Origin of the sequence: Mycolicibacterium aubagnense (assembly GCF_010730955.1) — a bacterium.
Classification (GTDB): Bacteria; Actinomycetota; Actinomycetes; order Mycobacteriales; family Mycobacteriaceae; genus Mycobacterium; species Mycobacterium aubagnense.
Map to the genome: position 1 here is coordinate 1 of NZ_AP022577.1, position 916,830 is coordinate 916,830.

Sequence of the window (916,830 nt, forward strand, 5' to 3'; positions counted from 1 at the left end):
CGGCGCGGATTGATTCCACGGCGCGTGCGGTCGTGTCGAGTGGATTTCGTCGACGGCGTCGCGGAACGCCGAATCGAGCCGATCGCGGGGCTGCGGCAGGCTGAGGGGAAGTTCTAGGCTGATCCGTCCGGGAGGAGGCCAGCACCAGGATTCGGTCGCACATGAGTACCGCTTCTTCGATGTTGTGGGTGACCATCAGCACCGACTTGGTTGGCGGTTGACGGCTGGACCATAGATCGAGGAAGTCGGTGCGCAGGGTTTCGGCGGTCAGCACGTCCAGCGCGGAAAACGGTTCGTCCATCAGCAAAATGATGGGCTCGATGACGGTGGCCCGGGCGAAGCCGACTCGCTGACGCATCCCGCCAGACAGTTCGCGTGGGTAGGCGTGTTCGAAGCCTTGCAGCCCAATGTTATTGATGGCTTTGGTGGCCCGCCGGTTGGCATTCTCCGGGTCGACGCCGAGGGCGTCGAGACCGGCTTCGACATTTTGCTGCACGGTCAGCCACGGAAACAACGCGAATGTCTGAAACACCATGGCCATGCCGTCGGGTGGCCGTGTCACGGGTTGTCCGAGATAGGTCACCTGCCCGCGGGTGGGTTTCATCAGGCCATCGGCGATACGCAGCAGTGGATTTGCCGGAACCGGAGCGGCCGAGCAGTCCAAGGATCTCGCCGTCGTGCAGGGTGAGGTTGATGTCCTCGAGCACCGTCAGCGGATTGTCGGCGCCCGTCGCGAAGGTCATGCTGACGTTCTCAAGCTGCACTGGCTCTGTGTTGTGCTCGTCCACCGTGAATTCCTTCTAATCCAGCCTGGTGCGGCGTTCGGCGAGCGTAGAGCGGCCGCCAAAGGCCCGGTTCATGGCGATGACCATCACCGACATCACTGCCACGCCCAAGACGATGCGGGAAGTCGCCTCGGTAGGTGTTGTCGGCGATGTAGGCGCCCAGGCCGGAGCCGTTGAGCTTGGTCGAACCCAGCTGACGATTTCGGCGACGATGCTGGCATTCCAGGCCTCGCCGGAGGCGGTGATCGCGCCGGTGACGTAGAAGGGGAACACGCCGGGCAGCATGACGTCGCGCCACCAACGCCAGCCGTGGATGTGGAAACTGGATGCCGCCTCGGAAGTCGGTGGGAAATGCGGTCGCGCCGGCGATCACGTTGAACAAGATGTACCACTGCGCGCCGAGGATCATCAACGGGCTCAACCAGATTCGCGGATCGGCATGGAAGTTCACGATCAGGAACACCACGACCGGGAACAGCAGATTCGCGGGGAACGCGGCCAGGAACTGCGCCACTGGACTTTTCGGCGAGAGTGGGTCGCAGTCCGACGAACACCCCGATCGGTACCCAGATCAGCGACGCCAACGCGACCAGGACCAGCACGCGCAGCAATGTGAGGCCCCCGTTGGATACCGCAGTCTGCACGTCGCGCCAGTGCAGCGCGGATGCCTCGTGGCGGACTAATACCGCCGCAGCCCAGCCCACCACGGCGGCGATCAGGGCGAACCAGACCATGTCGACCAGTCGGCGCGTACGGGAGCCCAGCGCAGGGCGCGGCAGGTTCACCGGCGGATTCAGTCGCATCCGGCCGGCCCGATTTAGCCGCGCCCAGCGGCGCCACTGCCGCGCGCAGGTGCGATGCGCGAGTGAACAGGCTGTAGACGACACTACGGGGAAAGACTTGCGCCGCAGCCTGCTCGTAGCGAAACCTTCCGCCCACACCACCATCGGCCGAAACAGGATCTGGTCGATGAGCAGAATCGTCGCGGTCATCGCCATGATCGCCCACCCCACCGCACCCAAATTGCGGTTCTGTATCGCCAATGCGACATAGGAGCCGACGCCGGAAGCGACACCTGGACATTGCCCACCGAGATCGCTTCGGCGGCCACGACGAAGAACCAGCCGCCCGACATCGACATCATCATGTTCCACACCAGCCCGGGCACCGCGAACGGTGCTTCCAGCCGCCAAAACCGTTGCCATCCCGAGAATCGGAAGCCGCGGGCTGCCTCGTCAAGGTCGGTGGGCAGCGTACGCAGCGACTGGTAGAAACTGAACGCCATGTTCCAGGCCTGGCTGGTGAACACCGCGAAAATGGCGGCCAGCTCCGGCCCCAGGATCCGCCCCGGGAACAGCGATACGAAAACGCGACCGTGAAGGACAGATACCCGAGAATCGGCACCGACTGCAGCACATCCAGCAGCGGGATGAGGACCATCTCCGCGCGGCGGCTTTGGCCGCCGCCGTCGCATAGGTCAGTGTGAACAACAACGAGGCGATCATCGCCGTCAACATCCGCAACGTGGTTCGCAGCGCATAGCCCGGCAACGCCGCTGGCGACAGTGAGATTGCCGGTTGATGTGTCATCACGAAGGAACCCGACAACGCATGGGCGCCGACACCGACCAACGTCAGCGCAAGCAGTAACACCATTGCGGCCGCATCGCGCCAGTTCATGCCGCGGTCATGCCCAACCCGGCCAATCAGCACCTCGACGTGATGCTCCACTTCGCTCCCATTCCGAATCCTGGCCCGACCCCGCAATCCTTGGCCGGGAGGCAGGCCTGCTGGTTAAGCCTGTGCGATCCATTCGCGGGCTACGTCGGCGTCGGCCTCGAAAACGCCCGGTAGGTGCCCGGCCAGAGGAACCCAAACAGCTCGCTGAACTTCGCGATGGGCTTGCCCAGGCGACGTCGGTGACCACGGCGCAGCGTTCCCAGTCGAAGAAATGGGCGAAGCCGAGCTTCTGATCCTCCCAAATGGCGCCCGGGTCAAAGCCTTCCACGTCAGGGGCGATCTCAACGTAGATACGCAATTTCTCGACGGCGCAGCCGGTCGTCGAAGTCAGGTATCAGGACCTTCTCGTAATCAGCCCTCGTTACCTGACCGTGGTACGCAAACGCTGCGACATTGTCGGGAAAGCCCGTCAGCAGCTCGATCATCAATTCCTCCTCGCTGAGCGTCCCGGCGGCCTGCTGCTCGTGGTCCCATGTTGCGTCCTGCGGACAGGCGCCTGGGATTACGAAACACGAGGTATGGCTTCGGCGTTGAGCGATCTCGGCGTTCGGTGTGAGTTGGTTGTCCACTCGACACTGTCGAAGCTGCGGCCGGTCAGGCTAGGGAACAAAGGCCTCACCAACGTCCACGGCCGCGTTATTCCCGTCCCGTTCACTAGTTAGCCACATATTGTTTCGAATTACGTCACCCGTGTGAAACTGAGGATTGAACAGGGGGCGGATGCGGACGTGCGGGAGCGAATGTGGTTGCGCGGCCGGATTCTGGTCGCTGACTAGTGGCGCCCGATTGAGGGACTTCGGTCCCTACCGGCGTGTTGCCGCCGCGCAGTGAGATAGCCGTACTGGCACAGACGATCCTCACAGCCGTGTCACGACGTTTGTGTCACGTCATCGCCTGGCGATGCGCTCACTCAACGGAGGTAGCCATGAGCATCACACCGCAGATCGAGCCGAGGACGCGTCTGTTTGCCCGCGTGCTGGGTCCGTACTCGTGGTTGCGGCACTGACCATGATCAGTCGGACCGCTTCCATGCGTTCGATGATCGATGCGTTCACCGCAGACGCCGTGTGGCCGTGGGTTGCCGGCGCATTCGTTTTACCGATGGGGCTGGTGGTCATCGCGCTGCACCCGTACTGGCGGGGACCGGCCGCTGCGATCGTTTCGGTGCTGGGCTGGCTCACCGTCTTCAAGGGAATCGGGCTGATTCCCTCAGACCTACCTGCCCATGGGGCACACGGTCCTCAACGCCGCTCCGTGGTGGCAGATCGTGTCGGTCTTCGTCGCGCTGGTTGGGTTGTACCTCACTTACGTCGGCTGGGTGCCGGCCCGTAGCCAGACGGCTTCACATCAGTCCGCACGTACCGCACCTGATGCCGCACGCCGCATGAACCCTGAGCGGGCTCAGCCAGACGTCTCTTCGCCGGCCGCCGACCTCGCCATCGGTCCGACCGATGGTCCTCACGCCGAGAATCCACCGCCACTGATTGGCCCGGCGGTTGCCCCGCCTGGCGGCCCGCGTACGTCTCTGCGTGCTCGGGCCGTTTCGGCGTGGCGGGTGCTCGGCCCGGGCTTTGTAACCGGATCATCCGACGATGATCCGTCCGGCATCCAGACCTACAGCCAGACGGGCGCCCAATTCGGCTATTCCCAGTTATGGGTGGCGGCCTGGACATATCCGTTCATGGCGGCCATCCAGGAGATTTGCGGCCGGATCGGCATGGTCACCGGCCGCGGCCTGGCGGCGATCTTGCGCGAACACTATTCGCGCAAAGTGCTTTTCGTCGCGGTATCGCTGCTCATGGTCGCCAACGTCGTCAATGTGGGGGCCGACCTCGGCGCGATGGCGGCCACCGGGCAACTGCTGGTGCACGCCCCATTCCTGGCTTGGCTGGCCGTGATCGTGGTGATCTCGCTCGTGCTGCAGGTCTTCGTGCCCTATCCCGCGTACGCCCGATTTTGAAGTACGCGTGTCTGAGCCTGCTCGCTTATGCCTTGGCGGCCTTCGTCATTCATCATCCGTGGTGGCCCACGGTGGCGGTGAGCGCCTTCGTTCCGCATGTCGAGTGGTCGAGCGACTACGTGCTCAACATCGTCGCCGTCCTGGGCACCACGATCACGCCCTACTGCTTCTTCTGGCAGGCCGACCAGGAAGTGGAGGAGGACTACGCCCGCGGTCGAATGCAGTTCTATGGCAAGGGTGTTCCGGTGCTTCACGACCGGGACATCCGTAACATGCGGACTGACACCGCGGTCGGCATGGGCTTTTCCAACGTGGTGCAGTTCTTCATCATCCTGACGTGCGCCTCCACCCTTCACCAAGCGGGTGTATTCAATGTTGATACCCCGGATCAGGCCGCCGCCGCGCTGCGGCCGCTGGCGGGTGATTTCACCTTCTTGCTGTTCGCGATTGGGATCGTCGGGGTCGGGTTTCTCGCGGTACCAACTTTGACGGGTTCGGCGTCCTACGCGCTGTCTGAGGCGCTGGGCTGGAAAGCGGGGCTCGGATACACCTTCCGCCAGGCCCGTGCTTTCTATGTCGTGATTGCGGTGGCCACGATTGTCGGCGTCGGTCTGAATTTCATTGGGATTCCGCCGTTTCGGATGTTGTACTACGCCGCCGCGGTCAATGGTGTGCTGGCGCCACCTTTGATGGCGCTGATCACGTTGGTCGGCAACAACCGCTCGATCATGGGTCAGCACGTCAACAACCGGTTCGCCAACATCATGGGCTGGGCGATCGTGGTGATCATGGGTGCGTGTGCGCAGCGCTGCTGGGGTCACTGCTCACTGGTGCATGACAACGACAGGTGCGCAGTAAACCCAGGTGACCCTTTGGAGGACCATAGATGCGGGTGGTCCTGGATCAACCTACGTCAAGGTTCACATGCTGCGCACGTCGTCGTCATCGGCAGACCTATTGTTCCAGTGCAACGGAATCTGCATAACTGGCCAGCCACGGTCGAGGTGTCAAGGCAGGAGGAGGCGCAGTGACAGCGATCAGCACAGTCGCCGCGGTTCTCGCGTTGCCCGCCTACACCGATAGGCAGGCGGATATCGGTACCGCCGTGCTCGTCGGCCTGTGGGTAGTACTTGCGGTGGCGCTCGGCGTGCGATGGTGGCGGCGACGGTGATCGTGGGGTGGGTGCGGATCGAATGCGAGCACCCGGCCTGTCTTCGCGTCAGCTGTTCGACATCTGCGAATCCGCTGTGTTCCGTTTGACTTCCATCCGGGCCGGGTTCATCATTGACCGCGGTCAGCACCTTGCTAGGTGAGGCTCCTACGTGAACACAGGCCACTGATCTGACGACGTCGAGAGACGCCCAAGATCAGGACAGGTCTTCCCGGATTAAGGGATGACCCAAAGTGGCTCCCCGCGAGAGCGGGGTACGTCGCGTAGTGCCGAAGCCCTGACGAGAGGGGTGCTCCGCCGGCTTTTCGCGCTGGCGGTTTCTCCCTCCCGTTGTGCGTGGTGCTGTGGATACTGCAGGCGCCCCCGCGCGCCGCGGCCGTGAAGGAGGTGACGGACAACCCGATGAGTCCCAGTGATAGTCCCTATCCCCATCTGAACCTCATGTTGTTTCCGACCTCGCCGCGGCGTAACAGCCGCTGAATCACCGCCTGTTTCTAGCACCACTGCATGGCGCCGGGCCGCATCCGTTGCGGTACCGCCCAGTTGTAGTGCACAGCAATGTGATTCGGCGAATGCACGTCGCGGTCTGCGCCCCTGCAAGGAGCCCTGCAATGGCCATCGCCCCGACCTACAGCACCGGAGGCGTTCCTGCGGATCGTCACCGCCGTATTTTCGGGTTCACCGACCTATGGATAATCGGCTGCGCTGCCCTGCGCCGGTTCGTTAATCGGCGTCGCCTCACTGCCCAAGAACAGGCCAACCTGGCCCGCGTGTACGCCGGCAGCCGACCGGCGGTGTTCACCGCCTCGTTGGGTGGGCACTGCTTTTCGGCCGGGCGCTGGTGAACCGGTGCCGGCCACTGACCCGAATCCGGGCCACCACCGTGGCCCGGTTCGAGGCCGAGCCTGCGGATGCGCACCGCCCGGGCGATGCTCGCGGCCGGGAAACACCCCACCGCGGTCGCCGAGTCTTGTGCGGTGCCGTTGGCGCTGGTCGAGCTGATCCGCGATGAGCTGGCCGCCGTTCACCCTGAATTCGCTCTCTGTCCTTACGATCCGCCTGTTCCCGCCGCCGGCGCGGCACACCGAACCCAAGGAGTACCCGTGAACCACAACACCCCACGCGACGACCATGCCGGCACCGGCGGCGCGCCGGTCATCCACCTGTCCGAACTGCTGAAGGCGCCGGTGGTATCTCGCTCGGGTGAGCCGGTCGGCAAAGTGGAGGACGTCATCGTCCGCCTCGGCAGTAGCGAGGAATACCCGGCGGTGACCGGCTTGGTGGTCGGTGTCGGTGGCCGACAGGTGTTCGTGTCCGCCGACATCGTGCGGTCGCTTTCCGAGCACCAGGTGGATCTGACCAAGAACAAGGTCGACCTGCGCACGTTCGGTCGGCGCGACGGCGAATACCTGCTCAAAGCCGACGTGCTCGATCACCGGTTCATCGATGTGCCGAACGCAGAACTGCTGCGCGCCTACGACATTGAGCTCGAAGACACCGGCGCCGGCTGGGTGCTGGCGCGCTTGGATACTCGCCGCCCGGCCCGATTCTTCGGTCTGATCAAGTCTCACGGCGGGCACGCGGCGCGAGACTGGAAAGCGTTCGAGCCGATGATCGGCCACGACCAATCGATGCTCGTGCGCCGTGTTCAGGGCCGGGTGCACACCCTCAAGCCGGCGCAAATTGCCGATCTGCTCGAAGACGCGACCGCGGCTGAAGGCGGCGAGATTCTGGAGCGGGTGCGCTCCAATCCCGAGCTGGAAGCCGATGTGTTCGAAGAACTCGATCCCGAGAAAGCGAGCAAGCTGTTCGATGACATGCCCGACACCGAGGTCGCTGGGGTGCTCGGGCGGATGCGTGCCGATGACGCCGCCGACGCGGTGTCCGATCTGCGCCAGTCGCGGCGCCGCAGGGTGCTGGACCTACTGCCAGCGGCGCAGCGCACCAAGGTCGTCACGTTGATGGGTTTCAACCCCGATTCCGCGGGCGGTTTGATGAACATCGATATCGCCACATGCCCGTTGGAAAGCACTGCCGCACAGGCGCTGTCGGTGATCGCCGAGGCCCGCACCCTGCAGCCTGAAGCGCTGCTCAAGATGCATGTGCTGGGAGCCGACGGCCAGCTTGCGGGGGTGGTGTCGGTGATCGTGCTGCTACAGGCCGATCCCGGCGCCGACGTCACCGCGCTGATGGACACCGACCCAGTGCGGGTCGGTCCGGATGCCGACCTGACCGACATCGCGTTGCTGATGTCGGACTTCAACCTGGCCACCGTGCCGGTGGTCGACGAGGGCGACCACGTCCTGGGCGTGGTGACCTACGACGACGTTCTGGAAGCACTCATCCCCGAAGACTGGCGCCGCCGCGAACCCGCGCCCCGGCCCATCCGCGACATCGGCACCACCGGTAACGGAGCGCAGTCATGATGACCAACAACACCCCCACCGCAGCCGGACAGCCATCAGGTGCGGCCAGCCCGGCACCGGCCGGGCCACCGAAATCACCACCACCGAGCGCGGTGCTGGACTCGGCACATCTCGGTGACATCGAGGGCGCGTTCGGCAAGATCAGTATCAGCGACCCCGACACCGGCTCCACCCTGAAAACCCGGCTGCTGACCTTGGCGGCCATCCTGGGTCCCGGCATCATCGTCATGGTCGGCGACAACGACGCCGGCGGCGTGGCCACCTACGCCCAGGCGGGACAGACCTACGGCTACAGCCTGCTGTGGACCCTGTTGCTCTTGATCCCGGTCCTGATCGTCAACCAGGAGATGGTGGTCCGCCTCGGCGCGGTCACCGGTGTCGGCCACGCCCGACTCATCAACGAGCGTTTCGGCCGCGGCTGGGGATGGTTCTCCGTCGGTGACCTATTCCTGTTGAACTTCCTGACCTTGGTCACCGAGTTCATCGGTATCGCCTTGGCGGCGGACTACTTCAACGTGTCCAAATACATCGTGGTCCCCACCGCCGCGGTCGCGTTGATCGCGATTATGGCCAGCGGCAGCTTCCGCCGGTGGGAACGGGCCATGTTCGTGTTCATCGCCATCACCCTGCTGCAACTACCCATGCTGCTGATGGCCCACCCACAGTGGGGCCATGCCGCGAAATCGTTTGTAGTACCAAGCATTTCCGGTGGCATCACCTCCGATGCGGTGTTGTTGATCATCGCGATCGTGGGTACCACCGTGGCCCCCTGGCAGCTGTTCTTTCAGCAGTCCAACATCGTCGACAAGCGCATCACCCCGCGGTTCATCGGCTACGAACGCGCCGACACCGTGATCGGCGCCTTCGTCGTCATCATCGGCGCCGCGGCATTGGTGATGGTCGGCGACTTCGCCGCGCACGTATCCGGCAAGACCGACTTCGTCGACGCCGGCGATATCGCGCACCTGCTCGGCGCACACAGCCACGCGCTCGGCTCGATCTTCGCGATCGTTCTACTCGACGCATCCATCGTCGGCGCAGCGGCCGTCACATTGGCCAGCAGCTACGCGTTCGGCGACGTCTTCGGCATGAAGCACTCCCTGCACCGCGGGTTCAAAGATGCCAAAGCGTTCTACGTGTCCTACTGCACCATGATCGCCCTGGCCGCCGCGATCGTGCTCATCCCCGGCGCGCCGCTGGGGCTGATCACCACCGCGGTACAAGCCTTGGCGGTTGTTGCTACCCAGCGCCACCGTGTTCCTGCTGTTGCTGTGTAACGATCGGGAAGTGTTGGGGCCCTGGGTGAACCGGCCCTGGCTTAACGCCGTGGCCGGTGTCATGGGGTGTTGCTGTCGTCGATCCTGATGGCCACCACCATGTTCAAAGACCTCAACGTCATCGCCGTCACCGAATATCTCGCCGGCGGCCTCGTCGTCGGCGCCGGGATTGGCTTCGTCGCACTGCGATTGATGTCCCGCCGCCAACCTGCGGCCACCGTAAAGCCGGTGGACGAACTGGACCGCGACACCTGGCGGATGCCGCCGCTAGCGCTGCTGGAACCAGTCCAGTGGAACGCGGGCACCCGTCTTGGCATGATCGCCCTGCGCAGCTACCTCGTTGTCGGGGCAATCTTGTTGGTGGTCAAGGCAATCCAGATCAGCCACGGAGGCTAACGACGAGAGAACACTGGTCTGATGGCTAGGACTACGGTCCCGGGCGGTCGGCCGGGTACGTGCCTGGATCAGTGTCATCGCGGCGGTGGCACTGGTCCCGTGGATCCTCTACCTCGGAGGAACACTTCCGCAGGACTACGCCGCGGCCCACTGGCGCGCCACCTGGATCGGATTCGATGTGTTGTTGGTGCTGTTCCTGTTCGCCACGGCAGTCCTGGGCTTCCTGCGCAGCCCGCTGCTGACCGTCGTGGCGTTCACCACCGGGGTGCTGCTGCTGTGCGATGCATGGTTCGACGTGATGACCGCACAGCACGGCGATCAGCTCACCTCAGTCATCAGCGCCGTGTGCGGCGAACTGCCACTCGCAGTGCTGCTGATCGGCGGCACGCTGCGCATCGTCCGACTCAACGAACCGCCATTCTCCCGCCGAATGCTGCTGCGCGAATTGGTCACCGGCCAACCACACGACCACCGGTAGCGAACCCAACCGATCAGCCACGACTCGTCGACGATCCCATCACGACACGAAACCTCAGGAGAACATCATGATCAACACGCTGGACATCGTCCTGCGGATCGCCGCCGGACTCGGCTTGGGGGCCGCCATCGGACTGGAGCGCCAGTGGCGCTCCCGTAACGCCGGGTTGCGCACCGCCGCTCTGGTCAGCCTCGGGTCCACGCTGTTCGTCGTGATGGGCGGATACTCCTTCACCGGCATTCACGCCGACCCCACCCGTGTCGCGGCCCAGGTCGCCTCCGGGATCGGTTTCCTCGGTGCCGGCGTGATCATGCAGCAAGGCGCCACCATCTCTGGACTCAACACCGCCGCCACCCTCTGGGCTTCGGCCGCCGTCGGCGCCCTCGCGGGCGGAGGCATGATCATCCCCGCCGCCATCGGAAGCGGCGCCGTCATTGCCGCCAACATCTTCTTGCGCCCGGTCGGGCGGACCCTGGACCGCCACCATGGTCCCGGCGCTGAAAAGCCTTCTGCCGAATATCGATTCGAAGTCCGCTGCGCCACGACCGCCGAAGTGCACATCCGCAGCCTGGTATTCGACGCGATCTCGCACCCCAACCTGACTGTGCGGTCCATCACGGCGATCGACCTACCCGACGGTGAAGGAGTCCGCATCGCCGCCACCGTCATCGCCGACGAACGTGACGATCACCGCATCGAAGCCGCCCTCGCCGACGTCATCAAAGCACCCGAAGTCACCGGCGTCCGATGGAGCGCCGACGAGATGAGCCCAGTCGACTGATCTGCCCCGGAGCCAACGAAAGGCGAATCCGTATGTCATTCATGAAAATACGGCCAGCAGTGGTGGGGCTGATGCTTGGTGTGCTGGGGTCACCGCTCGCTCCTGATGTGGCTCGTGCGCAACCGCCCACGCCGCCGGTCCTGCCATGGATGCCGGGGCCGCCGGTGCCCGTCAACGGCACGATGGGTAGCTACTCGAATTGGTACAACATCATTGCGGTGGCCCCGCCGGCCGCGTTCGACGCTCGAGGAGTCCGAGCCACAGCTGGCGTTGACCCCGCGATGGAAGCTGACGGCATGCCCGGTAGCGCGCTGGGCTTGAGCCCTAACAAAGCCAACGCACTGACCTCAAGCAGCAGCCGCTACCGGATCGGCGCCGGCCTCAGCCCCAACCCGACCCTGCCGACGGTCACCCCCGGCACCAACATCGGCGCGGGCATGGAAGTTCCCACCCTGGAGGACCCGGGCGGCGCCGCACCCAAAACGCCCGCCGCCGCCGAATCAGCCCAGCCGACCACCGCCCCGCAGGTGCCTGGGCAACCCGCACCCGTCCTCGAAGCCGCGAACGGTCAGCCGACGGCGGCAACACCCACGCCCACGGCCGCACCGGCGCCCGCCAGCCCTCCACCGGTACAGGTGCCGGCCGCATCGCCCGACTCCTAAAGGAAAGCGTTGTGTTGGCGACGCCGCCTTCCAAGACGATGAGGTGTTGTCGTGATTGGCGAAGTCATCGCCTCGGGTTCCTCACCGATCACGAACGCTCATCCACACTCTACCTCGCGGATCAGCCCCGGAGAACCTGCGGATTTCCTGAATCTGACCTGTCCGTGCGTTCAGTGGATGGACGATGAATTCATGCGACTCGACATGAGCGAGGACCGCGCCATCGCCGAGGTGACCGCGCGTTTAGCGGCTCATTTCCCGTCGCGCGACTCGGTCGACGTCGTGATCGCCGTGCGACGGGCATTGTCACGCTTCGATTCGTGTTCGGTGCGCGATTTTGTTCCGCTGCTGGTAGAGCGCCGTGTACGAACGGAGTTCAGCGCCCAGACCTAGGGACAGCAACTCCGTCGTAGCAGCGGTCGAGTATGTCGGCACCGGATTTGATCCAGCTGCCCTTGGTCAATTCGCGATGGCCTACCGCGGCAACGACGATGTCGGCGTCGCTGAGGACGGCCGACAGGTTGGCGGTCTTGGAGTGGCAATACGTCACCGTTGCATTGCGTTCCAGCAGCATCCCGACCGGTTTGCCCAAGATGGAGCTGTGGCCTATGACGACGGCGTGTTGACCGGTGGGACTGAACGGTGAATTATCTGACCGCCGGGTTGCGTCCATCAAGGTGGTGTAGAGTCGGACCTGATCAGCGGTACCGGCGTGTCGTAGCCGAGGATTGAAGGTCATCGCGTGATTCTTCGAGAGACCGTCAAAAGTCACTCGAGCAAAGGAATCGACGCGATGACCACTGCCCACAATATCGATCTGCCCACTGTGCTGGCCGAACGACTCACCACTGCCCATCCCGACGTGCTGCGCGAGCTGCTGGCCACGTTCATCCACACCTGATGGGCGCCGAAGCCGACGCCCTATGCGGTGCCGGCTACGGCGAACGCTCGGCTGAGCGCACCAATTCCCGCAACGGCTACCGACACCGTCAATTCGACACCCGTGCAGGGACTTTGGATCTTGTCCCGAAGCTGCGGCAAGGATCCTACTTCCGGACTGGCTGCTGGAGCGCCGTAAACGCGCCGAGCGGGCCCTGACCACGGTGGTGGCGACGTGTTACCTGCTTGGTGTCTCGACGCGGCGGATGGACAAGCTGGTCGAGACCCTGGGCATCACGTCGTTGTCGAAGTCGCAGGTGTCGGTGATGGCCAAGGAACTCGACGCCGCCGTGGAGGCGTTCCGGACCCGGCCGCTCGATGCCGGCCCGTATACGTTCGTCGCTGCGGACGCTCTGGTGCTCAAGGTGCGTGAAGCCGGCCGGGTGGTCAACGTGCACGCCCTGATCGCCGTCGGGGTCAACGCCGAGGGCTACCGCGGATCCTGGGAATCGATGTCACGACCGCTGAGGACGGGGCGGGCTGGTTGACGTTCTGGCGGTCGTTGACCGCCCGCGGCCTGTCCGGGGTCAAACTGGTCACCAGCGACGCCCACGCCGGGCTGGTCGCCGCCATCGGGGCCACCCTGCCCGGAGCGGCGTGGCAGCGCTGCAGAACCCACTACACGACCAACCTGATGTCCGTCACTCCCAGAGTTCGTGGCCCTGGGTGCGCACCCTGCTGCACTCGGTGTTCGACCAACCTGACGCTGAATCCGTTGCTGCTCAATATGATCGGATCATCGACGCATTGTCCGACAAGCTGCCCAATGTCGCCGATCACCTCGAAGCGGCGCGGCCGGATCTGCTGGCGTTCACCGCGTTCCCAAGCAGATCTGGCGCCAGATCTGGAGCAACAATCCCCAGGAACGACTCAACAAGGAGATCCGCCGGCGCACCGACGTCGTGGGCATCTTCCCCGACCGCGCGGCCTGATCCGTCTCGTTCGCGGCGGACGACCCCGCGGCACTGCCCGCCTGACCCAACTACCTCGAAGAATCACACGACGACGTCATACACCACGTCCCTGGACTTGACCGACCGCCGTTGGGATTCCAAGCTGTCTGCCACCCGGGGAGAACGCCAGACGATTCATGGGTTGGTGGCTGGAGGTTGGTGCTAACAGATTCGAGTCCCGTTAGCTGCGGTGAGTTGACGCGCGGCTCAATTGGGGATGGGTAGGCTGCGGTGCGGTGTACCGGATCGAGCCGAGGGATGGCAGCGTGGCGGTCGTGATCACTGTGGCGGTGGAGCCCTCAGACATCAGTGTTATCCGGTGCTCAGATGCCTTATCCCTCTGTTCGCTGAACAGCCGGGTGGGTCGATGACCTCGAAGCCACCCTCCCCAGCTATATCCGCGTCGCTGAGCGCCGAGGCCGCGGCGACCGCTTCGGTCGAGCAGGTCCTTGGCTGGCTGGAAACTTGTGCGGACGGGTTGTCCGCTGCCGAGGCTGCTGAGCGGTTGCAACGGTTCGGGCCGAACGCGCTTCGCAGCCACCACGTCAGGGCCTGGTCGGTGCTCGTTCGCCAGTTCCGAAACGCAGTGATGATCATGCTCGCCATAACCGCGCTCGCGTCGTATTTCCTCGGCGACCACACCGACGCCCTGATCATAGGGATCATTCTGAGCGCCAGTGTGGGGCTGAGCTTCATCAACGAGTATCGGGCCGAGAAGACGGCGGCGGACTTGCATGACAGCGTCCACCACCGCGCACAGGTGCGCCGCGACGGGACGGTCATTGACGTGGATGTCGTCGACCTGGTGCCCGGTGATGTCATCCGGCTCTGCCTGGGAGAGGCCGTGCCGGCTGATGTGCGGTTGATCGAAACCACGGCGCTGGAGTGCGACGAGGGCATCCTGTCCGGAGAATCTACGAGCGCGGAGAAGTCAACGGCGCCGGTGGCACCGAGGGCTGCCCTGGTCGATATGACTGATCTGGCCTTTATGGGCACCATCGTCAGCGGCGGCGAGGGTCTGGCGGTGGTTTATGCGACCGGCCGGGATGCCGAATTCGGCCGGATCGCCGCGGATTTGGGGGAACGCCAACCCGAGACGACTTTTCAGGCCGGGCTGCGGCAGTTCTCCTACCTGCTGGTGAAAGTTGCGATTGCGCTGACTGTCTTCATTTTGATTGCCAACATCTTGTTGCACCGACCGGTGATCACATCGCTGCTGTTCGGCCTTTCCATTGCCGTGGGGATCACACCGCAGCTGTTGCCCGCGGTGGTCAGCACCAGCTTGGCGACCGGCTCCCGACAGCTTGCCAAGGTCAAGGTCCTCGTCAAGCGGCTGGTATGCATCGAAGACCTCGGCGATATCGATATTCTCGTCACCGACAAGACCGGAACCCTGACCGAGGGCCACATCAGCCTCATCGACACGGTCGACCCGGTGGGGGCCCACAGCGATTCCGTGCTGCGACTGGCGTTGTTGGCTTGCGATGTCGATCCCATCACTGGCGCCGCGGCGGCCAACCCGTTAGACGCCGCATTGTGGGAGCACCCCGGCGCGCGGCAGCTCATCGGCAATGACGTCGCGCAGATGGCGGTGCTGCCGTTCGACCACGTTAGGCGGGCGACGTCGGTGTTGGTCGACGACCACGGCAAACGGCTGCTGGTAGTCAAGGGTGCCCCTGAACAAGTGATGTCCCGTTGCCAAGGTGTACCACAAGATGCCCAGGCGACGACGTTGTCGGCCTTGTTCGCTGCCGGACGCCGCGTGGTGGCCGTGGCAGTCAAGCCCGCGCCGCAGCTGACCACCATCACCGCCGATGAGGAATCCGACCTCATGCTGGCCGGATTCTGCTACTTCGCCGACGAGCCCAAGACAGCCGCCCGCCAATCTCTCGCCCAGCTCAGGGCACTCAACATCGAAGTCAAGGTTGCCACAGGAGATAATGCGCAGGTCGCCGAAAAAGTCTGTGCCGACTTGGGTCTCGCGTCCAAGGGCACAATCACCGGCGCAGATATGGCCCATTACGGCGACGAAGAGTTCAGCCAAGCCGCTCAGAACCACACCATCTTTGCCCGCATTTCCCCGGAGCAAAAGCAGCGGCTGATGACGGCCATGCGGCGCACGGGACGCTCGGTGGCCTTCCTCGGCGACGGGGTCAACGACGCACTGGCGCTACATGCCGCCGACGTGGGTATTTCCGTCGACACAGCCACCGATGTGGCCAAAGACGCGGCCGACGTCATCCTGCTAGAAAAAGACCTCGGTGTGCTGGCCATCGGGGTGGCCGAGGGACGGCGGATCTTCGCCAACACCATCAAGTACGTTTTCATGGGGACGTCAAGCAATTTTGGCAATATGTTCAGCGCAGCGGCGGCCTCGGCGGTCTTGCCGTTTCTGCCGATGCTGCCCGGCCAGATCCTGCTGGGCAACTTGCTCTACGACACCTCCCAGCTGGCGATCCCCACCGACCGTGTCGATGACGAGCAGCTGCATGCGCCCGCACATTGGAACATCGGGTTCATCCGACGGTTCATGCTCACCTTCGGACCGATCAATTCGCTGTTCGACTTTTTGACCTTCGGATTGATGCTCGGCGTTCTGCACGCCGGGGAGGTGCAGTTCCACACCGGATGGTTCCTGGAAAACCTTGCCACCCAGACGTTCATCGTTTTCTCTATTCGTACCCGCAAAGTGCCGTTCTGGCATAGCAGGCCCAGCGGTCTGCTGACGACGACATTGCTGTCGGTCGACGTGGTCGGCGTTGTGCTTACCGTGACGCCGCTAGGTGCGACGCTGGGCTTCACCCCGCTGCCCCGGCAGTTCTTCGTGGCGCTGCTGCTGTTTATCCTCGCCTATCTGGGCTTGGTCGAGGCAACCAAGAAGGTGTTCTATCGCGAGCCGCTGCTCGTCTCCGGCGAGCCGCACCGCACCCGGGGCCCTGCACACCGAATCCAGCGGCGCGCCGCGCGCTTCAGCCATCGCGGCCGCATCCATTAAGTCACCAGCACGGGACGCCCAACGAGGTAATGGCATCCCGTCACATCACGTGACGCCGAAACGCACCGCTTGCCCGTATATGGGGACTGCACCGCATACCGAAAATCTCGGAAGCCACCTTTTGTAGTCCTGTGGCTGTCGGCGGGCGGGGATCACAACGCTGGCCCAGGCCTGCCCACGTTCATCGGTCGCGATGGGTTCGGCGAATCAGCCAGCGACGTAGTTCGTCGGCCCCCCAGACGATGAAGGGGTAGGGGATGGTCAATGCCAACATGGTGGGGCTTAATGCGGCGGTTCCTAGGACGGTTTGCACCGGTGGGACATAGATGATTACCGCGGCGAGGGCGAGTTCGAAGGCGATGCCCCACAACAACAGCGGGTTCGACAGGACACCAACGGTTTTCAGCGAGACGTGTTCGGTGCGGGCGGCGAATGCGGTGCCGATTTGGCCGGCCACCATGCCAAAGAAGGTCATGGTAGTGGCCTGCTGGTAGGCGTGGTGCAACGGTGTGCCGGGGCCGGTTGGGTCGCCGGGGTGCCATCCGGCCTTGAGCAGGACGTAGAAGAATCCGCCGATCGCGAGGGCTGCGGCGATGACACCGAGGAACAACCAGGCGCGCAGCAGCATGGGTAGGCGGATGACCGATTCTGTGCGTTTCCGAGGTGGACGTTGCATCAGCCCGGGTTCTGCAGGTTCCCGGCCGAGCGCGAGGGCGGGCAGAGTTTCGGTTCCGACGTCGAAGGCCAAGAGCTGCAGCACGGTGAGCGGGAGCGGCACCGCGCCCCCGGACAATGCGAACACGAGGAACGGGGCAACCTCGGGCGTGGCGTGGGCAAAAATATAGAGGATGAACTTTCGTATATTGTCGTAGACCCGTCGGCCGGCTTGCACCGCGACGGTGATGGTCGCGAAGTTGTCGTCGGTGAGCACCATGGTGGCAGCCTCTCGGGCCACGTCGGTGCCTGAACGGCCCATCGCCACACCGATGTCGGCCCGGCGCAGCGCGGGGGCATCGTTGACTCCATCGCCGGTCATTGCCACGACGTGCCCGGTGGCCCGCAGCGCATCAGCGATGCGCAGCTTGGCTTCAGGTGAGGACCGGGCGAAGATCAACTCGGTGGGCCCTGCCAGTAATTGGTCGAGTGTGGCTTCACTCATCTGGTCGAGTTCATCGCCGCTCACGATGGTGGGCTCGCCGAGAATGATCCCGACCTGGCCGGCGATTGCGGCGGCGGTCAGCCCGTGGTCGCCGGTGATGATGATGATGCGGATGCCTGCTGCATGGCAGTCGGCGACGGCGGCGGGGACCTCGGGGCGCGGTGGGTCGATCATGGCCACCAGGCCGAGCAGCGTCAGATCGCGCTCGACCTGATCACGGTCCGGCGGGTTGGCATCGGATTCGAGGCGACGGTCAGCGACCGCCAGCACCCGCAGTCCGTGCCGGGCCTGAGTGTCGACCAGGTTGGTCAGTGCGGCGCGCCTGGCCAGTGTCAGCGGCTGGGGATGTCCGTCAGCGTCAAGTTCGTTCTCGCACAATGGGAGGACAGTTTCCGGTGCACCCTTGGTGTGTGCCCAGACGCCAGCGTCGTTTTGGTCAACGGTGGACATGCGCTTGCGTGCTGGATCGAAATGGAACAGCCGGAGCCGCTCGCGCTGGCGCTGCCCTGGTTCAAGGCGAACACCTAGCGCGCCTGCGGCGGTGAGCATCGCGATTTCAGTCGGATCACCCGTTGCGACCTGCGCGTCGATATCGGCGTTGTTGCAGGCTGCCATCGCCGTCGCAACACGCGCCAGCGTCGCATCGTTTCGCGCCGACGGGTCGGCGCCATCGAAGGTGTGACTTCCCGTCGCGGTGGCGATTACGGTGACCCGCATCTGGTTTTCGGTCAGGGTGCCTGTCTTATCCGTGCAGATCACATCCGTGGAACCGAGGGTTTCCACTGCACTCAGTCGCTTTACGACCGCCCCTTGGCGAGCCAATCCGCGCACCCCGATCGCAAGTGCCAACGTGATAACCGGCAGCAGGCCTTCGGGGACGTTGCCCACAAGCAAGCCGACGGCGAAGATCACGGCGTTGACGAACGATAGGCCGGCGCCCAGGGTGGCCACGGGGATGAATGCCGCCCCCATCAACACCGAAATCAGGGCAATCAGCCAGGCCACGCGCCGGACCTGGTGCTCGAGCGGGCTCTCGTCGTGTTCGACTCGTTCTGAAAGTGCTGCGATTCGGCCCAGCTCGGTATGCATGCCGGTGGCGAACACCACTCCGCGGGCTTCCCCCTCGGTGCATGTCGTGCCGCTGAATACCAGTTCACGCGCGTGCAGCACCGGAACTGTTGTGTCGACCAGGTCGGCCGACCGGAACGTCGGCATCGACTCGCCGGTCAGTGCAGACATGTCGACCTCGATGCCACCGTCGAAAAGTCGGGCGTCGGCGGAGATTCGGTCGCCTTCTTCGATGACCAGAACGTCCCCGGGCACCAGATTGACGGCGTCGATTTCCGACTTCCGTCCGTCGCGAATCACCTTGGCCCGTAACGGCATATACGCTGCCAGTGCTTCCACTGCTTTTTCGGCGTGGCGTTCCTGCGCGAAGGCGAACGTGGCATTGATGACGATCACGATGACGATCGCGATGGCCACCGGCTCGATGCGCACTGTTAACGCCAGACCCGCTGCCGCCCACAACAACAGGGCCAGTGGATGGGTGAACTGCCGGACCAGTTCACGTGGCCAGGTGCGCCCACCCTGCCGTCGCAGCTGGTTGGACCCGACATGGACTAATCGCCGCTGTGCCTCGCGTGTTCTTAACCCGTCGCGGCGGCTGCGGAGATTGCGAAATAGCAGGTCAACCGCTTCCGTCGGGTCCAGCGCAGTGTCTGGCTCAACGTCGGTGATATCGGTCATCGTTCACCTGCAGCCTGAGAGCAGTGGCGTTGTCCATCTGGACGGACGCGTAGCGAATTCGACTCTGATACTCAAAGCCGTTGCACACCATCATGTTTGTCCGTATCTCCGCAGGAGCGACCACTTGGGGGCATCGTGGCGCCATCGCGTGCTGATCGGGAGCGACGCACACTGTTTACCCCGTTCGTCTGTGCCCTAACTTGGGACTGCGTGCTCATCGGCGGGCTCTGCTCCGTCGATAATCGATTAACGCTGCACCCACGACCAGGGCCCACCGAACTGGAACCCATGTGACCTTGTGCCCTTTCGGCTTGGGGCGAAGGCACGGGATCAGTCGTGGCAGTGTCTACGCAGGCACCATGGTGGCAGGGGACGCCGCCGCCACGACGCTGCTCCTGAAACGTCGTTGAGCCCGAATCGACCGGCCTCGCTCGACCAGAACAACGACCGAGGCCGGTCACCCACGTCTGGTCGCCCGCGCGGCTGCCGAGCGCCCGGACGTCCTAAACGCGAGGGGCGCAGCAGAAGCGCGCTGGTCGAGATCGTCCAACAGACCTAGACGATGGGAAAAGAAGTTATGAGATCGTCGGTCGGCGAGGAACGAGTCATGTTGCAGCACAGCGAGGACGGGCGCCTTCTGGTGGCGGCTCTCGCAGTCATGGCGCTCACCGGGTGCGTCCTGATCGCATCGGAGACATGCCCGCTGGACTGCTCCCGCAGATCAGCGTGGACATGGGTGTATCCGGTGCCACGGCGGGTCAATTCGTCAGCGCGTATGCCCTGGGAACAGTGCTTGCGGCGATCCCGATCACCACTGCCACGCGTGGGGTGTCCCGCTAACCACTCGTCGTCTGCGCCTTGATGGGCATCCTGATCGCCAACATGGTTACCGCCCTTTCGCCGAAACATCGGGTTATCGCTAAGCGCAAGGATTTTCGCCGGTGCCTGCTTCGGATTGCTCTGGGGCAGGTTTGGCCGTCGGCACTCCATCTGGGGTCTAGGATCGGATCTACAGTCGGCTGGCAGTACTCCTTCGCGGCTTTGTCGGCGCTCGTACTCGTCGCAGTCGTACTCGTCGCCGCACTGGCGCCGAACGCGCCCGGCCAGGCCGCCGAATCCCGGCTCGCCGTCTCCATATGCCGCCCGACGTGATCATTACCTATTTGCAGACCGTTGGCGCACACGACGTAATGGGACTCAGCACATCGCAACCGTAGCGGCGCCCGCCTCGGTGGGCCTCCTCGATTAGAAGAACTGTTGTATTGCCAAGTAAGCGCATATATGGCAAGAAGCCCGTCGTTCCCTGCAGTGATCGGACATCAATGCAACAGTACGGACTAGCGATAGAATGCTGGCTGATCATGTTCGCGAAGACCTTGATCTGGAGTACCTCGAAATACCTTGGGACGCAGCCGACGTTTCGTCGCAGTTTGAGCTGAGCGACATGGAGAACGGGTATCGGACGCTACGCCGGCTCGATGGACATCCAGTTGCCGCGGCTCGCGATGCCACATTGAGCCAGCTGAGGCTGGTTCCGCTGTCCCACTACCTGGCGTTTGACTTGGCAACGCTGAAACGGGCGTTTCTGGCGCAAGACGGAGCTCCGCTGTTATCCCGTGGCTGCTATCAGACTCCGGTTCGATAGTGGCACTGGCTGCGCTGCCGGTCGATGACTTCGGCCAGGCTCTCGGCGCTCATACCGCACCCCGCCATGTGCTCGTCGTCCCGTCAGCCGTGGCGATCACGGTCACGCTGCGAACACTGGGAGTCGGACCGCTCCGGTCGTAGTCGCTGATCACGTCCGCGACGCGGCCCGGGCGCCGGTAGAACTCGTGGTCCGGTGAATCGACCGTGACCACGATGTTGACCGGAGTCGTGGAACCAAAGACTACCCGGCGTTGCGCACGCTGCGAGGCCGCCCCTTCGTCGGGAACGGCCTGCTCAATCGGGTTGTCGCTCACGGTCGAATCCACCTCACGTTCGCGCTGACCATCTGGGCGTCGATGCGTTTCCGAAGATCATCAGCGGTGTCCGCCAGCGCGTTCAGGAACGCCGCGTTATCAGAACCCTCGGCATCGTCGCGCTGCCGCAGCGCATACTCCTCCAACGCGTCACGAATCACGAACGCCTCATGCGAATCGGTGTGGCTGGTCCGGATGTCCAGCTCGACATGGAAAACCTCGCTCACAGGAGCCACCAGATCACGAGGCCGATCAGCGCCCACAGGCAGACCAGCACGATGGCCGGCGGCCACAGCGTGTCCACGAACCGCCGGCGCGGCGTGGTCATCAGGACCGCCCATTGGCGCGGCTGTAGCCGGTCCAATAGCCGTAGCCGAGCCTGTACTTCACTTCGGCACCGGTGGCGACGCAGCGATCGGCGTCGGCAATGAGGGACTCGCCGCCGAAGTCGGCGAGCGCGAGCCCGGACGCTGCGGTTTCGCGGCTCTTGGCGCCGAGTGCGTGGAGCGCGTCGAATACGCGCGCCTTGGCGGCGTAGTAGGCCCCGTGCGGGCCCTGGTCGGCATCGGTGGCGGCGGTCATCAGGTCACCGCCTCGAGGGCTCGGGTCCAACGCGCCCACCCGTTGCCCTGGATGGTCCAGCGTGGCTCATTGATGGCCCCACGGTTCATCTCGTCGCGGACCCGGCCGACGATGAATCCGGTGATGTAGGTGTCCACCTTGGCGCGCTCCACCATGTCATCCCAGTTGACGATCAAGGCGCGGGTGGCCAGCGTGATGCCGGCCGCCGCGTTATCGACCGGGTGGCAGGTCTGTTGCGGCTCCTGGTCGATCTTGAGCACCATGCCGTCGCTCAGGATGACGTCGCCGAGGCGCAGATCGTGGGTGGTGATCATCTCGGTTTTCATCGGGTTATCTCCATCGTGTGACACACATCTACGTTCAGGCATTGGCGCGTTCCCATTTTCCAGCCCAACGGGTTTCGAGATGGTCGACAGTTCGCCGGTTGCAGTCGTCGTCGCACCACGACTTATCTGACTCGTTACCGCAATCGCACGTGCCGAAGACTTCGCGCCGTTCCTGTGTCAGGCCGAGCGCACCGGCCAAGTACATGGCGAGAGCGTCCGGGTTGACGTCGCCACCAGACCCCATGAAGACGTTCCCTGATACGGGACGCACGAAGCCTCCCAGCTGCGCCAGGCCCATGCGCAATGCTTCCGCGATGTCGATCAGGTTGTCAGCCACGAGACACCGTGTCCTTCATTGCCTGGCGGATGTCCCGGACTACGAGATTCCTTCGCTTCGTGTTGGTTTCGAGCATCAGGTAGCCGTACGCTGACGCGATGCTGACGAGGCGCAGGTAGTCTTGCCGCGTGAGGGAATCAGGGGTGTAGTTGGCCCGCCAGATTACGGACCCACGCTCGCCATCCGAGAGAACTGGCAACGGCCACACACTGCCGTCGCTGATCTTGACGTGAGACTTCGCGTTATCAGCCACGAGACACCCCCGTGAGCTCTTCGCGTCGGTACCAGCGGAACGCATCGGGCAACCGCTTGGCGGCGTCGGGGTGGTCCGCATCGGCTTCGAGGTAATACGTGGGTCCGTTGCGGTCAGTGGTGGATACCTCCACTCGGTAGACCTTGCGCCCAGTTGATCCGATGCGCACCAGGTCATTTCGGCGAATCCGTCTGTTGTCGCCCATCAGTCACTCTCTATCACTCTGAAATGCCCAGTGCTCGCATGGTTTACGGTCAGGCCGCCCCGCTTCCAGTGACGGGTAACGGGTCTCGCGCAGGACAGGTGTGTCGGTTGATGCGTAGCCCCACGTGATGTCCGCCTGTGGTTCGCCGCCGTGGAACTCGCCGGACATGTCGGTGCAGCTGGAGATCGGAGCCAACTTCTCGTCGCGCTCGGCGTGATAGATGGCGTCGCGCTCTTCACAGCTGATCTTGTGCCAGCTCACGGCTCGACCACCTCGCCATCGCGGAACATGATCGGCCGAGTGAACGTCGTGGGAATCCGCTCGGCCTCCCAAGCGCGTCGTGCGGCTTCAATTGCGGGATCGCTCACGCCAGCTCCTCGGTGGTGAAGATCGGCGGGGCCTTAGGACGATTTCCGCTTCCTCAGGAGGTAGATGGCGCCGACGATGAGGAACACGACGACCACGCCGCCCACGCCGAGTGAACGCGCGATCATGCTTCCCCCGGTCCAGCTGAAGCCGCGGATTGCGCCGTGGATGATCTGCTCGATGAAACCGCCGCCAGAGTGGCCGCCACCGGTGTGGGTGTCAGTCGTGGTGTGGGAGGGCGACAGGGCGAACCCGTGGGTCATCATGACTGTCATCTGCAGGTGGGCGATCACGGTGTTCATCGGTGCCTCTCGGGTCGGATTGGAATCTCTAAAATAGAGAATAGGGCAAATGGTGGTTGTAACGCAACCTGGTTCATATTCCGGCCACGCGACGAGCATCGGTGTAGATCGCAGCGCGCTCAGTCGGACCGGGAACGGCATCAGCACCAGGACAGGCCAACACCGACTGCAGAGTGACGCCGGCGACCAGGAAGTCAGCAACGGCGCGGCGCAGGTGATCCGGCGACGTGACCAGCACTGCGCCAGCTGTGATGCCTGAATTCCTCAGTAGCGCAGCGGTGTTAATGGCGTTGGTTGCAGTTGCTGTTGACGTGCCTTCAATCAGGATGCGCCGGGGCGGTAGTCCAGCTTCGATCAACCAGTCACGCATCGCGGATGCTTCAGTGTGCCCGCCTCGAGGATTGCCACCGGAAACCACGACAGGCAGGTCTGGGTACGCCTGCGCTACTGAGAGGCCCTGACGTAGACGATCAACCAATCCGCTCCGCAGCGACCCATCGGGCTCGAGCCCAAAACCGAGGATCACCACCGCGGCACCAGGGACGATGCCGCTCGGGACTTGATCGGTGAGCGGAAAATTCAGCGCAGCGTCGACATTGGCGATGATCGCTACGACCTGCGCAGCGCGGTCACGGGGGAGTGCGTCGATCGCCGCCTGGGCTCCCGTGCGGTCGCCGGCGGCTGCACGCGTGAACGCTGCATCGGTGAGTGATGTAGGAGATGCGGCGGTTTGTGATGGCTCCGCCGTGGCTGTTCCGGAAGCAATCATTGCAGCTGTCACTGCTACCGCAGAGGTTCGGCTGGCGACTCGGATCATGCCGGCGCTCCTGCAGGTTCGAATAGTCTCAGCTGGTCAGGATGCACGACCGGCAGAACAGTCACGTTTTTGATCGCGTCGGGCGACCCAACCAGTTTCTGCGCGGCGTCGGTCAGTTCGACCAACAGCCACTGACGTTCAACGCGTTCGGCGAGCGTCGTGGTCGGCATCGCCCGGGCAGCTGCGGCACGTTCTGCGATTTCGTCGGCGACCATGGCGATCAACGGATCCCGCCCGCCATGGAGCTGTTTGATCGCCGCTGCGAGTTCTTCGACGACGGAGTACTCAGCGGCGTATATGCCACCACTGGCCGGGTGGGTGTCGAAAAAGTCGGCATAGCCGAATGGTTCGGCGGCCAGGGTGTGGCGTTCACTGATCAAGTCACCCAGGATCAGCGGTGTGCGGTTGGGGAGCCCCGGCGGCAGCTGCTTCCAGACGTCCGACGGATTCTGTGACCACCGTTCAACGACTAAGTGCGCGGCCTGGTCGATGTCTTCGCACTGTTCGGCAGCCGCGCGAGTGGCGTACTTGGCTTCGTTTTGGCCGGCGAACACCCTGGCGACGTCGTCGGCCACGCCTCGGCGAGCGCGCTGCTCGTCGCCACGCTCCCGCTTCAAGTATGCCTGCCAGCTCCGCTCGCCAATTGCCTCCAACGGTGTGTCGCATCGGCCGAAGTGCACCCCGTGCGCAAGCACGGCGTCGGTGTTGGCAAGGGACACAAAGAATTCGACAGATCCGGCCTCGGATCGACCGGAAAGCCGCGCGTACGCCTTGGCGATGCGTGTTGCCTCCGCTCTGCTGATTGTTTCCACTTCGCCTTCAGCGTCGCGATAGGTGATCGCGGAGGCGCGGTGGAGGCGCTCACCCTGGGCCTGTTCGGATTCCGTTGTCGAGGTAGCCGCGACGATCGAGGCGATTTCCTCGTCTGCCCAGAGTCGCCACTGTTCGTCGGTAGCCACGTCTTCACGGCACAGCCTCGTCTCGGCCACGAACAGATCGATGAGGTCTTGTCGTCGTGCGGCCCGATCGGCCTCGATTTCGACGATGTCGGCGGGGGAGAGCGGGAGCCCGCCGTCGAGACCGTCGCCGGCGGTGTGAGGTCCGACTCCGGAGTAGGCATGGCGCAAGTCGTCGAGCTCGCGCGGAGGTGCGTTTACCGGGGAGGTCACAGGGTGCAAGGGCGTGTAGCCGCGGTAGCGCACGTATTGCGCCCTGGCGGCCGGATGCACACCGCGCTCCCGAACAGCTGCGGTGGCCGATGCCTCTTGTTTACCGTTGCGCCGCATGGTTTCCCCTTGTCCGTTGCTTGACCGCGTCATCTGACGGTCCCCTGGTCGGTGTCGACGCTATTGGTGGGCACTGACACCGCGGCGAACGCGGCGTTAGGAGTAGTCCGGACCTGCATATGGCTTCACCGGCTTTCATGTCGCCGGAGTGATTTCTGCAGCAGTGCCTTTCACGGATGCTTTCGCCCGATTCTCGGCGCGTACAGCGCGACCACCGCGCGAGAAACCTGCGGAAGATGCCGTTGCAGAGACCAGAGCGTCTTCGTCAGCGACGAACGGATGGAACCAAACACCGGCACCACCGCGGCCTTTGACCGGGATGTCGGCGGCATCGGTTACTTTCCAGCCCTTCTCGGAAATCGACAGGATCGCCTCGCCAGGTGTTCCAGTGAGCGGCAGTGCCGCCAACACCGAATCCCCCGAATCGCCAGCTGTGAGCTTCACGCCGGACACTCCGTTGCCGGCAACACCCTGGGGGTTTATCGTCGACGGATCGATGCGCAGTACCTTCCCGCGGCGGGTGACCAGCGCCAGATGCGCTCCAGGGGCGATGACGCCGGAGCTGACTAGACCCGTGATGTCCGGGGCGACGGGAATGTCGCGTGTCTTGAACGGCAGCCCTTTGCCGTCGGTGAACTTGACCCGGCCGTCGGTCCACACCGCCCAGCCCACCCCGGACGAGATCAACTCGCCGTGGCTGTCGGAGAAAACGCCCCGGTCGTCAAGTCGCCAGGAGGAGTTGACTTTTCGCTCACGACCGCCGTCGTCATCTGTGCCGGAGAACACCGGAGTTGCGTCAGAATCCAAAGCTGTTCGGCGATCAAATTCAGCTGCGTCGAAGAGTTTTGCGGTCGACACCAGTTCGGTGTCGATCACAGCTCGACGTGCATCAGCTGAAGACAGCAGCTCATTGAGCTGTGCGAACTCTTCGTCGAGCTTCTGCGCCTCGGACTGCAATTCGACTACGTCAAGTCGAGTCAGCTTGCGCAGCTGCAGCGCAAGCACGTGATCGGCCTGCTCCGCATCTATGCTGAACCGCGCTTGCAGGCCCTCGCGAGCATCGTCGACTGTGTCGGAGCCGCGAATAACCGTGACCGCAGCATCGATGTCGAGGTGGATCGCCAGCAGGCCGGCTACCAGATGCCGGCGCGCAACCACCTTGTTCAGGCGATATTCACTGCGGCGCACAACAACCGAATCACGAAGAGACAGGAATGCGGAGATCAGCTCGCGGACCGACCACCAGCGCGGAACCCGGTCCCCATCGAGAGCCACCAAGCTCGCGGCGAATGTTGACTCCAACGGGGTAAGCGCCAGCAGCTGGTCGCGGACCTGTGCAGGGTCATGTCCGCGTTTGATGGTGACGACGATCCTCAGCCCGTTGCGGCGGTCGGTCAGATCGGACATGTCGACCACCCCTGGCAATTCGCCGCCTTCGACCAATGCCCGGATTCGGTCCTGCACAGTGGAACTGGCCACGCCGGGAGGAAGTTCAGTGATCACCACGTTCTTGCCGTCGACCGACAGCGTGCCGCGCACGGTGAATGCACCCCTGCCGGTGGTGACGTACTCGCGCAGCCCGTCCGAGCCGACCACCGTGGCGCCACAACCCCAGTCGGGGCCGGGCAGAAGCTCCATCAGCGCGTCATCGGACAGGTTCGGGTCAGCCAGCAGTGCGCGGCACGCCGCCATCACTTCACGCGGATTGTGCGCGGGCACCTTGGTGGCCCAGCCTTCGGCGATGCCGACGGCACCATTGCACAGTAGGACTGGAAACCGCGCCGGCAGAACGACGGGTTCAGTCCATTCTCCGTCGAAAGTGTCCACCATCGGCACCGCGTGACTATCGAGTTCGGCGGTCAGGGCAGCTCCCGGCGCGGATAGCCGCATCTCGGTGTACCGGTCGGCAGCTGGGATGTCGCCTTGGATTCGGGGGAAGGCGCCCTGTCCGTCAATGACTTTCACGCGCTGGAACTCGGCGGCCATCAGCGCCGCGGCGCCATACATTGACGCGCCGCCGTGCGGGTGCAGATTGCCGGTGACAGCCGAGCAGACTTTGGAGGACTTCTGTGGCTTGTTGCCGGGCAGCAATCGAGACGAGTGCATCTGGTATAGCAATCGACGCTGGCCCGGCTTGAGTCCGTCGAACGCGGAGGGGATGGCGCGGTCGCTGACGCTGTAGAGCGCGAACGTCAACTGGTACCGATTCCAGTAGTCTTCGGCGCTCTGGTTGAGTACCAGGTCCGGGTTCTGTTCGATGACGGTCACGAAGGCTCCTAGTCGAGGTCGAGTGTGGCGGTGTCGATGCGCGCAGCGGCGTCTGCCATCCAGCTACGTCGGCCTTCAGGTGGGCCACCGAACAAGGTGTGGTGCAGCGTGTTGGCTCCGTCGTCGGGGTGTACGCGAATCACGGTGCGCCGCTGCGGATCCAGCACGGTGTTCCAGAAGTCGTCGGCGTCCATCTCGCCGAGACCTTTGTTGCGCTGCACTTCAACTTTGCGGTTGGAGGATGCACGAAGGCGCGCCACAGCTGTGTCGCGTTCGGCCTCGTCTTGGCAGTAGACGCGCTGGGCGCCGTCTTTCACCACGAACAGGGGTGGGAGCGTCACGTAGACCATGCCAGCGGCGACCAGCGGGCGGTAGAAGTCCAGGAACATCGAGATGAGGCTGGAGTTGATGTTGCCGCCGTCGGGGTCGGCGTCGGAGGCGAAGAGGATTCGGTCGTAGCGGCACTGTTCCGGGTCGCAGTTGTCGCGTATCCCGCAGCCCAGGATGCGTTCGATCGCGTCGAACTCGTCTTTTCCCCGAGCCTTGGTGACAGTGAATCCGTAGACGTTGGGCGGCTTGCCTTTCAGCGGAAACGCCGCCTGGAAAGTCGCATCGCGCGCGGCTTTGATGGTGCCCAGCGCCGAATCACCCTCGCAGAGAAACAGTTCGGCGCCCGAGCCCCGTCCAGTCTCTTTACTGGGAAGCAGTTTGGCGGGCATCGACAGATTCGTGCCGAGGCCTTTGGCTTTCGCCGCAGCGCGCGATCGGGCTTTGGCGCCCTCAGCGCTGCGTCTCGCTCGGGCAGCTTCCAGAGCGAGCTTCGCCCACAGAGTCACAGTCTCGGTGTTGGCGGGGTTGGCTGCCCAGACGGTGACGCTACGTGCGACGTCTGGGGCCATCGCCAGGTTCAGCGACCGTGACGAGACGGTCGTTTTGGCCTGCGAATCCCATGACACATCGGGTGCGCGGGTGTCGACGGCCAGCGCTGTCACAGCGGCGAAATCTTGTGCCTCCGGGCCATCTTCACCTTTGGACAGTCCTAGATCGCGGATCCGGGACACCCGTTCAGCTAGCGCCTCGGAGAGCCCTTTCACAGCTGCGGTCAAGTGCGATCCACCGCCGGGCGTACGCACCGTGTTACAGAACGCGGCCACCGTGGTTGGCTCCGCTGGCCCGGCCGACAGCGACCAGCGGAACGGAGTAGCGCCGCGTCCGGTGGTGTATTCGCCGCGGCCCTCGACCGATGCCCGCACACCCGGCGTCGGTGCGCCGTTCGCGGTGCACATCAGGTCCAGAAGTGCATCGGTGCTCCATGGCCCGATGAATGGTTCCATCAGCTGAGCCGGGAGGTCTCCGAGGGGCCAGCCTTCGTTGGCCACAACCAATCGAACGCCTGGGGACATCCGCGCAGCGGCGTGCGCCCGCAACAGCACTTCACCGATGTCGATACCGGAGTCGGGCACCACGGTCGGATCGAACAGGATGCGCACCGTCGTTCCGTGGGAGTCGGGATGGCCGTTACCGGTGCCTTTGAGCTTCTGCGCGTCTGCGCGGGTGAAGTTTGCACGGGGATCGAAGGCTGTGCCCTCGAACACACCGGGGTACCCGGCGCCGAAGCTCTGCACGTAGGTCTTGCCTGCGCGCCACACAACGACGTCCGTGCGAAGCGAAATGAACACCGCTGCGGCCGCGCCGATTCCGTTCAACCCAGCTCCGGTGCCGGCAGCGTCGGCGTGCGCGGAGAACTTGCCGCCTGCCCGAGCAGTGCCGAGGGTCTTAACGATGCCGTTCTTGCCCGTAACGGGGTCGGAGTCGACGGGAAGACCGCGGCCGTCATCAGAGACGCTGACGGAACCGTCGGCATGCAGCGTGATGCCGACGGTTGATCCGCCGTGACTGGGATCGGCGACCTCTTCAATCGCGTTGTCCACCAGCTCGCGTAGCGCCGTGTTGAGTACGTCCTGACCCAGATTCACCGCTGGCCGCAATCGCGTGTGTTGGACATCGTCTAATTCAGTGATGTCAGCGGCGGTGTAGCTCACTGCTGGATCCTTTCGTTGGGCCAGAATCGTCAGTCCGTGCGCTGTGGCACCGCCAAGAGCGTCGGGACGGCTTCTGTTCGCTGACACTGTGCCCGCAGGTGGGTGATCGTGGCGGTTCGCTCTCGCCGACACGCCGACGGCCCGCGCGTGGTTTCAGGCCTCCGCGAACGACAGTGCCCCGCAATCTGATTGATTGCGGGGCACTGAGGCTGCACCTAGTGCGAGCTGTTGCCCGAATGCGCCGACGCCGACGAACCGTGCTCGGACGGTTTGGGGCCGTCAGCAGCACGATGCTGGCCACCGGTCGACGACTGACTGTCGGTCGAATGCTGGTTGCCGTTCGATGCGGCCTTGCCCGTCGCTCTAGTGGTTGAAGCGCCGGATTCGGTTCCGGACTTGCCCACCGTGTTCGTGGTCGAGATGGTCCCGGTCTCAGCCTTGCCCGCCGAACGTGTGTTTGACGTGCTGGATCCGGTTTCGGTCTTGCTGGGGGACTTCGCCGTTACAGCGCTGGAGCCGGTTTCGGTTTTCGCCGTTTCGCCGGCGACCGAAGCGGTGTGCTCAGCCGTGCCGGTGCTTGGAGTGCTGGTCGCGGTCTCGGGTTTCGGAGTCGAGGCGGCATCGGTGCTGTTCGCGGGTTCAGCCACGTGGACCGAGGTCGCAGTTCCAGCGGGGGGTCCCTCAGTGCTGCTCTTATCAGCGGTCTTCGGCGTCGTCGAGGTTTTCGCCTCCCGAGTGGCGGAGGCGGTCCCAGCTTCGTTGGCCGTCTCAGTCGCAGCGGCCGACTGTACGTTCGGCCCTGGAAGCGTGGCCGCTGCTGCCGGCCGCACCGCAGCGGCACCGGTGACGGCATTGGCGAAGTCGATTGCGCTGGCAAGACTGTGCAGCACGGTTGCGGTCGTACCAGCGGCCACATTGACTGCGGTGATGATGGTTCCGGCGGCCGCGTAGGGGAGGTTGTAGACCAGCGACGGCAGACCCGCTGCGCGCATCATCCCGCTTCCGGCCCCCGCCAGCCCGTTCGCAAGGTCACCGAACACGGCCGCAGCTGTGGTGGTCAACGACGCAGCGGCTGTCACCGGCATGGACAACAGACTCCGAGCCGTGTTCGTGATGGTCGCGGTTGTGGTGAATCCGGCGCCGGCGAGAACAGCCAAGGCAGTGGCGTAGTTCTGCGGTGTAAGCGGACCTGATGCGATCGTGTTGAGCGCAGCTGCGATGGCACCGGTCGACGTACCGCTACCGAGCCAGGTCCCGATCACCGATGAGGCGCCATTGGCCGCGGCAGTCACGGTCGTGTCCAATGCCGTGACCGCTGTACTGGTCAGTCCGGAGATTCCGTCGAGGCTCGCGACGATCGGTGCGCTCACGATGGACTGGACCGCCGTGATTACGCCCGCGACCAGATCACTGCCGGTCGCAGAGGCCGCGGTACCGATCACCGTGTTGGCTGTGGTTACCGCGTTCTTGATGAGGTTGTCGACCCCGGTGACGAGGTTTCCGACGATCTGCACCGAGCCGACGGTTACGGCGCCGACGCCCTGGACCGCCTTCTGCAGTGCGAGCCCGGCGATTCCGATAGGCGCATCGATCAAACCGATGTATGCGGCCATGTTCAACGGATTGTTGACGACGTTGGCAATGGCGTTCAACGCGGTGCTGACTGAACCGGTGACAACCGATGTCAGGAGGTTGGTGAGATCGCCAGAGGTGACGATGGCCGTGCTTCTGATCTGGCCGATTGTCGTGTTGAGTTGAGCCATACCGCTGTTGGCTGATGTCGCCAGGGCCGACAACAAAGCGCCGAGCGGGGTGCGTGAGCCTCCAGCCGCGGCGACAAGGCCGGACCACACGGTTGCGTTCACCGCGGCGGTCGCAGCAAGGGCCCCACCGAGGGTGTTATCAGCTGTGGTGGCGATGCCGTTCACCGTTGACGATGCCAGCTGCATGGCGCCACCAAGGTTGTTGACCAAAGCGGCGATGTCCGACTGGCTGATTCCAGTGAGACGGACTGTCGGCGTCGCGATGTGCGGTGTTGGCAACAGGTGATGCTGTTCGGCGAGCGGTAATGGCGCCACGACGACAGCGGCAGCCGCTGCCGCCGCCACACTAGTGCGGAGCAAAGGGTTGAGTGTGCGATTCACGTGAGTCTCCGGGGTGTAGGGAATGGTTTGTCCGTGCGCGGAGTAGTGCTGGAAAACGCGCGGAACGCTAGACGGGCCCTTGCCCCTGAGACGACGACGGCGCGGCTGGTCAGGCGGCTCCGGATGGACTCAATTCTCGGGCTGCCTTCACGATTCGGAGTACGGAACTGGGGGAGACGCCCAAGGCTTCGGCGATCGTGCGACTCGACGCTCCCGACGCCGCGTGCTCGAGCACTGCTCGCACGGTTTCGGCCGGAGCTGTTGTGCGGCCGGCACCGATGAGTTGATCGGCCAACGCCGCGTGTTCGGAGTGCGCGACCTCAACTAGCCGCGGAGTCCGCAGCGACGGATCGGTGTCGGCATCGCTGGGCCAAACACCTCGCTCCCGGGCGGCGCGCTCTGAACTGGCGGCGGCAGCCTGACGCAGTGGTGCGTCGCGACGCTGCGGCCACTGCGTCACAGGCTGCGTCAGGTGCACCGCGGTGGCGGCATCGTGACGCGGTGGTGCACCTGGCGCATCAGCTGCGTCGGGTTGAGTCACGGATTGCGCTGCCCGTGCGTCGCCGTTGCGGGCATGGCTGTTGCTTGCGTCAGGGGCTGCGTCAGGGTGCGTCACTGCTGGTCCAGGCTGCGTCACCATCTGCCCAGGCCGCGTCACAGATGGACCATCGTGGCGCAGAAGTGCGTCGGCAGCGCTGATCTGCGTCGCTGCCTTCGTCATGACCGTCTCGCCGCGATTCCGTAACGTCGCGGCCGGTTCTGTGTCCGGCACCGTCTGCGTCAGGGTGGAATCGGCGCGGTGCAGCAGCGCGTCACCTCGATGCATCTCTGCGGCTGGGTGCGTCATCGGTTGCGTCACGGCTCCGACCTCGATGCGCGTCAGGGCGACCAAGCCGAGGGTGCACACGGCAACCAGCCCGTCGAGGATCAGCGGGAACAGTGCCGCGTCGAAGCGCGCGTAGCCGTAGCTGACCGCAAGCTCGCGCAGCGCGTCGAAGCTGAGGCGGAACGCAGCGGTGGCCAGGACGACGATCGCGACCAGGAACGCCCAATAGGTCATCCCGCGCGCGGCGATGTGCGACCACAGCCCCAGCAGGTGGGTCAGGCCCAGCAGCGCGACGGGCGCGAGCGCGGCGGCGACGATCGGTCCGATGGCGCTGACGCCGGCATGCATGGACACAGCGCGAGTGATGTTGCCTGACACGCTCGCCGTGGTGGCAAACGCCAACAACGACCACAGGAGCCGCCGTACCCGGCGGTGCGTCTGATCGGGGGTCACCACAAGCCTTTCCGGCCTCCCGCTGTGTGCGGTGGCCGGAAAGAGGAAAGCAGATTTTGCAGCAGACCGGTGGTGCGCGGCTCGGTATGTGCGCCGCTGCTCGCCGCGACGCAATACTCACATTCGCGGGCCGAATATCGGCGCTACAGAACAGCATCCAGCGCACGCCGGATGCCGTGTAGGTCCACGATGCGTGGTATGTGCCTAACGCGCGTGCGTACGGGCACATACTGCGAGGATCCCCTCGCGCTACGAATTGCGCCACAGAAACCGCTACGAGCTGCGCTACAGGACGCGCTACAACCCGCAATACTGATCGCGCTACAAGATCCAATACCGTGCCGGATTCGCGATTTCGGCAACTTTCACGTTGTGTCGTAAGTCGCGAGCGCTGACCAGATTTCGATCCCACGCTGCTTCGGCTAGCGGTGAAGGACGTGACAGACGTTGACACCGCGTCGGTTTGGCGACGAACGCGAAGTCCTCTACAAGTCACCCCGTACGGCGGACACGTCTGGTGGCGTGCTTGGGGCACGACGCGCAATCCGGTCCCGCACGGGGTTTCAAGCGGTCACGGGTCGACCGGGGCCAATCGCGAGCGGGACGCGGACAGGTGTGGATCGTGTGCGAGCTCGGTGATTGGCGGACATTGAGAATCGCCTTGCGGGGATCGATCAATCACTCACCGCGGTGATGCACGGATTCCCCTGGTGCCGGCACAGGGGAGAGTGGCCGCCTCAGCTGATCTGCGCGAACCAGGTGGACCACCGGTGAGCTGGTGAAGCACCGTGGCGCTGATCAGTCGGTGGTTCAGCGTGGAGTGGTTCCTTCGCACGAATCACTGAATCGGGTGCGTCAGGTGGGGTCAGCTGCGTCGTGATGCAGCGTGAATCAGGTGCGTCAGGGATCTCGGTGCGTCATGGTGCGTCACCGGATCAGGTGCGTCACGGTGCATCACGTGATTCGGTGACGCATCGCGGGTCTGCGTCAACTGCGTCATTGGACGCGTCGCAGTGGTGTGCCACCCGCGTCAACCGCTTACGCACCAAGTTGTCGGACCCCTTAGATATTCTCTATTTTAGAGAATACGACGAGGGGAGCTCACATGACCGCCACTGCCACCGCGCCGCACAATGCACTCGAAACTGTCACCCTGATTCAGGTCAACGCGGCGGGAAACAACAACAAGTTCTACGAGCTGTCGAAAATGCCTGACGGTTCTACGCTCGCCCGCTGGGGTCGCATCGGTGCCTCGAACGCGCAGACTCGGACCTACCCGGGACATAGCAGCTTCGACAACAAATTGGACGAGAAGTTGCGTAAGGGGTACTCGGTGTTCGACGGGGGCCGGTCGACGCAGACCGCTGTCAGCTCCGTGTCATCGTCGGGTCAGCTGCCGGATTTGGTGGGCGCCGGCCTGTTTGGAGCAAGGCGCTCCGCTGCTGCCCGCGGGCTGGTTGCGCACCTGGTGAAGGCCAACCGGCATGCCATCGGCGCTGCGACCGGCGGTCGCATCACCGTCTCCGATTCCGGTGCTGTTACTACGGCGTTGGGGCCCGTCTCCGCGGCACAGATCGGCCAGGCGCGCTCCGCGCTCACTACCCTGCGCACCGGCTACGACCGGTGGGCTGTTGAAAAGTACCTGACGCTGATCCCTCAGCAGATCACCAACGTTCGCGCCACTGACTGGGTTACGCGAACGTGGTGCCGCGAGCAGGACGACCTGCTCGACGCGCTTGAATCAGCGATTACGTTGGCCGCCGCCAGCAATGACCGCGCCGCCGCGGCGATCGCGTTCCGTCACACCATGACCGAGATTGATTCATCGGCGTCCGAGTTCACGCGCATCGCCGCGAAGTTCAACGACTCGCGCAACGCGATGCACGCCGCCAATCGGTTGGACCTGCGCCGGGTGTGGGCGCTTGTAGACGCTGACGAACCCGGTTGGAGTAAGCGCAAATCGGCGCTCAAGCACAGTCGCGAGCTGTGGCACGGAACGTCCACCGGCAACGTGCTGTCGATCCTGCGCACCGGCCTCATCTGCCCGTCAGTAGGTGCTGGGGCATTCAACATCACCGGTCGCATGTTTGGTGACGGCGTCTACTTTTCCGATCAGTCCACCAAGAGCCTCAACTATGCAATCGGCAGTGCGCCTGGGCAGTTGGGCCGCAGCGCGAGTACAGGCAACTCGATGATGTTCCTGGCCGATGTGGTGATGGGTCGGGAGTGCCGTTCGGAGGCGACGATGGGCTGCGCGGCTCTTGTGAGTCGCGCGCACACGGGTTCCGACACTAAGGGCAGGTCCTACGACTCGATTTTCGTTCGCGGCGGTCACTGCGGCGTCCGCAACAACGAAATGATTGTGTGGAAGGCAGATCAGATCAAGCTCACGTACCTGTGTGAATTCGCGTGATGAAGGGGGCAAGACCTCTACGAACTCCGGATGGTCGTGTCAGAGGCCGAGTTTGGCTCGGATCTCCGCGGTGAGCGCACATTCCGGAACCCGGCAACGACACCCTTCCTCCTAAGGCTCTGTGTTCAGATCGTCTGAGATGCGCAATGTTGTGCACGGCTGCAAGGTTTTACGTGCCGTCGATCCCGCAGCCGGTGCACAACAGCACCTGTCCGTCCAGAATCCATTCGGTGTCCGTATGGCCGGCGCTGCATTCTTCTGGGGTGTGCGGCCATTGCCGCCCCGGGATGCGGGCCACGCGGCGGCCGGGCACCACGTACGCGCCTTGGTGGTGTGCTGGTTGACGCGGATCCCAGTGCCCGCCAATCTCGGAAAGGTCGGGGATCTGGCTGTCGTCGTATCGCTCGCTCATAGGCGCACATGGTCACCGAACAGGTCGGCGTATCTCGACTGCGGCGCGTGGGAAGGACGTGACACCGAAGTGTCGGTGTGCGAACGGGTGCGTTTATGAGCGCCTAACTCTCGGTCCACACCTTGAAGTCCGGCCCCCATTTTGGAGACTCTTGGCGGATCAGGTGGATCACCGACCAGATCGGCTGGGCTTGGCTGCCCTGGTCGTCACCACCGCCGCTGTCGTAGTGGCCACTGGCCGAAATGCCGACCAAAGTCGGCCCGCTGCTGTACCAGGGGCAGCCCGAGTCGCCCGGCAGGGTGACGACATCGGCGAACAGGGTTTCGTTGGTCGGGTCGTTCCCATTGGTGTAGTGCGTCTTGGTGATGCGGCCGGTTGTTTTCCCTGACCGGGCGCCGAACTTGGTCACCGAGTCCCCGGTATGTGCGTCGGCGATGCCGGTGAAGAACGGCTCGATCGAGAACTCGCGGTAGATCAGGATGAGCGTGTATCCCCGGGGTCGTATGCCGTCGAGCGAGTCGCTGTCCGGTTTGTGCGACACCACGGTGCCGATTTCAGTGCCATTGCTGGAGTAGACCGTCTGGTCGACGTCGTCGGCGCAGTGGCCGGCGCTGACCGCCAAGCGGTCGTGGTTGGCGTTGAACCCGAAGAACCCGAGGGAGCAGCGGTGTTTTCCGATGTTGATTTCCATGCCTGCGCTGAGCGAGCCGGAAGCGTGCGCTGTCGGCGCTCCGGCGCCCAGAAGCGCAACCGTGGTTGTTGCCATGAGCGCGATCGTTCGTCGCATGATTGAGTTCCCCTCTGGACCCTCCCCGGCCCGGCTGCTGATCGTGTCAGATCTGCGGTGAGCTTGCCCTGCTCGGCTCGCCAATTCCGATCCAAGCTTCGTCTGCACCCTGTTGCTATACCAACTATAGTTGGCGTATTCTAACTTTAGTTGGAGTGAAAGGTGGGTGCGATGCAGCTACACAAGCCGTTCGCCACGGTGACACCCACCCTGGACGGTGACGTCCTATTGGTCCTGGCCGGGGCGGATACGACATTCACGATCAGCCAGATCAACCGCATGCTGCCCGACGTGTCCGGTGAAGGGATTCGCAAAGTTCTGGGCAGGCTTACCGCCCAAGGGATTGTTCTGCACGCCGAGGTCGGCCGCACCGGCACTTACCGGTTCAACCACGAGCACATGGCAGCCGAACCCATCCGGGCGCTGGCACGGACAGTCGATCGTTTCCTCGACCGCCTCGAAGCCCTCCTGAAGACGTGGCAGGAGCCCGCCGCCTACGCCGCTGTGTTCGGGTCGGCGATGACCGGACAAATGCGCCTCGATAGCGACATCGACCTGTTCCTGGTTCGTGCCTCGGCGGCCGAACGCACTGATGTTCAACAGGATGGGGACCTGTGGGAGCAGCAAGTCACCGAACTCGCCCGGGCGGTCACCGCCTGGACCGGTAACGACGCCCGCGTCGTGGAGTACACCGAAGAGGACCTTCGCGCCGCTGCCGCCGCTGGCGAGCCGTTGCTGAACGAAGTGGTTCGCCGGGGCAAGACAGTCGCGGGGATGAAATCGTGGCTGATGCGGCTGCTGCAGGAATCAAACCGCGCTAACCGACGCAGGGTGTGGTCCTGATGGCGCGCACGAATCCGCGCACAACCCCATCGACTCCGGCGGTGGTCAAAGGGCGGCTGGCCAACGCGATCGAGTTCCTCGAGGCAGCCGAGAAGGTACTGGAACACAACGAGGCCGCGACCAGCGCGTCTGGCGTCCTATTCGTCGATGCCGGGATCGCTGCTTCCGATGTGATCTGCTGTGTCCGGCTGGGCGAATATTCGACGGGCAGTGAGCATCAGCACGCGGTTGCACTGCTGACGAAGGTGGAACCGAGCTTCGGGAAAGATCTGAGCATGCTGCTGAAGGTGAAGAACAAGGTGAACTACACCCACGCGGCGTTGTCCGCCTCGGAGTGCAAGCAGATGCACCGCGCCGCCACCCATCTGGTGGAAGCGGCCAAGGCGGCTGGGGCCTCGGCAAGCTGACGGCTCGGTGTGTCCGGCCGGCGGCCACTTTGGGACTACTTTGCCTGCGGCGGCCCCAGATTCGGTGCGCGGCGGATCGTCGCCCACAGATGCTCGCCGGGGCGCTGCTGCTTGACTTCGAAGCCGTACCGGCCATACCAGCCCGCCAGCCGGGTAGCACTTTCCTCGGTGCGGTCGCCGGGCATGATCTTGCCGACGATCGCCAGGCCATAATGGTCGGCGCTGCGGCACAGATGCTCCAGCGCAGCGGTACCAGACCCTTGCGGCCGCGGCGGCCAGCCACCGCGACCTGTCATGCCGTTGACGACGATGTCGTGCAGCTCTAGCGTGTCGGATTTCGCGAACGAGACGGTGAAGGTGCGCACCGGGAAGCGTGGCACGCTGTAGTCCGGCAGCAGATCGTTGTAATGGAAGAATCTTCGGTCGAACGGTGCGGACCCACCCCGAGCAAGTTCGGCGGGTACGGCGCCGACATCGACCTCCGGAATGGGCCGAGCGCACGCCGGCAGGTGATGGATCAGCTTGCGGGCCCGCTCGTTGTCAGGTTCGAGGTCCAGGCAGGCCGCCAGCTGGCGGGTCAGCTCGGTCTCCAGGGACCGGTCGCCGGCGTGCGCTTGTATCCGCGCTTCGAACACGCTGTCGCGTATGGCTTTCAGATGTTCGCGCAGTTCGCCACTGATGTCGCCGGTGACGTACGCGTCCAGGGTCGATTCGACGCTATCGCTCAGCAGTCCCCATTGCCCGGGGATCGAGCCGACCGCAGCTTCGGCGATGCCATCGAAGGCGCGTTGGAACTGCTGATTGGCCGCGTTGAACCTCTGCGCCGCTCGGCGGTATGCGCGTTCACGCCACCATCGCCTCGCCGGCATCGCACGACCCGCAGCGCGCACCTCATCCCACGCGGCTTCCAGTTCGGCGACAGCTTCGTCGGCGGTAGGCACTCGCGCGTGAACAGCGTGCGCATCGACCGCGTCGCCCAATGAGGCGTCCAGATCATCCAGGTCATCGAAAAATTCCCCCACGCACTCCATGATCGGGCAGAAAACCGAAGCACGGTTGTGTCGCACGGCGTGGCGCACAGCCCGGTGCCGCAGATGATGCTGATCGTCGTGCTCGTGCTGCTGCTCGTGCTCGTGCTGCTGCTCGTGATCGCGATGCTCGTCGTGGTGATGCTGCTGTTCGTGCTCGTGATGTCGGCCGGTTTGTGCAATCGTTCTCGTGTAGACCCCGGCCGGTCGGCCAGCCGGGTTGGTCGGTAACGGCCGACGGTGGCCGATGACCGGCGGCGTTCGGGGAAGACGGCCGCCGCTAAGTGAAGTCAACTCGCGAGATTAACTTCATTTTGCAGCGCTGGATTCCGTTATCCATGGCGGAAGTAAGGTCGCGGTCAGGATGCTCCTGCGGAGTGGCCAGTGTCTTAGAGCGCGAGCGGGATTCGAGTCCCGTCGGGGCGCTTGACCATGACCTCCAGCTCGCCGCCGGTGGCCTCGACGTACTTGCGCAAGGTGGAGATCTGCGCGGCGGCGATCTGACCGTGCTCCATCTGTGAAACTCGGTTCTGGCCTACGCCGATGATCGCGGCGAGGGACTTCTGTGTGTAGCCGGCATCTTCACGGAGCTGGCGGAGGCGGTACTCGGCGGCTTCACGCTCCATGTCGGCGGCGCCGCGCTCGATGCGTTCGCGACGATCTGCGGGCAGACCGGCCAGCAGCTTATCGAGTGTGCTCATCGTTTCTTCCCTTTCTGTTGCTTCTTCTGCTTCTGTTCGGTTATCCGTTCCAGATGTTGGTCGAAGAGGTCATCGGCTGCCGGAACGTTGTCCTGATACCACTTGTTCCAGTCGCCGGTCTTGTCGCCGGCGACCAGAGTGATCGCGTGCGACTGGAGGTCGAACGCAAACAAGATGCGCAACTGTCGGCTTCCGCCGGGGCTGCGTGGCCGCAACTCCTTCATGTTCTGGTGCCGCGAATGGTGGATGCGATCCACGAACGGTCGACCCGCGGTGGGGCCATTGTTGGCCAGATACTCCAACGCCGTAAGGACGCTGTCTTGGGCGGCTTCGTCGAGGCCGCTGATCCAGTCATCGATAAGGGTCGTGTCCACCTCCCACCGTCGCATCGGCACATGACGAGAATATCACTCAGCACTGATACTAGCTAGGACTGATAAACGATCGCTCTCAAGGATCTGGCAGCGCCTGTGATGCGCAACTCTAGCTGCGGATATTGCGCAAATACGTCGCCCGAGCGGCTATTTGTGTATGAGCGGGATGACGACCGGCGCGGCACGTTAAGCGACTGGCCCCGGCGCGAAGCTGCAAGCTCGAGTCGCGGGTGCTGGCGGCTGAATCTGCCTCAGCTGGTAGGGCGAATTCGCCCCTACGAGCGTGAAGACACTCGGCCGGCCGGGCTGACTCGCCACTGCACACCCCACCAGGTCCCAGGATCGAACGCCGAAGCATCGGTCGACGCGGTGATTTCCTCCTGCCCGGTGAAGACCAGCCCGTACCCGGGAACGGCAGCAACAGACCACGCGGTGGGGTAGGACGCGACGTAGTCGGGGATATCTTCAATCTGTGGGTCCAGGCCGACCCAGAATCGGCTGACCTGTCCGATCAACGTCCGCCTCACAGTGGGGTACCCGTCGCGGGCGATCAAGGTGTTCAACGCATCGCGGGTGTGCAGGTCCCCGTCGTAATGCACACGCAGGAACTCGGTGGCGCCGCGGTCAGGATCATCGAGGTGGATCAGCGCAGGTGTACCCATGTCTGCACTGTGGCATCGGCGCCGGCGTTCTTCGACGCGAAGCGATGCGCCACGCCGAGAGACGCGGTTAGGCCGGCGCACCCGTAAATTACGAGGCATGGGGAAAATGGGAAAGGCCACAGTTCATTTCGCTGACAACACTGAGAGCATGACGTTCGACGAGGTCGAGATCCTCGATTCCGGGGCGCTGCGGGCCAGCAACTACATGGTGTTCAAGCACGACAACAGCCGGTGGGGGCTGGGCGAGACACTCGCCGTGTATTACCCAGCGCACGCCTGGAGCAGGATCGAATCGCTCGAACCGAAGGTGTACACGCTGTGGGTATCCGATCAGATCGAAGGCGACGGGCCGCTCTGGGAGACAGTTGAGACGTGCGTGTCAGCGAAAGAGGCAGAGGCGCTGGCGTTGTCGCACATACGGCGCATGCTCAACACCGACGACGACGCAGCTGCGGTGCAGCAGGCGTTCGACGAAGGACTGTCCTACAGGGCCGACGACGGCGATAAGACGTTGCGCTTTTTCTTGGCTCGGCTGCCGGAAGTGGCGCAACCCGCCGGGTGATCTCCGCGGGGGTTCTTCTCCGCGTTCGTTGTCTCGTCCCGTGTTGGCGCCTACATGGGCCGGGTGTGGCGGACTAGCTGTGCTATTCCACGACATTGGTTACGCGCGAACTGAATTCAGGAGGAGGTACCAAAGTTGATGACTAACAACCCCGAGAAAGATCGGCGCGGTGCACCAGCGCCCAATCCCCGAGCGCGAACCGGCAGTTTGCAGTTCTCCATGGTGAGGGAGGTTGCTCCGCAGACTCCACCAGTGGCAGACGATCTGACCGAGGATCGGCAACGCCGTGATCTTGCGGCGAAGCAGGCAGCGGACGAGCTGTCGGCACTCGCACAGGATGCGCCGGTCACGCGGTGAACCCCGCGGCCGTTGCACAGGGGAGAACTTTCACCTCGGAAGCGTTGTACAGGCACTCTTTCCGCCACTCGTCTGTACCCGCCGCGGCCACGTCGGTGGCGATGTCGCCGAATTCGACTTCGGCGAACGCGGCGAACGTGGTGACAGACTCGGGGACGGGCCACACCTCGTGCCCTCTGCCACGCTCACGTTCGACGTCAGCACAGCCAGCGGCGTGGATTCGCGCCTGGTAGGCCTGGCCGGACAGATTGGTCGAGACGAATTTCGGGGCCACGATGCATCTCCTCAGGTAGCGGCTTGCTGTGCGGAGTGTGCCCAGCCGAGGCCCGGTCTACCGCGCGCGGCTCGGTTGTCTGGGGCCCAGCCGCAGCGCGGGCCGCGGCGTAGGCGAGCGAGATCAGCCGTCCAGTTGTTTTTCGCGCAGTCGCGATCGCTGAGCCTCGGCGTGCCAGCCTGGCACTCAGCGGTGAGAATGCGCCGCCGAGTACCGTCGGACACGATATCTGATGTTTATCTGATATCGGGTGTAGGCTGTTGTACATGCACGCCACCGCTACCTTCACCGACTTCTTGCGGAAGCCGAAAGACGTTGTGGCCAAGGTGGTCGAAGGCGCCGTGCGCATCACCCGCCGCGACGCCGAGGATCTGATCCTGATGCGTGCCGGCGACTTGGATCGACAGCACGAGGGCATCGCCCTGGCCAGCCGCATCATGCGGGCCGCCGCGCGCCACCCCGGTGACATGGCGGCCGCCACCCATGACGTGTTCGGCTGGGTGGGAGCGCTGAGCGCCGACGAGCAGGGTGAATTCGCCCGCGAGATTGACGGTCTGGTGTGGAGTGCTGCCGAACTCGGCGAGTACACCCAGCTGCTTCGGAGCGTCCGCAGCTGGGCAGGCACCGCCGAGGCGTACGCGGCGGGCATCCCTCGCGGAGGCGAGAGCGACCTGACCTGGCTCGACGACGCCGCTCCCGTCGCCGTCGAGCGGCCCTGACAAGGCGCTGGCGTCTTGGCCCGCCACGACCCCGTCCCTCGACCGCTCAAGAAGGTCGAGTTCGAGATCCGCTTCGCCACACGCGAGGCAGAGAAAGGCTGGACGGACGCGAAGGCGACAGCGCGCAACACGCTCGTGGACGCGTGGGACTTCCTGACGCGCACCCCGCTGGAGCAAGGCGACCGGTGCTACCCACTGAGCGGCGACTTGCGGCGGCTGAACCGTGGCGGGGTCTCCTTCGATCGCTGGCAGTACAAAATCACCGACGGCGGGCGCATCTGGTACCACGTGCAGGTGGAGCGGGTCGGCGGGGTGGTCTACCTGGAGCGAGTGGAGACCGGACACCCGAACGAGACGGACAGCAAGAAGAACTTCCGCTAACCCATCGACTGTGCGCAACGATCCGCAGTGTGCAGCGGGCGTCCAAGGGTTTAGCCCCTGCGGCTAAAGCGTCCTAACTTTCCTAACCAGGCGTTGTCACGTCCCTTTGCGGCCGCCTACCAGCGGCGATAGGGTCGACCAGTCACCGCGAGGCCGGCCACGTCGACGGAATTCCAGCGGGTTTCGGACGGGAATCGTGGACCGGTCATAGTCACTCACTGAAAATCAGCGGTAACCGACGAGAATTCTGATTCCCGCAGCGGATCGGGTAAAAGCACTGCTCAGCGTGTTTTCGGCCCTTTCGCGACGGTGGGAGCGGGACTGACATGCAACTTCGAAGCCCGCCACCAGCGGTGATCAGGGCCGATCACGTGTGCGCAGCTGTTCGTCCCACTGCGCGAAAGAGCGCGCCCCGATCGCTGGGTTCTGGACCAGCGCCAAACACTGGCCTCCACACGAGAACTGCTAGCGGAACGCAGGTGGGGCGAGATGGCGCGGTACGAGGAGCAATGGAGCGACGTCCCGGTGGAGCAATACAACTCGTTTCCGCTGCAGGTGCAGAGCGAGATCCGAGCCAAGCTGGAGCTGATTCTCGACGACCCGCACGGCAACGGCAGCTACGACAAGGACACGGACCAATGGACCGCGGTCTTCGGTTCAAGAGGCACCGGATTGATCGTGTACGTCGTCTCCGACGTGTTCGTCAGGGTCACGTTTCTTCGGTTTGTTCTGCTGTAGGGCTGGACAGCGCTCGACGCCAGTCCTCACGAGCACTCCAGACACGGCGTATCGGCGAATATCGGGCTGCCAGCGGCGCCTGTGCCAAACTCGATCCGTGGCACGTCTGGAACGCACCGGCCCCGCGATCCGTGCGGTCCTGGCCGAGCTGGATCCCGCGGCTTGCTCCGAGTTTGAGTGGGAGTTTCGTATCGCTCTGGCCGAAACCGATCTCGCCGACGACTTCGACCTGGGCCGTCTAAACGCAGTGCTGGACAGGTGGCTCGGAATTGCGTACCTGAGACTTCATCCACCCACCGCTGCGGAACGCGCCGTCGTGGAGCAGGTTCGGCGCGGCGACTTCACCGGGCTGCGGACGAGAACAGCCGCCGGAGAATGGGTCAAGCACTAGATACTTGTCGAGCTGGCGGGAGCCGCAGCGTTCCAAAGGGCATCAGCCAGCAGAACATGGAACGCAGTTACCCGACGAGCTGAGCCGGTGCCCATTCAGTGCGTTCGGTCCGCGCTTCGATGACAGTGCCATCCGGGCCGAATCCTATGAACAGCAGTCCGGCCGCCCCTCGTTCATCGCGGGCCACGACGCTCCCGCGGCGACCATCACCTCGAACAGCGGAGTCATCCAACACGATGAAAACCTGTCCGGCGTACCCGACCCGGCTGCCCACGAGGCCAACCGGGGCGACGGGGTGGGCGGGCACCGGCAGGGGGACCTGCGAGGTGCTTTGCCTGCGCTCAGCGTTGACGGCCAGCGCCGCCACGGCGCCGCAGAGCAGTAGAACCGCGATCAGGGCCATCACGGGCTTGGGCCAGTGGAAGATCTTCCCGCAGATGAAGCCAGCCAACCCCACCGTGACGGGGACGGCAGCCCACGCCGAGTACTTGGACAGATCTGTCATGGCTCGACAGTCTCACGCGCGCACGACGGTGTACAGCGGTCGGGTGTGCTGCGCGGCAGCTGCGTATTCGGCGCCCGACATCTCGCCCACGTACTCGACCGACACTTCATCGGCCGGGTGCACGGCGCCCCACACACCGCGGGCGCGGGCCTCTGATTCAGACGCCGCCTCACGTGCGACGAGCTCGTCACTGGCGGCAAACCCGGCAGTTTCGGCCCGCACCGCGCGATAGACGCGAAAGGTGCGAAGAATCATGAAATGCACCTTTGCGGCACGTCTGACAAGGGCTCGCCACGGGGAGCTGACCCCGTGAATGACTGAATCGAAATGCGGTATTTTGCAGGTGCAATTTTCTGGTGATTGCGGGTACACTCCGCGGGTGTCAGTGCCAGCGGTAAACGGGGCGGGGCGCGTGCCCGAGCTGGGAGGCCCCGCGCAGGAGCGAATCCTGCGCGCAGCTGCAAACGCACAGTCTGCGGGTACCCGGCGGACCTACGGCAGTTCCTGGGCCCGTTTCGAGCAATGGTGTGGAGCCAACGGATATACGGCGCTGCCTGCGCACCCGGCGGTCATTGCTGCCTACCTGGTCGAGGCGGCCGACACATTGAACCCGGACGGACAACACGCGTACGCGGTGTCGACTCTGAACAAGTGGGTTGCCGCGATCACCGATCGCCATCGCAGTAGCGGACTCGATAGCATCCCGACGCATCACGAGTCGGTGAGGGCGACGTTGGCCGGCATCCGGCGCGAATATGCGGTGGCGGGCGACCGGCCGCGAAACCCCCGGGCCCCGCTGCTTACCGACGACGTGATGGTCATCGTCGCTGCGGCTCGAGCGCAGGTCGACAGCTGGTCCGACGAAGTGCACGAACGTCGTGACAGCGCACTGCTCTTCATGGGCTTCACTGGCGCCTTCCGCCGCAGCGAGCTCGTCGCTCTCACGGGATCGGACGTGGAATTGCACCCGCTCGACGGGGTTCACGTGCGACTGCGCCGATCAAAGACTGATCAGGAAGGCCACGGTGTCGTGCACGCACTTCCACACACGCAAGACGCCGAACGGTGCCCGCCATGCGCGTTCGCGCGGTGGGCGCGAGTGGTGGAGGCCTACGACAAGGGCGGCCGCGCAGCGGTGATCGCCGCCGTAACGCGCCACGCGGTCGACAGGTCAGTGCACGTGTGCAGAGCCAAGGCGCCCGTCATCGGGCGCCATCGTCCGATATTCCGCGCCATTGCCGGCAACGGGAACTTGTCGGATACCGCCATGTCGGGCGCCTCGGTGCATGCCGTGACGCGCCGCCGAGCCGAGCGAGCCGGTTACTCAGAGGCGATGGTCGCCAGGATCGGGGCGCACAGTCTGCGGGCCGGATTCGTGACACAGGCCTTCCGCAATGGCGCTGACGCGCACGCGATCATGCGGCAGACCGATCATCGGAGCGTGGAGATGGTCGAAAGGTATGCGCGCGAGGAAGCGCCGCTGATCGGCAACGCAGTCACGTCCCTGGGGCTATGACCGCGCCAGCCGGCACCCGTGACCGAGCGGTGTGGCAACTGTTCTCCGACTGGTGTGCAGCTTCAGGAGAAAGTGCCTTACCCGCCGCCCCAGAAACGCTGGCCCGGTTCGTTGCCGCAAACCCGGCGTCACTGAGCACGCATCGGCGCAGGGTCAGCGTAATCAACGCAGCGCACCGCAGAGCCGGGGTCGGCCAGCCTGGAAGGGCCGAAGTGGTTCGGGCGCTGCTTGACTCGCGCAGAGCAGAACGCCGACATCGACTAACTGAGGCCGCAGCGTGGGCTATCCGCAAATTGCCCGACGAGGGTTGGCCGACAAAGCTGTTTGCGCGCCGCGATGCAATGCTGCTTGTACTGGCGACTGCGGGAGTGTCGGGTAGCCGGATCGCGCAGTTGCGGCTCGGCGATGTGGTCGTCGACGCTCCGGCCGATCGACTGGCCATTCAATGTGTTGGCGGTGAAACTGCCAACACATGTGCTGGTTCGGCACTTCAGGGCGTATCGCCGGTGAGCATCTGGGAGCAGTGGTCGCGCATCCGTAGCATCCAGCACCACCTATCCAATCCGCGATTTCTGGCAGCCCATCTGCGCGGAGAGCCCATACCGAAGATCGGTCACGCGCCAGCGTCGTTGCCGGTTGTAACCTCCATCGACCGATGGGGCGCCACCCCGTTCATTGCTTCGGCACTTGGGGCCCAGTCGATTTCGCGCATCATCACCGCGCACCTGACGGGACAGCCCACGGTTCACCGCCGTGTCCAGCCAGTCGATCCGGCTATCAGGCCCATGCCTCTGCCGGAGGCGCAGCCACCTGGGTGCGCACCGCAGCTCGACTCGGCAACGTACTCGCGGGGTGTGGCCGCGCGCTGCCGAGCCGCAGCAGAGCTTGGTGGGGTCACAGAGATGCTCGACGATGTCGAAGACCGGGCCGATCGGCTACTCGCCGGGTTATTGCAACTGCTCGACCACCAGCACTGATCGGCGATGCTGGCTGTCCGTTAGACCGCTACGCGTAGCGCGAATCGGTGTAAGGCGCACCGCGCCGCGGTCGTTGACGTGCGATCTAGACCGCTAGTTTCCCCGCGTCTCTGATGACCGATAAGGGAACTCTCATGATCGCTCCGACCGCTCTGCTCTCCGCGAAACACGCTGCAGCTTCCCTCGCCGTGGCCGTCGCCATGGCGTCGGTACTGCACCCGGCCACTGCAATGTCTACCGCTGCGCCGCCGCCGACAGGGCACCGCATAGTTGTTGCGCCAGCCATCGAACTCGCGGCGTCTGTGACAACCGACGGCTCGTCCCAACAGGTCGGTGTCGCTGACGCCTATCTCTACACGCTGGACCAAACCCAACTTGTGAGCCAGCTCAACGAGATTCGCAGTCTCGGCGTGACCGATCTACGCATCGTGGTGCCCTGGATCTACATCCAGCCGACGAGCTCGACGTACAACTGGTCCCAGATGGACAACGTCATCAACACCGCCCACTCGATGGGCTTCAGCCTCACCGCATCAATTACCGGCAACCCCACCTGGGATGGCACCCCGTTGATCGGCGCGCCAAATCCCGCCAACTATGCGACTTTTGCCGCTGCGGTCGCCCAGCGCTACACAGGCCAAATCTCCGCGTACGAGATCCTCAATGAGCCCAATGCAGTGACGTTCATGGCCCCAGCCGACCCGGCGGTCTACACCGCCATCTTGAAAGCCGCGTACACCGCCATCAAAGCCGTTCAGCCCAGCGCCACCGTCATTGCGGGCGTACTCGGGGCGGTCACCACAGTCCCCGGCATATCGCTCTCGCCCGAACAGTTCCTGGCGGGCATGTATGCCGCCGGAGCCAAAAATTCCTTCAACGAGGTGTCTTTTCACCCGTACAACTACACGCTGCCGTTCTCCGCTGGCGCAGGAGTGGCGAACTCGCCGTTGGAGCAAGCGTTGGCCATGTACGCCCTGATGGTCGCCAATGGCGATGGGGCCAAACAGATTTGGGCGACGGAGTACGGAAACCCGAGCCAGCCAGGCGGGATCACCCAGACTCAGCAAGCCCAGATGCTGCAGGACTTCGTCACGGCCTGGAGCAAGCTGTCGTTCGCCGGGCCCGCGTTCGTCTACACCGCCGCCGACTTGAACACCGGCTTCCTGCTCGACGAGAACAACATGGGCCTGTTCACCTCCGATGGGACTCCGAAGCTGGCCGCCCAGACCCTGGCCACGCTCATCTCTCAGCTCGCCGCCGGGACGCTACCCAACTACACGGCACCGGTGATGCCCGTGGCGCAGACGGTGTGGATTCAGGTCGTGTCGTTGGTCATCTCCGTGACCAACGAAGTGTTGCTGCTGCCGAACATGGCGACACAAGCCATCTACAACACACTGCCGGCCCCGCTGCAGCAGGCATTTTCGACAGTCGCGAACGCGGTATCGATGGCAGCGGGCATGGCCCTGACCGCGGTGACGCCGCTAGCAGAGCGCGCCATCGACACCATTGTCACCGCGGGCCCCAACATTCAGAACGCCGCCGCCGCAATCAATTCCGCCATCCAGAACGCTGCCCTGGCTGTCGGCACCGCCGCGCACAACACCGAACTCACTGTCGCTGGAGCCGTGCAGGCCCTGGCGGCCGTACCGAGTCCGGCCGCGGCGACGCTTCCCGCTGCGGCCATGACCCCCGCTCGGGCGACAGCGAGCGCACCCTCTTCAACCGTGGGAGCGACTCTCCCTGAGCAGTACTCAATGCTGGCCACCGCTACGCCAACCACAGGGGCGATCGCCGGTTCATCAACGGCCACCGCAACGGCAACGGTCAACTCGACGACGACTGTCAGCACGCCCGCGGGAACCGCAGCGGCCAGCTCGCCGGCACCGGCTCCATCGGCACTACCGGTATCCAGCCCCGCGAGCTCTGTTCAGAACCCTGTCAGTGCCGCAACGAATGTCAAACCGTCGGTGCAAACTCCGACGAGCGCGACCACCGCCGCCCAGCCCACGATCACCACGGCATCCACGGGCACCGCGGAACGCGCCGCGGCATCCGATGCCGTCTCGTCCGCGCCGCCGGCCAAAAACTCCAATGCATCAACCGGCCCTAAAACGGGGGCGGTCGACCGAGGGCACTCGCCCTCCGCCGCGGAAACCACCCGTACTGCCAGCGACAAGCCGTCCGCCCGCTCGTCATCGACCGGCACGTCGGAGCGCACCTCAACATCGGCCAGTGGAACCGGCGCGTTGTCGAAAACCGCCACAACAGAGACCGGGCGTCACGGTGGCACGGACCAGACGTCGCACTCCAAAGAAGCCGCACGGTGAGGACGGACGTCATGTCCACAATGGCGGCGGAGCGCCGAAGTAGGTCAGTTCTCACGGGCTTTGGACGCGCGGCGATCGCCGTGGTCGTGGCCATCACGACATGGGTCGGCTCGCTGTCAGTGCCAGCCCAGGCGGAGACAGTCGCTTTCTACATGCCCGGAACCTCGCCAACTCCACCGATATCGCAGACGGTCGGGGTGTCGGCCCTCGGCGCCGCGGTGCAGGGCCTGATGACAACGGCCTACCAGATCGGGTACCCCGCATCGATCGGCCCGTTCACCGGCGCCGGGGCGCTGGCTCTGGATTATTCAGTGGCGCAGGGCGTTGCCAACCTCGGGGCGGCCATCGCTGCCGTGCCGGCGTCCGACAGCGTGAAGCTGTTCGGGGTGTCGCAAGGCGATATCGTTCTGACCTACGAAGAGTATGCGTTGATGGCGGCAGGGCACTCGAACAACGTGACTTTCGTCCGGCTAGCCGATCCCAGTGGTCCCACGGGGATTCTCGGGCGCAATGCCGGGCTGCTGTTGCCCGGCATCAGTTGTGTTGTTGCGCCGCAAGATTCGCCCTACAACACCATCAACGTCGTGTACCAGTACGACGTTTTCGCCGACTGGCCGGCCCACCAAGAGAATCTGCTCGCCGATCTGAACGCGGTTGCAGGTGGGGTGCTTTTCCATAACTACTGGTCTTACAACGTCGACCTCTCGACGATCCCATCGAGCGATGTCACCACCACGGTGAACAGTCACGGTGCAACCACCACAACCTACTTCATTCGGGACAATGGACTCCTGCCGATACTGCAGCTGGCGAAGAACGCCGGCGCCAGCGAGCAAGTCGTCAACGCGTTGCAGCCGATCCTGAAGCCGATCGTCGACGGCGCCTACCGCCCGGTATCGCCGAATGCATGGATCGCGCAGAAGATCTTCCAAACCGTTGTCAATACAGCCGTCGCCGGCGGCGTATGGACAGTAAACGCCCTGCGCAATACCAGCATCACCGCCGCGTCAGTGGTGAACACTCTCTCGGGCGTGCTCACCACCGCTGCCACGCGGCTTCAGGCATTGACCCCCGCTGCTGCACAGAAGTCCCCGATCGCCGGCAGCGTGGACCACACCACAACCGCCGTCGCGGCAATCCCCAACGCAGCGTCTGACGCGACCAAACCGAACGCCGCCGCGCCGCACGGGGCACTGAGCACTACGGCCGTCGTGAAACCCACCCCCGTAGCCAGCGCCACGTCGAACACCAAGACCCCTCGAACACCAGCCATCGTGAGCAGCTCTCCACACGCGGTCAGCGACACGGCTGGGGGCGCGCGTACTCCGAGAGCAGCAACAGCCACTGCGGGTGCTGTCGACCCGGCATCGAGCACATCGCTGACGGCCTTGACACCAACAGCGCGAAGGGGCAGCGCTTCAGTCGCCCGCTTGAGCTCGGCTCAGCACTCGGCGGCCAGCATCGCCATGGTGCCTTCCCATTCAGGCCTTCGGCAAGGTGGTCTTACCGTCACCGCCGCGCACGGTGCAACGGCGGCCGAAGAAATTCTTACCCGGTGCTTGCAACAGCACCCCTGAGGTTGGACACAGGTACGGCTTCGACTGGATCGAGCAGGAGTGCACCGGCACCAACGACTTCTACGCCGCGTTGGCGCTGCGGCCCTACATCGGGCAGTTCGATGGCTGGGACCAAGGCGCCTACGACGCCCTGAGGCGATCGTTCGAGCACTACCGCGGCGAGCTGCTGCACCCCGAGGATGCGCCCTTACCGGGTATCACCTACGAAAAGTCAATCAACGGAATCCAATCGAACAGTACGCGGCCAAGCGGTGTCGAGTGAGGATCGCAGTACCCAGCGAACAAACTGTCCATTGAACTACGAGAAGGAGAAGGGCTGTGGGGGCGATCGAGAGAGACGCAGTGGTACTACCGAAGGCGTCGGGGGGCGACGATGAATATCTGCACATCGTCAGCACCTGGGAGTGGCTGATCGGGGATGTGCTGCGTCTACGGGTACCCCGGTCGTTCTGCGGGATCGTACTGATTCAAGACCCGGATCGCCGTCCCACTCAATTTACAGAGCCCATTTGCCCTGTCTGCGAGCAGATGAGACAAGCTCGGTGAAAACAGTCCGGTAAGCGACGACGACCACCGGGGTAGTCAGGTAAATCCGCACAGGCGTTTCCGTAGACGCATGAGTGTGTGCAACGCCCTGCCGCCGACCGTCCCCCTGTGATCATCGGCGCTCGTGGTGCCTCGGTGCGAGACACGAGCCGCGCGCATTCCTTGGCGCTACCGCAACCTATCGTGGCGGCCGCTGGGACCCTCCGGCACAAACGAAAGCAGGGAATCATGCCCGCGAGCGACCGGAAAATCATCAAGCTGCTGGCGGCGGCAGCGGGCGCTGCAACGCTGCTGAGCGCTGCGGGAGGGGTTGCATCCGCGTGGCCAATCCCGATCACTCCAGAACAGCAGCGGTACATCAACCAGGCCCGCGGTGCGGGGATGCCGGGCGACGACGACGCCGTGCTTCAGGCCGGACTCCAGGCGTGCAACGCGCTCTATCGCGGGCAGGGGCGCCAGGGTGCCATCGATACCGTCACCAGCCAGGCTGGTGTTGCTCCGGATCAGGCGGCATCAGTGGTGCGCATCGCGCGCGGCATTCTGTGTACGCAGGCGCCCGGCTGACCAACCCTCTGGACTTGAAAACAGAACCGCCCCTGAACTTCTCACGAGTTTCGGGGCGGTTCTGTTACGTGAACGGTGCGGGGTCGCGCGGACGCTCCACAGTGTGTGATGCGCTAGCGGAGACGGCGGGACTCGAACCCGCGGCCGGCGCAGGCCGACTACGCCTTAGCAAGGCGCTGCATTCGCCACTCTGCCACGTCTCCAAACCAGTTGCACCGCAATGCAACCGGTTTCGGGATCGCAGGATCTCAGTCCGCGACCCCGATCCGGGCCCGTCACTTCTCGAAGACTCGGACCCCCGTACCCGTCGCCGCTCGTGTCAGCGTGTGTGCAGCCGGCAACTGAGACAGCATCTCGGACGCTGCCCGGGTCCTCACCGAGTCGGGTCAGTTCGGCAGTGGCGCATCGGATGGCGTTCACCGTTGAGAGCCCCCAACCGGATTCGAACCGGTGACCTGCTCATTACGAGTGAGCCGCTCTGGCCTGCTGAGCTACAGGGGCGCGCGCCTTGCGCGACGAAACCGGCGAACCGGTGATTGTCTGCGCACATGACGCAGGACAGGTTGTACTCCGTGGTGCAGACGCTCGCGCCCTCCGACACCGGTAGGTTGGTCGAACACCGCCTCGACTTCGGTTCCGCGAAAACTCAGGCCGATTCACTCAAGTCCGGGATCGTCAGCATCGTGCCGTCCAGTGACTTTCGGGACGATGCAAAAGTCGGTGACGTCGTCGAGTTGTGAATCGTGGTGGATGGCGCCCATGGCGGCGTGGTTACGAGTCCCCGACCGGATTCGAACCGGTGTTAGCGGCTTTGCAGGCCGTTGCCTCGCCACTCGGCCACGGAGACAGCACCCGATTGATCGGGCTTGTGCATCAGTCCCACCAACCTCCGCTGTATTGGGCGTAGCGGCCGGCAACGCGATTATCGATCACGCTGTCGTCGACCGCCCCGCCGTACATCGCGTCGCGAGTGAGAGATCGAAGCGCGCTGCGTCGAGCTGATCGCTCGGAGGCGTAACACTGACGTCGCGCGAGCCGGCGATAGCGACTCTCGGAGAACATCTTCCAATTCGGCACGGGTTCGTGGACTGGTTCCCATCGGCATCCGGTGTTCGCCTGCGACCAAGGATCGTTGGGTAGATCGCACGGGAACGCGGCGTGGAGATGGTGAAGGTCGCCGCACGTGTGCGCAGCGCGCATTGCTGGAGCGTCATTCATCTGTACCCGCCAGGGGCGAGTTTTGTCGGTCTTGGACATCGGGTTGGTCTGCCTTTCGGCAGGCTGCCCGCAGCCTCCGAACGGCTGCGAGGGAGGCAGCCGCATCTAGGTGAAACGACCCATGACATTCTCCTTCATTCGAGCAGTGGTTCTCCCGCTGCGCTGCTGGTGTTGGTGCGGCGAGTACTGCATCTGCGCCCCTGCATCTGCGCCCCCGGCCGGATTCGAACCGACAACCTTCGGAGTAGAAAGCCGCTGCGCTATCCGTTGCGCCACGGAGGCGAAACTTGTCGACGCCCGTTAGACGAGTCCGCCGGTCAGCGCGGCCGCCGCATATTCGTCGATGAATTCATGTGCACCGCCGGAGCTGTCGAACCAGTGGTACCCGGTCTCATCCACCGCGTCGACGTAAATGGTGAGCACCCAGCCGTCGGCGACGCGGTACAGGTGGGCATCAGCACAGTGATCACGACGGCCGGGCAGGAACTCCTCGAGGTAACTACGCAGCGGCGCGTTCGGGTGCAGCGCTGCGATGATCTCCTCGACGGAGCGGTCGTCGCCATGAACTACGGGGGAGGAGACGTTGGTCATGCACCGGATCATGCACGGCCGCAAGGGTAATTCTGGTGCGCAGCGCGAACGTGCTTCGGGCGACGGACGGGAATCGAACCCGCGACCTCCTGGACCACAACCAGGCGCTCTGCCGATTGAGCTACCGCCGCCATGTCGAGCCGCTGTCTTCGCACCGTGAGTAGCCGGCGCGTAGGCGGAGCCGCCCGCACCCGATTGAACAGTCGAGTTTCCAGCACGGTTTCGAGTTGTGCCGGTCTGCGCGGAGGGCGGGAGGGTCGAACTCCCAAGGGCTTTCGCCTCGGCTGTTTTCAAGACAGTTCCCGTCGCCATCTTTCGGGTTGGCCCTCCAAGGTGTGGCCCGGCTGGGCCAAAAACAATCCGTTGCTCCGGCGGGACTTGAACCCGCGACTTCCGCATTATGAGTGCGGAGCTCTACCAACTGAGCTACGGAGCGTTGACGAATCCCTCGTTCGAGGATCCGTCACTGGACCTGTCGCGGAATACGACCCTGCCAGCGTGAAAGATGGTTGCGGAGGCGGGATTCGAACCCGCGACCTCTGGGTTATGGGCCCAGCGAGCTTCCGAGCTGCTCTACTCCGCGTCAGGTGCTGTGCACCTCGACTACAGCAAGTTGTTGTTGCGCAACACGGTCTGCAATGCCTCAACGTTCCCGCGCGCATCGTCGAGTGGGTGGTGGGTGTGCGGGGTGCGGCGCAGACGCTTCCACGCCGACTGCTGCGACCACTTGCCGCGAGTGCCGGCGTAGAAGTCGCCGATGCGTCGCGAGGAATGTCCGAACAACACTCTGCGGATCTCACTGTCAGTGAAGCAGTTCAGCCACATGGCGTCGTAGCCGTTGTTGTCGCTGACCAAGATTCGCCGGGGCGGTCCCAGTCGCTCAACCCAGTCACTCAAGGCTTGAGCGAGATCGCGAAGTGTCTCGCCGGATGTGGCATTCTCAGAGTCTTTTCCGTTGACGATCCAGTAGGGATCGATGATCGGGATGCCGTCAGCGCCACGTTCGACTACTGGTCGGACCGGATTCTCCGGGTCAGGCTGTGCGCGGTACAGGTGGCCGTAGAACGATGCCCCCGTGATCACATGCACGAGGGCGAATTCGGTCATCACCCCGGACATCGGAGTATGGCTGGTGGCCTCGACGTCAAGCATGACCAAGGATCCGTATCCGGCGTCGACTACGGTGGGGCAATGCGGCGTTGTCATGCGCCCCCGGACGGATTCGAACCGCCGACCCCGGGTGTAGGACACCCACGCTCTGTCCGCTGAGCTACGAAGGCATGTGAGAGGTTCCTGCGCAGGTCGCCCCTCCGCGGGCTAAGGATCGGCATCATGGGGGCGCCTTCACCGGCAAAGCCATGTGCGCGGCGCTGACGCGGGAACCTCACTGCGTCAGCATGTGTGATCTGCTCGCCTGCCCGCCGCGAGGGTCCTTCGACACGCCGAAGGCCGCTGCACGTGCCGCTCGTGACGCTGGCGGGAATCGAACCCGCGTCGTGTCCGGAGTGAAAATCCGGCCGCCCCTGGCCAACAGAGCAACAGCGCCATGGACGAGATCGCGACCGTCTCCGCGACCTCTCAACCGGGCTGGTGATCACCGGCCCAGGACCGCAGGGGTGACGGGACTCGAACCCGCATCATCCGGTTTTGGAGGCCGGCGCTCCGCCAGTTGAGCTACACCCCATCGTTCCGGTTACCGGACCGGAAAGCCGTTGTGCCCCCAGCAGGGATCGAACCTGCGACATCCCGATTAAAAGTCGGGAGCTCTGCCAACTGAGCTATGGGGGCGTTGGTTTGTCGAGAGTCACCCGGTTGCAGCGTTGCGGAGCAACCGTCGGGCGCCGGACCAATCATCAGCTCCCAGCGAGGATTCCACGGTGGTCTGGAGTGCGTCGAAGTCCGTACGGTCAGACAACTCGATCGCGGTCGTGGTGCGGTACGTCGCCGCACGGCACCGGCACCGGTGCGCCTCTGCGGAGTCCGCCGTTTCGTGCACGTGCAGATAGAACTCGTCGCTTGCACCGCCCTGCTGTATGAACGCGAAACTGGCCATGGACGCGATCATGCACAGCTGGGCGCTGACCTGCCATCTCGCCGCCGTCGACACGCCGGCGTCGCTGTGCCCGCGCCGAGGATCGAACTCGGGACCTCCTGATCCGGAATCAGGTGCTCTGTCCGCTGAGCTACGCGGGCTGAAATTTTGTTGTCGGGGTGACACGATTTGAACGTGCGACCCTCTGCTCCCAAAGCAGATGCGCTACCAAGCTGCGCCACACCCCGTTTCGCGTCGTTGAGGCCGACGCGGGCCTGGTGCCGGCAGAGGGATTCGAACCCACCCACCCGAAGGAACGGATTTACAGTCCGTCGCGCCTCAACCATCTGCGCCGTGCCGGCATGGTGGTCTCGGACGGGTTCGAACCGCCGACATCTTGGGTGTAAACCAAGCGCTCTTCCAACTGAGCTACAAGACCTGAACTCGCTGCGCGACCGTGACGGGGCTCGAACCCGCGACCTCCGCCGTGACAGGGCGGCGCTCTAACCATCTGAGCTACACAGCCATGTGCAGGCTTTACGGACCTGCGCAGCGATCCGGTGGGCTGGATCGGGTTGCCCCGAAGCCGGATCTGCCGGCGCGCCTTTGCCGCCACCTGTCGTGCGGGATACAGGCGAGGGGATGCTGCGCGCTACCCTCCACGGCGGATGCCGTTGGTCGATCTGCGAGGACTTGAACCTCGGGCCTCCTCGTTATCAGCGAGGTGCTCTAACCGGCTGAGCTACAGATCGTTTCGCGGCCCGGTCCGGCCGCAGGCCATATCACGGCTCGCGCTGGAGTCAGGTTTCCAGACCGGAACGCCGCAGTTGTGCCTCCAAGTTCGCTACGCCTCGAGTGTCGCTAGTCGTTCCCGGTGCGATCACCAGCGGTTGGTTCTTGTCCGACGGAGCGAACCGCCAGTGGCCGTTGTTCGTCTTGGTGACTGCCCACCCTGAGCTTTCAGCCTGGGCAATGAGGGACTTCAAACGTTTCTTGTAGTCGGCGCTGCTCATTCCCGGCACACTGCAGCAGGGATACGTCGGCGCCGGTCTCAGGCGCGGTTCAATCTGGGTCCTCGGCGAACGCCACCTGTGCGTCGATTCCTACCGCCTGGAGCCGTCCTCTCAGCTGGGCTGCGATCTGCTCGCGCAGCTGCGGGTGGCGCGGCAGCTGCAGGCGCACGACGTTGCCGTACGCCGATCCGACGTCGCACTGAACCCAGGGGCCGGCCGCGGACCTGAACGACGACAGGCTCATTGCAGCGTCGAGGAGCTTGTCGGGCCCGGCGTTGACCGCCGTGATCGTGTAGGCGTCGCTGTGGTCGTAGACATCGTCGTCCGGGTAGCCGTAGCGGATCGGAATGTCGATGCCTGCGCGCATGGCGGCGATGGAGCGGTGCATCCCGTCCAGCACGCGCGGCCGGAGGCTCCACCAGTGATCACGGCCGATGAAGACCGGGCGATCGAAACCATCCTTCAGCTCGACTGCGAGTTCGTCGATCCGGCGACGTTCCAGCGGATCGGCCAGAAGTGCAGCTGCGCAGGCGTCCCAGGTTCCTCCGTGCGCAGGCAGCACATGAGCACGGAACCACGCGGGAATCACAGTGCGGGTACGACCGGAAAACCTCATGGTTCACTCCAGGATTCGAAAGCCCTCTCTAAAATAGAGAAGGCTAGCCGTTGCTACTACGCTGTGCAAGCGTGAGCGCCGCGTGAGGGACTCGAACCCCCGACCCCCTGTTCCGTAAACAGGCGCTCTCTCCACTGAGCTAACGCGGCTTGTGGTCTGATCCGGGATCGAACCGGAGGCCTCTCGCTTTTCAGGCGAGCGCTCGTTCCAACTGAGCTATCAGACCAAGAGCATGTACACATCGATCACGCGTGGGTGTGGATCCATTCGCGAATCTCGTTGACCTCGCGTGAAATCAGGCCTGTCGCCGGCCTCGGCCTGATCAACGTGGTGGGCGCGGTTCGTGACCGCCGCCAGCTTTCTGAAAGCAGATCCACTGTGAGCGAGTCCTCGGTCCACAACAGCGCGGCGCCGGCGGGCACGAAAGCCCTGGCCACCAAGACCTTCCACGGACCCGACTCCATCGCGAGCCTGGGATCGAGGTCGTCGCTGGCACGTGTGTCGAGAATGGTCTCGTCGAGCCAGGGTAGGTCCGGAAGGCCGGGGATAATCTCGGGTAGGCGCTTCGTGTGCTCCCGCCATGTCGACAACCAACGAACATCGATACCGGCACGTGCAGCTTCGGCGATGACCGCGATCACCGCTGGTGACCAGAGCAGCGGCAAATGCACCGGATCGCCAGCACTGGTCAGGTCCCCCTCGGGGTGGGCCACCGTGGCCGACGACCATTCCGGCCAGTAGGAGCGTCCGCCGCGTTTGGACAGGGCGTTGATGACGCCGTCGAAGTCGAGCAGCCAGACTGCAGTCATTACGGTCGCCTTTCCATGCGGGCGTGGGGGATTTCAGAGAAGTCCTGACGGGGTTCGAACCCGCAACGTCCGCCGTGAGAGGGCGGTGAGCTACCAGTTGCTCCACAGGACCAGGCGCCCGTCTATCCGGGCCGTCACGGGACCGTTCCCCGTCGTCTCAGATGTGCGCCGGCCGGAACGGCTCCCGGACCAGGCGCATGCCGGCCTCTTCTGGGGTGCGGTCGGCTTTGCGGTTGTTGCACGGTTCGCAGGCCGCGACCTGGTTAGTCCACGCAGTCACTGAGCCACCGCGTGAGCGCGGGAACACGTGGTCGATCGTGGTGGCGCGCGCACCGCAGCCGACGAACTGACACATGTGGTCGTCTCTGTTCAGGATCTCGCTCCGCGAGGCAGAGTCACGATCGCGCCGGTAGGGGACCGGTGCGTATCGCTTCAGCATCAGTGACTTGGGCACTTCGACTTCGGTGCTGGGCGAGCGCACAACCCGTGGAGGGTCATGCGGCTCCAGTGCGTACGCCACCTCACGCATCAGCATGGATACAGCGGCCGGTAGGTCGACACGGTTTAGAGGGCTGTAATCCGCGTTGAACACTTCGACGGCAGGTGCGGATAGGAACGTGGTCATGGCGCCGCGCCTCCTCTCGAATCGTATGGCGGGCCAGTCATTGTCGGGTGGTTGGACGTGGAGGCTAGGGGATTCGAACCCCTGACAACCTGCTTGCAAAGCAGGCGCTCTACCAACTGAGCTAAGCCCCCGGCGGGGTGATGCGCTGGCCCGGAAGGACTCGAACCTTCAACGGCGCGATTAACAATCGCGTGCTCTGCCATTTGAGCTACGGACCACTGTTTGTAGGTGGGGCTGAGACTTGACCCACCCGTGACGGTCTCTCGTCGGATTATCGTTTCCCGACTTGTCCACCAGCTCCCGCTGGTACCCGCCGCGCCGAGCTGCTAACGGCAGCCACTCGTCATGCCACGGTCTACTCCGCAGGTTTGGGTCTGCTGCACGAATAGGTGACATCTGAGTTGGCTTGCCCAGCATGGGCGGGCTGGAAGGATGTCCCCATGGCAAGGCCCTACCCCCGCGAGTTCCGCGACGACGTCGTCCGGGTCGCTCGCAACCGCGATGACGGTGTAACGATCGAGCAGATCGCCACCGATTTCGGAGTGCACCCGATGACGCTGCAGAAATGGCTCCGTCAGGCCGACATCGACGAAGGCACCAAGCCCGGCAAGAGCGCCAGCGAGTCCGGTGAGCTGCGCGAAGCCCGACGGCGGATCAAACTGCTAGAGCAAGAGAACGAGGTGCTGCGTCGGGCCGCAGCGTATTTATCGCAGGCCAATCTGCCGGGAAAGGGTCTACCCGCTCGTGAAAGAGCTCGCCGCCGACGGGATCCCCGTCGCGGTGACGTGCCGGGTACTCAAGCTCTCCCGCCAACCGTATTACCGCTGGCTGGCCGACCCCATCACCGAGGCCGAACTCATCGAGGCCTACCGCGCCAATGCGCTGTTCGACGCGCACGCAGACGATCCGGAGTTCGGCTACCGCTACCTCGTGGAGGAGGCGCGCGATGCCGGCGAGCCGATGGCCGAGCGCACCGCATGGCGGATCTGCTCGCAGAATCGACTGTGGAGCGTGTTTGGTAAGAAACGCGGCAAGAACGGCAAAGTCGGGCCGCCGGTGCACGACGATCTTGTCGAGCGTGACTTCACCGCTGAAGGGCCAAATCAGTTGTGGCTCAGTGACATCACTGAGCACCGCACCGGTGAGGGCAAGCTCTACCTCTGTGCGATTAAGGACGTGTTCTCCAACCGGATCGTCGGCTACAGCATCGACTCCCGAATGAAGTCACAACTGGCCATCCGGGCACTACACAGCGCGGTAGCCCGACGCGGAGATGTCGCGGGGTGCATTCTGCACTCGGATCGCGGATCTCAGTTCCGGTCAAGGAAATTCGTACACGCCTTGAATCAACACGAGATGGTCGGCTCTATGGGCCGTGTCGGAGCCGCCGGCGACAACGCCGCCATGGAGAGCTTCTTTAGCCTGCTGCAGAAGAACGTGCTCGACCGCCGCCGCTGGGACACCCGAGAACAACTCCGTATCGCGATCGTCACCTGGATCGAGCGCACCTACCACCGGCGCCGCCGCCAGTCCGGCCTCGGGCGGTTGACCCCGATCGAATTCGAAGCAATCATGACCACACCGGCCAGTCAGGCCGCGTGACCGAAACTGTCACCTGATCGTGCAGCAGACCCTTTCGCTTCGCGCAGGAGCAGCTAACCCCTACGCTGCACTACCGCCTCACGGACAGCCGATCGCCTTGCGAGTTCACGGCTGCCTCGATTCCCCTTGCGAGGTCGAGGATTACGGCGCTGTCGGACCATGGCAGGGAAAGGCTTTCGCTTGAGTGCACGCCGGATTTGAACCAGCGACCCTTCGTTTACAGACGATTGCTCTACCGATTGAGCTAGTGCTTGACTGAGGATGTGCTCTCCCGCGAAGTTCCGTGACCTTTTGAGTCACAGAATGCTTCACACCCTCACGCTTGGCTGCCAGGCCGCTGCGCTCTCCCGCTTCGACCGATCCGCCGACCGGCATCTGCGTTCATGGGTTCCGCCCTCGCTTGGCGCGCTCGGACTAGGTGGAACCCTTCCGCGTCGAGAGCGTCCCTCGCCGTGCGCGGTGCTCCGCAGTGCGTCACTGCGGTGAGGTCAGCATTCGCCATTCCTCACACCTGGCTCGGGCCGCTCACCGCCCCCAGTAGAGACGATCCAACGACGCGGATTGCATGGGGTACCGCACCTTTCGGTGTGGCGGCGAGCTGTCAGCCTCGCCTTTCGCCGGGATCGCTCCCGGGTATGAGCCATGCCTCTTTGTACCCGTCAGGGGACTCGAACCCCCACGCCCTCTCGGACACCGGTTCCTGAAACCGGGGCGTCTTCCATTTCCGCCAAACGGGCATTGTGTCAGGCGCACTCCAAGCCGCGGTGTTCGGCGGAGTTGAACCTAGTGCGGATGACGGGGATCGAACCCGCGGCCTTCTCGTTGGCAACGAGACGCGCTACCAGCTGCGCCACATCCACGTCAGCCCACGACTTTCGACCAGCTGCAGCTGACTTGCCCAGCGCGGCCGACACCGCCGTATTGCCCCTGCATGGACCGAGGGGATCCGGGTCTGACGGTTCCGCGTTCCGCTCGCGCAGCGGATGGTTACCGACAACCGTGGAGCCTTCACCGGGGATCGAACCCGGGGCCTCGCCCATACCAAGGGCGCGCTCGTGCCACTGAGCTATGAAGGCAGTGTGTTGCGAAAAGCGAGAGCCCCAAGCCGGATTCGAACCGGCGACACTCCGCTTACAGGGCGGACGCTCTGGCCAGACTGAGCTATCAGGGCAGGTGCGTTCAGCACGGACCCGCGGCGTTGTCCGCTGCGTTGTTGGGTCAAGTCCAGGGACGTGGTGTATGACGTCGTCGTGTGATTCTTCGAGGTAGTTGGGTCAGGCGGGCAGTGCCGCGGGGGTAGCCTCCTGTTCGGTTGGGGTGTCGTTGACGGTGCGTGATTTGCTCAGAACGTCGAGGCCGAGGTAGCGCCGCGACTCGGCCCATTCGTCGTGTTGTTCGGCCAGCACTGCTCCGACGAGACGGATCAGGGCCGCGCGGTCGGGGAAGATGCCCACGACGTCGGTGCGCCGGCGGATCTCCTTGTTGAGTCGTTCCTGGGGATTGTTGCTCCAGATCTGGCGCCAGATCTGCTTGGGGAACGCGGTGAACGCCAGCAGATCCGGCCGCGCCGCTTCGAGGTGATCGGCGACATTGGGCAGCTTGTCGGACAATGCGTCGATGATCCGATCATATTGAGCAGCAACGGATTCAGCGTCAGGTTGGTCGAACACCGAGTGCAGCAGGGTGCGCACCCAGGGCCACGAACTCTTGGGAGTGACGGACATCAGGTTGGTCGTGTAGTGGGTTCTGCAGCGCTGCCACGCCGCTCCGGGCAGGGTGGCCCCGATGGCGGCGACCAGCCCGGCGTGGGCGTCGCTGGTGACCAGTTTGACCCCGGACAGGCCGCGGGCGGTCAACGACCGCCAGAACGTCAACCAGCCCGCCCCGTCCTCAGCGGTCGTGACATCGATTCCCAGGATCTCGCGGTAGCCCTCGGCGTTGACCCCGACGGCGATCAGGGCGTGCACGTTGACCACCCGGCCGGCTTCACGCACCTTGAGCACCAGAGCGTCCGCAGCGACGAACGTATACGGGCCGGCATCGAGCGGCCGGGTCCGGAACGCCTCCACGGCGGCGTCGAGTTCCTTGGCCATCACCGACACCTGCGACTTCGACAACGACGTGATGCCCAGGGTCTCGACCAGCTTGTCCATCCGCCGCGTCGAGACACCAAGCAGGTAACACGTCGCCACCACCGTGGTCAGGGCCCGCTCGGCGCGTTTACGGCGCTCCAGCAGCCAGTCCGGGAAGTAGGATCCTTGCCGCAGCTTCGGGATCGCAAGATCCAAAGTCCCTGCACGGGTGTCGAATTGACGGTGTCGGTAGCCGTTGCGGGAATTGGTGCGCTCAGCCGAGCGTTCGCCGTAGCCGGCACCGCATAGGGCGTCGGCTTCGGCGCCCATCAGGGTGTGGATGAACGTGGCCAGCAGCTCGCGCAGCACGTCGGGATGGGCAGTGGTGAGTCGTTCGGCCAGCACAGTGGGCAGATCGATATTGTGGGCAGTGGTCATCGCGTCGATTCCTTTGCTCGAGTGACTTTGGACGGTCTCTCGAAGAATCACGCGATGACCTTCAATCACTCGGCTACGACACGCCGGTACCGCTGATCAGGTCCGACTCGTACACCACCTTGATGGACGCAACCCGTTGTTGGCACGGCTGCGATTGGCAGCCGTGCGACATTCATGGCTGCCCCGCCTGGATTTGAACCAAGACGAACTGATCCAGAATCAGTCATGCTGCCAGCTACATCACGGGGCAAGGTTCTTGGTGCGGTTATGGTCCGCCGACCTGCTGCCCCGGAAGGGATCGAACCTTCAACCTCCCGGTCCAAAGCCAGGCGCAACTACCGAATTGTGCTACGGGGCATCGAAACTGTGGCTCCCGCGGGAGTCGAACCCGCACGCCCATGAGGGCACCGGTGTTTGAGGCCGGCGCGGCTGCCAGTTACGCCAGAGAGCCAGTGTTGCAGCGTGTGCGAGCAATCTTGCATGGAGCGGACGACGGGCATCGAACCCGCGACATCCACCTTGGAAGGGTGGCGCTCTGCCAGCTGAGCTACATCCGCATATGGGCGGTCGGCGGTACGTTTTCACGCCTATCGATGCCGCCCAGGCAGGCTCTGACACCGGAGGATCTCGCGAGTTGGATAGATGGCCGGATGGCGGTGGCTGCGGCACTGCGGCCGTGTACCCGGCGTCACCGGTGATATGTGTGCGGGACTGACCATCCGCACGTCTCGCCTGGTGCGCCGCGAGGGGATCGAACCCCCGGCCCGCTGATTAAGAGTCAGCTGCTCTACCGACTGAGCTAGCGGCGCGTAACCGTCTCTGCTGCAGCAATATTCACTGATTCAGCAGAGACGGTTTCACATGCGCACGACGTCTTGGGGACGTCGGTGCGCGTGAATTTCCGGGCGCATGGCGGCGCCCGATCGCTGTCCCGCGCGGGGGAGTGCGGCGAAGTGGCACGTCTGGCTGACCGGGTTCGTGGCCCCTTGGGGCCTCGGTCGCCGAGGCGGTTTGTTCGCCAATCCCACTGCGGGACAGCGCATCACACACTGTGAAGTTCTCAAGTTGCGGTGCGGACCTGAACAGTTCAAGTGCCGCGGGCCGAAGCCGGTCCGCTTTGGGCGGGGTCCGTATCCGGCGGCGAGAAGAATGGTGCTACGGATTTGGCGGTTTGTAAAGCGGAATTATCCGAATTGCACTGTGGTGCAACATATTTGAAAACATGTTGAACTACAGGAACGTCAAGCGACGTCCCTGCCTGCGCAAACGAAGAGTTTGTGATTCTTATGAGAGTTGTTTTCTGGCCCTAGCTTCCGGTCGGGGCGCTCGTCCATTACTTGGACGGAAAGGTCAAACCGGGATGACCGGAAGCATCGGGAGCCACTGAAATACAGGTACTGGGCCTGGGTTGGCTGCAGTTTCTCGATGACCGATTCCAGCCACGACAAGGCCGCCGTGGGTGCAAAGCGCACCCCGGCGGTCATCTCATTGCGGCGTATCGAGGCCATGGGTCGACGGTAGCACCGGCCGCCGACGAATCCGAGCGAAATTCTCGACACGCCGACGTAGGTGATGCTGCGACCGAATCAAGCTGCCAACCAACCAGTTCGGGCTGTGGCTCGAGGTCAATCTCTACTGGGGCGAGGAGTATCAGCTACTCGGCGTGCCCATGTTGCGAGGACATGACATCACTCCTCAGCGACAAACCCCGGGACCGTAGCGGCGGATCATGCCCTCTAACCATTCTCTGCCGACCGGGTTGGCGGTGTGCACAAACACCTTTGCCGGCCAATCGCCGCGCTCGCACAGAGCCAGCACCACCGGCCGGGTTGTGTCCTCACCACCGAGGTCGTGGTCGAGGCTGATGGCCTCGACTATGACGTCCCCGAGCAGATGTGCCAACGCTTCAGCTGACGTCCGCGCCCACACCCATCCGGCCGGCGCCGGCCGCTCGTCATCGACCCAAAGGAGCATGCACCGATTCTGTAGCTTCGCTGCTCGACGAGCATCATTATTTATGCCCGCTCGGTTTTGTTTAGCGGACAATCACCCGTCGCGGTCGGTGACAATAGATGCCATGACCATGGCATCAGAAATTCTTACCGGCCTGCGTGATCTTTGCCGGGAACGCAAAACCCTCAACGGATCCCCGTATCTCACCGACAGTGAGTTCGGGTTGATCGACGCGGCGCTCGAAGAGCTCGGTCCGCCCGGAATGGGTGGTGCGCGGGAATGGCACGACTCGCTCAAACGATGCCTGTTCGATCCAGTATCGGCAGAGCATCTCTGAGGTCCGCGCCGCGGACGTGTCACGCATGCATTGTCAGTAACTCTGGCGGGCAACGGAAGTCCCCAGCCCAGCGAGAGGAAAAGCGGTGAAGACTCCAGCGCGCGCGCAGGACACGGCCATGCGGCGGTCAACGACGAGATTTGGGTTGTTCAGGTTGCTCCTGGTGGGGTGCGCGCTGGTCACCGCGGTGATCGCGACGGGTGCACCGTCCTCAGCCGACCCGGAGGGTGATCCGCCACCGCCGCCGCCGGCATCGGCGTGCCCCGCAGCCGGGCCAGCACCATCGGCGACCACTGTCACCGTGACCGCAACGTACACCCCGCCGCCGATTCCCACCTTCAAGCCGACGCTGATGCCATACCCGGGAAGCTCAAACTAGTCGATGACGCGACGCACGGCGCAGCTCGCGCCTGACTGCAGGATGTGCCGTTACAGAACCGATGATCACCGTCATGAGTGATGAAGTCTGGCCCATCCCAGATGAACTGAGCACAGAGGGGGCCGCGGCGGCACAGGTCATTCGAGAATTTCTGAAAGAACACGGACTCGAAAACCACGGTGGCGGTGGCCATTTCTACACACCGCAGCAGTGGCTCGATCGGGGCGAGCAGCACGGCATCTCCTCGCTGCTGATCATCACCCATGACGGCGGTGACCACGCCTGCGCCTTCAACCTGGACTACGGCCAGTACGAACTACATGATCAGCTCCAGGACCGGCTTCGGCGGGCGGGCGTGTTCGCCGAAGCATGCACCACGTGGTACAGCGCCATCCATCGCGTCTAGCGGCCTCGGGTGCCGCTGATCGGCCTCCCTCACGGTCGAACATCGATCGGCGCAGGGTCGATCGCGCCGGCAGGGATCCGGTTTGCAGCTGCGGTTTTCGCGCAATGTGCTGCGTGCAGAAACGATTCTTCGATCGTCGTCGCTGATTTCGGGCAGTATGCCCATCCGTAGACCGCGCCGTCCGATTCAGGTGCGAGTCCCCCACTTTCGCTGATCTTCGCTCAGGGATGGTGGTTGCGTAGCGCGGTCAGACGCGTTCCAGTTCTTCGGGAGCAAACTCGGTGTGGACGGTCCCGCTGGCCAGTACAGCGGTGACTGAAACGCTGACCTGCTGCAAGTCGTTGAGCCCGACGCTACGAACAGTGGCGACATCACCCGGGTTGACTGGCACGACTCCGCTGCGATGAACAAGGATTCGCACTTTGCTTCCAGTCGAGAAATCATCGGCGACGCTCATTGCGGGCTCCTTCGATGCACCTGTAGAACATGGTCTCCGTACGGGTGCGGTTGCTTGCTACCGGAACGTGGCCGGGGGGCCTACGCTCCGTCAGCGCGACCGCAGGGACGTGACAGCTACTTCGCTGGGTCGGTGTTGTGTAGATGTTCGACGGTTGCAGAGGAGATCCCGTATTTTTCGGCGAGTTTGGTGACCGTGTTTAGCTTGGTCCACTGCCGGCCGTGCTCAGCGGCGGCGGCGGCGGTTGCTTTGCGAATCGCGGATCGCTGGCTCGCGGTTAGGTGTCGAGCTTCTTCAGCCGGACCTTCCGCCGGTGGCGGAGTCAGCTCTTCCACATGCGCCAGCGCTTCTTCGTCGCCGAGGATGGCGAGGAGTAGGACATCCGCCGCCAGGTGATAGGCCTCGGCCAAAGCCACCAGCTCGGTCACTCGGCATGGCCGCTCACCGCGTTCAATGCGCGAAAGTACGCGCCAATCGAGACCGGCAGCGTCGGCGGCGTCACGTAGATCGAGGCAGCATTCGCCGCGGGCGACTTTCAGAGCGGCGCCCACCGCGGTGTCTGGAAGGTCGAATGTGCGCTGCGCATGAATTGGCATGGAGCGGCTTTCCTCTCTATCGCTGCGATTCTCCAAAGCAGAGAATACCGATCGGCCCCCATGCCCGTCTATGGGGCGCGACCGGGACGTGACATCTCCGCGAGCAGCGGTCACCACCTTTTGGCGTGCTCGTCGTGGTCAGAGGTTTTGGTCTGTCGTCGGTTACTTGCTTTTCGTGAGTGTTTCCGTCCGATCGCGGCTTGCGGTTGGCGCATACCTCCCCGAAACGAGGCCTGACTTTCCCGTCTGACCTGTGGAAACTGTCAACACTGCGGTCAGAATCCTTGCTGCGCTGAGGTTTAACGTAGCTGTCGTGGTAACCGGGGGTGCCTCTGTGTCCGGATACTTGCTAAAACAGAGAACATCCAGATCAGGATATGTAACTAGTAGAACTAATTAAAAATGTAACGCATCTAGATACCCCTACAGGTATCGGGAGAGGGTTCTGCAGAGGCACCCCCGGTTGCCACGACGCCTACCTGTTGATGCAGGTAGATGCCAGCGGCGACGGATTTATTGACCGTTTCACCAGGTCAGACGGGCAACTTACCTCTCATCTCGGGAAGGTATGCGCCAGCGCAGCGAAGGGTGAGTCGACGATCCGCAGCGAGACTCGATTGCGTGGTCTCTAAAATAGAGAATTTGATCGAATGCATGCCTCACTGCGTCGCGACGGAACGGAGACGGACCCATGGCTGACAGCGACACCGAAAGGGATGCCACCGATGCCCACCGGCTCGCCGCGGTTGCAGCGGTGCTCGAAATCTTGCGGATGCAGCGCCAGCACTGCTCGCGGTGCGTCACCGCCGAAGGCATCGACGCCGTGCGGCGGGAAGCGATTGAGGAGATTCGGGCCATCACAGCCGAGGGGTGGGCTCCTGAACAGGTCCCAGGCATCGGTGCTGTTTCGTGGTTCGGGCGTGATCGAGTGGGGGAGTTGTGAGCTTCAAGCGGGGTGACGGTGTGGTCTTCGTGCGGACCGAGCGTGTGGTCGTGCTCGGTGAGCCGACTCGCGAGCGCGAAAGCGTTGTGGTCGGTGTGGTCACCTCGGTGACGCGTGACGGGCGAATTAAGGCATACCGCAACGCAACCTGCGAACGCACCGTGGTGACGCTGCGGTCGACGTCGCTGGAACACCGCGCTATGGCCTACCGGCTCCCGGCCGGCAGCTGGGACATGTGCAAGGTGGCGGAATACTGCGCAGCCAGGCCGTGGGCCCACGCCCCTGAGCACGTTGGGGCTCCGTTCGACGGTCTCGAGCAGGCTAGGGCCGAGCTCGGGCAGTTTCGGCGCGTAGATGTCTGAGAACGCGCCGAGTCGATGTGGTTTGCCTGCCCTCCCTCACCGACGACAGTCGCGGAAACCGGGCGCGGCGTGGTTTACCGCCAGCCCACGTTCTGGCGTCCCTTTAGAACGGAGCTGGGCCGACGATGAGTGGTGGCGGGACCGCAATCCCGGCGCCAGTGTCGCCCGGGGCCTGATGTGGGCGCTAGTGATCTCCGCGGCCCTGTGGGTGCTTCTGGCCGTCGCGGTGTACCTGGTGCTCTCGACATGATCGCTTGGTATGCGCAGATGCCCCGTCCTTTGGAGCGGTGAGAATGTCAATGTCTCACGATGGCAGCTGTTCCGGCGGCGCATTTTCAGCCTGCGGTGTGCGCCGTGCGCTCAACATCTTGCGGGCGACCGCGCCGATCACTGCGCCGAACCCGCCAGCCGCAGCGAAACAGATTGCGGCATAGATAATGACCGTGTTCATGGGACCTCCGGGGCTGTGTGGTGGGTGAAGCTTGGGGGAGGACCTAGCCAGCGACTGAGGGCGGACGTTAGCGGGCGCCGGTGCTTTGGACGGCGATCGGCGCGGTGCCGGTGTTGCGGTGGCGCGTGTGTTGCAGACGCTTACCCGCTGCAGCTGAGTTCGCGAGCGACCAGCGGCAGCCCCAAATCCAGCAGGTAGTGGCCGGCGGCATCGGTGAGCATCGGGCGCTCGGCAATCATCTGGCGCCCGTTCGGGCCCGGTGCAAACTCCTGGACCCACGCCGCGCTGCCGCGAACAAACCTCAACTCCAGGCCGGGATTTGCACCCAGGCGGCGGCAGTGGTCGACCACCGCGACAAGCGTCGAGCGGTCCACGACCGGACACATCCAGCCGTTCGCATCGTTGGCGCCGCCGAAAGCGGTGAATACTTCGGTGTCTCCGGCGAAACTGAACTCGAATCTCATTCGTCGCTGCCGGCATTGTCGGCGGACCGTTGCTGCTGCACAGCGCGGCGCACCAGTTCATCGGCACTGATATTCAGGCCCGCTGCCAGCAGCACCAGCTCGGCGACGCGGCACGGGCGCTCACCGCGCTCGATGCGTGAGACCACGCTCGCGTCGATGCCGGTAACGCCCGCCAGATGGTCCTGGTGCATTTTCTGCTGTTGCCGCACATTGCGTATGGCGGCGCCGAGCCCGGCGTTGGTCATGCCGGCGTTGACTGCCGGGGCTCGATTGGCGCCTGGGTGCTGTGGTGCCACTGTCGCGGTCTTCATGTGTCACGGCTCCTCATGTCTCTAAAATAGAGAATATCAGAACTGGCTGTGGTCTTCGGCTTCCGGAGGGCTGCTGCCCTCGGCGATTCGCAGCCGGGACCGCCGGACTCGCGCCGCATGGTGTCCATACCGCTCTGATTGACCACCCTCACGCCTTGAAACGCACCGGCTGTCCGAGCCTGTGCCAGGCGAGGAGGACTGCAGGTGCCCTGGTATCTGACCACCCCCCGACAGATCAAGGGGTTCCGTCGCGAACTCAACCGCGTCGACGAGGCCTTGTCGCGTCAAGATGTGCGCGGCCTGGGATCCCCGCTGGCTCGTTTACGCGGTGCGATGGGGCTGGGTGCTGCGGCTGGCGGCTTGGTCCTGGTCGCCGCGTTGGTGACGTCCCTGATCAGCCCGAAGCCCGACGGAAGCGTCGCGGCGATCATGACCACCCGAAACGGGGGCATGTTCGTGCAGTTCAACGGGAGGCTGCACCCGGTCACCAATCTGGCCTCGGCACGGCTGATCGTGGGCAAGCCGGACCCCGCACAAGTGGTCACGGACCTGGCACTTCGATCGATGCCCACCGGGCAGCTCATGGGCATCCCCAGCGCACCCGATCTGCTCGATCCACGAACCGACCGCAAGGCCACGTGGACGGTGTGCGACTGGCGCGACACCGCGGTCCCGCTGTCGCTGTTGCGGGCAGGAGACATCACTACAGCTGTGATAGCCGGCGACGACATGCTCGACGGTGGCGAGGATCTCGGCCGCACCCGCGCCGAATTGGTGCGTCCCACCAGCGATCCTTCGCAGTTGTGGCTGGTGTACCGCGACACTCGCGCGCAGGTCGGGCGCGACGACTTCGCAGCGCAGGCGGCGCTCGGCCTCACCCCCGCGGCGATTGACGCAGCGGTGAATGTATCCCCGTCGCTTTTGGGAACGATCCAGCCCTCTCCTGCGCTGACCGCGCCGCGGCTCGCCGACCAAGGGCAACCCAGCCCAACGGTGAACGGCTCTGCTGTCGGCGATGTGCTCACCGTGGCCACGGCCTCTGGCTCGCGATCGTTCTACCTCGTCGGCAAGACCGGGGTGCAGCTGGTCGGGCCAGTGTTGGCGCAGATGATGATCAACACCGGGTCGGCCCAGAAATTGGTCGAGGATCCGGCGACAGTGCAGAACCTGCCGCGCGTGTCGATCGTGGATGACAGCCGGTTCCCGTCTGCAGTACCGACGTTGACCTCCGATCCCGCGCTGTGCTGGAGCTGGTCGAAGACCGTCGGTGAATTGAGCGCCCACACAAGGGTTTTCACCAGTTCGCGGATGCCGGTCAACGAAGCCGGACGCATCGCTGCGGTCACGCTGCTCCCCAATGACGGGTCCGTCGATCAGGCCACACAATCGGTGACGCGTCCGGGGGCGGGATGGTACGTGCGCACCACAGGCAATAACGCCGACTCGGTGGCATCCGAGCAGCTGCTGTGGATCGATCCAAATGGAACAAGGTATCCGATCGACGCTGTTTTGCCGGAAAGCGGCGGCAGCGCGGCGATCTCCTACGACCCGACTGTCAAAGCGCTCGGCCTGAACTCGATTGCGCCACTTCCGATCCCGTGGGCGGTGGCTCGTCTCTACGCGCCGGGGGCCACGTTGTCGATCAAGAACGCCCAGGTATTGCAGCCGGGAATGATCAAGCCGGCCTCCCAGGTGCCCAGTCCAGCCACCCGCGTCGGTAGTCCCCCTCCGCCGCCCGCGCCGGCGGCGACCCCTGCTGACGCAGCGCCCCCGTCGCAGTCACCTGCAGCTGACGGCGAACCCGCGAACGGCGCTGCCTCGACAACAACAACGGCGTCACCGACCACGTCGACCGACCCCGCCGCGGGCAACTGAACCTTCCGCATCTTCGAAATTTGAGAGGACTCTTCGATGTTCGAGATTGTCAACAACCCTCCGCGGCCGGCGGTGTCACTGAATTCGACGGGAGTCCCGGTCGAAGCGCCGTTGCAGGCGCCGGCTCCGGATCGTCGGCCCATCTGGATGCGGCTTCTGCCGCTGATCATGGTCGGACTCATGGTCGCCATGATGGCGCTGTTCGTCATCATGGGCACGCGGGCCATCACCTCGATGATGTTCAGCATTCCGATGATGCTGATGATGCTGGTCATGCACCTGTCGCAATCGCGCAGCGGTGCGGGCGGTGACGACATCGATCAAGAGATCGAAGAGTACGACCTAAAGCTGCGCGAACAGCGAGTGGAGATCCACGAGCAGGGTCAGTCCATGCACGACCTGCGCACGAGCTGCTTCCCGCATCCGGCCGACCTTTTGTCGCTGGTGGGAACCGAAGAGATGTGGCAAGCCGACCCAAGGCCGGAGATCGGGCGGGTGGTGCCAACGCAAGACGAGTCCGATCCGGACGTCAAGAACCTGACCTCCAACCCGTATCTGCGTGCGCGCGTGGGCATCGGTGTGGCGCCTTTGTACCCAAAGCTCGTCGAAGCCCCCGAAGTCGTACCCGAGATGCTGGAGCCTGCCACGATGGTGCGGTATCAGCGCCTGATGAACACGCTCAGCGTGGTGGCCAATCTGCCGATCGATGTGCGGCTGGATGAGTGGCCCGCGTACGCGATGCGCGGCGAGGAGGGTCCCCGACTGGACCTGGTCCGTTCGATGCTGCTGTCGCTGGCGTTCAACCACAAGCCCTCGGACCTCAACATCGGTGTGGTCACCGACGATCCGGATGCATGGGATTGGCTCAAGTGGATGCCGCACACCGAGGACGTGACACGGGTCGAGAAAGGCCTGGGTGCACGCCTGCTGACCTGGCGCAGCCTGGACGAGTTCGCGGCCCGCCACGCCGCTCAGATCGAAGCGATGCGCAACCCTTCAGACTCAGTGCGGCCGCCGCATCTGCTGCTCATCGTCGATACCCCCGATCAGGTGGTGTCCTGGCCGGCCAGCATGGCTGGCGGAGTCAAAAGCATGACGTGGCTGGTGGTCCGGTACGGAACAGACCTCGTGTCCGACACCAAGAGCCGCATCCTGCTGCGCGACGGCCGGGTGTCGACGATTCAGGACTTCGACGCGGCGGCCGCCGACGCCACGACGATCGCGGCCGCCGAGACGTTCGCCCGTGCGATGTACCGGTACCGGCCGCGTGGATACGGACTGGGTGTGGAGGTCAAAGATGATCGCCCCGAGCACATCCCGGACTTTTTCGAGGTGCTCAATATCGGCGACATCGAGACCCACGACGTCATCAAGGTCTGGAAATCCAATGCCTACACCGACGAGATCAAAGTTCCGTTCGGCTACTCCCGCAGCGGCGATGACCTGAAGCCGGAATTGAGCTACCTGAACTTCTACGAGGAGAACCGAGACGGCAACGGGCCGCACGGTGCGGTGGCCGGGCGTACGGGCTCGGGCAAGAGCTACTTCCTGCGCGCGATCGTTCTGGCTCTCATCGCGCTGTACGGCCCGGACAAGGTCGCTCTGATCCTGGCCGACTTCAAGGGCGGGGCGACCTTCCTCGGCATGGATGACGTCCCCCACGTCATCGCCAACATCAGCAACTTGGAAAACGCGATGGAGCTGGTCGACCGGCTCGGTGCGGTCATCAACGGTGAGGTGGATCGCCGCGAAGCGTTCATCACCACCGAAAAGGGCTGCAAAGACATCTTCGATTACCGCGAACAGCAGGCCAAACACCCAGATGACCCGGAGTGGCCCGCGCTGCCGGATCTGATCGTGATCATCGACGAGTTCGGCGAGTTCCTCAAGGATCGCCCTGGATATCTGGAACTGCTGATCCGAGTCGGCCGCGTCGGCCGGTCACTGGGCATGCACCTGCTGATGTGCAGCCAGTTCATCGACAAGAGCATCATTGGCGATCTGTTCGAGCACCTGAGCTTCCGGTACTCGCTGTCGGTGAACTCGCCGCAGCATTCGATCGCCATGCTCGGCACCGACGAAGCCGCGCGGATGGTAAAAGGCAAGCTCAAAGGCAAGATTCTGCGCAAGTTCACTAGCGATACCCTTCCGGTGGAAGTGGCCGCGTTCCATCACGAGGGCCCGTACATCCGCCGCACCGTTGTCGAGCGGTCCCGCGCCGGCCTCGAATCCTCGGAACCGGTGTCCGAAGTTGTCGTGCCATTCCCGCTGTTCACTGAGCGGGGGTTCACGCCGCACAAGGCCGATGCCGAAACGGTGACCACGGAAGAAGAAGTCGCGACCAAGATGTCGGATGTGTTGCTGGATAAAGTATCCCGACTCCGCGAGATGCGAACCCTGGACCTGTGGAAGCGCACACTGCGCGAGCCGCTGAGCCTGCCCACGCTTGGTCTGACTCGGGAACAATCGGGCCTGCGCATCCGGATTGGTGACCTCGATGCTCCCGAGAAGCACACACGGTTGCCGTGGTTCCTGGACTTCGGAACCAACATGCCCCACCAGGTCATCGCCGGTGGCGGTAAATCGGGGCGCACCACCTTGCTGCAGACGTTGGTGGTGTGCGGATGCCTGCAGTACGGGCCGGGGCGGTTGGCCTTCATGCTTGCCGACTACGGCACCGGCAAGCTCGGCGAGATCAAGAATGCGCCGAACGTCGCCAGTTACGCGCGCCCGGGCGACGCCGACAGCGTCTCCCGCATCCTGGGCGAAGCCAGCAGGCTGATCGAACTTCGCCGCACGGTGATGGTGGATCGCGAAACACCGAACTTCGATGCCTACCTGGACTCGAAAGCAACCGATCCGGTTGCCGGCGACCCGTACGGCTACATCATCGTGGCGATCGACGGCATCGGCGGCTTCCTCGGGGAGGAGCGAGCAGAGCGGGCCAAGTTGTTGCGGCCGATTCTGGACCAGGGCTCGGCCGCGGGGGTGCACCTGGTTTACACCGCAGACAGCGGCGCCGCTGCGCAAGCGGGAAACACGCCGCACTACACGATCGACTTGCCCGGCGGGGTGCAGCTGCCGTCTGCGGACTACACCGGAGCCAAGATGAAGGCCGAGATCCGGATGACGCTGGGCGACCGTATACCCACCGACCAGCCTGGCCGCTCATTTGACCCGTTCACCGGACTGCAGGCGCGCACCGTGGTTCCGATCAACCGCGCCATCGAACCCGACGGTATCGACAAGGGCATGGCGGTGTTCAACGTGACCGACTACGGCGAGGAGATCCGGGGCCTTGCCGATCTGCTCACCGAGGCCTTCGCCGACGAAGTGGTGGCCAAGGTGCTGCCGGCCGACCCGGTCATCGACTTCGAACGAGTGTGGGAGGTGTTCGCGCCGCTGAGCGATCCGCAGCGCATGCCGTCTAGGACCCTTCTGCCGCTGGGCATGCGCATGGACACGCTGGCCCTGGCGCCGATCCCGGACTTCTCGCAAAACCTGCTGGTGTACGGCGAGAAGGGCTGCGGCAAGACCAACGTCCTGCGATCGGTGATGGAGTCGGTGATGCGCCAGTACTCGCCGAAAACCGCGTCGATCATCAGCATCGACCCGTTGCGCCAGAGCCTTGGCGAACGCGACCGGCTCTACGTCAGGGGCTTCGTCAAGCCGGCCCGCTTCAGCGAGCCGGGCCCCGATGGCCAGAAGCGCCGCACCCGCCCGCCGGGATACATCACCACGGCCGAGGACATCCGTGATACCGCGCGGATGCTGACTCAGCTGATGGCTTCACGCATGCCGAGCGATGATGCATCCATCGACCAGTTGCGAAATCGGACCTACTTCAACGGTCCTGAGGTGTACGTGTTCGTCGACAACTTCGCCGCTATCGCTGAGGGGTACATGGCCAAGACGGTGTTCGATGAGGTTGAAGAGGGCGGATGGACCGTCACCAAGCTGCTGGCCACAGGCATCGATCTCGGCGTGCACTTCATCGTCGCGGACAACAGCGGCTTCGCCGAGCGGGTGAACGCCTCACCGTTCCTGGAGGCGCTGCGTAAGAACTTGATGGCACCGATGCTGCAGCTGGCAGGACAGCCGTCGTCGGGTCAGCCGATCCCACAGGCGTTCCATCTGCGTCCAGCTCGTTGGCGCGCCGGGCAGGGCCGCCTTATCGTCGACGCAGAGACACACACGATGGTGCAGACAGCTCACCTCGACGTCGACGCCGTGGCCGCTCGGGTCACTCCGGAGCCCCGCGGATAACTGAAAGCGCTCTACGACAACGCCCGGATCCATTGGAGGTCCGGGCGTTGTTGCACGTCGGGGGATCGAGTCGTCAGCTTCTTCCCGATGCCGCCGGTGTGATGACCAAAACAGCTGAACCGTCGCCGATTTCGGCGATTAGCTGTACCAGTGCGTGGCCAGCGGAGCGGTCGAGCCACAGCTGAACAGGAACCCGATCGCGGGAGCCGATGCTGGCCGCCGGTAGCAAGATCGTTGCCGCTTGATGCGGAAGCTGAGCGTGTAGCAGTTGGGTTGGTCGACCGGCGACGGTATAGGCGGCGTCGGGCTGGTGGGTGTCGAAGGTCGCATCGGTCACCAGCTGCAGGAGCGCGGCAAGACCCCGATTCGGGTCCAGCAGCGCGGTGGGATCCAAGGAACCTCGCGCCGGTCCGACGTCTTCACGGGAGCCGTCGACGTTCGTGATCCAGAGATGGCCGCTTTCGACGAGGAAGTCAGTCTGTCGGCGCTGGCCGTCGATCATCAGGTCAGCGCTGCCAGATGCGCCTGGTGGGTCGGTGGTGACATCCGCGGCGTACGAGCTTGCGGTCAGATTTTCGATGCCGTGCGTGGACATCTGGAGATGCGCGGTTGTGTACGCCCGGACGGAGGCCGCCGCGTCTGCGAGTGCGGCCGGCGCTGCGGGATCAGGGGCAGGAGCGGCAGAGCTGACCGCCGGCGTCGCCGGAGGCGTCGGTGATGCGGTCACCCCCGCGGTCGTGCTCGGCGTGCCCGCCGAAAGTGCCGGTGAGCACCCGACAAGCGCTGGCAGGAAGGCGAAAACGACTGCGGCAAAACGCATCGCTGAAGCATCGGACATGGTCGCGCACGATAGGCGCGGCGCCATTGCCGCCGTGCGTACGGCGCGCCAGGCCGGTGTATAGCTGATCAGCCCAACGATGCTGCACGCGAGGTCGGCAGCTCACAGGCCTAAACGCTGCAGAGCTGTGGTCCAGTCGGTGGCGATCGCCGATTGGGCGTCGGCGAGTTGGACCCGCCTACTGCACACTGCAGCTGCGAGTTTGACCTCCACGAGGTCCTTTGGGTTGTTGACCCCGTCTGTGTCTCGATGGCTCGGGCTCGGTGGCTCGACCCACAGATTTCGGGAATCGTTGGGGTCGCCGCCCAAGACCAGGCTCACGAGGTGGTCATATTCAGCGTACGCCAAATCGCCCGTGAAAGAATAGCTTTCGGCGTTGCGCTGTTTTTCTACCCGTGTTACCGACACTGGTGGCCGGATGGATTTGGTGTACCCGGACTTACATACCGTCGAATCCAGGTTGCTCTGAGTCACCTTCGGATTCGCTGCTCCGGGAGTGCACACCGGATCCGGTAGCGGTTCAGCTGACGCGGTGTAGCGGTACTGGCAGCTCCCGGCGGCTGGCTGTGGCTGAACCGAGTACGCGGTCGGCCCAGGGCCGTACGCCAGCCCAGAACCGTTACTCGAGGCGCCTTCGAGCCCCGTGGTGGCGGGCGGCACGGTCTGCACCGAACCTGTCCCGGTGAGCTCGTCGAATGTCCTGGTGACCCAGCTTGCCGCAGCCTTGACCTGATCGACTACAGCCGCAGGGCCCCCGCGCCACAGTGCCCCGACCAGGACCACCACAGCGGCGATCGCGAGCAGGGTGAAGAGTACGTCGCGCAGTTCGCCGGCGAGTTCGCCGCTCTTGCGGTCTTTTCCTTTGGGGGAGTTGGACATGCGCGCAGCATGCTCGGACTCAGCTGCGAGAAACGCCCGGGGCGCGAACGGCCTGTACGGCGCGCAGACCTGTCACGTCCTTCTGTAGGTGCCGCGATGCCACGCCGAGATGCACACGGATACGTCACGAGCGGCCGACGTAGTGCGAGTCGTAACGCATCGGACACGGTTCAAAGTTCTCGAGTAGTCGGGGATTTGGTGCAGTTCAGCGGAATGATCGCGCCATTTAGCGCCGACCGTGATGCGAGTTGTGCCGCTGCATGTAGCGCAAGTTGTAGGACGGTGCGCAAGGTCAGATACAGCTGTGCCACCAGCGGTGTTGGTGGCGGTTGCCGGGCTGTCTTCGGCCACGCGCGGGTCAGGTTTCAACCCGCACCAGCACCTCGTGTTCGGGCGGGCGGTGGTAGCGCAAGAAGGTCAGCCGGTGGCGGCCGTCGGCGATTGCGGAGCTGCCCACGGTTAGTCCGTTTGCAAGCCACGACCACACCGGGTAGTCATCGCGATGTCGCGAGGCCCAGTCCAGCCACGGTGACTCCGAAGCGAGCGAGGTGTCCAGCAGAGGCGCTAATCGAGCCAACGCGGTTGCACGGTCGACACCGTCGGCCAGATCGGCACTCCAATTGCGTTTTCCGAGTTCGGTGAGGACTATTCGGCGATAGTCGGGATCACCCTCTGCGAAAGCGCACCGATGCGCCTCGGGGCTCCAGAAGTTGTCTTCCCCGAGAAGTTCAAGCATTGCGCTCTCGAGGTCGCGGTAGCCGCCGCCATGCTTGCCCAGACCCTGTGGCCAGGGCAGCGTTTCCAGCGGACGGATCACAAACCTCAATGGCATGCGCATGAGCGTAGATGCCTGGATGGGTGCGTGCTCGTGCGATCGAGCACTGCTGCCGGCGTCTGGTGGTGCGCGCCCCAGGGACCTGTCTAGCTCTGAACGGACCAACAATGCCCGCCGCGGCGCACCTTTCGCGCGCATCGAACCTGGAAGGGAAAGGTGGACTCACGTGACCGTGGTCATCGACAATCATTCGTTCGTCAAGGGTTTGGCCGCTGCGAAGGTGATGGCGTATGCCGGCGCCGACGATCCGACGCACGCCGCGGTGGTTTTGGCCTCCACCCGAGTGGAGACTGACGGCCCCGGGACGCAGAACAGCCTCGCGTTCATCGCTTCGGACGGGGCTAGTCCGGGACAGGCGATCTTCGCGTGTGACGGCGAGCTCAAGCCGGTTAAGTTCTCCACCGACCAAGCGGCGCAGCTGCTCGCCGCGGCCAAAGGCGCAGTCTCGGCGGTGCGCAAAACCGACAAGGAAGCCGAGTGCGGCGTGGAGTTGTCGGTGGTCGACGGTGGCGCAACTTTGCGGATGCGTACCCTCACCGACGGCCACCCGGGAGACGCTGACTCACGCCACTTCATCCCGCTGCAGGACATCGAAGATTTCCCGATGGTGTCAACGATCTCTCGGCTGTCTGCACGCGGCGCCAAAGAGGTCTTGGGTTCCCGCGGACAGGGCGACGAACAGGTAAATGCACCACTGAACAGCGGCAATGTGCAGTCGTTCACCGCTGATGTGATCAAGAAAATGAGCGCGATCGCCGCGGTGTTTAAAGAGCCCGTCGAGCTGTACACACGGGAACACCCGGCCTCGCTCGTGACACTGACCTGCGCCGGCGTCTTCCGAGCTGTGCTAGCTGCGCACGCGTATTCGCCCGACCTGGACGTCACCGACCCGGAAGTCCCCGTCGCCGAATCTCTGATCGGTGACGACAGCGGTGCCGGAGCTGACGCGGCGTGAGTGTGCGGTCACTGTGTGTCGGCGTCATGCCGAACAACGCGACGACGGCCGCGCCGCAAGTCCAGATAGCTGAACCTGAGCGCGTAGGAGAGTTTCCGTGAGCCTTTCAGACCTGCAATACGCACTAGACCAGCTCGGTGTCGCATGCTGGTTCAACCGTTTGCCGCCGCACGTGCGGCCCTGGGAGGGCCGGCAGGGCCATGAGTCGGTCATGCTCCGGGCGCGGGAATACGCGCTGAAGTGCGGTGCCACCGCCGAACAGGTCACGGACTGCGATCGGTACGCGTTCGGGCTGGCGATCGACGACAAGGTCCCGCTCACGCTGGCAGGTCGCTCGTGGGCCCAATTCGCCGCGGGCCTGCGAACCAGCCTCTGAAGTCATCAGAACACCACCGAAAGGATCCCAATGGACGCGACTTTGCAGCCGATCACAGACCCGGAACAGATGCGCGATAGCGCCGGTAACTCTGTCGGAGAGTGGAACTGGGCAGTACGCGATGGCGGGGGGACCGTGCTGGCGCGAATTTCGGCGTCGGGCGAGCCCCCATTGGGCGTAGCGCTGGCGACTTTGCGTGCCGACCACGGCTTCCCGGCTGGACAGTGGGTGCCGGACGTAGATGGATACCGGTTCGTTCCGAAAGCGGTCGAGCGGCAATGAGTTTCACTAGCGATGCTCGCGCAACGATCACGATCACCGCTGACACCGACGAAGATCCCTACTCCGCTTTCTGGGGGAACGTCTCCAGCACCGACCTGACAGCTGTGGAGCAGAACTTCGCAAGCTCGTTGGATTGGACCCTGTCCGGTGACCCGACTGACGTCAGGGTCTCCAAGCTCTTTGCGAGCATCGAGGTCAGCGGCCAGCCGCCGCGCCTCTACATCGCCTCGGGATCATCGGCAGTCGACGAAGCTGCCGACGCGGTCGAGAAATTGCTCCGGCGCGGACCTGACTGCCTGAGCTGACCATGGTCGACGTACCCATCGAGGTAGCCCGAGCCGCCGGCCCGTGGCCGTTGTGCGCCGACGTGAAGCGCGGGTCCTGTGCGGCTACCGACGAAGGTTATTGCGATGGCGGCTACGAGGTCGACGGCGACGACTGGCTCCGATGCCACGGCGCGGAGCGACATCGCAGCTCTCACATCCCGTTCTGTCACGTCCCCCAGAACCACCAACCAGGAGAAAGACGACCACAGTGAGCTTCACAAAAGAGGCCGGCGATCTCTTCGCCCACCCCGCCGAGGCGCTTGCCCACGGCGTCAACTGCATCGGCGTGGCCGGGGCCGGCGTCGCAGCGATCATGGCGCGTCGCTACCCGAATGCGATCAACCAGTACCAGGTGATCGCCCGCCGCGGCGACCTGCCGGCCGGCGGCGCCATGATCTGCACTGGCGGACCGGGTGACCGGCCAATCATTCACTGTGCGAGCCAGCATTACCCCGGTCCAAATGCTTCCGAGGAGTGGCTCCGTTCGTCACTGCGGGTGGGTCTGAGTCTCGCCGTCGAGCACGGGATCAAGTCGGTGGCCCTTCCACTGATCGGTGGTGGGATTGGTGGGCTGGACCCCGCAGTGGCGGAGCGGATCATTCGCGAGGTCTGCGAATCTTCGCCTGTCGCGGTCACTCTCGTGGTGCTCGGATAAGCCCCCATTAGCCGCAGAACTATCAGCTAGGAGAAAGACTACGATCATGAGCTTCACCAAAGAAACTGGTGACCTCATCACCCACCCAGCTGAGGCACTCGCCCACGGCGTCAACTGCATCGGCGTCGTTGGGGGTCTTGCATCGGTGATGGCGGATCGCTACCCCGACGCCATCACCAAGTACGTGATTTTTGCGCGCAGCGGCGAGCTGCAACCCGGCTCGGCGATGTTCACTCGCAACGTCGGACGCGACCCTGGTCCGGGGCGCGCGATCATCCACTGCGCCAGCCAGAATCAGCCGGGCCCGGACGCTCGTGTCGAATGGCTGCGCTCGTCGTTGACCGCTGGGCTGGACCTCGCGCGGAAGGAGGGAATCGAGTCCGTGGCAGTGCCACTCATCGGCGGCGGTATCGGGGGACTGGACCCGCAGACCGCCGAGCAGATCATCCGGGAGGTCGCCGAGGCATCCCCAGTCGCGGTCACGCTGGTTGTACAGGGCTGACCTGGTCAACGGGCACGTCCTCCAAGAGTCCGCCGCCGCGTCCAGCAGCGGCGGACTCTTCGTTTCCCTCGGAAGCTACGACACGCCGACGCTGCGAAAATTGCGTACGCAGTTTCATGTCGGCGTGGGTGTGTAGAACAAACGACATCGAGTTCGGGCGGGGTCCACATCCGCAGCACGGGGAAGCCCGCTGGGTGTGCGTCTGAGCTGGATGAGAAACAGAAACTGAAACAGAAACGAAACGAGGTTCCACCATGACCGCTCCTGTCGCCCCCGTACCTGTCGCCCCGGCTGCAGCTCCCGTAGCAGCTCCGGCTGCTGTTCCGGGATACGCCCCGGTGGCTGCTGCCGCCCCCGTTCCGGGATACGCCCCGGTGGCTGCTGCCGCCCCCGTTCCGGGATACGCCCCGGTGGCTGCTCCTGTTGCCGCTCCGGTGTACGCACCGGCGCCGGCGGCTGCTCCCGCTCCGGTGCCTGCCCAGGCTCCCGCCCCCGCCGCTCCGGCGCAGGCGCCTGTTGCGCTCCCGCCGACGTTCGGTGGCTTCGGCGCCGCCCCTCAGATCGGATCCATCCCCACTGCCAGCGGTGGTGGCATCCCGGACGAGCACTTCGGCAAGCCGCTGCTGTTCCGGCTGTTGTCGGTCAGCTCCCGTAACAGCAAGTACGAGAAGGTCGAGGTTCAGGCCCCGACTGTGGACTACCTCGTGCTCGACCCGGCCACCGGCCAGATCTCTGAGGTCCGCAACGTCACGATCATGCAGAAGCACATCCGCAACGAGCTGGTCGGTTGCTTCCAGCGCGGTGAGCAGGCCGTGACCGGTGTGGCCATCAAGATTCCGACCGACAACCAGGAGCCGGCCAAGGTTCTGCGTGCGCTCGACGACCAGAACAGTGGGTACGGCGCCGAGCAGGCGACGATCTACCTGCGCAACGCCGCCATCGAAACCTTCGGGTGGTGGAAGGCGGCGGCCTGATCGTCGCGATCCGACAGCCCGCATCCTTTCGGGGGTGCGGGCTGTCGGCCAGTCTGGGGCGGATTTGCTGCCCGTGTTCCGTGCCGCGTATCGCACGTTGTGCGCCTAGCATCCGCCGCACACAACTTCCGATGAAAGGCCCAGAGCATGACCTCCATAAACGGCGCGACCTACTTCCGCCCGGTCAACGCCGAAACCGGGCAGCCGACGCTCACGACGTACTTCACCGCCGCGCTGTGCCCGCTGCACGAGGCGCACCGCTACGACCTCGAGGCGCGCACCGACGAGCTGGCGGCCGACGTGCGCGACCACCTCGATGCCCTCGATATCCCGATACGCCCGACGATCAAGCACGGCCGGGTGCGGATTCTTCAAGAGTCTGAGGCCGACGGCCACGGCACCAATCAGGCGCCGGAGGTTCAGGCCACGGTGATGGTGTTCCTGACTGACGCTGAACCTGATGACCCCCGGCTGTCGGGGCTACTGGCTGACGGATTCCACTCCGGGCGCATCGACGCGGACGTGACGTTCGAGATCCCCACCGAGGAGAGCGAAGCCGAGCTGGAGGCCACCATCGCCGCCGATAACGCACGCGGCGCCGAGTACATCGCTCGGGCGGACGCCGAGCGCGTGGCCGCTACCGAGCACAAGGAGAACCCTTTCGGCGGGGATCTCGAAGCGCTGTTCGACTGACCGTCAGCGGAGGCCGGGTGCGGGGGAGCGACTCCGTGCCCGGCCTCTGTCGTGCCCACAGCTGTTGTCCGCGAAAGGAAACTCTGACCGTGTTGTCCAGCGGTTTGACCGCGAAACAGAACCGTACACCCGATCGCATCGCGGCTGAACTCCTGCTGGATCGGGCGTATCTGCTCGAACGCGCAGGCCATGTAGAAGGTGCTGATCAGCTGCGCCAGCGTGCTGGGCGGCTCACTGACGGCGCGGATGCAGCGCAGGTTGCCGTTGTCGATTCGCGGCCGGAGTCCGATGTGCCAGCACATACAAGATGAGCTATTCTCTGTTTTAGAGAACATGTCGAAAGGGATTGCACTGTATGCTTAGTTCATACGCGCTGCGGCGGATGGCTCTGGCCGGCCTTGTGAGCACGGGCGTCGGCGGCACGGCCACAAGCACGATACCTGGACTGGAACACTGGCCACCGGGAACCGTCGCCGTTGTCGTCGCTGCGGTTGTCGCGCTCGGTGCGGTCATGCGCAAGGTGCTGCACGCTGCGGTGATCGCCTTGGCGGTGACCGTCGCCCTGATTGCCGTCGACGCCGTCACTGGTGGGCACATTCAGCAGGCACTGAACGTTGGTGCCCTGCTGCACCCTGGTGGGGCGTCATGAAGTTCACGTTCGGGGTGAACCGCGTCGCGAATGTGTTCCGACGAGCGCGGCGCTTGGAAAAGAAGCTATTGAGATAACCGAGTTCCGCCGGGGCGACAGATGGATTCGTGTCGCGGGTCGGCGATTGTTTCGATGGAGCGTACTTTCCACCGCAATCGCCGCGCCACGTGGCGGGAGCCGTGACGGCCGGGCCGCGACCTCGACCACTACGGCGGTCAGCCTCCTGAGGGGCCCGTGGCGACACCTATCCTGAGCCGCGCAGTGGCAACGGTGGTCGCGGTGCCGGCAAGCCCACTGTGCCTGCAACAGGAGGTACACCTTCCATGGTCGAATCGAATCGACTCAAAGCACTCGCCCGCGCATACATGGTCGAGAATCCAGGCACCAAATACCAGCAGGCTCTCGACGCCGTTCTGAACAAAGAATCCGCAGTCCCGGCGCCAACAGCGGTTCCTGCGGCTGTGCTGGCCGGCAATGACGCTGCCGGCGCCGCTGCCTGGATCCGGACGCTGGGCGGTGTTCCCGCCCCTGAAGAATTGGCGCACCGGTGGGCCGATTCGCTCACGGCTGCCCACCTGGAGGTGCCAATCGGGGTCAGCGCCGAAGCGGATTTCACCATCGGCGATGAACCCGAGACGGTTTGGCTCAACCTCGCCGCTGCGAACGGTGGCGCGCGGCCTCACTTCGCATATGCGGGTCGAACAGGCATGGGGAATAGCTACGCGCTCAACGGTCTGTTGACCGGGCTCGCTGCCCGTTACAGCCCCGACCGGGTTCAGTTCGTTCTCGCCGAGTATCGCGGGATGAGCCTGTGCGATACGTTCGCGAAGTTTCCCCACACCGCGATCACCGCTCCTGACTTGCGCAGTGACAGCGACGGCGTCACTGCGCTTTTCGACACGCTGCATGCGGAGATCGACAGACGTGTGAAGCTCCTTGGGGAGCGCGGGGCTTCGGACCTCGAGCATTACAACGCACAGCCATCAGCTGCAGACACACCACGCATGCCCGCGCTGCTCATCACGATCGACGAGATTGATCCGCTGTTAGCCGAGCATCCTGACGCTGTTACTTCGCTCCTGAGGGTGGTGCGAGTCGGCCGGTCGCTCGGCATGCACCTGTTATTGGCCGGACAACGAGCTCCGCAACGCCTTGCCGACGCATGGCCTCACATCACGGGGCGTGTTTGCCTGTCGGTGCACTCAAAATTCGACAGTATCGCGATGATCAGCACAACAGACGCAGCAGTGCAGCAGCTGCGGCCGGGTTGGGCGTACCTGCGGACCACGGGCTTGGATATGCCTGCACCGTTTCGTGTTTTCGATATCGGATCGCCGGCCGCACACGAGTTGCGGAACCTGATCGAGTCGATGCCGAAACCGCAGTGGCGCATTGCCGAAACGACCCCGCATCTGTTCGTCGGTGAACAGGTCACCGTCGACTTCGGTGGGACCGCGGTTGCAGGCACCTACGCCGGCAGGCGGGGACAGCTGTACGTGGTCCGCGACGGGCAGCCGAGCGGCGGCGAGATCGTCACTGCGCAGCTGCCGCACAGAGTTGCAGATGCGACGGCCTGAGATTCGTTACAGAGCAACATGTTGCGGCCGGTTTGGAGCGCACGCGGCAGACTCGTGGCGCGCTCCGAATCGGCTAGCAGGACCATCTGCCGTGCTCTCATGGCCGAACGCGACATCGCTCGCGCAGGGCACGACGCGAACCCGGGCGGACATATCGAGCTGGCCCGGCTCAACGATGACGACTGGAACCAGCACTGCTGCGAGTGCCGTTTCCCTTGGGCGCGGGAGACCTGGCCCAGGACCGCGGCGACCACTGGCTGTGCCCGAGCTGCGCGCGGCCGTAGCGCGTTCCGGATTCGGGTGAGTTCACGGCCGCTTCGAGGGGGCGTGACACGCTCTCCCGGGCAGCCTGGAGAAGGGGGCAGCCAAGGGGTCAGCGGAACCGCGTCGCGCGCGACGCCGCCAGCGGTGTACCGCTACGTTGTCGCGCAGTGGGGCTGGAACGGCTCCTGTGCCTTGGACTTTCGACCAGCTCTGCTCCCCGGCGGCAGCTGACGAAGATCCGCAACGGTCGAAGAATCTCGCGAAGATCACGTTCCGGCTTGCAGTCACCCTTTTCGCAGTGGTGGCGGGCCGGGGACGCATCGCTTGACGGAAAGGGAGGGCTTCCTCTCATGGCATCACCCACAAATCGCACCGAACGATTGGTCAAGGCGCTCAAAGACTCTCGGCCCGACTTCACACTGCATAACGCAAGGGTCTTCGCCCGCGCCGTGATCGAGGCCCCGGATGGCGCATTCGGCGAGAAACCGCTGTCGTACCTGCCTCGGGAGCCCCGTGGAACTGACGGCGATGGCTCAACCAAGAGTGAACTGCTCCGCGGCCTTTGGCCGCACGACGACGTCAGCGATGTGTGGGCGAACAGCGGAGACGGTCCACACGCGGCGTTGTGCGGCCTTGGGGGCAGCGGAAAGAGCTTCAGCGTGGTGACCTACGTCGCGCCCGGCGCCGAATTCTTCAGGCTGGACTCGGCGGCCAGCCGCAAGCCGGTGCCGGTCTCACCTGCTGCCGCTCAGACTGGTGACCTCGTCGTGCAACCGAGTGGAGTTTCCGGTCTCTATCTGGGAAGCGGGCGCGTGTTCGTGGCGGGATACGGCACGGAAAACGAGGGTGCAGGCTCGCGCAACTCAGCTGGTCAGGTGAATCCAACGTCAGGTGCAATGCATGCCGCTGGCGCGCTTGAGGCGTCGTCGCCCGGTGTCGGCACCGCCTCCCGGCCCCGCGCGTGGAATCGCCTTGCCCACGAAGTTGTTCGGCCTCTGCTGCCGGCGAACGGGACGCTCCGACAAGCCATGGACACGTGGTACGACACCGAGTTCGTTCTCGGTGTCGACGCGAACGGGAGTGATGCCACCTGGAACCCCGCTCGATCGGGTGGGCTCGCGGTAATTGGCCGGATCGGTTCTGGTAAGTCGGCTGTTGCCGACTCATTGTTGGACCAGGCCCGCGCGCGCGGATGGATGACGCTGCACGCCACGTCGAAATCCGACGGATCACCAGACCCCAAAGAAACACCCGGTCTGGTGATGTCCGGGACGCCCTACCCGCCGCTCAGCGACGCTAGCTCGAATGGGTTCAACTCGGTCATCGCAATGGCGAGCCTCATCGTCCGCAAACGGCTGAACGAACGCGCGATCGGACGCTTCAAGAGGATGTCCCGAGTTCCGTGGAACTTCGGTGGCGGTCCGGTGAGCATCAGGCTGCGCTCACCTGATCATTGTGCACGACGGGTACGACATGTTCGGCAACTTCGCGTTCGAGGGCTGCTCGCAGTGTCGGCAGGTGCAGGTGGCCGTTCACCCGGCGGAACTGCTTGCCGGCCTCGACCATCCCGGCGGCGCACCAGCGCAGCGCCATCTGCCCGTCCCGCCAGCGTTTGACGTTGCCGGCATGTTCGCGGCAGACCGAGATCATCGACTCGATGCAATTCGTCGAGCGCAGCGTTCGGGCCAGCGTGGGCGGCACACCCAAACGCAGCACCGTGAGCGTCTCATCGAGGCCCTCACGCAGACTCGCCGCCGCGCTGGGGTGGGTGCGGTCGAGCTCTTTGGCAAGGGCCAGCAGCGCGGCCTCGGCCTCCAGCGCCGATCCGGCATGGTAGGCATCAGTCATCCTGCGGCCTACAATGGTTCGAAGGCGTTGCGGCAGATGATCTTTCACGTTCCGAACCTTGTGTAGCTGACAGCGCTGGATGACCGGGTGATCAAGCACATCGACCACGGCCTTGCGCAGCGCCTTGGACCCGTCCAGGCCCACCAGCATCGGGCGGGTGACGTCCAGACCCCGCTCCCGCAGGTCCACCAGCAGCTCGGTGACCAAGGTGGCGTTCTCCGTGGAGCCCTCCACCAGCGCCAGCGGATGCTTGGTGCCCTCGATGTCAATGCCCAACGCGACCACACAGCAGGACTCGGCGAAGTGCACCCCGTCGATCATCAACGCCACCAGATCCAGCCCGGACAGATCCCGCAACAGCAGCTCGGCCAGCGCGGTCTCGGTCATCGCCACGAACCGGCGAGAAACCGCCGATTTGCTTGTGGCCGAAGCCTTTTCCGTGATGCGTTCGCCGACCGGCTCCAGCCCGACCGGATAGCGCCGCGTCGAGAGCCCGGCCAGCATCTTCTCCATCGCCAACTTGCCCAGGATCTCCGTCGAGCTGAACAACTCATACGACGCGACCGGCAACTCCCCGGACCCGTCCGCGGCGCGCACCCGAGGCCGGCTCACCGGCACCCGGCGCCCGCCCAGGGTCACCGAGCCGCGCTCGCGACCGTGCCGCACCGCGGTCCGCGCCTCGTCGTGCTTGCCCTTCGGTCCGGCCAGCGCGCTCACGTCGGCCTCCATCAACGCCGCCATCACCTGCAGACCGGCGCCCACGGCCAAAGCCAGCAGGCCCTCGCCCATGTTCTCGGCGATCTCGCCCATCGCCACACTGACCCGCTCTGGAACCGCGGATCCGCTCGCGTCCACGGACTGAATCTGGTTACTCTTCTTCACGGTGGTCCCCTTGCTGTTGGTGTGTCTTGGCAGACGCCCGACACCTACCACAGGCAGGTCTCGAGCGGGGGGACCGCCACCTCAAGTTCTACGAGACCCGGGACAACCTCCGCTTCAAAACTGGCAGGAATAACACTGCGCCGACGCTGGTGGTCCTCGACGAAATCGATTCCCACCTCTTCAGATATCGAGCTGCCGCCGCAGCTACCGACCTCGACGCGCTGACAGCTGCGCTGACCGAAATCCTCTCAGTGGGGAGGGAACTGCGGGTCCACGTCGTAATGACGTCGCAGACCTCGATGAGACTACCCACAGAGTGGGTCAGCCTGTTTTCGTCGGTAGTGCTGGCTGGGGAACCCAACCGTGCAACCACGTTGGAGCTAACCGGCTTTGAACGTATTCCAGAGGCACGGTGGGCGCCGCGGGGCCAGATGCTTCTGATCAAGGATTCGTTCAGTTACAAGCCATTTCAGGCCTACATCAGTCGTTCGTCCCTGGACGTGGTGCCGGGCCAGCATCCCCGCCTCGCCTTGGACACAACCGGTTTTGACTTGGAGAACGCCGCGATCGAATACACAGAACTGGCCGATATGGGCGTTGTGCTGCTGGACCGGCAGGTGAAGGGGCGCTGGGAGCCAGACCCTGAACGCGTCCACCTGGATCCGTGGGAGCCGTTCCGGAGCTGACCCGGGTGGCAAGACCCCGTTGCCGATCAGGTAACGAGGTATTGTCTCGCCGAAACGTTGGTACTCTCGTGCGCGCCGTCGGTCACGCGCCGTGCAACAAGCTGCCAGAGTTCGCACCGTGGCAGAACAGATTCCCGACTTCATTCGCGTCGATGCCGTGGTCGAGTGGGATACGGCGTGTGGCACGGCTATCGGCAAGGTGACGTTCGTTGACGAGTTCCATGTGGCGCTACGCAGCCCGCACGGGATCACCAGCTCGCTGGACGCATCGGTGTATTGCACGCTGGCCGAACGGGTTCGGCCTTTGCGCCCCAGCGCGCGTGAGTTCGTTGACGCGAATCCTGGCTACGTACCGTCCATGTGGGATTAGGTGGGCCGGAGCGGTGTGTCACGTCCTCCACGCTGGTGTTCTCGTGCCCACCGGTGAACGCGCCGCGCCCCGTGTCTGCGGCCTGCACCGGGCACGGTGGGCCTTCACAGAGCAATTGTCAATACCTGTGGATCGGGGTGTTTCAGGCGACCTCCGTTTCGGTGTGTTGATCGCCGTCTGACGGTGGTGTCGGTGGGGTGATGTCGGTGGGCCGTTCGAGCAGTTTGCCTTTGTGGAAGACCGCTCCGGCGCGGACGAGGGCGACCAGATGTGGGGCGTTGACGGCCCGCCAACGGGCTTGGGCGGCGTCGATCAGCTTGTAGGCCATGGCCAATCCAGCGGCCCGCGATCCCGGACCCTTGGTGACCTTCGTTCTCAAACGCACTGTGGCGAAGGTGGATTCGATCGGATTCGTGGTACGCAGATGGATCCAGTGCTCGGCGGGGTAGTGGTAGAACTCCAGCAGGACATCGAGGTCGTCGACGATCTTGGCGACCACTTTCGGGTACTTCGCGCCGAAGGCAACCGCGAAGGCCTTGACCGCGACCTGAGCTTTGTCGATGTCTTCGGCGTTGTAGATGTCCTTGATGGCCGCCAGCGCGGCCGGATGCGCTGACTTCGGCAGTGCGGAAAGGACGTTGGCCTGCTTGTGGAACCAGCAGCGCTGCTCTCGGGTCTTCGGGAATACCTCCCGCACCGCCTTCCAGAACCCGAGCGCGCCATCGCCGACGGCCAGCACTGGGGCGGTCATGCCGCGTCGTTTGCAGTCGCGCAGCAGATCCGCCCACGACTCGCATGACTCCCGATAGCCGTCGGTGATCGCCACGAGCTCTTTGCGGCCGTCAGCGCGCACGCCGAGCATCACCAGCAGGCACAGCTTCTCCTGGTCCAGGCGGACCTTGAGGTGAATGCCGTCGACCCACAGGTAGACGTAGTCGCTGCCGGACAGGTCCCGGGCAGCGAACGTACGGGCTTCGTCTTGCCACTGCGCGGTCAGACGGGTGATCGTGGTGGCCGACAACCCGGCACCCGAGCCGAGGAACTGCTCGAGTGCGGGCCCGAAGTCGCTGGTCGATAGGCCGTGCAGATACAGCAGCGGCAGCACCTCACTCATCTGCGGGGACTTGCGTGCCCAGGCCGGCAGGATCGCCGAGGAAAACCGCTGCCGCTCACCAGAATCGGGGTCGACACGGCGATCGTTGACCCGCGGCGCCTTCACCTGCACGGCACCGGCCGCGGTCAGCACCTCACGCGGCTGGTGATAGCCGTTGCGGACCACCAGTCGGTGACCGTTCTCGTCGAGCTGATCAGCGAATGCGGCCACGTACGCGGCGACCTCGGCCTGCAGGGCAGCGGCCAACATCTGCCGGGCTCCGTCGCGGACGATCTCGTCCAACAACGACCGGCCGGCCTCGCCGCCGTTGGCCTCCTCGGCATCGTGAACTACGGTGAGCATGGGCGTACCTTCCCAACCAGCGCGCCAACGCCGGTCTTGATCGAATACCTGATTCCGTGATGATCATCCTCGGGAAGGTGCGCCCACTTTCAGGCCGCCTCCTCGGGCCTCATCCACAGGTATTGATCATTGCTCCCTTCACAACGTCGAGAGGATGAGCATGGCTGTGTTTGGTGATGGTGTAGAGACAGAACTCACCCGCGACGAAGCTGCAGCTGAGCTGGCTGTACCAGGGTACGACGCCTATGGAAAGGTCCGCCTCTATGGCGTGATCGCTGACGGTGAGACGGCCGGCCAGATTGTCCCCATCAAGTCGCAACAGAACCTGGACCGGTTCAGCTACAGCCGCATCTATTCGGTTGAGAGGTAAGGCCTTCATGGTCGAGCTCGGCAACGTTGTTAAGACCGCGGACGGTGCCATCGGCGCCGTGGTGGACTGGGTCTATCACGGCATGCGCCCGGGGATCTTCACCATCGCATGGGACGAAACCACATGTGCAGGATCGGTGCCCCCACAACATTGGACTCGCGCGGAATGCGCGGCACTGACTGTGCTGAGCTGAGAAGCTACCGGGCGAGGGGCTGGTCTCGATTCACCCAGCCGAGGTGTTCCAGCCGACCAGCTCCATGTCGTCGCCGGTGACTGGGTCTATGGGAGTGCCAGCGGTGGTTAGGTCCTGCCACGGCTGGGAGTGAAGGTCGCCCTGATCATCTCGGTAGATCAGGAACAGCGGGCTCGTGTGAAATTGCGCCATGGGCCGATCGTCAATGGGTCCGGCGGGTACCGGCATCGAGCGGCGCGAGGATCGACCTCGATGCGCGGAATCAGCTGGCGCGCCCGCTGAGCTGACCGTGCAGAATCAAATCGACGAACTCTTCCATTGTGGTCACGCGCAGACCCCCGACGTGCCGGTTGTATGGGGCGTCGTAGATGACCGCGACGTGCCCGGCCTCCCGCAGCTCCATCACGTTGTGGGCCGCATCATCGATGTAGATATCGCATCCCACAACATGTTTGGCCGTCTCGAACCGCAGCTGTTCGTACTCGAATCCGTGGCGGTCAAGCCACTGTGCCGTGCAGCGGCGTGCTCTGGAATGGCGAGCGGTGACGATGTCGACGCGGTGCCCCGCCGCGCGGAGCCGCCGCACGGCTTCGGGTGCGCCGTGATCAAGCAAGTCCAATTTGCCCAGCTTGTTTCGCAGTTCCGCCATTGCCGCATGGGCAGACTTCTCGTCGGGGAACCACCCGGGCTCGACCAGTCCGTACTGGGTGGGTCCATGGCCGGCGCCGGTCATCGAGTGCCCGTGGGCACGACCAACGTCGGCGATCGCAGACATGTAATCGGCGAGTACGCCGTCGATATCGAGCCCGACATGTAACGAGCCGACCCGCGTCGCAGTCATACGGTGGCGGCCTCGGCCTTACCCCAGCGAGCGAGGGTGAACGGTTCGCCGGATCCGGTTTGGGTGCTGTACCAGTGCGCGTGCCACTCGCCTTCCTGTGGGCACGGGAATCCGTAATTGGCACAGTGCTTCACACGTGGCGCCAGCGCCATCCACACCTCCTCGACGATCAGTGCCTCATGATCGTGCCGGTCGATGCCACCGTTGCGGTCCAGGTCGGCGATCAGCTTGTCGCGGTCGAGGCCGTGGCCCTGGTGGATTCGGCGCCAGTAGTCATCATCGATGCAATCTGTGGGGTACTTCATCGGAATATCCGTTCTCGGAGTGGCGTATTGGTGCTCGGGGTAGAGGATCGCTCTTCTGTTAGAGGCGCAGTTCGCGCAGCCGTTCGGGTGCACGGGTGTACATCGCGCTGTGCGTCAGCAAGGTCGAGTGGAGGACCTGCGCCGGCGTCGTCCCGGGACGATAAACGTTGTGCGTGGGAAGGCCGTCAAGTCTTCCGACCGCGAAGGTGCGCCGTGCCCCAGGGCCCCACCGGGATGTGTATGAGTCCCACAGCTCCTGATAGTCAGGCAGCAGGCTGGTCAGCATGGCGATGTCCGGCGATACCACCCACGGGGTCGGCTGAGGATTCTTGGAGCCGGCCCTATTCGGTGAATCGGGGGTCTGATAGATGCACGGAAACTGGTCAGGGAGAGTGATCTTGCTTCGCCGGCGCAGGACTTCTGCGCGTACCCGGTCTTCCCACCGCGGCGACGCGGCGAGAACGGCAATGAGCGATACACCGTCCTCGTCGGACAGGTCGGCGCTGAATCCGTCGAAGTGGTCGAGGTCGTAGCGCCCGGTGTCGCTATCTGTCGGTCTGGGGCGGTACGTGATTGAGCGCGTGTCGCGTGTGGTCGGCTGGTCTGTGGCCATGGGCGTTGTCCTTGTTCTAATAGCGTCGGGTTGGGGGTCGCCAGGTCTCGACGAATGGACCCAGCGGTGGGAATCAGGGCAACCGACCGCTCCGACGCAGTGTCTCGGCGATGGCCTCGACGGTGTTCCACGCCGCGTGGTCGCCGTTGTTGCGGTCGGGATGGGTCGACCGTCGCGCTGATCTATAGACCTTCTCCAGGGGCGCTTCATATTCGCCTGCCAAGTCGCGGAGAAAGCGTTCGGCGTCAGCTGCGCTGGCAGTTGTCACTGTCGTCGTGCCAGCGGCCGGCAGCTGTTTCCAGCCGGTGTATTGCTCACTGCCGGGCGTGATTCCGTAGCGGTCGAGACGTCTGAGGCCGTTGAGTCCCAACGTGATGGCTCGCAGGTTGTCTTGCCAAGTCGTGAATCTAGCAGCGGGGTAAGACAACTGACCGAAGCGGGATTCTACGTGCAACACGACTCCGGGGTGGATTGGCTTCGCGGTTGCCCGCGGCATTCCGTCGATGCGAAAGTCGCCGTGCTGGAACGCGATTTCAAGAACCGATGGCGCGTTGGATGTGCCCGTTCCCAGATGCCGCAGCTCGCGGTCGAGTTCATCAAGCGTGGTGGACAGCGGCGCCGAGAACGGGGACCGGATATGTCCAGTGGGGAAAGCCCCGGGCCACTGCGTCAGTGGCCGAAGGGTCATTCCATCGGGATACCGGTTCACGAAGTCCTCCATTGAAATTATCTCCAAAATAGAGAATACGACCAGCTGTGTTGAAGTCAAGTCACAGGGCTGGAGCAGATCACGCTGAGAGCGAGGTGTTTTGCGTGCGCCGATCGGCCGCTTCCAGAAGCCTGCGTAACCTGCCCGCCACCGTGTTCTTGCTCAACGGAGGAACGCAGCGACCGCCGAGCTCAGCCATGGACTCAGCGGGGTGCGCCATTCGCAGCTTGGCAACAACAACCACCTCGTCTGCGATTGCGCCACCCATCGTGTTCAGGGCCGCAGCGACTCGTTCCGCGGTACTCGTGCCAGCGGTGGCTGCCCGGTTTCTGTTGGCCGTCACCAGGTCGCCGCGGTTGTGAACCACAGCGCGACGCGTTGGCGCCGGATCAATATGGGACTTCGCGAAGTTCGGTGCGCCGATAGCAGCCGCGACCTTATGCAGGCCGTTGTAGTCGTGGACCATCACCACGTGGTGGGGCTCTGGAGCGTGCCGACGTTCTCTTACTTGAGGAGTCCCGCCGAGCTTGCGGACGAAGGCCCCGACGGCGAGCGTTTCCGCGAGCCCCGGGCTCTGCACCATCAATGTCACAGGGCCACACTTTGTGACCTGGAGCCGTCCGCGCGCCAACACGGCACCGCGAAGTGCCGCTGCGGCCACAGATGGGTTCCTCCCGGCCAAGGCCACAAGATGTACCGGAATGCCGGTCACCGGGCGTCCCAGATGGTCAAGTAGCCCGGTACTGCGGGCCAGCGGTTCAGCGCATTCGCCCAGTCGTACAAGGACTTTGTCGCCCAGGATGTGATAGCCGCCGTCATGCGGGCTGATTCGGTACTCGCGAGCCACCAGCGCCGCAAGGCGATGCGCTGCACCTGCTGCATCCAGGACGACGTCCAGCACAAGCCGCCCGTCCTCGGCGATACGTACCCCGCCGCCGAGCCGCAGCATCGAAACGATTTCGGCCCTGGCGCAGCGAGAATCTGCTGGAGCGACTTTCAGCAGCTCCCGGGTCAGGATTTCGGTCGAGGCGACACTCACGCTCACACCCGGCCTTCTGACGCGCCGGCAGACACCAGGACCGGCGTCCCGAGTTCGTCGGTCTCAACAGTGTGTGCAGCTGCGTCTGCGACATGCTTGTCAGCCAGAGCAAGCAGGCGCCGAAGCCGTCCGGCCACTGCGTCTTTGGTCAGGGGAGGTTCTGAGAATCGCCCCAGTTCTTCCAGCGAGGCCTGGCTGTGCAAAACACGCAGAGCGCCCGTGCTTGCGAGGTGAGCAGGGGTGCTGTCGCCCAGTAATGCCAGCGCGTGCTCCACCCGCTCGCAGGTTGCCGCCGCTGCAACTGCCGTGCGCTGGGCATTGGCGTCGTCGAGGTTGGCCCAGCGCTGCAGGTGCTGGCGAGCTGTGCGGCGCTGCCATTCGGCGAGCGAGTTGACCGCACCCATCCGCGAGAGCAGGGTGACGATGTCTGCGCCATCCCGGACGATCACACGATCGATCCCATGCGATTCACGCACCAGAGGGGCAACCCCCAGGCGACGTGCGCAGCTGGCCAGGGCGTATGCGGTTTCGGTGCTGGGGCAGCGGATTTCCACCACCGCCGAGCGGCCCAGCCCAGTCAACGTGCCGCCGGCGAGGAAGGCTCCGCGCCAGGCGGCGGCAACCTCACCGGGCGAGCCGCCGACGACGGCCGTCGGCAACCCCGCTGCGGGGATCCCGCGGTGATCGATCAGGCCTGCCGACCGGGCGAGCTGGCCGCCCGATTCGACGCGCACGCAATACCGGCCTCCTGCACCCCCGCTGCGGCGCTGAAGGACATGCGCGCTGGCGGTGACACCGTGGAGCGCGGCGATCTCACGCCGCAGGTAACGGGCCATGGTGGCGGTATCCACCTCAGCGGTCAACACCAGCCCATTGCGCACGCGCAACTCCGCTGCAATGCGCAGCACGGTGGACAGCTGTGCTTGTCGGCATCCGGCGTGGGTGGTAGTCATCTTGCTCAGCTCGTCGCGGATCTCCGAGGTCATTGGGATTGCCATGTGCTGTCTCCGGATCGTGAAAGTGGTGGGGGAGTAGGTGGTTTGGGGGTTTAGGTCACGCGTGGCGCACGAGACTAAGGGTCGTGCTGTTCTCGGCTTCGTCAAGGACGCGCCACAGGTCGGTGTCGGCTTGCGAGGCGTCATCCGGGTGGATACGGCGCCGATGCTGGGCGATGGCCGCGACCAGCTCGTCGGTGCTGCGGTCCGGCCCGGTCGATGCGCTGATCCGTTCGAACTGCAGCGCCGAATCGCAGGCGACGATCACCGATCGTGCCGCCGCCCTGCGGTTCTGCAGCGATGACTGCTCGCGCAGGAGCAGGTCCCGCGAATCGTCAGTGGGCCGGTTGGCGATGGCCGCTGCGACCGCGTCGGTGCGGGCGTCGAGTTCAGCAGCGACGCCGCGCGCGGTGATGAGCACTTTCTTTGCCACGAGCGTGTCGGTGCTGAATCCGTCGATGGTGGCGCGCCGGGGTCGCCAGCACAGGGCGTGCATCGCGGCTCGCAGCTCGCCGGATCCGGATTCGCGGATCCAGTCCAAGTCGCGCAGTCGAGCACGGTAAAAGTCTCCGCCGCTTCGAGTTTCGCCGTTGGCGGGAGTAATGGTCTCGGTGGTCATGATTGTCCTTGGAGCGTGAGTGGGGTTGTTGCGGCTAGTCAGCGGTGCGTTCGACGTGGGCGCGGACCCGGTCCAGGTAGCCGATCAGGTCGTCGCGGACGCCAAGCAGCGCCAGCCCGTCACCGTTGGAGTTGACCAGGTTGAGCTGCCAGATCGGCGGGTAGGGCGGGGTGGCTTTCGTCGCATGCAGGATGGCTTCGCGGTCCTGCTTGTCGGCGGGTTGGAGGTTGGCGAGCGCGCCGCGGGCTTCTCCGAACTCGAGGTGGTTGCTCACTTTGGGTCCTTTCGTCAGGTGGGTGATCAGGCAGCGGTGAGGAGACTGCGGTGCGGGCGGAGGCTATGTGCCCGGAGCATCTGGGCGACGTTCTCGTCGATGCCGATGACTACACCGGTGGGCGAGAGTCGTTGGTAGGCTGTCTGATATCCGGCAAGTGCAGCGGCTATCGCGACGTCCGCGCTGGTTGCGACCGGCAGGTATTCGCGCAGGTTCAGGTGATGTGCCAGTGCGCAGCTGTGCGCGAAGGCGTCGCTGTTGTTGGACAGCACCGAAGCCGGGTAACGGTCAACAAGCTCGTCGGCAATGCGCTGAACCGTCAGCCGACGACGAGGCGAGTCGTGTACGCCGACAACGCTGGCGGGCAGCTTTTCTGCAGCAGCACGGATCGAATCGACCGTCACGATCACCGGCGCAAGCCATCGAGCTGCACGCCGGCCGACACTGAACGGGGCCCGCGACACCTGGTGCTGGTACCAGTCCAGTCCGAGTTTGGAGACCGTCGTTTTGGGATTGCGGCCCATATCCAGGCTCGCGAGGTCGTGTCCGGAATAGAGCAAGGCTGAGGCGAATTCAATGTCGGTCAGCGATCCGATCGCGTCGTGCAGGGCGGCGCGCACGTCGAACGCCGGCGCCCCGGAGACGGCACGGTCGCTGTCGATGCGCGGCAGCGTGTCCGCCAACCAGCGTCCGCCGTCGATGACGCGGCTGGTGCGAGCGTGGCGCGCGGCGTACTGCATCGCGGAGATTACGGGCGTGTGCCCGCCGATGCGGTGTTTGAAGCTCTGCGACCCCGGGTTGCCGGCAGCCCGCTCCGCCCAGCGGAACCACAAATCGTCAGGGTGCTGCGGCAGTGGCGGCGTCCCAAGCCAGGTCGCTTCACTTCCGTACGGCTGCTGGAAAACGGTGCTCATCGGGGTGCCTCCTGCGGTTGGGGTGGTGGGTTTGGCAGCGGTGCGATTTACGCTGCGGTGTAGGTGTTTTCGTCGCTTCGGGTGAACTGCGGTAGCCACAGGTCGGCGTGGGCGATCGCGATCATGTCGGACAGGTCGCGGCGATCGAGCTGGTCGGGGTCGGGCACGCCCAGTGCGCGGGCCAGCGAGATCTGAGCGCTCGTGGCCGGCGTCCGCGGAGCGTCGCGCATGCATTCGCCGAACAGCTCCTGGGCGAGTGTGTCGGCCTGGTCCAGGCTCATGCCCTGCAGGTAGCACTCTGGCCCCGGATCGGTCCATTGGCCGTCCAGCCCGACCCACGACATACGGTGCACTGTGGTGTCGTAGAACCCGAAGGCCCAGTCCCTACCGGGGACCGTTCCTGCGACACCCCGCATGTCCGCGAGCATGAGCACGCCTTTGGAGCCGGCTTGGCGGTAGATGGAGCGCACCAACCCGCGTGTGTGGCGGGTCCAGCGGATGGTGGAGGTGCGCTGCGACCAGTTGGCATCCCCGCGGCGCTTGGCGACGTCGGTCATCGAACCGGTGACCGGGTCGAAGGTCCGCAGCGGGTCGACGCGGTGCAGGTCGCATTCGCAACCGCACCGGCACAGGCCGAAAGCCAGGACGCAGCTACATGTGCAGGGCACCGAAGATTCAGCAGGGGCAGCCGAACCCGATTCGGGCTGCACCGCGCATGAGCACGGGCAATCGCAGCCGACGCCGGTGCAAGTGAAGTCGCAGTTGTCGCCAGCGCAGGGCTGGATGCAACCGCAACCCAACCCTTCGTCATCGGTGTCCGAAGGTCGGCGGCGCTCGGCGTCCAGTTTGGTTTCGACGATCAGGCCCAGTGAGCCGGCGCCGACCAAGTCCACCACCAGTGCGTGCTCTTTGACGCGGCCGTCCTCGAATGTGTGAGGCCGTAGTCCACGACCGACGCACTGCACCAGGCGAGACTGACTGCGGGTGGGGCGGGCAAGAACCACGACCTCGCAGCGAGGGAAGTCGGCACCCTCGGTGAGAACGTCCACGGTGACAAGCACCCGGGTCTGGCCGCGCCGGAACCGTTTGTAGATGCCGGCACGATCGCGCGTAGAGGTGTTCCCGACCACTACTTCAGCGGAGACGCCCAGTGCGACAAGCGCTTCGGCGAGCTGCTTGCAGTGCTCTTTGGATGCGCCGAACACGATTGTCGACAAGTTGCCGGTGTAGTCGAGCACGGCTCGAACGCTGGCGTTGAACGTCGTCTCCCGCAGCATCGCTTCGGCGGCTTCGTCGTCGGTGATGTCACCGGCGCCCTTGTGCAGGCTGGAGACGTCCAAGTCCGGGACCTCGGGCGTAACCCCGTGCGGCGGAAGCAAAAAGCCGTTCTGGATGGCCCAGGTGATATCGCGCTCGAACACTACTTCGCCCCACACCGCACGCAGCGGCGGTTCACCTTTGGCGGGGTCCATGCGGGTCATCGTCGCGGTGAATCCAGCGCGCCGGGCTCCGTAGGCGGCGAAGTGGTCGAGCACCTTGCGGTACGTCGTGGCCACCGCGTGGTGGGCCTCATCGACGATGATCAGATCGCGCATACCCAGCCGCAGGAGCGCAGCCTCGCGCTGGAGCGACTGCACCGTTGCTGAGACGATCGGCGCCGCTGGGTCGCCGCGGTGCGGACCGCCGATCATGGCGGGGACCGGGCCCCACGGATTGACGGCTCTGACCGCGCCCGCCATCTGTTCGATCAACTCGTTGCGGTGCGCCATCAGCAGAACCCGCCGACCCGCGGTGACTTCACGACGCGCCAGTTCAGCGATCACCGAGGTCTTGCCACTACCAGTGGGGAGCACGACCGCCGGACCTTCCACGCCGCGAGCGTGAGCCGAATCCACCGCATCAGCGGCTTGTACTTGGTACTCGCGCAGAACTCGGGGCTGCTTGCCCGGATAGACTGCGCCAGCCCAACGGCCTGGCGGATGACCAGCCGCTGTCGGGGATGCGACGGCTGTCACAGCGCCGGGACAGGCAGGTGGTCGAGCCACTGCGGCAGATCGCCCATCGCGACATTGGCGGCCACCACGCCCAGCCGCACTGCAACGGCGTTGCGCCTGACGGCCACGATCGGGCGTCCATCGCGGGAAATCCACGGGCAGGTGACCATGGCCAGGTGGTAGGCGGCCAACGACTCACGCGTGTGCACGTTCAGCACGCGCGACGGCTGATACTTTCGCGTCAGGTAGTCGAGCAACTCGAAGTCGGCCCGCTCAATGCGCAGGCACATCAACATCACTGCACCCCAGTAGGTTCCGTGAATTTCTTCCATGTGCGCCGAGCTGACCGCCAGGCGACGCAGCCGGGAGATCATCTTGATGGTCGTGCACTTTTCGAGGTCGTTGTTCCATTCCTCATCGGCGTTGGAGCGCGCCAGAATCTCCAACAATGTGATGGCCAGAGTCCGGTGCTCGCCGGCGCCCAGAACGGCGCAGCGCAGGCAGGCCACTGCCTGCGGGTGGTCGTGACGGTTGTCGATCTGCTCGACCGTGTTGTCTCGGATGGACACGGCGGTGCGGCGGGCCAGCGCGCCGGTGTAGTCGACGATGAGCTGCTGGTCGACGACGGCCTCGCTGAGTCCGTCTTCGTTGCCGTCAAGGCTGTCGGGATCACCCATCACGAGCGGGCTCATTCGCACCTTGATCAGGCCGTCGCTGCGGCGTGCGGCCGGCAGCGGCGGCACCACCCGCAACTGGGCGGGTGCCGGCCGCGCTTCGATGGCTGCGTCACTGGTGAATGGCATGGTGACGCTCACAGGGCCACCGCCGCGACAGGGGCGAACTCGGCGACGATGGCCGGGCCGGTGGCCGTGAATTCCAGTGCAGCCGAGACGATCATCAGCCCCGGAAGTGCACTGGCGGCAAGGCTCACCAGATCCTGGTCGGCATCGATCCGCAGCGTGCGTCCTTCGCTCATGTCGAACGGCACCCGCACGCTGAGCAGGTTCTGGGTTCCGGCCGCGACCGGCTGAGGTGCGGGCGCAACAGCAACTGGCGTGGGGTAAGGGGCCGGCAGCGGTGCGGGCACAGCGACCGGAGCGGGGGCGGCGACCGGAGCGGGGGCGGCGACCGGAACGGGGGCGGGTGCCATATCCGCAGCCGCTGCGGAAACAGCAGCGGCTGCGGCCTCAACGTCCTTGCGGGTGATACGCCCACCTCTGCCGGTGCCAGTCACCGTCGACAGATCCACGCCGCGGCGATCAGCCAGGGTGCGGATCGACGGGGCTACGTCGACAACGACCGAAGGTGCAGCGGAGGCCACCGGCGCATTGGCGGTGAACTGCGGCAGGGAGATGATCGGAGCGCCGCCTGCGACCTCGGAAGTGCTGTGAACCTCAGGAACCGCGGGTGCGACAGCCGCTGGGACGGCCGTTGCAGCGACCGGAGCCACCGGTGCAGGGACGACCAGCGGCGCAACCGGGGCCGCGACGGGAGCCACTGGAGCGGGAACCACGGGAGCAACCGGAGAGATTCCGACGATCGGAGAGTTCGTCGCGACGGGCACCGGAGGTGCCACCGTCAGCGGCGTGCGAGTCGGAGCAACCGGTGCAGGAAGCGGCGCGGGCTCTGATGCGGTGACGGGGCCGACCGCAGCCGGGTGCGAAACATCCTGCAGCGCAATCGGTGCGTCCGGAGCGACGGGCGCAACCGGTGCGGCCGGGACACCAGGCGCGGCGGGTGCCGGAGGAACGGCGACGCTCGGCGCGTGCGTCACATCATGCAGGGCCACCACTGGCGCGACGGGGACGACGGCGGGCGCCACTGCGGGCGCGACAGGGGCAACAGCGGGGGGAACTGCGGTAGTCACGGGTCAATCTCCTTGTTGGATGGTGGATTTCGGGGGCTCAGTGGGTGAATTTGACGTTCAACTTCGCGGCGCCGACCTTGACCAGCTCGTCGTAGACATCGGGGTACGCGGCCTCCAGACGGCCGTAGTCGAGGGACCGTGAACCTGCTGACGCGGTGACGGTGAACCCGTCGTATGCGCCGGGGGCATCGCTGACCGACGACAGCAGGGCCTCGCGGACAGCCTTGAGCATCGACTCGCAGCTGCCCTTCACCGCGGCCAAGAGCTGACCCTGGCGAGCGGCGGTAGAAGCGTTACCGGCGACAGCGAGAACCACGTGCGAGAGCACCGCTGCCGGGTCAGCCGTGGCGCAGATGGAGCTGACAATGTCAGCCGGGCTGATCACGACCGGGGTGACAGGGGCGGGGGCGGGAGCAACGGTCGGAAGCGGGGCGATGGTGTGCATCGGGGCGGCCGAGGGCGTGGCGATAGCAGCAGTCATGGGTGTCTCCAGTGGTTTGGGTGGCGTAGGTGGGGTGGTGTTGGTGGGGTGACCTTGGCCGGTCTTGTGACGCTCTCGGGAGAGATTCAATATGCGAATCACCCACGGTTTCGTCACCGGCTTCCGGTCACTGTGTGGAGCGTAGCGCCGGAAAAATGCGTACGCAATATTCAATTTGATTTGGCGTGTCTCTTCCTACCCGCCGCCACCGACAAGCAGCGCGTCACCGACCCGGGGCTGGCGACTGAATGCCACGCAGGCGAGGGTGTGTCCCCCGGTGGCGCGGCATTCAGGCGGGGCTATTCCAGCGCGTGTGCCGGGCGTGGCGTCGCTGGCAGCTCGTGATTGCAATCGCATTGAACGCGATATGCGCAGGTAGAGCCCCAACTGTCGTGAGTATGGGTAGCATCTCGATTTGCAGCGGGGCGGGTGCGATCGGCATCTCCACTGGGTTCGGCGACCAGATGCATTCGCCGGCCCGCGCTCGCACGTAGGGGTCTGGGTGCGACGATTCTGGCGTTGTCACGTCCCCGTTCGATTCAATCGGATGCCCGCGATCGAATCGATGTAGCCGATTATTTGCGCTTCCGCGTGTCGTAAAATGCGTATGCAAAAATGTCGTCCGGTGCTGCTTGACTGGCGTTCATGTCCACGCACCCAGCCGTGCCAATCGTCGACCTGCCTCGCGTCGCGGCGGCGCAATTCCAGTTCTACGACCACGCGGTCGGTGCATTCCTTGTCACCGAGGATGCGGCTCTGGCCCGTTGGATAGATCAGTTGTGCTCGCAGCCGCCGGCCGCGGTGGCGGCCGACATAGAGACCCGCGGCCTGGACGTCAACAAGTTCACGATCACCTGCGTCACCGTGGCGTTCCACCTCGGCGGCGACACCGTGGCGCTCCTGTTTGATCCGCTGCGGCGCGAAGAGCACCGACGACTACTTACGCGCGTGTTCGACCACGCAGCGCGAATCGTTTTTCACGGGGGAAGCTTCGATGTCGCACCGCTTTACGCGCATCGACTGTTGACTCGCGAACACATCCGCAAGATCGGAGACACGCTCGTCGCTGCGCGGATGATTCGCACTTACGCGAAGGCCGGGAGGACCCTGGAAGACCTCGCGATCGCGTACGGAGTAATGGACGATGACCGCATCACCATGGACGAGGTGTTCGCCGCTCGCGGATTGAAGAAAGACGAGGGTTGGTGGTCAACGGACATCGACACACCCACCTACGCGGTGGGGGCGATGTCCGACACCGTCGCCACACTGCGGTTGTGGGGAATCCCTGGTGTCACCGGTGAAGGGATCATTGCCACCGCCGCAAGGTATCTGACCACGTCGCAGCTGGGCATCGGCGGTATCGGTGTGCTCAACGGTCGCGACGCCGAGCAACTCGTCGAGGACGTTCAGCAGGTCAACCGGATCGTGCTGGAACGCACCGCGCGCGGCTATGCCGTCGACGCTGAGTTCCCGGACCGGTTCCTGGCTGAGACTGCCGAAGCAACAGCTGCCGCCGCTCGAGTGCTGGCGGCAGCCGGCATCCGACCCGGTAATCCGGCAGACCTCGTCAACGCTTTGGATGCCCGAGGTCTGCTTCACGAGCAGTGGCCGCGTACAAATACCGGCAGGCTCAAAGCGGATAAGAACGCACTGGAAGTGTTTACTGGCGAACACATCAGCGAGTCGTTGAAGAACCCGCTTGTGATGGCCCACCGTACTGTATTCGGCAACGAGAAGGTGCTGGGGTACGTCAACAAGGTCGTGGAGAATGCCGGCCCCACCGGCCGCCTGCATCCCGAGATCAAGATCCTCGGCGCTAACGCCACAGGGCGAATGTCGGCCTCACGGCCCGAGATTCAGCAGTTTCCGCCCGAGGCCCGCGGCGTCATCGTCGCCGATGATGGCGATTGGGTGAGTGCGGACTGGAAATCGATCGAGCCTGTGGTTCTGGCCACCGCCTCTGGAGACCGCCAGTTCCTTGCGGACATGAAGGCCGGCAAAGACCCCTACGAGCCGGTCGGAAAGATGGCCGGCGTCGACCGAAAGTTGGCCAAGCGCAAGATGCTGGCCGACATGTATGGCCAGGGCCACAAAGCCGCAGCGCTGCAATACGGTTGGACGATCGATCGCGCCAAGCAGGTTGCCTGGGCGATCCGCGACGGTCTTCCGATCCTCTACAAGCTGATCGATGCGCTCAAAGCGCAGTCCGAGGCAACTGGTCACGTGACAACGCTTTCCGGCCGCGTGGTCGACCAAGAGTTCCGCTTCCAGGAGAACGGCAGAATGGTGCGCGATGTGGCGCAGCGCATCGCACCAAACCACTTCTGCCAGGGCTCCGCTCTCGATGTCATGCACTACTCGATCCTCGAGCTGGACCGGCGCGGGTTGTCGGACCACGTGCATTTGTGGATGCACGACGAGATCGTCGCTGATTCGACCATCGCAGCTGAGCTGGCGGAGGTCATGGCAACGCCGCCGCCGTTCCTGCAAGCCGTTGCGCAGTACCACGGAATGGACGCGTTTCTGGCCGTCGACCTCAACGATATGGGTCAACGCTGGGAGTACGTGTGAACCCTGACAGCCCCATGCCAGTGTCAGACAACGGGATACCGCCGCACGCGCAGAGTCCCGTGACTGACGACAGCTTCATCGTCGCGTTTGATCTGACCGGCGCTCAACAGATTGGAGGGAAGAACGATGCTGGGATCTGATCCGATCGCCGCACTCTTGGGGGCGGGAATCGATTCCCGCGCACCGCAGGTGATCTGGAAGGGATATCTGCGCAGACTGGTGGCGAACGGCGCTGCGGTTGTCATGATGGCCCCGGATGTGACGGTTCCCGAGAACGCCGACGAAGGTGTGCTGGCGAAACTCGCTGCGCTCCTCGACCGGTATCCGCCCGGAACTCAGATGCCGGAGGAGGCTACGGGACGGCTGGCCGGCGCCAATCACATCGACGCCGACCCTGAGCGCGTCAACCTCAGAGTGGGCGCCTACTACCGCCACATGGACAAGGTTCTGGGCAAGGAACTCGGACCGGCCTTGCGGGACAACGGAATCGTCAGCGTCACAGCGGGGCTGCACGTGGGATGCTCGCGCATGGCAGCAGTGATTGTTCCGGATGGGGCGTCTCTGGTGCAGTGGCGCGACTGGGCGGCGGCCACAAGCGGTGACCCTCGCGAACGACACACGGCCCCAACACTGCTGCTTCCGGGTACGCCAGGCGGCGGGGTTTACTTGTTCCGGACGGCTGCGGGCCAGACTCTGGTCGATTTGACGATGTCCGTGGGTGGCTGCACGGTCAGCTCCGGTGACGTGATCGTGCCGATTCCGCCGTCACGCCAAGGAGGAATACCGGTGACGCGGCTGGGTCCGTGCCGAATGTTGCCGACATGGCTGGCCGGCGTCCTGTCCCAGCATGCCCGTCCTGTGCCGGTCGCGGTTGCAGGGTGACTCATCCTGGATAGGACGTGACACGCTCCACGTTGCAAAAACTATGCCCCGCAACCGATCTGGCTGCGGGGCATAGTTGCTGACCGTGCGGGTTAGCCGCCGTTGTACACACCTGCGAAGCCGCCGCGGTCGTAGCCGATGGTGTCGTCGCTGGCCTGGCCCACGGTGCGAGCGCATGCCTGGACGACCGCGTTGGAGCTTGCCACCGCCGCGTCGACCTGCGCGCTGAAATCGGTACCGGCATCGGCGCCGGTACCTACCAGAGTGCCGCCGAACAGCTTGGCCGAGTTCGACTTGAGCTGCTCCTTTACGGCGTCAATGCCAGCCTGTGCGCGCTGCATCGCGGCGACATCGGCGGCCGCCCCGGGGATGTTGAGCGAAAGCCCATCTGTTCCTGCCATGTGTATCAGTCCTTTTCGTGAAGTTGGACGGTTCCGGTGCTACACGGACCGGATGGACGAAGCGTTGGAGGCCTGGGTGGCCAACTGGTGATCTACGGCGCTGTTGGTGCCAGATTGTGCAGCTTCCGATCGGGCGACGATCTTCTCCAAAGCCGGCTTGGTCTCGGACTCCCACTTCATCGCCAGTGCGTTGGTGGTGTCGGAGACATAGGTGCTGTGGGCCAGGCTGTTGACGTGCGTGTCGATCGTGGCGATGTGGCCGCGGATCTCGTCAGTGTTGTGTCCCTGCTGGCCGACCAGGTGGCGGGCCTCGTCGGGGCTGATTCCGATTTTACTCATGTGACCCTCCGGTCGACGTAGCTGATGTGGTGGGTGTTCTCGGAAAAGCGTAGCGCAGATTTTCCTACTAGCCCTCGCGATATGCGTTGCCGAGAACCTCTATGGCGCTCTTGATGCCGCTCCTGTTTCCTGCGGCGTAGGTGACTCGTCTGAGGTGTCCGGAACCTGACGGGTACGACGCAAGGACGCCTCGGCCTCGGAGAAAGACGATGGCCAGTGCGCCTTGATCACCGCGGGCAACATCCGCGTGGTCGGTGCGCACCGTGACTTGGGCCAGCGCGTGGGTGGTTGACGCTGCAATGTCGGCGACCACCGCGGCGGCAGCAGCGGGTGTGCGAGCAGCCGCGAGGACTCTGCGGGCTCCATTGCGTACCTGGTCACGCCGAGCTGCGTCGGCGGCCCGTTCGGCGTCGGTGGATTCCTCGTCTGGCTCGGTGACGATCAAGCCGGTGGTGTCAGGGTCGGTGGCCAGGTCGTCAACAACGCTTCCAGGCAGCATGATCGGTGCCTTTAGCTGGTAGGCAGGCCACTGCTCGTCTGGATCGAGGAGATCGAGCACCGACTTTGCCGCATCGTCCTCAATGCAGTTGGTGCTGCGCAGCCGGCGAGTGAAGATCACGCTTGTGTTGTTGAGCAGCACGGTGACAACTTCGCGATCAGTGACGCCAATGGTGAATGTGACGCGAGGGACATCGCGTACCGCGGCGGCCAAGCCGAATTTCTTGAGCGTGGCCGGCAACTCGACAGGGGGCCGGCGCTGGGCATAGAGCAAGACCGTGCCGTACACGGTCAGGCTGGCATGTCCGGTGATGGCTCCGAACATCGCGGCTGCTTCGTCGGTGAGTTGTCCATGCTGGTTGAGGGCCGACCACGCCTTCAGGTCGTGAATGATCTGGGCTTCGGACACGAACAGGTGAGGGAACGTTGGTCCCAACTCGGCGGGCATGCGGCGCACGAGTTCCTTCGCGGCCATCCAGTGCCAGTGAGACACAGTGAAGTACGGGGATGTCTCGCTCACTGGAATGGAGTTGGTGGTGTCGGCCGACAACCAGTCGGCGACAAGCCGGTTCGGCGACGCCGGTGCTTTGTCACGTCCCGGAACCAGGGCGCGCATCGCGGCGCGCAGCGCAGGTGAGGCGGACAGCGTGCCGTCGGCAGACATCCGCAAGTCGCCGCCGGCGGCTTCTACGATCGGCGCCATCCGAGGATCCACTTCGGCGGCGAGATTCATCAGATCGGCTCGAATCTGCTTCGTCGATGAGCTCTCGGCGTGGGCCTCGCCCCCGCTCTCACCGGTGGCGGATTTCTGGGCTTGGCCAAGCACGTCTTGCAACCGAGGATCGATCATGGTGCAGATGGTCGCCGCTGCACGCAGATGTGCGCGGGCCGGGCGCGATCAGCCCAATGCGTGACCTTCGTATGGGACCTGCCGAGGGACGGGCCGACCGTCTGGTGCTTTGGCTTGAACCGCGGTAGGAGCCGACAGCGGAGGAGAATCCGACGGCGGCGCCTGCGGGTTGATGGGGGCGGCAGGCTGCAGCGGTGGGGGCTGCGGCGGGTCTGCCGGGGTGGGAGGCTGCTCCGTCGCTGCTGGGGGAGCGGTTGCCGGCGGCGGGTTATCAGGGAGCGTCGAAGCGGGGTGCGGCGCAGTCGGATCGGGCGAAACGGTCGAAGCAGTCACCGTGTGCGGTTCGGGGGCCGGCGGCCCCGGGTTACCCGGATCGTGCGCGGGAGCGTCGTCGGGAAGTTCCGGCAGAGGGATGTGCGAAACGAACCCGTCGTCGCCGAGTACGTCGGCCAGGCTTTCGATCCCGCCTGCTGTCGTCAGCACGAGGTCATCGCCGAGATACATGCCGGACTGAACGGCGCCGATCACCGCGTCACCGATCTCGGCCGAGCTCGGGTCGACTGGATCGCCGAGGGATGTGATGTTCATGCCGGAGGCTTTGGCAGCATCGAGCACCGACATCGGCTTGGCGTCGCTGGCCCCGGCCATGTTCAGCATCATCTCTCCCAACCGTGGATCGCCTACACCTCTGACCTGGACGTTGTGGCCGTGAGCATCGACAGCGAGGTCGAACGGCTTGACGGTGTGCTTGGACAGTGCAACGGCATCTTTGGAGACCTTGCCGGTGTGGTCTTTGTCGACGGGCTTGCCTGTTGCGTCAAGTTGATGCGGGCGGGCGTCGGTACCTGGAGCTCCGAGTGATGCCGCGGATGCGGGAGGAGGAGGCGTGTAGGCCACTGATGTTGCGGCGCTGCGGTCGGCCTCGGCTGCTTTGGCCGCCGGGGTGGCCGCCGCGGGGAGTTTGACGTTGTCCGCTTTGTCTCCGCGTAGGGATTTGAGGAGTTCATCGGGCACCTTGTTGGCAGCCTGCTGGGCCGCGCTGGTGAGCGGTTGTGCTGCGGCGGTCGCCTGTTGCGGAGCGCTCGCGGCCTGCTGGGCCAGCGGCGCGGCGGTCTGTCCGAGTGCAGCCAACAGCGACGAAAGGTCATCGCCGGCCCGACCGCCCTTGGGGCCGGCCTTTCCCACGCCATCTTTTGAGCCGGTCGAGGTACCTGGCAATGATCCACCGGGCCCAGCTGCTGCCACCGGAACGGTCCCAGGGCGCAGCTGCGGTGCGGCCTCCGAGCCTGATCCGGTCGCCGTGCTGGAACCTGAGGCCTCGCCCGTGCTGTCCACCTTTTTGCCGACCAGCACCTCTGGTGCGCTGATTTTGGTGGCCAGGTCCGAAATCTGCTTACCGATCTGCTGAACCTCAGCCACCTTGGTGGGGACGGTGACCGCGGGCAGGCTGCCGTAGGAGCCGTCCGGGGTCGTTCGCCCCAGCGCGTATGGGTCCTCGATGTTGTGGGCTGGCATCGAAGCGATGTCCGCCATGGCCTGCCTGATCGTGAGTTCCTGCCCGCGCAGATCGTGAAATGCATCATTGGCAGCAATCCCGCCGCGGGCGATCAAATCAGGTAGGGACTTGGAGACGGCGGCGTCGTCGGTCAAGGTCTTGAGCGGTTGCCGTAGTCGATCGAACTGCTCAGTGATCAGTTGCTCTCCTGACGAGGTGACGGCGTCGCGCAGCTTCTCAACCGCAAGGCCCCATTGCTGAATCAGGTCTTTGGTCATGCTGTACGTCGACCCCAGCGTGGAGATGTTGGTGCCGGTAACCGGCAGTGCAGCACCCTCGGGCCGCCAAGCTGAGGACGAATCCACTCGGAAATTCTTCTGGTTGATGTCCTCGATCGCGGCGTCGGCCGTATCTATGTGCTCGGAGTCGCCCGAGGTGATCGGGGGAAGCGTTGCATTGCCCGGCAGCCACTTGCGACCGTCGCCTGGCTCGGCTGCGCCAATCCGCTTCCCGAGGGTCATTGGCGTCGTATCGGCAATGGCCGGTGAGTTGGGAACCGCGACGGTGGCGTTGGTGTCGCTGTCAACGCGCGGGGCTGAGCCATCCAACTGGTCACGCAGCCGATCGCCGGCAACGGTGCCGGTGGTCGAGCGACCCAGCTGACGCGCCACATCCAGCGATGCAGCATCGCCGCTGCGCCGTCGAGCCAGCCCCAGGATCTGGTCAACCAGGCCCATCCCTTCTGGAGAGGTCCTGGCGCGCGGGTCCATGCCGCTCCACAGCGATACGAGGTGATCGAAATAGTCGTCGGTGCGCTTTTGTGCGTCAGTCAGCTGCGGTGCCATGTAGGTACTCCGATCATTGTGGCCAGTAAAGGGGGGCGACTTCTGCCAGTTCCGGCATCAATAGCCGACGCCGTGACCCACTCCTCGCGACATGAAGGCGCCAAGGCCCATTCCGGAATCCAGGTTGACGCCGTAACGGGCGCTGACGTAGCGCCACGCCGCGGCGATGTTGGCGACCGGGTCGTAGATCGCAGTTGAGGTGCCCGGTGCGTGGAATGCGGCGAAAGTGTCAGGCACTGTCTGCATCAGGCCACGGGAGCTGCCGACCGGAGCACCATCAATGCGTCGGCCGCCCCGGGCATTGCTGTCCCATCGGTTGACAGCGTTGGTCGATCCACCGGATTCGCCGCCGATGATGGTCTGTGTGGCCCGCGCGAACAGATCGGTCAATCGAGGGTTAACCCCGGCCTGGGCCAGTCCCGCGGTGATGTCGTCGTCGGTGACGTGGGACACGGGGTGCGGGGTGTAGATGATCGCGGATTTGTCGATCGAAGTGGCATAGACCGCGGGATGATCGGGCGTGCGCCCCTGCGTAAGCACCAAGGTCCGCGACGGCGCCGGGCCGGGGATCGGATCAGCGACGGTCACAACATCCGGCGCCGAAGCAAGCGCTGATTTCCATTCAGCCGGGTCGGGACTGTTCGGCAGCTGGGTTGAACCGATCGGAGCCGGCACCAGCACCACGGGCCGCAATGCTGGTGCAGCGGGGTCTGGCTCGGTATCGCTTGTCAGCAGCGCGGGCTGTGCGGGATCGGATTCTGCCGTTGGTGCACTCGGCGCATCGGTTTCAGTGTTGTTCTCTGGTGCGAACCGCGCGGGCGCCGCGTCCGGGCCCGACGCGGTGGCAGCGTCGGAGGAGGTGCCGGGCTGAGGAGCCTGGTCGTCGTCGGCGTGGGCGATGCCGGCGCTTAAGGCGGTGAAAGCCGCCGCTGCGACAGCGGGGAGCAGTATTCGGCGGGCTCCGTGGGAGAGCGTGAGCATTCTTCTCACTCCTGTTGGTTCGTCGCAGCGGGCGTGCGATGCGGGGCGAACGTAGAAGAGCGATAGGTCCATGACGGTGTGCGGCGCGGGTTCGGACTCCAGCGAAACGCCGACGCCAAGTTGCGGTTACATACGATGCGCAAATTCAGTGCGCAACTTCATATGCTTCTGGCCGTGAAGGACAACAGTCGATTCGCGAGGAATCGCTTGCTGGCTCTTGGGGCCGTGGCAGGGATTATCGGCGCCCTGCAGATGAGCGATTCGCCCAGCGCAAATGCGCAGCCATTGCCGACGGGCCCGTGGGTCTCGATCGCAGACGCGCGCACCGCGCGGGGGCTGGCGGAAGTCACGGCAGCAGAGTCACCGCGGCCTGGTGTGACCATCGTGACGCAGCTTGATGCGGATACCGCGCAGCTCTGCACGGCATCGTGGGCGGTGTACAGCGCGACCGGCGATATCGGATTCTTGACGGCCGGGCACTGCCAGACCCAACCCGGGGCGTCGCTGTGGATGTTCACTGACAAAACGCTGGACAAGCGACTGTGGCTGCTTCCGTTACAGAATCGCGAACGAGGTCTTGACACCGACGGTGTCCTGCACGATTCGGCGGTGTTCTTCTTGTCTGGCGATCAACGCCGCCGCGATTCGTACAGCACCAAAATCGCACCCGGAGTGAAACTGGCGGGCGTCCTCGACGCGGCCGAGGTGCGAGCACTTCCTGTGGGCACGCCGCTGTGCATGAATGGATCCCGATCTGGACTGACCTGTGGGCCCCTCAAGCGGGCGGGTACGGACGAAATCGAGTGGGGAGGATCGGCAGTCAAAGGGGACTCAGGCGCCCCTGTGTGGTTGCGTCCATCAAGGTGGTGTACGAGTCGGACCTGATCAGCGGTACCGGCGTGTCGTAGCCGAGTGATTGAAGGTCATCGCGTGATTCTTCGAGAGACCGTCCAAAGTCACTCGAGCAAAGGAATCGACGCGATGACCACTGCCCACAATATCGATCTGCCCACTGTGCTGGCCGAACGACTCACCACTGCCCATCCCGACGTGCTGCGCGAGCTGCTGGCCACGTTCATCCACACCCTGATGGGCGCCGAAGCCGACGCCCTATGCGGTGCCGGCTACGGCGAACGCTCGGCTGAGCGCACCAATTCCCGCAACGGCTACCGACACCGTCAATTCGACACCCGTGCAGGGACTTTGGATCTTGCGATCCCGAAGCTGCGGCAAGGATCCTACTTCCCGGACTGGCTGCTGGAGCGCCGTAAACGCGCCGAGCGGGCCCTGACCACGGTGGTGGCGACGTGTTACCTGCTTGGTGTCTCGACGCGGCGGATGGACAAGCTGGTCGAGACCCTGGGCATCACGTCGTTGTCGAAGTCGCAGGTGTCGGTGATGGCCAAGGAACTCGACGCCGCCGTGGAGGCGTTCCGGACCCGGCCGCTCGATGCCGGCCCGTATACGTTCGTCGCTGCGGACGCTCTGGTGCTCAAGGTGCGTGAAGCCGGCCGGGTGGTCAACGTGCACGCCCTGATCGCCGTCGGGGTCAACGCCGAGGGCTACCGCGAGATCCTGGGAATCGATGTCACGACCGCTGAGGACGGGGCGGGCTGGTTGACGTTCTGGCGGTCGTTGACCGCCCGCGGCCTGTCCGGGGTCAAACTGGTCACCAGCGACGCCCACGCCGGGCTGGTCGCCGCCATCGGGGCCACCCTGCCCGGAGCGGCGTGGCAGCGCTGCAGAACCCACTACACGACCAACCTGATGTCCGTCACTCCCAAGAGTTCGTGGCCCTGGGTGCGCACCCTGCTGCACTCGGTGTTCGACCAACCTGACGCTGAATCCGTTGCTGCTCAATATGATCGGATCATCGACGCATTGTCCGACAAGCTGCCCAATGTCGCCGATCACCTCGAAGCGGCGCGGCCGGATCTGCTGGCGTTCACCGCGTTCCCCAAGCAGATCTGGCGCCAGATCTGGAGCAACAATCCCCAGGAACGACTCAACAAGGAGATCCGCCGGCGCACCGACGTCGTGGGCATCTTCCCCGACCGCGCGGCCCTGATCCGTCTCGTCGGAGCAGTGCTGGCCGAACAACACGACGAATGGGCCGAGTCGCGGCGCTACCTCGGCCTCGACGTTCTGAGCAAATCACGCACCGTCAACGACACCCCAACCGAACAGGAGGCTACCCCCGCGGCACTGCCCGCCTGACCCAACTACCTCGAAGAATCACACGACGACGTCATACACCACGTCCCTGGACTTGACCCCCTGTGTTCGTCATTGATGGACAGAATCGGGCACTGGCAGTGGGGATGCTGTCACATGGCCCAACAGATACCGAGAATTTTGTGACCTACCTGGAGCCGGTGCTATCGCGACTCAAACTTCGTGCGATCGTCGACGGTGACACACCATGAACCACCGTCGCGAGATCCACGTGCGCCGCACCGCGCTGTTTGACACGGTCGAGCACGCCGCCCTGACCGCGTTGACAGCCGCAATCGACGCCTGCACCGATCGGGTGCGCCGGCAGAGTTCGCGCGCCATGTTCGCCTTGATCACCCTGTCTGGTTCCGGTGATGGAGCACCGGCACGCGGTCAGGCAGGTGCGGTGGTGGCGCTCATCGAAACAGCCATTGAAGCGAACCCGTCCATCGCTCCAATGATGCTGGCGTTCGAGCGCTGGCTGATGCACCCGGTATGGGACACCGCTGAGGAACTCACCACTGCTGCAGGGATTTTTGTATCGAGCGCCTCCGAAGAACTGTGCCGGCGGGCATGGTTGTCGGGCGCCGGCCTGAATGCCGCCGTCGATGCCGTATCCGCTCACGGTTTGCGCGATGCCCCGCCGGAGGCTCTGTCGCTGATCCGCGTCGCGTGCAGCCACGGGATTCCGGTGGTGTGGGTGGCCCAGCGCTGCTGGGTCGTGCGCGACGGTCTGTACCGCCGGATCCGTACAGCGGATCCAGATGCGTGGACGGCCATGGCAGCTGAGTAGGCGACATCCGTGAGGCCGGTTGCTTGATCGTCTCTAAAATAGAGAATATGATTCGATCATGACCGCGACACCACTCAGCGACGGGCGCAAGAGCTTTCTGCATGGGTTGTTCACAACCGCCATTGAGGGCGGGATCAACTACTGGGCACGGGTCGGTGACTACCACTGGGCCTTTCCCGACCAGTCAAGCGACTTCGACGGCTTTTCTGCTGTGCTCGAGTCCACTGAAAACGATTGGGGCGTCGACAGGGTTTTCCAGTCCATGATCCCCGACCCCCTGGCGGCCGGAGTCGTGGTGCTCAATGCCGGATACCTGGCGCCGCTGGCCGACGACCAGCGGCTACGCCTCGATCTCGCGGTAGTGGACCGCGGCGCGCAGCTCTTCGTGCGGTATTGCCGCGGCGAAATCGACTCGAATGGACACGACGTCGAAGAAAGCCAGCGCGTCGACCTACCTGACGGCCACTACTGGCGCCAGTTCGTGGTGGCCGAAGCCACCCATGGCGCCGAAGGCGACTATGACGCCGCGGTAGCGGACAACGTCGTGCAGTTCGGTCTGTTCGGGGAAGTCGTCTACAGCTGAGACCCGAAGCGGAACCTCCCCATGAACACCTACCGAATCCTGACACTTGGCCAGCTGATCGATGCGTTGGCCGCACTCGACGATGCCCCTGTGCGCGGACTCAGCGGATTCATCCACTCACACCGCAGTTGGTACGAGCGCAATGCGACAGATCCCACCAGCCGTGTAGAGAAAGCATCGGTACTGGCTGCGCTGTACCGCAGCGTGGTTGGGACGCAGATGCCTGGCTACAACAGCGGCGAGGTCACGGTTCTTGCCGAGAATCCCATCTACTACGCCGCGTTCGGCGAGAGCGGGCCGTACATCATCGGCATCGAACCCGGCGAAGATGGTGTGCACACGCCAGTGTTGCTCGCAGACGAGTTCGCGGTCTGAACGCCGGCTCACCCCGCCGAGCCGCAGACGTCCCAACCGCGCTGCGGTGTATAGCTTCTCGCGCTATGCCCGATTACTTGATCACGTTCCATGTCAGCGGAGCTGCCGACGAGGCGGATGCTTTGGCGACCTGCGCTGACCGCCTCTCCGACGGCCGCGACTTCTACGTCGAGAAGATGTCGGACTGACCAGCGCTCGTGCTCGAATTTCTTCTGCACCCGGCAGTTCCGCTGGCCTGCCTGGTCATGTGGGTGGTGCTGTTCTGGAGTCGACGCAACGCGCCACCGGTCCTGCCGGAGATGGACCGTGCGCGTGCTCGCCCGGGAGACTTATCGCGGGGCGGCTCCGCTGCCACCAGCAAGACGGAGATGCGCGTACGAAAGGTCATCGAGGACGCCGGCTACCAGACGTACCCACAAGGAACGTTGATGTGTATGGGGCGCGACAGCTCTGGCAAGAACCGGTTCTTCACCCCGGATATCTTGGTGCGACGCCCTTTTGCCGTTGTCGAGGTTGATCCGGAGCGCTGGCACGGAACACCAGAGCGCGTGGCCGAAGACATCATGCGAAACCGGTTCTACGCCGCTCGCGGACTGCGCGTGGTTCGGGTACGCATCGCGGGGACACAGGCGCTCAGTCCCAATGACGTTGTCATCGTGGACAACGACTTCATCGCGGACTTCCACGGCGCCTCGGTTGTTCGCGCACTCGGAAGTGCGCGGCTGCTGCCGCCCAATTTCTGGTCCTCAGTTGGCTAACGCGGATCGCCCAGTTTTCCGCGCCGGTCGAGTAACATTCCTAGCGTCTCATATGGTTGGTGGAACCTAGGTGGGGACAACGAGGCCTCGGCACACCGCCGGGGCCTCGTCCAGTTTCGGGGCCCGTGGCTTGGTTCTGCGAAATTCCGAAATCTGGCGACACGGCGAGTTATCCAGCAGCCTCAGATGGCGCAGCGGGTGCCGACGATCGCGGTGTGGTCCTGGGCTTGAGCGCTTCGTTGATGACTCGAGTGATCTCACGTTGGGGGACCAGCGTCCGCGCTCCGAGTCGCACGGTGCCGATCACGCCTTCGCGCTTCAACTTGAAGAAATGACTTCTTCCGATCCGCAGCGCAACGATCGCTTCCGGAATGGTCAATAGCCGGTCGCTGTCTGTCCACGGTGGTGCGTCGTGGTCCACGCGAGGCCCCCTTGCTGTCTATGAGTCCGTTACGGTCCCGATACTGCCCGTCGGTTCGTCCCTTCGCCCTCAACGGCGCGAGCCCGGGAGGTCTCCCCGCTGTGTCCTGGAAACCCCGAGAGGCGCGACATGGATCGATGCCTGAATACAGCTTGTCACGTCCGCGTCGTCACTCCGCGCACAGATTTCGAGTTGTGCATCACGGCGGTCAAGCCCCGATGTGAAACCAACGATGCGTTTGGCGATCCGCCGTTGCAGTTTCTGCGCGGGCAGCGCGGAAGACGAACCCGCCAAGATTCGGCAACTTTCGCATCGCCCTAGCTGGCGGCGATCATCGGCGAGAGATCGGGCTCCGTGCGCTGTACCGCGCCGGAACTCCTGCACCGCGCCGCTCCGTAGGGCGGCCCATCGAAGCAACGCGGTGCGCCCGCCGCACGGTGCCGCCGCGTCATGTTTCCCGCCGGCCGCCATGTGGTTCGGCGGTCCAACATCGCGCCGAATCTTGGGTGGTCGCCGCTGACGGTCGCGTGTGTCGGATGCTCTTGGAAGCCTCCCCGGGCCCACGCGAAGCCATCCACGCAGCTACGGAGAAGTGTTTGCTGCGTTGGAACTGTTTGTCGCTCGCAGATCGGGCGTAGACGGTGCGTCGCGGCTTCGCCAACTCCCGCCGATCGAACGACCACCTGAGCTCAACGGGCGTTGACTCGCCGGGTGCTGGCCGGCCGGCGAGTGTGACGACTTCGGCAGCGGCTCAGACCTCGCTGAAGGCTCAAATTGCAAACCTAGATCTAGATGAGACATCCTTCTGAAGGAATAAAGTGCGTACTCTCGGGCTCTTTCCATTGGCATTTGGTGGCGTCATTCAGACCGAATCGACTAATTGGAATCGACGCGCCAATCTGGTGTTGCATCAGATTGCACGCCGCATGGGTGTGCGACCCCGATGTGCTCGTGTGAAGGCAGGCGTCTCGACGGCGGGTGTAGGTCCGACCTTCCGCGAGTAGCGGAAGGCAGAGTGACCCACCGATGACCCATTCCGTGCGAACCAGCGTGGAGGCTACGTCGCAATGTCCCTGGTCAGCGAAGTGGGGCGAACTTCGCGAACTGGATGAAGATCAGATCTTCGTTCTCACACGCGGAAGGTCACTGGTTCGATCCCAGTCGGGACCACCACACAAACCCACCCGGTGAAATTCACTCATCGTCGGGCACGGCGATTTCCCATTGCCCGAACAGCTCCAAATCCAGACCGACTGCGAGCTTGACCGACGCGGAATTGTCCGGCTGGCAGCGGTACTGCGGCTCGAAGCCCTGGGTGAGCGCGTAGCGAAACATCGCACGCACCAACGTCTTTGCGTGCCCTCGGCCCCGTGCGGGACTGAGGGTCAGCACGCCGATATCGGCCAACGGGAACTCGTCGTCCCATGGGTACATGCTGCCGATGCTGACCAAGGCGCCGCGTTCGTCGAACGCGCCGAATGCCGCCCAGTGGTCGAGTTCGACATAGGCTCCGTTCCAGTCTTCCTCGGACACAACTGCTTTGAACGAAGCGAAAATGCCGGCGTCGGCGTCGGTGAGTTGACGAACGTTGGTTGATTCGATGTCGCCCAGGATGTCGTCTGCCGCGGTTTCCGTGAGATAAAACACATTGTCGGCACCGTTCAGTGTGACGCCGTAGTTGGCGAACGCTGCCCGGAGGTCAGCCTCTGTTGGATTGTCTAGTGGGGCAATGTCTTTGGCCAACGCCTCGGCGATAGCGGGGGTGACGGCTATCGAGACGCGGTCGTCTTCGGCGGTCCGCAAGACGGCGACGCGTGCGTCGGCGGCGGAGTCGGGATTGACCGTGACCGTCACATGGTCGGTGCGGTGCAGCGGTCTCTCGTCGAACGCTGCGGCCCAATAGTCGGTGACGACCGGAGAGAAATCGGGCACGGAAACTCCCTGAATGGCGTGCGACGCATGGTCTGGACACGTCGCATCTTTCATCGGCCCCACCTGGTCGGCAACGCATTTTCTCGCGCGGCGCTTCCCGGCTGCTACCTTAATGAACATAGTTTTCATTATCGTTAATCGGTTTGGGGGAATGCGTGATGGCAATGCCGGTATGGATGGCGTCTCCGCCGGAGGTGCATTCAGCATTGCTCAGCAGCGGTCCAGGCGCTGGAGCCCTGCTCGCGGCCGCAGCCCACTGGTCTGCGCTCGGCGCGACCTACACGGCGGTTGCCGAGGAGCTGCGCGCGGTCCTGGCCGGAACGCACACGGGGGCGTGGCAGGGGCACAGCGCCGAGACGTACGTGGCGGCACACCTCCCGTACCTGGCGTGGCTCACGCAGAGCGGGCTGGAAAGCAACGCGCGCGCGGTCCAGCACGAGACCATCGCCGGCGCCTACAGCGCAGCGTTGGCGATGATGCCGACCTTGGCCGAGTTGGCGGCCAATCACGCCACGCAAACCGCGCTACTGGCGACAAATTTCTTTGGTATCAACACGATTCCCATCGCGGTCACCGAGGCCGACTACGTCCGCATGTGGGTGCAAGCCGCCACCGCGATGGCGACATATGAAGTCGCATCCGACGTGGCGGTGGGGTCGGCGCCGCATTCCACTCGGGCGCCGTCGATCGTGGCGCACGACGACCATGACCATGATCACGACCATGACCATGACCATGACCACGATCACGACCACGGCCACGGCCACGGTGATCTGGACCCGACCGATCTGGAGTGGTGGTTCGAAGTGGGCGCCGAGATGGGCGAGCACCTCGAATTGCTGTGGAACAACCTGCTGACCGATCCGGCCGCGCTGCTGACCAACCTGCCGATGGTGTTGGCGGACGTCACCTTCCATGCCTCCCAACTGGCTTCGGTGCTCGGTCAGTTCGCACCGGCGCTGATTCAGCCGGCGTTGGGGCTGGCGATCGCCAACCTCGGCTGGGTGGCCGGGTTCGCGGGGCTGGCGGGCATCCACGTTTCTCCGGAAGCCATCGGCGCGGAGCCGTCCGCATCGCAGGAACCGACCGTGCCGGCTGTCGCGGCGGCCCCCACAACCAGCCCCGTGTCGTCGTCGGCAGCCACGGTGTCGGCGTCTGCTCCGGCAAGCGCTCCCGCGCCGACGGCAACCGGCACCGCCGCATCGCCCGCGTCGACACCGCCGCCCATCGGCGACCCGGGCTTCCCGTACGCGGTCGGCGATGGTCCGGGCATGGGCGCGAGTGCGTGGCTGCAGCGGCAGGCGCGCCTTGACACCGGTGCGTCGGTCCGGACTTCTGCGACCGCTCAGGCAGCCTCGGCCGCGACGGCGGCAGCACGGCAGCGGCGCCGTCGCCGCGACCGGAGCAAGCAAGAAGCCGGCGAATACATGGATCTCGACGTCACACCGGAGTGGGAGTCCGGGCCAGATCCGGACGACGCGTCATCCGTCCGGGCATCGAGCAGCGGTGCCGGGCCCATGGGTTTCACCGGAGCCGTATCCAGAGCAGGTGCCACGCCGGCGGGATTGACGGCGTTGGCCGGTGACGATTTCGGCGAGGGGCCGCGGGCGCCCATGATTCCGGGCACCTGGCACCCCGGCGAGAACCGTTAGGCGGACTCGTTCTTCTCGACCTTGTCGGCCGCAGCCAGCGCGTTCAGCTGATTCTGCAGCAGTTGCATCGAGGTGCGCGCATAGATCATCTGACTGGTGATAGCCATCTGGGCCCGACCGCGGCCGAGGAAGGTGACGAACCAGGTGAACAGCGTCGTCGCCCGGTTCTTGTAGCCGACCAGGTAGACCAGGTGCAGCACCAACCACGACAGCCAGGCCAATACGCCGGCGAATTCCAGCTTCCTCTTGGTCAGCGGCACCGGCACCTGCGCAACCGCATCGAACCGCGACACGGTCGCCATGCTGCCCTTATCCCAGTACTTGAAGGGCTCGCGGTTGGCGGGGTCATCCTGGCCCGCCAGGGACCGCTTGATGATGTCAGCGGCGTACGCGGCCCCCTGGATTGCGCCCTGCGCCATACCCGGCACGCCCGGGACCGCCATCAGGTCGCCGATGACGAACACGTTCGGGTGTCCCTTGACGGTGAGGTCGGGCTCCACAATGACGCGGCCGGCGCGGTCGGTCTCGGTACCGTCGGACTGCTCGGCGATGAGTTTGCCCAACGGGCTCGCCTGCACACCCGCCGACCAGACCTTGCACGCGCAGTCGATGCGGCGCTCGGTTCCGTCCTTGTCCTTGACGGTGATGCCCCTGTAGTCGACGTCGCTGACCATGGCGTTGAGCTGGATTTCGACGCCGAGCTTCTCCAGGCGTTTCTGTGCCTTGGCGCCGAGCTTGGGGCCCATGGGTGGCAGCACGGCGGGGGCGGCGTCCAGCAGGATCACGCGGCAGTCCTGCGGCTCGATGCTGCGGAACGCCCCTGCCAGGGTGCGCTCGGCGAGTTCGGCGATCTGCCCGGCCAGTTCGACGCCGGTCGGCCCGGCGCCGACGACGACGAACGTCAGCCGGCGTTCACGTTCGACGGGGTCGGTGACCACCTCGGCAGCCTCGAAAGCCCCCAGAATGCGGCCGCGCAGCTCGAGGGCGTCGTCGATGGTCTTCATGCCCGGCGCGAACGTCGCGAAGTGGTCGTTGCCGAAGTACGACTGCTGAGCGCCGGCGGCCACGATCAGGCTGTCGAACGGCGTGACGGTCTCCTGCGACATGAGTTTGGAGGTGACGGTTCCCGCCTTCAGGTCGATGTGTTCGACCTCGCCGAGGCGGACCGTGACGTTCTTCTGTTTGCGCAGGACCAGGCGGGTCGTCGGAGCGATCTCGCCCTCCGACAGGATGCCGGTCGCGACTTGGTAGAGCAGCGGCTGGAACAGGTGAGTTGTAGTGCGCGAGATCAGGGTGATGTCGACGTCAGCGCGCTTGAGGGCCTTGGCGGCCTGGAGGCCACCAAAACCTGATCCGATGACGACGACGCGGTGACGCTGGGACGCGATGGTCATGTTGCTCCTTCGGGCACACCGTGAGGACCGAACGACAGGGCAAACATACTGGGAGTTGTCCAACTATGGGCGGCAACCGAGTGCGGCATCCATGTGACGCGGGCGCTGCTGACCGATGCCGACACCATGGCCGAGGCCGCGTCCGGCAGTTGCGGGCGTCCGACCGGCGGCATCGCACCCTCCTGGTAGCGGTTGGCTGGTTATGGACAAACCACCTGTCGCGTCGGCGTCGTAGCACCGGTTAGGGGCCGGGCAGCTCGATTCCCATCTGCTGCAGGGCTTTTCGCATGGAGCTGTCGCCGCGGTCAAGATAGCCGCTCAACTGGTCGAGCGCAGCGTCCGCAGTACCCGGTGTCATCATCGTGCAGACGCGGGCGAACGAGCGGAAGTTGTCGATGCTGTCCTGCAACGACGAATTCACGTTGTCGTCAGGGGTCGGCAGATGCTTGCCGAGATCGTCCAGCGTGCCTTGCAGCTGTGTGCAATCTCGCGACATGGTGACGAAGTCGTGCGCGGTCATCGCCTCGCCGACGGTGCCGAGCGTGCCGCCCAGGCTGGACACCGAATCCGTGATGGGGCGTTGCCATTTGAGCTCCGCAGGCGCCCCGGCCTGTCCCGAAACCGTCTGCGTGCAGGCACTGAGCAGCACACCTGCCACTGCCAGTGCCGCCACTCGACGCATATGGCCAGCGTAGGCGACGTGGCGGTCGCATGAGAGCCTGGCCGCATGAGGCGCACAGTGATTCGCGGCGCGTCGGCGCTGGTCGTCGTACTGGCTGCGGCGTGCAGCTCGCCGCCGGCTGAGTCGCCGGGCCAGGCACTGAAGGTGTGCAGCACCGGCGATTACCGGCCGTTCACCTACCGAGACGCCGACGGTCACTGGAGTGGCATGGACATCGATCTGGTCCGAGATTTCGCTCGGGATACTGGTGCTGATCTACACCTGGTGCCGACCACCTGGCCGACGCTCATGGCCGACCTGGGGCAGAAATGCGACCTGGCGGTCGGCGGCATCACCGTGACCGCCGACCGCGCGGCCAAGGCGTTGTTCTCCGACCCGTATCTGCGCGACGGTAAGGCTGCCGCCGTGCGGTGTGCCGACGCCGCGAAGTACCGGTCGCTGGCCGACATCGACCGCGGGGGAGTCCGGGTTGTGGTCAACCCCGGTGGCACCAACGAACAGTTCGACCGAGCCAACCTGCACCACGCGACCATCGTCGGATATCCCGACAACAACACCATTTTCGATCAGGTCATCGCGGGCAAGGCCGACGTCATGATCACCGATGGCAGCGAAATCCGTTGGCAGGTCACGCAACATCCGCAATTGTGTGGGGTGTCGACCGACCGGCCCTTCACCGACGGCCAGAAGGCCTACCTGATGCCCAAGGGCGCGACGGCGCTGCAGGCGCGAATCAACCAGTGGCTCAGCACCATTCAAGGCAGTGGCGAATACGCAGCCGTCAGCCGTAAGTGGCTGGGCGCCGACCTCGGACCGAGGTGACGGCTACCGCAGCGCGCCGTTGATCACCGGCTTGTCGATGACGCCCATCTCCACGCCTCTTTTGGTGGCGATCACTCGTGCGCACCTGTGCCACATCGATTCGGCAGCGGCATGAGCGCTGAACTTGGCTGCCGTTCTGGCGATCTCGGTTGTCCAGTCAGGCCACGAGGGCGGCCACGGCCTGTAACTGTCGCAGGGCAAATGCACGGGCGCGGCCTCCCTCGGGTACGTGCACGCCGGCGACCACGCCGGAGATGCCGGGGGTGCTGATGGCCTCGACGGCGCAGCGCTGCCGACGCGAGCATCCACGACATAGCGCTTTGATTTCGGCGTCGTCGCCGGCGGTGGCCCACCGGTCCGGGTCGGACACGCAAGGCGTCGTCGACGGACCTGCGGGCCTCTGCAGTGCGACAGTCATGTTCGCCCCTCACAATGTGTAAGCATTTCGATAGCGGCACCAGTGATTTGCCAAGGATGGACTGCGGCAGCGCGATAATGATGTGGACTCATGTGGTTCCCCCGGAACCGCGCAGTGGCAAATAGCTTGACGGCCTTCAGGTGAGGTGGTCTTTGAAGAATGCGAAAATCCGACTCCAGGAATCCTCTGCCTCCAGCTCCGAAAACTCCATCCGCGCAATGGTTTCCACGGGTCTGAGCGCGATTGGTAGCCCAAAATCATTCATGAATGCATGGCCGACCTGCGGATATTCTTTGACGTCGTGTGGTACGCCGGCACGCGTCAACACGGCTTCCAGTTGCTGGGCCGCACCGGTTTTGACAATAAGGTCCTTGGCGCCGTAGCTGGCGACTATCGGGCAGGACTGTTCCAGCGCCTCGATGTCGTCTGGCGCCAGGCCATACATCGCCGCGACCGCCGAGTAGCCTCCGCGCGAGGCGACGACGAGTGCGAAGCCCCCTCCCATACAAAAGCCCGCGATGCCGACCTTGCCGCTGCAGCGCTGATCGGCAAGCAGATATGCGCGGGCGGCCTCGATGTCGTCGTAGGCCGGGCCTGTGCCGGTGAAGTGGGAGCGGATTGTCTTTGCGACGCATGTGACCTTGGGGCTGTGCCCGCCGTACAGGTCGGGTGCCAGCACCAGGTGTCCGTCGGCGGCGAACCTGTCGGCGCTACTCCGGATGTCGGCGGTCAGCCCGCGCACGTCCTGGATGACGACCACGGCGGGCCAGGGCCCGGAGCTCTCGGGGACCGCGAGGTATCCGGGGATCGGGCCGCTGGGCGTTGGGAAAGTGATCAAGGGCATGCGACGTCCGTTTGCTGTGTCGTGGGGCCTGTGGCCGCCGGGCCGGTATGCACATTGCGGGCCCTACTGGTTGATTGCAGCAGCGGTACCTCTCCGCTTGTCCTGTTCGCCGTTCCGACTTTTGGTTTGCCCATGTTTCGCAACTCCCCGTACCGATATGGCTATATCGCGAGACAAGTTTTTGATATCGGTTTCCGATATGCGCGAATCGTGGCACGAGTTTTGTGTATTGTCTACTCGCATGGAGACCGTGTTCACACGTCGACGCGAACCGGCCAAACCCACCAGCCGCGACATGATTGTCGAGGCCGCACTAACTGTGTTCGCCGAACGCGGCATCCGGGCTTCTACGCTGAAAGACGTCGCCCATGCCGCCGGTGTCAGCGTCGGCCGGGTTCAGCACCACTTCAAGACAAAAGACGAACTCGTCGCCGCCGTCGACGACCACGCGATCGACGTCCTGGCCGCCAAAATTCAGAATCCCGACGCGCCACCAGTCGAAGCGCTCATGGCCATGGGCCGCAAGTTCGCCGACGTTCTTATCGAAACGCCGCACGTGCTGGAGTACATCTGCCAGCAAATGATCGAGCCGTCCGAGGTCGGCAAGACCATCTTCGACGGCATTTATCAGATCAGTGAGGCCCAGCGCGTCCAGTTCACCGAACGGGGCCAGACGCGCGAAGACCTCGATCCCGTCTGGGGCTCCCTCCTGCCGCTCATCCTGCGTGCGGGCACTATCGCGCTGCGCCACCACATCGAGCGCTACATTCCCGGTCAGTTTCTTGATTCCGACCAGATTCGCCGTTGGGATGAGGCGGTAACCGCACTGATCCGGCATGGACAGCTCCGCCCCGACGCGTAAGGCTGCTTTCGTCGACGCGAGCCTTCCGCAACGGGTAGAGCCGGCCGGCATACGAGGGGTTGTCGGCCGGCTCACCTCAGTCCACGCGGTCGAGAGGGCTTACGCGCCGGGAAGGTAGAACGCGTCCACATCCCGGAAAACGTCCGCGCGGTGCGATCGCCGCACTGCTTGATCGCCGCCAAGACCACCCCCACGAAGCCCGCGAAAGCGCGGACGATCGCTCAGCGCAACTTTATTCTCGCTCGAATGGGCCCACCAGCAACGAGCGTGAACGGCGCAGCCATCGGAAATTCCGCGTCCACAGAATCGATTTCAGCGTGACGCACGATCGTCGCCAGCGCCAACGTAGCCTCGAGCATCGCGAAATGATCCCCAATGCAACCGCGCGGGCCACCCCCGAACGGGACGTACTGCCACCGGTTACGACCCTGGCTGTTCTCCTCGCTGAATCGATCCGGGTCAAACACCAGCGGCCTGTCCCACAGGCTCGGGTCGCGGTGCACCGACATGCGACCGATGACGATCATCGTTCCGGCCGGGATTCGATACCCCGCGACGGCCACGTCGCGGGTCGCCATCCGCGATCCGGTCGCCCCAGGCGGGCACAACCGCATCGACTCTTTGAGCACCTGAATCGTGTACCCCAGTCGCGGAACATCGTCGGGGGTGAGTTCGCGCTCGCCGAATTGCGTGACCTCTTGAAGTACTCGGTCTTGAATGTCGCGGTTACGCCCCAAAGCCCACAACGAGTACGCGATTGTGGTAGCAGTCGTGTCCTGGCCGGCGAACATGAAAATCAGCAACTCATTGGCAATGTCCAAGTCCGACAGCGGCTTACCGGTTTCGGGGTCCTTCGCCGCGATCAGCTGCTGGACCAGTGGCGCATCCAGCTCCGGGTTGTCGCGACAGGTCCCCACTACATTTAGCGCGAAACCGCGGATCGTCGCCGCGGCCTTCAATGCATGTCGCCGGGCTCGGGTGGGTACCCAGCGAGGCAGGCTGAAAGGGCTGATCGCCCGGGATACCGCGTAGGTCACCGCTATGCGCATCGGCGCGTCGACCAAATCAGCATGGTCGGCCAGGTCGAGTCCGAACACACTCCGACCCAGCGCGCGCATCGTGATGCGGCGCGCCGCAGTATCCAAGTCGATCTCAGCGCCGTCTTCCCAAGTGCCGCAGACCGATTGGGCGGCCTCGGACATGTGGCCGCCGAATTCGGCGACCGAATGCTTGGCGAACACCGGCTGGATCGTGCGTCGGCGCGGCTTCCACTGCTCATGGTTGACGACGAACAGGTTGGCGCCGAGGATGCGCTCCAGCTCCTGGCTCACGTCGCTGGTCTTGTCGATCGATCCGTCATGGCAGGTCACGGTGTCCCGGATCCCGTGTGGTGAGGTGACCACGACCAACGGGGGCATCAGCCACTTCGGCGCCAACGTGAAACGCGTGACTGGGCCGCCGGCATCGCGCAAGACGTCGGTGCCGGTATGGAAGCTGCGACACGCCGCAAGCCGTTCTCTACGTGGCAGTGGGTTGACCGGAGGTAACGGCAGCGACGAGACGTCCACGTGCGATTGGTCGCTCATTTCTAGCTAATCTTGACGCTAACGTCAATCGGGATTGGCATTGTCGCAACGCGCATATTCATTCTCCCTCGCTACGTCCATATTTCCATTTGCGGACGTTATCAGGCTCGACGGTGGATATCCACCTATGTAATAGTGAATGAATGCCGAGCCAGCATCAACTGCCCGCCGGCATTTACCGTGCCGACGAGGCACTGCGTAAACGTGCGATTGAAGCTGCAGCACAAGTGGATTCGTGCTTGAACGCCCACATCAACGGGTTTCTGCTATGGCTGGTCGGCGATGCCGACGAACTGCCGCCCCGGCCCACTCCGTACCGCATCGACGGCCCAAATAGCCCTGAAGGCATTTGCACAGAATTGAGAGCCGATAATGCATCCATCTGACGCTAACGAATATCGCCCGCAAATTCTCGATCCCACCGATTCGGCGGACACGATCACCCTCGATCGACTCCGATCCGACTCCCATATCCAGGTCCTCGACCACCACAGCACCGAACTGGAAAACCTCCGTCGGCTGCGCCCCGAACCCGCTGCGGCGCTCCTGGACGAGCCGGGTCGTTGGGCCTGGTACCCCTGGCGGCGGACCCTCGTCTCGATCCTTGGCCCGAACAGCTTCCGGGCCCTACGTCTGGACCGCAATCGCAACGGCATCACCATTGAAGAACAGACTCGCCTGGCGGAACTCACCGTCGGGGTTGCCGGCCTGAGCGTCGGCCACGTCATCGCGCATACCCTGGCAACCCAAGGTCTCTGCGGGCGCCTGCGGTTGGCTGATTTCGACCGGATTGAGCTGTCCAACCTCAATCGGATTCCGGCCACCGTGTTCGACCTGGGCCTGAACAAGGCCGTCGCAGCAGCTCGCCGGATCGCCGAACTCGACCCCTACCTACCGGTGGAGGTGTTCCACGCGGGCCTGACTGCCGATAGCGTCGACGACTTCCTCGATGGACTGAATGTCCTTGTCGAGGAGTGCGATTCGCTCGACATCAAAGCCATCGTGCGGGTCGCGGCCAAGCACCGGCGGATCCCGGTGCTCATGGCCACCAGCGACCGCGGCATCGTCGACGTCGAACGGTTCGATGACGAACCTGGCCGCCCAATCTTGCACGGCCTCCTGGGCCCGCTCGATATCGGCCTCCTGCCCGGGATGAGCAGCAAGGAGAAGATTCCGCACATCCTGCGCCACTTGGAAGCCGAGAAGCTCTCGCCGCGCACCGCGGCGTCGTTGATCGAACTGGACCGGACTCTGGCCACCTGGCCGCAGGTGGCCTCCGAGGTCATCATCGGAGCTTCCGCAGTTGCCGAGGCTGTCCGGCGCATCGGGCTCGGCGAGGAGCTGCGGTCCGGCCGAGGCCGCATAGACATCGGCTGGTCCCTCGACCACCTTGCCGAACCAGCCATGGCCGCGCCGAGACCCACGACACCGCCGCAACAGCCGTTGGTTCCCACCAGCGTCACCGGCCTGGTGACGGTCGCTGCGATGCGCGCCCCGTCGGGCGGCAATATCCAGCCGTGGCTGATCGAGGCCGGTGACGACGAGATCGTGATCAGCCTTGCGCCGCAATACAGCCCGACCATCGACGTCGCGTTCCGGGGGAGCGCCGTTGCCGTCGGTGCCGCCGTTTTCAACGCCCGCGTCGCTGCCGCCCACCATGGGGTGCTCGGCCCAGTCACCTTCGACGAGAACCCCAGCGGGTCATGGTCACCGCTGAAAGCGACGCTCTGGTACGGCAAGGGCAGCTCCGAGGAGCTCGCCGATCTGTACGAGCCAGTGCTCAGGCGTGAGACGAACCGTGACAAAGGCACCGCTACGCCGCTCACCGACAGCGTCGCCGCGGCGCTGACTGCGGCCGCTGAACGCGAAGGTGGGCACATACGCCTCATCGCCTCTTCCAGCGATATGGCCTCTGCAGCGGCAATTTTGGGCGCGTCGGACCGGATTCGGTTCCTGACCCCGCACCTGCACCAGGAGATGATCACCGAGCTGCGCTGGCCCGGCGATCCCGACCCGGACGCCGGGATCGACGTGCACAGCCTCGGCTTCGATGACGGCGGCCTGGTCATGCTCGACCTGCTGCGCCGCCCCGAAGTCATGGCCCAGCTGGCCGACTGGAATGCCGGCGAAGCCCTCGGCGACGATATGCGCAGCCGCATCACCGCCAGCTCAGCGCTCGCCATCGTCACCACCACTGGCAGCACTCTGCGAGACTATGCAACCGGAGGATCGGCCGCCGAGTCGGTGTGGGTGCATGCCCAGCAACTCGGCCTGGCCGTGCAACCTATTTCTCCTGTCTGGCTCTACGCCCACGACATTGCTGACCTCGAGAAGCTCTCCACCCGGTTCGCCGATCAACTCGGCCAATTGCAGCGCGAATTCATCGAGCTCACCCGCCTCGGTGCGGACGAAAGCATCGCGCTCATATTGCGGCTCGCCGCGGCCGCGCCAACTGCGATAGCCAGCCGGCGCAGCGCTGACAGGATCCGGCTACACCAGTAGCCGGTAAGTTACGACGCACTGCCCCCGAGCCTAAGTTCCGATACCGCGTTCGACTCCCGCAGAATGCTGCTAGTGAAATAGTTTGGGCCCCGTGGCACTTGGATTTCTACATAGTCGTCGCTCCGGCGCGAACAAGCCGTCACGGGTCGACCTGGCCCACTAGTGCAACCCCTCCGCGGACATCCAACTACCCTGGTCGCCATGAGCGAAGTGATGGACTGGGATGCCGCATATCGCCATGAAATTTTCATGGGTCCTCCGCCGTGGAACATCGGTGCTCCCCAGCCGGAAATTCTCGCTCTCATTGAGGCCGGGGAGGTCACCGGTCCCGTTCTCGACGCCGGGTGTGGTGTCGGCGATGTCGCTCTGGCTTTGGCTGACCGCGGTTATGACGTCATCGGCATCGACCTGTCGACGGTCGCGGTCAGTGAAGCTGCGGCTGCGGCATCCGAGCGAGGTCTGACCACCGCCCACTTCCGCCAAGGAGACCTGCGCCATCTTGGAGAGTTCGGGCTGACCGAGAAGTTCAACACCATCATCGACTGCACCCTGTTCCATTCGTTGCCGATCGATGCACGCGATGATTACTTACGTGGCATCCACGAGGCCGCCGCTGATGGCGCTGCGCTCTTCCTGCTCGTGTTCACCAAGGACGCCTTGCCAGCCGATTCCCCCTGCCCGATCCCAAACCAGGTAACCGAAGCCGAAGTCCGCGACGCCGTCGCTAAGCACTGGTCCGAGGTAACAACGCAGCCGTCGTTCGTGGCCGTCAAACTCCCCGACATCCCCGGGTTGCCGCCTCACAACTTCCCGATCGACGAGGCCGGCCGCGTTCATTTACCGGCCCTGCTGCTTACTGCTCGGAAGGTCTGATCGGCGCACGCAGTCTTTCACGCAGCGGGGGCACGCAGTTTCGGCGCCTTCAGGAGTGCTTCCATGCCGTTCGCGTCAACCGGACCTGACACCAGAAGTCCTTGTGCGCGGCGGTAACCCATTGTCACGAGCCGTTCTGCTGCGGACTCGGTCTCCAGCCCGTCAGCGGTCAGTTCGAGGCCAAAGGCGTCGGCCAGGGCAGCGATCGACTGCACGAACAACGCGTTCTCACCGTCGTGATCGAGCGTCTGGACAAAGGCGCGGCCGACTTTCAGCGAATCGATCGGCAGTTCTTTCAAACTGGGCAGGAAGCTGTATCCGGTGCCGAAGTTGTCCAACGCCAGCTGCACGCCGATGTCCTTGAGTGCCAGCAGAATTTGGCCACAGCGTTGGGCCTCAGCAACCAGCAGGTCTTCTGGCAGTTCCAAACACAGCGAGGCCGCCGGAACGTTGAAGTGGGCTAGCGTCGCTGTCAGGTGTTCGGTAAACCCGTCGGTCACAACCTGAGCAGGGGACAGCTTCACCCGGAGCATCACATCCTGCGCTAACCCTTCGATTCGCCAGCGCTGGTATTGCTCACAGGCCAGCCGCATGACTTCGCGGCCTACGGCGCCGCCGAAATTGGTGGCCTCGGCGACCGGCATGAACTCCTCGCGGCGCAGAAGTCCGCGGGTGGGGTGGTTCCACCGGACCACTGCCTCCATCGCCGCGAGTTGCCCACTGCGGAGGTCGACCTCGGGAACGTAATGCAGGTATAGCCCACCGTTCTCAATACAGTCCTGGAGGTGCACTTCAATGTCGGTCTGCAGCGAATATTGCGCTGCCAGCTCGTCGCTGAACGCGATGACGGTGTTGCCGCCGGCGGTCTTGGCGGCAGTCAGCGCGTGCTCGGCATACCTGAGCAGGTCCGACACGGAGTCGGTACCGGGAGTCCCTACAGCAACGCCGATACTCACCCGATGTCGGATATAGGAGGAGCCAAGCATTAGCCGCGCCGACAACGTCTCCCGCAGCTGTTCGGCGTATTCGTAGGCATCTGCGAGTGTGGTGGGTTCGTTGAGCACCGCGACGATCTCGTCGCCACCGAGGCGAGCCAGAAAGGCCGCGTCAGCGGCGTGTTCGTGCAACCGGTGCGTGAGTTCAACGAGAACCTGGTCGCCGGTCTCGTGACCGAGCAGGTCGTTGACCGCTTTGAGTTGATCGGGGTCGATGTAAAGCGCCGCGACGGGGGCCGGTTGACCTGTCGCAAGCCGGTATTCGAGGTGGTCGAGGAGACTTCGGCGATTGCGCAAGCCCGTCAGATCATCATGCTCGGCGAGGTGCCTAACGGATGCTTGTGCTTCCACTCGCGCTTTGAGGTGAGAGAACATGGTCGCGATGACTTTCAGCGCCGTGATCTCGTCATCCGTCCACGCAAGGTCGCCATACTTGATGAAACCCAGTGTGCCCGTTGTGATGAAGCCTGCGGATCCATCGGTCTTGTCGGTGACGTTCATCGGCACTGCGGCCATCGAGACAAGGGGGACAGTTGTGCCTTCTTCGATGCGCTGCTGGAATTCGTCCGGCTCGGCCGCCGGCCGCAGGATCACAGGTTCTTTGACGTGCTCGGCCATCGCGAAGACCGGATCGGCGTCCTTGAAGTAAACGGTTCCGATCGGGTCAGGGTCCGGGATGTAAGTCCTGACCGGCCATTGCGCGATCAGGATCGTCGCGCCAATCGCGTGATCGTTGTGCCGGAGAAATGCCACGTCCAGCTCGAAATGTGCTGCCACGTCGGCCAGGGCCTGCTCGCTGGCCGGGACGTAGTTGCCCTCGTCGGCGGCCATCAGGGTATGGGCGACCCTCTCGACAAGCTCGTTGAGGGCACTCAGCACTTCCTTACGGTAACCAACGATCGGGCAGCTGGTGCACTTGTCTTGATGTTGGGTCATGCTCGAGCCGCGGCAGCTGTCCCCGAATATCACCGCCGCCAACCTCGGCGAGCTGATTTCGGACCGAGATGACGGCTACCGCAGCGCGCCGTTGATCACCGGCTTGTCGATGACGCCCATCTCCACGCCCCATTTGGTGGCGATCTCCCGATATTCGCCGGTCTGTATCAGATGGGTCAGCGCCGCCTGTAACGCCGCGGCGAGCGACGAGCCCTTGGGCACCGGCCAGCCGTAGGGCTGCGCATCGACGATTCCGCCGGCTGCTTCGAGCTTGCCGCCGCTGAGTTTGATCGCGTAGCCGGTGACGGGCGAGTCGGCGGCCATCGCGTCGACGGTGCCTGCCAGCAGAGCCGCCGTGACGCCGTCCTGGCCGGCGATGGGAACGATCTCGATCGGCGCCACCCCCGCCGCGACGCACGCGGCGCTGCGGGCCGGCAGATGGTCGGTCTCCTCGACAGATCCCAGGTGCACGGCGACCCGGAGGCCGCACGCGGCATTGGGGTCCACGGTTGATCCCGTCCGGCGCGCCCACAGGACGCCGGCCTTGAAGTACGTCACGAAGTCGGCTGACTTCTCCCGCTGTTTGGTGTCGGTGGTCGACGACGCACCGACGGAGATCGTCCCGTCGTGGACCGACGGGACGATCTTCGAGATGCCGATCTGCTTGAACTCCGGCTCGAGCCCGAGCACGCGGCTCACCGCGGTCATGAGGTCGACGTCGAAACCGGTGAACTTTCCATCGGGTCCCTTGAATTCGTTTGGCGCATAAGGGATGTTGACCCCGACCACCAGTCGGCCGGAATCCCTGAGGTCGGCAGGTACCTTGGCGGCGATCGACGGGACCGATCCTGATGGTCCGACCTGGTGCTGCCGGGACCAGTAGAGCCAGGTGGTTCCGGCGCCGGCCGCCAGCACGATCACGGCGCCGACGGCGATCACGACGCGTCGGGTGCGGCGTTTCGGCTCGGCGGTCTGCACCGCATGACGTCCCGATCCGGTTCGCGGACCGGTCCGCCCCGCGACGCGGACCTGCGCGGTCAGCGCGGTGCGGGCGTCCGCGGCGAGTTCGCCGGCGTGCTGGTAGCGCTTGCCGGGCTTCTTCGCCATGCCTTTGGCGATCACGTCGTCGAATGCGGCGAGCCGCCGGTCGACATCGGACGGTTTCGGCGCGGGAGCGCTGACGTGCCCGGCGATCTGGTGTTCCAGGCTGTCGGCCGGATACGGCCGCCGGCCGGTGAGGCACTCGTACAGCACGCACGCCAGTGCGTAGATGTCCGAGCGAGGGTCGGCCTGGCCGCCTTCGAACCGCTCGGGCGCCATGTACGCGAGCGTGCCCAGAGTGCTTCCGGCCGTGGTCAATCCGTGCTCGCCGGCGGTGCGAGCGAGGCCGAAGTCGATCAGATAGGCGAAGTTGTGGTCGGTCACCAGGATGTTGGAGGGCTTGATGTCGCGGTGGATCAGCCCGGTTTCATGCGCGGCGTCCAGTGCCGCGGCGATCTGCTCGACCACGCCGACCGAGAATTCGGGGCTCGGGCGGTGCTCGGTGTCGGCCAGGATTTCCGCGAGCGTGCGGCCTTCGATGAGCCGCATGTCCAGGTAGAGCTGGTGGTCGATCTCGCCGAAACCGTGAATCGGGACGACGTGCGGTTCATTCAGACCCGCTGCGGCCTGCGATTCCCGCTTGAAGCGTTCCTGGAACACGGGGTCCTTGGCCAGGTGCGGGGGCAGCACCTTGAGCGCGACGGTGCGCTGGGTGTTGGTGTCGTAGGCGATGTACACCTCGCCCATGCCGCCACGGCCTATCAGTTCGCGCAGCTCGTAGTGCCCGAATCGTGTCGGCTCCACCCAGCACTCCTTGACCGTGTCAGTTTCGTGTGAAAGCTACAACACGTGGTCAGCGGTGTCGGCGCGAATGACGGTCACGTGGTCGGAGCGGCCTCGTCGGGCGGCCGGTCGGAGTCGGCGATTGTCCGAGCTCCTAGGTCGGGGGACACGTGGTGACCCCACGACGGCGCGTTGCTTCAGCACCGCTCGTATCACTGGCCAGCACAGCCGGCACCACGGCGTGATCGAGCCATATCCGCAACCTTCCAGCCATGGTCGCGGTGACCCGGCCAAGAAGTTTGAGTCAGTAGAAACCTTGCAGTTCGAACATTTGTTCGATAGAATGGGGTATGGGAATCACGCAGCGTCTCACCACCGGCCTCGACGCCATCCGAGGCGTGCACGTCCCCGACGACCTGGCTGGAGATGACGCGTTGGAGTCGATGCGCATGCTTGCCGTGCTGCAGAACGTGGTTGATCATCTGGCGGCAACAGTGGCGGGCGCCCTGGATCGGTGTGGGGTGGCCGCCTCGCAGGGGCGGACGCCGCGGGAGCTGCTGATCGCGTTGGGGTGCGCACCCGCGGTCGCCGAGCGGCTGGTGCGGGTCGCTGCTGCGTTGCCGGCACTGCCCACCTTGGCCGCACATGCCGGCGACGGCGCGGTCTCGGGGGAACATGTCGACGCGATCGTCAAGGGCGTCAACCACATCGCGGCACGCTCCCCCGACCCGCCGGACGAGGAGGCCCGGTTCGGTCAGGTCACGGATCTTCTCGGACAGTTCTTCTCCGGGGCCACCCCGGCGGAGATTGGTGCTCGGGCCCGCCGGCTCGGCAACCGGCACGCCGCCGCGACTGGGGGTCTGCCCGCGGCCGAGGACCGGTCAATCAACACTGCCGATCACCGAGTCACCGCTGATGGGCGCCTGCGGGTGCGGGCGGATCTGGATGCCGAAGTGGGCGCGAAATTCGTGGCGGCGGTGGAGGGGTTGTCGGCGCCGCGGCCTGAACCCGACGGCAGCCCCGACACCCGCTCCGCGGGGAGGCGACGCGCGGACGCTTTGGAGGCGGTGTTGGATATCGCGGCCCGCGGCGGGGACGTCGCCAGTGCGCCGCGGACCCAGCTGTTGGTAACGGTGCCTGCCGACACCCCGGACCTGGCGGAGTTAGCGTTCATGGGATCAATCAGCGCCATGACCCTGGACCGGCTCTGCTGCGACACCACCGTCACGACGGTGATCGTGGACGGCGAACAGGTGCCGTTGGAGATGGGACGCGACAAGCGGTTGTTTCCGGCGCCTCTGCGCAAAGCTCTCTATCTGCGCGACGGGGGCTGCATCAAATGCGGTGCGCCGCCCGGGCGCACGCATGCCCACCACATCGTGCACTGGACCCACGACGGTGAAACCAGCCTGGGCAACGGGTGCCTGCTGTGCCCGGCCTGCCACGCCAACATCCACCACGACGGCTGGGACGTCGTCATGGGCCGGGACAAGCATCCCTGGCTGATCCCGCCGGCGGTCGTCGACGCACACCGCAGGCCCATCCCGGCCTACAACCGCCGCACGATGAGACTGGACACCATCGCGGCATAGCCACCTAACACGTTGTGCACCTTGACAACTCAACAGTGTAGGGCTGGGCGGCGAGTCGTTCAGACCGCGCGCAAATAGCGCCGACCGATGACGCGCTGCGCCACCCGCGCGACGGGCGCACCCAGCCGACTCCACCACAGTGCCGGCCGTGAGAACGCGCTGATCTCGGCGTGCACAGCATCAGTGGCGGGGTCGTAGCGCACGCTGAACAGCTCCTCGCCGGACTCCGGATGGCCCGGCAGCGTGCCATAGGCGAACCCGCGCCGGTCGGGTTCGTCGACGACGTACACCACCCGGCACGGCACCGACACGAGACCGAGATGGCCCAGCATGTCGGTGCCCGCCGTGGCCGACACAGTGGTCGCCTCCACTTTCATCCCGACGCCGCGCTGCATGCCCCAGCGCAGCACCGCATCGGCAGCCTCGTCGAATCGTGCTCGGCCCGAGCCGATCTGGGCCGATGTATGGACGTGGTGATAGCCGCTCGGCAACTCTCCGGCGGTTGCTCCGACATCGGGATAGGTGAACGCCAGGCCGGCCAGGTCGCTCAGTCGCATAAGCCCACCTTGCCACCGTGATAAGAGAAACAGGTGGAGAACAACGAGGCCGTGCATGCAGGTGGGGGATTCAACCCGCCCAAACCCACCACTCAAGGTGGCCCGGACTACGGCAGGTTCGTCGAATCCGTCCGCACGATCGGCGACAACGCTCGCGGCGCCGACGCGCCCGACCGCGTCATCACCCAGGCGGCAAACCTCATCGAACAGGCCAACGCGTTGTTGGCGCCCTACCGCGCCGACGAGTGGCACTCGCCGTCGGGGCGTCGCCTGGACCTGCCCAACCGCGGCAACGTCCTGAACGTGCCGTCGGATCTCAAGGTCACCGACGACGGGCGGATCTCCGGCCCGGTCCGGTTCCGGCGCTTTCACTTGGGCCGCAATGGGGCCGCGCACGGCGGCGCCATCGGGCTGCTGTTCGACTCGGTGCTGGGGCATGCCGCCTACCGGCTCACCGACAGCCCGTTCCAGCGCACCGCCTACCTGCACGTCAACTACCGGCAGATCGTGCCCGTCGAGCGCGACCTGCACGCCACGGCGGCGCTGGAGCGCGTCGACGGCCGCAAGATCTTCATCACCGGCGCGCTGCTGGATGGCGACACCGTGCTCGCCGAGGCCGAAGCCCTCTTCGTGAAGCTCAAGCCGGGTCAGCCTTGAGGCGGCGCTGCGCCGCGAAGCGATGACCGGTGCCGATAGCATGGTCGCGATCGTCACTTAACCCGACCTAACCCGCAGGAGTGTCTCGATGACCGCCGCCGCCAGCCCCGCACCAGCAGCCCCGATCCGGGTCGCTGCCGGGACTACCGCCGGCGCCGCGGTCCGCGAGGCCGGGCTGCCGCAGCGCGGCGAGGTCGACGCCATCGTCGTGGTCAAGGATGCCGACGGCCGCCTGCGGGACCTGTCCTGGACCCCGGAGGCGGACGTCGAGGTCATCCCGGTCGCCGCGAACACCGAGGACGGCCGCAGCGTCATTCGCCACTCGTGCGCCCACGTGCTGGCGCAGGCCGTGCAGGATCTGTTCCCGGAGGCCAAGCTCGGCATCGGCCCGCCGATCACCGACGGCTTCTACTACGACTTCGACGTCGCGGAGCCGTTCACGCCGGAGGACCTGGCCAAGCTCGAGAAGCGCATGCAGAAGATCGTCAAGGACGGTCAGCTGTTCGACCGGCGCGTGTACGAGTCCAAGGACCAGGCCCGCGAAGAGCTGGCCAAGGAGCCCTACAAGCTCGAACTCGTCGACGACAAGTCCGGTGACGCCGACATCATGGAGGTCGGTGGCGACGAGCTGACGGCCTACGACAACCTCAATCCTCGTACCCGCGAACGGGTTTGGGGCGACCTGTGCCGTGGCCCGCACATCCCGACCACCAAGCACATCCCGGCGTTCAAGCTCACCCGCAGCAGCGCCGCGTACTGGCGCGGCGACCAGAAGAACGCCAGCCTGCAGCGTGTGTACGGCACCGCGTGGGAGTCGCAGGAGGCCCTCGACAAGCACCTCGAGCTGATCGAGGAAGCACTGCGCCGCGACCACCGCAAGCTGGGTGTGGAGCTGGACCTGTTCAGCTTCCCCGACGAGCTGGGCTCGGGCCTGCCGGTGTTCCATCCCAAGGGCGGCATCGTGCGCCGCGAGCTGGAGGACTACTCGCGGCGTAAGCACCAAGAGGCCGGCTACGAGTTCGTCAACACCCCGCACATCACCAAAGAGCAGCTGTACATCACCTCGGGGCACCTGGAGTGGTACGCCGACGGCATGTACCCGCCGATGCACATCGACGCGGAATTCAACGAGGACGGCACGCTGCGCAAGCCGGGGCAGAACTACTACCTCAAGCCCATGAACTGCCCCATGCATCACCTGATCTTCCGGTCGCGGGGGCGGTCCTACCGCGAGCTGCCGCTGCGGCTCTTCGAGTTCGGCAGCGTGTACCGCTACGAGAAGTCGGGCGTCGTCCACGGCCTGACCCGGGTGCGCGGTATGACGCAGGACGACGCGCACATCTACACCACCCGCGAGCAGATGCGCGACGAACTGACGCGGCTGCTGCAGTTCGTCCTGGACCTGCTGAGCGACTACGGCCTGGACGACTACTTCCTTGAGCTGTCCACCAAGGACCCGGACAAGTACGTCGGCTCCGACGAGCTGTGGGAAGAGGCCACCGAGACGCTGCGCGAGGTTGCCGAGGCCTCCGGCCTGGCCCTGGTGCCGGACCCGGGCGGCGCCGCGTTCTACGGCCCCAAGATCTCAGTGCAGGTCAAGGATGCGCTGGGCCGAAGCTGGCAGATGTCGACCATCCAGCTGGACTTCAACATGCCGGACCGGTTCGAGCTGGAGTACACCGCGGCCGACGGCAGCCGGCAGCGGCCGGTGCTGATCCACCGCGCTCTGTTCGGGTCCATCGAGCGGTTCTTCGGAGTGCTCACCGAGCACTACGCCGGCGCGTTCCCGGCCTGGCTGGCCCCGGTGCAGGTGGTCGGCATCCCGGTCGCCGACGCGCACCTGGACTACCTGTATGACGTTGCGGCGCAACTGAAGTCGCGTGGCGTGCGGGTCGAGGTCGACGGCAGCGACGACCGGATGGCGAAGAAGATCGTCAACCACACCAATCAGAAGGTGCCGTTCATGTTGCTGGCGGGGGACCGCGATGCTGAGGCATCGTCGATTTCCTTCCGGTTCGGCGACCGCACGCAGGTCAACGGCGTCCCGGTGGCCGAGGCTGTCGATCTCATCACCGGGTGGATCGCACGCCGCGAGAACGCTTTCCCGACAGCAGAATTGGTGAACGAGGCGCGGGGCGCACAGCCGTGACCGAGGATCGGAGCATCGTGGACCGCGGCGTCGGAGACGCCATAGTGGACCGCGGCGTCGGCGACGTCGACTATCTGCAGCGGCTGTGGACGCCGCACCGGATGAGCTACATCGTCGACGCTCCGATGAAAGGTGGCGAGGGCACGTCAGCCGGCTCCAAGCAGCCGTTCATCGACATTCCCACGATGTCCGACGAGGAGGGCCTGATCGTCGCGCGCGGCGAGCAGGTCTATGCGGTGCTGAACCTGTACCCGTACAACCCGGGGCATCTGATGGTGGTGCCGTATCGGAAGGTGTCCGAGCTCGAGGACCTCACCGAGGCCGAGAGCAGTGAGCTGATGGCGTTCACGCAGAAGGCGATTCGCGTGATGAAGGCCATCTCGAATCCGCACGCCTTCAACGTCGGCCTCAACCTGGGCACTTCCGCGGGTGGCTCGCTGGCCGACCATCTGCACATGCACGTGGTGCCGCGCTGGGGCGGCGACGCCAACTTCATCACCGTCATCGGCGGTACCAAGGTGATCCCGCAGTTGCTGCGCGACACCCGCAAGCTGCTGGCCGACGAGTGGGCGGCGCAGAACGCGAAGGCAGACCTTCCAGGCGAGCGCAGCGACGGGGAACGCAACCCGTGAGCGACTTCTACCTGTTGACCCGTGCGGCCTACACCAAGCTGAGCCGCCCGCTGGCCCGGGGCGCACTGCGCATCGGGCTCACGCCGGACAGCGTCACCGTCATCGGTACCACCGCATCGGTTGTCGGCGCGCTGACGCTGTTCCCGACGGGGCACCTCTGGTACGGCGCCCTGGTCGTCTGGTTCTTCGTGCTGGCCGACATGCTCGACGGTGCCATGGCCCGGGAACGCGGCTACGGCACCCGTCTCGGGGCGGTCCTCGACGCGACCTGCGACCGCATCGGCGACGGCGCGGTGTTCTGCGGCCTGCTGTGGTGGGTCGCGTTCGAGATGCACGACAAGCCGTTGGCCATCGCCACGTTGATCTGCCTGGTCACCTCCCAGGTGATCTCGTACATCAAGGCCCGCGCCGAAGCCAGTGGGTTGAACGCCGACGGTGGCTTCATCGAGCGCCCGGAGCGGTTGATCATCGTGCTGGTCGGCGCGGGGTTCTCGGACCTGCCGATCCATCCGCTGCCGCTGGCACTGCCCATCGCGATGTGGCTGCTGGCCGTCGCCAGCGTCATCACGTTGGGCCAGCGGGTCGCCTCGGTGCGCCGCTCGCCGGGCGCCGAGGAGCCCCTCCCGTCGAAGGAGCAGTCATGAGCGTGCCGACCGGAGGCATTCCGTCTTTCGGCGGTTTTGAGATCCCGATGGGTGAGCAGCTCAAAGATCTCGGCTATGCCGCGGGGTGGGGCCTGGTCAGGACGATGCCGGAGTTCGCCGCCCGCAACATGTTCGACGCCGGCGCGCTGTACGCGGCGCGCGGCGGCGGCCCGGATCAGCTACGCAAGAATCTGGCCCGGGTCTTGGGCGTGCGGCCGGCCACGGTGCCAGGCCGCATCATCCGCGCCTCGCTGGCGTCCTATAGCCGGTACTGGCGGGAGGCATTCCGCCTGCCGTCGATGAACCAGCGCACCCTCGGCGAGAAGCTCCGGCACTGCCTGGTCGGCACCGAGCACATCGCCGAAGGACTGCAACAGGGAAAAGGCGTCATCCTTGCGGTGCCGCACAGCGGCAACTGGGACATGGCGGGCGTGTCGGTGGTGCACCAGTACGGCAAGTTCACGACCGTGGCCGAGCGGCTCAAACCCGAGTCGCTGTACAAGCGTTTCGTCGAATACCGCGAGTCACTGGGCTTCGAGATTCTCCCCCTGACCGGCGGAGTGCGGCCACCGTTCGAGGTCCTGACCGAGCGGCTGCAGGCCAATCGCATCGTCTGCCTGATGGCGGATCGCGACCTGTCCCGAAACGGCGTGCAGGTCAACCTCTTCGGTGAGCCGACCCGGATGCCGGCGGGTCCGGCCAAGCTCGCCGTGACGACGGGCGCGACGCTCCTGACCGTGCAGTGCTGGAACAAACCGGACGACTGGGTCTTCGACGTCTCCGCCCCGCTCGATACCTCCAGCGGCGACGTCGCGACCATCACCCAGGCCCTGGCCACCCAGTTCGAGGCCGGCATCGCCGCGCATCCCACCGACTGGCACATGCTGCAGCCGCAGTGGCTGGCCGACCTGTCCGAGCAACGTCGGTCCCGGTTGGCCGGGAACGACTGATGCGCATCGGCATGGTGTGCCCGTACTCGTTCGACGTACCGGGTGGCGTTCAGGCACACGTGCTGCAGCTGGCCGAGGTGATGCGCGGCTACGGGCATGAGGTCAGCGTGCTGGCGCCGTCGTCGGCGGAGACACACGCCGACCTGCCGGACTACGTGGTCTCCGGCGGCAAGGCCGTGCCCATCCCGTACAACGGCTCCGTGGCGCGGCTGCGGTTCGGTCCCGCGACGCGCCGGATGGTCAAACGGTGGATCGTCGAGGGCGACTTCGATGTGCTGCATCTGCACGAGCCCAACGCGCCAAGTCTGTCCTTGCTGGCGCTGATGGTGGCCAGCGGACCCATCGTCGCGACGTTCCACACGTCCACCACGAAATCGTTGACGCTCAACGTCTTTCAGGGGATTCTGCGGCCGTGGAACGAGAAGATCATGGGCCGCATCGCGGTGTCCGATCTGGCCCGGCGCTGGCAGATGGAGGCGCTGGGCTCGGACGCCGTCGAGATTCCGAACGGCGTCGACGTGTCGGCGTTCGACGACGCTCCGCTGCTGCCCGGCTACCCACGGTCGGGCCGGACCGTGCTGTTCCTGGGCCGGTTCGACGAGCCACGTAAAGGGATGCATGTGCTCGTCGGTGCACTGCCGAAGCTGGTGGCGGCCTGCCCGGATGTCGAGGTGCTGATCGTCGGCCGCGGTGACGAGGAGGCGCTCAGAGAGACCGTCGGCGAGCACGCGGGGCATCTGCGATTCCTCGGCCTGGTCGACGACGCGGAGAAGGCGTCGGCCATGCGCAGCGCCGACGTCTACTGCGCCCCGAACACCGGCGGTGAGAGCTTCGGCATCGTGCTGGTCGAGGCCATGGCGGCGGGCACCCCCGTGGTGGCCAGTGACCTGGACGCCTTCCGGCGCGTGCTCGAGCAGGGTCAGGCGGGACGGCTGGTGCCGGTCGACGACGCCGAGGCCCTCGGCGATGCGCTGGTCGAGATGCTGTCGAACGAGGCGGCCCGCCGGCGCTACGCCGAGGCGGCGAGTCGGGCGGTACGCCGCTACGACTGGTCGGTGGTCGCGCAGCAGATCATGCTGGTCTATGAAACGGTCGCGGGATCGGGCACGAAGGTCCGGGTGGAAGCCTGATGAGCTGGCTGCTGGTCGTCGCGCTGGCCTGGCTGGCGGCGATGGTCCTGATCACCGTCGTTTGGGCGTATCAGACCGCGCACCGGCTGGACCGGCTGCACGTCCGCTATGACCTGTCGTGGCAGGCCCTGGACGGGGCGCTGGCCCGTCGCGCGGTGGTGGCCCGGGCCGTCGCGGCCGACGCGTACGGGTCCCGGCCGGCCGGTCGACGTCTCGCGGGGCTGGCGGACGCGGCCGAACGGGCACCCCGGGTGGCCCGCGAGGCTGCCGAGAACGAACTGTCCGCGGCGCTGGCGCAGGTTGACCCGGCGTCCATCCCGGTGACGCTGGTCGCTGAGCTCGCCGACGCCGAGGCCCGGGTGCTGCTGGCCCGCCGCTTCCACAATGACGCCGTCCGCGACACCCTGGCACTGCGCGAGCGCACCCTGGTGCGCTGGCTGCACCTGGGCGGCACCGCAGCCATGCCAACCTATTTCGAGATCGTCGAGCGGGCGTCCCGGCACGAGCCCGGCGCGGTGGGCCGACGCACGTCGGCTCGGGTGGTGCTGCTGGATCAGGACGGGCAGGTGCTGCTGTTCTGCGGCAGTGACCCGGCGGCCGATCCGCTGATGGCGCCGCGGTGGTGGTTCACCGTCGGGGGCGCGGTCGAACCGGACGAGTCGCTGCCCGACGCCGCCGCCCGCGAGATCGCCGAGGAGACCGGGCTGCAGGTCGACCCGGCCGACCTGACCGGCCCGGTGTGGCGTCGTGAGGCGGTGTTCGCGTTCAACGGGTCTGTGATCCGCAGCGAGGAGTTCTTCTTCGTGTACCGCACCTCACGCTTCGAGCCGGTGACCAGTGGACACACCGCGGTGGAACGGCAGTCGATTCACGCGCACCGGTGGTGCGACGCGGGGGTCATCGCCCGGCTGGCCGCCGATGGTGAGATTGTCTACCCATTGCAGCTCGGTGAATACCTGTCCCTCGCAGGCGAATTGGCGGACGGCAAACATCCGGCGGCGACCGCCGGCGTGGAACCGCAGCCGATCCGGTGAGCTCAGGTGACCTGCGCGGATAACCGATTTGGTCCGGCCACTAGACTTGGCCTGTACCAAATTCTTGAGGGAGAGTGCAGTGGATACCGCAGCGGATAACAGCGGTCAGACGGGCACCGCCCGGGTCAAGCGCGGCATGGCCGAGATGCTGAAGGGCGGCGTCATCATGGACGTCGTCACACCCGAGCAGGCACGTATCGCCGAAGGCTCAGGCGCCGTAGCCGTCATGGCGCTGGAGCGCGTACCCGCCGATATCCGCGCACAGGGCGGTGTCTCGCGGATGAGCGACCCGGACATGATCGAGGGCATCATCGACGCGGTCACCATCCCGGTGATGGCCAAGGCCCGCATCGGACACTTCGTCGAGGCGCAGATTCTGCAGAGCCTCGGTGTGGACTACATCGACGAGTCCGAGGTGCTGACCCCGGCGGACTACACCCACCACATCGACAAGTGGAAGTTCACTGTGCCGTTCGTCTGCGGCGCCACCAACCTCGGTGAGGCACTGCGGCGCATCAACGAGGGTGCGGCCATGATCCGCTCCAAGGGCGAGGCCGGCACCGGTGATGTCTCCAACGCCACCACGCACATGCGCAAGATCGGTGGCGAAATCCGTCGGTTGACGTCGCTGTCGGAAGACGAATTGTACGTTGCCGCAAAGGAATTGCAGGCGCCGTACGAGTTGGTGGTCGAGGTTGCACGGGCCGGCAAGCTGCCCGTGACGCTGTTCACCGCCGGTGGCATCGCCACCCCGGCCGACGCCGCGATGATGATGCAGCTGGGCGCCGAGGGCGTGTTCGTCGGCTCGGGCATCTTCAAGTCCGGTGACCCGGCGGCCCGCGCCGCGGCCATCGTCAAGGCGACGACGTTCTATGACGACCCCGACACGCTGGCCAAGGTGTCGCGCGGTCTGGGTGAGGCCATGGTCGGCATCAATGTGGAGGACGTGCCGGAGCCGCATCGGCTCGCCGAGCGGGGCTGGTAGGCCCAACAGGGTGATGAGCCGCTTGCGCGAAGAACAGAGCTAGATGGCAATCGAGCAGATACTCGACCTCGAGCAACTCGAGGTCAACATCTACCGCGGCAGTGTTTTCAGTCCGGAATCGGGTTTCCTGCAGCGCACTTTCGGTGGCCACGTAGCGGGTCAGTCGTTGGTGTCCGCGGTGCGCACCGTGGAGCCGAAGTACCAGGTGCATTCGCTGCACGGGTACTTCCTGCGTCCCGGTGACGCCCGCGCACCGACGGTGTACATGGTGGAGCGCATTCGCGACGGTGGGTCATTCTGCACCCGCCGCGTCAGTGCGATCCAGCATGGCGAGAACATCTTCTCGATGTCGGCATCCTTTCAGACCGACCAGTCCGGCATCGAGCATCAGGACGCCATGCCGGTGCCGCCACCGCCCGACCTGTCGACGGGGTTCCGCTCCGCCGGCGCGTTCGACGACGCCGGGTTTGCCCAGTTCGCCGAGTGGGACGTGCGCATCGTGCCGCGCGACCAGGTGGCCCGGGTGCCGGGCAAGGCGTCGCAGCAACAGGTCTGGTTCCGGCACCGAGATCCGTTGCCCGACGACCACGTGCTGCACATCTGCGCGCTCGCCTACATGAGCGACCTGACGCTGCTGGGTTCGGCGCAGGTGAATCATCTTGAGGTCCGCAAACACATGAATATCGCCTCGTTGGACCACGCCATGTGGTTCATGCGGCCGTTCCGGGCCGACGAATGGCTGCTGTACGACCAGTCATCGCCGTCGGCGTGCGGTGGCCGCGCGCTGACGCAGGGCAAGATTTTCAACCAGTACGGCGACATGGTGGCCGCCGTCATGCAGGAGGGGCTGACCCGCTACAACCGCGGCTTCGTCCCGCCGGCCGAGTGAGCGTGCACGTCGGTGTCCTGGCTTTGCAAGGGGACACCCGAGAACATCTGGCTGCGCTGAGTGACGCGGGCGCCGAGGTGTCCACCGTTCGGCGCCTCACCGAGCTGAATGCCGTTGACGCCCTGGTGATTCCGGGTGGGGAATCAACGGCGATGAGTCATCTGCTGCGTGAGTTGGAGCTCCTGGATCCGCTGCGTGACCGCTTGGCGGCGGGTATGCCGTGCTACGGGTCGTGCGCCGGAATGATCCTGCTGGCCACCGAGATCAACGACGCGGGAGTGCCAGGGCGCGAGGCCCTGCCGCTCCGCGGCATCGATATGACGGTGCGGCGGAATGCCTTCGGTCGCCAGGTGGATTCCTTCGAGGATGACCTCGACTTCGTCGGGCTGGATGATCCCGTGCATGCGGTCTTCATCCGGGCGCCGTGGGTGGAACGCGTCGGGCCTGACGTCGAGGTGCTGGCCCGCGCGGCCGGCCATCCCGTCGCGGTCCGCCAGGGCCGCATGCTGGCGACGTCGTTTCACCCCGAAGTCACCGGCGACCGGCGTATTCACAAGCTTTTCGTCGACTCCCTGTAGTGATTTGTGCACGATTTTCCGCGCCCACCGCGGAAAATCGTGCACCAATCACGCCAACCAGACGCGCAGGCGCTCGTAAATCCGCTCGTCGTTCAGCAGCGTGAAGTGATGCGCCTCCGGCAGGTGCAGGTGATTGTCGCGTTCAAACCCCATGTCGCGCTTTCTGCTTCGGCCTCGCGCGCTGCGCACCTGGACCAGTCCGTCGCCGAGCACCCAGCCGATCGGGTTGGCCGGCGTCCGGGCGAGGGTTGCGGTGACGCAGTAGTACGACACCCCGTCGAGCAGCGGTACCTCGATCGGTGCCGTGGCGCGCAGAGCATCCGGTTCCCGGTCACGCCAGTCGCGTTCGTCGAGCGAGCCGAACCGCAGGTCGCGGATTCCGTTGCTGCGGCGGCGCAGGAGGCTGCCGAACGGGCGGGTTTCCGGCAGCGCGCTGAGTGCGGCTGATCCGTAGTGCACGACCTTCTCCAGCGGTGCGCCGGTGTGCGGCGTGCCCAGCGTGACGACCGTGCGAACCCGGTCCACCCACGGCCGGTCGGGCACCGCGCAGGCGGAGCGGATGACCAGCCCGCCCATCGAATGGCCGACCAGCGAGATCGAGGTCACCGGCACCGGCCATGCCGCCACCAATTGGTCCAGCAGGTCGGCGAGTAGCAGACCGTTGTCCGAGATGCGCAGACCGGAGTTATAGCGGATCTCCACGCCGGTGATGCCGATGTCGGCCCCGAGGCGCTGGCTGTAGGTCGGCCGCTTGCCGAGCGCCCAGAATGCCTCGGTCTCGATCAAGCCGTGGAGAAATACGACGACGTCGCCTGAGGCGGCGGGGTAGGCGGCCCGCAGGCTGTCGGTGTCGAGCGCAACGGGCCGGCCCTCGGCGCGGACCGACATCGTGGTCGCCAGCACAGAGCCCTGCTCGTGGAGCTTGTCGCCGATCAAACCCTGCAGTGCCGCGAGCACCCGGGCGCTGCCGGGCCGGTCGGACAGCTTGCCGGTGACTTGTCCGTGGACTGCCTTGCCGGCGAGGGGCGCCGCCGTCGTCATCGTGTGACTGATGGTGGAGTAGACGCTGTCGGTGATGGTGTCGTAGACGACCTTCACCGGCGTGGCGGCCGGACCGACGCCGAAACCCACCAGCCGGAACACGCGCTCGGAGATGGCGCGCTGGACCTTGTGGATTCCGTCGACAGCGCCGCCCAGCTCGTTGAGGCCCAGCTCGGCGAGGGCGCCGGCTTCGCTGGTGAGGTGGTCGTCCATGAAATGAGTGTACGAGTGTTCACCGGAGTTGGCGGGGGCATAGCTGCTGATTGTGAGCAGATTCATGAACCGCGCACATCGTCCCAAGTCATAGCGGTGGCTCGCCCGCTTCACAGCTAGGCCATAGCTGGAGCTGCCTTAATGGTCGGGTGAGTACGACATCCGCTGCCGTTCTGGACGCCCCGTCGGCCGAGCCGGAGGCCACGGCGCCGCGTCGCTGGAGTCTCGCGACCAAGACCGGGGAGCGCGCCGCGCTGGCCCTGCTGCTGGTCGTCACCGCGGTCGGCTACCTGTGGAACATCACCGTCAACGGCATGGGCAACCAGTTCTACGCCGCCGCCGTATGGGCCGGCTCGCGGAACTGGGAGGCGTTGCTGTTCGGGTCCATCGACCCGCACAACGTCATCACCGTGGACAAGCCGCCGCTGTCGCAGTGGGTCATGGCGCTGTCCGGCCAGATCTTCGGCTTCAGCAGCGCAAGCATGCTGATCCCCGAGGCGCTGATGGCGGTCGGCTCGGTGTGGCTGCTCTACGCCGCGGTACGACGGATCAGTGGTCCGGCCGCCGGTCTGCTCGCCGGCGCGGTGCTCGCGCTGACTCCGGTGTCCGCCATGATGTTCCGCTTCAACAACCCCGATGCGGCGATGGTGCTGCTGATGACGTTGGCGGCTTACTTCACCGTTCGCGCCTTGAAAGACAAGGGCGCCAAGTGGATGGCGCTGGCCGGTGTCGCACTCGGTTTCGCGTTCCTGGCCAAGATGCTCGAAGGCGTGATGGTGGCGCCAGCACTCGGTCTGACGTACCTGATCGCGGCGCCGGTCGCGCTGCGTAGCCGGCTGTGGCACCTGCTGGGTGCGCTGGGTGCGCTGCTGGTATCCGCCGGCTGGTACGTGGTGCTGACGATCCTGTGGCCGGCGTCGTCGCGGCCCTACATGGCGGGTTCGACCGACAACAGCTTCATGAACCTGGTTTTGGGCTACAACGGCTTTGGCCGTGTCCTCGGCAAGAACCACATGGGCAAGACCGACCCCGACAAGCCGTCGATGGTGCACACCGTCACCGGTGAGCACGCCGGGCATGCCGCCGGCGAAGCGATCAAGACGGCGGGGCATCACGGCGGTGGCATGGGTGACCAGGTGCAGGGCCTGCCGCGGCTGTTCACCGGTGAATTCGGCTACGAGATCGGCTGGCTCGTGCCGGCGGCGCTGCTCGCTACCGTGCTCGTGCTGATCTCCCGTGGGCGCGCACCCCGCACCGATCGGGTCCGCGCCGGCGCCATCCTGTTCGGCGGCTGGCTGGTGAGCGTCGGCCTGGTGCTGAGCTTCATGAAAACCAACGTGCACCCGTACTACTGCCTCGCGCTGGCTCCGGCGATGGCCGCGATGTTCGCCATCTTCGTCGTCGAGTTCTGGCGCCGCCGGGATTCCCTGTTCCATCGGATCGGCTTGGTGACAGTACTTTTGGCCAGTGGCGTGTGGGGTTTTGTGATCCTGGACCGCAATGCCGACTGGCTGCCCGCGTTGCGCTGGGTGATCCTGGCCGCCGCTATTGTCGGGGCCGCCGGACTGATCTGGTCGGGCCACGACAACCGCAAGCGCATCGCGACGCTGGCCCTGGCACTGGCGATGTTCGGCGCGGTCGGGGGATCGGTGGCCTACTCGCTCGCGACCTTCGGCCAGCCACACCTCGGCGGCGGCCCGTCTGTCGGGCCGGCGGACAAGGACGACAAGGGGCAAGGTGGCTGGGGCCAGCGTGACGACAACCCCCAACTGAACGCGCTGCTCAAGGCCACGACCACCAAGTGGTCCGCCGCGATCGACCGGTCGTCGCCGGCCGCCGGCCTGGAGCTGGACACCCGCACGCCCGTCATCGCGATCGGTGGATTCGGCGGCAGCGACCCGGCGCCGACGTTGCAGCAGTTCCAGTCGTATGTGGCGGGCCACGAGGTGGCGTACTACATCGTCTCCGACAACAAGGGGCATTGGGGCGCCGATGCGCACAACGACATCGCCGACTGGGTAAGTGCCAACTTCGCGCCCATCAAGGTCGGATCCGACACCGTCTACAACTTGACGCAACCGGTCACGAAATAGCTTCCGATTCTGCGATCGGCCAGGCCGGTCAGGGCGCGTCACCCGTCCACGTAAACTGGTCAGCTGACGTTTGATCAGAAAGAGGGCGGACACGCATGAGCGGCCATTCCAAGTGGGCGACAACCAAGCACCAGAAGGCCGTCAAGGACGCGCGCCGAGGTAAAGAGTTCGCCAAGCTGATCAAGAACATCGAGGTCGCCGCGCGCACCGGCGGTGGTGACCCCGGTGGTAACCCGACGCTGTACGACGCCATCCAGAAGGCCAAGAAGACCTCGGTCCCGAACGACAACATCGAGCGGGCGCGCAAGCGCGGCGCGGGCGAGGAAGCCGGCGGCGCCGACTGGCAGACCATCATGTACGAGGGCTACGGCCCCAACGGCGTCGCGGTGCTGATCGAGTGCCTGAGCGACAACCGCAACCGTGCCGCCGGTGAGGTGCGCGTCGCCATGACCCGCAACGGCGGCAACATGGCCGACCCTGGTTCGGTGTCCTACCTGTTCTCCCGCAAGGGCATCATCACCCTGGAGAAGAACGGCCAGACCGAGGACGACGTGCTGATGGCCGTCCTGGACGCCGGTGCCGAAGAGGTCAACGACCTCGGTGAGGCGTTCGAAGTGATCTGCGAGCCGACCGATCTGGTCGCCGTGCGCACCGCGCTGCAGGATGCCGGCATCGACTACGACTCGGCCGAGTCCGGTTTCCAGCCGTCGGTGTCGGTCACGGTCGACATCGAGGGCGCCCGCAAGGTGTTCAAGCTGGTCGACGCGCTCGAGGACAGCGACGACGTGCAGAACGTGTACACCAACGTCGACATCCCCGACGACGTCGCCGCGCAGCTCGACGAGGAATAACCGCTTCGGCGGTAGCCTGCCGAGCATGTCCCAGCCGCCTCCGTTCAGCCCGACCGTCGCACTGCTGACCGTCAGCCGGGTCTGGGATGCCGCTTTCGCCGACGCGCTGAAGCCGCTCGGGCTGACGACGCGAAAGTACGGGCTGTTGGGGCACATTCGCGGAAATGCCGGCATCTCGTTCAGTGAGCTTGCGCGACGGTCCCGCATCACCGTGCAGAGCGTGCACGCCGCCGTCGCGGCATTTGTCGAGGCGGGTTTGGTCGATGACGGCACGGCACATGCCGGTTCGGCATCCACCTTGCGCGTGACGGCCGAGGGTGACTCGCTGTTGAACCGCGCCGCTGACGTCGTGACCGCTCTCGACGCCGAGTTCGCTGCGCAACATCCCGAATTGACCGAGGCGCTGCGCGCGTACATGAGCCGGATCACGTCTGATTCCCCATAACCTTCAGTTAGGCTGAAGGTTATGCAAGCACTGTTGTTGTCCGTGCACGTGGTGGCGGGCATCCTCTTCGTCGGGCCAATTGCGGTGGCCACCAGCCTGTTTCCCCGATACGCGCCAGTCGGGGGCGCATCCGCGGACACCGAACGCAGTGCGGGCATCGCCCGTCTGCTCCATCGGATCACCCGCGTCTACGGGGTGCTGGCACTTGCGGTTCCAATGGTCGGTCTCGCGCTCGCCGGAGTCCAAGGGCGCATGTCCGAAGTGTGGATCACCGCGGCCATGGTGCTCACGGCCATGGCAGGCATCCTGCTCGCGATTCAGATCGCGCCACGTCAGGCGCGGGCGCTCGCCGCGCCCGGCGGCGTCGCTGAACTTCGCACCCTGCGCATGGTGACCGGCGTGTTCAACCTGCTGTGGGTGGTCGTCGTCGTGTTGATGGTCGTGCACCCCGGGTCGAGGTATGTGTGAGCATCCCCGCCCACATCTGGGGCGTGTCCCTGGCGCAACCTATCGCCGCCGCCCGCTAAGCTATCGAACAGCTGTTCGGGACCTAGTGAGGAGTAGGCGTGCGGGTAATGGGCGTCGACCCTGGTCTGACGCGCTGTGGCCTCTCGATGATCGAGGGTGGCACAGGGCGCACGGTCACTGCGCTCGATGTGGACGTGGTGCGTACCCCGTCGGACGTCGAGCTGCAGCGGCGGCTGCTGACCATCAGCGACACCGTCGAGCACTGGATGGACACCCACCGTCCCGACGTCATCGCGATCGAGCGGGTGTTCGCCAACCAGAACGCCAACACCGCCATGGGCACGGCGCAGGCCGGCGGCGTCATCGCCTTGGCGGCTGCGCGCCGGGGGATCGACGTCCATTTCCACACGCCCAGTGAGGTGAAGGCCGCCGTCACCGGAAACGGTCGGGCGGACAAGGCTCAGGTCACCACCATGGTCACCAAAATCCTTGGGCTGCAACAGAAGCCGACTCCGGCCGACGCCGCCGATGCGTTGGCCCTGGCCATCTGCCACTGCTGGCGGGCGCCCATGATCGCCCGGATGGCCGCGGCGGAGGCGAAGGCGGCGGAGTTCAAGAAGCAGTACGCGGCAAAAGTGAAGGCGGCACGCGCATGATCGCATCGATCCGTGGCGAAGTGATCGACATCGCGCTCGATCATGCGGTGATCGAGGCCGCCGGCGTCGGCTACAAGATCATGGCCACCCCGGCGACGCTGTCCACGCTCCGCCGCGGCACCGAATCGCGGCTGATCACCGCGATGATCGTGCGGGAGGACTCCCAGACGCTGTACGGCTTCGCCGACTCCGACGCCCGGGATCTGTTCAACACGCTGCTCGGGGTGTCCGGCGTCGGTCCCAAGATCGCGCTGGCGACCCTCGCGGTCTACGACGCCCCGACGTTGCGACAGGCCCTGGGTGACGGTGACGTCACCGCCTTGACCCGGGTCCCGGGCATCGGCAAGCGCGGCGCCGAGCGCATGGTGCTGGAGCTGCGCGACAAGATCGGTGCCACAACGGGAGCGGGCGTCGGCGCCGCCGGAGGGCATTCGATTCGTGGACCGGTCGTGGAAGCTCTTATCGGACTTGGCTTTCCGGCCAAGCAGGCCGAAGAGGCCACCGACAAGGTGCTCGCCAACGATCCGGATGCCAACACCGCCACCGCGCTGCGGGCCGCCCTGTCGATGTTGGGTAAGAAGTGAGCCGGTTCGAAGACGAGGGCGCCGGGCCTGACGAACCGCCGGACCGGGAAGTCTCAGCCGCGCTGACCGTCGGCGAGGGCGACGTCGACGCCAGCCTGCGGCCCAAGTCGCTGCGCGAGTTCATCGGCCAGCCCCGGGTGCGTGAGCAGCTGCAACTGGTGCTCGAAGGAGCCAAGAACCGCGGCGGCACACCCGACCACATCCTGCTGTCCGGACCGCCCGGTCTGGGCAAGACGTCGCTGGCCATGATCATCGCCGCCGAGCTGAGCTCGTCGTTGCGCGTCACCTCCGGGCCTGCCCTGGAACGTGCCGGTGACCTGGCCGCCATGCTCAGCAACCTGGTCGAGGGCGACGTGCTGTTCATCGACGAGATTCACCGCATCGCCCGGCCTGCCGAGGAGATGCTGTACCTGGCTATGGAGGACTTCCGGGTCGACGTCGTCGTCGGCAAGGGGCCCGGCGCGACGTCGATTCCGCTGGAGGTCGCACCGTTCACCCTGGTCGGTGCGACGACCCGCTCGGGAGCGCTGACCGGCCCGCTGCGCGACCGGTTCGGTTTCACCGCCCACATGGATTTCTACGAGCCGCCCGAGTTGGAACGCGTGCTGGCCCGCTCGGCCGGCATCCTCGGTATCGAGCTGGGTGCCGAGGCGGGCGCGGAAGTGGCCCGACGGTCCCGCGGCACGCCACGTATCGCGAACCGGTTGCTGCGGCGCGTTCGCGACTACGCCGAGGTCCGCGCCGACGGCGTCATCACCCGGGACGTGGCCAAGGCTGCACTCGCGGTCTACGACGTCGACGAGCTCGGCCTGGATCGCCTGGACCGGGCGGTGTTGACCGCGCTGACAAAGAGTTTCGGGGGCGGTCCGGTCGGTGTCTCGACGCTGGCGGTCGCGGTCGGGGAGGAGGCCACCACCGTCGAGGAGGTGTGTGAGCCGTTCCTCGTGCGCGCCGGCATGATCGCCCGGACTCCGCGGGGCCGCGTGGCCACCCCGCAGGCGTGGACGCATCTTGGCCTGCAACCGCCGATAAACGGACTTGGACAGGCCGGGCTGTTTGAATAGTGCCCATGCTGACTGCAGGGTTGATCGTTGCCGGCCTCGCCGCGCTGTTGCACGTGTACATCTTCGTGATGGAGTCGCTCACCTGGACCTCACCGCGTACCCGGGCCACCTTCGGCCTCACTGAACAGCAGGCGGTGGACACCAAGGAGCTGGCCTTCAATCAGGGGTTCTACAACCTGTTCCTGGCCATCGTCACCGCCATCGGTATCGCAGCACTTGCCGTGGGGCACTGCGGAATCGGCCTGGCGCTGATCTTCGCCGGGGTCGGTTCGATGCTGGCCGCGGCGCTGGTGTTGCTCCTGTCGTCCCCGGACAAGGCGCGCGCGGCGATCTCACAGGGTCTCTTCCCCGCGATCGCGGTCGTGCTGCTGGTGATCGTGACAGTGAGGTGATCCGTCGGTGGGCGGCCGCTGCCATCGCCATCGTGCTGGCATTCACCGGCGCCGCGCAGTCCACCGCGGATCCGGGGCCCGACCCGGCGCAGATCGCCGACGTCCTGGTCGCCGACGAACAGGCGGTGCGCGACCCGGCGACGCCGGAACCCGCGTTGATCGCGGCGGCGCACCGGCAGCAGGCGGCGTATCGCGATATCGCTCGGCACCCCGAATGGGACGCGGTCATCGCACCGCACATCCCGCCTGCCCTGGCCGCGGCGTATGAACACAACGTCGACGCCGGTCGTCAACTGTTCGGGATGACACCGCCGCGCGACACCGTCCCGCCGTGGACCATCCAGCCGCCGGCGCCCGCCGACGAACTACTCGGCTACTACCGCGAGGCTCAGGCAATGTCCGGGGTCGACTGGACGTACCTCGCGGCGATCAACCTCGTCGAATCGCGATTCGGCCGGATCAACGGCGACAGTACGGCCGGCGCGCAGGGGCCCATGCAGTTCCTGCCGTCGACGTTCGCCGCGTACGGCACCGGTGACGTCCGCGCGCCGCGCGATGCCATCCTCGCGGCCGGTCGCTACCTGGCCGCCAACGGCTTCGCCGCGGATCGGGACGGCGCCCTGCACCACTACAACCATTCCGGCGCGTACGTCCGTGCGGTCGACGACTACGCGGCGGTGCTGGCCGCCGATCCTGCGGCGTTCGCGGGCTACTACCAATGGCAGGTCTACTACCGGACCACGGTCGGGGACCTCGTGCTGCCCGTCGGATACTCGGCGTCGACTCCGATGCCGGCGGCTGACTACCTGGCGTCACACGCGCAGTAGTCCCGGTCAGCGCTCGCGCCGATTGCGGCCGCCGGCGCCCGTGATGGCACACTGGTCAGTACCGTGGCACGGCGATCGGCTGGTCCTGCTCGCGTGCCTGCTCACAGAGTCAACAGAACGAAAGATTTTCGCTGTCATGGATTTGGTTGTTTTCCTGCCGCTGCTCCTGGTCATGGGTGCCTTCATGTTCTTCGCGTCGCGGCGGCAGCGGAAGCAGATGCAGGCCACCATCGACCTGCACAACTCGCTGAAGGTTGGCGACCGCGTGCACACCACGTCCGGTCTGCTCGCCACCATCACCCGGATCGACGACGACAATGTCGATCTGGAGATCGCTCCCGGCGTCGTCACCACCTGGATGAAGCTGGCTGTGCGCGACCGCATCGAACCCGAGGTCGAGACTGCTGACGAGCTGACCTCGCCTGCTGTCGAAGAAGGCGCGCCGAAGACTGAAGGCTGATTTTCCCGCACCAACACGTACCCTTTGCGGGGCTGACGTACCGATTCTCAAGGAGAACCTAGAACCGTGGCATCGTCTTCGGCGCCGGTGCACCCATACCGCTATCTGTCGTTGTTCCTGGCGCTGCTCGTCGGTGCCTACCTCCTGGTGTTTCTCACCGGCGACAAGCAGGCCAAGCCCAAGCTGGGCATCGACCTGCAGGGCGGTACCCGGGTCACCCTGACTGCACGTACCCCTGACGGCTCGGCCCCGTCCCGCGAGGCGCTGATCCAGGCGCAGGAGATCATCGGCTCCCGCGTGAACGGTCTCGGTGTCTCCGGCTCCGAGGTTGTGATCGACGGTTCGAATCTGATCATCACCGTGCCCGGTCAGGACGGCAGCGAAGCCCGCAACCTGGGGCAGACCGCGCGGCTGTATATCCGGCCGGTCGTCCACGTCATCCCGGCTCAGGGTGCGCAACCGGCCAAGCCCGCTGCGCCTGCCGCTCCGGTTCCCGGTGCTCCGGGTGGCATCCCAGGAGTACCTGGCATGCCCGGAATGCCCGGAATGCCGCCGCTGATCGCCCCGGCTGAGCCCGAGGCCCCGATCACCCCGCCGACGCCCGGCATGCCCGCGCACCCGGCGTCCACCGCGCCCGCTCCGGCGCCGCAGCCGCGTCCGTTCCCCGAGGAGCCGACCCCGGCGCCGTCGGACACCTCGACCGCTCCTGCACCCGCAGAGCCAGGTACCCCTGCAGCTCCGGCTGAACCAGGTGCGCCCGCCGCACCGGGTGAACCGGGTGCCCCCGCTGCACCTGCCCCTGGCGCTCCGGCTCCTGGCGCTCCGGCTCCTGGCGCCCCCGCCGAGCACGGTCCCAAGGCCGAACTGGCCCAGCGCATCGCCGACGAGAAGGCCCTGCGTCAAAGCACCCAGCCGCAGATCCAGCTGCTGGCGCTGCAGTTCCAGGCCACCCGCTGCGACCAGCAGGACGTGCTGGCCGGCAACGACGACCCGAACCTGCCGCTCGTGACGTGCTCCAAGGACCACAAAGAGGTCTACTTGCTGGACAAGTCGATCATCAGCGGTGACGAGATCAAGGACGCCTCGTCAGGTCTGAATCAGCAGCAGGGCGAGTACGTCGTCGACGTCACGTTCAAGGAGAAGGCCGCCGACGTGTGGGCCAACTTCACCGCCGCCAACATCGGCACGCAGACGGCCTTCGTGCTCGACTCCCAGGTGGTCAGTGCGCCGGCCATCCAGGAGGCGATCCCGGGCGGACGTACGCAGATCACCGGCCACTTCAACGCCACGTCGGCGAAAGACCTGGCCAACGTGCTGAAGTACGGCTCGCTGCCGCTGTCGTTTGAGTCGTCGGAGGCCCAAACCGTGTCGGCCACGCTCGGCTTGACGTCGCTGAAGGCGGGCTTGATCGCCGGTGCGATCGGTCTTGCGCTCGTGCTGCTGTATTCGCTGATCTACTACCGCTTGCTCGGACTTCTTGTCGCCTTGTCGTTGATCATCTCCGGCGCAATGGTTTTCGCGCTGCTGGTACTGCTGGGCAGATACATCAACTACACGTTGGACCTGGCGGGCGTCGCCGGCATCATCATCAGCATCGGCACAACTGCGGACTCGTTCGTGGTGCTATTCGAACGTGTCAAGGACGAGATCCGCGAAGGCCGATCGTTCCGTTCGGCGGTGCCACGAGGTTGGACGCGGGCCCGCAAGACAATCCTGTCGGGCAACGCAGTCACGTTGTTGGCAGCCGTGGTGCTCTACATCCTGGCCGTCGGACAGGTGAAGGGTTTCGCGTTCACCACCGGCCTGATGACCGTCATCAACGTCGTCGTGGTGTTCCTGGTGACGTGGCCGCTGGTGTATCTGGCGTCGAAGTCGCGCATGATCGCCAAGCCAGCGTTCAACGGGTTGGGCGCGGTGCAGCGGATCGCACAGGAACGACGAGCCGCCTCATATGCGGCCACGGAACAGGGATAGGCAGATGGCTGCGAACGATTCCAATGACCTCGACACGACGAGCGTCATCGAACCGCCCGACATCGAGTCGGTCAGCGCGCCGAAGCACGGCTTCCTCACGCAGCTTTACACCGGCACCGGGGCGTTCAACATCATCGGCCGACGGAAGGTGTGGTTCGCGGTCAGCGGTCTGATCCTCACGATCGGCATCGCGAGCATCATCATCCGTGGTTTCACGTTCGGCATCGACTTCATCGGCGGTACCCAGGTTTCGTTGCCGGCCGCCGGCGCACACGAAACAGCCACGGTGCAGCAGGTCGAGGATGTCTTTACCAAGACATTGGGCAAGGCTCCTCAGTCGGTCCAGACCGTTGGCACGGGTGACTCGGCGACGGTGCAGATTCGGTCGACGACGCTGTCGAACGACGAAGTAGACAAGCTCCGCAGCGCGCTGTTCGACAAATTCCAGCCGAAGGGCAAGGACGGACAGCCGAGCAAGTTGGCGATCAGCGATTCCGGAGTGTCCGAGACGTGGGGCCAGCAGATCACCCACAAGGGCGTCATTGCGCTGGTGGTGTTCGTCGTCCTGGCGGCGATCTATGTCGCAATACGATATGAGCCCTACATGGCGGCCGCGGCGTCGGCCGCGATGTTCTACACGGTCGTCACCACCGCTGGCATTTACTCGCTTGTCGGATGGGAAGTAACCCCAGCAACCGTGATCGGGCTGCTGACGATTCTGGGATATTCCATCTACGACACTGTCGTTGTGTTCGACAAGGTGGAGGAGAACACCCACGGTTTCGAGCACACCACTAGACGCACTTACGCCGAACAGGCCAACTTGGCGGTCAACCAGACATTTATGCGGTCTATCAACACGGGCCTGATCGCGATGCTGCCGATCGTCGCCTTGATGGTGATCGCAGTGTGGATGCTCGGTGTCGGGACACTGAAGGATCTGGCCCTGGTCCAGCTGATTGGTATCTTCACCGGCCACTACTCGTCGATCTTCTTTGCGACGCCGCTGCTGGTGTCGATGCGCGAGCGCACCGACCTGGTAAAGAACCACACTCGCCGCGTGCTCAACCGCCGCAAGTCGTCGACCGAGCGCGGCAGTGCCGGCGGCGAGGAAGTGAGTGTCGGTGCAGTGGCGGTCGATGCACCGGAGAAGCCGGCGCCGGGGGCCAAGCCGTTGCGCCCGACCGGTAAGCCGTCGGGTAAGCGAAACAGCCGGGGCTAGCCCTTGATGCCCGCCCGGTTCCGCCGAACCGCATTGGCTGGTGCGGTGCTGTTGGTGGCCGGTTTCGGCCTGTCCGGTTGTGGCAGTTCGACCGACGCCGTCGACTACATCGTCGACGGCGCGCTGCCCACCTACAACACCGCGTCGGTCATCGGCGCGGCTTCGGGTGCGCCGCAGGCATTTTCGCGGGTGCAGACGGGTTTCAACTTTCGAGGACCCGACGGCCAGGTGGTTGCCGACCGCGACTTCGGCACCGTTTCGGTGGTCGGACGTTCCCCGCTGACCCTCGACTACAAGATCAACGACAGTGCCGTGTACTCCGACGGCAAACCCGTCACGTGTGACGACATGGTGCTGGCCTGGGCCGCGCAGTCGGGCCAGTTCCCGGCGTTCGACGCGGCCAGTCGCGCCGGGTACGTCGACGTGGCCGCCGTCGACTGCACGCCGGGTCAGAAGCGCGCTCGCGTCACCTTTGTTCGAGACCGCGACATCACCGACTATGGGCAGTTGTTCGCCGCGACGTCGCTGCTGCCGGCGCACGTGCTGGACGACTCGCTCGGTCTCGGGGACGGCGGGGTGACGAAGGCGCTGCAGACCGGCGACGGACCGGCCATCGACAAGATCGCCGCAGCGTGGAACACCACCTGGGACCTGAAACCCGACGCGGACCTCAAACGGTTCCCGTCGGCCGGCCCGTACAAGCTGGCGTCGGTGGCGAAAGACGGCTCGATCACCTTGGCTGCCAATGACAAATGGTGGGGCGCCAAGCCGGTGATCGGCGAGATCACGGTGACCCCGCGGGGTGCGGACCTGGTGAGCCGGATCAAGTCGGGCAAGGTCGAGATCGTCGACATCGCCGCCGGTGTGCTCGGCAAGGACGATGTGCCGGCGAGCTACGTGCGCACCGACAGCTCGTCCGACGACATCCAGCAGTTGATCTTCGCGGCCCAGGGTGCGTTGGCTGATCCCGGTGCGCGCCGCGCCGTCGCGCTCTGCACGCCGCGGGACGCCATCGGCGCCGCGGTCGGGGTTCCGGTCAGCAACGCCCGGCTGAACACGGCGTCGGACGATTCTCTCACCGTGGCCGAAAACGTCGATGCAAGCGGACAATTCGCCGCCGCTGACGTCGACGGGGCACGGGCCGCGGCGGGCGGCCAGCCGCTGACCGTGCGCTTGGGTTATCGCGGCCCGGACGCGCGGCTGGCCTCGGTGGTCGCCGCGATCACGAAGTCGTGCGCCGCTGCGGGTATCACCGTGCAGGACGTGGCCTCGCCGACGGTGGGTGCACAAAGTCTGCGCGCCAACGACATTGACGTGCTCTTGTCCGGTGGCGGGGGAGCGGCGGGCAGCGGGTCCAGTGGCTCGTCGGTGGCGGATTCCTACGCCCTGCACGGCGGCAACGGCAACAATCTCTCCGGATATGCCAATGAACGCGTCGACGGCGTCATCGCGGCCCTCGCGGTGACCACCGACCCCAAGGAGCAGGCGCGCCTACTCGGTGAAGGTGCGACGGTGCTCTGGGGTGATGTGCCGACCCTGCCGCTGTATCGGCAGCAGCGGACGCTGCTGGTATCGAAAGACATGACGTTGGTGCGCGGCAATCCCACGCGGTGGGGTGCCGGCTGGAACATGGACCGTTGGGGAAGCAAGTGAACGATCTGAATGCCCTCTTCGCCGAACTCGTCCGTGAGGTGCCGGATTTCCCGGAGCCCGGCATCCAGTTCAAGGATCTGACGCCGCTACTGGCCGACGGCCGCGGGCTGGCGGCCGTGACGGCCGCCCTCGCCGAGATCGCCGAGGGCGTGGACCTGGTCGCGGGTATCGATGCTCGCGGCTTCCTGCTGGGGGCCGCGGTCGCGACGCGGCTGCGCACCGGTGTCCTCGCGGTCCGCAAGGGCGGGAAGTTGCCGCCGCCGGTGTACAGCCAGACCTACACACTGGAGTACGGCACCGCAACGCTGGAGATTCCCGCTGACGGGATCGATCTGACCGGCCGGCGCGTTGTCGTCATAGACGACGTGCTGGCTACCGGCGGAACGGTTGCTGCGACGGTGCGGCTGCTGCAGGCAGCAGGTGCGACGGTGACCGCGGCCGCGGTCGTGCTGGAGCTGAACGGCCTCGGTGGACGCGCTGTGCTGGAACCGCTCCCGGTCACCAGCCTGTACGTGGTCTGAGGGGCTATTCTCGACAAACCAGGTGTAGGAGGTGTGCGGCGTTGGCTGACGACAAGGTGACGCAGGTCCAGTCGGCGCCGACTGAGCCGTCGCCAGGGACGTCGCTGGAGACGACCAAGACCACCGTCAGCGCATCCCGCCGGGTACGTGCCCGGCTCGCGCGACGGATGACCGCTCAGCGCAGCATGGTTAACCCGGTCCTCGAACCGTTGGTCGCCGTGCACCGGGAGTACTACCCGAAGGCCGACCTGGCGATCCTGCAGCGCGCCTACGAGATTGCCGAGGAGCGGCACGCGCCGCAGCTGCGCAAGTCCGGTGACCCGTACATCACCCACCCGCTGGCCGTCGCCAACATCCTGGCCGAACTCGGCATGGACACCACGACGCTCGTCGCCGCGCTGCTGCACGACACCGTCGAGGACACCGGATACACCCTGGAGGCGCTCACCGCCGAATTCGGCACCGAGGTCGGCCACCTGGTCGACGGCGTCACCAAACTGGACAAGGTCGTGCTCGGCTCGGCCGCCGAGGCCGAGACCATCCGCAAGATGATCATCGCCATGGCCCGCGATCCCCGCGTGCTGGTGATCAAGGTCGCCGACCGGCTGCACAACATGCGCACCATGCGGTTCCTGCCGCCGGAGAAGCAGGCCCGCAAGGCCCGCGAGACGCTGGAAGTCATTGCGCCGCTTGCTCATCGGCTCGGTATGGCCACCGTGAAGTGGGAGCTCGAGGACCTGTCCTTCGCTATCCTGCACCCCAAACGGTACGAGGAGATCGTGCGGCTGGTCGCCGACCGGGCGCCGTCGCGTGACACCTATCTGGCCAAGGTGCGTGCCGAGATCGCCAGTTCGCTGCTCGCCATGAAGATCAACGCGACGGTCGAGGGCCGGCCCAAGCACTACTGGTCCATCTACCAGAAGATGATCGTCAAAGGCCGCGACTTCGACGACATCCACGACCTGGTGGGCGTGCGCATCCTGTGCGACGAGATCCGGGACTGCTACGCCGCAGTCGGCGTCGTGCACTCGTTGTGGCAGCCGATGGCCGGCCGATTCAAGGATTACATCGCGCAGCCGCGCTTTGGCGTCTACCAGTCGCTGCACACCACAGTCGTCGGCCCGGAGGGCAAGCCGCTGGAGGTGCAGATCCGCACCATCGACATGCACCGCACCGCGGAGTACGGCATCGCGGCGCACTGGCGCTACAAGGAAGCCAAGGGCCGCAACGGTTTGCCGGCAGGCGGTCATGCCACCGAGATCGACGACATGGCGTGGATGCGCCAACTTCTCGACTGGCAGCGGGAAGCCGCCGACCCCGGCGAGTTCCTGGAGTCGCTGCGCTACGACCTTGCCGTGCAGGAGATTTTCGTGTTCACGCCGAAGGGTGACGTGATCACGCTGCCCGCCGGTTCGACGCCCGTCGACTTCGCGTACGCGGTGCACACCGAGGTCGGCCACCGCTGTATCGGTGCCCGGGTCAATGGGCGACTGGTGGCACTCGAGCGCAAGCTCGAGAACGGCGAAGTGGTCGAGGTTTTCACCTCCAAGGCGCAGAACGCCGGTCCCTCCCGCGACTGGCAGACGTTCGTGGTGTCGCCGCGCGCGAAGGCCAAGATCCGGCAGTGGTTCGCCAAGGAGCGGCGTGAAGAGGCGCTGGAGACCGGCAAGGACGCCATCGCCCGTGAGGTGCGCCGTAGCGGAATGCCGTTGCAGCGCTTGATGAACGCAGAGCTCATGGCCGCGCTGGCCCGCGAGCTGCGCTACGCCGATGTCTCGGCGCTGTACACCGCGGTCGGCGAGGGCCATGTCTCGGCTCGGCACGTCGTGCAGCGGTTGGTGGCCACGCTCGGTGGTGACGACGAAGCCGCCGACGAGATCGCCGAACGGTCGACGCCGGCCACCATGCCGGTGCGACGACGCACGAACGACGATGTCGGCGTGGCTGTTCCGGGCGCGCCCGGGGTGCTGTGCAAGTTGGCCAAATGCTGTACGCCGGTGCCCGGCGACAACATCATGGGCTTCGTCACGCGTGGTGGTGGCGTCAGCGTGCACCGCACCGACTGCACCAATGCCGCGTCGCTGCAACAGCAGGCCGAGCGCATCATCGACGTGAAGTGGGCGCCGTCGCCGTCGTCGGTATTCTTGGTGGCCATTCAGGTCGAGGCACTGGACCGGCACCGGCTGCTCTCCGACGTCACCCGGGTGCTCGCCGATGAGAAGGTGAACATCCTGTCGGCGTCGGTGACCACGTCCAACGATCGAGTTGCGATCAGCCGCTTCACTTTTGAAATGGGTGACCCGAAGCACCTCGGCCACGTGCTGAACGTGGTGCGCAATGTCGAGGGTGTGTACGACGTCTACCGCGTGACTTCCGCCGCCTGACGCTGGTTTTCTGCTGCCGCTCGTGATTTGAGCAAACTCGTGGTCGGCGCTGTGCGAGATTGGTGCAGGACTGGGGTTGGTGGTGCGGGTAATCTCAGATGCGGGACTGTCCAGATGTGGGGGTGGACGCGTTGAGCGGTGAATTGAAGGTCGATCTGGAGACGATGTCGTGGTCGGCGGCGGAATCGGTCCAGCGAGCCCCGGCCCCGAACGTACCTGCCGCCGGTGATCCGGTCAGCCTGATGCTGTCTTCGTATCTTCCAGGGTTAGTCGACGGGACTAACGAAAAGGTGGCGGCGGCGCAGTCGGAAGATCAAGCCCTTGCCGGCAAGGTTTCCTCTGCCCGGGGCGCCTACCAGAACGCTGACGACGCGGGTGGACAAGCGATCCAGAAGGCCGGTGAGACCCTCAATCCGGCATCCAGTGCTGGCAAGCCCGGCGGTGGTGCTGACGGCGGAATGGGTCAGTTCGGCCAGATGATGGGCATGGCGATGCAGGCCTTCCAGGCGCCCGCCCAGGCCATGCAGGCGCTGGGTTCGGTTCCGCAGACGGCGATGCAGGCCGCTCAACAGGTCGGGCAGCAAGTCCAGCAGTTGGCGGGCCAGGCGGGCAAGGACGGCGGCAAGCCTGGCGATGCTGGCGCTGGCGCAGCAGGTGCAGGTGGGGTCGGTGGCACCCAGACCAAGCCGGAAGATCGCAAGCCGGGCGAGGAAAAGGCCGAGGACAAACGGGACGAGAAGCCCGAGGAAAAGAAGGACCCCGAGGCCGACAAGAAGCACGCGGCAGCCGGGCCGAGCAGTGGCACATCAGCGCCGGTGCCGCCGTTGACTCCTGCGCCGCGTTCCGGGCGGCATGCCGCGAATCCCGCGGTTGATGTGTAATTTTCGGTCTTGACTGTTTTGCGTTGTGTGTTTGTGAGGGAGGGGCGATCTGTGACGCAACCGCCGACGTGGGGTGCGCCCCCGCCGCAGCCGCCGGGTGGCTGGCAGAATCAGCCGGGTCCGGGCGGGCAGTGGGGTCAGCAGCAGCTGTGGCCGGCTCCGGTGCCGCCGAAAAAGGGCGGTGCTGCCAAGTGGGCCATCGGGGCGGTGGCGTTGGTTGGGGTGATCGCGGTGACGGCCGTAGTCGCGGTGTCGTGCACCAAGAACAGCGGTGGTAGCAACGGTGGCAGTACTTCTGCTGCGCCGTCGGACGTCGCGAGCGCCAACGACAAAGGGCCCGTAGGCATCATTACCGAGGACCCGTCGTGTGCGCCGTGGGTACCCATTACCAACACCCTCGGAGACCTGGAAGCAAAGGGCTGGAGAGATCGAGACCCGTCCATCCCAGCAGCGTCGTGGACTCCCGAGGTCAAGGCTCAGTATGACGCAATTAGCAAGGCGTGGCGGAAAGGCGCCGATCAGACTGTGCAACTGGCCAAGACTACGCCTCACCGGGTGATGCGTGAACTGTATTCGCAATCGATTGCGTATATGCGTGCATATGCGGACAGTATCCCCACGTATACTCAAGCGGACGACAGTCTCGCCCGTGCCGCAACTACGACCGGTCTCGTAATTACATATATCTGCAACGCGATTTCGTCTGGTTCGGCGGCCGCACGCGCGGCCTTAGTTCCCGCCCTCGCGGCACCGGCAGCGGTTGCTCCAGTCGGAGATCTATCGAATCCACAACGACTATTTGGCACTCCAGACGTGGTGTGTTCCGACTTGACACCTACGCTTGAGCAATTACTCGAGAGCCCAGTGTTCAAGAGTTGGCTGAACACGAATCCGCAGATTCCGGTAGCCAATTGGTCTCCGGAACAGCAGTCCCTTACCGACGCTGTAGTGCCGATTATGTCGTCAACAGCTGATGCTCTGGAGAAGCTTGCACACAGGACTTCGAATGCCGTCGTTCAGGATTTCATCTTGCTTGGCGTGCAGTATCGGCGGACTTATATCGAGTCACTGCCCACCTATCAGCCCTCTGACTCGAATATCTATTTGGCGGGTCAATACGCGCCCGGTGTAGTGGCGATGGCGTGCAAGTAAACTGCGGGCGCGAAGGGTATACGAACGTTGGTATTTGATAGCTGTGTAGGCCTTTTAGCGCCGCTGTTTGCTTTAGACGAACGCGCAGAGGTACCGGCGGAAGGGTGAAACCGTGCCAGAAATTGTGCCCTATGATGATGGCGATTGGGGGAAACAGACCGTAGTCGGACCCGCATTTCCCAACGTTCACGAGAATGCGCTGAACGAACTGGCTGAAAGCCTCATGGCTTTGGGCGATCGTCTCGACGGCGAGGTAATCCCGCACCATGCCCACCAGCGAATGCAGTTGTCTGATTGGGAAGGGGAAGCTGGTCGGTTGGCGGAGGCCGCGGCGGGGGGTGTGCTTGGCTCATATGGGGATGCGTGCAAAGCCGCATACGAGGCGGCGCGAAAGGTGTTCCGCGCGGAATCTGCGGTAGTACAGACTAAGAACGACGTCAATAACACGGCCCGCGCTGTCCAGAGTGGCTGTCAGGCGTTCTACGACGCTAGCAAAGCAATGTTTGCGGCTGGCGAGGCTAATCGAGCGAGTGACCCGGTAGCTGCCAGTGCATTTTTTCAATCTGCTGCGCTGTTTACTGCACAGATCCAGACCCTAATCAAGGTGGGGTTGGCTGAAAACATTGCTGCGGTGGCCGCGTGTGCGACTGGACTGGCAAAAGAACTGGGCGTTCCACCAGGTACTCCGGGGGCGGATGGAAAGATGCCGCCACCACCTCCACCGCCGGTTCAAAACGCCGGTGCGCCCGGCATGGCACCGGTTTCGGTGGTGCCGGGTAGCCCGTCGGGGTCTGGTGGTACACAGGGGGGTGGTTTGCTAGGCGGCAACAATTCTCACGGGGGAGGCCAGCCGCCTTCCCCGCAAGCGAATGACACACCGGAAACAAGCCAGAGTGGTGGTTCCACGGGCGGCCCGAGTTCCCATGGTGGTGGTGAGCCGCCCAAACAAGAACTGCCCAAACCAGAAATGGCCGCAAATCAAAAAGGCGGATCGCTGGACGGCCCGGGTCACGGCACGCCGACTCAGGCTACTGCGGCCGGCACTGCTGACGTAGCTCCCGGCGCGGGTCCTGCTGGCGGCGCGCCTCCGCCTGCTGGTGGCATCAACGCGGCGATGGGTCCATCAGGTTCGCGTCCGACTTCGTCAGCGACAACGTCGGCCAGTGCGCCGTCAACGTCGTCGGCAGCCACCTCGGCGTTGGGCAGCCCGTCCAGCTCCGCGACCGGCCAGCAAAGCACCGGCCAGCAAACTGGTCAGCAGGGTCAGGGTCAGCAGACGCCGAAGAATCCGTTCGGTCAACTCCCGACGCAGCCGTTGTCCGCAGCCGCGAACACCGCTCCACTAGCGGCTCCCGAGCAGGCCACCCCAACCGGCACAGGGTCAGGCACCCCGACGGCAGCAGGTAGTGGCGCAGCCACCGGTACCAGCGGAGCGGGTGCGGCGCCTGTCGCGCAGGCAGCGGCGAGCACCGCGGCACCGGCCACGGGCACACCGGCTGGCGCTGCTCCGGCCGCCCCGTTGGGTCCTGCGCCGACGCCGTCGCCGGCGGCGCCGGTCGCGCAGCCGACCACGGGTGCCGCCGGTACCGGTCCGGGTGTGGCGCCGATGTCGGCCAACCAACAGCAGAACGCTGCTGCGGCGGCCCCGATCCCGGTCACGGCGGCGCGGGCAGAGCGCGATGCGATGTCGGCCGCGGCACGGGCCGGTTTGGTTCGCAAGTCAGCGGGCGATGCGGATGTGCAGTTTGCCGAGCGCATCGCAGCGGCCTTGCACGCCCCGCCGTCGATCCCGCCGATGGCGTGGAACTTCGTGTGGGCGGTGGGCGTGACGTCCAATGGCGAGATCATCGCCGCGAATTCCTATGGGGTGTCATTCATTCCGGATGGCATGTGCCTGCCGTCGCAGGTCATCTTCGTGAGCGCCGACGAGAGGATTCCAGCCGGTCAGCGCGGCCGCTGGGTTCGCGAGCCGTTCGTCGCGCTCCAGGCGTGGTGCGCGTTCTACGAGAAGACGCTGAAGGTCGTCATCGGCACCGAGCAGGAAGTGCAACGGTTCGCCGGCAGTATGCAGACGAAAATTATTGCGCCCGAGGATATTCCGACCGACGGGCTGATGAAGGGCCGGACTCGCCTGGAGGTCATCGCTCCCGAGGCGGCGGCGAAGCTGGCCGAATGGCCGGACGCACAGCTGCATGAGGCGTTGCCACCGCAGCCGGTTCAGCTGATTCCACCGGACCCCGCCGCGATCGGCAAAGCGTGGATGGAATCGATCAGGCCGCTGATGCAGACGACCGGCGAGACCTACCGTACGGCGCATCTGGAGAAGCTGGCTGCCTACGGCAGGCTGCAGGAGGCGGCGGCGCTGTACCGGGCGTACACCGCGCCATACGTGGCCGACCTGCGGGCGGCGATCACCGATTGGGTGTGGTGGCAGCAGTTCTCGACCATCCAGGGCGACGCCCAGCTGGTGGAATTGGGCGCGTAGGCGACTACATGCCCTTGGGCAGCATTGCCAGCTGGCGGCTCTGGACCACCACCTGCCCCGTGGAATCGAGGATGACGTGGTCCTCCTCGAACCACGTCTCGCCGACCACGGTCGAGCTGGCCTGCACCCGCAGCCAGCCCGGCGCCGGCCGCCGCCGCACGTAGGTGGTGAGCTGCACGGTCGGCGTCCAGCCGAAGTGCCCCTGATTCATCGTGACCGGGGGAGTGATGTCGCCCGCCATCAACGCGAACAGCAGGGCGGTGTCCGGATTCGCCTCGTCATCGGCGAAGGGCCGCAACCACATTCGGTTCACGGGGTCGCCCTCTTCGCCGGAGAGGAACGGCGTCGCACCATCGAGCAGGAACTGGCAACCCTGCGCCACGTGCACAATCTCGCCAACCGCATGGCCACCGGTCACCGGCACGGCGTCCGCGGGCGGCTCGACCGGCAGGTACGACACCCCAAGCGATTCCTGGTAGCGCGGCGGCTTGGCGTCGAGCGGGCCGAGCGTCACCGCACAGCGGACTGCCGCGCGCCCGTTCTGCGACAGCTGCACGTCGACCAGCGCCACCTGGCGCCCGTGCTTGCGCACCGTCGTGGTCAGCTGCACCTCACCGGGATCGGGGGCGTTCAGGTAGTTGGCGGTCACCGCGACCGGCGCCAGCTCGGACTCCCGACCGATGGCCTGCTGCGCGGCCGCGGCACACACCGCCATCATGCAGCCCCCGTGCACCTTCGGGCCGATGGTCCATACCGGATCGATCGTGGCGGTGAAGGTGCCCTCACCCACCGCGGTGACGGTGGTGAGGTCGGTGAATGGGTGCGCAGTCATCTCTTCTCCAACGATGCCGTGGTGGTTGCTGATTCCGGAACGGGCAAAGTCCGCTACCTATTCAGCCGGATTTCGATGTCACCTGCGGAAACGGTGGCAGCATTCGGATCATCGGTGACGATCACGCCAACCCGATTGCCGGACCCGCGGTCTACGAAACACAACGGACCGTGCCCGCCCTTCTGCAGATGTTTGTCGCCCCACTGGCTCATCGCCAGGTACACCGGCAGCAGGTCTTCGCCGGCCTCGGTCAGTCGGTACTCGTCGCGGGCGCGCTTGCCGGGCTCCTGATAGGGCACCCGGACCATCAGTTCCGCGGCCTCCAACTGCTTGAGTGCCCGCGACACAGCTGGAGCCGACGTCCCGATCCGGTCGACGAAGTCTTCAAATCGGGTTGTGCCGAAAAGACTCTCGCGAACGGCGAGGAAAACGGTCTTGGTGCTGAGCAGGTCCAGAAGCTTGGCCACCGAACAGGCATTACCGATCGACCACTGCCGGTCGCGCAGTCTTTCTTCGAACTCCATCACATACCTTCTTTTGGATAACGCTTGCGTTACTCAGATATCCGTGCTTCCATCTTAGTAACGACATCGTTATTCAGCAAGGGAGAGTGGTCTACATGGTGGCAGTGGCGGGCAAAGTGGTCGTGGTGACCGGCGGTCGACGGGGTCTCGGGGCCGCTCTGGTCGACGAGCTGCTGGCGCGGGGAGTGCGCAAGGTGTACTCGACGGGCCGTTCGTCGTTCACCGATGAACGCGCGCAAGTGGTCCCGGTTGAGCTCGAAGTACGCTCGGAGGCTTCAGTTTCCGCGTTCGCCGATATCGCGTCGGACGCCGAGATCGTTTTCAACAACGCCGGCATCCTGTTGCCCGACGCGCTGCTGACAGGCAGCTTCGATGACATCGAGACAACGTTCGACATCAACGTCTTCGGGCCGCTGCGGGTGGCCCGCGCCTTCGCGCCGATCTTGGCGTCCAATGGAGGCGGCGCACTGGTCAACATGCATTCGGTGCTGTCGTGGGTGGCCGGAAGCGCAGCCTATGGCGCCTCCAAGGCAGCAATCTGGTCGGTGACCAACTCGCTGCGCGGCGAGCTCGCTGCACAAGGCACTCAGGTGGTCGGTGTCCACGCCGGACTGATCGAGACCGAGATGGCCGCGAACATTCCCGGTCCCAAGACCACGGCGGCAGACATCGCCACACGCATCATCGACGGCCTGGAATCCGGCGCGGTCGAGGTCCTGGCTGATGACGTGTCGGTGGGTGTGAAGTCCGCGTTGTCCGGTCCTGTGGAGAACCTGACCTTCGCGATGGCGGTCTGAACCATCATGCCGCTGTGGACCATTCATCACACACCGGATTTCTTCACCGCCGAGGACAAGCGCGAGCTGGCCTCGCGCATCACCGATCACTACGAGAAGGCCGGGCTGCCGCGCTTCTACGTCGTGGTGATCTTCACCGAAACGCGCTCGGACAACCTGTATGTCGGCGGTGAACAGACCGAGGTTGGGCTACGGGTCGTCATCGACCACATCGCCCGTCACGCCCCGGACAAGAAGAGCCGCAACGGGATTGCCCACTGGATCAAGTCGATCCTGAGCCCGTACCTGGAAGCACACGACAACCCGCACTGGGAGTTCCACGTCGACGAGACCAGCGAGGACCTCTGGATGATCAACGGCTTGATCCCGCCACCCATGGGCTCCGACGCTGAAAAGCGTTGGGTCGCAGACAACGCGGTATCGGCGTACTGACCGCGACGATGCTGCCGCCCGGGGTCAGGACCCCAGCGGCAGCATCGCCATCTGTCGGCTTTGCACGACCACCTGGCCATTGGCGTCGAGGATGAGGTGATCCTCCTCGAACCAGGTGTCGCCGATGACGGTGGAGCTGGCCATCACGCGCAGCCAGCCCGGTGCCGGCCGGCGGCGCAGATATGTGGTCAGCTGAACCGTCGGCGTCCAGCCGAAGTGTCCCCGATTCATCGTGACCGGGGGTGTGATGTCACCGGCCATCAACGCGAAGAGCATGGCCACGTCTGGGTCGGCTTCGTCGGAGGCGAAGGGACGCAACCACATCTGGGTCACCGGCTCACCTTCGGCTCCGGTCAGGAACGGCGTGGCGCCGTCCATCCGAAGGTCGCATCCGTGCGCCACATGGACGACCTGGCCCATGGGATGGTCCGGGGTGACACGAAGCGCGTCGTCCGGTGGCTCTACCGCCATCGCGCTCGCGGCCAGCGGCACCTGATGTCGCGGCGGCTTGGCATCGAGCGGCCCGAGGGTGACCGAACACGTGACGGCGATCCGGCCGCGCTGGGACAACTCCACCTCGATCAAGTTCACCTGCCGGCCCCGTTTGCGGATCGTGGTGCTGAGCTGGACCTCGCCCGGATCGGGCGCATTGAGGTAGTTGGCGCTCAACGCAACGGGGCCCAGATCGGCGGCGTCCGGAACGCTGCTTCGAGCGGCGGCGGCGCACAGTGCCATCATGCAACCCCCGTGCACCTTGGGGCCGATGGTCCACATGTCGTCGATGTGGGCGGTGAATACGCCGGCATCGACGGCCGTGACGGTGATCAGGTCAGTGAACGGCTGAGGGGTCATGCCATCTCCAATTCCGGTGTTGCGGTTACGGTTCGCGCGGCGCGGGCGGGACGGGTCCGGACCTTCAGCGGCCACCAGAACCATCGCCCGAGCAGTGCCGCGATCGACGGGGTGATCAGCGAACGCACCACGAAGGTGTCGAACAGCAGGCCGAGCCCGATGGTCGTGCCGATCTGGCCGACCGATCGCAGGTCGCTCGCGACCATCGAGATCATGGTGAACGCGAACACCAGCCCGGCTGCGGTGACCACGCCGCCCGTGGCGCCGATGGCGCGAATCAGCCCGGTCCGCAGGCCCGCACCGATCTCCTCCTTGAAGCGCGACACCACCAACAGGTTGTAGTCGGAGCCGACGGCCAGCAGCACGATCACCGACATGGCGATCACCAGCCACTGCAACTCGATACCCAGGAAGTATTGCCAGATCAGGACCGAGAGACCGAAGGACGCGGCGAGGGACAGCACCACGGTGCCGACGATCACGATCGAGGCGACGAGCGCCCTGGTGATCAGCAGCATGACCACGAAGATCAGGATGATGGCGGCCAGGGCCGCGATCAACAGGTCGTAGTGCGCGCCCTGCTGGATGTCCTTGTAGGTGGCGGCGGTGCCGCCCAGGTAGAACTTCGCGCCGGCCAACGGAGTGCCCTTGACCGCCTCCTTGGCGGCCTGCAGCTCGGCGTCGACGTGCGAAATGCCTTCCAGGGTGGCCGGATCCACGTCATGGGTGACGATGAATCGGGCTGCCTTGCCGTCGGGGGAGAGCATCAGCTGCATACCCCGCTGAAAATCGGGGCTGCTGAACGCTTCTGGCGGCAGGTAGAACATGTCGTCGTTCTTCGCGTCGTCGAATGTCTGGCCCATGGCCGCCGCGGTGTCGGTCATGCGCTCCATCTGCGTGACCATGCCGTCGAAGGTGCTGCGCATGGTCTGCATCAGATCGCGGACGTCGCTGGCCAGGCTGATCATCGGCGGCAGCTGCGCAGCGATCTGCGGCGTGACCACATCGAGCTTCGCTGACGCGTCCGACAGCGCCTTGGTGTTGTCGGCCAGCTGGTCGAAGCCGTCTGTGGCATCGAACACCGAGCGCATCGCATGACAGATCGGGATGTCGAAGCAGTGCGGCTCCCAATAGAAGTAGTTCCGCAAGGGGCGGAAGAAGTCGTCGAAATCGGCGACCTGGTCCCGCAATTCGGCGGTGGTGGCCGACATGTCCTGCGCCGCGAGCTGGGTGGCGTGCGTGGCATCGGCCAGCTGCACGCTGAGATCGTGCATGTGCCGCATGATGCCGATCATCGAGGTGAGGTGGTCGGTCATGGTCTGCACGTCGCCGAGCCGGGCTTTGAGGAACTGCAGATTCTCGTTCATCGACACGGCCTGGGCGCTGATCTGGAACGGCACCGAACCATGTTCCATCGGCGGCCCGAGCGGACGGGTGATGCTCTGCACCCGGGCGATCCCCGGCACCCGGAAGATGTTCTTGGCGATGCGATCCAGCACCAGCATGTCTCGCGAGTTCCGCAGATCGTGGTCGGCTTCGACCATCAGCATGTCGGGATTCATCCGTGCTGAGGTGAAATGCTCTTCGGCCGCCGCGTAGCCGATGTTGGATGGCACGTCTTTCGGCACGTAGAAGCGGTTGTCGTAGTTGGTGCGGTACCCGGGCAGGGCCAACACCCCGACCAGTGCGGTGGCGGTGGCCGCGACCAGGATGGGTCCGGGCCAGCGGACGACGGCGGTGCCGACGCGGCGCCAGCCGCGGGTCTTGTTGGCGCGCTTGGGGTCCAGCATGCCGAAGTGGGTGCTGACGACCATCACCGCGGGGGCGAACGTCAGCGCCATCACCAGGATGACGACCATGGCAGTGGCGCACGGCAGGGCCAGGGTGTTGAAGTAGTTCAACCGGGTGAACAGCAGGCACATCATGGCACCCGCGATCGTGAGGCCGGAGCCGAGGATCACGTGGTAGACACTGGAAAACGTTGAGTAGTACGCGGTTTCCCGGTCTTCTCCGGCACTGCGGGCCTCGTGGTACCGGCCGACCAGAAATATCCAATAGTCGGTGCCGGCGGCGATCGCCAGGGCCGTCAGCACGCTGACCGCAAATGTCGACAGGCTGATGGCATGGGCGTTGCCCAGCACGGCGACCAGCCCGCGGGCCATGCTCATCTCGGTCAGCACCACCAGCAGGGCGATGAATGTGGTTGCGAGGGAGCGGTATACGACCAGGAGCATCACCGCGATGACGACGAGCGTCACCACGGTCATCTTGACCATGCTCTTGTCGCCGGCCTCGTTGGTGTCCGCCACCAGGGCGGCCTGGCCGGTGACGAATGCCCGCACCCCGGCCGGTGGATGGCTGCGTTCGACGATGTGCCGCACGGCGTCGACCGATTCGACGCCTTGCGTGGAACCCTGGTCGCCGCGCAGGTTGACCTGCACATAGGCCGCCTTGTGGTCCTCGCTCTCGGAGCCCGCGGAGGTGATGCGGTCGCCCCAGAAGTCCTGCACGTGCTCGATGTGTGCGGTGTCCCGCTTGAGCTGTTGAACCAGATCGCCGTAGTACTGCCGCGCGGTATCACCGAGCGCCTGGTCCGATTCGATGATGATCATCAACACGCTGTCGGAGTCGAACTCGCCGAACTTGACTCCGATGTGCTTCGTCGCGATGACGGACGGCGCGTCCTGAGGTGAGAGTGACACGGCGTTGTGCGCGCCGACGACTTCGAGTTTGGGCACCAGCAGATTGGTGGCCGCGGTGGCCGCCAGCCAGATCAGGATGATCGGTACCGAGAGGACGCGGAGCAGCCGGGGATAGCCGCCCCGGGTGCTGTGCTGGCCGCTCATGCTGCCTTCACCAGGCAGAAGGTGGTAGCCGACGCGCCGTCGGCGGCCTGGTGGTCGCGCAGTTCGCCATTGACGGTGATCCGGCAGCTCAGCCGGCTGCTGTCGCCTTGGGCCACGAGGTTGGCGAACACGCTCGGCACCGTCGTGGTCAGGGTCTTGGACCAGGGCAGTGAGGTGAAACGCTCCTGCTGCGGCTGGGCCCGCTCATCGACGTAGCTGATCATCCCGGTGGTGTCCGACGGTCCGTCCACCTCGTACGTCACGTACTTCGGAATGGTGGAAACGATGTTGTCCGTGCGGGATTCGGTGGAGTGCTGGCTGCCGAACACGCCGTGAAAGCGGTCGATGATGAAACCACCGACCGTGACGACCCCCACAACGGTCAGTAGCACCCAGCCGCGCTGCACGGTCTTGAGCAACCAATTCATGAGAAGCCACCATACGACCGTATGTATACGCATGTATAGTTACGGTGCGGTGGCGACGATCACACCTCGTCACCGGCGGCGATTAGGGTGAAAGCATGGCGGGATCGGCACGGCAGCGGAATGTGCGTGGACAAGGGGCACTGCTGCGCGACGAAATCCTGGCTGCTGCGATCCGGGTGGTCGACTCGTCGGAGTCCACGAACGAGGTGTCGTTGCGCAGCATCGCGCGCGAGGCCGGTATCTCCAACATGTCGGTGTACGCCCATTTCGACAGTCGTGAGGACGTGCTGGCGGCCGTCGCGGAGTTGAGCTGGGACCAGGTGCGCCAGGACATTGCTGAGCAGGTACCGGCCGGCAAGACGCGACGAGAGCGGCTGCTGCTCGGTTGCCGCGCGTATGTCGCCTTCGCCCAACGCTTTCCGTTGCGGTACGTCCTGATGGTGAAGGTCGACGAGATCACCCCGTCGGCGCGTCAGGCTCTTGAGACGGTGACCCGGGGGCTGCTGGCCGCCGGCGGCATGGACCCTGACTCCGAGCCCGGTCCCGATGCGCAGCGGGTGGCCGCCGCGTTGTCGGTGGCGCTGCACGGCGTGGCGATGCTGCACCGCACCGATACCCCGCATCTGTGGATGAGCGATTTCAGCACCTGCGAGATCATCCAGACCATGGTCGACGCCGCCATCTTGCAGCTCGAGCAGGCGGCCGCAGCGCCGCGCTCGTAACCGCTACTGCTTCTTGGCCTCCCGCCAAGCCCGCTCGAACGGGAGTCGCCAGGCATTGGGTGCGATCAGTTGGTGAATGGCGTTGGGGCCCCAGGTGCCGGGCGGGTATGGTTTGGCCGGCGGCGGATCAGTAAGCAGCGCAGCCGAATTGGCCCACAGCGACTCGATGCCCTCGGCAGTGGTGAACAGCGTGTGGTCGCCGCGCATGGCATCCAGGATCAGCCGCTCGTAGGCTTCCAGCACCTGGTCGGCACCGTCGGCCTCGGTCGCCGAGAACTGCATCGACAGTTTCTCCAGCCTCATGCCCGGCCCAGGGCGCTTGCCGTAGAACGACAGCGAGACCTTCGAGTTGTCGGCGAGGTCGAAGGTCAGATGGTCAGGTCCCTGTGAGCCGACGCCCGAGCCGGCCGGGAACATCGTGCGCGGCGCCTCTTTGAACGCGATCGAGATGATCCGCATGCCTTCGGCCATCTTCTTGCCGGTGCGCAGGTAGATCGGGACGCCCGCCCAACGCCAGTTGTCGATGGCTACCTTCAAGGCGATGAACGTCTCGGTATCGGAATCCCTTGCCACGCCCTCGAGTTCGCGGTAGCCGGTGAACTGCCCGCGCACCACGTCGGACACCTTCACCGGCAGCATGGACCGGAAGACCTTGTTCTTCTCCTCGCTGATCGCCCGTGGTTCGAGCGCTGTCGGCGGCTCCATCACGACGAATGCCATCACCTGGAACAGGTGCGTCACCACCATGTCCTTGTAGGCGCCGGTGCTCTCGTAGAAGTTGGCGCGCGCATCCAACCCGAGCATTTCGGGAATGTCGATCTGGATGTGGTCGATGAAGTTGCGGTTCCAGATCGGCTCGAACAGGCCATTGGCGAACCGGAACGCCAGGATGTTCTGCGCGGCTTCTTTGCCCAGGAAGTGGTCGATTCGGAAAACCTGCTCCTCGTCGAAGGTTTCGTGGACGAAGTTGTTCAGTTCGACCGCGCTGGCCAGATCGGTCCCGAAGGGTTTCTCCATGACCACGCGGGAGCGCTCGACCAGGCCGGCCTCATCGAGTGTCGCGATCACGGCCCGCGCCGCCTTCGGCGGTACCGAAAGATAGTGCAGGCGGCGCACATTCGGGCCAAGTCTCTTTTCCGCGGCAGCCACTGCGGCAGCAAGTCCGGAGGGTCCGGCGCTCTGCGGGATGTAGGTGAGCGTCGCGGCGAACCGTTCCCACTGCTCGTCGGTCAGGCGATGACTGCCGAATTCGTCGATCGCCTCCTTGGCCAGCGCGCGAAACTCGTCGATGGTCAGGTCCTCCAACGAGGTCCCGACGATCTGGATGTCGGGTGCCAGCTCGGACTGGTCCAGGTATGCCAGTCCGGGCAGCAGTTTGCGTTTCGCGAGGTCGCCCGTCGCGCCGAACAGCACGATGACGTGCGGGTCGACGGCGACATCGTCGTGGCGGTTCGGCCGGGAGCCGGGCGCCGGGTACGAGATGGTCTGCGGTTTGGTGTTCGCCACGATGCGCATGATTCCACCGCTGCCGCGTCCGTGCAGGAGCTAGCACGAAGAAGGCCCGGTCACCGTGATCGGTGACCGGGCCTCGTTCGCGGTAGTTGTCAGTCCAGCTGGATGTACTTCACCGTGACCGGCTGCGCGGGCTTGCCGTCGCCGCCGCCGCCCTCGATGCCGTTCTGGGCGATCTTGTCCAGCGTGGCCAGGCCGGTGGCGTCGATGGTGCCGAACGCGGTGTAGCCCGGAGGCAGCTGCGAGTCCTGGTACACCAGGAAGAACTGGCTGCCGTTGGTGTTCGGGCCGGCGTTGGCCATCGCCAGCGTGCCGCGCGGGTAGACGACCGGCTGGCTCAGCGCGGGGCTGTCGGGCTGGTACTGGTTGGTCGGGTACTCGTTGGCGAACTGGTAGCCCGGGCCGCCCATGCCGGAGCCGGTCGGGTCACCGCACTGCAGGACATCAAGACCGCCCTTGGTGAGCCGGTGGCAGGGGGTGTCGTTGAAGTAACCCTGCTGCGCCAGGCTGGCGAAGCTGTTGACGGTGCACGGGGCCTTGGCGTTGTCCAGCGTCAGCCCGAGGTTGCCCTGGTTGGTGCTCATGCTGGCCGTCACCGTCGCCGGCGTGGTCGGGATCTTGCCGGTATGCGGCGGGTTGACCTTCTTGCTGGCCTGCTCCGACGACGCCGGGTACTGGCAATTCTCGCCGAGGCCGGCGGGCGCCACGAACGGCGGCAGCTTGCCGTCAGCGGGCGGGTTCTGCGCCGGGGCGGTGGAGCTCTCGGTGGACGCCGAAGCGGTCGCCGACGACGACTTGGAGTCCTTGTTCAGGTAGATGACGCCGCCGACGATGCCGCCGATGACGGCCAGCACCGCGACCACCGATGCGGCGATGGTCATGATGCGCTGCTTGCGGGCCTTCTCGGCCCGGCGCTCCAACTGCCGCTCCAGTTTGCGTTTGGCGGTCTCCCGCCGTTGTTCGTTCGTCGGCACCGCCGAAGCCCTCCTCGTCACGGTCGAGGCCACGTGCCCCGACGTATGGTCGGCACCGAGTGTGCCAGGTCACCCTGAATGTGAGGGCTGCGACCCGCGTGACCAGCCGTCAGTTGACGGTCTTGAGCTGGTCCAGCAGCGCCTGCGGGTCGGGATTCTGCAGCACGGTGTCGCCGATGTCGGAGCCGTTGAGCAGCACCGTCGGCGTCGAGTTGATGCCTGCGCTCTTGACGGCGTTGTTGACCATGTCGCGGTACTTGCCGCTCGTGATGCACTCGCCCACCGAATCGGGTGCGCCTGCCTTGTTTGCCTGCACGACCAGCTCGTCGTCGGACGGGAACGTCTCGGCCGACTCGTCGGGCTGGTGCGCGAATAGTGCGGCATGGAACCGCTGGAAGGCGGCGGTGTCGGCGTCGGCCACGCAGTACGCCGCCGCGCCCGCCCGGACCGAGTACGACTTCAGGTCACCACGGCCCAGGATCGACACCATGGTGTAGTCCACGGCGACCCGGCCGTCGGCGATCAGCTTGCTGATGGTCGGGCCGTACACCTGCTCGAACCGGCCGCAGAACGGGCACAGGAAGTCCTCGTAGACCGTCAGTGTGGCCTTCGGCTCGGAGCTGCCCGGTTTGGTCGCGACGTTCGGTGCCGCGAGACGGATCGAACGCAGCGTGGTCGGACCCGCGTCGGCGGCGGACGAGGATGTCTCGGCGGCCCCACCGATGGGGGTGTTCTGGTGGCGAAGCATGATGACCGCGGCGACACCTGCCGAGACCAGGGCGATGACGGCGATCAGGGAGAACAGCACCCAGCCGGTGCGGGATTTCTTCGGCGGCGGAAAGCCCGGAACGTATTGCGGCGCACCGTAGTACTGGGGCTGATCGGGCTGCGGGGGTCCCCACGGTCCTGGCTGAGTCATGGAGGCAGTTTCCCACGTGGGAAACTGGTTGCCGTGTTGGTGACGGGGTTTGCGGCCGGGATGTTGCAGTGCAACTGCTACATCCTCGCGGCGCGCGCCGGGTCGGACGCCATCATCGTCGACCCGGGCCAGCGGGCCATGGGCCGCATCGGCGAAATCCTGGACGAAAACCGGCTCACCCCGTCGGCGGTGCTGCTCACCCACGGCCACGTCGACCACATCTGGTCGGCGCAGAAGGTGGCGGACACCTACGGCTGCCCGGTGTACATCCACCCCGAGGACCGGTTCATGCTGACCGATCCACTCAAGGGGTTCGGTCCAGCCGTTGTGGGGAAGCTGGCCCAGCTGGCGTTCGGGGTGCTGTTCTCCGAGCCCAAGCAGGTCGTCGAACTGGACCGCGACGGAGACAAGCTCGACCTGGGCGGCATCACCGTGACGGTGGACCACACCCCGGGGCACACCAGGGGTTCGGTGGTGTTCCGGATCTCGGCTACTGATCCCGTCGCTTCGCTCGCCCAGGCCGGCCCCGCTGACCTGGCATTCACCGGCGACACCTTGTTCAAGCAGTCGGTGGGCCGCACCGATCTCCCGGGCGGCAGCGGCCGGGAGCTGCTGGACTCGATCGTGACAAAACTGTTGGTGCTCGACGACGACACCGTGGTACTACCCGGGCACGGCCCACGGACCACGATCGGCGCCGAACGCCGTACCAACCCATTCCTCGAAGGCTTATCACGTTGAGCGATTTTCAGGCGCCCAAGGGCGTCCCGGACTACCTGCCCCCGGATTCGGCGGAATTCGTCGCGGTACGCGACGGCCTGCTGAACGTCGCGCGGCTGGCCGGGTACGGCCACATCGAATTGCCGGTGTTCGAGGACACCGCCCTGTTCGCCCGCGGTGTGGGCGAGTCCACCGATGTGGTGTCCAAGGAGATGTACACCTTCGCCGACCGTGGTGACCGCTCCGTCACGCTGCGGCCGGAGGGCACCGCCGGCGTCATGCGGGCCGTCATCGAACACGGCCTGGACCGCGGCGCGCTGCCTGCCAAGCTGCGGTACGCCGGACCGTTCTTCCGCTACGAGCGGCCGCAGGCCGGCCGCTACCGCCAGCTGCAGCAGGTGGGCGTGGAGGCGATCGGCATCGATGACCCCGCGCTCGACGCCGAGGTGATCGCGGTGGCCGACGCCGGGTTCCGCTCGCTTGGCCTCGACGGTTTCCGGTTGGAGATCACCTCGCTGGGAGATGACACCTGCCGTCCCCAGTACCGGCAGTTGTTGCAGGACTTCCTGTTCAAGCTCGATCTCGACGAGGACACCCGTCGCCGCGCGGAGATCAACCCGCTGCGCGTGCTCGACGACAAGCGGCCGCATGTCAAGGAGATGACCGCGGACGCCCCGGTCATGCTCGATCACCTGTCGGAAGCTGCCAAGGAGCACTTCGACACCGTGCTCGCGCACCTGGACGCCCTCGGCGTGCCGTACGTCATCAACCCGCGCATGGTCCGCGGCCTCGACTACTACACCAAGACCACGTTCGAGTTCGTGCACGACGGCCTCGGCGCGCAGTCCGGCATCGGCGGCGGCGGCCGGTACGACGGCCTGATGAAGCAGTTGGGCGGCCAGGACCTGTCGGGCATCGGGTTCGGGCTCGGCGTCGACCGCACGGTGCTGGCGTTGAAGGCCGAAGGCAAGACGGTGGCCTCGCCCGCGGCGGTCGACGTGTACGCCGTGCCGCTCGGTGCGCCGGCCAAGCTGGAACTGGCACAAATCGTTGCGGCCCTGCGTGCTTCGGGTGTGCGCACCGATATGTGCTACGGCGACCGGGGTCTCAAGGGCGCGATGAAGGCGGCCGACCGCTCCGGCGCGAAGGTGGCACTGGTGGCCGGTGACCGCGACATCGAGGCCGGCACCGTCGGCGTCAAGGATCTGTCCACCGGTGAGCAGGTCGACGTGCCCCTCGCCGACGTCGTGACTCAGGTCGCCGCCCGGCTGCAATAACCACTCGCGAGCGTGCGTGTCTGCGCGCGACACGCCGCGTCAAGCGTGCAATAGCGTCACGTTCGCAGCTGGCGAGAGTGGCGATATTGCCCAGAGTCATCGGCGCGTCGCACGCAGACACGCACGCTCGCGAAGAGCTTCAGTGGGTCATCCGGCGGAGCATGCCGTCGCGAAGTGTCAGGGTGTGCAGCAGCACGGCGCTGACATGCGCGGCGATGGCGGCTACCAGCAGGTAGGCCACCACCGAATGGGCCTGGCGCAGAACGCCGTAAAGGTCGGCGTCGAACGGGACGATGTTCGGGAGCGTGAGACTGTCGAACACCCGGACCGGCGTGCCCGACGCCGACACCATGGCCCAGCCGACGAGCGGCTGCGTCAGCAGCATGGCGTACATCGCCAGCTCGGACCCGGCGATCAGTTTGCCTTCCAGCGGCCCCACCGTGTCGGGCCACTTCGGCGGCTTGTGTGTGAATCTATTTGCCGCCCTAGCGATCACGATGACCAGGATAGTTATGCCCAGCGTCATGTGGACGCCGACAAGCGCCGCGTGGGAGCCGATCGCATTGGTCATCGCGAAGCCGATCAGCAGTGCGGCGAAGACCGCCACCGCCGTCAGCCAGTGCAACACACGGGTGCGGATGGGGAAGCGATCCGTCATGGCTTGGCCTCCTGAACCTGAACGGCCGGAGCGGTTTTCGGCTCGGTGGTCCGTGCGCGGTAGGACCCGGCGTACACCGCCGACCGCGCGCTGAGCAACGGATCGTCGGACGGTTCGATGCCGTCGGGCAGGACCAGGGGATCGAAGTTGATGTCGCGGGCGTTGCCGGCGGCGTCGGTCTGGGCTTCGGTGAGAGTGAGGACCCCGGCATCGATGACCTGCCGGTCGGCCGGCCAGGGCAGTGTCGGGTCGGTCGGGTCGCCGTCCCGTCCGACGGTCAGCCGCAGATTCCACTGCAGCGGAGCCTTTTTCAACTGCAGGATCAGCGCGTCGAACAACGCGTTGGGATCGTCGGATTTCGGTGGCAGGGCCGTCTGTTGCGGGACGAACGTCCAGCGGACGGGGGTGCCGACGCCGGCATGGTTCACCAGATAGAACTTGTGCAGACCCGAGAACGTGCTGTCGGCGAAACCCGGTGTGGGCGGGCTCTTCTTGAGCAGCGCCATCGCTGCCGCGGTCTCGGGGTACCGACCGAGAAACTCGGCCATCGCCTGCGGGTCGGGCTTCCCCGTGCCGGCGGCCGGCTTGGACGCCAGTAGACGGTCGTAGAAGCCCTGCGGCGAGTTGTCGAGGAACACGGGGATGTTCAGCATCGCGGTGCGCCACTGCTCGGCGCCCGGGAAGCCGATGGCCAGGCCGAGGCCCCGCGCCGCGCCCGGAGTATCGGCGACGGTCGGGTTCCCGCCCGCGAGCGAGAACCGGCCGGCCACCGGCGTCTCACCGGACCCGAACACCGCGGCGCGCGACAACGTGGCCGCGTTGCCGTTGCTCATGAAATGGCCGACCACCGAGACGCCCTTGGCGTGGTTCTTCCGGAATCCGGGGTGGTCGCCGAACACGCGTTGGAAGCCGTCCAGGAACGTCTGGCGGGTCAGGGTGCCGGCACGGCTGGTGTACGCGACCAGGCCGAGATCCACGGCGAGGAACGCGCCGACAGCACCGAGCCCCACCAGGATCGAACGCCGGGTCAGGGGAGTGCCGCGCCAGGATGGGCCGTCCATGACCACCACAGGTACCACAAATTGCTGTGGCAACATCTGCGAACGTGCGAGTACTGGTGCAGCGGGTGACGTCGGCGCGGGTGACGGTCGACGGGCAGATTGTCGGTGAGATCGCCCCCAATCCGCAGGGCCTCGTGGCGCTCGTTGGTCTGACACACACCGACGACGTCGCAGTTGTCCGCAAGATGGCCGACAAGCTGTGGCGGCTGCGCATCCTCGACGGCGAGCTCAGCGCCGCCGACGCCGCCGCGCCGATCCTCGTGGTCAGTCAGTTCACCCTCTACGCCGACACGGCCAAGGGGCGTCGGCCGTCGTGGAATGCCGCGGCGCCCGGGTCGGTCGCCGAGCCGATGGTCGACGAGTTCGCCGCGGCGCTGCGGGAGCTCGGTGCAGAGGTCGCCACCGGGCAGTTCGGTGCCCATATGCAGGTCGAACTGGTCAACGACGGGCCGGTGACGGTGCTCCTGGAACTGCAGGCCGGCTGATGCCGATGTTGCGGGATGTAACAGTCCGGTACGGTCAGTCGATATGACCGGCATGCGTAAAGCGACAGTCAAGTTCGGAGTGGTTTGTGGCGCGGCAGCAGTGGCGGCCGCTGGACTGATGGCGCCCGTGGCATCTGCCGAGCCGGCCGGTCACGAAGTCCGGTACACACTGTCGGTCGGTGGTCCGGCCACCTTCGACCTGCTGTACCTGGTCAACCAGCCGGCGAACAAGGCCGCTTACAACGCCGACGCCTACGCTTACCTGAAGCGTGAGACGGTCACCGTCGGTCCGGACGCCCCCTGGGTGTTCACCACGAGGCTGGCCGACCCGCAGTGGGCCATCTTCACCGTCAGCAGCACCACGCACGGCGGCCAGGCGGCCCCCGACTCGACGTGCGACATCGCGGTCGACGGACAGTCGGCGGCGCACCAGACCGCGCCGTACAACGTGCAGTGCCAGCTCAGCCAGTGGTAAATGCCGCTCGGCTGATGAGGTGACTCGCTAACCCGCACTTCGGGCACGAGCGTGGCGGTACCGCTCAGGACGTGCGGCTCTCCTTGCGGTTGGCCTTCATGATCGCGTCCACCAGCTCGCCCTTGTTCATGGTCGAGCGGCCGCGGATATCGAGCCGACGAGCGATGTCCATGAGATGTTTCTTGGTGGCCTGGGTGTCGACGCCCTCGGCAGACCGGCCGCGGGCGTTGGGCCCGCCGCTGCGCGCCCGCTCGTCGGACGGACCCTTGTGGCCCTTGTCCTCCCAGTGGTCGCCGACCTTTTCGTAACTGTGCTTGAGCGCCGAGTAGGCGACCCGGTGTGCCCGCTCACCTTCGCCGTAGCTGGACGCCGCCGAGTCGTGCGCTTTCGCAAAAGTGCGTTGTGCCTTGGCGCTCGACTTCTGCAGTGTGCTGGGCAGCTCACTCTTCTTGGCCTGTCCCTTCTTCGGCATCTCATTCCTCCTCGTTGGTGAAAACATGCGGTGAGCATCAGGCCGGCACCGCTTCGGTCTGACGACTCCACGCCCGATGGCGCTGAATCGTGTCGACGAAGGCCTCGATGAACAGCTCGTCGAGCGCACCGCCATGCGACGTCGTTGTGACAACGCCTCTGTCCGTGCGGGTTTCGGACAGGTCGGCCGATGCGGGATTGATTCCCGCGGCGCGCAACAAGCCGATGCCCGCGCCGAATGCGGCGATCGGTTTGAGGTGCTTGTAGGCCTCGCCGACGAAGTGGATGGCAGCACCGTCCTGAGCGAGCTGCTCAACGGATTGCAGGTCCCCCGGGATGAGTACTGCGTCGTAGACGGCCGAGGACGTCGTGTTGAGCCCGAGATCGACCTCGAGATCCCGCCCGGTGTCGGTGGTGATGGTGCCGCCGCCGGTGAGGCTGACGATATCGGCAATCGCTCCCGCCTCGCGGAGTGCGGCGGCGGTCCGCTCGGTGCCGCGCAGGTCGACACCGTCGGTGGCCAGTATCGCGATACGACGGCTGACGATGGAGTCGGCCCGCGTATTCAGTTGGGACAGCGCCGGTGATGGGGTCACGCCATTGGGGACGGCGACCTCGTCCGGTGCCATCAGCCCGAGCCGGGCGGCGACTTTCTCGGCGAGTTCGTGATCGATCATGTTGAGCTGGGCGATGAGTCGCGGCCGGATTCCTGTCTCGGGGCCCACCTTGCCGAGTTCGAAGGCGAACGCGGCGACGATGTGATCCTGCTCGATCGCGGACATGCTGATCCAGAACATCCGGGGCTGGCTGTAGTAATCCTTGAAACTCTCTGCGCGGCTGCGGATTTTGTGACCATCGACGCGTTCGGTGTAGTGCCGGAAGGCGTCCTCGTCAGCCAGCGCGGGGCAGCCACCGCCGAGATTGTTCTTGAGGTAACTCGTGGTGCCCTGTGGGATGGTGTGCTGACCGTACCCGTCGCGCTGATTGTTGGTGACCGCTGCGACGGGCCGGTTGACGGGCAGCTGCGCGAAATTCGGCCCACCCAAACGGATCAGCTGGGTGTCGAGGTAGGAGAAGTTGCGGAACTGCAGCAGGGGATCGTTCGTGAAGTCGATGCCCGGGACCAGGTTTGCCGTGTGAAACGCGACCTGCTCGGTCTCGGCGAAAAAGTTGTCCGGGTTGCGGTTTAGTACCATCCGGCCGACCGGTATCACCGGAACACGTTCCTCTGGAACAAGTTTGGTAGCGTCGAGCAGATCGAACGGGAAAGCGAACTCGTCGGATTCGGGAATCAGCTGAACCCCCAGCTCCCATTCGGGGAACTGTCCGGCGGCGATCGCATCCCAGAGGTCGCGACGATTGAAGTCGGGATCCTTGCCGGCGACCTGCTGGCATTCCTCCCAGATCAGCGAGTGCACGCCGAGTTTCGGCTTCCAGTGGAACTTCACGAACACCCCCTCGCCGGCGGCGTTCACGAGGCGGAAGGTGTGTACCCCGAACCCTTCCATCATGCGGTAGCTGCGTGGCAGAGCCCGATCCGACATCAGCCACATGATCGCGTGCAGGGTTTCCGGCTGCAGCGATACGAAATCCCACAGGGTGTTGTGGGCCGAGGCCGCCTGCGGAATCTCGTTGTGCGGCTCCGGCTTCACCGCATGCACGAAGTCGGGAAACTTGATGCCGTCCTGGATGAAGAAGACCGGAAAGTTGTTGCCGACGAGGTCGTAATTGCCTTGCTCGGTGTAGAACTTGGTGGCGAAGCCGCGCACGTCGCGCACCGTATCGGCCGAACCCCTGGACCCTGCGACGGTGGAGAACCGGACGAACACCGGTGTGCGCAGACCGGGTGTGGTGAGGAATTTCGCCGCGGTGAACTCGGCCAGTGAATCGTCGTAGGGCTCGAAGTACCCGTAGGCGCCCGCGCCCCGGGCGTGGACCACGCGCTCGGGAATGCGCTCGTGGTCGAAGTGCGTGATCTTCTCCCGCGCATGGAAGTCCTCCAGCAGCGTCGGGCCGCGCTCGCCCGCGGTGAGGGCGTCGTCGGTATGAGGAACGCGCACGCCTTGCGCGGTGGTCAGGTACGTCGGGCCGTCGTCGCTTCGTGCATGGTCGACCCGCACTTTGTCGAGCTGCTCCTGCTTCTGATCCGATGTGTCGGTCACCGTGCTTCCTCTCCTGGGGGACTCGCGGTTGGGTACCCGCCGCGCTGGTTGACAAACGCGCGGCGGGTACCGATTGCCTTTTGACTGGGGGCTACGCCGGTGATGGTGATGCCGAGCGCTCTTTGAGTTGTACCCGCCGTATTCGCTGGTCAGGTTGACTATTTCCATTGCGATCAACTCCTGTTGCCTTCGGTGACCCCCACCAGGTTTTCTGAAACGTTGCGCGAGAAGAGGTTTCCGACGGCGCCACGGCAGGTATGTCGGTAGAGCCGGAATTTTGCAACTGCGCAGGATGCGGCACTACTGCGACGCCGCATCGCAATGACGGGCAAGTTCCGCGCATGTATCTGAGACAGATAAAGGAGAAATACAGTGGGCGAAAACAAGAGCGGTCCCGAAGAGGGCCTGAAGGGCACGGTTGAGGGCGTCAAGGGCAAGCTCAAGGAAGCTGCCGGCAGCGTCGTCGGCCGGGACGACATGGTTCGCGAGGGCCAGGCCCAGCAGGACAAGGCCCAGGCCGAGCGGGATGCGGCCAAGAAAGAGGCGCAAGCCGAATCGGCCCGAGCGGGCGCGAGCGCGGCCGAAGAGCGACAGCGGCGCAATCAGTAGCCGCAGTCGCGCCAAGAACGGCCCGACCTCCCCTGCCCGTGGGGGAGATCGGGCCGTTCGGCACGAAAGCTATTGTGGGGGAGAGAAATCGGTGTGGTCCGACTGCCGCATGACCAACGGTGCGATCACCCAGAAGGTGGTGAACCCGATGAGGGCGATGCCGCCGGCGAGCCAACCGGTTGTGCGGTCAGCCACACTGCTGAAGATCAACGTGGTCACGCCGGCCAATGCAGTGCCGAGCAGGAGCAGGCCCAAGTATGCGCACCGGTGCGCCGCGCTGACCAGGAGGGTAAGGCGTCGGCGTCGAAATAGTATGCGGTGCATGCCAACTGGTGCTATGAGTAGAACAGTGGACGCCACCGAAAGGGCGACCGTCCCCAAGTAGACCGTTCGGCTGTGCGCATCGAGTTCGGTGAACCGCTGCTGGAAGGGCAGGGTCAGCAGGAAGCCGGTGAGCAGCTGTACACCGGTCTGTACGACGCGAAGTTCCTGGAGCAGATTCGACCAATTGCGGTCCAGCCGTTCGACCCGGGTTTCGTGGCGCGCCGCCCAGTCCCATCGCTGATCGCGTTGGTCGATGCCACGCACATCGCCGTCCATGGGTCACATCCCTCTGCGCCTTGGCTTTTGGACACCGCCGAGGGTGATGTGGTCGGTCGTCGACATGGGGACCCCGCTGCTCCTCACGGAGTCTCGAAAGTAAAGGTGAGCACCGCGAAGGCGGTCAGCAGCAGCACCCAGGCAGCGAGCGGCACCACGATGCCGTAACGAGTGCGCGCCGTCACGAAGGACAGCCCGATGGCGAGCAGGGCAACCACTGGCGCGCCATATTCGATGAGCCCGAACACGAATGGACTCGGTCCCAGTTTGGCGCACGCATTCTCCGAGCAACCCGCAGTCGCAAGGACTTGGAGGTACTGGTACACCACGATCACGACTGCGCCGGGCACAGTGAGCGCGACCAGCACCCAGTTGACGAGGCGCCTCCGGTGTGACGTTCGTTGGTCGTGCGTATCGCGTGCCGCGACCTGTACCTCAGACATCGCCACCTCCCGGTAGTGGGCTGATTCGTTCGGCATGTATCTGGTTGTCGTACCCGGTGTGTGGCCAGCCAAACGCAAGCAGGTGCCGTCGACTGATCCCGAGTGCCTGCCGTCTTCTCGCGGCGAACCATCCTGCACACAAACACTATTGGGTCGGCGGTGGCGCTGTGCTCACCCTGCTGGGGCGGCGCGCGGCACCATCACGGTCCACCTATTCAGGTGGTGGCCACGTGGGTGCGCGTGTAGTCTTGGAGTAACGACGCTGTTTACAGCGTGGCCGCTTAGCCAAAAGCGGAGTAGGTCGAGGGATTTCTGCTCGGCGCGTGAATTCGGTCCAGACGCGGGCCTAAATTCTCGGGTTTCGCTGACCGAAATCAAGCTCGACATTGGCAAATCGCCATTCCGCCTGGGAGGCGGAGTTCAACACGTAACTGATAAACCTTTGTCCGCGGAATGCGTAGCGCTGCGGTGAGGTGATGCCATGCGCGTGTTGTGAGCCCCTGGAGGGTGCTGCATGTCAATCCGTTTGGTGGAAGAAGATTCCCGTGAAGTCGGCGAACCGGCAGATGCCGGCGCATCGGAGGAATCGGGGCCGACGACTGGACGGCGCGAAAGTGAAGACGAGTACGGAGACGTCATCACCATGATCGCGGTGCTGAGAAAGATGCCCACTGATTCGGACTCCTACGCCCGCCAGCATGAACGGATCGTCCTGAGATGTTGCCCGCTGGCGGACCGGGTGGCGAGGCATTTCGACCGCCGGGGCGAGAATCTCGAAGATCTGACGCAGGTCGCGCGCGTCGGACTGCTGCAGGCGATCAATCGGTTCGATCCTGATCGAGGGTCGAGATTTATCGCGTTCGCGCTGCCGACGATGATGGGTGAGTTGCGCCGGTACTTCCGAGACTATGGCTGGAAAGTTCACGTGCCCAGGAGGATTCGTGATCGACAGCATGACATCGCCTGCGCCACCGCATTTTTGACCAATGACCTCAGGAGAGCGCCAACCATCGAAGAACTGGCCGACGCGCTGGACATCGACCGTGGTCAGGTCGTGGAGAGCATCGTGGCAGCCAAGGCGTATCAGCCACAGTCGCTCGACGTGAATGTCAGCGATGACGACCCGCGATCGCTGATGCTCGGCGACTTCCTCGGCGAGCTGGATGCCGGGTTCGATCGTGTCACCGATCGGGAGTCGGTGAAGTCCCTGCTGGCCGCCCTGCCTGCGCGGGAGCAGAAGGTGCTGTACCTGCGTTACTTCGGTGCCATGACACAGCGGCAGATTGCCGACTCGATCGGCGTTTCTCAGATGCACGTGTCCCGGATATTGGACCGTACGTTGCGGGACTTGCGGGCTCAGGTCGGCTGTTGCTGATTTCGTGAGGCGCTGTCATCGGCGGTGGACCGGGTCTGCCGCCGATGACTTGCATCGCACCACGGATATGCCTTGCTGCGCTGGCAGCAGCAGATGGCGACCATGAATCGGTCCGAACACACCTGGGTGCCATCCTCGAGTTCAACCTGGACCGGTCCCTGGATGAGCATGGGGCCGCGAGGCACGATGCGAACGACTCGCCTGGTGTTGCTCATGGTCTGACAGCCTCGATGACGACCAGTCGCTCGGTCCGTTGTCCACGTGGCGACCGGCCGGTGTCCTCCAGCCAGCGGGCCCGCGCGTTCATCACGGGTCCGAAAGGGATTGTCCGGCGTGCGGCGACCCGGACTCGGAGGCCACCGGATCGCAAAGCGGAAATGCTGCTCGGCACGCCGGCGAACTCCGATTGGACGATGAGCATGGTGCCGCCCGGCTTGAGCAGGTCGGGTGCCGACTTGCACAGTGGGTCGAGGACGAGCCGGCCGTCGGGACCCGCGTTGAATGACATCGGCGGGCCGCCCGCGTCCGGGACGACGGCATCGGCGTCCGGGGGCGTAGGCACGTAGGGCGGATTGCACAGCACCAGGTCGAACGGCTCCAGTTGGAGGGCGGCCGACCAGCAGCCCAGGCGGATGTCGATCACGCTGCTCGCGAGCCGGGCATTGACGCGGGCCGCCGAAATGGCCGCTGGCGAGGCATCGAAGGCGGTCACGCTGCTAGCCCCGGCATCGGACGCGACAATGGCCGCGACACCGCTGCCGGTGCACAGATCGGCCACCCGCCTGCCCTCGGGCGGGCAGCAGCTTTGCATGGTTTCGATCAACAGTCTTGAATCAGATTGCGGCAGATAGACTTCCGCGCAAGGGCGCGAGATGTCGGAGCTCAGCATCGGGCTTCCTCTCTCATTCAACCCCTCCGATATAACCGCGATGTGCCGTCGGCAAACGTGCCGAACCGGAAGCGCATGCAGCGTGCGGGCCGGCCGACGCATCGGAGTCCCGGCGGCGAACATACTGGGGTGCAACGGGTTCGACATCGAGCGAACCCCTGAAGACTGGTTGTTCAAAGCTCACCAAGGCGTCGTCGTCGGCGTTCTGCGCAGGATCAACGGCGTACCTGTGGATTTTCGGCGCTGCCCGCCGGTGCAGTCGGGCTGCCTTTTTCTTACGCGTTAGTTTGCCGTCATGTGCTCAGGGGTACTCCGTCCCATGAGACCAGAGCGGTCTGTGTAGGAGGAGCCATGTTGCGAGGAAGCGTGGGGGTCATCGTGGTGGTCTGGCTGCTGGTCGGTGTATTGGCGGCGTGGCAACGCGACTATTTCCGCGGCGGCGACACCAGCTGCGGCTCGGCGGGGCGTATCGCGCTGACCGTGGTAGCCGGCCCGTTGAACTACGCCGGTGTCAATCCGAAGGTCGTCGATTGCCGACTGCCACAACCAAGTTCGATGCGGTGAACCGTGTGTGAGATAAGGAAACGAACATCATGATTGCTTTGGGAGCAGTCCTGCTCATCCTGGGCTTCGTCTTCAACGTGTATCTGCTGTGGGTCTTGGGCATCGTGCTCCTCGTGGTGGGCGCGGTCTTCTGGCTCTTCGGCGCGGCCGGCCATGCCGTTGCCGGGCGGCGCTATTGGTATTGACACATCGGCGGCCACGACCGGTACGAGGGGGCAGGAGCGACCGGTACGAGGGGGCAGGAGCCCGGGCCCAGCAGGCCCGGGCTCTCGCCTGCTAGGCCCGGGCTCTCGCCTTCTTTGCGTTACTGACTGCGGTACTGGCCAATTCGGTTGCCTGCTCTCGTGCGGTGTCGGCCAACTCTGAAGCACGTGCAGTGGCTTTCCGGTAGGCAGTCTCCGCATACGGGGCAGCTTTTTCGAGGCCCCCTTCCAGCTTGTCGAGCGCGACACCGGCGAGTTCGCGGCCGTGCTCGAAACCTGTCTGGACGCCGTGGCCGACCTTCTCGCCCAACTCCGGCATGCGGGCGAGCGCGACTTCAGTCCGCGAAGGCACTGTGGATGAGAGGGCTTCTGCCGCCCGCTGAGCGGCCCGCCGTCCCCGCCAGCCGAGCGACGGTTTGCCGGCGGTGTCGGCCGAGGCGAGGATCAGACCGCCCAGCATGCTGAGGTCGGCAAGGAAGCCACGGCGTTTCGCGGCTTTGGCCTCGGGATCGTTCTCGGCCCAGAACATGTGATTACCCAGGTTGGCGGGAATGACTGTCGCCGCGAGCACCGCCGAGGCGACGCGCGGAATGCGGCCGGTCGCAAGCAGCAGGCCACCGCCGACCTGTGCGGCCGCGGTGGCCCGCGCCACGGCGACGGCGTTCGACGGCAAGTTGCGCGCCACCGGATCGGGCATGTCCTTCAGGCCGTCGAGTGCGGGGCGTACGGCTTGCGCACCCGAGTCGATGTTCAACAGGGTTTCGACACCCTGTCCGATGAACGCAGTGGCCAGAAGCGGACGGGCGATCCTACGAATGATCATGGGGCAGGGATTTCCCGTGCGGCCCTGGCCCAAACATCATCTGGCCGGCCGCTCGAATGGCGGTGTGCCCGGGATAGGGGATGGGGCATCCATGTCAGGCATCTCGGCCGAGATCGTCTTCGTCAGGGTCGATGTCGACGACTTCCGTCTGTTCCTGCCAGTCGTGTGCCGTTGCATCCATCGGCGGGCCGGCCGGACCGCTCACCGCGGACTCGTCGTCGGGGGCCTGTTCGTGCACGTCTCGTGACTGCTCGACGGCATCGGCATCCGGAACGGCGTCCCGAAACTGTTCTGGTGTCATGACGGTGCGGATACCCGGGCACGGAGCCCGGAAAACACTCGCAAGTCTGAGGCGCCGGTCCCCAGTGCCAACGGCGGCCGACCACGGTATCTCGGCCGTGAGCCGGCTGGATCAACTGGTCGGCGGCGTTCGTGGCGCACCGGGATGCGTATCGAGAAACTCGAGGTCGCGGTTCCGAACGCGCCGGTGCCGCAAGGCGAGCCACGTGCCACCCGCTGCGGCCAGGACCGCAGCGATCACCAGGGCCACGCCACCCGTAACCGGCTGCCCGGAGGCGAAGAAGTAGAGGCTGAGCACGAGGACGACCACGGCAACGGCGACAGCCAGCAGGCCGGGGGCGTTGGAGCCGTCCTTGAGCGACTCGCCGGCGTGCGGTCGGGTGGTGCGGGCATGGTCGACGGGATCTTTCATCGGATACCTCCTGGGGACAGTCCTCCGGTGTGCGTTACCTGTGTATTGCCCAGCGGAGGGCGGATCTACACCCGTGGTGCGGTGACGCAGACCGAATTCGGCTCAGCGGCAGCGGGTATGCGGCTCAGATTGGTTCATGGTCCCCAGGTCCTGCTCGTGAAGGCACGGACAACGTTCTCGCCCAACATGATCGACAGCAGCTCTGCGCGGGACTGCCCGCCTCCGTGTCCGAACGACCGGTGTGCACACGGGCGCCGGTTGCGACATGCGCACCGGTACGACCCCGATCCGGCCGGTCCAAACCCGGGTTTAGCGGCCCGCGCCTGCGGGTATTGCGATTTTCCCATGTGCACAGATGAATTACTCCAGCCTTTGCTCCCGGATCCCCGTGGCCCCTTGTCGAGTGTGGTGATCGAGCTGCTCGGTGAGCGGTTGCCTTCGGCCTATCTGGCTCGCATCCAGCTACCGCTCGGCGACGTCGACCCCTTCGGTCTCGATCTGCAGTTGGCGCTCTATGTCTGCTACGAGCTGCACTATCGCGGTTTCGCCGGCACCGACGAGAAGTGGGAATGGAATCCCGCGCTGCTCGATGTCCGTCACCGCATCGAAGAGCGGTTTCTCGCCGGTGTCCGCCTGCTTGTCGGTGACATCCCGCTCGACGCGTCGGCGCAGGACGAACTCGATCGCTGCGAGTCGGCACCTGTCGACCGCACGAGTCTGTCTGTCTACCTGCGAGACCGGGCAACGTGGTCGCAGATGCAGGAGTACTTCGCCCATCGTTCGCTCTATCACCTCAAGGAAGCCGATCCGCAGTCGTGGATCATTCCGCGGTTGACCGGCCGTGCGAAAGCGGCATTCGTGGCGGTCGAATACGACGAGTACGGCGGCGGTGGCGGCTACCGGACCATGCATCAGCGGTTGTTCGCAGATCTGCTCGGTGCCGCGGGCATGTGCGACAAGTACCTGCACTACCTGGGCAACGCCACGGGTGCCACGTTAGCGGTGGTGAACCTGATGTCGATGTTCGGACTGCACCGGCACCTACGGGGCGCGGCCGTCGGTCATTTCGCCGCGACCGAACTGACGTCATCACCGGCCTCGCAACGAATCGTGAAGGGACTCAACAGGCTTGGCGCGCCACAGGCGTGCGTCGAATTCTACCGTGAGCACGTCGAAGCGGACGCCGTCCATGAACAGGTGGTGCGCAAGGACGTGGTAGCCGACCTGCTAACCCGTGAGCCCGACCTCGATCGGGACGTGGTGTTCGGTATTCGCGCCTTCGATGCCGTCGAGGGGATGCTCGCGACTCATCTGCTGTCCAGTTGGGCGGCGGGATGTTCGTCGCTGCGGAATTGGCCGTGACGCCGGATGACGACCGAACTCCAGCCTGAGTAGCGCCACCAGCGCGGCCGTCAGATGCACCGGCGGCGCGAGGGCATACCGATGCTGTGTTGTGGGTGCTTTGAGAAATGTTCGGGAAATTGCGCAGACGCCGGCGAAACACGTTGCACGCCAGACGTAAGGGGTTCTGGCCCTGTTCGTCGTTCCACGGGTGGAAGTGATCAGACACCCAGAGCCCGTGGAAGCCGGCCTGCTCGGCTCGCCCGGCCTGTTAGATCAGGTCGTGGGACTCGTAACCCGGCAAACTGGAGGCGGACAATCCCCGTACCGCGTTAGGATTGCTGCGACTACCTGTCACCCCACAATGACATGACTGAAACCAACGGCGAAATCGCCGAATCCGAGTCCTGGGACGTCGCTGCCGTCTTCAGCGGCGGCGATACTCAGCATGTCGGCAGTTTTCAGTTCAGTCTCGCTGAGCAGCGGTGGGTGTGGTCGGAAGAGGTCGCTCGCATGCACGGCTACACCCTGGGGGAAGTGGAGCCCACCACCGAGTTGCTGCTGAGCCACAAGCATCCCGACGACCGTGCCAAGGTTGCCGAGATCCTCGAACGGGTGAAGACCGGCGGGTTGTACAGCAGTCGGCACCGCATCGTCGACTGCGACGGGAAGATCCACTGGGTCGTGGTGGTCAGTGACCGGATGACCGACGAGGATGGCGAAATCACCGGCACCCGCGGCTACTACATCGACGTGACCTCCGGCATTCAGTCCGATCTCACCGTGGCCATCGCCTCGGTAGTGGAATCGCGCGCCGTGATCGATCAGGCCAAGGGCATCCTCATGGCGGCCTACGGTATCGACGCCGACCGCGCCTTCGAGATTCTGAAATGGCGTTCGCAGGCCACCCAGGTGAAGCTCCGAACCGTCGCGAGCCGGTTGGTGGAGGCCGTGATGCGCGAGGGTCTGGCGCCGGAGACGGTCATCGCGATCGACCATCTGTTGCTCGCCGACGGTCCTGCTGACGAGGACGATGACGAGGCTTGACATTTTGTCGAACAATTGTTCGAATGAAGTATGCGGTGGGACGGGCAGGCGGTAGCGCAGGCCGAAGTGGATGGTGCGTTGCCCGGCCTGGAACGCCTCGGGCTGGTGCGCAGCATCCGGGTGCCGAAGTTCGATGGCATCACGTTCCATGAGGTGCTCTGTAAGTCGGCGTTGAACAAGGTGCCGGAGGCGTCGAATCTGCCGTTCCGCTACACCGTCAACGCCTACCGCGGCTGCTCGCACGCCTGCCGGTACTGCTTCGCGCGGCCCACCCACGAGTATCTGGACTTCGACTCCGGCAACGACTTCGACCGCGAGCTGGTGGTGAAAACCAACGTCGCAGAAGTGTTGCGGCGCGAGCTTTTTCGGCGGTCGTGGACGCGCGATGCGGTCGCATTGGGTACTAACACCGATCCGTATCAGCGGGCCGAGGGCCGGTACGCGCTGATGCCCGGAATCATTGCGGCGCTGGCGGATTCGGGGACGCCCTTCTCGATCCTGACCAAGGGCACGCTGCTGCGTCGCGATCTTCCGCTGATCGTCGATGCCGGCGGGCGGGTCGGGGTCAGCGTCGCGGTGTCATTGGCGATGTTGGATCCAGACCTGCATCGTTCGGTCGAGCCTGGCACGCCGACGCCGGCGGCGCGGCTGGAGCTCATCTCGGCGATTGCGCAGGCGGGGCTCGGCTGCCATGTGATGGTGGCGCCGGTACTGCCGTATCTCACCGACTCCGTCGAGCAGCTGGATGCCTTGTTGTCGCGTGTTGCCGGCGCAGGCGCGACCGGCGTGACGGTGTTCGGATTGCACCTGCGCGGCGCGACCCGCGGCTGGTTCCTGGCCTGGCTGGGCTCCGCGTATCCGGAGCTCCTGCCCAGATATCGTGAATTGTATGGTCGCGGGGCATATCTCGGCCCGGAGTACCGCGAACGGTTGCGCACCCGGGTGGCCCCGCTGGTGGTTCGGTACGGCCTAGGTAACAGCGGACACAGACCTGACACCGTGCGTACCGCCCCGGCGGCAGTGCCCGCCGGGGCGGTGCAGCCTGCGTTGTTTTGATGCTACTTGTCCAACGCACGCAGGCAGAACGCGTAGATGCGGTCGCTGCCGATAGGGGTGAGACCGAGGCCGGGGCCGAGTGCGCGCAACCGGAGGGCGCCGAAGATGGTCTGCATGACCAGTGCCGCTGTGGTTTCGACGTCGAGGCCGGGGCGAAAGGTGCCATCGGCAATGCCGCGTTCGACGATGTCGATGATGAGTGCGTGCAACGGGGTCAGCACTCGGCCGTAGTCGTCAGGCATGGTTTCGGCCAGTCGGTCGTGGTAGAAGGTGAGTCCACGGTTGATGCTGTCCTGGGTGCTCGACGCGGGCGGCACGCAGATGCGGTCGACCAGCGTACGCAGTGCCGCAGCCGGTTCCAGCTCCGCTGCCTCGGCCTGCCAGGTCGTGGTGAACTCGTTCAGCATCGCGTTGATCAGTGCCAAGACCAGCTCGTCCTTGGTGGCGAAATGCTGATAGAAGGCTCGCAGCGACGTCTTCGAACGTTCCACCACCTGGAGGACGGTGAACTCTGTCCGGCCGGTCTCGCCAAGGATGTCGAGGGCCGAGCGCATGAACTGTTGGGCGCGCGTCTGCGCTTCGGGACTGTTGTTTGCCACCCCGGCGGTCACCTTCGCCATGGCGACTCACGTTACCCGGTCAAATCTTGAGATAGCCCTTGTCTGCCGGGATTTGCGCAGCCGTCACCAACGACGATGCGTCGCTGGCCAGCCACACCACGATGTCGGAGATCTGGTCCGGCTTGATCAGCGAATCGGTCGGCAACGCGCCAGGGGAGAAGCTGTGGATGTACTGCGGATGATCCTGCAGGACCTGGTACATCGACACGTCGTTGCCCATCGGGGTGTCGGTGCCGTACGGGTGAATGGAGTTCACCCGGATCCCGAACTCGCCGAGTTCGACAGCCAACGCGTTGATCATGCCGACAACGCCGAACTTGGTGGCACAGTAGTGGCCGCAGCCCGGCACCGCCTTGATGCCGGCAGCCGAGCTGGTGGCGATGATCGAGCCGCCGTTGCCTGCCGCGATCATCGCCGGCACCACGGCCCGGATGGTGTTCCACATCCCGGTCAGGTTGATGTCGAGGGTGTCCTGCCACTGCTGCTGGGAGATCTCCCAGAGTCGCCCCCAGTTCAGCACGCCCGCATTGGCGACGACGATGTCCAGCCGGCCGAATTGCTCGATGGTTTCGGCGACCACACGCTGCTGGCCTTCGGCGTCCCGGACGTCGACCGCTTTGGCATAGATCTTGCGGCCCTCGCCTTCAACGAGATGCACCGTCTCGGCCAGGTCCGCAGGCGTGGCAGGCTCGTACCCGTTGGCCTCGGTGACCGGTGCGCAGGCGTCGATTGCGACGATGTCGGCGCCGGCCCGGGCCAACCGGACGCAGTGCGAACGGCCTTGCCCGCGTGCGGCTCCGGTGACGAAGGCGACCTTGCCGGCCAGTGGTTGATCGGTCATGCGCTGAGTTCCTCACTGATCGTGGCGGCCTGGACGGCGGTGAACTCGTAGTCCGTGAGTGGTGAGCGCCGCGCGAAAATCCTTGAACCCGTGATGGTTTGCGGTCGGTAGTAGGGCGTTTCGTGCTGTGAGTTGACGAAATAGGTGTTCAGCTCGGCGGCGCGGGTGTAGTAGGTGTGGGCGGTGCGGCCACGTCGATCCATCAAGGCGTTCCACCGGTTGAACGCCTCGTTGCTCACCGCCACGACGGGCGCGCCAGCGCGGCGTCTGGCTTCGTCGATCAGCCGAACAGCATGGGCCGCAACGGTTTCGACATAGTCCATCCAGGCGAAGCCGACGAATCCGAGCGGGCCGACGATCTCCCAGCGGTTGGGCAGCCGGGGGTGGGCCGTGCCGGCGTAGGCGTGCAGGCCGTGGGCGTGATAGTACTGGGCAAGGTCGAAACCATTGGAGCCCATGATGGTCCCGGGCCGATACGTCTCCGGGTCGGTCCACAGCTCGTAGCCCGTGGCGGTGACCAGCAGATCGGCAGGACGGTCCACGCCGTCGATGGTGCGAACACCGTCGCGGGTGATCCGCTCGATGGGCGTGGTGATCAGGTGCGTGTCGGGATGATTGAGCGCAGGCAGGAAATCACTCGAGATGACCGGACGTTTGGCCATGATCCCGTAGCGGGGCAGCAGCGCTTTGCGAGTGGCTGGGTCCTGCACCGTGGAGCGCAACAACAGGCGGTAGAGGTTGCGGCTGTGGCCGTCATACAAGGGCATGAGCTTGGTCAGCACCGTGCGGGGCAGCCGCGAGAAGACGTGAATGATCGGCGCGACCATCGCCGCGTCCATCAGGAGCCGTCCGAACGCGTTGACCACGCCGACAAAGCCCGGAACCTTGAGCAGGCGCCGTAGCCACAGCGGGATGTCGAAGTCGACCTTGGGTAGCACCCAGGCCGGAGTGCGTTGGTAGACATCGAGATTCGCGGCGACCCCGGACAGCGCCCCGGTGATCTGCACCCCGCTGGACCCCGTACCGATCACCGCGACGCGCTTACCGCGGACGTCGTAGTCGTCGTCCCAGGCGTTGGGCCGCATGATGGTGCCCTCGAAGTCCCCGATGCCGTCGATGTCGATCACGTTCTTGGCGTTTACGTAACCGCCGACCGAGCTGATCAGGAACCGGGCCGTCATGTCGGGCTGGTCGCGGATGGACAGCCGCCAGATGCCCTCGTCGTCGTCCCATTGCTGGCGGACGACTTCGGAATTGCCGCGCAGGTGCGGACGCAGCCCCAGTTTGTCAGCCGTGTCGCGGAGGTACGCGTAGATCTCCGGTCCTGGCGCGAAGAACCGGCTCCAGTTCGGGTTCGGCGCGAACGACAGTTGGTACCACAGCGACGGGATGTCGACGGCGAGGCCGGGGTAGTGGTTGTCGCGCCAGGTGCCGCCGAAGTCGTCACCCCGGTCGACGATGACGAAGTCGTGAATACCCTTCTCTTGCAACAGATGAGCGGACGCGATACCGCCGGGACCCGCGCCGATGATGACCACTTCGTGGTCGGGTGTGGTCATGGTGCCTCTCCGGTGAGTCCGCTGATGATGTGATCGGTGACGAAGCGCCGGATGGCGCGGGGGTTGTCGAGGTTGACGCCGATGGGCGGGAGCAGTTCGAAGCTCAGCAGCACCCGGACGATCCATTCGCCGGCGCGGGCGGGGTCCACTCCGGCGCCGATTTCACCGTCGCGTTGCGCGGCTTTGACGCGCGGCTTCCAGAGTTCCACGGCGCGCTTCATCAGGTCCTCGCCGATGTTGCGCAACAGCAGGACGACGATGCCCTCGTTGATGCCCTTCTGCGGCGCCGAGGGAGAACTCTGCCGGTGGGTGCAGATCAGGACCGCGGCGGCGGCAACCTGGTCCGCCAGGGTGGATTGTTTGTCGATCTCGGCCGCCATGCCGTCGACGAAGGCCGAGGCCAGGTGGTCCAGTGCGACGCTGATCGCGTGATCGCGACCGCCGAGTGCGTTGTACACGGTGCCGCGCGAGACACCGGCGGCTTCAGCAACGGCAGTGAGGCTGAATTGTCTTGGTCCCAAACGATGCAACGTATCCGCGGTGGCTTCGACCAGTGCCGGCGAGATGGTCCGGGGTGTCGGCGGCTTGGCAGGCATTTGAACACATTAACGAAATCTGTTCAATGTGGTCAATGATTTGGAGAACTGATTCTTGGGGGTAGCGCCTTGTCGGTGGATGCGAGTAGTGTCGAACGTATGAGCGAAAGCTCGGTGGTTGACCCGGACGCCGATGAGGGGGCGTTGCTGGGTCGGATCGCTGAGTTTGAGCGGGTGAAGGCGGCTGCGGCGGCGGGGCAGGCCCGGGCGGCGGCGGCACTTGAGGCGCGGCGGGTGGCGGTCGCGGCTGCAGGTGGGCTGCGGGTGTCGCGGGCGGCGTTGGGGTCGGAGGTGGGGTTGGCCCGGGGGGAGTCCCCGCACCGCGGTGAGCGGCTGGTGGCGATGGCCCGCATTCTGGTGGCTGATATGCCGTGCACGCTGGCCGCTCTGGAATCCGGCGTGCTGTCGGAGCATCGGGCTGAGCTGATCACCAAAGAGGCGGCGTGCCTGTCGGCATTGGATCGTCAACTTCTCGACGGTGAGCTCTGTGCGGACCCGGCCCCGTTGGAGGGGTTGGGGAACGCCGAGGTTTCGGCGGAAGCCGCGCGGATCGCCTATGAGTTGGATCAGCAGACCGTGTTGGAGAAGATGACGCGGGCGCGGGCCTCTCGGCACGTGCGGTTCCGGGTGGCCCGTGACGGCATGATGTCGATGACGGTGCTGCTGCCCGCTGCACAAGGTCAGCTGGTTCGGCAGACCGTCTCGCGCGAGGCAGCCACGGCCGTGGCTGCGGGGTCCGGGCGCAGCCGCCAGCAGGTCATGGCGGACGTCGTGGTGGAGCGAGTCACCGGACGCAATCCGGTCGAGACGCCGGTGCCGGTGACGGTCAACCTCGTGCTCTCCGATGAGACTCTGCTGACCGGGGGTGATGAGCCCGCGCAGTTGGACGGCTATGGGCCTATTCCGGCGTCGCTGGCCCGCGACCTGGTGTTGGCCGCGGCGGCTGATGAGAAGGCGGGGGCCGCGTTACGGCGTTTGTATGCCCAGCCTGGGGCGAACAAGTTGGTGGCGATGGAGTCGAAGGCTCGGGCGTTTCCGAGGCGCTGGCTCGGTTCATCGCGCTGCGGGATCAGATGTGCCGGACCCCGTTCTGCAATGCCCGGATCCGGCACACCGACCACATCACCCCGCACCGCAGGACCGGGCCCACCAGTGCCCACAACGGCCAAGGGCTGTGTGAGCACTGCAATTACGTAAAAGAACAACCCGGCTGGCACGCGGCCACGACCTATGACCGGCACGGCCGGCACACCGTCCAACTGACCACACCCACCGGTGCGGTCTACACCAGCACCGCACCACCAGGGCCCGAAGCGCTACGCATCTTCACCCGCGATATCTACATCGCACGCGTCCACCCCGCGGCCTAACCCAGGTTCTGTGCGTTGTAGGTGTCGCACTGCTTGGGATCACCGGTCTGGTAGCCCGTTGTGAACCACTTCTGGCGCTCCGCTGACGATCCGTGTGTCCAGGACTCGGGGTTCACGCGGCCGGTGGCCTGCTTCTGAATATGGTCGTCACCGACGGAAGCGGCTGCGGACAGTGCATCGGCAATGTCCTTGTCGCTCAACGGCTGCAGGTACGGCACGCCCGTACTCTTCTGCTTGACCGTCGATGCGTAGTGGGCCCACACGCCGGCGTAGCAGTCGGCCTGCAGTTCGGTGCGCACGCCGTTGCCCTCGGCGCCGCCGCGGCCCGTCTGTGCCCGGCCGATGTCACCGAGCAAATCTTGCACATGGTGGCCGAACTCGTGCGCCACCACGTACTCCTGGGCCAAAGGTCCACCGCTGGAACCGAATCGGTCGACGAGGGTCTGGAAGAAGCTGGTGTCGAAATAGGCGGTCTTGTCGCCCGGGCAGTAGAACGGGCCGACCTCGGTGGTGGCCGGTCCGCACGCGGTGTTGACGCTCTGGCTGAACAACCGGATCTTCGGCGGGCGGTAACCCTTGAGCAGCTGGGACCATACGCCGTCCACCGAGTTGCCTGTCGCCACGATGCGGCACTCCAGGTACTTGTTGGCGTCGGCGCCGGTCTTGCACTTGCTCAGGTCGTACGCGCTGGAGCCCTGGCTCGATTGGGGTGCCTGGTTCTGGTGGCCGAGGATCGAACTCGGGTCCACCCCGAGGAACATGGCGACCACCACGATCACCAAACCGCCCATGCCGCCGCCGATCGCGATGCCACGGCCGCCGAAGCCGCCACCCCCACTGGTCGACGTGTTGCTCGTGTCGATCTCCATACCTTCGTTGAAGGTCATCACCGCTCCGTCCGGGCCTCGAATACGACAGGTTGCCAGCTTTCCACACTAGGATTTCCGGTGTGGCCGTCCAGCCCGAAACCATCGACCGTTCGACCATCGTTCACACCGTCGCGGGCGCCCTCCGGGGCACCACCGAAGGCAGCGTGCACGTATGGCGGGGCGTCGGCTACGCCGAGCAGCCCGTCGGCCCGTTGCGGTTCCGCGCTCCGCAGCCGCTGATCCCATGGATCGGCATTCGCGACGCCATCGACCACGGACCCATCCCGCCGCAGGGCAAGTCGTTCGTCGGTGGCGGGCGCGACGACCCCAAGATGCGGGATGAAGCCTGCCTGACCGTGACGGTGTGGTCACCCGATGTCACGGGTTCGCTGCCGGTGATGGTGTGGATTCCCGGCGGTGCGTTCGTGTTCGGGGCCGGCCAGCTACAGCTGTACAACGGCTCCCGGCTGGCGGCCAACGGCGATGTGGTGGTCGTCAACGTCACCTACCGGCTCGGCGTGTTCGGCGGCTTCGAACTCGGCGATCTTGGTCCGGGATTCGACGACAACCTGTGCTTGCGGGACCAGATCGCGGCGCTGCAATGGGTGCGCGACAACATTGCGGCATTCGGTGGGAATCCCGACCAGGTCACCGTGTTCGGCGAATCTGCGGGTGCCACGTCGGTGCTGGCGCTGCTGGCCAGTCCCGCCGCCGACGGGCTGTTCGGCCGGGCCATCGCGCAGAGCCCGGCGTTGCCGCTCATCGCCGACCGCGAAACCCGGGCGCGGCAGGCTCACGAATTCGTGCGCCGTCTGGACGTCGGCGTCGATGAAATCATCGCGCTGCCGCAGCGCCAACTACGCCGCGCCGCCGGCCAGCTGCAGGGAGAAAGTGCCGCCAACAGCCCGAAGTTGGCCTACGGGCTGACCTACGGTGTCGACCTGCTGCCGGCACATCCGGTGACGGCCGCCCGGGCCGGGGCGGTGGCGAAGGTGCCGTTGATCGTCGGCACCAACAGCCGCGAGGCGTCGATGTTCGCCTGGGGGAGGCCGCCGATGCTGCCCACCACGGTGCCGATGGTCGACGACTATTTCGCGCGTATCGTGCCGGAGTCCAAAGATGTTGTGCTGCAGGCCTATCCGAGCTATCCCCGCCGCCGGGCGCTGATCGCGATCGGCTCCGACGTCATGTTCGGCGCGCCGACGTGGGCCTTCGCGGACGCCTACAGCCGGCACGCGCCGACGCACGTCTACCGGTTCGACCACACCACCTGGACGCTCAAAGTGCTGGGCCTCGGCGCGACGCACGGCAGCGAGATCGTGCACATTCAGCACAGCTACGGTTCGTATCTGGGCCGGATGCTGCACCCGCTGGGGCGTCAGGTGCAGCCGTCGGTGGGCCGGCGCATGCAGCGCACGTGGCTGGATTTCGCGACCCGCTCGGACGGCATGGCGGACTGGCCGGCATACGACACCGACCGCCGGGCCACCCGGGTCATCGGTTCGATGCGTGACGAGACCATTGACGACCCCGACCAGGTGCGACGTGCGGTCTGGGAAGGGCTCTACGCGCCGTAGCGTTCGTCCCCGTAGCGTTCGCCACAGTAGCGGCGCAGGTTGTGCAGGAACCGCTGGAACAGCCACGCCATCACGGGCCGGCCGGCTCGCATGCCCAGCTCACCGGCGAGACCGTTCGGCTTCATGGCCATCACCCACGTCAGGTGGCAGCCATCCGCGGTCTCTTCGACGGTATAGCCCTCGGCGAAGGCCGAAAGCATGTTCGAGGTGCTGGTGTTGAATCGGAAAGCCATGTAGGAGAACGGTTCCCAGCCGATGAACTCCTCGTCGCCGACGATGTGGCCGCGCATGGTCACCGTGCGGGTGGTGCCCACGCCGTACGGCTTCGGGCTGGTCCATTCCACGTTGGTGATCAACGTCGCCCAGTGCGGCCAGGCTGTCTCATCCGCGAAGACCTCGAACAGCTGCTCCGGCTTGATCGCCAGATCGACTTTGCTGACGAAGCGGAACGGTGCGCTGTCGATGAAATCCACGCCGACGCGTTCGCACTGGTAGGTCCTCATGAGTAGACACCCTAGAGCAGGGTGTCTACTAACTCACGGGGTCCAGACCATCAGGTCCTCCATGCCGTTGTTCATCGTTACCGTCGTGGGTGCGGGGCCTGTGACGTCGAAGTGGATCTTTCCGGTCGATTGCCCGCCCTGCGGGATGGTCGCGCCGCTGATGTTGACCGGGCTGGCCACCATCCACAGCACGCGGTAGCTGGCCTGGTTGGGCGCGACAGCGTTGAACTGTGAAACACCGGGGGTCACCGGGCCGCTGAGCGCGCGGACGGTGGCCGTGGCCTCCCACAGCTTTCCGGCGACCGGATAGCCCGGCATGACATCGGAGCTCGGCTTGAGGTCCGAGACCCGCCAGCTCAGTTGAACCTGACCGACCGTATCGGTCATCGTCATGGTGCTGCCGAGCTTGCCGACGAGTGGATAGCCGGCCGACGCGATCGGCGCACCGGCGATGCCGATGACCGAGAGAACCGCAACAGCTGTTCCGGTGACTTTCACTTCTGCCTCCTCGAACGTTTTTGTATGCCCTGTCAATTACGGATTACCACTGAAGAGCGCTGATGGGAATAGGATCCGGAACTAGACCGACGTGAACGAGGCAGACCCAATGTCTACGCGAAACCAGGTATCGAGGCGCATCTTTCGTAACCGCACGCAGGCGGGGCGCGTGCTGGCCGGTCTGCTGACGGCGTACCGCGGCAGACGCGATGTCGTCGTGCTCGGTCTGGCCCGCGGTGGCGTCCCCGTCGCGCGGGAAATCGCCGAAGCGCTCGGCGCGCCGCTGGACGCACTGATCATTCGCAAGCTGGGCGTCCCCGGTCACGAGGAGTACGCCATGGGCGCGCTCGGCGGCGGTGGTCACATCGTCGTCAATCAGGATGTGGTTGGGCCACTGCATATTTCGCGGCAGACGCTCACCGAGGTCGCGGAGGCCGAGGGTCGCGAATTGCGGCGGCGTGAAGCGGACTACCGCCGCGGCCGGCCACCACCGGACGTGATCGGGCGGACCGTGATCCTGGTCGACGACGGCATGGCCACCGGAGCCAGCATGCGGGTGGCGGCCGAGGTGGTGCGCGCGAGCGGCCCGCGGATGCTGGTGGTCGCGGTCCCGGTGGCTGCCGAGTCGGCGTGCCGGCAGCTCACCGGAATCGTCGACGAGATCGTCTGTGCCGACATGCCGACGCCGTTCGCGGCCGTCGGGGAGTCTTACCACGATTTCGGCCAGGTCAGCGACGCCGAGGTGCGCCGGCTGCTGCGTTAACCCGGGCCGTCACTCGCCGCGGCCAGCAGTGGCACCAGGATGTCGCTGATCGGGGTGGCGATGCCGTGCACGGCGGCCTTGCGCTGAATGACGCCGTTGCGGATGTCCCATTCCAGCGGACGGCCTGCTTCGCGATCGATCAGCATCGAGGTCGCCATGTCGGTGGGCGCCTGCGCGAGCATGTCGGCGATCTCATCGACCACGCTGTCGGGAAGCGTCGCGCCCTCGGCTCGCGCGACGGAAAGGCATTCGTCCAGATAACGACGGGCCACCGCGGCGACGTCGTCGCGCCGGAACATCCCCGAACGGCGCCCGGACAGGACCATGAAACCCACCACCGCATTGACGAGCAGCTTGCGCCACGCGGCACTGAGGAAGTCCGCGTCCAATTCGATGTCGATCCCGCTGCCGTCCAGCGCCGCCGCCAGGCGGGTCGCGGCCGGAACATCGGGCAGGACCACCCGCGGTGCGGTGCGCACCTGCACCCAGCCGTCGGGTTGGGTTTCCGCGGCGATCCAGATCGCCGCAGGTACGACCGCGGATTCGGGACAGTAGGGCCGCAGGCGGTCGGCCTGCTCGACACCGTTCTGTAGTGCGCAGACGATGGTGTCTTTGCCGCACAAGCCGGCCAGCCACGGAGCGGCATCGGCGTACTGGGTGTCCTTGACCGCCAGCAGTACGACGTCGACCGGGCCGGTGACGGTTTGGGGATCGGTGTGTACCGGGCCCGGTACGACGATCGGCTCGGCGCCGTCGACCCGGACCTCGATCTGCTCCCGGGCGGTCCGCCCGCACAGCACCACCTCGCGACCCGCTGCGTACAGCAGTGCGGCGATGGTCGATCCGATGGCGCCTGGTCCTACGAGGGCAAAGCTCACTGTCGCCAAAATACCGGTCGAGGCGCCCCTTTAGACTTAGCGATCGAATCCAGACGTCTTGAGGAGATTTCGTGTTGCGCAGCCACGCCGCCGGTTCGTTGCGGTCCACCGACGCCGGCCAGACGGTGACCCTCGCCGGATGGGTGGCGCGCCGGCGCGACCACGGCGGCGTCATCTTCATCGACCTGCGCGACGCCTCCGGGGTCTCCCAGGTGGTGTTCCGTGACGCCGCGGTGCTGGAGCAGGCGCATCGGCTGCGCGCCGAGTTCTGCGTCCAGGTGACCGGCGTCGTCGAGGTGCGCCCGGAAGGCAATGCCAACAAGGACATCGCGACCGGTGACATCGAGGTGAATGCGGTGGCGCTCACTGTGTTGTCCGAGAGCGCCCCGCTGCCGTTCCAGCTCGACGAGACGCCGGGCGAGGAAGCCCGCCTGAAGTACCGCTACCTGGACCTGCGCCGGGAAGGCCCGGGTAACGCGATTCGCTTGCGCGCCAAGGTCAACGCAGCGGCCCGCGCGGTGCTCGACAAGCAGGACTTCATCGAGATCGAGACGCCGACCATGACCCGGTCGACGCCTGAGGGCGCCCGTGACTTCCTGGTGCCCGCCCGCCTGCAGCCGGGCTCGTTCTACGCGCTGCCGCAGAGCCCGCAGCTGTTCAAGCAGCTGCTCATGGTGGCCGGCATGGAGCGCTACTACCAGATTGCCCGCTGCTACCGCGACGAGGATTTCCGCGCCGACCGCCAGCCCGAGTTCACCCAGCTGGACCTCGAGATGAGCTTCGTGGGCGCCGACGACGTCATGGGCGTCGCCGAAGCGGTGCTGGCGGCACTGTGGAAGTTGATCGACGTCGACCTGCCGCTGCCGCTGCCGCGCATCAGCTACGACGAGGCCATGCGCCGCTTCGGTTCGGACAAGCCGGACCTGCGCTTCGCCGTCGAGCTGGTTGAGTGCACGGACTACTTCAAGGAGACCCCGTTCCGGGTGTTCCAGGCGCCCTACGTGGGCGCGGTCGTCATGCCGGGTGGTGCGTCACAGCCGCGCCGCACGCTCGACGGCTGGCAGGAGTTCGCCAAGCAGCGCGGCCACAAGGGCCTGGCCTACGTGCTCGTGGGCGAGGACGGCGAGCTGGGCGGCCCGGTGGCCAAGAACCTCACCGACGCCGAGCGAGCTGGTCTGGCCGAGCACGTCGGCGCGAAGGTGGGGGACTGCATCTTCTTCGCGGCCGGTCCGGCCAAGGGTGCCCGTGCCCTGCTCGGTGCCACCCGCATCGAGATCGCCAAGCGCCTCGACCTGATCGATCCCAACGCCTGGGCGTTCACCTGGGTGGTGGACTGGCCGATGTTCGAGTCCGCCGATGCGGCGACGGCCTCGGGCGACGTCGCCGTCGGTTCGGGTGCCTGGACTGCCATGCACCATGCCTTCACCGCGCCCACCCCCGAGTCGGAGGCGACCTTCGACACCGATCCCGGCGCTGCACTGTCCGACGCTTACGACATCGTCTGCAACGGCAACGAAATCGGCGGCGGCTCGATCCGCATCCACCGCCGCGACGTCCAGGAGCGGGTGTTCGCGATGATGGGTATCGACCATGACGAGGCCCAGGAGAAATTCGGATTCCTGCTGGACGCCTTCGCCTTTGGCGCGCCGCCGCACGGTGGTCTGGCCTTCGGCTGGGACCGGATTGTAGCGCTGCTGGCTGGGATGGACTCGATTCGCGAGGTCATCGCGTTCCCGAAGTCCGGCGGCGGCGTCGACCCGCTGACCGAAGCCCCGGCGCCGATCACCGCGCAGCAGCGCAAGGAGTCGGGCATCGACTTCAAGCCCGAAGCCAAGTCAGAAGCCAAGGCCGAGGCTAAGTAGTCAAGAACCTCCGCAGCGCCGCGGCCATCTGGTCGCGGATGGGTTCTCCCGACACGACCATGCCGACCATCGTCGTCGACAGGTGCGTGTGGCCGCGGGCTTGCACGTGCTCGGTCGGCACCCCCGCTCCGGCCAGCGCGGCGGCGTAGGCGTTGCCTTCGTCTCGGAGCGGGTCGAACTCACACGTCACCACCATCGACGGTGGCAGGCCGGCGAGGTCGCCGCGCAGCGGGGCCCGGCGCGGATCGTCGGCGGGGCCGCCGTAGTGCTCATCGAACCACTGCATGAGTGGTGTGGTGAGCCCGTAGCCGTCGGCGTTCTCCTCGTAGGACGGGTACGGCTGCGCGTCGGTCACCGGCGTCAGCAGAAGTTGCCCGCTGAGGTGCGGGCCGCCGTGATCGCGGGCCCACTGGCACACGCCGGCGGCGATGTTGCCGCCGGCGCTCCATCCGGCGACCGCCAACCGGTGGGGAAGTCCACCGAGGGCGCCGGCGTTGTCGGCGACCCACTGCAGGGCGGCGATACCGTCCTCGACGGCCGCGGGGAACGGATGCTCCGGGGCGTGCCGGTAGTTCATCGAGATGACCAGGGCATCGGCCCGCACGCACAGGTCGCGGCACAGCGGATCGTCGGACGTCGCGTCACCCAGTACCCAGCCGCCGCCGTGGAAGTAGACGAGGACCGGGTGTGGCCGGGGCGTCGCCGGACGGTACAGCCGGTAGTCGAGTTCGCCTGCGGCACCGGGGAATCGGCCGTCGATGAGCTCGCCGACGTCCGGACCCGGCGGCCGGGCGGCATTCGCCTCGACCATGGTGGCGCGCGCCACGTCGACCGGAAGTGATTCCAGTGGAGGCGGATTCATCGCCGCCACCATGTCCAGCACCATCTGGACGTCGGGTTGCAGCCGCCGGACCACACCGTCGTGGCATTGCGAACCGTGGGGGCCGGTCAGCTGAAAACCGAGGTAGTCCTGGCTGACGACGTCGGCGCAGGCGGCGGCATAGAAGTCGACGCCCGCGGCGTACGGCATGAAGACCCGAGCCTTGCCGGGGATGTTGGCGCCGACGTACCACGAATTCGCTTGCGGGAACATCGTGATGGCGCCCGCGTCGGCGACGTGCTGCATCCAGCCGGCTTCGGCGGTCGGCGTCGGTTCGATGGTGTCGAAACCATGCGCACGCAGATACGCCATCGCGCCGACGACGAGTTCGACGTGCTGCTCGATGGACACCGCCATGTTGGACAGCACCGACGGACTGCCCGGTCCGGTGATGAGGAACAGGTTCGGGAACCCGGTGGTGGTGAGGCCGAGGTAGGTCGACGGCCCTTGTGCCCATTTGTCTTTCAGTGCGAGTCCGTCGCGCCCGGCGATGTCGATGGCCGTCACCGCGCCGGTGATGGCGTCGAAGCCCGTGGCGAACACCAGCGCGTCGAGACCGAAGGACTCACCTACGGTCTTGACGCCGGTTTCGCTGACCCCGACCAACGGCTGGGTCCGCAGGTCGACGAGGCGCACATGGGGCTCGTTGAACGTCGCATAGTAGTCGGTGTCGAGGCACAGGCGTTTCGCTCCGACCGGATAGTCATTGGGGCACAACAGTTCTGCGGTCCGCGGATCGTGCACGGCCGCGCGGATCTTGTCGCGGACGAAGTCGGCGAACGACTCGTTGGCTGCCGGGTTGCTCATCAGGTCCGAGAACACGTTGAGCGTTTCCAGTAGTTCGCCGATCTGCCAGGCCCGTTCGTAGCGCTGCTGGCGGTAGGCCGCGGGCACCGCGAACGTCGGGATCAGCGTGCGCTCCTGCGGTACCCCGCCGAACGAGGCCCGCGCCGCGGCCCGGTAGGCCGGCTCGTCGGCCAGTGCATGCAGCTTTTCCGCCGACACCGGCCCGTTGTGGGCCGGGATGGAGAAGCACGGCGTGCGCTGGAAGACGGTCAGTTGTGCGGCCTGCGCGGCGATCAACGGAATCGATTGGATGCCAGACGATCCCGTGCCGATCACCCCGACCCGCTTGCCGGTGAAGTCGACCGGTTCGTGGGGCCAGCGGTGGGTGTGGAACGTTTCGCCTGTGAAGGTTTCGATGCCGGGGATATCGGGTTCTTTGGGTATCGACAGGCAGCCCGTGGCCATCACCAGGTGACGGCACGTGACGTCGTCGCCGTAGTCGGTGCGCACGCGCCAGGTTCCGTCGGTCCAGTGCGCGCCGGTGACGCGGGTGCCGAGCGCAATGTCGCGGCGCAGGTCGAACTTGTCGGCGACGTGGCCCAGGTAGCGCAGAATCTCCGGCTGGGTGGCGTACTTCTCCGACCACTGCCAGTCCCGGTGCCAGTCGGGGTCGAAGCTGAACATGTAGTCAAGGCTGGGGATGTCGACCCGCGCGCCCGGATACCGATTCCAGTACCAGGTGCCGCCGATGTCGTTGCCGGCCTCGAAGACGCGAGCTGAGAAGCCGTGCTTGCGCAGTTCGTATATCAGGTACAGGCCGGCGAACCCGGCTCCGACCACGACGGCGTCGACGCCTGTGGTGTGGCCTTGTGGCGTCATCTGCACCTCCGTCAATACCACGCAAGTATCGCGCCGGGACGGGAACATTTGGGCCGCTTTAGGCGGTTGGGTCAGTCATGACCGAATTCACGGACGCCGCGTCCTTCCACGCCTTCAACGCCGCCATCGTCGACGAGTTCCGCGCCAACGGCGGCAAGGTGGGTGGACAGTTCGAGGGCGGCAACCTGCTGCTGTTGCACACCACGGGTGCCAAGTCGGGGCAGCCGCGGATGTCGCCGCTGGCGTACCTGCCGGTCGACGGCAAGATCATCATCGTCGGCTCGAAGGCCGGCGCAGACACCCATCCCGACTGGGTCCACAACCTCCGCGCCAACCCGGCCGCGCACATCGAGATCGGCACCGATTCCTACGAGGTCGTCGCCCGCGAACTGCCCGATGACGAGCGCGAGGCCACGTATCCGCTCGTCACGGCCGTGGCCCCCGTCTTCGCCGACTACCAGGCGAAGACGGCGCGCGTCATTCCGCTGTTCGAGCTGGTTCGCGCCTGAGGCGCTACAGCCGCTCGATGATGGTGGCGTTCGCCATGCCGCCACCCTCGCACATCACCTGCAGCCCGTAGCGTCCGCCGCGCTGATCGAGGGCGTTGACCAGGGTGCTCATGATGCGCGCGCCGCTGGCGCCGAGTGGGTGGCCGATGGCGATGGCGCCGCCGTTGACGTTCGTCTTGGCGAGATCAGCACCGATATCGGCGGCCCACGCCAGCACGACGGGCGCGAACGCCTCGTTCACCTCGAACAGGTCGATGTCGGACAGCGACAGGCCGGAGCGGGAGAGCACCTTCGCGGTCGCCGGGATGACGCCGGTCAGCATGTACAACGGATCCGAGCCGACCGCGGTCATGGTGTGGATGCGGGCCAACGGCTCAAGGCCGTGGCTGCGGGCGAAGGCGCCGCTGGTGATCATGACCGCGGCGCTGCCGTCGGACAGCGGCGACGAGTTGCCGGGCGTGATCTCCCAACGGATTTGCGGGAAACGTGCGCCGTAGGCGTCGCTGTAAAACGCGGGCTTCAATCCGGACAGTGACTCCACGGAAGTGCCGGGCCGGATGGTCTCGTCGGTGGTCAGGCCGGCCACCGGCACCAGTTCGTTGTCGAACAGCCCGTCCTTGGCGGCCCGCGCCGCCTTCTCGTGGCTGGCGGCGGAGAACTCATCGAGTTGGGCGCGCGAGAAGTTCCACCGCGCGGCGATCAACTCGGCGCTGATGCCCTGGGGGACAAGACCTTCGGGATAGCGCTCGGCCATGCCGACGCCGAACGGGTTGCTGCCGGGCAGCACGGCCGCGCCCATCGGGACCCGGGACATCGACTCGACGCCGGCGGCGATCACCGCGTCGTACGACCCGGCGAGCACGCCCTGTGCGGCAAACGAGATGGCCTGCTGCGAGCTGCCGCACTGCCGGTCCACGGTGGTGCCGGGCACGCTCTCGGGGAAACCCGCGCCCAGCACGGCGTTACGGGCGATGTTGGCCGCCTGATCGCCGGCTTGCGTGACCGCACCGGCGATGACGTCGTCGACCAGTGCGGGATCGACGCCCGTGCGGTCCACGACCGACCGCAGGCTGTGGGCCAGCAGATCGGCGGGAAGAACGTCGTGCAACGCGCCGCTCGCTTTGCCCTTGCCGACGGGCGTGCGTACGGCAGCCACGATGACGGCGTCGCGGTCTGTGTATCCGGACATCAGAATCCTCCTGGAACTCCACGCTGAGTACTGCTTCCTATACCCAGATGTAACACCTGAGTATGGCAAGAGCAACCCAGCGGTAGAGTGATTCGCATGACAGCGCTCCAGGGTGTCCTCGCCGATCGCGACAAGTGGTCGGCCGTCGGCCAGTGCGCCATCGAGAAGACGATGTCGTTGGTCGGCACCACATCGGCGATGCTGCTCCTGCGCGAGGCCTACTACGGCACAACACGATTCGACGACTTCGCCCGACGGGTCGGCATCACCAAGGCGGCCACCTCGGCCCGGCTGGCGGAGCTGGTCGAGGCCGGGCTGCTCACCAAACAGCCGTACCAGGAGCCCGGCCAGCGCAGCCGCGACGAGTACGTGCTGACCCAGGCCGGCACGGACTTCATGCCGGTGGTGTGGGCGATGTTCGAGTGGGGCAGGCACCATCTGGGCGACACCGGCCTGCGGCTCACGCACCTGGGTTGCGGCGCCGACGCCACCGTGGAGATCCGCTGCGCGGAGGGACACGAGGTCCCACCGGAGGAGCTCGGAATGAAGCTGGCCCGCCGCCGCGGTCGGTAACCTTCGGCCGTGTTGCATCTACGCGTCATCACGCCACCGGAGCTGACCGAGTCGGTGCTCGACCTGTATCGGCATCACCGCGGGATCGCCAACGTGGTGGCGCATCGTGGTGCCGCGATCGATCCGCACGGTGACGTGGTCACCGCCGACATCGCCCGCGATGCCGCAGACGGCCTGATCAGCGGGCTGCGGGCACTGGGCATCGACCAGGACGGCGCGATCACGATGGAAGTGCTCGACACTGTGCTGTCCACCGCGGCCTACCGTGCCGAGGACGAGATCGACGGCGACGGCGAGGACGCCGTGATCTGGGACGAACTGGTGCTGCGCACGCGTGAGCAGAGCGGTCTCGGCCTCTCGTACCTGGCCTTCCTCTGCATCGCCTGTCTCCTGGCGGCGGTGGGCGTGGTCAGCGACTCGGCCATCACGGTGGTCGGAGCCATGGTGGTGGGGCCGGAATTCGGACCGCTGGCCGCGTTGGCGGTCGCGGTCGTGCGGCGCAAGGGTTACCTCGCGCGGCGGGCCGCGCTGGCGCTGGTCATCGGATTCCCGGTGGCGATGGCCATCACGGCAGTGGCCACCCTCGGCTTCGAGGCGCTGGGCTGGGTGACGGTCCGCACCATCCATCAACTGCAGAACGTCGACTTCATCTTCCAGGTCGGACCGTTCTCGTTCGTGGTGGCGCTGCTGGCCGGAGCAGCCGGCATGCTGTCCCTGGTGACCTCGAAATCGGCTGCGCTGGTTGGGGTTTTCATCTCGGTGACAACGGTCCCGGCGGCCGGGATGTCTGTTGTCGCGGCCACCACCCGGGACTGGGACGTGGCCCTGGCTTCGGCCGGGCAGCTGGCGGTGAACATGATCGGCATCACAGCGGCAGGCGTGCTGGTACTGGCCGGGTACAACCGGACGCGCCGCGCCTAGCGTTCTCCACTCTGCGACCTGCCGGTTCTTGTGGTGGGATCGAGCGCTATGGCAATCAAAGTGGCGCTGGAGCATCGCACCAGCTACACATTCGACCGGCTGGTCACGGTGCACCCGCACGTCGTGCGGTTGCGCCCTGCGCCGCACTCGCGCACGCCGATCGAGGCCTACTCGCTGCAGGTCGAACCAGCCGACCACTTCATCAACTGGCAGCAGGACGCGTTCGGTAACTTCGTGGGGCGGTTGGTGTTTCCGAACCGAGCGAACCGGCTGAGCATCACGGTCGGACTGATCGCCGACCTCAAGGTGATCAACCCCTTCGACTTCTTCATCGAGGAATGGGCCGAAACCGTCCCGTTCGCCTACCCCGACAACCTGCTCGACGATCTCAAGCCCTACCTGCGTCCGGTCGAGGACTCCGATGACCTGACGGCGGCGTGGGTCCGCAACTTCGACGTCGCGTCGGGGACGGGCACCATCGACTTCCTGGTCGCGCTCAACCGGGCGGTCAACGCCGACGTCGCCTACAGCGTCCGGCTCGAAGCCGGGGTCCAGACACCGGATTTCACGCTGCGCACCGGCATCGGCTCCTGTCGTGACTCCGCCTGGCTCCTGGTGGCGATCCTGCGACAGATGGGCTTGGCGGCGCGCTTCGTGTCCGGCTACCTGGTGCAGTTGAGTGCCGACATCGAGGCGCTGGACGGGCCGTCGGGCCCGCCAGCGGACTTCACCGACCTGCACGCCTGGACCGAGGTGTACATCCCGGGCGCCGGCTGGGTAGGTCTGGACGCCACCTCGGGGCTGTTGGCGGGGGAGGGCCACATCCCGCTGTCGGCCACGCCGCACCCGGAATCGGCCGCGCCGATCACCGGCGCCGTCGACCCCTGCGAAGCCACCTTGGAATTCGTCAATGTGGTCACGCGGGTGCACGAAGACCCGCGCGTCACCCTGCCGTACTCCGAACAGGCGTGGGCGTCGATCAGGTCTCTCGGTGCCACCATCGATGAACGGTTGACGAAGCGCGACGTACGGCTGACCGTCGGCGGCGAACCCACCTTCGTCTCGATCGACAACCAGACCGACGAGGAATGGACCACGGCCGCCGACGGACCGCACAAGCGCGTCCTGGCCTCGGCCCTCACCGCGCAGCTCAAGGACGCCTGGGCCCCGGGTGGGCTGGTGCAGCACAGCCAGGGCAAGTGGTATCCGGGAGAACCGTTGCCGCGCTGGCAAATCGGGCTGATGTGGCGCACCGACGGGACACCGCTGTGGGCCGATCCGGCGTTGTTGGCTGATCCGTGGGCCGGCGAGCAGGCGGCGCCCGCGCCGGCCGCTGCCGGACAGTTGCTGCTCACCGAGATCGCCGCCGGGCTCGGGTTGCCGGACAGTCAGGTGCGCCCGGCGTACGAGGATGCGCTCGCGCGACTGGCCGACGCCGTGCGGCTGCCGGACGGCGACCCGGTCACCGACGATTTGACGGACGACGGTGCGGCACCGCGAGCAGCCCTGGTGGACAGGCTCGATGCGGCGGTGACCGAACCTGCCGCATTCGTACTGCCGCTACACCGCAGCGACGATGACACCGGGTGGGAGTCCGCGGATTGGCAACTGCGCCGGGGCCGTCTGGTGCTCACCGCCGGGGATTCGCCTGCGGGACTGCGCTTACCGCTGAACTCGATCAGCTGGCATCCGCCGCGGCCGGTGCCCGATGCCGACCCGTTGGCGGGGGACGGTGCCGATGTTCCGACCCGGCCCGCCGGCGTCGTCAGCGCGGACGGCGCACCCACCACCGCCGTGGTGGCGGAAGTGCGCGACGGCCTGCTGTACGTGTTTCTGCCGCCGACAACGACATTCGGCGATTTTGCCGACCTCATCGGCCGGATCGAGCTGGCCACTGCCAACGTCGGTACGCCCATCGTGATCGAAGGCTACGGACCACCATCGGACCCGCGGCTGCAGCAGATGACCGTCACCCCCGACCCGGGCGTCATCGAGGTCAACGTGGCGCCCACGGCCTCGTTCGCCGAGCAGGCGGCGCAACTGGAGACGCTGTACGAGGCGGCCCGGCAGGCCCGGCTCGGCACCGAGGCCTTCGACTTCGACGGCACGCATGGCGGCACCGGCGGCGGCAACCACATCACCCTCGGCGGCATCACGCCCGCAGACTCGCCGCTGCTGCGCCGGCCCGACCTCCTGGTGTCGATGCTGACCTACTGGCAGCGGCACCCCGCCCTGTCGTATCTGTTCTCCGGGCGGTTCATCGGCACGACATCGCAAGCGCCACGCGTCGACGAGGGGCGCCTCGAAGCGCTGTACGAGCTGGAGATCGCCTTCGCGGAGATCGCCCGGGTGGCTGATGACGGCGAAAACCGCGCCTGGGTCACCGACCGCGCCCTCCGCCACCTGCTCACCGACATCACCGGCAACACGCACCGCGCCGAGTTCTGCATCGACAAGCTGTACAACCCGGACAGCGCCCGCGGCCGCCTGGGACTGCTGGAACTGCGCGGCTTCGAGATGCCGCCACATTTCCAGATGGCCATGGTGCAGTCCCTACTGGTGCGGTCGCTGGTCGCCTGGTTCTGGGACGAGCCGCTACGGGCGCCGCTCATCCGGCACGGCGAGAACCTGCACGGCCGATACCTGTTGCCGCACTTCATCGTTCAAGACATTGCCGAGGTGGCAGCCGACCTGCGGGCACACGGCATCGCGTTCGACACCAGCTGGCTGGATCCATTCACCGAGTTCCGCTTCCCCCGCATCGGCAGTGTGAATTACGACGGCGTCGAGCTGGAGCTGCGCGGCGCCATCGAACCGTGGAACACCCTGGGCGAGGAATCCACGGGCACGGGGACCGCGCGCTACGTCGACTCGTCGGTCGAACGGCTGCAGGTCCGGTTGATCGGCGCCGACCGGCACCGCCATCTCGTCACGGTCAACGGACATCCGGTACCGCTGCTGGCCACCGACAGCCCGGACATCCAGGTCGGTGGTGTCCGGTATCGGGCCTGGCAACCACCGAGTGCCCTGCACCCGACGATCACCGTCGACGGGCCGCTGCAGATCGAACTCATCGACGGGTTCACGGGTTTTTCTCGAGGCGGCTGCACTTACCACGTCTCGCATCCCGGCGGACGGGCGTACGACACTCCGCCCGTCAACGCCGTCGAGGCCGAGTCGCGGCGCAGCCGGCGCTTCGAGGCCATGGGATTCACCCCGGGTGCCGTCGATCTGGCTGATCTCCGCGAGAAACAGGCCCGCCAATCCACCGATGGTGGAGCGTCGGGCATCCTCGATCTGCGCCGGGTGCGTACCGTTCTGCGGTAATGGTTCTCCGCGCCCGCAATCTCGATGACCCCCTCGCCGGGTACCGCGCTGCGCGGGCCCAGGCGCCGCTGTTCGATGTCCGCGACGTGGCGACCGTCGGGTATGACGAACTGGTTTCCGAGTCCGGCGGGATCCGCCCGGCCTGGCAGGAACTGACCGACTGCGTTCGGGAACGGGGCGGCCCCGGTCTGGACCAGTTGCGCGGCGTCGTGCGCGAACTCGTCGACAACGACGGCATCACCACCACGGACAGCGAGGCCGAGGTCGACGCCTGGCAGCTCGACGCGCTGCCGCTGCTGCTGTCCGCCGACGACTGGGCCACCCTGGAATCCGGTGTCGTGCAACGCTCCCGGCTCCTGGATGCGGTGCTGACCGATCTCTACGGCGAGCGCCGGTCCATCACCTCCGGTGTGCTGCCCGCGCCGTTGCTGTACGCCCATCCCGGCTACCTGCGGGCGGCCCGTGGCATCGCGGTACCGGGCCGGCACCAGCTGTTCCTGCACGGCTGCGACGTCAGCCGGCACCCGGACGGCGGTTTCGCCGTGAACGCGGACTGGACGCAGGCACCCTCGGGAGCGGGCTACGCACTGGCCGACCGCAGGGTCATCGCCCACGCGGTGCCGGACCTGTACGAGCGGGTGGCCCCCCGGCCCGCGTCGCCGTGGGCGCAGGCCCTGCGCCTGGCGCTGATCGACGCGGCGCCGGAGGCCGCGCAGGAGCCGGTGGTGGTCGTGCTGAGCCCCGGTATCCACTCCGAGACGGCCTTCGACCAGGCGTACCTGGCCAGCGTGCTGGGCTTTCCGCTGGTCGAGAGCGCCGACCTGGTGGTGCGCGAAGGCAAGCTGTGGATGCGCTCGCTCGGCACCCTCAAACGCGTCGACGTCGTGCTGCGCCGCGTGGACGCCGACTATGCCGACCCGCTCGATCTGCGGCCGGATTCCCGGTTGGGCGTGGTGGGTCTGGTCGAAGCACTGCGCCGCGGCGCAGTGACGGTGGTCAACACGTTGGGCAGCGGCATCCTCGAGAGCCCCGGCATCATGCGATTCCTGCCCGAGCTGGCCCAACTGCTGACCGGCGAAACCCCGGAGCTGGCCGGCGCCCGATGTTTCTGGGGCGGCATCGATGCCGAACGCTCGCACCTGCTGAGCAGACTGTCCACACTCCTGATCCGCCCGGTGACCGGCGGCCCGGCGATCGTCGGCCCGGCGCTGTCCGCGGCGCAGCGCGCCGATCTCGCGGCCCGGATCGAGGCCACCGGCTGGCAGTGGGTGGGCCAGGAACTGCCGAAGTTCTCCTCGGCGCCCATGGACGTACTGCCCGGCGGGCTGTCGGCCGGCAGCATCGGCATGCGGCTTTTCACCGTCGCCCAACGCGGCGGATACGCGCCGATGATCGGCGGCCTGGGCTACGTGCTGGCCCGCGGGCCCGCCGCGTATAGCATGAAAACTGTTGCGGCCAAAGATGTCTGGGTGCGTACCCCGGACCGGTCGACCGCTGTGTCGACGGCGCCCGTCGATCTGCCCGCCATCACCCCCAGCCCGACCCGGGCCGTCAGCTCGCCGCGCGTACTGTCGGATCTGTTCTGGCTGGGCCGGTACGCCGAACGCGCCGAGTTCACCGCGCGACTGCTCACCGTGACCCGCGAGCGCTATCACGAGTTCCGGTACCGCCGTGATGTCCCCGGAAGCGACTGTGTGCCGGTGCTGCTCACGGCGCTGGGCGAGATCACCGGCAGTGATACGGGGGCCGACGGCGACGATGCCGAACAGGTGGCGATCGCGCCCACCACGCTGTGGGCGCTGACGGCGGACCGGCATCGCCCGGGATCGCTGGCCCAATCGGTCGAGCGGATCGGGCTGTCCGCGCGGGCGGTCCGTGACCAGATGTCGAACGACACGTGGATGGTGCTGGCGGCGGTGGAACGTGCGGTGTTGCATCCGGGTGACCGCGGCCGGCGGCGCGGCCCGCTGTCGCCGCCGGACTCGAAGACCGCGGGGGAGGCGTACCTGGCCACCGCACACAGCCAGACCCTGTCCGGGATGCTGGCGCTGTCCGGCGTCGCCGCGGAATCGATGGTGCGTGACGTCGGCTGGACCGTGATGGACATCGGCAAGCGCATCGAGCGGGGCCTGGGCCTGACCGCACTGTTGCGGGCCACCCTCGCCACGGCGCGCGGCGCCGAGACTGAGCGCACGGTCACCGAGTCTGCGCTCGTGGTGTGCGAGTCGGCGGTGATGTACCGCAGGCGCACCCTGGGAAAGGTCAGCGTGGTGGCGATCGCCGACCTCGTGCTGTTCGACGAGGAGAACCCGCGGTCGCTGGCCTTCCAGTTCGAGCGGTTGCGCGCCGACCTGCGCGCGCTGCCGTCGTCCACCGGATCCACCCGGCCGGAACGCATGATCGAGGAGATCGCGACCCGGTTGCGCCGTCAGGACCCCGCCGATCTCGAGCACCTCGATGAGGACGGTCGGCGTGATCAACTGACAGACCTGCTCGACACGCTGCACGCTGACCTGCGGGAGTTGTCCGAGCTGATCCGGGCCGCACACCTGGCCCTGCCGAGCGGCATGCAGCCGCTGTGGGGCCCCGACGAACGGCGGCAGATGCCATGACGCGCGAATACCAGATCACCCATCGCACGCAGTACCGCTACTCCGACGTTGTCACCAGCTCATACGGCCGCGGATTCCTCACCCCACGCAACAGTGGGCAGCAGCGCTGCCAGTCGTATCGGTTGAACATCGATCCCGAACCTGCCGACCGTTCCACGAGCCGGGATGCCTATGGCAACATCAGCTCGTATTTTCATGTGACACAACCACATCACGAACTCGTCGTGACCGGCCGCAGCATTGTGGAGGTCGACCCGCCACCGGCCGAATGGTATGCGGCAGGAGCTGCTGTGGCGCCGTGGGAGGACGCCCGGCCGGCCGGACCGGAAGGTGCGCTGGCCATCGAATTCGTGCTGGACCTGCAGCCCGCGGAGATCACAGACGCGGTAAGAGATTATGCCGCACCGAGTTTCGCTGCGGGTCGGCCGCTGATCGAGGTGCTGCGCGACCTCAACTCGCGCATCTTCACCGACTTCACCTACCGGTCCGGATCGACGACGGTATCGACCAAGGTCGCGGAGGTGCTGGCCGCCCGCGAGGGGGTGTGCCAGGACTTCGCGCGCCTGGCCATCGCGTGCCTGCGCGCGAACGGCCTTGCTGCGAGCTACGTTTCGGGCTATCTGGCCACCGACCCGCCGCCGGGGAAAGAACGGATGGTGGGCATCGACGCCACGCACGCCTGGGCATCGGTGTGGACGCCGCAGAACGACTGGCTCGGGCTGGACCCGACCAACGACCAGCTGGTCGACGAGCGCTACATCGTGGTCGGGTTCGGCCGGGACTACGCCGATGTGCCGCCACTGCGCGGCATCATCTACACCGACTCCGAGAGCAGCATCATCGACGTCTCCGTGGACGTCGCACCAATTGCGGGAGGGCCACTGCGTGCGTGACTTCAACTGCCCGAACTGCGGTCAGCGGCTGGCCTTCGAGAACTCGGTGTGCCTGAGCTGTGGCAGCGCGCTCGGCTTCTCCCTGGAGAACATGGCGCTGCTGGTGATCGCGCCGCCGGACGGCACCGGCGACAGCGACCATGCCGGCGCGGTGGCCTCGACCGACTACCAGTTGTGCGCGAATCTACATGTGGCGCAATGCAATTGGTTGGTCCGGATCGAGCCGGTGCGGCGACTGTGCCCATCGTGCGAGTTGACCCGGACCCGCCCCGATGACGACGACACCAAGGCCATGGCAGCCTTCGCCATCGCCGAGCAGGCCAAGCGCCGACTCATCGTCGAACTGGCGGAACTGGGCCTGCCGATCATCGGGCGCGACCGCGACCCGGCGCAGGGCCTGGCGTTCGACCTGCTGTCCAGCGAGCGGCACCCAGCGGTCACCGGCCATCAGGACGGGGTCATCACCCTGGACCTCGCCGAGGGTGACGACGTGCACCGCGAACAGCTGCGCATCGCCATGGCCGAGCCGTACCGAACCCTGTTGGGCCACTTCCGGCATGAGATCGGGCACTACTACTTCTACCGCCTGGTGCAGCCGTCGCAGGACGCCGTCGCGCGATTCACCGAATTGTTCGGGGACCCCGACACCGACTACCAGGCGGCGCTGGACCGGCACTACCGCGACGGGGCGCCCCCCGGGTGGGATGAGCGGTACGTGTCGTCCTACGCCACGATGCATCCGGCCGAGGACTGGGCGGAGACGTTCGCGCACTATCTGCACATCCGGGATGCCCTGGACACCGCCGCGGCATTCGGATTCGCGCCCGCGGGCGCCACCTTTGAGCGGCGCGTGCTGGGCCCCAGCGGATTTGACACGCTGATCGAACTCTGGCTGCCGCTGGCCTGGGCATTGAACATGGTCAACCGGTCGATGGGCAAGGAGGATCTGTACCCGTTCGTCCTGCCCGCCCCGGTGCTGGAGAAGCTGCGGTTCATCCATTCGGCGGTGGACGAGGCCGGCGGCTCCCGCGCGGCGCGTTGACGCGGCCCAGGCGATAGAGCACGATCGCGCCCATGATGCGCGTAAGGGTGGGGGCAGCGGTACTAATGGGTCTGGCGGCCCTCTCGCCGGCTGCGTGTAGCTCGAAAACCACGGTCAAAGCCGATGACGCCGCCAAACAGGTGGTCAAGCTGGTGTCCGATCAGAACAAGTTCACCCCCACCGATGTCAAGTGCCCGTCCGACGTCGAGGCCACCAAGGGCAGTCAGTTCGACTGCCACTTCACCGGCCCGCGCAACGTGCCGTACGTCGCGCACATGAAGATCGTGAAAGTCGACGGCGAGCGCATCACCTGTGACATCAACGTCGAGAAGGCCCCGTAATCCGTCATTCGTAATCGGGCCGTGACGAAAACGCGGGTGGCGCAACCAGATCTGGCCGGCGTCGCTTCCTAGGATCGGAGCCGTGAGTGACCGATACGGATCCGATGTGCTCGCCCGCAACCCGAACGCCAAGAAACGTTCGACCGAGCAGTCCGCCGAGAAGGGTCTCGTGGTCGAATGCGCCACGACCGGCTTCGTGGGCGCCGTGGTGCAGGTCGAGTACGGCCGCATGGTTCTCGAAGACTTCGACGGCTGCCGCAAGCCGTTCCCCATCGGTCCGGGCTACCTGATCGACGGCAATCCCGTCATCCTCACCGCACCCAAGCGGGCCGCACCTGCCGGCCCCACCCGCACCGCATCGGGTTCGGTTGCGGTGCAAGGACATCGGGCCCGCACCGCATTGGCCAGCCGCATCTACGTCGAAGGCCGCCACGACGCCGAACTCGTCGAACAGGTGTGGGGACACGATCTGCGGGTCGAGGGCGTGGTGGTCGAGTACCTCGGCGGTGTGGACGATCTGGCGGCCATCGTGCGGGAGTTCCAACCCGGTCCGGGCCGCCGGCTGGGCGTGCTCGTCGACCACCTGGTGTCGGGCTCGAAAGAAGCGCGCATCGCCGAGCAGGTGCGTCGCGGCCCGGGCGGAGAGCACACCCTGGTGGTGGGCCACCCGTTCATCGACATCTGGGAAGCCGTCAAACCCGCCCGCATCGGGCGCGAGGCCTGGCCGGTGATCCCGCGCGGTATCGAGTGGAAGCACGGCGTCTGCGACGCGCTGGGCTGGCCGCACGCCGACCAGGCCGACATCGCCCAGGCGTGGCAGCGCATCCGCGGCCGCGTGCGGGACTGGAACGACCTGGAACCGGCGCTGATCGGACGGGTCGAGGAACTGATCGACTTCGTCACCGCACCTGCCGACTGAACCTTCGGTCGGTGCGGCGTGGTAAGCCTGAACCGTGTCTGATGGGCTGTTCGACGTGGGAGGCGATGCCGAGCCGGCATCCAACTCTGTCGTGCGGGCGCCATTGGCCGTACGGATGCGGCCGGCCGGGCTCGATGAGGTCGTCGGTCAGGACCATCTGCTCAAACCGGGGTCACCGCTGCGCCGGCTGGTCGAGGGCTCAGGCGCGGCCAGCGTCATCTTGTACGGCCCGCCCGGCACCGGAAAGACCACGCTGGCGTCACTGATCTCGGGTGCCACCGGCCGCCGGTTCGAAGCGCTGTCGGCGCTGTCGGCCGGCGTCAAGGACGTGCGTGCGGTGATCGACGAAGCGCGGCGCGCCGCCGCCCACGGCCGCCAGACGGTGCTGTTCATCGACGAGGTGCACCGCTTCTCCAAGACCCAGCAGGACGCCCTGCTGGCCGCGGTGGAGAACCGCGTGGTGCTCCTGGTGGCGGCGACCACCGAGAACCCGTCGTTCTCCGTGGTCGCGCCGCTGCTGTCGCGGTCACTGATCCTGCAGCTGCAACCGCTGACCAGCGACGCCGTGCGGACCGTCGTGCAGCGGGCGATTGCCGACCCGCGTGGCCTGGGCGGCGCCGCCGAGGTCGACGACGACGCGGTTGGGTTGCTGGTGACGCTGTCGGCCGGGGATGCCCGGCGAGCGCTGACAGCGCTCGAGGTCGCGGCGGAGACGGCCGGCGAAGAGCGCGTGACGGTCGAGGTCGTCGAACAGTCGCTTGATCAGGCCGCGGTGCGCTACGACCGCGACGGCGACCAGCACTACGACGTGGTCAGCGCGTTCATCAAATCGGTCCGCGGCTCCGACGTCGACGCGGCGCTGCACTACCTGGCCAGGATGCTGACCGCGGGGGAGGACCCGCGGTTCATCGCGCGCCGGCTGATGATCCTGGCCAGCGAGGACATCGGGATCGCCGACCCGACGGCGCTGCCGACCGCGGTGGCCGCCGCGCAGACCGTCCAGCTCATCGGGCTCCCGGAAGCCCAGCTGACGCTGGCCCACGCGACGGTGCACCTGGCGACGGCGCCGAAATCCAATGCGGTGACCGCGGCCCTGGGCGCGGCGATGGCCGATATCAAGGCCGGTAAGGCGGGCATGGTGCCGGCGCACCTGCGTGACGGGCACTACGCCGGTGCGGCCGCCCTCGGCCACGCCCAGGGCTACAGGTACGCACACGACCACCCGGGTGGTGTTGCGGCCCAACAGTATCCACCAGATGAGCTGGTGGGGGTCGACTACTACCGGCCCACCCCGTACGGGGCGGAACGGGAGATCGGTGGCCGCTTGGAGAAGTTGCGCGCCATCATCCGGCGGCGTCGTTGATGGCCCTGCGCTAGACCAATTCGGGCACCCGCAGTTGGGCGATGGCCAGATCGAACGCGCAGTCGGCGATCTCCGACGCGCCGGCGGCCTGTACCGATTCGACCTTCAGCGCAGTGGCCTGCTCCCAGTAGGCCTCCATCAATTCGCGGGTGCGGAACGATACGGACGACACCGCGTGACCCGAGCCGCGATCGACGAGCAGGCTGGCGCTGCAGAAGCCGGGCAGGTGCTCGACCTGGCGCAGCACGCTGTCGCGGAAGTAGTCGATGCCCGCCTCCATCAGGTCCGGCGGCACCGTGAGCCAGGTGGCGCGCACACACGCGCCGTTGCCGCGTTCGCGGTGCAGGACGGCGATCTCCCACTCTTCGACCAACGGGGCTCCGTCGCCGAACCGTTCGGCAGCCAGGTTGCGCAGCCGCCGTGCCTCGCCGGCGCTGTAATGCAGGGCGTCCTCGGACTCCCACGAGCTGGTGGCGATGCACCGGCCCGACTCCCGGTCGACCATGAGAGACATGCCGATGGAGCCGGGAAGTTCTTGCAGCACAGGCATGACCTGGTCGCGGATGTAGGCAATGCCGGCGTCGATCTGATCAGACCGCGCCATCATCGTGGTAGAACGTGCGAACACGGTCCACCCCCTCTTTATTCAGGGCGGCGCTCCGGTGGCGCTACCGGATAGGGACAACTGTCCTCCACGGCGGTGCGACGCACAATGGTTCGTGGGCCGGGGCCAAAACCGCACCCGGTACTGTTATGCGGGCAACTACCCGGTCGATGAAGGACAGCAGCACGTGCAGACACACGAGATCAGGAAACGATTCCTCGATCATTTCGTGAAAGCGGGCCACACCGAGGTGCCCAGCGCATCGGTGATCCTGGACGATCCGAACCTGTTGTTCGTCAACGCCGGCATGGTGCAGTTCGTGCCCTACTTCCTGGGCGACCGCACCCCGCCGTACGACAAGGCGACCAGCGTCCAGAAGTGCATCCGGACGCCGGACATCGACGAGGTGGGCATCACCACCCGGCACAACACCTTCTTCCAGATGGCCGGCAACTTCTCGTTCGGCGACTACTTCAAGCGCGGCGCCATCGCGCTCGCCTGGGATCTGCTGACCAATTCGGTGTCCGAGGGCGGCTACGGATTCGACCCCGAAAAGCTCTGGGCCACCGTCTATCTCGATGATGACGAGGCCATCGGGCTCTGGGAGGAGATCGCCGGGCTGCCGCCGGAGCGCATCCAGCGCCGCGGCAAGGCCGACAACTACTGGTCCATGGGCATCCCCGGTCCCTGCGGCCCGTGTTCCGAGATCTACTACGACCGCGGCCCTGAATACGGCATCGACGGCGGCCCCGAAGCCAACGAGGACCGCTACATCGAAATCTGGAACCTCGTGTTCATGGAGAACGAGCGCGGCGAGGGCACCAGCAAGACCGACTTCGAAATCCTCGGCCCGCTGCCGCGCCAGAACATCGACACCGGCATGGGTGTCGAGCGCATCGCCTGCCTGCTGCAGGGTGTCGACAACGTCTACGAGACCGACCTGGTTCGTCCCGTCATCGACAAGGTGGCCGCGGTGGCGCCCCGCCACTACGGCGCGGGCAACCACACCGACGACGTGCGCTACCGCGTCATCGCCGACCACAGCCGCACCGCCGCGATCATCATCGGCGACGGCGTCACCCCGGGTAACGAGGGCCGCGGCTACGTGCTGCGCCGCCTGCTGCGCCGCATCATCCGCGCCGCCAAGCTGCTCGGTGTCGAGCAGCCGATCATGTCCGACCTGATGACCACCGTGCGCGACACGATGGGCCCGTCGTACCCGGAGCTGGTCACCGACTTCGAGCGCATCAACCGCATTGCGGTCGCCGAGGAGACCGCCTTCAACCGCACCCTCGCGTCGGGTTCGCGGCTGTTCGAGGACGCCGCGGCAGCCACCCGGGCCGCGGGCAAGACCGTCGTCTCCGGCAGTGATGCCTTCACATTGCACGACACCTACGGGTTCCCGGTCGAGCTGACGCTCGAGATGGCGGCCGAAGCCGGCCTGTCCGTCGACGAAGAGGGCTTCCGCAGCCTCATGGCCGAGCAGCGCGCCCGCGCCAAGGCCGACGCCGCCGCCCGCAAGCACGCGCACGCCGACCTGTCCGCCTACCGCGATCTGGTCGACGCCGGCCCGACCGAGTTCACCGGCTTCGACGAATTGACCTCGGAGGCAAGGATTCTCGGCATCTTCGTGGACGGCAAGCGGGTGCCGGTGGTGACGCACGGCGATGAAGCCGCGGTAGGGGCCGGCCGTATCGAGCTGGTCCTCGACCGCACCCCGCTGTACGCCGAGTCGGGCGGCCAGATCGCCGACACCGGGTCCATCACGGGCACCGGATCGTCGGCCACCGCGAAGGCCGCGGTCACCGACGTCCAGAAGATCGCCAAGTCGCTGTGGGTGCACACCGTCAACGTCGAGTCGGGCGAGTTCGTCGAGGGCGACACCGTGACGGCCGCTGTCGACCCGACCTGGCGCCGCGGCGCCACCCAGGGGCACTCGGGCACGCACATGGTGCACGCCGCGCTGCGACAGGTGTTGGGCCCCAATGCCGTTCAGGCCGGTTCGCTCAACCGGCCGGGCTACCTGCGGTTCGACTTCAACTACCAGGGCGCGCTCAGCGACGAGCAGCGCACCCAGGTCGAGGAAGTGACCAACGAGGCGGTGCAGGCCGACTTCGAGGTGCACACCTTCAACGAGAAGCTGGAGAAGGCCAAGGCCATGGGCGCCATGGCGATGTTCGGCGAGTCGTACCCCGACGAGGTCCGCGTCGTCGAGATCGGTGGACCGTTCTCCATGGAGCTGTGCGGTGGTACCCACGTCCAGCGCTCGGCCCAGATCGGTCCGGTGACCATTCTCGGCGAGTCGTCGGTGGGTTCGGGTGTGCGTCGCGTCGAGGCCTACGTCGGGCTGGACTCGTTCCGGCACCTGGCCAAGGAACGTGCGCTGATGGCCGGCCTGGCCTCGTCGCTGAAGGTGCCCTCGGAAGAGGTGCCGGCCCGCGTGGCCACCTTGGTCGAGAAGCTCAAGGCCGCCGAGAAGGAACTCGACAAGGTCCGGCTGGCCGGCGCCAAGGCCGCCGCCGCCAATGCCGCGGCAGGCGCCGAGGTGATCGGCAAGGTGCGCCTTGTCGCACAGCGGATGGCCGGTGGCTTCTCCGGTGGTGACCTTCGCACCCTGGTCGGCGACATCAAGGGCAAGCTGGGCTCGGACCCTGCGGTGATCGCACTCATCGCCGATTCGGGCGACTCGGTGCCGTACGTGGTGGCCGTCAACGCCGCCGCGCAGGACCTGGGATTGAAGGCCAACGAACTGGTGCAGCAGCTGGGCACCGCCGTCGATGGTCGTGGTGGTGGAAAGGCCGATCTGGCACAGGGTTCCGGTAAGGGGGCAGCGGGTATCGACGCGGGTCTGGCCGCGCTACGCGCTGAACTGGGCCGGAGCTAGCTTTGGCCCATACCGACCGCATGCCCGACCGCCCCGGGGCCGACGACCCCGGACGCGGTCGTCGGCTCGGCATCGACGTCGGCACGGTGCGGATCGGTGTCGCCGTGTGCGACCCGGATGGAATCCTGGCGACACCGCTGGAGACGGTTCGTCGCGACAAGACCGACAAGCACCTGAGCCGGCTGGTGAAACTGGCCGGTGAGCAGGACGCTGTCGAGATCGTCGTCGGATTGCCCCGCACCCTGAAGGACCGGGCCAGCAGCTCGGCCCGCGATGCGATCGAGGTCGCCGACGCCCTGGCAGCCCGGGTGGCCCCGACTCCGGTGCGGATGGCAGACGAACGCCTGACAACGGTGACCGCGCAGCGCTCGCTGCGGGAGGCCGGAGTGCGTGCGAAGGGGCAACGTCAGATGATCGATCAGGTGGCAGCCGTCGGCATCCTCCAGAACTGGCTGGACCTGCGCCGCACAGTGCTGGCCGCGGCGCCGAACACTGAGGCCGACGAGTGACCCCGGCCGAGGACATGATTCCCGACGCGCCCGACGACGACGAAGAGTGGGGCAGCACCCGCATCAAGCCCGAATCGGTGGGCCGGCCCCGCCGCGGGATGAGCCGGGCCGAACGGGTCCGCGCCGAGCGGAACCGCAAGCGCCGCCGCCGCCGCAGCATCGTGGCGCTGACCGTCTTCATCGTCGTTGTGGTCACTGCGGTGTTCCTCGGTTCACGCCTGTGGCACGGGATCTTCGGTTCGGGCAACGACTACTCCGGTGACGGCAACAACGACCTGGTCATCGAGGTGCATCAGGGCGACTCCACCACCGCCATCGGGCAGACCCTGCACGACCACGGCGTCGTGGCCAACGTGAAGACGTTCGTCCAGGCCGCCGAGGGCAACAAGGCGATGACCGAGATTCAGCCGGGCTTCTACAAGCTGCGCACCGAGATCTCGGCAGCCAACGCGGTATCCCGGCTCACGGAGAAGGACAATCGCGTCGGCCGCCTGGTGATCCCGGAGGGCCGTCAGCTCGACGACACCACCGACGTCAAGACCAACAAGATCAATCAGGGCATCTTCAGCCTGATCTCGGCCGCTTCGTGCGTCGACCTGGACGGCAACCGCAAATGCGTGTCTGCCGCAGATCTGAAGCAGGCCGCCGGCGCCGCCGACGTCTCGGCGTTGATGGTGCCGAGCTGGGCGGCAGGGCCGGTGAAGGCGCTGGGCGCCGACCACCGCAGGCTCGAGGGCCTCATCGCGCCGGGCACCTGGAACGTCGACCCGGCCGGCACGCCGGAGTCGATTCTGGCGAGCCTGATCAGCTCGAGCGGTCACCAGTACGAAAAGGGTGGCCTGCTCGACGCCGGCGCGGCCGCCAACCTGAACCCGTACCAGATCCTGATCGTGGCGTCGCTGGTCCAGCGTGAGTCCAACCCGCAGGACTTCGCCAAGGTCGCCCGCGTCATCTACAACCGGCTGGCGACCCCTGATCACCGCAGGTTGCAGTTCGACTCGACGGTGAACTACCCGCTGGATCGGCAGGAGGTGGCCACCACCGACGGCGACCGCGAGCAGCCGACGCCGTGGAACACCTATGCGCGTGAAGGCCTTCCGGTCACGCCCATCTGTTCGCCCGGGCAGCCCGCGGTCGTCGCGGCGCAGGATCCGGCGCCGGGGGACTGGCTGTACTTCGTGACCATCGACCTGCAGGGCACGACGGTGTTCACCCGGGACTACCAGCAGCACCTCGCCAGCATCGAGCTCGCCAAGCGCAACGGCGTGCTCGACAGCGCTCGATGACCGCGCGTCGGGCGGCGGTCCTGGGCTCGCCCATCGCGCATTCGCGGTCGCCGCAGTTGCACCTGGCGGCCTACCGGGAGCTCGGGCTCACCGACTGGACCTATGACCGTATCGAGTGCACCGAGGCCCAATTGCCCGGCCTGGTAGGCGGTTTCGGCCCGGAATGGGTCGGCGTCTCGGTGACCATGCCCGGCAAGTTCGCCGCGCTGCGGTTCGCGACGGAACGCACCGAACGGGCCGAGCTGGTGGGCTCGGCCAACACGCTGGTGCGGGTGGACGGCGGCTGGCGGGCCGACAACACCGACGTCGACGGGGTTGTCGGCGCGCTCGGGGCGGTGTCGGGCCCGGCAGCGGTGCTGGGTTCCGGCGGCACGGCGCCCGCGGCGGTGGTGGCCTTGGCGTCGCTGGGGATTTCGGACATCTCGGTCGTCGCCCGTAACGCCGACAAGGCGGCGTCACTGGTCGAGCTGGGGGACAAGCTCGGCGTGCGCGCCCGGTGGGTCGACTTGGGTGAACCACTCGATTCCCTTGGTGTGGTGGTCAATACGCTGCCCGCCGACGTGGCCTCGCAGTTCTCTGCCACCGTGGCCGACGCTGCTGTGCTGCTCGACGCCATCTATGACCCATGGCCGACGCCGCTGGCGCAGACCGTGTCCGCGGCCGGCGGCCGCGTGGTGAGCGGCCTGCAGATGCTGCTGCACCAGGCCTTCGCCCAGGTGGAGCAGTTCACGGGGATGCCGGCGCCGCGCGAGGCGATGGCGGCGGCGCTCGCGGCGTCCTGAGCGCCGGTGCTCTCTCCCAGGCACCTTCGATCCAGAGCTGTCACAAATCCGGACATTGTCAGCTGAGGCTGACAGCCTCAGATCGCACACGTCGCACAGAGAGCCGACACGTTTTCGTGACGGTCGCCCTGTCGCGCCGGCCTTAGCCTCGAAAGATGGGGGTGGGCAAGGTTTTTTGGTGCGGGGCCATCGGCGCTTGGATGATCGCGCTGTGCGTCTACGACCTGCGCGAACGACGGCTACCTAATCGGTTGACGTTGCCCGGCGCGGCGGCGCTCGTGGGCGCTGGTCTGATCACCGGCAAGGGGACCGCGGCGGCGCTGGGGGCGGCGGCCCTGTGCGGCGTGTATCTGGTTATCCATCTGCTGAGTCCGCGGGCGATGGGCGGCGGAGACGTCAAACTGGCCCTCGGCCTGGGCGCGCTGACGGGGATGTTCGGCGCCGACGTCTGGGCGCTGGCGGCCATCGGGGCGCCGCTGATCACGGCGGGCTATGCGGTGGTGCTCCTGCTGCGGCGCAGCGGACGGACCGTGCCACACGGGCCGTCGATGTGCCTGGCCAGCGCCGCGGCGGTCGCGCTCGGTACCTTTGCCTCACCATGAGCACCCGCGCCGCCACCGCCGCTGACCTGCCTGCCATCGCTGACATCTACGCGCACTACGTGCGCAGCAGCGTGGCGTCGTTCGAGCTGGAGCCGCCGGCCGCCGACGAATGGCAGACCCGGTTCTCCAACGTCGCGGCCGCCGGCCTGCCCTTCGTGGTGGTCGAACGCGACGGCAAGGTCGCGGGGTACGCGTACTGCCTGCCCTGGAAGGCCCGGCCGGCCTATCAGGGCACCGTGGAGGACTCGATCTACCTGGCGCCGTGGGCCACCGGCCAGGGCGCCGGCTCCGAACTGCTCGGCGTGCTGCTGGACGCTGCCCGCGCCGCAGGGGTGCGCGAGGTGATCGCGGTGATCGCCGACAGCGGCGACCCGTCGTCCATCGCATTGCACAAGAAGCTGGGTTTCGACGATGCCGGGCGGCTGCGGCAGGTCGGCCACAAGCACGGGCGGGACATCGACACCGTGCTACTGCAACGCAGCCTGCGCTGAGGAGATTTCAGCCGGTAAACCCCCTCATGGGACAATGGGACACGTGTTGCGATGGACCACAGCAGGTGAATCCCACGGCCGCGCCCTCGTGGCCTTGATCGAAGGCATGGTGGCCGGACTTTCGGTGACCTCGGACGACATCGCCACGCAGTTGCAGCGGCGTCGTCTCGGCTACGGCCGCGGTGCCCGGATGAAGTTCGAAAAGGACGAAGTCACGCTGCTCGGTGGCGTTCGGCACGGCCAGACGCTGGGCGGCCCGATCGCCATTCAGATCGGCAACACCGAATGGCCCAAGTGGGAGACCGTCATGGCCTCCGACCCGGTCGACCCGTCGGAGCTCGACGTGGCGCGCAACGCCCCGCTGACCCGGCCCCGTCCCGGCCACGCCGACTACGCCGGCATGCTCAAGTACGGCTTCGACGACGCCCGCCCGGTGCTCGAGCGCGCCAGCGCCCGCGAGACCGCGGCCCGAGTCGCGGCCGGCACCATTGCCCGCGCCTTCCTGAAGCAGGCACTGGGTGTCGAGGTCATTTCGCACGTGGTGGCCATCGGCGCGTCCAAGCCCTACGACGGCCCGTCGCCGCAGCCCGAGGATCTGGCGGCCATCGACGACAGCCCGGTGCGTGCCTTCGACAAGGCCGCAGAAGAATTGATGATCACCGAGATCGAGGCCGCCAAGAAGGACGGCGACACCCTCGGTGGTGTGGTCGAGGTCGTCGTCTCCGGCTTGCCGATCGGCCTCGGTTCGTTCACCAGCGGCGACAACCGGCTCGACAGCCAGTTGGCCGCGGCCGTGATGGGCATCCAGGCCATCAAGGGCGTCGAGATCGGTGACGGCTTCGAGACCGCACGACGCCGCGGCACCGTCGCGCACGACGAGATGTACCCCGGCCCCGACGGCGTGATGCGCTCCACCAACCGGGCCGGCGGCCTGGAAGGCGGCATGACCAACGGCCAGCCGCTGCGCGTCCGCGCGGCGATGAAGCCGATCTCGACCGTGCCGCGCGCGCTGGCGACCGTCGACATGACCACCGGCGAAGAGGCCGTCGCCATCCACCAGCGGTCCGATGTCTGCGCCGTGCCCGCGGCCGGTGTGGTCGTCGAGGCCATGGTGGCGCTGGTGCTGGCCCGCGCCGCACTGGACAAGTTCGGCGGCGACTCGCTGGCCGAGACCCGCGCCAACATCGAGAACTACCTGCGTGCGGTGCAAGAGCGCGAACCGCAGATGTCCGGATAAATCATGGTGCCCAAGGCTGTACTGGTCGGCATGCCCGGGTCGGGCAAGTCGACGATCGGTCGACGGTTGGCGAAGGCGCTGCAGGTGCCGATGCTCGACACCGACGCCAAGATCGTCGAGACCACCGGTCGCAGCATCGCCGACATCTTCGCCGAAGGTGAGCCGGTGTTCCGCAAGATCGAAGCCGACGTCATTCGCGACGCGCTGGCCGAACACGACGGGGTGGTCTCGCTCGGTGGTGGCGCGGTGACCACTCCGGAGGTGCGTGAGGCGCTTGCCGGACACACCGTCGTCTACCTGGAAATCAGTGCGGCAGAAGGTGTTCGGCGTACCGCGGGCGGTGGCCGTCCGCTGCTCGCCGGCGACGATCCGGGTGCCAAATACCGCGCATTGATGGCACAACGCGTGCCGCTGTTCCGACAGGTCGCCACGCTCCGCGTGAACACCAACCGACGCAATCCCGGGGCCGTGGTCCGCCACATCGTGCACCGGCTCGAGCAGCCGCGCTGCGACGAGCACTCCCGGCGCCGCCGCCGTTCGGCATGGCGCCGGCTGCCCACGGTCCTGAACCCCGGACCCACCACCGAGGCCCCGCCGAGTCCCGCGGCACTGGCGAAACGATTGAAAGGCTCGCAATGACCGAACGTGGCGCTGAACCTGTTGTTGTCGAGGTGAACGTCGACCGGCCGTATCCGGTGATCATCGGGACGGGGTTGCTCGGCGACCTCGGCCGGGTTCTGCAGGGCCGCCACCGCGTCGCCATCCTGCATCAGCCGGTGCTCACCCAGACCGCCGAAGCGATCCGGAGCTACCTGGCGGACCAGGGGATCGACGCGCACCGAATCGAGATTCCGGACGCCGAGGCGGGCAAGGAACTGCCGGTCGTCGGCTTCATCTGGGAAGTGTTGGGGCGCATCGGGATCGACCGCAAGGATGCCATCGTCAGCCTCGGCGGCGGGGCGGCCACCGACGTCGCCGGGTTCGCCGCGGCGACCTGGCTGCGGGGCGTGGACATCGTGCACGTGCCGACGACCCTGCTCGGCATGGTCGACGCCGCCGTCGGCGGCAAGACCGGCATCAACACCGACGCCGGCAAGAACCTCGTCGGCGCGTTCCACCAGCCGCTGGCGGTCCTCGTCGACCTCGCGACGCTGGAATCGTTGCCGCGCAACGAGATCATCGCCGGGATGGCCGAGATCGTGAAGGCCGGTTTCATCGCCGACCCGGTGATCCTGGATCTGATCGAAGCCGACCCGGAGGCCGCGCTGGACCCGACCGGGACGGTGCTGCCCGAGCTCATCCGCCGGGCCATCGCCGTCAAGGCCGAGGTGGTCGCGGCCGATGAGAAAGAATCGGCGCTGCGCGAAATCCTCAACTACGGCCACACTTTGGCGCACGCCATCGAGCGCCGCGAGCGGTACCAGTGGCGCCATGGTGCCGCCGTGTCGGTGGGCCTGGTGTTCGCCGCGGAGCTGGGCCGGCTGGCCGGCCGACTCGATGACGACACCGCGGACCGGCACCGCCGGGTCCTGACCGCGCTGGGGCTGCCGGTCAGCTACGACGCCGATGCATTTCCGCAGCTGTTGGAATCGATGGCGGGGGACAAGAAGACCCGTTCGGGCGTGCTGCGTTTCGTGGTGCTCGACGGTCTGGCCAAGCCGGGCCGGCTGGAGGGCCCGGACCCGTCCCTGTTGGCGGCCGCCTATTCGGTGGTGGCGAAAGACTGAGCCGAGGCAGACCCGAAGCAAAAAAATCGCGGCCAGTCATCAGACTGGCCGCGATTCTTGTGTGGGTGCTCAGGACTGTGTCTCGGTCTTGTCGGTGCTGACGGCAGCGAAGACGTCAGTATCAGCGCGCTCGCCGCTGTCGCCGGCGTGGTCGTGCTTCGGGGGCGGCGGGGCTTGGCGGTCGATCAGCCAGCGGCCGAGCGTCACGCCGCAGATGCCGCCCACGAAGACGATCAGTGCCGTGAACGCGGCGAACGTGGTGACCTCGGCGGCCAGTGCGTCGACGTAGATGTTGTCGTAAATCTGTCCGATGAGCCAGGAGACGAGGCCGCTGACGACGCCGGCGAACAGGCCGGCGACCAGCCACGCCATGGCCAGGTCCTCGCGTCGGTCGGGGTCGGGCTGCGCCTTCGCGTCACTCTGTCCGTCGAGGACGCCCCAGGCAAATGCGGCGAGGATGTACAGCACGACCAGCGTGACACTGATGATCAGGGACTGTTTTTCCCACGCCCCGATCATCGCGCCTTGCAGCAATCGGACGATCACCATCAACGCCGCAAAGACGATTCCGCGCAGCAACCACTTACTCATGAGCAGACAGCGTAGCGAGTAGCGTCACATATCGTGACAATTTCCCACCGGCGCCACACTCTGCGTCGCGATCTGGCGGCCGCCGAGCTGGATGCGATCCTGGTAACCGACCTGGTGAACGTGCGTTATCTGTCCGGATTCACCGGCTCCAACGCCGCATTGCTGATTCCCACTCACGGGGAGACCCCGGTGCTGGCCACCGACGGGCGGTACCGAACGCAGGCCGCACAGCAGGCCCCGGATGCGCAGATCCTCATCGAGCGGGCGTGTGCCCCGCAACTGGTGCGCGCCGCGGCAGCCGCCGGAGTCAAGCGACTCGGCTTCGAAAGCCACGTCATGACGGTCGACGCGCACGCGGCACTGCAGCGGGTCAGCGGGGACGTCGAACTGGTCCGGGCGCCCGGCATGGTCGAGACGTTGCGAGAGGTCAAGGACGCCGGCGAGATCGCGATCCTGCGGCTGGCGTGCGAGGCCGCCGACGCGGCGTTGGCGGACCTCATCGAATCCGGCGGGCTGCGGGCCGGCCGCACCGAGAAAGAGGTCGGCCGCGAACTCGAGTCGCGGATGCTGGACCACGGCGCCGACGGGCCGTCGTTCGAGACCATCGTCGCCACCGGCGCCAACTCCGCCATCCCGCACCACCGGCCCACCGACGCGGTGCTGGCCGCCGGCGACTTCGTCAAGATCGACTTCGGCGCGCTCGTCGCGGGCTACCACTCGGACATGACCCGCACGTTCGTGCTGTCGCCTGTGGCGCAGTGGCAGCGCGACATCTACGACCTGGTCGCCGCGTCGCAGCGGGCGGGCCGCGAGGCGCTGGCGCCGGGCACCACGCTGTCCGCCGTGGATCGGGCGTCGCGGCAGGTCATCGTCAATGCCGGCTACGGCGATCAGTTCTCCCACGGGCTCGGGCACGGGGTCGGGCTGCAGATACATGAAGCGCCGGGAATCAACTCCGCCGCCGCCGGTACACTGCTTGCTGGCTCCGTGGTGACCGTGGAGCCCGGTGTCTACCTGCCCGGCCGGGGCGGAGTCCGGATCGAGGACACGCTGGTCGTGGGTAGCGATACGACACACACACCTGAGTTGCTTACCCAGTTCCCCAAGGAACTGGCCATCCTCTGATGACAGAGAGCTAGGAGCAGTACCGACCGTGGCATCTACCGCCGACTTCAAGAATGGTCTTGTCCTCAACATCGAGGGCCAGCTGTGGCAGATCACCGAGTTCCAGCACGTCAAGCCTGGCAAGGGCCCGGCCTTCGTGCGCACCAAGCTCAAGAACGTGCTGACGGGCAAGGTCGTCGACAAGACCTTCAACGCCGGCGTGAAGGTGGAGACCGCGACCGTCGACCGTCGTGATGCCACCTACCTGTACCGCGATGGCAGCGACTTCGTCTTCATGGATGCCGAGGACTTCGAGCAGCACCCGCTGACCGAGGCCCTCGTCGGCGACGCCGCCGGCTTCCTGCTGGAGAACCTGCAGGTGCAGATCGCGTTCCACAACGGTGTGCCGCTGTACCTGGAACTTCCGGTCAGCATCGACATCGTCGTCGCGCACACCGAGCCCGGTCTGCAGGGCGACCGCTCCAACGCCGGCACCAAGCCGGCCACCCTGGAGACCGGCGCCGAGATTCAGGTGCCACTGTTCATCAACATCGGCGACAAGCTGAAGGTGGACACCCGCGACAGCAGCTACATCAGTCGGGTCAATGCCTGAGCTGCGCGAGCGGAGCGACGGCAATGCCTGACAGACGTTCCGACAAGGGTCGGCACCAGGCACGCAAGCGCGCTGTCGACCTGCTGTTCGAGGCCGAGGCGCGCGGGATCACCGCGGCCGAGGGCGCGAAGCTGCGCAACACCATCGCCGACCGCGACCCCGAGGTCTCGACACTGAACCCGTACACGGTGACCGTCGCCAACGGCGTCACCGAGCACGCCGCGCACATCGACGACCTGATCTCCGCGCACCTGCAGGGCTGGACGCTGGAGCGTCTGCCCGCGGTGGACCGGGCGATCCTGCGCGTCGCGGTATGGGAGCTGCTGCACGCGACGGACGTGCCGGAGCCGGTCGCCGTCGACGAGGCGGTCGAGCTGGCGAAGACGCTGTCCACCGACGAGTCGCCCGGTTTCGTCAACGGTGTGCTCGGTCAGGTGATGCTGGTGACTCCGCAGATCCGGGCCGCCGCCGCAGCCGTACAGGGCGCGGCGCAGGGCAGCGCCGAACAGTAGGGCCGCGCAGCCATGGACGAACCGCAGGACTGGGCGCCCTACTCGAGTGTCGAGGATGCGGCCAAGGTCTATCTGCGCGATCCGGAGCTGGCGCTCGAACAGCTGCGCTCGGTGGTCGACTTCCGGTCGATCAAGTCCTTCATCATGTCGCGCGGCGCGTCCGAGGAGTCCTGGGGCGACGCCGTGTGGCAGGAGGTCGTCCTCACCGACGGTGAGCGGCTGATCATGTGGCGGGCCGACGACGACGCGAGCGGCGAGGACGAACAGCTGCGCCGCACGTTGGACACCTCGGTGCGGACCATCCTGTTGTCGACCATCACCGACCACATCCTGACCACGCGGTTCGAGGTCCTGGCCGACGGCACCCGGCGCCTCGCCGAAGTCCGGCTGCGGATGTACACCCAGCTGATCACCCGCAGCCGCCAGAAGTCGGCGGTCGACAGCGACTTCTTCTGTGAGTCGTTCCGGTACACCAAGTCCGTCGACGACGGCGGCCTGGCCCAGATGCAGCGGCTGCTGCAATTCGGCCGGGAGTTGTCGCACGCCCTGTAGGTCTGGTCCATCCCGCCTCCCGGCCAACGGGACGAATCGTGACCTGCATCTCAGTAACGCCGTTACAGTCGCGGGATGGGAACCGAGCCACGAGTGATCGCCGACGTCGGTGAAGACGGCCTGCATCTGCACGCCTGCTGTCTCTGTGAAGCCATGTGCGGCTTGGAGATCCAGGTGGCCGACGGCAAGGTGGCGGGCATCCGGCCGAACAAGGCCGACGAGTGGAGCGCGGGCCACATCTGCCCGAAGGGCGCCTCGCTGGGTGCACTGCACGAGGACCCCGACCGGATCCGCCGGCCCATGATCAAGATCGACGGCGAGTGGCACGAGGTCGACTGGGACACCGCGTTCCGTCGCTGCACCGAACTGCTGGCACCCGTCATCGAGAAGCACGGCATCGGCGCGGTTACCGCGTACACCGGAAACCCACTGGCGCACTCGTTTTCGCTGTCGCGGTATGCGGCGATCCTGCTCGGCCTGTCCGGCATGCCGATCACGTATTCGCCGGGCACCATCGACCAGTGGCCCAAGAACCTGTCGTCGCACCTGATGTACGGCAGCTGGTGGGCATTCCCGACACCCGACGTGCAGCGCACCGACCTGCTGGTGGTGATGGGCGCCAACCCCGCGGCGTCGCAGGGCTCGCTCCTCGCCGCGCCCGACATCATGGGCATCATCGGCGGAATCCGTAAGCGCGGCAAAGTGATCGTCATCGACCCGGTGCGAACCCAGACCGCAGCCAAGGCCGACGAGTGGCTGCCCATCACGCCAGGTACCGACGCGGCGCTGCTGCTGGGCGTCATCCACGTTGTGTTCGACGAAGGGCTCGTCAACCTCGGCCGGCTGGCGCGGCATCTCGACGGAGTGCCCGAGCTGGAGCAGGCCGTCACCGACTGGTCGCCCGAAAGAGTCGCTGCCGCAACAGGTATCGGCGCCGAGCGGATTCGGCAACTGGCCCGCGAGCTGGCCGGCACGCCGCGCGCTGTCGTCTACGGCCGGATCGGCACCTGTAACCAGGAGTTCGGCAGCCTCGCCAGCTGGCTGATCGACGTCGTCAACATCGTCACCGGACACTTCGACGTGCCGGGCGGCGCGATGTTCGCGACCCCGACCGCCTGGACCGTCACCAGCCAGACCATCCCGGGCCTGGAGGACGGGGCGCCCAACTTCGGCCGCTATCAGACCCGAGTCCGCGGGGCGAAAGAAGTGCTGGGTCAGGTACCCGTCTCCTGCATGCTCGAAGAGATCACCACGCCCGGCGAGGGCCAGCTCAAAGCACTGATCACGGTGGCGGGCAATCCCGTCCTGTCCACCCCGGGTGGCGACAAGCTGGACGAGGCGCTGGCGGGCCTGGACGCGATGATCTCGGTGGACCTGTGGCTCAACGAGACCACTCGGCACGCCGACGTGATCCTGCCCGGCGCCTCGGCGCTCGAGCAGCCGCATTCGGCGGACCTGCTGCTGGGCACGGCCATCAACAGCTTCGCCCGCTACTCGCCGCCGGTGTTCCACCGCGAGGACCCGGACGCGCCGGAAGAGTGGGAGATCCTCATCCGGCTGACCGGGCTGTGCACCGGCACCCCGGCCGAGGACGTCGACGTGGCCGCGCTCGATGACGGCTGGTTCGACTACCTGTGCTTCACCCAGGGGCTCGACGGTGCTGAGATTCGGAAGAAGTACGACCACGGCGGCCCGGAGCGGATGCTCGACCTGACGCTGCGGACCGCCGCGTTCGGCGACCGGTATGGCGAGAATCCCGACGGCCTGACGCTCGAGAAGCTCAAGGCCCACCCCGACGGCATCAACTACGGCCCGATGGTGCCACGCGTGCCGGAGATTCTGGCTACCTCGGACCAGAAGATTCGTGTGGCCCCGCAGTATCTGCTCGACGACCTGCCGCGGTTGGCCTCGCGACTCGAGCGTCCCGATGACGAGCTGGTGCTGGTGAGCCGGCGGCATCTACGGTCCAACAACTCCTGGCTGCACAACGTCGGCGCGTTGATGAAGGGCCGCGACCGCTGCACGCTGCTGATGCACAGTCGCGACGCCGCCGCGCGGGGCATCGCGGACGGCGACACTGCCGAAGTCGCCTCGGGCGCAGGGAAGATCGTCGTCCCCGTCGAGGTGACCGACGCGATCAAGCCGGGCGTCGTGTCCATGCCGCACGGCTGGGGGCACGGGCAGTCCGGCACTCGGCTCGGGATCGCCAACGCGTCGCCCGGGGTGAATACCAACATCCTCTCGCTGCCGGACTTCATCGACGAGCCGTCCGGCAACGGGGCGCTCAACGGGATCCCGGTGACGGTGAGTGCGGTGGGGAGCTAGCCGCACCGCAGGGGCGAACACTATTCAGTTGTCAAGGTGCACAACGTGTTAGGCGGCTATGCCGCGATGGTGTCGAGTCGCAGGGTGCGTCGGTTGTAGGTCGGGATGGGCCTGCGGTGTGGGTCGACGGTGGTTGGTGGGATGAGCCAGGGGTGTTTGTCCAGTCCCATGACGACGTCCCAGCCGTCGTGGTGGATGTTGGCGTGGCAGGCCGGGCACAGCAGGCACCCGTTGTTCAGGCTGGTTTCGCCGTCGTGGGTCCAGTGCACGATGTGGTGGGCATGGGTGCGCCCGGGCGGTGCACCGCATTTGATGCAGCATTGATCCCGCAGATACAGCGCTTTGCGTAGAGGCGCCGGGAACAGGCGTTTGTCCCGACCGACATCGAGTGGTACCTGCTCGCCGTCCACGATGACTGTCGTGACGGTGGTGTCGCAGGTCAGCCGGTCCAGGGTCAGGGTGCTGATTGATCCCATGAACGCTAACTCCGCCAGGTCCGGGGTGTCGGCGGGCACCGTTACCAACAGTTGGGTGCGCGGCGCGGACGCGATATCGCCGCCGCGGGCCGCGATATCCAACACCGCCTCCAGGGCGTCCGCGCGTCGCCTCCCCGCGGAGCGGGTGTCGGGGCTGCCGTCGGGTTCAGGGCGGGGTGCGGACAGCTCATCCATCGCGGCCGCGAGTTTGGCGCCCACTTCGGCGTCCAGATCCGCGCGTACATGTAGCCGGCCGTCGCTGGTCACTCGGTGGTCGACTGTGTTGATGGACCGGTCCTCGGCCGCGGGCAGACCCCCAGTCGCGGCGGCGTGCCGGTTGCCGAGCCGGCGGGCCCGAGCACCGATCTCCGCCGGGGTGGCCCCGGAGAAGAACTGTCCGAGAAGATCCGTGACCTGACCGAACCGGGCCTCCTCGTCCGGCGGGTCGGGGGAGCGTGCCGCGATGTGGTTGACGCCCTTGACGATCGCGTCGACATGTTCCCCCGAGATCGCGCCGTCGCCGGCATGTGCGGCCAGGGTGGGCAGTGCCGGCAACGCAGCAGCGACCCGTACCAGCCGCTCGGCGACCGCGGGTGCGCACCCCAGCGCGATCAGCAGCTCCCGCGGCGTCCGCCCCTGCGAGGCGGCCACCCCACGCCGATCCAGGGCGCCCGCCACTGTTGCCGCTAGATGATCAACCACGTTCTGCAGCACGGCAAGCATGCGCATCGACTCCAACGCGTCATCTCCAGCCAGGTCGTCGGGGACGTGCACGCCTCGGATGGCGTCGAGGCTGGTGGTGAGACGCTGCGTGATTCCCATACCCCATTTTATCGAACAAATGTTCGAACTGCAAGAGGTGATGTCGAGGAGAAAGCAATCACCGAGATTTGAAATGTCGGGCGATTTCATGGTGGCGCAATAGCCCCTGAAGCCCCGGTTTGTGCAGGTCACGCGCGTACCTGGGCGGCGCAATGCAGGTACTGTCGATTCGCCCGATTCGGGGGTGCGGACCTGACCCGCGCGGGTCCCTACGGTCAACCGCATGTCCTCGACCGACCCGACCCCGCTGCGCCGGCGCGCCGACCGCGCCCGCCAGGTCGCCGACGTGTTGCGGCACCAGGTGCGCGACGGGGTCTACGCGGACGGCCTGCCTGGCGAGGCTACGTTGGTGGCGGAGTTCTCGGTGTCCCGCAATACCGTGCGCGAGGCCTTGACGATCCTCAAGGCCGAGGGGCTGATCGACCGCGGCCCGCGGGTCGGCACTCATGTGGCGCAGCGCAAGTACGACCACGGGTTGCACGCGCTGGTCGGGCTGAAGGAGACCTTCAAGGACTATGGCGAGGTCCGCAACGAGGTCCGCGCCGCGACGCCAATCCCCGCGCCCGCGGCCGTGGCGCGCCGACTGCAGCTGAATCCCGGCGAGCCTGTCGTGTTCATCGAGCGGCTCCGTTACCTGGGTGACCTGCCGCTGAGCCTCGACCTGACCTACCTCGCGCCTGACATCGGCACCGCGGTGCTCGAGCACTCGCTGGAGACCAACGACGTGTTCGCGTTGATCGAGCAGGTCACCGCACAGCGGTTGGGTTCGGCGGATATTGCACTGGAAGCGGTTTCGGCCGATCCGCACACCGCGGCCACCCTGGACATCCCGGCCGGTGGAGCGATTCTGATGCTCGAACGCCTCACCACACTCGACGACGGGCGTCCCGTCGACCTCGAATACATCCGCCTGCGTGGTGACCGAATCACCATGCGCGGCAACCTGTTACGGAGTGAATCATGACGCTGGTCAACAACCAACGCGCCGATGTGCCGGTCACGATCGACGAGTCGCTGTGTATCGAGGGCTGCACCCTGTGTGTCGACGTCTGCCCGCTGGACTCGCTGGCCATCAACCCCGACAACGGCAAGGCCTACATGCACGTCGACGAGTGTTGGTACTGCGGCCCGTGTGCCGTCCGCTGCCCAACCGGTGCCGTCTCCGTCAACATGCCGTACCTCATCCGCTAAGGACTCTCATGAAACTTGTCCGGTTCTCTACGCTGGCGGCCGCCGTCGTGCTGGCCGCCGCCGGCTGCTCGGTCGATTCGGCCGGCAAGGACGACAACGTCGTCAACGTGGTCGTCGGCTACCAGTCCAAGACCATCAACACCGTCACCGCCGGGACTTTGCTTCGTGCGCAGGGATATTTGGAACATCGGCTCAGCGACATAACTTCTAAGACCGGCAAGAAGTACCACGTCGAATGGCAGGACTACGACACCGGTGCGCCGATCACCGCTCAGATGGTCGCCGAGAAGATCGACATCGGTTCCATGGGTGACTACCCGATGCTGATCAACGGCTCCAAGACCCAGGGCAACGAACGTGCCAAGACCGAACTCGTGTCGGTCACCGGGTCGAGCCCCACGGGTTCGCTGAACATGGTTGTGGTGTCGCCGGATTCGCCGATCCAGTCGCTGAGTCAACTCGCCGGGCAGAAGGTGTCGGCCAGCGTGGGGTCGGCCGGTCACGGCACGCTGGTCCGGGCGCTGTCGAAGAACGGCATCGACCCGAAGACCGGCGTCGAGGTGCTCAACCAGCAACCGCAGATCGGTGCGTCGGCACTGGAATCCGGCCAGGTCAAGGCACTTTCGCAGTTCGTCGCCTGGCCGGGACTGCTGGTCTTCCAGAACAAGGCCCGACTGCTGTACGACGGAGCCGAGCTGAACTACCCGACATGGCACGGCGTCGTCGTACGACGGGCCTACGCCGGGGCACATCCCGAGGTGCTCGACGCCTTCCTGCAGGCACAGCTCGATGCCACCGATTTCCTCAACACCAAACCACTGGAAGCGACCCGGATCGTTGCGGAGGGCAGCGGCCTGCCGCAGGAGGTCGTCTACCTGTACAACGGCCCCGGTGGTACCCGGTTCGACACCACGCTGAAGCCGTCGCTGGTCGATGCGCTGAAAGGTGATGTGCCGTACCTGAAGTCGATCGGCGACTTCGCCGACCTGGATGTCAACGCGTTCGTCCAGGACGAACCGCTGCGCAATGCGTTGGCCGAGCGGGGTCGCGACTACAACGCCGAGGTCGCCCGCACCGTCAATCCGTCGGTGGTGCACGGCACCGATCCGGTGTGCAACATCGCGGTCGACAACCCGGCGCTCGCCGGTGAATTGTGGCTGGACGGCTCGGACACCACGCAGCCGGCGGCCAACCCGACCTGCCTGCTCAAGGCGATCAGGGCCGCAGAGGACAAGGGCACCAAGGTCCGTGCCGCCTACGTCCCGGACGCGGAGTTCGGAACCCGTTGGCTGGCAGACAAATCCGTGTGGGTCCAGTTGAACACAGGCGAGGGCACCAAGTTTTTCCCATTCGACACCGCGGCCGGCGCCCACCGGTACCAGGCGGCCCATCCCGGTTCGTCGGTGGTGACCTATCAGCAGGCTCTGGTGGGTGCGGCATGACGGCCATAGCCGCGGTTGTGGCCGCACCCACCCGCACTGCCGCGGCCGAGGTGTCGCGGCGGCGTGGGCCGGCGAAATGGCGCAGTTACGCAATCAAGGCGCTGTCGGTCATTGCGGCCGTGGGCATCTGGCAGCTGCTGACCGCCAATCACATCCGGTTCTGGCTGCGGTTCGACAATCTGCCGACCGTGACCCAGATCGCTGCGAAATTTGTCGAGCGGCTGGGCGCCACGCAGTACTGGCTGGACCTGACGCAGTCGGTGATCCGGATCGTCAGTGGTTTCGGAATTGCGGCGGTGATCGGTGCGGCCACCGGTATCGCGCTCGGCCGGTCACGGCTGTTCGCCGACATCGTCGGCCCGCTGACCGAGCTGGCTCGTCCGATCCCGGCCATCGCGCTGGTGCCGGTTGCCATCCTGCTGTTTCCGACCGACGAGGCCGGCATCGTGTTCATCACGTTCCTGGCGGCGTTCTTCCCGATCATGGTCAGCACCCGGCACGCCGTGCGGGCTCTGCCGACGCTGTGGGAGGACTCGGTGCGGACCCTCGGCGGCAGTCGCTGGGATGTGTTGCGGCAGGTCGTGTTCCCGGGGGTGCTGCCCGGGCTGTTCGGCGGCCTGTCGGTCGGCATGGGGGTGGCCTGGATCTGTGTGGTGTCCGCGGAGATGATCTCGGGCAGGCTCGGCGTCGGCTACCGGACCTGGCAGGCCTACACCGTGCTGGATTACCCGAGCGTCTTCGTCGGCATCATCACCATCGGCGCTTTGGGTTTCGGTACGTCGGCCGCGGTGGAGCTGATCGGCCGGCGGCTGACGCGCTGGCTGCCGCGTGGTGAGGAGCATGGGCGATGAGCGCTTGCGCGAAGAGCAGAGGGCACAGATGAGCGCTTGCGCGAAGAGCAGAGGGCACAGATGAGCGCAGTACAAGCAGAGCCCAAGATTGCCGGCCTGCGCCTGGAACTCGACCGAATCCGGTTGTCCTACACCGGTGAACCGGTCGTGGACGGACTGAGCCTGACGGTCCAGCCGGGAGAAATTCTGGTGCTGACGGGCCCTTCGGGCTGCGGCAAGTCGACGGTGCTACGGGCGCTGGCCGGGCTGCTCAAGCCCGACGCCGGCCGGGTCCTCGCCGACGGCACACTCGTGACCACCACGTCGCGTGACCGTGGCATGGTGTTCCAGGACAGTGCGTTGTTGCCCTGGCGCACAGTGCGATCCAACATCGAGCTGGCGCTGCAGTTGCGCGGTGTGCCGCGTGCCGGGCGCCGAGAACGCGCCGAACGGTGGATCGACGAGGTCGGGCTCACCGGGTTCGCCGACTTCCTGCCGAAGAGCCTGTCCGGCGGTATGCGCCAGCGGGTCCAGCTGGCGCGCGGCCTGGCCGGGGCGCCGCGGGCCGTCCTGATGGACGAGCCGTTCGGCGCGCTGGACGCCAAGATCCGAACCGCCATGCAGCACTTGCTGATCGGCACCTGGCAGGCCCATCCGACCACCGTCGTCTTTGTCACCCATGACGTCGACGAAGCCCTCGCCCTGGGTGACCGCGTGGCGGTCCTCGGCCGCGCCGGCCAGCCGCTGCGCGCCCTGCTGGATGTGCCGAGCCCCCGTGATGCTGATGTCTCCCGCACCGAGCTGCGGGCCGAAATCCTTGGAGCACTACACCAATGAGCACCCTCGAGATCCCTGATCTCGTCAACCCCGTCCGCCTGGACTGTGACGTCCTGGTGATCGGCGGTGGTACCGCCGGCACCATGGCCGCCCTGACCGCCGCCGAGAACGGCGCCCAGGTACTTCTGCTCGAGAAGGCCCACGTGCGGCACTCCGGCGCGCTGGCCATGGGCATGGACGGCGTCAACAACGCCGTCGTCCCGGGCAAGGCCACCCCGGAGGACTACGTCGCCGAGATCACCCGGGCCAACGACGGAATCGTCAACCAGCGCACCATCTATCAGACCGCGACGCGCGGCTTCGCCATGGTGCAGCGGCTGGAACGGTACGGCGTCAAGTTCGAGAAGGACGAGCACGGCGAGTACGCGGTGCGCCGCGTGCACCGCTCCGGCTCGTATGTGCTGCCGATGCCCGAGGGCAAGGACGTCAAGAAGGCGCTGTACCGCGTGATGCGGCAGAAGTCCATCCGGGAGAAGCTGCGCATAGAGAACCGGCTGATGCCGGTACGTGTGCTGACAGAGAACGGGCGCGCGGTGGGCGCGGCCGCCTTCAACACGCGCACAGGAGAATTCGTCACGGTGGGTGCCAAGGCCGTCATCCTCGCCACCGGGGCCAGCGGCCGGCTCGGCCTGCCCGCATCGGGCTACCTGTACGGCACGTACGAGAATCCCTGCAACGCCGGCGACGGATACTCCATGGCCTACCACGCGGGGGCGGAACTGTCGGGCATCGAGTGCTTCCAGGTGAACCCGCTGATCAAGGACTACAACGGACCCGCGTGCGCCTACGTCGCCAATCCTTTCGGCGGATACCAGGTGAACGCGCTGGGGGAGCGGTTCGTCGACTCCGACTACTGGTCGGGCCAGATGATGTCTGAAGTGAAGAGCGAGATCGAATCGGCCCGCGGGCCGATCTACCTCAAGGTCACCCATCTGCCGGACGAGACCATCACCGCGATGGAGAACATCCTGCACACCACCGAGCGGCCGACGCGCGGCACCTTCCACGCGAACCGCGGCCACGACTACCGGACCCACGACATCGAGATGCACATCTCCGAGATCGGCTTGTGCAGTGGGCATTCCGCGTCCGGGGTGTGGGTGGACGAGCATGCCCGCACCACCGTGCCAGGCCTCTACGCGGCCGGCGACATGGCGTGCGTGCCGCACAACTACATGATCGGAGCGTTCGTCTACGGTGACCTCGCCGGCGAGCACGCCGCTTCGACTCTCGCCGATGTCGAAGCGCCCGTGGATCTTCCGCAGGATCAGCTGGCCGAGGCGCACGAGTTGATCTACCGTCCGCTGCGGCATCCAGACGGACCGCCGCAGCCGCAGGTCGAGTACAAGTTGCGCCGCTTCGTCAATGACTATGTGGCGCCGCCGAAGACGGCGACCAAACTGTCGATCGCGGTCCGCACCTTCGAGCGCATGGCCGCGGAGATCGAGCAGATGGGCGCTCGTACGCCGCATGAGCTGATGCGGACGGTCGAGGTGTCGTTCATCCGGGACTGCGCGGAGATGGCGGCGCGGTCGTCGCTGACGCGGACCGAATCGCGGTGGGGGCTGTACCACGATCGCGCCGACATTCCCGAGCGAGATGACGAAGAGTGGCGCTATCACCTGAACCTGCGCAAGGACGCGAACGGGGAGATGGAGTTCCTGAAGCGGCCGGTGGCACCGTATTTCGTGCCGGTGCCCGATCTGGACCACCTGCCGTCGGACCACGCGGTGCAGCATGTACACCAGCCGGACCTCGTCGGTGGCAAGGCGCCGGCGACGGCGGGATCGCGCCTGCGTCCCACCGAGCCGACGACGCCGCCGTCGCCGCGGATCGCGGCCGTGGTGGCCCTGGAGGAGCCGACGCTCTCCGACCTGGCCGCGTACCTGCAGGACGCCGACGGCGGGGTCCGGCGAGCCGCTGTCGCGGTGCTGGTGGAGAACCTGCCGGACGGCTACCAGCCCGACCTGGTCGCTGCCCTCGGCGACGCGGACGGCGCGGTGCGGGGCGCGGCCGCCGACGCGCTTCGCGAGCTGGTCGAGGTGCTGCCCGATCCGGCGGCGGTCGCCCCGTACCTGACGTCCGCTGACCCGGTCGTGCGAGCGGTGACGGTGTACGTCCTCAGTTCGCGCCGCGCCGGTGCGGCCCCGGATTACCGTGCCGCGGTGACCGATTCCGACCACCGGGTGCGGATCGAGGCGGTGCGTGCGCTGGTATCCGTTGATGACGTCGACGGCGTGGCCGCAGCCGCGGCCGATGACAACCGTGAGGTGCGGATTGCTGCGGGCAACGGCCTGGCCACGCTGCAATCCGGTGCGGACACCGTGCGGCAGCTGTTGGCCGACCGGGACCCGCTGGTGCGGGCGGCCGCGTTGGCCGCGCTGGCTGCCGTCGGTTGCGCCGAGCAGGACGTGCCGGAAGTGCAACGCGCCCTTCGGGAATCAGCGTGGCAGATTCGGCAGGGCGCCGTGCGGGCACTGTCCGGCGCGGCTCCGGCGGTCGCCGTCGAACCGCTGTCGCAGGCGCTGCACGACCCGCACCTGGACGTGCGTAAGGCCGCCGTGCTCAGCCTGACCCGGTGGGCCGATTCCGAGGAGTCCGCCCGCGCGGCGCTCGGGATCGCGCTGGAAGACGGTGACGCCGACGTACGGGCCTATGCGCGTCACGCGCTCGGCGCCGCAGCCCGGCATGCGCTCGCGACCTCCTGAATCCTGGCGAACGGTCGCTCGGCCTCCAGCAGGAAGGCCAGTTCGAGCAGAGTGCGCTCGTCCCCGTAGGCGGCGGACAGTTGGACGCCCACGGGCAGGCCGTCCGGGGACCGGTGCAGCGGCAGTGAGATCGCCGGCGTGCCCGCGATGTTGTTGAGCGGGGTGTACGCGACATACCGGCGCAGGCGGTCGATGAGGACGGGGAAGTCGACCGTCGGCGAAAGGTGTCCGATGCGGGGCGTGGTGTGCGAAAGCACCGGGGAGAGCACGGCTTCGTGCCGTGCGAACATCCGCGCGTACTGCGCGGCGACGCCGCGCAGGCGCAGCAGCGCGCCCGGGGTTCGGTGCAGATTCCGGCGGTGATGCGCGCGCAGCCCCAGGCTGAGGCCGTCGGCCCTGCCGGCGTCGAACGACCGGTCCAGGATCAACCGGCCGGTGCCGACCGCGAGGTCGGCGAGCAGCGCCCAGTATTGGACGAAGTCGTCGGCGAACTGGGATGTGACGGGCAGCGTGATGGGTTCGACGACGTGACCGGCGGCCTCCAGCAGCGCCGCGGTGTCTTCGACGGCCGCCCGGGTGGCGTCGTCGACCGACTCACCGGTGACGCTGTCGAACAGCACGCCGATACGAAGGGTCCGCTGCGCCGGCCCGCACACCCGGCCGATGGGCACGAGTGTCGGATTGCGCCAATGGTTCTCGCACGCGGCGAGGTACGTCGCGGTGTCGCGGACGCTACGGGTCAGGACGCCCTCGGAGATCATGTTGATCGGCAGGTGGCTGACCTGCTCGCCGTCGCGGTGCCGGCCGCGGCTCGGTTTGAGCCCGACCAGGCCCGCGCAGGCGGCGGGGATCCGGATGGAGCCACCGCCGTCGTTGGCGTGCGCGATGGGCACGACGCCGGCCGCGACCAGCGCCGCCGATCCGCCGGACGAAGCACCGACGGAGTACTCGGTGTGCCAGGGGTTTCGGACCGGCTCCTCGGTCATGTACTCGGTGGTGGCGTTGAAACCGAATTCGGGCATCCGGGTCTTGCCGATCAGCGTCATGCCGGCACTGAGGAACTGCGTCGCGTAGACGCCGTCCTTCTTCGCGGGACCGGCTGTGAACGCCTCCGAACCGTGCGTGGTCGGCAAGCCTGCGACGTCGGTGTTGTCCTTGATGAACGTTGGGACGCCGAAGAATTCGGCGTCCGGATCGGTGCTGTGGCGCGGTGTCGTCTCGCAGGCCACCGCCCGCAGCGTGGGGTCGACGAGCTGTGCGCGGGCTGTCGCCGCAGCCGCCAGCTCGTCGGGGCTGACCTGCATGTCGCGAACCAACCGGGAGAGGCCGACGGCGTCGTGGTCGCCGAGCGCGTCATCGCCGAAGGCGTGGATGGTTGACATCTGGTTCCTCAATCTCCGAGCACTTGCTGTAGGTAGTCGTTGGCGAAAGTCCGCCTGGGATCGAGCTTTTCGCGGACCGCGAGGAAGTCGTCGAACCGGGGGTAGCTGTCCCGCAGGTCCGCGGCGGTGCGGCCATGCATCTTGCCCCAGTGCGGCCGCCCGTCGTAGCGTCGCATGATCTGCTCGACCGCGGCGAAGTACTCGGTCGGGTCGTCGCGCACGTAGCGGTGCACCGCTACGTAGGCGCTGCGGCGTCCGTACGCGGTGGACAACCAGTTCTCGTCCGCCGCGGCGGCCCGGACCTCGATGGGAAACCCGATGCGCCAACCACGTTCGGCGATCAGGCTGCGCACCTCGTCGAAGGCGGCGCCGACCGACTCGTAGGGGACGGCGTATTCCATCTCGCGGAACCGCACGCGCCGCGGCGAGGTGAAGACGCGATCGGAACGCTGGGTGTGCTCACGGTCGGACAGGAACCGGGTGACGATGCGGTTCAGCACCGGAACGGCGGTCGGCAGTGCGCTGCCCACCGCACAGATCGCGCCCAGCACACCGTTCTCCACCAGTTCCTCCTCGATCCATTGGGAGACGGGATTGGTGGACTCGAGCGGGGTGTAGGCGGGCAGCCGGATGTTGGCCTTGGTGAACGCGACGTCGGTGTGCGGGAACCAGAAGAACTCGAAATGGTCGGTGTGCGTGCAGCGTTCATCGAAGGTCGCGATGATCTCATCGACCGGCTCGACGCGTTCAATGGCGTGGATCGCAAAACTGGGGACACATTGCAACGTCACCTCGACGATGATGCCCAGCGCACCCAGGCCGACGCGCGCCGCCGGCAGGAGTTCGCTGTTCTGCTCCTCGTCGATCCGGACCAGCTCGCCGTTGCCCGCGACCAGCGTCAGCCCGACCACCTGAGTTGCCAGTCCGCCGAACGTCACCCCGGTGCCGTGGGTGCCGGTGGAAATGGCCCCGGAGATGGTCTGCCGGTCGATGTCGCCCATGTTCTCGAGCGCCAGTCCCTGCGTGGCCAGCAGCGACGTGAGCTGCCACAGTGGTGTGCCGCCGCCGACGGTGACCCGCTTGCGGTCCCGGTCGACACCGAGCACACCGGCCAGTGCGCCCAGAACCACCTGAATGTCCGGTGCCACGGCAATGCCCGTGAAACTGTGCCCGGAGCCGACGACCTTGACCCGGCGGCCCGCCGCGGAGGCGCGGGCGACGACGTCGCAGACGTCCGCGGCAGTGTGGGGCCGCAGCACCTCCGCCGGCTGCGCGGTCGCGCAACGTCCCCAATTCGTCCACTGGGTCATAGGAATGTTTGCCCTTCGCCTCGGTAGGTGGCGGCCGCACCGACGGTGTGTCCGTCCCGGACCAACAAGAATCGGTCGACGTGCTCGCTGAGCTCACCGGCCTTGCAGTGCCGGAACCACACGCGGTCACCGATGGCCAGTGCGGCAGCGGCCCTTCCGGTGACCGGGGTCTGTACCTCGCCGGCCATCTCCGCGGCCAGCAGACTCAGCCCCGGAGGCCAGACCGGTTGCGGCACCCGGTCTTTGGCCGGCGGTCCGGAGGCGATCCAGCCGCCGCCGAGTACCGTCGCGATCTGCGGTGCGGGCTTGCGCACGACCGACAGCGCGAACGCCGCGGCCGGTGCGGGTGAGAAGCCACGGTAGGTGTCGAACAGGTGGGGACCGAAAAGGCCACTGCCCGCGGCGACTTCGGTGACCGCGGGATCGGAGGCGGTGTACTCGATGGATCCGGTCCCGCCGCCGTTGACGAACTCGAGGTCCGCCACCTGCCGTACCGCGGCCACCGCGCGACCGCGGCGTTCGAGCAGTTCGTCCTTGGACCGTCGTTGCATCCATCGGATCAGTCGGGACCGTGCGGCCTGGCCCCGCACATCGTCACCGACACCGGCAATCTGAGCTTCGTAGGACATGAGGCCCACCAGCGAGAAGCCCGGGCGGCCGGCGATGGCCACAGCCAGGGCGCGGGCCTGTGCGGCGGTGTGGACGGGGGAGCGGCGTACGCCGAGATGGCCGAGTGCCGGTGCCTGCCACGACGCGTCGAGATCGAGACACACCCGGAGCGCGGGCCGCGTCGACGGCGCGGCGACGGCGTCCAGCAGATCCAGCTGCGCCACGTCGTCCACCATGAGGGTCACCCGGGCCGCCAACTCCGGCGACGACGCCAACCGGGCTATCGCGGTGCGGTCGGCTGTCGGGTAACCGACCACGATGTCGTCGTGCGGGGGATGCGCCGCATCGCCCTCGGCCAGCCACAGCGCTTCGGGCAACGTGAAGGCCAATACGCCGGCATAGCCGTCGACGGCGGTGACGGCGTCCAGAATCGCCCGCGACCGAACCGATTTGGACGCCACCCGGATCGGTGTTCCAGCAGCGCGGCGGCGCAGGTCGTGCACGTTGTGGCGCAGCGCGCCGAGGTCGATCGCGGCCAGTGGCGTTTCGAGATGCGAGGTCGCGTCGGTCAATGCCGGCCAATATGTGGCCGGACGCGCCCACGACCCCTCGACGGAAGGCGGATCCGACAGATCGACCGGCATTGACGACACCATGGATCGGGAGCTAACCGCATGTCGCTGGGTGCGCACGAGGGCATCGGTGACCACAATGGGGGGAAAACCGGACACATGTAGGAGGTGGGGTGGACAAGGAAAACGCGGCGTTCATCCCGACGTCGGTGCTCGTCAACGTCGTCGACGTGGCCGATCGCGCGGGTCTGCCGACCGAGCGGTGGCTGGCCGCCGCGGGCCTGTCGGCCGCGACGCTCAACTCGCCCGACGCGCGGGTCTCGTTCCGGCAGGCGGCGCTCGTCCTGCGGCGTGCGGTGCGCGCCATGCCGGACCGCGGACTGGGGATCGATGTCGGGGCCCGTGACATGTTCGTGTCGTTCGGCGTGCTCGGACTGGCCATTCGCTCCGCGGAAAACCTGGGCATGGCAATGCAGGTCGGCCTCGAACTGCATCAGAGCGCCGGCAGCCTGATGGACGTCGGCGCCGAGCTCATCGGCGACACCTTTGCGCTGCGGGCCTACGAGCGGCACCCGGAACCGGAGCTGCTGCCCTTCCTGTGTGAGGAGCTGTTCTGCAGCGTGCTGGTCACCGTCAGGACCGTGCTCGAGCTGCCCCAGCAGACGCCCGAGTACGTACAGGTCAGCTATCCCGCACCGGTCTACGCGCACCGGTATCGCGAGTTCTTCGGCTGCCCGGTCCTGTTCAACGCCGACGCCAACCGGCTGGCGTTCCCCGATCCGCTGTGGTCGCAGCGGCTACCGCGCGCCGATCCGGCCACGCACGCGGTCGCGGTCGCCGCCTGCCGCGACATGTTGACCCAGGGGGAGCCGCCGACCGACGTGGTGCAGACCGTCGAGACGATGTTGCGCGACAGCGTGCGAGACCCGCTGACCATGGCCCAGATCGCCAAACGGCTGGGTATGACGGAGCGCACGCTGCGTCGGCGTCTCGGTGCCGATGGTCAGCAATTCAGCGCGCTCCGCGACAAGGTCCGCAGCGAACGGGCACGGTATCTGGTCCGTGAGACGGCGATGCCGGTGCACGCCATCGCCACCGAGGTCGGGTTCACCGACCCGCGGGAATTCCGCCGGGCGTACGTCAAATGGACCGGTCATCCGCCTACGCACGATCGATAGTCACGACCGATAATCCGGCAGGTCGATGGACTCGGCCGTGGAGAACCACTTGCGCCCGGCATATAACCGAAGCGGCCAGCGCTGCACCCATTTCATGGCGGTCGCTCCGGTGGAGATCTCCCGGTCGGTCATCGGTGCGTAGCCGTCGAGGCCCCCGGGCAGATCCTGACACCGGTCGACGTACGGCCGCATGACCTTCTCGTAGCGCCGCAGCGCCGCCTCGATGCCGGCAGCGTCGAGCGCCGCGGCCGGTCCGAGTTCACCGGCCAATACGTAGGCACCGACGAGGGCCAGGCTGGTCCCCATCCCGGACAACGGCGATGCGCAGTAGCCGGCGTCGCCGCACAGCGTGACCCGGCCCGTCGACCAGGTGTCCATGTGCACCTGGACAAAGTCGTCGAAGTAGAAGTCGTCGGATCGTGCTGCGGCACTGAGTAGTTCGTCGCAGTACCACCCGGCGTCGCGGAACCGGTCGGCCAGTAGAGCTCGCTGCGCGTCGGCGTCGCGGCGGTCGTACTCGATGGGCTCGGACCGGAATGCCAGACCGGCCTTGGCGGTCGCGGCGTCGTGCGAAGGGCGCAGCGAGGCGTTGAGCCCACCGGCGGCCTGGAACATCAGGAACCAGCCATCCAGACCGATCATGTCCGGTGCGGTGAACCAGGCGTTGTAGCCGCCGAGCCGCCGGATGAACTGTTCTTCCGGGCCGAACGCCAGCTGCCGCACCGCCGAATGTGGGCCGTCGGCGCCGACGACCAGATCGGCCTCGAGCACGCTGCCATCGGTCAGCGCCGCACGCACGCCCGAGCCGTCCTGATCGAGCGCCGAAATCCGGGTGCCGAAGCGGTACTCGGCCGCCTCGCAGGTGGCCTGGTAGAGGACATCGGTGAGGTCGCCGCGCAGGATCTCGAACTCGGACACGATCCCGTTGCCGTCGAACGCCTCGACCGGCATCTCCGCCCGTCGGGTGCCATCAGAGCGCACCCAGGCGATGCCGCGTTGATACAGGCACCGCTCGGTCATCGCTGTCATGAGCCCCATGCGGCTCACCACTTCGCGGCCGGCGCCGCGCAGGTCGACCGTCTGCCCGCCCGGACGGATGCCCGGCGCCGCCTCGACGATCACCACCCGGTAGCCGGCACTCGAGAGCCAGTGGGCCAGTGCGGGTCCGGCGATCCCGGCGCCGCTGATCAACACCGTTGGTCGCGCCATGGGCGAAAGCCTATGGCATGTGGCCGATCCCGGGGTTTTCAGCGTGCCGACGGCATTCGCTCCTAGGCTGGCCCCATGGCGGATATCGACCGACGGACAGTACTCAAAGGCACGGCGGCAGCAGCGGGGGTTGCCGCGGCGGGGGTGGGCGGCTACCAATTGTTGTCCCGGGCGGGCCGTGACCATTCGGCAGGCAGGCCCAACATCCTGGTGATCATCGTCGACCAGATGCGCGCGCCCCAATGGTTCCCCGACGCGACGAAGCTCGGCGAACTGCTGCCCAACCTGGACCGCCTGCGGCAGCGCAGTGTGTCCTTCGAGTCGCACTACTCGGCGTCCAACATGTGCACGCCATCGCGCGGTGTGCTGACCACCGGGCTGTACTCGCATCAGACGGGCTGCCTGTACACCGGCGAGGGGGCCACCGAATCCACCCTGGCGCCTCGCTTTCCGACGTGGGGCACCATGCTGCGCGAGCAGGGTTACCGGACCTGGTGGTGGGGCAAGTGGCACCTGGGTGATGTTGCCGACACCACGCCGGACGGCCTTGACGTCCACGGCTTTTCGGGTGGCACGTACCCATCGCCGAACGGCGGACCGAACCAGGGGCTGAAGGTCGACCACACCATCGTCGACCAGTTCGACGGGTGGTTCGCCGACCACGCGGGCAGCGGACCGTGGTGCACCACAGTGTCCCTGGTGAACCCGCACGACATCTGCTGGTGGCCGAGAAACCCACTGCCCGATGATGTTCCGCACGTGTTCTCCGGGCTGCCCGTCAACTTCGAGACGCCCGAGGACATGCGCCGGCGCGGTAAGCCGCAACTGCAGATCGACTATATGAACTTCATGTCGCCGCTCATGACGGGCCCGGTGCCGTATTCCGGTCCCGAGATGGCGGTGCAATGGGCTCGGTGCCTCGACAACTACCTGTGGCTGCACCAGCAGGTGGATGTCCAGATCGGCCGGGTGCTCGCCACCCTGGCGTCGCGCCCGGACGTGGAGCGCGACACCGTTGTGGTGTTCACCTCGGACCACGGTGAGTACGCCGGCTCGCATGGCCTGCGCGGTAAGGGCGCGGCGATCTATGAGGAGTCCATCCGGGTGCCGCTGTACATCCACGACCCCGCCGGCCATCTGACCCCCAAACCTGGTGAGCGCCGCGGACAGCTGACCTCCAGTGTGGACATCGCGCCGCTGCTCCTGACCATCGCCGCCGGCGGTAACGGCTGGCGCTCCGACGGCCGCTTCACCTATCTGCAGGTGCGCGGCGATATCGCCGCCGTTGCGGCCGATTCCGGTGCGGCGGGCCGTCGTTGGGTCGCGCACGCCACCGACGACATGTCCGTGGAGGAAATGGCGACGCTGATGAAATCGCCCGCGGTGCAGAAGATGATGGGCGGCCGCCCGCTGTCCACCGAGATTCCGACCTCGGCGCCGAGTCACATCGTCGCGGTGCGCACGCCGGATGCGAAGTTCGGCCGCTACTCCTACTGGCAGCGCGGCGGCATGGAGACGGACCATTCCCGCAAGATCGACTACGAGCTCTACGACTACGAATTGCCCTCGGGCGCAAACGAACTTGATAACCAGGCAGGCCGCAGCACCAAGCAGGCCCGGTTGCAAGGCTTGCTCGACAACGAGGTGCTGCCCGAGCTGCGGGCGCCACTGCCGGCCTGGATGCACGACGCCCAGGAGCAGGGCATGGCTGACATGCAGCGACTCACCGCAGCTCGAGCCGGATAGCTATAAACCCAGCGCCTGGTAGGTCCGCTTCACGAATTTCGGACGCGCCGAACGGAGCTTGGCTTGAGAGGCGTTGCCCGCGACCGCGGCTGCGGCATCCACGCTGAGCTCGGGCTGATTCTGGATCAGGTAGATCAGGATCAGGTTCGCGCTCGGGTCCGCCTGCCACCAGGTGCCGAACGCGCCCGGCCAGCTGAACGTGCCGGGGCCACCCGGGCCGAAGAACGGCGTCGCCTTGGCCTCGTCGGTCACCAGCGACAGGTTCAGCCCGAAGCCGCGGCCGATCCAGAACGGCGCACCGAGGAAATTCTGCGACTTCTGCTCGGCGGTCAACCGGTCGGTGCGCATCGACTGCACCGATTCCTCCGACAGCACCCGCACTCCGTCGATCTCGCCGCCGGCCAGCAGCATCCGCGCGAAGGTCAGGTAGTCGTCGACCGTCGACCAGAGACCGCCGCCGCCGGCGCAGAACGTCGGCGGCACCACCTGCGGCGGCCCCATCTTCCCGGGCTGCAGGCTGAGCGAGTCCCCATTGGCGACCAGCTGGTACATCGTTGCCGCGCGACGCCGGCCCGAGTGCGTCACCGCGAAACCGGTATCGACCATGTTCAGCGGCTTGAATATGCGCTCCGCCAACACATCCGGCAGCGGCTTGCCCTCGATGCGGGACAGGATGAAGCCCAGCACGTCGGTGGACTGGCTGTAGGTCAGCGCGTCACCGGGCTGGTGGGCCAGGGGCAGCTGGCCCAGCTCGGCCAGCCAGCGGTCCGGGTCCTGCAGCGACTGCAGCTTGTTGTATGCCCTGCCCAGTGGCGGCGGCACCGTGAACCCGTAGGCCAGGCCACCGCGGTGGGTCATGAGGTCCTCGATGGTGATGGGCCGCCGAGCGGGTACGGAACGCTCCAGCGGACCCTCGATGCTCGTCATCACCCGCGGGTTGGCCAGCTCGGGCACCCAGTTCGCGATGGGGTCGGTCAGGGCCAGCCGGCCCTCGTCGACCAGCGTCATGGCCGCCGCGACAGTGATGGGCTTGGACATCGACGCGATGCGAAACACGGTGTCGCGCTCCATCGGCAGCTTGGCCTCGACGTCGCGGTGGCCGAGCGTGTTGACCTGCCGCACCGCGCCGTCCTGCCACACCAGCGTGACCGCGCCGGCCAGCAGGCCGGTGTCGATCGCCGCGCTGACCGATTCGGTATTCGCGTCGAGATTCACCCCGGTCACGTTAGCTGGTGGGTGCCGCGGCTCTCGCGGTGCCGTCCGAGCCATCGGGAAGCCAAATCGCTCGGCCGCCGGCATGCGGTAGGCAATACTGCCTGACGTGGCTGCAGAAACCCGCACGCCGATGAACAAGGTGGCGTTCGCCAGTTTCATCGGTACCGCGATCGAGTTCTACGACTTCTACATCTACGGGACGGCCGCGGCGCTGATCTTCCCGCAGGTGTTCTTCCCGAACCTGCCGCCGGCCATGGCGACCATCTCATCATTGGCGACCTTCGCGGTCGCGTTCTTGGCCCGCCCGATCGGCGCGGCGGTTTTCGGGCATTTCGGAGATCGGCTGGGCCGCAAGAAAACTCTGGTCGCGACGCTGCTGATCATGGGTCTGTCGACCGTCGGCGTGGGGTTGGTGCCCAGCACGGCGTCGATCGGTCTCGCGGCGCCGATCATCCTGTTGACCCTGCGCGTGTTCCAGGGCTTCGCCGTCGGTGGCGAATGGGCGGGTTCGGCACTACTGAGCGCCGAGTACGCCCCGGCCGGAAAACGCGGTACCTACGGCATGTTCACCCAGCTGGGTGCCGGGGCGGGCCTGGCCGTCAGCAACCTGGTGGTGCTGATCGCCAACGTGACGATCGGGGAGAAGAGCCCGGTGTTCCTGGACTGGGGCTGGCGGCTGCCGTTCCTGTTCAGTGCGGTGCTGCTGGCGGTGGCGCTCTACGTGCGGCTGACCATCGACGAGACCCCGGTGTTCGTCGCGGAGCAGAAGCGGGGGACGGTGCCGCGCGCGCCGCTGTCGGAACTGATGCGCCGGCAGGGCAAGCAGGTGCTGCTCGGTGCCGGCTGCATGGTCGGCATCTTCACCATGAGCTTTCTCGGTGGCACGTACCTGATGAGCTACGCCAGCACCCGCATCCACCATCCGCGGACCCTGATCCTCTCCGTCGGTGTGCTCGCCGGGGTGGCACTCATGGTGTTCTCGGCGATCTCGGCGGTGCTGTGCGACCGGTACGGCCGGCGCCGCATCATCCTGCTCGGTTTCGGGCTGGCGCTGCCATGGGCGTTCCTCGTCATGCCGCTGATCGACTCCGGGTCGCCGGTGGCGTTCGCGGTGGCCATCGCCGGCATCTTCTGCATCTTCGGGCTGGCCTACGGCCCCATCGGCGCGTTCCTGCCTGAGACGTTCGCCACGCGCTACCGCTACACCGGTGCCGGGATGGCCTTCAATCTCGCCGGCATCGTCGGCGGCGCGCTGCCGCCGCTGGTCGCCGGGCCGCTGGTCGCCAGCCTCGGGAGCTGGGCCGTTGGGCTGATGATCGCCGTCTTCGTGCTGGTCAGCATCGCGTGCACGCTGGTGCTGCCCGAAACCCGGGGCGCCGAGCTCGATGATGCGCAGGACGAGATGCGTGATGGTGACGCCGTGGCGGCCTGCTAAGCTACGCGGCTAGTTAGACGTCCTTTAACGACCCGTCCAGAGAGGCGGAGAAGGAGGTCAGGTACTCGTGGCTGCTCACGAAACTGGCGTGCCCGGCGACTCTGCCGACCGGGAATTGCTGTCCGCCGCCGACGTCGGCCGGACCATCTCGCGCATCGCCCATCAGATCATCGAAAAGACCGCGCTCGACGCGCCGGACGCCCCGCGCGTGGTGCTGCTCGGCATCCCGACCCGCGGCGTCACCCTGGCCGCCCGGATCGCCGAGAAGGTCAAAGAATTCGCCGATGTCGACCTGCCGCACGGTGCGCTCGACATCACGCTGTACCGCGACGACCTGAACTTCAAACCGCCGCGGGCGCTGGCGTCGACCTCGATTCCCGAAGGCGGCATCGACACCGCGACGGTGATCCTCGTCGACGACGTGCTGTACTCCGGCCGCTCGGTCCGGTCGGCCCTGGACGCGCTGCGCGACATCGGCCGCCCGCGCATGGTGCAGCTGGCGGTGCTCGTCGACCGCGGCCACCGCGAATTGCCCATCCGTGCCGACTACGTCGGCAAGAACGTCCCGACGTCGCGCAGCGAGAACGTCAAGGTGCGGCTTTTAGAGACAGATGGAACAGACTCCGTCGCTATCGCTCCCCATGGAGGACCCACCAGGTGAAACATCTGCTGTCCGCCTCGGACCTGAGCCGCGATGCGGCGACGGCCATCCTCGACGACGCCGACAGGTTCGCCGAAGCGCTGCTGGGCCGTGACGTCAAGAAGCTCCCGACGTTGCGCGGCCGCACCGTCATCACCATGTTCTACGAGAACTCCACCCGTACCCGGGTGTCGTTCGAGGTTGCCGGCAAGTGGATGAGCGCCGACGTCATCAACGTCAGCGCTTCCGGGTCGTCGGTGGCCAAGGGGGAGTCGCTGCGGGACACCGCGCTGACCCTGCGCGCCGCGGGCGCCGACGCCTTGATCATTCGGCACCCGGCTTCCGGTGCGGCACAACAGCTTGCCGAGTGGACGGCTTCGCCCGAGGGCCCGTCAGCGAGCCCGTCGATCATCAATGCCGGCGACGGCACGCACGAACATCCGACCCAGGCGCTGCTGGACGCACTGACCATCCGACAGCGGCTCGGCGGCCTCGAGGGCCGGCGGGTGGTGATCGTCGGCGACATCCTGCACAGCAGGGTGGCCCGGTCGAACGTCTCGCTGCTGTCGACGCTGGGTGCCGAGGTGGTGCTGGTGGCGCCGCCGACGCTGCTGCCGGTGGGAGTTTCGGAGTGGCCGGTGACGGTGTCGCATGACCTGGACGCCGAACTGCCGGCCGCCGACGCCGTGCTGATGCTGCGGGTGCAGGCCGAGCGGATGAACGGCGCGTTCTTCCCGTCGGCACGCGAGTACTCGGTGCGCTACGGACTTTCGGAGAAGCGACTGGCCGGCTTGAGCGAGGACACGGTGGTGCTGCACCCCGGTCCGATGCTGCGCGGCATGGAGATCGCCTCGTCTGTCGCGGACTCGTCGCAATCAGCTGTACTGCAACAGGTTTCGAATGGGGTGCATGTTCGCATGGCAGTGCTGTTCCAGCTTCTCGTGGGTGCGGACCGGGAGGTGATCGCGTGAGCAAGAGCACGGTGATTTCCGGGGTCCGGCTGTACGGCGAGGGTGATCCGGTTGACGTGCTGATCTCTGATGGTCAGATTGCCGAAATCGGTAGCGGCCTGACGGGTGACGAGGTCATTGACGCCGCCGGCCAGATCATGCTGCCCGGCTTCGTGGACCTGCACACCCACCTGCGCGAGCCCGGCCGCGAGTATGCCGAGGACATCGAAACCGGTTCGGCGGCAGCGGCGCTCGGCGGGTACACCGCGGTCTTCGCCATGGCCAACACCGATCCGGTCGCCGACACCGTCGTGGTCACCGACCATGTCTGGCATCGCGGGCAGCAGGTCGGCCTGGTCGACGTGCACCCGGTCGGCGCGGTAACCGTCGGACTCGACGGCAAGCAACTCACCGAGATGGGCCTCATGGCCGCCGGTGCCGGGCAGGTTCGGCTGTTCTCCGACGACGGCGTCTGCGTCGACGATCCACTGGTGATGCGCCGGGCCCTGGAATACGCTGCGGGACTTGGGGTTCTGATTGCCCAGCACGCCGAAGAGCCGCGGCTGACGGTCAACGCTGTCGCGCACGAGGGCCCGAACGCCGCCCGGCTGGGACTGGCCGGCTGGCCGCGCTCGGCCGAAGAATCCATCGTGGCCCGGGACGCGATCCTGGCCCGCGACGCCGGCGCCCGGGTGCACATCTGTCATGCCTCGACGGCGGGCACCGTCGAGCTGATCAAGTGGGCCAAGGCTCAGGGCATCTCGATCACCGCCGAGGTCACCCCGCACCACTTGCTGCTCGATGACAGCCGGCTCGCCGACTACGACGGCCGCAACCGGGTCAACCCGCCGCTGCGTGAGGCCAGTGACGCCGAGGCGCTGCGCCAGGCCCTGGCGGACGGGGTGATCGACTGTGTCGCAACCGATCACGCGCCACACGCCGAACACGAGAAGATGTGCGAGTTCGCGCACGCGCGTCCCGGCATGCTCGGCCTGCAGACCGCGCTGTCGGTCGTGGTGGAGACCATGGTGGCGCCCCGGAGCCGCCCCGGCGGCGACATCGAACCCGGTCTGCTCACCTGGCGCGACGTCGCGCGCGTGATGAGTGAGGCCCCGGCCGCCATCGTCGGCCTGCCCGACCAGGGCCGCCCCCTGGCGGTCGGCGAACCCGCCAACCTGACCGTGGTGAACCCCGACGCCACCTGGACGGTGCAGGGCACCGACCTGGCCAGCCGCTCGGACAACACCCCGTACGAGTCGATGACGCTGCCCGCCACCGTCACGCTGACGATGTTGCGCGGCAAGGTCACCGCGCGGGACGGACAAAGTCCAGCGTGAACACCGGGACGTTGATCACCTACCTGGTGCTGGCCGCCGTCGTGGTGGTGCTGCTCGGGTTCGCGATCCGGCAGATGCTCAAGGGCTGGATGCACCGGGTGCAGCGCCAGGCCGGCGCCGTCGGACTACTGCCGGCACTGCCGGACACCGTGGGGCCGCCGATCGTGCCCGCCACCAAGGGCATGTACATCGGCAGCACCTTCGCGCCGAGCTGGCAGGACCGAATTGCGGTGGGCTCCCTCGGATTTCGCAGCAAGGCCGTGCTGACGCGCTATCCCGAGGGAATCATGCTGCAGCTCACCGGAGGCAGCCCGATCTGGATTCCCGAGGAATCCATCACCGCCATCCGCACCGAGCGGGCCATCGCCGGCAAGGTGCTCACCTACGACGGGATTCTGGCCATCCGGTGGAAGCTGCCGTCGGGCACTGAGATCGATACCGGATTCCGTAGCGACGACCGTCGCGAACTGGCCAAATGGGTTGAGGAGGACAGCAAGTGACCCAGACCGATCAGACCGCCGTACTGGTGCTGGAAGACGGCCGGGTGTTCACCGGAACGCCGTTCGGCGCCGTGGGCGAGACGCTGGGTGAGGCGGTGTTCTCCACCGGCATGTCCGGCTACCAGGAGACGCTGACAGACCCGAGTTACCACCGGCAGATCGTGGTGGCCACCGCCCCACAGATCGGCAACACCGGCTGGAACGGCGAGGACAACGAGAGCCGCGACGACAAGATCTGGGTCGCCGGCTACGTCGTCCGCGACCCGTCGCCGCGCGCCTCCAACTGGCGCGCCACCGGCACCCTCGACGACGAACTCGTGCGTCAGGGCATCGTCGGCGTCGCGGGCGTCGACACCCGCGCCATCGTGCGGCACCTGCGCAACTTCGGTTCGATGAAGGCCGGCGTCTTCTCCGGTCCGGCTCTGGCGGACACCGACACACTGGTCGAGCGCGTGCGCAACCAGCCGTCGATGCTGGGTGCCGACCTGGCCGGCGAGGTCAGTACGGTTGACCGGTACGTCGTCGAACCCGTTGGGGCGGAGCGCTTCTCGATCGCGGCCATCGATCTCGGGATCAAGACCAACACCCCGCGTAACTTCGCGGCCCGCGGCATCCGCAGCCACGTGCTGCCGTCGTCGGTGACGTTCGACGAGATCGCCGCCCTCAAGGTCGACGGCGTGTTCCTGTCCAACGGCCCGGGTGACCCGGCCACCGCCGACCACATGGTCGAGTTCACCAAGCAGGTGCTCTCGGCCGGAATCCCGTTGTTCGGCATCTGCTTCGGCAACCAGATTCTCGGCCGTGCGCTCGGTCGCTCGACCTACAAGATGACCTTCGGCCACCGCGGTATCAACATCCCGGTCGTGGAGCGGGCCACCGGCCGCATCGCGATCACCGCGCAGAACCACGGCTTCGCGCTCGAGGGGGAAGCCGGGGAAGAGTTCGACACCCCGTTCGGCCGCGCCGTGGTCAGCCATACCTGCGCCAACGACGGTGTGGTGGAAGGTGTTTCGCTGCTCGACGGACGCGCGTTCTCGGTGCAGTACCACCCCGAAGCGGCGGCCGGCCCGCACGACGCCGAGTACCTGTTCGACAAGTTCGCCAACCTGATGGCAGGGGAGGGCAAGTAATGCCACGCCGCACCGACCTCAACCACGTCCTGGTGATCGGGTCCGGCCCGATCGTCATCGGCCAGGCCTGCGAGTTCGACTACTCGGGCACCCAGGCCTGCCGCGTGCTGCGCGCCGAGGGCCTGCAGGTCAGCCTGGTGAACTCGAACCCGGCGACGATCATGACCGACCCGGAATACGCCGACAACACCTATGTCGAGCCCATCACCCCGGCGTTCGTCGAGAAGGTGATCGCCCAGCAGGCCGAGCGCGGCAACAAGATCGACGCCGTGCTGGCCACCCTGGGCGGCCAGACCGCACTGAACACCGCGGTCGCCCTGCATGAGAACGGCGTACTGGAGAAGTACGACGTCGAGATGATCGGTGCCGATTTCGACGCCATTCAGCGCGGTGAAGACCGGCAGAAGTTCAAGGACATCGTTGCCAAGGTCGGCGGTGAATCGGCCCGTAGCCGCGTCTGTCACACCATGGACGAGGTCCGCGACACGGTCGCCGAGTTGGGTCTGCCCGTCGTGGTTCGGCCGTCGTTCACCATGGGCGGCCTGGGTTCCGGCATGGCGTACACCAAGGAAGATGTCGAGCGGATGGCCGGCGACGGCCTGGCCGCCTCACCGACCGCCAACGTGTTGATCGAGGAGTCGATCTACGGCTGGAAGGAATACGAGCTCGAGCTGATGCGGGATCACCGCGACAACGTGGTGGTGGTCTGCTCGATCGAGAACTTCGATCCGATGGGTGTGCACACCGGCGACTCGGTGACCGTCGCGCCCGCCATGACCCTGACCGACCGCGAATACCAGAAGCTGCGTGACCTGGGCATCGCGATCCTGCGCGAGGTCGGCGTCGATACCGGCGGCTGCAACATCCAGTTCGCCATCAACCCGGCCGACGGCCGCCTGATCGTCATCGAGATGAATCCGCGCGTGTCGCGGTCCAGCGCATTGGCTTCCAAGGCAACGGGTTTCCCGATCGCCAAGATCGCCGCCAAGCTGGCCATCGGCTACACGCTCGACGAGATCGTCAACGACATCACCAAGGAAACCCCGGCCTGTTTCGAGCCGACCCTGGACTACGTCGTGGTCAAGGCCCCGCGGTTCGCGTTCGAGAAGTTCCCCGGCGCCGACCAGACGCTGACCACCACCATGAAGTCGGTGGGCGAGGCGATGTCCTTGGGCCGCAACTTCATCGAGGCGCTCGGCAAGGTGATGCGGTCGCTGGAGACCAAACGGGCCGGTTTCTGGACCGGGGACGATCCCGACAAGACCCTCGACGAGCTGCTCACCGGTCTGCGCACCGCGACCGACGGCCGGCTCTACGACATCGAACAGGCGCTGCGCCTTGGCGGTTCGGTTGAGGTCGTGGCCGAGGCCTCCGGCGTGGATCCGTGGTTCATCGACCAGATCGCCACCCTGGTGGCGCTGCGCGGCGAACTCGTCGACGCCCCGGTGCTGGACGAGCGACTGCTGCGCCGGGCCAAGCACAGCGGTCTGTCCGACCGCCAGATCGCCGCGCTGCGGCCGGAATTGGCGGGCGAGGCCGGTGTGCGGACGCTGCGCGAGCGGCTCGGCATCCGGCCGGTGTACAAGACCGTCGACACCTGTGCTGCCGAGTTCGACGCCAAGACGCCGTACCACTACAGCAGCTACGAGCTGGACCCCGCGGCCGAGACCGAGGTGGCGCCACAGACCGAGAAGCCCAAGGTGCTGATCCTGGGCTCGGGTCCGAACCGCATCGGCCAGGGCATCGAGTTCGACTACAGCTGCGTGCATGCGGCAACCACGTTGAGCCAGGCTGGTTTCGAGACCGTCATGGTCAACTGCAACCCGGAGACGGTCTCGACGGACTACGACACCGCTGACCGGCTGTACTTCGAGCCGCTCACCTTCGAGGACGTGCTCGAGGTGTACCACGCCGAGCAGGCTTCCGGGGCCGGCGGTCCGGGCGTCGTCGGCGTCATCGTGCAGCTCGGCGGCCAGACCCCGCTGGGCCTGGCCGAGCGGCTGGAGAAGGCCGGCGTGCCGATTGTCGGCACGAGTCCAAAGGCCATCGACCTGGCCGAGGATCGCGGCGAGTTCGGTGAGGTGCTGCGCTTGGCCGGGTTGCCCGCCCCGCGCTTCGGCACCGCAACGAGTTTCGAGCAGGCCCGCCGCATCGCCGCCGACATCGGTTACCCGGTCCTGGTGCGCCCGTCGTACGTGCTGGGCGGCCGCGGCATGGAGATCGTCTACGACGAGCAGACCCTGCAGGGCTACATCGAGCGCGCCACCGAGCTCTCGCCCGAGCACCCGGTACTGGTCGACCGGTTCCTCGAAGATGCCATCGAGATCGACGTCGACGCCCTGTGTGACGGCACCGAGGTGTACATCGGCGGCGTGATGGAGCACATCGAAGAGGCCGGCATCCACTCCGGCGACTCCGCGTGTGCGCTGCCGCCGGTCACGTTGGGCCGCACCGACATTGCTGCCGTGCGCAAAGCCACCGAGGCCATCGCCCACGGCATCGGCGTGGTCGGCCTGCTCAACGTGCAGTACGCGCTCAAGGACGACGTGCTGTACGTGCTCGAGGCGAACCCGCGCGCGAGCCGTACGGTGCCTTTCGTGTCCAAGGCCACGGCAGTACCGCTGGCGAAAGCCTGTGCCCGGATCATGTTGGGCGCCACCATCGCCGAGCTGCGTGCCGAGGGCATCCTGGTGGCCGAGGGTGACGGCGCCACCGTCGCACCCAACGCGCCGATCGCGGTGAAGGAAGCCGTGCTGCCGTTCCACCGGTTCCGCAAAGCCGATGGCTCGCAGGTGGATTCGCTGCTCGGGCCGGAGATGAAGTCGACCGGCGAGGTGATGGGTATCGACAGCGATTTCGGTACCGCGTTCGCCAAGAGCCAGACCGCGGCCTACGGTTCGCTGCCCTCGGGCGGCACGGTGTTCGTGTCGGTGGCCAACCGCGACAAGCGCTCGCTGGTGTTCCCGGTCAAGCGTCTTGCCGATCTCGGCTTCCGCGTGCTGGCCACCGAGGGCACCGCGGAGATGTTGCGCCGCAATGGCATTCCGTGCGAGGTCGTCCGAAAGAACTTCGAGGAACCCAGCCCGGATCGTCCGGCGATGTCGGCGGTCGATGCCATCAAGGCCGGTGAGGTCGACATGGTGATCAACACGCCGTATGGCAACTCCGGTCCACGCATCGACGGGTACGAGATTCGCTCGGCCGCGGTGTCGGCCAGCATCCCGTGCGTGACGACGGTGCAGGGCGCCTCCGCTGCGGTGCAGGGCATCGAAGCCGGTATCCGCGGTGACATCGGGGTGCGGTCGCTGCAGGAGCTGCACAGCCAGTTGGCCGAGAAGTGAGTTTCGGGCCCAAACTGCGCGCCGCCATGGCGCAGCGGGGTCCGCTGTGCCTCGGCATCGACCCGCACCCGGAGCTCCTGAGCGCCTGGGGTCTGCCGGTGTCGGCGGACGGCGTGGCCAGGTTCAGTGACATCTGCGTCGAGGCGTTCGCGGGCTTCGCGATCGTCAAGCCGCAGGTCGCGTTCTTCGAGGCCTACGGGTCGGCGGGCTTCGCGGTGCTGGAGCGGACCATCGCCGGGTTGCAGGACGCCGGGGTGCTGGTGCTGGCCGACGCCAAGCGTGGTGACATCGGATCGACCATGGCCGCCTATGCCCAGGCCTGGGCCGGCGATTCGCCGCTGGCGGCCGACGCGGTGACGGCGTCGCCGTACCTGGGCTTCGGCTCGCTGCGGCCGCTGCTCGACCTCGCGGCCGCCAACGGCCGCGGGGTGTTCGTGCTGGCCGCCACGTCCAACCCGGAGGGCGCGTCCGTGCAGCGCGCGATGGCCGGTGGGCGCACGGTGGCGCAGTCGATCGTCGATTCCGTCGCGACAGTGAACAACGCCGCCGGTGCTGGCTCGGTTGGCGTCGTCGTGGGTGCGACGCTGGCGGAGGTTCCGGATCTGTCCCAGCTGGGCGGACCGGTGCTGCTGCCCGGCGTCGGCGCTCAGGGCGGACGCCCGGACGCGCTCGCCGGACTCGGCGGAGCCCGGCCCGGCACGCTGCTGCCCGCGGTATCCCGCGAGGTGCTCCGTGCTGGACCGGACGTCGCCGCCGTGCGCGCAGCGGGGGAGCGGCTGCGCGACGCGGTGGCCTACCTGGCCGGATAACCCGTCACAGCGGGATCCAGATCGGGCCCAGCCAGAAGCCCCACGCATTGAAGCCCTGGTCGAACACGGGGTTCACCCACTGGCCGTTGTACGCGAACGGCTGGTGATCCCAGCGGGCGTCATCGATGCCGCGGTGGTACCAGTCGCGGCCGCGGTCATCACGCCAGCCGTCACGGTCTTGGTGCCAGTCGACGCCGCGCTGCCAGCCACCGTCGCCGCCACCGCGCTGCCAGCCACCGTCGCCACGCCCCCAGCCACCGTCGCCGCGGTGGTCGTCATGGCCCGAGCACGGTGCGCCGGGCGGGCACCACCCCGGGTCGGCGCCGGCCGTTGCCAGGCCGATGCCGAACAGTCCGGCGGCGCCGATGCCGGCCGCCAGTGTGGATGCGGTTAGCGCCCTCTTCACCTTCATAGCTGACTCCATTTCTGAGCAAAGTGGCCTTCTGCATTAGTCGTGGGGCGGGGTTGTCGCCTCACCGCTGTGACGCTATGACGGTCCGATAGGCGCACACTTAGCTGAACTTAGGTGTGTGCTGTGTGCGCAATGAAGGCGCGCGGACCGGGGTACCCAACACCGCCTACTCGGAGGGCTGGCGGCTGTGAAAGTGTGTGGTGAGAGGTGGTTTCGTGGTGGTCATCACGCCGACAACGCCGGTTCTCGGTGGTCCGCGTCGTATCGGATTCGGGTTCGCTGGTCTGCCTCGGCCGGGACCAACGGCCAACGGCCCACCACGCGATGTGGTGGGCCGTTGAGGTTCGGCACGGTGTCAGGCGCCCGTCACAGCGGGATCCAGATCGGGCCGAGCCAGAAGCCCCACGCGTTGTGCCCGTTGTCCCAGACCGGGTTCACCCACTGACCGTTGTAGTCGAACGGCTGGTGGTCGGCGCGGGCATCGTCGATGCCGCGGTGCTGCCAGTCGCGGCCCTGGTTGTCATGCCAGTTGTCGTCGCGGCCGACGGGAGCGGCCGGCCCGCGGTTGTCACCGGGGCCCTGGTTGCCGGGACCGCGGTTGTCTCGGTGGTCATCGTGCTGGCCGCACGGCGCGTTCGGCGGGCACTGGCCCGGATCGGCGTTGGCGCCGGCCAGGCCGACGCCGAACAGCCCGGCGACACCGATACCGGCGGCCAGGGTGGATGCGGTCAACGCTCGCTTGAAGTTCATCGCTGCAGTCCGTCCTCTTCATGTCGTGGGCGTGATGTCGCCGCACTGGACCCGAAGTTAGGGCTGCCTAATGTGTGCCCACTTTGGTGTCGTTAGGTGTGTGCTGTGCGTACCGCAACAGTTTGGCCACGGGGCGCTGGCTGTTCCCTGCGGAAAGGGTGTCTAGGTGGGAAAGTGTTGGGCCAGAAACGGTTTGGTCACAATCTTCACCCCGGCTGATTGTGGAATTGTTCACCGGTGCCGGTGAATCGCAAAGCGGTCGAGTTTGCGGAGCCCGCTCGACAGCGCGAATCTGTGCTGGCCGGCCTGCGTCGCGCCAGGCTCGACCGGTCAACGAACCGGCCGCTTCCTGCCTATTTGGGCGGTCGAGCCACCCAAATAGGCGTCGCCGGGTCGTGGGCTCGTCACCGGTGTGTACCGACCGCTCACCCTCGGCACCGACACGCCCGACACGCCGTGACCTGCGAAAATTTTCCTGAATGACCCGGGATGACGGCCCGAAAATCGGGCGGGCCGGGTACCGGCCGAGCTGCCGTCGTCCCGCTGAGTGCTCAAAACCGTTGATACGCAGGCATATTTGTGTCGGGTGGGCCGGATTTTCGACCTCGCTGAGCTTGCGCCCAACGGCCATTCGGAGCCGCCGTTCGCACTACACGCTGGGGTTTTAGCTTCGTTACCCGGGGGGTGGGGTTAGCGCTTGTCGGGAAGCGTGGGTACGGTCGTCGTCGCTGGCTGGTTCACCCCAGCCGTGACAGAAATTATTTGACGGAGATACGGAGGAACCCCGTGGCCCTTCCCCAGTTGACCGACGAACAGCGCGCGGCAGCGTTGGAGAAGGCTGCTGCCGCACGTCGAGCACGTGCCGAGTTGAAAGACCGGCTCAAGCGCGGCGGCACCAACCTCAAGCAGGTCCTGACGGACGCCGAGACCGATGAGGTCCTCGGCAAGATGAAGGTTTCGGCTCTGCTGGAAGCCCTGCCCAAGGTCGGCAAGGTCAAGGCGCAGGAGATCATGACCGAGCTGGAGATCGCTCCGACCCGCCGTTTGCGCGGCCTGGGTGACCGTCAGCGCAAGGCCCTGCTGGAAAAGTTCGACTTTTCTTGATCTGACGCAAGACTGACGAGCAGTAGGGGCCGGGCGGCGATGAACCGTGTTGTTGTGCTGTCCGGCCCCTCTGCCGTGGGTAAGTCCACGGTCGTGCGCTGCCTGCGCGAGCAGGTGCCCGACCTGCATTTCAGTGTTTCCGCCACGACGCGCGCAGCGCGCCCGGGCGAGGTCGACGGTGTCGACTACACGTTTGTCTCGGCCGCGGAGTTCCAGCGCCTCATCGATGAGGGTGAGCTGCTCGAATGGGCCGAAATCCATGGGGGGCTGCAGCGCTCCGGCACCCCCGCCCGGCCCGTCCGGGAAGCCATCGCCGCTGGTCACCCGGTGCTTATCGAGGTCGATCTGGCCGGCGCCCGGGCCATCAAAGAATCCATGCCCGAGGTGTTGACGGTGTTCCTCGCGCCGCCCAGCTGGGCTGAGCTGGAGAGCCGGCTCGTCGGTCGCGGCACCGAGAGCGCCGAGGTGCAAGCCCGTCGTCTGGATACCGCGCGGGCCGAAATGGCCGCTCAGGACAGTTTCGATGTGACTGTTGTGAACAGTCAGTTGGAATCTGCCTGTGCAGAATTGGTATCCTTGCTGGTGGGCCGCTGAGCGGTCTGCGCTGCACTGCACAGAACCGCACAGATGTCGCTGATAGCGACACCATCAACACAGCCGAACGCCGGGAGAATCCTTCGTGAGCACCACTGTCGAGAGCATCGACTCCGACGCCGCCATCGCCTACGACACGCCGCTGGGTATCACCAACCCGCCCATCGACGAGCTGCTGGATCGCGTGTCGAGCAAGTACGCGCTGGTGATCTACGCCGCGAAGCGTGCGCGCCAGATCAACGACTACTACAACCAACTCGGCGACGGCATCCTCGAGTACGTCGGCCCCCTGGTCGAGCCGGGCCTGCAGGAGAAGCCGCTGTCGATCGCCATGCGCGAAATCCACGGCGACCTGCTCGAGCACACCGAGGGCGAGTAAGGCCGCGTAGGCGCCCAATATGGCCGACCGCAAGCGCATCGTCGTCGGAGTCGCCGGAGGTATCGCCGCTTACAAGGCCTGCACCCTGGTTCGTCAGCTGAGCGAGGCCGGTCATTCGGTCCGCGTCGTGCCGACCGAGTCGGCGCTGAAGTTCGTCGGCGCTGCCACCTTTGAAGCGCTGTCCGGCAATCCCGTGCACACGGGAGTGTTCGAGGACGTCTCCGAGGTACCCCACGTCCGGTTCGGTCAGCAGGCCGACCTGGTCGTGGTTGCACCGGCCACCGCCGATCTGATGGCACGCGCGGTGGCGGGCCGCGGCGACGATCTGTTGACCGCAACCTTGCTCACCGCGCGCTGTCCGGTGCTGTTCGCCCCGGCAATGCACACCGAGATGTGGATGCACCCGGCCACCGTCGACAACGTCGCCACCTTGCGGCGCCGCGGCGTCGTGGTACTGGAACCTGCGTCCGGGCGTCTCACCGGCGCCGACAGCGGTGCGGGACGGCTGCCTGAGGCCGAAGAGATCACCACGTTCGCCCAGCTGCTTCTGGAGCGCGGTGACGCGCTGCCCCGGGACCTGGCCGGGGTGAAGGTCGTCGTCACGGCAGGAGGCACCCGCGAGGCCATCGACCCTGTCCGCTTCATCGGGAACCGCAGTTCGGGCAAGCAGGGCTACGCCGTGGCCCGCGTCATGGCCCAGCGTGGCGCCGAGGTCACCCTGGTCGCCGGCAATACCGCCGGCCTGGTGGACCCGGCCGGCGTCGACGTCGTGCACATCAGCTCGGCGGCGCAGCTGCGGGATGCAGTCTTCAAGTACGTGGCCGATGCGCACGTCCTCGTGATGGCCGCCGCGGTCGCCGATTTCCGTCCTACCGAGGTAGCGACCACCAAGATCAAAAAGCGGCACGGTCCCGGCGAAGCGGACGACGCGCCCGTCATCGAACTGACCCGGACCGACGACATCCTGGCCGGCGCGGTGCGGTCCCGCACCGACGGTCAGCTGCCGAACCTGCGTGCCATCGTCGGATTCGCCGCCGAGACCGGCGATGCGAACGGCGACGTGCTGTTCCACGCCCGGGCGAAGCTGCAGCGCAAAGGCTGTGACCTGCTGGTTGTCAACGCGGTGGGAAACGGCCGGGCCTTCGAGGTCGACGTCAACGACGGTTGGCTGTTGGCTGCGGACGGGGCCGAGTCGGCGCTGGAGCACGGGTCCAAGACCTTGATGGCGAGTCGCATCGCCGATGCGATCACGGCATTCTTGCGTGGCAAGGACGAATGAACATCGTCTGGACCGCGTCGCGGAACGGTTTGCTGCGTAGGGGTAGACGACAGTTGACAGCCGGGCGTGGATATTATGCGCCGGACCAAAGTTTTGGAAGGGATTTGCGACGTGAGTGAAGGTCGGCTGTTTACCAGCGAGTCAGTGACCGAAGGACATCCGGACAAGATCTGCGACGCCATCAGCGATTCGGTGCTCGACGCGCTGCTCGCGCAGGATCCCAAGTCGCGGGTCGCGGTGGAGACCCTGGTGACCACGGGTCAGGTGCACGTTGTCGGCGAGGTCACCACCAGTGCCAAGGAAGCGTTTGCCGACATCCCGCTGATCGTCCGTGACCGGATCCGCCAGATCGGCTACGACCACTCCGGCAAGGGCTTCGATTACGCCACCTGTGGCGTGAACATCGGCATCGGTGCGCAGTCCCCGGACATCGCCGCCGGTGTCGACACAGCCCATGAGGCGCGCGTCGAAGGCGCCGGCGACCCGCTGGACGCCCAGGGCGCCGGCGACCAGGGCCTGATGTTCGGCTACGCCATCAACGACACCCCTGAGCTGATGCCGCTGCCCATCGCGCTGGCGCACCGGCTGTCGCGGCGCCTCACCGAGGTCCGCAAAAACAACACCGTCGACTACCTGCGTCCCGACGGCAAGACCCAGGTCACCATCGAGTACCGCGACAACGTCCCGGTCCGCCTGGACACCGTGGTGCTGTCCACCCAGCACGCCGAGGGCGTCGATCTGGACGGCACGCTGGCCCCGGACATCCGCCGCCATGTCGTCGAGACCGTGCTGGCGGATCTGGCCCACGACACCATGGACACCTCCGACTTCCGGCTGCTGGTCAACCCGACCGGCAACTTCGTCGTCGGTGGCCCGATGGGTGACGCCGGCCTGACCGGCCGCAAGATCATCGTCGACACCTACGGCGGCTGGGCTCGCCACGGCGGCGGCGCCTTCTCGGGCAAGGACCCGTCAAAGGTGGACCGCTCGGCGGCGTACGCGATGCGCTGGGTGGCCAAGAACGTCGTTGCGGCCGGCCTGGCCGACCGCGTCGAGGTCCAGGTGGCGTATGCCATCGGCAAGGCCGCTCCGGTGGGCCTGTTCGTCGAGACCTTCGGGACCGAGCACTTCGACGTGGCCCGCATCGAGAAGGCCATCACCTCGGTCTTCGACCTGCGTCCCGGCGCCATCATCCGCGACCTGGACCTGCTGCGCCCGATCTACGCGCCGACCGCCGCGTACGGCCACTTCGGCCGCACCGACATCGAACTGCCGTGGGAGCAGCTCGACAAGGTCGACGACCTGAAGGCGTCGGTCTAAGCCTCTTCCGCACAAGCGAATGTCCCCGCACGCGATGGCGTGCGGGGACATTCGCGTTTGGTCGGCAGGATGCGCCGACCGGTTGCGGTTGTGCACCTCTGGTTGCCGGAGATGTCAGACTCGGGGTGCGGCAGACCGCTGCCGCGTCGGCGACCGGGAGGGCACGATGAGCCGAAACACCTTGGGACAGTTGGTCCGTACCTGCGTTGACACCGCCTTGGCGCGCCGCGCCGAGTGGGATCGGCTCGACGCCGCCGTCGGCGACGGGGATTTCGGTAGCAGCGTGGCCCGCGGTGCCCAGGCACTCGCCGCCCACTGGGACGCGCTGGAGCGCAGCACGGCCGAGAAGTTTCTCGGTGCGGTCGGTGCGCTGCTGCGTCGTGAAATGGGTGGCAGTTCAGGACCGTTACTGGCGGTGGCATGTGAACGCGCCGGTGCCGCGGCGGGTGACGTGGAGGCAATCGACATTGCGATGGCCGCGGCGATGCTGCAGGCCGCGGCGGTGGGCGTCGCCGAGTACGGCCAGAGCTCGGTCGGCGACAAGACGCTGCTCGACGCCCTCGTCCCGGCTGCTGATGCGGTAGCGCAGGTCGCTGCGCAGGGCGGCGACACCGCAGCGGCATACCGTGCGGCCGCTGCGGCCGCCGCGAGCGGTGCCCGCGCCACCCGGGATTACGTTGCACGGCGCGGGCGTGCGGTGTACTCGGCCGAACGCAACGTCGGCGCGCCCGATCCTGGCGCGGTGGCGGTCGCAGAGATCGCCGCCGCAGTGGCGGCCGGGGCCGGGGTCGAGGCGCCGGACCTCAGCGACCTGCAGCCCCAGACGACCCAGCCGGTCGACACCGCTGATGCCGCCTCGTCGACGAAGAAGTTCCTCAACGATCCCGTCCATGCCGCCCTCGACAGCCTGGCAGGCTTCGCTCGCTCGGTGCCGGAGCTCGTTCGATGGGATGACGTCGAGCAGATCATCGTCCGCGCGACACCGTTACCCGCCGGACAGGTCGGGTTGGTGTCCGGCGGCGGTTCGGGTCACGAGCCGCTCCATGCCGGATTCGTCGGGCCGGGGATGCTGACGGCCGCGGCGCCGGGTGCGGTGTTTGCGTCGCCGAGCGTCGATCAGATTCTGGCTGCCACTCGGGCCGCTGCCGCGGGCGGGGGCGTCCTGCACATCGTGAAGAACTACACCGGTGATGTGCTCAACTTCCGGCTTGCGGCCGAAGCCGCTCAGGCCGAGGGGATCGACGTGGCGAGCGTGTTGGTCGACGACGACGTCGCGGTCAATGACTCCGCGCACACCGTCGGTAAGCGTGGCACCGGGGCAACGCTCTTCGTCCACAAGATCGCCGGCGCGGTCGCCGGGGCCGGCGGCACGTTGGAACACGTACGCTCAGCGGCTGCCGATGTCGTGCGGCGCAGTGCCAGTTTCGGGTTCGCACTGACATCGTGTTCACCGCCGGGGGCGGGTCCGATCCTGACTCTCGGTGCCGACGAGATCGAGGTGGGTGTCGGAATTCATGGTGAGCAGGGCAGGCGTAGCGATGTTGTGCGCCCGGCCGCGGACCTGGTTGCCGAGGCCGCCGACATCCTGGTCGCCAGTCTGGAACTCGGTGCCGGCAGTCGCGTGGCCGCGTTGGTCAACGGGATGGGCGGCACTCCACTGATGGAGCTGTACATCCTGTTCAACGACCTTGCCGACGAGCTCGCGCGCCGGCACATCAGCATCGAGCGAAATCTGGTCGGCAATTACGTGACCAGCCTGGACATGGCCGGTGCGTCGTTCACTCTCGTGGCTTTCGATGATCAGTTGGCCACGCTGTGGGACGCGCCCGTGCACACTGCCGCATTACGTTGGGGCTGCTAGTGCCGTCCGCGCCCACACTCACGCGCTGAACTCGTAGTCTTCGAGGTCGAACCGGCGGCTGCGGACGTAGGCCTCCACCGTGGTGGCCGGCCGTAGTGGCACATCGCCGTTCTTGTCGAAGTAGTAGCTGTTGGCGCTCTGGCAGCTGTCCTGCCAGAACACCTGGCGGTGACGTTTGCGGAGCATCTCGGCGAAGTAGCGGTCGTTGGCCTCCTGCGAGACTTCGATCCGTTGGGCGCCAACCCTTTCCGCGCGCTGCAGACACCGCACGATGTGGTGGACCTGGGCTTCGATCAGGGCGAAGTAGGACGAGCCCACGTAGCCGTACGGGCCCATGACGGTGAAGAAGTTCGGGAAGCCGGGGATGCTGACGCCTTCGTACGCCTGCAGTCGCTGCGTCTCCCAGAACTCGCCGAGGGTGTGGCCGCCGGCCCCGGTGACGGGAAACGTCGGCACGCTGTCGACGTCCATCACCTTGAACCCGGTGGCCAGGATCAGCACGTCGACCTCGTGCTCTTGCCCGTCGGCGGTGCGTACCCCGGCCGGGGTGATCCGTTCGATGGATTCGGTTACCAGACTGACATTTTCGCGGTTGTACGTCGCCAGGTAGGTGTTGTGGAAGCCCGGGCGTTTGCAACCGACCGCGTAGCGCGGGGTGAGCTTGTCGCGGATGACGGGATCATGCACCTCACGGCGCAGGAACGACCGGCCCATGCGGGCCGCGCCGTCGGCCAACGGGAACACGCTGTAGTACTGCGCCGACAGCGGGAACGTGAGCTCGACGTAGGCCTGGCTGGCCAGCCGCTGCAGCGTTTTGCCGCCGGGGATGCGCATGGCCCAGCGGGCCGCGGCCGGCAGGGGCAGGTCCAGTTTGGGGAAGCACCAGATGGGCGTGCGCTGAAACACGGTGAGGTGGTCCACGATCGGCGCGATCTCCGGGATGACCTGCACCGCCGAGGCGCCGGTGCCGATGATCGCGACCCGCTTGCCACTCAGGTCGATGCTGCTGTCCCAGCGCGCGGTGTGCATCGTGATGCCCGCGAAATCGGCGACGCCCTCGATGTCCGGTGGCTTGGGCACCGTCAGCACGCCGCTGCCGTTGATCAGGAACCGCGCGGTGACGGTGCCGGAATCGGTCTGCACGCGCCACAGGTCGGCATCGTCGTCGTACGCGGCGCCGGTGACGTGGGTGCCGAAGCGGATCCGGTCCCGCAACCCGTACTTGTCGACGCAGTGTTCCGCGTAGGCCTTGAGTTCGTGGCCCTTGGCGTAGGTGCGGGACCAGTCCGCACTCTGTTCGAACGAGAACTGGTAGGAGAACGACGGGATATCCACGGCGACACCGGGATAGGTGTTCCAGAACCAGGTTCCGCCGGGTCCGGAGCCGGCTTCGAGGATTTGGTAGTCACCGAGCCCGGCCCGGTCCAACAGGATGCCGGCTCCGATCCCGGAGAAGCCGGCGCCGACGATAACGGTCTGGACATCAGGCGTTGTCATGTGTCGTCATCTTTCCGCGAGCAGACGTAATGCGGTCGTTTTTGCCGCAAAACCGACCGTTTCGCCTCTGCTGGGAGAGAACTACGCGTAGAGGGCAGCCTTCAGGGCCGCCAGGCCGCGGTTGGTGGCCTCGGTGGCCACCGGCGAGGCCAGAGCGAGGCTGACGAAGCCGTGCACCATGGTCGGTTCGTTGCTCAACTCGACCGGAACTCCGGCGGCGGCAAGCAGTTTGGCGTAGTGCGCGCCGTCGTCGCGCAGCGGGTCGTGCTCGGCGGTACCGATGTATGCCGGCGGCAGGCCGGCCAGCGACTCGGCATTCGCCGGGGCCAGCTCGGTCGGCAGCGTCGAGGCATCGCTGATGTCCATGCCGGGCAGGTACCACGACAGGAAGGCCGCGGTCACGTTGCTGTTCAGCATGGGGGCATCGGCGTTCTCGGTGAACGACGGCAGTGTGACGTCACCTGTGGTCGCCGGGTACCAGAGCAGCTGGAACGCCAGGGCCGGGCCCGCGGTGTCGCGCGCCCGCTGCGCCATCACGGCAGAGATGTTGCCGCCGGCCGAGTCGCCGGCCACCGCCAGGCGCGTCGGGTCACCACCGAGTTCAGCAGCGTGCGCGCCGACCCACTGCAGCGCGGCCCAGGAATCTTCGATGCCGGCCGGGAACGGATGCTCGGGCGCCAGGCGATAGTCGACCGACACCACGATGGCGCGGGCGCCGACGGCGTGGGCCCGGGCCACATGGTCGTGCGAATCCAGATCGCCGATGGCCCAGCCGCCGCCGTGGTAGAAGACCACCACCGGCAGCGGGCGCGTCTCCCCGTCGATGGGCGGCCAATAGATGCGGGCCGGAATCTGGCCCGCGTCACCGCAATCGAGGATGCGGTTCTCGATCCGCAGGTCCGGCAGCATCGCGGCGGGCGGCCGCACCGCGGCGATCTTGGCCCGGGCCACCTCGACGCCGTCGTCGATGGTGAACTCCAGCGGCACCGCGTCCAGGAGGGCTTTGAGGATCGGGTCGATACCAGGGCGTTCTGCGGACGTCACAGCGTCGGGCTCATCCAGGGTCATGCCTCAGGCTAACGCGACCCGGAGCGCGGCGATGGCGCGGTCGGCCGCCGCCGTCGTCGCCGGCACCACACCGTGATAGCCCAGGTAGCCGTGCACCAAGGTCTCGGCATTGTGCACCTCGGCGGAAACCCCTGCTGCGGTGAGCATCTCGCCGTACCGGATGCCGTCGTCGCGCAGCGGGTCGTGCCCGGCGACGGCGATGTACGCCGGTGCCAGCCCGGCCAGGGACTCGGCGCGCGCCGGCACCAGGGCGGCCGGTGGGTTTCGTAGGTCGACACCCGTGGCATAGAGCAGCGAGAAACCGCCGACGGCGTCGCGACCCAGGACCGGTGCGTCGGCGTTCTCGGTGAACGACGGCAGCGTCGTGTCCCAGGTCGTTGCCGGGTACCACAGCAGCTGGGCGCGCAGGGGGATACCGGCGTCGCGGGCCAGCTGGGCGACCACGGCGGCGAGGTTGCCGCCGGCCGAATCACCGGCGACGGCAAGACGATTCGGGTCACCACCGATCTCTCCGGCGTGGTCGGCCACCCACTGCGTGACGGCCCAGACGTCGTCCACCGCGGCGGGGAAGGGATGCTCGGGGGCCAGTCGGTAATCCACCGATACCACGACGGCGCCGGTCCCGGCGGCATGCAACCGGGCGGTGCCGTCGTAGGTGTCGAGATCGCCGACCACCCAGCCGCCGCCGTGGAAGAACAGCACCACCGGTGCCGATGGTTCGACGTCCGCAGGCCAGTAGATCCGGACCGGCACGTCTTCGACGGTGCGGTCCTCGGCGCGGACCTCCGGGAACACGGCCTTGCGGGGCAGCTCTCGGAACCGCGCACGGGCGGCTTCGGCACCGCCGTCCATGGTCAATTGGAACGGAACTGCTTCCAGTACCTTTTCCAGAATGGGATCGAGCGGGGGACGCACAGTGTCCGACATGAGTTCACCGTACGCACCGCGCCGGCGGCTGTGGGTGGGGGCCGCCGTGGTCGCCGCGGGCTACGGCGTCTTCCTCATCGTGACGGCGCTGCGGTTGCCCTCGGGCGCCGACCTGACCGGCCAGTTCGCCCTGCAGCCCGAGATCAAGGCATTGCCCGCACTGCTGCTGGCCGTGGCCGCGGCCGGACACACCATCGTGCGCGAACGCCGCTGGCTGGTCGCCGCACTCGTGTTCTCGGCAGGCGGTGACTTCCTGCTGGCGATCCCCGGGTGGCCGCTGGGATTCGTGTTCGGGCTCGGCTCGTTCCTGATCGCACATCTATGTTTCCTGGCCGCCCTGCTACCGCTCGCCCGGCGTACCCCGGCCGCCACCGCCGGTGCCGGGGCCTTGGTGGTGGTCTGCATCGGGCTGATCGTCTGGTTCTGGCCGAGCCTGGTCGCGCAGCAGATGACCATCCCCGTCACCGTGTACATGGCGGTCCTCGTGGCCATGGTGTGCACCGCGCTGTTCGCCGACCTGCCGACCCGGTGGACCGCGCTCGGCGCACTGTGTTTCGCAGTGTCCGACGGCATGATCGGGATCAGCAAGTTCGTCCTCGGTAACGAGGCGCTGGCGGTCCCGATCTGGTGGGCCTATGCCGCGTCGTTGCTCCTGATCACCGCCGGGTTCTTCGCCGGCCGGACGGTGTCGGCCGCGTCTGCTACACCGGCTGCGTGACCGTCACCAGGGCGCAGGCCGAACACGAGCCCGTGGCCCGGGTGCTGCCGATGCTGTCGGTGCCGCACCTGGACCGCGAGTTCGACTACCTGGTGCCCGCCGACCTGTCTGACGACGCCCAGCCGGGTGTCCGGGCGAAGGTCCGGTTCAACGGCCGGCTGGTCGACGGCTTCATTCTCGAAAGACGTTCGGACACCGACCATTCCGGCAAACTCGGCTGGCTGGACCGCGTGGTGTCTGCGGAGCGGGTGCTGACCCCGGAAGTGCAGCGCCTCGCCGAAGCGGTTGCCGCCCGGTACGCGGGCAGCCGTCCCGACGTGCTGCGGCTGGCCATTCCGCCCCGGCACGCCACCGTCGAGAAACAGGCGCCGCCGGAACTCCCGCCGTTCACCCCGCACGAGGTCGACGCCGGCGCCTGGGCGCACTACGGCCGCGGTGCGCAGTTCCTCGAGGCGCTCGGCGAGGGCCGGGCGGCCCGCGCCGTGTGGCAGGCACTGCCGGGGGAGGACTGGGCCACGCGGCTGTGTGAGGCCGCGGCCGTCGTCGTCAACACCGGCCGGAGTGCGCTGCTGATCGTCCCCGACCAGCGCGACGTCGACGCCGTCCACGCCGCGGCCCTGACGCTCGTCGACGAGTCCCGGGTGGTCGCGCTGTCCGCGGGTCTCGGGCCGTCGCAGCGCTATCGGCGGTGGCTGTCGGTGCTGCGCGGGGCGGCGCGGCTGGTGATCGGCACCCGCAGTGCGGTGTTCGCCCCGGTCGCCGACCTCGGATTGATCGTCGTGTGGGATGACGGCGACGACTCGCTCGCAGAACCCCGCGCGCCCTATCCGCACGCTCGTGAGGTCGCGATGCTGCGGGCGCACCAATTACGTTGCGGCGCAGTCATCGGCGGCTTCTCGCGTACCGCGGAGGCACAGGCGCTGGTGCGCAGCAAGTGGGCGCACGACCTGGTGGCCGGCCGCTCCGTCGTACGCGCGAGGGCGCCTAGGGTCGTCGCACTCGATGACGACGCCCACACGCACGAACGGGACGCCGCCGCCCGCACCGCGCGGCTGCCGTCGATGGCGCTGGGGGCCGCGCGGGCGGCGCTGAGTGCCGGGCGGCCGGTACTGGTGCAAGTGCCGCGCCGCGGCTACGTTCCCGCGCTGGCGTGCGGCAAATGCCGGACCATTGCCCGGTGCCGGCACTGCACGGGCCCGCTGTCGCTGCCCGACCGGGACACCGTCGGCGCCGTCTGCCGCTGGTGTGGCCGCCAGGACAGCGTGCTGCGCTGTGGCCGGTGCGGCTCGGATGCCGTGCGTGCTGTGGTGGTCGGTGCCCGGCGGACCGCGGAGGAGCTGGGCCGCGCCTTTCCGGGCGTCCCGGTGGTCACCTCCGGTGGCGACGCCGTGGTGACCGACGTACCCGCCCGCCCCGCGGTCGTGGTGGCGACCCCGGGCGCCGAACCACGCGCCGACGGTGGCTACGGCGCGGCACTGTTGCTGGACGGGTGGGCGTTGTTGGGCCGCCAGGATCTGCGCGCCGCCGAGGACACGCTGCGCCGGTGGATGTCGGCGTCGGCCATGGTGGTCGACCGAGCCTCCGGCGGCACCGTCGCGGTGGTGGCCGAATCGTCGATCCCGACGGTGCAGGCGCTGGTGCGCTGGGACCCGGTCGGGCACGCCGATTCCGAGCTCGACGGCCGCATCGAGGTCGGACTACCGCCCGCGGTGCATCTCGCGGCCGTTGACGGCATCCCCGAGGCGGCGGATGCGCTGTTGCACGCCGCCGAACTGCCGCCCGACGCCGAGGTGCTGGGCCCGGTCGACCTGCCGTTCGGCGCGCGCCGACCACCCGGGCTCGACCCCGGGGCGCCGGTGCACCGGATGCTGGTGCGGGTGCCGCGCGACCGTGGGTTGGTGGTGGCGGCAGCGCTGCGCCGGGCCAGCGGTGTGCTCAGTGCCCGGCACGATCACGAGCCGGTGCGGGTGCAGATCGACCCGCTGCATATTGGGTGAGTGGGTCAGTCGACGTCTTCGAGACCGGTCAGAAGCAGCCGCGCGATGCGGTCGAACTCGTGGCGGTCCCGATCTGAAAGCACGGACAGGATGCTGGTTTCGTTCTCGAAGTGCTCGGTCACGGCGATGTCGACGAGATGCAGACCTCGGTTGGTGAGCGCGACCCGGATAGCGCGCCGGTCGTCCTCGTCCGCGACCCGCTGCACCAGTCCGGCTTTTTCCAGCCGGTCCAGGCGGCTGGTCATTCCGGCTCGCGACATCATCAGAGTGTCGGCGAGGCCGGAGGGGTTGAGCTCGTAAGGCTGCCCTGAACGTCGCAGTGTCGCAAGGACATCGAACTCGCCGCGCTGCAATCCGTGTGCCGCGAATACCGATTCGATTCGGTCACTCGCCGCTGCCGCGAGCCGGCCCAGCCGCCCGAGGATGGCCATGGCCGTACCGTCGAGGTCCGGCCGTTCTCGCCGCCACTGCTCCTGGATCACGTCCACCGCATCCGTCTTCTTCGCGCCCACAGGAGCACATGTTATTCGATGCAATATAATTTGATAGCGAATTATCAACTACCGAATTATCTGGAGCGCGCATGACCACCGACTTCCGCCCCGCCGCCATCCGCCGGCCTGAAGATGCCGAGATCATTGGCGGCCCTTCCACCTCCGTGCGGCTGCTCATCGACTCCAACGAGGCAGGCGGGACGGTCAGCACTGTCGAGGTGACCATGACGCGCGGCGCGGACGGCGCGATGCCGCACTATCACACCCTCTCCGACGAGCTGTTCTACGTGGCTGACGGTGAACTCCAGGTCATGGCAGGGGACGAGATCGTGACCGTCTCCGCCGGTGGGGCCATGGTCGTCCCCAAGTTCATGCCGCATGCGTTCGGCGCCGCCCCCGGGATGCCGGCCCGCATTCTCATCGCCCTCATGCCCGGCGTGGAACGCCACGGCTACTTCCGATTCCTCGAGCGCCTCGCGGGCGGCGAGGCTGCGCCGGCCGATATCGACGCCGCCCAGGCGGACTATGACAACCACTTCATCGACGCCCCGCGGTGGTGGGCAGAACGTGAGGCCAACCGCGCCTGAACCCACGTTCGGCGCCCGGTCAGCTCGGACCGTGGACCGCGAGGCCGCGTTCGTTGGCTAGCCTGGTACCTCGTGCGCATAATATTCGCCGGGACACCGGAACCCGCGCTGCCGTCGTTGCGTCGGCTCATCGCGTCGCCCCGCCATGAGGTGGTCGCGGTGCTGACCCGACCCGACGCGGCCTCCGGTCGGCGTGGCAAGCCGGCGCCGTCCCCGGTGGCGGAACTTGCTCTGGCCGAAGGTATTCCGGTGCTGCGGCCGGCCAAACCCAACGAGCCGGAGTTCGTCGCAGAACTCGCCGAGTTGGCACCGGACTGCTGCGCCGTCGTCGCCTACGGTGCCCTGCTGCGTGACGAACTGCTGGCCGTGCCGCGGCTGGGCTGGATCAACCTGCACTTCTCGGTGCTGCCGGCCTGGCGCGGCGCCGCCCCGGTGCACGCCGCCATCGCCGCGGGCGATGAGGTGACGGGCGCCACGACCTTCCAGATCGAACGTGCCCTGGACTCCGGCCCGGTGTACGGCGTGCTGACCGAGGCGGTGCGGCCCATCGACACCGCAGGTGACCTGCTGGCCCGCTTGGCCGACGCCGGCGCCGGTCTCCTCGAGACGACACTCGACGGTGTCGAGGACGGCGCACTGACCGCGGTGCCGCAGCCCACCGATGGTGTGACGATTGCCCCCAAGGTCACCGTCGAGGACGCGCGGGTGCGGTGGGACCTGCCCGCGCACGTCGTCGACCGCCGCATCCGCGCGGTCACGCCCAACCCGGGGGCCTGGACCGAGATCGGCGACCTGCGGGTGAAACTCGGCCCGGTGGTTCCGGTCGAGGCAGAACCGTTGGCGCCCGGTGCAATTCGCGCGGAGAAGGCCGGCGTGCTGATCGGCACCGGGAGCGCTCCGGTGCGGCTGGGCATGGTGCAGCCGCCGGGGAAGAAATTGATGAATGCGGCGGACTGGGCGCGCGGCGCCCGGCTGGATGAAGGTGTGGTGGCCCGGTGAAAGGTCCGTCGGAACAGAACAGCGCTGGGCGCGAAGGACGCGACCGCGGCAAGAGCGGCGGCGATCGGGCACGGCAGGGCCGCCCGAACAACCAGGCTCGCGCAGGCGGCCGGGATCGTCAGGACCGGCAGCCGGGCCGGTCGCAGCCCCGGCCGGCGGACACCGAACGTCGGGCCCCCCGCGGCCCGCGCCGCAAGCCGCTCGACCCGGCCCGCCAGGCGGCATTCGATGTCCTGCGCGCGGTGTCCGAGCGCGACGCCTACGCCAACCTGGCGCTGCCGGCGATCCTGCGCGAGCGTGACATCACGGGCCGCGACGCGGCCTTCGCCACCGAGCTGACCTACGGCACCTGCCGCTGCGTCGGACTGCTCGACGCGGTGATCGAGAGTGCCGCCGGCCGGCCCACCGACCGGATCGACCCGGTCCTGCTGGACCTACTGCGGCTCGGCGCCTACCAGTTGCTCCGCACCCGGGTCGACGCCCATGCGGCCGTGGATACCACCGTCGAACAGGCCGGCATCGAATTCGATTCGGTGCGTGCAGGTTTCGTCAACGGCGTGCTGCGCACCATCGCGGGCAAGGATGAGGCCGCCTGGGTGGCCGAACTTGCGCCGTCGGCCGCTGCCGACCCGATCGGCCACACCGCCTTCACCCACGCCCACCCGCGCTGGGTGGCCCAGGCCTTCGCGGACGCGCTCGGAGCCGACGCGGGGGAGCTGGACGCGATGCTCACCAGCGACGACGAACGCCCCGTCGTGCACCTGGCGGCCCGGCCCGGCGTGATCAGCGCCGACGAGTTGGCCGCGGCGGTCGGCGGCGACGTCGGCCGGTACTCGCCGTACGCGGTGTACCTGCCCGGCGGCGACCCCGGCCAGCTGGACCCGATCCGTGACGGGATGGCCCAGGTGCAGGACGAGGGCAGCCAACTGGTGGCCCGCGCCCTGACCGAGGCGCCGCTGGAGGGCAACGACACCCGGTGGCTGGACCTGTGTTCGGGGCCGGGCGGCAAGACCGCGATGCTGGCCGCCATCGCGGCCCAGTGCGGCGCCGAGGTCACTGCTGTCGAACCGACGGAGCACCGGGCGGATCTGGTCGAACGCAACACCTCCGGCATGGGTGTCGAGGTGCTGCGGGTCGACGGCCGCGAATCGGGTCTGGAGCCGGGATCCTTCGACCGGGTCCTGGTCGACGCGCCCTGCACTGGTCTGGGCGCTTTGCGCCGTCGGCCCGAGGCGCGGTGGCGCCGGCAGCCCTCGGACGTGCCGGGGCTGGCCCGGCTGCAGCGTGAATTGCTCGCTGCGGCAATCAAACTCACCCGGCCCGGCGGTGTGGTGCTGTACGCGACCTGCTCGCCGCACCTGGCCGAGACGATCGGCGTGATTGCCGACGCCCTGCGCCGCCAGCCTGTCGAGGCCATCGATGCCCGGCCATTGTTCGCTCCGGCGGACCGGCTCGGGCCCGGACCATCTGTGCAGTTATGGCCACATCGGCATGGCACCGATGCAATGTTCGCGGCCGCGCTCAAAGTAGTCTGACCGCCATGGCAGGTCCATCTCCCGTCGCTCCGCTCGCCCATGCCCCACTGATCGCCCCGTCCATCCTTTCGGCCGACTTCGCCCGGCTCGCCGACGAGACCGCGGCGGTCGCGGGCGCCGACTGGCTGCATGTCGACGTCATGGACAACCATTTCGTCCCGAACCTGACGCTGGGCCTGCCGGTCGTCGAGAGCCTGTTGAAGGTCACCGACATCCCGATGGACTGCCATCTGATGATCGACGACCCGAAGCGCTGGGCCCCGTCGTACGCCGAGGCCGGTGCCTACAACGTGACGTTCCACGCTGAGGCGACCGACGACCCGATCTCCGTCGCCCGCGACATCCGCGCGGCCGGTGCCAAGGCGGGCCTGTCCGTCAAGCCCGGCACCCCGATCGAGCCGTACCTGGAAATCCTGCGGGACTTCGACACCTTGCTGGTGATGTCGGTGGAGCCCGGCTTCGGCGGCCAGAAATTCATCGCCGAGGTGCTGCCGAAAGTGGCCCTGGTCCGTAACCTCGTCGATGCCGGTGAGCTGACCCTGGTCGTCGAGATCGACGGCGGCATCAACGACGAGACCATCGAGGCGGCCGCCGCGGCCGGCGTCGACTGCTTCGTCGCGGGTTCTGCGGTCTACAACACAGCCGATCCGGGTGCCGCGGTGGCGGCCCTGCGGCGCCAGGCCGCGGCTGCCTCACCGCACTTGGTGCTGTGACGCCCGAGGCGCTCGACGCCGCGGTGCTCGACGCGATGCGGATGGCCATCGGCCAGGCCGACGCGGTCAAAGGCACCACCTACCCGAACCCGCCGGTCGGCGCGGTAATCCTGGACCGCGACGGCGACGTGGCCGGCGTCGGCGGGACCCAGCCGGCGGGGGAGGCGCACGCCGAAGTGATGGCGCTGCGGCGGGCCGGGACCCGTGCTGCGGGCGGCACCGCCGTGGTGACGCTCGAGCCGTGCAATCACCAGGGCCGCACCGGCCCCTGCGTCGATGCGCTGCTGGACGCCGGGGTGGCGGCGGTGGTGTTCGCCGTGACCGACCCGAATCCGGTGGCCGCGGGCGGTGCTCAGCGACTGATCGATGCCGGTGTGACCGTGTCCTCGGGCGTCCTCGCCGACGAGGTGTGCGGCGGGCCGCTGCGGGAGTGGCTGCACCGCCAGCGCACCGGCCGGCCTCATGTGACGTGGAAATTCGCGGCCAGCGTCGATGGCCGCAGTGCCGCGGCCGACGGCACGAGCCAGTGGATCACCGGCCCGGCCGCCCGGGCCGACGTGCACCGGCACCGCGGGGTGGCCGACGCCATCGTCGTCGGAACCGGCACTGTGCTGGCCGACGACCCGTCGCTGACCGCCCGCCTGCCCGACGGCACCCTGGCGGCGCGTCAGCCGCTCCGGGTGGTGGTCGGGGAACGTGAGATCTCGTCCGAGTCGAACGTGCTCAACGACGATTCGCGCACCATGGTGATCCGGACGCACGACCCGTTGGAGGTGCTCCAGGCGCTGTCGGACCGGACCGACGTGATCCTCGAGGGCGGCCCGACGCTCGCCGGGGCGTTCGTCCGGGCCGGGTTGGTGGACCGGATTCTCGCGTATCTGGCGCCGATGCTGCTGGGCGGACCGATCACGGCGATCGACGATGTCGGCGTGCCGACCATCTCGCAGGCCCGCCGCTGGCGTTTCGACGGGGTTGCCACGGTCGGTGCCGACGTGCGCCTCAGCCTGGTGCCGAACTGATTGCTCGGGCGCGTTCCAGCGAACTTTTTGCGCCGCCCGCGGCGGTCTGAGGGGTGACAAGCCGTGCTGAATCACCCGAATTGATTCCCGCACGAGCCTGAGACGTGCGATTCACCGTGGCGCGCAATGTGATTGGCCTCACCGCCACCCATCTTTAGTTTTGCTAATCGTTACCAGTTCGAGATCAACGCCTCGACATTGGCGCAGGAGGCCGGGATGTCGCAGCCGTAAAATTAGGGGCACAGACCGGGTCACCTGGATCCGGCCGAAATATCGCGCTCACCGATGTCGTTAGAGCGAAGGTGAACACGAGCAAAGGATACGAGCATGACTGCACTGCAGGACTGGCTCAGCTTCCGTCCGGTTGAAGATGGCATCAAAGACATGGTGTTCCGGCCCCTGCGGGCGGTCCTGAGTGTGGTCGAGGACTTCGACGACGCCGTGGATGGGGCGCTGGTACGCCTGGCGGCACACACGAACGGGTTCCACTCGGAGCCTGCGCCGGCGCCGACCCCGGCATACATCCCGGACAACGTGGTGCTGATGCGCCCGGGCCTGGAGCGGTGCTGAACCGGCGCACATGAGCGCGCGGGCCCGTTGACGAAACAACGCTGACGAAACAACGGAGCCGCAGAGTCGATCGACTCTGCGGCTCCGTTGTCGTTTGGGCTGATGGCCTAAGCCACCGGCGCCGGATTGACCTCCGGAGCGGTCTCCGGTTCGTCGGCCTGCTCGTGGCGGCCGGCGATCAGCAGACCCGCCACTGCACCCACCACGCAGACAACGGCGGTGATCAGGAAGATCGAGCTGTACTGCATGGTGTACGCGGCCCTGGTGTTCCGCGCGATCTGCTCCGCAGCGTCGGCGAGGTCGACGCCTTTCACCGGTGGCATCGCAGCCAGCGCCTGCTGAACCTTGTACAGGCCGTATGCGGACAGGGCCGCCATGCCGATCAGCATGCCGATCATCCGGGACACCACGACGGCGGCCGAGGCGATGCCGTGCTGGGCCGTCGGCACCACCCGCAGGGTCGCCGAGGTCAGCGGACCGATGACCAGACCCAGCCCCAGGCCGGCGATGATCAGGTCGGTCGGCAGCTTCGGCAGCGCGACGACCACGAGGTCGTGAGTGGCCTCCAGCACGTTCATGTCCCAGTGCGACACCAGCAGATACGCGGCGGCCGCGATGAGCAGGCCGGCGAACGCCACGATGCGGTCGCCCACGCGGGTGGCGATCCACCCACCGACCAGGGCGCCGACCGGCAGCGCACCCAGGAACCACGCCAGCTTGAAGACCGCGTGGGCCTGGTCGATGCCGAGCACGCCGCGGCTGAACAACTCGACGTTCACCAGCGTGACCATCAGTGCCGCGCCCGCACACAGCGATGACGCCAGACCGGCCAGGAACGGCCGGAAGTGCACGCCTACCGGATCGATCAGCTTGGTGCGGGCGATCTTCTCCCAGGCGAAGAACGCGACCGCCGCCACTGCCGCGGCGATCAGCAACGGTGGACCGTTTTCCGGCAACACCTGCTTGCCGTCCGGGTTGGGGTTGTACAGACCCCAGGTCGCGAGCCCGAGCGCGACGGCCAGCAAGACGCCGCCCAGCACGTCGATCTTCTCCGGCGTCTCGGTCTCGACGCGCGAGGGCAGGCTGTAATGGATCATCACCATGGCCGCAATGGTCAGCGGCACGTTGATCCAGAAAACATCGCGCCAGTCGTTCAGCAGCCACACCACACCGACGCCGTACAGCGGGCCGAGCACGCTGCCCAGCTCCTGCGCGGCACCGATACCCCCGAGCACCCCGGCGCGGTTGCGCGCCGCCCACAGATCGGCGGCCAGTGCCAGCGTCACCGGCAGGAGCGCGCCGCTGGCGACCCCCTGGATGGTCCGGCCGATGATCAGCTGGATCAGCGGCTCGATCATGTCGTTCGCCGGAGCGAACATGCCGGCCATCGCCGTAACGATCGAACCCACCGCGAACAGCGCCAGGCTGGCCTGCAGCACCAGTTTGCGGCCGAACCGGTCCGAGGCCCGGCCCAGCAGCGGCATCGCCGCTATATAGCCCAGCAGGTACCAGGTGACCACCGGCGTGACCTGCTGGATCTTGTTGATCGGGATGCCGATCCCGTCCGGCGGGTCCTTCATCATGTCGGTCATGATCGTCACGACGACATAGGTGTCGAGCGCGCCGAGCAGGACCGCGAGGCTACCCGCGGCGATGGCGACGTGGCGGTTGTTGCCCCCGGCCATTACTGAACGTCGGGCTTGTTGACGGTGACCGGCTTACCCCAATCCGTCAGGGTCATCTGCAGGCTGTTGCCCGGGCTGGTCTCCAGCTGCGCCTGCGCCAGCTGGTGGTTGCCGCCCTCTTCGATCCAGGCGGTACCCGGCAGCGCGTTGGTGACCTTCAGCTGCGGAGCGATCTTGTTGACTGCGTCGGCACTGACGGTGCCGGTGACCTTCACGGTCTTCACGCCGTTGATGTCTTCGCGACCCACGGCCTTGGCATCGGTGAAGTTGTCCAGGATGTTGGCCAGGCCGGTCTCCGGGCGCAGGATCGCCGAGATGTCGTAGATGGCGTCGGCGGGGCCGAAGTCGGACAGGGGGCCACCGGCCGACAGCGAGGCGTACAGGTGGTTGTCGTAGACCACGAACGGGGCGTCCTGGACGCCCATGCCGCCCACCGACAGGTTGGCCTTGCCCTGGCCGGCGACGGCCGGGGTCAGCGTCATGTCACCGGTGAGCTTGGTCACCGTCATCTTGGCGATCTTGCCGTTGACGGTCAGAACCAGGTGCACGCTCTGCTGGCCGCGGGTGGTGTCGGCGGACTGCTTGAGCAGCGTGGCTGCGTCGGGCAGCGGGGTCGAGGGTGCCTCGGACTTGGAGCAGCCCGAGACCAGGAGCACCCCGGCCATCGCGGTGGAGAGTAGGGAAACAAGCATGGCGGAGCGTTTGCGCGTCTGCATGTCCTGCATCGTAATAGGTGCGCCTGACTAACAAGTTGTCTCGATGGCCCGGTAGAACCACAGGCATGGTTGCTGAGGTCGAATTCCTGGCGGTTCCCATCGATGCCGGTGACGGCGCGGCGCTGGTCGGCGCGATGGAGGCCGAGATGGCGGAACTGTATGCCGACGTCCGCGGCGGGCTCGATCTGAACGCACCGGACATGCCCAAGGCCGGGCCGGCCGAGCTCGGCCCGCCGCACGGCGTCTACCTGGCCGGATACCGCGACGGCCGGCCGGTGTGCGGAGGCGGGCTCAAGCGGCTGCCCGACGGGGCCTGCGAGATCAAGCGGATGTACGTGGCGCCGGAGGCGCGCGCGCAGGGGCTGGCCCGAATCCTGTTGCGGGCCTTGGAGGACGCCGCCCGTGGGCTCGGTTACACGGTTGCCCGGCTCGACACGGGGTCGCGGCAGCCGTATGCCCAGCGGTTGTACGAAGCGGAGGGATACCGGCCGATCCCGAATTTCAACGGCAACCCGGTGGCGCACTACTTCGGCGAGAAGCGGCTTTCGGGGGATAGCTAGGCTGGTGCGCATGTTCACCGGCATTGTCGAAGAGCTCGGCGAGATCGTCAGCAAGGACCAACTGGCCGACGCGGCCCGCTTCGTCATCCGCGGTCCGTTGGTCACCACCGACGCCGGCCACGGTGATTCGATCGCGGTGAACGGTGTCTGCCTGACCGTCGTCGACGTCCTGCCCGACGGCGCGTTCTCCGCCGACGTGATGGCGGAAACCCTCAACCGGTCCAGCCTGGCCGGTGTCGAGGTCGGCGGCCGGGTGAACCTCGAGCGCGCCGCGGCGATCAACAGCCGGCTGGGCGGGCACATCGTGCAGGGTCATGTGGACGGGGTTGGCACGGTCCTCGCGCGCACACCCTCGGAGCACTGGGAGGTCGTGCGCATCGCGCTGCCGCCGCAGCTGGCCCGGTATGTGGTCGAGAAGGGCTCGATCACCGTCGACGGGGTATCGCTGACGGTGTCCGGCCTCGGCCGTGACGAGCAGGGCGACTGGTTCGAGATCTCTCTCATCCCAACGACGTTGCAGCTGACGACGTTGGGCCGCGCCCCGGTGGGCACCACGGTGAACCTGGAAGTCGACGTCATCGCCAAATACGTCGAGCGGTTGCTCACCCCGGCGCAGTAGCGGGCCGTCACGCCGTGTCCGCTGAGCGGACCGGCGGGAGTAAGTCGGCGTGTACCAGTGGTTCATACTGGTAGGTGATCAACTTGGCCCTGATGTGGCCACGGCAAGGGTGGTGGAGATGACGAGGCTTGATTCCGTCGAGCGGGCGATTGCCGATATCGCGGCGGGCAAGGCTGTCGTCGTCATTGACGACGAAGATCGCGAGAACGAAGGCGATCTGATCTTCGCCGCGGAGAAGGCGACGCCGGAGCTGGTGGCCTTCATGGTCCGCTACACCTCGGGCTACCTGTGTGTGCCGCTCGACGGCGCCATCTGCGACCGCCTCGGCCTGCTGCCGATGTACGCCGTGAACCAGGACAAGCACGGCACCGCCTACACCGTCACCGTTGACGTGAAAAAGGGTGTGGGAACCGGCATTTCGGCATCAGACCGGGCCAAGACCATGCAGGCGCTGGCCGACCCGGACGCTGTCGCGGACGACTTCTCCAAGCCGGGACACGTAGTTCCGTTGCGCGCGAAGGACGGTGGCGTGCTGCGCCGTCCCGGTCACACCGAGGCCGCGGTCGATCTGGCCCGCCTGGCCGGATTGCAGCCCGCCGGCGCGATCTGCGAGATCGTCAGCCAGAAGGACGAGGGCGCCATGGCCCAGACCGACGAGCTGCGCGTCTTCGCCGACGACCACGACCTGGCGCTGATCTCCATCGCCGACCTCATCGAGTGGCGCCGCAAGCACGAGAAGCACATCGAGCGGGTGGCCGAGGCCCGGATTCCGACCCGGCACGGCGAGTTCCGGGCCGTCGGCTACACGAGCATGTACGAGGACGTCGAACACGTGGCCCTGGTACGCGGCGATGTGTCCCCGGAGAACGGTGACGACGTCCTGGTGCGCGTGCACTCCGAGTGCCTGACCGGTGACGTGTTCGGTTCGCGGCGCTGCGACTGCGGCCCCCAACTTGACGCCGCGATGGAGATGGTGGCCAATGAGGGCCGTGGCGTGGTGCTGTACATGCGTGGGCATGAAGGCCGCGGCATCGGCCTGCTGCACAAACTGCAGGCCTATCAGCTGCAGGATGCCGGCGCCGACACCGTCGACGCCAACCTGGAACTCGGCCTGCCCGCCGATGCCCGGGACTACGGCATCGGTGCCCAGATTCTGGTCGATCTCGGTATCCGGTCGATGCGGCTGCTGACGAACAACCCGGCCAAGCGCGTCGGTCTGGACGGCTACGGCCTGCACATCATCGAGCGGGTGCCACTGCCCATCGGCCCCAATGCCGACAACATCCGGTATCTGATGACCAAGCGGGACCGGATGGGACATGACCTCATCGGACTTGACGATTTCGCCGGTGATGCAACAGACGGAGACCGTATATGAGCGGGACCGGCGTTCCGGAGATGCCTGCGCTCGACGCGTCCGGAATCAAGCTGGCCATCGTGGCCAGCACCTGGCACACCACCGTCTGTGACGCGCTGCTGGACGGCGCGCGCCGGGTGGCCACTGCCTCGGGCATTGCCGAACCGACCGTGATCCGGGTGCTCGGTGCCATCGAAATCCCGGTGGTGGCACAGGAATTGGCCAAGACACACGACGCGGTGATCGCGCTCGGCGTGGTGATCCGGGGTGGCACACCGCATTTCGACTACGTGTGTGACGCCGTCACGCAGGGCCTGACCCGGGTGTCGCTCGACGAGTCGACTCCGGTCGCCAACGGCGTGCTGACGGTCAACACCGAAGAGCAGGCCATCGATCGCGCCGGCTTGCCCGGTTCGGCGGAAGACAAGGGCGAGCAGGCCGCGTCCGCGGCCCTGGCCACCGCGCTCACCCTGCGCGACCTGCGCCGATGACGAAGGACGCCGGCAGCTGGGACCTGGAGGTCCGGCCGCAGCGGGTGAGGTACGTCGCGTACGCGGCGGCCGTCGTCATCATCGCCGTGCACGTCACCGTGGGTGCGCTGCTGAAACTCGGCGCCACCGGGGTGATCTTCCAGACCTCCGACCAGGTGTCCATGGCGCTGCTCGGGCTCATCCTGGCCGGTGCCGTCCTGCTGCCGACGCGGACCCGGCTGCGGGTCGGCCCGGCCGGTATCGTCGTCCGTAACGTCTTGAGCGACAAGCTCATTCCCTGGCCCGACATCGTCGGCGTGTCGTTCCCGCTGGGTGCGCGGTGGGCCCGGGTGGACCTGCCCGACGACGAGTACGTCCCGATCATGGCCATCCAGACCGTCGACAAGGTGCGAGCCGTCGACGCGATGGACCAGCTTCGCGAACTGGTCGCGAAGTACCGCCCGGATCTCAGCTCAACGACAAAGACATCGTGAGTTCGTCTGCCGGACCAGGGTTTTGGGAACTCTCGGCCGGATCGGCCGTGGCGACGAAACCGAAGTCCTGGTAGACCCCGAGCGCCGCCGCATTGTCGCGGTGCACCCGCAGGGTCACGGTGTGCGCTCCCAGCTCACGTCCCCAGTCGATCGCCGCGGTCAGCAGGGTGCGCGCCACCCCGCGACCACGCGCGGTCGGATCGGTCCACAGCGAGTACAGGTACACCGACCGGGGGCTGGCCCGATGCGCGGCGATCAGGCCCACGAGGCGGTCGTCCTGGGCGAGGGCGAACTGGGCGTGGGCCCGCAGCCGCCGGCGCCATTGCGTCCCGGTGAAGCTCATCTCGGTGCGGTATTCGGCGTCGTCGGTCCCCGCGGAATCGGCCAGCGCGCGCAGCCGTAGCGCGGCGAACATCCGCCAGTCGGCCTCGGTGAGCCGGATCACCCCTGTCGGTGTCACGTGCGATCCGCCTCCGGCTTCTCGCCGGTCGTCATATCCGTCCGATCACGAGGCCCACCTGTCCGCGCCCTCCCATGGGATAGAATTTGCTGATAGTGACCGATTTTCGCATGCCTTCGCCGCCGCTCGACGTCGCGGCGATCGCACCCGCCGAACTGGTCGGCCGCCTTGGCTCGTACCCGACGGTGACCGTGCCGATCTACCAGGGCCGGACCGTCGACATGGCCTGGCTGTGGCATCACCTCGCCGAACCCGCGGACTACTTCGGGCTGACCATGCCGTCCGAGGCTGACCTCGGCGCTGCGGTGGCGCGCTTCTCGGGGCAGTTGGTGGCCGCGACCATCACGATCGTGGACGGCGGCCGGTGCGCGGTGACAGGCACGCCTTCCCAGGTCTACGCACCCGATCCGGTACGCATCGGCCGGCGCGACAGCGAATGGACCGCACCGGCGGCGAGGGACGAGCGGTGGCTGCGGATGGCGGCCCGGACGACCAGCCTGGCCACCGTTGACCACCTGCTGCGCCGGCTGGCTGAACAGGGTTGCGCGGACGGCATCGCACCCGGTCCGGACGTCACCCCGCCCGTCGCCGGCGCTCTGGTGCTCGACGTCGGTGCCGAGCGGGTCGGTGTCGAGAATCCGGAGCCCGTCTCGATCCTCGAGCAGTTGCACACCTGCGGTGTCGTGCGATCCGTCGCATCTCGCGCAGCGGTGCCCGTCGACGCGGTGCGTCACGCCTGGTGGATCTCGCCGCGGTACCGCACCCATCCCGTCGCACAACTCGGCGACCGCACTGTCCCCGTTGATTCGTCCTACCCGCCGTTCCTGGAGCAGCTGTGACCAAACCTTTTGTCCCACAGTCCTACAAGTCGTTTCGTATCGACGGCTTCGACATCGAGGGCGGCGTGTTCCACGGGCGCTACACCATGTGCGGGGCCGATTCCGCCGACGACGTCAGCTTCGCCGAGACCGTCGATTTCGGGGACAGCCTGGCCGGTGGCCGGCCCGACGACCGGTTGCTGCGGCTGCTGACGCTGACCTGCGCACTGAGCTACTACAAGGCGGCCGCGCCGCCGCAGATCGAAATCGCTTTCCCGACTTATGATTTCGAACGGGAGTATCTGCGCCAGGTGCTGGCGGGCGGCTTGGGTGAATACGCCTACCGCAACAACCTGCCCGGCGCGCTGAGCCCGGAGATCACCGGTGATCGCGCCCAGATCGGTGCGCAGCAGCCCGACACCTGGAATCCCGACGCGGCCCCGTTGGTGCCGGTCGGCGGCGGCAAGGACTCGGTGGTGACGATCGAGGCGCTCACCCCGCTGCAGCCGGTGCTGTTCAACGTCAACAAGTTCGACCCGATCGACCGGTGCATCGAGATCAGCGGGCTGCCGCACGTGCGCGTGATGCGGTCCATCGACCGCACCCTCATCGACGTCAACGCCGCCGGCGCCTACAACGGCCACATCCCGGTCACCGCGATCAACAGCATCATCGGCTTGATCGTGGCGGACGCCAACGGCCTGGGACCCGTGGTGCTGTCCAACGAGCGTTCGTCCAACGTCGGCAATGTCGAATGGATGGGCCAGGACATCAACCACCAATGGTCCAAGAGCGTCACCTACGAGACGCTGTTGCGGGACACCCTCGCCTCGTATGGGCTGAACCCGGACCGGTACTTCTCGCTGCTGCGCGGCCTGTCGGAGTCGCAGATCGCCGATCGGTTCGCCGCCAGTCCCCAGTATTTCCGCGCCTTCATCAGCTGTAACCGGCCGTTCGCCCTGGATGCCGGCCGGCGCGGTGCCACCTGGTGCGGCCACTGCCCGAAGTGTCAATTCGTGTTCGTCCTGATGGCGCCGCGCCTGGGCAGAGCCGAGGTGGAGGCGATCTTCGGGCGAAACCTGTTCGAGGACACAGACAGTCGCGCCGAATTCGCGGACATCCTCGGTGTCGGTGCGCACAAGCCGTTCGAATGCGTCGGCGAGTACTACGAGGCCGCCGAGTCGATGCTGACCATTCTCGACGACGAGGCCTGGACCGGACTGCCGCTGGTGGAGGAATTCCGCAGTGTGCGAGCCGATCTGGAGCGCGTCGCCGCCGACCACGACGACAGCTCCGCCGTGCAATACGTGCCCGAGCGCTATCGCGCCGCCCTGGCGGGTCGTCCATGACGTCCCAGCGCCCAGACCTCGACGGTGCCGCCGTCGGTATCTGGGGTTTCGGCAAGGAGGGCCAGTCGCTGGCCCGTACCGCGGCCGCCGCGGGGGCCGCGCGCATCGATGCCGTCGATGATGCGGGGCGGGGGACCCTGGATGCGCCCGGCGATATCGCGAATCTGAATTTGTGGCGCGGTACCGAGCACCTTGCCCGCCTCGCGGACTGCGACGTGGTGTTCCTCAGCCCCGGGATACCTTGGCATCAGCCGTTTTTCGCCCAACTGCGCGACGCCGGCAGCACGTTGTCCAGCGCGGCCGACTGGTACCTGCGCCGGTACGCTGCCCAGACTGTCGGCGTCACCGGGACCAAGGGCAAGAGCACGACAGCGTCGTTCCTGACGCACCTGCTGTGCCGGCTCGGCGCGGATGCCGTGGTCGCGGGAAACATCGGCACCCCGCTGTCGGATCTGGAGCCCGGAGCGGACGCCGTCGTGGTCGCCGAGCTGTCCAGCCAGCAGTGCGCTCTGGTGACCGCGTCGCCGCGAATCTCGGTGATCACCAATCTCTTCGAGGACCACCTGGATTGGCACGGCGACATCGGCGCCTACCACAGTGCGAAGGCCAACGTCTTCGCCTGCGGCGGTGAGATTCTGGTCACCACACCGCAGGTGCTCGGCGTCCTGCATCGCCTCGGCATCGCGCTGCCGCCGGTGGTGCGCACCGTCGATGCAGACGAGGCCGCCCGCACCCAGGCTGAGCTCGGGGCGGGCGATTATGTGATGGCCTATGAGCACAACGTCGTCAACGGCGCCCTGGCTGCTGTCGCTGCCGCCGAGGTGATCGGCCGGCCGGTGGCCGAGGACGAATTCATCGGTGCGGTAACGACATTCGAAGCATTGCCGCACCGGCTCCAGGTTGTGCGGCGCACCGGGGGAGTGCGCTGGATCGACGACACCCTGGCCACCACGGGCGAGAGCGTGGTCGCCGCATTGCGCTCGATGCGCCCCGACGACCGGGTGGCCGTCATCGTCGGCGGCATGGACCGTCAGCTCGACTACGAACAGATCGACGACTACCTGCTCTCGGGCGCGCGTGACGTTCACCTCATCCAGGGCCCGACCAACGGGACCTCGATCGGGCGCCGCTTCGCCGCCGCACACCCGGAGTCCGTGCACCCGGTGGACAGCCTGGAGGCGGCGGTACGGGCAGCGGCCGCGGTACCAGGTGTGACGGCCGTGCTGCTGTCGCCGGGCGCGGCCAGCTATGACCTGTTCGCCAACTACGTGGCAAAGGCCGCGGCGTTCTGCGAGTTCATCGACGCCCACCTCGGGGCGTCGGATGCTGTCAGCCAGTCGAACTAACCTGTAACGGTGCCTGATCCATCGACGTACCGGCCCGCGCCGGGAACCATCCCGTTGGAACCGGGGGTATACCGGTTCCGGGATCCGCATGGCCGGGTCATCTACGTCGGCAAGGCCAAGAGCCTGCGCAGCCGGCTGAACTCGTACTTCGCCGACCTGTCTGCGCTCGCGCCCCGCACCCGCCAGATGGTGACCACGGCCGGCAGTGTCGAGTGGACGGTCGTCACGACCGAAGTCGAAGCGCTGCAACTGGAATACAACTGGATCAAGGAGTTCGATCCGCGGTTCAACATCCGGTACCGCGACGACAAGTCGTACCCGGTCCTGGCCGTCACCCTCAATGAGGAGTACCCGCGGCTGTTCGTGTACCGCGGGCCGCGTCGCAAGGGCGTCCGGTACTTCGGCCCGTACTCGCACGCCTGGGCCATCCGCGAGACGCTCGATCTGCTCATCCGGGTCTTTCCGGCGCGCACCTGCTCGAACGGAGTGTTCAAGCGGCACAACCAGATCGGCCGACCCTGCCTGCTGGGCTACATCGACAAGTGCTCGGCCCCCTGCGTCGGCCGGGTGACCGCCGCCGAGCACCGCAAGATCGTCGACGACTTCTGCGACTTCCTGGCCGGCAAGACGGACCGGCTGGCCCGGGACATGGAACAGCAGATGGCCGAGGCCGCCGAGGAATTGGAGTTCGAGCGGGCGGCGCGGCTGCGGGACAACATTTCGGCGCTCAAGCGAGCGCTGGAGAAACAGGCGGTCGTGCTCGGCGACGGTACCGATGCCGACGTGGTGGCCTTCGCCGACGACGACCTCGAGGCCGCCGTCCAGGTGTTCCACGTCCGCGGCGGCCGGGTCCGCGGCCAGCGCGGCTGGGTCATCGAGAAATCCGGCGAGCCGGGTGAGTCGGGTGAGGACTACCTGGTGAGTCAGTTCCTCACGCAGTTCTATGGTGATCAGGCCGAGCTGCGCGGCACGGCACCGACCGACGAGATCACCAACCCGGTGCCCAAAGAGGTTCTGGTTCCGGCACTTCCGGACAACGCGGATGAACTCGCCGACTGGTTGTCCGGTCTGCGTGGTTCCCGGGTGCAGCTGCGGGTGGCACAGCGCGGCGACAAGCGTGCCCTGGCCGACACTGTGCAACGCAACGCGCAGGATGCACTGGCGCAGCACAAGCTCAAGCGGGCCGGCGACTTCAACGCCAGATCGGAAGCACTGCAAAGCATTCAGGATTCGCTGGAGCTGGATGACGCGCCGCTGCGCATCGAGTGCGTCGACATCAGCCACGTGCAGGGCACCGACGTGGTGGCCTCGCTGGTGGTGTTCGAGGACGGACTGCCCCGCAAATCCGACTACCGGCACTACGCCATTCGCGAGGCCGCGGGCGACGGCCGGTCCGACGACGTCGCGTCCATTGCCGAGGTGACCCGCCGGCGCTTCGCGCGCCACGTGGCCGACACCCAGGTCCGCGCGGACATCGACGGTGCCGACACCGGCGAAACCCCGGCGCGGCCAAAGCGATTCGCCTACCCGCCCAACCTGTTCGTGGTCGATGGCGGCGGGCCCCAGGTGAATGCGGCGGCTACTGTGCTCGACGAATTGGGTGTCACGGATGTGGCCGTCATCGGCTTGGCTAAACGTCTGGAAGAGGTGTGGGTTCCCGAACAGCCGGACCCGCTGATCATGCCGCGCAACAGCGAAGGCCTGTATTTGCTACAGCGGGTGCGTGACGAAGCCCACCGGTTCGCCATCACCTATCACCGCAGCAAGCGGTCCAAGCGGATGACGGCGTCGGTGCTCGACGCGATCCCGGGCCTCGGTGAGCACCGGCGCAAAGCGTTGGTGACCCACTTCGGTTCGGTGGCGCGGCTGAAAGAGGCCGGCGTCGACGAACTGACCGCGGTCCCCGGCATCGGTGCGGCCACGGCCCAGGCGGTGGTCGACGCCCTGCGGTCGGCTCACCCCGTCGGCACCGCTGATTCCCAGCCGGATTCGGCGGCGGCGCCGACCGATATCGACAATGATCGGACACCAGAGTGAGCGCGCAGCAGATGAGCAGCGGGAGATGGACGAGGTCGTGACAGACGAACAGATGGACGGCGCTGCTGGTGACGCCGCCGGTGAGATCGACGTGGTTCTGGTCACGGGTCTGTCCGGTGCCGGTCGCGGCACCGCCGCCAAGGTGCTCGAGGACCTCGGCTGGTACGTCGCCGACAACCTGCCCCCGGAGCTGATCACCCGCATGGTCGAGCTGGGTCTGGCCGCCGGTTCCCGCATCACCAAGCTGGCCGTGGTCATGGACGTCCGGTCCCGTGGTTTCACGGGAGACCTGGACTTTGTTCGCCGCGAATTGGCGACCCGCAGCGTCTTCCCGCGGGTGCTGTTCCTGGAGGCGTCCGACGACATCCTGGTGCGCCGCTATGAGCAGAACCGGCGCAGTCACCCGCTGCAGGGCAACCAGACTCTCGCGGAAGGCATTGCCGCCGAACGGAGATTGCTGGAGTCGGTTCGTGCCACGGCCGATCTGGTCATCGACACCTCGACGCTGCCGGTACCGGCGTTGCGCGCGAGTATCGAGCGGGCTTTCGGCGAGGAGGCGGCGACCGGCACGAGCGTGACGGTCGAATCGTTCGGCTATAAATATGGTCTGCCGATGGACGCCGACACCGTCATGGATGTCCGGTTCCTACCGAATCCGCATTGGGTCGACGAGTTGCGGCCCCACACCGGGCAGCATCCGGCGGTTCGGGACTACGTGCTGGGACAACAGGGCGCTGCCGAGTTCGTGGACACCTACCATCGGCTGTTAGGGGTTGTGATCGACGGCTATCGCCGGGAGGGGAAGCGCTACATGACCGTGGCCATCGGCTGTACCGGCGGCAAGCATCGCAGCGTGGCGATCGCCGAAGCGCTGGCGGGCCGGCTGCGTGGCGGTGACAACCTGACTGTGCGTGTGTTGCACCGGGATCTGGGGCGCGAATGACTTCCCGCACGCGAGGAGGAAAATGACCGCCGCTCGTGAAGAGGTCGGCGGACCTGCGCGCATCGTCGCGCTCGGTGGCGGACACGGTTTGTACGCGACGCTGTCGGCGGCGCGCCGGCTGACGCCGCACGTCACGGCCGTCGTCACGGTCGCCGATGACGGTGGTTCGTCGGGCCGGCTGCGCTCGGAGCTGGACATCGTGCCCCCGGGTGACCTGCGAATGGCGTTGGCGGCCTTGGCATCTGACAGTCCGCATGGACAGTTGTGGGCCACCATCATCCAGCACCGCTTCAATGGCAGCGGCGCGCTGGCCGGTCACCCGATCGGCAACCTCCTGCTCGCCGGCCTCAACGAGGTGCTGGCCGACCCGGTCGCCGCGCTCGACGAGCTCGGCCGGATCCTCGGGGTCAAGGGCCGGGTGCTGCCGATGTGTCCCATCGCGTTGCAGATCGAGGCCGACGTGTCCGGGCTCGAGGCCGATCCGCGGATGAGTCGCGTGATCCGCGGTCAGGTCGCGGTCGCCACCACGCCGGGCAAGGTGCGCCGGGTCCGGCTGCTGCCGGGCGATCCGCCCGCCACCCGGCAGGCGGTCGACGCCATCATGTCGGCCGATCTCGTGGTGCTCGGTCCGGGCTCGTGGTTCAGCAGCGTGATCCCGCATGTGCTGGTGCCCCAGCTGCTGGCCGCGTTGCAGGCGACCGAGGCGCGACGGGCATTGGTACTCAACCTCGCCGCCGAGCCGGGGGAGACGGCCGGTTTCTCGGCCGAACGGCATGTGCACGTGCTGTCGCAGCACGCCCCCGGCCTGACGGTGCACGACATCATCGTCGACGCGGCGAGTGTCCCCAGTGAGCGGGAACGCGACCAACTGCGCCGGGCCGCCTCGTTTCTCGAGGCTCAGGTCGAGTTTGCTGACGTATCCCGACCTGGTACACCTTTACATGACCCGGCACGACTTGCGGCTGCGCTGGAGCGGGTGCGTCTCAATGGCAGCGCACCGGCCCGGCCCGCATACGAGCCATCCACTCCCGCCGCTCGGTCGGCCGACGGATTCCGTCCGCAGCCGACCCCTGAAGGACCAAGAGGTGACGATTCGTGGCGATGACGTCGGAAGTGAAGGACGAGCTCAGCCGGCTTGTCGTCAACTCTGTGACGGCACGCCGGGCCGAGGTGGCGTCGCTGCTGCGCTTCGCCGGCGGTCTGCACATCGTGGCGGGTCGCGTCGTCGTCGAGGCCGAGGTGGACCTGGGCAGCATCGCGCGGCGGCTGCGCAAGGACATCTATGACCTGTACGGCTACAACGCCGTCGTGCACGTGCTGTCCGCCAGTGGCATCCGCAAGAGCACCCGGTACGTGGTGCGGGTTGCGCAGGACGGCGAGGCACTGGCACGGCAGACGGGGCTGCTCGATATGCGCGGCCGGCCGGTGCGTGGCTTGCCGGCCCAGGTGGTCGGCGGCAGCGTCGGGGACGCCGAGGCGGCCTGGCGCGGCGCGTTCCTCGCGCACGGTTCGCTGACCGAGCCCGGCCGGTCGTCGGCGCTGGAGGTCAGCTGCCCCGGACCGGAGGCGGCACTGGCGTTGGTGGGCGCGGCCCGTCGGCTCGGGGTGAGCGCCAAGGCCCGCGAGGTCCGCGGTAGCGACCGGGTGGTGGTGCGCGACGGCGAGGCCATCGGTGCGCTGCTGACCCGGATGGGCGCCCAGGACACCCGGCTCAACTGGGAAGAGCGACGGATGCGCCGCGAGGTGCGTGCCACCGCCAACCGGCTGGCCAACTTCGACGACGCGAACCTGCGCCGGTCCGCCCGGGCGGCGGTCGCGGCTGCGGCTCGGGTCGAGCGGGCGCTCGACATCCTCGGTGACACGGTGCCCGATCATCTGTCGGCCGCCGGGCGATTGCGCGTCGAACACCGGCAGGCCTCGCTCGAGGAGCTGGGCCGGCTCGCCGATCCGCCGATGACGAAAGATGCTGTGGCGGGCCGGATTCGCCGCCTGCTGTCGATGGCCGATCGCAAGGCCAAACTGGACGGGATTCCAGACACGGAGTCGGCCGTCACCCCCGATCTGCTCGACGACGCGTAGCGCACGTCGGCCGGTATTCACCGGACAGGAGTCGTACCCGACGCGTGGCACGCGTCGGAGTCCGGCGTGGAGTTCGTCACAGCACTAGGCTGGCTGAGGATTCACCGCATGACCTGTCCAGGAGTACCGGCGAAGGAGCACAGCAGTGACTATTCGGATCGGCGTCAACGGTTTCGGGCGCATCGGACGTAACTTTTTCCGGGCCTTGGACGCGCAGAAAGCGTCGGGGACGAACACTGATCTGGAGATCGTGGCGGTCAATGACCTGACCTCCACCGATGTGCTGGCGCATCTGCTGAAGTTCGACTCGATCCTGGGCCGGCTGCCTCATGAGGTGCGTGCTGACGGGGACACCTTGGTGGTGGGCAGCACGAAGATCAAGGCGTTGGCGGTCAAGGAGGGTCCGGCGGCGTTGCCGTGGGGGGATCTGGGTGTGGACATCGTGGTGGAGTCGACCGGGATTTTCACCGATGCGGCCAGGGCCAAGGGGCATTTGGATGCGGGTGCCAAGAAGGTGATCATCTCGGCGCCGGCGACCGGTGAGGACATCACCATCGTGATGGGTGTCAACGACGACAAGTACGACGGCAGCCAGAACATCATCTCCAACGCCTCGTGCACGACGAACTGCCTGGGCCCGCTGGCCAAAGTGTTGAATGACGAGTTCGGGATCGTGCGTGGGTTGATGACGACCATCCACGCCTACACCCAGGATCAGAACCTGCAGGACGGGCCGCACAAGGATTTGCGGCGGGCACGGGCGGCGGCGATCAATATCGTGCCGACCTCCACCGGCGCGGCCAAGGCCATCGGTCTGGTGCTGCCCGAACTCAAAGGCAAGCTCGACGGGTATGCGCTGCGGGTGCCGGTGCCCACGGGCTCGGTGACCGATCTGACCGCCGAGTTGGGTAAGTCGGCGACCGCCGCGGAGATCAACGCGGCGATGCAGGCCGCGGCCGAGGGGCCGCTGAAGGGGATTTTGAAGTACTACGACGCGCCCATCGTGTCATCGGATATCGTCACCGACCCGCATAGTTCGCTGTTCGATTCGGGGTTGACCAAGGTCATCGGCAACCAGGCCAAGGTCGTCTCGTGGTACGACAACGAATGGGGCTACTCCAACCGCATCGCCGACCTGGCCGCACTGGTCGGCAAATCGCTGTAAATCGCACGTAAGAGCACGTAAGAGAAAGACAGGTATGAGCATCAAGACCCTCGATGAGCTGTTGGGCGAAGGCGTAGAGGGGCGGGGCGTCCTGGTCCGCTCCGACCTGAACGTCCCACTCGACGAGAACGGCAACATCACCGATCCGGGCCGGATCATCGCCTCCGTCCCGACGCTGGCCGCGCTGGCCGACGCCGGTGCCAAGGTCGTCATCACCGCCCACCTGGGCCGGCCCAAGGGCGGCCCGGACCCCAAGTTCTCGCTCGCACCGGTCGCCGCAGCGCTCGGAGAGAAGCTGGGCCGGCACGTCCAGCTGGCCGGTGACGTCGTCGGCACCGACGCGCTCGCCCGCGCCGAGGGCCTGACCGACGGTGATGTGCTGCTGCTGGAGAACATCCGCTTCGACCCGCGTGAGACCAGCAAGGACGACGACGAGCGTGCGGCCCTGGCCCGCGAACTGGCGGCTCTGGTCGAGGGCGCCGACGGCTCGCCCGGCGCGTTCGTCTCAGACGGCTTCGGGGTGGTACACCGCAAGCAGGCTTCGGTGTACGACGTCGCGAACATCCTGCCGCACTACGCGGGCACGCTGGTGGCCACCGAGGTCAAGGTGCTCGAGCAGCTGACCAGCTCGACCGAGCGGCCGTATGCCGTCGTGCTGGGTGGCTCCAAGGTGTCCGACAAGCTCGCCGTCATCGAGAACCTCGCCACCAAGGCCGACAGCATTGTCATCGGCGGCGGCATGTGTTTCACCTTCCTTGCGGCCCAAGGGCTTTCCGTCGGCACCTCGCTGTTGCAGGAAGAGATGATCGACACCTGCAAGCGCCTGCTGGACACCTACGCCGACGTCATCCACCTCCCCGTCGACATCGTCGTGGCCGACAAGTTCGCCGCGGATGGCGAACCGGAGACCGTGGCCTCCGACCGCATCCCCGAAGGCAAGATGGGCCTGGACATCGGCCCCGAGTCCGTCAAACGGTTCACCGCACTGCTGTCCAACGCCAAGACCGTGTTCTGGAACGGCCCGATGGGCGTCTTCGAGTTCCCGGCCTTCGCCGACGGCACCAAGGGTGTGGCCGAAGCCATCATCACTGCTACGTCCAAGGGCGCGTTCAGCGTCGTGGGCGGCGGCGACTCGGCGGCCGCAGTGCGCCAGCTCGAACTCGCGGAGGACGGCTTCTCGCACATCTCGACCGGTGGCGGCGCGTCGCTGGAGTACCTCGAGGGCAAGACCCTCCCCGGCATCGAAGTCTTGGAGTCGTAGAACATGGCGCGTAAGCCGCTCATCGCCGGCAACTGGAAGATGAACCTCAACCATTTCGAGGCCATCGCCCTGGTCCAGAAGATCGCTTTCGCCTTGCCGGAGAAGTACTTCGCGAAGGTCGACGTCACGGTCCTGCCGCCGTTCACCGACCTGCGCAGTGTGCAGACCCTGGTCGATGGCGACAAGCTCCTGCTCACCTACGGTGCGCAGGATGTATCCCAGCACGACTCCGGCGCCTACACCGGTGAGGTGAGCGGGGCGTTCCTGGCCAAACTGGGCTGTACGTTCGTCGTCGTCGGGCACTCCGAGCGCCGGACCTACCACCATGAGGACGACGCCCTGGTCGCCGCCAAGGCCAAGGCCGCGCTCAAGCACGGCCTGACCCCGATCGTGTGCATCGGAGAAGGGCTCGACATCCGCGAGGCCGGTAACCACGTCGAGTACTGCACCAGCCAGCTCGCTGGTTCACTGGCCGGGCTCTCTGCGGATGAGGTCGCGCAGATCGTCATCGCCTACGAACCCGTCTGGGCCATCGGCACCGGCCGCGTCGCCAGCGCCGCCGACGCGCAGGAAGTGTGCGCCGCGATCCGCTCGACGCTGGCCGAGCTTGCCTCGCCCGAGATCGCCGCGACCGTGCGCGTGCTCTACGGCGGCTCGGTCAACGCCAAGAACGTCGGCGAACTCGTGGGGAAACCCGACGTCGACGGTGCGCTCGTCGGTGGTGCCTCGCTCGATGGCGAGCAGTTCGCGACGTTGTCGGCGATCGCCGCAGGTGGGCCCCTGCCGTGAAACGGCAAACTGGACCTGTGCCGTGATGTCCGTTAGACCACCGGTAAGCTGAGCGTCATGATTTTGGCCCTGCAGATCACGTTGATCATCACCAGCGTCTTGGTTGTGTTGCTGGTGTTGCTCCACCGGGCCAAGGGCGGCGGTCTGTCGACGCTGTTCGGCGGCGGTGTGCAGTCCAGCCTGTCCGGCTCCACCGTGGTGGAGAAGAACCTGGATCGCCTGACGTACTTCATCACCGGCATCTGGCTGGTGTCGATCATCGGCATCGCGCTGCAGATCAAGTACGGCGCCTAGATTCGGCTGCCCAGCTTCAGCTTGCAGAACCGGCCACGCCTGCCAGGCGTGGCCGGTTCTGTCTGTTGTGCCGGCACTGACAGGAAGCGTCCAGCCAGTGCTGGGCTGGTGCTTAAGTCGATGACAGGGCGCGCTTAGCGCCGACCCCTACGCTCGCCTCGGTACCTCCAGGGCAGTCGTGGGTTGCTGGCGGATAAGGCGGAGTCTGTGGTGAAACGTGTTCGGGCGAGCGCTGGTGCGATGGCGCTACTCTGCATGGCCGGCGGGGTGGCCCCCGGTCCGGCCGGAGCCGACCCACTACCTATCGCCGATGTCAAGCAGTCTGTCAATACGGAAGACGGTTGGCGCCTGGGCGTTTCGCTGACCCAGATGACCGTCAATTCGGTGCCCAACATGGCCGCGACGGCCTTCACCCGAGAGGGTTTCGTCACCGGGCGGGCCGAGGCCGGCATCGAGGGCAGCGGCTCGTCGGCGGTCAACAACGGGACGCTGATCGTCGGCCTGCAGCTCGGGTGCCAGGTCGACCTCAGCGAGGGTGCGAGCGTCGGCGGAGACGCCGACATCGGGGTCAACCCGGGGTTCAGTGGAAACGTGCTGAATGCCATCGGTCCCTATGCCGATCTGGAAGGCAACGTCTCGGTGAACCTGTTGCCGGGCACCATCACCAATGTGGTGCTGGGCAAGAAGTCGCTCAAGGGCCGTACCGGCGGCATCACCGTCCACGATGCTCACGTCAAGGTCGACGCCTGCGGTGGGGCCGTGGCGATCCGCTTCTTCTCTACGGCCACCATCGACACCGACAAGAACGACGACAGCGTGAATGCGTACGGGGACATCGTGCAGCTATGAGTGCCGTGCGAACGCTTGTCAGGCCCGGCCGTCGGTGGGCCGCCGCAGTCGGCGTGGCGGCATGGGCGGCGTCGGCCTGGTTGACCGTCTCGTCGCCGGCATATGCCGACTGCACCGGTGCCGGCGACTTCGGCGCAGGGTCGGGTTGCGCCCCGCCGGGCGGCGGCAGCTCATCTGCCAAGGCCTGGCCGCCGACAGCCGTGGACTGGCCGCCCAACGCGGATTCGGATAGCGGCGGCGGGGGCGGCGGCGATCATGGCGGTGGCGATTCCACCTCGACCCCGATCGTGATGCCGGACGGGCAACAGCCATCAACGACGACGTCGCGTTCGGGTAGTTCATCCGGTGCCGCGGACACGACCACCACAACGTCATCGGCGCCGATCGTCCCGGCTGGGCCGCCGGCACCGGTGACGACGGTCACGCTGACCACGACACCGATCGTGGTCCCGACCCCGGCACCCTGAGTGCCAAGTGCTGCGGCACCGGCGTCCGCCGTCAATACTGAGGTATGCCAGAGGCTCCCGACGTTCCAGACACCACGCTGCTGCCGATCGGATCGGTTCAGCGCACCGAAGTCGGCCGGGAGGCCACAGAGCCGATGCGTGAAGACATTCGCCTGCTCGGCGCCATCCTCGGTGACACGGTTCGCGAGCAGAACGGTGACGCCGTGTTCGATCTCGTCGAGCGGGCGCGAGTGGAGTCGTTCCGGGTGCGGCGGTCGGAGATCGACCGGGCCGACCTGGCAGCGCTCTTCTCCGGCATCGATATTCATCAGGCCATCCCGGTCATCCGAGCGTTCACCCATTTCGCGTTGCTGGCCAACGTTGCCGAGGACATCCACCGCGAACGGCGGCGTGCCGTGCACGTGGCAGCCGGGGAGCCTCCGCAGAACAGCAGCCTGGCCGCGACGTACCGCAAGCTGGATGAGGCCGGGGGATTGGACGCGGCGGCGGTCGCCGATGCGCTCCGCGGCGCGCTCGTCTCACCGGTGATCACCGCCCATCCCACCGAAACCCGGCGACGGACCATCTTCGACACCCAGAACCGGATCACCGACCTGATGCGGTTGCGGCTGCACGGGCACACGCGCACGCGCGACGACCGCGACATCGAGACCGAGTTGCGGCGGCACATCCTCACCCTGTGGCAGACGGCGCTGATCCGGTTGTCACGGTTGAAGATTCAAGACGAGATCGCCACCGGTCTGCGTTATTACCCGGCCGCGTTCTTCGACGTCATCCCGCAGGTCAACGCCGAGGTGCGCGCCGCGCTCCAGGCCCGCTGGCCCGGTGCCGCGCTGCTGGAGACGCCGATCCTGCGGCCAGGATCCTGGATCGGCGGCGACCGTGACGGCAATCCCAACGTCACCGGCGACGTGGTGCGGCTGGCGAGCGGCAGCGCGGCCTACACCGCGCTGGACCGCTACTTCGCCGAACTTCTTGCGCTGGACCACGAATTGTCCATGTCGGCGCGGCTGGTGCGCGTGAGTGACGAGTTGCAGGCGCTGGCCGACCAGCATCCTGAACCGGCCCACGCCGACGAACCGTACCGCCAGGCGCTGCACGTGGTCCGCGGGCGCCTGACGGCCACGGCCGCCGAGATCCTCGACCGGCAGCCCGAGCACGAGCTGGGCCTCGGGTTGCCGCGCTACGTCACACCGGGCGAGCTGCTCGCCGACCTGGACGTCATCGATGCCTCGCTCCGTGCCGGCGGTACCAGTGTGCTGGCCGACGATCGGTTGGCTCGGCTCCGAGAGTCTGTGCGGGTCTTCGGTTTTCACCTGTGCGGCCTCGACATGCGGCAGAACTCCGAAGTGCACGAGCAGGTGGTCGCCGAACTGCTGGCCTGGGCCGGTGTGCACCCTGACTATGCGTCGCTGCCGGAAGACGAGCGGGTCGCCGTGTTGGTCGCCGAGCTGTCCACCCGCCGCCCGCTGGTGAGCCGCGATGCCCAGCTGTCCGAACTCGCTCGCAAGGAACTGGACATCGTCGCGGCGGCCGCCAGGGCCGTCGAGGTCTTCGGGGCACAGGCCATTCCGAACTACATCATCTCGATGTGCCAGTCGGTGTCGGACCTGCTCGAGGCCGCGGTGTTGCTCAAGGAGGCGGGTCTGCTCGACGCGGCCGGGCCCGAGCCCTACAGCCCGGTCGGCATCGTGCCGTTGTTCGAGACCATCGATGACCTGCAGCGTGGATCGTCGATTCTGGAAGCGGCCCTTGCCATTCCGCTGTACCGCTCGATTGTCACTGCCCGGGGAGAGCATCAGGAGGTGATGCTCGGTTACTCCGACTCCAACAAGGACGGTGGGTACCTGGCGGCCAACTGGGCGCTCTACCGGGCCGAGCTCGACCTCGTGGAATCTGCCCGCAAGACCGGAATTCGGCTGCGATTGTTCCACGGCCGCGGCGGTACTGTCGGCCGTGGCGGTGGCCCGAGTTACGACGCGATCCTCGCGCAGCCGCCCGGAGCGGTCAGGGGCTCGCTGCGGATCACCGAGCAGGGCGAAGTGATCGCCGCCAAATACGCCGAACCGCATGCGGCGCATCGCAATCTGGAGACCCTGTTGGCCGCCACCCTGGAGTCGACCCTGCTCGACGTCGAAGGGCTCGGCGACGCGGCGGCGCCCGCCTATGACGTGCTCGACGACCTCGCCGCCCGCGCGCAACGGGCCTACAGCGAATTGGTGCACGACACACCGGGATTCGTCGAATACTTCAAGGCGTCGACGCCCGTCAGCGAGATTGGCGCGCTCAACATCGGCAGTCGCCCGACGTCACGTAAGCCGACCACCTCGATCGCCGATCTGCGGGCCATCCCGTGGGTACTGGCCTGGAGCCAGTCCCGGGTGATGCTGCCAGGCTGGTACGGCACCGGCACGGCGTTCGAGGAGTTCATCGAGAACACCGAGGGTGGTCTCGAGGTACTGCGGGACCTGTACGCCAAATGGCCGTTCTTCCGGACTGTGCTGTCCAACATGGCGCAGGTCCTGGCCAAGTCGGATCTCGGCTTGGCAGCGCGGTATTCGGAGCTCGTGGACGACGAGGCGTTGCGCCACCGTGTCTTCGACAAGATCGCCGCCGAACATGAGCGCACCATCCGGATGCATGCCCTGATCACCGGACACGACGACCTGCTCGCCGACAACCCCGCATTGGCGCGGTCGGTGTTCAACCGGTTCCCGTACCTGGAGCCGCTCAACCATCTTCAAGTCGAGCTGCTGCGCCGCTACCGCTCCGGCGACGACGACGAACTCGTGCAACGCGGCATCCTGCTGACCATGAGCGGGTTGGCCACCGCGCTGCGAAATAGCGGGTAGCCGTGTCGGCTGTTCGAATTCTGGCCGTGAGTCAGAGATTCGGTGGTTCGCTGCCGTGGACGGCGATCGGCCTCTTGGCCCGGCCTTTGACAAGCAGGAGAAAGCTCCATTTCATCAACATCGTCCCGAGAGCGATGAGTAAGACGATCGCGATGATCGCGATGACGACGACCAAAGCCTGGGTGCTGATAATCATGCTGACTTCTTGCAGTGGTTGAGTAGGGTATTGCGCTTCAGATCGGTTGGACCTGAGCTATGGGTGTCATGAACTTGGCTTTGGTACAACGCAATTCGTGACCTTCGGATTGACACCCAGATAATTGAGTGGACCCGCGATGACGGTGACCGCGATCGTCCCCACGCTGGCACAGTTCTGTTCGGCGTGGGTGAAGTAGCCGCGTTGGCCGGCCGCGAAGGCGCCAATCACCAGCCAGACGACTACCAGTAACCCTGCGTATCGCATGATGTGTCTCCTCTGATATTCACCCCAGGCGGCGGCGAATCACCGTCGTCGAGTCGTGTTGCCGGCCAGTGTTAGTAGTAATGACGGCGGCCGAAGGCGGGACGTCCCATCCGTCCCATGGCCATCAGAACCAAGCCGATGACGAGGAGAACGACCCCGATGGGCACCAGGGGCAGGTTGGTGTGGAGCAGCATTCCGGCGATGATGAGAACGATTCCGGCGATGATCATGAGGAACATCTCGTTTCGATGGCCATGTGGTGAGCGATGGCTGGTTAGCGTTTGAAGGCGTCTCTGATCTTGGCGCCGGCCTGTTTGGTGTTGCCTTTGAATTGATCGACGCGGCCTTCGTTGCGCAGCCGCGTGCTGCCGGTGCTTTGGCCTATGAGCTTCTTCAGGGTGCCCTTGGCCGCCTCGGCTTTGTTGGCGATTGTCTTACCGATGCTCATTCGCTGTCGCCTTCCTTCTTTGGTCCGCCGCGACTGCGGCTGTGCTTGCGATCCGGGCCGGGCACTAACGCGGCCTGCCGGGATGCGCGGTGTCCGCCGGTCGTCGACCGTGCCAGCGTCCGAACAAGGTAGACGTGCCGCCTTCCACGGTCGATTTCTTGTGGTCCACCACTGCGCTGGTGGTCGTGTCGGCCTGCTGGTGTTCGATCCGTTGGTCGCGCTCCTCGTTGAGGAACGCCGTCTCACGTTGCGAATCCTTGAGCTGGTCCCGGGCGTCTCGCCCGCGTCCTGCGGTGCGTCGTGCGCCTGCCAGCAAAATCGCAAGACCCAACATCGCCACTGCGCCGTCCACGATCCCGAACAGGAAGACGGTGCCGGTCGACCCGGTGACGTGATAGCCCAGGAGGGAGAAATTCTCGGCCAGCGGATGGGTGGCAGTCGTATTGGTGAGGATGCCGGCGAACCCTGCGATCGCCGCCATGAGCAGAACAATCAGACCGATGATGACGATCATGGTGCACCTCTGAAACTTTCTAGAAGCCCAGTACACGCCCTATTTCGACCCTTGTCAACAGCGTCGAATTACATCGTCTGTCTACATTGTTGACAGCCAGTTGGGCCGCGATCGTGGATGGTGCGATGGCAGACTCGAGGGGGCTTGCAGAGTCCGTGGCCGGGGGGCCAATGCGGGCGCTGAGGATGCTGAACGCCCTGGCCTAAACGCCGGTCGCTCGTCGATGATCGTGAGGATCGCGCCGGCGATCATCGACACAGCGGCAAGCGGGACTCGGCGAAGGGCGCCGCATTTACTCGCCGCGCAGCTCATCAGCTGATCGCGGTGGCGATTGTGGGGCACGGCGTGCCTCCAGTCAGCTTGTGGGACTGCCACTTTCGTCGTCGTCATCGCCCCCGCTCTCGGGTGGGTAGAGCGTCGGGTGGTGGTATTGATTCGTTCGGGGTTGGCCGATGTCGAGCAGTGGTGGTGGGGTCCAGTGGGTTCGGCCGTTTTTCATGGTGGTGGTCCAGCCGCCGGTGTAGGCCAGACAGTTGTCGCAGCCGCACGCCAGGCCCAGGTTGGTGATGTTGGTGTGGCCGCCGTCACACCAGTCGGTGTCGACGTGGTGAGCTTGGGAGCGGGAGGCGGGGGCGGTGCAGCCCGGTTTGGTGCAGCCGCGGTCGCGGGCGAACAGGGCGAAGCGTTGGGCGACGGTGGCGGTGCGCCGCGCTCGGCCCAGGTGCAGCGGTTGTGCGTTGTGCTGGTCGAAGACGACGAGGTAGTGGTCGGCCCCTGCGGTGGCGGCCATCTGGACCAGATCACCGACCGGGATTTTCGACCCCGTGTGGGTGAGCGCGACCCCGGCGCGCTTCTCCAGCTCGGTGACGGTGGTGGTGGCCACCACGGTGACAGGCAGACCGTTGTGCTCACCGAGCATGCCCGAGGACAGCAGCATCCGGCACATCGCGGCGAACGCGTCGTGGCGACGCTGGGCGGGGCTGCGGGTGTCGGAGTTGATCTGCTCGGCTGACGGGGTACCCGACACGCAGGGCTGCGCATCGGCGGGATTACACATGCCCGGGGCCGCGTATTTGTCCACCAATGCGTCGAAGTACGCGCGCGCTTCGGGGGTCAGGACGCCCTGCAGATCCGACATCGAGTCCGGTCGTTGCCTGCCCACGGTGAGGCCGCGCTGGCGGGCCCGTTCGGCATCATCAGGCAACGGCCCATCCTGATCGAGTAGATACAACAGCGCCTCGGCGGCGGCACGCAACTCTTCGGGGGTCTGGTGCCGCGCCCCGGCGACCAGGGACTGCTCGAACTGCCGGCGGGTCGCCAGGTCCACCCAGGTAGGCAGTTTTGTCATGGCGTGGCCGAGCACTTTGACATGTTCGGGATTGATCGCCCCGGCTGCTTGCGCGGCGGCCGCGGCCTCCCACTGCGGCGGCAACGGTTCGCCGGTCAACCCCGTGCGGGGTCCGAGATGTTCGGCATCGCGGACCCGGCGGTTAGCTTCGGTGGTGTTGATGTGCAGCCGGATGCGCAGCACCTCGGCCCAGTTTTTCGCCCCAATCTCGCGGGCGGTGGCCTGGGCTTGTGCGGCAACCAGGATGTGATGATCGGCCGTCTCGGCCGCACACCTCAGCTGTTCGCGCAGGGACTGCAGTTCCAGCAGGTCGGCGATGTCCAGGCCGGTGTAGTCGAGACCATTGACCGCGGCGACCGCGTCCTCCAGTGCCGCGTAGGCGGTGAGGATGGTGGCGCGGTCGGTGGCCATATTCGAACACTAGTTCGACCGACTGACAACTCGCTGTGACGAATGAGCCGCTAGTCGCCCACTGTGACCAGCGAAAACAAAGTGGCCAAAGTTTTTTCGGCCGCGCGTCAGCGGAGTGGGACTCGGGGCACACTTTGGAGAGGCCGGCTTACGGAACCAAGCCGCGAACCGACTTCAGCACGCCCCGTACCGCGCTCTCGGTGACCGTGATGGGTGAGAGGACGGTCTCGGCGACGCCGACGATGGCTTCGACGCGCGTCACGATCGCTTCCATCCGGCCGACCACGCCGAAAATGCGGGGCGCGAGTTCATCGATCTGGGTGATGGTCTCATTGAATCTCGACATCGTCGTATCGAGGTCGCCCGTCAGCGTGCTGAGGGTGGCCAGTGTGCCTTCCATGTCGACCAACAGTGCGTCGACCTGGGAGACGGTGACGTCGGCGTTGAGTGCCGCCTGCGTCAGCGTCCGGATGCGGCCGCCGACCGGACGGGTCCGCCCATCGCCTTTGTCGACCATGGCTACAGTTTTGCCGCCGCAGCTGCGTCGAGCAACCACACGGTCGCCTCGGACCCGATCGCACCCGCCGCCGGAAAATCAACGGCTGCCGCGCCACCGACAGCCGCTGCCACGGCATCGGCCTTCTCGGCACCGGCCACGACGAGCCACACCTGGCGGGAGCGGCGGACCGCGGGGAGCGTCAGCGTGATCCGCCGCGGCGGCGGTTTGGGGGAGTCGGTGACGGCGACGACGTACCGCGCGGTCTCCCGCACCGCGTCGGTGTGCGGGAACAATGAGTTGACGTGACCTTCGCCGCCCATGCCCAGCAGGTGCACGTCGAATTCCGGTGTCGGCGAACCATTCCCGGCGACCAGGGCCAGCTCGCGCGCGTAGGCGGCCGCTGCGGCATCGATATCGTCGCCGAACTCACCGTCGCTCGCGGCCATCGCGTGTACGTTCTCCGCCGGAATGGCAACGGAATTCAGCAGTGCCTCCCGCGCCTGCTTGATGTTCCGATCGGCATCGTCTGCCGGCACGAACCGATCGTCACCCCAGAACAGGTGCACCTTGGTCCAGTCGATGGGGTGGCCGCCGACATGTTTGAGCAGCTTGATGCCGGTGCCGCCACCGGTCAGCACGATGTAGGCCACGCCGCGGGCTTCGATCGCGTCGTTGATCGCCGCCACGAGGCGGTCGCCCGCGGCAGTCACCAAAGTATCGGCGTCGGAATACTTCTCGATGATCTGCTCAGACATAAACGACCTTGTCCAGGCCCACCAGGGCGCGATGATAGATCTCGTCGGCATCGAGCCGCCGCATCTCTTCGGCGAGGCAATCGCGAGCTTCCCTGCGGGCCAAGGGAATCCGGGCATCGGGCCGGCCGGTGCGGGTGAGGGAAGCGGTGACACCGGTTTGCGGACGGCTCAGCGTGATGGTCTCGGTCGGCCGGACCAGTTCCACCTTGAGGTCGCCGACCGCGCGCTGGACGGGCCCGTCGATGCAACTGGCCAGCCAGCCGGCCAGAATGTCCAGTGCGGGTTCGTCTTTCAGGCCCGACACCAGTGCCGACGTGATCGGCTCGTAGGGCGCCTGATCGACCGCCGACGCCAGCAGCGCACGCCAGTACGTGACCCGGCTCCAGGCCAGGTCGGTGTCGCCCGAGGTGTAGCCGGCCAGCCGGCTCTTGATGCACGTCTGGGGGTCTTCCCCGTTGGTGGCATCGGTGATCCGGCGGATCGCGAGCTTGCCCAGCGGATCGGCTGCCGGGACGGCCGGCGCAATGTCCGGCCACCAGGTCACCACTGGGGTGTCGGGCAGTAGGAACGGCATGACGACGCTACTCGCGTGGCCCGCCAGCGGGCCGGAAAGCCGAAGCACCACAACCTCATTGGCGCCGGCGTCGCGACCCACCCGCAGCTGCGCGTCCAGTCTGGCCTCGGTGGCCAGCCGGTCGCCGGGAATGACGACGATAACCCGGCAGGGGTGCTCGCGGCTGGCTGTGTTGGCCGCCTCGATCGATTCTTCCAACATCGCCTCGGTGTCCGGGGCGACCACGAGTGTGAGTACGCGGCCGAGGGTGATGGCGCCGCCCTCTTCGCGCAGCGCGACGATCTTCTTGTTGATGGCACCGGTGTTGGTGTCGGGCAGATCGAGAATCACGGCCGCCTCCATTCGCGGCCAGACCGCCGCAGCATCTCGAATGCCGACTCCGGCCCCCACGTACCCGACTCGTAGGCCTCGGGCCGTCCGCCGGCCTCATCCTGCGCGGCCCAGTGCTCCAGCGCGGGATCCAGGATTTTCCAGGACAATTCGACTTCGGCGTTCACCGGGAACAGCGACGGCTCGCCGAGCAGCACGTCGAGGATCAAGCGCTCGTATGCCTCAGGGGAATCCTCGGCGAACGCCGAACCGTAGGAGAAGTCCATGCTGACGTCGCGGACCTCCATGAGGTGACCCGGCACCTTCGAGCCGAACCGCAGGGTGATGCCTTCGTCCGGCTGCACCCGAATGACCAATGCGTTCTGACCGAGCTCGTCGGTCATGGTGGCATCGAACGGCAGGTGCGGCGCCCGCTTGAACACCAACGCGATCTCGGTGACCCTGCGGCCCAGCCGCTTTCCGGTGCGCAGGTAGAACGGCACGCCGGCCCAGCGGCGGGTGTCCACCTCGACGGTGATCGCCGCGTAGGTCTCGGTGGTGGAGGTTTTGGAAAAGCCTTCCTCATCCAGCAATCCGACGACCTTCTCGCCGCCCTGCCAACCCGCCGCGTACTGGCCGCGCGAGGTCGTCTCGTCCAGCGGCTCGGCCAGTCGGGTCGCCGAGAGCACCTTGATCTTCTCGGCCTGCAGCTCGGCAGGGGAGAAGCTCACCGGTTCCTCCAGCGCCGTCAGCGCCAGCAGCTGCAAGAGATGGTTCTGGATGACGTCCCGGGCCGCCCCGACACCGTCGTAGTAGCCGCCGCGGCCGCCGAGCCCGATGTCCTCGGCCATGGTGATCTGCACGCTGTCGACGTAGTGGGAGTTCCACACGGGCTCGAACAGTTCGTTGGCGAACCGCAGCGCCAGGATGTTCTGGACGGTTTCCTTGCCCAGGTAGTGGTCGATGCGGAACACCGACGATTCCGGGAACACGCTGTTGACGACGCCGTTGAGAGCTTCCGCGCTGGCCAGGTCGTGGCCGAACGGCTTCTCGATCACCACGCGGCTCCAGCAGCCGTCGGGTTTGTTGGCCAGTCCCGACTTGGACAGCTGCTCGCACACCTGCGGGAACGCGTTCGGCGGAATCGACAGGTAGAAGGCGTGATTGCCCCCGGTGCCGCGTTCCTCGTCGAGCTTGCGCAAGGTATCGCGGAGTCGCTCGAACGCGGAGTCATCGTCGAAGGTGCCCTGCACGAACCGGAAGCCCTCGGCCAACCGGTCCCAGACCTCCTGGCGGAACGGGGTGCGGGCATGCTGCTTGACCGCGTCGTGCACGACGTTGCCGAAGTCCTCGTCGGCCCAGTCCCGGCGGGCGAAGCCGATCAAGGCGAAGCTCGGCGGCAGCAGACCACGATTCGCGAGGTCGTAGATCGCCGGCATCAGCTTCTTGCGGGCCAGATCGCCCGTGACGCCGAAGATCACCACCGCGCACGGGCCGGCGATGCGGGGCATGCGCTTGTCGCGCTTGTCCCGCAGGGGGTTGACCCAATCCGCCGGCCGCCCGCTGCAGTCGCTCATTTCAGTGCGTCGAGTTGACCCTGTGTGGCCTCGAGCAGTTCGGCCCAGGATTTCTCGAACTTCTCCACGCCTTCGGCCTCGAGGAGATTGAACACGTCGGCCAAGTCGATGCCGACTGCCGACAGCTCCTCGAACACGGCCTGCGCCGCGGAAGCGGTGCCGGAGATGGTGTCTCCGGTGACCTGACCGTGGTCGGCGACCGCGTCCAGGGTCTTCTCGGGCATGGTGTTGACCGTGTTGGCGGCGACCAGTTCGGTGACGTACAGCGTGTCCGGGTAGTCCGGGTTCTTGACGCCGGTCGAAGCCCACAGCGGACGCTGCACGCGAGCGCCGGCGGCCTTGAGATTCTCGAACTGCGGGCCGCCGAAGACATGCTCGTACGCCGCGTACGCCAGCCGGGCGTTCGCGACGCCGGCCTTGCCGCGCAGGCCCAGCGCCGAGCCGCCGATCTTCTCCAGCCGCGCGTCGATCTCGGTATCCACGCGGGACACGAAGAACGAAGCGACAGAATGGATCCTGGACAGGTCGTGGCCGGCTTCGCGGGCCTTCTCGAGCCCGGTCAGGTAGGCGTCCATCACGGCGCGGTGCCGCTCCACCGAGAAGATCAGGGTGACGTTGACCGAGATGCCCTCGGCGATCACCGCGGTGATCGCCGGCAGGCCGGCCAGCGTTGCCGGAATCTTGATCAGCAGGTTCGGCCGGTCGACGATCTTCCACAGCTCGATGGCCTGCAGGATGGTCTTGTCGGTGTCGTGCGCCAGCCGCGGGTCGACCTCGATGGACACCCGGCCGTCGACGCCGCCGGAGGCTTCGTACACCTTGGCCAGCAGGTCGCAGGCGTTGCGGACGTCGTCGGTGGTGACGGTCCGGATGGTGGCGTCCACGTCGGCGCCGCGGGACGCCAGCTCGTGCACCTGCTCGTCGTAGGCCGTGCCCTTCGACAATGCGGCCTGGAAGATCGAGGGGTTGGTGGTGACGCCCACGACGCTGCGGGTATTGATCAGCTCGGTGAGGTTCCCCGATTGCAGCCGCTCACGCGACAGGTCATCGAGCCACACGGAGACACCGGCGGCGCTCAGCGCCGCGAGGTTCGGGTTCTGAGTCATCTGAATGCTCTCCTAGGTCGGCGGATCAGTTATCGGTGACGGCGAGCCGTCAGTTGTCCAACGAGCGTTCCGCCGCTGCGACCACCGCTTCCGCGGTGAAGCCGAACTCCCGGAACAGGGTCTTGTCGTCGGCCGATGCGCCGTAGTGCTCGATCGAGATGATCTCGCCGGTGTCACCGACCAGCTTGTGCCAAGGCTGGGCGATACCGGCCTCGACCGCAACTCGTGCCGAGACGTCCGGCGGCAGCACTGCATCGCGGTACTCCTTGGGCTGCGCCTCGAACCACTCCAGACACGGCATCGACACCACGTAGGCGACGATGTCCTTGTCCGCCAACAACTTCTGTGCCTCGACGGCCAGCTGCACCTCGGAGCCGGTCGCGATGATGATCACGTCGGCGTCGTCGGCCGGGTTACCGCCACCGAGCACGTAGCCGCCGCGGGCCGCGCCCGCGGCGTCGGTGCCCTCCAGGACGGGTACCCCTTGACGGGTCAGGATGAAACCGGTCGGGTTGTTGCCGTGGGTGCGCTGCAGGATGGTGCGCCAGGTGTAGGCGGTCTCGTTCGGGTCGGCGGGACGGACCACCGACAGGTTCGGGATCGCGCGCAGCGCGGCGAGGTGCTCGATGGGCTGGTGCGTCGGGCCGTCCTCACCCAGACCGATGGAGTCGTGGGTCCAGATGTAGATCGGGTCGATGTTCATCAGCGCGGCCAACCGCACCGCCGGCCGCATGTAGTCGGCGAACTGCAGGAAGGTACCCGCGAACGGGCGCGTCGGGCCGTGCAACACGATGCCGTTGAGGATCGAGCCCATGGCGTGCTCGCGGATGCCGAAGTGCAGCACGCGGCCGTACCAGTCGGCGGTGTAATCCTCGGTCGAGATCGACGGCGGACCGAACGACTTCACGCCGTTGATGGTGGTGTTGTTGCTGCCCGCGAGATCGGCTGAACCGCCCCACAATTCGGGCAGCTTGCCGGCGACGTCGTTGAGCACCTTGCCGAACGCGGCGCGGGTGGCGACGGCCTTGCCGCCGGGCTCCCAGTAGGTCAGGTCGGCGTCCCAGCCCTCGGGCAGTTCGCCGGCGTGCAGGCGGTCGAGCAGCTTCTTGCGCTCGGGCTCCTTGGCGGCCCAGGCATCGAAGGCAACCTGCCACTCGTCGTGCGCCTTCTTGCCGCGGGTGACGAGCTCGCGGGTGTGGGCGATGACCTCGGGCTTGACGTCGAAGCTCTTGTCCGGGTCGAAGCCGAGCACCTTCTTGGTGGCCGCGACCTCGTCGGCGCCGAGCGCCGAACCGTGGACCCCGCCGGTGTTCATCTTGGTGGGGGCCGGGTAGCCGATGATGGTGCGCACCGAGATGAACGACGGGCGGTCGGTCACCGCGCGCGCGGCCGCCAGAGCCACTTCGATGGCCACCACGTTCTCGCCGCCCTCGACCTCCTGGACGTGCCAGCCGTAAGCGCGGTAGCGGGCGCAGACGTCCTCGGAGAGCGCGATGTTGGTGTCGTGCTCGATCGAGATCTTGTTGTTGTCCCACAGCACGATCAGGTTGCCGAGCTGCTGTGTACCGGCCAGCGACGACGCCTCGCTGGTGACGCCCTCTTCCATGTCGCCGTCAGAGGCGATGACGTAGATGAAGTGGTCGAACGGGCTCTCCCCGGGGGCGGCCTCGGGGTCGAACAGCCCGCGCTCGTAGCGCGCCGCCATCGCCATGCCGACAGAGGAGGCCAGGCCCTGGCCCAGCGGGCCGGTGGTGATCTCCACGCCCTTGGTGTGGCCGTACTCGGGGTGGCCCGGGGTCAGCGAGCCCCAGGTGCGCAGCGCCTCGATGTCGGCCAGCTCGAGGCCGAAGCCGCCCATGTACAGCTGCAGGTACAGCGTCAGGCTGGAGTGTCCACATGACAGCACGAAGCGGTCACGGCCGATCCAGTGGGTGTCCGACGGGTCATGGCGCATCTGGCGCTGGAACAGGGTGTAGGCCAGCGGGGCCAGGCTCATGGCGGTTCCGGGATGGCCGTTGCCGACCTTCTGAACCGCGTCCGCGGCCAGCACTCGCACAGTGTCGACGGCGGCCGAGTCGAGCTCGGTCCAGTCGTCAGGGTGGTGCGGGCGGGTGAGTTCGGAAATCTCTTCGACTGTGGTCACGGGCGCACTCCTACTGAGGGACGTCTCGGGCTCGGCACATCGCAAGCGAGCTGCATGACTACCCTAGTGCGCGGCGCCGGTGCGGTGCAGACCGCTTCACCTTTGACCTGTCCGGGATTGGGTTTCTGTTCACCTGAAACCACCCTGCGGTGTCGAGCACACAGGTAGCCGGTCTACCATCGTCTGTAGTAGAGGCTGCGCGGCCGTGACATCCGAGGAGATATCTGCGTGAGCATTCGCGAGCGCCGTTCTGTCCACGGGGCGCACGGTTTCGGTCCCGGAGCTGCGGCGTCCGACGAGTCCGGCGCTGCTTCGGGGACCAAGTCGCCGAACCGCGTTCGGGACACGTTGCTGGCCTACCTCGCCCTCACCAAGCCGCGGGTCATCGAACTGCTGTTGGTGACCACGATCCCGGCGATGTTGCTTGCGCACCGCTTCGACGTGGTGGCCAGCCACGGCCCGATCAAACCGCTGCTGATCCTGAACACCCTGTTGGGCGGCATGCTCGCCGCCGCGGGCGCCAACACCCTCAACTGTGTCGCTGACGCCGATATCGACAAGGTGATGAAGCGCACCGCCCGCCGGCCATTGGCCCGCGCGACGGTACCCACCCGACACGCGCTGATCTTCGGTCTGGTGCTGACGGTCACCTCGTTCCTGTGGCTGTGGCGCACCTCGAATCTGCTGTCGGGCCTCCTGGCCCTGGCGACCATCGCCTTCTATGTCTTCGTCTACACGCTGCTGCTGAAGCGCCGCACCTCGCAGAATGTGGTGTGGGGTGGCGCGGCCGGCTGCATGCCGGTGATGATCGGCTGGTCCGCGGTGACCGGCACCATTGCGTGGCCGGCGCTGGTGATGTTCCTGATCATCTTCTTCTGGACGCCGCCGCACACCTGGGCGCTGGCCATGCGCTACAAGGAGGACTACGAGGCAGCCGGGGTACCGATGCTGCCGGTCGTCGCCACCGAGCGCGAGGTCACCAGGCAGATTCTGATCTACACCTGGGCGACCGTCGTGACGACGCTGGCGCTGGCATTGGCCACCGGTTGGCTGTACGCGGCCGTCGCTCTCGTCGCCGGTGCCTGGTTCCTGGTCATGGCGCACCAGCTGTACTCCGGTGTGAAGCGCGGTGAGCCGGTCAAGCCGCTCCGCCTGTTCCTGCAGTCGAACAACTACCTGGCGGTGGTGTTCTGCGCACTCGCTGTCGACTCGGCACTGGCGCTGCCGATGGTGTTCGGCCGCTGAGCCGGCCGACCCGCCACGGGCGCTAGCTTAGGGGCATGCCCCAACTCGTCAGCCCGGATAACTTCGCCCGCGCCGAATCTGATCTGTACTTCTCCGGTATCGCCAGGGACAGCGGGGGCGCCGGCAGCTTTCTGCATCACCGTGAACTCAGCCCGATCGATCACCAGGTCGTCATCCGGCAGAACCGCGACACGCTCTACTCGGCCGCGGTCTTCGACCTCGATGCCGGGCCCGTGACCGTCACCCTGCCGAACAGCGGTGACCGCTTCATGTCGCTCCAGATCATCAGCGAGGACCACTACACGACCCAGGTGGCCTACGCCCCGGCCGCGGTGACCCTGACGCGCGACGAGGTGGGCACCCGCTACGTCGCCGCGGCGATCCGCACGTTGGTCGATCCGAACGACGCCGCCGACCTGGTCAGCGTGCACGCGCTGCAGGACGCCGTCACCGTCGCACAGGATGCACCGGGCAGCTTCGTCGCCCCTGACTGGGACCCGGTCAGTCAGAAGACCGTGCGCGACGCGCTCGTCACGCTGGCGACCACGCTGCCCGACACCAAGGGAATGTTCGGCACCGCAGCCGATACGGATCCGGTGCGCCACCTGATCGGGTCGGCGAATGCCTGGGGCGGCAATCCCGCACGCGACGCGTTCTACCTGACCGCGGTGCCGACCGCGAACGACGGCACCACGGTGCACCGGCTCACCGTCAAAGACGTTCCGGTGGACGGATTCTGGTCGGTGACGGTCTACAACAAGGACGGTTACTTCACCGCCAACGACCAGAACGCGTACTCGGTCAACAACATCACCGCCACCCGCGACGCCGACGGCAGCACCACCATCCAGTTCGGCGGCACCGACGGCCCCAACCTGCTGCCGATCACGCCGGGCTGGAATTACACCGTGCGGCTGTACCGGCCCCGCCCGGAGATCCTCGACGGCGGCTGGGTGTTCCCGGTGGCCGAGCCGGTTTAGGGCACCAGCACCACCGAGCCGACGGTCAGGCGGGCCTGCAGGTCGGCGTGCGCGCGGGCGGCCTCGGCCAGCGGATAACGCTGGCTCACCGTCACGTTGATGGTGCCGTCGGAGATGGCCTGAAGTAGTTCCCCTGCCCGCCAGGAGAATTCGTCGGTGTTACGGGTGTAATGCGCAAGGGTCGGCCGCGTCAGGAACACTGAACCGGCGCTGTTGAGGCGCTGTGGATCAATCGGCGGCACGGGGCCGCTGGAGGCTCCGAACAGCGCCAGGGTGCCCCGCACCGCGAGGCTCGCCAGACTGGCCTCGAACGTGGAGGCGCCGACCCCGTCGTACACCGCGGACACCCCGTTGCCGTCGGTGAGTTCGCGGATCTTGGCGCCGAACTCGGCGGGATCATCCGGGTAGTCCAGCACCTCGACAGCGCCGGCCTGACGCGACAACTCGGCCTTGTCCTGGTTGGAGACCGTGGTGATGACCCGGACGGCCAAGCTGGTGGCCCACTGCGTCAGGATCAGCCCGACGCCGCCGGCGCCCGCGTGCAGCAGCACGGTGTCGCCCTGCTGCACCGGGTAGGTCGACTTGATCAGGTAGTGCGCCGTCATGCCCTTGAGCAGGGCGGCCGCGGCGACCTCGGGCTCGACGCCGTCCGGGACGTAGGCCACGTAGTCTGCTGGCGCGACGCAGTATTCGGAGTAGGTGGCGTCCGCCGCGGCGGTGACCACGCGGTCGCCGACTGCCAGGGCCGCCACGTCGTCGCCCACCGCGGCGATGGTTCCGCAGACCTCCTGGCCCGGGATGTACGGGACCGGACGCGGGTAGAGCCCGGAGCGGAAGTACGTGTCGATGAAGTTGACGCCGATGGCCTCGGCCTTGATGAGGACCTCGCCCGGGCCGGGTGTGGGCTCGGGACGTTCGACGTAGGACAGGACTTCGGGACCGCCGAGTTCGGCGACTTCGATGGCGTGCATGCCACCTATCATTCCAACGTGAAACTCGCGAGGCCCGATATCCGCCATCCCCGGGTCGTTTTGGCAGGTTGTCAGGCTCTCGTCGAAGGCGACGGCGATGACGACGGGTTGGTCGGCGCGCTGCGTGACCGCGGTTTGCACGCCCACTGGCTGGCTTGGGACAACCCGGCCACGCTGCAGGCCGATCTCGTGATCCTGCGGGCCACGTGGGACTACACCGAGCGGCACGACGAGTTCCTGGCATGGACCAAGAAGGTGCGCAATCTGCTGAACGCGCCCGAGGTGGTCGCGTGGAACAGCGACAAGCACTACCTGCTGGATTTGGCGGCGGCCGGGGTGCCGACGGTGCCCAGTGCTTTCTTCGCTCCCGGCGAGCCGGTGTCGGTGCCGGGCGGCGAGGTGGTGGTCAAGCCTGCGGTCGGTGCGGGTTCGGTTGGTGCGCAACGATTCACCGATGCCGTCGCGGCCGCTGAGCATGCTGCCGCGCTACAGGCCAACGGCCGCACCGTCGTGATTCAGCCGTACGACGAGCGCATCGAGGCCGGAGAGACGGCGCTGGTGTTCCTGGCCGGCAAGCAGTCGCACGCCTTCATCAAAGGGCCGATGTTGCCGCCGCCGGGCGGCAGTGTGGCGATGCATGATTCCGGCACCTACGCCGAGGAACAGCTGCAGCCGGCTGACCCGGACTTCGAGATGTGGGACGTCGGCCACGCAACCCTGGCCGCGGCGGCCGCGCATCTCGGCATCGAGCCGACGGAGTTCCTGTACGCGCGTGTCGACGTCATCGGTGACCGCCGCGACCCGAGACTGCTGGAACTGGAGCTCGTCGAGCCGGGGCTGGGGTGGCGGCAGCTGGCCGCGCCGGAACGTGCGCTGGCGCAACGGCAATTCGCCGTCGGTGTCGAGTCAGCGCTCGAGCGGCTCGGCCTCGGTCCGTTCTCGGGCCGGGGCCGCTGACCCCGAGCCGCGCCGGGATGCGGGCGTCAGTCCTCGATCCGCTTGCCGCTCGCCGCGTCGAAGCGGTGTACTTCGCGGGCCGAGAGCCGCACTGACGCACCCGGCTTGATGTCGCTCAGCGATGCGGCTTCCACCACACTGGTGAGCTGCATGTTGCCCGCGCGCACCGTGACGATGGCACGCGGCCCCAGCAGCTCCACGAGTTCCACCGACGCCAGATCGGCACTGCCGGCCGCCGGGGTGAGGATGACGTCGTCGGGGCGTACTCCAATCGTCACCGCCCCGGTGTCCGGTCCGCGGACCTCGATACGCACGCCGGACGCGGTGCGTAGCTCTCCGCCGCGGACCGCGCCGTCGATCAGGTTCATCTTGGGGCTGCCGACGAAGGTGGCGACGAAGGTGTCGGCCGGCCGTCGGTAGACCTCCTCGGGCGGACCGGCTTGGGCGATGCGCCCGTCGCGCATCACCACGATGCGGTCCGACAGCGTCATCGCTTCTTCCTGGTCGTGGGTCACATACAGCGCGGTGATGCCCAGCTTTCGTTGCAGCCGCAGCAGTTCGGTGCGCGTCTCCACCCGCAGCTTGGCATCGAGATTGCTCAGCGGCTCGTCGAACAGGAAGACCGCGGGTTCACGGATGATGGCTCGGCCGATCGCGACACGCTGCTGTTGTCCGCCGGACAGATCCTTGGGTTTGCGCTCGACCAGCTTGCCCAGACCGAGCGACTCTGCGATCTCGTCGGCCCGCTTCAATGCCTCGACGCGGGGAATTTTCTTGGCCCGCAACGGAAAAGCAATGTTCTCTCGTACTGTCAGGTGCGGGTAGAGGGCATAGTTCTGGAACACCATGGCGATATCGCGTTCCTTGGGTTCCAGCGTCGTCACGTCGCGATCGCCGATGTGGATGCTGCCGGAGGTGATGTCCTCCAATCCGGCCAGCATCCGCAGCGAGGTGGTCTTACCGCACCCGGACGGACCGACCAGCACGGTCAGGCTGCCGTCGGCCAACTCCAGGTCGAGGTCCGAGACCACAGTCGTTGTCCCGTAAGACTTTCCGACCTTGGAGAACGTAACCGATGTCATATCCAAATCCTTGTTCGTCTAGTACTTGACCGCGCCGCCGCTGATCCCTTGGACCAGGCGCCGCTGGATGAAGAAGCTCGCTACCACGACCGGCACGATCGCGATCATGATGGCGGCGCTCATGGTGCCGATCTGCACCCCGCGGAAGGTGTTGAAGTTCGCGATCGCCACCGGCAGGATCGCCGAGTTGCCGGGGGCCAGGATCAACCCGTAGAACAGGTCGTTCCAGGACAGCGTGAACCCGAAGATGCCCGCCGCTCCGATACCCGGGTACACCTGGGGAAGCACCACCATCCGGAAGGCCTGCCACCGGCTGAAACCGTCGACGCGGGCCTGCTCCTCCAGGGATGCGGGTACGGCCTCGAAGAAGCCGATCAAGAACCAGGTGACCAGTGGCAGAACGAAAGACAGGTGCGCGAAGATCACCGGTGTCAAGGTGTCGGTCAACCGCAGCGCGTGCGCCATGGTCAGGAACGGAAAGACCATGACCGCGGGCGGTACGACCTGGGCGGCCAGCATGCCGAATCGGGTCAGCGAACCGCCCGCGCGGTACTTGGCGATGACGTAGGCGCCCATGCTGCCCACCACGAGGCTGATCGACACCGTCGCGATGCCGACCAGCGCGCTGCGGCCCGCGGCGGCGAACACCCCCGACTCCAGCACGGCGCGCCAGTTGGTCAGGCTGGGAGAGAACGCGATCAGGAACGGGTCCGCCATCTGGTCCGGGGTCTTGAAACTGGCCAGCGCCACCCAGGCGATGGGGAACAGGACAAACACGAATGCCGCTGTGAGCACAGAGATTCGGAGGATCTCCAGCCATCGGGGTCGGGTCATCAGACGGCGTTCCTTTCGGCAGTCCGGTTGCGTTCCATGGTGCGGAACGCCACCACGATCACCACCAGCACCACCGCCAGCACGATGAAGGCCATCGCGCTGGCCTGCGCGAGCCGGAAGAACTGGATGCCTTCGAGATACATGTAGTACTGCAAGGTCTGGGTTTGGGTGCCCGGGCCGCCGCGGGTCGTCGCATAGACGTACTCGAAAACCCGTAGCGCATCGAGCCCGCGCAGCAATACGGCCACAGTCAGCACTGGTGCGAGCATCGGTATCAGGACGCGGCGCAGCCGGTAGATGGGTCCGGCTCCATCGACACGGGCAGCCTCCATGGGCTGCTTGGGCATCGACTCCAGACCGGCCAGGATCAGCAGCACCATGAACGGTGTCCACTGCCAGACGTCGATGAAGGCCAGGGTGAACAGCGCCCGTCCGGAACCGAAGAAGTCGTAGTCGGCTCCGATGGCATGCAGCAGCGCGGGGACGGCGCCGATCTGGTCGTTGAGCAGGAACCGGAAGATCAACCCGACTGCGATCGGGGTGACGAACATGGGCGCGAGCACGATGGCCCGGGACAGATCCTTGCCCCAACGCTGCTGGTGCAGCGCGAGCGCCAGGGCGAAACCGATCACCAACTCGGCAGTCACCGCGATCACCACGTAGAGCGCGGTGGTGGCGAAGGCCTCCCAGAATGCCGAATCGGCCAGCGCGTGGGTGAAATTGGCCACGCCGACGAAGCCGGGCTGTCCATGGTCGGTCAGCTTGTAGTTCGTCAGCGACAGATAAACCGCATAACAGAGCGGGAATCCGACGGCCACACCGAACAGGGCGAGTAGCGGCGTGAGCATGCCGTACTTGAACTTCATATGGACAGCCCCGTCGTCACGGCCGCCGGATTCCGTACCCTCACTTCTGAATCCGCTCCGCGGCGGCCTGCGCGTCACGCAGCGCGTCGGCGACGCTCTTGTTGCCCGCGACGGCGTCATTGAGCTCGGTGCCGACCGCCTGGATCATCTCTTCGCCGCCCTTGCCTTTGCTCAACGGTGAGGCATTGGCCAGGATCTGTCCGACGGTCTTGTAGTAGTCGGCACCGTACTTGTCGCCGAGCACCTTGGGGTTGGTCAGCGAGCTCTTGCGGATCACGGCGCCACCGTCGGCGACGCGCAGGGCATCGATCTCGGGCGACGTCACCCACGAGGCGAACGCCCATGCGGCGTCGGGCGCACCCGAGTTGGCGGGGATGGCCCAACTCCACATTCCCAGAGCCGATTTGCCGCCCGGGATCGGAGCAAGGGCGTACTGGCCGGCCCGTGGCCCGGAAGCTCCGGCGGGGTCATTGAGGGCGGGCAGGTTCCAGTTGTACGCGACCATCGAGGCGGCTTTGCCGCTGGAGACCGAACGGAACGCCTCGTCGAAGCCCCAGGACAGGCTGTTGGCGGGGGCGGCGGTGCGGTATGCCTCGATGTAGGCGTTGAGCGCCCGGGCCGCCTGCTCCGTATTCAGGGTGGGCTTGCCGTCCGCGCCATAGATCGACCCGCCGGCGGCGAACAGCCAGTTGGCCCATTCCTCGAAAATCTTGTAGCCGCGCTGGGGCTGCATCGCGATGCCGGCCCGGTCGGCGGTCTTGAGCTTCTGTGAGGTGGACACCAGGGCGTTCAGATCGGTCGGGACGGTCAACCCGGCCGACTTGAGATCCACGCTGTTGTAGATGTAGCCGAGCGCGTAGTTGTAGAACGGAACTCCGTAGGTGGTACCCCCGACATTGGTGATCGCAGTGAGCGACGGGAAGAAGTCCTCGGGCTGATAACCGGTGGTCGCGGCGATCCGACCGTTCAGTGGCGCCAGGAACCCGGCGGCGGCGAAATCGTCCATCCACGGGTTGTCCACCACGATCAGGTCATAGGCCGGCTGGGCCGCCTGGAACGAGGACACCAGACGGTCGCGCATCTGGTCGTATGTCATGGTCTCGATCTGGACCTTGATCTTGGGGTACTTCTGATTGAACTGTCCGACAAGCCTTTTCACGGCATCGGTGTCCGGCACATTCTCCATCAGCATCCGGACGGTGGCGCTGGTATCGGTTGGCACGTCACCCGTCGTGGAGGCGTTCTGCTTGCCGGAATCGCCGCTACCGGCGCACCCGGCGAGGGCCAGTCCGACCACGGCGATGATCGCGGGCAACCATCGCGTCGGCCTGGATGGTGCCCGTCGGGCCGGCCGGCGATGCAACATCGGAATTTTCATTCGTGCTCACTTTCCCTTGTCCGGGTGGGGTGGATCGAGGCGTTCACTGCGCGCGGTTCGGCTCAATCCATGTAGGCACCGCCGTTGACGGACAGTGCTTCCCCGGTGACGAATCGGGCGTCCTCGGAGGTGAGGAACGCCACCACGCGGGCGACATCGTCGGGGGTCTGCAAGCGGCCCAGCGGGGTGGCGTCGATCCAGGACTGGCGCACGCCCTCGGGGGTGGAGCCGCTGAGGGCGGCCTCCCATTCCAGTTCTCGAGACTGCATGGGGGTGGCGACGAAACCCGGGCAGACGCTGTTGACGGTGATGCCATGGGCGGCAAGCTCATACGCCATCGCCTGGGTCAGACCCAACACACCGAACTTGGAAGCGACGTAGTCCGACAGGAACGGCACCCGGCCCTGTTTGGCCGCCATCGAAGCGGTGTTGACGATCGTGCCACGTACTCCGGTGCGGATCATCGCGCGGGCTGCGGCCTGTCCGCACAGGAACACGCCCTTGAGGTTGATGTCGAGGCTGCGGTTGAGCTGCTCGGCGGAGACCTCGACGAAGCTGGCCATCGCCGAGATGCCTGCGTTGCTCACCCACGCATGTAGCCCGAGCCGGTCGGCGACATCGTCGGCCAGCCGGGTCGCGGCCGCGGCGTCGGTGACGTCGAGCCGGGAGGCTTCGTGCCCGGGCCCGGACAAGCCCTGCCGGGTCTGCTCGGCCGCGGCCTCGTCGATATCGGTGACCACGACCCGCCAGCCGCGGGTCGCCAGCGTGGTGGCGATCGCCCGACCGATGCCCGAACCGGCACCGGTGACGACGACGGTCTGCGTGGTGGCAGTGTTTTCTGAGCTGTCAGCGGTGGTCATGACCGGGCCTTTCGGGCGATGCGGTGGGAAACGGGAGTGAGCACGTCACCGAGTTCGCGCCACTGGGCATACGCCTCGGCGTACCGGTCGACGTGCTGTGGGGTGGGCAGGACTGGCTCACCCACGGTCTGGAAAGCCGCGGTACGGTCCCAGGTCTCGAGCAGGCCGATGCCGACGGCGGCGATGATCGCCGCGCCGAGTGAGGCACCGGGATGGCCGATGACCGGAGAGAGCGGAGTGCCCAGCACATCGGCGAGAATCTGCTTCCACAGCACCGATCGGCTGCCGCCGTTGGTGACCAGAGCGCGGCTCAGCGGTATGCCCATCGTGGCGAAGACCTCGGTGTGATGCTTGAAGCCGTAGGCGATGGCTTCAAGCACCGAGCGATACATGTCGGCACGGTTGTGGGCGAGATCGAGTCCGACGAAAGCGCCGCGCAGATCCGGGTCGTGGAGCGGGCTCTTCTCGCCGAGAAAGTAGGGGAGACAGAGGATTTCTGCTGGTTGACGGCTGTCGGCCTCGTCGTCCAGGGCCAACAGGTCGATACCGCCGGACAGGGTCTGGAACCAGCGGATCAGGCTGCCGCTGGTGGCCATGCACCCGTTGGGGAGCCACCGGCCGGGCACCGGATGGGCGTCGAGATAGAGCCGGGCGTCGATGACCGGGTGATCAGCGGCGGCCAGGATGTCACCTGCGCCACCAAGCTTCACCAGCCAGTCGCCTTCGGCGTTGATCCCGGCGGCGTAGGCCGACAACACATGGTCGGCGCCACCGACGATCAGCGGGAGGCCGGCGGGCAGACCGGTCGCGGCCGCCGCGGCGGCACTCAGTTCGCCGGCCTGCGCACCGGGAAGCAGCACCGAGGGCACCAGGTCGGATGGCAGATTGGCGGCGGTATACATCGGGGCGAAGCGCTGGCCGTCGACGGTGCTCAGCCCGGATTCGATCGCCCAGTTCAACTCGACGTGTGCGGGGGCGCCGAGGGCCATCAGCACCCAGTCGTAGGAGCCGACCAAATGGGTTGTGGCACGCCAAGTTTCGGGCTCATTGCGTTGCAACCACAACGCGGTGGGCCCCACCGACTGCTGGGTGACCGCTGAGCCGGTGGCGCGCAGCGCCGCGTCGTCGTCGAGGGCGTCCTTGAGTTCGGCGATCTCGGCGGTGGCGCGAGCGTCGTTCTGCAGCATCGCGCGGCGGACCGGGGCGCCGGTGCTGTCCACCGGTACGACGGCCGGGACCATGCCGGTGGTCGACAGCGCGCCGATCCGTTCGGGGGCGACGCCGGACTCGGCGAGCACGGCGCGGATGCCGTCGTGCACGTTGTGCAGCCACTGTGTGGGATCGGCCTCGGCCTGTCCGGGGCCGGTCGAATACAGCTGAGCTTCGCCGGTGGCCTGGGCGACGATGCGCGCGTGGCCGATATCGACGAGCACGGTTTTGGTGCCGGTGGTGCCGATGTCGATGCCGATGGTGAACTCCGGCATGCCGTCCCTTCTCTTAGGTCCTGCGGTCGCTCTGCAGGTACTCGTCGCAGTGGGACCACACTAGCTGACGCTGTTAGATTCTCACATGATTTGTGTAATAGTCACGTAAAATCACGTAAATATGTACGATTAATGTGATTCAGTAACGCACATCAATGACGTACCCCGATGAACGAAAGTAGAGAGGCGCCCCATGACCAACTGGCTTGACGAGGTATTTGGCGTGCGAAAGCCCGTAATCGCGATGCTGCACCTGTCGGCGCTGCCGGGTGACCCTGGATTCGACTCGGCCGCGGGCATTCGCGCGGTGGTGGACCGGGCTCGTGGCGAATTGGCCGCGTTGCAAGAGGGTGGCGTTGACGGCGTGATGATCTCCAACGAGTTCAGCCTGCCGTACCTGACCAAGACCGAACCGATCACGGCGATCACCATGGCCCGGATCATCGGCGAGCTGCTGCCCGACTTCTCGGTGCCCTACGGCGTGAACGTGTTGTGGGACGGCCGGGCCTCGATCGATCTGGCCGTGGCCACCGGCGCGCAGTGGGTCCGGGAGATCTTCACGGGGGTCTACGCCAGCGACTTCGGTCTGTGGAACACCAATGTCGGTGAGGTCGCCCGGCACCGTCATCGGGTGGGTGGCGACGGGGTCAAGCTGCTGTTCAATATCGTCCCGGAGTCGGCGGTCTACCTGGCCGACCGTGATCTGGCGTCGGTCACCGCGACGACGGTGTTCGCCACCAAACCCGACGCCATCTGCGTCTCCGGGCTGACCGCGGGGGCATCGACAGATACCCAGGCGCTGCAGGTGGTCAAGAACAATGCGGGCGCGGTGCCGGTGTTCGTCAACACCGGGGTGCGGGCACACAATGCCGCCGACCAGCTGTCGATCGCCGATGGTGCCGTCGTGGGCACCTACTTCAAGGAGGACGGCGTGTTCGAAAACCGTGCCGTGGCCTCCCGGGTCGGCGAATTGATGGCGGCGGTCACGGAGTTCCGGCGGACGCTATGAACGAACAGCTGCGGGTGCTGGCGGTCGAGGCCGCCCGGTATGGGGCCGCGGTGTGTTTGCAGCAGTGGGGCGAACCGGTAGCGGCGCAGACCAAGAGTGCCGCGGGCGATGTGGTGACCACCGTGGATCGTGCCGCCGAGGAGGCGGTGCGAGCGGTGTTGCTCAGCGCCCGGCCCGACGATGGAGTACTCGGCGAGGAACTGCCCGAGCATATCGGTGCCGGGCCGGTGCAATGGGTCGTCGACCCGCTCGACGGCACCACCAATTACACCCGGCGAATCCCGTATTTCGCCACGTCAGTGGCGGCGAGGTCGACGGCCGACGGTAGCTGGCTGGCCGGCGCGGTATGCGCGCCGGCGCTGGGCGTCCTCTGGAGCGCCGCAAAAAACCTTGGGGCACAAACTGATTCGGGATCGGGTGGCAATCGCCTCCCGCTGATCATGGTGGAATCGTCGGCGCGCCTGCTCGGTACCGGGCTGTCCTACGATCCGTCGCATCGCCGTCGCCAGGTTCGTGAGCTCGGTGCTCTGATGACCGACTACACCGATATGCGCCGCTTTGGTGCTGCGGCCATCGATCTGTGTCTGGTGGCACAGGGCAGCCTCGATGCGTTCGTCGAGGACGACCTCGCGATCCACGACTGGGCGGCAGGTGCGCTGATCGCCGAGGAGGCCGGGGTCCGGGTGTCGCGGCCGGCGGGATGCGCCACGGTGTTGTCAGCGCTCTGGAGCTGACCGTTCGGCGTTGACGCAGACCACCGAAACGCCGGCTGACTGCAGCGCCTCGACGGTGGGATGCGTCGGAGGCCCGTCGGTCACCAGGATCGAAATCGCTGACACCGGCGCGACATTGATCAGCTGGACCCGACCGAGCTTGGTGGCATCGGCGGCCACGATCACCCGGTCCGCGGACCGCATGGCGGCCTGCTTCACGTTGCCTTCCTCGCGGTGGTACTCCGAGGCGCCACGCTTCCCGTCCACCCCGGCGATGCCCATGACGTAGGTGTCGCAGTTGTAGCGCAGGTAGAAGTCCTCGGCCTCGGCGCCGATCAGGCTCAGCTCGCCGGGGCGGACTCTTCCTCCGGTGAGCAGGATGGTGGTATCGGGCTCGTCGGCGAGCTCGACGGCGACCAGCACGCTCGGGGTGATCACGGTGAGTCCCAGATCGCGGCCCCTGATGGCACGGGCGACGGCCAGCACCGTGCTGCCACTGTCCAGGATCACGGTTTCACGCGGGGTCAGCAGATCGGCAACCGCGCGGGCGATGTGCAATTTCTCGTCGGCGGCGTCCGCGGCACGCGCGGCGAACGACGGTTCGGTTGACTTGCCGCCGAACGCGATTGCGCCGCCAAGAACCCGCCGCGCGATGCCCTGATCCTCCAGGCGCTCGATGTCGCGGCGAATCGTCATGGCCGAGACGTCGAACTCGTCGGCCAGCGTCGAGAAGTCCACTTCGCGGTCGGCGTGAATACGTGCGGCGATCGCCGCACGCCGGGACTGGGCGTTCATGCCGGGTGCCATGGGGACAGCGTAAAGCACAGTTGTTAATTAATCACAGCAATCACAGGTCTCTGCGCGTTCGGCGAGATAGCTTGTGATGTCCCAACAGTCAGTGCGCGGGTCGGACCGCATCGTCATTCGTCGGCGCCACCCGGTCACGCATCGACGCCCACAGCGCCGCGGTGCATGCCGTGCACGCGGCGGCACCGGCGACGTGGAATGCGACGAGGACGGCCGGGACCCCGGTGAAGAACTGCACGGCTCCGATTGTGGCCTGGCCGCACACCACCGCCACGAGGACCAGCAGGCGCTTGCGGACCGCGGCCGGCGCACCGACGGCGACCAGGCCGAAGCCCAGACCGACCAGCAGGGAGAGATAGATCCACAACAGCGACGAGTGTGCGTGGACCAGCGTGGTGATTTCGACCTGCAGCCGTGCCACGGGCCGTTCGATGCTCTTGTCGCCGGCGTGCGGCCCGGCGCCGGTCACCAACGTTCCCGTCACCAGTACCAGTGACAGCACCGTCGCGCTCAGGGCGGTCAGGCCGCGCAGCGCCTTCGGCACCAGCAGAACCGACACGCCCGCTCCGTCTTTGGAATCGGGGTCTTTGGGATCGGGTTCGCCGATCTTCACGTAGAGCAGCACCGCGAGCCACACCATCAGCATCGACGCGATCAGGTGGATCGCAACGGTCCACCAGAGGAGGCCGGTCAGCACGGTGATGCCGCCCATCACCGCCTGCAGGACCGTCGAAGCCGGCATCAGCCAGGCGTAGACCAGGACCTCGCGTCGGCGGCGCGCCCGCGTGACGGCCAACACGGCGGCGATCGCGGTGATGACGACGGCGAAGGTGATCATGCGGTTGCCGAACTCGACGGCTTGATGGATGCGCGGCACTGCGGGGTGTGCGATCGGGACGAAGCTGCCCGGGAAACACTGCGGCCAGGTCGGGCACCCGAGGCCGGATGCGGTCACCCGGACGACGGAGCCCGTGACGGCGATCCCGGCCTGCGTCAGGACGACGAGCGCAGCGATCAGACGCTGCGCACGCAAGCTGGGGTCAGGCAGTAGATCAACCAGGCGGCGAAACACGGTCCAAGCGTAGGTGACGGCTAACTACCACCTGTAGTAGAGGGTCCGGGCTGGTCAGCTGAACCGGAACCAGCGCATCGCCGCCAGCCCGGCGATGATGCCCCAGGCGGCCAGCACCGCGATGCCGAACCAGTCCACCGACAGCGTCATGGCCTGCGTCAGGGCTTCGGTCAGCGCGCCGGACGGTGTCAGCCGGGCCACCCAGCGCAACGCCTCGGGGACCACGCGGTGCTCGATGGTCAGTGCGCCGAGCCCGGCGAGGATGAACCACAACAGATTCGCCAGGGCCAGCACGATCTCGGCCTTCAGGGTCCCGCCGAGAAGCAAACCCAGCGCGGCGAACGACGCGGTGCCGAGCGCGATGATCGCGGCGCCGAACAGCAGGCTCAGCGGGGTCGGCCGCCAGCCCAGCGCAATGCCGATGCCGCCCAACAGGATTGACTGCAGAAACACCGTGGTGACCACGGCGAGCGACTTGCCGGCGATGATCCCCCAGACCGGCAGCGCGGTGGCACCGAGGCGTTTCAGAGCGCCGTACCGGCGGTCGAATGCGACGGCAATGGCTTGCCCGGTGAACGCCGTCGAGATGACCGCCAGCGCCATGATCGGCGGGGTGAACGTCCCCGGGCGATGGTCGCCCAACGAGCCGATCGGCAGCAGCGTGAGTCCGACCAGCAGCGTGATCGGGATGAACATGGTGAGCAGCAATTGCTCGCCGTTGCGCAGCAGCAATTTGAGCTCGAGGCCGTACTGCGCCGCCAGCATCGCAGGGACGGCCGCGGGCCTGGGGTCCGGGGTGAACGTCCCCGGGGCGAACCGATTCGTCTCGGTACTCACGACCGCAGCTCCCGTCCGGTCAGGTCGAGGAACACGTCCTCGAGGCTGCGTTGCTCGACGCGCAAGTCGGTGGCCAGCACATTCAGCCGCGCGGCCCAGGCGGTGACGGTGGCCAGCACCTGCGGGTCGATATGCCCCTCCACGAGGTATTCGCCGCTGGCGGCTTCGCTGGCTCGATAGCCCTCGGGCAGTGCAGAGACCAGCAGTGACAGATCCAGCTTGGGTGGTGCGGTGAAGCGCAGCTGGTTCTCGGCGCCGCCGCGCATCAGGTCGGCGGGAGTACCGGCGGCCACCGCGGCGCCGTGGTCGATGATCACGATGCGGTCGGCGAGTTCCTCGGCCTCGGTCAGCTGGTGGGTGGTGAGTACGACGGTCACCCCGTCGCGGCGCAGACCTTCGATCAACTCCCACACCACGATTCGGGCGTGGGCGTCCATGCCGGCGGTGGGCTCGTCGAGAAACACCAGTTCCGGACGTCCGACGATGGCGCAGGCCAGCGCCAGGCGCTGCTGCTGGCCGCCGGACAGCCTGCGATAGGTGGTGCGCGCGGCTTCGGTGAGGCCGAGGGTGTCCATCAGCCATTGGGGATCCAGCGGGTTGGCCGAGTACGCCGCCACCAGATTCAGCATCTCGCCGGCCTTGGCGGCGGGATAGCCGCCGCCGCCCTGCAGCATCACGCCGATGCGTGCGCGCAGCTTGGCGTTGTCGGCCGTCGGGTCCAGGCCCAGGATCGAGATGCTGCCCGAGTCGGGTTTGTTGAAGCCTTCGCACATCTCGACGGTGGTGGTCTTACCGGCCCCGTTGGGTCCGAGCAGGGCCAGTACCTCGGCGCGGTGCACCTCGAGGTCCAGGTTGTTTACGGCCTGGACATGGCCGTAGCGCTTACTGACGCCGCGCAGCAATACGGGCGTCTCACCGGAACTCACGGTGATTCAGCGTAAGCGTCGGACCTGGCAGCGGCGCTACCAGGGGCGTCACCGTTGTCGGTTTGCGGCAATCCGCGCCACGGCAGGCGACCCCGGGTCAGCGCGATCAACAGCAGCACGATGACCGTGCTGGCCAGGGTGGCGTCGAGAATCTGGAAGAGGGCGAACCGGTCGCCGTTGGCCGTCGGGCCGAAGACGCCGACGACGAACGTCACCACGATGGTGGTGCCGCGGAAGCCCGGTCGCGTGGCCCAACACGCCAGCGGGATGATCGCCCACAGCAGGTACCAGGGCTGCACCACGGGGAACAGCAAGACCGTCGCACCCATGGCGACGCCGAGGCCGCCGAGCGGATGCAGGCGGCCGCGCAACACCGATACCAGCAGCCAGGTCACCAGCACGCCGATGACGAAGACGCCGATCCCGCGGGTCAAGCCGAGCACCGCGGTGGTGTGGTCGCCGAGCCCGAGCAGGATGCCGACCTGGCCGGTGCCGAGGGCGACCAACGTAGGCGGGGACATCCAGGACCGCACCACGTTCGCGGTGCCGAGGGTGAACAGCCAGCCGAAGCCCAGCCCACTGGCCCAGCCGATGAGTGCCATGACCGCGAGCGCGACCACGCCCAACGGCACGCAGGCCTGGAAGAAGGCCTTGACCGTCCCGCCCAGCCGGCGGGCGAGGGCCATCGCCACGAACCCCAGCGCCAGCAGCGACGGCAGCTTGATCTGCGACGACATGGCGATCAGCACGGTTCCGGTGAGCAGCATCGCCATCGGCCACCACTGGGCCCAGACCTCGCGGTGCCGCGGCCAGCTCAGTGGCCGTGGGATGAGGGGCTGCCCGGAATCGATGCCGCGCATGGCGAATTCGGTGCCGGCCAGCATCAGCCCCAGCATCGGTGCCTCGTTGTGGATGCCGGCGATGAGGTGCATGAAGAGCAGGGGATTACAGGGTCCCAGCCACAGGGCGCTGACTTCGGCGACACCGCAGCGACGGGCCAGGCGTGGCGTTGCCCACACCGTGGCCGCGACGCCGAGTAGCACGACCAGTCGGTGCGAGAGCACTCCCGCGACGATGTTGTCGCCCGTCAGCTCCGAGATGCCGCGCCCGATCCACAGGAACAGGGGCCCGTAGGGGGCCGGTGTTTCTCGCCACAGACTCGGCACCGTCAGCGTGAAGACGTGGTCCAGGCCGAGACCGGTGGCCGGGCCGACACGGTACGGGTCCAGGCCTATCCGGGCTATCTGGCTCTGCGCCAGATAGGAGTAGACGTCCTTGCTGTACATCGGCGGGGCGATGAGCAGCGGCAGCGCCCACAGCATGAGCGTCTGGTCCAGCTGGCTGCGGGACATCCGGCGTTTGCCCAGCGTGTAGCGGCCCAGCATGAGCCAGGCCAGCGCCATCATGACGGCACCGGTGGTCGTCATGGTCAGCGAGACGGTCTGGATGCGGGACGGCAGGTTCAGCAGGCGGACCCCGAACGTCGGATCCTGCACGACGGGCCGGGCGCCGGCGCCGAGCGCTCCGATGGCCATCAGTACGGTTCCGGTGGCGCCGAACCGACGGGTCCGGCGCAGCGAGGCGATCTCGGAGGCGTTGAGCGGGTAGCCGACGGACGGCTCGTCGGCATGCCAATGCGCGACGGCCGTGCTCAGGTGCTGAAGGCGGTCGGGCATCAGAGCAGATTAGCCGTAGCCCCGTTCTGGATCGCTCAACTCCGCTGCGCCGGTGATAAGGGTTACCTTCCTAGATTCGCTCTCCGAATTCCGTCACAATGGTGTTGTGAAATTGCCGTCCGGAGCGTCCGAAGCTGTCGGCACCGCGACCGCGGTGACGTCGGCAACGGCTGTCTCAGACGGTCACACCCGCTCGGCCATCGTGCAATTGCTGCTGGAAGGGGCCGTCACCGCGACCCAGATCGGCGAGCATCTCGGCATCTCCGCGGCCGGTGTGCGGCGTCATCTCGACGCGCTCATCGACGCCGGCGACGCCGAGTCCAGTGCCGCTGCGGCCTGGCAGCACAACGGCCGTGGCCGGCCCGCCAAGCGGTACCGGCTGACTGCTGCCGGGCGCGCCAAGCTCGGTCACACCTACGACGACCTCGCCGCGGCCGCCATGCGCCAGCTGCGCGAGATAGGCGGCGACGACGCCATCCGCACGTTCGCCCGGCGTCGCATCGACTCGATCCTGTCCGGCGTCACGGCAACACCGGACATCGCCGATACCGCGGACCAGGTGGCCGCGGCGCTGACCCAGGCCGGCTACGCCACCACGACCACTCCGGTGACGGGACCCATCGGCGGGGTACAGATCTGCCAGCACCACTGCCCGGTCTCGCACGTCGCCGAGGAGTTCCCCGAGCTGTGCGACGCCGAGCGCGAAGCGTTCGCCGAAGTGCTCGGCACCCACGTGCAACGTCTGGCCACCATCGTCAACGGGGACTGCGCGTGTACGACGCATGTCCCGGTCACACCGGAACCCGCGGCATCAACTTCCTCAGCAGCCATCCACCCAGCGACCCAAGAAGAAGGAGTGTCGCAATGACGACCACCCCGGAACAGTTGACCCAGGAGGAGACCATTGCCTCCCTGGGCACGTACGGCTACGGCTGGGCTGACAGTGATGCCGCCGGCGCCGCCGCGACCCGTGGGCTGAATGAGGCTGTCGTCCGCGACATCTCGTCGAAGAAGAACGAGCCGGAATGGATGCTCGACTTCCGGCTGAAGTCGCTGCACATCTTCGACAAGAAGCCCATGCCGCGGTGGGGCAGTGACCTCGACGGCATCGACTTCGACAACATCAAGTACTTCGTGCGGTCCACCGAGAAGCAGGCGGCGACCTGGGACGACCTGCCCGCCGATATCAAGAACACCTACGATCGCCTGGGCATCCCGGAAGCGGAGAAGCAACGCCTGGTGTCCGGTGTCGCGGCGCAGTACGAATCTGAGGTCGTGTACCACCAGATCCGCGAAGACCTCGAGGCGCTGGGCGTCATCTTCCTCGACACCGATTCGGCACTGCGGGAGCACCCGGAGATCTTCAAGCAGTACTTCGGCACCGTGATCCCGGCCGGTGACAACAAGTTCTCGGCGCTGAACTCCGCCGTGTGGTCGGGTGGCTCGTTCATCTACGTGCCGCCGGGCGTGCACGTCGACATCCCGCTGCAGGCCTACTTCCGGATCAACACCGAGAACATGGGCCAGTTCGAGCGGACGCTGATCATCGCCGACGAGGGCTCCTACGTGCACTACGTGGAGGGTTGTACCGCGCCGATCTACAAGTCGGACTCGCTGCACTCGGCCGTCGTCGAGATCGTGGTGAAACCCGGTGCGCGCGTGCGGTACACGACCATCCAGAACTGGTCGAACAACGTCTACAACCTGGTGACCAAGCGGGCCCGCGCCGAGGCCGGCGCCACCATGGAGTGGATCGACGGCAACATCGGTTCCAAGGTCACCATGAAGTACCCGGCGGTCTGGATGACCGGCGAGCACGCCAAGGGTGAGGTGCTCTCGGTGGCGTTCGCGGGTGAAGGCCAGCACCAGGACACCGGTGCCAAGATGGTGCACCTGGCGCCGAACACGTCGAGCAACATCGTGTCGAAGTCGGTGGCCCGTGGTGGCGGCCGGTCGTCGTACCGCGGACTGATCCAGGTCAACAAGGGCGCGCACGGCTCGAAGTCGAGCGTGAAATGCGATGCGCTGCTGGTCGACAACATCAGCCGCTCGGATACGTACCCGTACGTCGACATCCGCGAGGACGACGTCACGATGGGTCACGAGGCCACGGTCTCGAAGGTCAGCGAGGATCAGATGTTCTATCTGATGAGCCGCGGCCTGACCGAGGACGAGGCCATGGCGATGGTGGTGCGCGGCTTCGTCGAGCCCATCGCCAAGGAACTCCCAATGGAATACGCGCTCGAGCTGAACAGGTTGATCGAGCTGCAGATGGAAGGCGCTGTCGGATAGTGAGTTTGACTGAACCCGTTGAGGGCATTGTCACCAACAAAGGTGAGCTGTTCACGTCCTTCGACGTCAACGCTTTCGAGGTGCCGGGCGGCCGCGACGAGCTCTGGCGGTTCACGCCGCTGAAGCGTCTGCATGGCCTGCACGACGGCTCTGCCGAGGCCACCGGCGCTGTGCGCGTTGAGGTTTCGGAGCGCGACGGCGTCACGGTCGAGACCGTCGGCCGCGATGATGCACGCCTGGGCCAGGGTGGTGTGCCCGCGGACCGGGTTGCCGCCCAGGCCTATTCGTCGTTCACCGAGGCGACTGTGGTGTCGGTCGGTCGCGACGTCCAGGTCGCCGAGCCCGTCGAGATCACCATCGCCGGCCCCGGCGAAGGCAAGATCGCGTACGGCCACCTGCAGCTGCGGGTCGCCGAACTCGGTGAAGCCGTCGTGGTCATCGACCAGACTGGCAGCGGAACCTACGCCGACAACATCGAATTCGTCGTCGGTGACGCGGCCCGGCTGACCGTCGTGTCGATCGCCGACTGGGCCGACGACGCCGTGAACGTCAGCACCCACCACGCGACGCTGGGCAAGGACGCCGTGCTGCGGCACGTCGCGGTCACCCTCGGCGGCGACGTCGTGCGGCTGACCTCGCGCACCCGCTACCTCGGCCAGGGCGGCGACGCCGAGATGCTCGGCCTCTACTTCGCCGACGACGGCCAGCACTTCGAGTCGCGACTGCTGGTCGATCACGCGCAGCCGAACTGCCGCTCCAACGTGCTCTACAAGGGTGCGCTGCAAGGGGATCCGGATTCGCGCAAGCCCGACGCCCACACCGTCTGGATCGGCGACGTGCTGATCCGGGCCGCCGCCACGGGCACCGACACCTTCGAGGTGAACCGCAACTTGGTGCTCACCGACGGTGCCCGCGCCGACTCGGTGCCCAACCTGGAGATCGAGACCGGCGAGATCGTCGGCGCCGGACACGCCAGTGCCACCGGACGTTTCGACGACGAGCAACTGTTCTACCTGCAGGCCCGCGGTATTCCCGAGGACCAGGCCCGCCGCCTGGTGGTCCGGGGCTTCTTCGGCGAGATCATCCAGAAGATCGCCGTGCCGGAAGTCCGCGACCGCCTGACCGCCGCCATCGAACACGAACTTGAACTGACTGAAGGACGCAACAACTCATGACCACACTGGAAATCAAGGACCTGCACGTCTCGGTCACCGCACCCGACGGTGCCGACGTTCCGATCCTCAAGGGTGTCAACCTGACCGTGAAGTCGGGCGAAACCCACGCGGTCATGGGCCCCAACGGTTCTGGCAAGTCGACGCTGTCGTACGCCATCGCCGGCCACCCCAAGTACACCGTCACGTCCGGGTCCATCACCCTGGACGGCGAGGACGTGCTGGAGATGAGCGTGGATGAACGGGCCCGTGCTGGGCTTTTCCTCGCCATGCAGTACCCGGTCGAGGTGCCCGGCGTCTCGATGTCGAACTTCCTGCGCACCGCCGCGACCGCGGTCCGTGGCGAGGCCCCCAAGCTGCGCCACTGGGTCAAAGAGGTCAAGACGGCGATGTCCGAGCTGGACATCGACCCGGCGTTCGGCGAGCGCAGCGTCAACGAAGGTTTCTCCGGTGGTGAGAAGAAGCGCCACGAGATCCTGCAGCTGGGCCTGCTCAAGCCGAAGATCGCCATCCTCGACGAGACCGACTCGGGTCTCGACGTCGACGCGCTGCGCGTCGTGTCCGAGGGCGTCAACCGCTACGCCGAAGCCGAACACGGTGGTGTTCTGCTGATCACGCACTACACCCGCATTCTGCGCTACATCCGTCCACAGTTCGTGCACGTCTTCTTCGACGGCCGGATCGTCACGTCCGGTGGTCCGGAGCTGGCCGACGAGCTCGAAGAGCACGGCTACGAGCGCTACACCGCCGCGGCTGCCGAGGCCTGACCGTGGTGCGGACGCGAGGAGCATAGGCGGTGACAGCGTCGGTTCATTTGGATGTCACGCGGATCAGGGCGGATTTCCCGATTCTCAGCCGCGTCATGCGTGGCGGGAATCAGTTGGCGTACCTGGATTCCGGGGCCACGTCGCAGAAGCCGCTGCAGGTGCTCGACGCCGAGCGGCAGTTTCTGACGACCTCGAACGGCGCGGTGCACCGTGGTGCACACCAGCTGATGGAGGAGTCCACCGACGCCTACGAGCAGGGCCGTGCTGACATCGCGGCGTTCGTCGGCGCCGACGTCGACGAGCTGGTGTTCACGAAGAACGCCACCGAGGCGCTGAACCTGGTGTCGTACGCGGTGGGGGACAACCGGTTCGACCGCGTGGTTGGGCCGGGGGACGTCATCGTCACCACCGAGCTGGAGCATCACGCCAACCTGATCCCGTGGCAGGAACTCGCCCGCCGCACTGGCGCTGAGCTGCGCTGGTACTCGGTTACCGATGACGGCCGTATCGACCTGGATTCGCTGCAGCTCGATGACCGCGTGAAAGTTGTTGCCTTCACTCATCATTCGAACGTCACGGGTGCCATCGCGCCGGTCGCCGAGATCGTCCGGCGGGCGCGGTCTGTTGGCGCATTGACCGTGCTGGACGCCTGCCAGTCGGTGCCGCACCAGCCGATCGACTTCCACGGCCTCGACGTCGACTTCGCCGCGTTCTCGGGTCACAAGATGCTGGGGCCCACCGGAATCGGTGTGCTGTACGGCCGTCGGGCCCTGTTGAACGCGTTGCCGCCGTTCCTCACCGGCGGGTCCATGATCGAGACCGTCACCATGGAGTCGGTGACCTACGCGCCGGCGCCGCAGCGGTTCGAGGCCGGTACCCCGATGACCTCGCAGGTCGTCGGACTGGCCGCTGCCGCACGGTATCTCGACGCCATCGGGATGGCCGCCGTCGAGGCACACGAAGCCGAGTTGGTGGCTGCCACGCTCGACGGACTCGCCCGGATTCCGCAGGTGCGGATCATCGGACCGACCACCACCGAGCACCGCGGTTCGCCCGTGAGTTTTGTGCTGGACGGAGTGCACGCCCACGACGTCGGCCAGATCCTGGACGACGAAGGCATCGCGGTCCGGGTCGGGCATCACTGCGCGGCCCCGCTGCACCGGCGATTCGGTATCGCCGCCACGGCCCGGGCGTCGTTCGCGGTCTACAACACCCTCGACGAAGTGGACCGGCTGGTCGCGGGGGTCAAGCGAGCTGTGGAGTTTTTCGCGTGAGAATGGAACAGATGTACCAGGAAGTGATCCTGGACCACTACAAGCACCCGCATCACCGCGGGCTGCGCGAGCCGTTCGGCGCGCAGGTGCACCACGTCAACCCGACCTGTGGTGACGAGGTGACGCTGCGGGTGACGCTGTCCGACGACGGCGAGACCGTCACCGACATCTCGTACGACGGCCAGGGTTGCTCGATCAGCCAGGCGTCGACGTCGGTGCTCACCGACCAAGTGATCGGTCAGAGCGTCGATGAAGCGCTCAAGACCGTCGGCGCGTTCACCGAGATGATTTCCTCCCGCGGCAACGTGGAGGGGGACGAAGATGTGTTGGGTGACGGCATCGCGTTCGCCGGTGTCGCCAAGTACCCGGCACGGGTGAAATGCGCGCTGCTGGGCTGGACTGCGTTCAAAGCCGCGCTCGCCGAGGCGAGCGCCACAGACACCGTGCTGGCGGCTGTCGGCACCAATGCGGAGGACAAGCGATGACTGAAGCCACACCCGAAGCCACCACCGCGGCCAACGTGGTCGACGATCCCGAACTGCTCGACGCCGTCGAGGAGGCCATGCGCGACGTCGTCGACCCCGAGCTCGGCATCAACGTCGTCGACCTCGGCCTCGTCTACGGCATGACCCTCGAAGAGGGCGACGAAGGCACCGTCGTGAAGCTCGACATGACGCTGACGTCGGCGGCCTGCCCGTTGACCGACGTGATCGAGGACCAGTCGCGGACCGCCCTGGTGGGCGCCGGCTTGGTCACCGACCTCAAGCTGAACTGGGTGTGGAACCCGCCGTGGGGCCCGGACAAGATCACCGACGACGGCCGCGAGCAGCTTCGGGCGCTGGGCTTCACCGTCTAGTTCTCGGTTTTCCCGCCTGTGGATAACTCTCGGTTCTGAGGCCTTTTCGCGGCATTCTTGTCGGTCGCCTTCCCTAGCTTCCAGCGCAACAGGACCACTCAGGTCCGATGCGACAGGAAGGCACCACGATGAATGCCGACATCGAACAATTGCGAGCCGCGTGCGAACGTGATCTCGGTGATCCGGCCGGCTGGCCGAAGCCGGTCAGGTATCCGAACTCGTTGGCGCTGTGCATGATTGACGCCATCTACGCCACTGGTGCACGGCATCTGACCGTCGACAGGATCATCGGTCGGTACCGCAGCTACCGGGCTGGACAAGGCGGTGACGCCGACACCGACGGTGCGCGGGAACTCCTCGCCAACGTCGAGGCGCTCGGCGGACCGCAACAGTGGGCGGGCCAGATCGGCAATCGGCGGCCGACATCCACGGCGAAGGACGCACCGCTGCGATCGGTGGCACTGACAGAGGCGGCGCAGGCCCTGGTTGGTTTGGGCATTCGCACCGCCGAAGAGCTGCGCGTGGTTGCCGCGGATCCCGAGCCGGCGAAGGAGGCCAAGAGCGCGTGGTGTGCCGTGCCGGGTCAGCGTTCGGGCTTCACCTGGCGCTTCCTACTGATGCTGGCGGAGTTGCCCGGCGCCGACCGAACAGTAGCGGGATACGTCGCGCGCGAGAGCGGTGACGACGGCTCCGTCGACGCGGGGGAGCTGCTCACCGCGGTTGCGGACGCGGCGGGATGGGACGTCGATGCGCTGCACCAGGCGATCTGGCGATTCGAATCACGCCGTCCGGGGTGAGTTGCCGTCGGCCGCGTGCCTGCCGGTCAGTGACCGGCAGGCGGGCGTCGGTGGAATCGGTTGAGCCGTGGCGGTGTTGCATAGGCTCATGACCGTCGATGCATCTGGACTCTTCGCCCCACTCGCCCTGCGGAACCTGACCGTCCCCAACCGGTTCGCAATGGCTCCCATGACCCGGCAGGCGTCCCCAGGAGGTGTCCCAGGGCCTGACGTGGCGGAGTACTACGCCCGCCGGGCTGCCGGCGGGGTGGGCCTGATCATCACCGAAGGCGTACGGCTGGGCGACCCGTCGGCGGCCGGCTCCCAGGACATCCCGACGCTGGTCGGCGCCGGGGCGCTCGACGGCTGGCGCAACGTCACCGGCGCGGTGCATCGCCACGGTGCGACCATCGCGGCGCAGCTGTGGCACCAGGGCGCCGAACGCGGGGACCGCGACGGGGTGGCCCCGGTCAGTCCGTCGGGCGTCAATGGCCACGGCGAACCGATCGGCCGGGCGTTGGCAGCCGATGAGCTGCCCGCCGTCGCGCAATGGTTCGCCGAGGCGGCGCGAGGCGCCAAGGAGGTCGGCTTCGATGCGGTCGAACTGCACGGCGCGCACGGCTATCTGCTCGACCAATTCCTATGGACCCGAACGAATCTGCGCACCGACGAATACGGTGGCTCGGTAGCGAACCGGACCCGCTTCCCGGCCGAGGTGGTCGCGGCGGTGCGTGCCGCGGTCGGCCCCGACTACCCGATCATCTACCGGTTCTCGCAGTGGAAGGGCACGGACTACGCGGCCACCATCGCGGACGATCCGATGCAGCTGCAGGAACTGCTGGCACCGCTCGTCGACGCGGGGGTCGACGCGCTGCATCCCTCGACCCGCCGGCATTACATGCCGGCGTTCCCCAACGTCGACCCGGCCCTCACGCTGGCCGGCTGGACCAAGAAGGTCACCGGGACGCCCGTCATCGCGGTCGGTTCGGTGGGCCTGCAGACCGCATTCCGGTCCGAGAAGCCCGGCCAGGTCATCGAGCCGGGACCGGTGGACCAGTTGGTGGAACAGTTCGACGCGGGCGAGTTCGACATGATCGCGATCGGCCGGGCACTGCTCGCGGACCCCGGTTGGGTCAACCGCCTGCGCACCGGCACCCTGGACGGGTTCAATGGCTACGACGCGGCCAGTGCGCTGGCTCGGTTGGCCTGACCAGATACTGGGAACAAGCAGGTACACAGCAACGTTGGGAGAAGCGTGAGCACCAAGGACATCACCGCCGCCGAATTCAACGGCATCATCAGTGACAACGACATCGTGCTGGTGGACTTCTGGGCGTCATGGTGCGGGCCGTGCCGGGCGTTCGCTCCGACGTTCACCGCATCGTCTGAGAAGCACCCCGACGTCTTCCACGCCAAGGTGGACACCGAGGCCGAGCAGGGTCTGGCCTCCGCGGCCGAGATTCAGGCCATCCCGACCCTCATGGCGTTCAAGAAGGGGCAGCTGGTATTCCGGCACTCGGGCATGCTCGCGGCGAACCAGCTCGACGAGGTCATCAGTCAGATCAAGGAATTCGACATCGAAGCCGCGCTGGCCGACGACAGCGCGACCACCGACATCTGAGCAATCCGCACTGCCGGCGGGTGTGATCTTTCGCACCCGCTAGCGTGCAGGACGTGAGCAAACAGACCCCACTGGTACTCGTCGACCATCCGCGCCCCGGCGTCGCACTGGTCACCCTGAACCGCCCCGAGCGGATGAACTCCATGGCCTTCGACGTCATGGTTCCGCTCAGGTCGGCGCTCGACGAGATCACCAACGACAACACCGTCCGCGCGGTCGTCCTCACCGGGGCCGGACGCGGGTTCTCTTCGGGTGCCGACCACAAGTCGGCGGGGTCGGTGCCGCACGTGGCCGGGCTGACCCGCCCGACGTTCGCGCTGCGCTCCATGGAGGTGCTCGACGACGTCATCCTGGCTCTGCGCAAGCTCCACCAGCCGGTTATCGCTGCGGTGAACGGCGCCGCGATCGGCGGCGGGCTGTGTCTGGCGCTGGCCTGCGACATCCGCGTCGCCGCCGAGGGCGCCTACTTCCGGGCCGCCGGCATCAACAATGGGCTGACCGCCAGCGAGCTGGGACTGTCTTATCTGCTGCCGCGGGCCATCGGCACCTCCCGGGCGTTCGAGGCGATGCTCACCGGCCGCGACATCGATTCCCAGGAGGCCGAGCGGATCGGCCTGGTGTCCCGCACGGTGGCCGACGATGAGCTCCTGCAAACCTGCTTCGACATGGCCGAGAGGATTGGCGGGTTCTCCCGTCCGGGAATCGAGTTGACCAAGCGGACTCTCTGGAGTGGACTGGACGCCGGTAGTCTGGAGAGCCATATGCAGGCCGAAGGCCTGGGTCAGCTCTTCATCCGACTGCTCACCGCCAACTTCGAAGAGGCGGTTGCCGCGCGCGCCGAGAAACGACCCGCGGTCTTCACAGACGACAAGTAGACGTGGGTGGCGCGCCGAATGGCCGGAGCGCAGCGACCCGGGATAGGAGCACAGCGTGATCACCGCAACGGACCTGGAGGTCCGCGCCGGAGCGCGCACGCTGCTGGCCTTCGAGGGCTCCGCCCTGCGCATCCAGCCGGGGGACCGGATCGGTCTGGTCGGCCGCAACGGTGCCGGCAAGACCACCACGCTGCGCATCCTGGCCGGTGAAGGCCAGCCTTATGCGGGCTCGGTCGAGCGGATCGGGGAAGTCGGTTACCTGCCACAGGATCCGAAGGAAGGCGATCTGGACGTCCTGGCCCGCGACCGGGTGCTCTCGGCCCGCGGACTGGACACTCTGCTTGCGGACCTCGAGAAGCAGCAGGCCATCATGGCCGAGGTGGTCGACGAGGCCGCCCGGGACAAGGCAGTGCGCCGGTACGGCGTTCTGGAGGAACGGTTTTCGGCTCTGGGCGGGTACGCCGCCGAGAGCGATGCCGGTCGAATCTGCGCCAGCCTGGGCCTGCCGGACCGGGTGCTGACCCAGCCGCTGCGGACCCTGTCCGGTGGTCAGCGTCGCCGTATCGAACTGGCCCGCATCCTGTTCGCCGCATCGGAGGGTTCGGGCTCCAACACCACGCTTTTGCTGGACGAGCCGACCAACCACCTCGACGCCGACTCAATCGGCTGGCTACGCGGGTTCCTGCAGAGCCACACCGGTGGCCTCGTGGTGATCAGCCACGACGTAGAACTCCTCGCCGATGTGGTGAACCGGGTGTGGTTCCTCGATGCCGTGCGTGGCGAAGCCGACGTCTACAACATGGGCTGGCAGAAGTACCTCGACGCCCGCGCCACCGACGAGCAGCGCCGCCGCCGCGAGCGTGCCAACGCCGAGAAGAAGGCCGGTGCGCTACGGGCGCAGGCCGCCAAGATGGGCGCCAAGGCCACCAAAGCCGTTGCAGCGCAGAACATGTTGCGCCGCGCCGAGCGCATGATCGCCGAGCTCGATGCCGAGCGGGTGGCCGACAAGGTCGCCAAGATCAAGTTCCCGACCCCGGCGCCGTGCGGTAAGACCCCGCTGATCGTCAAGGGCTTGACCAAGACCTACGGGTCGCTGGAGATCTTCACCGGCGTGGACCTCGCGATCGACCGCGGTTCGCGCGTCGTCGTGCTGGGTCTCAACGGCGCCGGTAAGACGACGTTGCTGCGTCTGCTGGCCGGCGTGGAGACCGCCGACGCCGGCGGCATCGAGCCGGGCTACGGCCTCAAGATCGGGTACTTCGCCCAGGAGCACGACACCCTCGACAACGCGGCGACGGTGTGGGAGAACATCCGGCACGCCGCCCCGGACACGGGCGAGCAGGATCTGCGCGGCCTGTTGGGTGCGTTCATGTTCACCGGCCCGCAGTTGGAGCAGCCTGCCGGCACGCTGTCCGGTGGTGAGAAGACCCGGCTGGCTCTCGCGGGGCTGGTCGCCTCGACCGCCAATGTGCTGCTGCTCGACGAACCGACCAACAACCTGGACCCGGCGTCGCGCGAGCAGGTGCTCGACGCCCTGCGCAGTTACGCGGGCTCGGTGGTGCTGGTGACGCACGATCCGGGTGCGGCCGAGGCGCTCAATCCGCAGCGGGTGTTGCTGCTGCCCGACGCCACCGAGGACTTCTGGTCGGATACCTACCGCGATCTCATCGAATTGGCCTGACGCGATTCATCGAATCGCCCGCGCCGAGCGACTGCAGTTTCTTACGCTGAATCCCGTCAGCCCGGCATACCGCCGGGGGAGAGTCAGGGGACCGGCGATGAGGCAATCCAAGGCATCTCGCGACCAGTTGATGACCCAGCTGCGCAACGCCTACGAAAGTGGCGCCAGCATCAGGTCGTTGGCGGCCACGTCCGGCAAATCCTACGGGTCGGTGCACAGCATGTTGGTGCAGTCGGGCGCCGTCATGCGCAGCCGCGGCGGCCCGAATCACCGCAGCCGCAAGGTCGCCTGAACGCCCTTGCGGCTCAGCCCCTTTCGCCGCGAATAGACATTCGCGGAGCCGTCTTGCGCGTTCGGCGGTGCGCACAAGACGGTCTCCGCGGCTTCATAAGCCGTTAGCGGACGCTAGATTTCGTCCGTCAGCCGGAGCGGGGCGATGACGTCGAAGACATCGCCGGGGCCGGGATTTGTCGGGGATGTCGCCCCGCCGAGTTGGTCCATCACGGCCCACACGGCGTTGAGTGCCGTGGTGATCGCGCCCTCGGCCCATCCCGCCGTCCACGAGATATCGTCCCCGGCCAGGTAGATACCGCGATGGCGCGCGTCGAGATCGCGCTGCATGAAGTGGGTGTAGAGCGTCTCCTGGTAGCGGTAGTGGCCCGGCAGGTTCGCCTTGAACGCACCCATGAAGTTGCGCTCGGTCTCCCACGACACCGTCTTCGGTGTCTCGATGATGTGACTGCGGATGTCGACGTTCGGGTAGATCGCCTGTAGTGACTTGAGCATGAGGTCCATGCGCTCGGTCGCGTTCAGCGGCACGATCTTCCGGGAGTCGTCCTCCCAGGTGTACGAGAGGCAGATGACGCCGGGCTTCTCGTTGCCGGCCGCGTCGAGCCCCTGATCCAGCAGATAGGTGCCACGGCTCATCCGGTCGGTCAGCGTCATCGACATGACGTCGCGGCCCTGGGCGTCCTTGTCCTTCCAGAACGGGCGGTCGACCAAGACGAACACCTTCGACGAACCCATGTAGTGCGTCTGCTCGATGGCCGACCACACGTTCGGCGGGAACAGGTCGTCGTCGCAGCGAATGTTGTTGAGCAGCATCCACGATTGGGCGGTGACGATGACAGCGTCGTAGGTGCGCGTCTCCCCGTCGGCGTCGGTGATCGTGTAGCGGTTGGGATGGGTACGCCGGATGTCGGTGACGGCGCCCCGGGTCCGGCCGCCGTGCAGTGTTTCGAGCGACGTGCCGGCCGGCCAGTGGGCGAGGCGTTCAGGGGAGCGCTGCCACAGGCGAAGCGGTAGCTGCTGGGAACCGCCCACCACGCCGCGGTGGTTGTCGTCGGCCTCGGTGAGGACGACGCGCAGAATCTCGAGCATCGAGCTCGGGTAGTCGGTGTCCCAGCCGCCGGTGCCGAAGCCGACCTTGCCGAAGATCTCGCGCAGCTCGAAGGACTGGAAGTGGTGCGACTTGGTCAGGAAGCCCCAGAACGTCTCGTCGTCGAGTTCACGAACCAGCTTGTCCCACGCCGACTTCAGCGCCTGGGTGTCGCGCTCGCGGATGGCGTGCTGGATCGCGTGCAGATCGGCGCCGTCCTCGAGCGTCTTGCGCCATGCGTCGGCCACGTCGGTGAAGGCCGGTGGCAGGTCGGCGAGTTTCTCGGCGTAGTACGTCCGGCCCTTGAGGTCGACGACGGTGCTGGGCGCCGCGACCGAGAGCGGGTTCGGGAATTCGATGGTCTCGATGCCGACCTTGTCGAAGTACTCGTAGAGCGTCGTCGAGGTGGGCGGGAACCGCATGGCACCCATTTCGGCCACCGCGTCGGGGGCGTGCTCGAACGGGATGGACCGCATCCGGCCGCCGATCTGATCAGCCTCGTAGACAACGGGTTTGAGGCCCATCTTCATGAGCTCGTAGGCGGCGGTGATGCCGGCGCAGCCGGCGCCGACGATCGCGACCTCGGTGCCGTGGCGGTCGGCGGGGATGGAGCCGAGGCCCTCGGCCGAGGACACGTAGTCGTCGTAGGCGAAGGGGTAGTCCGGCCCGAACATCGTGATGGGCTTGGCTGCCGGCTCGTCGGACAGCTGGGTTTCTGCGATGGGCTGGGGGACCGTCATCGGGTGTGGTTCTCCTGGTAGAGGTCTCGGCGGCGATCGCTGAGATGGGTGTTGACGGCGCGGGACACGGCTACCGCGCCGGGATCGACGTGAGTGACGAGGAGTTCCTCGGTGCGGCCACCGCGACTCAGTTCGGTTGTGTCGGGCGCGATGGTGCAACTCAGTCCGCAGTACTCGAGGCCGTTCTCGAACCCCGTGCGGTTGACGTACGACAGAAACAGCTGGCTTTCGTAGGCGCGTGCCGGAACGATGTGCGTCGCAACGAAACTCCACGGCTCCATCAGTCCGGTGGGGACGACGAGCCACTGGGTGCCGGCGTCGGCGTGGGCGCGGGCGTTCTCGGGGAATTCGATGTCGTAGCAGATCAGCAGTCCGCAGGTGATGCCATCGAGCTCGAACTGCGTGACCCACTGCGGGCCCGGGGTGAAGAAGTCGCGGTCGAAGCCGTACAGATGGGTCTTGCGGTAGTTGGCCAGCGATTGGCCGTCGCGGTCGACGACCTGGACGCTGTTGTACGGCTTACCCGTTGTCGCTTCGGGATAGCCGTAGACCACGGCGACTCCGGTGTCGCGCGCAATCTGCTGGACTGCCTGGAAGATCGGGCCGTCGGCGGGCTCGGCGCGCTCGGCGATCGCGGTGCCGATGTTGTAACCGGTGGCGGACATCTCGGGTGTGATGACGATCCGGCAGCCGGTGGCGGCGGCCCGTCTGGCCGCCGACGCGATGGCGGCGAGGTTCTCGGCGACGGTCCCGGATTCCTGGGGACCTTGGAACGTGCCGACGGTGATCATCTATGCAGTGTCCACTCGTAGCTTGGATTTCTTGATGCTGTAGCCGAAGTAGACCGCGAGGCCGAGGGCACCCCAGATGCCGAACGCGATCCACGTCGCGATGGGCAGCGCCCACATCAGGTAGCAGCAGAAGAGAAAGCCCAGCACCGGCGCGACGGGGAACAGCCGCAGCCGGAACGTGCGGTCGAGGTCCGGCCGCGTCCGCCGCAGGATGATGACGGCGATGTTGACCAGGGCGAAGGCGAACAGGCAGCCGATCGAGGTGGCATTGGCGAGTTCACCCAGCGACACGAAGCCGGCCAGCAGCGACACGACGACGCCGCAGATGACGATGTTCCAGGTCGGCACGAAGGTCCTGGGGTTGATCTTGGCAAACAGCGCGGGCACCAGACCGTCGACGGCCATGGTGTAGAGGATGCGGGTCTGTCCGTACTGGACGGCGAGGACGACGCTCGCGATGGCGATGACGGCCCCGATGGACAGGATGATGGCCGGCACGTTGCTGCTGGTGATGCCGCTGAGCGCGACGGCCAGGGTGGCGCCCTCGTCGGCGCTGAACTTGGTCCAGCTCATCGCGCCGAGCGCGGCCAGCGCGACAGCGAGGTACAGGACGGTGACGATCAGCAGCGAGGCCATGATGGCGCGCGGCAGGTCGCGCTTCGGGTTCTTGGCCTCGTTGCCGGCCGTGGACGCCGCGTCGAAGCCGATGTAGGAGAAGAAGACCTGCGAGGCCGCCGCGGACACGCCGACGAAACCGAGCGGCATGAACGGGGTGAGGTTGCCGGCCTTGAACGCGGTGAAGGCAACGGCGCAGAAGAACACCAGGACGACGCACTTGAGGATGACCATCGCGGTGTTGACGACGGCAGATTCGGACGCCCCTTTGAGCAGCAGGATCGACGCGAGCACGACGATCGCGATGGCCGGCAGGTTGATGACGCCGCCCTCGCCGGGCGCGCCGGTGACGGCGGCGGGGAGTTCGATGCCGAGGAGCTGCTGCAGCAGCGTGTTGATGTAGCCGCCCCAGCCGACGGCCACAGCCGCGACGGACACGCCGTACTCGAGCATCAGACACCAGCCGCACACCCAGGCCCAGAACTCACCCATGGTGGCGTAGGCGTAGGAGTAGGAGCTTCCGGAGACCGGGATGGTGCCGGCGAGCTCGGCGTACGACAGTGCCGAGAACAGCGCGGTGACGGCGGCGAGGATGAACGAGAGCAGGACCGCAGGACCGGCTTTCGGCACGGCGGCACCGAGAATGACGAAGATTCCGGTGCCGAGCGTGGCGCCGATCGACAGGGCGGTCAGATGGACGAATCCCATCGACCGTTTGAGGTGGGGTCCGTCGGTGGTTTCGTTCGCGGCGACGATGTCGTCAACCGACTTTTGTGCGCTCATGGCGCGCAGAATGCCCGGCCGTCGGGCCTGGATGATGGCCAAGGGAGAGCTCCGTGGAGAGGAGGGCGCGCCACGAGATTTGTGACTCGCGTAACAGAGTGCGGTACGTCACTCCGATCTGTCAACACGTGGAGTGACCTAGGAAACAATTGTTGCCTTCACTGCGTCCGCTGCCTACTCTATGGAGCAGTGATCTGAGCCACATCAAAGGGGATGGCCATGGCAGGTGCAATCGAGACCCGGTCCATCGACTGGATCCCGAACCGGGAACGCCGGGGCAAGGTGCATCACCAGGCGCCGTTCTGGTTCACCGGGAACTTCGTGTTGACCACGATGGTCACGGGCTTCCTCGGGCCGGCCAACGGCTTGTCCGCCGGGTGGTCGGTGCTGGCCGCGGTCGCGGGCGCCTGCTTCGGGACGCTCTTCATGTGCTTCCACGCCAACCAGGGCCCCACAATGGGCCTGCCGCAGATGATCCAATCGCGTGCCCAGTTCGGCTCGCGCGGCGCCCTCGTCCCGTTTGTCGCCGTGATCTTCGTGTACATCGGCTTCAACGTCTTCAACACAATCCTGGCGACCTCGGGCTTCAAGACGGTCTTCGCCGGCCCCAACTGGCTCTGGTACCTCGGGCTGATGGTGGCGGCCATCGTCATCGCCGTCGTCGGCTTCGACCTCATGATGGTCGTGCAGCGGTGGCTGACCTACCTGCTGATCATCGTGTTCGGCGTCCTGACCGTCTATGCGCTGTCGACGTTGCACTTGAATGCCGCCGTTCCGGACGGCGGCACGTTCGCCCTGACGGTTTTCCTGATGCAGTTCGCCGCGGCGGCCGGCTATCAGATCTCCTACGCGGTGTACGTGTCCGACTACTCGCGATACCTGCCCGAGAACACCTCGGCCAAGCACGTCATCTGGTGGACGTATCTGGGCGCGGCCGGCTCGTCGGTGTGGCTGATGTCGTTCGGCGCGGTGCTGGCATCGGCACTGCCGACGCCGGACGCGATCGCCTCGATCCAGACTGTCGGCAACCAATTATTGCCCGGCTTCGGCACTTTCACCGTCGTGGTGTCCTCGGTGGCGCTGGTGACGATCATGTCCGTCAACGCCTACGGGGCGAGCCTGACGAGCATGAGTGCCCTCGACGCCTTCCGTCCGATCACCCCGACCGTGCGGTTGCGCGTCATCGGCATCGCGCTCACGTCGTTCATCGCGTTCGTCGTCGCGTTGTCGCTGCCCGCGGGTTACCTCGAGTCGTTCAACGTCTTCGTGCTGCTCATGCTGTACTTCCTGATCCCGTGGACCGCGGTCAATCTGGTGGACTTCTATTTCGTCCGGCACGGGCACTACTCGATTGTCGACATCTTCCGGCCGGATGGGATCTACGGCCGCTGGTCGTGGCGTGGACTGGCCGCCTACCTCCTGGGCATGGTGTCGATGGTGCCGTTCGTCTCGCTGACGTTCTTCGAGGGTTCCATCGCCAAGATGCTTGGGGGAGTGGATATCTCGTTCATCGTAGGCCTGGCGGTGTCGGGGCTGGCGTACTACATCCTGACGCGCGGCGTCGATCTGAGTGGCGAGCATGCCGCTGTCGACCGCAGCCGTCAGGAACTGGCCGCCGCATAGCGGCGGCTATTCGGCCTCGGCCAGCCGCCGGTGGGCCAGGGCCGGGGTCAGCACCCACAACACCTTCGCGCCGGACTGTGCGTCGGCGTGGAAGGCATGCGGGCGATCGGCCTCGAAGGTCAGCGCATCGCCCTGGTTGAGGGTGATGCGGCTGCCGTTGCCCTCGACGAAATCGATGTGCAGCCGGCCCTCGATGACCATGGCGAACTCCACCTCGGCCGGTAGCGAGTAGGTGTCGGTGCCGCTGCCGCCGCCGGGTTCGATGTCGCTCAGCAGGACCTGGAAGCGCCGCTCGCCCGTCGGGGTCAGCTGAAACTCGCTCATCTTCGTGCCGCCGAATTCGATGGGCGGGTACGCCCCGGCGCGGACCACCTCGCCGACGGGTGTTTCGTCGAAGAGCGAGCCGACCTGCAATTCCAGCGCGTCGCAGATGCGGATGAGCGCGGCGACCGACGCGTTGGACTGGCCGCGCTCGACCTTTGACAGATAGCCCTTGGTCACGCCACTGGTCGCGGCGAGTTCGTCGAGAGTCATGCGCTTGGCGCTGCGCGCAGCCTTCAACCGAGCGGCGATGGTCAGTTGTGTTGCCGGGGAACCGCCCACAATTTCCTCCTAGGAAACAAAGGTTGACAATAATTCTACTGCCGGAAACAATGAGACCCAAGCCACACGCCACGAATTTGGAGAACCGATGAGCTTCGACCGGTACATCAAGACCACCGCACCCGACGGCCGCGAGATCGTCGGCCAGGTCGATGCCAGCCGCTTTCCGCGCTATGCCGAACCGGCGACGTTTGCCCGCGTCCCGCGCCTGGATCAGGTGTCGGCACCGGACGTCACGATCCTCGGCGTCCCATTCGACACCGGCGTGTCCTACCGCCCTGGTGCCCGCTTCGGTCCCGGCCACATCCGCGCGGCCTCGAAGCTGCTGCGGCCCTACAACCAGGCGCTCGACGTGTCGCCGTTCGCCAATCAGCAGGTCGCCGACGCCGGCGACATCGGGGTCAACCCGTTCAACATCAACGAGGCGATCGAGACCATCGACTCCGAGGTGACCGCGCTGCGCAAGGACGGCAGCGCCGTGCTGACGCTCGGCGGCGACCACACCATCGCCCTGCCCATCCTGCGCTCACTGCACCGCGACCACGGCCCCATCGCCGTGCTGCATTTCGACGCCCACCTGGACACCTGGGACACCTACTTCGGCGCGGCGTACACGCACGGCACCCCGTTCCGCCGGGCCAGCGAAGAGGGCCTCATCGACATGGAGCGCTCGCTGCACCTGGGTATCCGCGGCCCGCTCTACAGCAAGCAGGATCTCGAGGACGACGCGATCCTCGGTTTCCAGGTGATCCGGTCCGACGACTACGAGGTCGACGGGCTGGCCAGCGTGCGTGAGCGCATGGTCAAGCGCTTGACCGGCCAGGGCGGGCGAAGCGACGGGAAAAGCGGCCCTCCGGTCTACGTCTCGGTCGACATCGACGTGCTCGACCCAGCGCACGCGCCCGGCACGGGCACGCCGGAAGCCGGGGGCCTGACCTCGCGGGAACTGTTGCACTCGCTGCGTTCGCTCACCGGCCTGAACGTCGTCGGCGCCGACATCGTCGAGGTATCACCGGCCTATGACCACGCCGAGATGACGGGAATCGCGGCCGCGCATGTCGGCTACGAGCTGCTGTCGGTGATGAGCGCGAACCGGTAACTGCCGCTTACGGTTTGCGGCGCACCGACGCCTCGACGATGTCGAGCACGGCGGCCAGGTCTTCGCCGGTCTGGCCCGAGGCGAGCCGCGCGATGAGGCCGTCGAGCACGAGGTCGAGATAGATGTGCAGCACTTCGGTGGGCACGTCGTCACGCAACGTGCCGGCGGCCTTCTTGCGCTCCAGGCGGGCGATGGTGGCCTGGTTGAGTTCCTCGTAGCGCTGCTGCCACTCGGCGCGGAACTCGGCGTCGGTGCGCAGCCGGCGGGCGATCTCCAGCCGGGTGCCCAGCCATTGGTAGTTCTCGGGTTTGGCGAGCATGTTCCGCATCACTTGGACGAGGCCGTCCTTCTCGACGGTCTCGGCCATGCGCTCACCGTCCTCTTCGGCGAGCGCGAAGAACAGCGCGTCCTTGTCGCGGAAATGATGGAAGATCGCACCGCGTGACATCGCGGTGGCTTCTTCCAGAAGCCGGACGGTCGCACCCTCGTACCCGAACTCGGAAAAACAGCGTCGGGCGCCGTCGAGGATCTGCGCTCGGCGGGCGGCGAGGTGGTCGTCACTTACTTTGGGCACCAGGACTCCTACTGGTGAGCGGGTGGGTGGCACCCCGTCGTCCGGGGCACCACCCAACCGCTTCAGCCAGATATCGGACTAGCTATCCGAACGCAGCATGTTCCGCAGCACGTACTGCAGGATGCCGCCGTTGCGGTAGTAGTCGGCCTCACCGGGCGTGTCGATGCGGACCACGGCGTCGAATTGAACCGTCTGCCCGTCTTCTTTGGTGGCGGTGACACTCACGGTCTTCGGCGTCTTGCCGGCGTTGAGCTCCTCGATACCGGTGATGTCGAAGGTCTCGGTACCGTCCAGGCCCAGCGACTTGGCGCTCTCGCCGGCCGGGAACTGCAGCGGGATGACGCCCATGCCGATCAGGTTGGACCGGTGGATGCGCTCGAACGACTCGGTGATGACGGCCTTGACGCCGAGCAGCGTGGTGCCCTTGGCGGCCCAGTCCCGCGAGCTACCCGAACCGTATTCCTTGCCGCCCAGCACGACCAGCGGGATGCCGGCCTTCTGGTAGTTCATGCACGCGTTGTAGATGAACTCCTTCGGGCCACCCTCCTGCGTGAAGTCGCGGGTGTAACCACCCTGCGTGCCCTCCAGGCCGATGGTGTCGAGGATCCGGTTCTGCAGGCGGATGTTGGCGAAGGTGCCGCGGACCATGACCTCGTGGTTGCCACGACGGCTGCCGAGGGAGTTGTAGTCCTTGCGGGCCACACCGTGGGCGTCCAGGTAGTCCGCGGCCGGAGTCCCCGGCTTGATCGGACCGGCCGGGCTGATGTGGTCGGTGGTCACCGAGTCGCCCAGCAGGGCCATGACGCGAGCGCCCTTGATGTCGGTGACGGGCGACGGCTCCATCTGCATGCCGTCGAAGTACGGCGCCTTGCGGACGTAGGTCGAGGCGTCGTCCCAGGCGAAGGTGTCGCCGTCCGGCGTCGACAGGTTCCGCCAGTTGTCGTCGCCCTTGAACACGTCGGCGTAGGACTTGCGGAACATGTCCTGGCTGATGGCGCTCTTGATGGTGTCGTCGATCTCCTGAGCCGATGGCCAGATGTCCTTCAAGAAGACGTCGTTGCCGTTGGTGTCCTTGCCCAGCGAGTCGGTCTCGAAGTCGAAGTCCATGGTGCCCGCGAGCCCGTACGCGATGACCAGTGGCGGCGAGGCCAGGTAGTTCATCTTGACGTCGGGGGAGATGCGGCCCTCGAAGTTGCGGTTACCGGACAGCACCGCGGTGACGGTCAGGTCCTCTTCGTTGATGGCCTTGGAGATCTCCTCCGGCAGCGGGCCGGTGTTACCGATACACGTGGTGCAGCCGTAACCGCCGAGGTAGTAGCCCAGCTTCTCCAGGTACGGCCACAGGCCGGCCTTCTCGTAGTAGTCGGTGACGACCTGCGAGCCCGGGGCCATGTTGGTCTTGACCCACGGCTTGGTGGTCAGGCCCTTCTCGACGGCGTTGCGGGCCAGCAGGGCCGCGCCGATCATGACCGACGGGTTGGAGGTGTTGGTGCAGGAGGTGATGCCCGCGACCGCGACGGCGCCGTGGTCGAGGATGAACTCGCCGCGCTCGCCCTTGACCCGAATCGGCTTGCTCGGCCGGCCCTCGGCGCCGTTGGCGGCGGACTGCACGTTGACGGCACCGTCGTCCGCGAACGACAGGGCGGCCGGGTCGGAAGCCGGGAACGACTCCTCGACGGCCTCGTCGAGCTTGGTGTGGTCGGCCGGGTGCTGCTCCTCCACGTAGTTGTGGATGTCCTTGCGGAACGCGATCTTGCTCTCCGACAACAGGATTCGGTCCTGCGGGCGCTTCGGGCCGGCGATGGACGGCACGACCGTCGAGAGGTCCAGCTCGAGGTACTCGGAGAACGCCGGCTCGTGGTCGGCGTCGTGCCACATGCCCTGGGTCTTGGCGTACGCCTCCACCAGCGCCAGCTGCTCGTCGGTGCGGCCGGTCAGACGCAGGTAGTTGATGGTCTCTTCGTCGATCGGGAAGATCGCGCAGGTCGAGCCGAACTCGGGGCTCATGTTGCCGAGGGTGGCGCGATTGGCCAGCGGCACCTCGGCGACGCCCTTGCCGTAGAACTCGACGAACTTGCCGACGACGCCGTGCTTGCGCAGCATGTCGGTGACGGTCAGCACCACGTCGGTGGCGGTCACGCCCGGCCGGATTTCGCCCGTCAGCTTGAAGCCGACGACGCGCGGGATCAGCATCGAGACGGGCTGGCCCAGCATGGCGGCCTCGGCCTCGATACCGCCGACGCCCCAGCCCAGCACGCCCAGGCCGTTCTCCATGGTGGTGTGGCTGTCGGTACCCACACAGGTGTCGGGGTAGGCCTGGCCGTTCCGGACCATGACGGTGCGGGCCAGGTACTCGATGTTGACCTGGTGGACGATGCCGGTGCCCGGCGGGACGACCTTGAAGTCGTCGAAGGCGCCCTGGCCCCAGCGCAGGAACTGGTAACGCTCGGAGTTGCGCTCGTACTCGAGGGCGACGTTCTTCTCGTAGGCGTCGGCGGTGCCGAACACGTCGAGGATGACGGAGTGGTCGATGACCATCTCGGCGGGCGAGAGCGGGTTGACCTTGTTCGGGTCGCCGCCGAGGGCGGTGACGGCCTCACGCATGGTGGCCAGGTCGACGACGCAGGGCACGCCGGTGAAGTCCTGCATGATCACGCGGGCCGGGGTGAACTGGATCTCGATGCTCGGCTCGGCCGAGGGATCCCAGTTGGCGAGGGCCAGGATGTGGTCCTTGGTGATGTTTGCGCCGTCTTCGGTGCGCAGCAGGTTCTCCGCAAGCACCTTCAGGCTGTAGGGAAGCTTCTCGGTACCCGGTACCGCATCGAGGCGGAAAATCTCATAGCTGTTTTCCCCGACAACGAGCGTGTCACGGGCTCCAAATGAATTGCTGCTCACATCAACTCCCGGCTAGATCTCGCCGCGACGGGCTGTGTCAGCGGCGCGTTGCAACCCTAACAGTACGCTTGTCCTGTAGGCACCCGGGGGCGCCTTCCACAGTCTTGTTGGGTTCTGGGTGTGCCGTCAGGGAGTTCGTCGAAATTCCAGTACCGTTTGCCCCGTGACAACTTTTGCGGCGATGCCGTTCATCCCGGCATTCATTCCGCCGGACGTCTGCGCCACGGTCGGGCAGGACCCGGTCACAACCCCCGTCGACGTCTGCATGGCGACGGTGATCACGCAGGTGCGCGATGGTGGGGTGAGCGCGCCGGGTATCGCGCCGGCGAAGCCTCCGGCCACACCGCAGGAAGCGAACCAGGCCGCGGCGGCCGCGAAGGAAGCCGCCGCCCTGCGCCAGGTGGTTGCCGACGCCCACGCCAAGGGCATCGACCTCAAGATCGTGGTGCTGCCCACGAGTCCGGGCATCGACACCCCGTTGCGCGACGTCGCCGCCGATGTCGGTCATCACTACCCGGAGTCGACGGTGTTGACGCTCAGCCCTGGCTTCGCCGGCGCGGTCAGCCCGACGTATGACCGCGTGCTCCTGGAGGCGGGTCAGGACCTGGCGAAGACACCGAGCGTCGTGCAGTCGTCGAAGAATTTCGTGAGCCAGCTGGAAACGCCGATATTTCCGTGGACATCGTTCACTCTGGTGGTCATCCTCGGCGTGGTAGCGGCTGCTGTCGGCACTCGGTTCCTGCAGGTCCGAGCCCGCAAAGCCAGCGCCACGGCCGCGCCGGTGAATGGCGCCGAGACCGCAACGGAGTAGCTGGGCGCGGTGCGCCGCGAATTCGAATATCACTATTCGGTCACACCTTTTTCAATTACACCGATGTGATTTGTTACTAACGTTTCATTTGTGCAACCTGTGACGTACGGTGCAGTTGGTACCGCATGTTGCAGTTGTGATGAATTTCGATTTCTGTGACTAACGGGACCAACGGATTGAGCCCGCATGCGCCTGTCGCGGGCAGCAGCGCGCTGGAGCCATAGGAGACCGGAGTCAATGGGACCCAGAGTCAGGGGACACGGCATTCGCCCCTTTGTCGTCGGGCTGGGCAGTCGCGTGGGCACCGGATCGCTCGTGTTCGGCATTGCGACCGCGGCAGTCATCGGACCCGGCGTCGGCCTCGCCGCAGCCCAGCCCGGCGGCAGCGAGATCGCCGCTCTGGTCACCGACCTCGCCAACGCCAACCAGAAACTCGAGGACCTGGGCGCCTCGATCCAGACCCGGCAGGAATCGGTCAACAAGGCCATCGCCGACGTGCAGACCGCCCGCGACAACGCCGCCACAGCGCAACAGTCCATCGAGGAGAACCAGCGCCAGCTGGCCGACGCCAACGCTGCGATCGCCGCAGCACAGGCTCACTTCGACAAGTACGCCGAGGCCGCCTACATCAATGGGCCATCCGCCAACTACCTGACCGCCACCGATCCCGGCGAGATGATCAACACGGCCGCCACCGGTCAGGCCCTGACCATCAGCTCGCAGGAGGCCATCACCGACCTGCAGCGCACCCGGACCGAACTGGCCAATCGCGAATCCGCCGCCCGGCTGGCCAAGCAGAAGGCCGACCAGGCCGTCAAAGACGCGCAGGCCAGCCAGGACGACGCGGTCAAGGCCCTGACGGACGCCCGGTCCACCTTCTCCGAGCAGCAGACCCAATTGGATCAGCTGGTCAGCCAGCGCAACGCCGCTCAGGCCAAGCTCGACGCCGTACGCACACAATGGGCGGGGAAGAACAGCGGTCCGGCCCCGGCGGCCGGTACGCCTGCGGCCGACCCCGGCCGCTACGCCGCCAACTGGGACGGCGCGCCCGGCGCCGCCGGCGGTCCCCAGAAATGGGACGACGGCGGCTGGGACCCGACCCTGCCCAAGATCCCCAGTGCCAACATCCCCGGCGATCCGATCGCCGTCATCAACAACGTGCTCGGCATGACGGCCACCTCGGCGCAGGTCACCCAGCAGATGGGGCACAGCTTCCTGCAGAAGCTCGGTCTGGTTCCGGCCGACGTCACCAAGACCGGCTACACCAATGGCGCCATCCCGCGCGTCTACGGCAAGCAGGCCTCCGAATACGTCATCAAGCGCGCCATGTCGCAGATCGGGGTGCCGTACTCGTGGGGTGGCGGCACCGCCGCCGGCCCGAGCACGGGCATCGACTCGGGCTCCGGCACCGTCGGTTTCGACTGCTCCGGCCTGATCATGTATGCCTTCGCGGGCGTCGGGATCAAGCTGCCGCACTACTCGGGAAACCAGTACGAAGCGGGCCGCAAGATCCCCACCTCGCAGGCCCGTCGCGGCGACGTCATCTTCTACGGCCCGGGTGGCAGCCAGCACGTCACGCTGTACCTCGGCGACGGCAAGATGCTCGAAGCGCCGTACACCGGTTCGGACGTGCACATCTCCCCGGTTCGTACCAGCGGCATGACGCCGTACGTGATCCGCTACATCGAATACTGACTCAGGGCGAGCGAACCGACAGGAAGAAACAGGGGTTATCGCATTGCAGGGCAAGGAATTTCACCGGAGAGACGTCCTCGCGGGTGTCGGCGCACTGGCGCTGACATTCGCGATCGGCCGTGCGCCGCGTGCCGTTGCCGACCCCGACGGCGGGTGGGACCCGACGCTGCCCGCGAAGGCCAGCTCTGGCGCTCCCGGTGACCCGGTCGCCATCGCCAACGCGTCGTTCCAGGTCAGTCAGCTGGCTCTGCAGACCACGCAGAACCTCGGCCAGAGCTTCCTGTCCAGCCTGGGGTTGGGCGGCAAGCCCAGCGGTGGTGGCGGCGGGACGGCCATGATGATGCCGGGCGGCCGCGTCGGCGGTAAGCAGGCCATCGAATACGTGATCCGGCGCGGCGGCTCCCAGATGGGCGTGCCGTACTCCTGGGGCGGCGGCACCCTGACCGGCCCGGGGCCCGGCGTGGACTACGACGCCGGCAAGATCGGCTACGACTGTTCCGGGTTCACGCGCTACGCCTACGCCGGCGTGGGCGTCCAGATCCCGAAGTACTCGGGCGACCAGTACAACACCGGCCGCGCCATCGCGCCGTCGGAAGCCAAGCGCGGTGACCTGATCTTCTACGGACCCGGCGGCAGCCAGCACGTCACGATCTACCTCGGCGGCGGAAAGATGCTGGAAGCGTCCGGCAGCGCCGGAAAGGTGACGGTCAGCCCGGTCCGGATGGCCGGCATGTCGCCGCACCTGTCCCGCATCATCGAGACCTGATAATCACCTAAGTCCGTCGTGCCGACGTCGACGGATACCCAACTGCCTGGAATAGTTGAGTCCGGGCACGCCGCTATATTGGCGGCTACCCGCTAGACCAGCGACTTTATGTACGACGAATCAGCCGAAACAGTCGGTCTGAATAAACCTGGGAGGAAGCTAGATGACGTCACCGAGTGGGCCACCGGACGGCGCCGGAGGCTACCCAGGCTCGGCTCCCACGCAGGGTTACCCGCCCGGGGCGCACGCCGCCGCGCCCAGCGCACAGCAGCCCATCAGCGGGACGTTGCAGTCCGAGGTGCACGCCCTCGAGCGCGCGATCTTCGAGGTCAAGCGCATCATCGTCGGCCAGGACCTGCTGGTCGAGCGGATGCTGGTGGGTCTGCTCGCCAAGGGCCACGTGCTGCTCGAAGGCGTGCCGGGTGTCGCCAAGACCCTGGCCGTCGAAACCTTCGCCAAGGTGGTCGGCGGCTCGTTCGCCCGCATCCAGTTCACCCCGGACCTGGTGCCCACCGACATCGTCGGTACCCGCATCTACCGGGTCGGCAAGGAAGAGTTCGACATCGAACTCGGCCCGGTGATGGTCAACTTCCTGCTTGCCGACGAGATCAACCGCGCGCCCGCCAAGGTGCAGTCGGCGCTGCTGGAGGTCATGGCCGAGCGCAAGATCTCCATCGGCGGCAAGACCTTCCCGCTCCCCAGCCCCTTCCTGGTCATGGCGACCCAGAACCCCATCGAGCAGGAGGGCGTCTACCAGCTCCCCGAAGCGCAGCGCGACCGCTTCCTGTTCAAACTCAACGTCGGCTACCCGTCGCCCGAGGAAGAGCGCGAGATCATCTACCGGATGGGCGTCAAGCCGCCGGAGCCCAAGCAGATCCTCACCACCGAGGAACTGCTGCACCTGCAGGACGTGGCCGCCAACGTCTTCGTGCACCACGCGCTCGTCGACTACGTGGTGCGCATCGTCACCGCTACGCGTGAACCGGAGAAGTTCGGGATGCCGGACGCCAAGGCCTGGATCGCCTACGGCGCCTCGCCGCGTGCCTCGCTGGGCATCATCAGCGCCTCGCGCGCGCTGGCGCTGGTGCGGGGACGAGACTACGTCATTCCGCAGGACGTCGTCGAGGTCATCCCGGATGTGTTGCGCCACCGCCTCGTGCTGACCTACGATGCGCTCGCCGACGAGGTCTCCGCCGAGACCGTCGTCAACCGCATCCTCCAGACCGTCGCACTGCCCCAGGTGAATGCCATTCCGCAGCAAGGGCATTCGGTTCCGCCTGTGATGGCCGGCGCGGCTGGGGCCATCGGTCGGTGACCGCTCCCGGGTCTGATCAGCCGGCTGCGCCGCGGTCCGGCCGGTCGGTCGATCTGCCGTCATTGCAGCGCGGCCAGATTCGTGACCCCGAACTGTCGGCTGCACTGCGCAAGCTCGAGCTCACCGTCCGACGCAAGCTGGACGGTGTCCTGCACGGTGACCACCAGGGTCTGATGCCCGGACCGGGTTCCGAGCCGGGCGAGTCCCGGCTCTACCAGCCCGGCGACGATGTGCGCCGGATGGACTGGTCCGTGACTGCCCGCACCACCCATCCCCACGTCCGGCAGATGATCGCCGACCGGGAGCTCGAGACCTGGCTGGTTGTCGACATGTCGGCAAGTCTGGATTTCGGCACCGCCGGCTGCGAGAAGCGGGATCTGGCCGTCGCCGCGGCGGCCGCCATCGCCTTCCTCAACAGCGGCGGCGGCAACCGGCTCGGCGCCATCATCTCCAACGGCGACACCGTGCGCCGGGTGCCGGCGTTGTCCGGTCGGCTGCATGAGCAGGAGTTGCTGCGCGCCATCGCCACGACGCCGAAGGCGCCGGTCGGCGTCCGCGGCGATCTGGCGGCGGCCATCGATGCGCTGCGGCGGCCGGAACGGCGTCGCGGTATGGCGGTCATCATCAGCGACTTCCTGGGGCCCATCAACTGGATGCGCCCGCTGCGCGCCATCGCCGGGCGGCACGAGGTGTTGGGCATCGAGATCATCGACCCGCGTGATGTGGAGCTGCCGGCCATCGGCGACGTGGTGCTGCAGGACGCCGAGTCCGGCATCACCAAGGAATTCACCATCGACGAGCAACTCCGTGACGACTTCGCCCGCGCCGCGCAGGCCCACCGCGACGAGGTGGCCCGCACCCTCCGCCGATGCGACGCTCCGCTCCTGACGCTGCGCACCGACCGGGACTGGATCGCCGACGTCGTTCGGTTCGTGGCGAGCCGCCGCCGCGGCGCCATGGCGGCCCGGTAGCCGTCAGGAGTTGCTCAGGCCGCCGGGCGGCTCGCCGCAGCGCGCCGATTTCGGCCTGCACCGGCTGAGACGATAAGTTGACCACCATGAGTGACAGTGTTGCCACGGAAAGTGCCAGCTCGCCGGCCGCCACGCCTGCCGGCGGTCGCCCGGCCTTCGTTTCCCGCTCCGTGCTGGTCACCGGTGGTAACCGGGGCATCGGCCTGGCCATCGCACAGCGACTGGCCGCGGACGGCCACAAGGTTGCGGTGACCCACCGCGGTTCCGGTGCGCCCGAGGGCCTGTTCGGCGTCGAGTGTGACGTCACCGACACCGAGGCCATCGATCGTGCGTTCAAAGAGGTCGAGGAGCACCAGGGTCCCGTCGAGGTGCTGGTGTCCAACGCCGGCATCTCCAAGGACGCGTTCCTGATGCGGATGACCGAGGAGCGGTTCACCGAGGTCATCAACGCCAACCTCACCGGCGCGTTCCGGGTGACCCAACGCGCCTCGCGCAGCATGCAGCGCAAGCGCTTCGGCCGCATCATCTACATCGGCTCCGTCTCGGGCATGTGGGGTATCGGCAACCAGGCCAACTACGCCGCCGCCAAGGCCGGCCTGATCGGCATGGCCCGCTCGATCTCCCGTGAGCTCTCGAAGGCCGGCGTCACCGCCAACGTCGTCGCCCCCGGTTACATCGACACCGAGATGACGCGCGCCCTCGACGAGCGCATCCAGGAAGGTGCGCTGGAGTTCATCCCGGCCAAGCGCGTGGGCACCGCCGAAGAGGTCGCCGGTGCGGTGAGCTTCCTTGCGTCCGAGGATGCCGGCTACATCGCCGGTGCGGTGATTCCGGTCGACGGCGGCATGGGCATGGGGCACTGACCCCACATTCTTTGGCTTACCAGAACTGCAGAAGGAGTCAGCACAATGGCAGGTTTGCTCGAAGGCAAGCGGATCCTGGTCACCGGGATCATCACCGACTCGTCCATCGCGTTCCACATCGCGAAGGTCGCCCAGGAGCAGGGCGCCGAGCTGGTGCTCACCGGCTTCGACCGGATGAAGCTCATCCAGCGCATCGCCGACCGGCTGCCGAACCCGGCACCGCTGCTCGAGCTCGACGTGCAGAACGAGGAGCACCTGGCCTCGCTCGGCGAGCGCGTCACCGAGGTGATCGGCGCGGGTAACAAGCTCGACGGCGTCGTGCACTCCATCGGCTTCATGCCGCAGAGCGGCATGGGTGTCAACCCGTTCTTCGACGCCCCGTACGAAGACGTCGCCAAGGGCATCCACATCTCGGCGTACTCGTACGCCTCGCTGGCCAAGGCCCTGCTGCCGATCATGAACGAAGGCGGCGGCATCGTCGGTATGGACTTCGACCCGACCCGCGCCATGCCGGCATACAACTGGATGACGGTCGCCAAGAGCGCTCTCGAGTCGGTCAACCGGTTCGTGGCGCGCGAGGCCGGCAAGTTCGGCGTGCGGTCCAATCTCGTTGCGGCAGGCCCTATCCGGACCCTGGCCATGAGCGCCATCGTCGGTGGCGCGCTGGGCGACGAGGCCGGCCAGCAGATGCAGCTGCTGGAAGAGGGTTGGGACCAGCGCGCGCCGATCGGCTGGAACATGAAGGACCCGACGCCGGTGGCGAAGACCGTCTGTGCGCTGCTGTCCGAATGGCTGCCCGCGACCACCGGTTCGATCATCTACGCCGACGGTGGCGCCAGCACCCAGCTGCTGTGATGAGCGCCTGCGCGAAGAACCGACAGCGCTGATTTGAACTCGTCGAAACGGCGTTCCAGCAGGCGTGCTCTCGCACTTTGCCTGCCGGAACGCCGTTTCGCGTCGTAGGAGGGCGAACTCGTGGACTTTGACGCACTACTGCTGCTGTCGTTCGGCGGGCCCGACGGCCCCGACGACGTCCGTCCGTTCCTGGAGAACGTGACGCGCGGACGTGGGGTGCCGGCCGAGCGCCTGGATGCCGTCGCCGAGCACTACCTGCATTTCGGGGGAGCGTCGCCGATCAACGGCATCAACCGGGCGCTGGTCTCGGAGCTCGAGGCGGCGATGCCGGATCTGCCGGTGTACTTCGGTAACCGCAACTGGGATCCGTATATCGAAGACACGGTTACGGCCATGCGGGACAACGGAGTTCGTCGCGCCGCGGTGTTCACCACCTCGGCGTGGGGCGGTTACTCCAGCTGCCGGCAGTACGTCGAGGACATCGGACGGGGCCGCGCCGCGGCCGGACCGCAAGCGCCGGAACTGGTGAAGTTGCGCCAGTACTTCGACCATCCGCTGTTCGTCGAGATGTTCGCCGAAGCGATCGGCGAAGCCGCCGCCCAGCTGCCCGCCGAACTGCGCGACGATGCCCGGCTCGTGTTCACCGCACACTCGATTCCCGTCAGGGTCGACGAACGGGACGGGCCGCGGCTCTACAGCCGCCAGGTCGGCTACGCCACCCGGCTGGTCGCCGCCGCCGCCGGATACGACGAGTACGACCAGGTCTGGCAGTCGCGGTCCGGGCCGCCCCAAATCCCTTGGCTGGCCCCGGATATCGGTGATCATCTGGCGACGCTCGCGGACGCCGGCACCAAGGCCGTCATCGTATGCCCCATCGGGTTCGTCGCCGACCACATCGAGGTGGTGTGGGACCTCGACAACGAGCTGGCCGAGCAGGCCGCCGAAGCGGGAATCACGTTGGCGCGCACCACGACTCCCAATGCCGACCCGCGCTTCGCCCGGTTGGCCGCGTCGCTGGTCGAGGAGCTGCGCACGGGAGCGGCGCCGGTGCGGGTCGAGGGCGCGGATCCGGTGCCCGGTCACGGCTGCAGCATCAACGGAGCATCTTGCCTGCCGGGCTGCTGCGGCGACTGACGCCGAACGCCGGAGTCGTCACAGCCAGTCGTTGCATGCGTGGATGCTGATGGTCGACCCCGGCCCCGCGCCGTCGAGGGCCGCGGCGTCGGCTGCGTCCATGGTCGGGCCGAGGCGTCCTGCGATGGCCTTGCCGTCCGCGCCATCGGCGACGGAGAGACAGCCCAGACCCGACACCACGACCTGGCAGTCATTCGTTTTGCCCTGGACGTCGCACCACAGGACAGCGGCGTCCTCGGCCTCGTGTTGGGTCTCGTAGTTGTAGCGGATGACTTCCTGCCCGGTCGACAGTGACGCCGCGATGGCACCCCAGCAGCCCGGCTTGCATTCGAAGTCGATATCCGCCTTGGCTGCTGGAATGACGGCGGTCGTGCCACCGACCAGCAAGACGGCCGCGATGAGCGTGCCGGCGGTGCGGATGGTGTTCATAGCGTGAGTAGACACCCGGGCCGGTGGCTACCGATCCCAAACTGCGTGACGCGGTACGCGGATCGAGGCGACGGACAGTCAGCGCCGGCAGACCCTGAATCGTCGATTCGGTGCGTGGCAGGACCGTCTTCCGCCTGGTCGCGCCGGGGTTAGTAACGCTCCCACGCGGAGTGCAGGATGGCCGTCACCGCGGCCAGCCGGGCGGAGCGCACGACGTCGGCGAGCGGCCGCATGGCCTCGCTGGCGATCTGCATCTCCGATGCGCTCTGCAGGCCGATGGGCGCCAGCCCGGCGCTGACGGTGATGATCGCATCGATGTGGGCGGCCGTCTCCAGCACCCGCACCGCCCGGGTGGGGGCGTGGTCCGGCAGCCGGTGCAGTTGTCCGGCCTCGAGCAACTGCTCGACCATTTCGCGCGGATCCTCGATGTCTGAACCGGGTTCGGCCCGCAAGCGCCCCAGCGCGTCGGCGGCGGACCGGACCGCGTCGCGCAGCCGGTACTCCTCGTCACCGAGGTCGAAGTGACCGACCACCGGCGCGCTCGGCAGCGAGTACACCGTCCAGGACAGCGCCTTGACCTCGGCGTCGTCCGTGTCGTCCTCGTATTCGAAATCGGGGACCAGCCCGACGGCTTCGCCGTAGTTCGAGGTGACGACGACGGCTTCGCCCGCGTCGATGGCGTCCTGCTGGAACCGGGTGCCGGGGGTCAGGCCGCGGACGTCCCCGGGTACGGGCAGTACCAGGTTCATGGCCGGCTCGGCGCGTGCCGTGCCGGCGGCATGCCGCAGCGTCTGGAGCAACGTGACGCCGCCGTAGTTGGTCAGGTCCGGCCACGGCAGGCCGGTCCGGCTGGCCGCCACTGCGTCGTAGGCCGCAATGGAATGCCGTGGCGCCCAAAGCGACAACGCATCCAGGACGTCGTCAGGTGCGGCCAGGCCGGCATGCCAGGCATTGGCCCAAACCGTCAGCGAAACACTCGGACTCCACATGATGCACGCAGTGTAAAACGCTCCGGCCCGTAACGCCTGCAAGGCGCTACTCTGGTCGCATGCCGGTGCCGTTGCTGTGGCTCATCTTGGCGATCGGGCTCGCCGGTGCCGAAGCGCTCACCGGTGACATGTTCCTGCTCATGCTGTCCGGCGGCGCCCTGGTGACGGCGGGCCTCGGCTGGGCCACCGACTGGCCCATCTGGGCCGACGGCGCGTCTTTCCTCATCGTGTCGGTGCTGCTGCTGGTCCTGGTGCGGCCGGCGTTGCGCAGGCGATTGGGCGCCCCGGGCCTGCCCGAGCCGGTGAAGGCCTTGGAGGGCAAGACCGCACTGGTCCTCGATCGAGTGGCCCGCCATGAAGGGCAGGTAAAACTCGACGGCGAAATCTGGACGGCGCGTCCGCTGGACGACGACGATGTCTTCGAGCCCGGCGATCACGTCACGGTGGTGCGGATCGACGGCGCAACCGCGGTGGTCTTCCGGACCATCTGAACGCAAGGAGAGCTGAAATTGACTGGTGCACTTGTTCTTCTGCTGATGCTGGTGGCGCTGGCCATCGTGGTGGTGGTCAAATCGGTGGCGCTCATCCCGCAGGCCGAGGCGGCGGTCATCGAGCGGCTGGGCCGCTACAGCAAGACGGTCTCGGGGCAGCTGACGCTGCTGTTGCCGTTCATCGACAAAATCCGGGCCCGGGTCGACCTGCGTGAGCGGGTGGTGTCGTTCCCGCCGCAGCCGGTGATCACCGAGGACAACCTGACGGTCAACATCGACACCGTCGTCTACTTCCAGGTGACCAGCCCGCAGGCCGCGGTGTACCAGATCAGCAATTACATCGTCGGCGTCGAGCAGCTGACCACCACGACGCTCCGCAACGTGGTCGGCGGTATGACGCTGGAGCAGACGCTGACTTCTCGCGACTCGATCAACGCCCAGCTGCGCGGTGTGCTCGACGAGGCCACCGGCCGGTGGGGCCTGCGGGTCGCCCGGGTGGAGCTGCGCAGCATCGATCCGCCACCGTCGATCCAGGAGTCGATGGAAAAACAGATGCGGGCCGACCGGGAGAAGCGCGCCATGATTCTGATGGCGGAAGGCAGCCGGGAGGCATCGATCAAGCAGGCGGAGGGTGCCAAGCAGTCGCAGATCCTGTCGGCGGAGGGTGCCAAGCAAGCCGCGATCCTGGCGGCCGAGGCCGACCGGCAGTCCCGCATCCTGCGGGCCCAGGGTGAACGCGCCGCGCAGTACTTGAATGCGCAGGGTCAGGCGAAGGCCATCGAGAAGACGTTCGCCGCCATCAAGGCCGGCCGGCCCACGCCGGAGCTGCTGGCCTACCAGTACCTGCAGACCCTCCCGCAGATGGCGAAGGGCGAAGCGAACAAGGTGTGGGTCGTGCCCAGCGACTTCGGTTCTGCGCTACAGGGTTTCACCAAACTGCTCGGAGCGCCGGGGGAGGACGGGGTGTTCCGCTACACGCCGTCGCCCGTCGACGAGACTCCGGTGCACGATGACGACGACGAGGTCGCCGACTGGTTCTCCACCCAGACCGATCCGGCCATTGCGCAGGCGGTGGCGAAGGCCGAGGCCGAGGCCCGCATCCCGGTGCAGCAGCCGGGCTACAGCGCCCCGCCGTTGTCGGTGCCGCCGGCCCCGCCGACGCAGCCGATCGAATCACGCCAGACCCCGGAAATCGACCCGCCCGCCGGGCAACACGCGAGGTGACGATGAGCCTCTTGACGTCCCGCAAGACGTACACCGCACTGGCATTGTTTCTCGCCGGCGATGCAGCGGCGTGTGCCGTGCCGGTCGCGCCCATCGAGAAGTCGCTGACCGGGGTGAACTTCCCGCTGGAGTACCGGTGGGTCCTGGTCGGCTCCAAGGCGGCGGCTGCCGTGGGTCTGCTTGCCGGACAACGGAATTCGGCACTGGCGCGGCTGACCACGGCGATGCTGGCGCTGTACTTCACGCTCGCCGTCGCCGCGCACATCAAAGCCCACGACAAGCCCCAGAACGCCGCCCCGGCGGTGCTGTTCCTGGCGCTGTTCAGCGCGATGACGGCGAAAGGACTGCCCGAGCGCGAGGCCTAAGGCCGCAACCACGGTTCCACCATCGGCAGTGGGTCCGTCAGATGCCGGACGTCGAACCCACGGTGTCCTGTGCGGCGGCGTGGGCGCGGCGATGGAGTCGGATCTCGTAGATGAGTCCGCAGATTCCGATGGTCGCCGTGCAGGCCGACACGACCAGCAGCGACGGCCGAATCTGCCCGGTGAGCGCGTCTCCGAGGATGACGACCGCCGCGGTGCCGGGCAGCAGGCCGACGAACGTGGCGATCGCGTATGGCAGCACCCGGACCGATGAGGCCCCGGCCGCATAGTTCAGCACCGAGAACGGCACGGCCGGGATCATGCGCATCGACAGGATCGCCGCCCAGCCGCGCTCCTTGAGCCGCGCATCGAGGCTGTCGATGTGCTTGTGCGACAACTTGCTCAACTGCCAGCCCAGCACCCGCACCAGCCAGAGCGCGATCAATGCGCTCAGCGTGCTGGCGATGACGGCGAGTGTGACGCCGAGGGCGGAACCGAACAGCAAGCCTGCGGCGAGGGTGAATGCGGTACGGGGGAACGGCAGCACGGTGACGACGGTGTGGGCCACCAGGAAGGCCAGCGGGAACCACGGCCCGGCCGCGGCCGCCCAGTCGCGCATCTCGACCGCGTTGGGCAACGGCACCCAGATCGCGACTGCGACGAGAATCACAATCGCCGTTGCGATGCCGATGGCCCGTCGCAGCGGCATCTGCGCCGCGGTGGCTTGCACGGCGGACAGGACCGTGCGCAGCGCGCTGACAACGGAGTTCACGTCTTCCAAGGGTACGGGGCGACCGGCTGATCACCGCTGTCAGGAGCGGGTGCGTTGGGAGGTCGATCGCGACAACTCGTCGCCGTCAGAGGTATGGACAGCCGGTGTGCGGTGGAGCTACTGGGTAGTAGCGACCTGCGTGATTTAGCCTGAAATTCAAGTGTGATAGGCATTTCTGCATGCAGTGCCATATGTCTGATGGCCGAAAGATTGGGAGTCGCCGGTGACTGTCGACGCGTCCACCGTTCGGGACCGCCACGCGCGGTGGCAAGAGAACGTCGCCGGCGTGCTCGCCAAGAGCACCCGCAAGGCAGTCGAGGATCTGCCGGTAGACCCCGAGCGTCTGCTCGACACCCCGACCTACGACGGATTCCCGGTCCGTCCGCTCTACACCAGCCTGGACGGCCTGGCCGAGCCCTCGCTGCCCGGACACTGGCCTTTCACCCGTGGCGGTGACGCCCACCGCGACGTGCTCGCCGGCTGGAAGGTGACCGAGTCCTTCCCGATCTCCGGTGGTGACGACGACGCCACCGGCGCCGTTGTCAATGGGGCCATCCTGCTGGCCCTGACCGACGGCACCAGCGCCCTCGAGGTGCGGGTCGGAACGGGCGGCGTGCCCGTCGACCAGCTGGATCGCGTATTCGAGGGTGTCTTCCTGGACCTCGTTCCGGTGCTCCTCGATGCCGGCGCCGACGTTGCCGGTGCCGCGGACCAGCTACTCGCGCTGGTGAAGCCGTTCGACGCCGACCAGCGTGCCCGGCTGTCGATCGACCTCGGCGCCGACCCGCTGACGGCGCCGCTGTCGGGTCGTGCCGCCGCGGCCCAAGACGACGTGGTCGCCACCGCGGCGAAGCTGACCGAGTATGACGGGGGAGTGCGTGCCGTCACGGTCGACGCTGCCGCGTTCCACAACCTCGGTGCCAGTGCCTCGCTGGAGCTCGCGGGTGCCATCGCCGCCGGTGTCGCCTATCTGCGCCTGCTCACCGAGAGCGGGCTGTCCGCCGCCGACGCGTTGCGGCAGATCAGTTTCCGCTTCGCCGCTGACGACGACCAGTTCGCCACGATTGCCAAACTCCGTGCGGCCCGGCGACTTTGGGCCCGCGTCGCCGAGGTGGTCGGGGCGCCCGACTCGGGCGCGGCAACAATTCACGCCGTCACCTCGAAGGCCATGATGTCGCAGCGCGACCCGTGGGTGAACATGCTCCGCACCACGCTCGCCGCGTTCGCCGCCGGCGTGGGCGGTGCCGACACCGTGCTGGTCGAGACGTTCGATGCCGCCATTGCCGGCGGATTGCCCGGAACCGCAGTCACCTTCAGCCGTCGCATGGCCCGCAACACCCAGCTGCTGCTGCTGGAGGAGTCGCACCTGGGCCGGGTCGTCGACCCGTCGGGTGGCTCGTGGTTCGTCGAGGACCTCACCGACCAACTGGCGCAGCAGGCCTGGGCGAAGTTCCAGGACCTGGAATCGCGTGGCGGTTTCGTCGCGGCCCGTGACCACCTGAGTGCCCAGATCGCTGAGGTCGCGGCCCGTCGTGCCGACGACGTCGCGCACCGGCGCACCGCCCTCACCGGTGTGAACGAGTTCCCGAACCTCGCCGAAAATGCACTGGCCCAGACGGATTCATTTCCCGGCGTGGTCCGGTACGCGGCGGCCTTCGAGGCGCTGCGCAACCGCTCCGACGCCTACCTGGCCGAGACCGGCAAGCGGCCGCAGGTGGTGCTGCTGCCCGTCGGACCGCTGGCCGAGCACAACATCCGCACCACATTCGCCTCGAACCTGCTGGCCTCCGGAGGTATCGAAGCCGTCAATCCCGGCACCGTCGACGCTGCGGGTGTCGCGGCCGCCGCCGCGGGCCATGTCGCGGCAGTGGTCTGCGGCACCGACGCCCGGTACGCCGAAGAGGCCGGTGACGTCATCAAGGCCGCCCGTGCGGCCGGCGTCGCACACGTCTGCCTCGCCGGACCGGAGAAGGCGGTTGAGAACATCGCTGACAAGGCTTCTCTTCCCGATGAGTACCTGACCATGAAAATCGATGCCGTCGAAGCACTTTCGACCCTGCTCACCCGATTGGGGGCATGACAATGACCGCAACTGAGGCCACCCCCATCGCCAGCTTCGCCGATGTGCCGCTGCAGGGCGAGGGCGCCGCCGCGCCCACCGCGGACGCCGTCGACGCCCACGTCGCCGACGCGGCCGGCGCCCACGGCTACACCGCGGAGCAGCTCACCTGGTCGACCCCGGAGGGCATCGACGTCAAGCCGGTGTACATCGCCGAGGATCGCGATGCCGTCGCGGCCGCCGGCTACCCACTGGACAGCTTCCCGGGCACCCCGCCGTTCATCCGCGGGCCGTACCCGACCATGTACGTGAACCAGCCGTGGACCATCCGGCAGTACGCGGGGTTCTCCACCGCCGCCGAGTCCAATGCGTTCTACCGCCGCAACCTGGCCGCCGGCCAGAAGGGTCTGTCGGTCGCGTTCGACCTCGCCACTCACCGCGGCTACGACTCGGACCACCCGCGCGTCCAGGGTGACGTCGGAATGGCCGGCGTGGCAATCGATTCCATCCTCGACATGCGCCAGCTGTTCGACGGCATCGACCTGGGCAGCGTCAGCGTCTCGATGACGATGAATGGTGCGGTGCTGCCGATCCTCGCGCTCTACGTCGTCGCCGCCGAAGAACAGGGCGTGCCGCCGGAGAAGCTGGCCGGGACCATCCAGAACGACATCCTCAAAGAGTTCATGGTCCGCAACACCTACATCTACCCGCCGAAGTCGTCGATGCGGATCATCTCGGACATCTTCGGCTACACCAGCACCAAGATGCCGAAGTTCAACTCGATCTCCATCTCGGGCTATCACATTCAAGAAGCCGGTGCCACAGCGGATTTGGAGCTGGCCTACACGCTGGCCGACGGCGTGGAGTACATCAAGGCCGGCCTCGACGCCGGCCTGGACATCGACAAGTTCGCGCCGCGGCTGTCCTTCTTCTGGGGCATCGGCATGAACTTCTTCATGGAGGTGGCCAAGCTGCGTGCCGGCCGCCTGCTGTGGAGCGAGTTGGTGGCGGAGTTCAATCCCAAGAGCGACAAGTCGCTGTCGCTGCGTACCCACTCGCAGACCTCCGGCTGGTCGCTGACAGCGCAGGACCCGTTCAACAACGTGGCCCGCACGTGTATCGAGGCCATGGCCGCGACGCAGGGCCACACCCAGTCGCTGCACACCAACGCCCTCGACGAGGCGCTGGCGCTGCCCACCGACTTCTCGGCCCGCATCGCGCGCAACACCCAGCTGCTGCTGCAGCAGGAGTCGGGCACCACCCGGCCGATCGATCCGTGGGGCGGTTCGTACTACGTCGAGTGGCTGACCCACCAGCTGGCGGAGAAGGCCCGGGCGCACATCAAGGAGGTCGCCGAGCACGGCGGCATGGCGCAGGCCATCGGTGAGGGCATTCCGAAGCTGCGCATCGAAGAGGCGGCCGCCCGCACCCAGGCCCGGATCGACTCCGGTGCCCAGACGGTGATCGGCGTCAACAAGTACCAGGTGTCCGCCGAGAATGAAGACCAGGCCGTCGAGGTCCTCAAGGTCGAGAACAGCCGCGTGCGTGCCGAGCAGCTGGCCAAGCTCGAGCAGTTGCGGGCCGACCGCGACGAGGCCGCCACCCAGGCTGCGCTGGCCGAATTGACCCGTGCCGCAGGCGAATCCGGTCATGCCGGGGAGGACAGTCTGGGCAACAACCTGATGGCGCTCGCCATCAACGCGGCCCGCGCCAAGGCGACCGTCGGCGAGATTTCCGACGCTCTGGAGAAGGTGTACGGCCGGCACCAGGCCGAGATCCGGACCATCGCCGGCGTCTACCGCGACGAGGTGGGGAAGGCCGGAAACGTGGGAACCGCAACGGAATTGGTCGAGAAGTTCGCCGAGGCCGACGGCCGTCGGCCCCGCATCCTGGTGGCCAAGATGGGCCAGGACGGTCACGACCGCGGCCAGAAGGTGATCGCCACGGCATTCGCCGACATCGGCTTCGACGTGGACGTCGGCTCGCTGTTCTCCACGCCCGACGAGGTGGCGCGGCAGGCGGCGGACAACGACGTGCACGTCGTCGGGGTGTCGTCGCTGGCCGCTGGTCACCTGACGCTGGTGCCCGCACTGCGCGATGCACTGGCCGAGGTGGGGCGTCCGGACATCATGATCGTGGTCGGCGGCGTGATCCCGCCGGGCGACTTCGACGAGCTGTACGCGGCCGGTGCCGCGGCGATCTTCCCGCCCGGCACGGTGATCGCCGAGGCCGCGATCGGCCTGTTGGGCAAGCTCGCCGAGCGGCTGGGCTACAAGCTCTGATGCGCCGAAACGGCATTCCAGCAGGCTGCTACTCGCACTTCTGCTGCTGGAACACCGTTTCGCCGGTGACACGACGATGAGCACACCAATACCGGAACTCGCCACGAACATCCGGGCCGGCGATCGAGCGGCGCTGGCGCGTGCCATCACGCTGGTCGAGTCCACCCGGGCCGACCATCGCGATGCCGCGCAGCAGCTGCTGCTCGAACTCGCCCCGGAAGCGGGCCGGGCGCTGCACGTCGGCATCACCGGCGTGCCCGGGGTGGGGAAGTCGACCACGATCGAAGCGCTCGGTATGTACCTGATCGGACAGGGGCACCGTGTCGCGGTGCTGGCTGTCGACCCATCGTCGACCCGAACCGGCGGTTCGATCCTGGGCGACAAGACCCGCATGGCGCAGCTGGCGGTGCAGCCCGAGGCGTACATCCGGCCGTCGCCGACGTCGGGCACGCTCGGCGGGGTGGCCAAGGCCACCCGCGAGACCATCGTGCTGCTCGAGGCGGCCGGTTACGACGTCGTCCTGGTCGAGACCGTTGGCGTCGGGCAGTCCGAGGTGGCGGTGGCCAACATGGTCGATACCTTCGTCTTCCTGACCCTGGCTCGCACCGGCGATCAGTTGCAGGGCATCAAGAAGGGTGTGCTGGAACTGGCCGACGTGATCGTGGTCAACAAGGCCGACGGTGAGCATGCCATCGAAGCCAAGGCCGCGGCGCGCGAGCTCTCGGGTGCCATCCGGCTGATCTATCCGCGCGACACCCTGTGGCGGCCGCCGGTGCTCACGATGAGCGCGTTACACGGCGACGGTCTGGCCGCGATGTGGGACACCGTGCTCAAGCATCGTGAAACCCTCAGTGCGGCGGGCCAATTCGAGGCCCGGCGACGGGCCCAGCAGGTGGACTGGACCTGGACCATGGTGCGGGATACCGTCTTGGACCGGGTGTTGTCGAACCCCGCCGTCAAGGCGCACCGTGACGAGGTGGAACGTCAGGTGCGCGACGGTGAACTCACACCCGCGCTGGCGGCGCAGCGCATCATCGACCTCGCGAACTGACGACGGCGTTCGGCTCGGTATTGCCGACGAGCGATGCCGGTGCGATATCGAGAACGGGGTTTCGGGCCGCGTTGGCGAAACCAATTCCTGGTTTGTTCAGTGGTGCGCCGCAGGCCCGAGAGAAATGGCAGTGGCATGGGTTCGGCTACCAGCAAATAGTGCCAGTGACCTGGTGTGACCACGAGAAACTGCCGGCATTGTCTGCTCTTCGCAACGAGTTACGCCGGCGTAAGTGCGATCTTGAAGTGGATTTCCGGGAGCGTGCGCCAGACTATTTAGTTAACAGATTGGTAACATCGGAGATGGTCTGCGGCACCGGCACGTCATCATTTGGTAATGACCAACGCTATTCGCCGGGAGCGCAACGTGGCGCCTTTCCGGTCCGCCGGCGGGCCCCTTCCGCAGGGCGTTCACGGTGCCGCCGACCCGAATTTCGCAAACGTGGTGCGGGTGTTTTCCGCCATGTTCCCCAGCCGTTTTCTCGGCGGCGGTGCCCTCTCGGTGTACCTCGACGGCGTCCCGGTCGTCGATGTATGGACGGGGTGGGCCGACAGGTGGGGCACTCGGCCATGGGGAGCGGACACCGGCGCCATGGTGTTCTCGGCGACCAAGGGGTTGGCTTCGACCGTCATCCACCGACTGGCCGACCGCGGCCTGATCGCCTACGACGCACCGGTTGCCGACTACTGGCCTGCGTTCGCGGCCAACGGCAAGGCCGGTGTGACGGTGCGGGAGCTGATGCGGCACCGGGCGGGGCTGTCGCAGCTGAACGGCGCCACCCGGGCCGAGCTGATGGACCACCGCCTCATGGAGCAGCGGTTGGCGGCGGCTCCGATGAGCTGGATGAAGGGGCGCCCGGCGTACCACGCCATCACCTACGGCTGGTTGTTGTCCGGCCTGGCCCGGGCAGTGACGGGGCAGGGCATGCGTGACCTGTTCCGCACCGAGCTGGCGGAACCGCTCGGGGTGGACGGTCTGCATCTGGGCCGCCCGTCGGCCGAGGCACCCACGCAGCCCGCGCAGATCATCGGCCCGCAGCTCCGGATCCGCAATCCGCTGTTCGACGCGGTGGCGCCGTATGTGGCGAAGTTGCCGTTCTCGGGTGGATTCGGCTCGATGTACTTCACCGGTATGCGGTCGATGGCCCAAGGAGATACCCCGCTGCTGGATTCCGAGATGCCGGGCGCCAACGGGGTGGCCACGGCCCGATCGCTGGGCCGCGTGTACGGCGCGATCGCCAACGGTGGCCAGATCGATGGCATGCGCTTCCTGTCCGCCGGCACCGTGGCGCAGCTGCGCGGTACGGGCAGTGTGTTCCCCGACTTGGGCCTCGGTCTGCCGATGGACTTCAACCTGGGCTATCACGGACTGCCGTTCCCGGGCATCATGCCGGGGTTCGGCCACGTCGGTCTCGGTGGGTCGCTGGGCTGGGCCGACCCGGATCGCGGCCTGGCGTTCGGCTTCGTGCACAACCGGCTGTTGACACCGCTCATGGTTCCGGATCAGGCCGGTTTCGTGGCACTCGGGGCAATGGTGCGACACAGTGTCGCGCAGGCGCGCAGCAACGGTTTCTGTCGGGTGACGGAGTTCGGTGCGGCCTATGCAGATCCGGCCCCTGTGGCGGGCTGACGGAGTTTGCGCGTGCGAGACACCCGGCCGCATCGGAAGCGATGCGGACCGCCCTCAGCACCGGACTTTCCCAAACCCGCAGATGTCTGGCGTGTTGATTTTTTGCCCGTATCGAGCGGAGTTCGTCACACCAGATATTTCGTACCATGTGTATCGACCATTGCCGAAAATACGGCTTTATGGCCGCAGCCTGTAGGTATCGGATTTTTGCAATGTTGCTCTCATTGCAATTTCGATATCCACGCAAACATTCCCCCTGTCGTGCCTTCGGTGCGCGCGCGGTGCTGGGGTGAACGTTGTTCGCTACGGAGCGCTATGCTTCCGGCCCGTGGCTGGTTCGAAAAGGCTCCGAACCAAACCCCTGTGCAACGGCGCGCCGGGCGGGTTGGGCCTTCCGTGGCGAGTGTGCTGCGGATATCCGGTGGTGATGGTCGCCTGGTAGCGATTCGGCCGAAACGGGTAGCCCCGATTCGGCGGATCAGTTAATTTGACCCGGTAGGATTTCGAGCCAGTTTGATTAAAGCGGCAAAGACGATTTCCAAAATGTATTGAGCGGCGGTCTGCGAGCCACCCGACACAGCGTGTGTCGGAGTCGGTCTGGACTGCTCGGAGAGGCGGTAGCTAAGTGGGTGGGTCACCGACGACACCCGTCGCGATCATCGGCATGGCATGCCGACTACCTGGCGGGATCAGTTCGCCAGAGGAGTTGTGGGAAGCCCTGCTGCGCGGTGACGACCTGGTTACCAAAGTTCCACTGGAGCGGTGGGACGCCGAGGAGTACTACGACCCGGAGCCCGGCGTGCCCGGCCGGTCGGTCTCCAAGTGGGGCGCCTTCATCGATGACGTCGCCGGCTTCGATGCCGACTTCTTCAACATCAGCGACCGCGAGGCCACCGCCATCGACCCGCAGCACCGCCTGATCCTCGAAACCTCTTGGGAGGCCGTGGAACACGCGGGCATTGACCCCGCCACCCTGGCCGGATCGCTCACCGGTGTCTTCGTCGGCATGACCGCCGGTGACTATCAGTTGCTGGCCGCCGACGCCCACGCCATCGAGGGACCGTACGGCTTCACGGGGAACAACTACAGCCTCGCCTCGGGTCGCGTCTCCTACCACCTGGGTGCGCACGGCCCCGCGTACACCGTCGACTCGGCGTGCTCCTCCAGCCTGCTCGCTGTGCACCATGCGTGCCGCAGCCTGCACGACGGAGAGAGCGACGCCGCACTGGCCGGTGGCGTCAACATCATGCTGGAACCGCGCAAGATGTCCTCGGGTTCGGCGCAGGGCATGCTGTCGCCGACCGGCCATTGCCACGCATTCGACGTGGCCGCCGACGGATTCGTCTCCGCCGAGGCGTCCGTCATGTTCATGCTGAAACGACTCGACGACGCGCAGCGCGATGGCGACCGCGTCCTTGCCGTCATCCGCGGCACCGCGAGCAACCAGGACGGCCACACCGTCAACATCGCGACGCCGGGGGAGGAAGCTCAGGTCGCGGTCTACCGCCGCGCGCTGGAGCTCGGTGGTATCGACCCCACCACCGTCGGGTACATCGAGGCGCACGGGACCGGAACGCCAGTCGGCGACCCGATCGAATACTCAAGTCTGGCAACGGTTTACGGCAAGCAGGGTGCGGTAATCCTGGGTTCGGTGAAGACCAACGTCGGCCATGCGCAGTCGGCGTCCGGTGCGGTCGGTCTGATGAAGGCCGTCCTGGCCCTGCAGCACGGCGAGGTGCCGAAGAACCTCTACTACAACGAGATGCCCGCCGAGATGGCGGCCATCCCCACCGGACTGTTCGTGCCGACGGATCTGGTGCCGTGGCCGGCGACGGCCGGCCATCCGCGCCGGGCTGCGGTGTCGGCCTACGGCCTATCGGGCACCAATGTGCATGCCGTCGTCGAGCAGGCGCCCGCCGCGTCGTCGCCGCGCACCGTCGAGTCCGAGGGTCAGGCCCTCGGTGGCAAGTTGCTGTTCCCGGTGTCGTCCACCTCGGCCGAGGAACTGCGGCGCACGGCCGGCAAGCTGGCCGACTGGGCCGCTGCCCAGGGCGAGTCCCTGGACCTGGCCGACACGGCCTATACGCTGTCCCGCCGCCGCGCCCACCGGCCCGTGCGCACCACGGTCCTCGCCGAGGACGCCGCGGGGCTGATCGGGGCGCTCCGCGAGGTCGCCGACAGCGAGACCCCGTACGAGCGCTCGGCCGGCACAGGTGACTGTGGCCCGGTGTGGGTGTTCTCGGGTCAGGGCTCACAGTGGGCAGCCATGGGCGCCGGCCTGCTGGCCACCGAGCCCGCATTCGCGGCCGCCATCGCCGAGATCGAACCGCTGATCGAAGCGGAGTCGGGCTTCTCGATCACCGAGGCCATCACCGCGAACGAGGCGGTGACCGGCATCGACCGCATCCAGCCCGCCGTCTTCGCCATCCAGGTGGCGCTCGCCGCGACCCTGCGGTCGTACGGTGTGCAGCCTGGCGCGGTCATCGGCCACTCGATGGGCGAGTCCGCCGCGGCCGTCGTTTCCGGCGCACTGTCGCTGGCCGACGGCGTGAAGGTCATCTGCCGCCGCTCCAACCTGATGCTCAAGGTGTCCGGCTCGGGCGCCATGGCATCGGTGGAACTGCCCGCCCAACAGGTGCTCTCCGAGCTCGGCGCCCGCGGCGTCGGCGACGTCGTGCTGGCGGTCGTCGCTTCGCCGCAGTCGACCGTCGTCGGTGGTGACAAGGACGCCATCCGCGCCCTGGTCAAGGAATGGGACGAGCGCGGCATCATGGCCCGCGAGGTGGCCGTCGATGTCGCGTCGCACACGCCGCAGGTCGACCCGATCCTGGACGAGCTCGCCGACGCGCTCGAGGACCTCGAGCCCGACGAGCCGACGGTCCCGTACTACTCGGCCACGCAGTACGACCCGCGTGATCCTGCCGACTACGACGCAGACTACTGGGTGGACAACCTGCGACACACCGTTCGCTTCGGCGCCGCGGTGCAGGCCGCGCTGGACGACGGCTTCCGCGTGTTCATCGAGCTGGCCCCGCACCCGCTGCTGGTGCACGCGGTCAACCAGAACGCCGCACACCAGGACATCGGCATCGCCGCCCTGGCGGCGATGCGGCGCGAGCAGGACGTGCCGAACGGCCTGCGCGACGTCGTCGCCGACCTGCACAATGCCGGCGCCGCCATCGACTTCTCGACGATCTACCCGGACGGCGAGCTGGTCGACGTGCCGCTGCCGACGTGGACCCGCAACCACCTGATCCTCACGCGCGACCCGCACGAGCAGGCTCCCGGCGGGGCCTCGCTGGCCGTGCACCCGCTGCTCGGCGCGCACGTCCGGCTCCCGGAGGAGCCCGAGCGCCACGTCTGGCAGTCCGACGTGGGCACCGGTATGCAGCCGTGGCTCGGTGACCACCAGGTGCACAACGTGGCGGCGCTGCCAGGTGCGGCGTACTGCGAGATGGCACTCGGTGCGGCCCGCGAGGTGCTGGGCGAGGCCTCCGAGGTGCGCAACGTGACCTTCGAGGCGATGCTCCTGCTCGAAGAGGAGACCGCGGTATCGGCGGTGGCGACGGCGGTTCCGTCCGGCGACATCGACTTCCTCGTCGAGACCTACCAGGACGGCGAGCAGGTGCGCCGGGCTGCGGCGACGCTGCACGCCGTCGAATCGGGCAGCGCGGACGATGCCTTACGGCCTTCCTACAACCTGGCCAAGCTGGTCGCCGCCCACACCGACGATGTCGACGGTGGCGACCTGCGCGCCTGGTTCGCCGACCGTGGCATCCAGTACGGCCCGGCGTTCTCGGGCCTGACTGCGGCGCACACGACCGCAGGCACCACGGTGCTCGCCGCGGTCGCGCTGCCCGGCGCCATCCGATCGCAGCAGAGCGCCTACACGGTGCACCCGGCGCTGCTGGATGCCTGCTTCCAGGCCGTGGCCGCGCATCCTGATCTGCACGGCGACACCACCGGCGCACTGATGCTGCCCCTGGGCGTCGCCAAGTTGCGGGCCTACGAATCGACCCGCAACGCGCACTACTGCTACGTCAAGCTGACCAGCCTGTCGCCGACCGCGGTGGAAGCCGACATCGATGTGCTCGACGAGCACGGTGCGGTGCTGCTCGCGGTCACCGGCCTGCGTCTCGGTACGGGTGTGTCCGAGGAAGGCCAGCGTGAGCGACTGCTGGGCGAGCGCCTGCTGAACATCGAATGGCGTAGCCAGGAAGCCCCGGTCGCCAACGTGGTGGATCCGGGCCGTTGGCTGCTGATCTCCGCCGCGGCGGACGCCGACAGCCTGACCGAGAAGCTGTCCGAGGTGCTGCAGTCCGACGAGGCAGACGTCTCCACCATGGCCTGGCCTGCCGACGCCGACCATGCGTCGAACCTTGAGTCGCTGCAGGCCACTTTGACGGCCAAGCCGTTCAAGGGCGTCGTCATCGTCACCGCGGCGCCCGAGGGGCCGGCTGCGTCAGCGACTGTGGCCAGCGCTCAGCGCGGCGTGGCGCAGGTCGAGCAGCTGGTGCAGATCGTGCGTGGATTGCCGGACGTGCCGGGTCAGCCCGCGCGGCTGTACGTGCTCACCCGTGGTGCCCGCACGGTGCTGTCCGCTGATGTGGCCAACCTCGAGCAGGGCGGTATCCGCGGCTTCATGCGGGCCATCGGCATGGAGTACCCGGCGATGCGGCCGACCCAGATCGATCTGGACGTGCAGGCCGACGTGGCGCACGTCGCGGCGGAACTGCTGTCCGGCTCGGAAGAGGACGAGACGGCATGGCGATCGGGCGAGTGGTTCACCGCGCGCCTGAACCTGAGCCAGCTGCAGCCCGAGGAACGTCGCACCACCGTCGTGCGACCGGAGACCGACGGTGTGCAGCTGCAGATCCGGACCCCCGGCGACCTGTCGTCGGCGGAGCTGGCCGCGTACGAGCGGGTCGCTCCGGGACCGGGCCAGATCGAGGTCTCGGTCGCGGCGTCCAACCTGAACTTCGCCGATGTGCTCGTCGCGTACGGCCGGTACCCGAGCTTCGAGGGCCGGATGCCGCAGCCGGGTGCGGACTTCGCCGGTGTGGTCACCGCGGTCGGCCCGGGCGTGACCGATCACCAGATCGGCGACCGGGTGGCGGGTATCTCGCTGACCGGTGCCTGGAAGACCTTCGTCACCTGCGACGCCAACCTGGCCGTGAAGATTCCGGACGATCTGCCCGAGGGCAGCGCGGCGGCGGTGCCCAGTGCGCACGCCACCGCCTGGTACGGCCTGCACAACCTGGCCCGCATCCAGGCCGGCGACAAGGTGCTGATCCACTCCGCCACCGGTGGCGTGGGGCAGGCCGCCATCGCCATCGCGCGGGCCGCGGGTGCCGAGATCTACGCCACCGCCGGTAGCGACGATCGTCGAAACCTGTTGCGCAGCTGGGGAATTCAGCACGTCTACGATTCCCGCAGCACGGCCTTCGCGGAGGAAATCCGCCGCGACACCGACGGCTACGGCGTCGACGTCGTGCTGAACTCGCTGCCCGGTGCGGCGCAGAAGGCCGGTGTCGAGCTACTGACGTTCGGCGGCCGGTTCGTTGAGATCGGCAAGCGTGACATCTACGGCGACACCCGGATGGGCCTGTTCCCGTTCCGCCGGAACCTGTCGTTCTACGCGCTCGACCTGGCTCTGTTGACGTTGACCAACCCCGACCTCACGCGCGGCATGCTGGAGACGATCTTCGGGCAGATCGCTGAGGGTGTGCTGCCGGTACCGGACACCACGCACTACCCGCTGAGCGATGCCGCCACGGCGATCCGGGTGATGGGTGCGGCCGGCCACACCGGCAAGCTCGTGCTCGACATCCCGCACACCGGGGAGTTCGAGGCGGTGCTGTCGCCGGAGAACGCTCCCGTGTACCGGGCCGACGGGTCCTACATCGTCACCGGTGGCCTCAGCGGTCTGGGCCTGTTCCTGGCCGACAAACTCGCGGCCGGCGGCTGCGGACGCATCGTGCTCAATGCGCGTTCGGAGCCGAGTGCCAAGACCCAGCAGGCCATCGAGGCAGTCCGCAGCAAGGGCGCCGAGGTCGAGGTGGTGCTGGGCGACATCGCTGCCGCGGACACCGCCGCCCGTCTGGTCGCGGCCGCCGAGTCGACCGGCAGGCCGCTACGCGGCGTGCTGCACGGCGCGGCGGTGGTCGAAGACGCGACATTGCCCAACATCACCGACGAGCTGATCGAGCGCGACTGGGCACCGAAGGTGTACGGCGCGTGGTACCTGCACGAGGCGACCGCGGGATCCGAGCTGGACTGGTTCTGCTCGTTCTCGTCGGCTGCCGCCATGGTGGGCTCGCCCGGCCAGGCCGCCTACGCTGCGGCCAACAGCTGGCTGGACGCGTTCACCCAGTGGCGCCGCGCGCAGGGATTGCCGGCCGGAGCCATCGCCTGGGGTGCCTGGGCCAAGATCGGTGCCGGGCAGGGCATGGCCGCCGACGATGCCATGGCGATCGATCCCGAGGACGGCGCCTACGCGTTCGACGCGATCATCCGCCACGACCGCGCCTACGCCGGGTACGCCCCGGTCGCCGGGGCGGACTGGCTGGTGGCCTTCGCTCAGACCAGCAAGTTTGCCGAGTCGTTCGCGAACATCGGGCGCGGCGGTGCGGGCACCAGCGAATTCCTCGCGGAGTTCCATGCGCTGTCGGAGGAGGAGCGGCCGGCTCGTCTGAGGCGCCTGATCACGGACGCTATGTCTATGATACTCAGGCGATCTGTTGATCCCGATCGTCCGCTGGCCGAGTATGGCCTCGATTCGCTCGGGGCGCTTGAACTGCGGACACGTATCGAGGCCGAGACGGGAGTCCGGATCGGGTCTTCGGACATCACGAATGTTCGGGCTCTGGCAGAACGCCTGGGGGAGGCGATTTCGACGGCGATTTCGACATGACGGGTCAGGGTAGGGCGTCAAGGAAGCCGCACGCTGAATTCACCGAAGCACAGGAGAGTGAACATGGTTGCGATTAGGACCATCCATGACTGGATGGGCTCCTCGGGCGTTCTGACTTCCTGGAATCCCTCCTCGGCGTCGCTCACCAAGCTGCGCAACGCGCCTGTCAGCCAGGTGCCGGTCAGCTACCAGCAGAGCCAGCACATCCGCGCGTTCCGTTCGCACGAGCGCAACGGCACGGACATGGCCCGACTGAACATCGCCGCATGGGACATGCCGGGCAAGTGCGACGTCCGGGCGATGACGCACGTCATCAACGCCTACGTACGCCGGCACGACACCTTCCACAGCTGGTTCGAGCTCCTCGACGACGATTCGGTGGTGCGCCGGACGGCGAAGAGCCCGCGCGACATCAAGCTGGTGCCGACCGAGCACGGCGAGATGAACGCCCAGCAGTGGCGTGACCACGTGCTCGCCACGCCGGATCCGCTGCAGTGGGACTGCTTCCACTTCGGCATCATCCAGCGCGACGACCACTTCACCTTCTACTTCAGCATCGATCACGTGCATACCGATGCGCTGCTGATGGGGCTGGTGCTGGTGGAGATCCACCTCATGTATGCGGCCCTGGTCAGCGGTGCGCCGCCGATCCCGTTGGCCGACGCCGGCAGCTACGACGACTACTGCGTCAAGCAGGCGGAGTACACCGCGTCGCTGACGCTGGAGTCCCCGGAGGTCAAGGACTGGATCAAGTTCGCCGAGGCCAACGACGGCACGCTGCCGTGCTTCCCGCTGCCCCTCGGTGACCCGACGGTGCCGTGCGGCGGCGAGATGCTCACCGTCCGGTTGATGGACAAGCATCAGTCGGAGCGGTTCGAATCGGCCTGCCTGTCGGCGGGTGCCCGGGTGATCGGCGGCGTGATCGCCTGCGCGGCGCTTGCCGAGCATGAACTCACCGGCCGGCCGGTCTACAACATCATCACCCCGACCACGACACGCCGCACCCCGGCCGAGTTCATGACGACGGGTTGGTTCACCGGCGTCGTGCCGATCAGCGTCCCGGTGGCGCCGGAATCGTTCGGTGACACCGCCCGCGCCATGCAGAAGGCGTTCGACGCCGGTATGGATCTGGCGCACGTCCCGTTCGAGCGGGTGCTCGAACTCGCCGAGGGCAAGGTCGCGTCGATCCGCAAAGCGGATCCCGGCGTGCCGATGGTGTCGTACCTGGACACCAACCTGCCGCCGCTGTCGCCGGCGATCATGAACGAGTGGGAGCGGCTCAACGGCCGGGTGTACAGCGATGCCCGCTCGGCGTACCAGATCGGCATCTGGGTGAACCGTTCCGAGAAGGAAACGTCGGTCACCATCGCCTACCCGGACAACCCGATCGCCCGCGAATCCGTGGACAAGTACCTGCACGCGATGCGTGCCGTGTACCTGCGGGTGGCCGACGGTGGTTCGAATGCCGGCCGCTCGGAGGCCTTGCGCCACAACGGTTGCCGCAGCGAACTGATTCGAGCTGTGAAGGGCTGAGCTGTGACGACCTCCACGCGCCCGTCGCGTGTGCCCTTGTTGCGCCGTTGGCGGGCTGACGGCGCCGACGATCAGAGCCGCGTGCTCGACTATGTCGACCAGGCGATGTTCCTGGGTCTGCGCGCCACCGGCCAGGCCGCGGTCATGCAGTTCGGCTGGGTCTATGAACACCCGGTGGACATGGACGGTTTGCGCCGGTTCCACTACAACTTCGGCCACGGTCTCGGCGGTCGCCAGATCGAACCGTCGATCTTGCCGTTCGGCCGGCACCGCTGGGTGTCGGCGCTCGGGCCACCGGCACCGATCCGGATGTACGAGACCGTGCGCCCCCGGTCGGAACTCGGCGACTTTCTGGACGAACACGCACAGATTCCGGTCGACCCGGAGTTCGGGCCGACGTGGCACATGGGTGTGCAACCGCTCGACGACGGTGCCACGGTGGTCAGCCTGGTCGGTTCGCACTGCATCGCCGACGGCGGCGGCGCCATGCTGACGGTGTTCGAGTCGGTCACGGGCCAGCGGCGCGATCTCGGTCTGCCGCAGCCACGTTCGCGGTCTCGATGGGGCGCTGTGCGCGCCGACCTGCGCCAGACCTTCCGCGATCTGCCGGAGCTTGGCCGTTCGATGAAGTCGGCGGCGAAGCAGGCCTACCAGAAGCGCAGCGAGCTGCGACGCTCCGGAAAGTCGCCGGCCGCACACCTGGATTCGGCCAGTGCCAAGGAAAACCTGGTGGTGCCGGCGATCTTCGCGTTCATCGACGCTGCTGAATTCGATGCGCGGGCCAAAGCACTCGGCGGAAACAGCTATGCGCTGATCGCCGGGTTCGCCGCCCGATTGTCCGAGCGGATGGGGCGGTTCAGCGAGGCCGAAGGCGTGGTGCCGCTGGTCGTGCCGATCAACGACCGCACGCTGGAGGACACCCGGGCCAACGCAGTGCTCATCGGTGATGCCCGGGTGAATCCGAAGGGCGTCACCGAGGACCTGACGGAAACCCGGGCGGTCATCAAGGAAGCCCTGCGGAAGATGCGTGAGGAGCCCGACGAGAAGTTGGAGCTGTTGCCACTCACGCCGTTCGTCCCCAAACGCGCCGTCACGCAGGCCGCGGACATCGCGGTCGGGTTCGGTGAGCTGCCGGTGTTCTGTTCGAACCTCGGGGTGCTGCCGGACGACCTGGCTCGGGTCGACGGGACTCCGGCCGAATACGTCATGGCTCGCGGTGTGGACGGCCAGGTGCCCCGCGGGGTGCTGGAGCACCGCAAGGGCATTCTGACCGTCATCTCCATGCAGATGATCGGACGGGTGTCGATGGCGGTGATCGGGTACCAGCCGGGCGCCGAGAACACCAAGGCCACGCTGCGCGCGTACGTGGAAGAGACGCTGGCCGAGTTCGGCCTTTCTGCCGTCTACGAGTAATCCCGGTTCAGACAATCGAAAAGTGAAGGGCCAGGTCTATCTTGTCCACTGATACCCGGTCAAAGCGGACCGGTCGTCGCCGGTTCGCCAAGCTGCCGCTGGAGCTGGACCGTCCGCAGGACCGTCTGGACTACATGGACGAGGCGACGTTCCTGTCGTACCGGGCCAGTGGCCGGGTCCAGGTCATGCTGGCCCTGTGGTTCTTCGAGGGGCCCGTTGATCTCGACGGACTGCGCCGGTTCCATGCGAACTTCGGACACAGCCTCGCGGCCCGCCGGATCGAGCGCTCGCCACTGCCGTTCGGCCGGGCCCGGTGGGTTGCCGCTCCGGCCCTTGAGCGCCCCCTGGACATCGCCGAAACCCCGCGTCCGCGTGCGGAACTGACCGACTGGCTCGAAGAGCGGTCGCAGGTCCCGATCGATCCGGAACACGGTCCGGGCTGGCACCTGGGTGTCCAGTCGTTCAGCGACGGTTCGACGGCGGTCGCGCTGGCACTGTCGCATTGCCTGATCGACGGGACCGGGGCAGTGGCCGCCATCATGGAGTCCGTGCTCGGCCAGGGCCGCGATCTGGGATACGCGCAGCCGGGCTCTCGGACCCGTTGGCAGGGCATCCGCGCCGACCTGCGTCAGGCTCGGCGCGATTTCCCCGAGATCCGCCGGACCGTGGTGGCGGCCGCGAAGATGCTCCACCGCAGACGTCACGAGATTCGCAATTCCGGGGATACCCGGCCGGTGGTGACCCCAGGCGACCGCGATGAGTACGTGCTGATGCCGTTCGCGGGCACCCACATCGACGTCGCGCAGTGGGATGCGAAATGCGAAGCCCTCGGCGGTAACACCTACTCGCTGGCCGCGGCATTCGCCGCCCGGCTGGGTGTCCGCATGGAACGACACCGCAAGCACGACAACAACATCTCGCTCATGGTCGCGGTCAACGACCGGACCTCGATGGAGGACACCCGCGCCAACGCCATGGCGTTCGCCAACCTCACGGTCGACCCGACCCACGTCGCCAAGGACCTGACGGACCTGCGGGCGTCGCTACGGACCTCGCTCAGCACGGCCAAGGACCAGCCCGACGAGTCGTTCATCCTGCTGCCGCTGACGCCGTTCATTCCGCTGCGCGCGGTGAACAAGACGGCCGACCTCGTGCTTGGTGACATGCCGGTGACGTGCTCCAACTTCGCGGCGCTGCCGGATCTGATGTGCCGGCCCGACGGGGTCAACCAGGCCACGTTCCTCAACTGCTGGGGTGTCGAGCAGAAGGTCAAGAGGTCCGACATCGAGCGGCCGGGTGGCCTGCTGGTCGTCGCGTCCGGCCGGTACAACGGGCGGGTGAACCTCGGCATCGTCGGCTACCAGGTGGGGGCCGAGAACAGCCGGGCCATGCTGCGCGAGCTCGTCCAGCAGACGCTCGACGAGTTCGACCTCACGCCGCTGACCATCTACTAGCGCGCCACCGGGCGTTTCCGCCCAGGCCCTCAGCGGGCCTGGGCGGCTTTCTCCAACAGATCCGCGGTGCGCGCGACGCTGTCCGCGGGTTTCGTCATGCGCGCCTGCGCAGCCCGGACCCGGGCTGCGCACTCCGGCTGCAGCGCCGTGCGCAGCGCGGCTTTCAGCGATGCCGGGGTGGTCTTCGAAAAGCGGCGTGACGCCCCGAGCCCCAGCTTCTTGATCTGCCCGGCCCACACCGGCTGGTCGGCGCTGACCCACAGCACAACCGTCGGCACGCCTGCGCGCAGTCCTGCCGCCGTCGTGCCGGCGCCGCCGTGGTGGACCAGCGCCCGGCACAGCGGGAACACCGCGGCATGGTTGACCGCGCCCACCAGCTTCACGTGGTCACCCAGCGTCGTGTGCGGCAGGTCCCAGACACCCGAGCTGATCAGGGCCCGCTCGCCGAGCTCGGCGCACACCGTGTCGATCATCGCCACCGCGGCGGCGGGGGACTCCACGGGCATGCTGCCGAAGCCGAAGTAGATGGGTGGCCTGCCACCCGCGATCCAGTCCATCACGTCGGCATCGGTGTCGGTCTGCAGCTCCATCGACATGGATCCCACGAGGGGCTTGGCATCGCCGTATTCGGCCGCCAGTCCCGGGAACAGCACCTCGTCGTAGGCCTGGATCTCCAGTGCGCCACGGTCTTCGATGCGGCGGACCGCCCGCACGGTCGCCGGCGGCAGACCCAGGGTGCGCCGCTGGATGTCCTCGGCTTCCTTCAACATGCGCCAGTGGAACCATTCGCCGACCGCGAAGCCGCGGCGGATCAGCGGCAACGGCAGCGGCACCGGCAGTACCTGGCTGTTGGGGCGGAACGGGAAGTAGTGCAGGGCGGCCAGCGGGATGTCGAAATGCTCGGCGACGTTGGCGGCCACCTCTTGATACGTGGTCCCGGCAAGGAGCAGATCCGCGCCGGCGGCGACCTCGGTGAGGGTGGCGTTCATGTCCTGCCAGCCCTGCGTCATGTAGTCCCTGAGTTCGCGGACCACGCTCACCGGGTTCTTGATGCTCAAATGGTCGCGAAAGATGTCCGCATCCAGTTGCTGCTGAGAATCTACGCCGTAGCTGGCGGGCATCGGAAGTCCCGTAGAAGCGACGAATGACACCAGATTCGGCGGCACAGCCATGCGTACTTCGTGGCCGCGACGCAGCAATTCTCTGGCCACAGCGCCGCTGGGCTCGATGTCTCCACGCGTGCCATGGATGGCGATAGCAAACTTCACAGAACGTCACACCTATCGGTCTGCCGCTGTTCTCCGCATTGCTGGGGCACCGATGGCAACAAGGACGTCCGGCGCCGACGGGCGCGGCGGGGGTTGGGTGACTTCATCACTGGCACACCCGATTACAGCATGGCGCCGGGTGTGCGGCTCTGTGACGGCGTCGATATTGCCGTACCGGTCGGTGCATCTGATCCGTTTGCGGCGTGTAGCCTGTCGGGGATGCTGAAACGTGCCAGGCCAAGCGGTGCTTTGGCACATGCGGGTTTCGCCGCACTCGGCAAGTACGTGGTGCGGCGTCCCGTCGTGGTCCTGGCAGCCTGGGTCGGGTTGGCGGCCGTCCTATTTCTCGCGCTTCCGACGTTGATCGACGTCGCCGGCCGGCGCCCGCCACCATTCCTGCCGGACGACGCGCCGACGCTGGTTGCCAGCAACACGATGAAGAACGCGTTCCGCGAAGCCGACGCCGGCAACGTCGCGGTCATCCTGCTGACCGACGAGCACGGCATCAGCAAGGAAGACGAAGAGGTCTACCGCCGGCTCGTCGACAAACTGAATGCCGACAAGACCAACGTCAGGTCGACGCAGGACTTCATCCACATTCCCGAGCTGCGTCAGGTGATGATCAGCAAAGACGGCAAGGCGATGCAGCTGCCGGTCAGCCTGGTCGGCAGTATGGGCACCGGACCGGGCCAGCTCGCTTTCAGCAACGCTCAGCAGACCATCCAAGACGTGGTCAAGGGCAGCGATCTGACGCTGAACATCGTGGGCGCGTCGGCCACGTTTCAGGACATCAACGAAATCGGTGCCCGCGATCAGCACATGATCGAGACGGCGACCGCCGTCCTTGTCTTCTCGATCCTGATCATCGTCTACCGGAGTCTGGTGGCGATGCTGCTGCCGCTGGTCACCATCGGCGTCTCACTGGTCGTCGCGCAGCAGTTGGTGGCCGGTCTCGGCCTGATGGGGCTCGCGGTCGGACCACAGACGCTCGTGCTGATGACCGGCATGATGATGGGTGCCGGGACCGACTACGCCATATTCCTGTTCAGCCGATATCAGGAGTTCATCAGACAGGGCGTTGCCAGTGATCAGGCGCTGGTCTCTGCCCTGACGTCGATCGGTGAAGTCATCGCCGGCTCGGCCGGCACCGTCGCGATCACCTTCCTGGCGCTCTCGTTCGCCACCCTCGGGGTGTTCGCCACCATCGGCCCGGCGCTGGCGGTGACCGTGCTGGTCGGTTTCTTCGCGTCGGTCACGATGCTGCCGGCCCTGATCGTCCTCGTCGGACGGCGTGGCTGGATCAAGCCGCGCAAGGACATGACCGGCAAGTTCTGGCGCCGTTCGGGCGTCAACATCGTGCGCCGCCCGGTGACACATCTGGCCGGTAGCCTCGCAGTGCTGCTTGCGCTCGCCGGCTGCGCGACGCTGGTCCGCTACAACTACGACAACCGCAAGGACCTGGACCCGAGCGCGGCGAGCAACGTCGCATACGAGGCACTGAACAAGCATTTCCCGGTCAGCTCCACCATGCAGCAGTTCGTGCTGATCCAGTCGCCGCGTGACCTGCGCGCCCCGAAGTCACTGGCCGACATGGAGCAGATGGCACAACGCATCGCGCAGTTGCCGCACATCGACGCGGTCCGTGGCATCACCCGGCCCACCGGCGACGTGCTGGAGCAGGCCAAGGCCACGTATCAGGCCGGTGAGGTCGGCAGCAAGCTCAAGGACGCCTCGAACCTCATCAACAACAATGACGCCATGCTCCAGAAGCTGGTCGACGGCGAGTACCAGCTTGCCGACGCGCTGAACCAGATTCGCACGCAGGTGCTCGGGGGCATCGGCCCCGTGCGTTCCATGCTGACCCAGATGGCGGCGCTGCAGAAGCAGTACGGCGGTTCGAAGACGCTGGACGATCTGGACAAGTCGGCCAAGATGGTGTCCGAGATGACCTCGCTGGGCGATGCCGTCGGTGGCCAGCTGGTCCGGGTCGGCGACGTCTACAAGTGGTCCGGAAAGGCCCTCGAGACGCTGAACGCGACGCCGTTCTGCAACTACTACCCAGCGTGCAACGACCTGAAGATCGGTCTGCAGAACGTCAACGACGGCAACGATCCCGAGACGGTCCAGAAGGTCATCAACCTCGGCCACATGCTGCAGCAGTACAAGAGCGACCCCGGCACGGACGACAAGGTCCGGGGCATGGGCACCAACATCGAGAACATCACGAGCCTGCTCAAGCAGCTGCGCCTCTACGACACCGCGGACCTCGAGAAGCGCCTGCAGCAGGCGGTCGACGGCGTGAATCTGCTCGCCGATTCGAGCAAGCAGCTCGCCGACGGTGTGAAGCTGTTGGTCGACCAGGTCCGGGGGATGGGCGGCGGCCTGAACCAGGCTTCGTCGTTCCTGCTAGGTATGCGCCGTGACGCCAACACCCCGCAGATGGCCGGTTTCTACGTGCCGCCCGAGATTCTGGGCCGGAATGAGTTCGAGAAGGCCGCGACGCTGTTCGTGTCGCCGGACGGGCACACGGTGCGCTACCTGGTGCAGACCGCGCTGAACCCGTTCGGCACAGAAGCCATGGACCAGACCAACGCGATCGTCAAGGCTGCCCAGACGGCACTGCCCAACACGACGCTGTCCGACGCCAAGGTGTCGATGGTCGGTCTGTCCGCGGTGAACCGCGACATCCGCGACTACTACAACAGCGACATCCAGTACATCGTGGTCGTCACGCTGATCGTGGTGTTCCTGATCCTGGTGCAGTTGCTGCGGTCCATTGTGGCGCCGCTCTACCTGGTGCTGTCGGTGGTGCTGTCGTACGGCTCGGCGCTGGGTATCGGCGTGGTGTTCTTCCAGTTCATCTTGGGCTACGACATCTCCTGGAGCGTGCCGGGTATCGCGTTCCTGGTGTTGGTGGCGGTCGGCGCCGACTACAACCTGCTGCTGATATCCCGAATACGTGACGAAGCGAAGTGGGGCGTGCGCTCGGCGATCGTGAAAACGGTCTCCGCGACCGGCGGCGTGATCACCTCTGCTGGTCTGATCTTCGCGGCATCGATGCTCGCCATGACGGTCAGTAGCATCCTGGGCGCCGTGCAGCTCGGCTTCATCATCGGTATCGGCCTGCTGCTGGACACCTTCATCGTTCGCACGGTGACGGTGCCGGCGACCGCGGCTCTGCTCGGCGACGCCAACTGGTGGCCGTCCAAGTCGCCGCGCCGCAGGCGCGAAGAGGCCGAGCAGGCCGCGGCCCTCGCCGCCACCGAGCGGTTGATGGCCGAGCGACAGGCTCGCCGGGAGTCCGACGAGGTCGAACCCTGCCCGGAGTGTGGCTATGCGGCGACGTGTGATGCCTGCCAGATGACGACGGCCTTCGAGGCCGCCGGGGCGGTACAGCACCGCGGCTTCTTCGGCTGAGCCGGCCACCGCGTCATTCCACTGGGCTGGCGGACAGCCCGCACGGTTTCTTGTCCCGGCCATGCGCCGAACTCAGCGGCTGGGCGCCGCGAGGCCGCCGTACGGCGGTCCCCGATACGACCAGGGCCGCAACGTCATTGACGTTGCGGCCCTGGTCATATCGTCGTCAAGCGTCGGTCGATGTGCCCGACTCTCCCCCGCAAGCGGGAGGTGCCCCCACACCGCGGCTCGTGCCTCGCCGCTTGATCGTCGTCAGGCGTCGAGTCGCGCCAACTCACCCTTGCGGTACAGCTCCGTGCAGGCCTGCCGGCGGATCTTGCCGCTCGTGGTGATCGGGATCGAGCCCCGGCCGACCAGCACCAGGTCGGCGGCGTTCACACCGTGCACCTGCGAGATGGCGGAGGTGATGTCGTGCTTGACCTGTGCCAGGTTCTGGCGGACCTCGTCCTCGGTCTCGCCGCGCTTCTTCATCTCGATGACGACGGCGAACTGCTCGACACCGTCCTCCTCGAAGCCGACGGCCGCGGTACGACCGCCCGAGACCGCGCTGACGGTGGCCTCGATGTCGTCGGGGTACAGGTTGCGGCCGCGGATGATCAGCAGGTCCTTGATCCGGCCGATGATGAACAGTGAGCCCTCGGAGATGAAGCCGAGGTCGCCGGTGCGCAGCCAGGTGTCCGACGGGGTGCCCTCAGAGGCGTCCACGAGCACGCCACCGAAAGTCTTGGCGGTCTCTTCGACTTTGTTCCAATACCCGGCGCACACGTTCTCACCGTGCGTCCAGATCTCGCCGACCGTGCCTTCGGCGGCCTCGCGGCGGGTCTCCGGGTCGACGATGCGGACGAGGGGAGAGGGCGAGAAGCCATAGCTGACCAGCGGGCTGCCCGACTCGACGCGCTCGACGATGCCGTCGGCCAGCTTCTCGGTGTCGAACTCGACGACCGTCGGCGGCTCACCGGACTCACGAGAAGCGACGTAGAGGGTGGCCTCGGCCAGGCCGTAGCTGGGCCGGACGGACTTGCCCGGCAGACCGAACTTGGCGAAGCGCTGGATGTAGCGCTTGACGGTGGTGGGCTGCACACGCTCGGCGCCGCTGAACACCGTCAGGACGGTGCTCAGGTCCTTACCGGCCATGTCCTCGTCGGTGGTGCGCGCGGCTGCCAGATCGAAGGCGAAGTTCGGCGCGGCGGTGATGACGTTCTTGTGGCTGCCCATGAGCTGTATCCACCGGGCGGGCTTGACCAGGAACGAGATGGGGCTCGTCATCACGGTGTGCCAACCGCCGAGGATGGGCGTGCACACACCGAGCAGCAGGCCCATGTCGTGGTACAGCGGCAGCCAGGTCACCACGGTGCTTCCCGGAGGCGCGACCTTGCCCCACTCCGAGAAGAAGACGGCGATCATCTGCTCGTAGTTGGCCGAGACGTTGCGGTGCGACACCATGACGCCGGCGGCGGTGCGGGTCGAGCCCGAGGTGTACTGCAGGTAGGCGGTCTCCGGGCGAACCTCGCGGCGGGAGAACGGCTTACGGCGGGTCTCGAGGTCCAGCTCGTCGACGGCGAGGACCACGGGGCTGCGGCCGTCGTCGTTCGGCGTCGCGTACTGCGCGACGGCGTCCTTGCTCGCCGCGGTGGTCAGGGCGACGACGGGCTGGGCATCCTTCATGACGGAGATGACGCGCTCGTCGTGGTGGCCCATGATCGGCTGGGTGAGCGGGACCGCGATCATGCCGGCCTCGAGCGCGCCGAGGAATCCGACGACGTATTCGAGGCACTGCGGGGCCACGATCACTACGCGGTCGCCGATCTCACCGTGCTGGCGTAGTTCGTGGGCGACGGCGACGCTCTGCTGGTACAGCTGAGCCCACGTGAGGGTCTTGGCCACACCATCGGGGTCGGTGTCGTAGTCCATGAACGTGAAAGCCAGGTCGTTGGGTTGCAGGCTGGCGCGTTCGCGCAGGACGGCCGGCAGAGACGACTCGATCACGGACACTTCCTCCTCGGGGATGTTCGGGCAGGGGGTGAAGGCCGGGTGTCGTCGGTGACGGTTGACTACCGTCAAACTGACACCGGGTGCCGGATAGCAGCGTAGGGCATTCCCGCTGATTTTGACGTATCAGGCTTTTTGCTGACGAGTCGCCGACGGTCTGTGGCGGAGGCTCAGCGGGTCGCCTTTGAGAACCACTTGGTCTTGATCAGCCACGAGTGCGCGGATGCCAGCGCGAAGACGCCGCCGCACATGCAGGCGAAGACCCACACGAACCTGCCGTCTTCGAGGGGCTGGAGATCCGGAACCAGCGACGTCAGGATGCGGGTGGCGCAGGCCAGAATGCCGCTGGCGGTGGCGAACAGGTAGATGTTGGCGATGCGCCGCGAATCCTCGTTCCTGCGCAGGACCAGCAGGGCGCGGCCGCCGAACACCAGCAGGTAGCTCAGCGTTCCGCAAAGGACCAGCCAGTACGCGGCCAGCCAGCCGTCGGTCGGCATGGTGAACAGGTCGGGGGAGTATTCGCGGCCCGCGACGCTCATGGAGAACAGCGCCAACAGGACCGGGATGCACAGGGTCGCGGGCCGTTCGATGTACTGCGTGAACATCTTCTGCATGGCGGCGTCGTCGGCCAGGCGGCCGATGGCGTTGTACACGATGGCCGAGGCAGCCACGATGTAGCAGTCATGGCCCAAGTAGGCCGGCAGGTTCCAGACGCCGGTCAATGAATGGATGGCCCGCCCCAGGGTGTCGGCCGCCATCGGAGACATCAGGGCGACGGCCGCGGCCTGGAGTGCGATGTTGAGAGTCGCCGCCACTTCCCAGCGGCAGGACCAGGTGACGCGACGGATCCACAAACTCCACGCCATACAGGCGAGAGTGATCGTGATGAGAAATGTGAGAGCCATGGTGGAAGCCTTCTGGAAGCTCTTGTCAGCGCTGCTAGCCGCTCAGATTCTACTGATCAGAGCGGCGGTGCATCAGCACGTCGCGTCATTTCCGACAACTTTGTGGCGCGTTTGGGTACCGCCGGCGCCGCTGTGGCAACCGCGAGCGGCGCCGACTGGACGTAGTTGACGACTTCGTCGTGGCTCATCAAGCCGAACCGGACCTGCAGATCGGGGTAGCTCAACCGGAAGTGATCGGCCACCAGCCGCAGCTCCTCCGCGTTTGGGTAGTCGGCCTCTTTGATTCGCCGGTAGTACGTGCTGCTCGAGGTACCGAGCGCACCGTAGATCTCCCTCGCTTCGACGTCGCCGTCGAAGATGTAGTCGAGCAGCGCTTTGAGCTGTCTGCCGTTCTGGTCTGTTCGGGGCACTCTGTCACGATAGACCCTTCCCCCCTTTGGTTGCTAGCAACTATTTTCGCGACACATAAGCCGTAATTGACATGGGCGTCACAGTTTCGGGAGCTATGTCCCAAATTTGGGAATCGTGTTGTAGTGTGCATCACATGACTCTTGCGTACGCCGGTGAGATCGACCCCGTTCTCCCTTCTGCTGCTGCGGCGATGGTCCACGTCGCCGACTATGAGTTCGGCGGCGTCGACACCGCCGGTGCTGCGGTCGACATGCGACGGCTCGAAGCCCCGCTGTCGCCGGTGATCGCCGCCGAGCTCGAGGGTGGTGCCGAATACCTGGGAGTCGACGCCGAGGTGTTGCTGATCGGTGCGCTCGGCCGCGCCATCGAACGGGTGATCGGACCCGGGCGGGCCGCGGTCGACGTGGCCGCAGCTAAGGAACGCTCCGGCGGTGGGCTGGCGGTGCTTCGCCGACTCGAGGTCGACTGCGTCCCGGCGTCCGACGTGCACGCCACCGAGATGGTGCGGTCGGTGCGCAGTGCGCTGGCCGCGGCCACCGCAAACCCGACCGACGTTGCCGACGTTTTGTTCAGTTACGGCATGTCCGCGATCGACGGCGACCACCCGGGTCCGGCGCACACCCTCGAGGTCCGGGCATTCCGCGCTGACGACGTGCTGCACGTCGACTGGTGGTACGCCCGGCACCAGTTCGAGCCCTACACCGTGGAGGAACTCGCCGAGCAGTTCGCCTACGCCGTGATCGAGCTCGCCTCGGAGGCCATGCCGGTCTCCGAGTAATCGGTGGTGACCCGCGCCCGTTAGAATCGCTGCATCCGCATTGATCCGGCCATCACCGGGGAGCATTCGGAAGAACGGCCGCGGTGGCCCCGATTGCCGCTGCTCAGTAGAACCGAACGGGTAGGCCCGTCATCGCCGTCAGTTGAGCGGCGCACGCGCCGGACCTCCGGGTCTGGTTGTGCGCAAGCGGGGTGGTACCGCGGCGCTCGCGTCCAGACGCGAGATCGTCGTCCCCGTGCCTGGAACTGAGCACCTGTTTGGTGCTGACGGCACTGGAGACCCCTGACGTGAGCGCGTACCCCAAGACCGCCAGTGGCACACCGAACTTCCCCGACCTCGAGACCGAGGTCCTGGAGTTCTGGGCCCGCGACGACACTTTTCGCGCCAGCATCGCCCGCCGCGACGGCGCCCCCGAATACGTCTTCTACGACGGTCCGCCGTTCGCGAACGGTCTGCCGCACTACGGCCACCTCCTGACCGGCTACGTCAAGGACATCGTGCCCCGCTACCGCACCATGCGTGGCTTCAAGGTCGAGCGCCGGTTCGGCTGGGACACCCACGGCCTGCCCGCCGAGCTCGAGGTACAGCGCCAGCTCGGCATCTCCGACAAGGCGCAGATCGAGGCCATGGGCATCGGCGCGTTCAACGACGCCTGCCGGGCCTCGGTCATGAAGTACTCGAACGAGTGGCAGGCATACGTCACGCGCCAGGCGCGCTGGGTCGACTTCGACAACGATTACAAGACCCTGGACCTGACGTTCATGGAGTCGGTCATCTGGGCGTTCAAGCAGTTGTGGGACAAGGGCCTGGCCTATGAGGGCAACCGGGTGCTGCCGTATTGCTGGAACGACGAGACCCCGCTGTCCAACCACGAGCTGCGGATGGACGACGACGTCTACCAGAGCCGGCAGGACCCGGCGCTGACCGTGGGCTTCCTGGCGACCGACGGTCCCGTCGCCGGCGCGCGGCTGCTGGTCTGGACCACCACGCCCTGGACGCTGCCGTCCAACCAGGCCGTCGCGGTCAATCCCGAGGTGACGTACGTGCAGGTGGTGGGTCCCGACGAGCAGAACTACGTCCTGGCCGAGCCCCGGCTGGCCGCCTATGCCCGCGAGTTCGGTGAGGAGCCCGTGGTCGTGGGCAGCTACCTCGGCGCCGAACTGCTGGGCACGCACTACCTGCCGCCGTTCGCGTTCTTCGTCGACCGAGGTCAGGGCAGCACCGAATCGAACCCGGCATTTCAGGTGCTGCAGGGCGACTTCGTGACCACCGAGGACGGCACCGGCATCGTCCACATGGCGCCGGCGTACGGCGAGGACGACAAGGCCGCCTGTGACGCCGCCGGGATCGTCGCGGTCACCCCGGTGGACTCGACCGGCCGCTTCGACTCGACCGTGCCGGACTACCAGGGGCAGCAGGTCTTCGAGGCCAACCCGCAGATCATCAAGGACCTGAAGAACGGCAGCGGCCCGGCCGCGGTCAACGCTCCGGTGCTGCTGCGGCACGAGACCTACGAACACTCGTACCCGCACTGCTGGCGGTGCCGCAACCCGCTGATCTACCGCGCGGTGTCCTCGTGGTTCGTCAAGGTCACCGAGTTCCGTGACCGCATGGTCGAGCTCAACCAGCAGATCACCTGGTACCCCGAGCATGTGAAGGACGGCCAGTTCGGCAAGTGGCTGTCTAACGCGCGCGACTGGTCGATCTCGCGAAACCGCTACTGGGGCAGCCCGATTCCGGTGTGGAAGTCCGACGACCCGGCCTATCCCCGCGTCGACGTCTACGGCAGCCTGGATGAGCTCCAGCGTGATTTTGGCGTCCGGCCGGACAACTTGCACCGGCCCTACATCGACGAGCTGACCCGGCCCAATCCCGACGACCCGACCGGCAAGTCGACGATGCGCCGCATCGAGGACGTGTTCGACGTCTGGTTCGACTCGGGCTCGATGCCCTACGCGCAGGTGCACTACCCGTTCGAGAACCGCGATTGGTTCGATGGCGGCAGCGGTGAAATTGCCCATTTCCCGGGCGATTTCATCGTCGAGTACATCGGCCAGACACGCGGCTGGTTCTACACCATGCACGTGCTGGCGACCGCGCTGTTCGACCGTCCGGCCTTCAAAACCTGTGTGGCCCATGGCATCGTGCTCGGCAACGACGGCCAGAAGATGAGCAAGTCGCTGCGCAACTACCCGGACGTGTCCGAGGTGTTCGACCGCGACGGGTCCGATGCCATGCGCTGGTTCCTGATGGCATCGCCGATCCTGCGGGGCGGCAACCTGATCGTCACCGAGCAGGGCATCCGCGACGGCGTCCGGCAGGTGCTGCTGCCGGTGTGGAACGCGTACTCCTTCCTGGCCCTCTACGCGCCCAAAAAGGGCACATGGCGCACGGATTCACCGCACGTGCTCGACCGCTACATCCTGGCCAAGCTCGCCGACCTGCGCGACACGCTGACGGAGTCGCTCGATGCCTGCGATATCTCGGGCGCGTGCGAGCAGTTACGTCAGTTCGCCGAGGCCCTCACCAATTGGTATGTGCGACGGTCGCGTTCACGGTTCTGGGAGGAGGACGCCGACGCCATCGACACGCTGCACACCGTCCTGGAGGTGACCTGCCGGCTGGCTGCACCGCTGCTGCCGCTGGCCACCGAGGTGATCTGGCGTGGCCTGACCGACGAGCGCTCGGTCCACCTCACCGACTGGCCGGAAGCCGGTGTCGTCCCCGCCGACCCGGAGCTGGTCGCCGCCATGGACCGGGTGCGCGAGGTGTGCTCGGCGGGCTCGTCGCTGCGTAAGGCCAAAAAACTGCGAGTGCGCCTGCCGTTGCCGAAACTGACTGTGGCCGTGGATAACCCGGAGGCGCTGCGGCCGTTCGTCGATCTGATTGCCGACGAGCTCAACGTCAAGGCCGTTGAGCTCACCGACGACATCGACGCCTACGGCAAGTTCGAGCTGACCGTCAACGCCCGGGTGGCGGGCCCGCGCATCGGCAAGGATGTGCAGGCCGCGATCAAGGCGGTCAAGGCCGGCGAAGGTGTCGTCAACCCCGACGGCACGTTGACCGCGGGGCCCGCGGTCCTTCTTCCCACCGAGTACAGCTCGAAACTCGTTGCCGCGGAACCGGAGTTCACCGCAGCGTTGCCGGAGGGCGCAGGCCTGGTGGTGCTCGACGCCACCGTGACGCCCGAGCTGGAGGCCGAAGGCTGGGCCAAGGACCGCATCCGCGAACTGCAGGACCTGCGCAAGGCCACCGGGCTCGAGGTGTCGGACCGGATCACCGTGACGTTCGCGGTGCCGGCCGACAAACAGGCGTGGGCGACGGCGCATGCCGACCTGATCGCCGGCGAGATCCTGGCCACCGACTTCACCGTCGTGGTTGCCACGGACCTGGCCGACGGTGCCGATGTCGGCGACGGTGTGCGAGCCGTCATCGCGAAAGCGTGAGCGTCACCAACGTTTTTCGGTGACCGGCTGGTCACCGGCAGGCACCTGACTGCTCGAGCGCAGTCGTCTGCCGGTGACCACCATCCACGCGAGGGTGGCCATCGCCGCGGCGATGTAGGCCAGCCCGGCCCAGGCCAGGTACCACGGCCGGCTGATCTGCCAGAGGCTCGGTTCGGCCATGGCCAAGATGCTGGGGACGCTGACGAACGTCACGGCGATCCAGCCCCAGCCGAGGACCCGTGCGCCGGGTTCGTCCCGCCACGGCCCGCGCAACAGCCACATGATCAGCGGTGCGACCCACACCCAGTGGTGCACCCAGGAGATCGGTGACACCAGAAGGCCGAACAGTTGGACGACCAGGAGTGAGCCGAGCCGATCGCGCGCACCTGACCGGTTGCCCATCACCCACCAGGCCAGCCCGGCCAGCACTGCGGTCCCGAGAATCGCGATGAGGACCAGGGTGCCTTCCCCGGCGTCGTGGCCCACGATCCGCGAGATGCCGCCCCGCCACGACTGATTCAGAGCGATGCCGATCGGGTTGACGCTGGTATCGCCCATCACCTCGGTGAAGTAGTGCCGCACCTGATCGCGCACGACCAGCCACGACAGCGCGACCGTCGCGAAGAATACGATCGCGGAGAACGCCGCGGCGGCCCAGCGTCGTAGCCCGATGAAGTACAGCCCGGTGACGGCCGGTGTCAGCTTCACCCCGGCGGCCAGGCCGACCAGCAAGCCGGAGACCCACCACCGGCTGCTGTAGGCCGCGTACAAGACCGCCAGCGTCAGGAAGACTCCGACCTGCCCGAGGTTGATGCTGACCCGCGCCGGCTCGAGCCAGATCAGCGCGGCGGTCCACAGCATCGCCGCCCGCACGTCACCGGTGCCCAGCATGTGTTGGGTGATCCGGACGATGGCGTACATCGCGGCGATCATGGCGATCTGCCACAGCAGCCCGACGGCTGCGAAGGGCAGAAAATGTAACGGGTAGAAGAGGATTGCCGCGAAAGGCGGGTAGACGAACGGCAGCGGCTGGGTGGGGGACTGATCCGAGTAGGCGAACGTGTACAACGTGCCGGGGTGCTCCAGCGCGGCGCCGCCGAGCACGTAGACATGGAAGTCCACCAGGTTGGGCTGGCTGGGAATGGTCAGCGCCAGTAGGACGACCGCGCTCACCGCCAGCAGCGCGGGTGCCGACCGGTGCAGTCGCTCAGTCCCGATCGGTGACTTCACCACGACGCCCTGTCCTGACGATCCAGACCATGGTCGCCAGGGCCGCGAAGATGTACACCATCTCACTCCAGGCCAGGTACCAGGGGCGGCTGATCTGCCAGATGTTCGGCTGCGCGAACGACAACACACTCGGCACGCTGAGCACCATGAGTGCCACCCAGCCCCAGCCCAGGAACCGCGCGCCCGGCCGCTCGTGCCAGGGCCCGTACAGCAGCCAGATCATCAGCGGTAGCACCCACACCCAGTGATGTGTCCAGGACACCGGTTCGGCCAGCAACCCGAACAGTTGCACCACCAGCAGCGACCCGAGTCGATCGCGCTCGCCGCCGAGTGCTCGGAACGCCAGCACCGCGAGCACCCCCGTGACCACGATCGCACCGATCACCAAGGGCGACATGCCGATGTCATGACCCACGATTCGGGACAACCCGCCTTGCCAGGACTGGTTCCACGCAGAGCCCACGGGCAGCGACTTGCCGGCCTCGGCCATCTGGTGCGGGAAGTAGCGCCGGGTCTCGTCGGGCAAGAACAGATACCCCACTCCGACGGTCCCGAAGAACACCACGGCGGAGAACAGCGCAGCGCCCCAGCGCCGAACGCCGACGAAGTAAAAACCGGTGATCGCGGGCGTCAGCTTGATGCCGGCGCCCACGCCGATCAGCAAGCCGGACAGCCACCATCGTGAGTCATATGCGGCGTACAGCACGGCGAGCATCAGGAAGATGCCGATCTGCCCCGACTGGATGCTGCTGCTCGGCGCCTCCATCCAGAGCGCCCCCGCAGTCCACAGCATCGCCGTGCGCTGGCTGCCACCGCCGATGAACTTCTGGCTGAGTCTGACCGTGCCGTAGACGGCCGCGATCAAGGCGACCTGCCAGGCGAAGGCGATCACCCCGAACGGCGCTAAATGCAAGGGCGCGAACACTATTGCGGCGAATGGTGGATAGGTGAACGGTAGGTGTTCGCCCTTGGTCGGGTCGATGTAGAAGAAGTCGTACAACGCACCCGAGTGCGAGATCGCGGAGCCGCCCAGAACGTACACCCGAAGATCGAAGAAGGCGTCGCCCTTGACCAGGTAGTAGCCCATCGTCGAGGCCACTCGCAGGGTTGCGCTGACGGCGAGGATCAGCGGAGCCAGCGCTTGCCAACGGGACAAGCCCGGACGCGATATGGAGGTAGGTCCGGCGGTCACCGGCCGACTATATCGGTCGGGTATCCGGTCGTCCGTGTGAAAGTGCTGGCGCCCAGCTTGATCCGCGTGCCCAACCCCATCAGCGCCCGACGGTGGCTGCACACAGCACAGTCCTGATTCTCAGGCAACTCAAAGGGGCCGCACAGCGAAATGATGGGGCCCAGCTACGAAAACACGCTTGTGAACACTAGATAGAGGCCCAAGAACGTCAACGCGGTCGCCACGACCCAGATGCGCCGCGCCCGTAGCCAATTCGGTACGTGCGCCAGATACTGCTGCGTCTTGGCGGGCGCTATCAAGTAGCACAGCAAAGGGATTTCGGCGAACGCGAACGACACGACGGCATACACCACGACCGCGGCAACCTGGGTGGACTTGCACTCACCGGACGCGAGGATCACGCCGAGTGCGCCGACCAGTTCGACATGCGGGCCGGGACCGGCCCATAGCCCGGCCAGAAACGACACCCACAGTGACTGACTCCGCATCAGCCGACGTGCCCAGCTCGTCAGCCGCGCCGTCAGAGACGTTGCCGACTCCGGCGCCGCCGGTTCGATCTCCGCTTCGGTTTCCCCGGCTGAACTGGCGCCCGCCGCGGGCACCGGGGCCTTCGTCGCGGCCCGGAACAGCAGTGCGACCGCGACCAGTAGCACCAGGGCGCCGATCACCAGTTTGGCGTCCCCCGGATCGATCGAGGTGGTCGACGAGTTCATGTCGGCGACGAGGCGCTTCGTGGTGCCGTGTAAGAGGTAGACGGCACTGAGGCCCACCACCAGGCTCGAGGTGAGACCGCCGAGGCAGAACACGAACAGGGCAGGGATGGGGCGGTTGCGCATCACGACGAAAACCGCCACCCCGAGTCGGACTGGATCCCACATCGCCATGACGGCGAACATCACTACGGTGGCCCACACAGGTTGGGACGCTACTGGTGGTCGCTGGCAACCCGCGCGCGGTGTCCCGCGAACGCCACCACATCGCCGGGCTTCAGTTGCCGACCGCGGCGGGTCTCGGCCTCGCCGTTGACCTCGACCATGCCCTCGGCGATAACCGCCTTGGCGTCGGCACCGCTGTCGATCAGCGAGGCCAGTTTGAGGAACTGGCCCAGCCGGATCGACTCGTCGCGGATCGGCACGTCATTCATGTTCAGAAGGGTAGCCACCCGTCCGGGCCTACTATCTGGCACTGTGGATCGCTGGGTCATACATCTCGATATGGACGCCTTCTTCGCGTCCGTCGAGCAGTTGACCCGGCCCACACTGCGGGACCGTCCGGTGCTGGTCGGCGGGCTCGGCGGCCGTGGGGTGGTGGCGGGCGCGAGTTACCAGGCGCGCAAGTTCGGCGCCCGCTCGGCGATGCCGATGCACCAGGCACGCCGGTTGGTCGGCGCCGCGGCCGTGGTGCTGCCGCCGCGCGGCGCGGTGTACTCGGTGGCCAGTCGACGCGCGTTGGATGCGGTGCGCGCCGTGGTGCCCGTGCTCGAGCAGCTGTCGTTCGACGAGGCGTTCGGCGAGCCCGCCGAGCTGGTCGGCGCTGACCTTGATATGGCTCGGCAGTTCTGCGAGGACCTGCGGGCCGCGGTGCGCGCCGAGACCGGCTTGGTGGCCTCGGTCGGTGCGGGTTCGGGCAAGCAGGTCGCCAAGATCGCGTCGGGGCTGGCCAAACCCGACGGGGTCCGGATCATCGGCGGTGACGAGCAGGGACCGCTCCTGGAAGCGTTGCCGGTGCGCCGGCTGTGGGGGATCGGACCCGTCGCCGAGGAGAAACTGCACCGGCTGGGTATCGAGACCGTAGGCGCACTGGCCGCGCTCACCGATGCCGAAGCCGCCGACGTCCTCGGCGGCACCGTCGGCCCGGCGCTGCACCGGCTGGCCCGCGGCATCGACGACCGGCCGGTGGTCGAGCGCGCCGAGGCCAAACAGATCAGCGCCGAGTCCACGTTCCAGGTCGACCTGACCACCCTGGATCAGCTGCGCGAGAATATCGGGCCCATCGTCGAGCACGCACACCGGCGGCTGCAGCGTGATGGTCGCGGCGCGCGCACCGTGACGGTCAAACTGAAGAAGTCCGACATGAGTACGCTGACCCGCTCGGCCACGCTGCCGTACGCGACCACCGACCCGTCGACGTTGACGGCAACGGCCCGCAGGCTGCTGCTCGACCCCATCGAGATCGGCCCGATTCGCCTTGTGGGCGTCGGGTTTTCCGGTCTGACCGATGCCCGGCAGGAATCGTTGTTCCCGGAACTCGAGATGGTGGACGGCTCCGACGTCGCGACGTCGGCCGGTCAGGCCGGCCCGGTGAGTGCCCCGCCGGCCGAATCCCCGTGGCGCATCGGGGATGACGTGCAGCATCCGGATCACGGGCACGGCTGGGTGCAGGGAGCCGGGCACGGTGTCATGACGGTGCGCTTCGAAACCCGGGCCAGCGGGCCCGGCGTGGCCCGCACCGTCGCGGCCGACGATCCGCAGATCACCCGTGCCGACCCGATCGACAGCCTCGACTGGCAGGAGTACCTGGCGCAGTTGCCGGCGGACGACAGCGTGGATTAGCCGCGGTGCGGTGGAATACCGCGCGGCGCACCGGCGGGTGTGCTCCGATGCCGCGCGTTGTCCGCCCAGTGGGACGGTTCGGCTAAGCCCACTCGGCGAACAGCTCGGCAGCGGGCGTCCCGGCGGCCAGCGCCGCCATCAGCAACACCCGGGCCTGAGCGGCCCGCAGCCCGCCCGCCGATACGGCGCCGGCATCCAGCAATGCCCGGCCCGGGCCGTAGCCCGACGTGACGCGGGTACCGGGCACCCGCGTCGCAATAGCTACGGCGACACCGTCGGCGCACAGTCGCTGCACGCCGGTGCGCACCTTGGACCCCGCATTGCCCGAGCCGAGTGACTCGAGGACGATGCCGCCGGCGCCGGCGGCGGCAAAGGCATCCATGGCCAGTGCGTCGCTACCGGCATAGGCGGCGACGATGTCGACGCGCGGCGCCGATGCCGCTGTCAGTGCACCGAGCAGTGGCCGTCGTTTGACGGCGTCGGGAACGAACGAGCCGTCCCTGATCGACCCGACGGCGGTGCCGACCAAACCGTGGCCGGCTTTCGTCATGCCCAGTGGTTGCCACACCCGGCCGGCCATGCTGACCAGCACGCCGAGGTCGCGCGCGGACGGACTGGCGGCGACGGTGATCGCGTCCCGCAGGTTGGCGGGACCGTCGGCGTCGGGTGCGTCGCTGCTGCGCATGGCGCCGGTCAGCACGACTGGCACCGTGCCGGAGTACGTGATGTCGAGCCAGAGTGCGGTTTCTTCCATGGTGTCGGTGCCGTGGGTGATGACGATTCCATCGGCATCTCCGGCCGCCAGTACTGCAGCCCCGATCCGGTCCCAGTCGGTCGGGGTCAGCTCGGAGCTGTCGACGGACATGAGGTCCACGGCGTCGACCTGGACGCCGGTGCCGAGGCCGCCCACCAGGTCGGTGGCGCTGCGCGTCGGCCGGGCTATTCCATCTTGGCCGGTACTGGTTGCGATGGTGCCTCCGGTGGCGATCACGACGACGCGAGTCATGGGCGAGATTGTTCCTCACGACGTCTTTGGGATGATGGGGGCGTGACTGATGAATCCACGGAGCCGGAGGCGACCGAGTTCGCGGAGCCGGAGGCGACCGCGCTGGCGGAGCCGCAGGCGACCGCCAACACCGGACCTGCGGTGACCGCGCAGCCCCGGACCCAGCCCGCCCCGCGGCGGCTGCGGCTGCTGCTGGTGGTGGCGGCGGTGGTGCTGGGCCTGGATGTGGTGACCAAGGTGCTGGCGGTGAAGCTGCTGGTGCCCGGTCAGCCGGTCGAGATCATCGGCGACACCATCACCTGGACATTGGTCCGCAACTCCGGTGCGGCCTTTTCGATGGCCACCGGTTACACCTGGGTGCTGACGTTGATCGCCACCGGTGTCGTGGTGGGCATCATCTGGATGGGGCGGCGCCTGGTTTCGTTGTGGTGGGCGCTCGGCCTGGGGATGATCCTCGGCGGCGCGGTGGGCAATCTGATGGACCGGTTCTTCCGCTCCCCGGGGCCGTTGCGCGGGCACGTGGTGGATTTCTTTTCCGTCGGCTGGTGGCCGGTGTTCAACGTTGCCGATTCGGCGGTGGTGTGCGGGGCAGCGTTGTTGGTCGGGCTGTCCATGTTCGGCTTCGATTTCGACACCGACGGCAAGCGCCCGCCGGAGGGATCGGCCGATACCGCGGAAGCGGTTGTCGAACAACATGATTCGGCCGCTTCGCAGGCGGCGGAGCCGCACACCGAGGCAGAGTCGGGGCCGGCCACCGCGGCCGTCGACGAGGCCGAAACGGGCCGATGAGTAGCCGTTCGATGCCGGTCCCCGAAGGACTGGCCGGGATGCGGGTGGATGCGGGTCTGGCTCGTCTGCTCGGGTTGTCGCGGACCGCGGTCGCCACGATCGCCGAAGACGGCGGGGTCGATATCGACGGCGCGCCGGCAGCCAAGTCGGACAAGTTGGTCGCGGGCTCGTGGCTCGAGGTCCGGCTGCCGGAGGCGCCGGCGCCGGTGGAGAACACGCCGCAGGAGATCGAGGGCATGGCGATCCTCTACTCCGACGCCGACATCGTGGCGGTGGACAAGCCGGCCGGCGTGGCCGCGCACGCCTCGGTGGGCTGGACCGGCCCGACGGTCCTCGGCGGGCTGGCCGCCGCGGGCTTCCGGATCAGCACCTCGGGTATCCACGAGCGGCAGGGCATCGTGCATCGGCTGGACGTGGGGACCTCCGGCGTCATGGTGGTGGCGCTGTCCGAGCGCGCGTACACCGTGCTCAAGCGGGCGTTCAAACACCGCACGGTCGACAAGCGGTACCACGCATTGGTGCAGGGCCACCCGGATCCGTCCAGCGGCACCATCGACGCGCCCATCGGCCGCAGCCGCGGCAATGACTGGAAGTTCGCCGTCACCGAGGGCGGCCGGCACAGCGTCACGCACTACGACACCGTCGAGGCGTTCGTCGCGGCAAGCCTGCTCGACGTGCACCTGGAGACCGGCCGCACCCATCAGATTCGGGTGCACTTCTCGGCACTGCACCACCCGTGTTGCGGGGACCTTACCTACGGGGCAGATCCGACGTTGGCGAAAAAGCTCGGGCTCCAGCGGCAGTGGCTGCATGCGCGTTCGTTGGGCTTCGCGCACCCGGCTGACGGCCGGTGGATCGAGATCACCAGTGAGTACCCGCCGGAATTGCAGCACGCACTGGACGTGTTGCATCGCCAGTGACCACTACCGCGACGGCCACGTCGAATCAGAACCGGGGACTGCTTCTCGGGCTCGGCGCCTACGGATCGTGGGGTCTGTTTCCCGCATTCTTTCCGCTGCTCAAGCCGGCCAGTGCGTTCGAGGTGCTGGCCCATCGCATTGTGTGGACCGTCTTGCTGATGTTCGCGGTACTGGCCGTCGGCCGCCGCCTGGGTGACCTGCGTCGGCTCACGGGCCGCACCTGGGGACTACTGGTGTGCGCCTCGGCCCTGATCTCGCTGAACTGGGGCATCTACATCTACGCGGTCAGCAACGGCCACGTGGTCGACGCTGCGCTGGGCTATTTCATCAACCCGCTGGTGAGTGTGGCGCTCGGCGTCGCGCTGTTCGGTGAGCGGTTGGGGCGCGCGCAGGCGGCGGCTCTGGCCATCGCCGTGGCCGCGGTGATCGTGCTGGCGGTGCAGACCGGTGAGATCCCGGTGATCGGTCTCGGCGTGGCGATTTCGTTCGGGCTGTACGGCGCGGTCAAGAAGGTCGTTCGCGCCGACCCGCGGGTCAGTGTCGGCGTCGAGGCCGGGGTGGCCGCCCCGTTCGCGCTGGCCTATCTCATCGCCCTCACCGTTGCCGGGCAGGCGACGGTGCCATCCCTGGGTCCCGGCCATACCGTCCTGATGATGCTGTGCGGCCCGGTGACGGCGCTGCCGTTGTTGATGTTCGCCGGAGCGGCGCAACGGCTCCCGCTGGTCACCATGGGTTTGTTGCAGTATCTGACTCCGGCGTTGCAGATGGCGTGGGGGGTATTCGTCGGTCACGAGCCCATGCCGGCAGGGCGGTGGGCCGGCTTCGTGCTGATCTGGCTCGCCCTGGTCGTGTTCACCGGCGACGCGGTGTGGCGCAGCCGGTCGGGCGCAAGGGTCAGTGTGTCCGTCTGAAGATGTAGAAGTCTGCGAAGCTGGTGTTGTCCGGGTCCTTCTTCGAGTACGGATAAGCATTCGGGATTCGGTCGGTGAGGACGAAATCGGCTCGGTTGGCCTCGACCCACCGGGTGAACTCTCGGTGCCGGACGTGCGGTGCTGACCACGCCTTGTCTTCATTGCTCGCGTAAGCGATGACGAACTTGATACCGGCATCGAACAGCCGGTGCATGTATGCGTCGAATACGTCGTCTTCCACCAAGTGGTAGATCACATCAAGCGACAATGCGAGGTCGGCTTTGTCCGCGTCGGTTACTTCACTGGTGTGAAGAAATGACATCGAGCGGTCGGCACTGAATTTGTGGCGCGTTGCTTCGATGACAGTTTGGGAGACGTCGACGCCAACGTACGAAGGGTACCGTGCCAGGGCCAATTGAGCCCCATCGCCCGATCCGAATTCGATGACACTCTCGATATTGTTGGCCGCGACAAAGTCGTTGAGAACATCGGCTTTGAACTCCGCGAGCCGGTTGTACGACCCGGCACCCGAATTTCCCCCACGTCGATAACGCTTTTCCCAATAATTGCGCGAGTTATCGAATTCCGAAGGCTTCAGCAGCTTTCGCAGCGCATTCTGAAACCGATGGACCCGATCATCCACCGACCGCACACCTTTTTCCATGGCCTGTATTTCTTCTCGCAATTCGATTCGCGTCGGGATGGTCCGACAGGGTTGTGTCGGAGACGGGTCAGTTGTCGGCGGTGGCGGGGCGGCTGTTTCCGGACAGCCACGCCCGCCGGGTCTGTTCGGAGATGGCGTCGTTGGCGGTCCCGCGACTGTCCCAAAGCCCCCCGTTGGACACCGTGACTCTGGGCCACCAGTAGGCGGCGGCATCGCGGACCTGACGGATCGGAGTTCCGGTCGCTACGGCGGCGTAGTGCAGCCAGTAATCGTCCGCCAGGGGACACACCGCGGCGAACTTGTCGCCGCGGTCTCGGAGTGTGCAGAGCAGTTCCGGGGGATAGGCGACGCCGGATACGCCGGTCGCAAAGACGGTTTCGGACGCCTCGGTCGTGGTGCACAGCGGCCAGGCGCTGTAGGGCGCTGCCGACCGGATGCGGGCGCGGAACGCCGTCACCTCGCCAGGCCGGTGGGCCTCGAGAAGCTCGGCCAGCCAAGTGGCCGGGTAGTAGACGTCGTCGTCTGCGGTAACGAGGACGCGTTCGGATTCGTCGTGCAGTACCTCGTTGACATACGGAAAGTACTTCTTGTGCGGGCCGTAATCGCGGCAGTGCCGGATCTCCAGCCCACGCGCCAGCAACCGCCGCAGGGGGGCTGGTGGGTCGTTGACCACGGTGTCGTCATCAAGCCACAGGATCAGGCGGTGCGGCTTGACGGTACCCAGCCCAATGGTCTCGATTGTTTGCCAAACTGACGAAATTCGTTTGCCGTAGCTGGTCAGTGAGACATTTGCGTCTCCGTCGCCGATTACCAGATCTGTCGAATTGCGATTAAGTAGTCGAAGCCGTGGGCTCAGTAGGACGAATTCAGCCCAGGTCAAAACCCAGTCGACTGGAGTCTTCGGATTGATACCGGTGTTGTGCATGGCCCTCCCCGGACCTCTCCCATAGGCGTGTCGGTCGGTGTAATCCCAGGCTGGGGGCTCTGTGCTGTGAATACGGAGCTGGCGCAGGAATTGTTTTGATGCGGCATTTGGGACCCTAACGCGAGTGTAGATTTTTTGCAGTCAACCGAGGTCGAATAGTGGCGTGGGGAACCCCGAGCCGTGCGCGCCGAGACCTGTCGCAGGTATGGGTCTGGACTTGTATTACTTACCCACCGTCCTGTGTGCGGATCTCGTGGATGAGGTTTGCTGGCCCGGTACTGGGCAACGTGTCGGCAGTCACTGAGGGTAGCCACAGCTATGTTGTGTGATGTACTAAGAGATGACCGCCCAGCTTCTCCACAGCAAGCGGGTAGCAAGTGGCCAGGAAAGATCGTTCACGGTTTGGACGGTTGCTGTAAATGTTCCCGTGCTACGGGCGTCGCGAAGCGGTGTGGGATTTGCTGGGACATAATCGACGGATTGCCTCCCCTCGGGTGGCCCGAACTGCAAGAACGTGGAGTGCAGCTAGATGCGATTGAGCGTGATTGGAACGGGCTATCTGGGCGCCGTTCACGCCGCTTGTATGGCTCATTTCGGGCATGAGGTCGTCGCGTACGACACCGATGCGTCGAAGATCGCCGCATTGTCGGCCGGTACCTCGCCGTTCTATGAGCCGGGTTTCGACGACCTGCTGGCGACGGTGCTCGCCACCGGACGGTTGCGCTTCACCCAGTCGGCACAGGAAGCGGTGTCCGGCGCCGCGGTGCACTTCGTCTGTGTCGGGACCCCGCAGTTGGCCGGCTCCGACGCCGCCAACATCGAGTACGTTGACAGCGCCTTCCGTGCAGTCGTCGCCAATGCCGACTGCGAGGGACTGATCGTCGGCAAGTCCACCGTGCCGGTCGGTACGGCGCAGCGTCTCTCCGCTGAGGTGGCGATGACGTCGTCCGGACTCGAAGTCGCGTGGAATCCGGAGTTCCTTCGCGAGGGCAAGGCCATCGAGGACACCCTGCAGCCGGATCGTCTCGTGTTCGGTGTCACCTCCGAGTATGCGGAGAAGACGCTGCGGGAGGTGTACGGCGCCCTCCTCGATGCCGGCACGCCGTATCTGACGGCGGATCTTCCGACCTCGGAACTGGTCAAGGTAGCCGCCAATGCCTTTCTGGCAACCAAGATTTCGTTCATCAACGCCATGGCCGAGGTGTGCGAGATCGTCGATGCCGACGTCACGGTGCTCAGCCAGGCACTGGGGTACGACGATCGGATCGGCAAGCGATTCCTGAACGCGGGTCTGGGGTTCGGCGGCGGTTGCCTGCCCAAGGACATCCGTGCCTTCAGTGCCAGGGCCGGCGAGCTCGGTGCGTCGGACGCGCTGAGATTTCTGCACGAGGTCGACAAGATCAACCTGCGCCGGCGCGAAAAGGCCGTGTCCGTGGCGCGGGCGGTTGTCGGCGGGGAGTTCCTCGGCAAGAGCATCGCCGTCCTGGGGGCCGCCTTCAAGCCCAACAGTGACGATGTCCGCGATTCGCCGGCGCTGAACGTGGCCGCCGCCATGCATCTCAAGGGCGCCGATGTGCGCGTGCACGATCCGAAGGCGATCGAGAACGCCAAGGGACGGTTCCCGACGCTGGGCTACTTCGACAGCGCCGAAGACGCCTGCCGCAACGCGGATCTGATCGTGTTGGCGACCGAGTGGGACGAGTACATCAGCATCGACCCCGCGGCGTTCCGATCCGTCGTGAGGGAGCCGCGCCTGCTCGACACCCGGAACGTGATCGACCGGGAGAACTGGTCGCGAGGGGGGTGGCACGTGTACTCCCTCGGACGTGGCGGGTTGCACGTCTGATCCGCGGCTGCGCCGGTGCTCGATGAACGTGAGAAGGGGGATTGATCCATGCCGGGTCAGACGGTCGAGGTGATCATTCCGGTCCGTGACATGGGTGAGCACCTTCCGCGGCTGCTTCAGCCGTTGCTCGATCAGCTGTCCGACGGTGACCGGGTCACGGTCGTCGACGACGCATCCGGCGATGACACGGCAGCGGTCGGGCGGTCGCTGGGCGCGGGCGTCGTGACGCTGCCGAAAAGCCGGGGTCCGTACTACGCCCGCCAGGTCGCGGCCAGCCGGTCCGACGCCGACATCCTGCTCTTCATCGACGGCCGCTGCCGGCCGCTGCCCGGTCTGCTCGACGCGCATCGGATACTGCAGTCGCAACCGGGAGTTGTGTTGTCCTGTACCAACGTTCGCACCCTGTCGGGGCCGACCATCGCCGCCCGGATGGCTGCCATGATGCAGCCGTTCATGCTGCCCCGCGGCGGTGGGGCGATGAAGGCGGTCGTCGGGATGTTGCCGTCGCGGCCGGACTATTACCCGACCTGCAATCTCGGCATCGACAGGATTGCCTTCGAGAAGGTGGATGGGTTCCGGGCGATGCGCGGCGGAGGCGACCTCGATATCTGTTGGCGCATCCAGGACCAGTCGCTCGGCACCATCGCCACGGACACCCGGGTGCTGATGGAATGGGAGCCCCGGACGGAGATCCGGGATCTGGCCCGCCAGTGGAAGCGTTACGGCAACAGCAACGCGTACATCCGCTGGGCGCACCGCAATGACCTTGTCAGCAAGGGCATCCACGCGCCGGCGCGGCTATCCCTGACCCAGGCCTGGACGACGTTGCGTGCCGAGCTGCGGCGTCCGGTGCCGGAGCTGGCGGCGACCGCGATCCTCGGGATCGTGTTCCAGTACGGTTATTTCGCCGCGCAGCGCAAGCGCGCCGAGTTCGAGATGCCGGTGCATTTCGACGTGTCCGGGGACGACGATTCCGCCTAGGCGGAATCCGATCGGGGGCGGCTGATCCGAGGGCTGGGGTCAGCCGTCGACTTTGCCGCCCTCGACTGACGCGCGGTATCCGCGCAACATCACCGGCACGAACGCCGCGCTGATGGCAGCGGCCCACAACACCGTCAGCAGGATCGGCCACCACACCTCACCGCCCGTCGACAGTCCGCGCATGGCCGCCACAGCCGGGGCGATCGGCTGGTATTCCGCGAGCGGACGGAGCAACGCCGGCACTTTGTCGGCCGGGATGAGCGTGGCGAAGGCCAGACCCATGCAGAACGACTGGGTCCAGGTGAGGATGATCCGGCCCTGTGGTCGCAGGGCCAACGTGATCACGATGGTCGCAAAAACGACGACGATGATGACCGGAACCATCAGGTAGACCAGTAGGTCGATCCAGCCGCCGTCGAACCGGAAACCCATCGCGCAGCCCGTCGCCACGACGAATGCCGACGCCGCGAAGGTGCGTAGCGCCTCGGCCAGCAGCGCGCCGGTCAGCGGGGCCGTCCGGTGCACCGGCATGATCCACAGTCTGGTCAATAGGCCACTGTCGCGGTCGTACGGCACCGCCAGGCCGGCGCCGATGGCCCCGGACATCGCTCCGGCGAGTGTGCATACCGGGATCAGCACGTCCATGCCGCTGCTGCCGGTCAACCGAACCATCGATTTTCCGACCAGCAGCCCGTAGACGACCAGCAGCAAGGTCGGAAAGAGTAGCGCCTGCATGGGCACCATCGGGTATCGACGCCACTGTTTGAACAGCCGGCCCGCGAAGATCCAGCTTTCGGTGAGTAGCGAATGTTGGTGCTGGGTGGTCGAATTCACGATTCTCGCCCCTGAAGTCGAACGGCGATGGTGCCGAAAACGAGCAGCAGCCCGAGGCACCACGCGAGGCTGGTACCCAGATTGCTCGTCGCCACCTCGCCGCTGGTGAAGCCACGCAGCGTCTCGGTGATCTGGGAGATCGGCTGGTATTGCACGAAGGAATGCAGCCAGGTGGGGAATGCTTCGAGGGGTGCCAGCCCGGTCGACAACATGACGAGGAGCAACTGCGGGATCATCAGCAGCTGGCTGGCGACCTCGGTGCGTCCGGCCTTGCTGCCGGTGGCGTCCGCACCGAGGGACAACGCCAACGTCAGCGTCAGCGCCATCACGACAAACGCAGCGGTGTAGCCGAATCCGCAGGTCAGGCGAAAACCGAACAGGTAGGCGGCCAGAATCGATGCCACCAGCGCCAACACGCCACGGATCAGGCAGTAGGCCATCCGCGCCATGAGCGGCGCGTAGGGCGAGATGGGCAGCGTCCGCATCCGGGAGCCCAGTCCGCTGGCCTTTTCCCAGGCCGCGCGATCGGTGGTGGTGAGGGCGCCGAACAACATCGCCTGTACGACCACCGCGGGCAGGACGTACTGCTCGTAGCTCATCTGGCCGGTGGAGATGACGCCGCGCAGCAAGAACGTCAGGCCGATCAATGCCGAGACCGGCACCAGGACGGCGAAGGCCAGATCCAGTCGACCTCGCTCCAGGGTGCGAGCCGTCAGGAGGGCGAGCGCGTTCACTTCGAGGTGACCGGGCTGGTCAGGTGCAGGAACACCTCGTCGAGGGAGGGGCGACGCAGCGAGATGTCGATCAGCTCGACACCGATTTCGTCCATGCGGCGGAACACCTCGGTCAGCGTTGCCACGCCCTTGGGGGCGGGTACCGATACCGTGGTCGCGTCGCTGTCGACCTCGACGCCGTCGAAGTCCGAGAGTGCCGTTGCGATGCGCGGCAGGTCGTCCGGGTGGAGCGGCGTCATCTCGCAGTAGCTGGTCCCGGTCTGACGCTTGAGTTCATCGGCGGTGCCACTGGCGACGATCTGCCCGGCGTTGAGGATGACGATGGAATCGCTGAGGAGGTCAGCTTCTTCCAGGTACTGGGTCGTCAGCAGCACGGTGATGCCCTCGGCCTTCATCGAGGACACCAGATTCCAGACTTCGCGACGACTGCGCGGGTCCAGGCCGGTGGTCGGCTCATCGAGGAAAAGCACCTTCGGCTGAACCACAAGGGATACCGCAATATCAATGCGACGGCGCATACCGCCGGAATAACTGCTGACCTGTCGGTCGGCGGCGTGGCCCATGTCGAATTGCGAAATCAATTCGTCAGCTCGGCTGCGGGCTTCACCGCGCCGCAGGCCGCGCAGGCGCCCGAACAGCACCAAGTTCTCTCGACCGGTCAGCCGGGGATCAAGTGCTGCGTCCTGCCCGGTGACACCGATACTCTGACGCACCTTTGCGGGTTCGCGGGCCACGTCGTAGCCGGCGACAATCGCTTGTCCCGAAGTCGGTTTGAGCAATGTTGACAGAATTTTGACCGTTGTGGTCTTCCCGGCGCCGTTGTGTCCCAGCAACCCCAACACCGAGCCGGTGGGAACGGAAAAGCTCACGTCGCGGAGTGCGGGAACGGACCCGCCAAAAGTCTTGGCGACGTTGATGAGCTCGATCACGGATTCATACTCTTGCAGAGAGCCACAGTGCATTCAATTCCCATAGTGCCAGCCACGATGTGGACCACATCACTATGTGTCGCCGTTTGCCCGGAACCTCGAGACCGCAATCGGTTGCGGGATCTCTGCATTCGCGACAAATTTTCGGGCAAATGAATTGTGGGGCCCGCCGGTGCCGCAGAACGCGCCGCCGAGCAAGCGCCGAGCAAGGGCCGAGCGGGACGCCGTCTGTGCCGGTCACCGGACCGAATCGGCCGCTCCGGAGAGCGACGCGAGATAAGTTGGCTGGGCACTGCCGTGGTAGCGGTTGACCACGTTTCAGCTATGCCATAGAGTTTGCTGAATTCGTTAATATCCCTTTCCTGTGCGAGGACGTGGCATGGTGCAACTCGATGTTCTGCCAGTGAAGGCGACGCGCCGGAGGGGTCGCCCGGCAGGCACTGATTCGGCTCAGACCCGGGCCCGCATCCTGGGCGCCGCGCGCGAGGTGATCGCCGTCCGTGGCTACCATGCCACCACCATTCAGGCCATTGCCGAAATCGCCGAGTTGAGCCGTCCCACGCTGCACTACCACTTCCAGACGCGCGAGGACATTTACCACTGCCTGCTCAATGAGATCGCGACGACGATCGATCTCTGCATTGCCCGTGCGGGCGCGGAATCGACGCTTCCGTCCCAGATTTCGGTGCTCATCACCGAATTGCGCAATGCCGGTGTCCATGAACCGGAGAGCGTGGCGCTGTTGGTCAGTTCCTACCTCGAGGCCGACCGCCTGCCGGCCCCGCGGCGGGACGCGAAGGCTGCCGTCCGCAAATTCATGGACCGGGCGGTGCGGGACGCGGCGGCGCGTGGCGAACTGCCTGCCGGGACAGCTGTGGCCCCTGTGGCTGATCTGCTCTACACCATGGTATGGGGACTGGCGTTCTATGCCGGGCTCGTGGACGATCAAGACCGCGTCGAGGCGGTAACTAAGCAACTGCAACACGTGTTGCACATGGGGTTGCTGGTGGGTCCCGTGGCAATGGAGGTTGGGGCGACCGAGGACCGCGTACCGGTGGGCGTCGCGGCATCGTCGTAGTCCTTCCGGCGACACAGCGCCCGACACGCCGAGCCGTGTCGGTGGCCCGTCTTAGACTGGCAGCCCTATGAGCCAGTTCGTGCACCTCCACAATCACACCGAGTACTCGATGCTGGACGGTGCCGCGAAGGTCAAGCCCATGATCACCGAGGCGCTGCGGCTGGGTATGCCCGCCATCGGCATGACCGACCACGGAAACATGTTCGGCGCCAGCGAGTTCTACAACATCGCCACCAAAGAGGGCATCAAGCCGATCATCGGCATCGAGGCGTACATCGCGCCGGCGTCCCGCTTCAACACGAAGCGCGTCACCTGGGGTGACCCCAGCCAGAAGGGCGACGACGTCTCGGGTAGTGGCTCCTACACCCACATGACGATGGTCGCGGAGAACGCGACGGGCCTGCGGAACCTGTTCAAGCTGTCGTCGCTGGCTTCGTTCGAGGGACAGCTCGGCAAGTGGTCGCGCATGGATGCGGAGATCATCGCCGAGCATTCCGCGGGCATCATCGCCACCACCGGCTGCCCGTCGGGTGAGGTGCAGACCCGGCTGCGGCTCGGTCACGAGCAGGAGGCAATCGAGGCCGCCGCCAAGTGGCAGGACATCTTCGGGAAGGAGAATTTCTTCCTGGAGTTGATGGACCACGGCATCGAGATCGAGCGCCGGGTTCGTGCGGGCCTGCTGGATATCGGCAAGAAGCTGGGCATCCGGCCGTTGGCGACCAACGACTGCCACTACGTCACCCGGGAGGCGTCGCACAACCACGAGGCGCTGCTGTGTATCCAGACCGGTAAGACGCTGTCCGACCCCACGCGGTTCAAGTTCGACGGTGACGGCTACTACCTCAAGTCTGCGGCGGACATGCGCGCCATGTGGGACGACCAGGTGCCCGGTGCCTGTGACTCGACCCTGTTGATCGCCGAGCGGGTCGAGTCCTACGCCGACGTGTGGAAGTTCCACGACCGGATGCCGGTCTTCCCGGTACCCGAAGGAGAGACGCAGGCCACTTGGCTGCGTAAGGAGGTGCTGCGTGGCCTGGACCGGCGCTTCCCGGCCGGCCCGCCTCAGGAGTACCTCGACCGTGCAGATTACGAGATCAGCGTCATCGTGCAGATGGGCTTCCCTGCGTACTTTCTTGTCGTCGGTGACCTCATCAGCCATGCTCGCGAAGTCGGTATCTGGGTCGGCCCGGGCCGAGGTTCGGCAGCAGGTTCGCTGGTCGCATGGGCCATGGGCATCACCAATATCGACCCCATCCCGCACGGTCTGCTGTTCGAGCGCTTCCTCAATCCCGAGCGCGTGTCGATGCCCGATATCGATATCGACTTCGACGACCGTCGACGCGGCGAGATGGTGCGGTACGCCAGCGAGAAGTGGGGGAGCGACCGCGTCGCTCAGGTCATCACCTTCGGTACCATCAAAACCAAAGCGGCGCTGAAAGATTCGGCGCGTGTCCACTACGGGCAGCCGGGCTTCGCCATCGCCGACCGGATCACCAAGGCGCTGCCGCCGCCGATCATGGCCAAGGACATCTCGGTGGCGGGGATCACCGACCCCAACCACGAGCGGTACAAGGAAGCCGCCGAGGTCCGTGCGCTGATCGACACGGACCCCGACGTGCGTACCATCTACGAGACCGCACGGGGCCTCGAGGGCCTGGTCCGCAACGCGGGTGTGCATGCCTGCGCGGTGATCATGAGCTCCGAGCCGCTGATCGATGCGATCCCGATGTGGAAGCGCGCCCAGGACGGTGCCATCATCACCGGCTGGGACTATCCGTCGTGTGAGGCCATCGGCCTGTTGAAGATGGACTTCCTGGGCCTGCGCAACCTCACCGTCATCGGTGACGCGCTGGAGAACATCAAAGCCAACCGTGGCATCGATCTCGATCTCGATCACCTGGGTCTGGATGACCCGAAAACCTATGAGCTGTTGGCGCGCGGCGACACGCTCGGGGTGTTCCAGCTCGACGGGTCCGCAATGCGGGATCTGCTGAAACTGATGCGGCCGACCGGCTTTGAGGACATCGTGGCGGTTCTGGCGCTGTACCGGCCGGGTCCGATGGGTGTGGATGCGCACACCGACTACGCGAAGCGAAAGAACGGGCTCCAGGAGATCAAGCCCATCCACCCGGAGCTCGAAGAGCCGCTGCGTGACATTCTCTCTGAGACTTACGGTTTGATCGTTTACCAAGAACAGATCATGCACATCGCGCAGAAGGTGGCCGGCTACTCGCTCGGTCAAGCAGACCTGCTGCGCCGCGCGATGGGTAAGAAGAAGAAGGAAATCCTCGACGAGGCCTACGGCGGATTCGCCGACGGCATGAAGCAGAATGGCTTCTCGCAGGCGGCCATCACCGCGTTGTGGGACACGGTGCTCCCGTTCGCCGGCTACGCGTTCAACAAGTCGCATGCTGCCGGGTACGGCTTGGTGTCGTTCTGGACCGCCTACCTCAAGGCGAACTATCCGGCTGAGTACATGGCCGGTCTGCTGACGTCGGTCGGTGACGACAAGGACAAGGCCGCGGTGTACTTGGCTGATTGCCGCCGCTTGGGAATTACGGTGCTGCCGCCGGATGTCAACGAGTCGGTGCACAACTTCGCCTCGGTCGGCAAGGACATCCGCTACGGGCTGGGCGGTGTGCGCAACGTCGGCGCCAACGTGGTGCAGTCCATCATCGCGGGCCGCACCGAGAAGGGGAAATACACCGATTTCTCCGACTACCTCGGCAAGATCGACATCACGGCCTGCAACAAGCGGGTCACCGAATCTCTGGTCAAAGCAGGTGCTTTCGACTCGCTGGGCCATGCCCGCAAGGGCCTGTTCCTGGTGCACGCTGATGCGGTCGACTCGGTGCTCGGCACCAAGAAGGCCGAGGCCATGGGTCAGTTCGATCTGTTCGGCGGCGGTGATTCGGGTGACAGTGGGGATGCGGCGTTCACCATCAAGGTCCCCGACGACGAGTGGGACGACAAGCACAAGCTCGCCCTGGAGCGCGAGATGCTGGGGCTGTACGTTTCCGGCCATCCGCTCAACGGTGTCGCGCACCTGCTCAATGCGCAGGTGGACACCCAGATTCCGGCCATCCTCGAAGGCGCTGTCGCCAACGACTCCCAGGTCCGCATCGGCGGCATTCTGGCGGGCGTGGTGCGACGGGTCAACAAGCAGGGATTGCCCTGGGCCTCAGCACAATTGGAAGATCTCAATGGTTCGGTCACGGTGAACTTCTTCCCGAAGACCTACGCCGTGTTCGGTGCCGACATCATGGACGACGCCATCGTGCTGGTAAGCGGCAAGGCCCGGGTCGAAGACGAGCGGGTGTCGATCTTCGCCAGTGATCTTGTGGTGCCGGACTTTTCGAATGCCCAGGCGGACCGGCCGCTCGCGGTGAGCCTGCCGACCCGGCAGTGCACCCCGGAGAAGGTCAGCGCACTCAAGCAGGTGCTGTCGCACCATCCGGGCACGTCGCAGGTACATCTGCGGCTGATCAGCGGCGACCGCATCACCACGCTGGAGCTGGACCAGACCTTGCGGGTGACCCCGTCGTCGGCGTTGATGGGTGACTTGAAGGCGCTGCTGGGTCCGGGCTGCCTCGGCGGGTAGTCCCAGTTCAGAAGCGGTAACGCAGGATTCGGGCCTTCCGCGCGCCGGCACGGGTGCGTCCCGTGAGCCGGGTGGCGATCCGTAGAACTCGGGGAAACAGGTCGACCTCGGGCTGGTGGGCCAGGCTGGCTTCTTCGATGAGTTGCATTCGCGGATTCCAGCTCAAGGGATGCCGTGCATCCTTGAAACCCGCATAACCCAATTGGCTGCCAACGTCTTTGAACATCTTCTGCGGCAGATACTTGAAGGCGGCCAGGCTGATCGGTCCGAACTGTCCGTAGTCGTTGAACGCCAGCTCGCCGCGGTGGAAATGTTCGGTGACGCTGCGGAACACGCCGGCGATGACGGGCTCGGTCAGGAACGCGAACAGCCCATCTGCCACGAGCGCGGTGGGGCGGTCCGCAGGAATCCTTGCGGCCCAGTCCGGTTCGGCCACCGATGCCACCACCGTGTGCGAGTGCGGATTCGCCGGCAACAGCTGCTCACGCAGCGCAGAAATGCCGGCCAGGTCCACGGAGTACCAATCGACCGTCGGCGGCGGGGCCACCCGATAGAAGCCGCTGTCGAGGCCACCGCCCAGGTCGACCACGACCGCATCGGGATTCGATGCGGTGAATGCGCGCACGCGGTCATCGAGCATCTTGGCGCGCAGCGCGGTCTGGCAGACCACGCTGGTCTGTACTCCAAGTGCGGCGAAGTCGTAGTCGACAGCCGCCGCCACCGAGTCCGCCCAGGTGTCGCCAAGGATCGGGCGTGGCGCCCGGCTGTCCAGGGCCCTGGCGTACACGGTCAGCAGGGCCGTCAGCTCGACCGGCGTCAGAGAGGCAACAGGAATTCCCATAGGCCCGACCATACACCGCCACGTGCGTTGAACGTTTAGCTGAAAATGTTTAGCGCACTTCGTATTTCGTGCGAGCACCGGACAGTGATGAACCCATTCTCGGCCACCGCGATTCGCCGAGATTTGCAAATCCCCCGGGTGGTCCGCGGGTATGTGATTCGATCATGGGGCCGACCGAGGAGGGGCACCTGAATGTCTGCTGCGCAGCGCCCGACGACACTATGTGAAGCGTTCCAAGAGACCGCGTCGGTCGACCCGCACGCGGTTGCGTTGCGCACCGCTGGCGGCGGACCGACCCTGACCTGGGCGCAGTACGCCGCTCAGGTGCGCGCCGTTGCCGCCGGGCTGAGCGGGCTCGGCGTGACTCGCGGCGACACCGTGTCGCTGATGATGTGCAACCGGGTGGAGTTCTATCCACTGGAGGTCGGCGCGCAACATGTCGGCGCCACCGCGTTCTCGGTGTACAACACGCTGCCGCCGGCGGATCTGGCGCACGTCTTCGGTAACGCCGGCACCAAGGTCGTACTGTGCGAGGCACAATACGTCGAACGCATCCGAGCAAGCGGTGCACCCATCGAACACATCATCTGCATCGACGGCGCTCCGGAAGGCACGTTGAGCGTCGGTGAGCTGGCGGCGGCGGCCCCTGCGGACTTCGACTTCGAGGCCACGTGGCGTGCGGTGCAACCCGACGACATCGTCACGCTCATTTACACCTCCGGCACCACGGGCAAGCCCAAGGGCGTCGAGATGACGCACGCGAACATCCTGTTCGAGGCGTTTGCGGTGCACGAGGTCCTCGACGTGCGCTACGGCGACCGTGGCACGTCCTACCTACCTTCTGCGCACATCGCCGACCGATTGATGGGGCTGTACCTGCAGGAGGTGTTCGGTACGCAGATCGCCGCCGTCGCCGACGTCCGGGCCGTAGCCGCCGCGCTGCCCGAGGTCCGCCCGACGGTCTGGGGTGCAGTGCCCCGAGTGTGGGAAAAGCTCAAGGCCGCAGTCGAATTTGCCGTCGCCAATGAGACGGACGAGGTCAAGCGGGCCGCGCTGCAATGGGCACTTTCCGTCGGCGCCAGGAAGGCCGCCGCGATTCTCGAGCGCCAACCCGTGCCCGACGACATCGTCGCGGAATGGGCCACTGCGGACGAACTGGTGCTGTCGAAGCTGCGGGAACGGCTCGGGCTGGACCAGCTTCGGTGGGCGGTGTCCGGGGCCGCCCCGATTCCGAAGCAGACGCTCGGTTTCTTCGTCGGTCTCGGCATTCCGATGACAGAGCTGTGGGGCATGTCGGAACTGAGTTGCGTTGCCACAGTGAGTCATCCGCGCGACACCAAACTCGGCACCGTCGGCAGACCGCTGCCCGGAGTCGAATGCCGGCTGGCCGATGACGGCGAACTCCTGGTGCGGGCACCGCTGGTGATGAAGGGCTACCGCAAGGAGCCGGCCAAGACCGCGGAAGCGCTGGACGCGGACGGCTGGTTGCACACCGGCGATGTCGCTCAGATCGACGACGAGGGTTATCTGACCATCGTGGACCGCAAGAAGGAATTGATGATCAACTCGGCGGGCAAGAACATGTCGCCGGCTAATATCGAGAAGGCGATCAAAGCCGCCTGCCCGCTGATCGGCGTGGTGATGGCCATCGGTGACGCCCGGCCGTACAACACGGCGCTCATCGTGCTCGACGCCGAGTCGGCGGCTCCCTACGCCGCGCAGCGTGGTCTCGCCGACTCCTCTCCGGAGGCCCTCGCGGCCGATCCCGAATTGATCGCGCAGATCGCCGCCGGTGTGGCCCAAGGCAATACGGAGTTGTCGCGCGTCGAGCAGATCAAGCGGTTCTCGGTGTTGCCGACGTTCTGGGAGCCCGGGGGAGAGGAGATCACGCTGACCATGAAGCTCAAACGACGCCCCATCGTCGACAAGTATGCCGAGCAGATCGACTCGCTCTACGCGCCGGAGCCAGGGCCAGCCGTGCACGAACCGAAAGTGACTGTCGCCGCGGCGAATTGACTGCCAGAACCTCAGCTCACGCGGTGGTGCAGGCGAACTTCAAGCCGAAGCCATCGGGCGCGGGGAGCACCGGCGTCAGGCAGCCGAAGGTCTGGATACCGGCGTTGCTGAACCGGACCGCGGTGCGGCGCGCGTAGTTCACGCAGACCGGCCCGGTGGCGTCGGCGCGGCACTGATAGTCGCCGAACCGGAGGCTCTGGCCGTCTTTCAGCTTGGGTCCGGTGCCGGTATTGAAGCGGCCTGGATCGCCGTGTACCGAACCGACTTCAGCGGTCGGTCCCTCGAAGTCGACCCAGCCGCCGACCCAGTGGCCGTAGGTGTCGGCCGGCTGCGGCGGTGGGGAGGTCAGATGAATCAGGCACGCGAGCGCGCCGTTGAATTCCTTGTCGGTCATGCAGTTCGCGCCCGACGAGGTGGTGAACGCGATGTCGGTGCCGAGGTTGGTGGCGGTCCCGTCCCGGGTTGCGGAATGGAAGGCGGCCGGGTCGGCCGGAGCGCCGGCCTCCACCCAGGCGATGACATCGGCGACGGGCGCACCCGCGGGTGGCGGCGTGGTGGGGGCGGTCTTCGGGCTCGGAGTCGTCGGACGACTCGGCGGGGCGGTGGCCGACAACGACGGCTCCGAGATCGCCACGCCAGGCTGTCGGTGCTGCTCCGATGTGGCGGAACAACCCGCAACCAGGGCACATGCCGCCAGGACCACCGGAAATCGCATGCCCGCCAGGGTAACCGGCGGTGCTGCAACTCGCGGTTCAGGCGCCCCGATGATTACAGATTTTCGATAGTGTCCAGTTATGCACGAACGTACCGTCCGCGTGACCATCGACAGCGGAACCATCGAAGGCTTCACCCGCGACGGTGTGCACCGATGGCGGTCCGTCCCCTACGCGCGGCCGCCGGTGGGGCCGTGGCGCTACCGCGCCCCGCAACCTGTGCAGCCCTGGCGCGGTGTGCGCTACTGCCATGGATTCACCTACTGCGCGCCGCAGGAGCGCAAATACACCATGCTGAGTGTGGGTAAGTACCAGCCGATGGGCGAGGACTGCTTGACCCTCAATGTGGTGACGCCCGAGAATCACACCGGCGAGCCGTTGCCGGTGATGTTCTTCATCCACGGCGGCGGGTACATCATGGGCAGTTCTGCGACCCCGATATACGACGGCGCCGCGCTGGCACGTCGCGGCTGCATCTTCGTCTCCGCCAACTACCGGCTCGGCGCGCTCGGCTGCTTCGACGTGTCCACTCTGGCGACCGCGGAGCACCCCTTCGACGACAACCTCTTCCTGCGCGATCTGGTGGCGGCGCTGAGGTGGGTGCGGACCAACATCGCGGTGTTCGGCGGGGATCCGGGCAACGTGACCATCTTCGGCGAGAGCGCCGGGGCTCACGCCGTGGCCACGCTGTTGGCGGTGCCACAGGCGAAAGGCCTTTTCCACCAGGCGATCGCGGAGAGCCCGGCCAGCGGCATGGTGCGTTCGCCCGACGCTGCCGCCCGGTTCGCCGAGCATTTCGTCGAACAGCTGGGGGCCGGCGAGCGTGACGGCGCCGCTGCACTGATGGCGGCCAAAACCGCTGAGCTATTGGCAGCGCTGGACCGGGTCATCCACGGCGCCGTGGTCGACATGCCCGGTGCTTTCCCCGCCGGCCCCGCGTGGGGCACCGAGTTCCTGCCCGAGGATCCGGTGATCGCGATGCGCGAGGGCCGCGCGCACCGAGTGCCGCTGATCGTGGGCAGCAACGCCGACGAGGGCCGCCTGTTCACCAAGTTCATGCAGCTGCTGCCCACAAACGAGGCCACGATCGAACGAATCCTGGCGCATGTCCCGGCCGAGCAACGCGCCCGGATCACCGGCGCCTATCCGGGCTACCCGCAGTCAGCCGATGCCTGCATCAAACTCGGCGGAGACTTCGCGTTCGGCACGGCATCGTGGGAGATCGCCGGCGCACACATGCGCCACGCGCCCACCTACGCGTACCGGTACGACTACGCCCCGCCGGCCCTGCACTGGACGGGCCTGGGCGCGACGCACGCCACTGAACTGCTCGCAGTCTTCGACGTCTACCGGACGCCCCTGGGTGCGGTGCTCACGGCCGCCATGGACCGCAAGTCGGCGCTGCGGATCAGCAATGACGTCCAGAACCGGTGGCGGGCCTTCGCGCGGACGGGTGTCCCCGGCGAGGGCTGGCCCCGGTACGACGCCGACGATCGCGCCGTCCTGGTGTTCGACCGCAAGACCCGTGTGGAACTCGATCCCGGTGCCGAGCAGCGTGCGGCCTGGGAGGGTTTTTCGCTGGTCCACGGTTGACCGATGCTGCTCAGATCGATCGCGCTGTTCGTCCTGGCCGCTGTTCTGGAGATCGGCGGGGCCTGGCTGGTCTGGCAGGGTGTGCGCGAACACCGGGGCTGGCTGTGGGTCGGCGCCGGCCTGCTGGCACTCAGTGGTTACGGCTTTGTCGCGGCGTTCCAACCGGATTCGCACTTCGGCCGGGTGCTGGCCGCCTACGGCGGAGTGTTCGTCGCCGGCTCACTGCTGTGGGGCGTGGTGGCGGACGGCTTCCGGCCGGACCGCTGGGATGTGGCCGGCGCCGCGGTCTGTCTGTTCGGCGTCGGCCTCATCATGTACGCGCCGCGCTGACCTACTTCTTGACCACCTGGGTGCCGCCGGCGAGTTCGTCGTGCCGGCCCTGCTTGCACGGGCTGGAGTTGATGGTGACGGCGATGTAGATGTAGGCGATGAACGCGAGCAGTCCGCCGACCCAGGGGATGATCGGGAGCAGCGTGAACGAGTTGCGGATGGCCGACTGCTTGATATCAGGCTTCGGCATGCCGTGCGGGCCGCGGACACTGAGCCCGAGCAGCATCTTGCCCGGCGTCGCGCCGGCCAACACCTCGAACAGCACGAAGTAGAGGAACGTACCCAGCCCCGAGAACAGGCCGGTCACCATGACGTCGGACATCGAGCCGATCGAGAAGGCGCCGAAGAACGCCAGTACTACGACGATCAGCCCGTCGATGAATCGCGCGAAGAAGCGGGGTAGTAGATCGCCGGGATGCACCGGTACGGGTGCGCCGTATGCGCCGGAGGTGGGGTAGTTCTCGCCATAGGTCATGGCGCCAATTTACTGCCGATTGGCCAGCAATATCTGGCTTAGCCGCGTAGTGGTGGCTTGGCCGTCGGCATTGCCACCGGCGCCGTTCAGCGCGTTCATGACGGCCAGCGTGAAACGCTGTTCGGGACCGGCGAATCCGACGGTGTTGGTGACCCAACCGCCTTGTTCGTCGGACCAGCCGTCCTTGTTGCCGGGCGCCATGTTCGGGCCGGCGCCCCAGACACCCCACTGCTGGATCGGGTCGACGTTCTGCATGGCGCCAACGATCCAGGCGGTCTCGTTGGGCCGCAGCCGCGTCAGCATGTAGTTGACCATCTGGTCCAGGTCGTCGGTGGTCGACTTCTGAAAACCCCAGTAGGGGAACATGTCTCCGAAGCCGGGCTGTGGTTGAACCCGCGTCATGCCGAAATGTGGGAAGTCGTTGTTGAAGATGGTGTGGTCGGGTCCGCCGTATCGGGTCCACAGCGTGTCCGCGGCATCGTTGTCCGAGGTGTGCAGCATCTTGCCCATGAGGGCGATGTCGTTGTCGGTGAGTCGCAACAAGCCCGCACTCTGCCGGGCGAAGAGGTCCACCACCATGCCGAGCTTGATCGTCGAGGCGGTCCAGATCATGTCGGCGGCGTGCGAATTGCGGTACACGGCGCCGGTTTTCCGGTCCCGAAGCACATAGCCGACGGTGCCCGGCCGGGTCGCCAGATAGGCATCTGCTGTCGCGATGCGTTGCTGCGCATCGCAGGCGCCGGTGCATTCAGCGTGCGCCGTGGGCAGCACGGGGCCGGCCAACAGCATCGCGACCAGCGCCGCCCTGATCAGTTTCACGCCCGTAGCCTCCCAGATTTCGGTCTTCGTCATTGGGTTCAGACAGCCTCGGGGCGGGGCCACGTCGGCAGCGGCACCGGTCCGTCGCCCGGTCGCAGCCGGTCGAGCACCGCGCGCAACGGCGGCCAGTTCGTGCGCCCCTTGCGGGTGACGGCGTAGGCCGTGTGGATCACCGTCGGCCCGGCCAAGGGGACGACCTTGATGCCGGCGCTGGTAGGCCGTTCCAGCGGCAGCAAGCCGACGCCGTACCCGGCGACGATCAGATCCTCGACGAGCTCCAGGCTGTCGATCTGATGGGCGATCCGCGGGGTGAACCCGCTCAGCGCGCCCAAGGTACGCACGGCGTCCTCGTCAGCGGTGTTGCGCGAGTTGACGATCCAGGTCCGGTCCGCGTAGTCGGGCAGTTCGGCGGGTCCGTCCGCTTCGTCGGCCCGCAGACCCAGCCCCCATGGAATCGACCACAGCGCAAAGCCTTCCAGTAGCGGGCTGGGGGAGGCCGGGGCCAGGTTGTAGTCGTAGGTCAGGGCCAGATCCAGGTCATCGTCGGTAAGTAATGCGAACGCTTCGATGGGCTCGTATTCGCTTATGGCAACGTCGATTCCGGGGTGCTCGCGAGTCAGTTCCGCCAGGATCGGCAGCAGCGAGACGCGGATGCCGGTGGCGAACCCGCCGATCCGCAGGGTGCCGACGGGTTCGGCGCCGGAATCGAGGTCCAGCCAGGCCGCGTCGACGGCGGCCAGAATGGTCACCGCGTGGTCGGCCAGTCGCTGCCCGGCCGGGGTCAGCCTGACTCGGCGTCCTTCCGGTTCGATCAACTGAGTGCCGGTTTCCTTGGCCAGTGCGGCGATCTGTTGCGACACGGTTGATGTCGTCAGATTCAGATTCTCGGCGACGGCCCGCATCGACCCCAGGCGCGACAGAGCCAGCAAGAGGCGCAGTCGGCGGGTGTCCATCCGACTATTGTCCAGGGAATCTGCACGGTTCTGCGTCATCTGGCCCGAAGTTATGAATATTTAGCCAATGTGCGACGATCCGAAAATGACTGCACGTCCTGCTCACTTCATCCCGATCGACGGGGATCGGGTTCAACCGACCCGGTTCGCCCAGAGCCTGTGGGGTGAGGACCACCTCAACGGCCCGGCCGTGGTGGGGTTGGCCGCGCAGGCGCTGGAGGCCGCCTTCGGACTGCCTGACTTCCTGCCGGCGCGGCTGACGGTCGACCTGTTCCGCGCCGCCCGTGGGGTGCCCACGACGGCCGAGGTGACATTGATCCGGGATGGGCGGCGGGTGCGCAATTCCGAGTGTGATGTGGTGCAGGACGGAGTCACGGTCGCCCGCGCCACGCTGGTGCAGTATCGGCTCGCCGAAGCGCCGCCCGGCGAGGAGTGGTTCCGCGCAACCGATTTCGAGCCGCCCGCGGTGATCGATGACGGCCTGCTGCCGTACATGAACAGCGATGCCGTGGGCTGGACGCGGGCCATTGCCGATCACCAGAACGCCAGCCGAAAGCGTTACGTCAACCGGTCCATCGATGTCATCGATGGCCTGGCCAATACGCCGTTCGTCCGGGCCGCCATGGCGGCCGAGGGCACCAGCCTGGTCACCAATCTGGGCACCGCCGGTGTCGGATACATCAACGGCGACCTCACCGTGGCGTTGTCCCGGCTGCCGCTGGACACCTGGGTCGGCGCCGAGGCGGACTCTCACGTGGCGGCCCACGGCATCGCCGTGGGCACCACCACGCTTTACGACAGCGCTGGGCCGTTCGGCACCGGCCTCACCACGGCGGTCAGCAATCCCGCTGCGCAGATCGACTTCGGCCATAGCCGATTCCCCGACCGGATCAGGCGGGAACTCTAGCGCGCCCGGTTGTACCCCGGGATCCAGAAGGAGCCGTTGTTGCCGTCGTTGCAACAACGGCTTCGTTCATGAATGACGAACGATATGTCCACGATTATCACGTGGACATGAACGTTCGGGTTCCCGTTCAATACAACGCATGACCACCGCAGCGGCCCGCAACGGCGCACTCATGACCGTCGCGTCCATGCTGTCGGTGCAGCTGGGCGCAGCCCTGGCGGTGAAACTGATGGACGGTATCGGTCCGATGGGTGTGGCCTGGGTTCGCCTGTCCTGGGCCGGCGTGCTGATGCTGCTATTCGTCCGGCCACGGCCCGCCTCGTTCACGCGCTCGGCGTTTCTATCGTGCGTCATGCTGGGAATCACCACGGCCGGCTTCACGCTGCTGTTCATGGAGGCGGTGTCCCGCATTCCGCTCGGCACGGCGAGTGCGCTGGAATGCCTTGGGCCCCTTGTCGTTGCGGTAGCCAAAGGCCGTGGGCGCGGACGGTTGCTGTTCCCGGCGCTGGCGGGCGCCGGCGTCGTGTTGCTGACCGAGCCATGGGCCGCGGCCGTCGACCCGATCGGTGTGTTGGCCGCGGCCGCGTCTGCGGTCTGCCTCGCGGGGTACATCCTGCTGACCCAACGTGTCGGTGACGCGGTCACCGGCATCACCGGGCTCGCGGTGTCGATGCCGGTCGCGGGTTTGGTCGTCACCATGGTCGCCGGTCCGTCGGTCATCGGCCACGTGACACCGCACCTGCTGCTGGCCGGGCTGGGTCTGGCGATCCTGTTGCCGGCCATCCCGTTCACCTTGGAGATGCTGGCGCTGCGCCGCCTTACCGCTGCGGCGTTCGGCACCCTGATGAGCCTGGAACCCGCCTTCGCCATGACGCTCGGTCTGATCATCCTGCACCAGGTGCCCGGGCCGGCGGCCATTGTCGGCATCGCGTTGGTGGTGTTGGCCGGCATCGGCGCCGCGCGCTCGGGGGCGCGCCCCGAGGCCGGGACTGCTCACCGCGATCCTGCCCTCGTGGTCGAATAGGGGCATGACGCCACCGGCCACCGCGCTCAACGCCTCTCCCTTCACCGGCCGCACCCCCAGCCACGCCGGGGACCTGTCGGTGGAAACCCATGGCATCGCGCCGGTTCCGCAAGACCGCCGCTACGGCACCCCGGGCCGGCTGTTCACTGTGTGGTTCGCGCCGCAGATCAATATGTCGTGTGTCTTCACAGGCGCGCTGATCGGCGGACTCGGCTTAGGCTTCTGGCTCTCGATGCTGGCCATGATCGTCGGCACCGTGCTCGGATCGCTGGTGGTCGGCTACCTGTCCACGCTGGGCCCGCGCACCGGCACCGCGCAATTGCCCGGTGCACGCCTGGCTTTCGGCGGCTTGATAGCGGTTCCGGCTGCACTGCAATGGCTCTCGTCGGTGGCGTGGGACGCATTGGTCGGCCTGTTCGGGGGCGAGGCGCTGGCTGTGCTGCTCGGCATTCCGTTCTGGGTCGCGGTGCTGATCGTGCTGGGCGTCCAGGGGGCGGTCGGCTTCATCGGCTATGAGCTGATCCACCGACTGCAGGCCGTACTCACCGTGGTGCTGTTCGCGACGTTCGTCGTGTTCGCTGTCAAACTCGTTGCCGGACACCAGATCGTGACGCCGGCCGGTGCGCACGGCGCGGACCTTGCCGGCGCCTTCGTATTGGCCGTGACCATCGCGCTGAGCCTGGCCGTGTCGTGGGCCAGCTACGCCGCCGACTTCAGCCGGTACCTCCCGGCGGACTCCGCGCCGCGAAAGGTGTTCGGGTTCAGCTTCTTCGGCCTGGCTCTCGCGTACATCTTCGTCGAGACCATCGGCATCGCCGCGGGCAGCTTGATCACCGATCAGACTGCCGAGGGCGTGCGGTCGGTGATGGGTGGGGGACTGCTGGGTGCTGTCGCGCTGGTGATCATCGCGCTGGCCTCGGTCGGTTCGGGTGTGATGAACGACTACAGCGGGTCCCTGGCCCTGCAGACGCTGGGGGTGCGCGTGCGGCGCCCGGTCTCGTCGCTGGTGGTGACTGCGCTGGCGTTCGGGCTGATCCTGTGGCTCCACACCGGCGACACCGCAACGCGATTCACCAATGTGCTGTTGTTGATCAGCTACTGGATCCCGGCGTTCGCGGCCATCGTCATCGTCGACTGGCGTCGCCGCAGCCGCGGGCGGCAGACCGTCGATCCGGCGGTCGAGACGACGCCGCGACGGGACGCGGTCGCCGCACTGGTCGCATTCGTCGTGGCCTACGGCGCCGCGATCCCGTTCATGAACACGACGCTGCTACAAGGACCCATCGCCGTGGCCTGGCACGGTGCCGACATCGCGTATTTCGTGAATTTCTTTGTCGCGCTCGTGGTCTACGGGGGCTACCGGCGGCTCAGGGCCTCGCGACTGTGAGTCCTGTGCAGGTAATTCCGTGGGCGGGCTGATCCTGTGCATAGACCTCACACCGGGGATAACAACCCCAGGCCGTCAGCGCACCGTCCCGAAGAATGCCCGCACGTCATCGACGAACAACTCGGGCTGCTCAAAAGCCGCGAAGTGACCACCGCGCGGCATGGTGGTCCAGTGGGTGATGTTGTAGCCGCCCTCGCACCATGATCGCGGCGGCCGCCCGATCTCCTTCGGGAACGACGCGACGCCCGTGGGCAATTCGACCCTGGTGCCGCCGCCGAAGACGCGGAAGCTCTCCCAGTAGATTCGGGCCGAGGACGCGCCGGACGCGGTGGCCCAGTAGAGCATCACGTCATCGAGCATCTCGTCCCGACTGAGCGCGGTCTCCACATCCCCGTCGTGATCGGTCCAGGACCAGAACTTTTCGACGATCCAGGCCAGTTGCGCCACCGGTGAGTCGACCAGGCCGTACCCGATGGTCTGCGGACGCGTCGACTGCTGCTTGGCATAGCCCGAGTCCTGGTCCTGGTAGCGCCTCAGCGCCGCGAGTGCCACCTGTTCTTCAGTGGTGAATTCCGTGGCACCTTTCGGGGGCCTGCCCATCGGCATGTTGGTGTGAATCGCGATGCAGTGTCCGATGTTTCGTCCGATCTGCGTGGTCACCGCGGCGCCCCAGTCGCCGCCCTGCGCACCGTAGCGGGTGTAGCCGAGTCGCACCATCAGCTCGTCCCACGCCCGCGCGATGCGCTCGACACCCCAGCCGGTTGCGGTCGGCTTGCCCGAGAATCCGAAACCCGGCAGCGACGGGCACACGACGTGGAAGGCGTCCTCGGCGCGTCCGCCGTGCGCGGTGGGGTCGGTCAGCGGTTCGATGATCTTCTGGAATTCGGCGATCGACCCCGGCCAGCCGTGCGTGATGATCAACGGCAGGGCGTCGGGGTGCGGTGACCGCTGGTGGATGAAATGGATATCGAGCCCGTCGATCTCGGTGACGTACTGGTCGAACCGATTGAGCCGCGCTTCGCGAGCCCGCCAGTCGTAGCCGCCCGCCCAGTAGTCAGCCAGCGCGCGGGTGTAGCTCAGCGGGATGCCCTGGCTCCAGTCGTCGACGCACTCGGTTTCTGGCCACCGGGTATTGCTCAGGCGGCGGCGGAGATCGTCGAGGACCTCGTCGGGCACGGCAATACGGAAGCGTGTGATGGCAGTCATAGCGGTTCATTCTGGCCGATGAGCACCGGCGCGTGGGGAGGCGTGTCGCGGCCTCGCAGCAATCGCATGCGGTCGCTGCATCGGACTGCCAGGGCGGCGGTACACCGACATCGCTCTTCCCATTCTTGACTGAATAATTAGTCAGTGGCTAGCATGATCGGTGCCAGCCGGGACGTCTCGTGCGGCCGACCCCAGGTGATCAGCCGGTTTTCGTTTCCCGCATTCCAGATGTGAGTGCGCCGAGAGGGAGGTCGCGCATCGTCCTGACCACGCAAGGAATTTCATGATGAAACGACGCCGATTCATGCAGTCGAGCCTGCTCGCGCTAGGTGGGCTGATGGCCGCCGCGGCCTGCGACGACCGCACCTCGGGGCCGTCCGGCAGTCCCACCAGCACCGGCAACGACGGCCGCACCTGGGTGATGCCCGAAGAAGGGCAACCGCACAAGCGCACCTGGATGGCCTTCGGCGCCAGCGAGGCGATCTGGGGTGCGCAGCTGTTGCCACAGGTGCGGCGGGATCTGGCGACGATCGCGACCGCCATCGCCCGCTTCGAACCGGTTTCGATGCTGGTGCGGCACGATGAACTCGATCTGGCGCGCTCCCTGCTCGGAGGCGCGAATGTCGAGTTGATCGTCTCCGACATCGACGACCTGTGGATCCGTGATACCGGCCCGGTGTTCGTCACGGGTAACGGCGTCAAGGCCGGGGTCAATTTCAACTTCAACGGCTGGGGTGGCAAGCAGGAACATCGCCGCGACGCCAAGGTCGCCACCTTCGTCGACGACCGCGCGGGTGTGGAGACCGTGCACACCGCTCTGGTTATGGAGGGCGGCGGCATCGAAGTCGACGGCGAGGGCACCGCAATCGCCACTGAATCCTGCATCCTCAATGCCAACCGCAACCCGGGCTGGAAGACGTCCGACGTCGAAGCCGAACTCGATCGAGTACTCGGGGTCAAGAAGGTGATCTGGCTGCCCGGAGTGGCCGGGCAGGACATCACCGACGGGCACACCGACTTCTACGCCCGCTTCGCCCGTCCCGGCGTCGCCGTCGCCACCCTGGACCACGACGAGAACTCCAGCGAGTATGACCTGACCCGCCGCCATCTCGACATCCTGCACAATGCCACCGACGCCCACGGTCGCGCCCTCGAGGTCGAATCCATCGACGCGCCTTCACAATTGCGGTACCAGAACGCCGCGAAGGACTTTGCCGCCGGGTACATCAACTTCTACGTCTGCAACGGCGCGGTCATCGCCCCCGAATTCGGCGACCCCGGCACCGACCCTGCCGCCAAGGCCACCCTCACCCGGCTGTTCCCGGACCGACAGATCGTGCAGATTCCGATCGACGCCATCGCGGCGGGCGGGGGCGGCATCCACTGCACCACACAGCAGGAACCCACCGGCTGATCCCGCCCGTAGGCCCCAGCGACACCTGCCGCCTGCCTGACCTGTGGCCGGTCCGGCGCGCCGCCCGTCAGGACCGGCCTCACCATCGCAATAGAGTGAGGAACCGTGTCAGACCGTGTCACCCAGATCCTTGAAGCCGCCGTCCGCGTCATCGCTCAGGACGGTGTGCGCGGACTGCGCGTCGACAAGCTCGCCACCGAGGCAGGCGTGTCTACCGCGTTGATCTATTACCACTTCAAAGACCGCGCCGGAGTGCTGCAGGCTGCTCTCGAACACGTCAACCACCGGGCCCAAAGCTACACAGATCACGCCTTGAGCTCGATTGGCGGCGACCCGCGCGGCCAGGTCGACGCGGTGCTGCTGGCCGAACTCCAAGACCCCGACGAAATCCGCGAGAACTCCATCGCTTGGGGTGAACTGCGGGCAAGCGCCGTGTTCCATTCCGACCTGCGCGCACCGCTGGCCGAGTCCACCCGTGCCTGGAACATCGACATCGAAACGCTCATCCGCGCCGCGCAGGACGCCGGCAGCATCGCTCCCGGCGTCGATGTCGCCGCGGCCGCCGAACGCCTCACGGCCCTGGTCGAAGGACTGTCCGAACGCTGGCACAGCGGCTCGGTCACCCTCGATCGCGCCCGCCACCTGCTCGCCGGCGCGATCGAGTCCGAACTGCCCGCGGCGGACTAGTTTCCTGAGTCGTTAATTCGGATGCAGTAGTTGCCGTGCTGGTGAGGGTTTGTCCGGCGGTGTTGAGCCGGCGAACCGAGGTGTGGGTTTCCACGAATCCTGCTTGTGCGGCGCAAAGACCCTTACTGGGCGTACTGGTCCGCCACGTCGAGCGCGCGGTCCAGAATCGCCAGCCCAGACCGCACCTCGTCCGCACCGGCGTTGCACGGCGGCACCACGTGGACGCGGTTGAAGTTGGTGAACGGCATCAGGCCGTTCTGCTTGCAGAATGCGACGACCGCGTCCATCGCGTCGCTGGTGCCGCCATAGGGCGCCAACGGTTCCCGGGTGGCCTGGTCCTTGACGAGTTCGATGGCCCAGAAGACGCCCGCGCCACGCACCTCACCGACGCTGGGGTGCCGCCGCGCGAAGTCGCGCAGCGCCGGTCCGATGATTTCCGCGCCGAGGCGGGCCGCGTTCTCGACCATGCCTTCATCACGCATGGCGTTGATCGTCGCGACCACGGCCGCGGCGGCCAACGGGTGTCCGGAGTAGGTCAGGCCACCTGGGTAGGCGCGCTCGGCGAAGGTCTGGGCGATGGCGGCACTGATCGCGACGCCACCCAGTGGCACGTAGCCGGAGTTGACGCCCTTGGCGAACGTCAGCAGGTCGGGAACGACATCAAAGTGGTTGATGGCGAACCACTTTCCGGACCGGCCGAAGCCGGACATCACCTCGTCGGCGATCATCATGATGTCGTACTTGTCGCACAGTGCGCGCACGCCGGCCAGATAGCCGGGCGGCGGCACCATGATGCCGGCGGTGCCGGGGATGGACTCGAGGATGATCGCGACGATGGTCGACGCGCCTTCGAGTTCGATCACCCGCTGCAGCTCGTCGAGGGCCCGCACGGATTCCTGCTCCTCGTTCTCGGCGTGGAACACCGAGCGGTACAGGAACGGTCCGTTGAAGTGCACGACGCCGGCCGCGCCGCGATCGTTGGCGAAGCGCCGCGGGTCGCCGGTCAGGTTGATCGCCAGGTCGGTGCCGCCGTGGTAGGAGCGGTAGCGGGCGAGCACCTTGTGCTTGCCGGTGTGCAGCCGTGCCATGCGCACGGCGTGCTCGTTGGCATCGGCTCCGCCATTGGTGAAGAAGATGTGGTTCAGGTCGCCGGGGGTGAGTTCGGCGATCAGCCGGGCGGCTTCCGAACGTGCGGCGTTGGCGTGCTGCGGTGCGATGGTGCACAGCCTGGCGGCCTGTTCCTGAATCGCCGCAACGACTTTCGGGTGCTGGTGGCCGATGTTGGTGTTGACCAGCTGGGACGAGAAGTCCAGCAGCCGGTTGCCGTCGCCGTCCCAGAAGTAGCTGCCTTCGGCGGCAGTGATGGTCATCGGCTTCAGCGCCGCCTGGGCGGACCAGGAGTGGAAGACGTGGGCGCGATCCAACTGGTAGGCGCGTTCGGCCTCGGCGCGCATCGAGTCGATGGTGTGGCCGGCGGGCAGGAGCTGGTCTGTGACGAGGGTCATGTCAATTCCTCTGTGGTGGCGGGGCAGTGGCTGGCGGGTAGTGCGCGGGCCCCTTCGGGGACGTCGGGCCCCGCGTACTGGTTCGGGTCGGGCGGTCAGTTGTTTTCCGGGAAGCCCAGATTGATGCCGCCGTGGCTGGGGTCCAGCCAGCGCTGCGTGATGGCCTTGGCGCGGGTGAAGAACTGCACACCCTCTGGACCGTAGGCGTGGCTATCGCCGAACAGCGAGGCCTTCCAGCCGCCAAAGCTGTAGAACGCCATGGGAACCGGGATCGGCACATTGACGCCGACCATGCCGACCTCGACCTCGTTCTGGAATCGGCGGGCTGCACCACCGTCGTTGGTGAATATCGCGGTGCCGTTGCCATACGGGTTGTTGTTGATCAGTTCGAGCGCCTCGTCATAGGTCTCGACGCGGACGATCGACAGCACGGGGCCGAAGATTTCGTCGGTGTAGACGCTCATCTCGGGGGTGACGTTGTCCAGCAGTGTCGGGCCGAGCCAGAAGCCGTTCTCGCCGCCGTCGGCGACCACGTTGCGACCGTCGAGCACGACTTTGGCGCCCTCGGCCTCGCCGGCGTCGATGTACGACGCGACCTTGTCCCGGTGCACCTTGGTGATCAGCGGCCCCATGTCGGCGCCCTTGGTGCCGTCACCGGTCTTGAGGGTTCGGGCCCGCTCGACGATCTTGGCGACCAGGTCATCGGCGATGGGACCGACGGCCACGCATACGGAGACCGCCATGCAGCGCTCACCGGCCGAGCCGAAGCCCGCGTTGATCATGTTGTCGGCGGCCAGGTCGAGGTCGGCGTCGGGCAGGACAACCGCGTGGTTCTTGGCGCCGCCCAGGGCCTGGACGCGCTTGCCGGAGGCAGTGGCGGTCCGGTAGACGTACTGCGCGATCGGGGTGGAGCCGACGAACGAGACGGCCTTGACGGCGGGGTTGGTCAGCAGTTCGTCGACGGCGGTCTTGTCGCCCTGCAGGACGTTGAAGACACCGTCGGGCAGGCCGGCTTCCTTCCACAGTTCGGCCATCCACAGCGACGCGGACGGGTCCTTCTCCGAGGGCTTGACCACGACGGTGTTGCCGGCGGCGATGGCGATGGGGAAGAACCACATGGGGACCATGGCCGGGAAGTTGAATGGCGCGATGATGGCGACCGGACCCAAAGCCTGGCGGATGTTGTAGACGTCGACGTTGGTGGAGGCGTTCTCGGTGTAGCCGCCCTTGAGCAGATGCGGTATGCCGCAGGCGAATTCGACGACCTCGATGCCGCGGGCAACCTCGCCCATGGCGTCGGAGAGCACTTTGCCGTGCTCGGCGGTGATGATGGCGGCCACCTCTTCGCGGCGGGCGTTGAGGAGCTCGCGAAACGTGAACAGGGTCTGTACGCGTTTGGTGATCGAGGTGTCGCGCCAGGCGGGGAAGGCGGCGACGGCGGCGTTGATCACGGCCCGGGCGTCCTCGATGCTGGCCAGTGCGACCTGACCGGTGACCTCGCCGGTGGCCGGGTTGGTGACCGGTGCCGATTGCCCCGAGGACCCGGCGAAGATGTCGTTGTTGATCCAGTGCGAGATGGTCCGCGAGGTGGTCATCGTCGAGGTCGGCCTTCCTGGTGGTGCGGGTGTGCACTTAGCTTGCCGCCACGAGGGCACCGAAATGGCCGTCACTCTGTATCAAGTTGCACCAAGAGATTTACACTTTGTAAATGCCGACCATCGCCGAGATCGTCGCTCTCCCGGTGATCCAGCAGGGTGAGCCGGAGATCCTCTGCGCCCAGGGTTTCGATCGCCCGATCCGCTGGGTCCACGTCAGTGATGTCCCGGATCCCTCGGAAGTCCTGCAGGGTGGCGAGCTGGTGCTGACGACCGGGGCTGCGCTGCGGGCCGCGCCTGTGGACTATCTGCGGTCGCTCGCCGCGGCGCAGGCGGTGGGCGTCGTCGTCGAACTGGGCGCCGGCGCCGTGCCGTTGCCCGCCAATGTTGGCGCCATCGCGGAGGAGCTGGGGCTGGCCCTCGTCGCTGTGCGCCGGGTGATCAAGTTTGTCGAGGTGACCGAACAGGTGCACCGGGTGATCGTCGCGGACCAGTATCAGGAGGTGGACTTCGCGCGTCAGACACACGAGGTGTTCACCGACCTGAGCATGCGGCGGGCCACGCCTGCCAGCATCACCGACGCGGCGGCGAATCTGCTCGGTGTGCCCGTCGTCCTCGAAGACCTCACGCATCAGGCCATCGCCCTGGCCGCCGCGGGGCATGCCACATCAGATGTGTTGCGGGACTGGCAACGGCGGTCCCGCCGGCACGAGACCGGAGCTGAGCGGACAGACGGCTGGGTGATCAGCGAAGTCGGTCGCGGTGACGATGCCTGGGGCCGGCTCATCGCGCTGAGCCCCTCCGACAACGTGGCGGCCAAGTTCACAGTCGTGCTGGAGCGGGCGTCACAGGCGCTGGTGCTCCACCGCATGGCCGAGCGTGGCCGTACCGATATCGAACATCAAGCACAGGCCGGGCTACTGGAAGATGTTGTGCGCGAACGTATCCGGTTCGAGGACGACGCGACCGCGCGAGCGTTCGCGCTGGGTCTGCGACCGGCGGCGCAGTACCTGCCCGCGACGCTGCGGATTTCGGGATGGACCGCCGATGCTGACCCGGTCTCGGAGCAACGACGTGGCGCTCGGCTGCTCGATGTCGTCACGCGATCGGTGAAAGCGTTGGGACACACCGGATTGTTCTCGCTGCGCGGGCCCGGCGAGATCGCCATGGTGCTGTCGCTGAAGGTGCGCCCGGGCGGTGCGCTGGAACCGCTGGGGCGAGCGCTGCGCCGTGATGCCGAACGCGCGGTCGATGCCCACGGCCTGGTGCTCGGCGTCGGCACACCGTCCTCCAGGCTGATCGACGCCATCCACCGCATCACCGATGCCGCCCATGTCGCCGAGGCGGCGCTGTCGCTGCCTGTCTCGCAGCGGGTCTGCTTCCGGGTCGCCGACATCCGGCTGCGCGGGCTGCTGTCGATGCTGCGGGCCGATCCTCGGGTCCAGCGGTTCGCCGAAGGGGAGCTTCGGGCGCTGATCTTGCACGACATGGAAAGCGGCGACGGCCTGCTGGACGTGCTGCGCGGCTATCTCGAACTCGGTGGCAACAAGTCGGCACTGGCATCGCGGCTGCACCTGAGCCGGCCGTCCCTCTATGCGAAACTGAACCGCGTCGAGCAGATTCTGGGCGTCGATCTCGCTGACGGCGAGTCCGCCACCTCGTTGCATGTGGCGCTGCTGATCCTCGAGACACGAAATGCGTTCAGCGGTGCCGGCGCACCGCTGTGACATGCTTCTGACCGTGTCGGGCACATCGCGGAACCGCCAGGGCAATGCCACCCGCGCCAAGTTGGTGAAGACGGCCGAGAAGCTGTTCGCCGAGCAGGGCGTGGACGCCGTCTCGGTGCGCTCGGTCAACGCCGCGGCGGGCCTCGGCGCCGCGTCGGTGCACTATCACTTCGGTTCCAAAGATGAGCTGTTGCGCGCGGTGGTTCTGGACCTCGGTGCCGCGGTGGGCTCGGCTATCCAGGCCAATGTCGATGTGCTGGCGGCAGATTCGGCCGCGCCATCGCCGGACGCGTTGGTCCGGGCGGTCACGGCGCCCTACCTCGATCTACTGCGCCGCCAGCGCACCCGCGGGATGCGGTGGATCAAGATCATGGCGCAGATCACCCAGGCGGGGCCGGCCGATGAAACCATCGAGCCCAAGTTGCGGGCCGCGTTGCTGGCTCAGGTCCGGCGGGCCTTCCCGAATGCTGCCGCGGAGCGGCTCGAGGCCCGCTGGGCGGTGTCGATCATGGGCTTCGTACAGGGTCTGAGCCGCGCCGATGAATGGGACCGCGTCAAGCTCTCCGCCCCGGCCCTGGAAGCGTTCTATGAAGACCTCGTGACGTTCGTCGTCGGTGGCACCGAGCGCCTGCTCAACTCCTAACTTCCGCGAGCGTGCGGGTCTGCCCGCAACACGCCGTGGACTTCGCGTAATTTCGTCGCATTCGTGACTGGCGAGCGTGCGCATCGTGTCCAGCCTTGACGGCGTGTCCTGCGCAAACACGCACCTTCGCCGTTCTCATTTATGGATCACTTGATCCAATCGAGTGATCGGATTACTGTCGGCCGGGCAAGCCGAGACATCCCTCACCGAGAACCAGGAGACCACCGTGAGCAGCGCTGCCCAGTGGAGCCCGACGTCCATGAAGTTCGGGGCGTTCCTCGCTCCGTACCACCCGCTCGATGCTGACCCGGCGCTGCAGTTGCGCCGCGACATCGACTTGATGACGCACCTGGACCACCTCGGCTTCGAAGAGGCGTGGATGGGGGAGCACCACTCGACCGGTGCCGAGATCGTCCCGGCCCCCGACATGTTCATCGCCGCTGCGGCAGAGCGCACCGAGCGCATCCGCTTCGGCACCGGCGTGATGTCGCTGCCGTACCACCACCCGCTGATCACCGCAGACCGCATCACCCAGCTCGATCTGCAGACCCGCGGCCGGCTCATCGTCGGCACCGGTCCCGGCAAGATCCCGCTCGACGCGCGCATGATGGGGATCACAACCACCAACCAGCGCCGTATGCAAGGCGAGGCCCTCGAAGCGGTGCTCGCACTGCTGCGCGGCGAGGTCGTCAACATGGAGACCGACTGGTTCACCCTGCGTGACGCCCGTGCCCAGCTGCCCACTTACCACCCGGCAGGCATCGAGGTCGCCACCGCATCGACCATCTCGCCCAACGGTTCGGTGCTGGCGGGCAAGCACGGCCTGTCGCTGCTGTCGCTCGCCGCGAGCTCGCAGGCCGGCTACGAGTCGCTCGACCGCAACTGGACTGTGTACGAACAGGTTTCGGCAGAGAACGGGTACGTCGCCGACCGGTCGACGTGGCGTCTGGTCAACCCGATGTTCATCGCCGAGACCCGCGAAGAGGCAGAGCGTGCCGTCAGCCGCCGCATTCACGCCATCGCCGAGTACGTCAATCGGCAGCAGAACATCAACCCGGAATGGGCGCAGACCCCGGCCGGCATCATCGACTACTGGCGGGGCGAGTCGCTCGGTGAGTTCGGGCAGGCCATCATCGGCACGCCGGAGGACGCCATCGCCCAGATCGATCGCCTGATCGAGAAGACCGGCGGCTTTGGCACGTTGCTGATCATGCACGTGGATCTGGCCGACTGGGAGAACACCAAACGCTGCTACGAGCTGTTCGCCTCCGAGGTCATCCCGCACTTCCGCCGGCGCAACGTGGGCCGTCAGGCCAGTCTGCAGTTCGCGCAGGACAACTCCGAGCAACTCATCGGCAACCTGGTCGGTGCGATTACCAAGGCCTACACCGATTACTACGGGCAGCCAACCGACGTGCCCGCCACCCCGGCGCCCGCGGGAGCGCACGCATGAAGGCAGCACAGTTCATCGACGGCCAGTTCGCCGTGACCGACATGCCGCAGCTGCCGGCCACCGGTCCCGGCCAGCTGCGGATCAAGGTGGCCGCGTGCGGCATCTGTGGCAGTGATCTGAGCATGTCCAAGGACCCGTGCCGGTTCGTGTCCGTCGCCGCCGGCGCGGGCTTCCCGTTCGCCGTATTCGACGCCACCCGTCCGGTCGTGCTTGGCCACGAATGGGCCGGCACCGTCGTCGAAACAGGTTTGGGCGTCCACGATTTCGCTGAAGGTGACCGTGTCACCGGGCTGGGCATCACCACCGAACAGAACGGGATGCCGACCATCATCGGTTACTCGAACGACTACCACGGGGCCTTCGGCGAGTACATCGTCGTCGACGCCTTCTGGGTCCGGCATGTGCCCGACGGCCTCTCGCTCGAGCACGCCGCACTGGCCGAGCCGCTGCACGTCGGCGAGATGCACATGCAGCAATCCGGGTTGACGCCCGCGGACACGGCCCTGGTGATCGGATGCGGCTCCATCGGCCTCGGCACCATCCTGGCCGCGAAGGCCGCCGGTGCGCATCTGGTCGTCGCCTCCGAACCGTCGCCCAAGCGGCGTGAGCTCGCCGCGAAGATGGGCGCCGACATCGTCGTCGACCCCGAGGTTCAGGATCCGATCGAGGTCTACAACGAGTTGCTGGGGAGCGGCAAGACCGGCGGTGGTCTCCTGATCGCCTATGAATGCAGCGGTCGCAGCGGCACCCTCAACACGCTGACGCACACTCTGCCGTGGGGCTCACGGATTCAGGTGGTGGCGTCGCCGTTCGCCGAGGAGACCATCATTCCGGTGGTGGCGCAGATGCGGCAGATCGCGATCAACTTCGGGCACGGCCCGTACGAGCAGGCGTACGAGAAGGTGCTGGCCCGACTGGCTGCCGGCGAGATCGACGCCGAGGCGCTGATCACCGGGCGTACCGGGCTCGACGGCATCGCAGGTGCGTTCACCGCACTACGGAATCCCGATGAGCACGTCAAGATCCTGGTCCTGCCGCAGGAGATCGTGAGTAGCGTTACCGACGTGTAGCCGTGTCGATCACGGGACAGGCGGGCCTGGGTGCGGCACAGTTAACTGCATGGCCGGTCAAATGATTCCGAAGCCCAGCGACCTGAAGGCCGCAGCCCAGTCCGCGGTCGATGCCGCCCAGTCCGCCGTTGAGATGACGCAGGCGGTGGCGAGCGGAGCGCTGCGCATACCACCCGCTTCGGTACAGCTGGCGGCCCAGGTCCCCGATCTCATCGAGAATCTTGCGGTGGCCACCGAGCGGCTGAACGCGACCATCGACCGCACCGAGCGGTTCATGGCCATGGCCGATCCCATGTTCCGGACGCTCGACGCCCTGCTGCCGCAACTCGAGGCGTTGGTGAATACCGGCAACGAGGTGTTCCGGCTGCTCTCGAGCATCCCGGGGGTGTCGAGGCTGAACCCCTTCAGCGGCGGCGCCAAGCCGCAAGACAAGTGACGCAAGACAAGTGATTTGTGCACGATTTTCCGCGCTGCCCGCGGAAAATCGTGCACAAATCACGGGAGGGCAGCGAACCGCAGCGCCAATCCGTCGATAAAGGAAGTCAGCGCGAGTTCGAAACCTGCTGCGTCGATCTGGTCGGCCTTGCCGCGCAGCAGGTGCGCCTGGCCCATGTGCGGGTAGCGGTCGCGGTAGACCTGAACGTCGTCGGTGAATCCTCGGGAGAACGAGCCGACGGTTGAACCCAGCACCAGCGACCGGGTGGCGGCACCGATCAGAGTCGCTTCACGCGGTGGCCAGCCGGCGCCGACCAAGCCGCCGTGCACCGCGTCGGCGATCCGCAGGCTCACGTCGCGACGCCCGGGCCCGGTCGCGAGATAGGGCACGAGATTCGGGTGGGCCGCGAGCGCTGCGCGGTGGGAGCGCGCCCATGCCGCCAGCGCGTCCTGCCAGTCGTCGCCGTGGTCGAAGCCCGACGTATCGATTTCTCCCGCGACTCGACTTGCGACGGCGTCGAGCACGTCGTCCTTGGTGGGGTAGTGCTTGTAGAGCGACGACGCCTGCACGCCGAGCTCGGCAGCCAGCTTGCGCATCGACAACTCTGCGAGGCCGTCGCGGTCGATCAGCTCCAGCGCGGTGTCACGGATCAGTTCGCGGTTGAGCAGTGGTACCCGGGGCCTGCCCATCTGCGTCTCCCTTGAATTAGCGAACGTCGTTAGCTTATTGTGACGGCAACAAGCTAACACTGTTCACCACTTTTGAGGAGATTTCTGTGAAACGCGAGGTCTACACCGAGGAGCACGAGGATTACCGGAAGATGATCCGGTCGTTCGTCGAGGCTGAGGTCAGCCCGGTTTACGACGAGTGGTTCGAGAAGGGCCTGGTGCCGCGCGACTTCTACTACAAGCTCGGTGAACTCGGCATCTTCGGCGCCGAGATCCCGACCGAATATGGCGGCGAGGGCCTGACCTCGTACAAGTTCCAGGCCATCCTCACCGAAGAACTGGCTCGCGCGGCGGTCTCCTTCGGTGGTTCCAGCGTGCACGTCGGCCTGTGTCTGCCCTACATCCGCGACATCGGCAACGAAGAGCAGAAGAAGCGCTGGTTCCCCGGCATGCTCAGCGGCGAGATCATGTTCGCCATCGCCATGACCGAGCCTGGCACCGGGTCCGACCTGGCCGGAATGCGCACCACCGCAAAGCTTTCCGAGGACGGTACCCATTACGTTCTGAACGGCTCCAAGACCTTCATCACCGGTGGCGTGCACGCTGATCGCGTGATCGTCTGCGCCCGCACCTCGGCCCCCAAGGAAGACGACCGCCGCTTCGGCATCTCGCTGCTGGTGGTCGATACCAAGCTCGAGGGCTACTCGGTGGGCCGCAAACTCGACAAGCTGGGCCTGCGCTGCTCGGACACCGCCGAGCTGAACTTCACCGACGTCAAGGTCCCGGTCGAGGACATCCTCGGTGTGGCCGACCAGGGCTTCAACTACCTCGGCCAGAACCTGCCCCGTGAGCGGCTCGGCATCGCGGTCAGCGCCTACGCCCAGGCCAAGGCTGCCGTCCGGTTCGCCGTGCAGTACACCAAGGACCGCACCGTGTTCGGCAAGCCGGTCGCCTCGTTCCAGAACACCAAGTTCGAGCTCGCTGCGTGCCAGGCCGATGTCGACGCGATGGAAGCCGTCGTCGACCGCGCCATGGACGCCCACGACCTCGACGAGCTGTCCGCAGCCGATGCTGCCAAGGCGAAGCTGTTCTGCACCGATGCGGCGGCCCGCGTCATCGACCGCTGCCTGCAACTGCACGGCGGCTACGGCTACATCAACGAGTACCCCATCGCCCGGCTGTACGCCGACAACCGTGTCGGCCGTATCTACGGCGGTACCAGCGAGGTCATGAAGATGATCATTGCCAAGGACATGGGTCTCTAGAAATCCTGCTGTCGCGGTGTGCGAAGGCGCCCGTCGGAGTAACTTCACTCATGGGCGCCTTCCGCATTTTCGGGCTCGGGCAAGGCGCCGAATCGAGGGAACGACGCAAGTGGCAGGCCCGCGACACCACGTGCACGTGTGTGACCATCCGCTCACGCGGGGGCAGGCACGTCGACTCAGTCGGCGCTTCGCCGTCGCCGGAGTGCAGATCGAGCCCGCACGCTTGCAGGAGATCGCGGCGGGCGCGGCCACTGTCGGTGACGAACACATCGATGTTTCGTTCGCCATGGTCGCCGTCGGCTACGTAGAGGAATGCCGCACCGCAAACTTGACGCGCATTCGCCGCCGGATGGGCCGCTGGCTCCTGGTAGGTGCGATGATCGTCTTGAGTCTGTGTCTGCTCATCAGTTTGGCCATGGCCATGTTGACGCTGATGCAGCCGACATTCACCGGGGGATGAGTTACACCGTCGGCCAGAGTCAACGGCGGCAGCAGGTTCGGAGGAGTCGAGCATCGAGAACGTACTGACGCGCTGGGCGATCGGGGTCATTGCCTTCGCGATGATCGTGGTCGCGGTCATGCTGCCCTGGTACACCGCGCACAACGACCATGGCCATGGCTCGATGAGTGGCTGGGGAATCTGGGACATCAGCGGGAACCTCGGTGCCGAATTGCGGCCGCTGCCTTTCGCAGTGCTGATCGTGCTCGCAGCCGGCACCATGATCGTCGCCGCGGTACGGGCCATGTTCGGCACCGCGCTGGTCGCGGCCATCGCCTGTTTCGTGGTCGGTCTGCTGCCATTGATGACGGGTGGGGCCGTCGACCGGCGGCTGGCCGGAAGTGATTCTGTTGCAGTGGTTCTCGGTCAGGCGGTGACACCGATGATCGTGATCGGGTTCGTGGCCTGCGTGGTGTGCTGGATCGGCTACGCACGGTGCGTCCTGCGTGCGGCTCCGAAAGCCGAAGTCGAGGTCCAGCCGGTCTGACCGGGATTCCACTGATCGGACTTTCGGGCTGTCCGGGGCCACGCTCTGCGATTTACTTCGGACATGGGCGCACAGCAACTGTTCGGTGGTGGGATCGCGGTGATCACGGGTGCCGGTTCGGGGATCGGGGCCGGGCTGGCTCGGCATGCGGCCAAACTCGGTATGACGACGGTGCTGGCCGACGTCGATGCCGAGGCGATCGTTGCCCTGCGGGACGAGCTGACGGCGGCCGGCGCAACGGCTGTCGACGCGGTGTGCGACGTGCGTGATGCCGAGGCCGTGCAGGCGCTGGCAGACCGGGTGAGCAGTGAAATCGGGCCGGTACGTCTGCTGGTCAACAATGCCGGCGTCGAGCAGTTCGGCTACCTGTGGGATACCCCGGTCGCCAACTGGGAGCGGGTCATGGACATCAACGTCAGTGGCGTCTTCCATGGCGTCCGGGCCTTCCTGCCCGGCATGCTGGCGTCGGAGGAGCCGGCGTGGGTGTGGAACATGTCGTCTGTCGGTGGCGTGTCGACGGTGCAGTTGCAGGCGCCGTACATCGTGAGCAAGCACGCGGTGCTGGCGCTGACCGAATGTCTGCGTGTCGAGGTTGAGTTGGCCGGCCACGACGGCCGCATCTGTGTGCAGGCGGTGTTGCCCGGTCCCGTGCAGTCGAACATCTTCACTGCTGCGGGCGGAGTCGACATCGGCAGTGGTGATGCGGCCGACGCGTCGGAGTCGGAGCGCACCGCCATGCACCAGATCACCGCCATGGACCCGCTCGCCGCCGCGGAGGTGATCTTCGCCGAGTCGGCCGCCGGTGGCTTCTACCTGACCACCCACCCCGAGGCCGTTGCCGCGGCCATGACCGAGCGCGCCCGGGTCCTGCGCGAGCAGGCGACCCCCAAGTTACGAAACCGCCGGTTCGCCACCCAGTGATGTGTGTACGAGGGAGGCGAGCAGCGCGGCCAGCCCGTACTCGAACACCGCGTCGTAATCGGTGGGCGAGCGCAACGCATCGACCAGTCGATGATCCGGCCAGTCGTCACCCCACAGCGACGCATCCTCTTCGTCGTGCTCACCGCTGCGAATCGCCGAAAACTGCATCAGCGCAGACGAAATCACGTGCACCTCGATGGACCGCAAAGCCAGTGCCGCCTGGTTGCCGGTGATCCCGAGTGCGGCCAGTTCGGCGGCGAGGGTCTGCTGCACCGGCTGGAACAGTGCCGGCGTCCGGTCCCGTTCGTGCGCGATCGCCATGAGGTGCTGACGCTCGATGAGTGCGGTGCGCTGTGCGCGGGCCAGTGCGGCGATGCGGTCCGCCGGAGTGTTGCCGCTGGCGGGCAGGCTGGCCATCACCTCGATCAACCGGTCGATCAGATGGTCGAAGAGTTTGTCCCGGCCTCCGACATGCCAGTAGATGGACGTGACGGCGACGCCGAGGTGCTCGGACAGACCGCGCATGGAGAATCCCGCGACGCCGTCGCGCTCCAGCAAGGCTGCCGCGGTATCCAGGATCATTTGAGCATCAACAGTTTTCGGTGAGCCGCCGAGACCACGCTGGTTCAGTTCAACCATGAGCACCTCCTTTCGCTTTCGCCGATCACCCTAACCGCACCCGTGCGGATTCAGCCGGAAGAACCCCGTCCCGTCCGTCTGTAACGGTGTTACAGTACTGCCACTGACGGACGTCGCGCTGGCAATGAGGGAGTAGATGTGTTCGATCTGGTGATCACCGGCGGCACTGTCGTCGACGGGACCGGTGCCGGCCGGTTCACCGCCGACGTCGCGGTCAAGGACGGCAAGATCGTCGAAGTTCACCGGCGTGGTCCGAATGACCCTGTGCTGTCCGGTGATTCGGCAGAGACCATCGACGCCGGAGGGAAGATCGTCGCTCCTGGCTTCGTTGATATCCACACGCACTACGACGGCCAGGTCAGCTGGGACAGTGTGCTGGAACCGTCGAGCAACCACGGGGTGACGACGGTCGTCGCGGGCAATTGTGGCGTCGGCTTCGCGCCGGTGCGGCCGGGCCAGGAGGAATGGCTCATCGCGCTCATGGAAGGCGTGGAGGACATCCCCGGCACCGCCCTGACCGAGGGCATCACCTGGGGCTGGGAGACTTTCGGCGAATACCTCGACGTCGTCGGCAAGCGCGAGCTGGCCGTGGACATGGGCACCCAGATCGCCCACGGCGCGGTCCGCGCGTACGCGATGGGCGAGCGCGGCGCCCGCAACGAACCCGCCACGCCCGACGACATCAAAGCCATGGCGGCACTGGTCCAGGAGGCGATAGAGGCTGGGGCCCTGGGCTTTTCGTCGTCACGTACCGTGGCGCACCGGGCCATGGACGGCGAACCGGTGCCCGGCACCTTTGCCGCCGAGGACGAGTTGTTCGCCCTCGGCCGGGCCGCCGCAGCCGGTGGGGCGGCGGTCTTCGAGTTGGCTCCGCAGGGTGCCGCGGGCGAGGACATCATCGCGCCGCGCAAAGAACTCGACTGGATGCGACGGCTCGGCGAGGAGATCGACTGCGCGCTGAGCTTCGCGCTGATCCAGGTGGACGCAGACCCGAACCTCTGGCGCGAACAACTCGACCTCTCCGCTGCGGCGCACCAGGCCGGCAGCCGGTTGTTCCCGCAAGTGGCGGCCCGGCCGTTCGGCATGCTGCTGGGCTTCCCCGGCCACCACGCGTTCACCCACCGGCCGACCTACCGTCGACTGGCCGCCGAATGCACGCGCGACGAACTCGCGGAGAAGCTTGCCGAACCCGCGGTGCGAGCCGCGATCCTGGCGGAGGACGACCTGCCGATCGACCCGACCAAGCTGTTCGACGGCATGTTCATGCTGGCGCAGAATGCGGCAAATCGCCTGTACCACATCGGCGAACCGCCCGACTATGAGCCGACGGTCGAACGCACCGTGGCGGCGATCGCCGAGCGGCGCGGTGTGGATCCGCTGGCTGCGATGTACGACCTGATGCTCGAGGCTGATGCCGGCGCGATGCTCATGTACCCGATGTTCAACTACTCGGACGGCAACCATGACGCCATCCGCGAGATGCTCACCCACCCGGCGGGTGTGCTCGGACTGTCTGACGGCGGTGCGCACTGCAGCATGATCTGCGACGCCTCCTACCCGACGTTCCTGCTCACCCACTGGGCCCGGGACCGGCACCGCGGCGAGAAGCTGCCGCTCGAGTACGTCATCCGGAAGCAATCACACGACACTGCCCAGCTTTACGGCATGTCCGACCGCGGCGTGATCAGTGTGGGCAAGAAGGCAGACCTCAACGTCATCGATCTGGACGCGCTGACCCTACATGCACCGAAGATGGTCCATGACCTGCCGGCGGGCGGAAAACGCTTGGTGCAGGGCGCAAGTGGATACGATGCGACCATCGTCAGCGGCACCGTCACCCGTCGGCACGGCGTTGACACCGGCGCCCGTCCCGGCCGTCTGGTCCGCGGCATCCGGTAGGTCGACCGCCCCGCCGGTGGTCCCGGCCGGGTTTGCAATCCTGATGATTTCAGGAGCGTCGCGGCGTCTCCTGCCCGGCGACGGCGCCCCGACGGCGGCATCGATAGACGCGAGGAGTTGGTCGGATCGAGTACGCCACACGACCTGTCGGGTCGTGACGAGGCTGCTCGGCCGGCCGATGTGTCGGCGTGAAAGACGTTGAAGCGAAGCCTGTTTAGGCGCTGACAGGCCACGCCGATCGTGCCCGTCCCTGGTCTTCGGCACGCTGGCCGCCTTGACCGTGACCATGGCGGTGCGACCCCGGATACGGCTCGGACCAAGCGAGCCACGCAACCATCCGGTTATTCCCTTCGGTCGCGATGGCGGTGTCTCCGCGGGGCGCGATCTGCGCGCGGTTCGGCACAGTGGTCGTATCCGTCAGGAAGGCAGGTCGCGTGATGCCTGATTCGTCGAGCCGATTCCATCTGGCCGTGGCTCTGGACGGCGCCGGATGGCACCCGGCCGCGTGGCGGGAGGCCGACGCGCGACCGGCAGACCTTTTTGGCGCCGACTATTGGACCGATCTGGTGATCGAGGCCGAACGCGGCGCACTGGACTTCGTGACCATCGAGGACTCGTTGGCAGTTCAGTCCGACGAACCGTACGAGCCAGATGATCGCATCGATCGAGTCCGTGGGCGGTTGGATGCCGTGCTCATCGCCGCACGGGTCGCGCCTCGTACCCAGCGGATCGGTCTGGTGCCGACTGCGGTCGTCACCCATACCGAGCCCTTCCACGTGTCGAAAGCGGTCGCGACCCTCGACTATGTGAGCGCCGGGCGGGCGGGCGTCCGCGTCCAGATCGCGGGACGGCCGGATGTGGCGGCGCATTTCGGGCGGCGGGAGCCGGCGGATCCGCAGCGGGCCGATGAATACTTCGCCGAGACTGTGGATTACGTCGAGGTGCTGCGGCGCTTGTGGGACAGCTGGGAGGACGACGCCGAGATCCGCGACGCCGCGACGGGGCGATTCGTCGACCGGGACAAGCTGCACTACATCGACTTCGAGGGTCGTTGGTTTTCGGTCAAGGGCCCGGCGATCACGCCTCGTCCGCCGCAGGGCCAGCCGATCGTCGCGGCATTGGGCCACGGCAGGGCATCGTACGAGTTGATCGCCGAAAGCACGGACGTCGGGTTTGTCACCCCGAGTGATGCAGGAGACGCGGCAGGCATTGTCGGCGACATCCGCACACGACAACAGGCCGTGGGCCGGGAGTCCGAGACGCTGCACATCTTCGGCGACCTGGTGGTCTTTCTCGACGACAGCGAGTTGGCTGCCCAGGCGCGCCGACGCCGGCTCGATGACCTTGCCGGCTCCGAATATCGCAGCGACGCAGATGTTTTCACCGGCACCGCCGCACAGTTGGCGGACCTGCTGCAGCAGTGGCACGCGGCCGGGTTGACGGGCTTTCGGCTGCGGCCGGCGGCGCTGCCGCACGACTTGGTCCAGATCACCGAGCATCTGGTGCCCGAATTGCGCCGCCGCGGATTGTTCCGCGCCGCGTACGAAGCGGGCACGTTACGTGGGCTGCTCGGCCTGCCGCATCCGGTCAACCGCTACACGGTCGCCTGAACCGCCGATACCCGCAGAATCCGAGGATCAGCCAATGGGTAAGCCAGTCAAGCAGATTCATCTCGCCGCGCACTTCCCCGGGGTCAACAACACCACCGTGTGGAGTGACCCGGCAGCGGGAAGCCACATCGAGTTCAGCTCGTTCGTGCACTTCGCTCAGACCGCCGAGCGCGGGAAATTCGATTTCCTGTTTCTGGCCGAAGGGCTGCGGCTGCGCGAACAGAACGGGCACATCTACGACCTCGATGTGGTGGGTCGTCCGGACACCTTCACCGTGTTGGCCGCACTGGCCGCGGTGACAGACCGGCTCGGGTTGACCGGCACCATCAACTCGACCTTCAACGAGCCCTACGAAGTCGCTCGGCAATTCGCCTCGCTGGACCATCTCTCGGCAGGCCGTGCCGCCTGGAATGTCGTGACGTCGTGGGACGCGTTCACCGGGGAGAACTTTCGCCGCGGTGGCTTCCTGGCCGAGGACCAGCGGTACGAACGGGCCAAGACGTTTCTGCGGACGACGCTGGAGCTCCTCGACTCGTGGCACGGTGGCGAGATCGTGGCAGACAAGGACGATGGGGTGTTCCTGTCCGATCGCGATGCCGGTGCGTTCGCGCACACGGATTCGCACTTCGACATCCACGGCAGGTTCAACGTGCCACGCAGCCCCCAGGGCCGGCCGGTGATCTTCCAGGCGGGCGATTCAGACGAGGGCCGGGAATTCGCGGCATCCGCCGCGGACGCGATCTTCTCCCGGCACAGCACGCTGGCGGCCGGGCAAGCGTTCTACACCGATGTCAAGGGCAGGTTGGCGCGATACGGGCGTCGCAATGACGAGTTGCTCATCCTGCCGGCCGCCACCTTCGTGATCGGCGACACCGACCAGGAGGCCGCCGACATCGCGCACCAGGTCCGGCTTGCCCAGGTGTCGCCGCAGACCGCGATCAAACTCCTCGAACAGCTCTGGAATCGGGACCTGTCCGACCATGATCCGGACGGCCCACTCCCCACGGTGGATCCTGTCGTGGGGGAGAACACCATCTCCCTCGGCCGGGCCAGTGTGCGCATGTTCCGCGACCCGCTCGCGATCGCCTCCGAGTGGCGGGCCAAAGCCGAGGCGCAGCACCTCAGCAGTCGTGAACTGATTGTCGAAGTCACCGGCCGGCAGTCGTTCATCGGGTCACCCCAGACGATCGCGTCGACCATCGATGACTTCGTTCAGGCCGATGCCAGTGACGGATTCATCCTCGTCCCACACATCACGCCCGGCGGGCTCGATCCTTTTGTCGATCGGGTGGTGCCGCTGCTGCAGGAGCGCGGGACGTTCCGGGCCGAATACACGGGCCACACGCTGCGCGATCATCTGGGGCTGGCGCCGCTACCGGCGCCGGCGACCCGGGCGAACCAGTCCACCGAGGTGGCGTCGTAGATGGCGACTCCGCTGACGGTGCTCGATCTGGTGCCGATCTCGTCGGGTTCGACGGCGCCGCAGGCGCTGCGCAACAGCGTCGACCTCGCCAAGCGCGCGGAGGCACTCGGCTATGCGCGGTATTGGTTCGCCGAGCATCACCTCAATCCCGGTATTGCCGGCACGTCGCCGGCCGTGCTTCTTGCGCTGACCGCTGCGGAGACATCGACCATCCGGCTCGGCTCGGGCGCGGTTCAGATGGGCCACCGGACCGCTGTGGCGACAGTGGAGGAGTTCGGACTGCTCGACGCGCTCCATCCGGGCCGGTTCGATCTGGGACTGGGTCGCTCCGGCGGCAAGCCGCGGGAACCCAGAGTGCCGGCGCGGGCCGCGGTGGCCCCTTCGGCCAACGGCCGTTCTTCTGACGGGGTGTTGATCCCCTCGAAGTTCGATCCGACACCGCTGTTGAAGTCCCCGCGGTTTGCCCTCCAGCGGGCGCTGCTTCAGCAACCGGGCGCGCAGTCGCAGAACTACACCGACCAGGTCGACGACATTCTGGCGCTGATCGCCGGCGTCTACCGCGACGCCGATGGGCTGACGGCACAGGTAGTGCCGGGCGAAGGCGCTGACCTCCAGCTCTGGATCCTGGGCAGCAGCGGCGGTGAGAGTGCCGACGTCGCCGGCGCGAGAGGGCTGCGGTTCGCGGCCAACTACCACGTCGCGCCGGCGTCGGTCCTTGAGGCGACCGACGCCTACCGGGCCGCGTTCCGGCCATCGGCCGAGCTCGGCGAGCCCTACGTCGCGGTCTCGGCTGACGTCGTCGTCGCCGAGGACGAGGCCACCGCCCGGGAGCGCGCCGCCGGATACGGTCTGTGGGTCCGCAGCATCCGCACGGCTGAAGGCGCGATCCCGTTCCCGACCCCGGCCGAAGCACGGACGTACGCCTGGACCGCCGCCGAACACGAGCTCGTCGCGGACCGGGTGGACACTCAGTTCGTCGGATCGGCCGCCCAGGTCGCCGATAAGCTGGAGCGGTTGCGCGATGCCACCGAGGCCGACGAATTGATCGTCACGACCATCACCCACGACCACAGCGACCGGGTGCGGTCCTATGAGCTGCTGGCCGACGAATGGTCCCGGCGGTGACCCGGAGGCCTAGAAGTATGACGGCGCAGCCCTTTTCGGTGGAACGCTGAACACGTCTGCAGCTGTCGTGTCGCGCGCCACAGCCGGTGCACGGCATTCGGCCCTAGGCTGGAGCCATGACTCAGAGCAGCGCCCTGTTCCAGATCGAGGACTGTATCGACGAGTCGGGGACCGTGACACTGCCGCCCACCGCGACGCTGATCGCATTGATCGACGGCAACGTCGCCCATCTGCCCGACATGGTGGCATACCGCTACTTGGACTACTCCGGCGATGAGGCACGGACCTTCGAATTGACCTGGTCCGAGCTCGGGGTGCGGCTGGCGGCGATCGCGGCCCGGGCACAGGCTGTCACCGAGCGTGGTGATCGAGTCGCCATCATGGCGCCGCAGGGACTCGACTACGTCGCCGGGTTCTTCGCGGCGATCAAGGCCGGCGCTATCGCGGTACCCCTGTTCGCGCCCGAATTGCCGGGGCACGCCGAACGTTTGGATACGGCGCTCCACGACGCGCGACCGGCCGCGATCTTGACGACGTCGTCGGCGCGGTCGGCCGTCACCGAATTCCTGTCCGCTCATCCGGATTTGGGAACGCCAACGGTCATCGCCGTCGATGAAGTGCCCGACGAGGAAGGCGCCGCGTTCAGTCCCGTCCACATCGAGATCGACGACGTCTCGCACCTGCAGTACACCTCGGGCGCCACCCGACCGCCGGTCGGCGTCGAGATCACGCATAAAGCCGTGGGCACCAACCTGATTCAGATGATCCTGTCCATCGACATGCTTGACCGCAACACGCACGGCGTGAGCTGGCTGCCCCTGTACCACGACATGGGTCTGTCCATGATCGGCTTTCCCACCGTATACGGCGGGCATTCCACGTTGTTGTCTCCCACCGCGTTCGTCCGCCGGCCGCTGCGATGGATCCAAGCGTTGTCGGATGGGTCGAAGGTCGGCCGGGTTGTCACTGCCGCACCGAATTTCGCCTACGAGTGGTCGGCGCATCGAGGCGCGCCGAACCCCGGTGACGACATCGACCTGGCCAATGTCGTGATGATCGTCGGTTCCGAGCCGGTCAGCATTGACGCCATCAACACCTTCAACGCGGCGTTCGAACCGCACGGACTGCCGAAGACGGCGATCAAGCCGTCCTACGGCATCGCCGAGGCAACACTTTTCGTATCCAACATTGCCCCTGACGCCGAGGCGACGGTGCGGTATTTCGACCGCGGCCAGTTGTCGGCCGGCATCGCCGAGCCTGTGGCCGCGGATGCGCCAGGTGCGGTCGCGCAGGTCTCCTGCGGGCAGACGGCCCGCAGTCTCTGGACTGTGATCGTGGACCCGGCTACCGGAACCGAGGTGCCGGACGGGCGAGTCGGCGAGATTTGGTTGCAGGGCAACAACATCGGCCGGGGTTACTGGGGCCGGCCAGACGAGACCCAGAGGATTTTCCACGCTCGGCTGCGGACTGCCCTGCCGGAGAACAGTCACGCCGACGGTGCCGATGTCGACGGATCCTGGATGCGCACCGGAGATCTGGGTTTCTACTTCGACGGTGAGTTGTACGTGACGGGTCGCCTGGCCGACGTCATCGAGCTCGGCGGTCGAAATCACTATCCACAGGACATCGAGGCCACCGTCGCCGACGCCTCACCTCTGGTACGGCGCGGATACGTGACGGCTTTCACCGTCCCGGCGGAGGACGGCGACCAGTTGGTGATCATCGCCGAACGCGCATCGGGCACGGCCCGTCGCGATCCGCAGCCGGCCATCGATGCGATTCACGCGCTTGTGCCTGAACGGCACGACGTGCCGGTCGCCGACGTCCGCTTGCTGCCCGCCGGCGGCATCCCGCGCACCACCAGCGGGAAACTGGCCCGCCGCGCCTGCCGCACCGCTTATCTGGACGGCACGCTGTAGTTCTCCCTGGCGCTGCGGTCACCACTATGAACTGATTCATAATCTGCTGGGTGAAGCGCCGTGAACATGACTAAACGGCGTGCGAAGTAGCATTCGGATTACCCGCTCTTGACGCATCTCTATGAAAGGAATCATAATTCGAGTCGATTGAACCGCCCGCCTGGAGTTGCCCATGCCGCCCGACACCCGCCAGTCGATGGTGCTCGCCGCAGTCGAACTGCTGCGTGAGCGTGGCGTCGACGGTGTCACGCTCGACGATGTGCTGAGCAGGAGCGGGGCACCTCGCGGCTCGATCTATCACCACTTTCCCAACGGACGCGCGCAGATCGTCGATGAGGCTGCGCAACTGAGCGGCGATGCGATATCGGCGCTGATCGCCAAGGCGGCCCCGAGGGGCTCTGCCGCCATCATCGACGCCGTCACCGAGTTCTGGCGGAAGCTGCTGCGCAAGAGCAATTTTGCGGCCAGCTGCCCGGTGGTATCCATTGCGGTGAGCGCTCCGCCGGACTCGACGCTGGCGCAGCACGCCAATCAGATCTTTCGCACGTGGCATGGGCTGGTTACCGACTCACTCACCGCCGAGGGACTCGACGTCGTCGCGGCCCGCCGGCTCGCGACCATGTCGCTCGGTGCCATTGAGGGTGCGATCACCATGTGCCGGGCCACGTCGAGTCTGCAGCCGCTCGATGACGTCAACGCCGAACTGAAGTTGCTGCTGTCGGCGCGAACGCTTTTCGCTGCCGGCGCACGTACCCCGAAGGGAAGTTGAGTCATGGAGTGGACCGGTGCGGTGTATGCCGACGCCCCTACTGTCGAGGTTTCGACGTGGATCGACGCGCCGGTCGAGCGGGTATGGGAACTGGCTTCCGACATCACGGTGATGCCCGAGTGCAGCCCGGAGTTGCAGCGAGTCGAGTGGCTCGAAGGCTGCGACACACCTCGTATCGGTGCCCGGTTCGTCGGGTACAACAGCCACCCGGCGCTCGGTGACTGGTCGACGGAGTCCGAGATCGTCGAGTACGAGCCGCGGCATGTGATGGCCTGGGCCATCGGCGATGCCGAGAACCCGACCGCGACCTGGCGGCTGAGTCTGAGCCACGAGGGCACCGGAACCCGGCTCGCGCAATGGGCTCAGATGGGCCCTGCGCCGTCCGGGTTGTCTCTGGCGATCACCCGGATGCCCGACAAGGAGCAGAAGATCGTCTTCAACCGGCTCCGCGAATTCGAGACCGGCATGCAGGCAGCCCTTGCCCACATCAAGCAGCGGGCCGAAAGCTGATGCGCGCGGCGACCACGATCGAGGCGGACAGCCTCGGAAACTGGAAGTACCAACGGATTTTCGTGGCAGAAGCCGAGAAGCTGGGCCTTGACATCTGCTGGGTCGCCGAGGCGTGGGGGTCCGATGCGCCGTCTGCACTGGGCTTCTATGCCGCGTGCACGGAGCGGATGTTGTTGGGCTCGGGCATCATTCAGCTGGGCACCCGTACCCCGGTGGCCATCGCTCAAGCCGCGATCACGCTGTCGAACTTGTCGGAAGGACGCTTCCTACTGGGCCTGGGCGCATCAGGCCCACAGGTTATCGAGGGACTGCACGGCGTACCGTTCGCCAAGCCGCTGGGCCGGATGCGGGAGACCATCGACGTCATCCGCCAAGCGGTGGCCGGTGATCGGATCTCCTACAGCGGCAAGCAGTTCCAGATTCCGCTGCCGGGCGGCGACGCGAAGCCGATGCGGCTGTCCATGCGGGCAGAACACGAAATCCCTTTGTATGTCGCCAGTCTCACGCCCGCGATGCTGCGTCTCACCGGCGAAGTCGCCGACGGCTGGCTCGGCACCAGCTTTGTCCCGGAAGGCGCCGACGACGCCTACTTCGCGCATCTCGATGACGGACTCGCTCGCTCCGGCCGAACCCGCGCTCATCTGGACATCTGCCAGGGCGCCGAGGTGTCCTTCGCCCGTGACGAGGAGCATCTGAAGACACTGATCGACGCCCGCAAATCCGAGTTGGCGTTCAGCCTCGGTGGAATGGGTTCGGCCTCAACCAATTTCTACAACCAGGCGTACAGCAGGCAAGGTTGGGCCGAAGTTGCGGCGGCGGTCCGCGAACGCTGGCAGTCCGGTGACCGCGAGGGTGCGGCGGCGCTCATCACCGACGAGATGATCCTTGCCACCACCTTGATCGGTACTGCGGACATGGTGCGGGACCGCCTGCAGGTGTGGTGCGACACCGGCGTCGACACGGTCCGCATCTATCCGGCGGGGGACACCCTCGAAGAACGGTTCACCACGCTCGGCGCCGCGATCGACCTCGTGCATTCGATCACCCGGTAGATTCCCGCAGGCCCACAACGCCGAAACGGCATTCCAGCAGAACAAGTTCGAGAACGTGCCTGCCGGAATGCCGTTTCGGCGGAAGAGGAGATCAGCTGCGCGGGTACGTCGGGTATTCGATGCCCGACAGGTACTGCACCACGCGGACCACCTGGCACGAGTAGCCGAACTCGTTGTCGTACCAGCAGTACAGGATTGCCTGGTCGCCGTCGACGATCGCGGCGTTCGCGTCGATGATCGATGCCGCGCGCGAACCGATGAAGTCGCTCGATACGGCGTCGGTCGCGGCGGTGTAGTCGAGGTTGCGGCTCAGCGGACCCGACAACGACGTCTCGCGCAGATGCGTGAGCACCTCGTCCTTCGTCGTCTCCTTCTTGAGCTGCAGGCTCAGGATCGCGATCGAGACATCAGGGGTGGGAACACGGATCGAGTTACCCGTGATCTTGGCCTTGAGCTCCGGCAGCGCCTTCGCGACGGCCGAGGCCGCGCCGGTCTCGGTGATCGTGAGGTTCAGCGGCGCCGAACGGCCGCGACGGTCGGCCTTGTGGTAGTTGTCCAGAAGGTTCTGGTCGTTGGTGAACGAGTGGACTGTCTCGACGTGGCCACGGATGATGCCGAACTTCTCGTCCATCGCCTTGAGCGGCGGCACGATCGCATTGGTGGTGCACGATGCACACGAGAAGATCTGCTGGTTGACGTCCTGGCCGAGGTGGTTGACTCCGTGCACGATGTTCGGCACGTCGCCCTTACCCGGTGCGGTCAGGACGACCTTCGAGATGCCGGGACGCAGGTGCTGCTCGAGGCCGGCACGATCGCGCCACTTGCCTGTGTTGTCGATGAGGATGGCGTCGTTGATGCCGTACTGGGTGTAGTCGACCTCGGACGGGTCATTGGCGTAGATGAACTTGATGACGTTGCCATTGGCGATGAGGAGGTTGTTCTCCTTGTCGACCTTGATGGTGCCGTTGAAGTGCCCGTGCACCGAGTCGCGGCGCAGCAGCGAAGCACGCTTCTTGAGGTCGTCGGCGCCACCGCTGCGGACCACGACGGCGCGAATATTCAGCCCGCAGCCCGAGCCGGCCTTCTCGACGAGCAGCCGCGCGACAAGGCGGCCGATGCGGCCGAAGCCGTAAAGCACCACGTCACGGGGACCCTGCAGCTTGCCCTTGTTGTCGCCGGTGACCTCAGAGAGGGCGTCGGCGACAAAATCGGCGACCGAGAGGCCGCGCTCGTCTGCCCGGTACGCGTGCACGAGCAAACCGAGGTCGATCTTGGCCGGACCCAGGTCAAGGGCTGCCACTGCCTCCAGGAACGGGAACGTCTCGACCACCGACAGCTCCTCGCCGGCGATCTGCCGGGCGAAGCGGTGCGTGCGCAGGATGCTGATGACCGACTTGTTCAGCAGCGACCGGCTGTGCAGCAAGACGGTGACGCCGGTCGAGCGGTGCAGGTTGCCGACGAGCGGGATCATCGCCTCCGCCAGGGCTTCCTGGGTGTTCCAATTGGCAAGTTCTGGTGTATTCAACTCATCTGTCCTACGGGTCGCTTTGGCCGATCGCGCTGAGCAGCGCATTCATGTTAGCGACCGGCTTTTCCGGCTCTGCAGGTCGCTCCCGCTGGCAGGGCACGTAGGGGTTGACAGCCACGCGTGATCGTGAGCCGAAACGGTGTTCCAGCAGGCGTCCACTCGTACTTTTGCTGCTGGAACACCGCTTCAGCGGGTCGACTGTCCGCCAGTCGCGCGCCCAGTCAGGGCTCAGCTGCGTAGGCTGGCGACCAATTCTCGCTCTACCCGGAGTTGTCATGGCGATCAGCGTGTTCGACCTGTTTTCGGTCGGGATCGGGCCGTCGAGTTCACACACCGTCGGCCCGATGCGGGCGGCCGGCCTCTTCGTCGACGAGCTCATCGCTCGCAATGTCGTCGACCACGTCACCGACGTCCGCGTGGACTTGTACGGATCGTTGGCTGCCACCGGCGGCGGGCATGGCACCATGCCGGCCATCCTGCTCGGCCTGGAGGGTCACCGGCCCGAGACCATCGAGACCGACGAGATGGAGCAGCGGCTTGCGGTCATCCGGGCCGACGGCAGAATCCGGTTGGGCGGTCGAATCATCCTCGCGCTCAATGAATCCGACATCGCGCTACACCCGGCGCAACAACTCGATCGTCATCCCAACGCGATGACGATCACCGCCACGTCGGTGCACGGCGGGGTGCTCTTCAGTGAGACGTACTTCTCGGTCGGCGGTGGCTTCGTGGTCACCGAAGCCGACATGGCCCATCCGCCTGAATGTGCCCGCAGTGCCAACAGTTTCACCTCAGCCGCAGAACTGCTGGCCCGCACCGATCGTGATCGCATCTCCATCAGCGACGCGATGATGAGCCTGGAGTGCGCGACGCGCGGCGCCGCCGAGGTACGTGAACGACTGCTGCACATTCGGGACGTGATGATGGCCTGCGCAACCAATGGGATGTCTCGCGACGGCTACCTGCCCGGCAACCTGCGAGTCCGCAGGCGGGCCAAGGACTGGTTCCTGCGGCTCAATGGCGAAGACCCGCAGCGGGATCCGGCCTTTACCGAAGACTGGGTGAATCTGGTTGCGCTGGCCGTCAACGAGGAGAACGCCTCGGGCGGACGCATCGTCACGGCACCGACCAACGGTGCGGCCGGCATCATCCCGGCCGTTCTGTACTACGCGCTGCACTACACCGCCGCCGGGCAAGCCGATCCCGATGATGCGACCGTCCGGTTTCTGCTGACCGCCGGTGCCATCGGCTCGCTGTACAAGGAACGCGCATCCATCTCCGGCGCCGAGGTCGGTTGTCAGGGCGAGGTCGGATCTGCGGCGTCCATGGCGGCCGGCGGCCTCGCCGAAATCCTCGGTGGCACACCGCAACAGGTGGAGAATGCAGCCGAGATCGCGATGGAGCACAGCCTGGGGCTCACCTGCGATCCGATCGGAGGGCTCGTCCAGATCCCCTGCATCGAGCGCAATGCCATCTCCGCGGGCAAGGCCATCAACGCCGCACGCATGGCACTGCGCGGTGACGGCACCCACCGGGTCAGCCTCGATCAGGTCATCGAGACCATGCGCGCGACCGGAATGGATATGAGCTCCAAGTACAAGGAAACCTCGACCGGTGGCCTGGCCGTTGCCGTTAACGTCGTCGAATGCTGAGTGCGCCGCTCGGCGTTCGGGAGGAAAAGCCGCGGATTGCGGTCGCCCGGCGACTTCGATCAGCGGAGCGACCCTTTGAATCGGCGGACCATGAGTGCGACCACCGCGGCGATCGCGAGGACGATCACGGAACCGACGAGGTTGACCAATCCGTTCGCGACGTCGAAGGGGAACGTGTAGATGATCGCCAGCAGGACGGCCACCTGAACGACCAGGCCGACGCCGACGACCGCACTCAACCGGATGTGCAATGCATGCAATGCCGCGGTCAGTGTGCGTTCGGTGGTCGCGGGCATGAACCGCGCCGCGACGAACTGAGTCATGGGCTTGCCGATGCCGCAGCTCGCCAGGAAAACCACGGCTGCAACGCCACCGACGAGAGTCTGCCCGGCCAGCACCAGCTGTGGGTTGGTGGTCACCAACGCGACCGCCAGTGTCAGCCCGAACATCAACATGAGGTATCCGGAATACGGGTCGAGCTGACGGGCCTTGGCCAGGCCATACGCCACCGGGATGCCGGCGACGATCGTGGCGGCCAAGAGCGCGAAGTACTCCGAATGCCCGGTAGCGCGAAGGCCATAGAACGCGAGCAACGGGGTGCCCACTTCGGCAACGGTCCGGATGATCGCGCGCCGTTTGGCAGCGGACCGTCCGGCGTCCGGGCAGCGGTCGACCGGGTCCGGCTCGATGGCATCGACGGCGATGGCGGTCATGGCGAGGTCCTTCCGGGACGTGTCGGCGGTGTCGGAGTACTGCGTTGCCTTCAGCGTCTCGCTCGGCCGGCCGCGAGTCTGTCCGGTGACCGGCTGACACGGGGGATGAAAGCACTGTCCCCCGATTGGCGGAGCCGCCGCAGGAGCGCCGCCCGATGCACCTCAAACGCCCACGTCAACCGCGCTCTTTGCGCTAATCTCGTGACGACTTCCCTCCCGTAAGGAGACGGCTATGGGCAGCTATCAAACGGTCCTCGTGGGTACGGACGGTTCAGACTCGTCGATGAAAGCGGTGGAGCAGGCCGCCGCGTTTGCGGCGCAGCACGGCGCGAAGCTGGTGATCGCGACCGCGCATTTTCACGAAGTCGAGAAGGGCAGCTGGGCACGACCGGCTGCACCCGAAAAGGCGAGTGACCGGCGCGCCGAGGATGCCCTGGGGCGCGAAGGATACCGGGTGCACGGTGATGCACATGTGTACGAAATTCTCCATGAGGCCGGCCAGCTCGCCCGTGGTGCAGGTGCCATAGACATCGAGGAGCGTTCGGTGATCGGCGCACCGGTCGAGGCGTTGGTCAGATTGTCGACGGAGGTCGAGGCAGAGCTGATCGTCGTCGGCGATGTCGGCCTCGACTCGACAGCGGGACGACTGCTGGGGTCGGTACCCGCTGACGTTGCCCGAAAGGCCAAGATCGACATCTTGATCGTCCACACCGTCGACTGATCTTGATTTCGTGTCGATGCACGATTTCGCGACGTACGAGGAATTCGGCCGGAAATTCTTCGAGGTTGCCGTCACCGCTGACCGCGTAGCCGAGGGCTTCGGCACCATGGCGGGCGATGCCTTCGAACTCGGACCCTTTCCGGCCGGCCCGGCGGGAATCGCTCGGGTTACCGCACGCGTCAGCATCGGGCATCCTCAGGTGACGCGCAGGGCCGGCGACATGATCGCGTTCGATGTTCGGATACCGCTGGACATCGATCTACTGATCGACCTGCGAGTGGACCGCTCAAGATTCATGGTGGCGGGCGAGATCGCGTTGATTGCCACCGCTCGGGCTGCGGTGCCGCTGTTGCTGATCATCGATATCCCCAAGCCGGAGCGCAAGGACATCACTGTCAACGTGACGTCGCAGACGCTGCGGGGTGAACTCTTGCGCATCGTCGCGGACGTCGACTCAGAGATCAAGCGCGTCATCGCCAAACAGGTCGGCCGCCGGATCGAAGCACCCGAAGCGCAGCGAGCGAAAGTCGTCGACATCGGCAAACGGATCGCCAGCGCTTGGACCGGAGTCTGACCGATTCCTGGGCGTCTTCGCGAAATACTCGGGAACCATCCTTGCGGCCGACGAGGCGCCGACTGTCATCGAAGGTGACTGGGACCGTCAGAAGGTAGTGCTGATGTCGTTCCCCGACGAACAGTTGTTCCGCGAGTGGGCGAATTCGCCTGAGTACCAGGAAATCTCGGTAGATTGGCGGGCCGGGTCTGATGCCGTCGTGCTGCTTGTCCGGGGGATCGGTTCGTAACAGTGACATCGCCAGTCGGTCCAGCTGGTGAACTCGGCGCCAAGTGCGTCCAGTTGCTAGCCGGTAGCGGCAGTGATGCGCGCCTCGATGAGGCTCGCCAGCTGCTGACCGACCGTGACCAGTACGTCGCCGTCGTGGGCTGCCCGGGTCAGTAGCAGGCCGCCTTCTATGCCGGCCAGGACGGTCAGGGCCAAGTCGGCGGCATCGTCGTCCGCCAGTCCCGCAGCGGTCAGGGCTTCGGCAATCACCGTCCGCCAGCTGGTGAACGCTTGATGGCACACGGTGCCGATCGCTTCGGACCGGGCGGCCTCTTCGAGAGCAACCGTGGCGATCGGGCAGCCGTCTGCCCATCCACTGCGTTCGAGTTCGCGCGCGCCGACCTTGGTCCACATGCGGACGGCATCGGCCGGCCCATACTGCGACATCGCGTAACGCAACATCTGTTCGTATTCCTCGGCCGCGCCGGTCAATGCGTCGACGGCCAATTGCTCCTTGCCGCCGGGGAAGTGGTGGGCCTGCGACCCCCAAGGCGCATTGCTTTCCGCGATGACCTGACGCCATCCCGTGGCGGCAAAGCCCTGGCGCCGGAACAATGCTGCGGCCGAACGGACGATGCGGTCGCGCGAGTCGGAGATGCGGGGCATCGGAGAAGAATATCTTGACAAGACAACCGTCATACTAAGACACTCGTCCTATGTTGATGATGCAGTCGCTGACGTTTCTCGGTACCGGCTCGTTGCGTTGGGCCGAAGTCGCCGCGCCAGTACTCACCGGCCCCGGAGAGGCCATCGTGCGGCCGGTGGCCGTCGCGACGTGTGACCTGGACACGCTCGTCCTGCGCGGGACCTATCCCTTGCCTGGGCCGTATCCGTTGGGGCATGAAGGCGTCGCGGAAGTCATCGAGATCAGCGAGGACGTGCGCTCGGTGTCAATCGGCGACCTGGTGGTCGTTCCGTTCCAAATCTCGTGCGGCACTTGCAAACCCTGCCTCCGGGGCCGCACCGGGAACTGTGCGAGCCACCCACGGATGTCGACGTTCGGCCTGGGGCAGATGGGTGGCCTGCAGTGGGGCGGTCTGCTGGCCGACCGGGTGCGGGTTCCGCACGCCGACGCCATGCTTGTCCCGGTACCTCCAGGCATCGACCCGGCGGTTGTCGCAAGCGCCAGCGACAACATCCCGGACGCCTGGCGGGCCGTCGGGCCTCAGCTCGTCAATGAGCCCGATGCGGAGGTGCTGGTGGTCGGCGGCGATGGTGGGCCGCACTCGATCGGACTGTACGCGGTCGGACTGGCGCTGGCGGCCGGGGCTGGCGCGGCGACCTACGTCGACACCGATCCGCAGCGGCTGTCCATTGCGGAGAAATACGGCGCGTCGGTCATCGACCGCCTGCCGGACCGAAAGGTCGGCAGCTTCGCCGTCACGGTTGATTCCAGTGGCACCGAAGCCGGGCTACGGTGTGCGCTGAACAGCACGGCTGCCGACGGGGTGTGCACGAGTACCTCTGTGTACCTTCGGGATCCGCAGATCCCGATGTTCGCGATGTACTCACGCTGCTGCACCCTGCACGCCGGACGTGCACACGTCCGGCCGGCGATTCCCGAGGTGCTGGCGATGGTCGCAGATCGAAAGTTCGACCCGACACTCGTCACGACCACGTACGCTGCCTGGGACGATGCCATCGATGCGCTAGCGGAACCCACCATGAAAGTCGTTATTGGGCAGACGAATTCGTAGTGGTCCGACCGGGCGACGTAACTGCTGCTGCGACCGCAACAACCTATGCGTGACAAGGGCCCGCTGGGATCGTGCTGTGGTCGGAGATCGGCGTTCTAGCCCGCAGGCGCCACGCCGTTCAGGACGAAGTCGATGACTTCACCGGCAACGTCGCGTTCGGTCTTTCCCGAGTCGACGACGTTGTGCAGCAGCGCTGTCATCATCACCGCGCCGAAAATACTGATCGCATCGCTACGCGGATCCGTGACGCGTTTCAAGGTGCCGTCCGCCGCCCCGGCCTCCAGTACGCGGGCGATGGGTTCGTAGAACGCATCCTGGACGGCCGATGCGAGGTCGGGGAGTCTGATCGCGCGACCTAGGTCGCCAACCAGAGCCATGCTGGTCCCCGGCCGGTTCATCGTGTGCGCGACCTGCGCGGTGATGACCGCAACCAGCCGCTCCTTGCCACTGCCGGCGGAGTCGGCAGCCTCGGCGACTTCGCGTGCGAGGTCGCCCAGTGAATCCCGCAGCAGAAAGCCGAGGATGTCGTCCTTGCCGGTGAAGTAGTAGTACAGCGTGGCTTTCGGGACACCGGACGCGGCCGCAATCTCTTCGATCTTCGTGTTTTCCAGGCCCTTGGTGGCGATCAGTTCCGCTGCGGCATAGAGCTTGCTCGCCACTGCTGTGGGCACCGTCCGTCCCGTTTGTTCAGCCACGAGTGGAAGTGTACGAGCAGGTGGCCCAGTAAATCCGGAGACCGGGTAGCCCGGGTCCAAACTGATATGTTGTACTCAGAGTCCAAACTGGAAGTTCGAGTTATCGACCGGAAGGATCGCCATGAGCGACGTCACCGCGGATGTGATCGTGGTCGGCTACGGAGCTGCCGGCGTATGCGCTGCGCTCGAGGCCCGCGCCCGCGGAGCGGATGTCCTCGCCATCGACCGGTTCAACGGAGGCGGCGCCACGCAGGTCTCGGGCGGGATCATCTACGCCGGCGGTGGCACGTGGGTCCAGCGCGAAGCCGGTATCGACGACACCGCTGACGCCATGTACACCTACCTGCACGCCGAGATCGGCGATGCGGTACGGCCAGAAACGTTGCGGCGCTTCGTTGACGGCAGTCCTGCGATGATCGACTGGCTCACGGCACACGGCGTGCCGTTCGAGGCATCGGTGTGCCCCTACAAGACGTCCTATCCCAACAACAAGTACTACCTGTACTACTCGGGCAGCGAGAACTCCGGGCATTTTCGCGCGCTCACCCCGCCGGTGCAGCGCGGACACCGCGCCAAGGGACCAGGGGCGTCGGGCAAGAAGATGTACCAGCCACTGGCAGCGTCGGCGAGCCGAGCGGGTGTACGCACGATGTTCCACACGCGTGCCGCCTCACTCCTCAGCGATGCCACCGGTCGGGTGGTGGGCGTGCGCACCAGCACGCTCGCGCACGCGCCGGCGTGGGTGCAGCGACGTTATGCGACGTACGCAGCGCTGGCAGTAAAACCGGGCATCTACTACCCGCCGCTGCGCGCCGCGATGGAACGCCGCCTGGCTGCCTTGGAACGCAGGTATGCCCACACGGTCGACATCCATGCCCGCAAGGGCGTAATCCTGTGCGCCGGAGGCTATATCGCCAATCGGGAGTTGATCGCGCAACATGCTCCGGCGTATCGCGAGGGCCTCCAGCTCGGAACCAGCGCGGACGACGGCAGTGGCATAGATCTCGGCATCGAGGTCGGCGCGGCCGTGGATCGGCTGGACAACGTCTCAGCGTGGCGGTTCATCACCCCGCCCAGCGCGATGCTCGGCGGGCTCGTCGTCGACGAACATGGGCACCGGTTCATCGACGAAACCCGTTACGGCGCCGCCATCGGCAATGCGATGGTGCGAGACCACAACGGCCGCGGCTGGATTCTCGCCGACCGCACGTTGCTCGAGCAGGCACGCGAACAACTTCCGCAGCAGGCGATTTGGTTCCAGCGGCTACAGATGGAGGCGATGCTACGGACCGATCGCGTAGAGGCGGACACCCTCGAAGCCGTTGCCGCCAAAGCGGGTGTCGACCCAACGGGACTACGTCAGACCGTCACCGAGCACAACCATGCCGCGGCGTCGGGGCGCCCTGATCCGCTGGGCAAGCCGGCCGAGTTCGTCCATCCCATCGAACGGGGGCCGTACTCGCTGATCGCGATCTCGGTCAAGCCCAGCCTCATCAATCCGTGCCCGATGTTCACGCTCGGTGGCCTCATCGTCGATGAAGACACCGGCGCCGTGAAAACCCCAGCGGGACAGCCGATCGGCGGTTTGTTTGCGGCGGGACGTACTGCCGTCGGCATCTGTGCCAACTCCTATGTGAGTGGGCTATCCCTGGCCGACTGCGTGTATTCCGGACGGCGCGCCGGCCAGCACGCCGTCAGCGCTGGCTGAACGAGAGTTCGTCCTCGTCGCTGTCCCGGGAAGGAGTCGGCGTCGGCCACTCGGCGGGGACCGGGCGCTGGCGCACGATCTGCGGCCACCAGAACCACTTGCCGAGCAGCGCGGCGATCGACGGCGTCATGAATGACCGCACCACCAACGTGTCGAACAGCAGGCCGAGGCCGATGGTTGTACCGATCTGCCCGAGGATCATGAGGGGGCTGAAGATGAACGCCGCCATGGTCGCCGAGAACACCAGGCCGGCTGCGGTGACGACGCTACCGGTGCCGCCCATCGACCGGATGATGCCGGTGTTGAGGCCCGCGTGCATCTCCTCCTTGAACCGGGACACCAACAGGAGGTTGTAGTCGGCGCCCACCGCCAGCAGCAGGATGATGGCCAGCGGCACCACGACCCAGTACAGATGGATGCCGAAGATGTACTGCCACACCAGGACTGACAGGCCGATCGAAGCGCCCAACGACAGCACGACGGTACCGACGATGACGGCCGCGGCCACGATGCTGCGGGTCACGATGACCATGATCAGCAGGATGAGAGCGACCGCCGCCAGTGCGGAGATCAACAGGTCGTACTTGGTGCCCTCTTGAATGTCCTTGTTGGTGGAGCCGATACCGGCGAGGTAGATCTTGGCGTCCGACATGGGTGTTGCCTTGAGGGCGTCGAACACCGCTTCCTTGATCGCGTTGATATGAGGGATCGCCTCCGGGTTCGCCGGATTGCCCTGATGCGTCACGATCATGCGCGCCGCCTTGCCGTCCGGCGACAGGAACAGCTTGAGGCCGCGTTTGAAGTCGGCGTTGTCGAACGCCTCGGGCGGCAGATAGAACGTGTCGTCGTTCTTGGCGTCGTCGAACGCCTTGCCCATGGCGGTGGCGTTCCTCAGTGCCTCGTCGCTCTGAGAGTTGGTGCCACCGGTGGTTGCGTAATTCGACAGTGTCAGTTCACGATTACGTTCCTGGATCGCGATCTGCGGCGGGATCAGCGCCACCAACTGTGGCTGCAGGGCATCCAAGCGGTCGAGGCTCGCGGTGATGGTGCCGAACTTGTCGGAGAGATCGGCGATCCCGTCCAAGGAGTCGAACACCGACCGCAGCGCCGAGCACATGGGGATGTCGAAGCAGTGCGGTTCCCAGTAAAAGTAGTTGCGCAATGGACGGAACTGGTCGTCGAAATCGGCGAGTTTGTTGCGCAGGTCGTTGACGGTTTCGACAGTGTCGTGGAACGCCTGGACCTGATCGTGGGTCGCGGCGGCACTCTGCTTCTGGAGCGAGAGCTGCTGCTTGAGGACGCTGATCGTGTTGTCGATCTCGCCTGCTTGCTTGAGCAGGTCGTTGGCCCGGTCCTTCTGGTAGCCCAGGTTCATGATCTGGCTCGCGCTCGACGCGCTGATCTGGAACGGAATGGAGCTGTGCGTGATCGGCGTACCCAGCGGACGCGTAATCGATTGCACCAGAGCGATTCCCGGCGTATGCAGCACCGCTTTCGCGGCGCGCTCGAGAATCAGCATGTCCGCCGGATTCCGCATGTCGTGGTCGGCTTCGATCATCAGCAGCTCGGGATTGATGCGCGCCTCGGTGAAGTGCCGTTCGGCAGCTTCCATGCCGACGACGCCGGGGGCGCTGGCGGGGATATACGGGCGGTTGTCGTAGCTCACCTCGAAGCCGGGCAGCGCGAACACTCCGATGAGCGCGATCGCGCCGGTCACCACGAGGATCGGTCCGGGCCAGCGCACGATGGCGGCGCCGATTCGGCGCCAGCCGCGCGCCCGTTGCGCGACCTTGGGCTCCATGAGTCCGAACCGGGTGGCGATCAACAACACTGACGGACCCAGCGTCAGGGCCGCCGCCAACGTCACGAGGACGCCGAGCGCGGCTGGGATGCCGAGCGTCTGGAAGTAGGGGAGCCGGGTGAATTGCATGCACGCGACAGCGCCGGCGATGGTGAGTCCCGATCCGACCATGACGTGGACCGTGCCGTGCCACATGTCGTGATAGGCCGAGATCCGGTCCATGCCCTTTCCGCGCGCTTCCTGGTAGCGGCCGACGACGAAGATCGCGTAGTCGGTGCCGGCCGCGATGGCGAGGAGGGTCAAGAGGTTGGTCGCGTACGTCGACAGACCGATGACGCCGGCATGGGCCAGGACCGCCACCACACCGCGGGCGGCCGCGAGTTCGATGGCGACGGTCAGCAGGACGATCAGCATCGTCACCAGTGACCGGTAGACGAACAGCAGCATGATGCCGATTACCAGGAACGTGATACCGGTGACCTCGTTGGTGCCTGCGCTGCCGACCTCGAAGTTGTCGGTCACCAGCGGCGAAGCGCCGGTGATGTAGGCCCTGATGCCGGGCGGAGGCGGATCGTCGGCGACGATCTTGCGGACGGCGTCGACTGAAATGTTCGACATGGCTTCGCCCTGATTACCGCGCAGATACAGCTGCGTCAGAGCGGCCTTGCCGTCCTTGCTCTGCGAGCCGCCGGCTGTCAGTGGGTCGCCCCAGAAGTCTTGGACGTGCTCGACATGCTCGGTGTCGGCCTGGAGCCTTTTCACCAAACCGTCGTAATAGTTGTGCGCTTCGGGACCCAAAGGCTGATCGCCCTCGATCACGAGCATTGCCGCACTGTCGGAATCGAATTCGTGGAAGACCTGTCCGATGTGCCGCATCGCGAGAATGCCCGGCGCATCGGGCGCGTTCTGCCCGACTGAGCGCTCCCAACCGACCACCTCGAGCTGGGGCGAGATGGTGTTCGAGACCGCGGCGATCGCAATCCAGATCAACAGGATCGGCAGGGACAGCTTCCGGATGAGCCTCGCCGGAAGGGAACCCTCGGCGGCGGGGTCGATGCGATGCTGTGTCACGGGTGATCCGCCTCCGACCCCTTGCTGTGCGCTCATGCGGTCTTGTCCAGGCACGAGATGTATCCGTTCACGTGGTTTGTGGACCTTTCGTCCTTGACGACGCCGTTGACGGTGATACGGCAGCCGATGGTGCTGCCGTCACCCTGTGCGCGCAGATCGGCGTACATCGTCGGATCGTCGGTGGTCAGGGCCTGTGACCACGGCAGCGTGACGTTCTCGACGCGCTGAGGCTGGGCATTGATGTCCAGAAAGTTGATGGTCGCCACGGATCCCGGCGAACCGAATACCTCGAACAGCACCCGTTTCGGGTTGTAGCCGGTGTTCTCCAGGGCATCTGAACCGGGCCGTGAGATCTCGTTGTCGGAGCCGAAGATGCCGCGCAGTCGGTCGACACTGAACCCGACGAGGGCGACCACCACGATCGCCACGATGGCGATCCATTGCCGGCGTACCAACTTACCCACCGAAAACTTGCTCAAGCCAAAGCCTTTCGACGCCCCCGTAGACGAACAGCCAAAGCAATATCGCCAAATCGTCCCGTGAAGCAGAACGGTACGGTACCGTACGAACGATCGCAACCGGGTTGACATATGCGCAAAACCCTGCACCCAAATGCCGCATCGGGGTGCAACGTCGTGGTGTAACTCTGGTATTCCATCTGAGTCAGTGAGGCCGAAAGGGGTGTCGCGATGTCCGATGACATGTGCGCCGGCTCCAGCTGCCAGTGGAGTGAGCGCGAAACCGAACTGTTGGCCATCACGCTGGAACTGCTGCAGGAGCACGGGTACGACCGCCTGAGCGTGGAAGCGGTGGCGACCAGGGCCAAAGCCAGCAAGGCGACGATGTACCGGCGCTGGCCGTCGAAGGCTGATCTGGTGCTCGCCGCGTTCATCGAGGGCACCCGCAATTCCGCGGTGTCGCCACACACCGGGTCGCTGCGGAGCGACCTTCTGGAAATCGGTCGAGCCACGTGCGAACAGGCTCAAGAACACACGCGGACCATGCGTGCCGTGCTGAACGAGATGTCGCACAGTCCGGGCCTGCAAGCGGTGATGCAGGAGAAGTTCGTTCTTCAGCGCAAGTTGGTGATCGACGGTGTCCTGGCCGAGGCGGTGGAACGCGGGGAGATCGACCCCTCGGCCATCAACGAGGAGATCTTCGATCTGTTGCCGGGATATCTGGTGTTCCGGGCACTGGTTTCGGATCGGCCACCGACCGATGACACGGTGCGAATCTTGGTCGACGATGTCCTACTGCCGAGCCTGACGGCTGGCCGCGAACCTTAGCTCAGGCGGTCGCCGACCCAAACGATGAGGGCGGCCACCACGAACATGGCACCCACGATGCTCGTCGCGGCCCATCCGGCGTATGCGTATGCGACCGTCGCGGCGACGGCGCCGAGGCCGGTGCCGATCGAGTAGTAGACCATGTAGCCTCCGATCAGACTCGTGGTCGCCGTCGGGTCGGAGTCGACAATCAGGTGCTGGTTGATGACGTGTAGCGCTTGCCCCGCGAAATCGAGAGCCACCAAACCGATTCCGAGCAGGAGTAGCGAGCTGGGTGCCTGGGCGATGGCCAGCCAGGACGCGAGCAGTACGACGAGCATTGCGCCGGTGGCGAGTTGGGCGCGACCCGCGTCGGCCCAGCGGCCCGCACCCGATGCGCCGAGCGCCCCGGCCGCGCCGACGATGCCGAACAGTCCGATCTGTGTCGCGGTCAGATGCCACGGCGCCGCACCGAGTGGCAGTGCCATGGATCCCCATGCGGCGCCAAAGCTGGCGAACATCAGGCCGCCGATGAGGCTTCGTACGCGAAATGCCCTGTCCCGCAGACTGAGTACGAAGACCGACATGATCGCCCGGCGATAAGGCACAGCAACTTTCTCGATCGTGTCGCGGGGGAGGGCAACGGCCAGCCAACCGCTGACGGCCAGCATGACCAGCGCTGCCACGATGAACACGGCCCGCCAACCCCATAGTCCAGCGATCGACCCGGAAACCGTGCGGGCCAAGAGAATTCCGAGGACCACGCCCGAGGTCACCACGCCGACAGTGCGCCCGCGCCGACCTGGCGGGCTCGTGGCCGCGGCGAACGCGGTGATCACCTGGACGACGGTCGAGGCCGAGCCGAAGATCGCGCAGAAGGTGAGGAACACCCACGCCGACGGCGCAACCGCTGCTCCGAGTAGTCCGAGCGCGGTCACGGCCAGTTGCGCGAGGATGATCCGCCGACGGTCGAAGCGATCACCCAACGGCACCGCCAGGATCAGCCCCAGCAGGTACCCGCCCTGTGTCGCCGTGGTTACCCATCCCAGCTGAGCCGCCGACAGGTGCAACTGGGTGCCGAGCTCGTCCAGGAGTGGTTGGGCGTAATAGACATTGGCCACCGCTGCGCCGCTGACGAAGGCAAGCACCAGGGCCGTCCCTGCGTCAATTGTTTGGACCTGCCCGGTCGCCGGTTCCGTTGTGCACGACATTCGATCGGCTCACTTTCTCCGAGATCCAGCGAAGTGGTACTAGATTGCAACCAGAGAATAGGTAGACTGGTTGCAAATAGCAACCAGGATGGGTGAGGGGTGTCATGAGTGGTCGGCTGGCTCAATCAACCTGTCCGGTGTCCCGCACCGTCGACATCGTTGGGGACAAGTGGACGTTGATGATCCTTCGGGACGCATTCGAAGGGGTGTCGCGGTTCTCCCAATTTCAACGCAGCCTCGGCGTCGCGAAGAACATCTTGTCTGGCCGTCTGCAACACCTGGTGGAAGCCGGGGTGATGGAGTCGCGGCCCGAAGCCGGCGGCTCGTCTTATCGGGAGTATGTGCTTACCCCCAAGGGGGAGCGGCTCTTTCACCTCATCGTCGCGCTGCGGGAATGGGGTGCCGACAATGCGTTCACCGAGGATGAGCCCCGCACGTCCTACGTCGACTCGCGCACCGGTATCTCGCTGCCCCGATTGCGGTACCAAACGCCCGACGGCGGCGAGATCAGGCCCGAGCACACGCGGCCCATCAGGCCGGATGACCCGGTCGCGCCGTGAACGGGAATCCCGCTGCCCCGGAACGAGGTTCGCGGTGGTCGCCTACGCCCCATCGCACCGCGGGGCGAGCAGGTCGTCGCGCAGGCCGGGCGTCAACGTCAGCAGTGCAGAAGTGAGGTCGCGGACGGACTCGTCATGGGTGAGGTGGAGCCAGTCGAGTTCGGCATCAAGGGCACGGGCATAACCGGTGGTGGGGTCGAAGTAGTCGACGCCCACGCCGAAGAATTCGGCCAACATGTCCGCGGTGCGAGGGGATGGACACGCCCGGATGCCGGATCGTAGTTGCGAGAGGTATGGGGCGGACAGTCGGTACCCACGGCGGGCCAGGGCCTCCGTCACTTCGAAGTTTCGGTACGGACCGCGCCCGGGCGGGTAGACGGTGGCGAACAATCGGTTGAGTCGCTCCGCGAAAGTGGCTGCGTCCGATGAAGATTGGCGACGTTTCTTGCTGGCCATGTGATTCCCCCTTGAATCATGATGCGGTGCAGAGCCTTGCGGCGTACGAATGGATATCGGTTCCGCCGTGGCGCTGAAGCGACCTGATGATGACCGCCCGGGGGTGCGGCGCCTGGGCTGGACGCCGCAGGGTGGTGTTCGGGCGTGAACCCGTCGCACGCACGTTAGCTCACATTTCTGTGAATGCAACGACAGCAAATGTTTGCGCGGAGTTGACGCGTCGGTGGGTTCGTGGAATTCTCGTGACATCAGTTGAGTGCCAGGTAAGCCGGGGGGCTTGGGGCAGGTCTTCTCAAGGGGGATGCAGTGTTTCGTGTTGTGCCGCGGGTTTCGCGGTGTCTCGTGTCGATGGTCGCGTTGCTCACATTGCCGTCGCGGCGCCTGTGAGGATTGCCCGTCCGGTGGTTGCTATCCGGGGTTCGCAGCGGAGCTGACCGCGAACGCAACCGCCGTGGTTGGCGACCAGATCGACGACATCCGGTGAGCTATGGTGCGCTGGGCCGGCTCCCCTCGGGTGTTGCCAGGCCGTAAGTCGGAGATCGTGCCCACCCTGCGGTGCCACGACCCGGTGGAGGCCGTGGGAGTCCGCGGGCCGTGTGATGCACGTTGGTGTGGGTTGCGCCGTTTTCTGTGAAGGTGCCCGGTGTCTGCTGTCGACCACAACGACCGGGACAAGCCGCCGCGCGGCGCAGTTGGAAGGAGTTTGGCTTTGCGGACGACAACGAACACGCTGTGGTGTGACACCACGATCACACCTGATGGCTGCGTGGTGGTCATCGACGATGGCGGTGCGAGCCGCGTTTCGGGCACCTACGTGCACGCAGACATCGATTTCACCCCGGAGTCGGTACACCAGACACTGTGTACGATCGGCCGCAACGAATGAATTCGGTTGGATGGCAGGACTACTCACAGCACGAGTCCGCAGGGTGGACGGACGAGACCGCGGATGTGCTGGCGCTGCTGGGCGACTCGCGCCTGTTGAAGCAGTCGTGCTCGGCGGGCCGCAACTCCGCGCACATCCCAGGCATGATCTGTCAACCGCCGCGTCCGGTACGGGTGGCGTACTGGTGGGCGAATGCGCTCCAAGCGCAAGGCTGGAGATTGTGTGCACTGGGCGAGCAGCTCGCAGGTGGAGGGTTCATTGCCGAAATCGGCGCGGCCGGCGGTGAATCGGTGTGGGTGGTCTTTCCTCGCAACATGCCCGACGACGGCACCGAGGCGTCCGCGCTGGCCAACTTCATCCAGCGCCTCACCTTTGACCAGCGGAACTACCTCCGTCGGCTCGTCGTCACGGGGCCAGAGCACTCCCGGTGCGATGCGGAACCGGCCCGACGTCCGAAGGGATCACCTCGTTGACCAGCGAGTCCGACATTGCATGGGAATTGGTGGAGTGCGTCCGCGCTCGCTTGACGGTCGCGGAACTCAATAACGCGTACGTGAACCTGGGTATCGGCGAGTTCGACCCGGTGATCCAGGTTGCGATGACAGTCGTTGAACGTGAACGACTTTCGGTGCCCGACGCGCTGGTCGACTCGCTCCATACCTGGCGTGTGCGGCACCATCCCGATGGCGTGGCTTCGGAACGTCTCGCGCGCCAGATCGCACAGTGTCGCCTGAGCCCAGATTCCCGATGTGGTGGATAGACCGCGGCGAGTACGGAACCAATGTGTTGTGGGGGATTTGTAGTGTTGACACCGAGGGCGAAAGACGAGCTCGCTAGTACCGTCGTGCATCTGCCCAGTGCGCGCAAGGCCGAAGTGACCGCGCTTCTCCAATTCGCGGGCGGGCTGCGGGTACACGGGGGGCGCGTTGTGATCGACGCCGACGTCGATCGAGAGTCCGTGGCCACCCGCATCTGCAAGGACCTCAAGGACTTGCGCGGGTATTCGGCAGAAGTACGTGCGCTGCCGAGCATCGGTTCGCGCAGTCGTTACCTGGTGCAGGTTGCCCACCAGGCCGAAGATGTGGCCCGCTGGACCGGGCTGATCGACCGGTGGGGGCGGCCCGTCCGGGGCATGCCGCCGCAGATCGTTGGCGGTAGTACCGCAGAAGCCGAAGCGGTATGGCGTGGGGCGTTTCTCGCGCGGGGCTCATTGTCGTTGGCCGGTCGGGCGCGCGGGCTGGAGGTCGAGTGCCCGGGTATGGAAGCTGCCCTGGCGCTGACCGGAGCTGCGCGCCGACTTGGGGTGCACGTGAAGGCTCGACAGCTGCGGGGCGCAGATCGTGTCACGGTGCGAGACACCGACACAATCTCTTTGTTGTTGAATCGAATTGGTGCCCAACAAACGCGAGCGGCCTGGCAGTCGCACCGAGATCGGACCGGCACGATCATCGCTGATGCCGCATTGGTCGACTCCAATCAGCGTCGCGCGCAACGGTCGGCGATGGCGTCAGCGATTCGAGCCCAACGCGCATTGGAAATCCTCGGGGATAGGGCACCCCAGCATTTCGTTGACATCGCACGTCTACGCATCGAACACCCAGAATTGTCATTGGACGACTTGGGGCGTCTGGCCGAACCCCCGTTGACGAAAAATGCAGCGGCTGGCCGCCTTCGACGGGTGTTGGGAATGGCCGACCGCGAGGCCCAGCGAGCTGGGGTCGCCGACACCCGTGGCGTAGTCGCGGCAGGATGACCCCAGCGGGGATTCGAGCTGCTGTTACCCCAGCGGGTCACCCTCCACGACGTCGGTGATGGTGACATCGATCGGTCCGGCGGGGGCGCCGCCGTCGTGGTCGAGTTCGTCGAGGATGGTTCGGATGGTGTCGAGCACCAATCGCCGGATGTCGTCACCGAGATCGCGCAGCTGGGTTCCGTAGCTTCCGGTGACGTCGATGTCGATGGCACGCAGCACCGCGCCTTCCAGCGTGAACGCGATACGTGTCGGTTGGCAGACAAATGCGCGTCGCAGCTCCCGGGCCAGCAGGCTGCGGAGGGCGTGGTCGCTGATGTACACCACTCCGGCACCGGTGTCCCGGGACGCCCGGATGGGCCAGCCGGCTCGGGACGCTGCATGCACTGCCGCACGCACCCTGTTGCTGATGGCGTCCCAGCCGGGCTCGGGCACAGTCCTCAGGTACGAGGCTGCGCGGTGCAGGAAGGGATCGGGCTCCGTCACTGCCACCTCCTCAACAGAACACGCAGGGTCTTGACAGCCCGAAGGTGGTGACCGCGCACCGCATCGGCACTGAGGTGCAGCACCTCGCCAATTTCAGGGAACGTCATCTGCTCGACCTCCCGCATCATCCACACCGCGCGCTGGCGCACCGGCAATTCGCCGAGCGCCAACTCCAGGGCATCCAAGAAGGCCGCATTGGACGCCGCGGTGAACGGGTCCGCGGATGTGTCGGGCCCCGCCAGCGGCTCGAGCACCCAATCTTCAACCGGTCGGGCACGCTTCAGCCGGTGTGTATCGGCAATTTTCCGGTAGCAGATGGCGAACAACCACGTCCGAAGTGATGAGCTTCCACGAAAGGCGCCGATCTGTTGCCATGCGGCAACGAAGGTGTCCTGCACGACATCTGGGACATCGGCTTCGTAGGCGAGCATTCGCCGCGCGTACCGGTAGAGCACCGGTCCGTAGCGGTTCACGATGACGTCGAATGCTTCGCGATCGCCGACTACCGCCGATGCCCGTAGGGCCTCGTCGTCAGCGTCGCGTAGGTCGCCACCGGTTGGCGCTGTCACCACACTCCGCTCTCAGTTACGCTCCACCGCTCCTGAAATATAGGCCTTCGTACCAGAACCGGCCGCCGCTTGGGCTGCCTGAGCACGTTCAGCTGAGTAGATTTGCGATGTGTCCTGTATCACTCAAGCGGGGCGTTCGGTTCGAGTCTTGAGTAACGACTACCCATATATCGACGTCGAAAGGGGAGCGGTGATGACCAGCGCACAGGCCGATGTGGAGTCGGCCGGCAAAGAAGTCAGCCCTTACCAGGGGTCACCGTTGGTGAGCTCGCAGGGCAAGACGACCATCGCGGACGTGGTCGTGTCCAAGATCGCCGGCATCGCGGCCCGTGAAGTCAGCGGCGTGTACGACCTGGGCGGCGGGGCGTCGCGCGTGGTGGGCGCCATCCGCGAGCGGATCCCTGGTGCCAGCGTCAACCAGAGCCAGGGTGTATCGGTCGAGATCGGGGAGAAGCAGGCAGCGGTCGACATCGACATCGTCGCCGAGTACGGCGTGGCGATCGCCGATCTGGCCGCCGGCATCCGGCGCAATGTCATCGCCGCGGTCGAACGCATGACGGGTCTCGAGGTCACCGAGGTCAACATCACCGTCCACGATGTGCACCTCGACGGTGACAGCGGCGACGATGCCGACGCCGCGCCTGCCCGTGTCCAGTGATGCGCCGCCGGGGGGAGCGGTTCACGAGGACGCCGCCGACCGCATTGCTGCCGCGGTAAGCGCCGTCGACGGCGTGGCAGGCCTGCACGCCGGCATGTTCGGTGAGGTGGCGACCTACCTGCCGGGACGGCGGGTCTCTGGGATCCGGATCGGGGCGGACCGGGTCGACGTGCACGTGAGTCTTGTGCTCGGCGTGCCGGTACGGCCCACCGCAACTGCAATTCAGCGGGCCGTCGCCGAGCTGACTGAACTGCCCGTCGACGTCACGATCGAGGATCTGGTGCCAGTGCCGGTGACACCAACGCCCGGTCGAGGACTGCAGTAGGCCTCCACGGTGTGGCGGCGCGACGAGGGGCGCGCCGTCCCACCGTGGTTCACGAACTCCCAAGTGGCAGTACAACTTCGTTTCGCGGAAGGTTCACATCATGACCTCATCGACGCTGGGTCTGGTTGCTGGTCTGCTGCTCGGTATCGCCGCAGCCGCGGGCGGGCTCGGCGGCTTTCTCATCGCGTTGCTGCTCGGCGTGGGGGGATACCTGATCGGCGCTTACCGCGACGGCGAACTCGACCTGTCCGCTTTGTTGCGGGGTCGCGACCGTGACTGAGTCAGAGGTGACCGAATCGATTGCAGCGGAGTCCGATTCCGAGGACGACGGTGCGACGCGCGGCACCCTGACCGTACGTGAGAAGGTCGCACAACGGCTTGCCGTCCGGGCTGCGCTAGATACACCGGACGTGCTGCCGTTCCCGGAAAGCCGCACCAAGATCGCCGGCCGGTCTCTGCCCCAAGCTCAGCTGACTGTCACCGGTGACCGGGTCACGGCCCACCTCAAGGTGACCGTGGCATGGCCCGCGCCGGCGGTGGAAGTCGCCCGTGCGGTGCAGCGCAACGTCGCGCAGACCTTGTCCGACATGGCCGGATTGCACGTCGACCGCGTCGATGTCACCGTCGACCAACTCAGCGCCGGCACCAAAGACACGAAGAGGACTCGATGATGACCGTCGACAACCCTGCATTACCCGCACCGGGCCGGTCCCCAGTCGCTGCTGCCACCGCTCGATATGTCGCGGTGGCGCTCTCACTGATTGTCATGTGCGGCGGGGTCGTCTCGCTGCGTGAAGCCGGTGTGGAGCTGGGCTGGGTCGCGGGAACGCCGTGGATCGGGGCGGCCGTCTCGGCACTCAACGGCCTGCGCAGCCAGTGGTGGATGGTGCCCGCCGGTGCCGCTGCGCTGATCCTTGGCGGCTGGCTGGTATTCGTTGCCTTAAGGCCCCGACGCAAGACGGTCGTCGCCGTCGATGCAGCGGGATCGGTGTGGATGCGCCCGCGCGACGTCGCACGATTGGCATCGCACGCGGCATCTTGCGTGCCCGGTGTCGAAGTGCTGAATTCGGCGGCGACTCGACGCAAGGTCACGATGTACGTCGGCCTCACCGGCGCCGAGTCCGACGTCGCGGCCAAGGGTGCGATCGCTGCTGCGGTGGGTAGCGCGACCGAAATCCTGGTTCCCACACCGCGAATCGTCGTGCACGTCGGTACGAGCGGGGCTGCATGAGCCTGCTCCCGACTGATTTCCTTGATCGTGCCGCGGCTCTTGTCGCGGGACTCGCACTGGCCGGTCTGGGTGCCGCGGCGGTGCTGTGGCCTACCCATCTGGTGCGTATGGCACCGGAACACATCAGTACCGGACCGGTAGCGCACGCCGCCACCTCCACGTGGTGGCCATGGGAGTTGGCCGGGGCCGGAACTGTCTTGGTGGTGATCGGGCTCGTCTGGCTCATCGCGCATGTTCCCGTCCGGAAGACACCGGTGCTGCGCGTGCCAGGCACCACTGACCCGGGGTTCATCACGGTGAACCTCGATGGCGTCGCCTCGGCGGCCGCCGAGGCCTTGGAGCGGGACTCGAATGTGCAGTCCGCCAAAGGAAAAGCCATTGCCGATCGCCGCACGCCGACTGTGGAATTGACTGTCACCGCGGCCCACCCGGCGAGTCTTGCGGAGGTGATCTCGGCGGTCGACGCCACCCTTGCCGACATTGCCCGGGCCACCGGGGGTACCGGTAACACCGTAGCGGCACGCGCGGTCGTGCAGATTGCGAAAACCAAAGGCAGGGGCTTGGGCTGACCTCACCGCCAGCGCGTTCGAACCGAACAATAGACGTGAGCTCGACGGTGACGTTTGGAAGAAGTCGGGGCAGGGAATAGCTGAGTGAGCTGATGCCCTCGACGCGTCACTGAGTGTGAGGAATTGACATGGTTCACGAAGCGCTGTTCGCCTTGCAGAGTCAGCCCGAGGCAGCTGGATTCATCCTGCGGGGTATCAAAGGAATCTTTGTCGCCGTCGGCAGTGTCATCGCCGCGATCATCTGCGCGGTGATCGCCGGCATGAAGGGCCGAAGCTCGTTGGGCTGGGGCATTCTCGGTCTGTTCTTCTCGATCCTGACGCTGATCGTCGTGATCGTCATTCCCTCGAAGAAGTCTTGAGCAACTGGCATTTGGTGTATCGGCACCATTGGTGCAACGGCGATAAGGAGCAAAGATGTCGGTTCGACGAGTGATTTTGCTGGGTGGCGCGATTCTGTTGCTGGCGGGCGTCATCGGGCTGCTGGTACCCGTTTCGACGTCGAGCAGCGACGGCAAGGACGTAGGTTGCGGTAACGCACTGTTCCAAAATCTCGACCAGGCGCGCTCGGCGAACGCGTCCGGCGTCGGGGGCGTTCCCATCCTCAATCAGATTGTCCCGCATACCGATTACGTCGCACAGTGTGAATCCGAACTGTCCAATCGGCGGGCGTGGTCGATTCCCGTGGCGATTCTGGGAATCGTGATCGCGGCGTCTTCTCTTGTGGCTGGTCGGATACCGGGTATCCGCGGCCACGATACTGCCGAAAGAAAGTGATTCCACCATGCGCACCATCCCGAATCCGCTGTCTGCAGATCGCCTGACCGTATGCGTCGGCGCGCTGGCGCTGGCCGTGTGCAGCCTGGCTGCGTGTGGCGACAAGGCGTCGAACGACAAGACGACGACATCGGTCACCACGACGACATCGAGCACCGAAACATCCACGTCCACAGTCGTTCCGACCTCATCTGAACCGACGGTGTCCTCGTCGGCCCCGGTCACCGAATCGCCCGCACCGCAGATGCCCGCGCCCGAGCCGGGCGGCCCCATGATGCCGGCGCCGCCGGCCATCCCGTCACCTCCTGCGATTCCATCGCCACCGGCCATTCCGTCACCGCCGCCCATTCCGGCGCCGCCACGGATCCCGATGCCGTGACGTCCACTTCGCTCGGATAGCGAGCCCACGCCGCAGTCGACCTCCGGCTTGGGATATGTCTACGGCCACTCACCGGAATTAAGGTGGCCCCTGGCGGTACTCGACGACACGTGAACCGCCCCCGCTCGGGTCGGCACGTGAGTGGTAACGACACCACGCAGACGCCGTTCGGCCACTGGACGTTTGCCCTTCGTCGTCCTGAGGTTCACTACCGGCAGCACGCGAATCTGGCACCGTTCCTTGGCCTCTAACCATGAGGGCCTAATGGCCTTAGTGCCTTCGACGTAGCTCGCGCATCCTGGCGGCATGTCGCAAACAAGCCAGCAAGCCCCGCCCGCAAGAACGCGAACCGACCGACCGAATCCCACCGTGCACGACGATGCTCTGGTTGGCGAACCGAATGTGGACGATGTCGCCGGAGTCCGTGTACGAATCACCAACCGACTTCCGTCGGAACACATCGACGGTGCCTGGTGGCCTTGCTCAACGGACTTGGTCGCCGAACTTCCCGCCCTGCTGTCCACGCTGACGCACCGGCTGGGCCAGGTAGTAATGGTGGGCTATGTCCGCAACGGCTGGACGCACACGCCGCCTGAGGCCGAAATCGCTGGTCAGACAATCGAACTGCTGGCCTTTGACAGTGCCGAACCGGCCAGCGTCATCCTCGTGGGGCAGGACGGTCATCACCTCACACTGCGCGTCATCTCGCCACAGACCCGTGAACGGGATGCTCAACAGGCCTTGGCCGCTGTACCGGAACGAAGCTGCGCCGGCACAGGCACAGCCGCCGCCGCAGCGCGGTCCTTGGCCGAAGTCGCAGGCAAACTGGCGGACCATGAAGGTCGCCAAGACGATCGGCGGAATGCCGAGATCATGCGCTGGTGTGAGGAGGCCGCCGCGCACTTCGATGCGGCACGAATCCAAACCTACGTTCCGATTCTCGTCGAACACATTGTCCGCAACAGGATGTACCAGACCCCCGACGCGTCGTCATCACAGCCAGGCGTTGATTCCGACGACCACCCTGGCGCGGATTCACTGCGCATGCCGTGAATCCGCCGAGTGTCGGTGCGGATCGAGCAGCCGCGCAGGCCCTGTGCCGACACCCAGGATTCTAGTATCATTCAATTATGAATGGAACTACAAAAACTGTTCTTGCGGCGGCGGTACAGACCGAGGCAAAGCTCGGCGACATCGACTACAACCTCGACGCCTGCGAACGGCTCGCTTCCCGGGCAGCCGCCGAGGGTGCCACGTGGGTCGTACTGCCGGAGTTCTTCGCCACGGGCGTCGGCTTCTGCCGCGAGTTGGGCGAGAGCGCGCCACCGGCCGACGGTGAGCCAACCAAACTCCTTGCGCGCCTGGCGCAGAAGCACGGAATTCACGTCGGCGGCTCGATCATTGTTCGCGACAGCGACGGCGAGAACCGCAACGCGTTCTTCCTGTTCGGACCCGACGGTGACTTCATTGGCCGGCACAACAAGGATCTCCCCACGATGTGGGAGAGCGCCCTCTACACCGGCGGCACCGACCCCGGCCGATTCGAGGTCGGTGAGCACACTGTGGGTGTTGCCATGTGTTGGGAGCTCATGCGCTCGCAGACTGTCGCCCGCCTCGGTGGGCAGGTCGACTTGGTTGTGGGCGGTTCGGGTTGGTGGAGCATGCCGACCAACTGGCCGCTGCTTGCCGGTTTTGAAGCCCGTAACCAGCTTCGGGCGACCCGGTCGCCGGCGACCTTCGCCCGTCACGTCGGGGCACCCGTCATTCACGCCGCGCACGCCGGAACTGTCGAGTGCCGCTTTCTGGGAACGCCGTTGCCGTACCGAGGCCATTTCGAGGGCGGCGCCCAGATCGTTGATGCGACTGGCCGTGTCCTGGCGTTCCGGAGCCGGGAACAGGGGGAGGGCGTGGTGATGGCCGAGGTCGAACTCGGGCGCCGCGCGCCGCGTCTCGCCAGCGACCGGTTCTGGCTTCAGGAGCGTGGGACCATGGCCTCTGCGGCATAGAGCTACCAGAACCTGGTTGGGCGCCGCCTCTATGACCGCTCGCAGGCCGCACGGTCCACGGAGGCCAAGGCGTGAGCACTCGTCCGTCCGCGCTGGTCACCTCCGGCGCCGTTGAGCTGGCCGCTGCCGCGCTATCCGGTTGGGTCTACACCCTGGCGATGTCCGATAAAGAAAGGGCCAAACGTCTGGGTATCGTCAGCGTCCCGCGCATACGCCAATGGCACCTTGACCTTGCCATGCTCGGGACCTGCAGCGTGGCGCTCGGACTAGCGGTTCCTGATGCCCCGAAGATCGTCGAGCGTTCTTTGGCAGCCGGCGCGTGGAGCAACGCCATGCTGTTCCTGCCGATGGCGTTCGAGCCAAAGCTCGTTCAGGACAAGAGGTATATGGCCGCGGCGACGGTTTCGTTCGTGTCCACAACGGTTGGGTTCGTCGGCATGGCCACTACAGCTCTGCGTCGTCGGCGCGCAATGCGTCCCTGAGCAACTGCAGACCTACGCCGAGGGTCTGCTCAAGCTCGGCGTCATCAACACGGAGGCGGTCTTGACGCAACGCCAAAGCGATCACGCCGTTCCATGCGCCCCAGACAAAGCGCATCACGCGGGCGAGGTCCAGATCGTCACGGATCTCGCCCGCCTGCGCCGCCAGTACCAAGTCCGCGTGGACGGCACCGACCAGTGCTTCGACGCGATCGGCGATGCGGCTTTCCACCTCCGGGTCGTCCTGGCCTGAACCAGGCTCAAGGACCCGCAGCGCAATCATCTGGAACGCGCCTGGTTCCTCGAGATGGAACCTCAGGTACGCCTCACCAGCGGCGAGGACCCGTTCCATTGGGCTGGCGATGTTCTGCTCGGCAACCCGAGCCATCGCCGTCTCATTCAAGTCCAGGGCCCGCTCCACCAGCGCCAGATACAGACCCGACTTGTTCTTGAAATGCACGTAGACCGATCCAACCGAGACATCGGCCTGCTCGGCCACATCCTCGATCGTGGTAGCCCGCACACCACGCTCACGAAACAGCACCTCAGCGGCATCGAGGATCGCAGCATAGGTACGCGCCTTCTTCCGCGAACCGCGCGACTCGCCAATCCCGCTCATAGGCACCAACTTACCGCCCCGCACCTGCGGCCCGGAATCGGCGTCTGCCTACCCAGCACGTGGCAAATCCCAAGTGTTAAACATGTTGTTCTGCAGCATATTTCGCCCATACGTTACGACAAATCAGGAAGGATCGCGTTCGCTTGACGAGATGGGGCCGCAGAGCGGATTGCGGGAAGCTGCGTTGCGCGTCTCGATGCCTGCTGCGGTGACGTTGCCAGATTCCTTTCGGCCCAATCAGTTATCCGCGTTGAGTCAACGTCTTGCGAGACCGTCGACAGCAGCGCGTCGACGACTGGTCGGGGGAGTGCACGTGAAAGCGTTTGGGGCGGCCAACAAGCAGCATGGGGTTGGATGAAATGTGTTCTCCCCACATAGAGGAAGGTGCACAGTACATTCCAGGTGGACCAACATCGACGGACCGACGCCGCATCGCGAGTTGCCGCATACGTGGCGAAGGTACGGCGCACCGAATCTTTGGTTATGTCAGATACGGACATCGTCGCCGACGCGTCGTTAGTCAATGCTGACGCAATGACGGTGAAGTCCTGGCGGTAGGCCTTGATCGTGTGCGCCGAGAGTTTTCTTGCCTGCCGGTCATTGAGGAAGTCGGCGAACCAGGCCGGGAGGGGGTGGCTATCCACCAGCTATCGTAAAGGCGTTGCACAGCAATGGATTTCCTGACGGCCTTCCTGCAGGGAAGTGTCACAGTGACGGAATATTGGTTGTGCGCCGGGCTCCTTGGGTGGAAGCGTGAACGGAGACAATTTCGACCGTGAAGCCTTCGACTTGGCCACCTTGCTGAATGCCGGCGACCTGACGCACACGTCTCGGCAGAGTATGTACGACGTCATCGTCAGCGGCGTGATCGAAGGCTTGATGCGAGATCGCGAATCCGCTGTGCAACTCATCGAGCCCGCCGCTGGACGAAACGACGAGGATGAATATCGCCGGCGCATCATCACCGTCAGCGGGCGACTGGGTCGTCGAGGTGCGGGCCTAAAACCGCTCCAAGCCGGCCAATTCGCCGAACGTGACCATCCAGTCCCGAACCATCCATAACGTCACGTGACGTATTACTGGCGCGCGGCGGAGCTGGGGGTGTCACGGGCCGCCACTCGGAATCAGCTGAACTATGAGATCCGGCCCTCTCAATTAGTTCCGGACGGCCGGCGCGAGCCCTGTCAGGGCGCTGTCCGGTTGACCGGATTCGGAGTCCTGCAGGCGGCTTAAGGGGCAATGCAACTCTCAAGCAGTCGCGGAAAACGGGGCAGACTCTGACCGCAGACATGTTTCCGGGATCACTGTCAAGAAGTCCTGGATCGGACAAAGGCGGGCAAACGCCGCAACTAGTCGCTGCACACCAGGCAAGGTTAAACGCCGATAAGGTACATTATGTCAGTTAAACCCACTGCATATTGCATCAGATGAATCAACGCCTGGCCGCTTGCAGGCCACCACTCCTCCCGTCGTTTTCGGCTTGCGTTGCAACACTTTCCGCCCACCGACCCGACGCTACCGCTTCGACTCGCCCCATCGGCGCTGTCTTCGATATCTACGCAGCTCAGCAACTGGGTCAGCTAGTGCTACTCAGCACTGTTTCCGTTGGACAGTTTCGAGTCGGCGTCATAGCCCTCAGCCACGGTCTTCAGCCCGACAAGGGTGTCGAGGGGTCCATCTATACGCCCAACAACGCCGAAGCCGCCCTCGGGTGTCTCTGTGTAGACCAACTGCACCTTTGCGTCGCCAAGAGCGCCTGACCCAGTGGAGAAGTATGTGCCGTCGTACACGCCGTGGCGAAGCCTCACATCAGCGACGATTCGTTTGGCCTCGAAGGTGACGATGACATTGACCAGCTCTAAAAGAATCTCGCAGCCCGCAGGGTCAAGCCCTTTGACATAGATCTTCTGGCCGTTGAATTTCGGGTTTGGGTACTCACCCGTGGCGAGGTATTGAAACTTGCCTGTGCCGTATTGCTGCTCACCTTCGCGGTCACTCTCATCCCAAAGCTCTTGGTGAGATTGTGTGTGGTGTTTCGTGATCTGCTCTACGAGACCGTGGAACATCCCGACTTGTACGCCATCGCCGGTGAAGATCGGACAAGTTCCGACCATTTCTCGTCGATCCATTTGGCCATCAAGAGAAACGACTATCTCCGTCTTCTTCACGAGGGTGACCCAGTGGTGGTACTCCGCTTGCGTAGCACTGTTGACGACTTGCCCGACGAACTCCTTGGTGACTTCACCGGGTGTGATCGTCTTGATGCCGAACTTGGTGGCGCTCTCTAACGCTTCGGCTGTGAACCCCGAAGACGACACAAGAATCTTGACGTTGGCGCCAAGGCGCTCGAATTTCGTCTTCGCCTGCTCGACCCACAGAACATCCTGCTTTCGCTTCGTATCCCGAGCTTCGATGGCCACGATGGTCCGGTGACCCGCGACCGCACCGACGGCGACGATGTCAATCTCGCGCTTCTTTCCCCCGTCGAGGGTCTCGATTTCAACAGATTCGTGGACGATCGCACCGTCGCTCTTCGCCATGGTCAACAGCGCGATGAGTCTCTGAAATTCGTTAGACCGCTTCGGCATCCTGGACCCCGATTCTTCGTCGACGTTGATGCCACACTACGTCGACGGTCCGACGTTGGCGTCGACGTAGCGGCGTTTATGAGATGTAGTGAGCGGTCGGCCAGGATGGAAATAAGCGGGAGCTTGATCCATTGCCCGGGCAGCGGGCGCGGCGCCTCCCTTGACCAGATCGTTCTCCCGCTCAAGTCACGGGGGGTTAAACACCTCACCTCCTAGGGCTCCACCCGCGTGTTCAGTCCTAACCCAGGGGTCGCCGTTCTCCAGGTGGGCTCCGGCCCTCGCCGACGTCCGCCGAGTTGTCGGAACCAACGCCTAGATTTAGATGAGACCCCTCCCGGCTGTGGGGTCGGAGCTGGAGGTTGCAGATGGATCCCGTGACTCTAATCGTCGCCGCGCTCGCCCTTGGCGCGTCCGACGGCGTCCGCGGCACCGCGAAGCAGGCGATCGGCGACGCCTACTCCGCGATGAAAAACTTGGTCATAAATCGCTACGCCTCGGTCAGCGCAGACGTCGAGGGTCTGGAGCAGGAGCCGGAGGAAGAGCTTCGCCGCGCACTGGTTGAGAAGAAGCTCACCCAAGCCAGGGCCGGCGACGACGTTGAGCTGTACGGCCTCGCACAGGCTCTCCTGTCGGCCGTTGAGGAGCAGGCCCCGGATCTCCCAGCCACCATCGGCGTGGTGATCCGCCGCGCCGCGGTTGGGGGCAACATCGAGGTCGAAGACGTGGCTGTCGACGGCGGAACCGGTGTTTCAGCGGAGGACGTTGCAGCTGGCGGCGATCTTCGGATCAGTCGAGTCGCTGCGCGTGCCCCCAAGGCGCCGCCCCACCCTCCCCAGGCGCGGGAGCAGTAGAGGATTCGTATGCTTCCGCGCCATCTCTCAGCACCACAAAGAAGAACCTGCTCGTAGGGCGCGACAACAACACCTATTTCTCTATCGGTGCCACGGAGACTGGGAACAGTGGTGGCCGCATCCGCGCGGTAACCGCCTCCGTGAAAGCCGTGCCCATCGGTCAGGGATTGTGGACCGTCACCGTCACCAACGCCAGTTCTGGTCCGATCACCGACCTCCAAGTCGACGTGTACGGAGTTGACGGAGACGGTAATCGGCTAGATGACGCATGTCACCCGGCGAAGGGAAAAATCTCGGTGCAGGAACTCTTCCGTGAGACTCTGTCGGGCGGGATGAGCGGAACTCTCGATGCAATCGGCTCCCGCGCTCAGTCGATGCATCCGCCCGGGATGGTGGCCGGGATGCCAGCGAATCTCGGTGCGTACGGGGGAATGTTCACCGACCACATCTTGACTGTGCCAGGTCTTTCCTCAATTCTTCGGAATGCGCAGCAGCAGATGGTCGATAAATACCCCCAGGTCATCCCGAGGGACCAGTCTTCCGAAGTGCTGTACAGCGCATCGACGGTGGTTGAGGTGCGCGTTGATATCCGGTTCGCCGACGACGTCGGTAACCTCTGGCGTCGACGGCACGGTCAGCAACCCGAGCCGGTAATGGAAGGCGAGGACAGCTAGTCCGTTGTCCGTTGGCGTACCGAGCCACCGGTCAAGCGTCTTCGCAATAGCGACGCCTCGCCGCCCTTTGGCGCCGGCAGGCGGGCCCTAGGCCCGGCTGCACGGGCGGAATATGCAGGGATCGAATATGCAGAGTTACCAGTAGTGAATTGGCTATTCGAATGGGATGCGAATACGTCCACTTCTTCTGATACCTCCAACCTCCCCACCGATGCGCGAGCACGTCGGAGTGAAGCGTATTTGGCTATGACGGACCTCGCCAAAGAGACGGACCCGACCCCGCCATCAAACCGCCCGGCTCGGCACCCCCGAGAGCCGTGCTCGTCGATGCAGCCCCGGCGGCGCGTCTAGCCCACGTGTTCAAGCAGTAGGTTGGCCAGCCGCTCTGGTTGATCGAACTGCACGTAAGTACGCGCGTCATCGATTATCTCTAGCCGTGCGAAGGGCAATATCTCGGCGAGTCGTTCGGCATCGCGCAGTGGGAAAAATCGGTCACGTGCGCCCCAAGCGATAAGCGATGGACGAGCAAAACTTCTCAAACCTTCGGCGGCGTTCAGTGTGTGCTTGTTCGAAACTCCTTGCAACACAGCACGCAAATCAGCGCGAATACGCTTATCCCGCAGTGGGGCAAACCATTCCGCGAGTCGGTCATCCGGCAGCGGACGCATAGTCAAAGGCGCGGCGGCGAGCAGAGTCCGCCTAGAAAACCTAGACCGCAGAAGCAAGTCAAGCCCGCCGATGAGACCTGGGACGTGTGCTCCGGCCAACTCGATCGGTCGGAACGCCCCCGGCGGGAAGTGTTCAAAGGCATCACAGTTAGTCAACACCAGCCGACTGACGAGATCTGGGTGGCTGGCGCACAGAATCTGGCACAGCGCGCCACCGGTGTCATTGCCGACAACGGTGACGTTGTGCAGCTGAAGTCGCTCGATGAACTCGGCGAGCATGGCGGCAAGCCCCGGCGGTGAGAGATCCGCATTATTCATCGGTGTCTTATGCGCGCCCAACGGAAGATCAGGCATGACACAACGCGTCGACTCCTCGACCTTCGGCACCAACTGGCACCACACGCTGCTATTGACGAACATTCCATGCACCAGCAGGAGGCATGGGCCGCTACCGCGGTCCTCATAATGCATCACGCCACCAGAAAGCTCGACTTCCGGAATCTGCCAACCTCCCAGCCGCAATTCTATGCACGCGATGCCACGCAGCTCCCCCAGGGTGGGTCAGGCCGAGGTGACTACGACACTTATTGATAAGGCCAATATTCAGTGAACCACGCCATGTTCATCTGATGAATCATGCGGGCCCAAGTGCGCTTCTCGCGCCGCGCCGTCTCGATATGGCCAAAGCGCCTCGACGCCAACGGCTTACAGGAGCTACATGAAATTGCTGCGCCACCGTTCCGGTGCGACCGCTGCGGGAAGTTGATCTTCATCGAGAAGCGGCAGCCGATGCGCTGAGCACGCGTTGCCACGACGAGAATCGGAGTTAGCGGGTCGGTGGCCGCCGCGGGTCGCCAGCGCCGAGTCGCCCGGCTGGTGAGCATTCGGTGCACGCCGGGTAGTGCCGGGGATCTCTGTGACGGCGCGGTCCACGTCACCGGCGGCCGCTGGGTGGAACCGTTGCCAGCACGGCTCATTGCGTTCACTGCGGGTTACCAGGGGTGGGGCCGTCGTAGATGTCGAATTACCTGCGGTGCAACCAGAAACGCGGAAGACTGTCGACACGTGGCGACAGCACTTTCGAAGATCGAACAGGACTGGTTCGACGAACTTAGACGCAAAGCCGAAGCCGGTGAGTGTCTCGACCGCGCGCCCAGGGTGGTGGATGATAGGAAATCCGTTGCGTCGTGGCCGGCCGAGCGGATATTCCCCGCCGCAGCCCTGCGAGCAGTGCTGACCGACCCCACAATTCAGGTCGACCCGCGTGGGATCCGCATCAGAGGCGTCAGATTCACTGACGTCGTCGACCTTGGACACGTGGACTTCGCCCATCCCCTTCGCTTCGAAAATTGCGTCCTAGATAAATCCTTAAACCTTGGGTACTCGCGTATTCGTGGGCTCACGCTATCCAACGTCACCGTCTGCGGTGGCCTGCTCGTGACAGGGGCAACTATTGACGGCCACCTCGATCTCACAGGAACTGTCCTGGTCGGCACGGCGCTTGTGCCGGCGCTTTGCCTTCGCGGCGCTACCGTCACAAACGACGTGTTGGCGCGCCACGGGTTCCGCTCCATCGGCGTAATCGAAGCGCGCGGTGTGGTCATCGGCGGCGATCTGGACCTCACGGGAGCCACTCTCATCAGGCCTAAGGGCAAAAGACTTGCAGCGGCTCTGGACGGCGCCCAGATCGCAGGCCATGTGTTCGCCGCTCCCGACGACAAGTATCCGGGGGCGCGCTTTAGGGGGGCCGTCAGTGCTATCGGGCTGACCGTCGGCCATACGCTCGACCTTGACGGCGCCAAGGTCAGCTGCAGCGATGACCGCAAGGGCTCGAGCAGTTTCGCGCTAACGCTTGACCTGGCCCATATCAAGTCAAACATGTACGCGGGGAGAGGCTTTACGGTCGTGGGCACGTTCCGCGCTGTGGGCGTCACCGTTGACGGGAAGCTCTATTTGGATGGTGCCGCGCTCCACAATCCCCTTGCAGAAGATGATTCGGACAGATGGGCATTGCTCCTCGACGAGGCGAAGGTCGCTGGGGGCGTGTCCGCCGGGGAAATCGAAGTGGACGACCAGGTCCCATACGCATTCGATTCCAAGGGAATGGTCTCTTTTCGCGGCGCCACCATCGGCCGGGACCTGGCGATCAACGGTGCCAGGCTCTGGTGCCCGGGCTCTGCGGGCAGAGTAGGCAGGGCTGCCCTGGACATCGCCGGTGCAAATATCACCGGAAGCGTCCTTGCGGGCGAGGGCGATGAGCCTGCCACGACGCCGAGCCGGATCGACGGCACGTTGCGCGCGGTCGGGGCGACGGTGGGCTCCCGGCTTGATCTCAGCGGAGCTAGCGTCGTGACTCCGGGAGGAATCGCGCTGAACTTGGAGGCACTGACGGTTTCGCGGCTGGATCTGACACCCAAACACTGTGACGGGTTGGTGAACCTGGTCAGGGCGCAGGTCGCCGACTTGGTCGTTGGCAAGCGCCCTCCGAGACCAGTTGTGGCGACTGGATGGACTGTCGGCGACATGCGCAGTCCGGAGTCTTCGGGCGGCTTACGCGAAAATTGGAGGCTCGCATACAGGTGGCTCAACTCGGGGGCGCCGGACGTCAACCGCTCGTGTGCGGAACGCCGATCAGTGCGGCGGCTGCTGGTGAGGTGGCGGCGGCGTTCTAGGTGGGTGCGCAGGCAAACGGACTGGTTGCGTCAGTATGCTCCCGAAGCGGCATCGCCAAGCTCGCCTGAAAGAGCCCGATCAGTGCGGATGCTGCTGGTGAGGTGGCGGCGGCTTTCGGGGTGGGTGCGCAGGCACACAGCCTGGTTGCGAAGGAACAAAGCGGTATCGGTACAGCCCTGGCATGCGCTGGCTGATGTCTACGACCGCATCGGTGATCCCGCCGCCGCTCGGCACTTGCGGTTCGCCGCGGAGAACAAGGTCACCGGCCAATCACCGTTGGTGCCGCGAATGGCGCGCGGTTTGTATTGCGTTCTCGCAGGCTATGGCTATTATCCTTTGGCGTCTATCGCGAGCATGATCGTTTTTTTGGCGTTGAGCGTTGGGATTGTGCATGGGTACCGCGCAGATATCGTGCCCGCCACCCAGTCAGGTTCTCAGCACTCGGTAGTTGCTTCTGCGCCGCCGGTCGTTGCTCCGTCGCAGCCGGAAGCCGCGAAACAGTTTGGGCACAAGAACCCTTGGTTGGAATCGATCACCTACACGGTCGACGATGTACTACCGCCGGCCGGTCAGCAGAACAGGGACTGGACTATTCCGTCGACTGCCTCGATCTGGCTGGTGCTAGTGCTGCCCGCCATCAAGCTCGCGCTGTGGGGGTCAAGTCCAGGGACGTGGTGTATGACGTCGTCGTGTGATTCTTCGAGGTAGTTGGGTCAGGCGGGCAGTGCCGCGGGGGTAGCCTCCTGTTCGGTTGGGGTGTCGTTGACGGTGCGTGATTTGCTCAGAACGTCGAGGCCGAGGTAGCGCCGCGACTCGGCCCATTCGTCGTGTTGTTCGGCCAGCACTGCTCCGACGAGACGGATCAGGGCCGCGCGGTCGGGGAAGATGCCCACGACGTCGGTGCGCCGGCGGATCTCCTTGTTGAGTCGTTCCTGGGGATTGTTGCTCCAGATCTGGCGCCAGATCTGCTTGGGGAACGCGGTGAACGCCAGCAGATCCGGCCGCGCCGCTTCGAGGTGATCGGCGACATTGGGCAGCTTGTCGGACAATGCGTCGATGATCCGATCATATTGAGCAGCAACGGATTCAGCGTCAGGTTGGTCGAACACCGAGTGCAGCAGGGTGCGCACCCAGGCCACGAACTGGGAGTGACGGACATCAGGTTGGTCGTGTAGTGGGTTCTGCAGCGCTGCCACGCCGCTCCGGGCAGGGTGGCCCCGATGGCGGCGACCAGCCCGGCGTGGGCGTCGCTGGTGACCAGTTTGACCCCGGACAGGCCGCGGGCGGTCAACGACCGCCAGAACGTCAACCAGCCCGCCCCGTCCTCAGCGGTCGTGACATCGATTCCCAGGATCTCGCGGTAGCCCTCGGCGTTGACCCCGACGGCGATCAGGGCGTGCACGTTGACCACCCGGCCGGCTTCACGCACCTTGAGCACCAGAGCGTCCGCAGCGACGAACGTATACGGGCCGGCATCGAGCGGCCGGGTCCGGAACGCCTCCACGGCGGCGTCGAGTTCCTTGGCCATCACCGACACCTGCGACTTCGACAACGACGTGATGCCCAGGGTCTCGACCAGCTTGTCCATCCGCCGCGTCGAGACACCAAGCAGGTAACACGTCGCCACCACCGTGGTCAGGGCCCGCTCGGCGCGTTTACGGCGCTCCAGCAGCCAGTCCGGGAAGTAGGATCCTTGCCGCAGCTTCGGGATCGCAAGATCCAAAGTCCCTGCACGGGTGTCGAATTGACGGTGTCGGTAGCCGTTGCGGGAATTGGTGCGCTCAGCCGAGCGTTCGCCGTAGCCGGCACCGCATAGGGCGTCGGCTTCGGCGCCCATCAGGTGTGGATGAACGTGGCCAGCAGCTCGCGCAGCACGTCGGGATGGGCAGTGGTGAGTCGTTCGGCCAGCACAGTGGGCAGATCGATATTGTGGGCAGTGGTCATCGCGTCGATTCCTTTGCTCGAGTGACTTTGGACGGTCTCTCGAAGAATCACGCGATGACCTTCAATCACTCGGCTACGACACGCCGGTACCGCTGATCAGGTCCGACTCGTACACCACCTTGATGGACGCAACCGCTGTGGGCTTTGGCTGCTCTCTTCCTGGCCGGGGTGGCAGGCCTACTTCGGAACAAAGGCGTTCGGTAACAACGGTTCTCGAGTATTCTAGGACGGGACAAGATTTGACCGTTCTCGCTTCTGCAATCGGTTGGAAGTGTGCAGGGCTGTACCGCTGGCCCATTGGACCGTGGGGTCAGCTGTTGTCGGCAGGCGACATCGAGCACCGATACACCGTGAAGCGAACGACCGGGCCCCGGCAGGACATGCTCCACGGACACAGCACGTAGCCGATCTGCGCTGCGGGCGGCAGCGGTGGTACCACAGTGTCAGGGTGCGAAGCGCTAGTGATACAAACCCGCAGTATCAGTATGACACTGCGGGCGGCACGCGGACAGATTCAACCATTCGACCGACGGACTCCACCCCGGCCACTGCCAGAGCGGGTTTCCTGCAGCTCCCGACGATCCCCAGACAGCGAACGAATCACGTCGTGGCTGACGGGCAACGGCGAGCAAGTTCCGTCACTGCCATAGCGCGGCAGACCCCGCGTCCGAAAGCCCGCTCTCCCGCCTCTTTGCACGCCACCACCGACAGGAATACGGCGGAATCCAATATGGCGGGTTACCAGTAAAATACTGCATTTTCATCTGGTGAATCACAGGGCTATCGTGCGACATTCACCTACGATCTCGGTCAGGGATTGCGACAGGGACTGGGCGCCGACTGCTCCGTCGCTACTGCTCGGGCTTCAGCGCTGCAACCGTCGGACACCGAGGGCCGTCTCAGTCACCGCGCCGCCACATCGTTCGACGAAATATGCTCCCGCTGTGTTATTTTCGGCGATGGCTTCCACGAATTGAGTGCCACGGTAGACAAGGCCGGCGCCGTCATCGGTGGCAAACGCTGATGGCAGAACTTCGCTACCAACTAGCTCATGCAGTAGTGGTCGGCGCTGATCCTCAGAATCGTAATGCACGCCGTTTGCGTAAGGCAGGAACCCCAGGCCGTTGGTAACAGGCTGTAGTTGTGGGCCGAACGAATCCGTGGTGCCACCTGCATGCCAGCAGATGGAGCCCGCCGAGGTGCCCGTCAACACCACCCCTGCCTGCCAAGCAATACCTAGCGCTTCATCCACACCATGCAGTCGCCACATCGCCAGCAGTCCCGCTACGCTGCCGCCGAACACCCACACCACATCCTGCTCCAGGAGATGCGCGGTGACATCGTCAACGGTGGGCATTGGGAACAACGCCACGTGCGACGGGATGAAGCCACGGACCTGCGCTGCCTCGGTGAGGTAGTGCAGCACCGCCTTGTCGTCACCCATCGCCGTCGCCAGCAGGCAGACGCGTGGAGGCCGTCCGGTGACTCCGGAAAGATCGACCGCGTAATCGGTCATGGCAGTGAACTCGAATCGTGTGCGTTGACCTTGGCCTATTCCCCCACTGGTCGCGAGAATGGTGGGTGCGTCCGAAGGCATGGCATCGACGGTAAGCGCACCGCCCATTGGCGGGCAATCCAATTTCAGTGGGCAACGTCGTTAAGCACCGAACCGGCCAGCTCGAGTCGAGACCTGAACAAAGACTCCAGCAAACTATTGGCATCTTCAGCGGCGCCGAGGCACTCGACCCACAGGCTCGACCAGCACGACCCAAGCGCTCCCTTCCGGCGCCATTGGGAGATGCCACGACACATCACGATTCGAAACGGCAATACAGCGGAACTGAATACGGCGCGCTACCAGTGAACTGCAGCGGATCATGCTGGGCCCCAATCGCTTTCGTATAGACCATCGTCGGACAGTCCCCAATCCGTGGTCTGTCGGTGGCCACTCCAACTGACGGCTGGCTCGGCGGCCTGACCACTCAACGCGGCCCGACTGCTCAGTGGACACCACCTGGGTGGACACTATGACGTGGCCCTTTCTGCAACAGTATTCAAAGTCGAGCTTGGCGTCTCCGATGTCGATCACGGTTACTACGCCGATCACGCGCTTACCGTGGCCCGTCATCCCAGTGAGACCGATGAGCGGATGGTGGTGCGGTTGTTGGCTTTTGGGCTTCGCGCACACCGACTCAGCGACGTCGACGGTGATTTGGCGTTCGGCGCAGGCCTGTCCACCCCGGGCGTACCCGACTTGCGGCTCGCCGACTACACCGGCCGGATCCTGGAGTGGATCAACGTCGGTCAGCCCGACGAACGCGCCTTGGGCAAGGCGGCGAGCCAGGCCGACCAGGTACTGCTCTTCCCGTTCGCCGCCGGCGTGGCCACCTGGTGGCGCACGGTCGGCCCCAAAGTAGCGGGGCTGCCGAACCTGTCGGTGGTGCAGATACCGCACGCACCGGTGCAGCAACTGGCCCAGTCTGTCGATCGACGGGTCTCGGCACAGGTGATGGTGATCGAAGGTCAGATAACGATGACCGTAGGCAGAGTCGACGTCACCTTCACGCCCGAGCCATTGGAGTGAACGTCTGAGCCCTCGGTGCTGGCCGATGGCGTTGGCGGCAGGGACGCTGACGCCATCATTGTCGGGCCGCCTCTGGTTGCACTAGCGCCCGGCCGGACCCCATCTACGTCCGGGCGGGTTCTGTGTCGGCTGTGCCAAGCCGAGAAGCGGCGTTCACGCCTCGGGTCAAGGAACCGATACGCACCTCTCGCCCGCCGAAGCGGGTCGAGTTGGCCAAACCAGCTCACCATCAACGGTTTACAACGGGTTGCGTCAGGATCGTACGACAGCCTTCGCGATGCTTCCGCCCGCGCCGTAGGCTCACGGCGTGCACCACGTGACCCTGGCCAGCGCTGCGTCAACGGCGGAGCTGACGGTGGGGCTGGCGGCCTATGCCGCGTTGATCCTGGCCAGCCTCGCGCTGGCGATCTACGACATACGCCGGCACCGACGAGGCCGAGCGATCGCCGCCGCGGTGATCGTCGGAGTACTGACCCTGGGCGGGCTGGTTATCGCGATCGTCAGTAGTGTCGCGGGAACTGTCACAACGCGGTGAGCGTCGACACCGGATGGTTGGCAGCCTCCGGGACCTGGCCGGGCAATGTCTCTGCCGGCGGCACCTGAGTTTGGTCCGCGCGGCCGATCCTCTTGCCCCAATTCGACCTGGCGGCGCCCGTGTCCAGTCATCACTTGTCGCCGTAATCGCCGTAGCCGTAGGGTCCCCAAAGAGTCGATTGCCACATCAGCTTGCAGTCCTGACAGGTATGCGCCGGGAACGGGCCTTCGGTGACGGCCGCCATCGCGTGACCCTTCCAGTGGTGCCACCAGCGGCAGCGCGATAGCCAGCGCACGACCATATCCGGGGCCACGCCACGCCATCCCCGCCTGCGGCACCGGTCAAGTCCAGGGACGTGGTGTATGACGTCGTCGTGTGATTCTTCGAGGTAGTTGGGTCAGGCGGGCAGTGCCGCGGGGGTAGCCTCCTGTTCGGTTGGGGTGTCGTTGACGGTGCGTGATTTGCTCAGAACGTCGAGGCCGAGGTAGCGCCGCGACTCGGCCCATTCGTCGTGTTGTTCGGCCAGCACTGCTCCGACGAGACGGATCAGGGCCGCGCGGTCGGGGAAGATGCCCACGACGTCGGTGCGCCGGCGGATCTCCTTGTTGAGTCGTTCCTGGGGATTGTTGCTCCAGATCTGGCGCCAGATCTGCTTGGGGAACGCGGTGAACGCCAGCAGATCCGGCCGCGCCGCTTCGAGGTGATCGGCGACATTGGGCAGCTTGTCGGACAATGCGTCGATGATCCGATCATATTGAGCAGCAACGGATTCAGCGTCAGGTTGGTCGAACACCGAGTGCAGCAGGGTGCGCACCCAGGGCCACGAACTCTTGGGAGTGACGGACATCAGGTTGGTCGTGTAGTGGGTTCTGCAGCGCTGCCACGCCGCTCCGGGCAGGGTGGCCCCGATGGCGGCGACCAGCCCGGCGTGGGCGTCGCTGGTGACCAGTTTGACCCCGGACAGGCCGCGGGCGGTCAACGACCGCCAGAACGTCAACCAGCCCGCCCGTCCTCAGCGGTCGTGACATCGATTCCCAGGATCTCGCGGTAGCCCTCGGCGTTGACCCCGACGGCGATCAGGGCGTGCACGTTGACCACCCGGCCGGCTTCACGCACCTTGAGCACCAGAGCGTCCGCAGCGACGAACGTATACGGGCCGGCATCGAGCGGCCGGGTCCGGAACGCCTCCACGGCGGCGTCGAGTTCCTTGGCCATCACCGACACCTGCGACTTCGACAACGACGTGATGCCCAGGGTCTCGACCAGCTTGTCCATCCGCCGCGTCGAGACACCAAGCAGGTAACACGTCGCCACCACCGTGGTCAGGGCCCGCTCGGCGCGTTTACGGCGCTCCAGCAGCCAGTCCGGGAAGTAGGATCCTTGCCGCAGCTTCGGGATCGCAAGATCCAAAGTCCCTGCACGGGTGTCGAATTGACGGTGTCGGTAGCCGTTGCGGGAATTGGTGCGCTCAGCCGAGCGTTCGCCGTAGCCGGCACCGCATAGGGCGTCGGCTTCGGCGCCCATCAGGGTGTGGATGAACGTGGCCAGCAGCTCGCGCAGCACGTCGGGATGGGCAGTGGTGAGTCGTTCGGCCAGCACAGTGGGCAGATCGATATTGTGGGCAGTGGTCATCGCGTCGATTCCTTTGCTCGAGTGACTTTGGACGGTCTCTCGAAGAATCACGCGATGACCTTCAATCACTCGGCTACGACACGCCGGTACCGCTGATCAGGTCCGACTCGTACACCACCTTGATGGACGCAACCGCGGCACCGGGACCACCGGGTGCGCCGGCCGGCGCTGGAGCACTGGTCGTGCCGGTGCCGCGAGATGCTCCAGTTTCGCCGCTGATGCGAGCTAACCACCGCTGCCAGGTCGGCATATTCCGATGAGCTCACTGGCTGCGCAATGCCGTTGAATGGGCGTCGACGCCGCAGGTCCCACCGGCGCCTGGGGTATCGCTGCTGTCGGCGGCCGCCAGAGGATGGGCCACAAGGAAGCCCATCCTGTCGGCAGTGTCGATCGCCGCCCAGGCTGCAGCCTCCTCGCTGCTATTTGCTGTCTGCGTTCCGTTCTGCGTACCTGTCATGATTCAGTCCCCCGCGTCACCGAATCGTTAAAGACCTTGGACACAATGTTATTGACGTCAGTACTTCAATTCCGGCCCAAGTGTCATGTTCTCAAATCATCGAATTCCTCGGGTAAACATACCTAACGTATGTTTGCTGAGTCAAGGTTTTCCCACCTGGCCCGGACGCCACATTGATAGGCAATCGAACATGATGAGGCTTGCTTGGCTCGGCATCAACCTGCTCGACCGAGATCGGAATTGAACGCCACCACGAAACGATCGATGAACGCGGTCGTCCCCCGCCGCGCCCACAGTTGCTGGGGCGACTGCGCGCTGCCGGACACGTGATACCTGCGACCAACTTGCACCCATGATGGAATCAGGCAGTGACCCTCATGCCTGAGGTACCGACGACTGCCGGATTCGTGCGAGGCCGATGGGAGAAGTCGGTCGCTGTGTTCCGCGGTATCCCCTATGCCCAAACGCCTTTGGGCCCCTACCGCTTCGCGCGACCCGTTCCGCCACAAGGCTGGGACGGTGTCCGGGATGCGCTGGTATTCGGGCCGCCAGCACCGCAAACCGGAGCGCCAGCGTCTGATGTCGACACAAACTGGCTGACGGTGAACGTGTGGTCACCAAACCTCGGTACCTCAGGTCTCCCGGTGATGGTGTGGATTCACGGTGGCCGGTACCTGGAAGGCCACACCGCCAACCCGCACTACAACGGTGCCGCCCTCGCCGCGGCCGGTGTGGTCGTGGTCAGCATGAACTACCGGGTCGGCGTGGAAGGTTTCGCCTATATCGCGGGCGCACCGAACAACCGCGGCCTTCTCGACCAGATTGCCGCACTGCAATGGGTGCACGACAACATCGCCGCCTTCGGCGGTGACCCCACCAACGTCACGGTGTTCGGTCAATCTGCCGGCGCCGGCAGCGTCGCCGCCCTGCTTACCATGCCGGCCAGTGCGGGTCTGTTTCGGCGCGCTATCGTCCAAAGCTTGCCGGGGACGTTCTTCACCGAGGAACTCGCTGCCGGCGTTTCCGCCCAGATCGCTAAGCAGCTTGGCGCAAGGGCCACGGCCGTTGAGCTGCAACACTTTTCACCCCACTCTCTGGTCGCAGCTAGCCACGCACTGCTCGCAAAGATGCCTGCCTTCGCTGACTCTTGGGGCCCGATGGCACTCACCCCCACACCCTTCTCCCCCATCGTTGACGGCGTCACCCTGTCCGACGCACCCTGGCGCTTGCTCGCATCAGGCGCTGGTCACGCGATTGATCTGCTCGTCGGGCACACTCGCGACGAGTACTCCCTGTTCAATCCGTGGCGCGGAAAGCCCGTCACTGCCCGACACCTCGCCAGCACGGTCAAACAGCTTGCGCCAGAATCATGCGGGCCAGGCGACTATCAGACCGCCTACCCTCGGGCCACGGCGTCACAGCTCTACGAGACCGTGAACGCAGACTGGCTGTTCCGGATGCCGAGCGAACACCTCGCCGATGCCCACCATGCCGGGGGCGGCACCGCGCGACTGTTTGAACTGTCGTGGAGCTTCAACCCAGACGAAAGTGCCTCCCACAGCCTGGACGTGCTACTTGTATTCGGCACGCTCAGTCACGCCGACATCACCAGCCACCCGACCGCAAATCCGAACGCTGCCAGCGAATTTGAGCGATTATCCGGGGCGATGCGCATGGACTGGGTTGCCTTTGCATCGAATGGTGACCCGGGATGGGCACCTTACGAGCCCGGCACGCGCATCACTCGCGTCTACGGCACCGACATTACCGACGAGACCTACCCCGAAGAGGCATCCCGGCGCCTCTGGAGAGACCACCGATTCACCGCGCTCGTCCCGATCACCTCTGGCTCCGGCGGGGACGTGAGTGTTCCCTAACTGGTTGTGTTTATGCGCGGAGTACGACTGGCGATTCGTAGTCACCGTTTGCGATCAGGATCGTGGCTTGTTCCTGAGGCTTGCATTCCCGGAAGTAGCGGCGCTGGGCTTCAACATAGCGCCGCATGGTGGGGTGGTCGGGTTCTGGACTACTTCCATCCCGCAATGCCATCCGTCGCGCAGTTTCGGCGAAGGCAACGTCGAGAAATATCGAAACGTCCCAATGGGAGGAAAGTTCGTTGCGTTGCAAGAAGATTCCGTCCACGACAAGCACTGTTCCCGGGGCGGCAACCTGCGGCTCAGGGGTAAGAACCGCATCGGTCGTGACATCATGGCAGGCGGTGCGGTAGCGCCGAGAGCCGCCGGGTCGAAACGGGGTAAGGACATCGGTGTGGAACTGGCGATAGTTGTAGGAGTCTGACCAGAAGCCTTCAGGCGAACCACGGCCCAACCGGTAACGGACTTCGCGCGTGTTGTGAAAGTCGTCGAGCGATACACGCACCACCGGTCGTTCTTGGTCGCGCAGAAGGTGGGCAAGAGCGTCGGCGAAATGGGTCTTGCCGGCGCCGTCGGGTCCGTCTATCGCGATCCTCGGACAGCGCTGACCGTCGAAGGCAGGAATCCGTGCTGCGACGAAGGCCAATGCATCCGCCCGGCTGAAAGCAGCGCTCATCGCCGGCGGTCCTGCGCATCGCTGGCCAGAAGCGCATGCACATGCATGTCGTGCCACCCATCAGCGTGCAACGCAGCACTCCGCTGGGTGCCCTCCGCGCGAAACCCGGCCTTAGTCGCAACCCGACACGAAGCGTGATTCGCCACTGAATGCTCCAACCCAATCCGATGGAAACCCGCGTCGCGGAATGCCCACTGACACAACGTAGTCAACGCCCGCGTACAGAGTCCGCGACCGCGCCACGTCGGCACCATCCAATACGCCGCTTCAGCTGAACCATCGTGCAAATCCAGGCACTTCAGCGACACGCGGCCCATCAGAGCATCGCTGGTGAGGTCGACCACCGCCCAATTCAACTGAGCCTCAGCGGTCCACCCGGCATTCCACTCGTTGATCCATCGCCGCGCCTCGTCCGCAGAGTCAGCACGTCGGACATGCCAGCGTTGGATCTCGGGATCACTGAAGGCGTCCACGACTGCGTTGGCGTCAGATGGTCGCCACGGCCGGAGCAACGCGACGCTGGCCACGGACAACGACGGATGAGGAGATCGAGACAAATGACCAGCGGATATCGCCGGCGGAATTAAAGTCGGCACGCGCGGCATCATCGCGCGAAATCTGAACACGGTCCACCGACAACGGGCGAGTGGGCGGAGACTCGTACTGTCTCAGCTGGCCCGCTCATCGGCCTGCAAGGCGCCGATGAAGATGTCGTCGAGTACGCGAGGCCGGCCAGCACGTAGAGCGGTGGCTCGGGAGGCGTGGTTGTGGCGGTCGATGGTTCCTATCAGTAGGTCCGCGGCGTCGGCAGCCCAACCGTGCGCCCACGCGCATTGGGTGGACGTGGCAAGGCGCTTTCCTGCATGTCCCACGCTGATGACCTCCTCGTTGATTTCCTGGCCGGTGATCCAGCCGAGCGCACCGGGCGCCACCGCGAACACGCCCACTGTGTCGTCGCCGGTGCGGATGGCCCACATCTGTTCACGTTCGTGCCAATCCCGAAGGTCGTCGGGTTGGACGGCGGTGAGATTGTTCGACAGCACGGGATCTGTTTCGGCTACGTGGGCGTAGCGGTCGGCGACGAGGTGAAGGGCGTCTTCTGCGGCGCCGAATCGATCGAGGGTGATGCGGCCATCCGCGGGGGCCATGTCGTGGCATCGAGCGAGGTGAATGCTCTTGTCGAGGATGACATCCGGCCGATTGGCCAGCAGGTGGGGCGTGGTCCGCATCCGCAGGAAGCGGATGTTGAAGTTTGACCATTCGGCGACAACGCAGCCGGTGAGGGCGTCGATGTCGTCGAAGCTATGGGCGAGGACGTCGACAAAGGGGCGCGCGGTGTTGCGAGAGTAGAACCTGATTCCACCCAGCAGGTCACCGCGTGCCGTGCGAACGTGCCGATGGGCGTAGTCCAGCGACGCGACGCCCGGCAGTGCAAGGTGATCGGAGAAGGTGCGCGCGAACTCGATGTCCCCTACCAGTTCCGCTTGCTCGTTCAGCCAGCGATCGACTTTGCTTGCGCCTGACGAGCCAAACAACCGGCCCGCCACCGCGAGTTCACCAGCCAAAGACGGCCATTTCCCGCTAACCCCCACCGCTACAGCATCGGCGTCATATCCGGATGCAACAACCGATTTCTTGGAACGCAACCGCCATCATCGGACTCGCTGGTCTCGTTGCCAAACAAATCAGGACACCCGGTTACGCGCCTCTCCCCCGCCGTCAAAGCGCAGCTCGGGGTGTGTCCTATCCCGTCCCGAATCTTCGGCACACCGCGGCGCTGTCAGGCGAGCCGGCCCGCATCAGATGGGAGTCGCCATTGGCCTCAGCAAAACTGGTCCGCCCACTAGAACGAGACTCTGCGCACCATCTACAGAAATCCGGCGGAATCGAATACGGACCAGTCGTTCATTTGCGGTCAGCAATTAGCGAAAATTCGGAAGACTTGACCGGCGAATTGTCGCTGAATGATTTCCTTGCGTCATCATCTATTGCACATGAGATCGACATACGCAGTCTTGTACCGAACGAGATTGCCCACGTTTCCAGTCGGGCCCCGCTGCACCCAGGAATGTTTGACGGCAGTGCCCTGCCGCACCGCGATCACCGTACATTGCTCGATGGGTGCGTTCCCGATCTTGTTGAGTATCGGGCGAACTCCCCGGGCTTCGAGGTCGCTGATCGTCTCCTGCGCCGATGCCTGCACCTCGGATGCAGCCAGTGCCGGCACCGCCGAACGCCCGCTTAACATCATCGCTACGGATGCAACCACAATGCTCTTGGCAATCCCGCTGCTCAACAATTCAATATCCTTTCCCGCGTTCAATCTTGCCTATCAATGCAATCTAAAAGCCAATTCTAGCTAGAATTGAACGCGAGTCGACATACTCATAGCTGACGCATAATGACCTCCAGGTCGATTTCATAATCGATTCATATCTATTTCAGACATTGCCAGGTCAAAGGATCTAACCCGAGCCGTTGGACTTGAGAAAACATGCCGTGACGTCTCACGCCGCGAGGCCGCGCAGAAGGGCTCGACTGTCGTCGCTCGGCTTGGTAGCTCACTTCTGGGGGCGTGGGGCCTCGAGCGCCAAGGCGACTTGGGCCAGCCAGAAGTTGTCGGTCAGAGGCCGTCCGGTCAGTTCGGTGAATCGACGCAGCCGGTAGTTGACGGTGTTGCGATGGCAATGCAGTTCTACGGCTGTAGCTGATACGGATTGGCCGAGTCGTAACCAGGTGCGGACAGTGGTGAGTAGCGGTTCGGCTCTGTCGGATGGCAGCTCGAGCACCGGCCCCAGGGTGGCCGCCACAACGGCGGCGGCGGCATCAGGCGCGCTGGCCAGCAGCACGGGCAACACATCGCGGTTGTAGCGGGTGACCGGCCTGTCGGTCGCGGATGCTGCCATGGCGACTTGTGCCTGGGCGCGGGATTTCGAACAGTCGGTGACGGCGGTGAAGGGACTGCTGAGACCGATCAACACCGGTACGTCTGAACAGATGCTGCCGGCAATGCGGTCCAGCGCGTCGGTGTGGTTCCGACGCATCAGCACGATTCCGATTTGTGAACTCGGAGTCAGGCGGAACCATGCGTCCTGTACAGCGGCATGCGACGAGATCATCGTCTCGATGTCCGGAGGCGCGTCCCCGATCGATGTGTCCTCGGCGCCGGTGGCCGCGATGACCGTCAGATGTCCTGTTCGCGGAAGTCCGAGGGCGGCGACGGCGTCCCAGAACGCTGCTCCGATGCTGGAGTCGTTGAACAGAATCGTATCCAGCAGCGCGGCGCGCACTTGTTCGTTGCGCCGCGCGTCACGGATCTCGATCTCCCGGAAAACTGCATGCGCGCGAAGCGAATTGGTGTTCATCCAGGCAAAGATGGACGGTGTTGCCGCTATCAGCGCTTCCTTTTCGATCTGGTCTGTGTTCGCCAAAGATGCGAGTTCGTCCCAGATGGTGGCCGCGCCAAGCCTGTAGGCGTGCAGCAAGCTGGAAAGTGTCAGGCCCTGACCGGCGCGGTGACGAATTGCGGAATCGAAACTCCGATCGCCGGGTTCGCCGCCGAGGTCGATCCAGTCCAGCATCTCGTCGAGGTACGCGGCGATATTGTCCTGAACAGTGTTGCCTTCATCGTCACGGCCAAGGACGTAGTCAGACACTTCGCCGCGCAGCACACTGAAGACTTTGATCACGATCGCCTCCGACTGTTCGCGGACGCGATTGGTCAAAACTGTCCGTGGTTGTATTCGTCGCTGCGGCACGCACCGGATCGTAAAACGCCGCGCAGCATTGTGCTCTGGCACAAGGTTTCGAAGGGTGCTTTTAGGCTGCAGTTCATTGTCGGCGCCCGCCTCGATTCCGCATGCTGGCTGCCATGGCATCCGGTTCTGCGCAGACGATCGTTCTCATTCATGGGCTGTGGATGACGCCGTTGGCTTGGGAGGACTGGGTGGCGCGTTACCGCGCCCGCGGTTATGACGTGATGACGCCTGGCTACCCCGGTGTTGCTCCCGGCCCGGCCGGCGTCGCAGCGTTGCGGGAAGACCCGACACCGCTAGCTGAACTCGGGGTGCGGGAGGTATTCGATCACTTTGCCGAGCTCATCGACGAACTTACCGAACCGCCGATTTTGATGGGCCACTCATTCGGCGGCACGTTCGTGCAACTGTTGCTCGACGCCGGTTACGGACAAGCCGGGGTGTCCATCGACGGTGCCGCCGTCAAAGGCATTAAGGCGCTGCCGTTTTCAGAAATCCGGGCCACGTTCCCGGTACTGAAAAATCCCGCCAATGTGCACCGTGCGGTGCCCATCACGGCCGCAGAATTTCACTATGCGTTCACCAACACGCTCGGCGAATCTGAATCTATGATCGCCTATGACCGTTACGCCGTCCCCGTGCCGGGGCGGATCCTTTTCCAGGGCGGCCTGGCCAACTTCACGCACAACGCTGCCACCACATACAACTTCGCCAACGACGATCGTGCGCCGCTGCTGTTCATTGCCGGCGGCCGCGACCACATCCTCCCGCCTGCGGTGCAGCACGAGAACTACACGAAAAACGCCAAACACTCGTCTGCGATCACCGCCTACAAGCTGTTCCCCCAGCGAGACCACTTCACCTGCGGCGCACCGGGATGGGAAGAAGTCGCCGACTTCGCCTTGAACTGGGCGCTGAACCCCGTGCGCGGGGAACTCGACTGACCCTTTGTAATTTCTCACGAAAGCAATGACTACCAGTGACCACAGTGCGCGACGCCATCCTCGACCTGTTCCGCTCCCACGATCTGACCACCTGGTTCGGCAACCCCGGCTCGTCTGAATTGGCTCTGCTACAAGACTTTCCCGACGACTTCCGATACTTCCTCGGCCTTCAGGAAATGATTCCGGTCGGGATGGCCGACGCCTATGCGCAAGTCACACGGCGTCCCGCCGTGGTCAACCTGCACACCGCCCCCGGAATGGGTAACGCGCAAGGCCAGATCTACAACGCCTACGTCAACAAGACGCCCCTGATCATCACCGCGGGGAACCAACGCCGCAACATGCAGAACCAGTACTGTCTGCTGACCAACCACGAACCCACCACGGTGCCCAAACCATTCATCAAATGGGCGGCCGAGCCCGCCATCGCCAGTGAAGCCCCGGCAGTGCTGGCCCGCGCGATTCACCTTGCCACCACGCCGCCGATGGGACCAGTTTTCGTCTCGCTCCCGATGGACGACATGCCGGTCGAACTGACCGACGATCAAGTCGCCGATATCAAGGTCGTGCGCGAGCGCACCGTAACCCACGCGACGGGTTTCCCAACCGAGTTGGCCGAACAGATCGGCGCACGGTTGGACGCCGCCACATCACCGGTGATCGTCGTCGGCGGTGATATCGACCGCTACGACGCGTACGAGGCGGTGATCGCACTGGCAGAACGCACCGAATCTCCCGTGTTCACCGCACCATTGACCGGCTGGAGCGGATTCCCGGAGAATCATCGGCTCTATCACGGCGCGCTGCCGCCGGGCGCGGGCTGGATCTCGCAGATTCTCGCCGGGCACGACCTGATCCTCGCGATCGGGACCTCGGTGTTCCGCTACTACCCCCAGGTGCCGGGGCCGTACCTGCCCGAGGGCGCAAGCTTGATCCACATCACCAACGATCCGGACGAGGCCGCCCGCGCGCCCATCGGGGATGCGATCGTCGCCGACGTCCGTACAGCCGCCCAGGCGCTGGCAACGACGGTGAAACCAACCCAGCGCCCCGCCCCCACGCCGCGCGCGGCGGGCCCCGAACACGTGTCGGCACAGGTACCGCTGAAGCCCGAGTCGCTGTGGGCGGCCGTCGGTCACGCCGCGCCCGATGACACGCTCTGGGTCAGCGAAGCCGGCAGTAACGAGATCCCCATGACCGCAAGCATCCGCCCGGGAAATCCGCTATCGCATCTATCCGCCGCCGGCGGCGGACTCGGCTGGGGCCTACCCGCATCGGTGGGCGCCCAAATCGCGGCACCGGATCGACCCGTGGTCGCGCTCATGGGCGACGGCTCCATGCACTACGCGATCACCGCGTTGTGGAGTGCGGCGCGCTACCAGATCCCGGTCACGGTCGTCGTGGCTTCCAATGCCGAGTACGGCGTGGTCAAAGAATTCGGCGTCTGGGAAAAGACCCCGAACGTCCCCGGCCTCGACATTCCCGGCCTCGACATCGTAGGAACCGCAGCCAGCTACGGCGTCGACGCCCACGAAGCCCACAGCTCCGACGAGGTATTCGAGTTGGTGAAGGCGGGCATCGCTGACCGCGACCGACCGACCCTGATCAACGCGCGCACCTTACCCGTCTCGGGCGGATTCGGCAGCTAGGAGGACTGCGGTGGATGAAACGATCGTATCGGCGTTCGCCGCGGCGTTAGGTGGCCGCGACGCGGTGGCCACCGACGCCGCTACCCTGGCCGAAAACGGTAGGGATTATTGGGGTTTCGGTCAACAGCCCGGCCTGGTACTGCGCCCGCGCACCCGCGAAGAGGTCGTCGCGATCGTGAAAGTTGCTGCTGAACACAATGTCTCGTTGGTCACCCGCGGTGGCGCGTCGAACTGCAGCGCCGGGGTCATGGCCGGTTCGGACCGCGTGGTGATCGACATGACGAGGATGAACCAGGTTCTCGACATCGACCCGGCAGCTCGGACCGCGCGAGTCCAGCCCGGCGTCATCAATTCCGATCTGCAGGAGCAGTTGGCGCCGCACAAGCTGGTGTTCTCACCGGACCCTGTCTCGGCCCATCTGGCAACAGTCGGCGGCAATATCGTCGAAAACGCCGGTGGCCCACACGCTCTCAAATACGGCGTCACCTACAACCACGTGGTGGCCGTGGAAGCGGTTCTCGCCGACGGCGCGGTTCTCCAATTCCGGGCCGACGACGACGGCCCGGACCTGCTGGGCGTACTCATCGGGTCGGAGGGCACCCTGGCCATCCTCACCGAGGCCACCGTGGCATTGCGCCCAACCCCGCCGGTCACCCGCAGCCTGATGGGCAGCTTCAACACCGCCCGAAAGGCAGCTGAAACCATCGCCGCGATCATTCAGACCGGTACCGTGCCTGCGGCCGTCGAATGGCTCGACCGCGTCGGTATCGCCGGACTGCAGCAGTTCACCGACACCGGCTATCCCGCCGACGCCGATGCGATCGTGCTCATCGACGTCGACGGCACCGCCGACGAGGTCGACCGAGACGCCAAGATCGTGGAGGAAGTGTTGCGGCAACACGCCGTTGAGGTGCGCCGTGCCGATGACGACGACGCCCGCGCCAAGCTATGGTACGGACGTCTGCATGCCCCCGACGCTGTCGTGCGGAGCGGCAAGGGCTTTTTCATCGGAGACGTCACCGTTCCCCGGCAACACATCCCGGAGATGCAGCAGGCGATCCAGGATGCCGCCAAGCGGCACTCCGACGCACTGCTATTCATCGCCGTCACCGGCCATGCCGGTGACGGCGATCTTCACCCGACCACGTTCTATGACAAGGACAACCCCAACGCAGCCGCCGCGCTGGAGGCTGCCAACAACGAAATCATAGAAGCGGCACTCAAATTGGGTGGCACCATCACCGGCGAACACGGCGTCGGTACCGAGAAGATCCAATTCATGACCAAACGCTTCACCCCGGTGGAGATCGCGGCCCAGCGCATCCTCAAGCAGGTCTTCGATCCCGCGCAGCGCCTCAATCCCGGCATCATGCTGCCCGACGTGTCGCCGGCGGAACCTGCGCTGCTCTCTTTCGAGACCGCCGTGCGCGCCGCCCTCGACCGCCATCCGGGTTCGGCTGCGCAAGCCGACGGTGACGACACCAGCGTCGAGGTGAACACCGGAAACTTGAACTTGGTGGTCGGCGCCGCAGTCACCCTGGACGAACTATCGAAGAAACTCGACGAGGAAGGCGTGACATGCGCCGCCATCCCCACCGAGAAATCTGAACGTACCGTCGGCGAACTGATCGCCAATGCAGCGGGTGAGGAGCGCCTAGCGGTGCGTCACGGGCTGCTCGGCGTCGAGGTCGTCCTGCCCGACGGCGCCGCCGTGGCCCGCTTCGGCGGTCAGAACATGAAAGACGTCGCAGGCTACGACACCAAGCGCCTATTCATCGGCGGCCGCAATGCATTCGGCGCGATCACCAGCGCTGTCTTCAAGATTGCGGTCGCCCGGTGACACCGCAATTGCGGTAGGACAGACCCGTGTCTTGGCAGATGCACGCCGTCGCTACCTATGGGCGCCTCGTGCGTCGCCCCCGCACCTATGCAACACCCCAGAGCGCGCGCGCCTACCTCAATCGACCCAAGAGCGCCGGCGAACCGTCCTCGCAACTGGCCACGTCCGATCGTTACCAGGTGACCCGCGACGCTATCGACGGGTTCGACTGCTACACAGTGCAATCCAGCAGCGGCGCGACCATCCCTGCCGACCGGTCATCGGTTGTCTACGTCCACGGCGGTGCCTACGTCAACCAAATCGAGCGCGCGCACTGGAAACTCGTCTGCGCGATCGCCGACGCGACCCAGCGCCCTGTACATGTGCCCCTCTACGGGCTCGCGCCACAACACTGCGCCGAAGAAGCGGTCGACCTGCTGGGAACAGTGATGGGCCGAGCGGCACAACAAGGGCCTATGTATATCGCTGGCGACTCGTCCGGAGCGGGACTGGCCCTGGCAGCTACCCAAACGGTCATCGCCGCCGGAGCCACCCCGCCAGTTGGACTGACCCTGATCAGTCCCTGGCTCGACATCGCACTGACCAATCCCGCCATCGCCACCATCGCCAAACGGGACCCGTGGCTCGCGGTTCCCGGGCTACGCGAGTGCGGCCGCGTGTGGGCCAGACACCTAGCGGACGACGACAGCCGAGTGAGCCCCATTCACGGTGAGCTGCATGACCTTCCACCAATCGACCTCTACGTCGGCGACCGCGACATCTTCGTTGCCGACTGCCGTCAACTACGCGACCGCATCGGCAACGACCGCATCACCTACCACGAGCACCCAGGCGCAATTCACGTCTACCCACTGCTACCGGTCCCCGAAGCCAAGCCCGCTCGACATACACTGCTCAGCCACATCCAAGCCACCGTCAATGCACCACGGCACGACGACGACCGTCGCCATCATCTCCAGTAAGAAACATTGATGAGCCGCGCCGTCGCCTTCCCGCACGCCTCCACGGCCGAGAGTGTGCGCTTCACAACGCTGGTGGCGCTGCCCAACCTGGCCGAAGGCCTGTTCAGCCGCCGGCCCACAGTGACCGCCGCGCTCAACTGGGTCGGTGTCGACACCCCGCCAGTGCTAACCGAGCCGTGCCTATGGCGACTTCGGCCGCCGCGGGATGGACGGTCAGCATGGGCCCTTAGTCCTTGCACCCTGGCCAGTTGGCCCTAGCAACCGGTGCAGACCCGCGACACGATCAGCGGCAACGCAGGAAGGCACGGCCCTATAGCTGCCGAGCGTTACCACTCCGAGGAGACAACGATGAACCTGGCGACGAGGCTGCTCACAGCCGTATTGTTCTGTGCGGCAACGCTAAGCGCCGCCACGGCGGCACAAGCCAGCACCGGCGATAGCTTTACCGCCGACGAAATCGCCTATCTGAGCGATCTGGCCGCCGACGGTATGGGACCCGCGGTGAGCGCTCAGGGTCTCGTGGATGAGGGCTGGACGATCTGTCGTGCTCTGACCTCGGGCATGACGCCTACTGCGGCAGCCGCGAAGGTGTATGACGGAGCACGTATTGCCGGCGGCATCACCCAGGCGCAAGCCGACCGTGTGGTAGCCGACGCGACGAACGATCTGTGCGTTTCAGCGACGCACAGCGGCACACTAGAGGCCTGATCACCTTCCGCCTGGGCCAGAGGATGCGCACCCAGCTATACGTCGCCTGACTGGTCAGCAGACATTCTGGAGCTGGACCGCTCAGATGTCCGGGCCAGCGTCATCGCAGATTTCAGCCGGACCCCCTCGGCGCGCTCCTGCTCCTCCAGATCAAGTTCGATCTTCGCCAGGGCTGCGCGCAGGCTGGGCACCCAATGCCGGCGCAATGCCATGGCCCGCAGCCGGGTGGCGTGAAACTCGCGGTCGATCACCCGCACGGCCGCGAGCGCGGCGCCGTGGCGCGCAGCAGCGGCGACTGCGGCGTCGTGGGCTCTCTGGGCGTACACGAGGGCCGAGCTGTCCACTACTACCCGCCCGTCTGGGCGCGGCGGCGTGCAGTCAGCGCTGTCGGGGTAGCGGATGCCTATGGTTGTTCTCCAGACGACGGTGATCGTCGCCGGCAGATCTGGGGTTGCCTGCTGAATCGAGCGCTGCCCGCCGAGCAGGGTGGCCCGCAGTGTCCAGGTACGGGCGTCTAGGCGGGCGCGCTCCCAGTCGCGGCCGGTGTCCGCGGCGAGCGCGCGTAAACGTCGGCGCTCGCCGCCCAGAATGGCGACTTTCTGCTCCAGCAGCGTGACACCGCGTTCCGCAACGTCGAGCCGGGTGCGCAACCACAGCCGGCCAGCACGACCAGGGGGTACCCGCAGTGTCGGCATCCCATTCACCCCGCGTCCGGGTCGGCAACAGTGCGCTGGTCCGGATGAGCCGCCAGCAGTTTGGTGGGCAGCATCACGAGCTCGCTCTCCGGTAGCCGCCGGATTACCCGCCATGCCTTGTCAAGGGTCGAGTTCAGCTCCCGTGCTTCATCGGGACGCTGGTTGACGAGCTCGCGCGCAAACGCGTCGTCGAAGTCGAGGTAGCGTCGGTCGGTGCGGCTCAATGCCTCTGGTCCGATGAGTTCGGCTAGTTCTCGCACCTGCCGCGCCCGGGCCAGGGCGGCCAGCAACTGCTCGGCCAGCGGAAGGTGGTCGTCGCGGGTCCGTCCGGCGCCGGCTCCGTTTCGCATCAGCCGCGACAACGACGACAACGCGTCGACCGGCGGATACACGCCCCGGGCGTGCATCTCCGCGGAGAAGATGATCTGGCCTTCGGTGATGTATCCGGTGAGGTCGGGCACCGGGTGGGTGATGTCGCCCCCGGGCATGGTCAGCACCGGAACGATGGTGACCGAACCGGGCCGGCCCTTGACCCGGCCGCAACGTTCGTACAACGAAGCCAGATCGCTGTAGAGGTAACCGGGATAGGCACGGCGCGCCGGGATTTCGCCGCGCGCGGCCGACACTTCACGCATCGCATCGGCGTAGCTGGTCATGTCGGTCATCACGACGAGGACGTGGCGTCCGCCGTCGAACGCGAGGTGTTCGGCGATGGTCAACGCCAGCCGCGGCGTCAACATGCGCTCGATCACGGGATCATCGGCCGTGTTCAACAGAAGCACCAATTCGCCTGCCGCGCTGCGCTCATCGAGAACGTCACGGGCGTAGGAGGCGTCAGCGTGAGTCAGACCGATGCCCGCGAAGACCACGCAAAACGGCTCGCCCCCTACTGTCGCCTGCGCCGCGATCTGACACGCGAGGCGCAGGTGCGGCAGTCCCGGCAGCGAGAAGACCGGAAGTTTCTGCCCACGGACCAGAGTGGTCAGGGCGTCGATGACCGATATCCCGGTGTGAACCGGGTCCGCAGGTGGATCCCGCCGGACCGGGTTGAGCGGATCCCCGGAAACCGTCGCACGGTGGACTCCGGACACCGGCGGGCCACCGTCGATCGCCTCTCCGCGGCCGTTACACACCCGGCCCAACCACCCCTCGCCGACCGGTATCCGGAGCGATTCACCACTGAACTGCACCAGGGTGCCTGAGGCGCTCATGGCCGCGGTCCCCTCCAGCACCTGGATCACGGCCACGTCGCGATCGACCTCCAACACCTGGCCATGGCGCACCGCGCCGTCCGCGAGGGTGATCGTCACGAACTCATCCCAGCCGACTCCATTGATGCCGGAAACCACCACGATAGGGCCGCGCAGCTCGCGCACGGACAGGTAGTCGATCCAGCCACCACCATTCACTTGAGCTCGCTCAGCAGGGCGATGATCCCGTCACGGCGCTGGCGGGCCACCCCGGTGTCGTGCGGCCCGGACTCCTCCCGAGCGCGGATCAACGGCCCGAAGTCCAGTTCCTCGACCAGTGGGGCCGGGACACCTGAGTCGACGGTTATCTGGGCGCGATCGACCACCGTCAACACCGCGTCCACCAACGCGGCCGTCTTTTCCTCGGTGGAGTAGGCGTCGGTAGCCGAGAGCGAACTCTGCTGCAGGACCGCCTCCCGCAGCAGCCGACCACCGAGGATCACCATTCGTTCGCGTCCCGGCAGAGTCTCGACGCCGACCAGTTCGGTCAGCGCGGACAGCCGGTCGGATTCGGCGAGCAGCCCAACCACCCGAGCGCGCTGCGCCGACCAGCCCGAGCCGCCGGCCGACTCGGACCCCGCAGCCAGTGCCTCGACGTCGCGGGAGAACGATCCCGACCACGACACCGCCGGATAGTGCCGAGAATAGGCTAGTTCGCGGTCCAGCGTCCACCGGCACCGAACGAACCGCTCAGTCTGCGCGGTCACCGGCTCGGACAGGTCCCCACCAGGAGGCGACACCGCGCCGATCACGGTCACCGAGCCGGTGTGTCCGCCGAGGGTGATCACAGATCCCGCTCGCTCGTAGAAGGCAGCCAGCGCTGAGGCCAGATTCGCCGGATAGCCCTCCTCGGCGGGTAATTCGCCACTGCGAGAGGCGAACTCCCGCAACGCCTCCGCCCATCGCGACGTGGAGTCCGCAATGACCACCGCGTCGTAGCCCATGTCCCGAAAGAACTCCGCCACCGTCATCCCGGTGTAGATGCTGGCTTCCCTGGCCATCATCGGCATATTCGAGGTGTTGGCGATGATCACCGTCCGGTCAGCCAGTCGGCCTCCGGTGCGCGGGTCGGTCAGCGCGAACATCTGCTCGACGATTTCGGCCATCTCGTTGCCACGTTCGCCGCAACCGACGTACACGATGACGTCGGCATCACACCACTTCGCCAATTGTTGCAGGAGAACAGTTTTGCCTGTTCCGAATCCGCCGGGCACACACGCGCTGCCGCCGCGCGCCACGGGAAACAGCAGATCCAGAGCCCGTTGGCCGGTACGCAGCACCTCTACACGCGACTGCCGGTCCCGATATGGCCGTGGCACTCTGACGGGCCAGCTCACGGACATGGACACGGGTACATCGGCGACGGTGGCCAGTACCGCGTCGGCGGGGTAACTGCCCGACGGCGCGATCGACTCGACCCGGCCGGCCGTTCCCGGCGGCACAAGCACGCGGTACTCCAGAGGATTCCCGTCGCGGACCACACCCAGGACGGACCCCGCCGACACCACCTCACCGGCGGCCGCTGTAGGCGTGAAACTCCAGATGCGCTCGTCGTGCTGCGCATAGCCGCCCGGGGTCAGCCAAGTCGGCGCCGACGACAGTGGTCGCAGTAGCCCGTCGAAGACGCCGCCGAGTAACCCCGGGCCGAGCTGAGCGGACAAGGGGTGTCCCAGCAGCGTCGCCGGATCACCCGGGCGGAGGCCACCGGTGTACTCGTAGGCCTGAAGGGTGATCAAGCCGTCCCGGATCGCGACGGTCTCGGCGGGGATCGCGTCCGCACCGAGGGCGACCAGATTGTTCATCGCAGTGCCCACGGCGCCGTCCACTTCGACCAGCGGCCCGACTACCCGGCGTATTCGGGCGGTCGCCGGCGAAGCGCTGGGCACCGTCATGACCACAGTCCGTCAATGTCGGTTTCGATCCGTTCGAATGCCCGCGCCGCGAATGCGGTCAGGCTCAGATCGAGACGACGACCGGCGGCCTGCGCGATGATGCCGCCGCCCGCGTCCTCGGTGACAACGGTGTCGGCGCCGAGAATCTGGCCCGCCCGCGCCGCCAGCCGCTCGCGCAGCGCCGGGTATTCCGGCTCGTCGCGAAGTCGGTGTACTGCGTCGCTGGCGCGGACCCGCAGTTGTTCGTAGGCGCTCCGCTGGGCGGCGAGGATGTCGCTATGCTGCGCACGGCGGGTGCGGGCCTGTTCGGCGGCTCGGGCGAGAGATGCCTCTGCCGCGCCCGCGGCGCGGGCATTGTCGATGATGTCCCGCGCGTCTCTGTCGGCGCGGGCATGCACATTGTGAGCTTCGGTGTTGGCATCGGCGAGGATTCGGTCCGCCTCAGCGTCTGCCCGGTGCAACAGCTCCGCCGACAGCGGTGCCAGTGCATTTCGCACGCGCGCCGTGTCCAGCGCAATCATGGCGACATGACCACCGTCAGAGGCCACTCGGCGGTGAGCTCATGGGCCAGGTGCGCGGCCGCCTTCTGGGTCACGATGACCAGGGTTGTCTGGTCATCCAGTGATTCCCACGCCCGTTGGACGGCGTCCATCCCCTCCGCGGCGATCACGGCTGCTCCAGCGAGGGCGTAACCCCGTACCTGAGCCTGCTCGCCGATCACCGCGACGGTTCCGCCGGTCATGACCGCCCGATCAGGATGATGGCCACGATCAGGCCGTAGATCGCGATGCCTTCGGCGAGTCCGACGATGACCATCGCGCGGCCGAAGAGCTCTGGCCGTTCACTGAGCGCGGCGAGCGCGGCCGCACCGGTATAGGCAACGGCGATGGCGGCGCCGATCGACGATCCGGCCACCGCGATCGCGGCACCGAGCAGCGCCGCCCAGTTCGAGCCGCCCGCGACCTGGCCCGCGGCGAGTGGCTCGGCGGTGGCTGGGCCGGCAGTGGCGACGACGATGACCACCGCAAGTGCGGCAAGCAAAAGCATCGCGTCGAAGGCGAGGAACAGCCGCAGCGCCAACTGACCTCGACGGCGCAGCAGCGCCAACGTCGCGGCGAATCCCCCGATCAGAAAGGGTAGAGCGATTATCCACGTCAGCACGATGCAACCTCCGGTGTGAAGGTGGGAATCCGCCACGGCTCAAAGGGATTTCCCTCGCCGACGAAGACCCTCGAAAACAATTCGTAAAACTCCAGACGCAAGGCCTGAACCCCGGCGACGAGCGCCTCAAGCGCGAAGGTGATCACATTGCCGACGACAAACACGATCACCGCCGCGACCACGCCGAGCATGCCCAATCCCGTCAACGCGACGGTGGCCTGCCACACCACCCAGCCCAGCGCCGCGTGGGTCATCCCGAATGCGGCGAGGCGGGCGAACGACACCAGATTGGACCCCAGCCGCACCACCAGGTCGAACGCTCCTACACCGGTCTGCGCGACTCCTGTTGCCCCGCCGCCGGATTCGCTGAACAATCCGACGGTCGCGAGCACCAGCCCGGTCACCGCAGTGACCGCCCCGACGATCACCAACCACGACGTCGCCAGCACGACGCCGGCGACGGCCATCGTGACTCCCAGAAACAGTGTGGCGCCGGCGATCCCGGTCGGTGCGTACAGCGCCAGCCGGGCGCCACCCTCCCGCCACCGGTTCATGATCCCGATCGCATACGAGACCGCCAGGAACACCGCGCCCACGCCGATGGCGAACCCGAGCAGCCGCACCGGTTCGGCCATCGGCGCCAGCCACAGGACGGGCAGCACACCGGTGGGACCGAAGAACTCCCCGTAGAGCGCGCCAAACGCGGTTGCGGCGATTCCCGCACCGGCAACGAAGAGCCACAACTGGCGCAGTCCGGCGAACCGGCGAATCCGGCCGGAACGCAACAACAGTGCGATCGCGATCAGCAGCGCGCCGTGCCCAGCGTCGCCGAACATCATGCCGAACATGACCACGTATGCGACCCCGGCGGGGACCGTCGGATCCACGTCTCGGTAGGGCACCGTGCCGAAGGTGCGCACCAAGGGCGCGAACGAGCGCCCCAGGCGCTGACCCCCGAGCAAGGTGGGTGGATCGACTCCGGGCGGACGGGGTAGGGGCACGACGGCGGTGGCCACCGATCCCAGCGCGACGGCGAGCGCATCAAGCTCAGACCCGGGGCACCACCCGGTGACCGCGGCGACCTCATCGCGGTGGACCGCGGCGGCAGCGCGCTCCGCTAACTGCGTCTCCCCCGCGAGGAGGTCAGCGCGACCCGCGTTTTCGAGTTCCGCCAAGTCGGGCGCTATGGCGCACAACATCGGCGTCGGGCCGCTGCTCCCGAGCCGCTGCAGCCGTTGCGCGGCCTCGTTGGACACCGAATTATCTTGCGGCCCAGTGCTATCAAGTTGCACCACTCCGGCTGCGGCGACGAGTACGAGCGCATCACGCAGTGCGTCCGACGGCGCGAGTAGCGCTATCCGCTCCATCCGTACCGGAGCCATGGTCTTAGGCCACGGCATCGTAGATCTCCATCGATCCGCCTCCGCCGGCGGCGATTTGGAGTGCTGCGCGGCAGCGCCAGGCATCCGCGGCCAGCACCGCAGCTGCGCCGACGGTCGGGCCCGAACCGAAGCGAGGACGACGCAGCAGGTCGAGTCCGTCCCGCTCGACCCGCGACCACCACCGGAACTCGGCCTGCCAGAGCTCCCCGACATCGGCGGTCCCGGACAATGCCCAGCGGGCGGGCGGGGGCAGTCGGCTGGTGAATTCCTGGAGGCTCCCGGCGGCCATCGCGCGCCGGCCAAGAATGCGCTCCGCGTTGGTCTGAGCCGGCAGCTCAAGCAGGCGCCCTTCGAGGAACCGGCGTCGTGCTACCAGCAGGGCGGCGCCGCCGCACGCCCAGTCGTTCGCCTCGGGCACTGCTACGACGACACGGCGCGCCCAGGCGAACCCAACGCCGACCGCGATGTCGGACGGCGAATCCCCGCCGGGATCGCCCCACGGTGTTTCGGTCAGCACGTGCCGGAGTTCGGCAACTGACGATGTGGCGCGCAGCCTCGACCAGGCCGTTCCCAACGCACCCAAAGCAAACAGGGCTTCATTCTCGCCATTCTCGCCGCCGGACACCGCGCGGGCATGCGCGCAGATGTTGGCGATCTCGAACCAGCCCGCCAGCAACCGCAACGTCCCGGCTCCTGGACGAGGCTGCCAGCCGGCGAGCACCCGCAGATGCCACAGCACGGTGGCGGCAAGAGCATGCTCGGCCTCCGGGAGCGTTTGCCCGCCACGCACGCAGTGGCGGTACGGGCTGTCGGCCAGGATTTGCTGAGCCTGAGCCAGCGATCCGGACGCCGCCAGTTCCCGAGCGCGGGCCGACCCGATGCGGCGGTCGAGCATCGCCTTCGCCCGGACGTTTCCGGCCACCCAAGCTGTGCTCATCGGCAGGACGGCGCATCGCGCGGCTTGCCCAATGGTTCGCAGAACTCCTCCAGCAACGCTGCGGCGGCTGCCACGACCCGGTCGATGTAGTCCGGCATTCGTGCTTCCACCCGCGCTGTCAGTTCTTCGAGCTCGCGATCCCGCTCGGCTCCTTCGCGGGTCTCGGCGGCCGTCGTCAGTGCACGCGATTGCGCTGCTGCCTCCGCGCGCGCTGTTTCTGCGTGCGCCTGGGCCTCGGTGATCTTCTCGGCGGCATACCTACCCGCATCTTTTCGAATGTCGGCGGCCCGCTCGTTGGCGCGCTGCAGAGTGCGCGCAGCCTCGGCTTGAACGTCCTCAAGCATCAAGAACACCGGCTCCAGCTCAGTTGCTGTGTCGGCGGCACGGTCTGCTGGAACGCCACCTTGAGCCGCGGCGCCCGGCGTGCCCGCAGGACGGAAACGCTCAAGAAAATCCCGCCACTGTGGCATGCGGCCTCCTCAAAATCCTCAAAGGGCGGCAACTGAATCGCGTGATTCAGGTCGGGCTGGTTGTGGTGCGGCGACACCGAGAGCCTGACGGTCGACGCATTCGCCCCTGGACAAACAGTTCCGGTAGTCGACGATCGTCGATGCCACAGCACCCAGCCGCGCACCTATGGCGTGGCGAATCTGACCCTTCGACCCAACTAGGCTGGCGAGCTGATCCATTCTCTTGCTGCGTCGATCTGCCCAGCCGGGAAATGCCTGATCTCGGCCGATACAAAGTGTGACGCCAAATGCTGTGCGATGTCACCCATGGAGGAATCCGTCACGACGGCGACTCTCTTGACCCGCTTGTGGTGCTCGCGCACGAAGCGAAAGTGGGTAACCATCGCCCCAAAGCTGTCCCATCCGGGGAACTCCGAGGCTTCGATGATGAGGCCGGCAAGACCGCCGGTTGACTCGATGTAGGGGTCTACCACCTGCGCGAGTTTGACAAAATCGTCTTGCTCGAGCGACGACTTTGGCTCCACGTGCAAGATGGAATGCTCTTTGTCGAGGTCGTATTCGATCATGTACTGCTCCTTTGTGATCACTGCGATCCGCGGACCGAACCCGCCGACGGTGTTTATCCGCAGGGAGACCATCTAGCCCTGTGCGCCCCTCCACCTTGCACTGGCTCGCGATGGACCGACAGGGCACTTGGACCCTTGTGAGGCGGCACCGGTGTCCTGGTGTGGAGACTCAGGAGACCGAGGCCCCGCACCTCGACGCAGCGGCTCTGCGGAACCATCGGCCTTTCTTCCAGTACCGTTGCGTTGTCGTCATTGCCGATCTACGCCCATGCGTCGGCAAAGTGGATGCAGCGGTGGTGATCTGGACGACCCGAGCGAAGGCTTTCCGTTCTCGCCTTTCCGGTGCGCCCAGATCGGGTACGTGAGTGCGCCCCGTTTGTGTGCAGCGTGGAATGCCTTGCACCCGTTCGGTGAACGCCGACACGAGCTCACTGTAGTCAACACGCCGCCCGTCAACGATCGAGACGCCCGTGGGCAGATACTGTGGGCATCGACCTGAGTGTGCAGACATTGGGAGGGGCAGAGATGGATGAATTGACCGTCGCGGCCTACGACTCCCGACCCGAGTCCTTTGCCGAAACCTGGCATACCCAGTCGGCGCCAACAGAACTGCACGATCTCGTACGGCGATTCTTCCACCCGGGCCGCCCGACAGCTGACATCGGCTGTGGCGCAGGGCGAGATACGGCTTGGCTCACCGGCAACGGCTATCCGGCGATTGGATACGATCCGTCGATCGGCTTGCTCACCGAGGCGGGCCGCCGCCACCCCGGAATCGATTTCCGGTGCGACTCGCTGCCAGACTTGAACAGCATTGCCGATGCATCGTTGGCCAACGTGCTGTGCGAGACGGTAATAATGCACCTGCAGCCCCGAGATATCGCATCATCGGTAGGTCGACTGGTCAATATTCTGTGCCCCGGCGGCATCCTCTACTTGAGCTGGCGCGTCGCGGATAGCTGTCGCCGCGACGACCACGGACGGCTCTACTCTGCCGTCGACGAACAGCAGGTTCTCGGCGCACTTGGGAGCGCTGTCGTGAGGTTCTCGGACCAACAGATCAGCGGCTCGTCGGGCGCCTCGATCCATACGGTTATCGCTGAGCGTGTCGCCTAGCAGAGTTCCCCCAGGGGCCAGTTCAGTGATTCACTCGGTCACGCGCCGGCGGCTGCTGATCGGACTACCGCTGCTCGCGGGCTTTAGTGTGACACCGACTTCATGGGCTGGGGCGTCGTCGTTGGCGAACGTCGAACAGCGGCACGGCGGCCGCCTCGGCGTGTTCGCGCTCGACACCGGCTCAGGACGCACCCTCGCATGGCGCGCCGACGAACGGTTCCTGATGTGCAGCACTTTCAAGGGACTGCTCGCGGGGCAGATACTCGCGCGCGTCGACGCGGGCCAGGAGCAGCTCGACCGTCTGGTGCCGTATACGGAGCATGACCTGATCTTCACCTCGCCGGTCACCCAGGTGAACGTCACGCACGGCGCACTGCCCGTTGGCACCCTCTTGGACGCGATCCTCGAGCAGAGCGACAACACGGCGGCGGTTCTACTGATGCGCAGTGCGGGCGGTCCTGCTGGTCTAACGGAATTCGTGCGGCAACTGGGCGACAACGTGACGCGCTCTGATCGTTATGAGCCCGAGTCGAATAACACAAACGGTGTGCTGGACACTACTTCGCCGCGCGCGATCGTCACGACCGCCCAGCGGCTGCTGCTGGACGATGTCCTGGGCCCGAGTTCGCGGGCGATATTGGAACAAGGAATGGTCAACTGCAAGCCGGGCCTCAACCGCTTACGTGCGGCCCTGCCGGACGGCTGGCAGGGCGCCGACCGACCGGGCACCAGCATCGAAAAAGAGACGAACGACTATCTGCTGGCACGTCCGCCCGGGGCGGCACCACTACTGATCGCTGCGTACTACGACGCCCCTGGCAAGCCCCTGGCGGAGCGAGAAGCGGTGCTGCGGGAAGTAGGTGGGTTATTCGTGCAGTGGGCCACTGCTTTTTGATTCGGTCGAAGTCGACCACGGTATCCGATATAGACAGTTTAAACTACGTAGTTTAGGCTACGTATATGGCTGCAATCAGCGCCTCATCGACCGCCGCGGCGACGAACATCCGAGTACTGTTCAGCAGGCTGCGCACCCGGCTCCGGGAGGTTGACGACGCACAGGACCTGACTCCTTCACAAACGTCGGTGCTCATCCGCCTATACAAAGACGGTCCGGCATCCACCAGCGAGCTCGCCGGCGCGGAACGCGTGCGGTCCCAGTCGATGACGGCCACGCTTGCCGGCCTGGACCGACTCGGTTATCTCGAACGATCACCAGATCCCGAGGACGGCCGACGCCAAGTGATCACGTTGACGCAGGCGGGCCGCGCGCGGGCTGCACGTGGGCGCCAGGCCCGCCAGGAGTGGCTGGCCGCAACCATCCAAGACCGGTACACCGAAGCTGAACGTCGAACAATCAACGAAGCACTCACGTTGTTGGAGCGCATCACCGACTAGTGAAAGGTTATGGACAAGAATGAAATTCGGCATCCATTACATCGATTTCCTGCCCGGCCAGCCCAAGGACCTCGCGCCGACACTGGCCGCAACCGTGCGAGCCGCCGAGGAGTGCGGCATCGATATGTTCACGCTGGCCGACCACTTCTTTCAGATGGAGGCCGTCGGTAGCGCCACGGATCCGTTTCTCGAGGGGTACACCTCGATGGGATACCTCGCAGCCCTGACCGAGCGCATAACACTGGCGATGATGGTCACCGGCGTGACCTACCGCTACCCCGGCGTGCTGGCCAAGACGGTGACCACCCTTGATGTATTGTCTGGCGGCCGTTCGATATTCGGTATCGGTGCGGCTTGGTACGACCGAGAGCACCACGCGCTGGGTGTTCCGTACCCGCCCATCGGCGATCGGTTCGAGATGCTCGAAGAAACACTGCAAATCTGCCTGCAGATGTGGAGCGAGAACGACGGCGCATATCAGGGCAAGCACTACCAGCTCGCCGAGACAATCTGCCAACCCCAGCCCGTCCGGCGTCCCCCTATCCTCATCGGAGGCAGTGGTGAGAAGAAGACGCTGCGCCTGGTGGCGCAGTACGCCGACGTTTGGAATGGCACCTCCTCGCTCGATGAGTTACCGCACAAGCTCGACGTGCTTCGTCGGCACTGCGACGCTGTCGGTCGCGACTTCTCCGATATCCGGCTGACGGCGGGGAACTTCGACGATCCGTTCGCCGATGTCGACGAGTACTTGCGCGCGGTCGACCGGTACGCCGCGGTGGGTATCGACACCATCAACACCGGACCCCGGCCGGGCAACCCCGACCCTGCAGGCTGGGTCAGGCGATTCGGCGACGAGGTGCTCCCCCGACTGGCAACGTAGCCTGCCCATCAGGGCGCCGCTGACCAACGTGGCTCAAGAATCGCCCTTTCCCGACCCAGGGACACCCACTGCGAGAGCACGTCCACCACGGCACCGCAATCGGGCTCGTCGTCGCACGCCCACGCCACCATACCGTCGGGCCTGACGAGGACGGCGCCCAATCCGAGCTGATCCTTGGCCGGCCCTCCGACGTATCGCAGTCCGTCCCGAAATCGATGGCCGATGGCCTGCAGGCCGGCATTGCGTTGGAAGTCGAAGAGGACGCCCACCCCATCACGGAGCAGCGCGCCGAGTCGGGTCCCGTCGGCTAGCTCGAAATCCGGTGCGCTGCAACCGATCAATTGGTGCCGACCGCCGAGGTCATAGCGCATGTACAGGCCCTGGGCGCGCTCCGCGAAGTATGTCGCGCCGTCGCGCGTGGCCATCAGATCGCGCACAATGCCGGCCATGGCACGCGCGCTGGCTGTCGGTTCCAGGAGCACGACCTGCGCACGCGACCAGTTCAGCACCTCGGCACCCACCGGATGCCGCTCGCGACAGAATCCGTCGAGCAAGTCTCTCGACGCTGCACCTTTGATGACAGCGCCCAACTTCCAGCCGAGGTTCATGGCGTCGCCGAGCCCCAGATTCAGGCCCTGCCCTCCGAGTGGCGAATGAATGTGCGCCGCATCACCGGCCAGCAGTACACGTCCCTGTCGGTAGGTCGTGGCCTGAAAGGCGCGGTCGGTCCACGTGGTCGCCGTGTGAATCGCCGTCACCGTGAGGGCGATACCCGTGACGCGTCGCAGTACGGCCTGTATGTGTTCAATCGTGATCGGTGTATTGCGATGCGACGCACCCCAGTCGAAGTCCGCTATCGCAAACGTGCCGGGCTGAGACTGCACGTACATACCCGTCGGCGTGCAGTGACGCCCGAGCGGCAGTGACTCTCCTTCGGAGAGCTCGACCTGAACCGAGTAACCCGTGAATCTGGGCTCCGTACCGGCAAACTCGAATCTTGCCCTCTTGCGAACGACGCTGCGGCCGCCGTCGCAGCCGACCAGCCAGCGTGCGCGAAATGCCTGGTTCCCCCCAGCTACGCAAACTTCGTTGTCCGACTGCAGGACGTCGTGAACTGCTGTGCCCCAGTGAATGTCGACGCCGAGTTCGGAAGCGCGGTTGATGAGCACAGTCTCGATATGCTCCATGGTGGTCGCCACGGCGACGTCTGCGGGACTGGTCAGCCGATATGGCCGTGAGGCGGCGTCGATCTTCTCCGCGTCCCACGTAATCCCCGCGAAGTGCCCTCCTCCGTGATGCGGCTGACGTCCCGCTTGGACGTCGGTCAACAGCCCGCGCCGATACAGGGCCTCGACGGTGGTCACCGACAATCCTCGCAGGCCGAACGGCGGGCTCTTGAGTGGCGATTTTGGGTTCTCCGCGCGTTCGAGGACGAGCACGGAGGCGCCGGTCAGTCGTAATTCGGATGCGAGGAACAATCCCACCGGCCCCGCACCGACGATGACAACGTCGTGAATCATGGTGGCCAACGTATCGGCGACGGTCCGATCAATCCAATGGTATGCATGCAGCATGTCGATGCACGAAATCGATTTGACACGCGCAGACCTGAATCTGCTGGTGGTCTTTGAGGCGCTCATGCGAGAGCGGCACGTCGGCCGAGCCGCAGAGAGGCTGTCCCTCTCGCAGTCAGCGACGAGCCACGCCCTGAGCCGCCTTCGCGCCATGTTCGACGACCCCCTTTTCGTTCGACACCCCCGCGGGGTCGAACCCACCTCACGCGCGCAGGAACTGGCACCTCACATTTCAAATTCACTTGTACAGATTCGCCAAATCCTCAGTCCGCAAACAGGTTTCGATCCGAAGGCCCTTCGTCGCCCCTTCACGATCGCCGCACACGACTACGCCATCGCCGTGCTCACGCCGATGCTCGTGGACGACGTCCGCACGCAGGCCCCCAGCGTCGACCTCCGCTTCATCAGCGTCGGTCCACTCGAGGTCGTCGCTGGCTTGGACCGCGGTGAAATCGACTTTGCTCTCGGCGGTTTCATCGACGTCGCCGCCGAACGGGTGGCGCGGACCCAGCTGTTCTCCGATCGGTTCGTCGGCGTCGCCCGTCACGACCATCCGTACGTGTCTGCCCGGCGCATGTCGATCGATCACTTCACGTCACTGCCACACGTGCTGATGTCGGCCGGCGGTCCGGCCCGCGGTGATGTCGACCAAGCGCTCTCAGCGCTGGGCTTAGCACGTCGAATCGCGGTGACGGTGCCCAACTTTCATGCGCTCCCCTACGTCGTCGAGAACTCCGATGTCATCGGTGTACTGCCGGAAAGGCTCGCACTGCGCATTGCCCAGAATCACCCACTCGCGCTTTTCGACCTTCCGATCGATGTCGCTGCCATGACCTGCAGCATGCTGGTCCTCGCCCCGTTGGTCGAGCAGCCTGAGATCATCTGGTTCACCGCCATGCTGAGGCGAGCAGCGGCGAGGTGGTCCGCCAAGCGGCCGGACGCGAGAAGTTGGTGAGGCTGACGCTGAGCTTCATGTCGACCTGCCCGTGGTTACGTGCTCCTGCCGGTTCCGCCCGGCGCGGTGTTTCGGCAACACGATCCCCACAGCGACAAACCAGGCCGTCAACAAGCCGAGCATCACGACCGAAGAGGACGCCCGCGACCGCCCCAGCGGACGGGTAATCCATACCCAATCCCGGCAACCGCACTACAGCGGATTCAAGATGCGGTCGAGGAACTGTCGCGTGCGTTCTTCCTTCGGGTCGCCGATAACCTCGTCGGGTGTGCCCCGCTCCAGGATGATGCCCTGATCGGTGAACAGCACCTGAGTGGAAACCTGTCTGGCGAACTGGATTTCGTGAGTGACGATCACCATCGTCCAACCCTCGACCGCGAGATCCTTGATCACAGAGAGCACTTCGCCGACGAGCTCGGGGTCCAGCGCCGATGTGGGCTCGTCGAACAGCACCAACTTTGGTTTCAAGGCCAGCGCGCGGGCGATGCCGACTCGCTGCTGTTGGCCGCCGGACAGCTGATACGGGTACTGGTCTTTCTTTGCGGCGAGCCCCACCCGATCCAGTAACGCCAGGGCTTCCGCCTCTGCTTCCTCCTTGGGCCGCTTCTGCACGATTACCGGACCCTCGGTGACGTTTTGCAGGACTGTCTTGTGCGGGAACAGATTGTGGCCCTGGAACACGAAGCCGCTCCGCGATTGGAACCTGCGTACCTCGGGTTTGGGTGTCGGCGTGGAGAAGTCGATTTCGACATCGTCCACCCGAATGACCCCGGCGTCGGCCCGGTCGAGGGCATTCAACGTGCGAAGCAGCGTGGTCTTGCCCGATCCGGAGGGGCCGATGATGGCCGTCGCCGTGCCCTTCTCGACCGTGAACGAAACACCTTTGAGCACTTTGTTATCGCCGAAGGATTTTTCGACGCCCTCTGCCACCACGCGGTTGTCTGTCATCGCGCAACATACCTTTCCAGCCGGCGTTCGATGCGACCCTGGCCGTACGAGAGCGCCAGGCAGATCACCCAGTAATACACGGCGGCCGTGCCGTACAACGCGAAGAACTCGAATGTCGGCGCCGCGATGATCTGGGCTTGCCGCAGCAATTCGGTGACCAGAATCGTCGAGGCGAGTGACGTATCTTTCACCAGCGAGATCAACGTGTTCGACAGTGGCGGCACCGCGACCCGGGCAGCTTGTGGAAGGATGATGCGTCGAAGCGCACCAACATAATTGAAGCCGATGGTCTCGGCCGCCTCCCACTGGCCTTTGGGAATGCTCTGGATGGCCGAGCGGATGATCTCCGCCCCGTAACCGCCGACGTTCAGCGAGAAGGCGATGACGGCCGCGGGGAACGGATCGATCTTGACCCCCAGTTCGGGCAGCGCGTAGAACACGATGAACAGCTGCACCAGTAGCGGAGTGCCGCGGATGATCGAGACGTAGAACCGCGCAACGTTGGCAAGAACCACATTCGGCGACAGCCGTGCCAGCGCCACCCCCAGTGCGAGCACCAGACCGATCACGAAACTGACCACCGTCAACGGGATCGTCTTGGTGATCGCCGCCTTCGCCAAGGGCACCAGGCTGTGGCCGATCAGCTCCCATGTCGACCGCGGCGCACGCTCGGCCCGGTCAGCGTCCGGTCCGCCAGATGCGTTGGCCTTCAAGTACTTCTGCGAGATTCTGGCCAACGTGCCGTCGGCGCGAAGTTCATCGAGGGCCTTGTTCAGACCTGACAGCAGCCCGCTGTGCTTCCGGGCGGCGAAGCCCTGCTCGCTCTTCGCGCCGGTGTTGGCGGCGATCTTGACTGACTTGTCTCCGGTTTCGGCAAGGTAGGCGTACACCGCGATGCTGTCGTTGACGACGAGGTCGACCCGGCCCTGGTTGAGTAGCTTGATGGCCTGGGTGAAGCCCTCCACGGTCTCGACGCGGGCCCCGGCTTTTCGGGCTACTTCCGCCCAGTTGCTCGTTGCGTTCTCTGCGGCGACCTTGCCCCTGATGTCATCGAGCGACGTGACGGAGTTGTCGTCGGCGCGCGTGACGATGACACCCTCCCCCACGGAGTACGGCTCGGAGAGGTCATATTTGGCCTGGCGCTCGGGGTTGATCGTCACCTCGTTGGCGACGACGTCGAAGCGGTCGGCCTCCAGCGCGGCGAAGATCGAATCCCACGGCGTCTCGACGAATTCGACGCGGACGCCCAGCTTGTCGGCGACCGCCTTGGCGACGTCGACGTCGTATCCGACAAGTTCGTTCGTGGCCGGGTCGTGGTAGCTGAACGGCGAATAGACGCCTTCAGTGCCGACGCGCAGCACGCCCGCCGCCTTGACCGGATTCTCGCCGTTGTTGCTGCCCGGCGACCCGCACGCCGCCAGTACCAGAGCGACGAGCAGCAGCACCGGCAGGACGGCTCGTCGTATATAGCGCACCGCCGGAAGTTAGCAAGTCGGTGGGCTGTCACCAAGGGTTCTGCTCAATCCGGCTGTTTCGCCCCCCGCCCCGTGCCCAGGCAGCGGTGGGCCGACCCGGAATAATCTCGCGCCCAGTCAACTTGGCTCAAGAGTCGCCCTTTCCCGACTCAGGAGCATCCATGACTCGTCCCGTCCGCGTCGCCGTGCAGATCCAGCCCGGCGGTGCACCCGACTACCGCACGTGGCGCGACGCCGTCCTGGCCGTCGATGACCTCGGCGCAGACGTGATTTTCGGTTACGACCACTTCCACCGCCCGGCAATGAAAGCCATCGTCGACGGCAAACCCGTCCTGCACGACCAGCAGCCCGACGTCGCCAACTTCGAGGGCTGGACCGCGCTCGCGTCGTGGGGTGAGATCACCTCGCACGCCGAGATCGGCCTTCTCGTCACCGGCGTCGGCTACCGCAATCCGGACCTGCTCGCCGACATGGCGCGCACCGTAGACCACATCAGCGGCGGCCGGCTCATCCTGGGCCTTGGCGCGGGCTGGTACGAAAAGGATTACACCACCTACGGTTACGAGTTCGGCACGTTCAGCTCCCGCTTCGATCTGTTCGACGAAAGCCTCACCCGCATCGAGAAGCGGCTGGCCGCGTTGATCCCGCCGCCCGTGCGCAAGGTGCCGATCCTCATCGGCGGCACGGGGCCCAAGCGGTCGCTGCCCGCCGTTGCCCGCCACGCCGATATCTGGCACGCGTTCCAAGACCTCGACGCGTTCCGCAAATCCAGCGACCGCGTCGACGAGCTGGCGGCGACGTTCGGCCGCAACGGCGCCGATATCGAACGCTCGACACTGTGGCAGAACGCCGAGAGCGCCGATGCCTTCCGCGAGGCCGGCGTCACGTTGTTTCAGACGGAGCTCACCTCCGACAACGGTTACGACCTGACGTCTCTCAAGCAGGTGCTCACCTGGCGGGACAACGGGTGACGACGATCGAACATGTGCGCTTCACCGCCTGATCGAGTCAGGTGATGTCTGCCGGGACACTATCCGGTCTGGGCCCCACCCGTTGTCCCTTGGCGCTGCCACGGGACTGCTTGCGCAGCAATCGAATACGAGAGTGCGCCACCGGCGGCCTCAGTCTTCGGTCGAGAGCACCTCGTTGACGAATCCGTGCACCTTGCGCCGCAGCTCACTGACCTGCTGTTCGCAAATGCGGGCGAGGTCGGTCCCTTTGTGGTACGCGGGCGGCAGCTGCCGGACGTTCCGGGAGCAGCCGAAATTCGCGCAGATCAGAGCGCCGATGGTGTCTCCCTTACGGCCGGAGGCACCGCCCCGACGGACGGTGTAGAGGACGGCCTCATCGGTGAGGTTCACGTCGTTGCACCACGCGCACATGGCTCGCCAGCGTGGTTTGACCGCGGCCCGGTTCAACAGGAGCGCGACCGGCCCGTCGGGCCCGTCGACGAGCACGTAGGCCCGGCGCGGGATTTTGGGATCGATCCAGCCATAGAAGTCCAGCTTGCCGAAGTCGACGGCGTCGAAGTTCGCGGCGAAGGTGACCTTCTTGACCTCGCTGCGGGTGGCACCTCGAAAGGCGCCGAGGATCTGGTCCCGGGTGTAGGAGTCCATCGGTGAATCCATCCTGAGAAGGGAGCGCACGAGGTGCGCACCCGGTGAGTGAGGGCATGACCATGCCGCCGACCTGAATGGGTCGGCGACGGGGCGCGGTCATCTGATGTCGGCGTAAGCGCCGACGACCTCCTCGACTCGGATGTTCACACCGGTGACGATAGCGGCACCGCAGCGATACGCGCCAATGTATTTCGACGCGCCGCGACGATGATTCGCTCACCTCGGTCGCACGACGCGCCCCTCGTCCCACACCGGTACCGGTGACTCGACGACTTCGCCGTCCTCCTGGAAGATCCAGAATCGGTCGAAGTCTCGCGCGAACCATCGGTCGTGTGTCACGGCGATCACCGCGCCCTCGAACGCGGCGATCGCCTGCTGCAGGGCCTCAGCGGATTCCAGGTCCAGGTGGTCGGTGGGCTCGTCGAGCAGAAGCAGCGTAGCGCCGCCCAGCTCGAGCAGCAGAATCTGGAATCGCGCTTGCTGTCCGCCGGACAACGAGTCGAAGACCTGCTCCGCGGCATGAGCGAGCTCGTAGCGCGCGAGCGCGGGTTGCCGCCTCACGGTCCCGTCCGTCGCGGCGGCCATCTCCGTGATGAAGGATCTCCAGCAGGGACCGGCCCGCCAGGTCGGGTCGGCGTTGGGTCTGTGCGAACCATCCTGGCCGCACGCGCGCACCGAGGCGGGCATGACCCGTGTACTGGACGGGCGCGATCGGAAGGTCGCCGACGGGCTCGTGTTCGGGTTCGGGGTCGGTCCCACCCGCTGCCAGGAGCCGGAGGAAATGCGACTTGCCGGACCCGTTGGCCCCGAGCACGGCGATGCGGTCGCCGTACCAGGCCTCGGCGTCGAACGGGAACATGAGGTCGATCAGTTCCAATTGCTCACATACCACCGCCCGCTTGCCGGTACCTCCTCCAGCGAGGCGCATCTGGAACCGCTGCGCACGAGGAAGTTCGTGCGGCGGACCCGCCGTCTCGAAGCGTTCAAGCCGTGTCTGCGCTGCCTGGTACCGCGACGCCATTCCGTCGTTGTTGGCTGCCTTCTGCTTGTACATCAGCACCAGCGCTTTGAGCTTGGCGCGCTCCTCGTCCCAACGGCGGCGCATCTCGTCGAGCCGCTCGAAACGGGATTCGCGCGCAACATGATAGGACCGGAAGCTGCCGGGATGTGTCCAGGCGGTGCTCCCGGCGGCGCCGAGTTCGAGGGTGACGACGGCCGTCGCCGTGCGCGCGAGCAGCTCACGGTCGTGACTCACGAAGAGCACGCTCTTGTCGGACTCCCGCAGACGGTCCTCGAGCCACCGTTTGCCGGGCACATCGAGGAAGTTGTCCGGCTCATCGAGGATGAGGAGCCCGTCGGTGCCTCGCAGCAAGGCCTCGAGTACCAGGCGCTTCTGCTCCCCTCCCGACAGGGTATCGACCGGCCGAGCCGCTGCGCGATCGTATGGGATACCGAGCGCTGCGTTGGTGCAGACGTCCCAGAACACCTCGATCTCGTAACCGCCTGCTTCTCCCCATGCGGCCAGTGCGTTCGCGTATTTCACTTGGGAGGCTTCGGTATCCGTCATACGGATGTTGCGCTCCGCGCGGTCGAGTCTTCCCGCTGCTTCGACCACGCGATGCGGTGCGACGCTCAGCAGTAGATCGCGGACGGAATCGCCTCCGATGAACTGGCGCATTATTCCGATGGCTCCAGATCGAGCGACAGAGCCCTCGTCTGGTTCGATGTCACCGAGCACGATCTTCAACAGTGTCGATTTGCCGGCGCCGTTGGCGCCGATCAGTGCGACGCGCTCACCGTGACCGACGCGTAGCGAGACGTTGTTGAGGAGCGGGCGGCCGTCCGGTAGGCCGTAGCTGATTTTTGACAGATCGAGATGAGCCACACGACCAACCTACAAACTGCCGAAAGCGATTTTTTCATTGCCGAGCGGTTCAGACCAGACGGAAGCGCTGTATTGCCAACGGGCACAAGGCTCTACGGCGCAATGCGGATTGGGCCGGGACTCAACACCCCGCTTACGTCGATGACACCTTCACCCGTTTTGTCGACGAATTCCTGCTCGCGCCATTCGAGCCAAATCGAAGCCGCCGGGGTTGAGCGGCCGCACCAGTCAGCCTGTGGCAGCGGTGATTCGGTCAAGCAGCCACGTATTGATCCCGTCGAGGGCCGCTTCGGCCATTGCCGTCGGATGTCCGGTGAACCCGTGGGGTGACTCAGGATAGATTCTGATGTCGACGCCGTTGCCAGCGGCGCAGAGCCGACTGGCCATCGCGAGGTTGTCTTCCAACAGAACGTCTTTGGCCCCGACGACCATCAGGACCGGAGGCAGGCCGTGCAGGTCGCCGTAGACCGGCGAGATATCCGCGACGGTCCGGTCTTTCGCATGGCCGACGTATGCCTCAAGGAAGTATTCATCCGCGATGCGTCGGCCGGCGGGGGTCTGCGCGCTCAGATCGAACGTCCCGAACTGCAGCATGGCGCCGGCGACACCGCCCACGTCTCCGCTGTCTCTGAGTCGCAGCAGGGTGGTCATGGCCAGCGTCGCACCCGCTGACCGTCCGCCGATCACCAGTCGCGACGACCCGAAGCGGGCTTCGGCGTGTCCGATGAGCCACCGTGCGACGGACTCGCAATCATCGGGCGCAGACGGCCAGGGATGTTCGGGCGCCAGCCGGTAGTCGACACTGACCACGGCTATGCCCAGGGAGACCGCAAGCTCGCGATTACGCACATCATCTCGCGCTGCGCAGTCCAGGTAGAAGCCGCCACCGTGGATGTCCAGGTAGACACCGCGCGCTGCGACGTCGCCGGGCATGAAGATCCTGACGGGGACTTGGACTCCCCCGCATCGCACGACGTCCTCTTCGGCCGGTGGATCTGATGGAGCCGAGGCAGCCCTCGCTGTCCTGACCGCCATCAACTCCTCGACAGTGCCCGGGCCGCGTCCGGCCGGCCTCACGTCGTAGAAGCGCCGGGTATCTTCGACCAGCTCCGCGGCCACGTCGACCAGCAGATCCTCGGCCCTGACCACGTACCATCCTCGATTCGACCATCGAACTCATCAAGCCACCGTCAGCGAACAAAGAGCCGCGCGCCGTAAATCCGATGCGCCCCAGCACCCTACTGCAATCGTGACAGTTGCTTGGCTTGCTCAGACCGCGACGAACCGACGCTGGCCACCCGTCTTGATCACCCGCCCGAACCGCATACCCGGGAAGTGCGCGGCGACAAGGAAATCCCCCGTGGCGGCGGCCTCGTCGGCGATCCGGTTCCGTGCCGCTGACGCCGCTGCCGGGTCGAGATCCCAGATCACCTGCCAGTCCCTCTCGCTGAACTGGACGACAGAGTGCGCGATGTCGCCGAGAAGCAGCGCCCGCTCGCCCCGTGACGACACCACGTACATCACCGAACCGGGTGTGTGCCCAGGAGTGTGGACCGCATCGATCCCGGGAGCCACGGTGAAATCGGTATCGAACAACTCCAGTTGCGATTCAATCGGGGTGAGCTTCTCGATAGCGGCGTCGGCTGCATCCGGGCCGGTGACGAAATGCTCCCAGTCGGTACGATGGACTCTGAAAGTGGCTCTGGGGAAGACGATCTCACCCCGATGGCTCGCCCAGCCGACGTGGTCGAAGTGGAGATGAGTGAAGACGACGTCGGTGACATCGCCCGGCGCAATCCCGCGATCACGCAGACTGTCCAGCAGTCCGCCGCCGACATACTTCCCGTCGTCGTACGCACCCACCCCGGCATCGACGAGGACCACCTGATCGCCGGTCGTGATACAGAACCCACCCAACGGAAGCTCCAGGGTTCCGTCTGACCGGACTTCATCGGGATGACACGCCCATGCATCAGCGACATTTGGGCGACTGAGGATCTCGGCTGCAACTTCGATCCCGGTGCCGTCATGTACGGGCAAGATCCTGAGTTCACCGATGTTCACCTATGGCTCCGTCCGCTACTCGTGCTCGGACGCTCGGATCCCGCCGCTGTTGGAGTCGCATCGCTGTCGTAGATGGCTGGCACGCCTCCACGAACCTGGGCAGTGCGGGCTTTATTCCTCCCGCCGGAGTCAGAGCTGCCGCGCGTTACCGCCAGCAGGAAGGGACGAGGTAGCGCTTCCGGCAGCCCGTGATTGCCGCCGGCGTCCATGACGGCAGACTCTCAGTCGACAACAGTGACATCTGACGGCTTCAACAACCAGGAGGCTTCTTATGACCACGTCCGCTGCCCGCAGCAGCCACACCGTCTCGCTCCTCAGCGGCGAGATTGTCGAGGAGTCCGAGCTGGGTTCGATGCGCCGGGTCACCGTTGATGCCTTGCCGATCCTCAAGAATCTGTCGATCAAGCGGCTGTTGCTCAACCCCGGAGCCATGCGCACCCCACACTGGCACGCGAACGCCAACGAACTGACGTACTGCGTGTCGGGGACTGCGTTGGTGTCCGTCCTGGACAACCACAGCTCGTTCTCGAACTTCATCGTCACGGCCGGGCAGATGTTCCACATCGAATCCGGTGCGCTGCACCACATCGAGAACATCGGCACCGACGTCGCCGAGTTCATCATCGCCTTCCGCAACGAACGTCCCGAGGACTTCGGCCTGGGCGCTACCTTCGGAGCGTTCACCGACGCCGTGCTGGGCAACACATACGACCTCCCGTCGTCCGACATCACCAAGATCCGTCGCAGCACCGTCGACCACAAACTGGCAGCCCGCACCGGCAATCCGACGGTGCCTGCTGCTGCGTCGTTCAATGATCCGCACAAGTTCGACATCGAAGCCCAAGCGCCCGGCTCAACTTCGCCAGTGGTAACGCACGCTTCGCCCGCGACCAGTTCTGGCCCGCACTCAGGACATCTCGATGTACTCGTTGCGTATCACCGAAAACGGTATGCGCGAACCGCATTGGCATCCGGTCACCGCTGAGATGGGCTACGTGCATTACGGCGACGCGCGCATGACCATCATGAATCCGGACGGCACCCTGGACACCTGGAACCTCACCACCGGAGACATGTACTTCATCCCCCGGGCCTATCCCCATCACATCGAGAACATCGGCACCGACGACTGGCATTTCCTGATCTTCTTCGATCAGCCGTTCCCCGCCGACATTGGCTTCAAAGCCTCAGCCAGCGCCTACTCACGAGAAGTCCTGGCCGCCGCGTTCAACACCCACATCGATGATCTGCCGGCGTTCCCCTTCACTCCCGCAGACCCGCTGGTGGTCTCCCGGGTGAACCCCGTCGACGCACACGGCGTCGGCCAACTCTGATTCTCCACACGCGGTACGTGAATGCACCCGCACCGGGCGGTCATCGCGCACACTAGGACACGCCGTCCGCTGCCATGGAGGATCGATTCTCAGAATGAGCCCCGCCGCCGAATATGACTTCATCATCGTGGGCGCAGGCAGTGCGGGCTGCCTGCTCGCCAACCGGCTCAGCGCCAACCCCGATCACCGGGTCCTGCTGATCGAGGCCGGCGGCAAAGACAACTGGTTCTGGATCAAGGTGCCGGTGGGCTACCTGTACACCATCGCCAACCCGCGCACCGACTGGTGCTTCACGACCGAGGCCGACCCAGGTCTGGCCGGCCGCAGCATTCACTACGCGCGGGGCCGCGTCATCGGCGGCTGTTCGTCGATCAACGCCATGATCCACATGCGTGGCCAGGCCTCCGATTACGTCCTCTGGGCGCAGGCCACCGGTGACGAGCGCTGGCTGTGGGGCGGCGCTGACGGTCCCGGCGAGACGCTGGCGATCTACAAGCAGTTGGAGGACTACTTCGGCGGGGCCGACGACTGGCATGGCGCTGGTGGCGAGATCCGCGTCGAGCAGCCGCGGGTGCGCTGGAAGATCTTGGATGCCTGGCAGGCCGCCGCTGCCCAGGTAGGCATCGCCCCAATCGATGAGTTCAATCGGGGCGACAACTCCGGCAGCGCCTACTTTCACGTCAACCAACGGCGTGGCCGGCGCTGGTCGATGGCTGATGCCTTCCTGCATCCCATCGCCCACCGGCCCAATCTCACCGTCTACACCGAGACTCAGGCCGTGCGGCTGCTGCTGGACGACCAGGTCCAGGAGCAGCAGCGTCACGGTGCCTGGACCACGGCTCAGCGCCGCGCCACCGGCGTGCGCCTGCTCAAAGATGGCCGAATGATCGACGTCCAAGCGCGCCGGGAGGTGATCCTGACCGCCGGCGCCATCGGCTCGCCGCAGCTCATGCAGGCCTCGGGCCTGGGCCCGGCCGGGCTGCTCACCCAGCATCACGTGCCGGTGGCGGTCGATCTGCCCGGAGTTGGCGAGAACCTCCAGGACCACCTGCAGCTGCGAACGGTGTACCGCATCCAAGGCGCCCGGACCGTCAACACGCTGTACCGGAATTGGATCACCCGTGGTGGCATGGGACTTCAGTACGTGATGCTGCGCTCCGGGCCGATGACCATGCCGCCCTCGACGTTGGGGGCTTTCGCGAAAAGCGATCCGGCACTGGCCAGTCCCGATCTGGAGTGGCATGTGCAGCCGTTGTCCTTGCCCAAGTTCGGCGACCCGCTGCACCCCTTCGGAGCGATCACTCCTTCAGTCTGCAATCTGCGCCCCACCTCGCGTGGGCACGTCCGCATAGCCAGCGCGGATCCGTTGACCAACCCGAAAATCTCCTGCAATTACCTGTCCACTGATGCCGATCAGCACGCCGCCGTCACGGGCCTGCGGATGACGCGGGAGATCATGGCGGCACCAGCACTGGCCCCCTATCACCCGGACGAGCTGCTGCCCGGCCCACAAGTGGTGAGCGACGATGATCTGCAGCAGGCGGCCCGTGAACTCGGCACGACCATCTTCCATCCGGTGGGCACCTGTGCGATGGGAGCATTTGACCCGCAAGGTGTTCCACGGTCAGCGGCCACGGTGCTCGACACTGACTTTCGCGTGTATCGCGTCGCCGGCCTTCGCGTGGCCGATGCCTCGGCGATGCCCACCATCACGTCGGGCAACACCAACGCGCCGGTCATGTTGATCGCCGAGCGCGCAGCTCAGGCGATCCTGGGATAAGTCGGCCGACACCGAGAAGTTCGCCGGTTTGGCAAATTTCGACTCTCCCGCGACCCAGTAATCTGGTGAATAGCCGACTGTGCCCCAACGTTTTTCGCAACAGACTGCCGACCTGTTCGTGTCTCAATCGACGTGACATTCCGCCATGTCATCGAGGTACGACGCCACCGCCCCCCGGAGAAGACGACCTGCACGTGTCTGCCAGGCGACCGGTCAGGCGGTGCTGGCACCTGTGGGCCCACAAACTGGTCAGTCATCCGACTGATGACGACGCAACGCGTTTTGCGGACACTTGGATCCGTCGAGGGGCGCCTTCCTGCTACCGCTAGCAGGAAGGCGCGAGGTAGCGCTTCCGGCAGCCCGTGATTGCCGCCGGCGTCCATGACGGCAGACTCTCAGTCGACAACAGTGACATCTGACGGCTTCAACAACCAGGAGGCTTCTTATGACCACGTCCGCTGCCCGCAGCAGCCACACCGTCTCGCTCCTCAGCGGCGAGATTGTCGAGGAGTCCGAGCTGGGTTCGATGCGCCGGGTCACCGTTGATGCCTTGCCGATCCTCAAGAATCTGTCGATCAAGCGGCTGTTGCTCAACCCCGGAGCCATGCGCACCCCACACTGGCACGCGAACGCCAACGAACTGACGTACTGCGTGTCGGGGACTGCGTTGGTGTCCGTCCTGGACAACCACAGCTCGTTCTCGAACTTCATCGTCACGGCCGGGCAGATGTTCCACATCGAATCCGGTGCGCTGCACCACATCGAGAACATCGGCACCGACGTCGCCGAGTTCATCATCGCCTTCCGCAACGAACGTCCCGAGGACTTCGGCCTGGGCGCTACCTTCGGAGCGTTCACCGACGCCGTGCTGGGCAACACATACGACCTCCCGTCGTCCGACATCACCAAGATCCGTCGCAGCACCGTCGACCACAAACTGGCAGCCCGCACCGGCAACGCGACGGTGCCTGCTGCTGCGTCGTTCAATGATCCGCACAAGTTCGACATCGAAGCCCAAGCGCCCGGGCTCAACTTCGCCAGTGGTAACGCACGCTTCGCCCGCGACCAGTTCTGGCCCGCACTCAAGGACATCTCGATGTACTCGTTGCGTATCACCGAAAACGGTATGCGCGAACCGCATTGGCATCCGGTCACCGCTGAGATGGGCTACGTGCATTACGGCGACGCGCGCATGACCATCATGAATCCGGACGGCACCCTGGACACCTGGAACCTCACCACCGGAGACATGTACTTCATCCCCCGGGCCTATCCCCATCACATCGAGAACATCGGCACCGACGACTGGCATTTCCTGATCTTCTTCGATCAGCCGTTCCCCGCCGACATTGGCTTCAAAGCCTCAGCCAGCGCCTACTCACGAGAAGTCCTGGCCGCCGCGTTCAACACCCACATCGATGATCTGCCGGCGTTCCCCTTCACTCCCGCAGACCCGCTGGTGGTCTCCCGGGTGAACCCCGTCGACGCACACGGCGTCGGCCAACTCTGACCCTGCCGACCACCGATCCGACAACCGAAGGAACACAACCATGTCGACCATCACCACCACCGACGGCACCGAGATCTTCTACAAGGACTGGGGAACAGGGCAGCCCATCGTGTTCAGCCACGGCTGGCCACTGTCCTCAGATGACTGGGACACCCAGATGCTGTTCTTCCTGGCGCAGGGCTACCGCGTCATCGCCCACGACCGTCGCGGCCACGGCCGATCCACCCAGACCCCCGAAGGACACGATCTCGACCATTACGCCGACGACCTGGCCGCGCTGGTCCATGCACTGGACCTGCACGACGCGGTACATGTCGGACATTCCACCGGCGGCGGCGAGGTGGTCCGCTACCTGGCCCGCCACGGTCAGGCCCGAGCATCCAAAGCCGCACTCATCAGCGCGGTCCCGCCGCTGATGGTTCGCGCCGAGGCCAATCCCGAAGGCCTGCCCAAATCTGTTTTCGACGGTCTGCAAGCACAATTGGCGGCCAACCGCTCGGAGTTCTATCGGGCGCTGCCGTCAGGGCCGTTCTACAACTTCGACAAGCCCGGTGTGCAGTCCTCGGAAGCGATCATCGAAAACTGGTGGCGCCAAGGCATGATGGGCGACGCTCTGTCGCACTACGACGGCATCGTCGCGTTCTCGCAGACCGATTTCACCGAAGATCTCAAGACGATCACCATCCCGACCCTGGTGATGCACAGCGTCGATGACCAAATCGTGCCGTATGTCGCCTCCGGCCCGAAATCAGCTGAACTGCTGCAGAACGGGACGCTCAAGACATACCGCGACAACTTCCCGCACGGTATGCCCACCACCCACGCCGACGTCATCAACGCCGATCTGCTCGACTTCCTGAAAGCCTGACCGGAGCACACTCATGCCGCATCTGTTCACTCCACTGACGTTGCGGGACATCACCTTCGCCCATCGTGCGTGGATGTCACCGATGATGCAGTTCGCCGCCGTACCCGCGGGGCCCGACACCGGCATACCCACTGACTGGCATTTACAGCACCTGGGCTCCCGAGCGGTCGCCGGAGCCGCACTGGTCATGGTCGAGGCCACCGCCGTACACCCCACCGGTCGCAGCAGTCATCACGACCTCGGGCTGTGGAACGACCGCCAGACAGCTGCATTTCGCCGCATCACCGAATTCCTGCTAACCCAAGGTGCGGTGCCGGGCATCCAGATCGTGCACGCCGGGCGCAAGGGATCCACCGGTGTGCCCTGGCCCGATGACAAACGACCCGCCCACGAGGACTGGGGCACCGTTGGCCCCAGCGAGGTGCCGTTCGGCCGGCTCCCCTCTCCCACCGAGCTGAGCGTCGGTGACATCGCGACAACAGTCGATGCCTTCGCAGCGGCCGCCCGGCGTGCCGCTACGGCAGGCTTTCAGGTACTCGAGATCCACGGTGCGCACGGGTATCTCATCCACCAGTTCCTCTCGCCGCATTCCAACCACCGCCGCGACGACTACGGAGGATCGCTGGAGCACCGGATGCGATTCGCCGTGGAAGTGGCCGCTGCGGTGCGCGCGAATTGGCCGCAAGGACTACCGCTGTTCTTCCGGGTCTCGGCCACCGACTGGCTTGCCGGCGACACCGACGACCTACGCCCCGGGTGGACGCTGGCCGACACGTTGGAGCTGGCCGGTCGGCTCAAGGGCGTCGGCGTCGATCTGATCGACGTGTCCTCGGGCGGGTCGGCACCCGACGCCGCCATCCCGGTCGCACCCAGCTACCAGGTCCCGTTCTCGGCCCGTATCCGCAAAGAAATCGATATCCCCACCGCCGCAGTGGGACTCATCACTGCGGCGGAACAGGCCGACACCATCATCGCCGACGGCGAGGCCGACGCGGTGTTCCTGGCGCGGGTGCTGCTGCGGAACCCGGCATGGATCACCCAAGCCGCCGAGGAACTCGGCCATGTGCTCCCGCACCCGCCGCGATATGCGCGGGCTTTCGGCTGACATGCGTGCCCTCGTCATCGGAGGGTCCCTGGGCGGGCCGGCCTATCAGTCGGCGTTGGGCCCGGCGGGTCCGCAATACCTATCGGCTGACGGGCTGAGCACTACCCACACGCACTGACGGCGCCGAGAACTCCCGGTCTGCGCCGGGCGCGGGCAGCGGGGTTGCGTCCATCAAGGTGGTGTACGAGTCGGACCTGATCAGCGGTACCGGCGTGTCGTAGCCGAGTGATTGAAGGTCATCGCGTGATTCTTCGAGAGACCGTCCAAAGTCACTCGAGCAAAGGAATCGACGCGATGACCACTGCCCACAATATCGATCTGCCCACTGTGCTGGCCGAACGACTCACCACTGCCCATCCCGACGTGCTGCGCGAGCTGCTGGCCACGTTCATCCACACCCTGATGGGCGCCGAAGCCGACGCCCTATGCGGTGCCGGCTACGGCGAACGCTCGGCTGAGCGCACCAATTCCCGCAACGGCTACCGACACCGTCAATTCGACACCCGTGCAGGGACTTTGGATCTTGCGATCCCGAAGCTGCGGCAAGGATCCTACTTCCCGGACTGGCTGCTGGAGCGCCGTAAACGCGCCGAGCGGGCCCTGACCACGGTGGTGGCGACGTGTTACCTGCTTGGTGTCTCGACGCGGCGGATGGACAAGCTGGTCGAGACCCTGGGCATCACGTCGTTGTCGAAGTCGCAGGTGTCGGTGATGGCCAAGGAACTCGACGCCGCCGTGGAGGCGTTCCGGACCCGGCCGCTCGATGCCGGCCCGTATACGTTCGTCGCTGCGGACGCTCTGGTGCTCAAGGTGCGTGAAGCCGGCCGGGTGGTCAACGTGCACGCCCTGATCGCCGTCGGGGTCAACGCCGAGGGCTACCGCGAGATCCTGGGAATCGATGTCACGACCGCTGAGGACGGGGCGGGCTGGTTGACGTTCTGGCGGTCGTTGACCGCCCGCGGCCTGTCCGGGGTCAAACTGGTCACCAGCGACGCCCACGCCGGGCTGGTCGCCGCCATCGGGGCCACCCTGCCCGGAGCGGCGTGGCAGCGCTGCAGAACCCACTACACGACCAACCTGATGTCCGTCACTCCCAAGAGTTCGTGGCCCTGGGTGCGCACCCTGCTGCACTCGGTGTTCGACCAACCTGACGCTGAATCCGTTGCTGCTCAATATGATCGGATCATCGACGCATTGTCCGACAAGCTGCCCAATGTCGCCGATCACCTCGAAGCGGCGCGGCCGGATCTGCTGGCGTTCACCGCGTTCCCCAAGCAGATCTGGCGCCAGATCTGGAGCAACAATCCCCAGGAACGACTCAACAAGGAGATCCGCCGGCGCACCGACGTCGTGGGCATCTTCCCCGACCGCGCGGCCCTGATCCGTCTCGTCGGAGCAGTGCTGGCCGAACAACACGACGAATGGGCCGAGTCGCGGCGCTACCTCGGCCTCGACGTTCTGAGCAAATCACGCACCGTCAACGACACCCCAACCGAACAGGAGGCTACCCCCGCGGCACTGCCCGCCTGACCCAACTACCTCGAAGAATCACACGACGACGTCATACACCACGTCCCTGGACTTGACCGGCAGCGCATCGACGCGCAGCAGCGCCTGTCCGCTGTCTGGGGGCAGGCGCCGCTACGCGAGAAGTGTTTCTAGGCCAGTGTTCTGTGCAGGAAGTTGAAGACGGTTTGATGCAGTAGGTACATCGCGCCTTCGTGGCAGTGTGCGCCGGCACCGTCGGCGCTGCGCATCACGACGTGTTCGTGCGGCGCCCGCAACTGACCGGCGACGTGTGCGGCCTGCCCGGCAAACACCTTGTCGTCCTCACCTTCGAGCAGCAGGGTGGGAGTCTGGATCTGGTGGATGTCCTCATCGGTGAGCGTGTAAGCGGCTGTGCTGCGGACGTATTCAGCAAAATTGGAGACGCCGTTGACCCACACGCCGTTCTGCAGACCCCAGCGGGCATTGGTGTCGTCTTTGATCATCGTCTCCAGCAGGGGCAGCGCTTCGGCATCGCGGCCCTGCTCGATCAGCGCCAGGGTGTCCGCCGGGATCGGCGGGTAGGACGCGTAGAAGGTGGTCATACCGTCATTGCAGACGATGGCTGCGGACCGGTGGTCGTGGGCCGCGTACCGGGACACCAGATAACCGCCGAGGCTGTAGCCGAAGTGCACTATCTTGTGAGGATCGATGTCGTGAACAGTCAACGCGTAATCGACCACGGGGCCCAGCACGTTCTCCCAGTCAGGCCGATACGGAACTTTCTTCTCGCGGATCATCCATCCCTGGCCGGGTCCGTCGTAGGCCAAGAAGTTGTACCCGCGCCGCAGCGCCGCGGCACCGATGACGAAGAATCCCTCTTCGCGAGTGGAGTCGAAACCGTTGGTGTAGATGACGGTTGGGCGTGGAGTGCCGCTGTCGTCGACCAAGAACAGGTAGCCGGGCAGCGAGTCACCCTCGAACGGAATCTCCACTTCCCGGAAGGGGCCGTCCAGCAACCGGCCGCCCTTGACCATGTAGTCCTTGGACAGCCGGGACAGCTCCAGGACTGCAGGATCGTTGAGCGGGTCCTTGCGCCGGTAGAACTCGGCGGAGCGGTAGTAGCTCGATGCCCGTAGGAACGCCTCACGGGCACTGACGGTGTCCCCGATCTCCAGGGAGTCCTCACCGCGTTGCGCGGTGCGTTCCGCGGTGGCCTTCCACGCTGCAGTCCAGGCATCCTCGTCTCCTTCGGGGATCTGCGCGGTGGTGACGACGACTTCGCCGATATCGGACCCGGCGTCAGCAGCGAATCCTGCCGCGCGCAGCGTCTCGAACTTGAAGGCCTCGTCGGTGAAGATGAACTCCATGATCCACTCCTGCTTCGGGCTCCCCTTGTGGGAGAGCGTTTCTCGTCCACACTCTGCGCTCCCCCGGCCCGGGTGCCATCAGTCAGCCGACTGATGGTCCTGTCTGTCTGGCGAGCGAGTGAAGGAATCTGACCTGTCGATCATTTCGGGCATCGGCACCACGGTCATCACCGCTCGCGGGCAATGCAACCCACTGGATTCCGCACTCCGCACTACCGGCTAGCGGTACCCGAGTCGCATGGCCAGGCAGGAACCCGGTGTGCGGTGACGACCCGGACCCACCAGTCACGTGACCGATGACGGTCGAGGTGTTCGTGCGGCACGGTAGGGCATCACTGTGGGAAGGGATTCGATGGCCGACGAGTACGTGACAACGGGTGCACTCGATCCCACGGTGCGCGCCATCCTCGGCCGTGCCACCGGGCGCCACCAACACAGCAGCAGCGACGTCGACAGACCTGAGGATCGGCACGAAACGCCCGCCCACCCCGTTCACGAACACTGGCCCGTCATCGACACCGACCACGAGGAATGGACGGTGGTCGATTGCGAGCATGCCGGCCGGATCAACGTCCGCCTCGTCCGGCCCACCGCGGTGACCGATCCCGTCCCGGCCATCGTGTACATCCGTGGCGGAGACCTGCTGTCCGGAGCCCCTGCGACCCGGGATCGCCTCGTGCAGCATCTTGTTCAACACACTGGCGCCGCCGTGGTCTGTCCCGATTACGGCTCTGCCTGGGATGCGCGTCATCGGCAGACCGTCGAGCAGATCCATACCGTGTGCCGATGGGTCACCACCACCGGCGCCGCCCACGGCATCGACCCCACCCGTATCGCGATCGCCGGCGATTCCATCGGCGCCACCCTGGCGATCAGTGTGGCGCTGATGTCGTTGCGCAGCAACGATGTTCACCTCAGTTTCCTGGCGGCCCTGTGCCCACTCATCGACCCCTCACAGGCAATGCCGTCACACCGGACGTTCGCCGAAGGCTTCTTGCTGTCCAGCGCCACCGCGCGACGCTGGTGGCAGCACTACACCGGCGACGAGACACCGACGGGGACCCTCGTGCAGGGAATCGACCCCGACACGCTGGCGGGATTACCGCCCACTTTGATCATCACCGCCGAAGCCGATCCTGTCCGCGATGAGGGTGAAGCCCTGGCGGCCACACTGCGCGCTGCAGGCGTGGAAACCACATCGGCGCGTTACGGCGGGACGGTACACGATTTCGTGGCCCTTGACGCGCTGGCCGCAACCCCCGCGGTCACCGCCGCCCTGCAGCAGACCACCGCCACACTGGCGCTCGCACTGGGCTGCTCGGCAGGATCCGGCGACAACCCCGCCGCCCCGGAAATGTCTGAGCAACAGTGGCATCTGTTGTCCACCTACGGAATTCGCCAGAGCGTGAGCGCCGGCGATACTCTCTTCCAGGCAGGGCAGGCCGGATGCGACATGATCGTTGTCGAGACCGGCACAGTGGAAGTGGTGCGCAGGGCCAGTACCGACACCGCCGAGACGCTGGTGGCACACTACGGGCCCAGACAATTCACCGGCGAACTCAACCTGCTGACCGGGCAGGCCACCTATTTCGACGCCATGGCCGCCACCGCAGGCACCGTTCTGCGCATCGACCCGTCGCACTTCCGCCGCCTGATGGACGAACAACCCGACCTGTCCGACCTGATCCTGCGGGCACTGGTCGCGCGGCGGCAGAATCTGCTGAGCCGCCAGGCCGCCACCATCGAAGTGCTCGCCGGCGCACCATCGGCCGGCACCCTGGCCCTGCACACCTACCTCGACCGCCTCCAATTGCCCTTCACCTGGACCGACTTTCACTCCGAGGCAGGCGCGCGCCTCGCCCGCGACACCGGTCTGCACCCGAACGACCTGCCCGCGATCGTGACCGCAGAAGCAGTGATTCGTCGCGCCACACCCACCCGCCTCGCGCACGCGTTCGGATTCACCAGCACCGCAGCTGAGGACGCCGACGTCGAGGTGGTCATCATCGGCGCCGGTCCCGCGGGCCTGGGCGCGGCCGTGTATGGAGCCTCCGAAGGCCTACGGACACTGGTCGTCGAAGCCGTCGCTCCGGGTGGTCAGGCCGCCAGCAGCTCACGCATCGAGAACTACCTGGGGTTCACCTCCGGGCTCAGTGGTGCCGACCTCACCGGTCGAGCCGCCATCCAGGCCCAGAAATTCGGGGCGCGCATCGATTCCCCGCGCAGAGCTGTCGGCGTCGAAGCCACCGCGAGCGGGATCTACATCAAGCTGGCCGACTCCACCACGATCACCACCCGTGCGGTCATCATCGCCACCGGAGCACACTATCGATCGTTGCCACTGGACCGGTGGGCCGAATTCGAGGGAGCTGGAATCTATTACGCTGCAACCGAACTGGAGGCCAGGCGGTGCACCGCGGCACCGGTCACCGTCGTCGGGGGCGCGAACTCAGCCGGCCAGGCCGCCCTGTTTCTCGCCGAGCGCGCCAGCCGGGTCGATATCTGTGTGCGCAGTAGCTCGCTGACGGTAGGCATGTCGGCATACCTGGCCGACCGGATCCTGGCCCATCCCCGGATCACGGTTCACATCCGCACCGAGGTGACGGCGTTGTCCGGCACTGATCGGTTGGCCGCGATCACGATGACCACCCTCGGCCCCGATGGACGGCCCGTCTCCGCTGATCATGACTGCGTCGGCCTGTTCTGCTTCATCGGCGCCGCGCCCGCCACTGAGTGGCTCACCGACTTCGCCCTCGACGATCACGGGTTCATCCTCACCGACGCCCAGATACCGGACAGTGCCCTCGGCGACCGGTGGACTGAACTGGGTCGCCGACCGCTGCCTTTTGAAACCAGCGTCCCGGGAATCATGGCCGTCGGCGATGTCCGATCTGGCTCGATCAAAAGGGTCGCTGCGGCTGTCGGCGAGGGTTCCAGTGCCATCAGTTCCGTGCATGCCGCTTTGGCCACCAGGGCGGCACCATCTGCCGCCGGCGACGAAATTGTGTGCTGAAGCTCAACCGGCCGGTGCGGTAGCGACCGGCATCCGTGCTCATTCACCCTCGGCCGGTTGCGCGGGCTGGTGGCCTCCTTCGGTTTTGCGGATCTGTGCTGCGGTGTCGGCAGAGTCGAGTGCGGCGTTCAGGAACTGCGGGGTCCGCGGCAGGCTGAGGTGCATATCGGCGATGGTGCAGATGTCGACGGTGCCGCGACTCATCTGGAACTCCAGGCAATGTCCACCGCGGCCCTGCGCCTCGTCCAGGAAATGCAGGTGATAGCCGGCCACGGAGATACCTTCGTCGCTGTCGGGCATGCGGAAGCCGATCAGGGTGCCGCCGAGGTCGGCGAAGCTGGTCTCGGCTTGTCCTTCGGTGGCATCGACCAGCCGCGGGTACGGCCGGGTTTGCGCGCGCACCGTCCGGGTGCGAATGGTGTCGAATCGCCCCGTGATCTTGAGGGCGTAGATGAGATTGGTGCTGCCGGTGACTGTGTCGACCCGTGCGGTGATCTCGGACCATGTCGCGGGCGCGCTCACCGTCAGGGTCCGGTCACTGCGGAACCAGGTGACCGCGGCGAACGGTGTGCGTTCCTCGGCGCCCGCGGTGACAGCGGATCCGTCGGAGCGCAGGTGATGGCACACACCGTCGAGGATCACCATCTCCCCGTCGAGCCGGTTGAAGGTACCCAGCCCGAAATCGCCGTGGCTGAGCAGCTCACCGATGGTGACGTCGCCGTCGTACACCCCGGCCAGCAACGCATCCATCGTGGCGGTCTGGTAGAGCTCATTGCCGCGGTGGTGGGCCAGTATCCGCTTGGCCCATCGGGGGAAGTGTTCGTGTGCGCCAGCACTGTTCTCAGTTGGCATGTCGCTCATTCGAACTGGTCGGCGTGCAGGTGCGCGGCCAGGTCGGTGTTGTGCCTGTAATCGACGGGCACGTCGATCAGTGTGGGACCGCTCTCGGTGAGCGCCTGCCTCAGCACGGTGGTGAACCCTGCGAGGTCGCTGACGCGATATCCTTTGGCGCCGAAAGCCTTCGCATACGAGACGATATCGTAGTCGCCCAGCTGGATACCCGAGGCGCGACCGTACTTCAGCTTCTCCTGAAATCCCACCATGTCATAGGTGTTGTCCCGCATCAGCACATGGGTGAAGGTCAGGCCCATTCGCACCGCGGTCTCCAGTTCCTGTGCCGAGAAAAGGAATCCGCCGTCGCCGGAGACCGAGACCACCTGTGTGCCGGGCCTGACCATACTGGCGGCCATGGCCCAGGGCAGTCCGACTCCGAGGGTTTGCTGTCCGTTGGAGAACAACAGATGCCGCGGCCGGTACACCCGGAAATGACGTGCCATGTAGATATAGTTCGAGCCGATATCGCAGGCGATCGTGGCTTCGTCGTCGAGGACATCGCGCAGGGCCAGGACCAGCGCGGCGGGGTTGACCCCGGCGTCGGTGTCCGGTGAGGCGCAGGCCTGGGTATCGAGGTCGGCCAGTGCTCGACGTTCGCGGTCGAGCTCGACGGCGAAATCAGCGCCGATCCGAAGACCTGCGAGCTGGGCGGTCAGGCGCTCGAGCGTGGCCGCGATGGATCCGCGGAGCTCCAGGGCGGGCTGATAGTGGGTGTCCAGCTGCGCGACGATGGTGTCGATGTGGATGACCGTGCGGCCGGGGTCGGTGTTCCACAGTGCCGGGTCATATTCCACCGGGTCGAACCCGACGGTGATCAGCACGTCGGCGCGCGCGGTCACGACATCACCGGGCTGGTTGCGGAACAGCCCGATACGGCCCAGATAGTGGTCTTCCAGCTCCCGGGAGACCGTCCCGGCACCTTGAAACGTCTCAACCACGGGCAGTCCGGTTGCGCTCACCAGGGCGCGCAGTGCGGTGCAGCTGACCGGGTCGGCGGCTCGCATGCCTGCCAGGATCACCGGGCGGCCGGCCCTTCGAATGAGATCGCTTGCCGCAGTGATCGAATCGGCAGGTGCGGGTCCCTGAACGGGCACTGCCGTGGGACGTGTCAACCGCGCCGCGGTGGGAGCTGCCAGTACATCCGACGGCAGGACGACGGCTGCGGCGCCTCGGGGCTCGGTCGTGCACGCGCGCAATGCGTTCATCACCGCCTCGGCGGCATTGTCGGGGTCAGCGATTTCACCGGTGAACTTCGTGACCGTGGCGAGCATGGCCGCGGCGTCCATCGACTGGTGGGTGCGCTTGAGCCGATTCTCCCGGCTGACCGCACCGCAGAGCGCGAGCACCGGGTCCTGCTCGGTGGTGGCGGTGAGCAGTCCCGTGGCCAGGTTGGTGGTCCCGGGACCGGAGGTCACCAGCACCACGCCCGGGGTACCGGTGAGCCGGCCGATCGCACCCGCCATGAACGCCGCGTTCTGTTCGTGGCGGCACACCACCAGCTGCGGTCCGCCGTCGAGCAGGGCATCGAAGATGGCGTCGACCTTTGCACCGGGGATGCCGAAGATGAACGGCACCCCTTGCGCTGCAAGAACATCCACAACACGCTGCGCGCTCCGCAGCACGGCACCCGATGGCTCGACACTCCTCACGATGTTCATCGGCACAGTATCTGGCGGCCGGCACGCACGCGGCATCAGTCGGGTGACTGGCGGCTGCACACCCCCATCGAGACCCGCCGCAGGGTCGGCCAGATCGACACCGATGCGCAAGCGCCAATATAGGCAGGTTTAACTACGTAGTTGAATCTACGTATATGGCCGCAATGGTGCCTCCTCGATCGCCGCGGCGACGAACTTACGAGTCCTGTTCAGCAGGTTTCGTACCCGACTTCGGGAAGTCGACGACGCCGAGGGCTTGACACCATCACGTCGCGCAACACCAACGCGCCGGTCATGTTGATCGCCGAGCGCGCAGCTCAGGCGATCCTGGGATAGGGCGGTCGGCAGCGAGCGTTCTCCAATCCCGTTCGGCATCGCCGCCGATTCCAAGGACCGCTCACGACGGCAGCCCCGACGGCACGACCTTCCCATTGACCGTCACCTCAACCTGACCGGTTGTCGTGTCGTACGCGATCTTCCCGTGCTCGAACGTCGTGGCCAGCTGGCCGCCCACTGCGGTCTCGTCGCTCGTGACGACACCCAACGGGCCCGCCGAGCCGTTGCTGCCGGTGGCCGACGGCACGCCATCCGCGTCCCGTTGGACATTCCAGGCTTCGCGAATCTTGCCCGAGATGATGTACGCCGGGGTACCGGCATCGTCGTTCTTGGCGACGATCGCGCCACCCTGGAACTGCTGGAAAATGACTCCGCTGTCCCGGGTGCCGGCGTTGTGGTCACCCGTCAGTGGCTTGCCGAGGGTCGCCTTCTGGCTGTCGGTCGCCGACGAGTACTTCGCAGCGATCGGGCCGGTGAGTGTGACCTCGACGTCCCGATCCCCTACGAGTTTCACTTCGGGGGACGGCGCCGGCACCTCGGACGTGACGATCAACGCGACCTGGGGCTGTGCCGAGACATCGACGGTGGCGCCATTGCTGCAGCCGACAGCGGTCAACGCAACGGCGGCCAGGCCGGCGGCTGCGGTACGGCGGTACGTGCTCGTGTTCATAGGTTGCCCCTCACGTCTTCCTGTGGTGTGCGTCAAGTTGCGGCTCATCCCCCGACCCGGTCACGACCATAACGGAGCCACATCGGGGCCGCGCGCGGTCAGAGTCCTCGCGGCACCTGACCGCAGACGGCCGATCGGCATCAGATGCCGGGTGAAGAAGCGGGCCGCGTCCTCCCCCGCGAACTGCGGGACGCCGGTGTGGCCGCCCATGTTGGCCTGCAAAGTCTTCTCGTGAGAGCCGAAGGCGTCGAACAGGTTCAGTGCCTGTTGCCGGTCGTTCGACTCGTCGTCCCACTGCAGCAGCACGTGCAGCGGGATCGTGATCCGACGGGCCTCGCCGAACATGGAGCGAGGGACAAAACTGCCGGCGAACAAACCGGCGGCCGCGATGCGGGATTCGACTACTGCCAACCGGATGCCGATGGCGATCAACCCGCCCGAGTACCCCACGGGGCCGCTGATCTCGGGAAGTGAGAGGAGTACGTCGAGAAGGTGTCGCCATTCCGGGACAGCCGCTTCGACGAGAGGGAGGACAAGCCGGTCGACGATGTCGTCGACCGGCGCTCCGACTGAAAGCGCCCGGCGCAGATCCGCGCGGGCCTGCTCGGCGTCGGCCAACCGGGGCCGGTCCCCGCAACCGGGAAGTTCGATGGTGGCCGCGGCAAAGCCGTTCGCCAAGGAGCGTCGGGCGCGGCTCGCCACTCGTGGATACATCGCCGGCAGTCCGCCGGGATGGCCGACGAGGATCAGCGGCGCCGGTGCGGACGCGGGCGTCCACAGGATGCCGGGTATGTCACCGAGGTTGAAGGCGCGTTCGAGACTGCCGTCATCGAGGCGTTTTTCGGAAATGAAGTGCATGGTCGTGCCTTTCGGGAGAGCTCGTCAAACGGCGCTCCCGGACGACCTATCGCCCGACCGTGTCTCTGAAGAGGAGCACCCACGTCGATACGTTCACGGGTACCACCTCCTTGTCCTCTCGCACGGCCTGCCAACGAACGTAGCAGCGGCAGTTGTTGGCCGCCAACCAGTTTTACGGCCGTCGGCCTCTACCGGCAGGGCACAGGGATGAACAAAGACCAGCACATGCCCGGCAACGGATTGGGAGCAGGGCCAACCGGCGGGTCATCCTCTGGTGGATTCGGTCCATCCCAAACATTCTGGGCGACGTTGCCGTGGCCGAACTGCACCATGTAGTAGGTATGGCAGACGGTCTCGTCCCAGATCACGGGATTGGTCACATGGTTTCCGGATATCCACATCGAGTCGCCTGGGCACCATTGATGCGGGCCGGTGACAGCATGAGCTGTCCCTGCGCCCAGCCCCAGGCACGCCAGTGCAACGCCTCCGAGCACAGCCGCTGCGTTCATTACTCGATGCATGATGTCCGTTCCCTGTCGGTGGTTGCGCGGACGTCATCCGCGGTCGTCACCCAAGACCATGCGGCGACCGGCTTGGGGGATTCTTGGCGGCTTCGCGTGCCCGTGGGCGGGGTGAATCTGACCGAGTTATTCGACAGTCGCGTCGAAGTAGTGAACTCGCAGCCGATTTACATCGTCCGCACAGGTTCAACCGCTTTACTCCGTTCGGCACCGTAGCCCGGCGTGGCACGAATTCGATTGGGAGACGGCATGATAGTTGACTGCGCGCACTACCTTGACGGAGTGCGTCAGGGCGAGGCAGCAATGCCCATCGACGAAGCGGCACAGCGATGCCGGGATGGCGGATTCGTCTGGCTCGGGATGTTCGAACCGACGGCTGACGAAATGGCTCGAGTGCGGGAGGCTTTCGACCTGCACGAGTTGGCGGTCGAAGACGCCGGGACGTTCCACCTGCGACCAAAGATCGAGCACTTCGAGCCCGATGTGCAACTGGTGATTCTTCGCACCGCTCGGTACGACGACGACCGCGAGGAAGTCGACTTCGGCGAAATCAGTATCTTCGTGGGACCCAACTTCGTGATCACCGTCCGCCAGGGTGTCGCCAGTGAGCTCCACGCCGCCAGGGCGCGGCTGGAGGAGCATCCCGACCTTCTCAAGGTCGGGACCGCGTCAGTGTTGTGGGCGGTGCTCGACCAGGTGGTGCGGGCCTACGGCCCGGTCGTCGCCGGCCTCGAACACGACATCGAGGAAGTCGAAGGCACGGTCTTCTCCGGTGCCGTCGCCCCCACCGAACGGATCTACCTCCTACGTCGAGAAGTCAGCAATTTCTACCGAGCGGTCCACCCGTTGCTGTCGGTGCTCACCGCCGCCGAACGCGGTGCTGCTGACACGCCGGTGGCGCACTACCTTCGTGACGTCCACGACGGCCTGCAATTGATCAACGAAGAGGTGTCAGCACAGCGCGACTTGCTCGCCACCATCTTGCAGGCGAACATCGCCGTCGTCGCGGTCGAGCAGACGCGAGTCAGCGTGCAGCAGAGCGCCACGATGGAACGCCTTACCGTCCTCGCGACCATCTTTCTGCCGCTGACGTTCGTGACTGGGTTCTTCGGACAGAACTTCGACTGGTTGGTCAGCAACATTCAGGGGCCGACCCGATTCCTGATCCTTGGTGTCGGCGGCCTCGTGATCCCGTTGATCGCCCTTTGGGCCTGGCTGCGCGCGGTCAGAAAGCGCGGAGGCCAGAATTAGCGCACACATCCTGGGCGAGCGAGGAGTGTGTCGCGGTCACGATGAGCTGCGGGTTGGCGCGGGGTGGAGATCCTGGCGAGCGACTGCTATCACCGATAATCGCGATCCACGGACAGGATCGGCACATTCACGGCTAGCCTGACCGGTAGTCGATCCGCGGGGGCGAATAACGTGAATGTGGATATCAAGACCTGGTCACATTGGCTGATGGGGTACGGGCTCCCCCGCGCAACGCTCAAGGTTCTGGCACGTCGCGGCGACCCGTTCGCCCAGCTACTCCTCGACGACGACCAGCATGAATGTTCCTACGACCTGATCGAGCGGATTCGCCGACAGGGACGTATGGCGCCGGCATTCGGGAGCAACGCCTGGGTCACCGCCGATCTGCAACTGGTTCGAGAGATACTGCGGGACAGCAGCTTCCGCACAGCCAAACCCCAAGATCGCTCGCCGTTTCGGACCGTCCAGCGACTATTCGAGAAAACCAATCCCCGCGTGATCAACCCCGTGGAGCCGCCATCGCTGCTGATGGTCGACGAACCCGAGCACGCACGGCTGCGACGCCTCGTATCGCGGGCGTTCACCCCGAAAGCGATCGACGGGCTTCGCCGGCGCATCCACGAGGTCGCCGACGGCTTGCTGAGCGAACTCGAGGACGGCAGCGACTGCGAATTGGTTGCCGCTTACGCTTCGCGGATCCCCATCGAGATCATCGCCGAGATGCTGGGGATTCCACCTGGCGATACGCCTCACCTGTACGAAATGGGTGAATCTGCCGCCAAATTGATCACCACCACAGCGCCGTCCTGGCGCAACTTCCGGACCGCGGTTGCGGGGCTGCGCGAGTTCGAAAATTACCTCGCCACGCACATCGAGCGGCTCCGCGACGGTAGTGCCGGCGACGGCATCCTGTACGCCGTTATGCAAGACACCGAACTCTCCGACTTCGAGATCCGGACTTTCGCCGGCCTACTCCTCGGTGCCGGATACCTCACTACTGCACATCAATTCAGCAATGCAGTGGTGGCGCTGGTCAATCACCCCGACCAACTGGCCGGCCTCCAGGCACATCCCGAAGGCTGGCCCAACGCCGTAGAAGAAGCACTGCGCTACGACTCGGTCTCCCAAATCGGAGTCAGAGTGGCCACAGCGGAAGTTCAGCTCGGCGGCCACACCGTGCGAGAGGGCATGGCCGTCTTCGTCCTCCTTGCCGGTGCCAACCGCGACCCAGGCGTTTTCGAACGACCCGACGAATTCGATACGGCTCGCGTCAACGCACGCGATCATGTCAGCTTCGGTTCCGGAAGCCACGTCTGCCTTGGCGCTCCGCTGGCCCGCATGGAGCTGCAGATCGGCCTGCAAGCTCTGTTCGAACGGTTCCCCCGACTGACTCTCTCCGGCACGCCAACCATGAACGACAGCACATTGCTGCGGGGAATAAGCCATCTCCCCGTGTGCCTCGGACCCTCAAGAGTCAGCCAAGGCCAGTGATTGAAGTACGCCGTAATGTCCTTGTTCACAGCTGGTTTCGCCACATTGAAGTGGCGGTACCGCCCGAGCGCAAGGTTGTATCCGGCAAGGACACACGGTGGACGCCGCCTCGGCTCGCTCGCGATCAGCACTCAGGACCTATGGCCCTGGCAGCAGCCATTTCACGTCGGTAGCGTCCGGGTCATGCCCATAGATTGGCGAGCGATGTCGATTCGCTCCGAGCCCGAACGTTGGATTCGGTCGGGAAGCGTCGCGCTGGGACGGCTCGTCGCGAACGTTGACGGCCAGTCGGAGATGTTCTCGTGGACTTCGTCGTACAGCACCACCCGCTGAGGATTGCGGGACGCCGATTTGTTTCGGCCCTGAGCCCGACACCGAACCGACGTTCGCCTGAGGTTCTCCTCGATTCCCCGTCGGCCGCCGGGCCGCCGCGGCGACCCATCCTCAGTGAAACGAATGGATGAGACGAATGGCCAAGCATTGGTTGGTATTGGAGGGCGACGGAGTCCCGGCGCAGTTCGGCACCCGCTTGGCCGGTGCAGGGCGACATCTGCCCGTCACTCGTCTCACGACGGACGATTTGATGGCGACCACGCGGCATCACACGCATATCGATCTGGAACGACTGACCGGCATTCGCGAACGTCGTGTCTCGATAGGAGATGAAGACTCCCTGAGTCTCGCGACCGCAGCCGCGCTCGACTGTCTGAGCAAGGCCCCACACCACAGTGCTGCGGAGCTCGATGTAGTAATCAGCTGCAGCATCACGAAGCTTCGTGGCGGCTTGACGCAGTGGGTGGAGCCGACGATGAGCAGCGCCGTCGCCCATGCCATCGGGGCTGAGCGCGCAATGACGTTCGACCTGTCCAATGCGTGTGCCGGAATGTTGACAGGCGTAACGGTTCTCAACAACTGGATCCGGCAGGGCACCGTTGCGAGCGGGTTGGTCGTCAGTGGCGAGTACATCTCCCAACTCGGTCAGAACGCGGCCCGCCACATCCGCAACATCATGAGCAACGAACTTGCCTGCCTGACATTGGGTGACGCCGGCGCTGCCCTACTCCTCGAACGCGCCCCCCTCGGGTCCGCTGGAATCCGCCTTGCCGGCTTTACCACCGTCGCCGACTACAGCCGCCTTTGTCTGGGCTATCCGAAGGGGCGAGATCCCGGTGCCCGGATGTTCACCAATTCCCGTGGTATTCAACGGGCAGCCATCGCCGACACCCCACTGCTATTGCGCGAAGCGCTCGATGCGGCCGGCATCTCGATGCACGACATCGATCACGTGATCACTCATCAGACCTCCGCCCGCGCGATACGCAAGGGAATGGCCGCGGTCACGGCGTCGTTCGGTGACAGTCCACGGCACGACGCCGTCATCACCGTCGATCGCTATGGGAACACTGCGTCGACAACGCATACGGTGGCCCTGGTCGAAGAACTCGAAGCGGGGCGCATACAGCCGGGCGAGACCATCGCGCTGATCGCATTGGCATCAGGTCTGGAGATCGGCATCGTTCTCCTTACCGTGGACGAGGAGCTGGTGAATCGCTTTGGGCACAGTCATTGATCGCGTCGCTGTCACCCGCGGTGGGTGGCGCAATCGGCACAGCGCATTACGACTCGCCGTCGCCGCGGCCAAAACCTGTCTGGGACGGGCCGGACGGGGCCCCGACGATGTGGACCTTCTGGTCAATGCCGGTATCTACCGGGACCGGAACCTGGCAGAGCCTGCGCTCGCAGCACTGATTCAGGAGGACGTTGGGGCCAACACCGAGGACCCGCATGCCGACGCTCACGGCACATTCTCGTTCGACATAGCCAACGGGACCTGTGGCGTACTCACGGCACTGCAGATCGTCGACGGCTTCTTGCGGTCACGCACCATCGACTGCGCATTGGTCGTCGCGAGTGACGCCGACCCGGGTCACGGCATGAGTGAAGGCTATCCGTTCTCTCCTGTCGGGGCGGCACTGCTGTGTGGCTGGACGGACGACGACTACGGACTCGGACGCGTCCACTGGGCGAACTTCCCCGACGACAATGAGACCTTCAGTGCCACAGTAGGATTCGAAGACAAACGAAATGTGCTTCGATTCAAGCAGTCCACCACAGTGGACGAGCGGTTCGCGACCGCCGGGAGTCAGGTGGCCCGAAACTGCCTCCGGGAGGCCTCGCTCGGACTTGCCGACGTCGACATGATCGTCGCGGCTCCGGCCCGGCACGGGTACCGCGCCGCACTGGCCACCCACCTCGGGGTGCCGGTAGACCGGATCGTCGTCGCAGACGACGAGAGAATGCACACCGCTTCGCTGGCGGCCGCACTCGATTGCGCGGCCGAAGGGCTCCCGCCCGGTGCCCGCGTCCTGCTCATCGCCGCCGGCGCGGGGATCACCGCCGGTGCCGCTATCTACCGACGGGCGCCTGCGGCGGAGCTAACTGGCGGGGTCGGTTGACACCGCGTCACGTTGGTTGCGACGCCGCGAGCCGGCGAGCGCAGCCAGCGCCCGCACATCGTCCTCGATGCCGCGGGCCAATCCGTCGACGTCCGGGGCGCTGTCGTAGTCGGCAGTGATGCCGAAGAAGAAGCTGTCGGCATAGCTGATCATCGCTATGCCGGTGCGTAGATGAAGAGCGATCGGCGGTACCGGCAGGATCTCCAGCACCGCCCTGCCCATCAGGTGCTGCCGCGCGCGCGGCCCGGGCACATTCGTCGCCAGCGCGGTCACCGAGTTCTGCGGCAACCTCGTCAGGAACCTGATCACCCAGGCCGAGAACGCAAATGGAATGGTCTGCGCCAGCGACAATACCGCGCTGCCGCCTTCCCGTTGGCCACTCCCCTTGACCTCCGTGAGTCGCCTGTGCACGATCTCCAGCTGCTTGACCGGATCGGGCTCGTCGACCGGCAAGAGCGGCAGCATCGCCGACACCCGATTGTCGGTTACGTCAAAGTCGCTCGCCGAGCGCATCGACACGGGCACGAGTGTGCGCAGTGCGTGGTGTCCCGGCGTTTCCCCGCGGCCGATCAACATCGTCCGGTAGCTGTTGGTGATCGCGGCCAGCGCAACGTCGTTGAGCGTCACCTTGAAAGCCCGGCACACCTCCTTCATGACGGCGAGGTCCACCCGGGCCGCACTGTACCGACGCATCTTGGTGACCGGCCCGTTCAGCGATGACTCCCCCGCGGCAGTGAGCACAGTGGCCGTCAGCTCTGCGGCGCCGACCAAGGCGTGCTCGGCGGCGCCGGCTACGGCTCGCGTCGCTCGCCAGGTGTCACCTATCCAGTTCAGCGGGTTCAGGCTCGGCCGCAGCAGGCCCATGATGGAGTTCCCGGACTCCTTCGCGGCGCGAGTACTGGTCGCGAATGTCTCACCGGCACCGTCGTCGCTGAGCTTGGCGAACATCTGCGCTGTCGCGATACCGTCGGCTATACAGTGGTGGATCTTCATCAGCACCGCCCACCTATCGTCGGTGAGCCCCTCGATGATCCAGCACTCCCAGAGCGGGCGCTCACGGTCGAGCCGTCGCTCCATGATGCTGGCGATCATCCGGAACAACTCGGCGTCATCGCCGGGATGCGGCAGTGCGACCCGGTGGAAATGATGCGCGATGTCAAAGTGATGGTCGTCCACCCATTCCGGTGAGCCCAGATCGAGTACGTGCGTGCGCACCATTTGTGTGCAGCGCGGAATGGCTTGTACCCGTTCGGTGAACGCGGACACGAGCTCACCGTAGTCAATAGGCGGCCCTTCAACGATCGAGACGCCACCGACCGCCAGACTGACATGGGGATCGGAGTCCTCAGCTTGCAGAAAACTGGCGTCAAGTGCGGTCAGGTGCTCCATGCGGTGACTATGCACCGCGCGGCGCTCGTGCGGCAGGGCCGCAAGTCGTCGAAACGCAGGCACAATGTTGTTCGGATTCGCAGTGCACCGACAGGATGCGTCGATCGTCGTTGGCCCGAACTGTTGGTTGATCGGGAGGCAAACCCAGATCGGGTCGAATGGCAGCGTGTCGTGGACTAACGACCATTAACGCCACCCAGCGCCTTCCCTAGGGTCGAGGCGGAACGGAAAGCAGGTGATCGTCGTGACGCCAATCGCCACCGATGCGGTTTCACCCTCCACTAGTGCCCGGATCGTCACCGTGACGATGAATCCGGCGCTCGATATCACCACCAGCACCGACGTAGTGATGCCGACCGACAAAATGCGTTGCGGCGCTGCGCGTTACGACCCCGGCGGTGGCGGTATCAACGTCGCCCGGGTGGCACAGGTTCTCGGCACCTCGGCAGTGGCCATCTTTCCCGCGGGCGGCGCCAGTGGCGATCTTGTCTCCGCGCTGCTTGGTGCCGCAGGCGTGCCCGTGCGCCGGATTCCGATCGCCGAGCCGACCCGGGAGAGCTTCACGGTGAACGAACGCCTTACCGAACGGCAATACCGGTTCGTGCTGCCCGGACCGGCCCTCAGCGCCGCCGAGCAAGAGGAATGTCTCCGGGAGCTGCGTTCGCTGGCAGCTTCGGCCGACTTTGTGGTCGCCAGCGGCAGTCTGCCGCCCAACGTATCGCCAGATTTCTACAACCGAGTCGCCGGTGTCTGCGCGCAGCTGGGCACCCAGCTGATCCTCGACACCTCTGGCAGCGGTCTGCGCCACCTCACCGGCGACAGGGTTTTCCTGCTCAAGCCCAGTGTCCGTGAGCTCCGCGAATGTGTCCGCCGCGACTTGCCGGACGAGACCCAACGGGTCGCGGCGGCCCGAGAGCTCATCGAGCGTGGGTGTGCACACAATGTCCTGGTGTCACTGGGCGTCCAGGGTGCATTGTTCGTCAATGCCGAAGGCGCCCAGCGCTATCCGCCGGTGGCAGTACGGTCGGGTAGTGGTGTGGGTGCCGGCGATGCCATGATCGCCGGGCTCGCCGTCGGGCTGAGCGGCGGGTGGTCACTCACCAAGTCGATTCGGCTGGGTATCGCCACGGGTGCCGCCATGCTGATGACCCCGGGAACCGCGACCTGCACTCGCGCCGACGTCGAGCGACTGTTCGACATCGCTCCTGAACCGATCGCCCTGGCGGACGGTTCCGCAGACCTCTGACCCGCCGACGGAGCCCGTCAGAGCGTGGATGCGACAAGGTCGGTCAAGTCCACCAGGCGGTGGGAGTAGCCCCATTCATTGTCGTACCAGCCGACGACCTTCACCAGGTCACCCGTGACCTTGGTGAGTCCGGCGTCGAAGATGCATGACGAGGGGTCGGTCACGATGTCGGAGGAGACGATGGGATCCTCGGTGTAGGTGAGGAAGCCCCTCAGCTCCCCGGCGGCCGCGGTCGCAAACGCGGCATTGACCGCCTCGGCGGTTGCCGGCTCTCGCACGATGACGGTGAGATCGGTGGCTGAACCCGTTGGCACCGGCACCCGCAGCGCGTACCCGTCGAGTCGGCCTTCGAGCTGGGGCAGCACCACACTGATCGCGCGGGCGGCCCCGGTGGACGTGGGCACCACGTTGATCGCCGCGGCGCGAGCTCGCCGAAGGTCGCGATGCGGACCGTCCTGCAGGTTCTGGTCTGCGGTGTACGCGTGGATGGTGGTCATGAGCCCGCGCTCGATTCCGAACACCTCGTCGAGCACCATCGCCATCGGCGCCAGGCAGTTCGTAGTACACGAGGCGTTGGAGACAACCGTCTGCGTGCCGTCGTAGTCGCGATGGTTGACACCCATCACAACGGTGAGGTCCGCACCCTTCGATGTCGCCGACACCACCACCTTCTTCGCGCCGCCGTGGAGGTGACCGCGCGCCTGCTCGGCGGCAGTGAACCGACCGGTCGATTCAATGACGACATCCACCCCGAGGTCGCCCCACGGCACCGCCGCCGGCCCGTCGGCGATGGACCACGCCTTGATCCGCTGGTCTCCCACCACGAGCTCGTCGCCGTCGGCCGACACGTCGTGCGGTAAACGTCCGAGGACCGAGTCGTACTTGAGCAGGTGAGACAGAGTTTTGTTGTCCGTGAGGTCGTTCACCGCGACGATCTCGATGTCGGTGGTGCCTGCCGCGCGTTGTACGTCCACCGCACGAAAGAAGTTTCGGCCGACGCGGCCGAAGCCATTCACACCCACTCTGATAGCCATGGGAAATCTCCTCGTAAATCGGTCGTCTGGTGGGGCGACAAGCCCGGGCCGGTTAAATACTGACCACGCCAACAGCCAAGTGGCAGAGGACAAGGTCCTCGCATTCCCGAGAGTTGGGGATCGGCCGCATCGTGGCGTCTCCAGGACCGAAAGCAATTCGGACGGACAGGCCGGAGTCACTCACCTGCGGAGCCGGGACCTTAGGCCCTACGGGCGGCCGGCGGGCCGCGCGAACATTGTTGCCGTGACCACACCTGCTACCGGCCGAATGTTGATCGAATCAGCGATGCCGACATATGACGTCGTGATCGCCGAACACTTGGTGGTAGCCGCAGATCCGCCGGCGACCTTCGCGGCCGCACGGGAGCTGGACCTGCTCACGGTTCGCACGCCGTTGCTGACCCTGTCAATGTGGCTTCGCGGTCTGCCCGCCCGCTGGTCTGGCGTGGCAACTCCGCCCCCGCCCCGCCTGGTGATCGGCGAACAGCTCACCTTACCGGGGTGGGTATCGCTTGGGCAGCAGCCGAACCGCGAGATCGCGCTCGGCGCAGTGGGAAAGTTCTGGCAGCCCACCATTGAATGGCACAACGTAGCGGCGGAGGATTTCAGCGGCTTCGCCGAATCTGGTTGGGGCAAGATCGCCGCGAACATTTCGGTCTTGCCTTGCGGCGAGTCCGCCTCGCTGCTGACTTACGAATGCCGCACTGTGACTACAGATCCCGGTTCGCGTCGGCGGTTTCTGCGGTATTGGTGGCTGATCCGGCCATTCGTCGCCCACATCATGCGCGCGACGCTCCGACAGATCAGGGCCAACGCCGAAGCATCCTCGATGCCCAGCAGCCCGGAAACGACGCGCCACCGATGACCAGAATACTCATCGCCTTCGGATCCAAGCGGGGCGGCACCGCGGGCTTGGCTCGCATGATTGGCGAGGCACTCACCGACGCCGGCTATCAAGTCTTGGTGTCCAGCGCGCGAGATATCCACGACCTGAACGGATTTGACGCGGTAATCGTGGCGGGCGCGCTGTACGCGAATAGATGGCACCGTGACGCGAGGCGCTTCGTGCGACGAAACGACGCCACCCTGCGGGAGTTGCCGGTATGGCTGGTCAGCAGCGGGCCGCTTGACGACACTGCTGCACAACGCGACATCCCGCCAACGTCGCAGGTGAAGAAACTGATCGCCCGAGTGGGCGCCCGCGGTCACGCTACTTTTGGCGGCTGCCTCAGCTCTGACGCGAAAGGATTTCCGGCCAGCGCAATGGCGAAGAGCAAAGCAGGCGACTGGCGTGAACAGGCGCACGTGCGGCGATGGGTAGCTTCGGTCGTGAGCGACCTCCAGTTGGCGAGCACACTTCAATTCCAGCCACCCCCACACGCAGCCGGACCCAGCCAATCCGAATGACCCGCACGGCCCTCGCGACGTCAAACCTGCGGTAGCGCAACTCCATCCAGGTCCAGCGATCCAGTTGGAAAGTCATTGGGACAGGTGAGAAGCCTTCTGTTGACCGCTGCTGTTCACCTGATGTTATCGGGATCGGGGACCAATTCCCCTACGGCCCCGTGTCGGGATCTCGGTAACGTCGGGCCAGACCGAGGGCAGGACGCACCGCTGGGGAGTCTCGGTCTTTTCGGCCCCGATAGCTTGCATCGCCGGATGTCGGCGCTGTCGAATACTTTGGAGCGCCAGTGCTCAATATGAAGAATGACGTTGAACCAACGAGCCAGCAGCTGAACAAGTTACTCGACGACGTAGACGAACTCCTGACGCAGTTGTCCGCTGCCGAGCGCATGTGGTCCCGTTGGCTAGCGGATGTGACGGCCGAACATCGGTCGAGTGCACGAAATATGGTGCATTACTGGGCAATACGTCAGAGTGATCTGCGCGACCTGCAGTTCCGGCTGTCCGCTTATGGCCTCTCCTCGTTAGGTCGGAGCGAGCCGCACGTCGAGGCCACGCTGATTTCGGTGAGGTCCGCAATCAGCGCCATGCTCGGCGACGGTTTCCAACCCGAGACGGCAGCCGACTCATCCGGCGACCGAGGCGCCGACCTGCTCCGTAACCGAACGCAGGAACTATTGGGGCCCGACCCGGTCGATCGCGGCACGCGCATCATGGTCACCCTCCCATCCAATGCGGCAGTAGACCCCGCGTTGGTCCGCCAGCTGGTGGAAAGCGGCATGAATATTGCGCGCATCAACTGTGCACACGACGATGCCGACGCCTGGCGCTCCATGGCACGGCATGTGCGTCAGGCAGCTGAGGCTGCAGGGCGAAGCTGCCTGGTCGCGATGGACCTCGCTGGACCAAAGCTTCGAACCGGCCCATTGGAACCCGGGCCGCGCTGCGTCAAACTTCGGCCACGCAGAAACGAGCTGGGACAAGTGACCGCCCCGGCACAAGCCTGGTTGACCACCACGGACGCGCCATTGGCTCCTCCCGAGACCGGCATGCCGTCGATCAAGGTACCCCGGAAGTGGCTCGACCGTCGTCGCGTCGGCGATGTCCTGCACCTGCACGACACGCGTGGGTCGAAGCGTCGGCTGGAGCTACAAGCATGGGTTCACACCGCAAGCAAGTCAGGCGGATTCGTCATCGCCGCCGCCAAAACCACCTACCTCGCCACGGGGACGATTCTGAATGTCCAAGGCATGGACGATCCGACCCACATCGGCGAACTCCCCCAAACCGAGCAGAAGCTCATCCTGCACCGTGGCGACATTCTCGAGCTGACCCGCGATTGCCTGCCAGCCCGGGTAACCGCCGGCTGCCCGCACCGCATCGGCTGCACCCTGCCTGAAATCTTCGATCACGTACGCCTGGGCGAGCGGGTGTATCTCGACGACGGCCGGATCAGCGGCGAGGTGGTAACCGTTGAGCCCGACGCGCTGGGAGTGCGGATCGACCACGCCGCAGACATGGGATCGCGGCTACGGGCAGGCAAGGGCGTGAACGTGCCGGAATCGAGGCTGCCGATCTCTGCTCTCACCAAGCAAGACCTATCCGATCTCTCGACCGTCGTCGAGCTGGCTGATCTGGTCGAGATGTCTTTCGTGAGATGCCCTTCCGACGTCACACAGCTGCTTGATGAGTTGAATCGCCTCGATGACGGTGCACTGGGCGTCGTGCTGAAAATCGAAACCAGGCAGGCGTTCGAGAATCTCCCCCAACTGTTGCTCACGGTGATGCAGCGTGGGCACGTCGGAGTGATGATCGCCCGGGGTGACCTGGCCGTCGAGTGCGGATATGAACGGCTGGCCGAATTGCAGGAGGAGATCCTCTGGCTATGCGAGGCGGCGCACTTGCCGGTGATCTGGGCGACGCAGGTACTCGAGCAGCTCGCCCAGACAGGGAATCCCTCTCGTGCAGAAATCAGCGATGCGGCAATGAGCGAACGAGCCGAATGCGTGATGCTCAACAAGGGACCGCATATCAACGACGCCGTCGTCGTCCTCGACAGCATCCTGCGGCGGATGGCGGATCACCACTACAAGAAGACCGCACTCCTGCCGCCACTACATTCTTGGCGTCCCGACACAACGGCCAACTGCTGAACGACCGCACGTTGGTGCGTCACCCATTCGAGTGACCTTCGCCCCTGGCTCGCGGCTGGCCGCTGTGGGAGGTTGACGTTCGTGGCGCAGAGTACGGAAGCACACGCGGCTAGCCAGGTATTCGAGCGATGAACCGTTGGCTGCACGACCCGCAGCCGCGGACAACGTTGGCCGGCAATGACTCTGGTCGCGGGCGACGTTGCGGGACACGCTACGAGAGGACAAGTCATGGGTACATCGAGGTATATTCGCTTTTTTGAGGAGTTCGGCATCGACGACGTGCCGCTCGTCGGCGGAAAGAACGCGTCGCTGGGCGAGATGTTCCAGAAGCTGTCCGGGCAGGGCGTTCGCGTCCCGCACGGATTCGCGATCACCGCCGAGGCGTATCGCTACATGTTGGACCAGGCCGGCGCCTGGGACCGCTTGCACGCCGAGCTCGACGACCTGGAGCCCCAAGATGTCACAGCGCTGGCGCGTAAAGGCAAGCGCGCCCGTGAGATCGTCTACGGCGCCGGGCTTCCCGACGATCTGGCCGCCGAGATTCTGGATGCCTACCGCAAGCTTCAGCAGGAGTACGGCGAGGAGGTGAGTCTCGCTGTGCGGAGTTCGGCGACCGCCGAGGACCTGCCGACGGCGAGCTTCGCCGGCCAACAGGATTCGTACCTCAACATCAAAGGCGAACAGAGTCTGCTCGACACCTGCCGGCGTTGTTTCGCCAGCTTGTTCACCGATCGCGCCATTCATTACCGACTCGACCAGGGCTTCGATCAATTCAAGGTGTCCCTGTCGATCGGCGTGATGAAGATGGTGCGCTCCGATATCGCGTCATCGGGCGTGATGTTCTCCATCGACACCGAGTCGGGCTTTCGCGACGCCGTCCTGGTGACGGGCGACTACGGTCTTGGCGAAAATGTGGTTCAGGGCGCCGTCGACCCCGACGAGTTCTACGTCCACAAGCCGACCTATCTAGCCGGCCACCGCGCCGTGTTGCGCCGCCGCGTCGGCGACAAGGCGGTGAAAATGATCCTCGTCGAAGGTGGGACGAAGAGCACCGTGCGAAACATCCCGACACCGAAGTCCGACCGTGCTCGCTTCTGCATCACCGATGAGGACGTCCTGGAACTGGCCGGCTACGCGTGCACCATCGAGGCGCACTACGGGCGGCCGATGGATATGGAGTGGGCCAAGGACGGTCTCGACGGCAAGCTCTACATCGTCCAGGCCCGTCCCGAGACGGTGGCCTCCCAGCACAGCGCAACGGCGCTGGAAACCTATGTGCTCAGGGGCCGAGGCGAGGTAATCGCCGAGGGCCGGGCGGTCGGCGCTCGGATCGCCTCGGGCGTAGCGAGACGGATCCATAACCCCGAGCACCTGTCGGGGTTCAAGCCCGGCGAGGTACTGGTCGCCGACACCACGACGCCCGACTGGGAGCCGATCATGAAGACCGCCGCGGCGATCATCACGGACCGCGGCGGTCGCACCTGCCACGCGTCGATCATCGCTCGCGAACTCGGCATCCCCGCTGTGGTGGGCACCGGCGACGGAACCACGTGTGTGCCCGATGGCGAAACCGTGACGGTGTCGTGCGCCGAGGGCGAATCGGGCCGCGTGTACCGGGGCGAACTCAGCTTCCACGTGGACCGTAGCGAGGTCGGCGATCTGGCACGGCCGCGAACCCAGATCATGATCAACCTCGGGAACCCCGCGCTCGCCTTCAAGACGTCGTTCCTGCCGAACGACGGCGTGGGACTCGCTCGGATGGAGTTCATCATCAGCGAGTACATCCGGGTACATCCGCTGGCGCTGCTGCACCCCGAGAAGGTCGACGACCCCGAGGCGCGGCGGACGATCGATCGACTCACGCACGACTATCCGGACGGTAGCGCCTTCTTCGTGGAGCGCCTTTCCGAAGGGATCGGCACCATCGCCGCCGCTTTCTGGCCCAAGCCCGTCGTCGTACGGATGTCGGATTTCAAGACCAACGAATACGCCAGCCTGATCGGTGGAGCAGCGTTCGAACCGTCCGAAAGCAACCCGATGCTCGGCTTCCGCGGTGCCTCGCGCTATGCGCATCCCGCCTATGCGGAGGGCTTTGCGCTGGAGTGCCGCGCGATGCGACGCGTGCGCGAACAGATGGGTCTGACGAACGTCATCCTGATGCTCCCGTTCGTGCGCCGGGTGGCCGAAGCGGACCTCGTCCTCCAGACCATGGCGGACCTGGGGCTGCGGCGGGGCGAGAACGGGCTCAAGGTGTACGCGATGTGCGAGATCCCGAACAACGTGATCCTGATCGATGAATTCGCCAAGCGTTTCGACGGATTCTCCATCGGCTCCAACGACCTGACTCAACTCACCTTGGGCGTGGATCGTGACAGCGAGATCGTGGCGTTCGACTACGACGAGCGCGACGAGGGGGTCAAGGAGATGATCCGCCTGGCCGTTGAGGGCTGCCGCCGCAACGGAATTCACTCGGGGCTGTGTGGACAAGCGCCTTCGGACTACCCGGACATGGCCGAGTTCTTGGTCCGGGTCGGTATCGAGTCGATGAGCCTCAACCCGGACTCGGTTATCAAGACCACTCGCCACGTGCTGGAGCTGGAACGACAGCTCGTCCGTACTTCATGAAACCGCCGATCACCATCGACCCGCGTCGCCACGACGCGGTGCTCTTCAACGTTGACAGTGCGCTGAGCACCGATCCGCGGTGCCTCGAACCGACCGCGGATCTGGCCAGAGCGCTGCGGGCCATCAACGTCGCCACAGCGGCCCACTCGTCGAATCCGCAGTGTCAGCACGCGTTGAAGACCGCAGGCGTGGACCACCTGTTCGACGTATGCGTTGACGGAATCGCCGGCGAACGCGGGACTGCGGTACTCCAGGAAGCCGCGCGCCGGCTCGGGGTGCGGCCGCAACGGTGCGTCGTCATCGAGGACACCGCCGCCGGAGTGACCGCGGGCCGCGATGGCGGTTTCGGCGTCGTCATCGGTGTCGACCGGAGCGGACATCCCGATGACCTGCTGCACAGCGGCGCCGACGTCGTCGTCGCCGAGGTGGCAGACGTCCGCGTTCGCCGCGGCGACAAACGCGTCTCAGAACTTCCGAATGCGTTGGAGTCATATGGTCAGCTGATCGGGATCACCAGCGCCCGAGAGTCTGTCTTGTTCCTGGACTATGACGGCACGCTGTCCCCCATCGTTTCCGATCCCGCTGCGGCCGTGCTCGTCAACGGCGCGGCCGAGGCACTGGAACTCGTCGCGGCGGCGTGCCCAGTGGCCATCCTGAGCGGACGTGACCTCGCGGACATCCGCAGCCGGGTAGGCATACCGGGCATCTGGTACGCAGGTAGCCACGGGTTCGAGCTGACAGGGCCGGACGGCACCTACCACTGCAACGATGCGGCTGCGGTTTGCGTGCCTGTGCTCGAACGCGCGGCCACCGAGTTGACCCACGGCCTGGCCCGGATTCCGGGAGTTCGTGTTGAGCACAAGCGCTTTGCCGTGGCGGTGCACTACCGCGAGGTCGAACCGCAACACGTCGATGAGATCGTGGCCATGGCCCACCTGCTGGGACAGCGAGACGGATTACGGGTGACCAGTGGGCGCATGCTCGTCGAGCTGCGGCCCGATATCGACTGGGACAAGGGGACCACGCTGGCCTGGATCCGTGATCGCATCGACCCGACCGGTTCCTTGTTGCCGATCTACATCGGCGACGACCTCACCGACGAAGACGCCTTCGACACGGTTCACTTCGACGGAATCGGGATCGTCGTAGCGCACGACGAGGACGGGGACCGCAAGACCGCAGCCCACTTCGTCCTGCAGAGTCCCGATCAGGTGCGCAGCTTCATCCACCGCGGATCGCAGTGGCTGGCCTACAAGCATCACGTTTCGGGCGAGGCGTGGGAGTACACCTTCGACGGGTACGACCCGCAGAGCGAGAAGCTTCGCGAGGCGTTGTGCACGTTGGGAAACGGGTATTTCGCCACCCGGGGTGCCGCACCGGAATCGAAGGCCGGGCAAGCGCACTACCCCGGCACCTATGCCGCCGGGGTGTACAACCGCCTCGTCGACGACGTGTCGGGCACCCAGATCGACAACGAGAGCCTGGTCAATCTGCCCAACTGGCTTGCGCTGACGTTCCGGATCGACGGCGGCACGTGGTTCGACATCGATGCGGTCGACGTGCTGTCCTACCGGCAGACCCTCGATCTTCGCGGCGCAGTGCTGACTCGCGAGGCGCGGTTCCGCGACGGTGCCGGCCGGACGAGTGCACTGCGGCAACGACGATTCGTCGCGATGCACATGCCCCACGTCGGCGCCCTCGAGACGACGATCGTCGCCGAGGATTGGTCGGGGACCATCGAGATTCGCTCCACCGTGGACGGCGGCGTATCGAACTCGCTTGTCGAGCGTTACCGGGACCTCGCCAACCAACATCTTGACTCAGTCCGGACGCGCGAGATCTCTGCGGCTTCGGTGCTGCTCACCGCGCAGACGACCCAATCCCACATCTCCGTCGCCATCGCTGCGCGAAACACCGTGTGGCGCGACGGTGCGCCCGTCTCGGCATCTTTCCGGCTCTTCGACGAGGATGCCGAAATTGGTCATGACATCAACGTTGCGCTGTCGGTCGGCGATTCGGTGACTGTCGAGAAGATCGTCACCGTCCACACGGGGCGCGATGTCGCGACATCCGAACCCGCTGTCGACGCTCAGCGCTGGATCTCCCGCCTCGGCCGGTTCGACGAGCTGCTGGACGGGCATCGGACCGACTGGGTGCATCTGTGGGAACGGCTTTCCATCGAGTTCGATGACTTCGGCGACGAATTGCGCGTCCTGCGGCTTCATATGCTGCATCTGCTGCAGACGGTGTCACCGAACACCGACGACCTCGACGTCGGGGTGCCGGCCCGCGGACTGCACGGCGAGGCATATCGCGGCCACATCTTCTGGGACGAACTGTTCATCTTCCCCGTGCTCAACCTGCGGCTACCGACGATCACCCGGTCTCTGCTGAAATACCGCTACCGCCGTCTCCCGGAAGCACGTCAAGCCGCCGCGGCTGCCGGCTATGCGGGTGCGATGTTTCCCTGGCAGTCCGGCAGTGACGGCCGCGAGGAAAGCCAACGGCTACACCTCAATCCGCGCAGCGGCCACTGGAATCCGGACGCCAGCGCTCGCGCGCACCACATCGGTATCGCCGTCGCCTACAACGCGTGGAAGTTCTACCAGGTCACCGGCGACCTCGCATATCTGATCGACTACGGCGCGGAGCTGCTGGCCGAGGTCGCGCGCTTCTTCGTCAGCAGGGCCACCTACGACGACGAGCGCGACCGCTTCGGCATCCGGGGCGTGATCGGGCCCGACGAGTTCCACTCGGGCTATCCCGACGCCCCCTACGACGGCATCGACAACAACGCCTACACGAACGTGATGGCGGTCTGGGTGATCATGCGGGCCATCGATGCCCTGAACCTGCTCCCGCTGCCCAACCGGCTGGACATGATGGAAGCGCTCGGACTGAACAGTGCCGAACTGGCGCACTGGGACGAGGTCAGCCGCCGGATGTACGTCCCGTTCCACGATGGCGTCGTCAGTCAGTTCGAGGGTTACGGTGATCTGGCAGAACTGGATTGGGACCGCCTTCGTCGGCAGTACGGCGACATCCAACGCCTGGACCGCATCCTGGAGGCAGAGCACGACGACGTCAACCGCTACAAGGCTTCCAAGCAGGCCGATGCCCTGATGTTGCTGTACCTGCTGTCGGGAACCGAGTTGCGTGAGCTACTCGAGCGGCTCGGCTACCGCTTCACCTCCGATCAGGTGCCGAAGATGGTGGACTACTACCTGGCGCGTACGTCGCACGGCTCGACGCTCAGCGGTGTTGTGCACACCTGGGTGCTTGCCAGGGCCAACCGCGACCGCGCGCTGGAGTTCTTCCAGCAGGCGCTGAAGTCCGACGTCTCCGACATCCAGGGCGGCACCACGTCCGAGGGCATTCACTTGGCGGCCATGGCGGGCACCGTCGACCTCATGCAGCGGTGCTTCACCGGGCTCGAGACCCGGTCCGACCGGATCATCCTCGCCCCGCACTGGCCGGAATCCCTTGGTGTGCTTGCGATACCGATCCACTACCGCGGTCTTCACCTGCACCTGCGGGTCAGCGGTAAAGGCGTCATCATCAGTGTCGATCCCCGGGACGCCGCCGGGGTCGAAGTGGAATGCCACGGTCGTGTCGTCCAGCTGATGCCAGGCACCACGGTCCGGTTCCCGGGTTGACGATGTCCGGAAACGATCAGGACGTCACGCCGCTCGCCGATCTGGCACACGGCGACTCCCGGACCGGACCGGTTCGCGAGCATCGACCTGTCTACGTCGCCGACTTTGCCTACCGGGCGAGCCCGACATGACGGTGCTGGTCGTCGGGGCCGGTGTCATCGGCAGCTTCAACGCCGCTCGATTGGCCGACGCGGGTGTGGATGTCCGCCTGCTTGCGCGCGGCCAACGGCTGGCTGCGTTGCGCGAACACGGCGTCATACTGCAAGACTGGCGCACCGGCCGGCGCAGCGTGACACCCGTTGATCTGGTCGAGACCATCGAGCCCGCAGCCCGCTATGACGTGGCCGTCGTGATCGTCCGCCGCAATCAGGTCGCCTCGGTCCTGGCAGTTCTGGCCGAGGCACCGCGCATCCCGTCGTACGTGTTTCTCGGGAACAATCTGGCGGGGTCAGCCGATATGGCGGCGGCCCTGGGTGGTGACCGGGTGCTGACTGGGATGGTCAACGCAGGTGGTGAGCGTGACGGCGTGGTGGTCCGCTACCTGTGGACCCGCCGGTTGCCGCTGCTGTTCGGCGAGAGGGACGGGGTCACCCGCCCACGCACCCGGGCCATCGCCGAAATGTTCTGCGATGCCGGCCTGCCCGCGCGGATGGTAACCGATCCCGAGGCCTACCAGAAGACCCACGCGGCGGGGCTGCCCGCTTTCGCCGGTGCCCTCTACAGCGCCGACGGCGACATTCGGCGGCTGGCCCGGCGCCCGGATCTGCTGCACCTCGTCGTCACCGGATACCGCGAGGCGCTGCGCGCCCTTCAGGCCGATGGGACGGCGATCAAACCTGTCTTGACACGTGCGGCGATGCGGATCCCGGAAGGGGTGATCAACGCGGGCCTGCGCTGGTTCTTCGACACCGAGCTGGCGGTCGTGGGTGGTCAGGCGCACGCCTTGGCCGCAGCCGACGAAATGCGCGAGTTGGCCAACGAGCTGCGAGCTATCTTTCGGCGCAACGGTATTCGGTCACCGGCCAACGACCGGGCGTACGCGGCAATCGACGCATGGGTCGAACATCAGGCCGCCGGTGACCGCTGACGAGCCCGCCGCCGGGGATCGGAGCCCGGCCATCGGTCATGAAGTGGCCTGGGAGCCCGCGACTTGTTTGCGAAGACGTGCCGCAAATGCCGCGGCCCGTTCGAGGTCGCGGTCGTCAGGCCGTCCCCTGTTGATCCCGCCGATGAGCCCGAACGGACCCACCGTGTCGAAACCGCGGCAGGAGAACGAATCGAGCACCTGAAAGCCCTTCGACGCGAGCTGGTTTCGAACAGGCTTGTTGTAGTCCAGCAGCGGAATCTGCCGAGCGCCGCTGGTAAAGAAGGTGAACGCGCGGATGCCCGGAACGTGCGGTAGGCGGGATATCAACTCCGGTAGTCGTGCGTCCACGTTCAGGTAATAGATTCCTGACCCGAAGCCGACGAGGTCGTACTCGCCGAGCGTTTCGGGGTCCACCGACTCGGGTTCGACCACCTCGGCATCAAGCACCTCAGCCATCCGATCGGCCACCCGACGGGTATTGCCGTGCGATTTCGAAACGCAGATGATGAGCGACTTCACGGGTCCATGCTGCGTGCTCACCTGAGCATCCGGATAGGGCGCAAAGGCACCAAGCTCCGGAGCAAAAGTCTCTCGGGTCCCCATTTAGGTCTCGTCAGTCGAATGCATGGACGACCTGGCGGGCCACGTGCCGGATCTGCCGGCGCGTGTCGTCATCGCGGGGGTCGGTGCTGCAGATAAATTCAGGCAAGTGTGCTCCCACCCGCAAACATAATTTGTGCCCCGATACTCACCTGGGCAGCATGGCACTGCCACCCAATGTCTTTCGGCCCTTATCGCGGGGCTGACGGTGGCGTTGAGTCGAGGTCAGCAAGGGGTTAAGAACCAGCGGCGGACGCGGTGAAAGTGGCCGTCGCGGTGACGCAGAACAGAACAACGATGGGTAGGCGACCCTCGGCCGCCGATAGGCGGAACCGAGCAAGCCAAGGAGTATCACCAAGGCCGAGAAGACGCGCATGACTATTGATGGCAACCTCACATCCACAACCGATGCCGCAGCGAATGTGGCTTCGATGTTTCTCAACCGGGTTCAGGTGTCGGCGGATAAGGAGGCCTTCCGCTATCTTGTTGCCGGCGAATGGGTCTCGATGACTTGGCGGCAGACTGCGGACCGCGTCGAAGCGCTGGCCGCCGGACTACTGGCGCTGGGCATCGAAACCGAGCAGCGAATCGGTCTCCTGTCGAGCACGCGATACGAGTGGGTCGTGGCCGACCTGGCGATCATGTGTGCCGGCGCCGCCACCACCACCGTGTATCCCAACACCAACGCCGGCGACACCGCCTACATCCTGGCCGACTCGCAATGCCGCATCGTGTTCGCCGAGGACACCACGCAGTTGGCGAAGCTGACCGAACGCCGCGCCGAGTTGCCCGACCTCACCAAGGTGGTGCTGTTCGACGGCACCGGCGACGGCACCGGCGACACCGACTGGGTGATCACCCTGGCCGACCTGGCTGAGTCGGGCAAGAAGTATCTGCTCGAGAATCCTTCTGCGGTGCGGAGGCGAATCGACGCGATCACCCCCAAGCAGTTGGCGACGCTGATCTACACCTCGGGAACCACTGGGCGGCCCAAAGGGGTTCGACTGCCGCATTCGGCCTGGGCGTATGAAGCGAATGCGGTCGCCGAGCTGCATATCCTCAGCGAAGACGATCTTCAGTTGCTGTGGTTGCCGATGGCCCACGCGTTCGGCAAAGTCCTGACGACCACACAGCTGGCGTGCGGGTACGTCACCGCGATCGACGGGCGCGTCGACAAGATCGTCGACAACCTTGCGGTAGTCAAACCGACGTTCATGGGCGCCGCACCCCGCGTGTTCGAAAAGGCGCATGCCCGCATCGTCACCACCCAGCAAGCCAAGGGTGGCCTCCAGGCCCGGCTGTTCGCGGCCGCCTTCTCCGCGGGTCTTCGGGTGGACCGCCGACGACGCGCGGGCCGAGCTGCTGGGCTGCCGATGTCGCTGCTCTGCAAGGTGTTCGACCGCCTGGTGTTCAGCAAGGTGCGGGCGGCGTTCGGGGGGCGCATCCGGTTTTTCGTCTCCGGAGCGGCACCGTTGAACCGCGATATCGGCGAGTGGTTCCACGCCGCGGGCCTGCTGATCCTGGAAGGCTACGGCCTGACCGAGACCACGGCCGGGACCTGCATCAACCGGCCCGATCACTACAAACTGGGCACCGTGGGGCTACCGTTCGACGGCATGTCGGTACGCATCAGCGACGACCAAGGCGAAATCCAGATCCATGGCCCGGCTGTCATGGACGGCTATCACAACCTGCCCGACAAAACGGCGGACGCGTTCACCGACGACGGCTGGCTGCGCACCGGGGACGTGGGCACCATCGATGCCGACGGGTTCCTCACCGTCACGGGCCGGATCAAGGAGATGTTCAAGACCTCGGGTGGCAAATACGTCGCCCCGCCAGCCATCGAGGCCAAGTTCATCGCGATGTGCCCCTATGCCAGCCAGTTCATGGTGTTCGGGGAGGGCCACAACTACTGCGTCGCGTTGATCGCCCTCGACGCCGACATGATGTCGGGGTGGGCAGCCGAGAACGGTCTCGAAGGCGCGACCTACCAAGAACTAGTCGGCACACCCGCGGTGCGGGACATGATCGCCGGATATGTCGACACCCTGAATGCCGACCTCAACCGCTGGGAAACCGTCAAAAAGTGGGCGCTGCTGAACCACGATCTGTCCGTCGACCGCGGTGAGCTGACACCGTCGCTCAAGGTGAAACGTGCCGTCGTGGCCGAACAGAACAAGCACCTTCTCGACTCGCTCTACACCTGACCGCCCGACGAGAAGTATGCCGTCGCGTCATCCAAATTCCGCTGCGCCGCCTGCGTCAATCCCAGTTCGAGATCGAATTCGAAGCCCCGGATCGCGAGCAGGTGAACCGCTGGCAGGCGGTCGAAACACTGCTGACACGTCGCCATGATCGCGGGGATGGAGATGGCGTGCGACGTGAAGCTGAAGTCCATCCTCGGCACCACGCGCTCCACCGTGAACGATTTCACCGAGGTGTCTTTGGTGGCATCGACGAACAGCACATGTTCCTTGTTGCTGATCAGTTCGGCGTCCTCGAGCAGAAGCTGATACTTCCTCTCCAGGCCTGCGTTCGAGCAGAGGCCTTGCGCCTGAATCCAATCGACGAAGGCCCAGCCCAAACCGTCGTCCTGCCGACCGACATTACCGATCCCGTAAATCAGGCAAGAGTCGTCGTCGAACTCGTCGAGCGTCACGAACGGACGCGCTCGGTGATGACATTTCCCGCCGGATCGTAGACAGTGACGATCAGCGGCATCTGCCCGAAAGCGTGCGTCGCACAACTCAGGCACGGGTCGTACGCGCGGATCCCGACCTCGATGGCGTTCATCATGGCTTCGGTGATCACGCCGCGGCCCCCCAGATAGTCCTCGGCGACCGAGCGCACCGTGCGGTTGATCACCTGATTGTTGTGAGTAGTCGCCACAATCAGATTGGCGAAGGTGATTTCACCTTCCGGACCGGCCCGATAGTGGTGGAGCAGCGTGCCGCGAGGTGCTTCCACAACGCCGACACCCTCACCCACCCACGCACCGGCTGCGGGGGTAACGACCAAGTCTTGCTGCTGCAGATCGGGATCGCGCAGCAGTTCTCCGATCAGTTCCGCCGCGTGGAGCACTTCGATGGTCCGCGCCCAATTGGTATGCAAGGTCATGTTGTTCGTGGCGCCGCCGGTGTAAGCATGAAAACGCTCCAGCGCCTCCTGAGCCAGTGGCGTGGAGAGCGACTTCGTGACGTTCATTCGCCCGAGCGGCCCCACCCGAACCGAACCCTCGTCCCTACCCAGGTCCTTCAGGAACGGGAACTTCATGTACGTCCACTCTTCGACCGCTTCGGAGAAATGGTCGAGGTAGTCGTGGTAGTCGAATTCACGGACGACGTGTTTGTCGTCGTCGACGATGCGCAGCACGCCGTGGTAGTAGTCCACGTTGCCGTCGTCATCGACCAGGGACATGTTGAGGGCGGGAACGTTCGCGAAACCGTCCACCTCAGCCCGATTCTTCGCGTGAAAGCCGTAGAAGATGCGCAGCCCGTCCTGGGCGTAATCGATGATGTCGGCTATCGACGGGAGCCCTTCTTCGCCGTTCAACAGGCGGTCGCATTCGGCCCGGCTCAGGTTCTTGTCGACGCCTCCGGGCACGGAGCTGATGCCGTGCATTCTCCTGCCGAAGACCGTCTTGATGACTTCCTGGCCCCATTTGCGCAGCATGATCACTCGTCGCATCAACGCGGGGTCAGCCTCAATGAGCCCGATCATGTTGCGCTGCGCCGGTGCGGCATCCATGCCGAACATCATCTCGGGGACGACCAGGTAGAAATATGCCGTCGCATGCGATTGCAGCATCTGCGCGTAGTGGCCGAGTCGGCGGATCTTCTCCGCTGTCCGCGTCACGCCGCTTCCCGATTTTGGGCCGGCGCCGATCATGTCGTCGAGTACCTTGGCGCCGGCCAGATGGTGACTGACGAAGCAGATTCCGCAGATGCGTTGCATCAGCATGGGCGCCTCCCAGAACGGGTGGCCCTGGATGAACTTCTCGAAGCCGCGGAACTCGACGACATGCAGCCTGGCGTCGACGACGTTGTCGTCGTCATCGAGGTGCACGGTCACCTTGCCGTGGCCCTCGATTCGGGTAACGGGATCGATGATCAGCTTTCTGCTCACGCGCAGCCTCCGAGATCAGTCGTAATGGTTCAGCGAGCGGGGCAGCGTCACCGGGCGACCCTGTATCAGGTCGTCGAGCACCGCGAAAATGGTGTCCGCGTCCGGAGGGCATCCGGGGATGAAGTAGTCCATGTGGACTACTTCATGGCAGGGGTAAACCTTGGTGGTGAGTCGGGGAATGTCCGGGTGGGAGGGGATGACGGGTTTGGCGCCCGGAACCGCGGTCGGCGAATTGATGTACGCCTCGGACAGGCAGTCCTTCAATTCGAAGACATTGCGCATTGCCGGGACGCCGCCCCAGACGGCGCAGGCTCCGACGGAGATGAGGATGTCGCAATTGTCCCGGAAGTGTCGCAGCGTTTCGATGTTGTCCTCGTTCGCTACACCCCCTTCGATGAATCCGATGGCACAGCGCTCGGTGATTCTCTTGATGTCGGTCAGTGACGACCGGTGGATGCTGATCTTGGTCAGGAGCGGCAGGAGCCGTTCGTCCATGTCCAGAAATGACAACGTGCAGCCCCAACAGCCGCACAAGCCGATCATCGCCACCTTGACCTTGGTGTCGCGGGCCGCCTCAAGCGCCGGTTCCGTTGGGGCTACCGGCATTTCGTGCGACGTGGTCTCCTCGGTCACGGCTTACCAGACTCGTCTCGGCGGTCGAGGGCCCGTGCGCGCACGGATTCGAGCTCGTACTTGCGTCGGCCGATCGGGACGTCGTATCCGACCCTTTTGTCGATGATGGCGCCGACGGGGCAGATGGCGACGGCATAGTGGATCTGCTCGTCCGGCATGGCGTTTGCCCGCTCGGTGTCGATTTCGATCTGGGACTCGGGACCGCGCTCGCTGATGCTGAAGATCTTCTGGCCGCTGGATTCGTCGCGGACGAATTCCACGCAGCGTTGGCAGAAGATGCAGCGATCCCGTTCCAGCCAGATTTTCTCCGACGCATGGTCCCGCTCGCGCCGCGGGAACCGGTACGGGAACCGTGACACCAGCATGTCCACCTCGTAGCCGACCGCCTGCAGCGTGCAGCGACCACTCTTCTCGCAACTCGGGCAATTGTGGTTGCCCTCCGCGAACAGTAACTCCACCAACGCCTTCCGGAGGTCTGCCGTTTCCGGTTCGTCGACCTCGACTTTCAGTCCGTCCGAGACTCGAACCGTGCACGCCGCGACCACGGTGCCGTTCACCTTGACCGAGCAGGCCCGGCAGGTTCCGAGGCACGGCTTGCCTTCGAGGTAGCACAGCGTCGGGATGTACACCCCAGCGTCGGCGGCCACATCGACCAGGACGCCGCCTTCTTCGGTCGACATCGGTACCCCATCGATTTCGATGCGGATGGTCATGCGGTCCCGTCCGTTTCCCGTTCGGTAACTGCCTTGTCGTACCCGGCCAGGGCAGCATCGAGATCGAAGGAGAGCAGCAGGGCCTGTTCCTGGGTGCGCAATCTGCTCCGATAGATCTCGGGGAACTTTTCCAGGGTCGTCGAAATCGGATTGGCCGCGGTGGCGCCGAGACCGCACCGACTGGTCGTTCGCACCAGCGCACCCCAGCGGGCCACGTCGTCCAGATCCTGTTCGATACCGGTGCCGGCGATGATGCGTTGCACCTTGTCGTGCAGAGCGACGGTGCCCGCCCGGCAGGGAACACAAATGCCGCAGGACTCGTCAACGAAGAACTGTGTGTAGTCGCTGACGCAGTCGAGCAGGTCGCGACTCGAATTGAAGATCGTGACGGCGCCACTACACGGAATGTCCTCGTACGCGATCCGACGTTTGCCGTCCACCTCCACCGACAGACACTCCCCCGCTGGGCCACTCATCTGGACAGCGCAAGCATCCCGCGCACCGACCATGGCCAGCACCTCATCGAGGGTGATACCCCACTCGACCTCGTAGACGCCCGGACGGTCGCAGTCCCCAGCGACGCTCAGCAGGCGGGTGCCCGCAGAGTCGGGTGTGCCCATGCGGCGAAACCACGGCGCGCCGTTCTCCATGACACGGGTAGCTGCCGCAAACGTTTCGACATTGTTGACGCAGGTGGGTTTGCCGAGATACCCCTCCTGGACCGGGAATGGCGGCTTCAGCCGGGGCGTACCCCGTTTACCCTCGCACGACTCGATCAGCGCCGATTCTTCACCGCAAACATAGGAACCGGCGCCCAGCTGGATGCGGATGTCGAAATCGAATCCTGCTTGCCCACCAATGCGACGTCCGAGCAGCCCGTCGTCCCGGAGTTGCCGGAGCTGGGCTTCCAGATACCGCTTGAGATACACGTACTCGGCACGCAGGTAGACGATTCCGTGCCGACTACCGATCGCGTAGGCCGCAATGACCATCCCGATGAAAACATCTCGAGGCGAGCGCGTCAGCAGTGCCCGGTCCTTGAACGTGCCGGGTTCACCTTCATCGGCGTTGCAGATGACGTACTTGTCATCGCCGGGTGCAGCCCGGCACAGGCTCCACTTGCGCCCGGTGGGAAACCCAGCACCACCGTATCCGCGCAGTCGGGATTCGGTGATCTCGCTGATCGTCTGCTCGGGAGTACCGGCGAGACAGCGATCGAGCAGCGCCCGGTAATCCGTTGTGCCACAGAAGAACACCGGACCCTGCGTGCGGACATTGGACTGCACCAGATGGTCCACGTAGGCGATGCCGTCGTCTGGTAGTCCAGCCGGGTTGGCGATATCAGCGGCCACTCTCCCAGTTTTCAACTGGGAAATGATGTCCGTGACAGTTTCCGGTGTCAGTCGGGTGAATACCACGCTGTCGATCAGCATCGCCGGCTCCTGATCGCTGAGTCCGATACACGGCGTTTCGAACAAGCCGAACATGCCCGCTTCGTCCGTTTCGCCGAAGCGGGCCCCGGTCTGGAGCTCGAGCGTGTCGTACACCGCCTGATACCCGCGCGTCTTCGCAATCACCGTGTTGCTCAAGTAAATCCGGTGCTGTCCTGATGGCTGACGGTGGAAGAAGTGATAAAAGGAAGCTGTCTCCACGATGTCCAGCGGAGACCGATCCAAAGCGGTGGCGAGCTGTGGCAAGACGTCATCGGGAATGTGGCCGTACAGATGCTGAACATCCCACAATATGTCCATCAGTCGCGTTCCGTCGTAACGGTGGCGCCGCACTATTGTGTCGATGTCTGAGGTCATTTCGTACCGGGCCAGGGCCGTACCGGCGTCGTCGGTGACATCATCGAAATCCTCGCCTTTCTTGTACATGCCGGCTGATGTCAAAGGAAATGGATACCGCAGTCCTGCAAGCATCGTGATCTTGTATGCCGTCTCGTAGTGCCATAAGGCCCCGATCTACTCGAGTTCAACTGTGACTCAATCGTCGTCCACAGGACGGCACCTGTCATCGGGTTTCTGCCACTAACGGACCGACGCCCGCGGTCACGAGTGTGCAGACGCGGCACCCATCTCGACCGAGCAACAACCAACCATCGCTGGGTCTGCGGCAAAAACACTTACAGGCAGGGTTGCCTGCCTGTAAAATTGGGGCTACTTTTGCGACATGGTGGCCAGAACCCGGACGCGACGCTCCGACGAGCGGATTCGCATTCCTCGCGCCGAGCGCGTCGAGGCCATGAGGGCGCGGCTGCTCGATGCCACCCTGTGGTGCATCGTCGATAAGGGCTACGCCGCCACCTCCACCAATGATGTTGTCCGGCGCGCCAAGGTCTCCCGCGGAGCACTAGCTCACCACTTTCCGACCAAGGCGGCACTGGTCAATGCGGCCGCCAGCCACTTGGTGGCCAAACGGGCCCTCGATTTCGAGTCGCGGATGGCACAACTCGATGCGGACCAGCGCACACCGGCGGCGGCACTCGACATCTTGTGGTCGTTCTACGAACAACCCGAATGTCGGGCATTGGTGGAATTGTCGATCGCAGCACGGCATGACTCCGAACTGCGCGCGTTGATGTCGACCTGGGACGACATGTACATCGAGTTACTGCGCACGTCGGCAACAGAATTCGTCCCCGACGTAGCGACAAATCCACACGCCGGTGTGCTACTGCGGACCATCACCGCGCTCTACGACGGGCTAGGTCTCTACGACATGACCCAGGAGGACCACCGCAACAAGGTCGCCGAAGTCCGCACCTTCTTTTTCGCAATGTTGACCCAGCTGGAACCGACCCTTGGAGACGCTAGTGACTGAAACCTCTACCCGGCTCGTCCGCGCGCGGCGGATCCACTTCAACTATCCCGACGGCGGCTTGCAGCGGCACTACGTCCAGGGCGACCTGGTGATGAGTCACATCGTCGCCTACCTGTCCGCCACCTTCCCCGAGGGCGAGGACTTCTTCGTCCGGTCGGTGCGCAACTACGCCGATCAGGTCACCGACCCGGTACTGAAGGAACAGGTGAAAGGCTTTATCGGACAGGAAGTGACGCACAGCCGCGAGCACGTAGCCCTCAACGAGCGGCTCCAACAGATGGGCTACCCCACCAGGTTCAACGACCGGATTACCCGACGTTCGCTGCAACGGGACGAACGCATATTCTCGCCGATCACGTGCCTGGCCATGACAGCCGCGCTCGAGCACTTCACCGCCGTGTTCGCCGAAACGCTACTGGGGGACGAGGATGCGCGTGCCCTGCTGGGGGCCACCGAGGTGCGAAAGATGTTGTTGTGGCATGCCTATGAGGAATCCGAGCATCGCGCGGTCGCCTTCGATGTGTACCGGGCCGTCGGTGGCACGGAGCGACGCCGCATCTGGACCATGCGAATGGTCACGTTTACCTTCTTCGGCAGCGTCGCGTTGTTCACCACGCTGTCACTGCTGGCAGACCGGGCCACCTACCACCCGGTGCGGCTGATTCGTAGCCTCTGGGCCCTGCGCCGGTCGCCGTTCCTGAAACGCTCCGTGCGCCAGCGATTTCGGCAGTACAACAAAGTGGGATTCCACCCGAACGACGTCGACAACACCGACCTCCTGGAACACTGGAAGCCCGAGCTTTTCGGCGTGGACGGACAACTCGCCGCCAATATGAGCTGACCGGGACGCGTTGCCCGCGCGGTCGCCCACAAGTTCGTATTGATCGTCGGCGAACTAGCGGACCACCAACTCGGCGGGCAATCCCCATGTCGGGATAGCCCGCAAAAGAGAAGAATATCTGCATGACGAACCAGAGCACCCTGACCGACCAGGAGAAGCAGGCCCGGCTCGATGTCAACCAGCTCAAGCAGCTGGTGGGTCTGGTGGAGTACGACCCGAGCAATGATCCGTTTCCCGTAACCGGTTGGGATGCCATCGTTTTCGTGGTCGGCAATGCCACCGAGGCAGCGAGTTATTTTCAATCCACGTGGGGCATGGAACTGGTCGCCTACTCGGGACCGGAGAACGGCAATCGCGACCACAAGGCGTTCGTGCTGCGGTCCGGCTCCGTGCGGTTCGTGCTGAAGGGTGCGGTGAGCCCCGACAGCCCGCTCGTGACCCACCATGCCAAACACGGTGACGGCGTAGTCGACATCTCGTTGGAGGTTCCTGACGTCGACAAGTGCATTGCCCAGGCCGAGCGTGCCGGCGCCACGGTCCTCGACCAACCGCACAACCTGTCGGATGAGGACGGCACCGTGCTCGTCGCAGCCATCGCGACCTATGGACAGACGCGGCACACGCTGATTCAACGGGAAGTAGCCGGTGCACGGTACGCCGGCCCCTACCTGCCCGGTTACCAGCGGGCGACCAGTGGACACGTCAAACGCGACGGCGCTCCCCCGCGGCTGTTCCAGGCGTTGGACCACGTCGTCGGCAACGTAGAACTCGGCAAGATGGACGAGTGGGTCGGCTTCTACAACCGGGTCATGGGATTTGTGAACCTGGCGGAGTTCATCGGCGATGACATTGCCACCGAGTACTCGGCGCTGATGTCGAAGGTGGTGGCCAATGGCAACCACCGGGTGAAGTTCCCGCTCAACGAACCGGCCGTGGCGAAGCGCAAGTCTCAGATCGACGAGTACCTGGAGTTCTACCGAGGTCCCGGCGTTCAGCATCTTGCATTGGCCACCAACGACATCCTGAGCTCCGTCGACGAGCTGCGCAGGCGCGGCGTGCAGTTCCTCGAGACCCCCGACACCTACTACGAGGATCCCGAACTGCGTGCCCGGATCGGCGAGGTGCGCGTACCCGTCGCTGAGCTGCAGCGGCGCGGCATCCTCGTAGACCGCGATGAAGACGGCTACCTGCTTCAGATCTTCACCAAACCGTTGGGAGACCGGCCGACAGTCTTCTTCGAGCTCATCGAGCGCCACGGCTCACTGGGTTTCGGTAAGGGGAACTTCAAGGCCCTGTTCGAGTCGATCGAACGCGAGCAGGAAAAGCGCGGGAACCTGTGATGACTGGGTACCAGTCCGGCTTCGGCAACAGTTTCGAAAGTGAGGCACTGCCCGGTGCGTTGCCTGTCGGTCGCAACTCTCCGCAGCAGTGCGCCTACGGCCTCTACGCCGAACAGCTCAGCGGCTCCCCGTTCACCGCGCCCCGGGCCGCCAACAAGCGATCCTGGCTGTACCGGATCCGCCCGAGCGTCGCGCATTGGGGCGGCTTCACTGCCGTTGACGCCGAGGGAGTTTCGTACTGGCGCTCGGCTCCCGACGACGCAAAACCGGTGCCCATCGCCCAAATGCGTTGGAATGCCTTACCAATACCGGATCCCGCGGTCGAGGACACCACGTTCATCACCGGAGTGCGCACCATCACGACCGGCGGGGACGTCAACACGCGCACCGGATTCGCCTGCAGCATCTACACCATCACGACGTCGATGGTCGATGCCTACTTCTACAACGGCGACGCCGAGATGCTGTTCGTCCTGGAGCGGGGCCACGTTCGGTTCTGGACGGAGTTCGGGATCATCGACGCCGAACCGAGCGAAATCGTCGTCATCCCACGCGGAGTGAAACTGCGCATCGAGGTGCCCGACGGCCCGGCCCGGGGCTACTTGTGCGAAAACTACGGCGGCACTTTCACCCTGCCCGAACGCGGCCCGATCGGCGCCAATTGTTTGGCCAATTCGCGTGACTTCCTCACGCCCGTCGCGAACTACGAGGATCGCGAGGTCCCATCGACGCTGTACGTGAAGTGGGGTGGCACCCTGTGGCAGGCCGAAGTGTGCCAGTCGCCGCTGGATGTTGTTGCCTGGCATGGCAATTACGCTCCGTACAAATACGACCTGCGGCGCTTCTCTCCTGTGGGCCCTGTCCTTTTCGACCATGCCGACCCGTCGATCTTCACGGTGCTCACCTCGCCCAGTGAGACGCCCGGAACCGCCAACGTCGACTTCGTGTGCTTCCCCGAACGCTGGATGGTCGCCGAAGATACTTTCCGGCCACCCTGGTACCACATGAACGTCATGAGCGAGTTCATGGGACTCGTGCGCGGTGTCTACGACGCCAAGCCTGATGGCTTCGTCCCCGGCGGGGTCAGCCTGCACAACTGCATGACTCCCCATGGCCCCGACGCCAATGCATTCCACGCCGCCAGTACCGAAGACCTGAAGCCGGTCAAGCAGGAAGGCACACTTGCGTTCATGTTCGAAACCCGGTTCCCGCAGAAGGTCACCGCCCACGCGGCGAATCTGCCACAGCGGCAACAGGATTACGCCGATTGCTGGAGTGGCCTGACCAAGCGATTCGACCCGGGCGCGCCGTGACCACACTGGATTTCACGCACGACCCGCGCTTGCGCAGCTGGGTTACCTCGGCCGGTTCCGGGGACTTCCCTTTGCAGAATCTCCCTTTCGGTGTGGCGGCCGGTGCTGCCGGCGAACCCCACGGCGTCGTACGCATCGGCGACATGGTCCTGGATCTGCGCGCCCTGGCCGAGTCAGGGTTGCTCGCCGCCGAGGCCCGGCCGGCGGCCGAAGCTGCCGCATACGAAACGCTGAACACATTGTTCGCCCTGGGCTCGGGTCCGCGGATCGCTCTTCGCCGGGCACTGCATTCCCTGCTCGTCGCAGGGACCCCGCACCAACAGGCGGTCGCAAAGCTCCTCACCCCGCTGACCGAAGTCGACGTCCTGCTGCCCGCCCGCATCGGCGACTACACCGATTTCTATGTCGGAATCCATCATGCCCGCAACATCGGCGCCCTGTTCCGGCCCGACAATCCGTTGCTGCCCAACTACAAATGGTTACCGATCGGCTATCACGGGCGTGCCTCCAGCGTGCGGGTCAGCGGCACTCCCGTCACTCGGCCGCACGGGCAGCTGAAGGTGGCTGATGCGTCCGCACCCGTACTGGCGCCCACCCGGCGGCTGGATTTCGAGCTCGAACTCGGCGTGTGGATCGGGCCGGGAAATGCCCTCGGCGAGCCGGTGAGTATCGATGAGGCCGACTCCCACGTCGCCGGTTACTGCCTGCTCAACGACTGGTCCGCCCGCGACGTGCAAGCGTGGGAATACCAGCCCCTCGGCCCGTTCCTGGCCAAGAGCTTCGGCACCACGATCTCCCCCTGGGTGATCACTCCAGAAGCACTGGCGCCGTTCCGGATTCCGGTGACCAGGCCGGCCGAAGACCCCGCTCCCCTGCCCTACCTCGACAGCCCCAGACACCGCGCTCACGGTGGGCTCGATATCGAGCTGCAGGTGCTGATCACCACGGCGCAGATGCGCGCGGCCGGACACCCACCGCACCTGGTCTCGCGCTCGTCCAGCCGCCACATGTATTGGAGCGACGCGCAGATGGTTACCCACCACACCAGCAACGGGTGCGACCTACACCCGGGCGACCTGCTCGGCACCGGCACCCTGTCCGGACCCACCGCGGGTTCTGAAGGCAGTCTGATGGAGCTCAGTCATGGCGGAAACAACCCCATCACATTGCCCAACGGCGAAATTCGGACGTTTGTCGAAGACGGCGACGAAGTCCTGCTGACGGCCGGCGCTCGCCGCCCAGGCGCCGTCAGCATCGGATTCGGTGACTGCGTCGCCGTGGTCCAGCCGGCGATCACCTACCCGTGACTTCAGCGGCGTCATGCATCAGGCGGTGCGCCATGTCGTCGTCCACGTCGGCGAAGAAGCCGCCGATCACATCTTCGATCTCGTGGAAGTCCCTTGCGCAGAAGAGAACTGGTTGGTAGTGGGTGATATCGTAGGTCTGCACACCCATTCGGCCGATGTTCAGCGGCCGCAGGTCCGCACCGTCGAGCTGCTGGATTTCCCCGAATGACGAGAGCAGACCGGCGCCATAGGTGCGCACTTCGCCATACTCGCGGACCACACCGAACTCCAACGAGAACCAGAAGACCTTCGAGACGAATTCAAGCGCCTCAGTCGTTTTCACCCGCTGGGCGGCCTGTCCGGCCAGCCGGTACAGCGCCGCGAAACGCTCATGGGCCAGACAATTGCCATGGCCGACGACCTCGTGGATCAGGTCCGGCTCGGGCGTGTAGAGCGGCACGGAATGGTGCCGGACGTACTGGGTGGAGTGGAAGATTCCATCGGCGAGGCGTCCGTAGAACTCACGCAGTGGCACCAGCCCGGCCGCGGGCACGTACTGAAATCCGGTGAGCGGCTTGAGCATCTCGTTGACCTCGGCGAGCTGCGGAATCCGATCCTCGGGAAGTCCGAGACGCTCGCGGCCCTGCAGGTACACGGCGCAGGCCCGGCGTTGATGGAGCCGGTGAAGCTCGGCGCACGCAATGCGCCAAACCTCCTGCTCGTCGTCGGTGTAGGTCGCGATGGGCGGTGGAGTGCCAGGCTGCCAGTCCATGGCGAGCGCGGCGATGGCGTTGCGGCGCGCTCGGTATTCGGGGTCGACGGCACCGGGATGATCCGCTGCGAGATGTACGGTGACGTCATCACCCGAACGCGTCACCGGTGCATACAACTGCGCTTCTTCGAACATCGCTGCCTCCCGGAGGTCCGGGCGTCGCAGAGAGCGGCGTCTGTAACCAGGATATGCGCGCTGATTACTCGCGACCGGGCGTACCGCCGACGCATTCCTCGAACCACACGCGCTGCATCCAGGTCACGTGCTTGAGCAAGCCGAGGAGCGTCGTCGCCGACGGGACGAGCCGGCGGCGGACCTCCTCCTCGGTGAGGCCATCCAGCGTCACCTCAATGGCACTCCGGTAGTCCTCGACAAAGGCGTCGAGCTGGGCCTTTTCGTTGTCGAGCAACACATTGAACGAGCCCAACGCGCTCTCTCCTCACTCCGTGACGGCCGCCTGCTTCCTGGTGACCTTCACCATCATCTTGGAGTAACCCTTCACGAAGTTGGATTGCGTGTACTCCGGCTCACCAACGACCTCGATGTCCTCGAATCGCGTCAGCAACTCCTCCCACAGGATCTTGAGCTGCAGCTCGGCGAGACGGCTGCCCATGCAGCGGTGGATGCCGATGCCGAAGGCCAGATGATGGCGGGCGTTGTGGCGGCCGATGATGAAGTCGTCCGGATTCTCGAACTTGCGCTCATCGCGGTTGGCCGAGGCGTACCACATGACGAGCTTGTCGCCCTTTCGGATGAATTGCCCACCCAAGATGGTGTCCTGCTTGGCGATGCGGCGCATGTACGCCAGTGGCGTCTGCCACCGGATGATCTCGTGAACTGCTTTGGTGATGAGTCCCGGGTCTGCCTTGAGCCGCGCGAACTCGTCAGGGTTCTGGTTCAGTGCGAGCACACCACCGGTCATCGAATTGCGGGTGGTGTCATTACCGCCGACGATCAGCAGGATCAGGTTGCCGAGGAATTCCATCGGCCGATCGACCAAGTCCTTGGTGTCCTCGGACGACTGCATCAGGGTGATGAGGTCGAATCCGGGCTTCTCACCGGCAGCCAGCCGCGCCTTCTTGTCGTACCAAAGCGCACTGAACGCGCGGGCCATATCGGCTGCGGCCGCGAACATCTCGTTCATGTCGGCCTCGCCGCCGGTCGCCGACGCGCTGCCGGCCACGGTGTCGGTCCAGTACACCAGCTTTCGGCGCTGGTCATACGGGAAGTCGAGGAGAGTCGACAGCATGCGTGAGGTGAGTTCGATCGACACGGTGTCGACCCAGTCGAATGGCGTGCCTTCCGGCAGACCGTCGAGCACCTCCTGGACGCGCGACCGGATGAGCGTTTCCATCTCCTGGAGGTTCTGGGGTGCGACCACGCCCTGCACGGCCGCGCGCTGGCGATCGTGACGCGGCGGGTCCATCGCGATGAACATCTCGACGTCCAGCCCCTCGGGCGGATCGCCGATCACGATCTGCGGCTCGGCGGAGAACAGCTCGTTGTTCTTATCGACGGCAACGATGTCGTCGTACCGGGTGATCGACCAGAAGGGACCGAACGGGCTGTTCGGCTGGTAGTGCACCGGGGCCTCGTCACGCAACCGCTTGAAGTACGACTGCCAGCGGCCCTGGCGGAACATGAACGGGTTGCTCACGTCGATCTCTGCCAACGGCACATCCGCGGCATCCGGAATCGGGGTCTCGACGAACACCGGCGTCTTGTCACCGACGACCGACTTTTTCGCCTTCTGGTAAAGGTGCATGCCCTTGATCTGCACGGGCATTGGGATGGTCGATTGGGCCCGGTTCAGTACCGGATCGAGAATCGCTTGCTGTGCCTTGGTGATTGCCTGATCGAGAATGTTCACGGGTTTCTCCGCCTTGTCAGATCTGAAATTCGGGCTGTGGGTCGGCGTGCTGACCAATTGTGGTGCCGGTGCCACCCGGCAAACTGGGAATCGGCCAGTTCTGAGTCAGGTGCGCACGGTGTGCGGCGCTGTCGGTGATGGCAACCATGGGCCCTCCTCGCGTCGACTGATCGTTGACAATCACGCTACGAATGAAAAGCTGCAGCTGGGAGACCCTAAGTGGCCGAATACTTACTCGAAGTGGCAATGCGTAAGGCGGAGGTAAGCTACCGCCGTGGCCGTCGTCGATCTCCGTAGCCGGCGCGAGATTCAGCCGCCTCCTGTTCCGCTGAAACCGGCACGGGCACAACCAATTCGGCGAACCAAATCGATCCCTGTGTCGCGACTTACTAGATTTGGCAATGTGGTTGACTGGGACATTCCCCGCACGGCGGCAAGTGTCGGCGTGCTCCTCGGGCTGGCCGGCGAACGTGGCGTGAGCCCGGAGACCTGCCTTGCCGGCTCCCGCTTGACCGTTCGCGGTCTGCAGAGTCCGAGCGCTGAGGTCACGGCCCGCCAGGAATTGGCCGTTGTCACGAATCTGCTTGAAGCGCTTGATTATCCCGACGACCTCGGCGTCGAGGCGGGACTTCGCTACCGTCTGGCCACCTACGGAATCTTCGGGTTCGCGTTGATCAGCAGCCCAACCTTGCGCAGCGCCATCGATGTCGGAGTGCGGTATCTCGATCTGACCTTCGCGTCGTCCACCCTCGGAACTCGAGTGGTCGGCGACGAGTTCCACTTCGTCCTGGAGGCTGCGGGCATGCCGGACCGTGTCCGCCGCTTCGACATCGACCGGCTGGCCACCGCCATCGCCGTGATCAAGCGTGAACTGTCGACGGAGCTGCCGCCCTTCGGCGTCCGGTTCACCCATCCCCACCCGGCCAGCCTCGACCGGTACGTCGCTGCGTTCGACACCGAGCCGGAGTTCGGTGCATCCGAAAACCTGCTGATCCTGCCCGTGGAGCTGCTCGACCTGCCGTTGCCACAAGCCAACGCGTACAACTCCGCGGCCACACAGGAACAGTGCCGCAATCTGCTGGAGGAGCGGCGCAGCCGAACCGGGCTGTCAGGTCAGGTTCGTGACCTGCTGCTGGCGTCCCCGGCGCAGCCGCCGAATGCGCACGAGATCGCCCATACGCTCATGATGAGCCCGCGTACGTTGCGTCACCGCCTCGGCGCCGAGGGCACGTCCTATCGCGAACTACTCGACGAAATCCGGCAGCGATTGTCGGAGGAAATGCTGATCGGAGGCCGGTTGACGGTCGCCGAGACGGCGAACCGGCTGGGATACGTCGAGTTGTCGAGTTTTTCGCAGGCGTTCCGCCGCTGGCACGGGATGAGCCCGCGTGCCTTCCGCGCTTCTCGCAGCTGAGACGCGTCTCGGCTCCAGTCAGCTCGCAGCCTCCCACCAGTTGAGCACCCGCGTTCCGTACAGGGTGAGCCACTTCGACGGTTGCCCGGCCGGCACGTCGACTTCAAACCAGACTCGCCCGGGCTGGCGGCCCGTTTGCAGCCACGTGCCGTCGGACTGCCTCGCGGCGCGAATGATGCCGATGGCCTCGGCCATCCGAGGGTCGGGAGCGGCGCCATCGTGGGTGGCTGCCAGGCGGAAGTAGTCGCACGCGCCCAGGGCACTGTACCTCCAGCGAATGGGATAACTGAAGTCGTTGATCCATTGTCCCACTGGCTGACTCGTCGTCAGCCGGTTGATCAGCCGGCGCTGCAGCAGGTACTCCTCGCCGCGGCGACGCGCTGTGCGGATGTCGGCGTTGCCGCCGGCGACCGTCTCGAAGGCAAGCAGCCCTTTCAAGGAATTCAGCGTGGAATGAAACGATGACCGGCACGACCCCTCGACCCAGTCGCAGTTCCACCCACCGTCAGGCAGCTGATGCTCGAGAAACCAGTCTGCGATGCCGCTGACGTCCGCGCCCAGCCACACTCCGTTGGCCAACGTCCACGCGTTGATGCAGCAATCCACCTCCCCCGCCCAGTAGGGCAGGTCGTCGTACTCCCAGCGGCAATGCCCATCAAGCAACTCCGCGGTCCGGCGTGCCCGCAAGACCGATGCGTCAAGGCCCCACTCGCGCAACGTATTCAGCGTCCACGTGGTGGCCGTCCACGGCTGACCATCTTCGGCCCTCTCGGGGTCCTCGAAGTCGTAGTCGGCGGGAAAGAAGGCCCCACCGGCCCACCGCCCATCGGCTTCTTGCAGTGCGAGCAGGCGTGCGCCATAGCCCTCGGTCCCGATCCGCGCCCGCGTCGCTTCCCATACCTCGGGTGGGGCGTCGAGCAGGTCTCGCTCGACCTGCCAGCGCAGCGTCGGGTCGGAGTCCAACAACCAGTCCGTCATCAACGCCGCACCCATCATCACACCGTCGTCATCGCTATGAGCAGTACACCTGGCCGTTGAGCACGCAATTCGACGGTGGCGTGTACGTCCCGCTGAGCACGCCGCGGATGCCACCATTGGCGGATCCACCGGGTGGAATGACGCGGTTCCAGCTCGCGGGGGTGATCACGTAGTGAGTGCCATATTGGGTGAAGGTGCTATTCCATGTATGCGAGATGGATTGCCCCATCGGCATGTCGAATTCGAGCTTCCAGTCCGCCATCGGGACAGTGCTGTAATTGGTGATGACGTAGCGCGCGATGAAACCGTCCTGCCACGTGTGCTGCACCACCAGTCGCGCCCCAGCCGCGGCCGCATGGGCTACCGGAGTGCCGGCAAGTCCGACGACGACGACCGCCAGCGCGGACACCACGACGTGAAGCGCAGTGCGCCAGCGCTTCACGTGGGAGTGCAGTCCAGTCATCGCAACCAAGACTAAGGCCCGCCGGTCAACGTTCTGTCTGGCGCCGCAGGTGGGCTGCCGTACCTTTGCGCAATTGCAACCGTCGCGACATCTTGCGATATGCCACGTGGATCACCACCGCGGCCCGTGTCGCGCGTGGCGATATCTTGCCTGACGGGCGGCCAAAATTTCCCGAGTCATCTACTTGCACTCGCCAGCGTTGAGTGCTAAAACAAATCTATGCCAGCCGACACAGATAATCGAGCTGGAAGCGCACAGATGGCTGACGAGAAAGGACACATGGAGGTGGCCACGATGCTGTTGCGTACCGATCCGTTCCGAGACCTTGACCGCTTCACCCAAGAGATCCTCGGCACCGCTGCGCGGCCCGCGGGAATGCCCATGGATGCCTGGCGTGACGGTGATGAGTTTTACGTCGAGTTCGATCTACCCGGCGTCAGTGCCGATTCGCTCGACCTCGACATCGAGAACAATGTGGTGACGGTGCGTGCCGAACGCGCCCCGGTGGATTCGTCGCGGGAAATGCTGGCCGCCGAGCGACCGCGAGGCGTCTTCTCCCGACAACTGGTGCTCGGCAATAACCTCGACACCGGCCGGATCACCGCGGACTACCACGACGGGGTGCTTCGACTCGTGATCCCGGTGGCGGAGAAGGCCAAGCCCCGCAAGATCGCGGTGGGCAGAACCGCCGAATCCAAGGCGATCGACGAAAGTCGAGTGATCACCGAAGACGGCAGCCCCGTCACCAACAAGGCTGACGCCAAGGAGCCGGTGCACGCCTGACCCGGCCCGGAATGCCGGGCTGCGCAGAGTCGCAGCCCGGCACCGGTACCGGCACGTTCTTGAATGGTCGGCGTAATGCCGACAGCGCAAGGAGGTGAAAAGTGATGCAGTACAGCACGATTGCGGCGCCGGCGGCGCCTGACACCATCGCGCCAGATGAGTTGGCCCAGTCGCTGGGTGTGGATGACCCCACGATGGTGATAGCGCTGATCGCCGAAGTCGACGCCATCTTCTGCGCCGCCGAAGCACCCCGCTGTCAGCAGCCGACGCCACCAGCGATCGGGTGTGCGCTTCAAAGGCCCCGGTGCGCTGGTCGGTCTTGGATACCCCGCTCGCGGCGACCGCACTGCGGCCCGGCGCGAAGAACGACTCCGGTGCAGCGCAGCCCTCCGGGCACCGGATCCACCACAGCGCCATGACCACTGTCACAGCCCAATGAGCTGATGGCGCGAGAACCGTGAGGCCTGGGCCGACCGCCACCAGGGGCCACACCCTGGGCGTCGTTGTGCAGCAAGACTGCATGCAGACGCGCCAATGCCCAATCCAGGCAGTATTTCCCGGGTGGCCGGCCCGGCCTTCACGCCATGCGGTTTCGTCGTCCCCGCCTCTGGATACCCCAACCAACCGCTCGCGCCGGGCAGCTGACCGACTGCGATGGCGGAAATCCGCCAGCGGCCGGCGCCCGTCGATCGATAGCGTCGACGCGTGACCACAATTGCACGACAGAATCCGGTAATCGACAGAGGCACAGTCTTTTTCATGTCGCTAGCGGCCGCCTTGGGCACTGCGACGATCTACCCCCTTCAGCCGGCGATCGCCGATCTCGCCCGGTCTATGGAGACCAGCCCCGCCGCCGTCGGCACCGCGCTGGCCTGCGGTCCGATCGGCTACATGCTGGGTCTGGCCCTGCTGGTTCCACTGGTTGACAGGTTCTCTCCGCGGCGCGTGCTGGCACTGGAATTCTTGGCGCTCGGCGGTGCGCTGGCACTGACCGCCGCGGCCGGCACAGCCTGGCTGATCGGCGTCGGATTACTGCTGACGGGAGCCTTCTCGTCTGTCGGGGCGGGCTTGAGCTCCGTGGTCGGACGCTTCGCGCCCGCACATCGCCGCTCGACCGTTCTGGGTATCGTCACTGCCGGCATCTCCGCGGGCATCCTCGCCGGCCGCATCCTCGGCGGCTGGCTGACCGACGTGATCGGTTGGCACGCAATGCTTCTCGCTGTTGCTGCGGCGGCCGTCGGAACCGCCGGCTCCTGCCTGTTGCTGCTGCCGACCGCGACGGGAAAGGTCGAGCACGGCTACCTTGCCGGAGTGGCGTCGACGCCCGGACTTGTCCTGCGACACCCCGTGCTACGTCGCGGTGCGGTACGCGGTGCTCTGTGGTTCTTCGCCTTCTGCGCGGTCTGGTCGGGTATCGCTGTCGCACTGTCGCAAGAGCCATTCTTATTGCCGGCCAACGAGATCGGGCTTTATGCCTTGGCCGGCATCGCCGGGATCTTCGCGACGCGCATTGCTGGTGGTTGCACAGACCGCTTCGGTTTCCGGCCGGTCGTGCTACTGGGCCTTGCGGTTGCCGGCATGGCCTGCCCCGTGCTCGCGATGGGATTGGACAGTCCTGCGGCGACAATGCTCGCTCTCGCGATGTTCGATGCCGGCTTGTTCGCGGCGCAAGTCGCGAATCAGACGACGATCCTCGCCATCGACGCATCTGCGCCCGCGCGATTCAACAGCGCGTACATGCTGGTCTACTTCGTCGGCGGCAGCTTCGGGACAGCGTTCGGTGCGGCGGCCACAGACGCATGCGGCTGGCCCGCCACCGTCGGTGTTTGCGCCGCAGCACTTCTCGTCGCTGCGCTCCTCACGACCGCTCGAACGCGCCGCACGCCGTGAGCGCCGCGTCGACGGTGGCGTCGATCAGTACGCCGTCGATGGACCCGATCGGCGGTAGCGCTGCGCGTAGCAGCAACGGACCGGTCAGCAGGTCGGAGATGACGTCCGGGTGCGCCGGCGGGATCGATCACGAGACGTGGTGCGCGTCGAAACGTCCTTCCTGCAACGGCATTCAGGGATTCCCGAACGTCTACCAACTCAGATGGTGCGTTTCAGGCCGACGTGAGCGGCGTGGTACCCGAGTCGGTCATAGAACGCACGAGCCTGTTCGCGCGCTTCGTCCGTGGTCACTTGCGCCAACCGAGCCCCGTGTGCCCGGCCGTACTCGTGTGCCCACTGAACCAGAGCCGTACCCAAACCCTGTCCCCGCTCGGCAGCGGTTACCCGCAGTCCTTCTATTTGCAGTCGGGTCGACCCACCACGGGAGAGCCCGGGAATCACGGTCAACTGCACGGTCGCGACGATCACATCAGAACCGTTACGAACAACGCCGAGATAGTTGGAGTGGTCACGGACAAGGACGTCATACGCCGCCTCGTAGTCTTCGAGGTCCGCGGTTTCACGATCCTGACCGAATTGGTCGTCGGATAGCAGCGCGACGATCGACGCGACATCGTCACGGGCCGCCCGTTCGACCCGGAATGTGCGGTCCCCCACGCACAGCAGTCCCCGAACGGACGTTCGTGCTTGCGCCTGCAGCCGAGTCACCAAGAGGTCGAGCCACGCCCCGACATTCGTTCGCGCCTCACGGGTGTCGGGATAGCGACACCGCAGATGCAGGCCGGACTCGTCCAGGATGAACCAGAGCATCACACCGTCGGTCTGGATAGCGGCGCTCACGTACTGAGCGTCCAGCCCGACGTCATCGATGCGGACCGGAAGCCGCCGCAGGTCCAGCCAGGAGATCGCGAACATGCCGGGCGACATCGGCATGCCGCCCCACGGAGACAGCACGTCCGCCAACGGCCAGGACCCGAGTTGTACTGCTTCCTTCACTGCGTTGGCCGCGGCATGTGGTTCGGCGACAGTCGACTCCAGCACCGAATTGGTGATGAACCAACCGACCGAGTCGTGCCAGTTGCTATCGAAGCGACTGTGCACCGGGAAAACGGCGCGAAGCGGCGCGGCCGCCAGCTCCCGGGTCACCGAGGTCATCGCAGCCACGGCCAGCGCCAGTGTCGATACACCGTCATTGCGGGCTTGCACGGCGAACGCGGCACCAGCATCGACATCGAACACATCGCGCACTTCGACGCGTTCTGGACCCAGCTCGGGCTCGCCCAACGGCAGCGGAAATCGCGGCATCACCCCGCCGCTGTCGGCGATGATGCGTGCCCAGGTCTCCCGAACGTGGTCTGGCGCCGCGGGACGATCGAGCAGCGCCTGGGTGTGTTCGACAAACGCGGGTGCCGGCGGCAGCGATGCAGCACTTCCGATGCGCGCATCGGTGAGTAGCGCCAGCAGATCCCGCGCAATCACGAGCATCGACCACATGTCGACATGGCTGTGGTCGGCGGCGATCACCACGGTCAGTCCGGCCGCGGTTTCCAACAGACACAACCTATGTGAGGGCCGCTGATACGGCGAGCAGGCGGCATCCAGAACGGCCTGCAGGGCATCGTTGACCGCCTGGCCGGCAGATATCTCGTGCTCGACCCAGCCGCCGGGTCGGACATCGATCTCATGCAGTTGCGGATCACCGTTCGGACCCGCCGAGAATGCGGTCCGCAGCGTGCCATGGCGGGCCACCACCGCCAGCCACGCGTCGGCCAGGGAGTCCCGGCTCACCCGCGCCGGCAAGCGAATGGACAATGCCATCCACGATCCGGGCCGGGCCCCTGCCGCCACGTGAATCCGCTGGTCAAACGACACCGGAAGGCGTCGACCCAGTGCGGACACCGTGACGTCGTAGCCCCAGAGACGGCCGAACGGTAGCCGCAAGTGCGAGACGTTCGTGAGCCGCATGGCGGTACCCTAGCGCCCCAGATAGCCTGAATGCTCGGTCGGCAGGTCGACTCCACGGCGAGTCGATCGGTTACGGAAAGAGTTGCCTGATGCCCACTTTCGCAGTTCCCGGAGCCGAGCTTGCGGTTGAACTGAGCGACGAAGGTGGTCACCCCGTCGTCCAACTACACGGACTCACCTCGAGCCGAGCGCGCGATCGGGTGCTCAATCTGGACCTCGGCAGGGGGCTCAGCGGGACGCGGCTGCTGCGCTACGACGCCCGTGGCCACGGCAAATCGACGGGACGCAAAGTCCCGGAGGACTACCGATGGGAACGGCTCGCCGATGACCTGTTGCACCTGCTCGACCGGTGGTTTCCCGGTGAACCAGTACACGGAGTCGGCCCGTCGATGGGGACCGGAACGCTGTTGCACGCGGCGTCCCGCGAACCAGAACGCTTCACAGGACTGACCTTGATGGTGCCGGCCACCGCGTGGGAAACGCGGCGCGCGCAGGCCGCAAACTACGAGGTCGCGGCCACGCTCATCGAGACAGAGGGGGTCGGGGCATTCATTGCCGCCACCCGTGGCGCGACGCGGCCGCCGGCCACCGTGGGTGCACCCGAAACAGTGCCCGACGTCGCCGATGCCCTACTGCCGTCACTGTTTCGCGGTGCCGCGCTGAGTGACTTGCCGGCTCCGGAAGCCATCGCGCGAATCGACGTGCCGACCACCATCCTGGCCTGGATCGACGATCCGGCCCACCCGATCTCGACCGCGGAGTCCCTTGCCACCCTGATGCCGAAGTCCACCCTGACGCTGGCTTACACTCCGGCCGATGTCGAGACCTGGCCCAAGATTCTGATGCAGGATGTCGGCCGCCGGGGCTGACTTCCACTGAACTCCGCCTTTGACATCGACGTAACACTGCTGCCATGAGGCGTCCCTAGTGTGAAGCGGTCATTCACGTAGGGAGAGGAAATCCATTGAGCGGAAATGCCACCCGCTTGCGAGCGATCGCCGGCGTCCAGGCCTATATGCCCCCGGCATATACCTTCGACCCTGCTGAGGCGCCCGGCGAAATCTTTGGCACGAACGTATTCACCAAGGCCGAGATGCAGGCGCGCCTGCCCAAGGCGATCTACAAATCGGTGGTGGCCACCATCGAGAAGGGCGCCAAGCTCGATCCGACAGTCGCCGATGCCGTCGCGGCCGCGATGAAGGACTGGGCACTGGAGAAGGGCGCGACGCACTACGCGCACGTGTTCTATCCGATGACCGGCCTGACCGCCGAAAAGCACGACAGCTTCCTCGAACCGGTCTCCGACGGACAGGCCCTGGCCGAGTTCGCCGGCAAGACGCTGGTGCAGGGCGAGCCCGACGCATCGAGCTTTCCGTCCGGCGGCCTGCGGTCTACGTTCGAGGCTCGCGGGTACACCGGCTGGGACGTAACCAGCCCGGCCTACATTCTGGAGAACCCGAACGGCAACACGTTGTGCATCCCCACGGTGTTCGTGTCGATGACCGGCGAGGCGCTCGACTACAAGACGCCGCTGCTGCGCAGCCAACAGGCCATGGGCATCCACGCAGAGCGCATCTTGACGCTGTTCGGCCACAAAGACCTGGAGAAGGTCGTCTCGTTCTGTGGTCCCGAGCAGGAGTACTTCCTGATCGACCGGCACTTCTTCCTCGCCCGGCCCGACCTGATCAACTCCGGCCGGACCCTGTTCGGAGCCAAACCGCCCAAGGGTCAGGAGTTCGACGACCACTATTTCGGCGCCATCCCCGACCGAGTGCTGGGATTCATGATGGACACCGAGCGGGAGCTGTTCAAGCTCGGCATCCCCGCCAAGACCCGTCACAACGAGGTCGCCCCCGGACAGTTCGAGATCGCGCCCATGTTCGAGCGCGCCAACATCGCGTCCGATCATCAACAGTTGCTGATGACGGTCTTCAAGACCATCGCCAAGAAGCACGGTATGGAATGCCTATTCCATGAGAAACCGTTCGCCGGCGTGAACGGCTCAGGGAAGCACGTCAACTTCTCGATGGGTAACTCGCAGCTCGGTAGCTTGCTGGTGCCCGGTGATACCCCGCACGAGAACGCCCAGTTCCTGGTGTTCTGCGCGGCCGTTATTCGCGCGGTACACAAATTCGCTGGGCTGCTGCGGGTTTCGGTCGCGTCGGCGACCAATGATCACCGCTTGGGTGCCAATGAGGCGCCGCCCGCGATCATCTCGATCTTCCTGGGCGATCAGCTCGCCGACGTTTTCGAGCAGATCGCCAAGGGTGCTGCGACATCGTCAAAGGGCAAGGGCAGCATGATTATTGGTGTCGACACCCTGCCGGTGCTGCCGACCGACCCCGGTGACCGTAACCGCACCAGCCCGTTCGCGTTCACCGGCAACAGATTTGAGTTCAGGGCGCCGGGCTCGGGTCAGACGGTGGCGGTACCGATGATCGTGCTCAACACCATCATGGCCGACTCGCTGGACTACTGTGCGACCGTGTTGGAGAAGGCCGTCGCCGACGGTGAGGAGTTCGACTCCGCGGTGCAGAAGCTCCTGACGGACATCGTCACCGAGCACGGTGCGGTGGTCTTCAACGGGGACGGTTATTCGGAGAACTGGCAAGCCGAGGCGGCTGCCCGTGGGCTGCCGAACCTGAAGACCACGCTGGATGCCATCCCGGAACTGATCAAGCCCGAGGCGGTGGCGATCTTCGAGAAGTACGGCGTCTTCAACGAGCGGGAGCTGCACAGTCGCTACGAGGTACGTCTGGAGCAGTATGCGCTGACAATCCACGTCGAGGCCAAGCTGGCGCTCGAGATCGGTTCGACCACCATTCTGCCGGCCGCTCTGCGCTACCAAACCGAGCTCGCGCAGAACGTCGCAGCATTGACAGCGGCTGGTATGACACCGAGTTTGACGCTGCTGCAGTCGATCTCGGAGCCGATCAGTGTGCTCAGTGACGCATTGGCAACGCTGAAGACGGCGCTGACAGATCATTCGGCCGCGTCCGCCTATGCCGAGGCCAAGCACGCCCAAGTTGCGTTGTTGCCGGCCATGGAGGCAGTCCGTGCCGCGGCCGACACGCTGGAAAGCGCGGTGGCCGACGACCTGTGGCCGCTACCGACCTATCAGGAGATGCTCTACGTCCTCTGACCGACGTGACTCCCATCCAGAGGGATGGGAGTCACGCTTCTCGATGGGCCAGGCCGGCCCGCCATCCCCGCGAACGACAAGAAGAGAATCCGGTGTCTGTCGATAACCGGGGTCGTCGTTCGTGTAGAAGGTGATGGTGGCAACCGGCCACCCCCTTGATCGAGGAGTGACGGGTATGTATTACCTACTTGCCATGCATCAGCCAGTGGGCGATCCCCCGGCACCGGAGGTGCTGGGGCCGATCATGGATGCTCTGGACGCGGTCGAGCACGACATGAAAGCCGCGGACGTGTGGGTGTTCTCCGGAGGATTGCATGGTCCCGACGCATCCACCGTGGTGCGGGTCAGCGACGGCACGGTGTTGACGACGGACGGCCCGTACGTCGAGGGCAAAGAGCATCTTGGTGGGTTCACCATCATCGATGCGCCCGACTTGGACTCTGCGCTGGACTGGGCTCGTCGGCAGGCCGAAGCCGTGCGGCTCCTGCCCATCGAGGTACGTCCGTTCCGGGGCGATCTGAGGGGCTGAGGGCGACCGTGCCGCAGATGTCGCCCGCGGAGATCGCCGGTGTGTTCCGGCGAGAGTACGGGCGAGCGGTGGCGGTCCTGATCCGTCGATTCGGCGATATCGACCTCGCCGAGGAGGCGGTCCAGGACGCCTTCACCAAGGCGGTGGACCGCTGGCCACAGGCCGGCCCACCGCCGAGCCCCGCCGGATGGATCATCACCACCGCCGCACACACGATCGTCGACCGGTTCCGCCGAGAATCGGTTCGAGGCGAGCGGCACGCGCAGGCGGCACTGCTCTATCCGGTGGCCGATGACGAGCTGCTCGAAGAGGGCCCTGTGCGCGACGACCACCTACGCCTGATCTTCATCTGCGCACACCCCGCCCTGTCCCTCGAGGCCCGGGTCGCACTCACGCTGCGATTACTCGGCGGCCTGTCCACCAAGGAGATCGCCCGCGCCTTCCTGATCTCGGAAACGACTGTCGCGCAACGACTTGTCCGCGCCAAACGCAAGATCCGCGACGCGCACATCCCGTACCGGGTCCCGCACGACAGTGACCTGCCGGAGCGTGTGCACGGGGTGCTCGCCGTGGCGTACCTGATCTTCAACGAGGGGCACACTGCCAGCTCAGGAGAGGATCTCGTGCGGGCCGATCTCACCGGCGAGGCCGTTCGGCTCGGCCGACTGCTGGCAGAGCTGATGCCCGACGAGCCCGAGGTGCTGGGGCTGCTCGCCCTGATGCTGCTGACCGACGCGCGACGCGCGGCTCGCACAGACTCAGCGGGGAATCTCGTCCTGCTGGCCGACCAGGACCGGAGCCGGTGGGACCGCGGCCTGGTCGCCGAGGGGCAGACGCTGGTCCGCCGGTGCCTGCGACGAAATCGGCCGGGGCCCTATCAGATCCAGGCCGCGATCAACGCCGTGCACAGTGACGCGCCGACTGCCTCCGCTACGGACTGGTGCCAAATCCTCGCGCTGTACGACCAGCTGATGGCGATCGCCCCGACTCCCGTCGTCGCGCTCAATCGCGCCGTGGCGCTCGCCGAGGTAGCGGGCCCGCAGGCGGCGCTGGATCTGGTGGAAGCGCTCGACCTCAAGGACTATCACGTCTACCACGTGGTTCGTGCCTCGCTTCTGTCCCGCCTCGGTCGAACAGCCGAAGCAGCCGAGGCCTACGACCGGGCCACCGCTTTGGCCACCAACCCGGTCGAGCGGGCGCACCTGCGCCGCACTCGCGACGCGTTGGACGCTTGACCAGTCACAGCCTTCCGACGACGAAGTCGCGGCTTGGTCGGCCATCCCGTTGGACCCGTACGTGATGTGCGCGAACGACGGCCCACCGATGGTGGCCGCGGTACCCATCAGCCGCGGGAATCTGCCAAGAATCCGCCAAGGACCGCACTTCAGTATTGCTGCCAACGGTCAAAGCAGGCCGATCCAGCGAGAGGGAGACATCATGTTCAGCAATCACAACATCACGAAGGTCGCGGGTACGGCGCTGCTATCGGGCAGTCTGACGCTCGTCGGCTTCGGCCTCGCGGCGGGCACGGCCCAGGCATTCAACCCGCAGCCGGACCCTCCGGGCAAGCCGATCACCGTCTCCGTCACGCCCCAGATCAGTTCGCCGGGCACGATTCGTGGCTTCAACCCGACCCCGGAACCGCCCAAGGCGGTTACCGGTGGCATCCGCGGGTGCGACGGTTCCGTCTAGGCGCCGCAGCAGCAGAGCTCAGGTGACGGTCACCGTGTCGCCGGCGACCGTCACCGTCTTCGGAGCCAGGGGCTTCTCCGCGGGGCCCTTGACCACGGAGCCGTCCACAGCACTGTATTCGCTTCCGTGGCAAGGACAGTCGATGGTGCCGTCGGCGACCTTCGACACCGTGCACTGCCGGTGGGTGCAGACCGCGCTGAACGCCTTGAACTCACCCGCCGTCGGCTGAGTGACGACGATCTTCGCCTCCTTGAGGATCGCACCCCCACCCACGGGCACATCGGCGGTTTTCACCGATGTCGATGCGGCGGTGGCAGTCGTGTCACTGCTGGTGGGCTGACCGGCGGGCGACCCAGAGTCCTTGCCACCGCAGGCGGCAAGGACCACGCCCGCGCCGATGGCGCCGACGCCGATGAGAACGCCGCGGCGACTCGCCGCAGTCGGACGGTGGTCCGGTTCGCCGCCGTGCTCACTGCCTGCCATCTACCCAGCCTCTCTCTGCCCCTACGCCATGCTGGCAGACGTAGGGCCGTGAGAAGCGAGATCCGGGCAATCTGCGGCGGGCTTACCGCCGGCCGCCGCCGCCCCCGGCGTTGTACCCGGGCGAAGCGACGTCTCCTTCGGTCAGTTCGAACGGCGGTGTGAACAAGCTGGGATCGTCGAGAGACGATTCCGGTGCGTTGAAGGGTCCCTGCGCGGCCGGGGCGGCGGCGCCCTCCCCTGCGGGCACGCAGGTGCCCTCGGACGCTACGAGGCCGTCCGAACACGTCAGGCCGTCGTCGGCGTGCGCGATCGGCATGCCGACCAACCCGACCACGGCAGACGCAACCCCAAACGTTGCCGCCGCCACTGACAAGCGAGCGAAAGCTGACGTTGTTGCGCTCATTGCACACCTACTCTCCGGTGCTAACTGGTCCGGTGAAGGTAGCACCAATGGTCTCGTTGCGACGGGTCGTTTCAACACTTGGGTCAATTACCGTTACCCACTGTTTTCACGCCAAACCATAGGCGCTTTCCAGCGCGGCCAACGCCTCACCGGTCTTGATCGCGAGCCTCTGCATGTGAGGCATCGAGTCACGGCAGCCAGTGAAGCCGAAATTCAAAGTGCCCGAGTAGCTCTGACAGGTGATGTTGAGCCCGACACCGTGCACCGGAATCGACACCGGATAGGTGGACACCAGTTGGTTGCCCCGGAAGTACAGCGGGTAGTCCGGGCCGGGCACGTTCGACAGGATGACGTTGTACGACGCGGGCGCCACCTTCGGTGCCCCCACCGTGGCGGCACCGGTCTGCACGAGGAACGGCGCCATCAGCGCGGCGGTGTAAGCCAATATCGCGTTGCTGGTCATGCCCGACAACTGATCCTTGGCGGCCCGGGTCGACGCGCTGATCGCGTCGATCCGCTCGCGCGCGTCGACGATGTCGGTACCCAGGGTGGCAAGAATCGCGCCGACGGCATTGCCGCCGCCGGGATGGTCTTTCGGCCGAATGTTGACCGGCAGCATGGCGATCAGAGATTTCTCGGGTAGGGCATCGAGTCCCAAGAGATAGTCACGCAGCCCGCCGCCGCAGATGGCGAGCGCGACGTCGTTGAGAGTTCCGCCGGCGGCCTCGGCGACGGCGCGCAGCCGGGTGATGCCGTACTGCTGCGTCGCGAACCGGCGGCTGCGACCGATCCGGCCGTTGAAGATGGTGTGCGGCGCCTGGCCGGGCCCGACAAGCGGATTGCTCTTGCTGACGGCGGTAATTGCCAGCTTGGCGAAGGCAGCGGGCAGGTCGATGACCGTCGACAACTCGGAGGTGATGGACCGCAGCAAACCGCCGACGTCGGGGATGAGGCTGCTGTCCTTCTCGTCCTTCTTCCGCTCCCGCGTGGGCACCGGATTCCTGAAGAACAACGGTGTTTCGGTGTCGGACGGATCGGTCGACATGGACCGGATGAGCGTCTTCATCGCCGTGTAGCCGTCGACGAGTGAGTGGTGCATCTTCACGTACAACGCGACGTTGCCATCATCGAGGCCTTCGATGATGTGCAGTTCCCACGGCGGACGCGTCAGGTCCAATTGCCGAGCGTGCAAGCGGGAGATCAGGATTCCCAATTCACGCTGGTCGCCCGGACGTGGCAAGGCAGAACGCCGAACGTGGTACATGACGTCGAACTTCGTGTCCTCGACCCACCGCTGCAAGGGGTTCAGCAGAAACCACGGAGTCTGCAGCTTCATGTTCCACGGTGGCTCGATCTCGTTGGACCCATAGATCTCGTCCCGCAGTTGATCCAGGATGTCCCCCGCATCGCCCGACGTGGGCCGAAACTGCATCAGACCCGCGACATGCATCATCGTCTCGGGAGATTCTGCCGCCAGGAACATCGAGTCGAGCGGAGACAGTCGTTTGCTCGTCACCCGGGTGAACTTACCGAGCCGGTGCCGGCCCGACGGCAAAACGCGTGAACGGCGCTCCCGCGCCACGGCTCACCCGGCGAACACGCCGCCGTCGACCAGGATCGCGGTGCCGATGGCAATCAGCACGACGGGAAGGATGATGTGGCCCCAGCGGGAGAACGCATTCGCGACGACCGGGTGAGAAGCGAGGTAGTGGCCGGCCGCACACCACACGCCGACCCCGATCAGAAACACCGTGACATACACCGCGAGCGTGCCGGGCGTGGCGACCGCGAACATCGGTACGTAGACACCCATGTTGTCACCACCGTTCGCGAACGTGACGCCCGCGACCTGCCACACACCGGGCGCGGACGGCGGTGATACGCCCTCGGTTCCCGTCGGTCCGGCGTCCCGGCCGCGCCAGCCAACCCATGCGGCTCTGAGCCCCAACAGGATTGGGAGCAGTCCGAGATAAGGCAGCGCAGTCTTCGGCAGCAGGGTGGCACCGAGAAACGCGGCGCCGATCGACACCAGCACGATGGCCGCGAAGCCAAGATACTGGCCCGCAACCACCCGCACCGCCGCGCTTCGATGGCCCCGTATCAGGCCGAAGAAGACCGCAAGCACCACAAGGTCGTCGATGTTGGTGACGGCGAACGTCGCGACGGCCTGGGTGACCGTGGCCAGACTCACGTCGTCGCACTCCTCGGGGCTGCGATCATCGATGAGGACATTACGGGACGCTGTCGGCGTCCGAAGCGCAGAGTTCGTCTCACGGCTACCTGGTCGACGCCGGCACATGACACAGTGCCCGCGTGACCGTCGACGCGGCGAGTGGCCTGCAGCGCGCCGTCGACGGCTTTCACCGCGGCTGCGAACGGGCGGTCGGCCGGCTGCCGTGGGGGCTCAAATCGATTGTCGCCCCGACGTTTCTGGGGTTTGCCCTGATCAACGGCTGCACATTCGCGGTCGATCTACTGCTACTCACCGCATTCCGCGATGGATTGGGCCTGCCGTTGGCGGTGGCGGTCACGATCTCCTACGTCTGCGCGTTCGCGCTGAGCTACGTCCTCAACCGGATTTTCAACTTCAGCTCGCACAGTGCCGTCGGCCCGCAACTCGCCATCTACGTCGTCGTGGTGGCGGTCAACTATCTGGCGTTCATCCTCGGTGTGTCGACCGGGTTATCCGCCCTCGGCGTCGAGTACCACGTCGCCCGGATCACCGCCGGGGGCTGTGAGGCCGTCTTCATGTACACCGCGATGCGCTGGGTGGTGTTCCGGCGCTGACGGGGCGCGCCCCGATTGGGGTGAGCTGCGTCTCACGGCGCGCAAGAATGCTGCCACGGTGTTAATTTCGCCTCGTAAAAATAGTACTGACGTACCAAACGGGGGTAGTCGCGGACAGGCACGCCTAACACACGCGCCGGCGAGAATGTCCCGCCCATGCCGCCATCACCGTCGCCGACAGGTCGGCGAGATTTCTGAGTAAGTCACCACACTGACAGCGTCGCCGGAACGGTGCTGCTCTGCGCATCCACCAGAGTCCTCATCCCTGTGCACAGATTGGATACTGTCCCGTGGCCGGTTTGAACCGCTGCAGCGCAATGATTTTCGTTGTTGGCCTGTGCGCGTCTCTCGGTGTGCACCCGTCGGCGGCGGCATCGAACGAGGTTCGAATCGCGGAGGTCCCGAGCGACAGTCGAAACGTCGGCAACGTCGGCTTCTACCTACAGGGCACCTGCCTGTGTGACGTGACCCCAACAGCCCAGGAGGCCCTCGGGCTGGCGGGCGGATACCTGAAATCCGCCGGCACCCTCAACGGCATCGGGTATCCCGCCGGCTTGCTGTTCGCGGCAGACGCCGTAGTGGGTTCCATCGCGGTGAACGCAACACTCGCCACGGTGCCCAACGACAGCGCGGTCACCTTGGCTGGGGTCAGTCAAGGCGCCATAGTCCTGAACTACGTGAAACTGTCACGGCTACTGCAGGATTCGCACGGACGACCCACGAACGACTTGCGGTTCGTGACCTTCGGCGACCCGCAGAACTCCACTGGCGGCATCACCACCAAGAATCGGGCACTACAACTGTTCGCCCCGAACATTCCAGTGGCGACCCCCTACCCCACTACCGAGATCGTTCGCGAGTACGACGGATTCTCGGACTGGCCTGACAAGCCAACACATCTGGCCGTCTTGAACGCGGTGATGGGTATCGGATACGTGCACCCCGACTACGGGGCGGCGGCCGACCCGACGACACCGGGCACTCTCAAAACGGTCCATACCAACGCCGCCGGGGGCACGACGACGCATTACGTCGTGCCGACGGCCCGGCTGCCGCTCACTCAGCCGCTGCGCGACATGGGGCTGAACACCGGGCTCTTGGACTCCTGGCTCCGACCTCAGATCGACGGCGCCTACGTCAGCCGCCCACGTGTCACGGCCGGCCATACGACTGCCCCGCAACCGGCTGAGCCGGCTCAGGCGAAAGATCCCGTCGGTAAGCCCGTAGCCGCCGACACCACCCCGGGCGCGCGGAAAGCCCCCGATCGTCAGCAGCCGAGCAAGTCGGCACCGGCAAAACCGGCGCGTGACAAGATGACCGACGCGCCACGGCAGGGCGCTGAGCCGTCGACCGCCAAACCAGAGACCAAGGCAAGCGCAGCAAAGGACACCACTGCGGCCACCGGCGCGAAGCCGACGGGCAGCACCGACGACAAGGCGTCCAAGACTTCATCCGACAGCAAAGTTCGTCCAGCACACGAGCGCTGACGAGTCCGCTGACACCGCGAACCCGCCGCCAGGCGAAACCAGGCGCATGCCATAGATTTTTGAGAGTTTCGCTGCGGCGGACAACGAAGGAGGAAATTCCCATGTGGGTCAAAGCCCAGGCATCGGCTCTCGCGGTGGTGTGCTCGGCGGCGGTCGTGGCGACTACGGCGCCGCTTGTGCCGACGTCGCACCCGACACTGCGTCGGGGTGCCGAATACCGGTACGCGCTCACGGCTGCGACCTTTGATGCGGCATTCAATCCGATCCAATACCTCGGCAACCTCGGGGGCGCCGCCCAAGCCGTTGCCTCCGACGTGATCTACTGGCAGACACCGGACTTCCCGCTGCTGATCCTGAGTGCCCAGGTTGATCCCGGCACCAGCGAGTACACCGCGGTGCAGAAGGTCAACTCCACGGCAACCGACCTGCAGAACCTGGTCAGGGCGGTCACCGCATTTCCCGGCGCCTCGTCGTCGACCCAGGTGAAACAGTTGGTCAGCGGCATCGGAGCGGCGGGCTCGGCGGCCGCAGGCGCGACGCACACCATCACCGCCACGCTCGCACCCCACCTCGCACCGCTCACCCCGGTGATCTATGTGGTCAGGGTCCTGAGCGCAGCAGTCGGCGTCTACTACGCCGTCGCCACGCTCTCGACAACGGGAGTGAGCACAGTGCTGAGCGGGCACAACCCGCTGACCGCTGTCGCCAACGTCGTGTCGTCGGTACAGGGGTTGGCGAACGCGATCGCCGGCACCCCGCACCCGTTGGCCGCCCGTTCGACAACTTCCGCAGCCGATTCGACCCCTGCGCCCTCGCAACTCACCGCGAAGACCACCGTGGCCGCCACCGCCGCCCCGACTGGCGAGACGGTCTCCACCGCCGCGCCACGGACCCGTGCCGGTCGAGGCACCACGGGCGCCAAATCCCCAGACGCACATACAGAGTCGCCAATGTCCGTTCACAGCCCTACGGTCAAACAGCCGTCGTCGCCAACCGACGCCCCTGAAAGCACCAAGGAACAGCGGGCTGCCGACAACGACACATCTCCGAAATCGAGCACCACGCCGACCACATCGAAAAAATCCTCAGCGCCGAAGTCGGCAGCTTCCTCTGACTCGCACACCGAACCGTCGGCAGAGGCGCCGAAGCAGCCCGCGGGCGGGGGAAGTGTTTCCACACCGTCCGCCAAGCGAACCGCGAAGAGTAGCAATCACTCCGGCGACGACAGCGGCAGCAGCCACGCCGAATCAGCCCCCAAAGCGAAGGGCGACCACTGATCTCGGAGATACTGAATCATGGCGAAAACACACCGCTACGAAATCGATGTGACGTGGACGGGCAATACGGGCACCGGAACGTCCGGCTACCGCGAGTACGCCCGCGCTCACGACGTCAGCGCCGCCGGCAAGCCCACCATCGCAGGTAGTGCCGATCCGTCGTTCCGCGGCGACCCGCAGTGCTGGAACCCCGAGGAACTGCTCGTGGCCTCCCTGTCGCAGTGTCACATGCTGTGGGTCCTGGCCCTGTGTGCTCAAGAGGGCATCGTCGTGACCGGGTACACCGACCACCCGTCGGGCACCATGGCCCAAACCCCCGACGGTGGTGGATATTTCACCGAGGTGGTGCTGCGGCCCGTCGTGCAGATCGCCGACGGCCGACACCGCGACGCACTCACCGACGTGCATGAGCGCGCCCACCATCTGTGTTTCATTGCCAATTCGGTCAACTTCGACGTCCGGTGCGAACCGCAGGCGACTGTCGCCGAATCGGAGTAAACCCGCGGTGTCCCCGTGGGAAAATGCCGCATGACCATGAAGCTCGACGCCCTGGACGCCGCGCTGCTGTCGGAGCTGGCCGCCGACCCGCGGACGCCGATTCTCGAGCTGGCGTCGCGACTTAAGGTCGCCCGGAACACGGTCCAGGCCCGGATGAAGCGGCTCGAAGAATCCGGGCTGGTGCGCGGCTACCCACCGAACATCAACCTTTCCCAGCTCGGGTTCGCGGTACATGCACTCGTCTTCATCGAGACGGACCAGACCAAGATGAACGCCATCATCACGGCGCTGCAGGACATCCCGCATGTACTGGAGGTCCATGCCACGACCGGGCGCGCGGATCTGCTGGCCCGCATCGCCGCCCAGACGCAGGAAGAACTGCTCAGCGTGATCCAGCGCGTCCACCGCATCGACGGCGTCAAGCACTCCGAGACCATGCTCGCCATGGCGACTCCGGTCGAATACCGATCACTGCCCCTCGTGCAGCACGTGACCCACCACCGAACAAAATGATGCGTGCGTCACAGTGTGCCACGTCACAATTGAGCAGTCTGATCAATATTTTCGCCGACTGTTGACGTAGATCACCCACAGGGGCAGATTTCGCTGCACTGATTGCCATAGTTCGCGCTTCCTGGCTGGCGATCTGAGTGGCGGAGAGTGTGGAGGTTGTCGATGACCAGTGTGATGTCCCGATCCGAACTCGCAGCGGCGGAGCCCGCCGCGCCCTACGACCTCGACGACCGGTACCGCTCCGGCGCCGGACCGGTGCTCCTGACCGGCGTGCAGGCCATCGCCCGGATGATGGTCGAGCAGCACGTCCGTGATCTCCGCGCGGGACACCGAGTCGCCACGTTTGTCTCCGGCTACCAGGGCAGCCCCCTCGGCGGTGTCGACAAGATGCTGCTGGGGATGCCGAGCGTGCTGACCGAACACGACGTCGTCTTCACCCCGGGCTTCAACGAGGAGCTTGCCGCCACTTCGGTGTGGGGCAGCCAGACCGACCTTCCGGCCGGCAAGGCGACCCATGACGGTGTCATCGGCGTCTGGTACGGCAAGGGGCCGGGTGTCGACCGCGCCACCGACGCGCTGCGCCACGCGAACATGTACGGGGTGAATCCCCGCGGCGGCGTGCTGCTGCTCGTCGGAGACGATCCGGCGTCCAAGTCGTCGACCGTACCCGCCGTGAGCGAGCGGTCCCTTGCGGCTCTCGGTATCCCCGTCCTGTTCCCGCGCAACGCGGCAGAGATCATCACGATGGGCATGCAGGGCGTCGCACTGTCGCGGGCCTCGGGCTGCGTCGTGGCGATGAAGATCGTGGCCGACGTTGCCGACGGCGCGTGGACAGTCGACGCGGACGTGGCCGACCTCGCGATTACCACGCCCGAAATCCTCTGGGACGGAAAGCCGTTCACCTATCTCCAGCGTCCGATGGCCGCACCGGCCGACAGCCTGCTGGCCGAGGCCGATCTCTACGGACCGCGCTGGGCCACGGTGCGCGCCTTCGGCGACGTCAATGCTCTCGACGTACTCGAGGTGGACCCGGTGCGCGCAAAGGTCGGCATCGCCGCCACCGGCACCACATTCGATGCCGTCCGCCAGGCCCTGCTCGATCTCGGTGTCGACGACGCGGCGCTGCACCGGGCCGGAATTCGCCTGCTGCACATCGGCATGCCCTACCCGGTGGGCCGGCAGTCGGTCACGGAGTTCGCCCGTGGCCTCGATCAGGTGATCGTCGTCGAGGACAAGACGGCGTTCATCGAAACCCAGATCCGCGAAATCCTTTACGGCACAGCCCAAACCCCGCAAATCCTCGGCAAGCATGACGCCGCGGGAGCGCCGCTGTTCCCGGTCGGCGGTGAATTGACCGCCGCCCGACTGCTGGCGCCGCTGCGCCGCGTGCTGCGCGAACACGTCGAGCTGAAGCGCACGCCGCCGCCCGCCTTGTCACTGGAAGTGTTGTCCGCCAAGCGAACCGCGTACTTCTGCAGCGGCTGCCCGCACAACCGGTCCACCGCGATCCCCGAGGGCTCGATCGGCGGCGGCGGCATCGGCTGCCACACCCTGGTGACCATGTCGGGTCGCAGCGACAGCGCCGTGGTCGGCATCACCCAGATGGGCGGCGAAGGCAGCCAGTGGATCGGGCAGGCTCCGTTCACCGATATCCCGCACCTGTTCCAGAACGTCGGCGACGGCACCTTCTTCCACTCCGGCCAGCTCGCAGTCCAGGCCTGCATCGCCGCCGGGGTCAACATCACCTACAAACTGCTCTACAACGAAGTCGTCGCCATGACCGGCGCGCAGGACGTCGAGGGCGGACTGGTCGTCGCGGGCCTCACCCACAAGCTGACCGCCGAAGGCGTCAAGCAGATCATCATCTGTGCCGATGAACCCAAACGGCACAACAAGAAAGCCCTCGCGAAGGGCACGCTGCTCTGGCACCGCGACCGGCTGGACGAAGCACAGAAGGTGCTGCGCGAGATCCCGGGCGTCACCGTGCTCATCTACGACCAGCACTGTGCCGCCGACGCGCGCCGCCAGCGTAAGCGCGGCACACTGCCCACCCGTAACACCCGCGTCGTGATCAACGAAGCCGTCTGCGAAGGCTGCGGCGATTGCGGCACCAAGTCGAACTGCCTGTCCGTGCAGCCGGTCGACACCGAATTCGGCCGCAAGACCCGCATCGACCAGACGTCCTGCAACACGGACTACACGTGCCTCGACGGCGACTGCCCGTCCTTCGTCACGGTCGAGCTGACCCCGGAGAAGAAGGGCCGCAAGACAACACGACGCAAGAGCGCAGAGCCGCCGCACGTCCCGGATCCGGGATTCGGCGTTCCGACCGGCACCCAGAACGTCCTGCTGGCCGGCATCGGCGGCACCGGCATCGTCACGGTGAACCAGGTCCTGGCCACCGCCGCGCTGCGCGCCGGCTACGAGGTGGAGAGCCTCGACCAGATCGGCCTGAGTCAGAAGGCCGGACCGGTCGTGTCGCACCTGCGGTTCTCGACCGGCGCGCTGGAGCCGTCCAACCGGCTCACGTCGGGCAGCGCCGACTGCATCATCGCGATCGACCTGCTGACCGCGACCGACAACGGAAATCTGGCCTACGGCAGCGCCGAACGCACCATCGCGGTCGCTTCGACGAGCCAGACCCCCACCGGCGACATGGTGTACGACAAATCCGTTGTCTACCCGCAGACCCAGTCCCTGCTGGACCGGCTGACGGCCACCACTCGCACCCTGACCCACTTCGACGCGCTCGCCGCGGCACAAGCCCTGTTCGGCAGCACTGCGGCGGCCAACTTCCTGGTCGTCGGCGCCGCCTTCCAGAACGGCGGACTGCGCCTGCCCGAGGCAAGCATCGAAGAGGCCATCGGCATCAACGGTGTCGCGGTCGCCGCAAACGTGGCGGCCTTCCGCTGGGGCCGCGTTGCGGTCGCCGATCCGGCCGCCTTCGCCGCCGCCGTGGACGCGGCTCGGCCGAAGGCTGTGCCCGCCGTGGCGAGCCCGGAGCTGTTGGCCAGCACCACGTTCGAGGGCGAGGTCCGCCGACTGGTCGAACTGCGGGCCGGTGAGTTGGTGCGCTACCAGAACGCGAAAGTCGCGCGGCGCTACGTCGAAACCGTCCAGGCAATCTGGCAGTCGGAGCGCACCATCACCGGCAACACCGCCTTCAGCGAGGCGGTGGCACGCGGCCTGCACAAGTTCACGGCGTACAAGGATGAGTACGAGGTCGCACGGCTGCTTGTCGACCCGGCGTTCCTTGCCGACGTGCGGGCACAGGTGCCCGGTGGGGAGAACCTCACCTACAAGCTGCATCCGCCCGCGCTGCGTGCCATGGGCCGCTCGAAAAAGATCGGTTTGGGGCCGAAATCGCATGTGGCACTCAAGCTCCTGGCCAAGGCCAAGGTGTTGCGCGGCACCAAGCTGGATCCGTTCGGCTACGCCCACGTCCGGAAAGTGGAGCGGCAGTTGCTGACTCACTACACCGACATGGTGCTCCGCCTCGCGGCCGGCCTGACCGTTGACAACTACGCCACGGCAGTCGAGGCCGCCGGACTGCCCGACATCGTCCGCGGCTACGAGGACGTCAAACTCGGCAACGTCGAACTGTACTGGGCACGCCTGCGCGAGCTCGGCCTCCCGGCCTGACCGGCACCACCCCAGCTGTCCTGCCGTCACACCTGCGGCAGTGACAACCCATGCCGCCAAACATGCGGCACCAGAAAGGAAGTAGTAGTGACCTCTGTGTCCAACCCACCGGTGTCCACCCCCGCCGGAGTCTTCGGTCGCTCGCACGAGTTGAGCTCCCGTAGCCACGAGCAGGTCGTGTTCTGCGAGGACGCCGAATCCGGCCTCAAGGCAGTCATCGCCATTCACTCGACGGCGTTGGGGCCGGCCCTCGGCGGCTGCCGTATGTACCCGTACGCCGACGAATTCAAGGCACTCGAGGACGTCCTGCGGCTGTCGTGGGGCATGACGTACAAGGCCGCGGCCTCTGGGGTGAACCTCGGTGGCGGCAAGTCCGTCATCATCGGCGACCCCAGCAGCGACAAGAGCGAAGCGCTGTTCGCCGCTTTCGCGCGCTACGTCAACACCCTCGGCGGACGGTATGTCACCGCGGGCGACGTCGGCACCAACACCGACGACCTCGACGTCATGGGCAAGTACACCGAGCACGTGACCGGCCGCAGCACCGCCGCGGGCGGCTCTGGCGACAGTGCCCGCCTGACCGCGCTTGGCGTCTTCAACGCCATGCGCGCCGGGGCCGAATCGGTCTGGGGCACAGCGACGCTGGCGGGCCGAACCGTCGGCGTCGAGGGCGTCGGCAAGGTCGGCCGCGAACTGATCAACCTGCTCCTCGCCGACGGCGCGGAGGTCTGCGCCACCGACGTGAACGACGCGGCACTGCAGCGCCTCTCGAACAATCACCCGTCGGTGCGCCTGCTCAATTCGGTTGCCGACGCCCCGGTCGATGTCTATGCCCCGTGTGCCCTCGGGTCTACTCTGACGCCTATGAGCGCTGAAACCATCGAGGCGAAGCTGGTCTGCGGTGCCGCGAACAACCAGCTCGCGACACCCGACGTCGAGTTGTTGCTCGGCCGCCGCGGGATCACCTGGGTACCCGACTTCGTCGCCAACGCCGGCGGCCTCATCCAGGTGGCCGGCGAGTTGCACGGCGCAGAGCGCGCGGCCGTCGAAGCCGACGTGACCCGTATCTTCGACCGGTGCCGCGACATCATCGCGACCGCGCGTGAAGCGGGCATCAGCATCGGCGCCGCCGCGAACCTGTTCGCCGAACAGCGGCTCGACGGGGCCATCTGATGGGCGCCGGCGGCGGGCTGTTCCGCACCAAGTCAGTCGAGCAGTCGATCCGGGACACCGATGAACCCGACTCGAAGCTCCGCAAAGACCTGACGGCAAGGGATCTCACTGTTTTCGGCGTTGCCGTCGTCATCGGCGCCGGCATCTTCACCCTTACCGCTCAGACCGCGGGCAACATGGCGGGTCCGGCCGTGTCGGTGGCCTTCGTCATCGCGGCGATCACGTGCGGACTCACCGCGCTGTGCTACGCCGAGTTCGCCTCGACTGTGCCCGTCGCCGGCAGCGCCTACACCTACGCCTACGCCACCTTCGGTGAGCTGGTCGCGTGGATCATCGGCTGGGACCTGATACTCGAATTCGCGCTCGCGGTAGCCGTTGTCGCCAAAGGCTGGTCGCAATATCTCGCTGAAGTGCTCGGCGGGACGGTGTCGCCGGTCATGCATGTCGGGTCCGTCAAGTTCGACTGGGGCGCGCTGGTGATCATCGCGATCGTCGGGTTCCTGCTGGCGACCGGAACCAAGCTGTCGTCGCGCGTTTCTGCTGTCGCCGTGGCGATCAAGCTCGCGGTGATCGTGCTCATCCTCGTTGTCGGCGCCACCTACTTCAAAGCCTCGAACCTCACCCCGTTCATCCCGGCGGCGCAGCCATCAGCGAAGGCCGACGGTGTGCACCAGTCGATGCTGGCCTTTCTCACGGGAACCGGCGGTACAAGCTTCGGGTGGCTGGGCCTGCTGACGGCAGCCAGCATCGCGTTCTTCGCCTTCATCGGTTTCGACGTGGTCGCCACCGCGGCGGAGGAAACCCGCAACCCGCAGCGCGACGTCCCTCGCGGCATCTTCGGCGCGCTGGCCATCGTCACCGTCTGCTACGTCGCGGTGTCCTTCGTCCTGACCGGCATGGTGTCATACACCCAGCTGCAGGGGGAAAATTCCACCCTCGCAACGGCATTCGCCCTCCACGGCGACACGTGGGCCAAGAACATCATCTCGATCGGCGCACTGGCGGGGCTCTCGACCGTCGTCATGGTCATGTTCCTGGGCCAGACCCGGGTCTTGTTCGCGATGTCGCGCGACGGCCTGCTCCCCCGCCGCCTCGCACACACCGGCAAGCACGGCACGCCGGTGCGACTGACGGTCATCGTGGGCGTGGTGTGCGCAGTCCTGGCGGCGTTCGTGGACTTCGGCACGCTCGCGGGAATGGTCAACATCGGCACGCTCGTCGCCTTCATCCTGGTGGCGATCGGCGTCCCGATCCTGCGCCGGACCAGACCCGACCTCAAGCGTGGCTTCCGCGTGCCCTTCGTACCGGTCGTCCCGATCCTCGCGGCGCTGTCCTGCCTGTGGCTGATGCTGAACCTGGAGGTCGAGACCTGGCTGCGGTTCCTGATCTGGATGGCGATCGGCGTGGTGCTGTACTTCGCCTACGGCAGGTCACATTCGATGATGACGCGACCGCGCCCCGAGCCGCACAAGCACCTCAACGTCACGCAGATCGCGGCGTGAGGCTCAGCTGCAGGTAACCCTGATCTCGAAGGGCTTGGTCACCATCACGGGCGGTAGTGCTGCCGTCACCCCGGTAGCGCTACCGCTGATGGTGTACGTGTTGCCGTCTTTGGACGCGGTGGCCTGGCCGCCCGACATACCCTGCTGGTAACCGAGAATGACGCCATTGACGTTGCCCAGGATCACCGAATGCACGGTCGCGGCATCCGGCGTCAGCACCACCGCCACACCTGAAACCTTCTGGCCGATGGCGATATTGAAATTACCGACCGCATTCGTGCAGACCACATTGCCGGTGATGTTCTGTCGCATACCGTCGACGGTCACCTCGGCCTGACCGGGCGGCGGATTGCCGGTCACCGATTCCGTGGGCGAAGCAGCTGTGCTGGACGCCGAAGGCGTGGTCTTGGTGGTGCTGCTGGTCGAACTCGGCTGCTCCGACGATGGTTTCTCACCAGAACAGCCGACACCCACGAACCCGATGACGGCAGCTGTGCCCACCGCAGAAATCGCAACCCGTTGCCTCACCGTCGAACCCCCTCAGTCGTGACCAATCCGGCTCCACAACAACTACGCCGTTGAACGGGCCGCCGTAGTTCTTTTCACCAGATGCGACGCGGGCTATGGCGTCGGATGGTTGGGGAGAAAAACGTCGTTGAAAGTGACGGTGCGGAGGTGGCGACTCCGGACGACGTCGGTGAGCCGATCGAAGACGTGCGTCACCGGGGCGTGGTTGAGATGGCCGAGGACGATGTTCTGCGGTCGGAAATGCGTGTCGGCCATCTTCACGATGTAGTCCTCGGTGATGACCGTCGAGTCCGCCAAGGAGCCCGTCCACATGGTGGTGAGCGTGTAGCCGAGGTCGGCGGCGACGGCCCGTACCGCGGCGTTGTGCCGGCCGTAAGGCGGCCGCAGATACGGACGCGCGTCCACCCCGTACGTGTTGGACAGGAACGCGTGGTTGCGCTGGATCTGGTCGGCGATCTGCGCCGGCGACTGCGTGGTGAGGTCCGGATGCGACCAGGTGTGGTTACCCAGCTGGATCTGGCCCGATTCGACCAGCGGTCGCAACAGGGACGCGTTGTCGGTCCAGGACCGGTACGAGCCGTTGACGAAGAACGTCAGCCTGATGCCGGTGTCCTTCGCGAACTGGGTGTACAGCCGCACGACATTGCTGTCGACGCCGTCGTCGACGGTGAGGGCGAGGAGATCGCCCTGACCCGGGAGAACGCTCAGCACGCCGGTAGCGGGCAGCGCGACGCGGGCTGCGGCCGGTGGCGGGGGCAATAGCGCCGGCGCTCCTGGCGCGATGGCCCCGGCCAGGTCCGGCACCGCGGGCGCTGAGGCCACGGCGTGCGGCGCCGTGACCGCGGTGGCCAGCGCTGTGCGCGCCACCTCGATGGTCGCCACGACAGGGGGGACGGTGATCGCTGCCCCGAGGCCGGCCAAGAAGGCTCGTCGGTTCAGCATGGACACGGCCCGCAACGTATCAGGAGTTCCTGGCAATCGCAGAACTGGGGAATGTGCTCAATCGAGACAGAACTCGTTGCCTTCCTCCGCCTCGAGCGCCGCGAGCGGCTCTTCCCCTATCGATCCGGTGCCCACCCGCACGTCCAGATGCACCCGGTTCTCTGGTGGCGGCGGCACAACTTATCCCAGTACCGCACACCAGAACGGCGCGCTTGACCGCGGCCATTCTCGACTCAGCGGTTGAGCGCGCGGAGCCCGGCGACCGTGTCGGCCAACGTGATTCGCGGGTCGCGGTAGGTGACGCCGAGATCGCGCTCGCTGGGCGTATCGTCCGAGTCCGGCATCTGGGTGTAGTACTGCATGGCGGCTTCGGTGAACGGTGTCTGGAAAGGCAGGAACGGGCCCAGCCGATCGAGCAGTTGCCCGGCGATCCGCAGGACCGTATCGGGAACCGGAACGGAGAGCAAGGTCTTGTCACCGACCTCGCTCAGCAGCCGAGCCAGCTCGTCCACCGGGATGCGGTGGCCGCCGGCCATATAGCGACGCGGCCCCTTGCCGGGTTCCAAGAGCGCCGCGTGCAAGTCGGCCAGATCCCGCCCGTCGACCACCATCCACGCGGCGCTCCGACCCGGAATCACGCCGAGCTGAAGGGCCTGGGCGACCCCCTCTCCGGCCTCACCGAACTGATTGCCGACGGGCGGGCCCATGACCATGCCGGGGTAGGTGATGTTCACGGGTGCGCCGGCATCCTGCATCCCACGGGCGTAGATCTCGACGTGGGCCTTGGACCGGCCGTAGCCGTCGGTACCACCAAACACCGGCAGGTCGGCGTCGAGCTTGTCGACGTCGGGATTGAACAACGCGGTGAAGCTCGACACGTGAATGATCGGGTCCAGGCCGAGTTCGACGGCGCCGCCGAGCACGTTGCGTGCACCGTCCATGTTGGTGCTCAGCATCTGCGCCGTCTGGTTCGGGTCGGTGGCGACCAGCGCCGCGGCATGCAGCACCGCATCGCACCCGTCCAGCGCGCGCAGCACCGAGTCACGATCGGTGATGTCGCCGACCACATGGTCAGCGACATCGACACCCAATTTGGCGACGCTCGTCTGCAGCCGGGCAGCATTGCGGACCAGGAATCGGACCGAATGCCCTTTGTCGGCAATGGCTTTCGCGCTCCAACCGCCGACAAATCCGGTACCGCCGGTGACCAGGACCCGCATGACGCCTACCCCCTCCGAAGTGAACTGCCGCTGCCCTGACGCTAGTACGGCAGCAAATTGGCCGGAAGGGCGGCGGACTGGCGGGATGATTCGGAGGTCAATAATCTGACGAAACCGTCAATTCGCGACTACGCTCCACGCGTAGAGCAATCGACGCGAGGAGTTGCAGGCCGATGACCAAAGTGCTGACGACTGCGACGGCAGCGCTGGCGGCCGTGGCCATCACACTCGCCGGATGTAGCACCTCGACCAAAACCGGCTCAGGACCGTCAAGCGCGCCTCCTTCTCCTGGATCATCAAGTGCGACAACGTCTTCCAGACCAAATATTGCCGGCCCCAACAAGACGATCAACGACTACATCACCGAGAACAACATCGCCGAGACGCCGTTCAAACCCAACGAACCCGGCACACCGGAGTTCGACTTTCCGTTCCCGCCCGGCTGGAGTAGCGCCGGGGACAAAACCCCGGCATGGGCCTACGGGGCGATCGTTTACGACAAACCGGCCGATCCCAGTGATCCGCCGACAATGATCGCCATCGCCTCGAAGCTGACCGGCAAGGTTGATCCGGCGATGATCCTGAAGTACGCCCCCGGCCAGCTGGAAAACCTGCCGGACTTCAAGCCCCTCGGCGAACCGGAAAAGAGCTCACTGAGCGGTTTTGAAGCAATCCAGTCAGCCGGCACCTACACCTACAACGGCAAGGCGCGGGTCGTCGCGCAGAAAACGGTGATCATTCCGGGCAAGGATGCACTGTTTGTCCTGCAGCTCAATGCAGATGCTCTCCAGGGCCAGGAACAAGTCGTCATCGATGCCGCCGACGTGATCGAAGCCCAGACCAAAATCACCGCATAGGGAGAGCATCACCATGAAATTGCGGTTCCGGTCGTCCAACATGCTGACGGTATCCATCTGCAGCGGCGTGCTGTTGCTGTCGGCCCCGTGGGGCAGCCCGCCAACGGCGTCGACCGCTCCGTGCGGGGGCGGGACCGTCCTCGATCCCCGCACCGGCATCTGCTGGTCGCAAAATCAACCCAACAACAGCTACGGCGGTTCTGGCAATATCCCTTGCCTGCCAGGACGACTCGGCCTGTGTTTGGGCGCGTTGCAGAACACGCCTACGCCCGGTGCGGCACTGCGTCCCGCTCCCCCGGCCGGCCCGGCGCCCCGCCCCGGCACGTGGCCATAACCGCAGGCGCACCGAAACACGTTGCTGCCCAATGACGTTTTGTCGCCTAGGCCGCGGGGTGGACGCGTGCGATGTAGACGTCGCGGGTGAAGATGCGTAGCGCTTCGGGCCCTGGTGGTGCGGTGCTGGTGTAGACCGCGCCGGTGGGTGTGGTCAGTTGGACGGTGTGCCGGCCGTGCCGGTCATAGGTCGTGGCCGCGTGCCAGCCGGGTTGTTCTTTGACGTAATTGCAGTGCTCACACAGCCCTTGGCCGTTGTGGGCGCTGGTGGGCCCGGTCCTGCGGTGCGGGGTGATGTGGTCGGTGTGCCGGATCCGGGCATTGCAGAACGGGGTCCGGCATATCTGATCCCGCAGCGCGATGAACCGAGCCAGCGCCTTCGGAAAGACCCGAGCCACCGATTCCATCGCCACCAACCTGTTGCTGCCCGGCTGGGCATACACCCGCCGCACCGACGCCGACGCCTGCGGATCAGCCTCCGCGGCCAACACCAGGTGCCGGGCCAGCTCCGCCGGAACCGGCCCATACCCCTCCAGATGCGCGGGCTCCTCACCCCCGGCAAGCAGGGTCTCGTCCGAGAGCACCAGGTTCACCGTCACCGACACCGGCGCCTCGATCGGATTACGGCCGGTGACCCGCTCGACCAGCAGATCCGCCATCACCTGACCATGAGTACGCCCCAACCCGGCCGGCACCGACGTCCCCGGCAGCGTCGAGGCCAGCGTGGTGGCCGCGCCCTGCGCGAGGGCCGTGTGCACCGCTTGGCCCTCGGCCGCCGGCAGCAGCACGCTCACCGTGGCCATACCGTCACGGGCGGGCCGCAACCGCACATGCCGGTCGGCCCGCGCGCGCCGCGCCCGCTCCACTGCCGCCTGCTGATCGAGCCGATAGGCGATCCGCTTGGCCTCCGCCGCGACCTCACTGTCCCCCATGCCGTCCACGGTGGCCGGGTCGCCGCACAATTCGCTATCGAGCAGCTGCCGATGAAACACCGACAGGCACGCCCCTTCCTTGGTGATCAACTCCGCCCGATGCTCCGACAGCACACCGGATTCCAACGCGGCCAACGTGCACGGCATATCCGCCACCAGAATGCGGGCCATCGCCACCAGCCGCTCACCGCGGTGCGGGGACTCCCCCCGGGCCAACCCCACCTCCGACCCCAACGCCGCCCGCGAGACCCGCGGCCCACCTGCAGCCGCGACCGCCACCCGCCGCGCCTCAAGTGCCGCCGCCATCCGCGCCTGCCCCGCCGCCGCAGCCGCTTTCACCAGCTCAAACTCAGCGATTCGACCCAATAACGCCCCCTCATCAGCGTCCGGGTCAACCACCAAATCGTCGAACATATGTGCGATAATACTCGCATCCACCGACAAGATGCCAGGATTCGTCCGTGAAAGGTGTGGGACCTCAGTGCGGGCAATGATTTCACTTGGGGTGCTACGCATCTCGCCGAATTCGGGATGCCACCGACGTAGGCTGCCACTGTGCACGTCGACGTGATGACCGTTCCGCAGCCATTGGCTCAGATGGGCGCACTTGCCCAGCGCACTCAAGCAGCCGGATTCTCCGGCCTGCTGCTGACCGAGACTGGCAGGACGGCTTATCTGAGCGCAGCGGTCGCGTCTCAAGCGGCTCCCGGACTCGAGCTGTCCACTGGTGTCGCCGTGGCATTTCCGCGCAGCCCGTTCGTCACCGCGGCCTCCGCGTGGGAACTCCAGGAGGCCACCGGCGGCAGATTCCGGCTCGGCATCGGCACCCAGGTGCGCACGCACGTGGTGCGGCGTTACGGCATGCCCTTCGAGCAACCGGGCCCGCGACTGCGCGACTATGTACGCGCCGTCAAAGCGTGCTTCACCGCCTTTCGGACCGGCAAGCTCGACCACCACGGCGATTTCTACGACCTGGACTTCATCACGCCGCAATGGAGCCCGGGGCCCATCGGCGTTCCCGATCCCAAGGTCGATATCGCCGCGGTGAATCCGTGGATGCTGCGCATGGCCGGCGAAGTCGCCGACGGAGTGCACGTTCACCCGCTCGGCGAGCCGGGCTACCTCGCCCGCCACGTGCTGCCCAATGTCGCTGCCGGCGCCGAGAAGGCGGGCCGTTCCCCCGCCGATATCGACATGATCATCCCGGCGATGACGATCGTCGGCGACAGCGATGAGGAACGGCACAACGAACGCGAATTCGTCCGCGCCAGTATGAGCTTCTACGGCAGCACACCCAACTACGCGTTCATCTGGGACGAGGCCGGTTTCGAGGGCACCACCGCACGCCTGCGGGAGAAGCAGAAAGCCGGCGACACGGCGGGCATGATGGCGCAGATCACTGATGAGCACATCGCTGCGTTCGCTACCGAATCCACCTGGGATGAATTGGCAGAGAAGCTCATTGGCAAATACGAGGGCGTGGCCACGCGCCTCGTGCTGTACAACGCCCTCGGCGGATCAGACCGGTTCGAGCGGTACGGCGACATCGCCCAGAGGTTGTCGGCTCGCTGACGTCAGGAGGACTTCTTGACGACGCTCGACTTGAGCTGCAGCCGACCGAAACCCGGGACGTTGGCGTCGATGTCGTGGTCGCCGACGCCGTCGGTGATAAGCGTGATGCCGCGAACCTTGGTGCCCACCTTGATGGCACCGCCTCCGCCGCCCGACACCTTGACACTCTTCACAAGCGTGACAGTGTCGCCGTCCGCCAGCACGTTGCCAACCGCGTCCTTCACCACGCGCCCGCCGTCCGGCTCCGTGTCACCGCTGTCACCGGCGGCCCACTCATGGCCACACATGGGGCAGGCGTAGAGCGCTCCCGACTCGTAGGTGTACTCACTCGAACACGCAGGGCACGGTGGCGTCTGGTCCACGGTTTCGCTCATCCGACATTCTCGCTCTCGTATTCACCGCCCGCCTCAATCTGTCGTCACGCGCGACGGCGGGCCGCCCTATTCAAGCGGATCGTTCAACGTCGCCGAGATCACCCCTCAGGAGAACGGTTTGCGCGGCGCAATTGCGTCGCGCCCCCCCACCGCTACGACCGCACCGCCGACGATGACGAAACCGTCGGTCGTGTTGTGCAAGGACCGTTGCTGATCGAACGATCGCGTCACCAGTCGCCCCTTTTCTAGGTCCGTGCAGGTAGGTCTATGGCGGAGAAATCAGGGCACGGCCAGGCTGCGGTACGTCGCCGCCAGCCACTGCGGTCCGTTACAGAAGTCGTGCTCGATCCACCACGACAACAGTCCCAACGTGGCTGAGGTATGGAACTCGGCCGCCACGTCGGCGGGCACAGCGGGGTCTGCCGACGTCATCTGCGGTCGCAGATGCTTGCGCAGGACATCGCCGATCAAGTGGCGCAGGTGACGCTGGACCACATCACCGCCGTGCCGGCCACACAACGCTCGATAGATCGGTTGGTGTCGGAAAGCGTGCTCGAAAAGCGATGTCGCAGGCATGGTTACGTCGATATCGCGAGACTGCGGAATCGCGGCGAGCGCATCCTCGAGTTGATCACGCATGTCATCGAAGCTCGCCGCCAGCAACGCTTCCTTGTCCCGGAAATGGACGTAAAAAGTCGAGCGGCCCACGTCAGCGCGGTCGAGAATGTCCTGGATGGTGGTCTTGTCATAGCCCTGCTCGACGACGAGTTCCAGGAAAGCGGTATGCAGCCGCTTCCGGGTGCGCCGCACCCGACGATCGCCCGCCGCATTGCCGCGAACCCCTGAATTCCGAACAGATTTCGGTTCGTGTTCGGTTGTGGACATTTCGCCCCCATTGGTTGTTGACGGAATTTCGGCCCTCTCCCTTCAATTGAACATTGTGTTCGGAAACTAACCAAGTGTTCGATGGAACCAAATGAATCGGGAGAGAACCATGAGCTACGTATGGGCGATCGTGGCAGCCGGATTGGTCGGCACTGTCGCAACAATCTGCGCCATGTTGATCCGTGGTGCCGCGACTCGAATTGCAGTCATATTCGGAACCACCTGGTTCACTTGGGTATTGGTGACCATGGCGCTTGCCGACGCCGGCGTATACCGATTTGAGCCGACGACCGTCCGACCGTGGCTTGCCATGGCGATGACCGTGCCCATCGTGGCCCTGTTGCTCCTCACTCGCATTCCAACAATGGCTCGAATCCTGCATCAACCCGACACGCAGTGGTGGCTGACCATGGCACAGATCTTCCGGGTGGAAGGCGCCGCGTTCCTGGTCGTGATGGCCTTGGGCGAACTACCGGCAGGATTCGCAGTGCCTGCCGGATTGGGTGATATCGCAATCGGTTTGGGCGCAATCTACGTTGCCCGCGACCTCCGGCAAGGGCGCGTCAACCGCCGATTGGTGTGGTTCAACATTCTGGGCCTGCTGGACCTCGTGGTCGCGACCGCACTCGGCGTCACCGCGGCACCGGGCCTGGCACACGTTCTTCAGTTGTCGCCGTCCACCCAGCAGATCGCTCTGCTGCCACTGGTCCTGATCCCGACCACCCTGGTGCCCCTGGCTGCCACACTGCACATCGTGTCGTTGCGCAAGCTCGCAGCAGACGCGCGAACGACAATCCAGCCTGTCCTGGTCGGAGCCTGACATGACCAACGCAGTCCCGTATCGGGTCACCCGCTTCGTCCTCGACACCGCTGACACCTTCAACGGTCTACGTCAGCGCTTCGAAAGCCTGGTCCCCACAATCGATCTCGCGGAGCTCGCCGACGTGATCGCATCGGGAGACCTGGCCGCCGTCCAGCGCTACACTGCCGCGCACGCACCACACTCGCTCGTGAACTTCTGGACGTTCGACCCGACACCGATGATGGCGCTGGCCGGCCACCGAACCCGCGCGGTCACGTACATGGTGGGCAACAACGTAATAGCCGAAACCATGTTCCGCCACGACCCCGGCATCATGCTCTACGCACCGATGCGTGTGGTGATCTACGAAGAATCCGACGGCGCAGTACATCTCAGCATTGACCAGCCGTCGACCAGGTTCGGGAGCTTCGGAGATGCCAGGATCGCCGAGGTCGGGGCCCGACTCGACGCCAGGCTCGCCGACCTGCTTTCGCTGCTGGGGGTGGCAGCTCCGCGCGAACTCGGCGCGATCTGAGCGGCTCGACGCCGACCTAATTTACACTCCTGTCAGTCTATGGGAGGGGTCGTCGATGAAGGTCCGGGTAATCGCCAGCGCGGTGGTCGTCATCGCGGTGTATGTCACGACGATCGCACTGTATGCGGGTACCGGGCTGGGACGTCCGAGTCGAGTCAGCGAACCGACGCCGACAGCCGACGGCACCACCGTCACCGTCGACCTCAATGAGGTCCATGCGGTCAAAGGCGACATGGTTGCCAACGTCACGGTTGTGCCTGGACCCGCACTCCTGGACCCGCAAACCCACGGCCTTACCGAAGACCTCAGTGTCGCAGTGCAATCCGCGGTGACGCCCACCCGCCGCACCTGGACGAAAGGCATGGTGCCCGATGTCTTCCCAGTCGCCCTGATCTTGTCCGGCGACCCTGGCGGTTACCCATTCGATCACTACCAATCAGGCCCGATCACCGTCGAACTGTTCCGGGGTGCATCGCACGTACCGATCCGCGTGGCGCCCGCGTTTTTCGATCGTGTGCCCGGCTGGATGTTCCACATTCCGGCTGACGGCAATGGCGCCGTACCGAGCGTCTATCGCGTCAACGCACAGCGCTCGCCGAGCACCGCCGCGTTTGCCGCAGTACTCGTCGGCGCGCTCGTCACGATTGCCGTACTGGGCGCGGTCGTCGCCGTTCAGACCGCACGCAACCGCCGAAAATTCCAGCCGCCGATGACGACATGGTTCGCCGCGATGCTTTTCGCGGTGGTGCCACTGCGCAACGCGCTGCCCGACGCACCGCCCATCGGAACGTGGATCGACGTGTCCGTCGTGCTGTGGGTGATCGCGACGCTGGTCGCCTCGATGAGTCTGTACATCACCTGCTGGTGGCGACATCTCAAGCCCGAATAGGCGGTTATACCAGCTACGAGCCTGCCGCAACAGCCGGCGAAGTTCGGGCTTGCAACAATGGACGCATGGTCGAGCAGAGCCTGTGGATGCAGAAAGTCGAAGCCGATCCTGGCCACTCGCAGTGGTACATCGAGCGGTTTCGGGCATTGGCTCGTGCCGGTGAGGACCTGGTGGGCGAAGCCCGGCTGATCGACGCGATGGCGTCTCGCGGCGCGCGGATTCTCGATGCCGGCTGCGGTCCCGGCCGGGTCGGCGGATATCTCGCAGCGGCCGGCCATGACGTGGTCGGAGTGGACGTCGACCCCGCTCTCATCGCGGCCGCCGAGCAGGATCATCCCGGCCCGCGCTGGCTGGTGGGCGACCTTGCCGAACTCGATCTGCCGGCCCGCGGCATCCCCGAGCCGTTCGACCTGATCGTCTCGGCCGGCAATGTGATGACATTCGTCGCCCCGAGCACCAGAATCCAGGTGCTCTCCCGGCTGCGCGCACACCTCGCCGACGACGGCCGCGCGGTGATCGGCTTCGGTGGGGGCCGCGACTACGAGTTCGGTCAGTTCTTCCAGGACGCCAGCCAAGCTGGCCTCACCCCCGAACTGCTGCTGTCCACCTGGGATATGCGGCTGTTCACCGACAAATCCGACTTCTTGGTCGCAGTCCTCATCCCGATCCCGCCCCCGGTAGCGTGACACCGGTGAACTTCTCTCGCGTGTCCTCCTCCGTTGCCCTGACCGCCTGCGCCGCATCACTCGCCGTCGCCCTCACCGCCTGTGGTTCCGACGACAAACCCGCCGCGGCGAGCACCACCCAGGCACCGCTGGTCACCACCTCCCCGTCCCCGGCGACCGCCCTGGACAACTCCTCGACGGCAGCTGCCCGCACCTGCCCGACGGCCGAGGGACAGGCCGGTTCGCCCGAGTGGACGCTCAACGGCGCCACCGGCAGCGTCGCCGTCACCGGATCCACCGACACCACGGCCCCCGTCGTCACCGTCAAGGGCCCGTTCAGTGTGAACCAGACCCAGGTGCAGACACTGAAGGCCGGCACCGGGCCCGTCGTCCCCGAAACCGCGACGGTGTCCGTCTGCTACGCGGGCTTCAACGGTCGTGACGGATCGAAATTCGACAGCGCCTATGACCGTGGTGCCCCCGCCACCTTCTCTCTCATGCGCGTGGTGCCCGGCTTCCAGAAGGCCATCGCCGGTCAGAAGGTCGGCTCCACCGTCGCGGTCGCGATGACCTCTGCCGACGGCTACCCCGACGGCCAGCCGAGTGCCGGCATCGAGAAGGGCGACTCGCTGGTCTTCGCGATCAAAATCCTCGACGTCTCGAACTGATCGTCGTGCTGCTGCGTCGCGGCGGACCTGTTATCAAGAACATCGTCCATCGTTACCGCGAAACACCGTCGAGCAAAGGCAGCCCAACCTCAATTGACGCAACAATAGGAATGTTGGAGTACCGCGCTGGGGAGGACAGCGTGGCACGTCAGTAGGTCGCCGCTGCCGCGACGGGAGGTCATATGCGCAGCTCAGTCGCTACGGTCACCGTTGTCGTGGTTGGTGTCCTGACTGCCGGATGCGGTAGCACGCCCGGCAAGGCGGTGCCGGTGACCACTCCGCCACTGGTGGCCCGGCCGCTGGTCGAACGTGAACTGGACGGGCTGTTGCTCAACCCCGAACAGGTGAACGCAACCATGGGATCGGCGGCCATGACGGTGCTCAGCGCCCAGGCCACCATGTCGGACAACAGCAGCACGATGGCACCGCCCGAGTGCCTCGCCATCGACGGCGCGGCCGAAGCCACCGTGTACGCGGGCAGCGGCTTCTGGGCCGAGCGCGAGCAGAGCATGAACGACGGGGACAAGTTCACCCACTATCTCAAGCAGGCAGTGGTGCTGTACCCGACGCAGGACAAGGCGCAGGAGTTCTTCGACACGTCAGCCCAGCAGTGGGCGGCGTGCACGCACTACACGCACACACAGAGTCAGTCGCAGTGGACCGTCGGCCCGATGACGAATGCGCACGACACCCTCAGCGTGGTCTCGACAGAACAAGACGCGGCCGCACCCGGTTGGGCGTGCGGCCGCGCCTTGGCACACAAGAACAACGTCATCATCGACATCAACACGTGCAGTCCCAATCCGGCGGATACGGCGGTTCAGATCGCCAACCAGATCGGCGCCAACGTCGCTGCGCGATGGTGACGGCGGTGGTTACCCGCCGTTGGTGACCGGGTTCGACGTCAGGGGGATGAAGGCGTCGTTGATCCAGATGCCCCAGCGGCCACCCCAGGCCGAGGTCCACACGACCGGCTGACCGTCCCAGGCCTCAGCCGGCTTCTTCGGGGCCCATGTCGGCGGCTCCTCACCCTGTCCGGGTGCCGGTGGCGGCGGCTGAGCGGCGGCCAGTGGCATACCGAAACCGAGCGCGGCCGCGGCGAGCGATCCGGCGATGGCGGCGGCAGACAAGGTCTTCTTGATCGAGGTCATGCACATGCTCCCCTGGGTCGACTGCGATTACTTAGCGTATGTAATCACATTATGCCGAATGCTCAGTGCGACGGGGTGGGCACGAATCCGGCGGCAGGTGGTGGCGCCGCGTCAGGACCTCCAGGAGCCGGTGCCTCCGGAGCAGAACCCGGCTTGGGGTCGTAATACCCAGGCGGTGGCGGGCCGTTCAACGGGTAGTAACCCGGCGGCAGGGCGGGCCCACCGGTCTTGGGTCCGGTGTCGACGATCGGATTCGACGACGCCGGGTCATTGAGTGAGATGAAGCCAGGAGGCAGTTTCGGGGCCGGACCAGCACCGGGCGGTGGCCCGGGCGCTTCCTCGGGCGGCATGGTGAGCGCTTCCAGCGGGTTGCCGCTGTGGAACGTGTGCCAGATGTCCCGGATATACCCGAACTGCCCCGGCGTGTTGCCGGCGCCATACGTCGGGTTGTCGATCTCGGGCACCGTCGGCGGGCCCATCGGCGGTGCGGCGACGGGGCCGCTGGGACCGCCTGCGGGCTCGACGACCGGCTGGCCGGGTGCGGGCGTCGTCGGTGTGGCGGGGTCCGCCGCAGCCGGACCGGCCGCCGCGAACACGCCGGCAAGCAGTATGCCGCCAACGATCACAGCCGGTCGAAAACGCTCTCGCTCGGTCTTCAAATGCTCGTCCGTCCTTTCCACCGGCCTCCGTAACGGCTCAGGCTATCGCGTGAGCGGGGCTCCGTCACCTCGTTCGGACCTGCAAAGCCCGGTAGGCGGACCGAATCTCGTCGACCCGAGTCGCGGCGATACCCCATGGCTTGTCGACCCCGACGCGCTCGTCGAGATCCCACAGCACGCAGACTTCGTCGGGTTCGGCAACCTTTTCCCAGGCGATCACCGTGCGGCGGAGCTGCTCGTGCATCGGCTCGACCACCGCACCGGCGGGAGCCCCGCCCTCGGGGTGATGGTGCAGAAACTGGCCGTACGCCACGTCGCAGAACGCCGAATACCTTGCAGTGCAAAGGATCAGGCCATGCCAGGCCTCATCGACGGCGTGCGACGGCATCCCGATCACCTGACCGTCCCGCATGGCCGCCCCGCAACACCGCAACCACTGCCGCAGGCCCTCCTCGACAAGATCCCGCGGCTGCCACGGGCAGGTCTTGAACACCGCTGCGGGCAGTTCGAGAACCGCCACCGCGGCGTTCATCTGGTCGAGCGGCCCCTGGCGCTTGAATCGCACCCTGCAACTGTAGGTCGTGGCGGCGGCCACGCTGCCCGGCTTCCTGCACCGCACCAGCTGAGCCGTCAGGACGCCGGCGCCGGGCTCTCCTGCTCGACCGCGGCCTGCCGCCGGCTCTCCCAGCGCCCCAGCGCCAGCCGGCACGGCTCCTCCAGGAGCGCATAACTCACTGCGGCCACCGCGAATCCGAACGTCGTTGTCAAGATCATCACCACCGGCAGCGCCCAGGGAAAGCTGGTCCGCCCAACCATGTCGAGCACCATGTCGAGCGCGGCCAGATGCCACAGGAACAGGCCATACGACCAGCGGCCCAGCGTCACCATCGGCGCACTGCCCAGTACCCGGCGCTGATCGTCCGGAACGCCAAGGACCAACGGCGCCAACAGCGCTCCGGCGATGACGGCCCCCAAAGCCGTCCGCACGATGAACTGGCCGAGCGTGGCGTGGTGGTGCCCACCCGGCATGGCCAGCGGAGACGCCGCGACCAGGAAGGCGATGACAGCCACGATCATGAGCACGGTGCGTTGCCGGGCCAACTGATGCAGCCAGCTGTAGGGCCGGAACATCCACTCTGCCAACAACATCCCGACGGCGAACCACGATGCGTAGGCCGGCAGCCAATTCAGCGGATTGGCCCCGTGGTACGCCGGGATCGGCAGATAACCCCAGCCGAAGCTGAGCAGGGCCACGCCGGCGATGACCGGAACCCGCAGGCGCAGCGGCAGTTTCGCGACCGCCAGCGCCAACAGGGGTACCACGAGGTAGAACGCCATCTCGACCGACAGGCTCCACATCTGGGTGAGCCCGGCGATCAACGTCTTCGGAATGAAGACCTGGGTGAGGGTCAGGTTCGCGATCCACACCGTCCGGTCCGCGCCGTGGGCGTCCGGCAACAGAGTCAGCACCGCGACCACCGTGAGCAAGTAGGCGGGCATGATCCGGACGAGCCGAGACCGGTAGTAGGGCGCCACCTCGGGCTCTGCCCGCAATCCGTGCGCCGCAGCGGCATGACCACGCCAGAGCAGGAAACCGGACAAAGCGAAGAACACGGCGACCGCCAGGTCGAAGCGGGCCAGCAACCGGCCGACGACGCCGTCGGTGTAGCCCGTCTGCAGCGCCACATGCGTGAGCACCACGCCCAACGCCGCGGCCGCCCGCAGCCCCTCGACCGCGGGCAGGAACCCGCGGGTTCCGCTCACGGGCTCGGGGGCAGGAGCGGTCATGCGATCAGTGTGCCCGAGAAGTGCACTCAGCTACCGAAAAGCCCCGCATCGACGACCTTGATGACCGGGGCGCCGTCCTCATCGGATGCGGCCAGGTCGACTTCCACGTCGATGCCCCAATCGTGATCGTGGGCCGGGTCGTCCAGGATCTGCCGGACGCGCCACACACCGGGCGCGCGGTCGAAGATCAACATCGCCGGCCCGCGGGCGTCCGCCCCGGTGCCGATATCCTCGTGCTCGGTGAAATACGGCTCCCCTGCCGCTTCCCACCGCTGTGCCGTCCATCCCGAACCGGCATCGAGGGCCCCGAGTTCGTCCCAGCGGCGTCGGGCCCAGAGCTCCACCCGGCGGAACAACGCGTTGCGCACCATCGCGGTGAACGCCCGCTCGTTGCCGGTCAGCGGACGTACCGGCGCCATGACCGCCATCTCATCGACCTGATCGGCACTGGTCAACTGTTCCCATTCGTCGAGCAGGCTCGAATCGACCTGGCGCACAAGCTCACCCAGCCACTCCACGATGTCGGTGAGCTCCTCGGTCCGGGCGGCGGCCGGAACACCGGACCGCAGCGCCTTGAACGCGTCGGACAGATAGCGCAGCACCGCGCCCTCGGTCCTGGTCAGCCCGTAGGCACTCACGTATTCCTTGAACGTGAGTCCCTGCTCCCACATCTCTCGGACGACGGACTTGGGGGCCGGGTGCCCATCGGCCGCCCATGGGTTGGTACGGCAGTACACCTCGAAGCAGTGCGTCAGCAGTTCGTCGAGCGGCCGCGGGTAGGTCACGTCGTCGAGCAATTCGATGCGCTCGTCGTATTCGATGCCCTCGGCTTTCATCGCGGCAACGGCCTCGCCGCGGGCCTTCTTCAACTGTGCTGCCAGGATCTGGCGCGGATCCTCGAGCGTCGCCTCGATCACCGAAACGACATCGCGGGCAAAAGTTTCCGAACCCGGGTCGAGCAGATCGACCGCGGCGAGCGCGAACGTCGACAGCGGCTGGTTCAGCGCGAAATCCGGCGGCAGGTCGACGGTCAGTCGGTAGCGCCGCCCGTCAGGCTCCGGCTCCGGCAGTCGTTCCAGCACCCCGGCCTGCAGCAGCGAACGCGCGATGCCGACCGCTTCGCGGATGTGCCGCAACTGCCGCTTGCGTGGCTCGTGGTTGTCGCCGAGCAACCGACGCATGGCCAGGCAGGGATCACCGGGGCGGTCGACGACGTCGAGGATCATCGCCGTGGAGACTCGCATATTGCTGGTGAGTGCTTCGGGTTCGGCCGCGACGAGGCGGTTCATGGTGTTCTCACCCCAGGGCACCATGCCCTCGGGAGCCTTGCGGCGCACCAGCTTCCGCCTCTTCTTCGGATCGTCGGCGACCTTGGCGAACTGTTTGAGGTTCTCCACCTCATGCTCGGGTGCCTGCACCACGACGGTGCCCGCCGTGTCGTAGCCCGCCCGTCCAGCACGTCCGGCGATCTGGTGGAACTCGCGGGCATTGAGCAACCGCGTGCGGGTGCCGTCGTACTTCGACAACGCCGAGAACACGACCGTGCGGATCGGCACGTTGATGCCGACGCCGAGGGTGTCGGTGCCGCAGATGACCTTCAGCAAGCCCGCCTGGGCCAGCTGTTCCACCAGACGCCGGTACTTCGGCAGCATGCCGGCGTGGTGCACGCCGATGCCGTGCCGGACCAGCCGCGACAGCGTCGAGCCGAACGCGGTGGTGAAGCGGAAGCCGCCGATGTGGTCGGCGATGGCCGCCTTCTCCTCCTTGGTGCTCACGTTGACGCTCATGAGCGCCTGGGCCCGCTCCAGCGCGGCAGCCTGGGTGAAGTGCACGACGTAGATCGGTGACTGTTTGGTCTGCAGCAGGTCGGCGATGGTCTCGTGCATCGCGGTGGTGGCGTAGCTGTAGAACAGCGGCACGGGGCGCTCGGCCCCAGCGACCAGCGCCGTCGGACGGCCGGTGCGCCGGGTGAGGTCCTCACGCAATACGGTCACGTCGCCGAGCGTCGCCGACATCAACAGGAACTGGGCGCTGGGCAACTCGAGCAGCGGCACCTGCCACGCCCAGCCGCGATCAGGGTCGCCGTAGAAATGGAACTCGTCCATCACCACCAGCCCGATGTCCGCCTGCGCGCCCTCACGCAGCGCGATGTTGGCGAGGATCTCCGCTGTGCAGGCGATGATCGGGGCACCGGCGTTGACTGCCGCGTCACCGGTGAGCATGCCGACGTTGGCGGCGCCGAACACGTCGCACAAGGCGAAGAACTTCTCACTGACCAGTGCCTTGATCGGCGCGGTGTAATAAGTTCGCCGGCTGCTTTCCCTATTGCTCCTCGCGTCCGCACCCGCGAGGGCGAAGTACACCCCGCCCGTGGCGACCAGTGATTTGCCGGAACCCGTTGGCGTCGCCAGCACCACGTTAGCGCCACTGGCCAGCTCGATCAGCGCTTCCTCCTGCGCCGGGTACAGCGCTGTGCCCGCCGCCTCGGCCCATTCGGCGAATGACGCAAGCAATTCGTCGGGGTCGGCGCCCGTCGCGCGCAGCGCGGACAGGTCGGCGGGGTCGTCCAAGAGTGATATGCGGGCTGCCATCGTGTGCTCCAGCGTGCCCGATCACCGACCGCGCGTCTGCGGCGGGCAGCCACAAGGCACGATGCGCACAGGCAAGATGACGGTGTGACGTGGTTGATCCCCGACGCGCTCATCGTGGCGCTGTCCCCGATGGCGGTCCTGCCGCCGGTGCTGCTCCTGCTGTACTCGGACCGGCCCCGCAGCGCGGGTCTGACCTACCTGTGCGGGTGGCTCGCCGGGCTGACGGCCGTGATCAGCGCGGTGGTGTTGGTGTCACCCGTCGGGCAGTCGCACGCCGCCGCGACCAGTTCGCGTTTGCAGCTCGGCATCGGCATCGCGCTGATGGCACTGGGCGTCCTCACCTGGTTCCGGCGCAAGCACTATGCCCAGGCCACCGGCTGGCTCACCCGGATGCAGACCGCGTCGCCACTGGTCACAGGGGTCATGGGCGCCGTCTTCGCCGTCGCGAATCCGAAGTTCATCCTGGCGTGCGTCGCCGGCGGCGTGGCCATCGACGCCTTTCTGACCACCCCAGTCGAAAAGGCCGGCGCGATCGCCTTTTTCGTCGCCGTCGCGGGATCCACCACCGCCGCGCCGATCCTTGCGCACCTGGTGGCCTCGCGTTATGCCGAGAAGGGTCTGGAGCGGATGCGCCACCGGGTGCAGGAACACACCGCCGCGATCACGGCGGTGACGTTGACGGCCGTCGGGGCGCTCCTGGTCGTGGTGGCATCGTGGTGAGACGCCACCACGGGTGCGGAAATTCAGGTGCGCTACGGCGGATCGAGTGTGACGATCTGGGCCATGCCGAGTTCACTGATCGAAGTACGCCGTCAGTATCGCCAAGCCGACGAGGCCGCCATCATCGACGCCGTCCATGATGCGCTGGTGGCCGCGTTCCACATCCCGGTCGGTGACAAGCACGTCCGGCTGCTGGTCCATGAACCGCACCGGTTTTCGCACGCACCGCAGCTGGCGCACCCCGAGCGGTACACGCTGGTGACCATCGACTGTTTCGCCGGCCGTTCGGTGGACGCCAAGCGCGCACTGTACCGCGAGATCGCGGGCCGCCTTGCCGCGTTCGGCATTCCGGCCGACCACGTCACGATCCTGCTGCGCGAGAGCGCGCTCGAGAACTGGGGTATCCGCGGCGGGCACGCGGCCTGCGACGTCAACCTCGGCTTCGACGTGAATGTCTGATCGCATCTTCGCGGCCGCCCCGCGGCGATAGGCTCGGAGCGTTCATCGGAAACAAGCTCGGCAAGGAGCAGTCCATGACTCTCGAAGCAGTCGCGACGTCATTCGAGCAGAACGTCGCCGCCGTGCAGGAGTATTTCGACAGCCCCCGTTTCGACGGCATCACGAGGCTCTACACCGCGCGTCAAGTGGTCGAACAGCGCGGCACCATCTCGTCCGACTACCCGGTGGCCAGGCAGGCCGCCGAAGCGTTCTATCCGCGGTTGCGGGAATTGTTCGCTCAGAAGAAGAGCATCACCACGTTCGGGCCGTACTCCCCCGGCCAGGCGGTGGTGATGAAGCGGATCGGTATCGAAGGCATCTACCTGGGCGGCTGGGCCACCTCCGCCAAGGGCTCCATCAGTGAGGACCCCGGGCCCGACCTGGCCAGCTACCCGCTGAGCCAAGTACCCGACGAAGCCGCCGGCCTCGTGCGCGCCCTGCTCACCGCGGACCGCAATCAGCAGTACCTGCGCCTGCAGATGACGCCCGAACAACTTGCGGCAGCTCCGCCTCCCGTCGATTACCGGCCGTTCATCATCGCCGACGCCGACACGGGCCACGGTGGAGATGCCCACGTACGCAACCTGATTCGGCGGTTTGTCGAGTCCGGCGTGCCTGGCTATCACATCGAGGATCAGCGGCCCGGCACCAAGAAGTGCGGCCACCAAGGCGGCAAGGTGTTGGTCCCGTCGGACGAACAGCTCAAGCGCCTCAACACCGCGCGCTTCCAGCTGGACATGATGGGAGTGCCGGGAATCATCGTGGCTCGCACCGACGCCGAGGCCGCCAACCTCATCGACAGTGCTGCCGATGAGCGCGACCAGCCGTTCCTGCTGGGCGCCACCAACCTCAAGATTCCGTCGTACAAGTCGTGCTTCCTGGCCATGGTCCGGCGGTTCCATGACAAGGGCGTCACCGACCTGCGCGGGCACCTGTTGTACGCGCTGCCCGAGGGTCAGTACGCCATCGCCGAGGCGTGGCTGGACAGCCACGGCATCGCTGGCCTCGTCGACGAAGCTGCGGCTGACTGGGACCAGAATTCCGGACAGTCCGTCGACTCCGTCTTCGACAAGGTCGAGTCGAAGTTCGTCGAGGCCTGGCAAGCGGATTCAGGGCTGACCACCTACTGTGAGGCCGTCGCCGAGGTGCTGCAGTTCCGGGCCAAGGAGGGCGAGGCCACCGCGGTGAGCCCGGACGAATGGCGCACGTTCGCCGCCCGCGCGTCGCTGTACGCGGCCCGGGAGAAGGCCCGCGAGCTGGGTGCGGACGTCGCATGGGACTGCGAGCTCGCGAAGACCCCTGAGGGCTACTACCAGGTGCGCGGCGGGATCCCCTACGCCATCGCGAAATCCCTTGCGGCCGCACCGTTCGCCGACATTCTGTGGATGGAGACCAAGACCGCGGACCTGGCCGAAGCCCGCGAATTCGCCGAGGCCATCCACGCTGAATTCCCGGACCAGATGATGGCCTACAACCTGTCGCCGTCGTTCAACTGGGACACCACCGGTATGACTGACGATGAAATGCGAGCGTTTCCAGAGGAACTCGGCAAGATGGGGTTCGTCTTCAATTTCATCACCTACGGCGGCCATCAGGTCGACGGGGTAGCGTGCGAGGAGTTCGCGACGTCCCTCCGGCAGGAGGGCATGCTGGCGCTCGCCCGGCTGCAACGCAAGATGCGCCTGGTCGAATCTCCTTACCGCACACCGCAAACACTCGTCGGCGGCCCGCGCAGCGATGCCGCGCTGGCGGCATCGTCCGGCCGCACGGCCACCACCAAGGCCATGGGCGCGGGCTCGACCCAGCACCAGCACCTGGTGCAGACGGAGGTGCCCAAGAAGCTGCTCGAAGAGTGGCTGGCCATGTGGAGCGACCACTACCAGATCGGCGAGAAGCTGCACGTACAGCTGCGTCCTCGCCGCGCCGGGTCGGACGTCCTGGATCTGGGCATCTACGGCAGCAGCGACGAGCCGCTGGCGAACGTCGTCGTCGACCCGATCAAGGACCGGCACGGCCGCAATATCCTGACGGTGCGCGACCAGAACACCTTCGCCGAGAAGCTGCGGCAGAAGCGCCTGATGGATCTGATCCACGTGTGGCTGATCCACCGATTCAAGTCGGAGATCGTCTACTACGTGACACCGACCGAGGACAACATCTACCAGACCGAGAAGATGAAGTCCCACGGCCTGTTCAGCAACGTCTACCAGGAGGTCGGCGAGATCATCGTGGCTGACGTGAATCAGCCGCGGATCGACGAACTGCTGGCGCCGGACCGCGAGGCCCTGTGGCGCCTGATCCGCAAGGAGGACTAGGGGCGGGCCGGATCCGGCTCTGCCGTACCGAAGATCGCAATCGCGACCGCACCGGCCACTGCGGTCGCGAATGCGACCCCCACCAACCACCCGAACCCCGGCTTGGCCACATCACCGAGCAACAGGACACCGACCACACCGGGTATCACGGTCTCGCCCATGACCAGGGCGGCCGCAACTCCGTTCACCGAACCCACCTGCAACGCGACGGTGAACAGGTAGAACCCGCCCGCACCCGCGATCACGACCGCCCACGATGCCGGGTCGGCGATGAGGACGTGCCACTTCAGCGGATCCAGGCCGTGGACAATCCGCACCGCCACCGCCATGGCGCCGTACAGCACACCGGCGATGAGCCCCGCCGGCACCGCCGCCTTCGTGCCGAGCAGCCGCACGAGCGCGACCCCGAAGACCAAGATGAGCAGCGACACCGCCAGCACGCTCCAGTGCATGTGCCGGCCCGGCACCGTGCTGCCGAGCTCACCGGCGCTGAAGCCCAGAACACAAAGTGCCGCAAGGACTGTGGCGATGGCGGCCCAGTCCCGGGCACGCAGTCGCACGTTGAGAACCACAACGCTGAGGACGGCCGTCACCGCGAGATTGGCACTCATGATGGTCTGCGAAAGAAACAGCGGGATCAGCCGCGCCGACACCAGGCTGCCGAGGAACCCCAGCCCGTCCAACGCCATGCCGGCGAGGAAAAGCGGCGCCAGCATCGCCGTGATCGTCGAACGCAGTGTGGGGCCGGTTTCGATAGCCTCGCCGGCTTCGCCAACCGACTTGCGTGCGGCGTGCGACTGCAGGACCGAAGCGGTGCCGTAACTGAAACAGGCAACCAGAGCCGCGATGACGCCGATCAGCATTGGGCAGCTCCAATTCGGTCCAACCGACCGCCCCGACGATTGCCAGACATCGGCCAATTGTATGGAGCCGGCTGCAGTCGGCATTCACATGGACCAGACGCCGGCGACCATCGCGGACGGAAATCGAGACCTGGCAGAGACACAAGACATAGCTCATCCACAACGTGCTGACGTTCCATGATCAGACGGCTCGACAGCGTCGAGCGGTCCGGTCCGCCCCACGGTCCGGGCTGTCAGATGCGCTTTCGCGCAGGTCCGAGAATGGAGACGATCGACAGTGAAATCCACCAAGATGATCGCCGGCATGGCGATCGCCGGCAGCCTCGCCGCCGGCACCATCGCGCTGGGCACCGGTGTTGCCAGCGCCGACGCGGGGTTCGGCAACACCCCGTTACCGTCCGATTGGGGACCACCACCGCCGCCACCGCCCGGCCCTGGGTGGGGTCCACCACCGCCGCGCGACCACGACTGGGGGCCACCACCGCCGCGCGACCACGACTGGGGACCGCCGCCACCCCAGGATGGCGGCTGGGGTCCGCCGCCACCCCAGGATGGCGGCTGGGGTCCGCCACCTCCCCAGGACGGAAACCCGCCGGGCACCTGGAACGGTGGCTGGGAACCTGACGGCGGTGTGTGTTTGTTCGGCGCCTGCATCTAGCCAGGAACGAAAGCCGTTGCCTAACAGGCACACAGGCTGGACCTAGCTTAGAGAACCACAATGGCTACAGACCGAGAAACAGCGAGCACCGCAATTATCGCGGCGTTCACCTGAGTCGAGGAATGGGATAGCTATGAAATCGATAAAGCTCATTGTTGGCTTGGCCGTCGCCAGCGGGGTCGCTGCCGGCGCCGTCGGACTGGGTATCGGTACGGCCAGCGCAGATACGGGCATGGCTCCGGTCCCGGCCCGCTGGGGTCACGACCACGGCTGGGACGGCGACGGTGGCCCCGGCTGGGGTCCGCCGCCTCCTCCGGCGTGGGGCTGGAGCCCGCCTGGCACGTGGAACGGTGGCTGGGAACCTGACGGCGGATTCTGCGTCTTCGCCGCCTGCATCTAGTCGGATTCGGGGTGCGGGGCGGGTAGCTCAAGCAGCAGGCGCGCCCCACCCAGGGGACTCTGCGCCAAAGACGCTCTGCCACCGTGAAGTTCGGCCTGCTGGGCAACCAGCGCCAAGCCGAGGCCGGAACCCGAATGCGACGCTGTCGAGCCGCGCGCAAAGCGATGGAAGACCGCGTCGCGTTCGTGTTCTGGCACGCCGGTGCCGTTGTCGTCGATGGCGATCTGCACCCCGTCGTGTGAACTGACCGCGGACAGCTGCACGCGCGTGGCGCCACCGTGCTTGACCGCGTTGGCGATCGCGTTGTCGACCACCAGCCGGAGCCCGACGGGCAGTCCGAGCATCAGCACCGTCGCCGACGGCACGAGAGCGACGTTGAGGTCCGGGTACACCCGCACGGCGTCGTGGGCAGCCCGGTCGAGCAGCTCGGTGATGTCGACGGGGACCAGATCGTCGGCGGTGGTCAGTTCGCCCTGTGCCAGCCGCTCCAGAGCCGTCAGCGTCGCCTCGATGCGGCTCTGGGTGCGCATGACGTCACCGATCACCTCGTTGCGCTGCTCCACGCCCAGGTCGAGCGTGGACAGCACTTCGAGGTTGGTGCGCATTGCCGTCAGCGGGGTACGCAGTTCGTGCGAGGCGACCGAGGCGAAGTCGCGAGCCGATTCCAGCGCAGCCTTGGTCCGGGCCTGTTCCTCACCGATGCGGGACAACATGCCCTCGACCGCCTCCGCGATCTCGACGGCCTCCGAGACGCCACGTACGTGCACTTCTTCGGGTTTCGACTGGGCGTTGATCTGCCTTGCCTGCTGGGCGAGCTTGCGGAACGGGTTGATCATGACGAACCACATCGAGCCACCGACGAGGAACGTGCCGAGGATGACGCCGCTGCAGATGGCCAGGATGCGCATGTGCAGTGTGCGGATCTGACTCCGCGCCTCGGCCAATGGTGCCCCGAGCGCGATCGACGCCGACCCCGTCGTGACGGTGCGGACCCGGTACTCGACGCCGTTGATCGTGGTGTTGGCGTACCCGTTCTCGAACTGCGGCAACACGATCTCCGTCGGCATCGAGACCGTCGCCGCGCCGATCCGCACGGTGCGAACCAGCGTGCCCTCGGGTTGGGGCGTGCCCGTGGGGCTCTGCTTGGCGATGCTCAGCAGGGTATTGACGTCGGGCAGGCTGCTCAGAGAGTCAAGCCGCCGGTCGAGCTGGCTGTACTGGTCGTTGGTGACACCGATCCACACCCAGGTACCGATGATCAGCACCGTCGCGACCACCGACAAGGCGGCGACAACGACGATGGCTCGCAACGACAAAGCCGGTATCGGTAATCGCAGCTGCACCAAGTCATCATGCCCGATGCAAAAAAGACTGACGGGGTGCGTGCCCCTGGCACGCACCCCGTCAGTCGAACAGCTGGTGTTACTTGGCGGCAGCGAGAGCCGCGTCGTAGTCCGGTTCCTGGGCGATCTCGGGGACCAGTTCGGTGTACGCCACGTTGCCGTCGGCGCCGATCACCACGATGGCGCGGGCGAGCAGGCCGGCCATGGGGCCGTCGGCGATGGTCACGCCGTAGTCCTCGCCGAAGCTGTCCCGGAACGCCGACGCGGTGGAGACGTTCTCGATGTCCTCGGCGCCGCAGAAGCGCTTCTGGGCGAACGGCAGATCCTTGGACACGTTCACGACGGTGGCGCCGTCGGCCGCAACCCGCTGGTTGAAGGTCCGCACACTGGTGGCACACACCGGGGTGTCGACCGACGGAAAGATGTTGAGCACCACGGCCTTACCGCTGAACTGCTCGTTGGTCACCGGACCCAGGTCAGCTCCGGTCAAAGCGAACGCCGGAGCCGGGGAGCCCACAGCGGGCAGGTCGCCGACGGTGTTGATGGGGTTTCCACGCAGGGTTATCTGTGCCATACCCGACAGTCTGTCAAGACTGCGTCACGCCCGCAGCGCGGGGGTGCTGCTGTGGTGTCTACTGCCATTCGATGATGCGGCTCAGGTACGGATCCATGCCGCTGGTGCGGACTGGGCCGACGGTGACGGACGGCTCGGTGCCCTCGACCATCTGGCCGTTGCCGACGAACATCGCGACGCTCTGCGAACCGGCCGGTCCGTAGAACAGCAGGTCACCCGGCAGTGCCTGGTCCGCAGTGATCTTGCGGCCGACCTTGTACTGCTCGCCCGAAGAACGCGGCAGCTTGATGCCCACGCCGGCGAACGCGTACTGGATCAGACCGGAGGCGTCGAAGCCCGGCGTGGTCGGAACGGGCGTGATGGCACTCGTCGACGGCGTCGGGCCGAACAGACCCGACAGGCCCGGGATGAGGGTGTTGGACTGGGGCGCCGCAACCGGCTGCGTGACACCCGTCGGCTGTAGGCCCACCTGAGGCGCCGGCTGGCTGACCGGGGCCGCCGCGGCCGTCACATTGGCCGGAGGCAGGCTGGGACCGTTGGCGTTGCCGCCGCCGTAGACGAACGGCACCCCGCGCTGCGACAACGCACGCTGGATGACGAAATCGATGGCCTGCCGGTGAGTACCGCCGGTCCAGGTCGCGTTGTCGGCTGACGCGAGGGGCGCCGACACCAGCGGGGCCGCCATCGCGATGGGTGTCGCAAGCAGTGCTGCGCTCGCCATCGTCACAATCATCCGTCGCATGTCGACCACCTCTCTTCGTGCGCCACCGGGGCGCCCGACACCGCGTGCTCTACGCGGGGGTCGCGACCCCTGTGGTCCCTCTCCTCACAAACTTCACTACTGTCACTTTTACCCCACGCGCGCGCCTTATCCCACATAAATGCAGGTCAGCGCGCGATCTTTATCGAAAATGTGATCGAATGGTAATCGGGGCGACGGATCCGGGGCCTGCGCCGCCTCTAGGCTTGCCGCCATGGCAGCGATCCAGACGGTCAATCTGGCGGTCCCACAGCCCAGCCCCGACAAGGATCAGTTGGTCACGGGCATCGACAAGCGCCCGACTTCCGAGCCGGTGCAGGTCCGTCAACCCGGACCCATGCAGGGCGGCCTCGGCAGCGGCCTGGTCGGTGACACCATCGGTGACCAGCAGTTCCACGGCGGCGACGACCAGGCGGTGTACGCCTATGCCCGCGAAGACCTCGATGAGTGGCAGGTACGCCTCGACCGGGAGTTGAGCAACGGCTCATTCGGCGAGAACCTCACCACCACAGGGCTCGACGTGAACCACGCCCTCATCGGCGAACGCTGGCAGATCGGCGACGGCGGCCCACTCCTGGAAGTGAGCCGGCCGCGCATCCCGTGCCGCACCTTTGCCGAGTGGCTCGAAATCCGCGGTTGGGTCAAGACGTTCACCAAGGAAGCCGTACCCGGTGCCTACCTTCGGATCGTGACGCCGGGCGTGCTCCGCGCCGGGGCATCGATCACAGTGGTTTCCCGACCGCCGCACGACGTCACCGTCGCCCTGGTGTTTCGCGCGCTGACCCTCGAACCGGAGCTACTGCCGACCCTGCTGCCCGCCGATGCGTTGCCGGAGATGATCAAAGAACGAATCCGGCAGCGGGCGCACTAGCGTCAATCGCGCAGCACCGCAGCAGCCGCCACTCCGGCGACGACCTCGAGCATCACGATGACGGCCGCCACCGCCGTCCACCCGGCGGCATCGAACGCGATGCCGCCGACCCATCCGATGACACTCGAGCCGGCGTAGTAGGCCAAGTTGTACAGCGAGCCGGCCTGCGCCTTGCCCACCGTGGCCAGCTGGCCCGTCCAGCCCGACGCGGTGGCATGCGCACCGAAGAACCCCGCGGTGGCGATCAGGAGACCGGCGAGGACCGTAAACACGTTGTGGCTCAACGTGATCACCACACCAACGCCCATCACCACGACACTGCCCAGCAGTACCGGACGCCGGCCGTAGCGACTGGCCGCGGCCCCGGCCCACGCCGATGCCCAGGTACCCGCCAGGTAGGCCACGAACACCAGGCTGACGACGGTCTGCGGCAAGCCGAACGGCGCCGCGCTCAGCCGGAAGCCGAGGAAGTTGTACATCGCCACGAATCCGCCCATCAGCAGGAAGCCCTGCAGATAGAGCACCAGCTGCCGGGGGCTACGGAGGTTGGCGGCCAATCGGTGCGCCAGGGAGCCCTCGGATTGCTCGCCGGCCGGGACGAACCCCTGAGGTTCGGGTGCGAGCCGCATGAACCCGACAGCCGCTGCGCTGCAGAGCAATCCGACGACGAACATGGCCCACCGCCAGTCGGTGAGCTCGGCCACCGGTGCCGCGACCAGACGGCCGAGCAACCCGCCGATCGTAGTGCCGGCGACGTAGGTGCCGGCCGCCCGCGCGGCGTGGCCGGCCTCGATCTCCTCAGTCAGGTAGGCCACCGCGATCGCCGGCACTCCCCCGAGTGCCAGACCTTCGGCGAATCGGCCGGCGAGGAGCAGCTGAAACGTCGGCGCGAAAGGCACCAGCAATGCCAAACCCGTTGCCACACAGACCGAATAGGACATCGCACGCACCCGGCCGATCCGGTCGGCCAGCGTCGACCAGCCGATCACGCCCAGCGCCAAGCCGATTGTCGATGCCGACACCATGAGTGCCGATGCCGCCGCGCCGGAACCCAGGCTGCGGGCGATCAACGGTAGGACGGCCTGCGGCGAATACAGCTGCGCGAATGTCGCGACACCGGCGCAGAACAGCGCACCGAGCAGCCTGCGGTAGTCGGTGGATCCACGCACATGGCCGGTCCAGGCAGGCGCTTCAACAGTCACAAGCAGAAGGCTAGAAACGCCCTATTCATGTGTCCAATACATCATTTTTGGTTGACTCATGCACATATCGCATCAAAAGCCCGCCGCGGTCACGAACTCGGCGAATCGCCCTGCGGCAGGAGGCAATTCGCGACCCCGAACCCATGCCATACCGATTTCGCGCTTGACCCGGGTGTCGGACAATGGGATGTACGTCACCGAAGGATCGCCACGACCCGGCCGCGGCACCGGCACCACCGCGACGCCGAAGCCCGCAGCCACCAGGCCCTCCATCGTCGGAATCTCCATGGCTTCGAACGCGATCTCGGGCGTGATGCCACTCTCGGCCCAGACCTGATCGGTCAGCTGACGCAGCCCGAATTCCGCGCCGAGTGCGATGAAGGTCTCGTCGGCCACCTCACCCAAGCGCACGCGCGCCCGCCCGGCCAGGCGGTGATCGGCGGGCACCGCCAGACAGAGCCGTTCGACATACAACACCCGCCACGTGCACGGCACCTGCGCCGGCCGCGGAGAAGTGATCGCGACATCGGCCTGGCCGGTACGCAGCCGCTCCGCAATGTCGTGCGCCGCACCCTGGAACAACTCGAACCGCACGGCCGGCGCCAGCGCCCGGAACTGCCGAAGCGCCTCCGGTACAAACCAATTGGCCGCCGAATGCAGAAAGGCCAACCGCACCAGGCCGCTGTCCGGATCGAGCAGGGCGTCGATCCGGCTGTGCGCGGCATCCATCTCGGCGATGCTGCGGCGGGCATGTTCGAGCATGATCCGGCCGTAGCCGTTCAGCTGAAGACGGCGACCAATGCGATCGAAAAGCGGTGTGCCGACCTGGTTTTCCAAGCGGGCCAAGGCCCGCGACAGCGTCGGTTGGGCAACACCCAGTTCTTCCGCGGCGGCGGTGACGTGCTCGGTTTCAGCCAGGACGACGAACCAGCGGAGTTCGTCGAGGAGCACAAAACGACAGTACCCCGTGGGCCGAACGGCCCACGGGGTACTGGATCAGGTCGTTACCGGATGTCGAACCGGTCGGCGTCCATCACCTTGGCCCACGCCGCGACGAAGTCCTTGACGAACTTCTCCTTGGCGTCATCCTCGGCGTATACCTCGGCCAGCGCCCGCAGCTGCGAGTTCGAGCCGAACAGCAGGTCGACCCGGCTGGCGGTCCACTTCGGTGCGCCGCTGTCACGATCGGTGCCGACGTAGGTGCCGTCATCTGCCGGCGACGGAGCCCACTTGGTGGACATGTCGGTCAGGTTGACGAAGTAGTCGTTGGTCAGGTGACCCACGTTCTGCGTCAGTACGCCGAGGTCCGAACCACCGTGGTTGGCACCGAGCACGCGCAGACCGCCGATCAGCACGGCCATCTCCGGCGCCGACAGACCCAGCAGGTTGGCCCGGTCGATCAGCCGGTACTCGGACGGCAGGGTGTCACCCTTGCCGACGAAGTTCCGGAAGCCGTCGCCCTTGGGCTCGAGGTAGGCGAACGACTCGACGTCGGTCTGATCCTGGCCGGCATCGCCACGGCCCGAGGTGAACGGCACCGCGACGTCGAAACCGGCGTCCTTGATGGCCTTTTCGAGGCCGACGACACCGCCGAGGACCACCAGGTCGGCGAACGACACGCCCGTCGGCGACGCCTGCTGGATCTCCTCGAGCTTGCGGATCACCTGAGCCAGCTCGTCGGGCTCGTTGACCTCCCAGCCGAGCTGCGGCTGCAGCCGTATGCGACCACCGTTTGCACCACCACGCATGTCGCTCGAGCGGAACGAGGCCGCCGCCTTCCACGCGGTGTTCACCAGCTGCTGCACCGACAGGCCCGACTCGGCGATGGCGGTCTTGAGGGTTGCGACATCAGCGGCGGACAGCGTCTTGCCGGCCGGCACGATGTCCTGCCACAGCCAGGTCTGCTTGGGCACCAGCGGACCGAGGTAACGCACGACCGGTCCCATGTCACGGTGCAGCAGCTTGAACCAGGCCTTGGCGTACTCCTCGGCCAGCTCCTCGGGGTGATCCAGCCAGCGGCGGGTGATCTCGCCGTAGATCGGGTCGAACCGCATCGACAGGTCGGTGGTCAGCATCGACGGGTGGGTCTTGCCGGTGCCCTGTGCCATCGGCACCGAGTTGGCCCAGCCGCCGTCCTTGGGCTTCCACTGGTTGGCGCCCGCCGGGCTCTTGGTCAGCTCCCACTCGTTGCCGTAGAGGATCTCCAGGAAGCTGTTGTCCCACTTGGTCGGGGTGTGCGTCCAGGTGACCTCGAGGCCACTGCTGACGGTGTCGTTGCCGAGGCCGGGGTTGGCCCAGCCCAGGCCCATCTGCTCCAGCGGTGCGGCCTCGGGCTCCACGCCGTTCTCGATGTCGGTGGCGCCGTGGGTCTTGCCGAACGTGTGACCACCGACGATCAGGGCCGCGGTCTCGATGTCGTTCATCGCCATGCGCCCGAAGGTCTCACGGATATCGATGGCAGCAGCCAGGTAGTCCGGGTTACCTTCGGGGCCTTCGGGATTGACGTAGATGAGGCCCATGTGGCTGGCGGCCAGCGGGTTCTCCAGCTTGGTGCGGTCGGTTCCCGCGTAGCGGTCCCGCGACCCCAGCCACTCGTGCTCCGAACCCCAGTAGATGTCCTCCTCGGGCTCCCAGAAGTCCGGGCGACCGAACGCGAAGCCCGCCGTCTTGAAGCCCATGTGCTCCATCGCGCGGTTACCGGCGTAGACGATGAGGTCGGACCACGAGATCTTCTTGCCGTACTTCTTCTTGAGCGGCCACAGCAGGCGCCGCGCCTTGTCCAGGCTGACGTTGTCGGGCCAGCTGTTCAGCGGAGCGAATCGCTGCATGCCACGCCCGCCGCCGCCGCGGCCGTCCTCGACCCGGTAGGTGCCGGCGGCGTGCCAGGACATCCGCACGAAAAGTGGGCCGTAGTGGCCGAAGTCGGCCGGCCACCACTCTTGCGAATTGGTCAGCAGCTCGTCGAAATCGCGCTCAAATGCTTCGAAGTCGAGGCTCTGAACGGCCTGTCGGTAGTCGTAGCCCTCGTCGGTCGGATCGATGGCCGGCGGGTTCTTCTGCAGGATCTTCAGGTTGACCGCGCCCGGCCACCAGTCCCGGTTGCTACCACCCTCGACAGGCGGCTTGATGCGCATCGGGCAACCGCTTTCGGCGGGCTCGGTCTGTGCTTCTCCGATCGGAGGGTGAGTTTCCTCAGGCACGGCACTTCCTTTCGAGGGTGGTGAATTGAGCTGCGATCACGGATGTGATCGTGAAGTTGTAGCGGTAGCGCAGTCGGGGCACATGCCCCAGTAGATGACTTCGGCCTCATCGACAACGAAGCCGTCGAGCACGCCGTGACTGTCCGACGGGGTCAGGCAGGGCGTTTCGCCGGTGGCGCAGTCGATGTCGGCGATGGCGCCACAGGAACGGCACACGACGTGGTGGTGGTTGTCCCCCACCCGGGTTTCGTACCGTGCCACCGACCCTGATGGCTGAATGCGCCGGATCAGCCCGGCCGTGGTCAGGGCGGCCAGCACGTCGTAGACCGCTTGACGGGAGACGTCGGGCAGGATGGCGCGAACCGCGTCGAAGACCGTCTCCGTATCGGCGTGCGGCCGCCCGGTCACCGCCTCGAGGACTGCGAGGCGAGGCCGGGTCACACGGAGATCTGCGGAACGCAGCTGCTCCGTGTAATCGGTTGTCACATGATCACTTCTACGCCCTTTTTTGGACTGAGTCAAGACTTCGTAGTGATGTGTGTCACGCGATGTCGCGTTGGAATCCATCCGCCGACCGTCATTCGCGGAGGTCAAAGCCGTTGTTCCGCATACACTTTAGGCGGCCGGCTGCCGGTCCGCAGGGAAATCGCCGGAACCGGCGAATGCCGCCTTTCGGTTCGCCCACGGGCACTGACCCAAAGGCTGAGCGTCTGCACAGAGTTTGCCGACGGCCGCCGAAATCTCGCCGCGGGATTGTTAATCTGCTGCATATGCAACGCAGCGTGACAGGCCCACCGGTTCGCCGGTCGGCTGCCGCGGGAGACCGTCGGGCACCCGCATGACCGCTGCCGGACTGAATCACTACTACTGGCTCACCTCACTACTCGCCGCGCGTGGCCTGCAGACCAGAACATGTCGCGTGATCGCCGCTCTCAACGCCGTGCTCGGTATGGTTCCCGCACTGCTGATATTCAGCCCGGCCGGCCCGCACGGGCCGGTGCGCGAAGCCGTCGCCATCGCCATCGGAGTCTTCGCGCTCGGTGTAGGCGCCGCCTGGCTCCGCCATTCCTGGCCGTCCCAGCGGTTCTCCGCGGTCTCGGTGTCCCTCGGCTCGATCCCGATGAGCGCCGCCTGCCTGATCATGTCCGACCCCATGCTCGGACTCTTGGCCACCAGCGCGTTCATCTTCTCCAGCGGCTACGTGGCGTTCCTGCACCGTCCCAGCGTGCTCGCCGGCCCCTGGACCCTCGGTGGGCTCACCCTGGGATACCTGGCGATTCAGATCGGGTACCACGACCCCGCCCTGGCCGCCTGCGCCGTGCTGATCATCGCGCTGCTCAACGTCTTCGTGTTCGTCACCTGCCGCGTGGCAATCGGGTTGAGCTCCACGGACATCCACCACAGTGAGATCGAGCCGCTGACCGGCATGCTCAACACGGACGGCCTCTATTCACGCGCCGCGAACCTGCTCGCTGCCCGGAACCGGCAGGACGACCGTCACATGGTGCTGGCCGTGGTCAGCATCGACAGCTTTCCCCTGCTGTCGTCCATGTCCGGTCCCCGGCGCGCCAACCGGGCCCGCATCGACGTCAGCCAGGCGTTGCGGGAGACGGTGCGCCGAAACGCGATCGCCGCGCACATCTCCGACAGTGACTTCATCATCGCCGACACCTTCACCACCCCCGACGCGTCGCCGCTGATCGACCGGGTCCAGGGCGCCATGAAGTCCACACCGTCACGGGTGACCGCGAGCATCGGTGTGGTGGTCACCCCCTTGGCCCCGCTGACGGTGCACCCACCCGAGATCGTCATCGACGCGCTGCTGGCCGTGGCAGCGCAGGCCATGGAACGCGCCCGCGAGGACGGCGGCAACGACGTCCGCTACGACGTGCGGGACGACCTGCCGATCAACGAGTAGGCAGTTCCGCCTTGATCCGCGGCGCGATGAGCCCCGCCAGGTAGTCGTGCCCGGCATCGGTGGGGTGCACCCCGTCGGGCGCGATCAGATCCGGACGATCGACGAACCAGCGCTCGGCGATCGGATCGACGAACGTGGCACCGGCCATGCCGGCCTGCATGGCGAGCACGTCGCGGATCTGGAGCACCGCGGGCGGCACGTCGGCCGTCGGCCACGGCGGCCCGATCACCAGCAGCTTGGCACCCGGCGCCGTCGCCCGGGCCAGCATGAACGCGTCGTGCGCCATCGCCGACAGTTGCATGAGGTCGGCGCCCTGGTCGTTGCGCGAACCGAAGAACACCACGAGCGCGTCGTCCGGACGCACGCCCCGCGCGGTCAGGTCCCGGAAGATGCTGCCGTGGTCGCCGCGCACCACGTACCCGGCGCGGCCTTCGGCGGCGACGTCGGCGGCGATCGGGACGCCCCAGGCATCCAGGTTCCGGCCCGCCTGCGCCGCCCAGCTCCGCGGACCCTCTCCACCGAAGTTCGTGCCGTTGGTATACGAATCGCTGATCACCGCGACGCGGTCGGGCGGCGTACCCGGGCGCACGTTCGGATGGGCGTGCGCCGATCCGGGCGCGCTCACCACGGACGACACGCACAGCACAGCTGCCAACAACAAGGTGGTCAGATGACGCACTGCTCTCCCATGATCCAGTCGGTGATTCGCCGTACTCGGTCAGCCCGCCCGTTCAGCGCGCTTGACGTCGTCGTCAGATATCGCCTGCAGTTTACGTTGTCCTGCAACAGCTTTCGAATTGTCCGCGGGGCCGACCATGCGGCGCATCCAGTGCCGCGCCGGTTCTTCGACGTAATGGAACAGCAGCACCGCCCCCGCGAAGGACCCCGCCAGCAGGGCCAGCACGACGAACTTGGTCCCCCAGCTCGGGGACATGTCGATTCGGTACTGCGCCGCGGCCCAGTTCCAGCTCTGGTGCACCAGTTCGTGGACCATGTACAGGCTGAACGAGATCTTGCCGCCGTAGACCATGACCCGGGCCGACAGCAGTGCGGGCAGGGTTCCGGCGCCGACCGACAAAGCCACCACCAGCGGCAGGAAGAAGATGTCGACGAGGCCAAAGTCATCACGGATCGTCGGGACCGGATGCGCGTCGAACCAGTACACGAGGCCCACGATGAGGCCGAGCAGTGCCACTGACAGCACGCCGGCGAGGGTTCGGCCGCGGTCGGTCAGGTTCAGCTTGCGCACCGCGGCGCACGCGAGGGCACCTGCCGTGAACTGCAGGACGATCCGCGGCAGCCAGCTCCAGGGCGTGTAGAACTCGCCGGTCGCGGCCAGGAAGAGCAGCGGCGGCAACGTTGCGGCGAAGGCCAGCCACAGCAGGGCACGCGCCCGGCTGGCCCGGGCGACGCGGAACAGCACGATGACCAACAACCCGAACAGCAGATAGGCCAGCCATTCCGCGCTGATCGACCACGCGGGGCCGTCCCAGCTGGAGTTGTCGAAGAACGGCACCACCCACAGCTGGACCAGGAACAGCTGGCGCAGATAGTTGGGACCGGTGAGGGTGGCCGCAGCCTGCGACGGGAAGTCGCCGACGTTGAGGGTGAAGATGATCCAGGCGACGGCCAGATGCATCGTGACCAGGTAGACCGGCCACACTCGGGCCAGCCGCAACCACAGGAAATGCAGTGTCGCGCGCGTCGACCACGCGGGCCCCATGCGCTCGAGGTAGTTCCACGTCAGCACGAATCCGCTGAGGATGAAGAACAGGTCGACGCCTTGGGCGCCGCAGTCGAGTATCGGGGCGAGGGCCTCGCTCAGCGGCGGAGAAGCCTGACGCAGCAGCGGGCGGAAGTGGAACAACACCACCCACACTGCGGCAACGATGCGCAGGCCGGACAGTGCCTTGATCTCACCGCTCGGCACAACACTCATGACGGGAAAAGGGTAACAGCGGCGGCGACCCGGACCCTGATCGGAAACCTGTGACTTTTCTTGGCGACACTCCCGGCCGCGGGATACCCGCCGGTAATGCACTTCTCTAACACGCGCTCCCAGCAGTAACGCTGCTCACAGATATCTGCCGAGGCAGACGAAAGAGTGGAATATCCCGGCGCCCGAGAGCATTCTGTAGACATGCTAATTAGGCGGAAATTCACAACATCAGCGGTCGCCGCGGTGGCCGCCACAGCAGCGCTAGTTGCCGCTCCGGCGGCGGTGCTGACACTCTCCGGAACCGTGAGCCCGAACCGGACCGTGGTCGCGGACAACACCGGCTATGGCGGCCCCGATGGCCAGGGCGGCGGCGGTGGCTGCGGCAGCGGTGCGAACTGGCAGGGGTGCGGTGGCTGGAACCCATTCACCGGCGGCTTCGGCCACGGCTGCCTCAACGGAATGTGCGGCGGCTGGGACGGCACTCGCGGCTGGGGCGGATAGCACTTACGGCAGTCGCGGCATTTGCTCGCGCCGCCCGCTGATTGCGTCGTGCCTATTCACGGCGCCGAATGGGAATTCACCGCGGATGCGGATGCTGATTCGCAGCCGATAACTCCGTTTACTTCGGGCGGAAAATCCCTATGCTCGCGGCCATGGATGGTCCGAGGCCGCGGCCCGACGCGCCGCATCTGGCCGATGTGGTGCCGGCCGTGCTGGCAGCGATGGGTGTGGCAGGAGCCCAACTCGACGGGGTCCACCGTCCCATCGACCTGCCCGACGGCATTCGGGGTGCCTGCGTCCTGCTGATCGACGGCCTCGGCGCCCAGCTGCTGGACGCCTACGCGGGCGACGCCCCCGTGCTGGCGGGCCTGCGTGGGCGGAGCGTGCGTGTCGGCTACCCCGCGACCACCAGCGCAGGCCTCGCCGCGGTGGGCACTGGCCGGCGCTCCGGCGAACACGGCATGGTCGGTTACTCATTCCGGATTCCCGACCACGGCGTGATCAACGCGCTGCGCTGGACGCCACATCCTTTCGGCGCCGATCTCCGCGACGTGCTGATGCCGGAGGAAGTCCAACCGCTGCCGACCACCTTCGATCGGGCCACCGAAGCCGGCATGGACGTCAGCGTCATCTCGGGTGCCGAATTCACCGGCTCGGGTCTGACCCGGGCGGTGCTGCGCGGCGGGCAGTACGTCGGGGTGCATCGGCTCGGCGACCTCGCGGCCCGGGTTCAGCAGGCCGTCGCCGACGGCGGGTTCTGCTACGGCTATCACGCCGACCTCGACATGCTCGGCCATCTGTACGGCGCGGGGTCGACGGCGTGGCGAATGCAGTTGCGACAGGTCGACCGGCTGGTCGAATCGATCGTCGATGCCCTGCCTGCCGGTGGACTGCTGGCCGTCGTGGCCGACCACGGCATGGTCAACCTCGACGAAGCCGAGATCGTCGACATCGATTCGCGTCCTGATCTGCTGAACGGCGTTGTCGCCGTCGCCGGGGAGGCCCGCGCCCGGCACGTCTACGTCGTCGACGGGGCGGCCGACGCCGTCGCGGACAGGTGGCGGGAAACGTTGGACGGCAAAGCCTGGGTCCGGACGAAAGACCAGGCCATCGACGAAGGGTGGTTCGGTGCGCGGGTGAGTGACGCGGCGCGGAGCCGGATCGGTGACGTCGTGGCGGCGGCGCGCGACAATGCGGGACTGCTACGGAGGACGGTCGAACCGCTCGAGTCCGCCCTGATCGGACAACACGGGTCGTGGACAGATGCCGAGCAGCTGGTCCCGCTGCTCATCGCGATTGGTTGACCGGATGCTCGGACAACCGTGACGAAAGGCGCCGGATTACTCCGGCTTCAGATGCGCGTCGTCGGCGAAAACGAGTGATCCGCTGTCCAGCAGAACAGCCCAGCGGCGTGCTGCGTCGACAATATGGCTCTCACCGACATCGACCGAATAGCCCGCGTGGTCGCCGTAGTCCTCGACAATCACACCGCGCACGTCCTTGGCGTCGCCCCGGTTGACGCGCACCCGCATGTCAACGGCGAACTTGGCGTTCCTACCCATAACCACCCCAGCATTCCCTGGTAATCACCGCAGGTACGGAACCTCGGCCCACCGACCTCGGCCCCGACGTCAGTAGGTACCGAACTTTAGGCCACCGTGACCACAGCGGCAAAGCAAAGACCCCTGATGACAGGTAGATGGTACGCGCCGTACCAACCAGCGTCAGCTACCGTCGTCGCCGTGATCGTGCTGCTGCCGCCCTCGGAGACCAAGCGCCCAGGTGGCGACGGACCGCCGCTGCAGCTCGGCACGTTGAGTGTGCCGGAACTCACGCCACTCCGGAGGGCGCTGGTCGACGAGCTCGTCGCCCTGGCCGCCGACCCGGAAGCCAGCCGCAAGGCCCTCGCCATCTCCGCCGCGCAGGACGCGGAGATACAGCGCAACGCCGAACTGCACAGCGCAGCGACGATGCCGGCGATCGAGCGCTACACCGGGGTGCTGTACGACGCCCTCGACGTCGGCTCGCTGCGCGGTGCCACCGCGACACGCGCCCGGGCCCGGCTGGCAGTCGGATCGGCGCTGTTCGGGCTGCTGCGCGCCGACGACCCGATTCCGGCCTACCGGCTGTCGGCATCATCGAAGCTGCCTGCCGGCGGCACCCTGGCCAGCCGGTGGAAGCCCGTCCTCGAGCCTGTGTTGGCCCAACTCCAGCAGCAGGAGCTCATCGTCGACCTGCGGTCCGGCTCATACGAGGCGCTCGGCAAGATCCCCGGCGCGGTGACGGTCGACGTCTACACCGAGCACCCCGACGGGCGCCGCACCGTCGTCAGCCATTTCAACAAGGCCCACAAAGGACGGTTGGCGCGGGCGCTGGCCGGCAGCCGGGCCGAGCCGAACGACGCCGCTGCCGTCGCCACCGTCGCACGTCGAGCCGGGATGCGCGTCGAACGCGACGGCGCGCAACTGACCGTGCTTGTCACAGCGTGACCCCGGCGGTGTGGCCGATCCCCACCCGTCTGCGATAATGGCACTCGAGGGGAGTATTCCTTCGCCGCGGTGTCGTCATCACGTTGTCCAACGTCGGGCAGCCGGTACCGCGGGCCGTTCCGGCGGCGGTCGAGACCTCGGTCGTTCACTGACGCCCGGAGGCACGCTCGCATGAATGTTTCTACGCTGGAATGGTCGATCACCCTTGGTGTGACGATCGCCGTACTGCTGTTCGACGTGGTGGTGATCGGCCGCCGGCCACACGAGCCCACCACCCGGGAAACCGCCGGCTACCTGGGGGTCTACGTTGGCCTCGCGATCGCCTTCGGCATCTGGGTGTGGAAGTTCCACGGCGGCGAGTACGGCGTGGAGTACTTCGCCGGCTGGCTCACCGAATACAGCCTGTCGGTGGACAACCTGTTCATCTTCCTGATCATCATGGCCAGCTTCAAAGTGCCCAGGGTCCTGCAACAGGAGATTCTGCTGATCGGCATCATCCTGGCGCTGATCTTCCGTGGCATCTTCATCGCCCTTGGCGCCGTTGCCATTTCGCAGTTCTCGTGGATCTTCTACCTGTTCGGCGCGTTCCTGGTGTACACGGCAGCCAGGCTCGTGCGCGACACCGAGCACGACGATGACGCCGAGAACTCGATGGTGCGGTTCGCCCGCAAATACCTGAAGGCCTCCGACCAGTGGGACGGCAGCCGGCTGCACACCGTGGTGAACGGCAAGCGGGTGCTGACCCCGATGATCCTGGTCATCATCGCGCTGGGCACCACCGACCTGTTGTTCGCGCTCGACTCGATCCCGGCGATCTACGGCCTCACCCAGGAGCCGTACCTGGTGTTCACCGCCAACGTCTTCGCGTTGATGGGTCTGCGCCAGCTGTACTTCCTGCTGGGCGACTTGCTCAAGCGGCTGGTCTACCTGTCGCAGGGCCTGGCCTTCATCCTCGCGTTCATCGGCGTGAAGCTGGTCCTGCACGCGCTGCACGAGAACACGCTGCCGTTCATCAACGGCGGCCACCACGTCGCGGTCCCGCAGATCCCGACGCTGCTGTCGTTGGCGGTCATCATCGTCACGCTCGTCGTGACGACGGTGGCCAGCCTGTGGAAGACCCGCGTCGACGCCCGCAGCGCGGGATAGTCGTCGGGCCGCCGCCGGTCAGCGGCGCGAATCTGCGTGCGACAATTCGGCCATGGTCATGTCGATCGATCGTCCGAAGCTGGAAGGCAACATCGCCGTCGGCGAGGACCGCCAGATCGGTTTCGCAGAGTTCGGAAATCCGCAGGGACGAGCCGTGTTCTGGCTGCACGGGACGCCCGGCGCGCGCCGGCAGATCCCGACCGAGGCCCGTACCTTCGCCGCCCGCAGGAACATCCGGCTGATCGGCATCGACCGGCCCGGCATCGGCTCGTCGACGCCGTATCAGTACGAGAACGTGCTCGGGTTCACCGACGATCTGCGCACCATCGCCGACACCCTCGGCATCAACCGGTTCGCGGTCATCGGGTTGTCCGGCGGCGGCCCCTACACGCTGGCCACCGCTGCCGCCATGCCCGACCGGGTGGTGATGGCCGCGGTGCTCGGCGGCGTCGCCCCGCTGATCGGCGAGGACGGCATCAGCAGCGGGCTGATGGAGCTGGCCAAGATCGTCCGGCCCGTCATCGAGGTCGCCGGCACCCCGATCCGCTGGGTGGCCGGTTCGTTGATGAAGCTGGCCGCGCCGTTCGGCTCCCCCGCCCTCGACCTGTACGCCCGGATCTCCCCGGACGGCGATCGAAACCTGCTGAGCCGTCCCGAATTCAAGGCGATGTTCCTCGACGACCTGCTCAACGGCAGCCGCAAGCAGCTGGCCGCACCGTTCGCCGACATCGTCGTGTTCGCCCGCGACTGGGGCTTCCGGCTGGAGGACATCAAGGTGCCGGTGCGCTGGTGGCACGGCGATGCCGACCACATCGTGCCCTACGCCCACGGCGAGCATGCGGTGGCACGAATTGCCGATGCCGAGATGTACACGCTGCCCGGCGAAAGCCATCTCGCGGGTCTCGGTGTGCCCGAAGACATCCTGACCAAGATTCTCGAGGTCTGGGACGCCGACCAGGCCGCGCGGTAACGCCCGTCAGGCTGTGCCGACCTGGCCGCTGAGCACCCGGCGCAACATATGCATGGCGACGGTCGTCGACCGCTCGCGGATGTCTGCCCGATTACCGGGCAGGTGGACGGTCCGGGTGTGCATTGTGCCATCGGCCAGACGCACGCTGAAACACACTGTGCCGACCGGCTTTTCGGCGCTACCGCCGCCGGGGCCGGCAATGCCGGTGATACCCACGGCGACGTCGGCACCGAACCGCTGCAAGGCACCGGCCGCCATGGCCTCGGCGACCGGTTCGGACACCGCACCGTGCGTCGCGATCAATGCGGGGTCCACGCCGAGCAGGTCGGCCTTGGCCTCGTTGGAGTACGACACCACACCACCGGCCAGATAGGCCGACGATCCGGGCCGGTCGGCCAGCCGAGCCGCCAGCAGGCCCGCCGTGCACGACTCGGCCGTGGCGATGGTACGGCCCGAAAGCAGTTGCGCCACTTGGTCATCGACCAACGCGCCATCCTCGGAGAAGACCTCGTGCCCATGGCGTTCACGGAGCAGTCCGGCCAGTTGCCGGTAGCTCTCGGCGGCGTCGGGTTCGTAGCGGGTGACAATCTCCAACTCACCGCGACGCAGACACGTCGTGATCTCCAGGTCGGCGAAACCGGCGACCAGGGTCTCCGCTTCCCGCAGGGTTTCGGCCAGCCCCGACTCGGGCAGACCGAACATCCGGATAGTCTCCTGCGTGTAGATGGTGCGCCCGGCAATCGCCCGCTGGGCGGTGGCCGTCTCGATGGCGCGGGTCCACATCGGCTGCAGTTCACGGGGCGGCCCGGGGAGGACGATCACGGTCGGCGCACCGTCGGTCCGGGTGACCACGACGCCGGGTGCGGTACCGACGGGGTCCAGAATCTCGACACCCTCGGCGCTCCCGCCCTTGGGCACCAGCGCCTGCTTACGGTTGGCGGCCCGCACCGCGTCGAAATCGGCGCCGGGGAACCGGCCCATGAAAGACCGCAGGATCTCGGCGATGCGTTCTTCGAGTCCCTCGTCGAGCACCAGCTCGCGGCCGCAGAATGTGGTCACCACGGCGACGGTCATGTCGTCGGCCGTCGGCCCGAGTCCTCCGCTGGTGACGATGAGGTCCACACCTTGCGCGGCAAGGAAATTCAGCTGGGACTCGATGTCTTCGGGCCGGTCGCCGCAGATGGTGATGTGGGCGAGCTCGACGCCGAGTTCCAGCAGCCGATCCGCCAGCCACGGCCCGTTGAGGTCCTGGACCCGCCCGGTGAGAACTTCGGTTCCGGTCACCACGATGCCCGCACGAACGCCCATGGCGATCACAGTACGGCGCTACCGGAGGGCACTGCGGACTGAGTCAGCCCGCCAGCCAGGCGCGCACGGTGGCGAGTTCGCGCGTGTAGTTTTCCATGATGTCGTCCTGGAATCGCGAGCCGCCGCTGATCGCGTCGTCCCCGCGCCAGATCACGCGCACTCGAGAAGCGCCACGCAGGTAGACGTCGACGCGGTCGTCGGTCCGGCGCTGCCAGCCGGTGTCGGCGGTGTGTGCAGCCAGTGCGGATCGTTCGTCAGCCATCGGCTTCTCCTTCGGGTCGACTGATAATCATGTCTCATGCGCCGGGCCGGAGCACCCGCGGTACCGCGTCAGGGGCCGCCGGCCGGACGTCCGGCTCGGCCAATCCGGGGTCGGCGACCGCGGCACGGGACGCGGCGTCGGCTACCGGCTGCGGTGCGGGGCCACCCGTCACCGGGACCGTCACGGGCGGGGTGTTGTAACCGCCGACCCGGACCCAGCCCGCGTTCACGCCGGGTTTCGGCACCAGCCCCCGGACATGCGCGGTCTCCCCCGGATAGACCGTCACGTAGTTGTCGCTGTACTCGATCGGCAGGATTTCGTCGGCGTCCGGAGCGGTGGTCAGCTCCGCCCGCTCGAAGAACGCGAGTTGCTTGGTCGGGTTGTGCAGGGAGATGTCGACCACCTGCTGGCCGTCACCGTTGACGGAACCGACGGCGCTGACCTCCAACCGGGCCTTGGGCATGTAGTTCAGCGGCGTCATATCGGCCCAACCGGTCTGGTGCAGCTCGAAGGCGACGTCCTTGTGGGGATCGCCGATGTCGTCCTGCTGCGACTGCCAATAGTTGTTGTCGGCGATGATCTCGCCGATCGGGTTCAGCAGTTCGCACCGTACGAAGAACACCCGCGAGTCGGGCACCTCGCGCGGCAACGTCATCGCGACGGTGGCGGCGCCGGACACCACGTCGTACGGGTCGCTGACGCGCTCGTCACGCATGGTTCCGTTGATGTCATACACCCGGGTGCGAACCCGCAGGCCGACGGCATTCTCCGGGCTCTGGTTGGTGATGCTGATCTTGGCGGTGCTGTGGTCGCCCGTGGCGTACGAATCGAAGGTGACCGACAGCGGCTGCAGGCCCTTCTTCGCGCCGTAGTACGCACCGCCGGGCCGCAGGTAGTAGTCGAAGATGTTGCCGAAGAACGACGGCCAGTGGTTGTTGAGCATCCAGTAGATCGTCATCTTGCGGTCGGCCCAGCCCAGCGCGGCGAACGACTCGAACTGAGCCCGCGTCGCCTCGTAGTGCGCGAGCTGGGCCTTGCGCGTGAATTCTTCGGCGCCACTGGACGATCCGTAGCGCTGGACGACCGCGTCGCGGATGCTCGCCAGCGCCTCGTTGCTGGGGTTGGAACCGGCGTGGAAGTACCACATGTCGTTGATCGGCCAGAGCTTGTCCGGCGGGATGAACTTTCGCAGGCTCGCGAACGGCGGGATGTGTTCGTTGTCGCCCTGTTCGGCCGACGCGCCGCGGGCGGCCGCGTAGTCGCCGCTGAACCAGTACGCCGGGGGCCGCCAGGTGTACGGGCCGGCCATCTGGATGCCGTCCCACAGCCGGTTGCCCTGCGGATCAGTGGCATACGACGACACTGTGTCGACAACGGCGTTCTGCCAGTGCAGCTTTCGCAGGATGTCGTGGTACTCGGCAAGGATGTCGGCCGGCGGATGACCGTCGCTGGCATTGGCCCACACGAACGCCGACGCATGCGAACGCAACATCAGGATCTGCGAGCGCAGACTGTCCTGCGCGACCCGGTGGTCCTCCTGGCCCCACTGCGGCCATTTCTCCCACTGGTTGCAACACATCCAGCCCACCATCAGCGGGATGCCCAGCTCGTCGGCCCGTTCCATGAAGCGCGCAGCGGGAATCTTGGATTCCATGCGGATCATGTTCAGACCCAGATCCTTGACGTAGCGCAGGATCGCGTCGTCACGATCGGGATCGTCGCGGTACAGCAGGTCGGGCGTGTAGGTGGCTCCGCGCGCCAGGAAGTCGCGGCCATTGACCTTCAGGTAGAAATTGCCGCCGGAACCCAGCTGTGGGAAGTCCTCGCTGCCGTCGCGCCCCTGCTCGATGGACCGGATACCGAACCGCTGCGTGAACTCGTCGGTGGCCTGGCCGTACTGCAGGAACTGCAGCCGCAGGTCGTACAGATCGGGCTTGCCCATCGTGTACGGCCACCAGAGGTCGGGGTGCTCGACCCGCAACGCCTCGTAGTCGTTGGGGCTGAACGTGACGTCGCGGCTCTCCCCCGGTCCGAGCGACACCGGTCGCTCGATGTCGATGTCCGCCTTGCCGGCGCGGGTGATGGTCGCCCGCACGACGCCGTTGACGCGCTGGTCGGAGTAGTTGGTCAGGCCCGACCGGACGCTGAGCTGGGCGCTGTCGGTGCGCGGCAACGGCAGTTGGCTGTTCACGGTGGCATCGGTGATCGCCACGTCGCCCGACATCTTCAGGGTGACCGGCTTGAAGATGCCGGCATTGCGGTCCGCCACGAACGAGTTGCCGTTGGCCGGGTTCTTACCCGGCCCCTGGTACCCGAGATAGTTCCAGTTGATCCAGTCGAACCAGCTGTCGGCCAGCTCCACGCCGTCGACGTCCTGCAGTGCCCGCTCCGGGGTGACCTTGACCGCGAGCGTGTTGGTGCGGCCGCGCTCGATCCACTTCGACACGTCGAGGGTGTGGTCGACGTACATACCGGCGATCTGGCGGCTGTCGGCGATCTGGTGCCCGTTCAGCCAGATCTCGGCCCGGTAGTTGATGCCCGGGAAGTTCAGACGGTAGGTCGAGTGCCCGGCCGGCGCGACGAACGTCGTGCGGTACCACCAGTCCTGCTTGTACAGGTCCTGCGGCACCTTGGTCAGCAGGTTGTCACCGTAGTAGAGGTCCGGGTAGGTGCCGTCGTCCGCGAGCGTCTGCAGCACCGTCGCCGGCATGTGCCGCACCTGGTGCCAGCCGGCACCGGCGGCGGGGAATCCGTCGCGGCTGAGCTGCGCGCCACCGGCCACCATGCCCTGCGCGGACGCCAGCTGCCAGCCTTGCGCGAGCTCCACTTCGGCGGCCGCGCTCATCGGCCTCAGCAGGCGTGGCAGATCACCGGTGCACGCGAACAGCAGCACCAGGGACATGACGGCACCCAGCACTACACCGCGGCGCAACTCGGTTGATATAGCCCTGCTCCCTCCGAAAACTCAGCATCTGAACGCGCTTCTACAACCGAATACGCGATGTGGGGGCACCTCATTGTGCCCCGTCAGCCCGGAAGTTTCGGAATCACTGAGGTCAGAACTTGTGCGGCACGTCGGTCGTCAGGCCGCCGTCGACGACGAACTCGCTGCCGGTGGCAAATGACGATTCGTCGCTGGCCAGGAACACCACAAAGGTCGCTACCTCGTCGGGCTGCCCCGGCCGGCCCAACGGCGCGGTCATCATGTCATCGGGAAAATATTTGGTCATCGGCGTGCGGATGAATCCGGGCAACACCGAGTTGACCCGGATCTTGTCCTTGCCCAGGTCGATGGCCGCCGACTTGGTCAGACCACGCACCGCCCACTTGGACGCGACGTACGGATGCAGCAGGGTGGCGCCGCGCATGCCTTCGATGGACGAGATGTTGATGATCGAGCCGCCGCCGGCCGCCCGCATCGGCGCCACCACCGCCTGCATACCCAGGAAGGTCCCGGTGAGGTTGACGTCGATGCATTTCTGCCACTTGGCCATGTCGAACTCGCCGATCTTGCCGAGGGCGGTGATGCCGGCGTTGTTTACCAGGACGTTGAGCAGGCCGAACTGCTCGGCGGCGGTCGCGACCGCCGCCGCCCATTGATCGGCGTCGGTGACGTCGAGGTGGACGTAGCGGGCGGCGTCGCCGAGTTCGGCGGCCAGCGCCTCACCCTGCTCATCGAGGATGTCGCCGATGACGACCTTGGCGCCCTCGGCGACCAGCATCCGGGCGTGCGCCGCACCCATCCCCCGTGCGCCGCCAGTGATCAGTGCAACTTTTCCGTCCACGCGTCCCATGACGGGTCACGGTACCGCCCGGCCGACTGCTCGCCGGGAACCCGCGCGCGAATCCCGGCATACTGGTCGCATGTCTGCGCCGAACGCCGGGCCGATCACGGGGCCGATCAGTGCGGTCGACGTCGATGACCCTGGCGCGACGAGCTCGAACGTCGGTGCCTTCTTCGACGTCGACGGCACGTTGGTGTCCGGTTTCATCGCGACCATCCACGCCGCGCACCGGTTCCGGCAGCGGCAGGCGGCTTTCGGCGAACTGACCGGCATTCTCGAGGCGACGGTGCGATACAAGTTGCGCCGCATGGAGTTTGAGCGGTTGCTGGTGCGGGCCGCGGGCTACATGCGGGGCGAGTCGCTGGCCGAGCAGGAGGCACTGGGCGAGCAGCTGTTCCACAGCCATGTGCAGGCCCGGATTTTCCCGACGATGCGCGAGATCGTGCACACCCATCAGCGGTCGGGCCACACGGTGGTGCTGAGTTCGTCGGCGCTCACCATGCACGTCATGCCGCTGGCCCGCTACCTGGGCGTCGAGCACGTCATCTGCAATCACTTCACCGTCGACGGTGACGGCACCCTCACCGGCGACATCGTCCGGCCCATCGTCTGGGGCCACCGGAAGGCCGCCGCGGTCGAGGAGTTCAGCCAGGCCAATGACGTTGATCTGCAACAGAGTTACTTCTACGCCGACGGCGACGAAGACCTGCCGCTGATGCACGCCGTGGGGCACCCGATTCCGGTGAACCCGCGTCCCGGCCTGGCGGCCGAAGCGGAGCGACTCGGCTGGACGGTGGTGCGCGCCGCCGCCCCGCCCAGGGACCGGTCCGGTTGGCTACGGCGCCTCGCACGACCCTGACGTTCAGGAACATCATTCGCCCAGAATCTCGGCCGAAATGCGCGCGTAATCTTGCGCGCTGGACCGCCACGCGGTAGTAAACTAGAACACGTTTCAGTTTTGCCACTCCCGCCTCGGCACCAGCACAAGGAACTCCAATGCGCACCGCTCTCTGCGACCAACTCGGCATCGAATACCCGATCTTCGCCTTCACCCACTGCCGCGACGTGGTCGTGGCCGTCAGCAAAGCCGGCGGCTTCGGCGTCCTGGGCGCCGTCGGTTTCACTCCTGAGCAGCTCGAGATCGAGCTGAAGTGGATCGACGAGAACATCGGCGACCACCCCTACGGCGTCGACATCGTCATCCCCAACAAGTACGAGGGCATGGACCAGGTCGACCTGGATCCCGACGTGCTCAAGAAGCAGCTCAACGCGCTGGTGCCGCAGGAACACCTCGATTTCGCGAAGAAGATCCTCGCCGACCACGGCGTGCCGGTCGACCACAGTGACGACGACGCGCTGCAGCTGCTCGGCTGGACCGAGGCCACCGCAACCCCGCAGGTCGAGGTCGCGCTGCAGCACCCGAAGTGCACCCTGATCGCCAATGCGCTGGGCACGCCGCCCAAGGACATGATCGACCACATCCACGCCGAGGGCCGCAAGGTGGCGGCGCTGTGTGGCTCGCCGTCGCAGGCCCGTAAGCACGCCGACGCGGGTGTCGACATCATCATCGCCCAGGGTGGCGAGGCCGGTGGCCACAGCGGCGAGATCGGCTCGATCGTGCTGTGGCCTCAGGTCGTCAAGGAGGTCGCGCCGGTTCCGGTACTCGCGGCCGGCGGTATCGGCAGCGGCCAGCAGATCGCCGCGGCGCTGGCGCTGGGCGCCCAGGGCGCCTGGACCGGCTCGCAGTGGGTGATGGTCGAGGAGAGCGAGCACACCGAGCAGCAGCACGCCGCCTATGCCAAGGCCAGCAGCAAGGACACCGTGCGCAGCCGCTCGTTCACCGGGAAGCCGGCGCGGATGCTGCGCAACGACTGGACCGAGGCCTGGGAGCGGGAGGGCAACCCGAAGCCGCTCGGAATGCCGTTGCAGTACATGGTTTCCGGCATGGCGGTGGCCGCCACCCACAAGTACCCCAACGAGAGCGTCGACGTCGCCTTCAACCCCGTCGGCCAGGTCGTCGGTCAGTTCACCAAGGTCGAGAAGACCTCCGCGGTGATCGAGCGCTGGGTGCGGGAGTACCTGGAGGCCACCGGCCGGCTCGAGGCGCTGAACGAAGCCGCCTCCGTGTGATCGAGGCCGCCGGCAGCGGGTTCCTGATCGCCGTCTTGTGGATGGACCTGATCTTCGATGTTCAGGTGCTCCGCCATCGCAGGTCGGCCGATCTGCCGGAACCCGTGCTGGCGTCCATCGCCGCCTATTATCACCGGGCCACCACCACATCGCGTCCGATGAGCCTGCTGATCGCCGCCGTTATGGCAATCCTGTTGGTGGCACTGGCTTTTCACGAGTTCCATGGCGGTGTGCCAGGGTGGCTGATGCCGCCCTTCGCCGTACTCGCCGGCGGACCGGTCCTGCTTGCGTTGGCGCGTACCGTCCCGCACGCAGTGGTGCTGGGACACCGGGGCGGGACGGCTGCCGAACAGTCGCGCCTGGCCCGGTCCATCTGCCGCGACCATCTGCTGTGCCTGACCAGCATGTCCGCGTTCCTGGTGCTCTGGCTGTCGATCAGTTAGGCCATGTCTTCGGCAGGCATAGACCCATGTGCGTCGATTATGTATGGTTACATACATAATTGACGAAAGGGCGTCGGATGGTCAGCCCGCGTGACCGCATGATCGTCTCTGCCGCACTGCTCATCCGCGAGCGGGGCGCACATTCGACGGCCATCTCGGACGTGCTCGCCCACAGCGGCGCACCACGCGGCTCGGCGTACCACCACTTCCCCGGCGGTCGCACCGAACTTCTCTGCGAGGCAATCGATTTCGCCAACGAGCACGTCGCGCGCCGGATCGCCAAAGCGGGCACCGCGCTCGAAGCGCTCGACGTACTGATCGACGGCTTCCGCACCCAACTCACCGAGACCGAATTCCGGGCCGGCTGCCCGGTGGTCGCGGTCGCCGTCGAGGCCGACAACCCGCCCGTCATCGAACGCGCCGCGGCGGCCTTCACCCGCTGGCTCGCCCAGCTCGAAGAACAGCTCAAGGCCGACGGCGCACCAGCGGAACAAGCCACCGAACTCGCCATGCTGGCCACCACCGCCATCGAAGGCGCCGTTCTGGTGGCCCGCACCACCGGCTCCACCGCTCCATTGGACCTCGTGCATCGGCAGCTGCGTGCCCTAGTGTCCGCCGCGATCACACAACGGAAGGCGTCCACATGACCGCAACCCAGGCCGACTGGCAGTCCACCGCCTGCATCCTGTGCGAGTGCAACTGCGGCATCGTGGTCCAGCTCGACGGCCGCACGCTGTCGAAAATCCGTGGTGACAAGGCGCACCCGGCGTCGCAGGGTTACACGTGCAACAAGGCACTGCGACTCGACCACTACCAGAACAACCCGGGCCGCCTCACCGCTCCGATGCGCCGCCGGCCCGACGGCAGCTACGAGGAAATCGACTGGGACACCGCAATATTCGAGATCGCCGAAGGATTCTCACGGATCCGCGACGAACACGGCGGCGACAAGATCTTCTACTACGGCGGCGGCGGCCAAGGCAATCACCTCGGCGGCGCGTACAGCGGGGCGTTCCTGAAGGCACTCGGTGCCCGGTACCGGTCCAACGCGTTGGCGCAAGAGAAGACCGGTGAGTACTGGGTGGACGCGCAGCTCTACGGCGGGCACACCCGCGGCGAGTTCGAACACGCCGAGGTGTCGGTGTTCATCGGGAAGAACCCGTGGATGTCGCAGAGCTTCCCGCGGGCCCGGACCGTGCTGCAGGACATCGCCAAAGACCCGCAGCGGTCCATGATCGTCATCGATCCGGTGATCACCGACACCGCCAAACTGGCCGACTTCCACCTGCGGGTGCGGCCCGGCACCGATGCCTGGTGCCTATCGGCACTCGCCGCGGTCCTGGTCCAGGAAAACCTTTGCGACGAAGCATTTCTCGCCGAACACGTCACCGGTGTCGAACCGGTCCGGGCCGCACTACGCACCGTGGACGTCAACGATTTCGCCCAGCGCTGCGGCGTCGACGCCGAGCTGCTGCGCGCCGCGGCCCGCCGGATTGCCAGGGCGGCAAGCGTTTCGGTGTTCGAGGACCTCGGCGTGCAGCAGGCGCCGAACAGCACCCTGTGTTCCTACCTGAACAAGATGTTGTGGATCCTGACCGGCAACTTCGCCAAACGCGGTGGACAGCATCTGCATTCGTCGTTCGCGCCACTGTTCGCGGCCGGCGGCGTCGGCCGATCCCCGGTGACCGGCGCTCCCATCATCGCCGGGCTGCTGCCGTCCAACGTGGTGCCCCAGGAGATCCTGACCGACCATCCGGACCGCTTCCGCGCCATGATCGTCGAGAGCAGCAACCCGGCACACTCGATCGCCGACTCGGCCGCGGTACAGGAGGCGCTCGGCGCACTCGAACTGCTGGTGGTCGTCGATGTCGCGATGACCGAGACCGCGCGACTGGCCCACTACGTACTGCCGGCGGCCAGCCAATTCGAGAAACCCGAAGCCACGTTCTTCAATCTCGAGTTCCCGCACAACACCTTTCATCTGCGGCACCCGGTGATGACGCCACTGCCCGGGACATTGCCGGAGCCAGAAATCTGGGCGCGGCTCGTGCGTGCGCTCGGCGTCATCGACGACGCCGAGCTCGACCCGCTGCGCCGGGCCGCCGGCGACGGCCTCGACGCGTACCTAGGAGCATTCTTCGGCGCAGTCGGCGCCAACCCGGCACTGGGCCGCGTGCTGCCGTATGTGCTGTACGAAACCCTCGGCCCGACACTGCCCGACGGCCTGGCCGGTGCGGCCGCGTTGTGGGGGCTGGCGCAAAAGGCCGCGATGACCTATCCCGATGCGGTGCGCCGCGCCGGTCACGCCGATGGCAACGCGCTGTTCACCGCGATCCTCGAGGGCCGGTCCGGTGTCACGTTCACGGTGCACGAGTACGAGGACGACTGGGGACTGGTCAGCCACAGCGACAAGCGCATCGCCTTCGAGATCCCCGAGATGCTCGCCGAGCTCGCGGCGCTCGGTGCCGACCGGCCGCCGCTGATCACCGACGAGTACCCGATCGTGCTGTCGGCCGGCGAGCGGCGGGCGTTCACCGCCAACGACATCTTCCGCGATCCCGGCTGGCGCAAGCGCGACACCGACGGGGCGCTGCGGGTCAGCGTGGAAGACGCTGCGGCACTGGGCCTGGTCGACGGCGGGCGGGCCCGGATCACGACCGCCGCCGGTACCGCGGAAGCGTCCGTCGAAGTCACCGACGTCATGCTGCCCGGGCATGCCGCGCTGCCGAACGGTTTCGGGCTGGACTTCACCGACGCCCACGGTAGGCAGCGCGTGCCCGGGGTTGCCCCCAACAACCTCACCTCGGCCGACTGGCGCGACGAATTCGCCGGGACCCCGTGGCACAAACATGTGCCCGCCCGCATCGAGGCCCTGACCGTCTGACTAACTCGGGACGGGATCGCTCGGCAGGAGCAGCCGGTCGATGGAGCTGACGGTGTCAGGCGAGACCAGCTAACCGGCCGGAGCGTCCGGAGCCGGCGGCGGGACCGGCACGGGAGCCTGCGGTCCGGCCGGCATCCCCGCGGGTGGTGTCGCGTTGGCGTCCATCGGCCGCTGTGCCAGCAGGACGAGGGCCTCCTTCGGGCTGATCTCCCGGTTTTGGACGGCATGCCAGACGTCCTTCAAATAGGACAACTGGTCGGGGTCCTGCGAACCGTCCGGAGTGGACGTCGTGTACGGCGGTAGGTTTTCCGGGCTGGACAGGTGCGGTACCGGGGCCGCCTCTGGCACCGGCACCGGCTTGCCGATCGGGGCAGGCGCAGGCGCCGGCACCGCCGCAGCCGTGGTGTCGCTGGATTTCGTATCGGTTGCCGGACTGTCGGCCCAGGCCGATGGCGCGCTACCCAGCGGTAGCAGCAACGCTGCGCAGGCAAGCCCCACGACGCGAATCGTGGCGTGGGTTCTGGTGTCGTTCAGGATTCTCATCTGATGCCCTCCCGTCCATCTCCGGTAACCAATGGTGCTACAGGTGACTGCGGTATTGCTGGGAATTCGCCGTATCAATCTGGTGCGGCCGTACGAATATCCAACCGCCACCACGGCCGCCAAGGGCACTCCTGCAACGGCTTCGCTACGACGAATAGTCCAATGGGAATGGGCGACCATCGGCATTCACCCAGAATCCGAGCCGAATATCGGCATAACCTTGCGGCCCCGACTGCTACGCGGTACTAAATTGAAACACGTTGCAGAGTGAGGAGCGCCACATGTCGGCACCCAACATCCCAGCCGGATTCGACTTCACCGACCCCGACGTCTACGCCCAGCGGCTACCCGTGGCGGAGCTGGCCGAACTGCGGCACGTCGCGCCGATCTGGTGGAACGAACAGCCCATGGGCAAGGGCGGTTTCGACGACGGTGGCTACTGGGTGGTGACACGGCACAAGGACGTCAAGGAGGTCTCCCGCCGCAGCGACGTGTTCTCCAGTCAGGAGAAGACCGCGATCCCCCGCTACCAGGACGGCACCGTCACCGAACAGATCGAGCGCGGCAAGTTCGTGCTGCTGAACATGGACGCGCCGCACCACACCCACCTGCGCAAGATCATCTCCCGCATGTTCACCCCGCGGGCCATCGAACTGTTGCGGGACGAGCTGAGCAATCGGGCGCAACAGATCGCGCAGGAGGCCGCCGCCAAGGGCTACGGCGACTTCGTCGAGCAGGTGTCCTGCGAGCTTCCGCTCCAGGCGATCGCCGGCCTGATGGGCGTGCCGCAGGAAGATCGCCGAAAATTGTTCGACTGGTCCAATCAGATGGTCGGCGACATGGACCCAGAATTCGCCGGCAACGACGCCATCACCGCGTCCGTCGAATTGATCATGTACGGCATGGCGATGGCCGCCGACCGTGGCGCCAACCCGCGCGACGACCTCGTGACCCGGCTGGTCCAGGCCGATGTCGAGGGTCACAAGCTCTCCGACGACGAGTTCGGCTTCTTCGTCATCTTGCTGGCGGTGGCCGGCAACGAGACCACCCGCAACACCATCACCCAGGGCATGATGGCCTTCGCCGACCACCCGGATCAGTGGGAACTGTTCAAGCGTGAACGTCCGGCGACCGCCGCCGACGAGATCGTCCGCTGGGCGACGCCGGTCACCTCGTTCCAGCGCACCGCAACGCAGGACACCGAACTGGGCGGTGTGCCGATCAAGAAGGGCCAGCGGGTGGTGATGTGCTACCGGTCGGCGAACTTCGACGAAGAGGTGTTCGACGACCCGTACACGTTCAACGTCATGCGCGACCCCAACCCGCACGTCGGCTTCGGCGGCACCGGCGCGCACTACTGCATCGGGGCGAACCTGGCTCGCATGACCATCGATCTGATGTTCAATGCGATCGCCGACCATATGCCGGATCTGCGTCCGCTCAGTGAACCCGAACGGCTGCGGTCCGGCTGGCTGAACGGCATCAAGCACTGGCAAGTCGACTACACGGGCGCTAACGCGAAACCAGCTGTCGCGCAGTGACCCCGTGCCGATCCGGGTAGTCGAGTAGCGACTGCCAATAGTCGTCGGACAACTCCCGGCCCGAGCGCAGCACCATCGCCAGCCCGGTCGCCATCGCGACCCCGAGCAGGCCTAGCCACAGCCCCGCGAGGGCGATGACCACCCATAGTGCCGTAGTGAGTGCGGGCCACGGCGAGACTGCCGTCAATGCCGGCGCGAAGAAGAAACCGGTACCGACGTACCAGGCCGACCCCGTGCGATCGGCCGCCATCACGGCCCGCAGCCAGACGGGCGGCGCCTGCCGCGACAGTTCGGTTGCGGGATGGTTCGTGCGCATCTCGATCGCCTCCTCGTGCGTTGCCGGTCGATTCGAGACTGTCTCCATCAGGTAAGTGCCGCAATTACCTGACAGGTAGTCGCCACCGGGACGGGTAGCCGGGACACTTGGATCGTGACCGTCACCAGCGCCGCCCCGACCCACTCGCCGCAGCCCTTCGGAACGCTGATGCGGCAGTGGCGTCAGCGACGGCGCATCAGCCAGCTGGACCTGGCGATCGAGGCCGACGTGTCGGCGCGCCACCTCAGCTTCATCGAGACCGGCCGTTCGACACCGAGCCGGGCGATGGTGCTCAAACTCGGCACCGTGCTGAACGTCCCCGCACGAGAACAGAACCGGCTGCTGCTGGCCGCCGGGCACGCGCCGGTGTACGCCGAACGGTCACTCGACGATCCGGAGATGAGCGCCGTGCGCACCGGGATCGACCGCGTGCTCGCCGCGTACGAGCCCTTCCCGTGCCTGGCCGTCGACCATCTGTGGAACATCGTCGCAGGCAATGCCGGCATTGTCGTGCTGCTCGAGGGCGTGACGCCCACATTGCTGGAATCACCCAACGCCCTGCGCATTTCGCTACACCCGGACGGGCTGGCGCCGCGGATCCGCAATCTCGGGCAGTGGCGCCACCACGTGATCGGCCGGCTGCGCCGTGAAGTGGTGAGCAGCGCGTCGACCGAGCTTCACGACCTGTTGACCGAGATCGAGGCCTACCCCGGTGGCGACGTCGATTCGTCCGATCTCGGCGGCGTCGCAGTGCCACTGGAGATCGACGGCCCGGACGGCCAGGTGCTGACCTTCCTCAGCACCGTCACCACCTTCGGCACGGCACTGGACCTGACCGCCGCGGAACTGAGTATCGAGGCATTTCTGCCCGCCGACGATGTGACGGCGAATTCCCTCCGGCAGGTCGGGTAGCAATCCCCGACCTGGGTGTGCGTCAGGTCGTGGCGCTGGTGGTGGTGTTGTCGGTGCCTGTTGGTTTGGTGGTGGCGGTGACGGTCTGGTTCAGGGTTGCCACTGCGACGCTGGGGTCGCCGTCGGGGTTGGTTTTGCCGTCGGTCAGGTAGGCCTGCACGGCCACTGAGGATCCGGGTTTGAGTGCCCAGTCTGCGGCGGTGGGTACGAGCTTGTTGGTGGTGATGACGACCGAATGTGTTGCGCCGTCGCCGGTGAGGGCGCTCGCTGAGCCGCCCCACGATTTGCTCGGTGCGGTCGGATCGACCAGCGTCACCGAGGCCATACCGACGCTGGAGCCGCTGTAGGTCAGTTTCACCTTGATGGGCCGTGGCGGGCAGGCTGTTTGGCAGTCGGAGCTGTCGCCCTCTTGCCACACCGCGTCCACGCTCAGGGTGGCCCCGGAGCCCTGCGTCGCGACGCAGTAGCCGGTCGAGCTGTCGAAGGCCGATCCGGTCTGGCAGTGCTTGATGCCGACGGGCCCGGCAGGTCCGCACTTCTGGTACGCGGCAGGATCGCCGGGGACCGGAATGTAGGACGCGGTCCCCCCGCTGACGTTGGCTTCCGAGCAGGACTGCGCTGGAGCCTGCGGGAAGTCCGAGCTCGGTCGCGCGGCGGCGGGTGCCGCCATGACCAGGCAGGGCGCCGCCAGCGCTGCCGTGATGGCCCACCCGATTTTGGTTGCCGTGGTGTGCATTCCAGTCCCCTGTTCGCTGTCCGACGTCAACATCCGTCGCCGATCATGTCCATGGCCTTGGTCAACCGTGGTGCCGGTACGGCCATGTTGTTGTACCCGGGGTTCGCCGAATCCCAGCCGATCATGTAGCAGACACCCGGACCCACGACCAGATTGGCCGTCCAATTGTTCAGTGTCGGTTCGCATTTCGCGGTATCGATGTCACTGACCCGGATAGCGCGGTCGGGCTTTCCGGGTTCGTGCAGCCACTCGATCAGGTTTCCGAAATGCGGCAGCGTGCACGGCCCGGCTTGTGCCGACGTCGACGGCCCCGGTGACGACGACACTGGGGCTGGTGCGGCGTTGTGATGGCCGGAACAGCCGACGGCCAGGACGGCAACAACCGCCCCGGCCGCCGCTGCTCCGATTCGCGACCTCACGAAGCGGCAGGCACCTGCACCGGCGGCGGGCCCGACGGTGCCGGCTCCGGTGTCGATGTCGGCGTGGCCGCCGCCGGCTGCCCGGTGGCCGCCTCCAAGATCGGCGCCGGCTGCCCCGGCACCGCGGGCGCGGTGGTCGGTTGGGCCGATTCGGCGCCCGGTGCCGACTTGGGCGCCGCACCGCCCGGATCCTCGAGCGTGGGAACCTCCATGCCCGCCCCGATATTGGTACCCGGGGCCACCGTGGGCAGCGTCGGGTTAGCTCATACCGGCCCCGATCCGGTACCGCGTGCTGCTGGAGGTCAGCAGGTTCGCCTTGTTGGGACTGAGCCCCAAGGCGCTCCCAGGCAAGCCGTCAGCGTTCATGGCGGGGTCGACACTGGCCGCCGCCCGCACGCCACGAGCGTCGTACGCAGCCGGCGGCGGGCTGGTGATCCAGTTGGGCGCGAACGTGTAGCTACCCATGGTCGGGCTCACCGGCGTCGGTGGACCCGGAAACCACGGCAGCACCGGTGGGGCCGGTGGCTGCGCATCGGCCGCCCCCGGCGCCAGCGGTATCGCCAACAACCCGAGGATCGCGCCTAGCGCCTTGGGCCCTAGTCCATTGAGCGACATGATGATTCGAGTCTCCCTGCGTCAGATCTTGCTCGGGTCGCCGTAGATGGCGAACTCCGTGTGCGACTTGGCAGTCGAAATCCTCAGGTACGCGTAGGACCGAATGTTCACATCACCACCGCAGGCATCGGCCTTGATGTGGATGTTGTCGATGTCGAGCATGGCGGTGCCACTATCGGACAGCGCCATGTTCGCCAGCGGCAGATCAACGATCACACCGGGCTGGATCACGGTCTGGACGAAACCCGCCGCACCGATCGTGCCGCTGACCCCGGTAAACGGAAGCCCCGCAGAGCCCGAGGCACCACCGGTACCACCAAGCTGCAGACCGGTCGAAACGTCGGACTGGCAACCCAACTGGTACCCCAAGATGAAGATGCTGTCCGTGATCGGACTCGACCCACCGGAGGCGGTCGCCGTCCCCGAGGCCGTCACAAAGCCCTCCCGGGAGTTCACCGCCGCCGCCAGGTTCGGCACCGAGTTGATCGACTCATGATCGATCTTGATCTGCAAATGCCAGCCATCCCGGCTGACCTTGTCGTACACCTGCGGCGCCATCTCGGCCGGGTCGGCGTATGCCGGGGTGGCCTCCATCAAGCCGACAACGCAAACCGCTGCTGCAGCAACGGCAGCGATTCGCTTGGGAGACAGGGCGATTTGACCCATGAGAGACGGGACTGCCATGCGATGCCTCAGCTTTCGTCGCGGCCGAACGCGCCTGGTGCGCGTCCGGTCTTTGCCGCCAGATCATAAAGCCAAGCAATCGTTACTCCGGCGTTACCTGACGGTTTCTTAACGCTGAACAAACTTGGCGCAACGGATTCCGCTCGGCTGCCGGAGGTATAACGCACCTCAGATCCTAAATTCCTTGAATTCACTGTGCCTCACAGGAATATGCCAGCTACTCACAGTGGCCACACAGCTGCGCAGTTGGTACGAGCCTGACCGAGGCTTGACGCACAGGCGCCCGATGGATCTACCCTTGTGCACATAACCGCGCCGGCACCAGCAACATAGAGCCACACACCCACAAGGGAGCCTCCGACGGTCAACGCAGGCAAGACCCCACCGACAGATCCGCTCACCGACACAGAGCGCCGGACGGCGTGGCGGCTGGCCGCCACCATCGGCGTGGTGCTGACGATCACGGCGTCCGCGGTCGCATTCGGTGAGTCGACATCACGTCCAGCTCACTCGGATGGTCCCTGCATCACTGTCAGTGTCGCGAGCTCCATGGGTGGCAACGTTGAACATGCCTGCGGTGTCTCGGCGCGTAACACCTGCCAAACCGCCCGCCAGCAGCAAGATGCCCACTCGGTAGCCGTGCGGAAAGCCTGCGACGACGCCCACGTCTGGCCGTAATCCAGCCGCCGTGAGGCATACAACGGTAAGGTCGGCAATTCCGCCGAGCGGCGTCGCGAGACGTGGTCGACCTTCAAATATGGACTCGATTCAGCGACGAACACAAAGGCGTCGAAACCCGAGTTGGTGAGCCAAATACTCTATGGCCCAAGATATCTCGGCGCTGCTCCGCAGCCATACTGACATTGCGTACGCCGGCACCAACCGCGTGGCGGCTGGGAAATTCCCGACAATCAGCCGGGTAATTCCGGTGCTAAAGCTGAAGGCTTTGTCTCCGACAACTGAGAGATACAAAATTAACAATAGAATATCCATCCGAAACCATCCGGCGTGAGGATTTGGCGACCCAGCATTCGCGACATGTCAGCAATGAGAAGGCGGCCGCATGAATCCATACCCGGACTGGCTGAACTCGGGCGATAACACCTGGCAACTCGTCGCCGCGACGCTCGTGGGCCTGATGAGCATCCCGGGCATCGCCGTCCTCTATGCGGGCATCGTGCAGAAGAAGTGGGCCGTCAACACAATGCTGATGGCCTTCACCGGATTCGCACTCGTGCTGGTGGTCTGGGTGCTCTGGGGATTCAAGATGGGATTCGGCGAACCGGCGAAACTCGGACCCGGCATCCTGGAATCCGCTGTAGGCAAGCCGCGAAGCATCCTGGGCACCGCCAACCAGCACCAGGCCGTCATCCCGCTACTCGACGGCAGCATGCCGAAGTTCCGCTTCCCCGAGAGCACACTGGCCTACTTCCAATTCGTCTTCGCGGCGATCACCCCGCTGCTGTTCCTGGGCAGCGTCGTCGGCCGCATGAACTTCAAGGTGTGGCTGCTGTTCGTCCCGCTGTGGTCCACATTCGCCTACTCGATCAACGCCTTCCTCGTGTGGGGTGGCGGCTTCTGGGCGCAGGCGCACGCCGGGGCCAGTTCCCTGTTCAGCACCGGCGCGCTGGATTACTCCGGCGGCTACGTCATCCATCTGGCCGCCGGCGTCAGCGGCTTTGTGGCCGCTGCGGTGATCGGCCCCCGACTCAACCGCGACCGGGAACGTGCCGTGCCCAACAATCTGCCGATGGCGGCGGTCGGTGCGGGCCTGCTGTGGCTGGGGTGGAACGGATTCAACGGTGGCGACCCCTATTTCTCGGGCGCCAACGCCTCGCTCGCGGTGCTCAACACCAACCTCGCGACCGCGTGTGCACTGCTGACCTGGGTGCTGTGGGACATCTTCGCCAGCCGGGAGCGCAAGCCCACGTTCCTCGGGGCGATCAACGGAATGATCGCGGGTCTGGTGGGCATCACCCCCGCGGCCGGATTCGTGAACAGCTTCGGCGCGATGATCATCGGCGTCGTGGCCTCATCACTGGTGTGGATGTCCTGGAACTGGCTGGGCCGCACGAAGCTGCTCGCCAAGGTCGATGACACCCTCGGCGTGATCCACACCCATGGGGTGGCCGGTCTCGTCGGCGGCTTGCTGGTGGGCGTCCTGGCCGATCCCAACGTCATCGTCTACCTCGGAAATGGCAAGGACGTCAACGATGTCACGGCCGCAGGTTGGCTCTGGGGACACCACCCAGCACAAATCCTGGTGCAGCTGTGCGCCGCGTTGACCATCATCGTCTGGGATGCGTTGGTCACGTTCCTGATCCTGAAATTCCTCAGTCTGTTCATGAAGCTGCGCGCGCCGGAGGCCGAACTCGAGCTCGGCGACCTCGGCGTCCACCAAGAAGAGGCCTACCCCGACGAGAGTTTGGTCGGTGGCCGCATCGACACCGCGAAGGCATGACGATATGAAACTGATTACCGCTGTGGTCCAACCGTTCACGGTCTCGGACATCCACGACGCTGTCGACGGGACCGGAGTGCACGGCATGACGTCCACCGAAGTCCAGGGCTACGGGCGCCAGAAGGGCCATACCGAGGTATACCGCGGCGCGGAATACAAGGTCGAGTTCGTTCCCAAGTCCCGGGTGGAAATCGTGGTGGACGACGAACAGCTCGATGCGGTACTGACCGCTATCATGGGAGCGGCCCGGACCGGCAGAATCGGCGACGGAAAGATATGGGTCACCAACGTCGAAACCCTGATCCGGGTGCGCACCGGCGAGCAGGGCAGCGAGGCGCTCTGAGGAACGCCCACGCCGAATCGACCGCGTCCAGCCCCTTGCGTGAGGAGATCAGAATGCGGGTCCGTATACCTGCGCTATGTGCAATCGGGATCATCGCGTTCGCGGCTCCCGGAGTCGCGAACGCCGATACCCGCGACGACGATTTCGTGAACAATCTTGCCGGGCAAGGCATTACGGGAGATCCGGCCAAGCTGATTTCGACGGCCCACATGGTGTGCACCGCCGGCGCTCAGGCCGGTGCCGCGGTGCCGGCCGGTCTGGGCCGAATGCTGCCGATGGGCTACGTCCTCACGACGCTGCGTCTGAGCTACGGCCAGGACCTTCAGTTCGTCGACGCCGCGCGCGGCGCTTACTGCCCGGATCCGGCGGCGCCCGATGCTGTTCCCGCCCTCGCGGGCGTGCCGTCGGTTCCGGGTATGCCGCCGGTTCCGGCAATGGACAGGGTGACCTCGGCCCTGGGCGGCCTGAACTAAGGCCGCTCAGGCGTTGATGACGATCGGGTCGCCGACGTTCACCTGGTTGTAGTACCACGATGCGTTGTCGGTACTGAGGTTGATGCAGCCGTGACTGACGTTCGAATTGCCCTGCTGTGCAACGGACCACGGCGCGGCGTGCACGTAGACCCCGCCTGAGGTGACCCGCACCGCGTAGTAGACCGTCAGCTTGTAGCCCTCGGGGTCGTTGAGCGGGATGCCGATGGTCCGCGAGTCCATCACCACCGGATTCTCCTTGGACATCGCGGTGAACGAACCCACCGGAGTCGGGTGCTTGGGCTTGCCCATGGACGCCGGCATGGTCTTGACGACCTGGCCGTCGATGCTCACCGTGAAGGTGTGTCCACTGATGCTCGCGACGCCGAGCGTGGCCGAGCCGGTCTGGAAATTCTGTTTGAAGGCGCCGACCGACACCTTGACGGACGAATGCGCGGGCCAGTACGTGCTCGGCGTGAACTGCACCTTGTTGTCCGCCAGCCAGGCGAACGTCCCGGCGGGCGCCTTCGTCATCTTCGGCGACGAGAACTCGATGGTGCGCTCGGCGCGCCCCCGGTCTGCCACCGGCTGACCGAAGGTCACCGTGACGGGCATCCCGACACCGACCGCGTCTCCGCTGCCAGGCGTGATCATGGCGACCGGAAGAGACTCGGGCAGCGCCGCGACGGCAGCACCCACGGAGCCGCTCAGCATCATCACCGCAGACGCGGCAACGGCCAGCGCATAACGCACAGTTTTGGGCAAGGGATCCATCCTCAGGTCCGAGATACGTTCACTACATATCGTAGTTCGGCGCCGCCACTACTTTCGTTAGCCGCGCGCCGTTGCCGACCGTTGCGGCCGTTACTGCCGCGGCGCGGCGGGGTCTGCCGGCGGGGCGGCGTCAGCGGGCGACGCAGCCGCCGGAGCAGGGGCCTCGGCCGGCACCGCGACGACGACCGAATTGGGCGGGACCTCGGCCGGCGGAATGTCGGTGGCAGCGGGGGCCACGTCGGCTGCCGGCAGGCCCTCGGGGTGCGCCGCCGGGTCCGGTTCGACGACCGGGGCGGCCTGCGGCTCGATGATGGGCGCGTCAGACAGCGGCGCTTCGACCGGTGCCGACACCTCGGCCGATGGCTCGCCAGCAGGCACCCCGTGGACCGCCGCGGGCGCGGCCGGTCCCACTGCCTCCTCGGCAGCCGCGGGCCGCGGGCTCTTGGTGACGGATGTCGACGCGGCGCCGTGCGCGGGCAGGAACTGCAGCGTGACCGCCATCGACACGGACGCCACGAAGGCCGTCGACCCGACGGCCAGCATGGTGAGGGGCAGCGCGGGCGAAGTCGACAGCTGCTGCCAGCGGGACGATCCCGTCGACCGGTGCCGGCCGACCGGCATCACCGCTCGGCGCTCGAACGCATCGGCGGCCTCGAACGCGTCGAAGGTCGGGTCCCAGCCGTAGTCCTGGCCACTCCATTCGTCGGGGCGGGGGACGTCGCCGAAGTAGTACGGCTCGGACAGGTCGGAATCGCCTGTCCGCACGGACACCAGCGCCGCACCCCGGGCCAGCGCCAAATCCGCTTCCTCCGGGGTGAAGACCGGCACCGCGAGCGCGTCCTGCAGCCCCGGCAGAATGGCCTCGAAGTTCCCCGCGGAGCCGATGACCACCAGTGCCTCCGGCTGCCAGTCCGCGCGGGCGAAAACGGCGCTGAGCCAGCTGGTCAGCCCCGCCCGGGAGCCGACGGAGTGATTGACGGCCGTGTGGACGGCACCCGTGGCCGCATGCACGATCATGGTGATCGCAAATTCGGGCTCGATGGTGCACACCGCGGTCGTCCCACAGCCCAGGGCGTCGGCGATGCCGCGGGCCACCGCCTCATTCGCCTCCGGGAAGCGCACCGGCACCACGTTGTCGAACCCGGACTCCGACAGCGACCGCATCAGCATCGAGGCCTCGGCGTCGGCGTCGTCGCTCCACGTCAGGCCGATCGACTTGAGCCGCAGTCCGCGCGTCGCCGCCAGGGCCTCGCTGCGCAGCACGGCGGCGGTGGCGTCTTCGGAGTTCATGATCTCGACGGCGTCGTGGTCCATGGTGAATCCGTCGACGTCATTGCCCTCTACCAAGACCAGGCCCATGGACGACGGAGTCATGGCCAAACCGAGCACCGCGTCCACGCAAACAACCCCTTCAAAAACCGCTTGGCGGCGCCGCACGACCGGCGATGACGCGCGCTTCGGCGCGCGGAAACCACCGCGGAATCGCGGTGTGACAAGCCACCCTTTGACCGGTGACTTTACCCGTTACCTGGGCCACAGTGCACCCGTTCGCAGGTCACCGACCTGCGGTGATTTGCCAGCATCCGACGGCCCTGTGTTCAAACCGTTATCAGCATTTGCCACCTGGTGCGCAGCCGGTCGGCGTGGCCGGGGTGCGCGCCGGACGTTTGACGGCAGGCGGGCCGCGGTATCCAGTGGCCTAGTTGTGACCTGTCGCTGCGCAATCCTGTGATGGGGCCGCGCGAGAATTGTCGACAAGAACGGCCAGGAGGTCAGCATCATGACGGCACCGCCACTCACCCCGCCCACGATGGTCTCCCATGACGAGGTGGGCGTACACGTTCGCGGACTCGGCTGCTCCTATGCGACGTGCACCTGCGGTTGGACCGCGCGTCCCCGGCATCTGCGGGCCTCCGCCGAGCAGGACGCCTGGACACACTCCATCCAATCCGGCTGCGCACTGGCATTTCCCCTCGTCAACCGGTAACACTCAGCTGTCCTGGCGGCGGCGCCGGTTCCGGATACCGAGGATGACGGCAACGACGGCTGCCGTGCCTGCCGCAATGGCGATCGGCCACGGCCGCCGGTATGCCCACCCCGCGAGCTGCTGCTGAATCCGGCCGGCCCACGCGATCACCGGATCAACCCCGATACTCCCCCGCATCCGCAACTCATAGCCGCCGTAGTACGCGACGTACAGGCCCGCGATCACCAGCAGCACGCCGCCGACCATCGGCGCCCAGCGTGTCCAGCCCCGCAACCGGTCCGCGACCGCTGCGCCGGACACCACTGCCGTAACCGCCAGCACCCCGACGAGGGCGGCGAAGCCGGCGACGTACGCCCCCAGGTAGCCGACGGATGCGCCAATATCCTTGTCCCGCAACCCTATCCCGGTCACCGCCAGGAAGGGGGCAATGGTGCAGGACACCGAAACCAGCGCGTACGCGATCCCGTAGCCGAACATCGAACCGAGTCGTCCGTCGGGCGCCCCACGCGCCGCCGCCCCGGTCAATCGCAGTGACACCAGCGGCCGGTTCAGCACCTGCCCGATCCCGATGATCACCAACACCCCGCCGATCACGAGCGTGGCCACCGGCAGATATCGCTGCACCAGGTCGGCGACCGAAACAGCCAGCACGCCGAATCCTGCGAAGACCGTGGCGAATCCCAATGACATCACGACGGTCGCGGTGACGGCACGGACCAGCGCCGGGCCGGGTCCGGCGCGGCCGCCCTGCGCCACCAGCGCCAGATAGCCCGGCAACATCGCGAAACCGCACGGGTTCAGCGCGGCGACGACGCCGGCCACGAAGGCCAGCGACAGTCCGTTCACCTGGTCAATGCCGAAACCCGTTCGGCCAGTTCGGATTCCGACATGGCCGACGTCGGGTTGTTGACGAAGGTCGAGGAGCCGTCGGCCCGGTAGAAGACGTAGGCGGGTTGCCACGGCACCTGGTAACGCGCCCAGATCGCGCCGTCGGCGTCGTTGATGATCGGGAAGTTCAGCCCGTACTTGCCGGCAAACCCACTCATCGCGCCAGGGTCGGCGTGCGCCGCGATACCGACGAATGCCACATTGGGGTTGGCCGCCGCCACCGCATGTACGCCGGGGGCTTCGGCGTTGCAGAACGGACACCACGGCGTCCAGAACCACAACACCGCCGGCCGTCCGACGAGGCTGGCTCCGTTGAACGTGCCACCGCTGAGCAGGGTTCCGGTGAACTGCAACCGATCGTCGGCGCGAGCTTTCGGGACACTCACGCTGGTCAGGACCAGCAACATGAGCACCGCGACCATCATGGCGGCCGCGCGCCAGACCGGGACATGCCGCAGCCGGTACGTCGAAAGTGCTCCAACGGTGACCATTGTCCGTACCTCCAGTTCCACGCGGCCGGATGCGCCAGGCCTGGCGACTTGGCCGGTATCACAGACACGTACCCGGTACCGGCGGGGTTCACCCGCCGCGGCACCTATCTGTTCGTCACGCGATGTTGCGCACCAGCGCAGGTCGTAACACAGTGGGTTATGACCGAACAGTGGATTAAAGGATGCGCAGTGCAGCGGATCGGATTCCGCGACGGACTGGTGCTGAACCTCGAGGACTACAACGAGCTCGTCATCTCGGCACCCCTCGCCTTGACTCTGCCTGCCACCGAGACCGACCCGCAGGAAGTGGTCACGATCAATCCGGCCGACGTACGCAACCAGGAACGGCCCTTGTTCGATTTCGCCGGCCAGAAATGCACGCACGCCGAGTGGGACGACAACGGCAGCCTGCATTTGGCGTTCGCGGACGGACACCGGATCGACGTGCCCACCGACGAGGAGCACACCTCGTGGGAGCTCTACGGCAAGCGCCACGGCTACGCTGCGTGCCTGCCCCGCGGGCATGTGCGCGTGGTCCGGCATGACCTGCCTGACGACCAGTCGGTGAATTGAGCGCGTCCGCCCCTCACCCGAAGGTGTAGTCCTCCGGGTCCGCGTTGCGCGTCCAGGTCCAGTAGTCGACCAGACGCCACGGGCTGAGCGTGTAAACGTCGCCGTCGGCGTTCTTGTAGAACGAGTGCCGGATGGACGGCTGAGACCAGACCATGGTGCGCATCTCCGCCTGGCTGCGCCGCACCCAGTCGTCGAGCCGTTCCTGCCGGGCTTCCATCCACCGACCACGGCCGGCCAGCAGCAGGTCCAGACATGCCGAGATGTACCGCATCTGGCACTCCGAATGGAAGATCAGGCTGCCGCCGCTCGCGAGATTGGTGCCCGGTCCGTACATACAGAAGAAGTTCGGGAATCCGGGCACGGTGATGCCGAGATAGGCGGTCGGCCGTTCCCCCCACTGCTCGGCCAGCACGCGGCCGCCGCGCCCGACGACGGCCATGGGCCACAGCACCTTTCCGGCGTGGAACCCCGTGGCATAGACGATCACATCGGCGGGGTGCCGTTGCTCGTCGGCCGTGACGACCGCGTCACGTTCGATGCGTGCGATCGGCGTCCGGATGAGTTCGACGTGGTCCTGCGTGAGGGTGTGGAGCCAACTGCCGTTGTCCTGCAACGTCCGTTTGCCGGTCGCCGGGTAGTCCGGGATGACCTTGGCGAGCAGGTCCGGATTGTCACCGATCTGGCCTTTGATCCACTCGGTGAACATGATTCGCGTGACGTCGTTGATCTCGCTCACCGCACGCCCTTGATCGGGATAGTCAGGATCGACGCGGGCAGCGGCCAGGCCCTTGTCGCAGCCGGGCCAGAACAGCAGGAAACGGTACCAGCGGCCGTAGAACGGCAGGTGCTTCAGCGCCCACTTCACGCCGTCGCCGACTTTTCCGTGGTAGTTGGGGTTGGGGAACATCCATTGCGCCGTTCGCTGAAAGATGTTGAGCGAAGCAACTTTATCCGCGATGGACGGTGCGATCTGGAAGCCGCTGGCACCTGCGCCGACCATCGCGACGTGCTTTCCGGTGAGATCGACGTCGTGATCCCATTCGGCCGAATGGAAGGACGGCCCGTCGAACTCGTCGCGCCCCGGGATGGGCGGCAGATAAGGACGGTTGAGTTGCCCGACGGCACTGATGACCGCACGGGCCGACAGTGTCTCTGCCGCCCCATCCGGCCCGCGGACGGTCACCTGCCACGTCGCGGTCGCCTCATCCCAGGTGGCGCCGGTGACCTCGGTGTCGAACCGGACGTGCGGGCGGATTTCGTACTTGTCCAGGATGCGTTCGAAATACGCCTGCAGTTCGGGTTGTTCGGCGAAGAACTGCGTCCAATGATCACTGGGTTCAAAGCTGTAGCAGTAGAAGTGATTTCCCACGTCGACCCGGGCGCCCGGATATCTGTTGTGCCACCAGGTACCGCCGACACCGGCAGCGCGTTCGATGATGGTGAACCGAATCCCGGCCTCTTTCAGCCGGATCCCGGCGAGCAGTCCCGATTCGCCGCAGCCGATGACGAGCACCGGGAAATCCGCGGCCGATTCGGCGTCACCACCGGAAGCGTCAGTCGCCCGGACAGCCCGGGTATCCGTCCCGTCGAGCTCCATCTCCTCCAGCACCATCGGGACGTACTCGTCGGGCACCGGTTCGCAGACCAGCCACTCCATCATCTCCTTGAGCAGCTCGCCGCCGATGGGCTGCGGCTCGGGGCAGCCTCGGTCGCGGTAGTCCGCGATCACCGTCAGAGCCAGTGTGCGTACCGCCGCCTTGTCGTCCTCGGACATGTAGCCCTGGACCTCGTTGAGGAACAGCCCGGCAGGGCGCAGAGCACCGCGGATGAGCTCCGGATCACCCGACATGTGCACCAGCGACAGCATCAGCGTGGGGATGCTGACGTCCATCAGCGCCCGGGCGATTTCCTCATCGGAGGTCGTAAATGGTTGTCCTGCATGTCGGTTACGCACCATACGGACCTATCACGTTCGGCGGATTCTTCGCAGCCGATTCTGCCGCGCCACTGCCCGGCCGAGCCTTACGCTCCGACGATGGCCCTAGCGTTACTCGACAACGGCGCTCCGCCGGCTGACCTCGCCCTGTCCGACATCGACCTCGGTTCGGTCCGATTCTGGGGCCGGCGCGATGGGTTCCGGGACGCCGCGTTCGCCACGCTGCGGCGCGAAGCACCCATCTCCTTTCACACCGAGCTGACCCAGGAGGGGTTCGAACCGGGTCCGGGACACTGGGCGTTGACCCGCTACGACGACGTGTTCTTCGCCAGCCGCCACCCGCACATCTTCAGTTCCGCGGACGGCATCACGATCGCTGAGCAAACGCCCGAACTCGCCGAGTATTTCGGGTCGATGATCGTGATGGACGACCCGCGGCACACCCGGCTGCGCAATATCGTGCGCAGCGCATTCACCCCGAAGGTGGTGGCGCGGACCGAAGCGTCGGTGCGGAACCGGGCGCGCAGTCTGGTCGAGTCGATGATCGAGCGCCATCCGGACGGTCACGGTGACATCGTGGCCGACCTGGCGGGACCTCTGCCGTTGCAGATCATCTGCGACATGATGGGCATTCCGGAGCAGGATCACGAACGGATCTTCCACTGGACCAACATCATTCTCGGGTTCGGTGACCCCGATCTGACCACCGATTACGAGGAGTTCTTCCGCTGCGCCATGGATATCGGCGCCTATGCCACCGCTTTGGCCGACGATCGCCGCGTCAACCCCCACGACGACCTGACCACTGCCCTGGTACACGCCGAGGTGGACGGCGAGCGACTCACGTCGGGCGAGGTGGCGTCGTTCTTCATCCTGCTGGTCGTCGCGGGGAACGAGACCACGCGCAATGCGATCAGCCACGGGGTGCTGACCCTCAGCCGGTTCCCTGAGCAGCGCGACCAGTGGTGGGCCGACTATGACGCGGTGGCGCCCACCGCGGTCGAGGAGGTCATCCGCTGGGCCTCCCCCGTGGTCTACATGCGCCGCACCCTGACACAGGATTTCGAGCTGAGCGGCGTGAAAATGCAAGCCGGGCAGAAGGTTACGTTGTGGTACGGCTCGGCCAACCGGGACGAGGCGAAATTCGACCGACCCTGGCTGTTCGACGTGCACCGGAACCCCAATCCGCATGTGGGTTTCGGTGGCGGTGGCGCACACTTCTGCCTGGGTGCGAACCTGGCGCGCCGCGAGATCGCCGTGGCGTTCGAGGAGATCCACCGCCGTGTGCCGGACCTGACGGCCACCGACGAACCCGACCGGCTCTGGTCGCAGTTCATCCACGGCATCAAGCGCTTGCCGGTGAGTTGGACGCCGCCACGCTGACCGCTTACTGGACGATCAGCACTCCGACCATGCCGGGGTGATACACGCAGTAGTACGGGTAGCGACCCGGTGTCGTGGGAGCGCTGAAGGTCACCTGCGCATTGCCGCCGACCTTGACGTCGAATTGCCCCTTGACCTTCGACGTCACGGTATGCGCGACGTCGTCGCTGTTCACGACGGTGATCTTCGCGCCGGGCGACACGGTCAGCGGGTCACCGAAATTCAGCGCGGTGATGGTGATCGCCGGGCCCTGCACGGGGCCGGTCACCGGTACCGCGCTGACCGGCGGGGTGCTGTTCGGCGCCGGTGCCGGGCTCGAGCACCCCGCCCCCGCCCCGGTCGCCAGCGACATCGCCACGAGCACCGCCGATATCCGCGTCGCGGTCATGCCAGGTACCTCTCCAGCCAGGACTGCGTCTGCTGCCACGCATCGGCGGCCGCCGCGGCGTTGTACCGCGGACCCGAGTCATTGAAGAAGGCGTGATCGGCGTCGGGCTCCACAACGATCTGATGGGCCATGCCGGCCTGCTCCAGTGCCGCCGCTGCCGCGTCCTTACTGGATGTCACCCGCTCGTCCTTGGCGCCGTAAAACGCCAGCACCGCAGCCTGTTTCGAGCCCGCGAAGTCATGCGGGTCCGGCAGCGGCCCGTAGAACGGCAGCGCCGCCGCCAGCCTCGGCTCGCCGGCGGCCAGCAGCTGCCAGGTGAGCCCGCCGCCGAAGCAGAACCCGATGACCGCGAGCTTGACGCCGGGAGCCCGTCGCTGCAGCTCGTCGAGCCCCGAACGCAGGTCGGCGACGAACTGGTCCGGAGGGATCTTGCCCAGTGCCGCAGTGGCTTCCGCGGGATCTTTGAATGCGGCGGTGCCTCCCTGCGCCGACAGGAGATCAATGCCCAGTGCCGAGTACCCCGTGCCGCCGAAGCGGCCGACGACCGACCGGACCCAGTCGTTCAGGCCCTTGTTCTCGTGGATCACCAATACCGCGCCGCGAGGCTGGGCGGCCCCGGCCCACGCCCCCTGCAGCTTGTCGTCGGCCCAGGTGATCGGCGCAGGCTGCACGGCGTTCTCCAGACCAGGCGGAGGGCCGGGCTCGATCGACGGCTTGCTTGCCGTTGTCGACGTCGTGGCCGCGGTCGGACCGCGACTCTCGCCGCATGCGGCGATCAGGGCGGTCGCGGCCGCGGTGCCCACGCCCAACAGCGCGAGCCTGCGCATGGCTTCCCGGCGGGACAGCAACCCGTCGACATGGTCGGTGGCGATTTCCTCGGCGATATACCGCTGCAAGGGGGTCACCCGAGTCAGTATCCGCCCTGATCCTGAGCGACGTCCCAGGTTTCCCCTGGACGAGTAGACAATGTTACGAAAGTGTTCACTTTTCCATTGACAGCGGCCTGAGCGGCACGCTTCTATAGCTAGGTGACCTCTGCAACGACGTTCGACACGATCATTCGCAACGGGCGCTGGTTCGACGGAACCGGTGCGCCTGCTGCCGTCCGGGACATCGGAATTCGCGCCGGGCACGTGGTGGAGATCGGGGTGGACCTGGACGAGGCCGGATGCTCGAACGTCGTCGACGCCACCGGCAAGTGGGTGACCCCCGGCCTGCTGGACATCCACACGCACTACGACGTCGAGGTCCTCGCCGGCCCCGGCCTGGCCGAGTCGCTGCGGCACGGCGTGACCACGGTGATGCTGGGTTCGTGTTCCCTCTCGACCGTGCACGTCGGCGGTGAAGACGCCGGTGACCTGTTCGGCCGCGTGGAGGCCATCCCGCGCGATCACGTCATCGCCGCTGTCGACGAGAACAAGACCTGGGACACCGCAGAGGGTTACGTCACCGCACTCGAAGATCGCCCACTCGGGCCGAACGTGGCCGCGTTCATCGGCCATTCCGACATGCGCACCGCCGTCATGGGTCTGGACCGCGCGACCCGCAAGGATGTCCGCCCGACGCGCGGGGAGCAGGCCGAGATGGAACAGATGCTCGCGGCCGCGCTGCAGGCCGGCTTCGTCGGAATGTCTTCGCAACAGCTGCTTTTCGACAAGATCGACGGCGACACCTGCCGGTCGCGCACCCTGCCGTCGACCTATGCCAGGGCACGCGAACTGCGCCGGCTCAAGACGCAGCTGCGGCGCTCGGGCCGCATCCTGCAGTCCGGCCCGGACCTGCAGAATCCGCTGAACCTGGTGTCCCAGTTGGCCCAGTCGCTCGGCCTGTTCCGGGAGAACCTCAAGACCAGCCTGCTCTCCGCGGCCGACATCAAGGCCAACCCCTATGCCATCACCATCATGGGGCCGATTGCCCGGCTGGTGAACAAGCTCGGCGGGAACTTCCGGTGGCAACATCTGCCGGTGCCGTTCGAGGTCTACGCCGACGGCATCGACCTCGTGGTGTTCGAGGAATTCGGTTCCGGCGCAGCGGCTCTGCACCTGCGCGACGAGGTCGAGCGCAACGAGCTGATGCGAAACGACGACTACCGCCGCCAGTTCCGCAAGGACTACGAGAAGAAGTTCGGCGTCCGGGTGTGGCACCGTGACTTCTTCGACGCCGAGATCGTCGGCTGCCCCGACGAATCCCTGGCCGGCAAGACCTTCGGCCAGGTCGGCGTCGAGCGCGGCCTGCACCCGGTGGACGCCTTCCTGGATCTGGTACTCGAGTACGGCCGCGATCTCCGTTGGCGCACAACAATTTCCAACCACCGCCCCGAGGTGCTGAAGAAGCTGGCCCGCGATCCCGGCATCCAGCTCGGCTTCTCCGATGCCGGCGCACACCTGCGGAACATGGCGTTCTACAACATGGGCCTGCGCCTGCTACGGCACGTGCGCGACGCCGAACGCGCCGGAACTCCCTTCTTGACCGTCGAGCAGGCCGTTCATCGACTGACCGGCGAGCTCGCGGACTGGTACCGCCTGGACGCCGGACATCTGCGCGTCGGCGACCGGGCCGACCTGGTCGTCATCGACCCCGAGCGCCTGGACGCTTCGCTGGACGCCTACGCCGAGGATCCCGTCGAGCAGTACGGCGGACTGTCCCGCATGGTCAACCGCAACGACGCCACCGTCGCCGCGGTGTTCGTCAGTGGCCAGCAGGTGATCCGAGACGGCGTGCCGACCGAACTGGTGGGCACCACCCGTACCGGCCGCTTCCTGCGGTTCGCCCGTCAGACCCCAGCTCTGCCCGTCGTCAAGGAAGGTGAATTCGCCAGTGTCGGTTGAAGATACGATCCACGGTTTGTGGCAGGCGCTGTCCGCGCGGGACTGGGAACGGTTGACGGACTTCGTATCCGACGACTGCATCTACCTGGACATGCCGGTCGGCCCGGCCGCCGCCGCCCGCGGGCCCGAGGACATCGTGAAGCGCCTCAAGATCGGGCTGGAACCGCTGGCCTCCTATGAGAACTTCGACGGTCTGCTGCTGACCAACGGCGCCGACGCCATGTACGAGCATCACGAGGAATGGCATTGGGAGACCGGGGAATCCGCGGTACTCAAGTTCGTCACGGTGCACCGCGTGGAGAACGGCAAGGTGACGTTGTGGAAGGACTACTGGGACATGAGCGCGCTGTCCAACTTCGCGCCGCCGTCCTGGCTGGAGAACTTCGCGACCGCTGACATGTCGTGGATTTTCGACGCGACGGGCCTGGTCTGACCGCCGCGCCGCTCAGAGGGTGATCTTGCAGGCCTGACCGATGTCGAGGGTGCGCAGCATCCGGCCCATGCCGAGCCACATGGCACACGACAGCGCCAGGTCGGTCAACAACTCGTCGCTGAAATGCTCTGCGGCGCGGGCCCAGAAGTCTTCGTCGTCGCGCAGGCCGGTGTGATCGGTGGCGAAGCGGTAGGCGAACTCGGCCGCGATGCGCTCCTGGTCGGAGTAGCCGGGCCAGGTCTGCCAGACGCCCGCGTGGTCGTAGAGGTCCTCGTCGACGCCGGCCCCGGGACCCGCTGCGTCACGCGTGTTCTGACACGTCACGCATTCGTTGTCGAGCGCGATCACCGCGCGCGCCAGTTCGCGAACACGTAAGGGCAAGCGGCCCTTGGTGTACACCGCGTGGGTGAAACCCGCCATGGCCGTAGCGATGTCGGGTGACTTGACCACCCAGGCGGTTACGTCTTCGTCGGTGAAATCTCCGATTCGGCTCACTTTTCGCACGCTACGCCAAGACTGAAACAAGTTCTAGTTTTTTCCGCGATGAATCCGTGACGCCGCACGTCACGCCGACGAGAACGGCCCCGCCCCGAAAGCGGGCGAGGCCGTGATCGAGGAGGCCGGGCTATGACGGCGGGCGCGACACGCACTGGGCCGCGTAGAGCTGCTCGCCGAGCTTGTCCATCAACTCCAGCTGGGTTTCCAGGTAGTCGATGTGGCCTTCCTCGTCGGCCAGGATGGCCTCGAAGATGTTGGCACTGGTGGCATCGCCCTTCTCGCGGCACATGATGATGCCCGGCTTCAGCCGCGTGACCACTTCGTACTCGATGGCCAGGTCAGCCTCGAACTGCTCGCGCAGCGTCTGCCCGACGCGCAGCGAGAACAGCCGCTGGTAATTGGGCAGGCCATCCAGCAGCAGAATGCGATCGGTGAGGGTTTCCGCATGGCGCATTTCCTCGAACGACTCTTCACGAGTGTGCTTCGCCAATTCGGTGAAGCCCCAATTGTCCTGCATTTTGGAGTGCAAGAAGTACTGGTTGATCGCGGTGAGTTCACTGGTCAATTGCTCGTTGAGCAATTTGAGGATTTCGGGGTCGCCTTGCATTTCGGCTCCTAAACACCATCGGGGCTGGGTCAAGTGTCACGGGCGCGGAACAGCATCGCGCCTTGTGCCAACCTAGTGCAGCCGCCCCTTGCCGGCGACCAGATCGCCCCGCGTTTCCGCCTCGATTCCGCCGCGTCATCCGGATTTCCCGATCCGCGACTCCGCCGCTGGCCAGCAGCCATGGACTGGCTGCCCTAAGTAAGGTTAGACTGCACTAACCGCCGCGGGCCGTCCGTCCGCGGTACCCAGCGACCCCGGAATGGCAGGACCGATGAGCGAGCAGCCGTTGCACTCGCTGATTCTTGCCGCCGATTATCGCGTCGACGACGTGGAAGCGATGTGGCTGCGACTGAAGTCGCACCGATCGATTCTGACGGAGCTCTCGGCACACCACGTCGTCGTGTATTCGTCCCTGTGGGAACCGGGGCGCGTATTGGCCACCGTCGGTATTCACAATGCGAATTCTGTGCGCGAAGTCCTGCGGTCACCCGCGATATTCGAATTCTTCGATGCGTCCGGCGTGGACGACATCCCGGCGGTTTTCGCCGGTGAGGTGGTCGAAAAGATCGAGCTGGCCGAACCGCCGCCAGGCGAGCATGCCGTCGCGTCCGTCGTCGTCGGTGTCGTCACCGCCGTCGAGGACGTGCCCGCCCTGATGGACAAGGTGCACGATGCGGCCGGCCGCTTCCGGGATGCCGGTGTGTGCAAGGTCTGGGTGTACCGGGCCTTCGATGACGGCCACGAGGTGCTGATCCTGCAGCAGATCGAGAGCGAAGCCGCTGCGCGCCGCTGGATCGATCACCCCGATGCGGCCGCGGAATGGATGTCCGCGGCCGGCTTCGGCGTCTATCCGACGGTTTTCGTGGGCACCCTGGCCCACCTCACGTCGGTCGAGTCGTTCGACGAGGAGGCCGGCTGATGTTCGTCTGCCTCTGCACCGGAGTGACCAGCCAGGTCGTGACCGAGCTGGTAGCCGACGGCGCGACCACCTCGAAGCAGATCGCCGAGAAGTGCGGTGCGGGCCTGGACTGCGGCCGCTGCCGCCGGACGGTGCGGGCCATCATCGAAGCGGCCCGCACCGACTGCCCGGTACATAAAGCGGGTTAGCTCTTACGCCCCACGAACGCGCTCAGCGCGTCGGCGTTGGCAGCACCACCGAGCAACTCGGCGAACTGGCCGGACTCCCGTTGCGTCGCCGCGACGATCGCGTCACGGGTCGGCTCGACCATTGCGTGCTTGACGGCCATCAGGCTCGAAAGCGGCCGCGACGCAATGATTTCCGCATGCCTGCGAGCTTCCGGCAGCAGGTCGTCGGGCGCACACACGCGCCACACCAGACCCATGCGGAGGGCCTCGTCGGCGCTCACCCATTCCGACGACAGCAGCAGCCAGGCCGCGTTCTGGCGGCCCATCAACCGCGGCAACAGGTATGACGACGCCGCCTCCGATGCCACCCCCAAGCTGGTGAACGGGCATTTGAGCCGCGCGGTCGTCGACATGAACGCCAGATCGGCGTAGCCGAGGATGGTGGTGCCGATTCCCAGACCGACCCCGTTCACCGCACAGATCAACGGCTTCGGGAACGCCGTCAGCGCCTCGATCAGCCCGGGAAAGCCGTACTCCCCCATCTGATATTCGGGGTTGGTGACCATCTCCTGCATCTCGACGAGGTCGTTGCCCGCGCTGAAGGCCCGGCCGGCACCGGTGAGCAGGACGACCGAGACCTCAGGATCGGCCGCAGCCTCCGTCAACGCGATCGTGGTGGCGTCGTACAGCGCCTCGCTGAAAGCGTTGAGCGCGTCGGGCCGGTTCAGGGTCAGGGTGCGCACCCGGTTGGTGTCGTCGATCTGAACGAGCGCGGCGGGGTCGGTCACAGGTTGTCTCCAAACGGGTTTCGCATGATGTAGCGGCTGGTGGGCACGGTGTCCACGTTGACGTTGGCGCCGAAGGCCGACGTGCTCGCGGCCATCTTGCCCGCGCGGTCGGCCAGGTCAGCGTCGTCGGCGGCCCCGAAGAAGGCGTGCAGGCTGGCGGTCGCCTCGATGGGGAACAACTCCTCGACAATGGCACCGAGCTGCGGGGCATCGGGCGTGAGCGACCGGACCACCGCGTTCTGCGTGTAACCGAACGTGGACTGGGTGTCGATGGCGAGCTGAGTGTGGTCAACGTGCCAGCGGCGGAACCACTCCCGTTCGTCCATCCCGTCCGGGCGGCGCAGGAGTGCCACGTTGGCGAGGCCGGTGGTGCGTTCGCCGAGGACAATCGCCGGACCGGCCATCGGGACCGACTCGGTCACCAGATAGGCGGCCAACTCGGTGCACTCTGCGCGCAGCCGCTCCAGTACCGCGGTCATCTGCGCGCCGTAGTACTGCTGGGTCCACACGCTGATCACCGCCACCACCGGCGGGTCGAGCGTGGTCAACAACATGAGCGAGTCCCGGACCGCGGCGTCTTTGACGTTGACCGCCAGGCCGGGCACGCCCAGCACCAGCAACTCATCGGCGACCTCGGTGCGCAGCCGCTCACACCAGGCGTCATCCGCAGCATCACGCCGCAGCGTGACCATGACCTTCTCCATGGAACCTCCCGGTCAGTCCCGCGCCCAGCGCGGGGTGATGAACACGCCCTCGGCCTCGACCGTGATGCCCTCGGCATCGGCGATGTGCCCGACGGCGTACGTCTTGATGCCTTCGGTCCGGACGATGCGAGCCTCTGTGTGCAGAGCGCCGAGCCGCGTCATCCGCCGATAGCGCGTGGTGAGCGTGCCGGTCAGCCGCGGCCGGCCCGGCAGGCTCGCCCCCTCACCCAGCACATGGTCGAGGATCATCGCCGATACTCCGCCGTGCACGTGCCCCGGCGGACCTTCGTACGCGGCGCCGAGATGGAAGTCGGCAGACACGCTGCCGTCCTCGGCCCGGATCAGGTCCACCGGCGGGGCGATCGGGTTGCGAACCCCGATCACGGCGTTGCCCCAAGGCATTTCGCTGCCCTGCGCCCCGAACCGGACGCCGAACGAACCCTCGAGCTGGTTGGCCCGCAGCCGGGCGGTGGCAGCGTCGATCTCGGCCCTGACCGACGCAACGGTGTCGGCGGCCGTCTCCGTCCGGACGGTGGCGTCGATCAGCTCGCGCACCGACTGCGTCAACGGTTCATAGATGGCCCGCAGCCGCGCAACCTCGTCGGCGCTGAGCCTCGGCAAGATGTCCTCGAGCACCCTTGAACTAGAACACGTTCTAATCACACTGTCGAGGGTGGGGGTCGGTTCCGGACCGACAGCAAGGAGCTCGGCGAGTGGGCGTCGCCCGCTGCTGTTGCGGCACTGCCCATTTCGGCCGTGAGCCCTGTTCTGAGTCTCAACCGTTAGCCAACTGCGACGTCACTCTTCGGTATCGGCAACCGCAGGTCAGTGCTCTAGATGCTTCACTGGTAACCACGGGAGCCTGCCGTTACCCCCGAGACGGCAGGCTCCCGCTTTTGTGCGCGAATCACCGTCGCCACATACTGTCGTCGCCGTGAGCGAACCACACTCCATGCGACCGATCATTCGTGGCATCCTGCTCGATCTCGCACCACCGCTGATCGCGTACTACGGCCTGCGCGCCGCAGGTGCGTCGGAATATGTGGCCCTGCTCACCGCCACCGTGCTGGCCGGCGGCAAAGTCGCATACGACGCGATCAACGCACGCCGCCTCGATCCGTTCGCGGGTTATCTCATGCTGAACTTCGGATTGAGCCTGGCCGTGGGACTGAGCACCTCCGACGCCCGGCTGCTGCTGGCCGGCACCACGCTGGTGGGCGCGATCGGCGGATTGGCCTTCCTCGCCAGCTGCGTGATCGGCACCCCGTTGACCCAGGTCGTCGCCGAGCGCGTCGAAACCGAGGGGCAAGACCCCGGGCCCGCCGCCGTGGCCTACCGGCGCCGCGTGCACATTCTGCTCTCAGCGATGTGGGGCATCGGCTTGATCGTCGGGACCGGGGTGCAGCTGGTGGTCATCTTCTCCACGTCGGTGGACGTCGCCAACGGCGTGAACTCGGTGTTTTCGCTGGCGACCACTGCTGCGCTGATGACTGCGACGTTCATCATCAGCAAGCGGGCCCGGGGCCGGTGGGAAGAGCGGGAACTGTTGATGCCGGTGGAGGTGGAACAAAACAGCGACCACCAAGGTTGAGCGCATCAGATTCAACTTTGGAGGTACGGATGTCTGACGCCACAACAGCGCCCATCGCTGTTCCCGTCCTGTTTGTCACCGAGCCGATCGTCCTACCGGGCATGGTCGTGCCCATCGAACTCGATGAGGCCGCGCGGGCCGCGGTCGATGCGGCTCAGGCCGCCGCTGCCGCCGGCGAGGCCGGCAAGCTGCTCATCGCACCCCGCCTCGACGACCGCTACCCCACCCACGGCGTCCTGGCGTCGATCGTCCAGGTCGGCCGGATGCCCAGCGGGGGTGCCGCGGCCGTCGTCCGCGGTGAGCGGCGTGCGCACATCGGGTCGGGCACGTCCGGCCCGGGCAGCGCCTTGTGGGTTCTGGTCGACGAGGTCGAGGAGCCTGCCGCCACCGAGGAAACCCGGACCTTGGCGGCCGAATACAAGAAGCTGCTGCTGGCCATCCTGCAGCGGCGGGAGGCCTGGCAGATCATCGACGCGGTCAACCAGATCAGCGAGCCGTCGGCGGTGGCGGACACCGCGGGTTACGCCTCGTACCTGACCGACGTGCAGAAGCGCGAACTGCTGGAGACCGAGGACGTGAGTCGTCGCCTGAGCCTGCTCATCGGATGGACCGGCGAGCACCTGGCCGAGGTCGAGGTCAACGACAAGATCGCCGAGGACGTCCGGGCCGGCATGGACAAGCGGCAGAAGGAATTCCTGCTGCGCCAGCAGTTGGACGCCATCCGCAAGGAGCTGGGTGAACTGGACGGTTCTGCGGGGGCCGAGGAACCCGCTGACTACCGGACCCGTATCGAGGCGGCCGAGCTGCCCGAGAAGGTGCGCGAAGCCGCGCTGCGCGAGGTCGGCAAGCTGGAACGCTCCAGCGAGCAGACCCCGGAAGGCGGCTGGATTCGCACGTGGCTGGACACCGTGCTGGAGCTGCCCTGGAATGAGCGGACCGAGGATTCGACGGACCTGACGGCCACGCGCGCGGTGCTGGATGCCGATCACCACGGGCTGGACGACGTGAAGGATCGCATCGTCGAGTACCTGGCAGTGCGGGCTCGCCGCGCCGAGCGGGGCCTGGCCGTCGTCGGCGGTCGCGGGTCCGGTGCCGTGATGGTGCTGGCCGGTCCGCCCGGCGTCGGCAAGACGTCGCTGGGTGAGTCGGTCGCACGGGCACTGGGCCGCAAGTTCGTCCGGGTCGCCTTGGGCGGCGTGCGCGACGAGGCCGAGATCCGTGGACACCGGCGTACCTACGTCGGTGCGCTGCCGGGCCGCATCGTGCGGGCCATCGGCGAAGCCGGTTCGATGAATCCCGTTGTGCTGCTTGACGAGATCGACAAGGTGGGCTCCGACTACCGTGGCGATCCGGCGGCCGCGCTGCTGGAGGTGCTGGACCCGGCGCAAAACCACACGTTCCGGGACCACTACCTGGACCTGGATCTGGACCTGTCCGACGTGGTGTTCCTGGCGACGGCCAACGTCATCGAGAACATCCCCTCGGCACTGCTGGACCGCATGGAGCTGATCACTCTCGACGGCTACACCGAGGACGACAAGGTCGCCATCGCCCGGGATTACCTGCTGCCCCGGCAGGCCGAACGAGCGGCGTTGACCACCGATGAGGTGACGGTGACGGACGCGGCGCTGCGCAAGATCGCCGCGGACTACACCCGCGAGCCAGGTGTCCGGCAGTTCGAGCGACTGCTGGCGAAGGCGCTGCGGAAGGTGACCACGCGGCTGGCTGCGAGCGGAGTGACGGGCGTCATTGTTGATGAACCGGATCTGGTTGAGTACCTCGGCCGTCCGCGGTTCATGCCGGAATCGGCGGAGCGCACCGCGGTGCCGGGCGTGGCGACCGGGCTGGCCGTCACGGGCATGGGCGGCGATGTGCTCTACATCGAAGCCGGCTCGAACGACGGCGAACCGGGCCTGCAGTTGACCGGCCAGCTGGGCGACGTGATGAAGGAATCGGCGCAGATCGCGCTGTCCTACGTGCGGTCGCACGCGACGGAGCTGGGTGTCGACCCGAAGGCTCTGGATCGTCGCATCCACGTGCACGTGCCCGCGGGCGCGGTGCCCAAGGACGGTCCGTCGGCGGGCGTGACCATGGTGACCGCGCTGGTCTCCATGGCCACCGGACGGCAGGTTCGTTCTGACGTCGGGATGACGGGCGAGGTCACCCTGAACGGGCGGGTGCTGCCCATCGGCGGAGTCAAACAGAAGCTGATGGCAGCCCAACGCGCCGGGCTGACAACAGTTTTCATCCCGTCGCGCAACGAGCCCGACCTGGACGACGTGCCGGCCGAGGTCTTGGACGCACTCGACGTGCGGCCCATGACCGACGTGGCCGACATCATCGCCCAGGCGCTGGAGCCGGCGGCGGAGACCGCCACGGTGGCGGCCTGATCACTGAATAACGCGAGCAGGCCCAAATGCTCCTGTTCACCTGCGGGTGGTGGGACATTTGGGTCTGTTCGCGTTAGATGGGCACATGCCCAATCTCAATGAAATCAAGCGGCGTGTGGTCCACACCGTGCAGCGGCGCCTCGTCAACCCGGTGGGCCGGCAGCTGCCGGTGACCATGCTCGAGACCATCGGCCGCAAGTCCGGCGAGCCCCGGCACACCGCGATCGGCGGTCGGGTCATCGACGGCGCCTTCTGGCTGGTGTCCGAGCACGGCGACCATGCTGACTTCGTCCGCAACATCAAGGCGAATCCCGCTGTGCGCGTGCGAATCAACGGCGAATGGCGCACCGGGACGGCCCATTTGGTGCCCGACGACGACCCGATTGCCCGACTCAAGCAGCTGCCGCAGATGAACAGCGCCGTCGTTCGGGTGATGGGCACCGACCTGCTGTCGGTCCGCGTCGACCTGGCTTGAGTCTCAGGCGATGTCGGCCGAAGGCGGCTCGTCGGCCAGATGGATCGCGCGGTGCTCGATGAGTTCGTGGATGCGATCCGGGCCCAGTCGGGCCCGGAAATCCTTCACGGTGTAGCCGACGACGACCCCATCGGTGAGGGCACGGACCGTCGCCGTGCGCGGAATGCCGAACAGCGGCCCGATCTCGCCGAAGTACTCGCCGGGCCCGGCGGTGAACAGCAGCATCGTCTCGCCGTCGGGCATCTCCCGGGTGATCTCGAACCGGCCCTCCCGCACCACGTAGATCAGGTCACCGATGGTGGTCTGCTCGAAGACCAGATCACCCGCGTCCAGCTCGAAGACCTCGGGCTCACGGTCGGTGCTGGCGACGGTCGGGACCAGTTCGATCACCCGGTCCGCGAGCGGCAGCATGCGACTGTCGTGAGTGGCGACCACCACCACGCGATCGTCGGCAAGCTCTCGGATGAGCCGCAGCACCTCTTCGACCTGGATGAAGTCCAGGTGCGCCGTCGGCTCGTCGGCCAGGATCAGCGGCGGGTCCAGTGCGATGGCCCGGGCCACCGCGACCCGCTGCTGCTGTCCGCCGGACATGTCACCGGGGCGGTGCGTCATCCGATGCGACAGCCCGACGCGGTCCAACAGTTCCGCGGCGCGCTGCCGGGCCGCACCCCGGCTCATACCCGCGGCCCGCATCGGCACCATGACGTTCTCGGCGGCCGTCAGGCTGGGCACCAGATTGAACGCCTGGAACACGATACCGACGGTGTTGCGACGGTAATCGGTGAGTGCCTTGGGTCCCAGTGCGGTCACGTCGATGCCGTCGAAGAGAATCTGGCCCGAGGTGGGCTTGAGGATCCCGCCCATGCACGAGAGCAGCGTCGTCTTCCCACAACCGCTGGGTCCCAACAGGATCGCCAGCGATCCGGCCGACAGCTCGAGTTCGAAATTGTCGATGGGCCTGACCTTGTCGGCGGACTTGCCGTATTCCACCACCAGGTCGCGAATCTGTAAGCCGCTCATGGTCTATGGCCCCCCGAATGCCATCGCAGGATCGATTGTCACCGCTCTACGCATGCCCGCCAGGCTGGCGATCAGCCCGATGGTGATGGCCACGACGGGTAACAACAGGTAGGCCCCGGCCGGGACGTCCACCCGCATGGGGAACATCGGTCCGAGCACCATCGCCAGCAGGACTCCGATTGCCGCGGAGAACACGGCAACGAAAACGGCCTGCATCGCCAGCCCGGCCATCATCGATTTCGTCTTCACCCCAACGGCTTTGAACACCGCGAAGTCCCGGGTGCGTTCCATCGCGGACATGTAGATGAACATGCCGATGATCGTCGCGGCCACCACCCAGAGCAGGACCGCCATGATGCTGATGGCGTCGACCGCGACCTTCAGCGGCCGCATCATGTCGTCGATCGCACCGCGGCGGTCCACCAGCCGATAGCCGTCGAGTGCCTTGGTCGGGTTACCCCGGATGCCGACCGACGCGATCACGGGCTGCCCGCCATACACCAGGCGCTGCGCGCCCACTGTCGTCAGGAACAGGTTGGGCTGCTGCGCCAGCACGGTGGAGTTGTTGACGATTCCCACCACCTGCAGGTTGTGCGAGGCGATGTGCATCTGGTCGCCGATCTTGCGGCCCAAGGTGGACGACACCGCGATCTCGTCCGGTGTGGCGGGCGGGCGGCCCTGCGACATGGCCGGCATGCCGGGACCGGCCGTGGGTGCGCCGAACAGGTTCATGGTCCGCGGCGTCCCGTTGTCGAGGGCCGTCGTTCCCGCGTAAACCACCGCCGCGGCAGCCTGGACACCCGGAAGCTTTTGTGCGCGTTCGACTTCGGTCTGGGCGAAAGGCGATGAACCCAGGAACGGGCCGGCCGCGCCGTTCTGGATCATGAAGTAGTCGATACCCAGCGAGTTGACGGTATTGCTGGCCTCCACCCGGAAACCGTTGGCCAGTCCGGTGAGGACCAATGTCATCGCGAACACGAAAGAAGTTCCGACGACCGCGATGAGAAAACGGCGCCGCCGCCACTGCAGGTCCCGCACCGCCGCGATCAGCACCTGAGGAATCTAACGTGTTCGCTGACTGTGCAGCGGCAAGATAGCCAAAGCCGACGGCTGATCGGTGCGAGACTGACCGCATGGCCTATGACGAGGATCTGGCCCACCGGATCCGTGAACTGCTCGGTCCGGTGGGCGGCATCGAAGAAAAGCGGATGTTCGGCGGGCTGGCATTCCTGCTGAACGGCAACATGTCGGTGGCGGCCAGCCGCGATGGTGGCCTGCTGGTCCGGGTTGCACCCGACGACACCGAGAAGTTGCTGGCACGCCAGCATGTCGACGTGATGGTGATGGGCGGCCGCGAGATGCGCGGTTGGTTGCGGGTTGCGCCCGACGGCGTGAAAACCAAACGACAGCTGCAGGGCTGGGTCGACCGCGGCGTGGGGTGCGCGGGGACGCTGCCACCCAAGTAGCGTTTGCGTACCCCGTGGATGGGTATGCCAGGGCTATGGCACGGGATCGACAGGTCGTCGCGCGGTTGCTCGACACAGCCGGTACCACGTATGCCGAAGATGCCGGGATCACGCTCCGCGACAAGCCGATGCCGCTGTTCAAGCTGTTGTCGCTGTGCATGCTGGCCAGCAAGCCCATCTCGGCGGACACCGCGGTGGCCGCGGCTCGTGAGCTGTTCCGTGCCGGTATTCGCACTCCGTCGGCCGTGCTGGAAGCGGATCGCGGTGATCTGATCGCCGCCTTCGGTCGTGCCGGCTACGCCAGATACGACGAGAGTTCGGCGACGCGCATGGCCCGTATCGCGAACCGGGTCAACGACGAATACGGCGGCAACCTCCGCAACCTTCGGGTCAGGGCCCACCACGATGTGGCGGCGGCGAGGGAGGCCTTGCAGGGGTTCGACGGCATCGGCCACACAGGTGCCGACATCTTTCTGCGTGAGATCCAGGACGTCTGGACCTGGGCGCAACCGTATTTCGATGAACGCGCGCTCTCCACGGCAAAGGCATTGGGGCTACCCACCGACGCGCGCAAGCTCGGTGACCTGGCCCCCAAACACAATGCGCGGCTCGCCGCCGCGCTCGTCCGGGCATCGCTCGACGACACCCTGCGCCGACGTATCGAAGACTGATTTCACAAGCACTGATTCACATCTCGACTATCGAAGGGAAGGCTCGATATGGCCGGCTCACCCACATTCGTGATCATCGGCGGCGGGCTGGCCGGCGCCAAGGCCGCGGAATCCCTGCGCACCAAGGGTTTTGAGGGACAAGTGGTGTTGTTCGGCGCCGAGGACAGATTGCCCTACGAACGCCCGCCGCTGTCCAAGGAATTCATGGCCGGCAAGAAGACCATCGAGGAATTCACCGTGCAGCCCAAGAGCTGGTACGCCGAACACGACGTCGACCTGCGGCTCGGCACAGAGGTGACCACCCTTGACCGCGCCGCGCACATGGTGGCCTTCAACGACGGCGATCACGAGCACTACGACAAGCTGTTGCTGGCCACCGGATCCCGTTCGCGGAAACCGCCGATCCCCGGATCTGACGCCGATGGCGTCTACTTCCTACGCACCGTCGACGACGCAACCGAGTTGCTCGGACAACTCGGCGACGGCCGGCGGCTGGCCATCGTCGGCGGCGGCTGGATCGGGCTCGAGGTCGCGGCCAGTGCCCGCGGATTGGGCACCGACGTCACGGTGGTGGAATCGGCCGCACTGCCTCTGCTGGCCTTGTTGGGCCGCGAGGCCGGTGAGGTGTTCGTCGGCCTGCACCGTGATCACGGCGTCGATCTGCGGCTGAGCACCACCGTCGAGGAAATCACCACCACCGGCGGGACAACGACGGGACTGCGACTCGGCGACGGGTCCCGTGTCGAGGCGGACGCGGTTCTCGTCGCAGTGGGCGCCGAGCCGAATGTCGAGTTCGCCGAACGCTCGGGGCTGGTGATCGCCGACGGAGGTATCGCGGTCGACGAAACGTTGGTCACCAGTGACAGCGACATCTACGCCGCGGGCGACATCGCGGCCGCGGAACATCCGCTGTTCGGGGTCCCGATCCGCACCGAGCACTGGGCCAACGCCCTCAAGCAGCCCGCGGTCGCCGCCGACGGAATGCTCGGCACACCAGCCAGTTACGACGAATTGCCGTACTTCTTCACCGACCAGTTCGACCTCGGAATGGAATATGTCGGCTACGCAGCGCAGTATCAGGCGACGATCACCCGCGGCGATCTCGGGAAGCGCGAGTTCACCATGTTCTGGCTCGACGGTGGACACCGGGTACTGGCCGGGATGAACGTCAACATCTGGGAAGGCCTCGACGACATCAAGAAACTCATCAGGTCCCGCCGCCCGGTCGACGCCGGGGCGCTCGCCGATCCGTCGGTTCCGTTGTCGACGTTGACTGGGTAGCGCGGTTGAATTTTCTGTCAGACCCTTCTGCTTTGATGGTGTCATGTCCACCACCGCAACATCTTTGGATGCTCCGGTGTCGCCGCGTGGGCTGTGGGGCGCCACCGGCGAACGCACCCAATGGTGGTGGTACCAGCCCTTCCAACCACCACCAACACCGTCGACCAACTAGACGGACCACCCACGACGCCTAGCATCGGTACGTCGATCGGGATCGACACCTCACAAATGCCGGCGACGGAGCGTCTACAGAGTGTGAAAGCTAAACCGCCATTTGAGGCCGTGGTGCGGGACCACGGCCCCACGGTCTTTCGGGTGTGTTGCGCCGTCGTCGGTGCGCACGACGCCGACGACGCCTGGTCAGAGACATTCCTGGCTGCCCTGAAGGCCTATCCCGACCTGCCTGCGGACGCGAATCTCGAGGCCTGGTTGGTCACCATCGCGCACCACAAGGCCGTCGACATCACCAGAGCGCGGACGCGCCGGCCGGTCCCCACCGACGTCGTACCCGAGCCATCAGGCCCGGCCGCCACCGGCGATTTCGACGACCTCGCCGCCGCGGTCGACGCCTTGCCACCGAAACAGAAGCACGCGGTCGCCTATCACTACCTGGCGGGCCTGCCCTACCTCGAGATCGCCGAGATTCTCGGCGGCACCGCCGCGGCCGCCCGCCGCGCCGCCAGCGACGGCATCGCAACGCTCCGACGCACCTACCGCGACCAACTCGTCGAGGTCGCCGCGCCGCTGCAGAACACAGGAAGGAGCCCGCGATGATCAACGGCGAGAACATCGTCAGCGACCTGGCGCGCACCACCGACCTCGGACCGCACCGGATGGCCGAACTGCACAACCGGCTGGCCGCCGCGGCGGGGCGCGACGGCGTACTCGACGTCGCCTACCGCACCGTCGACAGTCCGGTCGGGCCGCTGCTGCTGGCTGCCACCGACCAGGGCCTGATCCGTGTCGCCTACGCCTGCGAAGACCACGATGCCGTGTTGCAGGAGCTCGCTGACAGGGTGAGCCCCCGCATCCTGCTGGCGCCGGCCCGGCTCGACGCCGTCACCCGCGAACTCGACGAGTACTTCGCCCGTAGCCGCCGAAGCTTCGACGTACCGCTGGATTGGCGGCTGGCTGCCGGTTTCCGCGCTGCGGTGCTGCACCACCTGTCAGAGATCGGCTATGGGCAGACGGCCAGCTATGCCGCCGTCGCCGCGCTGGCCGGTAGCCCCAGAGCGGTCCGGGCCGTCGGCACGGCATGTGCGAAAAACCCTCTGCCCGTGGTGGTTCCGTGCCACCGGGTGGTCCGCAGCGACGGCGGGATGGGCGGCTACCTCGGCGGTGCGGCGGCCAAGCGTCTCCTGCTTGACCTGGAGGCCGCGGCGTGAGCGTCTGGCAGCAGCGTGTCACCGGCACCGACTGGGACGGCGTCCGCACCGAGCTCGAGACCGTCGGCGGGGCGCTGACCGGGCCTCTCGTCACCCCGGCCGAGGCAGCCGAACTGGCGGCGATCTACCCGGACACAACCCGGTTCCGGTCGACCATCGACATGGCCCGCTATCGGTTCGGCGAAGGCCAGTACCGCTACTTCCACCGGCCTTACCCCGAGATCGTCACCGAGCTCAAATATGCGCTCTACCCCCGGCTGCTGCCGATCGCCCGGGACTGGTGGACCAGGTTGCGTCGTGACCCACCCTGGCCCGACAGTTTCGACGACTGGTTGGACACCTGCCACCGCGCGGGGCAGACGAGAACCACGGCACTGCTCCTCAAGTACGGCACCGGCGGCTGGTGCGCGCTGCACCAAGACCTGTACGGGGACTTGGTTTTTCCACTCCAGGTGGTCATCAACCTGACCCGGCCCGATATCGACTACACCGGCGGCGAATTCCTGCTGTACGAGCAGCGACCCCGCGCTCAGTCACGCGGCTCGGCCATCTCGATTCCATTCGGGCACGGGCTGGTGATCGCCACGCGCGAACGCCCGGTGCCGTCCAAACGAGGCTGGGCGATCGGCCCCGTGCGTCATGGCGTATCCACCCTGCGCTCGGGGTCCCGGATGACCCTCGGCCTGATCTTTCACGACGCCGCGTGACCACGTACACGCTCACCGGCGCCGACGGCCGACCGTACGTGAGTGCGACACCGGGGCGGCTGGGCGGCCATCGGCGCAACAAGCTCTACGGACGACTCGATTGCCCATCGGCACTGCGGGCCATTGCCGCCGGTGGCTATCGCAGTCACCGGGTGTTCTTCGCAGACGAAAACGCGGCCATCGCTGCGGGATACCGTCCCTGCGCGGTGTGTCTACCCGAGGACTACGGACGGTGGAAGGGCCGGCGGTGAGCTGCGCCCGAACGAGCATCAGTCCAATCCCGCAGACCTGGCCATTTACCACCTGCCCGTACACTCGTGACAGATGATCGACGCCTCGGCAGCCGCCGCTGCACCATGCCGACCGCCCGGCTCACCAGCCGTGCGGCACCCGCGCGTCTACATCGATGTGGCCGTGGTGGTCGCCGTACTGGTCGCCACCAATCTGCTGGCCCACTTCACGACTCCCTGGGCAAACATCGTCGTGGTGCCGCTCGCGGCACTCGGCCTGGTGGCCCTGGTACGCAGGCGCGGCCTGGGGTGGGCCGAGCTCGGGCTCGGCCGTGCGCACTGGCGGACCGGGATGCGCTACGCGCTCGGCGCAATCCTCCTCGTCGCATCGGTCATCGCCGTGGGTGTGCTGCTGCCCTGGACCCGGCCGATGTTCCTGAACAACCACTACGCGACCATCTCCGGCGCCTTGCTGGCCTCGATGATCGTGATCCCGCTGCAGACCGTCATCCCCGAGGAACTGGCCTTCCGCGGCGTACTGCACGGCACCCTCGACCGGGCCTGGGGCTTCCGCGGCGTGGCCGCTGCCGGCTCGCTGCTGTTCGGCCTCTGGCACATTGCTACCTCACTCGGCTTGACCAGCAGCAACGTCGGGTTCACCCAGGTGCTGGGTGGCGGCGTGGCCGGCATGATCGCCGGCGTGGCCATGGCAGTCGTCGCGACGGGAGCCGCGGGATTCGTCTTCACCTGGCTGCGACGCCGGTCCGGCAGCCTGCTCGCCCCGATCGCCCTGCACTGGTCGTTGAACGGTATGGGCGCCCTCGCCGCGGCCGCGGTCTGGCACTTCAGCTAGGACTGGCCCCCTAACCGTCACCAGATCGCTGCAGTTCAGACCTCGTGGTGACTCCTCGAAGCGGGCTAGCCTCGAGAGGTATCAGTCAATCGAAAGGTCATGACAATGATGCATATCGTCTGGTTGATTCTTCTGGGCCTCATCGTCGGAGCCATTGCCCGGTTCGTCGTACCCGGGAAGGACGACATGGGGTGGATTCTCACGTGCGTGCTGGGCATCGCCGGCGGCTACGTCGGCGGCACATTGAGCAGCATTGTCTACGCGCCCCACAAGCTCGACTTCCGTCCGCCGATCCAGCACTCCTTCTGGGGAGCATTGGTCGGTGCGGTGATCCTGGTGCTGATCTACCGCTTCGTGAAGTCGAAGAGTTCGGCCTAGAACTCGCGCACAAAGAATTGAGGACCGTGCCGGGTTGGGCGCGGTCCTCAATTCTCTTGGCGACTAACCGCCGGGGGTCATCTCCGGCGGCGCATTCGTCACCGGCACCGGCACACCGACCATCGGGTGAGCCGGGTCAGCGGCCTTGGGCGGGGCGTTCGGGTCGACCGGAGGCGGTGGCGGCGGGTTCCACGGGCGGATCGACTGGGCCAGCGTCACCGCGGCGGCCTTGTCCACCGGGTGGTTGCCCGACCCCAGCCACACCACGAACCACCGCTGCGGGTTGCGCTGGCTGCGGATGGTGGAGTCCGGCGGTGGGTTACCCACCACGCCGGCCCAGATCTGGCCGTTCGGCTTACCGGTGTCGGTGAACTTCACCTCATAGAACGACGCCGCACCCGGCAGGGTCCCGGCGGTCAGCGCGGTGGTCTCCTGGCCGACGCGGGTGCCCGGGAACGGCATGAAGAACTCACCCATGTCCGAGGCCAACCGGTTGGCAGCCTTGCTGTTGTCCGATTCGGCGCCGGCGAACAGCTTCAGGTCCAGCCGGCCCAGCAGGACGCTGGTGTCACTGGGAGCCTGGTCCGAACCCGCGGCCGGGGCCTTGGTAAGAAGCGCCTGACCGTACGACAGCTGCGTCGCATCGGCGATCTTCCAGCCTTGGGGCACAACGTAACTGAAGCCACCGGCGTCATTGTTGACGCGGCCGGGCTCAGGCGCTGGAGCGGCCGCCGGAGCAGCCGGCGCGGCGGGTGCACCCGGCGCCGCGGGAGCAGGCGGTGGCGGCGGTGCGTTGGGGTCGGCCGGAGGTGCGGCCGGGTCGGCTGCGGGCGGCAACGGGGCCGGCGCGTCGACCGGCGGTGCCGGTTGCCCAGCCGGGGCGGGGGCCGGTGCGGGCGCCGGGGCCGGTGCGGGCGCCGGCGGCACCGGATCGGCGTACGAGACAGCGCTCGGCAGGGCGATGGCCGCGGCCGCCGCACCTGCCACCGCGGCAGTCAGTGATTTCGGAAGGCGTTTGCGGGCTGGGGTCCGCGCATCCGGGTGTCGCATGGGGACGAAAATACAGTGTTACCGGCGTGACGCAAGTGCGAGTTGCGGCTGTTTTGCTCCCGAGTTGGTTAGCTCGTCCCCGACATCTCGACAGACCACGGCGATATCACGCGGTTGCTGAGGCATCGCGGTGCCGCGGCCACGCCGGGCGTGCCGTCACGCGGGCCGAATCGCGACGTCGCGCGGGTCGACACCGAAGTACACCTGCTCCCCCGGGATCAGCCGCAGACCGGCCGCCTCTTCCGCGCTGATATCGGCGGCCAGGCCCCCACCGGCGCCGTCGATCGCCTCAGCGCGCACGCGGATGACGGGGCCGCGGTGATCCAGTTCCGCGACCCCCACCGCGACGACATTGACGTCATCGACGGGGGCGTCTCGGCTCACGGCTACCGCGGAGGGAGCGAACACCGCGATCGCCGGGCCACCGGGCGTCACGTCGGGCCCGCGGGTACCGCGCCAGGTCAGTCCCGCGGCCAGCACCGACCCGCCATCGTCACCGGCGCGCCCACTGACCAGATTCACGCCCGCGAATCGCGCTCCGAATGCCGTCCGCGGCGCGGCGAGAACGTCTGCCGCCGCGCCCGATTCGACGACGTGCCCGCCCTCGATGACAACCACGCGGTCGGCCAGCGTGACGATGTCGAGCAGATCGTGGCTGACCAGAACGGAACTGCGACCACCCAAGCTCAGCACGCCACGCAGCAGCCGGCGCATCGCCGAGGCGGCTGCGACGTCGAGTCCGGAGAGCGGTTCGTCCAGCAGCAGCACGTCCGGCTCGGCGGCCAACGCCCGGGCCAGGGCCACCCGCTGCGCCTGACCGCCGGACAGCTGTCCCGGACGGCGATCAGCCAGGTCCGCGGCACCGACCTCACTGAGCCAGTGCGCTGCCGTCCGCCGCGCCTCGCTGCGCAGGCCACGACGCCGATGGTGCCGGGCACGCGGCCCGAAGGCCACGTTGCCCGTGACTGTCAGGTGCGGAAACAATGCCGGGTCCTGCAGCAGCAGTCCGACCCGCCGGTGGTGGACCGCGACGTGCAGTCCCGAGGCCCCATCGGTCAGCCGGTGCGCTCCCACCGTCACGGTGCCGGCGTCCGGCCGCAGCAGACCGGCGATCACGTGCAGCACACTGGATTTACCCGCTCCGTTGGGTCCGATGACGGCGACCACCTCGCCGGCGGCGACGTCGAACGCCACGTCGATGCCGCGGGCTTCGACGACGGCATGTACCGAAAGCCCGCCCGTCACTGCCGGCTCTCCACCTCGAACGGCCCCCGACCGAAGCGGGCGCCCCCCATCCCGAACACCACGACCGCGGCAACCAGGACCAGCACCAGCGACAACGCCACCGCGGCATCGGCGTCAGCCTCACGTTGCAGGTAGATCTCCAGCGGCAGGGTGCGCGTCACCCCTTGGCGGGAGCCGGCGAACGTCAGCGTCGCGCCGAACTCACCCAGCGACCGCGCGAACGCCAGCACAGCGCCCGACACCAGGCCGGGTGCCAACGTCGGCAACGTGACCCGGCGCCAGACCGTGGTCGGACGGGCGCCCAACGTCGCCGCGACTGCCTCGTACTGTGACCCGGCGGTGCGAGCCGCCCCTTCCAAGGCGATCACCAGAAACGGCAGCGAGACGAACGTCTGGGCCAGGACGACCGCCGTCGTCGAGAACGCAATATGTATGCCCGCCGCGTCCAGGTATTTGCCGATCAGCCCCAACCGACCGAAGGCGTACAGCAGCGCGATACCGCCGACGACCGGCGGCAACACGAGCGGCAGCAGGATCAGCGGGCGGGTCCAGCGCACCACCCGGGAACCGCTCCGCGCGAGCACCAGCGCCATCGGCACCCCCAGCACCACGCAGAACCCCGTGCTCGCAGCGGCCGTCTTGAGACTGAGGACCAGTGCCGTGACCGATGACTCGCTGCTGATCAGGTCCAGGAACCGCGACCAGTCGACCTTCGCCGCGACCGCGATCAGCGGCACGACGACAAACAGCGCGCCGAGTGCCGCGGGCACATAGAGCCAGCGCGGCAGTCCGGGATTCAAGGTTTCGTGAATCCGAACTGCGCCAGCGTCTGACGACCCACGTCACCCATGACCAGGTCGACGAACCGCTGCGCGGCCGCCGCGTCGGCCGCCGACTTCAGTACCGCGATCGGGTAGACGTTCACCGCCGACGCCGCCTGCGGGAAGTCGACCTTGGCCACCTTGTCCCCGGCCACCTTGGCATCGGTCTCGTAGACCACGCCGGCGTCGGCCTGCCCGCTGGTGACCTTGTTGAGCACGTCGGTGACGGACGTCTCCTCGCTGACGGGTTTCAGTTCGACGCCGGCCATCTTCTCGACCTTCCGGGTGGCCGTGCCGCACGGCACCTGGGGGGCGCACACCACGACGTTCACGCCGGGCCGAGCCAGGTCACCGAAGTTGTTGAGCTGCTTGGGGTTACCCGGCCGCGTGACGATGACGAGCGTGTTGGAGGCGAAGTTTGCCGGCGTGTGGGCGAGCAGGCCCGCCTTGGCCGCCTTGGTCATGTTGTTGGCGTCGGCCGAGGCGAACACGTCGGCCTTCGCGCCTTGCGTCAACTGCTCGACCAGGGACGATGAGCCGGCGAAGTTGAACTGCACGTCCGCGCCGGGGTTGTCCTTCTGGTAGCGCTCGGCGAGCGCGGTGAACGCGCCCTTCAGCGAAGCCGCCGCGTACACGTTGATCACCGGACCCGATTTCTCCGACCCGGAATCACATGCGGAGAGTGTGCTCACACCCCCGATCAGGACCAGGACCGCCACCGCACGCATCAACTTGCGCATGAGCCACATTCGCAAAACCCTAGGGTGGTTTCCTCCGCGTGGCGAGTTTCGTGAGCTAGCTACTGTCCAGTAACATGGCGGCAACCGCGTTCAGCGTTGCACACGAGGAGGCCCTGCTGATGGACGTTCTGGTCACCGGAGGCGATACCGATCTCGGCCGCGTCATTGCAGAAGGATTCCGCGACGCCGGGCACAACGTCGTCATCGCCGGCGCCCGCCGCGACGAGCTCGACGTAGCCGCCAAGGAACTCGAAGTCGAGTCCATCGTGCTGGACAACACCGACGGTGCCGCATTGGAGCAAATGCGCGACAAGCTGCCGCAGCACCTCGACACCATCATCAACGTTCCGGCTCCGGCCTGGTCTGCGGGCGACCCCCGCACCTACACCCTGGCCGAACGTGCCACCGTCTGGCGCAACACCCTCGACTCCTCGCTGCTGTCTGCGGTGCTGACCGTCCAGATCCTCGGCGACCAGATGCGCTCGGGCGGTGCCATCGTCACCGTCGTGCCGGAATGCCCCAAGGACGGCACCGCCGACGCCGCCATCAAGGCTGCCGTGTCGAACTGGACCGCGGGGCAGGCCGAGCACTTCGGCATCCGCGGCATCACCATCAACGTGGTCGCCGCGGGCCGTGGCGCCGAAACGGGCTATGACGGCATCGACGCGAGCGGCGCGACCGTCGGCTCCGAGCTGACCAAGCTCGCTCTCTTCCTCACCACACCGGCCGCCCGCCACATCACCGGCGAGACCCTGCATGTGAGCGCCGGGGCGCTCACCAGCTTCGCCTGACTGGGCCGGATTTATTCCCGTTCAGCCCAGGCTTCGCGCCCGGCGAAAAGCGGGACATGACAACGCGGTTGGTGACTAGGGTCGAATCGTGACGATTCGACTCGGTCTTCAGATCCCCAATTTCTCCTACGGCACCGGCGTCGGTGAGCTGTTCCCGACCGTCATCGCCCAGGCCCAGGAAGCCGAGGCCGCCGGCTTCGACTCGGTTTTCGTGATGGACCACTTCTATCAATTGCCGATGCTCGGCACCCCCGACCAGCCGATGCTCGAGGCGTACACCGCGCTCGGCGGCCTGGCGACCGCCACCCAGAACGTGCAACTCGGCACCATGGTGACCGGCAATACCTACCGGAACCCGACGCTGCTCGCAAAGGCCATCACGACCCTCGATGTGATGAGTCAGGGCCGGGCGATCCTGGGCATCGGCACCGGCTGGTTCGAACTCGAGCACGAACAACTCGGTTTCGACTTCGGCACCTTCACCGACCGCTTCAACCGGCTCGACGAGTCGCTGCAGATCATCCTGCCGATGCTCAAAGGCGAGCGACCCACCTTCACCGGCAAGTACTACCGCACCGTCGAGGCCATGGCCAACCCTCGCTTCCGCGACCACATCCCGCTGCTGATCGGCGGCAGCGGCGAAAAGAAGACCATTCCGCTGGCCGCCCGGCACTTCGACCACCTCAATCTGGTTTCAGGCTTCGACGAAGCACCGCGCAAGGTGGCAGTGGTGCAGGAAGCCTGCGAGAAGATCGACCGCGACCCGGCCACCCTGGAAACCAGCATGCTCGTCACCGCCTTCGTCGACGACAAGGCGACGTCAGATCTGATCCCGGCCGAGCTGAGCCAACGGATGGTGGCGGGCAGTGCCGAAAGCGTCGCCGAGCAGCTCAAAGCCAAGGTGTTCGACGCCGGCATCGGTGGCGTCATCATGAACATTCCGACCAATGTGACCGGATACGTACCCGGTGTGATCACTGCCCTCGGAGCAGCGCTGAACGCGGCCCTCAACGCCTGACCCGAGGCCGGTGGGGCATCTCACTGCATTGATCGATTCAGCTGCGACTAGCCTGTGGGTGTAAACAGTCTGGTACGTCGAGGAGCCCCTCAACATGGTCCACCCCGGAGCTACGGCAACGGATCGTCACAAGGTCGTCATCATCGGTTCTGGCTTCGGTGGCCTGACCAGCGCGAAAGCGCTCAAACACGCTGATGTCGACATCAAGCTGATCGCCCGTACCACCCACCACCTGTTCCAGCCGCTGCTGTACCAGGTGGCGACGGGAATCATCTCCGAAGGTGAGATCGCCCCACCGACCCGGCTGATCCTGCGCAAGCAGCAGAACGCCCAGGTGCTGCTCGGCGATGTGACCCACATCGACCTGGAGAACCAGACCGTCGAGTCGATCCTGCTGGGGCACACCTACAGCACGCCGTACGACAGCCTGATCATCGCCGCCGGTGCCGGACAGTCCTACTTCGGCAACGACCACTTCGCCGAGTGGGCACCGGGCATGAAGACCATCGACGACGCACTCGAGCTGCGCGGCCGCATCCTGGGTGCGTTCGAGCAGGCCGAGCGGTCCAGCGACCCGGAGCGGCGCAAAAAGCTGCTGACCTTCGTGGTCGTCGGCGCCGGCCCGACCGGCGTCGAGATGGCCGGCCAGATCCAGGAGCTGTCCGACCAGACGCTCAAGGGCAGCTTCCGGCACATCGACCCGACCGAGGCCAAGGTCATCCTGCTCGACGCCGCGCCAGCGGTGCTGCCGCCCATGGGCGAGAAGCTGGGCCTCAAGGCCAAGAACCGGCTCGAGAAGATGGGCGTGGAGATTCAGCTCAACGCCATGGTCACCGACGTCGACCGCAACGGCATCACCGTCAAGGACAAGGACGGCACCATCCGGCGTATCGAGTCGGCATGCAAGGTGTGGTCCGCCGGAGTGCAGGCCAGCCCGCTGGGCCGCGACCTGGCCAATCAGTCCGACACCGAGATCGACCGGGCCGGCCGCGTCAAGGTGAACCCGGATCTGTCGATCCCCGGTCACCCCAACGTGTTCGTCGTCGGCGACATGGCCTTCGTCGACGGCGTACCGGGCATGGCTCAGGGCGCGATCCAGGGCGGCAAGCACGTCGCTGCCATCCTGAAGAACGAGGCCAAGGCCCGCGCGCACGGCACCAAGCCCAAGCCGCGCGAACCGTTCTCGTACTTCGACAAGGGCTCCATGGCCACCGTCTCGAAGTGGAACGCCGTCGCCCAGATCCCGCTCGGTGAGAAGTCCAAGCTCGAGTTCGGCGGATTCATCGCGTGGCTGGCCTGGCTGGGGCTGCACCTGATCTACCTGGTCGGCTTCAAGACCAAGATCGCCACGCTGCTGTCGTGGACGGTCACGTTCATGAGCCGCCAGCGCGGCCAGCTGACCATCACCGAACAACAGGCTTACGCCCGCACCAGGATCGGCGAACTCGAGGAGATCGTGCAGGCCACGGTCGACCCGGAGACCGTCGCGTCAGCGTCCTGATCCGGACTAAAGGCGCGGGCCCTGCCAGGCGGACAGGCAACCGCCGTCGGCCAGGGCCATGACCACGTGATCTCGGCGTGATTCGTATCGCTCGGCGTTACGGATCACGCCGAAATCGCTTTCGGGGTAAAGAAATTCGCTGACATAGGCGCGCGGCGCGGCGATCTCGTCGTCGCTGACAGCACCGGCACCGAGTTCGACGCGGTGCCGCACCACGGGCAGCGCGTCACGGTCGACATACAGTGACCCCTCCCAGAAGCCGTGCTGCTCGCCGGACCGCCCGACCTGCACCCGCTCGCGCAGCCGCACCCGGCCGTCGTCGGCGACCTGCAACCGCGTCGTCGCCTGATGGCTGCTGCCGCCCGCGATGACCGTCGGCTCCGGATCGAGATCAAGTTCCCCGGCAACCTCGAGATCCCAGCTCGAGTGTGACTGCGTCGTCGTCGCGCCGGGCAGCACCATCATCGCGGCGACGCTGCGCACCTGCAGCCGGGCACCAGCCGCCACGATCACGCGCACATCGATGGTGTCACCGCCCAACGGCGTTGCGGCCGTGGACACCAGGTGGACAGTGTCAGGTGCGGTGCGGCGCGCGGCCACGCCGCCGACGCACTCGATGCGCGGGCCGCGGCCGGGGGCCGCGACGATCAGAACCTGGGTGTGCATGGCTCAGGCGTTCGTGACTCCCGCGCCGGCCAGCTGATCGCGGACCCAGGCCTGTACCGCCGAAGCCGTCGGATCGTCGGTCAGCGAGATCAACACGGTGGGGCGCTCACCACGGACCTGCGCGGCGTCACGCCGCATGACGTCCAGGTCGGCGCCCACCATCGGCGCGAGGTCGGTCTTGTTGACCACCAGCAGATCCGAGAACGTGACGCCGGGGCCGCCCTTGCGCGGCACCTTGTCGCCACCGGCGACGTCGACGACGAAGATCTGCACATCGACCAGGCCCGAGGAGAACGTCGCGGTCAGGTTGTCTCCCCCGGACTCGACCAGGATGAGGTCGAGTTTGTCGTTGGTCTCGATGAGATCGTCGATGGCGTCGAGGTTCGCGGTGATGTCGTCGCGGATCGCGGTGTGCGGGCAACCGCCGGTCTGCACCGCGGCGATCCGCTCGTCCGGCAGCACGGCGTGCCGGCGCAGGAAGTCGGCGTCCTCGGTCGTGTAGATGTCGTTGGTCAGCACCGCCAGGGACAGTTCGTCGCGCAACTGTCGGCACAGCGCGGCGACCAATGCCGTCTTGCCGGAGCCGACGGGGCCGCCGACGCCGATGCGCAGCGGCTCACCGGGCTGCCGTTCGCGCTTGGGTCGGTCGTGGTGATGGTGCGGCTGGCCGTCGAGGAAATGTGGTGGCATGGTGGACCTTTCGGGTCAGGAGGCGAACAGGGGACGGTCGCGACCGGCGTGCCGTTGCGCCAGGACGTCGAGCAGTGGGTCGGACAGGTCGGCAAGGCCTTTCGCCGCTTCGGCGGCGGTGCTGTCGCACAGTCCCGACAGCTCGAAGGTCAGTGCCGCGACGTCGGCCGGGTCCAGCGCCAGCAGGCGCTGCGCGGCCGTCGCGGAGCCGGTCATCGTGGTGTAAACGACGGTGGCACAAGTCTGTTCGGCGGCGAGGCCGCTGACGCGGCCGACCACACCGGACGCCACCGCCAGGTGCGGCCGCGAACCTAGGAGTTGCCAAACCGAACACTCCCCCGTCGCTTCGCTCGCCCCAGAGCCCTCCCCCGTCGCTCCGCTCGCCCCAGCGTCGGGCCAGACGCGGCGCGCCAACCGCAGCAATCCACGTCCCTGCGCCCGGGATGCCAGCCGGGCGGCGGGAGCCGGTGTGCGCGCGTCGGTTTCGCGGTCGGCAACCACCGGGTCGAGCCCACCGTGGACCGCTGCCGCGATAGAGGCGGTGACCAGCCCGTGCGTGCGGATACGCCGGCGCAGGTACGCCCGCAGCGTCACCACGTCGGCCACCAGGCCACTGGTGACCGCCTCTTCGACGCCGCCGGAATGCACGTGCCCACCGGTCGGCAACCGGGAATCCGCCAGAGTGAGCAACGTGGCCAGGCCGCTATCCATCAGAACAGCCGCTATCCATCAGAACAGGAAGTATCTCTGCGCCATCGGCAGCTCGGCGGCGGGCTGTGCCTGCCAGACCTCGCCGTCGATGCGGACGGTGAACGTATCGGGATCGACGCGGATGTCGGGCATCGCGTCGTTGAGCGGCAGGTCTGCCTTGCCGCGACTCCGCACGTTCTTCACCGGAACGAGCCTGCGCCGCAAGCCGAGTCGCGCCGCGAGGTCATCCTCGATGGCGGTGGGCGAGACGAAATGCACCGCGAGTCCGGCGGCCACCGTCGGGTGCGCACCGAACATCGGCCGCGGCAGGACGGGCTGCGGCGTCGGGATCGAAGCGTTCGCATCCCCCATCGCGGCCCAGGCGATCGCGCCACCCTTGAGCACCAGATGCGGGCGGACGCCGAAGAACGCCGGCTCCCACAGCACCAGATCGGCCAACTTGCCGACCTCCACCGAGCCGAGTTCGTGGTCGATGCCGTGGGTGACCGCCGGGCAGATGGTGTACTTGGCCACGTAGCGGCGGACCCGGTTGTTGTCCGCGGCACCATCTCCGGATAGCGGGCCGCGCCGCTTCTTCATCACATGCGCGGTCTGCCAGGTCCGCATCACGACTTCACCGATGCGCCCCATGGCCTGGCTGTCACTGCCGATCATCGAAATGGCGCCGATGTCGTGCAACAGGTCCTCGGCCGCGATGGTGGAGGGCCGAATCCTGCTCTCCGCGAAGGCCAAATCCTCGGGCACGGCGGCGTTGAGGTGGTGGCACACCATCAACATGTCGAGGTGTTCGTCGAGGGTGTTGACAGTGTGCGGCCGCGTCGGGTTGGTCGAACTGGGCATCACATTCGGGTGACTGGCCACCGTGATGATGTCGGGCGCGTGCCCGCCGCCGGCACCTTCGGTGTGGTAGGCGTGGATGGCCCGGCCGGCGATGGCCGCCAGGGTGTCCTCCACGAAACCCATCTCGTTGAGGGTGTCCGAGTGCAGGGCCACCTGCACGTCAGCCTCGTCGGCCACCCGCAGACACGCATCGATTGCGGCCGGCGTGGTGCCCCAGTCCTCATGCAGCTTGAAACCGGCTGCGCCACCGCGCAACTGCTCCCACATCGAGTCCGGGTTGATCGTGTTGCCCTTGCCGAGCAACAGGATGTTCATGGGCCAGCCGTCGAGGGCCTGCAGCATCCGGCCCAGATGCCAGGCACCGGGTGTCACGGTGGTGGCCTTGCTCCCCTCGGCCGGTCCGGTGCCGCCACCGATCATGGTGGTGATGCCGCCGCCGATCGCCTCTTCCAGCAACTGCGGGCAGATGAAGTGCACGTGACAGTCGATGCCGCCGGCGGTGAGGATGCGCCCGTTGCCGGCGATGACCTCGGTGGACGGTCCCACCACCAGGTCGGGGTGCACCCCGGACATGACGTCGGGGTTGCCGGCCTTGCCGATCGCGACGATGCGCCCGTCCCGAATCCCGATGTCGGCCTTGATGATTCCCCAGTAGTCGATGATGATCGCCCCGGTGATCACGGTATCCGGCGCGCCGTCTGCCCGGGTCGCCCGAGCCTGCCCCATCGACTCTCGCAACACCTTGCCGCCACCGAAGACGGCCTCGTCGCCGGACAGTCCCGGGCCGCCACTGCGGTCCTCGGTGATCTCGATCAGCAGATCGGTGTCCGCCAAGCGGATCCGGTCGCCGGTCGTCGGCCCGAACAGCGCGGCATACCGGGCACGGGAAAGGGAACTCATCGGTGCCGTCCGTTCTTCGCGCGAGCGCTCATCACAAATCCAGCTTTCCGGGCGGATCCAGCGACAGTCCATACACTTCCCGCGTCCCGCCCAACGGGACCAGTGAAACCTGCTGAGCGACACCAGGTTCGAATCTGATCGCGGTACCCGCCGGCACGTCCAGCCGGTGCCCGTGCGCCGCGGCGCGATCGAAGTCCAATGCGGAATTGGCCTGCGGGAAATGCACGTGGCTGCCGACCTGCACCGGCCGGTCGCCGGTGTTGACCACCTCGAGGGTCAGCCGCGGCGCCCCCGCATTGAATTCGACATCACCGTCGCCATAGAGGATTTCGCCGGGAACCACCACCGCGCCCTCGGTACTCGCCTGTTCCACCATTGCCGCCGTCCTCAGGAAATCGGGTGGTGGACGGTGACCAGCTTGGTGCCGTCCGGGAAGGTGGCCTCGACCTGGACGTCGGGCAGCATCTCGGGCACGCCGTCCATGACGTCGGCGCGACTGAGCACGTCCCGCCCGCTGACCATCAGCTCCGCGACCGTCCGCCCGTCGCGGGCGCCTTCCAGGAGGTGATCGGTGATCACCGCGACCGCCTCGGGATGGTTGAGGCGCAACCCTCGGGCCTGCCGTCGCCGGGCCAGTTCGGCGGCGTACGAAATCAGCAGGCGTTCTTGCTCATGCGGCGTCAAACGCATAAGGGGCGATATTGCCACGGCCCGCCGGGACTGGCATGCCGGGCGGAGGTTTTCAGGCCTCGAGGTTCTGGAGGCGCACCTGGCCCCGCGCCACCATCCGGTCGTCCTCGTCGGTGATGGTGACCAGCCACAGCTGCTGACGCCGGCCGCGGTGGATCGGCGTCGAGGTGGCGGTAACCGTTCCGGTCTTGAGGGCGCGGAGGAAGTCGGTGTTGTTGTTGACGCCGACGACGGTGCCGCCGCCGTGCTCGGCGAGCCAGACGTGACCGGACACGCTGGCCACGCTCTCGACGACGGCACAGTGGATGCCGCCGTGCACGATTCCCCAGGGCTGCAACAGCTTGTCGGTGATCGTCAGGCGAGCCCGCGCGCCGTCCGGGGTGACCTCCAGGTAGGTCAGTCCGATTTCGCTGTCAAAGCCCTTGCCGAGGTCCTCGGGCACAGATGTCGTCACGAATAGGTGTCTACACCAGCTCCGGCGACAGACCTCACGACACCCGTCACACGAAAGCGAGCAGGCCCCGCACCGACGGTGCGGGGCCTGCTCTTCGAATGGACCGGGAATCACTGCAGCCCTCAGGATTCCGGCACGGTCCGGTGGTTTGTCGACTCCTAAACAATAGGCAAGGCTTGCCTAATTAGCAAGCCCGTGCCAGGTTCATCCGATCGAGTCCGCGCACCGGTGCGCCGAAGCCGACGAGAGTGTCCAGCACCCGCTGCGCCCGACGCATACCGTCGGCCTCGCCGACGCCGGCCAGCATCGGAACCTGGGTCGCGGCCGCCACCACCGTGGTGCCCACGATGTGCCACATCGCCGACACCGTCAGGACACCACCGCTCACCTCGAACAGCTTCGCGAACAGTGGATTCAGCGCACGGTGGCACCGATGAGCCAGCCAGGTCGCGAGCGCCTCCTCACCAGGGAAGGCAACCACACCGTCACCCCGTCGGCGGGTCGCCCGCGCCGCTCGGCCACCGAACACCGGATCATCGGGCAGCACCCGCAGGGTCGGGTCCACGACGCCGACCCAATCGATGCCACCCTCAGAGTCGAGGTGGACCCACAGGTTCTCCAGGCCCGGATCCCAGGCGCGCGCCTCCAGCGCCAGTAACGGCACCACGCGACCGATCACGACATGCGTCAGCATCGCGGCCACCTGCTGGGCGGCGACCGATTCGTTGCCGGTGTCCGCCACTGCGGTGTCGTACATCACCTGCAGCCGCTCGCCCGTCACAGCTTCGACGAGCGGCCACCAACGGCGACGCGAGATGTCATGCATGACGGCGACGCCGTAGACCCGGGGATCGCTTGGACACAACTCGCGCAGGCGCCGACTCGACTCGTGCAACGGAAGCACCCGGCGGATGTCCATCGCGGCGATCAAGGGGTCGAACACTGCGGCAGTCATGTACACATCCTTAAGTTAGGTTAGCCTTACTATAGTGACGACCCGCGAGATGTACACCGTTGTGACGGGACTCACAAGCGGCGAAAAAACAGCCCTGACCGGGAACCACGACGGCCCGCCGGGGCGTTGGGGAGAACATCCGAAATAGATACGACGCACGGTAGTAAATGCGTAGTACCCTGGAAACACTGCCGAAAGAGTGAAATAGGACATGGCGAAATTGACGCGACTGGGTGAGCTGGAGCGCGAAGTGATGGACCACCTGTGGTCCTCGCGCGAGCCGCAGACCGTGCGTCAGGTGCATGAAGCTCTCGCGACGCGCCGGGATCTGGCCTACACCACGATCATGACGGTGCTGCAGCGCCTGGCGAAGAAGAATCTCGTTGTCCAGCACCGCGACGACCGCGCGCACCGCTACGCACCGACCCATGGTCGTGACGAGCTGGTCGCCGGGCTGATGGTCGATGCCCTTGACCAGGCCTCGGACTCCGGTAGCCGGGTCGCGGCGCTGGTTCATTTCGTCGAACGCGTCGGCGTCGACGAGGCCGACGCGCTGCGCCGCGCCCTCGATGAACTGGAAGCCAAGCATCGAATCCCGCCGGCGACTGGCAATTCCGGCACCGACTGAGGGACACTAAGCGCGTGTCCGCCCTGGCCTTCTCGCTCGTCGCGCTACTGCTGGTCGGGCCGGTACCCGCCTTGCTGGCGCGCGCATCGTGGCCACAGCGGGCCCCCCGGGCCGCGATCGTGTTGTGGCAGTCCATCGCCATCGCCGCGGTGCTCTCCGCCTTCAGCGCCGGCATCGCCGTCGCCAGCAGGCTTTTCGCCCCCGGCCCCGACGGCCGGCCGACCACCACCGCAACCAGCGAGATCAGCGTCATGGGCTGGCCGGTCTGGATCACGCACGTCGCGGTCTTCGCGCTGACCCTGGTCGTCGGCGCCCGGCTGGCCATCGCCTTCGTCCAGGTCGCCATCGCGACGCGACGCCGGCGCGCACACCACCGCATGATCGTCGACCTGCTCGACTGTTCCCGGGACGCCACGCCCGCCCCGCAGGCCCGCCACCTGATCGGCCACGGCCTGCGCATCCTCGACGTGCAACAGCCTCTCGCCTACTGCCTGCCCGGCGTCCGCAGCCGCGTGGTGCTCAGTGAAGGGGCACTCAAGCACCTGCACGACAGCGAGATCGCCGCGATCCTCAGCCACGAACACGCACACCTGCGCGCCCGGCACGACCTGGTGCTCGAGATGTTCATCGCCGTCCACGCCGCCTTCCCCCGCTTCGTCCGGAGCGCCAGCGCCCTCGACGCAGTCCGGCTGCTGATCGAACTGCTCGCCGATGATGCGGCGGTGCGAGCGGCGGGTCCGACGCCGCTGGCCCGCGCCCTGGTGGCCTGCGCGTCCGGGCGGGCGCCGAAGGGGGCACTCGCTGCCGGCGGTCCCACGACCATCCTGCGGGTACAGCGCCTGGCCGGCGAACCCAACAGCAATTGGCTGGCCGCGGCCGCCTACCTGGCCGCCGCCTCCGTCCTGGTCGTCCCGACCGTCGCAGTGGCTGTGCCCTGGCTCACTGAGTTGCACCGGTTGTTCTTCTCGTAGACTTTGCGACTGGCACCATCAGCATCGGTGGCGGATGACGCCGCACCGGCCTGCGCCGGTCCGAAATGCTTTGCGCCACAACCAAACAACGAAAGGGCCAGCCGTGAGCTCGTCGGGAAACCCGGAATCAACGACCGCTACCGCCCAGATCGGGGTAACCGGCCTGGCCGTGATGGGCTCCAACATCGCCCGTAACTTCGCCCGGCACGGCTACACCGTCGCCCTGCACAACCGCTCGGTCGCCAAGACCGACGCCCTGATCGCCGAACACGGCACCGAGGGCACCTTCGTGCGCAGCGAGACCATCGCCGAATTCCTCGACGCCCTGCAAAAGCCGCGCCGGGTGCTGATCATGGTCAAAGCCGGCGACCCCACCGACGCCGTCATCAACGAACTCGCCGACGCCATGGAACCCGGCGACATCATCATCGACGGCGGCAACGCCCTCTACACCGACACCATCCGCCGCGAGAAAGCCATCCGCGAACGCGGCCTGCACTTCGTCGGCGCCGGCATCTCCGGCGGCGAAGAAGGCGCCCTCAACGGCCCCTCCATCATGCCCGGCGGGCCCGCCGAGTCCTACACCTCACTCGGCCCGCTGCTCGAAGAAATCTCCGCCCACGTCGACGGCGTGCCCTGCTGCACCCACATCGGCCCCGACGGCGCCGGCCACTTCGTCAAGATGGTGCACAACGGCATCGAATACTCCGACATGCAACTCATCGGCGAGGCCTACCAACTCCTGCGCGACGGCCTCGGCATGACCGCCGGGCAGATCGCCGACGTGTTCGCCGAATGGAACAAAGGCGACCTGGACAGCTACCTGGTCGAGATCACCGCCGAGGTGCTGCGCCAGGTCGACGCCACCACCGGCACGCCGCTGGTCGACGTCATCGTCGACGAAGCCGAGCAGAAAGGCACCGGCCGCTGGACCGTCAAATCCGCCCTCGACCTGGGCATCCCCATCACCGGCATCGCCGAAGCCGTGTTCGCCCGCGCCCTGTCCGGCTCGGTGCCCCAGCGCCGCGCCACCGTCGGCATGGCCTCGGGCACCCTCGGCGACAAACCCAGCGACGCCACCACGTTCATCGAAGACGTGCGCCAAGCCCTGTACGCCTCCAAAATCGTCGCCTACGCGCAAGGGTTCAACCAGATCGAGGCCGGCAGCGCCGAATACGGCTGGAACGTCACCCCCGGTGACCTGGCCACCATCTGGCGCGGCGGCTGCATCATCCGCGCCAAGTTCCTCAACCGGATCAAAGACGCCTTCGACGCCGAACCCGAACTCGCCACCCTGCTGGCCGCACCCTACTTCCGCACCGCCGTCGAATCAGCCATCGACAGCTGGCGCCGCGTCGTGGTCACCGCCACCGAACTCGGCATCCCCATCCCCGGCTTCGCCTCGTCGCTGTCCTACTACGACGCCCTGCGCACCGAACGACTCCCCGCCGCCCTGACCCAAGGCCTGCGCGACTTCTTCGGCGCCCACACCTACGGCCGCACCGACGCCCCCGAAGGCAAAAAATTCCACACCCTCTGGAGCGGCGACCGCACCGAGGTCGAGGCGTAGCCCGTTAGGCTGGTGGCGTGCAGTTTCTCGACGGCCACCAGCCTCCTTACGACCTGACCTACAACGACGTCTTCGTCGTCCCGGGGCGCTCAGAACTGACCTCCCGCTTCGACGTCGACCTCGCCACCACCGACGGCACGGGCACCACCATCCCCATCGTCGTGGCGAACATGACGGCGGTCGCCGGCCGCCGGATGGCCGAGACCGTGGCGCGCCGCGGCGGCATCGTGGTGCTGCCGCAGGACCTGCCCATGGACGCGGTCCGCAATACCGTCGACTTCGTGAAGAGCCGCGACCTGGTGGTCGACACCCCGGTGGTGCTGGCCCCCGACGACTCGGTCTCCGATGCCCTCGCCCTGCTGCACAAGCGGGCCCATGGCGCCGCCGTGGTTCTCGAGCAGGGGCGCCCGCTCGGCCTGGTCACCGAGGCCGGCTGTGCCGGTGTGGACCGGTTCGCGCGCGTCCGTGACGTCGCATCCACCGATTTCGTCTCCGCACCGGCAGGTACCGAGCCGCGCAAGGTGTTCGACCTGTTGGAGCACTCCGCGACCGGCGTCGCGGTCCTGACGGGCGCCGACGGTTCACTCGCCGGCGTGCTGACCCGCACCGGAGCCATCCGTGCGGGTATCTACACACCCGCGGTGGACGCGCAGGGCCGGCTCCGGATCGCGGCCGCGGTCGGCATCAACGGTGACGTCGCCGCCAAGGCCCGGGCGCTGGCCGAAGCGGGGGTCGACGTCCTGGTCATCGACACCGCCCACGGGCACCAGTCCAGGATGCTCGACGCACTGTCCGCGGTGGCCGCGCTGGGCCTCGGCCTGCCGCTGGCTGCCGGCAACGTGGTGTCGGGCGCCGGCACCCGGGACCTGCTCAACGCAGGTGCCTCCATCGTCAAGGTGGGCGTCGGCCCCGGCGCCATGTGCACCACGCGCATGATGACCGGGGTGGGCCGCCCACAGTTCTCCGCCGTCGTCGAATGTGCAGCGGCAGCAAGGGAACTCGGTGGCCACGTCTGGGCCGACGGTGGTGTGCGGCACCCACGGGACGTGGCACTGGCCCTTGCCGCGGGCGCCTCGAACGTCATGATCGGCTCGTGGTTCGCCGGCACGTACGAGTCGCCCGGCGACCTGCTGATCGACCGCGAGGGCCGCGTCTACAAGGAGAGCTTCGGCATGGCGTCCAAGCGCGCGGTGGCTGCCCGCACAGTAGGCGACGGTGCCTTCGACCGGGCCCGCAAGGCCCTGTTCGAGGAGGGCATCTCGTCGTCGAAGATGGAGCTGGACCCCGTGCGTGGCGGGGTCGAGGATCTGCTGGACCACATCACCGCGGGTGTCCGCAGCACCTGCACCTACGTCGGCGCGGCAAACCTGGCCGAGCTGCACGAGAAGGTGGTGCTCGGGGTCCAGTCGGCCGCGGGATTCGCCGAAGGACACCCGCTGCCGACCGGTTGGTGAGCAGGTCCACCGAGGCCGACCAGCTATTATTTCCGTACGACCGCCGATCGGATTGGGCATCGGTCGGCCGGCGATATCGATTCAGCGAAAGGGAGCACGTGCCGCAGGCACCCGTTGGGGCGTTGACCGTCCCGAGCCAGGCGGGAGCGTGCCAAGCCGATCACGCGCTTCCCGAGCCGGGCCCGGAATCGATCGACTCCGAACCTCCCAGTAGCCGGCCGGGCCGTCAGCCCGGCGCCCCGAGCGGTGGTGCGCAATGACCACCGCGCTCACCATCGCGAGCCTGGCCGCGTTCATCCTGCTGACCTTCGGAACGGCGGTCTTCGTCGCCGCCGAGTTTTCGCTGACCGCGCTGGAACGCAGCACGGTCGACGCCAACGCCCGTGACGGCGGCAGTCGCGACCGCATCATCCGCACCGCGCACCGCAATCTGTCCTTCCAGTTGTCCGGCGCCCAGATCGGCATCTCGATCACCACGCTGATCACCGGTTACCTGGCCGAACCCGTGGTGGCGCGGCTCCTACGCGGCCCGTTGCAGGCCGCGGGCCTACCCGAACGGTTCACCGATCCGCTGGCCTTGACCCTCGCTCTGCTGATCGCCACCTCCGTGTCGATGGTGTTCGGCGAGCTGGTACCCAAGAACCTCGCCGTGGCGCGGCCGCTGCCGACCGCGCGTGCCACCGTGCCGCTTCAGTGGTTCTTCTCCCTGGTGTTCGCCCCGGTGATCAAGCTGACCAACGGCACCGCCAACTGGGTCCTGCGCCGGCTGGGGGTCGAGCCCGCCGAGGAACTCCGCTCGGCCCGGTCGGCGCGGGAACTGCTGGCGCTGGTACGCAATTCCGCGGAAAACGGGTCGCTGGACCCGCAGACCGCCGAATTGATCGACCGCTCCCTGCAGTTCGGCGGCCGCACCGCCGAGGAGCTGATGACGCCGCGGTCCATGATCGAGTCGCTGGAGGTCACCGACACCGTCGCCGACCTCATCGAGACGGCCATCCGCACCGGCTTCTCACGCTTTCCGATCGTCGCCGGCGACCTCGACGAGACAGTCGGCATCGTGCACGTCAAACAGGTCTTCGGGATCCCTGTCGAGTTGCGGGCCAGCACTCGGCTGGCACAACTGGCGCGGCCCGTCCCGACGGTGCCGTCGACCCTCGACGGCGACGCGGTGATGACCCAGATCCGGGCCAACGGTGTCCAGACCGCCCTCGTGGTCGACGAATACGGCGGCACCGCCGGCATGGTCACCGTCGAGGACCTCATCGAAGAGATCGTCGGCGACGTCCGCGATGAACACGACGACGCCACCCCCGACGTGGTCGAGGTGCGCGACGGCTGGCTCGTGTCCGGTCTGATGCGGATCGACGAGGTGGACACCGAAACCCCGTTCCGTGCACCCGAAGGCGACTACGAGACCATCGGCGGCCTGGTGCTCAAGGAGCTCGGCCACATCCCGGACGTCGGCGACACCGTCGTGCTGACCGAGTTCGACCCGGACAACCCCGAGCTGGACCCCGTGCGCTGGAAGGCCACCGTGATCCGGATGGACGGCCGGCGCATCGACCAGCTCGAGCTCACCCAGCTGGGCTCGGGCCAGTCGGAGGCCCGCGATGAATGACGTCCTCGGGATCCTGCTGACCATGGTGCTGCTGGGTGCCAACGCGTTCTTCGTCAGTGCCGAGTTCGCGCTGATCTCGGCGCGGCGCGACCGGCTGCAGGCGCTGGCAGAACAGGGCAAGCGCAGCGCCGTCACCGTCCTGCGCGCCGGTGAGCGGCTGTCGATGATGCTGGCCGGCGCTCAGCTCGGCATCACCATCTGCTCGATCCTGCTGGGCCGCATCGGCGAACCGGCCGTCGCACATCTGCTCCGTGAACCCTTCGATGCGCTCGGCGTGCCCGACACCGTGCTGCACACCGCGGCTTTCGCCGTCGCCTTGGTCATCGTGGTGACGATGCACGTGCTGCTGGGCGAGATGGTGCCGAAGAACATCGCCATCGCCGGGCCGGAGAAGGCCGCGATGCTGCTGATCCCGCCGTACCTGGTCTACATGAGCTTCGCCCGGCCGTTCGTCATCTTCTACAACTGGTGCGCCAACAGCACGCTGCGGCTGCTCGGGGTGGAACCGAAGGACGAACTCGATGTCACGGTGTCGTCGGTCGAACTGTCCGAGATGCTGACCGAGTCCCTGTCGGAGGGGTTGCTCGACGCGGAGGAACACGTGCGGCTGACCCGCGCGCTGGACATCCGGACCCGGACGGTCAAGGACGTCGCGATACCGCTGCAGGACATCCGCGCGGTGCCCATCGCCGCGCCAGGTACCGGTCCCACGGTGGGTGCGGTGGCCGAGGCATTGCGCGACACCGGCTACTCCCGGTTTCCGGTCACCGACGGGCACAGCGCCTACCTCGGCTACCTGCACATCAAGGATGTGCTGCCGTGCATGGACGACAACGACGCCGTCCTGGACCGGTCTATGGTGCGCCCGCTGCCCATGGTCGCCTCGACGCTGCCGGTCGCCGACGCGCTGTCGTGGCTGCGCCGCAACAACAGTCACCTGTCGCTGGTGACCACCGATGGTTACGTCACCGCGATGGTGGCGCTGGAGGACCTCGTGGAAGACCTGGTCGGCGTGGTGCGTGACGGCACCCACCGTGTCTGAGACGGTGGGTGCGCCGCCCGCGATCCTGGACGAGAGCGACTGGGCACCGCGCGAACAGCGCTACCTGGACCGCGTCGACGCCTTCCTGGCGCCGCATGAGCGACGGATGCGGGCCGGCGAACCGCACCCGGTGTGGGACTTCCTGTTCACCTACTACAGCCTCAAGCCGCGTCAGCTGCGGCGCTGGCATCCGGGTTTCGGCCGCGCCCTGACTGGAGCCGGCGCGCTGCGGTTCACCAACCGGACCGGTTACGGCTGCCGCGGCGGCGCCGTCACCGTGACGGACGATTACCTGGCCGGCCGCCGGGAGACGGTCGCGTTCGTCGCCGACCTGTTGGCTGCGACGGCGAGCCGCCCGGCCCGGCTGAACTGTTTCGGCCTGCACGAATGGGCCATGGTGTATCGCGCTCCCGAGGTCCGGCACGCCCAGGTGCCGCTTCGCCTGAGCGCCCGGGACACCGACGCGGTCGTGGAGTCGATGACGCTGCGGTGCACGCATTTCGATGCCTACCGGTTCTTCACGGCGGCGGCCGTACCGCGCAACGCAGACGCCCTGAGCCGACACGCCCAGTCGGCCACCGAGCAGCCGGGTTGTGTGCACGCAAACATGGACTTGTACAAATGGAGTTACAAGCTCGGACCTTTGCTGGAGTCGAATCATTTGATGGATTGCCTTGACCTCGCGGCGGACGCACGCGTCCTCGACATGCAGGCCAGCCCGTACGACCTCAGTGAATACGGCATCGAGCCGATCACCGTCGAGGACCCCGGGGGCCGTGCCGAGTATGTTCGCCGCCAGCAGGACATCGCCAATCTCGCCGGGCCGCTGCGTGAATCGCTGCTGTCCGCGTGCCTGACGTTGCTGCAACACGACACCGATGGAGGCATGCCGTGACAGCCGGGACCGCGCTTCGGGCCGCCGCCGCCGCCCTGGCGGCCGTGGTGAGCATCGCCGGCTGCTCCGGCGACCGGTCCGATCGCAGCACGCAGCGCAGCGGTCAGGTGTTGCCGGGCGACTACAGCGGCGCCGGGCCCGGCACGCTCGTCGCCGCGCAGCCCCTGACCACCGTCGACCCCGAGTTGGCCGGGCTGACCGCGATCTCGGCGCGCATCACCTACGTCTCCACGTCGGGCATCAACGACAGTCACCCGAAGGTGACGGGCTCGGTATTCCTGCCCAAGGGCAAGCCGCCCGACGGCGGCTGGCGCATCATCGCGCTGGCCAACCCGGGTAGCGGCATCCAGTCCGACTGTGCCCCGTCGTCGTCGCCCGGCCTGCTGGGCCTGCTGCCGACAGTGCGGCTCATGGTCGGCGCCGGCTACCTGGTGGCGATCACCGACTACCAGGGCATCGGGCTCGACGAGACCTACCACCCGTATCTGGATTCCACGACCGAGGGCTTCAACCTGATCGATCTCGCCCGGGCAACGCGCAAGCTGGTCTCCGCCGCGTCCACGAACTGGATCGCGGTGGGGACCGGACAGGGTGGTCAGGCGGCCTGGGCGGCCGCCGAGCTGGCCACGGACTATGGCGGCGGCTTGCGACCGCAAGGGGCGGTCGCCCTGGCTCCGACCGCGGCGCTCGAATGGCTGGCCGACGCCTCCGCTGCCGGGAGCCTGAACCGCGACCAGCAGCTCATGTTGCAGCAGTACCTGGCCGTCATGCCACAGGCCTACCCCGGCTTCCCCATCGAGGACTACCGGCGCGGCGCGGCCCGCGACCACTGGGCCACGCTGTCTGCCTGCCGGGGCCCGGCAGTTGCCGACCGGACCGGCGTGCTGGACTCGCTGGGCCCGCACGACCTGGGCCCGACGACGCCGGCCGCCACCGACGCGCTGCGCGGTTACCTGCGTAAGGCGACCTTGCCGCAGGCTCCGGCAGCCGCGCCGATGCTCATCACGCCCGGCCCGCCCGACGGCCTGGTGCCGCCGGATCAGACCGCCGCGGCCGTTGAGCGGGCCTGCGCCATGGGTGACGTGATCGACTACGTCCAGCCCGACGAGGCCGACGCCCTGGGCTGGATCACCGACCGGTTCAACGGCACCCCGGCACCCAACAACTGCGCCGGCGCGACCCCGCCGACGCCGACGCCGACCTCGAGCGCCAGCGCGAAAAGCGACGATTCCGAGGCCCGGCATTCGAGCCCGGACACCGAAGACGTGACCTCGCCCGCCGTACCGCCCGCGCCCGACACCGAGCAGCCGGCCTCCCATCACGAGCCGCCCCCGCCCCCGCCCCCGCCGCCGGCGGCGGACCCCGGAGACGCCGGATGAACATCGGCCTGCTCGACGGCTGGCTACCCATGCTCATCCAGGCGGTGACGGCGGTGGCGCTGGTGTTGGCCGTCGGCCGGCGGTCGCCCGGCTGGTTCCGGCGCTGGCTGCCGGTGGCTGTCGGCACCGGCGTCGTTCTGGCGCTGGCGTGCGGCTGGTTCATCTCCGACCAAGGCCTCGCCGGGGGCCCGGCACCGGTGTCGCTATGGGTGTGGATTGCGCTGACCGGGGTTGCCCTCGTGGTCGCGATCGCGGGGTGGCCCGGGCTGCACTGGTGGCGCCGCGCGCTGTCCGTCGCGGTGGTGCCGCTGTGCGTGGTCTGCGCGGGCCTGGCGGTGAACACCTGGACGGGTTACCTGCCCACAGTGGAGGCCCTGTGGCAGCGGGCCACCGGCGCCGAGTTGCGCGGCCAGGTCGACCTGGACACGGCGCTGACCATGCGCCGGGGCGGCGAGCGGCCACCGCACGGCCTTCTTGTGCCGGTGCAGATTCCGACCGACGCGTCAGGCTTCCGCGCTCGCCCCGAGCTGGTCTACCTGCCACCGGCGTGGTTCGCCCCCGATGCGCCGCCGTTTCCGGTGGTGGTGATGGTGGGCGGCGAGTTCGGGTGGCCGGCCGACTGGCCCACTGCGGGCGGCGCCAAGCGCACCGCCGACGATTTCGCGGCCGCCCACGGCGGCAACGCACCGATCCTGGTGTTCGTCGACACCAGCGGCCAGTTCAGCAACGACACCGAATGCGTCAACGGCCCCCGCGGCATGGCCGCCGACCATCTCACCAAAGACGTTGTGCCATATGTGACTTCGACGTTCTCGGCCAATCCCGACCCGTCGCGCTGGGGCATCGTCGGTTGGTCTGCCGGTGGGACGTGCGCGGTGATGACCACGGTGATGCACCCCGAGCTGTTCCAGACCTTTGTCGACATGGACGGCCAGCTCGGACCCAACGCGGGATCGCAACCGCAGACCATCGCGCGGCTGTTCGGCGGTGACGCGGCCGCGTTCGCGCAATTCGATCCGACGACGGTGGTCCGCAAGCACGGGCCCTACTCCGGGGTCGCCGGCTGGTTCGCGGTGTCCGAGAGCGGACCGGTGGTCCATCAGCCGGGCCAGGCCGGCCCCGCACCCGACCTCGACCCGCCGGCGAACCCGGAGAGCCACACCGCCGTCGCCAACTACCTGTGCGCCACGGTCAGCGCCGCCGGAATCGAGTGCTCGGTGGTCCCGCACGGCGGTGACCACACGTTCCCCAGTGCCGCAGACGTATTCGCGCAGGCCCTGCCGTGGCTGGCCGGACGGCTCTTCACCCCCGGCGTGCCGGCGATCGGTTTGCCGGGTGCAACGCCGCACTGACGGTGTGACGGGGTTCTCATTGGCCGACACGCCGGTGAGCTGCGGTTACCCACGGGTAAAGTGGATGGTCGCTGTGTGGGCTGCTTAGGAGGAAGAACAAAATGACTGATCGTGTGACGGTGGGAAATCTGCGGGTGGCCCGCGTACTGCACGATTTCATCTCGGGCGAGGCTCTGCCCGGCACCGGGGTCGATCCGGACAGCTTCTGGGCCGGGGTGGACAAGGTCGTCACCGACCTGACCCCGAAGAACCAGGACCTGCTGGCCCGCCGTGACGACCTCCAGGCGCAGATCGACAAGTGGCACCGGGCCCGCGTCATCGATCCCGTCGACACCGACGAGTTCAAGACCTCGTACCAGGAGTTCCTCTCCGAGATCGGCTACCTGCAGCCGGAACCGGCCGACTTCAGCATCACGACCTCGGGCGTCGACCCGGAGATCACGAGCACGTCGGGACCGCAGCTGGTGGTGCCGATCCTCAACGCCCGGTTCGCGCTCAACGCGGCCAACGCCCGCTGGGGCTCGCTGTACGACGCGCTGTACGGCACGGACGTCATCTCCGACGAGGACGGCGCCGCGGCCGGCTCCGGCTACAACAAGGTCCGCGGCGACAAGGTGATCGCCTACGCCCGGGGCTTCCTGGACCAGGCCGTCCCGCTCGCGGCCGGCTCGTGGGCCGACATCACGGGCCTGAAGATCGATGCGGAAGATGAAGCGCACCAGCTCCTCGCGGAACTCGGTGACGGCCTGTCGACCGGCCTGGCCAACCCCCAGGAGTTCGTCGGCTACACCGGCAAGCTCGGTGACTCGGCGTGGTCGGTGCTGCTGGTCCACCACGGCCTGCACATCGAAATCCTGGTCGACCCCTCCTCGCCGGTCGGCTCGACCGACCAGGCCGGCATCAAGGACGTCGTGCTGGAATCCGCGATCACCACGATCATGGACTTCGAGGACTCGGTCGCGGCCGTCGACGCCGACGACAAGGTGCTGGGTTACCGCAACTGGCTGGGCCTGAACAAGGGCGACCTGTCGGAAGAGGTCAGCAAGGGCGGCAAGACCTTCACTCGCACGCTGAACCCGGACCGTGTCTTCACCACCCCGGACGGCGAAGGTGAACTGACCCTGCCCGGCCGCAGCCTGCTGTTCGTGCGCAACGTCGGTCACCTCATGACCAATGACGCCATTGTCATGGTCGGCGACGGCGGCGAAGTCACAGAAATCCCCGAGGGCATCCAGGACGCACTGTTCACCGGCCTCATCGCCATGCACGGCCTGAAGTCGACCGAGGAGAACGGCGAGCTGACCAACAGCCGCACCGGCTCGGTCTACATCGTGAAGCCGAAGATGCACGGCCCCGACGAGGTCGCCTTCACCTGCGAGCTCTTCAGCCGCGTCGAGGACGTCCTCGGCCTGCCCGAAGCCACGCTCAAGGTCGGCATCATGGACGAGGAGCGCCGGACCACGGTCAACCTCAAGGCGTGTATCAAGGCCGCCGCCGACCGGGTCGTGTTCATCAACACCGGCTTCCTGGACCGCACCGGCGACGAAATCCACACCTCGATGGAGGCCGGCCCGATGGTGCGCAAGGGCACCATGAAGAGCCAGACCTGGATCAAGGCCTACGAGGACGCCAACGTCGACGCCGGGCTGGCGTGCGGCCTGGCCGGACGTGCCCAGATCGGCAAGGGCATGTGGGCCATGACCGATCTGATGGCCGAGATGGTCAAGCAGAAGATCTCCCAGCCGCAGGCCGGCGCCACCACCGCGTGGGTGCCGTCACCCACCGGCGCCACCCTGCACGCCATGCACTACCACCAGGTCGATGTGCCAGAGGTGCAGAAGGAGCTGGCCGGCAAGAAGCGCACCACGCTCACCGAGTTGCTGACCATCCCCCTGGCCAAGGAGCTGGCCTGGGCACCCGAGGAAATCCACGAAGAGATCGACAACAACTGCCAGTCGATCCTCGGCTATGTGGTGCGCTGGATCGACGCGGGCGTCGGCTGCTCGAAGGTGCCGGACATCCACAACATCGCCCTCATGGAGGACCGCGCCACGCTGCGCATCTCCAGCCAGCTGCTGGCCAACTGGCTGCGGCACGGCGTCATCACCGAGGACGACGTGAAGGCCAGCCTGCGCCGCATGGCGGCGGTGGTCGACGAGCAGAACGCCGGCGATCCCGCATACCTGCCGATGGCTCCGGACCCGGAGGGCAGCATCGCCTTCCAGGCCGCGCAGGAGCTGATTCTGGAAGGGTGCAGCCAGCCCAACGGCTACACCGAGCCGATCCTGCATCGGCGCCGGCGGGAGTTCAAGGCCGCACACGCCGGTTCGTGAACGGTTAACTCCCCCATCATCGTTGATTAAAATTCGGCGGGCCCGCGTCATTCGACACGGGTCCGCCGATTGCACGCCGACACCAGGAGCAGACACTAATGGGTAGGCACAGAGCTCCCGACGACGACGAATCAAACGCCGACGAATCACGCGACGACGAAACATCACACTTTGACGCGTTGTCGCCGGACATTCCGGAAGCCGGCGAACCCGCCGGCGCACCGGGTTTCCGGGTCCCGGATGACTGGGCCGAGATGCACGGGATGCCGCCCGCCGCCACGCCGCCTGCCGCCACCCCACCCGCCGGTACCGGCGATCGGTACGAGACCGACGAACCCGACGACGCTGATTTCGCCGCCGAGCCGGCTGCCGGCTACCCGGGCGACGACCAGCCCGATTTCACCGGGGCCGACAGCATCACCCAGGCATTCCCGTCCGTCCCGCGCCGGGCTTCCGTCCGTGCGCACGGTGGCGACTGGGAGGGTGGCGAATGGACGGGCAGCCACCGGGCCATCCAGACCAAACGCCGCGGGGTCAGCGTCGGGGTCATCGCAGCGCTCGTGACCGTCGTGGTCGTGGTCGCTGCCGTGATCCTGTGGCGTTTCTTCGGCAGCGTGCTGTCCGACCGCAGCCGGGAAGCCTCGGCGCGGTGCGTGTCGGGCTCGGTCAGCGTGCCCGTGCTGGCCGATCCGTCGATCTCCGATCAGCTCGGCGCGCTGGCCGGCAAGTACAACCAGACCGCCGCCCCCATCGGCGACAAGTGCGCCAAGGTCGAGGTCAAGGCGACCGATCCGACCTCCGTCGTCGACGGAATGGCCAACAAGTGGCCGGCGAACCTGGGACCGCGCCCGGCGCTGTGGGTCCCGGCCAGCTCGGTGTCGGCGGCCCGGCTGATCGCGGGTGCAGGCGAGCAGACGATCAGTGGTGAAGCGAAGTCGCTGGCCACCTCCCCTGTCCTGTTGGCGGTCCGGCCACAACTGAAAGACGCGCTCGCCCAGCAGAATTGGGGCACGCTGCCCGCGCTCCAGACGACGCCGACGGCATTGGACGGCCTGAGCCTGCCCGGCTGGGGTTCGCTGCGGCTGGCGCTGCCGACCGTCGAGAACAGTGACGCGGCCTACCTGGCGGCCGAGGCCATCGCCTCCGCCGCGGCCAATGGTGCACCGGCCAACGCCGGTGCCGGCGCCGTGCACCGCTTGATGGCCGCGCAGCCGAAGCTCTCGGACCCCAAGGCCTCGACGGCGCTCGATGCGCTGATCGCCGCGAGCGACCCGGCCACCGCGCCGGTGCACGCCGTCGTCACCACCGAGCAGCAGCTCTACCAGCAGTCGCAACACACCGACAACGCCAAGGGCAAGCTGGCGGCCTGGCTGCCACCGGGCGCACCGGCGGTCGCCGACTACCCGGCCGTGCTGCTCGCGGGCGAGGGCCTGTCGCACGAGGAGATCACGGCGGCAAGCGAATTCGAACGCTTCCTGCGCAAGCCCGAACAGCTCGCCGAGCTCTCAAGGGCCGGCTTCCGCGTCAACGGCGGCACTCCCCCGCAGAACGACGTGCTGAACCTCGGCTCGCTGCCCGACGCTCTCTCGATCGGCGATACCGGCACGCGCGCCACACTGGCCAACGCCGTCGGCGGTACCTCGAAGAGCGCTGCCGTGACGATCATGCTGGACCAGTCGATGCCCACCACCGACGGCGCCAAGACCCGGCTGGGCAACGTGACCACTGCGCTGATGGACCGGGTCAAGGCGATGTCGCCGAACAGCTCGGTGGGCCTGTGGACGTTCGACGGCGTGTCCGGCCGCACCGAGATTCCCGTCGCGCCGCTCAGCGACCAGTCGCATTCGACGCAGCTGATCTCGAACCTGAACAACCAGAGCTCTTCGGGCGGCGGTCACGTCTCGTTCACGACACTGCGCATGCTCTACGGCGACGCGATGTCGAAATACGTCGACGGGCAGGCCAATTCGATCCTGTTGATCACCTCGGGACCCCACACCGACCAGTCGATGGACGGTCAGGGCCTGCAGGACTACATCAAGTCGGCGTTCGACCCGGGCCGCCCGGTGGCCGTCAACGTCATCGACATCGGCACCGACTCGGACGGCTCGACCTGGCAGGCCGTCTCGCAGCTCACTGGCGGCACGTTCACCAGCGTGCCCACGTCCGCGTCCCCCGAACTGGCGAACGCGGTGGCGGCGGCCCTGCCCTAGCGAGCCTCACTTCCCGCGAGCGTGCGTGTCTGCCTGCAACACGCCGCGGCGGATGTACAAAAACGTCCCGCTCAGCCTCTCTGAGCGGGACGTTTTTGCGTGCCTCCAACGTGTGAGCGGTTAGGCGAACGCCTCGATCGGCGGGCACGAGCACACCAGGTTACGGTCACCGAACGCGCCGTCGATGCGGCGCACGGGCGGCCACACCTTCGGCCGGAAGCCCTTGCCCAGCGGGTAGGCGGCCTGCTCGCGGGTGTACGGGTGCTTCCAGTCGTCGACCAGCAGGCACTCGGCGGTGTGCGGAGCATTGTGCAGCGGGTTGTCTTCCGCGGGCCAGTCCCCGGAACCGACCAGGTCGATCTCGGCCTTGATCGCGATCATCGCGGCGATGAAGGCGTCGACCTCGGTCAGACTCTCGCTCTCGGTGGGCTCGACCATCAGGGTGCCGGCCACCGGGAAGCTCATGGTGGGCGCGTGGAAACCGAAGTCCGCCAAGCGCTTTGCCACGTCGTCGACGGTGACGCCGGTGGCCTTGGTGATGGCCCGCAGATCCAGGATGCACTCGTGGGCAACCATGCCGTTCTCGCCGGTGTAGAGCACCGGGTAGTGCTCGTCGAGGCGGCGGGCGATGTAGTTGGCCGACGCGATCGCCGTCAGCGTCGCGGCCCGCAGACCGGCCGCGCCCATCATCCGGATGTACGCCCAGGTGATCGGCAGGATGGACGCCGAGCCGTACGGTGCCGCCGAGACGGTGTTGTCGTCGCCGAGCTCGGCAGCCAGTGGGTGGCCCGGCAGGTACGGCGCGAGGTGCGAGCGCACCGCCACCGGACCGACACCGGGACCGCCGCCGCCGTGCGGGATGCAGAAGGTCTTGTGCAGGTTCAGGTGGCTGACGTCGCCGCCGAACTTGCCGGGGCGGGCCAGCCCGACGATCGCGTTGAGGTTGGCGCCGTCGACGTAGACCTGGCCGCCGGCGTCGTGCACCGCGGCGCAGATGTCGGCGACATCGTGCTCGTACACGCCGTGCGTGGACGGGTAGGTGATCATCAGCGCGGCCAGGTCACCGGCGTGCTCGGCGATCTTTGCGCGCAGGTCGTCCAGATCGACGTCGCCGTTCTCGCGACACGCCACGACGACGACCTTCATGCCGACCATGGCGGCCGACGCGGCGTTGGTGCCGTGTGCGCTGGACGGGATCAGGCAGATGTTGCGACCGGCTTCGCCGCGGGCCTCGTGGTAGGCGCGGATGGCCAGTAGGCCGGCGTACTCCCCCTGCGATCCGGCGTTGGGCTGCAGCGAGACCGAGTCGTAGCCGGTGATACTGACCAGCCAGGACTCGACGTCGGCGATCAGCTTGCGCAGGCCCGGGGTGTCCGAGGCCGGGGCGAACGGATGCTGCTGGGCGAACTCGGTCCAGGTGATGGGCTCCATCTCGGCGGCCGCGTTGAGCTTCATGGTGCACGAACCCAGCGGGATCATGCTGCGGTCCAGCGCGATGTCCTTGTCGGCGAGCGAGCGCAGGTAACGCATCATCTCGGTTTCGGTGCGGTACCGCGAGAACGCCGGGTGTGTCAGGAATTCCGACGTGCGGGTGTGGATCTCAGGGCCGTCCCAGTGCTGGCCGCCGCGGGTCGCACCGAACGCCGAGAGCACCGCGTCGACGTGGTCGGCGGTGGTCGCCTCGTCGCACGACACCGAGACGTGGTCGGCGTCGACCAGCCAGACGTTGATCCCGCGTTCCTTGGCGGCCGCCCGCACCTGCTCGGCCCGGCCCGGCACCCGGGCCAGCACGGTGTCGAAGAATGCGGAGTGCACAACCTCGACGTCGGCCTCCTTCAGCCCCATGGCCACCGCGAGGGCGTGCCCGTGCACCCGGTGCGCGATGGCGGTCAGCCCACGCGGTCCGTGGTAGCTGGCGTACATCGCGGCGATCACCGCGAGCAGCACCTGGGCGGTACAGATGTTGCTGGTGGCCCGGTCGCGGCGGATGTGCTGTTCGCGGGTCTGCAGGCTCAATCGGTAGGCCTTGGCACCGTCTGCATCGACCGAGACGCCGACCAGGCGCCCCGGCAGCTGGCGGGCCTGCTTGCCGTGCACGGCCAGGTAGCCGGCGTGCGGGCCACCGAAGCCCATCGGCACACCGAAACGCTGCGTGGTGCCGAACGCGACGTCGGCGCCGATCTCACCGGGCGGGGTGACGAGCGTCAGCGCCAGCAGGTCGGCGCCGATGGCGACGAGCGCGCCACGCTCATGGGCCTGCGCGATCAGCGCGGACCAATCGTTGACCGCACCGCTGGCACCCGGCACCTGGGCGATGACGCCGAAGAAGTCGCCGTCGGGCAGGCCGTCACGTAAGTCCGCGGTGACGATCTCGATGTTCAGCGGTTCGGCACGGGTGGCCAGGACGGCGGCCGTCTGCGGGTAGATGTCGGTATCGACGGCCAGGCGGCGGCAGTCTCCCTTGACCGCGCGGTGCATCAGCGTCATGGCCTCGGCCGCGGCCGTGGCCTCGTCGAGCATCGAGGCGTTGGCGATCTCCATGCCGGTCAGGTCGGTGACCATCGTCTGGAAGTTGAGCAGGGCCTCCAAACGGCCCTGGCTGATCTCCGGCTGGTAGGGCGTGTAGGCCGTGTACCAGGCCGGGTTCTCGAGGATGTTGCGGCGCAGCACGGCCGGCGTCAGGGTGTCGAAGTAGCCCTGCCCGATCATCGACACCGCGACGGTGTTGGTCTCGGCCAGTGCCCGCAGCTCGGCCAGCGACTGCTCTTCGGAGGCCGGGGCGGCCAGCTCATCGAGGCCGGGGGCCAGGCCAGCGCCGGACAGCGCGTCGAGGATGCCCGCGGGCAATGCCTTGGCGGCGAGTTCTTCCAGGGAGTCCACGCCGATAACCCCGAGCATGGTGGCCACCGCATCGGCATCCGGACCGATGTGCCGGTCGACGAAGCGAAGCTGGTGGTGCTCGGCAGAGGAACGGGACGTGCTGTCGGTCATGACGGCCTCTCCAGACGTTCAGGCTCGGGGCAGGCATGCCACGGAACCGCTTGCGGTTCCTCCCCCTCTGTCGTCGGTGCCTGAGAGATTCGGCCCGACGACGTGGTCGGCCTTTCCCCATGGGCGGGCGAGTCACAGCTCGCCGCTTTCCAGAGGCATCGGGCTCCGGCGCGGTCCGGGGGCCTGAGAGGTTGATGGAGAGGTATTGCTCCTTCGGCGTCCATGGCTGGCGGCCACAGAACTCTCCCGCGTCGGGACGATGCGCGCGCCAGTCTACCGGTCGGTCACCACGCCCCTCCACGAACTGGCGGCGACCCCGCTTGCGGGGAACAGCAAACTGCCCCTCTCCGCGGGAAAGGGGCAGTTCTGGGTCTTGTGGTGGGAGAACTCAGCCGATCTTGCGGTCGCGCTGCTTGCGCCGGGATGCGAGCTCGTCCTCTGGTGCGGCGATGGACTCGCCGCCGTCGGCCCGCTCCCCCGGGAAGTCGGCGATGGCGCCGGTCAGCTCACGCATGGCACCCGAGACCGCGATGCCGAACACGCCCTGACCGCCCTGCAACAGGTCGACGACCTCTTCGGCGGACGTGCACTCGTACACCGTGGTGCCATCCGAGAAGAGCGTGATGTTGGCCAGGTCGTGGACGCCGCGCTGGCGCAGGTGATCAACCGCGACGCGGATGTTGTGCAGCGAGATACCGGTGTCGAGCAGGCGCTTGACGATCTTGAGGACCAGGATGTCCTTGAACGAGTACAGGCGCTGGCTGCCGGAGCCGGCGGCGCCGCGGATCGACGGGACGACCAGCGAGGTGCGGGCCCAGTAGTCCAGCTGGCGGTAGGTGATGCCGGCGATCTGGCAGGCACTCGGCCCGCGGTAACCGACCAGTTCGTCGGGCACAGACTCGTCGGGGAACAGGCCTGCCTGCACCGGCACGGGAGCCGGCTTCGGGGCGGCCTGCTCAGGCGCGCCGTTGGTCGTCAGGTCCAACTGCTCTTGACGTGGCGTCTCGTCGCCCACTGCCTGATCCTCTCGCCGATCGAACTAACCTGCCTGGCGGCCACTGCTGCTCGGCGGGCATGTCCGCTGCTCGAATGTGTCGAGCATACGCTTCCCGCCGGGCTACTTCAGCCCATCGGCGGTGAGCCGCCGGCCGAGCTGTTGCCAGAACGAGGAAAGTATGTGGCGCAGATTGATCGAATCTGCAAACGGCGCACCGCGTGTCGACGCCTGCTGACCTAACTGAGATGCATCCGTGACAACGTCCACGCGGGCGTTCGGTAGGTCGCGCTGTGCCCGATTTGCCGAACTCTCCCCCGCGAGCGGGAGGTACCCCCACAACGCCGCTCGTACCTCGCCGCGTGATCGTCGTCCGGCCTAAGTGGCCTTGAAATCGTCCGGAGAAATGCTGTCGAGGAACTCCTTGAACTTCTCGACCTCGTCCTCACGCACCGGACCCGACGATTCCTCGTCGGTCTCGTCCGGGATCAGCAGACCGGCTTCGGCGAGCACCGCTTCCTCGACGTAGATCGGCACGCCCATCCGCAGGGCGATGGCCACCGAATCCGACGGCCGCGCCGACACCGTGATGTCGCGGTCGAACACCAGGTCGGCGTAGAAGGTGCCTTCCTGCAAGTCCACGATGCGCACCTCGCGCAGCGAATGCCCAAGCGCGGCAATCAAATCCCGGATCAGGTCATGCGTCAGGGGACGAGCCGGCGAGACGCCCTGCTGCTCCAGCGCGATGGCCGCAGCCTCGGATTGGCCGATCCAGATCGGCAGATAACGGTCACCGTTCGATTCGCGGAGCAACAGCACGGGCTGGTTCTGCGGCTGCTCCACGCGAATGCCGACCACACGAACCTCGCCCATCAGCGTCTGCCCTCCGCAATCCGTGTGCCATCAACGAATTCGAGTCTAGTCCTCAGCGATCGAGAACGTCGCGCACCGCGGACTTGATCAGTGACGTGTGCAGCGTGATGGCGAGCGCAGCGACCTCACGGGCCAGCTCGTCGGCCCGGTCGCGGGCCCCGGCGTTGCCGGCCTTGCCGATGGGCCCGGCGATCTGGGCGATCAGGTCCGACTGCCGGTCGGCCGCGGAGCGGAAGGCCCTCAGGTGCCGCGGCTCGACACCGTATTCGCCAAGGGCATGGGCGCACTGCGCGATGACCACGGCGTGTTCGTCGAAGAACCCGGCCGGGCCGGGGATGATCACGCCGCTCTTGACCAGAGCGGACAGCAGTTCCGACGTGATGCCGGAACGCTGCAGCAGGTCCTCGCGGCTGAGCCGGACCTGAGCAGGCGCGACGTCAGCCCGGCCACCGGCCGGGTCGCTGTCGAGATCGGGCACCAATTTCGGTCCGCCATAAGCGGATCCGCCCGACGGCAGAGCACCGTCGGGCTGGGCGTCCAGCTGGGCCTTGATGACCTTCAACGGCAGGTACTGATCGCGCTGCGCCGACAGGATGAACCGCAGCCGGGCGCAGTCATAGGCCGTAAAACGACGGTAGCCCGACCCAGTGCGTTCGGGCGTGACCAGACCCTGTTCCTCCAGGAACCGGATCTTGGAGATCGTCACATCCGGGAAATCGGGTCGGAGCAGATCGAACACCGCTCCGATCGACATCCCGGCCACTGCACTGCGGTCGGGCTGCGTCATGGACTGACCGCCGGCTCTAACCAGCCGAGCTGTCGTCGGTCTTGGGGCCGGTCAGGAACACGAGGCGGAACTTGCCGATCTGGACCTCGTCGCCGTTGGCCAGCACCGCCGAGTCGACGGGCTCGCGGTTGACGTAGGTGCCGTTGAGGCTGCCGACGTCGACCACCTGGAACTCACCGGACTCGAGCCGGAACTCGGCGTGCCGACGGCTGACCGTCACATCGTCGAGGAAGATGTCACTGTCGGGATGACGGCCCGCCGAGGTGCTCGGCTGATCCAGCAGGAATCGCGAGCCGGCATTCGGCCCGCGCTTGACCACCAGCAGGGCCGAGCCCACCGGCAGTCCTTCCACTCCGGAGACGGCACTGGTGCCGCTCGTCGAAGCCGGGGCGTCGAGCTCATTGAGGAAGTCCGCGCGGAAGACCGATGTGGTCTCCACCGTTGTCTCCTCGGAGCCGAAGTCGGTCCCCGAACCGCTGTCCTTATCCGTCACGCGCTGCTCCTCTACTGGCTGCTGTGGCGCTCTTTTGCACGACCAGCCGGCAAGTGCTGCCAGCAGTCATCGATGTCGCATACGTCCCACTATTGACCGTACCGCGCGGCGCGGGCCAGTGTGCCCGCCACCGCCGGATCCGCCGAGCCGACTTTGGTGTCGCCACGGCCGAACCGGACCGCAGCACCCTAACAAAGGTGTTACTCGTCCAGGGTCGCCCGGTAGCCGTCCGCATCGAGGAGTCCGTGCAGACCGGCCTCCAGTTCGGCCACGTCGGCCTGCAGTTCGATGAGCCACCCGGCGTCGTACGGATCGGAGTTGACCAGGTCGGGCGAGCCTTCCAGATCACCGTTGACCGCAACGATTTTCGCGGCGATCGGGGCGTACAGCTCCGAGGTGGTCTTGGGCGATTCGACCTCACCGAACACGTCACCGGCGGCCACGGTGGTGCCGACCTCGGGCAGATCGACGTAGACCACATCGCCCAGCGCGCCCTGCGCGAAATCGGTGATTCCGACGCGCACGGTGCCTTCGCCGGTGCGGCGCACCCATTCGTGCTCGGTGGTGTACAGCAGATCGGCTGGCGTTTCGCTCACGACGCTCCTTGAGTGTTGGTGGGGTACATACGATACGGCTCGACGATCAGGGCCCAGCGGCTATTTGACCGGCTGAGCGTATTGGCGCGGTTTAGGTTGCCGCAAGGCGGTGACGTCAAGCGCGTCCGCCTGTTGCACGGTCATTGTGCCGCCAACCCGCTTGACACTGTCCATCGCCCCGCCGGGGATGTTCATCGCAGCCGCCAGCGTCGGCGGATCACCAATGGCGAGAATGGAATAGGGCGGGTTGATGGTCACGTTGTCGACCACCAGCGCGCCCGCGGTACCGGTCACCCACGTGTCGACGCCGACCCGGACCGCGGTCTGCTGATCGCCCCGTCCCGAACGGATCTCCATGGCCTCGGCGCCGGCGGCGCGTAGCTCGTTGATGACGTCGAGCATGGTCTCCGGCGACACGCCGGGGGCGATGTCCTCGATGGTGATCGTGACGCCGGGGCCGGTGGCCGCGACGGTGCCGATCAGGATCGACAGGGCGCGCAGCCGCGCCTGCGCGCCCTCTATGGCGGCCTGGTCGCTGTTGCCCGACGCCTGCAACGACGACAGCGTCTTCTGGAGGTCGGCCACCTCGGTGTTCAGCGCCGCCTCGCGCTGTTGCAAGGAGTCGAGCAGCACCAGCAGGTCGGCCGGCCGCGCGGTGTCGAGGGCATCACCGGACTCGGTCTGCCGCACCTGCGTCGCGATCGCCACCCCGAGCAGCACGCACAGCAGTACCGCCAGCGCACCGAACATCAGCTGGGGCCGGGTCCGCGGCAGCCGCGCCGGAACACCGTCGGGCAGCTCGTGCCGGCCATGATGTTCGGCCGCGTGGTCGGCGCCGTCGTGGTGCGGTTCGTCGTCAGCCATGCCGTGGCTCTTCCCGTCGCTTCGCTCGCCCCGGTGGCTCTTCCCGTCGCTCCGCTCGCCCCGGCACCGCCGTCACGCTCCGAACAGCCTGCGGCGCAAGGCCGCCGCGTTGCCGAAGATCCGGATCCCGAGCACCACGATGATCGCGGTGGACAGTTGCGTGCCGACACCGAGTTGGTCGCCGACGTAGACGATCACCGCGGCGACCAGGACGTTGAAGACGAACGAGATGACGAATACCTTGGCATCGAATATCCGCTCCAGGTACGCCCGCAGTCCCCCGAACACCGCGTCCAGCGCCGCCACGACGGCGATCGGCAGGTACGGCTGGACTGCTTCCGGCACGCTGGGGTGGAAGATCAATCCCACCACGATGCCGACCACCAGTGCGGCGATGCCGATCATGTGCGCGTCCTCAATTCGGCCCCAATCACTTCTGTCCACTCACTTCGGCCCGCTTTGTCTGGCGAAGTTGACGTCTCGTACCGATGCGGCCGACACCGTGAGGTGATCCCGGGTCTGGACGCTGATCCCCACCCCGTACGACTGGGCGAGCAGCGTCAGCCGCTGCATGGCGGGAGTGTGTTCGAACACCTCCTGCATGGCGTGCGGCGGCCCGATGGCGACGACTACGTAGGGGCTGGCCACCGGCTGGTTGTCGACGAGAATGCCACCGCCGGCCTGCCGCATGGTCACGTTCGGCCCGATCCGCACGCCGCCGACGGACACCGCCTCGGCGCCGGCCGCCCACAACGAGTTGACGGTCAGCTGCAGGTCCCGGTCGAGGATGATCTGCGGGCTGCCGGCGACGCGTTGCTTGGACACATCGGAGAGGTTCGGGCTCGGCGGAGGTTCGGTGACGGTCACGGTGAGACCCGGGCCGGCCACGGCCGTCGCCCCGGCACTGAACTCGGAACCCTCGAGGGCCTCCAGCAGCTGCCGGCCCGTCTCGTCACCGGCCAGCCGGCTGCGGCGCGCGGCCTCCACCTGGCCGGCCAGGGCGTCGCGGTTCGCGGTGCTGTCGCGAGTCCGCCCTTCGGCGGTGCGCGCGTTGGCAGATAACACGTGTTGGGTCTGGGTGGTGGCCGGGGCCATCGACACCGCGTGCTTTGCCGCGGTCACGAACACCACCGACACGGCGGCGACACCGACCAGCAGCCAGGCTCCGTCGGCAAGCCGGGAGCGGCCCCGTCGGGCACTCTCGCCGGCCGCCATGCGGCGCTCGGCCGCGGCGGCATACCCGGGGTCCAGGTGATCGGTGAGCAGCGAGCGCAGCAGCGACGGCACCGGAATCCGGACCGGCTCGTCGGCGACGTGACTGTTGCGGCCGGCTTCCGGCCGGTAGCCGCCCAGCGCCCGGTCCCGGGGTGTCCCGGCTTCCGTCACGCCGCCGTCCTCACCACCGGCGGCAGCTGCCGCAGCACCATGGACACCTGGATCAGATACAGCGCGGCGGACCACAGATACATCGCCATGCCCCACACCAGGAACGCCCAGCCGCAGGCCAGCACCACCCGGCTCCAGGCGTCCGGCCACTGCCCCAGCAGCACCAGCGGGAAGCCGGACATCAGCGCGAAGGTCGCGGCCTTACCGATGTAGGTGACCGGCAGCGCGGTCAGCCCGCGGCCGCGCAGCAACGGCAGCGTCGCCGCCAGCACCACGTCGCGACCGATCAGCGTGAGCACGAACCACCACGGCACGACATGTGCGATGGCCAGTGCGACCGGCACGATCAGCATGTAGATCCGGTCGACCAGCGGGTCCAGCAGCTCCCCCAGCCGCGACGACTGGTTCGGCACCAGGCGCGCGATCTTGCCGTCGGCCCAGTCGGAGAAGCCGCTGAACATCAGGATCGCGACGGCCCAGCCGCCCGCGTGCACCGACAGCAGCAGGTACAGGAACACCGGGACCAGCAGCAGCCGCAACGCGCTCAGCGCGTTCGGAATCGTCAGCACCCGGTCGTGCGGGTCGGCGTCCGTGCCCATGCGCGGTCCGCCTTCGGCTTCTCGCCCCTGGTCCAGCGGCTGGTCCATAGGGCTAAACCTAACGGAACACCCCGGGCAGGCTCAGCGCTGCCATCGTGTCGTCGGCCAGCGGGTTGTCGTGAATCATGTAGGTCCACGTAGATGTCGGGCGGGCCAGCTTGGACAGATCCAGGCCGGGCTCGTCCTCCAGCACGTTGGCGGTCTCGAAGGTCTGCTGGGCGGCCTCGATGGCATCGGCCGCCAGCGAGGCGAACGCGTCGACCGCCATGCGGTGGAACTCGTCGAGCGGGTCCTGCCGTCCCAGCGCCCGCAGGTGGATGCTCTCGCGGATGTCGGACAGGTAGGCCAGGTGGTCGGCCCAGCCCCGGTCCAGGTGGTACAGCATGATCATCCGGCAGATGCGCTCAAGTGAGTCCTCACCGACCTCGTCGGCCAGTTCCTGGTACCGGTCCGGTGCCAGCTCCTTGAGTTCGTCGCGCGCAGTTGTGGTGCGCAGCAACGTCTCTCGCCGTTCGACGATGATCGCGCGCTGCTGCGCGGTGAGCTGGTTGTAGCGCCAGGTGTTGGCGTGCACGTCCAGCAGCCGGCCCTCGGCGACGCGCTGTGCGTGCTCGAGCAGCTGGCCGGCCTTGTCGCTGACGATCCGGCCGTCCTCGTCGGTCTCCATCGGCAGCTTGTCGGGATCCAGATGCGAGACGACGACGTCGTCCTCCCAGCTGGAGAAGAACACCGACGAGCCGGGGTCGCCCTGGCGGCCGGCACGACCACGCAGCTGGTTGTCGAGGCGCTCGGTGTGGTGCCGGCCGGTGCCGATGACGTGGAGACCGCCGAGTTCGGCGACCGCGTCATGGTCGGCTTCGTCGGACCCGCCGAGGCGGATGTCGGTGCCGCGGCCGGCCATCTGGGTGGAGACGGTGACGGTGGCGAGCTTGCCCGCCTCGGCGATGACGGCGGCCTCTTCCTCGTCGTTCTTGGCGTTCAGCACCACGGCGGGCACCCCGGCCTTGACCAGTTTCGCGTGCAGCTCTTCGGATTCGGCGACGTCCCGGGTACCGACCAGCACCGGCTGACCGGTCTCGTGGATCTGCTGGATGTGCTCGATGACGGCCTGGTTCTTGGCGGCCGCGGTGATGTAGACCCGGTCGGCCTCGTCCTCGCGGATGTTCGGCGTGTTCGGCGGAATCGGCGACACCCCGAGCCGGTAGAACTGGCGCAGCTGCTCGCCGGCGGCGAGCGCGGTACCGGTCATGCCGCACACCGTCGGGTAGCGGCCGATGAGGGCCTGCACGGTGATGGTGTCGAGCACCTCGCCGGTCTCGGTGGTCTCGATGCCTTCCTTGGCCTCGACCGCGGCCTGCAGGCCGTCGGGCCAGCGCTGCAGCGACGCGATCCGGCCGCGGGATGCGTTGATGAGATGAACGGCGTTGTCCCGCACGATGTAGTGCACGTCGCGCTGCAGCAGCACGTGCGCGTGCAGGGCCACATTGACCTCGGTCAGTGTCGTGCCGATGTGCTCTTCGGAGTACAGGTCGATGCCGCCGAGCGCCTTCTCGAGCTTGCGGGCGCCCGCGTCGGTCAGGTGCACGTTACGACGGTCGGCGTCGGTGTCGTAGTACTGCAGCGAATCATCAACCCGTTGGGCCGCGGTTAGCTCCCCGACCAGGCGGATGATCTCCATGCGGGGCGTCTCGCGGTGCGTGGTCCCGGCGAGCACCAGCGGCACGAGTGCCTCGTCGACCAGCACGGAGTCGGCCTCGTCGATCAGTGCGACGTCGGGCCGCGGCGACACCAGGTCGTCGACGTGGGTGACCAGCTGGTCGCGCAGCACGTCGAACCCGATCTCGTTGACCGAGGCGTAGGTGACGTCGCACTCGTAGGCGGCACGCCGTTCCTCGGCCGTCGACTCGGCGGTGATCCAGCCGACCGTCAGCCCCATGGCCGCCAGCAGCGGCCCCATCCACTCGGCGTCGCGGCGGGCCAGGTAGTCGTTGACGGAGATGACGTGCACGTGCCGGCCGGCCAGGGCATAACCGGCCGCGGCGATGGCGCCGGCCAGGGTCTTGCCCTCACCGGTGGCCATCTCGACGACGTCGCCGGCCATCATGCGCAGGGCGCCGAGCAGCTGGACGTCGAATGGCCGCAGGCCCGTGGTGCGCTCGGCGGCCTCGCGGGCGATGGCCAGGAACTGTGGGATGTCGGCGGCATCGGCGAGCGCGGACAGTTCCAGCAGCTTGGCCGCCTTGGTGATCTGCTCGTCGTCCAGCCCGGCGGCCTTCTCGTCGAATTCCGCCGAGGCCCGAACCTGATCCATCGATCGGTTCTGGTTCTTGTCGGTGGAAGCACCGAGCAGCTTCCAGAACTTGCTGCTCAGCCGGCCGGATTTCGCGGTGCTGGTTTTCGCCACAGGTCAAAGGTACCGGGCCGGTCCGCCGGCGCTCCGTCAACCGTCCACCTACTCGGAGCCCGACGGAACGCCGCTGCTCACCTCAGCGTGCCTGTCGCAGCGCGCGCGTCAATAGAGCACGGGTACCTTGCGGGGATGGATTTGTTCACCCCGACGCTCGAATGGGGCAGTGAGCTCACGACCTCACTGTGGTGGATCGCCAAGGCCTGGCTGATCGCAGCGGTCTCGACCCTGGTGGTGCTTGTCGCCATCGGCCGGTTCACGGTCTGGGGGCGCCAGTTCTGGCGCATCACCGGCGACTACTTCATCGGCCGCGAGAGCCTGAAGGTGTGGCTGTGGCTGGCGGCGCTGCTGCTGTCGGTGATCACCGGAGTTCGGCTCACCGTGCTTTTCAGCTATCAGAGCAACGATCTCATGACCGGCTTCCAGGTCGTGGCCTCCGGCCTGGCCGGCCATGACCAGACGGTCAAGAACTCGGGCGAGCACGGCTTCTGGTTGTCGATCGGCATCTTCTCGCTGCTCGCCACGCTGCACGTCTGCCGCATCATGCTCGACCTGTTCATGACGCAGCGATTCATCCTCGCCTGGCGCGCCTGGCTCACCGACCGACTCACCGGCGACTGGCTGGAGGGCAAGGCGTACTACCGGTCCCGCTTCATCGACGACACCATCGACAACCCGGATCAGCGCATCCAGAGCGACATCGACATCTTCACCGCCGGGGTGGGCCCGCTGCCCAACACGCCGAACAACATGTCGACGTCCACGCTGCTGTTCGGCGCCATCAACGCCATCGCCTCGATGCTGTCGTTCACCGCGATCCTGTGGCATCTGTCCGGCACGCTGACCATCGCCGGCATCTCGATCCCGAAGGCGATCTTCTGGATCGGGCTGGGCTACGTCGTGATCGCGTCGATCATCGCCTTCTGGATCGGCCGGCCGATCATCTGGCTGTCGTTCGACAACGAACGCTTCAACGCCGCCTTCCGGTACGCACTGGTGCGGTTGCGCGATGCCGCCGAAGCCGTCGCGTTCTACCACGGTGAGATCGCCGAGCGGACCGGTCTGCGCCGGCTGTTCGCGCCGGTGGTGGACAACTACAAGCGGTACGTGAACCGGATGATCGGCTTCAACGGCTGGAACCTCTCGATGAGCCAGATCATCGTGCCGTTGCCCTACATCCTCCAGTTCCCGCGGTTCCTGGCCGGCGAGATCAAGCTGGGCGACATGAACCAGACCGCGTCGGCCTTCGGCAGCATCCAGGACGGGCTGTCGTTCTTCCGAAACGCCTACGACCAGTTCGCCGGTTACCGGGCCGCGATCATCCGTCTGTACGGTCTCGTGACGGCGAACGACGCCGCGCGGCACCTGCCCGAAATCACCATCGAAGACTGCCCCGACCACACCATCACGCTGGAGAACGTCACGGTGAGCACACCGGACGGCCGCGAACTCATCGCCCCGCTGGACCTGTGCCTCTACCCCGGCGAGGCACTGGTGGTCACGGGTCCGTCCGGCGCCGGCAAGACCACCCTGCTGCGCAGTCTTGCCAAGATGTGGCCCTTCTGCAACGGCACCATGCGTTCCCCGCAGGACGAGAACGAGACGCTGTTCCTGTCCCAGTTGCCCTATGTGCCACTGGGCGATCTACGCGCGGTGGTGTCCTACCCGGGCAAGGTCGGTGCGCACACCGACGCCGAATTGCAGGACGTCCTGCGCAAGGTCGCGCTGCCGCATCTGGCCAACCGCCTCGATGAGGTCGACGACTGGGCCAAGGTGCTCTCCCCCGGCGAGCAGCAGCGTGTCGCCTTCGCCCGGGTACTGCTGACCCGGCCGAAGGCCGTGTTCTTCGACGAGTCCACGTCAGCCCTCGATGAGGGCCTGGAAATGATGCTGTACCAACTGGTCCGGACCGAACTGCCGGACACCACCGTGGTCAGCGTCAGCCACCGCAGCACCGTCGAACAACACCACCAGCAGGAGCTGGAGCTGTTGGGCGACGGCAACTGGCGGCTCACCCGGATCGACGACGAGGACGCCGCGCCCGCCCGCGTCTAGCGGATCACCTTGCCGCGGCGTGGGTTCCGGCCCGTCGGCCGAAGAACGACCCTTCGCCCAACTGAGTGCCGCTGGCATAGCCCTTGCCGTCCTGTGCGATGTTCGACGCGCACGCGCCCGCGGCGTACAGACCCGGCACCGCGGTGCCGTCTTCGCGGAGCACTTCACCGTCTATGCTGACCGAGAGGCCGCCCATGGTGAATCCGGAGTAGAGGGCGCGGCCGAGTGAGAGGTCGAATGCCGCCCACGGTCCATTGTCCTGGGCCGCAACATAATCCGGCTGTTTGTGGAAGTCGGGATCCTCGCCTGCTGCAGCGTCGGCGTTGTAACGCGCCAGCGTCGCGGCCAGGTTTCCAGCCGGAATGCTCAGTGCCTCTTCCATTTCCGCGATTGTCTCCCAGCCGTCGATGAACCGGATCAACGGCATCGCCGGCATCTCGGTGTGTGCCTCGTCCACGATCAGATAGGCCACCTGGTCGGGCTGCTCGAGCACGAAAGCCGAAGTGCGCGAATGGTAGGAGTCCTCGTTGACGAAGCGCCGGCCGTTCTGGTTGACGATGACGCCCGTGAGCAGAATCTCCGGCGGGTAGGCGGCGGCGGTGATGAACAGCTGGTCCAGGTTCTTGGCGACGCCACCGGCGGACACGCCGAGCTTGATGCCCAGCCCGTCATCGTTCGGGTTGCCCAGGATGTAGGGCTCAACTTCGCCGTGGTGCTTGGTCTTTCGTTTCTGGCCGAGCTCCGGCGTGTGTTCTGCGACCATCTCGGGGTTCATCGCGAAACCGCCGGCGGCGATGATCACCGCGCCGGCCTTGACCGCGCCCGTCACCCCGAAGTTCTTCCAGCGGACGCCGACCACGGCACCCTGGTCGCCCACGACGAGGTTGGTCGCACCGGTTTCGTAGCGCATCTCGACACCGAGTTCGTCGGCGCGTTTCAGCAGCAGCTTGATGACCATGTCCGCGCCGCCCAGTTCGCCCGGCACCGGCACGGAATGGCCACGGGGTGCGGCCTTGGCCTGTTCGCAGAACGGCCACACCTTCTCGTTGCCGGTGTAGGACAGGCCCTCGGTGCCCGGCGGCACCACGACCTTGCCCGGGTAGTAGCTGCGCTCGAACTGAAAACCCAAGTCCTCCAACCAGTTGAAATGCTCGACGCTGCCATCGCAGTAGGCGCGGATCTTGTCGTGCTCAGGGTGATGGGCGACCGCGACCAGGTACTTGTACATCTCGTCGGCAGTGTCGTCGTGACCGGTTGCCTGCTGCACCGCGGTGCCGCCACCGAGGTAGAAGTGACCGCCGGCCATGGACGTGGTGCCGCCCGCGGCGGCCGCCTTCTCGAGCACCAGCACCTTGGCGCCGGCGGCGGCAGCACTCACCGCGGCGCAGCCGCCGGCGATACCGAAGCCGATCACCACCACGTCGGCCTCGTCGGACCATTCGGTGACGTCGACGGCGTTGACGGTCTCGGGCACTGTTTGCATCGTCTCTCCTGGGCCGGTCTCGGTGGGCGTCCAGGACGGTCGGACAAGCAACCTGGACACGTGTCTGATCAGTGATCGACTAGACAATAACGTCGGATGAGGACCATGGCTAGAACGTGTTCTAGTTTTGGCCGACCGGGTCTGTCACGACACCTCGGCCAGCATGGCGACCAGCACGTCGAGCTGCAGTTCGAACACCGCAGCCGGATCACTGAGCGTGTCGGGACCGTACTGCCCGAACACCTCGAGGCTGACCGCCCCGACCAATCCGGTCCACAGCACGATGCACTTGGCCACCGCCGCGTCGTCGCCAGAGAATCCGAACTCGTCGCGCAGACGTGCAAAATCAGCCGACAACGGCTGCGACACCGACACTTCGGCCGATCGCACAGCACCGGCGACGATCCCCGCCTCGACAGCGCCGAACAAAGTTCCGATCACCCGAGTTCCCGGACCGACCGTCCGTTCCGCCGGGGCGCGATACCCGGGCACAGGGCTGCCGTACAACAGCGCCCAGCAGGCCGGCTGCGCCACCGCCCACGCGCGCATCGCGCGCCCCGTCGCCTTGACTTGATCACGCCAGCCGACGCCGGACGCGGCCACTGCGGCGTCGACGGCGTCGGCCAACTCGGTGTAAGCGTCGACCAGCAGCAGCGTGAGCAGTTCATCCCGGCTGGAGACGTACCGGTAAACCGCCGAAGACACCATGCCGAGATCACGGGCGATGGCCCGCAGGGACAACCCCGCGGCGCCATCGGTCTCCAGGTGCCGACGGCCGAGTTCGATGATCCGACTTTCGATCCGATCCCGCGAGTCCTGACGTTTGCCCACGTGAGCCAGTCTGACACAAAGCGAGATCACTGCTCTTGATTTCCAGGCCTGTGCGTGCCATCGTAATTAGAGAGCAATGCTCTCGTTTTAAGATGTCGCAGAAAGGACCACCATGACCACTCGCTACGACCAACCCCGAGCCGTCGCCCGCGCGGGGAACGAAGTCATCCGCCGGCTGGCCGAGGCCGGCGTCAGCGTCGCCGGGACCAGCGCCCTGCGGGTACGTGGCCGGCGCACCGGCAAACTCCGCGGAGTCGTCGTGAACGTGCTCACCGTCGACGGCCGGCGGTACCTCATCTCACCGCGTGGCAACACCGAATGGGTCCGCAACGCGCGAGCCGCGGGTGTCGTTCAGCTCGGACCGAGCTGGCGCAGCCGCGACTACCCCCTTGTCGAGGTGCCCGACGAAGCGAAACCCGCACTGCTGCAGGAGTATCTGCGGCGGTGGTACTGGGAGGTCAAGGGCCACGTCGGGGGGCTGACGCCGCAGTCCACCGAAGGCGAGTTGCAGCGCGTCGCCCCCACCATTCCAGTGTTCGAACTACAGGCCTGACCGCTACCCGCCGGCGGCCTGCTGCACGACGGCGTCATTGGTCTGCTGATCGGTCGCGCTCCACGAGACGGCCGCGGGGAAACGCCCCCACGTGCTGTTGAAGACGCCCACCAGGACCGCCCGGTTGTCGGGGGTGATGGTGTAGACCGGGCCGCCGGAGTCGCCCTTCTGGCTGACGATGCCGCCCGCCATGGTGAACCAGCCGTTGTTCACCGCGTCGACGGTGCCGCATGTCTCGCCGGTGACGACGCCGAAATGACAGACCGGTTCGCCCCGCTGCGGATTCACCGCGGGATCGGTGACCAGTACCCGGCCTCCCGGCAGGATGTTGTTGACCGTCACATCACCGGCGATGGTGATGGACTCCCAATCGGAGATCTGGTGGTCGGTCGCGATGGTGGCGCCGTCGGGCGTGTTGTCCCGGAACGTGATCATGGTGCCGATGAAGCGGCCGTCCTTGTCGGTCACCGGACCGTTGCCCCGGCAGTGACCTGCGGTGTAGCCCGTCCGCGCGGCCGGGTCCACATAGCCCAGCGTGCAGCGCGTGGTGCCCTGGTGAATCTCCATACCCGGGTACACCAGCACCCCGGGATCGGCTGATGCGACCGGCACCGGACCACCCACAGCGAACAACGGCGCCGCGACCGCAGCTATCGCCGCGGCACGCAAACCCCCCACAAACATGACCTTCTCCCATCACCTCGGGACGGACGTCGCGCCAGCCTACCCCGCAAACCCGAATGCGGGACGGGAAAGCCTCCCAGGTCACGAGGGGGGCCGGCCGCTCGCCAGCAAACGAATCGTCCCGTGAAATGCACTGGCGGCCCGGATCTTTCGACCCGGGCCGCCAGGCTCCGTCCACGTCAGGGAATGGTCAGCAACTGACCGGGCTGGATCAGGTCCGGGTTGTCGATTCCGCTGGCACCGGCAATCTCCGGGTAGCGGTTGCCATCGCCGTAGAACTGCTCGGCGATGGCCCACAGGGTGTCGCCCGACTGCACCGTGTAGGTGCGCGCCGCGGGAACTTCGGGCTCCGGGGCAGGCTCGGGGTCGGCGGCGACCTCGACGGCCGCCGGCTCGGCAGCCACCTCGGCGAACTCGGGCTCGGCGGCCGGCTCCGGCGCAGCCTCGACCGGCGAGGCGGGCACCTCGTCGGTGTGGGTCTCCGACGACCACTTGGCATCGTCGCCGCTGTAGAGCACCAGGTTGCGGTCGTCCTGCAGCACGAGGCGGACATTGTCGGTGCCGGCGGTCTGGCTGGCCCACACTGGCTTGTCCGGCGTGTACAGCACGAAGTTGCCGTCGTCCTGGACCTCGGCGCGCTGGACGTCCTGCCCGTCGGTGGCGGTGGCCCACACGGACTGCTCCCCTGCGTACAACACCAGGTTGCCGTCCTCCTGCAGGACCAGTCGGTACGCACCGTTGTTCGACGTCAGCGACTGGCCGACCTCGAGCTTCTCGCCCTTCTGAAGTGTGTCACCCATGAAAGCCCAGCTCCTTTGGTTCGCGGTTCACCCTGTCGCCCTCCGACAGTACCGACGGTTCCGGCGAACGCCAGCGTTTGCACTCGCCGCAATCAAAACAGTTGGCGAACAATGAGTTATCGCGAAGAAATCACCGCGTTCCGTCAACGTTGACACCCTCGTCAGCGAACCGGCGCGGACTCCGAGTCGGCCGGCTGCCACCCCGGCGGGCCGAATACGTAACCCATTCGATCACCAAACCCCTTGGCTCGACGCACATCCCGCGCCATCGAGGCATACTCGTGCGTCTGCAGCTTCCAGATATCATACGTTCCAACAGGTTTGGTCAATCCGTAATTCGGCCGCGCGGCCTCAGGCGTGAAGCTACCGAACATGCGATCCCAGATGATGAGGATCCCGCCATAGTTCTTGTCGAGGTACTGCTGGTCCCGGCCGTGGTGCACCCGATGATGCGACGGTGTGTTGAAGAAGTACTCGATTGGCCGCCAGAGCTTTCCGACCCGTTCGGTGTGAATCCAGTACTGGTACACCAGATTCAGCGAGAAACTGGCGAACACGATCCACGGCGGCACACCGAGCGCCGGCAGTACCGCCTTCATCAGCAGGTCGCCGGACGGGTTCCACTTCTGCCGCAACGCGGTGGACAGGTTGAAGTACTCGCTGGAGTGGTGGGCCTGGTGCGTGGCCCAGAACAGCCGCACCCGGTGCGCCATGCGGTGATAGCTGTAATAAATCAGGTCGACGCCGAGGATCGCGATCACCCACGTGTACCAGGCGTCGCCGGGCAGGTGCCACGGCGCGACATACACGTAGAGGGCCGCGTAGCCGACCAGCGCAAGGAAATTGAGCACACCGCTGGTGAACAGCGACACCGCGCCCATCCAGATACTGGTCCAAGCGTCGGCCCGCAGGTAGCCGCCCGAGGGCGGCCGCTGCTGTTCGTCGTACGCCAGCTTGCGGGCCGCGCCCCACTCCAGCAGCAGCGCCACCACGAAGAACGGGATGGCGTATGACACCGGGTCGTGCAACATGGTCGGCAGCACACCGGACAACAGGTCGGAACTCACGTCGACACCTCCGCGCGCAGCGTAACTTCTCGCGTGCCGTCCGCCGCCCGGAAATGTGAGGGCAATTCACTGTTCGAAACAGCCCGCGCTCACCTCCCATGGTGCGCCGAATCGCGGCAAGATGGCGCCCATGACTGATCGCACCGCGTCGCTCGTCGAGCTCGCCCGACGCCACGGTGTGGCCACCGAGTACGTCGACTGGAGCGGTGCGGGGCACGCCGTCCCCGCCACGACGCTGGTCGCCGTGCTCGCGGCGTTGGGCGTCTCGGCCGATTCCGAAGACGCCTGCGTGACGGCCCTGGCCGATCATGAGCGCGCCTACTGGCAGCGCACCCTGTCTCCGACCATCGTCACCCGGTCCGGACAATCGAGGAGCTTCTGGGTCCACGTCACCCACGGGGCGCCCGTCGGCGGGTGGATCCGGCTGGAGGACGGTTCGGTGCGGGCCGGGCTGCGGCAGTTGGAGAACAACCGGCCGCCGTTCAATCTGGATGGCCGCCTGGTCGGCGAGGCGACGTTCGAGCTGCCCGACGACCTCCCGCTGGGCTATCACCGGCTGCATGTCCAAGCCGGTACCGCCGCGGATGCCGAAGCAGTGCTGATCGTCACCCCGGAGACCCTGACGTTGCCCAGCCGCCTGGGCAACGGCCGGGCCTGGGGCCTGGCCACCCAGCTCTACAGCGTGCGTTCGCAAAACTCCTGGGGCACGGGCGATCTCACTGATCTGACCGACTTGGCCGTATGGTCGGCCGCCTTGCACCGCGCCGATTTCATCCTGGTGAATCCGTTGCACGCCGCAGGGCCGGTGCCCCCGATGGAGCCGTCCCCGTATCTGCCGACCTCGCGCCAGTTCGCCAACCCGCTGTATCTGCGGGTGCAGGCGATCCCGGAGTACACCGCCGTCCGCACGCCGGCGACGCTGCGCAAAGCCCGGGCCGACGCACAGTCCCGCGCCGACAATAACGAGTTCATCGATCGGGACGCGGCCTGGAAATCGAAGCGCACTGCACTAAAGGAGCTGTACCGGGCCAACCGCTCGGCGGGCCGGACCCTGGCCTACGACGGTTACCGACGGCGGACCGGACGAACCCTCGACGACTTCGCGACGTGGTGCGTACTGGCCGAGAAACACGGCGCCGACTGGCGTGACTGGCCCTCGGAGTTCCACCACCCCGACCACCCGGCGGTGCGGGCCTTCGCCGAAAAGCACAGCAGCCGTGTCGATTTCCACCGCTGGCTGCAATGGCAGCTCGATGACCAGCTGACGGCCGCGCAGGCCACCGCGGTCCAGACCGGGATGTCCCTGGGCATCGTCCATGATCTGGCGGTCGGCGTGCATCCCGGCGGCGCCGACGCCTGGGCACTGCAGGATGTGCTGGCCACGGGGGTCTCGGCCGGGGCACCGCCGGACGAGTTCAACCAACTCGGTCAGGACTGGTCGCAGCCGCCGTGGCGTCCGGACCAACTCGTCGAGCGCGCGTATGAACCGTTCCGCGACGTGGTCAGGGCGGTGCTCCGGCATGCCGGCGGCGTCCGCATCGACCACATCATCGGCCTGTTCCGGCTGTGGTGGATCCCGGACGGGGTGCTGCCGGTCGACGGCACGTATGTCCACTACGACCATGAGGCGATGATCGGCGTCCTCGCACTGGAGGCGCACCGGGCCGGCGCGGTGGTGGTCGGCGAGGATTTGGGCACCGTCGAGCCGTGGGTCCGCGATTACCTGCGCGACCGGGGGCTGCTCGGCACCTCGATCCTGTGGTTCGAAGCGGATCGGGACGGCGGCCCGCTGCCCGCGCCGCGCTGGCGCGAGTACTGCCTCTCGTCGGTCACGACCCATGATCTGCCGCCCACGGCCGGTTACCTGGCCGGCGCACACCTACGGCTGCGCCGCGATCTCGGTCTGCTGACCCGGCCCTACGAGGAAGAGGCCGCGGCCGACCACGCTGACCAGCAGCGCTGGTTGGCTGTCCTGCGGGCCGCGGGTCTGTTGCCGCCGAATGCGCCCGACGCCATCGACGCCGAACAGACCGTCCTCGCTCTGTACCGCTACCTCACGCGCACCCCGTCGCGGCTGCTGGCGCTGGCCCTACCCGACGCCGTCGGCGACGTCCGCACCCAGAATCAGCCGGGCACCAGCGACGAATATCCGAACTGGCGCGTGCCGCTGGCCGGTCCGGACGGCCGGAAAGTTCTCCTCGAAGACCTTTTTTCCGACCCACGCGCGGCCGCGTTGGCGCAGGTGATGGGCAACGCGGTGACACCCGGATCGAACTGAATCGAGTTTCTCCACCCACTCATCTGCGCTATCTTCGCTGTACTCGAGGAGGTCAGGTGAACAAGCTGAAGATGCTGACGGCAGGTGCCGTGGCAGCAGGTGCGGTGGCGATGGGTGCCACGGCGGTGTTCGGCTCGTCGGTGGCCGCGTCCGATCCCGGTGGCAGCAACTCCATGAATGTGGTGGGTGAGTCGTACGCACGCGCCGTCTCGATCCTCAAGAGCCAGGGCGTGAAGGCCACCTTCGGCGGCTCGGTCGGCAGCGATGTGCCGCAGGCACAGTGCATCGTCGACCAGGAGAAGATGGGCAGCCACGGTCGCGTCATCCTCATGCTCAACTGCACCACCAAGGCCGTCGAGGACGCCCAGGCCGCGGCGCCTGCGTCGGGCGGCGGAGGCGCAGCAGCCGGTGCGCCCGGAGCCCCGCAGGGTCCGCATGTCGGTTCCAACGGTGTGACGACGGTGCAGGCAACGCCTGTCGGCCCGCAGCCGGGCATGTCGGTCCCCGGTATGTAGTTCTCTGACGAAACGGCATTCCAGCAGGTCAGGGCTCGATTTCTGCCCGCCGGAGTGCCGTTTCGGCGATTTTGGGCAAAACCCAGTACCGCCGTTCCCACATAAAACGCTTACACTGAATCCACTCGCAACGATGCTTGAGGATCCGGAGGTAGCCGTTCCATGCTGCAACCACAGCGATTCACCCATGAGGTAGACCCGGGTCCGGTGCAGATCCAGGCCCGCAACGTGGCTTTCGAGACCGCGGACAAGCCGATGTCCTGGATTCCCGGCCACCCCGTCGCCTCACACGTGGTGAACCTGTTGAACATCCTGCTTCCGGCGGGTGAGCGCTGGTTCATCGAGACCTTCAACGAGGCGCTGCCGCTGATCAAGGATCCGAAGCTCGCCGACGACGTCCGCGGCTTCATCGGCCAGGAGGCCATGCACGCCGAGGCCCACGACACCGTCATGAACGACTACCTGGTGCGCAGCGGCATGGATGTCACGCCGATGCTGGATCAGGTCGAGTTCGTGTTCGAGGAGATCCTGGCGCCGGCCAAGACGACCGACCCGCGGCGAAAGATGAACAACCTCATCGAGCGGTTGTGGTTCATCGCGGCCGTCGAGCACTACACGGCAGTGCTCGGTGACTTCGTCCTGAACTGCACCTGGGACCAGTACGACGCCGACCCCGTCATGGTCGACCTGTTCCGCTGGCACGGCGCCGAGGAAGTCGAGCACCGCTCGGTGGCCCACGAGGTCGCGACGTACTTCCGGAACAGCTACTTCGACCGCATCCGCGCCATGAGCGTGGTGGCGATCCTGATGTACGTGTTCTTCCAGCGCGGCATGCGGTTCCTGGTCAAGAACGATCCGCAGCTGAAGCTGGGCTGGTGGAAGTCGCAGCGCCTGCGCATGCGCGACTCCAAGCTGGGGCTGCTGCCGAACTATCGGAAGCTGCTGCTGACCCAGACGCTGGTGTACTTCAAGCCGAACTACAGCCCGGAATCCATGGGCTCGACCGCGCAGGCCGTGGCGTATCTGGCCACCTCGCCCGCCGCCCGCGCCGCGCACCTGTGAAGACGCGCCGCTTCCGGTCACGTCTGGCACCTCCCAGCGTGATGGGCCTGCTGCCGCACGACCCGCTGGTCGCTGTGGCCGACGCCGTCGTCAGCAGCACATTCTGGGTGTCCACGCGGTTGCGGAAACCGCCGGTGCCCGCCGTCGTCGAACGCACCATCCGGCTGAAGCTCGCCGACCGTCAAGTGGTCGCGCACGATCAGGACGTGGTGGCGTTGACGTTCGTCGGCGCCGACGGTGCGGAGCTGCCCCGCTGGCACCCCGGTTCGCACCTGGACATCCACCTGCCGAGTGGCCTGATCCGTCAGTACTCGCTGTGCGGCGACCCAGATGAGCAGGGTTCGTACCGAATTGCCGTGCGCCGCATACCCGATGGCGGCGGTGGCTCCATCGAAGCGCACCAGCTCGCCGTCGGTGACGTGATCACCACGAACGGCCCGCGCAACGCCTTCCCACTGTCGGTGCCCGGCTTCGGGTCACCGACCCGCACGCTCCGGTTCATCGCCGGCGGTATCGGCATCACGCCGATCCTGCCCATGCTGGCGCGCGCCGAGCAGTTCGGCATCGACTGGTCGATGCTCTACGTCGGCCGCAGCCGCGACAGCTTGCCGTTCCTCGATGAACTGGCGCGGTTCGGTGACCGGGTACAGATCCGCACCGACGACGTCGACGGCCTGCCGACCGCCGATGACCTCCTGGGCGACTGCCGGCCGGGCACTTCGGTGTACACCTGCGGCCCGGCGCCGATGCTGGGTGCCATCCGCACCCGGCTCGTCGGGGCCGACGACATCGAGCTGCACTTCGAGCGCTTCGCCGCACCGCCGGTCACCGATGGCCACGAGTTCAAGGTCGAGGTCGCCTCGACCGGTCAGACCGTCGCCGTCGCGGCCGACGAAACCTTGCTGACGGCCCTGATCAAAGCGGGTGTGCACGCGCCGTATTCGTGTCAGCAAGGCTTCTGCGGCACGTGCCGGGTGAAGGTGCTGGCCGGTGCGGTCGATCACCGGGACGGATTGCTGACCGAGACCGAACGCGAGGCCGGGCAGGCGCTGATCTGCGTGTCCCGCGCACGGGGCGACGGACCGCTGACCCTGGACCTGTAGCCCCAGTGTTGGCTTGTGTTCGAGAATTTCACCGAATTCCGAACACAAGCCACCAGTCAACGGCATGAACCAGCGGTTTACGATGCCCCAATGCCAATGGCCGACGGGACCGACTTCGCCGGATACACCATCGTCAGGTGCCTCGGTTCCGGTGGAATGGGTGAGGTTTACGTCGCGCGGCATCCCCGGCTGCCCCGGCTGGATGCGCTCAAGGTCCTGCGCCCCGAGATGTCGGCCAACGAGGAGTTCCGCGAGAGGTTTCTGCGCGAGGCCGATCTGACCGCCGCGCTGTCCCATCCGAACATCGTCGGGGTGTACGACCGTGGCGACTTCGACGGCCAGTTGTGGATCTCGATGGAGTACGTCGACGGCACAGACGTCAGCCGCCTGCTTCGCAGCAACAACGGCGTATCCGACGATCAAGCGGCCGAGATCATCAGCGCGGTCGCCGAAGCGCTCGACTACGCTCATCAACACGATCTGCTGCACCGCGACGTCAAGCCGGCCAACATCCTGATCAGCGACACCGATCCGGCGAACAAGCGAATCAAGTTGGCCGATTTCGGTATTGCCCGGTGCGCCAACGATTCCGCCGGGCTCACGGCGACCAACATGACCGTCGGAACCGTGTTCTATGCCGCTCCGGAACAACTGACCGGCAGCAACATCGACGGCCGCGCCGACCAATATGCGCTGGCGGCCACCGCATTCCAGCTCTTCACCGGGGCACCACCCTTCGAGAACTCGAACGCGGCGGTGATCATCGGCAAGCACCTCAGCACTCCCCCGCCGGCACTCTCGGAGCGCCGGCCCGACCTCGCCGCCCTGGACCCGGTGCTGGCCAAGGCACTTGCCAAGGATCCCAAGGACCGCTTCGACACGTGCACCGATTTCGCGCGGGCGCTGCAGCACGGACTGGGCATGTCAGGTGCGGATGCCACCACCCTGGCCCCGGCGACGCTCCGCCGGACCGAGGTCTTGCAATCCGAGCAGACCTCCCGCTCGCGCCGATCCCTTGTGCTGGCCGTTCTTTTCACCGTGCTGCTGATCGGCGCACTCGTCTTCGCGGCAACCGAATTCACCCGCGCCAAGGACGAGCGGCAGGTACCGCAACGCCCGGCCACGTCCTCGACTCCTCCGATTACCACCACGCCGTCGGCCACGGAAGCGACACCGAGCCCGTCGTCGACGATGGCGCCCGCGCCCTCGCAGCTCCCGGTCGGGCCCGGCCCCACGGAGGCCACCGTCACCAGCACCGGCACGGTCGACTCCAGCACCCCGACCACCACCACCGAAACGCCCGCGCCAGAACAGGAAACGCCGATCCGTGAGTGCATGGACCGCACCGGTATGACGCGGCTGCAGTGCTGGGAAGAGATTCGCCGTAGCGAGCGGAGGCGCTGATGTCACCTCGGTTTGCCGTGGTCGCACCGGTCGCCGCGGGCGTCACCGCCGACCCGGTCTGGATGACGCAGTTCGCCCGACACCTGGAGAGCTGCGGCTTCGAATCCATTGTGGCCGTGGAACATACGGTTCTGATGACCGAGTACTCGAGCGTGTATCCGTACGACGCCTCGGGCCGGGTGGAAATCCCAGCCGACTGCGCGGTGCCGGATCCGCTGGATCTGCTGGCGTTCCTCGCCGGCCAGACCGGCACCCTGGGCCTGGCGACCGGGGTGCTGGTGCTGCCGAACCACCATCCCGTGGTCCTGGCCAAGCGCCTTGCCACGCTGAATGTGTTGTCCGGCGGCAGGATTCGCCTGGCGGTCGGTATGGGTTGGCTGCGCGAGGAGATCGAAGCCTGCGGCGCTCCGTTCGACGCCCGGGGCCGGCGGGCCGACGAGCAGATCGATGTCCTGCGGCTGCTGTGGTCGGATCAGCCGGACGGTGCCACCCACTCCGGTGAGTTCTTCGAATTCGCCAACGCCGCTTGCTATCCCAAACCCGTCTCGCCGATACCGATCCACATCGGCGGGCACAGCCGGGCCGCGGCTCGCCGGGCGGGCCGGCGCGGCGACGGATTGCAGCCCCTCGGCGTCGCCGGCGAGGAGCTGTCGGGGCTGATCGCCTTGATGCGCGAGTCGGCCGAGCAGGCCGGCCGGGATCCCGATGCCCTGGAACTGTCCCTCGGGCACCTCGTCACCAAGGTCGACGCCGACCGTGCGGGCCGGCTCGCGGAGCTCGGCGCCGACCGCATCGTACTGGCCATGCCGCCGGTCACCGACATCGATGAGGCCAAGGACATGTTGTCGGCCTGTGCCGAGCGACTCGGGCTCACGCCGTGCCGTTGACCGTCGCCGACCGGCTCGATCTCGCCGACCTGGTGCACCGCTACGCCGCTGACGTCGATGACCGCCGGTTTGACGATGTCGCCGAACTCTTCACCGGCACAGCGGAACTGGTCTTACCGGATCCGCCCCGGTCGCTGGAGCCGGTACGGTCCGGGCACGGCCATGACGGGGTGCGCGCGGCGATGGCCGCCCTGTCCGGTGTCGAACGCACCCAGCACGAGATCGTCGGCGAGGTCTATACGGACGCCGCTGACCACGCCCGGGGCCGCATCACGTGCGTCGCCCACCACTGGACCCGCGCGACCGATTCCACCGACGTCACCGATCTGGTGTGGCACGTGCGGTACGACGACGAGTACGTCCGGACCGACAACGGCTGGCGCATCCGGCGCCGCGCGCTGACGCTCAACGCCATCGAGACCCGGCCCGTCCGCCGGCTCCGCGACTAGTCGGGAATCAGGCCGGCTGCGCGACGAGCAGCAGGGTGTCGCCGCCGACCTGCACCCCGCCGGCACCGATCACCTCGGCCAGCCGGGCACGCAGCTCCGCCGCCCGGTCGGCGGGCAACACGAGGTGATTGGAGTAGGTGAACACCAGATCCAGCCACTGCTCGCCGGTGTACTGCTCACCGCGCTCGTAGGTCAGCTGCCGCACCGCAAATCCAGCCGCCTCCAGGTCGGTCACGACGTCGCCGCTGTCCATGCCCGAACCCGTACCGCCGGTCGGCGTCGCCGTCACCAACGGTGAAGCGGCGTCGAGGTAGTCGCGGTACACCGCCGCGAAGTCCGCACGTGAGGGCTGGACCGGGAACAGCCGGTTCCAGGCCAGCGCCAACCGCCCGCCCGGGGCAAGCAAGCGGCGAATCTTCGGCAGGGCCGCCACCGGGTCGACCCAGTGGAACGACTGGGCGAAGAGCACCACGTCGAAGGTGCGGCCGCCGTCGTCCCAGTCTTCGAACGTGGCCACCTCGACACTGACGCCGTGTTCGGCGGCAACCTCGGCCATCCGTGGATCCGGTTCCAGCGCAACCAGTTCCGCCCCATGGGCAATCAACTGGCGGGACGCGATGCCGGTCCCGGCACCAACGTCGAGCACCCGGACCGGGGCCGTACCGACCAGTTCGTCGAGCATGGGCTCCGGATACCGGGGCCGGTGTTGGTCATATGACCGGGCGGCGCCGCCGAACGAATCAGCGCGGTCGCGTTGCCGGTACAGCTCATCAGACTCAGCCACGACTCGACGCTACCGGGCAGCCATGCCGGGCTGCCGACTGGTGCACCGGCGGCAGATCCAGGCATGCTTGAGCCCATGACGCGTCCGCCGCGCCGGTGGGACCCGCTCCGACCGCTCGACCTGTTCGCCTCGGTGGTGTCGACCGCTGCGGTGCTGCCGATGAGCACCGGGGCCGCCGCGGCGTACCGGACCGCGTTCCTGACGGTACGACCGCTGGTGATCGGGCGGCGGATCACGGTCCGCCTGAGCACCAGCGACCTGACCCTGACCGTCGCCGAGTTCGATTCCCGGTGGGACGCCGGCATCTTCGCCGTGGGCCACATCGGCACCGTCAACATCGCCGCGCACAAGGTGAAATGGGCTGGTACCGTGCTGAATTCGGCATCGGCGACGCTGCACAACCTGCGCGTCCGGCCTTCGGTGCCACCGATGCTGGTCGCCGCACCGGTCGAGTTGTGCGTGGAGATCCCGTCCGACTCGCTCGACGAGCTGATCCGGGCCGCCGAGCCACGGGTCAGCACCGCGGTCGGCGCGGACGCCGTCGCCCGAATCCGGCTGTCCCGCTTCCGCTCCGGGGTCATCGAGGTCGATCCCCAGCTGCACGGCAACACGCTCTGGCTCAAGCCTCGCGGCCTGACTGTGGGGTCCACCCGGGTGCCGGTGCCCGGGCTCGCCCCGGCATATCCGGTGCGGCTGCCCGAGCTGCCGTATGGGGCCACCCTGACCTCGGTGGAACTCGGCCCGGGCGTCGTGCGCGTCGGCGTGACGCTGCCGGAATGGCAGTTCGACCTGCCCCGCGCCGTGTTGGACGAGCTGATCAATCAGCTCAGTGTGGTGGGCCGTCCGCTCGACGTGATCTGGCCGGGCTAGCGGCTGCGCTGAAGTTCTGGCGATCGTTCACTACAGTCACGGTCGTGACCATCGGCTATTCCCGATACGTCGCGCTCGGCGACAGCCAGACCGAGGGCCTGTTGGACGGCGACGACGACACGAGTATTCACGGCTTCGCCGACCGCCTGGCCTGGCGGCTCAACGCATTACAGCCCGGGCTCCAATACGCGAATCTCGCTGTCCGGGGCCGGCGCATCAGTGACGTGCTGGAACGTCAGCTGCCGCAGGCCCGGGCGATGAATCCCGACCTGATCACCAGCTGCATCGGGATGAACGACGTCACGAGGCCGGTGCGCAGCTTCGACCGGGCGCTGGAGGACATGCAGCGCGTGCACACCGAGCTTGCGGCCACCGGCGCGACCGTGGTCACGACGACTTTTCCCGACATCGCCCGCATCCTGCCGATCGGCCGGGTGCTGAGCGGCCGGCTGCGCCGGATCAACGACGTGATCCGCGCCGATTCGGCCCACTTCGGCTTCCGGCTGGTGGACCTGTCCTCGGCCACATCCATGCTCGATCCCGCGACCTGGGCCATCGATCGGGTGCACGGTTCCCCGCACGGCCACCAGCTGTTCGCAGACGCGGCCGCGGAGGCGCTGGGTTTGCCGGGCAGCAACCACAGGTGGGCCGAAGTCGAGGGCGAGCTGGTGCTGCCGCGGTTGCGCGAGCGGATGTACTCGCAGCTGATGTGGGCCCAGAACATGCTGATGCCCTGGGTTTGGCGACACACGCTGGGCAGCTCACGGGGTAAGGGGCTCGAGCCGAAACGGCCAGTCCTGGCGCCGCTCGACGCCCAATCGGCGCTATCCGAGGCCGAGTAGCCCCAGCGGCAGCGGGGACTCGCCGCGCCCGAGCGCGCCGACGACCCCGGGGCAGAACGACGAGATCGCGAAGCCGGTGAACATGGTGGCCGGTCCCAGCGACATCCCGGACGCATTGGCGACCTTGGCCGCGGCGTCGGCGACGGTCTGGCCGGGCTCGGCCAACATCGGGCACACCGACTGCCCCAGCGCCACGGGATCAGAACCGTTCGGCATCATCATGTCGGCGTTGTTGAGGACGTTGGTGAACGCCTCGGTACCGGCATCCGCACTCGCCGAACCGGCCGTGACCAGGCTGCCGACGATGCCGGCGGTGGTAGCTGCGATGACGATGGCGGTACCGAATGGGCTCTTCATGATGCCCTGAATCATAAGGGAAGCGGGTTGCCGGTACCGCCTCGCACAATCTCAGACGCCGGTCCAGGCGCTCGCGATCCGGGTTCCGATGTCGATGACCTTGGCATCTGCACTGTTGATCTCGCCGGCGACGTGGTGCGCGATGAAGCGCCGGATCTCGCCGTCGACGTTGGCGACGATGCGCAGCAGCTCCGCCCGGATCGATGACGACGTGACGTGGATGGCGATGTCCGACGGCCGTGGCGACTTCACATCGATGACGAGCAGCAGCGGGTGGGCCGACCGCGCCGTGGCGGTCAGGTTGATCTCGCCGAACACCATGAACCGGGGCCGGTCGATCCGCAGGTCGAGCGTCATATCGATTTCCAACGGGATGCGGATGGCGAAGGTGATCTCTTCCCCGAGCGTCCGGGCCACCACTGGGTGTTTGATCTGCACGCGCGCGGTGACCTTCGCGAGCCCGCCGGGCCCCTGGGCAATCGGACCCATATCGAAGGCCTCGCCGGCGATCCCGCCGATCGCGTCCGCGACGCGTTCCTCACTGACGGCGACCTCGAAGAATCGTCGACCGAATTCCTCGTAGGACATGTATTCGTGTTGGGGTTGCACTGGCATGGTGTGACTACGTTCTCATGTCGGGGACGGAAGCCGCGGCAACGGGCAGCTTCATTCGGCAAAGAGTCGCAGGCCGCTGATGCCCCGACCCCCAGGAGCCAACTCGGCGATGACCACCCCGCGGTAGCTGTCGCGCCGGACTCCGGCTACCACGTACCGGCCCGCGGCGATCACCTTCTGAACGCGGCTTCCGGTGAGCTCCTCGACCAGTTCGGAGACACTGAGCCGGGTTTCGAGGCCGCGGGTGAGCTGCATTGGCTCGCTGAGCCGCCGCTTGACCGCGAGTGCGTCGCCCGTCGCGGCGTCGGCCAGCAACGCGGTGAGCGACCGCTTTGCCCGGGTCCCGCCGGTGCGCAGACCACCGAGAAAGCCGACCGCGCCGCCGGGTCCCTGATTGCGCAACAGCGCCCCGGACAGCCCCAACCCGGCCGGCAGCGCCGGGACGCCGCACCGGACGAACTGCGCGACCATGCCGGGTAGCTCCCAAAATGCTTGTAGCCGAGCAATTTTCAGCGATGTCTCAGCACCCTCGGCAACCACGTCGTACTGCAGATAGACAGGGATCCGTAGCTGCACCTTGGCACCCATGTGCACTTCCAGTTCCAGATCGCGCATGACGGTGTTGTCGATGACGATGTCGGCGTCCCGGTGGAACACGATGGTGCGTGGCCCGATGAAAGTGTCGTAGAACTGCCCGATGGCGCGGTGCCCGATATGTGGCCGGGAACCGACCGGGTCCTCGATGCGCCCGTCGGCGCTGAACAGACTCACCCAACCGGCCTTGTCGTGCGCCGCCGTGGCTGCGGGCGAGCGTTCGACGGTGGCCAGGAGATCCTCGCGGGTCGGCGATTGCGGTACGGGCATGGTTCCATCGTCCACCACTGCCCAGATCGGTCGCGAGGGGATGGCCGTGGCACATGCCGCCGATGTCGCGCACACTGGTCGGTATGAGCAACAGCGGCCCGTTCGGCATCGATCCGGAAGAGTTCGATCGCGTCCTGCGCGAGACGGGCGAGGGCATCCGCGGCGTGTTCGACCGTCTCGGCCGCGGCGCTGCCTGGGCCAACGTGGTCAACGATCTGACCCGAACTCCGCGCCACGCCACCCAACCCGAGACCACCGGCGACACGGGCGACGGGGTATGGGTGGTGTACACCGTGGCCGCGGACGGCGGGGCGCACGTCGAGGAGGTGTACCCCTCCGAGCTGGAGGCCCTGCGCGCCAACAAGAACAACACCGACCCCGCCCGCAAGGTCAGATTCCTGCCGTACGGCATCGGTGTCAGCGTCTTGGACGCACCGGAGCAAGCGGGACCACCGCCGCACGACGACCAGACGCCGCAGCACGAACCGCACTGATATTGACCTGCCGACAATATCCCCGGCGACGCGGCTGACACGCTACGCTTTGCCACATTGTCGTGTGGCAGCAGCGCGAGGGGAGATGACCAGGATGTTTCGGGTACTGACGGTGGCCGCAGCGATCGCCGGAACCGCCATCGGGCTGGCACCGTTCGCGAGCGCTGATCCGGCGCTGGGCGGCAACGACGATCCCGGCCGCTACCCCACCGACGTCCCTGGCATGAACTACCAGGCGGTCAACGGCGCGCCGTGCGACAACCACGACATCTTCATCTTCGGCCGCGGGCCCGGCGGGGCATCGATGGCCTGCCACTGGATCCCGAACCAGTGGCCGCCGGTCGACACCGGTTTCTGGGGCTACTCCTACGCGATCCAGGGCGTCAAGAACATCGGTTCCCCGTGCCCCGGCCCGCAGACCGCCGCCCAGGCGCCGGACGGCCGCCCGCTGCTGTGCCTGGGCGCGCAGGGCTGGCAGCCCGGTTTCAAGACCGGTGACGGTTTCTTCCCGAGCTGATGCACGGTTGACGCGGCGCCGGTAGGCACCGGCAGCCGATCACCCGGACAGTTCAGGTCCGACTTTCCTCGAAGTGGCGCCGGATGGCCGCCAGCATCGCCGCGTGCGCTTTTTCCGCCTGTGCGGCAGTGAACGCGGTGAGCAGCCGCGGTGCATCTATATCTACCGTCTCGGTGACGGTGGTGCCGGCGCCGGACGCCGCGAAGGCGACCGTGCCGCGCAGCCGCACCTTCGGAAACTGGCGCGCCTCGGTGTGCACGACGCCGCCGGGCGCGATCAGTACCGTCGCCCGATAGGTCACCGCCAGGGCGAGCGGGCCGAACGGGATGCGGTCTCGCACCCGATAGTCGCGGTGGCGGCCCTGCGCGTCCTGCCGATCGACCAGACAGTCCACCGCCACCACCAGCGGATGCACCAGCTTCATGTTCGCCAGATCTGTATAGAAGGTGCGGACCTCGTCCGGCACCGCCGGCACCTCTTCACTCAGCGCGAATCGGGACCGGGACATCCACATCGGCCCACCGTAACTTGACCGTTTCAGAAGGTGAACCCAGGTCCGCGGCAGGTGCGACCTGAAGAGCCCACGCGGGGGCCGGAACCGTCGCACAAACCGAGCAGAGGCCCTCGACACCGGTCTTAGAATTAGCTGGTCACGGCTCCGCATCAGCCGTCGCGACCTTGCATTTGCGGAAAAGCTGTGTATGGCAGTATGTTTTGTGCATTCACCTGCGAATTCACGAAATCGCCTCTGCCCCAACATGATGTGAATAAACGTGCATGTAACGCACACCACACAATTCGCGAAACGTGATGGCAGACACAGAATTTTGACGCTCTCAAATTTCCGTTGCTAGCGTTCATCGTCATGTTTGCTATTGCGACCGCATCGCTGCTGGCTTTGGTCAACCAGGTTTCGGGTACGCCGTACATCTCCGGCGGAGACACGGCACGCGGCACCGACTGCTCCGGGCTGGCCTCCTGGGTGGCCAACGCCGCCACCGGCCGTCCCGTCTACGGCGACCGGTTCAACACCGGCAACGAAGAGGCCGCCCTGCGCGCCCGCGGCTTCCTGCCCGGCACCGCGCCCGGCGCCCTGAACATCGGCTGGAACGGCGGCCACACCGCCGTGACGCTGCCGGACGGCACTGCGGTGTCCAGCGGTGAGGGCGGCGGCGTCCGAATTGGTGGCGGCGGTGCCTTCCAGCGCCAGTTCACCCACCACATGCACCTGCCGCTGGCTCCAGGCGACGACATCCCGGCCGATCTGCCCCTCGACGGCCCGCTGGACGCTCCGCTGGCACCTCCGGCCGGTCCGGCCGACCTCCCGGCCCCGGAGATCATCCAGGCCGCCAACTTCGCGCCCGGCCCGGATGCCCCGGCGCCGGCTCCTGAGGCTCCCGCTCCGGCCCCTGAAGGCCTGGAGATGCCCGTCTGACCGTTCTTCCGCACCACATCCATCCAGCAGTAGGGCTGCGACCGCCGAGCGGTCGCAGCCCTACTGCTGTCTGACCTGCTATGTGACGTACTCGGCCAGATGAGACCCGGTCAGCGTCTCGCCTGCGGCGACCAGGTCCGCCGGAGTGCCCTCGAAGATCACGCGGCCACCGTCGTGACCTGCACCAGGACCCAGATCGATGATCCAATCGGCGTGCGCCATCACGGCCTGATGATGTTCGATGACGATGACGGACTTGCCGCCGTCGACGATGCGGTCCACAAGCGCCAGAAGCTGCTCGACGTCCGCGAGGTGCAGGCCGGTGGTGGGCTCGTCGAGGATGTAGACGTCGCCCTTCTCCCCCATCTGGGTGGCGAGCTTCAGTCGCTGCCTTTCCCCGCCGGATAGCGTGGTCAGCGACTGTCCCAGCGCCAGATAGCCCAGCCCCACATCGACCATCCGCGCCAGGATTCTCTGCGCGGCGGGGACCTTCGCGTCCCCGCCGGCGAAGAATCGCTCGGCGTCGGACACTGGCATGGCCAGCACTTCGGCGATGTTCTGCCCGCCCAGGGTGTATTCGAGCACCGAGGCGCCGAACCGTCGGCCTTCGCACTCTTCACAGCGCGACTCGACGGTGGCCATCACGCCCAGGTCGGTGTAGATGACACCGGCGCCGTTGCAGGCCGGGCAGGCGCCTTCCGAATTCGAGCTGAACAGCGCGGGTTTGACGTTGTTCGCCTTGGCGAATGCCTTGCGGATGTGGTCGAGCAGTCCGGTGTAGGTCGCGGGATTGCTGCGCCGCGATCCGCGGATCGGGGCCTGGTCGATGGTGACGACGCCGTCGCGACCGGTCACCGAACCGTCGATCAGGGAGCTCTTCCCCGAGCCCGCCACGCCCGTGATCACGGCGAGTACACCCAGCGGGATGTCCACCTCGACATCCTGCAGGTTGTTCGTGTTGGCGCCACGAATCGCCAAGGCCCCATTCGGTTCTCGCACTGACTTCTTGAGCGCCGCACGGTCGTCCAAGTGCCGGCCGGTGACGCTGCCACTGCCACGCAGCCCCTGCACCGTGCCTTCGTAGACCACCTGGCCGCCACCTGAGCCGGCCTCCGGGCCGAGGTCCACCACATGGTCGGCGATACCGATCACTTCCGGCTTGTGTTCGACGACCAGCACGGTATTCCCCTTGTCCCGCAACTGGATCAGCAGTTCATTCATGCGGGCGATGTCGTGCGGGTGCAGACCGATGGTCGGCTCGTCGAAGACGTAGGTGACATCGGTCAACGCCGAGCCGAGATGACGGATCATCTTGACGCGCTGCGCTTCTCCACCAGAGAGCGTGCCGGCGGGCCGCGCGAGCGACAGGTAGCCCAGCCCGATTCCGACGAACGAGTCGAGCGTGTGCCGCAACGCCGCCAACAGCGGCGCCACGCCGGCGCCGAGGCGCTTGTCGTCGGCCAGTGCGCGGACCCACTCGGCCAGGTCGGTGATCTGCATCGCGCAGGCCTCAGCGATGTTGACGCCCTTGATCTTTGACGAGCGTGCCAGCTCCGACAAGCGGGTACCCTCACATTCGGGGCACGTCGTGAACGTCACCGCCCGCTCGACGAACGCCCGGATGTGCGGCTGCATCGCCTCGACGTCCTTACTCAGGAACGACTTCTTGATCTGCGGGATGAGGCCAAGGTAGGTGAGGTTGACGCCGTCGACCTTGATCTTGGTCGCTTCCTTGTACAGCAGGGCGTCCAGTTCCTTCTTCGTGAACTTTCGGATCGGCTTGTCGGGGTCGAAGAAGCCGCAGCCGTTGAAGATTCGGCCGTACCACCCGTCCATGCTGAAGCCGGGAATCGTGACGGCGCCTTCGTTGATCGACTTGCTGTCGTCGTACAGCGCGGAGAGGTCGATGTCGTTGACCGAGCCGCGCCCCTCACACCGCAGGCACATGCCGCCCACGATGTTGAAGTCACGCCGTTCCTTGACGGTACGACCGGCACGCTCCATGGTCACCGCGCCGGCGCCGCTGATCGAGGCAACGTTGAACGAAAAGGCCTGCGGGGAACCGATATTCGGTCTGCCGATCCGGCTGAACAGGATGCGGAGCAGGGCGCCGGTGTCGGTGGCCGTGCCGACCGTCGAGCGAGGGTCGGAGCCCATCCGTTCCTGGTCGACAATGATCGCCGTGGTCAGCCCCTCCAGTACGTCGACGTCGGGACGTGCCTGTGACGGCATGAAACCTTGGACGAACGCACTATAGGTCTCGTTGATCAGGCGCTGCGATTCCGCGGCGATGGTGTCGAACACCAGCGAGCTCTTACCGGACCCGGAGACCCCCGTGAAGACCGTCAGGCGCCGTTTCGGAATCTCGACGCTGATGTTCTTGAGATTGTTCTCCCGGGCACCGACCACGCGGATCAGGTCGTGGCTGTCGGCGGCATGCGTTCTGCTGGGCATACCCACACGTTAACCGGGTGCCGATCGGCGGCGCTTCTCGATTCCTGATCTCCTCTCCCGACCGACAACTCACCGACGACACCCGGGTGCGTCGTGCGCGGGCCATCGGCTCAGGCGGTCGCCGCCAGGTGACTATCCACCGTGGCTGACCTGAACCGCCTTGACCACCAACAGGATTGCACCAACCACCAGATAGCTGCGCAGGCCGATCATGCCCAGGCGGGTCGCGGGGTTCCAGGTGACCGGCTCCAGCAGCGCGAGCGGCGGCATCCGCCAGGTGTCGCGATCGAGATTCCCGATGTCTTTCGGCGGCGGACCTGCGGCGTGCCGGCGAGACATCACTCGCAACGCCACGAATGCCAGCACCCCGGCCACGACGAGCCCGACAGCGAGGTACGCACTGACCACGACCACGTCGATGTTCGGGAACAACGTGGTCGCCATCAGGATGCCCGACAGCATCAACAGCACGCCGACGATAACCGCGGCCACCCAGTTGAGCCAGGGCCGATTCACCCACGGACCCAATACTTCCCGGTCATTGCACAGCAGCAGCAGGAAGACGCTCGCACTCGGCAGCAGCAACCCGGCCAGGGCCTGGACCGCAGTGGTGATCAGACCCAGCGGAGCGTGCGGAATGAGGACAATGGCTGCCGCGATGGCGATCATGCTGCAGTACGACACGTAGAACTGCTTGGCGTCCTTGAACCCGCGATGCAGCGAGTGCTTCATGCCGAACACGTCACCGAACGCGTAGCTGGTGGCAAGTGTCACCGCGGCCGCACCAACGATGGAGGCGTCCATCAACACGATCGCAAAGATGTTGCCGAGCAATGCATTGTGCTGACCCAGCAGGCCGCCTACGGCACCCGCATCGCTGAACTGGCCCGTCTGGCCGGTCGACCTCGCAGCCCAGTCCCCGACCATCACCAACGCCGACGCACCGATCACCACGACAAAGGCTCCGAGGGTGGTGTCGACCCGCTCATAGCCGATGAACCGCGGCGTGATGCGCTTGTCCACGATATTGGACTGCTGGAAGAACAACTGCCACGGTGCCACGGTGGTGCCCACGATGGCGATGATCAGCAGCACGGCATCCGAGCTGACACCGCCCGAAATATGCGGCACCACAAATGATTTTGCCGCTTCACCCCACCGCGGATGCGACATGAACAGCATGGGTATCTGCAGCAGGGTGATCGCGATGAACACGAACATCGCACGCTCCCAACGCTGAAAGCTGCCCGTGGCCATGATCGCCACCAGCGCCACTGCCGCCGTCGGCACCACGACGTACCGCGATATGCCGAAATGGTCAGCAGCCAAGGCGATTCCGATGAATTCTGTGACGATGGTCAGGAAGTTCAGCAGGAACAGGTCCCCGACCGAGAACCAGCCCCAACCGCGGCCGAATCGCTCGTTGATCAGCCGGGCATGCCCGACACCGGTGACCGCACCGAGCCGAACCACCATCTCCTGATTGACGATCAGCACCGGGATCAGCAGCAGCAGCGTCCACAGCAGGCTGTAGCCGTAGTTCTGCCCGGCCTGCACGTAAGTGGCGACGCCACCGGCGTCGTTGTCGCCGACCATGACGATGATGCCGGGGCCGAGGATGGCCGCCAGGGTCAGCAGCCGTGTCTTCAGCGTGGACGCGGTGCCGGGATCGCTGACGCTGATCTTGCCGAACGCACCCTCGATGTCGCCCAGGTGCGCAGAGTCCAAGACCGCAGTCTCATGTCGGCCGGGCGGCGACACCGAGGCCGGCGCGGTCGAATCGGGTTTCGTCATGACCGCGCACCGTTCGGGCGCGACGCGGCGATGTCACGGATGGGCCGGGCCGCCGGTTCGCGGCGGCGCCAGTCCTCGGGGATGAGAGCTTCGAGGATGTCGTCGTACGTCACGACGCCGAGCAGGCGATCCCCGTCGTCGACAACGGGCACGGTCGCGAGATTGAAGTCGGACATCAGCAGCGCGATATCGGTCAGGTCGGCGTCTGGCGCCACCCGGACCGGGTCGGAGTCCATCAGGTCGGTGACCGGGGCGGTGGCCGGTTCGGCCTGCAGCAGACGAATCACGGACACCACGCCGACCAGCTGATCGTCGGCGTTCAGGACGTGCATCTTCAACAGCGCTTCGGGCTGCAGCGTGCGTGCCCCGGCAATGATCGCGAGGGCCTGATCCGCAGATGCTTCGAGTGCGCATGTGACAACGTCGATGTTCATCAGCCCACCGGCGGACTCCGGATTGAAACCCATCAGGGTGATGACCTTGGTGCGCTGACCGCCCGGCAGCAGGTCGAGAACCTTGCGCCGGCGGGACTGCCGAAGGTCGGAAACCGCGTCGGCCGCGTCGTCGGCGCGCATCCGAGCCAGCACCGCCGCAACATCGGTATCGGACATGTCGTCGAACAGCTGGCTGGCTTTCTCCGGATCCAGCTCTTCGAACACATCCGCTTCGAGCTCGGGGTTCCCCCGGACCCGTTCCAGAATCTCGCCTTCCTCGGCGTCGTTGGCGTCCTCGAGCAGGTCCGCGATGTCGGCGGCCTTCATGGTCTGTACCCGGCCTTGTACGCGGCGCACCAGCATCGATTTGTCGTGTCCGATCAGTGGCTCGAAGGCCCGCCAGTCCCGGCTGGCATGGCCACCGGACGACTTGATCAGCCCGAACAGTCGCGTCGGCTTGCGGGTGTCCAGGCTCGACAGGATCCATCCGTCATCGGTCGCGTCCAACTCGATGTCGTAGGCGTGTACCAGTTCGGCGTTGGGCACGTCGATGAACCGGTGATCCAGGATGTCGGCTTCCAGCAGGTATTCACCGTCGCGACGCCCGAAGGCCCGCAGGTCCACCTTGTTCTTGGTCAGCTCAACCCGCTCGGTGCTCAGCGATTTGACGTTGTCCATCGGTACGAAGACCTGGCGGCCGCCGACCCCGACGACCAATCCGGTCACCAACGGGTAGCTGTCGGCACCGCGCAACCGGACGATGACGTCGTTCACCTTGCCGACGGCTTCGCCGGACCGCGACACCACCGGTGTCTTCAGCAACTCCGAGAAGTGCAACGTCGGGCGTTTCGGCGCTGCGCCGTTATCCGGAGGAATCTTGTCGGGCATCGAGAGGACTCCTTCGGGTCAACCGGCGCAGGCCGCAGGGCGCGACTGAGACACATGTAGGGCGGCGACATGAACGCCCAGCAAATAACAAGGGGCTTAAGATATTTCGTCCCGCATGGAATTGCCTGGACACCGCCCGTCAACCAACTGTCAGACGGCACGGGCACCTCCGAAACGACACGGGCCGCAGCACCGACCGGGTGGTCAGCGCTGCGGCCCGTGCCGCGGTATGTCGGTCTACTTGCCGAAGCCAGCCTTACGCAGGGCATCGGCCATCGAACCCGACGGTGCCGCCTCCCGGCGCCCACCGCCGTTGCCGCGCTGCGGATTACGGCCGCCGCGGTCCTGATTCTGTCCGCGGTTCTGGCCGCCGCCGTTGCCACCCCGATTGCCGCCATCGCCACCACGCGGCTGACCGCCACCGTCGCGACGGGCTCCGCCGCCCTGCTCGGGCCGCTTGCCGTCCCGGGGACGCTGCGGGTCGTCGTTCAGCCGCAGGGTCAGGCCGATGCGCTGGCGCTCGACATCGACCTCGAGCACCTTGACCTTGACGACCTGGCCGGACTTGACGACCTCGTGCGGGTCAGACACGAAGCGGTCGGCCATCGCCGAGACGTGCACCAGGCCGTCCTGGTGCACACCCACATCGACGAAGGCGCCGAACGCGGCGACATTCGTCACCACGCCCTCCAGCACCATGCCCACCTTGAGGTCGGACACCTTCTCGACACCGGCCGCGAACGTCGCGGTGGAGAACGCGGGCCGCGGGTCGCGGCCGGGCTTCTCGAGTTCGCCCAGGATGTCGGTCACGGTCGGGATACCGAAGCGTTCGTCGGCGAACTCGCCCGGCTTGAGCGACCGCAGCTTGCGCTCGTCACCGATCAGCTCGGCGAGCGTGACGCCGGCGCGGTCGAGGATCCGGCGCACCACCGGGTAGGCCTCGGGATGCACGCCGGAGGCGTCCAGCGGGTCGTCGCCTTCACGGATCCGCAGAAAGCCGGCGCACTGCTCAAAAGCCTTGGGCCCCAGACGCGGCACATCGAGCAGACCGGCCCGGCTGCGAAACGGTCCGGTCTTGTCGCGATGCGACACGATCGATTCGGCCAGAGACTCGGTCACGCCCGACACCTTGGCCAGCAGTGGCACCGACGCGGTGTTGAGGTCGACGCCGACCGCGTTCACCGCGTCTTCGACCACCGCATCCAGGCTGCGCGCCAGGGTCCCGGGCGTCACGTCGTGCTGGTACTGCCCGACACCGATGGACTTCGGCTCGATCTTGACCAGTTCGGCAAGCGGGTCCTGCAGACGACGGGCGATCGAGACCGCGCCGCGCAACGTGACATCGAGCTCGGGCAGCTCGTGGGCGGCGTAGGCCGACGCCGAGTACACCGACGCGCCGGCCTCGCTGACCATCGCCTTCGTCGGCAGCCGCTTCGGCCCGGACGCGCCCGCCGCCTTCAGATCGGCGATGAGTTCGGTTGCCAGCGCATCGGTTTCGCGGGACGCGGTGCCGTTGCCGATGGCGATCAGCTCGACGTTGTGCCGCGCCACCAGCGCCGCCAGCGTCGCCTTGGCGTCGTTCCACTTGTTCTGCGGCTGATGCGGGTAGATGGCGCAGGTGTCGACGACCTTGCCGGTGCCGTCCACCACCGCGACCTTGACGCCGGTGCGGAAGCCGGGGTCGAGGCCCAGCGTGGCGCGGGTCCCCGCCGGCGCGGCCAGCAGCAGGTCCTTGAGGTTCTTGGCGAACACCGCGACGGCGTCCCCCTCGGCGCGCTGCCGCAGCCGGATGCGCGCGTCGACGGCGGCCGAGAACATCAGTTTGGTGCGCCAGGCCCAGCCGACCGTCGCGGTCAGCCACGGCGTGGCCGCGCCGCCGGCCCCCATGTCCACGCCGAGCGACTGGGCGATCATGGCCTGGTACAGCGTCTCGTCACCGCCGTCGAAGTTCAGCGACAGCGCTTCTTCCTTCTCCCCGCGCAACACCGCGAGGACGCGGTGCGACGGCATGTCCTCCAGCGGCTCGGAGTACTCGAAGTAGTCGCGGAACTTCTGCGCGGCAGGGGTTTTCGCCGCCTCCTCGGACCACGGCTTGGTGGTCAGGGTGCCGTCCGCCCAGAACTTCTCGCGCACCGCACCGACCAGCTCGGCATCCTCGGAAACCCGCTCCACCAGGATGTGGCGGGCGCCGTCGAGCGCGGCGGCGACGTCGGCCACCTCCTCACCGAGGAATTCGGCAGCCACTTCTTCCGGGTTCAGCGCCGGATCAGCCAGCAGCCGGTCGGCCAACGGCTCCAGACCCGCCTCGCGGGCGATCTGCGCCTTGGTCCGGCGCTTGGGCTTGTACGGCAGGTATAGATCCTCGATCTTCGACTTCGTCTCCGCCGCCAGCAGCGCCGCCCTCAGGTCGTCGGTCAGCTTGCCCTGCTCTTCGATGGACGCCAGCACCGCGTCGCGCCGCTGATCCAGTTCGCGCAGGTAGCGCAGCCGCTCCTCGAGGGTGCGAAGCTGGCCGTCGTCCAGGCTGCCGGTGACTTCCTTGCGGTACCGGGCGATGAAGGGCACTGTCGCGCCTTCGTCCAGCAGCCGTACCGCGGCGTCGACCTGAGCTTCGGCGACGGCCAGCTCTTCGGCGAGGCGGGCGTTCACGGACTTGACGACAGACTTGACGCTCAAATTCACGGGCTGGACCCTACCGAATGCTGCCGACAGTGGTCGGCAGCGGCGAGTAAGTTTGCGCTATGCCTCAGCCGCTCCCAACGCCGCGCGCCCCCGGCTACACCCGGTAGCGCGCCATGAACCCCGACGTGCGCACCCTGTGGATGGTCGTCTCGATGACCGCCCTGCTTTTCGGGTTGCTGCATGTCTGGGTGGGCGCCGGTAAGCGCAGACACGCCGCAGTCCAGCTCTGGGGCGCGGGCAACTTCGCGGGCGCCTTGGGCGCCGGGCTGTTGAGCGCGCGCGGCCAGGTGCCCGAGGTGCTGTCGGTGACGGTCGCCAACTTGCTCATCGTCATCTGCTGGTCGTTGATCTGGGGTGGCCTGTGCGCCTTCAACGAACAGCCCATCCGCGCCCGGGTAATGGCGGCCGGGCCCCTGACAGTGCTGGTCGCGTTCGAATTCATCCCGCCGTTCACCACCAGCATCCCGGCCGGCGTCTCCCTCACGGCGCTGGTTCTGGTCGGGTATTTCACGCTGAGCGTCGTGGACGGCATCAAGGCCCAGCGCGTCGAGCGCCTGGCCTCTCGGCGCATTCTGCTCGTCCTGTACGTGGTGGCGGCCGCTGCGACAGTTGGGCGTTCGGTCAGCCTCCATCTCGATGCGGGCGCCGTACAGTTCGCCACGACAACCGCGGTCGAGTCTGTTCCGATGCTGTTCTTCGCCTTTGCCGTCATGGCCATCAACCTGTGCCTCTCGCTGATGGGGTGGGAACGGCTCGAGGACCAATTGGCCGATGCGGCCATGCTCGACTCCCTCACCAGCACGCTCAACCGGGCCGGCTTCATGATCCAGGCTCAGCGGCTCGCCGAGGAATGCGTCGTGCGGCAGCTCCGGTGCTCGGTCATCGTGATGGACCTCGACGAATTCAAAGCCGTCAACGACGTCTTCGGGCATGAGGCCGGTGACCGCCTGCTGACCGAATTCGCCTGCGTGGCACGGTCGAACCTGCGCGGCGGCGACCTGCTGGCCCGGATCGGCGGCGAAGAATTCTGCGCCATGCTGCCGGGCGTCGACGAAAGCCAGGCGGCCGTCATCGCCGACCGGCTCCGGGTGGCGTTCGCCGCCGCCACTTTCAGCCACAACGACGTGGTCCTCGCCGGAACCGTGAGCATCGGGGTCTCCCAGCTCGGGCACAAGGCCGGCCTTCGCTCGGCCATCCGCCGCGCCGATGTCGCGATGTACGAGGCGAAGAACCGCGGCCGGGACCGCGTGATCCGCGCGTCGGTCGCGGGCGATCGCGACTGAACCTTCGGCTCAGTACGTCCCGCAGTTCGGCGACGTGGGCTCGCCGTTGAACCGTGCCGCGATCCACTGCATCGCCGGCTCGCCGTCGACCAGCATCGGCAGGGCGTGGTTGATCACCAGTTTGTTCAGGAACGGCGGTTCCTCGTTGGTGCGGAACTCGACGTCGGCGCCCTTGTCGCACCAGTCCCGGCCCAGCTGGTTCGCGGCCGTCCACGGCACCAGCGGGTCGTAGCGGTTGCTGTTGATCAGTACCGGAGCGTTGGGCTTGTACTTGCCGAGCTTCTGCATCTCGAACAGCGTCTTGAAGGGCTCTTCCTCGATCAACACATTGATGTCCTCGGTGAAGTACGGCTGCAGGTGCCGGAACATGAAGTCGACAATCGTCTGCCCGACGCATTGTCGCGACACGCTCTCCAGCATGTCCTTGCCCCGCTGGGTGAGCTTGGAGCGGATCAGGTCGGCGAATTCCGGGTAGGCGTAGATCTCGCCGTTGAGCGCGTACCCGACGACACCAACCAGGGCACTGCCGTCGGTGTACGGGAACAGTTCTTTGAGGTCGGCCACTGGCGCCCCGGCATATGTGCCGACGACATGCAGTTCCGGTGCATAGGACGACGCCAGCTCGGCAGCCGACGCCGCGGCGCCGCCGCCTTGCGAGTAACCCCAGAAGGCCACCGGCCCATCGGGATCCAGCGAGGTGCCGGGGAGTTTCTTGGCAGCCCTGGCCGCGTCGAGCACCGCGGCGGCCTCGGCGACGCGGTTGACGTACGTGTGCATCCCGGGAGTGCCGAGGCCCTCGTAATCGGTCATCACGATCGCGAAGCCCCGGGCCACCATCGTGGCGATGAACGCTTCTTCGTAGTTGACCATGATGTCCCAGCCACCCGAATAGTGGATGCCCTGATTGAACTGCCGCGACGGCGCGCACTGGTTGCCCTGCCCCTGGGTGCCGACCGCGTAACTGATCAGCGGCCGCGGCCCCTTGCCCGGCCAGTCGTTGTACGGCTCGAAGTAGGTGCCGGTGACCGCAACCGGATTTCCGCGGGCGTCGGTGCTGCGGTACATGATTCGCGTCCCGGTGGCCATGATCGCGCCCAGCTGCCCGGACGGTTCGAGCACCAGCCGCGACGGTTCCGTCCGGATCAGATCGCCGGGCCGGCCCGGGGGCAGTGGATCCGGTGGCAGATAGAACTCGGCGTACTGCGGCTCGTCGCCGTCAGCGTGGGCTGCGGGCAGCCCCACAAGTAGTGAACCGAAAAGTAGACATGCGGCCAGAACGCCCCCGATGCGATGCATAACGGGACAATAACAACGACACTCTCACAAATGAAATTCGCAATTCATAATCGCGAGAATTTTGTTCTTGACAGACGTCCAGTGGCGGGTCGCACAAACCTTACCGGGAAGCGATCCGCGCGGCCTGCGGGTCAGCCTGTGTCTGCCATGGCATATCGCAACGGATTCCGCGTGACATCACAACCTCCGGATGCCCACTAACCGCAGATTTGCCTTCCCACGCTGATTTACTGGCCATCGTTACTGCGACCCCGGAGATGAGCACTGATGGACGACGAGACGACGGCCGCCACAGACACAGTGGAGGGCCCGCCGGTGATCACCGCGCAGGGTCTCAGCCTCGTCGGTGAACACGGTCCGCTCTTCTCCGACGTCGACCTGGAACTGAAGCCCGGGTTCCACGCCATCCAGATGCCCGGCGGACCGGCTCAGCACACGCTGTTGCTCACCCTCGCCGGCCGGCTCAAGCCGACCAAGGGCACGGTCACCGTCAACGGAGCGACCGGACCGCGGGGCATCCGGCAGCACTGTGCCATCGCCGCGTTCGCGGACATCGACGAGCTCGAGGAAATGGTGACGGTCCAGACGGTGCTCACCGAGCAGCGCCGCTGGGTGTCACCGTTCCCGGCCTGGGTGCCGGTCCAGTCGGACACCCCGGAGATGACCGCGGTCTTCGGCGACATTCCGCTGTTGTCACCGAAGACCTTCATCATCGAGCTGTCCGATCTCGAGCTCTTTCTGCTGCGCATCACATTGGCCCTGATGTCCGATCGGCCGGTCCTGATGGTGGGCGACCTCGAACAGGTACGAGACAACGAACGCCGCGACCTCGCCGCGCAGCGGCTCGGCGCCCTCGCCGAACACCGCACCGTCGTCGTCGGGGTCACCAACCCGCTGGGCGACGACGCACCCGACCACGTTCTGCATGACCGCCGCATGCTGACCGGAAAGGCCTGACCATGCTTGCTGGACTCGCATTCGGCTCGGAGATCAAGCGTTTCGGCCGCAGCCGCATGACGCGCGCCGCGATCGTGGTGCTGATGCTGCTGCCGCTGGTGTACGGCGCGCTGTACCTGTGGGCGTTCTGGGATCCGTTCGGACAGGTCAACAAGATGCCGGTGGCACTGGTGAACGCCGACCGCGGCGCCGTCGTCGAGGGCGTCCACGTCAACGCGGGCGACGAGATCGCCAGGAGCCTGACGGCCGACCACAGCCTGGACTGGCACGTGGTGAGCGACCGGGAGGCGCGCGACGGCGTCGAGCACGGCAAGTTCTACTTCATGCTGGAGCTGCCGGAGAACTTCAGCGAGGCCATCGCTTCCCCGGTCACCGGCGATCCCAAAAGAGCCCAGCTGATCGCCGTCTACAACGACGCCAACAACTACATCTCCTCGACCATCGGCCGCACCGCGACCAGCCAGGTTCTCAACGCGGTGTCCACCCGCATCTCCGGTCAGGCGGTCAATCAGATTCTGTCCGTGGTGGTTTCCTCCGGCGCCGGCATCAAGCAGGCCGCCGACGGGGCGCAGAAACTGGCCGACGGCGCGGCGCAGGTAGATACCGGCGCAGGCAAGTTGGTCAGTGGTCTCGACGACGCCCGCACCGGCTCGGCGAAGCTGTCCTCCGGCGCCAAGCAGCTGTCCAGCGGCATCACCCAAGCCACCGACCCGCTGCTGAAGGTGACCACGGCCCTGTCACAGGTCGGCGGAAGCACCGAGCAGTTGCAACAGAGCGCGACGGCACTGGAGCAGGCTGCCGATCAGGCCGGCGCGCTCGCCACCGCGCAGGACACCGCGGCAGCGGCGATCGGTTCGGTGATCCAACAACTTTCGGTGAACCAGGACCCGGTGTCGGCCGGCGCGGTGAATACCCTGCGCGGCGTCCAGGACCAGCTGAACGGCCATCAGTTCACGCCACAGATCCGTCAGCAGCTCACCGACGGGCGCAACGCCGCGATCTCGATGACCGAGACCCTGCGCTCCCCCGGCAGCCCGCTGCGGACCGCGCTGGATCAGGTGGGCAGCAGCGGTCAGCAGCTCACCGACAAGCTGAACCAATTACGCAACGGGGCTCAGCAGCTGGCCACCGGAAATGCGCAATTGGCAAGCGGCATCGTCCAACTCGACGACGGGGCACGTCAGCTGAAGTCCGGTACCGTCCAGCTCAAGGACGGCAACCACGAACTGGCCACCAAGCTTGCCGACGGCGCCAAACAGGTGCCGACCTGGACCGAGCAGCAGAAGCAGGCCATCGCCGACACCATCGGCGGCCCGGTGAACCTGGAGTCCTCACACGAGAACGGTGCCCCGAACTTCGCCACCGGCATGGCCCCGTTCTTCCTGACGCTGGCGCTGTTCTTCGGCGCGCTCGTGCTGTGGATGGTGTTGCGGCCCTTGCAAAACCGCCCGATCGCCGCTGAGGTGCTGGCCATCAGGGTCGTGCTGGCGAGCTACCTACCGGCGGCATTCATCGCGCTGTTCCAGGCGATCATTCTGTACTGCGTCGTACGGTTCGCGCTCGGTATGCAGGTGTCGCACCCGGTGGCGATGCTGGGCTTCATGATGCTCATCTCGCTGGCCTTCGTGGCGGCGACGCAAGCCATCAATGCGCTCGTCGGACCGGCGGTCGGACGCGTGCTGATCATGGCGCTGCTGATGCTGCAGATGGTCAGCGCCGGCGGTATGTACCCCGTCGAGACGACGTCCAGACCGTTCCAGGTGCTGCACAGGTTCGACCCGATGACGTTCGGCGTCAACGGGCTTCGACAGCTGATCCTGGGTGGTATCGACAACCGGCTGTGGCAGGCCATCATCGTGCTGGTTGCCATCTGGCTTGGCTCCCTCGGCATTTCGAGCCTGTGCGCCCGGCGCAACCGAACCTGGAACCTCATCCGGTTGCTGCCCGCCATCAAGATGTAGGGCTCAGCGACGTTGCCGGTCGGGACTAGCCCCACCGACACTGCTCGCGGTGGCCAATCAGAGCAAGCAGACGCCGGCGACCAGGAGCGCGACGACCTTGACCAACTCCAGCCCCACGTAGACATAGTGACCGCGGGAGCGTGGCCCGACGCGTCCGGCCAGTACCTCGTCCGACCGGCGATGCAGCCTGGGACGCACGACCAGCAGCTGTACCGCCAGCGCCGCCACGGCCACGGAGGACGCGGCCGTGGCGGCCACCGAAGGCCGACTCACCAAGGCCGCCAGCACAATTCCCGCTGCGAACACCAGCTCGACGGTGTTGAGGGCGCGGAATACCAGGCGTCCGATGCCGAGCCCGATCTGCAGCGTGACCTGCGGTGCCCGGAATTTCAGTGGGGCCTCCAGGAAGGAGATGGCCAGCACCATCCCCAACCAGACGAACGTGATGGCGACCTGGATCGCTGTCGCGGTACTCATCAGCAGCGAAGCTAGACGGCCAGCGGGCTGAACGCTTCGAACCAGATGCGCTCACGCGGTACCCCGGCTTCTCCGAGCTGACGGACCGCCGCTGCCATGAACGACGTCGGACCGCAGATGTAGACGTTTGCCTCGGACGGGAAGTCGATGGCACTCAGGTCGATTCGGCCGCGCCGGTCCGGTTCGGTCAGCGGATAGCCGTCGGGCAGCCCGTCGTACCAGGTGTGCAGCGTGGCACCGGGAATGCGGTCGACCAGATCGGCAAGTTCGGCGCGGTGGGCGTGACTTGCGCGGGTGCGGTCGCAGTGCACCACGGTCACAGGGCGTCCCGGCTGCTCGGCCGCGATGAAGTAGAGCATGCCCAACACGGGGGTGATCCCGATGCCCGCCGAGATCAGCAGCAACGGCATATCCGCCGGACTGTCCAGGGCGATGTCGCCGAACGGGTGCGACACCTGAAGCACGTCACCTTCGAAGACGTACTCGTGCAGGTACGACGACACCGCGCCCTCGCGACGCACCGAGATGCGCCACCGGTCGTCGGCACCCGCGTGCGACAAGCTGTACTGACGAATCTGGCGAGCGCCGTCGGGCAGCCGTACGGCCACCGAAATGTACTGTCCCGGAACGAAATCAGGGAGTTTCCCGCCGTCGACGGCAGCCAGCCCGAAAGCCACCGTAAGCGGCGACTGCTGCACCCTGTCCATGACCTTGACCGGCATCCAGACATGCTCCGGACCCGTGCCGGCCGCCTCGTACAACTCCCGTTCCCGACCGATCAGCATGTCGGCCATCGACCAGTAGACCGCCGTCCACGCCTCGGCGACATCGGCGGTGACGACGTCCGCGCCGAGCACCTCGACGATCGCCGCGAACAGGTGCTCGTAGACCACCGGATACTGCTCGGGCGCCACACCGAGCGACGCGTGTTTGTGCGCGATCCGCTCGATGACGTCGACCCCGGGCGCGTCAGGGTCGACCAGCAGTGTGGCGTACATGGCGACCGATCCCGCCAGCGCCTTCTGCTGCGATCCGTTGGCCTGATTGCCGCGGTTGAACAGATCACGCTCCAACTCGGGATGCGCCGCGAACAACCGGCGGTAGAAAACCGGGGTGATCTCCCCGATCGCACCACCGACCACCGGCAATGTGGCGTGGACAACCTCGGCGTGAGCCGCCGACAAACGGGACGTAGACAACATGGCAGAACCTTTCACTGCGTCGTGAATGCGCTGGCGCGACGTGGCTCGAAAGTTCCCGATGCCCGTCCTCCACCTGTCAAGCAGGCTATTTAAATAAGTATGATCGATGCAAGTATTGCGCGCGGTGACCTACGCCACAACGCGGTACGCGGCCCTGCCGACCGACCGGACACCAGGTTTCGGATTTATCGACCACGACGATGTTTGACCGCGCCGTCAGGCGGCAATCAACTGGACATGTTGAGTAACAAAATCATTCCCTTGTTGGCGGCCGGAGCGTTCGCAACGGCCGGCGTGGCCGCCTCGTTCGTATCGGCCGAAATGATGCCGAACACCATCAGCAGCCATGCGGTGCTGACCAGCTACCCGCTGCAGCCTGCCGATGATTCGGGTGGCGGCCCCGGTGGCAGTGGTTGCGTCAACGGCCAGTGCGGTTCGGGCGGCGTCAACGGCGGTCCGGGGGGCGGCCCCGGCGGTTCCGGGTGCGTACCCACTCAGTACGGCACAGCATGCGGCTCGGGCGGCGCCAACGCCGGACCGGGCGGGCTGCCCGGCGGTAGCGGCTGCATCCCTGGAATCGGCTGCGGCGGCGGCCACGCCTAGGCGCCGTTCAGCCTCTCTCCGCAACCAACAGACGGTCGATGGCGCTGGTGCTCTCGGACGAAAGTCCTTGATGCACCAGCGCATCGAGAAACGCGGCTGCACCGTAACCCGTTACGCCAGAGCGTCGTCAGGTCTGCGCCACCTGCTCTCGGATATCGCGCAGCGTCCGATCCAGGATCCGCGAGACGTGCATCTGCGAGACGCCGATCGTATCGGCAATCTGACGTTGGGTCTTGGATGCGAAGAACCGCAGGTAGAGAATTCGTTGTTCGCGGGGCGGGAGCGCCGCCAGCGCCGGCTTCACGGACTCCCGCTCGGTGACCCGCTCGAACCCTTCGTCGAGGTCGCCGAGGAGGTCGGCGAGCGACTGGGGGTTGTCGTCATTGTCGACCACGGGCGTGTCGAGTGACTGGGGCTGATAGGCATTGGCCGCCAGCAGCCCTTCCGCGATCTGTTCCGGAGCAACACTCAACGCTTCGGCGAGTTCCCCGGTATTCGGCGACCGCCCCAACCGCTGCGTCAATTCTGTTGTCACGCCTTTCATTTGCTGGCGGATGTCGCGAATGCTCCTGGGCACATGGACTTTCCAGCCGTAGTCACGGAAGTGGCGCCGGAGCTCGCCCATGATGGTCGGGACCGCGAACGCGACAAATCCCGCGCCGTTGCCCGGATCGAAACGGTTGACCGCTTGGATCAGACCGACGCGGGCGACCTGGACCAGGTCATCGATGTTCTCTCCCCTGCCATCGAAATGGCGGGCCAGCCGGTCCGCCAACGGGCAGCACCGCAACACGATGTTGTCGCGCTGCCTAATGAACTCATCGGACGCTGCAGGAAGTGTGCGCAACTTCACCACCATGTCGGGGACATCCGCGTACTCATCTGAGTAACGGGCGCCTTCAGGCTTCTCCAGCAATGAGATTGACATGAACGTGCCTTCCCAGGCCCACAACATGCATCGGGAAAATCAACTCACCAGAGACTCCCGGTGATAGGGCATGCATGTTGTTTCCACCGATCAGGTGGACCGGCAATCTGCCGTCGCCGATCGCCACCTTCGGTGTCCATTCAGCCACGCCCTGATCTGGACCGCGGCCGCACACCGGAAAGGAAGCTTTCAGCTGCCGTCGCTTCGGTCTAAGCGACTGCGCCGTGGTGGCGCTGTCATCGACCATACCGCCGATCGGATCGGTGCACCACCGCTGTGCCCGCTACGACCAGCCATAACCGCCGGTCAGGCGCGAAGGAAGAAAGTGAGTGGTTGGAACAGGTTTCACCGATCACGGTCCAGGGTATGCACGCCACCTGCGACAGCAACAGTCGAAGTCACGGACAGGAAGCAAGTTATCGATGCCGGTGTGCATAACGTGCGGAACCGATTGCGATCAGTCGTTCACTGTCAACTGGAACGGCCGCAGTGCCAGCTTTGACTGCATCGAATGCATGGCCACGATGGTGGCCCCGATGTGTCGGCACTGTGGATGCCGAATCCTGGGCCACCCGTTGCGAATCGACGACCGCCAATACTGCTGCGACCACTGCGCCGTGGCCGGCCAGGCGGGCGCCAAACCCTCGGCAAGCAGCGAACGTTGGCAATTCGGACTGCGCTCCCTCGGGCCCGTGCCGAACGATTGATGCAGTGCTCCCGGTGATCACCGGTCCGTCAACAGCGGAAATTCCTCGGCTTCGACGCGCTGGGTGTGATCCTCCGTAGCCTGTCGCAGGTGGGTCAGCGCAGTCTCGAATTCTGCTGACCTCAGGTCCAGCTGCCGCTCGGTGCTATCCACCGCATGCAAGTCTGGATCAGCTCGGCACCACATCACCGCTGCCCTCCTCGGGCGGCCAGTGATGTCCCTGTGCCGCCGCGCCGGGGTCCGCGTAGTCACCGCGCGACAACGGCACCCACTGCTCACTGGCAGCGGCCTGTTCGGCCGGGAAATCTTCCAGATCGCCGAACGGCTGCGCGTCCCACATCGCGAAAGTCAGTGGCGTCCGGAGCCAGCTGTACAGCAGCAGATAGGTCGCCTCGAGCGAATCGAGATGCGTGCGCTCCCAGCCGTGGCTGCCGTCGAGCCCGAACCCCACGAGCGCCGCGCGGGTGGCCGCGCCGGCCTCGATGGCTGCCGCAACATCCGACCGGTAGTAGCGGAAAATGTCGCGGGCGTGGGTAATTCCCTTTTCCTGGGCCAGTTTGCACAATTTGCGGGTCAGGTAATAGTCGAATGGTCCGTGCATATCGGCCATCGGAATGGTGACGCCGTGCTCGAGGGACTGCTGGCCGGGGGCGCACACCGCGTTGTCCACGGACACCAGTTCCGCGACGTCCGGCGGCAGGCCGTGACTGGCGCCGTGGCCCACCTCCTCGGTGATGGTCACCATGAGCGTTGTCCGGTGCGGCAGCACGATGCTGCGCTCAGCGACGACCTTGGCCAGCGTCAGCGCGATGGCCACGCCGGCCTTGCCGTCGAGGTGCCGGGAGACGACGAAACCGTCTTGGGTGAGCTCCGGGCTGGCCACCAGCGCGACGAAATCGCCCACGTTCATGCCCAGCCGTTCGAGATCCGCGCGCGACTCCACATTCCGGTCCACGCGGACTTCGACGTCGTCCCAACTGGTCGGTTGGGTGTCGATCTCATCACCGAACGCGTGACCACTGGCCTTGAGCGGCATGACGGTTCCGGTGAAGAACTGGTCGTTGTCGTCGGGCAGGATCCGGACCCGGGCCCCGGTGGCAAACCGAGCCGAGAAGGTACCGACCGGCACGAGTGCCAGCCGGCCGTTGTCCTTGAGCTCGCGCACCATGCAGCCGATGGTGTCGGCGTGCACCACGATGGCCCGGTCGGTGGTCTGCGATCGCCCCGGCAGCTCGGCGATCAGCGCGCCACGGCGGGTCAGCGTGAACGGCACACCGAGCTTGGTCAGGGTCTGGCCGATCAGTTGCATCACGGCATCGGTGCGCCCTGACGGGCTTGGCGTCTGCAATAACGCCAGCAGCGTGTCGACCATCCAGCCACGGTCATCCGCCGACATGTGCACGTTTTCGGCATCGCCGGGCTCAGCCATCATCCCTCCAATTCACCGGCCCTTGTCCAACAACGACATTCGAACCTGGGCCACTCAGTGCTGCTCGATCGGATCGGGATGCCACGCCCACGGGGTGGCCGCGGTGCGCGGGAACAGCAGATCGACAAATGCCTGTGCGGTCGGACGCGGCTCGTGATTCGCCAGGCCCGGACGCTCGTTCGCCTCGATGAAGACGTACTCCTCACCGCGCACCGTCGGCACGATCAGATCGATTCCGGTCACCGGAATCTCGATGGCCTCCGCCACTTCCACGGCCACTTTCGCCAGCATGGGATTGAGCTCGTCGGTGACGTCGTGAATGGTGCCGCCGGTGTGCAGATTCGCGGTGTGGCGCACGATCAGTCGCTCATTGGCCGGCAGTACATCGTCCAGCTGCCAGCCTTCCTTGTGCACGGTGTCATCGGTGATGCTGTCCAACGGGATCACCGACTCACCGTGCGTCGCCACCGATCGACGCCGGCTCTGCGCTTCGATCAGCTGCCGGATGGTGTGGGTGCCGGTGCCGATCACCTCGGGTGGCCGGCGGATGGCCGCGGCGATCACCTTGCCGTCGATGACGACGATGCGCAGATCCTCACCCTCGCACCGCTCTTCGATGAGAACCTCGGGGCAGTGCTGCACGGCGAGTCCGATGGCGCGGTTCAGGTCGTCGGCTCCGGTGACCCCGACGGTGATGCCCGCCCCCTGTTCTCCACGGGCCGGTTTGACGACGGCTGTCCCCACTTTTTCCAGGAAACGGCAGTCCTCGTCGGTGAAAGTCGCCGTGCAGCCTTCCGGTATGCGGATACCTGCGTCGGCGACGACGGACCGGGCGACGCGCTTGTCGTCGCAGCGGCTCATCGCCACCGCGTTGGTCAGTTCGGACAGCGATTCGCGCGTGACGACGCTCGTACCGCCATGGGTGAGCCGAAGATAGCCGGCCTGTGCGTCGAGCACGTCCACCGCGATGCCCCGCAGGATCGCCTCGTCGGCGATGATGCGCGCGTACGGGTTCAGTTGTGCCAGCTGCTCTTCCGGTTTCACCGGGGCGAAAAGCGGTTCGTTGATGGCGTTCTTGCGTTTGATCCCGAGCACCGCGGGCACCCGCGTGAAGCCGATGCGCTCGTACAGCGCGATGGCGCCGTCGTTGTCGTGCAGCACCGACAGATCCATCTGGGCCCGGCCGCGCCGGATGAACTCGTCGATCAACGAGCGCACCAGCAGGCCACCGGTGCCGGGACGCGCCGCGGCCGGCTCGACTGCCAGGCACCACAAACTGGAGCCGTTCTCGGGATCACCGAACAATTGCGTGTGATCGATGCCCGTGACCGTACCGACGATCTGGCCGCTCTGATCGTCGATGGCAACCAGGTACACCACCTGCGGCGCGGACTGGCTGTTGGCCCACATCAGTTCGCTGTCCGCCGGCACCATGTGGCACCGCGAGTAGATGTGATTGATGGCGACGCAGTCCTCGAACGAATTCACCTGGCGCACTGATAATCCCGGCACGTCGGGCGGCTGGTACTGCATGGGCTTCGTCAGGTCGAGCCGGTAGGTGAAACTCGGGTCGATGAAGAACTCGTGGGGATGCAGCGCCACGAAGACGTGCGGCGCATCGAGATACATCCCGATGTCTCGGCGCCCACTACCTTCCGCGCGCAGGGCGACGCCGAATTCGGCAGGGTCGCCGAACGTCTGGCCGAAGACCAGCCGTCCCCACCCGAGATCCTGGACGACGCCCACCATGTCGCTGCCGGCGCTCCCGTTGTCCATGGTCATGACCGGGCCGCCCCGTCAACGTGCTGGGCGAGCCAGAGTTCCAGCAACCCGATCTGCCACAACGGATTCCCGCGCAGCGGGGTGAGACTGCCATTTGGATCGCGGAACATCTCGGTGACCACCTCCGGTGCGAACAGGCCGCGGTCGCGCGCGGGCCGGCTGTGCAGTGCGTCGCGGACCAGGTCCAGGTAGGGCCCGGCGAGATGCTTGAGCGCGGGCACGGGGAAGTAGCCCTTCGGCCGGTCGATGACCTCGGCCGGGATGACCTTGCGCGCAGCGTCTTTCAGCACGCCTTTGCCGCCCTGCGCGGTCTTGAATTCCGGCGGACAGGTCGCCGCCAACTCGACGAGTTCGTGGTCGAGGAAGGGCACCCGGCCTTCCAGTCCCCAGGCCATGGTCATGTTGTCGACCCGCTTGACCGGGTCGTCGACGAGCATGACGGTGGTGTCCAGCCGCAGCGCCCTATCGGTCGCAGTGGCCGCACCCGGATGGGTGAAATTCTGGAGGACGAACGCACCCGCGGAGTCGCGCTCGAGTTGCCACCGCGGCTGCAGCAGCCGGTTCACCGCGTCGTGGCTGCGGTCGAAGAATGCGCTCCGATAGCGCTGCAACGCGTCGGCCGGATCGTTGTCCACTGCGCCTGCCATCGGCGGATACCAGTGATAACCGGCGAAGATCTCGTCGGCCCCCTGCCCGGACTGCACGACCTTCACATGTTGGCTGACTTCCTGCGACAGCAGGTAGAACGCCACGCAGTCGTGGCTCATCATCGGCTCGCTCATGGCGTCGATGGCACCCGAGAGCGCGGGCAGCATGCGTGACGAGTCGACGCGAATCTGGTGGTGGTCGGTGTCGAACTGGCGGGCGATGACATCCGAGTACTTGAACTCGTCGCCTTCTTCCCCGCCGGCGGCTTCGAACCCGATGGAGAACGTGGCCAGGCCGTGCTGGCCGGCCTCGGCGAGCAAGCCGACGATCAAGCTGGAGTCAAGGCCACCGGAGAGCAGGCAGCCCACCGGCACGTCGGCGACCAGTCGGCGTTCGACCGCGGTGCGCAGTGCCGCCAGCACGGCGTCCCGCCAGTCGTTCTCGGTCCAGTCGGCCCGCTCTGGCGACCGCTCGAAAATCGGTTCCCAGTAGGTCTTTTCGGTGCGCTTGCCATCGCGTTCGATGCGCATGATGGTGCCCGGTGGCAGCTTCTGCACACCGCGCAGGATGGTGCGCGGGGCAGGCACGACCGAGTGAAAGCTCAGATAGTGTTGCAGGGCAACCGGATCGAGCTCGGTATCGACGCCACCCCCGGCGACGAGTGCCGGCAGTGACGACGCGAAACGCAGCGCTCCCTCGCCGGCCTCACACCAGTACAGCGGCTTGACGCCCAAGCGGTCGCGCGCCAGCAGCACGCGGCCGGTTTCTATCTCCGCGACGGCGAACGCGAACATTCCGTAGAGGTGCTCGACGACCCGCTCGCCCCACTCCTGGTACCCCTTCAGCACCACCTCGGTGTCACTGTGGGAGAAGAAGCGGTATCCCTTGCCCGAAAGTTCTTTGCGCAGTTGGGGATAGTTGTAGATGCAGCCGTTGAACACGACGGTGAGCCCGAGCTCCGGATCGTGCATGGGCTGGTGTCCGTGACTGGACAGATCGATGATGGCCAGACGCCGGTGGCCCAGCGCCACCCCGTCCCGCACCCACAAACCGCTACTGTCCGGGCCCCGCGATGCCAAACGGTCGGTCATGGCAGCCACTGCCGCCAGATCAGCACCACGGCGCCAGGCGATTTCGCCGGCAATGCCGCACATGGTGGAAGTCAGCTCCCTTGGTGGACGTCTCCGGCTCCACCGTACCCGATGTTCACCGTCGACGTAATGATCAATCAAATATGCACTGCTGCACGATGTTTGCTCGTATGGGTTTCAGCGATCCGATTGACGGACCGGGAAATACCCGAACCGGAAGCCCTGTTCCGGCCGCATCAGCTGCGATTCTTCGTTGATTTCCAATCGATTTCAGTGACCAAAGTCCGGTTAGTCGGCTACCGACCTTCGCGGTAGCCGACTAACCTCGTCAAAATGTCTGTGCCACTGCCCCTTTGGCGAGTGGATTACGAGATGGCGATGCTGTACTCAGTTGCGACAGCCGCGTCCCGCACCCCCTGCGAGCCCAGTCGCGGCACGGACAACGTGAAGCCGGCGGCCACCGAAGGTATCGCGTCTCGCGGGTCGACCCGCACCGGTTGAGTACCGACCATCACGGCCAGTGCCCCCAGCGCCATCGCCACTCCCGCACCGATCGCCGCCAAGCGTCGCATCCGCCGTATTGAGTTGTACGTCGAGTCCGTCAAGGACTTCTCCCCTCCTGGCTTCGCTCGATCAACCGAGGACAACAGGCTGGCTCCGCCCTCGGCTGTCAGGTACCCGGGTAGGCCGGAGGCTAAACCCCGGAACCGCAGACGGCCGCCGAATCGCAGGCACACTGGGCCGCTCGCCGCTGTCCTACGTGCAGTCGACCGGCGTGGGGCTGGCGGTTGCCGCGTTCTTCGGTTTGGCGTACCTCACCATCTGGTCACTCAACGGCTTGCGCCTCAGCGCGAATCCAGGAAGGTGATGACCGCCAGCACCCGGCGATGATCCTCACCGGTGTCGGGCAGATTCAGCTTGCTGAGGATGCTGCGGACGTGCTTCTCGACGGTACCTTCGGTCACCCAGAGCTGATGGCCGATGCCGGCGTTCGACCGGCCCTCGGCCATCAACGCCAGCACCTCGTGCTCACGCTCGGTCAGCACGGCCAGCGGGTCTTCACGGCGCTGCGCCGCGAACAGTTCCTGGACGAGCGCGGGGTCCACCACCGACGCGCCATTGATGATGCGGTGCAGCGTCTCCAGGAAGTCGGACACATCGACGACACGGCTCTTGAGCAGGTAACCGATGCGCCGACCCCCGCCGAGCAGCTCCATCGCATGCTCGACATCGACGTGCGCCGACAGCACCAGGATCGCGACATCCGGTAACTCGCCGCGGATCACCTTGGCCGCGTCCAGCCCCTCGGTCGTATGCGTCGGCGGCATCCGAATGTCCGTCAGCACCAGGTCAGGCACGGTCTCCCTGACCAAGGTGAGCAACTCGCCGCTGTCACTCGCCTGTCCGACCACGGTGAAACCCGCTCCGGTCAGCAGGCTTGCCACGCCTTCCCGGAGCAGCACGTCGTCGTCCGCGACGACGACGCGCGCCCCCTCCTTCGCGCCTACTGCGTCCACGTATGTCCTGTTCATCTCGACCCGGTGGCGGCCGCGCGCGTCAGACGCCGGACGTGCCGCTCAGTGCGTACATCTTGCCTCGCCGTCGGCCGGCGTCGCTCGCGGTCCTGTGAATCGGCCCCCGACCCGCTGACAGGGGGCTCGAATAGCAGCTAGCCCTACCGCCGAATTGGGCGCTGGCAGTGACGACGGCGACGACATTCCGGAGCAATGTGAATACCAGCCGGACACGGCCAATCACCGTCAACAGAACACCGAAAGCTGGTAGAGGACAATGCATATCACTCGCACCCGGATCATCCCGCTGGCCGCGACGGCAGCCGCCGCACTGGCCATCGTCGCCGCACCGACCGCGGCGGCCGCCACCCTGCCCACGGGAGCCACCGTCACCCAGAGCAACGGCAACGCCCAGATCGTGGCGACCCCGGGTCCGGCCGCCCAGCAGGCCGGCCAACTGCAGCAGCCCTTCGGCGGCGACTACGGATTCCTGCTGTTCCGCAACCACTGACCTGACCCTTAACGCCCCACCGAGCCGGAAGCGAGCACCGATCATGAAGAACACCCTGAAGCGCGTCACCGTGTGGTTGTCCATCGCCGCGGTCGGCGGGGCACTTGTGGCCGCGCCGGTCGCTGCCGCAGACACCAACCCGACCGTCCCCAACGGCACCGATTCCTACAGCCAGTACCAGAACGGCGAACACAACTCGAACGCGCCGGCAGGCCACGTCGACCAGTCGTTCTGATACTCCGGTCCACTCACCGCCGATACCGTCCTGGCCGCGACTAGGGTCGTTGACTGAACACGGGACCAGGCGGGAGGCGGCGGATGAATCCGGCACGATGGAACCCCGCCGTCTCCACGCCACCGTGGTACGTCGGGCTGTTGGTCGCCGCGGGGCTGATCACCGCCGAGGTCGCCGTGGTCCGGCTGCTGCGCGATCCCCCGCCGCACGGCACCTATGCCATCGTCTTCATGTTCGGCGTGCTGATCATGAGCGCCGGCTGGGGTCTGGGCCTGTCCCTGCTGACCACTGTCGCGAGCGCTTTGGCCTATCTGCAGGTGCATCTGGACGGCGGCCCCCTGCTGCCCCTCAAACCGATCGATGTGCTGACACTGTCGGTTTTTCTCCCCATCGCCGGCCTGGCGAATGTCCTTGGCTGGCAACTGCGTACCCGCGCCCGCGACGCGCATCGGAACTGGCAGGTCGCGACCGGAGCCACCGAACGAGTGCGGGAACTCGCCGAGCAGCAGGGGGCGCTGCGGCGCATTGCCACCCTGATCGCGGAAGGCAGATCACCGGCCGACGTACTGTCGAGCGTGGCCGACGAGGTCGCCGCGGTGCTGCACGTCCGCAACGCCGGGCTCGTCCGCTACGAGCCGGGCGGCACCGCGACTCTTGTTGCCGTGCATGACGAGCCGGGGCTCGGGGCCGTGCCCGTCGGGACCACGTTCCCCCTCGACGGTGACGACGTCATCGCGATGGTCCGGACAACGGGGCGCCCGGCGCGCATGGACACGCACGAAGACGCCGGGGGTTCGACGGCGGCGCTTGTCCGCGATCTCGGCCTGCAAGCATGCGTCGGCGTACCCGTCACGGTCGACGGACAGCTCTGGGGCGCAATGATTGTCGGCACATCCGGTTCGGACGCCCTGCCGGCCGACACCGAAGAATACGTGTCGGATTTCGCCGAACTCATCGCCACGGCCATCGCGAACGCCCACGCGCGCGCCGAGCTGGTGGCGTCGCGCGCCCGTATCGTGACCGCCTCGGACAATGCCCGCCGCGGCATCGAACGCGATCTGCACGACGGCGCGCAGCAGCGGCTGGTCACCCTGGCCCTGCAGGTCCGCACCCTGCAGATGGCGATCCCGGAGGATCCCGCGGAACTCCGGTCCAGGATCGCCGGGATCGGCGACGGCCTGCGCACCGCCAGCGACGAGCTGCGCGAGCTGGCGCACGGGGTGCATCCCGCGATCCTGTCCCGCGGCGGGCTGCGTCCCGCGCTGCGCGACCTCGGCCGTCGGGCGCCGCTGCCGGTCGAAGTCCACGTCGACGTCCCGGTGCGACTGCCGCAAGCTGTCGAGATCGCCGCGTACTACACCGTCGCCGAAGCCCTCACCAATGCCGCCAAGCACGCCCGGGCTTCCGTGGTCACCGTGAACGTCGACACCGACGCCACGTCCTTGCGCATCTCGGTTGCCGACGACGGCGTCGGTGGCGCCGCTCTCGACGCCGGTAGTGGGCTGGTGGGCCTCGAGGACCGCGTGGCCGCACTCGGCGGCAAGCTGCACCTGTCGAGCGCCGCGGGCGTCGGTACGACACTGCTCGCCGAGATGCCGCTGGACGAGGCAGTCGCCGCCGGCACAGATACCCGCTAGCAGGAATGCCTGGCCGGGATCATTCGGCGACAATGCAATACATGACGAACCGCCGATCTCTGCGCTGCGTCATCGTCGACGACAATGCCGACTACCTGGCCGCGGCGACAGCGCTCCTGCAGCAGGACGGCATCGAGGTCATCGGTACGGCGCAGTCGGTGTCGGACGCGATGCACACCGTCGAAAGCCTCCAACCAGACGTCGCGCTGGTGGATGTGCACCTCGGCGAGGAATGCGGGTTCGACCTCATTGAGCAGTTGCACACCCGCGCCGACACCGCCGGCGTGACGGCGATCCTCACCTCGACCCTCACCGAACTGCCTGTCGCCGATCTCTCCGCCACCGGCACGCCACCGAGGTTCCTGCCGAAACTCGATCTCTCGGGTGACGCCATCCGCGCGCTCATCGTCTGACCACACCGCAACACCTCACACACCCGAAACGGCCCGGCAACGGCTCAGTGCGGAGCAACCGGGCACCGCGGCTGCGAGGTATCGGCTGCCTCAGCAACCTGGTGCCGCGCGCGGACGGTGATGCGGGCGCCGCGGTCTGGAATCAGCGTGACGTGCTTGAGCCGCTGCCTCTCGCCCGCCGCGGCCGTGGTCTGCAGCTCAGTTCGGCGCAACACCTCCCGCAATACCACCCGCATTTCGACGAGCGCGAACGTCGCGCCCAGACAGCGGCGGTTCCCGCCGCCGAACGGTAGCCACGTGGTCGGTCCGGGGATGGTGCCGACCATCCGGTCCGGGTCGAAACGCTCCGGGTTGACGTACTGGTCGGCGCTGGCATGGACCAGGCCGACGCCCGGCGCGACCATCACGCCCGTGGGCAACCGGTATCCACCGATCTCCACGGGCTCGGTCAGCACCCGGCCGACGTCGTAGACCACTGGCCGGACCCGCAGAATCTCCCGAACGATCGCATCGAGATACCCGTCGCCGGCCGGATCCCCGGCAGCACTCGCGTGGGCAGCCGCCACCGCCTTGTCCAGGACGTCGGGGTGCCGCGTCAGTCGTTCCAGTGTCCAGGACAGGGCGGTTGCGGTGGTGTCGTGACCGGCGGCCAGCAGCGTCATCAATTGGTCGCGCAGTTCGCGATCGGTGATGTGCCGGCCGTCCTCGTCGGCTGCCCGGATCAGCATTGCCAGGACGTCGGTGCGCTGAGCCAGCATCGGGTCGGCCCGCCGCTCGGCGATTTCGGCGTAGATCAGCTTGTCGGCTTGGGCCAGCCGCTTCCGCACGAGGGTCCACGGCCACACGCGGTACAGCTCGGGCCGCGCGATCGACAGTGCGGCAAACCAGTTCACATCCAGGAGCTTCGGCATCGCCGTACGCAACGCGGCCAGGCGGTCCGGATCGGTCGCGCCGATCACGGTTTGCAGGATCACTTCGAGCGTGAGTGCCGACATGTGCGGCGCCACCGCGAATTCTGTTCGGAGAGGCCAGTTCTCGATGGACTCCGCAGCGATGGCGGCCATGGCTGCCGTCTGCCGGTCGACGGCGCCGCGGGTGAACGGTGGGAGCATCAACCGCCGCCGGTCCGCGTGCACCTCGTCGTCCACGACGAGCACCGAATGCTCGCCCACCAGCCCGATCAGCATCGAATTCGCCTCGCCCGCATGGAAAATAGCCGGGTCGCCGGCAAAGACCTGTTTGATGTGGTCAGGATCGGTGACATAGACGACGGTGCCCATGGCGGCGATCCGCAAGGTGAACATCGTGCCGTATCGCCGTTCGCATCTGGAGACAAAACCGGGCCAGTCCCGCAGCAGGAACGCGGCCTGAGCTGCCGCCGGCAGCCGCGGCCCCGGAGGCAGATCCGTTCCTCGATGACGCATGGTTGCTCACCCCCATCGGTAAACCGACTCTACCCATTTGCCGCATGGCATGGGGGCGGACGCTGACCTATCATCAGCATCTGCGGCAAACTACCGAGGCGGCGACAAGGTGGAACAGAAGCGGCACTGCGTGGCCATCGGCCGCGGCGAGGGTCTGGTCGCCCGATACGGCGACGTGCTGGTGTACATCGCCGATGCTGCCAGAGCCCGGCCACTCCTGCAGGTACTCACCTCGACCGCCCAGCCGTCGGCACTGCCCCAAGCACTTGCCGCGCTCGCCGGTGGACCGGAGTCGGACACCGTGCCGCACTTCGGGGCGCTGGTGCCTACCGGCGACGCGTTACACCTGATGGTGCGGGGCGACGTGATCGCCGATATCGAGGCCGGAGGCGGTCACCGCCGAGTCAGCGGCGGCGACCGGCCGGTGGTCGACGAGACGGTCGCCCCGTGGTTCGACCGGATCACGATCTGCACCGCCACAACAACATTCGTGCCGTGCAGCGATACCGACCTCGTCGCCGGTGTGGTGCCCGGCGCCGGCTTCGTGCTGCAGTCACGCGTGGCCCGGGTTGCCGCGGCGCAGGCACCGGCACAAGTCGCCGCGACGACGCGGGGCCGTCCGCCCACAGGGTCACTTGTCGCCGACGACGGTGCTGTGTATCCCTTGGACCGCCCGTACATCATCGGCCGTAATCCGCTGCTCGACCCCGCCGTGAGCAACGCGTCGGCGTCACCTATCAGCTTGCCCGACGATCCGCAGGTGTCCCGGGTCCATACCTATGTGACGGTCAACGGCGGCATGGTGATGGTGCGCGACGCACGCACGGTCGGCGGCACCTTCATCGCGGCACCCGGAGACCAGGTCTGGACGCAGGTCGGCGACCAGCCCGTCGAGCTCAAACCGGGCTGTTACCTGCGCATCGGCCAGAAGATTCTCACCTACGACATGTCCGCGGGGAGTCAGTAGGCCAGCCGGTCGGGGTCGGCCAGGATGCCCCAGTTGCCCATCCGCAGTGCCGCCAGCGCCGCCGGTCCGACGGGTCGCTGCTCACGTACCGCTTTCTGCGCGGCCGCAAGGTCGGCCGGGTGGTGGCCGAGTATCGTGGCGCCGACCGCACGACCCTGGGACACCACGAGCCTGCGGTAGGACGGCACGGCGGGCCGATCGATCACCACCACCTGGTCGCCCGGCGCCGGATCGACCGGACCGATCGAAAAGAGCTCCAAGTCAACACCTTTGAGGATGGTGGGCGGGGTTTCGACGGGGACGGTCCGGTCCCCGCCCAGTGCGTTCACTGCGGCCGCCTCGGCTTGTTCCGTCGCGACGGGCCACAGACCCAGTACCCGGCCACCGTGCTCGGCGACGTCACCGGCGGCGTAGACGCCGGGCACGCGGGTCTGCATCCGGTCGTCGATCAGCACCCCTTTGCCCACGGGAATGCCTGCGTCCCTGGCCAATTCGATGTTGGGCCGAATGCCGGTGGCAGCCAGGAACACCTCGCACGACAAGATTCGGCCGTCCTTGAACCGCACGCCGCTCACGGCGGGATCGCCGCGGACTTCTGCCGTTTCAGCCTTGTGCGCAATGGTGATCCCCGCGCGAGCGAAGTGCTCGGCGACCAGCTGCGAACAGCGCGTGTCGATCTGCTTGCTCAGCAGCCGGGTGCCGCGTTCCAGGACGGTCACGCGCAGCCCGAGTTGATGCAGGCAGTAGGCCGCCTCCAGCCCCAGCAGGCCACCACCGGCGACCACCGCGTGCCGGGCCCGGCGCTCCTGCACGTACGCACGAATCCGCATCGCGTCGGCCGCCGTCCGCAGTACGACACTTCCGGGCCGGTTCAGCCCGGGAGTGTCGGGCACGGCGGCGCTGGACCCCATCGCCAGGATCAACCGGTCGTAGGGCAGAGCCTCTCCGGTGCCCAAACGCACCACCTGCGAACGCAAATGGATGCTGGTGGCCCACGTGTTCAGCCACGCCGTGACACCGTGCTCGTCGTACCACTGCTCCGGCAGCAGGTACAGCCCTTGCATCGCGGACCGGCCGTATACCAGTCGGGAGATGCCCATTCGGTTGTACAGGCCGTGCGGTTCGGCACCCACCACGTGGATTTCGCAGTCAGGGTGCCCGCGACGCAGGAAGTCCGCGGCCGTCACACCCGCGATGCCGTTGCCGATCACCACGACGCTGACGATCGAGCGGTCGTAACGGACTGGTCTGCTCGCCGTGGTGTCGGCACGTTCGGGAGTCAGCGAAACCGTGACGTCCCCACCCTGGATCCGGGCGCAGCAGGCCATGCGGCTGGACTTGCCGAGCCCCAGTCGGTTGAGGGTCTTGAGCTCGTCGGCCTCGGCCGGCGACAGGCAACCCATCCCGTCCACGATCGATACCGGGTCCGCACCGCACACACCCATCCGGCAGCCGGCCTCGATCGCCTGCCCGCTGCTTTCCGCGACGTCGAGCAGGCTCATCCCGATGTCGGCCCCGACGGGCTCCGACCCCGATTCGAAACGCACTCGCACAGCACTGCTTTCGGCACCGGCGCCATCCGCGCCGGCCGGCATCGTCGGCGTATTCAACAGGACCGGTGCTGACCTGGCGCCGGTGAGGTAGGCGAACTGCAATTCACTGACCCGGGTGCGAGCCAACCACCACAGCGTCAGCACCGCGATCACCACGGTGATGGGCCACCGTAACCAGGGCGCGTCGACGCCGGTGATCTGCCGGAGGGAATCGGTGAGGACGGGACCGGAGAACCAGTAGTAGGCGTTGATCGCCACCGCCGCGAAACCCGCCGTCAGCATCGCCTGGCTCAACGGCGTGACCGCCTGCAGCACGTAGCAGAGGCCGACACTCACCAGCACGAAAAGCGCAAGCACACCATACTTTTCAGTCACCGTCCCGCCCTGCTGGGCATGCACGGTGAAGAAGCCGATGATGAATCCCGGTAACGCCGCCGCGAACAGCACACGGGGCGCACTCCACCGGGGTTCGGGATCCGCCATGTCGGCCTGCCACGCCGCCCGAGGCTTGAAGTCGTAACAGTTCTTCGCACAACCCAGGCAGGACTCGCAGTGACTGTTCGGTGAGGTGACGTACGGCGTCTGGCCGTAGGTGCGCTGTAGCGGCAGCAGCGGGCAGATGCTGGAGCACCAGCCGCTCTTGCCTTTGAGCAGGAACCCACCGGCGAACGCCGAAGCGATGATCACCGCCAGGACCACGCCCATTGCGGGGCCGTTGCGATCGAGGCCGGCAAGCCGTGCCCCAGCGATGCCGAAGAAGAGGGCCGCGGCGATCAGGAACCCGTTGCGCGTCCACCACCCGGGCGCCGTGGCGGCCCGGCTGAACCCGGCCACCCGTGGGAGTTGATTCGACGCCGAAAGCGGGCAGATGTTGCGCCACACGCCCGGCGCGATGAAGAACAGCGCCGGCCACAGGGGCACGATGACGCGGAAGAACACGAACAGTCCCGCGGCCGGCCGCACGAACATCGTCACCACCACCGCGACATAGGCCAGCACACTGCCGACCCGGACTGCCCGCCATACGCGACGCGAAATCCTATGCGGGAGTTCGGTATATGGCGGGAACAGGTCCTTTGTGCCGGTGGGATCGATACCTAGCGCCCGCTCGACCAGTCCAACCCTTGTTGCGCCCGTCTCGGCGGCCGCCGGGACCGGAACCTCGGCGAGCTTCACCACCCGCATGGTCCGCGTGGGGTCGTGGCCGGCGGCGGCGACCGGCGGTTGATCCGCGGACACCGGTTTCGGGGCGTGCAGCACGATGATCTCGGTGCGGCCCAACCGGATCACGTCGCCTGTCGAGAGCGTGCCCCGTCCGGACAGCGCCACGCCGTTGACGGTGCTGCCGTTGCTGCTGCCGAGGTCGACCACCGACAGCGCCGTCGGGCTCGGCACCAGCCGCAGATGACGCCGGGACACCTCGCTGTCGGCGAGGTTGATACCGTCGCACTCCCGCCCGAACAGCAACGGCCTGCTGAGCGTCAATCGGCGTGCCGGCCTGCCCCATTCACGGACCTCGATCACCGGCGGCTCAGCCATGGTCAGCTCCCCGAGAAGTCGTCACCACGCGGCGCCCGGATGATCTGGGCGAATTAGCTGGCTCAGCTTAAATCGGGCGGGGCCGATCCGCCTCCCGATCCGTACTACCTGACAATTTGCCGCTAATCTCCTGTGCGAACGAACTTGTCGGTGAAGTCACCGCCCGGGCACTCCCCGCCGGTCGAGGTGTTGGTGCCTCGCCCCTCCAGCGACGGGATCGGATCGACCAGCTGTGTCGGTAGCGGATATTCAGCGGAAATCTTGATGTGTGTAGTCCCGCCCTTGGCACACGCGACAGTGCCTTCATCGGCCCGCGTCCATTTGCCATTGGCAAAGACCAGCGTCACCACGCCATCGGGTGCATGGAGCGCGCTGATGCACCGATCACCCGTCCGCAGGCACTGCGTGCGCACCTGAAGGTCGGGCGATCCGGGCGGGAAGCCGCCGTTCGTGTAGGTGATGTTCTCGTGATACCGCCCGTGCAGCGTCGACGCCGTCGAGCTGACCCGCGGCGGCAGAGTGGCAGGGTCAGGCACCCTGCTGGGTTCACCGTCGCCCGTGCGGGTGAACGTCACCGTCCGCTTGACGCTGCTGCACCCGTTGGCGGTGACCCGGGTCGTTTCCCCGGCCAGGGTGCCGTCGGGTTTCGGTGTGAGGGTGAATACCACCCACGCCTCGGTGGGCGCCACATTCCCGCTCATCGCGTCGCTGCACTGCACCGAACCCGTTGCCACGGCGACCCAGTCGCCGGCGACCTGGTCGAACGTCAGATTCGACACCAGCACGACGCCGCTCTTGCCGGTATACGAAGCGTTGGCGATGCACCCGTTGGACCCGCATGACGACCGCACGTCCCAATCACCCGTCATCGCCGGCCCGCCGGGTATCGCCACGCCTTCCAGATCAGTGGCCGGTCCGTACTCGGCGCGGTATCTGCCGCTGAAACCGGTACCTGCCGCGGAGGCCGTCGGGCTGGGCGCAACCGGCTTTGCGGCTGGATGATCGTTCCGCCCGAGCAGCTTCACTCCGGCGAACACCCCGCCCGCGACGACCAGCAGGGCGACCACCGCCAGCACCGCGATCAGCACGCCCGATCGTGAGGAACGATCAGCCGGCGGATTGAACTGCGTTGGCGGGTTGAACTGGGTCGGCGGGTTCAGCGGGGGTGCGGCGGGTGCAGCCAGGGTCGGCTGACCGCGGAACTCATTGCGTGCGAAGGGCACCGGCCGGGTGGCCTGCTGTTGGAGGGCCTCCGCGAATTCGCTGCAACTGGCGAAGCGGCCGGCGGGTGTCTTTGACATCGCCCGGGCCAGCACCGGGTCCAGGTCGCGGAGTTCGGGGCGCTGCTCCCCCAGCGATGGCGCGGGCGCGGTGACGTGTTTGGTGATGACGATCGCCGGGTTACTGTCAGCGTACGGCGGATTCCCCGTCAACAGCTGGAATGCGGTGCACGCCAGCGCATATTGGTCAGTGCGGCCGTCCATCCCCTCACCCCGGAGCTGCTCCGGCGCGGCGTACGCCACCGTCCCCACCGCCATGTTCGTCGCGGTCAGACCGGACGCGTCGTTCATCGGCCGGGCGATGCCGAAGTCGGCAAGATAGATGCGTGACGTCTCGGCATCCAACAAGATGTTGGCCGGCTTCACATCTCGGTGCAGCAGCCCGCGCCGGTGTGCGTGGTCCAGTGCCGAGGCGACGGCGGTGATGATCGGCAGCGCGACTTCCGGCGGCATGCCCGATGGGTAGTGGTCACGCAGCAGCCGGGCGGCGTCGGTCCCGGCCACGTAGTCCATCGAAATCCAGAGCTGGCCGTCGCACTCACCGCGGTCATGGACACCCAGGATGTTCGGGTGCGACAAGGTGGACACCACGTCTGCCTCCCGCATGAACCGTGGGCCGTACTCCGGATCCGACGTCAGCTCGGCAGACAAGACCTTCACGGCATCCAGTCGCGGCAGCCTCGGATGCGACGCCAGGTACACGCTGCCCATGCCGCCCGCGCCCAATTTCCGCCGGATCGTGTAACCGGCGAAAACCTGACCCTCGGTGAGCAGCACGGGCAAATCGTAGGCCCGCGGACGTGCTTACGCTGGCAACGTCGACAAATCCGCCCAGCGGACCCGTTCGGTTCGCTGACGGCTGCCGGCTCGATACAGTCCGACGATGCACGACCCGACCCTGAACGACGCTGCGCTGAACCGTCTGGCCGCCGCACTACCGGATGGCGCGCTGATCACCGACCCCGACATCATCGAGCGCTACCGCCGGGATTCGGCGGCCGACCCGAAAGCCGGCACTCCGCTCGCCGTGGTGCGGCCCGCCGGTACCGCCGACGTTCAGCAGGTGCTGCGGTGGGCATCCGAGCACCGCATCGCCGTGGTGCCACGCGGCGCCGGATCAGGTCTGTCCGGCGGCGCCGACGCCATCGACGGATCAGTGGTACTGAGCACCGAACGGATGCGCGACATCCGGATCGATCCGGCCACCCGGACCGCGGTGGTGCAGCCGGGCCTGACCAACACCGAAGTCAAACGTGCGGCCGCAGAACACGGCCTGTGGTATCCGCCGGATCCGTCGTCCATCGACATTTCCTCGATCGGCGGCAATGCCGCGACCAACGCGGGCGGCCTGTGTTGCGTGAAGTACGGCGTCACCGGTGATTACGTGCTCGGGATGGAAGTCGTGCTGGCCGACGGCACCGCGCTGCGGCTCGGCGGCCCGCTGCTGAAAGATGTTGCGGGACTGTCATTGACGAAGCTGTTCATCGGATCCGAAGGCATTCTGGGGGTGATCACCGAGCTCACGCTGCGCTTGATCCCCACCCAGCCGCCGGCCTCGACGGTCGTGGCCCAGTTCAACTCCGTCGAGGACGCCGCGAACGCCGTCGTGGCCATCACGGGCGAAATCCGGCCCGCGATGCTGGAATTCATGGACCACGCGAGCATCAACGCCGTCGAGGACGCCATGCGCATGGGGCTGGACCGGTCCGCCCGAGCCATGCTGTTGATGCAGTCCGACGCGCCGGGCGCGGCGGCCGAGGAAGTGGCGACCATGATCGCCAACTGCGAGAAATGCGGCGCCACAGAAGTTTTCGCCACCGACGACCCGGCCGAGGGCGCCGCGTTCACCGCAGCGCGCCGCGGCATGTTCGGCGCGGTCGAGAAGCTCGGCAGCCTCCTGCTGGAGGACGTGGGCGTCCCGATACCGCAACTGCCCGCGATGGTCACCGGGGTCGAGGACATCGCCGACACCTGCGATGTGCAGATCTACATGGTGGCGCACGCCGGGGACGGCAACACCCATCCGATCATCGTGTACGACCCCACCGATCCCGATGCCACCGACCGCGCAGAGCGGGCGTTCGCCCACATCATGGAGCTGGCCATCGGGTTGGGTGGCACCATCACCGGCGAACACGGCGTCGGACGGCTGAAGCGGGACTGGTTGCCCGATCAGCTGGGCGACGACGTCATGGCCTTGACCCGGCGCATCAAAGACGCGCTGGATCCGCAGGGCATCCTCAATCCCGGTGTGGTGCTGCGGTAGTCACCTCGACGTGCGCCCGGACCCGTCCGGCCTCGTCGCCGTCCCACATCCTGAGGGCGAAAAGTCGATCTCACGTGCGCGACGCCTGCAGGTAACCAACGGTCCGTACAGTCGCTGTCATGTCCGAAGAACCCACGAGCCTCGCCGAGCAGACCTTCATGGATCTGCTCACCGCGGCCATCACGCGGGGACACCGGCCGCCACCCACCACTGATCTGGGCCCGACCTGCTGGATTGCGATCGACGCGCTGGCCCGGGAGCACCCTGATGCCACCCCGGAGCGCGTGGTCGCCGCGTTCGACGCCTTCGCGATCGAGCATCAGGACGCCGACCAGACCGAGGTCGATCCCGTGACCGCTCGAGTGGCCGAATACGCCGCCATCGACGCCCTGGTGGCGCAATTGACCATCACTTACCCGAACATCGACCCCCACACCGTGACCGCTGTCGTGCGCCGCATTCATGCTGATTTCCACGACCACGCGGTGCGGGACTTCATCCCGCTGTTCGTCGAGCAGGCGGCCCATCGGAAGTTCGCCTAGGCCGGTTCCTCCGCGACGAAGCGGCGTACCAGCACCGTTGGTCGTCGGATTATCGGGGTCCGGAACTTGTCGGTGGTCTCTGCTTTGATGGTGTTATGTCCAGCACCGCAACACCTTTGGCCACCGGGTTGAGCCCGTGTGAGCGGCTGGAGGCGTTTGTCGACGAGATCGGTGAGCTGACCGGTCAGCGCAACGCGATCGACGGTCGCCTGGTGGAGATCGTGGCCGAGATCGCCCGCGACGGACTGTGGGGCGCCACCGGCGCAAAGTCCCTGTCGTCGCTGGTGGCATGGAAGACCGGGGTGACGCCACGTAACGCGGAAGTCATGGTGGCGGTCGCGCACCGGCTGCCGGAGTTCCCACGGTGCGTTGAGGGGATGCGGGAGGGCCGGTTGTCATTGGACCAGGTCGGGGTCATCGCCGAACACGCCGCCGAGGGTTCTGACGCGCACTACGCGCAGTTCGCGGAATCTGCCACGGTCACCCAACTGCGCACGGCAGTCAAACTGGAACCGCGACCCGATCCCGAACCAACATCTGAACCCGAGCGGTCGATCACCAAAACCACGCACGACGACGGATCGACGACCTACAGAATCCGGTTACCCAAGCTGGAAGCCGCGAAGGTCGACGCCGCCCTGGCATCGCACCATGACGCGTTGATTGCGGACTGGAAACGCGACCACGACACCGACAGCACCGGTGACGGTGCGGGCGAACAGGCCTGCGAGCAGGTGCCGCCGTTCCCGAACCGGGTGGATGCGTTCATGAGCCTGGTCGACGCCGGCTGGGACACTGACGCGGAACGCCGTCCGCACGGGCAGCACACCACCGTCGTGGTGCACCTGGACGCCGAGACACACAGCGCCGCGCTGCATCTGGGGCCGCTGCTCACCGACGACGAACGTCGTTTCCTACTCTGCGACGCCACCTGCGAAGTGTGGCTGGAACGCCACGGCCAACCCCTCGGCGCCGGACGGACCACCCGCACCATCAGCCGCCGCCTGCGCCGGGCGTTGGAGCACCGGGACCGCTGCTGCGCCGTCCCCGGCTGCGGGGCCACCCGCGGCCTGCACGCGCACCACATCCGGCACTGGGAAGACGGCGGCCCCACCGAACTGCACAATCTTGTGCTGCTGTGCCCGTATCACCACCGCCTGCACCACAAAGGCGGCATCACCATCACCGGACCCGCCGACCGGCTCGTCGTCACCGACACCGCCGGGAACCAGCTGCACGAAGGATCACTGGCCCGACCACCCACCACACCACCACCGGATGTCCCACCATACCCCGGCCCCACCGGCGAGCGCGCCCAATGGTGGTGGTATCAACCCTTCCAACCGCCACCAATACCAATGACCAACTAAGTCGATACCCCGCGATGCCGCAGGGCCGGATAACGTTCGTGGCCAAGCAAATTCGCGCCCCGTTCGGGTCCGTCGATGTGAAGGTTGACCCTGCCGGGCCGGGGACAACGTCGCCCCGCGAACGAAACGTCCAAGCAGGCGAGCGCCATGGACACAATCTGGCAAGGTAATCACCGTGTCCACTCACCTGACCGACGAAGAGGTCATGCTCGTCGCGACCGTCCGCGCGTTCATCGACCGTGACGTCAAGCCCACGGTGCGCGACGTCGAACATGCCAACGCCTACCCCGAGGCATGGATCGAGCAGATGAAGCAGATCGGCATCTACGGGCTGGCCATCCCCGAGGCATACGGCGGCTCTCCGGTATCGACGTCGTGCTATGTCGAAGTGACGCAAGAGCTCTCACGTGGCTGGATGAGCCTGGCCGGCGCCATGGGCGGCCACACCGTGGTGGCCAAGCTGATCGGCATGTTCGGCACCGAGGAGCAGAAGCAGGCGTATCTGCCTCGGATGGCCACCGGCGAACTGCGCGCGACCATGGCCCTGACCGAACCCGGCGGCGGCTCGGATCTGCAGGCCATGTCGACCATCGCGCGACGGGACGGGACCGACTTGGTGATCAACGGTGCCAAGACCTGGATCAGCAATGCCCGCCGCAGCGGACTGATCGCGCTGCTGTGCAAGACCGATCCCGCCGCAGAGCCACGGCACAAGGGCATTTCGGTGGTGCTCGTCGAGCATGGCCCCGGCCTGACGGTGTCACGCGATCTGCCCAAGTTGGGCTACAAGGGCGTCGAAACCTGCGAGCTGGCGTTCGACGATTACCGCACGCCCGCATCGTCGATACTCGGGGGCCAACCCGGCAAGGGCTTCGGGCAGATGATGAAAGGTCTTGAGACGGGCCGCATTCAGGTCGCGTCACGTGCGCTCGGCGTGGCTACCGCCGCGCTGGAGGATGCGCTGAAATATGCCCAGGAGCGCGAGAGCTTTGGTCAGCCCATCTGGAAGCACCAGTCGGTGGGCAACTACCTGGCGGACATGGCCACCAAGCTGACGGCGGCCCGCCAGCTGACGCGGTACGCCGCCGAGCGCTACGACAACGGCGAACGGTGCGACATGGAGGCCGGCATGGCCAAGCTGTTCGCATCCGAGATCGCGATGGAAATCGCGCTGAACGCCGTCCGAATCCATGGTGGCTACGGCTATTCCACCGAATACGACGTCGAACGCTACTTCCGCGACGCCCCGTTGATGATCGTCGGCGAAGGCACCAACGAAATACAACGCAATGTGATCGCAGCGCAATTGGTCGCGCGCGGGGCACTATGACGACTCCGGAGCGAACGCGGGCCCAGGTGGTCTGGTTCGTCCTCGCCGCGGCCGTCGTCGGTGCGTTGACCGGGCTGGCCGCGGCCAGCTTCCGGGTGCTCCTCAATTACGCGACGCAGTGGCGCGCATCGCTGTCGCAGTGGTCCCACGGAAGTTGGTGGGGTCCCATCGTGGTCGTCGCCATCTGCGCCGTGTGCACGGCGGCCGCCGCGTCGTTGGTTCGCCGGGTCGAACCGCATGCCGAGGGCAGCGGCATCCCCCGCGTCGAGGCCGTGGTCGCCGGCCGCATCGAGCCGGGCCGGTTCAGAATCCTGCCGGTCAAGTACATCGGCGGCCTGCTGGCCCTCGGCTCCGGCCTGGCCCTCGGACGCGAAGGACCGTCGGTGCAGATGGGCGGGTCCATCGCCGTCATTGTCGCCTCGGTGACGCGACGTTCCCAGGCTGACCTGCGCATCCTCGCCGCCGCTGGAGCCGCCGCGGGTTTGGCGACCGCGTTCAACGCACCCATTGCCGGTGGGGTGTTCGTGTTGGAGGAGCTCGTCAAGCGATTCGACCCGCGCACCACGGTGGCCACGCTGGTGGCCTCCGCGTCCGGATTCATGGCTGCCTATCCCTTCGTCCGCTCGGGCAGCGAATTCCAGGTACCGCCCCTGGCCGATCCCGAGCTGTCGGGGTCCGGGTGGGTGCTCGCTGTCGGCATCCTCGCCGGCGTCCTGGGCGTGCTCTACAACAAGGCCATCATGTTCGGTCTCCGCGCCGCCGACACCAGCCGCTGGCCGGCCGAGGTCCGTGCTGCCCTCATCGGCGCCGGAGTCGGGGCGCTGGTCTGGTACTCCCCTGATCTTGCCGGCGGCGGCGACCTCCTCACCCAGGACGCGCTGCTCGGCCACGGTGCCATCGGGGCCGTCACCGCGGTACTGGTGCTGCGGTTCGTCCTGGGTGTGGTGTCATATGCCGCGGGTACGCCGGGCGGACTGTTCGCCCCGATGCTCGTCCTCGGCGCTGACGTCGGGTTGATCGTCGGCCTGATCGCGACACACTTCGCGCCCCATTCCGCGCCCAGCCCGGCCGCGCTCGCCCTCATCGGGATGGCTGCGTTCTTCTCCGCCACAGTCCAGGCACCGGTGACGGGCCTCATCCTTGCCACCGAACTCACGGGCAGCACGAACCAACTGCCGCCGATGCTCGGTGCCTGCGCGACGGCGCTACTGGTTGCCATCGCTCTGGGCGCACGCCCGATCTACGACCTGCTCACCGATCGGGCGGCCGCCTCAGTCACAACATGATTCAGCGGACGTTGCCGGCGTACCTGCCGGCGAGCCTGCCCGTCTCGATGAGCCACAGCAGGGTGTCGCGTGCGGTCTCCTCGAAGGGCCGGGCGGGGATGCCGAGTTCCTCAGTGGTGCGGGACGTGTCGAACCGGGTGTCCCGCACGGCCAGCTCGACAGTCTCGACATCTACGGGCAGGTGCATGCTCTTGGGCAGCATCTTGTTGAACAGTTCGGCGAGCTGACTGAACGGCTTGGCCACCATCGTGGGCACCGTGACGAACGGCAGCCACCGGCCTGTGATCGTGTGAAGGGTGCCGTGTATGAGGTGGCCGGTCAGGTGATGGCCGGGCACCACATATCGGCGCGGCCCTTTGCCCTTCACCATGCAGGCGGCGACAACATCGGCGGCATCACGAACGTCCACGTAGTGGGCGCCTCCAGCCGGCCAGAAGGGCAACCAGCCCTTGACGATCCACATGAACAGCTCGGCCTGGGTCCCCACGTACGGATCATGCGGACCCAGCACACCACCGGGATACACCGACACCACGGGCGCGCCGATCGACTGAAACGTCCGAATCTGTTCCTCTGACTGACGTTTCGACTTCGCGTACGCCAGGTCGACGTCACCCAGCGGCAGATCGAGACCACCGCCGCCGCGACGGGTGAGGGCCACTGTCGACGAGATGTGCACGATGGGATCGAGGCCACGCTCGACAGCACCGCCGACGACCAATTCCGTTGCGCGCAGGTTGGTCCGAGTGATCTCGGCGGCCCGGCGAACGTCGAGACTGAATACTGCGGCCGCATGCACGACGGCTTCCACGCCGTCGAGCGCAGCTGCCACGGCATCGGCGTCGAGCACATCACCGACGACGATGTCGTCGACCGAGACATTTAGCGGCCCAAGCGATATCGGTACCTGCTCAGCCCGGCGAACGAGCATCCGCACGTCATGCCCATCACGGATCAAGGCGGCGACGATGTGGCCACCGACGAAGCCGGTCCCCCCGGTCACCAGAACCTTCATCTTCCGTCCTTCCCAGGGACTCGCCGGCCATCGTTGGTGTGGCGACACCCCCGACAAGGTCGTTGGGTCGCATCGCCGCACGCACCCTATCCCCGGTCAGCGGTTGTTCGCTGAAAAACGGGGTTACGCTTCGGCGTCAGCCTCAGGGCCGTTGCCCATCAGGATTTCCTTGAGCTTTCCCACGGCATGAGTTCCGATGTCGACAGAGTTCTGCTCGATACCGGAAATCCATTCCGCCACATCACCTCTGATGATATCCACGGCGTTGCCGACAATATCCGAAGCCTCTTCGACCGAGTGAACGGCCACGTCCCGCACCAGCGTCGAACGAGTCCTCGGGCCTGAGTGGCATCGCGATCTTGTCAAGTCGACGGTTAGCCAAGAAGCTCGTACGCCGAGACTGAGCTTCCGCCACCTCCCGCCTATCAAGCCGGTCGAGACGCTGACACCGCCGGCTGCTGGTCATCAGCCAAGGTGAAGTAGGTCTCTTCTTCCTGTGCGAAGTGCAGCTTCAGCACGGTATACAAGCCGTACAGGCAAGCGAGAAGATCGTCGACTTGATCCGGTTGAATGGCCTCGCCGGAATTGGCCAGCGCGAGATGTATGCCGATGCGATCGCTGAGGCGCTGTATTTCCGCATGCATGCGACTCATCGTGGTTGTGGCCTCGCCGCTACCCAGCGGCCGCGCCAGCGCCGGGTACAGCTCGTGCTCCTCCGCCAGCTCATGTGGCACCAGGCGCTCGGTCAGAAACGAGTGTGCGGTCGCGAGCGCATCCAGCGCGGGTCGACCAGCGCCCGCAGACACGAGGACCGCCGCGTCGCGGAGTAGACCGATCGCGTCGCGCAGCTGATCATGCTCCGCAGCGAAGTGTGCGAGCATCTGCGCGGTCTCCGCCGGCACTTCCACCCGGACCGCGGGATTTCCTCCCAAGGCGCGCAACGCATTGAGAATCACGGCGATGTCGATCCCTTCCTGGATCAGTGCGCCAACTGCTGGCGGTAGCCAACCGAGGGCAGCTACCGCCATCGCCACCAATGAAAGGGCCATTCCCACGGACGCGCTCTGCACGGCGATATGTCGCGACCACCGCGCTATATCCCTGGCGTCGGCGAGACGGTCAAGGCGGTCGGTTGTCAACACGATGTCGGCCGCTTCTGACGAGGCGGTGGCACCGCGCGCGCCCATCGCGACGCCGACGGTGGCTGCGGCCAACGCCGGCGCGTCGTTGATGCCGTCACCTACCATCACCGTGGGTGCTCGGTTCTGTTCGCGTCGTACCGCGGCAACCTTGTCGGCCGGGCTGAGGTGGGGATAAATCTCGTCAAGTCCCAACAATGCGCCGATTTCGCGCGCCGGCTCCACCCGGTCGCCGGTGAGCATGACGAGCCGGTTCAGTCCGGCGGCGCGCAACCGACGCATGGTGCGCGATGCGTTACGGCGCAGTGGGTCCCGCAGCAGGATTGCTCCCACCACGGTGTCATCGACCGACACCCAGGAGACCGCGGCGCTGTCTAGCCGGGCCTGGTTGATCACGGTGGGCGCCCACTCGCCGGGAACCATCTCCTCTGCGAGCTTTCCGACGTGAATGTGCCGCCCGTCAACGGTGGCGCTGACACCGCGGCCCGGCTGTTCCACCACATCTTCGGGGAGTGCCAGTTGCTGCCCCTTGCTGAGCGCTTCGGCGACGATCGCCTCGGCGAGCACGTGCGGCGAGAATTGATCGACCGATGCGGCCAACCGCAAGGTCTCGACGCCGTCGTACCCCGGCGCCGCCACCACCTCGACCACGACGGGCCGACCCACCGTCAGCGTGCCGGTCTTATCCATGGCGAGAGTTGTTGCGTGCCCCAGATTCTCCAACGCACCACCGCCACGAATAACCACCCCTCGACGGGAGGCACGCGACAAGCCGGACACGATCGCAACGGGTGCCGCCAGCAGCAGCGGACACGGCGTCGCCACGACCAACACCGCGACCGCGCGTACCACCGAACCGCTGGCCAGCCAGGCTCCCCCGGCCACCAGAAGCGCCATTGGCAAGAACCATGCTGCGAAGCGGTCAGCCAGCCGCACGACCGGCGCATTCTCCGCCCCTGCCTGCTTTGCCAGCCGGACCAGACCCGCGTAGGTGCTGTTCTCGGCAGTATCGGTCGCGCACAGTTCAAAAGCACTGCCCGCGTTGACGACACCACTGCGGACCGACTCCCCGAGTGCGCGTTCCACCTGTAGCGGTTCCCCGGTCAGCGCCGACTCGTCGAGCACTGCCACCGCATCGGCAATTCTGCCGTCTACCGGCACAACCTCTCCGGAGCCCACGATCAGCAGGTCGCCGACGACCACCTCGTCGAGCGGGATCGTTGTCACCTCTGTGCCGTTGCGGCGCCGCGCAAACCTGGGCGCCCGCTCCAGCAGGGCTCGCATGTCGCGTGACGCCCGGTGTTCGGCGGCGGCCTCCAGCGCGCGACCGCCGGCAAGCATCACGGCGATCAGGGAACCCGCCAGGTACTCATGCACCAACAGGGTGCCGGCCAGAGACAACACCGCGATCACATCTACCCCGGCGCGGCGACGCCGCAACGCGGACCCGACCCACACCAGCGCAGGGATCAGCGCAACGACGGTGCCGGCGATCCAGCATCCGTCCGCCACGCGCGACCAGCCGGCCAGCCATGCCACCAAGCCGGCCACCAACGCGCCAACGGTGACGATCACCAAGCCCGGTTCAACCAGCCGAGCGGCGCGTGCACGGCACCGGCCGTCGTCCGCGCGAGGTTCCCGCTCCACCAGACGCTCCTTACCTTCGCCCTCGACCCACTTTGTTGCGACTCATGGTCAACACTCGCCGGTGGGTAGCGGGCACTGATAGGGACGAAAGACCCTCCAGCGCGTGCTGATCGGTGGCAACATTCGCGGGTCGGGTGCTCACGAGTCGCCGCGCTGGATCACCATTGACTCCGGACACCAGACACCGCGGCGAACTGAAAGCACCGGCGATGAACCTCGACACGCGAATCTTCTACGTCATCAACGATTTCGCTCGCGATACTCCGTGGCTGCAGCCACTGCTGGCCGCGTATGCCAACGACGGAGTGCTCCTGTTCGTCGTGTTGCTGTTGGCCGGATGGTGGGTTGCCCGCAAGAGCACGGACCCGATGGCCATGGTCGCAGCGGTGTGGGCACCGCTGGGAGTGTTTGCCGCCTTACTCGTTTATGACCCGATCGCCATTTCGGTGAATGAGACGCGTCCGTGCAACGTGCTTCGCGACATCGTGGTTTTGCACTGCAATACCGACGGCGGTTTCCCGAGCATCCATGTCGTCATCGCAGCGGCGGTCACCGCGGGACTGTGGTTGGTGGACCGTCGCCTGGGCATCGTGGCGGCCTTTGCCGCGGCGTTGATGGCGTTCGCGCGCGTATACGTAGGTGCCCACTATCCGCGTGATGTCCTCGCGGGCCTTGCGCTGGGTGTTGCGGTCAGTTTGGCCGGCTACGTCCTGATGCGGCCCGCCCTGCGCCGGTTTCTCGCCTTCCTCGGCAGAACCAGGCTGCGGGTCCTGGTCACGAGGACGCCCGCCGGCACGACTGACGACTAAAGGAACTGGTCCCTATTCTTGCGGGGCCATCCTCGCCACCGTGACGCTGTCAGCAGAACACCGCTGGCGGGCAACGCCATTGCCAACAGCGACGGGCGGTGTCGGCCGGATGAACAGCAGCGTGCAGTCCGAATCCTTCAAAGCCTTTCGCACCTCGTCGCTGGTCAGTTCTGCGACCAGCTCAGGGCGGTCTCCGGGCACGATCACAAGCTGGTCGATGCACGCACTCTGCCGCAACAGGTTGGTCAGGTGTCCGGGCATCGCCAGGGTGACCGACTCGAGATGACTGTTGTCCGGATCCTTCACATACCGTTTCAGGGCGGCGTGCACCGGATGTCTGGCATCGGCCTGCTGGCTCGAATGCGACCACGGCTCCAACATCAGGATCGGCGCGTCGCGCCATGCCGAATCAGCTTCGGCAGCCTCGAACACAGCGGTGGCAGAAGCTGATTCGTCGAGCACGGCCAGAATCCACTTCCGGTGGTCGAAGTCGCGGTGTGCCCGACGAATGACCGCTACCGAGCCCGGTGCCCTGCGGGCGACCTCGGCAGCCGTGGATCCGCGGGGAGCGTCCGGCGTGTCGTGTCTTCCGCGGTCACCGACACAGACCATCGCCGCGCCGCGAGACTCCTCGACTAGGCATTCCACCGGATCGCCAGAAACGATCTCCGATTCGAGCTTGACGTCGATGTGGCTCTCGCCCACCGCTTTCCATGCCTTGTGCAATGCGTGCTGCGCCCGGTCGATGTTCTCCTGACTACCGGCATCGACCGCGTCCATGACGTAGACCAGGCGCAGTGTGACGTCTCGGCTCGCTGCCTCGAGTGCAGCCCACCGCGCGGCGCGCAGCGCATGTTTGGAACCGTCGATACCGACGACGACGGGCTTCGGGGTGGCGGTGACATTCATCGGAGGTCTCCGTCACGCTGCCCGGGGCAAGAAAGCGCCGGTGATCCACGGCCACGTGCGGCTATTGGTGAACTCCGAGAGCATCGCAGGCATGGCGGAGGCTCTGACAGCTACCACGGTGCCGACTATCGCGTAGAACGGTCCGAGTACACGAGCGAAACCACGTGTCCGCGGCTGGACTTCCTGATTCGCGATCATGTCGCTACTCCATTCTCTGGAAACCCTGAGATCGCTTGATCTCCAGGGACATCAGACCGCGCCCGGGCGCCCGACCCTAGTGCCTAAGGTCCCTCGCGCCAGGCGAAAATGCTCTGTCGCAGGCCGATTCCCATCAAAGTGCGCAGCGATAGACCGCGACAGCGGCGTCCACCGATGCGCTGAGCGGGCCGGTGGTGTCGATACGGTGCGCCTCGGGCCAGCTGAACGGTTCCTTCGCCAACTCCGCAGCAATCTCGGCGGTGACCTCGGAGGTGCTGTTGCGCCTGCTACCAATCCGTTCCTGGGTGGTGCCAAGAGGTGCCGAGCATTCGATTTCGACCGTGGGACAGCTGTGCTCGCGGCCCTGAGTTCGCGCGTGCCGTCGCATATCGGCGTCCCGCCAGGTGGCGTCCAGGATGACGGAACATCCCCGCGCGAGCAGCAATCCTGCTCGCTTCAGCATCTCTCGGTAGACCAGCTCGACCTGATCACGGCTGTAGCGGCCTGCTCCATACTGCCCGGCGGGTCCGCCCAACCGGCCGCCCGCGCGCAGTTCGGCCCGGACATCGTCGCTCGAAATAACTTGTGCCGCAATGGTAGTAGCCAATGCTCGGGCGACCGTGCTCTTGCCCGTCCCGGGGGCGCCACCGACCAAGACCAACCGAACCGTCGCTGCGCGTAGGTTTCTGATCGCCAGTTCCAGATGCCGCACCGCGTCGGGGCGGCCGGCGGCATCGCCTTGTTCCATCCGGATGCAATCGACCTTGGCCCGGACGGTCGCCCGGTAAGCACAGTAGAAATACGCCAACGACGGCGGCGCGGTATCACCTGCGGCCAGCCGGTAGCCGGCCAGGAAGTGGTCGGCCAGCGCACCAGCTCCCCGGAACTGCAGGTCCATCGCCAGGAACGCCGCGTCGTCGATGCCGTCGACGTAGCGGAGCTGATCATCGAACTCCAGACAATCCAGAATGGCCGGCCCATCAGCTGTACAGAAGATGTCTCCGGCCTGGAGATCACCGTGCCCGTCGACGATGCGGCACTGATCGATGCGCTCGTCGAACAGCGCTGCGCGGCCATCGACGTATTGCCGAAAGAGGCTGCTGATCAGGGCAATAGAGCCGGCGGCGTCCAATACCCGGGCCCGGCGGCTGAGCTCGGCCAAATTTTCCTCCCACCGTGCGACGACGGCCGTGCGGCGTCCGGCCGCGTTGATCTCGTCGCCGTGCGACGATTCAGCGTGCAGCCGCCAAAGCTGTTGCGCGATGGCGTCGAGGTGCCCTTTCGCCGGCCGGTCGGTGGCGATAATGGTGGCGAGGCGTTCGACATCGGGATATCGGCGCATCTCGATCACCGGCTCGCCCGAGCCGCCGGCGGGTTCGACCAGATGCGCCAGTCCGAGGTAACTGTCCGCGGCCAACCTGCGGTTCAGTTCGATCTCGCGCAAGCAGGCACGTTCACGGCGCTCTCGCGTGCTGAAGTCGAGAAAATCCGTCACTACGGGCTTCTTCGCCTTGTAGGCACGATCGCCCGCCAAGACCACCAGGCCCGTGTGCGTTTCGTGAACTTCGATGCGTTCGGTCGGAACCCTCACGGTGTCAGTGACGTGAGGTGTGACGGCGAGGCCCATGGCAGCAATCCTTGCCGCCATGGGCGAGTCAACGATGCGGCCATCGGACCCACTGATGACCGCCAATGGTCACATGTCCGGGTATTGATGACTTCTGGCTCTGTCAGGGCAGGGCCGCATCGGGCACCGTCGGTGTCGAATTCGCACCGCCGAGAAGGAACATCTCATGACGAAAACCACGATTTCACTGCGAGAAATCGAAGATGCGGTACACCTGGCGTGCCGGGCGCCGTCGTTCCACAACAGCCAGCCGTGGAAGTGGGTTCTGGAATCGGCCACCCTGAAGTTGTTTCTCGACACCGATTGGCTGGTGGCCACCGACAACTCTGGGCGTCAGGCAATGTTGAGCTGCGGCGCGGCACTGGACCACCTGCGGGTGGCGATGGCGGCAGCCGGTTGGACGACCCTGGTCGACCGTTTCCCTAATCCGAACAACCGTCATCACCTCGCCGACGTCGACTTCCGGCCGGCCGTCGGCGTGACTCCGGCACAACGGCGGGCGGCGGACGCAATCCTGTGCCGCCGAACCGACCGACTACCATTCGGTGCCGTCGAAGACTGGCCGGCCTTCGAAGAGTTACTGCGGCTGGCCGTAGGCAACCGGCCGACTCAGATTGACGTCCTGGCGGCCGGACAGCGCACCGAACTGGCCGAGGCATCGCATCTTGCCGAGGTGCTGAGGATGTACGACGCCGCCTACCATGCCGAATTGGACTGGTGGACTTCACCTTTTGGCGCCACGACTGGTATCCCGCATAGTGCCCTGGTCTCGGCTGCCGAAAGCGATCGAGTTGACATCGGGCGCTCGTTCCCGGTCACGCACACCCGGGAGCGACGCCAGCAAGCCGGTGATGACCAGGCCACCGTTGTGGTGATCTCGGCGCTCGACGATACCCGGCAGGACATCTTGCAGTGCGGAGAGACATTGTCCGCAGTGCTGCTGGAGGCCACCATCGCTGGCTTAGCCAGTTGCACGCTCACGCATCTGACCGAGCACCCGGCCACCCGCGACATCATCAGCACGCTCACCGGACATCCGCTGCCGCAGGTGCTGGTCCGTATCGGTACCGCCCCAGCCCTCGATGAGGTCCCGCCACCGACACCGCGACGCCAGCTGTCGGATGTCTTCCGTTACCGGCCACATCGCCCGCATGACCGGAATTGATGCCGGAGCGCTTGACTGCCGTGTGGCAGCACCGCGCTTTCGCATCAAGCGCCCCGTTGCACACAGCGCGGCGGCAAGCACCACGCCCGTGACCAGCTGCTTCTTCATGTCATCGACGATGGCGTCAGAACCGGTTGCGGGCTAGAGCACATCGACCCGCGGTCGCGGCCGACAGTCCCGCCGCCGCAGGTCACTGTGTCGCGTGACTAGGGACCAATTCCCCTGCCACCGCCGGCATCACGACACATACCGTCGACGAATAGTCAGCTGGGTGAGTTCAGGAGAGTACGGAGATGTACAAATCAGCGTCACCGTCGTCAGCCGTGGTGGTCGGCATCGATGGCTCACAGTGGGCGGTGAACGCTGCCCTGTGGGCCATCGACGAAGCGATCAGTCGCGATGTGCCTCTGCGTTTGCTTTATGTGGTTGAACCACGTGGCCATGGCGACATCGATCCCGAACAGGAAGCCCGAGATTTGGCCTGTGCCGACGTGTCTGTCCGCCGGACCCTGGTCGCAGTCGAGTCAGCCGAGAAACCGGTGAAGATCGAGTGGGAAGTTCTGCAGGGGCACCCCGCCAGGGTGCTGTTGAACGCGGCCCGATCAGCCGATCTCCTCTGCATGGGCTCCCTCGGCATCGCCCATGCGACAGGGTCCCGGCTCGGCTCCACCGCAGCGAATTTGGCGACCTCGGCGCTGTGCCCGGTTGCCATCGTTCGCAGCGGCGGTCAGCATCGGTCAGCAGGTCCCCGGCACGTGGTCGTAGAGATCGACGAGAGTCCGGACAGCGTCAATGTTCTCGACGCCGGCATTACTGAAGCCCGGCTGCGCGGTGCCCCGCTGACGGTGCTGGCGACGTCGACGACCAAGCTGGCGGACGTTCACGAGCACATCCCGGATGAGAACGCCCGCGCGCGTTTGGACAAGCGGCTTGCGCGCCACCGCCTGGCCAACCCGGACATCGAGTTCAATCCGGTCACCGTCAACGTTTCAACGATGAATTATCTGGAGCACCATGCTGATTCGATCCAACTACTGGTCATCAGCAGGCATCGCCGGCCCGGTTTGGGAGAGATCGTCGGGACGGCGCGCGCGGTTCCGAGTCAGGTCAACTGCAGCGTATTGATTTGCCAGCATAACCAGCGCTTGTAACCGCTGACTGGCCTATCGTGAGGGATAATTGAACGCATACAAGTACGTCGGCATCCGGAAGGGTATCTGAATGGTCACTGTTTTTCTCGTCGATGACCACGAGGTCGTGCGGCGTGGATTGATCGACCTGCTGAGTGCGGACCCTGACCTGGAGGTCATCGGTGAGGCCGGGTCGGTGTCGCATGCCATGGCCCAGATTCCTGCACTGAGGCCCGACGTCGCGGTGCTCGACGTGCGCCTCCCGGACGGCAACGGCATCGAGCTGTGCCGTGATCTGCTGTCCCGTCTGCCCGACCTTCGTTGCCTGATGCTGACCTCGTTCACTTCTGACGAGGCCATGCTGGATGCGGTCCTGGCCGGCGCGAGCGGCTTCGTCATCAAGGACATCAAGGGCATGGAACTGGCAGAGGCCATCAAAGCCGTCGGCGCGGGACGGTCCCTGTTGGACAATCGCGCCGCGGCAGCGTTGATGGCCAAGCTGCGCAACGCCGCCGAACGGTCGGACCCCCTGTCGGGCCTGACCGACCAGGAGCGGGTGCTGCTGGATCTGCTCGGTGAAGGGTTGACCAATAAGCAGATCGCCGCGCGGATGTTCCTGGCGGAGAAGACGGTAAAGAACTATGTGTCGCGTCTGCTCGCCAAACTTGGCATGGAGCGGCGGACCCAGGCTGCGGTGTTCGTGTCGAAACTGGACAGACCCCAGCTTTCGGACAATTGACCACGACTGACCCGCAACTACCGACAAATCGCGCCGCACTTCTGTTGCGATGACACAATTACCTGATGAGTGATGGCGGCAGCGGCGCTGACCATCCGCTGCGGGCGACGCTGTCCGGACTGCGGTTGCGTGAACTCCTCAGCGAAGTTCAGGACCGGGTGGAGCAGATCATCGACGGCCGCGACCGCCTCGATGGGCTGGTCGAAGCGATGCTCACCGTGACATCCGGTCTGGAACTGGATGAGACGTTGCGAACCATCGTCCACACGGCAATCGAACTGATCGACGCACGCTACGGCGCCCTCGGAGTGCGCGGTACCGACCACGAGCTTGTGCAGTTCGTCTACGAAGGTATAGACGAGGAGACCCGCTGCAAGATCGGGCCGCTGCCCCAAGGCCGCGGGGTGCTCGGCGTGTTGATCGATGAGCCGAAACCCATTCGGCTGGAGGATATTCGCACGCACCCCGCTTCTGTGGGGTTTCCCGAGCATCACCCGCCCATGCGGACCTTCCTTGGCGTGCCGGTACGCATCCGCGACAAGGTTTTCGGCATCCTGTATCTGACCGAAAAAACATCCGGGCAGCCATTCGGCGAAGACGACGAAGTGCTGGCTCAAGCACTGGCGGCCGCTGCCGGCATCGCTATCGACAACGCCCGCCTTTACGACCAGTCGCAACGTCGCCAGGCCTGGATCGAGGCCACTCGCGATATCGGTACCGCGCTGCTGTCTGGCACCGCGCCGGCCGAGGTGTTCCGACTCATCGCCCAAGAAGCGCGCTCGCTGACCGATGCCGATATCGCGCTGATGGCGGTCCCCGAGGAAGACGACGTGCCAAGCAACGAGATCACGAAGCTGCAGGTCATTGACATCGTCGGCGACGCTCGGTCGACTGCCGCACTACAAATCCCGGTGACCGACGGGCCGGTCGCCGATGCCTTCCGCCAACGAATTCCGTCGCGCTGCGAAGCCGCCGACCTCCCCGCTGACATCGCGCTCGACATGGCACATGCGCTCGTTCTACCGCTGCGCACCACCGGGACCGTCATCGGCATCCTGGTTTTGCTGAGGAGTACGGCCCGGCAGCCGTTCACCGACGACCAGGTGGACACGATGGCTGCCTTCGCCGATCAGGCCGCGCTCGCCTGGCAACTTGCGGCAAGCCAACGGCAGATGCGCGAATTGGACATCTTGGCCGATCGGGACCGAATCGCCCGCGACTTGCACGACCATGTCATCCAGAGATTGTTTGCCGTTGGGCTCACATTGCAAGGCGCGGTCCCCCGCGCGCGCTCCAGCGATGTGCAGCAACGCATTACCAAATGCGTCGACGACCTACAGGACGTGATCACCGAAATCCGCACGGCGATCTTCGATCTCCACGGCGGCTCGAGCACCACCACCCGACTCCGACAGCGACTCGACGCCGCCGTGTCCGCATTCTCCAGCAACGCACTACACACCACTGTCCGGTACGACGGCCCACTATCGGTGATCGAACCGGACCTGGCCGACCATGCCGAAGCGGTGGTCCGGGAAGCGGTGAGCAACGCCGTCCGTCATGGCAACGCCAGCGCGATCAGCGTCACCGTCACCGTCACCGACGACTTGCACATCGAGGTGACCGATAACGGCGAGGGGCTGGCCGAGGTTATTACCGAGAGTGGTCTGACGAACTTGCGCCGACGAGCCATGGACAGTGGCGGTGATATGTCGATCGAGCCAGCCCAAGATGGCGGCACGGTGCTGCGGTGGTGGGCACCTCTGCCGTGAGCTACTTGCGGTAGCGGTCCTTTCTCCCGCCACCGTCCCGATCAAGTTCATGCCATTCGGCAGCCCAACCCGCATGTCGCTTGCGGTCAAGCCACCAGCGCAAGACCTGGACGGCCAGGTAAAGGCTTCCGGTGAACCCCAACCACATCATGGCTGCCGCACCGAAAGCCGCGGCAGACACCTCATCGCGGGTCTGCGGTGGGCCAACGTATTCACCCCGGCTGTTCACCCAAACCGATGTCCGATCACCGGACTTCAAATTCTGGGGCCCGACAAACCAGGCACTGTGGTCGGATCCGCCGGCGCGCCAGCTGACGTGCGATCGGAAATCAACCGCCCCGATACGCGATATGACGCTGCTGTTCTCTAGAGCAGTTGCGTCGACGGTGTGCCACTCGACAGATTGCCGCGCCAACGCCTGCCTCTGCTGGTCGTAGACAGATGTGCCGAACGCCGCGACCGGGGCGATCAGAACAAGCGCAAAGATCAACGCCGCCAGTCGCGCACCGGCTTCGAGACGGTCGCTGCGACGCACCAGTGGGCTTCGGGAAAAGCACATGACGTTTCGGTGCCATACCTCAGCGAACGGGCTCCAGGTGTACTCGTCCATGGCGGACTCCTCGGTTGGGTCTCGCGCGACGTGGCGCTGCATGCGACCCCTAGTTTGCGACCCAGGAGCCGCCCTCAGGCAGAGACCAATGTCCTTGCGTTCCAATGACGATGGGCATCGATTCTGCGTCATACCGCCGTGCTCCTGGCTGCTGCGCAAGTGACCAATGGCACTGTCAATCGCGTGGCGCCACCGGTCAAGTCCAGGGACGTGGTGTATGACGTCGTCGTGTGATTCTTCGAGGTAGTTGGGTCAGGCGGGCAGTGCCGCGGGGGTAGCCTCCTGTTCGGTTGGGGTGTCGTTGACGGTGCGTGATTTGCTCAGAACGTCGAGGCCGAGGTAGCGCCGCGACTCGGCCCATTCGTCGTGTTGTTCGGCCAGCACTGCTCCGACGAGACGGATCAGGGCCGCGCGGTCGGGGAAGATGCCCACGACGTCGGTGCGCCGGCGGATCTCCTTGTTGAGTCGTTCCTGGGGATTGTTGCTCCAGATCTGGCGCCAGATCTGCTTGGGGAACGCGGTGAACGCCAGCAGATCCGGCCGCGCCGCTTCGAGGTGATCGGCGACATTGGGCAGCTTGTCGGACAATGCGTCGATGATCCGATCATATTGAGCAGCAACGGATTCAGCGTCAGGTTGGTCGAACACCGAGTGCAGCAGGGTGCGCACCCAGGGCCACGAACTCTTGGGAGTGACGGACATCAGGTTGGTCGTGTAGTGGGTTCTGCAGCGCTGCCACGCCGCTCCGGGCAGGGTGGCCCCGATGGCGGCGACCAGCCCGGCGTGGGCGTCGCTGGTGACCAGTTTGACCCCGGACAGGCCGCGGGCGGTCAACGACCGCCAGAACGTCAACCAGCCCGCCCCGTCCTCAGCGGTCGTGACATCGATTCCCAGGATCTCGCGGTAGCCCTCGGCGTTGACCCCGACGGCGATCAGGGCGTGCACGTTGACCACCCGGCCGGCTTCACGCACCTTGAGCACCAGAGCGTCCGCAGCGACGAACGTATACGGGCCGGCATCGAGCGGCCGGGTCCGGAACGCCTCCACGGCGGCGTCGAGTTCCTTGGCCATCACCGACACCTGCGACTTCGACAACGACGTGATGCCCAGGGTCTCGACCAGCTTGTCCATCCGCCGCGTCGAGACACCAAGCAGGTAACACGTCGCCACCACCGTGGTCAGGGCCCGCTCGGCGCGTTTACGGCGCTCCAGCAGCCAGTCCGGGAAGTAGGATCCTTGCCGCAGCTTCGGGATCGCAAGATCCAAAGTCCCTGCACGGGTGTCGAATTGACGGTGTCGGTAGCCGTTGCGGGAATTGCGCTCAGCCGAGCGTTCGCCGTAGCCGGCACCGCATAGGGCGTCGGCTTCGGCGCCCATCAGGGTGTGGATGAACGTGGCCAGCAGCTCGCGCAGCACGTCGGGATGGGCAGTGGTGAGTCGTTCGGCCAGCACAGTGGGCAGATCGATATTGTGGGCAGTGGTCATCGCGTCGATTCCTTTGCTCGAGTGACTTTGGACGGTCTCTCGAAGAATCACGCGATGACCTTCAATCACTCGGCTACGACACGCCGGTACCGCTGATCAGGTCCGACTCGTACACCACCTTGATGGACGCAACCGCGCCACCTGCAGGATCGCTTTATGAAGATCGAGCACACTCCGGTCGGGTACCTGCCACCGGCCACCTTCTCGGCGCCGGCGTGGCAATGTCGCGAAACGCCCTGGAGCGGAGAGAAGATCACTGTGCGCGATCTCGAACCCGATGACTTCCCCGCAGTCATGGCGCTCGCCGGCAACCTCGGCGGTGATGGACTCTACCTCCGGTTCTTCACCTACGGCGCGATGTATCTGGCCGCATGGGAACACTCCGTGACCGAGTATGTACCCGGCAACGTCTCACTCGGCGCCTTCGACGGCAACGACCTTGTTGCCGTCGGAAAGTATGTCGCCACCGGCGAGTTCGGTGCCGGGGAAATCTCCATCGTGGTCGCGCACCGCAATCACCGCGGGATCGCCACGGTGCTACTGAGGCGGCTCGGTGACTATGCCAGATCCGCAGGAACACAACGCCTGGTTGCTGACGTGCTACCGCAGAATCGCGCTGTGCGCCGGGTCATCGCAGACGCCGGCTGGCCGTGCATTCAGCGTCGCGACGACGAGATGCTCACCGTGGAAGTCGACCTGACTGCATCGCTGTCTGCCACATGTGCTGTGAGGTGAAGAACATGTCCACCACGTTCCCCGACCGCGAGACCATTCGCGCAGCCATGGCGCTCGCAACGCGTGCGCCTTCGGTCCACAACACCCAGCCCTGGCGGTGGCGGATCGGCTCGCACAGCGTGCAACTGTACGCCGAGGAGGGACTGCATCTGGTGCACACCGATCCCGACGGCCGCGATCTGCTGATCAGTTGTGGTGCGGCACTGCATCACGCGGCGGTCGCCCTCTACGCGCTGGGCTGGCAACCGACCATCCACAGGTTCCCGAATCCTGCTGAGCCCAACCACCTCGCCGCGATCGAAGTCGTTCGGTGCACTCCACAACAACCCGAAATCGCGCTCGCCGCCGCGATTCCCCGGCGTCGCACCGACCGGCGTTACTACAGCGGATGGCCGGTTGCACTCGGAGACGTCGCCCTGATGACTGCCCGCGCCGCCCGCCTCGGTATCGGGCTGCGTCGGGTAAACCTCAATGACGTCTTGGTCACCGCACTGCGGCAAGCGGTTTCACAGCACGTTCACGACACCGAGTATCTCACCGAACTCACAACGTGGAGCGGGCGCTACGCCTCGGTGGCCGGCGTGCCCGCTCGCAGTACGCCGACACCCGACCAGGGAGCCGCTGTCCCCAGCCGTATTTTCGCCGGCCCCATGCTCAGCCAACCCGCGGGGACGGCCGCAGCGGACGACAACGGATTACTCTTGGCCCTCGGCACGTCAACGGACACTCCACTCGATCGGCTCCGGGCCGGTGAAGCCACCAGCGCAGTTCTGCTCACCGCGACCGCACAAGGACTGTCGACCTGCCCGGTCACCGAGGCATTGGAGAATCCTGATTGCCGGAAAATCGTCGGAACGGACGTTTTTGGTGACGAACTGTTCCCCCAGATGCTCATTCGCGTCGGCTGGGCGCCGCTGAATGCCGATCCGCTGCCCGCGACCCCGCGCCGGCCCCTGGCCGACGTGGTCTCGTGGCTCGACGACGATGCTCCATTCACGTGATTCGGCTCGATGCGATGCCGACCCACCGAGCAATAGCCCGCTACCCCAACGGAATAGCAAGCCGAAGAGAAATCAATACCATGAGCACATCCCACCCCATCGAGTACCGGACCCGCATGTTCGCTCGGGTACTCGGACCGTATCTCCTCATCGCGTCCGGCACGGTCGTGACCCGGCCCGGCTACGTCAAGACTCTGATGAATGCGTTTGACGGAAGCTCCGTCTGGCCCTGGATCACCGGTGCATTCGTGTTACCGATGGGACTGGTCGTGATCGCGCTGCATCCGTACTGGCGCGGGTTTGCCGCAGCTGCCGTGTCAGTCCTGGGATGGATGACGGTGGCCAAGGGAATCGCGTTGATGACCTTCCCGCAGTCATACCTTTCCGTGGGACAAGACGCGTTTACCCGAGCACCGTGGTGGACCATCAGCCTCGTCGTCATGGCATTGATCGGGCTGTACCTCACCGTCATCGGGTGGGCTCCGAACCACCGATCGGCCGCATCCGCCCAGACCACAGCCGATGGCATTCGGGATCTGCCCCGGGCGGTCTAGTCCCAACGACACGTCGTCACAAGGGAGTCACGATGAAAACCGAGCATCTGAGCGCCGCAACAGCGATGGTGTTCAGCACAGTCTTGTTCGCGTCCCCGGTCTGCGCCGACGAAGGTAGCGGCGGTGCAGACCCTGCCGTAGGTCAGCCGTGTATGGCGGTCAACTTGAACGACACCGCGAAGGGCCCTTCCGGTGAGGCACTACGTTGCCTCGCAACCGGCAGTGGTGGTTTCTCCTGGATGGCAGATACCGGCGCAGCCGGCACCATCGCCCAGTTGGAAAAAGAAGGATACAGCGTGCAACTGGAGCGCGTGGGCGGTGCACCGATGGACAAATGCACGGTGCAGAACGTCTGGGACCCCGTCATTCAAACCCGCACCGACCGTTCGACCCCTGGGGGCCAGAACTCTCACGCCACCACCATCGTCATCAGCAAGACGATCAAGGTTTCTCTCGATTGCACCGGCTAGCGACAACCAACCGCACAATCGACAGACCATGAAACCCACAGCACCGAGTTCCATTGAGGGTCAACACCTTCAGCCCGCGGCCACGCGCGTCGACGGTCACCCTGACTGGCAAGCCCTGGCCGACGCGGCAAGGGTCACTCCCGGTTCACACGTCAACCTCTCTCGAGACCACGACCCCGGACGACACACGCCCGGCCTGGCCAGAGACAGTGGTGAATCTGAGCTTGCGGAGGCGAAGGCGCTACTGCTGGATTTGCAAGATCGGTTCTTCGCCGCTGCTGAGCACGCGCTGGTCGTGGTACTCCAGGCGATCGACGCCGCGGGCAAGGACGGCACGATCAAGCACGTCATGAGCGGGCTCAACCCGGTTGGTGTCGACGTGTACAGCTTCAAGGAACCCACGCCCATCGAGTCTGCCCACGACTACCTGTGGCGCTATCACCGGGTGTTACCCGAGCGCGGGCGCATCGCGGTGTTCAACCGGTCCTATTACGAGGCGGTCTTGACGACCAGAGTGCACCCCGAAGTGCTGGAACCACCGGTCGCATCCACCGAACTCCATCACCTGTGGCACAGACGGTTTCAGGAAATCAACGAGTGGGAGCGCTACCTTCACGACAACGGGACGGTCATCGTGAAGCTCTTCCTCAATCTCTCGAAAAGCGAGCAGAAGCGCCGATTTCTGGAACGCCTGGAGAATCCGCAGAAGAACTGGAAGTTCTCGGTGAATGATCTGGCCGAGCGCGCGCACTGGGACGACTATCAACTCGCGTTCCAGGAAATGCTCACCCACACGAGCACCGCGTGGGCGCCGTGGTACGTCGTTCCTGCCGACCACAAATGGTTCAGTCACTTGACCACCTCAGCTGTGCTGGTGCAGTCGCTGCGTGGGATGGAGCCGAAGTACCCTGCCCTGACCGATGCCGCGAGAGAGCGCCTGACAGCGGCAAAGTCGACACTCGACAGCGAGCCCGGCTGACGCAGGAGTCGACGGTGACCCCATGTCGAATCACACAACCGTGTGAACGGCCCTTTTGAGAGACTTCAGCGCGGCGGGCAGTTCCCGCTCGCAGTCATGAGCGAGGTCGGTTTCCTGTTGGTACAACAAGCCATAGGTGAAGGTGTCCTCCCCCGCCGCATTGGCTGCCTCGACCTGTTCAGCGAGGTTGGCGCGGCTCACGACACTGTCCTGGTGATCGCCGAGCAGCGTCTGGATGACCTTCGCGGCGTCAGACACCTTCGTCGCTCCACCGGCTGCCGCGATGTAGCGTAAACGCTTGGCACTTTTGCGAATACGGTGCAGCATCACGTCATGGTGCTCAGCGTCGGCGGTGGCCGCCGCGTTGACCCTCTTGCGGATGCGCTCGTAGCCATCTGCGATGTTTTTGGCGGCCGACGGTGTCACCGGGGTCGCTGCGGCCGACGACTGAATCCCCGTCAGCGAGTCCAGGGCATCAAGCAGCCTGAAGTACCGCGACGAGCGCATCGCAGTGACCGATGCCCGCAGCCCCGTCCGATAGCGGTCGTGGGCACCATCGATCAGACGGTCGCGGATCGGGCCACGAATCAGCTTCGCGGGCAACTCGTCGAGGGCCCGCTGATATCGGTCGGCCAACACTTCGGCGTCGCGAGCCATGCCCAACACAGTGGCCAACTCTCTCAGCTCTTCGAGCAGCGAAGCGTCGTTCGCCAGTCCGAACGCTGCCGGTGAAGCCTGTAGGAGACTGCGGATCGTGCGAATCGTGACCCGCATCTGATGCACCCCATCCGGCGCGTCGACGCGCACCGCGCGGTCCCACTCCAGCAGCTTCTCGATCTGCTCACTGACCGCTCGGTGCGCCGAGTCCAGCTTGCGCACAGCTTGTTTCGATACCCGGTGGCCGGTTCCAGCAGGAGCCACCGGCACCAAGGGACGGTCGCGGACAATAGCCAACACGGTGTCTCGCAGCGCGTCAGGGACGCTTTCGTCATCGCCCTTCAAAGGAATTCGGGTGTGCGTGTCGGCGTTGGGTCCTGCCGGCAGTGTCAGTTGCCAGCCCGCGTTGCCGCCGCCGGTACAGCGCCTCAAAGACACGCGGTGCGCAGCCAGATCATGGCTCGCGGTGTCGAAGTAGACAGTGTCCACCGATTGCGGCCATACCCCCCTCAGTACCGGTTGGCTCATATCTGTATGACATCCGAATCGTTCGGTCCGGAGTCCGGCAGATCACGTGCGATTATTGCCATCAGCGTTCGCAGATCGTTGTTCGCCCGGTGAAGATAGACCGCAGCCAGTTCGACCGCCGCCGCGTCCTGATTCAGAACTCCCGCCAGGCAATTGTCGAATCCGACGCCGTAATCATCGATCGTCCGCTGCAGCGCGGTATTCACCGCCTGATCGGGACCCGGCAACAGTTTCTGCAGTCGCGGCAAGGTTCCCCGACCAGCCTCACAGGCTCGCTGAATTCCGGTCGCATCAGCATTGGCCGCGGCAGTAGATATGTTGTCCCGCTGGACGAGCAATGCATCGAGCGGCCCTTCGAGCTGGGCGAGCCACGCGTACAACTGCTTCCCGTCCGATGGAAAGTTCGCCGCAGCCGCAGGCCGATCTGGCGGTGCTGCAGCGGTATCCGGCAATATCAGGCGAGCAAGCGAGAAGCCATGAAACATCCAGGCCACGACCACCATCACGACGATCAGCACCGCAGCAAGCGATAGTACGGTCCGCCCTTGGCGGTCATCCTTCACCGGATCGCCTGGTACGCAGCCGACGTCATCGGCAATGGAGGATGGCTGTGTGCCCTCGCTGTTGGGTACCACCATTGGGTAGCACTCCCTACCGACTCGGTACTCGGGACAGATCATTTCTAGATGGTGCGCCGCTCCGACAGCGACTACACGGGTCAAAGGTCCTCTGGCACAATGCCGGAAGCCTTCAGGCTGACTCGATCCATGGCCGATGTCCGACTTCGCTACCGCGCTGAACTCCGCGCACAGAGTTCTGACCTAAGTCACTAGCGACAACCGAGATGGTGTGGGCAAGCTCAATCGCATGGATCCGATCGAGCGAACATGACGATCACGAGCCGCGCCATGCGCTGGTCCCCGATTGTCGCGCAGCTCAGGTCGTATCAATTCAGCTGGCTTCGCGGCGACCTCGTCGCGGGTGCGTCGGTGGCCGCTTATCTGGTTCCGCAGGTGATGGCGTGCGCACTGCTGGCAGGCATGCCTCCGCTGACCGCGCTATGGGGTGCCGTCGTGGCCCAAATCGCATACGTACTGTTCGGTTCCTCCAATCGACTGTCCATCGGCCCGGAGTCGTCCACGGCGTTGCTCACCGGAACCGTGCTGATCCCGATCGCCGGCGGTGACGTCGTCCTTCATCAAGCGCTGGCAGCGGTACTCGCTGGAATCGTCGGCCTCGTTTGCCTGGTTGGCTCGTCAGCCCGACTGGGATTCCTGGCCAATCTGCTGTCACGCCCCATTCTGATCGGCTACATCACCGGGATCGCTGCGGTGATGCTCGTCGGCCAGATCGGTGGAATCACCGGGGTGCCACTGCCGGATGAGCGGATACCCGCTGTCGCCCGAGCCATTCCAGACGTAGTGCGTGGATTACATGTCCCGACGCTCATCTTGGCAGCATCGGTACTTGCCCTGTTGTTCACACTGGATCGACGAGCACCGAAACTACCCGGCCCGGCGATTGCGGTCCTGGCCGCCACCATCCTGGCGTCATGGCGGTCAGACTGGTTCCGCGGTGCGAAAACACTTGGCAGTGTTCCAGAGCCGATACAGGCGATCGGACTTCCCCATCTCACCTCAGACCACCTGTCGGCGCTGGTCCTCCCTGCCATCGGAATCTCCATCGTGGCCTTCTCCGATGCCGTGCTCACCGCACGAGCATTCTCGACGCCTGGCGATCAGGAGCTCAACCCGAACACTGAATTGCGCGCGCTGGGGGTAGCCAACATCGCTGCGGGCCTGGTTCGCGCCTTTCCAGTCAGCGCCAGTGCAAGCCGTACCGGACTGGCACGTGCAGTCGGCGGCACGACTCAGCTGTATTCGATCGCAGTGGTGCTGATCGTGTCGGTAGTTGCATCTTTCGGTCGTAACACCCTGTCGCACATACCGGTCGCGGTACTGGGAGCGCTGGTCATCTATGCGGCGATCCGCATGATCGATGTTGCCGAGTATCGTCGCCTGGCCCGGTTCCGGCCCAGTGAGCTGGTGCTGGCGTGCGCAACCACTGTGGCGGTCCTCGGCCTCGGAGTGCTCAATGGCGTACTCGTCGCCGTCGGCCTGTCAATCCTGGATTTGCTGCGCCGCATCGCGCATGCGCATGACAGCGTCCTCGGATTCGTTCCCGGCCTGGCCGGCATGCATGACGTCGATGACTATCCAGATGCAGCGCCACTGCCCGGCCTGGTCGTCTACCGATACGATGCACCCCTGTGCTTCGCGAATGCTCAGGACTTCCTCAGCCGCGCGCTTGCCGCGGTGGATGAAACCGGTGGGCAGGTCGACTGGTTCATCTTGAACGCCGAAGCGAACGTGGAAGTTGACCTGACTGCACTCGACGCTCTTGATCGACTCCGCGAAGACCTGTCACAACGCGGGATCGTGTTTGGTATCGCACGTGTCAAGCAACATTTACGCGACGCTCTCGCGGCAGCTGGTCTACTCGCTCGGATCGGAGAGGACCGAATCTTCCCGACGTTGCCGACCGCGGTCGACGCCTTCAGGAACCGCTGAATCACAGTCCGGACGGATACGTTTCGGGAGTTTCGCCCGCATGCCAGACGCTTGTCGGTTCCAGCGGTTCGAGCGCGCGGGTCCGATCGATGTGGATCATCGCGTCGTATTGGTCAGCCGGCCGTACGTGGTAATAGTGGCTCTGCCGTTCGGTGGCAGGCAGATAGATCACGCCGATGGCACGTCCGAGGCGTACCACCGAAAGCGGCTCGGCGGCCGCATCGGTGATCAACGGCGAGACGAAGAACGATTCCCTACCCACTTCGTGCAAGAGCTCTTCTATGCTGCCGTTGAGCGCCGGACGTACCGCCTTGCGTTCGGCGATGCCACCCCATTCGCTGGCCGCCGTAACACTGCCCGCGTAGGTGCTGAAGCCGATGAGACGGCAGTCGTTTCCATAGCGTTCCCGAACAAGCTGGCCGAGGGTGAGCTGCCCGTCGTTGCCCACTTCCGTCGCGCGCGCATCGCCGACATGCGAGTTGTGCGCCCACACAACGATTTTCGGTGCCGGCGCACCGTCGCGACCGAGATGATCCAGCAGCGCGGTCAACGTGTGAACCATGTGGGTGTCGCGCAGATTCCAGGACGCGACGCGGCCACCGAACATTGCGCGGTAATAGACTTCGGCATCACGAACCGTCTGGGCATTTTGCCGGGCATAGAACGCCTCGTCTTCATGCAGTAGACCGTCCCGCCGGGCCACTTCCACCGCGTTGCGCTGCATTTCGACGAGTTGCTCGATCGCCTGGCGTTCACATGACGCGCCCGCGCCGAACGCCGCCTTGAACCCGTATGCCTGTCCGTCGTCGGCCGACGAGACGTGGTCGAAGCACGAGTAGCGTTCTCGCGCCCGCGCAGCTGCCCGCGGATCGATCTTGTCGAGGTAGGCGATCACCTCGCCCATCGAACGATGCAGGCTGTACAGGTCCAGACCGTAGAAGCCGGTCATCCTCTCGTTGCGATTCGCGCACTCGACATTGTGCCGGCGCAGCCAGTCGACGAAATCCCGAACCACCACATTCCGCCACATCCAGGCCGGAAATCGTTCAAACCCGCTCAGTGCCTGGTCGGAGGATTCATCGTGACCGGCTCCCCGCACGTACCTGTTCACCCGGTACGCATCCGGCCAATCCGCTTCTGCCGCAACAGCACAAAAGCCTTTCTCGCGGATCAGCCATTTCGTGATAGCAGCACGTGCGGCGTAGAACTCGTGGGTACCGTGTGAGGCCTCTCCGATGAGGACGACCTTCGCGTCACCGATCAGCTCCTCCAGCACCTCAGTGGGTGGGATTCCGTCGGGCGCATCGATCGCCGCGGCGCCTATGACCTCGGCAGGAGTCTTCCCCCGCAAGCGGGTGCCGACCGCCGGACGCAGCGTAGGTGTCGCCAGCAGCTCTCGCACTTCCGAATCGCTGACTTGGCTGAAATCCCAGAAGGATTCGCCTACTGCACGAAATGGCGACGGCATGCTGGCGCACACGACGTCCTCGACGAGGCCGGCGAACTGCCGGCAGCTCGATTCAGAGGCCGCGGGCACCGCCACCACGATCTCTTTCGGGTCTGCCTCCCGCAGCGCCTGCACAGCAGCGAACATGCTGGCACCGGTCGCCAGTCCGTCATCGACCACGATGACGGTCTTGCCGGTGACGTCGACCGGCGGTCGGCCGTCGCGATAGGCGACTTCCCGCCGCTGCAGTTCACGGCCCTCCCGCTCGGCGATTTCGGACAGCCGCTGCGGCGAAACCCGCAGGGCTCGAACCACGTCATCGTTGATGACGACACGACCTCCGCTCGCCAGTGCCCCCATCGCGAATTCCTCGTGTCCGGGTGCACCCAGTTTCCGGACGACGAACGCGTCCAACGGTGCGCCGAGCGCAGCGGCGATTTCCCACGCGACAGGGATGCCGCCTCTGGCCAAGCCGAGCACGACGACGTCCGGCTTGTCGCGGTACGCGGTCAACAGTTCGGCCAACGCACGCCCCGCCTCCCGGCGGTCGCGGAACACGCGCCGGGGTGCATGCTGTGTCGAGTTTCGAGGTGACATCGATCGACTCCTTATCCATCATCCATCGATCCGTTTTCTGTGCTGAAAGCCAGTCACAGCAGCGGTCAAGTCCAGGGACGTGGTGTATGACGTCGTCGTGTGATTCTTCGAGGTAGTTGGGTCAGGCGGGCAGTGCCGCGGGGGTAGCCTCCTGTTCGGTTGGGGTGTCGTTGACGGTGCGTGATTTGCTCAGAACGTCGAGGCCGAGGTAGCGCCGCGACTCGGCCCATTCGTCGTGTTGTTCGGCCAGCACTGCTCCGACGAGACGGATCAGGGCCGCGCGGTCGGGGAAGATGCCCACGACGTCGGTGCGCCGGCGGATCTCCTTGTTGAGTCGTTCCTGGGGATTGTTGCTCCAGATCTGGCGCCAGATCTGCTTGGGGAACGCGGTGAACGCCAGCAGATCCGGCCGCGCCGCTTCGAGGTGATCGGCGACATTGGGCAGCTTGTCGGACAATGCGTCGATGATCCGATCATATTGAGCAGCAACGGATTCAGCGTCAGGTTGGTCGAACACCGAGTGCAGCAGGGTGCGCACCCAGGGCCACGAACTCTTGGGAGTGACGGACATCAGGTTGGTCGTGTAGTGGGTTCTGCAGCGCTGCCACGCCGCTCCGGGCAGGGTGGCCCCGATGGCGGCGACCAGCCCGGCGTGGGCGTCGCTGGTGACCAGTTTGACCCCGGACAGGCCGCGGGCGGTCAACGACCGCCAGAACGTCAACCAGCCCGCCCGTCCTCAGCGGTCGTGACATCGATTCCCAGGATCTCGCGGTAGCCCTCGGCGTTGACCCCGACGGCGATCAGGGCGTGCACGTTGACCACCCGGCCGGCTTCACGCACCTTGAGCACCAGAGCGTCCGCAGCGACGAACGTATACGGGCCGGCATCGAGCGGCCGGGTCCGGAACGCCTCCACGGCGGCGTCGAGTTCCTTGGCCATCACCGACACCTGCGACTTCGACAACGACGTGATGCCCAGGGTCTCGACCAGCTTGTCCATCCGCCGCGTCGAGACACCAAGCAGGTAACACGTCGCCACCACCGTGGTCAGGGCCCGCTCGGCGCGTTTACGGCGCTCCAGCAGCCAGTCCGGGAAGTAGGATCCTTGCCGCAGCTTCGGGATCGCAAGATCCAAAGTCCCTGCACGGGTGTCGAATTGACGGTGTCGGTAGCCGTTGCGGGAATTGGTGCGCTCAGCCGAGCGTTCGCCGTAGCCGGCACCGCATAGGGCGTCGGCTTCGGCGCCCATCAGGGTGTGGATGAACGTGGCCAGCAGCTCGCGCAGCACGTCGGGATGGGCAGTGGTGAGTCGTTCGGCCAGCACAGTGGGCAGATCGATATTGTGGGCAGTGGTCATCGCGTCGATTCCTTTGCTCGAGTGACTTTGGACGGTCTCTCGAAGAATCACGCGATGACCTTCAATCACTCGGCTACGACACGCCGGTACCGCTGATCAGGTCCGACTCGTACACCACCTTGATGGACGCAACCACAGCAGCACGTATCCCAGCGTCGAGATGGCTGTCGATATCGATGTTCAACCAGCCGAGTGCCTGCCTGAAAGAGTCACTCGCCATGGACCAAAGGGACTTCGGTCCATCCCGTCCGACGGCCGCGTACTGCTACTGCCGAAGGTCCTTCGGACTGCGGCCGATCAGCCCTGCCCATCCGGTACAGGGAGGTTCAGCATCAGTCGACAAGATCGCAACACCAACCTCGTGCGCTTCGCGCGATGCCGATGGGAGTTTTTCGTGGACACCACACCGTTCCGTCCGTTGCTCGGCCACCACGGACCGTTCGCGTCGGTCTACTTCGACATCGCACTCAACGTGCCCGACGGACAGGAGCGCATGGACGCGACATGGCAGGACATCCGTCGTGATCTGCTCCACCAAGGAGCCGACAACACGATCATCGCGACCCTGGAACCAGCAGTGCGGCAACAACTATCGCTTGCCGGCCCGCGCGGGCTGATTACCAGCGCCGACGCCGTGCACATCGCCGCGGCCGCGGGCTATCCACGGTCCGGGTTGCCGCTGACCCGGGTGTCTCAGCTGCCCTATGTGCTGCCGCTCATGAACGGAGACCTTTGGCACCCCAACTACTTGTTGGTCGCGGTCGACCGGGAAGGTGCGGAGCTGACCGTGCATCAGAACCACCGCAGAGTTCGTCGCGAAACGCTGCAGGGCGACGGGTATCCGGTGCACAAGGCGGCAACTGCCGGTTGGAATGGTTATGGCGACTTCCAGCACAACGTGGAGGAGGCGGTCCGCATCAATGTCCGCGCCGTTGCCGCCCGAGTCACCGAACTTGCCGACGAGATCGGCGCCGCAGTGATTTTCGTGTCGGGACAGGTGCGCACCCGCGCCGAAATGACAGCGGAACTACCCAAGCGTCTGGCGGCATCGGTGGTCGCACTGCCCTCTGGGACGTCAGGACAACGTCTGTCGGACCATGACGCTCACGAGTTCATCGAAGAAGTGCTGCGCACCCGGCACACCACCGAGATGCACCAGCTCACAGAAACTTTCGCTCAAGAACGGGGCAACCAATCGGGGCGGGCAGTGGACGGGCTGAGGTCGGTGTGCGCAGCCTTACGTGACGGCAACGTGGACACGCTGCTGATCGGCGACCTGGGCGCCGCCGCCGTACTGCTCGGGACCGGTCCGACAACGGTCGCCACCGATGCCGACACGCTCTCGGATCTCGGCCAAGCTCCCAGCGCTGTTGCCCGCGCGGACGAAGCACTGCCGTTTGCGGCCATCGCCGGCCGATCGGCCATCGCGTACGCAACCCGCGACCTGACCCTCACCGACGGCGTCGGCGCACTCCTCCGGCATCGCGCGATGGAATACGCACCAGGAGACGGGCACGCTGTGGAAGCACGCCGATGAACGACCGGCTGACAGCGCTCGACGCCGGATTCCTGCAGGCCGAGGATTCGGACCCCCATGCGAGCCTGGCTGTTGCGGTGCTCGCCGTTCTGGAGGGTCCGGCCCCGGATTTTGCAGAACTTCAGGCCGCCCTCGATGAACGGTCGGCCACGATTGCGCGCATGCGTCAGGTGTTGCATTCGTATCCACTCGACATCAGTGCCCCGCAGTGGGTTACCGCACCCCATTTCGACATTGGCCACCACGTTCGCAGGCATACCGTGACTGCTCCGGGTGACGACGCCGCCGTCTACCGGGCCGTTGCGGACGTGATGGAGCGCCGGCTCGACCGGTCGCGTCCCTTGTGGGAAGCCTGGGTGCTTGACGGTCTGCGCGACGGCCGATGGGCGATGCTGGTCAAGCTGCACCACTGCATCGCCGACGGCGTATCGGCGGCTGCCCTGCTCGCCGCCGTCTGCGACGACCAGGCGGACCCGCATGACGAAGTGCCAGACGTCGCGTCGCGATCGAGCCGTGGTCCGCTCCACGGTTTCAACCCGATAGCGCTCGGCAACGATGCGTGGCGAATGCTGACGTCGACTGCCCGCGGTGGCGTGCGCGTGGCCTTCGGGGCCGCTCAGATCGTCGCCGGCATGCTCACCGCCCCTGCGCAACAGCTCAACGGGCAGCTCAGCGATCTGCGCCGTTTCAGCGCCGTTCAGGTCTCGCTGAGTGATGTTCAGTTGATCAGCAAGCGCTTCGGCGTCACCGTGAATGACGTGGCCCTCGCGGCCATCACCGACGGATTCCGCTCAGCTATGTTGCGTCGCAACATGCAGCCCTCAGCCGGACCGATCCGCACCTTGGTACCGGTTTCCGTCCGGCCCCCCGAACTCCACCACGTGCCCGACAACCGGGTCTCGCTGTTGCTGCCGGACCTGCCGGTCGATCGTTCAGATCCGCTCGAACAGCTTCGGCTCGTGCACCGGCGATTGTCCACTGCAAAGCACAGCGGCCAGCGTCAGGCGGGTTCGTGGGTGGTCGCGGCGGCCAACCTGGTGCCGTTTCCGATCATGGCATCGGCTGTACGACTGCTCGGACGACTGCCACAACATGGTGTGGTCGCCGTGGCCACCAACGTCTCCGGACCGCGAGAACGAATGCGTATCTTGGACCGTCAGATCATCGACCTCGTGCCGGTACCGCCCATCGCAGTCGGTATGCGCACGGGTATTGCAATCTTGAGCTACGCCGACCACCTGACCTTCGGCGTCATTGGTGACTACGACGCGCAACTTGACGTCGACGAACTGGCCCGCGGTATCGAGCACGGCATCGCTCGACTTGTCGATGTCGCATCCGCTGCGATGCATACCCGGCGACTGGGGAACCTCATGCTGCTGAGCGGCTGAGTAGTGGTCGGGGGCTCGACGGTGCCGGCGGGCGGTGGCGATTACTCCGCCGGCCGCCGATCGTCGTCAAATTCGGGAATCGGACGGTGTTGATCGAGCGTGTCCGCGAGGTCGGCATCCCATTGCTGCACAACGCCATTCACCCACGTTTCGTCGGCATCCGCCAAGGTGTCTCCGACAGACTGCCCCTGCTCAGCCAGGTCCGCGTCGTCTCCGCGGGGAATAGGTTCGGTCATGAGAAACTCCAGTCGTCGTGCTGTTCAGGCCTATGTCCATGCTGCGTAGATCCGGCCGCTCGCCACAGGGTCATCGGTCATCTCCTGACGCACCGCCTGGCGACACCACGATGTGTGCTCGTCAGGATTCGAGTTCGAGTGGGACAGTCCAACAGACGTGAGTGCCACCGGACGCCGGCGTCAGGAACTCGCACGTTCCGCCGAGTTGTTGAGCCCGCCGACTCATGTTCTCCAGACCGCTGCGTCGGTGATTGTCGGCGGGGATACCCCTGCCATCGTCGAGGACATTGATCACCAACTCGTCGGCAACGTTGACCTCGACGGTCAAAGAACTGGCCCCGGAATGGCGCACCGCGTTGCTGATCGCTTCTGCGACAACGGCATGCGCGTGGTCAGAAAGTTCGGCACTGACGACCGTCAGGGGCCCGCGAATACGTACGGTCGTGGTCAGGTCGCAGTGTTCGGTCAGCTCGACCGCTGTCGCCTGAATGCGCTCCCGGAAGCCGATTGCGCCGCCCGACGCCGACTGCAGATGGAAGATCGTCGTGCGAATTTCGGTGATGGTCGACTGGAGTTCGTCGATGGTGCGGGTGAGCCGAGCGATGATCTCCGGTGAATGGACCCGGGCGACTGTGCCCTGCAGATCCATCCCGGCGGCAAACAAGCGCTGGATGACGTGGTCATGCAGGTCGCGAGCGATTCGTTCACGGTCAGCGAGGATAGTGAGCTCACGGGCTTGTTCACTGGCCTCGGCCAGGGTAAGGGCCACTACTGCGTGATTGGCGAAAGCCACCACCCAGCTCAGGTCATCTGACGTGAACCGAGGTCGGTCGAAACTCCGCACCAACGCAAGAACTCCGGTCACCCGATCCGCGGAACGTAGCGGCACCGCCATCGTCGGGCGCTCGCCGAGGTCGGAGAAGGTTGGAATGAGATGGCGGAAGGTCTCGGTGATCACCGCAGTTCCCGACCGGAACACCTCACCACTGGTGGACTCATCGATTGGCACCCGATAACCGATCGGCAGCTCGGCGCTGTGCTCGCCCGCCGCCGCGACCACAGCAAGCGCGTCGACAGATACGCCCGGCCGGTCGATGTCGTTCGGGATCAACACGATGACCTGCTCTGCGTCGGCCAGTTCGCGGACCCGCTCGGCGATCATCTGAAGTGGTGGCTCTGGCGAGGTTGCCGACAGCAGAGTTGAGGTGATTTCCCGCCCGGCGTTCATCCAGCGGGCCGAAGCCCGCTGCCTTTCGAACAAGCGGGCGTTGTCGATAGCCACGCCGGCCGCCGAACCCAGTGCCCGGATGGCGTTCTCATCGGATTCGGTGAACACATAGCCGGCCCGATCGTCCGTGACGTACAGGCTGCCGTACACCTCACTTCGGATGACAATCGGCATGCCTAGAAACGCACGCATCGGCGGGTGGTGTTCGGGGAATCCGACCGCTGCGGGATGTTGGGTCAGATCGTCGACGCGCAGCGGCTCGGTACGGTCCAGCAACACGCCCAGCACGCCTTTACCGACCGGGAGATGCCCGATACGCGCCTGCAATTCGGCGCCGATCCCCTTGAACAGGAACGCATCGAGCATGCCATCAGGCCCCCTCACGCCCAGCGCGCCATAGCGTGACCCGGTCAACTCGATCGCAGCATCGATGATCCTGTGCAAGGTCGTGTCCAGATCCAGGTCCCCACCGATGCCGACGATCACGCGCAGCAACGACTCCATCTGGTCGCGTCCAGCCAAAAGCTCGTCGAGTTGTTCATGCATCTCGCCGAACAGCCCCCGCCGGCTCAGCCGCGAAAACACCGAACCGGTGCCGTCTTCGGTGGTGTTCACCCTGCTCCGCACCTCCGCACACGCAATCGCGTAACTTCACGCTACGCCCACTTCGTTCAGTTGTCGCTGCTCCGACCCGAATACTTACGGGTGGTCAATTACGCGACAGGGTGTTTGTGGATCCGGCGGCGCATCGCAGCGCGTCGTTTCCCCGAGCAGATGTTCGCCGATTTGTGTCAAGCCGCGGCAAGTCCGGCCGAGCGTGCGGACGAGGGTGACGGGCAAGGTGAGGGCCCGCTGATCACGCTCCCCTTTGGCTCATGATTCAGCGGTCTCCCAGATATTGGGGACTTTCGCCTGTTGCCGCGCAGGAAACTATGAGCCGATGATGAGGGCCACCGTCGCCCGAGGAGCAGCCATGATCGATCAGCATTGGGACACAGATCACTCAATCCTTACCGTTCGGCCTGAATCGGCCTTGAGCACAGGCGATTTTGCTGCGCTTGCCAGAGCTGTCGACCCAAAGATCGAGCAAGATGGTGATCTCGACGGCCTTATCATCGATGCGCCACGGTTCCCCGGGTGGGACAGCTACGGCGCGATGGTCAGTCACGTCCGGTTCGTGCATGATCATCACCGACACGTGAAGAAGATCGCCATCGTCACCGATTTGCCCGTCGCCGGAGTCACCCAGCATCTAGCCTCGCATGTCGTCTCGGCGCAAATCCGCCAGTTCCCTGCGGGTCACGTCCAGCAAGCCAACAGTTGGATTACCGACGGGCTGCGGTAGCTGCAGCTATGAAACGTGAAGCAGGTCCTTCACGCTTTTGACTCCTGGAACTGCCCAAGCAGCATGGCGCGCCGCGTCCGCATCGGACTCCGAACGCACCGTGCCCCTCAAAGTCACAGTGCCGTCGCCGGTTTCGACGACGATGTTGTTGACTTCGGCGTTCACCGTGCGTGCCAATTCCATCCGGATCCGCTCCCGCACGTCGGCGACCTTTGGTGCGTCATTGATATCCATGTTGTTACGCACGTTTTTGACACCGCGAATGTTCTTGACGGCGTTCGCCGCGGCAGCACGCTGAAAGTGCCAGTCCACCTTGCCCGTCAACGTGACGATGCCGTCGCGAACAGTCGCTTCAATGGTATCGGGTAGATCGCTGTGCGACTGCAACACCGTCGCCGCTGCCGCTGCGATATCGGTGTCATTGCGGACATGGGTTCCGAGTACTTCGACGCGCAGGTCATCCGCCAAGGCGCGAACCCCCAGTACACGCCAAATCGCTTGGACTGCTTCGTGTTTCTGCCAACATGTGGGCACAGCTCCCGTCAGCGTCACCACTCCGTCAGCCGCGGTGACCCCGATACGGGAGCACTCGATCGCCGGGTCAGCCTTCAACTCTTCGAGAATATCCTCGACGAGCGCCGTGTCGTCTTTCAAGTACATCGTGAGCCTTCCGCCCGATTATCATGTGTTCTACTTCTGCCTACCCTGGTAATTCACCGGATGCGACATGCATAAGACCTGGCTCGAGATGACTTCAGTCCCTGCAGCAACAGGAACCCCGAAGCCGAGCCATCTCTTGGCCTATCAATGGCTAACGGCGCCGGCCCCGGCGTGCGAGCGCGGCCTCCAACTCTGTCAGCACATATTCGGTCAGCGGCACTACGGACTCGATATCGGGCATGACCCGCCGCCCAGATATGTACCCGAACATCACCCGGTCGGCGTACGAGCACGTGGTCACGTTCAGGGCCTGACCGTCGATCGCCGTCGATACGGGGTAGATCTCCTCGAGATGAGCGCCATTCCAGTACATCTCACTCTTCGGCCCGGGGACATGCGAGATCGACACGTTGTAGCCGCGACGTAGCCGCGGCGCAAATGGCATCAGCGGAGACAACACCGTCGGCCCGATACTCGGAGCGAGCAGGAGCGTCGTGACATTCGCGCCTCGTCGGGCCACTTGAGACTTCGCCCAGCCCATCGCCCGATGGATATGTGCCAGGCGGTCAACGTCATCTCCGAGGTGAGTGCCCAGCGAACACAATTCGAGGCCGAACAGGTTTGCACGACGCTCGTCAGCCGGGCGTTCCTGTCCCTCGCGCGCCCGCACCGTGATAGGGCAGATCGCCACCAACGACCGGTCCGGGAGCTCACCGAGACCCGCGAGCCACTCACGCAGAACGCCGGCCACCACGGCGGTCAGCACGTCGTTGCCGGTCACCCCGGCGGCATCCCGGATCGCCCCGATGCGAGACTTGGGCAGACTCACGCCGGCAAATGCCCGTTCTCGGCCAAGGCGGCCGTTGAATCGGGTGTACGGGGCCCCGAACGGCAGTACGGCCACTCCGGCGCCGATACTCGCGATCGCCGTTGATATTTCGCCCATCGCAAGTTCGCGAGCAAAACCCAAGCCTGAGATGACGCCATGCGCCGCCGTGTGCGCCAGCTCCACAGGGTTCCGAAGCAATCGGTAAGCGCCACCACGGCCCTGGTCCGGCTCCTGTCGCACGGCGAAGAACGGTGGCGCGCCCCGGCACTCGGGATCGGTAGTCAGCGCGCGACCGATCATCTTCATTCCGGCGACACCGTCGATCACGGTGTGGTGCACCTTGAGGTACAAGGCGAAGCGACCGTCCTCTAGACCGTCGATCAGATAGGCGATCCACATCGGTCGCGACCGGGCGAGCGGCTCGCTGTGCAACTCGCTCACCAACTTCCACAACGCATCGCGGTCTGCGCCGGCGGGTAAGGTTCGGCGCTCCAGATGATCTCGCATGTCGACGCATTCATCCGTGCGCCACATCCAGAAGCCTGCGGTGTCAAGGCCGATGTGTGGATGCCGGCGAAACCGCGGATCCATGTCAGTGGTGTCAGCAAGGCCCTGCTCAAACAGTTCATCGACGTATCCGGGCCCAGCCGTGGCGGGTGGTGCCAGAATCAGCAACACAGCCACGTGTAGTGGATCGGAGAGCAACTCCGCCGTAAGCATCGCCGCGTCCAGCGGCTCCACCGGATTCATCAGGTCAGCCCCAATTCCCGCAAAGCTCGGTATCCGAGTGCGATCAACTGCAACAATACCGTTGTCCCACGGCAATTTTCGGGAAACCGGCAATTGGCCGCTGCAGCCGGGACCTAATCCCCTAGGCCGTCAATACGCCCCGAATTACGGTCGTCGACATGACAGCACCTGCGCACGACGACGGGCCACGGGCGGTTCCAGCCGACCTGCCCTCGCGTGGTTACCGGGCGCTGGGCCACGTCATCCGGCCGTTTCGACGAGCCGGCCGCTACTACGCTCGATCCTGGCAGGAGTATCTGGAACACCGTCCCGATGCGCTTCCGGTGGCACGCCCCACGCTTGCACTGGCCACGCAAGCGTTCCGCGACGAAATTGTTCTCACCGGCATTCGGATCCTTCAGCCCCTTGGGGACCCACAACTGTTCGAGCAAATCAATCGCGAGGTGCGCGCCGGCATCGAATTCTACGGTCAACAAGGATGTTTGGATAATCCTGAAGAGTTCTTCGCCGCGCCACCGCCGCTCACCGACGCCACCATCCGGCCGGTGGAATCCTATGGCCGGTCCTTCGAACGCATCGTGTTCGACAGCGGATACGAGCCGACAATCGGCGAGCCTGGCCGTGAACGATGGCTCGGCTATTCCGCCAACCACCGTGAATATGCCTTGCTATTGCGGCACCACGAACCACGCCCGTGGCTGGTGTGTGTACACGGCGCCATGATGGGTCGCGGCAGGCTCGACCTCGCGCTCTTCCGGGCGTGGCACCTGCATGAGGATCTCGGCCTGAATCTTGTGCTGCCCGTCCTTCCCATGCACGGCCCGCGGGCCCGTGGTCTCCCGTCGGGCGCGGCGTTCCCCGGCCAGGACGTGCTCGACGATGTCCACGCCACGGCCCAGGCAGTGTGGGACGTACGGCGGCTCCTGTCCTGGATACGCACGCAAGAGCCCGACTCGCCGATCGGCATGAACAGCATCTCCCTCGGCGGCTACATCACTTCGCTCGTCGCCAGCCTTGACGATGGCCTCACGTGCGCAATTCTCGGTGTCCCGGTCGCCGACATGACCGAACTACTCGGGCGCCATGCCGGGATGAAGCACAGCGACCCACGTCGCGAGACGGTGAACCTGGCGGCGCCGCTGGGCCGAATGGTCTCGCCACTGTCGTTGACTCCGCGCGTCCCCTTCCCCGGCCGCTTCATTTACGCCGGTATCGCCGATCAACTGGTGCATCCGCGCGAGCAGGTGGTACGCCTCTGGGAGCACTGGGGCCGGCCCGAAATCGTCTGGTATCAGGGCGGACACACGGGATTCTTCGAGTCGCGGCCAGTGCAGCAGTTCGTCGACGCCGCGCTCCTGCAGTCGGGGCTCATCAACTCCTGAACAGCCGAAGCGTCGGCAGTCCCCAAAGATGAGTGCTCCCAATGAGTACCAACGAATGGGTCGTGAGGTTCCGGCACGAGCGCCGGACTAGCGTTGCCGCGCCACGATGACGGGAACACGGGCCGCCTGAACCACTGCAGTGCTCACCGATCCGAGCAGCATCCGGACGAATCCTCCCCGGCCATGGCTACCCACGACGATCAGCTGAGCCGACTCGGCCTCAGCGAGCAGATGGCGAGCCGGTTGATCCAAGACCACCACTCGGCGCACCCGCACATCGGGATAGCGTTCCTGCCACCCAGCCAGCCGCTCGGCCAACTCTTCTTCGGTTCTGGGACGGACAACCGACCACTGCTCCGCGGGGAACTCCGACGAATCGGCATCGCTCCAGGCGTGCAGGGCCACCAATTCGGCTCCGCGCCATGAGGCTTCGTCAAAGGCGATAGCGGTGGCCAACTCCGAGGCCGGCGAACCGTCGATGCCCACCACCACCGGCGCCTGCGGTCCCGCCGCAGCTTCATCGTGGATGACGGCGACCGGGCAATGAGCGTGATGCACCAGCGCAGTGCTGATTGAGCCCAACAAGACACGTTGGAGGCGGCCCTGACCGCGGCAGCCCACCACCACCATCTGTGAGTCACTGCTCAGCTCGACCAGGGTCGGCACGCTCGGCGAGTAGAGCACGTCGCCGCGCACGTGAATGTCTGCGGTGTCGCCGACCGCTTCCTTGGCAACACGGATGGCGTCGGCGATGATTCGTCGACCCTCCGATTCCAGCTGTTGGAAGAAATCCTCCGGGAGCGGTGTCGCGGTGATGCCCCAACCTCCCCAACCGCCCATGGGCGTCGGCAACACATGCACCACAGACAACGCGACGTTTCGCAGGCCCGCCTCACGGGCTGCCCAGCGCACCGCCGCGTCGGACCAGGGCGACCCGTCGACTCCGACCAGAATTCCTCGATCTGCTGACCCACTCGACATCTTGACCCTCGATTCGAACTCCGCCGGGAAATTCGCGCCTAGCCAGCGAAGGCGCAGCACAGCTCCGACGTTAGGAGCCCGAGTGCGTCCTCGTCACGGGGCCATTCGTCACCGTCACAGAGGCCGTCGGGCCCTGACGGCCCCGCGCCCCCAAATCGGTGGCGTGAAGCTGCCTGAAGAGACCATCGACCATGGCACCTGAGGACTTCTGGCGCTACGAGGCCGGCCCGCGCGGCCGATAGCGTGGAACGCGAATTGCACTCAATCGAGAGGTCCTGGCATGCCCGAAACCACGAAGTCGACATCCTCGTCGAACACGATCTCCCCATCTTCGTCGTCAACCGACGTGCTTGACGAGTTCCGCGAATCAGCCCGCATGGGTCAGCACGCCGCAGCCGAAGCGTGGCGCCAGTTCAACAAGGTCCTGGACGAGGCGATCCCAGAAGCCATCCATCCGCTGCGGGCCAAGGTCGTCGACGCGGCAATCAGCCTGGCCGACACTCTGGCCGCTGCGCAATATCAGTTCCACCGCAACCTCATCCGTACTACCGAGGGCGCGCTGACGCGCACGGATGGCAAGGAGAAGGACAACGACTGACCCGCTCCATCGGGGCACCACTTGGCAACCACCCCGGGACGGCCCATGTTGGCATTGGGCCGCCCCGGCTGGTCGATGAGTTTCAGCGCGTTACCGGAGATTGCCGGCTCATTTTGAGGTAGTTCGCGATGCCGAACCTGCCGAATTCACGCGCGCGATGCGGCGACAGCAGGCCGGCTGCTGTCGGCGCATCGATGATCACCGGTTCGGCGGCGTTGAAGGATTCTCCGTGAACCCGGATGGTGGCACGTCCCCTGGCCTGAACATTGCGGAGCCAGTCGACATTCGTACCGTAGGGCAGCGGGATGATGAAACCGCCGCTCACCTCTTCGATGACCACCGGGGTCGCGTAGTTCTTCCCGGAGCGTCGTCCAGTGTGCTCGATAACCCCGGCGTACCAATATTTTCGGCCGGCGGCCACAAGCATGAGCGGATTCAGTACATGCTTGTTGAACACCCGAACCACGTCACGGACGGTCATCGTCGTTCCCTGCCAGTCAGTTGGCTTCGCGTCCCGAAGGACTTCCGATCGGGCCAGCGGGCGACCCCGCCGAGACCTACCGTGTGGTGGGCCCCATCATGCCGGGTCCCGTCATCGGCCCGGGTTCCATGGTGCAACTCGGCCCTTGCTGCGGTTGGTAATGCCGGTAGCCGCCGTGCCAGTACCCACCACTGCTGTAGGTTCCGGCACAGAAGCCGCTGAAAAAGATCAGGGCGACGATGAAAACGATGCCCGCGACTATGCCCACCCAGGCGGCGACCTGGGTCAACCGACTGGGCTGTACTGACAGCGACGTGGTGACTATCGCTGTGTCAGTGGGTGATTCAGAGCTTTCGCCCATGATCCTTGTCTTCCTCACTCTGTACTGCCGCGCGGCGGTCCGCACAGCTAGGTAGCTGTGGCTTCGACGTCAGGCTCAGGGCCAAAGGAAAATCGGCGACCGGTGAGTCTGAGCGGGCGGATTCGTACGTAGTGCTGCTTCACGGTCGCAATCCATGGAATGAGCTGTGCTTGGTCAGCCTCGGTGATCTCTTCATCGGTGCGTAGCGTCTTGGCCATTCCCCTGATGACCACGCTCCAGCCTTCGGCAGCATCGTGGTCGTCGGCTTCGAACAGCACGTTCTTGTTGATCGCAGCGCTGACGAGCTTGGTACCCTCCGCTGTGCGGAACAGCACGCTGTGGCCTTGCACGACGAAGTTGACCGGGAATATCTCGACCTGACCGTCGACGACCGTAACGAGCCGTCCCAGCGCGACTCCGCGCATAAGATTCCAGCATTCACTCTCCGACAAGATGGAGATCGGTTGCGTTAGTTGGGACATGCCCGTGACCTTACGGAGCGCTGCGTGCAACGACTGTGGCCGAAAGTCATCCAATCGGCATTCCAATGGCCTTTGGCCCGGTCCGAATCGTTCGTGATGGACCGGTGCCTTTGGTCTCTATCGTCGTTCAGCGACCCAGCCGATACTGGAGGCGAAAGCGTCCAGTGCGACACGAAGTGAGGTTGGCATGACGAACCCTCGTGCCGGCCTGCCCGTTGTCGTCGGCATCGACGGCTCCGATGCGGCTATCCGGGCGGCGCTGTGGGCCATTGATGAAGCTATGGTCCGAAGTGTTCCGTTACGGTTGGTGGCCGCGCTCTCGCCGGCACATCTCGAACGCTCGCATGGGACGGCCGATCCATCGGTGGCGCATGCAGATACGGCACTGCGGGCCGCAGCAGACGCAGTGGCGGCCACTGGCAAGCCGGTGCAGATCGAGACTGTCCAAAAGCACACCGCCCCAACCACCCTGCTCCTCGACGAGTCACGATCTGCCGCTCTCCTGTGCGTGGGTTCGGTAGGCATAGATCGGATAGCTGCCAGAGTCTTGGGGTCGACCGCCGAAGCTGTCGCAAGCCGCGCGCAGTGTCCGGTCGCCATCGTCCGCTCGCATAGCGGGACATCTGTGCACACCGAACGTTCATCGGGTCGCAATGGATGGGTTGCTCTGTCCTTCAACACTTCTGGCGATCATGACGAGCTTGCGGCGGTCGCATTCCGCGAGGCCGCGCTGCGCAACACCGGGGTGATCGCGGTCCTCGTACCGTCGTCGGCCCAGACAACCGCACGCGATTCACTCGTCGACAGAATCATCGCAGACTGGTCGTCCCGCTACCCGGATGTTCCGGTCCAGAGCTGGATGGCCGCCAGGTCACTCGACGAATTCATCGCCAGCAGTGAGGTTCCCATCCAGTTGGCAGTGATCGGACCGCCTGACGCCCACCACCTCCAACGGCTGGTCGGCCCGGCGAACGGTCTGTCGCATTTTACGCAAACCGAATGCTCGGTCATCGTCGTGCGCCACTAACTCGGCAACGAGGATGCTACGTTGATGCCGCCCGCCGGCATCGTAACGGACACCCGCACAACGGATCTTGTCCGTGGGACGCACCACCTCGGCTGCGGTGGTCCTATCCAAAGCCGGATTCATCGTCAGCGTGACATCAGCGTGACAATGGTCGGCCGGCTCAGCACTCCGGACATTTCACAACTCCCGTCGCTCGACTCAGTTGCGCCGGCTACGGGTCGTCAGTGCACGGAAGTTACGGGCTGTTGAGTGCTGACTGCGATATCGTGGCTGGCCGCGACGAGCAACTGATCGGCCAGGTCGCGAAGTGCACGAGCGACAGCGAGTTCGTCTCCGATATCGCTGATGTCTCGGTCGGCCGGATTGCACCGCGCCGCGCCAAAACCCACCGATTCTTTGTCGCTCCAATACAAGCGTGCCTTGGCGCGAGTGTGGCCATCGCGTTCGTCGATGGAGACGTACACTGTCCAGCGCTTAAGCGTTCTGGCTTGACCAAAACTCATCTGAGCGCCCCTCTACTTGGGTGCCCGTGGTCCCGCATCGGGATTGACCCGGGACCACGGCACAGGTCACTTGGCAGGCTCGATCGCCACGTGCTTCTCGGCCGACTTGACGGCACTGACCGGTACCGTGACCGTCAGAATGCCTTTGTCGTATCCGGCTTTGATGCCATCTTCATCGGCGCCCGACGGCAGCGTCACCGAACGCACGAACGAGCCGTAACTGAACTCGGAGCGCCCGTTTGATTCCTTCTTCTCGCTGCGTTCGGCCTTGATGGTCAAGACGCCGTCGCGCACGGTGATATCGACATCCTTTTCCGGATCGATGCCCGGCAGTTCAGCGCGAACCTGGTAGTTGTCCTCTGTCATCTCGTCCTCGACCCGGATGATGTGGTTGTCGAAGACCGGGTGCATGCTGGGCCAGGCCGGCAGGCCGGCAAACAGCTCGGTGAAGTCCGGCCAGAACGAGCGCGGCCGGTGTTGGACAGGAAGTTTCGATGACATGGCGACTCCTCGGGCGGGTTGATGGTTTCCATCGATATCGGATCACCGTCGCGGAGCGGCACGGTAGGGACCGAAGGCCCGGCTCTGTGTGCCGTTCGTCGGCGGTCGGTGGACAACTAAGGGACGCAAGGCCCTAGTTGGATGTGGCGATCCGAGTGCAGGGTCGTCGCATGACGAGGACACATCTGACGGAAGCTGTGGCCATCTCGGCTCTGCTGTACGCCGCACGGCGCTACTACCGCAATTGGGGCACGACGAAGCAGGAATGCCGCCATAAGCTTCCGGGTGATGAACTGGTTCGCTCCCCCGCACTTCAGTCGACTGAGGGCGTGTGGATCGACGCACCGGTGGAGGCAGTCTGGCCATGGCTCACGCAACTGGGTCAGGACCGCGCCGGCTTCTACACCTTCGAGACCATCGAAAGCCTGCTGGGGCTCGAATTCCACGTTGACACCACCATTCATCCCGACTGGCAGCGGCTCTCGCCGGGCGACCCGGTACGCCTGGCGCCGCCCGGCTGGTTCGGACGGAAGTACGGGCTCGTGCTCACGGTATCGCGCATCGTCGAAAACCAGACGATCGTGCTCAGTGGAGCTCCGCCGGAATTCCCTTGGCACGCGGTGTGGTCATTCCACCTTGAGCCGCATTACGACGACCAATGCCGGCTACTGGTGCGCACCCGGGCAGGGCTCCGTCATCCGGGCCAGCTGTTCATCACCGAATTAGCCGGTCCAGCAGTTACTCTCACCGTGCGCGGGATGTTGTTGGGCATCAAGGACCGGGTGGAAACGGCACAGCGCGCCCACGAGAAACCTCGCACGGGTACCGCGCAAGGCGCGTGATAAGGCCTGCGCACCAGTCACTTTCGCCGGACGCGAATGAAGGTCGAAGACCTCTGCCATGACCACTCCCACCTATGTTCACAACCTCTCCGCACTGCGACACTCACACTGGCCACGATGGCGGTGATCGGGCTCGGTATTGCGCTGACGGTGTCCCGGCTGAGTGGCCCGCTCGGCTTCACATCGTTGCCATGGCAGTTCTTCCTGGCACTGCCTGGATTCACCGTCGCCGCTGGTCGATGTCACGAGAGCGGTGTTCTAAACCGAACCCGTCCGAGTGGCAGGGCAGCCGCATCGCACGCGGGGTCATGAGCACCTAATCCACCGCCGGGCTGCCCGCTTCAGTCATTCTGGGCGTCTGTGATTTCCCGCCGCGGGGCGGGCATTGATGACCTTGGTCACTATCGCTGCCTGGGCACGCGCCAAAGAATGAATGCGTCGTGCGATCGAAAGGAAGCCGATGTCACGCACCGATGAGTTCGAACTGACCAGCGACCTACTCGACGCCATCGCCTGGAAATTCCTGGGCTCCGAGTTCACCGGACGGCGCTATGTCGGGTGGCCGATCGAACAGCGTCTCGACCGATACCTCATCCACCAAGGTCTGCCCGACTTGGTTGACGACGGGTCCGCCTTCAACGCGCTGTTGGACCGCGTCATGACCAACATCGGCCCGGCTTTCCGCAGTGGCGTTCTTGCGGTGTCGGCGGGTTAGGACTTCCCGTGGCCGCCGTCATCCACAAGACCGCTCGCGATTGCCGTGTCCCGCCCAATCTGCGCGACTACGAGCAGACGCGCCTCACTTTCTCCTGGTCTGAGGTACCGAACCTGTGCGAGGGCATGGGGCCGGGCGGCTGCAATATCGGCTATGCGGCGCTCGACCGGCACGCCCAGGGGCCGGCGGCAACACGCACCGCACTCCGGTTCGTTTCGGCCGCCGACTGGGATCATTCGTTGGTCAGCCGCAATCTGAGCTATCGCGAGCTGGGCCAGCTCTCGCGCCGATTCACCAACGTTCTTCGCGCACTGGGCATCGGCAAGGGCGGCCGAGTTTTCACCATGATGGGCCGATGCCCGGAGCTGTACATCTCCGTCTTGGGCGCCTTGCGAAACGGTTGCGTGGTGAGCCCGCTGTTCTCGGCATTTGGACCAGAACCGATCTCCACCCGGATCAACCTCGGTGCGGCCGACGTGCTCGTCACCAGCGCGCCCATCTATCACCGCAGGATCGCCGCCATCCGTGACCAGCTCCCGTCGGTGAAGCACATCCTCATCGTGGACATCGACCACGCCACGGAGATCCCTGGGACATTGGATTTCTGGAACCGAATGGCTGACGTCGACGACGATGCACCGGTCTGCCCCACCACCGCAGACGATCCGGCGCTGCTTCACTTCACCAGCGGCACTACAGGAACGCCCAAGGGGGCGATCCACGTTCACGGTGCGGTCGCCATGCACTTCATGACCGGGCTCTACGCGCTCGATCTGCACCCCGATGATGTGTTCTGGTGCACTGCCGATCCTGGCTGGGTCACCGGCATGTCCTACGGCGTGATCGCACCGCTGCTGCACGGGGTCACATCGATCGTCGACGAGGCTGAGTTCGATGCCGAACGTTGGTACCGCGTCCTGCACGACGACGACGTGACAGTCTGGTACACCGCGCCCACTGCAATACGCATGTTGATCAAGGCCGGGCCCGAACTCGCCGCGCAGTACCGATTTCCGCACCTGCGGTTCATCGCCAGCGTCGGCGAGCCGCTGAATCCCGAAGCTGTCTGGTGGGCAAAACGCGTGCTGGGTCTACCGATCCACGACAATTGGTGGCAGACCGAGACCGGCGGCATCATGATCGCGAACACGCCGGCCTTCGATATCAAGCCCGGCTCGATGGGCCGCCCGTTGCCGGGAGTGGACGCGTATCTGGTGCGCCGGAACGACGACAACACGATTTCGGTCATCGATGCCCCGGACACCGAGGGCGAGTTGGCCCTGCGCCCCGGCTGGCCGTCGATGTTCCGCGGCTACCTGCATGAGGAAGCGCGATACCGATCGTGTTTCGCCGACGACTTCTACCTCACCGGCGATCTGGCGAAGCGCGACTCTGACGGCTACTACTGGTTCGTCGGGCGCGCCGACGACGTGATCAAGTCCGCGGGCCATCTCATCGGGCCGTTCGAAGTGGAAAGCGTGCTGACCGACCACGAAGCGGTCGCCGAGGCTGCGGTGATCGGTAAACCAGATCCAACTGTCGGAGAAGTGGTGAAGGCGTTCGTGACGCTGAAAGACGGTGTCTCTGGCGGCGAGGCGCTGCAACGAGAGCTGCTCGGCTACGCCCGCAAGCGTCTCGGCGCCGCCGTGGCGCCCAAGGAAATCGAATTCGTCGATGCGCTGCCCCACACCCGCAGCGGCAAGATCATGCGACGTCTGCTCAAGGCCCGCGAATTGGGACTCCCCGAAGGTGACACCTCAGCCGTCGAGGAGTCGCAGGCTCGGCAGCACCACGAGGTGCGGCAGTGACACCCGCTCTGCTCAACCACGAGCTCACACTGGGCCTGCTTTCGGACATGGTCCGCGTGCGCCGCATGGAGGAACGCTGCGCAGAACTGTATGGGCAGACCAAGATTCGCGGCTTCCTGCACCTGTATGTCGGCCAGGAGGCCGTCGCGGCCGGGTCGCTTCGCGCGCTGGGGCCTGACGACGCGGTAGTGGCCACCTATCGCGAGCATGCCCACGCGCTACTGCGAGGCATCCCGATGACGGCGATCATGGCCGAGATGTTCGGCAAGCGCGAAGGCTGCTCGCGCGGGCGCGGCGGGTCGATGCACCTCTTCGACGCCGCCAGGCGCTTCTACGGGGGCAACGCCATCGTCGCGGCCGGCCTGCCGCTCGCGGTGGGTCTGGCGCTGGCGGATGCCACGCAACATGGAAATCGGCTCACCGCTTGCTATTTCGGCGACGGAGCGGTCGCGGAGGGGGCCTTCCACGAATCGCTGAACATGGCCGCACTGTGGCAGTTACCGGTCTTGTTCTGTTGCGAGAACAACCTTTACGCGATGGGTACGGCGTTGTCGCGGGCGCAGTCGCAGACCGATCTCACCGCCAAGGCGGCGTCGTATCGGGTGCCGACACTGGCTGTCGACGGGATGGACGTCACCGCGTGCCATGGCGCCGCCCGGGAGGCCGCGGCACACATCCGCACCGAAGGCGGCCCATTCTTCGTCGAGTTCCGCACGTACCGGTTCCGTGCTCATTCGATGTTCGACCCCGAGCTGTATCGCGACAAGGCCGAAGTCGAGCACTGGCGCACACGTGATCCGATATCCCAGTTCACCGCCACCTCGCTGCAAGACGGCACGCTTGCCCCGGACGACGTCACCGCGATCGAGGAAACCGCTGAGCGCGAGATCGATGACGCCGTCGCGTTCGCCGAGGCTGGAACCTGGGAGGATGTCGAAGACCTTGAACGCGACGTGCTGACTCCGGAATCGGCCCGATGAAGACCGCATACCGCACCGCAGTACACGATGCCCTTCGCGACGCCTTGCTCAATGACCCCCGCGTCGTGTTGATGGGCGAAGACGTCGGCCGATACGGCGGGACCTACGCGGCATCCAAGGGGCTGCTCGATGAATTCGGTCCCGAACGGGTTCGTGATACCCCGTTGTCAGAGCTGGGTTTCGTCGGAGTCGGCATCGGCGCGGCGCTGGGCGGTCTGCGTCCGATCGTCGAAATCATGACGGTGAACTTCAGCTTGCTCGCCCTGGACCAGATCGTCAATACCGCTGCGGCACTGCGGCATATGTCCGGCGGCCAGTTCTCGGTCCCGCTGGTTGTCCGAATGGCCACCGGAGCTGGACGTCAACTCGCGGCTCAACATTCCCACAGCCTGGAGTGCTGGTACGCCCATATTCCGGGCATCACGGTGCTCGCGCCGGCGACCGTGTCCGATGCGTACGGCATGCTGGGCACGGCGCTGGCCGCCCCGGATCCGGTGGTGATCTTCGAACACGTCCAGCTCTACAACAGTTCGGCCGAGGTCGATGGGCTGGTTCCGACCGATATTTCGCGCGCGGCGATACGCCGGGCCGGGTCCGACGTCACAGTGATCGCCTACGGCGGAACGCTGCCCAAGGCCCTCGACGCGGCCGACACCCTGACATTGGACGGTTTCGATTGTGAGGTAATCGATTTGCGGGTCCTGCGGCCGCTCGATACCGACACCATCGTTGCGTCTGTACGCAAGACGCATCGAGCGGTGATCGTCGACGAGGCTTGGCGCAGCGGCAGTTTGGCGGCCGAAATCAGCGCGCGTCTCATGGAGAACGCCTTCTTCGACCTCGACGCACCAGTTGCGCGGGTCTGCAGTGCCGAAGTGCCCATCCCCTACGCAAAACATCTCGAGTACGCGACGCTACCGCAGCCCGAAGCTGTCGTCGCCGCGGTGAAAAACCTCTTCGGTGAACAACGATGATCGAGTTCACCATGCCATCGCTGGGCTCCGACATGGACGAGGGCACCCTCGACGAATGGCTGATCAAACCCGGAGACATGGTGACCCGGGGCCAGGTGGTGGCAATCGTGGAAACCTCCAAGGCCGCCGTCGAAATCGAATGCTGGCATGAGGGCACAGTCGGAGAACTGTTGGTCCCCGTCGGCCGCACCGTCCGCATCGGTGCGCCGCTGGCGACACTGCTGGCGCCCGGCGAGGCGCCCGGCCAGGCGGTCGGCACGGCGGCCGGCCAGGCGGTCGGCACGGCGGTCGGCACGGCGGCCGGCGAGGCACCAAGACAAGCGTCACCGATACCAACCGGCAAGACGACGGCCGCCGGGCCACCCCCGGCGGCCGTCGCACCCCAGCGGCGCCGGTGGGTGACTCCCGCTGCCCGTCGCCTCGCGGCGACGACAGGTGTCGACGTCGACGCCCTGACGGGTACGGGACCGCAGGGATCGATCACCATTGGCGACGTCGAGCGGGCGGCAGTGGCGACGCAGCCGAAACCGAAGGCGACCGCCGCCGACCGTGCCGCCCAGATGCGGACATCCATTGCAGCCGCGATGAGCCGGTCGAAGCGGGAGATTCCGCACTACTACCTCGCCCACGAGATCGTCATGGACGCGGCCCTCGCCTGGTTGACCGAACGCAACGCCGACAGGCCGATCACCGAACGGGTGTTGCCCGCGGTGCTGCAGTTGAAGGCGGTTGCCCTTGCCGCCGCGCGCTACCACGATTTCAACGGCTTCTGGCGGTGCGATACGTTCGAACCTGCCCCCGGCGTCCACATCGGGGTCGCGATCTCCCTACGCAGTGGCGGCTTGGTCGCACCCGCCATCCATGACGTCGGCGATACGAAGCTCGACGACCTGATGAGCAACCTGTCGGATCTGGTGGCCCGCGCCCGCGCGGGATCGCTGCGCAGTTCGGAGATGTCGGACCCAACCATCACGGTCACCAACCTCGGCGAGCAAGGGGTCGACACCGTTTTCGGCGTGATCTATCCACCGCAAGTGGCGCTGGTCGGGTTCGGCAGGCCGGCACCACGAGTTCGCGCCGTCGACGGTGGGATACGCATCGCCACGACGGTGCATGCCTCACTCGCAGCCGACCACCGGGCGAGCGACGGACACCGCGGCGCGCTCTTCCTCAGCACGATCAACGACCTGCTGCAACGCCCTGACCTCTTGGACAAGTGAGAAAGCTATGAGCGACAACGACATTCGCGGGGAAGTTCTCTCGATCTTGACCGCGATCGCTCCCGAGGTGGACCCGGGCGATATCCGGGACGAGCAGCCGCTCCGGGACCAGGTGGATCTCGATTCCATGGATTGGCTGAACTTTCTGGTCGGCATCCACAAACAACTCCGCGTGGATATCCCCGAAAAGGACTATTCGTCCCTGCGCACCCTGGACGACGTGGTGCGCTACCTCAATCAGCATGCAGTGCAAGGCAAATTGACGTAAGCGTCGGCCGCCCAACGCCGTCACGCTTGGGGCTCTGGGCATTCCGTTGTGTCTGCCGGCCTGCCCGCTGACGATGTCCGAGATGATGCGCCTGCCACTTAGTCGCCTTCAGCGATTGGGAGAATTTGGTGGCAGAAAGTTTGCTGATGCGCCCATCCGGCGGTGACCCAGCAACGAATACAGGTTGTCAGGTGCGGTGAACAACGCCGCCTGGACGAACGTAATCGAAGCATCACGCACCTCCGGTGGGTCCTGGTGATCTGCCAGAAAGGAACGCCATGGCAAGCAAACTCACCCCGCATTTCGCGGACGTCCAGGCGCACTACGACCTCTCGGACGACTTCTTCCGGCTCTTCCTCGACCCCAGCCAGACCTACAGCTGCGCATACTTCGAGCGCGACGACATGACCCTGGAACAGGCCCAAACGGCCAAGATCGATCTAGCCCTCGGAAAACTGGGCCTAGCACCCGGCATGACACTGCTCGATATCGGCTGCGGCTGGGGCGCAGCCATGCGCCGCGCCGTCGAAAACCACGACGTGAACGTCATCGGGCTGACACTGTCCAAGAACCAGGCCACGCATGTAGAACAGCTGCTCGACGGCATGAACACCACACGCTCGCGCCGCGTCCTGCTACAGGGCTGGGAACAGTTCGACGAACCCGTCGACCGCATCGTGTCCATCGGCGCCTTCGAACACTTCGGCCACGACCGCTACCCCGCCTTCTTCCGCATGGCCTACGACGCCCTACCGCCGGACGGCGTCATGCTGCTACACACCATCTGCGGTATCGAAGCGGGTCAAGCCGCGGCACTGGGCATACCTCTGACGTTCGAGTTGGCGAGGTTCGTGAAGTTCATTCTCACCGAGATCTTCCCCGGCGGCCGGCTGCCATCCATCTCGATGGTTCACGAGCACGCTACGGCGGCGGGGTTCCGGGTGACCCGGGTGCAATCCCTGCAACCCCACTACGCCACAACCCTGGACCACTGGGCAGAAGCGCTCGAAACACACCGCGACGAAGCAATCGCTATCCAATCAGTCGAGGTCTACGACCGCTACATGAAATACCTGACCGGCTGCGCCGACATGTTCCGGCTCAGACAAGTCGACGTCAACCAATTCACCCTGCAGAAGTAACAGACCGCCGCCGAACCGTCACCCATACGCTCGGCAGGTTCTGCCGGGCTGAAAGGCAATATTGATGTCACCTGGTTCTCAAGACGAAATGCGACCGCATTTCGAGGAAGTTCAAGCGCATTACGACCTGTCGGACGATTTCTTCGCCCTTTTCCAAGACCCGTCGCGGACCTACAGCTGCGCCTACTTCGAACCCGAAACCCTGTCACTCGAACAGGCGCAGATCGCGAAGATCGACCTCAACCTCGACAAGCTCGACCTCAAACCTGGCATGACGTTGTTGGACATCGGCTGTGGTTGGGGTGCCACCGCCAAGCGTGCCGTCGAGAAGTACGACGTCAATGTCATCGGACTCACGCTGTCAAAGAACCAGCAGGCCTTCACCCAACAGCTCCTCGACAGCATCGACACAGACCGGACTCACCGGGTGCTGCTGCACGGGTGGGAAGAGTTCGACGAACCCGTCGACCGGATCGTGTCCATCGAAGCCTTCGAGCACTTCGGTTTCGACCGCTATCCGGATTTCTTCAAGAACTGCTTCGAAATCCTTCCGGAGGACGGCCGCATGGCCATACAGAGCAGCGTCGGCTTCCATCCGTATCAGTTGAACGCGGACGGCAAGAAAGTTACGTTCGAAACCGCGCGCTTCATCAAGTTCATTGTCACCGAAATCTTCCCGGGTGGGCGAATTCCGACTACGGACATGATGATCGAGCACGGCGAACGGGCCGGATTCGTTGTCCCCGAGGCGATATCACTGCGATCCCACTACATCCGGACATTGCACATGTGGGGCAACGCACTGGAGGCCAACCGCCAGCGGGCCGTCGACGTCCAATCGGAAGAGGTCTATCAGCGTTTCATGAAGTACCTGCGCGGTTGTGAGCGTTACTTCACCGAAGGGCTGCTCGACGTCACCCTCGCCACTTACTGCAAGACGCGCGGTTAGGCGCGGACCCACCCCGGGGTGAGCGGGCGCGGCGCTCACCCCGGGTGGATGCACGCTAGGGAGTGGCCCACTTCTCCCAGAACAGCAGCCGCGCGCGAATCGACGGGTTGCTCAGAGCGTCGAGCGCATGTACACCCGCGTTTGCGACAGCTGGCATACCGACCAATCGATGGAACCTTCGCCCGCGTCGGTATTCCTTGCCCCAGGCCTCCTGTACTCGCTGGGCATAGTTGGTGAAGTCGTCGGGGCCACCATTGATCAGCGCCGCAACAGCACATTCACCGGCGGCCAGCCCGGATTGCAGGGCTTTCGATATTCCCGCGCCTGACGCAGGCCGGGCGGCGCCGAGCGCGTCGCCCGCGAACAGGACGCCCGGCCGCCAGGGCGGCCACGCGGTAAAGCCCATGGGCAGCCGCCACGCCTGCACCGCTTTCGTTTTCCTCAATTCGCCGATCGTCGGCAGCTCCCAGTCGGCAGGCAGGCCGGCGAGGAACTCGCTGAGCAGCTGCGTCGCGTTGATCTGCCGCCAATTCTTGTAGCTGTTGACATATCCCAGCCCGACGTTGACTCGGCCACCGCCCAGTGGGAACACCCAGCCGTAACCGGGCAATTGATCACCACGGAATCTCAACTGCAAATGAACGTCGAGCGAATCGGCGTCCGGGCGATTGGCAGTCATCTCGGCGCGGATCGCGATGGCGGAGTAGCCGCCGCTGTGACGCGAGGACAGGCCCAGCGCCCGCTTGATCGGCGAATGAGCACCGTCGGTGGCTATCACTGCATCAGCGAAAACCCGTTCGCCGCTCTTGAGAACGACGCCGCTGGCCCGGCCGTGTTCGTCGACGATGGGCGCCACGACTTCGGTGCCGCGGCGTACCTCGGCGCCGCAGAATTCCGCGCGATCAAGCAGCATCAGGTCCAGCTCCAGACGCCGTGCGACGTGCCCGTGATCGGGCATCCCCGGGCGGTCCGGGAACGCCAGATCCCATCGGCTCGGGCTATAGACGGTGGCGCGATCGACCCGGTGGAACTTGGCGACCTCCTCGGCCAACCCCATCTTCTGGATGAAGCTGACCGCCCGCGGCGTCAAGCCGTCGCCACACGGCTTGTCACGCGGAAACTGCGCCTTGTCGAACACCACCACCCGGGCGCCGGCCTGCGTCGCCTGCCACGCGGCGGCAGCCCCGGCCGGGCCGCCGCCCACAACTACCACGTCGTACCGGCTCGTCATTCGATACTCGCTTCGACCACGAATGCGGAAACCATCAGGACTGAGCCGGCGGGGTGAGCACAGTGTCGATCATGTACACCGTGGCGTTGGCGGTTTGTACACCGCCACAGACGATGTGAGCGTTATTGACCTTCATGGTGTTGCCCGTACCGGTGACGGTCAGCGGCTGGCCCTGCACGGTCGGGTGGGTGCCGACGACGTCGCGCGGGCTGAGCCGCCCCGGGACGACGTGGTAGGTGAGGATGCTGGTCAATGCGGCCGAATCGGTCTTGAGCGCATCGACCGTGCTCGACGGCAGCTTGGCGAAGGCATCGTCGACAGGTGCGAAGACGGTGAACTCGCCACCATTGAGAGTGTCGACCAGATTGACGTTCGGGTTCAGCTTGCCGGAAACGGCTGCCGTGAGCGTGGTCAGGATTGGGTTGTTCGATGCCGCCACGGCGACGGGGTCAGCGGCCATGCCGGCCACTGAGCCGGGCCCGGTCGGCACTTGCTTGGCGTAGCCCGCGCAGCCCGGACCCACCAATGAGTCCATGGGCACGGCATTCGCCGTCGCCGCTGACAGCGGCACGATGCTGCCGGCGATGACGGCCGCCGCAATCACAGTTGTCAGTCGCTTGCTGTTCATTGGTGCAAACCCTCCGTTGTAGTGCGGTGCCCGACCGATGTCAGGTGGTGACGCTCAGGTATTCGGCACCCGGACGGGTTCGGATAGGTGAGAACTGCAAATCCGATGGTCCGATGTGTGGAGAGCCGCCGCTTCGCGTGTCGATGCCGGATGTGAAGTGTTGTCGTCGGTCAGCCGTAGGCGAACGAATACACTTGCAGCCCTTGGCTCGGCCGAACTTCCAGCTGCCCTGGTTCTGGTCCGTCGGCGGCCGCGAGCCGATAGGTGTTGGGCGGGCCGTCGACCGGCACGGTGGTCAGCGCACCGTCGTGATCGACGGTCAGTGAGCCCTTCCCTCCGGCGACGATATACACCGACTTGGCGTGATAGCGCAGTCGGATAGCTGACGTCTCGCTCCGAGCCGTCGCGCCCTGATAATCCACCAACCACCGGCCGCTCAACGCGAAGGTGTCATCGGGCTGGGCCTGCGGGTAGGAGAAGCTGGCCTCGCCTTGGTCGTAACGTCCGGGACCGGCGTAGTTGACGACCTTGCCGACGGACAAGAACGTTTCTGGTGTCTGACCGGACGTAGGGGTGGCATCGACGAGATCCGTTGGTGACGGCAGATTTACCGCGGCGTCGGCGTCGATGAGCAGCTGCCGGATCAGATTTTCGGTGACGTCGTAGCCGCCTTCCCCGAACGTGATCTGCCGGACATGGCCGTGCGCATCGATCAGGTAGCGGGCGGGCCAGTACCGGTTGCGATAGTTGGTCCATGTCGAGAAGTTGTTGTCCATGGCGATCGGATAGGTGATGCCCAGCTTTCTCGCGCCGTCGGCGACGTTCGCCGGAATTTTCTCGAAAGCATATTCCGGCGTGTGTACGCCGACGACCACCAAGCCGTCATCGCGATACCGGTTGGACCAGGCGATGACGTGTGGAATCGAACGTTGGCAGTTGATGCATGAGTACGCCCAGAAGTCGATGAGCACCACTTTTCCGCGCAGTGCTGCGAGGACCAGCGGCGAGCTGTTCAGCCACCGGTCGATGCCGGTCAATCCCGGCGCCGGTCCACAGTCTTCGAGCTGGTGGCTTCCGTTGTGGCAGTTGGACAGTCGCCGGTTCTCATCGGTGATGATGCCGCCCAAGTTGAGCTTCTGTTCTATCTGGTCGGCGCCACCACGGTGCTGCAGTGCTGTGGTGTAGTCGGGTATCGCCCGCTGCAGCGTGGCAGGAAGATCGAGCGCCAGCGCGACCGACAACACGATCATGGTCACTCCGCCGGCAACGCGGATCCCGCGTTGCCGGCGCCGAAAAGCACTGACACGATTGGTGATCTGCTGCCCAGCGAGCGCGAACACCGCCAAGGGGACGCCTACACCAATCCCGAACGCGATCGTCAGCGCGATCGCCGACGGCCCGATCGACCCGGTAGCGCCGGCGACCACGATCGCCGCCAACACCGGACCGGCGCACGGCACGAACACCAGACCGAGCACCAAACCCAATCCGAACCCGCCACGCGACGTGCTGACCGCCGGTTGCGGTATCCGGGCAAATGGCCGCTCCAATACCGACTCGACGGCGGGGAAGATCAGGCCGAGCCCGATAAGAGCCAACATGATCAAGCCAGTCCCCCGAATCACGTTGGCGGGCAGGGAAAATAACTGCAGCAGCATCGAACCCAGCAGTGTGCTGATGCTGAAGCTCAGCACCAGACCGGCGACCACCAGCAGCGGGCGCCGAACACCCGCGGATCCCGACAGGAAGATCACCGGCAGCACGGGCACGATACACGGCGAGATACCGGTGATGAGCCCGCCCAGGACGCCGATCAGTATCACAGAGACCATGCCTGTGGTTCGCTGCCAGGCGCTCACCGGATGGGCGCGAAAGTGCCCGCAGATATGGCAATTCCACCATCGGCCCATCCGCGAAGGCCTCGGCAGCGAATCAATGACTGCACACCAATAACGGCGACATCGGTCGTCCATGAGAAGGAGAGATGGATGCAGCACACGTATCACCCGCGGGCCGCCGCGGCCGGCATGTCGGTTCTCGCCGCGATCGCCTTGACGGCGTGCTCCAACGACAGCGCGCGTGAATCGACCGCAGCATCGACAACCAGTAACGCCGCGTCGGCGGCCGGTGCCGCGGCAACCACCGAGCCTGCCGGCGCGGCCTCCGGATTGGTGGGCGCGGGGTGCGCGGCGTATGCACAAAAGGTTCCGACCGGGCCGGGTTCGGTAGCCGGCATGGCCGCAGATCCTGTGGCCGTGGCCGCGTCGAACAACCCGATGCTGACTACTCTGACAGCGGCACTGTCAGGCAAATTGAACCCGAACGTCAACCTGGTGGAGACGCTCAACGGCGGCCAATTCACGGTGTTCGCGCCGACCGACGACGCCTTCAAAAAACTGTCGCCGTCGACCCTGGATTCACTGAAGACCGACTCCGCCGCGCTGACCAAGATTCTCACCTATCACGTTGTGCAGGGCCAGCTCTCGCCGGATGTGGTTGCTGGCGCGCATACCACGCTGGAGAGCGCGGCGGTGAATGTGACCGGCACGGGTGCTGACCTCAAGGTCGACAACGCCGAACTGGTATGTGGCGGAGTGAAGACTGCCAACGCCACCGTCTACATGATCGACACGGTGCTCATCCCACCGAAATAGGGATCGCTCACCGCCGACACATTGGGCGGGCCCGCGGCGGTCCTCGACGGCCGCGGACCCGTTCGGAGTATGCAAATCGGCAGGGCAGCAAGCCTTTAGGAGAAAGTTGATGAACAAGATACGCAGCACCGTGCGGATCATGGTTCGCGCCGCAGCCCTCAGCGCGCGCCTGACTCGCTGTGTCGCGATCCGGCTGATCGGCTACGCAATCAAGCCACCCTCGACCGGCTCCCACCGAGCACCGGTGCCGGGATCCGAGATCGGCACCGGCACAGCATGATCGTTGGCGATGCCACCCTCGACTGCCCATCCGCTATCGGCCCTGGGTCCTGGTGATCTGCCAGAAAGGAACGCCATGGCAAGCAAACTCACCCCGCATTTCGCGGACGTCCAGGCGCACTACGACCTCTCGGACGACTTCTTCCGGCTCTTCCTCGACCCCAGCCAGACCTACAGCTGCGCATACTTCGAGCGCGACGACATGACCCTGGAACAGGCCCAAACGGCCAAGATCGATCTAGCCCTCGGAAAACTGGGCCTAGCACCCGGCATGACACTGCTCGATATCGGCTGCGGCTGGGGCGCAGCCATGCGCCGCGCCGTCGAAAACCACGACGTGAACGTCATCGGGCTGACACTGTCCAAGAACCAGGCCACGCACGTAGAACAGCTGCTCGACGGCATGAACACCACACGCTCGCGCCGCGTCCTGCTACAGGGCTGGGAACAGTTCGACGAACCCGTCGACCGAATCGTGTCCATCGGCGCCTTCGAACACTTCGGCCACGACCGCTACCCCGCCTTCTTCCGCATGGCCTACGACGCCCTACCGCCGGACGGCGTCATGCTGCTACACACCATCTGCGGCCTTGACCCGCGTTACGCGACGCCACCACTGCCGGCAGGACGAATCAGTTTCATCCAGTTCATCACGACCGAGTTCTTCTCGGGCGCCCGGCTACCGTCAGCGGCGATGGTGCGTCAGCACGCCGCCGCGGCGGGGTTCCGGGTGACCCGGGTGCAATCACTGCAACCCCACTACGCGACAACCCTGGACCACTGGGCAGAAGCGCTCGAAACACACCGCCACGAAGCAATCGCCATCCAATCAGTCGAGGTCTACGACCGCTACATGAAATACCTGACCGGCTGCGCCGACATGTTCCGGCTCAGACAAGTCGACGTCAACCAATTCACCCTGCAGAAGTAACAGACCACCGCCGAACCGTCAGGCCTGCACGGCAAGGGCGCGCACGTCGACCAACCGGAGAATGTCCTCGGCAGTGACGATCCCAACGACCCGTCCCGCATCGACGACGAGTGCCCGGCTCCCGCACGCCGGATCCAGCCGCCCGAGGAGGTCGGTGATCGATTCGTGAATGTTGGTTTCAGGCACCCGATCTCGTGGGATCGCCGCTTCGCTGACCAGCGTACTGACCCGCAATTCCGGTGCAATGTTCCGCAATTGCCTGAGCGTGATCAGGCCGGTGATGTCTCCGTTCCGGTCCTCGACCGGATACGCCGAGTGCCGGTCGCCGAGCAGGTAACGCTGGATGAACTCGTCCACCGAGATCCAGCCGGGCGCCGTATGAGGGTGCGCGGTCATGACGTCAGCGACAGCCAAGCCGGCGAGTGCCCGGCGGGTCCACCGCGTCATCTGCTCTGTGCGCGCCGCACTCAGCAAGAACCAACCGATGAACACCAGCCAAACCCCGCCGACGGTGATGCCCCTGAGGAACTCGAACAGTCCGACACCGATGAGCATGTAGGCCAGGACGCGCCCCGCCCGGAGCGACTGGGTCGCGGCGCGCTCCGCATCGCCGTGTCGCTTCCACAGGTAGGCACGAAGGATCCGCCCGCCGTCCAGCGGGGCGCCGGGCAGCAGATTGAACAGTCCGACCACCACGTTGATTGCGGCCAGCCACCAGATGACGGCGGTGACAATGTCTGCGCCGGCGACGCCGCGCAGGGCGGTTGCCACCGCGGCAAACAGCCCTGCCAAGATCAGACTTGTCACCGGGCCCGAAGCGGCAATCCGGAACTCGGCTCTCGCGTCCTTCGCTTCGCTCTCGAGCTGTGCGATACCTCCGAACAACCACATTTGGATGCCGTGGACCTCGACGCCGTACCGGCGCGCTACGAACGCGTGAGTCAGCTCGTGGGCAAACACCGACAGGATGAGCACGACCGCCCCGGACAGTCCGGCCAGCCAGTAGATCCCGGTGGAGTGGCCGGGCGCCGTCGCGGGCAAGGAATCAGCCAGGCTCCACCCGAACAACCAGAGGATGACGAGCACGCTCCAGTGCACACTCAGCGGAATCCCCGCCACTCGCCCCAGAGGGATTCCAGGTTCCATCTCGTCAACTCCAATTATCTTGCCCGACAACGGCTCGGTTGCGCGCGCCCGCCTACCAGCGCACATTCCAGCCCACCACGTGGGGTTCCGCAGGTGGTAGGGACCGAAGTAACGAATCTGGTAGGGCTTATGTCCGGAGTCCCCGAACAGGACTCTGGTCGGCAGGTTCGGGGACCAAATGCCATAGCGTCATGCCCTGCTCGGGGTAATGCTCACGGGCATGACGCTGTTTGTTGATCGCTCAGACGCTGGCCGTCAGTTGGCGCATCAACTGGAATACCTCCGCGGCCAGGACATTGTGGTCCTGGGCCTGCCGCGCGGCGGAGTGCCGGTCGCCTTCGAGGTGGCGCAAGCTCTGACGGCCCCATTGGACGTTCTGGCAATTCGCAAGCTCAGCGTGCCCTTCCGACCCGAGCTGGTCTTCGGCGCCATCGGCGAGGACACACCGCGGGTGGTCAACGATCCGATCGTGCGCGCCGCCAGTCTCAATGCCCAGGATGTCGACGAAATCGAACGCAAAGAACGCGCCGAACTACATCGCCAACTCGACCGGTTTCGCCATGGGCGGGAACGAATCCCGTTGGTCGGCCGGATCGCGGTGATCGTCGACGACGGCATCGAGACGGGTACGACGGCCAGAGCAGCCTGCCAAGTCGCCCGGGCACAGGGCGCGCGCAAGGTGGTGCTGGCTGTCCCCGTGGGGCCGCCGGACCTGCTCGAGATCATGGACGGATATGCCGACGAGGTGGTCTGTCTCGAAACGCCCGCAGCTTTCCGGGCGGTACGGCAGGCGTACGACGCGTTCGCACCGATGTCGGATGACGAGGTGCTCAGGCTGCACGCCCGGGCCGGGGCCAGCTACCGAGAAGCGGCGACGAACAAGCGCGCGCCCGTTCGCATGCTCCGCGATGCGGAAATCTGCGTCGACGCCGGTGCGGTCCAGCTCGCGGGACGCCTCACAATTCCTGAACGTGCGCAAGGAATCGTGGTGTTCGCCCACGGGAGCGGAAGCTCACGGCACAGCCCCCGCAATCGCTTCGTCGCGTCTGTTCTGAATGACGCGGTCAAGTCCAGGGACGTGGTGTATGACGTCGTCGTGTGATTCTTCGAGGTAGTTGGGTCAGGCGGGCAGTGCCGCGGGGGTAGCCTCCTGTTCGGTTGGGGTGTCGTTGACGGTGCGTGATTTGCTCAGAACGTCGAGGCCGAGGTAGCGCCGCGACTCGGCCCATTCGTCGTGTTGTTCGGCCAGCACTGCTCCGACGAGACGGATCAGGGCCGCGCGGTCGGGGAAGATGCCCACGACGTCGGTGCGCCGGCGGATCTCCTTGTTGAGTCGTTCCTGGGGATTGTTGCTCCAGATCTGGCGCCAGATCTGCTTGGGGAACGCGGTGAACGCCAGCAGATCCGGCCGCGCCGCTTCGAGGTGATCGGCGACATTGGGCAGCTTGTCGGACAATGCGTCGATGATCCGATCATATTGAGCAGCAACGGATTCAGCGTCAGGTTGGTCGAACACCGAGTGCAGCAGGGTGCACCCAGGGCCACGAACTCTTGGGAGTGACGGACATCAGGTTGGTCGTGTAGTGGGTTCTGCAGCGCTGCCACGCCGCTCCGGGCAGGGTGGCCCCGATGGCGGCGACCAGCCCGGCGTGGGCGTCGCTGGTGACCAGTTTGACCCCGGACAGGCCGCGGGCGGTCAACGACCGCCAGAACGTCAACCAGCCCGCCCGTCCTCAGCGGTCGTGACATCGATTCCCAGGATCTCGCGGTAGCCCTCGGCGTTGACCCCGACGGCGATCAGGGCGTGCACGTTGACCACCCGGCCGGCTTCACGCACCTTGAGCACCAGAGCGTCCGCAGCGACGAACGTATACGGGCCGGCATCGAGCGGCCGGGTCCGGAACGCCTCCACGGCGGCGTCGAGTTCCTTGGCCATCACCGACACCTGCGACTTCGACAACGACGTGATGCCCAGGGTCTCGACCAGCTTGTCCATCCGCCGCGTCGAGACACCAAGCAGGTAACACGTCGCCACCACCGTGGTCAGGGCCCGCTCGGCGCGTTTACGGCGCTCCAGCAGCCAGTCCGGGAAGTAGGATCCTTGCCGCAGCTTCGGGATCGCAAGATCCAAAGTCCCTGCACGGGTGTCGAATTGACGGTGTCGGTAGCCGTTGCGGGAATTGGTGCGCTCAGCCGAGCGTTCGCCGTAGCCGGCACCGCATAGGGCGTCGGCTTCGGCGCCCATCAGGGTGTGGATGAACGTGGCCAGCAGCTCGCGCAGCACGTCGGGATGGGCAGTGGTGAGTCGTTCGGCCAGCACAGTGGGCAGATCGATATTGTGGGCAGTGGTCATCGCGTCGATTCCTTTGCTCGAGTGACTTTGGACGGTCTCTCGAAGAATCACGCGATGACCTTCAATCACTCGGCTACGACACGCCGGTACCGCTGATCAGGTCCGACTCGTACACCACCTTGATGGACGCAACCAATGACGCCCGTCTGGCTACCCTGTTGCTCGACTTGCTGACCCCCGCAGAAGAAGTCAACCGCGCCAATGTCTTCGATATCGGGTTACTGGCTGCACGTCTGGTAGAAGTCGGGGCATGGCTCGCCCGGCAAGTCGATACCGCGGCTCTGCCGATCGGTTACTTCGGAGCGAGTACCGGCGCGGGCGCGGCCCTTCGAGCTGCCGCAGACCCAAGAGTCACGATCGAAGCGGTCGTTTCGCGCGGTGGCCGGCCCGATCTCGCGGGCGGGGCTCTGGCCGACGTTCGAGCCCCGACGTTATTGATCGTCGGTGGGCGCGACGACATCGTCTTGGAACTCAATCGGCAGGCCCAGGCGGCGATGCGCACCGAATGCCGGCTGGTCATCGTTCCCGGCGCAACGCATCTTTTCGAAGAACCAGGGACCCTTGAACAGGTCGCGGAACTGGCATGCCACTGGTTTGTCGAACACCTCAGTGCCGTCGCGGCCACCCCGTAACTGATCGGACGACGGAGTCCGGCCACATGATTTCCACCCCGGTTTCCACCCCGCAGTTCCGGCCAGTACCCCAGCCGTGGTTGTTGGTCGTGCTCGCCGGACTCATCGGCTACTGTGACTTCCCGCTGCAATGGGTGATCGGATCACCTCTCAGCCCCACGCGGTCGTACATCAGCGAACTGTCGGTCGCCGGCCAACCTGCATATCAAGCATTCAGGATCGGCGACCTCGCGGCAGGATTCGGCCTGACCGCACTCGCGGGAATTCTGCTGCTCTGGCGTCCGTCACCACCGATGCGCCTCGGGAGCGTGGCGCTGACAATCGCCGCGGCCACCGCGATCATCGATGCCTTGTCACCCATGACGTGCACCCCGTCAACGGATGTCCAGTGCTGGGATGGTGATCACGCCGCCGTGCTCGCCCAGTTGTCGCAGTTGCACACCATCTCCGGGGTGATCGGATTCGCCGCCATGGTCATCGCGATGGCGGCCTCAGGCACCGCACTGCGCCGGCAATCAGAGACGCGCCATCTCGGGTCCGCCGGGCTCGTCGTGGCGGCCGTCGGTGCGGTGCTCGGTTGCGTGCAGATCGGCATGGCCCTCGCCGGTTCTGACTGGACGGGACTGTTCGAGCGCATACAGGTGTTGACGATGACCGCATATCTGACAGCGTTGACCATTGTCATCGCCCGCTCCGCAGGCCTGCGTCGCAACCGGCTGCGCAGTGAGAAGCGGCGGCCCTACCCGCACCCGGCCGGAAGTCGGGCCAATTGACAAAAGATTGCAGCTGCAGGCCCAAAGGCCCTGTCCGGCAAGCTCCGGGCAACGCAATGCTGGTCATAGCGACTCACCGCGACACGACGGTGGTCGAGGTCGTCGTTTGGAGGAGATATGAGCGCAACCGGCGTAGTGATAGCGGTTGTCGTGGTTGTCGGCGCTGTGCTGCTGGCGTTGTCGATCCGCGTCGTCAAGCAGTACGAACGAGGCGTGCATTTCCGCTTCGGCCGCATCATCGGTGTGCGGAATCCGGGGCTCCGGCTGATCATTCCTGCAGTCGATCGCCTGCTGGCGGTGTCGTTGCGAATCGTGACAATGCCCATCCAGTCGCAGGGCATCATCACGCGGGATAACGTCAGCGTCGACATTGCCGCTGTCGCCTACTTCCGCGTGGTCGATGCACGAAAGTCGGTCATGGCTATCGAAGATGTTGCTGTTGCCATCAATCAGATCGCACAGACCACGTTGCGCAACGTCGTCGGCCAGCATTCTCTTGATGACGTACTGGCGAACACCAGCGAGATCAACACCAGCATCCGCCAGATCCTCGACACGAACACCCTCGAATGGGGCGTGGAAGTGACCTTGGTTGAACTCAAGGACATTCAACTGCCGGAGGGTATGAAACGAGCGATGGCGCGGGAGGCCGAGGCCGAGCGCGAGAAGCGCGCCAAAATCATTGCGGCAGAGGGCGAGGCCAGAGCCGCAGCGGCCCTCGGCCAGGCATCCGACACCATGATGGCGCATCCGCTCGCACTGCAACTTCGCAATCTCCAGACGCTGGCCGAACTCGGTGTGGAAAAGAACACCACCGTCGTATTTCCCGCGCCCTTGATGAGCGCGATCGGCGAACTCAGCACATTTCTGGCGCGGGAGTCGAGCGCCGCGACCGCAATGAACGGGCCCGACGGGCTGAGTGAATCCACTCACCCGCGTCCGGTGGCCGCAGCTGTCACCCGCTGAGGTCTCTCCGCCGTGGACCGGGCGTACCCGCTCGTCTCTTGTGCGTTCAGACGGCGTGGTCGCTGTCGTGGCTTTCCAGTTCAAAGATGCGCTGCTGGGTAGTTGTGTACTGCAGCGCGATCGCCGCGTAGTCGGCGAAGGTCGCGACCATGTCCGAATCTTCATCGGTGAACGCACCATGTTCGTCGGTGCGCACGACTGCGAGTGCTCCTGCCATAATCCGGGTGTCCCGCAACGGCGCGACGACAGCCGGACCCAGATCGCTCGTGCCGTCGACGAGTTCGAGAGCGGTCAGGTTGAGCGCCTGGCGCTGATGGAATGCGCTCCACAGTGGCGACTCGTGTGATCGAATCGTCAGTCCGACGGTGATCTGCTGCGGCGGCGTCCCGGCGACCGATGCAATCACCAACTCGTTCACCTCGTCCAGATCGAGGGTGGGTTCGGGTGGGACAGCCAACAGAGCCCATTGGCTGCGCGAGAAACCAATGATCTTGTCGACAATGAGCTGCTGAATATGCTGATGCTCTAGACCTGCCAACAAGGCGGTGGAAATCGCGCGGGTCGCTTCTAGCCAGTCTTGGCGTCGCCGTGATTGTTCGAAAAGCCGGGCATTGGTCACAGCGATCGCTGCCGCCGCCGCCAGCGCCGTGAGCAGAACCTCGTCGTCCGCGGTGAACACTGCGTTATCGGGTTTTTCGGCCACGTAGATGGTTCCGAACACCTCCCCGGTCTGCAACACGATCGGTAACCCTAGAAAAGCGTGCATCTCGGGGTGATGGGCGGGAAACCCGACGAACGCCGGGTGATCGTGGACATCGACGATCCGCAACGGAACTGAATTCCGTAGTAGGTGTGCCGGCACGCCGATGTCACCGGTGGGTAAGCGACCGATGCTGGTACGCGTTTCCTCGTCGATACCTTCGAACACGAACTCGGCCAGGCGGTTTTCCCGTCCTCTGACGCCGAGTGCACCGTAGCGGGCTCCCGTGAGTGTCACGGCGCTGCGGACGATCCGGCGCAGCGTCTCATCGAGATCGAGGTCCGAGGTGATGATGAGTATGGTCTCGATCAGCAGGTCCAACCGGTCAGTCGCGTTCACCGCTTCAGCGAGGCGCCCATGGACCTCATGGAGCAGTTCGCGAAGTTTCAAGTGCCCGAGCATGGCCGACAAGTCGCCGTCCGCACTATTGCCGTTGGGCACGATGACTTCTCCCATGGTTTCGCCACCACCAGAACTCTTTGAGTCAGCCGGGTATGGACCGGCCGCCCACCAATTTGCCGTCAGCGGGTAGCGACATGAAGGGTCGAAAGTCATGCACTTCACGCCCACCGGTCCTCCGCAACAAGTCGCACAAGACATGCACAGCAACCAACAGCCGGCCGCACGGCCAACGCCGCAGCGAGGACCGCCCCGGGCAGCGGCGGTGACTTTTGACTCTGGGCGGCAAAGGGTCTCGCGTGTGACAACTACAGAGTGACTCACCCCGACTGCATGCAGAACACTCCATCCGCATCCGAAGCTATCGACATCGACCGCGCCAGCGGTGACAGAGCTTCAGACATGCCCAGGTGCGGTGGGCCGCCGGAGGTGATGGCGGCCGCCTATATCACCACCGAAGGCGAACTCACCATCAGGCAGCAGCCGGTACCGAAACCTGGACCCGGCGAAATACTTTTGCGTACCGCAGTTTCCGCGTTGTGTGGCACCGATCTGCATCGCTTCCGGGGAGCGACATCCTACGGGACCGACACTGATGTCTACGGCCATGAATCAGTAGGTGCAGTGGTACGTTGCGACTCCGGACGGTTCAACCCGGGACAGCGAGTCCTTCACGTTCCATTCCCAAGCGACGGAAGAGTTTTCGCGCCATACCAGCTCGCCCGGGAGACCAACGTCGTGCCTCTGCCGGATGAGTTGACCGCCAGAACGGCAGTGTTCGCTCAACAACTCGGTACGGTGATCTACGCGCTACGCAACTTCTGGCCGTCGCCCACACCCCCGCGACGAGCCTTCGTCGCGGGGGCCGGCCCTGCAGGATTGCTGTTCATCCAGCTGCTTCGCCAGCGCGGATGCACCGAGGTCTACGTCCACGAGCCTGACGCACACCGCTCTCGACTGGCCGTGACATTTGGTGCGCTTCCCGCGACCGCAGCATCCCCCACTGCTGAGTTGAGCGTGGATGCCAGTGGCATGATCGGTGTCCGGCACGAGTGCTGGCAGCGTACTGATCAGCACGGCATCATAGGCGTCTACGGTCTACCCGACCACGAGCCCGGCGACCTGGAGATCTCCGTGCTGGAACTGGTGAGCAAGAACCTTCGTCTGGTCGGCGCCATCGGCTCGCAGGCAGAACCCGGCCTGGTGTCGTTCCGCGAGGCGATCCATCTCCTCGAAACAGCGAAAATAAACGTTGAACCACTCGTCTCACACGAAATCGGTTTGGCAGAACTCCCCCACACCGCGCTGCGCGCGGCCCACGTGCAAGACAACATCGTGAAAGTTCTGGTCACGTTCCCCGGTCCGCCAGCGAGCGACGCCGAGAGCATCTAGTCACCAGCCCGACGCCGTGGCGTTTCCCCGACCCCGATGTATCCACATTGCAGCACGCACGAGCAACTGCGACAAGGAGAGTCTCATGCCATGAGCAATGGTCCTGGGCACCGGAGAGAGCCCGATTCGGGCAAATCGATTGAGATATCCCGTGAATCAGAACATCGCGGTTTGGGGTTGACTTCGGCCAGCGGACTGGTCATCGGGAGTGTCGTGGGAACCGGCGTGTTCACGATGCCGGCGCTGATCGCCAAAGCGGGCTCCGTGGGCATCCTCGTCCTTGTTGTCGTATCCGTCGGGTCCGTATTGCTGGCTGTCCTGTTCGGTCAGTTGACGGCCCGAATCGCCAATTCCGACGGCGGTTTATATGCCTATGTCAGATACGAATTCGGCGACTTCGCCGGTTATCTCGTTGGTTGGAGCTACTGGATCTCAGCGTGGGCCGGTAATGCGGCCATCGTCGCCTCATGGGTGCTTTATGTCGAGGCACTGCTAAAGCTCACATCTCCGAGCGCACCGGTGAACTGCGGTATCGCCATGGTCGCGCTGTGGGTGCCCGCGGTTGTCAATCTCGTCGGTGTGCGACAGATGGCATGGTTTCAGAATGCCACGGTGGTGCTGAAGTTCTTGCCACTGCTGTTCATCGGAATTGTCGGCTGGTTCTTCGTCGACGGCGCTCGTTTCAGTCCGTTCAATGCCTCGGGCGCAAGCATCTACACCGCAATCGGTTTGGCTGCCGGTGTAGCCCTGTTTTCTTTCATCGGCGTCGAGGCGTCGGCCATCACGGCAAGACGGGTCGACAACCCCGCACGCAACGTCGGGCGCGCGGCGGTGATCGGCGTTGGCGTCAGCGCCCTCCTCTACGTCCTCGTCACGGCCGCGGTCATCGGACTGGTACCGCACGACGTGCTTGTCAACACGGGGTCGCCGTTCGTCGACGCGTTCGAACGTATCTTCGCCCAACATGTCTGGGCCGGACAGTTGATCGCGGCTGTCGCGGTGGTCTCCGGAATCGGAGCACTGAACGGTTGGACCCTGATCGTGGCCGAGGCCTCACGATCAATGGCGCAAGACGACCTGTTTCCCAAAGCCTTTGGCTGGATTGACCGCAATGGCAATGCGTGGTTCAGCATCGTGATTGCCGCCGCGCTTCCATCGCTGTTGATGCTATGGCGTTATGCCTCAAGTTCGGGACTGACGGTGTTCACCTATTTGGTCAATCTGACGGTTGTCACCGTCGCCATCCCCTACTTCTTTTCGGCACTCGCGCAATTGACCCACCTACTGACGCGTCGCCCGGTGGACCGCTGGCGGCTCGGCCGAGACCTCACAGTTGCAGTCGCCAGCCTTGCTTTTTCGATGTGGTTGACCTTTGCCGCCGGCTACCAGTTTGTGTATCAGGGGCTGGTCGTGATCCTCGCCGGCATGATCGGCTACCCCGTACTGGTGGCCGCACGACCGAACACGGATAAGAATGCGGGCACACGGTGCTCGGGGAGCCGCTGCGATTGTGGGTGCCACCGTTTGGGCCAAGAGTGAACGGGCCTATCGAGTGCTCTCCGGGCCCGTCAGCCGACGAATGTGCGCTCTGCTAGGCCGTGGCCACCGACCACAACCGCCATGGCCTCTGGACGACCGCCTCGACCTCAACCTCGATCTCGACTGACAGCCGCGCCGCCAACGCGTGCGCGTTGGGCCAGTCACTGGCGCACACCGCGCGCGCAAGGTCGTCGACTACAGGGCTCACCGCATCGAATTCGGCGAGCCATGATGCCACCACACTGGCGACCATGTCTCCGGGTACGTGCGCTGCCCGCCCTCCGCGCAAGCAGTCACGGACGCAGAAACACAGTTGGCGATCGGCCGCAGCTGATCCGCGACTCGCCCAGTGCGCGATTGCTCCCATGACGATCACCTCCGAATGTGCTGACACAACGATCACATCACCGGCGCAATGCCAGCCGTAGGGGCCGAGGTAGCAAAGCCGCGTGCCCTATGGCGGCTGGCCAGTGGCCGAAATCCGGACGAAGAGGGGACTTTGGTACGAGCCAAACGTAGGGGAATTGGGCCAAACGTCCCTATCGGATCACCCGCGGCAAATTTAGTGTCACACCATGCGCCGATGCCGTACGCCGGAGTCGAACCCCGCGAGTGCGGTACTGCGCCGCACCGGTACGCACCCATCCACCAACATGATGCGGAATCGCTGGGCGGAGTGCGCGGTGCCCGCGAGCCATGTCGATTGGAAAGACGCGCTGAGCAAGAGCTGGTTGATCCAGGACCGTACGACGATGGATGAGCTCCTCGGGGTGACCGGATCGGCTCCATCACTGCACCTCAACGACTTCCCCACCGGGCATCAGATCTTTGCCGACGGCAAGCCGGCCAACCGCGTCTACGTGATCATCTCGGGCATCGTGAAGCTCACTGCGCCGCTTCCGCGGGGTCGGTGCGCCGTCCGATCACTGTTGGGCCCGGGTGACATCATCGACGCGCCAACAGCATTCGACGGCAGCCCGCATGGCTGCACGGCGACGTGCCAGACTCTTGTGCGCACGGCTTCGTTGAGCAGTAGTACCGTGCAACGGCTCCTCAGGCACCGGCCGGCACTCGCCCAACGCTGGCTCCAGGCGCTCGCGCAGGAAATCCGCGCCCGTGAACAGGACATTGCACTGTTGGCATCAGGTGACATCGCCGCCCGTGTCGCGCGCGAATTGATCAGGCTCGCAGAACACCTCGGAAATCCCGTCGAGGGCGTCTTGCACATCGATCACACCCTGACCCGTCAGGAGTTCGCCGAACTGGTCGGTGCCCCGAAAGAACCGGTTGGCAAGGCGCTGGCGAACTTCGTCGCGCACGGATGGATCGTGACGGGTCCGGGCCGGTTCGAGATCACCGACATCGATCAGCTCCGCCGACGCGCCGCGGCGGCCTTCACCACGTCAGCCCTTGACTCACATGCCTTCTCCGAATGACGCCAGATCACGGAAGGACCGCAATGACGGCAGCACAAGCAGACGTCCGGGTACTTGCCCAGCAATTCCTCGCGTCGCCATACGCCCGCATGGAATTCATCAATTGGTCGATCGATCGACGTGTCGAAAGGTTCCTCCACAGTCGCGGGTTGTCGCATGTGGCTGACGACGGAGACTCGCTGCGCGACTTGGTCGATCGAATCCTGCACTGCCACGGCTGCGAAATCCCGGCCGACGACTGCAGCCAAGCAGCCTCAAGCCGGGCAGACATCCGGCGATGAGAACGCGCAACAGCCGATTCGGCGTCCTGGTCGGCATCGACGGCTCCGCAGAATCCCGCAGCGCCGTCCATTGGGCCCTTGACACAGCCGCGCGGCACGACCTGCCGCTGACAGTTGTCCATGTCCTGCGAGAGCCCGAGAATCATTGCACTGCTTGGGGATTGACGAGCGCGCCCAAATCAGTCCGGTCAAATCCCCAGGTCGAGCATGATGCCGAGGCCCTGGTCGGCAGCGCGATATCCGTCATCGACCATCTGGCCGACGCCACACCGCTCGGATACCTGCGGACCAAGCTGCACGCCGCGCCGACGGCCGCGACGTTGGCGGACCTCTCCGGCGATGCCGACATGGTCGTCGTGGGCGGTACCGAACATCATCTCGCCTCGCCCACGCTCTGGCCGTCCATCGGTATCGACCTGGCTCGCCACGCCAGTTGTCCGGTCGCGGTCGTGCGCGGTGAGGCCAGAATCCGGCCGTGCGCCTTGCCTGTCGTCGTGGGTATCGACGGCTCGTCCGCCTCGGAAGCCGCCGTCGCCATCGCATTCGACGAGGCAGCGTCGCGAGATGTCGAACTGGTGGCGCTCTGCGTGGTCAAGGAGAACACGACCCTCGAACTGTCGGGCACCATGCTGGCGCCCGACACTGCCGGCCAGGAAGTCCTGGCCGAGCGACTGGCCGGCTGGGCTGAACAGTATCCGGATGTCAATGTTCGGCCACTGGTGGCATGGGGTGATCCCGCCCAGCGCCTCCTGGAGGAAGCCGAAACGTCACAACTCCTCGTCGTCGGCAGCCACGGACGCAACACCATGGCGAGCGCCGTACTCGGTTCGGTCAGTAGCGCGGTCGTTTCGAAGTCGCCTGTCCCGGTCATCATCGGCCGGCAGCCCTGACGGTGCCGCCTCCGCGCTGCGGCAAACACTCGGTCAGCGGTACCGCAACGGCAAGCGCCACAGCGAATCCCGTGGGCCGAGTTCCCACGACCTGACTGCGTTCAGCCGGACCAGGCTCAACGCACCGGCGATGAGAACACCGGCAAGAGGTACACCGCCGAGGACGGCGGTCAGGATCGCAGTGCGCAGCTCATCCGGGTCCGCCGTTGTCACGTCGAACCAAGCGTCACAGAGCAAGAGGATTCCTGTGGTGAACGCAGAAAACACCAACAGCTGGCGATGCAGCCAGGCCAGGATCGCCGTCGCCGCCATGAATACCACCAACAAGCAATCAAATCCGACCCAGATCAACGGCCAATTCCGGACCTCGTGAGTGCGCGGCAATGTGAAACCCAGATAGACGATCCACGGGATCATGAACACCACACCACCGGTCATCAAGCTCAGGTGCGCGCGCCGCAGTCTCTTCGGATGTGCGGCAGACATCACTTCGCCGATCGGACGTTGGAGGCGGCGGATCAGGTCACGTCGCTGCGCGGGTGTCAGCGCATTGATCTCGTTGTCCGACAGTACATGTCCGGTGTTTCCTTCGCCGGCATCGTGTTGCAGCATCCGACCGACGCTACGAGTCGTCAGCACCGGCATGTTAGAGCCGTTGGTCCTGATGTGAGCGCGACGGCCGTCCGATGACCTTGGTCCCTAGTACGGAAACAGCGGGCCGAACACCATGGAAGACATGTCAATTGCTGCTAATCCAGGCACCGTGGTCGGCATCGACGGATCGGCCGACGGCGAGGCCGCGCTGCGCTGGGCTGTCGGAGACGCGAAGCTCAACCATCAGAAACTCACGCTTGTACACGTCGTGAGCCCACTGGTCGGGGGTTACTCCGGCATCGGAATGTCGACACCCGTTTGGCCGCAAGATCTCAACGATTGGCGGCAGGACCGCGGACGGCAATTGCTCGACAACGCGGCACACCTCGCACATTCCCTCGCGGGCCGGGAGCTGGAGATCGACACGATGATGCCGTTCGGCGCCATCGTGCCCGCATTGGTCGAGTTGAGTGCTCACACCGACATGATGGTGCTGGGCAGCCGCGGACTGGGCACCTTCAACCGTGCGCTACTGGGCTCCGTCAGCACCGCGTTGGCCCACCACGCGCACTGCCCCGTCGTGCTGGTGCACGCAGATGCGCCGACGCTGCCCGCCAATGCCCCGATTCTGCTGGGTACCGATGGCTCGGCCGGGTCGCTGCCCGCGGTCGAGTTGGCCTTTCGTGAAGCATCTTGCCGGAACGCCGAATTGATCGTGCTGCACGCTTGTAGTGACGCCGAGGTCCCCCAGCTCACCGCAGTTCCGTGGTGGGCACTCGACAGCGACGCCGAACATCAACTGACGCAGTTCCTGGCGCCGTACCGAGAGCGCTATCCAGAAGTGGCGGTCAGCTATCACGTGGTGCGCGACCATCCAGCCCGTCATCTGGTGGAAGAGTCCGAGTCTGCCCAGTTGGTCGTCGTCGGCAGCCGTGGGCGCGGTGGCCTGGCCGGCATGCTGCTGGGGTCGGTCAGTTCCACACTGGTGCACGCGACGACGACACCGGTCGTCGTCGCGCGGCGCGACCCAGCCCGCGTAGAGACCAGCCCGACGGTTGCCACGGCGGCGCAATCATGATCACCTCGACCATGCGCACCTGGCGAGTTCGTACCCCAGCCCCCATCGACAGCGGCCCGCTCGAGTTCGGCACCGCAGACATCACGGAACCAGGCGACGGCGAACTGCTCATCGCCGTGCGCGCCTGTGGCGTCTGCCGCACCGACCTGCACGTCGTCGAAGGCGACCTGCCCGTGCACCATCCGCACGTGACCCCCGGTCATGAGGTGGTGGGTGAAGTGGTGGCCGTCGGGGACCAGACCGGCGGCGAGTTCACCGTCGGTGATCGCGTCGGGGTGGCGTGGCTGCGACACACCTGCGGGCGGTGCCACTTCTGCCTCCGGGGAGCGGAAAACCTCTGCCCACAGTCTCGCTACACAGGTTGGGACGCAGACGGTGGTTACGCGGAATTCATCACCGCACCAGCCGATTACGTGCACCCCCTGCCTTCCGGCTACTCGGACGTCCAGCTTGCGCCATTACTGTGCGCCGGCATCATCGGATACCGATCCTTGCTGCGAGCCGACCTACCGGACGGCGGGCGTCTGGGCATCTACGGCTTCGGTGGCAGTGCCCACATCACCGCGCAGGTGGCGCGAGCCCGCGGCGCGGAAGTACACGTCATGACGCGCGGTGAAGCCGCACAAAAGCTGGCCATGGAACTCGGTGCCGCCTCGGCACAGGGTCCTGCTGATCCACCCCCTGTGGCGCTGGATTCCGCGATTCTGTTTGCGCCCGTGGGGGAATTGGTGTTGCCGGCACTGGAAGCCCTCGATCGTGGCGGCACCCTGGCCATCGCCGGCATCCATCTCAGCGACATCCCGGCATTGAACTACCAGCGGCATCTGTTTCAGGAGCGGCAAGTCCGATCGGTGACGTCGAATACCCGGGCTGACGCCCGCGAGTTTCTTGCGTTCGCCGGTAGCCATCACATCGATGTCACCGCCCCGACGTATCCATTGGACCAGGCACAGCACGCCCTGAGCGATCTCGCCGCCGGGCGCATCTCCGGTGCCGCAGTACTCCAGGTCAGCTGATCACCGACTTCCCGTCGATCGGCAGATTCCCCGAGAATGAGCCCAAGGGCACACCAACGAGGACCTACGGCCCTGTCGGATCCCCCTGCAGCACTACGAGACTCGAACCAACACAGCTGCCGGAAGGGGATGGCGATGCTCAAGTCAATGCTACCGGTCGAGGTGCTCGAGGACAGCATTCGTCTGGCCTGTCGAGCTCCGTCCTATCGCAACAGCCAGCCGTGGAACTGGATAATCGACCATTCGCAACTGCAACTGTTCATTGCCCCCGAGCGAGTGCCATCCGCCGATCACGCTGGGCGCCAATCGCTGATCAGCTGTGGAGCGGCCCTGGACCACTTGCGCGTCGCGATGGCCGCCAACCGCTACGACTGCCAGGTCACGTACTTTCCATCTGCCAACAGTCTTGCGTACCTGGCTTCGATCGATATCGCACCGGCGAACTGTGTCACTGAACTCCAGCGCCGTCGCGCCCAGGCGATCATCGACCGGCGCTCCGCTCGACTGCCGTATGACCAGCCGCCGAGTTGGTCTCACTTCGAGCCCAGAATGCACTCCGACGTCGATTGCCAGTTCACCTACCTCGACGTGATCGCCGAAGGCGATCGGGCTGACATCACCGAGACAACCCTGCTGGCGGAGCAGCTACAGCCGTTCGAGTCGGACACGAATCATTGGGGCACAACCACATCCGAGCAAGACCGGGACGAACGAACCGAGGTCGCCGGTGATCATTCCGTACTGCTGGTGTTGTCAGCGGTCGAGAACACCCGCCGGGCGATCTTCGGCTGTGGTGAGACACTCTCGCAGGTGCTCATCGAGGCCACCATGGCAGGTTTCGCCACCTCCATCATGACTCGGCCGGTCGAAGTTGCCGCTACTCGCGACATCGTGGCCGATGTCGTCGGTCGCGCACTGCCTCAGGTGATCGTGCGGATCGGCGCCCATTACAACCGGGATCTCTTGCCGCCGCAGGCCCCACGTCTGCCGCTGTCCGCGGTACTCCATTTCGCCGAATGAGGAAAGACATGCACACCGAACCAGCCGCTCCGGTCATCGTCGGAATCGACGGCTCACCCGCCTCTGAATCGGCGGCGCTGTGGGCTGCGCAGGAAGCCGCCCGCCGTAACGTGGAGTTGCGACTCATCTACGTGGTCAATTCCGTTCTGGGCCAATCGATACCCGCAGAGTCGTACCGGGTGGACGTCGAGAAGGCAAAGACGGTACTTGCTGCCGTCCGCAGACAGGTTGTGTCGACCATCCCCGAAGCCAGGGTGAAAACCGATTTCTACGAGGGGAATCCTGCCGGAGTTCTGGTCGCCGAGTCTCGATTCGCGTCGCTTATCTGTCTCGGTACCAATGGCATCGGTCGATTCGTCAAGGCATTTCTCGGATCGACCGCCGAGACCGTGGCCGGTGATGCCGCCTGCTCAGTTGCTTTGATCCGGACTGCGGACGCCACGAAAACTGCCGACTTCCACCCGCAGTTCATCGTCGCACCGGTCAGCGTGTACGCCGACGACTCCCGGATCATCCGAGCCGCGGTACGTCGGGCACGTCATCACCACTCCCCCGTCCTGGCGCTGGGTGTCAAGGACAACGATCTCGGAGCCACCCCACGCGATGTGTTGGACCAAATGGTGGACCGATGGCGCCAGGAGTATCCCGACGTGACGTGGTACCCGGTAGCGACGAACGCGGGACTGCCGCATTTCCTGCGGGACCATCCCGAGTTGGCTGTCACCGTGGTGTTGAATTCGACTGGAAAACTGGATATTTCATCCGTGATCGGAGGAATTCATCGCGAGCCGGTGGTGATGAACCAGCTCGTGGTCTTCATCGACCGGGATCACGATGAAACCGAATCTCGCACAGACCGCACAGCAGCATCCACAGGTGACCAGACAGTGCCGCAATAGTATTCAGCCGGGTACCCGGGATGCCCGCCGCGCACCGGCGGGCATCCCGGTACCGTCATTCAACGGCCGGAATCCAGTTCCATTCCAGTACCTCCGGCAGGTCCTCACCGTATGTGCGGATCCAGTCCCGATGGCGATCCTGGGCGGAGATCATGTCAGCCCGCAGCATGTCCGCGGCCGAACCGCGAAGTCCGGGGGTGAGGTCGATCGTGTCGATCACCAGCTGAAAGCGATCCATCTTGTTCAGCACCAGCATGTCGAAGGGCGTGGTTGTCGTGCCCTCCTCCAGGTACCCACGCACATGCATATGCCGGTGGTTGCGTCGACGGTAGGTCAACCGGTGAATCAACGACGGGTAACCGTGATAGGCGAAGATCACCGGCCGATCGCTGGTGAACAACGTGTCGTACTCCGCGTCCGTCATGCCGTGTGAATGCTGCGAATTGGACTGCAGGCGGAACAGATCGACCACGTTGACGACGCGAATCTTGAGCTCCGGCAGATGTTTCCGCAGTATCGATACCGCGGCCAGCACCTCCGTGGTGGGAACGTCGCCGGCACAACCCAGCACCACATCAGGTACTGAACCCGCGTCGGTGCTGGCCCACTCGAAGATGTCCGCGCCACGTGCACAATGCACCGCGGCTTGCTCGGCGGTGAGCCATACCGGTGCGTCGTTCTTCCCCGCGACGATCACGTTGATGTAGTCCCGGCTGGCGAGGCAATGCGCCGCTACCGGGTTGCGTCCATCAAGGTGGTGTACGAGTCGGACCTGATCAGCGGTACCGGCGTGTCGTAGCCGAGTGATTGAAGGTCATCGCGTGATTCTTCGAGAGACCGTCCAAAGTCACTCGAGCAAAGGAATCGACGCGATGACCACTGCCCACAATATCGATCTGCCCACTGTGCTGGCCGAACGACTCACCACTGCCCATCCCGACGTGCTGCGCGAGCTGCTGGCCACGTTCATCCACACCCTGATGGGCGCCGAAGCCGACGCCCTATGCGGTGCCGGCTACGGCGAACGCTCGGCTGAGCGCACCAATTCCCGCAACGGCTACCGACACCGTCAATTCGACACCCGTGCAGGGACTTTGGATCTTGCGATCCCGAAGCTGCGGCAAGGATCCTACTTCCCGGACTGGCTGCTGGAGCGCCGTAAACGCGCCGAGCGGGCCCTGACCACGGTGGTGGCGACGTGTTACCTGCTTGGTGTCTCGACGCGGCGGATGGACAAGCTGGTCGAGACCCTGGGCATCACGTCGTTGTCGAAGTCGCAGGTGTCGGTGATGGCCAAGGAACTCGACGCCGCCGTGGAGGCGTTCCGGACCCGGCCGCTCGATGCCGGCCCGTATACGTTCGTCGCTGCGGACGCTCTGGTGCTCAAGGTGCGTGAAGCCGGCCGGGTGGTCAACGTGCACGCCCTGATCGCCGTCGGGGTCAACGCCGAGGGCTACCGCGAGATCCTGGGAATCGATGTCACGACCGCTGAGGACGGGGCGGGCTGGTTGACGTTCTGGCGGTCGTTGACCGCCCGCGGCCTGTCCGGGGTCAAACTGGTCACCAGCGACGCCCACGCCGGGCTGGTCGCCGCCATCGGGGCCACCCTGCCCGGAGCGGCGTGGCAGCGCTGCAGAACCCACTACACGACCAACCTGATGTCCGTCACTCCCAAGAGTTCGTGGCCCTGGGTGCGCACCCTGCTGCACTCGGTGTTCGACCAACCTGACGCTGAATCCGTTGCTGCTCAATATGATCGGATCATCGACGCATTGTCCGACAAGCTGCCCAATGTCGCCGATCACCTCGAAGCGGCGCGGCCGGATCTGCTGGCGTTCACCGCGTTCCCCAAGCAGATCTGGCGCCAGATCTGGAGCAACAATCCCCAGGAACGACTCAACAAGGAGATCCGCCGGCGCACCGACGTCGTGGGCATCTTCCCCGACCGCGCGGCCCTGATCCGTCTCGTCGGAGCAGTGCTGGCCGAACAACACGACGAATGGGCCGAGTCGCGGCGCTACCTCGGCCTCGACGTTCTGAGCAAATCACGCACCGTCAACGACACCCCAACCGAACAGGAGGCTACCCCCGCGGCACTGCCCGCCTGACCCAACTACCTCGAAGAATCACACGACGACGTCATACACCACGTCCCTGGACTTGACCCGCTACCGACAGCAAGGTGTTGGCGTCCGGCGGCAAGTAGATGCGGGCGACCTCGGCGCGCTTGTTGGCGACGTGGTCGATGAAGCCGGGATCCTGGTGCGAGAAGCCGTTGTGATCTTGGCGCCACACGTGCGACGTGAGCAAGTAGTTCAGGGATGCGATCGGTGCGCGCCAGGGGAGTTCGCGACTCACCTTGAGCCACTTGGCATGCTGGTTCACCATCGAGTCCACGACGTGGGCGAAGGCCTCGTAACTGTTGAGCAGGCCATGGCGCCCCGTCAGCAGATACCCTTCCAGCCAGCCCTGGCACATATGTTCCGACAAGACTTCGAGTACGCGCCCGTCGCGAGCCAGATGCTCGTCGCTTGGCACAACCGATGCGTTCCACTGCTTGTCGCTCACGTCGTACACCGCATCGAGCCGATTCGACGCGGTCTCGTCTGGCCCGAACAGTCTGAAGTTGCGGTAGCAGGCGTTACGCACCATGACTTCGCGCAGATACTGCCCGAGCACCCGGGTCGGCTCGGCTGTGGTGTCTCCCGGCTGCACGGTGGACACGGCAAATTCCTTGGCGGTCGGCAGATGCAACGGCGTCAACAGGAGGCCGCCGTTGGCATTTGGGTTCAACCCCATCTGGTAATCAGACGTCGGAATGTTGTCGGCTACCAGCGCTGTCGGGCAACCCGTCTCGTCGAACAGCTCGTCGGGCCGATAGGAGGAGAGCCAGTCGACGAACTGCCGGCGGTGTTCCGGATCAGTCCGGATGTCGGCGATGGGCACCTGATGGGCGCGCCACGTGCCCTCCACGGGTAGACCGTCGACCCATCGTGGTCCGGTCCAACCTTTCGGTGTCCGCAACACGATCATGGGCCACTGCGGTCGTGGCGGTGGCGACGAGGCCGTCCGCGCAACGTTCTGGATCTCGCTCACCAGGGCTACCGCCTGGTCGAGCGCCGCGGCCATGTCCTGGTGCATCCGGTGCGGGTCGTCACCGGTGACGTAGATCGGGTGATGCCCGTATCCGCGTAACAGGCTATCGAGTTCGGCGTCCGTGATCCTCGCCAATATCGTCGGGTTGGCGATCTTGTATCCGTTGAGATGCAAAATGGGCAGGACCGCACCGTCGGTGACCGGGTTGATGAACTTGTTGGAATGCCAACTGGCCGCCAGCGGGCCTGTCTCGGCCTCACCGTCACCGATTACGCATGCCACCAACAGATTCGGGTTGTCGAGAACCGCGCCGTAGGCGTGCGCCAACGAATAACCCAGCTCGCCGCCCTCGTGGATCGAGCCGGGAACCTCGGGTGCGACATGGCTGGGAACGCCACCCGGAAAAGAGAATTCGCGGAACAACGTCGCCATGCCGTGAGCGTCGCGGGCAATATCGGGGCGAGTCCGGCTGTAGCTGCCCTCCAGCCAGGCGTTCGCGAACAATGCGGGCCCGCCGTGTCCCGGCCCGATGACATACATCGCATCAAGATCGTAGTCGATGATTGCGCGATTCAAGTGCGCGTAAATGAAATTCAGCCCCGGCGAGGTGCCCCAGTGACCCAACGGGCGGGGCTTGATGTGGTGCCGCTCCAGAGGAGTTCGCAGCAGCGGGTTGTCCATCAGATAGATCTGGCCGGCGGTGAGATAGTTCGCAGCCCGCCAGTACGCGTCCACCGATCGCAGTCGCTCCGGCGCCAACGGCTCCCTCACCGCACGAGTTGCGCTCGTCATCGTTTGGACTCGCGAGCATGCGGCCGAACGACGAGCACCGGGCAGTTCGCATGGTGGATCAACCGGTGACTGGTGGCGCCGAGGAACAATCCGGTTGCATCGCCGTGTCCATGGCTCCCGGCGACGAGCAACTGAGCGTGCTGGGCATGGCTCAGCAGCACCTGCCCCGGGTTGCCGAGTGCGGTGATGCGTCGGACAACGACGTCGGGGAATTTCTCTTGCCAGCCCGCCAGTCGCTCTGCCAGCAGCATCTCCTGCTGTTCCTCGCGAGCCCGGCCGGTGAGGTCATTCCATGGTGGTTCTACGTAGTAGAAATAGGCCGGCATGTAGCTCCAGACCAGCACAGCCACCAGTTCTGCGCCGCGCATCGAGGCTTCCTCGAATGCCCAGGCGATCGCGTCTTCGCTGTCCCGCGCGCCGCTGATCCCCACCACGACCGTGCCCGTCACGGGCACCCCGGGTGCACGAACCACCACAACGGGGCTGTGCGCGTGTGCGGTCAAGGCTACCGCGACCGAGCCGGCCAGCAGCCCCGTCAATGCATTGAGTCCCGATGAACCCACGACGGTCAGGAACGCGTCCTTGGACAGCTCGGCCAGCACCCGGGCCGGACGACCCGCCACTCTGGACAGGGTCGCCTCCACGTCAGGGTCCAGCACCTGGACGTGATCCAGCGCTTCGTCAAGGAAGCGCTGGCCCGTGGTTTCCAGGTATTTGAAGAAGCTCTCCGAGGCACCGGGGTTGAATCCCATCGCAAAACTCTCGAAGTCCACGGCGTGCGCCAGCAGCAGCGGAAGGTTGCGCAACTGCGCTTCATTGACAGCCCAGTCGAGTGCGAGCAACGACGAACTCGATCCGTCGATTCCGACCAAAATATAAGGGCGGGATGATAATTCAGTCACAGTATCCTCCGAGAACATTGCCGATCTGATGGTCACGACGGTACGAGGGCCGGGCAACCTGCTGCTATGGCCGAAAGTCACTCGTTGACCCGCCACAGGCAACGCGCCGAAGGTCGCTCGCCCAGCGGTGACTCAGGTGTCCAGCCAAAGGGCCTTTGTGCCCTCGCCCCGACCACATGCCCCGCGTGAGGATTCGCTGAAACGTCCTTTCTACACCCAGAGGGAGCTCATGGAGCCGGCAGACCGCGCCGCAGGCCCCCAGCTGACCATCGGCCGGCCGAACCGGAAACGGCACGATAGCGATCCGTGCCCGTCCAGCATTACTTACGCCGCGCTACAGCATGTTTGGTCACTGATCTGCGGCACTCACGGTGATCCGCTGGCTCCGTTCGCGATGGCCGCCGGTCGGCGCTTCTGGTTCAGCCCCGACGGCACCGCTGCTCTGTCCTACCGCGTACTCAACGGGTACGCCGTCGTCGCGGGCGACCCGATCGGAAATCCCGGCCTGTACACCGCGCTCGTCAGCAGCTTCGCCGAAATGTGCCGAGAACACCACTGGCACGTCGCAGTCCTCGGCGTATCAGAGCCACGATTGGCGTTGTGGCACAGCGCCTCCAGCATCGTTCCCCGTCTGGCCACGGTGCCGATCGGCCGTGACGTCGTTATCGACGTCGACGGATTCAGCCTCGCCGGCCGGCGCAAACGTAACCTTCGCCAAGCTGTCCAACGCACCCACAATGCCGGCATGACGACGCAGGTCGTGGCGGAGAACCAGGTCGACGACCAGCTGCGCGCGGAGTTGCGCGGCGTGATGCTCGACTCGGGCAAATCCGCCGACAAAGAACGCGGATTCTCCATGATGCTGGGCGGCACGCTATCGGGTTGCTATCCGGGGGTATGGCTCATCATCGCCCGCGACCGGGGCGGCCGAATACAGGGCTTCCATCGCTATGCCAGCGCCGGCGGAGGCACCGACCTCAGCCTGGACCTTCCGTGGCGTCGCAGGGACGCCCCGAACGGCACGGACGAGCGGCTCAGCGTCGACATGATCCAGTGGGCAAAAGAGCATGGAGGGCAACGTGTCTCGCTCGCCTTCGCGCCATTTCCCGAGTTGTTCTCCGAAGGTACCGGGCACGGGTTGTCCCGCCAATCCCTCCGGGCGTTGGCTCATATTGGCGATCGGTTCATCAAACTCGAGTCGCTGTACCGATATGTCCGCAAGTTCGATGCGATGAGCCAGGAGCGTTATGTGCTCTTCCCAGCCCTGCATTTCGGACACGCCCTGGCGGTTCTGATCGCCCTCGAGTTTTCCCCACATCACCGCTCACCGACCATGTCGACGGCGACCGCTGCACCGAACTCAGTTTCTTCCAACCGCCATCTGAACACGAAACAAACAGGGAGACAACATGATCGAAATCCATAGCGGCGACTCGGTCGTTGTAGGGATCGACGGTTCAACGGCCGCCGTATACGCAGCTCATTGGGCAGTGGACGAAGCCATTTCCCGAGAGGTACCACTGCGCCTCGTGAGCTGCGTTCGGCGGTCAGCAGAATCGGACCACATGGCCATGGAATACGCCAGGACCTGCCTGCGGGCAGCGCACGCGGCCATCGAAACCACTGCACCACAAGTAAAGATCGAGACTGCCGTGGTGACTGGCGACCCGACCGTTGCGTTGATCAAGGAATCCCGCGATGCCGCGCTGGTGTGCGTGGGTTCGGTCGGAATCGGGCGTTTTGCCAAGTCGCTACTGGGCTCGACGGCCGCAGGAGTTGCCGAGAGTGCGCCCTGCCCTGTCGCAGTCATCCGCAGTTACTCACCACGCCGACCGACTACCGACGGGGCGATCATGGTCGAGGTGAACGACTGGGAAGAAAACCATGATGTTCTCGCAGCGGCAGTTGCCGAAGCGAAGCTGCGCGCGCGGCCGATTGTTGCGGTCGGAGTGTGCCCGCCCGAGACGGGGGTAACGGCGTGGCAGGAGCTGCGGCGCCGCACTTCGGTCTGGCGCGACCTCCATCCCGACGTGGAGATCACCGCCGCACCTGTCACCACCAGCGTCGTCGACTACCTGCAGAACACGCACGAGCCAATCAGTCTCGTCGTCGTCGGCGTCCACAGCGCAAGGGATCTTCCGGCAATCATCGGCTCGCATGCCGACACCAACCGCGACCATCCATCGGTCCTGATCGCACGTGCATGACGTTGGCTGACCACTGCCCGGCCGCGGGCAGTGGTCAGTGGTCAGTGGTCAGTGCGCTGTCAGCTGCTCGACTCGCGGGCATGGGGCCGGGCAACGAGTACGGGGCAACTCGCATGCTGAATCAAGCGGTGGCTGGTCGAGCCGAGGAACCATCCCGTGAGATTCCCATGTCCGCGGGTCCCGGTGACAACCAACTGGGCGCGCTGGGCATAATCCAACAAAACGTGCCCCGGGTGACCGGCGGCGACAACCCGACGGACAGCGACGTCAGGGAACTTCTCCTGCCATCCGGCCAGGCGCTCCGCCAACAGCATTGCCTGCTGATCCTCACGGGCCGGACCCGGCAGCTCTTCCCACGTCGGTTCGACGTAGTCGAAATAGGCTGGTACATAACTCGATACGAGGACCGCAACAAGGTTTGCGCCTCGCAGCGAGGCCTCCTCGAAGGCCCAGCCGATCGCGTCTTCACTGTCCGGAGCACCGCTCACGCCGACTACGACCGGACCGCCGGCATGTGCGCCGGGAGAACGAACCACGACGACAGGGCTGTGGCCGTGCGCGGTCAGCGTCAAGGCCACCGACCCGGCGAGCAGCCCCGTGAGTCCGTTGAGCCCAGTCGAGCCGACGACGGTGAGAATTGCGTCCTTGGACTGCTCCAGCAGCACGTCCGCGGGACGGCCAGCCACGTTGTGTAGAGAAACCTCCACGTCAAGGTCCATGGCCTGAACGTCGGCCCTGGCTTCGTCGAGGAACTTCTGTCCTGCCGTCTCAACATATTTGAAGAAGCTCTCCGAGGGGGCTGGATTGAATCCCATCACAAAATTGCCGTAGTCGACGGCATGGACCAATCGCAGCGGCAGGTTGCGACCCTGCGCCTCGTGAACGGCCCACGTCAACGCGTCCAGCGATGACCTCGAACCGTCGATGCCGACCAAAATGTAAGGGCGAGGGGATAACTCGGTCATGGTGTCCGCTCCAGACGAAGGTTCATATCTGACACCTTCAACGGTACGAGCGCCGACTACGCCGTGCTATGGCCGAAAGTCACTCACCGGCCCCGACCGCGGTGCGGCTGATTACTCGACGTTACTCTGCGTCACCGACCGCGTCGAGGCGCTCGCTCACCCGCGCCAGCGCCTCGTCGAACACCTCGAGCTTCTCACCGCGCTTTTCATTGGCCGGCTGAGCGGCGCCCCGGCCACCTTCTGCCTCCACTCGGGCCGCGCCCTGACGCCGCAACAAACTGAAGTTCTTCTCGCGCGCTTGCCTGAGCTTGCTCTGGAGTTCCTTCAGCGATTTCGCGTCCATGCGAGCCAATGCCTCGGGATGGCTCTCGGCGATCAGCGAATTTTCCTGTGGGGTGAGGTTCACGTGGGTGCTCATCACTCATTCATAACCCGCGCTGAGCAGTCTGCTCGTTGAATCATCCGACTTCATGTGGAACCGTGACACGGCTGGCACGTCACCCGCTGCTCACCTGTGCGTTTGGAGTTGTCGGAGCGGGTCCTTGCATTCCGTCAATCAGGGCAGGATTCTGGTGTGGTGGCTCTAACAATCGACGCTCCCGACGTCGGGACACTCCCGCTCGCGCCGAAGAATCCGCTGCCCTTGCGGCAGTTGCTGACCACGCGGCAATTGCATACCGGACTGGTACTGCTGAGCGAGGTCGGCGGTCCGGTGAGCCGGATCGCCCCCGTACCGAAGTCGGTCGCGCCGCCCGTCGTGCTGGTCACCTCGCCCAGCGGCATCCGCGATGTGTTGGGCCGCGCAGACAACCTCGCCGAACGCTCGACGATCCACGAAGAAGTGCGCAACGTGGTCGGCGACAACCTTTTCGTCCTGCCCAACAGCGCCTGGCCGCCACGGCGACGCGCCCTGCAGCCGGTGTTCACCAAACAGCACGTCGACCGCTTCGGCGGCCATATGACACAGGCCGCGCAGACCAGTGCCGACCGTTGGCGCGACGCCCGCGACGTCGACCTCGACACCGAGTGCCGCCGGCTCGCCATGCGGTCGCTCGGCTACTCCATTCTCGGCCTCGACATCAACGAACACAGCAACACCATCGCCGAGAACATGCACGTGGCCTCGCGCTACACGGCCGACCGCGCCCTGCGACCGATCAAGGCACCGAAGTGGCTGCCCACGCCGGGACGCCGTCGCGCGCGAGCCGCGGTGGCCCGGATGCGCCAGATGACCATGGAGGTCCTGCGGGACTGCCGCGCGAATCCGGACCGCGACGCGCCGCTGGTCAAGGCGCTGCTCGCCGCCGCCGACCCCGAAACCGGCCACAGGCTGTCCGATGACGACATCTGCAACGACCTGCTGATTTTCATGCTGGCCGGCCACGACACGACAGCGACGACACTGACGTACGCCCTGTGGCAGCTCGGGCGCAACCCCGAGATGCAGGACCGGGTGGCCGCCGAGGTCGCCGCCATCGGTGATCGGGAGCTGACGCCCGACGACGTGCCGCGGCTCACGTACACCGCCCAGGTGCTCAACGAGTCGCTGCGACTGTGCCCGCCGGCGGCCGGTGTCGGCCGGACGGCGACGCAGGACATCGTCGTCGACGGCTACCGCGTGGAAGCCGGCAGCATCGTCGCCATCGGGATCAGCGCCGTGCACCGGGACCCGACATTGTGGGACCACCCGCTGGCCTTCAACCCCGACCGGTTCAGCCCGGAGAACTCCAAGGTCCGCGACCGCTGGCAGTTCATCCCGTTCGCCGCGGGCCCGCGCTCGTGCATCGGTGAGCACTTCGCGATGCTGGTGACGACGCTCGCGCTGGCCACCATCGTCCGGTCGAACCGCGTCGAGTCGATGGCGGACGACTTCCCGCTGGAGTCTCCGTACACGACGGTTGCAAAGGGTCCCATCCCGGTTCGGGTCGACGCGCGAGTGTGACTCTGGCGGTGGCTCGAACGATGCTCGACTGGGACCACAACGCGTACTACCAACACCTGCTGCTGCAATACCTGCCGGAACAGTGCCAACGAGTGCTGGACGTCGGCTGCGGCGCCGGCGGGTTTGCGGTCCAGCTCGCCCGACGCAGCGCCTGCGTCGACGCCGTCGACCGCTCGGGACTCATGATCGCCGAAGCGAAGCGACGAACTCCGGCGAACGTGAATTGCATCGAGGCCGACGTCCTGACCGACGCGCTGCCGACAGCCGACTACGACGCGGTCGTGTCCATCAGCACGTTGCACCACATGCCGCTCGAAGCGGCGCTGCCCCGGCTGGCGGCCGCCCTACGGCCCGGCGGTGTCCTGGCGGCGGTAGCGTTGCCCCGCACCGACCTGCGGCGTGAGTGGCCACATGAACTCGCGGCCGCAGTCGCGCATCGAGCGCTCGGTCTCCGGTTCCTGGCAGCCCGTCTCCTGGGGACGAGTGCCGGGTTCGCGAAGACGTCCGACCACGGCGACATGCCTGTCGTGCTGGACCCACCATTGACGACCCGCGAAGTCGCCAACCTGGCAGCGGAGCTTCTACCGGGCGCCCGCGTGCGGCGGCTGCTCTTCTGGCGCTACCTGCTGATCTGGCAGAAGCCCGCCGGGTAGCTGTGGACCCGGCGCACATACTTGCGGAATGCCTGGACCTCAGTGCCCGCCGTCATGGGACGAAGCCAGTCTGTCCAGCACGTCCAGCGCCTCGCGGCACCAGTCGACCCACGCTTGTTCGGTCCGCAGCCCTGCCTTCAACACGAGGTGACGCAGCACGTCGGCGTCGGCGACCGGGGCTGCGAAATCGCGTGCATCGATCTCCCGATAATTGGCCAGGGTCGCTTGATGTGACGCCAGGTGATGGGCGATCACCGCACGCACGGCGCCCGTCTCGCCCAGTGCTGCGGCAGCCCGCACGCGGACCGCGATGGACATGCGTTCCGGCGCCGGATCGTCGATGCCACAAAGCCATTCACTGAGAGCCTGCCGTCCAGCCGGCGTGATACTGAACCGCTTGGGCTGGCCGCGCTCGGGACGATCGGGAGTCGAGGCCTCGGCGAGCCCGGAGTTCTTGAGCTTGTCGAGTTCGCGATAGATCTGCTGGTGGGTCGCCGCCCAGAAGTAACCGAATGCCCGATCAAACCGGCGGGTGAGCTCAATACCGGTCGATGCCCGCTCCGTCAGCGCGGTCAGGATGGCGAATTGCAGCGACATGGCGTGATCGTAGGTCCAGTGCGGTTTCCACCGCCGGAACGCAGCGGGCTTGCGTGGTTCTCCGTGCCAGGTCGTCGCCCGAGCGCTGATTATGCCACTAGTTGCATAATCAGGGTCGCGAAGCTAAAGTCCTGTCCTACCACGGTTTCCGATTCGAAGGGCCATCACCACAATGGGTCTGCCTCCCGTCCTCGCACAGCGCCTGTCCTTGCCGGTGGTCGCATCGCCGATGTTCCTGTGTTCGGGACCTGCATTGGTGAAGGCGGAATGCCAGGCGGGTGTCATCGGATCCTTCCCGGCACTCAATGCCCGACCCTCCAGCCTGCTCAGCGATTGGCTGGATGAGATCGAGGAGTCGAACGCCGCCTACGCACTCGCCAATCCCGACGCCATCGTTGCGCCGTTCGCGGTCAATCAGATCGTGCACCGCTCCAATGACCGCCTCGAACACGACATGAATGTCATCGTCGAGCACAAGGTTCCGATCGTGATCACCTCGCTCGGCGCACGTCCCGAGATCAACGACGCCGTGCATTCCTACGGCGGCATCGTCCTGCACGACATCATCAACAACGAGTTTGCGCACAAGGCCATCGACAAGGGCGCCGACGGCCTCATCGCCGTTGCGGCCGGAGCCGGCGGCCACGCCGGCACCCAGTCTCCCTTCGCGCTGGTCCGCGAGATCCGTGAGTGGTTCGACGGGCCACTGCTATTGTCGGGCGCCATCGCCCACGGCCGGTCCGTGCTTGCGGCGTTGGCTGCCGGCGCCGACTTCGCTTATGTCGGTTCGGCTTTCCTGTCCACCGATGAAGCCAATGCGGTTCCCGAGTACAAGCAGATGATCGTCGACTCCACCGCATCAGAGATCGTCTACAGCAACCTGTTCACCGGTGTGCACGGCAATTATCTACGCGGCAGCATCGTCGCCCAAGGTCTCGATCCGGACAATCTGCCCGAATCCGACGCCTCCGCAATGAATTTCGGTTCCGGCGGCAATACGGACGCCAAAGCCTGGAAGGATATTTGGGGTGCGGGCCAGGGCGTGGGCAGCATCAAGGAACGCCTCACCGTCGCGCAACTCGTACAAACCATGAAGACGCAGTACGTCGAGGCGAGCCAGGACTTGCTGAGCCGGGTACTTTCCGACGACGTGCTTCAGCCGGTGCACTAGCACTCAGCGCTTTTCGTACACCACCGCACCGTCGTACACGGTGGCGGCCACCAACGATGCATCGAGGGTGGCCAGGACATCTCGCGGCGGGGCGGACAATACACACAAGTCTGCCGACATCCCGACCGTAAGCTGCCGTGGCACGTTGGGCTGCTGGGGTGATCCCAGGAACATGCCCAATGCCGTTGCCGCGTCGATGCGTTCACCTGCCCCGAGCACTCGTCCGGTAGGAGTGGTGCGGTGCACCGCGGCGCGCATCGCCGCCCACGGATCGGTGTCCCCGAACGGCATGTCGGTGGACAACGCGACAGGTATCTGTGCGTCGCACAGCGAGGCCACCCGCCACAGCTGGCAGTGTTCGTCTGCCGGCACATCGGTGAAGTACTGGTCTCCCCGCTCGGCGACGAAGTTCGGCTGGGTCACCACCAGGACGCCGAGGGCGTGGAGGTCGGCCAGGCAGTCATCGGGGATGACGGCGCCGTGCTCGATCCGGTCCCCCGGCCGCGTCCCCGCCTGTTGCAACGCACTGATCGCGACGACGAGCTGCATGGCGGTAACACAGTGCAGCGCAACGATTCCACCTTGGCGATGCCTGACGGCGATCCAGTCGGTCAGCGCATCGAGGTCCAGGTCGTCGTCGTGCAGGATGCGTTTGGCCGGGGCCAGCACTTCGACGCGCTGGCGCAGTTCGCCACGTCGACGGGCCTCGGCGAAGTCCATCACATCCTCGACGGTCAGGGCAGGGGTGGCGTCGGTGACGCCGGTGACGCCGAACGATGAAAGCCGTCTGCTGATCTCACCCAGCCCGGCGTCCCGCCGGTGCAAGGAATGCGACCAGCTCGGGTCGGCACTACGGAGCCGGCCGTCGGGATGCTCGGGCAGGCCGACCGCCGCCAGTCCCGCGGAGTTCAGGGTCCACAGCACCCCGCTGCGGTGCTGGACCCGGACCGGGACGTCAGGTGAAACCTGATCGAGCACAGCGCGATCCAGCGCACCGGCGACCGCCTCGTGGTAGCCGACCGCCCGAATCCAGCCGTCCTCGCCGAGCGCGGCGCGCCCCAACACCGATCGCAGGGCGTCACGGCTGCGAACCTCGCCGGGACCAACCCGCACCGACGCCAATGCCGCTGCCGCCGATCGCAAGTGAACGTGATGGTCATGGAGACCTGGGATGACGGCGCCACCAGCCGCGTCCACGACGGTCTCCCCTCGGATTGGTTCGAGCCCGGTGGCAATCGCCTCGATCCGCCGGGCCACGCGGATGTCCACAGTGCGGCCGTCGAGAAGCACGGCTCGTTGAATCAACATGCGGCCGTTGCTCTTTCCCGCACCATGTGCTGCACCGTCGCGTTGTCGGCACCCAACTCACCGGCCTGCGACAGCAGCACCGGCCCGGCCGGTTCCGCTACCGGACCGACACTCTCGGCACTGACAAGCGGTAGTGCCGCATACTCGGCTGCGACCGACGCGAGCGCTACCTCGATGACTTCACCGCCACCGCGGTGCAGCGACTCCCCCACCGCCAGCGCGGCGTGCATGCCCGTCAGCGGATCGGCAATGGCGTCACCACAGAACACCGGCCCGTCACCGGCTGGATCGCTGCCGACGAGGCCACCGGATACCGCAGCATCGTCGCCGAACCCGACCCAGTGCGCGCGCTCCCCGTCGGCGCCATGACCGGTGATCCGCAGCCACACCCGGCCATCCCGGGCCGGGATGTCTGCCGGCCCCACACCCCGATGCACCAGCGCATCCGGACGCGACGACTCGATCACCACATCGGCCGCCGACAGCAATTGCCGCAAGTCGTCCGGCCGGCCGAAATCGGTGGCATAACAGAGCTTCCCGGCATTCATCCAATCAAAGAATCGTCGCTCTCCATGCCGCGTACCGTCCGGCCGCGTCGGGCTCTCCACCTTGACCACTGTGGCGCCGGCCCGGGCCAGCAGCTGCCCACACAACGGCCCCGCCCACATCGACGACAGGTCCACCACCAGCAATCCGGCATTGTCGTGGAACGGATTTCGGCCGCCACACCGACGCACCACGGGCGCTGCCGCAGCGGTCTCCCCCAATACCCCGACCGGCAGGCCGAGCAGACGGGCGCGTTCGGCGACGTCGCCGACCTGGCGACCACCGGCCCACGTGGCGATCGCCGGCCACGGATAGTCGATCGCCACCTCGGATTCGAGCATCGCCGGCACCGCATCGACGTCATCGGGCCGGGCCAGGGTCAGGGCGAACCAGCCGTCCCGAGCGGCGATCAGCCGCGTCGCCCCGCCCGTACTGATCCGGCCCTGCCGGCGTAGCCCTGACAGCGCAGCTCGCCCCGCGAGGAGTTCGGCGGCATCAACCGTGATGCCGAAAAGGCCCGACAACTCGGATCCGACGGCCCGCGCCCGGCTCAACACCGCCGCGCGGCTGACGTCCGGCGGGCCGTCCGGCATGCCGGTCAGCGCGGCCAGCCCGCTGGCCGACCAGTCCTGCGCCATCGCGTCCATGCCTATACCTGTCGCCGATCACGCCGAGACAACATCGACCAGGCCCCAGGTCTGTGCCGTCGCGGCATCGATCGTCGCCCCGGACAGCACCAAATAGGCTGTGCGCCAACGCCCTATCCGCCGCGTGATGCTCACCGTGCCACCCGCACCAGGGATCAGCCCCAACGCCAACTCCGGTAGCCCGAGCGTGGCGTCCGGATGGCAGGTCACGTGCCCGCAGAACGCGGCCATCTCCAACCCGCTGCCGAGCACCTGACCATGCACCACGGCCCGGCACGCCGCGCCCAACCGCCCGGTGATCTCGTCGAGCACCAGAGCCGGGCTGAAGCGCGTGCGGGCCAGGTGCGCCGAGGCCGGGTCGTCGAAGGTCCCGAACTCGGCCAGATCCCCGCCGCTGCAAAAGGACGGCCCATTCCCGGTGAGCACCAGCGCGGTGACCGAGGTATCCAGACGAACCACCTCCAGCGCCTCGAGCAGCGCCGCCCTAGCATCCGTCGAGAACGCGTTGTGACGCTGGGGACGGTTGAACGCCACGTACACGGCGTCACCATCGCGGTGCGCCACCACCGGATCCGGTAGCAGCGGAACAGTTTTCGGGCCGCGTTCGGCCAACCAGCGGGCAAACTCACGGCCGGATTGCAAGGTCGAGTACGCCAGCGATTCGGTGATCACCCCGCTGAACGCCGGCGCTGCCGGATCAACAGCGCGGAGCACGTCGTCACACACCGCCGCGGTCTGCGGCCAGGCCGCGACGCGTTCGGTGATGCGCGCCAGGGCCGCCGCGACGTCGGGCACCTGCACGGTCCTCCGGTCCGCACATGGCCGGTCGACCAGCGAGAAAGTCGCCTCGCGCAACCAGAACTCGGCGTCGGCGCCGGCCGGGTCCCCGACCCCGATCACCAGCCCCCCGGCACCCGGCCCAGCGGAAAGGTCGATGACCCTCAGTCCATCAGGCAACGGATACCAGGCCCTGCGCCTCGAGGTGGGTCACCGGCACGTCCTCGCCTCCTGCGGATGTCGACACCTGGATCATGCCACTCCGCCGGCGGCTTGACGTCTAGTCGAGCTTGGCCCGCACCGTGACCCGTCCCTTGTCATCTCGGGTGGCCACGGCATGCCCGGTACGGTCGGCGCCGCGGAAGTTGAGCAGCGTGATGGGCCCGCCATCGCCGAGGAAGTTGCGCCACCAGCTCTTGGCGTCCGGTGTCATCACCCTGATGATGACCTCCTCACCGGACAGCCGGTAGTTCACGGGAGTCTGAAAGCTGCGCCCCGATTTGCGACCCGTGTACCGGATCTCGACCAGGCTGCGGCCGACGATGCCACCGAGACCGGGAACTGTGGTCAGACCCACCGCGGCCTTGTTGAGGGCGCGGGTGACCGGGTTGTCGAAAAAAGTGCTGGACATGATCGCCAGGCTAGCGCCGGGTGCAGACTTCGGGATGAACACGCGACCATCCGAAGGAGGCATGCCTACGAATCACATGGTAGGAAACGGCGCTTTCGGGAAATGTTGTGACAGCGGGTTCCGCCGCCGAGTGGTTCGCGCAGTCAGCGTGAACCCGTAGCCGAGGAGAGTCTGTGCCAGACGTAAACGAATCCGCACCGTCGTTACGGGTACTGGTCACCGGCGCCACCGGATATATCGGCGGGCGTTTGGTCCCACGCGTCATCGAAGCCGGTCACCGAGTGCGCGTGATGGCGCGCAATCCGGACAAGATCAGTGACGTGCCCTGGGCTACCGACGTGGAGGTGGTGCGCGCTGACCTCACCGATGCGGACACGCTCGCCGAAGCCTGCCGCGACATCGACGTCATCTACTACCTCGTGCACTCGATGGGTAATCAGGGCGAATTCACCGAGGCCGAACGCCGGAGCGCAGAGAATCTCGCTTCGGCGGCGCGCAGCGCCAACGTCAAACGCATCGTCTACCTGAGCGGACTGCACACTGCATCTGATCGGCTGTCGCCCCACCTTCGTTCCCGCAGCCAGGTCGGAGAGATCCTGATCAATTCCGCTGTCCCGACTATCGTGCTGCAGGCCGGCGTCGTCATCGGTTCCGGTTCGGCGTCCTTCGAGATGGTCCGCCACCTGACCAACCGGCTGCCGGTAATGACAACGCCGCGCTGGGTCAACAACCACATACAGCCCATCGCCATCCGCGACGTCCTCTACTACCTGCTGGCCGCCGCGACCGCCGAGCTGCCGCGCTCACGCACCTACGATATCGGCGGTCCCGATGTCCTGCGCTACGGCGAAATGATGCAGATCTACGCCGAAGTCGCTGGACTGGCCAAGCGCAGAATCCTGGTCTTGCCTGTTCTCACCCCCAAACTCGCCGGATTGTGGATAGGGCTGGTAACCCCGGTTCCACCTCAGATCGGCCGTGCGCTGATCGAATCCCTGAGCACCGACGCGGTGGTCGCCGAGCACGATATCGATGCGGTGATCCCGCCCCCGCCAGGCGGCACCACGGGATACCGGGAAGCGGTCAGACTGGCGCTGCGACGCATCAAAGACGGCGAAGTAGAAACCACCTGGGCCAACGCCTCGTCGACCGGCGCACCCGCCGACCCGCTCCCATCCGATCCCAGCTGGACCGGCGACGCCATCTATACCGACGATCGCAGCATCGACTGCGACGCCACCACCACGCAGGTGTGGCAGGTCGTCGAAGGCATCGGCGGCGAACGCGGTTGGTACTCGTTTCCGCTCGCCTGGACAGTTCGCGGCTGGCTGGACGTTCTGACCGGGGGTGTCGGCCTGGCGCGCGGCCGCCGGGACCCGAACACCCTCTATACCGGTGACGCCCTCGACTTCTGGCGGGTCGAGCGCATCGAACGGCCGCACCTGCTGCGGCTGCGCGCCGAGATGCGCACCCCCGGCAAAGCCTGGCTGCAGTGGGATCTCCAAGCCCACGGGGAAACCACCAGACTCCATCAGCGAGCCATTTTCTTTCCCAAAGGCCTTGCCGGACGGCTGTATTGGTACGCCCTGATGCCGTTCCACGGCATCATTTTCACGGGCATGCTCAAGAACATCGCGGCGGAAGCGCAGAAGGAACGGACCCGCACGGCCTAGCGAACTGCCGCTATGTCAGGCTGCGCCGGTTGATCCACCAGATGTGCGTTGACAGTACGGTCGCGAAGGCGCACCAGGCGGGATAGGCGGCCAGCGGCGCCGCCCGCTGTTGGCGTACCGCGACGGCGCGGCGCGCCAGGTCGGCGCTACTGACAGTCAGCGCCGCAGCGGTCAGTGCAGCCGGTCCCAGCCGATGACGGTTGAAGAAGATCCACGACCAGCCGGCATTGAGTCCCAGATTGATCGCCAGCGCGGCGCCGAAACGGCGGGCGGCACGCGTGTCGTCCTTGTCGATCAAACGGTCGAGCGTCTCGGCGGACACGACAGCGATGTCCGCATACAGCAGTGGCCAGACGATGGGGAACGCCTGTCGTGGCGGCTGATAGGTCGGCTTGCGCAAGCGTGCATACCACGGTGAGGCAACAGCAGGGCCCGATGCCGCCCCTCCCACAACGGCAGTGACAAGTACAGCGGCGGATGTGGCGCCAATCGTTTTCAGGTTCATCGTCTGTGGCTCCTGTGTGGTGAGTTGATGAGGTGGTGGATCGGGCGGGCTTGAGAGCGGTCAATTCTCAACGGGAATCGCGACCTCGTTGCGGCGTCGGCACGGAATGGTCCACGGCGGGTCGTAGAACCAGGCCGAAGGGTCGCCGTCCGCGGCGAATCCGTAATCGCGGAGCGTGTCGCGGAGGTGATCGGTGTGCCGGGCGACGCTGTCAGCGCCACGATCACCGGTGAAGCGCAACACCGCAACGGTTTCCGCCGGAACATCCACGAGCTCGACGCGTTCGTCATCAGGTACTGGCAACGACTCCAGCGTCGATCCGGCCGGCATGTAGAACCGGATGACCCAACCCTGATCCTGACTGGCTTGCTGCCCGACCGGCGCCGTCATCGCGATCTTCCGACTGGTGTCAGCGTACTGCTGCTGAGCGACGGGGGCCGTCATCGCGATTCGATCGCTCTGGTGGTTGGCACCGAAAATATAGGCGGCCAATCTGCGGAATCCCGCGCTGCGCGCGTCTTCCTCATCTCCGTCGACCGTGGTTTGAGCCGCAATTCGTCGCCCATACCGGCGAATCTGCACTCCGCCGGCCAACAGCTCCGCGACGTAGGGAGGCTCCTCGACCCCGCTCCGAATCCCTACCGTCGCCGTGACCGGCACCAACAATTGCGTAGTGAACGTTCGCAGCTGATTCAGCACGTCACGCGCCTTCCATTCGACTAGCTCGTCAAATGTGGTTCGGCGCCGAGGCCGCGGCGGATGGCCCGCAGCCCAGAAGTTCACCTGCCCTCTGAGCAGGCGTCGCCGATGAGTGGACAGTTGTCGGCGGGTGTACACCCCCTCCCGTACGGTATGTCTGTGAGTTTCACTATCGACAGGTCAGTAGAGATCGACGCACCGGCCGAGGTGGTCTGGCAGGTGCTCACCGATGGCGCCAGCTACGGCGAGTGGAATCCGTTCGTCACCGAGTGCTCGTCGACGTTCGAACCGGGCAGCCCGATCGATATGAAGGTGGTGCTGATCGGCCCGCCGAAGAAGCAGCGCGAATTCATCAACACCTTCACCCCGGGCGTCGAGTTCAGCTACAACATGAAGCCCGCGCCGCTGGGACTGCTGCGCAGCGAGCGCTCGCACCGGCTGACCCCGTTGCCCGACGGCCGCACCCGGTACGACTCGCACTTCCAGCTTTTCGGTCCGGTGTCACCGATCGTCGCCGGCATCATGGGCCGGGCACTGAAAAAGGGCTTCGGCGGCATGACCGACGGCGTCAAGAAGCGGGCCGAAGCCCTCGGTTAGGCGGGCGTCGCACGGACAGCGGCGCGCGTGCCGGTCAGAAGGCGATCAATATGTCAGTGCCAAGTCGGGCCGGCTGCCGCGGGAGAGCACCGCGTCGAGGTTCACAGCGACGGACCATTGACGGGCTCCTGTGTGACTTTCGGCAGTAGGAGACGAGCGTTGACCCGAATAGCGTTGGGGCGTCTAGAACTACCAATTAGGAAAGTTGATATGACCAACACTGTCGAGAAGACCACCACCGAATCACCGGCAACCGAACTCACTGACGAAATCCGCGAATCAGCGAAGGCCGGACAGCATGATGCGGGCCGGGCCTTGCGCAAGTTCCGGCACACGGTCGACGAGGCCATTCCCGAATCGGTTCAGCCCCTGCGCGAAAAACTGGTCGAGGCCGCTCTGGAACTGGCCGACGATCTGGTCACGGCCCAGTACAAGTTCCACCGCAGCCTGCTCAAGACCGCCGACCGCGCCCTCACCAAGTCGGACGGCGATAATAAGTAGCAGATGAGATGGGCCCGGCGGTCGCGCTGGGCCTATCTTGTCGTTCGTCGACATCTTCTTTGCACCTAGCCGGCCCTCGCCTCATTGGTACGTGCCGAAATAGCAAGCTTCCGACTCTGTGCTACACCAGGATTCGCGATCCCCAGGAGGGCTGCCATGTCGATCGTGCCGAAGGCACCAACCTCGGGCCCTCCCGAGACACTGACTGCCACGCAGGTCGCGGCGGCCCCGGTTGATGAGGTCCTGGGTTGGCTGGACAGTTCCGCGCTGGGGTTGTCCAGCACGGAGGTGTCGACGCGGCTGGCGCGTTACGGTCCGAATGCCGTTCGGACCCATCACGTCAACGCGCTCGCGGTCCTCGGGCGTCAGTTGCGCAACGCGGTGCTGATCTTGTTGGCGGGCACCGCCGTCGTCTCGTATTTCCTCGGGGACAGCCTGCAAGCGATGATCATCGGCATCATCCTGGCCGCCAGTATCGGTCTGGGCTTCATCAACGAGTACCGCGCCGAGCGGGCCGCCGCCGCCCTGCACTCGGGGGTGCGTCACACCGCATTCGCCTGCCGCGACGGAGCTTTCGCCGCGATCGATGTCACCCAACTCGTACCCGGTGACGTGATCCGGTTGTCGTTGGGCGAGGCCGTGCCTGCGGACCTGCGCTTGATCGAGGTGACCGGTCTGGAATGCAACGAGAGCATCCTGACCGGGGAATCGACAGGCTCGGAGAAGTCGCCCCAACCGGTGCCCGCCGATGCCGAGCTGGCCGAATCCACCGATCTGGCGTTCATGGGCACGATTGTCAGCGCCGGCGAAGGGATCGGGGTGGTGTATGCCACCGGCCGAAATGCCGAGTTCGGGCGTATCGCGGCCGGCCTGGGTGAGCGGCAGCCAGAGACCGACTTTCAGGTCGGCCTGCGGAGGTTCTCATATCTGCTGCTGCAAGTCGCGATCGCGCTGACGGTGCTGATCTTGGTCAGCAACCTGCTGCTGCGCAAACCGGTGATCGATTCGGTGCTGTTCTCTCTGGCGATCGCGGTTGGCATCACGCCCCAGTTGTTGCCCGCGGTGGTCAGCGCCAGCCTGGCGACCGGGTCACAACAATTGGCCAAAGCCAAGGTGCTGGTCAAACGCTTGGTGTGTATTGAAGACCTCGGCGACATCGATATTCTGATCACCGACAAGACCGGCACGCTGACCGATGGCCGGATCAGCTTGGTCGACGCGGTCAGCCCCGCCGGTGCGCACAGCGACTCAGTCCTGCGTCTTGGGCTGCTGGCCACCGATGTCGACCCGGCGTCGGTCGGGGTCAGCGCGAACGCGTTGGACGCCGCCCTGTGGGAATCACCGAAGGCGAAGGACCTGGTCGGCACCGGGGTCCAACGTGTCGCGAACGTGCCGTTCGACCACATCCGCCGCGCCACCTCGGTTCTGGTCGACGACAACGGGAAACGCATACTGGTCCTCAAGGGTGCGCCTGAACAAGTGCTGGCCCGATGCCAGATGACCCCGCAGGACACGCAGAGCACCCTGGACGCGTTGTTCGCCGCCGGCCGCCGGGTGGTTGCGGTGGCCGCCAAACCGGCGACCGGGCTGACCACGATCACCGCCGACGACGAGTCCGATCTGATGCTGGCCGGCTTCGTCGTCTTCGCCGACGAACCCAAAGCCGCGGCGCGTCAGTCGCTGACTCAGCTGGCTGCCCTGGGCATCGAGCTGAAGATCGCCACCGGCGACAACCCCCGCGTTGCCGAAAAAGTCTGCACGGACCTGGGTTTGGCGTCCAAGGGCACCATCACCGGTGCACAGCTGGAGGCCCTGGGCGTCGACGAGTTCACCGCCGCGGCGAAGAACAACACCATCTTCGCCCGCATCTCCCCGGAGCAGAAGGCGCAGCTGATCAAGTCGGCGCGGCAAGCCGGGCGATCGGTCGGCTTCCTCGGTGACGGTGTCAACGACGCGCTGGCCTTGCATGCCGCCGACGTGGGGATCTCGGTGGAAAGCGCCACCGACGTCGCCAAGGACGCCGCCGATGTGGTGCTGCTGGAAAAGGACCTCGGCGTGTTGGCCACCGGCGTGGCCGAGGGCCGGCGAATCTTCGCCAACACCATCAAGTACGTGCTGATGGGCACGTCGAGCAATTTCGGCAACATGTTCAGCGCGGCCGCCGCCTCGGCGTTACTCCCATTCCTGCCGATGCTGCCCAGCCAGATCCTGCTGAACAATCTGCTCTACGACAGCTCACAGCTCGCGATCCCCACCGACCGCGTCGACGAGGACCAACTGCAGGCACCGTCACACTGGAACATCGCTTTCATCCGACGGTTCATGTTGATTTTCGGCCCGATCAGTTCGCTCTTCGACTTCCTGACCTTCGGTCTGATGTTGGGCGTGTTGCATGCCGGTGCCACCGAGTTCCGTACCGGCTGGTTCGTGGAATCGCTTGCCACCCAAACGTTGATCATTTTCGCGATCCGGACCCGAAGGGTGCCGTTCTTCCGCAGCCGAGCCAGCGTGCCGTTGACCATCACCAGTCTCACGGTGGTTGCGCTCGGCGTGTTGATCACGATTTCGCCACTGGCGCACCCGCTCGGCTTCACGGCTCTGCCGCTCCAGTTCTTCGGCGCGCTGGTCGGGTTCGTCGTCGTCTACCTGATTCTCGTCGAGTTCACCAAGAAGTGGTTTTATGCCGAGCAGATCCGCGACGCCGGCCAACCGCGACGCACCCGTGGCCGCGAACATCGAATTCAACGCCGTGCCGCGCGGTTCAGTCACGCCGGCGCCATCGCCCGACGCACCTGAACGATCAGAGAGGCCCTCGAGCGAGATGCGGCCCAGGCGGCGGCGAGCCCAGATCAGCAAGATGGGTAATCCGGAACTGAGGTGCGCCCGATTTGAGTGCACTGACCACCTGCCATCCCACACTTTGACACCACTAATCAGCCCACCTATGCGAAGGTGGAGCCATGACGGATGTGGCCGGCATCCTCAAGTGGGCCAGGCAGCAGATCATCGCCCGGGTCCCGAAGGCGGACCTCGACCAGCGTGACCCCGACTACATCCGAGACCAGTTGCCCGGCCTCTGGATGCTGGCCTCCCTGTACTTCCGGGCCGAGGTTCGTGGACTGCAACGCATTCCCGCGCAAGGTCCGGTGCTACTCGTGGGCAACCACAGCGGCGGCAACGTTCCCCCCGACACCTTTGTGTTCACCCTGGCCTTCTGCTCCTACTTCGGTGTCGAGCGGCCCTTCTACCAACTCGTCCACAACCTGGTCGCCATCTACCCGGCGTTGGGCTGGCTTCGCAAGTTCGGCACCGTGGCGGCCAGTCCCGAAAACGCCCGACTGGCCCTTGATTCGGGTGCCGCCGTGTTGGTGTATCCGGGCGGTGACTTCGAGGTATACCGCCCATCGTGGCAGCGACATATCGTCGATCTCGGTGGCCGCCAAGGGTTCGTGCGACTCGCCCGCCAGACCGCCGTGCCGATCGTTCCGGTGGCCAGCGTCGGCGGGCAGGAGACGGCATTGTTCCTTGGACGCGGGAACTGGCTGGCCCACCTGCTGATGCTCGATAGGGTGTTGCGACTCAAAAGCGTGCCGATCTCCCTGGCCCTGCCGTGGGGATTGAACATCACCGACTGGTTAGGCCACATCCCGCTGCCGGCCAAAATCGTCATCGAGGTGCAGGAACCGATCGAGGTCACCGACGACGACCAGACGGTGTACGACAATGTCGTGGCCAGCTTGCAGGCCGGCGTGAACCGGCTGGCCGCCGAACGTCGATTTCCGGTCATCGGCTGATGCGCATCGAACGCCGCATCACCCTCAACGCCGATCGTGACACGGTGTGGAAAGTGCTCGGCGACCCAAACCGCTACCCCTCACTGCTCCCCCACCTGCAACGCTGGGAGACCATCACAGACGGGCCACCGAGAGTCGGATCGCGCTACACCGTGCTATGGACGATCGGCTCGATACCGGTGGGCGGCATCGCCGAGGTGGTGGAGTTCGACAAGGCGCGGGACCTGGCCTGGATCAACATCACCGGCGTGACCCAACGTGGCCGCTTCCGGCTGCGCGATGCCGGGCCCGGACGAACCACTGTCACATTTCGGCTGGCCTACCATTCAGACGGCGGACTGCTCGGCCTCATCGCCGACCGCATCGCAGCCCGCCAAGTCGGTCGCTCACTTTCGGAAAGCCTGAAGAATCTTCGGCACCTTGTGGAGTCCTAAGCGAGCGTCGCCCCGGCTGAAGCCTCGTCCGCTGCCGGACCGATGAATTCGGTCCCGCGGTGCAGTCTCATGTACATGGGCAGACTCATCTATGGCTTCAACGTGTCGGTGGACGGATACATCGCCGACGCACAAGGCAGCATCGACTGGTCCGAACCGAGCGACGAACTGCACCAGTACTGGAACGACTTCGAGCGGGAGACCGCCCTCTCGTTCTACGGCCGGCGGCTCTACGAACTGATGTCCGCGTACTGGCCGACTGCCGACGAAACCCCGGACGCGCCCCCACTCATCGTCGACTTCGCCCACATCTGGCGCGCCATGCCCAAGGTCGTGTTCTCGCACACCCTGGATTCCGTCGACTGGAACTCTCGCCTGGAACGCGGCGACCCGGTCGAGGTGGTGACGAAGCTGAAAGCCGAAACCGATGGCAACCTGGAGGTCGCCGGCGCGACGCTCGCCGCACCGATCGTGCAGGCCGGACTCGTGGACGAGTACCGGATCGTGGTCGCCCCCACCGCCGTGGGCGGCGGCATCCCGTTCTTCCCGGCCCTGCCGTCATGGACCTCGTTGCGACTGTTGGAGAACCGCACCTTCCCGGGTGGGACGGTTCTGTTGCGCTACGAGGCGCAGCGCGGCTGAGCGACCGGGCCGGCTACCGCGCCGACGCGACGATGATCTCGACTGCCTCTGCCACGCTGTCGGTGCAATGGATGAGGTCGAGGTCGGATGCGGAGATCTTTCCCTCGGCCTGGACGGTCTTCCGAATCCAGTCGATGAGACCCGACCAGTAGTCGATGCCCAACAGGATGATCGGAAATGCGGTGACCTTGCGGGTCTGTACGAGGGTCAAGGCTTCGAACAGTTCGTCGAGGGTGCCGAAGCCGCCGGGCAGGCAGACGAAGGCCTTGGCATATTTCACGAACATGGTCTTGCGCACGAAGAAGTAGCGGAAGTTGATTCCGAGATCGACCCAGTGGTTGAGGCGCTGTTCGAACGGGAGCTCGATACCCAGGCCGACCGAGTAGCCGCCGGACTCGCTGGCCCCACGGTTGACCGCCTCCATCGCACCCGGGCCGCCCCCGGTGATCACCGCGTAGCCCGCGTGCACCAGTGCGGTACCCAATTCCTCACCCAACCGGTACTCGGGTGAATGCGGTGTCGTTCGAGCAGAGCCGAAAACCGTAACAGCCTTGGGCATTTCGGCGAGGGCACCGAAACCCTCGACGAACTCGCCCTGGATCCGCAGCACCCGCCAGGGGTCGGTGTGCAGCCATTCGACACCGTCGTGCCGGTCCAGCAGCCGCTGATCGGCGGTCGTGGCGGCACAACGTTCGCGACGAAGCTGCACCGGACCACTTATCTGGAGGTCGCCATCGTCGTCCGCATTGTCGTAGTCGTTCACGTTCACGTCGGCCAGCGTATGGGAAGCCCGTCGCGCGGTTCAGCTGGTCGCAGCCCCGCGGCGAATCAGCCCAGCCAGATCCTCTCGGTCCGAGATGTCGAGCTTGATGCAGGCCCGATACAGGTGCCCCTCCACCGTCCGAACCGACACCGTCAGCCGGTCGGCGATTTCTCGGTTGCTCAGACCGGCGGCGACCAGGTTTGCGATCTCACGTTCGCGCACCGTCAACGGCAACGGGTGTGTCGCCAATTCCAGTGCCGGGGTTCGCGCTCCCCCGCACTGCGCGGCCAACCGGTTCGCTACGGCTGCGGCCTGCGCGCCGCGCCGCCGATCGTCGGCAGCTGCGAAGGCCGCCGATGCCTGCGCCGCCGCGTCGAGCGCGGACAACAACGCACCGAGCTGCTCGAATTGCTCTGCGGCGACGAACAATCCGGCAGCGTCGCGTTCACCGACGGCCCGGGCATGCGCCACGATCACGGTGGCGAGGCGGCCACCGATGCCAGAGGCGACCTCGATCAGCCGGTCCGCGACGCTGTGTTCGCCGAATCGCACTGCGTCATGCAGCGCCAACATGGACACCGCGCGTTGGCCGGAGCTATCGGCCAACCGGGCCGCATCCAGTGCCAGTTCGATAGCGGCGCTTACGTTTCCCTCGGCTGCGGCGAGCCACGATTCGGCAATCCTGAGCTGCGGGCCGAACACCGCGACGTGCCGGCCAGAGCGGACCTTCAGCTCGGCGACCATCTTGGCCCCCGGCTGTACCCGGCCCAACGCGCAATAAGACTGCGCGAGCAGCAGCCTTGCCGGGAAGCTCCACGACGCCGCCGACTCAGCCGTCAGCGCCGCAACCGTCTGCTCCATCCGTGACACGGTCTCAAGGAAATCGCCGCGGGCCAGTCCGATCGTGCCGGCCAGCACATTGGCCATGCCCCACGCCAGATACTGGCCCGACGAGGTGATCTGCATCATGACGGCGGATCGACTACTCGCCGCGTCGAATTCGCCGGCGAGCACCAACGCGCGCACCTCCCCGAATGCGGTGAGATAGCGAAGCAAGCCGTCCACCTTCGCGCCAGCCATGCGGCCGCGGCGAGCCACTACCGCCACCTCGTCGCTGCGTCCCATCAAAGCCAGCGCCAGCGCACCACCGAACGCCGCCCATTGCAACGCGACGGGGTGCGCGATCGGGTCTGCCAACACCCGGTCGGCCATCGCCACGGCCTCCGGCAGACGGTTCTCGAAAGCGAGTGTTGCCGATGCTGCGCCGTCGACGATCAATACCAGCTCGGGGCTCGTGATCCGTTCCCGCAGCAGTGCGAGCACCTCGTCGGCGCCTTCGGCGTCTCCCATCGACCAGTGCAGGTTGGCGATACGCGCCCATCCCCACCGCAGCAGCTCCGGTTCGGACATCTGCTCGGGGTCGAACGAGCTGAGTGTCTCCTCGGCTTCTGTCGCCTTGCCCTGCCACAACAGCGAACGGGCCAGCAATTCCCCGGCCTCAAGACCGCCGCCCCGATTGGCAGCGGCGCGAGCCAGCCGCTCACCCAGTGTCACGTTCGTCAGAGCGATCGCCTCTCGCGCCGCTGTGACGAGCAGGTCGACGTCCGGCACCTCGTCGCTGTCCAGGGTCAGCTCCGCCAGCCGGATCCGGTGCGCCGAGCTACTCAGTGGGCGGTCTCGCATCGCGCGAACCAGCTCGCCCCGCAACCGGCGCGCCGCAGCCATCCCGAGTCGCCGGCGGATCACCTCACCGAACAAGGGGTGGGTGAACCTCACCTCGATGCCACCCGGCTCCTCGCCGACGCGCACCAGGCCACGGCTCTCCGCCTCTTCCACCACGTCCGCACCGACGATCACGGTCAGGGTGTCCAGGTCGAGTGGTTCACAAAAGGTCAACAACCGCAGCGCGTGCAGCACCTGGTCGGGCAACTGGTCGACCCTGGAATCCAACAACGACGCCAGCTCCGAGGTGACTGCAGCCCGGCCCCGCAGCTGCCACACTCCCCGAACCTGCCGCAGAGTGCCCGCCTCGATGGCCCCCTCCACCAGGTGACGGACGAACAGCGCATTCCCGCCCGAGGCCTGCCACATCAGCTCGGCGGACAGACCCTCCACCTGGCCGCCCAATGCCTCCTCGATGAGGCCGACGCATTGCTGTTGGCTGAACGGCATCAGATGCAACCGCTGCAGATACCGGTCCTTCCACAGCGACGTGATCGCGTCGGGAACCGGTGCCCCCGCACGGACCGTGGCCACGATACGCACCGACCCGTCCAATGCCAGCTGGTGCAGGAGAGTCGCCGACAACTGATCCAAAAGATGGGCGTCGTCCACGCCGATCACCGAATGACCTTCGGCCAGAATCGTTTCCCGTGCGGCAGACAGGAATGCCACCGGATCGCGCGACGTGGCGCTGCGCACCAGATGGGCAAACACCCCGAGCGGAATGCCCCGCGCCGACTCCGTCGCCGCAACCCAGTGCGCTCGCACCGGTAGTGACTGGGTCACCAGTCGGGCCAGCGTCGTTTTGCCCACGCCCGCATCACCGACCAAGACGATGCCGCAATCGCCGGATTCCCCGAGTAACGCCGCGCGAATCAACGAGAATTCACTGTCGCGGTGAACGACCGGCCAGTTCTGGGCCACGGCGTATCAGCCTACCGGCCGATTTCCGCAATTGGAGGCATTATGACCGTGGGATATCGGGCTGTCTTTCGGGCCATTGATTAACGTCCGGCCCGCAATATCGACGTCACATCTTGTCGTGCAGATCGGACACCATGTCGAATATCGTCTTGCCGTTGTGGGTTCTGGTGAGCACTCTCGACAGCGTCGTAATCTGGTCCAACACCGAGCGGGTGGTGTTCCGCGTTTCGTCGAGCGGCACGGTGTCCGGGGCCAGCAGGTCCACCTCACGGTAGTCCGCTCCATCGGGGCCGATCAGCGGTGAACCGTCTGTGTTGGTGCCGTTCAGCATATTCAGGATGTCTTGGGGCTGAGCCATGGTAATCACTCCTGTCGTGGCCGTGGCGGCTGCCGGTGCTGCGCCGCCAGCGGTTCCGATGCCGCAGGCTGCGGCAAAATCGTTGGGCGACAAGCCGTCTGCGACGTTCATGTCGCAGTTGCCGAATGGGTTACATCCCATCGGCAGGCCTTGATTGGCGCCGTACGCGCCATCTGTGTACTGGTGAGCGATCTGCCCAGGCAGCAGCGGGTTGGAGCCGTACGACGCAGCAATCACCCGTAATCCTTTGGGCCGCGACACCCACATCGTGTTGAAGTCACCCTGGTTGGCATACCCGATGACACGCGCCGGGTCACCAGCGTATTGGGTCAGGTTGTCGTATAGGGCGTTGATCCAATCGGATCCGTCGCCGGCGGGGTTCCCGCCACTTTCCACGTCCAGCATCAGCACGACCTTGGGGTGCAGTCCCCCATTGGCATCGATCATCTGCCGCACGGTGTTGGCATTGTCCTGCCAATTCGGACGCACGTAGGTGTAAACGATGCCGCATTCCAACCGGCCGGAGTCCAGCGCATTGCGCATCCACGCATAGTTTTGCGCGAACTTGGAATCCTGGTGGGTGCCGTCGCTCACGCGGATGGAAAGAATCTTGTACGGGTAGGAATCGCCTACCGGGACCTGGAATTCGGACACGTCGGCAAAGAAGCTATCCATGTGGCCCTGGGTCGGAGGTGTGCCGTCTTCGACAACCGGACCCGCCACATACCAGTGATCATTCCAGTAGCTGCTGTCGGAAGGGATGGACTTGGGGGTGGTACAGCACCCGTATGAGCCCGACGATTCCATCGCGACCCCGTCGACGACACAGTTCATGTGCGAATGTGGACCGCCGTCACCTTCATGGTGAAGGTTGATCACCACCGGCGCGTCGCCGGGTACTTCGCTCAACGATGCGACATGCACCAGGTCGAATGGTCCGACGTGCTGCTCGCCAACCGGCTGGTATCGATACGACTCGGTGGACAGTCCTTGCCTGCCCCACACCATGTGGTTGCCGTTGAACACCGCTGAGAGCACGTCGGTCACCAGGCCCGAACAGTCACAACCCACGCCGCGATTGTTGGGATCCCAGGTACCGCCGTAGACGTAATCGTCACCGAGCCGATCGAAGAAAATGCGTTTGGCGAACTCCACGTCGCCGCGAGTGACAGTCATCAGTCCCTCCATTGATGAAGTGTTGAGAAATCAAGTGTCACGCCAAATGGGCTGAAAAGCGCCAGTAATCCACTACTCGAATCGCGACCCATCTGGACGCTGGATGTCGTAGCGATACCGCGTTGCTCGAGTAGGTGCGCGAACCCACTGATTCGAGTAGCCGGCTACGCACACACCCGGGCTCTCAGAAGCACAACATCGTTGGGGCGTAGACGGACTGGATCGCGGCTGACTCGGCGACTCAGCCGTCCCGGCCATCACAGAGGCGGGTCATCATGGGCCTGGGAGCGGCGACCATGCTGTCGATGGCCGTATCCAATTCCGGTTCATGAAACCTGAATTCGAGTAGTCGACTACTCGATACAGGTGCATGACGCCGCAATTAGCGTCGAATCCATCAGCAAAGCGGCGCTCTGGATTAATTCGGGGCTTACGAGCATGATTGACGATGGTTGGGGAGGTGCGCGATGGCTTTCCAGGGCCCGTCGGCGGTGTCGGATTCCACCCAGGAACTGCGACTGGCGACCACGATAACCGGCGGTGTCAGCCTCGCGATCTGGATGGCGGGGGTGACGCGGGAGATCAACTTGCTTGCCCAAGCGTCGCAGTGGCGACGAGCGGGCGGAGCGCTCCCCGCCTCCACGCTGAGCACAGCGGCGGAATCGTCTCTCACGCTGTACGCCGAACTGATCGACCTGCTCGACGTCGTTGTCGACGTCGACGTCCTGTCAGGCACCAGTGCCGGCGGTATCAACGCAGCATTCCTTGCGTGGTCACGAATCAAGGGAGCCGACCTTGGCAATCTCCGCGAACTGTGGCTCGACCTGGGGGCCTTGACTGATCTTCTACGCGACCCCACGGACGCCACCACGCCGTCGCTCCTCTACGGCGACGAGCGCATGTTCAAGAACCTCGACGCCCAGATTCCGACATTCACACACGGACCTTTCCCGGTCCTGCCCGACCCCGACGACGGTGATGGTGTGCCGTCCACCACGCTCTACATCACGACGACGCTGCTCAACGGAGAGACCAGTAGGTTCACCGACTCTTTCGGTACTCAAGTTCAGGACGTCGACCGACGCGGTGTCTTCACCTTCACCGAGAAGAACCTCACAGACAGCAGTGCAGCCTCAGCACTGGCATTGGCCGCCCGCAGCAGCGCGTCGTTCCCCGCCGCATTCGAACCATCCTTCATCCCCTTCACCGAAGGAACCGCCAAGACGGGCGACGTGCCCGCCCGGCCGCCGATGGCACCCTTCACCAATTTCACCCGCCCGCACTGGGTCGCCGATGGCGGAATGTTGGACAACCGGCCCATTGATGTTGTGCTGCAACGAATCTTTGACCGTCCCGCCCAGCGGCCGGTCCGCCGGGTGCTGCTGTTCGTCGTGCCATCGTCAGGACCGACCCCGGCCTTGGCCGCCGATCCACAAGACGACCTGGAAAACCCCCTCGGGCTCCTTGACGCACTCCTCAAAGACCTCACCGCGATGACCTCGCAATCGATCTCGGCCGACCTCCGAGCCATCCGCACCCACCAAGACCGCATGCGAGCGCGTGTCAACACACGACTGCGTCTCGCACAGCTCGCCATCAATCTGCCGGCAGAAACCCCGTTGCTGACCCCACAGCTGCTGACGGACTACACAACCCAAGAAGCGACCCGACATGCCCAAACCGTCACCGCCGCCCTGCTCCGTCAGCTCAGCACCTGGCCCCCGGCGAACGGCTCACCGCAGAGCATCCCCGAGAAATGGCAGGCCAACCTACGGATCGGTGGTGACGCCGAAACCCTCTGCCGCAGAGCGATCACCGAAACCATCAAGCGCAGTTGGTCGTCTCCCGGAGCACCGTTACCAACGAACGCGGCCGCCCTCACCCGGTTCGGCCGGCCGGCGTTCGACCTTGCCAAAGCGTGCGCGATCGTCATCATCCGGACGGCCTACCAGCTCGCCACGTCCACAGAGGAAATGACCGCCGTGGCCACCATCGCCAAGCACATATCCGACGCATGCGCACCGCCCGAACCGTTCGACCTGGGCGATCTCGTCAGCGCGGTCTGTTCCGACGCCCGGACCCGGAACGGAACACTAGAAGAGGCCGCCGGGGAACTCGCAAACGCATACCTTCAACACTGGGGAGTAGACAATGATGCCTGGGACAAGCTGGGCACCGCGATTGTCGGCGGTTACCGAACACTGACCGACCTTGCCAACCAGTCACCGGCCACAGGACCAGCAGCGGATGCCGTGCGGGCACCTGACAGTCGGCAACTCGATCAGCTCACGACCTACCTCAAATACCTTGCGCCGGCGAACGATGCGGCAACGGTGGCGACGAAGCTGTTCAACCTCGCCGCCACCCAGCGGGCGATGCTGCCCGCCGAAGCAGACGTGGAGCAATCGCTCGAGCTGATACAGGTCAGCGCCGACACGCGCTGCCAGCTCGCGCCCGATTGTCAGACAGCCGCCCAAAAACTCACCGGCATGCAGTTCCACAACTTCGGCGCCTTCTATAAACGGTCATGGCGAGCCAACGACTGGATGTGGGGTCGACTCGACGGCGCAGGATGGCTGGTTCACGCGCTCCTCGACCCACGGCGAGTGCAGCGGATCGTCCCAACACACGACGCCGAATGGCCGGTTGGCCCGGACCGCAGGGCGCAGTGGTTCGTGCGCAACCTCGAAGCGATTGGGGCACCCGGCATTCCGAGCGCGGGCCCACCGTCTGCCGCGGTGCTCACAGAACTCCAATTCCTGGACCGTCCGGAGATGTCGCTGCCGTCCAGCCTGCCCAACACCTCACTGTGGCTGGCGCAGGCGTGGCAGAAGTGCGTCCTCGATGAGGAATTGGACGCCCTGGCCAACGCCGTGCTCAATCCGCAACCGCCCAAACCTCCGGACTGGAGTCCCACAACAACTCACGACTGGGCGGAGAAAGTACTGGCCAAACCCGCCGGTCCGGCCAAATACGCACTACTGCAGGAGAATCCCGTCGCCGGAGAAACACTCGCCACCGACAAGAGCTCTCCACTCATGTCCCGCACCATCACCAAAACCGTTGCCACCGCGGCTGCGGCGGCCGGCAGTGTCCAACAGCTGCCCGGCGTCCTCAAGCCGCCGCTCAACACCGCCCGGACCATGGCCCTTGGTGCATATCGCGTCGTATGGTCGACCAAAGGCAGTGCGAGACAGGTCATCATCTTCGGCACCGCGCTCCTCATCCTCGGCGCGGCGGCTGCGATCCAGTCCTCCACCGGGCTTGGACTTCTCGGCCTCGCCCTGGGCGGGATCGGGGCGTATCTCATCGCGCTGGGCACCTGGCAACGCTCCAGCAGGCTGCTTCTCGCTCTGCTGTCAATCACCCTCGTCGGCATGATCGCCGCGCTGACCACACCCGCAGTCCGCAACGCGTTGTTCGGTACCCGCGAGCACGACGGTTTCGTCGGCGCCCATGCCTACTGGATCGGCACCCAATGGTGGCACCCTCTGCTCGTCGTCGGCGCAGTCGCGTTGGCCGTCGGCGTGATCGGCGCCGGCATCGGAGTCAACAGGCACAGCCACAAACGCTGAAGAGCGAGGTCTCGACCGGGCGCCGGCGCGACACGACAAGAAGGGAGCACCCCGATGCCTCTACCGTATGGGCCCGGAGCCCACGGAACAGAAATCGAATACTGGCAAGCATGGTTCCAGCGTGTGTACCGCGCGTACGCGCCGGCGAAAGATGGCATGTACGGTGACGGCGCCGCGGTTACTGAAATGCAACGGCGGCTGGGGCTCCCCCAGACCGGCATCTTCGACGAAGCGACCGCGCAGGCCGCCCACTACGCTCCACCACCGCCGGATCTGCGCCCGATCATGTTCACGGTCGAAGGTCACTTGTCGGACATGTTCAGCGGGCCCGTCGCAGACACCGCCACAACCCTTGAGGCCGAAGGCATCTGCCATCATCAGCCGATCGGCTACAACAACGGCGCGCTCCCGTTCGACAATGACAGCGGTGTCAACGAACTTGCCCGCTTGCTCGGCGCCGCCCAGATGGACAACGGCGTACCGTTCCCGGAGGGCACGCCGTGGTCACTCGGCGTTTACTCCCAGGGCGGGATCGTCGGGTCGTACTTCTACTTCCGTTACCTACAGCCCGATCAGCCGCTGGCCTGGCGCGCCCCCGACCTCAAAGGCGTTCTGGCGTATGCCAACCCGTGCCGGCAGACCGATTCGATCGCATCCTGGGCCCGACCATGGGTGACAGCGACCGGTACCCACGGCCTGGACCCGAACCAGCGGTTCGGTCTGCCCGGCTTCCCCGCCAAGCCCGACACTTGGGTGGACGTCTACCGCAAAGGCGACATCTTCGCCGAGAACAGTGACGACCAGGCGAGCGCGGTCAAAGCCGCTGTCTACGAGGCAGTGATGAACGACTGGACCAGCAACCCGTTCTCCCTCGCCGGGCAGATCGCGGTATCGCTCCATGCGCCCTTCAACGAAGTATTCGCCGTGATCGAGGCCATGATCAGCGGCGCCGTGTTCCTGGCCAGCAACCCGAACCCGCACTACGCGCCGTTCGAACTCGAGGGCGGTAAGGACTGGATGCGAGAACGACTCACCACCGGGTCGGTGCCGGCCCCTCAGGTCAAGCCGGTAGTGGCCTGAACTACTCGCCGCGAACTTGGATCAAGGCGTACCTTCCGTTGGTTCGCCATCGCTGTCCAGTGGCATCGAGTTCCGCGAATTGCTCGGACGTGAGGCCGACGACCACTTCCGATTTCAACGTCCGTAGGGCCGCCACCGGAGACGGAAAATAGCCCACGGTTTCGTTGAAGGAGGTGGTGGCGGGCCAGTACCGGTCTCCGACGAGGCGCCGATAGTTGAGGTCGCCTTTCATCAGGGTCATCGTGGCGGTCGCAAATTCGGCCGCGAGTTCGTCCGGCATGTCGTGAAACGCCAGCGGTGCACAAAAGAACCTGTGGGTGCGCACCTTGAGTCGGCCGCTGCGCACAGCGTGCCAGAGCCGGTCGCCGATCCTGCCGATCTGCGGGCGTGGCTCGGTCCTCAACCGTTGGATGACCGTCAGCACGTCGGCCATGGTCGCATCCGACACGTAGTAGGGGTGCGGCTTGACGTACAGCACAATCTCGGCCGCAAGACGTTGAGTGAGCAGACTGTCGGCCAGGGCGAGATCCGCCAGCAGCTCGCGTCCGGCGTTGTCTGCTACGACGCAGACGATCGGGTTGTCCTGTGAGCTGAGGGCAGACCAGAGCAACGCGCTGTCGTCGACGAGCAGGCCCTCCGACCGCGCTTCGGCGGCGGCTGCGTTCTTTTGGAGCTGGAAGCTGAGGTCGGCGCGGTTACCCCAGAGGGCGGCAACCAGCAGCGCGTCGTGCTGCTGGTCCCCCGGCCGCTCCGTCAAGTCGGCGAGCGCACTCAGTTCTTCATCGACCGCTGGTCCCGTCAACTCCGCGTTCTTGACGGGAGCGAACGGGTCGACTCCGCGCCAGGCGCCCGCCCCGAAGTAGCCGACAGCCTCGAGCAATCGGCGGTAGAAGTAGCTTTCGCTCCACAGGAACGGCAGCTCACCCCACGGCCGTCCGTAGAGGTGCTCTCCCCAGGCCAGCCAATCCTCCCGGTCATGAGCCTTCTCGGGCAACGGCTCGAGAACACCCGTGGTGCTCTCGACGAGAAGCTGTTGCAGCGTCACCTGTTCGGCGGAGGTGTACGGCGTTGTGTCCAGCACCTGACTAATCAGCTTTGGGTGCCGCTCATGGAACACACCCCATTCGAAGGAGCCAGGGATCTCTGTCGTGATCGTGGGCGCACCAGTGGTGTCCAGGATCGTTCTCCTCTCACCGCGTTGACGCACGCGACCATCAGTCCACCAGAGCCACATCAAGCTATCTGTTTGGCATGGCACCATCAATCCCACTGGGCCCAACGCCCGCAGTGTCTGCAACCACTAGGCCAGACAGCCTGAGGCGCCCGCCATATTGCCGGAATCAAACCTGTTGGCGGCCTTGATATTACGTATCTCAGTTCGAGAGATATCCCCATCCGCCTCAGGCGTCACACCCCGGTCTCGACATTCCACTGAGGGCGGTTCTCGCCTACGCCAATAACGTTCTCAGCGCTCCCGAAATCGGCCTACCATCGGAATTTATGGGCCTGGTGAAGGCAACCCACCAGAAGCGCACCGAGTTGACCGTCGACGTCACACAGCACGCCAAGAACTCGATGCAGCAGAAGTTGTGGCTCGACTCGATCCGGGGCAACACCATCACCACACGCGAGCCGAATCAATTGAACGAAGGAGGGATGGGCTGATGAAAACCGCACTTGCGATCGCCGCCGTGATCGCACTCAGCCCTATCGGCGTAGCCCACGCCACACCAGGACAATGCATCAACACACCCTGGGGCGGATACTGCGACGGACAAGCCGACCGCAACGGCATCTTCAACCACTGCGAAGGCGCACTAGGGTTCAGCAACTGCTTCTACGTGCGTGCGGTGCCCACGGATGTCGACCCGCGCGGATGGGTCCCGCTGAACTGACGCCGCGCTCCCGTACCGCGGTGCCCTCGCCCATCGCGACATCGTTGGCCTGGCCAAGGGCATGCTGATGCAGAGGTTCGATATCGCGATGCCGTCGCTATTTTTCGAGGCGGAAATACGGTTCAACCGTGCCGCTGAGCTTGACGACCATCGGATTTCCGCGGCGATCCTTGGCGGTAGGGACTTCCACACGCACCCACCCCTCGGCGACGTTGTATTCGCACACATTGGTCTTCTCGACGCCATTGAAGCGGATACCCACGCCGCGGAGGAGCGTCTCTTCGTCATAGAAGGCGCTGCGCGGATCGATGGAGAGATGATTCGGTGGAACGTCTGTGTTCTGATCCTGGGACATGGTGGCTTTCGTTGAATGCTGCGTTAGGTTCTTGGACTTGATTTTCTACGAACGTACGCGAACCTGTAGCAGCGGGTTCCGGGTAGGTTCTGCCGGCCACGCCTACGAGGTGCTTCCTCTCTGCACGCTTCTGGGCCTCGTGCCCCTTGTGCGCCCGAATCCAGACCACTGCACTGCCGTAGTCGTTGCCGTCGCAGGATGGTATTCCAGCACCCAGACGTAACACCGGGTCGGCCCCCACACGAATTCGGCAGCGTGACACTCTGTGACGATCTTGGCTCGTCACACTCGTGGCGCTCCACGGGTTTCGTGGGCACTTTCTCGCTGTCAGCGGTGATTTCTGTTGTGGTGCAAGGGTACTGACGACTTCTTGTGCTCATCGGCGCCGCAATCTTCCCTGTTCGGCTGGTGCCGTCGTGGCACTGAGGTATTCGCGGGACGATCCGACCCGAAGGGCACGTCGTCGCGGTCTCACCGACGGGTCGGCGCACGTCGCGGCCGGAGGTCCTCGATGCGGTCGAGGACCTCATCAAGGGCCGTTTCCAAGGGGGCGGGGTCGCGGTGAACCTGCGCGAGCAGGATGCCGCCTTGGACCGCGGCCAACAGTGCGGTCGCCAGGCGGTCGGGGTTGGCCGTGCGGCGCAGATCGCCCCGATCGGACATGGCCTGGAGGCCTGCGCGGATCGCCGCTTCCCACTGGTCGAATCCACCAGCGAGGTCGGCTCGACATTCCGGGAAGGGCTCAGCCAGCTCACCGACCAGCGACCCGACGGGGCAGCCGCCCTCGCAGTTCTGCTGGCGATATGTGTCGACGACGAAGTCTCGCCAGGCGCGCAACCCGTCCATGTTGTCCAGATTCCCCAGCGTTGCCAGCAGAGCCTGAATGCGGTGGGCGATGACGGCCCTGATCAGGGAGTTCTTGTCCCCGAAGTAGTGATACACCTGCGACGAGCCAACGCCGGCCGCCTTCTGGACGTCGCCAAGACTCGTACCGGCGACACCTTGGTCGTAGATCAGCTGGGCTGCTGCCGCCACGATTCGCTCCCGCGTGGCTCGCCCTTTGGGCGTGAGCCGATGCGGCTCGGAGGCCAATTCCATCGCTGCCATCATGTTGGCCAGGTCTGACGAGATCCGGCTCTGCGGGCCCCGCTGCCCTGATCCCCCTTTCCGATTTGCCTCATGCTGTCGGGCGGTCTGTGCGAACCTGCGCACGGGGCCACCTGAAGTCAGCGTAGCGTCAGCGTGACCAGTTTGTGAAGTGTGCGCTACATAATCTGTGGCGCAACCCGCGCGGACGCTGTTACGACAGCTAGAGCGCCGTGGACGCCTAGACCTTTGCATGGAAGCTTGAAATATGTCTTGCTGTCGCGCATTAGACACCAGACCCGAATCCGTACGTTGGCCGATGCACCGGTTGACATCAGCACGCATCGACACAATTATGTAGTGAGCGACCCAAAAAATACGCACGATTATGTGGCCGATAATCCAGAAACGAGGAAGACGCTAGCCGGCCAGCTCGTGCCAACGCGAAGTCTCTATCGAAAGGAAAACAGCATGGCTGCAACGTCTTCCAAAGCAGTTCTGATCACCGGCGCCAACGTTGGGCTCGGGAAAGAGGTCGCGCGTCAACTCGCTCTCGCGGGCGATTTCGACAAGATCTATCTGGCGTGTCGCAACGCTGACAGCGGGCAGTCCGCGGCCGCCGACCTGGAGCGCCGTACTGGCAGGCCCATCTTCACCGTAGTGCGCATGGACCTGACCGACTTGGACTCGGTGCGGTCCGCTCTGAGCACCTTGGATGACCCACTGCATTC

872 protein-coding genes, 32 tRNA genes, 22 pseudogenes and 2 riboswitches (1 of these 928 only partly in view) are annotated in these 916,830 nt (G+C 66.0%); of the genes and pseudogenes, 499 read left to right on the forward strand and 427 right to left on the reverse strand.

Features of this window, described 5'->3' with window-relative positions; translation table 11 throughout:
- Positions 1–298: 298 nt before the first annotated feature.
- Positions 299–743: pseudogene (locus tag G6N59_RS31760) on the reverse strand (ATP-binding cassette domain-containing protein); the annotation flags it as partial.
- Positions 744–858: 115 nt separating this feature from the next.
- Between G6N59_RS31760 and G6N59_RS30930 the strand changes: the two are divergent.
- Complete coding sequence (locus G6N59_RS30930; protein ID WP_235678717.1) at positions 859–1,047, forward strand: hypothetical protein; 189 nt, start codon at positions 859–861, stop codon at positions 1,045–1,047.
- 726 nt (positions 1,048–1,773) lie between these two features.
- Here G6N59_RS30930 and G6N59_RS30780 read toward each other — a convergent pair.
- From G6N59_RS30780 to G6N59_RS30935, 3 genes are all read right to left on the reverse strand, one after another.
- A complete protein-coding gene (locus tag G6N59_RS30780) occupies positions 1,774–2,259 on the reverse strand; it encodes an ABC transporter permease subunit (protein WP_306789603.1) in 486 nt (161 codons plus the stop codon).
- Between the two features lie 212 nt (positions 2,260–2,471).
- Positions 2,472–2,792, reverse strand: coding sequence for a SpoIIAA family protein (locus G6N59_RS31765; RefSeq protein WP_407665917.1), 321 nt, complete (start codon positions 2,790–2,792; stop codon positions 2,472–2,474).
- 13 nt (positions 2,793–2,805) lie between these two features.
- Entirely contained in the window at positions 2,806–2,949 is a 144-nt protein-coding gene (locus tag G6N59_RS30935; RefSeq protein ID WP_235678718.1) for a hypothetical protein, read from the reverse strand.
- An 800-nt stretch (positions 2,950–3,749) separates the two neighbouring features.
- Between G6N59_RS30935 and G6N59_RS31460 the strand changes: the two genes are divergently transcribed.
- The 10 genes and pseudogenes from G6N59_RS31460 (at position 3,750) to G6N59_RS30945 (ending at position 12,068) form a co-directional block, all read left to right on the forward strand.
- Complete coding sequence (locus G6N59_RS31460) at positions 3,750–4,484, forward strand: NRAMP family divalent metal transporter (RefSeq protein WP_306789604.1); 735 nt, start codon at positions 3,750–3,752, stop codon at positions 4,482–4,484.
- 32 nt (positions 4,485–4,516) lie between these two features.
- On the forward strand, positions 4,517–5,515 hold the full coding sequence (locus G6N59_RS31465; protein ID WP_163910741.1) for an NRAMP family divalent metal transporter: 999 nt from the start codon (positions 4,517–4,519) through the stop codon (positions 5,513–5,515).
- Entirely contained in the window at positions 5,512–5,655 is a 144-nt protein-coding gene (locus tag G6N59_RS00040; RefSeq protein ID WP_163910744.1) for a hypothetical protein, read from the forward strand. Before G6N59_RS31465 ends, G6N59_RS00040 begins: the two co-directional genes overlap by 4 nt.
- 123 nt (positions 5,656–5,778) lie before the next feature.
- Positions 5,779–5,951: riboswitch (M-box (ykoK) riboswitch) on the forward strand.
- Positions 5,952–6,266: 315 nt separating this feature from the next.
- Entirely contained in the window at positions 6,267–6,500 is a 234-nt protein-coding gene (locus G6N59_RS00045; RefSeq protein ID WP_138230239.1) for a hypothetical protein, read from the forward strand.
- Between the two features lie 342 nt (positions 6,501–6,842).
- Positions 6,843–8,081, forward strand: coding sequence for a magnesium transporter MgtE N-terminal domain-containing protein (locus G6N59_RS00050; protein WP_234884199.1), 1,239 nt, complete (start codon positions 6,843–6,845; stop codon positions 8,079–8,081).
- A pseudogene (locus G6N59_RS00055) lies at positions 8,078–9,754 on the forward strand (NRAMP family divalent metal transporter). The gene G6N59_RS00050 and the pseudogene G6N59_RS00055 overlap by 4 nt, the downstream one beginning before the upstream one ends.
- A gap of 85 nt (positions 9,755–9,839) precedes the next feature.
- Positions 9,840–10,232: a hypothetical protein gene (locus G6N59_RS00060; protein ID WP_163910748.1), complete on the forward strand. Its 393-nt coding sequence runs from the start codon at positions 9,840–9,842 to the stop codon at positions 10,230–10,232.
- Positions 10,233–10,302: 70 nt separating this feature from the next.
- Positions 10,303–11,013, forward strand: coding sequence for an MgtC/SapB family protein (locus G6N59_RS00065; RefSeq protein ID WP_170212389.1), 711 nt, complete (start codon positions 10,303–10,305; stop codon positions 11,011–11,013).
- A 41-nt stretch (positions 11,014–11,054) separates the two neighbouring features.
- Positions 11,055–11,675 carry a hypothetical protein gene (locus G6N59_RS00070; protein ID WP_163910751.1) on the forward strand — a complete coding sequence of 207 codons (621 nt, stop codon included), beginning with the start codon at positions 11,055–11,057 and terminating at the stop codon, positions 11,673–11,675.
- 51 nt (positions 11,676–11,726) lie between these two features.
- Positions 11,727–12,068, forward strand: a complete 342-nt coding sequence (locus G6N59_RS30945) for a three-helix bundle dimerization domain-containing protein (protein ID WP_235678719.1) — start codon at positions 11,727–11,729, stop codon at positions 12,066–12,068.
- On the opposite strand, the gene G6N59_RS31470 is transcribed toward G6N59_RS30945, so the two are convergent.
- Entirely contained in the window at positions 12,052–12,414 is a 363-nt protein-coding gene (locus tag G6N59_RS31470) for a Rossmann-fold NAD(P)-binding domain-containing protein (RefSeq protein ID WP_163910753.1), read from the reverse strand. The genes G6N59_RS30945 and G6N59_RS31470 overlap by 17 nt on opposite strands.
- A gap of 54 nt (positions 12,415–12,468) precedes the next feature.
- Here G6N59_RS31470 and G6N59_RS00085 point away from each other — a divergent pair.
- A pseudogene (locus G6N59_RS00085) lies at positions 12,469–13,543 on the forward strand (IS256 family transposase); the annotation flags it as partial.
- Positions 13,544–13,934: 391 nt separating this feature from the next.
- The gene (gene mgtA, locus G6N59_RS00090) at positions 13,935–16,562 is read left to right on the forward strand and encodes a magnesium-translocating P-type ATPase (RefSeq protein WP_138230244.1); all 2,628 of its coding nucleotides are present in this window, start codon (positions 13,935–13,937) and stop codon (positions 16,560–16,562) included.
- A 181-nt stretch (positions 16,563–16,743) separates the two neighbouring features.
- Here mgtA (G6N59_RS00090) and G6N59_RS00095 read toward each other — a convergent pair whose 3' ends face one another.
- Positions 16,744–19,470 (reverse strand): cation-translocating P-type ATPase, encoded by a 2,727-nt coding sequence (locus G6N59_RS00095; protein ID WP_138230245.1) that lies wholly within the window; start codon positions 19,468–19,470, stop codon positions 16,744–16,746.
- Positions 19,471–20,166: 696 nt separating this feature from the next.
- Between G6N59_RS00095 and G6N59_RS00100 the strand changes: the two genes are divergently transcribed.
- From G6N59_RS00100 to G6N59_RS31770, 3 genes are all read left to right on the forward strand, one after another.
- A complete protein-coding gene (locus G6N59_RS00100) occupies positions 20,167–20,310 on the forward strand; it encodes an MFS transporter (RefSeq protein ID WP_138230246.1) in 144 nt (47 codons plus the stop codon).
- A 21-nt stretch (positions 20,311–20,331) separates the two neighbouring features.
- Complete coding sequence (locus G6N59_RS00105; protein ID WP_138230247.1) at positions 20,332–20,622, forward strand: hypothetical protein; 291 nt, start codon at positions 20,332–20,334, stop codon at positions 20,620–20,622.
- Between the two features lie 196 nt (positions 20,623–20,818).
- Complete coding sequence (locus G6N59_RS31770) at positions 20,819–21,115, forward strand: Imm61 family immunity protein (RefSeq protein ID WP_138230248.1); 297 nt, start codon at positions 20,819–20,821, stop codon at positions 21,113–21,115.
- 49 nt (positions 21,116–21,164) lie between these two features.
- Here G6N59_RS31770 and G6N59_RS00115 read toward each other — a convergent pair whose 3' ends face one another.
- The 15 genes from G6N59_RS00115 to G6N59_RS00185 form a co-directional block, all read right to left on the reverse strand.
- Positions 21,165–21,431, reverse strand: coding sequence for a hypothetical protein (locus G6N59_RS00115; protein WP_138230249.1), 267 nt, complete (start codon positions 21,429–21,431; stop codon positions 21,165–21,167).
- Positions 21,428–21,658 (reverse strand): hypothetical protein, encoded by a 231-nt coding sequence (locus G6N59_RS00120; RefSeq protein ID WP_138230250.1) that lies wholly within the window; start codon positions 21,656–21,658, stop codon positions 21,428–21,430. The genes G6N59_RS00115 and G6N59_RS00120 overlap by 4 nt, the downstream gene beginning before the upstream one ends.
- A gap of 100 nt (positions 21,659–21,758) precedes the next feature.
- A complete protein-coding gene (locus G6N59_RS00125) occupies positions 21,759–22,013 on the reverse strand; it encodes a hypothetical protein (RefSeq protein ID WP_138230251.1) in 255 nt (84 codons plus the stop codon).
- On the reverse strand, positions 22,013–22,339 hold the full coding sequence (locus G6N59_RS00130) for a hypothetical protein (RefSeq protein ID WP_138230252.1): 327 nt from the start codon (positions 22,337–22,339) through the stop codon (positions 22,013–22,015). The genes G6N59_RS00125 and G6N59_RS00130 overlap by 1 nt, the downstream gene beginning before the upstream one ends.
- A gap of 34 nt (positions 22,340–22,373) precedes the next feature.
- Complete coding sequence (locus tag G6N59_RS00135; protein ID WP_138230253.1) at positions 22,374–22,676, reverse strand: hypothetical protein; 303 nt, start codon at positions 22,674–22,676, stop codon at positions 22,374–22,376.
- Positions 22,669–22,929: a hypothetical protein gene (locus tag G6N59_RS00140; RefSeq protein WP_138230254.1), complete on the reverse strand. Its 261-nt coding sequence runs from the start codon at positions 22,927–22,929 to the stop codon at positions 22,669–22,671. Before G6N59_RS00140 ends, G6N59_RS00135 begins: the two co-directional genes overlap by 8 nt.
- Positions 22,922–23,134: a hypothetical protein gene (locus G6N59_RS00145; protein WP_138230255.1), complete on the reverse strand. Its 213-nt coding sequence runs from the start codon at positions 23,132–23,134 to the stop codon at positions 22,922–22,924. Before G6N59_RS00145 ends, G6N59_RS00140 begins: the two co-directional genes overlap by 8 nt.
- A 3-nt stretch (positions 23,135–23,137) precedes the next feature.
- On the reverse strand, positions 23,138–23,395 hold the full coding sequence (locus G6N59_RS00150) for a hypothetical protein (RefSeq protein ID WP_138230256.1): 258 nt from the start codon (positions 23,393–23,395) through the stop codon (positions 23,138–23,140).
- A gap of 140 nt (positions 23,396–23,535) precedes the next feature.
- Complete coding sequence (locus tag G6N59_RS00155) at positions 23,536–23,802, reverse strand: hypothetical protein (RefSeq protein WP_138230257.1); 267 nt, start codon at positions 23,800–23,802, stop codon at positions 23,536–23,538.
- A gap of 73 nt (positions 23,803–23,875) precedes the next feature.
- Complete coding sequence (locus G6N59_RS00160; RefSeq protein ID WP_138230258.1) at positions 23,876–24,619, reverse strand: YdcF family protein; 744 nt, start codon at positions 24,617–24,619, stop codon at positions 23,876–23,878.
- On the reverse strand, positions 24,616–25,905 hold the full coding sequence (locus tag G6N59_RS00165) for a hypothetical protein (RefSeq protein ID WP_163910757.1): 1,290 nt from the start codon (positions 25,903–25,905) through the stop codon (positions 24,616–24,618). Before G6N59_RS00165 ends, G6N59_RS00160 begins: the two co-directional genes overlap by 4 nt.
- A 135-nt stretch (positions 25,906–26,040) precedes the next feature.
- Positions 26,041–28,173: a DNA gyrase subunit A gene (locus tag G6N59_RS00170; RefSeq protein WP_138230260.1), complete on the reverse strand. Its 2,133-nt coding sequence runs from the start codon at positions 28,171–28,173 to the stop codon at positions 26,041–26,043.
- 8 nt (positions 28,174–28,181) lie between these two features.
- Positions 28,182–30,215, reverse strand: a complete 2,034-nt coding sequence (locus G6N59_RS00175; protein WP_138230261.1) for a toprim domain-containing protein — start codon at positions 30,213–30,215, stop codon at positions 28,182–28,184.
- A gap of 215 nt (positions 30,216–30,430) precedes the next feature.
- Positions 30,431–32,338 (reverse strand): beta strand repeat-containing protein, encoded by a 1,908-nt coding sequence (locus G6N59_RS00180; protein ID WP_138230262.1) that lies wholly within the window; start codon positions 32,336–32,338, stop codon positions 30,431–30,433.
- Between the two features lie 130 nt (positions 32,339–32,468).
- Positions 32,469–33,638: a helix-turn-helix domain-containing protein gene (locus G6N59_RS00185; protein WP_138230263.1), complete on the reverse strand. Its 1,170-nt coding sequence runs from the start codon at positions 33,636–33,638 to the stop codon at positions 32,469–32,471.
- Positions 33,639–34,743: 1,105 nt separating this feature from the next.
- On the opposite strand from G6N59_RS00185, the gene G6N59_RS00190 reads away from it, so the two are divergent.
- Complete coding sequence (locus G6N59_RS00190; RefSeq protein ID WP_138230264.1) at positions 34,744–36,051, forward strand: WGR domain-containing protein; 1,308 nt, start codon at positions 34,744–34,746, stop codon at positions 36,049–36,051.
- 169 nt (positions 36,052–36,220) lie between these two features.
- On the opposite strand, the gene G6N59_RS00195 is transcribed toward G6N59_RS00190, so the two are convergent.
- The gene (locus G6N59_RS00195; protein ID WP_138230265.1) at positions 36,221–36,463 is read right to left on the reverse strand and encodes a hypothetical protein; all 243 of its coding nucleotides are present in this window, start codon (positions 36,461–36,463) and stop codon (positions 36,221–36,223) included.
- Between the two features lie 103 nt (positions 36,464–36,566).
- Positions 36,567–37,229: a chymotrypsin family serine protease gene (locus tag G6N59_RS00200; RefSeq protein ID WP_138230266.1), complete on the reverse strand. Its 663-nt coding sequence runs from the start codon at positions 37,227–37,229 to the stop codon at positions 36,567–36,569.
- Between the two features lie 192 nt (positions 37,230–37,421).
- Between G6N59_RS00200 and G6N59_RS00205 the strand changes: the two genes are divergently transcribed.
- Together G6N59_RS00205 and G6N59_RS00210 are read left to right on the forward strand one after the other, a co-directional pair.
- On the forward strand, positions 37,422–38,093 hold the full coding sequence (locus G6N59_RS00205) for a nucleotidyltransferase domain-containing protein (protein WP_138230267.1): 672 nt from the start codon (positions 37,422–37,424) through the stop codon (positions 38,091–38,093).
- Complete coding sequence (locus G6N59_RS00210) at positions 38,093–38,500, forward strand: hypothetical protein (protein ID WP_138230299.1); 408 nt, start codon at positions 38,093–38,095, stop codon at positions 38,498–38,500. Before G6N59_RS00205 ends, G6N59_RS00210 begins: the two co-directional genes overlap by 1 nt.
- A gap of 35 nt (positions 38,501–38,535) precedes the next feature.
- Here G6N59_RS00210 and G6N59_RS00215 read toward each other — a convergent pair whose 3' ends face one another.
- A complete protein-coding gene (locus tag G6N59_RS00215) occupies positions 38,536–39,522 on the reverse strand; it encodes a hypothetical protein (protein ID WP_138230268.1) in 987 nt (328 codons plus the stop codon).
- Positions 39,523–39,570: 48 nt separating this feature from the next.
- Here G6N59_RS00215 and G6N59_RS00220 point away from each other — a divergent pair, with 48 nt between their 5' ends.
- The gene (locus G6N59_RS00220; protein WP_138230269.1) at positions 39,571–39,759 is read left to right on the forward strand and encodes a hypothetical protein; all 189 of its coding nucleotides are present in this window, start codon (positions 39,571–39,573) and stop codon (positions 39,757–39,759) included.
- A gap of 158 nt (positions 39,760–39,917) precedes the next feature.
- Here G6N59_RS00220 and G6N59_RS00225 read toward each other — a convergent pair whose 3' ends face one another.
- From G6N59_RS00225 to G6N59_RS00235, 3 genes are all read right to left on the reverse strand, one after another.
- Positions 39,918–40,229 carry a type II toxin-antitoxin system RelB family anti-toxin gene (locus G6N59_RS00225; protein ID WP_138230270.1) on the reverse strand — a complete coding sequence of 104 codons (312 nt, stop codon included), beginning with the start codon at positions 40,227–40,229 and terminating at the stop codon, positions 39,918–39,920.
- On the reverse strand, positions 40,226–40,603 hold the full coding sequence (locus G6N59_RS00230) for a type II toxin-antitoxin system RelE/ParE family toxin (RefSeq protein ID WP_234884197.1): 378 nt from the start codon (positions 40,601–40,603) through the stop codon (positions 40,226–40,228). Before G6N59_RS00230 ends, G6N59_RS00225 begins: the two co-directional genes overlap by 4 nt.
- A gap of 275 nt (positions 40,604–40,878) precedes the next feature.
- A complete protein-coding gene (locus G6N59_RS00235; protein ID WP_138230271.1) occupies positions 40,879–41,265 on the reverse strand; it encodes a hypothetical protein in 387 nt (128 codons plus the stop codon).
- A 148-nt stretch (positions 41,266–41,413) separates the two neighbouring features.
- On the opposite strand from G6N59_RS00235, the gene G6N59_RS00240 reads away from it, so the two are divergent.
- Positions 41,414–41,827 carry a hypothetical protein gene (locus G6N59_RS00240; protein WP_138230272.1) on the forward strand — a complete coding sequence of 138 codons (414 nt, stop codon included), beginning with the start codon at positions 41,414–41,416 and terminating at the stop codon, positions 41,825–41,827.
- Between the two features lie 346 nt (positions 41,828–42,173).
- On the opposite strand, the gene G6N59_RS00245 is transcribed toward G6N59_RS00240, so the two are convergent.
- On the reverse strand, positions 42,174–42,458 hold the full coding sequence (locus G6N59_RS00245) for a hypothetical protein (RefSeq protein WP_138230273.1): 285 nt from the start codon (positions 42,456–42,458) through the stop codon (positions 42,174–42,176).
- A gap of 266 nt (positions 42,459–42,724) precedes the next feature.
- Here G6N59_RS00245 and G6N59_RS00250 point away from each other — a divergent pair, with 266 nt between their 5' ends.
- The 4 genes from G6N59_RS00250 to G6N59_RS00265 all read left to right on the forward strand — a co-directional run bounded on the left by G6N59_RS00250 (position 42,725) and on the right by G6N59_RS00265 (position 44,687).
- The gene (locus tag G6N59_RS00250; protein ID WP_138230274.1) at positions 42,725–43,177 is read left to right on the forward strand and encodes a type II toxin-antitoxin system Phd/YefM family antitoxin; all 453 of its coding nucleotides are present in this window, start codon (positions 42,725–42,727) and stop codon (positions 43,175–43,177) included.
- A 15-nt stretch (positions 43,178–43,192) separates the two neighbouring features.
- A complete protein-coding gene (locus G6N59_RS00255; protein WP_138230275.1) occupies positions 43,193–43,558 on the forward strand; it encodes a hypothetical protein in 366 nt (121 codons plus the stop codon).
- A gap of 489 nt (positions 43,559–44,047) precedes the next feature.
- Positions 44,048–44,296: a hypothetical protein gene (locus tag G6N59_RS00260; protein ID WP_138230276.1), complete on the forward strand. Its 249-nt coding sequence runs from the start codon at positions 44,048–44,050 to the stop codon at positions 44,294–44,296.
- 97 nt (positions 44,297–44,393) lie between these two features.
- Positions 44,394–44,687: a DUF6247 family protein gene (locus tag G6N59_RS00265; RefSeq protein WP_138230277.1), complete on the forward strand. Its 294-nt coding sequence runs from the start codon at positions 44,394–44,396 to the stop codon at positions 44,685–44,687.
- A gap of 67 nt (positions 44,688–44,754) precedes the next feature.
- Here the strand turns inward: G6N59_RS00265 and G6N59_RS00270 are convergent, their stop codons facing one another.
- A complete protein-coding gene (locus G6N59_RS00270; RefSeq protein WP_138230278.1) occupies positions 44,755–45,192 on the reverse strand; it encodes a hypothetical protein in 438 nt (145 codons plus the stop codon).
- A gap of 12 nt (positions 45,193–45,204) precedes the next feature.
- A complete protein-coding gene (locus G6N59_RS00275) occupies positions 45,205–45,447 on the reverse strand; it encodes a hypothetical protein (RefSeq protein ID WP_138230279.1) in 243 nt (80 codons plus the stop codon).
- Positions 45,448–45,604: 157 nt separating this feature from the next.
- Between G6N59_RS00275 and G6N59_RS00280 the strand changes: the two genes are divergently transcribed.
- From G6N59_RS00280 to G6N59_RS00305, 6 genes are all read left to right on the forward strand, one after another.
- A complete protein-coding gene (locus G6N59_RS00280; RefSeq protein ID WP_306789605.1) occupies positions 45,605–46,708 on the forward strand; it encodes a site-specific integrase in 1,104 nt (367 codons plus the stop codon).
- 293 nt (positions 46,709–47,001) lie between these two features.
- A complete protein-coding gene (locus G6N59_RS00285; protein WP_138230281.1) occupies positions 47,002–47,685 on the forward strand; it encodes a hypothetical protein in 684 nt (227 codons plus the stop codon).
- A 134-nt stretch (positions 47,686–47,819) separates the two neighbouring features.
- Positions 47,820–50,015 carry a cellulase family glycosylhydrolase gene (locus tag G6N59_RS00290; protein ID WP_163910760.1) on the forward strand — a complete coding sequence of 732 codons (2,196 nt, stop codon included), beginning with the start codon at positions 47,820–47,822 and terminating at the stop codon, positions 50,013–50,015.
- Positions 50,016–50,035: 20 nt separating this feature from the next.
- Positions 50,036–51,592, forward strand: coding sequence for a PE-PPE domain-containing protein (locus tag G6N59_RS00295; RefSeq protein ID WP_163910763.1), 1,557 nt, complete (start codon positions 50,036–50,038; stop codon positions 51,590–51,592).
- A complete protein-coding gene (locus G6N59_RS00300) occupies positions 51,540–51,854 on the forward strand; it encodes a hypothetical protein (RefSeq protein ID WP_138230284.1) in 315 nt (104 codons plus the stop codon). The genes G6N59_RS00295 and G6N59_RS00300 overlap by 53 nt, the downstream gene beginning before the upstream one ends.
- Before the next feature lie 512 nt (positions 51,855–52,366).
- Positions 52,367–52,702, forward strand: coding sequence for a DUF732 domain-containing protein (locus tag G6N59_RS00305; protein WP_234884198.1), 336 nt, complete (start codon positions 52,367–52,369; stop codon positions 52,700–52,702).
- Positions 52,703–52,819: 117 nt separating this feature from the next.
- Here G6N59_RS00305 and G6N59_RS00310 read toward each other — a convergent pair.
- Positions 52,820–52,905, reverse strand: a tRNA-Ser gene (locus tag G6N59_RS00310).
- Positions 52,906–53,129: 224 nt separating this feature from the next.
- Positions 53,130–53,203: transfer RNA gene (locus tag G6N59_RS00315), tRNA-Thr, on the reverse strand.
- 47 nt (positions 53,204–53,250) lie between these two features.
- On the opposite strand from G6N59_RS00315, the gene G6N59_RS00320 reads away from it, so the two are divergent.
- A complete protein-coding gene (locus tag G6N59_RS00320; protein ID WP_138230285.1) occupies positions 53,251–53,442 on the forward strand; it encodes a hypothetical protein in 192 nt (63 codons plus the stop codon).
- A 36-nt stretch (positions 53,443–53,478) separates the two neighbouring features.
- Here G6N59_RS00320 and G6N59_RS00325 read toward each other — a convergent pair.
- The 27 genes from G6N59_RS00325 to G6N59_RS00455 all read right to left on the reverse strand — a co-directional run bounded on the left by G6N59_RS00325 (position 53,479) and on the right by G6N59_RS00455 (position 59,824).
- Positions 53,479–53,549 (reverse strand) — tRNA-Cys (locus G6N59_RS00325).
- 580 nt (positions 53,550–54,129) lie between these two features.
- Positions 54,130–54,202 (reverse strand) — tRNA-Arg (locus tag G6N59_RS00330).
- Positions 54,203–54,220: 18 nt separating this feature from the next.
- Positions 54,221–54,511 carry a hypothetical protein gene (locus G6N59_RS00335; RefSeq protein WP_138230286.1) on the reverse strand — a complete coding sequence of 97 codons (291 nt, stop codon included), beginning with the start codon at positions 54,509–54,511 and terminating at the stop codon, positions 54,221–54,223.
- A gap of 58 nt (positions 54,512–54,569) precedes the next feature.
- Positions 54,570–54,642: transfer RNA gene (locus tag G6N59_RS00340), tRNA-His, on the reverse strand.
- A gap of 232 nt (positions 54,643–54,874) precedes the next feature.
- Positions 54,875–54,947 (reverse strand) — tRNA-Met (locus tag G6N59_RS00345).
- 70 nt (positions 54,948–55,017) lie between these two features.
- Positions 55,018–55,094 (reverse strand) — tRNA-Met (locus G6N59_RS00350).
- Between the two features lie 20 nt (positions 55,095–55,114).
- Positions 55,115–55,663: a hypothetical protein gene (locus G6N59_RS00355; RefSeq protein ID WP_138230287.1), complete on the reverse strand. Its 549-nt coding sequence runs from the start codon at positions 55,661–55,663 to the stop codon at positions 55,115–55,117.
- A 55-nt stretch (positions 55,664–55,718) separates the two neighbouring features.
- Positions 55,719–55,791, reverse strand: a tRNA-Arg gene (locus G6N59_RS00360).
- A gap of 188 nt (positions 55,792–55,979) precedes the next feature.
- Positions 55,980–56,057, reverse strand: a tRNA-Glu gene (locus G6N59_RS00365).
- A 65-nt stretch (positions 56,058–56,122) separates the two neighbouring features.
- A tRNA-Trp gene (locus G6N59_RS00370) sits at positions 56,123–56,194 on the reverse strand.
- Positions 56,195–56,226: 32 nt separating this feature from the next.
- A tRNA-Lys gene (locus G6N59_RS00375) sits at positions 56,227–56,299 on the reverse strand.
- A gap of 16 nt (positions 56,300–56,315) precedes the next feature.
- Entirely contained in the window at positions 56,316–56,564 is a 249-nt protein-coding gene (locus tag G6N59_RS00380; RefSeq protein WP_138230288.1) for a hypothetical protein, read from the reverse strand.
- Positions 56,565–56,631: 67 nt separating this feature from the next.
- Positions 56,632–56,704 (reverse strand) — tRNA-Arg (locus tag G6N59_RS00385).
- A 13-nt stretch (positions 56,705–56,717) separates the two neighbouring features.
- Positions 56,718–56,791 (reverse strand) — tRNA-Pro (locus G6N59_RS00390).
- Positions 56,792–56,819: 28 nt separating this feature from the next.
- Positions 56,820–56,905 (reverse strand) — tRNA-Tyr (locus tag G6N59_RS00395).
- Between the two features lies 1 nt (position 56,906).
- A tRNA-Val gene (locus G6N59_RS00400) sits at positions 56,907–56,982 on the reverse strand.
- 13 nt (positions 56,983–56,995) lie between these two features.
- A tRNA-Asp gene (locus tag G6N59_RS00405) sits at positions 56,996–57,069 on the reverse strand.
- Between the two features lie 149 nt (positions 57,070–57,218).
- Positions 57,219–57,295 (reverse strand) — tRNA-Ile (locus tag G6N59_RS00410).
- A 48-nt stretch (positions 57,296–57,343) separates the two neighbouring features.
- Positions 57,344–57,556, reverse strand: a complete 213-nt coding sequence (locus tag G6N59_RS00415; RefSeq protein ID WP_138230289.1) for a type II toxin-antitoxin system HicA family toxin — start codon at positions 57,554–57,556, stop codon at positions 57,344–57,346.
- A gap of 49 nt (positions 57,557–57,605) precedes the next feature.
- Positions 57,606–58,118, reverse strand: coding sequence for a hypothetical protein (locus G6N59_RS00420; RefSeq protein WP_220099684.1), 513 nt, complete (start codon positions 58,116–58,118; stop codon positions 57,606–57,608).
- Positions 58,119–58,248: 130 nt separating this feature from the next.
- A tRNA-Arg gene (locus G6N59_RS00425) sits at positions 58,249–58,321 on the reverse strand.
- 3 nt (positions 58,322–58,324) lie between these two features.
- A tRNA-Phe gene (locus tag G6N59_RS00430) sits at positions 58,325–58,398 on the reverse strand.
- A gap of 19 nt (positions 58,399–58,417) precedes the next feature.
- A complete protein-coding gene (locus G6N59_RS00435; RefSeq protein ID WP_138230291.1) occupies positions 58,418–58,981 on the reverse strand; it encodes a hypothetical protein in 564 nt (187 codons plus the stop codon).
- A 39-nt stretch (positions 58,982–59,020) separates the two neighbouring features.
- Positions 59,021–59,093 (reverse strand) — tRNA-Glu (locus tag G6N59_RS00440).
- A 45-nt stretch (positions 59,094–59,138) separates the two neighbouring features.
- Positions 59,139–59,606, reverse strand: coding sequence for an HNH endonuclease (locus G6N59_RS00445; protein ID WP_138230292.1), 468 nt, complete (start codon positions 59,604–59,606; stop codon positions 59,139–59,141).
- A gap of 58 nt (positions 59,607–59,664) precedes the next feature.
- Positions 59,665–59,737, reverse strand: a tRNA-Ala gene (locus tag G6N59_RS00450).
- Between the two features lie 14 nt (positions 59,738–59,751).
- A tRNA-Asn gene (locus G6N59_RS00455) sits at positions 59,752–59,824 on the reverse strand.
- Between the two features lie 222 nt (positions 59,825–60,046).
- On the opposite strand from G6N59_RS00455, the gene G6N59_RS00460 reads away from it, so the two are divergent.
- Positions 60,047–61,208, forward strand: a protein-coding gene (locus G6N59_RS00460) for an IS3 family transposase (protein WP_163910766.1) whose coding sequence is annotated in 2 segments (ribosomal slippage) — positions 60,047–60,331 and positions 60,333–61,208 — 1,161 coding nt in all. Because the reading frame shifts where the segments join, the coding sequence is not laid out codon by codon here.
- Between the two features lie 182 nt (positions 61,209–61,390).
- On the opposite strand, the gene G6N59_RS00465 is transcribed toward G6N59_RS00460, so the two are convergent.
- From G6N59_RS00465 to G6N59_RS00520, 12 genes are all read right to left on the reverse strand, one after another.
- Positions 61,391–61,465 (reverse strand) — tRNA-OTHER (locus tag G6N59_RS00465).
- Positions 61,466–61,861: 396 nt separating this feature from the next.
- A tRNA-Leu gene (locus G6N59_RS00470) sits at positions 61,862–61,945 on the reverse strand.
- A gap of 50 nt (positions 61,946–61,995) precedes the next feature.
- A tRNA-Gly gene (locus G6N59_RS00475) sits at positions 61,996–62,068 on the reverse strand.
- Between the two features lie 140 nt (positions 62,069–62,208).
- Positions 62,209–62,284, reverse strand: a tRNA-Thr gene (locus tag G6N59_RS00480).
- Between the two features lie 20 nt (positions 62,285–62,304).
- Positions 62,305–62,379, reverse strand: a tRNA-Thr gene (locus G6N59_RS00485).
- Between the two features lie 103 nt (positions 62,380–62,482).
- Positions 62,483–63,718, reverse strand: coding sequence for an IS256 family transposase (locus G6N59_RS00490; RefSeq protein ID WP_041799755.1), 1,236 nt, complete (start codon positions 63,716–63,718; stop codon positions 62,483–62,485).
- Between the two features lie 175 nt (positions 63,719–63,893).
- Positions 63,894–63,968 (reverse strand) — tRNA-Gln (locus tag G6N59_RS00495).
- Positions 63,969–64,001: 33 nt separating this feature from the next.
- Positions 64,002–64,076: transfer RNA gene (locus G6N59_RS00500), tRNA-Gln, on the reverse strand.
- A gap of 9 nt (positions 64,077–64,085) precedes the next feature.
- A tRNA-Leu gene (locus G6N59_RS00505) sits at positions 64,086–64,169 on the reverse strand.
- Between the two features lie 30 nt (positions 64,170–64,199).
- A tRNA-Gly gene (locus G6N59_RS00510) sits at positions 64,200–64,275 on the reverse strand.
- Positions 64,276–64,451: 176 nt separating this feature from the next.
- A tRNA-Lys gene (locus G6N59_RS00515) sits at positions 64,452–64,527 on the reverse strand.
- Between the two features lie 886 nt (positions 64,528–65,413).
- Positions 65,414–65,692, reverse strand: coding sequence for a cyclic-phosphate processing receiver domain-containing protein (locus G6N59_RS00520; protein ID WP_138233459.1), 279 nt, complete (start codon positions 65,690–65,692; stop codon positions 65,414–65,416).
- A gap of 103 nt (positions 65,693–65,795) precedes the next feature.
- Between G6N59_RS00520 and G6N59_RS00525 the strand changes: the two genes are divergently transcribed.
- Positions 65,796–66,008 (forward strand): hypothetical protein, encoded by a 213-nt coding sequence (locus tag G6N59_RS00525; RefSeq protein ID WP_138233458.1) that lies wholly within the window; start codon positions 65,796–65,798, stop codon positions 66,006–66,008.
- Between the two features lie 33 nt (positions 66,009–66,041).
- Here the strand turns inward: G6N59_RS00525 and G6N59_RS00530 are convergent, their stop codons facing one another.
- The gene (locus tag G6N59_RS00530; protein WP_138233457.1) at positions 66,042–66,350 is read right to left on the reverse strand and encodes a hypothetical protein; all 309 of its coding nucleotides are present in this window, start codon (positions 66,348–66,350) and stop codon (positions 66,042–66,044) included.
- 110 nt (positions 66,351–66,460) lie between these two features.
- Between G6N59_RS00530 and G6N59_RS00535 the strand changes: the two genes are divergently transcribed.
- The gene (locus G6N59_RS00535) at positions 66,461–66,793 is read left to right on the forward strand and encodes a hypothetical protein (protein ID WP_138233456.1); all 333 of its coding nucleotides are present in this window, start codon (positions 66,461–66,463) and stop codon (positions 66,791–66,793) included.
- Between the two features lie 247 nt (positions 66,794–67,040).
- Here the strand turns inward: G6N59_RS00535 and G6N59_RS00540 are convergent, their stop codons facing one another.
- Positions 67,041–67,250, reverse strand: coding sequence for a hypothetical protein (locus G6N59_RS00540; protein WP_138233455.1), 210 nt, complete (start codon positions 67,248–67,250; stop codon positions 67,041–67,043).
- Positions 67,251–67,366: 116 nt separating this feature from the next.
- The gene (locus tag G6N59_RS00545; protein ID WP_234884482.1) at positions 67,367–67,882 is read right to left on the reverse strand and encodes a helix-turn-helix domain-containing protein; all 516 of its coding nucleotides are present in this window, start codon (positions 67,880–67,882) and stop codon (positions 67,367–67,369) included.
- Between the two features lie 655 nt (positions 67,883–68,537).
- Between G6N59_RS00545 and G6N59_RS00550 the strand changes: the two genes are divergently transcribed.
- Together G6N59_RS00550 and G6N59_RS00555 are read left to right on the forward strand one after the other, a co-directional pair.
- On the forward strand, positions 68,538–68,789 hold the full coding sequence (locus G6N59_RS00550) for a hypothetical protein (protein ID WP_138233454.1): 252 nt from the start codon (positions 68,538–68,540) through the stop codon (positions 68,787–68,789).
- On the forward strand, positions 68,786–69,151 hold the full coding sequence (locus G6N59_RS00555) for a hypothetical protein (RefSeq protein WP_138233453.1): 366 nt from the start codon (positions 68,786–68,788) through the stop codon (positions 69,149–69,151). The genes G6N59_RS00550 and G6N59_RS00555 overlap by 4 nt, the downstream gene beginning before the upstream one ends.
- Positions 69,152–69,455: 304 nt before the next feature.
- Here the strand turns inward: G6N59_RS00555 and G6N59_RS00560 are convergent, their stop codons facing one another.
- From G6N59_RS00560 to G6N59_RS00570, 3 genes are all read right to left on the reverse strand, one after another.
- The gene (locus G6N59_RS00560; protein ID WP_163910769.1) at positions 69,456–69,602 is read right to left on the reverse strand and encodes a hypothetical protein; all 147 of its coding nucleotides are present in this window, start codon (positions 69,600–69,602) and stop codon (positions 69,456–69,458) included.
- Positions 69,603–69,742: 140 nt separating this feature from the next.
- Positions 69,743–70,066, reverse strand: a complete 324-nt coding sequence (locus tag G6N59_RS00565; RefSeq protein ID WP_138233452.1) for a hypothetical protein — start codon at positions 70,064–70,066, stop codon at positions 69,743–69,745.
- Positions 70,063–70,311, reverse strand: coding sequence for a helix-turn-helix domain-containing protein (locus tag G6N59_RS00570; RefSeq protein WP_138233451.1), 249 nt, complete (start codon positions 70,309–70,311; stop codon positions 70,063–70,065). The genes G6N59_RS00565 and G6N59_RS00570 overlap by 4 nt, the downstream gene beginning before the upstream one ends.
- Positions 70,312–70,581: 270 nt before the next feature.
- On the opposite strand from G6N59_RS00570, the gene eccB reads away from it, so the two are divergent.
- Together eccB and G6N59_RS00580 are read left to right on the forward strand one after the other, a co-directional pair.
- Positions 70,582–72,252, forward strand: coding sequence for a type VII secretion protein EccB (eccB, locus tag G6N59_RS00575; protein ID WP_234884481.1), 1,671 nt, complete (start codon positions 70,582–70,584; stop codon positions 72,250–72,252).
- A gap of 36 nt (positions 72,253–72,288) precedes the next feature.
- On the forward strand, positions 72,289–76,518 hold the full coding sequence (locus tag G6N59_RS00580; protein ID WP_138233449.1) for an FtsK/SpoIIIE domain-containing protein: 4,230 nt from the start codon (positions 72,289–72,291) through the stop codon (positions 76,516–76,518).
- A gap of 73 nt (positions 76,519–76,591) precedes the next feature.
- Here G6N59_RS00580 and G6N59_RS00585 read toward each other — a convergent pair.
- The 3 genes and pseudogenes from G6N59_RS00585 to G6N59_RS00595 form a co-directional block, all read right to left on the reverse strand.
- Positions 76,592–77,161: pseudogene (locus G6N59_RS00585) on the reverse strand (LppX_LprAFG lipoprotein); the annotation flags it as partial.
- A gap of 297 nt (positions 77,162–77,458) precedes the next feature.
- The gene (locus G6N59_RS00590; RefSeq protein ID WP_138233447.1) at positions 77,459–78,235 is read right to left on the reverse strand and encodes a hypothetical protein; all 777 of its coding nucleotides are present in this window, start codon (positions 78,233–78,235) and stop codon (positions 77,459–77,461) included.
- A gap of 358 nt (positions 78,236–78,593) precedes the next feature.
- Positions 78,594–79,052 (reverse strand): hypothetical protein, encoded by a 459-nt coding sequence (locus tag G6N59_RS00595; RefSeq protein WP_138233446.1) that lies wholly within the window; start codon positions 79,050–79,052, stop codon positions 78,594–78,596.
- Positions 79,053–79,236: 184 nt separating this feature from the next.
- On the opposite strand from G6N59_RS00595, the gene G6N59_RS00600 reads away from it, so the two are divergent.
- From G6N59_RS00600 to G6N59_RS00640, 9 genes are all read left to right on the forward strand, one after another.
- Positions 79,237–80,025: a hypothetical protein gene (locus tag G6N59_RS00600; RefSeq protein WP_138233445.1), complete on the forward strand. Its 789-nt coding sequence runs from the start codon at positions 79,237–79,239 to the stop codon at positions 80,023–80,025.
- Between the two features lie 97 nt (positions 80,026–80,122).
- Positions 80,123–80,401: a hypothetical protein gene (locus G6N59_RS00605; protein WP_138233444.1), complete on the forward strand. Its 279-nt coding sequence runs from the start codon at positions 80,123–80,125 to the stop codon at positions 80,399–80,401.
- A gap of 278 nt (positions 80,402–80,679) precedes the next feature.
- Positions 80,680–80,988 carry a hypothetical protein gene (locus tag G6N59_RS00610; RefSeq protein ID WP_138233443.1) on the forward strand — a complete coding sequence of 103 codons (309 nt, stop codon included), beginning with the start codon at positions 80,680–80,682 and terminating at the stop codon, positions 80,986–80,988.
- Between the two features lie 229 nt (positions 80,989–81,217).
- A complete protein-coding gene (locus G6N59_RS00615; RefSeq protein ID WP_138233442.1) occupies positions 81,218–81,664 on the forward strand; it encodes a macro domain-containing protein in 447 nt (148 codons plus the stop codon).
- A gap of 46 nt (positions 81,665–81,710) precedes the next feature.
- A complete protein-coding gene (locus G6N59_RS00620; protein WP_138233441.1) occupies positions 81,711–82,166 on the forward strand; it encodes a macro domain-containing protein in 456 nt (151 codons plus the stop codon).
- Between the two features lie 254 nt (positions 82,167–82,420).
- Positions 82,421–83,140: a hypothetical protein gene (locus G6N59_RS00625; protein WP_234884479.1), complete on the forward strand. Its 720-nt coding sequence runs from the start codon at positions 82,421–82,423 to the stop codon at positions 83,138–83,140.
- 147 nt (positions 83,141–83,287) lie between these two features.
- Positions 83,288–83,833: a hypothetical protein gene (locus tag G6N59_RS00630; RefSeq protein ID WP_138233440.1), complete on the forward strand. Its 546-nt coding sequence runs from the start codon at positions 83,288–83,290 to the stop codon at positions 83,831–83,833.
- A gap of 355 nt (positions 83,834–84,188) precedes the next feature.
- A complete protein-coding gene (locus G6N59_RS00635) occupies positions 84,189–84,482 on the forward strand; it encodes a hypothetical protein (RefSeq protein ID WP_138233439.1) in 294 nt (97 codons plus the stop codon).
- A gap of 323 nt (positions 84,483–84,805) precedes the next feature.
- Positions 84,806–86,059, forward strand: a complete 1,254-nt coding sequence (locus G6N59_RS00640) for an FtsK/SpoIIIE domain-containing protein (RefSeq protein ID WP_138233438.1) — start codon at positions 84,806–84,808, stop codon at positions 86,057–86,059.
- 1,695 nt (positions 86,060–87,754) lie between these two features.
- Here the strand turns inward: G6N59_RS00640 and G6N59_RS00645 are convergent.
- On the reverse strand, positions 87,755–89,053 hold the full coding sequence (locus G6N59_RS00645; RefSeq protein WP_061004136.1) for an IS256 family transposase: 1,299 nt from the start codon (positions 89,051–89,053) through the stop codon (positions 87,755–87,757).
- A gap of 26 nt (positions 89,054–89,079) precedes the next feature.
- Between G6N59_RS00645 and G6N59_RS00650 the strand changes: the two genes are divergently transcribed.
- Together G6N59_RS00650 and G6N59_RS00655 are read left to right on the forward strand one after the other, a co-directional pair.
- Positions 89,080–89,739: a hypothetical protein gene (locus tag G6N59_RS00650; protein ID WP_138233437.1), complete on the forward strand. Its 660-nt coding sequence runs from the start codon at positions 89,080–89,082 to the stop codon at positions 89,737–89,739.
- A gap of 118 nt (positions 89,740–89,857) precedes the next feature.
- On the forward strand, positions 89,858–90,109 hold the full coding sequence (locus G6N59_RS00655; protein WP_138233436.1) for a hypothetical protein: 252 nt from the start codon (positions 89,858–89,860) through the stop codon (positions 90,107–90,109).
- A gap of 142 nt (positions 90,110–90,251) precedes the next feature.
- On the opposite strand, the gene G6N59_RS00660 is transcribed toward G6N59_RS00655, so the two are convergent.
- Positions 90,252–91,565, reverse strand: coding sequence for an IS256 family transposase (locus G6N59_RS00660; protein WP_067990476.1), 1,314 nt, complete (start codon positions 91,563–91,565; stop codon positions 90,252–90,254).
- Between the two features lie 154 nt (positions 91,566–91,719).
- Between G6N59_RS00660 and G6N59_RS00665 the strand changes: the two genes are divergently transcribed.
- Together G6N59_RS00665 and G6N59_RS00670 are read left to right on the forward strand one after the other, a co-directional pair.
- Positions 91,720–91,935: a hypothetical protein gene (locus G6N59_RS00665; protein WP_138233435.1), complete on the forward strand. Its 216-nt coding sequence runs from the start codon at positions 91,720–91,722 to the stop codon at positions 91,933–91,935.
- A 7-nt stretch (positions 91,936–91,942) separates the two neighbouring features.
- Positions 91,943–92,128 (forward strand): hypothetical protein, encoded by a 186-nt coding sequence (locus G6N59_RS00670; protein ID WP_138233434.1) that lies wholly within the window; start codon positions 91,943–91,945, stop codon positions 92,126–92,128.
- 30 nt (positions 92,129–92,158) lie between these two features.
- Here the strand turns inward: G6N59_RS00670 and G6N59_RS00675 are convergent, their stop codons facing one another.
- From G6N59_RS00675 to G6N59_RS00740, 14 genes are all read right to left on the reverse strand, one after another.
- Complete coding sequence (locus G6N59_RS00675) at positions 92,159–92,320, reverse strand: hypothetical protein (protein WP_163910789.1); 162 nt, start codon at positions 92,318–92,320, stop codon at positions 92,159–92,161.
- Positions 92,321–92,390: 70 nt separating this feature from the next.
- Entirely contained in the window at positions 92,391–92,969 is a 579-nt protein-coding gene (locus G6N59_RS00680; RefSeq protein ID WP_138233433.1) for a 5' nucleotidase, NT5C type, read from the reverse strand.
- A complete protein-coding gene (locus tag G6N59_RS00685; RefSeq protein ID WP_138233432.1) occupies positions 92,966–93,274 on the reverse strand; it encodes a hypothetical protein in 309 nt (102 codons plus the stop codon). Before G6N59_RS00685 ends, G6N59_RS00680 begins: the two co-directional genes overlap by 4 nt.
- 58 nt (positions 93,275–93,332) lie before the next feature.
- Complete coding sequence (locus G6N59_RS00690; protein ID WP_138233431.1) at positions 93,333–93,887, reverse strand: hypothetical protein; 555 nt, start codon at positions 93,885–93,887, stop codon at positions 93,333–93,335.
- A gap of 73 nt (positions 93,888–93,960) precedes the next feature.
- Positions 93,961–94,608, reverse strand: coding sequence for a molecular chaperone DnaJ (locus tag G6N59_RS00695; protein WP_235678720.1), 648 nt, complete (start codon positions 94,606–94,608; stop codon positions 93,961–93,963).
- Between the two features lie 67 nt (positions 94,609–94,675).
- The gene (gene whiA, locus G6N59_RS00700) at positions 94,676–95,635 is read right to left on the reverse strand and encodes a DNA-binding protein WhiA (protein ID WP_163910792.1); all 960 of its coding nucleotides are present in this window, start codon (positions 95,633–95,635) and stop codon (positions 94,676–94,678) included.
- A 2-nt stretch (positions 95,636–95,637) separates the two neighbouring features.
- Positions 95,638–96,627: a DNA-binding protein WhiA gene (gene whiA, locus G6N59_RS00705; protein ID WP_407665862.1), complete on the reverse strand. Its 990-nt coding sequence runs from the start codon at positions 96,625–96,627 to the stop codon at positions 95,638–95,640.
- A gap of 61 nt (positions 96,628–96,688) precedes the next feature.
- Positions 96,689–97,249 carry a hypothetical protein gene (locus G6N59_RS00710; protein ID WP_138233428.1) on the reverse strand — a complete coding sequence of 187 codons (561 nt, stop codon included), beginning with the start codon at positions 97,247–97,249 and terminating at the stop codon, positions 96,689–96,691.
- Positions 97,250–97,283: 34 nt separating this feature from the next.
- Complete coding sequence (locus tag G6N59_RS00715; protein ID WP_138233427.1) at positions 97,284–97,523, reverse strand: hypothetical protein; 240 nt, start codon at positions 97,521–97,523, stop codon at positions 97,284–97,286.
- Between the two features lie 26 nt (positions 97,524–97,549).
- On the reverse strand, positions 97,550–98,437 hold the full coding sequence (locus tag G6N59_RS00720) for a hypothetical protein (RefSeq protein ID WP_138233426.1): 888 nt from the start codon (positions 98,435–98,437) through the stop codon (positions 97,550–97,552).
- A 47-nt stretch (positions 98,438–98,484) separates the two neighbouring features.
- Positions 98,485–100,482, reverse strand: coding sequence for a DEAD/DEAH box helicase (locus tag G6N59_RS00725; RefSeq protein ID WP_306789606.1), 1,998 nt, complete (start codon positions 100,480–100,482; stop codon positions 98,485–98,487).
- The gene (locus G6N59_RS00730) at positions 100,449–101,246 is read right to left on the reverse strand and encodes a hypothetical protein (RefSeq protein ID WP_234884476.1); all 798 of its coding nucleotides are present in this window, start codon (positions 101,244–101,246) and stop codon (positions 100,449–100,451) included. The genes G6N59_RS00725 and G6N59_RS00730 overlap by 34 nt, the downstream gene beginning before the upstream one ends.
- A complete protein-coding gene (locus G6N59_RS00735) occupies positions 101,243–102,298 on the reverse strand; it encodes an E3 binding domain-containing protein (protein WP_138233424.1) in 1,056 nt (351 codons plus the stop codon). Before G6N59_RS00735 ends, G6N59_RS00730 begins: the two co-directional genes overlap by 4 nt.
- Before the next feature lie 37 nt (positions 102,299–102,335).
- Positions 102,336–102,779 carry a hypothetical protein gene (locus G6N59_RS00740; protein WP_234884475.1) on the reverse strand — a complete coding sequence of 148 codons (444 nt, stop codon included), beginning with the start codon at positions 102,777–102,779 and terminating at the stop codon, positions 102,336–102,338.
- 645 nt (positions 102,780–103,424) lie between these two features.
- Here G6N59_RS00740 and G6N59_RS00745 point away from each other — a divergent pair.
- Together G6N59_RS00745 and G6N59_RS00750 are read left to right on the forward strand one after the other, a co-directional pair.
- Complete coding sequence (locus G6N59_RS00745) at positions 103,425–105,353, forward strand: DNA polymerase (RefSeq protein ID WP_138233423.1); 1,929 nt, start codon at positions 103,425–103,427, stop codon at positions 105,351–105,353.
- A 126-nt stretch (positions 105,354–105,479) separates the two neighbouring features.
- Positions 105,480–106,235, forward strand: coding sequence for a hypothetical protein (locus G6N59_RS00750; RefSeq protein ID WP_138233422.1), 756 nt, complete (start codon positions 105,480–105,482; stop codon positions 106,233–106,235).
- Between the two features lie 92 nt (positions 106,236–106,327).
- Here the strand turns inward: G6N59_RS00750 and G6N59_RS00755 are convergent, their stop codons facing one another.
- From G6N59_RS00755 to G6N59_RS00775, 5 genes are all read right to left on the reverse strand, one after another.
- Positions 106,328–106,636 (reverse strand): hypothetical protein, encoded by a 309-nt coding sequence (locus G6N59_RS00755; protein WP_138233421.1) that lies wholly within the window; start codon positions 106,634–106,636, stop codon positions 106,328–106,330.
- 39 nt (positions 106,637–106,675) lie between these two features.
- Entirely contained in the window at positions 106,676–106,975 is a 300-nt protein-coding gene (locus tag G6N59_RS00760; protein WP_138233420.1) for a hypothetical protein, read from the reverse strand.
- Positions 106,976–107,042: 67 nt separating this feature from the next.
- Positions 107,043–108,323: a hypothetical protein gene (locus tag G6N59_RS00765; RefSeq protein ID WP_138233419.1), complete on the reverse strand. Its 1,281-nt coding sequence runs from the start codon at positions 108,321–108,323 to the stop codon at positions 107,043–107,045.
- Between the two features lie 48 nt (positions 108,324–108,371).
- Entirely contained in the window at positions 108,372–110,663 is a 2,292-nt protein-coding gene (locus G6N59_RS00770; RefSeq protein WP_138233418.1) for a hypothetical protein, read from the reverse strand.
- Positions 110,664–110,720: 57 nt separating this feature from the next.
- Positions 110,721–111,644, reverse strand: coding sequence for a transglycosylase SLT domain-containing protein (locus tag G6N59_RS00775; protein ID WP_138233417.1), 924 nt, complete (start codon positions 111,642–111,644; stop codon positions 110,721–110,723).
- Between the two features lie 174 nt (positions 111,645–111,818).
- Between G6N59_RS00775 and G6N59_RS00780 the strand changes: the two genes are divergently transcribed.
- The 7 genes from G6N59_RS00780 to G6N59_RS00805 all read left to right on the forward strand — a co-directional run bounded on the left by G6N59_RS00780 (position 111,819) and on the right by G6N59_RS00805 (position 116,367).
- Positions 111,819–112,529, forward strand: coding sequence for a chymotrypsin family serine protease (locus tag G6N59_RS00780; RefSeq protein WP_138233416.1), 711 nt, complete (start codon positions 111,819–111,821; stop codon positions 112,527–112,529).
- A 96-nt stretch (positions 112,530–112,625) separates the two neighbouring features.
- Positions 112,626–113,861, forward strand: a complete 1,236-nt coding sequence (locus G6N59_RS00785; RefSeq protein WP_041799755.1) for an IS256 family transposase — start codon at positions 112,626–112,628, stop codon at positions 113,859–113,861.
- 229 nt (positions 113,862–114,090) lie between these two features.
- Positions 114,091–114,651: a hypothetical protein gene (locus G6N59_RS00790; RefSeq protein WP_138233336.1), complete on the forward strand. Its 561-nt coding sequence runs from the start codon at positions 114,091–114,093 to the stop codon at positions 114,649–114,651.
- Positions 114,652–114,709: 58 nt separating this feature from the next.
- Positions 114,710–115,234: a hypothetical protein gene (locus tag G6N59_RS00795; RefSeq protein ID WP_138233337.1), complete on the forward strand. Its 525-nt coding sequence runs from the start codon at positions 114,710–114,712 to the stop codon at positions 115,232–115,234.
- Positions 115,235–115,255: 21 nt separating this feature from the next.
- Positions 115,256–115,609: a hypothetical protein gene (locus G6N59_RS00800; RefSeq protein ID WP_138233338.1), complete on the forward strand. Its 354-nt coding sequence runs from the start codon at positions 115,256–115,258 to the stop codon at positions 115,607–115,609.
- 65 nt (positions 115,610–115,674) lie between these two features.
- Positions 115,675–115,797, forward strand: coding sequence for a hypothetical protein (locus G6N59_RS31475; RefSeq protein ID WP_268815836.1), 123 nt, complete (start codon positions 115,675–115,677; stop codon positions 115,795–115,797).
- Positions 115,798–115,806: 9 nt separating this feature from the next.
- Positions 115,807–116,367: a putative endonuclease domain-containing protein gene (locus G6N59_RS00805; RefSeq protein WP_138233339.1), complete on the forward strand. Its 561-nt coding sequence runs from the start codon at positions 115,807–115,809 to the stop codon at positions 116,365–116,367.
- A 1,615-nt stretch (positions 116,368–117,982) separates the two neighbouring features.
- On the opposite strand, the gene G6N59_RS00810 is transcribed toward G6N59_RS00805, so the two are convergent.
- Positions 117,983–118,720, reverse strand: coding sequence for a GNAT family N-acetyltransferase (locus G6N59_RS00810; protein ID WP_138233341.1), 738 nt, complete (start codon positions 118,718–118,720; stop codon positions 117,983–117,985).
- Between the two features lie 155 nt (positions 118,721–118,875).
- Here G6N59_RS00810 and G6N59_RS00815 point away from each other — a divergent pair, with 155 nt between their 5' ends.
- A complete protein-coding gene (locus tag G6N59_RS00815; protein WP_163910798.1) occupies positions 118,876–120,372 on the forward strand; it encodes a PPE family protein in 1,497 nt (498 codons plus the stop codon).
- On the opposite strand, the gene G6N59_RS00820 is transcribed toward G6N59_RS00815, so the two are convergent.
- The gene (locus G6N59_RS00820; RefSeq protein ID WP_138233342.1) at positions 120,369–121,766 is read right to left on the reverse strand and encodes a type II NADH:quinone oxidoreductase NdhA; all 1,398 of its coding nucleotides are present in this window, start codon (positions 121,764–121,766) and stop codon (positions 120,369–120,371) included. The genes G6N59_RS00815 and G6N59_RS00820 overlap by 4 nt on opposite strands.
- A gap of 241 nt (positions 121,767–122,007) precedes the next feature.
- Entirely contained in the window at positions 122,008–122,448 is a 441-nt protein-coding gene (locus tag G6N59_RS00825) for a hypothetical protein (RefSeq protein WP_138233343.1), read from the reverse strand.
- A 45-nt stretch (positions 122,449–122,493) separates the two neighbouring features.
- Here G6N59_RS00825 and G6N59_RS00830 point away from each other — a divergent pair, with 45 nt between their 5' ends.
- Positions 122,494–123,270 (forward strand): transporter substrate-binding domain-containing protein, encoded by a 777-nt coding sequence (locus tag G6N59_RS00830; protein WP_138233344.1) that lies wholly within the window; start codon positions 122,494–122,496, stop codon positions 123,268–123,270.
- Between the two features lie 157 nt (positions 123,271–123,427).
- Here the strand turns inward: G6N59_RS00830 and G6N59_RS00835 are convergent, their stop codons facing one another.
- Complete coding sequence (locus G6N59_RS00835; protein WP_138233345.1) at positions 123,428–123,688, reverse strand: transcription factor WhiB; 261 nt, start codon at positions 123,686–123,688, stop codon at positions 123,428–123,430.
- A 136-nt stretch (positions 123,689–123,824) separates the two neighbouring features.
- Complete coding sequence (locus G6N59_RS00840) at positions 123,825–124,532, reverse strand: dienelactone hydrolase family protein (protein WP_138233346.1); 708 nt, start codon at positions 124,530–124,532, stop codon at positions 123,825–123,827.
- 241 nt (positions 124,533–124,773) lie between these two features.
- Between G6N59_RS00840 and G6N59_RS00845 the strand changes: the two genes are divergently transcribed.
- Positions 124,774–125,394 carry a TetR/AcrR family transcriptional regulator gene (locus G6N59_RS00845; protein ID WP_163910801.1) on the forward strand — a complete coding sequence of 207 codons (621 nt, stop codon included), beginning with the start codon at positions 124,774–124,776 and terminating at the stop codon, positions 125,392–125,394.
- Positions 125,395–125,615: 221 nt separating this feature from the next.
- On the opposite strand, the gene G6N59_RS00850 is transcribed toward G6N59_RS00845, so the two are convergent.
- Positions 125,616–126,980, reverse strand: a complete 1,365-nt coding sequence (locus tag G6N59_RS00850; RefSeq protein ID WP_138233348.1) for a cytochrome P450 — start codon at positions 126,978–126,980, stop codon at positions 125,616–125,618.
- Positions 126,981–127,123: 143 nt separating this feature from the next.
- Between G6N59_RS00850 and G6N59_RS00855 the strand changes: the two genes are divergently transcribed.
- The 3 genes from G6N59_RS00855 to G6N59_RS00865 all read left to right on the forward strand — a co-directional run bounded on the left by G6N59_RS00855 (position 127,124) and on the right by G6N59_RS00865 (position 130,355).
- A complete protein-coding gene (locus G6N59_RS00855) occupies positions 127,124–127,366 on the forward strand; it encodes a hypothetical protein (RefSeq protein ID WP_138233349.1) in 243 nt (80 codons plus the stop codon).
- Positions 127,353–129,482 carry an Rv1355c family protein gene (locus G6N59_RS00860; RefSeq protein ID WP_138233350.1) on the forward strand — a complete coding sequence of 710 codons (2,130 nt, stop codon included), beginning with the start codon at positions 127,353–127,355 and terminating at the stop codon, positions 129,480–129,482. Before G6N59_RS00855 ends, G6N59_RS00860 begins: the two co-directional genes overlap by 14 nt.
- 201 nt (positions 129,483–129,683) lie before the next feature.
- Positions 129,684–130,355 carry a class I SAM-dependent methyltransferase gene (locus tag G6N59_RS00865; protein ID WP_407665793.1) on the forward strand — a complete coding sequence of 224 codons (672 nt, stop codon included), beginning with the start codon at positions 129,684–129,686 and terminating at the stop codon, positions 130,353–130,355.
- Between the two features lie 17 nt (positions 130,356–130,372).
- On the opposite strand, the gene G6N59_RS00870 is transcribed toward G6N59_RS00865, so the two are convergent.
- Positions 130,373–132,229 carry a putative bifunctional diguanylate cyclase/phosphodiesterase gene (locus G6N59_RS00870; RefSeq protein ID WP_138233351.1) on the reverse strand — a complete coding sequence of 619 codons (1,857 nt, stop codon included), beginning with the start codon at positions 132,227–132,229 and terminating at the stop codon, positions 130,373–130,375.
- 132 nt (positions 132,230–132,361) lie between these two features.
- The gene (gene stpK7, locus G6N59_RS00875) at positions 132,362–134,131 is read right to left on the reverse strand and encodes a serine/threonine protein kinase StpK7 (RefSeq protein ID WP_138233352.1); all 1,770 of its coding nucleotides are present in this window, start codon (positions 134,129–134,131) and stop codon (positions 132,362–132,364) included.
- A gap of 329 nt (positions 134,132–134,460) precedes the next feature.
- On the opposite strand from stpK7, the gene G6N59_RS00880 reads away from it, so the two are divergent.
- The gene (locus tag G6N59_RS00880) at positions 134,461–135,702 is read left to right on the forward strand and encodes an HNH endonuclease (RefSeq protein WP_163910804.1); all 1,242 of its coding nucleotides are present in this window, start codon (positions 134,461–134,463) and stop codon (positions 135,700–135,702) included.
- A gap of 59 nt (positions 135,703–135,761) precedes the next feature.
- Here G6N59_RS00880 and G6N59_RS00885 read toward each other — a convergent pair whose 3' ends face one another.
- Complete coding sequence (locus G6N59_RS00885) at positions 135,762–136,259, reverse strand: DUF1990 domain-containing protein (RefSeq protein WP_138230397.1); 498 nt, start codon at positions 136,257–136,259, stop codon at positions 135,762–135,764.
- Positions 136,260–136,292: 33 nt separating this feature from the next.
- Between G6N59_RS00885 and G6N59_RS00890 the strand changes: the two genes are divergently transcribed.
- The 10 genes from G6N59_RS00890 to pdxT all read left to right on the forward strand — a co-directional run bounded on the left by G6N59_RS00890 (position 136,293) and on the right by pdxT (position 145,907).
- Positions 136,293–136,916: a PaaI family thioesterase gene (locus G6N59_RS00890; protein ID WP_138230398.1), complete on the forward strand. Its 624-nt coding sequence runs from the start codon at positions 136,293–136,295 to the stop codon at positions 136,914–136,916.
- Between the two features lie 88 nt (positions 136,917–137,004).
- Complete coding sequence (gene thrS, locus G6N59_RS00895; protein ID WP_138230399.1) at positions 137,005–139,065, forward strand: threonine--tRNA ligase; 2,061 nt, start codon at positions 137,005–137,007, stop codon at positions 139,063–139,065.
- Complete coding sequence (locus G6N59_RS00900) at positions 139,062–139,697, forward strand: ATP adenylyltransferase (protein ID WP_179970255.1); 636 nt, start codon at positions 139,062–139,064, stop codon at positions 139,695–139,697. The genes thrS and G6N59_RS00900 overlap by 4 nt, the downstream gene beginning before the upstream one ends.
- A complete protein-coding gene (pgsA, locus tag G6N59_RS00905) occupies positions 139,694–140,341 on the forward strand; it encodes a phosphatidylinositol phosphate synthase (RefSeq protein WP_138230400.1) in 648 nt (215 codons plus the stop codon). The genes G6N59_RS00900 and pgsA overlap by 4 nt, the downstream gene beginning before the upstream one ends.
- On the forward strand, positions 140,338–141,291 hold the full coding sequence (locus G6N59_RS00910; protein ID WP_138230401.1) for a phosphatidylinositol mannoside acyltransferase: 954 nt from the start codon (positions 140,338–140,340) through the stop codon (positions 141,289–141,291). Before pgsA ends, G6N59_RS00910 begins: the two co-directional genes overlap by 4 nt.
- A complete protein-coding gene (locus tag G6N59_RS00915; RefSeq protein WP_138230402.1) occupies positions 141,291–142,421 on the forward strand; it encodes a glycosyltransferase family 4 protein in 1,131 nt (376 codons plus the stop codon). The genes G6N59_RS00910 and G6N59_RS00915 overlap by 1 nt, the downstream gene beginning before the upstream one ends.
- Positions 142,421–143,455 (forward strand): NUDIX hydrolase, encoded by a 1,035-nt coding sequence (locus G6N59_RS00920; RefSeq protein WP_179970256.1) that lies wholly within the window; start codon positions 142,421–142,423, stop codon positions 143,453–143,455. The genes G6N59_RS00915 and G6N59_RS00920 overlap by 1 nt, the downstream gene beginning before the upstream one ends.
- Positions 143,456–143,534: 79 nt before the next feature.
- Complete coding sequence (gene pdxS, locus G6N59_RS00925; protein ID WP_020101778.1) at positions 143,535–144,440, forward strand: pyridoxal 5'-phosphate synthase lyase subunit PdxS; 906 nt, start codon at positions 143,535–143,537, stop codon at positions 144,438–144,440.
- Between the two features lie 43 nt (positions 144,441–144,483).
- Positions 144,484–145,329: an acyl-CoA thioesterase II gene (tesB, locus tag G6N59_RS30665; protein WP_138230404.1), complete on the forward strand. Its 846-nt coding sequence runs from the start codon at positions 144,484–144,486 to the stop codon at positions 145,327–145,329.
- A complete protein-coding gene (gene pdxT / locus G6N59_RS00935) occupies positions 145,326–145,907 on the forward strand; it encodes a pyridoxal 5'-phosphate synthase glutaminase subunit PdxT (RefSeq protein ID WP_138230405.1) in 582 nt (193 codons plus the stop codon). The genes tesB and pdxT overlap by 4 nt, the downstream gene beginning before the upstream one ends.
- Positions 145,908–145,955: 48 nt before the next feature.
- On the opposite strand, the gene G6N59_RS00940 is transcribed toward pdxT, so the two are convergent.
- Positions 145,956–147,161 carry an esterase/lipase family protein gene (locus tag G6N59_RS00940; protein ID WP_138230406.1) on the reverse strand — a complete coding sequence of 402 codons (1,206 nt, stop codon included), beginning with the start codon at positions 147,159–147,161 and terminating at the stop codon, positions 145,956–145,958.
- Positions 147,162–147,310: 149 nt separating this feature from the next.
- On the opposite strand from G6N59_RS00940, the gene G6N59_RS00945 reads away from it, so the two are divergent.
- The 18 genes from G6N59_RS00945 to G6N59_RS01035 all read left to right on the forward strand — a co-directional run bounded on the left by G6N59_RS00945 (position 147,311) and on the right by G6N59_RS01035 (position 167,273).
- Complete coding sequence (locus G6N59_RS00945) at positions 147,311–149,254, forward strand: ArnT family glycosyltransferase (RefSeq protein WP_138230407.1); 1,944 nt, start codon at positions 147,311–147,313, stop codon at positions 149,252–149,254.
- Positions 149,255–149,349: 95 nt separating this feature from the next.
- Positions 149,350–150,105, forward strand: coding sequence for a YebC/PmpR family DNA-binding transcriptional regulator (locus tag G6N59_RS00950; protein WP_043399196.1), 756 nt, complete (start codon positions 149,350–149,352; stop codon positions 150,103–150,105).
- Between the two features lie 25 nt (positions 150,106–150,130).
- Positions 150,131–150,550 carry a MarR family winged helix-turn-helix transcriptional regulator gene (locus tag G6N59_RS00955; protein ID WP_138230408.1) on the forward strand — a complete coding sequence of 140 codons (420 nt, stop codon included), beginning with the start codon at positions 150,131–150,133 and terminating at the stop codon, positions 150,548–150,550.
- 21 nt (positions 150,551–150,571) lie between these two features.
- Positions 150,572–151,018 (forward strand): hypothetical protein, encoded by a 447-nt coding sequence (locus tag G6N59_RS00960; protein WP_138230409.1) that lies wholly within the window; start codon positions 150,572–150,574, stop codon positions 151,016–151,018.
- Between the two features lie 98 nt (positions 151,019–151,116).
- Complete coding sequence (ruvC, locus tag G6N59_RS00965) at positions 151,117–151,674, forward strand: crossover junction endodeoxyribonuclease RuvC (RefSeq protein WP_138230410.1); 558 nt, start codon at positions 151,117–151,119, stop codon at positions 151,672–151,674.
- The gene (gene ruvA, locus G6N59_RS00970) at positions 151,671–152,258 is read left to right on the forward strand and encodes a Holliday junction branch migration protein RuvA (RefSeq protein ID WP_138230411.1); all 588 of its coding nucleotides are present in this window, start codon (positions 151,671–151,673) and stop codon (positions 152,256–152,258) included. Before ruvC ends, ruvA begins: the two co-directional genes overlap by 4 nt.
- Positions 152,255–153,322: a Holliday junction branch migration DNA helicase RuvB gene (gene ruvB, locus G6N59_RS00975; protein ID WP_138230412.1), complete on the forward strand. Its 1,068-nt coding sequence runs from the start codon at positions 152,255–152,257 to the stop codon at positions 153,320–153,322. The genes ruvA and ruvB overlap by 4 nt, the downstream gene beginning before the upstream one ends.
- Positions 153,323–153,327: 5 nt before the next feature.
- Entirely contained in the window at positions 153,328–153,714 is a 387-nt protein-coding gene (locus G6N59_RS00980) for a DUF1304 domain-containing protein (RefSeq protein ID WP_138230413.1), read from the forward strand.
- A gap of 23 nt (positions 153,715–153,737) precedes the next feature.
- Positions 153,738–154,541: a lytic transglycosylase domain-containing protein gene (locus tag G6N59_RS00985; RefSeq protein WP_407665863.1), complete on the forward strand. Its 804-nt coding sequence runs from the start codon at positions 153,738–153,740 to the stop codon at positions 154,539–154,541.
- A gap of 136 nt (positions 154,542–154,677) precedes the next feature.
- Positions 154,678–155,001, forward strand: coding sequence for a preprotein translocase subunit YajC (gene yajC, locus G6N59_RS00990; protein ID WP_138230414.1), 324 nt, complete (start codon positions 154,678–154,680; stop codon positions 154,999–155,001).
- A 66-nt stretch (positions 155,002–155,067) separates the two neighbouring features.
- On the forward strand, positions 155,068–156,975 hold the full coding sequence (gene secD / locus G6N59_RS00995) for a protein translocase subunit SecD (protein ID WP_138230415.1): 1,908 nt from the start codon (positions 155,068–155,070) through the stop codon (positions 156,973–156,975).
- A gap of 4 nt (positions 156,976–156,979) precedes the next feature.
- Entirely contained in the window at positions 156,980–158,197 is a 1,218-nt protein-coding gene (gene secF / locus G6N59_RS01000) for a protein translocase subunit SecF (protein WP_138230416.1), read from the forward strand.
- Positions 158,198–158,203: 6 nt separating this feature from the next.
- Positions 158,204–159,850 carry an ABC transporter substrate-binding protein gene (locus tag G6N59_RS01005; protein ID WP_138230417.1) on the forward strand — a complete coding sequence of 549 codons (1,647 nt, stop codon included), beginning with the start codon at positions 158,204–158,206 and terminating at the stop codon, positions 159,848–159,850.
- On the forward strand, positions 159,847–160,371 hold the full coding sequence (locus G6N59_RS01010) for an adenine phosphoribosyltransferase (RefSeq protein ID WP_138230418.1): 525 nt from the start codon (positions 159,847–159,849) through the stop codon (positions 160,369–160,371). The genes G6N59_RS01005 and G6N59_RS01010 overlap by 4 nt, the downstream gene beginning before the upstream one ends.
- Positions 160,372–160,412: 41 nt before the next feature.
- The gene (locus G6N59_RS01015) at positions 160,413–162,755 is read left to right on the forward strand and encodes a RelA/SpoT family protein (RefSeq protein WP_138230419.1); all 2,343 of its coding nucleotides are present in this window, start codon (positions 160,413–160,415) and stop codon (positions 162,753–162,755) included.
- A 116-nt stretch (positions 162,756–162,871) separates the two neighbouring features.
- Positions 162,872–163,636, forward strand: a complete 765-nt coding sequence (locus G6N59_RS01020; protein ID WP_138230420.1) for a hypothetical protein — start codon at positions 162,872–162,874, stop codon at positions 163,634–163,636.
- Positions 163,637–163,687: 51 nt separating this feature from the next.
- Positions 163,688–164,788, forward strand: a complete 1,101-nt coding sequence (locus tag G6N59_RS01025; RefSeq protein WP_138230421.1) for an ESX-1 system-associated protein — start codon at positions 163,688–163,690, stop codon at positions 164,786–164,788.
- A gap of 1,114 nt (positions 164,789–165,902) precedes the next feature.
- The gene (locus G6N59_RS01035; RefSeq protein WP_138230422.1) at positions 165,903–167,273 is read left to right on the forward strand and encodes an EspK C-terminal domain-containing protein; all 1,371 of its coding nucleotides are present in this window, start codon (positions 165,903–165,905) and stop codon (positions 167,271–167,273) included.
- Between the two features lie 4 nt (positions 167,274–167,277).
- Here G6N59_RS01035 and G6N59_RS01040 read toward each other — a convergent pair whose 3' ends face one another.
- Both G6N59_RS01040 and G6N59_RS01045 read right to left on the reverse strand, forming a co-directional pair.
- Positions 167,278–168,105, reverse strand: a complete 828-nt coding sequence (locus G6N59_RS01040; RefSeq protein ID WP_138230423.1) for a thioesterase family protein — start codon at positions 168,103–168,105, stop codon at positions 167,278–167,280.
- Positions 168,106–168,158: 53 nt separating this feature from the next.
- Entirely contained in the window at positions 168,159–168,629 is a 471-nt protein-coding gene (locus tag G6N59_RS01045; protein ID WP_138230424.1) for a winged helix-turn-helix transcriptional regulator, read from the reverse strand.
- A gap of 95 nt (positions 168,630–168,724) precedes the next feature.
- Here G6N59_RS01045 and G6N59_RS01050 point away from each other — a divergent pair, with 95 nt between their 5' ends.
- Both G6N59_RS01050 and G6N59_RS01055 read left to right on the forward strand, forming a co-directional pair.
- Positions 168,725–169,426 (forward strand): SDR family oxidoreductase, encoded by a 702-nt coding sequence (locus G6N59_RS01050; RefSeq protein WP_138230425.1) that lies wholly within the window; start codon positions 168,725–168,727, stop codon positions 169,424–169,426.
- A 6-nt stretch (positions 169,427–169,432) separates the two neighbouring features.
- Positions 169,433–169,858: a tautomerase family protein gene (locus G6N59_RS01055; RefSeq protein ID WP_138230426.1), complete on the forward strand. Its 426-nt coding sequence runs from the start codon at positions 169,433–169,435 to the stop codon at positions 169,856–169,858.
- Positions 169,859–169,882: 24 nt separating this feature from the next.
- Here the strand turns inward: G6N59_RS01055 and G6N59_RS01060 are convergent, their stop codons facing one another.
- The 3 genes from G6N59_RS01060 to G6N59_RS01070 are packed head-to-tail and all read right to left on the reverse strand — an operon-like array spanning position 169,883 to position 173,984.
- Entirely contained in the window at positions 169,883–170,710 is an 828-nt protein-coding gene (locus tag G6N59_RS01060; RefSeq protein ID WP_138230427.1) for a thioesterase family protein, read from the reverse strand.
- Complete coding sequence (locus G6N59_RS01065; protein ID WP_138230428.1) at positions 170,707–173,556, reverse strand: MMPL/RND family transporter; 2,850 nt, start codon at positions 173,554–173,556, stop codon at positions 170,707–170,709. The genes G6N59_RS01060 and G6N59_RS01065 overlap by 4 nt, the downstream gene beginning before the upstream one ends.
- The gene (locus G6N59_RS01070) at positions 173,553–173,984 is read right to left on the reverse strand and encodes an MmpS family transport accessory protein (RefSeq protein WP_179970257.1); all 432 of its coding nucleotides are present in this window, start codon (positions 173,982–173,984) and stop codon (positions 173,553–173,555) included. Before G6N59_RS01070 ends, G6N59_RS01065 begins: the two co-directional genes overlap by 4 nt.
- Before the next feature lie 95 nt (positions 173,985–174,079).
- Here G6N59_RS01070 and G6N59_RS01075 point away from each other — a divergent pair, with 95 nt between their 5' ends.
- Positions 174,080–174,706, forward strand: a complete 627-nt coding sequence (locus G6N59_RS01075; protein WP_234884217.1) for a TetR/AcrR family transcriptional regulator — start codon at positions 174,080–174,082, stop codon at positions 174,704–174,706.
- 3 nt (positions 174,707–174,709) lie between these two features.
- Here the strand turns inward: G6N59_RS01075 and zwf (G6N59_RS01080) are convergent, their stop codons facing one another.
- The 3 genes from zwf (G6N59_RS01080) to G6N59_RS01090 all read right to left on the reverse strand — a co-directional run bounded on the left by zwf (G6N59_RS01080) (position 174,710) and on the right by G6N59_RS01090 (position 178,111).
- Complete coding sequence (gene zwf, locus G6N59_RS01080) at positions 174,710–176,212, reverse strand: glucose-6-phosphate dehydrogenase (protein WP_138230487.1); 1,503 nt, start codon at positions 176,210–176,212, stop codon at positions 174,710–174,712.
- A 98-nt stretch (positions 176,213–176,310) separates the two neighbouring features.
- The gene (locus G6N59_RS01085; protein ID WP_138230430.1) at positions 176,311–177,192 is read right to left on the reverse strand and encodes a peptidylprolyl isomerase; all 882 of its coding nucleotides are present in this window, start codon (positions 177,190–177,192) and stop codon (positions 176,311–176,313) included.
- A 109-nt stretch (positions 177,193–177,301) separates the two neighbouring features.
- Complete coding sequence (locus tag G6N59_RS01090; protein WP_138230431.1) at positions 177,302–178,111, reverse strand: DsbA family protein; 810 nt, start codon at positions 178,109–178,111, stop codon at positions 177,302–177,304.
- Between the two features lie 33 nt (positions 178,112–178,144).
- Between G6N59_RS01090 and G6N59_RS01095 the strand changes: the two genes are divergently transcribed.
- Both G6N59_RS01095 and hisS read left to right on the forward strand, forming a co-directional pair.
- Positions 178,145–178,852 (forward strand): MBL fold metallo-hydrolase, encoded by a 708-nt coding sequence (locus G6N59_RS01095; protein ID WP_138230432.1) that lies wholly within the window; start codon positions 178,145–178,147, stop codon positions 178,850–178,852.
- Positions 178,849–180,108, forward strand: a complete 1,260-nt coding sequence (gene hisS, locus G6N59_RS01100; protein WP_138230433.1) for a histidine--tRNA ligase — start codon at positions 178,849–178,851, stop codon at positions 180,106–180,108. Before G6N59_RS01095 ends, hisS begins: the two co-directional genes overlap by 4 nt.
- A gap of 139 nt (positions 180,109–180,247) precedes the next feature.
- Here hisS and G6N59_RS01105 read toward each other — a convergent pair whose 3' ends face one another.
- Complete coding sequence (locus tag G6N59_RS01105; RefSeq protein WP_138230434.1) at positions 180,248–180,766, reverse strand: cytochrome b; 519 nt, start codon at positions 180,764–180,766, stop codon at positions 180,248–180,250.
- Positions 180,763–181,827: a catalase family peroxidase gene (locus G6N59_RS01110; RefSeq protein ID WP_163910813.1), complete on the reverse strand. Its 1,065-nt coding sequence runs from the start codon at positions 181,825–181,827 to the stop codon at positions 180,763–180,765. Before G6N59_RS01110 ends, G6N59_RS01105 begins: the two co-directional genes overlap by 4 nt.
- Positions 181,828–181,871: 44 nt before the next feature.
- On the opposite strand from G6N59_RS01110, the gene dtd reads away from it, so the two are divergent.
- A complete protein-coding gene (dtd, locus tag G6N59_RS01115) occupies positions 181,872–182,312 on the forward strand; it encodes a D-aminoacyl-tRNA deacylase (RefSeq protein ID WP_138230489.1) in 441 nt (146 codons plus the stop codon).
- A 43-nt stretch (positions 182,313–182,355) separates the two neighbouring features.
- The gene (locus tag G6N59_RS01120) at positions 182,356–182,787 is read left to right on the forward strand and encodes an Rv2576c family protein (RefSeq protein WP_138230435.1); all 432 of its coding nucleotides are present in this window, start codon (positions 182,356–182,358) and stop codon (positions 182,785–182,787) included.
- A gap of 64 nt (positions 182,788–182,851) precedes the next feature.
- On the opposite strand, the gene G6N59_RS01125 is transcribed toward G6N59_RS01120, so the two are convergent.
- Positions 182,852–183,259: a ChaB family protein gene (locus tag G6N59_RS01125; RefSeq protein WP_138230436.1), complete on the reverse strand. Its 408-nt coding sequence runs from the start codon at positions 183,257–183,259 to the stop codon at positions 182,852–182,854.
- A gap of 37 nt (positions 183,260–183,296) precedes the next feature.
- Positions 183,297–185,420, reverse strand: coding sequence for a catalase (locus tag G6N59_RS01130; protein WP_138230437.1), 2,124 nt, complete (start codon positions 185,418–185,420; stop codon positions 183,297–183,299).
- 372 nt (positions 185,421–185,792) lie between these two features.
- On the opposite strand from G6N59_RS01130, the gene mbp1 reads away from it, so the two are divergent.
- Positions 185,793–186,029 carry a microaggregate-binding protein 1 gene (gene mbp1, locus G6N59_RS01135; RefSeq protein ID WP_138230438.1) on the forward strand — a complete coding sequence of 79 codons (237 nt, stop codon included), beginning with the start codon at positions 185,793–185,795 and terminating at the stop codon, positions 186,027–186,029.
- A gap of 69 nt (positions 186,030–186,098) precedes the next feature.
- On the opposite strand, the gene G6N59_RS01140 is transcribed toward mbp1, so the two are convergent.
- Positions 186,099–186,629, reverse strand: a complete 531-nt coding sequence (locus G6N59_RS01140; protein ID WP_138230439.1) for a DUF6328 family protein — start codon at positions 186,627–186,629, stop codon at positions 186,099–186,101.
- 83 nt (positions 186,630–186,712) lie between these two features.
- Complete coding sequence (locus G6N59_RS30880) at positions 186,713–187,072, reverse strand: hypothetical protein (RefSeq protein ID WP_234884218.1); 360 nt, start codon at positions 187,070–187,072, stop codon at positions 186,713–186,715.
- A 643-nt stretch (positions 187,073–187,715) separates the two neighbouring features.
- On the opposite strand from G6N59_RS30880, the gene G6N59_RS01150 reads away from it, so the two are divergent.
- The gene (locus G6N59_RS01150) at positions 187,716–188,447 is read left to right on the forward strand and encodes a SigB/SigF/SigG family RNA polymerase sigma factor (RefSeq protein WP_170212395.1); all 732 of its coding nucleotides are present in this window, start codon (positions 187,716–187,718) and stop codon (positions 188,445–188,447) included.
- Here G6N59_RS01150 and G6N59_RS01155 read toward each other — a convergent pair.
- The gene (locus tag G6N59_RS01155) at positions 188,429–188,662 is read right to left on the reverse strand and encodes a CDGSH iron-sulfur domain-containing protein (protein WP_138230441.1); all 234 of its coding nucleotides are present in this window, start codon (positions 188,660–188,662) and stop codon (positions 188,429–188,431) included. The genes G6N59_RS01150 and G6N59_RS01155 overlap by 19 nt on opposite strands.
- Positions 188,659–189,336 carry a methyltransferase gene (locus G6N59_RS01160; protein ID WP_138230442.1) on the reverse strand — a complete coding sequence of 226 codons (678 nt, stop codon included), beginning with the start codon at positions 189,334–189,336 and terminating at the stop codon, positions 188,659–188,661. Before G6N59_RS01160 ends, G6N59_RS01155 begins: the two co-directional genes overlap by 4 nt.
- Before the next feature lie 351 nt (positions 189,337–189,687).
- On the opposite strand from G6N59_RS01160, the gene G6N59_RS01165 reads away from it, so the two are divergent.
- Both G6N59_RS01165 and G6N59_RS30520 read left to right on the forward strand, forming a co-directional pair.
- Positions 189,688–189,900 (forward strand): hypothetical protein, encoded by a 213-nt coding sequence (locus G6N59_RS01165; protein WP_179970258.1) that lies wholly within the window; start codon positions 189,688–189,690, stop codon positions 189,898–189,900.
- A gap of 29 nt (positions 189,901–189,929) precedes the next feature.
- A complete protein-coding gene (locus G6N59_RS30520; RefSeq protein ID WP_170212392.1) occupies positions 189,930–190,085 on the forward strand; it encodes a DUF6131 family protein in 156 nt (51 codons plus the stop codon).
- Positions 190,086–190,176: 91 nt separating this feature from the next.
- Here the strand turns inward: G6N59_RS30520 and G6N59_RS01170 are convergent, their stop codons facing one another.
- From G6N59_RS01170 to G6N59_RS01180, 3 genes are all read right to left on the reverse strand, one after another.
- Positions 190,177–190,926, reverse strand: a complete 750-nt coding sequence (locus G6N59_RS01170) for a DoxX family protein (protein ID WP_138230444.1) — start codon at positions 190,924–190,926, stop codon at positions 190,177–190,179.
- Positions 190,927–191,020: 94 nt separating this feature from the next.
- Entirely contained in the window at positions 191,021–191,227 is a 207-nt protein-coding gene (locus G6N59_RS01175; protein ID WP_138230445.1) for a hypothetical protein, read from the reverse strand.
- 111 nt (positions 191,228–191,338) lie between these two features.
- Positions 191,339–191,638, reverse strand: a complete 300-nt coding sequence (locus G6N59_RS01180) for a hypothetical protein (RefSeq protein WP_138230446.1) — start codon at positions 191,636–191,638, stop codon at positions 191,339–191,341.
- A 345-nt stretch (positions 191,639–191,983) separates the two neighbouring features.
- Here G6N59_RS01180 and G6N59_RS01185 point away from each other — a divergent pair, with 345 nt between their 5' ends.
- The 3 genes from G6N59_RS01185 (at position 191,984) to G6N59_RS01200 (ending at position 195,082) form a co-directional block, all read left to right on the forward strand.
- On the forward strand, positions 191,984–193,000 hold the full coding sequence (locus G6N59_RS01185; protein WP_138230447.1) for an iron-containing redox enzyme family protein: 1,017 nt from the start codon (positions 191,984–191,986) through the stop codon (positions 192,998–193,000).
- A gap of 348 nt (positions 193,001–193,348) precedes the next feature.
- A complete protein-coding gene (locus G6N59_RS01195) occupies positions 193,349–194,026 on the forward strand; it encodes a PAS and ANTAR domain-containing protein (protein WP_138230448.1) in 678 nt (225 codons plus the stop codon).
- Positions 194,027–194,056: 30 nt separating this feature from the next.
- Positions 194,057–195,082 carry an Rv2578c family radical SAM protein gene (locus G6N59_RS01200; RefSeq protein ID WP_138230449.1) on the forward strand — a complete coding sequence of 342 codons (1,026 nt, stop codon included), beginning with the start codon at positions 194,057–194,059 and terminating at the stop codon, positions 195,080–195,082.
- A gap of 2 nt (positions 195,083–195,084) precedes the next feature.
- Here the strand turns inward: G6N59_RS01200 and G6N59_RS01205 are convergent, their stop codons facing one another.
- Genes G6N59_RS01205 through G6N59_RS01220 form a run of 4 tightly spaced genes read right to left on the reverse strand, consistent with a single transcriptional unit; the run spans position 195,085 to position 198,698 of the window.
- Positions 195,085–195,702 (reverse strand): TetR/AcrR family transcriptional regulator, encoded by a 618-nt coding sequence (locus G6N59_RS01205; RefSeq protein ID WP_138230450.1) that lies wholly within the window; start codon positions 195,700–195,702, stop codon positions 195,085–195,087.
- A 19-nt stretch (positions 195,703–195,721) separates the two neighbouring features.
- Positions 195,722–196,543 carry a mycofactocin-coupled SDR family oxidoreductase gene (locus G6N59_RS01210; RefSeq protein ID WP_138230451.1) on the reverse strand — a complete coding sequence of 274 codons (822 nt, stop codon included), beginning with the start codon at positions 196,541–196,543 and terminating at the stop codon, positions 195,722–195,724.
- On the reverse strand, positions 196,540–198,102 hold the full coding sequence (locus G6N59_RS01215; protein ID WP_138230452.1) for a flavin-containing monooxygenase: 1,563 nt from the start codon (positions 198,100–198,102) through the stop codon (positions 196,540–196,542). Before G6N59_RS01215 ends, G6N59_RS01210 begins: the two co-directional genes overlap by 4 nt.
- Entirely contained in the window at positions 198,099–198,698 is a 600-nt protein-coding gene (locus G6N59_RS01220) for a TetR/AcrR family transcriptional regulator (RefSeq protein ID WP_138230453.1), read from the reverse strand. The genes G6N59_RS01215 and G6N59_RS01220 overlap by 4 nt, the downstream gene beginning before the upstream one ends.
- A gap of 99 nt (positions 198,699–198,797) precedes the next feature.
- On the opposite strand from G6N59_RS01220, the pseudogene G6N59_RS01225 reads away from it, so the two are divergent.
- Positions 198,798–200,068 (forward strand): annotated as a pseudogene (locus G6N59_RS01225) (HNH endonuclease).
- Here G6N59_RS01225 and ypfJ read toward each other — a convergent pair.
- Entirely contained in the window at positions 200,065–200,955 is an 891-nt protein-coding gene (ypfJ, locus tag G6N59_RS01230; RefSeq protein ID WP_138230454.1) for a KPN_02809 family neutral zinc metallopeptidase, read from the reverse strand. The pseudogene G6N59_RS01225 and the gene ypfJ sit on opposite strands and share 4 nt — an antisense overlap.
- Positions 200,956–201,017: 62 nt before the next feature.
- Here ypfJ and G6N59_RS01235 point away from each other — a divergent pair, with 62 nt between their 5' ends.
- Positions 201,018–202,514 (forward strand): carboxylesterase/lipase family protein, encoded by a 1,497-nt coding sequence (locus G6N59_RS01235; protein WP_179970259.1) that lies wholly within the window; start codon positions 201,018–201,020, stop codon positions 202,512–202,514.
- Here G6N59_RS01235 and G6N59_RS01240 read toward each other — a convergent pair.
- Both G6N59_RS01240 and G6N59_RS01245 read right to left on the reverse strand, forming a co-directional pair.
- Positions 202,502–203,017: an SRPBCC family protein gene (locus tag G6N59_RS01240; RefSeq protein ID WP_138230455.1), complete on the reverse strand. Its 516-nt coding sequence runs from the start codon at positions 203,015–203,017 to the stop codon at positions 202,502–202,504. The two genes, G6N59_RS01235 and G6N59_RS01240, sit on opposite strands and share 13 nt — an antisense overlap.
- Before the next feature lie 33 nt (positions 203,018–203,050).
- Positions 203,051–203,515 carry an MPT63 family protein gene (locus G6N59_RS01245; protein ID WP_138230456.1) on the reverse strand — a complete coding sequence of 155 codons (465 nt, stop codon included), beginning with the start codon at positions 203,513–203,515 and terminating at the stop codon, positions 203,051–203,053.
- A gap of 109 nt (positions 203,516–203,624) precedes the next feature.
- Here G6N59_RS01245 and G6N59_RS01250 point away from each other — a divergent pair.
- Positions 203,625–204,272, forward strand: a pseudogene (locus G6N59_RS01250) (phosphoribosyltransferase); the annotation flags it as partial.
- A gap of 2 nt (positions 204,273–204,274) precedes the next feature.
- Here the strand turns inward: G6N59_RS01250 and G6N59_RS01255 are convergent.
- Positions 204,275–205,156: an oxidoreductase gene (locus G6N59_RS01255; protein WP_138230458.1), complete on the reverse strand. Its 882-nt coding sequence runs from the start codon at positions 205,154–205,156 to the stop codon at positions 204,275–204,277.
- A 71-nt stretch (positions 205,157–205,227) separates the two neighbouring features.
- Between G6N59_RS01255 and aspS the strand changes: the two genes are divergently transcribed.
- On the forward strand, positions 205,228–207,018 hold the full coding sequence (aspS, locus tag G6N59_RS01260) for an aspartate--tRNA ligase (RefSeq protein ID WP_138230459.1): 1,791 nt from the start codon (positions 205,228–205,230) through the stop codon (positions 207,016–207,018).
- Here aspS and G6N59_RS01265 read toward each other — a convergent pair.
- A complete protein-coding gene (locus G6N59_RS01265) occupies positions 207,011–209,563 on the reverse strand; it encodes a flavin-containing monooxygenase (RefSeq protein ID WP_138230460.1) in 2,553 nt (850 codons plus the stop codon). The two genes, aspS and G6N59_RS01265, sit on opposite strands and share 8 nt — an antisense overlap.
- 77 nt (positions 209,564–209,640) lie before the next feature.
- On the opposite strand from G6N59_RS01265, the gene G6N59_RS01270 reads away from it, so the two are divergent.
- Positions 209,641–210,072 carry a nitroreductase family deazaflavin-dependent oxidoreductase gene (locus G6N59_RS01270; protein WP_138230461.1) on the forward strand — a complete coding sequence of 144 codons (432 nt, stop codon included), beginning with the start codon at positions 209,641–209,643 and terminating at the stop codon, positions 210,070–210,072.
- A gap of 4 nt (positions 210,073–210,076) precedes the next feature.
- Here the strand turns inward: G6N59_RS01270 and G6N59_RS01275 are convergent, their stop codons facing one another.
- A complete protein-coding gene (locus G6N59_RS01275) occupies positions 210,077–211,261 on the reverse strand; it encodes a thiolase family protein (RefSeq protein ID WP_138230462.1) in 1,185 nt (394 codons plus the stop codon).
- Positions 211,262–211,357: 96 nt separating this feature from the next.
- Between G6N59_RS01275 and G6N59_RS01280 the strand changes: the two genes are divergently transcribed.
- The 9 genes from G6N59_RS01280 (at position 211,358) to G6N59_RS01320 (ending at position 223,252) form a co-directional block, all read left to right on the forward strand.
- Positions 211,358–211,834, forward strand: a complete 477-nt coding sequence (locus G6N59_RS01280; protein WP_138230463.1) for a winged helix-turn-helix transcriptional regulator — start codon at positions 211,358–211,360, stop codon at positions 211,832–211,834.
- Between the two features lie 9 nt (positions 211,835–211,843).
- Entirely contained in the window at positions 211,844–212,755 is a 912-nt protein-coding gene (locus G6N59_RS01285; protein ID WP_138230464.1) for a DUF389 domain-containing protein, read from the forward strand.
- Between the two features lie 48 nt (positions 212,756–212,803).
- A complete protein-coding gene (locus tag G6N59_RS01290) occupies positions 212,804–216,082 on the forward strand; it encodes a transglutaminase family protein (RefSeq protein WP_138230465.1) in 3,279 nt (1,092 codons plus the stop codon).
- Positions 216,082–218,694, forward strand: a complete 2,613-nt coding sequence (locus G6N59_RS01295) for a circularly permuted type 2 ATP-grasp protein (RefSeq protein ID WP_138230466.1) — start codon at positions 216,082–216,084, stop codon at positions 218,692–218,694. Before G6N59_RS01290 ends, G6N59_RS01295 begins: the two co-directional genes overlap by 1 nt.
- Complete coding sequence (locus tag G6N59_RS01300; protein ID WP_138230467.1) at positions 218,691–219,587, forward strand: transglutaminase family protein; 897 nt, start codon at positions 218,691–218,693, stop codon at positions 219,585–219,587. The genes G6N59_RS01295 and G6N59_RS01300 overlap by 4 nt, the downstream gene beginning before the upstream one ends.
- The gene (locus tag G6N59_RS01305; protein WP_138230468.1) at positions 219,580–220,629 is read left to right on the forward strand and encodes a zinc-binding metallopeptidase family protein; all 1,050 of its coding nucleotides are present in this window, start codon (positions 219,580–219,582) and stop codon (positions 220,627–220,629) included. The genes G6N59_RS01300 and G6N59_RS01305 overlap by 8 nt, the downstream gene beginning before the upstream one ends.
- Before the next feature lie 32 nt (positions 220,630–220,661).
- Entirely contained in the window at positions 220,662–220,970 is a 309-nt protein-coding gene (locus G6N59_RS01310) for a DUF4333 domain-containing protein (protein ID WP_234884219.1), read from the forward strand.
- 82 nt (positions 220,971–221,052) lie between these two features.
- Entirely contained in the window at positions 221,053–221,889 is an 837-nt protein-coding gene (locus G6N59_RS01315) for a DUF3097 domain-containing protein (RefSeq protein WP_138230469.1), read from the forward strand.
- A 34-nt stretch (positions 221,890–221,923) separates the two neighbouring features.
- Positions 221,924–223,252, forward strand: a complete 1,329-nt coding sequence (locus G6N59_RS01320; protein ID WP_138230470.1) for a replication-associated recombination protein A — start codon at positions 221,924–221,926, stop codon at positions 223,250–223,252.
- A 10-nt stretch (positions 223,253–223,262) separates the two neighbouring features.
- Here the strand turns inward: G6N59_RS01320 and G6N59_RS01325 are convergent, their stop codons facing one another.
- Entirely contained in the window at positions 223,263–223,880 is a 618-nt protein-coding gene (locus G6N59_RS01325; RefSeq protein ID WP_179970260.1) for an antibiotic biosynthesis monooxygenase, read from the reverse strand.
- A gap of 163 nt (positions 223,881–224,043) precedes the next feature.
- Between G6N59_RS01325 and alaS the strand changes: the two genes are divergently transcribed.
- From alaS to aroB, 9 genes are all read left to right on the forward strand, one after another.
- Positions 224,044–226,740: an alanine--tRNA ligase gene (alaS, locus tag G6N59_RS01330; RefSeq protein WP_138230471.1), complete on the forward strand. Its 2,697-nt coding sequence runs from the start codon at positions 224,044–224,046 to the stop codon at positions 226,738–226,740.
- Positions 226,741–226,760: 20 nt separating this feature from the next.
- Positions 226,761–227,249: a Holliday junction resolvase RuvX gene (gene ruvX / locus G6N59_RS01335; RefSeq protein WP_407665794.1), complete on the forward strand. Its 489-nt coding sequence runs from the start codon at positions 226,761–226,763 to the stop codon at positions 227,247–227,249.
- A gap of 14 nt (positions 227,250–227,263) precedes the next feature.
- Complete coding sequence (locus G6N59_RS01340) at positions 227,264–228,535, forward strand: endolytic transglycosylase MltG (RefSeq protein ID WP_138230495.1); 1,272 nt, start codon at positions 227,264–227,266, stop codon at positions 228,533–228,535.
- Positions 228,532–229,317: a shikimate dehydrogenase gene (locus tag G6N59_RS01345; protein WP_138230473.1), complete on the forward strand. Its 786-nt coding sequence runs from the start codon at positions 228,532–228,534 to the stop codon at positions 229,315–229,317. The genes G6N59_RS01340 and G6N59_RS01345 overlap by 4 nt, the downstream gene beginning before the upstream one ends.
- Positions 229,318–229,472: 155 nt before the next feature.
- Positions 229,473–229,919 (forward strand): prepilin peptidase, encoded by a 447-nt coding sequence (locus tag G6N59_RS01350; RefSeq protein ID WP_163910821.1) that lies wholly within the window; start codon positions 229,473–229,475, stop codon positions 229,917–229,919.
- On the forward strand, positions 229,916–230,410 hold the full coding sequence (locus tag G6N59_RS01355; protein ID WP_138230474.1) for a GNAT family N-acetyltransferase: 495 nt from the start codon (positions 229,916–229,918) through the stop codon (positions 230,408–230,410). The genes G6N59_RS01350 and G6N59_RS01355 overlap by 4 nt, the downstream gene beginning before the upstream one ends.
- Positions 230,411–230,453: 43 nt before the next feature.
- Positions 230,454–231,647, forward strand: a complete 1,194-nt coding sequence (aroC, locus tag G6N59_RS01360; protein ID WP_138230475.1) for a chorismate synthase — start codon at positions 230,454–230,456, stop codon at positions 231,645–231,647.
- A 3-nt stretch (positions 231,648–231,650) separates the two neighbouring features.
- A complete protein-coding gene (locus G6N59_RS01365; RefSeq protein WP_138230476.1) occupies positions 231,651–232,286 on the forward strand; it encodes a shikimate kinase in 636 nt (211 codons plus the stop codon).
- Complete coding sequence (aroB, locus tag G6N59_RS01370; RefSeq protein WP_138230477.1) at positions 232,283–233,374, forward strand: 3-dehydroquinate synthase; 1,092 nt, start codon at positions 232,283–232,285, stop codon at positions 233,372–233,374. The genes G6N59_RS01365 and aroB overlap by 4 nt, the downstream gene beginning before the upstream one ends.
- Positions 233,375–233,443: 69 nt before the next feature.
- On the opposite strand, the gene G6N59_RS01375 is transcribed toward aroB, so the two are convergent.
- Entirely contained in the window at positions 233,444–233,965 is a 522-nt protein-coding gene (locus G6N59_RS01375; RefSeq protein ID WP_138230478.1) for a B-4DMT family transporter, read from the reverse strand.
- Between the two features lie 33 nt (positions 233,966–233,998).
- Here G6N59_RS01375 and G6N59_RS01380 point away from each other — a divergent pair, with 33 nt between their 5' ends.
- From G6N59_RS01380 to G6N59_RS01400, 5 genes are all read left to right on the forward strand, one after another.
- On the forward strand, positions 233,999–235,090 hold the full coding sequence (locus tag G6N59_RS01380; RefSeq protein ID WP_138230479.1) for a M24 family metallopeptidase: 1,092 nt from the start codon (positions 233,999–234,001) through the stop codon (positions 235,088–235,090).
- 28 nt (positions 235,091–235,118) lie between these two features.
- Positions 235,119–235,682 (forward strand): elongation factor P, encoded by a 564-nt coding sequence (gene efp, locus G6N59_RS01385; RefSeq protein ID WP_138230480.1) that lies wholly within the window; start codon positions 235,119–235,121, stop codon positions 235,680–235,682.
- Positions 235,683–235,705: 23 nt separating this feature from the next.
- Positions 235,706–236,194 carry a transcription antitermination factor NusB gene (gene nusB / locus G6N59_RS01390; RefSeq protein ID WP_138230481.1) on the forward strand — a complete coding sequence of 163 codons (489 nt, stop codon included), beginning with the start codon at positions 235,706–235,708 and terminating at the stop codon, positions 236,192–236,194.
- A gap of 12 nt (positions 236,195–236,206) precedes the next feature.
- Complete coding sequence (locus tag G6N59_RS01395) at positions 236,207–236,746, forward strand: hypothetical protein (RefSeq protein WP_138230482.1); 540 nt, start codon at positions 236,207–236,209, stop codon at positions 236,744–236,746.
- A gap of 75 nt (positions 236,747–236,821) precedes the next feature.
- Entirely contained in the window at positions 236,822–239,071 is a 2,250-nt protein-coding gene (locus G6N59_RS01400) for a molybdopterin-dependent oxidoreductase (protein WP_138230483.1), read from the forward strand.
- A gap of 56 nt (positions 239,072–239,127) precedes the next feature.
- On the opposite strand, the gene G6N59_RS01405 is transcribed toward G6N59_RS01400, so the two are convergent.
- Positions 239,128–240,369, reverse strand: coding sequence for an HNH endonuclease (locus tag G6N59_RS01405; protein WP_163910824.1), 1,242 nt, complete (start codon positions 240,367–240,369; stop codon positions 239,128–239,130).
- 223 nt (positions 240,370–240,592) lie between these two features.
- On the opposite strand from G6N59_RS01405, the gene G6N59_RS01410 reads away from it, so the two are divergent.
- Genes G6N59_RS01410 through G6N59_RS01435 form a run of 6 tightly spaced genes read left to right on the forward strand, consistent with a single transcriptional unit; the run spans position 240,593 to position 247,377 of the window.
- Positions 240,593–241,333 carry a GntR family transcriptional regulator gene (locus G6N59_RS01410; RefSeq protein ID WP_138230510.1) on the forward strand — a complete coding sequence of 247 codons (741 nt, stop codon included), beginning with the start codon at positions 240,593–240,595 and terminating at the stop codon, positions 241,331–241,333.
- Positions 241,330–241,560: a 4Fe-4S dicluster domain-containing protein gene (locus G6N59_RS01415; protein WP_073693689.1), complete on the forward strand. Its 231-nt coding sequence runs from the start codon at positions 241,330–241,332 to the stop codon at positions 241,558–241,560. Before G6N59_RS01410 ends, G6N59_RS01415 begins: the two co-directional genes overlap by 4 nt.
- 8 nt (positions 241,561–241,568) lie before the next feature.
- Positions 241,569–243,002 (forward strand): ABC transporter substrate-binding protein, encoded by a 1,434-nt coding sequence (locus G6N59_RS01420; protein WP_138230511.1) that lies wholly within the window; start codon positions 241,569–241,571, stop codon positions 243,000–243,002.
- On the forward strand, positions 242,999–243,853 hold the full coding sequence (locus tag G6N59_RS01425) for an ABC transporter permease (RefSeq protein ID WP_179970261.1): 855 nt from the start codon (positions 242,999–243,001) through the stop codon (positions 243,851–243,853). The genes G6N59_RS01420 and G6N59_RS01425 overlap by 4 nt, the downstream gene beginning before the upstream one ends.
- Before the next feature lie 60 nt (positions 243,854–243,913).
- Positions 243,914–244,669: an ABC transporter ATP-binding protein gene (locus tag G6N59_RS01430; RefSeq protein WP_138230512.1), complete on the forward strand. Its 756-nt coding sequence runs from the start codon at positions 243,914–243,916 to the stop codon at positions 244,667–244,669.
- Complete coding sequence (locus tag G6N59_RS01435) at positions 244,666–247,377, forward strand: fumarate reductase/succinate dehydrogenase flavoprotein subunit (protein ID WP_138230513.1); 2,712 nt, start codon at positions 244,666–244,668, stop codon at positions 247,375–247,377. Before G6N59_RS01430 ends, G6N59_RS01435 begins: the two co-directional genes overlap by 4 nt.
- Here G6N59_RS01435 and G6N59_RS01440 read toward each other — a convergent pair.
- The 3 genes from G6N59_RS01440 to G6N59_RS01450 are packed head-to-tail and all read right to left on the reverse strand — an operon-like array spanning position 247,332 to position 251,322.
- On the reverse strand, positions 247,332–248,759 hold the full coding sequence (locus tag G6N59_RS01440) for an amidase (protein ID WP_138230514.1): 1,428 nt from the start codon (positions 248,757–248,759) through the stop codon (positions 247,332–247,334). The genes G6N59_RS01435 and G6N59_RS01440 overlap by 46 nt on opposite strands.
- Positions 248,760–248,767: 8 nt before the next feature.
- Positions 248,768–250,069, reverse strand: coding sequence for an FAD-linked oxidoreductase, L-gulonolactone oxidase family (locus tag G6N59_RS01445; protein WP_138230515.1), 1,302 nt, complete (start codon positions 250,067–250,069; stop codon positions 248,768–248,770).
- Positions 250,066–251,322: an amino acid deaminase/aldolase gene (locus G6N59_RS01450; protein WP_138230516.1), complete on the reverse strand. Its 1,257-nt coding sequence runs from the start codon at positions 251,320–251,322 to the stop codon at positions 250,066–250,068. Before G6N59_RS01450 ends, G6N59_RS01445 begins: the two co-directional genes overlap by 4 nt.
- Positions 251,323–251,423: 101 nt before the next feature.
- On the opposite strand from G6N59_RS01450, the gene G6N59_RS01455 reads away from it, so the two are divergent.
- Positions 251,424–252,428, forward strand: coding sequence for an AraC family transcriptional regulator (locus tag G6N59_RS01455; RefSeq protein WP_234884223.1), 1,005 nt, complete (start codon positions 251,424–251,426; stop codon positions 252,426–252,428).
- Here G6N59_RS01455 and G6N59_RS01460 read toward each other — a convergent pair whose 3' ends face one another.
- Complete coding sequence (locus G6N59_RS01460; protein WP_138230517.1) at positions 252,429–253,637, reverse strand: FAD-dependent monooxygenase; 1,209 nt, start codon at positions 253,635–253,637, stop codon at positions 252,429–252,431. It lies immediately after the preceding gene.
- A gap of 75 nt (positions 253,638–253,712) precedes the next feature.
- On the opposite strand from G6N59_RS01460, the gene G6N59_RS01465 reads away from it, so the two are divergent.
- Complete coding sequence (locus tag G6N59_RS01465; protein WP_138230518.1) at positions 253,713–255,383, forward strand: sulfatase-like hydrolase/transferase; 1,671 nt, start codon at positions 253,713–253,715, stop codon at positions 255,381–255,383.
- On the opposite strand, the gene G6N59_RS01470 is transcribed toward G6N59_RS01465, so the two are convergent.
- The gene (locus G6N59_RS01470; RefSeq protein WP_138230519.1) at positions 255,384–256,598 is read right to left on the reverse strand and encodes a serine hydrolase domain-containing protein; all 1,215 of its coding nucleotides are present in this window, start codon (positions 256,596–256,598) and stop codon (positions 255,384–255,386) included. It abuts the gene before it with no gap.
- Positions 256,599–256,728: 130 nt separating this feature from the next.
- Between G6N59_RS01470 and G6N59_RS01475 the strand changes: the two genes are divergently transcribed.
- From G6N59_RS01475 to pyrF, 8 genes are all read left to right on the forward strand, one after another.
- Positions 256,729–258,033 carry an MFS transporter gene (locus G6N59_RS01475; protein WP_138230715.1) on the forward strand — a complete coding sequence of 435 codons (1,305 nt, stop codon included), beginning with the start codon at positions 256,729–256,731 and terminating at the stop codon, positions 258,031–258,033.
- A 67-nt stretch (positions 258,034–258,100) separates the two neighbouring features.
- A complete protein-coding gene (gene pyrR, locus G6N59_RS01480; RefSeq protein ID WP_275938282.1) occupies positions 258,101–258,694 on the forward strand; it encodes a bifunctional pyr operon transcriptional regulator/uracil phosphoribosyltransferase PyrR in 594 nt (197 codons plus the stop codon).
- The gene (locus G6N59_RS01485; protein ID WP_138230520.1) at positions 258,691–259,644 is read left to right on the forward strand and encodes an aspartate carbamoyltransferase catalytic subunit; all 954 of its coding nucleotides are present in this window, start codon (positions 258,691–258,693) and stop codon (positions 259,642–259,644) included. Before pyrR ends, G6N59_RS01485 begins: the two co-directional genes overlap by 4 nt.
- Complete coding sequence (locus G6N59_RS01490) at positions 259,641–260,960, forward strand: dihydroorotase (RefSeq protein WP_138230521.1); 1,320 nt, start codon at positions 259,641–259,643, stop codon at positions 260,958–260,960. The genes G6N59_RS01485 and G6N59_RS01490 overlap by 4 nt, the downstream gene beginning before the upstream one ends.
- Entirely contained in the window at positions 260,957–261,460 is a 504-nt protein-coding gene (locus G6N59_RS01495) for a PH-like domain-containing protein (RefSeq protein WP_138230522.1), read from the forward strand. Before G6N59_RS01490 ends, G6N59_RS01495 begins: the two co-directional genes overlap by 4 nt.
- On the forward strand, positions 261,457–262,590 hold the full coding sequence (gene carA / locus G6N59_RS01500; protein WP_138230523.1) for a glutamine-hydrolyzing carbamoyl-phosphate synthase small subunit: 1,134 nt from the start codon (positions 261,457–261,459) through the stop codon (positions 262,588–262,590). Before G6N59_RS01495 ends, carA begins: the two co-directional genes overlap by 4 nt.
- Positions 262,590–265,931, forward strand: coding sequence for a carbamoyl-phosphate synthase large subunit (carB, locus tag G6N59_RS01505; RefSeq protein ID WP_138230524.1), 3,342 nt, complete (start codon positions 262,590–262,592; stop codon positions 265,929–265,931). Before carA ends, carB begins: the two co-directional genes overlap by 1 nt.
- Positions 265,928–266,740, forward strand: coding sequence for an orotidine-5'-phosphate decarboxylase (pyrF, locus tag G6N59_RS01510; RefSeq protein WP_138230525.1), 813 nt, complete (start codon positions 265,928–265,930; stop codon positions 266,738–266,740). Before carB ends, pyrF begins: the two co-directional genes overlap by 4 nt.
- Before the next feature lie 4 nt (positions 266,741–266,744).
- On the opposite strand, the gene G6N59_RS01515 is transcribed toward pyrF, so the two are convergent.
- Complete coding sequence (locus G6N59_RS01515; RefSeq protein ID WP_138230526.1) at positions 266,745–267,152, reverse strand: hypothetical protein; 408 nt, start codon at positions 267,150–267,152, stop codon at positions 266,745–266,747.
- A gap of 366 nt (positions 267,153–267,518) precedes the next feature.
- Complete coding sequence (locus tag G6N59_RS01520; RefSeq protein ID WP_138230527.1) at positions 267,519–267,902, reverse strand: hypothetical protein; 384 nt, start codon at positions 267,900–267,902, stop codon at positions 267,519–267,521.
- A 786-nt stretch (positions 267,903–268,688) separates the two neighbouring features.
- On the opposite strand from G6N59_RS01520, the gene mihF reads away from it, so the two are divergent.
- The 7 genes and pseudogenes from mihF (at position 268,689) to G6N59_RS30965 (ending at position 274,439) form a co-directional block, all read left to right on the forward strand.
- On the forward strand, positions 268,689–269,006 hold the full coding sequence (gene mihF / locus G6N59_RS01525) for an integration host factor, actinobacterial type (protein ID WP_011894593.1): 318 nt from the start codon (positions 268,689–268,691) through the stop codon (positions 269,004–269,006).
- A gap of 39 nt (positions 269,007–269,045) precedes the next feature.
- On the forward strand, positions 269,046–269,600 hold the full coding sequence (gene gmk / locus G6N59_RS01530; protein WP_138230528.1) for a guanylate kinase: 555 nt from the start codon (positions 269,046–269,048) through the stop codon (positions 269,598–269,600).
- Between the two features lie 85 nt (positions 269,601–269,685).
- On the forward strand, positions 269,686–269,979 hold the full coding sequence (gene rpoZ, locus G6N59_RS01535) for a DNA-directed RNA polymerase subunit omega (RefSeq protein WP_020101623.1): 294 nt from the start codon (positions 269,686–269,688) through the stop codon (positions 269,977–269,979).
- Between the two features lie 19 nt (positions 269,980–269,998).
- On the forward strand, positions 269,999–271,258 hold the full coding sequence (gene coaBC / locus G6N59_RS01540; RefSeq protein ID WP_138230529.1) for a bifunctional phosphopantothenoylcysteine decarboxylase/phosphopantothenate--cysteine ligase CoaBC: 1,260 nt from the start codon (positions 269,999–270,001) through the stop codon (positions 271,256–271,258).
- Positions 271,259–271,369: 111 nt separating this feature from the next.
- Entirely contained in the window at positions 271,370–272,578 is a 1,209-nt protein-coding gene (gene metK, locus G6N59_RS01545; RefSeq protein WP_138230530.1) for a methionine adenosyltransferase, read from the forward strand.
- Positions 272,579–272,744: 166 nt separating this feature from the next.
- Positions 272,745–273,341 (forward strand): annotated as a pseudogene (locus G6N59_RS30960) (DAK2 domain-containing protein); the annotation flags it as partial.
- Between the two features lie 48 nt (positions 273,342–273,389).
- Positions 273,390–274,439: a dihydroxyacetone kinase subunit DhaK gene (locus G6N59_RS30965; protein WP_234884239.1), complete on the forward strand. Its 1,050-nt coding sequence runs from the start codon at positions 273,390–273,392 to the stop codon at positions 274,437–274,439.
- 18 nt (positions 274,440–274,457) lie between these two features.
- Here G6N59_RS30965 and G6N59_RS01555 read toward each other — a convergent pair whose 3' ends face one another.
- From G6N59_RS01555 to G6N59_RS01565, 3 genes are all read right to left on the reverse strand, one after another.
- On the reverse strand, positions 274,458–275,936 hold the full coding sequence (locus G6N59_RS01555) for a flavin-containing monooxygenase (protein ID WP_138230532.1): 1,479 nt from the start codon (positions 275,934–275,936) through the stop codon (positions 274,458–274,460).
- Positions 275,937–276,017: 81 nt separating this feature from the next.
- Positions 276,018–277,004 carry an alpha/beta hydrolase gene (locus G6N59_RS01560; RefSeq protein WP_170212397.1) on the reverse strand — a complete coding sequence of 329 codons (987 nt, stop codon included), beginning with the start codon at positions 277,002–277,004 and terminating at the stop codon, positions 276,018–276,020.
- 3 nt (positions 277,005–277,007) lie between these two features.
- Positions 277,008–277,931, reverse strand: a complete 924-nt coding sequence (locus tag G6N59_RS01565) for an alpha/beta hydrolase (RefSeq protein ID WP_138230533.1) — start codon at positions 277,929–277,931, stop codon at positions 277,008–277,010.
- Here G6N59_RS01565 and G6N59_RS01570 point away from each other — a divergent pair.
- Together G6N59_RS01570 and G6N59_RS01575 are read left to right on the forward strand one after the other, a co-directional pair.
- Positions 277,930–278,649, forward strand: coding sequence for a lysoplasmalogenase (locus G6N59_RS01570; protein WP_179970262.1), 720 nt, complete (start codon positions 277,930–277,932; stop codon positions 278,647–278,649). The two genes, G6N59_RS01565 and G6N59_RS01570, sit on opposite strands and share 2 nt — an antisense overlap.
- A 50-nt stretch (positions 278,650–278,699) precedes the next feature.
- Positions 278,700–280,646, forward strand: a complete 1,947-nt coding sequence (locus G6N59_RS01575; protein ID WP_234884240.1) for a primosomal protein N' — start codon at positions 278,700–278,702, stop codon at positions 280,644–280,646.
- Between the two features lie 5 nt (positions 280,647–280,651).
- Here the strand turns inward: G6N59_RS01575 and G6N59_RS01580 are convergent, their stop codons facing one another.
- Positions 280,652–281,158, reverse strand: a complete 507-nt coding sequence (locus tag G6N59_RS01580; protein ID WP_234884224.1) for a MarR family winged helix-turn-helix transcriptional regulator — start codon at positions 281,156–281,158, stop codon at positions 280,652–280,654.
- Between the two features lie 71 nt (positions 281,159–281,229).
- On the opposite strand from G6N59_RS01580, the gene G6N59_RS01585 reads away from it, so the two are divergent.
- The 6 genes from G6N59_RS01585 (at position 281,230) to G6N59_RS01610 (ending at position 286,563) form a co-directional block, all read left to right on the forward strand.
- Positions 281,230–281,727: a cupin domain-containing protein gene (locus G6N59_RS01585; RefSeq protein WP_138230536.1), complete on the forward strand. Its 498-nt coding sequence runs from the start codon at positions 281,230–281,232 to the stop codon at positions 281,725–281,727.
- Positions 281,728–281,799: 72 nt separating this feature from the next.
- Positions 281,800–282,726 (forward strand): methionyl-tRNA formyltransferase, encoded by a 927-nt coding sequence (fmt, locus tag G6N59_RS01590; protein ID WP_138230537.1) that lies wholly within the window; start codon positions 281,800–281,802, stop codon positions 282,724–282,726.
- The gene (locus G6N59_RS01595; RefSeq protein ID WP_138230538.1) at positions 282,723–284,261 is read left to right on the forward strand and encodes an RsmB/NOP family class I SAM-dependent RNA methyltransferase; all 1,539 of its coding nucleotides are present in this window, start codon (positions 282,723–282,725) and stop codon (positions 284,259–284,261) included. The genes fmt and G6N59_RS01595 overlap by 4 nt, the downstream gene beginning before the upstream one ends.
- Before the next feature lie 5 nt (positions 284,262–284,266).
- Positions 284,267–284,974 carry a ribulose-phosphate 3-epimerase gene (rpe, locus tag G6N59_RS01600; protein WP_138230539.1) on the forward strand — a complete coding sequence of 236 codons (708 nt, stop codon included), beginning with the start codon at positions 284,267–284,269 and terminating at the stop codon, positions 284,972–284,974.
- A gap of 35 nt (positions 284,975–285,009) precedes the next feature.
- Positions 285,010–285,993, forward strand: a complete 984-nt coding sequence (ribD, locus tag G6N59_RS01605; RefSeq protein WP_138230719.1) for a bifunctional diaminohydroxyphosphoribosylaminopyrimidine deaminase/5-amino-6-(5-phosphoribosylamino)uracil reductase RibD — start codon at positions 285,010–285,012, stop codon at positions 285,991–285,993.
- 327 nt (positions 285,994–286,320) lie between these two features.
- Positions 286,321–286,563 carry a hypothetical protein gene (locus G6N59_RS01610; protein WP_138230540.1) on the forward strand — a complete coding sequence of 81 codons (243 nt, stop codon included), beginning with the start codon at positions 286,321–286,323 and terminating at the stop codon, positions 286,561–286,563.
- Positions 286,564–286,670: 107 nt separating this feature from the next.
- On the opposite strand, the gene G6N59_RS01615 is transcribed toward G6N59_RS01610, so the two are convergent.
- Together G6N59_RS01615 and G6N59_RS01620 are read right to left on the reverse strand one after the other, a co-directional pair.
- A complete protein-coding gene (locus G6N59_RS01615; RefSeq protein WP_138230541.1) occupies positions 286,671–288,248 on the reverse strand; it encodes an MFS transporter in 1,578 nt (525 codons plus the stop codon).
- Positions 288,248–288,964 (reverse strand): LppX_LprAFG lipoprotein, encoded by a 717-nt coding sequence (locus G6N59_RS01620; RefSeq protein WP_163910832.1) that lies wholly within the window; start codon positions 288,962–288,964, stop codon positions 288,248–288,250. The genes G6N59_RS01615 and G6N59_RS01620 overlap by 1 nt, the downstream gene beginning before the upstream one ends.
- 65 nt (positions 288,965–289,029) lie before the next feature.
- On the opposite strand from G6N59_RS01620, the gene G6N59_RS01625 reads away from it, so the two are divergent.
- The 5 genes from G6N59_RS01625 (at position 289,030) to G6N59_RS01645 (ending at position 292,464) form a co-directional block, all read left to right on the forward strand.
- A complete protein-coding gene (locus G6N59_RS01625; protein ID WP_138230543.1) occupies positions 289,030–289,524 on the forward strand; it encodes a GNAT family N-acetyltransferase in 495 nt (164 codons plus the stop codon).
- Between the two features lie 10 nt (positions 289,525–289,534).
- A complete protein-coding gene (locus tag G6N59_RS01630) occupies positions 289,535–290,143 on the forward strand; it encodes a riboflavin synthase (protein ID WP_138230544.1) in 609 nt (202 codons plus the stop codon).
- A gap of 118 nt (positions 290,144–290,261) precedes the next feature.
- Positions 290,262–291,521, forward strand: a complete 1,260-nt coding sequence (locus tag G6N59_RS01635) for a bifunctional 3,4-dihydroxy-2-butanone-4-phosphate synthase/GTP cyclohydrolase II (RefSeq protein ID WP_138230545.1) — start codon at positions 290,262–290,264, stop codon at positions 291,519–291,521.
- Positions 291,518–291,991 (forward strand): 6,7-dimethyl-8-ribityllumazine synthase, encoded by a 474-nt coding sequence (gene ribH / locus G6N59_RS01640; RefSeq protein ID WP_138230546.1) that lies wholly within the window; start codon positions 291,518–291,520, stop codon positions 291,989–291,991. Before G6N59_RS01635 ends, ribH begins: the two co-directional genes overlap by 4 nt.
- Positions 291,988–292,464, forward strand: coding sequence for a PH domain-containing protein (locus tag G6N59_RS01645; protein WP_138230547.1), 477 nt, complete (start codon positions 291,988–291,990; stop codon positions 292,462–292,464). The genes ribH and G6N59_RS01645 overlap by 4 nt, the downstream gene beginning before the upstream one ends.
- Here G6N59_RS01645 and G6N59_RS01650 read toward each other — a convergent pair.
- The gene (locus G6N59_RS01650; protein WP_138230548.1) at positions 292,439–292,924 is read right to left on the reverse strand and encodes a GNAT family N-acetyltransferase; all 486 of its coding nucleotides are present in this window, start codon (positions 292,922–292,924) and stop codon (positions 292,439–292,441) included. The two genes, G6N59_RS01645 and G6N59_RS01650, sit on opposite strands and share 26 nt — an antisense overlap.
- Before the next feature lie 95 nt (positions 292,925–293,019).
- Here G6N59_RS01650 and G6N59_RS01655 point away from each other — a divergent pair, with 95 nt between their 5' ends.
- From G6N59_RS01655 to ppc, 14 genes are all read left to right on the forward strand, one after another.
- Entirely contained in the window at positions 293,020–293,763 is a 744-nt protein-coding gene (locus G6N59_RS01655) for a hypothetical protein (RefSeq protein ID WP_138230549.1), read from the forward strand.
- On the forward strand, positions 293,760–295,091 hold the full coding sequence (locus G6N59_RS01660) for a MurL-like N-terminal domain-containing (protein WP_138230550.1): 1,332 nt from the start codon (positions 293,760–293,762) through the stop codon (positions 295,089–295,091). The genes G6N59_RS01655 and G6N59_RS01660 overlap by 4 nt, the downstream gene beginning before the upstream one ends.
- Complete coding sequence (gene murD, locus G6N59_RS01665) at positions 295,088–296,437, forward strand: UDP-N-acetylmuramoyl-L-alanine--D-glutamate ligase (RefSeq protein ID WP_138230551.1); 1,350 nt, start codon at positions 295,088–295,090, stop codon at positions 296,435–296,437. The genes G6N59_RS01660 and murD overlap by 4 nt, the downstream gene beginning before the upstream one ends.
- A gap of 9 nt (positions 296,438–296,446) precedes the next feature.
- Positions 296,447–298,474: an excinuclease ABC subunit UvrC gene (gene uvrC / locus G6N59_RS01670; RefSeq protein WP_138230552.1), complete on the forward strand. Its 2,028-nt coding sequence runs from the start codon at positions 296,447–296,449 to the stop codon at positions 298,472–298,474.
- Positions 298,475–298,499: 25 nt separating this feature from the next.
- Positions 298,500–299,417 (forward strand): RNase adapter RapZ, encoded by a 918-nt coding sequence (rapZ, locus tag G6N59_RS01675; protein ID WP_138230553.1) that lies wholly within the window; start codon positions 298,500–298,502, stop codon positions 299,415–299,417.
- A 22-nt stretch (positions 299,418–299,439) separates the two neighbouring features.
- Positions 299,440–300,522: a gluconeogenesis factor YvcK family protein gene (locus G6N59_RS01680; RefSeq protein WP_138230554.1), complete on the forward strand. Its 1,083-nt coding sequence runs from the start codon at positions 299,440–299,442 to the stop codon at positions 300,520–300,522.
- Entirely contained in the window at positions 300,519–301,496 is a 978-nt protein-coding gene (gene whiA, locus G6N59_RS01685; RefSeq protein ID WP_138230555.1) for a DNA-binding protein WhiA, read from the forward strand. The genes G6N59_RS01680 and whiA (G6N59_RS01685) overlap by 4 nt, the downstream gene beginning before the upstream one ends.
- 145 nt (positions 301,497–301,641) lie before the next feature.
- Positions 301,642–302,661, forward strand: a complete 1,020-nt coding sequence (gene gap, locus G6N59_RS01690; RefSeq protein WP_163910833.1) for a type I glyceraldehyde-3-phosphate dehydrogenase — start codon at positions 301,642–301,644, stop codon at positions 302,659–302,661.
- Positions 302,662–302,695: 34 nt separating this feature from the next.
- Positions 302,696–303,922: a phosphoglycerate kinase gene (locus G6N59_RS01695; RefSeq protein ID WP_138230556.1), complete on the forward strand. Its 1,227-nt coding sequence runs from the start codon at positions 302,696–302,698 to the stop codon at positions 303,920–303,922.
- 3 nt (positions 303,923–303,925) lie between these two features.
- Positions 303,926–304,711, forward strand: coding sequence for a triose-phosphate isomerase (tpiA, locus tag G6N59_RS01700; RefSeq protein WP_138230557.1), 786 nt, complete (start codon positions 303,926–303,928; stop codon positions 304,709–304,711).
- A gap of 57 nt (positions 304,712–304,768) precedes the next feature.
- Positions 304,769–305,005 carry a preprotein translocase subunit SecG gene (secG, locus tag G6N59_RS01705; RefSeq protein ID WP_029105032.1) on the forward strand — a complete coding sequence of 79 codons (237 nt, stop codon included), beginning with the start codon at positions 304,769–304,771 and terminating at the stop codon, positions 305,003–305,005.
- 255 nt (positions 305,006–305,260) lie between these two features.
- Positions 305,261–305,854, forward strand: coding sequence for an MspA family porin (locus G6N59_RS01710; protein WP_407665864.1), 594 nt, complete (start codon positions 305,261–305,263; stop codon positions 305,852–305,854).
- Entirely contained in the window at positions 305,851–306,321 is a 471-nt protein-coding gene (locus G6N59_RS01715) for a hypothetical protein (protein ID WP_138230558.1), read from the forward strand. Before G6N59_RS01710 ends, G6N59_RS01715 begins: the two co-directional genes overlap by 4 nt.
- Positions 306,322–306,365: 44 nt before the next feature.
- Positions 306,366–309,173, forward strand: a complete 2,808-nt coding sequence (ppc, locus tag G6N59_RS01720) for a phosphoenolpyruvate carboxylase (RefSeq protein WP_138230559.1) — start codon at positions 306,366–306,368, stop codon at positions 309,171–309,173.
- 31 nt (positions 309,174–309,204) lie between these two features.
- Here the strand turns inward: ppc and G6N59_RS01725 are convergent, their stop codons facing one another.
- The 12 genes from G6N59_RS01725 to tkt all read right to left on the reverse strand — a co-directional run bounded on the left by G6N59_RS01725 (position 309,205) and on the right by tkt (position 319,320).
- Positions 309,205–309,369, reverse strand: a complete 165-nt coding sequence (locus G6N59_RS01725; protein ID WP_163910838.1) for a hypothetical protein — start codon at positions 309,367–309,369, stop codon at positions 309,205–309,207.
- Positions 309,370–309,435: 66 nt separating this feature from the next.
- On the reverse strand, positions 309,436–309,636 hold the full coding sequence (locus G6N59_RS01730; protein WP_138230560.1) for a hypothetical protein: 201 nt from the start codon (positions 309,634–309,636) through the stop codon (positions 309,436–309,438).
- 71 nt (positions 309,637–309,707) lie between these two features.
- Complete coding sequence (locus G6N59_RS01735; RefSeq protein WP_220099693.1) at positions 309,708–309,866, reverse strand: DUF6131 family protein; 159 nt, start codon at positions 309,864–309,866, stop codon at positions 309,708–309,710.
- A 44-nt stretch (positions 309,867–309,910) separates the two neighbouring features.
- Complete coding sequence (locus tag G6N59_RS01740; protein ID WP_138230561.1) at positions 309,911–310,084, reverse strand: CsbD family protein; 174 nt, start codon at positions 310,082–310,084, stop codon at positions 309,911–309,913.
- A gap of 64 nt (positions 310,085–310,148) precedes the next feature.
- On the reverse strand, positions 310,149–310,598 hold the full coding sequence (locus G6N59_RS01745) for a hypothetical protein (protein WP_138230562.1): 450 nt from the start codon (positions 310,596–310,598) through the stop codon (positions 310,149–310,151).
- Between the two features lie 355 nt (positions 310,599–310,953).
- A complete protein-coding gene (locus tag G6N59_RS01750; RefSeq protein WP_138230563.1) occupies positions 310,954–312,357 on the reverse strand; it encodes an HNH endonuclease signature motif containing protein in 1,404 nt (467 codons plus the stop codon).
- 148 nt (positions 312,358–312,505) lie between these two features.
- Positions 312,506–312,874, reverse strand: coding sequence for an ATPase (locus G6N59_RS01755; RefSeq protein ID WP_138230564.1), 369 nt, complete (start codon positions 312,872–312,874; stop codon positions 312,506–312,508).
- A 2-nt stretch (positions 312,875–312,876) separates the two neighbouring features.
- The gene (pgl, locus tag G6N59_RS01760) at positions 312,877–313,611 is read right to left on the reverse strand and encodes a 6-phosphogluconolactonase (RefSeq protein WP_138230565.1); all 735 of its coding nucleotides are present in this window, start codon (positions 313,609–313,611) and stop codon (positions 312,877–312,879) included.
- A complete protein-coding gene (gene opcA, locus G6N59_RS01765; protein ID WP_138230566.1) occupies positions 313,604–314,515 on the reverse strand; it encodes a glucose-6-phosphate dehydrogenase assembly protein OpcA in 912 nt (303 codons plus the stop codon). The genes pgl and opcA overlap by 8 nt, the downstream gene beginning before the upstream one ends.
- Positions 314,512–316,071: a glucose-6-phosphate dehydrogenase gene (gene zwf, locus G6N59_RS01770; protein WP_138230567.1), complete on the reverse strand. Its 1,560-nt coding sequence runs from the start codon at positions 316,069–316,071 to the stop codon at positions 314,512–314,514. Before zwf (G6N59_RS01770) ends, opcA begins: the two co-directional genes overlap by 4 nt.
- A complete protein-coding gene (gene tal / locus G6N59_RS01775; RefSeq protein WP_138230568.1) occupies positions 316,068–317,177 on the reverse strand; it encodes a transaldolase in 1,110 nt (369 codons plus the stop codon). The genes zwf (G6N59_RS01770) and tal overlap by 4 nt, the downstream gene beginning before the upstream one ends.
- Positions 317,178–317,226: 49 nt before the next feature.
- A complete protein-coding gene (gene tkt / locus G6N59_RS01780) occupies positions 317,227–319,320 on the reverse strand; it encodes a transketolase (RefSeq protein ID WP_138230569.1) in 2,094 nt (697 codons plus the stop codon).
- Positions 319,321–319,548: 228 nt separating this feature from the next.
- On the opposite strand from tkt, the gene G6N59_RS01785 reads away from it, so the two are divergent.
- Together G6N59_RS01785 and G6N59_RS01790 are read left to right on the forward strand one after the other, a co-directional pair.
- Positions 319,549–320,565: a heme o synthase gene (locus G6N59_RS01785; protein WP_407665796.1), complete on the forward strand. Its 1,017-nt coding sequence runs from the start codon at positions 319,549–319,551 to the stop codon at positions 320,563–320,565.
- A 35-nt stretch (positions 320,566–320,600) separates the two neighbouring features.
- A complete protein-coding gene (locus tag G6N59_RS01790) occupies positions 320,601–321,545 on the forward strand; it encodes a DUF1214 domain-containing protein (RefSeq protein ID WP_138230570.1) in 945 nt (314 codons plus the stop codon).
- Here G6N59_RS01790 and G6N59_RS01795 read toward each other — a convergent pair.
- Positions 321,542–322,516: a quinone oxidoreductase family protein gene (locus tag G6N59_RS01795; protein WP_163910840.1), complete on the reverse strand. Its 975-nt coding sequence runs from the start codon at positions 322,514–322,516 to the stop codon at positions 321,542–321,544. The two genes, G6N59_RS01790 and G6N59_RS01795, sit on opposite strands and share 4 nt — an antisense overlap.
- A gap of 18 nt (positions 322,517–322,534) precedes the next feature.
- Between G6N59_RS01795 and G6N59_RS01800 the strand changes: the two genes are divergently transcribed.
- Positions 322,535–323,473 carry a DcsG N-terminal domain-containing protein gene (locus G6N59_RS01800; RefSeq protein ID WP_138230572.1) on the forward strand — a complete coding sequence of 313 codons (939 nt, stop codon included), beginning with the start codon at positions 322,535–322,537 and terminating at the stop codon, positions 323,471–323,473.
- 26 nt (positions 323,474–323,499) lie between these two features.
- Here the strand turns inward: G6N59_RS01800 and G6N59_RS01805 are convergent, their stop codons facing one another.
- The 6 genes from G6N59_RS01805 to G6N59_RS01830 form a co-directional block, all read right to left on the reverse strand.
- The gene (locus G6N59_RS01805) at positions 323,500–324,555 is read right to left on the reverse strand and encodes an ABC transporter ATP-binding protein (RefSeq protein WP_138230573.1); all 1,056 of its coding nucleotides are present in this window, start codon (positions 324,553–324,555) and stop codon (positions 323,500–323,502) included.
- A gap of 18 nt (positions 324,556–324,573) precedes the next feature.
- Entirely contained in the window at positions 324,574–325,389 is an 816-nt protein-coding gene (locus tag G6N59_RS01810; RefSeq protein WP_138230574.1) for a carbohydrate ABC transporter permease, read from the reverse strand.
- Positions 325,389–326,255, reverse strand: coding sequence for a carbohydrate ABC transporter permease (locus G6N59_RS01815; protein ID WP_138230575.1), 867 nt, complete (start codon positions 326,253–326,255; stop codon positions 325,389–325,391). Before G6N59_RS01815 ends, G6N59_RS01810 begins: the two co-directional genes overlap by 1 nt.
- Before the next feature lie 40 nt (positions 326,256–326,295).
- Positions 326,296–327,633, reverse strand: coding sequence for an ABC transporter substrate-binding protein (locus tag G6N59_RS01820; protein WP_138230576.1), 1,338 nt, complete (start codon positions 327,631–327,633; stop codon positions 326,296–326,298).
- A gap of 62 nt (positions 327,634–327,695) precedes the next feature.
- A complete protein-coding gene (locus G6N59_RS01825; protein WP_138230577.1) occupies positions 327,696–328,493 on the reverse strand; it encodes an SDR family NAD(P)-dependent oxidoreductase in 798 nt (265 codons plus the stop codon).
- Positions 328,490–329,977 (reverse strand): FGGY-family carbohydrate kinase, encoded by a 1,488-nt coding sequence (locus tag G6N59_RS01830; RefSeq protein WP_138230578.1) that lies wholly within the window; start codon positions 329,975–329,977, stop codon positions 328,490–328,492. Before G6N59_RS01830 ends, G6N59_RS01825 begins: the two co-directional genes overlap by 4 nt.
- Before the next feature lie 193 nt (positions 329,978–330,170).
- Here G6N59_RS01830 and G6N59_RS01835 point away from each other — a divergent pair, with 193 nt between their 5' ends.
- Entirely contained in the window at positions 330,171–330,986 is an 816-nt protein-coding gene (locus G6N59_RS01835) for a BtpA/SgcQ family protein (protein WP_138230579.1), read from the forward strand.
- A complete protein-coding gene (locus G6N59_RS01840; RefSeq protein ID WP_138230580.1) occupies positions 330,983–331,720 on the forward strand; it encodes an inositol monophosphatase family protein in 738 nt (245 codons plus the stop codon). The genes G6N59_RS01835 and G6N59_RS01840 overlap by 4 nt, the downstream gene beginning before the upstream one ends.
- Here the strand turns inward: G6N59_RS01840 and G6N59_RS01845 are convergent.
- The 5 genes from G6N59_RS01845 to mptB all read right to left on the reverse strand — a co-directional run bounded on the left by G6N59_RS01845 (position 331,703) and on the right by mptB (position 337,017).
- Complete coding sequence (locus G6N59_RS01845) at positions 331,703–332,506, reverse strand: DeoR/GlpR family DNA-binding transcription regulator (RefSeq protein ID WP_163910843.1); 804 nt, start codon at positions 332,504–332,506, stop codon at positions 331,703–331,705. The genes G6N59_RS01840 and G6N59_RS01845 overlap by 18 nt on opposite strands.
- A gap of 88 nt (positions 332,507–332,594) precedes the next feature.
- Positions 332,595–333,578: a COX15/CtaA family protein gene (locus tag G6N59_RS01850; RefSeq protein ID WP_138230582.1), complete on the reverse strand. Its 984-nt coding sequence runs from the start codon at positions 333,576–333,578 to the stop codon at positions 332,595–332,597.
- Positions 333,579–333,632: 54 nt separating this feature from the next.
- Positions 333,633–334,415 (reverse strand): ABC transporter permease, encoded by a 783-nt coding sequence (locus tag G6N59_RS01855; RefSeq protein ID WP_138230583.1) that lies wholly within the window; start codon positions 334,413–334,415, stop codon positions 333,633–333,635.
- Positions 334,412–335,341 carry an ABC transporter ATP-binding protein gene (locus G6N59_RS01860; protein ID WP_163910846.1) on the reverse strand — a complete coding sequence of 310 codons (930 nt, stop codon included), beginning with the start codon at positions 335,339–335,341 and terminating at the stop codon, positions 334,412–334,414. The genes G6N59_RS01855 and G6N59_RS01860 overlap by 4 nt, the downstream gene beginning before the upstream one ends.
- On the reverse strand, positions 335,338–337,017 hold the full coding sequence (gene mptB / locus G6N59_RS01865; protein ID WP_138230585.1) for a polyprenol phosphomannose-dependent alpha 1,6 mannosyltransferase MptB: 1,680 nt from the start codon (positions 337,015–337,017) through the stop codon (positions 335,338–335,340). Before mptB ends, G6N59_RS01860 begins: the two co-directional genes overlap by 4 nt.
- A gap of 106 nt (positions 337,018–337,123) precedes the next feature.
- On the opposite strand from mptB, the gene G6N59_RS01870 reads away from it, so the two are divergent.
- The 13 genes from G6N59_RS01870 to G6N59_RS01930 all read left to right on the forward strand — a co-directional run bounded on the left by G6N59_RS01870 (position 337,124) and on the right by G6N59_RS01930 (position 348,623).
- On the forward strand, positions 337,124–337,885 hold the full coding sequence (locus G6N59_RS01870; RefSeq protein ID WP_407665797.1) for a helix-turn-helix transcriptional regulator: 762 nt from the start codon (positions 337,124–337,126) through the stop codon (positions 337,883–337,885).
- A complete protein-coding gene (gene sufB / locus G6N59_RS01875) occupies positions 337,882–339,309 on the forward strand; it encodes a Fe-S cluster assembly protein SufB (protein ID WP_138230586.1) in 1,428 nt (475 codons plus the stop codon). Before G6N59_RS01870 ends, sufB begins: the two co-directional genes overlap by 4 nt.
- Positions 339,306–340,484, forward strand: a complete 1,179-nt coding sequence (gene sufD / locus G6N59_RS01880; RefSeq protein ID WP_138230723.1) for a Fe-S cluster assembly protein SufD — start codon at positions 339,306–339,308, stop codon at positions 340,482–340,484. The genes sufB and sufD overlap by 4 nt, the downstream gene beginning before the upstream one ends.
- Complete coding sequence (sufC, locus tag G6N59_RS01885) at positions 340,481–341,248, forward strand: Fe-S cluster assembly ATPase SufC (protein WP_138230587.1); 768 nt, start codon at positions 340,481–340,483, stop codon at positions 341,246–341,248. Before sufD ends, sufC begins: the two co-directional genes overlap by 4 nt.
- A 29-nt stretch (positions 341,249–341,277) precedes the next feature.
- A complete protein-coding gene (locus G6N59_RS01890) occupies positions 341,278–342,522 on the forward strand; it encodes a cysteine desulfurase (protein WP_138230588.1) in 1,245 nt (414 codons plus the stop codon).
- The gene (gene sufU / locus G6N59_RS01895) at positions 342,519–343,007 is read left to right on the forward strand and encodes a Fe-S cluster assembly sulfur transfer protein SufU (RefSeq protein WP_138230589.1); all 489 of its coding nucleotides are present in this window, start codon (positions 342,519–342,521) and stop codon (positions 343,005–343,007) included. Before G6N59_RS01890 ends, sufU begins: the two co-directional genes overlap by 4 nt.
- Complete coding sequence (locus G6N59_RS01900; RefSeq protein ID WP_138230590.1) at positions 343,004–343,378, forward strand: metal-sulfur cluster assembly factor; 375 nt, start codon at positions 343,004–343,006, stop codon at positions 343,376–343,378. Before sufU ends, G6N59_RS01900 begins: the two co-directional genes overlap by 4 nt.
- 107 nt (positions 343,379–343,485) lie before the next feature.
- The gene (locus G6N59_RS01905; protein WP_234884226.1) at positions 343,486–344,175 is read left to right on the forward strand and encodes a DUF8548 family protein; all 690 of its coding nucleotides are present in this window, start codon (positions 343,486–343,488) and stop codon (positions 344,173–344,175) included.
- 88 nt (positions 344,176–344,263) lie between these two features.
- Positions 344,264–345,364 (forward strand): NADH:flavin oxidoreductase, encoded by a 1,101-nt coding sequence (locus tag G6N59_RS01910; protein WP_138230591.1) that lies wholly within the window; start codon positions 344,264–344,266, stop codon positions 345,362–345,364.
- Positions 345,365–345,409: 45 nt separating this feature from the next.
- On the forward strand, positions 345,410–345,775 hold the full coding sequence (trxA, locus tag G6N59_RS01915; RefSeq protein ID WP_138230592.1) for a thioredoxin: 366 nt from the start codon (positions 345,410–345,412) through the stop codon (positions 345,773–345,775).
- Positions 345,776–345,819: 44 nt separating this feature from the next.
- Positions 345,820–346,650, forward strand: a complete 831-nt coding sequence (locus tag G6N59_RS01920; protein WP_163910850.1) for an enoyl-CoA hydratase — start codon at positions 345,820–345,822, stop codon at positions 346,648–346,650.
- A gap of 55 nt (positions 346,651–346,705) precedes the next feature.
- Positions 346,706–348,331, forward strand: coding sequence for an ABC-F family ATP-binding cassette domain-containing protein (locus G6N59_RS01925; RefSeq protein WP_138230594.1), 1,626 nt, complete (start codon positions 346,706–346,708; stop codon positions 348,329–348,331).
- A 97-nt stretch (positions 348,332–348,428) separates the two neighbouring features.
- Positions 348,429–348,623, forward strand: coding sequence for a helix-turn-helix domain-containing protein (locus tag G6N59_RS01930; protein WP_138230595.1), 195 nt, complete (start codon positions 348,429–348,431; stop codon positions 348,621–348,623).
- A gap of 113 nt (positions 348,624–348,736) precedes the next feature.
- Here the strand turns inward: G6N59_RS01930 and G6N59_RS01935 are convergent, their stop codons facing one another.
- Genes G6N59_RS01935 through G6N59_RS01945 form a run of 3 tightly spaced genes read right to left on the reverse strand, consistent with a single transcriptional unit; the run spans position 348,737 to position 352,638 of the window.
- A complete protein-coding gene (locus G6N59_RS01935; RefSeq protein ID WP_138230596.1) occupies positions 348,737–350,449 on the reverse strand; it encodes a flavin monoamine oxidase family protein in 1,713 nt (570 codons plus the stop codon).
- Positions 350,446–351,240, reverse strand: a complete 795-nt coding sequence (locus tag G6N59_RS01940) for a carbon-nitrogen hydrolase family protein (RefSeq protein ID WP_138230597.1) — start codon at positions 351,238–351,240, stop codon at positions 350,446–350,448. The genes G6N59_RS01935 and G6N59_RS01940 overlap by 4 nt, the downstream gene beginning before the upstream one ends.
- A complete protein-coding gene (locus tag G6N59_RS01945; protein WP_138230598.1) occupies positions 351,241–352,638 on the reverse strand; it encodes an amino acid permease in 1,398 nt (465 codons plus the stop codon).
- Positions 352,639–352,857: 219 nt separating this feature from the next.
- Here G6N59_RS01945 and G6N59_RS01950 point away from each other — a divergent pair, with 219 nt between their 5' ends.
- Positions 352,858–354,261 (forward strand): purine-cytosine permease family protein, encoded by a 1,404-nt coding sequence (locus G6N59_RS01950; protein WP_138230599.1) that lies wholly within the window; start codon positions 352,858–352,860, stop codon positions 354,259–354,261.
- A 6-nt stretch (positions 354,262–354,267) separates the two neighbouring features.
- Here G6N59_RS01950 and G6N59_RS01955 read toward each other — a convergent pair whose 3' ends face one another.
- Positions 354,268–354,864, reverse strand: a complete 597-nt coding sequence (locus tag G6N59_RS01955; protein WP_138230600.1) for a helix-turn-helix domain-containing protein — start codon at positions 354,862–354,864, stop codon at positions 354,268–354,270.
- Positions 354,865–354,952: 88 nt separating this feature from the next.
- On the opposite strand from G6N59_RS01955, the gene speB reads away from it, so the two are divergent.
- Positions 354,953–355,963 carry an agmatinase gene (speB, locus tag G6N59_RS01960; protein WP_138230601.1) on the forward strand — a complete coding sequence of 337 codons (1,011 nt, stop codon included), beginning with the start codon at positions 354,953–354,955 and terminating at the stop codon, positions 355,961–355,963.
- A gap of 7 nt (positions 355,964–355,970) precedes the next feature.
- On the opposite strand, the gene G6N59_RS01965 is transcribed toward speB, so the two are convergent.
- Together G6N59_RS01965 and acnA are read right to left on the reverse strand one after the other, a co-directional pair.
- A complete protein-coding gene (locus G6N59_RS01965) occupies positions 355,971–356,537 on the reverse strand; it encodes a TetR/AcrR family transcriptional regulator (protein ID WP_061000866.1) in 567 nt (188 codons plus the stop codon).
- 78 nt (positions 356,538–356,615) lie between these two features.
- On the reverse strand, positions 356,616–359,432 hold the full coding sequence (gene acnA / locus G6N59_RS01970) for an aconitate hydratase AcnA (RefSeq protein ID WP_138230602.1): 2,817 nt from the start codon (positions 359,430–359,432) through the stop codon (positions 356,616–356,618).
- Between the two features lie 181 nt (positions 359,433–359,613).
- On the opposite strand from acnA, the gene G6N59_RS01975 reads away from it, so the two are divergent.
- The 8 genes from G6N59_RS01975 (at position 359,614) to G6N59_RS02010 (ending at position 367,842) form a co-directional block, all read left to right on the forward strand.
- Positions 359,614–360,243: an Rv1476 family membrane protein gene (locus tag G6N59_RS01975; protein ID WP_138230725.1), complete on the forward strand. Its 630-nt coding sequence runs from the start codon at positions 359,614–359,616 to the stop codon at positions 360,241–360,243.
- 237 nt (positions 360,244–360,480) lie between these two features.
- A complete protein-coding gene (gene ripA, locus G6N59_RS01980) occupies positions 360,481–361,938 on the forward strand; it encodes an NlpC/P60 family peptidoglycan endopeptidase RipA (RefSeq protein WP_138230603.1) in 1,458 nt (485 codons plus the stop codon).
- A 43-nt stretch (positions 361,939–361,981) separates the two neighbouring features.
- Positions 361,982–362,704: an NlpC/P60 family peptidoglycan endopeptidase RipB gene (gene ripB / locus G6N59_RS01985; RefSeq protein ID WP_138230604.1), complete on the forward strand. Its 723-nt coding sequence runs from the start codon at positions 361,982–361,984 to the stop codon at positions 362,702–362,704.
- A gap of 163 nt (positions 362,705–362,867) precedes the next feature.
- Complete coding sequence (gene moxR1, locus G6N59_RS01990; RefSeq protein WP_138230605.1) at positions 362,868–364,019, forward strand: chaperone MoxR1; 1,152 nt, start codon at positions 362,868–362,870, stop codon at positions 364,017–364,019.
- Positions 364,016–364,990: a DUF58 domain-containing protein gene (locus G6N59_RS01995; protein ID WP_138230606.1), complete on the forward strand. Its 975-nt coding sequence runs from the start codon at positions 364,016–364,018 to the stop codon at positions 364,988–364,990. The genes moxR1 and G6N59_RS01995 overlap by 4 nt, the downstream gene beginning before the upstream one ends.
- 86 nt (positions 364,991–365,076) lie before the next feature.
- The gene (gene fabG1 / locus G6N59_RS02000) at positions 365,077–365,853 is read left to right on the forward strand and encodes a 3-oxoacyl-ACP reductase FabG1 (RefSeq protein ID WP_138230607.1); all 777 of its coding nucleotides are present in this window, start codon (positions 365,077–365,079) and stop codon (positions 365,851–365,853) included.
- 45 nt (positions 365,854–365,898) lie between these two features.
- Positions 365,899–366,708 carry an NADH-dependent enoyl-ACP reductase InhA gene (inhA, locus tag G6N59_RS02005; protein ID WP_138230608.1) on the forward strand — a complete coding sequence of 270 codons (810 nt, stop codon included), beginning with the start codon at positions 365,899–365,901 and terminating at the stop codon, positions 366,706–366,708.
- A 120-nt stretch (positions 366,709–366,828) separates the two neighbouring features.
- Positions 366,829–367,842: a ferrochelatase gene (locus G6N59_RS02010; protein WP_138230609.1), complete on the forward strand. Its 1,014-nt coding sequence runs from the start codon at positions 366,829–366,831 to the stop codon at positions 367,840–367,842.
- Between the two features lie 18 nt (positions 367,843–367,860).
- Here G6N59_RS02010 and G6N59_RS02015 read toward each other — a convergent pair whose 3' ends face one another.
- Both G6N59_RS02015 and G6N59_RS02020 read right to left on the reverse strand, forming a co-directional pair.
- Entirely contained in the window at positions 367,861–368,271 is a 411-nt protein-coding gene (locus G6N59_RS02015; protein WP_138230610.1) for a DUF4189 domain-containing protein, read from the reverse strand.
- A gap of 149 nt (positions 368,272–368,420) precedes the next feature.
- Positions 368,421–369,260 (reverse strand): Rv1486c family protein, encoded by an 840-nt coding sequence (locus G6N59_RS02020; protein ID WP_138230611.1) that lies wholly within the window; start codon positions 369,258–369,260, stop codon positions 368,421–368,423.
- A gap of 59 nt (positions 369,261–369,319) precedes the next feature.
- On the opposite strand from G6N59_RS02020, the gene G6N59_RS02025 reads away from it, so the two are divergent.
- The 3 genes from G6N59_RS02025 to G6N59_RS02035 are packed head-to-tail and all read left to right on the forward strand — an operon-like array spanning position 369,320 to position 371,340.
- The gene (locus G6N59_RS02025; protein WP_138230612.1) at positions 369,320–369,751 is read left to right on the forward strand and encodes an NfeD family protein; all 432 of its coding nucleotides are present in this window, start codon (positions 369,320–369,322) and stop codon (positions 369,749–369,751) included.
- Positions 369,752–369,796: 45 nt separating this feature from the next.
- Positions 369,797–370,975 carry an SPFH domain-containing protein gene (locus G6N59_RS02030; protein WP_138230726.1) on the forward strand — a complete coding sequence of 393 codons (1,179 nt, stop codon included), beginning with the start codon at positions 369,797–369,799 and terminating at the stop codon, positions 370,973–370,975.
- 2 nt (positions 370,976–370,977) lie between these two features.
- On the forward strand, positions 370,978–371,340 hold the full coding sequence (locus G6N59_RS02035) for a DoxX family protein (RefSeq protein WP_138230613.1): 363 nt from the start codon (positions 370,978–370,980) through the stop codon (positions 371,338–371,340).
- Positions 371,341–371,377: 37 nt separating this feature from the next.
- On the opposite strand, the gene G6N59_RS02040 is transcribed toward G6N59_RS02035, so the two are convergent.
- Positions 371,378–372,109, reverse strand: coding sequence for a TVP38/TMEM64 family protein (locus G6N59_RS02040; RefSeq protein ID WP_138230614.1), 732 nt, complete (start codon positions 372,107–372,109; stop codon positions 371,378–371,380).
- A 223-nt stretch (positions 372,110–372,332) separates the two neighbouring features.
- Between G6N59_RS02040 and mutA the strand changes: the two genes are divergently transcribed.
- The 8 genes from mutA to G6N59_RS02080 all read left to right on the forward strand — a co-directional run bounded on the left by mutA (position 372,333) and on the right by G6N59_RS02080 (position 390,443).
- Positions 372,333–374,189 carry a methylmalonyl-CoA mutase small subunit gene (mutA, locus tag G6N59_RS02045; protein ID WP_138230615.1) on the forward strand — a complete coding sequence of 619 codons (1,857 nt, stop codon included), beginning with the start codon at positions 372,333–372,335 and terminating at the stop codon, positions 374,187–374,189.
- Between the two features lie 2 nt (positions 374,190–374,191).
- A complete protein-coding gene (gene scpA, locus G6N59_RS02050) occupies positions 374,192–376,450 on the forward strand; it encodes a methylmalonyl-CoA mutase (protein ID WP_138230616.1) in 2,259 nt (752 codons plus the stop codon).
- A 76-nt stretch (positions 376,451–376,526) separates the two neighbouring features.
- Positions 376,527–377,501, forward strand: coding sequence for a methylmalonyl Co-A mutase-associated GTPase MeaB (gene meaB / locus G6N59_RS02055; RefSeq protein WP_138230617.1), 975 nt, complete (start codon positions 376,527–376,529; stop codon positions 377,499–377,501).
- A gap of 336 nt (positions 377,502–377,837) precedes the next feature.
- Positions 377,838–379,130: an esterase/beta-lactamase LipL gene (gene lipL, locus G6N59_RS02060; RefSeq protein WP_138230618.1), complete on the forward strand. Its 1,293-nt coding sequence runs from the start codon at positions 377,838–377,840 to the stop codon at positions 379,128–379,130.
- 664 nt (positions 379,131–379,794) lie between these two features.
- Complete coding sequence (gene pks2 / locus G6N59_RS02065; RefSeq protein WP_234884243.1) at positions 379,795–386,043, forward strand: sulfolipid-1 biosynthesis phthioceranic/hydroxyphthioceranic acid synthase; 6,249 nt, start codon at positions 379,795–379,797, stop codon at positions 386,041–386,043.
- Positions 386,044–386,106: 63 nt separating this feature from the next.
- A complete protein-coding gene (locus tag G6N59_RS02070; RefSeq protein ID WP_179970264.1) occupies positions 386,107–387,576 on the forward strand; it encodes a condensation domain-containing protein in 1,470 nt (489 codons plus the stop codon).
- 3 nt (positions 387,577–387,579) lie between these two features.
- Positions 387,580–388,989: a hypothetical protein gene (locus G6N59_RS02075; RefSeq protein WP_138230620.1), complete on the forward strand. Its 1,410-nt coding sequence runs from the start codon at positions 387,580–387,582 to the stop codon at positions 388,987–388,989.
- Positions 388,990–389,030: 41 nt separating this feature from the next.
- Positions 389,031–390,443 (forward strand): condensation domain-containing protein, encoded by a 1,413-nt coding sequence (locus tag G6N59_RS02080; protein ID WP_138230621.1) that lies wholly within the window; start codon positions 389,031–389,033, stop codon positions 390,441–390,443.
- Between the two features lie 29 nt (positions 390,444–390,472).
- On the opposite strand, the gene G6N59_RS02085 is transcribed toward G6N59_RS02080, so the two are convergent.
- Positions 390,473–391,711, reverse strand: a complete 1,239-nt coding sequence (locus tag G6N59_RS02085) for a glycosyltransferase (RefSeq protein ID WP_138230622.1) — start codon at positions 391,709–391,711, stop codon at positions 390,473–390,475.
- Positions 391,712–391,930: 219 nt separating this feature from the next.
- Here G6N59_RS02085 and G6N59_RS02090 point away from each other — a divergent pair, with 219 nt between their 5' ends.
- Positions 391,931–395,128 (forward strand): MMPL/RND family transporter, encoded by a 3,198-nt coding sequence (locus G6N59_RS02090; protein ID WP_234884227.1) that lies wholly within the window; start codon positions 391,931–391,933, stop codon positions 395,126–395,128.
- Between the two features lie 252 nt (positions 395,129–395,380).
- Here the strand turns inward: G6N59_RS02090 and G6N59_RS02095 are convergent, their stop codons facing one another.
- The 3 genes from G6N59_RS02095 to G6N59_RS02105 all read right to left on the reverse strand — a co-directional run bounded on the left by G6N59_RS02095 (position 395,381) and on the right by G6N59_RS02105 (position 398,432).
- Positions 395,381–397,120: an AMP-binding protein gene (locus G6N59_RS02095; protein ID WP_138230623.1), complete on the reverse strand. Its 1,740-nt coding sequence runs from the start codon at positions 397,118–397,120 to the stop codon at positions 395,381–395,383.
- 167 nt (positions 397,121–397,287) lie between these two features.
- Positions 397,288–398,022: a hypothetical protein gene (locus tag G6N59_RS02100; RefSeq protein WP_138230624.1), complete on the reverse strand. Its 735-nt coding sequence runs from the start codon at positions 398,020–398,022 to the stop codon at positions 397,288–397,290.
- Between the two features lie 56 nt (positions 398,023–398,078).
- The gene (locus G6N59_RS02105; protein WP_138230625.1) at positions 398,079–398,432 is read right to left on the reverse strand and encodes an XRE family transcriptional regulator; all 354 of its coding nucleotides are present in this window, start codon (positions 398,430–398,432) and stop codon (positions 398,079–398,081) included.
- Positions 398,433–398,566: 134 nt separating this feature from the next.
- Between G6N59_RS02105 and G6N59_RS02110 the strand changes: the two genes are divergently transcribed.
- Both G6N59_RS02110 and ileS read left to right on the forward strand, forming a co-directional pair.
- Complete coding sequence (locus tag G6N59_RS02110; RefSeq protein WP_138230626.1) at positions 398,567–399,211, forward strand: hypothetical protein; 645 nt, start codon at positions 398,567–398,569, stop codon at positions 399,209–399,211.
- A 287-nt stretch (positions 399,212–399,498) separates the two neighbouring features.
- Positions 399,499–402,657: an isoleucine--tRNA ligase gene (ileS, locus tag G6N59_RS02115; protein WP_138230627.1), complete on the forward strand. Its 3,159-nt coding sequence runs from the start codon at positions 399,499–399,501 to the stop codon at positions 402,655–402,657.
- Between the two features lie 3 nt (positions 402,658–402,660).
- On the opposite strand, the gene G6N59_RS02120 is transcribed toward ileS, so the two are convergent.
- The 4 genes from G6N59_RS02120 to G6N59_RS02135 form a co-directional block, all read right to left on the reverse strand.
- Positions 402,661–403,887, reverse strand: a complete 1,227-nt coding sequence (locus tag G6N59_RS02120; protein ID WP_234884228.1) for a mannosyltransferase — start codon at positions 403,885–403,887, stop codon at positions 402,661–402,663.
- Positions 403,865–405,079 carry a mannosyltransferase gene (locus G6N59_RS02125; RefSeq protein ID WP_234884229.1) on the reverse strand — a complete coding sequence of 405 codons (1,215 nt, stop codon included), beginning with the start codon at positions 405,077–405,079 and terminating at the stop codon, positions 403,865–403,867. Before G6N59_RS02125 ends, G6N59_RS02120 begins: the two co-directional genes overlap by 23 nt.
- A gap of 164 nt (positions 405,080–405,243) precedes the next feature.
- Entirely contained in the window at positions 405,244–405,993 is a 750-nt protein-coding gene (locus G6N59_RS02130) for a GAP family protein (RefSeq protein ID WP_138230629.1), read from the reverse strand.
- Positions 405,994–406,004: 11 nt separating this feature from the next.
- Complete coding sequence (locus tag G6N59_RS02135; RefSeq protein WP_138230630.1) at positions 406,005–406,223, reverse strand: RNA-binding S4 domain-containing protein; 219 nt, start codon at positions 406,221–406,223, stop codon at positions 406,005–406,007.
- On the opposite strand from G6N59_RS02135, the gene G6N59_RS02140 reads away from it, so the two are divergent.
- On the forward strand, positions 406,222–407,631 hold the full coding sequence (locus G6N59_RS02140) for a DNA polymerase IV (protein WP_138230631.1): 1,410 nt from the start codon (positions 406,222–406,224) through the stop codon (positions 407,629–407,631). The genes G6N59_RS02135 and G6N59_RS02140 overlap by 2 nt on opposite strands.
- Before the next feature lie 82 nt (positions 407,632–407,713).
- Here G6N59_RS02140 and G6N59_RS02145 read toward each other — a convergent pair whose 3' ends face one another.
- On the reverse strand, positions 407,714–408,637 hold the full coding sequence (locus tag G6N59_RS02145) for an asparaginase (protein WP_138230632.1): 924 nt from the start codon (positions 408,635–408,637) through the stop codon (positions 407,714–407,716).
- A 42-nt stretch (positions 408,638–408,679) separates the two neighbouring features.
- Here G6N59_RS02145 and lspA point away from each other — a divergent pair, with 42 nt between their 5' ends.
- From lspA to rarD, 3 genes are read left to right on the forward strand one after another with little or no spacing between them, the layout of a single operon-like run.
- The gene (lspA, locus tag G6N59_RS02150; RefSeq protein WP_407665798.1) at positions 408,680–409,426 is read left to right on the forward strand and encodes a signal peptidase II; all 747 of its coding nucleotides are present in this window, start codon (positions 408,680–408,682) and stop codon (positions 409,424–409,426) included.
- Entirely contained in the window at positions 409,423–410,346 is a 924-nt protein-coding gene (locus tag G6N59_RS02155) for an RluA family pseudouridine synthase (protein WP_138230633.1), read from the forward strand. The genes lspA and G6N59_RS02155 overlap by 4 nt, the downstream gene beginning before the upstream one ends.
- Positions 410,343–411,257 (forward strand): EamA family transporter RarD, encoded by a 915-nt coding sequence (gene rarD, locus G6N59_RS02160; RefSeq protein ID WP_138230634.1) that lies wholly within the window; start codon positions 410,343–410,345, stop codon positions 411,255–411,257. The genes G6N59_RS02155 and rarD overlap by 4 nt, the downstream gene beginning before the upstream one ends.
- On the opposite strand, the gene G6N59_RS02165 is transcribed toward rarD, so the two are convergent.
- Together G6N59_RS02165 and G6N59_RS02170 are read right to left on the reverse strand one after the other, a co-directional pair.
- Positions 411,241–411,900: a methyltransferase domain-containing protein gene (locus tag G6N59_RS02165; protein WP_197907905.1), complete on the reverse strand. Its 660-nt coding sequence runs from the start codon at positions 411,898–411,900 to the stop codon at positions 411,241–411,243. The two genes, rarD and G6N59_RS02165, sit on opposite strands and share 17 nt — an antisense overlap.
- A gap of 88 nt (positions 411,901–411,988) precedes the next feature.
- A complete protein-coding gene (locus G6N59_RS02170; protein WP_235678723.1) occupies positions 411,989–412,594 on the reverse strand; it encodes a hypothetical protein in 606 nt (201 codons plus the stop codon).
- 781 nt (positions 412,595–413,375) lie between these two features.
- On the opposite strand from G6N59_RS02170, the gene G6N59_RS02175 reads away from it, so the two are divergent.
- Together G6N59_RS02175 and G6N59_RS02180 are read left to right on the forward strand one after the other, a co-directional pair.
- Positions 413,376–414,692: a UDP-glucose dehydrogenase family protein gene (locus tag G6N59_RS02175; protein ID WP_138230636.1), complete on the forward strand. Its 1,317-nt coding sequence runs from the start codon at positions 413,376–413,378 to the stop codon at positions 414,690–414,692.
- Positions 414,693–414,740: 48 nt separating this feature from the next.
- Positions 414,741–415,673, forward strand: coding sequence for a glycosyltransferase family 2 protein (locus tag G6N59_RS02180; protein WP_138230637.1), 933 nt, complete (start codon positions 414,741–414,743; stop codon positions 415,671–415,673).
- 39 nt (positions 415,674–415,712) lie between these two features.
- On the opposite strand, the gene G6N59_RS02185 is transcribed toward G6N59_RS02180, so the two are convergent.
- Genes G6N59_RS02185 through G6N59_RS02195 form a run of 3 tightly spaced genes read right to left on the reverse strand, consistent with a single transcriptional unit; the run spans position 415,713 to position 418,170 of the window.
- Positions 415,713–416,507 carry an ABC-2 transporter permease gene (locus G6N59_RS02185; protein ID WP_138230638.1) on the reverse strand — a complete coding sequence of 265 codons (795 nt, stop codon included), beginning with the start codon at positions 416,505–416,507 and terminating at the stop codon, positions 415,713–415,715.
- On the reverse strand, positions 416,504–417,241 hold the full coding sequence (locus tag G6N59_RS02190) for an ABC transporter permease (RefSeq protein ID WP_138230639.1): 738 nt from the start codon (positions 417,239–417,241) through the stop codon (positions 416,504–416,506). The genes G6N59_RS02185 and G6N59_RS02190 overlap by 4 nt, the downstream gene beginning before the upstream one ends.
- Entirely contained in the window at positions 417,238–418,170 is a 933-nt protein-coding gene (locus G6N59_RS02195; protein ID WP_138230640.1) for an efflux ABC transporter ATPase subunit, DrrA-related, read from the reverse strand. The genes G6N59_RS02190 and G6N59_RS02195 overlap by 4 nt, the downstream gene beginning before the upstream one ends.
- A gap of 379 nt (positions 418,171–418,549) precedes the next feature.
- On the opposite strand from G6N59_RS02195, the gene G6N59_RS02200 reads away from it, so the two are divergent.
- Positions 418,550–419,248, forward strand: coding sequence for a TetR/AcrR family transcriptional regulator (locus G6N59_RS02200; protein ID WP_138230641.1), 699 nt, complete (start codon positions 418,550–418,552; stop codon positions 419,246–419,248).
- A gap of 67 nt (positions 419,249–419,315) precedes the next feature.
- On the forward strand, positions 419,316–422,849 hold the full coding sequence (gene dnaE / locus G6N59_RS02205; RefSeq protein ID WP_138230642.1) for a DNA polymerase III subunit alpha: 3,534 nt from the start codon (positions 419,316–419,318) through the stop codon (positions 422,847–422,849).
- Positions 422,850–422,856: 7 nt separating this feature from the next.
- On the opposite strand, the gene G6N59_RS02210 is transcribed toward dnaE, so the two are convergent.
- Entirely contained in the window at positions 422,857–423,690 is an 834-nt protein-coding gene (locus G6N59_RS02210) for a class I SAM-dependent methyltransferase (RefSeq protein WP_138230643.1), read from the reverse strand.
- Positions 423,691–423,882: 192 nt separating this feature from the next.
- Here G6N59_RS02210 and fadD11 point away from each other — a divergent pair, with 192 nt between their 5' ends.
- Positions 423,883–425,706, forward strand: coding sequence for a fatty acid--CoA ligase FadD11 (gene fadD11 / locus G6N59_RS02215; protein WP_138230644.1), 1,824 nt, complete (start codon positions 423,883–423,885; stop codon positions 425,704–425,706).
- Positions 425,707–425,722: 16 nt separating this feature from the next.
- Here the strand turns inward: fadD11 and G6N59_RS02220 are convergent, their stop codons facing one another.
- Positions 425,723–426,421 (reverse strand): hypothetical protein, encoded by a 699-nt coding sequence (locus G6N59_RS02220; protein ID WP_138230645.1) that lies wholly within the window; start codon positions 426,419–426,421, stop codon positions 425,723–425,725.
- Between the two features lie 79 nt (positions 426,422–426,500).
- Between G6N59_RS02220 and G6N59_RS02225 the strand changes: the two genes are divergently transcribed.
- The gene (locus G6N59_RS02225; RefSeq protein WP_138230646.1) at positions 426,501–428,012 is read left to right on the forward strand and encodes a carboxylesterase/lipase family protein; all 1,512 of its coding nucleotides are present in this window, start codon (positions 426,501–426,503) and stop codon (positions 428,010–428,012) included.
- A gap of 3 nt (positions 428,013–428,015) precedes the next feature.
- Positions 428,016–428,342, forward strand: coding sequence for a YnfA family protein (locus G6N59_RS02230; RefSeq protein WP_138230647.1), 327 nt, complete (start codon positions 428,016–428,018; stop codon positions 428,340–428,342).
- A 1-nt stretch (position 428,343) separates the two neighbouring features.
- On the opposite strand, the gene G6N59_RS02235 is transcribed toward G6N59_RS02230, so the two are convergent.
- From G6N59_RS02235 to G6N59_RS02245, 3 genes are read right to left on the reverse strand one after another with little or no spacing between them, the layout of a single operon-like run.
- The gene (locus G6N59_RS02235) at positions 428,344–428,817 is read right to left on the reverse strand and encodes an RDD family protein (protein ID WP_138230648.1); all 474 of its coding nucleotides are present in this window, start codon (positions 428,815–428,817) and stop codon (positions 428,344–428,346) included.
- Positions 428,818–428,826: 9 nt separating this feature from the next.
- Positions 428,827–429,669, reverse strand: coding sequence for a serine hydrolase (locus G6N59_RS02240; protein ID WP_234884230.1), 843 nt, complete (start codon positions 429,667–429,669; stop codon positions 428,827–428,829).
- Between the two features lie 5 nt (positions 429,670–429,674).
- Complete coding sequence (locus G6N59_RS02245; RefSeq protein ID WP_138230649.1) at positions 429,675–430,589, reverse strand: LysR family transcriptional regulator; 915 nt, start codon at positions 430,587–430,589, stop codon at positions 429,675–429,677.
- 85 nt (positions 430,590–430,674) lie between these two features.
- On the opposite strand from G6N59_RS02245, the gene G6N59_RS02250 reads away from it, so the two are divergent.
- The 3 genes from G6N59_RS02250 (at position 430,675) to G6N59_RS02260 (ending at position 433,907) form a co-directional block, all read left to right on the forward strand.
- Positions 430,675–431,496: an acyl-CoA thioesterase domain-containing protein gene (locus G6N59_RS02250; RefSeq protein WP_163910856.1), complete on the forward strand. Its 822-nt coding sequence runs from the start codon at positions 430,675–430,677 to the stop codon at positions 431,494–431,496.
- A gap of 139 nt (positions 431,497–431,635) precedes the next feature.
- On the forward strand, positions 431,636–432,520 hold the full coding sequence (locus G6N59_RS02255) for an EamA family transporter (protein WP_138230651.1): 885 nt from the start codon (positions 431,636–431,638) through the stop codon (positions 432,518–432,520).
- Positions 432,521–432,524: 4 nt separating this feature from the next.
- Positions 432,525–433,907: a purine-cytosine permease family protein gene (locus G6N59_RS02260; protein ID WP_138230652.1), complete on the forward strand. Its 1,383-nt coding sequence runs from the start codon at positions 432,525–432,527 to the stop codon at positions 433,905–433,907.
- A 75-nt stretch (positions 433,908–433,982) separates the two neighbouring features.
- Here G6N59_RS02260 and G6N59_RS02265 read toward each other — a convergent pair whose 3' ends face one another.
- On the reverse strand, positions 433,983–435,104 hold the full coding sequence (locus G6N59_RS02265) for an epoxide hydrolase family protein (protein ID WP_179970319.1): 1,122 nt from the start codon (positions 435,102–435,104) through the stop codon (positions 433,983–433,985).
- A gap of 295 nt (positions 435,105–435,399) precedes the next feature.
- On the opposite strand from G6N59_RS02265, the gene G6N59_RS02270 reads away from it, so the two are divergent.
- Both G6N59_RS02270 and G6N59_RS02275 read left to right on the forward strand, forming a co-directional pair.
- The gene (locus G6N59_RS02270; protein ID WP_138230654.1) at positions 435,400–436,527 is read left to right on the forward strand and encodes an agmatine deiminase family protein; all 1,128 of its coding nucleotides are present in this window, start codon (positions 435,400–435,402) and stop codon (positions 436,525–436,527) included.
- Between the two features lie 105 nt (positions 436,528–436,632).
- The gene (locus G6N59_RS02275; protein WP_138230655.1) at positions 436,633–437,214 is read left to right on the forward strand and encodes a TetR/AcrR family transcriptional regulator; all 582 of its coding nucleotides are present in this window, start codon (positions 436,633–436,635) and stop codon (positions 437,212–437,214) included.
- 122 nt (positions 437,215–437,336) lie between these two features.
- Here G6N59_RS02275 and G6N59_RS02280 read toward each other — a convergent pair whose 3' ends face one another.
- Positions 437,337–438,719 (reverse strand): aspartate aminotransferase family protein, encoded by a 1,383-nt coding sequence (locus G6N59_RS02280; RefSeq protein ID WP_138230656.1) that lies wholly within the window; start codon positions 438,717–438,719, stop codon positions 437,337–437,339.
- A 95-nt stretch (positions 438,720–438,814) separates the two neighbouring features.
- The gene (locus tag G6N59_RS02285) at positions 438,815–440,314 is read right to left on the reverse strand and encodes a CoA-acylating methylmalonate-semialdehyde dehydrogenase (RefSeq protein WP_138230657.1); all 1,500 of its coding nucleotides are present in this window, start codon (positions 440,312–440,314) and stop codon (positions 438,815–438,817) included.
- A gap of 113 nt (positions 440,315–440,427) precedes the next feature.
- On the opposite strand from G6N59_RS02285, the gene G6N59_RS02290 reads away from it, so the two are divergent.
- From G6N59_RS02290 to G6N59_RS02310, 5 genes are all read left to right on the forward strand, one after another.
- Complete coding sequence (locus G6N59_RS02290; protein WP_138230658.1) at positions 440,428–442,041, forward strand: PucR family transcriptional regulator; 1,614 nt, start codon at positions 440,428–440,430, stop codon at positions 442,039–442,041.
- Between the two features lie 13 nt (positions 442,042–442,054).
- Entirely contained in the window at positions 442,055–442,684 is a 630-nt protein-coding gene (locus G6N59_RS02295) for a TetR/AcrR family transcriptional regulator (RefSeq protein ID WP_138230659.1), read from the forward strand.
- Between the two features lie 226 nt (positions 442,685–442,910).
- Positions 442,911–444,137 carry an LLM class flavin-dependent oxidoreductase gene (locus G6N59_RS02300; RefSeq protein ID WP_234884231.1) on the forward strand — a complete coding sequence of 409 codons (1,227 nt, stop codon included), beginning with the start codon at positions 442,911–442,913 and terminating at the stop codon, positions 444,135–444,137.
- Entirely contained in the window at positions 444,134–445,207 is a 1,074-nt protein-coding gene (locus G6N59_RS02305; protein ID WP_138230660.1) for an alcohol dehydrogenase catalytic domain-containing protein, read from the forward strand. Before G6N59_RS02300 ends, G6N59_RS02305 begins: the two co-directional genes overlap by 4 nt.
- Before the next feature lie 49 nt (positions 445,208–445,256).
- The gene (locus tag G6N59_RS02310) at positions 445,257–445,643 is read left to right on the forward strand and encodes a hypothetical protein (protein ID WP_138230661.1); all 387 of its coding nucleotides are present in this window, start codon (positions 445,257–445,259) and stop codon (positions 445,641–445,643) included.
- Between the two features lie 59 nt (positions 445,644–445,702).
- Here G6N59_RS02310 and G6N59_RS02315 read toward each other — a convergent pair whose 3' ends face one another.
- Complete coding sequence (locus G6N59_RS02315) at positions 445,703–446,332, reverse strand: TetR/AcrR family transcriptional regulator (RefSeq protein ID WP_138230662.1); 630 nt, start codon at positions 446,330–446,332, stop codon at positions 445,703–445,705.
- An 86-nt stretch (positions 446,333–446,418) separates the two neighbouring features.
- Here G6N59_RS02315 and G6N59_RS02320 point away from each other — a divergent pair, with 86 nt between their 5' ends.
- The 4 genes from G6N59_RS02320 to G6N59_RS02335 all read left to right on the forward strand — a co-directional run bounded on the left by G6N59_RS02320 (position 446,419) and on the right by G6N59_RS02335 (position 449,483).
- The gene (locus G6N59_RS02320; protein ID WP_138230663.1) at positions 446,419–447,576 is read left to right on the forward strand and encodes an acyl-CoA dehydrogenase family protein; all 1,158 of its coding nucleotides are present in this window, start codon (positions 446,419–446,421) and stop codon (positions 447,574–447,576) included.
- 109 nt (positions 447,577–447,685) lie between these two features.
- Complete coding sequence (locus G6N59_RS02325) at positions 447,686–448,036, forward strand: hypothetical protein (RefSeq protein WP_138230664.1); 351 nt, start codon at positions 447,686–447,688, stop codon at positions 448,034–448,036.
- Between the two features lie 100 nt (positions 448,037–448,136).
- On the forward strand, positions 448,137–448,562 hold the full coding sequence (locus G6N59_RS02330) for a hypothetical protein (RefSeq protein ID WP_138230665.1): 426 nt from the start codon (positions 448,137–448,139) through the stop codon (positions 448,560–448,562).
- Positions 448,563–448,625: 63 nt separating this feature from the next.
- Entirely contained in the window at positions 448,626–449,483 is an 858-nt protein-coding gene (locus G6N59_RS02335) for an SDR family NAD(P)-dependent oxidoreductase (RefSeq protein WP_138230666.1), read from the forward strand.
- On the opposite strand, the gene G6N59_RS02340 is transcribed toward G6N59_RS02335, so the two are convergent.
- Positions 449,454–450,122, reverse strand: a complete 669-nt coding sequence (locus G6N59_RS02340; protein ID WP_138230667.1) for a TetR/AcrR family transcriptional regulator — start codon at positions 450,120–450,122, stop codon at positions 449,454–449,456. The two genes, G6N59_RS02335 and G6N59_RS02340, sit on opposite strands and share 30 nt — an antisense overlap.
- Before the next feature lie 138 nt (positions 450,123–450,260).
- Here G6N59_RS02340 and G6N59_RS02345 point away from each other — a divergent pair, with 138 nt between their 5' ends.
- The 8 genes from G6N59_RS02345 to G6N59_RS02380 all read left to right on the forward strand — a co-directional run bounded on the left by G6N59_RS02345 (position 450,261) and on the right by G6N59_RS02380 (position 460,429).
- Positions 450,261–452,021 (forward strand): N-acyl-D-amino-acid deacylase family protein, encoded by a 1,761-nt coding sequence (locus G6N59_RS02345; protein ID WP_138230668.1) that lies wholly within the window; start codon positions 450,261–450,263, stop codon positions 452,019–452,021.
- Between the two features lie 437 nt (positions 452,022–452,458).
- Positions 452,459–453,631, forward strand: coding sequence for an LLM class flavin-dependent oxidoreductase (locus G6N59_RS02350; protein ID WP_179970266.1), 1,173 nt, complete (start codon positions 452,459–452,461; stop codon positions 453,629–453,631).
- Positions 453,632–453,665: 34 nt separating this feature from the next.
- Positions 453,666–455,054: an NtaA/DmoA family FMN-dependent monooxygenase gene (locus G6N59_RS02355; RefSeq protein WP_138230670.1), complete on the forward strand. Its 1,389-nt coding sequence runs from the start codon at positions 453,666–453,668 to the stop codon at positions 455,052–455,054.
- Positions 455,055–456,179, forward strand: coding sequence for an LLM class flavin-dependent oxidoreductase (locus G6N59_RS02360; RefSeq protein WP_138230671.1), 1,125 nt, complete (start codon positions 455,055–455,057; stop codon positions 456,177–456,179).
- Between the two features lie 116 nt (positions 456,180–456,295).
- On the forward strand, positions 456,296–458,098 hold the full coding sequence (locus tag G6N59_RS02365; RefSeq protein WP_138230672.1) for a fatty acyl-AMP ligase: 1,803 nt from the start codon (positions 456,296–456,298) through the stop codon (positions 458,096–458,098).
- Positions 458,099–458,270: 172 nt separating this feature from the next.
- Positions 458,271–458,867 carry a TetR/AcrR family transcriptional regulator gene (locus tag G6N59_RS02370; RefSeq protein WP_138230673.1) on the forward strand — a complete coding sequence of 199 codons (597 nt, stop codon included), beginning with the start codon at positions 458,271–458,273 and terminating at the stop codon, positions 458,865–458,867.
- A 3-nt stretch (positions 458,868–458,870) separates the two neighbouring features.
- Complete coding sequence (locus tag G6N59_RS02375) at positions 458,871–459,377, forward strand: SRPBCC family protein (protein WP_138230674.1); 507 nt, start codon at positions 458,871–458,873, stop codon at positions 459,375–459,377.
- Positions 459,377–460,429 (forward strand): LLM class flavin-dependent oxidoreductase, encoded by a 1,053-nt coding sequence (locus G6N59_RS02380; protein ID WP_138230675.1) that lies wholly within the window; start codon positions 459,377–459,379, stop codon positions 460,427–460,429. The genes G6N59_RS02375 and G6N59_RS02380 overlap by 1 nt, the downstream gene beginning before the upstream one ends.
- A 91-nt stretch (positions 460,430–460,520) precedes the next feature.
- Here G6N59_RS02380 and G6N59_RS02385 read toward each other — a convergent pair whose 3' ends face one another.
- Positions 460,521–461,954: a glyceraldehyde-3-phosphate dehydrogenase gene (locus G6N59_RS02385; protein WP_138230676.1), complete on the reverse strand. Its 1,434-nt coding sequence runs from the start codon at positions 461,952–461,954 to the stop codon at positions 460,521–460,523.
- Between the two features lie 278 nt (positions 461,955–462,232).
- Between G6N59_RS02385 and G6N59_RS02390 the strand changes: the two genes are divergently transcribed.
- A complete protein-coding gene (locus tag G6N59_RS02390; protein WP_138230677.1) occupies positions 462,233–463,609 on the forward strand; it encodes an L-serine ammonia-lyase in 1,377 nt (458 codons plus the stop codon).
- A gap of 59 nt (positions 463,610–463,668) precedes the next feature.
- Here G6N59_RS02390 and G6N59_RS02395 read toward each other — a convergent pair whose 3' ends face one another.
- On the reverse strand, positions 463,669–464,322 hold the full coding sequence (locus tag G6N59_RS02395; protein ID WP_138230678.1) for a VC0807 family protein: 654 nt from the start codon (positions 464,320–464,322) through the stop codon (positions 463,669–463,671).
- A gap of 232 nt (positions 464,323–464,554) precedes the next feature.
- Here G6N59_RS02395 and G6N59_RS02400 point away from each other — a divergent pair, with 232 nt between their 5' ends.
- The 3 genes and pseudogenes from G6N59_RS02400 to G6N59_RS02410 all read left to right on the forward strand — a co-directional run.
- Entirely contained in the window at positions 464,555–465,043 is a 489-nt protein-coding gene (locus G6N59_RS02400) for a universal stress protein (RefSeq protein WP_138230679.1), read from the forward strand.
- 10 nt (positions 465,044–465,053) lie between these two features.
- On the forward strand, positions 465,054–465,617 hold the full coding sequence (locus G6N59_RS02405; protein ID WP_138230680.1) for a hypothetical protein: 564 nt from the start codon (positions 465,054–465,056) through the stop codon (positions 465,615–465,617).
- 4 nt (positions 465,618–465,621) lie between these two features.
- Positions 465,622–465,846: pseudogene (locus G6N59_RS02410) on the forward strand (DUF1330 domain-containing protein); the annotation flags it as partial.
- Positions 465,847–465,902: 56 nt separating this feature from the next.
- On the opposite strand, the gene G6N59_RS02415 reads toward G6N59_RS02410, so the two are convergent.
- Complete coding sequence (locus G6N59_RS02415; protein WP_163910863.1) at positions 465,903–466,490, reverse strand: TetR/AcrR family transcriptional regulator; 588 nt, start codon at positions 466,488–466,490, stop codon at positions 465,903–465,905.
- A 50-nt stretch (positions 466,491–466,540) separates the two neighbouring features.
- Here G6N59_RS02415 and G6N59_RS02420 point away from each other — a divergent pair, with 50 nt between their 5' ends.
- Positions 466,541–467,581, forward strand: a complete 1,041-nt coding sequence (locus G6N59_RS02420; protein WP_138230682.1) for a zinc-dependent alcohol dehydrogenase — start codon at positions 466,541–466,543, stop codon at positions 467,579–467,581.
- Positions 467,582–467,676: 95 nt separating this feature from the next.
- Here G6N59_RS02420 and G6N59_RS02425 read toward each other — a convergent pair whose 3' ends face one another.
- Complete coding sequence (locus tag G6N59_RS02425; protein WP_234884232.1) at positions 467,677–468,276, reverse strand: TetR/AcrR family transcriptional regulator; 600 nt, start codon at positions 468,274–468,276, stop codon at positions 467,677–467,679.
- Positions 468,277–468,397: 121 nt separating this feature from the next.
- Here G6N59_RS02425 and G6N59_RS02430 point away from each other — a divergent pair, with 121 nt between their 5' ends.
- Positions 468,398–469,984: an FAD-binding protein gene (locus G6N59_RS02430; protein ID WP_138230683.1), complete on the forward strand. Its 1,587-nt coding sequence runs from the start codon at positions 468,398–468,400 to the stop codon at positions 469,982–469,984.
- Here G6N59_RS02430 and G6N59_RS02435 read toward each other — a convergent pair.
- Complete coding sequence (locus G6N59_RS02435) at positions 469,971–472,856, reverse strand: MMPL/RND family transporter (RefSeq protein WP_138230684.1); 2,886 nt, start codon at positions 472,854–472,856, stop codon at positions 469,971–469,973. The genes G6N59_RS02430 and G6N59_RS02435 overlap by 14 nt on opposite strands.
- A gap of 32 nt (positions 472,857–472,888) precedes the next feature.
- Positions 472,889–473,335 carry an MmpS family transport accessory protein gene (locus tag G6N59_RS02440; RefSeq protein WP_138230685.1) on the reverse strand — a complete coding sequence of 149 codons (447 nt, stop codon included), beginning with the start codon at positions 473,333–473,335 and terminating at the stop codon, positions 472,889–472,891.
- 210 nt (positions 473,336–473,545) lie between these two features.
- Between G6N59_RS02440 and G6N59_RS02445 the strand changes: the two genes are divergently transcribed.
- Positions 473,546–474,142 (forward strand): TetR/AcrR family transcriptional regulator, encoded by a 597-nt coding sequence (locus G6N59_RS02445; RefSeq protein ID WP_138230686.1) that lies wholly within the window; start codon positions 473,546–473,548, stop codon positions 474,140–474,142.
- Here G6N59_RS02445 and G6N59_RS02450 read toward each other — a convergent pair.
- Entirely contained in the window at positions 474,139–475,269 is a 1,131-nt protein-coding gene (locus tag G6N59_RS02450; RefSeq protein ID WP_234884233.1) for an MFS transporter, read from the reverse strand. The two genes, G6N59_RS02445 and G6N59_RS02450, sit on opposite strands and share 4 nt — an antisense overlap.
- A gap of 167 nt (positions 475,270–475,436) precedes the next feature.
- Here G6N59_RS02450 and G6N59_RS02455 point away from each other — a divergent pair, with 167 nt between their 5' ends.
- Positions 475,437–475,892 (forward strand): winged helix-turn-helix transcriptional regulator, encoded by a 456-nt coding sequence (locus tag G6N59_RS02455; protein WP_138230688.1) that lies wholly within the window; start codon positions 475,437–475,439, stop codon positions 475,890–475,892.
- 42 nt (positions 475,893–475,934) lie between these two features.
- On the opposite strand, the gene G6N59_RS02460 is transcribed toward G6N59_RS02455, so the two are convergent.
- Positions 475,935–476,348: a helix-turn-helix domain-containing protein gene (locus tag G6N59_RS02460; protein ID WP_138230689.1), complete on the reverse strand. Its 414-nt coding sequence runs from the start codon at positions 476,346–476,348 to the stop codon at positions 475,935–475,937.
- 709 nt (positions 476,349–477,057) lie between these two features.
- On the opposite strand from G6N59_RS02460, the gene G6N59_RS02465 reads away from it, so the two are divergent.
- Genes G6N59_RS02465 through whiA (G6N59_RS02480) form a run of 4 tightly spaced genes read left to right on the forward strand, consistent with a single transcriptional unit; the run spans position 477,058 to position 478,987 of the window.
- The gene (locus G6N59_RS02465) at positions 477,058–477,234 is read left to right on the forward strand and encodes a hypothetical protein (RefSeq protein ID WP_163910866.1); all 177 of its coding nucleotides are present in this window, start codon (positions 477,058–477,060) and stop codon (positions 477,232–477,234) included.
- Positions 477,231–477,707, forward strand: a complete 477-nt coding sequence (locus G6N59_RS02470; RefSeq protein WP_138230690.1) for a hypothetical protein — start codon at positions 477,231–477,233, stop codon at positions 477,705–477,707. Before G6N59_RS02465 ends, G6N59_RS02470 begins: the two co-directional genes overlap by 4 nt.
- Positions 477,704–477,994, forward strand: coding sequence for a hypothetical protein (locus G6N59_RS02475; protein ID WP_138230691.1), 291 nt, complete (start codon positions 477,704–477,706; stop codon positions 477,992–477,994). The genes G6N59_RS02470 and G6N59_RS02475 overlap by 4 nt, the downstream gene beginning before the upstream one ends.
- 45 nt (positions 477,995–478,039) lie before the next feature.
- A complete protein-coding gene (gene whiA, locus G6N59_RS02480) occupies positions 478,040–478,987 on the forward strand; it encodes a DNA-binding protein WhiA (protein WP_170212398.1) in 948 nt (315 codons plus the stop codon).
- A 24-nt stretch (positions 478,988–479,011) separates the two neighbouring features.
- On the opposite strand, the gene G6N59_RS02485 is transcribed toward whiA (G6N59_RS02480), so the two are convergent.
- Positions 479,012–479,470 carry a hypothetical protein gene (locus G6N59_RS02485; protein WP_138230693.1) on the reverse strand — a complete coding sequence of 153 codons (459 nt, stop codon included), beginning with the start codon at positions 479,468–479,470 and terminating at the stop codon, positions 479,012–479,014.
- On the reverse strand, positions 479,467–480,042 hold the full coding sequence (locus G6N59_RS02490) for an RNA polymerase sigma factor (protein WP_306789611.1): 576 nt from the start codon (positions 480,040–480,042) through the stop codon (positions 479,467–479,469). The genes G6N59_RS02485 and G6N59_RS02490 overlap by 4 nt, the downstream gene beginning before the upstream one ends.
- Before the next feature lie 190 nt (positions 480,043–480,232).
- Here G6N59_RS02490 and G6N59_RS02495 point away from each other — a divergent pair, with 190 nt between their 5' ends.
- The 12 genes from G6N59_RS02495 to G6N59_RS02550 all read left to right on the forward strand — a co-directional run bounded on the left by G6N59_RS02495 (position 480,233) and on the right by G6N59_RS02550 (position 486,463).
- On the forward strand, positions 480,233–480,697 hold the full coding sequence (locus G6N59_RS02495; protein WP_179970267.1) for an Asp23/Gls24 family envelope stress response protein: 465 nt from the start codon (positions 480,233–480,235) through the stop codon (positions 480,695–480,697).
- Positions 480,666–481,022, forward strand: a complete 357-nt coding sequence (locus tag G6N59_RS02500) for an Asp23/Gls24 family envelope stress response protein (RefSeq protein WP_138230695.1) — start codon at positions 480,666–480,668, stop codon at positions 481,020–481,022. Before G6N59_RS02495 ends, G6N59_RS02500 begins: the two co-directional genes overlap by 32 nt.
- Positions 481,023–481,122: 100 nt before the next feature.
- Positions 481,123–481,302, forward strand: coding sequence for a hypothetical protein (locus G6N59_RS02505; RefSeq protein WP_138230696.1), 180 nt, complete (start codon positions 481,123–481,125; stop codon positions 481,300–481,302).
- A gap of 7 nt (positions 481,303–481,309) precedes the next feature.
- Complete coding sequence (locus G6N59_RS02510; RefSeq protein WP_234884235.1) at positions 481,310–481,693, forward strand: Asp23/Gls24 family envelope stress response protein; 384 nt, start codon at positions 481,310–481,312, stop codon at positions 481,691–481,693.
- Positions 481,693–482,253 carry a DUF6286 domain-containing protein gene (locus tag G6N59_RS02515; protein ID WP_138230697.1) on the forward strand — a complete coding sequence of 187 codons (561 nt, stop codon included), beginning with the start codon at positions 481,693–481,695 and terminating at the stop codon, positions 482,251–482,253. The genes G6N59_RS02510 and G6N59_RS02515 overlap by 1 nt, the downstream gene beginning before the upstream one ends.
- Positions 482,250–482,822: an Asp23/Gls24 family envelope stress response protein gene (locus G6N59_RS02520; RefSeq protein ID WP_138230698.1), complete on the forward strand. Its 573-nt coding sequence runs from the start codon at positions 482,250–482,252 to the stop codon at positions 482,820–482,822. Before G6N59_RS02515 ends, G6N59_RS02520 begins: the two co-directional genes overlap by 4 nt.
- Before the next feature lie 128 nt (positions 482,823–482,950).
- Positions 482,951–483,181, forward strand: a complete 231-nt coding sequence (locus G6N59_RS02525; RefSeq protein WP_138230699.1) for a deoxyribodipyrimidine photolyase — start codon at positions 482,951–482,953, stop codon at positions 483,179–483,181.
- Between the two features lie 55 nt (positions 483,182–483,236).
- Positions 483,237–483,596 carry an aminopeptidase gene (locus tag G6N59_RS02530; RefSeq protein ID WP_138230700.1) on the forward strand — a complete coding sequence of 120 codons (360 nt, stop codon included), beginning with the start codon at positions 483,237–483,239 and terminating at the stop codon, positions 483,594–483,596.
- Positions 483,597–483,603: 7 nt separating this feature from the next.
- Positions 483,604–483,975: a hypothetical protein gene (locus G6N59_RS02535; protein WP_138230701.1), complete on the forward strand. Its 372-nt coding sequence runs from the start codon at positions 483,604–483,606 to the stop codon at positions 483,973–483,975.
- Positions 483,976–484,281: 306 nt separating this feature from the next.
- The gene (locus G6N59_RS02540) at positions 484,282–485,028 is read left to right on the forward strand and encodes a DUF5994 family protein (protein ID WP_220099686.1); all 747 of its coding nucleotides are present in this window, start codon (positions 484,282–484,284) and stop codon (positions 485,026–485,028) included.
- A 77-nt stretch (positions 485,029–485,105) separates the two neighbouring features.
- On the forward strand, positions 485,106–485,981 hold the full coding sequence (locus G6N59_RS02545) for a carbon-nitrogen hydrolase family protein (protein WP_138230702.1): 876 nt from the start codon (positions 485,106–485,108) through the stop codon (positions 485,979–485,981).
- A 71-nt stretch (positions 485,982–486,052) separates the two neighbouring features.
- Positions 486,053–486,463, forward strand: coding sequence for a hypothetical protein (locus G6N59_RS02550; protein WP_138230703.1), 411 nt, complete (start codon positions 486,053–486,055; stop codon positions 486,461–486,463).
- On the opposite strand, the gene G6N59_RS02555 is transcribed toward G6N59_RS02550, so the two are convergent.
- Complete coding sequence (locus G6N59_RS02555) at positions 486,426–487,079, reverse strand: TetR/AcrR family transcriptional regulator (RefSeq protein ID WP_138230704.1); 654 nt, start codon at positions 487,077–487,079, stop codon at positions 486,426–486,428. The two genes, G6N59_RS02550 and G6N59_RS02555, sit on opposite strands and share 38 nt — an antisense overlap.
- 113 nt (positions 487,080–487,192) lie before the next feature.
- Positions 487,193–487,723: a site-specific integrase gene (locus G6N59_RS31775; protein WP_163910869.1), complete on the reverse strand. Its 531-nt coding sequence runs from the start codon at positions 487,721–487,723 to the stop codon at positions 487,193–487,195.
- 145 nt (positions 487,724–487,868) lie between these two features.
- On the opposite strand from G6N59_RS31775, the gene G6N59_RS02565 reads away from it, so the two are divergent.
- The gene (locus G6N59_RS02565) at positions 487,869–488,141 is read left to right on the forward strand and encodes a hypothetical protein (RefSeq protein ID WP_163910872.1); all 273 of its coding nucleotides are present in this window, start codon (positions 487,869–487,871) and stop codon (positions 488,139–488,141) included.
- Positions 488,142–488,665: 524 nt separating this feature from the next.
- On the opposite strand, the gene G6N59_RS02570 is transcribed toward G6N59_RS02565, so the two are convergent.
- The gene (locus G6N59_RS02570; RefSeq protein ID WP_163910875.1) at positions 488,666–489,619 is read right to left on the reverse strand and encodes a restriction endonuclease; all 954 of its coding nucleotides are present in this window, start codon (positions 489,617–489,619) and stop codon (positions 488,666–488,668) included.
- 413 nt (positions 489,620–490,032) lie between these two features.
- Here G6N59_RS02570 and G6N59_RS02575 point away from each other — a divergent pair, with 413 nt between their 5' ends.
- Positions 490,033–490,518, forward strand: coding sequence for a Het-E N-terminal domain-containing protein (locus G6N59_RS02575; protein WP_138230707.1), 486 nt, complete (start codon positions 490,033–490,035; stop codon positions 490,516–490,518).
- 140 nt (positions 490,519–490,658) lie between these two features.
- On the forward strand, positions 490,659–491,192 hold the full coding sequence (locus G6N59_RS02580) for a hypothetical protein (RefSeq protein ID WP_234884236.1): 534 nt from the start codon (positions 490,659–490,661) through the stop codon (positions 491,190–491,192).
- A 347-nt stretch (positions 491,193–491,539) separates the two neighbouring features.
- Here G6N59_RS02580 and G6N59_RS02585 read toward each other — a convergent pair whose 3' ends face one another.
- Complete coding sequence (locus G6N59_RS02585) at positions 491,540–492,331, reverse strand: alpha/beta fold hydrolase (protein ID WP_268815800.1); 792 nt, start codon at positions 492,329–492,331, stop codon at positions 491,540–491,542.
- A 594-nt stretch (positions 492,332–492,925) separates the two neighbouring features.
- Here G6N59_RS02585 and G6N59_RS02590 point away from each other — a divergent pair.
- A complete protein-coding gene (locus G6N59_RS02590) occupies positions 492,926–495,241 on the forward strand; it encodes a hypothetical protein (protein WP_163910882.1) in 2,316 nt (771 codons plus the stop codon).
- Between the two features lie 5 nt (positions 495,242–495,246).
- Here G6N59_RS02590 and G6N59_RS02595 read toward each other — a convergent pair.
- Positions 495,247–496,477, reverse strand: a pseudogene (locus G6N59_RS02595) (IS256 family transposase).
- An 865-nt stretch (positions 496,478–497,342) separates the two neighbouring features.
- Positions 497,343–498,074, reverse strand: coding sequence for a Type 1 glutamine amidotransferase-like domain-containing protein (locus tag G6N59_RS02600; protein ID WP_138230710.1), 732 nt, complete (start codon positions 498,072–498,074; stop codon positions 497,343–497,345).
- Between the two features lie 435 nt (positions 498,075–498,509).
- On the opposite strand from G6N59_RS02600, the gene G6N59_RS02605 reads away from it, so the two are divergent.
- Positions 498,510–499,061 carry a YaeQ family protein gene (locus G6N59_RS02605; protein ID WP_138230711.1) on the forward strand — a complete coding sequence of 184 codons (552 nt, stop codon included), beginning with the start codon at positions 498,510–498,512 and terminating at the stop codon, positions 499,059–499,061.
- A gap of 307 nt (positions 499,062–499,368) precedes the next feature.
- Complete coding sequence (locus G6N59_RS02610) at positions 499,369–499,596, forward strand: hypothetical protein (protein WP_138230712.1); 228 nt, start codon at positions 499,369–499,371, stop codon at positions 499,594–499,596.
- 397 nt (positions 499,597–499,993) lie between these two features.
- Here G6N59_RS02610 and G6N59_RS02615 read toward each other — a convergent pair.
- Both G6N59_RS02615 and G6N59_RS02620 read right to left on the reverse strand, forming a co-directional pair.
- Positions 499,994–501,228: pseudogene (locus tag G6N59_RS02615) on the reverse strand (IS256 family transposase).
- Between the two features lie 262 nt (positions 501,229–501,490).
- Complete coding sequence (locus G6N59_RS02620; protein ID WP_138230792.1) at positions 501,491–501,685, reverse strand: hypothetical protein; 195 nt, start codon at positions 501,683–501,685, stop codon at positions 501,491–501,493.
- 377 nt (positions 501,686–502,062) lie between these two features.
- On the opposite strand from G6N59_RS02620, the gene G6N59_RS02625 reads away from it, so the two are divergent.
- Positions 502,063–503,562, forward strand: coding sequence for a carboxylesterase/lipase family protein (locus G6N59_RS02625; protein ID WP_138230824.1), 1,500 nt, complete (start codon positions 502,063–502,065; stop codon positions 503,560–503,562).
- 10 nt (positions 503,563–503,572) lie between these two features.
- On the opposite strand, the gene G6N59_RS02630 is transcribed toward G6N59_RS02625, so the two are convergent.
- From G6N59_RS02630 to G6N59_RS02650, 5 genes are all read right to left on the reverse strand, one after another.
- Positions 503,573–504,235 carry a nucleoside/nucleotide kinase family protein gene (locus tag G6N59_RS02630; protein WP_138230793.1) on the reverse strand — a complete coding sequence of 221 codons (663 nt, stop codon included), beginning with the start codon at positions 504,233–504,235 and terminating at the stop codon, positions 503,573–503,575.
- Positions 504,232–504,843 carry a GNAT family N-acetyltransferase gene (locus G6N59_RS02635; RefSeq protein ID WP_306789612.1) on the reverse strand — a complete coding sequence of 204 codons (612 nt, stop codon included), beginning with the start codon at positions 504,841–504,843 and terminating at the stop codon, positions 504,232–504,234. The genes G6N59_RS02630 and G6N59_RS02635 overlap by 4 nt, the downstream gene beginning before the upstream one ends.
- Before the next feature lie 60 nt (positions 504,844–504,903).
- Positions 504,904–505,881 (reverse strand): hypothetical protein, encoded by a 978-nt coding sequence (locus G6N59_RS02640; RefSeq protein ID WP_138230794.1) that lies wholly within the window; start codon positions 505,879–505,881, stop codon positions 504,904–504,906.
- Positions 505,882–506,216: 335 nt separating this feature from the next.
- Positions 506,217–506,531 carry a hypothetical protein gene (locus G6N59_RS02645; protein WP_234884254.1) on the reverse strand — a complete coding sequence of 105 codons (315 nt, stop codon included), beginning with the start codon at positions 506,529–506,531 and terminating at the stop codon, positions 506,217–506,219.
- A gap of 265 nt (positions 506,532–506,796) precedes the next feature.
- A complete protein-coding gene (locus tag G6N59_RS02650; protein ID WP_138230795.1) occupies positions 506,797–508,113 on the reverse strand; it encodes a PucR family transcriptional regulator in 1,317 nt (438 codons plus the stop codon).
- Between G6N59_RS02650 and G6N59_RS02655 the strand changes: the two genes are divergently transcribed.
- From G6N59_RS02655 to G6N59_RS02680, 6 genes are all read left to right on the forward strand, one after another.
- Positions 508,107–508,934, forward strand: coding sequence for an alpha/beta hydrolase (locus tag G6N59_RS02655; protein WP_138230827.1), 828 nt, complete (start codon positions 508,107–508,109; stop codon positions 508,932–508,934). The genes G6N59_RS02650 and G6N59_RS02655 overlap by 7 nt on opposite strands.
- 35 nt (positions 508,935–508,969) lie before the next feature.
- A complete protein-coding gene (gene mdlC, locus G6N59_RS02660) occupies positions 508,970–510,583 on the forward strand; it encodes a benzoylformate decarboxylase (RefSeq protein ID WP_138230796.1) in 1,614 nt (537 codons plus the stop codon).
- Positions 510,584–510,593: 10 nt separating this feature from the next.
- Complete coding sequence (locus tag G6N59_RS02665) at positions 510,594–512,423, forward strand: FAD-binding oxidoreductase (protein WP_138230797.1); 1,830 nt, start codon at positions 510,594–510,596, stop codon at positions 512,421–512,423.
- Between the two features lie 26 nt (positions 512,424–512,449).
- Entirely contained in the window at positions 512,450–513,385 is a 936-nt protein-coding gene (locus tag G6N59_RS02670) for an alpha/beta hydrolase fold domain-containing protein (protein WP_138230798.1), read from the forward strand.
- 9 nt (positions 513,386–513,394) lie between these two features.
- Positions 513,395–513,643: a hypothetical protein gene (locus tag G6N59_RS02675; protein ID WP_138230799.1), complete on the forward strand. Its 249-nt coding sequence runs from the start codon at positions 513,395–513,397 to the stop codon at positions 513,641–513,643.
- A 90-nt stretch (positions 513,644–513,733) separates the two neighbouring features.
- Entirely contained in the window at positions 513,734–514,093 is a 360-nt protein-coding gene (locus G6N59_RS02680; RefSeq protein WP_138230800.1) for a DUF732 domain-containing protein, read from the forward strand.
- Positions 514,094–514,128: 35 nt separating this feature from the next.
- Here the strand turns inward: G6N59_RS02680 and G6N59_RS02685 are convergent, their stop codons facing one another.
- The 10 genes from G6N59_RS02685 to G6N59_RS02730 all read right to left on the reverse strand — a co-directional run bounded on the left by G6N59_RS02685 (position 514,129) and on the right by G6N59_RS02730 (position 522,446).
- The gene (locus G6N59_RS02685) at positions 514,129–514,788 is read right to left on the reverse strand and encodes a V-type ATP synthase subunit D (RefSeq protein WP_163910889.1); all 660 of its coding nucleotides are present in this window, start codon (positions 514,786–514,788) and stop codon (positions 514,129–514,131) included.
- A gap of 5 nt (positions 514,789–514,793) precedes the next feature.
- Positions 514,794–516,197: a V-type ATP synthase subunit B gene (locus G6N59_RS02690; protein WP_138230802.1), complete on the reverse strand. Its 1,404-nt coding sequence runs from the start codon at positions 516,195–516,197 to the stop codon at positions 514,794–514,796.
- Positions 516,194–517,930, reverse strand: a complete 1,737-nt coding sequence (locus tag G6N59_RS02695) for a V-type ATP synthase subunit A (RefSeq protein ID WP_138230803.1) — start codon at positions 517,928–517,930, stop codon at positions 516,194–516,196. The genes G6N59_RS02690 and G6N59_RS02695 overlap by 4 nt, the downstream gene beginning before the upstream one ends.
- On the reverse strand, positions 517,927–518,451 hold the full coding sequence (locus G6N59_RS02700; protein WP_138230804.1) for a hypothetical protein: 525 nt from the start codon (positions 518,449–518,451) through the stop codon (positions 517,927–517,929). The genes G6N59_RS02695 and G6N59_RS02700 overlap by 4 nt, the downstream gene beginning before the upstream one ends.
- Positions 518,448–518,672 (reverse strand): V-type ATP synthase subunit F, encoded by a 225-nt coding sequence (locus tag G6N59_RS02705; RefSeq protein ID WP_138230805.1) that lies wholly within the window; start codon positions 518,670–518,672, stop codon positions 518,448–518,450. The genes G6N59_RS02700 and G6N59_RS02705 overlap by 4 nt, the downstream gene beginning before the upstream one ends.
- Positions 518,669–519,091 (reverse strand): ATP synthase subunit C, encoded by a 423-nt coding sequence (locus G6N59_RS02710; protein WP_138230806.1) that lies wholly within the window; start codon positions 519,089–519,091, stop codon positions 518,669–518,671. Before G6N59_RS02710 ends, G6N59_RS02705 begins: the two co-directional genes overlap by 4 nt.
- Positions 519,085–520,491 carry a V-type ATPase 116kDa subunit family protein gene (locus tag G6N59_RS02715; RefSeq protein WP_170212403.1) on the reverse strand — a complete coding sequence of 469 codons (1,407 nt, stop codon included), beginning with the start codon at positions 520,489–520,491 and terminating at the stop codon, positions 519,085–519,087. The genes G6N59_RS02710 and G6N59_RS02715 overlap by 7 nt, the downstream gene beginning before the upstream one ends.
- Entirely contained in the window at positions 520,478–521,410 is a 933-nt protein-coding gene (locus G6N59_RS02720; protein ID WP_138230807.1) for a V-type ATPase subunit, read from the reverse strand. Before G6N59_RS02720 ends, G6N59_RS02715 begins: the two co-directional genes overlap by 14 nt.
- Entirely contained in the window at positions 521,407–521,880 is a 474-nt protein-coding gene (locus G6N59_RS02725; RefSeq protein ID WP_138230808.1) for a hypothetical protein, read from the reverse strand. The genes G6N59_RS02720 and G6N59_RS02725 overlap by 4 nt, the downstream gene beginning before the upstream one ends.
- Before the next feature lie 197 nt (positions 521,881–522,077).
- The gene (locus tag G6N59_RS02730) at positions 522,078–522,446 is read right to left on the reverse strand and encodes a SpoIIAA family protein (protein WP_138230809.1); all 369 of its coding nucleotides are present in this window, start codon (positions 522,444–522,446) and stop codon (positions 522,078–522,080) included.
- A 483-nt stretch (positions 522,447–522,929) separates the two neighbouring features.
- On the opposite strand from G6N59_RS02730, the gene G6N59_RS02735 reads away from it, so the two are divergent.
- The 4 genes from G6N59_RS02735 (at position 522,930) to G6N59_RS02750 (ending at position 525,837) form a co-directional block, all read left to right on the forward strand.
- The gene (locus G6N59_RS02735) at positions 522,930–523,562 is read left to right on the forward strand and encodes a class I SAM-dependent methyltransferase (RefSeq protein WP_197907906.1); all 633 of its coding nucleotides are present in this window, start codon (positions 522,930–522,932) and stop codon (positions 523,560–523,562) included.
- A gap of 25 nt (positions 523,563–523,587) precedes the next feature.
- Positions 523,588–524,457: a class A beta-lactamase gene (gene bla, locus G6N59_RS02740; protein WP_138230812.1), complete on the forward strand. Its 870-nt coding sequence runs from the start codon at positions 523,588–523,590 to the stop codon at positions 524,455–524,457.
- A 65-nt stretch (positions 524,458–524,522) separates the two neighbouring features.
- A complete protein-coding gene (locus G6N59_RS02745) occupies positions 524,523–524,957 on the forward strand; it encodes a MarR family winged helix-turn-helix transcriptional regulator (protein WP_138230813.1) in 435 nt (144 codons plus the stop codon).
- A 19-nt stretch (positions 524,958–524,976) separates the two neighbouring features.
- Positions 524,977–525,837: an LLM class F420-dependent oxidoreductase gene (locus tag G6N59_RS02750; protein WP_138230814.1), complete on the forward strand. Its 861-nt coding sequence runs from the start codon at positions 524,977–524,979 to the stop codon at positions 525,835–525,837.
- Positions 525,838–525,845: 8 nt separating this feature from the next.
- Here G6N59_RS02750 and G6N59_RS02755 read toward each other — a convergent pair whose 3' ends face one another.
- Positions 525,846–527,357 carry an FAD-dependent monooxygenase gene (locus G6N59_RS02755; RefSeq protein ID WP_138230815.1) on the reverse strand — a complete coding sequence of 504 codons (1,512 nt, stop codon included), beginning with the start codon at positions 527,355–527,357 and terminating at the stop codon, positions 525,846–525,848.
- A 58-nt stretch (positions 527,358–527,415) separates the two neighbouring features.
- Here G6N59_RS02755 and G6N59_RS30970 point away from each other — a divergent pair, with 58 nt between their 5' ends.
- Entirely contained in the window at positions 527,416–528,366 is a 951-nt protein-coding gene (locus G6N59_RS30970) for a LysR family transcriptional regulator (RefSeq protein WP_407665865.1), read from the forward strand.
- A 192-nt stretch (positions 528,367–528,558) separates the two neighbouring features.
- On the opposite strand, the gene G6N59_RS02765 is transcribed toward G6N59_RS30970, so the two are convergent.
- Together G6N59_RS02765 and G6N59_RS02770 are read right to left on the reverse strand one after the other, a co-directional pair.
- Entirely contained in the window at positions 528,559–529,314 is a 756-nt protein-coding gene (locus G6N59_RS02765) for an amino acid ABC transporter ATP-binding protein (protein WP_138230817.1), read from the reverse strand.
- Positions 529,311–530,789 (reverse strand): ABC transporter permease subunit, encoded by a 1,479-nt coding sequence (locus G6N59_RS02770; RefSeq protein WP_138230818.1) that lies wholly within the window; start codon positions 530,787–530,789, stop codon positions 529,311–529,313. The genes G6N59_RS02765 and G6N59_RS02770 overlap by 4 nt, the downstream gene beginning before the upstream one ends.
- 161 nt (positions 530,790–530,950) lie before the next feature.
- On the opposite strand from G6N59_RS02770, the gene G6N59_RS02775 reads away from it, so the two are divergent.
- A complete protein-coding gene (locus G6N59_RS02775; RefSeq protein ID WP_138230819.1) occupies positions 530,951–531,760 on the forward strand; it encodes an LLM class F420-dependent oxidoreductase in 810 nt (269 codons plus the stop codon).
- A gap of 150 nt (positions 531,761–531,910) precedes the next feature.
- Here the strand turns inward: G6N59_RS02775 and G6N59_RS02780 are convergent, their stop codons facing one another.
- The 5 genes and pseudogenes from G6N59_RS02780 to G6N59_RS02795 form a co-directional block, all read right to left on the reverse strand.
- Positions 531,911–532,405 (reverse strand): FBP domain-containing protein, encoded by a 495-nt coding sequence (locus G6N59_RS02780; protein ID WP_138230820.1) that lies wholly within the window; start codon positions 532,403–532,405, stop codon positions 531,911–531,913.
- 219 nt (positions 532,406–532,624) lie between these two features.
- Positions 532,625–533,095, reverse strand: coding sequence for an ATP-binding cassette domain-containing protein (locus tag G6N59_RS30975; RefSeq protein ID WP_306789613.1), 471 nt, complete (start codon positions 533,093–533,095; stop codon positions 532,625–532,627).
- 700 nt (positions 533,096–533,795) lie between these two features.
- A pseudogene (locus G6N59_RS30980) lies at positions 533,796–534,293 on the reverse strand (ATP-binding cassette domain-containing protein); the annotation flags it as partial.
- 228 nt (positions 534,294–534,521) lie between these two features.
- Entirely contained in the window at positions 534,522–535,442 is a 921-nt protein-coding gene (locus tag G6N59_RS02790) for an alpha/beta hydrolase (RefSeq protein ID WP_138230821.1), read from the reverse strand.
- 120 nt (positions 535,443–535,562) lie between these two features.
- The gene (locus G6N59_RS02795) at positions 535,563–536,357 is read right to left on the reverse strand and encodes an MBL fold metallo-hydrolase (protein WP_138230822.1); all 795 of its coding nucleotides are present in this window, start codon (positions 536,355–536,357) and stop codon (positions 535,563–535,565) included.
- Between the two features lie 271 nt (positions 536,358–536,628).
- Here G6N59_RS02795 and G6N59_RS02800 point away from each other — a divergent pair.
- The 6 genes and pseudogenes from G6N59_RS02800 (at position 536,629) to G6N59_RS02825 (ending at position 544,484) form a co-directional block, all read left to right on the forward strand.
- A pseudogene (locus tag G6N59_RS02800) lies at positions 536,629–537,691 on the forward strand (cupin domain-containing protein).
- Positions 537,692–537,785: 94 nt separating this feature from the next.
- Positions 537,786–539,471, forward strand: coding sequence for a GMC family oxidoreductase (locus G6N59_RS02805; RefSeq protein ID WP_138230829.1), 1,686 nt, complete (start codon positions 537,786–537,788; stop codon positions 539,469–539,471).
- A 445-nt stretch (positions 539,472–539,916) separates the two neighbouring features.
- Entirely contained in the window at positions 539,917–540,981 is a 1,065-nt protein-coding gene (locus G6N59_RS02810) for a cupin domain-containing protein (protein WP_163910896.1), read from the forward strand.
- A gap of 40 nt (positions 540,982–541,021) precedes the next feature.
- Positions 541,022–541,849: an alpha/beta fold hydrolase gene (locus tag G6N59_RS02815; RefSeq protein ID WP_138233559.1), complete on the forward strand. Its 828-nt coding sequence runs from the start codon at positions 541,022–541,024 to the stop codon at positions 541,847–541,849.
- A 13-nt stretch (positions 541,850–541,862) separates the two neighbouring features.
- The gene (locus G6N59_RS02820; protein WP_138233558.1) at positions 541,863–542,954 is read left to right on the forward strand and encodes an NADH:flavin oxidoreductase/NADH oxidase; all 1,092 of its coding nucleotides are present in this window, start codon (positions 541,863–541,865) and stop codon (positions 542,952–542,954) included.
- A 294-nt stretch (positions 542,955–543,248) separates the two neighbouring features.
- Entirely contained in the window at positions 543,249–544,484 is a 1,236-nt protein-coding gene (locus G6N59_RS02825; RefSeq protein ID WP_041799755.1) for an IS256 family transposase, read from the forward strand.
- Positions 544,485–544,612: 128 nt separating this feature from the next.
- Here G6N59_RS02825 and G6N59_RS02830 read toward each other — a convergent pair whose 3' ends face one another.
- Positions 544,613–545,809, reverse strand: a complete 1,197-nt coding sequence (locus tag G6N59_RS02830) for an alpha/beta hydrolase family protein (RefSeq protein WP_138229286.1) — start codon at positions 545,807–545,809, stop codon at positions 544,613–544,615.
- Positions 545,810–546,161: 352 nt separating this feature from the next.
- Between G6N59_RS02830 and G6N59_RS02835 the strand changes: the two genes are divergently transcribed.
- Positions 546,162–548,822, forward strand: coding sequence for an alpha/beta hydrolase fold domain-containing protein (locus G6N59_RS02835; protein ID WP_138229287.1), 2,661 nt, complete (start codon positions 546,162–546,164; stop codon positions 548,820–548,822).
- A 39-nt stretch (positions 548,823–548,861) separates the two neighbouring features.
- Here the strand turns inward: G6N59_RS02835 and budA are convergent, their stop codons facing one another.
- From budA to G6N59_RS02855, 4 genes are all read right to left on the reverse strand, one after another.
- Positions 548,862–549,674, reverse strand: a complete 813-nt coding sequence (budA, locus tag G6N59_RS02840; protein ID WP_138229288.1) for an acetolactate decarboxylase — start codon at positions 549,672–549,674, stop codon at positions 548,862–548,864.
- Positions 549,675–549,679: 5 nt separating this feature from the next.
- Positions 549,680–551,374: an acetolactate synthase AlsS gene (gene alsS, locus G6N59_RS02845; RefSeq protein ID WP_138229289.1), complete on the reverse strand. Its 1,695-nt coding sequence runs from the start codon at positions 551,372–551,374 to the stop codon at positions 549,680–549,682.
- A 397-nt stretch (positions 551,375–551,771) separates the two neighbouring features.
- Positions 551,772–552,380, reverse strand: coding sequence for an LGFP repeat-containing protein (locus G6N59_RS02850; RefSeq protein ID WP_138229290.1), 609 nt, complete (start codon positions 552,378–552,380; stop codon positions 551,772–551,774).
- Positions 552,381–552,440: 60 nt separating this feature from the next.
- Positions 552,441–553,238 carry a dienelactone hydrolase family protein gene (locus tag G6N59_RS02855; RefSeq protein WP_234884114.1) on the reverse strand — a complete coding sequence of 266 codons (798 nt, stop codon included), beginning with the start codon at positions 553,236–553,238 and terminating at the stop codon, positions 552,441–552,443.
- Positions 553,239–554,008: 770 nt separating this feature from the next.
- Between G6N59_RS02855 and G6N59_RS02860 the strand changes: the two genes are divergently transcribed.
- The 4 genes from G6N59_RS02860 (at position 554,009) to G6N59_RS02875 (ending at position 558,957) form a co-directional block, all read left to right on the forward strand.
- Positions 554,009–555,010, forward strand: coding sequence for a magnesium and cobalt transport protein CorA (locus G6N59_RS02860; protein WP_138229291.1), 1,002 nt, complete (start codon positions 554,009–554,011; stop codon positions 555,008–555,010).
- A 171-nt stretch (positions 555,011–555,181) separates the two neighbouring features.
- Entirely contained in the window at positions 555,182–556,501 is a 1,320-nt protein-coding gene (locus tag G6N59_RS02865; RefSeq protein ID WP_138229292.1) for a cytochrome P450, read from the forward strand.
- 469 nt (positions 556,502–556,970) lie between these two features.
- Entirely contained in the window at positions 556,971–558,071 is a 1,101-nt protein-coding gene (locus G6N59_RS02870) for a 3-oxoacyl-ACP synthase III family protein (RefSeq protein ID WP_138229293.1), read from the forward strand.
- On the forward strand, positions 558,055–558,957 hold the full coding sequence (locus G6N59_RS02875) for a 3-oxoacyl-[acyl-carrier-protein] synthase III C-terminal domain-containing protein (RefSeq protein ID WP_138229294.1): 903 nt from the start codon (positions 558,055–558,057) through the stop codon (positions 558,955–558,957). The genes G6N59_RS02870 and G6N59_RS02875 overlap by 17 nt, the downstream gene beginning before the upstream one ends.
- Here G6N59_RS02875 and G6N59_RS02880 read toward each other — a convergent pair.
- Positions 558,937–560,346 carry a WS/DGAT/MGAT family O-acyltransferase gene (locus G6N59_RS02880; RefSeq protein ID WP_138229295.1) on the reverse strand — a complete coding sequence of 470 codons (1,410 nt, stop codon included), beginning with the start codon at positions 560,344–560,346 and terminating at the stop codon, positions 558,937–558,939. The genes G6N59_RS02875 and G6N59_RS02880 overlap by 21 nt on opposite strands.
- Positions 560,347–560,590: 244 nt before the next feature.
- Here G6N59_RS02880 and G6N59_RS02885 point away from each other — a divergent pair, with 244 nt between their 5' ends.
- Entirely contained in the window at positions 560,591–561,592 is a 1,002-nt protein-coding gene (locus tag G6N59_RS02885; RefSeq protein WP_407665801.1) for a 1-phosphofructokinase family hexose kinase, read from the forward strand.
- A gap of 17 nt (positions 561,593–561,609) precedes the next feature.
- On the opposite strand, the gene gap (G6N59_RS02890) is transcribed toward G6N59_RS02885, so the two are convergent.
- On the reverse strand, positions 561,610–562,626 hold the full coding sequence (gene gap / locus G6N59_RS02890; RefSeq protein ID WP_138229296.1) for a type I glyceraldehyde-3-phosphate dehydrogenase: 1,017 nt from the start codon (positions 562,624–562,626) through the stop codon (positions 561,610–561,612).
- A gap of 304 nt (positions 562,627–562,930) precedes the next feature.
- Here gap (G6N59_RS02890) and G6N59_RS02895 point away from each other — a divergent pair, with 304 nt between their 5' ends.
- From G6N59_RS02895 to G6N59_RS02920, 6 genes are all read left to right on the forward strand, one after another.
- Entirely contained in the window at positions 562,931–563,491 is a 561-nt protein-coding gene (locus G6N59_RS02895) for a hypothetical protein (protein ID WP_138229297.1), read from the forward strand.
- Positions 563,488–564,033, forward strand: a complete 546-nt coding sequence (locus G6N59_RS02900) for a flavodoxin domain-containing protein (RefSeq protein ID WP_138229298.1) — start codon at positions 563,488–563,490, stop codon at positions 564,031–564,033. Before G6N59_RS02895 ends, G6N59_RS02900 begins: the two co-directional genes overlap by 4 nt.
- 293 nt (positions 564,034–564,326) lie before the next feature.
- On the forward strand, positions 564,327–566,183 hold the full coding sequence (locus G6N59_RS02905; protein WP_138229390.1) for a pyruvate kinase: 1,857 nt from the start codon (positions 564,327–564,329) through the stop codon (positions 566,181–566,183).
- A 228-nt stretch (positions 566,184–566,411) separates the two neighbouring features.
- Entirely contained in the window at positions 566,412–568,808 is a 2,397-nt protein-coding gene (gene ppsA, locus G6N59_RS02910) for a phosphoenolpyruvate synthase (protein ID WP_138229299.1), read from the forward strand.
- Positions 568,805–572,464: a trehalose-phosphatase gene (otsB, locus tag G6N59_RS02915; protein WP_138229300.1), complete on the forward strand. Its 3,660-nt coding sequence runs from the start codon at positions 568,805–568,807 to the stop codon at positions 572,462–572,464. Before ppsA ends, otsB begins: the two co-directional genes overlap by 4 nt.
- A 127-nt stretch (positions 572,465–572,591) precedes the next feature.
- Entirely contained in the window at positions 572,592–573,551 is a 960-nt protein-coding gene (locus G6N59_RS02920; protein WP_138229301.1) for a ketopantoate reductase family protein, read from the forward strand.
- A gap of 36 nt (positions 573,552–573,587) precedes the next feature.
- On the opposite strand, the gene G6N59_RS02925 is transcribed toward G6N59_RS02920, so the two are convergent.
- Positions 573,588–574,070, reverse strand: a complete 483-nt coding sequence (locus G6N59_RS02925; RefSeq protein ID WP_170212365.1) for a flavodoxin family protein — start codon at positions 574,068–574,070, stop codon at positions 573,588–573,590.
- Positions 574,071–574,525: 455 nt separating this feature from the next.
- Between G6N59_RS02925 and G6N59_RS02930 the strand changes: the two genes are divergently transcribed.
- Positions 574,526–576,361: an AMP-dependent synthetase/ligase gene (locus G6N59_RS02930; protein WP_138229303.1), complete on the forward strand. Its 1,836-nt coding sequence runs from the start codon at positions 574,526–574,528 to the stop codon at positions 576,359–576,361.
- Here G6N59_RS02930 and G6N59_RS02935 read toward each other — a convergent pair.
- Genes G6N59_RS02935 through G6N59_RS02955 form a run of 5 tightly spaced genes read right to left on the reverse strand, consistent with a single transcriptional unit; the run spans position 576,352 to position 581,502 of the window.
- Positions 576,352–576,813, reverse strand: coding sequence for a hydrogenase maturation protease (locus G6N59_RS02935; RefSeq protein WP_138229304.1), 462 nt, complete (start codon positions 576,811–576,813; stop codon positions 576,352–576,354). The genes G6N59_RS02930 and G6N59_RS02935 overlap by 10 nt on opposite strands.
- On the reverse strand, positions 576,810–578,279 hold the full coding sequence (locus G6N59_RS02940; protein ID WP_138229305.1) for a Ni/Fe hydrogenase subunit alpha: 1,470 nt from the start codon (positions 578,277–578,279) through the stop codon (positions 576,810–576,812). The genes G6N59_RS02935 and G6N59_RS02940 overlap by 4 nt, the downstream gene beginning before the upstream one ends.
- Positions 578,280–578,294: 15 nt before the next feature.
- A complete protein-coding gene (locus G6N59_RS02945) occupies positions 578,295–578,912 on the reverse strand; it encodes an NADH-quinone oxidoreductase subunit B family protein (RefSeq protein WP_197907907.1) in 618 nt (205 codons plus the stop codon).
- Entirely contained in the window at positions 578,909–579,625 is a 717-nt protein-coding gene (locus tag G6N59_RS02950) for a 2Fe-2S iron-sulfur cluster-binding protein (RefSeq protein ID WP_138229306.1), read from the reverse strand. The genes G6N59_RS02945 and G6N59_RS02950 overlap by 4 nt, the downstream gene beginning before the upstream one ends.
- Complete coding sequence (locus G6N59_RS02955; RefSeq protein WP_275938274.1) at positions 579,622–581,502, reverse strand: NAD(P)H-dependent oxidoreductase subunit E; 1,881 nt, start codon at positions 581,500–581,502, stop codon at positions 579,622–579,624. The genes G6N59_RS02950 and G6N59_RS02955 overlap by 4 nt, the downstream gene beginning before the upstream one ends.
- 295 nt (positions 581,503–581,797) lie before the next feature.
- Here G6N59_RS02955 and G6N59_RS02960 point away from each other — a divergent pair, with 295 nt between their 5' ends.
- From G6N59_RS02960 to fahA, 5 genes are all read left to right on the forward strand, one after another.
- Positions 581,798–582,448 carry a TetR/AcrR family transcriptional regulator gene (locus tag G6N59_RS02960; protein WP_138229307.1) on the forward strand — a complete coding sequence of 217 codons (651 nt, stop codon included), beginning with the start codon at positions 581,798–581,800 and terminating at the stop codon, positions 582,446–582,448.
- On the forward strand, positions 582,441–583,289 hold the full coding sequence (locus G6N59_RS02965; RefSeq protein ID WP_407665805.1) for a metal-dependent hydrolase: 849 nt from the start codon (positions 582,441–582,443) through the stop codon (positions 583,287–583,289). The genes G6N59_RS02960 and G6N59_RS02965 overlap by 8 nt, the downstream gene beginning before the upstream one ends.
- Before the next feature lie 122 nt (positions 583,290–583,411).
- A complete protein-coding gene (gene hppD, locus G6N59_RS02970; RefSeq protein WP_138229309.1) occupies positions 583,412–584,629 on the forward strand; it encodes a 4-hydroxyphenylpyruvate dioxygenase in 1,218 nt (405 codons plus the stop codon).
- Complete coding sequence (gene hmgA, locus G6N59_RS02975; protein ID WP_138229310.1) at positions 584,629–585,942, forward strand: homogentisate 1,2-dioxygenase; 1,314 nt, start codon at positions 584,629–584,631, stop codon at positions 585,940–585,942. Before hppD ends, hmgA begins: the two co-directional genes overlap by 1 nt.
- Positions 585,939–587,249 (forward strand): fumarylacetoacetase, encoded by a 1,311-nt coding sequence (gene fahA / locus G6N59_RS02980; RefSeq protein ID WP_138229311.1) that lies wholly within the window; start codon positions 585,939–585,941, stop codon positions 587,247–587,249. The genes hmgA and fahA overlap by 4 nt, the downstream gene beginning before the upstream one ends.
- Here fahA and G6N59_RS02985 read toward each other — a convergent pair.
- The 3 genes and pseudogenes from G6N59_RS02985 to G6N59_RS02995 form a co-directional block, all read right to left on the reverse strand.
- On the reverse strand, positions 587,236–588,135 hold the full coding sequence (locus tag G6N59_RS02985; RefSeq protein WP_138229312.1) for a phenylalanine 4-monooxygenase: 900 nt from the start codon (positions 588,133–588,135) through the stop codon (positions 587,236–587,238). The two genes, fahA and G6N59_RS02985, sit on opposite strands and share 14 nt — an antisense overlap.
- 64 nt (positions 588,136–588,199) lie before the next feature.
- The gene (locus G6N59_RS02990) at positions 588,200–588,427 is read right to left on the reverse strand and encodes a mycothiol transferase (protein WP_234884115.1); all 228 of its coding nucleotides are present in this window, start codon (positions 588,425–588,427) and stop codon (positions 588,200–588,202) included.
- Positions 588,428–588,466: 39 nt separating this feature from the next.
- Positions 588,467–589,786: pseudogene (locus tag G6N59_RS02995) on the reverse strand (cytochrome P450); the annotation flags it as partial.
- 487 nt (positions 589,787–590,273) lie between these two features.
- Between G6N59_RS02995 and G6N59_RS03000 the strand changes: the two are divergent.
- The gene (locus tag G6N59_RS03000; protein ID WP_197907908.1) at positions 590,274–591,284 is read left to right on the forward strand and encodes an AraC family transcriptional regulator; all 1,011 of its coding nucleotides are present in this window, start codon (positions 590,274–590,276) and stop codon (positions 591,282–591,284) included.
- A gap of 18 nt (positions 591,285–591,302) precedes the next feature.
- Here the strand turns inward: G6N59_RS03000 and G6N59_RS03005 are convergent, their stop codons facing one another.
- Positions 591,303–592,262, reverse strand: coding sequence for a prenyltransferase/squalene oxidase repeat-containing protein (locus G6N59_RS03005; RefSeq protein ID WP_138229314.1), 960 nt, complete (start codon positions 592,260–592,262; stop codon positions 591,303–591,305).
- 34 nt (positions 592,263–592,296) lie between these two features.
- Positions 592,297–592,725, reverse strand: coding sequence for a cellulose-binding domain-containing protein (locus tag G6N59_RS03010; protein ID WP_138229315.1), 429 nt, complete (start codon positions 592,723–592,725; stop codon positions 592,297–592,299).
- Between the two features lie 294 nt (positions 592,726–593,019).
- Between G6N59_RS03010 and G6N59_RS03015 the strand changes: the two genes are divergently transcribed.
- Complete coding sequence (locus G6N59_RS03015) at positions 593,020–593,508, forward strand: Hsp20/alpha crystallin family protein (RefSeq protein ID WP_138229394.1); 489 nt, start codon at positions 593,020–593,022, stop codon at positions 593,506–593,508.
- A 759-nt stretch (positions 593,509–594,267) separates the two neighbouring features.
- The gene (locus G6N59_RS03020; protein ID WP_138229316.1) at positions 594,268–595,398 is read left to right on the forward strand and encodes an MFS transporter; all 1,131 of its coding nucleotides are present in this window, start codon (positions 594,268–594,270) and stop codon (positions 595,396–595,398) included.
- 198 nt (positions 595,399–595,596) lie between these two features.
- On the opposite strand, the gene G6N59_RS03025 is transcribed toward G6N59_RS03020, so the two are convergent.
- Positions 595,597–597,363: a GNAT family N-acetyltransferase gene (locus tag G6N59_RS03025; protein WP_138229317.1), complete on the reverse strand. Its 1,767-nt coding sequence runs from the start codon at positions 597,361–597,363 to the stop codon at positions 595,597–595,599.
- 89 nt (positions 597,364–597,452) lie between these two features.
- Here G6N59_RS03025 and G6N59_RS03030 point away from each other — a divergent pair, with 89 nt between their 5' ends.
- The 5 genes from G6N59_RS03030 to G6N59_RS03050 all read left to right on the forward strand — a co-directional run bounded on the left by G6N59_RS03030 (position 597,453) and on the right by G6N59_RS03050 (position 602,726).
- The gene (locus G6N59_RS03030; protein ID WP_138229318.1) at positions 597,453–598,232 is read left to right on the forward strand and encodes an alpha/beta fold hydrolase; all 780 of its coding nucleotides are present in this window, start codon (positions 597,453–597,455) and stop codon (positions 598,230–598,232) included.
- Between the two features lie 95 nt (positions 598,233–598,327).
- Positions 598,328–600,505, forward strand: coding sequence for a glutamine synthetase III family protein (locus G6N59_RS03035; protein WP_138229319.1), 2,178 nt, complete (start codon positions 598,328–598,330; stop codon positions 600,503–600,505).
- A gap of 193 nt (positions 600,506–600,698) precedes the next feature.
- On the forward strand, positions 600,699–601,034 hold the full coding sequence (locus G6N59_RS03040; RefSeq protein ID WP_234884116.1) for a YciI family protein: 336 nt from the start codon (positions 600,699–600,701) through the stop codon (positions 601,032–601,034).
- A 17-nt stretch (positions 601,035–601,051) separates the two neighbouring features.
- Positions 601,052–602,269, forward strand: a complete 1,218-nt coding sequence (locus G6N59_RS03045) for an RNA polymerase sigma factor (protein ID WP_179970268.1) — start codon at positions 601,052–601,054, stop codon at positions 602,267–602,269.
- A gap of 202 nt (positions 602,270–602,471) precedes the next feature.
- Positions 602,472–602,726 carry a hypothetical protein gene (locus tag G6N59_RS03050; RefSeq protein WP_138229322.1) on the forward strand — a complete coding sequence of 85 codons (255 nt, stop codon included), beginning with the start codon at positions 602,472–602,474 and terminating at the stop codon, positions 602,724–602,726.
- Positions 602,727–602,744: 18 nt separating this feature from the next.
- Here G6N59_RS03050 and G6N59_RS03055 read toward each other — a convergent pair whose 3' ends face one another.
- From G6N59_RS03055 to G6N59_RS03070, 4 genes are all read right to left on the reverse strand, one after another.
- On the reverse strand, positions 602,745–603,209 hold the full coding sequence (locus G6N59_RS03055; RefSeq protein ID WP_138229323.1) for a Rieske (2Fe-2S) protein: 465 nt from the start codon (positions 603,207–603,209) through the stop codon (positions 602,745–602,747).
- 82 nt (positions 603,210–603,291) lie between these two features.
- The gene (locus G6N59_RS03060) at positions 603,292–603,525 is read right to left on the reverse strand and encodes a hypothetical protein (RefSeq protein ID WP_138229324.1); all 234 of its coding nucleotides are present in this window, start codon (positions 603,523–603,525) and stop codon (positions 603,292–603,294) included.
- Between the two features lie 193 nt (positions 603,526–603,718).
- On the reverse strand, positions 603,719–605,128 hold the full coding sequence (locus G6N59_RS03065) for a WS/DGAT/MGAT family O-acyltransferase (RefSeq protein WP_138229325.1): 1,410 nt from the start codon (positions 605,126–605,128) through the stop codon (positions 603,719–603,721).
- Positions 605,129–605,197: 69 nt separating this feature from the next.
- A complete protein-coding gene (locus G6N59_RS03070; RefSeq protein WP_234884117.1) occupies positions 605,198–605,803 on the reverse strand; it encodes a cadmium resistance transporter in 606 nt (201 codons plus the stop codon).
- 122 nt (positions 605,804–605,925) lie between these two features.
- Here G6N59_RS03070 and G6N59_RS03075 point away from each other — a divergent pair, with 122 nt between their 5' ends.
- The 8 genes from G6N59_RS03075 to G6N59_RS03110 all read left to right on the forward strand — a co-directional run bounded on the left by G6N59_RS03075 (position 605,926) and on the right by G6N59_RS03110 (position 616,491).
- Complete coding sequence (locus G6N59_RS03075; RefSeq protein ID WP_138229327.1) at positions 605,926–606,399, forward strand: GtrA family protein; 474 nt, start codon at positions 605,926–605,928, stop codon at positions 606,397–606,399.
- A 317-nt stretch (positions 606,400–606,716) separates the two neighbouring features.
- Positions 606,717–607,886: a PE-PPE domain-containing protein gene (locus tag G6N59_RS03080; RefSeq protein WP_138229328.1), complete on the forward strand. Its 1,170-nt coding sequence runs from the start codon at positions 606,717–606,719 to the stop codon at positions 607,884–607,886.
- 101 nt (positions 607,887–607,987) lie between these two features.
- A complete protein-coding gene (locus G6N59_RS03085; protein ID WP_138229329.1) occupies positions 607,988–609,163 on the forward strand; it encodes a hypothetical protein in 1,176 nt (391 codons plus the stop codon).
- A gap of 18 nt (positions 609,164–609,181) precedes the next feature.
- A complete protein-coding gene (locus G6N59_RS03090) occupies positions 609,182–609,661 on the forward strand; it encodes an OsmC family protein (protein WP_138229330.1) in 480 nt (159 codons plus the stop codon).
- A gap of 30 nt (positions 609,662–609,691) precedes the next feature.
- The gene (locus tag G6N59_RS03095) at positions 609,692–610,174 is read left to right on the forward strand and encodes an Lrp/AsnC family transcriptional regulator (protein ID WP_138229331.1); all 483 of its coding nucleotides are present in this window, start codon (positions 609,692–609,694) and stop codon (positions 610,172–610,174) included.
- Positions 610,175–610,336: 162 nt separating this feature from the next.
- Entirely contained in the window at positions 610,337–613,816 is a 3,480-nt protein-coding gene (locus G6N59_RS03100) for an indolepyruvate ferredoxin oxidoreductase family protein (protein ID WP_138229332.1), read from the forward strand.
- A gap of 87 nt (positions 613,817–613,903) precedes the next feature.
- Positions 613,904–614,989: a Glu/Leu/Phe/Val dehydrogenase dimerization domain-containing protein gene (locus G6N59_RS03105; protein WP_138229333.1), complete on the forward strand. Its 1,086-nt coding sequence runs from the start codon at positions 613,904–613,906 to the stop codon at positions 614,987–614,989.
- On the forward strand, positions 614,989–616,491 hold the full coding sequence (locus G6N59_RS03110) for an amino acid permease (protein WP_138229334.1): 1,503 nt from the start codon (positions 614,989–614,991) through the stop codon (positions 616,489–616,491). Before G6N59_RS03105 ends, G6N59_RS03110 begins: the two co-directional genes overlap by 1 nt.
- Before the next feature lie 3 nt (positions 616,492–616,494).
- On the opposite strand, the gene G6N59_RS03115 is transcribed toward G6N59_RS03110, so the two are convergent.
- From G6N59_RS03115 to G6N59_RS03130, 3 genes are all read right to left on the reverse strand, one after another.
- On the reverse strand, positions 616,495–617,001 hold the full coding sequence (locus tag G6N59_RS03115) for a lipoprotein LpqH (RefSeq protein WP_407665866.1): 507 nt from the start codon (positions 616,999–617,001) through the stop codon (positions 616,495–616,497).
- A gap of 111 nt (positions 617,002–617,112) precedes the next feature.
- Positions 617,113–617,961 carry a polysaccharide deacetylase family protein gene (locus G6N59_RS03120; protein WP_138229395.1) on the reverse strand — a complete coding sequence of 283 codons (849 nt, stop codon included), beginning with the start codon at positions 617,959–617,961 and terminating at the stop codon, positions 617,113–617,115.
- A 233-nt stretch (positions 617,962–618,194) separates the two neighbouring features.
- Positions 618,195–619,181 (reverse strand): NAD-dependent epimerase/dehydratase family protein, encoded by a 987-nt coding sequence (locus G6N59_RS03130; RefSeq protein WP_138229336.1) that lies wholly within the window; start codon positions 619,179–619,181, stop codon positions 618,195–618,197.
- 173 nt (positions 619,182–619,354) lie between these two features.
- On the opposite strand from G6N59_RS03130, the gene G6N59_RS03135 reads away from it, so the two are divergent.
- On the forward strand, positions 619,355–620,038 hold the full coding sequence (locus tag G6N59_RS03135) for an envelope biogenesis lipoprotein LpqN (RefSeq protein ID WP_138229337.1): 684 nt from the start codon (positions 619,355–619,357) through the stop codon (positions 620,036–620,038).
- A 380-nt stretch (positions 620,039–620,418) separates the two neighbouring features.
- Here the strand turns inward: G6N59_RS03135 and G6N59_RS03140 are convergent, their stop codons facing one another.
- Positions 620,419–621,717, reverse strand: a complete 1,299-nt coding sequence (locus G6N59_RS03140) for an HNH endonuclease (RefSeq protein WP_138229339.1) — start codon at positions 621,715–621,717, stop codon at positions 620,419–620,421.
- A 141-nt stretch (positions 621,718–621,858) separates the two neighbouring features.
- On the opposite strand from G6N59_RS03140, the gene G6N59_RS03145 reads away from it, so the two are divergent.
- On the forward strand, positions 621,859–622,875 hold the full coding sequence (locus tag G6N59_RS03145; RefSeq protein WP_138229340.1) for a TIGR03617 family F420-dependent LLM class oxidoreductase: 1,017 nt from the start codon (positions 621,859–621,861) through the stop codon (positions 622,873–622,875).
- Between the two features lie 2 nt (positions 622,876–622,877).
- On the opposite strand, the gene G6N59_RS03150 is transcribed toward G6N59_RS03145, so the two are convergent.
- The 4 genes from G6N59_RS03150 to G6N59_RS03160 all read right to left on the reverse strand — a co-directional run bounded on the left by G6N59_RS03150 (position 622,878) and on the right by G6N59_RS03160 (position 624,464).
- Entirely contained in the window at positions 622,878–623,249 is a 372-nt protein-coding gene (locus tag G6N59_RS03150) for a zinc ribbon domain-containing protein YjdM (RefSeq protein WP_138229341.1), read from the reverse strand.
- A 105-nt stretch (positions 623,250–623,354) separates the two neighbouring features.
- Positions 623,355–623,480: a hypothetical protein gene (locus G6N59_RS31490; protein WP_268815779.1), complete on the reverse strand. Its 126-nt coding sequence runs from the start codon at positions 623,478–623,480 to the stop codon at positions 623,355–623,357.
- Between the two features lie 48 nt (positions 623,481–623,528).
- Complete coding sequence (locus G6N59_RS03155; protein ID WP_138229342.1) at positions 623,529–624,134, reverse strand: TetR/AcrR family transcriptional regulator; 606 nt, start codon at positions 624,132–624,134, stop codon at positions 623,529–623,531.
- Between the two features lie 114 nt (positions 624,135–624,248).
- Positions 624,249–624,464: a hypothetical protein gene (locus tag G6N59_RS03160; protein ID WP_163910900.1), complete on the reverse strand. Its 216-nt coding sequence runs from the start codon at positions 624,462–624,464 to the stop codon at positions 624,249–624,251.
- Positions 624,465–624,498: 34 nt separating this feature from the next.
- Here G6N59_RS03160 and G6N59_RS03165 point away from each other — a divergent pair, with 34 nt between their 5' ends.
- From G6N59_RS03165 to G6N59_RS03190, 6 genes are all read left to right on the forward strand, one after another.
- Positions 624,499–624,954 carry a DUF8737 domain-containing protein gene (locus G6N59_RS03165; RefSeq protein WP_163910903.1) on the forward strand — a complete coding sequence of 152 codons (456 nt, stop codon included), beginning with the start codon at positions 624,499–624,501 and terminating at the stop codon, positions 624,952–624,954.
- Position 624,955: 1 nt separating this feature from the next.
- Positions 624,956–625,471 (forward strand): DUF302 domain-containing protein, encoded by a 516-nt coding sequence (locus G6N59_RS03170; RefSeq protein WP_138229344.1) that lies wholly within the window; start codon positions 624,956–624,958, stop codon positions 625,469–625,471.
- A 55-nt stretch (positions 625,472–625,526) separates the two neighbouring features.
- Positions 625,527–626,360, forward strand: coding sequence for a DUF4436 domain-containing protein (locus G6N59_RS03175; protein WP_138229345.1), 834 nt, complete (start codon positions 625,527–625,529; stop codon positions 626,358–626,360).
- Positions 626,361–626,425: 65 nt separating this feature from the next.
- Entirely contained in the window at positions 626,426–627,046 is a 621-nt protein-coding gene (locus tag G6N59_RS03180) for a class I SAM-dependent methyltransferase (RefSeq protein ID WP_138229346.1), read from the forward strand.
- Between the two features lie 5 nt (positions 627,047–627,051).
- Complete coding sequence (locus G6N59_RS03185; protein WP_179970269.1) at positions 627,052–627,693, forward strand: FKBP-type peptidyl-prolyl cis-trans isomerase; 642 nt, start codon at positions 627,052–627,054, stop codon at positions 627,691–627,693.
- Positions 627,694–627,875: 182 nt separating this feature from the next.
- Entirely contained in the window at positions 627,876–628,559 is a 684-nt protein-coding gene (locus G6N59_RS03190) for a sensor domain-containing protein (protein WP_138229347.1), read from the forward strand.
- Positions 628,560–628,568: 9 nt separating this feature from the next.
- Here G6N59_RS03190 and G6N59_RS03195 read toward each other — a convergent pair whose 3' ends face one another.
- The 5 genes from G6N59_RS03195 to G6N59_RS03215 form a co-directional block, all read right to left on the reverse strand.
- A complete protein-coding gene (locus G6N59_RS03195) occupies positions 628,569–628,844 on the reverse strand; it encodes a hypothetical protein (protein ID WP_138229348.1) in 276 nt (91 codons plus the stop codon).
- A gap of 62 nt (positions 628,845–628,906) precedes the next feature.
- Positions 628,907–629,503, reverse strand: a complete 597-nt coding sequence (locus tag G6N59_RS03200; RefSeq protein ID WP_306789614.1) for a hypothetical protein — start codon at positions 629,501–629,503, stop codon at positions 628,907–628,909.
- A 64-nt stretch (positions 629,504–629,567) separates the two neighbouring features.
- Entirely contained in the window at positions 629,568–630,068 is a 501-nt protein-coding gene (locus tag G6N59_RS03205; RefSeq protein WP_407665807.1) for a UCP032817 domain-containing protein, read from the reverse strand.
- Positions 630,069–630,133: 65 nt separating this feature from the next.
- Positions 630,134–631,291: an acyltransferase family protein gene (locus G6N59_RS03210; RefSeq protein ID WP_138229349.1), complete on the reverse strand. Its 1,158-nt coding sequence runs from the start codon at positions 631,289–631,291 to the stop codon at positions 630,134–630,136.
- 26 nt (positions 631,292–631,317) lie between these two features.
- The gene (locus tag G6N59_RS03215; RefSeq protein WP_138229350.1) at positions 631,318–633,882 is read right to left on the reverse strand and encodes a DEAD/DEAH box helicase; all 2,565 of its coding nucleotides are present in this window, start codon (positions 633,880–633,882) and stop codon (positions 631,318–631,320) included.
- 84 nt (positions 633,883–633,966) lie between these two features.
- On the opposite strand from G6N59_RS03215, the gene G6N59_RS03220 reads away from it, so the two are divergent.
- The 3 genes from G6N59_RS03220 (at position 633,967) to aceA (ending at position 637,415) form a co-directional block, all read left to right on the forward strand.
- Positions 633,967–634,602, forward strand: a complete 636-nt coding sequence (locus G6N59_RS03220; RefSeq protein ID WP_138229351.1) for a GAP family protein — start codon at positions 633,967–633,969, stop codon at positions 634,600–634,602.
- Positions 634,603–634,665: 63 nt separating this feature from the next.
- Positions 634,666–635,061 (forward strand): tautomerase family protein, encoded by a 396-nt coding sequence (locus G6N59_RS03225; RefSeq protein WP_138229352.1) that lies wholly within the window; start codon positions 634,666–634,668, stop codon positions 635,059–635,061.
- A gap of 74 nt (positions 635,062–635,135) precedes the next feature.
- Positions 635,136–637,415, forward strand: coding sequence for an isocitrate lyase ICL2 (aceA, locus tag G6N59_RS03230; protein WP_138229353.1), 2,280 nt, complete (start codon positions 635,136–635,138; stop codon positions 637,413–637,415).
- Here aceA and G6N59_RS03235 read toward each other — a convergent pair.
- Positions 637,412–638,278 (reverse strand): hypothetical protein, encoded by an 867-nt coding sequence (locus tag G6N59_RS03235; protein WP_138229354.1) that lies wholly within the window; start codon positions 638,276–638,278, stop codon positions 637,412–637,414. The genes aceA and G6N59_RS03235 overlap by 4 nt on opposite strands.
- 277 nt (positions 638,279–638,555) lie before the next feature.
- Here G6N59_RS03235 and G6N59_RS30985 point away from each other — a divergent pair, with 277 nt between their 5' ends.
- Both G6N59_RS30985 and G6N59_RS03245 read left to right on the forward strand, forming a co-directional pair.
- Positions 638,556–638,936, forward strand: coding sequence for a hypothetical protein (locus G6N59_RS30985; RefSeq protein ID WP_138229355.1), 381 nt, complete (start codon positions 638,556–638,558; stop codon positions 638,934–638,936).
- Between the two features lie 133 nt (positions 638,937–639,069).
- On the forward strand, positions 639,070–639,336 hold the full coding sequence (locus tag G6N59_RS03245) for a hypothetical protein (protein ID WP_138229356.1): 267 nt from the start codon (positions 639,070–639,072) through the stop codon (positions 639,334–639,336).
- Here the strand turns inward: G6N59_RS03245 and G6N59_RS03250 are convergent.
- The 3 genes from G6N59_RS03250 to ripD all read right to left on the reverse strand — a co-directional run bounded on the left by G6N59_RS03250 (position 639,333) and on the right by ripD (position 641,995).
- Positions 639,333–640,679, reverse strand: a complete 1,347-nt coding sequence (locus tag G6N59_RS03250; RefSeq protein WP_234884120.1) for a sensor histidine kinase — start codon at positions 640,677–640,679, stop codon at positions 639,333–639,335. The genes G6N59_RS03245 and G6N59_RS03250 overlap by 4 nt on opposite strands.
- A 79-nt stretch (positions 640,680–640,758) precedes the next feature.
- Positions 640,759–641,253 (reverse strand): thiol peroxidase, encoded by a 495-nt coding sequence (gene tpx / locus G6N59_RS03255; protein WP_138229357.1) that lies wholly within the window; start codon positions 641,251–641,253, stop codon positions 640,759–640,761.
- A gap of 58 nt (positions 641,254–641,311) precedes the next feature.
- Positions 641,312–641,995: an NlpC/P60 family peptidoglycan-binding protein RipD gene (gene ripD, locus G6N59_RS03260; protein ID WP_138229358.1), complete on the reverse strand. Its 684-nt coding sequence runs from the start codon at positions 641,993–641,995 to the stop codon at positions 641,312–641,314.
- A 232-nt stretch (positions 641,996–642,227) separates the two neighbouring features.
- Between ripD and G6N59_RS03265 the strand changes: the two genes are divergently transcribed.
- On the forward strand, positions 642,228–642,884 hold the full coding sequence (locus G6N59_RS03265) for an MOSC domain-containing protein (RefSeq protein ID WP_138229359.1): 657 nt from the start codon (positions 642,228–642,230) through the stop codon (positions 642,882–642,884).
- Positions 642,885–642,886: 2 nt separating this feature from the next.
- On the opposite strand, the gene G6N59_RS03270 is transcribed toward G6N59_RS03265, so the two are convergent.
- The 4 genes from G6N59_RS03270 to G6N59_RS03285 all read right to left on the reverse strand — a co-directional run bounded on the left by G6N59_RS03270 (position 642,887) and on the right by G6N59_RS03285 (position 647,772).
- The gene (locus G6N59_RS03270) at positions 642,887–644,092 is read right to left on the reverse strand and encodes an MFS transporter (RefSeq protein ID WP_163911897.1); all 1,206 of its coding nucleotides are present in this window, start codon (positions 644,090–644,092) and stop codon (positions 642,887–642,889) included.
- Between the two features lie 66 nt (positions 644,093–644,158).
- Complete coding sequence (locus tag G6N59_RS03275; RefSeq protein ID WP_138229360.1) at positions 644,159–645,037, reverse strand: LysR family transcriptional regulator; 879 nt, start codon at positions 645,035–645,037, stop codon at positions 644,159–644,161.
- Between the two features lie 53 nt (positions 645,038–645,090).
- On the reverse strand, positions 645,091–647,286 hold the full coding sequence (gene katG / locus G6N59_RS03280; protein WP_138229361.1) for a catalase/peroxidase HPI: 2,196 nt from the start codon (positions 647,284–647,286) through the stop codon (positions 645,091–645,093).
- Between the two features lie 36 nt (positions 647,287–647,322).
- Positions 647,323–647,772, reverse strand: coding sequence for a Fur family transcriptional regulator (locus G6N59_RS03285; protein WP_138229362.1), 450 nt, complete (start codon positions 647,770–647,772; stop codon positions 647,323–647,325).
- A 352-nt stretch (positions 647,773–648,124) separates the two neighbouring features.
- Here G6N59_RS03285 and G6N59_RS03290 point away from each other — a divergent pair, with 352 nt between their 5' ends.
- A complete protein-coding gene (locus G6N59_RS03290) occupies positions 648,125–649,204 on the forward strand; it encodes a GGDEF domain-containing protein (RefSeq protein ID WP_138229363.1) in 1,080 nt (359 codons plus the stop codon).
- Here the strand turns inward: G6N59_RS03290 and G6N59_RS03295 are convergent.
- On the reverse strand, positions 649,194–649,883 hold the full coding sequence (locus G6N59_RS03295) for an Rv0518 family GDSL lipase (RefSeq protein ID WP_138229364.1): 690 nt from the start codon (positions 649,881–649,883) through the stop codon (positions 649,194–649,196). The two genes, G6N59_RS03290 and G6N59_RS03295, sit on opposite strands and share 11 nt — an antisense overlap.
- A 39-nt stretch (positions 649,884–649,922) precedes the next feature.
- Positions 649,923–651,143, reverse strand: coding sequence for an acyltransferase family protein (locus tag G6N59_RS03300; RefSeq protein ID WP_138229365.1), 1,221 nt, complete (start codon positions 651,141–651,143; stop codon positions 649,923–649,925).
- Between the two features lie 201 nt (positions 651,144–651,344).
- Here G6N59_RS03300 and G6N59_RS03305 point away from each other — a divergent pair, with 201 nt between their 5' ends.
- Both G6N59_RS03305 and G6N59_RS03310 read left to right on the forward strand, forming a co-directional pair.
- Complete coding sequence (locus G6N59_RS03305; protein ID WP_163910906.1) at positions 651,345–651,644, forward strand: hypothetical protein; 300 nt, start codon at positions 651,345–651,347, stop codon at positions 651,642–651,644.
- Between the two features lie 152 nt (positions 651,645–651,796).
- Entirely contained in the window at positions 651,797–652,948 is a 1,152-nt protein-coding gene (locus G6N59_RS03310; RefSeq protein WP_138229366.1) for an alkaline phosphatase family protein, read from the forward strand.
- Positions 652,949–652,984: 36 nt separating this feature from the next.
- Here G6N59_RS03310 and G6N59_RS03315 read toward each other — a convergent pair whose 3' ends face one another.
- The gene (locus G6N59_RS03315; protein WP_234884132.1) at positions 652,985–653,206 is read right to left on the reverse strand and encodes a hypothetical protein; all 222 of its coding nucleotides are present in this window, start codon (positions 653,204–653,206) and stop codon (positions 652,985–652,987) included.
- 180 nt (positions 653,207–653,386) lie between these two features.
- Between G6N59_RS03315 and yaaA the strand changes: the two genes are divergently transcribed.
- The 3 genes from yaaA (at position 653,387) to G6N59_RS03330 (ending at position 656,249) form a co-directional block, all read left to right on the forward strand.
- Positions 653,387–654,133 carry a peroxide stress protein YaaA gene (gene yaaA / locus G6N59_RS03320; RefSeq protein ID WP_138229403.1) on the forward strand — a complete coding sequence of 249 codons (747 nt, stop codon included), beginning with the start codon at positions 653,387–653,389 and terminating at the stop codon, positions 654,131–654,133.
- A gap of 171 nt (positions 654,134–654,304) precedes the next feature.
- Positions 654,305–655,279: a TerC family protein gene (locus G6N59_RS03325; RefSeq protein WP_138229367.1), complete on the forward strand. Its 975-nt coding sequence runs from the start codon at positions 654,305–654,307 to the stop codon at positions 655,277–655,279.
- A 52-nt stretch (positions 655,280–655,331) separates the two neighbouring features.
- Entirely contained in the window at positions 655,332–656,249 is a 918-nt protein-coding gene (locus tag G6N59_RS03330; protein WP_138229368.1) for an alpha/beta fold hydrolase, read from the forward strand.
- Between the two features lie 6 nt (positions 656,250–656,255).
- Here G6N59_RS03330 and G6N59_RS03335 read toward each other — a convergent pair whose 3' ends face one another.
- The 4 genes from G6N59_RS03335 to G6N59_RS03350 form a co-directional block, all read right to left on the reverse strand.
- Positions 656,256–657,557: a competence/damage-inducible protein A gene (locus G6N59_RS03335; RefSeq protein ID WP_138229369.1), complete on the reverse strand. Its 1,302-nt coding sequence runs from the start codon at positions 657,555–657,557 to the stop codon at positions 656,256–656,258.
- 43 nt (positions 657,558–657,600) lie between these two features.
- Positions 657,601–657,819, reverse strand: coding sequence for a hypothetical protein (locus G6N59_RS03340; RefSeq protein WP_138229370.1), 219 nt, complete (start codon positions 657,817–657,819; stop codon positions 657,601–657,603).
- Between the two features lie 34 nt (positions 657,820–657,853).
- Positions 657,854–660,721 carry a glycoside hydrolase family 2 protein gene (locus G6N59_RS03345; RefSeq protein WP_234884122.1) on the reverse strand — a complete coding sequence of 956 codons (2,868 nt, stop codon included), beginning with the start codon at positions 660,719–660,721 and terminating at the stop codon, positions 657,854–657,856.
- A gap of 154 nt (positions 660,722–660,875) precedes the next feature.
- Entirely contained in the window at positions 660,876–661,613 is a 738-nt protein-coding gene (locus G6N59_RS03350; protein ID WP_138229371.1) for a glucose 1-dehydrogenase, read from the reverse strand.
- A gap of 70 nt (positions 661,614–661,683) precedes the next feature.
- On the opposite strand from G6N59_RS03350, the gene G6N59_RS03355 reads away from it, so the two are divergent.
- From G6N59_RS03355 to G6N59_RS03375, 5 genes are all read left to right on the forward strand, one after another.
- Positions 661,684–662,463, forward strand: coding sequence for an HAD family hydrolase (locus G6N59_RS03355; RefSeq protein ID WP_138229372.1), 780 nt, complete (start codon positions 661,684–661,686; stop codon positions 662,461–662,463).
- 137 nt (positions 662,464–662,600) lie between these two features.
- The gene (locus tag G6N59_RS03360) at positions 662,601–663,734 is read left to right on the forward strand and encodes a nitronate monooxygenase (RefSeq protein ID WP_138229373.1); all 1,134 of its coding nucleotides are present in this window, start codon (positions 662,601–662,603) and stop codon (positions 663,732–663,734) included.
- Positions 663,731–664,177 carry a hypothetical protein gene (locus tag G6N59_RS03365; protein ID WP_234884123.1) on the forward strand — a complete coding sequence of 149 codons (447 nt, stop codon included), beginning with the start codon at positions 663,731–663,733 and terminating at the stop codon, positions 664,175–664,177. The genes G6N59_RS03360 and G6N59_RS03365 overlap by 4 nt, the downstream gene beginning before the upstream one ends.
- A 77-nt stretch (positions 664,178–664,254) precedes the next feature.
- Positions 664,255–664,824, forward strand: coding sequence for a TetR/AcrR family transcriptional regulator (locus G6N59_RS03370; RefSeq protein ID WP_138229374.1), 570 nt, complete (start codon positions 664,255–664,257; stop codon positions 664,822–664,824).
- Entirely contained in the window at positions 664,821–667,061 is a 2,241-nt protein-coding gene (locus G6N59_RS03375; protein ID WP_138229375.1) for a molybdopterin-dependent oxidoreductase, read from the forward strand. Before G6N59_RS03370 ends, G6N59_RS03375 begins: the two co-directional genes overlap by 4 nt.
- Positions 667,062–667,130: 69 nt before the next feature.
- Here the strand turns inward: G6N59_RS03375 and G6N59_RS03380 are convergent, their stop codons facing one another.
- Positions 667,131–667,604 (reverse strand): hypothetical protein, encoded by a 474-nt coding sequence (locus tag G6N59_RS03380; RefSeq protein WP_138229376.1) that lies wholly within the window; start codon positions 667,602–667,604, stop codon positions 667,131–667,133.
- 281 nt (positions 667,605–667,885) lie between these two features.
- Here G6N59_RS03380 and G6N59_RS03385 point away from each other — a divergent pair, with 281 nt between their 5' ends.
- Positions 667,886–669,145: a cytochrome P450 gene (locus G6N59_RS03385; RefSeq protein WP_138229377.1), complete on the forward strand. Its 1,260-nt coding sequence runs from the start codon at positions 667,886–667,888 to the stop codon at positions 669,143–669,145.
- Here G6N59_RS03385 and G6N59_RS03390 read toward each other — a convergent pair.
- Entirely contained in the window at positions 669,117–669,461 is a 345-nt protein-coding gene (locus tag G6N59_RS03390) for a hypothetical protein (protein ID WP_138229378.1), read from the reverse strand. The genes G6N59_RS03385 and G6N59_RS03390 overlap by 29 nt on opposite strands.
- Before the next feature lie 168 nt (positions 669,462–669,629).
- On the opposite strand from G6N59_RS03390, the gene G6N59_RS03395 reads away from it, so the two are divergent.
- A complete protein-coding gene (locus tag G6N59_RS03395) occupies positions 669,630–670,373 on the forward strand; it encodes a helix-turn-helix domain-containing protein (RefSeq protein ID WP_138229406.1) in 744 nt (247 codons plus the stop codon).
- A 22-nt stretch (positions 670,374–670,395) separates the two neighbouring features.
- On the opposite strand, the gene G6N59_RS03400 is transcribed toward G6N59_RS03395, so the two are convergent.
- From G6N59_RS03400 to G6N59_RS03420, 5 genes are read right to left on the reverse strand one after another with little or no spacing between them, the layout of a single operon-like run.
- Positions 670,396–671,109: a hypothetical protein gene (locus tag G6N59_RS03400; RefSeq protein WP_163910909.1), complete on the reverse strand. Its 714-nt coding sequence runs from the start codon at positions 671,107–671,109 to the stop codon at positions 670,396–670,398.
- 26 nt (positions 671,110–671,135) lie between these two features.
- The gene (locus G6N59_RS03405) at positions 671,136–671,528 is read right to left on the reverse strand and encodes a hypothetical protein (protein ID WP_163910912.1); all 393 of its coding nucleotides are present in this window, start codon (positions 671,526–671,528) and stop codon (positions 671,136–671,138) included.
- Positions 671,525–671,770 (reverse strand): hypothetical protein, encoded by a 246-nt coding sequence (locus G6N59_RS03410; RefSeq protein WP_163910915.1) that lies wholly within the window; start codon positions 671,768–671,770, stop codon positions 671,525–671,527. The genes G6N59_RS03405 and G6N59_RS03410 overlap by 4 nt, the downstream gene beginning before the upstream one ends.
- Before the next feature lie 16 nt (positions 671,771–671,786).
- Positions 671,787–672,143 carry a hypothetical protein gene (locus tag G6N59_RS03415; protein WP_163910918.1) on the reverse strand — a complete coding sequence of 119 codons (357 nt, stop codon included), beginning with the start codon at positions 672,141–672,143 and terminating at the stop codon, positions 671,787–671,789.
- A 21-nt stretch (positions 672,144–672,164) separates the two neighbouring features.
- Positions 672,165–672,737, reverse strand: a complete 573-nt coding sequence (locus G6N59_RS03420; protein ID WP_235678762.1) for an MspA family porin — start codon at positions 672,735–672,737, stop codon at positions 672,165–672,167.
- A gap of 1,153 nt (positions 672,738–673,890) precedes the next feature.
- On the opposite strand from G6N59_RS03420, the gene G6N59_RS03425 reads away from it, so the two are divergent.
- Genes G6N59_RS03425 through G6N59_RS03435 form a run of 3 tightly spaced genes read left to right on the forward strand, consistent with a single transcriptional unit; the run spans position 673,891 to position 676,104 of the window.
- Positions 673,891–675,288, forward strand: coding sequence for an ammonium transporter (locus G6N59_RS03425; RefSeq protein ID WP_138230830.1), 1,398 nt, complete (start codon positions 673,891–673,893; stop codon positions 675,286–675,288).
- A gap of 4 nt (positions 675,289–675,292) precedes the next feature.
- Entirely contained in the window at positions 675,293–675,631 is a 339-nt protein-coding gene (locus tag G6N59_RS03430) for a P-II family nitrogen regulator (RefSeq protein WP_138230831.1), read from the forward strand.
- Between the two features lie 53 nt (positions 675,632–675,684).
- Positions 675,685–676,104, forward strand: coding sequence for a DUF732 domain-containing protein (locus G6N59_RS03435; RefSeq protein WP_163910921.1), 420 nt, complete (start codon positions 675,685–675,687; stop codon positions 676,102–676,104).
- Positions 676,105–676,110: 6 nt separating this feature from the next.
- On the opposite strand, the gene G6N59_RS03440 is transcribed toward G6N59_RS03435, so the two are convergent.
- Positions 676,111–676,875 (reverse strand): L,D-transpeptidase, encoded by a 765-nt coding sequence (locus G6N59_RS03440; RefSeq protein ID WP_407665809.1) that lies wholly within the window; start codon positions 676,873–676,875, stop codon positions 676,111–676,113.
- 90 nt (positions 676,876–676,965) lie between these two features.
- Positions 676,966–678,273, reverse strand: coding sequence for a DUF7159 family protein (locus G6N59_RS03445; RefSeq protein ID WP_138230833.1), 1,308 nt, complete (start codon positions 678,271–678,273; stop codon positions 676,966–676,968).
- Positions 678,274–678,655: 382 nt separating this feature from the next.
- Between G6N59_RS03445 and G6N59_RS03450 the strand changes: the two genes are divergently transcribed.
- Positions 678,656–678,862, forward strand: coding sequence for a hypothetical protein (locus G6N59_RS03450; protein ID WP_138230834.1), 207 nt, complete (start codon positions 678,656–678,658; stop codon positions 678,860–678,862).
- 3 nt (positions 678,863–678,865) lie between these two features.
- On the opposite strand, the gene G6N59_RS03455 is transcribed toward G6N59_RS03450, so the two are convergent.
- Both G6N59_RS03455 and G6N59_RS03460 read right to left on the reverse strand, forming a co-directional pair.
- Entirely contained in the window at positions 678,866–679,708 is an 843-nt protein-coding gene (locus G6N59_RS03455) for a cytochrome c biogenesis CcdA family protein (protein WP_138230835.1), read from the reverse strand.
- On the reverse strand, positions 679,705–680,241 hold the full coding sequence (locus tag G6N59_RS03460; RefSeq protein ID WP_407665811.1) for a redoxin domain-containing protein: 537 nt from the start codon (positions 680,239–680,241) through the stop codon (positions 679,705–679,707). The genes G6N59_RS03455 and G6N59_RS03460 overlap by 4 nt, the downstream gene beginning before the upstream one ends.
- 159 nt (positions 680,242–680,400) lie before the next feature.
- Here G6N59_RS03460 and G6N59_RS03465 point away from each other — a divergent pair, with 159 nt between their 5' ends.
- Complete coding sequence (locus tag G6N59_RS03465) at positions 680,401–680,814, forward strand: DUF6188 family protein (RefSeq protein ID WP_138230836.1); 414 nt, start codon at positions 680,401–680,403, stop codon at positions 680,812–680,814.
- Between the two features lie 13 nt (positions 680,815–680,827).
- Here the strand turns inward: G6N59_RS03465 and G6N59_RS03470 are convergent, their stop codons facing one another.
- Positions 680,828–682,771: a flavin-containing monooxygenase gene (locus G6N59_RS03470; protein ID WP_234884261.1), complete on the reverse strand. Its 1,944-nt coding sequence runs from the start codon at positions 682,769–682,771 to the stop codon at positions 680,828–680,830.
- A gap of 78 nt (positions 682,772–682,849) precedes the next feature.
- On the opposite strand from G6N59_RS03470, the gene G6N59_RS03475 reads away from it, so the two are divergent.
- Entirely contained in the window at positions 682,850–684,133 is a 1,284-nt protein-coding gene (locus G6N59_RS03475) for a cytochrome P450 (protein WP_138230838.1), read from the forward strand.
- Positions 684,134–684,137: 4 nt separating this feature from the next.
- Here the strand turns inward: G6N59_RS03475 and G6N59_RS03480 are convergent, their stop codons facing one another.
- Together G6N59_RS03480 and G6N59_RS03485 are read right to left on the reverse strand one after the other, a co-directional pair.
- Entirely contained in the window at positions 684,138–684,521 is a 384-nt protein-coding gene (locus G6N59_RS03480) for a cupredoxin domain-containing protein (protein WP_138230839.1), read from the reverse strand.
- Positions 684,518–685,426, reverse strand: a complete 909-nt coding sequence (locus G6N59_RS03485; RefSeq protein ID WP_138230840.1) for a dienelactone hydrolase family protein — start codon at positions 685,424–685,426, stop codon at positions 684,518–684,520. The genes G6N59_RS03480 and G6N59_RS03485 overlap by 4 nt, the downstream gene beginning before the upstream one ends.
- A gap of 123 nt (positions 685,427–685,549) precedes the next feature.
- Here G6N59_RS03485 and G6N59_RS03490 point away from each other — a divergent pair, with 123 nt between their 5' ends.
- Positions 685,550–687,349 (forward strand): N-acyl-D-amino-acid deacylase family protein, encoded by a 1,800-nt coding sequence (locus G6N59_RS03490; RefSeq protein ID WP_138230841.1) that lies wholly within the window; start codon positions 685,550–685,552, stop codon positions 687,347–687,349.
- Positions 687,339–687,782 (forward strand): nuclear transport factor 2 family protein, encoded by a 444-nt coding sequence (locus G6N59_RS03495; protein ID WP_138230842.1) that lies wholly within the window; start codon positions 687,339–687,341, stop codon positions 687,780–687,782. Before G6N59_RS03490 ends, G6N59_RS03495 begins: the two co-directional genes overlap by 11 nt.
- A gap of 12 nt (positions 687,783–687,794) precedes the next feature.
- Here the strand turns inward: G6N59_RS03495 and G6N59_RS03500 are convergent, their stop codons facing one another.
- The gene (locus G6N59_RS03500; RefSeq protein ID WP_138230843.1) at positions 687,795–688,277 is read right to left on the reverse strand and encodes a carboxymuconolactone decarboxylase family protein; all 483 of its coding nucleotides are present in this window, start codon (positions 688,275–688,277) and stop codon (positions 687,795–687,797) included.
- A gap of 130 nt (positions 688,278–688,407) precedes the next feature.
- Positions 688,408–688,887 (reverse strand): bacterioferritin, encoded by a 480-nt coding sequence (gene bfr / locus G6N59_RS03505; protein WP_020100210.1) that lies wholly within the window; start codon positions 688,885–688,887, stop codon positions 688,408–688,410.
- A 271-nt stretch (positions 688,888–689,158) separates the two neighbouring features.
- Here bfr and G6N59_RS03510 point away from each other — a divergent pair, with 271 nt between their 5' ends.
- Both G6N59_RS03510 and G6N59_RS03515 read left to right on the forward strand, forming a co-directional pair.
- Complete coding sequence (locus tag G6N59_RS03510) at positions 689,159–689,806, forward strand: fatty-acid--CoA ligase (RefSeq protein ID WP_138230844.1); 648 nt, start codon at positions 689,159–689,161, stop codon at positions 689,804–689,806.
- Entirely contained in the window at positions 689,806–689,994 is a 189-nt protein-coding gene (locus G6N59_RS03515; protein WP_061001233.1) for a (2Fe-2S)-binding protein, read from the forward strand. The genes G6N59_RS03510 and G6N59_RS03515 overlap by 1 nt, the downstream gene beginning before the upstream one ends.
- Here the strand turns inward: G6N59_RS03515 and G6N59_RS03520 are convergent.
- Genes G6N59_RS03520 through G6N59_RS03530 form a run of 3 tightly spaced genes read right to left on the reverse strand, consistent with a single transcriptional unit; the run spans position 689,991 to position 692,101 of the window.
- Positions 689,991–690,761: an enoyl-CoA hydratase/isomerase family protein gene (locus G6N59_RS03520; protein WP_138230845.1), complete on the reverse strand. Its 771-nt coding sequence runs from the start codon at positions 690,759–690,761 to the stop codon at positions 689,991–689,993. The two genes, G6N59_RS03515 and G6N59_RS03520, sit on opposite strands and share 4 nt — an antisense overlap.
- Positions 690,758–691,465: an EthD domain-containing protein gene (locus G6N59_RS03525; RefSeq protein ID WP_138230846.1), complete on the reverse strand. Its 708-nt coding sequence runs from the start codon at positions 691,463–691,465 to the stop codon at positions 690,758–690,760. Before G6N59_RS03525 ends, G6N59_RS03520 begins: the two co-directional genes overlap by 4 nt.
- A gap of 12 nt (positions 691,466–691,477) precedes the next feature.
- Positions 691,478–692,101, reverse strand: coding sequence for a PaaI family thioesterase (locus G6N59_RS03530; protein ID WP_138230847.1), 624 nt, complete (start codon positions 692,099–692,101; stop codon positions 691,478–691,480).
- 298 nt (positions 692,102–692,399) lie between these two features.
- On the opposite strand from G6N59_RS03530, the gene G6N59_RS03535 reads away from it, so the two are divergent.
- The 3 genes from G6N59_RS03535 to G6N59_RS03545 all read left to right on the forward strand — a co-directional run bounded on the left by G6N59_RS03535 (position 692,400) and on the right by G6N59_RS03545 (position 695,921).
- Entirely contained in the window at positions 692,400–693,056 is a 657-nt protein-coding gene (locus G6N59_RS03535; protein ID WP_234884262.1) for a VC0807 family protein, read from the forward strand.
- A gap of 29 nt (positions 693,057–693,085) precedes the next feature.
- On the forward strand, positions 693,086–695,446 hold the full coding sequence (gene lon, locus G6N59_RS03540) for an endopeptidase La (RefSeq protein ID WP_138230848.1): 2,361 nt from the start codon (positions 693,086–693,088) through the stop codon (positions 695,444–695,446).
- Positions 695,447–695,531: 85 nt separating this feature from the next.
- Positions 695,532–695,921, forward strand: coding sequence for a nitroreductase/quinone reductase family protein (locus G6N59_RS03545; RefSeq protein WP_138230849.1), 390 nt, complete (start codon positions 695,532–695,534; stop codon positions 695,919–695,921).
- Positions 695,922–695,924: 3 nt separating this feature from the next.
- Here the strand turns inward: G6N59_RS03545 and G6N59_RS03550 are convergent, their stop codons facing one another.
- Positions 695,925–696,941 (reverse strand): ABC transporter ATP-binding protein, encoded by a 1,017-nt coding sequence (locus G6N59_RS03550; protein WP_138230850.1) that lies wholly within the window; start codon positions 696,939–696,941, stop codon positions 695,925–695,927.
- Positions 696,942–696,944: 3 nt separating this feature from the next.
- Positions 696,945–697,994, reverse strand: a complete 1,050-nt coding sequence (locus G6N59_RS03555) for an ABC transporter permease (RefSeq protein WP_138230851.1) — start codon at positions 697,992–697,994, stop codon at positions 696,945–696,947.
- An 80-nt stretch (positions 697,995–698,074) separates the two neighbouring features.
- On the opposite strand from G6N59_RS03555, the gene G6N59_RS03560 reads away from it, so the two are divergent.
- The 10 genes from G6N59_RS03560 to G6N59_RS03600 all read left to right on the forward strand — a co-directional run bounded on the left by G6N59_RS03560 (position 698,075) and on the right by G6N59_RS03600 (position 703,912).
- The gene (locus G6N59_RS03560) at positions 698,075–698,407 is read left to right on the forward strand and encodes a TfoX/Sxy family protein (RefSeq protein WP_138230852.1); all 333 of its coding nucleotides are present in this window, start codon (positions 698,075–698,077) and stop codon (positions 698,405–698,407) included.
- Between the two features lie 35 nt (positions 698,408–698,442).
- Entirely contained in the window at positions 698,443–699,078 is a 636-nt protein-coding gene (locus tag G6N59_RS03565) for an HhH-GDP family DNA glycosylase (RefSeq protein ID WP_138230853.1), read from the forward strand.
- A gap of 48 nt (positions 699,079–699,126) precedes the next feature.
- A complete protein-coding gene (locus G6N59_RS03570; RefSeq protein ID WP_138230854.1) occupies positions 699,127–700,359 on the forward strand; it encodes an NAD(P)/FAD-dependent oxidoreductase in 1,233 nt (410 codons plus the stop codon).
- A 43-nt stretch (positions 700,360–700,402) separates the two neighbouring features.
- Positions 700,403–700,531, forward strand: a complete 129-nt coding sequence (locus G6N59_RS31495; protein ID WP_268815803.1) for a hypothetical protein — start codon at positions 700,403–700,405, stop codon at positions 700,529–700,531.
- A 56-nt stretch (positions 700,532–700,587) separates the two neighbouring features.
- Positions 700,588–701,133 (forward strand): RNA polymerase sigma factor, encoded by a 546-nt coding sequence (locus G6N59_RS03575; RefSeq protein WP_138230855.1) that lies wholly within the window; start codon positions 700,588–700,590, stop codon positions 701,131–701,133.
- 59 nt (positions 701,134–701,192) lie between these two features.
- Entirely contained in the window at positions 701,193–701,744 is a 552-nt protein-coding gene (locus tag G6N59_RS03580; protein ID WP_234884264.1) for a methylated-DNA--[protein]-cysteine S-methyltransferase, read from the forward strand.
- On the forward strand, positions 701,741–702,451 hold the full coding sequence (locus tag G6N59_RS03585) for a 2OG-Fe(II) oxygenase (RefSeq protein ID WP_138230857.1): 711 nt from the start codon (positions 701,741–701,743) through the stop codon (positions 702,449–702,451). Before G6N59_RS03580 ends, G6N59_RS03585 begins: the two co-directional genes overlap by 4 nt.
- Positions 702,448–702,702 (forward strand): Ada metal-binding domain-containing protein, encoded by a 255-nt coding sequence (locus G6N59_RS03590; RefSeq protein WP_138230858.1) that lies wholly within the window; start codon positions 702,448–702,450, stop codon positions 702,700–702,702. Before G6N59_RS03585 ends, G6N59_RS03590 begins: the two co-directional genes overlap by 4 nt.
- Positions 702,703–702,775: 73 nt before the next feature.
- Positions 702,776–703,534: a CPBP family intramembrane glutamic endopeptidase gene (locus G6N59_RS03595; protein ID WP_138230859.1), complete on the forward strand. Its 759-nt coding sequence runs from the start codon at positions 702,776–702,778 to the stop codon at positions 703,532–703,534.
- A gap of 105 nt (positions 703,535–703,639) precedes the next feature.
- Positions 703,640–703,912, forward strand: coding sequence for a GlsB/YeaQ/YmgE family stress response membrane protein (locus G6N59_RS03600; RefSeq protein ID WP_163910924.1), 273 nt, complete (start codon positions 703,640–703,642; stop codon positions 703,910–703,912).
- A gap of 63 nt (positions 703,913–703,975) precedes the next feature.
- Here G6N59_RS03600 and G6N59_RS03605 read toward each other — a convergent pair whose 3' ends face one another.
- The 4 genes from G6N59_RS03605 to modA form a co-directional block, all read right to left on the reverse strand.
- A complete protein-coding gene (locus G6N59_RS03605) occupies positions 703,976–704,962 on the reverse strand; it encodes an APA family fibronectin-binding glycoprotein (protein WP_138230860.1) in 987 nt (328 codons plus the stop codon).
- A gap of 156 nt (positions 704,963–705,118) precedes the next feature.
- Complete coding sequence (locus G6N59_RS03610; RefSeq protein ID WP_138230861.1) at positions 705,119–706,207, reverse strand: sulfate/molybdate ABC transporter ATP-binding protein; 1,089 nt, start codon at positions 706,205–706,207, stop codon at positions 705,119–705,121.
- Positions 706,204–707,007 carry an ABC transporter permease gene (locus tag G6N59_RS03615; protein WP_138230862.1) on the reverse strand — a complete coding sequence of 268 codons (804 nt, stop codon included), beginning with the start codon at positions 707,005–707,007 and terminating at the stop codon, positions 706,204–706,206. The genes G6N59_RS03610 and G6N59_RS03615 overlap by 4 nt, the downstream gene beginning before the upstream one ends.
- The gene (gene modA / locus G6N59_RS03620) at positions 707,004–707,777 is read right to left on the reverse strand and encodes a molybdate ABC transporter substrate-binding protein (protein ID WP_138230863.1); all 774 of its coding nucleotides are present in this window, start codon (positions 707,775–707,777) and stop codon (positions 707,004–707,006) included. Before modA ends, G6N59_RS03615 begins: the two co-directional genes overlap by 4 nt.
- A 110-nt stretch (positions 707,778–707,887) precedes the next feature.
- Here modA and G6N59_RS03625 point away from each other — a divergent pair, with 110 nt between their 5' ends.
- From G6N59_RS03625 to G6N59_RS03635, 3 genes are all read left to right on the forward strand, one after another.
- Positions 707,888–708,559 (forward strand): SDR family oxidoreductase, encoded by a 672-nt coding sequence (locus G6N59_RS03625; RefSeq protein ID WP_138230881.1) that lies wholly within the window; start codon positions 707,888–707,890, stop codon positions 708,557–708,559.
- An 88-nt stretch (positions 708,560–708,647) separates the two neighbouring features.
- On the forward strand, positions 708,648–709,577 hold the full coding sequence (locus G6N59_RS03630; protein ID WP_138230864.1) for an LLM class F420-dependent oxidoreductase: 930 nt from the start codon (positions 708,648–708,650) through the stop codon (positions 709,575–709,577).
- A gap of 94 nt (positions 709,578–709,671) precedes the next feature.
- The gene (locus G6N59_RS03635) at positions 709,672–711,078 is read left to right on the forward strand and encodes a type II NADH:quinone oxidoreductase Ndh (RefSeq protein ID WP_138230865.1); all 1,407 of its coding nucleotides are present in this window, start codon (positions 709,672–709,674) and stop codon (positions 711,076–711,078) included.
- Positions 711,079–711,084: 6 nt separating this feature from the next.
- Here the strand turns inward: G6N59_RS03635 and G6N59_RS03640 are convergent, their stop codons facing one another.
- From G6N59_RS03640 to G6N59_RS03675, 8 genes are all read right to left on the reverse strand, one after another.
- Positions 711,085–711,744, reverse strand: coding sequence for an urease accessory protein UreD (locus tag G6N59_RS03640; protein WP_138230866.1), 660 nt, complete (start codon positions 711,742–711,744; stop codon positions 711,085–711,087).
- Positions 711,745–711,747: 3 nt separating this feature from the next.
- Positions 711,748–712,434 (reverse strand): urease accessory protein UreG, encoded by a 687-nt coding sequence (gene ureG, locus G6N59_RS03645; RefSeq protein WP_138230867.1) that lies wholly within the window; start codon positions 712,432–712,434, stop codon positions 711,748–711,750.
- A 15-nt stretch (positions 712,435–712,449) separates the two neighbouring features.
- On the reverse strand, positions 712,450–713,145 hold the full coding sequence (locus G6N59_RS03650; protein ID WP_138230868.1) for an urease accessory protein UreF: 696 nt from the start codon (positions 713,143–713,145) through the stop codon (positions 712,450–712,452).
- A gap of 18 nt (positions 713,146–713,163) precedes the next feature.
- Positions 713,164–714,885 carry an urease subunit alpha gene (locus tag G6N59_RS03655; RefSeq protein WP_138230869.1) on the reverse strand — a complete coding sequence of 574 codons (1,722 nt, stop codon included), beginning with the start codon at positions 714,883–714,885 and terminating at the stop codon, positions 713,164–713,166.
- Positions 714,886–714,916: 31 nt separating this feature from the next.
- Positions 714,917–715,228, reverse strand: coding sequence for an urease subunit beta (locus G6N59_RS03660; RefSeq protein WP_163911903.1), 312 nt, complete (start codon positions 715,226–715,228; stop codon positions 714,917–714,919).
- Positions 715,229–715,272: 44 nt separating this feature from the next.
- Positions 715,273–715,575 carry an urease subunit gamma gene (locus tag G6N59_RS03665; protein WP_138230871.1) on the reverse strand — a complete coding sequence of 101 codons (303 nt, stop codon included), beginning with the start codon at positions 715,573–715,575 and terminating at the stop codon, positions 715,273–715,275.
- 52 nt (positions 715,576–715,627) lie between these two features.
- On the reverse strand, positions 715,628–716,029 hold the full coding sequence (locus tag G6N59_RS03670) for a PaaI family thioesterase (protein ID WP_138230872.1): 402 nt from the start codon (positions 716,027–716,029) through the stop codon (positions 715,628–715,630).
- A gap of 184 nt (positions 716,030–716,213) precedes the next feature.
- Positions 716,214–716,984, reverse strand: coding sequence for an iron reductase (locus tag G6N59_RS03675; RefSeq protein WP_138230873.1), 771 nt, complete (start codon positions 716,982–716,984; stop codon positions 716,214–716,216).
- Between the two features lie 211 nt (positions 716,985–717,195).
- On the opposite strand from G6N59_RS03675, the gene G6N59_RS03680 reads away from it, so the two are divergent.
- The 11 genes from G6N59_RS03680 to G6N59_RS03730 all read left to right on the forward strand — a co-directional run bounded on the left by G6N59_RS03680 (position 717,196) and on the right by G6N59_RS03730 (position 732,439).
- On the forward strand, positions 717,196–717,612 hold the full coding sequence (locus G6N59_RS03680) for a BlaI/MecI/CopY family transcriptional regulator (RefSeq protein WP_138230874.1): 417 nt from the start codon (positions 717,196–717,198) through the stop codon (positions 717,610–717,612).
- 14 nt (positions 717,613–717,626) lie between these two features.
- Complete coding sequence (locus tag G6N59_RS03685) at positions 717,627–718,583, forward strand: M56 family metallopeptidase (RefSeq protein WP_138230875.1); 957 nt, start codon at positions 717,627–717,629, stop codon at positions 718,581–718,583.
- A 103-nt stretch (positions 718,584–718,686) separates the two neighbouring features.
- Positions 718,687–720,153: an NADP-dependent phosphogluconate dehydrogenase gene (gndA, locus tag G6N59_RS03690; protein ID WP_163910928.1), complete on the forward strand. Its 1,467-nt coding sequence runs from the start codon at positions 718,687–718,689 to the stop codon at positions 720,151–720,153.
- Between the two features lie 17 nt (positions 720,154–720,170).
- Positions 720,171–721,607 (forward strand): GuaB1 family IMP dehydrogenase-related protein, encoded by a 1,437-nt coding sequence (locus G6N59_RS03695; RefSeq protein WP_138230882.1) that lies wholly within the window; start codon positions 720,171–720,173, stop codon positions 721,605–721,607.
- A 256-nt stretch (positions 721,608–721,863) separates the two neighbouring features.
- On the forward strand, positions 721,864–723,225 hold the full coding sequence (locus G6N59_RS03700) for a hemolysin family protein (RefSeq protein ID WP_138230883.1): 1,362 nt from the start codon (positions 721,864–721,866) through the stop codon (positions 723,223–723,225).
- Complete coding sequence (locus G6N59_RS03705) at positions 723,218–724,267, forward strand: hemolysin family protein (protein ID WP_138230884.1); 1,050 nt, start codon at positions 723,218–723,220, stop codon at positions 724,265–724,267. Before G6N59_RS03700 ends, G6N59_RS03705 begins: the two co-directional genes overlap by 8 nt.
- Entirely contained in the window at positions 724,260–725,162 is a 903-nt protein-coding gene (locus G6N59_RS03710; RefSeq protein ID WP_235678724.1) for a 3-methyladenine DNA glycosylase, read from the forward strand. Before G6N59_RS03705 ends, G6N59_RS03710 begins: the two co-directional genes overlap by 8 nt.
- The gene (locus G6N59_RS03715) at positions 725,159–726,541 is read left to right on the forward strand and encodes a lipase (RefSeq protein WP_138230886.1); all 1,383 of its coding nucleotides are present in this window, start codon (positions 725,159–725,161) and stop codon (positions 726,539–726,541) included. Before G6N59_RS03710 ends, G6N59_RS03715 begins: the two co-directional genes overlap by 4 nt.
- On the forward strand, positions 726,538–727,893 hold the full coding sequence (locus G6N59_RS03720; RefSeq protein ID WP_138230887.1) for an alpha/beta hydrolase-fold protein: 1,356 nt from the start codon (positions 726,538–726,540) through the stop codon (positions 727,891–727,893). The genes G6N59_RS03715 and G6N59_RS03720 overlap by 4 nt, the downstream gene beginning before the upstream one ends.
- 101 nt (positions 727,894–727,994) lie before the next feature.
- Positions 727,995–730,226: a malate synthase G gene (locus G6N59_RS03725; RefSeq protein WP_138230888.1), complete on the forward strand. Its 2,232-nt coding sequence runs from the start codon at positions 727,995–727,997 to the stop codon at positions 730,224–730,226.
- A 98-nt stretch (positions 730,227–730,324) separates the two neighbouring features.
- Positions 730,325–732,439 (forward strand): vWA domain-containing protein, encoded by a 2,115-nt coding sequence (locus G6N59_RS03730; RefSeq protein WP_138230889.1) that lies wholly within the window; start codon positions 730,325–730,327, stop codon positions 732,437–732,439.
- A gap of 120 nt (positions 732,440–732,559) precedes the next feature.
- Here the strand turns inward: G6N59_RS03730 and gcvP are convergent, their stop codons facing one another.
- The 11 genes from gcvP to secA2 all read right to left on the reverse strand — a co-directional run bounded on the left by gcvP (position 732,560) and on the right by secA2 (position 744,426).
- Complete coding sequence (gene gcvP, locus G6N59_RS03735; RefSeq protein WP_138230890.1) at positions 732,560–735,430, reverse strand: aminomethyl-transferring glycine dehydrogenase; 2,871 nt, start codon at positions 735,428–735,430, stop codon at positions 732,560–732,562.
- A 161-nt stretch (positions 735,431–735,591) separates the two neighbouring features.
- Positions 735,592–735,689, reverse strand: a riboswitch (glycine riboswitch).
- A gap of 129 nt (positions 735,690–735,818) precedes the next feature.
- Entirely contained in the window at positions 735,819–736,445 is a 627-nt protein-coding gene (locus tag G6N59_RS03740) for a MerR family transcriptional regulator (RefSeq protein WP_138230891.1), read from the reverse strand.
- A gap of 357 nt (positions 736,446–736,802) precedes the next feature.
- Positions 736,803–737,297 (reverse strand): bifunctional nuclease family protein, encoded by a 495-nt coding sequence (locus tag G6N59_RS03745; protein ID WP_138230892.1) that lies wholly within the window; start codon positions 737,295–737,297, stop codon positions 736,803–736,805.
- Positions 737,298–737,349: 52 nt separating this feature from the next.
- Positions 737,350–738,084 (reverse strand): transcriptional regulator FtsR, encoded by a 735-nt coding sequence (gene ftsR, locus G6N59_RS03750; RefSeq protein WP_138230893.1) that lies wholly within the window; start codon positions 738,082–738,084, stop codon positions 737,350–737,352.
- A gap of 16 nt (positions 738,085–738,100) precedes the next feature.
- Positions 738,101–738,577: a glycogen accumulation regulator GarA gene (garA, locus tag G6N59_RS03755; protein WP_138230894.1), complete on the reverse strand. Its 477-nt coding sequence runs from the start codon at positions 738,575–738,577 to the stop codon at positions 738,101–738,103.
- A gap of 200 nt (positions 738,578–738,777) precedes the next feature.
- The gene (gene gcvH / locus G6N59_RS03760) at positions 738,778–739,173 is read right to left on the reverse strand and encodes a glycine cleavage system protein GcvH (protein WP_138230895.1); all 396 of its coding nucleotides are present in this window, start codon (positions 739,171–739,173) and stop codon (positions 738,778–738,780) included.
- 60 nt (positions 739,174–739,233) lie between these two features.
- Entirely contained in the window at positions 739,234–740,037 is an 804-nt protein-coding gene (locus G6N59_RS03765) for a DUF881 domain-containing protein (protein ID WP_138230896.1), read from the reverse strand.
- Between the two features lie 72 nt (positions 740,038–740,109).
- On the reverse strand, positions 740,110–740,442 hold the full coding sequence (locus G6N59_RS03770; protein WP_053856224.1) for a small basic family protein: 333 nt from the start codon (positions 740,440–740,442) through the stop codon (positions 740,110–740,112).
- 39 nt (positions 740,443–740,481) lie between these two features.
- A complete protein-coding gene (locus tag G6N59_RS03775; protein WP_138230897.1) occupies positions 740,482–741,423 on the reverse strand; it encodes a DUF881 domain-containing protein in 942 nt (313 codons plus the stop codon).
- On the reverse strand, positions 741,420–742,022 hold the full coding sequence (locus tag G6N59_RS03780; RefSeq protein WP_138230953.1) for a CDP-alcohol phosphatidyltransferase family protein: 603 nt from the start codon (positions 742,020–742,022) through the stop codon (positions 741,420–741,422). The genes G6N59_RS03775 and G6N59_RS03780 overlap by 4 nt, the downstream gene beginning before the upstream one ends.
- A gap of 58 nt (positions 742,023–742,080) precedes the next feature.
- Positions 742,081–744,426 (reverse strand): accessory Sec system translocase SecA2, encoded by a 2,346-nt coding sequence (secA2, locus tag G6N59_RS03785; protein ID WP_138230898.1) that lies wholly within the window; start codon positions 744,424–744,426, stop codon positions 742,081–742,083.
- Between the two features lie 135 nt (positions 744,427–744,561).
- On the opposite strand from secA2, the gene G6N59_RS03790 reads away from it, so the two are divergent.
- Positions 744,562–746,484 carry an ABC transporter ATP-binding protein/permease gene (locus G6N59_RS03790; RefSeq protein WP_138230899.1) on the forward strand — a complete coding sequence of 641 codons (1,923 nt, stop codon included), beginning with the start codon at positions 744,562–744,564 and terminating at the stop codon, positions 746,482–746,484.
- Positions 746,485–746,488: 4 nt separating this feature from the next.
- Here G6N59_RS03790 and G6N59_RS03795 read toward each other — a convergent pair whose 3' ends face one another.
- On the reverse strand, positions 746,489–747,967 hold the full coding sequence (locus tag G6N59_RS03795) for an FAD-binding protein (protein WP_138230900.1): 1,479 nt from the start codon (positions 747,965–747,967) through the stop codon (positions 746,489–746,491).
- 144 nt (positions 747,968–748,111) lie between these two features.
- Positions 748,112–748,798 (reverse strand): TetR/AcrR family transcriptional regulator, encoded by a 687-nt coding sequence (locus G6N59_RS03800; RefSeq protein WP_138230901.1) that lies wholly within the window; start codon positions 748,796–748,798, stop codon positions 748,112–748,114.
- Between the two features lie 112 nt (positions 748,799–748,910).
- Here G6N59_RS03800 and G6N59_RS03805 point away from each other — a divergent pair, with 112 nt between their 5' ends.
- Positions 748,911–749,351 (forward strand): nitroreductase/quinone reductase family protein, encoded by a 441-nt coding sequence (locus G6N59_RS03805; protein ID WP_138230902.1) that lies wholly within the window; start codon positions 748,911–748,913, stop codon positions 749,349–749,351.
- A gap of 3 nt (positions 749,352–749,354) precedes the next feature.
- Here G6N59_RS03805 and G6N59_RS03810 read toward each other — a convergent pair whose 3' ends face one another.
- From G6N59_RS03810 to G6N59_RS03820, 3 genes are all read right to left on the reverse strand, one after another.
- Positions 749,355–750,035, reverse strand: coding sequence for an Rv1815 family serine proteinase (locus G6N59_RS03810; RefSeq protein WP_179970270.1), 681 nt, complete (start codon positions 750,033–750,035; stop codon positions 749,355–749,357).
- A 179-nt stretch (positions 750,036–750,214) separates the two neighbouring features.
- A complete protein-coding gene (locus G6N59_RS03815; RefSeq protein WP_138230903.1) occupies positions 750,215–750,835 on the reverse strand; it encodes a LysM peptidoglycan-binding domain-containing protein in 621 nt (206 codons plus the stop codon).
- Between the two features lie 161 nt (positions 750,836–750,996).
- Positions 750,997–751,866, reverse strand: coding sequence for a sterol desaturase family protein (locus G6N59_RS03820; RefSeq protein ID WP_138230955.1), 870 nt, complete (start codon positions 751,864–751,866; stop codon positions 750,997–750,999).
- Between the two features lie 166 nt (positions 751,867–752,032).
- Here G6N59_RS03820 and malQ point away from each other — a divergent pair, with 166 nt between their 5' ends.
- From malQ to G6N59_RS03855, 7 genes are all read left to right on the forward strand, one after another.
- Complete coding sequence (gene malQ, locus G6N59_RS03825; RefSeq protein ID WP_138230904.1) at positions 752,033–754,180, forward strand: 4-alpha-glucanotransferase; 2,148 nt, start codon at positions 752,033–752,035, stop codon at positions 754,178–754,180.
- A gap of 56 nt (positions 754,181–754,236) precedes the next feature.
- The gene (locus tag G6N59_RS03830; RefSeq protein WP_138230905.1) at positions 754,237–754,695 is read left to right on the forward strand and encodes a hypothetical protein; all 459 of its coding nucleotides are present in this window, start codon (positions 754,237–754,239) and stop codon (positions 754,693–754,695) included.
- A gap of 162 nt (positions 754,696–754,857) precedes the next feature.
- Complete coding sequence (locus G6N59_RS03835; RefSeq protein ID WP_138230906.1) at positions 754,858–755,757, forward strand: metal-dependent hydrolase; 900 nt, start codon at positions 754,858–754,860, stop codon at positions 755,755–755,757.
- 41 nt (positions 755,758–755,798) lie between these two features.
- On the forward strand, positions 755,799–756,860 hold the full coding sequence (locus G6N59_RS03840) for a PDR/VanB family oxidoreductase (protein WP_138230956.1): 1,062 nt from the start codon (positions 755,799–755,801) through the stop codon (positions 756,858–756,860).
- Positions 756,861–756,950: 90 nt separating this feature from the next.
- Complete coding sequence (locus G6N59_RS03845) at positions 756,951–758,264, forward strand: serine/threonine-protein kinase (RefSeq protein ID WP_170212405.1); 1,314 nt, start codon at positions 756,951–756,953, stop codon at positions 758,262–758,264.
- On the forward strand, positions 758,264–759,151 hold the full coding sequence (locus G6N59_RS03850) for an LLM class F420-dependent oxidoreductase (protein WP_138230907.1): 888 nt from the start codon (positions 758,264–758,266) through the stop codon (positions 759,149–759,151). Before G6N59_RS03845 ends, G6N59_RS03850 begins: the two co-directional genes overlap by 1 nt.
- Positions 759,142–759,600 (forward strand): nuclear transport factor 2 family protein, encoded by a 459-nt coding sequence (locus tag G6N59_RS03855; RefSeq protein ID WP_138230908.1) that lies wholly within the window; start codon positions 759,142–759,144, stop codon positions 759,598–759,600. Before G6N59_RS03850 ends, G6N59_RS03855 begins: the two co-directional genes overlap by 10 nt.
- A 7-nt stretch (positions 759,601–759,607) precedes the next feature.
- Here the strand turns inward: G6N59_RS03855 and G6N59_RS03860 are convergent, their stop codons facing one another.
- On the reverse strand, positions 759,608–760,366 hold the full coding sequence (locus tag G6N59_RS03860; RefSeq protein ID WP_138230958.1) for a class I SAM-dependent methyltransferase: 759 nt from the start codon (positions 760,364–760,366) through the stop codon (positions 759,608–759,610).
- 93 nt (positions 760,367–760,459) lie between these two features.
- On the opposite strand from G6N59_RS03860, the gene G6N59_RS03865 reads away from it, so the two are divergent.
- Both G6N59_RS03865 and G6N59_RS03870 read left to right on the forward strand, forming a co-directional pair.
- Entirely contained in the window at positions 760,460–761,254 is a 795-nt protein-coding gene (locus tag G6N59_RS03865) for a hypothetical protein (protein ID WP_234884265.1), read from the forward strand.
- 44 nt (positions 761,255–761,298) lie between these two features.
- Positions 761,299–762,096, forward strand: a complete 798-nt coding sequence (locus G6N59_RS03870; protein WP_138230910.1) for an SGNH/GDSL hydrolase family protein — start codon at positions 761,299–761,301, stop codon at positions 762,094–762,096.
- Here the strand turns inward: G6N59_RS03870 and G6N59_RS03875 are convergent.
- The 3 genes from G6N59_RS03875 to G6N59_RS03885 are packed head-to-tail and all read right to left on the reverse strand — an operon-like array spanning position 762,079 to position 763,932.
- Complete coding sequence (locus G6N59_RS03875) at positions 762,079–762,453, reverse strand: DUF732 domain-containing protein (RefSeq protein ID WP_138230911.1); 375 nt, start codon at positions 762,451–762,453, stop codon at positions 762,079–762,081. The two genes, G6N59_RS03870 and G6N59_RS03875, sit on opposite strands and share 18 nt — an antisense overlap.
- Before the next feature lie 51 nt (positions 762,454–762,504).
- Entirely contained in the window at positions 762,505–763,068 is a 564-nt protein-coding gene (locus G6N59_RS03880; protein ID WP_138230912.1) for a hypothetical protein, read from the reverse strand.
- A 51-nt stretch (positions 763,069–763,119) separates the two neighbouring features.
- Positions 763,120–763,932: a nuclear transport factor 2 family protein gene (locus G6N59_RS03885; protein WP_170212406.1), complete on the reverse strand. Its 813-nt coding sequence runs from the start codon at positions 763,930–763,932 to the stop codon at positions 763,120–763,122.
- Positions 763,933–764,015: 83 nt separating this feature from the next.
- Between G6N59_RS03885 and G6N59_RS03890 the strand changes: the two genes are divergently transcribed.
- Both G6N59_RS03890 and G6N59_RS03895 read left to right on the forward strand, forming a co-directional pair.
- Complete coding sequence (locus G6N59_RS03890) at positions 764,016–764,426, forward strand: Rv0313 family protein (RefSeq protein WP_138230914.1); 411 nt, start codon at positions 764,016–764,018, stop codon at positions 764,424–764,426.
- Positions 764,427–764,520: 94 nt separating this feature from the next.
- Positions 764,521–764,943, forward strand: coding sequence for a hypothetical protein (locus G6N59_RS03895; protein ID WP_138230959.1), 423 nt, complete (start codon positions 764,521–764,523; stop codon positions 764,941–764,943).
- Positions 764,944–764,995: 52 nt separating this feature from the next.
- Here G6N59_RS03895 and G6N59_RS03900 read toward each other — a convergent pair whose 3' ends face one another.
- On the reverse strand, positions 764,996–765,457 hold the full coding sequence (locus G6N59_RS03900; protein WP_138230915.1) for an SRPBCC family protein: 462 nt from the start codon (positions 765,455–765,457) through the stop codon (positions 764,996–764,998).
- 351 nt (positions 765,458–765,808) lie between these two features.
- Here G6N59_RS03900 and G6N59_RS03905 point away from each other — a divergent pair, with 351 nt between their 5' ends.
- Entirely contained in the window at positions 765,809–766,378 is a 570-nt protein-coding gene (locus G6N59_RS03905) for an NlpC/P60 family protein (RefSeq protein ID WP_138230916.1), read from the forward strand.
- 78 nt (positions 766,379–766,456) lie between these two features.
- Here G6N59_RS03905 and G6N59_RS03910 read toward each other — a convergent pair whose 3' ends face one another.
- From G6N59_RS03910 to G6N59_RS03925, 4 genes are all read right to left on the reverse strand, one after another.
- Positions 766,457–768,832 carry an ATP-binding cassette domain-containing protein gene (locus G6N59_RS03910; RefSeq protein ID WP_138230917.1) on the reverse strand — a complete coding sequence of 792 codons (2,376 nt, stop codon included), beginning with the start codon at positions 768,830–768,832 and terminating at the stop codon, positions 766,457–766,459.
- A 132-nt stretch (positions 768,833–768,964) separates the two neighbouring features.
- On the reverse strand, positions 768,965–770,626 hold the full coding sequence (locus G6N59_RS03915; RefSeq protein ID WP_138230918.1) for an Nramp family divalent metal transporter: 1,662 nt from the start codon (positions 770,624–770,626) through the stop codon (positions 768,965–768,967).
- Positions 770,623–771,936: a magnesium transporter MgtE N-terminal domain-containing protein gene (locus G6N59_RS03920; protein WP_407665867.1), complete on the reverse strand. Its 1,314-nt coding sequence runs from the start codon at positions 771,934–771,936 to the stop codon at positions 770,623–770,625. Before G6N59_RS03920 ends, G6N59_RS03915 begins: the two co-directional genes overlap by 4 nt.
- Before the next feature lie 249 nt (positions 771,937–772,185).
- Positions 772,186–774,630: a Tex family protein gene (locus tag G6N59_RS03925; protein ID WP_163910931.1), complete on the reverse strand. Its 2,445-nt coding sequence runs from the start codon at positions 774,628–774,630 to the stop codon at positions 772,186–772,188.
- Positions 774,631–774,743: 113 nt separating this feature from the next.
- On the opposite strand from G6N59_RS03925, the gene G6N59_RS03930 reads away from it, so the two are divergent.
- The gene (locus tag G6N59_RS03930; RefSeq protein WP_138230920.1) at positions 774,744–775,913 is read left to right on the forward strand and encodes a GGDEF domain-containing protein; all 1,170 of its coding nucleotides are present in this window, start codon (positions 774,744–774,746) and stop codon (positions 775,911–775,913) included.
- Positions 775,914–775,922: 9 nt separating this feature from the next.
- Here G6N59_RS03930 and G6N59_RS03935 read toward each other — a convergent pair whose 3' ends face one another.
- The gene (locus G6N59_RS03935) at positions 775,923–777,209 is read right to left on the reverse strand and encodes a lipase family protein (RefSeq protein WP_163910934.1); all 1,287 of its coding nucleotides are present in this window, start codon (positions 777,207–777,209) and stop codon (positions 775,923–775,925) included.
- A gap of 267 nt (positions 777,210–777,476) precedes the next feature.
- On the opposite strand from G6N59_RS03935, the gene G6N59_RS03940 reads away from it, so the two are divergent.
- The gene (locus tag G6N59_RS03940) at positions 777,477–778,166 is read left to right on the forward strand and encodes a hypothetical protein (RefSeq protein ID WP_138230921.1); all 690 of its coding nucleotides are present in this window, start codon (positions 777,477–777,479) and stop codon (positions 778,164–778,166) included.
- A 2-nt stretch (positions 778,167–778,168) separates the two neighbouring features.
- Positions 778,169–780,127 carry a YhgE/Pip domain-containing protein gene (locus G6N59_RS03945; RefSeq protein ID WP_138230922.1) on the forward strand — a complete coding sequence of 653 codons (1,959 nt, stop codon included), beginning with the start codon at positions 778,169–778,171 and terminating at the stop codon, positions 780,125–780,127.
- A 57-nt stretch (positions 780,128–780,184) separates the two neighbouring features.
- On the opposite strand, the gene G6N59_RS03950 is transcribed toward G6N59_RS03945, so the two are convergent.
- Together G6N59_RS03950 and G6N59_RS03955 are read right to left on the reverse strand one after the other, a co-directional pair.
- Positions 780,185–780,604 carry a hypothetical protein gene (locus G6N59_RS03950; protein ID WP_138230923.1) on the reverse strand — a complete coding sequence of 140 codons (420 nt, stop codon included), beginning with the start codon at positions 780,602–780,604 and terminating at the stop codon, positions 780,185–780,187.
- Positions 780,605–780,615: 11 nt separating this feature from the next.
- A complete protein-coding gene (locus G6N59_RS03955) occupies positions 780,616–781,806 on the reverse strand; it encodes a globin domain-containing protein (protein ID WP_138230924.1) in 1,191 nt (396 codons plus the stop codon).
- Between the two features lie 237 nt (positions 781,807–782,043).
- Here G6N59_RS03955 and G6N59_RS03960 point away from each other — a divergent pair, with 237 nt between their 5' ends.
- Positions 782,044–782,409: a PE-PGRS family protein gene (locus G6N59_RS03960; RefSeq protein ID WP_138230925.1), complete on the forward strand. Its 366-nt coding sequence runs from the start codon at positions 782,044–782,046 to the stop codon at positions 782,407–782,409.
- Between the two features lie 127 nt (positions 782,410–782,536).
- Here the strand turns inward: G6N59_RS03960 and G6N59_RS03965 are convergent, their stop codons facing one another.
- From G6N59_RS03965 to G6N59_RS03990, 7 genes are all read right to left on the reverse strand, one after another.
- Positions 782,537–783,337: a SigB/SigF/SigG family RNA polymerase sigma factor gene (locus G6N59_RS03965; protein ID WP_163911907.1), complete on the reverse strand. Its 801-nt coding sequence runs from the start codon at positions 783,335–783,337 to the stop codon at positions 782,537–782,539.
- A complete protein-coding gene (locus G6N59_RS03970; RefSeq protein WP_138230926.1) occupies positions 783,309–783,584 on the reverse strand; it encodes a hypothetical protein in 276 nt (91 codons plus the stop codon). The genes G6N59_RS03965 and G6N59_RS03970 overlap by 29 nt, the downstream gene beginning before the upstream one ends.
- Before the next feature lie 477 nt (positions 783,585–784,061).
- A complete protein-coding gene (locus G6N59_RS31500) occupies positions 784,062–784,196 on the reverse strand; it encodes a hypothetical protein (RefSeq protein WP_268815804.1) in 135 nt (44 codons plus the stop codon).
- 16 nt (positions 784,197–784,212) lie between these two features.
- Positions 784,213–785,475 carry an osmoprotectant NAGGN system M42 family peptidase gene (locus tag G6N59_RS03975; protein WP_138230927.1) on the reverse strand — a complete coding sequence of 421 codons (1,263 nt, stop codon included), beginning with the start codon at positions 785,473–785,475 and terminating at the stop codon, positions 784,213–784,215.
- A gap of 51 nt (positions 785,476–785,526) precedes the next feature.
- The gene (gene ngg / locus G6N59_RS03980) at positions 785,527–787,254 is read right to left on the reverse strand and encodes an N-acetylglutaminylglutamine synthetase (protein WP_234884267.1); all 1,728 of its coding nucleotides are present in this window, start codon (positions 787,252–787,254) and stop codon (positions 785,527–785,529) included.
- Positions 787,251–789,056: an N-acetylglutaminylglutamine amidotransferase gene (locus G6N59_RS03985; protein WP_138230928.1), complete on the reverse strand. Its 1,806-nt coding sequence runs from the start codon at positions 789,054–789,056 to the stop codon at positions 787,251–787,253. The genes ngg and G6N59_RS03985 overlap by 4 nt, the downstream gene beginning before the upstream one ends.
- Positions 789,057–789,358: 302 nt before the next feature.
- Positions 789,359–789,565 carry a hypothetical protein gene (locus G6N59_RS03990; protein ID WP_138230929.1) on the reverse strand — a complete coding sequence of 69 codons (207 nt, stop codon included), beginning with the start codon at positions 789,563–789,565 and terminating at the stop codon, positions 789,359–789,361.
- A gap of 170 nt (positions 789,566–789,735) precedes the next feature.
- Here G6N59_RS03990 and G6N59_RS30995 point away from each other — a divergent pair.
- Positions 789,736–789,861: pseudogene (locus G6N59_RS30995) on the forward strand (DUF1361 domain-containing protein); the annotation flags it as partial.
- Here G6N59_RS30995 and G6N59_RS04000 read toward each other — a convergent pair.
- Positions 789,839–790,525 (reverse strand): response regulator, encoded by a 687-nt coding sequence (locus G6N59_RS04000; RefSeq protein ID WP_138230930.1) that lies wholly within the window; start codon positions 790,523–790,525, stop codon positions 789,839–789,841. The pseudogene G6N59_RS30995 and the gene G6N59_RS04000 overlap by 23 nt on opposite strands.
- Before the next feature lie 259 nt (positions 790,526–790,784).
- On the opposite strand from G6N59_RS04000, the gene G6N59_RS04005 reads away from it, so the two are divergent.
- The 4 genes from G6N59_RS04005 to G6N59_RS04020 all read left to right on the forward strand — a co-directional run bounded on the left by G6N59_RS04005 (position 790,785) and on the right by G6N59_RS04020 (position 793,303).
- A complete protein-coding gene (locus G6N59_RS04005; RefSeq protein ID WP_138230931.1) occupies positions 790,785–791,018 on the forward strand; it encodes a hypothetical protein in 234 nt (77 codons plus the stop codon).
- A gap of 43 nt (positions 791,019–791,061) precedes the next feature.
- Positions 791,062–791,253 (forward strand): hypothetical protein, encoded by a 192-nt coding sequence (locus G6N59_RS04010; RefSeq protein WP_138230932.1) that lies wholly within the window; start codon positions 791,062–791,064, stop codon positions 791,251–791,253.
- A gap of 83 nt (positions 791,254–791,336) precedes the next feature.
- Positions 791,337–792,890, forward strand: coding sequence for a sensor histidine kinase (locus tag G6N59_RS04015; RefSeq protein ID WP_138230933.1), 1,554 nt, complete (start codon positions 791,337–791,339; stop codon positions 792,888–792,890).
- Between the two features lie 41 nt (positions 792,891–792,931).
- Positions 792,932–793,303: a response regulator gene (locus G6N59_RS04020; protein ID WP_138230934.1), complete on the forward strand. Its 372-nt coding sequence runs from the start codon at positions 792,932–792,934 to the stop codon at positions 793,301–793,303.
- Positions 793,304–793,347: 44 nt separating this feature from the next.
- Here the strand turns inward: G6N59_RS04020 and G6N59_RS04025 are convergent, their stop codons facing one another.
- Positions 793,348–794,727: a cytochrome P450 gene (locus tag G6N59_RS04025; RefSeq protein WP_138230935.1), complete on the reverse strand. Its 1,380-nt coding sequence runs from the start codon at positions 794,725–794,727 to the stop codon at positions 793,348–793,350.
- Between the two features lie 109 nt (positions 794,728–794,836).
- On the opposite strand from G6N59_RS04025, the gene G6N59_RS04030 reads away from it, so the two are divergent.
- Positions 794,837–795,694, forward strand: coding sequence for an FHA domain-containing protein (locus G6N59_RS04030; protein ID WP_163910937.1), 858 nt, complete (start codon positions 794,837–794,839; stop codon positions 795,692–795,694).
- Here the strand turns inward: G6N59_RS04030 and G6N59_RS04035 are convergent.
- Entirely contained in the window at positions 795,688–798,786 is a 3,099-nt protein-coding gene (locus G6N59_RS04035) for an FAD-dependent oxidoreductase (protein WP_138230937.1), read from the reverse strand. The genes G6N59_RS04030 and G6N59_RS04035 overlap by 7 nt on opposite strands.
- 122 nt (positions 798,787–798,908) lie before the next feature.
- On the reverse strand, positions 798,909–800,843 hold the full coding sequence (locus G6N59_RS04040; RefSeq protein WP_138230938.1) for a serine/threonine-protein kinase: 1,935 nt from the start codon (positions 800,841–800,843) through the stop codon (positions 798,909–798,911).
- Between the two features lie 106 nt (positions 800,844–800,949).
- On the opposite strand from G6N59_RS04040, the gene G6N59_RS04045 reads away from it, so the two are divergent.
- The 5 genes from G6N59_RS04045 (at position 800,950) to G6N59_RS04065 (ending at position 806,860) form a co-directional block, all read left to right on the forward strand.
- Entirely contained in the window at positions 800,950–802,332 is a 1,383-nt protein-coding gene (locus G6N59_RS04045) for an FAD-binding oxidoreductase (protein ID WP_138230939.1), read from the forward strand.
- Positions 802,333–802,451: 119 nt separating this feature from the next.
- A complete protein-coding gene (locus tag G6N59_RS04050) occupies positions 802,452–802,874 on the forward strand; it encodes a three-helix bundle dimerization domain-containing protein (protein WP_138230940.1) in 423 nt (140 codons plus the stop codon).
- A 95-nt stretch (positions 802,875–802,969) separates the two neighbouring features.
- Complete coding sequence (locus G6N59_RS04055; protein WP_138230941.1) at positions 802,970–804,244, forward strand: HNH endonuclease signature motif containing protein; 1,275 nt, start codon at positions 802,970–802,972, stop codon at positions 804,242–804,244.
- 175 nt (positions 804,245–804,419) lie between these two features.
- Entirely contained in the window at positions 804,420–805,574 is a 1,155-nt protein-coding gene (locus G6N59_RS04060; RefSeq protein ID WP_138230942.1) for an acyl-CoA dehydrogenase family protein, read from the forward strand.
- Positions 805,571–806,860: a H(+)/Cl(-) exchange transporter ClcA gene (locus tag G6N59_RS04065; RefSeq protein WP_138230943.1), complete on the forward strand. Its 1,290-nt coding sequence runs from the start codon at positions 805,571–805,573 to the stop codon at positions 806,858–806,860. Before G6N59_RS04060 ends, G6N59_RS04065 begins: the two co-directional genes overlap by 4 nt.
- A gap of 1 nt (position 806,861) precedes the next feature.
- Here G6N59_RS04065 and G6N59_RS04070 read toward each other — a convergent pair whose 3' ends face one another.
- From G6N59_RS04070 to G6N59_RS04080, 3 genes are all read right to left on the reverse strand, one after another.
- Complete coding sequence (locus tag G6N59_RS04070; protein ID WP_138230944.1) at positions 806,862–807,875, reverse strand: NAD-dependent epimerase/dehydratase family protein; 1,014 nt, start codon at positions 807,873–807,875, stop codon at positions 806,862–806,864.
- Positions 807,876–807,998: 123 nt separating this feature from the next.
- Positions 807,999–808,193: an Rv1893 family protein gene (locus tag G6N59_RS04075; protein WP_234884269.1), complete on the reverse strand. Its 195-nt coding sequence runs from the start codon at positions 808,191–808,193 to the stop codon at positions 807,999–808,001.
- 107 nt (positions 808,194–808,300) lie between these two features.
- Positions 808,301–810,661, reverse strand: coding sequence for a heavy metal translocating P-type ATPase (locus tag G6N59_RS04080; RefSeq protein ID WP_234884270.1), 2,361 nt, complete (start codon positions 810,659–810,661; stop codon positions 808,301–808,303).
- 209 nt (positions 810,662–810,870) lie between these two features.
- On the opposite strand from G6N59_RS04080, the gene G6N59_RS04085 reads away from it, so the two are divergent.
- Positions 810,871–811,470 carry a phosphatase PAP2 family protein gene (locus tag G6N59_RS04085; protein WP_138230945.1) on the forward strand — a complete coding sequence of 200 codons (600 nt, stop codon included), beginning with the start codon at positions 810,871–810,873 and terminating at the stop codon, positions 811,468–811,470.
- Positions 811,471–811,482: 12 nt separating this feature from the next.
- Here the strand turns inward: G6N59_RS04085 and G6N59_RS04090 are convergent, their stop codons facing one another.
- Complete coding sequence (locus tag G6N59_RS04090; RefSeq protein ID WP_138230946.1) at positions 811,483–812,379, reverse strand: universal stress protein; 897 nt, start codon at positions 812,377–812,379, stop codon at positions 811,483–811,485.
- A 331-nt stretch (positions 812,380–812,710) separates the two neighbouring features.
- Positions 812,711–814,204 carry a bifunctional aminoglycoside phosphotransferase/ATP-binding protein gene (locus G6N59_RS04095; RefSeq protein ID WP_138230947.1) on the reverse strand — a complete coding sequence of 498 codons (1,494 nt, stop codon included), beginning with the start codon at positions 814,202–814,204 and terminating at the stop codon, positions 812,711–812,713.
- 166 nt (positions 814,205–814,370) lie between these two features.
- On the opposite strand from G6N59_RS04095, the gene G6N59_RS04100 reads away from it, so the two are divergent.
- The 4 genes from G6N59_RS04100 (at position 814,371) to G6N59_RS04115 (ending at position 819,010) form a co-directional block, all read left to right on the forward strand.
- The gene (locus G6N59_RS04100; protein WP_138230948.1) at positions 814,371–815,369 is read left to right on the forward strand and encodes an Acg family FMN-binding oxidoreductase; all 999 of its coding nucleotides are present in this window, start codon (positions 814,371–814,373) and stop codon (positions 815,367–815,369) included.
- 323 nt (positions 815,370–815,692) lie between these two features.
- Complete coding sequence (locus G6N59_RS04105) at positions 815,693–816,520, forward strand: universal stress protein (RefSeq protein WP_163910939.1); 828 nt, start codon at positions 815,693–815,695, stop codon at positions 816,518–816,520.
- 70 nt (positions 816,521–816,590) lie between these two features.
- Positions 816,591–817,238 carry a hypoxia response regulator transcription factor DosR/DevR gene (gene dosR / locus G6N59_RS04110; protein WP_138230950.1) on the forward strand — a complete coding sequence of 216 codons (648 nt, stop codon included), beginning with the start codon at positions 816,591–816,593 and terminating at the stop codon, positions 817,236–817,238.
- A 65-nt stretch (positions 817,239–817,303) separates the two neighbouring features.
- Complete coding sequence (locus tag G6N59_RS04115) at positions 817,304–819,010, forward strand: GAF domain-containing sensor histidine kinase (protein WP_138230951.1); 1,707 nt, start codon at positions 817,304–817,306, stop codon at positions 819,008–819,010.
- 1 nt (position 819,011) lies between these two features.
- Here G6N59_RS04115 and G6N59_RS04120 read toward each other — a convergent pair whose 3' ends face one another.
- Positions 819,012–819,752, reverse strand: a complete 741-nt coding sequence (locus G6N59_RS04120; protein WP_138230952.1) for an Rv1733c family protein — start codon at positions 819,750–819,752, stop codon at positions 819,012–819,014.
- Between the two features lie 120 nt (positions 819,753–819,872).
- Entirely contained in the window at positions 819,873–821,105 is a 1,233-nt protein-coding gene (locus G6N59_RS04125) for an IS256 family transposase (protein WP_163910946.1), read from the reverse strand.
- Between the two features lie 156 nt (positions 821,106–821,261).
- On the opposite strand from G6N59_RS04125, the gene G6N59_RS04130 reads away from it, so the two are divergent.
- The 5 genes from G6N59_RS04130 to G6N59_RS04150 all read left to right on the forward strand — a co-directional run bounded on the left by G6N59_RS04130 (position 821,262) and on the right by G6N59_RS04150 (position 824,844).
- Positions 821,262–821,840, forward strand: a complete 579-nt coding sequence (locus G6N59_RS04130; protein ID WP_138230966.1) for a GNAT family N-acetyltransferase — start codon at positions 821,262–821,264, stop codon at positions 821,838–821,840.
- A 5-nt stretch (positions 821,841–821,845) separates the two neighbouring features.
- Positions 821,846–822,841: an Acg family FMN-binding oxidoreductase gene (locus tag G6N59_RS04135; RefSeq protein WP_138230967.1), complete on the forward strand. Its 996-nt coding sequence runs from the start codon at positions 821,846–821,848 to the stop codon at positions 822,839–822,841.
- Positions 822,842–822,921: 80 nt separating this feature from the next.
- Complete coding sequence (locus G6N59_RS04140; protein ID WP_234884271.1) at positions 822,922–823,395, forward strand: hypothetical protein; 474 nt, start codon at positions 822,922–822,924, stop codon at positions 823,393–823,395.
- A 32-nt stretch (positions 823,396–823,427) separates the two neighbouring features.
- A complete protein-coding gene (locus G6N59_RS04145; RefSeq protein ID WP_138230968.1) occupies positions 823,428–823,865 on the forward strand; it encodes a hypothetical protein in 438 nt (145 codons plus the stop codon).
- Between the two features lie 28 nt (positions 823,866–823,893).
- Positions 823,894–824,844 carry a PPK2 family polyphosphate kinase gene (locus tag G6N59_RS04150; RefSeq protein WP_138230969.1) on the forward strand — a complete coding sequence of 317 codons (951 nt, stop codon included), beginning with the start codon at positions 823,894–823,896 and terminating at the stop codon, positions 824,842–824,844.
- Between the two features lie 30 nt (positions 824,845–824,874).
- Here G6N59_RS04150 and G6N59_RS04155 read toward each other — a convergent pair whose 3' ends face one another.
- The gene (locus G6N59_RS04155) at positions 824,875–826,029 is read right to left on the reverse strand and encodes a CYTH and CHAD domain-containing protein (protein WP_138230970.1); all 1,155 of its coding nucleotides are present in this window, start codon (positions 826,027–826,029) and stop codon (positions 824,875–824,877) included.
- Positions 826,026–826,667 carry a hypothetical protein gene (locus G6N59_RS04160; protein ID WP_138230971.1) on the reverse strand — a complete coding sequence of 214 codons (642 nt, stop codon included), beginning with the start codon at positions 826,665–826,667 and terminating at the stop codon, positions 826,026–826,028. Before G6N59_RS04160 ends, G6N59_RS04155 begins: the two co-directional genes overlap by 4 nt.
- 249 nt (positions 826,668–826,916) lie before the next feature.
- On the opposite strand from G6N59_RS04160, the gene G6N59_RS04165 reads away from it, so the two are divergent.
- Positions 826,917–828,599, forward strand: coding sequence for a SulP family inorganic anion transporter (locus G6N59_RS04165; protein WP_138230972.1), 1,683 nt, complete (start codon positions 826,917–826,919; stop codon positions 828,597–828,599).
- Position 828,600: 1 nt separating this feature from the next.
- Here the strand turns inward: G6N59_RS04165 and G6N59_RS04170 are convergent, their stop codons facing one another.
- The 3 genes and pseudogenes from G6N59_RS04170 to G6N59_RS04180 form a co-directional block, all read right to left on the reverse strand.
- Entirely contained in the window at positions 828,601–830,643 is a 2,043-nt protein-coding gene (locus G6N59_RS04170; RefSeq protein ID WP_138230973.1) for an erythromycin esterase family protein, read from the reverse strand.
- Between the two features lie 121 nt (positions 830,644–830,764).
- Positions 830,765–831,999 (reverse strand): annotated as a pseudogene (locus tag G6N59_RS04175) (IS256 family transposase).
- A gap of 73 nt (positions 832,000–832,072) precedes the next feature.
- Positions 832,073–832,219: a hypothetical protein gene (locus tag G6N59_RS04180; RefSeq protein WP_163910702.1), complete on the reverse strand. Its 147-nt coding sequence runs from the start codon at positions 832,217–832,219 to the stop codon at positions 832,073–832,075.
- A 174-nt stretch (positions 832,220–832,393) separates the two neighbouring features.
- Between G6N59_RS04180 and G6N59_RS04185 the strand changes: the two genes are divergently transcribed.
- Both G6N59_RS04185 and G6N59_RS04190 read left to right on the forward strand, forming a co-directional pair.
- Positions 832,394–833,536 carry an Rv2629 family ribosome hibernation factor gene (locus G6N59_RS04185; RefSeq protein WP_138228370.1) on the forward strand — a complete coding sequence of 381 codons (1,143 nt, stop codon included), beginning with the start codon at positions 832,394–832,396 and terminating at the stop codon, positions 833,534–833,536.
- Positions 833,533–834,927, forward strand: coding sequence for a wax ester/triacylglycerol synthase family O-acyltransferase (locus G6N59_RS04190; protein WP_138228369.1), 1,395 nt, complete (start codon positions 833,533–833,535; stop codon positions 834,925–834,927). The genes G6N59_RS04185 and G6N59_RS04190 overlap by 4 nt, the downstream gene beginning before the upstream one ends.
- A gap of 41 nt (positions 834,928–834,968) precedes the next feature.
- On the opposite strand, the gene G6N59_RS04195 is transcribed toward G6N59_RS04190, so the two are convergent.
- On the reverse strand, positions 834,969–835,163 hold the full coding sequence (locus tag G6N59_RS04195; protein ID WP_138228368.1) for an Rv3202a family protein: 195 nt from the start codon (positions 835,161–835,163) through the stop codon (positions 834,969–834,971).
- Positions 835,164–835,284: 121 nt separating this feature from the next.
- On the reverse strand, positions 835,285–836,937 hold the full coding sequence (locus G6N59_RS04200; protein WP_138228376.1) for a GAF domain-containing sensor histidine kinase: 1,653 nt from the start codon (positions 836,935–836,937) through the stop codon (positions 835,285–835,287).
- A gap of 427 nt (positions 836,938–837,364) precedes the next feature.
- Here G6N59_RS04200 and G6N59_RS04205 point away from each other — a divergent pair, with 427 nt between their 5' ends.
- Complete coding sequence (locus tag G6N59_RS04205; RefSeq protein WP_138228367.1) at positions 837,365–837,736, forward strand: SpoIIAA family protein; 372 nt, start codon at positions 837,365–837,367, stop codon at positions 837,734–837,736.
- Between the two features lie 6 nt (positions 837,737–837,742).
- Here G6N59_RS04205 and G6N59_RS04210 read toward each other — a convergent pair whose 3' ends face one another.
- Complete coding sequence (locus G6N59_RS04210) at positions 837,743–838,396, reverse strand: BON domain-containing protein (protein WP_138228366.1); 654 nt, start codon at positions 838,394–838,396, stop codon at positions 837,743–837,745.
- Between the two features lie 151 nt (positions 838,397–838,547).
- Complete coding sequence (locus G6N59_RS04215; protein WP_138228365.1) at positions 838,548–839,975, reverse strand: wax ester/triacylglycerol synthase family O-acyltransferase; 1,428 nt, start codon at positions 839,973–839,975, stop codon at positions 838,548–838,550.
- A gap of 158 nt (positions 839,976–840,133) precedes the next feature.
- Here G6N59_RS04215 and G6N59_RS04220 point away from each other — a divergent pair, with 158 nt between their 5' ends.
- Positions 840,134–841,357 (forward strand): alpha/beta hydrolase family protein, encoded by a 1,224-nt coding sequence (locus tag G6N59_RS04220; protein ID WP_234884040.1) that lies wholly within the window; start codon positions 840,134–840,136, stop codon positions 841,355–841,357.
- A gap of 87 nt (positions 841,358–841,444) precedes the next feature.
- Here G6N59_RS04220 and G6N59_RS04225 read toward each other — a convergent pair whose 3' ends face one another.
- Positions 841,445–842,338, reverse strand: a complete 894-nt coding sequence (locus G6N59_RS04225) for a universal stress protein (RefSeq protein ID WP_138228364.1) — start codon at positions 842,336–842,338, stop codon at positions 841,445–841,447.
- A gap of 280 nt (positions 842,339–842,618) precedes the next feature.
- Between G6N59_RS04225 and G6N59_RS04230 the strand changes: the two genes are divergently transcribed.
- Positions 842,619–842,936: a hypothetical protein gene (locus G6N59_RS04230; RefSeq protein ID WP_170212339.1), complete on the forward strand. Its 318-nt coding sequence runs from the start codon at positions 842,619–842,621 to the stop codon at positions 842,934–842,936.
- A gap of 82 nt (positions 842,937–843,018) precedes the next feature.
- On the opposite strand, the gene G6N59_RS04235 is transcribed toward G6N59_RS04230, so the two are convergent.
- From G6N59_RS04235 to G6N59_RS04245, 3 genes are all read right to left on the reverse strand, one after another.
- On the reverse strand, positions 843,019–843,417 hold the full coding sequence (locus G6N59_RS04235) for a nitroreductase family deazaflavin-dependent oxidoreductase (RefSeq protein ID WP_138228363.1): 399 nt from the start codon (positions 843,415–843,417) through the stop codon (positions 843,019–843,021).
- Between the two features lie 76 nt (positions 843,418–843,493).
- Positions 843,494–843,778, reverse strand: coding sequence for a hypothetical protein (locus G6N59_RS32020; RefSeq protein ID WP_234884039.1), 285 nt, complete (start codon positions 843,776–843,778; stop codon positions 843,494–843,496).
- A 47-nt stretch (positions 843,779–843,825) separates the two neighbouring features.
- Positions 843,826–844,260, reverse strand: a complete 435-nt coding sequence (locus G6N59_RS04245; protein WP_138228362.1) for a pyridoxamine 5'-phosphate oxidase family protein — start codon at positions 844,258–844,260, stop codon at positions 843,826–843,828.
- 187 nt (positions 844,261–844,447) lie between these two features.
- On the opposite strand from G6N59_RS04245, the gene G6N59_RS04250 reads away from it, so the two are divergent.
- Positions 844,448–845,287, forward strand: a complete 840-nt coding sequence (locus tag G6N59_RS04250; protein WP_138228361.1) for a universal stress protein — start codon at positions 844,448–844,450, stop codon at positions 845,285–845,287.
- A 14-nt stretch (positions 845,288–845,301) separates the two neighbouring features.
- Here the strand turns inward: G6N59_RS04250 and G6N59_RS31005 are convergent.
- From G6N59_RS31005 to G6N59_RS04265, 3 genes and pseudogenes are all read right to left on the reverse strand, one after another.
- Positions 845,302–845,410, reverse strand: a pseudogene (locus G6N59_RS31005) (1-phosphofructokinase family hexose kinase); the annotation flags it as partial.
- A gap of 98 nt (positions 845,411–845,508) precedes the next feature.
- A complete protein-coding gene (locus tag G6N59_RS04260; RefSeq protein ID WP_138228360.1) occupies positions 845,509–845,790 on the reverse strand; it encodes a DUF1876 domain-containing protein in 282 nt (93 codons plus the stop codon).
- A gap of 66 nt (positions 845,791–845,856) precedes the next feature.
- Positions 845,857–846,291 (reverse strand): Hsp20/alpha crystallin family protein, encoded by a 435-nt coding sequence (locus G6N59_RS04265; RefSeq protein WP_138228359.1) that lies wholly within the window; start codon positions 846,289–846,291, stop codon positions 845,857–845,859.
- Positions 846,292–846,488: 197 nt separating this feature from the next.
- Here G6N59_RS04265 and G6N59_RS04270 point away from each other — a divergent pair, with 197 nt between their 5' ends.
- The 9 genes from G6N59_RS04270 (at position 846,489) to G6N59_RS04310 (ending at position 855,189) form a co-directional block, all read left to right on the forward strand.
- Positions 846,489–847,133: an SRPBCC family protein gene (locus G6N59_RS04270; RefSeq protein WP_306789617.1), complete on the forward strand. Its 645-nt coding sequence runs from the start codon at positions 846,489–846,491 to the stop codon at positions 847,131–847,133.
- A gap of 460 nt (positions 847,134–847,593) precedes the next feature.
- The gene (locus G6N59_RS04275) at positions 847,594–847,848 is read left to right on the forward strand and encodes a hypothetical protein (RefSeq protein WP_138228358.1); all 255 of its coding nucleotides are present in this window, start codon (positions 847,594–847,596) and stop codon (positions 847,846–847,848) included.
- A gap of 8 nt (positions 847,849–847,856) precedes the next feature.
- Positions 847,857–849,656 carry an acetate--CoA ligase gene (acsA, locus tag G6N59_RS04280; protein WP_138228357.1) on the forward strand — a complete coding sequence of 600 codons (1,800 nt, stop codon included), beginning with the start codon at positions 847,857–847,859 and terminating at the stop codon, positions 849,654–849,656.
- Positions 849,653–850,636, forward strand: a complete 984-nt coding sequence (pdhA, locus tag G6N59_RS04285; RefSeq protein WP_407665815.1) for a pyruvate dehydrogenase (acetyl-transferring) E1 component subunit alpha — start codon at positions 849,653–849,655, stop codon at positions 850,634–850,636. The genes acsA and pdhA overlap by 4 nt, the downstream gene beginning before the upstream one ends.
- Positions 850,633–851,610 (forward strand): alpha-ketoacid dehydrogenase subunit beta, encoded by a 978-nt coding sequence (locus G6N59_RS04290; RefSeq protein WP_138228356.1) that lies wholly within the window; start codon positions 850,633–850,635, stop codon positions 851,608–851,610. Before pdhA ends, G6N59_RS04290 begins: the two co-directional genes overlap by 4 nt.
- Positions 851,607–852,830 (forward strand): dihydrolipoamide acetyltransferase family protein, encoded by a 1,224-nt coding sequence (locus G6N59_RS04295; protein ID WP_138228355.1) that lies wholly within the window; start codon positions 851,607–851,609, stop codon positions 852,828–852,830. Before G6N59_RS04290 ends, G6N59_RS04295 begins: the two co-directional genes overlap by 4 nt.
- A 7-nt stretch (positions 852,831–852,837) precedes the next feature.
- Positions 852,838–853,098, forward strand: a complete 261-nt coding sequence (locus G6N59_RS04300) for an acyl carrier protein (RefSeq protein WP_138228354.1) — start codon at positions 852,838–852,840, stop codon at positions 853,096–853,098.
- A 278-nt stretch (positions 853,099–853,376) separates the two neighbouring features.
- Positions 853,377–854,240: a cyclopropane mycolic acid synthase family methyltransferase gene (locus G6N59_RS04305; protein WP_163910949.1), complete on the forward strand. Its 864-nt coding sequence runs from the start codon at positions 853,377–853,379 to the stop codon at positions 854,238–854,240.
- 64 nt (positions 854,241–854,304) lie between these two features.
- Positions 854,305–855,189, forward strand: coding sequence for a cyclopropane mycolic acid synthase family methyltransferase (locus G6N59_RS04310; protein ID WP_138228353.1), 885 nt, complete (start codon positions 854,305–854,307; stop codon positions 855,187–855,189).
- 55 nt (positions 855,190–855,244) lie between these two features.
- Here G6N59_RS04310 and G6N59_RS04315 read toward each other — a convergent pair whose 3' ends face one another.
- The 3 genes from G6N59_RS04315 to G6N59_RS04325 form a co-directional block, all read right to left on the reverse strand.
- Positions 855,245–856,420: an NAD(P)/FAD-dependent oxidoreductase gene (locus G6N59_RS04315; RefSeq protein WP_138228352.1), complete on the reverse strand. Its 1,176-nt coding sequence runs from the start codon at positions 856,418–856,420 to the stop codon at positions 855,245–855,247.
- 34 nt (positions 856,421–856,454) lie between these two features.
- Positions 856,455–857,048, reverse strand: coding sequence for a fasciclin domain-containing protein (locus tag G6N59_RS04320; RefSeq protein ID WP_138228351.1), 594 nt, complete (start codon positions 857,046–857,048; stop codon positions 856,455–856,457).
- Positions 857,049–857,218: 170 nt separating this feature from the next.
- A complete protein-coding gene (locus tag G6N59_RS04325) occupies positions 857,219–858,880 on the reverse strand; it encodes a cytochrome c biogenesis protein DipZ (RefSeq protein ID WP_138228350.1) in 1,662 nt (553 codons plus the stop codon).
- Between the two features lie 156 nt (positions 858,881–859,036).
- Between G6N59_RS04325 and G6N59_RS04330 the strand changes: the two genes are divergently transcribed.
- From G6N59_RS04330 to G6N59_RS04340, 3 genes are all read left to right on the forward strand, one after another.
- Positions 859,037–859,702, forward strand: a complete 666-nt coding sequence (locus G6N59_RS04330; RefSeq protein ID WP_138228349.1) for a fasciclin domain-containing protein — start codon at positions 859,037–859,039, stop codon at positions 859,700–859,702.
- A gap of 109 nt (positions 859,703–859,811) precedes the next feature.
- Complete coding sequence (locus G6N59_RS04335; protein WP_163910952.1) at positions 859,812–859,982, forward strand: hypothetical protein; 171 nt, start codon at positions 859,812–859,814, stop codon at positions 859,980–859,982.
- A gap of 75 nt (positions 859,983–860,057) precedes the next feature.
- Positions 860,058–860,912: a cyclopropane mycolic acid synthase family methyltransferase gene (locus tag G6N59_RS04340; protein ID WP_163910955.1), complete on the forward strand. Its 855-nt coding sequence runs from the start codon at positions 860,058–860,060 to the stop codon at positions 860,910–860,912.
- Positions 860,913–860,930: 18 nt separating this feature from the next.
- On the opposite strand, the gene G6N59_RS04345 is transcribed toward G6N59_RS04340, so the two are convergent.
- Positions 860,931–862,058 carry a site-2 protease family protein gene (locus tag G6N59_RS04345; protein ID WP_138233553.1) on the reverse strand — a complete coding sequence of 376 codons (1,128 nt, stop codon included), beginning with the start codon at positions 862,056–862,058 and terminating at the stop codon, positions 860,931–860,933.
- A gap of 220 nt (positions 862,059–862,278) precedes the next feature.
- On the opposite strand from G6N59_RS04345, the pseudogene G6N59_RS04350 reads away from it, so the two are divergent.
- Positions 862,279–863,121 (forward strand): annotated as a pseudogene (locus G6N59_RS04350) (phosphoribosyltransferase); the annotation flags it as partial.
- A 57-nt stretch (positions 863,122–863,178) separates the two neighbouring features.
- On the opposite strand, the pseudogene G6N59_RS04355 reads toward G6N59_RS04350, so the two are convergent.
- A pseudogene (locus G6N59_RS04355) lies at positions 863,179–864,411 on the reverse strand (IS256 family transposase).
- A gap of 140 nt (positions 864,412–864,551) precedes the next feature.
- On the opposite strand from G6N59_RS04355, the pseudogene G6N59_RS04360 reads away from it, so the two are divergent.
- The 3 genes and pseudogenes from G6N59_RS04360 to G6N59_RS04370 form a co-directional block, all read left to right on the forward strand.
- Positions 864,552–865,043, forward strand: a pseudogene (locus G6N59_RS04360) (dienelactone hydrolase family protein); the annotation flags it as partial.
- 26 nt (positions 865,044–865,069) lie between these two features.
- On the forward strand, positions 865,070–865,816 hold the full coding sequence (locus tag G6N59_RS04365; protein ID WP_163910958.1) for a DUF998 domain-containing protein: 747 nt from the start codon (positions 865,070–865,072) through the stop codon (positions 865,814–865,816).
- 117 nt (positions 865,817–865,933) lie between these two features.
- Positions 865,934–866,782, forward strand: coding sequence for a slipin family protein (locus tag G6N59_RS04370; RefSeq protein WP_138230507.1), 849 nt, complete (start codon positions 865,934–865,936; stop codon positions 866,780–866,782).
- Between the two features lie 46 nt (positions 866,783–866,828).
- Here the strand turns inward: G6N59_RS04370 and G6N59_RS04375 are convergent, their stop codons facing one another.
- Positions 866,829–867,998, reverse strand: a complete 1,170-nt coding sequence (locus tag G6N59_RS04375) for a GAF domain-containing protein (protein ID WP_163910961.1) — start codon at positions 867,996–867,998, stop codon at positions 866,829–866,831.
- A 375-nt stretch (positions 867,999–868,373) separates the two neighbouring features.
- On the opposite strand from G6N59_RS04375, the pseudogene G6N59_RS31790 reads away from it, so the two are divergent.
- The 3 genes and pseudogenes from G6N59_RS31790 to G6N59_RS04385 all read left to right on the forward strand — a co-directional run.
- Positions 868,374–868,679, forward strand: a pseudogene (locus G6N59_RS31790) (alcohol dehydrogenase catalytic domain-containing protein); the annotation flags it as partial.
- Between the two features lie 141 nt (positions 868,680–868,820).
- The gene (locus tag G6N59_RS31010) at positions 868,821–869,333 is read left to right on the forward strand and encodes an MDR/zinc-dependent alcohol dehydrogenase-like family protein (RefSeq protein ID WP_235678726.1); all 513 of its coding nucleotides are present in this window, start codon (positions 868,821–868,823) and stop codon (positions 869,331–869,333) included.
- 90 nt (positions 869,334–869,423) lie between these two features.
- A complete protein-coding gene (locus G6N59_RS04385) occupies positions 869,424–870,872 on the forward strand; it encodes an APC family permease (protein ID WP_138230504.1) in 1,449 nt (482 codons plus the stop codon).
- Between the two features lie 52 nt (positions 870,873–870,924).
- On the opposite strand, the gene G6N59_RS04390 is transcribed toward G6N59_RS04385, so the two are convergent.
- Positions 870,925–871,113 carry an Rv2628 protein family gene (locus G6N59_RS04390; RefSeq protein WP_235678727.1) on the reverse strand — a complete coding sequence of 63 codons (189 nt, stop codon included), beginning with the start codon at positions 871,111–871,113 and terminating at the stop codon, positions 870,925–870,927.
- Between the two features lie 334 nt (positions 871,114–871,447).
- Here G6N59_RS04390 and G6N59_RS04395 point away from each other — a divergent pair, with 334 nt between their 5' ends.
- Both G6N59_RS04395 and G6N59_RS04400 read left to right on the forward strand, forming a co-directional pair.
- Positions 871,448–872,308 (forward strand): Crp/Fnr family transcriptional regulator, encoded by an 861-nt coding sequence (locus G6N59_RS04395; protein ID WP_138230503.1) that lies wholly within the window; start codon positions 871,448–871,450, stop codon positions 872,306–872,308.
- Between the two features lie 277 nt (positions 872,309–872,585).
- The gene (locus tag G6N59_RS04400) at positions 872,586–873,479 is read left to right on the forward strand and encodes a universal stress protein (RefSeq protein ID WP_138230502.1); all 894 of its coding nucleotides are present in this window, start codon (positions 872,586–872,588) and stop codon (positions 873,477–873,479) included.
- A 33-nt stretch (positions 873,480–873,512) separates the two neighbouring features.
- Here the strand turns inward: G6N59_RS04400 and G6N59_RS04405 are convergent, their stop codons facing one another.
- On the reverse strand, positions 873,513–874,091 hold the full coding sequence (locus G6N59_RS04405) for a hypothetical protein (RefSeq protein ID WP_138230501.1): 579 nt from the start codon (positions 874,089–874,091) through the stop codon (positions 873,513–873,515).
- Between the two features lie 124 nt (positions 874,092–874,215).
- Here G6N59_RS04405 and G6N59_RS04410 point away from each other — a divergent pair, with 124 nt between their 5' ends.
- From G6N59_RS04410 to G6N59_RS04425, 4 genes are all read left to right on the forward strand, one after another.
- Complete coding sequence (locus tag G6N59_RS04410; RefSeq protein ID WP_138230500.1) at positions 874,216–875,151, forward strand: universal stress protein; 936 nt, start codon at positions 874,216–874,218, stop codon at positions 875,149–875,151.
- Entirely contained in the window at positions 875,148–876,167 is a 1,020-nt protein-coding gene (locus G6N59_RS04415; RefSeq protein WP_138230499.1) for a zinc-binding alcohol dehydrogenase family protein, read from the forward strand. Before G6N59_RS04410 ends, G6N59_RS04415 begins: the two co-directional genes overlap by 4 nt.
- 135 nt (positions 876,168–876,302) lie before the next feature.
- Positions 876,303–877,187, forward strand: a complete 885-nt coding sequence (locus G6N59_RS04420) for an NAD(P)H nitroreductase (protein WP_138230498.1) — start codon at positions 876,303–876,305, stop codon at positions 877,185–877,187.
- 8 nt (positions 877,188–877,195) lie between these two features.
- Positions 877,196–878,086 carry a universal stress protein gene (locus G6N59_RS04425; protein WP_163910968.1) on the forward strand — a complete coding sequence of 297 codons (891 nt, stop codon included), beginning with the start codon at positions 877,196–877,198 and terminating at the stop codon, positions 878,084–878,086.
- A gap of 55 nt (positions 878,087–878,141) precedes the next feature.
- Here the strand turns inward: G6N59_RS04425 and G6N59_RS04430 are convergent.
- Positions 878,142–878,822 (reverse strand): annotated as a pseudogene (locus tag G6N59_RS04430) (phosphoketolase family protein); the annotation flags it as partial.
- Between the two features lie 136 nt (positions 878,823–878,958).
- Here G6N59_RS04430 and G6N59_RS04435 point away from each other — a divergent pair.
- Positions 878,959–880,194, forward strand: coding sequence for an IS256 family transposase (locus G6N59_RS04435; protein WP_041799755.1), 1,236 nt, complete (start codon positions 878,959–878,961; stop codon positions 880,192–880,194).
- A 58-nt stretch (positions 880,195–880,252) separates the two neighbouring features.
- Here G6N59_RS04435 and G6N59_RS04440 read toward each other — a convergent pair.
- Both G6N59_RS04440 and G6N59_RS04445 read right to left on the reverse strand, forming a co-directional pair.
- Positions 880,253–881,974, reverse strand: a pseudogene (locus tag G6N59_RS04440) (phosphoketolase); the annotation flags it as partial.
- Complete coding sequence (locus G6N59_RS04445) at positions 881,971–882,894, reverse strand: universal stress protein (protein WP_163911910.1); 924 nt, start codon at positions 882,892–882,894, stop codon at positions 881,971–881,973. The gene G6N59_RS04445 and the pseudogene G6N59_RS04440, both read right to left, overlap by 4 nt.
- A gap of 109 nt (positions 882,895–883,003) precedes the next feature.
- Here G6N59_RS04445 and G6N59_RS04450 point away from each other — a divergent pair, with 109 nt between their 5' ends.
- Positions 883,004–884,302 carry an MprF family protein gene (locus G6N59_RS04450; RefSeq protein ID WP_235678728.1) on the forward strand — a complete coding sequence of 433 codons (1,299 nt, stop codon included), beginning with the start codon at positions 883,004–883,006 and terminating at the stop codon, positions 884,300–884,302.
- On the forward strand, positions 884,286–885,083 hold the full coding sequence (locus tag G6N59_RS04455; protein ID WP_138230975.1) for a universal stress protein: 798 nt from the start codon (positions 884,286–884,288) through the stop codon (positions 885,081–885,083). Before G6N59_RS04450 ends, G6N59_RS04455 begins: the two co-directional genes overlap by 17 nt.
- 59 nt (positions 885,084–885,142) lie before the next feature.
- Here G6N59_RS04455 and G6N59_RS04460 read toward each other — a convergent pair whose 3' ends face one another.
- Together G6N59_RS04460 and G6N59_RS04465 are read right to left on the reverse strand one after the other, a co-directional pair.
- Entirely contained in the window at positions 885,143–886,048 is a 906-nt protein-coding gene (locus tag G6N59_RS04460; RefSeq protein WP_163910971.1) for a universal stress protein, read from the reverse strand.
- Positions 886,049–886,169: 121 nt separating this feature from the next.
- A complete protein-coding gene (locus tag G6N59_RS04465) occupies positions 886,170–886,466 on the reverse strand; it encodes a hypothetical protein (RefSeq protein ID WP_138230977.1) in 297 nt (98 codons plus the stop codon).
- 159 nt (positions 886,467–886,625) lie between these two features.
- Here G6N59_RS04465 and G6N59_RS04470 point away from each other — a divergent pair, with 159 nt between their 5' ends.
- Positions 886,626–887,990 (forward strand): cytochrome P450, encoded by a 1,365-nt coding sequence (locus tag G6N59_RS04470; protein WP_407665869.1) that lies wholly within the window; start codon positions 886,626–886,628, stop codon positions 887,988–887,990.
- A gap of 20 nt (positions 887,991–888,010) precedes the next feature.
- The gene (locus tag G6N59_RS04475; RefSeq protein WP_138230979.1) at positions 888,011–888,643 is read left to right on the forward strand and encodes a class I SAM-dependent methyltransferase; all 633 of its coding nucleotides are present in this window, start codon (positions 888,011–888,013) and stop codon (positions 888,641–888,643) included.
- Between the two features lie 39 nt (positions 888,644–888,682).
- Here the strand turns inward: G6N59_RS04475 and G6N59_RS04480 are convergent, their stop codons facing one another.
- Entirely contained in the window at positions 888,683–889,240 is a 558-nt protein-coding gene (locus tag G6N59_RS04480) for a PadR family transcriptional regulator (RefSeq protein WP_138230980.1), read from the reverse strand.
- A 172-nt stretch (positions 889,241–889,412) separates the two neighbouring features.
- On the opposite strand from G6N59_RS04480, the gene G6N59_RS04485 reads away from it, so the two are divergent.
- Positions 889,413–890,411: an NAD(P)H-dependent flavin oxidoreductase gene (locus G6N59_RS04485; RefSeq protein ID WP_138230981.1), complete on the forward strand. Its 999-nt coding sequence runs from the start codon at positions 889,413–889,415 to the stop codon at positions 890,409–890,411.
- Between the two features lie 3 nt (positions 890,412–890,414).
- Here the strand turns inward: G6N59_RS04485 and G6N59_RS04490 are convergent, their stop codons facing one another.
- The 4 genes from G6N59_RS04490 to G6N59_RS04505 all read right to left on the reverse strand — a co-directional run bounded on the left by G6N59_RS04490 (position 890,415) and on the right by G6N59_RS04505 (position 894,320).
- On the reverse strand, positions 890,415–891,719 hold the full coding sequence (locus G6N59_RS04490) for an amidohydrolase family protein (RefSeq protein WP_138230982.1): 1,305 nt from the start codon (positions 891,717–891,719) through the stop codon (positions 890,415–890,417).
- Positions 891,713–892,912 carry a CoA transferase gene (locus G6N59_RS04495; RefSeq protein ID WP_138230983.1) on the reverse strand — a complete coding sequence of 400 codons (1,200 nt, stop codon included), beginning with the start codon at positions 892,910–892,912 and terminating at the stop codon, positions 891,713–891,715. Before G6N59_RS04495 ends, G6N59_RS04490 begins: the two co-directional genes overlap by 7 nt.
- An 18-nt stretch (positions 892,913–892,930) precedes the next feature.
- Positions 892,931–893,812 carry an enoyl-CoA hydratase/isomerase family protein gene (locus tag G6N59_RS04500; RefSeq protein WP_179970272.1) on the reverse strand — a complete coding sequence of 294 codons (882 nt, stop codon included), beginning with the start codon at positions 893,810–893,812 and terminating at the stop codon, positions 892,931–892,933.
- Positions 893,813–893,969: 157 nt separating this feature from the next.
- Complete coding sequence (locus G6N59_RS04505) at positions 893,970–894,320, reverse strand: hypothetical protein (RefSeq protein ID WP_138230984.1); 351 nt, start codon at positions 894,318–894,320, stop codon at positions 893,970–893,972.
- Between the two features lie 173 nt (positions 894,321–894,493).
- On the opposite strand from G6N59_RS04505, the gene G6N59_RS04510 reads away from it, so the two are divergent.
- Positions 894,494–895,993: an SDR family oxidoreductase gene (locus tag G6N59_RS04510; protein WP_138230985.1), complete on the forward strand. Its 1,500-nt coding sequence runs from the start codon at positions 894,494–894,496 to the stop codon at positions 895,991–895,993.
- A 10-nt stretch (positions 895,994–896,003) separates the two neighbouring features.
- Here the strand turns inward: G6N59_RS04510 and G6N59_RS04515 are convergent, their stop codons facing one another.
- Positions 896,004–896,498 (reverse strand): TspO/MBR family protein, encoded by a 495-nt coding sequence (locus G6N59_RS04515; RefSeq protein ID WP_138230986.1) that lies wholly within the window; start codon positions 896,496–896,498, stop codon positions 896,004–896,006.
- Positions 896,499–896,558: 60 nt separating this feature from the next.
- A complete protein-coding gene (locus G6N59_RS04520; RefSeq protein ID WP_138230987.1) occupies positions 896,559–897,197 on the reverse strand; it encodes an SOUL family heme-binding protein in 639 nt (212 codons plus the stop codon).
- Positions 897,198–897,350: 153 nt separating this feature from the next.
- Here G6N59_RS04520 and G6N59_RS04525 point away from each other — a divergent pair, with 153 nt between their 5' ends.
- The 6 genes from G6N59_RS04525 (at position 897,351) to G6N59_RS04550 (ending at position 903,165) form a co-directional block, all read left to right on the forward strand.
- The gene (locus tag G6N59_RS04525; RefSeq protein ID WP_138230988.1) at positions 897,351–897,794 is read left to right on the forward strand and encodes an SRPBCC domain-containing protein; all 444 of its coding nucleotides are present in this window, start codon (positions 897,351–897,353) and stop codon (positions 897,792–897,794) included.
- Between the two features lie 210 nt (positions 897,795–898,004).
- Positions 898,005–898,295, forward strand: coding sequence for a hypothetical protein (locus G6N59_RS04530; protein ID WP_138230989.1), 291 nt, complete (start codon positions 898,005–898,007; stop codon positions 898,293–898,295).
- A 156-nt stretch (positions 898,296–898,451) separates the two neighbouring features.
- Positions 898,452–901,091: a magnesium-translocating P-type ATPase gene (mgtA, locus tag G6N59_RS04535; RefSeq protein ID WP_138230990.1), complete on the forward strand. Its 2,640-nt coding sequence runs from the start codon at positions 898,452–898,454 to the stop codon at positions 901,089–901,091.
- Positions 901,092–901,255: 164 nt separating this feature from the next.
- Positions 901,256–902,089, forward strand: a complete 834-nt coding sequence (locus G6N59_RS04540; protein WP_138230991.1) for a lysophospholipid acyltransferase family protein — start codon at positions 901,256–901,258, stop codon at positions 902,087–902,089.
- Complete coding sequence (locus tag G6N59_RS04545) at positions 902,089–902,523, forward strand: SRPBCC family protein (RefSeq protein ID WP_138230992.1); 435 nt, start codon at positions 902,089–902,091, stop codon at positions 902,521–902,523. The genes G6N59_RS04540 and G6N59_RS04545 overlap by 1 nt, the downstream gene beginning before the upstream one ends.
- 75 nt (positions 902,524–902,598) lie before the next feature.
- Complete coding sequence (locus G6N59_RS04550; protein WP_138230993.1) at positions 902,599–903,165, forward strand: dihydrofolate reductase family protein; 567 nt, start codon at positions 902,599–902,601, stop codon at positions 903,163–903,165.
- 13 nt (positions 903,166–903,178) lie between these two features.
- Here the strand turns inward: G6N59_RS04550 and G6N59_RS04555 are convergent, their stop codons facing one another.
- The 3 genes from G6N59_RS04555 to G6N59_RS31015 all read right to left on the reverse strand — a co-directional run bounded on the left by G6N59_RS04555 (position 903,179) and on the right by G6N59_RS31015 (position 908,087).
- Positions 903,179–903,928, reverse strand: coding sequence for an LOG family protein (locus G6N59_RS04555; protein WP_138231026.1), 750 nt, complete (start codon positions 903,926–903,928; stop codon positions 903,179–903,181).
- A gap of 39 nt (positions 903,929–903,967) precedes the next feature.
- Entirely contained in the window at positions 903,968–906,574 is a 2,607-nt protein-coding gene (locus G6N59_RS04560; protein WP_138230994.1) for a helix-turn-helix transcriptional regulator, read from the reverse strand.
- Between the two features lie 106 nt (positions 906,575–906,680).
- Positions 906,681–908,087, reverse strand: coding sequence for a glycoside hydrolase family 25 domain-containing protein (locus G6N59_RS31015; protein ID WP_234884275.1), 1,407 nt, complete (start codon positions 908,085–908,087; stop codon positions 906,681–906,683).
- Positions 908,088–908,575: 488 nt separating this feature from the next.
- Here G6N59_RS31015 and G6N59_RS04570 point away from each other — a divergent pair, with 488 nt between their 5' ends.
- Positions 908,576–911,683: a patatin-like protein gene (locus G6N59_RS04570; RefSeq protein WP_138230995.1), complete on the forward strand. Its 3,108-nt coding sequence runs from the start codon at positions 908,576–908,578 to the stop codon at positions 911,681–911,683.
- A 54-nt stretch (positions 911,684–911,737) separates the two neighbouring features.
- Complete coding sequence (locus G6N59_RS04575) at positions 911,738–912,763, forward strand: peptidoglycan-binding domain-containing protein (RefSeq protein ID WP_138230996.1); 1,026 nt, start codon at positions 911,738–911,740, stop codon at positions 912,761–912,763.
- 1 nt (position 912,764) lies between these two features.
- Here G6N59_RS04575 and G6N59_RS04580 read toward each other — a convergent pair whose 3' ends face one another.
- Positions 912,765–913,997, reverse strand: coding sequence for a damage-control phosphatase ARMT1 family protein (locus tag G6N59_RS04580; protein ID WP_268815805.1), 1,233 nt, complete (start codon positions 913,995–913,997; stop codon positions 912,765–912,767).
- A 266-nt stretch (positions 913,998–914,263) separates the two neighbouring features.
- Here G6N59_RS04580 and G6N59_RS04585 point away from each other — a divergent pair, with 266 nt between their 5' ends.
- Positions 914,264–914,428 carry a hypothetical protein gene (locus G6N59_RS04585; RefSeq protein WP_163910974.1) on the forward strand — a complete coding sequence of 55 codons (165 nt, stop codon included), beginning with the start codon at positions 914,264–914,266 and terminating at the stop codon, positions 914,426–914,428.
- Positions 914,428–914,658 (forward strand): hypothetical protein, encoded by a 231-nt coding sequence (locus tag G6N59_RS04590; RefSeq protein WP_138230997.1) that lies wholly within the window; start codon positions 914,428–914,430, stop codon positions 914,656–914,658. Before G6N59_RS04585 ends, G6N59_RS04590 begins: the two co-directional genes overlap by 1 nt.
- A 97-nt stretch (positions 914,659–914,755) precedes the next feature.
- On the opposite strand, the gene G6N59_RS04595 is transcribed toward G6N59_RS04590, so the two are convergent.
- The gene (locus tag G6N59_RS04595) at positions 914,756–915,013 is read right to left on the reverse strand and encodes a DUF3297 family protein (protein ID WP_138230998.1); all 258 of its coding nucleotides are present in this window, start codon (positions 915,011–915,013) and stop codon (positions 914,756–914,758) included.
- 471 nt (positions 915,014–915,484) lie between these two features.
- Positions 915,485–916,048: a TetR/AcrR family transcriptional regulator gene (locus G6N59_RS04600; protein ID WP_234884277.1), complete on the reverse strand. Its 564-nt coding sequence runs from the start codon at positions 916,046–916,048 to the stop codon at positions 915,485–915,487.
- 522 nt (positions 916,049–916,570) lie between these two features.
- Here G6N59_RS04600 and G6N59_RS04605 point away from each other — a divergent pair.
- A protein-coding gene (locus G6N59_RS04605) for an SDR family NAD(P)-dependent oxidoreductase (protein ID WP_138231000.1) crosses the window boundary here: on the forward strand, positions 916,571–916,830 show its start. It continues 715 nt past the right edge of the window; 260 of the gene's 975 nt are visible here — the first part of the coding sequence; its start codon is at positions 916,571–916,573; the stop codon falls past the right edge of the window.

What these genes read in the sequence shown, in the direction of transcription:
- G6N59_RS00845 (WP_163910801.1), top strand. Translation starts at nt 124,774, where the DNA reads ATGGAGACCGTGTTCACACGTCGACGCGAACCGGCCAAACCCACCAGC.
- G6N59_RS00095 (WP_138230245.1), bottom strand. Translation starts at nt 19,470, where the DNA reads ATGACCGATATCACCGACGTTGAGCCAGACACTGCGCTGGACCCGACG.
- G6N59_RS01005 (WP_138230417.1), top strand. Translation starts at nt 158,204, where the DNA reads ATGCCCGCCCGGTTCCGCCGAACCGCATTGGCTGGTGCGGTGCTGTTG.
- G6N59_RS00835 (WP_138233345.1), bottom strand. Translation starts at nt 123,688, where the DNA reads ATGACTGTCGCACTGCAGAGGCCCGCAGGTCCGTCGACGACGCCTTGC.
- malQ (WP_138230904.1), top strand. Translation starts at nt 752,033, where the DNA reads ATGACTGATCGCACCGCGTCGCTCGTCGAGCTCGCCCGACGCCACGGT.
- G6N59_RS31495 (WP_268815803.1), top strand. Translation starts at nt 700,403, where the DNA reads ATGTCCACCACCGCAACATCTTTGGATGCTCCGGTGTCGCCGCGTGGG.
- ruvX (WP_407665794.1), top strand. Translation starts at nt 226,761, where the DNA reads ATGCCCGACCGCCCCGGGGCCGACGACCCCGGACGCGGTCGTCGGCTC.
- G6N59_RS04385 (WP_138230504.1), top strand. Translation starts at nt 869,424, where the DNA reads ATGAGCAATGGTCCTGGGCACCGGAGAGAGCCCGATTCGGGCAAATCG.
- G6N59_RS02230 (WP_138230647.1), top strand. Translation starts at nt 428,016, where the DNA reads ATGCTGCTCAGATCGATCGCGCTGTTCGTCCTGGCCGCTGTTCTGGAG.
- G6N59_RS04530 (WP_138230989.1), top strand. Translation starts at nt 898,005, where the DNA reads ATGACCAACACTGTCGAGAAGACCACCACCGAATCACCGGCAACCGAA.
- G6N59_RS04330 (WP_138228349.1), top strand. Translation starts at nt 859,037, where the DNA reads ATGCAGCACACGTATCACCCGCGGGCCGCCGCGGCCGGCATGTCGGTT.
- G6N59_RS04585 (WP_163910974.1), top strand. Translation starts at nt 914,264, where the DNA reads ATGGGCCTGGTGAAGGCAACCCACCAGAAGCGCACCGAGTTGACCGTC.
- G6N59_RS02955 (WP_275938274.1), bottom strand. Translation starts at nt 581,502, where the DNA reads ATGTACAAGAAAGGCGAGGATTTCGATGATGTCACCGACGACGCCGGT.
- G6N59_RS00210 (WP_138230299.1), top strand. Translation starts at nt 38,093, where the DNA reads ATGGCGCGCACGAATCCGCGCACAACCCCATCGACTCCGGCGGTGGTC.
- G6N59_RS01735 (WP_220099693.1), bottom strand. Translation starts at nt 309,866, where the DNA reads ATGATCATCGCCGGAATCGTTCTCATCATCGCCGGAATGCTGCTCCAC.
- G6N59_RS00745 (WP_138233423.1), top strand. Translation starts at nt 103,425, where the DNA reads ATGTCCACGCACCCAGCCGTGCCAATCGTCGACCTGCCTCGCGTCGCG.
- G6N59_RS00130 (WP_138230252.1), bottom strand. Translation starts at nt 22,339, where the DNA reads ATGAAAACCGAGATGATCACCACCCACGATCTGCGCCTCGGCGACGTC.
- G6N59_RS02500 (WP_138230695.1), top strand. Translation starts at nt 480,666, where the DNA reads ATGCCGACGCCGCGCCTGCCCGTGTCCAGTGATGCGCCGCCGGGGGGA.
- G6N59_RS04250 (WP_138228361.1), top strand. Translation starts at nt 844,448, where the DNA reads ATGACGAACCCTCGTGCCGGCCTGCCCGTTGTCGTCGGCATCGACGGC.
- G6N59_RS02280 (WP_138230656.1), bottom strand. Translation starts at nt 438,719, where the DNA reads ATGACCCTCGTCACAGACCAGCTCCTGCCCGCCGGCCACACCATCGAC.
- G6N59_RS02900 (WP_138229298.1), top strand. Translation starts at nt 563,488, where the DNA reads ATGACCAGAATACTCATCGCCTTCGGATCCAAGCGGGGCGGCACCGCG.
- G6N59_RS00795 (WP_138233337.1), top strand. Translation starts at nt 114,710, where the DNA reads ATGACCGCGACACCACTCAGCGACGGGCGCAAGAGCTTTCTGCATGGG.
- G6N59_RS01060 (WP_138230427.1), bottom strand. Translation starts at nt 170,710, where the DNA reads ATGACCCCTCAGCCGTTCACTGACCTGATCACCGTCACGGCCGTCGAT.
- G6N59_RS03770 (WP_053856224.1), bottom strand. Translation starts at nt 740,442, where the DNA reads ATGATCGGCATCGCCGCACTGGTGGTCGGCATCGTGGTGGGATTGATC.
- G6N59_RS01150 (WP_170212395.1), top strand. Translation starts at nt 187,716, where the DNA reads ATGATCGCGGTGCTGAGAAAGATGCCCACTGATTCGGACTCCTACGCC.
- G6N59_RS03680 (WP_138230874.1), top strand. Translation starts at nt 717,196, where the DNA reads ATGGCGAAATTGACGCGACTGGGTGAGCTGGAGCGCGAAGTGATGGAC.
- G6N59_RS01815 (WP_138230575.1), bottom strand. Translation starts at nt 326,255, where the DNA reads ATGAAGTTCAAGTACGGCATGCTCACGCCGCTACTCGCCCTGTTCGGT.
- G6N59_RS02705 (WP_138230805.1), bottom strand. Translation starts at nt 518,672, where the DNA reads ATGACCGGCGGAACCGTCGCGGTGATCGGCGAGCAGGCTCAGGTACGG.
- G6N59_RS04515 (WP_138230986.1), bottom strand. Translation starts at nt 896,498, where the DNA reads ATGAACCTGAAAACGATTGGCGCCACATCCGCCGCTGTACTTGTCACT.
- G6N59_RS04305 (WP_163910949.1), top strand. Translation starts at nt 853,377, where the DNA reads ATGGCAAGCAAACTCACCCCGCATTTCGCGGACGTCCAGGCGCACTAC.
- G6N59_RS03345 (WP_234884122.1), bottom strand. Translation starts at nt 660,721, where the DNA reads ATGTCCCTGGTGCTGCTGTTCGCGTGCACCGGTGATCTGCCACGCCTG.
- G6N59_RS03575 (WP_138230855.1), top strand. Translation starts at nt 700,588, where the DNA reads ATGCCGGCGACGGAGCGTCTACAGAGTGTGAAAGCTAAACCGCCATTT.
- G6N59_RS02680 (WP_138230800.1), top strand. Translation starts at nt 513,734, where the DNA reads ATGAACCTGGCGACGAGGCTGCTCACAGCCGTATTGTTCTGTGCGGCA.
- G6N59_RS03820 (WP_138230955.1), bottom strand. Translation starts at nt 751,866, where the DNA reads ATGTTGCACGACCCGGTGTCATACGCCATCCCGTTCTTCGTGGTGGCG.
- G6N59_RS02015 (WP_138230610.1), bottom strand. Translation starts at nt 368,271, where the DNA reads ATGAACACCATCCGCACCGCCGGCACGCTCATCGCGGCCGTCTTGCTG.
- G6N59_RS01425 (WP_179970261.1), top strand. Translation starts at nt 242,999, where the DNA reads ATGACGGCCATAGCCGCGGTTGTGGCCGCACCCACCCGCACTGCCGCG.
- G6N59_RS00635 (WP_138233439.1), top strand. Translation starts at nt 84,189, where the DNA reads ATGCTTAGTTCATACGCGCTGCGGCGGATGGCTCTGGCCGGCCTTGTG.
- G6N59_RS03370 (WP_138229374.1), top strand. Translation starts at nt 664,255, where the DNA reads ATGGTCAGCCCGCGTGACCGCATGATCGTCTCTGCCGCACTGCTCATC.
- G6N59_RS03020 (WP_138229316.1), top strand. Translation starts at nt 594,268, where the DNA reads ATGTCGCTAGCGGCCGCCTTGGGCACTGCGACGATCTACCCCCTTCAG.
- G6N59_RS01205 (WP_138230450.1), bottom strand. Translation starts at nt 195,702, where the DNA reads ATGGCGAAGGTGACCGCCGGGGTGGCAAACAACAGTCCCGAAGCGCAG.
- G6N59_RS03865 (WP_234884265.1), top strand. Translation starts at nt 760,460, where the DNA reads ATGACGCGTCCGCCGCGCCGGTGGGACCCGCTCCGACCGCTCGACCTG.
- G6N59_RS03385 (WP_138229377.1), top strand. Translation starts at nt 667,886, where the DNA reads ATGTCGGCACCCAACATCCCAGCCGGATTCGACTTCACCGACCCCGAC.
- G6N59_RS03885 (WP_170212406.1), bottom strand. Translation starts at nt 763,932, where the DNA reads ATGCCCGTACCGCAATCGCCGACCCGCGAGGATCTCCTGGCCACCGTC.
- G6N59_RS02380 (WP_138230675.1), top strand. Translation starts at nt 459,377, where the DNA reads ATGCGCGCGGCGACCACGATCGAGGCGGACAGCCTCGGAAACTGGAAG.
- G6N59_RS01435 (WP_138230513.1), top strand. Translation starts at nt 244,666, where the DNA reads ATGAGCACCCTCGAGATCCCTGATCTCGTCAACCCCGTCCGCCTGGAC.
- G6N59_RS03625 (WP_138230881.1), top strand. Translation starts at nt 707,888, where the DNA reads ATGGACGTTCTGGTCACCGGAGGCGATACCGATCTCGGCCGCGTCATT.
- G6N59_RS00710 (WP_138233428.1), bottom strand. Translation starts at nt 97,249, where the DNA reads ATGACCACCGAGACCATTACTCCCGCCAACGGCGAAACTCGAAGCGGC.
- G6N59_RS00320 (WP_138230285.1), top strand. Translation starts at nt 53,251, where the DNA reads ATGACGCAGGACAGGTTGTACTCCGTGGTGCAGACGCTCGCGCCCTCC.
- G6N59_RS01585 (WP_138230536.1), top strand. Translation starts at nt 281,230, where the DNA reads ATGACCACCGACTTCCGCCCCGCCGCCATCCGCCGGCCTGAAGATGCC.
- G6N59_RS04140 (WP_234884271.1), top strand. Translation starts at nt 822,922, where the DNA reads ATGAGCACATCCCACCCCATCGAGTACCGGACCCGCATGTTCGCTCGG.
- tesB (WP_138230404.1), top strand. Translation starts at nt 144,484, where the DNA reads ATGGCAATCGAGCAGATACTCGACCTCGAGCAACTCGAGGTCAACATC.
- G6N59_RS01740 (WP_138230561.1), bottom strand. Translation starts at nt 310,084, where the DNA reads ATGAGCATCGGTAAGACAATCGCCAACAAAGCCGAGGCGGCCAAGGGC.
- G6N59_RS03190 (WP_138229347.1), top strand. Translation starts at nt 627,876, where the DNA reads ATGCGCAGCTCAGTCGCTACGGTCACCGTTGTCGTGGTTGGTGTCCTG.
- G6N59_RS01795 (WP_163910840.1), bottom strand. Translation starts at nt 322,516, where the DNA reads ATGCACGCCATCGAAGTCGCCGAACTCGGCGGTCCCGAAGTCCTGTCC.
- G6N59_RS03850 (WP_138230907.1), top strand. Translation starts at nt 758,264, where the DNA reads ATGTCACCTCGGTTTGCCGTGGTCGCACCGGTCGCCGCGGGCGTCACC.
- G6N59_RS04125 (WP_163910946.1), bottom strand. Translation starts at nt 821,105, where the DNA reads ATGACCACTGCCCACAATATCGATCTGCCCACTGTGCTGGCCGAACGA.
- G6N59_RS02750 (WP_138230814.1), top strand. Translation starts at nt 524,977, where the DNA reads ATGAAATTCGGCATCCATTACATCGATTTCCTGCCCGGCCAGCCCAAG.
- G6N59_RS03340 (WP_138229370.1), bottom strand. Translation starts at nt 657,819, where the DNA reads ATGGCTGACGAACGATCCGCACTGGCTGCACACACCGCCGACACCGGC.
- G6N59_RS03700 (WP_138230883.1), top strand. Translation starts at nt 721,864, where the DNA reads ATGACCACCGCGCTCACCATCGCGAGCCTGGCCGCGTTCATCCTGCTG.
- sufB (WP_138230586.1), top strand. Translation starts at nt 337,882, where the DNA reads ATGACGACCACCCCGGAACAGTTGACCCAGGAGGAGACCATTGCCTCC.
- secF (WP_138230416.1), top strand. Translation starts at nt 156,980, where the DNA reads ATGGCTGCGAACGATTCCAATGACCTCGACACGACGAGCGTCATCGAA.
- G6N59_RS03985 (WP_138230928.1), bottom strand. Translation starts at nt 789,056, where the DNA reads ATGTGCGGCATTGCCGGCGAAATCGCCTGGCGCCGTGGTGCTGATCTG.
- G6N59_RS00205 (WP_138230267.1), top strand. Translation starts at nt 37,422, where the DNA reads ATGCAGCTACACAAGCCGTTCGCCACGGTGACACCCACCCTGGACGGT.
- G6N59_RS03165 (WP_163910903.1), top strand. Translation starts at nt 624,499, where the DNA reads ATGGCTCGAATCCTGCATCAACCCGACACGCAGTGGTGGCTGACCATG.
- tpiA (WP_138230557.1), top strand. Translation starts at nt 303,926, where the DNA reads ATGGCGCGTAAGCCGCTCATCGCCGGCAACTGGAAGATGAACCTCAAC.
- G6N59_RS03375 (WP_138229375.1), top strand. Translation starts at nt 664,821, where the DNA reads ATGACCGCAACCCAGGCCGACTGGCAGTCCACCGCCTGCATCCTGTGC.
- G6N59_RS04370 (WP_138230507.1), top strand. Translation starts at nt 865,934, where the DNA reads ATGAGCGCAACCGGCGTAGTGATAGCGGTTGTCGTGGTTGTCGGCGCT.
- G6N59_RS03005 (WP_138229314.1), bottom strand. Translation starts at nt 592,262, where the DNA reads ATGACGGACTGGTTGTTGGACTCCGACCCGACGCTGCGCTGGCAGGTC.
- G6N59_RS03815 (WP_138230903.1), bottom strand. Translation starts at nt 750,835, where the DNA reads ATGGGTGACACACTTCAGAAGGGCGAGAAGCTCGAGGTCGGCCAGTCG.
- G6N59_RS03210 (WP_138229349.1), bottom strand. Translation starts at nt 631,291, where the DNA reads ATGACCGCTCCTGCCCCCGAGCCCGTGAGCGGAACCCGCGGGTTCCTG.
- G6N59_RS03930 (WP_138230920.1), top strand. Translation starts at nt 774,744, where the DNA reads ATGAACCCCGACGTGCGCACCCTGTGGATGGTCGTCTCGATGACCGCC.
- G6N59_RS03835 (WP_138230906.1), top strand. Translation starts at nt 754,858, where the DNA reads ATGCTGCAACCACAGCGATTCACCCATGAGGTAGACCCGGGTCCGGTG.
- G6N59_RS01415 (WP_073693689.1), top strand. Translation starts at nt 241,330, where the DNA reads ATGACGCTGGTCAACAACCAACGCGCCGATGTGCCGGTCACGATCGAC.
- G6N59_RS00380 (WP_138230288.1), bottom strand. Translation starts at nt 56,564, where the DNA reads ATGGCCAGTTTCGCGTTCATACAGCAGGGCGGTGCAAGCGACGAGTTC.
- G6N59_RS02370 (WP_138230673.1), top strand. Translation starts at nt 458,271, where the DNA reads ATGCCGCCCGACACCCGCCAGTCGATGGTGCTCGCCGCAGTCGAACTG.
- G6N59_RS03085 (WP_138229329.1), top strand. Translation starts at nt 607,988, where the DNA reads ATGTGGGTCAAAGCCCAGGCATCGGCTCTCGCGGTGGTGTGCTCGGCG.
- G6N59_RS01900 (WP_138230590.1), top strand. Translation starts at nt 343,004, where the DNA reads ATGACTGAAGCCACACCCGAAGCCACCACCGCGGCCAACGTGGTCGAC.
- G6N59_RS03475 (WP_138230838.1), top strand. Translation starts at nt 682,850, where the DNA reads ATGGCCCTAGCGTTACTCGACAACGGCGCTCCGCCGGCTGACCTCGCC.
- G6N59_RS04265 (WP_138228359.1), bottom strand. Translation starts at nt 846,291, where the DNA reads ATGTCATCGAAACTTCCTGTCCAACACCGGCCGCGCTCGTTCTGGCCG.
- gcvP (WP_138230890.1), bottom strand. Translation starts at nt 735,430, where the DNA reads ATGACCGACAGCACGTCCCGTTCCTCTGCCGAGCACCACCAGCTTCGC.
- G6N59_RS03655 (WP_138230869.1), bottom strand. Translation starts at nt 714,885, where the DNA reads ATGAGTTCCCTTTCCCGTGCCCGGTATGCCGCGCTGTTCGGGCCGACG.
- G6N59_RS00570 (WP_138233451.1), bottom strand. Translation starts at nt 70,311, where the DNA reads ATGACCAACGCCGGGCTCGGCGCCGCCATACGCAATGTGCGGCAACAG.
- G6N59_RS02235 (WP_138230648.1), bottom strand. Translation starts at nt 428,817, where the DNA reads ATGACCTATGGCGAGAACTACCCCACCTCCGGCGCATACGGCGCACCC.
- murD (WP_138230551.1), top strand. Translation starts at nt 295,088, where the DNA reads ATGACGTCCCAGCGCCCAGACCTCGACGGTGCCGCCGTCGGTATCTGG.
- G6N59_RS00275 (WP_138230279.1), bottom strand. Translation starts at nt 45,447, where the DNA reads ATGATTCTTCGCACCTTTCGCGTCTATCGCGCGGTGCGGGCCGAAACT.
- G6N59_RS04490 (WP_138230982.1), bottom strand. Translation starts at nt 891,719, where the DNA reads ATGTTGATTCAACGAGCCGTGCTTCTCGACGGCCGCACTGTGGACATC.
- G6N59_RS02375 (WP_138230674.1), top strand. Translation starts at nt 458,871, where the DNA reads ATGGAGTGGACCGGTGCGGTGTATGCCGACGCCCCTACTGTCGAGGTT.
- G6N59_RS02340 (WP_138230667.1), bottom strand. Translation starts at nt 450,122, where the DNA reads ATGGTTGAACTGAACCAGCGTGGTCTCGGCGGCTCACCGAAAACTGTT.
- G6N59_RS03140 (WP_138229339.1), bottom strand. Translation starts at nt 621,717, where the DNA reads ATGTTCGACGATTTGGTGGTTGACCCGGACGCTGATGAGGGGGCGTTA.
- G6N59_RS01395 (WP_138230482.1), top strand. Translation starts at nt 236,207, where the DNA reads ATGGACGAACCGCAGGACTGGGCGCCCTACTCGAGTGTCGAGGATGCG.
- G6N59_RS00915 (WP_138230402.1), top strand. Translation starts at nt 141,291, where the DNA reads ATGCGCATCGGCATGGTGTGCCCGTACTCGTTCGACGTACCGGGTGGC.
- G6N59_RS00770 (WP_138233418.1), bottom strand. Translation starts at nt 110,663, where the DNA reads ATGGCACCGCAGCTGACTGACGCACAAAAGCGCACCGACGACTATTTC.
- G6N59_RS01055 (WP_138230426.1), top strand. Translation starts at nt 169,433, where the DNA reads ATGCCGCTGTGGACCATTCATCACACACCGGATTTCTTCACCGCCGAG.
- G6N59_RS04290 (WP_138228356.1), top strand. Translation starts at nt 850,633, where the DNA reads ATGAAGACCGCATACCGCACCGCAGTACACGATGCCCTTCGCGACGCC.
- G6N59_RS00665 (WP_138233435.1), top strand. Translation starts at nt 91,720, where the DNA reads ATGAGCATGGCTGTGTTTGGTGATGGTGTAGAGACAGAACTCACCCGC.
- G6N59_RS03110 (WP_138229334.1), top strand. Translation starts at nt 614,989, where the DNA reads ATGGGCGCCGGCGGCGGGCTGTTCCGCACCAAGTCAGTCGAGCAGTCG.
- G6N59_RS00590 (WP_138233447.1), bottom strand. Translation starts at nt 78,235, where the DNA reads ATGTCCAACTCCCCCAAAGGAAAAGACCGCAAGAGCGGCGAACTCGCC.
- G6N59_RS03510 (WP_138230844.1), top strand. Translation starts at nt 689,159, where the DNA reads ATGAGCGAGCAGCCGTTGCACTCGCTGATTCTTGCCGCCGATTATCGC.
- G6N59_RS03055 (WP_138229323.1), bottom strand. Translation starts at nt 603,209, where the DNA reads ATGGCAGGCAGTGAGCACGGCGGCGAACCGGACCACCGTCCGACTGCG.
- G6N59_RS00250 (WP_138230274.1), top strand. Translation starts at nt 42,725, where the DNA reads ATGCACGCCACCGCTACCTTCACCGACTTCTTGCGGAAGCCGAAAGAC.
- G6N59_RS00565 (WP_138233452.1), bottom strand. Translation starts at nt 70,066, where the DNA reads ATGAGATTCGAGTTCAGTTTCGCCGGAGACACCGAAGTATTCACCGCT.
- ngg (WP_234884267.1), bottom strand. Translation starts at nt 787,254, where the DNA reads ATGACCATGGACAACGGGAGCGCCGGCAGCGACATGGTGGGCGTCGTC.
- pgl (WP_138230565.1), bottom strand. Translation starts at nt 313,611, where the DNA reads ATGTCTGAGCAGATCATCGAGAAGTATTCCGACGCCGATACTTTGGTG.
- G6N59_RS01180 (WP_138230446.1), bottom strand. Translation starts at nt 191,638, where the DNA reads ATGAAAGATCCCGTCGACCATGCCCGCACCACCCGACCGCACGCCGGC.
- G6N59_RS04050 (WP_138230940.1), top strand. Translation starts at nt 802,452, where the DNA reads ATGTCCGAAGAACCCACGAGCCTCGCCGAGCAGACCTTCATGGATCTG.
- G6N59_RS03780 (WP_138230953.1), bottom strand. Translation starts at nt 742,022, where the DNA reads ATGGGCACGGACGCCGACCCGCACGACCGGGTGCTGACGATTCCGAAC.
- G6N59_RS04495 (WP_138230983.1), bottom strand. Translation starts at nt 892,912, where the DNA reads ATGGACGCGATGGCGCAGGACTGGTCGGCCAGCGGGCTGGCCGCGCTG.
- G6N59_RS31475 (WP_268815836.1), top strand. Translation starts at nt 115,675, where the DNA reads ATGCCCGATTACTTGATCACGTTCCATGTCAGCGGAGCTGCCGACGAG.
- modA (WP_138230863.1), bottom strand. Translation starts at nt 707,777, where the DNA reads ATGTGGCTCATGCGCAAGTTGATGCGTGCGGTGGCGGTCCTGGTCCTG.
- G6N59_RS02775 (WP_138230819.1), top strand. Translation starts at nt 530,951, where the DNA reads ATGACTCGTCCCGTCCGCGTCGCCGTGCAGATCCAGCCCGGCGGTGCA.
- G6N59_RS00045 (WP_138230239.1), top strand. Translation starts at nt 6,267, where the DNA reads ATGGCCATCGCCCCGACCTACAGCACCGGAGGCGTTCCTGCGGATCGT.
- G6N59_RS03545 (WP_138230849.1), top strand. Translation starts at nt 695,532, where the DNA reads ATGCCCAATCTCAATGAAATCAAGCGGCGTGTGGTCCACACCGTGCAG.
- G6N59_RS01615 (WP_138230541.1), bottom strand. Translation starts at nt 288,248, where the DNA reads ATGGCCGGGGGCAACAACCGCCACGTCGCCATCGCCGCGGGTAGCCTC.
- G6N59_RS02530 (WP_138230700.1), top strand. Translation starts at nt 483,237, where the DNA reads ATGTCGGTTCGACGAGTGATTTTGCTGGGTGGCGCGATTCTGTTGCTG.
- G6N59_RS03355 (WP_138229372.1), top strand. Translation starts at nt 661,684, where the DNA reads ATGTCTGCGCCGAACGCCGGGCCGATCACGGGGCCGATCAGTGCGGTC.
- G6N59_RS01120 (WP_138230435.1), top strand. Translation starts at nt 182,356, where the DNA reads ATGACCGGCATGCGTAAAGCGACAGTCAAGTTCGGAGTGGTTTGTGGC.
- G6N59_RS03225 (WP_138229352.1), top strand. Translation starts at nt 634,666, where the DNA reads ATGCCGAGTTCACTGATCGAAGTACGCCGTCAGTATCGCCAAGCCGAC.
- G6N59_RS03215 (WP_138229350.1), bottom strand. Translation starts at nt 633,882, where the DNA reads ATGGCAGCCCGCATATCACTCTTGGACGACCCCGCCGACCTGTCCGCG.
- G6N59_RS00305 (WP_234884198.1), top strand. Translation starts at nt 52,367, where the DNA reads ATGCCCGCGAGCGACCGGAAAATCATCAAGCTGCTGGCGGCGGCAGCG.
- G6N59_RS00195 (WP_138230265.1), bottom strand. Translation starts at nt 36,463, where the DNA reads ATGAGCGAGCGATACGACGACAGCCAGATCCCCGACCTTTCCGAGATT.
- ripD (WP_138229358.1), bottom strand. Translation starts at nt 641,995, where the DNA reads ATGCGACGGATGATTGTGACGATGGCGAGCGCAGCACTGCTTGCGACA.
- G6N59_RS03765 (WP_138230896.1), bottom strand. Translation starts at nt 740,037, where the DNA reads ATGGCTGACGACGAACCGCACCACGACGGCGCCGACCACGCGGCCGAA.
- G6N59_RS03900 (WP_138230915.1), bottom strand. Translation starts at nt 765,457, where the DNA reads ATGTGGATGTCCCGGTCCCGATTCGCGCTGAGTGAAGAGGTGCCGGCG.
- G6N59_RS00200 (WP_138230266.1), bottom strand. Translation starts at nt 37,229, where the DNA reads ATGGCAACAACCACGGTTGCGCTTCTGGGCGCCGGAGCGCCGACAGCG.
- fabG1 (WP_138230607.1), top strand. Translation starts at nt 365,077, where the DNA reads ATGAGTGACAGTGTTGCCACGGAAAGTGCCAGCTCGCCGGCCGCCACG.
- G6N59_RS04335 (WP_163910952.1), top strand. Translation starts at nt 859,812, where the DNA reads ATGAACAAGATACGCAGCACCGTGCGGATCATGGTTCGCGCCGCAGCC.
- hppD (WP_138229309.1), top strand. Translation starts at nt 583,412, where the DNA reads ATGACGAACCAGAGCACCCTGACCGACCAGGAGAAGCAGGCCCGGCTC.
- gap (WP_138229296.1), bottom strand. Translation starts at nt 562,626, where the DNA reads ATGGCTATCAGAGTGGGTGTGAATGGCTTCGGCCGCGTCGGCCGAAAC.
- G6N59_RS00155 (WP_138230257.1), bottom strand. Translation starts at nt 23,802, where the DNA reads ATGAACACCGTGATCGCCCACCTGCAGATGACAGTCATGATGACCCAC.
- G6N59_RS02415 (WP_163910863.1), bottom strand. Translation starts at nt 466,490, where the DNA reads ATGCCCCGCATCTCCGACTCGCGCGACCGCATCGTCCGTTCGGCCGCA.
- G6N59_RS02400 (WP_138230679.1), top strand. Translation starts at nt 464,555, where the DNA reads ATGGGCAGCTATCAAACGGTCCTCGTGGGTACGGACGGTTCAGACTCG.
- G6N59_RS32020 (WP_234884039.1), bottom strand. Translation starts at nt 843,778, where the DNA reads ATGGGCGAAAGCTCTGAATCACCCACTGACACAGCGATAGTCACCACG.
- G6N59_RS00335 (WP_138230286.1), bottom strand. Translation starts at nt 54,511, where the DNA reads ATGACCAACGTCTCCTCCCCCGTAGTTCATGGCGACGACCGCTCCGTC.
- G6N59_RS02035 (WP_138230613.1), top strand. Translation starts at nt 370,978, where the DNA reads ATGAGCCTCTTGACGTCCCGCAAGACGTACACCGCACTGGCATTGTTT.
- G6N59_RS01630 (WP_138230544.1), top strand. Translation starts at nt 289,535, where the DNA reads ATGTTCACCGGCATTGTCGAAGAGCTCGGCGAGATCGTCAGCAAGGAC.
- G6N59_RS02905 (WP_138229390.1), top strand. Translation starts at nt 564,327, where the DNA reads ATGAAGAATGACGTTGAACCAACGAGCCAGCAGCTGAACAAGTTACTC.
- G6N59_RS03380 (WP_138229376.1), bottom strand. Translation starts at nt 667,604, where the DNA reads ATGAGAATCCTGAACGACACCAGAACCCACGCCACGATTCGCGTCGTG.
- fadD11 (WP_138230644.1), top strand. Translation starts at nt 423,883, where the DNA reads ATGTCTGCTGCGCAGCGCCCGACGACACTATGTGAAGCGTTCCAAGAG.
- G6N59_RS01555 (WP_138230532.1), bottom strand. Translation starts at nt 275,936, where the DNA reads ATGACAACGCCTGATGTCCAGACCGTTATCGTCGGCGCCGGCTTCTCC.
- ureG (WP_138230867.1), bottom strand. Translation starts at nt 712,434, where the DNA reads ATGCCACCACATTTCCTCGACGGCCAGCCGCACCATCACCACGACCGA.
- G6N59_RS04135 (WP_138230967.1), top strand. Translation starts at nt 821,846, where the DNA reads ATGTCCACCACGTTCCCCGACCGCGAGACCATTCGCGCAGCCATGGCG.
- G6N59_RS04455 (WP_138230975.1), top strand. Translation starts at nt 884,286, where the DNA reads ATGATCGAAATCCATAGCGGCGACTCGGTCGTTGTAGGGATCGACGGT.
- G6N59_RS00980 (WP_138230413.1), top strand. Translation starts at nt 153,328, where the DNA reads ATGCTGACTGCAGGGTTGATCGTTGCCGGCCTCGCCGCGCTGTTGCAC.
- G6N59_RS01710 (WP_407665864.1), top strand. Translation starts at nt 305,261, where the DNA reads ATGGCCGGCGGGGTGGCCCCCGGTCCGGCCGGAGCCGACCCACTACCT.
- G6N59_RS01105 (WP_138230434.1), bottom strand. Translation starts at nt 180,766, where the DNA reads ATGACGGATCGCTTCCCCATCCGCACCCGTGTGTTGCACTGGCTGACG.
- G6N59_RS04580 (WP_268815805.1), bottom strand. Translation starts at nt 913,997, where the DNA reads ATGTGGCTCTGGTGGACTGATGGTCGCGTGCGTCAACGCGGTGAGAGG.
- G6N59_RS03570 (WP_138230854.1), top strand. Translation starts at nt 699,127, where the DNA reads ATGGCCGGCTCACCCACATTCGTGATCATCGGCGGCGGGCTGGCCGGC.
- G6N59_RS04230 (WP_170212339.1), top strand. Translation starts at nt 842,619, where the DNA reads ATGCCCGAAACCACGAAGTCGACATCCTCGTCGAACACGATCTCCCCA.
- G6N59_RS03665 (WP_138230871.1), bottom strand. Translation starts at nt 715,575, where the DNA reads ATGCGTTTGACGCCGCATGAGCAAGAACGCCTGCTGATTTCGTACGCC.
- G6N59_RS04145 (WP_138230968.1), top strand. Translation starts at nt 823,428, where the DNA reads ATGAAAACCGAGCATCTGAGCGCCGCAACAGCGATGGTGTTCAGCACA.
- G6N59_RS01445 (WP_138230515.1), bottom strand. Translation starts at nt 250,069, where the DNA reads ATGACCCAGTGGACGAATTGGGGACGTTGCGCGACCGCGCAGCCGGCG.
- G6N59_RS04090 (WP_138230946.1), bottom strand. Translation starts at nt 812,379, where the DNA reads ATGAATGTCACCGCCACCCCGAAGCCCGTCGTCGTCGGTATCGACGGT.
- hmgA (WP_138229310.1), top strand. Translation starts at nt 584,629, where the DNA reads ATGACTGGGTACCAGTCCGGCTTCGGCAACAGTTTCGAAAGTGAGGCA.
- G6N59_RS01365 (WP_138230476.1), top strand. Translation starts at nt 231,651, where the DNA reads ATGGTGCCCAAGGCTGTACTGGTCGGCATGCCCGGGTCGGGCAAGTCG.
- G6N59_RS31770 (WP_138230248.1), top strand. Translation starts at nt 20,819, where the DNA reads ATGCTGGCTGATCATGTTCGCGAAGACCTTGATCTGGAGTACCTCGAA.
- G6N59_RS02585 (WP_268815800.1), bottom strand. Translation starts at nt 492,331, where the DNA reads ATGCATTATGAGGACCGCGGTAGCGGCCCATGCCTCCTGCTGGTGCAT.
- G6N59_RS02355 (WP_138230670.1), top strand. Translation starts at nt 453,666, where the DNA reads ATGGGTAAGCCAGTCAAGCAGATTCATCTCGCCGCGCACTTCCCCGGG.
- dosR (WP_138230950.1), top strand. Translation starts at nt 816,591, where the DNA reads ATGGTCACTGTTTTTCTCGTCGATGACCACGAGGTCGTGCGGCGTGGA.
- G6N59_RS00190 (WP_138230264.1), top strand. Translation starts at nt 34,744, where the DNA reads ATGACCGCCACTGCCACCGCGCCGCACAATGCACTCGAAACTGTCACC.
- G6N59_RS03940 (WP_138230921.1), top strand. Translation starts at nt 777,477, where the DNA reads ATGGACGACGAGACGACGGCCGCCACAGACACAGTGGAGGGCCCGCCG.
- G6N59_RS04000 (WP_138230930.1), bottom strand. Translation starts at nt 790,525, where the DNA reads ATGAACAGGACATACGTGGACGCAGTAGGCGCGAAGGAGGGGGCGCGC.
- G6N59_RS00785 (WP_041799755.1), top strand. Translation starts at nt 112,626, where the DNA reads ATGACCACTGCCCACAATATCGATCTGCCCACTGTGCTGGCCGAACGA.
- G6N59_RS04365 (WP_163910958.1), top strand. Translation starts at nt 865,070, where the DNA reads ATGATTTCCACCCCGGTTTCCACCCCGCAGTTCCGGCCAGTACCCCAG.
- G6N59_RS00675 (WP_163910789.1), bottom strand. Translation starts at nt 92,320, where the DNA reads ATGGCGCAATTTCACACGAGCCCGCTGTTCCTGATCTACCGAGATGAT.
- G6N59_RS04180 (WP_163910702.1), bottom strand. Translation starts at nt 832,219, where the DNA reads ATGGCGAGTGACTCTTTCAGGCAGGCACTCGGCTGGTTGAACATCGAT.
- G6N59_RS04415 (WP_138230499.1), top strand. Translation starts at nt 875,148, where the DNA reads ATGATCACCTCGACCATGCGCACCTGGCGAGTTCGTACCCCAGCCCCC.
- G6N59_RS03090 (WP_138229330.1), top strand. Translation starts at nt 609,182, where the DNA reads ATGGCGAAAACACACCGCTACGAAATCGATGTGACGTGGACGGGCAAT.
- G6N59_RS00630 (WP_138233440.1), top strand. Translation starts at nt 83,288, where the DNA reads ATGACCTCCATAAACGGCGCGACCTACTTCCGCCCGGTCAACGCCGAA.
- G6N59_RS02245 (WP_138230649.1), bottom strand. Translation starts at nt 430,589, where the DNA reads ATGGACACCCGCCGACTGCGCCTCTTGCTGGCTCTGTCGCGCCTGGGG.
- G6N59_RS00445 (WP_138230292.1), bottom strand. Translation starts at nt 59,606, where the DNA reads ATGACCACGTTCCTATCCGCACCTGCCGTCGAAGTGTTCAACGCGGAT.
- G6N59_RS00620 (WP_138233441.1), top strand. Translation starts at nt 81,711, where the DNA reads ATGAGCTTCACCAAAGAAACTGGTGACCTCATCACCCACCCAGCTGAG.
- G6N59_RS00105 (WP_138230247.1), top strand. Translation starts at nt 20,332, where the DNA reads ATGGGCATCCTGATCGCCAACATGGTTACCGCCCTTTCGCCGAAACAT.
- G6N59_RS02720 (WP_138230807.1), bottom strand. Translation starts at nt 521,410, where the DNA reads ATGAGCACAGCTTGGGTGGCCGGAAACGTCCGGGCGAAGGCGATGCTC.
- G6N59_RS03515 (WP_061001233.1), top strand. Translation starts at nt 689,806, where the DNA reads ATGTTCGTCTGCCTCTGCACCGGAGTGACCAGCCAGGTCGTGACCGAG.
- G6N59_RS03465 (WP_138230836.1), top strand. Translation starts at nt 680,401, where the DNA reads ATGACCGAACAGTGGATTAAAGGATGCGCAGTGCAGCGGATCGGATTC.
- G6N59_RS04590 (WP_138230997.1), top strand. Translation starts at nt 914,428, where the DNA reads ATGAAAACCGCACTTGCGATCGCCGCCGTGATCGCACTCAGCCCTATC.
- G6N59_RS03720 (WP_138230887.1), top strand. Translation starts at nt 726,538, where the DNA reads ATGAACATCGGCCTGCTCGACGGCTGGCTACCCATGCTCATCCAGGCG.
- G6N59_RS00670 (WP_138233434.1), top strand. Translation starts at nt 91,943, where the DNA reads ATGGTCGAGCTCGGCAACGTTGTTAAGACCGCGGACGGTGCCATCGGC.
- G6N59_RS01280 (WP_138230463.1), top strand. Translation starts at nt 211,358, where the DNA reads ATGACAGCGCTCCAGGGTGTCCTCGCCGATCGCGACAAGTGGTCGGCC.
- bfr (WP_020100210.1), bottom strand. Translation starts at nt 688,887, where the DNA reads ATGCAAGGCGACCCCGAAATCCTCAAATTGCTCAACGAGCAATTGACC.
- G6N59_RS02920 (WP_138229301.1), top strand. Translation starts at nt 572,592, where the DNA reads ATGACGGTGCTGGTCGTCGGGGCCGGTGTCATCGGCAGCTTCAACGCC.
- inhA (WP_138230608.1), top strand. Translation starts at nt 365,899, where the DNA reads ATGGCAGGTTTGCTCGAAGGCAAGCGGATCCTGGTCACCGGGATCATC.
- gmk (WP_138230528.1), top strand. Translation starts at nt 269,046, where the DNA reads ATGAACCGTGTTGTTGTGCTGTCCGGCCCCTCTGCCGTGGGTAAGTCC.
- G6N59_RS00355 (WP_138230287.1), bottom strand. Translation starts at nt 55,663, where the DNA reads ATGCTTGACGTCGAGGCCACCAGCCATACTCCGATGTCCGGGGTGATG.
- G6N59_RS04550 (WP_138230993.1), top strand. Translation starts at nt 902,599, where the DNA reads ATGGGCAGACTCATCTATGGCTTCAACGTGTCGGTGGACGGATACATC.
- G6N59_RS00690 (WP_138233431.1), bottom strand. Translation starts at nt 93,887, where the DNA reads ATGGCCACAGACCAGCCGACCACACGCGACACGCGCTCAATCACGTAC.
- G6N59_RS01240 (WP_138230455.1), bottom strand. Translation starts at nt 203,017, where the DNA reads ATGAGGACCTACCAGTGCGAACGCGTCGGCGTGGATTTCATCGACAGC.
- G6N59_RS01160 (WP_138230442.1), bottom strand. Translation starts at nt 189,336, where the DNA reads ATGCTGAGCTCCGACATCTCGCGCCCTTGCGCGGAAGTCTATCTGCCG.
- G6N59_RS04235 (WP_138228363.1), bottom strand. Translation starts at nt 843,417, where the DNA reads ATGACCGTCCGTGACGTGGTTCGGGTGTTCAACAAGCATGTACTGAAT.
- lon (WP_138230848.1), top strand. Translation starts at nt 693,086, where the DNA reads ATGTCTGACGCCACAACAGCGCCCATCGCTGTTCCCGTCCTGTTTGTC.
- G6N59_RS02535 (WP_138230701.1), top strand. Translation starts at nt 483,604, where the DNA reads ATGCGCACCATCCCGAATCCGCTGTCTGCAGATCGCCTGACCGTATGC.
- G6N59_RS03705 (WP_138230884.1), top strand. Translation starts at nt 723,218, where the DNA reads ATGAATGACGTCCTCGGGATCCTGCTGACCATGGTGCTGCTGGGTGCC.
- G6N59_RS03120 (WP_138229395.1), bottom strand. Translation starts at nt 617,961, where the DNA reads ATGCTGAACCGACGAGCCTTCTTGGCCGGCCTCGGGGCAGCGATCACC.
- G6N59_RS30970 (WP_407665865.1), top strand. Translation starts at nt 527,416, where the DNA reads ATGCACGAAATCGATTTGACACGCGCAGACCTGAATCTGCTGGTGGTC.
- G6N59_RS01035 (WP_138230422.1), top strand. Translation starts at nt 165,903, where the DNA reads ATGGGTCCATCAGGTTCGCGTCCGACTTCGTCAGCGACAACGTCGGCC.
- G6N59_RS02430 (WP_138230683.1), top strand. Translation starts at nt 468,398, where the DNA reads ATGAGCGACGTCACCGCGGATGTGATCGTGGTCGGCTACGGAGCTGCC.
- G6N59_RS01565 (WP_138230533.1), bottom strand. Translation starts at nt 277,931, where the DNA reads ATGTCGGACACTGTGCGTCCCCCGCTCGATCCCATTCTGGAAAAGGTA.
- G6N59_RS00610 (WP_138233443.1), top strand. Translation starts at nt 80,680, where the DNA reads ATGAGTTTCACTAGCGATGCTCGCGCAACGATCACGATCACCGCTGAC.
- G6N59_RS03950 (WP_138230923.1), bottom strand. Translation starts at nt 780,604, where the DNA reads ATGAGTACCGCGACAGCGATCCAGGTCGCCATCACGTTCGTCTGGTTG.
- G6N59_RS00940 (WP_138230406.1), bottom strand. Translation starts at nt 147,161, where the DNA reads ATGGACGACCACCTCACCAGCGAAGCCGGCGCCCTCGCCGAGCTGGGC.
- G6N59_RS02025 (WP_138230612.1), top strand. Translation starts at nt 369,320, where the DNA reads ATGCCGGTGCCGTTGCTGTGGCTCATCTTGGCGATCGGGCTCGCCGGT.
- G6N59_RS01040 (WP_138230423.1), bottom strand. Translation starts at nt 168,105, where the DNA reads ATGACTGCGCACCCATTCACCGACCTCACCACCGTCACCGCGGTGGGT.
- G6N59_RS03880 (WP_138230912.1), bottom strand. Translation starts at nt 763,068, where the DNA reads ATGCCAGTGCAACCCCAACACGAATACATGTCCTACGAGGAATTCGGT.
- G6N59_RS02630 (WP_138230793.1), bottom strand. Translation starts at nt 504,235, where the DNA reads ATGAGCGCTGCTTTCAGCCGGGCGGATGCATTGGCCTTCGTCGCAGCA.
- G6N59_RS03875 (WP_138230911.1), bottom strand. Translation starts at nt 762,453, where the DNA reads ATGAAGAGCCCATTCGGTACCGCCATCGTCATCGCAGCTACCACCGCC.
- G6N59_RS01635 (WP_138230545.1), top strand. Translation starts at nt 290,262, where the DNA reads ATGACGAGGCTTGATTCCGTCGAGCGGGCGATTGCCGATATCGCGGCG.
- G6N59_RS03460 (WP_407665811.1), bottom strand. Translation starts at nt 680,241, where the DNA reads ATGGTCACCGTTGGAGCACTTTCGACGTACCGGCTGCGGCATGTCCCG.
- aroB (WP_138230477.1), top strand. Translation starts at nt 232,283, where the DNA reads ATGACCGAACGTGGCGCTGAACCTGTTGTTGTCGAGGTGAACGTCGAC.
- G6N59_RS00125 (WP_138230251.1), bottom strand. Translation starts at nt 22,013, where the DNA reads ATGACCGCCGCCACCGATGCCGACCAGGGCCCGCACGGGGCCTACTAC.
- G6N59_RS02555 (WP_138230704.1), bottom strand. Translation starts at nt 487,079, where the DNA reads ATGAGCGGGATTGGCGAGTCGCGCGGTTCGCGGAAGAAGGCGCGTACC.
- G6N59_RS02810 (WP_163910896.1), top strand. Translation starts at nt 539,917, where the DNA reads ATGACCACGTCCGCTGCCCGCAGCAGCCACACCGTCTCGCTCCTCAGC.
- G6N59_RS03415 (WP_163910918.1), bottom strand. Translation starts at nt 672,143, where the DNA reads ATGTCGCTCAATGGACTAGGGCCCAAGGCGCTAGGCGCGATCCTCGGG.
- G6N59_RS02240 (WP_234884230.1), bottom strand. Translation starts at nt 429,669, where the DNA reads ATGACGAAGACCGAAATCTGGGAGGCTACGGGCGTGAAACTGATCAGG.
- G6N59_RS00540 (WP_138233455.1), bottom strand. Translation starts at nt 67,250, where the DNA reads ATGAGCGTCGCCGATGATTTCTCGACTGGAAGCAAAGTGCGAATCCTT.
- G6N59_RS02180 (WP_138230637.1), top strand. Translation starts at nt 414,741, where the DNA reads ATGCCGGGTCAGACGGTCGAGGTGATCATTCCGGTCCGTGACATGGGT.
- G6N59_RS01125 (WP_138230436.1), bottom strand. Translation starts at nt 183,259, where the DNA reads ATGCCGAAGAAGGGACAGGCCAAGAAGAGTGAGCTGCCCAGCACACTG.
- G6N59_RS30780 (WP_306789603.1), bottom strand. Translation starts at nt 2,259, where the DNA reads ATGCGACGGCGGCGGCCAAAGCCGCCGCGCGGAGATGGTCCTCATCCC.
- G6N59_RS01790 (WP_138230570.1), top strand. Translation starts at nt 320,601, where the DNA reads ATGCCCCAACTCGTCAGCCCGGATAACTTCGCCCGCGCCGAATCTGAT.
- G6N59_RS03745 (WP_138230892.1), bottom strand. Translation starts at nt 737,297, where the DNA reads ATGGGCGAGGTTCGTGTGGTCGGCATTCGCGTGGAGCAGCCGCAGAAC.
- G6N59_RS04420 (WP_138230498.1), top strand. Translation starts at nt 876,303, where the DNA reads ATGCTCAAGTCAATGCTACCGGTCGAGGTGCTCGAGGACAGCATTCGT.
- G6N59_RS30975 (WP_306789613.1), bottom strand. Translation starts at nt 533,095, where the DNA reads ATGCCCGCCTCGGTGCGCGCGTGCGGCCAGGATGGTTCGCACAGACCC.
- G6N59_RS00885 (WP_138230397.1), bottom strand. Translation starts at nt 136,259, where the DNA reads ATGCGACTGAGCGACCTGGCCGGCCTGGCGTTCACCTATCCCGATGTC.
- G6N59_RS03195 (WP_138229348.1), bottom strand. Translation starts at nt 628,844, where the DNA reads ATGACCTCGATCAAGAAGACCTTGTCTGCCGCCGCCATCGCCGGATCG.
- ppc (WP_138230559.1), top strand. Translation starts at nt 306,366, where the DNA reads ATGCCAGAGGCTCCCGACGTTCCAGACACCACGCTGCTGCCGATCGGA.
- G6N59_RS02620 (WP_138230792.1), bottom strand. Translation starts at nt 501,685, where the DNA reads ATGACAGGTACGCAGAACGGAACGCAGACAGCAAATAGCAGCGAGGAG.
- G6N59_RS02575 (WP_138230707.1), top strand. Translation starts at nt 490,033, where the DNA reads ATGGATCCCGTGACTCTAATCGTCGCCGCGCTCGCCCTTGGCGCGTCC.
- G6N59_RS02765 (WP_138230817.1), bottom strand. Translation starts at nt 529,314, where the DNA reads ATGACAGACAACCGCGTGGTGGCAGAGGGCGTCGAAAAATCCTTCGGC.
- G6N59_RS03480 (WP_138230839.1), bottom strand. Translation starts at nt 684,521, where the DNA reads ATGACCGCGACGCGGATATCGGCGGTGCTCGTGGCGATGTCGCTGGCG.
- G6N59_RS03170 (WP_138229344.1), top strand. Translation starts at nt 624,956, where the DNA reads ATGACCAACGCAGTCCCGTATCGGGTCACCCGCTTCGTCCTCGACACC.
- G6N59_RS02255 (WP_138230651.1), top strand. Translation starts at nt 431,636, where the DNA reads ATGACCACCGCAGCGGCCCGCAACGGCGCACTCATGACCGTCGCGTCC.
- G6N59_RS02960 (WP_138229307.1), top strand. Translation starts at nt 581,798, where the DNA reads ATGGTGGCCAGAACCCGGACGCGACGCTCCGACGAGCGGATTCGCATT.
- G6N59_RS02260 (WP_138230652.1), top strand. Translation starts at nt 432,525, where the DNA reads ATGACGCCACCGGCCACCGCGCTCAACGCCTCTCCCTTCACCGGCCGC.
- G6N59_RS01070 (WP_179970257.1), bottom strand. Translation starts at nt 173,984, where the DNA reads ATGAATTGGTTGCTCAAGACCGTGCAGCGCGGCTGGGTGCTACTGACC.
- G6N59_RS03030 (WP_138229318.1), top strand. Translation starts at nt 597,453, where the DNA reads ATGCCCACTTTCGCAGTTCCCGGAGCCGAGCTTGCGGTTGAACTGAGC.
- G6N59_RS01400 (WP_138230483.1), top strand. Translation starts at nt 236,822, where the DNA reads ATGGGAACCGAGCCACGAGTGATCGCCGACGTCGGTGAAGACGGCCTG.
- G6N59_RS02730 (WP_138230809.1), bottom strand. Translation starts at nt 522,446, where the DNA reads ATGATCGAATACGACCTCGACAAAGAGCATTCCATCTTGCACGTGGAG.
- G6N59_RS02805 (WP_138230829.1), top strand. Translation starts at nt 537,786, where the DNA reads ATGAGCCCCGCCGCCGAATATGACTTCATCATCGTGGGCGCAGGCAGT.
- G6N59_RS04375 (WP_163910961.1), bottom strand. Translation starts at nt 867,998, where the DNA reads ATGGGAGAAGTCATCGTGCCCAACGGCAATAGTGCGGACGGCGACTTG.
- G6N59_RS00800 (WP_138233338.1), top strand. Translation starts at nt 115,256, where the DNA reads ATGAACACCTACCGAATCCTGACACTTGGCCAGCTGATCGATGCGTTG.
- rpe (WP_138230539.1), top strand. Translation starts at nt 284,267, where the DNA reads ATGGCAGGTCCATCTCCCGTCGCTCCGCTCGCCCATGCCCCACTGATC.
- G6N59_RS04225 (WP_138228364.1), bottom strand. Translation starts at nt 842,338, where the DNA reads ATGTCGAGTGGGTCAGCAGATCGAGGAATTCTGGTCGGAGTCGACGGG.
- G6N59_RS01355 (WP_138230474.1), top strand. Translation starts at nt 229,916, where the DNA reads ATGAGCACCCGCGCCGCCACCGCCGCTGACCTGCCTGCCATCGCTGAC.
- G6N59_RS01185 (WP_138230447.1), top strand. Translation starts at nt 191,984, where the DNA reads ATGTGCACAGATGAATTACTCCAGCCTTTGCTCCCGGATCCCCGTGGC.
- G6N59_RS04190 (WP_138228369.1), top strand. Translation starts at nt 833,533, where the DNA reads ATGAACGACCGGCTGACAGCGCTCGACGCCGGATTCCTGCAGGCCGAG.
- G6N59_RS02070 (WP_179970264.1), top strand. Translation starts at nt 386,107, where the DNA reads ATGGTTGCGATTAGGACCATCCATGACTGGATGGGCTCCTCGGGCGTT.
- G6N59_RS04480 (WP_138230980.1), bottom strand. Translation starts at nt 889,240, where the DNA reads ATGTCGCTGCAATTCGCCATCCTGACCGCGCTGACGGAGCGGGCATCG.
- G6N59_RS00415 (WP_138230289.1), bottom strand. Translation starts at nt 57,556, where the DNA reads ATGAGCAGCGCCGACTACAAGAAACGTTTGAAGTCCCTCATTGCCCAG.
- G6N59_RS02755 (WP_138230815.1), bottom strand. Translation starts at nt 527,357, where the DNA reads ATGATTCACGACGTTGTCATCGTCGGTGCGGGGCCGGTGGGATTGTTC.
- G6N59_RS00740 (WP_234884475.1), bottom strand. Translation starts at nt 102,779, where the DNA reads ATGACTGCTGCTATCGCCACGCCCTCGGCCGCCCCGATGCACACCATC.
- G6N59_RS04310 (WP_138228353.1), top strand. Translation starts at nt 854,305, where the DNA reads ATGTCACCTGGTTCTCAAGACGAAATGCGACCGCATTTCGAGGAAGTT.
- G6N59_RS03965 (WP_163911907.1), bottom strand. Translation starts at nt 783,337, where the DNA reads ATGTCAATCTCATTGCTGGAGAAGCCTGAAGGCGCCCGTTACTCAGAT.
- G6N59_RS00100 (WP_138230246.1), top strand. Translation starts at nt 20,167, where the DNA reads ATGCCCGCTGGACTGCTCCCGCAGATCAGCGTGGACATGGGTGTATCC.
- G6N59_RS02305 (WP_138230660.1), top strand. Translation starts at nt 444,134, where the DNA reads ATGAAGGCAGCACAGTTCATCGACGGCCAGTTCGCCGTGACCGACATG.
- G6N59_RS03845 (WP_170212405.1), top strand. Translation starts at nt 756,951, where the DNA reads ATGCCAATGGCCGACGGGACCGACTTCGCCGGATACACCATCGTCAGG.
- G6N59_RS03245 (WP_138229356.1), top strand. Translation starts at nt 639,070, where the DNA reads ATGAAATCGATAAAGCTCATTGTTGGCTTGGCCGTCGCCAGCGGGGTC.
- G6N59_RS02495 (WP_179970267.1), top strand. Translation starts at nt 480,233, where the DNA reads ATGACCAGCGCACAGGCCGATGTGGAGTCGGCCGGCAAAGAAGTCAGC.
- ribH (WP_138230546.1), top strand. Translation starts at nt 291,518, where the DNA reads ATGAGCGGGACCGGCGTTCCGGAGATGCCTGCGCTCGACGCGTCCGGA.
- G6N59_RS02420 (WP_138230682.1), top strand. Translation starts at nt 466,541, where the DNA reads ATGTTGATGATGCAGTCGCTGACGTTTCTCGGTACCGGCTCGTTGCGT.
- G6N59_RS02825 (WP_041799755.1), top strand. Translation starts at nt 543,249, where the DNA reads ATGACCACTGCCCACAATATCGATCTGCCCACTGTGCTGGCCGAACGA.
- G6N59_RS03060 (WP_138229324.1), bottom strand. Translation starts at nt 603,525, where the DNA reads ATGCCGATCGCGCACGCCGACGACGGCCTGACGTGTTCGGACGGCCTC.
- G6N59_RS03040 (WP_234884116.1), top strand. Translation starts at nt 600,699, where the DNA reads ATGCATCAGCCAGTGGGCGATCCCCCGGCACCGGAGGTGCTGGGGCCG.
- G6N59_RS03050 (WP_138229322.1), top strand. Translation starts at nt 602,472, where the DNA reads ATGTTCAGCAATCACAACATCACGAAGGTCGCGGGTACGGCGCTGCTA.
- G6N59_RS02950 (WP_138229306.1), bottom strand. Translation starts at nt 579,625, where the DNA reads ATGACCATCCGCATCGAAATCGATGGGGTACCGATGTCGACCGAAGAA.
- G6N59_RS02700 (WP_138230804.1), bottom strand. Translation starts at nt 518,451, where the DNA reads ATGATTGCGCTGGACACGGCGCGCGTGCGAAATGCACTGGCACCGCTG.
- mgtA (WP_138230990.1), top strand. Translation starts at nt 898,452, where the DNA reads ATGTCGATCGTGCCGAAGGCACCAACCTCGGGCCCTCCCGAGACACTG.
- G6N59_RS03290 (WP_138229363.1), top strand. Translation starts at nt 648,125, where the DNA reads ATGACCGCTGCCGGACTGAATCACTACTACTGGCTCACCTCACTACTC.
- G6N59_RS04525 (WP_138230988.1), top strand. Translation starts at nt 897,351, where the DNA reads ATGTCTGTGAGTTTCACTATCGACAGGTCAGTAGAGATCGACGCACCG.
- G6N59_RS02855 (WP_234884114.1), bottom strand. Translation starts at nt 553,238, where the DNA reads ATGCACTTCATTTCCGAAAAACGCCTCGATGACGGCAGTCTCGAACGC.
- G6N59_RS02210 (WP_138230643.1), bottom strand. Translation starts at nt 423,690, where the DNA reads ATGGGAATTCCTGTTGCCTCTCTGACGCCGGTCGAGCTGACGGCCCTG.
- G6N59_RS04545 (WP_138230992.1), top strand. Translation starts at nt 902,089, where the DNA reads ATGCGCATCGAACGCCGCATCACCCTCAACGCCGATCGTGACACGGTG.
- G6N59_RS04115 (WP_138230951.1), top strand. Translation starts at nt 817,304, where the DNA reads ATGAGTGATGGCGGCAGCGGCGCTGACCATCCGCTGCGGGCGACGCTG.
- G6N59_RS02285 (WP_138230657.1), bottom strand. Translation starts at nt 440,314, where the DNA reads ATGACCACCTCGCGGACCATCTCGCACTGGATCAACAACGACATCTTC.
- G6N59_RS01450 (WP_138230516.1), bottom strand. Translation starts at nt 251,322, where the DNA reads ATGCCGGTCGATCTGTCGGATCCGCCTTCCGTCGAGGGGTCGTGGGCG.
- G6N59_RS01300 (WP_138230467.1), top strand. Translation starts at nt 218,691, where the DNA reads ATGACGCGCGAATACCAGATCACCCATCGCACGCAGTACCGCTACTCC.
- G6N59_RS03960 (WP_138230925.1), top strand. Translation starts at nt 782,044, where the DNA reads ATGTTGAGTAACAAAATCATTCCCTTGTTGGCGGCCGGAGCGTTCGCA.
- G6N59_RS04505 (WP_138230984.1), bottom strand. Translation starts at nt 894,320, where the DNA reads ATGTCCAGCACTTTTTTCGACAACCCGGTCACCCGCGCCCTCAACAAG.
- G6N59_RS03430 (WP_138230831.1), top strand. Translation starts at nt 675,293, where the DNA reads ATGAAACTGATTACCGCTGTGGTCCAACCGTTCACGGTCTCGGACATC.
- G6N59_RS01680 (WP_138230554.1), top strand. Translation starts at nt 299,440, where the DNA reads ATGACCGCCGCTCGTGAAGAGGTCGGCGGACCTGCGCGCATCGTCGCG.
- G6N59_RS03305 (WP_163910906.1), top strand. Translation starts at nt 651,345, where the DNA reads ATGCTAATTAGGCGGAAATTCACAACATCAGCGGTCGCCGCGGTGGCC.
- G6N59_RS04260 (WP_138228360.1), bottom strand. Translation starts at nt 845,790, where the DNA reads ATGAGTTTTGGTCAAGCCAGAACGCTTAAGCGCTGGACAGTGTACGTC.
- G6N59_RS00625 (WP_234884479.1), top strand. Translation starts at nt 82,421, where the DNA reads ATGACCGCTCCTGTCGCCCCCGTACCTGTCGCCCCGGCTGCAGCTCCC.
- G6N59_RS00695 (WP_235678720.1), bottom strand. Translation starts at nt 94,608, where the DNA reads ATGGAGGACTTCGTGAACCGGTATCCCGATGGAATGACCCTTCGGCCA.
- G6N59_RS03525 (WP_138230846.1), bottom strand. Translation starts at nt 691,465, where the DNA reads ATGGAGAAGGTCATGGTCACGCTGCGGCGTGATGCTGCGGATGACGCC.
- G6N59_RS02310 (WP_138230661.1), top strand. Translation starts at nt 445,257, where the DNA reads ATGGCCGGTCAAATGATTCCGAAGCCCAGCGACCTGAAGGCCGCAGCC.
- lipL (WP_138230618.1), top strand. Translation starts at nt 377,838, where the DNA reads ATGACCAACGCTATTCGCCGGGAGCGCAACGTGGCGCCTTTCCGGTCC.
- G6N59_RS04005 (WP_138230931.1), top strand. Translation starts at nt 790,785, where the DNA reads ATGCATATCACTCGCACCCGGATCATCCCGCTGGCCGCGACGGCAGCC.
- G6N59_RS03160 (WP_163910900.1), bottom strand. Translation starts at nt 624,464, where the DNA reads ATGGGCACGGTCATCGCCATGGCAAGCCACGGTCGGACGGTCGTCGGC.
- G6N59_RS04045 (WP_138230939.1), top strand. Translation starts at nt 800,950, where the DNA reads ATGCACGACCCGACCCTGAACGACGCTGCGCTGAACCGTCTGGCCGCC.
- G6N59_RS01350 (WP_163910821.1), top strand. Translation starts at nt 229,473, where the DNA reads ATGGGGGTGGGCAAGGTTTTTTGGTGCGGGGCCATCGGCGCTTGGATG.
- G6N59_RS03330 (WP_138229368.1), top strand. Translation starts at nt 655,332, where the DNA reads ATGGTCATGTCGATCGATCGTCCGAAGCTGGAAGGCAACATCGCCGTC.
- G6N59_RS30880 (WP_234884218.1), bottom strand. Translation starts at nt 187,072, where the DNA reads ATGTCTGAGGTACAGGTCGCGGCACGCGATACGCACGACCAACGAACG.
- G6N59_RS04010 (WP_138230932.1), top strand. Translation starts at nt 791,062, where the DNA reads ATGAAGAACACCCTGAAGCGCGTCACCGTGTGGTTGTCCATCGCCGCG.
- G6N59_RS02315 (WP_138230662.1), bottom strand. Translation starts at nt 446,332, where the DNA reads ATGGGCAGGCCCCGGGTACCACTGCTCAACCGCGAACTGATCCGTGAC.
- G6N59_RS04205 (WP_138228367.1), top strand. Translation starts at nt 837,365, where the DNA reads ATGATCGATCAGCATTGGGACACAGATCACTCAATCCTTACCGTTCGG.
- G6N59_RS02395 (WP_138230678.1), bottom strand. Translation starts at nt 464,322, where the DNA reads ATGACCGCCATCGCCGTCGATGCCATCGAGCCGGACCCGGTCGACCGC.
- G6N59_RS30935 (WP_235678718.1), bottom strand. Translation starts at nt 2,949, where the DNA reads ATGATCGAGCTGCTGACGGGCTTTCCCGACAATGTCGCAGCGTTTGCG.
- G6N59_RS01170 (WP_138230444.1), bottom strand. Translation starts at nt 190,926, where the DNA reads ATGATCATTCGTAGGATCGCCCGTCCGCTTCTGGCCACTGCGTTCATC.
- G6N59_RS00880 (WP_163910804.1), top strand. Translation starts at nt 134,461, where the DNA reads ATGGGAATCACGCAGCGTCTCACCACCGGCCTCGACGCCATCCGAGGC.
- G6N59_RS04570 (WP_138230995.1), top strand. Translation starts at nt 908,576, where the DNA reads ATGGCTTTCCAGGGCCCGTCGGCGGTGTCGGATTCCACCCAGGAACTG.
- carB (WP_138230524.1), top strand. Translation starts at nt 262,590, where the DNA reads ATGCCACGCCGCACCGACCTCAACCACGTCCTGGTGATCGGGTCCGGC.
- G6N59_RS03010 (WP_138229315.1), bottom strand. Translation starts at nt 592,725, where the DNA reads ATGACTGGACTGCACTCCCACGTGAAGCGCTGGCGCACTGCGCTTCAC.
- G6N59_RS01270 (WP_138230461.1), top strand. Translation starts at nt 209,641, where the DNA reads ATGACCGAATTCACGGACGCCGCGTCCTTCCACGCCTTCAACGCCGCC.
- G6N59_RS01935 (WP_138230596.1), bottom strand. Translation starts at nt 350,449, where the DNA reads ATGACGGTCCCCCAGCCCATCGCAGAAACCCAGCTGTCCGACGAGCCG.
- G6N59_RS03045 (WP_179970268.1), top strand. Translation starts at nt 601,052, where the DNA reads ATGTCGCCCGCGGAGATCGCCGGTGTGTTCCGGCGAGAGTACGGGCGA.
- G6N59_RS01275 (WP_138230462.1), bottom strand. Translation starts at nt 211,261, where the DNA reads ATGTCCGGATACACAGACCGCGACGCCGTCATCGTGGCTGCCGTACGC.
- G6N59_RS00685 (WP_138233432.1), bottom strand. Translation starts at nt 93,274, where the DNA reads ATGAAGTACCCCACAGATTGCATCGATGATGACTACTGGCGCCGAATC.
- G6N59_RS03450 (WP_138230834.1), top strand. Translation starts at nt 678,656, where the DNA reads ATGACGGCACCGCCACTCACCCCGCCCACGATGGTCTCCCATGACGAG.
- mgtA (WP_138230244.1), top strand. Translation starts at nt 13,935, where the DNA reads ATGACCTCGAAGCCACCCTCCCCAGCTATATCCGCGTCGCTGAGCGCC.
- G6N59_RS02745 (WP_138230813.1), top strand. Translation starts at nt 524,523, where the DNA reads ATGGCTGCAATCAGCGCCTCATCGACCGCCGCGGCGACGAACATCCGA.
- G6N59_RS01725 (WP_163910838.1), bottom strand. Translation starts at nt 309,369, where the DNA reads ATGATTATCAGCACCCAGGCTTTGGTCGTCGTCATCGCGATCATCGCG.
- G6N59_RS03635 (WP_138230865.1), top strand. Translation starts at nt 709,672, where the DNA reads ATGGTCCACCCCGGAGCTACGGCAACGGATCGTCACAAGGTCGTCATC.
- G6N59_RS00640 (WP_138233438.1), top strand. Translation starts at nt 84,806, where the DNA reads ATGGTCGAATCGAATCGACTCAAAGCACTCGCCCGCGCATACATGGTC.
- G6N59_RS04120 (WP_138230952.1), bottom strand. Translation starts at nt 819,752, where the DNA reads ATGACGCAGAATCGATGCCCATCGTCATTGGAACGCAAGGACATTGGT.
- G6N59_RS04425 (WP_163910968.1), top strand. Translation starts at nt 877,196, where the DNA reads ATGCACACCGAACCAGCCGCTCCGGTCATCGTCGGAATCGACGGCTCA.
- G6N59_RS00865 (WP_407665793.1), top strand. Translation starts at nt 129,684, where the DNA reads ATGAGCGAAGTGATGGACTGGGATGCCGCATATCGCCATGAAATTTTC.
- ftsR (WP_138230893.1), bottom strand. Translation starts at nt 738,084, where the DNA reads ATGACGCAGCCCGACCGCAGTGCAGTGGCCGGGATGTCGATCGGAGCG.
- G6N59_RS02335 (WP_138230666.1), top strand. Translation starts at nt 448,626, where the DNA reads ATGGGCGCACAGCAACTGTTCGGTGGTGGGATCGCGGTGATCACGGGT.
- G6N59_RS03420 (WP_235678762.1), bottom strand. Translation starts at nt 672,737, where the DNA reads ATGGAGGCCACCCCGGCATACGCCGACCCGGCCGAGATGGCGCCGCAG.
- aceA (WP_138229353.1), top strand. Translation starts at nt 635,136, where the DNA reads ATGACTCTCGAAGCAGTCGCGACGTCATTCGAGCAGAACGTCGCCGCC.
- G6N59_RS01375 (WP_138230478.1), bottom strand. Translation starts at nt 233,965, where the DNA reads ATGAGTAAGTGGTTGCTGCGCGGAATCGTCTTTGCGGCGTTGATGGTG.
- G6N59_RS02820 (WP_138233558.1), top strand. Translation starts at nt 541,863, where the DNA reads ATGCCGCATCTGTTCACTCCACTGACGTTGCGGGACATCACCTTCGCC.
- thrS (WP_138230399.1), top strand. Translation starts at nt 137,005, where the DNA reads ATGACCGCCGCCGCCAGCCCCGCACCAGCAGCCCCGATCCGGGTCGCT.
- G6N59_RS00830 (WP_138233344.1), top strand. Translation starts at nt 122,494, where the DNA reads ATGAGGCGCACAGTGATTCGCGGCGCGTCGGCGCTGGTCGTCGTACTG.
- G6N59_RS03390 (WP_138229378.1), bottom strand. Translation starts at nt 669,461, where the DNA reads ATGCGCACGAACCATCCCGCAACCGAACTGTCGCGGCAGGCGCCGCCC.
- G6N59_RS02850 (WP_138229290.1), bottom strand. Translation starts at nt 552,380, where the DNA reads ATGAACACGAGCACGTACCGCCGTACCGCAGCCGCCGGCCTGGCCGCC.
- G6N59_RS03265 (WP_138229359.1), top strand. Translation starts at nt 642,228, where the DNA reads ATGGCAGCGATCCAGACGGTCAATCTGGCGGTCCCACAGCCCAGCCCC.
- ripA (WP_138230603.1), top strand. Translation starts at nt 360,481, where the DNA reads ATGGGACCCAGAGTCAGGGGACACGGCATTCGCCCCTTTGTCGTCGGG.
- G6N59_RS03395 (WP_138229406.1), top strand. Translation starts at nt 669,630, where the DNA reads ATGCGGCAGTGGCGTCAGCGACGGCGCATCAGCCAGCTGGACCTGGCG.
- G6N59_RS02815 (WP_138233559.1), top strand. Translation starts at nt 541,022, where the DNA reads ATGTCGACCATCACCACCACCGACGGCACCGAGATCTTCTACAAGGAC.
- G6N59_RS02780 (WP_138230820.1), bottom strand. Translation starts at nt 532,405, where the DNA reads ATGGACTCCTACACCCGGGACCAGATCCTCGGCGCCTTTCGAGGTGCC.
- G6N59_RS02725 (WP_138230808.1), bottom strand. Translation starts at nt 521,880, where the DNA reads ATGCCACAGTGGCGGGATTTTCTTGAGCGTTTCCGTCCTGCGGGCACG.
- G6N59_RS02445 (WP_138230686.1), top strand. Translation starts at nt 473,546, where the DNA reads ATGTCCGATGACATGTGCGCCGGCTCCAGCTGCCAGTGGAGTGAGCGC.
- G6N59_RS03600 (WP_163910924.1), top strand. Translation starts at nt 703,640, where the DNA reads ATGATGCATATCGTCTGGTTGATTCTTCTGGGCCTCATCGTCGGAGCC.
- G6N59_RS04070 (WP_138230944.1), bottom strand. Translation starts at nt 807,875, where the DNA reads ATGAAGGTTCTGGTGACCGGGGGGACCGGCTTCGTCGGTGGCCACATC.
- G6N59_RS03155 (WP_138229342.1), bottom strand. Translation starts at nt 624,134, where the DNA reads ATGTCCACAACCGAACACGAACCGAAATCTGTTCGGAATTCAGGGGTT.
- G6N59_RS03605 (WP_138230860.1), bottom strand. Translation starts at nt 704,962, where the DNA reads ATGCGACACCCGGATGCGCGGACCCCAGCCCGCAAACGCCTTCCGAAA.
- G6N59_RS01295 (WP_138230466.1), top strand. Translation starts at nt 216,082, where the DNA reads ATGGTTCTCCGCGCCCGCAATCTCGATGACCCCCTCGCCGGGTACCGC.
- G6N59_RS02835 (WP_138229287.1), top strand. Translation starts at nt 546,162, where the DNA reads ATGGCCGACGAGTACGTGACAACGGGTGCACTCGATCCCACGGTGCGC.
- G6N59_RS30520 (WP_170212392.1), top strand. Translation starts at nt 189,930, where the DNA reads ATGATTGCTTTGGGAGCAGTCCTGCTCATCCTGGGCTTCGTCTTCAAC.
- G6N59_RS02635 (WP_306789612.1), bottom strand. Translation starts at nt 504,843, where the DNA reads ATGATGCCGCGCGTGCCGACTTTAATTCCGCCGGCGATATCCGCTGGT.
- G6N59_RS02830 (WP_138229286.1), bottom strand. Translation starts at nt 545,809, where the DNA reads ATGGAGTTCATCTTCACCGACGAGGCCTTCAAGTTCGAGACGCTGCGC.
- G6N59_RS01810 (WP_138230574.1), bottom strand. Translation starts at nt 325,389, where the DNA reads ATGACCCGACCCCGATGGCTGGAGATCCTCCGAATCTCTGTGCTCACA.
- G6N59_RS02600 (WP_138230710.1), bottom strand. Translation starts at nt 498,074, where the DNA reads ATGCCTTCGGACGCACCCACCATTCTCGCGACCAGTGGGGGAATAGGC.
- G6N59_RS00165 (WP_163910757.1), bottom strand. Translation starts at nt 25,905, where the DNA reads ATGCGGCGCAACGGTAAACAAGAGGCATCGGCCACCGCAGCTGTTCGG.
- G6N59_RS03970 (WP_138230926.1), bottom strand. Translation starts at nt 783,584, where the DNA reads ATGGTCGATGACAGCGCCACCACGGCGCAGTCGCTTAGACCGAAGCGA.
- alsS (WP_138229289.1), bottom strand. Translation starts at nt 551,374, where the DNA reads ATGAACATCGTGAGGAGTGTCGAGCCATCGGGTGCCGTGCTGCGGAGC.
- G6N59_RS03560 (WP_138230852.1), top strand. Translation starts at nt 698,075, where the DNA reads ATGGCCTATGACGAGGATCTGGCCCACCGGATCCGTGAACTGCTCGGT.
- G6N59_RS00290 (WP_163910760.1), top strand. Translation starts at nt 47,820, where the DNA reads ATGATCGCTCCGACCGCTCTGCTCTCCGCGAAACACGCTGCAGCTTCC.
- G6N59_RS03640 (WP_138230866.1), bottom strand. Translation starts at nt 711,744, where the DNA reads ATGCACACCCAGGTTCTGATCGTCGCGGCCCCCGGCCGCGGCCCGCGC.
- G6N59_RS02135 (WP_138230630.1), bottom strand. Translation starts at nt 406,223, where the DNA reads ATGAATGACGTGCCGATCCGCGACGAGTCGATCCGGCTGGGCCAGTTC.
- G6N59_RS04100 (WP_138230948.1), top strand. Translation starts at nt 814,371, where the DNA reads ATGACGAAAACCACGATTTCACTGCGAGAAATCGAAGATGCGGTACAC.
- G6N59_RS01975 (WP_138230725.1), top strand. Translation starts at nt 359,614, where the DNA reads ATGCCGTTCATCCCGGCATTCATTCCGCCGGACGTCTGCGCCACGGTC.
- G6N59_RS03650 (WP_138230868.1), bottom strand. Translation starts at nt 713,145, where the DNA reads ATGGATAGCGGCCTGGCCACGTTGCTCACTCTGGCGGATTCCCGGTTG.
- G6N59_RS03130 (WP_138229336.1), bottom strand. Translation starts at nt 619,181, where the DNA reads ATGCGGGTCCTGGTCACCGGCGGTACCGGATTTGTCGGCGGTTGGAGC.
- G6N59_RS04055 (WP_138230941.1), top strand. Translation starts at nt 802,970, where the DNA reads ATGTCCAGCACCGCAACACCTTTGGCCACCGGGTTGAGCCCGTGTGAG.
- G6N59_RS03300 (WP_138229365.1), bottom strand. Translation starts at nt 651,143, where the DNA reads ATGAGTGTTGTGCCGAGCGGTGAGATCAAGGCACTGTCCGGCCTGCGC.
- G6N59_RS01420 (WP_138230511.1), top strand. Translation starts at nt 241,569, where the DNA reads ATGAAACTTGTCCGGTTCTCTACGCTGGCGGCCGCCGTCGTGCTGGCC.
- G6N59_RS04445 (WP_163911910.1), bottom strand. Translation starts at nt 882,894, where the DNA reads ATGTTCTCGGAGGATACTGTGACTGAATTATCATCCCGCCCTTATATT.
- G6N59_RS00860 (WP_138233350.1), top strand. Translation starts at nt 127,353, where the DNA reads ATGCATCCATCTGACGCTAACGAATATCGCCCGCAAATTCTCGATCCC.
- G6N59_RS00760 (WP_138233420.1), bottom strand. Translation starts at nt 106,975, where the DNA reads ATGAGTAAAATCGGAATCAGCCCCGACGAGGCCCGCCACCTGGTCGGC.
- G6N59_RS02570 (WP_163910875.1), bottom strand. Translation starts at nt 489,619, where the DNA reads ATGGCGAAGAGCGACGGTGCGATCGTCCACGAATCTGTTGAAATCGAG.
- G6N59_RS01575 (WP_234884240.1), top strand. Translation starts at nt 278,700, where the DNA reads ATGCTGTCGGTGCCGCACCTGGACCGCGAGTTCGACTACCTGGTGCCC.
- G6N59_RS02625 (WP_138230824.1), top strand. Translation starts at nt 502,063, where the DNA reads ATGCCTGAGGTACCGACGACTGCCGGATTCGTGCGAGGCCGATGGGAG.
- G6N59_RS03080 (WP_138229328.1), top strand. Translation starts at nt 606,717, where the DNA reads ATGATTTTCGTTGTTGGCCTGTGCGCGTCTCTCGGTGTGCACCCGTCG.
- G6N59_RS00525 (WP_138233458.1), top strand. Translation starts at nt 65,796, where the DNA reads ATGACCATGGCATCAGAAATTCTTACCGGCCTGCGTGATCTTTGCCGG.
- G6N59_RS03015 (WP_138229394.1), top strand. Translation starts at nt 593,020, where the DNA reads ATGCTGTTGCGTACCGATCCGTTCCGAGACCTTGACCGCTTCACCCAA.
- G6N59_RS01155 (WP_138230441.1), bottom strand. Translation starts at nt 188,662, where the DNA reads ATGAGCAACACCAGGCGAGTCGTTCGCATCGTGCCTCGCGGCCCCATG.
- G6N59_RS00775 (WP_138233417.1), bottom strand. Translation starts at nt 111,644, where the DNA reads ATGCTCACGCTCTCCCACGGAGCCCGCCGAATACTGCTCCCCGCTGTC.
- G6N59_RS04025 (WP_138230935.1), bottom strand. Translation starts at nt 794,727, where the DNA reads ATGCGTCATCGAGGAACGGATCTGCCTCCGGGGCCGCGGCTGCCGGCG.
- G6N59_RS02505 (WP_138230696.1), top strand. Translation starts at nt 481,123, where the DNA reads ATGACCTCATCGACGCTGGGTCTGGTTGCTGGTCTGCTGCTCGGTATC.
- G6N59_RS02930 (WP_138229303.1), top strand. Translation starts at nt 574,526, where the DNA reads ATGACTATTGATGGCAACCTCACATCCACAACCGATGCCGCAGCGAAT.
- G6N59_RS03235 (WP_138229354.1), bottom strand. Translation starts at nt 638,278, where the DNA reads ATGCTGATCGGCGTCATCGCGGCTCTGGTTGCCTGTTTCAGTTACGGC.
- G6N59_RS01515 (WP_138230526.1), bottom strand. Translation starts at nt 267,152, where the DNA reads ATGAAGGTGAAGAGGGCGCTAACCGCATCCACACTGGCGGCCGGCATC.
- G6N59_RS03730 (WP_138230889.1), top strand. Translation starts at nt 730,325, where the DNA reads ATGGGTAGGCACAGAGCTCCCGACGACGACGAATCAAACGCCGACGAA.
- G6N59_RS03315 (WP_234884132.1), bottom strand. Translation starts at nt 653,206, where the DNA reads ATGGGTAGGAACGCCAAGTTCGCCGTTGACATGCGGGTGCGCGTCAAC.
- G6N59_RS02100 (WP_138230624.1), bottom strand. Translation starts at nt 398,022, where the DNA reads ATGGCTCTCACATTTCTCATCACGATCACTCTCGCCTGTATGGCGTGG.
- G6N59_RS02140 (WP_138230631.1), top strand. Translation starts at nt 406,222, where the DNA reads ATGTTCAGAAGGGTAGCCACCCGTCCGGGCCTACTATCTGGCACTGTG.
- G6N59_RS04460 (WP_163910971.1), bottom strand. Translation starts at nt 886,048, where the DNA reads ATGACCGAGTTATCCCCTCGCCCTTACATTTTGGTCGGCATCGACGGT.
- G6N59_RS01715 (WP_138230558.1), top strand. Translation starts at nt 305,851, where the DNA reads ATGAGTGCCGTGCGAACGCTTGTCAGGCCCGGCCGTCGGTGGGCCGCC.
- G6N59_RS00720 (WP_138233426.1), bottom strand. Translation starts at nt 98,437, where the DNA reads ATGAGCACCGTTTTCCAGCAGCCGTACGGAAGTGAAGCGACCTGGCTT.
- G6N59_RS01820 (WP_138230576.1), bottom strand. Translation starts at nt 327,633, where the DNA reads ATGAAAATTCCGATGTTGCATCGCCGGCCGGCCCGACGGGCACCATCC.
- G6N59_RS04395 (WP_138230503.1), top strand. Translation starts at nt 871,448, where the DNA reads ATGCGCCGATGCCGTACGCCGGAGTCGAACCCCGCGAGTGCGGTACTG.
- G6N59_RS04160 (WP_138230971.1), bottom strand. Translation starts at nt 826,667, where the DNA reads ATGGTGGTACCCAACAGCGAGGGCACACAGCCATCCTCCATTGCCGAT.
- G6N59_RS02695 (WP_138230803.1), bottom strand. Translation starts at nt 517,930, where the DNA reads ATGACGGTGCCCAGCGCTTCGCCGGCGACCGCCCGAATACGCCGGGTA.
- nusB (WP_138230481.1), top strand. Translation starts at nt 235,706, where the DNA reads ATGCCTGACAGACGTTCCGACAAGGGTCGGCACCAGGCACGCAAGCGC.
- G6N59_RS01805 (WP_138230573.1), bottom strand. Translation starts at nt 324,555, where the DNA reads ATGACATCGGTTACGTTCTCCAAGGTCGGAAAGTCTTACGGGACAACG.
- G6N59_RS00850 (WP_138233348.1), bottom strand. Translation starts at nt 126,980, where the DNA reads ATGAGCGACCAATCGCACGTGGACGTCTCGTCGCTGCCGTTACCTCCG.
- G6N59_RS00680 (WP_138233433.1), bottom strand. Translation starts at nt 92,969, where the DNA reads ATGACTGCGACGCGGGTCGGCTCGTTACATGTCGGGCTCGATATCGAC.
- G6N59_RS04340 (WP_163910955.1), top strand. Translation starts at nt 860,058, where the DNA reads ATGGCAAGCAAACTCACCCCGCATTTCGCGGACGTCCAGGCGCACTAC.
- G6N59_RS03440 (WP_407665809.1), bottom strand. Translation starts at nt 676,875, where the DNA reads ATGGATCCCTTGCCCAAAACTGTGCGTTATGCGCTGGCCGTTGCCGCG.
- G6N59_RS03425 (WP_138230830.1), top strand. Translation starts at nt 673,891, where the DNA reads ATGAATCCATACCCGGACTGGCTGAACTCGGGCGATAACACCTGGCAA.
- G6N59_RS01840 (WP_138230580.1), top strand. Translation starts at nt 330,983, where the DNA reads ATGAACGAACAGCTGCGGGTGCTGGCGGTCGAGGCCGCCCGGTATGGG.
- G6N59_RS01645 (WP_138230547.1), top strand. Translation starts at nt 291,988, where the DNA reads ATGACGAAGGACGCCGGCAGCTGGGACCTGGAGGTCCGGCCGCAGCGG.
- G6N59_RS04575 (WP_138230996.1), top strand. Translation starts at nt 911,738, where the DNA reads ATGCCTCTACCGTATGGGCCCGGAGCCCACGGAACAGAAATCGAATAC.
- G6N59_RS02200 (WP_138230641.1), top strand. Translation starts at nt 418,550, where the DNA reads ATGGTGCAACTCGATGTTCTGCCAGTGAAGGCGACGCGCCGGAGGGGT.
- yajC (WP_138230414.1), top strand. Translation starts at nt 154,678, where the DNA reads ATGGATTTGGTTGTTTTCCTGCCGCTGCTCCTGGTCATGGGTGCCTTC.
- G6N59_RS04275 (WP_138228358.1), top strand. Translation starts at nt 847,594, where the DNA reads ATGTCACGCACCGATGAGTTCGAACTGACCAGCGACCTACTCGACGCC.
- G6N59_RS02175 (WP_138230636.1), top strand. Translation starts at nt 413,376, where the DNA reads ATGCGATTGAGCGTGATTGGAACGGGCTATCTGGGCGCCGTTCACGCC.
- G6N59_RS01310 (WP_234884219.1), top strand. Translation starts at nt 220,662, where the DNA reads ATGATGCGCGTAAGGGTGGGGGCAGCGGTACTAATGGGTCTGGCGGCC.
- G6N59_RS04410 (WP_138230500.1), top strand. Translation starts at nt 874,216, where the DNA reads ATGTCAATTGCTGCTAATCCAGGCACCGTGGTCGGCATCGACGGATCG.
- G6N59_RS04015 (WP_138230933.1), top strand. Translation starts at nt 791,337, where the DNA reads ATGAATCCGGCACGATGGAACCCCGCCGTCTCCACGCCACCGTGGTAC.
- G6N59_RS01200 (WP_138230449.1), top strand. Translation starts at nt 194,057, where the DNA reads ATGCGGTGGGACGGGCAGGCGGTAGCGCAGGCCGAAGTGGATGGTGCG.
- G6N59_RS00560 (WP_163910769.1), bottom strand. Translation starts at nt 69,602, where the DNA reads ATGAACACGGTCATTATCTATGCCGCAATCTGTTTCGCTGCGGCTGGC.
- G6N59_RS00840 (WP_138233346.1), bottom strand. Translation starts at nt 124,532, where the DNA reads ATGCCCTTGATCACTTTCCCAACGCCCAGCGGCCCGATCCCCGGATAC.
- G6N59_RS04200 (WP_138228376.1), bottom strand. Translation starts at nt 836,937, where the DNA reads ATGCATGAACAACTCGACGAGCTTTTGGCTGGACGCGACCAGATGGAG.
- G6N59_RS02470 (WP_138230690.1), top strand. Translation starts at nt 477,231, where the DNA reads ATGAATTCGGTTGGATGGCAGGACTACTCACAGCACGAGTCCGCAGGG.
- G6N59_RS03675 (WP_138230873.1), bottom strand. Translation starts at nt 716,984, where the DNA reads ATGACTGCCGCAGTGTTCGACCCCTTGATCGCCGCGATGGACATCCGC.
- ruvA (WP_138230411.1), top strand. Translation starts at nt 151,671, where the DNA reads ATGATCGCATCGATCCGTGGCGAAGTGATCGACATCGCGCTCGATCAT.
- G6N59_RS03550 (WP_138230850.1), bottom strand. Translation starts at nt 696,941, where the DNA reads ATGAGCGGCTTACAGATTCGCGACCTGGTGGTGGAATACGGCAAGTCC.
- pks2 (WP_234884243.1), top strand. Translation starts at nt 379,795, where the DNA reads ATGGCATGCCGACTACCTGGCGGGATCAGTTCGCCAGAGGAGTTGTGG.
- G6N59_RS03470 (WP_234884261.1), bottom strand. Translation starts at nt 682,771, where the DNA reads ATGGTGCGTAACCGACATGCAGGACAACCATTTACGACCTCCGATGAG.
- dnaE (WP_138230642.1), top strand. Translation starts at nt 419,316, where the DNA reads ATGAGCCAGTTCGTGCACCTCCACAATCACACCGAGTACTCGATGCTG.
- G6N59_RS02545 (WP_138230702.1), top strand. Translation starts at nt 485,106, where the DNA reads ATGAATGGAACTACAAAAACTGTTCTTGCGGCGGCGGTACAGACCGAG.
- G6N59_RS01745 (WP_138230562.1), bottom strand. Translation starts at nt 310,598, where the DNA reads ATGATCGTCATCATCGGTCTGATTGTTCTGCTCATGGCGGCGATCGCA.
- G6N59_RS02390 (WP_138230677.1), top strand. Translation starts at nt 462,233, where the DNA reads ATGGCGATCAGCGTGTTCGACCTGTTTTCGGTCGGGATCGGGCCGTCG.
- G6N59_RS02460 (WP_138230689.1), bottom strand. Translation starts at nt 476,348, where the DNA reads ATGGCCAGCAAGAAACGTCGCCAATCTTCATCGGACGCAGCCACTTTC.
- G6N59_RS03400 (WP_163910909.1), bottom strand. Translation starts at nt 671,109, where the DNA reads ATGCACACCACGGCAACCAAAATCGGGTGGGCCATCACGGCAGCGCTG.
- G6N59_RS02330 (WP_138230665.1), top strand. Translation starts at nt 448,137, where the DNA reads ATGATCGTGGTCGCGGTCATGCTGCCCTGGTACACCGCGCACAACGAC.
- moxR1 (WP_138230605.1), top strand. Translation starts at nt 362,868, where the DNA reads ATGACGTCACCGAGTGGGCCACCGGACGGCGCCGGAGGCTACCCAGGC.
- whiA (WP_138230555.1), top strand. Translation starts at nt 300,519, where the DNA reads ATGACGTCGGAAGTGAAGGACGAGCTCAGCCGGCTTGTCGTCAACTCT.
- G6N59_RS00295 (WP_163910763.1), top strand. Translation starts at nt 50,036, where the DNA reads ATGGCGGCGGAGCGCCGAAGTAGGTCAGTTCTCACGGGCTTTGGACGC.
- G6N59_RS03335 (WP_138229369.1), bottom strand. Translation starts at nt 657,557, where the DNA reads ATGGGCGTTCGTGCGGGCATCGTGGTGACCGGAACCGAAGTTCTCACC.
- G6N59_RS03725 (WP_138230888.1), top strand. Translation starts at nt 727,995, where the DNA reads ATGACTGATCGTGTGACGGTGGGAAATCTGCGGGTGGCCCGCGTACTG.
- G6N59_RS00765 (WP_138233419.1), bottom strand. Translation starts at nt 108,323, where the DNA reads ATGATCGATCCTCGGTTGCAAGACGTGCTTGGCCAAGCCCAGAAATCC.
- G6N59_RS04155 (WP_138230970.1), bottom strand. Translation starts at nt 826,029, where the DNA reads ATGAGCCAACCGGTACTGAGGGGGGTATGGCCGCAATCGGTGGACACT.
- G6N59_RS01215 (WP_138230452.1), bottom strand. Translation starts at nt 198,102, where the DNA reads ATGACCACACCCGACCACGAAGTGGTCATCATCGGCGCGGGTCCCGGC.
- rapZ (WP_138230553.1), top strand. Translation starts at nt 298,500, where the DNA reads ATGGACGAGGTCGTGACAGACGAACAGATGGACGGCGCTGCTGGTGAC.
- G6N59_RS04300 (WP_138228354.1), top strand. Translation starts at nt 852,838, where the DNA reads ATGAGCGACAACGACATTCGCGGGGAAGTTCTCTCGATCTTGACCGCG.
- G6N59_RS01045 (WP_138230424.1), bottom strand. Translation starts at nt 168,629, where the DNA reads ATGGAGTTCGAAGAAAGACTGCGCGACCGGCAGTGGTCGATCGGTAAT.
- G6N59_RS02870 (WP_138229293.1), top strand. Translation starts at nt 556,971, where the DNA reads ATGGCCAAGCATTGGTTGGTATTGGAGGGCGACGGAGTCCCGGCGCAG.
- G6N59_RS04595 (WP_138230998.1), bottom strand. Translation starts at nt 915,013, where the DNA reads ATGTCCCAGGATCAGAACACAGACGTTCCACCGAATCATCTCTCCATC.
- G6N59_RS30930 (WP_235678717.1), top strand. Translation starts at nt 859, where the DNA reads ATGGCGATGACCATCACCGACATCACTGCCACGCCCAAGACGATGCGG.
- G6N59_RS01940 (WP_138230597.1), bottom strand. Translation starts at nt 351,240, where the DNA reads ATGATCACCGTCGGCACGTTCCAAGGTCCCCAGGAATCCGGGACCGTC.
- G6N59_RS04220 (WP_234884040.1), top strand. Translation starts at nt 840,134, where the DNA reads ATGACAGCACCTGCGCACGACGACGGGCCACGGGCGGTTCCAGCCGAC.
- G6N59_RS00160 (WP_138230258.1), bottom strand. Translation starts at nt 24,619, where the DNA reads ATGATCCGAGTCGCCAGCCGAACCTCTGCGGTAGCAGTGACAGCTGCA.
- G6N59_RS03350 (WP_138229371.1), bottom strand. Translation starts at nt 661,613, where the DNA reads ATGGGACGCGTGGACGGAAAAGTTGCACTGATCACTGGCGGCGCACGG.
- G6N59_RS01910 (WP_138230591.1), top strand. Translation starts at nt 344,264, where the DNA reads ATGACCGTCGATGCATCTGGACTCTTCGCCCCACTCGCCCTGCGGAAC.
- G6N59_RS01290 (WP_138230465.1), top strand. Translation starts at nt 212,804, where the DNA reads ATGGCAATCAAAGTGGCGCTGGAGCATCGCACCAGCTACACATTCGAC.
- G6N59_RS01755 (WP_138230564.1), bottom strand. Translation starts at nt 312,874, where the DNA reads ATGGTCGACAAAGGCGATGGGCGGACCCGTCCGGTCGGCGGCCGCATC.
- G6N59_RS03310 (WP_138229366.1), top strand. Translation starts at nt 651,797, where the DNA reads ATGGATGGTCCGAGGCCGCGGCCCGACGCGCCGCATCTGGCCGATGTG.
- G6N59_RS02220 (WP_138230645.1), bottom strand. Translation starts at nt 426,421, where the DNA reads ATGCGATTTCCGGTGGTCCTGGCGGCATGTGCCCTGGTTGCGGGTTGT.
- G6N59_RS01835 (WP_138230579.1), top strand. Translation starts at nt 330,171, where the DNA reads ATGACCAACTGGCTTGACGAGGTATTTGGCGTGCGAAAGCCCGTAATC.
- G6N59_RS00660 (WP_067990476.1), bottom strand. Translation starts at nt 91,565, where the DNA reads ATGCTCACCGTAGTTCACGATGCCGAGGAGGCCAACGGCGGCGAGGCC.
- G6N59_RS03790 (WP_138230899.1), top strand. Translation starts at nt 744,562, where the DNA reads ATGGATTTGTTCACCCCGACGCTCGAATGGGGCAGTGAGCTCACGACC.
- G6N59_RS03890 (WP_138230914.1), top strand. Translation starts at nt 764,016, where the DNA reads ATGAGCAACAGCGGCCCGTTCGGCATCGATCCGGAAGAGTTCGATCGC.
- G6N59_RS00270 (WP_138230278.1), bottom strand. Translation starts at nt 45,192, where the DNA reads ATGACAGATCTGTCCAAGTACTCGGCGTGGGCTGCCGTCCCCGTCACG.
- G6N59_RS01140 (WP_138230439.1), bottom strand. Translation starts at nt 186,629, where the DNA reads ATGGACGGCGATGTGCGTGGCATCGACCAACGCGATCAGCGATGGGAC.
- G6N59_RS00910 (WP_138230401.1), top strand. Translation starts at nt 140,338, where the DNA reads ATGAGCGTGCCGACCGGAGGCATTCCGTCTTTCGGCGGTTTTGAGATC.
- G6N59_RS00825 (WP_138233343.1), bottom strand. Translation starts at nt 122,448, where the DNA reads ATGCGTCGAGTGGCGGCACTGGCAGTGGCAGGTGTGCTGCTCAGTGCC.
- G6N59_RS01410 (WP_138230510.1), top strand. Translation starts at nt 240,593, where the DNA reads ATGTCCTCGACCGACCCGACCCCGCTGCGCCGGCGCGCCGACCGCGCC.
- G6N59_RS00260 (WP_138230276.1), top strand. Translation starts at nt 44,048, where the DNA reads ATGGCGCGGTACGAGGAGCAATGGAGCGACGTCCCGGTGGAGCAATAC.
- G6N59_RS03595 (WP_138230859.1), top strand. Translation starts at nt 702,776, where the DNA reads ATGATCGACGCCTCGGCAGCCGCCGCTGCACCATGCCGACCGCCCGGC.
- G6N59_RS00490 (WP_041799755.1), bottom strand. Translation starts at nt 63,718, where the DNA reads ATGACCACTGCCCACAATATCGATCTGCCCACTGTGCTGGCCGAACGA.
- G6N59_RS03580 (WP_234884264.1), top strand. Translation starts at nt 701,193, where the DNA reads ATGGCCGAACTGCACAACCGGCTGGCCGCCGCGGCGGGGCGCGACGGC.
- G6N59_RS01945 (WP_138230598.1), bottom strand. Translation starts at nt 352,638, where the DNA reads ATGAGCGCACAAAAGTCGGTTGACGACATCGTCGCCGCGAACGAAACC.
- sufC (WP_138230587.1), top strand. Translation starts at nt 340,481, where the DNA reads ATGACCACACTGGAAATCAAGGACCTGCACGTCTCGGTCACCGCACCC.
- G6N59_RS04315 (WP_138228352.1), bottom strand. Translation starts at nt 856,420, where the DNA reads ATGACGAGCCGGTACGACGTGGTAGTTGTGGGCGGCGGCCCGGCCGGG.
- G6N59_RS00535 (WP_138233456.1), top strand. Translation starts at nt 66,461, where the DNA reads ATGAGTGATGAAGTCTGGCCCATCCCAGATGAACTGAGCACAGAGGGG.
- G6N59_RS03910 (WP_138230917.1), bottom strand. Translation starts at nt 768,832, where the DNA reads ATGCCCAGCAGAACGCATGCCGCCGACAGCCACGACCTGATCCGCGTG.
- G6N59_RS00435 (WP_138230291.1), bottom strand. Translation starts at nt 58,981, where the DNA reads ATGACTGCAGTCTGGCTGCTCGACTTCGACGGCGTCATCAACGCCCTG.
- G6N59_RS01750 (WP_138230563.1), bottom strand. Translation starts at nt 312,357, where the DNA reads ATGGCCACCGACCGCGCCACCATCCTCACCGCCTACGCGGCACTGGAG.
- G6N59_RS02020 (WP_138230611.1), bottom strand. Translation starts at nt 369,260, where the DNA reads ATGTGGAGTCCGAGTGTTTCGCTGACGGTTTGGGCCAATGCCTGGCAT.
- G6N59_RS04150 (WP_138230969.1), top strand. Translation starts at nt 823,894, where the DNA reads ATGAAACCCACAGCACCGAGTTCCATTGAGGGTCAACACCTTCAGCCC.
- G6N59_RS03180 (WP_138229346.1), top strand. Translation starts at nt 626,426, where the DNA reads ATGGTCGAGCAGAGCCTGTGGATGCAGAAAGTCGAAGCCGATCCTGGC.
- G6N59_RS03100 (WP_138229332.1), top strand. Translation starts at nt 610,337, where the DNA reads ATGACCAGTGTGATGTCCCGATCCGAACTCGCAGCGGCGGAGCCCGCC.
- G6N59_RS00240 (WP_138230272.1), top strand. Translation starts at nt 41,414, where the DNA reads ATGACGTTCGACGAGGTCGAGATCCTCGATTCCGGGGCGCTGCGGGCC.
- G6N59_RS03975 (WP_138230927.1), bottom strand. Translation starts at nt 785,475, where the DNA reads ATGATGGCTGAGCCCGGCGATGCCGAAAACGTGCACATGTCGGCGGAT.
- G6N59_RS03135 (WP_138229337.1), top strand. Translation starts at nt 619,355, where the DNA reads ATGACCAAAGTGCTGACGACTGCGACGGCAGCGCTGGCGGCCGTGGCC.
- G6N59_RS02880 (WP_138229295.1), bottom strand. Translation starts at nt 560,346, where the DNA reads ATGGAGCACCTGACCGCACTTGACGCCAGTTTTCTGCAAGCTGAGGAC.
- G6N59_RS02520 (WP_138230698.1), top strand. Translation starts at nt 482,250, where the DNA reads ATGAGCCTGCTCCCGACTGATTTCCTTGATCGTGCCGCGGCTCTTGTC.
- G6N59_RS03175 (WP_138229345.1), top strand. Translation starts at nt 625,527, where the DNA reads ATGAAGGTCCGGGTAATCGCCAGCGCGGTGGTCGTCATCGCGGTGTAT.
- G6N59_RS00960 (WP_138230409.1), top strand. Translation starts at nt 150,572, where the DNA reads ATGCAAGCACTGTTGTTGTCCGTGCACGTGGTGGCGGGCATCCTCTTC.
- G6N59_RS03915 (WP_138230918.1), bottom strand. Translation starts at nt 770,626, where the DNA reads ATGACGAAACCCGATTCGACCGCGCCGGCCTCGGTGTCGCCGCCCGGC.
- G6N59_RS01175 (WP_138230445.1), bottom strand. Translation starts at nt 191,227, where the DNA reads ATGACACCAGAACAGTTTCGGGACGCCGTTCCGGATGCCGATGCCGTC.
- G6N59_RS00755 (WP_138233421.1), bottom strand. Translation starts at nt 106,636, where the DNA reads ATGGCAGGAACAGATGGGCTTTCGCTCAACATCCCCGGGGCGGCCGCC.
- G6N59_RS04170 (WP_138230973.1), bottom strand. Translation starts at nt 830,643, where the DNA reads ATGTCACCTCGAAACTCGACACAGCATGCACCCCGGCGCGTGTTCCGC.
- speB (WP_138230601.1), top strand. Translation starts at nt 354,953, where the DNA reads ATGAGCTTCGACCGGTACATCAAGACCACCGCACCCGACGGCCGCGAG.
- G6N59_RS02270 (WP_138230654.1), top strand. Translation starts at nt 435,400, where the DNA reads ATGAAACGACGCCGATTCATGCAGTCGAGCCTGCTCGCGCTAGGTGGG.
- G6N59_RS31460 (WP_306789604.1), top strand. Translation starts at nt 3,750, where the DNA reads ATGGGGCACACGGTCCTCAACGCCGCTCCGTGGTGGCAGATCGTGTCG.
- G6N59_RS01065 (WP_138230428.1), bottom strand. Translation starts at nt 173,556, where the DNA reads ATGAGCGGCCAGCACAGCACCCGGGGCGGCTATCCCCGGCTGCTCCGC.
- G6N59_RS03935 (WP_163910934.1), bottom strand. Translation starts at nt 777,209, where the DNA reads ATGCATCGCATCGGGGGCGTTCTGGCCGCATGTCTACTTTTCGGTTCA.
- G6N59_RS02985 (WP_138229312.1), bottom strand. Translation starts at nt 588,135, where the DNA reads ATGTTCGAAGAAGCGCAGTTGTATGCACCGGTGACGCGTTCGGGTGAT.
- G6N59_RS01465 (WP_138230518.1), top strand. Translation starts at nt 253,713, where the DNA reads ATGGCGGATATCGACCGACGGACAGTACTCAAAGGCACGGCGGCAGCA.
- G6N59_RS02515 (WP_138230697.1), top strand. Translation starts at nt 481,693, where the DNA reads ATGACCGTCGACAACCCTGCATTACCCGCACCGGGCCGGTCCCCAGTC.
- G6N59_RS02155 (WP_138230633.1), top strand. Translation starts at nt 409,423, where the DNA reads ATGAGTAGCCGTTCGATGCCGGTCCCCGAAGGACTGGCCGGGATGCGG.
- G6N59_RS00550 (WP_138233454.1), top strand. Translation starts at nt 68,538, where the DNA reads ATGGCTGACAGCGACACCGAAAGGGATGCCACCGATGCCCACCGGCTC.
- G6N59_RS01620 (WP_163910832.1), bottom strand. Translation starts at nt 288,964, where the DNA reads ATGCAGACGCGCAAACGCTCCGCCATGCTTGTTTCCCTACTCTCCACC.
- G6N59_RS02860 (WP_138229291.1), top strand. Translation starts at nt 554,009, where the DNA reads ATGATAGTTGACTGCGCGCACTACCTTGACGGAGTGCGTCAGGGCGAG.
- G6N59_RS04465 (WP_138230977.1), bottom strand. Translation starts at nt 886,466, where the DNA reads ATGAGCACCCACGTGAACCTCACCCCACAGGAAAATTCGCTGATCGCC.
- G6N59_RS00520 (WP_138233459.1), bottom strand. Translation starts at nt 65,692, where the DNA reads ATGCTCCTTTGGGTCGATGACGAGCGGCCGGCGCCGGCCGGATGGGTG.
- G6N59_RS01905 (WP_234884226.1), top strand. Translation starts at nt 343,486, where the DNA reads ATGCGACAGGAAGGCACCACGATGAATGCCGACATCGAACAATTGCGA.
- G6N59_RS01610 (WP_138230540.1), top strand. Translation starts at nt 286,321, where the DNA reads ATGACTGCACTGCAGGACTGGCTCAGCTTCCGTCCGGTTGAAGATGGC.
- G6N59_RS00235 (WP_138230271.1), bottom strand. Translation starts at nt 41,265, where the DNA reads ATGGGTACACCTGCGCTGATCCACCTCGATGATCCTGACCGCGGCGCC.
- zwf (WP_138230567.1), bottom strand. Translation starts at nt 316,071, where the DNA reads ATGAGCGACTGCAGCGGGCGGCCGGCGGATTGGGTCAACCCCCTGCGG.
- G6N59_RS03565 (WP_138230853.1), top strand. Translation starts at nt 698,443, where the DNA reads ATGGCACGGGATCGACAGGTCGTCGCGCGGTTGCTCGACACAGCCGGT.
- G6N59_RS01050 (WP_138230425.1), top strand. Translation starts at nt 168,725, where the DNA reads ATGGTGGCAGTGGCGGGCAAAGTGGTCGTGGTGACCGGCGGTCGACGG.
- G6N59_RS03840 (WP_138230956.1), top strand. Translation starts at nt 755,799, where the DNA reads ATGGGCCTGCTGCCGCACGACCCGCTGGTCGCTGTGGCCGACGCCGTC.
- G6N59_RS02145 (WP_138230632.1), bottom strand. Translation starts at nt 408,637, where the DNA reads ATGACTCGCGTCGTCGTGATCGCCACCGGAGGCACCATCGCAACCAGT.
- otsB (WP_138229300.1), top strand. Translation starts at nt 568,805, where the DNA reads ATGAAACCGCCGATCACCATCGACCCGCGTCGCCACGACGCGGTGCTC.
- G6N59_RS04065 (WP_138230943.1), top strand. Translation starts at nt 805,571, where the DNA reads ATGACGACTCCGGAGCGAACGCGGGCCCAGGTGGTCTGGTTCGTCCTC.
- G6N59_RS02090 (WP_234884227.1), top strand. Translation starts at nt 391,931, where the DNA reads ATGCTGAAACGTGCCAGGCCAAGCGGTGCTTTGGCACATGCGGGTTTC.
- G6N59_RS02360 (WP_138230671.1), top strand. Translation starts at nt 455,055, where the DNA reads ATGGCGACTCCGCTGACGGTGCTCGATCTGGTGCCGATCTCGTCGGGT.
- G6N59_RS02685 (WP_163910889.1), bottom strand. Translation starts at nt 514,788, where the DNA reads ATGCCGACACTGCGGGTACCCCCTGGTCGTGCTGGCCGGCTGTGGTTG.
- mptB (WP_138230585.1), bottom strand. Translation starts at nt 337,017, where the DNA reads ATGCCCGACCGCCTTCAGCACCTGAGCACGGCCGTCGCGCATTGGCAT.
- G6N59_RS01845 (WP_163910843.1), bottom strand. Translation starts at nt 332,506, where the DNA reads ATGGCACCCGGCATGAACGCCCAGTCCCGGCGTGCGGCGATCGCCGCA.
- G6N59_RS01340 (WP_138230495.1), top strand. Translation starts at nt 227,264, where the DNA reads ATGATTCCCGACGCGCCCGACGACGACGAAGAGTGGGGCAGCACCCGC.
- G6N59_RS00580 (WP_138233449.1), top strand. Translation starts at nt 72,289, where the DNA reads ATGTTCGAGATTGTCAACAACCCTCCGCGGCCGGCGGTGTCACTGAAT.
- G6N59_RS01075 (WP_234884217.1), top strand. Translation starts at nt 174,080, where the DNA reads ATGGCGGGATCGGCACGGCAGCGGAATGTGCGTGGACAAGGGGCACTG.
- G6N59_RS04195 (WP_138228368.1), bottom strand. Translation starts at nt 835,163, where the DNA reads ATGACCGAACCTATTCCCCGCGGAGACGACGCGGACCTGGCTGAGCAG.
- G6N59_RS04435 (WP_041799755.1), top strand. Translation starts at nt 878,959, where the DNA reads ATGACCACTGCCCACAATATCGATCTGCCCACTGTGCTGGCCGAACGA.
- G6N59_RS00820 (WP_138233342.1), bottom strand. Translation starts at nt 121,766, where the DNA reads ATGACCATCGCGTCCCAGCGTCACCGCGTCGTCGTCATCGGATCAGGT.
- G6N59_RS04245 (WP_138228362.1), bottom strand. Translation starts at nt 844,260, where the DNA reads ATGTCCCAACTAACGCAACCGATCTCCATCTTGTCGGAGAGTGAATGC.
- ribD (WP_138230719.1), top strand. Translation starts at nt 285,010, where the DNA reads ATGCGGATGGCCATCGGCCAGGCCGACGCGGTCAAAGGCACCACCTAC.
- G6N59_RS02655 (WP_138230827.1), top strand. Translation starts at nt 508,107, where the DNA reads ATGGCATCCGGTTCTGCGCAGACGATCGTTCTCATTCATGGGCTGTGG.
- G6N59_RS02350 (WP_179970266.1), top strand. Translation starts at nt 452,459, where the DNA reads ATGCCTGATTCGTCGAGCCGATTCCATCTGGCCGTGGCTCTGGACGGC.
- scpA (WP_138230616.1), top strand. Translation starts at nt 374,192, where the DNA reads ATGACCGCAACTGAGGCCACCCCCATCGCCAGCTTCGCCGATGTGCCG.
- G6N59_RS03905 (WP_138230916.1), top strand. Translation starts at nt 765,809, where the DNA reads ATGTTTGCTATTGCGACCGCATCGCTGCTGGCTTTGGTCAACCAGGTT.
- G6N59_RS02525 (WP_138230699.1), top strand. Translation starts at nt 482,951, where the DNA reads ATGGTTCACGAAGCGCTGTTCGCCTTGCAGAGTCAGCCCGAGGCAGCT.
- ypfJ (WP_138230454.1), bottom strand. Translation starts at nt 200,955, where the DNA reads ATGACCTTCAACGAAGGTATGGAGATCGACACGAGCAACACGTCGACC.
- G6N59_RS02365 (WP_138230672.1), top strand. Translation starts at nt 456,296, where the DNA reads ATGACTCAGAGCAGCGCCCTGTTCCAGATCGAGGACTGTATCGACGAG.
- G6N59_RS01830 (WP_138230578.1), bottom strand. Translation starts at nt 329,977, where the DNA reads ATGCCGGAGTTCACCATCGGCATCGACATCGGCACCACCGGCACCAAA.
- tal (WP_138230568.1), bottom strand. Translation starts at nt 317,177, where the DNA reads ATGACTCAGAACCCGAACCTCGCGGCGCTGAGCGCCGCCGGTGTCTCC.
- G6N59_RS01440 (WP_138230514.1), bottom strand. Translation starts at nt 248,759, where the DNA reads ATGTCAACCATCCACGCCTTCGGCGATGACGCGCTCGGCGACCACGAC.
- G6N59_RS02030 (WP_138230726.1), top strand. Translation starts at nt 369,797, where the DNA reads ATGCTGGTGGCGCTGGCCATCGTGGTGGTGGTCAAATCGGTGGCGCTC.
- G6N59_RS04295 (WP_138228355.1), top strand. Translation starts at nt 851,607, where the DNA reads ATGATCGAGTTCACCATGCCATCGCTGGGCTCCGACATGGACGAGGGC.
- G6N59_RS03360 (WP_138229373.1), top strand. Translation starts at nt 662,601, where the DNA reads ATGCGCACCGCTCTCTGCGACCAACTCGGCATCGAATACCCGATCTTC.
- G6N59_RS04345 (WP_138233553.1), bottom strand. Translation starts at nt 862,058, where the DNA reads ATGGAACCTGGAATCCCTCTGGGGCGAGTGGCGGGGATTCCGCTGAGT.
- G6N59_RS01625 (WP_138230543.1), top strand. Translation starts at nt 289,030, where the DNA reads ATGGTTGCTGAGGTCGAATTCCTGGCGGTTCCCATCGATGCCGGTGAC.
- G6N59_RS01345 (WP_138230473.1), top strand. Translation starts at nt 228,532, where the DNA reads ATGACCGCGCGTCGGGCGGCGGTCCTGGGCTCGCCCATCGCGCATTCG.
- G6N59_RS01430 (WP_138230512.1), top strand. Translation starts at nt 243,914, where the DNA reads ATGAGCGCAGTACAAGCAGAGCCCAAGATTGCCGGCCTGCGCCTGGAA.
- tpx (WP_138229357.1), bottom strand. Translation starts at nt 641,253, where the DNA reads ATGGCACAGATAACCCTGCGTGGAAACCCCATCAACACCGTCGGCGAC.
- G6N59_RS02250 (WP_163910856.1), top strand. Translation starts at nt 430,675, where the DNA reads ATGACTGCACGTCCTGCTCACTTCATCCCGATCGACGGGGATCGGGTT.
- G6N59_RS01405 (WP_163910824.1), bottom strand. Translation starts at nt 240,369, where the DNA reads ATGGGAATCACGCAGCGTCTCACCACCAGCCTCGACGCCATCCGAGGC.
- G6N59_RS04400 (WP_138230502.1), top strand. Translation starts at nt 872,586, where the DNA reads ATGAGAACGCGCAACAGCCGATTCGGCGTCCTGGTCGGCATCGACGGC.
- G6N59_RS00225 (WP_138230270.1), bottom strand. Translation starts at nt 40,229, where the DNA reads ATGAGCACACTCGATAAGCTGCTGGCCGGTCTGCCCGCAGATCGTCGC.
- G6N59_RS00070 (WP_163910751.1), top strand. Translation starts at nt 11,055, where the DNA reads ATGAAAATACGGCCAGCAGTGGTGGGGCTGATGCTTGGTGTGCTGGGG.
- budA (WP_138229288.1), bottom strand. Translation starts at nt 549,674, where the DNA reads ATGCCAACTGAGAACAGTGCTGGCGCACACGAACACTTCCCCCGATGG.
- G6N59_RS31470 (WP_163910753.1), bottom strand. Translation starts at nt 12,414, where the DNA reads ATGACCTTCAATCCTCGGCTACGACACGCCGGTACCGCTGATCAGGTC.
- G6N59_RS02675 (WP_138230799.1), top strand. Translation starts at nt 513,395, where the DNA reads ATGAGCCGCGCCGTCGCCTTCCCGCACGCCTCCACGGCCGAGAGTGTG.
- G6N59_RS04475 (WP_138230979.1), top strand. Translation starts at nt 888,011, where the DNA reads ATGCTCGACTGGGACCACAACGCGTACTACCAACACCTGCTGCTGCAA.
- G6N59_RS01825 (WP_138230577.1), bottom strand. Translation starts at nt 328,493, where the DNA reads ATGACCACCGCTGACAGCTCAGAAAACACTGCCACCACGCAGACCGTC.
- G6N59_RS01560 (WP_170212397.1), bottom strand. Translation starts at nt 277,004, where the DNA reads ATGACCCTGGATGAGCCCGACGCTGTGACGTCCGCAGAACGCCCTGGT.
- G6N59_RS01210 (WP_138230451.1), bottom strand. Translation starts at nt 196,543, where the DNA reads ATGACCGATCAACCACTGGCCGGCAAGGTCGCCTTCGTCACCGGAGCC.
- G6N59_RS03895 (WP_138230959.1), top strand. Translation starts at nt 764,521, where the DNA reads ATGTTTCGGGTACTGACGGTGGCCGCAGCGATCGCCGGAACCGCCATC.
- coaBC (WP_138230529.1), top strand. Translation starts at nt 269,999, where the DNA reads ATGGCCGACCGCAAGCGCATCGTCGTCGGAGTCGCCGGAGGTATCGCC.
- G6N59_RS02540 (WP_220099686.1), top strand. Translation starts at nt 484,282, where the DNA reads ATGTCGCAAACAAGCCAGCAAGCCCCGCCCGCAAGAACGCGAACCGAC.
- G6N59_RS04405 (WP_138230501.1), bottom strand. Translation starts at nt 874,091, where the DNA reads ATGCTGCAACACGATGCCGGCGAAGGAAACACCGGACATGTACTGTCG.
- G6N59_RS00920 (WP_179970256.1), top strand. Translation starts at nt 142,421, where the DNA reads ATGAGCTGGCTGCTGGTCGTCGCGCTGGCCTGGCTGGCGGCGATGGTC.
- G6N59_RS04540 (WP_138230991.1), top strand. Translation starts at nt 901,256, where the DNA reads ATGACGGATGTGGCCGGCATCCTCAAGTGGGCCAGGCAGCAGATCATC.
- G6N59_RS03955 (WP_138230924.1), bottom strand. Translation starts at nt 781,806, where the DNA reads ATGTTGTCTACGTCCCGTTTGTCGGCGGCTCACGCCGAGGTTGTCCAC.
- G6N59_RS02650 (WP_138230795.1), bottom strand. Translation starts at nt 508,113, where the DNA reads ATGCCATGGCAGCCAGCATGCGGAATCGAGGCGGGCGCCGACAATGAA.
- G6N59_RS04085 (WP_138230945.1), top strand. Translation starts at nt 810,871, where the DNA reads ATGAACCTCGACACGCGAATCTTCTACGTCATCAACGATTTCGCTCGC.
- secG (WP_029105032.1), top strand. Translation starts at nt 304,769, where the DNA reads ATGATTTTGGCCCTGCAGATCACGTTGATCATCACCAGCGTCTTGGTT.
- G6N59_RS00950 (WP_043399196.1), top strand. Translation starts at nt 149,350, where the DNA reads ATGAGCGGCCATTCCAAGTGGGCGACAACCAAGCACCAGAAGGCCGTC.
- G6N59_RS01520 (WP_138230527.1), bottom strand. Translation starts at nt 267,902, where the DNA reads ATGAACTTCAAGCGAGCGTTGACCGCATCCACCCTGGCCGCCGGTATC.
- G6N59_RS01110 (WP_163910813.1), bottom strand. Translation starts at nt 181,827, where the DNA reads ATGGACGGCCCATCCTGGCGCGGCACTCCCCTGACCCGGCGTTCGATC.
- G6N59_RS01475 (WP_138230715.1), top strand. Translation starts at nt 256,729, where the DNA reads ATGAACAAGGTGGCGTTCGCCAGTTTCATCGGTACCGCGATCGAGTTC.
- G6N59_RS01090 (WP_138230431.1), bottom strand. Translation starts at nt 178,111, where the DNA reads ATGACTCAGCCAGGACCGTGGGGACCCCCGCAGCCCGATCAGCCCCAG.
- G6N59_RS01950 (WP_138230599.1), top strand. Translation starts at nt 352,858, where the DNA reads ATGGCAGGTGCAATCGAGACCCGGTCCATCGACTGGATCCCGAACCGG.
- G6N59_RS04165 (WP_138230972.1), top strand. Translation starts at nt 826,917, where the DNA reads ATGACGATCACGAGCCGCGCCATGCGCTGGTCCCCGATTGTCGCGCAG.
- G6N59_RS04485 (WP_138230981.1), top strand. Translation starts at nt 889,413, where the DNA reads ATGGGTCTGCCTCCCGTCCTCGCACAGCGCCTGTCCTTGCCGGTGGTC.
- G6N59_RS00855 (WP_138233349.1), top strand. Translation starts at nt 127,124, where the DNA reads ATGCCGAGCCAGCATCAACTGCCCGCCGGCATTTACCGTGCCGACGAG.
- G6N59_RS01220 (WP_138230453.1), bottom strand. Translation starts at nt 198,698, where the DNA reads ATGCCTGCCAAGCCGCCGACACCCCGGACCATCTCGCCGGCACTGGTC.
- G6N59_RS03795 (WP_138230900.1), bottom strand. Translation starts at nt 747,967, where the DNA reads ATGCAAACAGTGCCCGAGACCGTCAACGCCGTCGACGTCACCGAATGG.
- G6N59_RS03025 (WP_138229317.1), bottom strand. Translation starts at nt 597,363, where the DNA reads ATGCGGCTCACGAACGTCTCGCACTTGCGGCTACCGTTCGGCCGTCTC.
- G6N59_RS02290 (WP_138230658.1), top strand. Translation starts at nt 440,428, where the DNA reads ATGCCGACCATCGCCGAGATCGTCGCTCTCCCGGTGATCCAGCAGGGT.
- G6N59_RS00955 (WP_138230408.1), top strand. Translation starts at nt 150,131, where the DNA reads ATGTCCCAGCCGCCTCCGTTCAGCCCGACCGTCGCACTGCTGACCGTC.
- G6N59_RS01930 (WP_138230595.1), top strand. Translation starts at nt 348,429, where the DNA reads ATGAGGCAATCCAAGGCATCTCGCGACCAGTTGATGACCCAGCTGCGC.
- G6N59_RS03990 (WP_138230929.1), bottom strand. Translation starts at nt 789,565, where the DNA reads ATGCGACGCTTGGCGGCGATCGGTGCGGGAGTGGCGATGGCGCTGGGG.
- G6N59_RS01460 (WP_138230517.1), bottom strand. Translation starts at nt 253,637, where the DNA reads ATGGCGCGACCAACGGTGTTGATCAGCGGCGCCGGGATCGCCGGACCC.
- G6N59_RS01265 (WP_138230460.1), bottom strand. Translation starts at nt 209,563, where the DNA reads ATGACGCCACAAGGCCACACCACAGGCGTCGACGCCGTCGTGGTCGGA.
- G6N59_RS02715 (WP_170212403.1), bottom strand. Translation starts at nt 520,491, where the DNA reads ATGCCGTGGCCTAAGACCATGGCTCCGGTACGGATGGAGCGGATAGCG.
- G6N59_RS03150 (WP_138229341.1), bottom strand. Translation starts at nt 623,249, where the DNA reads ATGAGCGAAACCGTGGACCAGACGCCACCGTGCCCTGCGTGTTCGAGT.
- G6N59_RS01195 (WP_138230448.1), top strand. Translation starts at nt 193,349, where the DNA reads ATGACTGAAACCAACGGCGAAATCGCCGAATCCGAGTCCTGGGACGTC.
- G6N59_RS01570 (WP_179970262.1), top strand. Translation starts at nt 277,930, where the DNA reads ATGAGTTCACCGTACGCACCGCGCCGGCGGCTGTGGGTGGGGGCCGCC.
- G6N59_RS03095 (WP_138229331.1), top strand. Translation starts at nt 609,692, where the DNA reads ATGACCATGAAGCTCGACGCCCTGGACGCCGCGCTGCTGTCGGAGCTG.
- G6N59_RS03805 (WP_138230902.1), top strand. Translation starts at nt 748,911, where the DNA reads ATGACCACTCGCTACGACCAACCCCGAGCCGTCGCCCGCGCGGGGAAC.
- ppsA (WP_138229299.1), top strand. Translation starts at nt 566,412, where the DNA reads ATGGGTACATCGAGGTATATTCGCTTTTTTGAGGAGTTCGGCATCGAC.
- G6N59_RS03945 (WP_138230922.1), top strand. Translation starts at nt 778,169, where the DNA reads ATGCTTGCTGGACTCGCATTCGGCTCGGAGATCAAGCGTTTCGGCCGC.
- G6N59_RS04215 (WP_138228365.1), bottom strand. Translation starts at nt 839,975, where the DNA reads ATGAATCCGGTGGAGCCGCTGGACGCGGCGATGCTTACGGCGGAGTTG.
- G6N59_RS02110 (WP_138230626.1), top strand. Translation starts at nt 398,567, where the DNA reads ATGACTCTTGCGTACGCCGGTGAGATCGACCCCGTTCTCCCTTCTGCT.
- G6N59_RS04020 (WP_138230934.1), top strand. Translation starts at nt 792,932, where the DNA reads ATGACGAACCGCCGATCTCTGCGCTGCGTCATCGTCGACGACAATGCC.
- G6N59_RS01165 (WP_179970258.1), top strand. Translation starts at nt 189,688, where the DNA reads ATGTTGCGAGGAAGCGTGGGGGTCATCGTGGTGGTCTGGCTGCTGGTC.
- G6N59_RS01730 (WP_138230560.1), bottom strand. Translation starts at nt 309,636, where the DNA reads ATGCGATACGCAGGGTTACTGGTAGTCGTCTGGCTGGTGATTGGCGCC.
- G6N59_RS04325 (WP_138228350.1), bottom strand. Translation starts at nt 858,880, where the DNA reads ATGGTCTCTGTGATACTGATCGGCGTCCTGGGCGGGCTCATCACCGGT.
- G6N59_RS03810 (WP_179970270.1), bottom strand. Translation starts at nt 750,035, where the DNA reads ATGTTTGTGGGGGGTTTGCGTGCCGCGGCGATAGCTGCGGTCGCGGCG.
- G6N59_RS04095 (WP_138230947.1), bottom strand. Translation starts at nt 814,204, where the DNA reads ATGGGCCTCGCCGTCACACCTCACGTCACTGACACCGTGAGGGTTCCG.
- G6N59_RS01695 (WP_138230556.1), top strand. Translation starts at nt 302,696, where the DNA reads ATGAGCATCAAGACCCTCGATGAGCTGTTGGGCGAAGGCGTAGAGGGG.
- G6N59_RS04130 (WP_138230966.1), top strand. Translation starts at nt 821,262, where the DNA reads ATGAAGATCGAGCACACTCCGGTCGGGTACCTGCCACCGGCCACCTTC.
- G6N59_RS02455 (WP_138230688.1), top strand. Translation starts at nt 475,437, where the DNA reads ATGAGTGGTCGGCTGGCTCAATCAACCTGTCCGGTGTCCCGCACCGTC.
- meaB (WP_138230617.1), top strand. Translation starts at nt 376,527, where the DNA reads ATGAGCACACCAATACCGGAACTCGCCACGAACATCCGGGCCGGCGAT.
- G6N59_RS00145 (WP_138230255.1), bottom strand. Translation starts at nt 23,134, where the DNA reads ATGGGCGACAACAGACGGATTCGCCGAAATGACCTGGTGCGCATCGGA.
- G6N59_RS03325 (WP_138229367.1), top strand. Translation starts at nt 654,305, where the DNA reads ATGAATGTTTCTACGCTGGAATGGTCGATCACCCTTGGTGTGACGATC.
- G6N59_RS03435 (WP_163910921.1), top strand. Translation starts at nt 675,685, where the DNA reads ATGCGGGTCCGTATACCTGCGCTATGTGCAATCGGGATCATCGCGTTC.
- G6N59_RS04210 (WP_138228366.1), bottom strand. Translation starts at nt 838,396, where the DNA reads ATGTACTTGAAAGACGACACGGCGCTCGTCGAGGATATTCTCGAAGAG.
- G6N59_RS04320 (WP_138228351.1), bottom strand. Translation starts at nt 857,048, where the DNA reads ATGAACAGCAAGCGACTGACAACTGTGATTGCGGCGGCCGTCATCGCC.
- G6N59_RS00750 (WP_138233422.1), top strand. Translation starts at nt 105,480, where the DNA reads ATGCTGGGATCTGATCCGATCGCCGCACTCTTGGGGGCGGGAATCGAT.
- G6N59_RS04035 (WP_138230937.1), bottom strand. Translation starts at nt 798,786, where the DNA reads ATGGCTGAGCCGCCGGTGATCGAGGTCCGTGAATGGGGCAGGCCGGCA.
- G6N59_RS02225 (WP_138230646.1), top strand. Translation starts at nt 426,501, where the DNA reads ATGCACGAACGTACCGTCCGCGTGACCATCGACAGCGGAACCATCGAA.